This window comes from Microbacterium sp. C-MGS6 (genome assembly GCF_058140415.1).
The window spans coordinates 2071478-2964353 of record NZ_CM176934.1; the positions used below are offsets into that span (position 1 = coordinate 2071478).

Annotated in this window: 904 protein-coding genes, 15 tRNA genes, 3 rRNA genes, 1 other RNA gene, 1 pseudogene and 1 riboswitch (2 of these 925 cut by a window edge); of the genes and pseudogenes, 334 read left to right on the plus strand and 590 right to left on the minus strand. The window is 70.1% G+C overall.

The window, feature by feature from the left end; translation table 11 throughout:
• Positions 1-897: the 5' portion of an MFS transporter gene (locus tag AC3B5L_RS10115; protein ID WP_259952204.1), read on the minus strand. The gene continues 342 nt to the left of window position 1, outside the view; only the first 897 of its 1239 coding nucleotides appear in the window; the start codon lies at positions 895-897; the stop codon falls past the left edge of the window.
• Positions 894-2267: a glycoside hydrolase family 1 protein gene (locus AC3B5L_RS10120; RefSeq protein WP_490095727.1), complete on the minus strand. Its 1374-nt coding sequence runs from the start codon at positions 2265-2267 to the stop codon at positions 894-896. The genes AC3B5L_RS10115 and AC3B5L_RS10120 overlap by 4 nt, the downstream gene beginning before the upstream one ends.
• 220 nt (positions 2268-2487) lie before the next feature.
• Between AC3B5L_RS10120 and rpsT the strand changes: the two genes are divergently transcribed.
• Positions 2488-2748 (plus strand): 30S ribosomal protein S20, encoded by a 261-nt coding sequence (gene rpsT, locus AC3B5L_RS10125; RefSeq protein WP_187661676.1) that lies wholly within the window; start codon positions 2488-2490, stop codon positions 2746-2748.
• Between the two features lie 62 nt (positions 2749-2810).
• Here the strand turns inward: rpsT and holA are convergent, their stop codons facing one another.
• The gene (gene holA, locus AC3B5L_RS10130; protein ID WP_025103705.1) at positions 2811-3848 is read right to left on the minus strand and encodes a DNA polymerase III subunit delta; all 1038 of its coding nucleotides are present in this window, start codon (positions 3846-3848) and stop codon (positions 2811-2813) included.
• A gap of 346 nt (positions 3849-4194) precedes the next feature.
• Here holA and AC3B5L_RS10135 point away from each other — a divergent pair, with 346 nt between their 5' ends.
• The gene (locus AC3B5L_RS10135) at positions 4195-4734 is read left to right on the plus strand and encodes a DUF5067 domain-containing protein (protein WP_259952196.1); all 540 of its coding nucleotides are present in this window, start codon (positions 4195-4197) and stop codon (positions 4732-4734) included.
• Between the two features lie 87 nt (positions 4735-4821).
• On the opposite strand, the gene AC3B5L_RS10140 is transcribed toward AC3B5L_RS10135, so the two are convergent.
• Positions 4822-7185 carry a ComEC/Rec2 family competence protein gene (locus AC3B5L_RS10140; RefSeq protein ID WP_363332621.1) on the minus strand — a complete coding sequence of 788 codons (2364 nt, stop codon included), beginning with the start codon at positions 7183-7185 and terminating at the stop codon, positions 4822-4824.
• A gap of 256 nt (positions 7186-7441) precedes the next feature.
• Here AC3B5L_RS10140 and AC3B5L_RS10145 point away from each other — a divergent pair, with 256 nt between their 5' ends.
• Entirely contained in the window at positions 7442-7711 is a 270-nt protein-coding gene (locus tag AC3B5L_RS10145; protein ID WP_259955050.1) for a hypothetical protein, read from the plus strand.
• A complete protein-coding gene (locus tag AC3B5L_RS10150; protein WP_268777390.1) occupies positions 7712-7984 on the plus strand; it encodes a hypothetical protein in 273 nt (90 codons plus the stop codon).
• 68 nt (positions 7985-8052) lie between these two features.
• Here the strand turns inward: AC3B5L_RS10150 and AC3B5L_RS10155 are convergent, their stop codons facing one another.
• From AC3B5L_RS10155 to AC3B5L_RS10170, 4 genes are all read right to left on the minus strand, one after another.
• A complete protein-coding gene (locus AC3B5L_RS10155; RefSeq protein ID WP_187661680.1) occupies positions 8053-8652 on the minus strand; it encodes a ComEA family DNA-binding protein in 600 nt (199 codons plus the stop codon).
• Positions 8653-8747: 95 nt separating this feature from the next.
• Positions 8748-9167: a hypothetical protein gene (locus AC3B5L_RS10160; protein ID WP_259955052.1), complete on the minus strand. Its 420-nt coding sequence runs from the start codon at positions 9165-9167 to the stop codon at positions 8748-8750.
• A gap of 9 nt (positions 9168-9176) precedes the next feature.
• Complete coding sequence (leuS, locus tag AC3B5L_RS10165; protein WP_259955053.1) at positions 9177-11741, minus strand: leucine--tRNA ligase; 2565 nt, start codon at positions 11739-11741, stop codon at positions 9177-9179.
• A 46-nt stretch (positions 11742-11787) separates the two neighbouring features.
• Entirely contained in the window at positions 11788-13110 is a 1323-nt protein-coding gene (locus tag AC3B5L_RS10170) for an anthranilate synthase component I family protein (protein WP_259955054.1), read from the minus strand.
• Between the two features lie 41 nt (positions 13111-13151).
• Between AC3B5L_RS10170 and AC3B5L_RS10175 the strand changes: the two genes are divergently transcribed.
• Genes AC3B5L_RS10175 through AC3B5L_RS10185 form a run of 3 tightly spaced genes read left to right on the plus strand, consistent with a single transcriptional unit; the run spans position 13152 to position 15718 of the window.
• The gene (locus AC3B5L_RS10175) at positions 13152-13823 is read left to right on the plus strand and encodes a DedA family protein (RefSeq protein ID WP_259955055.1); all 672 of its coding nucleotides are present in this window, start codon (positions 13152-13154) and stop codon (positions 13821-13823) included.
• A 4-nt stretch (positions 13824-13827) separates the two neighbouring features.
• Positions 13828-14853, plus strand: a complete 1026-nt coding sequence (locus AC3B5L_RS10180) for an App1 family protein phosphatidate phosphatase (RefSeq protein ID WP_187661683.1) — start codon at positions 13828-13830, stop codon at positions 14851-14853.
• A 1-nt stretch (position 14854) separates the two neighbouring features.
• Positions 14855-15718 (plus strand): 3-methyladenine DNA glycosylase, encoded by an 864-nt coding sequence (locus tag AC3B5L_RS10185; protein WP_259955058.1) that lies wholly within the window; start codon positions 14855-14857, stop codon positions 15716-15718.
• A 3-nt stretch (positions 15719-15721) separates the two neighbouring features.
• Here the strand turns inward: AC3B5L_RS10185 and AC3B5L_RS10190 are convergent, their stop codons facing one another.
• From AC3B5L_RS10190 to AC3B5L_RS10210, 5 genes are read right to left on the minus strand one after another with little or no spacing between them, the layout of a single operon-like run.
• The gene (locus tag AC3B5L_RS10190; RefSeq protein WP_259955060.1) at positions 15722-16945 is read right to left on the minus strand and encodes a glycoside hydrolase family 3 N-terminal domain-containing protein; all 1224 of its coding nucleotides are present in this window, start codon (positions 16943-16945) and stop codon (positions 15722-15724) included.
• Positions 16946-16950: 5 nt separating this feature from the next.
• Complete coding sequence (locus tag AC3B5L_RS10195) at positions 16951-17607, minus strand: SDR family oxidoreductase (protein ID WP_187661685.1); 657 nt, start codon at positions 17605-17607, stop codon at positions 16951-16953.
• 28 nt (positions 17608-17635) lie between these two features.
• A complete protein-coding gene (locus AC3B5L_RS10200; protein WP_259955061.1) occupies positions 17636-18163 on the minus strand; it encodes a DUF3592 domain-containing protein in 528 nt (175 codons plus the stop codon).
• Positions 18160-18951 (minus strand): hypothetical protein, encoded by a 792-nt coding sequence (locus AC3B5L_RS10205; RefSeq protein ID WP_259955062.1) that lies wholly within the window; start codon positions 18949-18951, stop codon positions 18160-18162. Before AC3B5L_RS10205 ends, AC3B5L_RS10200 begins: the two co-directional genes overlap by 4 nt.
• A 42-nt stretch (positions 18952-18993) precedes the next feature.
• Positions 18994-20061: a flavin-containing monooxygenase gene (locus tag AC3B5L_RS10210; RefSeq protein WP_259955063.1), complete on the minus strand. Its 1068-nt coding sequence runs from the start codon at positions 20059-20061 to the stop codon at positions 18994-18996.
• Between the two features lie 135 nt (positions 20062-20196).
• On the opposite strand from AC3B5L_RS10210, the gene AC3B5L_RS10215 reads away from it, so the two are divergent.
• The 3 genes from AC3B5L_RS10215 (at position 20197) to AC3B5L_RS10225 (ending at position 23757) form a co-directional block, all read left to right on the plus strand.
• Positions 20197-20269: transfer RNA gene (locus AC3B5L_RS10215), tRNA-Ala, on the plus strand.
• A gap of 172 nt (positions 20270-20441) precedes the next feature.
• Positions 20442-22496 (plus strand): acyltransferase family protein, encoded by a 2055-nt coding sequence (locus AC3B5L_RS10220; protein WP_259955064.1) that lies wholly within the window; start codon positions 20442-20444, stop codon positions 22494-22496.
• Between the two features lie 124 nt (positions 22497-22620).
• A complete protein-coding gene (locus tag AC3B5L_RS10225) occupies positions 22621-23757 on the plus strand; it encodes a hypothetical protein (RefSeq protein WP_259955065.1) in 1137 nt (378 codons plus the stop codon).
• 85 nt (positions 23758-23842) lie between these two features.
• Here the strand turns inward: AC3B5L_RS10225 and AC3B5L_RS10230 are convergent, their stop codons facing one another.
• On the minus strand, positions 23843-24265 hold the full coding sequence (locus AC3B5L_RS10230; RefSeq protein ID WP_187661691.1) for a hypothetical protein: 423 nt from the start codon (positions 24263-24265) through the stop codon (positions 23843-23845).
• A 172-nt stretch (positions 24266-24437) separates the two neighbouring features.
• Between AC3B5L_RS10230 and AC3B5L_RS10235 the strand changes: the two genes are divergently transcribed.
• Both AC3B5L_RS10235 and AC3B5L_RS10240 read left to right on the plus strand, forming a co-directional pair.
• The gene (locus tag AC3B5L_RS10235; RefSeq protein ID WP_259955066.1) at positions 24438-25643 is read left to right on the plus strand and encodes a DUF3500 domain-containing protein; all 1206 of its coding nucleotides are present in this window, start codon (positions 24438-24440) and stop codon (positions 25641-25643) included.
• A gap of 99 nt (positions 25644-25742) precedes the next feature.
• Entirely contained in the window at positions 25743-25922 is a 180-nt protein-coding gene (locus AC3B5L_RS10240; protein ID WP_259955067.1) for a hypothetical protein, read from the plus strand.
• 57 nt (positions 25923-25979) lie between these two features.
• On the opposite strand, the gene AC3B5L_RS10245 is transcribed toward AC3B5L_RS10240, so the two are convergent.
• The 11 genes from AC3B5L_RS10245 to rplU all read right to left on the minus strand — a co-directional run bounded on the left by AC3B5L_RS10245 (position 25980) and on the right by rplU (position 33644).
• Positions 25980-26237 carry a hypothetical protein gene (locus tag AC3B5L_RS10245; protein WP_231919629.1) on the minus strand — a complete coding sequence of 86 codons (258 nt, stop codon included), beginning with the start codon at positions 26235-26237 and terminating at the stop codon, positions 25980-25982.
• A 136-nt stretch (positions 26238-26373) separates the two neighbouring features.
• The gene (locus tag AC3B5L_RS10250) at positions 26374-27063 is read right to left on the minus strand and encodes an SDR family oxidoreductase (protein ID WP_259955070.1); all 690 of its coding nucleotides are present in this window, start codon (positions 27061-27063) and stop codon (positions 26374-26376) included.
• A 1-nt stretch (position 27064) separates the two neighbouring features.
• Complete coding sequence (rsfS, locus tag AC3B5L_RS10255) at positions 27065-27445, minus strand: ribosome silencing factor (RefSeq protein WP_101845246.1); 381 nt, start codon at positions 27443-27445, stop codon at positions 27065-27067.
• A complete protein-coding gene (locus AC3B5L_RS10260) occupies positions 27445-28521 on the minus strand; it encodes a hypothetical protein (protein ID WP_259955071.1) in 1077 nt (358 codons plus the stop codon). Before AC3B5L_RS10260 ends, rsfS begins: the two co-directional genes overlap by 1 nt.
• Positions 28518-29120: a nicotinate-nucleotide adenylyltransferase gene (gene nadD / locus AC3B5L_RS10265; RefSeq protein ID WP_082749995.1), complete on the minus strand. Its 603-nt coding sequence runs from the start codon at positions 29118-29120 to the stop codon at positions 28518-28520. The genes AC3B5L_RS10260 and nadD overlap by 4 nt, the downstream gene beginning before the upstream one ends.
• Positions 29121-29126: 6 nt before the next feature.
• Positions 29127-29348, minus strand: a complete 222-nt coding sequence (locus AC3B5L_RS10270) for a hypothetical protein (protein WP_187661697.1) — start codon at positions 29346-29348, stop codon at positions 29127-29129.
• A gap of 67 nt (positions 29349-29415) precedes the next feature.
• Complete coding sequence (locus AC3B5L_RS10275) at positions 29416-30669, minus strand: glutamate-5-semialdehyde dehydrogenase (protein WP_490095728.1); 1254 nt, start codon at positions 30667-30669, stop codon at positions 29416-29418.
• Positions 30670-30678: 9 nt separating this feature from the next.
• Positions 30679-31464 carry a glutamate 5-kinase gene (gene proB / locus AC3B5L_RS10280; protein ID WP_187661699.1) on the minus strand — a complete coding sequence of 262 codons (786 nt, stop codon included), beginning with the start codon at positions 31462-31464 and terminating at the stop codon, positions 30679-30681.
• Complete coding sequence (gene obgE, locus AC3B5L_RS10285) at positions 31461-32960, minus strand: GTPase ObgE (protein ID WP_259955074.1); 1500 nt, start codon at positions 32958-32960, stop codon at positions 31461-31463. The genes proB and obgE overlap by 4 nt, the downstream gene beginning before the upstream one ends.
• 99 nt (positions 32961-33059) lie before the next feature.
• Positions 33060-33317 carry a 50S ribosomal protein L27 gene (gene rpmA / locus AC3B5L_RS10290; RefSeq protein ID WP_025104972.1) on the minus strand — a complete coding sequence of 86 codons (258 nt, stop codon included), beginning with the start codon at positions 33315-33317 and terminating at the stop codon, positions 33060-33062.
• A gap of 18 nt (positions 33318-33335) precedes the next feature.
• Entirely contained in the window at positions 33336-33644 is a 309-nt protein-coding gene (gene rplU / locus AC3B5L_RS10295) for a 50S ribosomal protein L21 (protein ID WP_187661701.1), read from the minus strand.
• Between the two features lie 213 nt (positions 33645-33857).
• On the opposite strand from rplU, the gene AC3B5L_RS10300 reads away from it, so the two are divergent.
• Positions 33858-34127, plus strand: coding sequence for a DUF4031 domain-containing protein (locus AC3B5L_RS10300; protein WP_187661702.1), 270 nt, complete (start codon positions 33858-33860; stop codon positions 34125-34127).
• On the opposite strand, the gene AC3B5L_RS10305 is transcribed toward AC3B5L_RS10300, so the two are convergent.
• Positions 34089-36656 (minus strand): Rne/Rng family ribonuclease, encoded by a 2568-nt coding sequence (locus AC3B5L_RS10305; protein ID WP_490095729.1) that lies wholly within the window; start codon positions 36654-36656, stop codon positions 34089-34091. The genes AC3B5L_RS10300 and AC3B5L_RS10305 overlap by 39 nt on opposite strands.
• A gap of 281 nt (positions 36657-36937) precedes the next feature.
• Between AC3B5L_RS10305 and AC3B5L_RS10310 the strand changes: the two genes are divergently transcribed.
• Complete coding sequence (locus tag AC3B5L_RS10310; protein ID WP_187661704.1) at positions 36938-37549, plus strand: vitamin K epoxide reductase family protein; 612 nt, start codon at positions 36938-36940, stop codon at positions 37547-37549.
• A gap of 67 nt (positions 37550-37616) precedes the next feature.
• Here the strand turns inward: AC3B5L_RS10310 and ndk are convergent, their stop codons facing one another.
• The 5 genes from ndk to AC3B5L_RS10335 all read right to left on the minus strand — a co-directional run bounded on the left by ndk (position 37617) and on the right by AC3B5L_RS10335 (position 44455).
• Entirely contained in the window at positions 37617-38033 is a 417-nt protein-coding gene (gene ndk / locus AC3B5L_RS10315; RefSeq protein ID WP_071329548.1) for a nucleoside-diphosphate kinase, read from the minus strand.
• A 1-nt stretch (position 38034) separates the two neighbouring features.
• Positions 38035-38451 (minus strand): DUF4233 domain-containing protein, encoded by a 417-nt coding sequence (locus AC3B5L_RS10320; protein ID WP_232089036.1) that lies wholly within the window; start codon positions 38449-38451, stop codon positions 38035-38037.
• Complete coding sequence (locus AC3B5L_RS10325; RefSeq protein ID WP_259954587.1) at positions 38448-39800, minus strand: bifunctional folylpolyglutamate synthase/dihydrofolate synthase; 1353 nt, start codon at positions 39798-39800, stop codon at positions 38448-38450. Before AC3B5L_RS10325 ends, AC3B5L_RS10320 begins: the two co-directional genes overlap by 4 nt.
• Positions 39797-43291 carry an isoleucine--tRNA ligase gene (ileS, locus tag AC3B5L_RS10330; RefSeq protein WP_259954586.1) on the minus strand — a complete coding sequence of 1165 codons (3495 nt, stop codon included), beginning with the start codon at positions 43289-43291 and terminating at the stop codon, positions 39797-39799. The genes AC3B5L_RS10325 and ileS overlap by 4 nt, the downstream gene beginning before the upstream one ends.
• Before the next feature lie 312 nt (positions 43292-43603).
• Positions 43604-44455, minus strand: a complete 852-nt coding sequence (locus AC3B5L_RS10335) for an endonuclease domain-containing protein (RefSeq protein ID WP_259954585.1) — start codon at positions 44453-44455, stop codon at positions 43604-43606.
• Between the two features lie 409 nt (positions 44456-44864).
• On the opposite strand from AC3B5L_RS10335, the gene AC3B5L_RS10340 reads away from it, so the two are divergent.
• A complete protein-coding gene (locus tag AC3B5L_RS10340; protein WP_259954584.1) occupies positions 44865-45506 on the plus strand; it encodes a pentapeptide repeat-containing protein in 642 nt (213 codons plus the stop codon).
• On the opposite strand, the gene AC3B5L_RS10345 is transcribed toward AC3B5L_RS10340, so the two are convergent.
• The 11 genes from AC3B5L_RS10345 to AC3B5L_RS10395 all read right to left on the minus strand — a co-directional run bounded on the left by AC3B5L_RS10345 (position 45496) and on the right by AC3B5L_RS10395 (position 57372).
• Positions 45496-47004, minus strand: a complete 1509-nt coding sequence (locus tag AC3B5L_RS10345) for an ATP-binding cassette domain-containing protein (protein WP_490095730.1) — start codon at positions 47002-47004, stop codon at positions 45496-45498. The genes AC3B5L_RS10340 and AC3B5L_RS10345 overlap by 11 nt on opposite strands.
• Entirely contained in the window at positions 47001-47813 is an 813-nt protein-coding gene (locus AC3B5L_RS10350; RefSeq protein ID WP_187661710.1) for an ABC transporter permease, read from the minus strand. The genes AC3B5L_RS10345 and AC3B5L_RS10350 overlap by 4 nt, the downstream gene beginning before the upstream one ends.
• Entirely contained in the window at positions 47810-48754 is a 945-nt protein-coding gene (locus AC3B5L_RS10355) for an ABC transporter permease (RefSeq protein WP_187661711.1), read from the minus strand. Before AC3B5L_RS10355 ends, AC3B5L_RS10350 begins: the two co-directional genes overlap by 4 nt.
• Before the next feature lie 46 nt (positions 48755-48800).
• Positions 48801-50414: an ABC transporter substrate-binding protein gene (locus AC3B5L_RS10360; RefSeq protein WP_259954580.1), complete on the minus strand. Its 1614-nt coding sequence runs from the start codon at positions 50412-50414 to the stop codon at positions 48801-48803.
• An 84-nt stretch (positions 50415-50498) separates the two neighbouring features.
• Positions 50499-52025, minus strand: a complete 1527-nt coding sequence (locus tag AC3B5L_RS10365; RefSeq protein ID WP_490095731.1) for a serine hydrolase domain-containing protein — start codon at positions 52023-52025, stop codon at positions 50499-50501.
• Entirely contained in the window at positions 52022-52735 is a 714-nt protein-coding gene (locus AC3B5L_RS10370) for a type 1 glutamine amidotransferase (protein WP_259954578.1), read from the minus strand. Before AC3B5L_RS10370 ends, AC3B5L_RS10365 begins: the two co-directional genes overlap by 4 nt.
• Entirely contained in the window at positions 52732-53862 is a 1131-nt protein-coding gene (locus AC3B5L_RS10375; RefSeq protein ID WP_259954576.1) for a dipeptidase, read from the minus strand. Before AC3B5L_RS10375 ends, AC3B5L_RS10370 begins: the two co-directional genes overlap by 4 nt.
• Positions 53846-54733, minus strand: coding sequence for an aminotransferase class IV (locus AC3B5L_RS10380; RefSeq protein ID WP_259954573.1), 888 nt, complete (start codon positions 54731-54733; stop codon positions 53846-53848). Before AC3B5L_RS10380 ends, AC3B5L_RS10375 begins: the two co-directional genes overlap by 17 nt.
• A 31-nt stretch (positions 54734-54764) precedes the next feature.
• The gene (gene menC, locus AC3B5L_RS10385; protein WP_259954572.1) at positions 54765-55913 is read right to left on the minus strand and encodes an o-succinylbenzoate synthase; all 1149 of its coding nucleotides are present in this window, start codon (positions 55911-55913) and stop codon (positions 54765-54767) included.
• Complete coding sequence (locus AC3B5L_RS10390; RefSeq protein WP_259954571.1) at positions 55910-56599, minus strand: MurR/RpiR family transcriptional regulator; 690 nt, start codon at positions 56597-56599, stop codon at positions 55910-55912. Before AC3B5L_RS10390 ends, menC (AC3B5L_RS10385) begins: the two co-directional genes overlap by 4 nt.
• Positions 56596-57372: a hypothetical protein gene (locus AC3B5L_RS10395; protein ID WP_259954569.1), complete on the minus strand. Its 777-nt coding sequence runs from the start codon at positions 57370-57372 to the stop codon at positions 56596-56598. Before AC3B5L_RS10395 ends, AC3B5L_RS10390 begins: the two co-directional genes overlap by 4 nt.
• 93 nt (positions 57373-57465) lie before the next feature.
• Here AC3B5L_RS10395 and AC3B5L_RS10400 point away from each other — a divergent pair, with 93 nt between their 5' ends.
• The 8 genes from AC3B5L_RS10400 to AC3B5L_RS10435 all read left to right on the plus strand — a co-directional run bounded on the left by AC3B5L_RS10400 (position 57466) and on the right by AC3B5L_RS10435 (position 67010).
• The gene (locus AC3B5L_RS10400) at positions 57466-58614 is read left to right on the plus strand and encodes a M20 family metallopeptidase (RefSeq protein ID WP_259954568.1); all 1149 of its coding nucleotides are present in this window, start codon (positions 57466-57468) and stop codon (positions 58612-58614) included.
• Positions 58615-58928: 314 nt separating this feature from the next.
• Positions 58929-60734, plus strand: coding sequence for an ABC transporter substrate-binding protein (locus AC3B5L_RS10405; protein WP_259954566.1), 1806 nt, complete (start codon positions 58929-58931; stop codon positions 60732-60734).
• A 72-nt stretch (positions 60735-60806) separates the two neighbouring features.
• Complete coding sequence (locus AC3B5L_RS10410; protein WP_101845193.1) at positions 60807-61850, plus strand: ABC transporter permease; 1044 nt, start codon at positions 60807-60809, stop codon at positions 61848-61850.
• Positions 61847-62761, plus strand: a complete 915-nt coding sequence (locus tag AC3B5L_RS10415) for an ABC transporter permease (protein WP_082758500.1) — start codon at positions 61847-61849, stop codon at positions 62759-62761. Before AC3B5L_RS10410 ends, AC3B5L_RS10415 begins: the two co-directional genes overlap by 4 nt.
• Before the next feature lies 1 nt (position 62762).
• Positions 62763-64412 (plus strand): ATP-binding cassette domain-containing protein, encoded by a 1650-nt coding sequence (locus AC3B5L_RS10420; RefSeq protein WP_259954564.1) that lies wholly within the window; start codon positions 62763-62765, stop codon positions 64410-64412.
• Entirely contained in the window at positions 64409-65371 is a 963-nt protein-coding gene (locus AC3B5L_RS10425; protein ID WP_259954562.1) for a S66 peptidase family protein, read from the plus strand. Before AC3B5L_RS10420 ends, AC3B5L_RS10425 begins: the two co-directional genes overlap by 4 nt.
• Positions 65368-66201 (plus strand): serine hydrolase, encoded by an 834-nt coding sequence (locus AC3B5L_RS10430; RefSeq protein ID WP_259954560.1) that lies wholly within the window; start codon positions 65368-65370, stop codon positions 66199-66201. Before AC3B5L_RS10425 ends, AC3B5L_RS10430 begins: the two co-directional genes overlap by 4 nt.
• Positions 66198-67010, plus strand: a complete 813-nt coding sequence (locus AC3B5L_RS10435; protein ID WP_259954558.1) for a serine hydrolase — start codon at positions 66198-66200, stop codon at positions 67008-67010. The genes AC3B5L_RS10430 and AC3B5L_RS10435 overlap by 4 nt, the downstream gene beginning before the upstream one ends.
• Positions 67011-67106: 96 nt before the next feature.
• Here the strand turns inward: AC3B5L_RS10435 and AC3B5L_RS10440 are convergent, their stop codons facing one another.
• Positions 67107-68156 (minus strand): P1 family peptidase, encoded by a 1050-nt coding sequence (locus tag AC3B5L_RS10440; protein WP_259954556.1) that lies wholly within the window; start codon positions 68154-68156, stop codon positions 67107-67109.
• Between the two features lie 157 nt (positions 68157-68313).
• On the opposite strand from AC3B5L_RS10440, the gene valS reads away from it, so the two are divergent.
• Together valS and AC3B5L_RS10450 are read left to right on the plus strand one after the other, a co-directional pair.
• Entirely contained in the window at positions 68314-70908 is a 2595-nt protein-coding gene (valS, locus tag AC3B5L_RS10445; protein ID WP_259954555.1) for a valine--tRNA ligase, read from the plus strand.
• Entirely contained in the window at positions 70908-71117 is a 210-nt protein-coding gene (locus AC3B5L_RS10450; protein ID WP_025105004.1) for a hypothetical protein, read from the plus strand. The genes valS and AC3B5L_RS10450 overlap by 1 nt, the downstream gene beginning before the upstream one ends.
• 85 nt (positions 71118-71202) lie before the next feature.
• Here AC3B5L_RS10450 and AC3B5L_RS10455 read toward each other — a convergent pair whose 3' ends face one another.
• Genes AC3B5L_RS10455 through tdh form a run of 4 tightly spaced genes read right to left on the minus strand, consistent with a single transcriptional unit; the run spans position 71203 to position 74309 of the window.
• The gene (locus AC3B5L_RS10455) at positions 71203-71421 is read right to left on the minus strand and encodes a hypothetical protein (RefSeq protein WP_187661727.1); all 219 of its coding nucleotides are present in this window, start codon (positions 71419-71421) and stop codon (positions 71203-71205) included.
• The gene (locus AC3B5L_RS10460; RefSeq protein ID WP_187661728.1) at positions 71418-72032 is read right to left on the minus strand and encodes an ArsR/SmtB family transcription factor; all 615 of its coding nucleotides are present in this window, start codon (positions 72030-72032) and stop codon (positions 71418-71420) included. The genes AC3B5L_RS10455 and AC3B5L_RS10460 overlap by 4 nt, the downstream gene beginning before the upstream one ends.
• Before the next feature lie 55 nt (positions 72033-72087).
• The gene (locus tag AC3B5L_RS10465) at positions 72088-73266 is read right to left on the minus strand and encodes a glycine C-acetyltransferase (RefSeq protein ID WP_259954552.1); all 1179 of its coding nucleotides are present in this window, start codon (positions 73264-73266) and stop codon (positions 72088-72090) included.
• The gene (tdh, locus tag AC3B5L_RS10470; RefSeq protein ID WP_187661729.1) at positions 73266-74309 is read right to left on the minus strand and encodes an L-threonine 3-dehydrogenase; all 1044 of its coding nucleotides are present in this window, start codon (positions 74307-74309) and stop codon (positions 73266-73268) included. Before tdh ends, AC3B5L_RS10465 begins: the two co-directional genes overlap by 1 nt.
• Positions 74310-74390: 81 nt before the next feature.
• On the opposite strand from tdh, the gene AC3B5L_RS10475 reads away from it, so the two are divergent.
• From AC3B5L_RS10475 to AC3B5L_RS10485, 3 genes are read left to right on the plus strand one after another with little or no spacing between them, the layout of a single operon-like run.
• The gene (locus AC3B5L_RS10475) at positions 74391-75323 is read left to right on the plus strand and encodes a LysR family transcriptional regulator (protein ID WP_490095732.1); all 933 of its coding nucleotides are present in this window, start codon (positions 74391-74393) and stop codon (positions 75321-75323) included.
• 9 nt (positions 75324-75332) lie between these two features.
• On the plus strand, positions 75333-77384 hold the full coding sequence (locus AC3B5L_RS10480; RefSeq protein WP_490095733.1) for a M3 family metallopeptidase: 2052 nt from the start codon (positions 75333-75335) through the stop codon (positions 77382-77384).
• Between the two features lie 19 nt (positions 77385-77403).
• Positions 77404-77901 carry a GyrI-like domain-containing protein gene (locus AC3B5L_RS10485; protein WP_268777375.1) on the plus strand — a complete coding sequence of 166 codons (498 nt, stop codon included), beginning with the start codon at positions 77404-77406 and terminating at the stop codon, positions 77899-77901.
• 15 nt (positions 77902-77916) lie between these two features.
• On the opposite strand, the gene AC3B5L_RS10490 is transcribed toward AC3B5L_RS10485, so the two are convergent.
• The 12 genes from AC3B5L_RS10490 to AC3B5L_RS10545 all read right to left on the minus strand — a co-directional run bounded on the left by AC3B5L_RS10490 (position 77917) and on the right by AC3B5L_RS10545 (position 88410).
• Entirely contained in the window at positions 77917-78453 is a 537-nt protein-coding gene (locus AC3B5L_RS10490; RefSeq protein ID WP_268777374.1) for an NUDIX hydrolase, read from the minus strand.
• A 3-nt stretch (positions 78454-78456) separates the two neighbouring features.
• Complete coding sequence (gene clpX / locus AC3B5L_RS10495) at positions 78457-79725, minus strand: ATP-dependent Clp protease ATP-binding subunit ClpX (protein ID WP_187661733.1); 1269 nt, start codon at positions 79723-79725, stop codon at positions 78457-78459.
• Positions 79726-79842: 117 nt separating this feature from the next.
• Complete coding sequence (locus AC3B5L_RS10500) at positions 79843-80397, minus strand: hypothetical protein (protein WP_490095734.1); 555 nt, start codon at positions 80395-80397, stop codon at positions 79843-79845.
• Between the two features lie 73 nt (positions 80398-80470).
• A complete protein-coding gene (locus tag AC3B5L_RS10505) occupies positions 80471-81322 on the minus strand; it encodes an aldehyde dehydrogenase family protein (RefSeq protein ID WP_259954546.1) in 852 nt (283 codons plus the stop codon).
• On the minus strand, positions 81319-82761 hold the full coding sequence (locus AC3B5L_RS10510) for an aldehyde dehydrogenase family protein (RefSeq protein WP_259954544.1): 1443 nt from the start codon (positions 82759-82761) through the stop codon (positions 81319-81321). The genes AC3B5L_RS10505 and AC3B5L_RS10510 overlap by 4 nt, the downstream gene beginning before the upstream one ends.
• A gap of 54 nt (positions 82762-82815) precedes the next feature.
• Positions 82816-83817 (minus strand): deoxyribose-phosphate aldolase, encoded by a 1002-nt coding sequence (gene deoC / locus AC3B5L_RS10515; protein WP_259954543.1) that lies wholly within the window; start codon positions 83815-83817, stop codon positions 82816-82818.
• The gene (locus AC3B5L_RS10520) at positions 83814-84749 is read right to left on the minus strand and encodes a sugar-binding transcriptional regulator (RefSeq protein ID WP_187661738.1); all 936 of its coding nucleotides are present in this window, start codon (positions 84747-84749) and stop codon (positions 83814-83816) included. The genes deoC and AC3B5L_RS10520 overlap by 4 nt, the downstream gene beginning before the upstream one ends.
• A gap of 153 nt (positions 84750-84902) precedes the next feature.
• Positions 84903-85544, minus strand: a complete 642-nt coding sequence (locus AC3B5L_RS10525) for an ATP-dependent Clp protease proteolytic subunit (RefSeq protein WP_025105017.1) — start codon at positions 85542-85544, stop codon at positions 84903-84905.
• Between the two features lie 17 nt (positions 85545-85561).
• Positions 85562-86149 (minus strand): ATP-dependent Clp protease proteolytic subunit, encoded by a 588-nt coding sequence (locus AC3B5L_RS10530; protein ID WP_025105018.1) that lies wholly within the window; start codon positions 86147-86149, stop codon positions 85562-85564.
• An 81-nt stretch (positions 86150-86230) separates the two neighbouring features.
• Positions 86231-86725 (minus strand): tetratricopeptide repeat protein, encoded by a 495-nt coding sequence (locus AC3B5L_RS10535; RefSeq protein ID WP_259954540.1) that lies wholly within the window; start codon positions 86723-86725, stop codon positions 86231-86233.
• Between the two features lie 72 nt (positions 86726-86797).
• On the minus strand, positions 86798-88276 hold the full coding sequence (gene tig, locus AC3B5L_RS10540) for a trigger factor (RefSeq protein ID WP_259954539.1): 1479 nt from the start codon (positions 88274-88276) through the stop codon (positions 86798-86800).
• A 60-nt stretch (positions 88277-88336) separates the two neighbouring features.
• Positions 88337-88410 (minus strand) — tRNA-Pro (locus AC3B5L_RS10545).
• A 94-nt stretch (positions 88411-88504) separates the two neighbouring features.
• On the opposite strand from AC3B5L_RS10545, the gene AC3B5L_RS10550 reads away from it, so the two are divergent.
• A tRNA-Gly gene (locus AC3B5L_RS10550) sits at positions 88505-88578 on the plus strand.
• Positions 88579-88649: 71 nt separating this feature from the next.
• The gene (locus tag AC3B5L_RS10555; RefSeq protein WP_490095735.1) at positions 88650-89879 is read left to right on the plus strand and encodes a hypothetical protein; all 1230 of its coding nucleotides are present in this window, start codon (positions 88650-88652) and stop codon (positions 89877-89879) included.
• A 56-nt stretch (positions 89880-89935) separates the two neighbouring features.
• Here AC3B5L_RS10555 and AC3B5L_RS10560 read toward each other — a convergent pair whose 3' ends face one another.
• The 16 genes from AC3B5L_RS10560 to AC3B5L_RS10635 form a co-directional block, all read right to left on the minus strand.
• Positions 89936-90289 carry an RNA polymerase-binding protein RbpA gene (locus AC3B5L_RS10560; RefSeq protein WP_025105022.1) on the minus strand — a complete coding sequence of 118 codons (354 nt, stop codon included), beginning with the start codon at positions 90287-90289 and terminating at the stop codon, positions 89936-89938.
• Positions 90289-90537, minus strand: a complete 249-nt coding sequence (gene secG, locus AC3B5L_RS10565) for a preprotein translocase subunit SecG (protein ID WP_025105023.1) — start codon at positions 90535-90537, stop codon at positions 90289-90291. The genes AC3B5L_RS10560 and secG overlap by 1 nt, the downstream gene beginning before the upstream one ends.
• 80 nt (positions 90538-90617) lie before the next feature.
• Positions 90618-91409: a triose-phosphate isomerase gene (tpiA, locus tag AC3B5L_RS10570; protein WP_259954537.1), complete on the minus strand. Its 792-nt coding sequence runs from the start codon at positions 91407-91409 to the stop codon at positions 90618-90620.
• Positions 91400-92614 (minus strand): phosphoglycerate kinase, encoded by a 1215-nt coding sequence (locus AC3B5L_RS10575; protein WP_259962986.1) that lies wholly within the window; start codon positions 92612-92614, stop codon positions 91400-91402. The genes tpiA and AC3B5L_RS10575 overlap by 10 nt, the downstream gene beginning before the upstream one ends.
• 10 nt (positions 92615-92624) lie before the next feature.
• On the minus strand, positions 92625-93635 hold the full coding sequence (gene gap / locus AC3B5L_RS10580; protein WP_025105026.1) for a type I glyceraldehyde-3-phosphate dehydrogenase: 1011 nt from the start codon (positions 93633-93635) through the stop codon (positions 92625-92627).
• 115 nt (positions 93636-93750) lie between these two features.
• A complete protein-coding gene (locus AC3B5L_RS10585; RefSeq protein ID WP_025105027.1) occupies positions 93751-94377 on the minus strand; it encodes a superoxide dismutase in 627 nt (208 codons plus the stop codon).
• Between the two features lie 163 nt (positions 94378-94540).
• On the minus strand, positions 94541-95518 hold the full coding sequence (whiA, locus tag AC3B5L_RS10590) for a DNA-binding protein WhiA (protein WP_187661744.1): 978 nt from the start codon (positions 95516-95518) through the stop codon (positions 94541-94543).
• 63 nt (positions 95519-95581) lie between these two features.
• Entirely contained in the window at positions 95582-96454 is an 873-nt protein-coding gene (rapZ, locus tag AC3B5L_RS10595) for an RNase adapter RapZ (RefSeq protein ID WP_187661745.1), read from the minus strand.
• A 38-nt stretch (positions 96455-96492) separates the two neighbouring features.
• A complete protein-coding gene (gene uvrC, locus AC3B5L_RS10600) occupies positions 96493-98397 on the minus strand; it encodes an excinuclease ABC subunit UvrC (protein WP_490095736.1) in 1905 nt (634 codons plus the stop codon).
• Positions 98397-101285 (minus strand): excinuclease ABC subunit UvrA, encoded by a 2889-nt coding sequence (gene uvrA, locus AC3B5L_RS10605; protein WP_187661747.1) that lies wholly within the window; start codon positions 101283-101285, stop codon positions 98397-98399. Before uvrA ends, uvrC begins: the two co-directional genes overlap by 1 nt.
• Before the next feature lie 9 nt (positions 101286-101294).
• Entirely contained in the window at positions 101295-101870 is a 576-nt protein-coding gene (locus AC3B5L_RS10610) for a hypothetical protein (protein ID WP_187661748.1), read from the minus strand.
• Positions 101867-103174, minus strand: a complete 1308-nt coding sequence (locus AC3B5L_RS10615; RefSeq protein WP_280564091.1) for a DUF58 domain-containing protein — start codon at positions 103172-103174, stop codon at positions 101867-101869. The genes AC3B5L_RS10610 and AC3B5L_RS10615 overlap by 4 nt, the downstream gene beginning before the upstream one ends.
• Positions 103171-104142: an AAA family ATPase gene (locus AC3B5L_RS10620; RefSeq protein ID WP_490095737.1), complete on the minus strand. Its 972-nt coding sequence runs from the start codon at positions 104140-104142 to the stop codon at positions 103171-103173. Before AC3B5L_RS10620 ends, AC3B5L_RS10615 begins: the two co-directional genes overlap by 4 nt.
• Positions 104139-104612 carry a hypothetical protein gene (locus AC3B5L_RS10625; protein ID WP_259954694.1) on the minus strand — a complete coding sequence of 158 codons (474 nt, stop codon included), beginning with the start codon at positions 104610-104612 and terminating at the stop codon, positions 104139-104141. The genes AC3B5L_RS10620 and AC3B5L_RS10625 overlap by 4 nt, the downstream gene beginning before the upstream one ends.
• Positions 104609-105361, minus strand: coding sequence for a DUF4129 domain-containing protein (locus tag AC3B5L_RS10630; RefSeq protein ID WP_259954696.1), 753 nt, complete (start codon positions 105359-105361; stop codon positions 104609-104611). Before AC3B5L_RS10630 ends, AC3B5L_RS10625 begins: the two co-directional genes overlap by 4 nt.
• A 63-nt stretch (positions 105362-105424) precedes the next feature.
• A complete protein-coding gene (locus AC3B5L_RS10635; protein ID WP_187661752.1) occupies positions 105425-105868 on the minus strand; it encodes a MarR family winged helix-turn-helix transcriptional regulator in 444 nt (147 codons plus the stop codon).
• A 45-nt stretch (positions 105869-105913) separates the two neighbouring features.
• Between AC3B5L_RS10635 and AC3B5L_RS10640 the strand changes: the two genes are divergently transcribed.
• On the plus strand, positions 105914-106156 hold the full coding sequence (locus AC3B5L_RS10640) for a hypothetical protein (protein WP_187661753.1): 243 nt from the start codon (positions 105914-105916) through the stop codon (positions 106154-106156).
• Positions 106157-106165: 9 nt separating this feature from the next.
• On the opposite strand, the gene AC3B5L_RS10645 is transcribed toward AC3B5L_RS10640, so the two are convergent.
• The 3 genes from AC3B5L_RS10645 to coaE all read right to left on the minus strand — a co-directional run bounded on the left by AC3B5L_RS10645 (position 106166) and on the right by coaE (position 109265).
• A complete protein-coding gene (locus AC3B5L_RS10645) occupies positions 106166-106510 on the minus strand; it encodes a TfoX/Sxy family protein (RefSeq protein ID WP_187661754.1) in 345 nt (114 codons plus the stop codon).
• A gap of 11 nt (positions 106511-106521) precedes the next feature.
• Entirely contained in the window at positions 106522-108594 is a 2073-nt protein-coding gene (uvrB, locus tag AC3B5L_RS10650; RefSeq protein WP_187661755.1) for an excinuclease ABC subunit UvrB, read from the minus strand.
• 71 nt (positions 108595-108665) lie between these two features.
• Positions 108666-109265 carry a dephospho-CoA kinase gene (gene coaE / locus AC3B5L_RS10655; RefSeq protein WP_259954699.1) on the minus strand — a complete coding sequence of 200 codons (600 nt, stop codon included), beginning with the start codon at positions 109263-109265 and terminating at the stop codon, positions 108666-108668.
• 126 nt (positions 109266-109391) lie between these two features.
• Between coaE and AC3B5L_RS10660 the strand changes: the two genes are divergently transcribed.
• From AC3B5L_RS10660 to AC3B5L_RS10670, 3 genes are read left to right on the plus strand one after another with little or no spacing between them, the layout of a single operon-like run.
• Positions 109392-109949 (plus strand): hypothetical protein, encoded by a 558-nt coding sequence (locus AC3B5L_RS10660; RefSeq protein ID WP_187661757.1) that lies wholly within the window; start codon positions 109392-109394, stop codon positions 109947-109949.
• Positions 109950-109984: 35 nt separating this feature from the next.
• Complete coding sequence (locus AC3B5L_RS10665; RefSeq protein WP_187661758.1) at positions 109985-110500, plus strand: signal peptidase I; 516 nt, start codon at positions 109985-109987, stop codon at positions 110498-110500.
• Positions 110497-111030: a hypothetical protein gene (locus AC3B5L_RS10670; protein WP_187661759.1), complete on the plus strand. Its 534-nt coding sequence runs from the start codon at positions 110497-110499 to the stop codon at positions 111028-111030. Before AC3B5L_RS10665 ends, AC3B5L_RS10670 begins: the two co-directional genes overlap by 4 nt.
• A 25-nt stretch (positions 111031-111055) precedes the next feature.
• Here AC3B5L_RS10670 and AC3B5L_RS10675 read toward each other — a convergent pair whose 3' ends face one another.
• From AC3B5L_RS10675 to rpsA, 7 genes are all read right to left on the minus strand, one after another.
• On the minus strand, positions 111056-111628 hold the full coding sequence (locus AC3B5L_RS10675; RefSeq protein WP_490095738.1) for a CoA-binding protein: 573 nt from the start codon (positions 111626-111628) through the stop codon (positions 111056-111058).
• Positions 111625-112929: an O-acetylhomoserine aminocarboxypropyltransferase/cysteine synthase family protein gene (locus AC3B5L_RS10680; protein ID WP_259954704.1), complete on the minus strand. Its 1305-nt coding sequence runs from the start codon at positions 112927-112929 to the stop codon at positions 111625-111627. Before AC3B5L_RS10680 ends, AC3B5L_RS10675 begins: the two co-directional genes overlap by 4 nt.
• Complete coding sequence (acs, locus tag AC3B5L_RS10685; protein ID WP_490095739.1) at positions 112926-114932, minus strand: acetate--CoA ligase; 2007 nt, start codon at positions 114930-114932, stop codon at positions 112926-112928. Before acs (AC3B5L_RS10685) ends, AC3B5L_RS10680 begins: the two co-directional genes overlap by 4 nt.
• Positions 114923-115780 (minus strand): ABC transporter permease, encoded by an 858-nt coding sequence (locus AC3B5L_RS10690; RefSeq protein ID WP_259954705.1) that lies wholly within the window; start codon positions 115778-115780, stop codon positions 114923-114925. Before AC3B5L_RS10690 ends, acs (AC3B5L_RS10685) begins: the two co-directional genes overlap by 10 nt.
• Positions 115777-116817, minus strand: a complete 1041-nt coding sequence (locus AC3B5L_RS10695) for an aliphatic sulfonate ABC transporter substrate-binding protein (RefSeq protein ID WP_259954706.1) — start codon at positions 116815-116817, stop codon at positions 115777-115779. The genes AC3B5L_RS10690 and AC3B5L_RS10695 overlap by 4 nt, the downstream gene beginning before the upstream one ends.
• The gene (locus tag AC3B5L_RS10700; protein WP_490095740.1) at positions 116814-117662 is read right to left on the minus strand and encodes an ABC transporter ATP-binding protein; all 849 of its coding nucleotides are present in this window, start codon (positions 117660-117662) and stop codon (positions 116814-116816) included. The genes AC3B5L_RS10695 and AC3B5L_RS10700 overlap by 4 nt, the downstream gene beginning before the upstream one ends.
• A 144-nt stretch (positions 117663-117806) precedes the next feature.
• A complete protein-coding gene (gene rpsA / locus AC3B5L_RS10705; protein WP_259954710.1) occupies positions 117807-119261 on the minus strand; it encodes a 30S ribosomal protein S1 in 1455 nt (484 codons plus the stop codon).
• A gap of 235 nt (positions 119262-119496) precedes the next feature.
• Here rpsA and AC3B5L_RS10710 point away from each other — a divergent pair, with 235 nt between their 5' ends.
• From AC3B5L_RS10710 to AC3B5L_RS10720, 3 genes are all read left to right on the plus strand, one after another.
• Positions 119497-120036: a hypothetical protein gene (locus AC3B5L_RS10710; protein ID WP_259954712.1), complete on the plus strand. Its 540-nt coding sequence runs from the start codon at positions 119497-119499 to the stop codon at positions 120034-120036.
• A 227-nt stretch (positions 120037-120263) separates the two neighbouring features.
• Entirely contained in the window at positions 120264-120764 is a 501-nt protein-coding gene (locus AC3B5L_RS10715; RefSeq protein ID WP_259954714.1) for a hypothetical protein, read from the plus strand.
• 32 nt (positions 120765-120796) lie between these two features.
• A complete protein-coding gene (locus AC3B5L_RS10720; protein WP_259954715.1) occupies positions 120797-121747 on the plus strand; it encodes a 5'-3' exonuclease in 951 nt (316 codons plus the stop codon).
• Positions 121748-121759: 12 nt separating this feature from the next.
• Here AC3B5L_RS10720 and AC3B5L_RS10725 read toward each other — a convergent pair whose 3' ends face one another.
• Together AC3B5L_RS10725 and trpD are read right to left on the minus strand one after the other, a co-directional pair.
• Positions 121760-122746 carry a PHP domain-containing protein gene (locus tag AC3B5L_RS10725; RefSeq protein ID WP_187661769.1) on the minus strand — a complete coding sequence of 329 codons (987 nt, stop codon included), beginning with the start codon at positions 122744-122746 and terminating at the stop codon, positions 121760-121762.
• Between the two features lie 2 nt (positions 122747-122748).
• Positions 122749-123819, minus strand: a complete 1071-nt coding sequence (trpD, locus tag AC3B5L_RS10730) for an anthranilate phosphoribosyltransferase (protein ID WP_187661770.1) — start codon at positions 123817-123819, stop codon at positions 122749-122751.
• A gap of 192 nt (positions 123820-124011) precedes the next feature.
• Here trpD and ctaE point away from each other — a divergent pair, with 192 nt between their 5' ends.
• The 7 genes from ctaE (at position 124012) to AC3B5L_RS10765 (ending at position 129796) form a co-directional block, all read left to right on the plus strand.
• Complete coding sequence (gene ctaE / locus AC3B5L_RS10735) at positions 124012-124665, plus strand: aa3-type cytochrome oxidase subunit III (RefSeq protein WP_101845082.1); 654 nt, start codon at positions 124012-124014, stop codon at positions 124663-124665.
• Positions 124666-124685: 20 nt separating this feature from the next.
• Positions 124686-125486, plus strand: coding sequence for a cytochrome bc1 complex diheme cytochrome c subunit (qcrC, locus tag AC3B5L_RS10740; protein WP_187661771.1), 801 nt, complete (start codon positions 124686-124688; stop codon positions 125484-125486).
• A gap of 36 nt (positions 125487-125522) precedes the next feature.
• Positions 125523-126599 carry a cytochrome bc1 complex Rieske iron-sulfur subunit gene (qcrA, locus tag AC3B5L_RS10745; protein ID WP_187661772.1) on the plus strand — a complete coding sequence of 359 codons (1077 nt, stop codon included), beginning with the start codon at positions 125523-125525 and terminating at the stop codon, positions 126597-126599.
• Complete coding sequence (gene qcrB, locus AC3B5L_RS10750) at positions 126596-128410, plus strand: cytochrome bc1 complex cytochrome b subunit (RefSeq protein WP_259954717.1); 1815 nt, start codon at positions 126596-126598, stop codon at positions 128408-128410. Before qcrA ends, qcrB begins: the two co-directional genes overlap by 4 nt.
• A gap of 77 nt (positions 128411-128487) precedes the next feature.
• Complete coding sequence (locus AC3B5L_RS10755) at positions 128488-128775, plus strand: Rid family hydrolase (RefSeq protein ID WP_259954718.1); 288 nt, start codon at positions 128488-128490, stop codon at positions 128773-128775.
• Positions 128772-129299, plus strand: a complete 528-nt coding sequence (locus AC3B5L_RS10760; protein ID WP_259954720.1) for a GNAT family N-acetyltransferase — start codon at positions 128772-128774, stop codon at positions 129297-129299. Before AC3B5L_RS10755 ends, AC3B5L_RS10760 begins: the two co-directional genes overlap by 4 nt.
• 77 nt (positions 129300-129376) lie before the next feature.
• Complete coding sequence (locus tag AC3B5L_RS10765; RefSeq protein ID WP_187661776.1) at positions 129377-129796, plus strand: rhodanese-like domain-containing protein; 420 nt, start codon at positions 129377-129379, stop codon at positions 129794-129796.
• A 63-nt stretch (positions 129797-129859) separates the two neighbouring features.
• Here AC3B5L_RS10765 and AC3B5L_RS10770 read toward each other — a convergent pair whose 3' ends face one another.
• The 5 genes from AC3B5L_RS10770 to AC3B5L_RS10790 all read right to left on the minus strand — a co-directional run bounded on the left by AC3B5L_RS10770 (position 129860) and on the right by AC3B5L_RS10790 (position 134903).
• Entirely contained in the window at positions 129860-130294 is a 435-nt protein-coding gene (locus AC3B5L_RS10770; protein WP_025105064.1) for a cytochrome c oxidase subunit 4, read from the minus strand.
• 3 nt (positions 130295-130297) lie between these two features.
• Positions 130298-132031 (minus strand): aa3-type cytochrome oxidase subunit I, encoded by a 1734-nt coding sequence (gene ctaD, locus AC3B5L_RS10775; protein ID WP_187661777.1) that lies wholly within the window; start codon positions 132029-132031, stop codon positions 130298-130300.
• 3 nt (positions 132032-132034) lie between these two features.
• Positions 132035-132931, minus strand: a complete 897-nt coding sequence (gene ctaC / locus AC3B5L_RS10780; RefSeq protein WP_187661778.1) for an aa3-type cytochrome oxidase subunit II — start codon at positions 132929-132931, stop codon at positions 132035-132037.
• A 139-nt stretch (positions 132932-133070) separates the two neighbouring features.
• On the minus strand, positions 133071-133433 hold the full coding sequence (gene erpA / locus AC3B5L_RS10785) for an iron-sulfur cluster insertion protein ErpA (protein WP_187661779.1): 363 nt from the start codon (positions 133431-133433) through the stop codon (positions 133071-133073).
• 66 nt (positions 133434-133499) lie between these two features.
• Positions 133500-134903 (minus strand): dipeptidase, encoded by a 1404-nt coding sequence (locus AC3B5L_RS10790; protein ID WP_187661780.1) that lies wholly within the window; start codon positions 134901-134903, stop codon positions 133500-133502.
• Between the two features lie 45 nt (positions 134904-134948).
• Here AC3B5L_RS10790 and AC3B5L_RS10795 point away from each other — a divergent pair, with 45 nt between their 5' ends.
• Positions 134949-135521 (plus strand): DUF3043 domain-containing protein, encoded by a 573-nt coding sequence (locus AC3B5L_RS10795; protein ID WP_259954721.1) that lies wholly within the window; start codon positions 134949-134951, stop codon positions 135519-135521.
• Here the strand turns inward: AC3B5L_RS10795 and AC3B5L_RS10800 are convergent.
• The 25 genes from AC3B5L_RS10800 to AC3B5L_RS10920 all read right to left on the minus strand — a co-directional run bounded on the left by AC3B5L_RS10800 (position 135496) and on the right by AC3B5L_RS10920 (position 162162).
• Positions 135496-136533 (minus strand): quinone-dependent dihydroorotate dehydrogenase, encoded by a 1038-nt coding sequence (locus AC3B5L_RS10800; RefSeq protein WP_259954722.1) that lies wholly within the window; start codon positions 136531-136533, stop codon positions 135496-135498. The genes AC3B5L_RS10795 and AC3B5L_RS10800 overlap by 26 nt on opposite strands.
• Positions 136534-136543: 10 nt before the next feature.
• Positions 136544-137014 carry a transcriptional regulator NrdR gene (gene nrdR, locus AC3B5L_RS10805; protein ID WP_187661782.1) on the minus strand — a complete coding sequence of 157 codons (471 nt, stop codon included), beginning with the start codon at positions 137012-137014 and terminating at the stop codon, positions 136544-136546.
• Between the two features lie 10 nt (positions 137015-137024).
• On the minus strand, positions 137025-138329 hold the full coding sequence (gene hisD, locus AC3B5L_RS10810; protein ID WP_259954723.1) for a histidinol dehydrogenase: 1305 nt from the start codon (positions 138327-138329) through the stop codon (positions 137025-137027).
• Between the two features lies 1 nt (position 138330).
• Positions 138331-139578 (minus strand): hypothetical protein, encoded by a 1248-nt coding sequence (locus AC3B5L_RS10815; protein WP_280564144.1) that lies wholly within the window; start codon positions 139576-139578, stop codon positions 138331-138333.
• A gap of 67 nt (positions 139579-139645) precedes the next feature.
• Positions 139646-143164, minus strand: coding sequence for a DNA polymerase III subunit alpha (gene dnaE / locus AC3B5L_RS10820; protein ID WP_187661785.1), 3519 nt, complete (start codon positions 143162-143164; stop codon positions 139646-139648).
• Positions 143165-143238: 74 nt separating this feature from the next.
• Entirely contained in the window at positions 143239-143820 is a 582-nt protein-coding gene (locus AC3B5L_RS10825) for a GNAT family N-acetyltransferase (RefSeq protein WP_268777359.1), read from the minus strand.
• Between the two features lie 53 nt (positions 143821-143873).
• A complete protein-coding gene (locus AC3B5L_RS10830) occupies positions 143874-144794 on the minus strand; it encodes an RluA family pseudouridine synthase (RefSeq protein WP_187661787.1) in 921 nt (306 codons plus the stop codon).
• A gap of 2 nt (positions 144795-144796) precedes the next feature.
• Positions 144797-145369 (minus strand): signal peptidase II, encoded by a 573-nt coding sequence (gene lspA / locus AC3B5L_RS10835; protein WP_283398736.1) that lies wholly within the window; start codon positions 145367-145369, stop codon positions 144797-144799.
• A gap of 9 nt (positions 145370-145378) precedes the next feature.
• Positions 145379-145978 carry a DivIVA domain-containing protein gene (locus AC3B5L_RS10840; RefSeq protein WP_187661788.1) on the minus strand — a complete coding sequence of 200 codons (600 nt, stop codon included), beginning with the start codon at positions 145976-145978 and terminating at the stop codon, positions 145379-145381.
• 181 nt (positions 145979-146159) lie between these two features.
• Positions 146160-146459 carry a YggT family protein gene (locus AC3B5L_RS10845; protein WP_187661789.1) on the minus strand — a complete coding sequence of 100 codons (300 nt, stop codon included), beginning with the start codon at positions 146457-146459 and terminating at the stop codon, positions 146160-146162.
• 3 nt (positions 146460-146462) lie between these two features.
• A complete protein-coding gene (locus AC3B5L_RS10850) occupies positions 146463-146936 on the minus strand; it encodes a cell division protein SepF (protein ID WP_187661790.1) in 474 nt (157 codons plus the stop codon).
• Positions 146937-146979: 43 nt separating this feature from the next.
• Positions 146980-147681 carry a YggS family pyridoxal phosphate-dependent enzyme gene (locus tag AC3B5L_RS10855; RefSeq protein ID WP_268777398.1) on the minus strand — a complete coding sequence of 234 codons (702 nt, stop codon included), beginning with the start codon at positions 147679-147681 and terminating at the stop codon, positions 146980-146982.
• A 2-nt stretch (positions 147682-147683) separates the two neighbouring features.
• Positions 147684-148838, minus strand: coding sequence for a cell division protein FtsZ (ftsZ, locus tag AC3B5L_RS10860; RefSeq protein WP_187661791.1), 1155 nt, complete (start codon positions 148836-148838; stop codon positions 147684-147686).
• Positions 148839-149001: 163 nt separating this feature from the next.
• Positions 149002-149925, minus strand: a complete 924-nt coding sequence (locus tag AC3B5L_RS10865) for a cell division protein FtsQ/DivIB (protein ID WP_187661792.1) — start codon at positions 149923-149925, stop codon at positions 149002-149004.
• A 3-nt stretch (positions 149926-149928) separates the two neighbouring features.
• A complete protein-coding gene (gene murC, locus AC3B5L_RS10870; RefSeq protein ID WP_187661793.1) occupies positions 149929-151329 on the minus strand; it encodes a UDP-N-acetylmuramate--L-alanine ligase in 1401 nt (466 codons plus the stop codon).
• A 42-nt stretch (positions 151330-151371) separates the two neighbouring features.
• Positions 151372-152448 carry a UDP-N-acetylglucosamine--N-acetylmuramyl-(pentapeptide) pyrophosphoryl-undecaprenol N-acetylglucosamine transferase gene (locus AC3B5L_RS10875; RefSeq protein ID WP_187661794.1) on the minus strand — a complete coding sequence of 359 codons (1077 nt, stop codon included), beginning with the start codon at positions 152446-152448 and terminating at the stop codon, positions 151372-151374.
• Positions 152445-153650 carry a putative lipid II flippase FtsW gene (ftsW, locus tag AC3B5L_RS10880; protein WP_187661795.1) on the minus strand — a complete coding sequence of 402 codons (1206 nt, stop codon included), beginning with the start codon at positions 153648-153650 and terminating at the stop codon, positions 152445-152447. The genes AC3B5L_RS10875 and ftsW overlap by 4 nt, the downstream gene beginning before the upstream one ends.
• Entirely contained in the window at positions 153619-155154 is a 1536-nt protein-coding gene (murD, locus tag AC3B5L_RS10885) for a UDP-N-acetylmuramoyl-L-alanine--D-glutamate ligase (RefSeq protein ID WP_187661796.1), read from the minus strand. Before murD ends, ftsW begins: the two co-directional genes overlap by 32 nt.
• The gene (gene mraY / locus AC3B5L_RS10890; protein WP_025105090.1) at positions 155144-156250 is read right to left on the minus strand and encodes a phospho-N-acetylmuramoyl-pentapeptide-transferase; all 1107 of its coding nucleotides are present in this window, start codon (positions 156248-156250) and stop codon (positions 155144-155146) included. Before mraY ends, murD begins: the two co-directional genes overlap by 11 nt.
• Positions 156247-157659: a UDP-N-acetylmuramoyl-tripeptide--D-alanyl-D-alanine ligase gene (locus AC3B5L_RS10895; RefSeq protein ID WP_187661797.1), complete on the minus strand. Its 1413-nt coding sequence runs from the start codon at positions 157657-157659 to the stop codon at positions 156247-156249. The genes mraY and AC3B5L_RS10895 overlap by 4 nt, the downstream gene beginning before the upstream one ends.
• A 27-nt stretch (positions 157660-157686) precedes the next feature.
• Positions 157687-159456 carry a peptidoglycan D,D-transpeptidase FtsI family protein gene (locus AC3B5L_RS10900; protein ID WP_259955145.1) on the minus strand — a complete coding sequence of 590 codons (1770 nt, stop codon included), beginning with the start codon at positions 159454-159456 and terminating at the stop codon, positions 157687-157689.
• Positions 159457-159482: 26 nt separating this feature from the next.
• Positions 159483-160055, minus strand: a complete 573-nt coding sequence (gene ftsL / locus AC3B5L_RS10905) for a cell division protein FtsL (protein WP_187661799.1) — start codon at positions 160053-160055, stop codon at positions 159483-159485.
• On the minus strand, positions 160052-160990 hold the full coding sequence (gene rsmH, locus AC3B5L_RS10910) for a 16S rRNA (cytosine(1402)-N(4))-methyltransferase RsmH (protein WP_259955141.1): 939 nt from the start codon (positions 160988-160990) through the stop codon (positions 160052-160054). Before rsmH ends, ftsL begins: the two co-directional genes overlap by 4 nt.
• A 103-nt stretch (positions 160991-161093) precedes the next feature.
• Positions 161094-161525 carry a division/cell wall cluster transcriptional repressor MraZ gene (gene mraZ / locus AC3B5L_RS10915; RefSeq protein ID WP_025105095.1) on the minus strand — a complete coding sequence of 144 codons (432 nt, stop codon included), beginning with the start codon at positions 161523-161525 and terminating at the stop codon, positions 161094-161096.
• A 262-nt stretch (positions 161526-161787) separates the two neighbouring features.
• Entirely contained in the window at positions 161788-162162 is a 375-nt protein-coding gene (locus AC3B5L_RS10920; protein ID WP_187661800.1) for an SCO2097 family morphological protein, read from the minus strand.
• Between the two features lie 162 nt (positions 162163-162324).
• On the opposite strand from AC3B5L_RS10920, the gene AC3B5L_RS10925 reads away from it, so the two are divergent.
• Positions 162325-163350: a polyprenyl synthetase family protein gene (locus tag AC3B5L_RS10925; RefSeq protein ID WP_259955158.1), complete on the plus strand. Its 1026-nt coding sequence runs from the start codon at positions 162325-162327 to the stop codon at positions 163348-163350.
• A 9-nt stretch (positions 163351-163359) separates the two neighbouring features.
• Here the strand turns inward: AC3B5L_RS10925 and AC3B5L_RS10930 are convergent, their stop codons facing one another.
• Positions 163360-163716: an Rv2175c family DNA-binding protein gene (locus AC3B5L_RS10930; protein WP_327036728.1), complete on the minus strand. Its 357-nt coding sequence runs from the start codon at positions 163714-163716 to the stop codon at positions 163360-163362.
• Between the two features lie 129 nt (positions 163717-163845).
• Here AC3B5L_RS10930 and AC3B5L_RS10935 point away from each other — a divergent pair, with 129 nt between their 5' ends.
• Both AC3B5L_RS10935 and pknB read left to right on the plus strand, forming a co-directional pair.
• Positions 163846-164988, plus strand: a complete 1143-nt coding sequence (locus AC3B5L_RS10935) for a LysM peptidoglycan-binding domain-containing protein (RefSeq protein WP_259955140.1) — start codon at positions 163846-163848, stop codon at positions 164986-164988.
• Between the two features lie 76 nt (positions 164989-165064).
• Positions 165065-167020, plus strand: coding sequence for a Stk1 family PASTA domain-containing Ser/Thr kinase (gene pknB / locus AC3B5L_RS10940; protein WP_490095741.1), 1956 nt, complete (start codon positions 165065-165067; stop codon positions 167018-167020).
• A gap of 60 nt (positions 167021-167080) precedes the next feature.
• Here the strand turns inward: pknB and AC3B5L_RS10945 are convergent, their stop codons facing one another.
• Together AC3B5L_RS10945 and AC3B5L_RS10950 are read right to left on the minus strand one after the other, a co-directional pair.
• Positions 167081-168421: a class II 3-deoxy-7-phosphoheptulonate synthase gene (locus tag AC3B5L_RS10945; RefSeq protein ID WP_187661804.1), complete on the minus strand. Its 1341-nt coding sequence runs from the start codon at positions 168419-168421 to the stop codon at positions 167081-167083.
• A 46-nt stretch (positions 168422-168467) separates the two neighbouring features.
• On the minus strand, positions 168468-169157 hold the full coding sequence (locus AC3B5L_RS10950; protein WP_187664181.1) for a lysophospholipid acyltransferase family protein: 690 nt from the start codon (positions 169155-169157) through the stop codon (positions 168468-168470).
• A 151-nt stretch (positions 169158-169308) separates the two neighbouring features.
• On the opposite strand from AC3B5L_RS10950, the gene AC3B5L_RS10955 reads away from it, so the two are divergent.
• A complete protein-coding gene (locus AC3B5L_RS10955) occupies positions 169309-171141 on the plus strand; it encodes an AMP-dependent synthetase/ligase (RefSeq protein WP_187661805.1) in 1833 nt (610 codons plus the stop codon).
• Between the two features lie 91 nt (positions 171142-171232).
• On the opposite strand, the gene def is transcribed toward AC3B5L_RS10955, so the two are convergent.
• The 3 genes from def to AC3B5L_RS10970 all read right to left on the minus strand — a co-directional run bounded on the left by def (position 171233) and on the right by AC3B5L_RS10970 (position 176744).
• Positions 171233-171724 (minus strand): peptide deformylase, encoded by a 492-nt coding sequence (gene def, locus AC3B5L_RS10960; RefSeq protein WP_187661806.1) that lies wholly within the window; start codon positions 171722-171724, stop codon positions 171233-171235.
• Complete coding sequence (locus AC3B5L_RS10965) at positions 171724-173271, minus strand: MinD/ParA family ATP-binding protein (protein WP_259955286.1); 1548 nt, start codon at positions 173269-173271, stop codon at positions 171724-171726. The genes def and AC3B5L_RS10965 overlap by 1 nt, the downstream gene beginning before the upstream one ends.
• A gap of 65 nt (positions 173272-173336) precedes the next feature.
• Positions 173337-176744, minus strand: coding sequence for a pyruvate carboxylase (locus tag AC3B5L_RS10970; RefSeq protein WP_259955284.1), 3408 nt, complete (start codon positions 176742-176744; stop codon positions 173337-173339).
• 92 nt (positions 176745-176836) lie between these two features.
• Between AC3B5L_RS10970 and AC3B5L_RS10975 the strand changes: the two genes are divergently transcribed.
• Positions 176837-177649 carry a ParA family protein gene (locus tag AC3B5L_RS10975; RefSeq protein WP_025105105.1) on the plus strand — a complete coding sequence of 271 codons (813 nt, stop codon included), beginning with the start codon at positions 176837-176839 and terminating at the stop codon, positions 177647-177649.
• A 68-nt stretch (positions 177650-177717) separates the two neighbouring features.
• Here AC3B5L_RS10975 and AC3B5L_RS10980 read toward each other — a convergent pair whose 3' ends face one another.
• The 3 genes from AC3B5L_RS10980 to AC3B5L_RS10990 form a co-directional block, all read right to left on the minus strand.
• Positions 177718-178263, minus strand: coding sequence for a MerR family transcriptional regulator (locus AC3B5L_RS10980; protein ID WP_060921155.1), 546 nt, complete (start codon positions 178261-178263; stop codon positions 177718-177720).
• A 99-nt stretch (positions 178264-178362) separates the two neighbouring features.
• The gene (gene ftsR, locus AC3B5L_RS10985) at positions 178363-179049 is read right to left on the minus strand and encodes a transcriptional regulator FtsR (protein WP_259955282.1); all 687 of its coding nucleotides are present in this window, start codon (positions 179047-179049) and stop codon (positions 178363-178365) included.
• Positions 179049-179531, minus strand: coding sequence for an FHA domain-containing protein (locus AC3B5L_RS10990; protein ID WP_490095742.1), 483 nt, complete (start codon positions 179529-179531; stop codon positions 179049-179051). The genes ftsR and AC3B5L_RS10990 overlap by 1 nt, the downstream gene beginning before the upstream one ends.
• A 100-nt stretch (positions 179532-179631) precedes the next feature.
• Here AC3B5L_RS10990 and AC3B5L_RS10995 point away from each other — a divergent pair, with 100 nt between their 5' ends.
• Both AC3B5L_RS10995 and lpdA read left to right on the plus strand, forming a co-directional pair.
• Positions 179632-180282: a copper resistance CopC family protein gene (locus AC3B5L_RS10995; RefSeq protein ID WP_259955280.1), complete on the plus strand. Its 651-nt coding sequence runs from the start codon at positions 179632-179634 to the stop codon at positions 180280-180282.
• Between the two features lie 9 nt (positions 180283-180291).
• On the plus strand, positions 180292-181689 hold the full coding sequence (gene lpdA, locus AC3B5L_RS11000; protein WP_259962874.1) for a dihydrolipoyl dehydrogenase: 1398 nt from the start codon (positions 180292-180294) through the stop codon (positions 181687-181689).
• A 52-nt stretch (positions 181690-181741) separates the two neighbouring features.
• Here the strand turns inward: lpdA and AC3B5L_RS11005 are convergent, their stop codons facing one another.
• The 6 genes from AC3B5L_RS11005 to AC3B5L_RS11030 form a co-directional block, all read right to left on the minus strand.
• Complete coding sequence (locus AC3B5L_RS11005; protein WP_490095743.1) at positions 181742-182863, minus strand: FAD-dependent oxidoreductase; 1122 nt, start codon at positions 182861-182863, stop codon at positions 181742-181744.
• Positions 182850-183575, minus strand: a complete 726-nt coding sequence (locus AC3B5L_RS11010; RefSeq protein WP_490095744.1) for a methyltransferase domain-containing protein — start codon at positions 183573-183575, stop codon at positions 182850-182852. The genes AC3B5L_RS11005 and AC3B5L_RS11010 overlap by 14 nt, the downstream gene beginning before the upstream one ends.
• On the minus strand, positions 183572-184729 hold the full coding sequence (locus tag AC3B5L_RS11015; RefSeq protein WP_259954788.1) for a type III polyketide synthase: 1158 nt from the start codon (positions 184727-184729) through the stop codon (positions 183572-183574). The genes AC3B5L_RS11010 and AC3B5L_RS11015 overlap by 4 nt, the downstream gene beginning before the upstream one ends.
• Positions 184730-184791: 62 nt before the next feature.
• Entirely contained in the window at positions 184792-185403 is a 612-nt protein-coding gene (locus AC3B5L_RS11020; RefSeq protein ID WP_490095745.1) for a CYTH domain-containing protein, read from the minus strand.
• On the minus strand, positions 185396-185611 hold the full coding sequence (locus AC3B5L_RS11025) for a response regulator (protein WP_187661817.1): 216 nt from the start codon (positions 185609-185611) through the stop codon (positions 185396-185398). The genes AC3B5L_RS11020 and AC3B5L_RS11025 overlap by 8 nt, the downstream gene beginning before the upstream one ends.
• 47 nt (positions 185612-185658) lie before the next feature.
• Entirely contained in the window at positions 185659-186129 is a 471-nt protein-coding gene (locus AC3B5L_RS11030; RefSeq protein ID WP_259954783.1) for a prepilin peptidase, read from the minus strand.
• Between the two features lie 129 nt (positions 186130-186258).
• On the opposite strand from AC3B5L_RS11030, the gene AC3B5L_RS11035 reads away from it, so the two are divergent.
• From AC3B5L_RS11035 to AC3B5L_RS11045, 3 genes are read left to right on the plus strand one after another with little or no spacing between them, the layout of a single operon-like run.
• Positions 186259-187044, plus strand: a complete 786-nt coding sequence (locus AC3B5L_RS11035; RefSeq protein ID WP_259954781.1) for a hypothetical protein — start codon at positions 186259-186261, stop codon at positions 187042-187044.
• The gene (locus AC3B5L_RS11040; protein WP_187661820.1) at positions 187041-188576 is read left to right on the plus strand and encodes a Y-family DNA polymerase; all 1536 of its coding nucleotides are present in this window, start codon (positions 187041-187043) and stop codon (positions 188574-188576) included. The genes AC3B5L_RS11035 and AC3B5L_RS11040 overlap by 4 nt, the downstream gene beginning before the upstream one ends.
• Complete coding sequence (locus AC3B5L_RS11045; protein ID WP_490095746.1) at positions 188576-192031, plus strand: error-prone DNA polymerase; 3456 nt, start codon at positions 188576-188578, stop codon at positions 192029-192031. The genes AC3B5L_RS11040 and AC3B5L_RS11045 overlap by 1 nt, the downstream gene beginning before the upstream one ends.
• Before the next feature lie 33 nt (positions 192032-192064).
• Here the strand turns inward: AC3B5L_RS11045 and AC3B5L_RS11050 are convergent, their stop codons facing one another.
• Positions 192065-192445 (minus strand): hypothetical protein, encoded by a 381-nt coding sequence (locus AC3B5L_RS11050; protein ID WP_292796504.1) that lies wholly within the window; start codon positions 192443-192445, stop codon positions 192065-192067.
• A 387-nt stretch (positions 192446-192832) separates the two neighbouring features.
• Positions 192833-193048 carry an Rv3202a family protein gene (locus AC3B5L_RS11055; protein ID WP_187661823.1) on the minus strand — a complete coding sequence of 72 codons (216 nt, stop codon included), beginning with the start codon at positions 193046-193048 and terminating at the stop codon, positions 192833-192835.
• Positions 193049-193132: 84 nt separating this feature from the next.
• Between AC3B5L_RS11055 and AC3B5L_RS11060 the strand changes: the two genes are divergently transcribed.
• Positions 193133-193996 (plus strand): DUF72 domain-containing protein, encoded by an 864-nt coding sequence (locus AC3B5L_RS11060; RefSeq protein WP_259954795.1) that lies wholly within the window; start codon positions 193133-193135, stop codon positions 193994-193996.
• Positions 193997-194011: 15 nt separating this feature from the next.
• Here AC3B5L_RS11060 and AC3B5L_RS11065 read toward each other — a convergent pair whose 3' ends face one another.
• Positions 194012-194596 carry an NADPH-dependent FMN reductase gene (locus AC3B5L_RS11065; RefSeq protein WP_187664183.1) on the minus strand — a complete coding sequence of 195 codons (585 nt, stop codon included), beginning with the start codon at positions 194594-194596 and terminating at the stop codon, positions 194012-194014.
• Between the two features lie 125 nt (positions 194597-194721).
• Between AC3B5L_RS11065 and helR the strand changes: the two genes are divergently transcribed.
• Positions 194722-196851 (plus strand): RNA polymerase recycling motor ATPase HelR, encoded by a 2130-nt coding sequence (gene helR / locus AC3B5L_RS11070; RefSeq protein WP_490095747.1) that lies wholly within the window; start codon positions 194722-194724, stop codon positions 196849-196851.
• Between the two features lie 14 nt (positions 196852-196865).
• Here the strand turns inward: helR and AC3B5L_RS11075 are convergent, their stop codons facing one another.
• From AC3B5L_RS11075 to AC3B5L_RS11130, 12 genes are all read right to left on the minus strand, one after another.
• The gene (locus AC3B5L_RS11075; protein ID WP_268777342.1) at positions 196866-197075 is read right to left on the minus strand and encodes a DUF2188 domain-containing protein; all 210 of its coding nucleotides are present in this window, start codon (positions 197073-197075) and stop codon (positions 196866-196868) included.
• On the minus strand, positions 197075-197392 hold the full coding sequence (locus AC3B5L_RS11080) for a sugar ABC transporter ATPase (RefSeq protein WP_187661827.1): 318 nt from the start codon (positions 197390-197392) through the stop codon (positions 197075-197077). Before AC3B5L_RS11080 ends, AC3B5L_RS11075 begins: the two co-directional genes overlap by 1 nt.
• Positions 197393-197507: 115 nt before the next feature.
• A complete protein-coding gene (locus AC3B5L_RS11085) occupies positions 197508-198293 on the minus strand; it encodes an SDR family NAD(P)-dependent oxidoreductase (protein WP_259954774.1) in 786 nt (261 codons plus the stop codon).
• A 108-nt stretch (positions 198294-198401) separates the two neighbouring features.
• A complete protein-coding gene (locus AC3B5L_RS11090) occupies positions 198402-199307 on the minus strand; it encodes a LysR family transcriptional regulator (RefSeq protein WP_187661829.1) in 906 nt (301 codons plus the stop codon).
• A 59-nt stretch (positions 199308-199366) separates the two neighbouring features.
• Positions 199367-199819 (minus strand): DUF6389 family protein, encoded by a 453-nt coding sequence (locus tag AC3B5L_RS11095; protein ID WP_187661830.1) that lies wholly within the window; start codon positions 199817-199819, stop codon positions 199367-199369.
• Positions 199816-202878: a hypothetical protein gene (locus AC3B5L_RS11100; protein WP_259954773.1), complete on the minus strand. Its 3063-nt coding sequence runs from the start codon at positions 202876-202878 to the stop codon at positions 199816-199818. The genes AC3B5L_RS11095 and AC3B5L_RS11100 overlap by 4 nt, the downstream gene beginning before the upstream one ends.
• 37 nt (positions 202879-202915) lie before the next feature.
• Positions 202916-203269: a hypothetical protein gene (locus AC3B5L_RS11105; protein WP_259954772.1), complete on the minus strand. Its 354-nt coding sequence runs from the start codon at positions 203267-203269 to the stop codon at positions 202916-202918.
• A gap of 163 nt (positions 203270-203432) precedes the next feature.
• The gene (locus tag AC3B5L_RS11110; protein ID WP_490095748.1) at positions 203433-204896 is read right to left on the minus strand and encodes a purine-cytosine permease family protein; all 1464 of its coding nucleotides are present in this window, start codon (positions 204894-204896) and stop codon (positions 203433-203435) included.
• A 69-nt stretch (positions 204897-204965) separates the two neighbouring features.
• Positions 204966-206609 (minus strand): amidohydrolase, encoded by a 1644-nt coding sequence (locus tag AC3B5L_RS11115; protein WP_490095749.1) that lies wholly within the window; start codon positions 206607-206609, stop codon positions 204966-204968.
• Between the two features lie 19 nt (positions 206610-206628).
• A complete protein-coding gene (locus AC3B5L_RS11120) occupies positions 206629-207732 on the minus strand; it encodes a C45 family autoproteolytic acyltransferase/hydrolase (protein WP_259954769.1) in 1104 nt (367 codons plus the stop codon).
• Positions 207729-209450 (minus strand): amidase, encoded by a 1722-nt coding sequence (locus AC3B5L_RS11125; protein WP_490095750.1) that lies wholly within the window; start codon positions 209448-209450, stop codon positions 207729-207731. The genes AC3B5L_RS11120 and AC3B5L_RS11125 overlap by 4 nt, the downstream gene beginning before the upstream one ends.
• Complete coding sequence (locus AC3B5L_RS11130) at positions 209447-210490, minus strand: agmatine deiminase family protein (RefSeq protein WP_259954765.1); 1044 nt, start codon at positions 210488-210490, stop codon at positions 209447-209449. Before AC3B5L_RS11130 ends, AC3B5L_RS11125 begins: the two co-directional genes overlap by 4 nt.
• A 72-nt stretch (positions 210491-210562) precedes the next feature.
• On the opposite strand from AC3B5L_RS11130, the gene AC3B5L_RS11135 reads away from it, so the two are divergent.
• Entirely contained in the window at positions 210563-211201 is a 639-nt protein-coding gene (locus AC3B5L_RS11135; protein WP_259954763.1) for a TetR/AcrR family transcriptional regulator, read from the plus strand.
• A gap of 99 nt (positions 211202-211300) precedes the next feature.
• Here AC3B5L_RS11135 and AC3B5L_RS11140 read toward each other — a convergent pair.
• Positions 211301-211377 (minus strand) — tRNA-Pro (locus tag AC3B5L_RS11140).
• Between the two features lie 107 nt (positions 211378-211484).
• Between AC3B5L_RS11140 and AC3B5L_RS11145 the strand changes: the two genes are divergently transcribed.
• The 5 genes from AC3B5L_RS11145 to AC3B5L_RS11165 all read left to right on the plus strand — a co-directional run bounded on the left by AC3B5L_RS11145 (position 211485) and on the right by AC3B5L_RS11165 (position 215105).
• On the plus strand, positions 211485-212093 hold the full coding sequence (locus AC3B5L_RS11145; RefSeq protein ID WP_259954761.1) for a GNAT family N-acetyltransferase: 609 nt from the start codon (positions 211485-211487) through the stop codon (positions 212091-212093).
• Positions 212090-212545 (plus strand): hypothetical protein, encoded by a 456-nt coding sequence (locus AC3B5L_RS11150; protein ID WP_259954760.1) that lies wholly within the window; start codon positions 212090-212092, stop codon positions 212543-212545. The genes AC3B5L_RS11145 and AC3B5L_RS11150 overlap by 4 nt, the downstream gene beginning before the upstream one ends.
• A 62-nt stretch (positions 212546-212607) precedes the next feature.
• The gene (locus tag AC3B5L_RS11155; protein WP_259954758.1) at positions 212608-213276 is read left to right on the plus strand and encodes a lysoplasmalogenase family protein; all 669 of its coding nucleotides are present in this window, start codon (positions 212608-212610) and stop codon (positions 213274-213276) included.
• The gene (locus AC3B5L_RS11160) at positions 213276-213650 is read left to right on the plus strand and encodes an RNA-binding S4 domain-containing protein (protein WP_187661841.1); all 375 of its coding nucleotides are present in this window, start codon (positions 213276-213278) and stop codon (positions 213648-213650) included. Before AC3B5L_RS11155 ends, AC3B5L_RS11160 begins: the two co-directional genes overlap by 1 nt.
• A gap of 39 nt (positions 213651-213689) precedes the next feature.
• The gene (locus AC3B5L_RS11165) at positions 213690-215105 is read left to right on the plus strand and encodes an HNH endonuclease signature motif containing protein (protein ID WP_259954756.1); all 1416 of its coding nucleotides are present in this window, start codon (positions 213690-213692) and stop codon (positions 215103-215105) included.
• A gap of 258 nt (positions 215106-215363) precedes the next feature.
• Here the strand turns inward: AC3B5L_RS11165 and AC3B5L_RS11170 are convergent, their stop codons facing one another.
• The 21 genes from AC3B5L_RS11170 to AC3B5L_RS11270 all read right to left on the minus strand — a co-directional run bounded on the left by AC3B5L_RS11170 (position 215364) and on the right by AC3B5L_RS11270 (position 238195).
• On the minus strand, positions 215364-216311 hold the full coding sequence (locus AC3B5L_RS11170; RefSeq protein WP_259954755.1) for an NUDIX domain-containing protein: 948 nt from the start codon (positions 216309-216311) through the stop codon (positions 215364-215366).
• Between the two features lie 62 nt (positions 216312-216373).
• Positions 216374-217846 (minus strand): ribosome biogenesis GTPase Der, encoded by a 1473-nt coding sequence (gene der / locus AC3B5L_RS11175; RefSeq protein ID WP_232089245.1) that lies wholly within the window; start codon positions 217844-217846, stop codon positions 216374-216376.
• 40 nt (positions 217847-217886) lie between these two features.
• Entirely contained in the window at positions 217887-218585 is a 699-nt protein-coding gene (cmk, locus tag AC3B5L_RS11180) for a (d)CMP kinase (RefSeq protein ID WP_259954753.1), read from the minus strand.
• Complete coding sequence (locus AC3B5L_RS11185; protein ID WP_259954750.1) at positions 218578-219714, minus strand: prephenate dehydrogenase; 1137 nt, start codon at positions 219712-219714, stop codon at positions 218578-218580. The genes cmk and AC3B5L_RS11185 overlap by 8 nt, the downstream gene beginning before the upstream one ends.
• Positions 219711-220508: a pseudouridine synthase gene (locus AC3B5L_RS11190; RefSeq protein ID WP_259954748.1), complete on the minus strand. Its 798-nt coding sequence runs from the start codon at positions 220506-220508 to the stop codon at positions 219711-219713. Before AC3B5L_RS11190 ends, AC3B5L_RS11185 begins: the two co-directional genes overlap by 4 nt.
• Complete coding sequence (gene scpB, locus AC3B5L_RS11195; RefSeq protein WP_187661848.1) at positions 220505-221128, minus strand: SMC-Scp complex subunit ScpB; 624 nt, start codon at positions 221126-221128, stop codon at positions 220505-220507. Before scpB ends, AC3B5L_RS11190 begins: the two co-directional genes overlap by 4 nt.
• The gene (locus AC3B5L_RS11200) at positions 221118-221987 is read right to left on the minus strand and encodes a segregation and condensation protein A (RefSeq protein WP_490095751.1); all 870 of its coding nucleotides are present in this window, start codon (positions 221985-221987) and stop codon (positions 221118-221120) included. The genes scpB and AC3B5L_RS11200 overlap by 11 nt, the downstream gene beginning before the upstream one ends.
• Positions 221971-222804 (minus strand): ParA family protein, encoded by an 834-nt coding sequence (locus AC3B5L_RS11205; protein WP_164498181.1) that lies wholly within the window; start codon positions 222802-222804, stop codon positions 221971-221973. Before AC3B5L_RS11205 ends, AC3B5L_RS11200 begins: the two co-directional genes overlap by 17 nt.
• Positions 222805-222968: 164 nt before the next feature.
• Positions 222969-223871: a site-specific tyrosine recombinase XerD gene (gene xerD / locus AC3B5L_RS11210; RefSeq protein ID WP_268777288.1), complete on the minus strand. Its 903-nt coding sequence runs from the start codon at positions 223869-223871 to the stop codon at positions 222969-222971.
• A gap of 2 nt (positions 223872-223873) precedes the next feature.
• Positions 223874-224470 carry an NUDIX domain-containing protein gene (locus AC3B5L_RS11215; protein ID WP_490095752.1) on the minus strand — a complete coding sequence of 199 codons (597 nt, stop codon included), beginning with the start codon at positions 224468-224470 and terminating at the stop codon, positions 223874-223876.
• Entirely contained in the window at positions 224463-226157 is a 1695-nt protein-coding gene (pyrG, locus tag AC3B5L_RS11220; protein ID WP_029989884.1) for a CTP synthase, read from the minus strand. The genes AC3B5L_RS11215 and pyrG overlap by 8 nt, the downstream gene beginning before the upstream one ends.
• A gap of 26 nt (positions 226158-226183) precedes the next feature.
• Positions 226184-227866 (minus strand): DNA repair protein RecN, encoded by a 1683-nt coding sequence (recN, locus tag AC3B5L_RS11225; protein ID WP_490095753.1) that lies wholly within the window; start codon positions 227864-227866, stop codon positions 226184-226186.
• Entirely contained in the window at positions 227863-228783 is a 921-nt protein-coding gene (locus AC3B5L_RS11230) for an NAD kinase (protein WP_187661853.1), read from the minus strand. The genes recN and AC3B5L_RS11230 overlap by 4 nt, the downstream gene beginning before the upstream one ends.
• Positions 228780-229577, minus strand: coding sequence for a TlyA family RNA methyltransferase (locus tag AC3B5L_RS11235; RefSeq protein WP_366236902.1), 798 nt, complete (start codon positions 229575-229577; stop codon positions 228780-228782). The genes AC3B5L_RS11230 and AC3B5L_RS11235 overlap by 4 nt, the downstream gene beginning before the upstream one ends.
• Entirely contained in the window at positions 229574-229753 is a 180-nt protein-coding gene (locus tag AC3B5L_RS11240) for a hypothetical protein (protein ID WP_187661855.1), read from the minus strand. Before AC3B5L_RS11240 ends, AC3B5L_RS11235 begins: the two co-directional genes overlap by 4 nt.
• A 49-nt stretch (positions 229754-229802) precedes the next feature.
• Positions 229803-230792, minus strand: coding sequence for an HAD-IIA family hydrolase (locus AC3B5L_RS11245; protein ID WP_366236903.1), 990 nt, complete (start codon positions 230790-230792; stop codon positions 229803-229805).
• 59 nt (positions 230793-230851) lie between these two features.
• Complete coding sequence (locus AC3B5L_RS11250; RefSeq protein WP_490095754.1) at positions 230852-231676, minus strand: hypothetical protein; 825 nt, start codon at positions 231674-231676, stop codon at positions 230852-230854.
• A gap of 47 nt (positions 231677-231723) precedes the next feature.
• The gene (locus tag AC3B5L_RS11255) at positions 231724-232743 is read right to left on the minus strand and encodes a hypothetical protein (protein ID WP_490095755.1); all 1020 of its coding nucleotides are present in this window, start codon (positions 232741-232743) and stop codon (positions 231724-231726) included.
• A gap of 181 nt (positions 232744-232924) precedes the next feature.
• Positions 232925-233041 (minus strand): 5S ribosomal RNA (gene rrf, locus AC3B5L_RS11260).
• A 111-nt stretch (positions 233042-233152) separates the two neighbouring features.
• Positions 233153-236255: ribosomal RNA gene (locus AC3B5L_RS11265) — 23S ribosomal RNA — on the minus strand.
• 415 nt (positions 236256-236670) lie between these two features.
• Positions 236671-238195 (minus strand): 16S ribosomal RNA (locus tag AC3B5L_RS11270).
• Together the 16S, 23S and 5S rRNA genes form the textbook arrangement of a ribosomal RNA operon.
• 592 nt (positions 238196-238787) lie before the next feature.
• Between AC3B5L_RS11270 and AC3B5L_RS11275 the strand changes: the two genes are divergently transcribed.
• Entirely contained in the window at positions 238788-240125 is a 1338-nt protein-coding gene (locus AC3B5L_RS11275) for a CoA transferase (RefSeq protein WP_490095756.1), read from the plus strand.
• Positions 240126-240134: 9 nt separating this feature from the next.
• Here AC3B5L_RS11275 and AC3B5L_RS11280 read toward each other — a convergent pair whose 3' ends face one another.
• From AC3B5L_RS11280 to AC3B5L_RS11295, 4 genes are read right to left on the minus strand one after another with little or no spacing between them, the layout of a single operon-like run.
• Positions 240135-240947 carry a DUF4184 family protein gene (locus tag AC3B5L_RS11280; RefSeq protein ID WP_490095757.1) on the minus strand — a complete coding sequence of 271 codons (813 nt, stop codon included), beginning with the start codon at positions 240945-240947 and terminating at the stop codon, positions 240135-240137.
• A gap of 12 nt (positions 240948-240959) precedes the next feature.
• A complete protein-coding gene (gene tyrS / locus AC3B5L_RS11285; RefSeq protein ID WP_363447853.1) occupies positions 240960-242261 on the minus strand; it encodes a tyrosine--tRNA ligase in 1302 nt (433 codons plus the stop codon).
• 52 nt (positions 242262-242313) lie between these two features.
• Entirely contained in the window at positions 242314-243099 is a 786-nt protein-coding gene (locus tag AC3B5L_RS11290; protein WP_363447851.1) for a hypothetical protein, read from the minus strand.
• Positions 243096-243740 (minus strand): SatD family protein, encoded by a 645-nt coding sequence (locus tag AC3B5L_RS11295; RefSeq protein ID WP_187661862.1) that lies wholly within the window; start codon positions 243738-243740, stop codon positions 243096-243098. Before AC3B5L_RS11295 ends, AC3B5L_RS11290 begins: the two co-directional genes overlap by 4 nt.
• Positions 243741-243799: 59 nt before the next feature.
• Between AC3B5L_RS11295 and AC3B5L_RS11300 the strand changes: the two genes are divergently transcribed.
• The gene (locus AC3B5L_RS11300) at positions 243800-244384 is read left to right on the plus strand and encodes a DUF1349 domain-containing protein (protein WP_259955166.1); all 585 of its coding nucleotides are present in this window, start codon (positions 243800-243802) and stop codon (positions 244382-244384) included.
• 22 nt (positions 244385-244406) lie between these two features.
• Here the strand turns inward: AC3B5L_RS11300 and argH are convergent, their stop codons facing one another.
• From argH to infC, 23 genes are all read right to left on the minus strand, one after another.
• Positions 244407-245834 carry an argininosuccinate lyase gene (argH, locus tag AC3B5L_RS11305; protein ID WP_490095758.1) on the minus strand — a complete coding sequence of 476 codons (1428 nt, stop codon included), beginning with the start codon at positions 245832-245834 and terminating at the stop codon, positions 244407-244409.
• Positions 245834-246763, minus strand: coding sequence for an ornithine carbamoyltransferase (argF, locus tag AC3B5L_RS11310; RefSeq protein WP_187661865.1), 930 nt, complete (start codon positions 246761-246763; stop codon positions 245834-245836). The genes argH and argF overlap by 1 nt, the downstream gene beginning before the upstream one ends.
• The gene (locus tag AC3B5L_RS11315) at positions 246760-247965 is read right to left on the minus strand and encodes an acetylornithine transaminase (RefSeq protein ID WP_490095759.1); all 1206 of its coding nucleotides are present in this window, start codon (positions 247963-247965) and stop codon (positions 246760-246762) included. The genes argF and AC3B5L_RS11315 overlap by 4 nt, the downstream gene beginning before the upstream one ends.
• Positions 247962-248879: an acetylglutamate kinase gene (argB, locus tag AC3B5L_RS11320; RefSeq protein ID WP_268776873.1), complete on the minus strand. Its 918-nt coding sequence runs from the start codon at positions 248877-248879 to the stop codon at positions 247962-247964. The genes AC3B5L_RS11315 and argB overlap by 4 nt, the downstream gene beginning before the upstream one ends.
• On the minus strand, positions 248876-250033 hold the full coding sequence (argJ, locus tag AC3B5L_RS11325) for a bifunctional glutamate N-acetyltransferase/amino-acid acetyltransferase ArgJ (protein WP_280567797.1): 1158 nt from the start codon (positions 250031-250033) through the stop codon (positions 248876-248878). The genes argB and argJ overlap by 4 nt, the downstream gene beginning before the upstream one ends.
• Positions 250030-251127 carry an N-acetyl-gamma-glutamyl-phosphate reductase gene (gene argC / locus AC3B5L_RS11330; protein WP_292795888.1) on the minus strand — a complete coding sequence of 366 codons (1098 nt, stop codon included), beginning with the start codon at positions 251125-251127 and terminating at the stop codon, positions 250030-250032. Before argC ends, argJ begins: the two co-directional genes overlap by 4 nt.
• Before the next feature lie 239 nt (positions 251128-251366).
• Positions 251367-253514, minus strand: a complete 2148-nt coding sequence (locus AC3B5L_RS11335; protein ID WP_259955175.1) for a bifunctional hydroxymethylpyrimidine kinase/phosphomethylpyrimidine kinase — start codon at positions 253512-253514, stop codon at positions 251367-251369.
• Positions 253511-254359, minus strand: a complete 849-nt coding sequence (thiM, locus tag AC3B5L_RS11340) for a hydroxyethylthiazole kinase (protein WP_259955176.1) — start codon at positions 254357-254359, stop codon at positions 253511-253513. The genes AC3B5L_RS11335 and thiM overlap by 4 nt, the downstream gene beginning before the upstream one ends.
• Positions 254351-254444, minus strand: a riboswitch (TPP riboswitch). Its footprint overlaps the gene before it by 9 nt.
• Before the next feature lie 7 nt (positions 254445-254451).
• Positions 254452-255423: an NAD-dependent epimerase/dehydratase family protein gene (locus AC3B5L_RS11345; protein ID WP_259955177.1), complete on the minus strand. Its 972-nt coding sequence runs from the start codon at positions 255421-255423 to the stop codon at positions 254452-254454.
• Positions 255424-255648: 225 nt separating this feature from the next.
• The gene (locus AC3B5L_RS11350) at positions 255649-256368 is read right to left on the minus strand and encodes a ribonuclease FAU-1 family protein (RefSeq protein ID WP_187661873.1); all 720 of its coding nucleotides are present in this window, start codon (positions 256366-256368) and stop codon (positions 255649-255651) included.
• Positions 256369-256427: 59 nt separating this feature from the next.
• Positions 256428-258974, minus strand: coding sequence for a phenylalanine--tRNA ligase subunit beta (gene pheT, locus AC3B5L_RS11355; RefSeq protein ID WP_490095760.1), 2547 nt, complete (start codon positions 258972-258974; stop codon positions 256428-256430).
• Complete coding sequence (pheS, locus tag AC3B5L_RS11360) at positions 258974-260014, minus strand: phenylalanine--tRNA ligase subunit alpha (RefSeq protein ID WP_259955181.1); 1041 nt, start codon at positions 260012-260014, stop codon at positions 258974-258976. The genes pheT and pheS overlap by 1 nt, the downstream gene beginning before the upstream one ends.
• A 49-nt stretch (positions 260015-260063) precedes the next feature.
• Positions 260064-260990 carry an amino acid ABC transporter permease gene (locus AC3B5L_RS11365; RefSeq protein ID WP_336501805.1) on the minus strand — a complete coding sequence of 309 codons (927 nt, stop codon included), beginning with the start codon at positions 260988-260990 and terminating at the stop codon, positions 260064-260066.
• A complete protein-coding gene (locus AC3B5L_RS11370; RefSeq protein ID WP_062636670.1) occupies positions 260987-261634 on the minus strand; it encodes an amino acid ABC transporter permease in 648 nt (215 codons plus the stop codon). Before AC3B5L_RS11370 ends, AC3B5L_RS11365 begins: the two co-directional genes overlap by 4 nt.
• An 84-nt stretch (positions 261635-261718) precedes the next feature.
• On the minus strand, positions 261719-262633 hold the full coding sequence (locus AC3B5L_RS11375) for a glutamate ABC transporter substrate-binding protein (protein ID WP_490095761.1): 915 nt from the start codon (positions 262631-262633) through the stop codon (positions 261719-261721).
• Between the two features lie 46 nt (positions 262634-262679).
• Complete coding sequence (locus AC3B5L_RS11380; protein WP_060922536.1) at positions 262680-263426, minus strand: amino acid ABC transporter ATP-binding protein; 747 nt, start codon at positions 263424-263426, stop codon at positions 262680-262682.
• A 262-nt stretch (positions 263427-263688) separates the two neighbouring features.
• Positions 263689-264651: a TAXI family TRAP transporter solute-binding subunit gene (locus AC3B5L_RS11385; RefSeq protein ID WP_490095762.1), complete on the minus strand. Its 963-nt coding sequence runs from the start codon at positions 264649-264651 to the stop codon at positions 263689-263691.
• Positions 264648-266021: a sensor histidine kinase gene (locus AC3B5L_RS11390; protein WP_363447830.1), complete on the minus strand. Its 1374-nt coding sequence runs from the start codon at positions 266019-266021 to the stop codon at positions 264648-264650. Before AC3B5L_RS11390 ends, AC3B5L_RS11385 begins: the two co-directional genes overlap by 4 nt.
• Positions 266022-266024: 3 nt before the next feature.
• Entirely contained in the window at positions 266025-266696 is a 672-nt protein-coding gene (locus AC3B5L_RS11395) for a response regulator transcription factor (RefSeq protein WP_268776862.1), read from the minus strand.
• A gap of 22 nt (positions 266697-266718) precedes the next feature.
• The gene (locus AC3B5L_RS11400; RefSeq protein ID WP_259954182.1) at positions 266719-267531 is read right to left on the minus strand and encodes a TrmH family RNA methyltransferase; all 813 of its coding nucleotides are present in this window, start codon (positions 267529-267531) and stop codon (positions 266719-266721) included.
• Positions 267532-267619: 88 nt separating this feature from the next.
• A complete protein-coding gene (rplT, locus tag AC3B5L_RS11405) occupies positions 267620-268006 on the minus strand; it encodes a 50S ribosomal protein L20 (protein ID WP_187661881.1) in 387 nt (128 codons plus the stop codon).
• A 31-nt stretch (positions 268007-268037) separates the two neighbouring features.
• Positions 268038-268232: a 50S ribosomal protein L35 gene (rpmI, locus tag AC3B5L_RS11410; RefSeq protein ID WP_025105280.1), complete on the minus strand. Its 195-nt coding sequence runs from the start codon at positions 268230-268232 to the stop codon at positions 268038-268040.
• Between the two features lie 72 nt (positions 268233-268304).
• Positions 268305-268943: a translation initiation factor IF-3 gene (infC, locus tag AC3B5L_RS11415; protein ID WP_370428515.1), complete on the minus strand. Its 639-nt coding sequence runs from the start codon at positions 268941-268943 to the stop codon at positions 268305-268307.
• A gap of 233 nt (positions 268944-269176) precedes the next feature.
• Between infC and AC3B5L_RS11420 the strand changes: the two genes are divergently transcribed.
• Positions 269177-269575 carry a DUF1844 domain-containing protein gene (locus AC3B5L_RS11420; protein WP_060922526.1) on the plus strand — a complete coding sequence of 133 codons (399 nt, stop codon included), beginning with the start codon at positions 269177-269179 and terminating at the stop codon, positions 269573-269575.
• An 18-nt stretch (positions 269576-269593) separates the two neighbouring features.
• Here AC3B5L_RS11420 and AC3B5L_RS11425 read toward each other — a convergent pair whose 3' ends face one another.
• The 6 genes from AC3B5L_RS11425 to AC3B5L_RS11450 all read right to left on the minus strand — a co-directional run bounded on the left by AC3B5L_RS11425 (position 269594) and on the right by AC3B5L_RS11450 (position 274007).
• Positions 269594-270391, minus strand: a complete 798-nt coding sequence (locus tag AC3B5L_RS11425) for an SseB family protein (protein WP_187661882.1) — start codon at positions 270389-270391, stop codon at positions 269594-269596.
• A complete protein-coding gene (priA, locus tag AC3B5L_RS11430; RefSeq protein WP_025105284.1) occupies positions 270375-271121 on the minus strand; it encodes a bifunctional 1-(5-phosphoribosyl)-5-((5-phosphoribosylamino)methylideneamino)imidazole-4-carboxamide isomerase/phosphoribosylanthranilate isomerase PriA in 747 nt (248 codons plus the stop codon). Before priA ends, AC3B5L_RS11425 begins: the two co-directional genes overlap by 17 nt.
• Before the next feature lie 112 nt (positions 271122-271233).
• A complete protein-coding gene (gene hisH / locus AC3B5L_RS11435; protein ID WP_268776860.1) occupies positions 271234-271869 on the minus strand; it encodes an imidazole glycerol phosphate synthase subunit HisH in 636 nt (211 codons plus the stop codon).
• Positions 271866-272483 carry an imidazoleglycerol-phosphate dehydratase HisB gene (hisB, locus tag AC3B5L_RS11440; RefSeq protein ID WP_060922523.1) on the minus strand — a complete coding sequence of 206 codons (618 nt, stop codon included), beginning with the start codon at positions 272481-272483 and terminating at the stop codon, positions 271866-271868. Before hisB ends, hisH begins: the two co-directional genes overlap by 4 nt.
• A complete protein-coding gene (locus AC3B5L_RS11445; protein ID WP_490095763.1) occupies positions 272480-273565 on the minus strand; it encodes a histidinol-phosphate transaminase in 1086 nt (361 codons plus the stop codon). Before AC3B5L_RS11445 ends, hisB begins: the two co-directional genes overlap by 4 nt.
• A gap of 73 nt (positions 273566-273638) precedes the next feature.
• Positions 273639-274007 carry a LysM peptidoglycan-binding domain-containing protein gene (locus AC3B5L_RS11450; RefSeq protein ID WP_187661886.1) on the minus strand — a complete coding sequence of 123 codons (369 nt, stop codon included), beginning with the start codon at positions 274005-274007 and terminating at the stop codon, positions 273639-273641.
• A 306-nt stretch (positions 274008-274313) separates the two neighbouring features.
• On the opposite strand from AC3B5L_RS11450, the gene lexA reads away from it, so the two are divergent.
• Positions 274314-275000 (plus strand): transcriptional repressor LexA, encoded by a 687-nt coding sequence (gene lexA, locus AC3B5L_RS11455; RefSeq protein ID WP_025105289.1) that lies wholly within the window; start codon positions 274314-274316, stop codon positions 274998-275000.
• Between the two features lie 64 nt (positions 275001-275064).
• Here the strand turns inward: lexA and metE are convergent, their stop codons facing one another.
• Positions 275065-277374 (minus strand): 5-methyltetrahydropteroyltriglutamate--homocysteine S-methyltransferase, encoded by a 2310-nt coding sequence (metE, locus tag AC3B5L_RS11460; RefSeq protein ID WP_490095764.1) that lies wholly within the window; start codon positions 277372-277374, stop codon positions 275065-275067.
• Positions 277375-277395: 21 nt separating this feature from the next.
• On the minus strand, positions 277396-278343 hold the full coding sequence (locus AC3B5L_RS11465; protein WP_259954189.1) for a methylenetetrahydrofolate reductase: 948 nt from the start codon (positions 278341-278343) through the stop codon (positions 277396-277398).
• A gap of 184 nt (positions 278344-278527) precedes the next feature.
• On the opposite strand from AC3B5L_RS11465, the gene AC3B5L_RS11470 reads away from it, so the two are divergent.
• Positions 278528-280390, plus strand: coding sequence for a S9 family peptidase (locus tag AC3B5L_RS11470; RefSeq protein WP_490095765.1), 1863 nt, complete (start codon positions 278528-278530; stop codon positions 280388-280390).
• Between the two features lie 11 nt (positions 280391-280401).
• Here AC3B5L_RS11470 and smpB read toward each other — a convergent pair whose 3' ends face one another.
• From smpB to ftsE, 3 genes are all read right to left on the minus strand, one after another.
• Complete coding sequence (smpB, locus tag AC3B5L_RS11475; protein ID WP_050722832.1) at positions 280402-280878, minus strand: SsrA-binding protein SmpB; 477 nt, start codon at positions 280876-280878, stop codon at positions 280402-280404.
• Between the two features lie 68 nt (positions 280879-280946).
• Positions 280947-281861, minus strand: a complete 915-nt coding sequence (gene ftsX / locus AC3B5L_RS11480) for a permease-like cell division protein FtsX (protein ID WP_187661891.1) — start codon at positions 281859-281861, stop codon at positions 280947-280949.
• Positions 281858-282964 (minus strand): cell division ATP-binding protein FtsE, encoded by a 1107-nt coding sequence (ftsE, locus tag AC3B5L_RS11485; protein ID WP_280571718.1) that lies wholly within the window; start codon positions 282962-282964, stop codon positions 281858-281860. Before ftsE ends, ftsX begins: the two co-directional genes overlap by 4 nt.
• Positions 282965-283138: 174 nt before the next feature.
• Between ftsE and AC3B5L_RS11490 the strand changes: the two genes are divergently transcribed.
• Positions 283139-284482, plus strand: a complete 1344-nt coding sequence (locus AC3B5L_RS11490; protein ID WP_490095766.1) for a DUF2510 domain-containing protein — start codon at positions 283139-283141, stop codon at positions 284480-284482.
• A gap of 57 nt (positions 284483-284539) precedes the next feature.
• On the opposite strand, the gene prfB is transcribed toward AC3B5L_RS11490, so the two are convergent.
• Positions 284540-285649, minus strand: a complete 1110-nt coding sequence (gene prfB / locus AC3B5L_RS11495; protein WP_187661893.1) for a peptide chain release factor 2 — start codon at positions 285647-285649, stop codon at positions 284540-284542.
• A gap of 122 nt (positions 285650-285771) precedes the next feature.
• Here prfB and AC3B5L_RS11500 point away from each other — a divergent pair, with 122 nt between their 5' ends.
• Complete coding sequence (locus tag AC3B5L_RS11500; protein ID WP_490096405.1) at positions 285772-287013, plus strand: MFS transporter; 1242 nt, start codon at positions 285772-285774, stop codon at positions 287011-287013.
• An 11-nt stretch (positions 287014-287024) separates the two neighbouring features.
• Here the strand turns inward: AC3B5L_RS11500 and AC3B5L_RS11505 are convergent, their stop codons facing one another.
• From AC3B5L_RS11505 to AC3B5L_RS11515, 3 genes are read right to left on the minus strand one after another with little or no spacing between them, the layout of a single operon-like run.
• Positions 287025-287465, minus strand: a complete 441-nt coding sequence (locus tag AC3B5L_RS11505) for a pilus assembly protein TadG-related protein (protein WP_490095767.1) — start codon at positions 287463-287465, stop codon at positions 287025-287027.
• The gene (locus AC3B5L_RS11510; RefSeq protein ID WP_490095768.1) at positions 287462-287896 is read right to left on the minus strand and encodes a TadE family protein; all 435 of its coding nucleotides are present in this window, start codon (positions 287894-287896) and stop codon (positions 287462-287464) included. Before AC3B5L_RS11510 ends, AC3B5L_RS11505 begins: the two co-directional genes overlap by 4 nt.
• Positions 287886-288287 (minus strand): TadE/TadG family type IV pilus assembly protein, encoded by a 402-nt coding sequence (locus AC3B5L_RS11515; protein ID WP_187661896.1) that lies wholly within the window; start codon positions 288285-288287, stop codon positions 287886-287888. Before AC3B5L_RS11515 ends, AC3B5L_RS11510 begins: the two co-directional genes overlap by 11 nt.
• A gap of 119 nt (positions 288288-288406) precedes the next feature.
• On the opposite strand from AC3B5L_RS11515, the gene AC3B5L_RS11520 reads away from it, so the two are divergent.
• The 5 genes from AC3B5L_RS11520 to AC3B5L_RS11540 all read left to right on the plus strand — a co-directional run bounded on the left by AC3B5L_RS11520 (position 288407) and on the right by AC3B5L_RS11540 (position 292343).
• Positions 288407-289876 (plus strand): recombinase family protein, encoded by a 1470-nt coding sequence (locus tag AC3B5L_RS11520; RefSeq protein ID WP_490095769.1) that lies wholly within the window; start codon positions 288407-288409, stop codon positions 289874-289876.
• Positions 289877-290041: 165 nt separating this feature from the next.
• Positions 290042-290260, plus strand: a complete 219-nt coding sequence (locus AC3B5L_RS11525; protein ID WP_490095770.1) for a hypothetical protein — start codon at positions 290042-290044, stop codon at positions 290258-290260.
• Positions 290261-290369: 109 nt separating this feature from the next.
• The gene (locus tag AC3B5L_RS11530) at positions 290370-291089 is read left to right on the plus strand and encodes a hypothetical protein (RefSeq protein ID WP_490095771.1); all 720 of its coding nucleotides are present in this window, start codon (positions 290370-290372) and stop codon (positions 291087-291089) included.
• Positions 291076-291276 carry a hypothetical protein gene (locus AC3B5L_RS11535; RefSeq protein ID WP_490095772.1) on the plus strand — a complete coding sequence of 67 codons (201 nt, stop codon included), beginning with the start codon at positions 291076-291078 and terminating at the stop codon, positions 291274-291276. The genes AC3B5L_RS11530 and AC3B5L_RS11535 overlap by 14 nt, the downstream gene beginning before the upstream one ends.
• Positions 291273-292343 carry an arsenate reductase/protein-tyrosine-phosphatase family protein gene (locus tag AC3B5L_RS11540; protein ID WP_490095773.1) on the plus strand — a complete coding sequence of 357 codons (1071 nt, stop codon included), beginning with the start codon at positions 291273-291275 and terminating at the stop codon, positions 292341-292343. The genes AC3B5L_RS11535 and AC3B5L_RS11540 overlap by 4 nt, the downstream gene beginning before the upstream one ends.
• Here AC3B5L_RS11540 and AC3B5L_RS11545 read toward each other — a convergent pair.
• On the minus strand, positions 292340-292885 hold the full coding sequence (locus tag AC3B5L_RS11545; RefSeq protein ID WP_490095774.1) for a hypothetical protein: 546 nt from the start codon (positions 292883-292885) through the stop codon (positions 292340-292342). The two genes, AC3B5L_RS11540 and AC3B5L_RS11545, sit on opposite strands and share 4 nt — an antisense overlap.
• Before the next feature lie 242 nt (positions 292886-293127).
• Between AC3B5L_RS11545 and AC3B5L_RS11550 the strand changes: the two genes are divergently transcribed.
• The 8 genes from AC3B5L_RS11550 to AC3B5L_RS11585 all read left to right on the plus strand — a co-directional run bounded on the left by AC3B5L_RS11550 (position 293128) and on the right by AC3B5L_RS11585 (position 296140).
• Entirely contained in the window at positions 293128-293322 is a 195-nt protein-coding gene (locus tag AC3B5L_RS11550; RefSeq protein ID WP_490095775.1) for a helix-turn-helix domain-containing protein, read from the plus strand.
• On the plus strand, positions 293319-293705 hold the full coding sequence (locus tag AC3B5L_RS11555) for a hypothetical protein (RefSeq protein ID WP_490095776.1): 387 nt from the start codon (positions 293319-293321) through the stop codon (positions 293703-293705). The genes AC3B5L_RS11550 and AC3B5L_RS11555 overlap by 4 nt, the downstream gene beginning before the upstream one ends.
• 146 nt (positions 293706-293851) lie before the next feature.
• Positions 293852-294082, plus strand: coding sequence for a hypothetical protein (locus tag AC3B5L_RS11560; protein ID WP_490095777.1), 231 nt, complete (start codon positions 293852-293854; stop codon positions 294080-294082).
• The gene (locus AC3B5L_RS11565; protein ID WP_490095778.1) at positions 294079-294324 is read left to right on the plus strand and encodes a hypothetical protein; all 246 of its coding nucleotides are present in this window, start codon (positions 294079-294081) and stop codon (positions 294322-294324) included. Before AC3B5L_RS11560 ends, AC3B5L_RS11565 begins: the two co-directional genes overlap by 4 nt.
• Positions 294321-294650, plus strand: coding sequence for a hypothetical protein (locus tag AC3B5L_RS11570; RefSeq protein WP_490095779.1), 330 nt, complete (start codon positions 294321-294323; stop codon positions 294648-294650). Before AC3B5L_RS11565 ends, AC3B5L_RS11570 begins: the two co-directional genes overlap by 4 nt.
• The gene (locus tag AC3B5L_RS11575; RefSeq protein ID WP_490095780.1) at positions 294647-294961 is read left to right on the plus strand and encodes a hypothetical protein; all 315 of its coding nucleotides are present in this window, start codon (positions 294647-294649) and stop codon (positions 294959-294961) included. Before AC3B5L_RS11570 ends, AC3B5L_RS11575 begins: the two co-directional genes overlap by 4 nt.
• Positions 294962-294974: 13 nt before the next feature.
• Positions 294975-295208 carry a hypothetical protein gene (locus AC3B5L_RS11580; protein ID WP_490095781.1) on the plus strand — a complete coding sequence of 78 codons (234 nt, stop codon included), beginning with the start codon at positions 294975-294977 and terminating at the stop codon, positions 295206-295208.
• Positions 295209-295219: 11 nt separating this feature from the next.
• Positions 295220-296140 (plus strand): hypothetical protein, encoded by a 921-nt coding sequence (locus AC3B5L_RS11585; RefSeq protein WP_490095782.1) that lies wholly within the window; start codon positions 295220-295222, stop codon positions 296138-296140.
• 3 nt (positions 296141-296143) lie between these two features.
• Here the strand turns inward: AC3B5L_RS11585 and AC3B5L_RS11590 are convergent, their stop codons facing one another.
• The gene (locus tag AC3B5L_RS11590) at positions 296144-296317 is read right to left on the minus strand and encodes a hypothetical protein (RefSeq protein WP_490095783.1); all 174 of its coding nucleotides are present in this window, start codon (positions 296315-296317) and stop codon (positions 296144-296146) included.
• Positions 296318-296384: 67 nt separating this feature from the next.
• Here AC3B5L_RS11590 and AC3B5L_RS11595 point away from each other — a divergent pair, with 67 nt between their 5' ends.
• Complete coding sequence (locus tag AC3B5L_RS11595; protein WP_490095784.1) at positions 296385-296600, plus strand: helix-turn-helix domain-containing protein; 216 nt, start codon at positions 296385-296387, stop codon at positions 296598-296600.
• Positions 296601-296738: 138 nt separating this feature from the next.
• Here AC3B5L_RS11595 and AC3B5L_RS11600 read toward each other — a convergent pair whose 3' ends face one another.
• Both AC3B5L_RS11600 and AC3B5L_RS11605 read right to left on the minus strand, forming a co-directional pair.
• Positions 296739-297455, minus strand: a complete 717-nt coding sequence (locus tag AC3B5L_RS11600) for a DUF3800 domain-containing protein (protein ID WP_490095785.1) — start codon at positions 297453-297455, stop codon at positions 296739-296741.
• Between the two features lie 97 nt (positions 297456-297552).
• Positions 297553-298410: a hypothetical protein gene (locus AC3B5L_RS11605; protein WP_490095786.1), complete on the minus strand. Its 858-nt coding sequence runs from the start codon at positions 298408-298410 to the stop codon at positions 297553-297555.
• 703 nt (positions 298411-299113) lie between these two features.
• Here AC3B5L_RS11605 and AC3B5L_RS11610 point away from each other — a divergent pair.
• From AC3B5L_RS11610 to AC3B5L_RS11625, 4 genes are all read left to right on the plus strand, one after another.
• Positions 299114-299758 (plus strand): hypothetical protein, encoded by a 645-nt coding sequence (locus AC3B5L_RS11610; protein WP_187661898.1) that lies wholly within the window; start codon positions 299114-299116, stop codon positions 299756-299758.
• 27 nt (positions 299759-299785) lie between these two features.
• A complete protein-coding gene (locus AC3B5L_RS11615; RefSeq protein WP_280568796.1) occupies positions 299786-300118 on the plus strand; it encodes a hypothetical protein in 333 nt (110 codons plus the stop codon).
• Positions 300119-300200: 82 nt separating this feature from the next.
• Entirely contained in the window at positions 300201-300380 is a 180-nt protein-coding gene (locus AC3B5L_RS11620) for a hypothetical protein (protein WP_187661900.1), read from the plus strand.
• Between the two features lie 10 nt (positions 300381-300390).
• Positions 300391-300663 carry a hypothetical protein gene (locus AC3B5L_RS11625; RefSeq protein ID WP_187661901.1) on the plus strand — a complete coding sequence of 91 codons (273 nt, stop codon included), beginning with the start codon at positions 300391-300393 and terminating at the stop codon, positions 300661-300663.
• Between the two features lie 24 nt (positions 300664-300687).
• Here AC3B5L_RS11625 and AC3B5L_RS11630 read toward each other — a convergent pair whose 3' ends face one another.
• On the minus strand, positions 300688-300984 hold the full coding sequence (locus AC3B5L_RS11630; protein WP_187661902.1) for a DUF7882 family protein: 297 nt from the start codon (positions 300982-300984) through the stop codon (positions 300688-300690).
• Between the two features lie 152 nt (positions 300985-301136).
• Between AC3B5L_RS11630 and AC3B5L_RS11635 the strand changes: the two genes are divergently transcribed.
• The 11 genes from AC3B5L_RS11635 to AC3B5L_RS11685 all read left to right on the plus strand — a co-directional run bounded on the left by AC3B5L_RS11635 (position 301137) and on the right by AC3B5L_RS11685 (position 307950).
• Entirely contained in the window at positions 301137-302555 is a 1419-nt protein-coding gene (locus AC3B5L_RS11635; RefSeq protein WP_490095787.1) for a recombinase family protein, read from the plus strand.
• Positions 302556-302709: 154 nt separating this feature from the next.
• A complete protein-coding gene (locus tag AC3B5L_RS11640) occupies positions 302710-302997 on the plus strand; it encodes a hypothetical protein (RefSeq protein WP_490095788.1) in 288 nt (95 codons plus the stop codon).
• A gap of 336 nt (positions 302998-303333) precedes the next feature.
• Positions 303334-303708, plus strand: a complete 375-nt coding sequence (locus AC3B5L_RS11645; protein WP_490095789.1) for a hypothetical protein — start codon at positions 303334-303336, stop codon at positions 303706-303708.
• Between the two features lie 5 nt (positions 303709-303713).
• Positions 303714-304433 (plus strand): bifunctional DNA primase/polymerase, encoded by a 720-nt coding sequence (locus AC3B5L_RS11650; RefSeq protein ID WP_490095790.1) that lies wholly within the window; start codon positions 303714-303716, stop codon positions 304431-304433.
• On the plus strand, positions 304430-305611 hold the full coding sequence (locus AC3B5L_RS11655; RefSeq protein ID WP_490095791.1) for an AAA family ATPase: 1182 nt from the start codon (positions 304430-304432) through the stop codon (positions 305609-305611). The genes AC3B5L_RS11650 and AC3B5L_RS11655 overlap by 4 nt, the downstream gene beginning before the upstream one ends.
• On the plus strand, positions 305604-305876 hold the full coding sequence (locus tag AC3B5L_RS11660; RefSeq protein ID WP_490095792.1) for a hypothetical protein: 273 nt from the start codon (positions 305604-305606) through the stop codon (positions 305874-305876). Before AC3B5L_RS11655 ends, AC3B5L_RS11660 begins: the two co-directional genes overlap by 8 nt.
• Before the next feature lie 51 nt (positions 305877-305927).
• Positions 305928-306236, plus strand: coding sequence for a WhiB family transcriptional regulator (locus AC3B5L_RS11665; RefSeq protein WP_490095793.1), 309 nt, complete (start codon positions 305928-305930; stop codon positions 306234-306236).
• Positions 306233-306418: a hypothetical protein gene (locus tag AC3B5L_RS11670; RefSeq protein WP_490095794.1), complete on the plus strand. Its 186-nt coding sequence runs from the start codon at positions 306233-306235 to the stop codon at positions 306416-306418. Before AC3B5L_RS11665 ends, AC3B5L_RS11670 begins: the two co-directional genes overlap by 4 nt.
• 105 nt (positions 306419-306523) lie before the next feature.
• The gene (locus AC3B5L_RS11675; protein ID WP_490095795.1) at positions 306524-306805 is read left to right on the plus strand and encodes a hypothetical protein; all 282 of its coding nucleotides are present in this window, start codon (positions 306524-306526) and stop codon (positions 306803-306805) included.
• Positions 306806-307045: 240 nt separating this feature from the next.
• Complete coding sequence (locus AC3B5L_RS11680) at positions 307046-307303, plus strand: hypothetical protein (RefSeq protein ID WP_490095796.1); 258 nt, start codon at positions 307046-307048, stop codon at positions 307301-307303.
• A 2-nt stretch (positions 307304-307305) separates the two neighbouring features.
• Positions 307306-307950 (plus strand): recombinase family protein, encoded by a 645-nt coding sequence (locus tag AC3B5L_RS11685; protein WP_490095797.1) that lies wholly within the window; start codon positions 307306-307308, stop codon positions 307948-307950.
• A 7-nt stretch (positions 307951-307957) separates the two neighbouring features.
• Here the strand turns inward: AC3B5L_RS11685 and AC3B5L_RS11690 are convergent, their stop codons facing one another.
• Entirely contained in the window at positions 307958-308560 is a 603-nt protein-coding gene (locus tag AC3B5L_RS11690) for a hypothetical protein (RefSeq protein WP_490095798.1), read from the minus strand.
• 636 nt (positions 308561-309196) lie between these two features.
• Here AC3B5L_RS11690 and AC3B5L_RS11695 point away from each other — a divergent pair.
• Complete coding sequence (locus AC3B5L_RS11695; RefSeq protein WP_490096426.1) at positions 309197-309334, plus strand: hypothetical protein; 138 nt, start codon at positions 309197-309199, stop codon at positions 309332-309334.
• A 47-nt stretch (positions 309335-309381) separates the two neighbouring features.
• Here AC3B5L_RS11695 and AC3B5L_RS11700 read toward each other — a convergent pair whose 3' ends face one another.
• The 6 genes from AC3B5L_RS11700 to AC3B5L_RS11725 all read right to left on the minus strand — a co-directional run bounded on the left by AC3B5L_RS11700 (position 309382) and on the right by AC3B5L_RS11725 (position 315110).
• Complete coding sequence (locus AC3B5L_RS11700) at positions 309382-310419, minus strand: diacylglycerol/lipid kinase family protein (protein ID WP_490095799.1); 1038 nt, start codon at positions 310417-310419, stop codon at positions 309382-309384.
• Positions 310416-311516: a fatty acid desaturase family protein gene (locus AC3B5L_RS11705; RefSeq protein ID WP_490096406.1), complete on the minus strand. Its 1101-nt coding sequence runs from the start codon at positions 311514-311516 to the stop codon at positions 310416-310418. The genes AC3B5L_RS11700 and AC3B5L_RS11705 overlap by 4 nt, the downstream gene beginning before the upstream one ends.
• Positions 311517-311549: 33 nt before the next feature.
• Positions 311550-312095, minus strand: a complete 546-nt coding sequence (locus AC3B5L_RS11710) for a hypothetical protein (RefSeq protein ID WP_490095800.1) — start codon at positions 312093-312095, stop codon at positions 311550-311552.
• Between the two features lie 110 nt (positions 312096-312205).
• Positions 312206-313078, minus strand: a complete 873-nt coding sequence (locus AC3B5L_RS11715) for a type II secretion system F family protein (RefSeq protein ID WP_490095801.1) — start codon at positions 313076-313078, stop codon at positions 312206-312208.
• Complete coding sequence (locus AC3B5L_RS11720; RefSeq protein WP_366237668.1) at positions 313075-313932, minus strand: type II secretion system F family protein; 858 nt, start codon at positions 313930-313932, stop codon at positions 313075-313077. The genes AC3B5L_RS11715 and AC3B5L_RS11720 overlap by 4 nt, the downstream gene beginning before the upstream one ends.
• Positions 313929-315110 carry a TadA family conjugal transfer-associated ATPase gene (locus AC3B5L_RS11725; protein ID WP_490095802.1) on the minus strand — a complete coding sequence of 394 codons (1182 nt, stop codon included), beginning with the start codon at positions 315108-315110 and terminating at the stop codon, positions 313929-313931. Before AC3B5L_RS11725 ends, AC3B5L_RS11720 begins: the two co-directional genes overlap by 4 nt.
• 102 nt (positions 315111-315212) lie before the next feature.
• Here AC3B5L_RS11725 and AC3B5L_RS11730 point away from each other — a divergent pair, with 102 nt between their 5' ends.
• The 6 genes from AC3B5L_RS11730 to AC3B5L_RS11755 all read left to right on the plus strand — a co-directional run bounded on the left by AC3B5L_RS11730 (position 315213) and on the right by AC3B5L_RS11755 (position 318909).
• Positions 315213-315605, plus strand: coding sequence for a hypothetical protein (locus AC3B5L_RS11730; protein WP_259954209.1), 393 nt, complete (start codon positions 315213-315215; stop codon positions 315603-315605).
• Between the two features lie 94 nt (positions 315606-315699).
• Positions 315700-316497, plus strand: a complete 798-nt coding sequence (locus AC3B5L_RS11735; protein WP_187661908.1) for a glycosyltransferase family 2 protein — start codon at positions 315700-315702, stop codon at positions 316495-316497.
• Positions 316494-317339, plus strand: a complete 846-nt coding sequence (locus AC3B5L_RS11740) for an endonuclease/exonuclease/phosphatase family protein (protein WP_259954211.1) — start codon at positions 316494-316496, stop codon at positions 317337-317339. Before AC3B5L_RS11735 ends, AC3B5L_RS11740 begins: the two co-directional genes overlap by 4 nt.
• A complete protein-coding gene (locus tag AC3B5L_RS11745) occupies positions 317336-317917 on the plus strand; it encodes a DUF2238 domain-containing protein (RefSeq protein ID WP_259954213.1) in 582 nt (193 codons plus the stop codon). The genes AC3B5L_RS11740 and AC3B5L_RS11745 overlap by 4 nt, the downstream gene beginning before the upstream one ends.
• A gap of 67 nt (positions 317918-317984) precedes the next feature.
• A tRNA-Leu gene (locus AC3B5L_RS11750) sits at positions 317985-318066 on the plus strand.
• A 78-nt stretch (positions 318067-318144) separates the two neighbouring features.
• Positions 318145-318909, plus strand: a complete 765-nt coding sequence (locus tag AC3B5L_RS11755) for a DedA family protein (RefSeq protein ID WP_259954214.1) — start codon at positions 318145-318147, stop codon at positions 318907-318909.
• 12 nt (positions 318910-318921) lie between these two features.
• On the opposite strand, the gene ku is transcribed toward AC3B5L_RS11755, so the two are convergent.
• Entirely contained in the window at positions 318922-319734 is an 813-nt protein-coding gene (gene ku / locus AC3B5L_RS11760; RefSeq protein ID WP_187661912.1) for a non-homologous end joining protein Ku, read from the minus strand.
• A gap of 57 nt (positions 319735-319791) precedes the next feature.
• Between ku and ligD the strand changes: the two genes are divergently transcribed.
• Complete coding sequence (gene ligD / locus AC3B5L_RS11765; RefSeq protein ID WP_268776842.1) at positions 319792-321777, plus strand: non-homologous end-joining DNA ligase; 1986 nt, start codon at positions 319792-319794, stop codon at positions 321775-321777.
• 9 nt (positions 321778-321786) lie between these two features.
• On the opposite strand, the gene AC3B5L_RS11770 is transcribed toward ligD, so the two are convergent.
• From AC3B5L_RS11770 to murI, 4 genes are all read right to left on the minus strand, one after another.
• Entirely contained in the window at positions 321787-322707 is a 921-nt protein-coding gene (locus tag AC3B5L_RS11770; RefSeq protein ID WP_025105315.1) for a cation diffusion facilitator family transporter, read from the minus strand.
• A gap of 100 nt (positions 322708-322807) precedes the next feature.
• Positions 322808-323401, minus strand: a complete 594-nt coding sequence (gene rdgB / locus AC3B5L_RS11775; RefSeq protein WP_268776841.1) for an RdgB/HAM1 family non-canonical purine NTP pyrophosphatase — start codon at positions 323399-323401, stop codon at positions 322808-322810.
• 2 nt (positions 323402-323403) lie between these two features.
• A complete protein-coding gene (gene rph, locus AC3B5L_RS11780; RefSeq protein WP_259954222.1) occupies positions 323404-324141 on the minus strand; it encodes a ribonuclease PH in 738 nt (245 codons plus the stop codon).
• A gap of 33 nt (positions 324142-324174) precedes the next feature.
• Positions 324175-325011 (minus strand): glutamate racemase, encoded by an 837-nt coding sequence (murI, locus tag AC3B5L_RS11785; protein WP_187661916.1) that lies wholly within the window; start codon positions 325009-325011, stop codon positions 324175-324177.
• Positions 325012-325073: 62 nt separating this feature from the next.
• On the opposite strand from murI, the gene AC3B5L_RS11790 reads away from it, so the two are divergent.
• On the plus strand, positions 325074-326399 hold the full coding sequence (locus tag AC3B5L_RS11790; RefSeq protein WP_268776840.1) for a nicotinate phosphoribosyltransferase: 1326 nt from the start codon (positions 325074-325076) through the stop codon (positions 326397-326399).
• Positions 326400-326420: 21 nt separating this feature from the next.
• Here the strand turns inward: AC3B5L_RS11790 and AC3B5L_RS11795 are convergent, their stop codons facing one another.
• From AC3B5L_RS11795 to AC3B5L_RS11805, 3 genes are read right to left on the minus strand one after another with little or no spacing between them, the layout of a single operon-like run.
• Positions 326421-326687, minus strand: a complete 267-nt coding sequence (locus AC3B5L_RS11795; protein ID WP_060923586.1) for a DUF3039 domain-containing protein — start codon at positions 326685-326687, stop codon at positions 326421-326423.
• A 40-nt stretch (positions 326688-326727) separates the two neighbouring features.
• Positions 326728-328293: a hypothetical protein gene (locus AC3B5L_RS11800; protein ID WP_268776839.1), complete on the minus strand. Its 1566-nt coding sequence runs from the start codon at positions 328291-328293 to the stop codon at positions 326728-326730.
• Positions 328269-330233, minus strand: coding sequence for an ABC transporter ATP-binding protein (locus AC3B5L_RS11805; protein WP_327036722.1), 1965 nt, complete (start codon positions 330231-330233; stop codon positions 328269-328271). The genes AC3B5L_RS11800 and AC3B5L_RS11805 overlap by 25 nt, the downstream gene beginning before the upstream one ends.
• Before the next feature lie 248 nt (positions 330234-330481).
• Here AC3B5L_RS11805 and AC3B5L_RS11810 point away from each other — a divergent pair, with 248 nt between their 5' ends.
• The 4 genes from AC3B5L_RS11810 to AC3B5L_RS11825 all read left to right on the plus strand — a co-directional run bounded on the left by AC3B5L_RS11810 (position 330482) and on the right by AC3B5L_RS11825 (position 334159).
• Positions 330482-331174 (plus strand): phosphocholine cytidylyltransferase family protein, encoded by a 693-nt coding sequence (locus AC3B5L_RS11810; RefSeq protein WP_060923420.1) that lies wholly within the window; start codon positions 330482-330484, stop codon positions 331172-331174.
• Positions 331175-331253: 79 nt separating this feature from the next.
• Positions 331254-332243, plus strand: a complete 990-nt coding sequence (locus AC3B5L_RS11815) for a hypothetical protein (RefSeq protein WP_268776838.1) — start codon at positions 331254-331256, stop codon at positions 332241-332243.
• 78 nt (positions 332244-332321) lie between these two features.
• Entirely contained in the window at positions 332322-333920 is a 1599-nt protein-coding gene (locus AC3B5L_RS11820; RefSeq protein ID WP_490095803.1) for an acyl-CoA carboxylase subunit beta, read from the plus strand.
• Entirely contained in the window at positions 333917-334159 is a 243-nt protein-coding gene (locus AC3B5L_RS11825; RefSeq protein WP_187661921.1) for an acyl-CoA carboxylase subunit epsilon, read from the plus strand. Before AC3B5L_RS11820 ends, AC3B5L_RS11825 begins: the two co-directional genes overlap by 4 nt.
• A gap of 197 nt (positions 334160-334356) precedes the next feature.
• Here AC3B5L_RS11825 and AC3B5L_RS11830 read toward each other — a convergent pair whose 3' ends face one another.
• The 4 genes from AC3B5L_RS11830 to AC3B5L_RS11845 are packed head-to-tail and all read right to left on the minus strand — an operon-like array spanning position 334357 to position 338548.
• On the minus strand, positions 334357-335379 hold the full coding sequence (locus tag AC3B5L_RS11830; protein WP_268776837.1) for a hypothetical protein: 1023 nt from the start codon (positions 335377-335379) through the stop codon (positions 334357-334359).
• Complete coding sequence (locus tag AC3B5L_RS11835; protein WP_187661923.1) at positions 335376-336611, minus strand: sensor histidine kinase; 1236 nt, start codon at positions 336609-336611, stop codon at positions 335376-335378. Before AC3B5L_RS11835 ends, AC3B5L_RS11830 begins: the two co-directional genes overlap by 4 nt.
• On the minus strand, positions 336601-337260 hold the full coding sequence (locus AC3B5L_RS11840) for a response regulator transcription factor (protein WP_071329676.1): 660 nt from the start codon (positions 337258-337260) through the stop codon (positions 336601-336603). The genes AC3B5L_RS11835 and AC3B5L_RS11840 overlap by 11 nt, the downstream gene beginning before the upstream one ends.
• 43 nt (positions 337261-337303) lie before the next feature.
• Positions 337304-338548 carry a class I SAM-dependent RNA methyltransferase gene (locus AC3B5L_RS11845; protein WP_268776836.1) on the minus strand — a complete coding sequence of 415 codons (1245 nt, stop codon included), beginning with the start codon at positions 338546-338548 and terminating at the stop codon, positions 337304-337306.
• A gap of 23 nt (positions 338549-338571) precedes the next feature.
• Here AC3B5L_RS11845 and AC3B5L_RS11850 point away from each other — a divergent pair, with 23 nt between their 5' ends.
• Positions 338572-339207, plus strand: coding sequence for a Maf family protein (locus AC3B5L_RS11850; RefSeq protein ID WP_268776835.1), 636 nt, complete (start codon positions 338572-338574; stop codon positions 339205-339207).
• Between the two features lie 78 nt (positions 339208-339285).
• On the plus strand, positions 339286-341052 hold the full coding sequence (locus AC3B5L_RS11855) for an acetyl/propionyl/methylcrotonyl-CoA carboxylase subunit alpha (protein ID WP_259954231.1): 1767 nt from the start codon (positions 339286-339288) through the stop codon (positions 341050-341052).
• A gap of 97 nt (positions 341053-341149) precedes the next feature.
• Here AC3B5L_RS11855 and AC3B5L_RS11860 read toward each other — a convergent pair whose 3' ends face one another.
• Positions 341150-342598 (minus strand): NAD(P)H-quinone dehydrogenase, encoded by a 1449-nt coding sequence (locus AC3B5L_RS11860; protein ID WP_025105680.1) that lies wholly within the window; start codon positions 342596-342598, stop codon positions 341150-341152.
• A gap of 48 nt (positions 342599-342646) precedes the next feature.
• Between AC3B5L_RS11860 and AC3B5L_RS11865 the strand changes: the two genes are divergently transcribed.
• Genes AC3B5L_RS11865 through AC3B5L_RS11875 form a run of 3 tightly spaced genes read left to right on the plus strand, consistent with a single transcriptional unit; the run spans position 342647 to position 345413 of the window.
• Positions 342647-343480, plus strand: a complete 834-nt coding sequence (locus AC3B5L_RS11865) for a purine-nucleoside phosphorylase (RefSeq protein WP_259954625.1) — start codon at positions 342647-342649, stop codon at positions 343478-343480.
• The gene (locus AC3B5L_RS11870; protein WP_259954623.1) at positions 343477-345147 is read left to right on the plus strand and encodes a phospho-sugar mutase; all 1671 of its coding nucleotides are present in this window, start codon (positions 343477-343479) and stop codon (positions 345145-345147) included. The genes AC3B5L_RS11865 and AC3B5L_RS11870 overlap by 4 nt, the downstream gene beginning before the upstream one ends.
• A gap of 2 nt (positions 345148-345149) precedes the next feature.
• The gene (locus AC3B5L_RS11875; protein ID WP_259954622.1) at positions 345150-345413 is read left to right on the plus strand and encodes an HPr family phosphocarrier protein; all 264 of its coding nucleotides are present in this window, start codon (positions 345150-345152) and stop codon (positions 345411-345413) included.
• 3 nt (positions 345414-345416) lie between these two features.
• On the opposite strand, the gene AC3B5L_RS11880 is transcribed toward AC3B5L_RS11875, so the two are convergent.
• Positions 345417-347339 carry a BglG family transcription antiterminator gene (locus AC3B5L_RS11880; protein WP_268776833.1) on the minus strand — a complete coding sequence of 641 codons (1923 nt, stop codon included), beginning with the start codon at positions 347337-347339 and terminating at the stop codon, positions 345417-345419.
• Between the two features lie 164 nt (positions 347340-347503).
• Between AC3B5L_RS11880 and AC3B5L_RS11885 the strand changes: the two genes are divergently transcribed.
• Genes AC3B5L_RS11885 through AC3B5L_RS11915 form a run of 7 tightly spaced genes read left to right on the plus strand, consistent with a single transcriptional unit; the run spans position 347504 to position 353777 of the window.
• Entirely contained in the window at positions 347504-347821 is a 318-nt protein-coding gene (locus AC3B5L_RS11885; RefSeq protein WP_187661930.1) for a PTS sugar transporter subunit IIB, read from the plus strand.
• Complete coding sequence (locus tag AC3B5L_RS11890; protein WP_187661931.1) at positions 347818-348099, plus strand: HPr family phosphocarrier protein; 282 nt, start codon at positions 347818-347820, stop codon at positions 348097-348099. The genes AC3B5L_RS11885 and AC3B5L_RS11890 overlap by 4 nt, the downstream gene beginning before the upstream one ends.
• The gene (ptsP, locus tag AC3B5L_RS11895; RefSeq protein WP_187661932.1) at positions 348096-349781 is read left to right on the plus strand and encodes a phosphoenolpyruvate--protein phosphotransferase; all 1686 of its coding nucleotides are present in this window, start codon (positions 348096-348098) and stop codon (positions 349779-349781) included. The genes AC3B5L_RS11890 and ptsP overlap by 4 nt, the downstream gene beginning before the upstream one ends.
• Complete coding sequence (locus AC3B5L_RS11900; protein ID WP_187661933.1) at positions 349778-351412, plus strand: PTS mannitol transporter subunit IIBC; 1635 nt, start codon at positions 349778-349780, stop codon at positions 351410-351412. Before ptsP ends, AC3B5L_RS11900 begins: the two co-directional genes overlap by 4 nt.
• The gene (locus AC3B5L_RS11905; RefSeq protein ID WP_187661934.1) at positions 351409-351843 is read left to right on the plus strand and encodes a PTS mannitol transporter subunit IIA; all 435 of its coding nucleotides are present in this window, start codon (positions 351409-351411) and stop codon (positions 351841-351843) included. The genes AC3B5L_RS11900 and AC3B5L_RS11905 overlap by 4 nt, the downstream gene beginning before the upstream one ends.
• The gene (locus AC3B5L_RS11910) at positions 351840-352994 is read left to right on the plus strand and encodes a mannitol-1-phosphate 5-dehydrogenase (RefSeq protein ID WP_268776830.1); all 1155 of its coding nucleotides are present in this window, start codon (positions 351840-351842) and stop codon (positions 352992-352994) included. The genes AC3B5L_RS11905 and AC3B5L_RS11910 overlap by 4 nt, the downstream gene beginning before the upstream one ends.
• A gap of 36 nt (positions 352995-353030) precedes the next feature.
• Entirely contained in the window at positions 353031-353777 is a 747-nt protein-coding gene (locus tag AC3B5L_RS11915) for an alpha/beta hydrolase (protein WP_268776829.1), read from the plus strand.
• Here AC3B5L_RS11915 and AC3B5L_RS11920 read toward each other — a convergent pair.
• The 9 genes from AC3B5L_RS11920 to AC3B5L_RS11960 form a co-directional block, all read right to left on the minus strand.
• A complete protein-coding gene (locus AC3B5L_RS11920) occupies positions 353774-354643 on the minus strand; it encodes a carbohydrate kinase family protein (protein ID WP_259954618.1) in 870 nt (289 codons plus the stop codon). The two genes, AC3B5L_RS11915 and AC3B5L_RS11920, sit on opposite strands and share 4 nt — an antisense overlap.
• A gap of 82 nt (positions 354644-354725) precedes the next feature.
• Positions 354726-355841: an adenosine deaminase gene (locus tag AC3B5L_RS11925; protein WP_187661938.1), complete on the minus strand. Its 1116-nt coding sequence runs from the start codon at positions 355839-355841 to the stop codon at positions 354726-354728.
• 48 nt (positions 355842-355889) lie between these two features.
• Positions 355890-357203 (minus strand): thymidine phosphorylase, encoded by a 1314-nt coding sequence (locus AC3B5L_RS11930; RefSeq protein ID WP_268776828.1) that lies wholly within the window; start codon positions 357201-357203, stop codon positions 355890-355892.
• Positions 357200-357598, minus strand: coding sequence for a cytidine deaminase (locus AC3B5L_RS11935; protein WP_187661940.1), 399 nt, complete (start codon positions 357596-357598; stop codon positions 357200-357202). The genes AC3B5L_RS11930 and AC3B5L_RS11935 overlap by 4 nt, the downstream gene beginning before the upstream one ends.
• 28 nt (positions 357599-357626) lie before the next feature.
• Positions 357627-358910, minus strand: a complete 1284-nt coding sequence (locus AC3B5L_RS11940) for an ABC transporter permease (RefSeq protein ID WP_396667033.1) — start codon at positions 358908-358910, stop codon at positions 357627-357629.
• Positions 358910-360217, minus strand: a complete 1308-nt coding sequence (locus AC3B5L_RS11945; protein WP_187661942.1) for an ABC transporter permease — start codon at positions 360215-360217, stop codon at positions 358910-358912. The genes AC3B5L_RS11940 and AC3B5L_RS11945 overlap by 1 nt, the downstream gene beginning before the upstream one ends.
• A complete protein-coding gene (locus tag AC3B5L_RS11950) occupies positions 360214-361728 on the minus strand; it encodes an ABC transporter ATP-binding protein (RefSeq protein ID WP_268776827.1) in 1515 nt (504 codons plus the stop codon). The genes AC3B5L_RS11945 and AC3B5L_RS11950 overlap by 4 nt, the downstream gene beginning before the upstream one ends.
• A 105-nt stretch (positions 361729-361833) precedes the next feature.
• The gene (locus AC3B5L_RS11955) at positions 361834-362952 is read right to left on the minus strand and encodes a BMP family lipoprotein (protein WP_187661944.1); all 1119 of its coding nucleotides are present in this window, start codon (positions 362950-362952) and stop codon (positions 361834-361836) included.
• Between the two features lie 147 nt (positions 362953-363099).
• The gene (locus tag AC3B5L_RS11960; RefSeq protein WP_071329657.1) at positions 363100-364215 is read right to left on the minus strand and encodes a mannose-1-phosphate guanylyltransferase; all 1116 of its coding nucleotides are present in this window, start codon (positions 364213-364215) and stop codon (positions 363100-363102) included.
• Positions 364216-364380: 165 nt separating this feature from the next.
• Here AC3B5L_RS11960 and sdhC point away from each other — a divergent pair, with 165 nt between their 5' ends.
• The 6 genes from sdhC (at position 364381) to AC3B5L_RS11990 (ending at position 370040) form a co-directional block, all read left to right on the plus strand.
• Entirely contained in the window at positions 364381-364815 is a 435-nt protein-coding gene (sdhC, locus tag AC3B5L_RS11965; RefSeq protein ID WP_082758508.1) for a succinate dehydrogenase, cytochrome b556 subunit, read from the plus strand.
• Positions 364815-365255, plus strand: a complete 441-nt coding sequence (locus AC3B5L_RS11970) for a succinate dehydrogenase hydrophobic membrane anchor subunit (RefSeq protein ID WP_149085820.1) — start codon at positions 364815-364817, stop codon at positions 365253-365255. Before sdhC ends, AC3B5L_RS11970 begins: the two co-directional genes overlap by 1 nt.
• 19 nt (positions 365256-365274) lie before the next feature.
• On the plus strand, positions 365275-367101 hold the full coding sequence (sdhA, locus tag AC3B5L_RS11975) for a succinate dehydrogenase flavoprotein subunit (protein WP_259954611.1): 1827 nt from the start codon (positions 365275-365277) through the stop codon (positions 367099-367101).
• A gap of 2 nt (positions 367102-367103) precedes the next feature.
• Positions 367104-367871: a succinate dehydrogenase iron-sulfur subunit gene (locus AC3B5L_RS11980; RefSeq protein WP_187661947.1), complete on the plus strand. Its 768-nt coding sequence runs from the start codon at positions 367104-367106 to the stop codon at positions 367869-367871.
• A 114-nt stretch (positions 367872-367985) separates the two neighbouring features.
• A complete protein-coding gene (locus AC3B5L_RS11985) occupies positions 367986-369191 on the plus strand; it encodes a YhjD/YihY/BrkB family envelope integrity protein (protein ID WP_259954610.1) in 1206 nt (401 codons plus the stop codon).
• 9 nt (positions 369192-369200) lie between these two features.
• Positions 369201-370040, plus strand: coding sequence for an exodeoxyribonuclease III (locus tag AC3B5L_RS11990; RefSeq protein WP_259954609.1), 840 nt, complete (start codon positions 369201-369203; stop codon positions 370038-370040).
• On the opposite strand, the gene AC3B5L_RS11995 is transcribed toward AC3B5L_RS11990, so the two are convergent.
• Entirely contained in the window at positions 370034-370699 is a 666-nt protein-coding gene (locus AC3B5L_RS11995; protein WP_259954608.1) for a DUF4166 domain-containing protein, read from the minus strand. The genes AC3B5L_RS11990 and AC3B5L_RS11995 overlap by 7 nt on opposite strands.
• A 62-nt stretch (positions 370700-370761) precedes the next feature.
• On the opposite strand from AC3B5L_RS11995, the gene trpS reads away from it, so the two are divergent.
• Positions 370762-371766 carry a tryptophan--tRNA ligase gene (gene trpS, locus AC3B5L_RS12000; protein ID WP_259954607.1) on the plus strand — a complete coding sequence of 335 codons (1005 nt, stop codon included), beginning with the start codon at positions 370762-370764 and terminating at the stop codon, positions 371764-371766.
• A gap of 26 nt (positions 371767-371792) precedes the next feature.
• Entirely contained in the window at positions 371793-372434 is a 642-nt protein-coding gene (locus tag AC3B5L_RS12005; RefSeq protein ID WP_268776826.1) for a hypothetical protein, read from the plus strand.
• Between the two features lie 16 nt (positions 372435-372450).
• Here the strand turns inward: AC3B5L_RS12005 and pth are convergent, their stop codons facing one another.
• Complete coding sequence (gene pth, locus AC3B5L_RS12010) at positions 372451-373032, minus strand: aminoacyl-tRNA hydrolase (protein ID WP_187661952.1); 582 nt, start codon at positions 373030-373032, stop codon at positions 372451-372453.
• 96 nt (positions 373033-373128) lie between these two features.
• Entirely contained in the window at positions 373129-373746 is a 618-nt protein-coding gene (locus AC3B5L_RS12015) for a 50S ribosomal protein L25/general stress protein Ctc (protein ID WP_268776825.1), read from the minus strand.
• A 225-nt stretch (positions 373747-373971) separates the two neighbouring features.
• Here AC3B5L_RS12015 and AC3B5L_RS12020 point away from each other — a divergent pair, with 225 nt between their 5' ends.
• On the plus strand, positions 373972-374097 hold the full coding sequence (locus tag AC3B5L_RS12020; protein ID WP_259954603.1) for a hypothetical protein: 126 nt from the start codon (positions 373972-373974) through the stop codon (positions 374095-374097).
• Here the strand turns inward: AC3B5L_RS12020 and AC3B5L_RS12025 are convergent.
• A complete protein-coding gene (locus AC3B5L_RS12025; RefSeq protein ID WP_268776824.1) occupies positions 374082-374606 on the minus strand; it encodes a gluconokinase in 525 nt (174 codons plus the stop codon). The genes AC3B5L_RS12020 and AC3B5L_RS12025 overlap by 16 nt on opposite strands.
• Positions 374607-374623: 17 nt before the next feature.
• The gene (locus tag AC3B5L_RS12030) at positions 374624-375682 is read right to left on the minus strand and encodes a D-2-hydroxyacid dehydrogenase (protein ID WP_259954601.1); all 1059 of its coding nucleotides are present in this window, start codon (positions 375680-375682) and stop codon (positions 374624-374626) included.
• 164 nt (positions 375683-375846) lie between these two features.
• Between AC3B5L_RS12030 and gndA the strand changes: the two genes are divergently transcribed.
• On the plus strand, positions 375847-377301 hold the full coding sequence (gndA, locus tag AC3B5L_RS12035; RefSeq protein ID WP_187661956.1) for an NADP-dependent phosphogluconate dehydrogenase: 1455 nt from the start codon (positions 375847-375849) through the stop codon (positions 377299-377301).
• Positions 377302-377352: 51 nt separating this feature from the next.
• Here the strand turns inward: gndA and AC3B5L_RS12040 are convergent, their stop codons facing one another.
• The 3 genes from AC3B5L_RS12040 to AC3B5L_RS12050 form a co-directional block, all read right to left on the minus strand.
• Positions 377353-378603, minus strand: coding sequence for an FAD-binding oxidoreductase (locus tag AC3B5L_RS12040; RefSeq protein WP_259954600.1), 1251 nt, complete (start codon positions 378601-378603; stop codon positions 377353-377355).
• Positions 378604-378679: 76 nt separating this feature from the next.
• On the minus strand, positions 378680-379399 hold the full coding sequence (locus tag AC3B5L_RS12045; RefSeq protein ID WP_396654779.1) for an ABC transporter ATP-binding protein: 720 nt from the start codon (positions 379397-379399) through the stop codon (positions 378680-378682).
• Between the two features lie 47 nt (positions 379400-379446).
• The gene (locus tag AC3B5L_RS12050; RefSeq protein ID WP_268776822.1) at positions 379447-380904 is read right to left on the minus strand and encodes an ABC transporter permease; all 1458 of its coding nucleotides are present in this window, start codon (positions 380902-380904) and stop codon (positions 379447-379449) included.
• A gap of 164 nt (positions 380905-381068) precedes the next feature.
• Between AC3B5L_RS12050 and AC3B5L_RS12055 the strand changes: the two genes are divergently transcribed.
• Positions 381069-381797, plus strand: coding sequence for a response regulator transcription factor (locus AC3B5L_RS12055; protein ID WP_136051691.1), 729 nt, complete (start codon positions 381069-381071; stop codon positions 381795-381797).
• Between the two features lie 26 nt (positions 381798-381823).
• On the plus strand, positions 381824-383311 hold the full coding sequence (locus AC3B5L_RS12060) for a sensor histidine kinase (RefSeq protein WP_259954597.1): 1488 nt from the start codon (positions 381824-381826) through the stop codon (positions 383309-383311).
• A gap of 505 nt (positions 383312-383816) precedes the next feature.
• Here AC3B5L_RS12060 and AC3B5L_RS12065 read toward each other — a convergent pair.
• The 6 genes from AC3B5L_RS12065 to AC3B5L_RS12090 all read right to left on the minus strand — a co-directional run bounded on the left by AC3B5L_RS12065 (position 383817) and on the right by AC3B5L_RS12090 (position 389411).
• Complete coding sequence (locus AC3B5L_RS12065; RefSeq protein WP_259954596.1) at positions 383817-385391, minus strand: FAD-dependent oxidoreductase; 1575 nt, start codon at positions 385389-385391, stop codon at positions 383817-383819.
• Positions 385388-386281, minus strand: a complete 894-nt coding sequence (locus AC3B5L_RS12070) for an FAD:protein FMN transferase (protein ID WP_187661961.1) — start codon at positions 386279-386281, stop codon at positions 385388-385390. The genes AC3B5L_RS12065 and AC3B5L_RS12070 overlap by 4 nt, the downstream gene beginning before the upstream one ends.
• 15 nt (positions 386282-386296) lie before the next feature.
• The gene (locus tag AC3B5L_RS12075) at positions 386297-386773 is read right to left on the minus strand and encodes an FMN-binding protein (protein ID WP_259954594.1); all 477 of its coding nucleotides are present in this window, start codon (positions 386771-386773) and stop codon (positions 386297-386299) included.
• Positions 386774-386865: 92 nt separating this feature from the next.
• Positions 386866-387900 carry a ribose-phosphate diphosphokinase gene (locus AC3B5L_RS12080; RefSeq protein ID WP_187661963.1) on the minus strand — a complete coding sequence of 345 codons (1035 nt, stop codon included), beginning with the start codon at positions 387898-387900 and terminating at the stop codon, positions 386866-386868.
• 7 nt (positions 387901-387907) lie between these two features.
• Positions 387908-389338: a bifunctional UDP-N-acetylglucosamine diphosphorylase/glucosamine-1-phosphate N-acetyltransferase GlmU gene (gene glmU, locus AC3B5L_RS12085; protein WP_259954593.1), complete on the minus strand. Its 1431-nt coding sequence runs from the start codon at positions 389336-389338 to the stop codon at positions 387908-387910.
• A 1-nt stretch (position 389339) separates the two neighbouring features.
• Positions 389340-389411: transfer RNA gene (locus AC3B5L_RS12090), tRNA-Gln, on the minus strand.
• Positions 389412-389534: 123 nt separating this feature from the next.
• Between AC3B5L_RS12090 and AC3B5L_RS12095 the strand changes: the two genes are divergently transcribed.
• Both AC3B5L_RS12095 and AC3B5L_RS12100 read left to right on the plus strand, forming a co-directional pair.
• Positions 389535-390044, plus strand: a complete 510-nt coding sequence (locus AC3B5L_RS12095; RefSeq protein ID WP_259954592.1) for a GNAT family N-acetyltransferase — start codon at positions 389535-389537, stop codon at positions 390042-390044.
• A complete protein-coding gene (locus AC3B5L_RS12100; RefSeq protein ID WP_025105633.1) occupies positions 390041-390535 on the plus strand; it encodes a MarR family winged helix-turn-helix transcriptional regulator in 495 nt (164 codons plus the stop codon). Before AC3B5L_RS12095 ends, AC3B5L_RS12100 begins: the two co-directional genes overlap by 4 nt.
• Before the next feature lie 232 nt (positions 390536-390767).
• Here the strand turns inward: AC3B5L_RS12100 and AC3B5L_RS12105 are convergent, their stop codons facing one another.
• Positions 390768-391238 carry an RrF2 family transcriptional regulator gene (locus AC3B5L_RS12105; RefSeq protein ID WP_187661966.1) on the minus strand — a complete coding sequence of 157 codons (471 nt, stop codon included), beginning with the start codon at positions 391236-391238 and terminating at the stop codon, positions 390768-390770.
• 63 nt (positions 391239-391301) lie between these two features.
• On the opposite strand from AC3B5L_RS12105, the gene AC3B5L_RS12110 reads away from it, so the two are divergent.
• Positions 391302-392051, plus strand: a complete 750-nt coding sequence (locus tag AC3B5L_RS12110) for an SDR family oxidoreductase (protein WP_259954591.1) — start codon at positions 391302-391304, stop codon at positions 392049-392051.
• A gap of 344 nt (positions 392052-392395) precedes the next feature.
• A complete protein-coding gene (locus AC3B5L_RS12115; protein ID WP_490095804.1) occupies positions 392396-393319 on the plus strand; it encodes a pseudouridine synthase in 924 nt (307 codons plus the stop codon).
• Positions 393320-393325: 6 nt separating this feature from the next.
• On the opposite strand, the gene AC3B5L_RS12120 is transcribed toward AC3B5L_RS12115, so the two are convergent.
• From AC3B5L_RS12120 to AC3B5L_RS12130, 3 genes are all read right to left on the minus strand, one after another.
• Positions 393326-393985 (minus strand): methionine ABC transporter permease, encoded by a 660-nt coding sequence (locus AC3B5L_RS12120; protein ID WP_187661969.1) that lies wholly within the window; start codon positions 393983-393985, stop codon positions 393326-393328.
• Entirely contained in the window at positions 393985-395028 is a 1044-nt protein-coding gene (locus AC3B5L_RS12125) for a methionine ABC transporter ATP-binding protein (RefSeq protein WP_259954589.1), read from the minus strand. Before AC3B5L_RS12125 ends, AC3B5L_RS12120 begins: the two co-directional genes overlap by 1 nt.
• Before the next feature lie 98 nt (positions 395029-395126).
• Entirely contained in the window at positions 395127-396032 is a 906-nt protein-coding gene (locus tag AC3B5L_RS12130) for a MetQ/NlpA family ABC transporter substrate-binding protein (RefSeq protein ID WP_187661971.1), read from the minus strand.
• A 264-nt stretch (positions 396033-396296) separates the two neighbouring features.
• Between AC3B5L_RS12130 and AC3B5L_RS12135 the strand changes: the two genes are divergently transcribed.
• Positions 396297-396935: a hypothetical protein gene (locus AC3B5L_RS12135; RefSeq protein ID WP_259951517.1), complete on the plus strand. Its 639-nt coding sequence runs from the start codon at positions 396297-396299 to the stop codon at positions 396933-396935.
• A gap of 110 nt (positions 396936-397045) precedes the next feature.
• Here AC3B5L_RS12135 and AC3B5L_RS12140 read toward each other — a convergent pair whose 3' ends face one another.
• From AC3B5L_RS12140 to AC3B5L_RS12150, 3 genes are read right to left on the minus strand one after another with little or no spacing between them, the layout of a single operon-like run.
• Entirely contained in the window at positions 397046-398824 is a 1779-nt protein-coding gene (locus tag AC3B5L_RS12140) for a Na+/H+ antiporter (protein ID WP_259951516.1), read from the minus strand.
• 39 nt (positions 398825-398863) lie between these two features.
• The gene (locus AC3B5L_RS12145; RefSeq protein ID WP_490095805.1) at positions 398864-400780 is read right to left on the minus strand and encodes an ABC-F family ATP-binding cassette domain-containing protein; all 1917 of its coding nucleotides are present in this window, start codon (positions 400778-400780) and stop codon (positions 398864-398866) included.
• A gap of 42 nt (positions 400781-400822) precedes the next feature.
• Positions 400823-401599, minus strand: coding sequence for an alpha/beta fold hydrolase (locus tag AC3B5L_RS12150; RefSeq protein WP_259951514.1), 777 nt, complete (start codon positions 401597-401599; stop codon positions 400823-400825).
• Positions 401600-401689: 90 nt separating this feature from the next.
• Between AC3B5L_RS12150 and AC3B5L_RS12155 the strand changes: the two genes are divergently transcribed.
• The 3 genes from AC3B5L_RS12155 (at position 401690) to AC3B5L_RS12165 (ending at position 404477) form a co-directional block, all read left to right on the plus strand.
• The gene (locus AC3B5L_RS12155; protein WP_490095806.1) at positions 401690-402640 is read left to right on the plus strand and encodes a DUF222 domain-containing protein; all 951 of its coding nucleotides are present in this window, start codon (positions 401690-401692) and stop codon (positions 402638-402640) included.
• A gap of 6 nt (positions 402641-402646) precedes the next feature.
• Entirely contained in the window at positions 402647-403033 is a 387-nt protein-coding gene (locus AC3B5L_RS12160; RefSeq protein ID WP_490095807.1) for an HNH endonuclease signature motif containing protein, read from the plus strand.
• A 235-nt stretch (positions 403034-403268) separates the two neighbouring features.
• A complete protein-coding gene (locus AC3B5L_RS12165; RefSeq protein ID WP_490095808.1) occupies positions 403269-404477 on the plus strand; it encodes a Cmx/CmrA family chloramphenicol efflux MFS transporter in 1209 nt (402 codons plus the stop codon).
• A gap of 108 nt (positions 404478-404585) precedes the next feature.
• On the opposite strand, the gene AC3B5L_RS12170 is transcribed toward AC3B5L_RS12165, so the two are convergent.
• The 4 genes from AC3B5L_RS12170 to AC3B5L_RS12185 form a co-directional block, all read right to left on the minus strand.
• A complete protein-coding gene (locus AC3B5L_RS12170) occupies positions 404586-405707 on the minus strand; it encodes a substrate-binding domain-containing protein (RefSeq protein ID WP_187661978.1) in 1122 nt (373 codons plus the stop codon).
• A 62-nt stretch (positions 405708-405769) separates the two neighbouring features.
• The gene (gene mmsB / locus AC3B5L_RS12175) at positions 405770-407137 is read right to left on the minus strand and encodes a multiple monosaccharide ABC transporter permease (protein ID WP_187661979.1); all 1368 of its coding nucleotides are present in this window, start codon (positions 407135-407137) and stop codon (positions 405770-405772) included.
• Complete coding sequence (mmsA, locus tag AC3B5L_RS12180) at positions 407134-408747, minus strand: multiple monosaccharide ABC transporter ATP-binding protein (RefSeq protein ID WP_410505918.1); 1614 nt, start codon at positions 408745-408747, stop codon at positions 407134-407136. The genes mmsB and mmsA overlap by 4 nt, the downstream gene beginning before the upstream one ends.
• Before the next feature lie 60 nt (positions 408748-408807).
• Complete coding sequence (locus AC3B5L_RS12185) at positions 408808-409821, minus strand: LacI family DNA-binding transcriptional regulator (protein WP_187661980.1); 1014 nt, start codon at positions 409819-409821, stop codon at positions 408808-408810.
• A 167-nt stretch (positions 409822-409988) separates the two neighbouring features.
• On the opposite strand from AC3B5L_RS12185, the gene AC3B5L_RS12190 reads away from it, so the two are divergent.
• From AC3B5L_RS12190 to AC3B5L_RS12250, 13 genes are all read left to right on the plus strand, one after another.
• Complete coding sequence (locus AC3B5L_RS12190; RefSeq protein WP_259951511.1) at positions 409989-411473, plus strand: amidohydrolase family protein; 1485 nt, start codon at positions 409989-409991, stop codon at positions 411471-411473.
• 151 nt (positions 411474-411624) lie between these two features.
• The gene (locus tag AC3B5L_RS12195; RefSeq protein WP_259951509.1) at positions 411625-413013 is read left to right on the plus strand and encodes a serine hydrolase domain-containing protein; all 1389 of its coding nucleotides are present in this window, start codon (positions 411625-411627) and stop codon (positions 413011-413013) included.
• Positions 413010-413933 carry a serine hydrolase gene (locus AC3B5L_RS12200; protein ID WP_259951508.1) on the plus strand — a complete coding sequence of 308 codons (924 nt, stop codon included), beginning with the start codon at positions 413010-413012 and terminating at the stop codon, positions 413931-413933. The genes AC3B5L_RS12195 and AC3B5L_RS12200 overlap by 4 nt, the downstream gene beginning before the upstream one ends.
• A gap of 73 nt (positions 413934-414006) precedes the next feature.
• Entirely contained in the window at positions 414007-415599 is a 1593-nt protein-coding gene (locus AC3B5L_RS12205) for an ABC transporter substrate-binding protein (RefSeq protein ID WP_490095809.1), read from the plus strand.
• A 12-nt stretch (positions 415600-415611) separates the two neighbouring features.
• Positions 415612-416610: an ABC transporter permease gene (locus AC3B5L_RS12210; protein ID WP_187661985.1), complete on the plus strand. Its 999-nt coding sequence runs from the start codon at positions 415612-415614 to the stop codon at positions 416608-416610.
• The gene (locus AC3B5L_RS12215) at positions 416607-418529 is read left to right on the plus strand and encodes a dipeptide/oligopeptide/nickel ABC transporter permease/ATP-binding protein (protein ID WP_259951507.1); all 1923 of its coding nucleotides are present in this window, start codon (positions 416607-416609) and stop codon (positions 418527-418529) included. Before AC3B5L_RS12210 ends, AC3B5L_RS12215 begins: the two co-directional genes overlap by 4 nt.
• The gene (locus AC3B5L_RS12220; RefSeq protein WP_490095810.1) at positions 418526-419545 is read left to right on the plus strand and encodes an ABC transporter ATP-binding protein; all 1020 of its coding nucleotides are present in this window, start codon (positions 418526-418528) and stop codon (positions 419543-419545) included. The genes AC3B5L_RS12215 and AC3B5L_RS12220 overlap by 4 nt, the downstream gene beginning before the upstream one ends.
• A 19-nt stretch (positions 419546-419564) precedes the next feature.
• A complete protein-coding gene (locus AC3B5L_RS12225) occupies positions 419565-422900 on the plus strand; it encodes a serine hydrolase (protein ID WP_490095811.1) in 3336 nt (1111 codons plus the stop codon).
• Positions 422900-424036: a M20/M25/M40 family metallo-hydrolase gene (locus AC3B5L_RS12230; RefSeq protein WP_187661988.1), complete on the plus strand. Its 1137-nt coding sequence runs from the start codon at positions 422900-422902 to the stop codon at positions 424034-424036. The genes AC3B5L_RS12225 and AC3B5L_RS12230 overlap by 1 nt, the downstream gene beginning before the upstream one ends.
• A 2-nt stretch (positions 424037-424038) precedes the next feature.
• Positions 424039-424908, plus strand: a complete 870-nt coding sequence (locus tag AC3B5L_RS12235) for a GNAT family N-acetyltransferase (RefSeq protein WP_259962852.1) — start codon at positions 424039-424041, stop codon at positions 424906-424908.
• Entirely contained in the window at positions 424905-426011 is a 1107-nt protein-coding gene (menC, locus tag AC3B5L_RS12240; RefSeq protein ID WP_259951503.1) for an o-succinylbenzoate synthase, read from the plus strand. The genes AC3B5L_RS12235 and menC (AC3B5L_RS12240) overlap by 4 nt, the downstream gene beginning before the upstream one ends.
• 112 nt (positions 426012-426123) lie before the next feature.
• A complete protein-coding gene (locus AC3B5L_RS12245; protein WP_259951523.1) occupies positions 426124-427785 on the plus strand; it encodes a PucR family transcriptional regulator in 1662 nt (553 codons plus the stop codon).
• 240 nt (positions 427786-428025) lie between these two features.
• Positions 428026-428505, plus strand: coding sequence for an Lrp/AsnC family transcriptional regulator (locus AC3B5L_RS12250; RefSeq protein ID WP_232089055.1), 480 nt, complete (start codon positions 428026-428028; stop codon positions 428503-428505).
• Positions 428506-428551: 46 nt separating this feature from the next.
• Here the strand turns inward: AC3B5L_RS12250 and AC3B5L_RS12255 are convergent, their stop codons facing one another.
• The 3 genes from AC3B5L_RS12255 to rsmA are packed head-to-tail and all read right to left on the minus strand — an operon-like array spanning position 428552 to position 431438.
• Positions 428552-429484 carry a 4-(cytidine 5'-diphospho)-2-C-methyl-D-erythritol kinase gene (locus tag AC3B5L_RS12255; protein ID WP_490095812.1) on the minus strand — a complete coding sequence of 311 codons (933 nt, stop codon included), beginning with the start codon at positions 429482-429484 and terminating at the stop codon, positions 428552-428554.
• A gap of 7 nt (positions 429485-429491) precedes the next feature.
• Positions 429492-430559, minus strand: coding sequence for an L-glyceraldehyde 3-phosphate reductase (gene mgrA, locus AC3B5L_RS12260; protein WP_210678205.1), 1068 nt, complete (start codon positions 430557-430559; stop codon positions 429492-429494).
• Between the two features lie 9 nt (positions 430560-430568).
• A complete protein-coding gene (rsmA, locus tag AC3B5L_RS12265) occupies positions 430569-431438 on the minus strand; it encodes a 16S rRNA (adenine(1518)-N(6)/adenine(1519)-N(6))-dimethyltransferase RsmA (RefSeq protein WP_490095813.1) in 870 nt (289 codons plus the stop codon).
• Between the two features lie 73 nt (positions 431439-431511).
• Between rsmA and AC3B5L_RS12270 the strand changes: the two genes are divergently transcribed.
• On the plus strand, positions 431512-432798 hold the full coding sequence (locus AC3B5L_RS12270) for an MFS transporter (protein WP_490095814.1): 1287 nt from the start codon (positions 431512-431514) through the stop codon (positions 432796-432798).
• On the opposite strand, the gene AC3B5L_RS12275 is transcribed toward AC3B5L_RS12270, so the two are convergent.
• From AC3B5L_RS12275 to rsmI, 10 genes are all read right to left on the minus strand, one after another.
• Complete coding sequence (locus tag AC3B5L_RS12275) at positions 432777-433673, minus strand: TatD family hydrolase (protein WP_490095815.1); 897 nt, start codon at positions 433671-433673, stop codon at positions 432777-432779. The two genes, AC3B5L_RS12270 and AC3B5L_RS12275, sit on opposite strands and share 22 nt — an antisense overlap.
• Positions 433674-433690: 17 nt before the next feature.
• Complete coding sequence (gene metG, locus AC3B5L_RS12280; RefSeq protein ID WP_187661996.1) at positions 433691-435268, minus strand: methionine--tRNA ligase; 1578 nt, start codon at positions 435266-435268, stop codon at positions 433691-433693.
• A 49-nt stretch (positions 435269-435317) separates the two neighbouring features.
• Positions 435318-436487: a glycoside hydrolase family 1 protein gene (locus AC3B5L_RS12285; RefSeq protein ID WP_490095816.1), complete on the minus strand. Its 1170-nt coding sequence runs from the start codon at positions 436485-436487 to the stop codon at positions 435318-435320.
• A gap of 41 nt (positions 436488-436528) precedes the next feature.
• Complete coding sequence (locus tag AC3B5L_RS12290; protein ID WP_490096407.1) at positions 436529-438229, minus strand: ABC transporter ATP-binding protein; 1701 nt, start codon at positions 438227-438229, stop codon at positions 436529-436531.
• A gap of 5 nt (positions 438230-438234) precedes the next feature.
• Positions 438235-439167 (minus strand): ABC transporter permease, encoded by a 933-nt coding sequence (locus tag AC3B5L_RS12295; protein WP_280565617.1) that lies wholly within the window; start codon positions 439165-439167, stop codon positions 438235-438237.
• Positions 439164-440144, minus strand: coding sequence for an ABC transporter permease (locus tag AC3B5L_RS12300; RefSeq protein WP_490095817.1), 981 nt, complete (start codon positions 440142-440144; stop codon positions 439164-439166). Before AC3B5L_RS12300 ends, AC3B5L_RS12295 begins: the two co-directional genes overlap by 4 nt.
• Positions 440141-441805: an ABC transporter substrate-binding protein gene (locus AC3B5L_RS12305; protein ID WP_490095818.1), complete on the minus strand. Its 1665-nt coding sequence runs from the start codon at positions 441803-441805 to the stop codon at positions 440141-440143. The genes AC3B5L_RS12300 and AC3B5L_RS12305 overlap by 4 nt, the downstream gene beginning before the upstream one ends.
• Before the next feature lie 156 nt (positions 441806-441961).
• Positions 441962-443056, minus strand: coding sequence for a LacI family DNA-binding transcriptional regulator (locus AC3B5L_RS12310; RefSeq protein WP_490095819.1), 1095 nt, complete (start codon positions 443054-443056; stop codon positions 441962-441964).
• A 199-nt stretch (positions 443057-443255) separates the two neighbouring features.
• Entirely contained in the window at positions 443256-443969 is a 714-nt protein-coding gene (locus AC3B5L_RS12315) for a class I SAM-dependent methyltransferase (protein ID WP_490095820.1), read from the minus strand.
• A complete protein-coding gene (rsmI, locus tag AC3B5L_RS12320) occupies positions 443966-444787 on the minus strand; it encodes a 16S rRNA (cytidine(1402)-2'-O)-methyltransferase (protein WP_490095821.1) in 822 nt (273 codons plus the stop codon). The genes AC3B5L_RS12315 and rsmI overlap by 4 nt, the downstream gene beginning before the upstream one ends.
• A 96-nt stretch (positions 444788-444883) precedes the next feature.
• On the opposite strand from rsmI, the gene AC3B5L_RS12325 reads away from it, so the two are divergent.
• Complete coding sequence (locus AC3B5L_RS12325; RefSeq protein ID WP_490095822.1) at positions 444884-446437, plus strand: dolichyl-phosphate-mannose--protein mannosyltransferase; 1554 nt, start codon at positions 444884-444886, stop codon at positions 446435-446437.
• 22 nt (positions 446438-446459) lie between these two features.
• Here the strand turns inward: AC3B5L_RS12325 and AC3B5L_RS12330 are convergent, their stop codons facing one another.
• The 7 genes from AC3B5L_RS12330 to AC3B5L_RS12360 all read right to left on the minus strand — a co-directional run bounded on the left by AC3B5L_RS12330 (position 446460) and on the right by AC3B5L_RS12360 (position 454330).
• Positions 446460-446939 carry an Lrp/AsnC family transcriptional regulator gene (locus AC3B5L_RS12330; RefSeq protein ID WP_144882465.1) on the minus strand — a complete coding sequence of 160 codons (480 nt, stop codon included), beginning with the start codon at positions 446937-446939 and terminating at the stop codon, positions 446460-446462.
• Between the two features lies 1 nt (position 446940).
• A complete protein-coding gene (locus AC3B5L_RS12335) occupies positions 446941-448332 on the minus strand; it encodes an amino acid permease (protein WP_292797336.1) in 1392 nt (463 codons plus the stop codon).
• Positions 448329-449417, minus strand: a complete 1089-nt coding sequence (hisC, locus tag AC3B5L_RS12340; protein WP_280565606.1) for a histidinol-phosphate transaminase — start codon at positions 449415-449417, stop codon at positions 448329-448331. Before hisC ends, AC3B5L_RS12335 begins: the two co-directional genes overlap by 4 nt.
• 165 nt (positions 449418-449582) lie before the next feature.
• A complete protein-coding gene (locus tag AC3B5L_RS12345) occupies positions 449583-451385 on the minus strand; it encodes a thioredoxin domain-containing protein (protein WP_490095823.1) in 1803 nt (600 codons plus the stop codon).
• Positions 451386-451458: 73 nt separating this feature from the next.
• A complete protein-coding gene (gene msuE / locus AC3B5L_RS12350) occupies positions 451459-452028 on the minus strand; it encodes an FMN reductase (protein ID WP_490095824.1) in 570 nt (189 codons plus the stop codon).
• Between the two features lie 165 nt (positions 452029-452193).
• On the minus strand, positions 452194-453030 hold the full coding sequence (locus AC3B5L_RS12355; RefSeq protein ID WP_490095825.1) for an aldo/keto reductase: 837 nt from the start codon (positions 453028-453030) through the stop codon (positions 452194-452196).
• A 55-nt stretch (positions 453031-453085) separates the two neighbouring features.
• Positions 453086-454330: a heparan-alpha-glucosaminide N-acetyltransferase domain-containing protein gene (locus tag AC3B5L_RS12360; protein WP_490095826.1), complete on the minus strand. Its 1245-nt coding sequence runs from the start codon at positions 454328-454330 to the stop codon at positions 453086-453088.
• Positions 454331-454396: 66 nt separating this feature from the next.
• Here AC3B5L_RS12360 and hrpA point away from each other — a divergent pair, with 66 nt between their 5' ends.
• Both hrpA and AC3B5L_RS12370 read left to right on the plus strand, forming a co-directional pair.
• The gene (gene hrpA, locus AC3B5L_RS12365; protein ID WP_490095827.1) at positions 454397-458425 is read left to right on the plus strand and encodes an ATP-dependent RNA helicase HrpA; all 4029 of its coding nucleotides are present in this window, start codon (positions 454397-454399) and stop codon (positions 458423-458425) included.
• A gap of 23 nt (positions 458426-458448) precedes the next feature.
• Positions 458449-459393: a quinone oxidoreductase family protein gene (locus tag AC3B5L_RS12370; protein WP_490095828.1), complete on the plus strand. Its 945-nt coding sequence runs from the start codon at positions 458449-458451 to the stop codon at positions 459391-459393.
• Between the two features lie 79 nt (positions 459394-459472).
• On the opposite strand, the gene AC3B5L_RS12375 is transcribed toward AC3B5L_RS12370, so the two are convergent.
• Positions 459473-459976 carry a hypothetical protein gene (locus AC3B5L_RS12375; RefSeq protein WP_490095829.1) on the minus strand — a complete coding sequence of 168 codons (504 nt, stop codon included), beginning with the start codon at positions 459974-459976 and terminating at the stop codon, positions 459473-459475.
• A 12-nt stretch (positions 459977-459988) separates the two neighbouring features.
• On the opposite strand from AC3B5L_RS12375, the gene AC3B5L_RS12380 reads away from it, so the two are divergent.
• Positions 459989-460093, plus strand: a complete 105-nt coding sequence (locus AC3B5L_RS12380) for a zinc-binding dehydrogenase (RefSeq protein WP_366237622.1) — start codon at positions 459989-459991, stop codon at positions 460091-460093.
• A 57-nt stretch (positions 460094-460150) separates the two neighbouring features.
• Here the strand turns inward: AC3B5L_RS12380 and AC3B5L_RS12385 are convergent, their stop codons facing one another.
• The 9 genes from AC3B5L_RS12385 to AC3B5L_RS12425 form a co-directional block, all read right to left on the minus strand.
• Complete coding sequence (locus AC3B5L_RS12385) at positions 460151-460717, minus strand: hypothetical protein (RefSeq protein ID WP_490095830.1); 567 nt, start codon at positions 460715-460717, stop codon at positions 460151-460153.
• A 40-nt stretch (positions 460718-460757) separates the two neighbouring features.
• Positions 460758-461366 carry an alkylhydroperoxidase domain protein gene (locus AC3B5L_RS12390; RefSeq protein WP_490095831.1) on the minus strand — a complete coding sequence of 203 codons (609 nt, stop codon included), beginning with the start codon at positions 461364-461366 and terminating at the stop codon, positions 460758-460760.
• A complete protein-coding gene (locus tag AC3B5L_RS12395; RefSeq protein ID WP_490095832.1) occupies positions 461363-462010 on the minus strand; it encodes a CMD domain protein in 648 nt (215 codons plus the stop codon). Before AC3B5L_RS12395 ends, AC3B5L_RS12390 begins: the two co-directional genes overlap by 4 nt.
• Positions 462007-463077 carry a putative FMN-dependent luciferase-like monooxygenase gene (locus AC3B5L_RS12400; RefSeq protein ID WP_490095833.1) on the minus strand — a complete coding sequence of 357 codons (1071 nt, stop codon included), beginning with the start codon at positions 463075-463077 and terminating at the stop codon, positions 462007-462009. Before AC3B5L_RS12400 ends, AC3B5L_RS12395 begins: the two co-directional genes overlap by 4 nt.
• Complete coding sequence (locus AC3B5L_RS12405; protein ID WP_490095834.1) at positions 463074-464702, minus strand: dipeptide ABC transporter ATP-binding protein; 1629 nt, start codon at positions 464700-464702, stop codon at positions 463074-463076. The genes AC3B5L_RS12400 and AC3B5L_RS12405 overlap by 4 nt, the downstream gene beginning before the upstream one ends.
• Positions 464699-465592, minus strand: a complete 894-nt coding sequence (locus AC3B5L_RS12410; protein WP_490095835.1) for an ABC transporter permease — start codon at positions 465590-465592, stop codon at positions 464699-464701. Before AC3B5L_RS12410 ends, AC3B5L_RS12405 begins: the two co-directional genes overlap by 4 nt.
• Positions 465589-466569, minus strand: a complete 981-nt coding sequence (locus tag AC3B5L_RS12415) for an ABC transporter permease (RefSeq protein WP_490095836.1) — start codon at positions 466567-466569, stop codon at positions 465589-465591. The genes AC3B5L_RS12410 and AC3B5L_RS12415 overlap by 4 nt, the downstream gene beginning before the upstream one ends.
• A gap of 16 nt (positions 466570-466585) precedes the next feature.
• The gene (locus AC3B5L_RS12420) at positions 466586-468220 is read right to left on the minus strand and encodes a TIGR04028 family ABC transporter substrate-binding protein (RefSeq protein ID WP_490095837.1); all 1635 of its coding nucleotides are present in this window, start codon (positions 468218-468220) and stop codon (positions 466586-466588) included.
• 131 nt (positions 468221-468351) lie between these two features.
• The gene (locus AC3B5L_RS12425; RefSeq protein WP_268776782.1) at positions 468352-469746 is read right to left on the minus strand and encodes an NtaA/DmoA family FMN-dependent monooxygenase; all 1395 of its coding nucleotides are present in this window, start codon (positions 469744-469746) and stop codon (positions 468352-468354) included.
• Positions 469747-469849: 103 nt separating this feature from the next.
• On the opposite strand from AC3B5L_RS12425, the gene AC3B5L_RS12430 reads away from it, so the two are divergent.
• Together AC3B5L_RS12430 and AC3B5L_RS12435 are read left to right on the plus strand one after the other, a co-directional pair.
• Positions 469850-470845, plus strand: coding sequence for a Gfo/Idh/MocA family protein (locus AC3B5L_RS12430; protein ID WP_268776781.1), 996 nt, complete (start codon positions 469850-469852; stop codon positions 470843-470845).
• Complete coding sequence (locus AC3B5L_RS12435) at positions 470838-471818, plus strand: NYN domain-containing protein (RefSeq protein WP_268776780.1); 981 nt, start codon at positions 470838-470840, stop codon at positions 471816-471818. Before AC3B5L_RS12430 ends, AC3B5L_RS12435 begins: the two co-directional genes overlap by 8 nt.
• Before the next feature lie 25 nt (positions 471819-471843).
• Here the strand turns inward: AC3B5L_RS12435 and AC3B5L_RS12440 are convergent, their stop codons facing one another.
• The 7 genes from AC3B5L_RS12440 to AC3B5L_RS12470 all read right to left on the minus strand — a co-directional run bounded on the left by AC3B5L_RS12440 (position 471844) and on the right by AC3B5L_RS12470 (position 479838).
• The gene (locus AC3B5L_RS12440; protein ID WP_259951469.1) at positions 471844-472851 is read right to left on the minus strand and encodes a sugar phosphate isomerase/epimerase family protein; all 1008 of its coding nucleotides are present in this window, start codon (positions 472849-472851) and stop codon (positions 471844-471846) included.
• Between the two features lie 40 nt (positions 472852-472891).
• Positions 472892-473743 (minus strand): sugar phosphate isomerase/epimerase family protein, encoded by an 852-nt coding sequence (locus AC3B5L_RS12445; protein WP_259951467.1) that lies wholly within the window; start codon positions 473741-473743, stop codon positions 472892-472894.
• 78 nt (positions 473744-473821) lie between these two features.
• Positions 473822-475018: a substrate-binding domain-containing protein gene (locus AC3B5L_RS12450; protein ID WP_370428426.1), complete on the minus strand. Its 1197-nt coding sequence runs from the start codon at positions 475016-475018 to the stop codon at positions 473822-473824.
• A 14-nt stretch (positions 475019-475032) separates the two neighbouring features.
• On the minus strand, positions 475033-476082 hold the full coding sequence (locus tag AC3B5L_RS12455; protein WP_490095838.1) for an ABC transporter permease: 1050 nt from the start codon (positions 476080-476082) through the stop codon (positions 475033-475035).
• Positions 476079-477215, minus strand: coding sequence for an ABC transporter permease (locus tag AC3B5L_RS12460; RefSeq protein ID WP_490095839.1), 1137 nt, complete (start codon positions 477213-477215; stop codon positions 476079-476081). Before AC3B5L_RS12460 ends, AC3B5L_RS12455 begins: the two co-directional genes overlap by 4 nt.
• Entirely contained in the window at positions 477212-478732 is a 1521-nt protein-coding gene (locus tag AC3B5L_RS12465) for a sugar ABC transporter ATP-binding protein (RefSeq protein ID WP_490095840.1), read from the minus strand. The genes AC3B5L_RS12460 and AC3B5L_RS12465 overlap by 4 nt, the downstream gene beginning before the upstream one ends.
• Complete coding sequence (locus AC3B5L_RS12470) at positions 478729-479838, minus strand: Gfo/Idh/MocA family protein (protein WP_268776777.1); 1110 nt, start codon at positions 479836-479838, stop codon at positions 478729-478731. The genes AC3B5L_RS12465 and AC3B5L_RS12470 overlap by 4 nt, the downstream gene beginning before the upstream one ends.
• A 115-nt stretch (positions 479839-479953) precedes the next feature.
• On the opposite strand from AC3B5L_RS12470, the gene AC3B5L_RS12475 reads away from it, so the two are divergent.
• Positions 479954-481171 (plus strand): ROK family transcriptional regulator, encoded by a 1218-nt coding sequence (locus AC3B5L_RS12475; protein WP_366237610.1) that lies wholly within the window; start codon positions 479954-479956, stop codon positions 481169-481171.
• Here AC3B5L_RS12475 and AC3B5L_RS12480 read toward each other — a convergent pair.
• A complete protein-coding gene (locus AC3B5L_RS12480; RefSeq protein ID WP_490095841.1) occupies positions 481123-482259 on the minus strand; it encodes a Gfo/Idh/MocA family protein in 1137 nt (378 codons plus the stop codon). The genes AC3B5L_RS12475 and AC3B5L_RS12480 overlap by 49 nt on opposite strands.
• Entirely contained in the window at positions 482259-483065 is an 807-nt protein-coding gene (locus tag AC3B5L_RS12485; RefSeq protein WP_490095842.1) for a sugar phosphate isomerase/epimerase family protein, read from the minus strand. The genes AC3B5L_RS12480 and AC3B5L_RS12485 overlap by 1 nt, the downstream gene beginning before the upstream one ends.
• Before the next feature lie 104 nt (positions 483066-483169).
• Here AC3B5L_RS12485 and AC3B5L_RS12490 point away from each other — a divergent pair, with 104 nt between their 5' ends.
• Genes AC3B5L_RS12490 through AC3B5L_RS12500 form a run of 3 tightly spaced genes read left to right on the plus strand, consistent with a single transcriptional unit; the run spans position 483170 to position 485436 of the window.
• Entirely contained in the window at positions 483170-483811 is a 642-nt protein-coding gene (locus tag AC3B5L_RS12490; protein WP_259951456.1) for a TetR/AcrR family transcriptional regulator, read from the plus strand.
• Positions 483812-483820: 9 nt separating this feature from the next.
• Complete coding sequence (locus AC3B5L_RS12495) at positions 483821-484453, plus strand: DUF4166 domain-containing protein (protein ID WP_259951455.1); 633 nt, start codon at positions 483821-483823, stop codon at positions 484451-484453.
• Complete coding sequence (locus AC3B5L_RS12500; protein ID WP_268776772.1) at positions 484450-485436, plus strand: epimerase; 987 nt, start codon at positions 484450-484452, stop codon at positions 485434-485436. Before AC3B5L_RS12495 ends, AC3B5L_RS12500 begins: the two co-directional genes overlap by 4 nt.
• 20 nt (positions 485437-485456) lie before the next feature.
• On the opposite strand, the gene AC3B5L_RS12505 is transcribed toward AC3B5L_RS12500, so the two are convergent.
• The 6 genes from AC3B5L_RS12505 to AC3B5L_RS12530 are packed head-to-tail and all read right to left on the minus strand — an operon-like array spanning position 485457 to position 489431.
• Positions 485457-486260 (minus strand): MerR family transcriptional regulator, encoded by an 804-nt coding sequence (locus AC3B5L_RS12505; RefSeq protein ID WP_268776771.1) that lies wholly within the window; start codon positions 486258-486260, stop codon positions 485457-485459.
• Positions 486250-486792: a VOC family protein gene (locus AC3B5L_RS12510; protein WP_259951452.1), complete on the minus strand. Its 543-nt coding sequence runs from the start codon at positions 486790-486792 to the stop codon at positions 486250-486252. Before AC3B5L_RS12510 ends, AC3B5L_RS12505 begins: the two co-directional genes overlap by 11 nt.
• A gap of 33 nt (positions 486793-486825) precedes the next feature.
• Positions 486826-487770 carry a DUF1214 domain-containing protein gene (locus AC3B5L_RS12515; protein ID WP_259951451.1) on the minus strand — a complete coding sequence of 315 codons (945 nt, stop codon included), beginning with the start codon at positions 487768-487770 and terminating at the stop codon, positions 486826-486828.
• A 33-nt stretch (positions 487771-487803) separates the two neighbouring features.
• Positions 487804-488190 (minus strand): PLDc N-terminal domain-containing protein, encoded by a 387-nt coding sequence (locus tag AC3B5L_RS12520; RefSeq protein WP_259951450.1) that lies wholly within the window; start codon positions 488188-488190, stop codon positions 487804-487806.
• Positions 488191-488229: 39 nt separating this feature from the next.
• Positions 488230-489159 (minus strand): aldo/keto reductase, encoded by a 930-nt coding sequence (locus AC3B5L_RS12525; RefSeq protein WP_268776770.1) that lies wholly within the window; start codon positions 489157-489159, stop codon positions 488230-488232.
• 53 nt (positions 489160-489212) lie between these two features.
• Positions 489213-489431, minus strand: coding sequence for a helix-turn-helix domain-containing protein (locus AC3B5L_RS12530; protein ID WP_232089060.1), 219 nt, complete (start codon positions 489429-489431; stop codon positions 489213-489215).
• Positions 489432-489525: 94 nt separating this feature from the next.
• Between AC3B5L_RS12530 and AC3B5L_RS12535 the strand changes: the two genes are divergently transcribed.
• The 3 genes from AC3B5L_RS12535 to AC3B5L_RS12545 are packed head-to-tail and all read left to right on the plus strand — an operon-like array spanning position 489526 to position 490955.
• A complete protein-coding gene (locus AC3B5L_RS12535) occupies positions 489526-489897 on the plus strand; it encodes a helix-turn-helix domain-containing protein (RefSeq protein WP_232089061.1) in 372 nt (123 codons plus the stop codon).
• 24 nt (positions 489898-489921) lie between these two features.
• The gene (locus AC3B5L_RS12540) at positions 489922-490314 is read left to right on the plus strand and encodes an ImmA/IrrE family metallo-endopeptidase (RefSeq protein WP_187662038.1); all 393 of its coding nucleotides are present in this window, start codon (positions 489922-489924) and stop codon (positions 490312-490314) included.
• Positions 490315-490352: 38 nt separating this feature from the next.
• On the plus strand, positions 490353-490955 hold the full coding sequence (locus AC3B5L_RS12545; RefSeq protein WP_187662039.1) for a GNAT family N-acetyltransferase: 603 nt from the start codon (positions 490353-490355) through the stop codon (positions 490953-490955).
• Between the two features lie 24 nt (positions 490956-490979).
• Here the strand turns inward: AC3B5L_RS12545 and AC3B5L_RS12550 are convergent, their stop codons facing one another.
• Positions 490980-491186 carry a hypothetical protein gene (locus tag AC3B5L_RS12550; RefSeq protein ID WP_025105563.1) on the minus strand — a complete coding sequence of 69 codons (207 nt, stop codon included), beginning with the start codon at positions 491184-491186 and terminating at the stop codon, positions 490980-490982.
• Positions 491187-491274: 88 nt separating this feature from the next.
• Between AC3B5L_RS12550 and AC3B5L_RS12555 the strand changes: the two genes are divergently transcribed.
• Entirely contained in the window at positions 491275-491886 is a 612-nt protein-coding gene (locus AC3B5L_RS12555) for a flavodoxin family protein (RefSeq protein WP_259951445.1), read from the plus strand.
• 9 nt (positions 491887-491895) lie between these two features.
• Here the strand turns inward: AC3B5L_RS12555 and AC3B5L_RS12560 are convergent, their stop codons facing one another.
• The 4 genes from AC3B5L_RS12560 to galU all read right to left on the minus strand — a co-directional run bounded on the left by AC3B5L_RS12560 (position 491896) and on the right by galU (position 494782).
• Positions 491896-492207, minus strand: coding sequence for a DUF7882 family protein (locus AC3B5L_RS12560; RefSeq protein WP_187662041.1), 312 nt, complete (start codon positions 492205-492207; stop codon positions 491896-491898).
• 94 nt (positions 492208-492301) lie between these two features.
• Positions 492302-493156: a hypothetical protein gene (locus AC3B5L_RS12565; protein WP_490095843.1), complete on the minus strand. Its 855-nt coding sequence runs from the start codon at positions 493154-493156 to the stop codon at positions 492302-492304.
• 81 nt (positions 493157-493237) lie between these two features.
• Positions 493238-493849 (minus strand): GNAT family N-acetyltransferase, encoded by a 612-nt coding sequence (locus tag AC3B5L_RS12570; protein ID WP_187664199.1) that lies wholly within the window; start codon positions 493847-493849, stop codon positions 493238-493240.
• Between the two features lie 45 nt (positions 493850-493894).
• On the minus strand, positions 493895-494782 hold the full coding sequence (galU, locus tag AC3B5L_RS12575) for a UTP--glucose-1-phosphate uridylyltransferase GalU (RefSeq protein ID WP_187662043.1): 888 nt from the start codon (positions 494780-494782) through the stop codon (positions 493895-493897).
• A gap of 40 nt (positions 494783-494822) precedes the next feature.
• Between galU and AC3B5L_RS12580 the strand changes: the two genes are divergently transcribed.
• Genes AC3B5L_RS12580 through mscL form a run of 3 tightly spaced genes read left to right on the plus strand, consistent with a single transcriptional unit; the run spans position 494823 to position 496163 of the window.
• Positions 494823-495419 (plus strand): 5-formyltetrahydrofolate cyclo-ligase, encoded by a 597-nt coding sequence (locus AC3B5L_RS12580; RefSeq protein WP_187662044.1) that lies wholly within the window; start codon positions 494823-494825, stop codon positions 495417-495419.
• A gap of 15 nt (positions 495420-495434) precedes the next feature.
• Positions 495435-495707, plus strand: coding sequence for an FmdB family zinc ribbon protein (locus AC3B5L_RS12585; protein ID WP_025105556.1), 273 nt, complete (start codon positions 495435-495437; stop codon positions 495705-495707).
• A 24-nt stretch (positions 495708-495731) separates the two neighbouring features.
• The gene (gene mscL / locus AC3B5L_RS12590; protein WP_259951442.1) at positions 495732-496163 is read left to right on the plus strand and encodes a large conductance mechanosensitive channel protein MscL; all 432 of its coding nucleotides are present in this window, start codon (positions 495732-495734) and stop codon (positions 496161-496163) included.
• 70 nt (positions 496164-496233) lie between these two features.
• Here mscL and AC3B5L_RS12595 read toward each other — a convergent pair whose 3' ends face one another.
• Together AC3B5L_RS12595 and AC3B5L_RS12600 are read right to left on the minus strand one after the other, a co-directional pair.
• Entirely contained in the window at positions 496234-496431 is a 198-nt protein-coding gene (locus tag AC3B5L_RS12595) for a hypothetical protein (RefSeq protein WP_187662047.1), read from the minus strand.
• A complete protein-coding gene (locus tag AC3B5L_RS12600; RefSeq protein ID WP_370428418.1) occupies positions 496424-500104 on the minus strand; it encodes an AAA family ATPase in 3681 nt (1226 codons plus the stop codon). The genes AC3B5L_RS12595 and AC3B5L_RS12600 overlap by 8 nt, the downstream gene beginning before the upstream one ends.
• Positions 500105-500331: 227 nt before the next feature.
• Between AC3B5L_RS12600 and AC3B5L_RS12605 the strand changes: the two genes are divergently transcribed.
• Positions 500332-500844, plus strand: coding sequence for a methylated-DNA--[protein]-cysteine S-methyltransferase (locus tag AC3B5L_RS12605; protein ID WP_187662048.1), 513 nt, complete (start codon positions 500332-500334; stop codon positions 500842-500844).
• A 66-nt stretch (positions 500845-500910) separates the two neighbouring features.
• On the opposite strand, the gene AC3B5L_RS12610 is transcribed toward AC3B5L_RS12605, so the two are convergent.
• Both AC3B5L_RS12610 and AC3B5L_RS12615 read right to left on the minus strand, forming a co-directional pair.
• The gene (locus AC3B5L_RS12610; RefSeq protein ID WP_259951439.1) at positions 500911-502548 is read right to left on the minus strand and encodes a solute symporter family protein; all 1638 of its coding nucleotides are present in this window, start codon (positions 502546-502548) and stop codon (positions 500911-500913) included.
• Positions 502545-502892, minus strand: coding sequence for a DUF485 domain-containing protein (locus AC3B5L_RS12615; RefSeq protein ID WP_268776768.1), 348 nt, complete (start codon positions 502890-502892; stop codon positions 502545-502547). Before AC3B5L_RS12615 ends, AC3B5L_RS12610 begins: the two co-directional genes overlap by 4 nt.
• A 109-nt stretch (positions 502893-503001) precedes the next feature.
• Here AC3B5L_RS12615 and AC3B5L_RS12620 point away from each other — a divergent pair, with 109 nt between their 5' ends.
• Together AC3B5L_RS12620 and AC3B5L_RS12625 are read left to right on the plus strand one after the other, a co-directional pair.
• Positions 503002-503862 carry a LuxR C-terminal-related transcriptional regulator gene (locus AC3B5L_RS12620; protein ID WP_187662050.1) on the plus strand — a complete coding sequence of 287 codons (861 nt, stop codon included), beginning with the start codon at positions 503002-503004 and terminating at the stop codon, positions 503860-503862.
• 89 nt (positions 503863-503951) lie between these two features.
• Complete coding sequence (locus AC3B5L_RS12625) at positions 503952-504314, plus strand: histone-like nucleoid-structuring protein Lsr2 (protein ID WP_268776767.1); 363 nt, start codon at positions 503952-503954, stop codon at positions 504312-504314.
• 17 nt (positions 504315-504331) lie between these two features.
• Here the strand turns inward: AC3B5L_RS12625 and AC3B5L_RS12630 are convergent, their stop codons facing one another.
• Positions 504332-504964, minus strand: a complete 633-nt coding sequence (locus AC3B5L_RS12630; protein ID WP_187662052.1) for a MarR family winged helix-turn-helix transcriptional regulator — start codon at positions 504962-504964, stop codon at positions 504332-504334.
• A gap of 75 nt (positions 504965-505039) precedes the next feature.
• Between AC3B5L_RS12630 and idi the strand changes: the two genes are divergently transcribed.
• The 8 genes from idi to AC3B5L_RS12670 are packed head-to-tail and all read left to right on the plus strand — an operon-like array spanning position 505040 to position 512931.
• Entirely contained in the window at positions 505040-505561 is a 522-nt protein-coding gene (gene idi, locus AC3B5L_RS12635) for an isopentenyl-diphosphate Delta-isomerase (RefSeq protein WP_187662053.1), read from the plus strand.
• Between the two features lie 3 nt (positions 505562-505564).
• A complete protein-coding gene (locus AC3B5L_RS12640) occupies positions 505565-506647 on the plus strand; it encodes a polyprenyl synthetase family protein (protein ID WP_280615251.1) in 1083 nt (360 codons plus the stop codon).
• Positions 506644-507552 (plus strand): phytoene/squalene synthase family protein, encoded by a 909-nt coding sequence (locus AC3B5L_RS12645; RefSeq protein WP_268776765.1) that lies wholly within the window; start codon positions 506644-506646, stop codon positions 507550-507552. Before AC3B5L_RS12640 ends, AC3B5L_RS12645 begins: the two co-directional genes overlap by 4 nt.
• Complete coding sequence (gene crtI, locus AC3B5L_RS12650; RefSeq protein ID WP_366237603.1) at positions 507549-509141, plus strand: phytoene desaturase family protein; 1593 nt, start codon at positions 507549-507551, stop codon at positions 509139-509141. The genes AC3B5L_RS12645 and crtI overlap by 4 nt, the downstream gene beginning before the upstream one ends.
• Positions 509141-509485: a lycopene cyclase domain-containing protein gene (locus AC3B5L_RS12655; RefSeq protein ID WP_490096408.1), complete on the plus strand. Its 345-nt coding sequence runs from the start codon at positions 509141-509143 to the stop codon at positions 509483-509485. The genes crtI and AC3B5L_RS12655 overlap by 1 nt, the downstream gene beginning before the upstream one ends.
• Positions 509482-509820 (plus strand): lycopene cyclase domain-containing protein, encoded by a 339-nt coding sequence (locus tag AC3B5L_RS12660; RefSeq protein WP_187662057.1) that lies wholly within the window; start codon positions 509482-509484, stop codon positions 509818-509820. Before AC3B5L_RS12655 ends, AC3B5L_RS12660 begins: the two co-directional genes overlap by 4 nt.
• Positions 509817-510707, plus strand: coding sequence for a prenyltransferase (locus AC3B5L_RS12665; protein ID WP_187662058.1), 891 nt, complete (start codon positions 509817-509819; stop codon positions 510705-510707). Before AC3B5L_RS12660 ends, AC3B5L_RS12665 begins: the two co-directional genes overlap by 4 nt.
• Before the next feature lie 37 nt (positions 510708-510744).
• Entirely contained in the window at positions 510745-512931 is a 2187-nt protein-coding gene (locus AC3B5L_RS12670; protein WP_315637889.1) for an MMPL family transporter, read from the plus strand.
• Between the two features lie 18 nt (positions 512932-512949).
• Here the strand turns inward: AC3B5L_RS12670 and AC3B5L_RS12675 are convergent.
• The 4 genes from AC3B5L_RS12675 to AC3B5L_RS12690 all read right to left on the minus strand — a co-directional run bounded on the left by AC3B5L_RS12675 (position 512950) and on the right by AC3B5L_RS12690 (position 515647).
• A tRNA-Arg gene (locus AC3B5L_RS12675) sits at positions 512950-513023 on the minus strand.
• Between the two features lie 47 nt (positions 513024-513070).
• Positions 513071-513568: an HNH endonuclease gene (locus tag AC3B5L_RS12680; protein ID WP_060921795.1), complete on the minus strand. Its 498-nt coding sequence runs from the start codon at positions 513566-513568 to the stop codon at positions 513071-513073.
• A 307-nt stretch (positions 513569-513875) separates the two neighbouring features.
• On the minus strand, positions 513876-514601 hold the full coding sequence (locus AC3B5L_RS12685) for a M23 family metallopeptidase (protein ID WP_232089064.1): 726 nt from the start codon (positions 514599-514601) through the stop codon (positions 513876-513878).
• 344 nt (positions 514602-514945) lie between these two features.
• A complete protein-coding gene (locus AC3B5L_RS12690; RefSeq protein ID WP_025105536.1) occupies positions 514946-515647 on the minus strand; it encodes an iron-dependent transcriptional repressor DtxR in 702 nt (233 codons plus the stop codon).
• A gap of 100 nt (positions 515648-515747) precedes the next feature.
• Between AC3B5L_RS12690 and serC the strand changes: the two genes are divergently transcribed.
• On the plus strand, positions 515748-516860 hold the full coding sequence (gene serC, locus AC3B5L_RS12695) for a phosphoserine transaminase (protein WP_259951432.1): 1113 nt from the start codon (positions 515748-515750) through the stop codon (positions 516858-516860).
• A gap of 9 nt (positions 516861-516869) precedes the next feature.
• Here serC and AC3B5L_RS12700 read toward each other — a convergent pair whose 3' ends face one another.
• Positions 516870-517481, minus strand: a complete 612-nt coding sequence (locus tag AC3B5L_RS12700) for a DUF3027 domain-containing protein (RefSeq protein WP_259951431.1) — start codon at positions 517479-517481, stop codon at positions 516870-516872.
• Positions 517465-517845 carry a cold-shock protein gene (locus tag AC3B5L_RS12705; RefSeq protein ID WP_025105533.1) on the minus strand — a complete coding sequence of 127 codons (381 nt, stop codon included), beginning with the start codon at positions 517843-517845 and terminating at the stop codon, positions 517465-517467. Before AC3B5L_RS12705 ends, AC3B5L_RS12700 begins: the two co-directional genes overlap by 17 nt.
• A gap of 114 nt (positions 517846-517959) precedes the next feature.
• Between AC3B5L_RS12705 and AC3B5L_RS12710 the strand changes: the two genes are divergently transcribed.
• The 3 genes from AC3B5L_RS12710 to AC3B5L_RS12720 are packed head-to-tail and all read left to right on the plus strand — an operon-like array spanning position 517960 to position 521626.
• On the plus strand, positions 517960-518235 hold the full coding sequence (locus tag AC3B5L_RS12710; RefSeq protein ID WP_071328822.1) for a multidrug ABC transporter ATPase: 276 nt from the start codon (positions 517960-517962) through the stop codon (positions 518233-518235).
• Positions 518236-518245: 10 nt separating this feature from the next.
• Positions 518246-519949, plus strand: coding sequence for a helicase-associated domain-containing protein (locus tag AC3B5L_RS12715; protein ID WP_259951428.1), 1704 nt, complete (start codon positions 518246-518248; stop codon positions 519947-519949).
• A 36-nt stretch (positions 519950-519985) separates the two neighbouring features.
• Complete coding sequence (locus AC3B5L_RS12720) at positions 519986-521626, plus strand: DNA repair helicase XPB (protein ID WP_259951427.1); 1641 nt, start codon at positions 519986-519988, stop codon at positions 521624-521626.
• Between the two features lie 16 nt (positions 521627-521642).
• Here the strand turns inward: AC3B5L_RS12720 and AC3B5L_RS12725 are convergent, their stop codons facing one another.
• The gene (locus tag AC3B5L_RS12725; protein ID WP_259951426.1) at positions 521643-522650 is read right to left on the minus strand and encodes a CPBP family intramembrane glutamic endopeptidase; all 1008 of its coding nucleotides are present in this window, start codon (positions 522648-522650) and stop codon (positions 521643-521645) included.
• Between the two features lie 118 nt (positions 522651-522768).
• Here AC3B5L_RS12725 and AC3B5L_RS12730 point away from each other — a divergent pair, with 118 nt between their 5' ends.
• From AC3B5L_RS12730 to AC3B5L_RS12740, 3 genes are all read left to right on the plus strand, one after another.
• On the plus strand, positions 522769-523461 hold the full coding sequence (locus tag AC3B5L_RS12730) for a response regulator transcription factor (protein ID WP_025105529.1): 693 nt from the start codon (positions 522769-522771) through the stop codon (positions 523459-523461).
• A gap of 61 nt (positions 523462-523522) precedes the next feature.
• Positions 523523-525211 carry a sensor histidine kinase gene (locus AC3B5L_RS12735; protein ID WP_259951424.1) on the plus strand — a complete coding sequence of 563 codons (1689 nt, stop codon included), beginning with the start codon at positions 523523-523525 and terminating at the stop codon, positions 525209-525211.
• A 123-nt stretch (positions 525212-525334) separates the two neighbouring features.
• Positions 525335-525622: a WXG100 family type VII secretion target gene (locus tag AC3B5L_RS12740; RefSeq protein ID WP_187662068.1), complete on the plus strand. Its 288-nt coding sequence runs from the start codon at positions 525335-525337 to the stop codon at positions 525620-525622.
• 77 nt (positions 525623-525699) lie between these two features.
• Here AC3B5L_RS12740 and groL read toward each other — a convergent pair whose 3' ends face one another.
• The 4 genes from groL to AC3B5L_RS12760 form a co-directional block, all read right to left on the minus strand.
• Positions 525700-527319 carry a chaperonin GroEL gene (groL, locus tag AC3B5L_RS12745; RefSeq protein WP_025105526.1) on the minus strand — a complete coding sequence of 540 codons (1620 nt, stop codon included), beginning with the start codon at positions 527317-527319 and terminating at the stop codon, positions 525700-525702.
• A 124-nt stretch (positions 527320-527443) separates the two neighbouring features.
• Positions 527444-528010, minus strand: coding sequence for a LytR C-terminal domain-containing protein (locus tag AC3B5L_RS12750; protein ID WP_311198669.1), 567 nt, complete (start codon positions 528008-528010; stop codon positions 527444-527446).
• A gap of 70 nt (positions 528011-528080) precedes the next feature.
• Positions 528081-528341, minus strand: coding sequence for a DUF3263 domain-containing protein (locus AC3B5L_RS12755; protein WP_259951423.1), 261 nt, complete (start codon positions 528339-528341; stop codon positions 528081-528083).
• 9 nt (positions 528342-528350) lie between these two features.
• Entirely contained in the window at positions 528351-529343 is a 993-nt protein-coding gene (locus tag AC3B5L_RS12760; protein ID WP_259951422.1) for a DUF2332 domain-containing protein, read from the minus strand.
• Positions 529344-529414: 71 nt separating this feature from the next.
• Between AC3B5L_RS12760 and msrB the strand changes: the two genes are divergently transcribed.
• Positions 529415-529819, plus strand: coding sequence for a peptide-methionine (R)-S-oxide reductase MsrB (gene msrB, locus AC3B5L_RS12765; RefSeq protein WP_101848572.1), 405 nt, complete (start codon positions 529415-529417; stop codon positions 529817-529819).
• Positions 529816-530499, plus strand: a complete 684-nt coding sequence (locus AC3B5L_RS12770) for a nitroreductase family protein (protein ID WP_396818000.1) — start codon at positions 529816-529818, stop codon at positions 530497-530499. The genes msrB and AC3B5L_RS12770 overlap by 4 nt, the downstream gene beginning before the upstream one ends.
• Here AC3B5L_RS12770 and AC3B5L_RS12775 read toward each other — a convergent pair.
• The gene (locus AC3B5L_RS12775; RefSeq protein WP_490096409.1) at positions 530496-531410 is read right to left on the minus strand and encodes a DMT family transporter; all 915 of its coding nucleotides are present in this window, start codon (positions 531408-531410) and stop codon (positions 530496-530498) included. The genes AC3B5L_RS12770 and AC3B5L_RS12775 overlap by 4 nt on opposite strands.
• A 164-nt stretch (positions 531411-531574) precedes the next feature.
• On the opposite strand from AC3B5L_RS12775, the gene AC3B5L_RS12780 reads away from it, so the two are divergent.
• From AC3B5L_RS12780 to AC3B5L_RS12795, 4 genes are read left to right on the plus strand one after another with little or no spacing between them, the layout of a single operon-like run.
• Entirely contained in the window at positions 531575-532486 is a 912-nt protein-coding gene (locus AC3B5L_RS12780; RefSeq protein ID WP_259951421.1) for an ABC transporter ATP-binding protein, read from the plus strand.
• Positions 532483-533307 carry an ABC transporter permease gene (locus AC3B5L_RS12785; protein WP_259951420.1) on the plus strand — a complete coding sequence of 275 codons (825 nt, stop codon included), beginning with the start codon at positions 532483-532485 and terminating at the stop codon, positions 533305-533307. Before AC3B5L_RS12780 ends, AC3B5L_RS12785 begins: the two co-directional genes overlap by 4 nt.
• 8 nt (positions 533308-533315) lie before the next feature.
• Positions 533316-534584 (plus strand): sensor histidine kinase, encoded by a 1269-nt coding sequence (locus AC3B5L_RS12790; protein ID WP_259951418.1) that lies wholly within the window; start codon positions 533316-533318, stop codon positions 534582-534584.
• Positions 534581-535255, plus strand: coding sequence for a response regulator transcription factor (locus AC3B5L_RS12795; protein ID WP_259951417.1), 675 nt, complete (start codon positions 534581-534583; stop codon positions 535253-535255). Before AC3B5L_RS12790 ends, AC3B5L_RS12795 begins: the two co-directional genes overlap by 4 nt.
• A 7-nt stretch (positions 535256-535262) precedes the next feature.
• Here AC3B5L_RS12795 and AC3B5L_RS12800 read toward each other — a convergent pair whose 3' ends face one another.
• From AC3B5L_RS12800 to AC3B5L_RS12815, 4 genes are all read right to left on the minus strand, one after another.
• On the minus strand, positions 535263-536216 hold the full coding sequence (locus tag AC3B5L_RS12800) for an aldo/keto reductase (protein WP_490095844.1): 954 nt from the start codon (positions 536214-536216) through the stop codon (positions 535263-535265).
• A gap of 146 nt (positions 536217-536362) precedes the next feature.
• Positions 536363-536668, minus strand: a complete 306-nt coding sequence (locus AC3B5L_RS12805; protein WP_490095845.1) for a hypothetical protein — start codon at positions 536666-536668, stop codon at positions 536363-536365.
• 118 nt (positions 536669-536786) lie between these two features.
• Positions 536787-536859 (minus strand) — tRNA-Thr (locus tag AC3B5L_RS12810).
• A 42-nt stretch (positions 536860-536901) separates the two neighbouring features.
• Entirely contained in the window at positions 536902-537852 is a 951-nt protein-coding gene (locus tag AC3B5L_RS12815) for a thioredoxin domain-containing protein (RefSeq protein ID WP_187662077.1), read from the minus strand.
• 228 nt (positions 537853-538080) lie between these two features.
• Here AC3B5L_RS12815 and AC3B5L_RS12820 point away from each other — a divergent pair, with 228 nt between their 5' ends.
• Both AC3B5L_RS12820 and AC3B5L_RS12825 read left to right on the plus strand, forming a co-directional pair.
• Positions 538081-539184 carry an ABC transporter ATP-binding protein gene (locus tag AC3B5L_RS12820; protein ID WP_187662078.1) on the plus strand — a complete coding sequence of 368 codons (1104 nt, stop codon included), beginning with the start codon at positions 538081-538083 and terminating at the stop codon, positions 539182-539184.
• 79 nt (positions 539185-539263) lie between these two features.
• Complete coding sequence (locus tag AC3B5L_RS12825) at positions 539264-540565, plus strand: DUF4032 domain-containing protein (RefSeq protein WP_259951412.1); 1302 nt, start codon at positions 539264-539266, stop codon at positions 540563-540565.
• A 36-nt stretch (positions 540566-540601) separates the two neighbouring features.
• On the opposite strand, the gene AC3B5L_RS12830 is transcribed toward AC3B5L_RS12825, so the two are convergent.
• From AC3B5L_RS12830 to AC3B5L_RS12850, 5 genes are all read right to left on the minus strand, one after another.
• Complete coding sequence (locus AC3B5L_RS12830) at positions 540602-541243, minus strand: NAD(P)-dependent oxidoreductase (RefSeq protein ID WP_259951411.1); 642 nt, start codon at positions 541241-541243, stop codon at positions 540602-540604.
• 15 nt (positions 541244-541258) lie between these two features.
• Positions 541259-542263, minus strand: coding sequence for a 23S rRNA (guanosine(2251)-2'-O)-methyltransferase RlmB (gene rlmB / locus AC3B5L_RS12835; RefSeq protein WP_187662081.1), 1005 nt, complete (start codon positions 542261-542263; stop codon positions 541259-541261).
• Complete coding sequence (gene cysS / locus AC3B5L_RS12840) at positions 542256-543662, minus strand: cysteine--tRNA ligase (RefSeq protein WP_259951410.1); 1407 nt, start codon at positions 543660-543662, stop codon at positions 542256-542258. Before cysS ends, rlmB begins: the two co-directional genes overlap by 8 nt.
• Positions 543663-543671: 9 nt before the next feature.
• Positions 543672-544919: a 2-C-methyl-D-erythritol 4-phosphate cytidylyltransferase gene (gene ispD / locus AC3B5L_RS12845; protein WP_259951409.1), complete on the minus strand. Its 1248-nt coding sequence runs from the start codon at positions 544917-544919 to the stop codon at positions 543672-543674.
• Between the two features lie 68 nt (positions 544920-544987).
• Positions 544988-545470 carry a CarD family transcriptional regulator gene (locus AC3B5L_RS12850; protein ID WP_045255828.1) on the minus strand — a complete coding sequence of 161 codons (483 nt, stop codon included), beginning with the start codon at positions 545468-545470 and terminating at the stop codon, positions 544988-544990.
• Between the two features lie 134 nt (positions 545471-545604).
• On the opposite strand from AC3B5L_RS12850, the gene AC3B5L_RS12855 reads away from it, so the two are divergent.
• Positions 545605-546075: a DNA modification methylase gene (locus AC3B5L_RS12855; protein WP_187662084.1), complete on the plus strand. Its 471-nt coding sequence runs from the start codon at positions 545605-545607 to the stop codon at positions 546073-546075.
• 58 nt (positions 546076-546133) lie between these two features.
• Here the strand turns inward: AC3B5L_RS12855 and AC3B5L_RS12860 are convergent, their stop codons facing one another.
• Positions 546134-546817: a response regulator transcription factor gene (locus AC3B5L_RS12860; protein WP_071328841.1), complete on the minus strand. Its 684-nt coding sequence runs from the start codon at positions 546815-546817 to the stop codon at positions 546134-546136.
• Positions 546814-548037 carry a sensor histidine kinase gene (locus AC3B5L_RS12865; RefSeq protein ID WP_259951407.1) on the minus strand — a complete coding sequence of 408 codons (1224 nt, stop codon included), beginning with the start codon at positions 548035-548037 and terminating at the stop codon, positions 546814-546816. The genes AC3B5L_RS12860 and AC3B5L_RS12865 overlap by 4 nt, the downstream gene beginning before the upstream one ends.
• Positions 548038-548252: 215 nt before the next feature.
• Here AC3B5L_RS12865 and phoU point away from each other — a divergent pair, with 215 nt between their 5' ends.
• On the plus strand, positions 548253-548951 hold the full coding sequence (gene phoU, locus AC3B5L_RS12870; RefSeq protein WP_187662086.1) for a phosphate signaling complex protein PhoU: 699 nt from the start codon (positions 548253-548255) through the stop codon (positions 548949-548951).
• An 81-nt stretch (positions 548952-549032) separates the two neighbouring features.
• On the opposite strand, the gene AC3B5L_RS12875 is transcribed toward phoU, so the two are convergent.
• Entirely contained in the window at positions 549033-549782 is a 750-nt protein-coding gene (locus AC3B5L_RS12875) for a phosphoglyceromutase (RefSeq protein WP_101848551.1), read from the minus strand.
• A 60-nt stretch (positions 549783-549842) separates the two neighbouring features.
• On the opposite strand from AC3B5L_RS12875, the gene AC3B5L_RS12880 reads away from it, so the two are divergent.
• Positions 549843-550664 carry a class I SAM-dependent methyltransferase gene (locus AC3B5L_RS12880; protein ID WP_259951406.1) on the plus strand — a complete coding sequence of 274 codons (822 nt, stop codon included), beginning with the start codon at positions 549843-549845 and terminating at the stop codon, positions 550662-550664.
• Positions 550665-550679: 15 nt separating this feature from the next.
• On the opposite strand, the gene ygfZ is transcribed toward AC3B5L_RS12880, so the two are convergent.
• From ygfZ to AC3B5L_RS12895, 3 genes are all read right to left on the minus strand, one after another.
• Positions 550680-551795, minus strand: a complete 1116-nt coding sequence (gene ygfZ, locus AC3B5L_RS12885) for a CAF17-like 4Fe-4S cluster assembly/insertion protein YgfZ (protein WP_259951405.1) — start codon at positions 551793-551795, stop codon at positions 550680-550682.
• Between the two features lie 12 nt (positions 551796-551807).
• On the minus strand, positions 551808-552410 hold the full coding sequence (locus tag AC3B5L_RS12890; RefSeq protein ID WP_259951404.1) for a nitrobindin family protein: 603 nt from the start codon (positions 552408-552410) through the stop codon (positions 551808-551810).
• A gap of 150 nt (positions 552411-552560) precedes the next feature.
• Positions 552561-552851 carry a hypothetical protein gene (locus AC3B5L_RS12895; protein ID WP_187662090.1) on the minus strand — a complete coding sequence of 97 codons (291 nt, stop codon included), beginning with the start codon at positions 552849-552851 and terminating at the stop codon, positions 552561-552563.
• A gap of 74 nt (positions 552852-552925) precedes the next feature.
• Here AC3B5L_RS12895 and AC3B5L_RS12900 point away from each other — a divergent pair, with 74 nt between their 5' ends.
• From AC3B5L_RS12900 to AC3B5L_RS12935, 8 genes are all read left to right on the plus strand, one after another.
• On the plus strand, positions 552926-553609 hold the full coding sequence (locus AC3B5L_RS12900) for a winged helix-turn-helix transcriptional regulator (protein WP_060923071.1): 684 nt from the start codon (positions 552926-552928) through the stop codon (positions 553607-553609).
• A 45-nt stretch (positions 553610-553654) separates the two neighbouring features.
• Positions 553655-555823: an RNA degradosome polyphosphate kinase gene (locus AC3B5L_RS12905; protein ID WP_187662091.1), complete on the plus strand. Its 2169-nt coding sequence runs from the start codon at positions 553655-553657 to the stop codon at positions 555821-555823.
• On the plus strand, positions 555820-556806 hold the full coding sequence (locus tag AC3B5L_RS12910) for an NUDIX hydrolase (protein ID WP_259951403.1): 987 nt from the start codon (positions 555820-555822) through the stop codon (positions 556804-556806). Before AC3B5L_RS12905 ends, AC3B5L_RS12910 begins: the two co-directional genes overlap by 4 nt.
• A gap of 237 nt (positions 556807-557043) precedes the next feature.
• Positions 557044-558147 (plus strand): phosphate ABC transporter substrate-binding protein PstS, encoded by a 1104-nt coding sequence (locus tag AC3B5L_RS12915; protein WP_187662093.1) that lies wholly within the window; start codon positions 557044-557046, stop codon positions 558145-558147.
• Positions 558148-558253: 106 nt separating this feature from the next.
• Positions 558254-559237 (plus strand): phosphate ABC transporter permease subunit PstC, encoded by a 984-nt coding sequence (gene pstC, locus AC3B5L_RS12920; protein WP_187662094.1) that lies wholly within the window; start codon positions 558254-558256, stop codon positions 559235-559237.
• A 1-nt stretch (position 559238) separates the two neighbouring features.
• Positions 559239-560336 carry a phosphate ABC transporter permease PstA gene (gene pstA / locus AC3B5L_RS12925; protein WP_259951402.1) on the plus strand — a complete coding sequence of 366 codons (1098 nt, stop codon included), beginning with the start codon at positions 559239-559241 and terminating at the stop codon, positions 560334-560336.
• Between the two features lie 29 nt (positions 560337-560365).
• Complete coding sequence (gene pstB / locus AC3B5L_RS12930) at positions 560366-561145, plus strand: phosphate ABC transporter ATP-binding protein PstB (protein WP_025104291.1); 780 nt, start codon at positions 560366-560368, stop codon at positions 561143-561145.
• A 288-nt stretch (positions 561146-561433) separates the two neighbouring features.
• Positions 561434-562246 carry a hypothetical protein gene (locus tag AC3B5L_RS12935; protein WP_259951401.1) on the plus strand — a complete coding sequence of 271 codons (813 nt, stop codon included), beginning with the start codon at positions 561434-561436 and terminating at the stop codon, positions 562244-562246.
• A 132-nt stretch (positions 562247-562378) separates the two neighbouring features.
• Here AC3B5L_RS12935 and AC3B5L_RS12940 read toward each other — a convergent pair whose 3' ends face one another.
• The 5 genes from AC3B5L_RS12940 to AC3B5L_RS12960 all read right to left on the minus strand — a co-directional run bounded on the left by AC3B5L_RS12940 (position 562379) and on the right by AC3B5L_RS12960 (position 567210).
• A complete protein-coding gene (locus AC3B5L_RS12940) occupies positions 562379-563263 on the minus strand; it encodes an aminodeoxychorismate lyase (protein ID WP_268776739.1) in 885 nt (294 codons plus the stop codon).
• A 171-nt stretch (positions 563264-563434) separates the two neighbouring features.
• Positions 563435-564064: a hypothetical protein gene (locus tag AC3B5L_RS12945; protein WP_060923078.1), complete on the minus strand. Its 630-nt coding sequence runs from the start codon at positions 564062-564064 to the stop codon at positions 563435-563437.
• A 29-nt stretch (positions 564065-564093) separates the two neighbouring features.
• Positions 564094-564867: an anti-sigma factor gene (locus tag AC3B5L_RS12950; protein WP_490095846.1), complete on the minus strand. Its 774-nt coding sequence runs from the start codon at positions 564865-564867 to the stop codon at positions 564094-564096.
• Positions 564864-565466 carry an ECF RNA polymerase sigma factor SigK gene (gene sigK / locus AC3B5L_RS12955; RefSeq protein WP_187662098.1) on the minus strand — a complete coding sequence of 201 codons (603 nt, stop codon included), beginning with the start codon at positions 565464-565466 and terminating at the stop codon, positions 564864-564866. Before sigK ends, AC3B5L_RS12950 begins: the two co-directional genes overlap by 4 nt.
• Positions 565467-565497: 31 nt before the next feature.
• Positions 565498-567210, minus strand: coding sequence for a cytochrome c biogenesis protein DipZ (locus AC3B5L_RS12960; protein WP_259951400.1), 1713 nt, complete (start codon positions 567208-567210; stop codon positions 565498-565500).
• Between the two features lie 167 nt (positions 567211-567377).
• Between AC3B5L_RS12960 and AC3B5L_RS12965 the strand changes: the two genes are divergently transcribed.
• Together AC3B5L_RS12965 and AC3B5L_RS12970 are read left to right on the plus strand one after the other, a co-directional pair.
• Positions 567378-568037, plus strand: coding sequence for a fasciclin domain-containing protein (locus AC3B5L_RS12965; RefSeq protein WP_187662100.1), 660 nt, complete (start codon positions 567378-567380; stop codon positions 568035-568037).
• Between the two features lie 135 nt (positions 568038-568172).
• Positions 568173-568245: transfer RNA gene (locus AC3B5L_RS12970), tRNA-Lys, on the plus strand.
• Between the two features lie 8 nt (positions 568246-568253).
• Here AC3B5L_RS12970 and AC3B5L_RS12975 read toward each other — a convergent pair.
• A complete protein-coding gene (locus AC3B5L_RS12975; protein ID WP_259951399.1) occupies positions 568254-568718 on the minus strand; it encodes a hypothetical protein in 465 nt (154 codons plus the stop codon).
• A gap of 157 nt (positions 568719-568875) precedes the next feature.
• Between AC3B5L_RS12975 and AC3B5L_RS12980 the strand changes: the two genes are divergently transcribed.
• Entirely contained in the window at positions 568876-569421 is a 546-nt protein-coding gene (locus AC3B5L_RS12980) for a type 1 glutamine amidotransferase domain-containing protein (RefSeq protein WP_025104283.1), read from the plus strand.
• A 3-nt stretch (positions 569422-569424) separates the two neighbouring features.
• Here the strand turns inward: AC3B5L_RS12980 and AC3B5L_RS12985 are convergent, their stop codons facing one another.
• Entirely contained in the window at positions 569425-569943 is a 519-nt protein-coding gene (locus AC3B5L_RS12985) for a CGNR zinc finger domain-containing protein (RefSeq protein ID WP_259951398.1), read from the minus strand.
• Positions 569944-569968: 25 nt separating this feature from the next.
• Here AC3B5L_RS12985 and AC3B5L_RS12990 point away from each other — a divergent pair, with 25 nt between their 5' ends.
• A complete protein-coding gene (locus AC3B5L_RS12990; protein WP_259951397.1) occupies positions 569969-570187 on the plus strand; it encodes a hypothetical protein in 219 nt (72 codons plus the stop codon).
• Here the strand turns inward: AC3B5L_RS12990 and AC3B5L_RS12995 are convergent.
• The 12 genes from AC3B5L_RS12995 to AC3B5L_RS13050 form a co-directional block, all read right to left on the minus strand.
• Positions 570168-570701 carry a DUF1697 domain-containing protein gene (locus AC3B5L_RS12995; RefSeq protein ID WP_490095847.1) on the minus strand — a complete coding sequence of 178 codons (534 nt, stop codon included), beginning with the start codon at positions 570699-570701 and terminating at the stop codon, positions 570168-570170. The genes AC3B5L_RS12990 and AC3B5L_RS12995 overlap by 20 nt on opposite strands.
• Positions 570698-571279 carry an isochorismatase family protein gene (locus AC3B5L_RS13000; RefSeq protein ID WP_187662105.1) on the minus strand — a complete coding sequence of 194 codons (582 nt, stop codon included), beginning with the start codon at positions 571277-571279 and terminating at the stop codon, positions 570698-570700. The genes AC3B5L_RS12995 and AC3B5L_RS13000 overlap by 4 nt, the downstream gene beginning before the upstream one ends.
• 78 nt (positions 571280-571357) lie before the next feature.
• Positions 571358-571430, minus strand: a tRNA-Thr gene (locus AC3B5L_RS13005).
• A gap of 69 nt (positions 571431-571499) precedes the next feature.
• On the minus strand, positions 571500-573053 hold the full coding sequence (locus tag AC3B5L_RS13010; RefSeq protein ID WP_490095848.1) for an alpha/beta hydrolase: 1554 nt from the start codon (positions 573051-573053) through the stop codon (positions 571500-571502).
• Complete coding sequence (locus AC3B5L_RS13015) at positions 573050-574207, minus strand: DNA polymerase III subunit delta' (protein ID WP_187662107.1); 1158 nt, start codon at positions 574205-574207, stop codon at positions 573050-573052. The genes AC3B5L_RS13010 and AC3B5L_RS13015 overlap by 4 nt, the downstream gene beginning before the upstream one ends.
• 83 nt (positions 574208-574290) lie before the next feature.
• On the minus strand, positions 574291-574920 hold the full coding sequence (gene tmk, locus AC3B5L_RS13020; protein WP_259951394.1) for a dTMP kinase: 630 nt from the start codon (positions 574918-574920) through the stop codon (positions 574291-574293).
• Positions 574917-577796, minus strand: a complete 2880-nt coding sequence (gene topA / locus AC3B5L_RS13025; protein ID WP_259951393.1) for a type I DNA topoisomerase — start codon at positions 577794-577796, stop codon at positions 574917-574919. The genes tmk and topA overlap by 4 nt, the downstream gene beginning before the upstream one ends.
• A 78-nt stretch (positions 577797-577874) precedes the next feature.
• Positions 577875-578204 (minus strand): helicase, encoded by a 330-nt coding sequence (locus AC3B5L_RS13030; RefSeq protein WP_490095849.1) that lies wholly within the window; start codon positions 578202-578204, stop codon positions 577875-577877.
• Complete coding sequence (locus AC3B5L_RS13035) at positions 578204-578497, minus strand: TadE family type IV pilus minor pilin (RefSeq protein WP_490095850.1); 294 nt, start codon at positions 578495-578497, stop codon at positions 578204-578206. The genes AC3B5L_RS13030 and AC3B5L_RS13035 overlap by 1 nt, the downstream gene beginning before the upstream one ends.
• A 62-nt stretch (positions 578498-578559) precedes the next feature.
• Positions 578560-578760, minus strand: coding sequence for a DUF4244 domain-containing protein (locus tag AC3B5L_RS13040; RefSeq protein WP_259951391.1), 201 nt, complete (start codon positions 578758-578760; stop codon positions 578560-578562).
• A 38-nt stretch (positions 578761-578798) separates the two neighbouring features.
• On the minus strand, positions 578799-579698 hold the full coding sequence (locus AC3B5L_RS13045; RefSeq protein ID WP_259951390.1) for a type II secretion system F family protein: 900 nt from the start codon (positions 579696-579698) through the stop codon (positions 578799-578801).
• A complete protein-coding gene (locus tag AC3B5L_RS13050) occupies positions 579692-580696 on the minus strand; it encodes a TadA family conjugal transfer-associated ATPase (RefSeq protein ID WP_280568348.1) in 1005 nt (334 codons plus the stop codon). Before AC3B5L_RS13050 ends, AC3B5L_RS13045 begins: the two co-directional genes overlap by 7 nt.
• A gap of 399 nt (positions 580697-581095) precedes the next feature.
• Here AC3B5L_RS13050 and acs (AC3B5L_RS13055) point away from each other — a divergent pair, with 399 nt between their 5' ends.
• Entirely contained in the window at positions 581096-583063 is a 1968-nt protein-coding gene (gene acs / locus AC3B5L_RS13055) for an acetate--CoA ligase (RefSeq protein WP_490095851.1), read from the plus strand.
• 98 nt (positions 583064-583161) lie between these two features.
• On the opposite strand, the gene AC3B5L_RS13060 is transcribed toward acs (AC3B5L_RS13055), so the two are convergent.
• Positions 583162-583620: a RidA family protein gene (locus AC3B5L_RS13060; protein ID WP_490095852.1), complete on the minus strand. Its 459-nt coding sequence runs from the start codon at positions 583618-583620 to the stop codon at positions 583162-583164.
• Entirely contained in the window at positions 583617-583841 is a 225-nt protein-coding gene (gene sp36, locus AC3B5L_RS13065) for a Sp36 family protein (RefSeq protein ID WP_060921874.1), read from the minus strand. The genes AC3B5L_RS13060 and sp36 overlap by 4 nt, the downstream gene beginning before the upstream one ends.
• An 89-nt stretch (positions 583842-583930) precedes the next feature.
• Between sp36 and AC3B5L_RS13070 the strand changes: the two genes are divergently transcribed.
• From AC3B5L_RS13070 to AC3B5L_RS13090, 5 genes are all read left to right on the plus strand, one after another.
• Positions 583931-586492: a transglycosylase domain-containing protein gene (locus AC3B5L_RS13070; protein ID WP_259951387.1), complete on the plus strand. Its 2562-nt coding sequence runs from the start codon at positions 583931-583933 to the stop codon at positions 586490-586492.
• The gene (locus AC3B5L_RS13075; protein WP_259951386.1) at positions 586483-587424 is read left to right on the plus strand and encodes a metallophosphoesterase; all 942 of its coding nucleotides are present in this window, start codon (positions 586483-586485) and stop codon (positions 587422-587424) included. Before AC3B5L_RS13070 ends, AC3B5L_RS13075 begins: the two co-directional genes overlap by 10 nt.
• 84 nt (positions 587425-587508) lie before the next feature.
• Positions 587509-587585 (plus strand) — tRNA-Pro (locus AC3B5L_RS13080).
• 68 nt (positions 587586-587653) lie between these two features.
• Positions 587654-588130, plus strand: coding sequence for a VanZ family protein (locus tag AC3B5L_RS13085; protein ID WP_187662155.1), 477 nt, complete (start codon positions 587654-587656; stop codon positions 588128-588130).
• Positions 588127-588894, plus strand: a complete 768-nt coding sequence (locus AC3B5L_RS13090; RefSeq protein WP_187662156.1) for an HAD-IIB family hydrolase — start codon at positions 588127-588129, stop codon at positions 588892-588894. The genes AC3B5L_RS13085 and AC3B5L_RS13090 overlap by 4 nt, the downstream gene beginning before the upstream one ends.
• Positions 588895-588979: 85 nt before the next feature.
• Here AC3B5L_RS13090 and AC3B5L_RS13095 read toward each other — a convergent pair whose 3' ends face one another.
• The 16 genes from AC3B5L_RS13095 to ffs form a co-directional block, all read right to left on the minus strand.
• Positions 588980-590257, minus strand: coding sequence for an alpha-hydroxy acid oxidase (locus tag AC3B5L_RS13095; RefSeq protein ID WP_259951384.1), 1278 nt, complete (start codon positions 590255-590257; stop codon positions 588980-588982).
• 10 nt (positions 590258-590267) lie between these two features.
• On the minus strand, positions 590268-590990 hold the full coding sequence (locus AC3B5L_RS13100; protein WP_259951383.1) for a FadR/GntR family transcriptional regulator: 723 nt from the start codon (positions 590988-590990) through the stop codon (positions 590268-590270).
• Positions 590991-591148: 158 nt separating this feature from the next.
• Complete coding sequence (locus tag AC3B5L_RS13105) at positions 591149-591802, minus strand: thymidine kinase (RefSeq protein ID WP_187662159.1); 654 nt, start codon at positions 591800-591802, stop codon at positions 591149-591151.
• Positions 591803-591811: 9 nt separating this feature from the next.
• The gene (locus AC3B5L_RS13110) at positions 591812-593284 is read right to left on the minus strand and encodes a malate:quinone oxidoreductase (protein ID WP_490095853.1); all 1473 of its coding nucleotides are present in this window, start codon (positions 593282-593284) and stop codon (positions 591812-591814) included.
• Between the two features lie 46 nt (positions 593285-593330).
• On the minus strand, positions 593331-594401 hold the full coding sequence (locus tag AC3B5L_RS13115) for an aspartate-semialdehyde dehydrogenase (RefSeq protein ID WP_187662161.1): 1071 nt from the start codon (positions 594399-594401) through the stop codon (positions 593331-593333).
• A 346-nt stretch (positions 594402-594747) separates the two neighbouring features.
• Positions 594748-596028, minus strand: a complete 1281-nt coding sequence (locus AC3B5L_RS13120) for an aspartate kinase (protein ID WP_025104257.1) — start codon at positions 596026-596028, stop codon at positions 594748-594750.
• Between the two features lie 81 nt (positions 596029-596109).
• The gene (locus AC3B5L_RS13125) at positions 596110-597024 is read right to left on the minus strand and encodes a DMT family transporter (RefSeq protein WP_187662162.1); all 915 of its coding nucleotides are present in this window, start codon (positions 597022-597024) and stop codon (positions 596110-596112) included.
• The gene (gene recR, locus AC3B5L_RS13130; protein WP_025104255.1) at positions 597021-597614 is read right to left on the minus strand and encodes a recombination mediator RecR; all 594 of its coding nucleotides are present in this window, start codon (positions 597612-597614) and stop codon (positions 597021-597023) included. Before recR ends, AC3B5L_RS13125 begins: the two co-directional genes overlap by 4 nt.
• Positions 597614-599896, minus strand: a complete 2283-nt coding sequence (locus tag AC3B5L_RS13135) for a DNA polymerase III subunit gamma and tau (protein ID WP_490095854.1) — start codon at positions 599894-599896, stop codon at positions 597614-597616. Before AC3B5L_RS13135 ends, recR begins: the two co-directional genes overlap by 1 nt.
• 126 nt (positions 599897-600022) lie before the next feature.
• On the minus strand, positions 600023-602530 hold the full coding sequence (locus AC3B5L_RS13140; RefSeq protein WP_187662164.1) for a glycoside hydrolase family 65 protein: 2508 nt from the start codon (positions 602528-602530) through the stop codon (positions 600023-600025).
• Positions 602527-603285, minus strand: coding sequence for a beta-phosphoglucomutase family hydrolase (locus tag AC3B5L_RS13145; RefSeq protein ID WP_187662165.1), 759 nt, complete (start codon positions 603283-603285; stop codon positions 602527-602529). The genes AC3B5L_RS13140 and AC3B5L_RS13145 overlap by 4 nt, the downstream gene beginning before the upstream one ends.
• 99 nt (positions 603286-603384) lie before the next feature.
• Positions 603385-604605 (minus strand): acetate/propionate family kinase, encoded by a 1221-nt coding sequence (locus AC3B5L_RS13150; RefSeq protein ID WP_490095855.1) that lies wholly within the window; start codon positions 604603-604605, stop codon positions 603385-603387.
• Entirely contained in the window at positions 604602-606731 is a 2130-nt protein-coding gene (pta, locus tag AC3B5L_RS13155) for a phosphate acetyltransferase (protein ID WP_187662167.1), read from the minus strand. The genes AC3B5L_RS13150 and pta overlap by 4 nt, the downstream gene beginning before the upstream one ends.
• 62 nt (positions 606732-606793) lie before the next feature.
• Entirely contained in the window at positions 606794-607492 is a 699-nt protein-coding gene (locus AC3B5L_RS13160; protein WP_490095856.1) for a hypothetical protein, read from the minus strand.
• Complete coding sequence (locus AC3B5L_RS13165; protein WP_187662168.1) at positions 607489-608097, minus strand: rhomboid family intramembrane serine protease; 609 nt, start codon at positions 608095-608097, stop codon at positions 607489-607491. The genes AC3B5L_RS13160 and AC3B5L_RS13165 overlap by 4 nt, the downstream gene beginning before the upstream one ends.
• Positions 608098-608145: 48 nt before the next feature.
• An RNA gene (gene ffs / locus AC3B5L_RS13170) (signal recognition particle sRNA small type) lies at positions 608146-608242 on the minus strand.
• Positions 608243-608307: 65 nt separating this feature from the next.
• Here ffs and AC3B5L_RS13175 point away from each other — a divergent pair.
• The 4 genes from AC3B5L_RS13175 (at position 608308) to AC3B5L_RS13190 (ending at position 615795) form a co-directional block, all read left to right on the plus strand.
• Positions 608308-611241 (plus strand): DEAD/DEAH box helicase family protein, encoded by a 2934-nt coding sequence (locus tag AC3B5L_RS13175; protein WP_490095857.1) that lies wholly within the window; start codon positions 608308-608310, stop codon positions 611239-611241.
• Positions 611242-611350: 109 nt separating this feature from the next.
• On the plus strand, positions 611351-612340 hold the full coding sequence (locus AC3B5L_RS13180) for an AAA family ATPase (RefSeq protein WP_187662170.1): 990 nt from the start codon (positions 611351-611353) through the stop codon (positions 612338-612340).
• A 10-nt stretch (positions 612341-612350) separates the two neighbouring features.
• Positions 612351-613541: a DUF58 domain-containing protein gene (locus AC3B5L_RS13185; RefSeq protein ID WP_259951376.1), complete on the plus strand. Its 1191-nt coding sequence runs from the start codon at positions 612351-612353 to the stop codon at positions 613539-613541.
• A complete protein-coding gene (locus AC3B5L_RS13190) occupies positions 613528-615795 on the plus strand; it encodes a transglutaminase TgpA family protein (protein WP_259951375.1) in 2268 nt (755 codons plus the stop codon). The genes AC3B5L_RS13185 and AC3B5L_RS13190 overlap by 14 nt, the downstream gene beginning before the upstream one ends.
• Before the next feature lie 18 nt (positions 615796-615813).
• On the opposite strand, the gene trhO is transcribed toward AC3B5L_RS13190, so the two are convergent.
• The 12 genes from trhO to mpaB all read right to left on the minus strand — a co-directional run bounded on the left by trhO (position 615814) and on the right by mpaB (position 625419).
• Complete coding sequence (gene trhO / locus AC3B5L_RS13195; RefSeq protein WP_259951374.1) at positions 615814-616722, minus strand: oxygen-dependent tRNA uridine(34) hydroxylase TrhO; 909 nt, start codon at positions 616720-616722, stop codon at positions 615814-615816.
• Positions 616723-616751: 29 nt separating this feature from the next.
• Entirely contained in the window at positions 616752-617483 is a 732-nt protein-coding gene (locus AC3B5L_RS13200) for a hypothetical protein (protein ID WP_259951373.1), read from the minus strand.
• A complete protein-coding gene (locus AC3B5L_RS13205; RefSeq protein ID WP_259951372.1) occupies positions 617480-618208 on the minus strand; it encodes an ABC transporter permease in 729 nt (242 codons plus the stop codon). The genes AC3B5L_RS13200 and AC3B5L_RS13205 overlap by 4 nt, the downstream gene beginning before the upstream one ends.
• A complete protein-coding gene (locus AC3B5L_RS13210) occupies positions 618205-618927 on the minus strand; it encodes an ATP-binding cassette domain-containing protein (RefSeq protein WP_259951371.1) in 723 nt (240 codons plus the stop codon). Before AC3B5L_RS13210 ends, AC3B5L_RS13205 begins: the two co-directional genes overlap by 4 nt.
• Complete coding sequence (gene mpaP / locus AC3B5L_RS13215; protein ID WP_490095858.1) at positions 618924-620609, minus strand: daptide biosynthesis intramembrane metalloprotease; 1686 nt, start codon at positions 620607-620609, stop codon at positions 618924-618926. Before mpaP ends, AC3B5L_RS13210 begins: the two co-directional genes overlap by 4 nt.
• Positions 620606-621418, minus strand: coding sequence for a daptide-type RiPP biosynthesis methyltransferase (mpaM, locus tag AC3B5L_RS13220; protein WP_259951369.1), 813 nt, complete (start codon positions 621416-621418; stop codon positions 620606-620608). The genes mpaP and mpaM overlap by 4 nt, the downstream gene beginning before the upstream one ends.
• A 68-nt stretch (positions 621419-621486) precedes the next feature.
• Positions 621487-621606: an MpaA3 family daptide-type RiPP gene (gene mpaA3, locus AC3B5L_RS13225; protein WP_292788270.1), complete on the minus strand. Its 120-nt coding sequence runs from the start codon at positions 621604-621606 to the stop codon at positions 621487-621489.
• 10 nt (positions 621607-621616) lie between these two features.
• On the minus strand, positions 621617-621742 hold the full coding sequence (gene mpaA2 / locus AC3B5L_RS13230; RefSeq protein WP_257721411.1) for an MpaA2 family daptide-type RiPP: 126 nt from the start codon (positions 621740-621742) through the stop codon (positions 621617-621619).
• A 44-nt stretch (positions 621743-621786) separates the two neighbouring features.
• Complete coding sequence (mpaA1, locus tag AC3B5L_RS13235) at positions 621787-621921, minus strand: MpaA1 family daptide-type RiPP (RefSeq protein WP_259951368.1); 135 nt, start codon at positions 621919-621921, stop codon at positions 621787-621789.
• Positions 621922-621926: 5 nt separating this feature from the next.
• A complete protein-coding gene (gene mpaC / locus AC3B5L_RS13240) occupies positions 621927-623099 on the minus strand; it encodes a daptide-type RiPP biosynthesis dehydogenase (RefSeq protein ID WP_259951367.1) in 1173 nt (390 codons plus the stop codon).
• Positions 623096-624355 carry a daptide-type RiPP biosynthesis aminotransferase gene (gene mpaD / locus AC3B5L_RS13245; RefSeq protein ID WP_490095859.1) on the minus strand — a complete coding sequence of 420 codons (1260 nt, stop codon included), beginning with the start codon at positions 624353-624355 and terminating at the stop codon, positions 623096-623098. Before mpaD ends, mpaC begins: the two co-directional genes overlap by 4 nt.
• Entirely contained in the window at positions 624352-625419 is a 1068-nt protein-coding gene (mpaB, locus tag AC3B5L_RS13250; RefSeq protein ID WP_490095860.1) for a daptide biosynthesis RiPP recognition protein, read from the minus strand. The genes mpaD and mpaB overlap by 4 nt, the downstream gene beginning before the upstream one ends.
• 165 nt (positions 625420-625584) lie before the next feature.
• On the opposite strand from mpaB, the gene AC3B5L_RS13255 reads away from it, so the two are divergent.
• Positions 625585-625672: transfer RNA gene (locus tag AC3B5L_RS13255), tRNA-Ser, on the plus strand.
• 52 nt (positions 625673-625724) lie between these two features.
• Here the strand turns inward: AC3B5L_RS13255 and AC3B5L_RS13260 are convergent.
• The 7 genes from AC3B5L_RS13260 to AC3B5L_RS13290 form a co-directional block, all read right to left on the minus strand.
• Positions 625725-626327 (minus strand): GNAT family N-acetyltransferase, encoded by a 603-nt coding sequence (locus AC3B5L_RS13260; protein ID WP_259951364.1) that lies wholly within the window; start codon positions 626325-626327, stop codon positions 625725-625727.
• 18 nt (positions 626328-626345) lie between these two features.
• Positions 626346-626987: a phosphatase PAP2 family protein gene (locus tag AC3B5L_RS13265; RefSeq protein ID WP_232089083.1), complete on the minus strand. Its 642-nt coding sequence runs from the start codon at positions 626985-626987 to the stop codon at positions 626346-626348.
• Between the two features lie 47 nt (positions 626988-627034).
• The gene (locus tag AC3B5L_RS13270; protein ID WP_259951363.1) at positions 627035-628195 is read right to left on the minus strand and encodes a cystathionine gamma-synthase; all 1161 of its coding nucleotides are present in this window, start codon (positions 628193-628195) and stop codon (positions 627035-627037) included.
• 54 nt (positions 628196-628249) lie between these two features.
• The gene (locus AC3B5L_RS13275; RefSeq protein WP_259951362.1) at positions 628250-629620 is read right to left on the minus strand and encodes a cystathionine beta-synthase; all 1371 of its coding nucleotides are present in this window, start codon (positions 629618-629620) and stop codon (positions 628250-628252) included.
• 191 nt (positions 629621-629811) lie between these two features.
• Positions 629812-630780, minus strand: coding sequence for a carbohydrate ABC transporter permease (locus AC3B5L_RS13280; protein WP_187662183.1), 969 nt, complete (start codon positions 630778-630780; stop codon positions 629812-629814).
• Positions 630780-632117 (minus strand): carbohydrate ABC transporter permease, encoded by a 1338-nt coding sequence (locus AC3B5L_RS13285; RefSeq protein ID WP_187662184.1) that lies wholly within the window; start codon positions 632115-632117, stop codon positions 630780-630782. Before AC3B5L_RS13285 ends, AC3B5L_RS13280 begins: the two co-directional genes overlap by 1 nt.
• Positions 632118-632227: 110 nt before the next feature.
• Positions 632228-633550, minus strand: coding sequence for an ABC transporter substrate-binding protein (locus tag AC3B5L_RS13290; RefSeq protein ID WP_315637825.1), 1323 nt, complete (start codon positions 633548-633550; stop codon positions 632228-632230).
• Positions 633551-633833: 283 nt separating this feature from the next.
• Between AC3B5L_RS13290 and AC3B5L_RS13295 the strand changes: the two genes are divergently transcribed.
• Positions 633834-634838, plus strand: a complete 1005-nt coding sequence (locus AC3B5L_RS13295) for a LacI family DNA-binding transcriptional regulator (RefSeq protein ID WP_268776698.1) — start codon at positions 633834-633836, stop codon at positions 634836-634838.
• 67 nt (positions 634839-634905) lie between these two features.
• On the opposite strand, the gene rplL is transcribed toward AC3B5L_RS13295, so the two are convergent.
• The 3 genes from rplL to AC3B5L_RS13310 all read right to left on the minus strand — a co-directional run bounded on the left by rplL (position 634906) and on the right by AC3B5L_RS13310 (position 637136).
• Positions 634906-635289, minus strand: coding sequence for a 50S ribosomal protein L7/L12 (gene rplL, locus AC3B5L_RS13300; RefSeq protein ID WP_025104227.1), 384 nt, complete (start codon positions 635287-635289; stop codon positions 634906-634908).
• A gap of 48 nt (positions 635290-635337) precedes the next feature.
• On the minus strand, positions 635338-635826 hold the full coding sequence (gene rplJ, locus AC3B5L_RS13305; protein ID WP_025104226.1) for a 50S ribosomal protein L10: 489 nt from the start codon (positions 635824-635826) through the stop codon (positions 635338-635340).
• Between the two features lie 335 nt (positions 635827-636161).
• Positions 636162-637136, minus strand: a complete 975-nt coding sequence (locus AC3B5L_RS13310) for a hypothetical protein (protein WP_187662187.1) — start codon at positions 637134-637136, stop codon at positions 636162-636164.
• A gap of 245 nt (positions 637137-637381) precedes the next feature.
• Between AC3B5L_RS13310 and AC3B5L_RS13315 the strand changes: the two genes are divergently transcribed.
• On the plus strand, positions 637382-638062 hold the full coding sequence (locus AC3B5L_RS13315) for a YqaJ viral recombinase family protein (RefSeq protein ID WP_490095861.1): 681 nt from the start codon (positions 637382-637384) through the stop codon (positions 638060-638062).
• A 34-nt stretch (positions 638063-638096) separates the two neighbouring features.
• Here the strand turns inward: AC3B5L_RS13315 and AC3B5L_RS13320 are convergent, their stop codons facing one another.
• The gene (locus AC3B5L_RS13320; RefSeq protein ID WP_490095862.1) at positions 638097-638981 is read right to left on the minus strand and encodes a LysR family transcriptional regulator ArgP; all 885 of its coding nucleotides are present in this window, start codon (positions 638979-638981) and stop codon (positions 638097-638099) included.
• A 69-nt stretch (positions 638982-639050) separates the two neighbouring features.
• Here AC3B5L_RS13320 and lysE point away from each other — a divergent pair, with 69 nt between their 5' ends.
• Entirely contained in the window at positions 639051-639704 is a 654-nt protein-coding gene (gene lysE, locus AC3B5L_RS13325; protein ID WP_490095863.1) for an L-lysine exporter, read from the plus strand.
• Positions 639705-639708: 4 nt separating this feature from the next.
• On the opposite strand, the gene AC3B5L_RS13330 is transcribed toward lysE, so the two are convergent.
• The 9 genes from AC3B5L_RS13330 to AC3B5L_RS13370 form a co-directional block, all read right to left on the minus strand.
• The gene (locus AC3B5L_RS13330; RefSeq protein WP_490095864.1) at positions 639709-640065 is read right to left on the minus strand and encodes an iron chaperone; all 357 of its coding nucleotides are present in this window, start codon (positions 640063-640065) and stop codon (positions 639709-639711) included.
• A gap of 40 nt (positions 640066-640105) precedes the next feature.
• Positions 640106-640909 (minus strand): amino acid ABC transporter ATP-binding protein, encoded by an 804-nt coding sequence (locus tag AC3B5L_RS13335; RefSeq protein WP_269474804.1) that lies wholly within the window; start codon positions 640907-640909, stop codon positions 640106-640108.
• Positions 640896-641561 (minus strand): amino acid ABC transporter permease, encoded by a 666-nt coding sequence (locus tag AC3B5L_RS13340; protein WP_187662191.1) that lies wholly within the window; start codon positions 641559-641561, stop codon positions 640896-640898. The genes AC3B5L_RS13335 and AC3B5L_RS13340 overlap by 14 nt, the downstream gene beginning before the upstream one ends.
• A 3-nt stretch (positions 641562-641564) precedes the next feature.
• On the minus strand, positions 641565-642380 hold the full coding sequence (locus AC3B5L_RS13345) for an amino acid ABC transporter substrate-binding protein (RefSeq protein WP_366237541.1): 816 nt from the start codon (positions 642378-642380) through the stop codon (positions 641565-641567).
• Between the two features lie 190 nt (positions 642381-642570).
• Positions 642571-643260: a 50S ribosomal protein L1 gene (gene rplA / locus AC3B5L_RS13350; RefSeq protein ID WP_025102336.1), complete on the minus strand. Its 690-nt coding sequence runs from the start codon at positions 643258-643260 to the stop codon at positions 642571-642573.
• A gap of 11 nt (positions 643261-643271) precedes the next feature.
• Positions 643272-643703, minus strand: a complete 432-nt coding sequence (rplK, locus tag AC3B5L_RS13355) for a 50S ribosomal protein L11 (protein WP_025102337.1) — start codon at positions 643701-643703, stop codon at positions 643272-643274.
• Positions 643704-644008: 305 nt separating this feature from the next.
• Positions 644009-645043, minus strand: coding sequence for a transcription termination/antitermination protein NusG (gene nusG / locus AC3B5L_RS13360; protein WP_025102338.1), 1035 nt, complete (start codon positions 645041-645043; stop codon positions 644009-644011).
• A 42-nt stretch (positions 645044-645085) separates the two neighbouring features.
• Entirely contained in the window at positions 645086-645358 is a 273-nt protein-coding gene (gene secE, locus AC3B5L_RS13365; protein WP_025102339.1) for a preprotein translocase subunit SecE, read from the minus strand.
• A gap of 39 nt (positions 645359-645397) precedes the next feature.
• A tRNA-Trp gene (locus AC3B5L_RS13370) sits at positions 645398-645470 on the minus strand.
• Between the two features lie 192 nt (positions 645471-645662).
• On the opposite strand from AC3B5L_RS13370, the gene AC3B5L_RS13375 reads away from it, so the two are divergent.
• Together AC3B5L_RS13375 and AC3B5L_RS13380 are read left to right on the plus strand one after the other, a co-directional pair.
• A complete protein-coding gene (locus AC3B5L_RS13375) occupies positions 645663-647483 on the plus strand; it encodes an HSP90 family protein (protein WP_490095865.1) in 1821 nt (606 codons plus the stop codon).
• A gap of 28 nt (positions 647484-647511) precedes the next feature.
• Complete coding sequence (locus AC3B5L_RS13380; RefSeq protein WP_259951355.1) at positions 647512-650304, plus strand: hypothetical protein; 2793 nt, start codon at positions 647512-647514, stop codon at positions 650302-650304.
• Between the two features lie 61 nt (positions 650305-650365).
• Here AC3B5L_RS13380 and poxB read toward each other — a convergent pair whose 3' ends face one another.
• The 8 genes from poxB to gabT (AC3B5L_RS13420) all read right to left on the minus strand — a co-directional run bounded on the left by poxB (position 650366) and on the right by gabT (AC3B5L_RS13420) (position 660838).
• Positions 650366-652090, minus strand: a complete 1725-nt coding sequence (gene poxB, locus AC3B5L_RS13385) for a ubiquinone-dependent pyruvate dehydrogenase (protein ID WP_187662195.1) — start codon at positions 652088-652090, stop codon at positions 650366-650368.
• A 40-nt stretch (positions 652091-652130) separates the two neighbouring features.
• Positions 652131-652568: a pyridoxamine 5'-phosphate oxidase family protein gene (locus AC3B5L_RS13390; protein ID WP_259951354.1), complete on the minus strand. Its 438-nt coding sequence runs from the start codon at positions 652566-652568 to the stop codon at positions 652131-652133.
• 123 nt (positions 652569-652691) lie between these two features.
• A complete protein-coding gene (locus AC3B5L_RS13395; protein ID WP_259951353.1) occupies positions 652692-654056 on the minus strand; it encodes an NAD-dependent succinate-semialdehyde dehydrogenase in 1365 nt (454 codons plus the stop codon).
• A 25-nt stretch (positions 654057-654081) separates the two neighbouring features.
• Positions 654082-655548 carry an NAD-dependent succinate-semialdehyde dehydrogenase gene (locus AC3B5L_RS13400; protein WP_187662198.1) on the minus strand — a complete coding sequence of 489 codons (1467 nt, stop codon included), beginning with the start codon at positions 655546-655548 and terminating at the stop codon, positions 654082-654084.
• A 14-nt stretch (positions 655549-655562) separates the two neighbouring features.
• A complete protein-coding gene (locus AC3B5L_RS13405) occupies positions 655563-657119 on the minus strand; it encodes an APC family permease (protein ID WP_025102346.1) in 1557 nt (518 codons plus the stop codon).
• Positions 657119-658003, minus strand: coding sequence for a universal stress protein (locus AC3B5L_RS13410; RefSeq protein ID WP_490095866.1), 885 nt, complete (start codon positions 658001-658003; stop codon positions 657119-657121). Before AC3B5L_RS13410 ends, AC3B5L_RS13405 begins: the two co-directional genes overlap by 1 nt.
• Positions 658003-659385 carry a flavin monoamine oxidase family protein gene (locus tag AC3B5L_RS13415; protein ID WP_490095867.1) on the minus strand — a complete coding sequence of 461 codons (1383 nt, stop codon included), beginning with the start codon at positions 659383-659385 and terminating at the stop codon, positions 658003-658005. Before AC3B5L_RS13415 ends, AC3B5L_RS13410 begins: the two co-directional genes overlap by 1 nt.
• 91 nt (positions 659386-659476) lie before the next feature.
• Positions 659477-660838: a 4-aminobutyrate--2-oxoglutarate transaminase gene (gene gabT, locus AC3B5L_RS13420; RefSeq protein WP_187662201.1), complete on the minus strand. Its 1362-nt coding sequence runs from the start codon at positions 660836-660838 to the stop codon at positions 659477-659479.
• 93 nt (positions 660839-660931) lie between these two features.
• Between gabT (AC3B5L_RS13420) and AC3B5L_RS13425 the strand changes: the two genes are divergently transcribed.
• Complete coding sequence (locus AC3B5L_RS13425) at positions 660932-662440, plus strand: PucR family transcriptional regulator (protein WP_259951350.1); 1509 nt, start codon at positions 660932-660934, stop codon at positions 662438-662440.
• Between the two features lie 132 nt (positions 662441-662572).
• Here AC3B5L_RS13425 and AC3B5L_RS13430 read toward each other — a convergent pair whose 3' ends face one another.
• From AC3B5L_RS13430 to AC3B5L_RS13455, 6 genes are read right to left on the minus strand one after another with little or no spacing between them, the layout of a single operon-like run.
• A complete protein-coding gene (locus AC3B5L_RS13430; protein ID WP_259951349.1) occupies positions 662573-663427 on the minus strand; it encodes a MurR/RpiR family transcriptional regulator in 855 nt (284 codons plus the stop codon).
• Positions 663414-664229, minus strand: coding sequence for a phosphonate ABC transporter, permease protein PhnE (phnE, locus tag AC3B5L_RS13435; protein ID WP_187662204.1), 816 nt, complete (start codon positions 664227-664229; stop codon positions 663414-663416). The genes AC3B5L_RS13430 and phnE (AC3B5L_RS13435) overlap by 14 nt, the downstream gene beginning before the upstream one ends.
• Positions 664226-665050, minus strand: coding sequence for a phosphonate ABC transporter, permease protein PhnE (phnE, locus tag AC3B5L_RS13440; protein ID WP_490095868.1), 825 nt, complete (start codon positions 665048-665050; stop codon positions 664226-664228). The genes phnE (AC3B5L_RS13435) and phnE (AC3B5L_RS13440) overlap by 4 nt, the downstream gene beginning before the upstream one ends.
• A complete protein-coding gene (gene phnC, locus AC3B5L_RS13445) occupies positions 665047-665850 on the minus strand; it encodes a phosphonate ABC transporter ATP-binding protein (RefSeq protein ID WP_259962900.1) in 804 nt (267 codons plus the stop codon). Before phnC (AC3B5L_RS13445) ends, phnE (AC3B5L_RS13440) begins: the two co-directional genes overlap by 4 nt.
• A 22-nt stretch (positions 665851-665872) precedes the next feature.
• Entirely contained in the window at positions 665873-666862 is a 990-nt protein-coding gene (gene phnD / locus AC3B5L_RS13450) for a phosphate/phosphite/phosphonate ABC transporter substrate-binding protein (RefSeq protein ID WP_268776681.1), read from the minus strand.
• Positions 666863-666864: 2 nt separating this feature from the next.
• Positions 666865-667557, minus strand: a complete 693-nt coding sequence (locus AC3B5L_RS13455; RefSeq protein WP_259951344.1) for an HAD family hydrolase — start codon at positions 667555-667557, stop codon at positions 666865-666867.
• Positions 667558-667675: 118 nt separating this feature from the next.
• Between AC3B5L_RS13455 and AC3B5L_RS13460 the strand changes: the two genes are divergently transcribed.
• Entirely contained in the window at positions 667676-668326 is a 651-nt protein-coding gene (locus tag AC3B5L_RS13460; protein ID WP_259951343.1) for an amino acid deaminase, read from the plus strand.
• Here AC3B5L_RS13460 and AC3B5L_RS13465 read toward each other — a convergent pair whose 3' ends face one another.
• A complete protein-coding gene (locus AC3B5L_RS13465) occupies positions 668327-668740 on the minus strand; it encodes a riboflavin kinase (protein ID WP_259951342.1) in 414 nt (137 codons plus the stop codon).
• Complete coding sequence (locus AC3B5L_RS13470) at positions 668737-669246, minus strand: flavin reductase family protein (RefSeq protein WP_187662209.1); 510 nt, start codon at positions 669244-669246, stop codon at positions 668737-668739. The genes AC3B5L_RS13465 and AC3B5L_RS13470 overlap by 4 nt, the downstream gene beginning before the upstream one ends.
• Before the next feature lie 103 nt (positions 669247-669349).
• Between AC3B5L_RS13470 and AC3B5L_RS13475 the strand changes: the two genes are divergently transcribed.
• Positions 669350-669937 carry a PadR family transcriptional regulator gene (locus tag AC3B5L_RS13475; protein WP_187662210.1) on the plus strand — a complete coding sequence of 196 codons (588 nt, stop codon included), beginning with the start codon at positions 669350-669352 and terminating at the stop codon, positions 669935-669937.
• 22 nt (positions 669938-669959) lie between these two features.
• Here the strand turns inward: AC3B5L_RS13475 and AC3B5L_RS13480 are convergent, their stop codons facing one another.
• From AC3B5L_RS13480 to AC3B5L_RS13510, 7 genes are all read right to left on the minus strand, one after another.
• A complete protein-coding gene (locus AC3B5L_RS13480) occupies positions 669960-670844 on the minus strand; it encodes a ribokinase (RefSeq protein ID WP_187662211.1) in 885 nt (294 codons plus the stop codon).
• Positions 670837-672216: an NtaA/DmoA family FMN-dependent monooxygenase gene (locus AC3B5L_RS13485; RefSeq protein WP_259951340.1), complete on the minus strand. Its 1380-nt coding sequence runs from the start codon at positions 672214-672216 to the stop codon at positions 670837-670839. The genes AC3B5L_RS13480 and AC3B5L_RS13485 overlap by 8 nt, the downstream gene beginning before the upstream one ends.
• A gap of 107 nt (positions 672217-672323) precedes the next feature.
• Positions 672324-673172 (minus strand): ABC transporter permease, encoded by an 849-nt coding sequence (locus AC3B5L_RS13490; RefSeq protein WP_187662213.1) that lies wholly within the window; start codon positions 673170-673172, stop codon positions 672324-672326.
• The gene (locus AC3B5L_RS13495) at positions 673165-673962 is read right to left on the minus strand and encodes an ABC transporter ATP-binding protein (protein WP_187662214.1); all 798 of its coding nucleotides are present in this window, start codon (positions 673960-673962) and stop codon (positions 673165-673167) included. Before AC3B5L_RS13495 ends, AC3B5L_RS13490 begins: the two co-directional genes overlap by 8 nt.
• A complete protein-coding gene (locus AC3B5L_RS13500) occupies positions 673962-675065 on the minus strand; it encodes an ABC transporter substrate-binding protein (protein ID WP_259954413.1) in 1104 nt (367 codons plus the stop codon). The genes AC3B5L_RS13495 and AC3B5L_RS13500 overlap by 1 nt, the downstream gene beginning before the upstream one ends.
• A gap of 223 nt (positions 675066-675288) precedes the next feature.
• Positions 675289-676416, minus strand: coding sequence for a DUF6226 family protein (locus AC3B5L_RS13505; protein WP_259954415.1), 1128 nt, complete (start codon positions 676414-676416; stop codon positions 675289-675291).
• A 22-nt stretch (positions 676417-676438) separates the two neighbouring features.
• The gene (locus AC3B5L_RS13510) at positions 676439-677884 is read right to left on the minus strand and encodes a helix-turn-helix transcriptional regulator (RefSeq protein ID WP_259954416.1); all 1446 of its coding nucleotides are present in this window, start codon (positions 677882-677884) and stop codon (positions 676439-676441) included.
• 245 nt (positions 677885-678129) lie between these two features.
• Here AC3B5L_RS13510 and aceA point away from each other — a divergent pair, with 245 nt between their 5' ends.
• The 3 genes from aceA to AC3B5L_RS13525 all read left to right on the plus strand — a co-directional run bounded on the left by aceA (position 678130) and on the right by AC3B5L_RS13525 (position 681737).
• Complete coding sequence (gene aceA, locus AC3B5L_RS13515) at positions 678130-679455, plus strand: isocitrate lyase (RefSeq protein WP_259954417.1); 1326 nt, start codon at positions 678130-678132, stop codon at positions 679453-679455.
• Positions 679456-679581: 126 nt separating this feature from the next.
• Complete coding sequence (aceB, locus tag AC3B5L_RS13520; protein WP_259954418.1) at positions 679582-681216, plus strand: malate synthase A; 1635 nt, start codon at positions 679582-679584, stop codon at positions 681214-681216.
• Between the two features lie 89 nt (positions 681217-681305).
• On the plus strand, positions 681306-681737 hold the full coding sequence (locus AC3B5L_RS13525) for a hypothetical protein (protein WP_259954419.1): 432 nt from the start codon (positions 681306-681308) through the stop codon (positions 681735-681737).
• A 16-nt stretch (positions 681738-681753) separates the two neighbouring features.
• Here the strand turns inward: AC3B5L_RS13525 and AC3B5L_RS13530 are convergent, their stop codons facing one another.
• The gene (locus AC3B5L_RS13530; protein ID WP_187662221.1) at positions 681754-682272 is read right to left on the minus strand and encodes an Lrp/AsnC family transcriptional regulator; all 519 of its coding nucleotides are present in this window, start codon (positions 682270-682272) and stop codon (positions 681754-681756) included.
• A gap of 106 nt (positions 682273-682378) precedes the next feature.
• Here AC3B5L_RS13530 and ald point away from each other — a divergent pair, with 106 nt between their 5' ends.
• Both ald and AC3B5L_RS13540 read left to right on the plus strand, forming a co-directional pair.
• Positions 682379-683473 (plus strand): alanine dehydrogenase, encoded by a 1095-nt coding sequence (ald, locus tag AC3B5L_RS13535; protein ID WP_268776668.1) that lies wholly within the window; start codon positions 682379-682381, stop codon positions 683471-683473.
• 81 nt (positions 683474-683554) lie between these two features.
• Entirely contained in the window at positions 683555-684784 is a 1230-nt protein-coding gene (locus AC3B5L_RS13540; RefSeq protein WP_259954421.1) for a pyridoxal phosphate-dependent aminotransferase, read from the plus strand.
• 83 nt (positions 684785-684867) lie between these two features.
• Here AC3B5L_RS13540 and AC3B5L_RS13545 read toward each other — a convergent pair whose 3' ends face one another.
• The 12 genes and pseudogenes from AC3B5L_RS13545 to AC3B5L_RS13600 all read right to left on the minus strand — a co-directional run bounded on the left by AC3B5L_RS13545 (position 684868) and on the right by AC3B5L_RS13600 (position 696001).
• Positions 684868-685269 (minus strand): VOC family protein, encoded by a 402-nt coding sequence (locus AC3B5L_RS13545; RefSeq protein WP_187662224.1) that lies wholly within the window; start codon positions 685267-685269, stop codon positions 684868-684870.
• A gap of 94 nt (positions 685270-685363) precedes the next feature.
• On the minus strand, positions 685364-686785 hold the full coding sequence (locus tag AC3B5L_RS13550) for a GntP family transporter (RefSeq protein WP_490095869.1): 1422 nt from the start codon (positions 686783-686785) through the stop codon (positions 685364-685366).
• A gap of 39 nt (positions 686786-686824) precedes the next feature.
• Complete coding sequence (locus tag AC3B5L_RS13555) at positions 686825-687715, minus strand: NAD(P)-dependent oxidoreductase (RefSeq protein ID WP_259954422.1); 891 nt, start codon at positions 687713-687715, stop codon at positions 686825-686827.
• Entirely contained in the window at positions 687712-689139 is a 1428-nt protein-coding gene (locus AC3B5L_RS13560; RefSeq protein WP_259954424.1) for a four-carbon acid sugar kinase family protein, read from the minus strand. The genes AC3B5L_RS13555 and AC3B5L_RS13560 overlap by 4 nt, the downstream gene beginning before the upstream one ends.
• Before the next feature lie 136 nt (positions 689140-689275).
• On the minus strand, positions 689276-689986 hold the full coding sequence (locus AC3B5L_RS13565) for a FadR/GntR family transcriptional regulator (protein ID WP_187662228.1): 711 nt from the start codon (positions 689984-689986) through the stop codon (positions 689276-689278).
• Positions 689983-691113: a UDP-N-acetylmuramate dehydrogenase gene (locus tag AC3B5L_RS13570; protein WP_187662229.1), complete on the minus strand. Its 1131-nt coding sequence runs from the start codon at positions 691111-691113 to the stop codon at positions 689983-689985. The genes AC3B5L_RS13565 and AC3B5L_RS13570 overlap by 4 nt, the downstream gene beginning before the upstream one ends.
• A complete protein-coding gene (locus AC3B5L_RS13575; protein WP_062632840.1) occupies positions 691110-691514 on the minus strand; it encodes a MaoC/PaaZ C-terminal domain-containing protein in 405 nt (134 codons plus the stop codon). Before AC3B5L_RS13575 ends, AC3B5L_RS13570 begins: the two co-directional genes overlap by 4 nt.
• Positions 691511-691966 carry a MaoC family dehydratase N-terminal domain-containing protein gene (locus AC3B5L_RS13580; RefSeq protein ID WP_259954427.1) on the minus strand — a complete coding sequence of 152 codons (456 nt, stop codon included), beginning with the start codon at positions 691964-691966 and terminating at the stop codon, positions 691511-691513. The genes AC3B5L_RS13575 and AC3B5L_RS13580 overlap by 4 nt, the downstream gene beginning before the upstream one ends.
• A 60-nt stretch (positions 691967-692026) precedes the next feature.
• The gene (locus AC3B5L_RS13585) at positions 692027-692824 is read right to left on the minus strand and encodes a sulfite exporter TauE/SafE family protein (protein ID WP_259954433.1); all 798 of its coding nucleotides are present in this window, start codon (positions 692822-692824) and stop codon (positions 692027-692029) included.
• Positions 692825-692871: 47 nt separating this feature from the next.
• Positions 692872-694420, minus strand: a pseudogene (locus AC3B5L_RS13590) (tripartite tricarboxylate transporter permease).
• Positions 694420-694980, minus strand: a complete 561-nt coding sequence (locus AC3B5L_RS13595) for a tripartite tricarboxylate transporter TctB family protein (RefSeq protein WP_490095870.1) — start codon at positions 694978-694980, stop codon at positions 694420-694422. Before AC3B5L_RS13595 ends, AC3B5L_RS13590 begins: the two are co-directional and overlap by 1 nt.
• A gap of 1 nt (position 694981) precedes the next feature.
• Positions 694982-696001 (minus strand): Bug family tripartite tricarboxylate transporter substrate binding protein, encoded by a 1020-nt coding sequence (locus tag AC3B5L_RS13600; RefSeq protein WP_280564620.1) that lies wholly within the window; start codon positions 695999-696001, stop codon positions 694982-694984.
• Between the two features lie 160 nt (positions 696002-696161).
• Here AC3B5L_RS13600 and AC3B5L_RS13605 point away from each other — a divergent pair, with 160 nt between their 5' ends.
• Positions 696162-697382: a PAS domain-containing protein gene (locus AC3B5L_RS13605; RefSeq protein WP_490095871.1), complete on the plus strand. Its 1221-nt coding sequence runs from the start codon at positions 696162-696164 to the stop codon at positions 697380-697382.
• Positions 697383-697437: 55 nt separating this feature from the next.
• On the opposite strand, the gene rplQ is transcribed toward AC3B5L_RS13605, so the two are convergent.
• The 44 genes from rplQ to AC3B5L_RS13825 all read right to left on the minus strand — a co-directional run bounded on the left by rplQ (position 697438) and on the right by AC3B5L_RS13825 (position 727323).
• Complete coding sequence (gene rplQ, locus AC3B5L_RS13610; protein WP_187662241.1) at positions 697438-698010, minus strand: 50S ribosomal protein L17; 573 nt, start codon at positions 698008-698010, stop codon at positions 697438-697440.
• 34 nt (positions 698011-698044) lie between these two features.
• Positions 698045-699034 (minus strand): DNA-directed RNA polymerase subunit alpha, encoded by a 990-nt coding sequence (locus tag AC3B5L_RS13615; RefSeq protein WP_025102386.1) that lies wholly within the window; start codon positions 699032-699034, stop codon positions 698045-698047.
• Positions 699035-699164: 130 nt separating this feature from the next.
• Positions 699165-699563, minus strand: a complete 399-nt coding sequence (gene rpsK, locus AC3B5L_RS13620) for a 30S ribosomal protein S11 (protein WP_017829189.1) — start codon at positions 699561-699563, stop codon at positions 699165-699167.
• Positions 699564-699593: 30 nt separating this feature from the next.
• Positions 699594-699968 (minus strand): 30S ribosomal protein S13, encoded by a 375-nt coding sequence (rpsM, locus tag AC3B5L_RS13625; RefSeq protein ID WP_187662242.1) that lies wholly within the window; start codon positions 699966-699968, stop codon positions 699594-699596.
• A gap of 193 nt (positions 699969-700161) precedes the next feature.
• The gene (rpmJ, locus tag AC3B5L_RS13630) at positions 700162-700278 is read right to left on the minus strand and encodes a 50S ribosomal protein L36 (protein ID WP_005050492.1); all 117 of its coding nucleotides are present in this window, start codon (positions 700276-700278) and stop codon (positions 700162-700164) included.
• Between the two features lie 64 nt (positions 700279-700342).
• Positions 700343-700564, minus strand: a complete 222-nt coding sequence (gene infA, locus AC3B5L_RS13635) for a translation initiation factor IF-1 (RefSeq protein WP_017201569.1) — start codon at positions 700562-700564, stop codon at positions 700343-700345.
• Positions 700565-700737: 173 nt separating this feature from the next.
• On the minus strand, positions 700738-701409 hold the full coding sequence (locus AC3B5L_RS13640; RefSeq protein ID WP_187662243.1) for a DsbA family protein: 672 nt from the start codon (positions 701407-701409) through the stop codon (positions 700738-700740).
• Positions 701409-702260, minus strand: a complete 852-nt coding sequence (gene map, locus AC3B5L_RS13645) for a type I methionyl aminopeptidase (protein ID WP_187662244.1) — start codon at positions 702258-702260, stop codon at positions 701409-701411. Before map ends, AC3B5L_RS13640 begins: the two co-directional genes overlap by 1 nt.
• A gap of 1 nt (position 702261) precedes the next feature.
• Positions 702262-702906 carry an adenylate kinase gene (locus AC3B5L_RS13650; protein ID WP_187662245.1) on the minus strand — a complete coding sequence of 215 codons (645 nt, stop codon included), beginning with the start codon at positions 702904-702906 and terminating at the stop codon, positions 702262-702264.
• The gene (gene secY, locus AC3B5L_RS13655; protein ID WP_187662246.1) at positions 702903-704225 is read right to left on the minus strand and encodes a preprotein translocase subunit SecY; all 1323 of its coding nucleotides are present in this window, start codon (positions 704223-704225) and stop codon (positions 702903-702905) included. The genes AC3B5L_RS13650 and secY overlap by 4 nt, the downstream gene beginning before the upstream one ends.
• Before the next feature lie 153 nt (positions 704226-704378).
• Positions 704379-704996, minus strand: coding sequence for a 50S ribosomal protein L15 (gene rplO / locus AC3B5L_RS13660; RefSeq protein WP_259954467.1), 618 nt, complete (start codon positions 704994-704996; stop codon positions 704379-704381).
• Positions 704996-705181: a 50S ribosomal protein L30 gene (rpmD, locus tag AC3B5L_RS13665; RefSeq protein ID WP_017201575.1), complete on the minus strand. Its 186-nt coding sequence runs from the start codon at positions 705179-705181 to the stop codon at positions 704996-704998. The genes rplO and rpmD overlap by 1 nt, the downstream gene beginning before the upstream one ends.
• Complete coding sequence (gene rpsE, locus AC3B5L_RS13670; protein ID WP_269474805.1) at positions 705181-705855, minus strand: 30S ribosomal protein S5; 675 nt, start codon at positions 705853-705855, stop codon at positions 705181-705183. The genes rpmD and rpsE overlap by 1 nt, the downstream gene beginning before the upstream one ends.
• A 20-nt stretch (positions 705856-705875) precedes the next feature.
• On the minus strand, positions 705876-706235 hold the full coding sequence (rplR, locus tag AC3B5L_RS13675; RefSeq protein ID WP_187662248.1) for a 50S ribosomal protein L18: 360 nt from the start codon (positions 706233-706235) through the stop codon (positions 705876-705878).
• 2 nt (positions 706236-706237) lie between these two features.
• Complete coding sequence (rplF, locus tag AC3B5L_RS13680) at positions 706238-706774, minus strand: 50S ribosomal protein L6 (RefSeq protein ID WP_187662249.1); 537 nt, start codon at positions 706772-706774, stop codon at positions 706238-706240.
• A 6-nt stretch (positions 706775-706780) separates the two neighbouring features.
• Entirely contained in the window at positions 706781-707179 is a 399-nt protein-coding gene (gene rpsH / locus AC3B5L_RS13685; RefSeq protein WP_025102396.1) for a 30S ribosomal protein S8, read from the minus strand.
• Positions 707180-707312: 133 nt separating this feature from the next.
• Positions 707313-707903 carry a 50S ribosomal protein L5 gene (rplE, locus tag AC3B5L_RS13690; protein WP_187662250.1) on the minus strand — a complete coding sequence of 197 codons (591 nt, stop codon included), beginning with the start codon at positions 707901-707903 and terminating at the stop codon, positions 707313-707315.
• Positions 707903-708262, minus strand: coding sequence for a 50S ribosomal protein L24 (gene rplX / locus AC3B5L_RS13695; RefSeq protein WP_490095872.1), 360 nt, complete (start codon positions 708260-708262; stop codon positions 707903-707905). Before rplX ends, rplE begins: the two co-directional genes overlap by 1 nt.
• Before the next feature lie 2 nt (positions 708263-708264).
• Positions 708265-708633 (minus strand): 50S ribosomal protein L14, encoded by a 369-nt coding sequence (rplN, locus tag AC3B5L_RS13700; protein ID WP_025102399.1) that lies wholly within the window; start codon positions 708631-708633, stop codon positions 708265-708267.
• A complete protein-coding gene (rpsQ, locus tag AC3B5L_RS13705) occupies positions 708630-708962 on the minus strand; it encodes a 30S ribosomal protein S17 (RefSeq protein WP_021201120.1) in 333 nt (110 codons plus the stop codon). Before rpsQ ends, rplN begins: the two co-directional genes overlap by 4 nt.
• Positions 708962-709279 (minus strand): 50S ribosomal protein L29, encoded by a 318-nt coding sequence (gene rpmC / locus AC3B5L_RS13710; RefSeq protein WP_025102401.1) that lies wholly within the window; start codon positions 709277-709279, stop codon positions 708962-708964. The genes rpsQ and rpmC overlap by 1 nt, the downstream gene beginning before the upstream one ends.
• Positions 709279-709698 (minus strand): 50S ribosomal protein L16, encoded by a 420-nt coding sequence (rplP, locus tag AC3B5L_RS13715; protein WP_187662252.1) that lies wholly within the window; start codon positions 709696-709698, stop codon positions 709279-709281. The genes rpmC and rplP overlap by 1 nt, the downstream gene beginning before the upstream one ends.
• A complete protein-coding gene (gene rpsC / locus AC3B5L_RS13720) occupies positions 709698-710450 on the minus strand; it encodes a 30S ribosomal protein S3 (RefSeq protein ID WP_025102403.1) in 753 nt (250 codons plus the stop codon). Before rpsC ends, rplP begins: the two co-directional genes overlap by 1 nt.
• A complete protein-coding gene (gene rplV, locus AC3B5L_RS13725; protein ID WP_060927232.1) occupies positions 710450-710848 on the minus strand; it encodes a 50S ribosomal protein L22 in 399 nt (132 codons plus the stop codon). The genes rpsC and rplV overlap by 1 nt, the downstream gene beginning before the upstream one ends.
• A 25-nt stretch (positions 710849-710873) precedes the next feature.
• Positions 710874-711155 (minus strand): 30S ribosomal protein S19, encoded by a 282-nt coding sequence (gene rpsS / locus AC3B5L_RS13730; protein ID WP_017201589.1) that lies wholly within the window; start codon positions 711153-711155, stop codon positions 710874-710876.
• Positions 711156-711167: 12 nt separating this feature from the next.
• Positions 711168-712007 carry a 50S ribosomal protein L2 gene (gene rplB, locus AC3B5L_RS13735; protein ID WP_025102405.1) on the minus strand — a complete coding sequence of 280 codons (840 nt, stop codon included), beginning with the start codon at positions 712005-712007 and terminating at the stop codon, positions 711168-711170.
• Between the two features lie 21 nt (positions 712008-712028).
• Positions 712029-712352, minus strand: coding sequence for a 50S ribosomal protein L23 (rplW, locus tag AC3B5L_RS13740; protein WP_025102406.1), 324 nt, complete (start codon positions 712350-712352; stop codon positions 712029-712031).
• Positions 712349-713011 (minus strand): 50S ribosomal protein L4, encoded by a 663-nt coding sequence (gene rplD, locus AC3B5L_RS13745; RefSeq protein WP_187662253.1) that lies wholly within the window; start codon positions 713009-713011, stop codon positions 712349-712351. The genes rplW and rplD overlap by 4 nt, the downstream gene beginning before the upstream one ends.
• Before the next feature lie 2 nt (positions 713012-713013).
• Positions 713014-713673: a 50S ribosomal protein L3 gene (gene rplC / locus AC3B5L_RS13750; protein WP_025102408.1), complete on the minus strand. Its 660-nt coding sequence runs from the start codon at positions 713671-713673 to the stop codon at positions 713014-713016.
• A gap of 8 nt (positions 713674-713681) precedes the next feature.
• Entirely contained in the window at positions 713682-713990 is a 309-nt protein-coding gene (rpsJ, locus tag AC3B5L_RS13755; RefSeq protein WP_017201594.1) for a 30S ribosomal protein S10, read from the minus strand.
• An 861-nt stretch (positions 713991-714851) separates the two neighbouring features.
• The gene (locus tag AC3B5L_RS13760; RefSeq protein ID WP_062632875.1) at positions 714852-715064 is read right to left on the minus strand and encodes a hypothetical protein; all 213 of its coding nucleotides are present in this window, start codon (positions 715062-715064) and stop codon (positions 714852-714854) included.
• Between the two features lie 148 nt (positions 715065-715212).
• Complete coding sequence (gene tuf / locus AC3B5L_RS13765; RefSeq protein ID WP_025102410.1) at positions 715213-716406, minus strand: elongation factor Tu; 1194 nt, start codon at positions 716404-716406, stop codon at positions 715213-715215.
• A 164-nt stretch (positions 716407-716570) separates the two neighbouring features.
• A complete protein-coding gene (gene fusA, locus AC3B5L_RS13770) occupies positions 716571-718685 on the minus strand; it encodes an elongation factor G (RefSeq protein ID WP_025102411.1) in 2115 nt (704 codons plus the stop codon).
• A gap of 96 nt (positions 718686-718781) precedes the next feature.
• Positions 718782-719252, minus strand: coding sequence for a 30S ribosomal protein S7 (rpsG, locus tag AC3B5L_RS13775; protein ID WP_017201608.1), 471 nt, complete (start codon positions 719250-719252; stop codon positions 718782-718784).
• Between the two features lie 5 nt (positions 719253-719257).
• Complete coding sequence (gene rpsL, locus AC3B5L_RS13780; protein ID WP_018187369.1) at positions 719258-719626, minus strand: 30S ribosomal protein S12; 369 nt, start codon at positions 719624-719626, stop codon at positions 719258-719260.
• Between the two features lie 227 nt (positions 719627-719853).
• Positions 719854-720501, minus strand: a complete 648-nt coding sequence (locus AC3B5L_RS13785) for a hypothetical protein (protein ID WP_062765222.1) — start codon at positions 720499-720501, stop codon at positions 719854-719856.
• 49 nt (positions 720502-720550) lie between these two features.
• Entirely contained in the window at positions 720551-721162 is a 612-nt protein-coding gene (locus AC3B5L_RS13790) for a DUF6121 family protein (protein WP_490096410.1), read from the minus strand.
• Positions 721051-722166 (minus strand): ABC transporter, encoded by a 1116-nt coding sequence (locus tag AC3B5L_RS13795; RefSeq protein WP_268776660.1) that lies wholly within the window; start codon positions 722164-722166, stop codon positions 721051-721053. The genes AC3B5L_RS13790 and AC3B5L_RS13795 overlap by 112 nt, the downstream gene beginning before the upstream one ends.
• Before the next feature lie 113 nt (positions 722167-722279).
• Positions 722280-722432, minus strand: a complete 153-nt coding sequence (locus AC3B5L_RS13800) for a hypothetical protein (RefSeq protein ID WP_177173821.1) — start codon at positions 722430-722432, stop codon at positions 722280-722282.
• 64 nt (positions 722433-722496) lie between these two features.
• The gene (locus AC3B5L_RS13805) at positions 722497-723147 is read right to left on the minus strand and encodes an HAAS signaling domain-containing protein (RefSeq protein ID WP_187662256.1); all 651 of its coding nucleotides are present in this window, start codon (positions 723145-723147) and stop codon (positions 722497-722499) included.
• A gap of 2 nt (positions 723148-723149) precedes the next feature.
• A complete protein-coding gene (locus AC3B5L_RS13810; protein WP_168429038.1) occupies positions 723150-723476 on the minus strand; it encodes a PadR family transcriptional regulator in 327 nt (108 codons plus the stop codon).
• 48 nt (positions 723477-723524) lie between these two features.
• Positions 723525-724433: a sugar ABC transporter permease gene (locus AC3B5L_RS13815; protein ID WP_187662258.1), complete on the minus strand. Its 909-nt coding sequence runs from the start codon at positions 724431-724433 to the stop codon at positions 723525-723527.
• Between the two features lies 1 nt (position 724434).
• On the minus strand, positions 724435-726039 hold the full coding sequence (gene malF, locus AC3B5L_RS13820) for a maltose ABC transporter permease MalF (protein ID WP_187662259.1): 1605 nt from the start codon (positions 726037-726039) through the stop codon (positions 724435-724437).
• Positions 726040-726111: 72 nt separating this feature from the next.
• Positions 726112-727323, minus strand: a complete 1212-nt coding sequence (locus tag AC3B5L_RS13825) for a sugar ABC transporter substrate-binding protein (RefSeq protein ID WP_187662260.1) — start codon at positions 727321-727323, stop codon at positions 726112-726114.
• Between the two features lie 234 nt (positions 727324-727557).
• On the opposite strand from AC3B5L_RS13825, the gene AC3B5L_RS13830 reads away from it, so the two are divergent.
• A complete protein-coding gene (locus AC3B5L_RS13830) occupies positions 727558-727980 on the plus strand; it encodes a hypothetical protein (RefSeq protein WP_268776659.1) in 423 nt (140 codons plus the stop codon).
• Positions 727981-728010: 30 nt separating this feature from the next.
• Here AC3B5L_RS13830 and AC3B5L_RS13835 read toward each other — a convergent pair whose 3' ends face one another.
• Positions 728011-728151, minus strand: coding sequence for an NUDIX hydrolase (locus AC3B5L_RS13835; RefSeq protein WP_268776658.1), 141 nt, complete (start codon positions 728149-728151; stop codon positions 728011-728013).
• Between the two features lie 28 nt (positions 728152-728179).
• Here AC3B5L_RS13835 and AC3B5L_RS13840 point away from each other — a divergent pair, with 28 nt between their 5' ends.
• Positions 728180-729016, plus strand: a complete 837-nt coding sequence (locus tag AC3B5L_RS13840; RefSeq protein WP_187662262.1) for an alpha/beta hydrolase — start codon at positions 728180-728182, stop codon at positions 729014-729016.
• Positions 729017-729047: 31 nt separating this feature from the next.
• Positions 729048-729536 carry a YajQ family cyclic di-GMP-binding protein gene (locus AC3B5L_RS13845; protein ID WP_187662263.1) on the plus strand — a complete coding sequence of 163 codons (489 nt, stop codon included), beginning with the start codon at positions 729048-729050 and terminating at the stop codon, positions 729534-729536.
• 23 nt (positions 729537-729559) lie between these two features.
• On the opposite strand, the gene AC3B5L_RS13850 is transcribed toward AC3B5L_RS13845, so the two are convergent.
• A complete protein-coding gene (locus tag AC3B5L_RS13850) occupies positions 729560-730648 on the minus strand; it encodes a tyrosine-type recombinase/integrase (RefSeq protein WP_490095873.1) in 1089 nt (362 codons plus the stop codon).
• Positions 730623-731105, minus strand: a complete 483-nt coding sequence (locus AC3B5L_RS13855; RefSeq protein ID WP_315637778.1) for a helix-turn-helix domain-containing protein — start codon at positions 731103-731105, stop codon at positions 730623-730625. Before AC3B5L_RS13855 ends, AC3B5L_RS13850 begins: the two co-directional genes overlap by 26 nt.
• Before the next feature lie 96 nt (positions 731106-731201).
• Between AC3B5L_RS13855 and AC3B5L_RS13860 the strand changes: the two genes are divergently transcribed.
• The 14 genes from AC3B5L_RS13860 to AC3B5L_RS13925 all read left to right on the plus strand — a co-directional run bounded on the left by AC3B5L_RS13860 (position 731202) and on the right by AC3B5L_RS13925 (position 741250).
• On the plus strand, positions 731202-731399 hold the full coding sequence (locus AC3B5L_RS13860) for a helix-turn-helix domain-containing protein (protein ID WP_315637777.1): 198 nt from the start codon (positions 731202-731204) through the stop codon (positions 731397-731399).
• Entirely contained in the window at positions 731396-731740 is a 345-nt protein-coding gene (locus AC3B5L_RS13865; RefSeq protein WP_490095874.1) for a hypothetical protein, read from the plus strand. The genes AC3B5L_RS13860 and AC3B5L_RS13865 overlap by 4 nt, the downstream gene beginning before the upstream one ends.
• On the plus strand, positions 731737-732228 hold the full coding sequence (locus AC3B5L_RS13870; protein ID WP_490095875.1) for a hypothetical protein: 492 nt from the start codon (positions 731737-731739) through the stop codon (positions 732226-732228). The genes AC3B5L_RS13865 and AC3B5L_RS13870 overlap by 4 nt, the downstream gene beginning before the upstream one ends.
• Entirely contained in the window at positions 732228-732566 is a 339-nt protein-coding gene (locus tag AC3B5L_RS13875) for a hypothetical protein (RefSeq protein WP_490095876.1), read from the plus strand. The genes AC3B5L_RS13870 and AC3B5L_RS13875 overlap by 1 nt, the downstream gene beginning before the upstream one ends.
• Positions 732547-732948, plus strand: a complete 402-nt coding sequence (locus tag AC3B5L_RS13880; protein ID WP_490095877.1) for an Lsr2 family DNA-binding protein — start codon at positions 732547-732549, stop codon at positions 732946-732948. Before AC3B5L_RS13875 ends, AC3B5L_RS13880 begins: the two co-directional genes overlap by 20 nt.
• Positions 732949-733151: 203 nt before the next feature.
• Positions 733152-733946 (plus strand): helix-turn-helix domain-containing protein, encoded by a 795-nt coding sequence (locus tag AC3B5L_RS13885; RefSeq protein ID WP_370428651.1) that lies wholly within the window; start codon positions 733152-733154, stop codon positions 733944-733946.
• A gap of 529 nt (positions 733947-734475) precedes the next feature.
• The gene (locus tag AC3B5L_RS13890) at positions 734476-734694 is read left to right on the plus strand and encodes a hypothetical protein (protein ID WP_490095878.1); all 219 of its coding nucleotides are present in this window, start codon (positions 734476-734478) and stop codon (positions 734692-734694) included.
• Positions 734695-734703: 9 nt separating this feature from the next.
• Complete coding sequence (locus tag AC3B5L_RS13895; protein ID WP_490095879.1) at positions 734704-735255, plus strand: hypothetical protein; 552 nt, start codon at positions 734704-734706, stop codon at positions 735253-735255.
• On the plus strand, positions 735252-735515 hold the full coding sequence (locus tag AC3B5L_RS13900; protein WP_490095880.1) for a hypothetical protein: 264 nt from the start codon (positions 735252-735254) through the stop codon (positions 735513-735515). The genes AC3B5L_RS13895 and AC3B5L_RS13900 overlap by 4 nt, the downstream gene beginning before the upstream one ends.
• 304 nt (positions 735516-735819) lie before the next feature.
• Positions 735820-736152: a P27 family phage terminase small subunit gene (locus AC3B5L_RS13905; protein WP_423794727.1), complete on the plus strand. Its 333-nt coding sequence runs from the start codon at positions 735820-735822 to the stop codon at positions 736150-736152.
• Positions 736153-736612: 460 nt separating this feature from the next.
• Entirely contained in the window at positions 736613-736846 is a 234-nt protein-coding gene (locus AC3B5L_RS13910) for a hypothetical protein (protein ID WP_490095881.1), read from the plus strand.
• A 116-nt stretch (positions 736847-736962) separates the two neighbouring features.
• Positions 736963-739179 carry a tape measure protein gene (locus AC3B5L_RS13915; RefSeq protein ID WP_490095882.1) on the plus strand — a complete coding sequence of 739 codons (2217 nt, stop codon included), beginning with the start codon at positions 736963-736965 and terminating at the stop codon, positions 739177-739179.
• A 108-nt stretch (positions 739180-739287) separates the two neighbouring features.
• Positions 739288-740787: a right-handed parallel beta-helix repeat-containing protein gene (locus AC3B5L_RS13920; protein ID WP_490095883.1), complete on the plus strand. Its 1500-nt coding sequence runs from the start codon at positions 739288-739290 to the stop codon at positions 740785-740787.
• 124 nt (positions 740788-740911) lie between these two features.
• The gene (locus tag AC3B5L_RS13925; protein WP_490095884.1) at positions 740912-741250 is read left to right on the plus strand and encodes a hypothetical protein; all 339 of its coding nucleotides are present in this window, start codon (positions 740912-740914) and stop codon (positions 741248-741250) included.
• Here the strand turns inward: AC3B5L_RS13925 and AC3B5L_RS13930 are convergent, their stop codons facing one another.
• The 3 genes from AC3B5L_RS13930 to AC3B5L_RS13940 form a co-directional block, all read right to left on the minus strand.
• A complete protein-coding gene (locus AC3B5L_RS13930) occupies positions 741251-741469 on the minus strand; it encodes a hypothetical protein (protein WP_490095885.1) in 219 nt (72 codons plus the stop codon). It abuts the gene before it with no gap.
• A gap of 45 nt (positions 741470-741514) precedes the next feature.
• Positions 741515-741847 (minus strand): DUF7882 family protein, encoded by a 333-nt coding sequence (locus AC3B5L_RS13935; protein ID WP_490095886.1) that lies wholly within the window; start codon positions 741845-741847, stop codon positions 741515-741517.
• 429 nt (positions 741848-742276) lie between these two features.
• The gene (locus AC3B5L_RS13940) at positions 742277-742552 is read right to left on the minus strand and encodes a hypothetical protein (protein ID WP_490095887.1); all 276 of its coding nucleotides are present in this window, start codon (positions 742550-742552) and stop codon (positions 742277-742279) included.
• Between the two features lie 290 nt (positions 742553-742842).
• On the opposite strand from AC3B5L_RS13940, the gene AC3B5L_RS13945 reads away from it, so the two are divergent.
• Positions 742843-743733, plus strand: coding sequence for an Abi family protein (locus AC3B5L_RS13945; protein WP_490095888.1), 891 nt, complete (start codon positions 742843-742845; stop codon positions 743731-743733).
• A 113-nt stretch (positions 743734-743846) separates the two neighbouring features.
• On the opposite strand, the gene AC3B5L_RS13950 is transcribed toward AC3B5L_RS13945, so the two are convergent.
• Positions 743847-744710 carry a hypothetical protein gene (locus AC3B5L_RS13950; protein WP_490095889.1) on the minus strand — a complete coding sequence of 288 codons (864 nt, stop codon included), beginning with the start codon at positions 744708-744710 and terminating at the stop codon, positions 743847-743849.
• A gap of 65 nt (positions 744711-744775) precedes the next feature.
• On the opposite strand from AC3B5L_RS13950, the gene AC3B5L_RS13955 reads away from it, so the two are divergent.
• Together AC3B5L_RS13955 and AC3B5L_RS13960 are read left to right on the plus strand one after the other, a co-directional pair.
• Positions 744776-745108 (plus strand): helix-turn-helix domain-containing protein, encoded by a 333-nt coding sequence (locus AC3B5L_RS13955; RefSeq protein WP_490095890.1) that lies wholly within the window; start codon positions 744776-744778, stop codon positions 745106-745108.
• A gap of 570 nt (positions 745109-745678) precedes the next feature.
• Positions 745679-746311, plus strand: a complete 633-nt coding sequence (locus AC3B5L_RS13960; protein WP_268776657.1) for a GntR family transcriptional regulator — start codon at positions 745679-745681, stop codon at positions 746309-746311.
• On the opposite strand, the gene AC3B5L_RS13965 is transcribed toward AC3B5L_RS13960, so the two are convergent.
• From AC3B5L_RS13965 to AC3B5L_RS13990, 6 genes are read right to left on the minus strand one after another with little or no spacing between them, the layout of a single operon-like run.
• On the minus strand, positions 746302-747303 hold the full coding sequence (locus AC3B5L_RS13965; RefSeq protein ID WP_268776656.1) for an alpha/beta hydrolase: 1002 nt from the start codon (positions 747301-747303) through the stop codon (positions 746302-746304). The genes AC3B5L_RS13960 and AC3B5L_RS13965 overlap by 10 nt on opposite strands.
• A 37-nt stretch (positions 747304-747340) precedes the next feature.
• Positions 747341-748372, minus strand: coding sequence for a hypothetical protein (locus AC3B5L_RS13970; RefSeq protein ID WP_187662286.1), 1032 nt, complete (start codon positions 748370-748372; stop codon positions 747341-747343).
• Positions 748373-748432: 60 nt separating this feature from the next.
• Positions 748433-749806 (minus strand): FAD-dependent oxidoreductase, encoded by a 1374-nt coding sequence (locus AC3B5L_RS13975; protein ID WP_268776655.1) that lies wholly within the window; start codon positions 749804-749806, stop codon positions 748433-748435.
• Positions 749807-749862: 56 nt separating this feature from the next.
• Entirely contained in the window at positions 749863-750924 is a 1062-nt protein-coding gene (locus tag AC3B5L_RS13980; RefSeq protein WP_259955224.1) for a polyprenyl synthetase family protein, read from the minus strand.
• Between the two features lie 43 nt (positions 750925-750967).
• Positions 750968-751687 carry a class I SAM-dependent methyltransferase gene (locus AC3B5L_RS13985; RefSeq protein WP_259955222.1) on the minus strand — a complete coding sequence of 240 codons (720 nt, stop codon included), beginning with the start codon at positions 751685-751687 and terminating at the stop codon, positions 750968-750970.
• Positions 751684-752247 carry a DUF402 domain-containing protein gene (locus tag AC3B5L_RS13990; protein ID WP_187662290.1) on the minus strand — a complete coding sequence of 188 codons (564 nt, stop codon included), beginning with the start codon at positions 752245-752247 and terminating at the stop codon, positions 751684-751686. The genes AC3B5L_RS13985 and AC3B5L_RS13990 overlap by 4 nt, the downstream gene beginning before the upstream one ends.
• A gap of 55 nt (positions 752248-752302) precedes the next feature.
• Here AC3B5L_RS13990 and AC3B5L_RS13995 point away from each other — a divergent pair, with 55 nt between their 5' ends.
• Positions 752303-753553, plus strand: coding sequence for an isochorismate synthase (locus AC3B5L_RS13995; RefSeq protein WP_268776654.1), 1251 nt, complete (start codon positions 752303-752305; stop codon positions 753551-753553).
• 12 nt (positions 753554-753565) lie between these two features.
• On the opposite strand, the gene AC3B5L_RS14000 is transcribed toward AC3B5L_RS13995, so the two are convergent.
• Genes AC3B5L_RS14000 through AC3B5L_RS14015 form a run of 4 tightly spaced genes read right to left on the minus strand, consistent with a single transcriptional unit; the run spans position 753566 to position 758394 of the window.
• The gene (locus tag AC3B5L_RS14000) at positions 753566-755485 is read right to left on the minus strand and encodes an ATP-dependent nuclease (RefSeq protein WP_268776653.1); all 1920 of its coding nucleotides are present in this window, start codon (positions 755483-755485) and stop codon (positions 753566-753568) included.
• A gap of 35 nt (positions 755486-755520) precedes the next feature.
• A complete protein-coding gene (locus tag AC3B5L_RS14005) occupies positions 755521-756363 on the minus strand; it encodes a polyphosphate kinase 2 family protein (protein WP_268776652.1) in 843 nt (280 codons plus the stop codon).
• Between the two features lie 16 nt (positions 756364-756379).
• Positions 756380-758029 (minus strand): 2-succinyl-5-enolpyruvyl-6-hydroxy-3-cyclohexene-1-carboxylic-acid synthase, encoded by a 1650-nt coding sequence (menD, locus tag AC3B5L_RS14010; RefSeq protein WP_268776883.1) that lies wholly within the window; start codon positions 758027-758029, stop codon positions 756380-756382.
• Between the two features lie 14 nt (positions 758030-758043).
• Positions 758044-758394 carry a PLD nuclease N-terminal domain-containing protein gene (locus tag AC3B5L_RS14015; RefSeq protein WP_101848410.1) on the minus strand — a complete coding sequence of 117 codons (351 nt, stop codon included), beginning with the start codon at positions 758392-758394 and terminating at the stop codon, positions 758044-758046.
• 74 nt (positions 758395-758468) lie between these two features.
• Between AC3B5L_RS14015 and AC3B5L_RS14020 the strand changes: the two genes are divergently transcribed.
• The 3 genes from AC3B5L_RS14020 to AC3B5L_RS14030 all read left to right on the plus strand — a co-directional run bounded on the left by AC3B5L_RS14020 (position 758469) and on the right by AC3B5L_RS14030 (position 761734).
• Complete coding sequence (locus AC3B5L_RS14020; protein WP_268776651.1) at positions 758469-758894, plus strand: hypothetical protein; 426 nt, start codon at positions 758469-758471, stop codon at positions 758892-758894.
• Between the two features lie 64 nt (positions 758895-758958).
• Positions 758959-759612 carry a DsbA family protein gene (locus tag AC3B5L_RS14025; protein ID WP_268776650.1) on the plus strand — a complete coding sequence of 218 codons (654 nt, stop codon included), beginning with the start codon at positions 758959-758961 and terminating at the stop codon, positions 759610-759612.
• A gap of 49 nt (positions 759613-759661) precedes the next feature.
• Positions 759662-761734: a bifunctional lysylphosphatidylglycerol flippase/synthetase MprF gene (locus AC3B5L_RS14030; RefSeq protein ID WP_259955217.1), complete on the plus strand. Its 2073-nt coding sequence runs from the start codon at positions 759662-759664 to the stop codon at positions 761732-761734.
• Between the two features lie 31 nt (positions 761735-761765).
• Here AC3B5L_RS14030 and AC3B5L_RS14035 read toward each other — a convergent pair whose 3' ends face one another.
• Positions 761766-763049 (minus strand): MFS transporter, encoded by a 1284-nt coding sequence (locus tag AC3B5L_RS14035; RefSeq protein ID WP_259955216.1) that lies wholly within the window; start codon positions 763047-763049, stop codon positions 761766-761768.
• Positions 763050-763119: 70 nt separating this feature from the next.
• Here AC3B5L_RS14035 and AC3B5L_RS14040 point away from each other — a divergent pair, with 70 nt between their 5' ends.
• Positions 763120-763785, plus strand: coding sequence for a TetR/AcrR family transcriptional regulator (locus AC3B5L_RS14040; RefSeq protein WP_187662296.1), 666 nt, complete (start codon positions 763120-763122; stop codon positions 763783-763785).
• Here AC3B5L_RS14040 and arfB read toward each other — a convergent pair.
• Both arfB and AC3B5L_RS14050 read right to left on the minus strand, forming a co-directional pair.
• Positions 763751-764191 carry an alternative ribosome rescue aminoacyl-tRNA hydrolase ArfB gene (gene arfB, locus AC3B5L_RS14045; protein ID WP_187662297.1) on the minus strand — a complete coding sequence of 147 codons (441 nt, stop codon included), beginning with the start codon at positions 764189-764191 and terminating at the stop codon, positions 763751-763753. The two genes, AC3B5L_RS14040 and arfB, sit on opposite strands and share 35 nt — an antisense overlap.
• Positions 764192-764229: 38 nt before the next feature.
• A tRNA-Met gene (locus tag AC3B5L_RS14050) sits at positions 764230-764305 on the minus strand.
• Between the two features lie 220 nt (positions 764306-764525).
• Here AC3B5L_RS14050 and AC3B5L_RS14055 point away from each other — a divergent pair.
• Positions 764526-765353: an SDR family oxidoreductase gene (locus tag AC3B5L_RS14055; RefSeq protein ID WP_187664219.1), complete on the plus strand. Its 828-nt coding sequence runs from the start codon at positions 764526-764528 to the stop codon at positions 765351-765353.
• Positions 765354-765360: 7 nt separating this feature from the next.
• Here the strand turns inward: AC3B5L_RS14055 and AC3B5L_RS14060 are convergent, their stop codons facing one another.
• The 5 genes from AC3B5L_RS14060 to AC3B5L_RS14080 all read right to left on the minus strand — a co-directional run bounded on the left by AC3B5L_RS14060 (position 765361) and on the right by AC3B5L_RS14080 (position 771243).
• Entirely contained in the window at positions 765361-766767 is a 1407-nt protein-coding gene (locus AC3B5L_RS14060) for a DUF6716 putative glycosyltransferase (protein ID WP_490095891.1), read from the minus strand.
• Positions 766764-767636: an N-acetylneuraminate synthase family protein gene (locus AC3B5L_RS14065; protein ID WP_197971849.1), complete on the minus strand. Its 873-nt coding sequence runs from the start codon at positions 767634-767636 to the stop codon at positions 766764-766766. Before AC3B5L_RS14065 ends, AC3B5L_RS14060 begins: the two co-directional genes overlap by 4 nt.
• A gap of 93 nt (positions 767637-767729) precedes the next feature.
• Positions 767730-768890 (minus strand): acylneuraminate cytidylyltransferase, encoded by a 1161-nt coding sequence (locus AC3B5L_RS14070; protein ID WP_232089090.1) that lies wholly within the window; start codon positions 768888-768890, stop codon positions 767730-767732.
• An 11-nt stretch (positions 768891-768901) separates the two neighbouring features.
• A complete protein-coding gene (locus AC3B5L_RS14075) occupies positions 768902-770266 on the minus strand; it encodes an alpha-2,8-polysialyltransferase family protein (protein ID WP_259954338.1) in 1365 nt (454 codons plus the stop codon).
• On the minus strand, positions 770263-771243 hold the full coding sequence (locus tag AC3B5L_RS14080) for a glycosyltransferase family 2 protein (protein ID WP_490095892.1): 981 nt from the start codon (positions 771241-771243) through the stop codon (positions 770263-770265). Before AC3B5L_RS14080 ends, AC3B5L_RS14075 begins: the two co-directional genes overlap by 4 nt.
• Before the next feature lie 368 nt (positions 771244-771611).
• Here AC3B5L_RS14080 and AC3B5L_RS14085 point away from each other — a divergent pair, with 368 nt between their 5' ends.
• Together AC3B5L_RS14085 and AC3B5L_RS14090 are read left to right on the plus strand one after the other, a co-directional pair.
• Positions 771612-772538: a hypothetical protein gene (locus AC3B5L_RS14085; RefSeq protein ID WP_259954335.1), complete on the plus strand. Its 927-nt coding sequence runs from the start codon at positions 771612-771614 to the stop codon at positions 772536-772538.
• A gap of 9 nt (positions 772539-772547) precedes the next feature.
• Positions 772548-772838, plus strand: coding sequence for a DUF4229 domain-containing protein (locus AC3B5L_RS14090; RefSeq protein ID WP_259954334.1), 291 nt, complete (start codon positions 772548-772550; stop codon positions 772836-772838).
• A 311-nt stretch (positions 772839-773149) separates the two neighbouring features.
• Here the strand turns inward: AC3B5L_RS14090 and AC3B5L_RS14095 are convergent, their stop codons facing one another.
• The 3 genes from AC3B5L_RS14095 to AC3B5L_RS14105 form a co-directional block, all read right to left on the minus strand.
• Complete coding sequence (locus AC3B5L_RS14095) at positions 773150-774118, minus strand: 1,4-dihydroxy-2-naphthoate polyprenyltransferase (protein ID WP_259954332.1); 969 nt, start codon at positions 774116-774118, stop codon at positions 773150-773152.
• Positions 774119-774154: 36 nt separating this feature from the next.
• A complete protein-coding gene (locus tag AC3B5L_RS14100) occupies positions 774155-774445 on the minus strand; it encodes a DUF4287 domain-containing protein (RefSeq protein WP_259954330.1) in 291 nt (96 codons plus the stop codon).
• Between the two features lie 62 nt (positions 774446-774507).
• Complete coding sequence (locus AC3B5L_RS14105) at positions 774508-774966, minus strand: Lrp/AsnC family transcriptional regulator (RefSeq protein WP_187662305.1); 459 nt, start codon at positions 774964-774966, stop codon at positions 774508-774510.
• 72 nt (positions 774967-775038) lie between these two features.
• Here AC3B5L_RS14105 and AC3B5L_RS14110 point away from each other — a divergent pair, with 72 nt between their 5' ends.
• Together AC3B5L_RS14110 and AC3B5L_RS14115 are read left to right on the plus strand one after the other, a co-directional pair.
• Complete coding sequence (locus AC3B5L_RS14110; protein WP_268776647.1) at positions 775039-776490, plus strand: DUF6421 family protein; 1452 nt, start codon at positions 775039-775041, stop codon at positions 776488-776490.
• 102 nt (positions 776491-776592) lie between these two features.
• Positions 776593-777252, plus strand: coding sequence for an SDR family NAD(P)-dependent oxidoreductase (locus AC3B5L_RS14115; protein WP_187662307.1), 660 nt, complete (start codon positions 776593-776595; stop codon positions 777250-777252).
• A 16-nt stretch (positions 777253-777268) separates the two neighbouring features.
• Here AC3B5L_RS14115 and AC3B5L_RS14120 read toward each other — a convergent pair whose 3' ends face one another.
• Complete coding sequence (locus tag AC3B5L_RS14120) at positions 777269-778708, minus strand: MFS transporter (protein WP_259954328.1); 1440 nt, start codon at positions 778706-778708, stop codon at positions 777269-777271.
• 60 nt (positions 778709-778768) lie between these two features.
• Between AC3B5L_RS14120 and AC3B5L_RS14125 the strand changes: the two genes are divergently transcribed.
• Entirely contained in the window at positions 778769-779836 is a 1068-nt protein-coding gene (locus AC3B5L_RS14125) for a threonine aldolase family protein (protein WP_268776646.1), read from the plus strand.
• 90 nt (positions 779837-779926) lie between these two features.
• On the opposite strand, the gene AC3B5L_RS14130 is transcribed toward AC3B5L_RS14125, so the two are convergent.
• Positions 779927-781705 carry a sunset domain-containing protein gene (locus AC3B5L_RS14130; RefSeq protein ID WP_268776645.1) on the minus strand — a complete coding sequence of 593 codons (1779 nt, stop codon included), beginning with the start codon at positions 781703-781705 and terminating at the stop codon, positions 779927-779929.
• A gap of 222 nt (positions 781706-781927) precedes the next feature.
• Positions 781928-782533: a DUF4916 domain-containing protein gene (locus tag AC3B5L_RS14135; protein ID WP_268776644.1), complete on the minus strand. Its 606-nt coding sequence runs from the start codon at positions 782531-782533 to the stop codon at positions 781928-781930.
• Positions 782534-782599: 66 nt separating this feature from the next.
• Between AC3B5L_RS14135 and AC3B5L_RS14140 the strand changes: the two genes are divergently transcribed.
• Positions 782600-783280: an alpha/beta hydrolase gene (locus AC3B5L_RS14140; protein ID WP_268776643.1), complete on the plus strand. Its 681-nt coding sequence runs from the start codon at positions 782600-782602 to the stop codon at positions 783278-783280.
• On the opposite strand, the gene AC3B5L_RS14145 is transcribed toward AC3B5L_RS14140, so the two are convergent.
• Positions 783253-783528 (minus strand): hypothetical protein, encoded by a 276-nt coding sequence (locus AC3B5L_RS14145; protein ID WP_268776642.1) that lies wholly within the window; start codon positions 783526-783528, stop codon positions 783253-783255. The two genes, AC3B5L_RS14140 and AC3B5L_RS14145, sit on opposite strands and share 28 nt — an antisense overlap.
• A 283-nt stretch (positions 783529-783811) precedes the next feature.
• Here AC3B5L_RS14145 and AC3B5L_RS14150 point away from each other — a divergent pair, with 283 nt between their 5' ends.
• The 5 genes from AC3B5L_RS14150 to AC3B5L_RS14170 all read left to right on the plus strand — a co-directional run bounded on the left by AC3B5L_RS14150 (position 783812) and on the right by AC3B5L_RS14170 (position 792334).
• On the plus strand, positions 783812-785494 hold the full coding sequence (locus tag AC3B5L_RS14150; protein ID WP_268776641.1) for an ABC-F family ATP-binding cassette domain-containing protein: 1683 nt from the start codon (positions 783812-783814) through the stop codon (positions 785492-785494).
• 150 nt (positions 785495-785644) lie between these two features.
• On the plus strand, positions 785645-790228 hold the full coding sequence (locus tag AC3B5L_RS14155; protein ID WP_268776640.1) for an ATP-dependent helicase: 4584 nt from the start codon (positions 785645-785647) through the stop codon (positions 790226-790228).
• A 46-nt stretch (positions 790229-790274) separates the two neighbouring features.
• The gene (locus AC3B5L_RS14160) at positions 790275-791072 is read left to right on the plus strand and encodes an EI24 domain-containing protein (protein ID WP_187662316.1); all 798 of its coding nucleotides are present in this window, start codon (positions 790275-790277) and stop codon (positions 791070-791072) included.
• On the plus strand, positions 791072-791845 hold the full coding sequence (locus tag AC3B5L_RS14165; RefSeq protein WP_187662317.1) for an Fpg/Nei family DNA glycosylase: 774 nt from the start codon (positions 791072-791074) through the stop codon (positions 791843-791845). Before AC3B5L_RS14160 ends, AC3B5L_RS14165 begins: the two co-directional genes overlap by 1 nt.
• A gap of 81 nt (positions 791846-791926) precedes the next feature.
• Positions 791927-792334, plus strand: coding sequence for a DapH/DapD/GlmU-related protein (locus AC3B5L_RS14170; protein ID WP_025102471.1), 408 nt, complete (start codon positions 791927-791929; stop codon positions 792332-792334).
• A 6-nt stretch (positions 792335-792340) separates the two neighbouring features.
• Here AC3B5L_RS14170 and AC3B5L_RS14175 read toward each other — a convergent pair whose 3' ends face one another.
• Positions 792341-793000, minus strand: coding sequence for a LuxR C-terminal-related transcriptional regulator (locus AC3B5L_RS14175; protein WP_187662318.1), 660 nt, complete (start codon positions 792998-793000; stop codon positions 792341-792343).
• Positions 792993-794219, minus strand: coding sequence for an ATP-binding protein (locus AC3B5L_RS14180; protein WP_259954322.1), 1227 nt, complete (start codon positions 794217-794219; stop codon positions 792993-792995). The genes AC3B5L_RS14175 and AC3B5L_RS14180 overlap by 8 nt, the downstream gene beginning before the upstream one ends.
• A 114-nt stretch (positions 794220-794333) precedes the next feature.
• Between AC3B5L_RS14180 and AC3B5L_RS14185 the strand changes: the two genes are divergently transcribed.
• The 4 genes from AC3B5L_RS14185 to AC3B5L_RS14200 are packed head-to-tail and all read left to right on the plus strand — an operon-like array spanning position 794334 to position 797685.
• Positions 794334-795896, plus strand: a complete 1563-nt coding sequence (locus AC3B5L_RS14185; protein WP_259954321.1) for a PspC domain-containing protein — start codon at positions 794334-794336, stop codon at positions 795894-795896.
• The gene (locus AC3B5L_RS14190) at positions 795893-796168 is read left to right on the plus strand and encodes a hypothetical protein (RefSeq protein ID WP_259954320.1); all 276 of its coding nucleotides are present in this window, start codon (positions 795893-795895) and stop codon (positions 796166-796168) included. Before AC3B5L_RS14185 ends, AC3B5L_RS14190 begins: the two co-directional genes overlap by 4 nt.
• Positions 796169-796178: 10 nt before the next feature.
• A complete protein-coding gene (locus AC3B5L_RS14195; RefSeq protein ID WP_259954319.1) occupies positions 796179-796928 on the plus strand; it encodes a substrate-binding domain-containing protein in 750 nt (249 codons plus the stop codon).
• A 40-nt stretch (positions 796929-796968) separates the two neighbouring features.
• Positions 796969-797685, plus strand: coding sequence for a glutamine amidotransferase-related protein (locus AC3B5L_RS14200; protein ID WP_259954318.1), 717 nt, complete (start codon positions 796969-796971; stop codon positions 797683-797685).
• 2 nt (positions 797686-797687) lie between these two features.
• On the opposite strand, the gene AC3B5L_RS14205 is transcribed toward AC3B5L_RS14200, so the two are convergent.
• Positions 797688-798158, minus strand: a complete 471-nt coding sequence (locus AC3B5L_RS14205) for a glutaminase (protein ID WP_259954317.1) — start codon at positions 798156-798158, stop codon at positions 797688-797690.
• Positions 798155-799369 (minus strand): cation:proton antiporter, encoded by a 1215-nt coding sequence (locus AC3B5L_RS14210; RefSeq protein WP_259954315.1) that lies wholly within the window; start codon positions 799367-799369, stop codon positions 798155-798157. Before AC3B5L_RS14210 ends, AC3B5L_RS14205 begins: the two co-directional genes overlap by 4 nt.
• An 83-nt stretch (positions 799370-799452) precedes the next feature.
• Between AC3B5L_RS14210 and purU the strand changes: the two genes are divergently transcribed.
• Entirely contained in the window at positions 799453-800304 is an 852-nt protein-coding gene (gene purU, locus AC3B5L_RS14215) for a formyltetrahydrofolate deformylase (RefSeq protein ID WP_187662325.1), read from the plus strand.
• A 29-nt stretch (positions 800305-800333) separates the two neighbouring features.
• Here purU and AC3B5L_RS14220 read toward each other — a convergent pair whose 3' ends face one another.
• Positions 800334-801374, minus strand: coding sequence for an NAD(P)H-dependent flavin oxidoreductase (locus AC3B5L_RS14220; protein WP_187662326.1), 1041 nt, complete (start codon positions 801372-801374; stop codon positions 800334-800336).
• 92 nt (positions 801375-801466) lie between these two features.
• Here AC3B5L_RS14220 and AC3B5L_RS14225 point away from each other — a divergent pair, with 92 nt between their 5' ends.
• Both AC3B5L_RS14225 and AC3B5L_RS14230 read left to right on the plus strand, forming a co-directional pair.
• Entirely contained in the window at positions 801467-801739 is a 273-nt protein-coding gene (locus tag AC3B5L_RS14225) for a DUF6412 domain-containing protein (protein WP_085606466.1), read from the plus strand.
• A 64-nt stretch (positions 801740-801803) separates the two neighbouring features.
• Positions 801804-802568, plus strand: a complete 765-nt coding sequence (locus tag AC3B5L_RS14230; protein WP_259954310.1) for a YidC/Oxa1 family membrane protein insertase — start codon at positions 801804-801806, stop codon at positions 802566-802568.
• Positions 802569-802588: 20 nt separating this feature from the next.
• On the opposite strand, the gene AC3B5L_RS14235 is transcribed toward AC3B5L_RS14230, so the two are convergent.
• The 3 genes from AC3B5L_RS14235 to AC3B5L_RS14245 all read right to left on the minus strand — a co-directional run bounded on the left by AC3B5L_RS14235 (position 802589) and on the right by AC3B5L_RS14245 (position 804915).
• A complete protein-coding gene (locus AC3B5L_RS14235) occupies positions 802589-803506 on the minus strand; it encodes an EamA family transporter (protein WP_259954308.1) in 918 nt (305 codons plus the stop codon).
• A gap of 59 nt (positions 803507-803565) precedes the next feature.
• Complete coding sequence (locus tag AC3B5L_RS14240; RefSeq protein WP_259954306.1) at positions 803566-804465, minus strand: SDR family oxidoreductase; 900 nt, start codon at positions 804463-804465, stop codon at positions 803566-803568.
• Positions 804466-804576: 111 nt separating this feature from the next.
• On the minus strand, positions 804577-804915 hold the full coding sequence (locus AC3B5L_RS14245; protein ID WP_187662330.1) for a DUF7882 family protein: 339 nt from the start codon (positions 804913-804915) through the stop codon (positions 804577-804579).
• Positions 804916-805113: 198 nt separating this feature from the next.
• Between AC3B5L_RS14245 and AC3B5L_RS14250 the strand changes: the two genes are divergently transcribed.
• On the plus strand, positions 805114-805647 hold the full coding sequence (locus AC3B5L_RS14250; RefSeq protein WP_259954304.1) for an FHA domain-containing protein: 534 nt from the start codon (positions 805114-805116) through the stop codon (positions 805645-805647).
• On the opposite strand, the gene AC3B5L_RS14255 is transcribed toward AC3B5L_RS14250, so the two are convergent.
• The gene (locus AC3B5L_RS14255) at positions 805623-806300 is read right to left on the minus strand and encodes a DUF6766 family protein (RefSeq protein ID WP_259954344.1); all 678 of its coding nucleotides are present in this window, start codon (positions 806298-806300) and stop codon (positions 805623-805625) included. The genes AC3B5L_RS14250 and AC3B5L_RS14255 overlap by 25 nt on opposite strands.
• Before the next feature lie 266 nt (positions 806301-806566).
• Here AC3B5L_RS14255 and AC3B5L_RS14260 point away from each other — a divergent pair, with 266 nt between their 5' ends.
• On the plus strand, positions 806567-807076 hold the full coding sequence (locus AC3B5L_RS14260; RefSeq protein ID WP_259954303.1) for a CinA family protein: 510 nt from the start codon (positions 806567-806569) through the stop codon (positions 807074-807076).
• Between the two features lie 4 nt (positions 807077-807080).
• On the opposite strand, the gene AC3B5L_RS14265 is transcribed toward AC3B5L_RS14260, so the two are convergent.
• Genes AC3B5L_RS14265 through AC3B5L_RS14290 form a run of 6 tightly spaced genes read right to left on the minus strand, consistent with a single transcriptional unit; the run spans position 807081 to position 813589 of the window.
• On the minus strand, positions 807081-808169 hold the full coding sequence (locus tag AC3B5L_RS14265; protein ID WP_490095893.1) for an alcohol dehydrogenase catalytic domain-containing protein: 1089 nt from the start codon (positions 808167-808169) through the stop codon (positions 807081-807083).
• A 10-nt stretch (positions 808170-808179) separates the two neighbouring features.
• Complete coding sequence (locus AC3B5L_RS14270) at positions 808180-808890, minus strand: HAD family hydrolase (protein ID WP_187662334.1); 711 nt, start codon at positions 808888-808890, stop codon at positions 808180-808182.
• Complete coding sequence (locus AC3B5L_RS14275; RefSeq protein WP_259954301.1) at positions 808887-810026, minus strand: TIGR03364 family FAD-dependent oxidoreductase; 1140 nt, start codon at positions 810024-810026, stop codon at positions 808887-808889. The genes AC3B5L_RS14270 and AC3B5L_RS14275 overlap by 4 nt, the downstream gene beginning before the upstream one ends.
• Positions 810023-811813, minus strand: a complete 1791-nt coding sequence (gene phnE / locus AC3B5L_RS14280; protein ID WP_259954299.1) for a phosphonate ABC transporter, permease protein PhnE — start codon at positions 811811-811813, stop codon at positions 810023-810025. The genes AC3B5L_RS14275 and phnE (AC3B5L_RS14280) overlap by 4 nt, the downstream gene beginning before the upstream one ends.
• Positions 811810-812637, minus strand: coding sequence for a phosphonate ABC transporter ATP-binding protein (gene phnC, locus AC3B5L_RS14285; protein WP_259954297.1), 828 nt, complete (start codon positions 812635-812637; stop codon positions 811810-811812). Before phnC (AC3B5L_RS14285) ends, phnE (AC3B5L_RS14280) begins: the two co-directional genes overlap by 4 nt.
• Positions 812638-812665: 28 nt before the next feature.
• Positions 812666-813589 carry a phosphate/phosphite/phosphonate ABC transporter substrate-binding protein gene (locus AC3B5L_RS14290; RefSeq protein ID WP_187662337.1) on the minus strand — a complete coding sequence of 308 codons (924 nt, stop codon included), beginning with the start codon at positions 813587-813589 and terminating at the stop codon, positions 812666-812668.
• Between the two features lie 170 nt (positions 813590-813759).
• Here AC3B5L_RS14290 and AC3B5L_RS14295 point away from each other — a divergent pair, with 170 nt between their 5' ends.
• Complete coding sequence (locus AC3B5L_RS14295) at positions 813760-814503, plus strand: GntR family transcriptional regulator (RefSeq protein WP_490095894.1); 744 nt, start codon at positions 813760-813762, stop codon at positions 814501-814503.
• Between the two features lie 214 nt (positions 814504-814717).
• Here AC3B5L_RS14295 and AC3B5L_RS14300 read toward each other — a convergent pair whose 3' ends face one another.
• Entirely contained in the window at positions 814718-815860 is a 1143-nt protein-coding gene (locus AC3B5L_RS14300) for a sensor histidine kinase (RefSeq protein WP_490095895.1), read from the minus strand.
• 226 nt (positions 815861-816086) lie between these two features.
• Between AC3B5L_RS14300 and AC3B5L_RS14305 the strand changes: the two genes are divergently transcribed.
• Entirely contained in the window at positions 816087-816740 is a 654-nt protein-coding gene (locus tag AC3B5L_RS14305) for a response regulator (RefSeq protein ID WP_232089094.1), read from the plus strand.
• A 9-nt stretch (positions 816741-816749) separates the two neighbouring features.
• Here AC3B5L_RS14305 and AC3B5L_RS14310 read toward each other — a convergent pair whose 3' ends face one another.
• Positions 816750-817613: an EamA family transporter gene (locus AC3B5L_RS14310; RefSeq protein ID WP_259954295.1), complete on the minus strand. Its 864-nt coding sequence runs from the start codon at positions 817611-817613 to the stop codon at positions 816750-816752.
• A gap of 238 nt (positions 817614-817851) precedes the next feature.
• Between AC3B5L_RS14310 and AC3B5L_RS14315 the strand changes: the two genes are divergently transcribed.
• The 3 genes from AC3B5L_RS14315 to AC3B5L_RS14325 all read left to right on the plus strand — a co-directional run bounded on the left by AC3B5L_RS14315 (position 817852) and on the right by AC3B5L_RS14325 (position 821253).
• Entirely contained in the window at positions 817852-819135 is a 1284-nt protein-coding gene (locus AC3B5L_RS14315) for a M18 family aminopeptidase (protein ID WP_187662340.1), read from the plus strand.
• Between the two features lie 67 nt (positions 819136-819202).
• On the plus strand, positions 819203-820642 hold the full coding sequence (locus tag AC3B5L_RS14320) for a purine-cytosine permease family protein (protein WP_268776629.1): 1440 nt from the start codon (positions 819203-819205) through the stop codon (positions 820640-820642).
• Positions 820643-820725: 83 nt separating this feature from the next.
• A complete protein-coding gene (locus AC3B5L_RS14325) occupies positions 820726-821253 on the plus strand; it encodes a cysteine hydrolase family protein (RefSeq protein ID WP_268776881.1) in 528 nt (175 codons plus the stop codon).
• Positions 821254-821575: 322 nt separating this feature from the next.
• Here AC3B5L_RS14325 and AC3B5L_RS14330 read toward each other — a convergent pair whose 3' ends face one another.
• Positions 821576-822286 carry an MBL fold metallo-hydrolase gene (locus AC3B5L_RS14330; RefSeq protein WP_187662342.1) on the minus strand — a complete coding sequence of 237 codons (711 nt, stop codon included), beginning with the start codon at positions 822284-822286 and terminating at the stop codon, positions 821576-821578.
• 78 nt (positions 822287-822364) lie between these two features.
• Here AC3B5L_RS14330 and AC3B5L_RS14335 point away from each other — a divergent pair, with 78 nt between their 5' ends.
• From AC3B5L_RS14335 to AC3B5L_RS14360, 6 genes are all read left to right on the plus strand, one after another.
• Positions 822365-822889, plus strand: a complete 525-nt coding sequence (locus tag AC3B5L_RS14335; protein WP_259954292.1) for a TetR/AcrR family transcriptional regulator — start codon at positions 822365-822367, stop codon at positions 822887-822889.
• Positions 822890-822940: 51 nt separating this feature from the next.
• Positions 822941-823993, plus strand: coding sequence for an alpha/beta hydrolase (locus AC3B5L_RS14340; protein ID WP_259954290.1), 1053 nt, complete (start codon positions 822941-822943; stop codon positions 823991-823993).
• 294 nt (positions 823994-824287) lie between these two features.
• Positions 824288-825139, plus strand: coding sequence for a tryptophan 2,3-dioxygenase (locus tag AC3B5L_RS14345; RefSeq protein WP_187662345.1), 852 nt, complete (start codon positions 824288-824290; stop codon positions 825137-825139).
• Positions 825139-826158 carry an amidohydrolase family protein gene (locus AC3B5L_RS14350; protein ID WP_490095896.1) on the plus strand — a complete coding sequence of 340 codons (1020 nt, stop codon included), beginning with the start codon at positions 825139-825141 and terminating at the stop codon, positions 826156-826158. The genes AC3B5L_RS14345 and AC3B5L_RS14350 overlap by 1 nt, the downstream gene beginning before the upstream one ends.
• A 1-nt stretch (position 826159) precedes the next feature.
• Positions 826160-827494, plus strand: coding sequence for a kynureninase (locus AC3B5L_RS14355; protein ID WP_490095897.1), 1335 nt, complete (start codon positions 826160-826162; stop codon positions 827492-827494).
• A complete protein-coding gene (locus AC3B5L_RS14360) occupies positions 827484-828305 on the plus strand; it encodes a PaaX family transcriptional regulator (protein WP_366237491.1) in 822 nt (273 codons plus the stop codon). Before AC3B5L_RS14355 ends, AC3B5L_RS14360 begins: the two co-directional genes overlap by 11 nt.
• Here the strand turns inward: AC3B5L_RS14360 and AC3B5L_RS14365 are convergent.
• Entirely contained in the window at positions 828302-828796 is a 495-nt protein-coding gene (locus AC3B5L_RS14365; protein WP_366237490.1) for an FBP domain-containing protein, read from the minus strand. The two genes, AC3B5L_RS14360 and AC3B5L_RS14365, sit on opposite strands and share 4 nt — an antisense overlap.
• Positions 828797-829087: 291 nt before the next feature.
• On the opposite strand from AC3B5L_RS14365, the gene AC3B5L_RS14370 reads away from it, so the two are divergent.
• Positions 829088-829435 (plus strand): hypothetical protein, encoded by a 348-nt coding sequence (locus tag AC3B5L_RS14370; RefSeq protein WP_268776623.1) that lies wholly within the window; start codon positions 829088-829090, stop codon positions 829433-829435.
• Between the two features lie 21 nt (positions 829436-829456).
• On the opposite strand, the gene AC3B5L_RS14375 is transcribed toward AC3B5L_RS14370, so the two are convergent.
• A complete protein-coding gene (locus AC3B5L_RS14375; RefSeq protein ID WP_025102514.1) occupies positions 829457-829858 on the minus strand; it encodes a four-helix bundle copper-binding protein in 402 nt (133 codons plus the stop codon).
• 191 nt (positions 829859-830049) lie between these two features.
• Between AC3B5L_RS14375 and AC3B5L_RS14380 the strand changes: the two genes are divergently transcribed.
• On the plus strand, positions 830050-830256 hold the full coding sequence (locus tag AC3B5L_RS14380) for a CsbD family protein (protein WP_101848342.1): 207 nt from the start codon (positions 830050-830052) through the stop codon (positions 830254-830256).
• Positions 830257-830325: 69 nt separating this feature from the next.
• On the opposite strand, the gene AC3B5L_RS14385 is transcribed toward AC3B5L_RS14380, so the two are convergent.
• Positions 830326-830490, minus strand: a complete 165-nt coding sequence (locus AC3B5L_RS14385) for a hypothetical protein (RefSeq protein WP_164498167.1) — start codon at positions 830488-830490, stop codon at positions 830326-830328.
• 121 nt (positions 830491-830611) lie between these two features.
• Here AC3B5L_RS14385 and AC3B5L_RS14390 point away from each other — a divergent pair, with 121 nt between their 5' ends.
• From AC3B5L_RS14390 to AC3B5L_RS14415, 6 genes are all read left to right on the plus strand, one after another.
• Positions 830612-830878 (plus strand): DUF7218 family protein, encoded by a 267-nt coding sequence (locus tag AC3B5L_RS14390; RefSeq protein ID WP_187662351.1) that lies wholly within the window; start codon positions 830612-830614, stop codon positions 830876-830878.
• Positions 830879-830883: 5 nt separating this feature from the next.
• Positions 830884-831960, plus strand: coding sequence for a carboxylate-amine ligase (locus AC3B5L_RS14395; protein ID WP_187662352.1), 1077 nt, complete (start codon positions 830884-830886; stop codon positions 831958-831960).
• A gap of 39 nt (positions 831961-831999) precedes the next feature.
• Positions 832000-833406 (plus strand): MFS transporter, encoded by a 1407-nt coding sequence (locus AC3B5L_RS14400; RefSeq protein ID WP_490095898.1) that lies wholly within the window; start codon positions 832000-832002, stop codon positions 833404-833406.
• Positions 833407-833444: 38 nt separating this feature from the next.
• On the plus strand, positions 833445-834272 hold the full coding sequence (locus AC3B5L_RS14405) for an endo alpha-1,4 polygalactosaminidase (protein ID WP_490095899.1): 828 nt from the start codon (positions 833445-833447) through the stop codon (positions 834270-834272).
• 108 nt (positions 834273-834380) lie between these two features.
• Positions 834381-835427, plus strand: coding sequence for an iron-containing redox enzyme family protein (locus AC3B5L_RS14410; protein WP_490095900.1), 1047 nt, complete (start codon positions 834381-834383; stop codon positions 835425-835427).
• Complete coding sequence (locus AC3B5L_RS14415; protein ID WP_187662356.1) at positions 835424-835630, plus strand: CDGSH iron-sulfur domain-containing protein; 207 nt, start codon at positions 835424-835426, stop codon at positions 835628-835630. Before AC3B5L_RS14410 ends, AC3B5L_RS14415 begins: the two co-directional genes overlap by 4 nt.
• Positions 835631-835637: 7 nt before the next feature.
• On the opposite strand, the gene AC3B5L_RS14420 is transcribed toward AC3B5L_RS14415, so the two are convergent.
• Positions 835638-836417, minus strand: a complete 780-nt coding sequence (locus tag AC3B5L_RS14420; protein ID WP_490095901.1) for a YggS family pyridoxal phosphate-dependent enzyme — start codon at positions 836415-836417, stop codon at positions 835638-835640.
• Positions 836418-836490: 73 nt separating this feature from the next.
• Here AC3B5L_RS14420 and gabT (AC3B5L_RS14425) point away from each other — a divergent pair, with 73 nt between their 5' ends.
• A complete protein-coding gene (gene gabT, locus AC3B5L_RS14425) occupies positions 836491-837834 on the plus strand; it encodes a 4-aminobutyrate--2-oxoglutarate transaminase (protein WP_490095902.1) in 1344 nt (447 codons plus the stop codon).
• Here the strand turns inward: gabT (AC3B5L_RS14425) and AC3B5L_RS14430 are convergent.
• Positions 837818-838498, minus strand: a complete 681-nt coding sequence (locus tag AC3B5L_RS14430; protein WP_363446628.1) for an HAD-IA family hydrolase — start codon at positions 838496-838498, stop codon at positions 837818-837820. The genes gabT (AC3B5L_RS14425) and AC3B5L_RS14430 overlap by 17 nt on opposite strands.
• 26 nt (positions 838499-838524) lie before the next feature.
• On the opposite strand from AC3B5L_RS14430, the gene AC3B5L_RS14435 reads away from it, so the two are divergent.
• Positions 838525-839238 (plus strand): glutamine amidotransferase, encoded by a 714-nt coding sequence (locus AC3B5L_RS14435; protein ID WP_490095903.1) that lies wholly within the window; start codon positions 838525-838527, stop codon positions 839236-839238.
• A gap of 59 nt (positions 839239-839297) precedes the next feature.
• Here the strand turns inward: AC3B5L_RS14435 and AC3B5L_RS14440 are convergent, their stop codons facing one another.
• Positions 839298-839843: a carboxymuconolactone decarboxylase family protein gene (locus AC3B5L_RS14440; RefSeq protein WP_268776613.1), complete on the minus strand. Its 546-nt coding sequence runs from the start codon at positions 839841-839843 to the stop codon at positions 839298-839300.
• Between the two features lie 124 nt (positions 839844-839967).
• On the opposite strand from AC3B5L_RS14440, the gene AC3B5L_RS14445 reads away from it, so the two are divergent.
• Positions 839968-840819 (plus strand): AraC family transcriptional regulator, encoded by an 852-nt coding sequence (locus AC3B5L_RS14445; protein WP_490095904.1) that lies wholly within the window; start codon positions 839968-839970, stop codon positions 840817-840819.
• 2 nt (positions 840820-840821) lie between these two features.
• Here AC3B5L_RS14445 and AC3B5L_RS14450 read toward each other — a convergent pair whose 3' ends face one another.
• The 5 genes from AC3B5L_RS14450 to AC3B5L_RS14470 all read right to left on the minus strand — a co-directional run bounded on the left by AC3B5L_RS14450 (position 840822) and on the right by AC3B5L_RS14470 (position 844852).
• Entirely contained in the window at positions 840822-841934 is a 1113-nt protein-coding gene (locus AC3B5L_RS14450) for a DegT/DnrJ/EryC1/StrS family aminotransferase (RefSeq protein ID WP_490095905.1), read from the minus strand.
• 44 nt (positions 841935-841978) lie between these two features.
• A tRNA-Cys gene (locus AC3B5L_RS14455) sits at positions 841979-842049 on the minus strand.
• Between the two features lie 13 nt (positions 842050-842062).
• Positions 842063-843301: an aminotransferase class I/II-fold pyridoxal phosphate-dependent enzyme gene (locus tag AC3B5L_RS14460; protein WP_490095906.1), complete on the minus strand. Its 1239-nt coding sequence runs from the start codon at positions 843299-843301 to the stop codon at positions 842063-842065.
• Positions 843298-844653, minus strand: coding sequence for an aminotransferase class I/II-fold pyridoxal phosphate-dependent enzyme (locus tag AC3B5L_RS14465; RefSeq protein WP_490095907.1), 1356 nt, complete (start codon positions 844651-844653; stop codon positions 843298-843300). Before AC3B5L_RS14465 ends, AC3B5L_RS14460 begins: the two co-directional genes overlap by 4 nt.
• Before the next feature lie 49 nt (positions 844654-844702).
• A complete protein-coding gene (locus AC3B5L_RS14470) occupies positions 844703-844852 on the minus strand; it encodes a hypothetical protein (RefSeq protein ID WP_187662366.1) in 150 nt (49 codons plus the stop codon).
• 204 nt (positions 844853-845056) lie between these two features.
• Between AC3B5L_RS14470 and AC3B5L_RS14475 the strand changes: the two genes are divergently transcribed.
• Complete coding sequence (locus AC3B5L_RS14475) at positions 845057-845746, plus strand: DedA family protein (RefSeq protein ID WP_490095908.1); 690 nt, start codon at positions 845057-845059, stop codon at positions 845744-845746.
• A 35-nt stretch (positions 845747-845781) separates the two neighbouring features.
• Here the strand turns inward: AC3B5L_RS14475 and AC3B5L_RS14480 are convergent, their stop codons facing one another.
• Positions 845782-847179, minus strand: a complete 1398-nt coding sequence (locus AC3B5L_RS14480; protein WP_490095909.1) for a DUF1254 domain-containing protein — start codon at positions 847177-847179, stop codon at positions 845782-845784.
• A gap of 126 nt (positions 847180-847305) precedes the next feature.
• Here AC3B5L_RS14480 and AC3B5L_RS14485 point away from each other — a divergent pair, with 126 nt between their 5' ends.
• Positions 847306-848091, plus strand: a complete 786-nt coding sequence (locus tag AC3B5L_RS14485) for a DNA/RNA non-specific endonuclease (protein WP_370428598.1) — start codon at positions 847306-847308, stop codon at positions 848089-848091.
• 16 nt (positions 848092-848107) lie between these two features.
• Here the strand turns inward: AC3B5L_RS14485 and AC3B5L_RS14490 are convergent, their stop codons facing one another.
• The 4 genes from AC3B5L_RS14490 to AC3B5L_RS14505 form a co-directional block, all read right to left on the minus strand.
• Complete coding sequence (locus tag AC3B5L_RS14490; protein ID WP_187662370.1) at positions 848108-849196, minus strand: alkene reductase; 1089 nt, start codon at positions 849194-849196, stop codon at positions 848108-848110.
• A 62-nt stretch (positions 849197-849258) separates the two neighbouring features.
• Complete coding sequence (locus tag AC3B5L_RS14495; RefSeq protein WP_187662371.1) at positions 849259-849726, minus strand: MarR family winged helix-turn-helix transcriptional regulator; 468 nt, start codon at positions 849724-849726, stop codon at positions 849259-849261.
• A 52-nt stretch (positions 849727-849778) separates the two neighbouring features.
• Complete coding sequence (locus AC3B5L_RS14500; protein ID WP_187662372.1) at positions 849779-850234, minus strand: MarR family winged helix-turn-helix transcriptional regulator; 456 nt, start codon at positions 850232-850234, stop codon at positions 849779-849781.
• Position 850235: 1 nt separating this feature from the next.
• Positions 850236-851963 (minus strand): MDR family MFS transporter, encoded by a 1728-nt coding sequence (locus tag AC3B5L_RS14505; RefSeq protein ID WP_187662373.1) that lies wholly within the window; start codon positions 851961-851963, stop codon positions 850236-850238.
• A gap of 124 nt (positions 851964-852087) precedes the next feature.
• On the opposite strand from AC3B5L_RS14505, the gene AC3B5L_RS14510 reads away from it, so the two are divergent.
• Positions 852088-852549: a DUF2243 domain-containing protein gene (locus AC3B5L_RS14510; RefSeq protein WP_187662374.1), complete on the plus strand. Its 462-nt coding sequence runs from the start codon at positions 852088-852090 to the stop codon at positions 852547-852549.
• A complete protein-coding gene (locus tag AC3B5L_RS14515; RefSeq protein ID WP_232089097.1) occupies positions 852519-853436 on the plus strand; it encodes a cytochrome c oxidase assembly protein in 918 nt (305 codons plus the stop codon). Before AC3B5L_RS14510 ends, AC3B5L_RS14515 begins: the two co-directional genes overlap by 31 nt.
• Here AC3B5L_RS14515 and AC3B5L_RS14520 read toward each other — a convergent pair.
• From AC3B5L_RS14520 to AC3B5L_RS14535, 4 genes are all read right to left on the minus strand, one after another.
• Positions 853370-853738 carry a hypothetical protein gene (locus tag AC3B5L_RS14520; RefSeq protein ID WP_187662375.1) on the minus strand — a complete coding sequence of 123 codons (369 nt, stop codon included), beginning with the start codon at positions 853736-853738 and terminating at the stop codon, positions 853370-853372. The genes AC3B5L_RS14515 and AC3B5L_RS14520 overlap by 67 nt on opposite strands.
• Before the next feature lie 56 nt (positions 853739-853794).
• A complete protein-coding gene (locus tag AC3B5L_RS14525; protein ID WP_164498166.1) occupies positions 853795-853959 on the minus strand; it encodes a hypothetical protein in 165 nt (54 codons plus the stop codon).
• Between the two features lie 106 nt (positions 853960-854065).
• Positions 854066-855391 carry a flavin monoamine oxidase family protein gene (locus AC3B5L_RS14530; protein ID WP_187662376.1) on the minus strand — a complete coding sequence of 442 codons (1326 nt, stop codon included), beginning with the start codon at positions 855389-855391 and terminating at the stop codon, positions 854066-854068.
• 89 nt (positions 855392-855480) lie between these two features.
• Entirely contained in the window at positions 855481-855855 is a 375-nt protein-coding gene (locus AC3B5L_RS14535) for a VOC family protein (RefSeq protein WP_490095910.1), read from the minus strand.
• Between the two features lie 113 nt (positions 855856-855968).
• On the opposite strand from AC3B5L_RS14535, the gene AC3B5L_RS14540 reads away from it, so the two are divergent.
• The 3 genes from AC3B5L_RS14540 to AC3B5L_RS14550 all read left to right on the plus strand — a co-directional run bounded on the left by AC3B5L_RS14540 (position 855969) and on the right by AC3B5L_RS14550 (position 857150).
• Positions 855969-856175: a hypothetical protein gene (locus tag AC3B5L_RS14540; RefSeq protein WP_025102541.1), complete on the plus strand. Its 207-nt coding sequence runs from the start codon at positions 855969-855971 to the stop codon at positions 856173-856175.
• A gap of 51 nt (positions 856176-856226) precedes the next feature.
• Positions 856227-856661, plus strand: a complete 435-nt coding sequence (gene soxR / locus AC3B5L_RS14545; protein WP_060922707.1) for a redox-sensitive transcriptional activator SoxR — start codon at positions 856227-856229, stop codon at positions 856659-856661.
• A gap of 150 nt (positions 856662-856811) precedes the next feature.
• The gene (locus AC3B5L_RS14550) at positions 856812-857150 is read left to right on the plus strand and encodes a DUF7882 family protein (protein WP_187662378.1); all 339 of its coding nucleotides are present in this window, start codon (positions 856812-856814) and stop codon (positions 857148-857150) included.
• A gap of 39 nt (positions 857151-857189) precedes the next feature.
• On the opposite strand, the gene AC3B5L_RS14555 is transcribed toward AC3B5L_RS14550, so the two are convergent.
• Positions 857190-858638, minus strand: coding sequence for a serine/threonine-protein kinase (locus AC3B5L_RS14555; protein ID WP_490095911.1), 1449 nt, complete (start codon positions 858636-858638; stop codon positions 857190-857192).
• 132 nt (positions 858639-858770) lie between these two features.
• Here AC3B5L_RS14555 and AC3B5L_RS14560 point away from each other — a divergent pair, with 132 nt between their 5' ends.
• A complete protein-coding gene (locus AC3B5L_RS14560) occupies positions 858771-860171 on the plus strand; it encodes a threonine/serine exporter family protein (RefSeq protein WP_187662380.1) in 1401 nt (466 codons plus the stop codon).
• A gap of 10 nt (positions 860172-860181) precedes the next feature.
• On the opposite strand, the gene AC3B5L_RS14565 is transcribed toward AC3B5L_RS14560, so the two are convergent.
• Together AC3B5L_RS14565 and AC3B5L_RS14570 are read right to left on the minus strand one after the other, a co-directional pair.
• Entirely contained in the window at positions 860182-860697 is a 516-nt protein-coding gene (locus AC3B5L_RS14565) for a GNAT family N-acetyltransferase (protein WP_280568141.1), read from the minus strand.
• A gap of 86 nt (positions 860698-860783) precedes the next feature.
• Complete coding sequence (locus AC3B5L_RS14570; RefSeq protein ID WP_187662382.1) at positions 860784-861275, minus strand: DUF1269 domain-containing protein; 492 nt, start codon at positions 861273-861275, stop codon at positions 860784-860786.
• A 167-nt stretch (positions 861276-861442) separates the two neighbouring features.
• Between AC3B5L_RS14570 and AC3B5L_RS14575 the strand changes: the two genes are divergently transcribed.
• Positions 861443-862273: an endonuclease domain-containing protein gene (locus tag AC3B5L_RS14575; protein ID WP_232089099.1), complete on the plus strand. Its 831-nt coding sequence runs from the start codon at positions 861443-861445 to the stop codon at positions 862271-862273.
• A 72-nt stretch (positions 862274-862345) separates the two neighbouring features.
• Entirely contained in the window at positions 862346-862690 is a 345-nt protein-coding gene (locus tag AC3B5L_RS14580; RefSeq protein ID WP_187662384.1) for a hypothetical protein, read from the plus strand.
• Here the strand turns inward: AC3B5L_RS14580 and AC3B5L_RS14585 are convergent.
• Positions 862628-863371, minus strand: coding sequence for a metal ABC transporter ATP-binding protein (locus AC3B5L_RS14585; RefSeq protein WP_490095912.1), 744 nt, complete (start codon positions 863369-863371; stop codon positions 862628-862630). The genes AC3B5L_RS14580 and AC3B5L_RS14585 overlap by 63 nt on opposite strands.
• Before the next feature lie 55 nt (positions 863372-863426).
• On the opposite strand from AC3B5L_RS14585, the gene aztB reads away from it, so the two are divergent.
• From aztB to aztD, 4 genes are read left to right on the plus strand one after another with little or no spacing between them, the layout of a single operon-like run.
• Positions 863427-864305, plus strand: a complete 879-nt coding sequence (aztB, locus tag AC3B5L_RS14590; RefSeq protein WP_490095913.1) for a zinc ABC transporter permease AztB — start codon at positions 863427-863429, stop codon at positions 864303-864305.
• 20 nt (positions 864306-864325) lie between these two features.
• Complete coding sequence (locus tag AC3B5L_RS14595; RefSeq protein WP_490095914.1) at positions 864326-865552, plus strand: ABC transporter; 1227 nt, start codon at positions 864326-864328, stop codon at positions 865550-865552.
• A gap of 1 nt (position 865553) precedes the next feature.
• Positions 865554-866471: a zinc ABC transporter substrate-binding protein AztC gene (gene aztC / locus AC3B5L_RS14600; RefSeq protein WP_370428590.1), complete on the plus strand. Its 918-nt coding sequence runs from the start codon at positions 865554-865556 to the stop codon at positions 866469-866471.
• Between the two features lie 28 nt (positions 866472-866499).
• Positions 866500-867699, plus strand: coding sequence for a zinc metallochaperone AztD (aztD, locus tag AC3B5L_RS14605; RefSeq protein ID WP_490095915.1), 1200 nt, complete (start codon positions 866500-866502; stop codon positions 867697-867699).
• Positions 867700-867788: 89 nt separating this feature from the next.
• Here the strand turns inward: aztD and AC3B5L_RS14610 are convergent, their stop codons facing one another.
• The 3 genes from AC3B5L_RS14610 to AC3B5L_RS14620 are packed head-to-tail and all read right to left on the minus strand — an operon-like array spanning position 867789 to position 871043.
• Positions 867789-868409 (minus strand): NADPH-dependent F420 reductase, encoded by a 621-nt coding sequence (locus AC3B5L_RS14610; RefSeq protein WP_490095916.1) that lies wholly within the window; start codon positions 868407-868409, stop codon positions 867789-867791.
• On the minus strand, positions 868406-869626 hold the full coding sequence (locus tag AC3B5L_RS14615) for an FAD-dependent monooxygenase (RefSeq protein ID WP_187662391.1): 1221 nt from the start codon (positions 869624-869626) through the stop codon (positions 868406-868408). Before AC3B5L_RS14615 ends, AC3B5L_RS14610 begins: the two co-directional genes overlap by 4 nt.
• A gap of 40 nt (positions 869627-869666) precedes the next feature.
• Positions 869667-871043, minus strand: coding sequence for an MFS transporter (locus AC3B5L_RS14620; RefSeq protein ID WP_187662392.1), 1377 nt, complete (start codon positions 871041-871043; stop codon positions 869667-869669).
• A gap of 146 nt (positions 871044-871189) precedes the next feature.
• Here AC3B5L_RS14620 and AC3B5L_RS14625 point away from each other — a divergent pair, with 146 nt between their 5' ends.
• A complete protein-coding gene (locus tag AC3B5L_RS14625) occupies positions 871190-872122 on the plus strand; it encodes a LysR family transcriptional regulator (protein ID WP_259954035.1) in 933 nt (310 codons plus the stop codon).
• Here the strand turns inward: AC3B5L_RS14625 and AC3B5L_RS14630 are convergent.
• On the minus strand, positions 872086-874881 hold the full coding sequence (locus tag AC3B5L_RS14630) for a hypothetical protein (protein WP_490095917.1): 2796 nt from the start codon (positions 874879-874881) through the stop codon (positions 872086-872088). The two genes, AC3B5L_RS14625 and AC3B5L_RS14630, sit on opposite strands and share 37 nt — an antisense overlap.
• Before the next feature lie 116 nt (positions 874882-874997).
• Between AC3B5L_RS14630 and AC3B5L_RS14635 the strand changes: the two genes are divergently transcribed.
• From AC3B5L_RS14635 to AC3B5L_RS14650, 4 genes are all read left to right on the plus strand, one after another.
• Entirely contained in the window at positions 874998-875531 is a 534-nt protein-coding gene (locus AC3B5L_RS14635; RefSeq protein ID WP_187662395.1) for a DUF488 domain-containing protein, read from the plus strand.
• Between the two features lie 121 nt (positions 875532-875652).
• Positions 875653-876744 carry a YihY/virulence factor BrkB family protein gene (locus AC3B5L_RS14640; RefSeq protein WP_187662396.1) on the plus strand — a complete coding sequence of 364 codons (1092 nt, stop codon included), beginning with the start codon at positions 875653-875655 and terminating at the stop codon, positions 876742-876744.
• A 119-nt stretch (positions 876745-876863) separates the two neighbouring features.
• A complete protein-coding gene (locus AC3B5L_RS14645; protein WP_490095918.1) occupies positions 876864-877358 on the plus strand; it encodes a transporter substrate-binding domain-containing protein in 495 nt (164 codons plus the stop codon).
• Entirely contained in the window at positions 877355-878365 is a 1011-nt protein-coding gene (locus tag AC3B5L_RS14650) for a cation efflux transmembrane domain-containing protein (protein WP_259954052.1), read from the plus strand. The genes AC3B5L_RS14645 and AC3B5L_RS14650 overlap by 4 nt, the downstream gene beginning before the upstream one ends.
• On the opposite strand, the gene AC3B5L_RS14655 is transcribed toward AC3B5L_RS14650, so the two are convergent.
• The 4 genes from AC3B5L_RS14655 to AC3B5L_RS14670 form a co-directional block, all read right to left on the minus strand.
• Positions 878333-879823, minus strand: a complete 1491-nt coding sequence (locus tag AC3B5L_RS14655; RefSeq protein WP_280568108.1) for a thioester domain-containing protein — start codon at positions 879821-879823, stop codon at positions 878333-878335. The genes AC3B5L_RS14650 and AC3B5L_RS14655 overlap by 33 nt on opposite strands.
• Positions 879824-880129: 306 nt before the next feature.
• Positions 880130-880645, minus strand: a complete 516-nt coding sequence (locus AC3B5L_RS14660) for a hypothetical protein (protein ID WP_280568104.1) — start codon at positions 880643-880645, stop codon at positions 880130-880132.
• Between the two features lie 13 nt (positions 880646-880658).
• Entirely contained in the window at positions 880659-881510 is an 852-nt protein-coding gene (locus AC3B5L_RS14665) for an aminoglycoside phosphotransferase family protein (RefSeq protein ID WP_490095919.1), read from the minus strand.
• Between the two features lies 1 nt (position 881511).
• Positions 881512-882132 carry a cyclodeaminase/cyclohydrolase family protein gene (locus tag AC3B5L_RS14670; RefSeq protein ID WP_363446573.1) on the minus strand — a complete coding sequence of 207 codons (621 nt, stop codon included), beginning with the start codon at positions 882130-882132 and terminating at the stop codon, positions 881512-881514.
• A 96-nt stretch (positions 882133-882228) separates the two neighbouring features.
• Between AC3B5L_RS14670 and AC3B5L_RS14675 the strand changes: the two genes are divergently transcribed.
• The gene (locus tag AC3B5L_RS14675; protein WP_490095920.1) at positions 882229-882639 is read left to right on the plus strand and encodes a hypothetical protein; all 411 of its coding nucleotides are present in this window, start codon (positions 882229-882231) and stop codon (positions 882637-882639) included.
• 17 nt (positions 882640-882656) lie between these two features.
• Here the strand turns inward: AC3B5L_RS14675 and AC3B5L_RS14680 are convergent, their stop codons facing one another.
• Entirely contained in the window at positions 882657-883328 is a 672-nt protein-coding gene (locus tag AC3B5L_RS14680; RefSeq protein ID WP_490095921.1) for a hypothetical protein, read from the minus strand.
• A 210-nt stretch (positions 883329-883538) separates the two neighbouring features.
• Between AC3B5L_RS14680 and AC3B5L_RS14685 the strand changes: the two genes are divergently transcribed.
• The 4 genes from AC3B5L_RS14685 to AC3B5L_RS14700 all read left to right on the plus strand — a co-directional run bounded on the left by AC3B5L_RS14685 (position 883539) and on the right by AC3B5L_RS14700 (position 885491).
• Positions 883539-883853, plus strand: a complete 315-nt coding sequence (locus tag AC3B5L_RS14685) for a hypothetical protein (RefSeq protein WP_370428581.1) — start codon at positions 883539-883541, stop codon at positions 883851-883853.
• 109 nt (positions 883854-883962) lie between these two features.
• Positions 883963-884571, plus strand: a complete 609-nt coding sequence (locus tag AC3B5L_RS14690; RefSeq protein WP_370428580.1) for a hypothetical protein — start codon at positions 883963-883965, stop codon at positions 884569-884571.
• 73 nt (positions 884572-884644) lie between these two features.
• On the plus strand, positions 884645-885121 hold the full coding sequence (locus AC3B5L_RS14695) for an adenylyltransferase/cytidyltransferase family protein (RefSeq protein ID WP_259954064.1): 477 nt from the start codon (positions 884645-884647) through the stop codon (positions 885119-885121).
• 58 nt (positions 885122-885179) lie between these two features.
• A complete protein-coding gene (locus AC3B5L_RS14700) occupies positions 885180-885491 on the plus strand; it encodes a hypothetical protein (RefSeq protein WP_259962771.1) in 312 nt (103 codons plus the stop codon).
• A gap of 261 nt (positions 885492-885752) precedes the next feature.
• Here AC3B5L_RS14700 and AC3B5L_RS14705 read toward each other — a convergent pair whose 3' ends face one another.
• Genes AC3B5L_RS14705 through nrdH form a run of 5 tightly spaced genes read right to left on the minus strand, consistent with a single transcriptional unit; the run spans position 885753 to position 891865 of the window.
• On the minus strand, positions 885753-887960 hold the full coding sequence (locus AC3B5L_RS14705; RefSeq protein WP_366237462.1) for an nSTAND3 domain-containing NTPase: 2208 nt from the start codon (positions 887958-887960) through the stop codon (positions 885753-885755).
• A gap of 18 nt (positions 887961-887978) precedes the next feature.
• Positions 887979-888959: a class 1b ribonucleoside-diphosphate reductase subunit beta gene (gene nrdF / locus AC3B5L_RS14710; RefSeq protein WP_060922463.1), complete on the minus strand. Its 981-nt coding sequence runs from the start codon at positions 888957-888959 to the stop codon at positions 887979-887981.
• A gap of 39 nt (positions 888960-888998) precedes the next feature.
• The gene (gene nrdE / locus AC3B5L_RS14715; RefSeq protein ID WP_060922464.1) at positions 888999-891143 is read right to left on the minus strand and encodes a class 1b ribonucleoside-diphosphate reductase subunit alpha; all 2145 of its coding nucleotides are present in this window, start codon (positions 891141-891143) and stop codon (positions 888999-889001) included.
• Positions 891140-891574, minus strand: a complete 435-nt coding sequence (gene nrdI, locus AC3B5L_RS14720; RefSeq protein WP_060922465.1) for a class Ib ribonucleoside-diphosphate reductase assembly flavoprotein NrdI — start codon at positions 891572-891574, stop codon at positions 891140-891142. Before nrdI ends, nrdE begins: the two co-directional genes overlap by 4 nt.
• A gap of 57 nt (positions 891575-891631) precedes the next feature.
• Positions 891632-891865 carry a glutaredoxin-like protein NrdH gene (gene nrdH / locus AC3B5L_RS14725; protein ID WP_017202656.1) on the minus strand — a complete coding sequence of 78 codons (234 nt, stop codon included), beginning with the start codon at positions 891863-891865 and terminating at the stop codon, positions 891632-891634.
• A gap of 422 nt (positions 891866-892287) precedes the next feature.
• Here nrdH and AC3B5L_RS14730 point away from each other — a divergent pair, with 422 nt between their 5' ends.
• Positions 892288-892876 carry the 5' portion of an MFS transporter gene (locus AC3B5L_RS14730; protein ID WP_268776580.1) on the plus strand. It continues 575 nt past the right edge of the window, so the window shows 589 of its 1164 coding nt (coding positions 1-589); it begins with the start codon at positions 892288-892290; the stop codon falls past the right edge of the window.

Consider the following 892876-nt stretch of genomic DNA (forward strand, 5'->3'; position numbering starts at 1 on the left):
CCCCACGGCGAGCCGGCGCCGCTCCCCGGTGCGGTCGGAGACGATTCCGGTGATCACGGAGGCGAGCACCACGAAGACCGTGTATACGACGATCAGCAGGAGGAGGTTGTCCTGTGCGGTCGTGCTCTCCTGTCCGAGGCCGTGGAGGAGGAAGAAGAGGAACAGCGCCGTGCCGAGGGCGTTGCCGATGTTGGTGACGAGTCGTCCGGAGAGCATCCAGGCGAAGTCGCGGTCGCGGAGCGACGCCAGGCGGGGCCGCCCGATGCGCTGAGGACGCAGCGCCTCCGTGCTCGGCGGGTCCGGCAGCAGCAGCGCCGCCGCGACCCCGACCACCGCGATGATGCCGGCGAGGAGCAGATACCCGGCGACGATGTCGAGGCCCAGCAGCACGACGAGCCCGACCCCCAGCACGATCCCGACCGCCTGGCTCGACCCGACCGCGGCGGACGCGGCACCGCGCTGCGTCGTCGGGAGCTGGTCGGCGATGAGCGCGGTGAACGCGGCGGAGGAGACGGCGACGCCGATCGAGACGCCGACCCAGCCGGCGCCGACTGCCCATGGGCCCTCGGCGAACCCGGTGAGGACGAGACAGACGGCCGTGAGCGCGACCCCTCCCAGAGCCCATGGCCGCCGCCGGTGCGCGCCGGCGCGGGCTCGATCCGAGAGCGCCCCGGCGAGCGGCCCGGCGACGACGCCGGCGAGACCACCCACTCCGAGCACGATCCCGGAGGAGACGACGCCGCGGATCCAGTCGTCCTCCGGAGTGTCGAGCTGCAGCGGGAGAAGGAGCTGGACCGGGGTGAGCTGGACGGTCCAGATGGCGAGCCAGGCGAGCGTGAACAGCGACATCCAGCGAAGACCGGCGCGGCGGGCGACGAGGCCCGGGGTACCGGTCATGCCCGTGCCGCCGCGGCGTCCCTGGCCTCACGAGCGCCGGCGACGAGGTCGCGGTACCACCCGTAGGAAGCCTTCGGAGTGCGCTCCCCCGACGAGAAGTCCACGTGCACGAGACCGAACCGCTGAGTGTAGCCGTCCGTCCATTCCCAGTTGTCGAGCAGGGACCAGACCGTGTACTCCTCGACCGGGACGCCGGCATCGAGGGCCTCGCCCACCGCGTCGATGTGCGTGGAGAGGTAGGCGATCCGGTCGGCATCCTCGACGGCACCGGCGACGTCGGGTTCGGGGAAGGACGCTCCGTTCTCCCCGATGATGATCGGTGGCATGTCCGGGTGTCGTCGGTGCAGATCGATGAGGAGGTCGCGCAGGGCGGACGGCATGATCGGCCACTCCGGTCCGAACCCGGTGACGGGGACTCCGGGCGTGGGCACGATCTCGAACGGGATGTCGGCATCCGGAGCACCGGCGGTGACGGTCGTCGGGTTGTAGAAGTTCACCCCGTAGAAGTCGATCGATCCCGCGATGCGGGCGAGGTCGTCGCCGAGGATGGGCAGCGGCGGGAGTCCGCGTGCCTCCAGGTGCGGTGACGTCCCGGACAGCAGAGGCTCGCTGAACAACCGGTTGTGCAGGAGGTCGTACACCGCGGCAGCGGTGCGATCCTCCTCGGTGTCCCGCAGCGGCAGGACCCAGGTGTGGTTGTTGACGAGACCGACGCTCGCCGCACCTCGGGCATGCAGCGCCTCTGCGGCTCGGGAATGGGCGAGCAGCTGGTGGTGCACGGTCGGAAGCGCACCGAAGAGGAGCTGTCTCCCCGGCGCGAGTGCCCCGACCGCGTAGCCCTGCAGTGTCGTCATGGCGGGCTCGTTCAGCGTGTACCAGGAGGACACCCGGTCACCGAGACGGGCGGCGACGAGGGCGGCGTACTCGCCAAAGCGCTCGGCGGTGTCGCGGGCGAGCCAGCCACCGTCGGCCTCGACCGCGCTCGGCAGCTCCCAGTGATAGAGGGTCGGGAACGGGGTGACACCGGCCGCGAGCAGACCATCGACGACGCGGGCGTAGTGGTCCAGCGCTGCGATGTTCCCGGGTCCGTGACCGTCCGGCTGCACGCGCGCCCACGGGATCGAGAACCGGTAGCGATCGAGCCCGAGTCCGGCTGCCAGGGCGACGTCATCCTCCACACGGCGATAGCTGTCGCACGCTGGTTCCGCGGTCGAGCCGTCCCGGATTCGTCCCGGCTTCGCGATCTCGTCGTCCCAGATCGACCGTCCCGCACCGTCAGCACGACGGGAACCCTCGATCTGGACGGATGAGGTGGCGGCGGACCAGCGTAGCCGCGCACGCGCGGTCGGGTCGGTGCTGAGGGGGGTCATCGGGCTCCTGACGTCGTCGTCGTTGTGGATGATTCTGCACCCGGTCCCGCCTTCCGCGCGACGGCGTCTCGCCTGGGCGATGTCGTTTCGCACGATCCCACCCGGTACTGGTAGACTCGACTCTTGGCTTGCGTGTGGGTTCTTCCCTCACGACCGCCGTGCAGCAGCCCTCTTCTGCTGCCGGCACTCCGAATAACTCCTGTACAGAAAGCGTCCACACGTGGCAAACATCAAGTCGCAGATCAAGCGCAACAAGACCAACGAGAAGGCTCACGAGCGCAACAAGGCCGTGAAGAGCGAGCTGAAGACTCTCGTCCGCCAGACCCGCGCGGCCGTCGCCGCCGGCGACAAGGCCGCCGCCGAGAAGAACCTGAAGAAGGCCTCGGTCAAGCTCGACAAGGCCGTCAGCAAGGGTGTCCTGCACAAGAACCAGGCGTCGAACCGCAAGTCGGCGATCGCCAAGCAGGTCTCCGCTCTCTGAGCTTCTGACTTCCGGAAAGCCCGTCTCCTCGTGAGGCGGGCTTTCTGCTTTCGCGCAGGGGCTTATCCCCCGAACGGCTCGCGGGTGGCGATGACCGTCACCATCCGCTCGAGCGCGAAGATGGGGTCACGCGCCGCACCCTTGACCTCGGCGTCGGCACGCGCGGTGGCCTGGATCGCCATCCCGAGGGAGCGCTCGTTCCAGCCCGCCAGGTCGCGACGCGCGCGGTCGACCTGCCAGTCCTTCATCCCGAGGCGCTGGGCGAGCTGCCTGCTGGGTTCACGGTTGCCGGCGACGCGTGCCATCGTGCGCAGCTTCATCGCGAACGCGGCGACCATCGGCACGGGGTCGGCACCGGAGGACAGCGCATGGCGGAGCGCCACGAGAGCCTCGCCGTAGCGACCGGCGATGGCGGTGTCGGCGACGACGAACGCCGACACCTCGACCCGGCCGCCGTAGTACTTGGTGACGACCTCTTCCGTGATGTCGCCCTCGACGTCGCCGATCAGCTGCTGGCAGGCGGCCGCGAGCTCGGTGAGGTCGTCGGCGAAGGCCGAGACGAGCGCCCGGAGCGCAGGTGGAGCGATGCGCTTCTTCGCCGCCTTGAACTCCCCCGCCGCGAAGTCGACCCGGTCGCCGTCGCGCTTGATGGCGGGGCAGGCGATCTCAATCCCGCCACCGGTCCCCGCACGCAGGGCGTCGAGGAGCTTCTTCCCACGGACACTGGCGCCCGTGTGCCGGAGCACGACCGTCGCACCCTCCTGCGGGTTCTCCAGGTACCCGATGGCCTCCTGAAGGAAGGCGTCGGAGCACTTCTCCACGCCGGATACGCGGACCAGTCGCGGCTCACCGAACAGGGACGGTGAGGTGAGGGAGAGCAGTGTGCCGGGAGCATAGTCGTCGGCACGGACGTCACTGACCTCGAGTGCCGGGTCCTCGGCACGGAGGTAGTCGCGCACCCCGGCGATCGCGCGCTCGGCGCAGACCTCCTCCGGGCCCGAGACGAGCACCAGCGGCGCGGGATGCGGCTCCCGCCAGGACACCTGCGGGATCTTCGTGGCCTTCGCGCCGCCACGGGAGGGAGGACGGGAAGCTGCCATGGGACCAGCCTACCGGCGGTGTCGGACACCCGACTCAGGGCGGCGCGACGTCGGTCCAGACGCGAGAACTTGCGCCTTCCTATTATCAAGCCGTCCGCAACGCAGTTGCGGAGCCGATGGGCGAGCGATCGTCGAGCGTCGATACCCCGAATCGTGTTTCACCGAGGTTGGGCCGGAGACGATTCACCTCAAATGATGACGTGCTGATAACAATCGCGCCAGCCCGCTCATCTGGCGATCTCCAGCCCGTCCGTCCACCACTAGCGTGAGATTGCTGACGTCACGTCAGCAATCTCACTTACGCTTGGGGGACGCGCTGATGCGCCTGTCAAAAAACAATTCCGTCGTGCTCGCTCTGGTGACCACGGCACTCCTGCTCAGCAGCTGCTCAGCACCTGCGGCTGAGCCGAAGCCGCAGACGACCACTGCAGTGTCGAGCGATGGCACCTCGGACGAGTCGGAGACGACCACCGACGCATCGTTTGCCAACAACGTCCTCACTCTACCCGCGTACACGATCACGATCACCGACACGAAGAAGATCGCCGTCGGCCAACCAGGCAACGAGTATGGCGAGAAGCCTGTCATCGCGTTCTGGTACGAAGTCACGAACAACTCCGATGACACGATCGATCCGTCCATCGCGTGGATCGGCACCTTCACCGCGATCCAAGACAACGACCCGAACGCCGTCAACGAGCTCGGCATCGGCATGCTCCCGGACGAGCAGTTCCTCGACTCCCAGCTACAGGACATCAAGAAGGGCGGCACGGTCGCCAACGCTGTTGCCTACGAGCTGGACGACGAGACCACCCCGGTGGAGCTTGTCGCCTCTAACGACCTCGGCGTGACCGAGATTGGACGCGCAACGTTTACGCTGCAGTGACCCACTGAGCGCGGCACCGAACGGCTCCCGGCGCATGCTGGGGCCGTTCGAAGTCAAGAGCCAGGTGCGTTGCCTCGTGAATGGCACTCAGGGCGGCGCGACGTCGGTCCAGACGCGGAGGACATCGTCCTCGATGCCGAGCAGGGTGCGGCCGTCGCGGTCGGTGCGGTAGACCTGCGTCCCGAGAGCCGACAGGAGATCCAGGGTCTCCCGACGCGGGTGCCCGTAGTCGTTGTCGGCGCCGACCGTGATGAGCGCGACCCTCGGCTGCACAGCGTCGTAGAGGGCGGGTTCCTGGTCGGCGCTGCCGTGGTGGGCGACCTTCACCACGTCGTATCCCGTCAGCGGCGTGCTCCGGAGCAACGCGCGCTGCGGGGCAGCGGAGAGGTCACCCAGGAAGAGCGCTCGGGGCACTCCTCCCCCGACGAATTCGGTGACGACGCTCGCGTCGTTCCCTGGCGGGAAGGCGGCACTGTGCGGCAACGGCCAGAGCACCCGCCATGCCGCTCCGCCCAGCGCGCCCCGGTCCCCGGCGTCGACCGGCCGGAGGGCTCCGCCCGCTCGGGCCAGGCCGTCGAGCGCACGCGCATCGGCGGCATCGGCAGGTGGTCCATGCAGCACCGTGCCCACTTTGCCTTCGAGTGCCGTCGCGCCTCCGATGTGGTCCGCGTCGAAATGTGTGAGCACGAGGAGGTCGATGTGGTCGATGCTCAGCGAGCGCAGACAGGCGTCGAGCGCCGTCGGGTCCGGTCCCGTGTCGATGAGGGCCACGGCGTCCTGCGAACGCACCAGGACCGCATCGCCCTGGCCCACGTCGCACGCAGCGATCGCCCACCCGTGCGGCGTCACGAGCGAGGCGAGCGGACCGTCGATCAACGCACGGGAGGCGCCGACGGACGCGACGACGATGAGAACGCCGGCCGCCACGCGTCGAGCGGCGGGGAGCACAGCGCCGGGCGTCCAGGCCCGTCCCGCGCGAACCGACGCCGTCACGACGTCGGTTCGCGCGACTTCCCGGACGCGCGGCCCTCCGCGGCAGCACACGACGGCGATCGCGACGCTCACCAGCGTGACCACCGCAGCGCTGCCGAGGCCGGCAGGGAGGAGCACCTGAGCACCCGGGAGTCCGGCGGTGACCCGCGCGACCGTCGCGATCCACGCCGACGGCAACCAGGCAGACGCGGCGAGCAGATCCGCGACGACGGGGACAGGGGCAGCGAGACAGGCGAGGAGCCCGATCACCGTCGCGAGCGGCGCGGCCGGCTCGGCGAGGAGGTTCGCGACGACCGAGACGAGCGACTGCTGCTCCGCGAACAGCGCGATCACGGGCGCGCACGCGAGCTGCGCCGCCAGAGGCACCGCGATCGCGAGGGCGAGCGGGCGGGGCAGCCAGCGCGCGATCCCGTCCGCCAGCGCCGGGGCGAGGAGGATGAGTGCCCCGGAGGCCACGGCGGACAGCGCGAATCCCGGCGTCGATGCGAGCCAGGGATCAACGATGAGGAGGGCGGTCACGCACACGGCCAGGATTCCGGCACCTGCGCTCGGCCGCCCGACGAGGATCGACAGCATGCCCGCCGCGGCCATCGTGGCGGCCCGGATGACGCTCGGCTCCGGCGTCACGAGCACCACGAAGGCGGCCAGCGCCACGACGGCGAAAACGACCCGCAACGCCCGCGCCCCTCCGCACAACGCGACGATCCCGAAGACCGCAGCGACGACGATCGCGCAGTTCGCCCCGGATACGGCGGTGAGGTGGCTGAGGCCGCTGGTACGCATATCGGCGTCGACCGCGGCGGGCACGGCGGTGGTGTCGCCCACGGCCAGCCCGGGAAGGAGTCCCGCACCGGGTTCCGGGAGTCGGGTGGCGCGCTCGACGAACGACCGTCGCAGGTCGGCAGCGATTCCGAAGACACCCGGCGCCGCTCGCTCCACGGTTCCCACGGTGACGAAGACGACGAGCCCCGCCCGCTCCCCCGGATCCGTTCCCACACTCTCGCCGGTCACCCGCACGACCGCACCGAGGACGAACCCCTCAGCCTCCGCGATCCCGATACGCACCGGTCCGCTCGCCAGCCCCGCGGCACCCGGCGCACCGATGCCGCTCAGCTGCACGTCCATCCACAGGCGCCCGTCCCGCCCCACGGACGCCGATGACGACACCTGCCCCACCGCTTCGACGACCCTGCCGTCCCACTCCCTCACGGCGTCGCGGTCCGCAGACTGTACGAGCACGGTGAATGCCACGGCGGCCCCCGCCGCGAGGACCACGATCATCAGGCCGCTCCACGTCGCGGCTGCCGGACGCCGGAGCGCGAGCACGGCGCCGATGATCACCGCGGATGCCAGGCATCCACCCGCAAGCCACCCCGCCGTTCCCGGCACGAAAACGCAGATCAAGGCCACACCCCACGCACCGACCGCTACCGGCAGCAGGCGCAGATCACGGGTCACCCGGTTCCCCGCTCGGGCCCCGGGGACGATCGCTGCGGCTCATGCATCCGATCACCCTAGAGTCGCGCCGGTGCCCACTCCCCCCACCGCGACCGCCGCTGCACGAGCGGAGGACAACACCTCTCGAGGTCAGGACGTGGAGGAGCACTCTCCGAGGGCGGAGAGACAGTCGGCGTCGGGCGCGACCGTTCCATCAGCCTGACTGCGGCAGACAGGCGTAGCGTGGGGTTCACGACGACACCGCTATGCTTCGCGCATGACTGAATCTCTGGGGGATCCTCCGGACGAACTCCCTGTGGCCGAGCGCAAGCTCAGCCGTCGGGGATGGCTGATCACGCTCCTCGCAGTGGGGTGGCTCGCAATGACAATCGGCGCAGCATTTCTTGTCGCCGACCTCACCGGACGATGGATCCCTACCGTCTTCCTAGGACTCACGTTCGGCCTCGGTGTGTTCATCCCCGTGATGCGAGATCAAAAGCGGCGGAGACGGGAACTCTCCGATGCGGGCAGCGGTCCGGGGAAATAGATGGCTGCGCCTGACCCCGCACCGTCCCTGATCCAGCAGCGCCTCGCTCTCGGACGCTTGCGTCTGACCGCTCTCTTCATGATGATCGGCTGGGGCGCAGTCGCGGCACTCCGGGGCGTAGGCATCCATGACGTCGCCGATTTTGTCAACTGGATCGCCTTCCTCCTACCGTTGGCGCTGGCGTCGTACGGAGTGAAGCTCTGGTTCGACTACCGCCGCAAGGTGCGTGCCTTCGAGGCTGCCCACGGACCGGACGCTGGCAAGCAGCCGTAGCGCGACGCTCCTCTCTCGCCCCTGCGCACTCCGGGACAATGGCAGCGGCGCCCGAGGCGTGACGCTCGTCACACGCGTACCCCGTCGCGCAGCCCCTCCAAGACCTTCTCCCCGATCCCCGGTACCGCCAGGAGGTCGTCCACCGTGCGGAACCGACCATTCTCCTCGCGCCACGCGACGATGCGCTCGGCAAGCGCCGGCCCGATTCCCGGAAGCTCTTCCAGAGCTGCCTCATCCGCGGTGTTCAGGTCGACGGCGCCGTCACCGGGAGGCCCGGCCGAAGGGTCGGCGACGGCACCCACGACCGGCACGAGGATCTGCTCCCCGTCCTCGACCCGTCGGGCGAGGTTGACCCCCGCGAGGTCGGCGGCATCCGTCGACCCGCCGGCGGCCGCGAGAGCATCGACGACCCGGGAGTCGGTTCGCAACACGTACAGACCCGGGCGCTCGACCGCCCCGAGCACATGCACGTAGATCTCCGCGGGCGCGGACTCGACCGAAGCCGAGCTCTCCGCGAGCGGAACGGCCTCGACAGACGACGGTCGGCCCTGCAACAGCCCGAGGCCGACGGCCGTGGAAAGCGCGATGATCGCCAGCACGACCGCCGCGCCGAGCCCGAGGCGGAGCCTCCGACGGGGCGGAGGAGGTGGAGGCGGCGACGAGGTCATCCGGTCACCCTATGCGTCGCGCCCACCGCATCCCGACCCCGGATCCGGGGAACGTGGACAGGTGCTCAGACGGGACCCGCCGTGGAGGACAGCCGTCAGCCCTTCGCGCAGGACAGATTCGCGTGCACCTCGACGACCCTCTGGTCATCGGGATAGCCCGCCTCCTCCAGAGCCGTCCGCACGTCTTCCCGCACGGCCTCCAGGTAGGCGGAACCGCGGAGCCGGATCGCGGGAACCGTGTCGAGATCGGGGTCGTCATCGAGGAGGCGGTACCAGTCGTCCCACTGCCGGTCACTGACGGTCGCCTCCTGCAGAGCGTCGGCAGCGATGCGCTCGGCTTCGGCGGGCGGGTTCTCCACCGCCGGAGCCAGCCACCACCCGATCTCGCACGTCCCGCCCAGCGACGGCACCGACTCAGAGCGATCCGGCCCGCCGATCGGGGGCACGATCCCGCATCCGCTCAGAGCCAGCGCCCCGATGAGCAGGCACGCGCCCCAGGACACCCGTCCCCGCACGCCGAGGACTCAGCCCTTGACGACGATGCTGACGATCTTCGGGGCCCGCACGACGACCTTGACGATCTCGCGATCACCGATCGACCGGATGACGCGCTCATCGGCTCGTGCCAGCGCCTCGAGCTCGGCCTCGCCGATGCGTGCCGGCACCTCGAGCTGCGCGCGCACCTTGCCGCCGATCTGCACGACCGCGGTGACGGTGTCCTCGACGAGGAGCGCCGGATCGGCGGAGCGCCACGACACGAGTCCGACGGACGGCTCGTGCCCGAGGATCTCCCACATCTCCTCCGCGGTGTGCGGGGCGATGAGGTCGAGCATGACGGCGATGGTCTCCGCCGCCTCACGGACGGCGGGGTCGGCAGCACCGGCAGCGCCGTCGATCGTCTTCCGGGTCACGTTGACCAGCTCCATCAGGCGGGCGACGAGCACGTTGAACTTCGTCTGCTCGACCAGCGCGGGCGCTTCGGCGAGCAGCTTGTGCGTCGCGCGGCGCAGCGCCGCGTCGCCCCCGTCGAAGACGACGTCGACCGGGCTGGCGACCTCGTGGGCGACACGCAGGGCGCGCGACAGGAACTTCTGCGCACCGGTCATCGAGACGTCGGCCCAGTCCTTGTCGTCCTCCACCGGACCGGCGAAGGCCAGCCCGACGCGCAGGGCGTCGGCGCCGTGGGCGTCGAGCTCCTCCTGGAACAGCACCAGGTTGCCCTTGCTCTTCGACATCTTCTGCCCGTCGAGCAGGACCATGCCCTGGTTGATCAGGTTGGAGAAGGGCTCGGTGAAGTCGATCAGCCCCATGTCGAAGAGGACCTTCGTGATGAAGCGGGCGTACAGCAGATGCAGGATCGCGTGCTCGACGCCGCCGATGTACGAGTCCACCGGTGCCCAACGTGCCGCCTGGGCCGGGTCGAACGCCTGCGTGTCGCTGTTCGGGGACAGGAACCGCAGGAAGTACCAGGAGCTGTCGACGAAGGTGTCCATCGTGTCGGGGTCGCGCAGCACCGGGTCACCGGTCTCGGGATCGGTCGTGCGCACCCAGCTCTCCGCGCCGCCCAGCGGCGAGGTGCCCTTCGGCTTGAGGTCGAGGCCCTCCACGCTCGGCAGTTTCACGGGCAGTCGGTCCTCCGGCACGGGGATGATCCGGCCGTCTTCGGCGTGCAGCATGGGGATCGGGGTTCCCCAGAAACGCTGACGCGAGATCAGCCAGTCGCGCAGGCGGTAGTTCTTCGCCGCGCGACCGGTGCCGGATGCCTCCAGCTGCTCGATGGCGCGGGCGATCGCGTTGCGCTTGGACAGTCCGTTCAGCGGACCGGAGTTGATCATGCGCCCCTCGCCGGTGAGCGCGACACCGGTCTTCGCCGGGTTCTGCTCGTCGAGCGCGGCATCCGCATCGATCGGGACGCCGTCCTCGTCCACCTCGATGACCGGCATGGCACCGGTCACCGGAGCGGTGGTGTCGACGACGACCTTCACCGGCAGGTCGAACGCGCGTGCGAAGTCGAGGTCACGCTGGTCGTGCGCCGGGACCGCCATGACGGCGCCGTGCCCGTAGTCGGCCAGCACGTAGTCGGCGGCCCAGATCGGGAGCTTCTCGCCGTTGACCGGGTTGATGGCGTAGCGGCCCAGGAACACGCCCGTCTTGGGGCGGTCGGTGGACTGACGGTCGATATCGGTGGTCTTCTGCACCTCGGCCAGGTACGCCTGGAAGCGCTCGCGCACCTCCGGCTCGGCGTCGGCGGCGAGCTCCGCGGCCAGGTCGCCATCCGGGGCCACGACGAAGAACGTCGCACCGTGCAAGGTGTCGGGGCGCGTCGAGAACACCGTCACCGGCTCCTCGCGCCCCTCGATGCGGAAGTCGACGTCGGCGCCGACCGAGCGGCCGATCCAGTTGCGCTGCATCTGCAGCACCTTGTGCGGCCAGAATCCCTCGAGCTGGTTCAGGTCGTCCAGCAGACGGTCCGCGTAGTCGGTGATGCGGAAGTACCACTGCGTGAGCTTCTTCTTGACGACCTCGTAGCCGCAGCGCTCGCAGCGCCCATCGACGACCTGCTCGTTCGCCAGCACGGTCTGGTCGTTGGGGCACCAGTTCACCGGGCTCTTCTTGCGGTAGGCCAGGCCGCGCTCATACATCTTCAGGAACAGCCACTGGTTCCAGCGGTAGTACTCCGGGTCGGAGGTGTGCAGCACCCGGCTCCAGTCGAACGAGACACCGTACTGCTGGAAGCCGACCTTCTGCTGCGCGATGTTCTGGTACGTCCATTCGCGCGGATCGGCACCCTGACGGATCGCGGCGTTCTCCGCCGGCAGACCGAAGGAGTCCCATCCGATCGGGTTCAGGACGTTGTGACCGCGGTGACGCCAGAAGCGGGCGACGATGTCGGAGTAGAGGTAGTTCTCCGCGTGCCCCATGTGCAGGTCACCGGAGGGGTACGGGAACATGGCCAGCACGTAGCGCCGCGGCCGGGTGTCCTCGTCGCCGCCCGTGAGGAACGTCTCGTGCTCCGCCCAGTACTTCTGCCACTTGGCCTGGATGGCGTGCGGCGAGGAGAACTCCTCGTCGACGGGAGCGGTGGACATGTTCTCGGACAACGAACGCACGACCAATCTGAAGGAAAAAACGGGATCAGTTCAGGATATCGGAACGCCAGGTCGCGGGCATTTCCGCGCCCAGCGCCGCGAGGGGGGCCCTGGCCTTGGTGGCGACCTCACGCACCTCGGCCGCCGGCACCGAACCCCAGGTGATCCCCCCGCCCGCGCCGACGAACGCCGCATCCGCGTCAACCACGATGCTGCGGATGACCATCGCGAGATCGAGAGCCCCGTCCACGCCGATGTAGCCGAAGCAGCCGGCGTAGATGTCGCGAGGAGCGCCCTCGAGATCGTGCAGCTGCGTCATGGCCGACAGCTTCGGGGCCCCGGTCATGCTCCCGGCGGGGAACGCCGCCTCCAGCAGCACTCCGACGGTGATCCCCTCCGCGGCCGTGCCGCTGACCGTGCTCACGAGTTGATGCACGGCCGGATAGCTCTCGACTTCCCAGAGGCCTTCGACGCGGATCGACCCCGGAACGCAGACCCGGGAGAGGTCGTTGCGCATGAGATCGACGATCATGACGTTCTCGGCCCGCTCCTTCGGGTCCGCGGCGAGCTCTGCGGCGAGCGCGGCATCAGTCACGGCGTCGGTGCCCCGAGGACGAGTCCCCTTGATGGGACGGGTGCGGATGACCCCACCGCTGGCGTGAAGGAACTGTTCGGGGCTGGCGCTCAGGAGCGCACGTCCTCCGATGCGCAGGAAACCGCCATGGTGCGCCGGTGTGGCGGCCCGGAGCTGCTCGTACACGGCGACGGGGTCGTGGGTGCCTGGCACGGTGAACCGCGTCGTGAGGCAGAGCTGGTAGGCGATGCCCGCATGGATGAGGTCACGGCAGCGGCCGATGAGCTTCTCGTACGCGTCGGGGGTGTGTCGGGCCTCCGCGACCGGACGGGCCTCCGCCGCACGGACGCGACTCTCCGCACGGGGCGCGGTCAGAAGGGACTGCAGCCAGCGCTCCCCCTCGTCGTCGGTCTCGCCCTCGGGGGACAGCAGCCACAGTCGGCGCGCGCCGTGATCGAACGCGAGAGCCCTGGTCACGCGCAGCCAGGTCCGAGCGTCCGGTTCCATCTCCCCGGCGACCGGCGCCCCCGCGAGAGCCGCACCGCTCTCGTAGTCGCGCCAGCCCACCCATCCCCCGCGTAACGGCGGCATCCCCGCTTCCACGGGATCGGTGTCGAGACGTACGTCCCCGGGCAGCGGTTCCGCGACGCCAGTGCCGAGGAAGCTCCATCCCTCGACGGCGTCAGCGCCCGCATCGAGCCAGAACACGTCCGCCTCCCGCTGCGCGAGCGCCGGGAACAGACGCTCCGACGCCACCCAGGACGGCAGCGGTCGGGGGCTCAGGCGGTCGGGCACCTTTCCAGCCTAGGACCGGGCCGCTCCCGTATCCTCATGGGGTGGACGACCTCCTGCTCTGGCTCCTCGACACCGTGCAGTCGATCGATCCGGTCACGCGCACACTGGTCGCCGGTCTCGCCGTCATGCTGGAGACGAGCATCCTCATCGGCCTCATCGTCCCGGGCGACACCATCGTCATCATCGCCTCGATGGGCGTCGCCACTCCCCTGGAGGGCATCGCGATGGGGGTGGCCGTCGTCGTCGGCGCCCTGATCGGGGAGAGCATCGGGTTCTGGCTCGGCCGCTGGCTGGGCCCCTACATCCGCGCCTCCTGGCTGGGTCGACGGATCGGCGAGCACAACTGGGTCCGCGCGGAGAACTACCTCGCCCGGCGCGGCGGCATCGCCATCTTCCTCTCCCGCTTCCTCCCGGTCCTGCACTCCCTCGTCCCTCTCACAGTGGGGATGAGCGAGTACCCCTACCGGCGCTTCCTGGCCTGGACGACCCCGGCCTGCATCATCTGGGCCTCGGCGTACGTGAGCGTCACCTCCCTGGCGGCCGGGAGCTTCCGCGAGCTCGTCGACCGCGTGCACTTCGCGGGGTACCTGTTCGTCGGAGTCATCGCCCTGTTCCTCGTCCTCGCCTATCTGGGCAAGAGGCTGCTGCACCGTCTCGAAGCCCGTCATCTGGAGGCCCCGGCGACGGAGTCCGACGCCGACGTGAAAGACTGAGGCAATGGCCCCCGCACCCCCGGCGCCCAGGATCCACTGGTTCGCCCGACTCGAGCACCGTCTGCACGTGTGGCGCGAGGGACGAGCGCGCCGCCGCGGTCGCAACGCCACTGTCCTGCCCTTCCCCGGCTACGGAGGCCCCGGATGGGTGCGCGTGCTCGGCCGGGTGCTGATCGTCCCGCCGCAGCGAAACAACCGTGACGGCGAGCCGGCGAGCATCCGCGGCTGGCGCAGCTTCGTCGGCATCCCCGTGGGTTTCGCCTCGGTCAGCGTGCACCTCGGAGACGGCACTCATCAGGTCGTCGCCGACCGCGGCGGCGTGATCGACTCGGTCATCCGCGCCGAGCTGGAACCCGGCTGGCAGACCTTCACCATCACCGTCGAAGGGCAGGAGCCCATCGAGGCCCGCGCCTTCATCGTCGCGGAGAGCACGCGGTTCGGCGTCGTCTCCGACGTCGACGACACCGTCATGGTCACGGCGCTCCCTCGACCATTCATCGCCTTCTGGAACTCGTTCGTCGTCGACGAGCACGCGCGCATCCCGGTACCGGGCATGGCCGTGCTGCTCGACCAGCTCCTCCGGCAGCACCCCGGAGCGCCCATGATCTACCTCTCCACGGGTGCCTGGAACGTCGCACCCACACTCTCCCGGTTCCTCGGCCGGCATCTCTTCCCCGCCGGCTCGCTGCTGCTGACCGACTGGGGTCCCACGCACGATCGCTGGTTCCGGAGCGGGCGCGAGCACAAGCTCACCAACCTGCGCCGACTGGCCACCGAGTTCCCCGACGTGAAGTGGCTGCTCATCGGCGACGACGGACAGCATGACGAGGCCATCTACACGCAGTTCCAGGAGGAGCACCCGGATTCCGTCGCGGGTGTCGCGATCCGTCGACTGCTGCCCGCGGAGGCGGTGCTCGCCGGCGGTCGTGCCGAGATGGAGTCCCATGATGCGGACGAGGCGCCGTGGGTGAGCGCAGAGGACGGCGCGGGCCTTCGCGACCAGCTCGGCGACGCCGGCATCCTGCAGTGACATGATCCTCACGCGTGATGACTGGCTGCGGCGGGAGGACGCGCATCGGCAACGGGCCGACGCGCTGACGGCGGCGCACCGGGAGCGCGTCGCGCGCGGCGAGAAGCACCCCGTGTGGGACTTCCTCTTCACCTACTACGGCTACAAGCCCGCGCAGCTCCGCCGCTGGCACCCCGGAGCGGGCGTGGAGCTGCAGGATGCGTCCGAACGGGCGGCGTGGCGCTGGTACGTCCCCGGGAACACACCCGACGGCGTCGTGCCCGATGCGGAGCGCTTCGCGGCCGAGAAGCCCGAGCTCGCTCGACTGGTGGCCCTCATGCTGCGCCGCACCGGCTCCCGTCCCGGGCAGTTCGGCTGCTTCGGGCTGCACGAGTGGGCGATGGTCTACAACGCCGCGGAGCATCGGCACGCCGTCCCCCTTCGGCTTGGTCAGGCGGGCACGGATGCGGTGGTCGAGGCGCACGACCTCCGCTGCACGCACTTCGACGCCTTCCGGTTCTTCACCCCGGATGCGGCGCCCCGCAACCGCACGGCTTTGACGAGAGACGACCAGCCCCTGTTCGAACAGCCCGGCTGCTTGCACGCCGGCATGGATCTGTACAAGTGGGCGATGAAGCTCGGGCCGCTGATTCCCGGCGAACTGCTCCTGGACACGTTCGAGCTCGCGCGCGACATCCGGCTGCTCGACATGCAGGCGGCCCCCTACGATCTCTCGGCCTGGGACGTCGAACCGGTACGCATCGAGACCCCGGAGGGCAAGGCGGAGTACGTCCGACGCCAGCGCGGCTTCGCGGAACGCGGTGCCGCTCTCCGCTCTTCCCTCCTCGCCGCCTGGCTCGCACCCGAGGGTCGCGCCGCGGCCTGAGGGTCAACCCGCAGGGGCGCAGTCGCCGCAGACACTCCACGACGACGTCGTATCGGAAAGCTGCAGGCGCAACGCGAGCACGCGCGTCGCAGCATCCGCGAGGCGATCGGCGGGCAGAGTGCCGGCATCGACCGCCGCGGCGATTCCCGCAGCCATCTCTCCCGCCGTCCGGGCATCGGAGCCCGCGATCATCAGCACCAGATCATTGCCGGCCGCCACCGCCGCGACGCCGTTCGCGACCGGATCGGCATACGCCGGGTCCCCGGAGGAGAGCAGCATGCCGAGGTCATCCGTGACGGACACCCCGTCGAAGCCGAGCTCGCCCCGAGCGATGCGATGCCACTCGGCGGACAGCGAGGCCGGCCGCGCGTCCACCGCCGTGTAGGCGAGATGGCCGTACATCAGCAACGAAGCACCGGCTTCGATGCCGGCGGCGAACGGGAGCCCGTCCGCTTCTCGCCACGCGGCCTTCGTCATCCCCGTGCTCGGGATCGCGTGATGCGAGTCGCCCGGCGCCGCTCCGTGCCCGGGGAAGTGCTTGAGCGTCGAAGCCACGACATGCTCCTGCCCCTTCGTCGCGGCGGCGGTGCGGTCGGCGGCACTCTGCGGATCGGTGCCAAGAGCCCGCCCGAAGATGAAGGAGCCGGGGTCGGCGGGGACGTCGGCCACCGTGCCGAAGTCGACCGTGATCCCCGCCCGAGCCACGAGCGCGCCACGGGCTGCGAAGGCCGCCGCGGTCTCGGCGACCGGGCGACTCTTCAGAGTCGGCGACGCCGGGTAGGTGTCCCAGGGCAGCCGCGAGACGATGCCCCCTTCCTGGTCCACCGCGATCAGCGGGGGCAGAGCGGGATCGATCGTCAGCGCTGCCGTCAGCGCGCGGAGTTCCGACTCGGACTCCGGGATGTTGCCACCCATGAGGATGAAGCCGCCGAGCCCCGACTGCATGTAGGCGCGAAGCGCCGCGGGGTCGCTCCCGCCGATGTGACCCATCACGATGGACGAGGCCTGCTCCGCGGTGCTCATCTCCGCGACGAGGGCGGCGGCATGATCCCGCAGGCCGTCGCCGTCGGCCGCCTGCACGGTCACCACGTCTGCCGGCGGGCTGGACGGTGCCGCCGACGACGAGGCGGCGGCCCCGGCGCCCACGGCGGTGATCAGCGCGGTCAGGGCCGTCGCGGCACCGAGGCCCCGCCGCATGCGGCGCCCGAACGAACGAGCCGGGTTCATGGCTCTCAGCGCGCGAGCGCCTCGACGATCGGTACCGAGGTCTCCTCGTCGCCGTTGCCGAAGCGGATCGTGCGCCCGATCGTTCCGGGGTCCTCCAGGGCCGCGACGATGACAGCCGCGACGTCGGCACGGGAGACCTCGCCGCGCCCCTCGGGGTCGATGCGGATCCGCCCGGTCGGGTCGTCGAAGGTCAGCGCGCCGGGGCCGAGGATCGTCCCGTCGAGGCCCGAGGCGCGGAGGTGCTCGTCGGCAGCCCACTTCGCGTCCGCGTACGGGAAGAAGGAGTCGTCCTCCGGGACGCCGTGGTCGGCCGTGGAGCCGATCCACGACACCATGACGTACCGCCGCACGCCGGCGCGCTCCGCCGCGTCCATCGTCCGCACCGCCGCGTCCCGGTCGACCGCGTAGGTGCGCTCGGGACTGCCGCCGCCGGCGCCCGCGGACCACACCACGGCGTCGTGCCCGCGGATGATCTCGGCGAGGGCGTCGACGTCCATGGTCTCGATGTCGGCGACGAGCGCGATGGCGCCGCCGTCTTCCACCTCGGACACATGATCGGGATTCCGGATCACGCCCGTGACCTCATGTCCTCGGGCGACGAGGAGCGGGGCGAGCAGCAGAGCGATGCGGCCGTGGCCGCCGAAGACGAGGATGCGCGACATGTCTTCACCCTACGCGCCCCCGCCGACGTCAGCCCGGCGTCTGCGAGCTGTCGATGACGAAAGCCTGCGGATGCGACGGCAGATACCGCACGACGACAGGCGCGCCGGTCGGGATCCACGCGTCGCGATCGGGGTACACGGCAGGAGTGAAGAAATCGCTCTCCAGGGTGTACTCGGTGCCGTCCGCCGCCGTGAACGTCACCCAGTCCCCGTCGACGGTTCCCGTCGTCGGGCGGCCGTTCTCGAAGACGTATGCGCGGGTCACCGGGACACCGGTCAGGCTCAGGATCCCGACGATGAGAGAGCCGAGCATCACGAAGGCCAGTACGCGGAAGACCAGGCGGACCACGGTGCCGCCGACGTTCCCGCGGGATCGGCTCTCCGCGGGGAGCAGCCCCTCGCGTTCGCGGACGGCGCGCAGGGACCCGCCGCGCGTCGTTCCCCGCGCGGAGATCGCGAACAGCCCGAGGATCGAGAACGCCGCGATGAAGACCATCGCATAGCCGTGCGCGGCCGGGAAGTTCACCAGCCACATCAGCGTGTCCAGGGGGTTCATCGTGCCGCCTCCTTCTCGATGGTGACGGCGACCGTGTGCGGATCCTCCCGTCGGTAGAACGCCCAGACGGGAGCCCCCACCTGCAGCCGCGAGACGGCCTGCGGGTAGACGAACACGGTGGTGTCAGCCTCCCATGGCTCCGCGCCCTCCGGGGCCACCAGCACCTTCAGCGCGAGCTCGCTCTGCCCCTCGCGACGCCGCCCGGTCGGACGGACCTCGACGACGGAGGCGGGAACCTGGGTTCCCGTCGTGCGCGCGCGGACCTGGGACGGGTCGATGAGGCCGCGGTCGATGCGCCACTGCAGCATCGCCTCACGGACGGTCGGGTCGCTGAGATCGGCGAGCTCGACCGTGTCGGGGTCCTCGAGGCTGTAGCGGACCGGGACGGGCTGTCCGACCTGCAGCGCTCCTACGTCACCGGCATCGAGCAGCATGCGCAGCTGTCCGATGAAGTCATCGCCGACGCTCGGGCTGACCCGGATGAAGAGGTCGTACTGAGGCACATCGTTCACGGTCACCCCAGTGCGGGACATCTCGACGATGGTGCCGACGCCGATCTGCACCGGCCCGCGGACCTTCTTGCGCCGCGCCAGACCCGACATCGACCCGCCGAAGGTGAGCAGCAGGCCCCAGGCGACGCCGATCACGATCGGTCCGCCCAGGCCGTCCTCACCCGCGAAGGGGAGGATCGACTCGCGCTGGTTCACCCCGAACAGGCCTTCACCCACCCACACCACGAGCCACGCGGACAGCAGCAGCCAGACGACGGTCAGGACGATGCGCAGCATGCCTCCCAGCGTATCCATAGGAGCCGCCCCTGGACGAACCGGTCAGGACGAGACCGGGGTCCCCACTCCCTCGAGGGCGCGGACGACGCCGGCCGCAGCGGCTCGCCCCGCCCGGTTCGCGCCGATGGTGCTCGCGGAGGGACCGTAGCCGACGAGCTGCACCCGGGGATCCACCACCGCCGTCGTGCCTCGACCCCCGCGGTCGAGCTGGATCCCGCCGGCGGCACTGCGCAGGTGGAGCGGGGCGAGGTGGCCGATCGCGGGTCGGAACCCCGTCGCCCACAGGATCACGTCCACGCGTTCGAACGCCCCGTCGGCCCACCGCACGCCGTCGGGCTCGATCCGCTGGAAAAGCGGGCGACGGTCGGCATACGCCCCGAGACGCTCCGCTTCCCGTTCCTGGGGGCGCAGCATGAGACCCGTCACACTGACCACGCTCTCCGGGGGCAGGCCGGCCGCCACACGCCTCTCGACGAGCGCGACGGCAGCAGCGCCGGCCTCCGGCGTGAAGTCGTCGTCGCGCCAGACGGGAGGGCGACGGGTGACCCACAGCGTCTCCGTGAGGGGGGCGAGGGCGCCGAGGAACTGCACCGCGGACGCACCGCCGCCGACGACCAGGACTCGCTTGCCCGCGAAGTGCTCCGGCCCCGGGTAGTCCACGGTGTGGAACTGCTCCCCGAGGAACGTCTCCATCCCCGGGTAGTGAGGGACGAAGGGTTGCGTCCAGGTCCCGGTCGCGTTGACGAGGGTGCGGGTGTGCCACTCCCCTTCGTCGGCCTCCACGACGAGGACCCCGTCGTCATCGTGGACTCGACGGACGTGCACCGGCCGCAGCACCGGCAGATCCTGGGCCTTCTCGTAGGCGGCGAAGTACTCCGGCACCGCGATGTTCGCCTGGCGCTCGTCCCGCGGCGGCGCGGTGTCTCCCGGGAGCTCGGCGACCCCGTGCACATCGCGCATCGTGAGGGCGTCCCACCGGTGCTGCCAGGCTCCCCCGGCCCGAGCATCGGCGTCCAGCACGACGTGCTCGATTCCGCGGCGACGCAGATGGAAGGACGCGGACAGCCCGGCCTGGCCGGCGCCGATCACGAGGCTGTCGAGGATGCTCACGATGGATCGAACGCCGTTGCACCGCCGGATGTTCCGCGTGTCCCGACGCGCCCGGGCGGCCCGCGCCGATTGGTGCGGATGCGGATTCGTGTAGTAGTGTTTTCACGTTGCCCGGAGCACTCCGGAGCAGCGTCTGGGCCTGTGGCGCAGCTGGTAGCGCACCTGCATGGCATGCAGGGGGTCAGGGGTTCGAGTCCCCTCAGGTCCACGAAAAACCCTCGGTTCGCCGGGGGTTTTCGTGTGTCTGGAGCCCGTGACATCCCGCGAGGTCAGGCCCTCGCGCCGCATCAGGCAGTTGCGCCACCTCCGGCCTGATCTCGCGCGATCGCCTGCCCGGGAGCATACGAAAACGACACGCTCTCGTTTATAGCGTGTTACACATGAGCACTCGACCCGCCCCTCCTCAGGGACATCTCCCGCATATCCAGGGGCTTCGGGCTCTCGCGGTTCTCGCCGTCGTCCTCTACCACTTCTGGCCTGCGCGCTTCAGCGGCGGGTATGTCGGAGTGGATGTCTTCTTCGTCATCTCCGGCTTCCTCATCACGGGGCATCTGGTTCGCGAGCTCACGTCGACGGGGACGGTGCACATCGGTCGATTCTGGGCCCGTCGGGCCCGACGCCTCCTTCCCGCGTCCCTGCTCGTCCTTCTGTTCTGCGTGACGGTCGTCGCCCTCCGCCAGTTGACTCCGATCTCCGCTCTCTCGGAGGAGCTCCGCCAGATCGTCACGTCGGCCTTCTCCGTGCAGAACTGGTATCTAGCGAGTGCGGCCACGGACTATCTCGGCCAGACGGGAGATCCGACCACTGTTCAGCACTACTGGTCACTGTCGCTGGAGGAGCAGTTCTACGTCCTCTGGCCTGTGCTCCTCGTCCTCACCGGATGGCTCGCGGTGAAGCGCATCCACGGCGAACACCGAAAGGTCATCGCCGTCGTCGTCGGAGTCCTGTCGATAGCCTCGTTCGTCTCCTGTGTGGCGCTGACCGCAGCGTATCCCGCGCCCGCCTACTTCGTGACTCCCGTCCGATTGTGGGAGTTCGGGGTCGGCGCCCTGCTCTCCCTGCTCCCCGCGCTGCGCGCGCGGCGCCCCCTCACGAGCGCTCTGCTCGGAGGGGCCGGGCTGGTCGCCATCCTGTTCAGCATCTCCTTCTTCGACGGACAGACCGCGTTCCCCGGATACGCGGCCGCCGTGCCGACGATCGGCGCAGCAGCCGTGATCGCGGCGACGAATGCAGCACGCTGGTGGCTCCCCGCACGCCTGCTGGCCATCCGCCCCCTGCGATTCACCGGGGACATCTCTTTCAGCCTCTACCTCTGGCATTGGCCGCTCATCGTGATCGCTCCTTCCGTGCCCTTCTGGGGCCTCTCCCTCGCTCACCGCCTGGCCCTCCTCGCGCTCTCCTTCGTCGTGGCCTGGCTGACGAAACGATTCATCGAGGATCCCGCCCGAACCTGGCGCGCGCCCTCGCTCAGGCGCCCGCGGGTCGTGCTCGCCCTCGCTCTCGCGGGGATGACGGTGGTCGGCGCCGGCGCGGGAGCCGCGTGGGCGGTGAATGCTCCGACCTACGAACGCGACGCGACTGCTCTCGCGGCTGTCCGCGCACACCCCCCTGCGTGTTTCGGAGCCCAGGCGGTGCTCGACATCCGCTGCGCGGACAGCCGGAGCGCGTCCGTCATACCGACCCCTGGATTCGCCGGCGCGGATCGCCCCACCGAGCAGAAGTGCTTCGTCCAACTGAACGATTCTCGTGCCGTGGCCTGCCGTTTCGGGTCACGGACGACGGACGCCCCGTCGATCGCGCTCGTCGGAGACAGCCACGCTTTCCAATACGTGAGCACCCTCAGGGCGATGGCGGAGAAGGAAGGCTGGTCGCTGACGAAGTACGTCAAGGGGGCGTGCCCGTGGAACACGACCCCACTGGCGACGGGCGGCGCATTCGGAGCAGCCTGCTCGGAGTGGCGGGACGAGGTCACGGCCGCACTGGAAGGCGGCGACTTCGACGTCGTCTTCACGACGGCCCTGGCCGCGACCCCCTTCGCGCAGGCAGGACACGAGTCCACCCTGCATGCCGCCGCCTCCGGATACCGGGCGGCCTGGTCACGTGTCATCTCCGAGGGCACACGGGTGATCGCCCTGGTGGACAACCCGGCCTGGGCGACGGACCCGAACAAGTGCCTGCAGACGCGAAGCCCGGAGGCCTGCTCCGTATCGCGCGACGATGCCCTCGCCGCGTCGGACCCGATCAGGGCTGCCGGCGAGGACTTCCCGGGGGTCACAGTGCTGGACTTCACCCCGGTGTTCTGCTCGTCGAGCGAGTGCCTCCCCGTGATCGGCGGGGCCAACGCCTACCGCGATCAAGACCACTTGACCACCACGTTCACCGACACCTTGGCGCCACAGCTGAGGGCGGCACTGCGGGACGCGATCACGAGGTGACAGCCTCGCGGGTTCAGGCACTCACTGCGCATCAGGCGGTTGCAGCATGTCTGGCCTGACGTGGCGCGCTCGCCTGCGCAGGAGCATATGAAAACGACACAGCCTCCGACGTAGCGTGTTACACATGCACGCTTCCGTCACCCGGTCTCGCGGTCGCCGCGCCGTCACCGTGATCCTCAGCATCCTCGCCGTCATCGCTCTCGGTATCGGCGGGGTGATCGCATGGCGCCTGCTCGCCCCGGCGCCATCGAACTGGGAAAGCCTTGATGCCACCGACAAGGAGATGCTCACGCAGCTGTCGGAGCAATACGACATCACGGCGACACACGCTGCGGAGATCTGGACGGATGCGTACCGGTACGAGGACCAGCCGCTGGTGCTGCTGCGCACGGACGGGGAGAAGAGCTCCTTCTGGTCGCACGCGATCCTCGTCAACATGAGCGGCGTCACGGACACGTCGGGCATGGCGAAGATCGACGTCCCCGGGGCCTCCCACCTCGATGACGTCCGCATCAGCCGGACGTTCGCCGTCGGGGAATGGCTGCTGTATGCCCCGTCGAACTTCGCTGTCATCGATGTGAGCGACCGCGACGTCCTCGCGTTCAAGTACAACCAGGCGATGCTCGACACCGAGACGACGACCTCTCAGGGCTTCCAGCGCTTCTCCCTGCACGAGAACTTCCACGTCACGAAGCAGGGGCTCGACCCGGAGGCTCCCGGCGCCTGGCCATGGGGAGCCGGTGGGCTCATCCCCGACTACCCGCACACCGAGGCACAGTACGAGCTGCTGCGTGTCGAGGCGCGTATCTTCGACCGGGTGGAGACGGAGACGGACCCGCAGGCCCTGGCCGTCCTCGCGTCCGACCTCGCCACCGTTCGGATGGCGCGCTACACGACGTGGCCGACCCTGAAGGCGGAGATCGATCTGGAGGCGATCGAGGGGACCGCCACCTACGTCGAGCGGGCCTTCGACAGGGCGCGAGGACTCACCCCGGTGCAGCGGACCTTCACCGATGGCCTCGAAGGTCTGATCTCCGATCCCGAGCAGCAGATCGTCCTGGAACGCGACTACTCGTACTTCACCGGTGCCCAGCTCGGACTGCTTCTCGACCGAATCGCCCCGGATTGGAAGACGCAGATCGAGCCCGCTCCCACCGGTTCGGCGTCGACTCCTTTCGCGACGCTGCAGCGCGTGACCGGGGTGACCACCGCGCCCGACGACGCAGAGCTCCGCGCGATCGTTGACCGCTACCTCCCTTAGCTCATGCCATCGCGCGACAACAGGCCCCCCTGGGAGGGGACGCCTGTTGTCGCGCGAATGCCTGAGGCGATGCGGACCGACCGACTCAGTCGAGGACGGCGCGGCAGGTGACGGAGCCCGCCGTCGCGATCTCCTCGTCCGTGCGAAGGACCTCGAGGTTCGCGTCACCTGCGTCCTGCACGATCGCGCACGCCACGGTGGCTCCGGGGTTCTCGATGACGACAGCCGCCTCCTCCCCCTCGGTGACGATGGCCTCGATGGTCATAGCGCCGGCGCGGGCATCGACGACCGTCTCCTCCGTCTCCTTGGTCCCGAACACGAAGCCCTCGGCGAAGGCCGTGTCCTGGTAGCGGATCGTCTCGTCGCCACTCAGACCGTGGAGCTCGTACGTGATGCGGTAGTCGGTCGGCTGGTTGAACAGGTAGTAACCGGCGGCGCCCAGTCCTCCGATGACCGCCAGACCGGCGGCGATGGAGACTCCCAGGACGATTGCTCTCTTCGTGCTCATACCTCCACGCTGTCACCGGCGCTCTCGTCGCGAATCGGTCGGTCGATGTATGCGCCCCCTCCATGCGGATGAGGTCCTGGTCATCCGGAAAAACACGGTATCCCCGCACCTCATAGGATGCGCATCGACGGCGCAAAGGAACCCCATCGATCACCTTCCTAGCGTGGTGGGCATGAACACGACTCCCTCTCCCGTCACGAAACGCCTCGCCTGGCTCTCCGGCCTCGTCCTCGCGGGCGGCCTCGTCTTGAGCGGCTGCGCGGCGGCCACGACCGCCGAACCGACGATCTCCGCGTCATCCTCCGCCGCGACCTCAACGGCGGCGTCGACGGACGCCGGGTCGACCGCGGAGACGATCGCCGACACGTCCGCCGCCGCTGCGGCCTTCCTCGCCACGCTGAGCGACGAGCAGAAGAAGGCCGTGTCGTACGACTTCGACGACGAGACGAAGACGACGTCGTGGTCGAACTTCCCGGTGACCTTCGTGCAGAGAGCGGGTCTGAACCTCGCCGACCTGACGGAGGAGCAGCGGACCGCGGCCCTCGCCGTGATGGAGTCTCTCCTCAGCGACGAGGCCTACGCGACCGTCACCGGGATCATGGGCGGCGACGAGTACCTCGCCGAGAACAGCAGCAGTACCGAGGATTCCCTCGGCCAGTACTACATCGCCTTCTTCGGTGATCCCACGGCGACCGACAGCGCCTTCGAGGTGCAGTTCGGCGGACACCACCTCGGCATCAACGCCACGCTGGACGGCGACGCCGACGCGATCACCTTCGCTCCCACGCACCTCGGGGTCCAACCCGCTGTCTACACCGACGAGGACGGCGAGGAGGTGCAGCCGTTCGAGGGGATCTACACGGACGCGTTCGCGTTCTTCGACAGCCTCACCGCCGACCAGCAGGCCACGTTGACCTCCGGCGATGTGAGCATGTGCGCACCGGGCGACACCTGCGACTTCGCCACCGGAGCCGGGCTGTCGGGGGCCGACCTCTCCGACGAGCAGCGGGATCTCCTTCTCCAGCTCATCGCCAACTGGGCCGGGATGAGCGACGAGGAGACCACCGCCGCAGCGCTGGCGGAGATCGACAAGACCCTGGACGACACCGTCATCGCCTGGTCCGGGGCGACGGTGTACGACATGACCACCGGGAACGGCATCGACTTCTCCATCTCCGGGCCGAACGTCTACATCGCCTTCCAGGCACAGCAGGGCTCGGCCGGCGCCGACGTCGACGGTGTGACGACATCGGGCTGGGGACATGTGCACACCATCTACCGCGATCCGACGAACGACTATGCCAACAGCGTCACCCAGCAAGCCTCTGCCGGGATGAGCGGCGGTCCCGGGGGCGGAAGCACTCCCCCCGCATCCTGACGCCCGACGCCCGTACCCGTCCAAGCCGCCACCCGTCAACGGCCTCCACCACCATCGCGTACACGCGTAGACAGAGGGCATCCGACGAAAGGAGACGACATGTCCAACACGACTCCCCCGATCCCGCCCCTCCCGCCGATCGCGGACGGGGATGGGGACGCCGAAGAGCTCCCCACGCGTGAAGTCGACGGCGAAGAGGTGCTCGACGAGGATGCGGACGACGCCCAGATCGACAGCGCAGAGGCCGACCGCGCCGCTGTCATCAGCGACGACGACTGACCGGGACAGGAGAAAGGGCACCCCTCCTCGCGGAGGGGTGCCCTTTCTCGTGCGGGTTCAGGTGGCCAGCAGGGGCGGGCGAGACGGGATCGCGATGGGGCGCGTGGCTCGGCTCGCGCCTTGCATCCGCTCGACCTCCTCCAGTACCTCGAACGCGGTGCCATAACGGATGGCGAGCGGAAGATCACGCAGCCACGTCACCTCGACCTCGGTGTCCGCGAGCTCGTACACGCAGGCGACGACATGGCGCGGATCGTTCTGGGGATAGCGCAGGTCGTTGATCACCCACTCCGACGGCGTGATGCGGTGAAGCACGAAACGGGGATCAGGAACTTCTGACATCAGTCGGCCCTCCAGGACTCTCTGATGACGAGCCTCCGATACCCCGCCGGGGAAGGGAAGGGCCTTGACACCCTCGTGATGAGGTGCAGGAGAATGGTCAGATCGGCGTTCAGCCCTGAGGCCGCACCGTGAGATCCGTGAGGTGCGCATCCCGCGGGAGATCGAGAGCGGCGAGGATCGTCGTCGCCACGGCGTCCGGCGTGATGAACCGCGCGGCGTCGTACTCCTGCCCTTCCTGCCGGTGCACGCGCTCCTGCATCGGCGTCGCGGTGCGTCCCGGATAGACCGAGGTCACGCGCACACCGTGCTCGGCCTCCTCCTGCCGAAGCGCATCCGCGAGGGCCCGCAGACCGTGCTTCGAGGCCGCGTAGGCCGACCACCCCGGGCTCGCCCGCAGCCCGGCTCCGGAGTTCACGAACACGACGTGCCCGCGCGAGACGCGCAGGACGGGGAGCAGGAGCCGGGTGAGCTCCGCCGGGGCGACGAGGTTGACCGCGAGCTGCTGTTCCCAGAGCGCCGGGGTGAGGTCCCCCACCGATCCGAGGTCCACGACCCCTGCCGCGTGCACCAGGGAATCGATGCGATCGGGAAGGCTCTGCTTCGACAGGGCCCACGAGAGGCGGCCGGGCTGCGCGAGGTCACCGACCAGCGTCGAGACCCCGGGGAGGTCGTCGGCGATCTGCCTGGCCCGTCCCGCATCGCGCGCGAGCACCACGACGTCGTCGCCGCGCTCCACGAGTCGCCGCGCGAGGACGGCGCCGATGCCGGAGCCCGCACCGGTCAGCAGGTGCGTGGCCATGTCAGCGGTTGTCGGCCGAGGTCTCGGCGACCTCGAGGGGGATCACCGGGCAGTCCTTCCACAGGCGCTCCAGGCCGTAGTAGACCCGTTCCTCCTGGTGGAAGACGTGGACGATGAGGTCGCCGAAGTCCAGCAGCACCCACCGCGCCTCGGCGCGCCCCTCCCGGCGCACGCGCTTGTGTCCGGACTCGACGAGACGGTCCTCGATCTCATCGGCGATGGCGGCGACGTTCCGCTCACTGTTACCGGTCACGAGCAGGAAGATGTCCACGAGCGGCAGCGGCTCGGAGACGTTCAGCGCGACGAGGTCCTCACCACCCTTGGCCACGGCGGCTTCGGCGGCGATGCGCAGCATCTCTTCGGCGGTTTCGGGTGATTGCATCAGAAGACGTTTCCTGTGAAGGCGATGACCAGGGCAGTGCCCAGGCCCAGCGCGAGGGCGCCCGCGACGATGGCGGCGATCAGCATGAGCCGGTTGCCCTTCTCAGGGGCCGGCGGACGGATCACCTCGCCGGCGGGCTTGATGGTGCTGACCGCGGAGCTCGCGGCGATGGGGGTGGGCGAGGACGCCGGAGGGAGCTCACCGTCGATGAGCACCGCGTCGACCTCCTTGCCGTCCGTAGTGCCGTGGGCGTGGCCCTGCGAGCCGAGGCCCTTCGGCAGCTCGTACGACCCCGTGACGAGGATCTCTCCGGTGGAGGCGACCGGCCCGGAGAGGGAGCCCTCGCCGGGAGACGGCGTGAAGATCAGCGCATTGGGCGCCGAGTGCTGGGTGCCGCCGGAGTCGTTCGACGTGAGCAGCTCATCGAAGGAGGGGCGGAAAGGCGCCGGCTCGGCAGGAGTCTCCTCCTGCAGCACGCCCTGCCCGAACGTCGGGCTCACGGTCGGGCGCTCAGCCTCGTCGACGTCGCGCTCGTCGAGATCGCCGTCGGCGTCCTCGTCGAGGAGGTCCTCGCCACCGGGGCCGTCCTGCTCGGAGACGCCGAGCACGGCGGAGATGTCCTCGGGCTCGGACTCCGGCGCCTCGACGGGCTCTTCGACGAGCGGCACGTCTCCGACCGTGTCGGCGACGTCGGCCGCGCGGACGGGCTCCGCAGCGACCTCGTCGTCGACGACGTCGTCGTCGTCGGACCCATCGGGCTGTGCCAGCACAGCCTCATCGGTCGTGTCGTCCGCCTCCGCGCCGACGGCCGGGACCGCGGCGGTCTTGATCTTCTCCTGCTCGCGTGCCTGACGCCGCGTCAGCGGCGCGGCGTCAGGATCGACGGACGTGTCAGCGACAGGCGCCGAGGGAAGGACGACGGGCTCGGCGGCACGAGGCAGCGGCGGTGCGGGCGTCGCGGCCTCCGCCGCGGCGGCGCTCGCCTGCTCCTCGCTGATGATCGGGGTGGATCCCGTCAACCGGATCTCCCGCAGCTGCTTCCGCGTCAGCGGACCTCGCTGATCCGATGTGCTCATGCCTTGCTCCGATACAGATGATGCTTCGCGATGTACTGGACGACCCCGTCGGGGACGAGGTACCAGACCGGTTGATCGTCACGGACGCGGTCACGACAGTCCGTCGACGAGATCGACAGCGCCGGCACCTCGAGCTGGCTGACGTCGTCGCTCGGGAGGCCGTCGATGCTCAGAACGTGTCCTGGGCGGGAGACCGCGACGAAGTGGGCCAGTTCCCACAGTTCATCATGGTCTCTCCAACTGAGAATTTGCGCCACGGCGTCCGCGCCGCTGATGAAGAACAGCTCGGCGTCCGGCCGCTGTTCCTTGAGATCGCGGAGGGTGTCGATCGTGTACGTCGGTCCCGCGCGGTCGATGTCCACCCGACTCACCGTGAACTGCGGATTGGACGCCGTCGCGATCACGGTCATCAGATAGCGGTGCTCGCTGGGCGTGACGTCGGCCTTCTGCCACGGACGACCCGTCGGGACGAACACCACCTCGTCGAGATCGAACGAGTGCGCGACCTCGCTGGCGGCGACCAGGTGGCCGTGGTGGATCGGATCGAAGGTTCCGCCCATCACGCCGATGCGCGGTGCGCGCGTGGTCGCGGTGCTCATGAGGGCCTAGTGGCCGTGTCCCGCCTCGTGGTCCTTGCCGTGCTTCGCCGCCCAGGCTTCTGCCTTGGCGGAGTGGCGGTTCGCGACGTTCTTGTACGACAGCGTCACGAAGCCGAGAGCGGCGAACACGATCGCGGCGATGACTCCGAAGATCAGGGTCTCGAGAGCCACGTTGCCGTGGTGCTCGGTCTCTGCGGCGGCCATCGCGATCTGTGCGACGAGGTTCATCCTGACTCCGTTCGTGGCGTGCTGTCTCGGGGGTCCTGTAGGGATACAGCGTCCCCCAGTCTAGCCCTCAGCCGCGCGTCTGACCCGCCCCACGCGCGAGCCACTTCGTACTGGTCAGCTCGGAGAGCCCCATCGGACCGCGCGTGTGCAGCTTCTGCGTCGAGATCCCGACCTCGGCACCGAAGCCGAACTCGGCCCCGTCGGTGAACCGAGTGGACGCGTTCGCCATCACCACCGCCGAATCCACCTCGGCCAGGAACCGCTCCGCGCTGCGGGAATCGGTGGTGACGATGGATTCCGTGTGCCCCGTGCTGTAGCGACGGATGTGGTCGAGCGCGTCGTCGAGGCTGTCGACGACCTTCATCGCGACGTCCAGGCTCAGGTACTCCGTCGCCCAGTCCTCCTCCGTGGCCGGGATGATGTTCGCCACGAGCCCGGCGACCACGTCGTCGCCGTGGATCGCCACCCCCTCGCTCATGAGGGCGCTCGCGACGAGCGGGATCAGGCGCGGCGCCGCCTGCCGGTGGACGAGAATCGTCTCGACCGCATTGCACACGCTGGGGCGCTGCACCTTGGCGTTCACGACGATGTCGCAGGCCCAGTCGTCGGGGGCGCTCTCGTCGAGCAGGATGTGCACGTTCCCGGCGCCCGTCTCGATGACGGGCACGGTCGACTCGGTCACCACCGTCTCGATGAGCCCGGCGCTGCCGCGCGGGACGAGCACGTCGATGAAGCCGCGGCCGTGCATGAGCGCCTTCGCCCCGTCGCGCCCGAAGTCGTCCACGGTCTGGATCGCCTCGGGCGTCACCCCGGCGTCGCCGAGGGCAGAACGCATGACGTCGACGAGCACGGTGTTGGAATGGAGCGCCGCGCTGCCTCCCCGCAGGACGACCGCATTCCCCGAACGCAGCGCGAGGGCGGCGATGTCGACCGTGACGTTGGGACGCGCCTCGTAGATCGCCCCGACCACCCCGAAGGGGACGCGCACCTGCTCCAGAGCCACGCCGTTCGGCATGCGGTGTCCGCCGACCACGCGACCCACCGGATCGGGCAGGGCCGCCACGTCGCGGACGGCCGCGGCGAGGGCGGAGACCCGCTTCTCGTCGAGGCGGAGGCGGTCGACGAGGGACTCGCCGATGCCGTCGTCCCGACCGCGCGCGACGTCATGCTGATTGGCCTCGATGATGCGGGCGGCGTTCTCCTCGAGGGCGACGGCGATGGCGTCGAGCGCCCGTGCCTTGTCGTCGCTCGTGAGGGCGGCGGTCGTCCGCGAGGCCTCCTTGGCCCGCTCCAGGCGCGTCTGAGGGGTGAGGTCGGTCATCCGCCCAGTCTAGGAGGTGGCGGGCTCGAACCAGGTCCCGATGTCGGCGCCTGCAAGGGCCTGCGCCACGAGGTCGGCGCTGGTGACCAGCACCCCGATGCCCGAGGCCGCCGCGAGTCGGGCAGCGGAGACCTTCGTGGCCGCTCCCCCGGTGCCGACGCTGTTGACCACGGTCGCACCGAACTCCAGCCCGGAGAGGTCCGCATCGGGGGCGACGACGTCGATGGGTTCGGCGCCGGGATCGCTCGGAGGCCGCGTGTAGAGGGACTCGATGTCGCTGAGCAGGACGAGGGCGTCCGCCTCGATGAGCTGGGCCACGAGGGCGCCGAGCCGGTCGTTGTCGCCGAAGCGGATCTCCTGTGTCGCGACCGTGTCGTTCTCGTTCACGATCGGCAGCGTGCGCAACCCCAGGAGACGCTCCATGGCCCGCCGCGCGTTCGAGCGCGACGTCGGGTTCTCGAGGTCTCCGGTCGTGAGCAGCACCTGACCGGCGACGATGTCGAAGGGGCGCAGAGCCTCCTGGTACCGGTAGACGAGGATGTTCTGGCCGACCGCGGCCGCGGCCTGCTGCGTGGCGAGATCGGTGGGCCGCGCATCCAGACGGAGGAACGGGATGCCGGAGGCGATCGCTCCCGACGACACGAGCACGACCTCGGCCCCGCGGGCGTGCGCCGCCGCCAGCGCCTCGACGATCACCGGGATGCGCCAGGACGACTCGCCGCTGATGGACGACGAGCCCACCTTCACGACGATCCGCGTCGCCGTCGCGAGATCGGCGCGCGTGCGTGCGGTCACGCCTCGTCCTCGCGGTACGTGGCGAGGCGCTCCGCCTCCAACTCCGCGCGCGCCTGCGCCTTGGCGTCCATGCGCTCGTAGTACTTCTCGCGACGCTCGGACGTGGTCCGGCGGGCGTTCGGAGCCAGACGCGGGTCGGTGCCGCGGGGCGCCGACATGAGCTCGGCGGCGGAGCTCATCGTGGGCTCCCAGTCGAAGACGATGCTGTCGCCCTCGCCGATGACGACGGTCGAACCCTGGACGGCGCCAAGGCGGAAGAGCTCGTCCTCGACGCCCAGCTTCTCCAGACGGTCGGCGAGGTAGCCCACGGCCTCCTCGTTCTGGAAGTCGGTCTGCTGCACCCAGCGCACCGGCTTCTCACCGAGGATGCGGTAGACGTTGCCGTACGTGCCGCCCTCGACGCGGATCGTGAACGGCTTCACGGCGCCCTTCGGGCGGATGACGACGCGCTCGCGCGGGGCCTCGACCGCGGTCTCCATGCGGTGCTTCTCGACGAGCTCGCCGAGGGCGAGGGTGAGCGGGCGCAGCCCCTCGTGCGAAACCGTGGAGATCTCGAAGACCCGGAATCCGCGGGCCTCCAGATCAGGACGCACGAGATCGGCCAGGTCACGGGCCTCCGGCACGTCGACCTTGTTCAGCGCCACGAACTGCGGGCGCTCCAGCAGGGGCGTCTGCCCCTCCGGCACCTCGTACGCGGCGAGCTCGGCGAGGATGACCTCGAGGTCGGAGATCGGGTCGCGGTTCGGCTCCAGCGTCGCGCAGTCGAGCACGTGCAGCAGCGCGGAGCAGCGCTCCACGTGCCGCAGGAACTCGAGTCCGAGGCCGCGGCCCTCGCTCGCGCCCTCGATGAGGCCCGGCACGTCGGCGACGGTGTAGCGGAAGTCCTCCACCTGGACGACGCCGAGGTTCGGGTGCAGCGTCGTGAACGGGTAGTCGGCGATCTTCGGCCGCGCGGCCGAGATCGCGCCGATGAGGCTCGACTTCCCGGCGGACGGGTAGCCGACGAGCGCCACGTCCGCGACCGTCTTGAGCTCGAGGACGACATCGCCCTCGAAGCCGGGGGTGCCGAGCAGGGCGAAGCCGGGAGCCTTGCGCTTCGGAGTCGCCAGGGCCGCATTGCCCAGGCCGCCCTGGCCGCCCGCCGCCACGACGAAGCGCTCACCGGGCTCGATCATGTCGATCAGGACGTCGCCGCTCGGGCTCTTGACCACGGTGCCGACCGGGACGGGCAGCTCCAGTGTCTCGCCGTCGAAACCGGAGCGGTGGTCCCCCATGCCCGGTCCGCCGTTGCCAGAGGACCGGTGCGGCGAGTGGTGGTAGGACAGCAGCGTGCCGGTCTGCGTGTCGGCGACGAGCACGATGTCGCCGCCGTCGCCGCCGTTGCCGCCGTCGGGGCCACCGAGGGGCTTGAACTTCTCGCGGTGCACCGAGACGCAGCCGTTGCCGCCCTTGCCTGCACGCAGGTGCAGTGTGACGGTGTCGACGAACGTGACCATGTGCGAGTCCTTCGGTGTGCTCGGGGTGCCTGACGGCAGATACGCGGACGGGGCGAGCCGAAGCCCGCCCCGAACCGGATGTTTAGCGTGGTGCTGTGATCACTCAGCAGCGGCGACGATGTTGACGACCTTGCGGCCGCCCTTCGCGCCGAACTCGACCGCACCGGCGGCCAGAGCGAACAGCGTGTCGTCGCCCCCACGGCCGACGTTGGCGCCGGGGTGGAAGTGCGTGCCGCGCTGGCGGACGATGATCTCGCCGGCGAGGACCTGCTGACCGCCGAAGCGCTTCACGCCGAGGCGCTGTGCGTTGGAGTCACGACCGTTACGGGTGGAGCTTGCGCCCTTTTTGTGTGCCATGTCCTGGTCTCCTCGGTCTTACTTGATGCCGGTGATCTTGACGCGCGTGAGCTCCTGGCGGTGGCCCTGACGCTTCTTGTAGCCGGTCTTGTTCTTGTACTTCTGGATGACGATCTTCGGGCCGCGGAGGTTGCCGACGACCTCAGCCGTGACGGTGACCTTCGCCAGCGCGTCGGCGTCGGTGGTCACCGTGGAGCCATCGACGAGCAGCACGGCGGGCAGCTGGATCTCGTCGCCCTGGGCAGCCTGAACACGGTCGAGCTGAACGATGGTGCCGACCTCGACCTTCTCCTGCCGGCCACCGGCGCGCACTACTGCGTAAACCACTTCATACCTGTTTCGTTGGGGAGCACGCGGCTCCGAGAATCTCACGGGAAGACTGTTGCTTGCATGCGTCGCTGGTACGACGGGCGCGAATGCAAGACTCTCCGCTTCGGCCGTCGAGGACGACGCGGCATGCGCACCAAGGGACTACTTTACCGGATGCCGGCTGACCTCGCAAAGTGAGCCGGGTGACGGGGCCGGTCGTAGGCTGACGGAGTGACCGTACTCGTCGACGACCCCCGCTGGCCCGCCCATGGACGCCTGTGGGCGCACCTGGTCAGCGACGACAACCTCGACGAGCTGCACGCCTTCGCGCGCGCACACGGGATCCCCGCCCGGGCCTTCGACCTCGACCACTACGACGTCCCCGAGGACGCCGTCCCCCGGCTCATCGCCGGCGGTGCGCAGCACGTCCCCGGCAAGGAGCTGGTCCGGCGCCTGATCTCCTCAGGCCTCCGGGTCCGCGGACGCGACCGGCGGCACTGACGCCTCCGAGTTCACCGACACCGGCGTGCCGGAGAGGGCGGCGGTGGTGACCCGGCGCCGTCCACGACCCTGGCCGGGCGCCTTGGGCTCCGGAAGCGCATCCAGCACCGAGTCGAGCAGCTCCTCGGTGGGCGTCTTCGGCCCCTTCCGGTCACCGCGCTTCTTCCGGGCCTTCTTCGGGCGCTCGGAGGCGGGGACGGGCGCGGACTCGGCCGGCGGTGCCTCCGCGGCCGGTTCGCCGGACGGCACGATCGTGGAGGCGGCGATCTGCGCGAGGGCCGACTTCGCCCCCTCGGTGATGCTGTGGGTCACCGGCGGCGCGGCAGGTGCGGAGTTGTTGTTGCCACCGCCGTTGCCGTTGTTGTTGCCGCCGTTCCCGCGCTGACGGCGTCCGCCGTTGCCGTTACCGCCGTTGTTGCCGTTGTTGCTGCCGTTCGCACGGTGCTTCACGACCGGGTCGTGGTGCACGATCACGCCGCGACCGGCACACACCTCGCACGCCTCACTGAAGGTCTCCAGCAGCCCGAGACCGAGCTTCTTGCGTGTCATCTGCACGAGACCGAGCGAGGTGACCTCGGCCACCTGGTGCTTCGTGCGGTCGCGGCTCAGGCACTCGATGAGTCGGCGCAGCACGAGGTCGCGGTTGGACTCCAGCACCATGTCGATGAAGTCGACCACGATGATGCCGCCGATGTCGCGCAGACGCAGCTGGCGGACGATCTCCTCGGCGGCCTCGAGGTTGTTCTTCGTGACCGTCTCCTCGAGGTTGCCGCCGGAGCCGACGAACTTGCCGGTGTTGACGTCGACGACCGTCATGGCCTCGGTGCGGTCGATCACGAGCGAACCGCCGGAGGGCAGCCAGACCTTGCGGTCCAGTGCCTTCTCGATCTGCTCCGTGATGCGGAACGCGTCGAACGGATCGACGTCGTCCTCGTACGCCTCGACACGCTCGAGCAGGTCGGGGGCGACGCTCTCCAGGTACGCCCGGATGGTGCGCTGCGACTCCTCGCCCTGGATGAGCATCTTCGTGAAGTCCTCGTTGAAGACGTCACGGACGATCTTCACGAGCAGATCGGGCTCGGCGTGCAGGAGCGCCGGAGCCTGCTGGCTCTCGACCTGCTTCTGGATGTGCTCCCACTGGGAGGTGAGGCGCTGCACGTCGCGGGTCAGCTGATCCTCGGTCGCCCCCTCCGCGGCCGTTCGCACGATCACGCCGGACGACTCGGGCAGCACCTCCTTGAGGATGCGCTTGAGGCGGGCGCGCTCGTTGTCGGGCAGCTTGCGGCTGATGCCGTTCATGGAACCGCCGGGCACGTACACCAGGTAGCGGCCGGGCAGCGAGATCTGGCTCGTGAGGCGGGCACCCTTGTGACCCACCGGGTCCTTCGTGACCTGGACGAGCACGCGATCGCCCGGCTTCAGAGCGAGCTCGATGCGGCGGGGCTGGTTGCCGGTCTCGACGCCGTCCCAGTCCACCTCGCCCGAGTAGAGCACGGCGTTCCGGCCGCGGCCGATGTCGACGAACGCGGCCTCCATGCTGGGAAGCACGTTCTGCACGCGACCGAGGTAGACGTTGCCGATCAGCGAGGCGTCCTGGTTGCGGGCGACGTAGTGCTCCACGAGCACGCCGTCCTCCAGCACACCGATCTGCGTGCGGCCGTTCTTGGAGCGCACGACCATCTTGCGGTCGACCGACTCGCGGCGCGCGAGGAACTCGGCCTCGGTCACGACCGGACGACGACGGCCGGCGTCACGTCCGTCACGACGGCGCTGCTTCTTGGCCTCGAGGCGCGTCGAGCCCTTGATGGCCTTCGGCTCGGTGATGTACTCGACGACCCGCTGACGCTGCCGCGGCTCTTCCCGCTGCTCGTCGCCCTCGGATCCGCCGCGGCGCCGACGACCGCGGCGACCGGCACCGGGCTCGTCCTGGTCGCGCTCCGGCGCACGGTCGTCACGACCGGGGCGCGCGGGCAGCGGAACGACCTCCGGCGCGTAGAAGTGCAGCTGCGTCGACACCTGCGACACGAACACCTCGGGCAGCAGACCGAGCGACACGGCGGTGACGGCCGCGGGCTTCTCGGGCTCGGCGGGGGTCTTGTCCGCAGGCGCCGCCTCAGCGGAAGCCACGTCCGCGGGGCCTTCGTCCGCGGGAGTTTCCTCGGCGGGAGCCTCCTCCGCGGCAGCCTCCTCGGCAGGGGCCGGCTCAACGGGTCCCTGCTCCGCAGGGGCCTCCTCGACTTGAGCCGCCGCGTCGATCGCGTCTGCGGCGGCCTCGTCTGCGGCAGCGGCGTCCTCGACAGCGGCCGCAGCCGCATCGTCCGCCGCCGCAGCGGCGTCATCGGCCGCCGCGTTCTCGGCAGCGCGGTCGTCCGCCGCGGCCTCCGCCGCCGCGTCGTCCGCGTCCTCCTGATCCCGCGAGGTGTCCTCCGACTCCTCCGCGGCGAGAGCGGTGGGCGCCGTCAGCGGCTCCGCGGCGTCAGCCGGGGCGTCGAGGGCGGGGGCGTTGTTGTCATTGTTCTCATCGGCCATCTCTGGCGTGCTCCCTGGCACGGTCCACTGCGTGTCCCGTGAAATCTCATGCGGCACCCGCGGGTGCCGCGAACTCAATCGGCCTGCGACCGGCTCATGGCTCTGGTCGCGTGGGGCATGGGCCCCGAAGTCTGCTCGACGCGTGTCGCGGCAACGCCGTTCATCGCATCACAGGTCATTATCGCACCACATCGGTCCGATCGCGGCATCTCTCGGTCCCCGACCGTTTTCTCCGGGCGGTTCTCGCCCTTTCCATAGCCGTCGCTGGGATAATCCTGAGCATGAGCGAGCAGCGCACCCGCCCCGTCGTCTATGCCGTGTGGTTGATCATCGCGAGCGTCATCGGCTGGTACGCCGCCTTCCAGCTCACCGTGGAGAAGTTCGCACTGCTGGAGCACCCGAAGGAAGCGCTCGGCTGCGATCTCAGTCCCTTCATCCAGTGCAGCACCAACCTGCAGTCGTGGCAGGGATCGGTGTTCGGATTCCCGAACCCGATCATCGGCCTCACCGGCTGGATGGCGCCGCTCGTCGTCGGCGTCGCGATCCTCGCCGGGGCGCGATTCCCCCGGTGGTTCTGGGCGGCGTTCGGAGTGGGCATCACCTTCGCGTTCGGCCTCGTGTGCTGGCTGATCGCCCAGAGCCTCTACGACCTCTTCGTGCTGTGCCCCTGGTGCATGGTGACCTGGGCGGTGACGATCCCCACCTTCTTCGCGACCATGGTCCACCTCGCCCGCAACGGCACCTTCACGGGCAACGCGAAGGTCCGCGCCACGGCGGACAAGCTCATGCCGTGGGTGCCGCTGGCGACCGTGATCGCGTACGCGCTGATCATCTTCCTGGCGCAGCTGCAGGGCCTCGACTTCCTCGGCGAGATGGCGAAGATCCTCTTCTGAGCGCCTCTCCTCGAACGACGAAGCCCGTCCGCCATTCCGGCGGACGGGCTTCGTCGTGAAGATGGGGTCAGTCGAACCAGATGCCCAGCTCTCGGGCCGCCGACTCGGGGCTGTCCGAGCCGTGCACGAGGTTCTGCTGCACCTTGAGGCCCCAGTCGCGACCGAAGTCGCCGCGGATGGTGCCGGGGGCGGCGGTCGTGGGGTCGGTCGTGCCGGCGAGGGAGCGGAACCCTTCGATGACACGGTTGCCCGCGAGGCGGATCGCCACGGAGGGACCGGACATCATGAACTCGAGAAGGGGCTCGTAGAACGGCTTGCCCTCGTGCTCCGCATAGTGAGCGGCGAGGAGGTCGCGGTCGGGCTCGACGAGGCGGATGTCGACGAGCGCGTAGCCCTTCGCCTCGATGCGGGCGAGGATCGTGCCGGTGAGGCCGCGGGCGACACCGTCCGGCTTGACGAGGACGAGGGTTTCTTCGGTGGCCATGTCATTCACTCTCTGTGTCTGCGTTCTGCGCGGTCGGAGCCCCGCTCGGGCGTCGTGCGTCCAGGCGGGCCCCCATGATGGTCGCATACGCCCACATCCCGCCGAAAATCAGGACGACGAGGAGCACGGCGGGGACCGCGATGGCCGAGAGGGCCACGACGATCTGGACGATCCAGCCGGCGGCGATCGCCCACGGCTTCGTGATCATGCCGGCGATGACGACGCAGGCCACCGCGACGACGGCACCACCCACGATCCCCCACCACTGCTCGATGCCCGCCGGAAGAGCCTTCAAGCCGAAGATGGTGAGCCCGACGAGGAAGACGACGATCGCCTCGAAGCCGAGCACCACCGGGGCGAGCTTCTGCACGAGGGTGCGCGGCGCGCGCGGTCGACGCGGTGCGGCGGAGGCACTCACGCGCGCCACCCCGACTTCCAGTCCTCCTCCTCGGAGAGCGCGATCGCCTCGCCCGCGAGCACGACGGAGCCGGCGATGACCACGGCCCGACGATCCGACGAGGCCGCCCACTCCCGCGCCGCGTCCGCGGCATCCGCGAGCGACGGGTGCACGGTGGCGCGCTGTCCGGCCTGTTCGACGAGGTCGGCGATGAGGTCGGCATCGCTGGCGCGGTCGGACTCCGGCGCGGTCGCGAACACGTGGGCGGCGGCGGGCGCGAGACGCGCGACGATGCCTGCGGCGTCCTTGTCCGCGAGGACGCCGAGCACGAGTCCCCACTCGTCGAAGTCGAAGCTGTCCTCCAGCGCCTGGGCGAGCGCTGCGGCGCCGTGCGGATTGTGCGCGGCGTCGACGATGACGGTGGGGGCGATGCCGAGGAGCTGCAGACGGCCGGGAGACGTGCTGCCCTGCAGGCCGTCCGAGATCACTCCGCCCGCGATGGCCTGGCCGGCCCCGCCGATCAGCGACTCGACGGCGGCGACGGCGAGGGCCGCGTTGTGACCCTGGTGCGCGCCGTACAGCGGCAGGTACTCCTCCTCGTACTGCCCGGCGAGGCCGCGGATGGTGAGGAGCTGACCGCCGACGGCGAGCTTCTGCTCGGAGAGCCCGAAGTCCTCGCCCTCGAAGGCGATGGTGGCGTGACGCTCCGCGGCCACGCGACGCAGGACCTCGGCGGCTTCAGCCGGCTGCTGGGCGGAGACGACGGCAGCGCCTTCCTTGATGATGCCGGCCTTGACCTGGGCGATCTCCGCGATCGTGCTTCCCAGGCGGTCCGCGTGGTCGATGTCGATCGGAGCGAACACCGCCACGTCGCCGTCCGCGGTGTTCGTGGAGTCCCACTCCCCTCCCATGCCGACCTCGAGCACGAGCACGTCGACGGGGGCATCGGCGACGGCGACGAAGGCGAGGACCGTGAGCAGCTCGAAGAACGTCAGCGGGGCCTCCCCCGCCGCCTCGAGCTCGGCGTCGACGATCCCCACGAACGGCTCGATCTCGTCCCAGGCGTCGGCCACGGCCTCGTCGGCGATCGGCTCACCATCGATCATGATGCGCTCGGTGAAGCGCTCCAGGTGCGGGCTCGTGAACAGGCCAGTGCGCAGGTCATGGGCACGCAGCAGGCTCTCGATCATGCGCGCGGTCGACGTCTTGCCGTTGGTGCCGGTGATGTGGATAACGCGGTAGGTGCGCTGCGGGTCGTCGAGGTACTCGAGGATGCGGGCCGTGCGCTCCTTGCGCGGCTGCACCCAGCGTTCCCCGGCACGGCTCAGCAGCGTCTCATAGACGGCGTCGGCCCGGTCTCTCGCACTCATGCGCCCACCTTCTCCAGGTTCGTGTCGATCGTGACGAGGAGCGGTGCCTTCCCGGCCCCGAGGGCCTTCGCCCCGCTCCGATGCACGCCGTCTCCGGGGCTCGTGACCTCGTCGACGAGCCGGTCGAGGTCATCGGTCGGCTGCACGGCGAAGGCCACGGCAAGCGTCTCGGCGGCGATGAGGTCGGCGTGGGTCTCCAGCGCCGCCGCCTCCGCGGGGGCGGCGTTGAGCGCCAGCACGATCCGGTCGCTGACGTCGAGGCCCGCGTTCTTGCGCGCCTCCTGCACGACGCGGATGGCGTCGCGGGCGATGCCCTCGGCCTCCAGCTCCGGCGTCGTGTCGGTGTCGAGCAGGACGAACCCGCCGGACGGGACGATGGCCAGGGCCTCCCCCTCGGGGCGACCCGTGGTCTCCAGCACGAGATCGTACTCCGCGGGCTCCAGCGCGATGCCGCCGGCGGTGACGACGCCGTCGGTCTCGGACCAGTCACCCGAGCGCGCGGCCTGGATGGCCTTCTGCACGTCCTTGCCGAGGCGCGGACCCGCCGCGCGGGCGTTCACGCTCAGCCGGTGGCTGATGCCGTACTCCCCTGCCGCCTCGTCGGTCAGCGGGACGAGCTCGACGGTCTTGACGTTGAGCTCCTCGCGGAGGATGTCCTCGAACTGGCCGAGGTCGGCCGCGAGCGGAGAGACCACCGTGAGCCGTGCGAGCGGCAGGCGCACGCGCAGCTTCTCCTTCTTGCGCAGCGCGTTGCCGACGCTCGACAGCTCACGGACGGCATCCATGGCGTCGCGGATCTCGTCGGCCGCCGGGAACTGCTCCGGATCCGGCCAGTCCTGCAGATGCACGCTGCGCCCGCCGGTGAGGCCCTGCCACACGCGCTCGCTGATGAGCGGGACGAGCGGCGCGGCCACGCGGCACAGCGTCTCCAGCACGGTGTAGAGCGTGTCGAAGGCCTCGCGGCTCTTCGGGTCGTCCGTCACACCTACCCAGAACCGGTCGCGCGAACGACGGATGTACCAGTTCGTCAGCACCTCGGCGAAGTCCCGGAGTCGCGCGGACGCGGTGGTCGAGTCCAGACCCTCCAGGTCGGCGCGGACCTCGCGGACGAGATCGCCCAGTCGCGCGAGGATGTACCGGTCGAGGACGTCGGTCGAGTCGGTGCGCCACGACGCCTCGTACCCGCCTCCCTGGGTTGCCGAGCCTGCTCCTCCCTGGGGTGCTGAGCCTGCTCCTCCCTGGGGTGCTGAGCCTGCTCCTCCCTGGGGTGCTGAGCCTGTCGAAGCATTCGCATACGTCGCGAAGAAGTACCACGAGTTCCACAGCGGCAGCAGGAACTCCCGCACGCCGGAACGGATGCCCTCCTCGGTGACGATGAGGTTCCCGCCGCGGAGCACCGCGCTGGACATGAGGAACCAGCGCATGGCGTCGGACCCGTCGCGGTCCAGCACCTCGGACACATCCGGGTAGTTCCGCAGCGACTTCGACATCTTGTAGCCGTCGCTGCCGAGCACGATGCCGTGGCAGCTGACGCCCGTGAACGCCGGGCGGTTGAACAGCGCCGTCGAGAGCACGTGCATGACGTAGAACCAGCCGCGGGTCTGACCGATGTACTCGACGATGAAGTCCGCCGGCGAGTGCGAGTCGAACCACTCCTGGTTCTCGAACGGATAGTGCACCTGGGCGTACGGCATCGAGCCGGAGTCGAACCACACGTCGAAGACGTCGCCGATGCGCCGCATCGTGCTCTTGCCCGTGGGGTCGTCGGGGTTCGGCCTCGTCAGGTCGTCGATGTACGGGCGGTGCAGGTCCACCTCACCCTCGGGGTTGCGCGGCAGCGTGCCGAAGTCGCGCTCCAGCTCCTCCAGCGAGCCGTAGGCGTCGACGCGCGGGTACTCCGGATCATCGCTCTTCCAGATCGGGATGGGCGAGCCCCAGTAGCGGTTGCGGCTGATCGACCAGTCGCGGGCACCCTCGAGCCACTTGCCGAACTGCCCCTCCTTCACGTTCTCCGGCACCCAGGTGATCTGCTCGTTGTTCGCGAGGAGGTCGTCCTTGATGTCGGTGACCCGGATGAACCAGCTCGACACCGCCTTGTAGATCAGGGGGTTCCGGCAGCGCCAGCAGTGCGGGTAGGAGTGCTCGTAGCTCTGCAGCCGGACCAGGCGGCCGTTGTCGCGGATGATGCGCACGAGCGGCGTGTTCGCGTCCATCCACAGCTCGCCAGCGACATCGGTGACGTTCGGGAGGAAGCGCCCGCCGTCGTCGAGGGACAGGATCGTCGGGATGCCGGCCGCGCCGGCGACGCGCTGGTCGTCCTCACCATAGGCGGGTGCCTGGTGGACGATGCCGGTGCCGTCGGTCGTGGTGACGTAGTCGTCGACGAGGATGCGCCAGGCGTTCCCGGTGCCATAGGTCTCCTCGTCCGCGTAGTAGTCGAACAGGCGGTCGTAGGTGATGTCCGCCAGCTCCGCACCGCGCAACGTGGCGTCGACCGCGGCGAACGCGTCCTCCGGGCTCTCGTAGCCGAGATCCTTGGCATAGCCGCCGAGCAGGTCCTTCGCGAGCAGGTAGCGGTGCGCGGAGGCCTCGACCGCGAGCTGGTCTGCCGACGGAGCGGCACGGCCCTGGTGCACGTCGGAGGCGCCGGCGGGACCGGCGGGCAGCACGACGTACTCGATGTCCGGGCCCACGGCGAGCGCGAGGTTGGTCGGCAGGGTCCACGGGGTCGTCGTCCAGGCGAGGGCGCGCACGCCGGTGAGGCCCAGCGCCTCGGCCTTCGCGCCGGTGAGCGGGAAGGTGACGGTGACCGACGGGTCCTGTCGCATCTGGTAGACGTCGTCGTCCATGCGCAGCTCGTGGGCGGACAGCGGCGTCTCATCGCGCCAGCAGTACGGGAGGACGCGGTAGCCCTCGTAGGCGAGCCCCTTGTCGTACAGGGTCTTGAAGGCCCAGAGCACGCTCTCCATGTAGCCGAGGTCGAGCGTCTTGTATCCGCGCTCGAAGTCCACCCACCGGGCCTGGCGGGTGACGTAGTCCTCCCACTCCCGCGTGTACTTCAGGACCGAGGAGCGCGCCTTCTCGTTGAAGACGTCGATCCCCATCTCCTCGATCTCGCTCTTCTCGGTGATCCCGAGCTGCTTCATCGCCTCGAGCTCGGCCGGGAGCCCGTGGGTGTCCCACCCGAAGACGCGGTCGACCTTGTGCCCGATCATGGTCTGGAAGCGCGGGAACACGTCTTTCGCGTAGCCCGTGAGCAGGTGGCCGTAGTGCGGCAGGCCGTTCGCGAAGGGAGGGCCGTCGTAGAACACCCACTCGGGGGCACCCTCGCGCTGCTCGATGGAGGCGCGGAAGGTGTCGTCGGTCTTCCAGAAGTCGAGCACCTCCTCCTCGATCTGCGGGAAGCGGGGGCTCGGCGCCACAGACCCCTGGGTACCTGAGCTGGTCGAAGGGTCGGCAGCGGGGCCGAAGGAGGAGCGCGGGTAGGTCATTGTCTCTCGCAGTGGTCGTCGTGGCGGATGCTGCTGCGAGGACGATCCTCGCGGACCGCGGTACCACCTCGCGTGCCCCTGCATCCCTTCGACAAGCTCAGAGACCCACGGACCACTCTCACTGCGGCTGTGACGGGCCTGCCCCGCTCGGTTCTACTGAGTCCGTCGCCGGACCGTTCTTCCGAGAGCTCCCCGGTGATGGCCGGATCGATGCTCGTGTGCCCATTGTACGCGTGCTCCTCCCCCCGCGGATTCTCTTCGACGTCGCATGGACCGGAGCCAACCCTGCGACCAGGGGCGGAATCTGCGACATCACGCCGTGCGGGCACGATGCAGTCCCTGGGCGACGGCGCGCATGATGAGGTCCTGCACCGCGGGCCACTCGTCCATCACCTGGTGATAGCCGAGACGGATGACGTGGAAGCCGCGCAGCTTCAGCTCCGCATCGTGAGCGTTGTCCTGGTCGCGCTGGGCTCCGACATGGGTGCCACCGTCGATCTGCAGCACGAGCCGCTCCCCGATCAGGGCGTCCACCCGATGCCCGGCGATCCACGTCTGGAAGCGCAGCGGCAGACGGAGCCAGCGCAGTCGCACGCGCAGGTAGGTCTCGAGTCCCGCATCCGCGAACGGCAACGCCTCGGCCAGGAGCCGCCGCCCGCGCGGTCCCCAGCGGAGGCGGAGCAGCCTCTCTCGATCGACGAGTCCCTTGTTCAATGCCGACTCCCAGGTCGCGAGCGCCTGTTCGTACGGCTCGCACGTGGACACCAGGCTCAGCACGTTCTCGATCGGGTCCTCCAGGGCATCAGGATGTCGTGGGACCAGGGGCCGAGCCCAGTGCACGCGCGCCTCCGGTGGCTTCCCGCCCCTGCTGCCCGGGCTGGCGGCCAGGTGAAGGCGCGGTCTCTCGTCGTGCACCCAGATCCCGAGGCGCCGCGCCTGCGTCACGCACGTCATCAGAACACCGTGCTGCGCCGCGGTCACCCGAAGCGGATCCGCATCGGGCAGCGCCACCCACCCGACCCGCACCCGGTGGATGATCCGCTCCGCCACCGCCGTCTCGAGGTCGTACCGGCTGACCCCGCGTTCCCGGAGCCGCTCGACCCTCGCGACTCCGTCGACCTCGCGCATCGCCTGCAGCAGCCGCGCCCGCCTCATCCCGTTCATGCCCCTGATACTGCTTCCGTCCCCCTCCCTCGTTCCCTGCCTCGGCCAGCTCCTCCCATGCCCTGTGCACAACTCCCCCACTCCCCCTCCTGTGCAGCCCGAGTCCCTCTCCTCCCCGCCGCCGCCCGACGTCGCAGATTCGCGCCCATGTCGGACGTTCCCGCGGAGAACCTGCGACACAGCGCAGATCAGCGAGCTCCTACAGGGCGAGTCCCAGAGCCCCGGAGCTGGGGTGGGCCGGGGTGAGCCGGGGTGGGCCGGGGTGAGGTCGGGGTGAGGTCGCAGATCGGGACTCCCGTCACAGGGGCTGCGAGGGAGAGTGCGAGGCAGCGAGGATCTGCGACCTCGCACCGGAGCGGGAGCACGGAGCAGGAGCGGGGGTGTCGGAGGGAGGACATAGCCTCGGAGGATGCCGAAGTCCCCGAGTGCACCCCGAGTGTCCGCGCCCGACCTGCCACCGGTGCTGGAGCCGCGCGTGGCCGCCCGCCGCGCCGATCTCCTCGCCGCCGCGCTCGAGCTGACCGGCACCGTCGATCTCTCCTACGCCACGCTCGAGCAGTGCGCGGTGCAGGCGGACGCCGACAGCGTCGACCTCACCGGGGCGACGCTCCTCGACGTCGACCTCCCCGACCCGCGTATCGCGTCGCTCCGGATGCGGAACGCGAGCATCCGTCGGCTCCGGATCACGGGCGGCCGCATCGGGACCCTCGATCTCAGCGACGCCCGCGTGGCGGAGCTCGAACTGCGGGACGTGCGCATCGACTATCTCAACCTGGGTGCCGCCCGCGCCGAGGACGTCGATGTCGTGGGATGCGCCGTCCGCACGATCGACATCCCGCAGTCGGAACTCACGCGCGTCCGGTTCCAGGCCACGCGCAGCGACGAGGTCGACCCCCGGGGCCTGCGCGCGAAAGACCTCGATCTCCGCGGCCTCGATGCGCTCTCCTACCTCGACGTCCAGAGCCTCCGCGGCGCGACCCTCTCGTCCCTGCAGGTGCAGCAGCTCGCGCCGGTGATGGCAGCGGGACTCGGGATCGTCGTCACGGACTGACGGGGCCGCTCGCGGCGAGCAGCTCCTTGGTGAACGGATGCTGCGGGGCGGCGAACACCTCAGCCGTGCGCCCCTGCTCCACGATCCGGCCGTCCTGCATGACCAGGACGTCGTCCGCGACCGCGCCGACGACATCGAGGTCGTGCGAGACGAAGACCATCGTCAGCCGCCGTTCCTCCTGCACCCGTGCGAGGAGCCGGAGCACCCGCTCCCGCACCGACGGGTCGAGGGCGGAGACGGGCTCGTCCAGCACCAGCACGTCCGGGTCGGCGGCCAGCGCTCGGGCCAGAGCCGCCCGCTGCCGCTGCCCGCCCGACAGCGCCGCCGGTCGTCGTCCCGCCAGACTCTCCTCGAGCCCGACCTCGGCGAGCAGCGCACGCACCCGTGATCGACGCGCGCCGCGCGGCACGCCTCCCGCCTCCAGCGCCTCCTCCAGCGACCGCCCGACCGTCCACCGCGGGTCGAACGCCCCGAGCGGGTTCTGATGCACGAGCTGCACCCGCGGCGCCCCGGCCCAGCGCAGCTCTCCGGAGGTCGGCGTCTCGACGCCCACCATCATCCGTGCGAGGGTCGTCTTGCCCGACCCGGACTCGCCGACGATGCCCAGCGTGCGGCCGGTGGGCACCGTGAACGACGCGCCGACGACGGCCGGCACCCCGCCGAACGCCTTGGACACTCCCTCCGCGACGAGCATGACCCCAGGGGACGCCGTGCGCTCCTCCCGCGGCTCGTGCATCGTCGCCGCGATGAGCTGCTGCGTGTAGGGGTGCTGCGGGGCAGCGAGCACCTCCGTGACCGGCCCGGATTCCACGATCCGGCCGTCCTTCATCACGAGCACCCGGTCCGCCACCCGCCGCACGGCGGCGAAATCGTGACTGATGAAGACCACGGCGGTGCCGTCGTCGACGATCTCCCGCAGGAGCACGAGGATGCGGGCCTGCACCGTCGCATCCAGGGCCGTGGTGGGCTCATCCGCGACGAGCACGGCGGGGTTCCCGGCCAGCGCCGAGGCGATGAGTGCGCGCTGCCGCAACCCTCCGGAGAGCTCCTGCGGACGCTGCCGTGCACGGCGGTCGGGGTCGGGCATCCAGACCCGCGCGAGGAGGTCCCGGACGCGCGCGGCGACGACCGCCCGGCCGCGCGCGAGGCGGTGCAGCCGCAGCGGCTCCGCGATCTCGTCCGCGATCCGCCGCAGCGGGTCCAGCGACACCAGCGCGTCCTGGGAGACGAGGCCGAACCCGGTCCCTCGTATCCGCCGCCAGCCGCGCTCGGTCAGGGCGGCGGCATCCACCCCGTCGATGCGGAGTCGGTCGACGGCGACATCGGCTGCCGGCGGAGTGAGGCCGAGCAGAGCGCGAGCCGAGAGCGACTTCCCGGCCCCCGACTCCCCCACGATCGCGACGCACTCGCCGGCCTCCACAGCGAACGACACGCCCTCCACGACGGGAGTCCCCGCGAAGGCGATCCGCAGCTCCTCGACCTCCAGCGCCGCACTCATGCGTCCCTCCCGTCCGCCCGAGCCCGGAGGATCCGTCCGATCACGGTCGCACACACCACCGTCAGTGTGATCGCGAGACCGGGGAAGACCGACACCCACCACGCCTGTCCGAGCACATTGCGACCGCCGGCGAGCATGAGGCCCCACTCCGGGGTCGGCTCGGACGGCCCGAGACCCAGGAAGCTCAGTCCGGCGGCGGCGAGGATGCTCGATCCGATGCCGATGGTCGCCAGCACGCTCAGCGATCCCAGCACTCCGGGCACGACGTGGCGTCGGAACGCCCGCAGCGGCGGCACGCCCAGGATGCGAGCGGCCTCGACGTGCTCGGCCACGCGCAGCGTCCTGGTCTGCACGCGGGCGAGCCGCACGTACACGGGCGCGGCCGCCAGGGTCACCGCGATCGCGATGTTCACCGGCCCCGGTCCCAGCACGGCCACCACGACGAGCGCCACCAGGAACTCGGGGAACGCCATGAGGACGTCGTTGATGCGCATGAGCGTGACGTCGACACCGCGCGGAGACATGCCGGCGAGCGCCCCCACGAGCAGGCCGGCGGCGAGGGCGATCGCGGTGGCGAGCAACCCGATCCCGACCGAGCGCCCCGCGCCGAACACTACGCGGGAGTACACGTCACGGCCGCTCTGGTCGGTACCGAAGAGATGCTCGGCACTCGGCGGCAGGAGCGCGGCCCGCACCTCGGTCTGCAACGGATCGTGCGTGGCGAGCAGTCCCGGCCACAGGGCGGCGACGGCGATCACGGCCAGCACGGCTGCGGCGGACCCGAGCAGGAGCCGCTGGCCCCGACTCATACGGCACCTCCGGACCGGGGCGCGGCGACGCGCGGGTCGATCAGCGGGTGCACGAGCTCCACCACCACGTTGATGACGACGAAGACGAGAGCGCTCAGCAGGATGATGCCGGTGAGGACCGGGAGATCCCGGTCGTTGATGGCGGCGAGGGTCACCCGCCCCAGGCCGGGGCGGGCGAACACGGTCTCGACGAGAACCGCGCCGCCGAGCACCGAGCCGGTGAGATAGGCCGCGAGGGTGACCGCCGACGCGGCGCCGTGCCGCACCCCGTGCCGCAGCGTGAACCAAGTCGGCCCCGCGCCACGCGCGCGGACCGTCTCCGCGAACGGCATCCGCTCCGCCTGCATCAACCCGTCGCGCAGCACCTGGCTCAGCAGCGCCGCCACCGGGAGGGCGAGCGTGATCGCCGGCAGCACGATGGTCGCCGGGTTGCGGGTGCCCGAGACGGGGAACCACCCCAGTCCGAACGCGAAGACGCTGAGCAGCAGCAGCCCGATCCAGAACACCGGCGAGGAGAGCACCACGAGCTCGACGCCGGCGGCGATGGTGCGCCCGACACGACCCCGCACGAAGAGGGCGACCGCGAGAGCGAGCACGACGGCGATCACCAGGGCGAGGGCGGACAGCTGCACGGTCGCCCCGAGCTGCCGTCCGATGACCTCCGACACCGGAAGCCGCAGCTGGTACGACTCGCCGAGGTCGCCGCGGGCGAGCTGCCCGATGAAGCCGACATACTGCTCCAACGGCGGACGGTCGAGGCCGAGGTCGGCGCGGATGCCGTCCTTGACGGCCTCACTCACCTGCGCCTGCGGGCCCAGCATCACCGAGACCGGGTCGCCGGGGATCACCCGGAAGGCCAGGAATGCGACGGTCGCGGCCCCCCACAGCACGATGACCACCGAGGCCACGAGCCCGAGGGCGCGGCCGAGCACCGCCTTCACGGTTCGATCACTCCGCCCGCTCCCTCGAAACGACGGCCGCCGGATGTCAGCCGAGGCTCACATCGTAGAAGAGCGGCCGCCCGTAGAGGTCGTAGTCCAGGCCCTGCACGCGCTCGCCGACCGCCGTGATCGCCGAGGGGCTGTAGAGCGGGACGATGGCCGTGTACTCCGCGTTCCACTGCTGCAGCTGCGTGTAGAGCTCGTTGCGGGCGTCCTGATCACTCGACGCGACGGCCTCTTCCAGGAGCGCGTCGATCTCCGGATCGCTCACCTGCGAGGCGTTCTGGAAGCCGTCGGTGTGCAGGTGCGCACGGAGGAAGTCGGCGTCCACGCCGGAGAAGCCCCAGTCGGTGAGGTCGAACGTCTTCGGCTCGTACTGGGCGTTGTAGGCGCCGGGCTCCAACTCCTCGCGCTCCACCTCGAAGCCGATGGCCTTGAGGTCCGACTGGATCGCATTGGCCAGCGCCGCGCGGTCATCCGGGACCGGGGTCCAGGCGATCCACCGCACGGACAGGCGCTCGCCGTCCTTCATGCGGATGCCGTCCGCGTCGCGCTCCGTCCAGCCGGCCTCGTCGAGCAGGGCGTTCGCGGCGTCCTGATCGAACGGCCAGGAGTCCTCCAGAGACGCGTCGTAGCCCGGGGTCGTGCTGCCGAGGACGCTCCACGCCCGCGGGAACTGCCCGAAGTAGATCTCCTCGACCGCCGCGTCGACGTCGATGCCGCGGGCGAACGCCTGCCGCACCTTCTCGTCGGCGAAGACGCCGTACTTCTCGTTCAGGTAGAGCGAGTAGGGCAGTCCCGGGTACTCCACCGAGTCGACCGTGACGCCGGCGTCGTCGAGACCGGCGACCTGGTTCGGCGGGATGTTGCTGGCGAGGTCGGCTTCGCCGCTCTCGATCACTCCGGTACGCACCGACGCCTCCGGCTGGATCTGCACGCGCAGCGTCTCGAACGCCGGCGCCTTCGCCTCGTGCGGGCCCCAGGCGTAGTCATCGTTGCGCGTGTAGACGATCTCCTGGTCGGCGGTGTACTCGGTGAGCACGAACGGCCCGGTGCCGACCGTGACGTCGGGGCCGCCCGCCTTGAGCTTATCGGCCGACTCGGCGAGCACGGCCGGCGAGTAGAAGCCGAGCTGCGGGGTGCTGGCCGCCTGGAGGAACGGCGCATACGGCTGCGTGAACGAGACCTTCACCGTGTGGTCGTCGACGACCTCGGTGCCGGCGTAGAAGTCTGCACCGAGCATGCTCGCCGCCTGCGCCGACGCCGTCTCCGGGTCGACGATCCGGTCGAAGTTCGCCTTGACGGCCTCCGCATCGAACGGCTCGCCGTCCGTGAAGGTCACGTCGTCGCGCAGCGTGAAGGTGTACTCCGTGCTGTCCGGCGAGACGTCCCAGCTCGTCGCGAGCCACGGGCTGAACGTGCCGTCGTCCTCCTGGAACACCAGGGAGTCGAGCACCGCGCGCTGCACCATGCCGGAGACGTCGAGCTGGCTCACCTGCGGGTCCATGTGCCCCGCGGACAGGTTCGCGCCCTCGATCGACCAGACGAGCTCACCGCCGTCGCTCTCCGTGGACGGGCCGGCGCACGCGGTCAGCACCAGGGCGGTGGCGGCGGCGAGCGCGGCGAGGGGAAGGAGGCGACGCACAGGGGTGGCGGGCATGAGGATTCCTCAGAACGGACGGGTCGGGATGCCTCCATCCTAGGGCGGTTTTTTGGACCCGGTCGATATGTGCAGGTAGCGCTATCAGAACGACGGCAGGACGACCAGGTGCCGCTCGGTCGCTCCGGCTCGCTCCCCCTCGACACGTGTCTCCCCTGGCGCGACGACCGCCGCGCTGAGCCCCTGCACGCGAGGCTCCGGCAGCCCGACCAGCCGCACGTCGACGAGGAGGTCGCCGCGGTTCCCCGCGATCCGCCAGCGCAGTTCGGCCTCCGTCGCCGCGGCCACCACGCGATCGGGGAACGGGTCCTGCTCCGCGCGGAATCCGCCGATCTCCTGAACCTGTGCCGCCAGCCGGGCATCGCGGACGTCGGCCGGGATGTCGTCGAGCACATGGTCGGCGAGGAACGGGTACGTGGCGGCGGGCCCTCCCGAGCGGATCGCGACGTCGAGAGCCTGCGCGGCGGCGACCGTCTCCGCCCACGGGTGCAGGACGGCGGAGGGGGCGTCCGTCCGTTCGAGCAGCTGCTGGAGCGCGGCGCCTGCGATCCGCCGGGCGCCGAACTCGTCGGAGTTCCCGAAGGCGACGACGCCGATGCCGCTGGCCGCGTGCCAGCGCATGTGCGCCGAGAATCCGGGAAGACCGCCGGAGTGCTGCACGATCCGCCCGAACCGCCGGTCGTCCTCGACGAAGAGGCCGTAGCCGTAGCCGGCCCCCGCAAGGTCGCGCCCGTCGAACATCGCCGACGGCACCGGGATCGGGGTGCGGGCCTGCTGCAGCTCCCGTCGCGACGCCGGAGCCAGCACGTCGGGCGCCAGCGGGTCGTCGGTGAAGGCCGAGCCGAGGAACCACATCCATCTCGCGATGTCGTCGACGGTGCTGAACATGCTGCCGATGCAGCCGAGCGCGCCCGACCCCACGAACGGCTCGGGGCGGAACGTGGTGCCGTCGTCGAACGTCCGGAACCCGCCCGCCAGCGTCTCCGGCGCGAAGCCGTCCGACACGTGTGCCGTCCGGCGCAGCCCGAGGGGCTCGAGCAGGGTCTCCCGGATCACGTCCTCCACCGTCCGCCCGGTCACCGCTTCCACGACGCGGCCGAGCAGCGACTGTCCGAGGTTGGAGTACTGGTAGACGGTTCCCGGCACGGCCGCGAGAGGCACCCCGCCCGCGAACAGGGCGGCGATCTCGGCCCGGGAGGCGCCGAGGTGCCGATCCACCCAGGCGTTGTCCTCCCCTAGACCCGAGCGGTTGGAGAGCAGCAGGTCGCCGGTGACCTCGACGTCGGCACCGCGGTGCCGCAGTCGGACATCGGGCAGGTAGGTGCGGATCGGCGCGTGGAGGTCGAGCAGACCGCGGTCGCGCAACGAGAGCACGGTGGCGGCGAGGAAGCTCTTGGACATCGACGCGATGCGGAAGACGGTGTCCCGCGTCGTCGGGGCCTCATCGGCGCGGGGATGGCCGTGGGTGAGCACTGCGCGGACGCGCCCCCGTTCGGCCACCGCGGCGATGGCGGCCGGGGCGGCACGACGTGCGCGCTCGTCCAGGCCGTGCTGGAGAGCTTCCGCGGCGGTATCCGTCGTGACGAGGAGACCCGCATCCGCAGGCGTCACGCCGGGACCTCGGCGCGCACCTCGTCGGCGAAGGCCTCGATGAGCGCGCGGCTGGCCGCGGTGTTGTGGTCGTGCACGCGCTCGGCGGCGGCGATGAGCGCGGGAAGCGAGCGTCCCTCTCCCCGCAGCGCCGCGTCGTCCCACCGCGCGAGGTCGGCGGCGGAGGCCTCGGGGTGGAACTGCACGCCGCGCACCCGCGCTCCTAGACGGAAGGCCTGGTTCTCGACGGCCGCGCTCGACGCCAGCAGCACCGCCGCGGGAGGGAGCCGCGTGATCATGTCCTGATGGTTCTCGATCATCGGAGCCTCGTCACCCAGCGCCGCGAACACGGCGTCCGTGCGTCCGGCCGCGGTCGGACGGATGGGGGTCGCGCCGCGCTCGATCGGTCCGGTCTTCTCGGCGACCTCGCCGCCGGCCACGTGGGCGAGCAGCTGACCTCCCAGACAGATGCCGAGCGTGGGGAGGTCGCGGGCGATGGCCTCCGCGGCGAGCGCCCGCTCTGCCGCGAGCCACGGCGCGCGGTCATCGTCGTCCGGCATGAGCCCGCCGCCCAGCATCACGAGTCCTGCGTAGCCGTCCAGGGAGGTGGGCAGCGGCTGCTCGGCTCCCACGATCTCGTCGACGTCGATCGCCTTCTCCCGCAGCCAGGTGCCGAGGCGACGCGGGCCGGAGCTCGCCGAGTTCACGATCACGAGGACGCGCGGGGTCACAGCGCCCCCTCCCGCATCGTCGTGTCGACCGCCGGCGCGAGTGCGGCCGCGGCGGGCTCTCCTGCGCGGCCGTCCAGGAAGGCCTCGTGGTCGGGGTCGGAGGCCTCCAGCACGCGGAGGACGTTCTCGTGGGCCGCCGCCCGGAGGTCGTCCTCCGACCAGCCGCGACGCCGCAGCTCGGCGAACAGGGCCGGATACCCCGAGACGTCGCCGAGACCGTCCGGCATCGCATCGGAGCCGTCGTAGTCGGCACCGATCCCGACCGCATGCGCGCCGGCCACGCGACGCACATGATCGAGGTGATCGGCGACGTCGGCGACACCGACGCGCGGGGCCTCTCCCTCTCCCCCGGCCTCCCACCAGTCGCGGCGGGCCTGCGAGACGAACGTGGGCACGAACGGCACCATCACGACGCCGCCCTGCCCGCCGATCGCGGCGAGCACGTCGTCCGGCACGTTGCGGGGGTGGTCGCACAGGGCGAAGGCGCCGGAGTGGCTGACCATCACCGGGCGCGTCGTGACCTCGAGCGCGTGCCGCATCGTCGTCGGAGCGACGTGCGAGAGGTCGACGAGCACACCGATGCGGTTCATCTCGCGCACCACCTCGCGTCCGAAGTCCGTCAGACCGCCGTGGCGCGCCTCGTCGGTCGCGGAGTCCGCCCAAGCGATCGTCCGCGACCAGGTGAGGGTGAGATACCGCGCGCCGAGACGCGCGAACTGCCGCAGCACGGCCAGCGATCCGCCGAGCTGGTCGCCGCCCTCGATGCCGATGAGCGAGGCGATCCGCCCCTCGGCCATCGCCGCACGCACGTCGGCCGCCGTCCGAGCGATCGCGAAGCGCTGCGGGTGGGCGTCGACGAGCCGGCGCACGAAGTCGATCTGCTCGAGCGTGGCCACGACCTGCTCCGCCCCCTCCAGCACGGGATCGACCCAGACCGACCAGAACTGGCCGGCGACCCCGCCGGCGACCAGTCGCGGCAGGTCGGTCTGCGTGGCCGCCACCGACCCGGCGAGCTCCGCGACCCGGTAGCCGAGCAGCGTCCTGCTCGCCCAGGCGAGATCGTTGTGGCCGTCGATCACCCGATCGATCGGCAGGTCCTCGTCGACCATCTCAGTCCTCTCGTCCATCCAGCACCGCGTTCATCCGCGCGGTGAGAGCGGGGTCCACGCGGCGCGCGACGCCGTCCAGCTCCCGCACGGGCACGGCGCCGCGCGTGCTGGAGCAGAGCCACAGCGTCTCCGCCCGCTCCAGATCGTCCCGCACCAGCGGACCGATGCGGGAGGGCATGTCGGCGAGTCCTGCGAAGACGTCGGCCTGGGTCGTCCCGGGGAGCACCCCGTGCTCGGGCGGTGGCGTGACCAGCGTCCCGTCGAGCAGCGCGATCAGCGTCGACCGCGGCCCTTCGAGCACGAAACCGTCGGCGCTGACGAAGATGACATCGTCCGCGCCCCGGCTCCGCGCCTCCCGCAGGGCCGCCTGGTTCACCGCGTACGCGAGGGATTTCGCCCCCTGCAGCAGCCAGGGCGCCGTCGCCATGACGTCGTGCCTATATCCGCGGTCGAGGACCACCGCGGAGACGCCCCGCGCGCGGACGGCCTCCGGGTCCTCGCCCGCGAAGCCCAGCACCCACCCCGTCGGCCCGGCCGGGTCGATCTCGTCCCCGCGGGTCATCGCGAACTTGATCGAGGCGATCTCCCCCTCGCGGAGCACTCCGGGACGGGACACCTCGACGGCTGCGTGGCGCACCGCCCGTGCCCACCGCTCGCGGCGTGGCACGGGCAGCCCCAGGAGCTGCGCCGAACGCTCCAGTCGTGCGAGGTGCGACTCCAGGGCCTGCGGCCTGGCCCGACGCACGACAGCGGTCTCGAACACGCCGTCGCCGCGGGTCACGCCGAGGTCGGTCGCCCGGATGATCGGCTCCCGCGGGTCGACCGGGTGGATCCCGTCCTCCGCGGCTTCGTCGGCGAGATCGAGCCGGTACAGCAGCAGTGCACGCATGGGATTCCGCTCTCGCAGGTTCGGGGGCCGGTCAGCCCGCGGTCAGGACGGCCTCGGGGGCCTCGGCCGCGGAGGAGTCGAAGACCCGGGACGCGTCACGGGCGATGCGCTCGGCGAGCACCTCGTGTCCGATCCCCGGTCCGGTGGGGACGGTGACCCGGCCCGCGACGGCCGTCACCGGAGGGGTGATGATGTCGGACTCGTAGTACTTGTCCGAACCCGACACGTCCGACGGGAGCAGGAAGCCCGGGAGCGAGGACAGCGCGACGTTCGCGGCCCGCCCGACGCCGAACTCGTGCATCCCCCCGCACCACACCGGGATGCCCGCATCGCGTGCCATGTCGTGCGCGGCGCGGGCGACGGTCAGCCCGCCCATCCGCGACACCTTGATGTTGAGGACCCGCCCTGCACCCAGCCGGATCATGGTCCGCAGGTCGCCGAGGTCGACGACCGACTCGTCCAGGCACACGTCCGTGTCGAGCCGCGCCTGCAGATCGGCGTGGGCCACGAGATCCCGCGGCGCGAAGGGCTGCTCGATCATGGTGAGCGCCTCACGGTCCAGGCGCCTGAACACCTCGGCCGCCCGGTCGTCATCCGCGTAGGCTCCGTTCGCATCCACGTGGAGGTCGAGGTCGGGGAAGGCACCGCGCACCGCGCGCACGGGCTCCACGTCCCACCCCGGAGCGATCTTGAGCTTGACGCGCGGGTAGCCGGCCGCGCGCTGCAGCTCGACCTGGGCGAGCAGCTCGTCGAGCGACGGCTCGATCCCCAGCGACACCCCGGCGACGACCTCGTCGCGCGTCCCGCCCAGGGCCGCGGCGAGCGCGATCCCGCGCATCCGGGAGGACAGGTCCCACACCGCTCCGGAGAACCCGGCCTTCGCGAACTCATGCCCGCGGACGCGTGCCCACGACGCCTCCAGAGCCGCCGGCTCGTCCCCGTCCGCACGGAGCAGCGCGGGCACGAGGTAGCGCGTGGCGATCTCCCACGCGGTGACCGTGGTCTCCGCGCCGTAGAACGGATCGCTCGGCGACGCGATCTCCCCCCAGCCGGTCTGCCCGTCGGCATCGGTGACCTCGACGAGCACGTGCTCGATGCCGGACTTGCGGTGCGAACTCGTCTCGAAGCTGTGACGCAGCGGCTGTCGAAGGGCGAACAGCCGGACGCGGACGACCCTCACGCGTCCTCCTCGGTGCGGGGGCGCGGCGTCTCGGGGCCGTAGAGACCCAGCCGTGCCACCAGCCGGTCCCGTTCGGCCAGCCGCCTCCGCGCGCCCTTCGCGCTCGCCGTGGTGAGCGCACTGAGCAGGTGGCACACCGCCGCGACCGGGGTCGGGGAGTCGGCATACGAGGCGGATCCGGTGCGCACCCGGATGAGCGAGGTCGCGATCGATGCGAGCGGGGCGTCCTCACTGTCCGTGATGACGACGAGCTGACCCCCGGCTTCATGGAAGAGCCGCCCGAGCCGCACGGTCTCCTCGCGGTAGCGCCGCAGGGAGAACGCGATGAGCACGTCGCTGGCCCGCACGTCCGTGAGCACGGTGAGCGGCTGCAGCGCGTGCCCGTCGACGAGGAACACGTTCGACAGCGTCGCCGAGAGATCCGCATTGAGCAGTTGCGCGTACGCCGCCGCCTTGCCCTCGCCTGCCACATACCGTCGTCGGGCACCGAGCAGCAGCGCGGCGGCCTGCGGGACCTGGGCCGATCGGCTGAGCTCCTCGAAGGTCTGGGCGAGCGTGCGCTGCTCGGTCTCGATGATCCGCGCCTGGATGCTCTCGGCGGAGAGGTTGGTACGGATGCGCTCGCCGTAGCGGTCCCGCGGAGAGACGAGGTCGCGATCCTCCTGGTCGTGGTCGTGGTCGTTCATGCCGTACCCTCCCCGGGTGTCGCGCGGTAGACCGCCGTGTCGTCGTCGAGGCGCACGGCCCCGACGAGGACGTCCCCGCGGCGGAACGCCGCAGTCATCGTCCGCTCCAGATCCCGCCGCAGCACCGCACGATCCTCGGCGTCGAGCTCGCCGGGGCGGGTCGGGATCGCGATCCAGGTGCCGCCGTCCGCCGCCACGGCCCGCCCCCAGTCGTCCGGCCCGAGTTCAGGCGGGACCGGGAGGGTGCGGCGGGTCGGGTGATCGGCGGCGTCCAGATCCCAGGAGACCACCAGGCGGTCGGTGTCGGGACGGGCGTAGTAGTCCCGTTCGTACGCGATGCCGACGGCGCCGAGCGAGCTCAGGTTGAAATGGGCGTTGCGCGAGAGCAGCGGATCGAACGTCCACCGCATCGTCCGCTGCCCCCAGCGCAGAGCCACCGCGCGCTGCGCGAACTTGAGTGCCTGGCCGACGCCCCGCCCCTGGTGCGCGGCGTCGACGGCCGCCGCCTGCGAATAGTGGAACGACGCACCGGCGGTGTCGCAGCCGGCGAAGCCGTAGGCGAATCCGATCAGCGTTCCGTCGTCGGCGAAGGCGCCGACCGCGGAACCACCGTTGCGGGCGAGGGCGGTGAGCAGGTTGGCGTTGAGCGCGTACTCGTTCTCCGTGTAGGCGAAGACGCGGGCGTACAGCGCGGCGGCCTCACGGAACTCGGCGTACTGGGTGAGTTCGCGGCAGCCGTGGGCGACACCGGCGGCCACCGAAGAAAGAGGCACGATACGTTTCCTAAGATCGAGAAGTCCTGCTGCTCTGAGCGATGCTATCGGCGGGTTGCGGGGTGATCAAGGGGCAAGATACGGTTCGTAACCGTGACGACTCCTTCGGCAGTGCGCGACGCGGACCATCCTTCCGACGACATCATCGCACTCGTGCGCGAACTCGTGCTGCTCGAGACGCCGAGCCGCGACGTCGAGGCGAGCGGCCGTATCGCCGACCTGCTGTCCGCGTGGTTCGCCGGCGTCGGCGGCACCGTCCAGCGGGTCCCGCACGAGCTCGGGACGGATCTCGTCATCGACGTCCTCGGCACCGGAGACCCGGTGCTCCTCATCGGCCACACCGACACCGTGTGGCCGGTCGGCACGCTGGCGCACGACCTGCCATGGAGCGAGGAGGGCGATGTCGTGCGCGGCCCCGGCTCCTACGACATGAAAGCCGGCATCGTCGTGATGCTGGAGACGCTGCGCCGCCTGCAGCCCCTGCCGCTCGCACAGCGGCGAGCCGTGCGGATCGTGCTGGTCGCGGACGAGGAGATCGGCTCGCCGGTCTCGGGCCCTCTGCTCGCGGAGCGGGCTCGAGGTGCGGCCTGCGCCATCGGGTTCGAGTCCCCGCATCCCGACGGCGCCCTCAAGGTCGGCCGCCGCGGCAGTGCCCGGGTGCGCATCGCCGTCACCGGACGTGCGGCCCACGCCGCGCTCGACCCGGAGCACGGCGTCTCGGCGATCGACGAACTCGTCGACCAGCTCCTGCGGGTCCGCGCGATCGTCGCCGACCCGGATCTGCCGAGCCCGGTGCTCTGCAACGTCGGGGTCATCGACGGCGGGGCGCGCACCAACGTGGTGCCGGCGCAGGCCGCGGCCGAGATAGGACTCCGCTTCCTCGACCCGGACTCCGAGGAGCGCGTCCTCGCCGCTCTCCGCGGTCTGACCCCCGTGCGCCCTGGCGCCCACGTCGAGGTCGCCGTGCTCAGCGCCCGACCCGCCTGGCGTGCCTCCGCGGCGGACGCCACCTTCCTCGCGCGGATCGCCGAGGAAGGGGCCGCGCTCGGCCAGCACGTCGACGGCCGCCCCGCGGCCGGCGCGGGCGACACCAACCTCCTCGGCGGGGGCGGGATCCCGACGGTCGACGGCCTCGGCCCGCGGGGTGGCGGCGCGCACGCGGTGGACGAGCACTTCCTGCGTTCCTCCCTGCACGAACGCATCGCCCTCCTGCGCGCCGTGCTCACCATCCCGACGGAGTGACGATACGATTCCGGTTCCCGTGCCCGAGCAGAACCGGCCCGGGATACGTTCCGGATGTCTGGGGCGAGTGACCACCGTCCGCCTCGTCGATCTCACCGGGCGCATCCTGGCATCCGCGTGTTTCCGCCGTGTTACACCCCCTCGACGGCCGGCGATCTTTCGGGATGGCGACACTTTTCTTCCGCGATACGCATCGAATGTCTTGACCGCGCGGCCGTCTTCCGCTTGCATGGTCAGCACCGACCCGGCTTCACTGTGGATCCGGGCGGCGCCCGAAGGGACCTTCCATGCGTCTTGCCCCCCGCTCCAGAACCGTGCGAAGTCTGACCGCCGCCGCGATCGCCTCCGCGCTCCTCATCGCCGCTCCGGCCGGCGCCGCCCAGGCGCAGTCCGTCAGCGCCGCCACCGAGTCCCCGGCGTCCGAGACGACGCTCCGGATCGCCACCTCCGGGTTCGTGGACACGTTCAACCCGTTCATCTCGATCTACCTGACGCCGACGAACATCATCCGGTACGTCTACGAGTCGCTCGTGCAGAACGACGCCGAGGACGGCTCCCCCACGAAGGGCCTCGCGGACTCCTGGGAGGCGACGGACGGCGGCCAGACCTGGACCTTCACCCTCCAGGACGACCTCGTCTGGTCGGACGGTGAGCCCATCACCTCCGCCGACGTGAAGTACACGTACGACCAGATGATGACGGTCCCCGCCCTCGGCACCGCCAACGGCAACCTCGTCTCGAACTTCGACACCGTCGAGACCCCCGACGACAAGACCGTCGTGATCACCCTGAAGACGCCGCAGGCCCCGAACCCCGGCTCGGAGATCCCGATCGTCCCGAAGCACATCTGGGAGGCGGTCGACGACCCCACCACCTTCACCAACGACGCCGACGTCGTCGGCTCCGGTCCGTTCGTCCTCGACAGCTACTCGGCCAACCAGTCCATCGTGCTGAAGGCGAATGAGAACTTCTGGCGCGGCGCCCCCAAGATCGACGCGATCCAGTACGTGTACTACACGAACTCCGACGCCCAGGTGCAGGCGCTCAAGGCGGGCGACGTCGACCTCGTCACCGGCCTCACCCCGACCCAGTTCTCGGCACTCGACGGCGTCGACGGCGTCACCACGCACTCCGGCGAGGGCCGCCGCTACCACTCGATCAGCATCAACGTCGGTCAGCAGACGCGCGACAACGTGCCCTACGGCACCGGCAACGCCGCGCTGAAGGAGCTCGAGGTCCGCCAGGCCATCCGCCTCGGCACCGACACGGCCACCCTGCTCGACAAGGTGCTGGACGGCGAGGGCACGCTCGCGACGAGCTTCATCCCGGCGTCCTTCCCGAAGTGGCACCTCTCCGACGACGACGACGTGATCGTCGGCTTCGACCCCGAGGCCGCACAGGCGAAGCTCGACGAGGCCGGCTGGGTTCCCGGCGCGGACGGCATCCGCGAGAAGGACGGTCAGCGCCTGAGCCTGCGCCTGCTGACGGATGCGGACGATGCCAACGAGCAGTCCATCTCCGACTTCTTCGTCCCGTGGATGAAGGACATCGGGATCGAGATCACGGTCGAGTCCACCGACTCCGACACGATCAGCGCGAAGGCCACGTCCGGCGACTACGACCTGTACTTCAGCGGCTGGTCGGTCAATCCCGACCCCGACTACCAGCTGGGCATCAACACCTGCATGAATCTGCCGACCGCGACCGACGGCACCGGCGGCACCACGCAGGACGGGTACTGCAACCCGGAGTTCGACGAGATGTACGCCGCGCAGCGCTCCGAGATCGACCCGGAGAAGCGCCAGGAGATCGTGCACGACATGCTCGCGCTGAACTACACCGACACCGCGCAGGTCGCGACCTGGTACGCCAACTCGCTGGAGGCCTACCGCTCCGACCGCTTCACAGGCTTCACCCTGCAGCCGAAGGACGGCGGCATCATCGCCAACCAGGCCGGCTACTGGGGCTACCTGACCGTCGAGCCCGTCGAGGGGGCGACCGCCGGCGGCACCGGCACGAACACCGGACTCATCATCGGAGGCGTCGTGGTGGGGGTGGTCCTGATCGGAGGACTCATCTTCTTCCTGATCCGTCGCCGCAACATCGCCGACGTCGAATGAGTCCGGCGAGACGCCGCGGGTGGCGGGCTTCCGCCCCCGCGGCGTCTCCCGGTCCGCTGTAAGGAGACCCCCATGTCCAACGCGGTTCCCCCGTCCACCTCCGCCATCGCGACGAGCGCCGCGGCCGAGGAGCAGCCGAAGGGCGTCGGCGCCCTCCGCTACTTCCTGGTCAAGCTCGGCGGCGCGGCCATCAGCCTGGCGATGGTGATCCTCCTCGGATTCTTCGCCTTCAAGATCCTGCCGGGCGATCCGGTCGCCTCGATCGCCCGTGAGCGCGGCATGAGCGCCGAGCAGGCCGACCAGCTACGCGAGCAGCTCGGCCTGAACAAGCCCCTGTGGCAGCAGTTCGTCGACTACCTCGGCAACGTGTTCACCCTGAACTTCGGCACGAGCTACGTCTACCGCACCTCCGTGTCCGAGCTCATCGGCCAGTACTTCTGGAACACGATCCTCCTCACCGGCACGGCGGCGATCATCGCGATCGCGCTCGGTCTCTGGCTCGGTCAGAAGGCGGCCTGGAAGCACGGCTCCACCTTCGACCGCATCGTCTCCGGCACCTCGCTCGTGTTCTGGTCGGTACCGACCTTCTGGCTGGCGCTGCTGCTCCTGATGATCTTCGGCGGCACGCTGCACTGGTTCCCGACCGGAGGCATGGTCTCCCCCAACCCGCCCACCGATCCGGTCGGCGCGGTCCTGGACGTGATCTCGCACATGGTGCTCCCGGTCATCACGATGGTCGCGGTCGTCTACGCGCAGTACCTGATGGTGATGCGCAGCTCGCTCCTCGAGGAGATGGGCGCCGACTACCTCACGACCGCGCGGGCCAAGGGCCTCAGGGAAGACCTCGTCCGCCGTCGGCACGCCGTCCCCAACGCCCTGTTGCCGACCGTGACGCTCGTCTTCATGCACATCGGCGGCCTCATCGCCGGGGCGGTCACGGTGGAGACGGTGTTCTCCTGGCCCGGGCTCGGGAAGCTGACCTTCGAGGCCATCTCCGGACCCGACCTCCCGCTCCTGCAGGGTACCTTCGTGGTGTTCTCCACGATCATCATCGCGATGAACCTCATCGCGGACCTCATCTACCGTCAGCTCGACCCGAGGGTGAGGCGCGCATGACCACGGCATCCCCGACCATCCGTTCCCCCCGTGCTCTGGCGTGGCACCGCCGCGGCACCGCGTTCGTCGACTTCTGCCGGCAGTTCGCCCAGCACCGGGCGGGCATGGTGGGCCTCGTCTTCCTCGTGATCGTCGCGCTCATCGCGATCTTCGCCCCCGTGATCGCCCCCGCCAGCATGCTCGACGTCACGAAGCTCGTCGACGTGCAGCGCTTCGCCCCGCCGTCCTGGGAGCATCCCCTCGGCACTGACCATCAGGGTCGCGAGATCTGGGTCCGCATGGTGTGGGGCGCCAGGGTGTCCCTGCTCGTCGGCCTCGCCGCCACGGCGATGTCGATGATCATCGGCACTCTCGTCGGCCTCTCGGCGGGCCACTTCACCGGCTTCTTCGGCGGGCTGATGATGCGCATCATCGACTTCTTCCTCGTGCTGCCGTCGCTGATCCTCGCGATCGTGCTGTCGTCGGTGCTGAGCCGCGGCGTCTGGACCATCATCATCGCGATCGGCCTGACCTCGTGGGCCGGTACCGCCCGCGTCGTCCGCGCGCAGACCCTCTCCGTGGAGTCGCGCGACTACATCGAACGCTCGCGGGCCCTCGGCGCCGGGCACTGGCACATCATCATGAAGCACCTCCTCCCCGGGGTGCTGCCGCTCGTGCTCGCCAACACGACGCTCACGGTCGGCTCGGCGATCATCTCCGAATCCACCCTGGCGTTCCTCGGCCTCGGCGACACCACGCTGCAGTCCTGGGGCTCGATCCTGAAGAACGCGATGGACGTCTCCGCGGCGACCAGCGGCTACTGGTGGTACGTGCTCGTGCCCGGCATCGCCATCGTCCTCGTCGTGCTGTCGTTCACCCTGATGGGCCGTGCCGTCGAGAACATCACCAACCCGACGCTGAGGAGCCGCTGAGATGCCCGACCTGATCTTCGACGACGTCTCCATCACGTACCGCACCTCCGGGCGGTCCGGTCGGGACGAGGTGGCGGCCGTGCGCAACGTCTCGCTCACCCTCCCGGCAGGGCAGACCCTCGGCATCGCCGGCGAGTCAGGCTCCGGCAAGTCCACGCTCGCCATGAGCGTGCTCCGGCTCCTGCCGCGCAACGCACGTCTCAGCGGCCGTGTGCTGCTGGGCGACGAGGATGTCGCCTCGTTGTCCTTCGGGCAGCTGCGCGCCGTGCGCTGGGCGCAGACGTCCATCGTGTTCCAGGGCGCGATGCACTCGCTCAACCCGGTGCGCACCGTCGGCTGGCAGCTCCTGGAGGCGCTCGAGCTGCACGCCTCGGAGCGTTGGAAGGGCGAGAAGGCACGCAGAGAACGCGTGCGCGAACTGCTCGACATCGTCGACCTGCCGCAGCAGAAGAGCGAGTCGTACCCGCATGAGCTCTCCGGCGGCCAGAAGCAGCGCGTGATGATCGCTATGGCCCTCGCCTGCGATCCCGAGGTCATCATCGCGGACGAGCCGACCACCGCGCTCGACGTGATCGTGCAGAAGCAGATCCTCGACATGATCTCCCGGCTCGTGGCCGAGCGCGGCATCTCGATGCTCATGATCAGCCACGACCTGTCGGTGCTCGCCACGGCCTGCGACCGGATCGCCATCATGCGCGACGGGGAGCTGGTCGAGGTCGGCGAGAGCTACGCCGTCTGCACCACCCCGCAGGAGGCGTACACGCGTCAGCTCGCCGACGCCTTCCCCACGATCGGCGACCCGGCCTCGCGGATGGCCCCGGTGACCCGGCACGGTCGTGGCGCGGACGAGGTGCCGGAGATCACGCACGGCGACGAGGTGCTGCTGGAGGCCCGCGGCGTCAACGTCACCTACCGCTCCGGCGGACGCCCGGTGCACGCGGTCCGCGATGTCGACCTCTCCGTGCGTAAAGGCGAGATCGTCGCGCTCGTCGGGCAGTCGGGCTCGGGCAAGTCGACCCTCGCCCGCGCGCTGATGGGCTTGCAGCCTGCCGACCCGGGGTCGCAGATCCGCTTCGACGGCGCACCCCTTCCGTCGAAAGGACGCGACCTCGCGCGATTCCGCTCGCAGGTGCAGCTCGTGCTGCAGGACCCGTGGGCCGCGCTGAACCCGAAGCACAGCGTGTACGAGTCCGTCGCCGAGGGGCTGCGTGTGCAGCGCTTCGCCGGCGACGAGCGCGAGCGGGTGGCGCAGAGCCTCGCCGACGCGGAACTCACCCCGCCGGAGCGCTACTTCGGCGCCATCCCGCAGGAGCTCAGCGGCGGGCAGAGGCAGCGCGTCGTCATCGCGGGGGCCCTCGCCGTGCAGCCGCAGATGCTCATCGCGGACGAGCCCGTCGCCTCGCTCGACGCGTCCGTGCGCGGGGAGATCCTCGGACTCCTGCTGGAGCTGCGCCGCCGCCTCGGGCTCTCCGCCCTCGTCATCACACACGACCTCGGTCTCGCCTGGAACATCGCCCACACCGTCGCGGTGATGTACCACGGGCAGATCGTCGAGCACGGCCCCACCGAAGAGGTGCTGCTGAACCCGCAGCACGAGTACACCAGGCACCTGCTGTCCGCGGCGCCGCGCATCGAGGAGAAGACGGCATGAGCGTCACGACGGAGGCGGCGGTGTCGCCCTATCTCGACACAGCGCCCCTGCAGCCCGGCGACACCGTGGCGATCGTCTCGCCCTCCGGTCCTGGTAACGAGGAGAACACCCAGCGCGCCGTCGGCTACTACGAGTCCTGGGGCCTGAAGGTCCGGGTGGGAGAGCATGTCCTCACGCCGCACCCGCGCGCGTCGTACCTTGCGGGGCCGGACGAGCTCCGCCGCGCCGACCTCGTCGACGCCTGGCTCGATCCCGAGGTGGACGCCGTCGTCACGGCCCGAGGCGGCTACGGGGCCCTGCGCCTCCTCGACGGCATCGACTGGGCCGACATGCGCCGAGGCGCGCTGCGCAAGGACGGACGACCGAAGCTCCTCACGGGCTCGTCCGATGTGACCGCCCTGCACGAGACGTGGCGCGCGCATCTCGACGTCGCGACGCTCTTCTGCCCGATGGCGGGCAACAACGTCTTCCGCGATTCCGAGCAGGTGCGCGACGACGTGCAGCGCTGGCTCTTCGAACCCTGGCGGGGGCGGGAGCTCATCGGCCCGAAGACCGAGATCATGACGCCGGGTCGCGCCGAGGGGCGCTTCACGGGCGGCAACCTCAGTCTGCTCGCCGCCGGACTCGGCGCCCCGGAGGCGGACGTCCCCGCCCCCGGCATCCTTTTCCTGGAGGACATCACCGAGGAGCCGTACCGCCTCGACGGCTTCGTGACGCAGCTGCGTCGGGCAGGCCGTCTGGCGCAGGCGACGGGCATCGTGCTCGGCTCCTGGCATGAGTGCGGCGACCTCGACCTGGTCCACGCGCTCATGCGGGACGAGTTCCAGGACGCCGGCGTCCCCGTGCTGTGGGAGCAGGGCTTCGGCCACGACCCGCACGCCCTCACCATCCCGCTCGGTGTGGATGGGGTGCTGGACGCGACCGGCGACGAGCCGCGCCTCACGGTGGGACGGCCATGATCGCGCTTCCTCCCCTCGACCCCCGTGTCATCTGGTCGATCCGGCTCGTCGACGCCGGCACCGCGGAGACCCTGGCCGAGCACGAGCCGCACACGCAGTGCGAGACCGCGAGCATCGGCAAGATCTTCCTGCTCCTCGAGGTCGCGCGCCGGCTGGAGGCGGGCACGCTCGCCGAGGACGACCGGATCGAGATCCCGGACGAGCACCGCGTCGAGGACTCCGGACTGCTGTACCGCATGCACGATCAGCGCATCACGGTGCACGACGCGGCGCTCCTCGTCGGTGCGGTGAGCGACAACCTCGCCACGAACGCGCTGATCCATCTCTGCGGCCTGGAGGAGGTGCGGGCCGTCGCTCCGACCCTCGGGTACCGCGACACCGCGCTGCACGACTACATCCGCAACGAGCGCACGCCCGACCTGCCCTGGACGCCGTCGTTCGGCACCGCGGCCGAGCTGTCCGACGTGATGCGCCGTCTCGGTGCCGGCGAGGCGTTCTCGCCCGCGGTGAGCGCCCGGGTGCTGGACTGGCTCGCCGCCGACACCGACACGTCGATGACCGCCGACGCCTTCCTCCTCGACCCCCTCGCCCACGTCGAGGCCGAGTATCAGGGCATGGTGCTGCGCCACAAGACCGGCAGCGTGGGCTTCGCCCGCGTCGACGTCGGGCTGCTGCGGGGCCCGAGGGCCGCCGTCGCGTATGCAGTGGCGGCGAACTGGAAGGACTCCCCGGCGGACCTCCGCGCCCCGGTGCTCGACGGGATGCGGGCCGTCGGCGAGCTCATCCGTGCGCACGTGACCGGGCGTGCACGGGACGAGGAGGACGCATGAGCGCTATCGACGTGGAGCTCCCCGACGAGAACGGCACCGTGTGGTCGGTGCTCGTCCAGGACATCGACTCGGGCGAGGTGCTGCTGCGCCATGACCCGGAGACGGTGCAGGACACCGCGAGCGTGGGCAAGATCTTCCTCCTGCACCGGCTCCTCACCGAGGTCGACGCGGGCACGCGCACCCTCGAGGACCGGGTCACCCGGCGGCCGGTCGAGGCCATCGAGGACTCCGGTCTCTGGTACCTGCTCCAGGCATCCGAGCTGTCGCTGTACGACGTGGCCGCTCTCATCGGAGCGGTGAGCGACAACGCCGCGACCAACACGCTGGGTCGCGTCATCGGCATCCCGACCGTGCAGGAGCACACCCGCGCGCTCGGCTACACCGCCTCCGCCCTCGACGACATCGTGCGGTGGCCGATCCCGCCCGGCGCACCCCGCACGCTGTCGCACGCGAACGCCGCGGAACTCGTGCGCTTCATGTCGCGGCTCGCCGACGGCACCGACCTCTCCCCCGCCTCGGCCGACACGCTGCGCCGCTGGCTGGGCGCGGGCATGGACCTGTCGATGGTCGCCTCGGCGTTCGACCTCGACCCGCTCGCGCACTGGGGCTTCGACCGCGGCGTCTGGCTGCTGAACAAGACCGGCACGATCTCCCGCGTCCGCGCCGACACCGGGATCGCGATGTCCCCCACCCGCCGGATCGCCTACGCCGTGCTGGCCAACTGGGACAGAGGAGCCGACGGACGCGGTCCGGTGCTGGCCGCGATGCGTCGCATCGGCGAGGGCATCCAGGCCGCGCTCGCCGACTGACCTCGGTTCACAACTCAGGACCTCCGGCGGCGGTCGGTACGACGCGCCGCTCCCGCGGCGCCGCCGACCCGGTTTCTCCTGAGTTGTGAACGCGGGTCAGACGGCCCCGGCACGAGCCAGACGCTCCCGCACCCGGTCGATCGGCACCGCGTGCGCCGTCCGCCCCTCGGGGCCCACGGTGGTCTCCGCGGCGAGCACCGAGTTGATCAGCGCCTCCTCGACAGCGTCCATCGTCGCGGCGAAGAGCGGCGAGAGGTCGTCATCCGCCGCAGGACCGCCCGACGCCGGGTCGTGCACGGAAAAGGCGATCGCGTAGTCGCCGCTTCCCTGTGCGTAGTCGGCGCCCACGCCCCGCATCGCGAACACGGCGCGGTGGGCCACCCGGCCGAGCTGACGGCCGTCGACGGGCGCATCCGTCGCGACGACGATCATGCACGAGTTGCCGACGGGCTGTGCCGGCTCCTCGGCGAGCAGCTCCTCCGCGGGCAGCGGCACCCCCGCGATCCGCAACGTGCCGCTGAAATTCGTCTGCACGAGAGCCCCGACCGTGGACGCGCTCCCCGCGACATCGACCAGACGGGACGCCGTGCCGATGCCGCCCTTGTACCCGAGGGCGACGGTTCCGGCACCGGCACCGACGCACCCCTCCGCGACCGGACCCGCTGCCGCCGCGGCCAGTGCCGCCGTCACCTGCTCCTCGCCCACGGCGCGCTGGCGGATGTCGGAGAGGAACCCGTCGTTCGTCTCGCCCACCACCGGGTTCAGGGTGGTCGTCCGTGCGTGCGCCGGCGTCGCCAGCAGATGCCCGAGCAGCGCATCCGCGACACGGAACACGGACAGCGTCGAGGTCAGCAGGATCGGCGTCTCCAGAGCCCCGAGCTCGCGGAGCTGCGTGGCACCCACGAGCTTGCCGTAGCCGTTGCCGACCGAGAGGTTCGCGGGAAGGCTGCGGCGCTCGGCGGTGAGGGCGTCGGGGACGATGGCCGTCACTCCCGTGTGCAGACCGTCGCCGTGCAGCGTGGCGTGCCCCACCCGCACGCCGGGGACGTCCGTGATGGCGTTCTGCGGGCCGCGCGCGAAGGCGCCGGACGGGACACCGAGGTCGGCGAGACGGGGACGTGAGGACGAGGACGACGGCGGTGTCATGCTCCGATCCTCCCAGCGTCGGAGGGGCCGGCCGCAGTGCCGCGCCGGACGCTCCCCCGGGTCGAGCGCCCGTCCCGTGCGCTCGGTAGACTGGGCGGCACCACCCACACTCAGGCACGCTCACACAGTGCCGCATACATCGCTCGAGGAGACCTCCATGTCCGCCATTCCCGACAAGCCCGCACTCGAAGGTCTCGAAGCGAAGTGGGACGCCGCCTGGGCGGAGCAGGGCACATACCTGTTCGACCGTCTGCGCGCCGCCGAGCTCGGTCGTGAGGGCGTCTACTCGATCGACACTCCGCCGCCCACCGCCTCCGGGAGCCTCCACATCGGTCACGTGTTCTCCTACACGCACACCGACGTCAAGGCCCGGTACGAGCGCATGCGCGGCAAGACCGTGTTCTACCCGATGGGCTGGGACGACAACGGTCTGCCCACCGAGCGCCGCGTGCAGAACTACTACGGCGTGCGCTGCGACCCCTCGCTCCCCTACGACGCCGACTTCACCCCGCCGTTCGAGGGCGGCGACAACAAGTCGAGCCGGGCGGCCGACCAGCAGCCGATCAGCCGTCGCAACTTCATCGAGCTGTGCGAGCGCCTCACGATCGAGGACGAGAAGCAGTTCGAGGCGCTGTTCCGTCAGCTCGGACTGAGCGTGGACTGGACGCAGACGTACCGCACCATCTCCGACGACACGATCCGGCAGAGCCAGCTCGCCTTCCTCCGCAACATCGAGCGCGGCGAGGCGTACCAGGCTCTCGCGCCGACGCTGTGGGACATCGACTTCCGTTCCGCGATCGCGCAGGCCGAGCTCGAGGACCGCGACCAGCAGGCCGCGTACCACACGATCGAGTTCCCCTTCGCGGACGGCTCCGGCTCCATCGCGATCGACACCACCCGCCCGGAGCTCCTCCCCGCGTGCATCGCGATCGTGACCCACCCCGAGGGACCGCACAAGCACCTCATCGGCACGAAGGTCCGTACGCCCTACTTCGGCGCCGAGATCGAGGTCCACGGCCACCACCTCGCCCAGCCCGACAAGGGCACCGGCGCCGCCATGGTCTGCACCTTCGGCGACGTGACCGACATCATCTGGTGGCGCGAGCTGCGCACCACTGCCGGCGAGTCCCTGCCGAACATGACGACGATCGGTCTCGACGGCCGCTTCCTCCCCGAGGCCCCGTCGATCGTGGCCGACGCCGACGCCCGCGCCTGGTACGCGGAGAACGTGGCCGGCAAGACCGTCTTCAGCGCCCGCAAGGCGATCGTCGAGAAGCTGCAGGAGACCGGCGACATGACCGCCGTCGGCAAGCCCTTCCAGCACGCCGTGAAGTTCTTCGAGAAGGGTGACCGCCCGCTCGAGATCGTCTCGACCCGGCAGTGGTACATCCGCAACGGCGCCCGCGACGGCGAGCTGCGCGAGCAGCTCCTCGCGCACGGCACCGAGCTGGCGTGGCACCCCGACTTCATGCGGGTCCGCTACGAGAACTGGGTCGGCGGCCTCACCGGCGACTGGCTCGTGTCCCGGCAGCGGTTCTTCGGTGTGCCGATCCCGCTCTGGTACGCGCTGGACGAGAACGGCGAGCGCGACTACGACCGCGTGCTCACCCCGGACGCGGCCGCGCTGCCCATCGACCCGACCACGGACGTCCCCGCGGGCTACACCGAGGCCCAGCGCGGCGTGCCGGGCGGGTTCGACGCCGAGGCCGACATCCTCGACACCTGGGCGACATCCTCCCTGACCCCGCAGCTCGCGGGCGGCTGGCAGCGCGACGAGGAGCTGTGGCAGCTCACCGCGCCGTTCGACCTGCGCCCGCAGGGACAGGACATCATCCGCACCTGGCTCTTCTCGACCATGCTGCGCTCCACGCTCGAAGACGGCCGCGCCCCGTGGAAGAACGCCGCCATCTCCGGCTTCATCGTCGACCCCGACCGCAAGAAGATGTCGAAGTCGAAGGGCAACGTGGTCACCCCTGCCGACGTGCTCGACGCCCACGGCTCGGACGCGGTGCGGTACTGGGCGGCTTCCAGCCGCCTCGGCATGGACGCGGCCTTCGACCCGCAGAACCCGACTCAGGTGAAGATCGGTCGGCGTCTGGCGATCAAAGTGCTCAACGCCGCGAAGTTCGTGCTGTCGTTCCCGGTGCCCGCGGGCGCTCAGGTGACACACGCGCTCGACGCCTCGATGCTCACGGCGCTCGACGCGGTGGTGGCCGAGGCGACCGCGGCCTTCGACCGGTATGACGCGGCCAGGGCGCTCGAGCTGACCGAGGCGTTCTTCTGGACGTTCTGCGACGACTACCTGGAGCTCGTGAAGGAGCGCGCCTACAACCAGAACGACGTGGGCCAGGCCTCGGCCGCCCTTGCGCTGCGTCTGGCGCTGTCCACGCTGCTCCGCCTGCTCGCACCGGTGCTCTCCTTCGCCACGGAGGAGGCCTGGTCGTGGTTCGAGGAGGGCTCCGTGCACACCGCAGCGTGGCCCGAGAAGCTCGGCATCGAGGGCGACCCGGCCGTGCTGGCCGCCGCCAGCGAGGCGCTCATCGGCATCCGGCGCGCGAAGACCGAGGCGAAGGCGTCGCAGAAGACCCCGGTCTCCCGTGCCGCCATCGCCGCACCCGCCGCGAAGGTCGAGGCCTTGCGCGCCGCGGCGGACGACCTCCGCGCTGTCGGCCGCATCGCCGAGCTCGAGATCTCCGAGGCGGAGGAGTTCGCGGTCACCGCGATCGAGCTCGCCCCGGTCGAGGCTTCCTGATGCAGCTCGGCACGCGCTGGGCCACGGGGGCGCAGCCCCCCGCGTCCGTCCCCGAGGCGCTGCGCCCCGCGATCGCCGAGGTCGAGTCCCAGGGCCTCACCGGTCACTGGACCCTCACCTGGCTGGAAGGCCGCGCGATCGCGGAGCTCGACGCCGGCTGGGAGGTCCTCCAGACCCCCTCCGGCGAGGTCATCGCCCGCCCCTTCTGATCGCCGAGACCCCGCTTCATCGTCGAGACCCCCTCCTCTCCGCGCGGATAGGAGGGGGTCTCGACGCGTATCCGGGGTCTCGGCGTCAGCGGCGCGGGGCTCCGAGCTGCGCGAGGAGATGGTCGACGGCGTGCGGGTCATGCCGGCGGGCCTGCTGTTCGCGGAGGAGGTCGAGGGCGAGGACCCGCCGCTGTGCGCGACGCTCGATCCGGTGCTCGATCATTGCGGTGACCCGGTCGGCGAGGTGCAGCAGGCCGCGCTCCGTCCGCGTGGGACTGACGAGGTGCAGGGTGGCGGCGGTCACGATGCGTCCGTCGTCTCGGCCGTGGCGGCGCCTCCAGGCGTGGGGAGGTCGAAGATCTCGGCACGGAGGGAGACACGGCGCACGTCCGGGCCCTCCTGACCGCGGTACTGCGCGATCGCCTTCTCCACGACGGCCTCCAGTTCCGCCCGCAGCGACATCGCCTGCTCCGCGGTCATGTCGAGGTGCGTGGTGATGGTCAGACCCACGTCACGCCACCCCTCGGGGATGTCGGCATCCGAGCGGTTGAGGTACTGCATCAGCGTTTCGTGCCGGAGCCGGAAGAACTCCGATGTCACGATCTGGGCCGCGGCACGGTTGGCCGGCGACATCTGCTCGTCCGGTCCCGGCACGTCGATGCGGCCCTTCGGGCGCTCCCACCACCGCTCCCGCGCCGTGCCACGACCTTCCACTTCGCGGATGAGATCGTGGGCGGCGAGGGCGCGGAGGTGGTAGCTGGTGGATCCCGAGGTCTCCCCGACGAGGGCCGCGAGAGAGCTGGCCGTCTGAGGACCACGAGAGGCGAGCAGATCGAAGATCTTGACCCGCAGCGGATGCGCCAGCGCCTTGAGCGCTCCCGCATCCAGCGTCCGTACCTGCGTCTCGTTCGTCATGCATGCAAAGGTACGCTTGCAAACAACTCTTTGCAAGCTTTTCTTTGCAACGCGGTCAGCTCACCGCATCCCGCGCCGCGACGAAGGCCGTTACACAGCGCTCGACCTGCTCGGCGGAGTGCGCGGCGGAGAGCTGCACCCGGATGCGCGCCTTCCCCCGCGGCACCACCGGGAAGCTGAACGCCGTCACGTAGACGCCCTGGTCCTGCATCGCCGCGGCGATCCGGGCTGTGAGCGCGGCATCACCGAACATGACCGGCACGATCGGGTGCCCTCCGGGAAGCAGATCGAAGCCTTCCTCCGCCATCCGGGTGCGGAACAGGGCTGCGTTGTCCCGCAGCCGCGCCCGCAGGTCCGCCGATCCCTCGACGAGGTCGAGTGCGGTCAGGGCACCGGCCACGATGGCCGGAGCGAGGGTGTTCGAGAACAGGTACGGACGGGAACGCTGACGCAGCAGCGCGACGATCTCCGCGTGGGAGGCGACGTACCCCCCGGAGGCGCCGCCCAACGCCTTGCCGAAGGTGCCGGTGTAGATGTCGACACGATCTGCGACGCCGCACAGCTCCGGCGTCCCCCGCCCGTTCTCCCCGACGAAGCCGACCGCGTGCGAGTCGTCCACGAAGACGAGGGCGTCGTACCGCTCGGCGAGGTCGCAGATCTCAGCGAGCGGGGCGATGTAGCCGTCCATCGAGAAGACGCCGTCGGTCACGATCACGCGGAACCGGGCATCGGCGGCCGCCCGCAACTGCTCCTCCAGATCCGCCATGTCGCGGTTGCGGTACCGGAGTCGGCGCGCCTTCGAGAGGCGGATGCCGTCGATGATGGACGCGTGGTTCAACTCGTCCGAGATGATCGCGTCCTCCGCGGAGAACAGCGTCTCGAAGACACCGCCGTTGGCGTCGAAGCAGGACGAGTAGAGGATCGCGTCGTCGGTGCCGAGGAAGTCCGCCAGCCGACGCTCGAGTTCGAGGTGCTGCTCCTGCGTGCCACAGATGAAGCGCACGCTCGCGAGCCCGTACCCCCACTCGTCCAGGGCCGTCCGGGCCGCAGCGAGGATGCGGGGGTCGTCGGCGAGCCCGAGGTAGTTGTTCGCGCAGAAGTTGAGCACCTCGGCGCCGTCGGCCGTAATCTCCGCCCGCTGCGGACCGCGGATGCCGCGCTCATGCTTAGTGAGCCCGGCCTCCTCGATCCCCGCCAGCTCCCGCGCCACATGGTCCTTGAAGGTCGCGTACATCACAGCTCCGTCCAGTCGAGGATGATCTTGCCCGTGCCGGCGGACTCCGCCGCCGCGAATCCGCGCTCCCAGTCGCGCGCCGGCACGACCTCGGCGATCACGCGACCGATGGCCGCCCGCAGTGTCGCACTCGTCTGCAGCATCGCCCCCATGGCGTTCCAGGTCTCGAACATCTCGCGACCATAGATGCCGGTGATGGTGAGCATATGCGTGACGAGCTTGCCCCAGTCGATGTCGAACCCCGTCGACGGCAGCCCGAGCATCGCGATCCGTCCGCCGTGGTTCATGTTGTCGATCATCGCCGGGAGCGCCGATGCCGCACCGCTCATCTCGAAGCCGATGTCGAAACCCTCGCGCATGCCGAGCGCCCGCTGCGCGTCGCGGATCTCCTGGCGGGAGACGTCGACGACGTCGTCTGCTCCCATCCCTCGCGCCATCTCCAGGCGCGGGCCGCTCACGTCGGTCCCCACGATGAAGCGGGCACCGGCATGCCGGGCGACGGCGATCGCCATCAGGCCGATCGGGCCGCAGCCGGTGACGAGGACGTCTTCGCCGACCAGAGGGAAGCGGAGGGCGGTGTGCACGGCGTTGCCGAGCGGGTCGAAGATCGCGCCGAGCTCCGGAGCGACCTCGGCGTGGTGGACCCACACGTTGGTCGCCGGCAGCGAGAGGTACTCGGCGAAGGCACCGTCGCGCTGCAGACCGAGCCCGATGGTGCGGATGCACATCTGCCGCCGTCCGGCACGACAGTTCCGGCAGGTGCCGCAGACGATGTGTCCTTCGCCGGAGACCCGGTCGCCGACGGCGATGTCATGGACGAGCGATCCGACCTCGACGACCTCGCCGTAGAACTCATGTCCCGGGATGAGGGGCGCGGAGATCGCGGAGGCCGCCCAGTCGTCCCATCGCCGGATGTGCAGATCGGTCCCGCAGATGCCGGTGCGGAGGACGCGGATGACGACCTCGCCGGGGCCGGCCGTGGGATCGGGTCGCTCCACGAGCGCGAGGCCGGCGCCGGGTTCCTCCTTGAACAGAGCCTTCATGCTCCGATCTCATCGCATACGTCGCTGTAGAACAATCGGCAGATTCTGCATCGTCTCTATAGCCAGGTCTAAACTATCGACGTGGAACTCCATCAGCTCCAGATCCTCCGCGAACTCGGAGCCCTGGGCAGCGTGACGGCTGTCGCCGACACGCTCCGGGTCACCCCGTCCGCCGTCTCGCAGCAGCTCGCCGCGCTGCAGCGCTCCTTCCCCGCCCCGCTCACCCGTCGCCAGGGCCGCACGCTCGTGCTGACCTCTGCCGGCGAGGTCCTCGCGGCGGCCGGCGGGGAGGCCATCGATGCCATGGCCGCAGTGCGGCACGCGCTGGACGACTTCGAGGGCGCGGCGACCGGAGAGGTGAGCATCAGCGGGTTCCACAGCGTCGGTCAGGCGCTCTTCGGCCCGCTCGTGCGGGAGCTCTCCGGGAAGGAGCACGCGCCGACGGTACGCCTGACGGACGAAGATGTCGCGCAGAGCGAGTTCCCTGGGCTCACCGCGCGGTACGACCTCGTCCTCGCGCATCGGATGGAGCACTCCGCGCCGTGGCCGACCGCAGGCATCCGCGCTGTCGGTCTCGTCCGCGAGCCCCTGGACGTCGCGGTCGCCGCCGCACATCCTCTCGCCGGTCGCCGCACCCTCTCACCGGACGAGGTCGCCGACGAGCACTGGGTGACGAGCCGCGTGGGGTACTCCCCCGACGACGTGCTCCGTGCCGTCGCCGCCGTCGCCCGCCGCCCGGTCGAGGTCCGCCACCGCATCAACGACTACGGCGCGGTGTCGGCGGTTGTCGCGGCCGGCGGCGTCCTGGGAATGCTCCCCCGGTTCACCTCGCGCAGCGTCGACGATCGCGACATCGTACGCATCCCCCTGCGCGGCGTGAGCACGCACCGCATGATCGACGTCCTCGCGCGCCCGGAGAACCTGCGCCGCCGCTCGGTCCGTGTCGTCGTCGACGCCCTGCGAGAGGTGATGACCCGTCTGAGCACGGAACGTTCCGGGGATGGCGGTGGCTAGGCTCGGAGGATGAGCGACGCCACGAATCCGCTGCTGCAGCCGTCGATCCTTCCCTTCGGGCTCCCGGACTATCAGGCCATCCGCCCGGAGCACTACCTTCCCGCCTTCCGAGCCGGTTTCGCGGAGCAGCTCGCGGAGGTCGCGAACATCACCCGCGTGCGGTCGATGCCGACGTTCGAGAACACGCTCGAGGCGCTGGAGCGGTCGGGCGAGCTCCTCGACCGGGTGGCGCACGCGTTCTACACGGTGAGCTCCGCCGATGCCACACCGGGGATCCAGGCGATCGATGAGGAGCTCGCTCCGCTCATGGCCGCCCATGAGGATGCGATCACGCTGGATGCGGCCCTCTACGCCCGCGTGGCCCACGTGTACGAGCAGCGCGAGGCGCTCGACCTCGATCCTGAGCAGCGGTATCTCGTGGAGCGCTACCACCGCGAGATGACGCATGCCGGCGCTGGGCTCGACGACGACGCGAAGGCGCAGCTCACGGGTCTGAACCAGAAGCTGTCCGTGCTCACGAACACGTTCGAGCGGAACCTGCTGAGCGATACGAACGACCTCGCCGTGGTCTTCGACTCCGCCGCCGAGCTGGAGGGCCTGAGTGCGGGCGAGCTCTCGTCCGCGGCGCGCGCCGCGGCCGACCGTGGGCTCGACGGCCGCTACCTCCTCACCCTGCCGCTGTTCACCGGCCATCCGGCCCTCGCCCGGCTCGCGGTGCGGGAATCCCGTCGCCGGATCATGGCGGCGTCGCGCGCGCGGGGCTCGCGCGACAACGGCAACGACAACCGCCCGGTGCTGCGCGAGATCGTGCGCCTCCGCGCCGAGCGCGCGCGCCTCCTCGGATATCCGTCGCATGCCGCGTACATCACCGCCGACGAGACGGCGGGCTCCCCCGAGGCCGTCGAGCGGATGCTGCGCCGGCTGGCTGCGCCGTCCGCCCGGAACGCCCGCGCCGAACGGGACGCGCTCCAGGCGATCGTCGACGAGACCGAGCCGGAGCCCTTCCCCGTGGAGGCCCACGACTGGGCGTTCTACACCGAGCGCGTGCGCACTGCCCGCTACGACATCGACACCGCCGCCCTGCGCCCCTGGTTCGACGCGGAGCGCGTGCTGCAGGACGGCGTGTTCTTCGCGGCGACCCGCCTGTACGGGGTGACGTTCCACGAACGGCACGACCTCGCGGCCTATCACCCGCAGGCCCGCGTGTTCGAGGTGCGCAACGCCGACGACTCTCCCCTGGGCCTCTACGTGCTCGATCTCTACACCCGCGACTCCAAGCGCGGCGGGGCATGGATGAACGCGATCGTCAGCCGGTCCCGGCTGCGCGGCAGCGCCCCGGTCGTGGTGAACAACCTCAACGTCCCGCAGCCCGGGGACCGCGAGCCCACGCTGCTGACGCTCGACGAGGTGACGACGCTGTTCCACGAGTTCGGGCACGCCCTGCACGGCCTGTTCGCCACGGTCACCTACCCGCACTTCGCCGGGACCAACGTGTTCCGCGACTTCGTCGAGTTCCCCAGTCAGGTGAACGAGATGTGGATCCTCTGGCCGGAGGTTCTGGACCACTATGCCCGGCACCACGAGACCGGCGAGCCGCTGGATCCCGCCATCGTGCAGCGGCTGCGGGCGACTGCGACGTTCGATCAAGGGCACGCGACCAGCGAGTACCTCGCCGCAGCGTGGCTGGATCAGGCGTGGCACCGGCTCTCCACCGAGGACGCGGTGGAGGATGTCGCCGCGTTCGAGGCCGCAGCGCTGGCCGACATCGGGCTGGATGACCCCGCCGTGCCGACCCGGTATTCCTCCACGTACTTCGCGCACGTCTTCTCCGGCGGTTACAGCGCGGGGTATTACTCGTACATCTGGAGCGAGGTGCTCGACGCCGACACCGTCGAGTGGTTCCGAGAGAACGGCGGGCTCACCAGGGCCAATGGGGACCGTTTCCGCGACCGGCTGCTCGGGGTCGGCGGCTCGAAGGACCCGCTGGCCGCCTACCGCGACTTCCGCGGGCGGGACGCCGACATCGAGCCGCTCCTGAAACGCCGTGGACTGGATTCCTGAGTCGTGAGACCCTGAGCGCATGGACGCATTCCCCGACGCTCCCTTCGGCCCGGCGGACAGCCTGGAGCTGGACGCCGTTCCCCTCGCCGTCATCCAGCACAAGGGTATCCGCCTCGCCGACCTCCGTGACGCTTTCGACACCGGCTACGGGGCGATCGCCGCGGCCTTCGCCGCCGGCAGGCTGATCCCCACCGGCCCGGCGCTCGCGATCTATCACGGCGACCCGATGGGCGTGTTCGATCTGGAGCTCGGCTTCCCGGTGCAGGCCGCACCGTCCGACCCGATCGCCACCGGCGACGGAACCGCCATCGTGGCGTCGGCCCTGCCGACCGGGCAGGCCGTCGCGACCACCGTCTTCGGCTCCTACGACGGTCTCAGCACCGGATGGGCCGGGCTGGTCGCACGCGCGGCGGAGGCCGGGCTGCACCCACGCGGCCTCTGGATCGAGGTGTACGTCTCGGACCCCGGCATCGATCCGGACGAGCTCCGCACGGACCTGCTCATGCCGATGGCGTGAGCAGGCATTCAGGTCCTATCGCCGGAGTCGGTCCATCGCCTTGTACCAGGTGAGCTGGTGGTAGCTCTGGGTGAGTTGCTCCCCCACCAGGTCCAGCGGCAGGGACCGCACGACGACGGCCTCGTGCTCATCCAGGGACTGCTCAGTGACGCGTATGCAGCCGAGAGCGAGGAAGTGATGGACCTTGTTCGTGTGCGTTCCGAAGTTCGCCCAGGTCGCGCCGAGGGCCACCAACTCGTCGGCGACGCACCCAGTCTCCTCCCGGAGTTCGCGCGTAGCCGCGTCTTCCGGACGCTCGCCGGGCTCCGCTCCCCCTCCGACCGTGCCCAGCGCGAGGACTCCCGCTCCGTGGCGGTACTCCTCGACCACGATCGCTGCGCCATCGCGATCGACGGCGAGGACGGAGACCCAGTCACCGTACTCGAGGACGTAGTACGGCGCTATACGGCGGGCGTGCTCGTCGAGACACTCATCCGCGTGCACCCTGATCCACCGATCGGCGACGAGCGTCGTCCGCGCGACAGTCGTCCACGGAACGGGGTCGGCACCCATGGCTCAGGCGCTCTTGCGCTTGCGCTCCATCACGATGGTGGGCGGGGCCCCCTCGTCGACGGCGGCACGGGTGATGATCACCTTCGCGACGTCCTCCGCAGACGGGATCTCGAACATCACCGGACCGAGCACGTCCTCCAGGATGGCACGGAGACCACGGGCACCCGTCTTGCGCTCGACCGCCAGATCCGCGATCGACCGCAGCGCGTCCTCCTCGAACTCCAGCTGGACGCCGTCGAGCTCGAACATGCGCTGATACTGCTTCACGAGCGCGTTGCGCGGCCCCGTGAGGATGTCGATGAGCGCGGCCTGGTCGAGCGGCGACACGTTGGTGACGACGGGCAGGCGCCCGATGAACTCTGGGATGAGCCCGAACTTGTGGAGGTCTTCCGGGAGCACCTCGCTGAAGAGGTCGAGGTCCTTGCCCTTGTCGTGCAGCGGAGCGCCGAAGCCGACGCCGTGCTTGCCGACGCGCGCGGAGACGATGTCCTCCAGCCCGGCGAAGGCACCGGCCACGATGAAGAGCACGTTCGAGGTGTCGATCTGCAGGAACTCCTGGTGCGGGTGCTTGCGACCGCCCTGCGGCGGCACCGAGGCGACCGTGCCCTCGATGATCTTCAGCAGCGCCTGCTGCACACCCTCGCCCGACACATCGCGGGTGATCGACGGATTCTCGGCCTTGCGGGCGATCTTGTCGACCTCGTCGATGTAGATGATGCCCTGCTCGGCGCGCTTCACGTCATAGTCCGCGGCCTGGATGAGCTTGAGGAGGATGTTCTCGACGTCTTCGCCGACGTAGCCGGCCTCCGTCAGCGCGGTCGCGTCGGCGACGGCGAACGGCACGTTGAGGCGCTTGGCGAGCGTCTGCGCCAGATAGGTCTTACCGCAACCCGTCGGGCCGATGAGCAGGATGTTGCTCTTCGCGATCTCGATCTCTTCGGCCTTCTGCTCGGCCGGCTGCAGCGTGCCGTGGGCGCGGACGCGCTTGTAGTGGTTGTAGACGGCGACGGAGAGGGCGCGCTTCGCGGGCTCCTGTCCGACGACGTACTCCTCGAGGAACGTGAAGATCTCGCGAGGCTTCGGAAGCTCGAACTCGGCCACGCCCTCGGCGGACGACTCCGCCATGCGCTCTTCGATGATCTCGTTGCAGAGCTCGACGCACTCGTCGCAGATGTACACGCCGGGTCCGGCGATGAGCTGCTGCACCTGCTTCTGGCTCTTTCCGCAGAACGAGCACTTGAACAGGTCAGCGCTTTCACCGATGCGGGCCATGCGCGTCCTCCTCGGGGGGATCAGGATCGTTCTTCGAGCCTAACCGCTGCATACGACACCGGGCCGCATTGGCGACGAGTCGTTCGGCGGGTCCGGCGGATGACGGTGTCTCCGCCGTCATTCCGCGGGGAGGCAGCCGCCGTCCATGATGTATCCCCCGACTTCGATGTGCACCTCGTCCGGACGCACCTCCCCGAAGACGCAGCCGCCCTCGGGACCGTCGGCACCGAACGCCACCGCGCGCGCATCTCCCCGGGCGACGTGATGGACGAGGCCGACCTCGCGCAAGGCGTTCTCGACGGAGGTCACAGCGATCGTGCTCTCCGTGCGCAGTGCTTCGAGACGCACGCGGAGGTCCGCCACCGGCTGCTCGGCGGCCGCCCGCGCCTCGACCGACGTCTCCATTCGCTCACGATGCCGGTCGTTCTGTTCCATCGCGTGTTCCGGGTCGTACGGCGCACACTCCGGCGGAAGCTCGGCGCCGTCCACCTGCGGACAGGCGACGGTCGGGGTCACGGTCGGCGTCGGCTCTCCGGCGGTGACGTCGGCCGGCGCCGCTGCGCAGCCGTCGAGAAGCAGGATCGCCGCCAGCACGAGCGTCACTCGCCCGGGGCGGGCGCGGACGCTGGAGGTCGCCATCATGCCGCCATGAAACCACAGCACCGGCGTCACGCGCACGCTGCTCGAACGACGAGGGCCCCGCCGCGCGGTACGCGACAGGGCCCTCAGCCATCCTGACGTGTCGTCAGACCATGCTCTTCGTGTGCCAGACCGTCTTGACCTCGGTGAAGGCGGCGATCCGCTCCGGCGACGCGACCACGTCACCGGGGGCGAGCACGCGCTTCAGCGTGTCCGCTGCGGCGATCTGCATGTCGACCCACTCCAGCGCACCGGCGCCGGCGAGGTCGAGGGCGTTCACATCCTGGTGCGAGGCGAGCCAGGGGGCGATCTCGGCCGGCGAACCGGTGAGCACGTTCACCACGCCGCCGGGGACGTCGCTGGTCGCGAGCACCTCGGCGAGACTGATCGCGGAGAGCGGGTACTGCTCGCTCGCGACCACGACGACGGTGTTCCCGGCGACGAGGGCCGGGGCGACGACAGAGACCAGGCCGAGCAGCGCTGAGTCCTGCGGCGCCACGATCGCGACCACACCGGTGGGCTCTGGCACCGAGATGTTGAAGTACGGACCGGAGACGGGGTTCGCGTTGCCCGCCACCTGGGCGTACTTGTCGCACCACCCGGCGTACCAGACCCAGAGATCGATCGCCTCGTCGACCTGCGCCGTGGCCGCCGAGGACGAGATGCCCTCCTGCGCCACGATCTCGTCGACGAACTGTGCGCGACGTCCCTCGAGCACCTCGGCGACGCGGTAGAGCACCTGGCCGCGGTTGTAGGCCGTCGCCCCCGACCAGCCCTTGACGGCGGCGCGCGCGGCGACGACCGCATCGCGGGCGTCCTTGCGGGAGGCCTTGGCGGCGTTGGCGAGGAAGGCGCCCTTGCGGGAGACGACCTCGTACGTGCGTCCGGACTCGCTGCGGGGGAAGGCCCCGCCGATGGCGAGCTTGTAGGTCTTCGGAACGGTCAGTCGCTTGCTCATGCTGCGGCTCCCTTGAGGTAGGCGGTGAGCCCCTGACGACCGCCCTCGCGGCCGAATCCGGACTCCTTGTAGCCGCCGAACGGGCTCGACGGGTCGAAACGGTTGAACGTGTTCGCCCACACGACGCCCGCACGCAGCCGATCCGCGACTGCGAGGATGCGCGAGCCCTTGTCGGACCAGATGCCGGCGGAGAGACCGTACGGGGTGTTGTTGGCCTTCGCGATCGCCTCGGCGGGTGTCCGGAAGGTGAGGACCGACAGCACCGGGCCGAACACCTCGTCGCGGGCGATGCGGTGCGAGGCCTCGACCCCGGTGAAGATCGTCGGGGCGAACCAGAAGCCCTGCTCCGGGATCGCGCAGTCGGCGGTCCAGCGCTCGGCACCCTCGGCCTCGCCGATGTCGCTCAGCTCGCGGATGCGGGCGAGCTGCGCCGCGGAGTTGATCGCGCCGATGTCCGTGTTCTTGTCGAGCGGGTCGCCGAGACGCAGCGTCGACAGCCGGTTCTTCAGCCGGTCGACGACCTCGTCGTGGATCGACTCCTGCACGAGCAGACGACTCCCGGCGCAGCACACGTGGCCCTGGTTGAAGAAGATGCCGTTGACGATGCCCTCGACCGCCTGGTCGATCGGCGCGTCGTCGAAGACGATGTTCGCGGCCTTGCCGCCCAGCTCCAGGGTCAGCTTCTTGTTCGTCCCCGCGACGGCCCGGGCGATGTCGCGACCGACACCCGTCGAGCCGGTGAACGCGACCTTGTCGACGTCGGGGTGACGGACGAGGGCGGCCCCGGTCGAGCCGGCCCCCGTGACGATGTTCACGACACCGGCGGGGAGATCGGCCTGCTGCAGGATCTCGGCGAAGATCAGTGCCGTCAGCGGCGTGGTCTCGGCCGGCTTGAGCACGACCGTGTTCCCGGCCGCCAGCGCGGGCGCCAGCTTCCACGCGAGCATCAGCAGCGGGAAGTTCCAGGGGATGACCTGCCCGGCGACGCCCAGGGCGCGCGGGTTCGCGCCGAGACCGGCGTAGTCGAGCTTGTCGGCCCACCCCGCGTAGTAGAAGAACCAGGACGCCACGAGCGGCACGTCCACATCGCGGCTCTCCTTGATGGGCTTGCCGTTGTCGAGGCTCTCGGCGACGGCCAGCTCACGGGCACGCTCCTGCACGAGGCGGGCGATGCGGAACAGGTACTTGCCCCTGTCGCGGCCGCTCATCCGCGACCAGACCTTGTCATAGGCGCGACGGGCCGCGGCGACGGCGCGGTCGATGTCCGCGTCGTCGGCGGAGGCGATCTCGGCGATCTCCTTCTCCGTCGCCGGGGAGATGGTGCGGAAGGGGGTGCCGGAGCCGTCGACGAACTCGCCGTCGATGAACAGCCCGTAGCTGTCCTTGAGGCTCAGCACCGCCGTGGACTCCGGAGCCGGAGCGTATTCCAGGAAGTTCATTTTCAATCCCTTGGGTTGCTGCCCTTCGACCGGCTCAGGGACCGGCCGAAGATGTCAGTCGATCGTGACGTAGTCGGGGCCGGAGTAGTGGCCGGTGGCGAGCTTCTGACGCTGGAGGAGCACGTCGTTGAGCAGGCTCGAGGCGCCGAAGCGGAACAGGTGCGGCTGGAGCCACTCCTCCCCCACGGTCTCGGCGACGGTCACCAGGTACTTGACCGCGTCCTTGGACGAGCGGATGCCGCCGGCGGGCTTCACGCCGATGCGCTCCCCCGTCCCGCGGTACCAGTCGCGCACCGTCTCCAGCATGAGCAGCGTGGTCGGCAGCGTCGCCGCGGGCTGCACCTTGCCGGTCGACGTCTTGATGAAGTCGCCGCCGGCGAGGATGCCGAGCCAGGAGGCGCGCTTGATGTTGTCGTACGTGTTCAGCTCGCCGGTCTCGAGGATCACCTTGAGCGAGGCGTACGAGCCGTCCTCCCGGCGGCACGCCTCCTTGACCTGGGCGATCTGGTCGAACACCAGCCCGTAGCGGCCGGCCAGGAACGCGCCCCGGTCGATGACCATGTCGATCTCGTCCGCACCGGCCGCGACCGCCTCCGCGGTGTCGGCGAGCTTGATCGCGAGGGAGGACCGGCCGCTCGGGAAGGCGGTGGCCACGGCGGCGACCGAGATGAGCCCGTCGTCGGGGTCGCCGTGCAGGCTGCCGAGGGCCTCGACCGCGCCGGCGACCATGTCGCCGTAGACGCAGACCGCGGCGACGCGGGGCGTCGAGGGGTCGGCGGCGTCGGGGTTCTTCGCCTTGGCGACGAGGGACCGTACCTTGCCGGGGGTGTCCGCGCCCTCCAGGGTGGTCAGGTCGATCAGCTTGATGATCGTGTCCAGCGCCCACGCCTTCGACGTCGTCTTGATGGAGCGGGTGCCGAGGCCGGCAGCGCGCTGCTCCAGCCCGACGGCGTCCACGCCGGGGAGGCCGTGCAGGAAGCGACGGAGGGTCGCGTCGTCCGGCTCACCGCCGAGGACGTCCACCGCCGTCCTGCGGCTGAGTTCTGTCGTCGTCACTGTTCCTCCAACAATGCTCGTGCTGTGGTCTCATCGGTCACCAGGACCCCGCACAGGCCGCTGGTCACGACGGTGCGCGCGATGTCGTGCTTGGCGGGGCCCGCCGTCACGAAGATGGCCCGCGCGGCGCCGCGCAGGCGGTCGAGCGAGACGCCGACCGTACGGGCGTCCAGCTGCGGGTCGACGATGTTGCCCTCGGCGTCGACGTAGCGCCCGAGGACGTCGCCGACGGCGCCGCGGCGCGCGAGCTCCTCCACATCGTCGGCGGTGAGATAGCCGTTCTCGACGTGGGCGGAGGTCGCATCGCAGGGGCCGGCGGTGAACAGGAACGCCTGGGCGTCCGCGGCCTCCTCCAGCACGGCCGCGACGGTGCGGTCCCCTTCGATCGCCTGCTTCGTCTCGACGTGCTCCAGGATCGCGGGGCTCGGCAGCAGGGAGACCTGGCCGGAGGCGCGCTGGGCGATGGTCACCGCGAGTCCCGCGGCCCCGCCCGAGCGCCGGTTCAGGCTGACGCCGCCGTTGAGCTGCACGACCGTGACACCGTTCGCCCAGCCGTCGGGCAGGGCCTCGGCCACGGCGCGGAGCGTCTTGCCCCAGCTCACCCCGAGGGTGCGCGGAACAGGGCGGAGGGCGGTCAGGAAGTCGGCGGCCGCCTGAGCGACGCGCTCCAGAGTGCCCTCGTCGCCTTCGGGTGAGGGGACGACCACGGCATCGGTGAGGCCGAAGCGCTCCACGAGCTCGCGCTCGAGGCCGAGCCGACGGGCGCGCGGGTGGACGATCTCGATGCGGACGATGCCGCGCTGCCGCGCCTGCGTGAGGAGGCGCCCGACCTTCCACCGGGAGATCTTCAGGAGACCACCGATCTCGTCCTGCGTCTTGTCCTCGTCGTAGTACAGCTCGGCGACCCGGACCATGAGCAGATCTTCTTCCACGGTGTCCTCCTTCCTCCTCCAGGGTAGGCCGGATTCAGCGTTCGCGCACCCATCTGCTCATATGCGCATCTGCGCCATCCTCCCGCGCGCATCCGCCGGAGACGCGAAGAGGACGCCCGTCGATCGACGGGCGTCCTCTTCTGCGGGTGCGGACTACGCGCGCTTGCGCGAGGTGAGCACCTGGTCGACGATGCCGTACTCCAGCGCCTCGTTGGCCGAGAGGATCTTGTCGCGATCGATGTCGCGGTTGACCTGCTCGACCGGCTTGCCGGTGTGACGGGCCATGGTCTCCTCCAGCCAGGTGCGCATGCGGAGGATCTCCGCCGCCTGGATCTCGATGTCCGAGGCCTGACCGTGCCCGGCCTCTCCCATCGCCGGCTGGTGCATCAGCACGCGGGCGTTCGGCAGCGCGAGACGCTTGCCGGGGGCACCCGCCGCGAGCAGCACGGAGGCGGCCGAGGCCGCCTGGCCGAGCACGACGGTCTGGATCTGCGGCGCGACGTACTGCATCGTGTCGTAGATCGCCGTCATCGCGGTGAAGGAGCCACCGGGCGAGTTGATGTACATGGTGATGTCGCGCTCGGAGTCCTGGCTCTCCAGGACGAGGAGCTGCGCCATGACATCGTCGGCCGACGCGTCGTCGACCTGCACGCCGAGGAAGATCACGCGGTCTTCGAACAGCTTGTTGTACGGGTCCTGGCGCTTGAAGCCGTAGGCGGTGCGCTCTTCGAACTGCGGCAGCACATAACGGCTGGAGGGCAGGTTTCCGGCGGACTGGAACGTGGGTGTGTACATGGTGTCCTCTCGAATCCTTACTCGACGCCCGTGCCGCCGCCGCCGGTGACGTCGCTGGCGTGCTCGCGGATGTGGTCGACGAAGCCGTACTCGAGGGCCTCCTCCGCCGTGAACCAGCGGTCGCGGTCGCCGTCGGCGTTGATCTGCTCGACCGGCTTGCCGGTCTGCGACGCGGTGATCTCGGCGAGGCGCTTCTTCATCGACAGGATGAGCTGCGCCTGGGTCTGGATGTCGCTCGCGGTGCCGCCGAAGCCGCCGTGCGGCTGGTGCAACAGCACGCGGGCGTTCGGCGTGATGTAGCGCTTGCCCTTGGTGCCGCTCGTCAGCAGCAGCTGGCCCATGGACGCGGCCATGCCGATGCCGACCGTGACGATGTCGTTCGGCACGAACTGCATCGTGTCGTAGATCGCCATGCCCGCGGTGATCGAGCCGCCGGGCGAGTTGATGTAGAGGTAGATGTCCTTCTCGGAGTCTTCGGCGGCGAGAAGGAGGATCTTCGCGCAGATCTCGTTGGCGTTGTCGTCTCGCACCTCCGAGCCGAGCCAGATGATGCGGTCCTTCAGCAACCTGTCGAAGACGCTTGTCGCGACGAGGGGTTCAGCCATGTCAGCTCCTGCTTCCGTGTTTCAGTGATTCGAATCTACCGGCGCGCGCACAGCCCCTAGGTCGTGTTCGCCGTCGGCATATCAGGTGTCGCTGCCGGCGATCTCCTGCGCATACGCCGTCATGGATCGGTGGTAGCGCGGCAGGTGCGGGACGAGCGCGAGGATGGCCACCGACAGGCCCTGCGCGGGCCGGCCGGCACTGGCGAGGATGAGGGCGTGCACCACCGCGACCGCGTCGCGATACGGTCCGTCCGCCGCGATCTCCTCCTCGGCGCGGATGACGCGCAGCGCCTCGTCGTAGTCGCCGAGGTTGCGCAGCGAGCTCGCGAGCTGGATCACGCACTGCGGGCGATGCTCCTCATCGAGGCCGAGCGCCAGGGCGCGACGGTAGAGCTCCACCGCCTCCGCCGGGCGTCCGGCGGAATCGCGGGCACCGGCGCGCTCGAACTCGGCCCGGGCGTCGTCCGCACCCCGTTCCGCGGCGAGGGCGTCGATGCGCGCGATCGTCTCGTCGCCGACCTCTTCTCCCGAAGCGTCCGCCCACACCTGATCGATGCGGTCGTCCCAGCTCGCCATCCCGTCGTCCTTCCCTCGATGAGAAAGAGGGCGGATGCCGCAGCACCCGCCCTCTTCACTCGACCGCGCCGATCACTCGGCGGTGTCGGCGTCCTTCTTGGCCGCAGCCTTCTTCGCAGCCGGCTTCTTGGCGGCGGGCTTCTTCGCCGCGGCGGGCTTCTCGTCCGCGTCGGCGTCCTTCTTGGCGGCCGCCTTCTTGGCCGGAGCCTTCTTCTTCGCGGCGGGCTTCTCCTCGGCCTCGGCGGCCTTCTCGCCCTCGGCCTCGGCCTCGTCGTCGGTCACGACGAAGTCGGAGAGGTCGACGGCCTTGCCGTTGGTGTCCACGACCTTGACCTTGCCCAGTGCGATCGCGAGCGCCTTGTTACGGGCGACCTCGCCGACCAGGGCCGGGAGCTGGTTCGAGGACTGCAGCGCCTCGACGAACTCCTGCGGCGCCATGCCGTACTGCGCGGCGGACTGGATGAGGTACTGCGAGAGCTCCTCCTGCGAGACCTGCACGTCGGCCTGCTCGGCGATCGTGTCGAGCAGCACCTGCGTGCGGAACTGCTTCTCGCTGGCCTCGGTCACCTCGGCGCGGTGCACGTCGTCCTCGAGACGACCCTCGCCCTCGAGGTGGTTGTGCACCTCGTCCTCGATGAGCTGCGGCGGGACCGGGATCTCGATCTGCGCGAGCAGCGTCTCGACGAGCTTGTCGCGGGCGGCGGAGCCCTGCGTGAAGACGCCCTGCTGCTCGACGCGCTCGCGCAGGCTGTCGCGCAGCTCCGCGATGGTGTCGAACTCGCTCGCGATCTGCGCGAACTCGTCGTCGGCCTCGGGAAGCTCGCGCTCCTTGACGGCCTTGACGGTGACGGAGACCTCCGCCTCCTTGCCGGCGTGGTCGCCACCGACGAGGGCGGAGCGGAAGGTGGTGTCCTCACCGGCGGTGAGCGACTCGATCGCGTCGTCGATGCCCTCGAGGAGCTCGCCGGAGCCGATCTCGTAGGAGACGCCCTCGGCGCGGTCGATCTCGCTGCCGTCGATCGTCGCGACGAGGTCCAGCTCGACGAAGTCGCCCTTGGCTGCGGGGCGGTCGACGGGGATGAGCGTGCCGAAGCGGGCGCGCATGTTCTCCAGCTCGGCGTCGAGGGCGGCCTCGTCGGCCTCCACGGCGTCGACCTCGAGGGTGATGCCCGCGTAGTCGGGGAGCTCGATCTCCGGGCGCACGTCGACCTCGACGTCGACGAGCAGGTCGCCCGAGAAGTCCTTCTCGTTGGGCCACTGCGTGATCTCGGCCGACGGACGACCGACGATGCGGAGCTTGTGCTCGGCGGTCGCCTCGCGGAAGAACTTGTCCAGGCCCTCGTTGACGGCGTGCTCGATGACGGCACCACGGCCGATGCGCTGGTCGATGATCGGAGCCGGCACCTTGCCCTTGCGGAAGCCGGGGATCTGGACGTCCTGCGCGATGTGCTCGTAGGCGTGCGCGATGCTCGGCTTGAGGTCGTCCGGGGTGACCGTGATGGTGAGCTTGACCCGGGTCGGGGTCAGCTTCTCGACGGTGCTGTTCGCCATGCTGGTGTGTTCTCCTTGTGGTTTCCGCGCAGAACGCGGCTGGAAGGTCGTGGGGTCGAGTCGGGGCGACAGGAGTTGAACCTGCGACCTCCCGCTCCCAAAGCGGGCGCTCTACCAAGCTGAGCTACGCCCCGGGGAATCCGCACGCAGATTCAGCCCCATCGAGTCTAACGGACAGGAGCACGCCCGACCGTCCGCTATGATCGATGGAGTCCGGACTCCGGTTCCGGGGGTGTAGCTCAATGGTAGAGTCTCAGTCTTCCAAACTGATTGCGCGGGTTCGATTCCCGTCACCCCCTCCACGTCGTCACCTCGGTCGAATACGCTGACAGGATCAGCTCCCGACCGGAAGGCCTGCCGAGATGAGCGCCTCGTGACCGCCCCTCCGCCGTCGGTTGCCGCGACCGCCACGGGGCCGGCTCCGGGTGGGCATCGTCTCCCGCCCGTCCTCTCCTCCGCGTCCGGCGTCCCCCGGCCGCCGCGCGACCGGCGAAGGCTGAAGGGCATCCTCGCCGGCGCCATCGGCACGGTCGTGGTGTTGACCGGTCTCGGCATCACGCAACTCGTGGCGAACCAGGGATACGACGAGGCCGCCAGCGCGGTCGAGGACGCCACCCGATCGGTGACCGCCCAGCAGACGGAACTCCGACAGCGGACCGCCGATCTGATCGCGGCGACGGACGCCGGGCATGTCATCATCGACACCGGCGCGCCCGCCCTCGCCGTTCCCGAGGACCTCTGGGCGGCCCTGGACTCCGCCGTGGCGGAGGGCGAGACCACGGGCGGCGAGGCCGAGGACGTCCTCGCGACGCGGCTCCCGGCCGACGAGACGAAACCCGGCTGGTTCTGGGACCTCTTCGCCGCGACGAGCCGTCTCGCCGAGGACCAGAGCATCCTGCGCGGCGTCGCCGAGTCGATGGACAGCGCCTCCACGTCCGCCGCCGCGAGCGTGGACGCGGTCCGGACGAACGGCGTGGCCGTGCTCACCACCGCGGCCGAGGCCGCCGGCGCCTTCGAGAGCGCGCATCCGTCGACCCGCAACGCCGCCGTGATCGCTCTGCGCGGAGCCGCCGCGGATGCTCTCGCCGTCACCGAGGTCGACGACGCGGCTGCGGCCGCCTACGTCGCCCTGCAGAAGGCGGCCACCGATGTCGTCGCGGCCGAGGACGCGGAGCTCGCGGAGAAGGCGGGCCCACTGCGGAACGCCCGGCTCGAGATCGAGGCCTTCGCCCGCTCGCTCGCGCCCGGCGTCCTGTTGGAGTTCGACTGGGCACCCGTCGTCAACGGCGCCGGGTACAACGGCAGCATGGGCGGCTACACCACCTGGTGGTGGGACGAGCCGGGACGCGCGGTCATCGAGCTGTCGAACTCGGTCGCGGAGCAGTGGCCCGCAGAGCGCAGCAGAGCGCTCGTCGCCCACGAGGTGGGTCATGCCATCAGCGTGAAGTGTCAGGACATGTACGACCCGTCCACGCAGGACAGCATCGAGAAGTGGGCGACGGCCTGGGCCATAAGCATGGGGTTCACGGACGACGCCAACGGCGTATGGGCCTACGGGTATCCCCCGCAGAACTACATCGACGCCGCGGCCGGCTGCCGTTGAGACGGAAGAAGCCGCCGTGATCATCACGGCGGCTTCTCCTCTCGCTCAGTCGGCGGTCACTGACCCCGACGCTCGCGCAGCTGAGTGAGGGCGTCCTCCAGGAGCTGGACGGCCTCTTCGTCCGTCCGGCGCTCCTTCACGTAAGCGAGGTGCGTCTTGTACGGCTCGGCCTTCGCGACGGCGGGAGGGTTCTCCTTGTCGCGCCCGGCCGGGAGACCCGACTGCGGGTGGTCGATGATCTCCGGGATCTCCTCCTCGGGGAGGCCGGCGGCGAAGTAGCGCACCGTCTCGTTGCCGAGGCCGTCCCAGTACGACACCGCGATGCGGTCGGCGTGATAGCCGTGGTCCTGCTCGCCCATGGGACCGGAACCGACACGGGTACCGCGGATCGCGTTTCCACCGGTAGCCATCAGATCACCTCGAACTTCGTGATGAGGCCGAGCGCCACGATGGCGATGAACCACGTGAGCGCCAGGACGACGGTGAAGCGGTTCAGGTTCCGCTCCGCGAGACCGGAGGAGCCGACCGCAGTGGTCATGCCGCCGCCGAACATGTCGGACAGGCCGCCACCGCGACCCTTGTGCAAGAGGATGAGGAGAGTCAGCAGGACGCTGGTGATGCCCAGCACGACCTGCAGGACGAACTCGAGAATTGCCACGGAAAGAGCCTTTCGCTGGGGCCGGAGCGCCCCCGTAACGGTCAAGTATACGGTGCAGCGGGACCGGAGCCCCGCCGCACTCACACGCCGACGTGCTTCTCGAAACGGATGATCGCCGCGAACTCGTCGACGACGAGGCTCGCGCCGCCGACCAGAGCGCCGTCCACGTCGGGCTCGCGCATGAAGCTGGCGATGTTCGCCGCCTTGACGGAGCCGCCGTAGAGGATGCGGGTGCGCGCAGCCGCCTCGTCGCCGAGGACCTTCGCGATCACGCCGCGGAGTGCCGCGCACACGTCCTGCGCCTGCTGCGGCGTGGCCGCCCGACCCGACCCGATGGCCCAGACCGGCTCATACGCGACGACGATGTCGGCCGAGGGCGAGACGCCCTGCAGCGCGGCCTCGAGCTGTCCGGCCGGAACCGCGCTGGCGCCGAACTTCTCCAGGTCCTCCGCCGTCTCACCGACGCAGATCACCGGGGAGAGGCCGTGCTTGAGAGCAGCCTTCACCTTGCCGGCCACGATCTCGTCGGACTCGGCGTGGTACTCGCGACGCTCGGAGTGTCCGATGATGACGTACTTCGCGTCGAGCTTCGCCAGGAACGCGCCGGAGATCTCGCCGGTGTACGCCCCGGAGTCGTGCGCCGAGACGTCCTGCGCACCGAACGCGAACGGGATCTTGTCCGCGTCGATGAGCGTCTGCACGCTGCGGATGTCGGTGAAGGGCGGGAAGACCGCCACCTCCACGGATCCGTCCTCGTGCTTGGCGTCCTTCAGCGTCCAGTGCAGCTTCTGCACGAACGCCACCGCCTGCAGGTGATCCAGGTTCATCTTCCAGTTGCCCGCGATCAGCGGGGTACGGGAGCTCACGCCCATCCGAGGACCTCCAGCCCAGGTAGTTTCTTGCCCTCGAGGAATTCGAGGCTCGCGCCGCCGCCGGTCGAGATGTGCCCGAACTGGTCGTCGGTGAATCCGAGCTGACGGACGGCTGCGGCGGAGTCGCCGCCACCGACCACGCTGAGGCCGTCGACCTCGGTCAGCGCCTGCGCGACCGCCTTCGTCCCTGCGGCGAAGGCCGGGAACTCGAACACGCCCATCGGGCCGTTCCAGAACACGGTCTTCGATCCGCGGATGACCTCGGCGAAGCGCGCCGCGGTGTCCGGCCCGATGTCGAGGCCGATGCCCGACGAACCGAACGCCGTCTCCTCGATCGCGTCCGCGGGGGCCACCTCGTGGTCCGCGTCGGCGCCGAAGGACGCGGCGACGACCACGTCGGTGGGGAGCACGAGCTCCACGCCGCGCTCGGCCGCCTCGGCGATGTATCCGCGCACGGTCTCGAGCTGGTCCTCCTCGAGGAGGCTCGACGCGACGGCATGCCCCTGCGCCTTCAGGAAGGTGAAGAGCATGCCGCCGCCGACCAGGATGCGGTCGACCCGCGGGAGCAGGTGCGAGATGACTCCGAGCTTGTCGCTCACCTTGGACCCGCCGAGCACCACCGCGTACGGCCGCTCCGGATTCTCCGTCAAGCGGTCGAGCACGTCGAGCTCGGTCGCGATCAGGAGGCCGGCCGCCGAGGGCAGCAGCTTCGCGAGGTCGTAGACGCTCGCCTGCTTGCGGTGCACGACGCCGAAGCCGTCGGACACGAGCACGTCGCCCAGCTCCGCGAGCTGGGCCGCGAAAGCACCACGCTCGGCCTCGTCCTTCGAGGTCTCCCCCGGGTTGAACCGGAGGTTCTCGATCACGACGACCTGGCCGTTCTCGAGGGACGCCACGGCGTCCTTCGCGGCTTCGCCGACCGTGTCGCCCGCGAAGGCGACCGGTGCGCCGAGCAGCTCGGACAGTCGCTGCGCGACCGGCTCCAGGCTGAACTGCGGATCGGGCGCGCCCTCGGGGCGTCCGAGGTGCGAGCAGACGACGACGCGGGCGCCCGCGTCGATGAGGGTCTTCAGGGTCGGCAGCGAGGCGCGGACACGGCCATCGTCCGTGATGATCCCGTCCCGCAGGGGGACGTTCAGATCACAACGGACGATGACGCGCTTGCCCTCGAGCGAACCCAGTGAGTCCAGGGTGCGCAGAGTCATGTGTCGGAGCTCAGATGCGCTCGGCGACGTACTCGGTCAGGTCGACGAGACGGTTGGAGTAGCCCCACTCGTTGTCGTACCAGCTCGACACCTTGATCAGGTTGCCGCTGACGTTGGTGAGCGTGGAGTCGAAGATCGACGAGTGCGGGTTGTGCACGATGTCGCTCGACACGATCGGGTCCTCGTTGTACTGCAGGTACCCGGCCAGACGACCCTCGGCCGCAGCCTTCTTGTAGGCCTCGTTGACCTCGTCCACCGTCAGGTTCTCGCGGTCCGTGATGAGCGTCAGGTCGACGATCGAGCCCGTGGGAACCGGCACGCGGTAGGACGAGCCGCTGAGCTTGCCGTTCAGCTCGGGCAGCACGAGGCCGATGGCCTTCGCAGCCCCCGTCGAGGCCGGCGTGATGTTGATCGCGGCGGCGCGGGCGCGGCGGAGGTCCTTGTGCGGGCCGTCCTGCAGGTTCTGGTCCGCGGTGTATGCGTGCGCCGTCATCATGAAGCCGCGGTCGATGCCGAAGGCGTCGTTGAACACCTTGGCCAGCGGCGCGAGGCAGTTCGTGGTGCAGGAGGCGTTGGAGATGATGTGGTCCGTCTCCGGGTTGTAGGTCTCCTCGTTCACACCCATGACGATGGTGCGGTCGTCACCGGTGGCCGGAGCCGAGATGAGGACCTTCTTCGCACCGGCGTCGATGTGCTTGCGCGCGGCGTCGGCGTTGGTGAAGAAGCCGGTGGACTCGATGACGATGTCCACGCCCAGCTCGCCCCACGGGAGGTTGGCGGGGTCGCGCTCTGCGAAAGCCTTGATCTCCTTGCCGTCGACGGTGATGCTGTCGTCGTCGTACGTGATCTCGGCGTCGAGGACGCCGCTGACCGAGTCGTACTTCAGCAGGTGCGCCAGGGTCTTGTTGTCGGTGAGGTCGTTGACCGCGACGATCTCAAGGTCTGCTCCCTGCGCGAGAGCTGCGCGGAAGTAGTTGCGTCCGATGCGGCCGAAGCCGTTGATACCGATCTTGACAGACACTCAGGTCTCCCTGTTTCTCATGCGCCGAGCGCCGCCGTCGAGCGTGCGCCATGCGCGGGTTTTTTGGCTGAGATGGCGCCCCGACGAGCCGTGGGCCCGCCGGGACGCGACCCGATTACGACAGTACCAGCAGGCCGTTCGTCTGCTGACGGGCGACCTCGAGGCGCTGGGCGACGTTCTCCCAGTTGGCGATGTTCCACGCGGCCTTGACGTAGTCGGCCTTCACGTTGAGGTAGTCGAGGTAGAAGGCGTGCTCCCACATGTCCAGCTGGAACAGCGGGATGGTGCCCTGCGCGGTGTTCGACTGCTGGTCGAACAGCTGCTGGATGATCAGGCGCGAGCCGATCGAGTCCCAGCTCAGCACTGCCCAGCCGGAACCCTGGATGCCGGTGGCGGCGGCGGTGAAGTGCGCCTGGAACTTCTCGAAGGAGCCGAAGTACTCGTCGATGGCGGCCTTGAGCTCGCCCTCGGGCTGGCCGCCGCCGTTCGGCGAGAGGTTGGTCCAGAAGATCGAGTGGTTGACGTGCCCGCCGAGGTTGAAGGCGAGGTCCTTCTCGAGCTTGTTCACGTTCGCGAGGTTGCCGCTCTCACGGGCCTCGGCGAGCTGCTCCAGGGCCGTGTTGGCGCCCGCGACGTAGGTCGCGTGGTGCTTGTCGTGATGCAGCTCCATGATCTTGCCGCTGATGTGCGGCTCGAGAGCGGCGAAGTCGTAGGGAAGGTCGGGGAGCGTGTAGGTTGCCATATCGCATTCATCCAATCCGCGCCGCGCCGCGGCGCTTGCCGATGCTCCGCGTCGCCGATGTGCGACGGAGAGCGGACGACTTTCATCCTACTGACGACAACGCACCGGGTGTCCGGATCCTTCCGGGGGTTGACACGCCGTCCGGGAGACGGTGGCAGCCGGGTCAGACGTCGAGCCCCGCGGGGACGGCGGCCTCGGTCCCCGGGATGCCCTCCTGCTGCGCGCGCTTGTCGGCCATCGCCAGCAGGCGGCGGATGCGGCCGGCCACGGCGTCCTTCGTGAGCGGAGGGTCGGCGTGGTGGCCGAGCTCGTCGAGGCTGGCGTCGCGGTGCGCGAGGCGGAGCTCGCCGGCCACGCGGAGGTGATCGGGCACCTCATCCGCCAGGATCTCGAGGGCGCGCTCGACCCGGGCGCATGCCGCCACGGCGGCCTGCGCGGAACGGCGGAGGTTCGCGTCATCGAAGTTGACGAGACGGTTCACACCGGCGCGCACCTCACGGCGCTGCCGCAGCTCCTCCCACGCGAGAGCGGTGCGCTGGGCACCCATCTCGCTGAGGATGGTGCGGATGGCCTCCCCCTCGCGCACGACGACGCGAGGAAGCCCGCGGACCTCACGCGCCTTCGCGGCGACACCGAGGCGGTGGGCCGCGCCCACGAGTGCCATGGCCGCCTCGGACGACGGGCAGGCGACCTCGAGCATGGCGGAGCGGCCCGGCTCGCTGAGCGAGCCGGCGGCGAGGAAGGCACCGCGCCAGAGTCCGGCGACCTCGGCGCGGGAACCCGTGGTGAGGCGGTTCGGGAGCCCGCGGACCGGGCGGCGTCGCTGGTCGAGAAGCCCCGTCTGGCGGGCCAGCGTCTCCCCCTGCGCGATGACGCGGACGGCCCACCGGGCGCCGTCGTTGGCGGTGCTCGACTGCACCTGGGCGATCTCCGGACGGACGCCGTAGATCTCGGCGAGGTCTCGGGCCACACGACGGGCGAGGGTCTCGGCATCCACCTCCGCCTCCACCGCCACCCGGCCGGCGATGGAGTGCAGGCCACCGGCGAACCGGAGGATGGCCGTCACCTCAGCGACGCGCACCGTGGGGGGTGCATTGCGGATGCTGACGAGCTCAGCCTTGACGTCGGTGGTTAGTGCCACGAGACTCCTTCACGTTCACGCGCCGGGTCGCGACGCAAACCTCCAGCTTACTCGGTCGGGGGCCTATTCCCTGCCGAGGTCACGGTGGCGGACGTTGACCGCGACGCCCGGGATTCCCGCCAGTCGACGGGCGAGCTCCTCGGACATGGCGACCGAACGGTGCTTGCCGCCCGTGCACCCGATGGCGATCGTGGAGTGGCTCTTGTTCTCGCGCTGATACCCCTCGAGGACCGGCACGAGAGCCTTCGCGTAGGCGTCGAGGAACTCCTCCGCGCCGTCGCGGGAGAGCACGTACTCCCGCACCGTCTCATCCTGTCCGGTGAGACCGCGCAGGTCTTCATTCCAGTACGGATTCGGCAGGAAGCGCATGTCCGCCACGACGTCCACATCGGTGGGAAGCCCGTATTTGAACCCGAAGCTGAGAAGCGTGACGCGGTGCCGGGCCTCGCCCTCCTCGGAGAAGATGTCGGACACCTTCGTCGCCAGCTGATGGATGTTCAACGCCGTCGTGTCGATCACGAGGTCTGCGGCCTCGCGGATCGGCGCCAGCCGGGTGCGCTCGATGCGGATGCCGTCGAGAAGCGTCCCGTCGCCCTGCAGAGGGTGCGGACGACGCACCGCCTCGAAGCGTCGGACGAGCACGTCGTCGGAGGCGTCGAGGAAGAGCACGCGGATCGATCCACGGGTGCGCAGCACTCGCGCCACGCCGGGGAAGTCGTCGAAGAGGTTGCGACCGCGGACATCGACGACCGCGGCGACCTTCGGCAGCGAATCCCCGCCCATGCCGGTGAGGTCGAGCAGCGGTCGGAGGATCTGCGGCGGCAGGTTGTCCACGACGTACCAGCCGAGATCCTCCAGCGCGTTCGCCACCGTGGTGCGACCGGCGCCGGACATCCCGGTGACGATGAGGAACTCGCCCTTCTCCCCGTCAGACATCGCTACTCACTGCTCCTTCTCCCCCTCGGCCTCCCAGCCTAGCGAGTGGACAGGTGCGTATGGATGTTCTGAGCCAGCACCGGGCCGATCCCCTGGACCTCTTGGATCTGATGGGGTTCGGCGGCGCGCAGCGCGGTGACCGAGCCGAAGTGCTTGAGGAGGACCTTGATCCGTGAGGCCCCGAGACCGGGGACCTCGGCGAGCACCGTCGTGATGTCCTTCTTGCGCTTCTTCCGCTGATGGACGATGGCGAAGCGGTGGGCCTCGTCACGAAGCCGCTGAAGCAGGTAGAGCGATTCGCTGGTCCGCGGAAGGATGACGGGGAAGTCGTCGCCGGGGAGCCAGATCTCCTCGAGGCGCTTGGCGATGCCGCACACGGCGATCTCGGTGTGCCCGGCGTCGCGGAGGGCCCGAGCGGCGGCCTCGACCTGGGGCTGCCCGCCGTCCACGAGCAGCAGCTGCGGCGGATAGGCGAAGCGAGGCTTGCGGCGCACCCCCGCCTCGCCGACGTCTTCCGCGACCACCTCGTCGGTGGTGGGATCGACGGTCTCCTGCTCTTCCGGGCGGTCGAGGTAGGCGAGCCGACGACGCAGCACCTGGTACATGGAGTCGGTGTCGTCGGTCGTCTCCGCGATGTTGAAGGTGCGGTACTGGTCCTTCCGCGGAAGACCATCTTCGAACACGACCATGGACGCCACGACATTCGTGCCGCCGAGGTGCGAGATGTCGAAGCACTCGATCCGGAGCGGCGCCTCCTCCATACCCAGCGCCTCCTGCAGATCGGTGAGCGCCTGGGTACGGGCGACGTAGTCGCTGGTACGCCGGGTCTTGTGCCGGATCAGCGCCTGCTGGGCGTTCAGCGTGGCCGTGCGCATGAGATCAGCACGCTGACCACGATGCGCCACCGCGATCTCGACCTTCCGGCCTCGGCGTTCCCGCAGCCACACCTCGAGCTCGGACGCATCGTCGGGGAGCACGGGCACCAGGATGCGACGCGGCACGTCCTGAGCTTCCCCGTACGCCTGCTGGAGAACCTGCTCCACGAGCTCTCCGCCCGTGATGTCGATCTCCTTCTCGATCGTCAGAGCACGCACGCCGCGGACACGACCTCCGCGGATGACGAAATGCTGCACGGCGGCCGCGAGTTCGTCCTCGGCGATACCGAACAGGTCCGCGTCCTCGTCCGCGGGCAGCACGAGAGCGCTCTTGCCGAGCACGGCCTCGATCGCCGAGAGCTTGTCGCGGTACTTCGCCGCCGCCTCGTAGTCCATGGCGGCCGACGCGGCGAGCATGCGCTGGGTGAGTTCCCGGGCGAACCGCTCGTCGCCACCCGCCATGAAGGCGACGAAGTCGTCGACCATGGCCCGGTGCTCCTCGATCGACACCGTCATCGAACACGGCCCGCCGCACTTGCCGATCTGCCCCGGGAAGCACGGGCGTCCCGTCTGCATCGCCCGCTTGTAGCTCGCGTCGCTGCACGTGCGGATCGGGAACGCCTTGATCATCAGGTCGATGGTCTCGTGCACCGCCCAGACCTTCGGGTACGGGCCGAAGTAGCGGGCGCCGGGGATCTTCCGGTTCCGGGTCACGAGCACGCGCGGCGCCTCGTCCCCCATCGTCACGGCCATGAACGGGTACGACTTGTCGTCCCGGTACTTGACGTTGAACGGCGGATCGAACTCCTTGATCCACATGTACTCGAGCTGCAGCGAGTCGACGTCCGTGGGTACGACCGTCCACTCCACCGACGCCGCCGTCGTCACCATCCGGCGCGTGCGCTCGTGCAGCGTCCGCAGCGGAGCGAAGTAGTTCGACAGCCGCTGACGGAGGTTCTTCGCCTTGCCGACGTACAGCACGCGGCCGTTGGCGTCACGGAACCGGTACACCCCCGGGTCGGTCGGTATCTCGCCGGCCCGGGGTTTGTACGGCAGGACGTCGGCCATCAGCTGGCCTTCCGCGCAGAGCGCCCCTCACCCAGGATCTCGGCGAGGAACTGGCCGGTGTGGCTCTCCTCGACCCGCGCGATCTGCTCCGGCGTGCCGGTGGCGAGGATCGTGCCGCCGCCGGAGCCGCCCTCGGGACCGAGGTCGATCACCCAGTCGGCCGACTTGATCACGTCGAGGTTGTGCTCGATGACGATGACCGTGTTGCCCTTGTCGACCAGACCGTTCAGCACCTCGAGGAGCTTGCGCACGTCTTCGAAGTGCAGACCCGTCGTCGGCTCGTCGAGCACGTAGATGCTCCGACCGTTGCTGCGGCGCTGGAGCTCGGTCGCGAGCTTCACGCGCTGCGCCTCACCGCCGGAGAGCGTGGTCGCCGACTGCCCGAGGCGGACATATCCCAGCCCCACATCGACCAGGGTCTTCATGTAGCGGTGGATGGCCTGGATCGGCTCGAAGAACTCGGCCGCCTCCTCGATCGGCATCTCCAGCACCTCGGCGATGTTCTTGCCCTTGTAGTGCACAGCAAGGGTGTCGCGGTTGTACCTCTTGCCGTGACACACCTCGCAGTCCACGTACACGTCCGGGAGGAAGTTCATCTCGATCTTGATCGTGCCGTCACCGGAGCAGGCCTCACAGCGTCCGCCCTTGACGTTGAAGCTGAAGCGCCCGGGCTGGTAGCCGCGGACCTTCGCCTCGGGCGTCTCGCTGAAGAGCGTGCGGATGCGATCGAAGACGCCGGTGTAGGTCGCCGGGTTAGATCGCGGGGTGCGGCCGATCGGCGCCTGGTCGACGTGCACGACCTTGTCGAGGTTGTCGAGCCCGGTCACGCGCGTGTGCTTGCCCGGCACCGTCCGCGCCCCGTTGAGTCGCGAGGCGAGCACCTGGTACAGGATGTCGTTCACGAGGGACGACTTCCCGGATCCGCTGACGCCCGTGACCGCCGTGAGCACGCCGAGCGGGAAGTCGGCCGTGACGTTGCGGAGGTTGTTGGCGCGTGCGCCCACGACGCTCAGCATGCGCTTCTTGTCGATCTTCCGGCGCTTCGCCGGCATCGGGATCTCCCGACGGCCGGAGAGGTAGTCGCCGGTCATGGAGTCGGTGTCGGCGAGCAGCGCGGAGTAGGGCCCGGAGTGGACCACGGCGCCGCCGTTCACGCCGGCGCCCGGACCGATGTCGACCACCCAGTCCGCCGCCTCGATCGTCTCCTCGTCGTGCTCGACGACGATCAGGGTGTTCCCCAGGTCGCGCAGAGTGAGCAGTGTCTCGATGAGTCGACGGTTGTCGCGCTGATGAAGGCCGATGGAGGGCTCGTCCAGCACGTAGAGCACCCCGGTCAGGCCGGAGCCGATCTGCGTCGCGAGCCGGATGCGCTGCGCCTCACCACCCGACAGGGAGCCTGCGGAGCGGCTCAGGTTGAGGTACGACAGCCCCACCTGGAGGAGGAAGTCGAGACGCAGGCGGATCTCACGGAGCACCTGGGCGGCGATCTTGGCCTCGCGCTCGGTGAGCTGCAGCTTCTCCATGAACGCCCGGGCGTCGGCGAGACTGAGGTGCGAGACCTCGGCGATGGAGTGACCGTGCACCTGCACGGCCAGCACCTCGGGCTTCAGCCGGTCGCCGTTGCACACCGGACACGGAACCTCTCGGAGGTACTCGCCCCACCGGCTGCGCTGCGTGTCGGACTCGGCCTGCAGGTACTGCCGCTCGATGTAGGGCACCACGCCCTCGAAGCCGGACGCGTACCGCATCTCACGGCCGTAGCGGTTCTTCCACTTGACGGTGACCTTGTAGTTCTCTCCGCGCAGCACCGCTTCCTTGACGTCGGAGTGCAGGTCCCGCCACGGGGTGTCGAGGGAGAAGTCGAGGTCTCGCGAGAGTCCTTCGAGCAGCCGCTCGTAGTACTGGAAGAGCCCCTTGCCCTGGGTGGTCCAGGGGATGATGACGCCTTCGCGGATCGAGAGGTCCTCGTCACCGAGCATCAGGTCCACGTCGACGGACATGCGCGTGCCGAGGCCCGAGCATGCGGGGCAGGCGCCGAACGGCGCGTTGAAGGAGAACGTGCGCGGCTCGATCTCGGTGAGGGTGAGCGCGTGTCCGTTGGGGCACGCCAGCTTCTCCGAGAAGGTCTGCCACGCGTCGTCGCCCTCGCCGTCCACGTAATTGATCTGCACGACGCCGCCGGCGAGCCCGAGGGCGGTCTCCACGGAGTCGGTGACGCGCCCGAGGATGTCCGGCGAGGCGACGAGACGGTCGACGACCACGGCGATGTCGTGCTTGTAGCTCTTCTTGAGCGTCGGCGGCTCGGCCAGCTGGATGAGCTCGCCGTCGACGATCGCGCGCGAGTAGCCCTTCGCCCCCAGCTCGCGGAAGAGGTCGACGAACTCGCCCTTCTTCTGCGAGACGATCGGCGCCACGACCTGGTACCGGGTGCGCTCCGGAAGCTCCATGAGCTGGTCGGCGATCTGCTGCACCGTCTGGCGCTGGATCTTCTCGCCGCAGACCGGGCAGTGCGGCACGCCGATACGCGCCCAGAGCAGGCGCATGTAGTCGTAGATCTCGGTGATGGTGCCGACCGTCGACCGCGGGTTGCGGTTCGTCGACTTCTGATCGATCGACACCGCCGGGCTCAGCCCCTCGATGAAGTCGACGTCCGGCCGGTCGACCTGGCCGAGGAACTGCCGGGCGTAGGCGCTCAACGACTCGACGTACCGGCGCTGCCCCTCGGCGAAGATCGTGTCGAAGGCGAGGCTGGACTTCCCCGATCCGGAGAGGCCGGTGAAGACCACCAGCGAGTCGCGGGGGATGTCGATGTCGACGTTCTTGAGATTGTGTACGCGGGCGCCGCGGACACTGAGTTTTCCTGGGGAAGCAACGGGGACGATGGGCACCGAACAAGTCTACGAGGGGCCACGGACATCGGCTCCGAGAACGCCGTACGCGCCTGGTGCGGACGCCGCCGCGCCCGCCCGTCTCGCCGCACGGAGGGCGACCAGGATCCCGCCGAGCAGCGCCGCCGCGGCGAACGGAGCCAGGATCACGACCTCGGGGGTGTCCGGCCGCTCGGCGAGCAGCCAGACGCCGAACGCCAGCGGCTGCGCGATCAGCTGAACAGCGAGGAAGCGGCCGGCACTCGGAAGCAGGACGGACAGGGCCACGCGCGAGGAGAGCGGCACCACGAGGCTCAGCGACGCGCAGACATGCAGGGCGTGCACGAACAGCAGAGCCAGCGCGGTCCGGGAGGGATCCGGTTCCGAGAGGATCACGCCGAACGGGAGGCAGGCCAGCGCCACCCAGGCGGCGAGACTGCGGGGGATCGCGACGGCGACGGCAGCGGCGAGCACCGCGATGCCCTGCCACAGCGGGAAGGGGATCAGGAGCAGTGCTCCCCCGGCGGCCAGGGCGACCACTGCCAGCCGGAGGACGGCCCCCGGGACCGCGACACCGGCGCGGAAAGAGCGGACGGCGCGAGTCATCGGCGCCCCTTCCCGCGACGCGCAAGACGGCGGGCGGCACGGCGCATCGCGGCATCGAGACCACCGGACCACGGCACCACCTCGATGCCGGCATGTCTCAGCTCGGCCAGGACGTCGGTGCGCTCGGCGAGCAGAGTGCGCAGGGCGATCCGCTGCTCGCGACTGAGGCGGCTCTCCTCGGGAGTCGGAAGCACATCGACGGCGATGACGGCGTGGCCGGCGGCGCGCCAGCTGGTCGCCAGCCGTGCCGCCACCCCGTCGACGAACGTCGAGAGCACGAAGACGATCGACCCTGGCGGCACGGCCGGGGACCGCCGATAGGACGGATCGGTGCCGATGCCGGTCGCGGCGATCGCGCGGCGCACACGGGCGAGGTGCCGGGCGCCACCGCCGGAGGGCAGCGAGAGGCCGTCCGGAGAGAGCGCGTGATAGGCCACGCGGTCGCCCACGCCGATCGCCGCGGTGGCGATGGCGAGGGCCGTTTCCCGCGCGAGATCGAGTGAGGTCACTCCGGAGCGATCGGGGTCGCCGCTCCCCCACGCGGCCACGGCGGCACCGAGATCTTCGGCGGTGTCGATCGCGAGCACGACCGACGAGTCGCTCAGCGCGTCGTCCCTGCGCACCAGGAGATCTCCTGGTCGACGTGCGGCGCGGGCGGTCGCGCGCCAGTCGACCCGACGGAGCTCGTCTCCGGGGACGAAGGGCTGGATATCCCGGAAGTCGCCACCCTGCCCCGGGCGGGAACCCGGATGCGACCCGTGCAGTCCGGTGAGCCGCGGCGCCACCGGGAGGCTGCCGATCCGCACCGCGCGCGGCGGCGCGTTCCAGGGGAGCGCCGTCCGAGGGACGATATCGGAGACCCACGCGCCGTCGAGACTCGACCCCCGCAGGGTCACGGCGAGCGGCTCACTCGGACCCGAATGCTGCAGCACGCCGCGCGCCGTGAGACAGGCCGTTCCCGGTCGGACATCCACGAGACCGGTTCGCTGCCCATCCTGATCCACGGCGATCTGCACCGCATCCGCCGCCAGCACCACATCCGCGGCGGTCTGCACTTCCGGGCGATCGACGCTGCCGGCCGCGTGCGCGCGCAGAGCGATTCGCGCTTCTCCGGGGCTCGGGCGGCGGAGGAGCGCCCACGCGGCGGCCAGCGCCAGCGGCAGGCCCATGGCGACGATATCCGGACGGGAGAAGGCGAGCCCCACCGCGGCGATGATCGCCGCGCCGCCGATGCCGAGAGCGATGACCGGCGTCCGCCGCCAGGCGACCGCGGTCGCCGTCTGCACCGCCGCCTCGTCCGTCACGGGGCCGCCGCGACGGTCGGAGGCACGGCCGTCCGCGCCAAGGCCGCGTCGACGACCGTCCGCGGGTCCACTCCCTGTGCCCAGGCCCGCGGCGTCAGGGTCAATCGATGCGCGAGGACCGGCACCGCGACGCGCTTGAGGTCGTCCGGCCGTACATATGCCCGCCCGTCCAGCGCGGCGAGCGCGCGTCCGAGGAGGATGAGCGCCTGCGAACCACGCGGGGAGGCGCCGACGGCCACCGTCGCCGCCTCGCGTGTCGCCCGCGTGAGCTCGACACCGTATCGCACGACATCGCGGTCGACGTGGATGCCCTCGACCGCTGCTTGGATCCGCCGCAGGCCGTCGGCGTCCACTACGGGCTCGACCTCGACATCCGGGCTCTGCCGCTCCACACGGTCGAGGATGATCCGCGCTTCCTCCTCCGGCTGCGGGTACCCCACCGCGAGCCGCACCATGAAGCGATCGAGCTGCGCCTCCGGCAACGCGTACGTCCCCTCGTACTCGATCGGGTTCGATGTGGCGATCACGTGGAACGGACGCGGGAGCGGAAACCTGTTGCCCTCCACCGTCACCTGGTGCTCGGCCATCGCCTCGAGCATCGCCGACTGTGTCTTCGGCGTCGTCCGGTTGATCTCGTCCGCAAGCAGCAGTCCCGTGAAGATCGGACCGGGGCGGAAGGCGAAGTCCCCGGTGAAAGGCGCGTAGACGTAGGAACCGGTGACATCGCCCGGCAACATGTCGGGTGTGCACTGCAGCCGACGGAAGTCCAGCCCGAGCGCACCCGCGAGGCTGCGCGCGGCGAGCGTCTTGCCGAGGCCGGGAACGTCCTCGAAGAGCACGTGGCCGCCCGCCAGGATCGCGGCCAGCGCGATCGTCAGGGGCTCGTCCATCCCGACGACGGCCGTCTTGACGCCCGCGAGCACGCGGCGTCCGACATCGGCGATCTGCGTGGTTTCGTCGGTGGTCATGTTGTCTCCTCCGTGTCGATGGGGATGCGGTCGAGGGCGTCGAGGACGCGCTCGATGTCCACGCGTTGCACTTCTCGCGCATGCAGGGAGGCGCGGACACCGTCTCCCAGCACCGCGTCGATACGCGGGTGGTCCTGAGGGTCATCGAGGTCGAGGCCGAGATGCGCGAGGCGCCGACGGACCACGCCCTGCACGCGTCGGACGACGACATGGCCCGCGACGCCGGTGCGGGTGTTGATCGCCCACGCCAACCGCGACACGTCCGAGCCACGGCCCTCCGCTCGGGGCGCCTCCGGCGGCCACACGACCACCTCGTCGACGAAGGCCTGGCGGGTGGCCGCGACGATAGCGAGCAGGATGAGGGTCCATGCGACGGCGAAGGGGGCGGGCACTCCGAAGGTGAGCATCACGACGAGAAGACCAGCGGCGACGAGGGCGCTGAGGAGAGCCAGGACGATCCTCCCTCTCATCGCCACCCCGCCTTGATGCCGCGAAGCGCGTCGGCGGCGCTCCGCCGGTCGCCTTCGTCTGCGATCAGCCCGCCGAAGCGCACCCGCTCATAGAGGCGTTGCAGGACCGCGACGTCCGCGGCGATGCCGTGGCGCCCGCCGATCACCCGGGCGGTGAATTCTGCCGGCGTCTCCGTCGGAGCGCGCCCCTGACCGGCGTCGGCGGCGGATTCCTCCAAGCCGATCCACGCCGCGACGATCGCGTCACCGGGTACTGGTCGTTCGCTGACCGTGCGAAGCGCATCGGAGACCCCGCGGCGGATGGTCACCTCGTCAGGGAGGATATCCGGCGACGTGGGGCTGGCACCCGGCCCGGCAGCCGCGGCATCGCGGCGTGCGAGCGGACGGTCCCGCCACAGCCGCACGAGGAATCGGATGAGCTGGCGAACGACCACGACGACGAGCGCGAGGACGGCCAGCCCCAGCACGAGACCGAAGACCATGCCGAGCACCTGCGCGAGAACCGGATCCCCCCATGATTCCGGAGGCAGCGGTGTCTCCGTCGCCGTCGGGGCGGGGAGCACGACGTTCTCCTGGGGCGGCGATGTGCTCTCGGCCTCCGTCGACGCGAACTGCGGGGTGCCCTGCACGGCCGCGGCGAACATGAGGAGACCGAACAGTCCGGCCACGGCGGCGAGGCCGAGGAGCATCGGCGGCCCCGGTCGACGCACACGCTCCGGCGCGGGGACCGGAGGCTCGGGGCGCGACATGCCTCCCACCCTAGGGGTGCGCAGGCGAGCACCAGCGCTTCATATCGGGATGCCGCGGAACGGTCAGGGGTGGGCGGGGCGGGGCCCCGCGAAGGCGCCCAGTCCGTCCCGCAGTGCTGCCACCTCGTCGATGTCCATCCCCACGGCGGCCATCACCTGCCGCGGCACGTCCACCGCCCTGGCACGCAGGGCAGCACCGGCATCCGTGAGCGTGATCTCGAGTCGGCGTTCGTCCTCGCTGCTGCGCTGGCGGGCCACCAGGCCGTCGGCTTCGAGCCGCTTGACGAGGGGCGACGCCGTCGCGGGCTCCAGCGCGAGGTCGGCGGCGAGGTCGTTGAGGGTTCGCGGAGCCCGCTCCCAGAGGGCGAGCATCACCAGGTACTGCGGATGGGTCAGCCCGAGCGGCTCGAGGATCGGCCGGTAGATCGCCACCACGTTCCGCGCCGCCGTGACCACGGCGAAGCAGAGCTGGTTCTCGAGGCGGAGCAGATCATCGGTGTCGGTCACGATCCCGACTATACATCTGCACGAATCATTAGTACACTAATCAACATGTCACGCGACTCCAGCCGGCCCCCTCTTCGCACCCGCATCCGCGAAGCGGGGGGCCTCTATGCCTGGGTGAACACCAACCTCGTGCGTCTTGCGGGCCCGGCCTCCGTCGGGCCCTACGAGAAGACGCCGCCGCCGAGCGCCGCGGAACGCGCCGAACGCGCCTGCCCGCTCTGCGGAGCACCGATGACGGAACACGAGATCGACCGCTCCGGGCCGAAGACCCTGGTGCACTGCCCGTAACTGCTCGGGTCAGTCGCCGTCCGCGGTGGCGGCCCCCACGGACTCTCGGGCCATGTCGATCCACATCATCAGCGCCGCATCATCGGTGATCGCGGACGCGGCGACGTCGATCCAGCCCGACCCCATGGTGCGCGACCCCATCACGGCCCGAGAAGCTCCCGGCTGGGTCACGGCGACGGCCCCGTTCTCCTCATCCACGCGGACGAGGAGCGTGCCGTCCTTCCGTGCTCCGACGAGGATGCGGCCCTCGTCGAGGAATGCCCTGGTTCCGAACATCCGCCTCTCCTCGATCGAGGGGTCAGCGCCGAGCAGCGCCCGGACTCGGTCCGCGAGTTCCTCTCCTGCCGCGTCCATCTGGTCTCCGTCTACGCGTGCCCGGCCCGCTCCATCGAGCGGAGCTCCTTCTTCATATCCTGCACCTCGTCACGCAGGCGCCCGGCGAGCTCGAACTTCAGCTCCGCGGCAGCGGCGAGCATCTGATCGGTGAGGTCCTGGATCGTGGCTTCGAGCTGCTGCGCTCCCTCGGCAGCGATGCCGGTGCGCCGCAGGTTCGGCGTGGGCGACTTGCCCTTGCCCGACGCACGGCCTCGCCCGGACATCAGCTCCGCCGTGTCCTGCCCCTCGCGCGCCAGCACCTCGGTGATGTCGGCGATGCGCTTGCGCAGCGGCTGCGGATCGATCCCGTGCTCTTTGTTGTACGCGATCTGCTTCTCGCGCCGACGGTCGGTCTCCTCGATGGCTTTGGCCATGGAGTCGGTCATGTTGTCCGCATACATGTGCACTTCGCCCGAGACGTTACGCGCTGCCCGGCCGATGGTCTGGATGAGTGACGTCCCGGAGCGGAGGAACCCTTCCTTGTCGGCGTCGAGGATCGCGACGAGCGACACCTCCGGGAGGTCGAGTCCCTCTCGGAGCAGGTTGATACCCACCAGGACGTCGTACACACCGGCGCGCAGCTCGCTGAGCAGTTCGACGCGGCGCAGGGTGTCGACGTCGGAATGCAGGTAGCGCACCCGCACGCCGTGTTCCCCGAGGAAGTCGGTCAATTCCTCGGCCATCTTCTTCGTGAGGGTCGTGACGAGGACGCGCTCGTCCCGCTCCACGCGAAGCCTGATCTCCTCGAGCAGATCGTCGATCTGTCCCTTCGACGGCTTGACGATGATCTCCGGGTCGACCAGTCCCGTCGGGCGGATGATCTGCTCCACCACACCGTCGGCGATGCCCATCTCGTACTTGCCCGGGGTCGCCGACAGGTAGACGGTCTGCCCCACGCGGTTCTTGAACTCGTCCCAGCGCAGCGGTCGGTTGTCCATCGCGCTCGGCAGGCGGAAGCCGTGGTCGACGAGCGTGCGCTTGCGGGAGGCGTCACCCTCGTACATGGCACCGATCTGCGGCACCGTCACGTGCGACTCGTCGATGACGAGCAGGAAGTCGTCGGGGAAGAAGTCCAGGAGCGTGTGCGGGGGCTCCCCCGGCATGCGCCCGTCCATGTGGCGCGAGTAGTTCTCGATACCGGAGCAGAAGCCGAGCTGCTGCAGCATCTCCAGGTCGAAGGTCGTCCGCATCCGGAGGCGCTGCGCCTCGAGGAGCTTACCCTGCCGCTCGAACTCCTTGAGCCGCTCCTCCAGCTCGTGCTCGATCGTGCCGATCGAGCGCTGGATGACGTCGGTGCCCGCGACATAGTGCGAGGCGGGGAAGATCGGCACGGCGTCGAGCTTCTCGATGACCTCGCCCGTCAGCGGATGCAACGAGTACAGCGCCTCGATCTCGTCGCCGAAGAGCTCGATGCGGATGGCGTGCTCCTCATACACCGGGATGATCTCGATGGTGTCGCCGCGGACCCGGAAATTGCCGCGCGAGAAGTCGACGTCGTTGCGGTTGTACTGCATCGCGATGAACTGACGGATCAGGGCGTCGCGGTCGTACCGCTCCCCCACCTGGAGCGCGACCATGGCGCGCAGATACTCCTCCGGCGCGCCCAGGCCGTAGATGCAGGACACGGTCGACACCACGACCACATCGCGGCGGCTCAGCAGGGAGTTCGTCGTCGAGTGGCGAAGGCGCTCGACCTCCGCGTTGATCGAGGAGTCCTTCTCGATGAAGGTGTCCGTCTGCGGGACGTAGGCCTCGGGCTGGTAGTAGTCGTAGTAGGAGACGAAGTACTCGACGGCGTTGTTCGGCATGAGCTCACGGAACTCGTTGGCGAGCTGGGCGGCGAGGGTCTTGTTATGCGCCAGCACGAGTGTGGGGCGCTGCACCTGCTCGACGAGCCAGGCCGTGGTCGCGGACTTGCCTGTTCCGGTGGCGCCGAGCAGCACGATGTCGGTCTCGCCCGCATTGATGCGGGAAGCCAGATCGGCGATCGCCTGCGGCTGATCACCGGCGGGGGCGTACTCGCTGATGACCTCGAAAGGGCGGACACTGCGGGTGGGCTGCATACCTCAAGCGTATGCCGCCCCTCCGACATCGGGGCCGGCCGGGTCGGAAGCCTCCGGCGGGCGGCTGTCCTTCAGCGCGCGCGGAGCCGGTCCCAGAGCGCGTCGGTCTGATCCAGGGTGTGCTCGATCGACCCCGAGGTGTCGATCACGACGTCGGCGATCGCGAGCCGCCGTTCGTCGGAGACCTGGGCGGCGATCCGGTCGCGCGCGGCCTCGGGAGTCATTCCGCGCAGGCCGACGAGCCTCTCGAGACGGACGTCCTCCGGCGCATGCGCGACGACGATCTCATCCCAGGGGTCATCGACACGAGCCTCCACCAGGAGCGGAACGTCGTACACGACGACAGCCTCCGGGTCGGCGGCGAACGCCGCGTCGAAACGGCGCTGGGACTCTGCCCGCACCGCAGGGTGCACGATGGCGTTCAACTGAGCGAGCCGGTCCGGGTCGGCGAACACGGTCGACCCGAGGGCAGCCCGGTCGAGGGATCCGTCCTCGGCGATGACGGTGTCTCCGAACGTCCGCGCGATCGTGCGGAGCACCTCGGATCCCGGAGCTTGGACCTCGCGCACGATCTGATCCGCGTCGACGACGACCGCGCCGAGCTCGGTGAGCCGGTTCGCGATGGTGGACTTCCCCGACGCGATGCCTCCGGTGAGAGCGATGAGCGGCATCCGACCATCCTGCCACGCTCCGGGCCCGGGGCCGCACGACGCGGAAACGGAACAATCGGGAAAGCTTCGGCCCCTCTTGAGGAAGACTTGACAGTCCCCTGAGGTGTGCTGCGTAACGTCGAAACCATGACGAACACGGATGCCTCCACACGCCCTCACCGCACCGAGCGACGCTCCCGGCGACGCCCGATCATGGCGTTCGCGCTGGCCGTGCTCGCGACCGGCGGCATCGGCGCGGCGCTCACCAGCGCCGCGTGGACGGACAACACCTTCTTCAGCGCCCCCGCCGCGGGAGCCACCTTCAACCTCCAGGGTTCCGTCGACGGAACCACCTGGAAGGAGTCGGCGGCCAAGAACAGCATCGAGCTCGTCGTCCCCGCCGAGAAGCTGGCGAACCTGCTTCCCGGCGAGACCCGCACCATCAAGCTCTGGGTGAAGAACGTCAGTTCCGTCAACGCCGCGCTCACCTCCACCGTCGAGTACGCCCCCGGCACCACGGCGACCGACTTCACGGTCAAGCCGACCGCCACGATCACCGGACTCGCGGCGTCGCTGACCTCCTCGGGGTCCACCGCCGCCGATGAGTTCGAGCTCGTCGTCACCACTCCGGCGGACTGGGCGACCAGCAACCAGGGCAAGACCGGCACGATCCTCGTCACGGTCTCCGCGACCGCGACCAACTGACCACCCACCGCCGCAGCCGAGACGAAGGACGAATCGTGGTGCAGCTCCTCCGCCGGCTCGCCCTGCCCGTTCTCTGGACGCTGGCCGTCATGGGGGTGGGCTGCGGCGTCGTCTGGGGCGCCACGGCCATCGGAGTCCTCCAGCCGCTCGTCGTGATCTCGGGCTCGATGGAGCCCGAGATCATGACGGGCGATCTCCTCATCGCCACGAAGGTCCCCGCCGACTCTCTGGAGGTGGGTGACGTCGTCAGCCTGCCGAGCGCGCTGACCGACTCCCTGGTCACCCATCGCATCACCGCCATCGAAGCCGCCGATGGCGCGCGCACCATCACCATGAAGGGCGACGCCAACGAGTTCTCCGACGCTCTCGACTATCCGGTGAGCGGCGACGTGTGGAAGCCGGCGGTGCAGCTTCCCGGGTGGGGAACCGCGATCATGCGGATGACGACGCCCGCTGTCGCCCTCCCGTTGCTCCTCGGGCTCCTGGGGCTGCTCGGTCTCAGCATGATGAGCCCCGTGGAGCACCCGGCGCGGAAGCCCCTGACGACGTGACCCCGGCGCGACGACTGGTGGTCCCGCTGGCCGGCTTCGCCTTCGCGGTGGTGGTCGTCTTCGTGTCGCTCGCACAGGCGAGCGTTCCCACCACCAGCGCGGCGTGGACGGACCGCGCGGTCGTCAAGGGAACGGTGACGGCGGCATCCGCCTGGTTGTCCCCGTTCACGGGGAACACGTGCAAGGCGTACAGCAGCCCCACGGCCGCCCCCACCACCTGCGCGATCACGGCGATCCGCTACGAGGAGATCAGCGACACCTCCGGCCACTTCTACATCAGCACGAACGCCCCGGGCGGGTCGCACCACGTCGACGTCGACGTGGATCTGAAGAAGGCGACGGGCCTTCCCCGGACGTGGACCTCGTGGAACGCTGCGGGGGTGCTCCCGGGCAGTCACGTCACGCCGGACCCCGCGTGGACGTGCTCCTCGTTGCCCCGGCTCACCGGACGCAGCCTCGACTGGCACCTCACCGACCTTCAGGTTCCCGTGACGCTGCACCGCACCACGGCGGACACGATCTGCACCTGAGCCTCCTGGGCGCGGCGCAGCCCCCTCAGCGCGCGAGCAGCTGCCGTCGGGAGCTGATCACGCCGGTGTCGAAGCCGGCGAGATGCAGTCCGCCGTGGAAGCGGGCGTGCTCGATCTTGATGCAGCGGTCCATGACGACCGAGAGGCCCGCCGCCTCGGCGAGCGCAGCGGCCTCCTCGTTCCAGGAGCCGAGCTGGAGCCACAGGGTCTTCGCCCCGCTGTCGATGGCCTCCTGCGCGACCCCCGGGAGGTCGTCGTGACGACGGAACACGTCCACGATGTCAGGCTGCACGGGCAGGGCGCTCAACGACGGGTAGACCGGCTGTCCGAGGATCTCGGTCTCCCTCGGGTTCACGAGATAGACGTCGTAGTCCGTGCTGGACAGCAGGTAGGTCGCGACGAAGTACGAGGCCCGTGACGGATTCCCGGAGGCACCGACGATCACGATGGATCGTGCCCGGCGCAGCAGCCCGAACCGCTGCGGCTGCGAGGGTCCGGTCCACGTGCGGCCCGGTTCGACGGTGACGGGAAGCGCGCAGCTGGTCGCGTCCGTGGTCGCAGGAAGGGTGCAGGCGTCGCCGGCGGAGGTCGTGCTCATCGGTGGGCTCCCGTCGCGAGGGTGAGGGCCTGATCGAGGTCCCAGATGATGTCCTCCGCGTCCTCCAGGCCGACGGAGATGCGGATCAGGTCGGGGCGCACGCCGGCGGCGACGAGCTGTTCCTCGGTGAGCTGGCGATGCGTCGTGGAGGCCGGGTGGATGACCAGGGTGCGGGCATCGCCGATGTTGGCGAGATGGGACGCGAGCTGCAGGTTCTCGATGAACGCCTCCCCCGCAGCGCGGCCGTCCTCGGCGGCGACCCCGAACGCGAACACGGATCCCGGTCCCAGCGGCAGGTACCGGGCGGCACGCTCATGATGCGGATGGCCTTCGAGCCCTGCCCAGGTGACGTAGGACACGCGGGGGTCTGCCGCCAGCCACTCGGCGACGACCCGGGCGTTGGCGAGGTGAGCGTCGATGCGCTGGGGCAGCGTCTCCACGCCCTGCAGGAGCGTGAACGCCGACTGCGGGCTCAGCGCCGGGCCGATGTCGCGCAGCTGCTCGGAGCGCAGCTTGGTGAGGAACCCGTACTCCCCGAAGTTGCCCCACCAGGAGATGCCGCCGTAGGAGGCCACCGGTTCGGTCATCTGGGGGAACTTGCCGTTGCCCCAGTCGAAGGTGCCCTTCTCGATGACCACGCCGCCGAGGGTCGTCCCGTGACCGCCGAGGAACTTCGTGACCGAGTGGATGACGATGTCCGCCCCGTGCTCCAGCGGACGCGCGAGGTACGGGGTGGCCAGGGTGGCGTCCACGACGAGCGGCACGCCTGCCTCGTGGGCGACAGCGGCGAGACCCTCGATGTCGGCGATCTCGCCCGAGGGGTTTCCGATCATCTCGACGTAGACGACCTTGGTCTCGGGACGGACGGCCGCGGCGAAGTCAGCCGGGTCGGAGGAGCTGACGAAGGTCGTCTCCACGCCGAAGCGACGCAGTGTCACGTCGAGCTGCGTGACCGTGCCCCCGTAGAGCTGCGCCGCGGCGACGACGTGATCACCCGCGCCCACGAGGGCGGCGAACGTGATGAACTCCGCGCTCATGCCGGAGGCGGTCGCGACCGCACCGATTCCGCCCTCCAGCGAAGCCAGGCGCTCCTCCAGGGCGGCGACCGTGGGGTTGCCGATACGCGAGTAGATGTTGCCGTACTTCTGCAGCGCGAAGAGGTTTCCGGCGTCGGCCGCATCGTCGAAGACGAACGACGTCGTCTGATAGATCGGCACCGCCCTCGCCCCGGTGGCGGCGTCCGGGGTGCCCCCGGCGTGAAGGGCGCGGGTGCGGAACCCGAAACGATGGTCGTCGGTCATGATGTCCTCGATTCTGCGGCGAGAGCGCCGGCGATGTCGTCGACGGCCCAGGGGTTCTGCAGTGACGTCGTGTCGCCGAGCGCCTGCGGGGTCCGTCCCGCCCGCCGATCCTGTTCCGCGTCCCAGAGCTGCGCGAGGAGGCGGCGCATGATCTTCCCCGAGCGCGTCTTGGGCAGATCGGGCACGACGACGACGTGCTTCGGCTTCGCGACCGGACCGATCGAGCGGGCGACCTCAGCGCGCAGCGCGTGCGCGTCGATCTCCGCCCGGCCGGACGGGGTGACGAACGCCACGACCGCCTGCCCGGTGACCGGGTCCGCCACACCGGCGGACCCGGCTTCGCCGACCGTCTCGTGCGCCACGAGCGCCGACTCGATCTCGATCGTCGAGAGGCGATGACCGGAGACGTTCACGACGTCGTCGAGCCGCCCCAGGATCCAGATGAAGCCATCGGCGTCGCCGGTCGCCCCGTCTCCCGCAACGTAGTAGCCGCCGTGCGCCCCCACTCCGGCGTACGCGGACCAGTACGCGTCGCGGTAGCGCTCCGGGTTCCCCCAGACGGTCCGCGCCATCCCCGGCCACGGGCGCCGGACGACCAGGGTCCCGGATCGGCCCGGCGCCACCTCGTCACCGTTCTCGTCGACCACGGCGACGTCGATGCCCGGAAGCGGGACCGACGCGGAGCCGGGCTTCAGGGGCGTGATGCCGGGCAAGGGGGCGATCATCGCGGCACCGGTCTCCGACTGCCACCATGTGTCGATGACGGGGAGCTCATTCCGCCCGAAGTTCCGGCGGAACCACACCCAGGCCTCCGGATTGATCGCCTCACCCACCGTGCCGAGCAGCCGCAAGCTCGACAGGTCGTGTCCGCCCGGCAGTTCGTCGCCGAACCAGGTCATGAACGTCCGGATGAGTGTCGGCGCCGTGTAGTAGACCGTCACGCCGTAGCGCTCGATGATCTCCAGGTGCCGCTCGCGACGCGGAGTGTCCGGCGTGCCCTCGTAGATGACCTGGGTGAGCCCGTTCGACAGCGGTCCGTAGATCTCGTAGGTGTGCGCGGTGACCCAGGCGAGGTCGGCCGTGCACCAGTGAACGTCATCCGGTTTGGCGTCGAAGTGCGCCCAGTGCGCCCAACTCGCGTGCGTCAGGTAGCCGCCGGAGGTGTGCACGAGCCCCTTCGGCTTCCCTGTCGTGCCGGAGGTGTAGATGATGAACAGCGGGTGCTCGGCATCGAAGGCCTCAGCCTGGTGCTCGCTCGGTGCCGTGTCGACGACGTCGTGCCACCACACGTCACGGCCGTCGGTCCACGGGACGACCTGTCCGGTACGACGGAGCACGAGGACGTGTTCGAGGTCCGGCAGTCCCGCAGCGGCGGCGTCGGCGGCGGACTTGACCTCGGTCGCCGTCCCCCGCCGGAACTGGCCGTCGCTGGTCACGAGCAGCTTCGCCCCGGTGTCCTCGAGCCGGAACCGCACGGCCTCCGCGGAGAACCCTCCGAAGACGAGCGAGTGGACGGCTCCGATCCGCGCGCACGCGAGCGTGACGACCACGGTCTCCACGAGCACGGGGAGGTAGATCACCACGCGATCGCCCGGTCGGATCCCGAGGTCTTCCAGCGCGTGCGCCGCCTGGGCCACACGACGCTGCAGGTCGGCGTAGGTCACCGAGGTCCGGTCGCCCGGCTCCCCCTCGAAGTGGAGGGCGACCTTGTCTCCGCGTCCGGCATCGACATGCCGATCGACGCAGTTCACCGCGACGTTGAGCCGCCCGCCGAGAAACCATCGCGCCGCGGGGACCGCACCGTCGAGAGGCGGCTCCCAGTCGTGCACGAGGTGCCAGGGCTCGACCCAGTCCAGCCGGCGGGCCGCATCTTCCCAGAAGGCCAGAGGATCAGCGGCCGCGCGGGCATAGGCTTCTGCGGTCACGTTGGCATCGAGGAACGCGGGCGACGGAGGATAGACCCGTTCCTCCTGCAGCCGGGCCTCGGTCATCGTCACGTCCATCGCCGCAACAGGTACTTCTCCAGCAGTGCGAGCACGCCGTTGGTGATCGTGCCGAGCAGCGCCAGCAACACGATGGAGAGCAGGATACGGTCGACACGCCCGGTGCTCTGCGAGTCCGTCAACAGGAACCCGAGCCCCATGGACGAAGCGATGAGCTCGGCGGCCACGAGGAACAGCCATGCCTGCGCGAGCGCGAGACGCAGCCCCGCGACGACGGAGGGCACGACGGCCGGGAGCTGGACCGTGCGGAACAGCGACCAGCCGTGCAGGCTGAACGAGCGTCCCGCCTCGACGAGCTGCGGGTCCACGTGACGCAGTGCCGAGGCGACCGTCGTGTAGACCGGGAAGAACGCGCCGATCGCGATGAGGGTCACCTTGGACTCCTCGCCGATCTGCATCCACAGGATCAGCAGCGGCACCCAGGCGAGCGACGGGACGGCGCGAACGGCGGCGAGGGTGGGACTGAGCAGAACGTCACCCCACCGCGAGAGTCCGACGATGCCGGCCGCGGCGAGCCCGATGACCGAGCCGATCGCGAATCCGAGCAGCACCCGCTGGACCGAGATGGCGATGTGGGTCCAGAGCTGTCCGGTCTCGGCGAGTTCCACTCCGGCCTGGAAGACCGATCCGGGCGTCGGGAGTCGGTACGGCTCGATGAGCCCGGCCGTCGTGACCACCTGCCAGGCGATGAGGATCACGGCGGGGAGCAGGAAGCCCCCGAGGATCCGCACGACAGGCGGCAGGCCACGCCGTGCTCCCCCGGGCTTCCCGCGGGGAGCACCCTTCGCGAACTCGAGCGCGTCCCGCGATTCCGCCGGGACGACCACCCGCTCCTCGAAACCGGTCACTCGCTTGCGCCCGCCTTCGTCGCGAAGGTGTCGTTGATGATGCTGGAGAGCGCCTTGTCGACCGATGCCTGACCGCCCTGCACATCGCCGGACTCGACGAGCACCGGCGCGATCTTCTCGAGAACGGCGAGCTGGTCGTCACCGGGGACGCCGCTCACGTCGAGGTTCGACCGCTCCTGGATCACCGTGGTCGCGACCTCGAGGTCGATGCCCGCGACGTCGGCGAGCAGGGCGGCCGTCTCCTCCGGGTGCTCGAGCGCCCAGACGCGCGCCTCCTCGTAGGCGTCGACGACGGCCTGTGCGAGATCCGGGTGGTTGTCGATGAAGTCCTCGGTCGCGTTGAGGAAACCGTAGGTGTTGAAGTCGACGTTGCGGTAGATGAGCGTGTCGCCCGACTCCTGCTCCGCAGCGGCCATGATGGGGTCGAGACCCGCCCACGCGTCGACGGACCCGCCGTCGAGCGCGGCCCGCCCGTCCGCGTGCTGGAGGTTCTGCACCTCGACGTCCGCGAGCGACAGCCCACCCTCCTCCAGCGCCTGGAGGAGGAAGAAGTACGGGTCGGTGCCCTTGGTGGCCGCGACGGACGCGCCCTTGAGGTCCTCCACCGACGTGATGTCGCTGTCGGGACCGACGACGATGGCCGACCACTCGGGCTGGGAGTAGATGTCGATGACCTGGATGGGGGAACCGTTGGCGCGAGCGAGCAGCGCGGCCGAGCCCGCCGTCGAACCCACGTCGACCGAGCCGGAACGCAGCAGCTCGTTGGCCTTGTTGGACCCGGCGGACTGCACCCATTCGACGGTCACGTCGTCGCCGAGGATGTCCTCGAGGATGCCCTGGTCGCGGATCACGAGGCTGAGCGGGTTGTAGGTCGCGAAGTCGATGGACAGCGTGTCGGCGGACCACTCGCCGCTCCCGGCGGGCGTGGACTCGGCGTCGGCCGTCGCGTTCTCGCCGGCGACGCAGCCGGTGGCGACGAGCATCATCGTCCCGGCGACGGCGATCGCAGGGATGATGCGGCGGGTGATGGTGCTCATCGGTTCTCCTCGGGGGTGTGGTGGTGCGTGTCGACGCCGAGCCCTTCGAGGAGCTCGGCGCGCAGGTCGGCGAGGCCGCGGTCGGCGCGGTCTCGGGGGCGGACGCCGGGGACGTTGACCGTCCGCGCGACGGACGACTCGTCGTCTCCCGCGCCGACGGTGCGCAGCAGCAGCACGCGGTCGGCGAGGTAGAGGGCCTCCTCCACGTCGTGGGTCACGAGCAGCACCGTGGTGGGCTCGGCGGCGTGGATCTTGAGCAGCAGGTCGTGCATGCGCAGACGGGTGAGGGCGTCGAGCGCGCCGAACGGCTCGTCCAGCAGCAGCACCCCGGGGTTGCGGGCGAGAGCGCGGGCGAGCGAGGCGCGCTGGGCCATGCCGCCGGAGACTTCACGAGGGCGCTGGTCGGCGGCATGCTCCAGTCCGACGAGTTGCAGCAGCTCACGCACACGTGTCCGTCCGGCGACCCGGCCGGTCCCGCGCGGCAGTCCCAGTTCGACATTCTGGGCGAGCGTGCGCCATGGAAGCAGCCGCGGCTCCTGGAACGCGACAGCGGTGCGCTCGTCCACGTCGGCGACGCTCGAACCGTCGAGCCGGATCGTGCCCGTGGTGGGAGCGTCGAGGCCGCCGATGAGGCGCAGCAACGTGGACTTCCCACATCCCGACGGACCGACGACGGCGACGATCTCCCCGGCGGCGATGTCGAGGTTGATGCCGCGGAGCACCTCTCGCCGGCCCTGCGCGAGCGGGAACGAGCGCGCGATGCCGTCGAGGCGGACGGGCTGCGCGGAACCCGACCCCTTCGGGGCCTCGGCAGTGCTCGACGCAGCGGGCAGGAGGGCGGTCATGTCCCCATCGTGTCGGAGGCGCTGGATTGTTACGAATGCGGCCGTAACGTTGCGTCACGCAGCGGTTTCCGGGGGTCCGGGCATACGAAAAGGGCCGTCACACCCCGCCGTGAAGCGGGGTGACGACCCTTTTCGGAGTGTTACTTAGGAGTTGCCGCCCGAGAGCTTCTCGCGCAGAGCCGCGAGAGCCTCGTCGTCGGCGAGCGTGCCGGCGCCGGCCGTCTCGCTCGAGAAGGACTGGCCGCCGAAGTCGTCGCCGGCCGCAGCCTCGGCCTCGGCCGCCTTCGCGACCTGAGCCTTGTGCGCCTCCCAGCGAGCCTGGGCCGCAGCGTACTCCTGCTCCCATGCCTCTCGCTGGGCGTCGAAGCCTTCCTTCCACTGACCGGTCTCGGCGTCGAAGCCCTCCGGGTACTTGTACTCGCCGTTCTCGTCGTACTCGGCGAGCATGCCGTACAGAGCCGGGTCGAACTCGGTGCCGTTGGGGTCGACCGACTCGTTGGCCTGCTTCAGCGACAGCGAGATGCGGCGACGCTCGAGGTCGATGTCGATGACCTTGACGAAGACCTCTTCGCCGACCGACACGACCTGCTCCGCCAGCTCGACGTGCTTGCTGGAGAGCTCGGAGATGTGGACGAGGCCCTCGATGCCGTCTGCGACGCGGACGAACGCACCGAACGGAACGAGCTTGGTGACCTTACCCGGCGTGACCTGACCGATCGCGTGGGTGCGGGCGAAGACCTGCCACGGGTCCTCCTGCGTCGCCTTCAGCGACAGGGAGACGCGCTCGCGGTCGAGGTCGACCTCGAGGATCTCGACGGTGACCTCCTGGCCCACCTCGACGACCTCGGAGGCGTGCTCGATGTGCTTCCAGGACAGCTCGGAGACGTGCACGAGGCCGTCCACGCCGCCCAGGTCGACGAACGCACCGAAGTTGACGATCGACGACACGACACCCTTGCGGACCTGACCCTTGTGCAGGTTGTTCAGGAACGTGGTGCGCGACTCCGACTGCGTCTGCTCGAGGAGCGCACGGCGGCTGAGGACGACGTTGTTGCGGTTCTTGTCGAGCTCGAGGATCTTCGCCTCGATCTCCTGGCCGAGGTACGGCGTGAGGTCGCGGACGCGGCGCAGCTCGATGAGCGAGGCCGGGAGGAAGCCACGGAGGCCGATGTCGACGATGAGTCCACCCTTGACGACCTCGATGACCGTACCGGTGACGACGCCGTCGTTCTCCTTGATCTTCTCGACGTCTCCCCAGGCGCGCTCGTACTGCGCACGCTTCTTGGAGAGGATCAGGCGGCCTTCCTTGTCCTCCTTCTGGAGGACGAGGGCCTCGACCTCGTCGCCGACCTTGACGACCTCGTTGGGGTCGACGTCGTGCTTGATCGAGAGCTCGCGCGAGGGGATGACACCCTCGGTCTTGTAGCCGACATCGAGCAGGACCTCATCGCGGTCGATCTTGACGATCGTGCCTTCGATGATGTCGCCGTCGTTGAAGAACTTCAGGGTCTTCTCGACCGCGGCCAGGAAGTCCTCAGCAGATCCGATGTCGTTGATGGCGACCTGCTTGGTGGCCGGGGCGGTCGTTGCGGTAGTCATGTAGTGGGTTGTCCTTGTGAATGGATACTCGGGCTGCGGAGCATGACCGCGCACGGTCGGGATGTGCTTCGCAGCAGGTGGATTGTGGTGTGTTCGTCACCTGGGCATGCGTGTACACGCCACGAGTGACAGTTCAGGCTACCAGAAGTTGCCGCCCTATGAAGGAGCCGATTCCTCGCAGCCGCTCTGTGGATAACGTCGGCAGCGAGCTCGGCATTCCGCATACGGTGGCCCGGTGATCTCGCCCACCGCTTTCCGCCTGCTCGCCACGCTGGCAGTCGGCGTCTCGATGCTCTCCGGGTGTACCCCCACTGCGGAGCCCACGCCGACTCCCTCCCCCGCGTTCTCGTCCGAAGAAGAGGCCTTCGCCGCCGCCGAGGCCACCTTCTCCGACTACATCGACGCCCTCAATCGCGTCGACACCCGAGACCCATCGACGTTCGAGCCGTTGTTTGAGCTGTCCAGTGGCGGGGTGGAGGCATCGGATCGAAAGAACTTCTCGCGGATGCACGCGGAAGGGCAAGTACTGGCGGGGAATACAAGCATCATCTTCTTTGAGGGGCAAGAAAGCGAGCCCCCGTTCGAACGCATCCGCGCATCTGCATGCCTAGATGTGTCGAAGGTCCGAATCACAAACCAAGACGGCACCTCTGGCGTTTCTCCTGACCGTCCCAGTGCCTACGCTCTGGAGCTCTTGTTGCTGGCGCATCCGCACGGAGTTCTGACTGTCGACACTGCAAACCGCATTGAGGATGCTTCGTGCCCAGGTTCGTAGTCGTGATCATGCTCTTAGTGCAGTTCGCTTCTGGGGCCGATTCGCCGGGATTCTCAGATTTCCTAGCTGGGACGGACGGTTCGACCGTGAGCGTCTCCGCCGCGACTCACCCTTCCGATCTATGGACGCATTCGAACCGTAGGCCCCCTGCGGTCCCCGAGACGGAAAGCAAGGCGTGCCGGACCGACACGGTGCTGAGCCGGTCGTGCGGGATGTACGCGGTGCGGGTGACGGAGGAGTCCGGGACGCCGCTCACGATCGAGGATGTCGCGCAGTTCGCACCCGCCCCCGTGACCACGACGGCCGAGCCGGGCAACGTGGGCGTCGTGGGGATGCCGACCAACTTCGTGGCGACCGTCGCCGCACACACGGCGACCGGCACACTCCTCGACCGGCCCGTGACGGTGCGTTTCACGCCCGTTCGCGTCGTCTTCGACCACGGCGACGGCACGACGGCGGTGACGCCCGACGGCGGTCGCACTTGGTCGATGCTCGGGCAGGCGCCGTTCACGCCGACCGAGACGAGCTATACCTATGCGCGACGGGGCACCTATTCGACGAGGACGACGGTCGCGTACACGGCGCAGGTCGACGTCGGCGGCGGCTGGTTCGCGGTTCCCGGTGAGCTGTCGATAGAGGGAGCGTCCCAGGACATCCGCATCTACGAGGCGACCACCGCGCTCGTGGCGCGGACGTGTGAGGAACGACCCGCGGCGGCCGGCTGCTGAGCGCCCGATGGGACACGCTCTACCCTGAATCCATGACCCGCGCCGAACGCCTCATGCTGCTCGACACCGCCAGCCTCTACTTCCGCGCGTTCTATGGGGTGCCCGACAAGGTCACAGCCCCGGACGGGTCCCCGATCAACGCCGCACGCGGCCTGCTGGACATGATCGCCAAGCTGGTGACGACCTACCAGCCGACCCACGTCGTGGCGTGCTGGGATGACGACTGGCGTCCGCAGTGGAGGGTCGACCTCATCCCCAGCTACAAGACGCACCGCGTGGTCGAGGTCGTCACCGGTGCGCCGGACGTCGAGGAGGTCCCCGACCCGCTGGAGGCGCAGATCCCCTTGATCCGGGAGACGCTCGCCGCCATCGGCATCCCCATCGTCGGCGTCGCCGAGCATGAGGCGGACGATGTGATCGGCACCCTCGCGACGAACGCGACGATGCCGGTCGACATCGTGACCGGCGATCGCGACCTCTTCCAGCTCGTCGACGACGCCCGGGACGTCCGGGTGATCTACACGGCCCGCGGCATGAGCAATCTCGAACTCGTCACGGACGCGACGGTCGTCACGAAGTACGGTGTCCTGCCGACGCAGTACGCGGACTTCGCGACGATGCGCGGGGACGCGTCGGATGGGCTCCCCGGTGTCGCCGGCATCGGCGAGAAGACGGCCGCCACGCTCCTGCAGAAGCACGGCGATCTGCTCGGTATCCGCGAGGCCGCGGACGCGGGTGAGGGCATGAGCGCGGGCATCCGCGCGAAGATCCTCGACGCGCAGGCCTACCTGGACGTCGCTCCGACCGTCGTCGCCGTCGCCACGTCGCTCCCGATCACCGCCCCGGGTGTCGCCCTGCATGCCCTCACGCCGGACGAGGCCGAGGCGGCCACGGCCCTCGCCGAGCGCTGGAACCTCGGCAGCTCCATGGCCCGCGCCGTCACCGCGGTCACCGAGGCGGCGAAGGCGGTCGCGGACGCCTGACGAGGGCGCCCGTCACTCCGCCCAGGCGAGCAGACGCGACAGGCCCCACGTGGTGACGATGCGTGATGCCGGCACCCCGGCACGCTCCGCCCGCTCGGCTCCGTGGTCCAGGAGCGACAACTGGCCGGGGGCGTGTGCGTCGGAATCGATGGAGAACAGGCAACCGGCGTCGAGCGCGATCGCGATGAGCTCGTCCGGCGGATCCTGACGCTCGGGACGGGAGTTGATCTCCACGGCGACCCCGTTCTCCGCACAGGCCGCGAAGACGGCCGCGGCGTCGAAGGCCGAAGGCGGGCGCGTGCCACGGTCCCCCTGCACGAGACGACCCGTGCAATGCCCGAGGACGTTCACCCGCGGATGCGACACCGCGGCGATCATCCGCTTCGTCATCGCCCGGCCGTCCATGCGCAGCTTCGAGTGCACGGAGGCGACGACCACATCCAGCTCAGCGAGCACGGCGTCGTCCTGATCGAGGGCGCCGTCTTCGAGGATGTCCACCTCGATGCCGGCGAGCAACGTGAATCCGTCCCCCGACTGCGCCCGCACCTGCGGGATCTGCTCACGCAGCCGTTCCACCGAGAGACCTCGGGCCACGCGGAGGCGCGGCGAATGATCCGTGATGGCCTGGTACTCATGCCCCTGCGCGCGGGCTGCGGCGGCCATCACCTCGATGGAGGTCGTCCCGTCTGACCACTCGGTATGAGCGTGCAGGTCCCCGCGCAGCTTTCCACGGAGCGCAGACACCCGCTCAGGCTCGACGTCCCCGCGCAGTTCGATCAGATACTCCGGCACGTCACCGGCCTGAGCCTGCCGGATGACGGCGAAGGTCGACTCGCCGATGCCCTTGGCCGCCCGAAGACGGGTCGGGTCGTCCTGCACATCGGCAGGGAGGTCCTGGAATGTCGCGGCCGCCTGACGGAAGGCCTTGGCCCGGTAGCGTGACGCCCGCTCCCGCTCCAGCAGCGAGGCGATCTCGAGCAGCGCGTCGACCGGATCCATGGTCACTCCTGAGGGGCCGCCAGCTCGCGGCTCACGCCGATCCACTGGTCGAGCTTGGCCAGTGCACTCCCGTCGTCCACGGCAGCGGATGCACGGGCGAGCCCGTCGCGGAGGCGCTCGAGGATCGGCCGCTGCACCTGGGTCGCGTCCTGGGAGAGCTCGAAGGCGACGATCCCGGCGGCGGCGTTCAGGAGCACGATGTCCCGGACGGGCCCCTGCTCCCCCGCGAGCGTCCGCCGGAGCACGTCCGCGTTGTGGGCGGGAGACCCGCCGATGAGGTCGGACAGGTCGGCGAGGGGGATGCCCAGGTCGCGCGGGTCGAGATCGTGTTCATGGATGTCCCCGCGGGTGACCTCCCAGATCCTGCTGTGCCCTGTGGTCGTCAGCTCGTCCAGGCCGTCGTCGCCGCGGAACACCAGCGCCGTGGCCCCCCGCGTGCGGAAGACGCCGGTGATCAGCGGCACCCGCTCCATCTGTGCCACGCCGACCGCGTTCGCCTCCGCGCGCGCCGGGTTGCACAGCGGACCGAGCATGTTGAACACGGTCGGCACGCCGAGCTGCGACCGGACGGCACCCGCGTGCTTGAACCCGGGATGGAAGGCCCCGGCCCAGGCGAAGGTGATGCCTGTCCGGTCGAGGATCGAGGCGACGGCCGCCGGGTCGAGCGAGAGCTCGAGGCCGAGCGCACCGAGGACGTCGGAGGAGCCGGACGCGGAACTCGCCGCCCGATTCCCGTGCTTGACCACCGGGATGCCTGTCGCGCCGATGATCACGGCCGCCGTCGTCGAGACGTTCACCGTACCCACGCGGTCCCCACCCGTGCCGACGATGTCCAGCACATTCGGGGAGACCGGAAGCGGCACGGCCGCTTCGAGGATGGCGTCACGGAAGCCGACGATCTCATCGATCGTCTCGCCCTTCGCGCGCAGCGCCACGAGGAACCCCGCGAGCTGCGCCTCGGAGACCCCACCCTGCATGATCTGCCGCATGGCCCAGGTGGACTCCCAGACGCTGAGGTCGCGACGCTCCAGGAGAGAGGTGAGCACGTCGGACCAGGTCAGGGAATCAGCCATGTGTGCGATCCTATCGGCGCGGAGAAAACGTGCAGTGCGATCCGAGCGGGCGCGCAGACACCGAATGTGCGGCGTTTCCCGCGTATTCACCGGGTATTCGCAGTGTTTTCTTAGGGTCCCCTAAGTCACCGACGGGCGAATCGAGGGCCGGGGGTGCAAGAATCACGCTCGCGGATCGGCCATAATGGAGGGGTGACGACCTCAGCGACGTATGCCCCGGCGGCGAGAACCATCAAGCGGCCCAACCCGGTAGCTGTCGGCACCATTGTGTGGCTCGGCAGCGAGGTGATGTTCTTCGCGGGACTCTTCGCGATCTACTTCACCCTCCGCAGCACCTCACCCGAGCTGTGGGCCGACCGTACCGAGCTCCTGAACGTCCCCTTCGCGGCAGTGAACACGGCGATCCTCGTGCTCTCCTCGTTCACCTGCCAGATGGGTGTGTTCGCGGCGGAGGACCTGCAGCCGTACAAGATCGGCAAGGGACAGAAGAACGGCGCCGGCCGCCGTCGCCTGTTCGGCTGGGGCATGGTCGAGTGGTTCTTCCTCACCTTCGCCCTGGGCGCGATCTTCGTCTCCGGCCAGGTCTGGGAGTACGCACAGCTGGTCGCGGAGGGCATGCCCATCCAGGCTGACGCCTACGCCTCGGCCTTCTACCTGACCACCGGCTTCCACGCCCTCCACGTCACCGGCGGACTCGTCGCGTTCCTCCTGGTGATCGGCCGCGCGTACGCCGTCAAGAACTTCCGGCACAAGGAGGCGACCTCCTCGATCGTGGTGTCCTACTACTGGCACTTCGTCGACGTCGTCTGGATCGTGCTGTTCTTCGTTATCTACTTCCTGAAATAAGAGCGGAGCTGATCCCCGAGATGGCACGAGAGAAGAAGCGCCGTTCGAGCGGTCGTCGCAGCCCACTGGCGGCGGCCGCGCTCATCGGAGCAGGCCTCATGATCACCGGCGCTGTGTACGCGGGTGCGACCGCGGCATTCGCCGCCAACGACGCGCCCACGGCATCGACGCAGCTGACGGTCGAGGACGGCGAGAAGCTGTTCACGGCCAACTGCGCTACCTGCCACGGCCTCGACCTGGAGGGCACCCCCAACGGCCCGAGCCTCTACGGCGTCGGCGAGCTCGCGGTGGAGTTCCAGGTGTCGACCGGCCGCATGCCGCTGCAGATGCAGGGACCGCAGGCCCCGCAGAAGGAGCCGCAGTTCACCGAGGAGCAGATCCTCGCGATGGCGGCCTACGTGCAGTCCGAGGCCCCCGGACCGGAGTTCCCCTCCGAGAAGATCCTCGACGGCGAGGGCGACGTGGCGCACGGCGCCGAGCTCTTCCGCGTCAACTGCGCGATGTGCCACAACGTGGCCGCCGCCGGTGGCGCACTGACCGAGGGCAAGTACGCTCCGGCGATCACCGAGACCAGCGCGCTGCACATCTACGCCGCCATGGTCACCGGCCCGCAGAACATGCCGGTCTTCGGCGACATGAACCTGTCCGACGAGGACAAGCGCGACATCATCTCGGCTCTGCTCTTCCAGCAGCAGTCCGTCCAGATCGGCGGCTTCTCCCTCGGCTCGCTCGGACCGGTCTCCGAGGGCCTGTTCGTGTGGATCTTCGGTATCGGCGCTCTGGTCGCCATCACCGTGTGGATCACGGCGAAGTCCAACTGACGCTTATTCATCGAAGAGGAACGTACGAGGAGCACCATGGCACACGACGACGACTCGCAGGCTCTTGACAGGGCCTACCAGCCCTCTCCGGGGCTGGGTGTCGCAGTCAGCGATCCCGTGCAGAACCCCGGTCTTCCGCCGCACCGCGAGCGGATGACCGACAAGGACCCGCGCGCCGAGAAGACCGCGGTCCGCACCGTCTACACGCTGTTCTACCTGTCCCTCGCCGGGAGCATCTGGGCGGTCGCCGCCTACATGCTGTTCCCGATCGAGAGCGGCGCGCTCATCGACATCCGTCAGAACAACCTCTTCATCGGTCTCGGCATCGCGCTCGCGCTGCTGGCCCTCGGAATCGGTGCCATCCACTGGTCCAAGGCGCTGATGTCCGACAAGGAGTTCATCGAGCACCGCCACCCCACCCGGGGCAAGGACTCCACGCGTGAGGCCGCCATCAAGGCGTTCTCCGACGCGAACGAGGAGTCCGGGTTCGGACGCCGCACGATGATCCGCAACTCGCTGTTCGCCGCGATCGTGGCGTCGATCATCCCCGGCGTGACGCTGTTCCGCGGCCTCGCTCCGCACTCGACGCCGGACGACCCCACCGCGGGCGACCCGGTCGCGCTGCTGAAGCACACGATGTGGGACGAGGGCATGCGCCTGGTGCGCGACCCGGACGGCACCCCCATCCGCGCAGCGGACGTGACGCTCGGCTCCGCCTTCCACGTCATCCCCGAGGACCTCGCGGAGCTCGGGCACGACGAGGGCTACCTCGAGGAGAAGGCCAAGGCCATCGTGCTGATGATGCGCCTCCGCCCCGAGCAGCTCACTGAGGCCGAGGACCGCAAGGACTGGTCCTACGACGGCATCGTCGCCTACTCCAAGGTCTGCACGCACGTCGGCTGCCCCGTCGCGCTGTACGAGCAGCAGACCCACCACCTGCTGTGCCCGTGCCACCAGTCGCAGTTCGACGTCACGGACCACGCGAAGGTCATCTTCGGCCCGGCCGCCCGGCCGCTGCCCCAGCTGCCCATCACCGTGGATGACGAGGGCTACCTCATCGCACGCAGCGACTTCACCGAACCCGTCGGCCCGAGCTTCTGGGAGCGCCATTGAGCACCGCAACGCTGTCCAAGGACGAGAAGGACACCAAGGCGCCTCTCGGCGGCCGTTTCGTCGGCGCCGCGTCGAACTACATCGATGAGCGCACCAGCCTCTCGGGCTTCGTCAAGGAGCTCGGTCGCAAGATCTTCCCCGACCACTGGTCGTTCATGCTCGGTGAGATCGCGCTCTGGAGCTTCGTCGTCGTGTTCCTCTCCGGAACCTTCCTGACGTTCTTCTTCCAGGCCTCCATGGTGGAGACCCACTACACCGGCGCATACGCCCCCATGCGCGGCATCGCGATGTCGTCGGCCCTCGAGTCGACGCTGCACATCTCGTTCGACCTCCGCGGCGGTCTGCTGGTCCGCCAGATCCACCACTGGGCCGCGCTGGTGTTCATCGCCGGAATCGGTGTGCACATGCTCCGCGTGTTCTTCACGGGTGCGTTCCGCAAGCCGCGCGAGCTCAACTGGGTGATCGGCTTCGTGCTGTTCATCCTCGCGATGGCGGAGGGCTTCACCGGCTACTCGCTCCCCGACGACCTGCTCTCGGGTAACGGCCTCCGGATCATCGACGGCATGATCAAGGGTCTCCCGCTGATCGGCACCTGGACCTCGTTCCTCCTCTTCGGCGGCGAGTTCCCCGGTACCGACATCGTCGGACGCCTGTACACCCTGCACATCCTGCTGCTGCCGATGCTGGTCATCGCCTTCATCGCCGTGCACCTGATGCTCATGATCATCAACAAGCACACGCAGTTCGCCGGCCCCGGCCGGACGAACGACAACGTCGTGGGCTACCCGATGATGCCGGTCTACATGTCCAAGATGGGCGGCTACCTGTTCATCGTCTTCGGCACCATCGTGCTGATCGCGACGTTCTTCCAGATCAACCCGATCTGGAACTACGGACCGTACGACCCCTCCCCCGTCTCGGCGGGTACGCAGCCCGACTGGTACATCGGCTTCGCGGACGGCGCGCTCCGTCTGGCGCCGTCGAACTGGGACATCGTGTTCCTCGACCACACCTGGTCGTTCGGCATCCTGGCCCCGGTCGCCGTGCTCGGCCTGTTCATCGTCATCGTCGCGATCTACCCCTTCATCGAGGCGTGGGTCACCGGTGACAAGCGTGAGCACCACATCGCCCAGCGCCCGCGCAACGCGGCCACCCGCACCGCGATCGGCGTCGCCGGCGTCATCTTCTACGCGGTCCTGTGGGCGGCGGCCTCGTCCGACCTCATCGCGACGCACTTCATGCTCACCATGGAGGGTGTGATCCACACGCTGCAGGCGCTGCTGTTCCTCGGCCCGATCATCGGCTACTTCGTCACGAAGCGCATCTGCATCGCGCTCCAGAAGAAGGACCGCGAGATCGTCCTGCACGGCTTCGAGTCGGGCCGCATCGTGCGTCTCCCCGGCGGCGAGTTCATCGAGGTGCACCAGCCGGTCGACAAGTACGACCGCTGGAAGCTCATCGACATCGACGGTTACGAGCCGCTCGTCGTCCGTCCGAACGCGAAGGGCCGCATCCCGTGGACGGAGAACCTCCGCTCGGCGATGTCGCGTTGGTTCTTCGAGGATCGCCTCGCCCCGCTCACGCAGGCCGAGATCGATGCCGCGGACGCTCACCAGCACCACGTCACCGAGGGCAACGAGGCGGCGGAGGTCGCAGAGATCCAGGGCGCTCATGAGCGTGCCGGCTTCCCCGACGCCCCGCTCACTGTCGACGAGACGCACGTCGATGAGACTCCGAACACGCCCAGCTCGGTGATCTCCACCGAGCCGGTCAAGAAGCCTCGGAAGAAGAAGTCGGAGGACGACGAGTAATCGTCACCCCCCTCGTGAAGGCCCCGTCCGCTCGGACGGGGCCTTCGTCGTCTTCGCCCCGATGAGAGGATCGAATCATGTCATCCGTCGTCCGTCTCCTCCACGCACCCCAGCTCGCCGATGCCCCCGACGCCTATGCAGCCACCGCACCCGCGGACGCCCGTCTCGTCTTCCTCGCCGGAGCCTGCCCCCTCGAGGATGACGGCACGGCCACGGCTCCGGGCGACGACGCAGCGCGGGCCGCGGGGTGCGTGGAGACCGTGGAGCAGGCTCTCCAGGCCGCCGGCGCCACCCTGATGGATGTCATCAGTACGCGGGTCCTGGTGGCCTCTTCCGCGCAGCGCGAGCTCGTCACCGCCCGATGAGGCCACTCATCCGGTTCGCGACCGCCGCCGACCACGTCGTTCTCGAAGAGCTCGAGCGCGCCGCCGACCTCATCCTGATCGAGCGTTTCGGGGCGCGGTCGTGGCCACCCCCCACCTCGAACGAGGAACGCCAGGATGCCCCGGGGTTCGTCCTGGTGGCGGCTCTCCCCTCCCCCGCCGACGAGCATGCCGGCGATCCCGCGACGCCCGTCGGCTTCGCGCACGTCCTCGAGGTGGACGGGGAGGCGCACCTGGAGCAGCTCTCCGTGCGCCCGGAGCACGCCCGCCGCGGCGTCGGACGCGCGCTGGTGGTGGCCGCGCAGGAGGAGGCGCGACGTCGAGGCCATCGGCGCCTCACCTTGCGCACCTACGCGGACGTGCCGTGGAACGCCCCCTTCTACGCCCGGTGCGGCTTCGAGGAGTCCGCGCCGGACACCGACTTCCTGCGCGCGCTCGTCGGCGTCGAAGAACGGCTGAACCTCTCCGTCCACGGCCGACGGATCCAGATGACCGCACCGCTCTGAGGAGGATCGGCAGGATTCGTGCGATGCGCGACGGGAACACTCATCCGTGCGGCGCCCACGTTCCGTAATCTGAACTCATGATCGACCGTGCCGACTACTTCGCTGCCCGCCTCGCCTATGAGACCGACCCGAGCGACGTCCATGCTGATCGCGCCGCTGGCCGCCCCCTCGTCGTGGTCGACGTGCGCTCGACCGAAGCATGGGCTCAAGGGCGCGTCGCCGGAGCCGTCCACATGCACCACAGCGAGATCGCGGACAGGGCGCCGCGAGAGATCCCCCGCGACGCCGACGTGGTCGTGTACTGCTGGAGCCCGGGGTGCAACGGTGGTGTGCGCGGTGCGCTCGAGTTCGCGCGCCTCGGCTATCGCGTGCGCGAGATGATCGGCGGCTTCGAGTACTGGGTCCGCGAGGGGTACCCCGTCGAAGACGCCGACGGCGTGCACCATCGCCCGATCGACCCGCTCACCGGCATCCCCCGGATCCGTACCCGGGCTTGACCACGGCGCCCAAACGAGGAAGGCCCCCGGAGTGATCCGGGGGCCTTCCTCGTGTGCGGGGACTCAGCGGGCGAAGTTACCGCGGTAGTACTCGTAGACCCAGCCGACGATGGCGACCACGAAGATGGCCAGACCGATCGGGAGGAGGAAGTGCCCGACCGCGAGGCCCACGACGAACACGCCGGCCGATGCCGCGAGGACCAGCGGCCACCAGGACCACGGGCTGAACTCGCCGAGCTCGGGGTCGCCGTCGTCGATGTCCGACGTGAGGATGTCCTCAGGCAGCTCGCCGTTCTGCGCCTTGTGCGTCCGGTCCAGGTAGAACGCGACCATGGCGCCCATGAAGGCCGAGAAGAACAGGGCGACCGTGCCGACCCACTCGATCTGGTTCACGAGCGGAAGGCCGGGGTGAGCCAGGATGTTCCAGCCGGTGTAGACGACGCCGACGAGGGCGAAGAACGCGGTCAGGACCCACCAGATGATGACGTTGTCGCGCATGACTCAGTGGCCCTCTCGCTCGCCGGGTGCGGTGGTCGCGAACTCCGCGGCCTCCGGGTGGTTCAGGTCGAAGGCCGGACGCTCGCTACGGATGCGCGGGATCGACGTGAAGTTGTGCCGCGGCGGCGGGCACGAGGTGGCCCACTCGAGCGAGGCGCCGTAACCCCACGGGTCGTTCACCGTGACCTTGGGCGCCTTGCGTGCCGTGATCCAGACGTTCAGGAAGAACGGCAGCATCGAGGCACCGAGGATGATCGCGCCGATCGTGGAGACCTGGTTCTGCCAGGTCCAACCGTCCGCCGCGGAGTAATCCGCGTAGCGCCGGACCATGCCGTCGACACCGAGCCAGTGCTGGATGAGGAAGGTCATGTGGAAGCCCACGAACAGCATCCAGAAGTGCACGTAGCCGAGGCGCTCGTTGAGCATGCGGCCCGTCCACTTCGGCCACCAGAAGTAGAAGCCGGCGAACATGGCGAACACCACCGTGCCGAACACCACGTAGTGGAAGTGCGCCACGACGAAGTACGAGTCGCTGAGGTGGAAGTCCAGCGGCGGGGCCGCGAGGATCACACCGGTGAGACCACCGAAGACGAACGAGACGAGGAAGCCCAGTGCGAACACCATCGGCGTCTCGAAAGTCACCGAACCTCGCCAGAGCGTGCCGATCCAGTTGAAGATCTTCACACCCGTCGGCACCGCGATGAGCATCGTCATCAGGGCGAAGAACGGCAGGAGCACCGAGCCGGTGACGTACATGTGGTGCGCCCACACGGCCACGGACAGCGCGGCGATGGCGATCGTCGCGTAGACGAGGGTCTTGTATCCGAAGATCGGCTTCCGGCTGAACACCGGGAAGATCTCCGAGACGATGCCGAAGAACGGCAGCGCGATGATGTAGACCTCGGGGTGGCCGAAGAACCAGAACAGGTGCTGCCAGAGCAGGACTCCGCCGTTCTGCGGATCGTAGATGTGGGCACCGAGCACACGGTCGGCGGCGGCGGCGAAGATCGCCGCGGCCAGGACCGGGAAGGCCATCAGGATCAGCAGGCTGGTGATGAGCGTGTTCCAGCTGAAGATCGGCATGCGCCACATCGTCATGCCGGGCGCGCGCATCGTGATGATCGTCGTGATGAAGTTCACTGCACCGAGGATCGTGCCGAAGCCCGAGATGCCGAGACCGAGCATCCACAGGTTTCCGCCCGCTCCTGGCGAGAACGACGCGTTGGCCAACGGCTGATAGGCGAACCACCCGAACGAGGCCGCACCCTGCGGGGTGAGGAAGCCGGCGACCGCGATGGTCGAGCCGAACAGGAACAGCCAGAACGCGAAGGCGTTCAGACGCGGGAAGGCGACGTCCGGAGCACCGATCTGCAGCGGCAGGATCGCGTTGGCGAAGCCGGCGAACAGCGGCGTCGCGAACATCAGCAGCATGATCGTGCCGTGCATCGTGAACAGCTGGTTGTACTGCTCCTTCGTCGGGACGATCTGCATCCCCGGAGCGAACAGCTCAGCACGGATGACAAGCGCCATCACGCCACCGAGGAGGAAGAACATCACCGAGGCGATGAGGTACATGTACCCGATCGTCTTGTGGTCAGTGGAGGTGATCCACTTGACGACGATGTTGCCCTTCTGCTCCACGCGCGAGGAGCTCATCAGAGCGGCCTGACGCGCGGGCAAGGTGGTGGGACGGGAGCGGGGTGCCTCGTCGGTGCGAGGAGCTTCAGTGGTCGACATGGCTTACTCCTCTCCTTCCTCGGTTTCGGTCTTCCCGGAGGTGCCGGGGAGGTTCGAGAGACGGTCGTACGCGTCGGTGATGTCCCCGGTGTTGCCCTCTTCCTCGAGGGACTCGAGGTAGGCGTCGTACTCGTCCTGCGAGACGACCTTCACGTTGAAGAGCATCATCGAGTGGTACTCGCCGCAGAGCTCGGCGCACTTGCCGGCGTACTCGCCCTCGCGGGTGGGGATGAAGGACCAGGAGTTGTCCTTCCCGATGAACATGTCCTTCTTGTAGAGGAAGTCGATGATCCAGAAGGAGTGGATGACATCGCGCGACTGGAGGTTGATCGTGACCTTCTGGTCGACCGGGAGCACCAGCGTCGGCAGCTCGGACTGGTCGATGTTGCCTGCGGCGTCCGGCTGGGCCTGGATGCCCATCGTCCAGACGGTGTCCTCTTCGGTCTCACCGTTGTACTGGAAGTCCCACGCCCACTGCTTGGCGATCGCGGTGATCTCGACGTCGGGGTCATCCCACTTCGTCTCGATCTCGGTCTGATCGCGAGCCGTGAAGAAGAACATGCCGAGCACGAGGATGAGCGGCACGATCGTGTAGAAGATCTCGATCGGCATGTTGTAGCGCATCTGCACCGGGAGGCCGGTCTGGCCCTTGCGCCGGCGGTACGCGATCGCAGCCCAGGCCATGAGGCTCCAGGTGACGACGCCGACCGCGAGGAGAACGATCCAGGAGTTCACCCAGAGGGACGAGACGCGCTCCGTCTGGTTGGTTGCTGCCGGACCACCGTCCACGAAGCCCGGAAGAAAGCCGTTCAGCTCGGTGGGAGTACATCCCGCCAGAGCCACAGCTGCCACAACTCCCACAGGGAGTGCGGCCCAACGAAGGCGGCGTTTCGAGGGCACGATGCACCTTTCAGATCGCGGACAAGGCATGTTCAAGTCTAGAGCAACCTCACACCTGATTCATGCCAACCATGCAGGTTGAGAAGCGGAACGGCCGCCGTCACGCGAGGTGACGACGGCCGTTCGCGGGAAGAACCTGTCAGTGGAAGCTGTCGCCGCAGGCGCAGCTGCCCGCCGCGTTCGGGTTGTCGATCGTGAAGCCCTGCTCCGAGATGGTGTCCTTGAAGTCGATCGAGGCGCCGTCGAGGTAGGGAACGCTCATGTTGTCGACGATGACCTCGACGCCGTCGAAGTCGACCGTCTCGTCCCCCTCGAGGAAACGCTCGTCGAAGTAGAGCTGGTAGATCAGGCCCGAGCAGCCGCCGGGCTGCACGGCGACGCGCAGACGCAGGTCGTCGCGGCCCTCCTGCTCCAGGAGGTTCTTCACCTTCGTAGCGGCGGCGTCCGTCAGCTTGACGCCGTGTGCGCTGGTGGTCTCTGCGGACAGGATGGTGTCGCTCATGTCGCTCCTCATGACGGGCCGGGTACGGGCTCTTCGACGATTCTACCGCCGGTGGGGACGGAAGGCTCAGATCTCACGCGCGTTCATACGGGCGAGCAGCAGCGCCTCGGTCGCCACGGCGTGCCGGAAGGTGTCCAGATGCAGCGACTCGTTGGGGCTGTGCGCGCGGGAGTGCGGATCCTCCACGCCGGTGACGAGGATCTGCGCCTCGGGGAACTCCCGCACGAGATCCGCGATGAACGGGATCGACCCGCCGACACCGAGATCCACCGGGGGCACACCGTACCCGTCCCGCATGGCATCCCTGGTGAGCGCGACGGCCCACCCGCTCGTGTCCACGAGGAAAGGGTTGCCGAGGTCCACGTCGGAGAAGGTCAGCTCGGCACCGAAGGGCGCGTGTGCGCGGAGGTGACGCTCGAGAGCCTCGTACGCGTCCTGGCCGGACTGTCCGGGGGCCACACGCGCGCTGATGACCACGGTCACCTCAGGGAGCAGGGTGTTCGAAGCCGCGGCGACGCTCGTCGCATCGATGCCGATGACCGTGACGGAGGGCTTGTTCCAGATGCGGCTGAGGATCGTGCCGTCACCGATGGGCGTGGTCCCCGGCAGGAGCCCGGCCTCGTCGCGCAGCGTCTCCTCGGTGTACTCGGGGGTCTCGGCGTCCCGCGCCGTCATCCCCTCGACGGCGACGGAGCCGTCCTCGTGCCACAGTGTGGCGAGGAGCCGCACGGTCGCCATCATGGCATCGGGCACCGCTCCGCCGAACATCCCGGAGTGCGAGGCGTGGTCGAGCGTGCGCACCTTCATGGTGAAGCGCGCGTTGCCACGGAGCGAGACGGTCAGGCCGGGCGTGACCGAGTCCCAGTTGCCGGAGTCCGCGACCACGATCGCGTCGGCGCGGAGGGCGTCCTTGTTGTCGGAGAGGAACTGGGCGAAGGACCGCGAACCGTACTCCTCCTCCCCCTCGACGAACATCGCGATGCCGAGGTCGAGGTCGTCGCCGAGCACCTCCGCGACCGCGCGGATCGCCCCGATGTGCGCCATGATCCCCGCCTTGTCGTCTGCGGCGCCGCGGCCGTACAGGCGGCCGTCCCGCACGGTGGGCTCGAACGGCGGCGTCTCCCACAGGGCGTCGTCCCCCGGAGGCTGCACGTCGTGGTGGGCGTAGAGGAGGATCGTCGGCTTGCCATTCCGGGCCGCGCGCGTCGCGAGCACCGCGGGCTGACCCTGCTCGTCGGTGCCGGGGATGTCGGCACGGAGCACGGTCACCTCGTCGAAGACGCCGGTGCCACGCGCGAGGGTGGCGACGGCGTCGGCGCTGCGCTCCAGCTGCGTCTGATCGAAGGCAGGCCAGGCCATGCCGGGGATGCGCACGAGGTTCCCGAGGTCCGACAGCGCGGAGGGGATACCGGTGGCGACGGCTTCGAGGACGGCGGCGTCGGACTCGCTGGGAAGAGCAGGTGAGGTCATGCGAGTAATCTTAAGGCGACCCACCCCAGCGAACCGAGGAACCTCGTGGCCACTACCCCCGCCTCCCCTTCGACGAACGACGACGCCCCCCAGACGCCTGCCGTCGGCAAGGGACGCGCGACGCCGACCCGCGCCGAGCAGGAGGCCGCCCGTCGCCGCCCCCTCGTGGCGAACACCAAGGAGGCCAAGGCCGCGGCCCGCGCCGAGCTCAACGAGCGCCGCGCGAAGGCGCAGGCGGGCATGGCCGCAGGCGAGGAGAAGTACCTCCCCGCGCGCGACAAGGGCCCGCAGCGTCGGTGGGTGCGCGACTACGTGGACGCCGGCTGGCACCCCGCCGAGTTCGTCATGGGGGTCATGGTGCTCGTCATCCTGGCCTCGCTGCTGCCGACGAACATGATGATCTCGTTCTACGCGTACCTGTTCATGATGGCGTACCTCGTCATCGCGATCGGCGGCATGATCCTCCTCGGCATGCGGGTCAAGCGCAAGGCGGCCGCGAAGTTCGGCAACGACCGCGTCGAGAAGGGCCTCGGCTGGTACGCGGGTATGCGCGCCCTGCAGATGCGCTTCATGCGCCTGCCGAAGCCGCAGGTCAAGCGCGGGCAGTACCCGGACTGACCAGTCCCCGGTTGATCTCGCGGCCCCAGAACGGTCCGCGGTAGAGGAACGCCGTGTAGCCCTGGACCAGGGTGGCCCCGGCATCCAGACGCTCCTGCACATCCGCCGCCGTCTCGACACCGCCCACCGCGATCACGCAGAAGTCCTCGGGGACCGCGGTGCGGACGACCCGGAGGACCTCGAGCGACCGCTTCTTGAGCGGAGCACCGGAGAGACCGCCCGCGCCGGCCGCCTCGACAGCGGCCGCATCGGTGCGGAGCCCGTCCCGGCTGATCGTCGTGTTGTGCGCGATGATGCCCGCGAGCCCCTCCTCGACGGCGAGGCGCGCGATCGCGGCGATCTCGTCATCCGGCAGATCGGGGGCGATCTTCACGAGCAGCGGGGTCGCCCCGGCTGCCTCGCGGACGGCCCGCAGCAACGGCGCCAGCGTCTCGACGGCCTGCAGACCGCGAAGTCCAGGGGTGTTCGGCGACGAGACGTTGACGGCGAGGTAGTCGGCGAGCGGGGCCAGTCGGGTGGCCGACGCGACATAGTCCGCCACGGCGTCCTCGACGTCCACCACACGGCTCTTGCCGATGTTGACGCCGATCACCGTGTCGGGCGCGCCACGACGAAGCCGTGCGAGACGACGGGCTGCGGCATCCGCACCACGGTTGTTGAAGCCCATGCGGTTGATCACCGCGCGGTCCTCGACCAGTCGGAACAGCCGGGGCTTCGGATTGCCCTCCTGCGGGACGGCCGTGACCGTTCCGACCTCGACGTGCCCGAAGCCGAGGGCTGCCAGGCCACGGACGCCGACGGCGTTCTTGTCGAACCCGGCCGCAACGCCGAACGGCGAAGGGAACGTCAGCCCCAGCGCCTCGACCCGCAGGGAGGGGTCGGGCCGGGTCATCGCGCGCGTGGCCCACGAGAACGGCGGCACACCGAGCACGCGGATCACCGCCATACCGGCGTGGTGGGCGAACTCGGGATCGAAGCGCGAGAGGACGGCGCGGAAGAGCAGCGGATACATCCCTGCCAGATTACCGGTCCGCCGCCTCCGCCTTGGCGTGGTCGGCCCGGAGGTCGCCGATGGCGGACTCGAAGTCCTCGAGCGAGTCGAACGCCTGATAGACGCTCGCGAAGCGGAGGAACGCGACCTCGTCGAGCTCCCGGAGCGGTCCGAGGATCGCGAGGCCGATCTCGTTCGTGTCGAGCTGGGAGACACCGGTCTGCCGGACCGCCTCCTCCACGCGCTGCGCGAGGATCGCGAGGTCTGCCTCGGTCACGGGACGCCCCTGACAGGCCTTCCGCACTCCGGAGATGACCTTCTCCCTGCTGAACGGCTCCATGACGCCCGAGCGCTTGATGACGTTCAGGCTCGCGGTCTCCGTCGTCGAGAAACGTCCCCCGCATTCCGGACACTGGCGACGACGACGGATGGAGAGCCCGTCGTCGCTGGTGCGCGAGTCGATGACCCGGGAATCGGGGTGACGGCAGAAGGGGCAGTGCATCTGACAGATCCTACGCGGTGAAACGGGCCTCGATCGCCTCGCCGTGGGCGGGGAGCACCTCGGTGTCGGCCAGCGCGACGACGCCGTCCCGGACGGCGGCGAGGGCGTCGCGGTCGTACGACACGACCTGCTGCGGGCGGAGGAACGTGTACGCACCGAGGCCCGGGGCGTAGCGCGCCTGACCGCCCGTCGGCAGAACGTGGTTGCTGCCGGCCATGTAGTCGCCGAGACTGACCGGCGTCTGATCGCCGACGAACACGGCACCCGCGCTCGTGAAGACGGCGGCCGCCTCCTCCGCGTCGGCGAGGTGCAGTTCCAGGTGCTCCGGGGCGTAGGCATTGCTGAACGCGATCGCCGCCGCCCTGTCGTCCACGAGCACGATCGCCGACTGCGGCCCGGACAACGCCGCCGCGACGCGCTCGCTGTGCCGGGTGCGCGCAGCCTGCCGTTCGACCTCGGCCCTGACCTGCTCGGCGATCTCCACCGCGTCGGTCACGAGGACGGCCGAGGCCTGCTCGTCGTGCTCGGCCTGGCTGACGAGGTCGGCGGCGATGAGACGGGGGTCGGACGCGGCGTCCGCGACGACGAGGATCTCGGTCGCGCCGGCCTCGGAGTCCGTGCCGACGACCCCGGCCACGGCACGCTTCGCCGACGCGACGTAGTTGTTGCCCGGTCCGGATACCACGTCGACCGGATCGAGTCCCAGGCTCGCGACGCCGTGGGCGAGTGCTCCGATGGCTCCGGCCCCGCCCATCGCATAGACCTCGGAGACGCCGAGCAGCGCCGCCGCGGCGAGGATCGTCGGGTGGACACGGCCGTCCTGATCCGCCTGCGGCGGCGAGGCGAGGGCGATCTGCTGCACCCCGGCGACCTGCGCGGGGACGACGTTCATGACCACGCTGGACGGGTAGACGGCTTTGCCCCCGGGGATGTACACCCCGACGCGAGACACCGGCTGCCACCGCTGCGTGATGGTCGCTCCCTCGCCGATCCGCGTCACCTGCGGGGCGGGGACCTGCGCGGCCGAGGCGAGACGCACACGGCGGATGGCCTCCTCGAGCGCTGCGCGGACCGTGGGAGTGAGATCCGACAGGGCTTCCGCGAGGTGGGACTCCGGAACACGAACCGCGTGACCGACGACGCGGTCGAAGCGCTCCGCCTGCTCGCGCAGCGCGTCCTCGCCGCGTTCCCGCACGTCGTCCACGAGGCGCGCCGCGGTGTCGAGCGCCTCGGCCCGAGCCTGGGTCGCGCGCGGGACGGCGGCGAGCATGTCAGCGGGCGAGAGCTCGCGCCCCCGCAGATCGATCGTGCGCATGTCAGCCCTTCGTGATGCCGGCGATGTCGTGGAGGTAGCCGATACGGCCGTCGTCGTGACGCACGACGAAGGCGCCGCCCCGGTCCTCGATCACGAGTGCCCAGGCGGTCGGGCCGATGCGGAAGATCGGCTCTCCGCGTTCGTCGTGCACGTCGCGCTCCGTCGGGGCGAGGATCCAGAAGGGCTGCGCCTCAGCAGCACTCTGTCGCGGAGCGGCAGCCTGCGGATCGGCGTGGTCGCTGATCACCGGGTGCACAGCGGTCGCGTCGTCCGGTGTCGGCTCCTGGGCGGCGGCGAGCTCCTCCTCGGAGAGTGCCTTGGCGCCGAGCAGCGACTCGATGCTGCCGGTGTCGGACACGATCTCGGGCTGCTCCCCGCGGGAACGCCGCGAGTAGACCGGGGTGTACTCGGGTTCCGAGGTGACAGGGACGGTTCCGGTCCCCCCACCCGAGGCGTGTGCGGTGAGCGGAACGCGATCCGCGTCGTCCACGGAGGCGCCGCGGTCGGCGGTGGCCGTCTCACGGACGTCGACGGCGTCGTCCTGGTCCGCGGGGGTCGGCTCGAGGTGGGCATCGGCGATCACGGCCGTCTCATCCGCCGCAGGAGAGCTCGGGGGGACGGCGTCCGCAGACGCCTCGACAGCCGCCTCGGCCGCCGATCCACTCGGCGTCGCCTCGGGACGCGGGCGTGCGATCACCGGGCGCACGGGGTTCGCGTTGCGGTGGGCGAGCGTGACGAGCCGCCCCTGGAAATCCTCCTTGAGCCCCGGGATGAGAGGCGCGAAGACGGTGAGGACGACGAGGGCGGTGGAGGTGATGACCTGCACGACCGCGTTCCAGGGCAGCCCCCAGTTCCCCGTGGAGATGACCGCCGAGAGGGCGAGCCACAGGTTGCCGGCCCACACGCAGGCCGCGACCGAGAACGCCACGGAGGCGAACTGGTCGATGCCGAGCGAACCGACGCGACGGATGCCGTCCGGCGAGAAGCGCCGGAGGACGAGGAGGAAGACGGCCACCGTGGGCACGCCGATCGGCAGGATCCACTGGATGCCGATGCCCCACAGGGAGATGCCGCCGCTGAGCGGGAAGAAGGAGACGAGGAAGGAGACCAGCCAGACGCCCACGATCAGCAGCTCGCGCAGCGTGAAGCCGAGGATGCCGTACTCCGGCGTGACCTCGTCGTCGTAGAGGACGCCGTCCTCATCGCTGAACACCGCTTCGGCGTCCGGCTCGGGAAGATCCGTGCTCATAGTCGTCCTTTCCTCATCGGCGCACCACGACTTTCCGGTGCTCTCGACGGCTCCCGATCCTACCCGCTCACCCCAGACAGGTTGGTCCGAGCAGAGACTTGAGGTCACCGAAGAGGTCGGCAGAGACCTTCACCGGCATGGGCACCTCGAACACCTTCGCCGTGCCCGCGCGGTGCACGCGGAGCAGCACCTCGGTGTCCCCGCTGTGCCGCCGGAGGACCTCGGCCAGCTCCGTCATGACCCGCTCGGTGGCGCGCTGCTCGGCGAGGACGAGCGACAGCGGGCCTGCAGCGTCGAAGGAGCCGACGTCGGGTGCGAACGCGGACTGCGCATGCAGGTTCAGCCCGTCGTCACGGCGCGAGACCCGTCCACGCACCGCGAGGATGGCGTCCTGCTGCAGGGTGTGCTGGAACTCGAGGTAGGTCTTGCCCATGAACATCACGGTGACCTCACCGTTGAAGTCCTCCACGGTGATCATGCCGTACGGGTTCCCACTCGCCTTCGCCACACGATGCTGCACGCTGGTGACGAGGCCCGCCACGGTGACCTGATCGCCGTCCTGCAGATCCTCGGAGTTGTTGAGGTCGTGGATGGAGATCGAGGCGTGCTTCGCGAGCGGCACCTCGAGACCGGCGAGCGGATGATCCGAGACGTAGAGGCCGAGCATCTCGCGCTCGAACGCGAGCTTGTCCTTCTTGATCCATTCCGGACGTGGGGGCACCTTCGCGGGCGCCGCCTCCTCCATACCGTCGTAGAGACTGTCGAAATCGAAGCCGATGGCGCCCTGCGCCTCGTTCCGCTTCCTGTCGACCGCCGCCTCCACGGCGTCTTCATGGATCTCGAGGAGCGCCCGGCGGGTGTCCCCCATCGAGTCGAAGGCACCGGCCTTGATGAGCGATTCGACCGTGCGCTTGTTGGCGACGTGCAGGGGAACCTTGTCGAGGAAGTGATGGAAGGACGTGAACCGCTCGTCCTTGCGGGACTGCACGATGCCGTCGACGACGTTCGTGCCGACGTTGCGGACCGCGCCGAGACCGAAGCGGATGTCGTCGCCGACGGCCGCGAAGAAGTTGATCGACTCGGAGACGTCCGGCGGCAGCACCTTGATGCCCATCCGGCGGCACTCGTTCAGGTAGAGCGCCATCTTGTCCTTCGAGTCGCCGACGCTCGTCAGGAGCGCGGCCATGTACTCGGCCGGGTAGTGCGCCTTGAGGTACGCGGTCCAGTACGACACGAGACCGTACGCAGCGGAGTGCGCTTTGTTGAAGGCGTAGTCGGAGAACGGCAGGAGGATGTCCCAGAGCGCCTTGACCGCCCCCTCGCCGAAGCCGCGTTCGGTCATTCCGGCCGCGAACCCCGCGTACTGCTTGTCCAGCTCGGACTTCTTCTTCTTGCCCATCGCGCGGCGCAGGATGTCGGCTTGACCGAGGCTGAATCCGGCGACCTTCTGCGCGATCGCCATGACCTGCTCCTGGTAGATGATGAGTCCGTAGGACTCCTCCAGGATCTCCGCGAGCGGTTCCGCCAGTTCGGGATGGATCGGGGAGATCTCCTGCTGACCGTTCTTGCGCAGCGCGTAGTTGGTGTGGGAGTTCGCTCCCATCGGTCCAGGACGGTACAGCGCGATGAGGGCCGAGATGTCGCCGAAGTTGTCCGGCTTCATGAGTCGCATGAGCGAGCGCAGCGGCGGGCTGTCGAGCTGGAACACGCCGAGGGTGTCGCCACGGGCCAGCAGTTCGTAGACGGCGGGGTCATCGAGCCCGAGGTGCTCCAGATCGAGCTCCTCGCCGCGGTTCATCCGGATGTTGTCCAGCGCGTCCGAGATGATCGTCAGGTTCCGGAGGCCCAGGAAGTCCATCTTGATGAGGCCGAGGGACTCGCACGACGGGTAGTCGAACTGCGTGACGATCTGGCCGTCCTGCTCCCGGCGCATGATCGGGATGATGTCGAGCAGGGGCTCGGACGACATGATGACGCCGGCGGCATGCACGCCCCACTGCCGCTTCAACCCCTCGAGCCCGAGAGCCCGGTCGAAGACGGTCTTCGCCTCCGGATCGGTCTCGATGAGGGCGCGGAACTCGCTGGCCTCCTTGTAGCGGGGGTGCGCGGAATCGAACATGCCGTCCAGCGGCATGTCCTTGCCCATCACCGCCGGGGGCATCGCCTTGGTGAGCCGCTCCCCCATGCTGAACGGGAACCCGAGCACGCGACCGGCGTCCTTGAGGGCCTGCTTCGACTTGATCGTGCCGTAGGTGACGATCTGCGCGACGCGCTCGGAGCCGTACTTCCGGGTCACGTACTCGATGACCTCGCCGCGGCGACGATCGTCGAAGTCGACGTCGAAGTCGGGCATCGAGACGCGGTCGGGGTTGAGGAAGCGCTCGAAGATCAGACCGTGCTCGAGGGGATCGAGATCCGTGATCTTCATCGCGTAGGCGACCATCGAGCCGGCACCGGAGCCACGACCCGGGCCGACGCGGATGCCGTTGTCCTTCGCCCAGTTGATGAAGTCGGCGACGACGAGGAAGTAGCCGGGGAAGCCCATCTGCAGGATGATCCCGGTCTCGTACTCGGCCTGCTTGCGCACCTTGTCCGGGATGCCGCTGGGGTACCGGTAGTGGAGGCCCTTCTCGACCTCCTTGATCAGCCAGCTGTCCTCGGTCTCGCCGTCCGGGACCGGGAACCGCGGCATGTAGTTCGCCGAGGTGTTGAACTCGACCTCGCAGCGCTCGGCGATCAGGAGCGTGTTGTCGCAGGCCTCCGGGTGGTCCCGGAAGAGCTGCCGCATCTCGGCGGCGGTCTTGATGTAGTAGCCGTCGCCGTCGAACTTGAAGCGGTTCGGGTCGTCGAGCGTGGAGCCGGACTGCACGCACAGCAGGGCGGCGTGGGCGTCGGCCTCGTGCTGGTGGGTGTAGTGCGAGTCGTTGGTGGCCACGAGCGGGATGCCGAGGTCTTTCGCGAGCCGCAGCAGGTCGGTCATGACACGGCGCTCGATGGAGAGACCGTGGTCCATGATCTCGGCGAAGTAGTTCTCCTTGCCGAAGATGTCCTGGAACTCCGCCGCCGCGGCCCTGGCGGCGTCGTACTGGCCGAGCCGGAGCCGGGTCTGCACCTCCCCCGACGGGCACCCCGTCGTGGCGATGAGACCCTTGCCGTACGTCTGGAGCAGCTCGCGGTCCATGCGGGGCTTGAAGTAGTAGCCCTCCATGCTCGACAGCGAGCTCAGCCGGAAGAGGTTGTGCATGCCCTCGGTGCTCTGGCTCCACATGGTCATGTGGGTGTAGGCGCCCGAACCCGAGACGTCGTCGCTGCGCTGGTCCGCCGAGCCCCACTGCACCCGGGTCTTGTCGCTGCGGTGCGTGCCCGGGGTGACGTAGGCCTCGAGACCGACGATGGGTTTGATGCCGGCGTTGCGCGCGGCGTTGTAGAACTCGAACGCCGCGAAGGTGTTCCCGTGGTCCGTCACCGCGATCGCCGGCATGCCGTAATCGGCGGCCGCCTGGGTCATCGCGTTGATCTTCGCGGCCCCGTCGAGCATCGAGTACTCGCTGTGCACGTGCAGGTGGACGAAGGAGTCGGATGCCATGCTTCGAGTCTACGTTCGGCCCCGGACACCGGCATGCGTCGCGCTCCCCCAGCGAGCGCGCCGCGGAACCCGGTTCACGCGTCCTCGCGGAGGTCCAGCCGCACGAGCACGCGGGGGAACCCGTCGAGCACCGAGCCCGTGTCCGCGACCTTGCGGAATCCCGCGCTCTCGAAGAGACGCCGCGTGCCCACGTACGCCATCGTCAGGTTCACCTTCGCCCCGGCGTTGTCGACCGGGTACCCCTCGACGGCGGGGGCGCCGCGCTCTCTGGCGTAGGCGACGGCTCCCTCGATGAGCGCATGCGACACGCCCTGCTTGCGGTGCCCCGGCCGGACTCGGAAGCACCACAGCGACCACACGTCGAGGTCGTCGAGGTGCGGGATGAGGCGGTTGCGCGCGAAACTCGTGTCGCGTCGAGGGTGCAGCGCCGCCCAGCCGACCGGCTCGTCGTCGAGGTAGGCGAGCACACCGGGAGGGGGATCCTGGTGGCAGAGCTCGCGCACCCGGTCGGCACGCGCGGGACCGCGCAGGGAGACGTTCTCCTTGTTGCCGATCCGGTAGCTCAGACAGAAGCAGACGTTCGACGTCGGCTTCTTCGGTCCCACCACCGCCGCGACGTCGTCGAAGACCGTCGCCGGACGCACCACGATGCTCATGCGGTCAGTGTGGCGGAGACCACCGACACCGCGGAAGCGACGTTCCGCGGGACCTATTCTCCGCGGAGCACGTCCAGTGCGTGCTGGAAGTCGTCCGGATAGGGCGAGGTGAACTGCACCCAGTCCCCCGTCGTCGGATGCGCGAAGGCGAGCTGATGCGCGTGCAGCCACTGCCGGGTGAGACCGAGCCGGGCGGACAGCGTCGGGTCGGCACCGTACAGCGGATCGCCGACACACGGGTGGCGGTGCGCGGCCATGTGCACGCGGATCTGGTGGGTGCGGCCCGTCTCCAGGTGGATCTCGAGCAGGGAGGCACCGGGGAACGCCTCGAGGGTCTCGTAGTGCGTCACGGAGGGCTTGCCGTCCGGGACGACCGCGAACTTCCAGGAGTGGTTCGGGTGCCGACCGATCGGGGCGTCGATCGTACCCACGAGCGGGTCCGGATGCCCCTGCACCACCGCGTGATAGATCTTCTCGACCGTGCGCTCCTTGAACGCTCTCTTCAGCGCGGTGTAGGCGGCCTCGCTCTTGGCGACGACCATGAGCCCGCTCGTCCCCACGTCCAGCCGGTGCACGACGCCTTGACGCTCCGGCGCGCCGCTCGTGGCGACGCGGAACCCGGCGGCGGCGAGAGCACCGACGACCGTGGGGCCCTCCCACCCGAGCGAGGGATGGGCGGCGACGCCGGTCGGCTTGTCGACGACGACGATGTCGTCGTCGTCGTACACGATGCCGAGCTCGGGCACCGCGATCGGGACGATCTTCGGCCCCTCCTTCGGCTCCCACTCGACGTCGAGCCAGGCACCGCCACGCAGGCGGTCCGACTTGTCGAGGGTGACGCCGTCCAGGCGGACGCCGCCCGATCCGGCCACCTCGGCCGCGAAGGTCCGCGAGAACCCGAGGAGCTTGGCGAGGGCGGCGTCGACGCGCGTGCCATCGAGCCCGTCCGGGACGGGCAGCGACCGGGACTCCACGCTCAGCGCCCCTCGGACGCGGCGGCCGCCTCGGCGTCCTCGTCGGTCTCGACCGGGGCGTGGTCCTTCTCCCGCGTGCCGTCGAAGCGCAGTCCGAACACGACAAGCAAGGCGACCGAGATCATCCCGGTGACGATGAAGATGTCGGCGACGTTGAAGATGGCCGGCATCATCCACGGCATGGAGATCATGTCGACCACGTGGCCGACGGGAAAACCGGGCTCGCGGAACAGTCGGTCCGACAGATTGCCCAGCACGCCGCCGAGCAGGCAGCCGAGGACGACCGCCCAGAGGCGCGAACGCAGCCCGAACGCCTTCCAGACGATGACACCCGCCACCACGGCGAGAGCGATCGTGAAGATCCAGGTCACGCCGGAGCCGAGGGAGAACGCCGCGCCGGGATTGCGCACGTAGTAGAGCTGCAGGAACTCTCCGAGAACCGGGACCGCCTCGTGCAGCGGCAGGTTCTCGATCGTGAGGTACTTCACAAACTGATCGGCGGCCAGCACGACCGCTGCGAGAATCGCAACGATCGCACCGGCCGCCGACCGACGAAGGGGACGACGTCCTGACAAGAGGGCGCCTTACAGGCCGATCGCGGAGACCGGGGTGGAGTCCGTGGACGCCGACTTCTCGTCGAGCTCGCGGAGCTGGCCCTCGATGTAGCCGCGGAGCTGCGAGCGGTAGTCGCGCTCGAAGTTGCGCAGCTCGGTGATGCGGGCCTCCAGCGTGTTGCGCTCGCGCTCGAGACGTGCGGTCTCCTCGCGCTGCTTCGCCTCGGCCTCCGTGCGGATGCGGGCGACCTCGGCCTCGGCCTCGGAGATGAGCTGGTTGCGCTTCGCCTCACCCTCGGCGACGTGCTCGTCGTGCAGACGCTGCGCGAGCTCGATGATGCCGGCGGTGGCGGTCGCGGAGCCGGTCGGTGCGGCGTCGGCAGCGGGTGCCTCGACCGCGGGGGCCGGAGCGGGAGTGGCGGCAGCCGGCTCGGCAGCGGCGGGAGCAGGGGTGGAACCCGACTCGTACGCGGCGAGCTTCGCCTTCAGCTCGGCGTTCTCCTCGAGGGCCTTGCGCCACTCGATGACGATCTCGTCGAGGAAGTCGTCGACCTCGTCCGGGTCGAAGCCGTCCTTGAAGCGGACGTGCTGGAACTGCTTGGTGACGACGTCATCCGGGGTAAGTGCCATGGGTGGCTCCTCTTTCGATGAGTTCGATTGCCAGTACCGATGTATGGCGTGTTCGTGATGTGGCGCGAACCCGGGGCGCGCACCTGGGTGCCAGCATAGCCCCCGAGCCTTGGCGTCGCGATGCCACGACACCCAGGCTCGGACAACTCGCGGCGGTTCCCCGGTGCGACACGCGGGGTGGTCAGCGGATGAACAACCGGACGATGTTCATCAGGATCAGCACGACCAGCAGGGTCAGCGCGAAGCCGAAATCCAGCGACAGCTGGCCGATGCGCAGCGGAGGGATGATCCGCCGGAAGAACCGGATGGGCGGATCTGTGACGGTGTAGACCGCTTCAGCGGCCACGAGGCCGAAACCCTTCGGACGCCACTCCCGATTGAACATCGGGATGTAGTCGAGGATAAGCCGCGCGAAGAGCACGAGGATGTACACCAGCAGCATCAGATGGACGATGCTGGCGAGGACCGAGACCAGCTGCACGGTCTAGGAGTGGTCGAAGCCCGCAGACTCGGCGTCTGCGTGCGCGATGCCCCCGTGACCCGACACCGCGATGTTCTCCGGCGACAGCAGGAAGACCTTCGAGGTCACCCGCTCGATGCGACCGTAGAGGCCGAGGGAGAGACCGCTCGCGAAGTCGATGAGGCGGCGCGCATCGGCGTCGCTCATCTGGGAGAGGTTGATGATGACCGGGACGCCCTCGCGGAAGCTCTCCGCGATCAGCTGGGCGTCGCGGTACTGCTTCGGGTGGACGGTGAGGATCTCGTTCACGGCTCCTGCTGCGGGCTGGCGGACGGCGACGGGACGACGGAGCGGCGTGACGGGAGCCGGAGCCGGCTCTTCGCGGTCACGCTCACGCTCGCGCTGGGCACGGGCGGGCGCCGGCGTCTCCTCCTCGTAGACCTCTTCCTCATCGGCGAGGCCGAGATACACCATGGTCTTCTTCAGCGGGTTACCCATCGTGTCCTCCGGTTCGAACGTTTCGGGCTGGTCTTGTCACAGGTTAGCCCCGGGCGGGGCGCGGGCCCGTGATTGCGGAACCGATCCGCAGGTGTGTCGCGCCGGCGGCGATCGCCTCGGCGAAATCGCCGGTCATCCCGGCGGAGATCCAGGTCGCCTCGTGGGCGACCGATCGCACGTCGTCGGCGATCCGCCGCAGGCGGTCGAAGGCGGCCGTGGGCTCCTCATCGAGAGGAGCCACCGCCATGACGCCGCGGAGGCGCAGTGAAGGCAGGGTGAGCACGTGCTCGGCCAACGCCACCGCGGAGGCCGGGGCGACGCCTCCGCGCCCTTCGTCCTCCGTCAGATTCACCTGCACGAGCACGTCGAGCACGTCGTCGTCCACGGCGGCTCGGTGCAGGGCGTCGGCGAAGCGGTCACGGTCGACGGAGTGGACCACGTCGGCACTCCGCCTGATCGCGGAGGCCTTGTTCGTCTGGCCCTGCCCGATGAAGTGCCACTCGAGGTCGAGACCGGCGAGCTCGGTCTCCTTGGCGGTGAGCTCCTGCTGTCGGTTCTCCCCCACCGTCTGCACTCCGAGGGCGTGCAGATCGCGCACCAGGGAGGCGGGGTGGAACTTCGTGACGACGATCCGGGTGATCTCCGCCGGCGAACGGCCGGCGGCACGCGCGGCGTCGGCGATCCTCTCGTCGATCGCCGACAGCCGCGCGGCCAGGTCCGATGGCACCGAAGCGCCGACCGGCATCGTCACTTCAGGAATTCGGGGATGTCGATGTCGTCGTCGGCGAAGGCCGGCTCGATGCTCGTCGCGGGGGTGCGAGGCGCCGACGGCGCCGCGGTGGGCTCCGGCGCGCTCTTCTCCGTCGCGGGCTCGGTGGTCTCCGACAGCGCCACCTCGGGAAGCGACGCGGTCGAAGGACGCGATACGACCATCGGGTCCAGCCGCAGCGAGGGCTCGCCGCCATCGAAGCCGGCGGCGATGACCGTCACTCGGACCTCGTCGCCCAGCGTGTCGTCGATGACGGTACCGAAGATGATGTTGGCCTCCGGGTGCGCAGCCTCCTTGACGAGGTCAGCCGCATCGTGGATCTCGAAGATGCCGAGGTTCGAGCCACCCTGAATCGACAGCAGCACACCGTGCGCACCCTCGATCGAGGCCTCGAGCAGCGGCGACTCGACGGCGAGCTCGGCGGCCTTGATCGCGCGGTCGGCGCCGCGCGCCGACCCGATGCCCATCAGCGCGGACCCTGCTCCCTGCATGACCGACTTCACGTCGGCGAAGTCGAGGTTGATGAGACCAGGGGTCGTGATGAGGTCCGTGATGCCCTGCACACCGGCGAGGAGCACCTGGTCGGCGGTCGCGAACGCCTCGATCATCGAGATGCCGCGGTCGCTGATCTCGAGCAGACGGTCGTTCGGGACGACGATGAGGGTGTCGACCTCTTCCTTCAGCTTCGCGACGCCTGCCTCGGCCTGGCTCTGGCGGCGGCGACCTTCGAAGGAGAACGGCTTCGTGACGACACCGATGGTCAGGGCACCGATCGACTTCGCGATACGGGCGACCACCGGGGCACCGCCGGTTCCCGTGCCGCCGCCCTCACCCGCGGTGACGAAGACCATGTCGGCGCCGGTCAGCGCCTGCTCGATCTCCTCCGCGTGGTCCTCGGCCGCGCGGCGGCCCACCTCCGGGTCCGCTCCGGCGCCGAGCCCGCGGGTGAGCTCACGGCCCACGTCGAGCTTGACGTCGGCGTCGCTCATGAGCAGCGCCTGGGCGTCGGTGTTGACGGCGATGAACTCGACTCCGCGGAGACCGAGCTCGATCATGCGGTTGACGGCGTTGACGCCGCCACCGCCGACGCCGACGACCTTGATCACGGCGAGGTAGTTCTGGTTCTGGCTCATGGCCGGCCTCCGATTAGTAGAGCCTGGAAGGGGCGAACCTTAAACCTCAACTAGAGGTGTAAAGTATTTCCCGGTATTGCGTTCTCTCAGATCGAAGGTAAGCGCCGCCTGCCCCTGCGCGCGCAGCGACATGGGCGTGTCGCGCCATTCCCGTCGAAACAGATCAGCCGACCACCGCGACGTCGGGTGAGGTGACGTCGATCGACGAGGCGTCGGGGTTCTTCACGAGCGCGGCGGAGAGCGCGAGCGCCTTCAACCCGGAGTCCTCCTGGCTCCCCCACACGACCGTGAGGCCCGAGTCGAGGGTCAAGGTCACGTCGTCCGCCGTCGAGGCGCGGACGCCGGTCAGCGCACTGCGGATGTCGGCAGGGAGAGCGCGGACCACGAGTCCCGCGCTGCGGAACGCCGGCGAGTCCATTCCCCCCTCGACCTCCACCAGCGGCTGCCCTGCCGGGCGTTCCGCCGTCGTCGAGAGGGCGACACCTGCGGCATCCACGAGAGTGAAGCCGGCACCCGACTCGACGACCCCGATCGGCGTGCGCTCCACGATGCGCACGGTCAGATCGTGCGGCGGTCGAGCCTCCAGGGCATAGGTCTCGATGAGCGGGAACGTCAGCAGCGCCGCCTTGACCTCGCTCGTGTCGACCAGGGCGAGGGGCGTCCCGAGCTGATCCGCCAGGGCCCCCTCGATCACCGCGGGATCGATCGTCGTGGTGCCGGTGACCGTGATGCGCTGCACGGCGAAGAGCGGGCTGTAAGCGGCAGCGACACTCCCCCCGATCAGCAGCACGACGGCCCCCACAGCGCTCAGCCAGACGATGCGGCGCCGCCGCGATCGGTGGGTGAACCGACGGATCTCCGCCCTGAGCGCCTTGCGGCGGGCGCGTGCCGCGCGCCAGACGTCCATCGAGGAACGAGGGCCCGCTTCCTCCTCCGTCTCCGCGTCGTCGGGCTCGACGGGCGCGGCGACGGCACCCTCGTCCGGAGCCGCCTGAGGCGCGGGACGCCGGCGGAGGATCCGCTCGGAGGCGACGTCCGTCTCCCCCGGAGTGTCCGGAGCGCTCGGGAGCGGGGGCGGCCGGCGCATGGGCTACGCCCCGTGGGTCCGGCGCAGCGACTCCAGCACCTGCGGGATGATCTGGTAGACGTTGCCGCAGCCGAGAGTCACGACGAAGTCGCCGTCCTTCGCGACAGACGCCGTGTAGTCGGCCGCTTCCTGCCAGTCGGCGACGAAGTGCACTCGGGACGGGTCGTCGAACGCCCCGCTCACCAGCTCGCCGGTCACGCCGGGCACCGGGTCCTCCCTGGCACCGTAGACGTCCAGCATCACGGTGTGGTCGGCGAGCTCCTCCAGGACGTCTGCGAACTCCTGGTACATGTGCTGCGTCCGCGAATACGTGTGCGGCTGCTGGATGGCGATCAGCCGGCCGGACCCGGCGATGCTGCGCATGGCCTCGAGCGCCGCACGCACCTCGGTCGGGTGGTGCGAGTAGTCGTCGTAGACGGTGACCCCGCGCTCCTCGCCGTGGCGCTCGAGACGACGGATCGTCCCCGCGAAGCCCTCGACGGCACGTACGGCGTCGCGGAGCGGGTGGCCGAGCGCGAGGAGGACGGCGACGGCGCCGGTCGCGTTGATCGCGTTGTGCACGCCGGGGACCGCGAGCTGCATGCGCTCGGTCTCGCCGCCGTGCGAGACGGCGGCGGCGACGGGGCCCGAGGTGACGATCTCGCTGACGCGGACGTCGGCGTCCTCGGCCTGCCCGAACGTGAGGATGCGCGGGTGCGACAACCCGGCCAGCACGCGGAGCGCGCCGGGGTCGTCGCTGGAGATGACGACCGCCTCGGATGCCGCGTCCGCGAAGCGCACGAAGGCGTCGTGGAAGGCCTCATCGGAGCCGTAGTGATCGAGATGATCGGGGTCGACGTTCGTGATGAGCGCGACCGCGGTGTCGTAGAGGAGGAAGGTCCCGTCCGACTCGTCGGCCTCGATGACGAACAGGTCGCCGTTCCCGGTCGCGCTGGAGGTGCCGAGCTGCTCGATCACGCCGCCGTTGACGAAGTGCGGATCGGCGCCGAGCGCGCGCAGAGCCGTGACGATCATGCCCGTCGAGGTGGTCTTGCCGTGGGCGCCGGCCACCGAGACGAGGCGTCGGGTGCCGATCAGCCAGTGCAGGGCCTGAGAGCGGTGGATGACGTGGAGGCCGCGCTCCTTGGCGGTGACGAACTCGGGGTTCTCCGGCCAGATGGCACCGGTGTGCACGACCGTGTCGGCGTCGCCGAGGTGGGCGGCGTCATGACCGACGTGGACGGTCGCCCCCGCGGCGGCCAGCGCCCGTAGGTTGTCGCTGTCGGCGCGGTCGCTGCCGGAGACACGGATGCCCGCGTCGAGGAACATCTTCGCGAGTCCGCTCATCCCGGATCCACCGATGCCGATGAAGTGCGCGGAGGTGATCGTGTCGGGGATGGGGAGGGAGAGGTCGGGTCTGATCATGTCCGCTTCAGTCTACTTTTCGTTCTCGTCCGGACGGCGGCGTCACGCCGCACCGAGGGCACGGTCGATCATCGCGACGACGTTCTCGGTGCCGGTGCGGGTGCCCGCGGTCTCCGCCGCCTCCGCCATCCGCCGGATGCGGTCACGGTCGCCGAGCAGCGGCACCACGATACGTCGGACCGCATCGCCGTCGAAGGTCGCGTCATCGAGGAGCTGAGCGGCACCGGCGGCCACGGCGGATCCTGCGTTCAACCGCTGCTCTCCGTTGCCCACCGAGTACGGCACGTACAGCGCGGGAATCCCGAGCGCGCTGATCTCGCTCACGGTGGCCGACCCCGAACGCGACACGATGAGATCGGCCAGCGCGAACGCGAGGTCCATGCGGTCGATGTACCGGCGGAGGGCGTACCCGGGCACTCCAGGATCCGGCAGGTCGCTGCGCTCCCCGGTGACATGCAGCAGCTGCCAACCGGCGGCGAGGATGTCGCGCCAGGAGTCCGCCAGGGCGTCGTTCAACCGCTGCGCTCCGAGCGAGCCGCCGAAGACGAGAAGGACAGGACGATCGGCGTCGAGCCCGAAGTACTCGGCGGCCTCGGCGCGTCGAGCCGCCCGGTCGAGCGTGATGACCTCGCGCCGCAGCGGCATGCCGACCACCTCGCTCCCGCGGAGCGGCGTCCCGGCGAACGCGACTCCCACACCCGCGGCCGCACGGGCACCGAGCACGTTCGCCAGCCCGGGCTTCGCATTGGCCTCGTGGACGACGAAGGGCACGCGCTCGCGACGCGCGGCGACGTAGGCGGGTGCGGAGGCGTAGCCGCCGAAGCCCACCACGATGTCGATCCCGTGCTGCCGGATGTGCGCACGCACCTGGGCGATCGCCCGGCGGAACCGCGCGGGGAACGCGGCGGCCTGCGCGTTCGGGCGCCGCGGGAACGGCACCTTGTCGACGATGAGCAGCTCGTAACCACGCTCGGGGACGAGACGGGACTCCAGGCCCTCCGCCGTGCCGAGCACGAGGATCGTCGCCGACGGGTCACGCTCACGCAGCGCATCGGCGACCGCGAGCAACGGATTGACATGGCCGGCGGTGCCACCGCCGGCGAGGAGGTACGAAGTCACCTCGCGACCCTACCCCGCTCGGCTGACTGCTTCTCGGCGACCGGGATGGTCCGCGCGAAGGCCAGCAGGACGCCGCAGGCGACGAGCACGGCGAAGAGTGCCGTTCCCCCCTGGGACATGAACGGCAGGGGCACACCCATCACCGGGAACACGCCGATGACGACGCCGACGTTCAGGACGGCCTGACCGACGATCCAGACCGTGATCCCACCCGCGGCGACGCGGATGAAGGGATCCGACGTCTTACGGATCACATGGAACGCACCGACCGTGAAGAACGTGAACAGGGCGAGGACGACGATGCAGCCGATCAGCCCGAGCTCCTCGCCGACGATCGCGAAGATGAAGTCGTTGCCCGCGGCGGGGAGCCAGCCGTACTTCTCCTGGGAGTTGCCGAGGCCGAGTCCGAAGATCCCGCCGGAGGCCATGCCCCAGATGCCATGGATCGACTGGTAGCAGTCGGTGTAGTACAGCGCCATGTCATCGCACGTCGCGGTGATGCGACGCATGCGGTCCTCGCTGGAGAGCGCGTAGGCGAGCACCGCGACCACGCCCAGGATCATCGGGATGATGAAGAGGCGCAGCTTCACGCCCGAGAAGAAGAGACAGCCGAGCAGGATGAGGACCATCACCATCGCGGTCCCGAGGTCCTTGCCGGCGAGGACGGTGCCGATGGCCAGCGCCCCGACCGGGATCACGGGGATGAAGACGTGATGCCAGGTCCCGAGCATGGTCTGCTTGCGCAGCAGGACCGCGGCGATCCACAGGGCGAGGGCCAGCTTGAGGAACTCGGACGGCTGCATCTGGAAACCCGCCACCTGGATCCAGTTCCGGTTTCCGCCGTCGGCGATGCCGAGCGGTGTGAACACGAGGAGCTGGAGGGCGATGGCTCCGAACAGCGCCGGCCAGGCCATTCGCTTGAGGAACGCCACAGGGAAGCGGCTGATGAGGAACATCATCGGGATACCGAGCAGGGCGAACACACCTTGCCGGAGAGCGCCGTCCAACGGGTTCTGCGCCTTGGCCACCGCCGTCGCGCTCGTCGCGGACAGCACCATCACGAGACCGAAGATCGTCAGGAGCAGGGCGGTCGACGCGATCAGCAGGAACTCGGTCGACACCGGGGTGAACCGGCGTCCGAGCGAGACCCGCGCGGCGAGGCCACCCGACTCAGACCGCGGAGGGCGAGCCACCTGCGTCATCGGCGCTCCCCCGATCGATCCACTCCCGCACCGCTTCGGCGAAGCGGTGGCCGCGATCCGCATAGCTGGAGAACTGGTCGAAGGACGCGGCGGCGGGAGCGAGGAGCACAGTGCCCTCCCCGTCGACGATCCCCGCCGCGATCTCCACGACGCGGTTCATGACCTGTCCAGTGTCGCCAGCTTCGACCTCGAAGACCGGCACCGTCGGCGCGTGTCGCTCGAATGCCGCGACGACGGCTGTGCGGTCCGCTCCGATGACGACCGCCGCGCGCGCGGTGGAGCCCGCGTCCGCGACGAGATCGGCGATGTCGACGCCCTTGAGATCACCGCCGACGACCCACACCGCACCGGGGTACGCGCGCAGTGACGACGCGGCCGCGTGCGGGTTCGTCGCCTTGGAGTCGTCGACCCAGGTGATGCCGGCGTGGCGCGCGACCACCTCGATGCGGTGCGCGTCCAGGCGGAAGGTCTGCAGCGCCCCGTGGATGGCCTCGGGCTCGACCCCGAGAGAACGGGCGAGGGCACTGGCGGCCAGGATGTTCTGAACGATGTGCGGTGCCGACAGCCCTGCGGCCTCCAGGTCGGCGACCGTGGTCAGTTCCAGGGCGCTGCGGGCTCGATCGTCGAGGAACGCCCGGTCGACGAGCAGCCCCTCCACGACGCCGAGATCGCTCGGGCCGGGGATGCCGAGATCGAAGCCGATGGCGCGGGCGCCCTCGACGACGTCGGCCTCCTCGACCATCCGGCGCGTCGCCTCGTCGGCCTTGTTGTAGACGCAGGCGACCCGCGTGTTGCGGTACACCAGCGCCTTCGCGTCCCGGTAAGCCTGAGCGCTGCCATGCCAGACGAGATGATCGTCGGCGAGGTTCAGGCAGACTGCGGCGTGCGGGAACAGCTCCCCCTCCGAACGCGACAGTCCGAGGTACCAGAGCTGGTGGCTGGAGAGCTCGACGACGAGCACGTCGAAGCCGGCGGGGTCGCGGACCGCGTCGAGCACGGGGACGCCGATGTTGCCGCACGGCGCGGCGCGCAGGCCACCGGCGACGAGCAGCGTCGCCGTGAGCTGGGTCGTCGTCGTCTTGCCGTTGGTCCCGGTGATGAGCACCCAGTCCGCCGGCGTGCCGTCCGCGCGGAGGACCTTGTCGCGCACCCGCCAGGCGAGCTCGACGTCACCCCAGAGCGCAATGCCCTCGTCCTGAACCCAACGGATGACCGGGTGCGCCGGGGCGAAGCCAGGGGACGCGATGACGACCTCGGGCCCGAACGCCCTCAGCGCCTCGGGCACGGCGTCCAGCGGACCGAGCTCCAACCGGGCACCGATGACGGGGAGCAGGCGGGCGTACTCCTCCTCCGCGGACTCGCTGAGCACGAGGACGTCGGCACCGAGCTCGGCGAGGGTGTCGGCCACGGAGAAGCCGGTCATGGAGAGGCCGAGGACGGCGACGCGCAGGCCGCTCCAGTCTGCGTGCCAGCTCGTCAGCCCGGCCAGACGCTCAGCCGACACGGGTCAGCCATTCGACGTAGAAGAGCCCGACGGCCGACACCGCGAGAAGACCCGCGATGATCCACATGCGCACCACGATGGTGACCTCCGACCAGCCCCGCATCTCGAGGTGGTGGTGGAACGGGCTCATCAGGAACAGCCGCTTGCCGCGGGTGATCTTGAAGTAGGCGCGCTGCAGGATCACGGATCCGGAGGCGAGCACGAAGACGCCGGCGATGATGAGGAGCAGCAGTTCGGTGCGGGTCATGACCGCCATCGCGGTGATGACGCCACCGATGGCCATCGAGCCCACGTCTCCCATGAACACCTTCGCCTTGGGCGCGTTCCACCACAGGAACCCGATGAGGCTGGCGGCGAAAGAGGCCGAGATGATGGCGAGGTTGAACGGGTCGCGCACCTCGTAACAGCCGCCGAGCGAGCCCGGATCACCGCCGATGCAGGGCTGCTTGAACTGCCAGAACGCGATGAGGCTGTAGGCGCCGACGACGATCACGCCCGCGCCGGCGGCGAGGCCGTCGAGGCCGTCGGTGAGGTTGACGCTGTTGGAGGTCGCGACCCCGATGATCGAGATCCAGGCGAGGTAGAGGATCCAGCCCAGGATGACGCCGAACGCGAAGAGGTTCAGCCAGGTGATGTCCCGGAAGAGGGAGATCGACGCACTGGCCGGCGTCTGCCCCCACTTGTTCGGGAAGTTCAGTGCCACGATGCCGAAGGGGATCACGACGATGAGCTGACCGATCACCTTCCGCCACCCCGACAGCCCGAGGCTGCGCTGGCTGCGCACCTTCATGTAGTCGTCGATGAATCCGACCACACCGAAGCCGACCATGAGCCAGATCACCAGGATGGCGGACAGCGCCGGCGTCTCGCCGCTGACGAGGACCCCGGTGAAGTAGCCCACGATCGAGCCGAGGATGAAGATGACACCACCCATGGTCGGGGTGCCGCGCTTCGCCTCGTGGCTCGGGTTGCCCGCAGCCTCCGGGGTACGGATGACCTGCCCCCAGCCCCACTTGCGGAAGAGCCGGAGGAAGACGGGAGTCAGGAAGAGAGTGAAGGCGAGCGAGATGGCCGCCGCCATGATGAGGGACCTCACGAGAACAATTCTCCCAGACGATCGCCGAGATGCCGGAGGCCCACGGAGTTGGACGACTTCACCAGGACCCGGTCTCCGTCACGCAGCTCGGTACGGAGGTACTCGAACGCAGCGTCCTGGTCCGGCAGATGCACGGCTTCGCTGTCCCATGACCCCTCGCCGACGGCGGCGAGGTAGAGCCGCCGTGCCTCCGGGCCGACGACGACGATGCGTCGGATGTTGAGACGCACGGCGAGGAGGCCGATGCGATCGTGCTCCTCCCCTGCGCTCTCGCCGAGCTCGCTCATCGCGCCGAGGACGGCGACCGTGCGCTCGTCGGGGCCGGTGATCTGGGCGAGGGTCCGCAGGGCGGCCGCCATCGAGTCGGGACTGGCGTTGTACGCGTCGTTGATGATGCGGACGCGGTCGTTGCCCAGCGGCTGCATGCGCCACCGCTCGGCGATCTCGACGGTCTCCAACCGGGAGACGGCATCGGCCGGGGCCACGCCGAGCTCGACGGCGGCGGTGATCGCGGCGAGGGCGTTGCTGACGTGGTGGGCGCCGAGGACGCGCAGGCGCAGTGGCAGCCGCTCCCCTGCGACCTCGATCACGCACTGCGTGCCGGAGGCCGAGACCTCGATCTCCCGCGCGTGCACGACAGCCGCAGCCGACTGGCCGAAGCCGACGACCCGGAGGCCGCGGCTCTCCGCGAGCTCGCGCATCGCCCACACCCGGGCGTCGTCCGCGTTGAGCACGGCGATGCCGGGCACGCGGGCCGCGGCGACGAGCTCGGACTTGGCCTTCGCCGTGGCCTCGATGCCGCCGAAGCCGCCCGCGTGCGCCATGCCGACCATCAGCACGACCACCAGGTCCGGCTCGACGAGACCGGCGAGCCGCGCGATGCTGCCCGGCGCGGCGGCCCCGAACTCGCTCACCAGGAATCGGGTGTCGTGCGTGACGCGGAGCATCGTCACCGGGGCGCCGACCTCGTTGTTGAAGGACTTCACCGGGGCGACGGTCTCGCCCTCGTCCTCGAGGATGCGGGCGAGGAAGTTCTTGGTGGTCGTCTTGCCGTTCGAGCCGGTGATGCCGACGATGCGCAGGTTCCCCCCGGCGCGCACGCGCGCCACGACCTCGCGCGCCAGCTCGCCGAGGGCGACCACGGCATCGGACACGACGATCTGCGAGACATCGACGTCGACGGGGTGCTCGACGATCGCCAGGACCGCACCGGCTTCGGCGGCGGCACCGACGAAGCGGTGCCCGTCGGTCTCGGCGCCGGGCTTGGCGACGAAGATCGACCCGGCCTCCATGGTGCGCGAATCGGTGTCGACGATCCCGTCGACCACCGTCTCCGGCGTGTGCTCTCCGGCCACGCGCAGTTCACCACCGATGGCGGCGGCGATCTCAGCGAGCGTCAGGGCGATCATGTCATCTCCATGCGCGGCTCTCGCCGGCTATCCGAACTTGGGGAGGAGCGCGTCCATCGGGACAGAGGACGGCATCACGCGATAGGTCTTCATCACCTGCGTCATCGCCTTCTGGAAGGCGGAAGCGGTGGCCGCGGACGATACAACCTTAGTCGGCTCGTCGAGGGTGACCACGACGACGTACTGCGGGTCGTCGACGGGCGCGAAGCCCACCATGCTCGTGTAGTACACGCCTGCCTTGTAGCCGCCCTTGCCGTCCGAGACCTGCGCGGTACCGGTCTTGCTGGTCACGCGGTATCCGGGAACCTGGATGCGATCGGCGTTCCCGCCCTGCACGGCGACGTTCTCGAGCATGCGGGTCAGATCGGCGGCGGTCTGCTCCTTCACGATCTGCTCGTGCTTCGGCTTCGGCGTCTCCGTGACCGTCCCGTCGGGCGCCGTGCAGGACTCCACCATCGACAGGTCGATCTTCTCCCCGCCGTTGGCGATGGCCTGGTACGCGCCGGCGAGCTGCGGGGCCGTCACCGTGAAGTACTGGCCGAACGTCGTCGTGTAGAGGGACTGGCTGTCCCAGTCGCTCACCGGGTGCAGGATGCCTCCCACTTCGGAGGGGAAGTCCAGGGTCTTCTGCCCGACCCCGAAGCGCTGCAGGTAGTCGTAGCGGACCTCGGGGGCGACCATCGTGCCGAACTTCGACAGCGCGGTGTTGGAGGAGTCGATCAGTCCGCCCGCGAGCGTGTAGTTGTAGGCCGGGTGGCTGAACGCGTCGTTGACCACGGCGCCGTTCGGGAAGGTCTCGCGCGAGGAGGCCGTCACGGTGCTGAGCGGGGTGAGGCCCGCACCCTCCATCGCCGCCGCCGCGGTGATCGCCTTGAACGTCGAACCGGGCTCGAAGTCGCGGTGGAAGATCTGGCTGTAGCGGGTCTCCGGAGTCGAGGAGTCCAGGTCGTTCGGGTCCATGGCCGGCCATTCGGCCGCGGCGCGGATCTTGCCGGTGCCCACCTCGACGACCGTGACGGTTCCGCCCTTCGCGCCCTGCTTCTGGGCCTCCTCGCCGATCATCTGCTGGAGGTACCACTGCAGGTCGCTGTTGATCGTGAGCTGCACGGTGCCGCCGTCGACGGCATCGGTGACCGACTCGCTCCCCGGGATCACGACGCCGTCCTTGCCCTTGCGATACGTCTTCTCCCCATCGATCGGCGCGAGGCACGATTCCTCGAGCTGCTCGACGCCGGCCTTGGCTTCCCCGGTGTTGTCGAGGAAGCCCAGCACGTTCCCGGCGACCGCGCCGTTGGGATAGACCCGGGTCTCGCGCGGCGTCAGGGCGAGGTACGACCCCAGGCCGAGGTCGCGGAGCGCGATGAACTGCTCGGTGTTGAGCCCCGTCTTCAGGGGTGCGTACTGGCTGTTCGGGTTCTCGGCGAGGGCATCGGAGACGCGTTTGCGGATCTCGTCTCCCGGTACCCCCGTGATCGCGGCGATCTTCTCGGAGGCCTCGGCCCAGGGCAGCGCAGGATCCTTCTCCTCCGTGAGCCTGATGACCTGAGGACTGAGCTGCGCGTCGTAGACCATCACGCTCGACGCGAGGACCGTGCCCTCGGCGTCGACGATGGATCCCCGCTGTCCGGGGATCGTCGAGCCGTCGCCGATGTGCTCGAGGGATTGGTTGACGTGCTCGTCGGCGCTCACCACCTGGATGTCGATGAGGCGGACGACGAACGCCACCAGGATCGAAAGGATGACCGCCAGTGCGACGACGGTGCGTCGCCGCGGTCCGCGCGTGGCTCGTGTCGTCATGGGATCTCTCCGTCGATCGGGGATGGTCAGTGCGTCGTGGGGCTGGGCAGGCCGTCGGTGATGGCGGGCGGCAGGTCCTGCGCGGGCGGTGTACCGCCGGTCGCGTCGTCCCCGGCGTTCTCCGCCGGCGGGGTCTCCTCCGTGACGAGGACGTTGCCGACGGCCGCCTTCCCGTTGGGATCGATCGTGGAGACCCCTTCCGCCCCGGCGCCCGTCCCGAAGACGGCGCCGTCGCTGAGACGGAGGTAGGACGGGGCGCCCGCCACGACCATGCCGAGGTCGGCGGCGCTGCTCGCGAGCACCTGCGGGGAACTCAGCCCCGTCAGCTCCTCCTGCAGCGCGTCGGTCCGGAGGTCGAGTTCGCGCTGCTGGGACGTGAGCCCGGCGAGGGTGAACGAGTCCTGTGTGATGGCCAGCGAGAGCCCGACCTGCCCCGCACCGATGGCCAGGGCGCCGCCCAGCGCGACGAGCGCGTAGGCGAGCTTCGGCTTGCGGCGCCGTGCGGGCGCCGTCACCGGTCGCAGGCGCCGCTCGGGCGTCGTCTCCGGAGCGACCGGCTGCAGCGGCAGGGTCGGCTTGCGGACTGCGTTCATGCTCATGCGCTCTCCCGCACCTTCTCGGCGGCGCGCAGGCGCACCGGTATCGCACGCGGGTTGCGTGCGCGCTCTTCGTCATCGGCGAGTTCCGCACCCTTGGTGAGGATGCGGAATCGGGGGGCGTGCTCCGGCAGCTCGACCGGCAGCCCGGCGGGCGCCGTCGAGGAGGAGGCGGCCGCGAAGGCCTGCTTGACCAGCCGGTCCTCGAGGGACTGGTACGACATCACGACGATGCGGCCTCCGACCGCGAGTGCGTCCATCGCGGCGGGGATCGCGTCCGCGAGGACGTTCAGCTCGGCGTTGACCTCGATCCGGAGGGCCTGGAACACGCGCTTCGCCGGGTGCCCGGATCGCTGCGCGGCCGCGGGGGTGGCGGCCACGAGGATGTCGACGAGTTCGCCCGATCGCGTGATCGGCTGCTTCTGACGGGCGTCGATGATGAAGCGCGCATACCGTCCGGAGAGCTTCTCCTCTCCGTACCGCTCGAAGATGCGCCGCAGGTTGCCCTCGCTGTAGGTGGCGATGACCTCGGCGGCGGTGATGCCCTTCGTCTGGTCCATCCGCATGTCGAGCGGAGCGTCCTTCGAGTAGGCGAAGCCGCGTTCGGCCTCATCGAGCTGGAGCGACGAGACGCCCAGGTCGAACAGGATTCCGGCCGCCCCTTGCGCGTGCAGGCCGATCTCGTCGTAGACGGTGTGGACGAGGGTCACGCGATCGCGGAACCGAGCGAGCCGCTCCCCCGCGATCTTCAACGCGTCGGTGTCACGGTCGAGACCGATCAGACGGATGCCGGGGAACCGCTCGAGCAGCGCCTCCGAGTGCCCGCCCATCCCGAGCGTGGCATCGACGAGCACGGCGCCGTCGTCCTGGAGGGCAGGTGCGAGGAGCTCGACGCAGCGGTCGAGCAGGACGGGGGTGTGGATGTCGCGGAGGTTCATGATCTCTCTCGGGTCCGACCTTCGGCTCTGATCCCCCTCCGCATCTCGACCCGGCACCGGGGAAGTGTGTCGGGGCGGGAGCGGCGGGGCATCACAGCCGTGGTCAGAACAGTCCCGGAATCACCTCCTGCTCCAGCTCGGCGTAGGACTCCTCGCCGGCGGCGAGGTACGCGTTCCAGCTCTCCGCGTCCCAGATCTCGGCGTGGGCGCCGACTCCGGTCACGATGAGCTCCTTCTGAAGACCCGCGTACTGACGCAGGTGGGCGGGGATGGTGATGCGGTTCTGGCTGTCGGGCATCTCCGCACTGGCACCGGAGAGGAACATGCGCATGAAGTCACGCGCCTGCTTGTTGGCGAGCGGGGCCTGACGGATCCGCTCGTGCATCGCCTCGAACTCGGCCGTGCTGAAGACGTAGAGGCAGCGCTCCTGGCCCCGGGTGACGACGATGCCGCCGCCCAGGTCCTCGCGAAACTTCGCGGGAAGGATGACCCGTCCCTTGTCGTCCAGCTTCGGTGAGTGCGTGCCCAGCAGCATCGGCCATCACCCCCTCTCCGTCCGGCCAACTCGAGGTGCGCCCCACTTTACTCCACTTTCCTCCACATTCCTACGACGAATCCAGGGTATCGTCCCTGTGCTTCCGCGGACCTCGCCCTACTTCCGCGACATTCCGCGGGGGAGCGAGGTGGAGCTCCAGTGGAGGGCCGGTGGAGGGCCGGTGGGGACCGGATGCCCAACAGGCACGAAAAAGCCCGGATGCTCAGCATCCGGGCTTCGTGGTGGAGAGGAAGGGAGGAGGTCAGTGGCCGTCCTGGCGCCGATCCCATCGATCGTTCATGCGGTCCATGAAGGAGGAGGAGTCCTGCCGCTTCGGAGCGGTGCGGGTCCGGGGCTCTGCCGGTCCGGACCGTCGGACAGGGGTGACGGCCAGCATGACGCCGCCGAGCATGGCCGCGAAACCGATGACCCCGACGACGATGCCCCAGATATCTCCGAGGATGACACCGACGACCAGTCCGCCGACGCCGGCCAGCAGGAGCAGAGCACCGTAGACGAGATTGCGATAGCTGAGCGTGCGATCGCCCGACGGCGCGCTCACGACGTCGGCGTCATTGTGCAGGAGATGGCGTTCCATCTCGTCGAGCAGACGTTGCTCCTGTTCGGAGAGTGGCATCTCGTCCCCCTCGGGTATGGTGCCCTCCAGTCTACGCGCGAGCGGCGCCCGGGGCTAGCGGTTCGGGCGTCTCATCCTTTACGTATGCTGGGAGTCGTGCCGTCCCCCTCCCCCTCCGTCGCCGACGCCGTGGCCGCGCGACTGGACCTGTTCCTCGACCGCATGCGAGCGGAGTCGGCGGGGTACGGCGACGACGCCGCCGCCTTCCTCGATGCGGCGTCCGACACCCTCTCCGGAGGGAAGAGGCTGCGCGCCCGCTTCTGCCACGCAGGGTGGCGCGCCGTCTCCCGGTTCCGTGACCGTCTCGCCGTCGAGGACGACGCCCTGTGGGACCTCTGCGCGGCGCTGGAGATCTTCCAGTCCGCCGCTCTCGTGCACGACGACCTGATCGACAACTCCGACACCCGCCGGGGCCGTCCCGCGGCGCACCGGGCGCTCGAGGCCTCCCACCGCTCCGCCGGATGGTGGGGCGACGCCGCTGCCTTCGGGCGCGCCGGTTCCGTGCTGCTCGGCGATCTCCTCGTGGCGTGGAGCGACGACCTCCTGGAGTCGGCGCTCGACGGTCACGGCGCGGCGCGGACCGTGCGCGCCGAGTACGCGCGCATGCGTCGCGATGTCACGACCGGACAGTTCCTCGACATCGCCGAGGAGTCGGCGTGGAGCGTCAGCGATGACCGCGAGCATGCGGAGCGCGCGCTGCGCGTGGCCTCGCTGAAGTCGGCGCGCTACAGCATCGAGCAGCCGCTCATCCTGGGAGCGAGCCTCGCCGGCGCCGACGTCGGGCAGACCGAGGCGCTGCGCCGCTTCGGTCACCCTCTCGGCCTCGCCTTCCAGTTGCGTGACGACGTGCTCGGTGTGTTCGGCGATGCCGCCGTCACCGGCAAGCCCGCGGGCGACGACCTCCGAGAGGGCAAGCGGACCGTCCTCATCGCGCTCACCAGGGAGAAGCTGGACACACCCGCCCGGCGGGTGCTCGACGAGATGCTCGGCGACCCCGACCTGACGGCGTCGCAGGTCTCGTTCCTGCAGGAGACGATCGCCGGGACCGGAGCCCTCGAACGGGTCGAGACGATGATCGCCGACTACGCCGGAGAGGCCGATCGCGCGCTCTCCGGAGCCCGGCTCGAGGACGCCGCGGTCGGCGAGCTCCGCGATCTCGGCCGAGCGGCGACCGTGCGCTCCTCCTGAACGGGTCGCTCAGGCGAGGGTGCGCGCGAGCCGACGGACCTCGCTCTTGTGCCCGGCGAGCAGAGAGGCGATCGGGGAACGCCCGAGGGTCTCGTCCTCGGCGAGCAGCCAGTCGATCAGTTCGTCATCGGAGAAGCCGGCATCCTGCAGGACGATGATCGTCCCGCGCAGGGAGCTCAGCGGCTCGCCGTCCACGATGAACACCGCAGGAACGGCGAAGACGCCGCTGCGCCGCGAGCCGACGAGGTAGTGCTCGTCGATCAGACGACGCACGCGGCCGAGGGGCTCGCCGAGCACCTCGACGAGGTCGGGCATGGTCAGCCACTCGAGGGCGGCGTCAGGGGTTGCAGCGACGTTCTCAGACACGTTGCCACTATCTCACCTCGGCCCCCGACGCGCATATCCATCACTTCCGTCACATTCGTCACACCTGTCACTTCTGTTGACATCTCTATACATCCGTGTCAGCGTGAAGTGCTCGAAAAGGGGGCTGACGTGATCCTTCAGACAGCCGTGGCCGGCGCCCTCGCCGCCACTCTGACGGCGACACCCGCCGCCGCGCCCGCACCGCCGGTCGCGCCGCACGAACGGCATCGGATCGCTCCGGTGCGCGTCGCACCGACGCAGAACATCCCGCCCTCGCACGTCGTGCAGCCGGGGGACACGGTCGCCGGCATCGCCGGTCGTCACGGACTGCGCACCGCTGACGTCCTCGGCTGGAACGGCCTCTCCTGGCGCTCGGTCATCTATCCGGGGCAGAACCTGCATCTGCGCGCCCCGGCCTCGGCACCCGCGCCGGCGCCCACGTCGGTGCCTGCGGCGACGAAGACCCACACGGTCGTGGCGGGCGACACCGTCTTCGGCATCGCCCGGAAGTACGCCACCTCGGTCGGCGCGATCCTCGCCGCCAACGGCCTTCCCGACGGCGCCATCATCTACCCGGGACAGAAGATCGTCGTATCCGGAGGCGCGGCTTCCGCTTCCCCTCCGACACCCGCGGCCACACCCGCGGCGGCACCCGCGACGCCCCCGCAGAGCGGCGGCACCGCCCACACCGTCGCCGCGGGCGAGACGCTGTTCTCGATCGCTCAGCGGTACGGGACCACCACGCAGTCCCTCTTCGCCTGGAACGGCCTCGGCCCGTCGTCGATCATCTACCCGGGTCAGCGCCTCGCCGTGCAGGCGCCTGCCCCGAAGCCCGCCGCTGCGCCGACCGGACAGCGCAGTGCGACCCTGACGGCCGAGCAGGCTGCCAACGCCGCGCTCATCATCCGCGTGGGCCGCGAACTCGGAGTCTCCGACCGCGGGATCGCCATCGCCCTCGCCACCGGCATGGTGGAGTCGGATCTCCGCAACCTGGACTGGGGGGATCGCGACTCGCTCGGTATCTTCCAGCAGCGCCCGAGCACCGGCTGGGGCACCCCGGCGCAGATCATGGACGCGGAGCGGAGCACGCGGGTCTTCTACGGCGGCACGGGCGACCCGAACGGGCACACCACCCGCGGACTGCTCGACATCGCGGGCTGGGAGTCGCTGCCCTTCACCGACGCGGCGCAGGCCGTGCAGATCTCCGCCTACCCCGATCGCTACGGGCAGTGGGAGGCCCAGGCGTACGCATGGCTCGCCCAGCACGGGTGAGGCCGCCGGAAATCCGGATGACCCGAGGGGTGAGGCGTTCCCGGGGCTTTCAGCCATTCGTCCATAGACTTCTGTCGTGACGACCAATCATCAGGCCGACCCCCTCATCGGGCGGCTTGTCGACGGTCGGTACCGCGTGCGTGCGCGGATCGCCCGCGGCGGCATGGCCACGGTCTACGTAGCCACCGACCTCCGCCTGGAGCGCCGCATCGCCTTGAAGGTCATGCACGCGCACCTCAGTGACGACTCCGCGTTCCAGAGCCGGTTCATCCAGGAGGCCCGCGCCGCGGCCCGCCTCGCCGACCCGCACGTCGTCAACGTCTTCGATCAGGGCCAGGACGGCGAACTCGCCTACCTCGTCATGGAGTACCTGCCCGGGATCACTCTGCGTGAGCTCCTCCGAGAGCAGAAGCGCCTCACGGTCGCTCAGACGATCACGATCATGGATGCCGTTCTCGCCGGGCTGTCCGCCGCGCATCGGGCGGGCATCGTCCACCGCGACGTCAAGCCGGAGAACGTCCTGCTCGCGGAGGACGGCCGTATCAAGATCGGCGACTTCGGACTCGCGAGAGCCACCACCGCGAACACCGCCACCGGGCAGCAGCTCCTCGGGACGATCGCGTACCTCGCGCCGGAGCTCGTCACCCGCGGTACCGCCGACGCCCGCAGCGACATCTACGCGCTCGGCATCATGCTCTACGAGATGCTCGTCGGCGAGCAGCCCTACAAGGGCGAGCAGCCGATGCAGATCGCGTTCCAGCACGCCACCGAGTCGGTCCCCCGACCCAGCGTCCGCAATCCGTCGGTGCCCGAGCAGCTCGACGAGCTCGTGCTGTGGGCCACCGAGAAGTCCCCGGACGAGCGTCCGGACGACGCTCAGCAGATGCTGGAGCGCCTGCGGGAGATCGAGCGCGAGATCGGTGTCGCCCCCGCCGTGACCCGGACCACCGGCGCCTCCCGGGATCAGGCCGACTCCGGCGACCTCACCAAGGTCATGCCGGGCACCATGCTCCTGCCGGAACCGGCGACGGCCACCTCCCCCGGGATCGACAATGCCACCATCCTCCGGCGGCGGGCCGCCAAGCGCCGTGCCCGTGGCACGTTCCTCCTCTCCCTCGTCCTCCTGCTCGCCGTCCTCGCCGGCGGCGTGGGCTGGTGGTTCGGCTCCGGTCCCGGCTCGCTGATCGCGGTGCCCGCCGTGGCGGGCCAGACGTACGACGAGGCGGCGGCAGACCTCACGGAAGCCGGCTTCGAACCCGCCCAACGCGACGAGTTCTCCGTCGACGTCGAGAAGGGCATCGTCATCGAGACGGACCCCGGCGAGGGCACCAGGATCGACAAGGGCACCACCGTCGCCGTCGTCGTGTCCGCCGGCCCCGCCTCCCACGACCTCGCCCCTGTGGCCGGACAGCCTGCCGAGGACGTCCGGGCCGCGTTGCAGGCGGCGAACCTCGAGATCACCGACGACGAGGAGTACTTCACCGACGCCGCGGCCGGATCGGTCATCAACGTCCGCATCACTCCCCGTGACGGCGGCGATGCCTTCGGCTGCGATGAGGGCTGCACCGTCCACGAGAAGGACACCGCCACGATCCAGGTGTCGCGCGGGCCGGTGCCCGACGTCACGGACATGACCGTCAAGCAGGCGACCGAGACGCTCACCGGCAAAGGCCTCAAGGTGGCGGAGGAGAACATCTACCGCCCGAGCGATTCCATCGGCAAGGACCGGGTCATCGGGTACGCGGACCGCACCGACGAAGGATCCTGGCGTCCTGGCGAGACGATCCAGCTGATCGTCTCGCAGGGCCCACCGCTGTTCGATGTGCCGGATGTCTCCGGGATGACGCGCGACGAGGCCACCGGCGCCTTGCGAGACGCCGGATTCACCTGGAGCTACACGAGCAGCACGGGTCTGCCGGACTCCGTGTGGGACCTCCTCGCGAACGAGAACACGCGCGTGGAGTCGTACAGCCCATCCGAACCGCAGCGGAAGGGCGCGAGCATCACGCTCACCATGAGCTTCGCCGGCTGACGCCGACACGACGAAGGGGCCGGAACATCGTTCCGGCCCCTTCGTGCGTCCGCCCGTGGCTCAGCGCTTCTCGAGCTCCTCGGCCACCAGGAACGCCAGCTCCAGGGACTGCATGTGGTTCAGGCGCGGGTCGCACAGGCTCTCGTAGCGGGTCCCCAGGGCCGCCTCGTCGATCTGCTCCGATCCGCCCAGGCACTCGGTGACGTCGTCGCCGGTCAGTTCGACGTGGATGCCGCCGGGGAACGTGCCGACCGCCCGGTGCGCCTCGAAGAAGCCGCGGACCTCGTCGACGACGTCGTCGAAGCGACGCGTCTTGTACCCGGTCGGCGTCGTGATGCCGTTGCCGTGCATGGGGTCGGTGACCCAGAGCGGCTGGGCACCCGACTCGCGGACCGCCTCCAGCAGCGGGGGCAGCGCATCGCGGATGCGGCCGGCGCCCATACGCGTGATGAAGGTCAGTCGGCCGGGCTCGCGCTCCGGGTCGAGCTTGTCGATGAGTGCCAGTGCCGTCTCCGGCGTGGTGGTGGGGCCCAGCTTCACGCCGATCGGGTTCCGGATCTTCGAGAAGTAGTCGACGTGCGCGCCGTCGAGCTCGCGGGTGCGCTCCCCGATCCACAGGAAGTGGGCGGAGGTGTTGTACGGGGTGTCCGTCCGCGAGTCGATCCGCGTCATCGGGCGCTCGTAATCCATGAGCAGACCCTCGTGACCGGTGAAGAACTCGACGCGCTTGAGCTCGTCGAAGTCGGCGCCGGCGGCCTCCATGAACTTGATCGCACGATCGATCTCGGCGGCCATGCGCTCGTACCGCTGGTTCGCCGGGTTCTGCGCGAAGCCCTTGTTCCAGGAGTGCACCTCGCGGAGGTCCGCGAAGCCACCCTGCGTGAACGCCCGGATGAGGTTCAGCGTGGAAGCGGCGGTGTGGTAGCCCTGCAGCAGTCGACCGGGGTCGGCCTGACGGGAGCCCTCGGTGAAGTCGTAGCCGTTCACGATGTCGCCGCGGTACGCCGGCAGGGTGACCTCGCCGCGCGTCTCGGTGTCGCTGGAGCGCGGCTTGGCGAACTGCCCGGCCATGCGCCCCATCTTGACGACCGGCATGGACGCGCCGTAGGTGAGCACGACGGCCATCTGCAGCACCGTCTTGATGCGGTTGCGGATCTGCTCGGCCGTGGCCCCGGCGAAGGTCTCGGCGCAGTCGCCGCCCTGCAGCAGGAAGGCCTCCCCGGAGGCCGCCCTGGCGAGACGGTCGCGGAGGTTGTCGACCTCACCGGCGAAGACCAGCGGCGGAAGGCTCGAGATCTGCCGGGAGACGTCGGCGACGCGGTCGGCGTCTGGCCACTGCGGCTGCTGCTTGATGGGAAGCGAGCGCCAGGCATCAAGGGCGTCGATGTGGTGCGGAAGCATGCGTCCAGCCTAGTGGGCGGCACCACCGCCGAGACGCGCCGGGGGCCTATGTGACGCGCGTCGGAAGACGGTCCTTGACCGTGGACGCGTAGACGTCCTCGTACTCCTGCTGACCGAGGCGCTGGAGGGCCACCATGATCTCGTCCGTGACGGACCGGAGGATGTAGCGGTCGTTCTCCATGCCCGCATAGCGGGAGAAGTCCAGCGGCTCGCCGATGACGATCCCGACCCGCATGACCCGCGGGATACGGCGGCCGATGGGCATGGCGGTGTCGGTGTCGACCATGATGACCGGGATGACCGGGACCTTGGCTTCGAGCGCCATCCGGGCGATGCCGGTGCGGCCGCGGTAGAGCTTGCCGTCGGGGCTGCGCGTGCCCTCGGGGTAGATGCCCAGCAGGTCGCCGCCCCCGAGCACCTGGAGGCCGGTGTTGAGGGAGGCCTCGGACGCCTTGCCCCCGGAGCGGTCGATGGGGATCTGACCCGTCGCCTTCATGAAGAAGCGGGTGGACCAGCCCTTGAGGCCTCGTCCGGTGAAGTAGTCGCTCTTCGCGAGGAACGACATCGACCGATCGATCACGAGCGGAAGGAAGATCGAGTCCGCGAAGGAGAGGTGGTTGCTGGCGAGGATCGCCGCCCCGGTCGCGGGCACGTTCTTCCGCCCCACGATCCAGGGACGGAACACGGCCTTGACCACAGGGCCGATCACGACGTACTTCATCAGCCAGTAGAACATCGAGGTGAAGTCTAGCGCCGCGACGCGGATCGCCCTCATGTTCCTCGTCGGACGACCCGCAAAGCGACTGAGTTCCACCCTGACCGCGACCGGGTGCCATGCCCTAGACTCGGACCAACGCCCGTGCCCGACCGGTACCGAAGGAGCTGCCGTGGTCCAGTTTGAAGTCCCCGCGATCGTCCCCGCCGATCCCGACGCGAACGTCGCCGACCTGCTTGCGAAGCGTGTGGAGGCGACTCCCGACCGGGCGCTGTTCTCCGTCCCGCAGGGCGACGGATGGCGCGACATCACCGCCGCCGACTTCGAGACCGCGGTCATCGCGCTGGCGAAGGGGTTCGCCGCTGCCGGCATCCAGCCCGGCGAGAAGGTGGGCTTCCTCGCCCGCACCACGTACGAGTGGAGCCTCGTCGACTTCGCGCTCTTCTATGCCGGTGCCGTGATGGTGCCGATCTACGAGACGAGCTCGCCGTCGCAGATCCAGTGGATCCTCGAGGACTCGGGCGCGATCGCCCTCCTCGTCGAGTCACCGGAGCACTTCGCCCGCGTCGACGAGGTGCGCGGCGACCTTCCGCTCCTCCGAGAGGTCTGGCAGCTGCACCTGGGCGCGATCGACACGCTCACCGCGCAGGGGGCATCCGTCTCGGATGAGGAGATCCAGCGTCGCCGCGGCCTCGCCGTCGGCTCCGACATCGCGACCCTCATCTACACCTCGGGCTCCACCGGACGACCGAAGGGCTGCGTGCTCACCCACAGCAACTTCGTCGAGCTGTCCCGCAACTCCGCCAAGGCGCTCGACGAGGTCGTGCAGACGCCCGGCTCGTCCACGCTGCTGTTCATCACGACCGCGCACGTGTTCGCCCGCTTCATCTCCATCCTCAACGTGCACGCGGGGGTGCGCACCGGCCACCAGCCCGACACGCGTCAGCTGCTCCCTGCCCTCGGCTCGTTCAAGCCCACCTTCCTCCTCGCGGTCCCCCGCGTGTTCGAGAAGGTCTACAACTCCGCCGAGCAGAAGGCCGAGGCGGGCGGCAAGGGCAAGATCTTCCGCGCCGCCGCCGACGTGGCGATCGAGCACTCCCGGCTGCTCGAGGAGGGCAAGAAAATCCCGTTCGGGACGAAGCTCAAGTTCGCGCTCTTCAACAAGCTCGTCTACTCCAAGCTCCGCGAGGCCATGGGCGGCAACGTCGTCTACGCGGTGTCGGGCTCCGCTCCCCTCGGCGCGCGCCTCGGTCACTTCTTCCACAGCCTCGGCGTGGTGATCCTCGAGGGGTACGGCCTGACCGAGACCACGGCGCCCGCGACGGTGAACCTCGCCTCGAAGTCGAAGATCGGCACGGTCGGTCCCGCCCTTCCCGGCGTCGGGGTGCGTCTGGCCGACGACGGCGAGATCGAGGTGCGCGGCATCAACGTCTTCAAGGAGTACTGGAACAACCCGGAGGCCACCGCCGAGGCGTTCAGCGACGGCGGCTGGTTCCACACCGGCGACATCGGCAGCTTCGACGCCGACGGCTTCCTCACGATCACGGGGCGCAAGAAGGAGATCATCGTCACGGCGGGTGGCAAGAACGTCGCTCCGGCCGCACTCGAGGACCCGATCCGCGCGAACCCCATCGTCGGGCAGGTCGTCGTCGTCGGGGACCAGCGCCCGTTCATCTCGGCCCTCGTCACCCTCGACCCCGAGATGCTGCCGACCTGGCTCGCGAACAACGGCCTCGACGAGAAGATGACCCTCGCGGAGGCCTCGACGAACGCGCAGGTCCGTGCCGAGGTGCAGCGTGCGGTGGACGCGGCGAACGAGCGGGTGTCGCGCGCCGAGTCCATCCGCAAGTTCACGATCCTGGACTCGGAGTGGACGGAGGCCTCCGGCCACCTCACCCCGAAGCTGTCGATCAAGCGGAACATCATCATGAACGACTTCGCCGACGAGATCTCCGCGATCTACGACGAGCCCGTCGCCACGACCAACGTCGCCATCGGCGGCTGACCCGCGCGTCGACCCACCCCCTTCTGACCGAACCGGCCCCTTGCGCTCGTGCGCAAGGGGCCGGTTCGTACGTGAAGGGGTGGGTCGGCGGCTAGAACCAGGAGCTCTCGCGAACCTCGCGCATCGCGACCTTCCGGGTCTCGGGGTCGAGCCGGGAGAGGAAGAGCTTGCCGTCGAGGTGGTCGGTCTCGTGCTGGAGCGCCTGCGCGAGCAGCCCGTCCCCCTCGAGCACCACCGGCTGTCCATCGAGGTCGATCCCCTCGACGCGGGCCCAGGGATGGCGCTGGGCGTCGTGCCAGAGTCCCGGCACCGACAGGCAACCCTCCCCCGTCGGCTCGGGCTCGCCGCGGACCTCGGTCAGCACGGGGTTCAGCACGTAGCCGATCTCGCCGTCGACGTTGTAGCTGAAGGCGCGGAGCGCGACGCCGATCTGCGGCGCGGCCACGCCGGCGCGGCCCGGGAGCTCGACGGTCTCCAGGAGATCCGTGACGAGCGCACGCACGCCGTCGTCGATCTCCTCGATGGGTGCGCACACCGTCCGCAGGACCGGGTCGCCGAAGATGCGGATCTCGCGAACCGTCATCAGGCGGCCTTCGCCCGGAGGCCCTCGACGAGGAGCGCCGCGAGTTCCCGCGCCGCCTTCCGCGTCTCGGGGAGGAGGTTCGCGAAGACGATCGTCCCGCCCGCGGCGATCTGCGGGTCGTACGGCACGCGCACGACGCTGCGGGCCCGCGACGCGAAGTGCGCCTGGAGCTCACCCAGCCGCACGAGCGGCGTCCCGGGCGTGGACTGGTTGAGCACCACGATGGCGTCGCGCGCCTGCTGCGCGTACCCGTTGGACTCCAGCCACGTGAGGGTCTCGGACGCCAGCCGCGCCTCGTCGACGCTGAGTCCGGAGACGATGACGATCTGGTCGGCGAGGTCGAGGGTCGCCGACATCACCGAGTGGACGATCCCCGTGCCGGTGTCGGTGAGGACGAGGGAGTAGTAGTGCGCGGCCACATCGGCCACGTCGCGATAGTCGTCGTCGCTGAAGGCCTCGGCGACACGCGGGTCGGCGTCCGAGGCGAGCACGTCGAGGCGCGTCGCATCCCGTGCCACGATCGCGGAGATGTCGTGGAACCCGCGCACGTCGTCCCGGATGCGGACGAGGTCGCGCACGGACTTGCCATGCTGCGCGCGCTGCACCCGGTCGGCGAGCGTTCCGCGGTCGGGGTTCGCGTCCACGGCGATGACGCGGTCCTCCCTCGCGTCAGCGAGGGCCATGCCGAGGAGCGCGGTGACCGTGGTCTTGCCCACGCCGCCCTTCCGCGAGAGCACCGGCACGAACCGAGCACCGCCGGCGAGCGGAGCGGCGATCCGCGCCGTGAGCTCCTTGCGCTCGCGCGCGCGACGGCCGTCGCCGATGTTCAGCCGGCGCCCGGACAGTGTGTAGAGCAGGTGGCTCCACCCGCCCTCGGGTTCCGGCTTGGCCACGCGGTGCGGGTCGAGGAGCCGATCGGAGGTGAGGAGATCTGCGGACTCGCGGGCGGACTCGCCCAGCTCCCCCAGACGCTTCGCGGTGAGGGCCACGTCGGTCCGGGGCGCCGGACGTGCGGGCGCGGATGCGACGGGCTTGTCGTCGGCTTCGGGCATCGTGGTCTCCTTCTGCACGGGCGCCTGCGGGGCACGCGCCGGTTTCGCGGCCGGGACCGCCGCACGGTCGGCGCCGGCCTTCGCGAGGAAGCGGGCGGCCGCCTCCTCCTCCTCCGCGACCAGGTCAGCCGCGGGCTCGGCAGCCGGCACGGGCTCCTCCGGCACGGAATCCGCCACCACGGGCTCCTCCACCACGGGCTCCTCCGCCGCGGGCGCCTCCACCACGACGGCGTCGATCACGTCGTCGAGTCGCGGAGCATCGAGGACGGGCTTCGGCGCCGCGGGGAGGGTGAGGTCGTCGACGATGAGGTCGATGCCGACCTCCCCGTCCACGACACCGTCGTCGGCGAGGTCGTCATCCTCCTCCGCCGGCAGGGTCACCCGCACCTGCGCGGTTCCGCCGAGGATGCCGATGCCGGCGGTGTCGACGGATGCGGCGTCGTCGAGCACCCCCAGCGGACTGTCCTCGGGGTCGGCGTTGTTCTTCGCGGTCACGTGTCACTCCCAACCTGTGCGGGCCTCGGGATGCGCCCAGGGTGCGCGGCCTCGCCCGCACAAGATTAGTGCGCCGGTCGGATCACGACCAAAAGATCGCCCGCGTCCACCTGCTGCGTCTCGGAGATGGCGTGCCGCTCCACGACCCCGTCCACGGGGGCGGTGATGGCGGCCTCCATCTTCATCGCCTCGATCGACGCGACCGGCTCGCCCGCGCGCACCGTCGCTCCCACCTCGGCCTTGAGGGTGACCACGCCGGAGAACGGCGCCGCCACCTGGCCGGGGACGGACGTGTCGGCTTTCTCGACCTCGTGCGCATCGACCGAGATGGAGCGGTCCCGCACGAACACCGGGCGGAGCTGACCGTTCAGCGTGGTCATCACCGTCCGCATGCCCTTGTCGTCGGCCTCGCCGATCGCCTCGAGCCCGACGTAGAGCTGGACGCCGCGATCGATCTCGATGAGGTGCTCCTGGCCGGGGACCAGCCCGTACAGGTAGTCGCCGGTGTCCAGCACGGACAGGTCGCCGTACTGCTCCCGTCGTTCGGCGAACTCGGCCGCCGGAGCCGGGAAGAGCAGAGTGTTCAGGCGGGAGCGTCGTTGCGCGCTCGTCCCCGCCAGCTCGGCCTCGTCCTGGTCGGTGAGAGCCGTGAGCCCGGTCCGCACGGAACGACCGGCGAGCACCTTGGACCGGAACGGCTCGGGCCAGCCTCCGGGGAGGTCGCCGAGCTCACCCGCCATGAAGCCGACCACGGAGTCGGGCACGTCGTACTTCTCCGGGTTCGCCTCGAAGTCCGCAGGGTCGGCCTTCACCGCGGCGAGATGCAGGGCGAGATCGCCCACCACCTTCGACGACGGGGTGACCTTCGGCACGCGTCCGAGGATGCGGTCGGCCGCGGCGTACATGTCCTCGATGAGCTCGAAGTCGTCGGCGAGCCCGAGGGCCTTAGCCTGCTGTCGGAGGTTCGACAGCTGCCCGCCCGGGATCTCGTGGTGGTACACGCGGCCGGTGGGTCCCGGGAGCCCCGACTCGAACGGCGCGTACTGGCGACGCACCGCCTCCCAGTAGGGCTCCAGATCGGAGACGGCCGCGAGCGAGATCCCGCTGTCCCGCTCCGTGTGGGCGAGGGCGGCGACGAGTGACGACAGCGACGGCTGACTCGTCGTGCCCGACAGCGGCGCCGAGGCGGCGTCCACCGCATCCACGCCGGCGGCGCTGGCGGCGAGCAGGGTCGCGAGCTGCCCGCCGGGGGTGTCGTGGGTGTGCAGGTGCACAGGAAGGTCGAAGCGCTCACGGAGCGCCGAGACGAGCGTCGCGGCCGCAGCGGGGCGGAGCAGGCCCGCCATGTCCTTGATCGCCAGGATGTGCGCGCCGGCCGCGACGATCTGATCCGCCAGCTTCAGGTAGTAGTCGAGGGTGTAGAGCTCCTCTGCCGGGTCCAGCAGGTCCCCGGTGTAGCAGAGCGCCACCTCGGCGACGGCGGTCCCCGTGGCGCGGACCGCCTCGATCGCCGGCCGCATCTGCTCCACGTCGTTCAGCGCGTCGAAGATCCGGAAGATGTCGACGCCGCTTGCCGCCGCCTCCGCCACGAAGGCCTCGGTCACCGCGGTCGGGTACGGCGTGTAGCCGACCGTGTTCCGGCCGCGCAGGAGCATCTGGATGGCGACGTTCGGGAGGGCGGCACGCAACTTGTCGAGCCGCTCCCACGGGTCCTCGCCGAGGAAGCGCAGCGCGACATCGTACGTGGCGCCACCCCAGGCCTCGACCGACAGCAGCTCCGGGGTGAGACGGGCGAGGTACGGGGCGGCGGCGACGAGGTCCTTCGTGCGGACCCTGGTCGCGAGCAGCGACTGGTGCGCGTCGCGGAAGGTCGTGTCGGTGATCGCGAGGGCGGTCTGCGCGCGCAGGCCGCGGACGAACTCCTCGGGGCCCACCTCGAGCAGCCGCTGCCGGGAGCCGGGAGCCGGCTCCGTGCTGAGGTCGATCGGCGGGAGCTTGGTCGCGGGGTCGATGACGCCGGGGTGCGCACCGTGCGGCTTGTTCACCGTCACGTCCACGAGCCAGTTGAGGATCTTCGTGCCGCGGTCCTTCGAGGCGCGACCGCGGAGCAGCTCCGGGCGCTCGTCGATGAAGGACGTGCTGACGTCGCCGCGGATGAAGGCCTCGTCATCGAGCAGCGCCTGGAGGAAGGGGATGTTCGTGGAGACGCCGCGGATGCGGAACTCGGCGAGGGCACGGCGCGCGCGGGCCACGGCGGCCGGGAAGTCGCGGCCGCGGCAGGTCAGCTTCGCGAGCATCGAGTCGAAGTGCGGGCTGATCTGGGCACCCTGGTGCACGGTGCCGCCGTCGAGCCGGATCCCGGCACCGCCGGGCGAGCGGTAGGTGGTGATCTTCCCGGTGTCGGGACGGAAGCCCTGCGTCGGGTCCTCCGTGGTGATGCGGCACTGCAGCGCGGCACCCCGCAGGTGCAGGTTCTCCTGCTGCAACCCGAGATCGGCGAGGGTCTGCCCCGCGGCGATGCGCATCTGGCTCTGCACGAGATCGACGTCGGTGACCTCCTCGGTCACCGTGTGCTCGACCTGGATGCGGGGGTTCATCTCGATGAAGACGACCTCTCCCGCGCGCTCCCCCGCCGTCTCCAGCAAGAACTCGACGGTGCCGGCGTTCTCGTAGCCGATGGAGCGGGCGAAGGCGACGGCATAGCCGTGCAGGGCCCGGCGCACGTCGTCATCGAGGTTGGGGGCGGGAGCGATCTCGACGACCTTCTGATGCCGCCGCTGCACGGAGCAATCCCGCTCGAACAGGTGCACCGTCTCACCGGTCTTGTCCGCGAGGATCTGCACCTCGATGTGCCGCGGGCGCACGACGGCCTGCTCCAGGAACATCCGGGGGTCGCCGAAGGCGCTGCCGGCCTCCCGCATCGCCTCGGCGAGGGCCGGTCCGAGGTCGCCGAGCGTCTCGACGCGTCGCATGCCGCGGCCGCCACCACCGGCGACGGCCTTGGCGAAGAGGGGGAAGCCGATCTCCTCCGCCTGGGCGACGAGCGCGTCGACGTCGTCGGAGGCCTCGGTCGACCGGAGCACGGGGACGCCCGCCTCGACCGCGTGCCGCTTGGCCTCGACCTTGTTGCCGGCCATCTCCAGCACCTTCGCGGGAGGACCGATGAAGACGATGCCGTGGGCGGCGGCCTTCTCCGCGAGCTCCGGGTTCTCCGAGAGGAAGCCGTAGCCGGGGTAGATCGCGTCGGCACCCGACTCGGTGGCCACGCGGATGATCTCGTCGACGTCCAGGTAGGCGCGGACGGGATGGCCCCGCTCGCCGATCTCGTACGCCTCGTCGGCCTTGAGCCGGTGGACCGAGCCGCGGTCCTCGTGCGGGAAGACGGCGACGGTGCGCGCCCCCACCTCCACGGCCGCTCGGAATGCCCGGATCGCGATCTCGCCACGATTCGCCACAAGGATCTTCTGGAACATGCACACCTCTGAGAGCTCGATGCACGGCCGAGGCACGCACATGGGGCGGGGCTGAGTGTTCCCCCAGCCTAGGGGAAGGTAACGTGGAGTCCGTGCACGTACTCAGCGTCAGCTCTCTCAAGGGGGGCGTCGGCAAGACGACCGTGACACTCGGGCTGGCCTCCGCGGCTTTCGCCCGGGGTGTCCGGACGCTCGTCGTCGACCTCGACCCGCAGTCCGACGTCTCCACCGGGATGGACATCCAGGTCGCCGGACGACTCAACATCGCCGATGTGCTGGCGAACCCGAAGGAGAAGACCGTCCGCCAGGCGATCACCTCCAGCGGCTGGGCGAAGGTCCACCCCGGCACGATCGACGTGCTGATCGGAAGCCCGTCCGCCATCAACTTCGACGGCCCGCACCCGAGCGTCCGCGATGTGTGGAAGCTCGAGGAGGCGCTCGCAGCGGTCGAGGCGGACTACGACCTCGTGCTCATCGACTGCGCGCCGTCACTGAACGCCCTCACCCGCACCGCGTGGGCCGCGAGCGACCGCGTCATGGTCGTCACCGAGCCCGGCCTCTTCTCCGTGGCCGCCGCGGACCGTGCCCTGCGCGCGATCGAGGAGATCCGCCGCGGTCTCTCACCGCGCCTCCAGCCGCTGGGCATCGTGGTCAACCGCGTGCGCCCGCAGTCGATCGAGCACCAGTTCCGCATCAAGGAGCTGCGAGACATGTTCGGCCCCCTCGTGCTCTCGCCGCAGCTTCCGGAGCGCACCTCGCTGCAGCAGGCGCAGGGCGCCGCGAAACCGCTGCACATCTGGCCCGGCGACTCCGCTCAGGAGCTCGCCGCGGACTTCGACCAGCTCCTCGACCGCATCATCCGCACGGGTCGCGTCCCCGTTCCGGAGAACGGACCGCAGAGCTGACACCGCGGAACGACGAAACGGCCATCCTCTTCGAGGGTGGCCGTTCTTCGTGAAGCGGGGGTGGAGCGTCAGGCGGAGCGCTTGGCGCGACGGGCGGAGAGCTCGTCGACGGGGTCCGGCGCGGAGGCATCGAAGGCGACGAGCGTCGACTCCACCTCGCGCAGCACCTTGCCGACCGCGATCCCGAAGACGCCCTGACCGCGGCTGACCAGGTCGATCACCTCGTCGTTCGAGGTGCAGAGGTAGACGGACGCGCCATCGCTCATGAGGGTCGTCCCCGCGAGATCGCGGATGCCGGCGCGACGGAGCTCGTCCACCGCGGTGCGGATCTGCTGCAGGGAGATGCCCGTGTCGAGCAGGCTCTTGACGAGCTTCAGGACGAGGATGTCGCGGAAGCCGTAGAGACGCTGCGAGCCGGAGCCGTTCGCGCCGCGCACCGTGGGCTCGACGAGCTCGGTGCGGGCCCAGTAGTCCAGCTGGCGGTAGGTGATGCCGGCCGCACGGGCTGCCACGGCGCCGCGATAGCCGACCTCGTCGTCCATCGCGGGCAGACCGTCGGTGAAGAGGAGTTCGGTCACGAACCGCGGGTCGCCTGCGAGCTCATCCGCATTCATCTGAAATCCTCCCTGGAACGGTTATCTCCACGGTAGAGCAGGGTCCCGGCACCGGCAACGACATCCGTGCGACGCCGAAGGTGTGTCGCAATCAGTTCGTTACGAAAGGATCCGCGTGAGCGCATCCTTCACGAACAACGTCCGGACGTCGTCGATCCGAGTGGCCAGCTGCGGCGCCAGTTCGTTGGCGCGAGCCCGCGAGGTGGCATCGGTGCGACGCAGCAGCGTGGACAGCGCCGACTCGATGAGCGAGACCTCCCGCTCCGCGCCCTGCCGCAGGGAACGGAGATGACGCGGCTCGATACCGTGCCGGTCGAGGGCCACGAGCCCGCGGAGCAGCGCGACCGTGGACTCCGAATAGGTCTCCTGTGCGGTGATGACCCCGGTGCTGATCGCGTCGTTGAGGAGCTGCGGTCCGGCGCCGGCAGCGGCCAGGAGCTCGTCGCGACGATAGCGCCGCGGCGCCGGGGCGATCGAGGGCGGCGGGGCGAGCGCGGCCGTCTCGCCCGTGGCCTCCGCCTCGTCGAGCTGCTCGCGGATCACGCTGAGGGGAAGGTAGTGATCCCGCTGCAGGGTCAGTCCCAGACGGAGGCGCTCGATGTCCGAGGAGGAGAACTTCCGGTAGCCGGACTCGGTGCGGGAGGGACGGACGATGCCCTGCACCTCGAGGAACCGCAGTTTGCTGGAGGTCAGGTCGGGGAACTCCGGGGTGAGACGTGCGAGCACCTGACCGATACTCAGCAGGCCCGCGGACGCCGAGCGTTCGCGGGCGGGAGTTGCCGCCATCAGGCGTTCGCCGCGCGGTCGAGCGGGGACGCGAAGAAGTTCAGACGGAACTTGCCGACGCGCAGCTCGGAGCCGTCCGCCAGGGGGCTGCGGTCCACGCGCTCGCCGTTCACGTAGGTGCCGTTGAGGGAGCGCTGATCGATGATCTCGAACGTCGTCCCGTTGCGGGTGATCTCTGCGTGACGGCGGGACACCGTGACGTCGTCGAAGAAGATGTCGGCCTCCGGGTGACGACCGACCGTGGTCACGTCGGTGTCGAGGAGGTACCGCGCACCGGCGAGCGCACCGGAACGGACGAGCAGCAGAGCCGAGCCCGAGGGCAGCGCCGCGATGGCCGACTGCTCGACATCGGTCAACTCCACGCCGAACGGCACGAACGACAGATCGGAATCGTGTCCGAACGTCTGCGTCACTTCGTGTCTCGGCTCGCCGGAGCGATGGATGGCGGCTTCACCGGCCGGTCGGCTGTCGCTGTCTGTCACTGTGCCCTCCTGGCTGTCCAGACTATCCGATCCGGAGGGGTGCGCGGGAGGCCGCTTTCACACTCAGCGGTCCCATACCGGGGATTCATAGGCTGGACTCGTGAAGACCACAGCTCTGCGCCGCCCGGCGGCCCCGATCGCCCTCGCAGCCACCCTCCTCGCCGCGTTCCTCGTCCTCCTCTCCCCGCTCTCCGCGTCCGCCCATGACGCGCTCGTGTCGTCGTCGCCTGCGGCGGACAGCTCCGTGGAGACGCTGCCCTCCGAGCTCACCCTCACCTTCAGCGCGAAGCTCATCGACGGAGAAGGAGCGACGGAGCTGACCGTCACGGATCCGGCCGGTCAGTCCGTCATCGACGGCACTCCCACGGTCGAGGGCGCCATCGTGACGCAGCCCCTGCTCGGCTCCGGGCCCGCCGGTGAGTACCACGTCGTCTGGAAGGTCGTCTCGAGCGACGGCCACCCGACCTCCGGCGAGTTCTCCTTCACCGTCACGGTCGGCGACGAGGCCACGCCGTCGGACGAGCCCACCACCGCTCCCCCGACGGCGGCGCCGACGACGGAGCAGACCGCCGCCCCCGAGGCGACCGCGACGACGGCACCGGACGCGAGAGACGACGCGGGAGCCCCTTCGGTGTGGATCTGGGTGCTCGCGATCCTCGTACTCGCCGCGCTGGCCCTTGTCGTCTGGCTCGTCCTGCGCCGCCGCCGGGGACCGGCTCCGACCGATTCCGCTACCCCCTCGGAGCGATAGGCTTAAGGCATGCCACACTACGACGTCGTCATCCTTGGTGCAGGTCCTGGCGGATACGTCGCTGCGGTTCGCAGCGCGCAGCTCGGTCTGTCCACCGCCATCATCGAGGAGAAGTACTGGGGTGGTGTCTGCCTCAACGTCGGCTGCATCCCTTCCAAGGCGCTCCTGAAGAACGCGGAGATCGCGCACACGCTGAACCACAAGGCCGACTTCTTCGGGATCTCCGGAGAGTTCACGATCGACTACGGCAAGGCGTTCGACCGCAGCCGCGTCGTCGCCGATGGCCGGGTCAAGGGCATCCACTTCCTCATGAAGAAGAACAAGGTGACCGAGTACGACGGCCGCGGCACCTTCACGGGCCCGAAGGCCATCTCGGTGGCGAAGGCGGACGGCTCCACCGAGGAGATCACCTTCGACAACGCGATCATCGCCACGGGCTCGAAGGTCCGTCTGCTCCCCGGCGTGCAGCTCAGCGACAACGTCGTGACCTACGAGGAGCAGATCCTCTCCCGTGAGCTGCCGAAGTCCATCGTCATCGTCGGCGCCGGCGCTATCGGCATGGAGTTCGCCTACGTGATGACGAACTACGGCGTCAAGGTCACGATCATCGAGTTCCTCGACCGCGCCCTCCCCAACGAGGACGCCGACGTGTCGAAGGAGATCACGAAGCAGTACAAGAACTACGGCGTCGACATCCTCACCTCCACCAAGGTCGAGTCGGTCGTCGACAACGGCTCCTCCGTGACCGTCTCCTACACGGGCAAGGACGGCCAGCAGGCGTCGATCGAGGCCGACAAGGTGCTCATGTCGGTCGGGTTCGCGCCGAACGTCGAAGGCTTCGGGCTCGACAAGACGGGCGTGAAGCTCACCGAGCGCGGCGCGATCGACATCGACGACCACATGCGCACCAACGTCGAGGGCATCTACGCCATCGGCGACGTGACCGCCAAGCTGCAGCTCGCGCACGTCGCGGAGGCACAGGGTGTCGTCGCGGCCGAGACCATCGGCGGCGCCGAGACCATGACGCTGGGCGACTACCGCATGATGCCGCGGGCGACCTTCTGCTCGCCGCAGGTGGCGTCCTTCGGGCTCACCGAGCAGCAGGCGAAGGACGAAGGGCGCGAGATCAAGGTCGCGACCTTCCCCTTCATGGCCAACGGCAAGGCGCACGGCCTCGGCGAGCCGGTCGGCTTCGTCAAGCTCATCGCCGACGCCGAGCACCTGGAGCTCATCGGCGCGCACATGATCGGCCCCGACGTGTCGGAGCTGCTGCCCGAGCTCACCCTCGCGCAGAAGTGGGACCTCACGGCCCTCGAGCTGGCTCGCAACGTGCACACCCACCCGACCCTGTCTGAGGCGCTGCAGGAGGGCTTCCACGGCCTGGCCGGCCACATGATCAACTTCTGATCCCCGCCTCGAGAAGGCCCGGTCCGCGCAGGCGGACCGGGCCTTTCTCGCGTCAGAGGCCGCGCATCGTGATGAGACCGGTCGTCCACGGGCGCAGCGCGGAGGAACCGAGCGTACGCACCAGCCCCTCCCGCACGGCGACGACCGGGGCGACCGCCGGAGCCCCCATCGCCATGAAGAACGCGGAGCGATGATGCGCCTTCCGCGCCGCCCGCTGGACCTCCCGGGCGAAGCCGTCGAGGACGGGGGCGGCGCCGCGGTCGGTCCGGCGCAGCGCCGCGACCAGCCGGAGCGCATCCGCCCAGCCGAGGTTCATGCCCTGGCCGCCGATCGGGCTCACCTCGTGCGCGGCGTCGCCGAGCAGCACGATCCGTCTGCGGTGCAGCCGTCGAGCCGCGTGCTGGGCCGCGCGGAACGAGGAGACAGGCGCGGTGGGGTCGACCTCGAGCCTCTCCCCGGTCCGGTGACCGACGATGTCCGCCAGCTCGGCGGCTGTGGACACCGTCCGACCACGGTCTTCGCGCACCACCCAGCGGCGCCGGCCGCCCGGCAAGGGGAAGGACTCGACGAGGCCGTCCGGCTCGAAGTACAGCACGGCGCGATCGTCGGCCGGCGGATCGTCGACGTCGAGCATCGCGTAGCCTGCGGATCCGGTGCGCGCCAGCCACCCCGCACCGAACGCCTCCCGCAGGGGACTCCGGACGCCGTCCGCGACGACGACGATCGACGCCGTCTCCTCCCGACGTCCGTGCTCGCCGTCGATCCATACCCGCACGAACGGCCCCTCGTCGCGGACCGAGCGGACGACGGAGCCGGACTGCAGCGCATCCGGTTGCAGCGTCCGGAGACGGTCTCGCAGCAGCTCCTCGGTGCGGGGCTGCGCGAGCGTCAGGATCGGACGCTCGGTGGTGAAGGTCAGGGCGGCGAGTCGCCGGCCGCGGCTGCGGACCTCGCCGCCGGAGAGGCGGAGCGCCTCGGAGCGCACACCGGTACCCACTCCCGCGGCGTCGAGGGCATCGAGCCCCGGTCGATGGATCCCGATCGCCCGCGTCTGCGTGCCCGTCTCGGAGCGACGCTCGCACACTCGCACCCGGCGACCGTCCTGCCCCACGAGGCAGGCGAGGAGCAGCCCGACCGGACCACCGCCGACCACGAGGACATCATGGTCGACCATCGCCACCCTCCCAGCGCAGTTCGAGCCGAGCGGGCAGGTGCGACCGGACCTCCCAGCCCGGCGGCGCGACGGCCGCGAGCTCCTGCGGGGTATAGGAGCGGCGGATGCTCAGGAGGCCGTCGACTCGGATGAAGGAGCCCGCGAGAAGGTTTCCCGCGAACGGCCGGGTGCCCACGGCGAACGCCCCGTAGGCGAGGCGGCTGCGGGCGATGTCGTGGTGGGAGACGAGTCCGCGATCACCGACCAGGGCGCGGGAGTCGTCGAGCACCGCGTGCAGCGCTGCGGCGTCGAGGTGATGGAGGACGTGGTTGGAGAGCACGACGTCATAGGTGTCGCCCGCCGCCACGAGGTCCCCGGAGAACGCGTGGCGATAGCGGATCCCTGCACCGTCGTCGTGTGCCGAGGCCCAGCGGATCGCACGCTCGTCGGCGTCCAGGGCGGTGACATCGGCGCGGAGGCCGTCGCGACGCAGTCTCCGGACCAGATCGCGGCACAGGTCGCCGCCACCGGCGCCGATGTCGAGGATGCGCAGCACACGCCCGGCCGCCGCCCGGGGACGGATGTCCCGCCGATACAGCCGTCCGGGGCGCGAGACGACCGCGTTGACGGCGCTGAAGCGCCGGTACGTGCGACCGAGCGCCTCCTCATCCGCGTCGGGGTCGTCCATGAGCTCGACGAGGTCGACGGCACGCGCCGACAGGTCCAGGCTCACGGTGCGGGCGCGACCACGGTCAGCAGCGCGCTCTCGGCGGTGAGCCCCGGGCCGAAGGCCATCGCCGCCACGCGGTCACCGGGATCCGCGCCCTCCTGCTCGAGGATGCGCTTCAGCACGAACAGCACGGTCGCACTCGACATGTTCCCGTACTCCCGGAGCGTCTCGCGCGCGGGTCGCAACTGCACGTCGCTCAGGGCCATCCGCTCCTGCACCCGATCGAGGATGCTGCGCCCGCCGGGGTGGATCGCCCAGTGGCGCACCCGCTCGCCCACCCGGCCGGCGGCGAAGGCCGCCGCCAGGCCGTCCTCACGACCGTAGAGCGGCGTGAGCGCCCCGATGATCGACTCCCCGATGATCTGTGGGACGGCGGTCGAGAGGATCATCTCGAAGCCCGAGTCGCCGATCGTCCAGGCCATGTCGTCCACGCCCTCCGGCACGATCGCCGTGTGGAAGCCGTTCAGCCGGAGCGCGGGGACGGCGGTGGGCAGGTCCCGAGCCGTCACGATCCCGGCGGCAGCCCCGTCCGCGAACAGGGAGGAGGCCACGATGGTGTCCGGATCCTCGGAAGAGCGCAGATGCAGCGTGCACAGCTCGACGCTGACGACGAGGACGACCGCGTTCTCATCGGCCGCGCAGAACTGTGCGGCCGCGCGGAGGGCCGGCATCGAGGCGTAGCACCCCATGAAGCCGAGGTGATAGCGCTGGACGGCATCGGACAGGCCGAGCCCACGCACGATCTCATACTCGGGGCCCGGGGCATGGAAGCCGGTGCAGGAGACCGTGATGACGTGCGTCACGTCCGCCGGGTCCAGGTCGGGGTCCGCCTCGAGGGCGCGGCGCGCGACCTCGACGAAGAGACGGGAGGCCTCACGCGTGTAGACCTCGTTGCGCGCCTTCGTTCCCGGCGCCAGCAGCCGTCCGGAGGCGCGATCGTAGAACAACGGCTCATCCTGGTCGGCGTCATCGGCCAGCTCCGCGATGACGGTGTGCCGCGTGTCGATGCCGGAGACGTTGAACGACGTCGCCACGATGCGCTGCGCCAGCCGTCCCAGATCGGGCTGGGCGGCGAAGACGTCGCGCACCTGCTCCTGCACGAGGACGGTCTCGGGGACGATCGTCTGCAGCGATCGGAGCACGGGCGGTCGACTCATGTCGTCACTCAACCACCCCGGAGCCGGACGCGGAAAGGGGTTGCGTCCGGAGAGTCCGCGGCCTAGAAGCCGAGGGCGCGGGCGAGCTTCGAGTCGGAGCTCGCCTCTCGGCCGCCGACCGCGCGCACGGCGCTTTCGATCGCCGCGAAGAACGCCGAGCGGCCGGCGTCGTCGGAGGGGCCTGCGGGCCCGAGTTCGACCTCCCACTCCCGCCACGCACGTCGCGCCCCGGTGCGCAGGTCGGTCGCCTGGACGTGGTCGTCGACGAACTCCGCCACGACGCCGTCCTGTCCGGTGAGGAGGTACGCCGTCCGGTCGTTCTCGATGCGGGCGAGAGGCTCCAGCGGCGCGGTCGTCCAGACGGCGATCGCCTCGCGCACCGCCGTCGGGATCTCCTCGTCACCGAGGGGCCAGCCCTGCTCGACCCGGCCGTCACCCTGCCGCGGACCCTTGATGTGCCACCCCTCGTCCGGTCCGCCGGAGCGACGACGCAGGGCGACACCGGCACGGGCCAGCGCGCCGTCTGCGGTCTCCAGATAGCGGGCGTCGAGGGCACGGTGCTCGGCAGGCGAGACGGCATCGACGCCGGGGATCGCCGCCCAGTCCGGCAGCGGAGTCCCCTCGTCGACGTCGTACTTGCGCTCGACCTCGACGGTGCGAGAGGGCTCAGTCATCCTCGAGCGTGAGGTCCTCGAGGGCCTCCTCGAACCAGTAGTCGACCTCGGTGGGGCCGTCGCCCTCGCCTGTGTTCTGCGGCTCGCCGCGGCGGTTGTAGACCACCTGCGTCTCGCTGTAGGGGACGATCAGCTTGTCGTCCGCGTCGTCGTCGAGGGGGATGATCTGCCCGTCCAGCGGGCCGCCGTGAAGTCGTGCGAGTGCCATGTGCCCAGGGTAGCGCCGCCCTCCCCCATTCGGTGCGACCTGCACGGTCAGCCCCCGAGGACACCGAGGACGGCCCCCGCGACCATCCACGGCCCGAAGGCGATGCGCGTCCTCCGGTCGACCCCTCCCGCGGCGAGGAGCACGAGCGCGAAGACCGCCCCGAGCACGAAGGCGGACGACGCGCCCAGGAGGAACGCTCCCCAGCCGTGCCACGCCAGGAGGAGTCCGATCACGAGGGCGAGCTTCACGTCTCCTCCTCCCATGCCCGCGTGGCTGATCATCCGCAGCACGGCGTAGAAGCCACCGAGCACGAGGGAGCCGAGCAGGCCGCGGCCGAGCGGCTCCGCGTCTGCGGTGGCGACGGCGTCGACGGAGACCGCCACGACCAGCAGGGCCAGGGTGGGCAGCACGATGCGGTTCGGCAGTCGGTGCGTGCGGACGTCGATCACGGTGAGCAGGATGCCGATCCCGAGGAGGGCGCCGTGCACGAGACCGAGGAGGGCGAGACGGATGTCCATCCCGGCAGGGTAGGGAGATCCGGGACGGCGCGGAGCGCCCTGTGGACAACCAGGCGGCGATGTCGGATGTACGAACTAGCGTCAGTCTCATCACTTGCTTTATTCGTACATATCTTCGAGGATGGATACATGGGGATCGGGCTCGATGCGATGACCGCGCTCTCTCCGACCAGCGACACCCGCGCCGGAGAGGTGCTGCGACTGCGCCGCGAGATCAGCCGGATGCAGCGACGGCGCAGCGAGCACACGCTCCTCCCCCTCGATCCCGCCTTCGCGGCGCTGCTGCCGGAGGAAGGGCTGCAGACGGGCACCTCGTACACCGTCTCCCCCTCGCCCGCCCTCGTGCTCGCGCTGCTCAGCGCCTCCTCCGGTCGGGGCCACTGGTGCGCGGTGATCGGCATGCCCACCCTCGGGGTCGAGGCCGCCGCCGCCTACGGCATCGATCTGAGCCGGCTGATCCTCGTCCCCGACCCGGGAGACCGCTGGCTCGCGGCGGCGTCCGCATTGGCCGAGGTGGTGCCCCTGATCGTCGTGCAGCCGACGACGAGGGCACGGGACGCCGATGTCTCCCGGTTGAGTGCCCGCCTGCGCGACCGCGGGGCCACGCTGCTCGTGGCGGAGGAACCGGGCGCCGGCCGCTGGGCGCAGAGCGAGGGGACCATCCGACTGCACGATCCTGATTGGCACGGGCTCGGCGAGGGGTGGGGGCTGCTCTCGGACTGCACGGTGACGGTCACCGCGCGGACCAGGCACAGCCCCCGCGCCTCGAGCGTGCGCGTGCGACTGCCCGGCGGACACGGAGCCGTGGAGACCGCGGCCGCGGAGCTGACCGCCCTGCCGCCGCTCGCCCCCTCCCCGACGGACAGCGGTGCGTCCGCGTCCTCCGACCTCCTCTTCTGGGCGGAGGCGGGATGAACGCTCCTCTCCGCGTCCTCGTGCTCTGGTTCCCCGACTGGCCACTGCGGGCGGTGCTGGGCGGAGGGCCGCATCCGCCGACGGCCCTGGTGCAGGCGAACACGGTCGTCGCCTGCACCGCCTCGGCGCGGGCGCACGGCGTCCGCATCGGGCAGCGCCGCCGCGTCGCCCAGGGCCTGCTCTCCTCGCTGCAGGTCCTCCCCCACGACGCCGAGAAGGACGAGCGCGCCTTCGTCCCGGTGCTGCAGCTCATCGAGAAGCACGCCCCCGGCGTCACGCTCCTGCGCCCCGGCCTCGCGATCCTGCGCGCCCGCGGCATCGCCCGCTATCACGGCGGAGAGGCCGAAGCGGCGGCGGCGCTGTCCGCGGTCCTCGCTGCGGCCGGCTTCCCCGAGGTGCGTGTCGGCGTCGCCGACGGCCCCTTCACCGCCGAGATCGCGGCCCGCGGCGCCGCCGCCTGCACCGTCGTCCCGCCCGGCGGATCCCGCGAGTTCCTGGCCCCCTATCCCGTGCAGGTACTCCGCGACGAGCAGATCAGCGATCTCCTCCTCCGCCTCGGCGTGCGGACCCTCGGCGAGTTCACCGCGCTCGCCCCTCTCGACGTCCGCGACCGCTTCGGCGAGCACGGCGCCCGCCTGCAGGCCCTCGCCGCCGGCGCCGATTCCCGCCCGCTGGCCCCTCGGCCGCCGGATCCCGAACTGGCCAGGACCATCGAGTTCGAGTCCCCTCTCGGCGGCACCGACCAGGTGGCCTTCGCCGTGCGGCAGACCGCCGATGCCGTGATGCTCGCCCTGGCGGATGCGTCCCTCGTGTGCACCGAGGTGCGGATCGACCTGACCGACGACGACGGCGTCGTCCACTCCCGCACCTGGCTGCATCCGACGAGCTTCGATGCCGCCGACCTCGTGGACCGCGTGCGCTGGCAGCTGGAGGCGCTGGCCGCCCTGACCGCCCGCGAACCCGTCGACGAGGCGAGGGCGTTCGGGGGCATCGTGGCCGCCCGTCTCCTCCCCGTCGCCGTGGACGACGCCGCCCACCACCAACCGGGGCTCTTCGGCTCGGGTACCGATGAGCGGCTGCATCACGCGGTCTCGCGGGTGCAGACCATGCTGGGGCATCAGGGCGTGGTCACCGCCGCCCTCTCCGGAGGGCGCTGGCTCGCCGACCGCCAGGTGCTCACGCCATGGGGCGAGCGTCCGGTGCCTCCGCGTGATCCGCGGTCCCCCTGGCCGGGGAGCCTCCCGGATCCCCTCCCCTCCGAGGTGTTCCGGCCCCCGCGTCCCATCGGCGTCGTCGCGGCGGACGGGAGCACGATCGACGTCGATGACCGCGGCGCCCTCACGCACGATCCCGCCCGCATCGACGGGGCGACCGTGCAGGCCTGGGCCGGCCCGTGGCCCGTGCACGAACGGCGCTGGAGCACGGGCGGCGGCAAACGAGGACACCGGCTCCAGATCGTCGACGACCGCGACCGCGCCTGGCTGGTCTTCCTGGCCGGCGAGCGCTGGTGGGCCGAGGGGAGGTACCGCTGATGGGCTGGCACAATCCGCCGTTGACCTGGGATCAGCTCGAACGCACTCTCAGCGGGGAACCCATCCCCGAAGCGGCCTCCGCACCCCCGGGACTCCGACCGGATCCCGGGCCGGTGAGTCGCCCGCGGAAGCTCGTCCCCCCGGCCCTCCCGGAGCAGCCAGAGGAGGCGGTGCCCTATGCCGAGCTGCACGCGCACTCGTCCTACTCGTTCCTCGACGGGGCGTCCTCCCCCGACGACCTGCTCGCGGAGGCCGAACGTCTCGGCCTGAGCGCGCTCGCCCTCACCGACCACGACGGGTTCTACGGTGCCGCCCGCTTCGCCGAGCTGGCGGAGCTCATGGAGCTGCGCCTGCAGACCGTCTACGGCGCCGAACTCTCCCTCGACCTCCCCTCCGCTCCGCAGGGGGCCGCCGATCCGCCGGGCACGCATCTGCTCGTGCTCGCCCGGGGCCTCGAGGGATACCACCGTCTGTCGGGGGCGATCACCGCGGCCCAGCTGCGCGGCGGGGAGAAGGGGCGCCCGGTCTACGACCTCGACGAGCTGGCCGGGACCGCCGACGGGCACTGGACGATCCTCACCGGCTGCCGCAAGGGGGCGGTACGGCAGGGGCTGGAGGCCGGAGACGCCGCTGCGCCGCTGCGTCACCTCGTCGACCTCTTCGGGCGCGACAACATCGCCGTCGAGCTCTTCGACCACGGCGATCCGCTGGACACCCGGCGCAACGACACCCTCGCCGAGCTCGCCCGTCGGATGCGGCTGCCCGTCGTGGCGACCAACAACGTGCACTACGCCCGCCCGGACCAAGCCCCTCTCGCCGAAGCGGTGGCCGCGGTCCGCGCGGTCCGGAGCATGGACGAGCTCGACGGCTGGCTGCCGGCCCATGGCGGCGCGCACCTGCGCAGCGGGGCGGAGATGACCGCCCGCTTCCGACGGTACCCCGGCGCGATCTCGCACGGTCTGGAGCTGGCCGCGGCCTCGGCCTTCCCGCTCCGGATGGCGCGTCCCGCCCTCCCCCGCCAGGACGTGCCGTCGGGGCACACCCCGATGAGCTGGCTGCGGCACCTGGTCTGGGAGGCGGTCCCGTCGAAGTATCCGCGGCTGGACGAAGACGGCCGTCGGCGCATCGCCCGCGAACTCGACGTGATCGAGGAGAAGGACTTCCCCGGGTACTTCCTCATCGTGCACGGCATCGTGGCGGAAGCACGGCGACGCGGCATCCTCTGCCAGGGCCGGGGTTCCGCTGCGGCGAGCGCGGTCTGCTATCTGCTGGGCATCACCGCGGTCGACCCGATCCTCTACCGCCTCCCCTTCGAGCGCTTCCTCGCCACCACCCGCACGGAGGAGCCGGACATCGACGTGGACTTCGACTCGCGGCGGCGGGAGGAGATCATCCAGTGGGTCTATCGGGAGTACGGCAGGGAGCGGGCGGCTCAGGTGGCGAACGTCATCCAGTACCGGCCGAAGAACGCGGTCCGCGACATGGCCAGAGCCCTGGGGCACTCGCCGGGGCAGCAGGACTCCTGGTCGCGACAGGTGGACGGCTGGGGGTCGGGACTCGAACCCGTCGAGGGGCACGACATCCCCGACACCGTGCTCGACTACGCGGCCGAGCTGCTGAAGGCTCCGCGGCACCTGGGGATCCACTCGGGCGGCATGGTGCTCACCGCCCGGCCGGTCGGTGAGGTGGTGCCGGTCGAGCACGCCCGCATGGAGGACCGCACCGTCATCCAGTGGGACAAGGACGACGCCGCCTTCATGGGGCTGGTGAAGTTCGATCTCCTCGGCCTGGGCATGCTCGCGGCACTGCAGCACTGCTTCGACCTGGTCCGGGAGGCGACGGGCGAGGAGTGGACGCTGGAGACCCTGCCGAAGGAGGAGGCCGGCGTCTACGACATGCTCTGCCGTGCCGATTCGATCGGCGTCTTCCAGGTGGAGTCCCGCGCGCAGATCGGGCTGCTCCCCCGGCTGCAGCCGCGACGCTTCTACGACCTCGCCATCCAGATCGCCCTCATCCGTCCCGGGCCCATCCAGGGCGGCGCCGTGCACCCGTTCGTCCGGCGCAAGATGGCGAAGGACAGGGTGGACGAAGCGAACCGGGAGCGGGAGGCCAGGGGCGAGCCCCCGGAGGACTTCCCCATCCCGTACCCGCACAGCGACCTCGAGGACATCCTCGCGCGGACTCTGGGCATCCCCATCTTCCAGGAGCAGCTCATCCAGATGGCCACGGCCGTCGGCGACTGCACCGCCGATGAGGCCGACCTGCTGCGCCGCGCGATGGGGTCGAAGCGAGGTCTGGAGAAGATCGAGAAGGTCAGGGACAAGCTGTATGCGGGGATGGCCCGCCGCGGGCTCGTCGACGAGGCCGCCGACCGGATCTATGCGCAGATCCAGGCGTTCTCGAACTTCGGGTTCGCCGAGTCCCATTCGCTGTCCTTCGCGCTGCTCGTCTACGCGAGCTCGTGGTTGAAGCTGCACTACCCGGCGGCCTTCCTCGCGGGTCTGCTGCGCTCGCAGCCGATGGGCTTCTACTCCCCTGCGACCCTCACGGCGGATGCCCGTCGGCACGGCGTGGAGGTCCGCCGCCCGGATCTGCATCTCTCCGGCGCCACCGAGACCCTCGAACCCCTCACCCCGGACGCGGCGGGCACGACCGGGAGGGCCGACTGCCTGGCCGACCCGCAGCCGCCCGTGCACCGGTTCGACAGGAACGCGCCGGACGAGTCCGCGACGCACCGCAGGGACGGACGGTTCGCGGTGCGTCTGGGCCTCAGCGGCATCCGCGGGATCGGGGTGCCGATGGCGGAGCGCATCGTCGCCGAACGGGAGGCTCACGGTCCCTACCGCGATCTGCACGACCTCGTGCGTCGCACCGATGCCACGGCCGCGCAGGTGGAGGCCCTCGCCACCGCCGGAGCCTTCGCCTGCCTCGGGTTGGAGCGCCGGGAGGCCATCTGGCTCGCCGGGGCCGCCGCGGAAGACCGCGCCCGGTTCCTCCCGGGGACCACGGTGGCGGTGCAGCCGCCGCTGTTCGCCGACCAGACCAGCTACGAGCGCCTCTCGGCCGATCTCTGGGCCACGGGCATCTCGACCGACGACCACCCGATGACGCACTTCCGCGGCGACCTCCGGACTCGCGGCGTCCTGACCGCCGCGGACCTGCAGCGCCACGAGACCGGACGACGCGTCGAGGTGGCCGGTCTCGTCACCCATCGACAACGACCCGCCACCGCCGCCGGCGTCACGTTCGTCAACCTCGAGGACGAGAGCGGGTTGGTGAACGTGATCTGCTCGACGGGGGTCTGGGGACGGTTCGGTCGCATCGCCCGAGAGTCCCCCGCGCTCATCATCCGCGGCATCCTCGAGCGCTCACCGGAGGGGGTCGTCAATGTGCTCGCCGACGCCTTCGAAGACCTCCGCACGGGGGTCATGCACCGCTCGCGGGACTTCCGATGACCCCGGAGCGCGAGGGGCCCCGGCTTCCGGCCGTCACCAGAAGCGTTCGGGCTCCTCCGGCGGGGGCCGATCCGATCCACCCCAGCGATCAGCCTCGGCCTTGGCCGCGTTGACCGCCTCGTCCGCGCCCCGCAGAGCGATGCCCGCGCCGCTGGCCGAGGGCCCGATGGGGTCGAGGAGCAGCGACGTCCGCGGAGCGACGCCCACCGCCACCGTGCAGTCGAGGACGCGACCGATCCAGTGCGTCACCTCGGCCCGCGGCTCCTCGGCGCGACGGTAGCGGATACCGGTATCGAGGTCGAGCAGCGAGAGGACGACCGGCTCCTCCGTCTGCGGGTCGACGAGTTCGGAGACCTCGACCCGGTGCCCGACCGGGAGCGCGACCTGACCGGCGAAGACGAGCATCCTGTCCATGCCCCCACCCTACGGAACGGCTCGCATCGGCGACAGGGATCGGAGCCGCGCAGAATTTTCGAAGAAATCTTTGTCCCCCAAATGGCGGACAAGGAGATTAAGGGATATCCTGCTCTCGTAGCGGGGGCTACCGGCTGAATCTCTGGGGGATCAGCCGTAGAGACAGCGAGACTTCGCCGCCTCCCCAACCGTCCGGGTAGGACGGTGAGCCCTCTCGGCAGCACCGAGTTGGGGCGGTCCCGTCGAGAGGGCATACCCCGCGGCTAGCCGCCGTCCCGCCGAGCGTCAACCCCGGCGAACGCGCGCGCCCGCCGGACTACGGTCGTGCACCATGACGCCTCTCCGCAGTCTCCGACGCCACTCCGGCGCGCACACCGCCGGAGGCGGTCAGTCGTCGGCGGGCTCGTCGAGGCCGTCCTCGTCCAGGGGCACCTCGATCCGCTGCTCCGCGGCATCCGCGGGATCCGCCTCGATGGGGTGCGGCTCCGGTGCCGAGGGGGTCGGCGCTTCCGGGTCCTCGGGAGTCTCCGCGGCGAGGCGCTCCTGCTCCTGCAGGTCGGCTTCGGGCTTCACATCGTCGATCGGATGGTCATTCAGGGACATGGCTTCTCCTCCTTCGGCGTGGATGTCTCCAGCTTGCCGACGCCGGATGACAGCGGCAAGGGGCTTGACCCGACGGAGGCGGCGATGACGCGGAAGGGCGGTGGAGGCCGGGTCCGCATCGGCGTCTCCGGATGGCGGTACGCCCGGTGGCGCGGCGACTTCTACCCGCGCGGCCTGCCGCAGCGACGAGAGCTCGAACACATCGGATCGCTGTTCCCCACGGTCGAGCTCAACGGCTCGTTCTACTCCCTGCAGCGGCCGGACAGCTACCGGCGGTGGGCGGCGAGCGTTCCCGAGGACTTCGTGTTCGCGGTCAAGGGCTCGCGCTACGTCAGTCACATGCTCCGGCTGCGGAACGTCGAGCAGGCGCTGGCGAACTTCTTCGCGTCGGGGGTCCTCGCCCTCGGTCCCCGCCTCGGACCGATCCTCTGGCAGCTCCCCGAGCGTCAGCGCTTCGACGCCGAGCTCCTGGAGTCGTTCCTCGACACCCTTCCCCGGACGACGGCGGAGGCCCTCGCGCTCGCTCGACGTCATGACGAGCGGCTGCAGGACCGGGCGTGGCTGGAGATCGATGCCGACCGCCCACTCCGGTACGCCCTCGAACCGCGTTCCGACTCGTTCGCCGATCCGTCGAGCCTGCGTCTTCTGCAGGAGCACGGCACCTCCCTCGTCGTCGCCGACACCGCCGGGAAATGGCCTCGCTTCGACGCCCTCACCGCGGACCTCGTCTACGTCCGACTCCACGGTGCGCAGATGCTCTATCACAGCGGGTACACGGACGCGGAGCTGCGGGAGTGGGCGGCCCTCATCCGCGGATGGGCGGACGGCTCAGGAGCCGACGACGGGAAGCCGCGCGACGTCTACGTGTACTTCGACAACGACGCCCGCGGGCACGCGCCCCATGACGCCATGGCCTTGAGCACCCTCGTCGCGGACATGCCCTCCTGACACGGCGAGCACGGCCTACCGATCGCCGACGTGACCCGGCGCGGTGAGCGAGAGGACCCGCTCGACGAACGCCGCGTACTCCTCCATGTAGTGCGCGAGGAACTTCTCGGTGTCGGCGTCGTGCACCGTGCCGTCGGCACCGAACACCTCGGGCCGGAACGCGATGTACGCCTCCGGGGCGTTCAGCTGCGGCGCGTTGAGGAAGCTCAGCACGCTCCGCATCGACGACTGCATGACAGCGGTGCCGATCGCCCCGGTCGAGGCGCCGATGATGCCGGTGGGCTTCCGCGCGAAGGAGTTGTGCCCCCACGGCCGCGAACCCCAGTCGATGGCGTTCTTCAGCGCACCGGGGATGGAGCGGTTGTACTCCGGCGACACGAGCAGCAGACCGTCCGCCCCCTCGACGGCACTCTTGAACGCGGTGACCGCGGCGACGGGTTCGAGCTCGTCGTCGCGGTTGTAGAGCGGGAGGTCCCGGATGGGGATCTCCACGAGCTCCAGGTCGGGCGGGGCGAGCCGCACGAGCGCCGTGGCGAGGACGCGGTTGATCGAGTCCGATGCGAGGCTGCCGATGAGGTAGCCGATCCGATGGGTCATGATGAGGTCCCCTCGTCTCCCTGCACTTCCAGGATATCGCCGGGGTGGGGGCTTGCCACAAGGCCCCCCTCGCGAGGCAGAATCGACGGCTCGGGTGCCCCCGCCCGCTCTCGCGAAGGAGACCTCCGGTGCTCGACCCCTTCACCCTGCCCGACGACCACGCGGCGAAATCCGCGGATGCCCTCATCACCGTCGATCGTGCCCACCTCCGGCGTCTCGGCGCCGCGCTGTCCCGGGAGCGGGACGCCCTGACCGCTCGTCTCGCCCTCGTCCGTCGGCAGGCCGCGGACGCCGGTGTGACGGCGGTCGACCGCGACCTCGAGATCCGACGGCTCAGTGCGACCCTGCGCCTGCGGGAGCGCTTCGACATCGACATGTGCCTCGGGCGGATGACCCCTGCGGAGGGCCCGCCCGTGTACATCGGGCGCGCCGGGGTGTCCGACGCGGACGGCACCCGTCTGCTGGTCGACTGGCGGGCTCCGGCAGCCGAACCGTACTTCGCGGCGACCTGGGAGGACCCCCGGGGACTCATCTCCCGGCGACGGTACCGATGGAACGCAGGCCGGATCACGGACTACTGGGACGAGGCCCTGTCGCCGGAGGGTCTCGACGGTGCGGCATCCCTCGACGATCAGTCCGCGTTCCTCGCGAGCCTGGAGGCGCACCGCACCGGGCGGATGCGGGACGTGCTGGCGACGATCCAGACGGATCAGGACGCCATCGTTCGCGCCCCCTCCCCCGGCGCTCTCGTGGTGGACGGCGGGCCCGGCACCGGGAAGACGGTGGTCGCGCTGCACCGGGCGGCGCACCTCCTGTACGCCGAGCCGCGGCTGACGAACGGCGCCGGCGGCATGCTCCTCGTGGGTCCGAACCCGCAGTACCTCGGCTATGTGGAGGACGTGCTGCCGAGTCTCGGCGAGGACACGGTGCGGTTGTGCACCCTGCGCGACCTCACACCCGAGGGCGCGGGCGCGGTCGCAGAGCAGGACCCCCGCGTGGCCGAGCTGAAGCAGGGCCTCGACCCGGACCAGGTGATCGAGGCGGCGGTCGCCGTCCTGACCCGGCCGCCGAGGCACGCGCTCCGCATCGAGACGCCGTGGGCCGATCTGTGGATCAGCCGAGACGACTGGGGCGAGCTGTTCGCCGCGGCCGATCCCGCCTCCCCGCTCAACGAGGCCCGCGACGAGGTCTGGGAGGAGCTGCTGGAACTGCTCGTCGACCAGGTGCGCGACGAGGATGTCCCGGAGTCCTCGATCCGCCGGTGGCTGCGGCAGGACGACGAGCTCACCGGGACCTTCGTACGGGCGTGGCCGCTGCTGGCGCCGGAAGCGGTGGTCGCCGCGCTCTGGGCGTCCCCGACGCTGCTCGCGCAGTGCGCCCCCGACCTCGCGCCCGAGGAGCTCGCCCTGCTGCACCGTGCCGAGGGGGCGCCCTGGACGGATCCCGACCTTCCCCTCCTCGACGCCGCGCACCGCCGGATCGGCGATCCCGAGGTCGTCCGCGAGCAGCACCGCCGGCAGGGCGCGGCGGCCGCGGCGCAGGAGCAGATGTCGGCGGTGGTCGAGCACCTCGTCGCGAGCGACGACAGCGAGATGAAGGTGATGTCGATCCTGCGAGGTCAGGATGCGCGCAACGTTCTCGCCGGAGCGGACGTGCCTCCCCCGCTCCCGCCGGACGAACTCGCCGGCCCCTTCGGTCACATCGTCGTCGACGAGGCCCAGGAGCTGACCGATGCGCAGTGGCGCATGCTGATCGCACGGTGCCCCTCCCGCAGCTTCACCGTCGTGGGCGACAGGGCCCAGGCGCGGAGGGAGTTCACCGAGTCGTGGTCCGCCCGCCTCGAACGTCTCGGCCTGCGGAATGTGCGGGTCTCCTCGCTCCGGGTGAACTACCGCACTCCGGCCGAGGTCATGGCGCTGGCCGCACCGACGATCCGCGAGGCTCTGCCCGACGCGAACGTCCCGACCTCCGTGCGGGAAAGCGGCATCCCGGTCCGCTACGGCGCGGTGGCCGAGCGCGACGCGGTGCTGGATACGTGGGCAGCGGCGAACCCCGAGGGCGTCGCCGCCGTCATCGGCGACGAGAGCGCCGTGCCGCGGCCCCGGGTGCGCGCGCTGACGCCGGAGGAAGCGAAAGGGCTGGAGTTCGACCTCGTGGTCCTCGTGCGCCCGGAGGCCTTCGGCTCCGGGCGCACGGGGGCGGTCGACCGCTATGTGGCGATGACCCGCACGACGCGCGAACTCGTCATCATCCGCTGAGGGACCGTCCGGTCTCAGACGTCCGGGTCGCCGCCGTCGGTGATCGTGCCGGTCGGCTCGCTCTCCTCGACCTCATGGCGGGCGCCGTGCTCGGAGGCGAGCGCTTCACCCTCCTCGATCGCCTCATCGCGGCTGGTGTAGCTGCGGGAGAGCTCCGGCGCGCCCTCCACCTCGTTGACCCACTGGCCGTTCTTCGAGCGGGTGACGATCGACGTGATGGCCATCAGACGTCCCCCGGTCCCAGGTCGCCCTGGCCTTCTTCGCCGAGATCGGCGAGGACCGGATCCTCCCCTTGGCTCTCCGGCTGCGGCGCGGAACCCGGCAGGTCCGCCGCCGGCACCTGGTCGTCGGGGTCCGGGATCTCGTCCGGATCACGGCCCGTCGCGGTGGTCGCGTCCAACTCCTCCGGCGTCGCACCCTCGTCGAGGGCTTCCGTGCGCTCCCATTCCGCCTGAGCGGGATCGTTGCTCGGGTCGGCCTCGGTGGTCGCGTCGCCGTCGCGCAGCGGCTGACCGCCGACGTCGTCGGGTGTCGATTCCATGTCTCCTCCTTCGATCGGGCTGGCCCCAGTCTTCCCGCCGGAGCCGCTGTCATCGAGGGGCTTGAGGAGACCTCGCCGAGCAGCTAGGTTCCCGGAGCGTCGGGAGAGGGCGGGTTCAGTTGCGCCCGGCCATCACGCCGCCGTCCGCGTCCCAGACCGCTCCGGTCACCCAGCCGGCCCGGTCGGACAGCAGGAACGCGGCGACCTCGGCGATGTCCTCCGGGGTCCCCACGCGGCCCAGCGGGTGGAAGGCGTCGAAGCTCGACACCACCTCGTCGACCTCGTCCTTCGGGATAAAGCCTTCGTAGATGGGAGTGCGCACGACCGCCGGGGCGATCGCGTTCACGCGGATGCCGTGCGACGCCAGCTCCATCCCCAGGTGCTGCGTGAGCGAGTGCAGGCCGGCTTTAGCCATCGAGTACGCCGACGACGGCGTCGCGGCGATGGCCTGGTGCGCCCACATGGAACCGAGGGTGACGACGGCTCCGCCGCGGCCCTGCGCGACCATGCCGGAGACCACCGTCTGGGTGACGAAGAAGGTCGCCCGGTTGAGGTCCAGATATGCGTCGTAGTCGGCTTCGGTGTGCTCGAGGAACGGCTTCGGCGCGAAGACGCCCGCCGCGTTGACGAGGAGATCGGCGTCGGCGTGCTCCGCGGCGAGGCGGGCGCGGAGCGCCGCCACACTCGCGGGGTCCGTCAGGTCCGCCTGCACAGTGATGGCGTCGATGCCGTGGCTGACGAGAGACGCCCGCGCCGCCTCCAGCTTCTCCCCGCGCCGGCCGACGAGGACGACGGTCGCGCCCTCCCGTCCGATCCGCTCGGCGATGGCGAGACCCATCCCGCTCGTGCCCCCGATCACGATCGCGGTGCGTCCGGTGAATTCCCTGTCGAGCTCGGCCATTGTGCGGCTCCTCTCCGTCATGGACGGCGAGTGCCGTCTCGTCTCCACGCTACGAAGCGAGAGCCCGCCGCAGTAGACGAGCGCGCATGATGGAGTGATAACGACTGCTTATGACCGGACGGCGGCGGGATCCAGCGAGAGCGCGGCGGTGAGCTCGGCCAGGTCGTCCGCGAGCGGGGAGGAAGGATCCCAGACGGCCTCGTAGAAGATCTCCACGTCCATGCCGCGTTCACGCAGCGTGCGGTGCGGCGCGTCCGGGGACGCGAGCTTCGATCGCGGGATCACCGCCGTGCCGAGGCCGAGCTTGGCCCACTCCTCGAGCACACGGTAGGTCGCGGCCTCGCCGTCGTAGGCGCTCAGCGGAACGTCGTTCGCAGCGAAGAGATCGGTGGTGAAGGTCGTCAGCCCGCACGTGTCCGGCATCAGGATCAGGGGTGCGTCCGTCAGGTCGCTCAGCTCCACGGGGCCGTCCGGCGACGGCTCCTGGTCGACGACGACCACGGGCTCCGCGTCGACGATACGGTGCCGGAACCGCGGCATGGGGGCGACGGACGGGACGAGGATGAGGTCGAGCTCCCCGGCGGAGAGCTCGCGCCGCAGGTCGGCGACGTTCGCCTCGCGGAGGACGAGCTGACGCGGCGCCGGAGAAGCGGGAAGTGCACACACGGCCGTGTAGGCACGAGCGACGATGGCCGGGTTCATGAGCGGGGAGACGCCGACCCGCACCCGTGCATCGGCCGACCGGTTCCAGCGCGCGGCCTCGGCAGCCACCTGGTCCACGGCGAGGAGCGCGCGGTCGATGACCGGGAGCAGATGCGCACCGAACGCCGTCGGGACGACTCCGCGGGGCGAGCGCTCGAACAGGCGCTCTCCCAGACGGTCCTCCAGCTTGGAGATGCCCGTCGAGAGAGCGGGCTGCGTCACGCCGTAGGCACGCGCGGCCGCGCCGAAGGAGTGCGTCTCGGAGACAGCCTGGGCATAGCGGAGGGCTTCGACGCTCACGCGGTCACTCATAGCCCGACGTTATCACCGCGCGACGGGCGGTCGGGCCGTTCGCGGCAACCCGCGCGCGGTCAGGCGTAGCCGAGGTCCGGCGCGCCGACCCAGAAGAGGCCCTCCTTCGCGTCCGCGGGGAGGAGGCCTTCGATCCACTCGGCGACGATGACGAGGACGGCTTCCTCCAGGCGATCCCGCGTCCACCGGCGCGGGCGCGAGGGTACCGCGGGCTCCCAGCCGTCCGCGGTCCACTCGACCCCGAACAGATGGCGCTGCTCGTCGAGACGTCGGTCCAGCGCGAAGGCGTCAGCCCCCTCGAACCGCGCCCAGACGTCGAACGGGCCCTCGCCGTCCTGGTCGACGAAGACGTCGATGAGGATCGCCTCCACGCCGTTCTCCGCCTCGACGGCGGCGCGGTGCAGGTCCCCCAGGGCGGCGGCGACGCGCTCGCTCTCCGTGTCGAGCACGGTGCGCAGGGCACGGGCGTACGATTCCGCATCATCCCCGCGCGCTCCGGGCTCAGCGCTCATCGCTCCGGCTCCGTCTCGGTGTCGAGGTTCCTGCCCACGGCGATCTCGCGGATCGCCGACGCGAGCGCGTCCCTGGACCGTCCGTGCGGGAAGGGGCCGGCTGCGAAGTCCAGCAAGCTGCGGCCGTCGGGGAGAGCCGGCGTCGCGGGATCGACATCGCCGTGCACGAGGAGGGTCCGCACCAGCGGCGCCAGCGCGGTCTCCTCCATATCGCGATCCAGCAGCTGCACGAACGGATGACCCTCCGGGAGCGTCGCGACGGGTGTCGGGCCCGGGATCGCCCCCTTCTCGAGGAGGCGTCGCAGTACCGGCTCGTCCTCCGCGTCCAGCGTGGGGTTGGCGAAGAGGACGTTGACCGGGCTCAGGAACGACAGGGAGGAGGACGCGTCGAGGCGCTGGTCCAAGAGCCAGAGCGCGAGTTCGCGGCGGCGGTCGGCATGCGGGTTGCTGAGCGCGGCGTCGAGGAGGAACCGGTATCCCGGAGCATCGACGACGACGTCGAGGAGATCGTTGAGCGTGCCCGTGAGTGCGAGATCGGGGAACACCCCGAGGCCCGCGTAGACCTGCTCGATCTCCTCCCGCTCGGGCACCCGATCGAAGACGAAGCTCGCGTACGGCGCATCCAGCAGGGTCGGCGGCCCCATGCGGTCCCCCATCCGCAGCGCCCACTGGAGCTGCGGCACCCCCAGGGCTTCGGCGTAAATGGTCTCCAAGGGGTTCGTCGTGTTCACGTCGTCCGGGTCGAGGGCAGAGCGCACCCGTCGCAGCATCCCTTCCGAGGCGCGCCAGTCGACGTCATCCCTCCAGAACACGGCGTGCACGGCGGGCAGGGTCGTCGCGCCGGGGAGAAGGCCGCAGGTCTCAGCGGGGCCTGGGGCCGAAGCCTCGCGATGCACGACCGGGAAGAACCCTCCCGGGTCTCGGTCCACCACGAGCGACAGCAGGTCATCGGGCACCCCGCCGAACAGGGAGAGCTGTTCCTCGAAGGTGGGCTCGGGTCGCGCCGCGGCGTCGGGACCCGTTTGATGGGACAGGAGGAGGCCGCGCCCGTCGTGCGTGAAGTGCCACGTCCAGAAGTGGTCGCCGGTGCGGAAGCCGCCGCGCATCGCATCGGGGACGAGGGAGGCGCCCGCGAGCGGCGGGCCGTTCCACGGCACGGGTTCGGACGCGGGGGCGCCGCCCACGAGGGCGGAGACGTCGGAGATGATCCGGGAGCGGATGCGGAGCTCCCAGGGACTGCTCCCCCGCGCGAGGTCGAGCACGGCGTCCGGTCGCGCGATGACGATGATGACTTCGGGGTCGTCGCCGTAGGAGGGGTCGGGTGTCCCGGCGACGACGGCCACCGCGTGGCCGTTCACCCACCAGAGCGGCGCGGTGAGGAGGCCCGTGGCGCGCATGACGCGGGTGAGCGGGCTACGGCGATCGATTCCGGTCTTCTCGTTGCGGGCGTGGATCTCCCCCGCTGCTCCCCACCGTTCGCCCATGACGCGGATGAGGTCGTCCGCCCAGGCCTGGAGTGCATCGACCGTCCAGCGCTCCCCCGAGGCGAGCACGACGCGGAGCGCCCGACCGTGGTCGTCGCGGAGCCCGCGTCCGCCGATCTCGAACGTCCGATCCGCCCAGTCGGCGTCCTCCGGCGAGCGCTCCCACCACGCTCTGGTAACGCGCTCGATGTCCGCCACGAGGTCGTGATGGTCGCCGCTCGTCGGTACCGCGTAGCCGAGGCGGTCCGTGTCGGACGGGCGGTCCTGCTCCGGGTACGGGCACGCGGCGAAGACCTGCTCGAACCAGGCGCGCCGCTCGTCGCCCTCCCGGGACATCTCGTCGAGGGTGAGCGCGCCTCCGAGGCGATACGGCTGCCGCACCGCGGCGCCGAAACCGAAGTCGTCCATGCCGAAGTCGTTGCGGCGGCCGATCTCCATGAGCGAGGGCGAGACGCACCAGTGCGCTCCGTCGAACCACACCGCGCCGGTGATGACCGGCACAGGTTCGTCGCCGAGCATGCGGAACTCCAGGTCGTGCTCCGCGACCGCGCCGCGGGCGTCTTCGCCACGGGCGGCGATGAGGGCACGGAGGTCATCCGGCACCCTGTCGAGCATGCGCGCGGCCAGGATCAGCCACGCCTCCGCCAGATCCGCTTCCCGTTCGGAGGAGTCCACGACGTCCGCCGCCTCGCCACCGTGCTGCTGCGCCACCTCGGCGAGGAACTGCGCCGGTGCTTCGTCCGCGAACGTCGACGTCGGGTCCTGGATGAGGACGAGGATGCGGCCGTCGTCCGTGAACGTCCAGACCGTCGTCACCCCGCTGCGCGACTGCAGGCTGAAGCGGGATGCCGGGACGTCGACATCGCGCAGCCGCACCTCCCCGGCGCCGAACAGCGTGCTCAGCAGCCAGGCGCGGCGCCGCAGCTCGAGCGGATGCTCGCCGTTCATGAGGAGGTCGTTGTGCATGTCCTCCTCGGGCAGGAGCGCGCTGAGGCTGCCGACGGCGTACTCCCGCGGCAGCACGACCATCGCCTGGCGCAGCATGCTCTGCCGCGGTTCGGCGTCCCAGTTCGTGACCAGCACGCAGTACAGATCGCCGCGGTCCCACATCTCCGCCTCCGGGATGCCGACCGAGACGAGGACGACGTCGAGGATGCCCTCCGGATCCTGGTTCTCCCCCACGAGCGACGGCTTGCGCACCATCGGCGCGCCCCACGCTTCGTGCAGCGTCCGGCGCACGCCCTCCGTCCACTCCTCCGCGTAGGCGGCGAATCCGCCCTCGGGGACCACGAGGTCCGCGGGCGGGTTCGGCTGCAGCGACTCGTCGGCGTCGGGGTCGTAGCCGCCGAGCGGGAGCAGCCAGACCCCCTGCGACTCCTCGACCTCCACCCCCTCGAATGTGAAGGCCTCCCGCGTCTCTCCCGCGAGCAGGTGGGCGACAAGCCGGTCGAGGAACCCGGGGACCTCTTCCCTGCCGAACGGCGGTGTGTAGTACGGGAGGTCCTCCTCCGTCTCGTCGCTCGTGTCCGCGTCGTCCCTGCCGGTGTCGTCGACCATGCCCCACCCCGTCGTCATCGAAACAGCCTTGGGACGAGCATACGGACGCGTGGCGTCAGGCGTCCTCGGAGTCGATGAGCTCGAGGAGCTTCCGCAGCTCGTCCCTGATCTCCGTGTGGTCGTACTGCCCGGCGCGGCTCTCACCCGAGATCACGCCGGAGCGACGCACCTTCTGGAAGTCGCCGAAGGGAAAGCTGTACGCCTTCTTCGTCTCGGGGTTCTCGCTCTTGTCGATGCCGAGGTGCCAGTGGGCGAACTCCGTCCATCCGTGCTCGTCGATGAAGCGGTTCTCGTCCTCTGCGCTGGGCGCTGCCTCGGACCAGTCGTCGCGTTCATCCCGCACGACCTTGCCGTCGCGGACGAGGGAACGCGCGAGCTTCAGCGCCGGTCGGTTCAGTTCGATAGCCATGGGGGGAACGCTAGGACGCGGAGGGACGGTGCCGTACCCCCTTGACGGGGGATGCAGAAGGCCCGGAGACTCGTGCGGGTTTCCGGGCATTCTCGGTCGGGCTGATGGCACAACGTGATCTGGCGCGGGTGGCCGAAGAGAGCACCCGCGGAGGCCCCCGGTCTCAGCCGCCGATCTGCGTGCGCACCGTCCGTCCTGCGAGCACGGCGTACAGGCCGATCGAGACCAGGAGTCCGACCGGCACCGAGAGGTCGAGCCCGCCCAGCGCCGCGCCGAGCGGGCCGGTCCACACGGTCGTCGACAGGAACATCGCGGTGGCGAAGCCACCGGCGACCACGGAGACGAGACCCGGGATGCCGAAGCCGCCGGTGTACCAGAACCTGCCGCCGGGCCGCTCGTCGAACAGGTCGGTCCCGGAGTACCGGTTGCGGCGCAGGACGATGTCGGCGACGTAGACGCCCATCGTGGGCACGGAGATGATCAGCAGGAACTGCAGCATCAGGTTGACGGCGCTGATCAGGTCGGATGCCACGACGAGCACGATCGTGAACGCGCAGCCGAGCGCACCGATGAGGATCGCGGAGGGGATGCGGCGGATCGGCACGCCGATCGACTGCAGGGCCATGCTCGCCGTGTAGGTCGTCATGCCGTTGAGTGAGATGCAGTTCACCAGGACGCCGAGCACGAACAGCGGGGCGAGCCACACCGGCAGCTTCTCGAGCAGGGAGTACTCGATGCCGTTCGCGAGGCTGTCCGGCCCGATGGAGCCGCCCAGCACGACGCCGAAGGCGGTGATGAGCACCGCGGGGAAGAGCTGTCCCAGCGCGGTCGCGCCGATGATGCCGGACGCTGTGGTGTCGCGTGGCAGATAACGGGCCATGTCGGCGCTGTTGCTGAACGACAGCGGCGACGATGCCATCAGCGCGAACGCGATCGTGACGCTCACCCACAGCGGCAGCCCGCTGAGCGGCTCGGGCTGCGCGAACCCCCAATCCAGCGCGGGGGCGATGAAGCCGATGACGAGTGCGAAGATCACGAACAGCCCGATCGAGATCGCCAGATAGGCCTTCAGGATGAGGGCGTGACCGTACACGGCGACGATCACGGTGATCGTCGAGACCACGACCGCCACCAGGATCGATGCCGCGATCGGATCGGGGAAGCCCCACCGCACGAGCAGTTCGCCGCCGATGAACGACGCCGCCACCCAGTTCAGCGCGAGGAAGACCCCCGAGATGAACCAGCCGTAGAACGCGATGACGATCTTGTTGCCGTGGATGCCGTAGATCGCACGCTGGACCACGGAGCCGGACGTGCCGGCTGCCGGTCCGGAGATGGCGACGATGCCCGGCAGCAGAGCGAGCACGCTCGACGCCAGAATCACGAGCAGCGCCTGCCAGATCTCCAGGCCGAGCACGAGCGTCATCGACGCGCCGACCGTGATGTTCAGCACGCTGACGCCCGGTGCGCTCCAGACGAAGAACAGATCGCGCGCTCTCCCGTGCCGTTGGGCGTCGTCGATGAGTTCGATGCCTCGGGTCTCGGGGGTGTTCGCGGAGTCGATGAACTCGGACTCGGATCCGGGCGCGACGGCACCAGGAGCGGGGATGGCGGATGTGTCGGACATGACGGTCCTTCCAGGACGGGCACCCACCTGCGTCAGTGCAGGGGGCGTTCGGGATTCAGGAGCAGAAGCTCATGGGCGCCGGTAGGCGACCTCGCCGTGCACGAGGGTGAGCAGCACGGCGCCGGTGAGCAGGTCGTCGGTCGGCGCGGACAGCGGGTCGATGTCCAGCACGGCGACGTTCGCGAAGAAACCGGGCGCGATCCGGCCGTAGGCGTCGTCGATCGCGCCGACGTAGGCTGCGCCGGACGTCGCCGCCGCGAGTGCCTGCGCGGCGGTGAACGCGCGCTCAGGGTGGTACGGCGGCAGCGTGCGGTCGATCGAGGATCGCCCGGACATCGCGATGAACAGGTTGTGCAGCGCCTCGTGGGGTGCGGTGGGGGCGTCGGTGCCCAGCGCGACGGGAACGTCGACGTCGCGGAACCAGTTCCACGGGAAGCCGTCGTGAGCGCGCTGATCACCGAGCATCGCCATCCAGTTGTCCAGGATGGCGGGGTCGCAGTGCACCGGCTGCATGGAGGCGGCGATGCCGTGCGCGCGCATCCGTGCGACCGTCTCGGGCGCGACCGACTCCAGATGCTCGATGCGCGGCCGGCGGCCGGTGCCGGTGCCGTTCTCGCGCTCACAGGCCTCGACGAGGTCGACGGCGAGTGCGCTCGCCGCGTCTCCGATCGCGTGCATCGCGAGCTGCAAGCCGGCGCGGTCGGCGGCGATCGCGACCGGCGTCGCAGCCTCGCGGCTCCAGATCGGGTCGGCGTTCGAGCCGTCGGCATACGGACGCGCCATCGCGGCGGTGCACGCGTCGATCACGCCGTCGAGGATGAACTTCACCCCGACGACCTTCAGCCACGGCGTGCCCGTGGCTGCGAGTTCGTCGCGCAGCTGCACCGCACGCTCGACCTGAGCGAGATCGGAGGCCGGGTCGCCGGTGGAACTCAGCCACCAGTGCGCGGTGACCGGGAACGGCAGCCGACCGTCGCGGTCGAGCCGACGCCGCAGCGCCGCGATCGACTGCTCTGTCATCCCCATGTCGGCGGCGCCGGTCACGCCGGCCGCCAGGTACGCGCTGAAGGCGAGGTCGAGGTGGCGGTCGACCTCCTCCTCGGTCCGGATGCCGTCGAGATACTCCGCCAGCAGATCCATGGCCGCGGTCTCGAGCAGGAACCCGGTCGCCTCTCCGTCCTCGTCCCGCACGACCTGGCCGCCGATCGGGTCGCCGGTATCGCGGTCGATGCCTGCTGCGCGCAGCGCGGCTGTGTTCACCCAGGTGCTGTGCAGGTCGTTCGCATCGAGGAAGACCGGGATGTCGTCGATCACTTCGTCGATCATCGCCGCGGTCGGCTGGGTGACGCCGTCAGGCAGCGCGTCGAACAGCCAGCTGACACCCTCGATGATCGTCGCGTCCGGGTTCATCGCCCGTGCCTCGAGCAGCCGCTGCTGGATCTGTGCCACCGAGGTGCAGTCGCGGAGTTGCACCTTGCCCTGCGCGTGGCCGAACATCGCCAGGTGCGCGTGCGCCTCGATGACACCGGGCATCACGAACGCCCCGTCAAGGTCCACGACCGCGGCACCCTCTCCTGCCGCGGAGCGGACCTCCGTCTCCGTGCCGACAGCGAGGATGCGATCGCCGCGCACGGCGAACGCGGACTGCACCGGAGCATCCGCGAGCCCGTCGAAGACGATGGCGTTGCGATAGACGGTGGCGGTGTCGGTCATGGTGGTCCCTTCGATCGGGTCAGAGCGCGAGCGTCAGATGCGGGCGGGTGGCGGTTTCAGCCGGAGTGCCGTCGAGCACGTCGGCCCGACGACCGACGGGGTCGAGCACGACAGTGGCCAGGCTGGCCCACCGCTGTCCCATCGGAAGCGCGAGGTCGGGTAGGCAGGTCACCGGAGGCTCGCCGTCGCCGGTCACGAGCATCGCGCGCAGCTGCTCGGCATCCGTCGGTGCGCCGGCCGACAGCAGTCGGCCCCGCAGGAAGTCCCAGCGCTGACCGGAGTCGGGCTGGTACAGCCAGGTCTTCTCGTGCGCCGCTGGTTCTTCGGTGAGGAAGTGATTCGTGCGCAGCCAGGTGCCCTCGGTGATGGCGGGCGCGGAGAACACGCCTTCGGGGCTGATGTCGAGCAGCACGGCGTCGCCCGCGGCGTCGAAGAGCGCGAACGAGCCGGAGCTCGTGACCGGCGCCTCGCGCACCAGTTCGACGGCGTGCGCGACACTGGAGGCCTCCTCGAGCACGAGAGCGGCGAGCACGTGCATCGGGATGCCCTCGGGCCGGTCGGACCGATGCCCCAGGATGTTGAAGTGCAGCGCGACGCCGGCGCTGTTCACGCCGATCTTGCCGAGGATGCCGCATTCGGTGAGCCCGGCATAGTCGTGGACACCGCCGCGAGAGATGATCGTGTGCCAGTACGGCGCGATCTCCATGTGCCAGTCCCACGTCTGCACGCCGAGGGTGCGCGCGCGGCCGTCCGCATCGCGGATCGAGCGCACGATGGTCGAGCACTCTCCTGGCGGTACGGCGACGCTGCGGGACAGGATCTCCGTGCGGCCGTTCAATGCTGCGACGCGCCAGATCTCGACGTCCGCACCGGCGGCGATGCCCTCGATCTGCGCGCGCAGCGCCGGACGGTGGGCGTCGACCGCGTCGAGCAGCCGCTCGGCGTCGTCGCGCACGGTCTTCTCGTCGACGGCGCCGAGGCGGAAGAGCCGATCATACGCGGCGATCGTGCCGGGCAGAGCCGCGCGCAGCTGCATGCCTCGCTCGGCGCCGCGCCGGAGCGGATCCGCGGCATCGGCCGTGATCTGCAGGCGCCGCTCCGGGCGCGGGAAGGGCGACGTCACGAGAGTTCCTCTCCGGGAAGAGCGGGAGTGCGCGGCGGCGCGGTGCGGCGATCGCCGGTCGCCTCGAACGCGGCGGCGAGGCGCAGCAGGGCGGTGTCGTCCCAGCCGCGGCCCGCGATGGTCAGACCCACCGGCATCCCGATGTCTGCCATCGTGCCCATCGGCACCGTGACGGTCGGGATGCCGAGATGACGGATCGCGAGATTGCCGTTCGCGACCCACACGCCGTTGCGCCACCCCGCGTCGGCGGATGCCGGGTTCACGTCCATGTCGGCGGGGCCGACATCGGCGACGGCGGGGAAGATCACGGCGTCGAGGCCGAGCGCGTCCATCCACTCCTCGAGGTCGACGCGGCGGGTCTCCTCGAGCCCGCGCACACCCTCCTCGAGATGCGGGATGTCGGTGAATGAGGCGTACGGGCGCTCGCGGACGAGGGCCGGATACCCGGCGATCTCGTCATCGAAGCCGGTGTAGCGATCCGGGAGGGCACCTCCCGGATGCGGGAAGATGCGCGCGCCATCGACGAGTTCGAGCCGATCGAGCGCGGGGTCGCCGTTCGCGCGCAGGAAGTCGTCCCACGCCCAGGCGGAGAGATCCTCGATCTCGGAGCGCAGGAACCGCTCGGACACCAGTCCCCTGGTGCTCAGGGTCGGCGCCCCGGCGCGGTCGCCCTCGTAGTTGGTGACGACCGGGAAGTCGACGTCGACCACGTGGGCGCCGGCGTCTTCGAGGTCTCGGCGCGCCTGCTCCCAGAGGTCGATGACGGACGCCCGGGTCACGATGCCCTGCCCGGTCGCGCCTCCGATGGTGGTGCCGGTGCCGGCATCCGGATCGGCATTGACGTACATGCGCGGCACACCGAAGCGGCGGCCGGCGAGAACGGAACGAGGGTCGGCCGCGGCTAGGTCTCGGTACGACGACGGACGCACCTCGGATGCGGCAGGAGTACGCACCCACGGCTGGGCGCGCCAGAAGTCGCCGCGGACGTCGGCGTCATCGGCGACGATCACGTCGAGCACCTCGAAGAGATCGGCCATGGTACGGGTATGCGGCACCACGACGTCCATCGTGGGCACCAGTGGCCAGTTGCCGCGCACCGAGATGACGCCACGGCTGGGCGTGTATGCGCAGAGGGCGTTGTTCGACGCCGGCGCCCGACCGCTCGACCAGGTCTCCTCGCCGAGTCCGAAGGCAGCGAAGCTCGCGGCGGTCGCGGTGCCCGATCCGTTCGAGGAGCCGGATCCGAATGCGCTGGTCAGCCAGTCGGCGCTGTACGGACTCTCCGCCCGTCCGTACACACCGCGCTGCATCCCGCCGTTCGCCATCGGGGGCATGTTGGTCAGGCCGAGGCAGATCGCCCCGCCGGCCCTGAGCCGTTCGATCGTGAACGCGTCCCGCTGCGCGACCAGATCCGCGAACGCCGGGGAACCGCATGCCGCGGTGAGCCCTGCGACGAGGTAGCTGTCCTTGGCCGTGTACGGGATGCCGTCCAGCGGGCCGAGCAAGTGCCGGGCCGCCCTGCGGGCATCGGACGCCGCGGCTTCGGCGAGGGCGTCGGGGTTGCGGACGACGACCGCGTTGAGCGCGGTCTCGGTGCCGGGTGCGTCGTACGCGTCGATACGGGTGAGATAAGCCTGCACCAGCGCGACGCTCGTAGCCGCACCGGTCTCGAGCGCTCGCCGCAGGTCCGCGATGGATGCTTCGACCACGTCGATCATGCGGGCACCTCGCTCGTGGCCGGCTGCTGCTGGGTGATGCAGTGGATGCCGCCGCCGCGCGCGAAGATCGGGCGCGCGTCGACGGTCACGATCTGTCGCCCGGGGTACGCGGCTCCGAGGATGTCCCGCGCACGGGCATCGGCGGCGTCCTCGCCGAACCCGCAGGCGATCACGGCGTCGTTCACCACGAGGTGGTTGATGTAGCTCCAGTCCACGTAGCCCTCGTCGTCGCGGAGGGTCTCGGGGGCCGGGACGTCGATGATCTCGAGCGGGCGGCCCGCGGCATCCGTCTGGTCCTGCAGGAACGCCTTCAGCTCCCGCGTGACGACGTGGTCGGGGTGTCCCGCGTCGTCCTGGCGGTGCAGCAGCACCCGGCCCGGAGCGGCGAACGCGGCGACGATGTCGACGTGCCCGTTGGTGCCGAACTCGTCGTAGTCACGCGTGAGGCCTCGCGGCAGCCAGATGGCTGTGGTCGCGCCGATCGTGCGTGCGAGTTCGGCTTCGACGCGGCCTCTGTCGGCGTAGGGGTTGCGGTTCGGGTCGAGCTGCACGGTCTCGGTGAGCAGCACCGTGCCCTCGCCGTCGACGTGGATGCCGCCGCCCTCGTTCACGAGCACCGAACTGATGTGCTCGGCTCCGACGTGTGCGGCGACGATGCGTGCGATGTCGGCCGACACCTGCCACTCGGCCCATGCGGGCGCACCCCAGCCGTTGAAGATCCAGTCGACCGCGCCGAGGGAGCCCGGCCGGTCGTCGTCGAGGACGAAGGTCGGGCCGAAATCGCGCATCCAGAACTCGTCCAGCGGCGACTCGACGATCTCAACGGCCGAGCCGAGCATGTCCCGCGCCCGCGCCATCTCGGTCGGGTCCACGACCATCGTGACCGGTTCGAACTCGGCGATCGCCAGAGCGACGTCGGTCCACGCGCGGTACGCGGTGTCGCGCCAGGCAGCACCGTCGCCCAGGGTGACGCCCACGCGCGGAAACGCCATCCAGGTGCGTTCGTGCCGTGCGCCCTCGTGCGGCATCCGCCAGCCCATGTCATCTCCTTTGCCGACAACGGCTTGTTGGTCACATGACCAATACAGGAATGTTCCTACACTGGAGGCACCATGTCAACATCCGATACGCGTCCACGAACCAGGAAGACGCCGGAGCAGCGCGCCGGCGAGATCAACGACGCCGCGATCGCGATCGCCAGGGAGAAGGGACTGTCCGCGCTGACGCTGCGGGCGGTCGCCAGCAGGGCAGGGGTGGCGCCGGGGCTCGTCTCGCACTACGCATCCAGCATGGACGAGTTGGTCGCGCGCACCTTCCGCGAGCTGACGGCATCCGAACTGGACGACGTCCGCACCCAGGCCGAGACCGAGAGCGAGCCGGCGGCACGGATGGCGCGGATGATCTCCACGGTACTCAGCAGCGATCATGACGACATCACGCTCGTGTGGGTGGATGCCTGGTCCCTCGGCCGCGGCAGCACGGCGCTGTCGGTGGCCATCGACGAACAGATGGGCGCCTGGCAGTCGTTCATCGCGCAGCTCATCGAGGATGGCCGGCGCTCCGGCGTGTTCCGCACGGATGACACGGATGCCGTGGCCTGGCAGATCCTCGCGATGATCGACGGCATCGCAGCGCATGCGCTGACGCGCCGTACCGACGCCGCGCTGTTCGCCGCCCGGTTGGCACAGGCCTGCGAGACTCTGGTCGGCGCGCCCCAGGGGACGATCGCGGAGCTCCTTCCCACGCGCTGACGGCCGCGGAGGGCCGCATAAGGCGTGCCCTCTTCGTGCCCTCGGCGATCCCGGGAAGGCAGAAGGGCCGGAACCTCTTGCGAGATTCCGGCCCTCAAATGGTCGGGCTGACAGGATTTGAACCTGCGACCCCTTGACCCCCAGTCAAGTGCGCTACCAAGCTGCGCCACAGCCCGTTGTTCTGCACTCTCGCGCAGGCAACTCCCCTATCTTAGCCGCACCGGAGGCCTCTCGCGAACCGAGGCGTTGCGGGGTGTCGGAAGCTGCTTGTACCGTCGCCTGCATGTCGACGATCACGACCGCGCTGGCGACGACCGCCCGCTGGGATGACGTGCAGCACGCGCTCACCGGCGGCGGTGACGGGGCGAGCTGCCAGTGCATCTGGCCGGTGCTGCCGAACAAGGACTGGAATCAGACCACCACGCCTCAGCGCACCGAGATGTTCCGCGCCGAGATCGACGAGGGTCCCCCTCCGGGACTGGTCGCGTACGTCGACGGCGAGGCCGCGGGCTGGATCCGGATCGGACCGCGCACCCGTCAGGCCCGGATCCCCCGCACCCGCATGATCGCCGCGTCGAGCACCGAGCCGTTCGACGACGAGTCCGTGTGGGCGGTCACCTGCTTCGTCGTCCGCAGGGAGCATCGGGGCACCGGGCTCAACGCGGAGCTTCTCGATGCCGCGATCGCCTTCGCGCGGGAGTCCGGCGCCCGCCTCATCGAGGGCTATCCGGTCGATACCCGCGGCGAGAAGAAGCGCGCGAACGATCTGTACCACGGCACACTCGGGACGTTTCTCCGCGCCGGCTTCGAGGAGAAGGCGGTGATGAAGCCGGGGCGCGTGCTCGTCGCCCTGGAAATCACACCGAACGAGAGCGATAGCGTGAAGGCATGAGCGCCGCGAACCCCTCTCTCGATGATCCCGACCTCGGACCGCTCCACCGGGCGACCTCCGAACTCGACGACGGTTCCGTCCTCACCCACGACTGGTTCGTCGGCGGCGTCGAGGTCGAGGGCCGCACCTACGAGCTGATGGTCGAGGGCGCGTCGCCGGACGAGGTCGCGCCGCTGCTCCCCCGGCTGCGCACGGTCGTCGCCGCGCTCCCGGGACTGCGCCGGGTCGCCTCGGACGCCGTGGTCACGACGTTCAGCACCGGAGACCCCGGCCCCGCCGAGCTCGACGAGGCGGCCGACGACTTGGAGCTCGAGACCATCGAGGCCGGAGCCGACGGCACCGTCGTCCTCCACTTCACGGACACCTGCGGCGAGCACTTCCCGGAGGGCTACTGGCCCGCCGTGCACCTCGATGGCGAGGGCGCCGTGGCCACGGTCACCGTCGAGTCCTGAGTCGGCCCGGTCCGATCGACCGCCTTCGAGACGACATGCCCCTCCGGTCATACGATGGAGGGATGCAGCGCCGCACCCTCCCTCCCGCGATCGTGTGGGCGTTCGTGCCGTACGTCGTGGTCTCTCTCCTGCACGTTGTGCTTCTCGCGCTCGGCCACGACCTCGCGGGGCCGACGAAGCTGCTGCTCATGCCGCTGCTCGCGGTGCCGGTCCTCGTGGCGGCGCGACGGATCCACCCGCCCGTCACGGTGGCCCTCCTCCTCATCGCCCTGCTCTTCTCCTGGCTGGGTGACGGCGCGGGCGCGCTGTTCCCCGCGGCCCCCGAGCTTCCGCTCATGCTGGGCTTCTTCGGTCTCGCGCACATCGCCTACATCGTCCTCTTCGCCCGCCACTTGGCGCGCCGCCGCCTGCCGTGGTGGACAGCGATCTATGCCGCCTGGTGGCTCGCGATGATCCTCCTTCTCGGCCCGCACACGGGCCCGCTCCTCATCGGGGTCGCGCTGTACGGCCTGCTCCTCGCGGGCACCGCCGCGTTCGCCGCACGATGCCATCCGCTCGTCGTGACGGGCGGCGCGTTCTTCCTGGCGAGCGACACGATCCTCGCTTTCCGACTCTTCCTCCCCGACGCCCTCCCGGCCTGGAGCAGCCCCGCCGTGATGCTGACATACACGCTCGGCCAGGGGCTGATCGTCGCGGGCGCGCTCGTCTCCCTGCAGCGGAGGGCCGCCTGATGGTCGACAGCGCGCGGGTGGACAGTTGGCTCTGGGCGGTGCGCGTCTACAAGACCCGGTCAGCGGCGACCACCGCATGCCGCGCGGGGCATGTGCGCGTCAACGGCGACAAGGCGAAGGCCGCGCAGGCAGTTCGCGTGGGCGACGAGCTCCGCATCCGCATCGCGGGCTTCGATCGGATCCTGATCGTGCGCCAGATCCTCGTCAAGCGTGTGGGCGCGCCGCTGGCCGCCCTCGCGTACGAAGACCGAACGCCGGAACGCGAGCCGCAGGCAGCCCTCGGCGTCCGGGACCGCGGCGCCGGACGACCTACGAAGCGGGAGCGTCGAGACATCGATCGCCTCCGCGGACGGGGCGATATACAACAGGACTGAACCCTTCCTTCATTCGAACATAGGTTCTAAACTCGAGGTATGACGAACCCGCCGACCGCAGACCTCGACCTGGAGGAGCGGCGACGCGTGCGTGATGCCTGGGCGGAGACTCGCCGGCGCATCGCGGTGCTGGAGGCGGAGGCCGCGGAGCTGTTGGTCGCGCAGATCGCTTTCCACGATGAAGACGTGGCGGCGGCCCCGCATCACCGCGACGCCATCCACCGCTCTATGGTCGCCGAGTTCGCCGCGGCGGGGCGTGTTTCGACCGGCACCATGGAGTTCGCGTTCGCCGACGCTCTCGCCCTGAGCACGGCGCTCCCCCGCGTGCGGCAGGCCTTCCACGCCGGGGCTCTGAGCTCCGCGCATGTCCGGGAGATCGCACGGGCGAGCGCGATCGTGGCCGAGGCCATCCGCAACCGCGTCGTCGCTCCTGAGACGATGGCGCTGTTCGAGACGGCGGTGCTCGTCGTCGCCGAGGCCGAGACTGCAGCGCGCACGCGAGTGCATGCCCGCCGCGTAGCCTCCGCTCTGGTCGGCGAGACCATCACGGAGCGACACCGCCGCGCCGCAGACGAGCGCTGCGTCACGGTGCGATCGGTCGACGACGGCCTCGCGGTCCTGACGGCGATCCTCCCGGAATGGGCGGCCGTGGCGATCGCCGACCGGCTGAGTCAGCTCACCCGCACGGTGATCCAGGCCCGCGATGCGGGCGGAGCGACACCTCCCCTGACTCCGACGCACGACGATCTGCTGACTGCTCAGAACGTCGCGACGGATCACTCGTGCGGCGCTCCTCGGCCGGACACCACGATCTCCAGCACCGATGGCGGCACCTTCGCCCTCGACCCCGAGGCCGAATCGGCCCCCTCAGACACCCGCACCTGGAGCCAGGTGCAGGCCGACCTGCTGACCGATCTGCTCCTCACCGCCGATCCGAGCGCCGTCGAGGGCGAGGGCCTGGCCGGCGTACGCGGGCGCCTGCAGGTGACCGTGGCGGCGACGACCCTCGCGGGTCTCGACGACCGTCCGGCCGAACTGGACGGACACGGCGCCCTGCACCCGGACATCGCCCGCGCTCTGGCCGGACGTGACGGGGGGTGGACGCGCTTGTTCCTCGATCCGCACGGCCAGGTTGTCGAGACGGACGCGTACAGCGCGACCGAGAGCATGCGCCGACTGCTCCGAGCCCGCGATCAGCACTGCCGGTTCCCCGGATGCCGCCAGCCGGTACACCGCTGCGACATCGACCACACCTGGGATCACGCGAAGGGCGGTCCGACCCGCGTCGACAACCTCGCGCATCTCTGCCGCGGACACCATGTGCTGAAACACCCCGATATCCCGGAGCCTCAGCGCTGGACGGTGCGTCAGCATTCCGGCGGGGTTCTCGAATGGCGAAGTCCCCTCGGCGCGATCCACACCGATCACGCCCCGCGTCGGGTCGCGTTCGTCTGAGTTTCTCGGGTCGCTTCGACTGCCCGCGCAGCGCAAGCGTCGACAGTACAGCGCCCCATGCCTCGCGTCCGCGCGGACTCCCAGAGCCAACCGAGACAGACCCCGACGGCGAACGAACACACACCAGAGCCGATCGAGACGGACCCACGGCCGAACGAGCACACCCCAGAGTCGATCGAGACAGACCCGGACGGCCGAACGAGCAGACCCCCCCCCCCCGAGCCGACCGGGGTGAGTCCCCGAACAGCCCGCCGCGGGCTAAGCGTCGAGGAGGCGGAGGAGCCAGCCGCTCGAGCGCACCTGGGCCCCGGCGGCCTCGACGCGGGACTGCAGCTCGCGGTCACTGGTCACCGCGAGAACCGGCGACGCGCTCGCGACCCGGCGTTCGACCTCGGCCACGATCGCGTCGTCACCGGCGCCCTCCGCGCGCACGACGTCCAGGGCCAGGCTCGCGACGCCGGCTTCCGCGGCCGCGGCATCCGCAGGTGATCCCTCGGCGGAGGCCTCCGCGATGTCGCGCGCGCGACCTTCAACGACGAGCGACACCTCCGGAAACCAGGCGTCGCCGGCGAGTCCGAGGTCGTCCGCGGGCACGGAGAGGCCCGTCAGTCGGTCGCGCAGTCGTGCGGCCGCTCCGGCGCGATCCTTCCACCAACCGTCCGGGACCGACCCCACGACGTTGGCAGCGTCGACCACGACCACCGGATGAGCCGACAGTTGAGCTCGCAGCATCGGCCACGCCGCGCCGAAGCCGGGGTGCAGGGGCAGCCCCTCCACGTCCTCGACGGGTACCCACGACAGCGCGACGCTCTCCGGGTCGCTGATCACGGGGTCGAACGGCGTGCGCACATCGGCGACGACGGTGGTGTACGACCAGATGCCGAGATCGAGCACACTCGTGAAGCGGGGCCGCACCGCACCATCCGGCACTCCCGCCTCCTCCTGCGCCTCGCGCACGGCACCGACGATGGCCGCCTCACCCTCGTGCAGCGCTCCCCCGGGCAGACCCCAGGTGCCGCCGAAGTGGCTCCACGCGACGCGATGCTGCAGCAGGATGCCGCGCTCCGCGTCGACGGCGAGGAGACCTGCGGCGCCGAAGCGCCCCCAGTACCGCTCGCCCGTGTCGGCGACCACCCAGGCGTCGCCCGGATCGCGAGGCCCCTCGGGGCGACGCGGTTCACCGGCGGCGGGAGGTACGACAGTCACCCCCTCAGCTTTTCACAGCATCGGGGCTCCGGCGCCACCGCCGCGACATGCGCGGCAACGAGTCAGCGCTGACGCTTCTCCCGCACCCGCATGTTGATCACGATCGGAGTGCCCTCGAACGAATACAGCTCCCGCAGGCGGCGCTGGATGAATCGGCGGTAGCCCGGGTCGAGGAAACCTGTCGTGAACAGCACGAACGTCGGCGGACGGGTCGAGGCCTGGGTCCCGAAGAGGATGCGCGGCTGCTTTCCACCGCGCACCGGGTGCGGGTGCTCGGCGACGAGCTCGGCGAGGAACGCGTTGAACTTGCCGGTGGGAATCCGGCGATCCCAGTTCTCCAGCGCCGTCTCCAGCGCCGGGACGAGCTTGTCGAGGTGACGACCGGTCTTCGCCGAGATGTTCACGCGGGGGGCCCACGCGACATGCGCGAGGTCCTGCTCGATCTCGCGCTCCAGGTAGCGGCGACGGTCGGCGTTCTCCAGGTCGTCGTCGTTCAGGCGATCCCACTTGTTGAACGCCAGGACGAGCGCGCGGCCGGACTCGAGAACGAGGTCGATGATCCGCACGTCCTGCTCGCTGATCGTCTCGGAGACGTCGAGCACCACAACGGCCACTTCGGCCTTCTCCAGCGCGGCGGAGGTGCGCAGCGACGCGTAGAAGTCCGCACCCTGCGCCATGTGCACGCGGCGACGGATACCGGCCGTGTCGACCAGGCGCCACATCTTGCCGCCGAGCTCCACGACCTCGTCCACCGGATCACGGGTCGTGCCGGCGAGGTCGTTGACGACCACGCGCTCCTCCCCCGCGGCCTTGTTCAGCAGCGAGGACTTGCCGACGTTCGGGCGCCCCAGGATCGCGACACGGCGCGGGCCGCCGATCTCCTGCTTCGCGACGGCGGACACCTCGGGGAGCTTCTTCAGCACGGCATCGAGCAGGTCCGCGACACCGCGACCGTGGATCGCGGAGACCGGGTGCGGCTCCCCGAGACCCAGGTTCCACAGGGCGGCCGCTTCCGGCTCCTGACGCCCGTCGTCGATCTTGTTGGCGACGAGGAAGACCGGCTTGCCGCTCTTGCGCAACAGCTTCACAACGTGCTCGTCGGTCGACGTGGCGCCCACCATGGCGTCCACGACGAACAGCACGACATCGGACAGGTCGATCGCGACCTCGGCCTGTGCCGCGACCGAACGGTCGATGCCCCGGGCGTCGGGCTCCCAGCCGCCGGTGTCGACGACCGTGAAGCGGCGATCGTTCCACTCGGCCTTGTACGTGACGCGGTCGCGGGTGACACCGGGGGTGTCCTCCACGACGGCCTCGCGACGGCCGAGGATGCGGTTCACGAGCGCGGACTTGCCGACGTTCGGCCGCCCGACGATCGCCACCACGGGCAGCGCGGGGCTGTACTGGATGCCGTCCTCGCCGAGGGTGATGCCCGCGAGGAGCTCCGCGTCCTCGTCGTCCAGCTCGTAGTCGGCGAGGCCGGCGCGCAGGGTCTCCGCGCGCTGCTCGGCCAGCTGCTCGTCGAGCTGGTCCATCTTCTCGGCGAGCTGGTCGGGACCGCCTTCGTATTCGTCGTCAGCCACGGTGTGCTCCTCGGAGTCGTTCGATCACCGAGAGAACGGCGTCGATGGTCTGGGGGAAATCGAGTGCGGTCGAGTCGACGACCTCCACGCCTTCCGCGGCGTTGAGGAAGTCGACGACCGCGCTGTCGGAGGCGTCGCGCTTGTGCAGGGCGTGCGCGACGGCGGCGGCGTTCTCGCCTGCGAGCTCGCCCGCGCGGCGGGCGGCACGCACCTCCGGTGCGGCGGTCAGCAGGATGCGGACAGGCGCATCGGGTGCCACGACGGTCGTGATGTCGCGACCTTCGACCACCACGGCCGGGTACGGCGCCTCGGCGACCAGTGCCCGGAAGAGCTCGTTGACCTGGGTGCGCACCTCGGGCACCCGGGCCACGCCGCTCACGGCGCCGGACACGCGGGGCTCGCGGATCGCCTCCGTCACGTCCACGTCGCCGACACGTACCGTGCGATCATCCGGGTCGAGCCCGAGGCGGACCGGGAAGTCGGCGGCCGCGGCGCGTACGGCCTCCGCGTCGTCGGTGTCCGCGCCGCGATCGAGCACGTGCCAGGCGAGAGCCCGGTAGGCCGACCCGGTGTCGAGGTAGCCGAAGCCCTCGCGACGCGCGATCGCCTTGGACACGCTCGACTTGCCGGACCCGGCGGGACCGTCGATGGCGATGAACTTCGTGGCGGAGACGGTGGAAGTGTCAGTCATTGGTGTTCCCTGCGATGCGCCAGCCGCGTTCCTGGAGCCCGGTGATCGCGCCGTGCAGCGCCGCGGGGTCGACACTGATCTCGGCGAGGCCGAACTGCGCGCCGGGAGAATGCTCCAGCCGCAGGTCCTCGACGTTGACGCCCAGCTCGCCGAGCTCGCCGAACAGGCGCCCCAGCTGACCGGCGGTGTCGTCGACCATGACGACCAGTGTCTCGAAGCGTCGGTTCTGTCCGTGCTTGCCGGGGAGGCGCTCGACACCGTCGTTGCCCTGGCGGATGGTCTCCGCGAGCACGCGTCGGGCACCCGGTGCGCCCGGAGCGCGCAGCGCATCGGCGACCTCGCTCAGATCGGTCGCCAGCGCGTCGAGGATCTCGACCACGGGACCGGCGTTGGCGCCGAGGATCTGCACCCACAGCTCGGGAGCGGACGCGGCGATGCGCGTGGTGTCCCGCACGCCCTGCCCTGCCAGGCGGAGCGCGCCCTCCTCGGCCCCGGCGAGACGCCCGGCGAGGAGACTCGCGATGACCTGCGGCACATGCGAGGTGAGGGCGACGGAGCGGTCGTGCTCCTCGGGAGTCATCTCCAGCGGCATCGCGCCGACATCGAGGGCCAGCGCCTCGACCAGCGCGAGGTCCCGCGCGGTGGTGTCCTCGTCGCGGCACACGACCCACGGCCGTCCGATGAACAGGTCGGCTCGCGCCGAGATCGCCCCGCCGCGCTCCCGGCCGGCGAGCGGGTGGGAGCCGATGTAGCGGGCGAGGTTCACACCGCGGTCACGGAGCGTGCGGAACGGCTCCAGCTTCACGCTCGCGACATCCGTCACGACGGCGTCGGGGTAGCGCTCGAGCTCTGCCTGGATCACGTCGGCGGTCACATCCGGCGGCACGGCCACGACGACGAGCACCGGGGCGTCGTCATCCTGCGGAAGGCGTCCGGCGCCGTAGTCGACGGCGAGGCGCAGCTGCGCGGGGGACGCATCCGTGAGGACCACGTCGATGCCCTTCGCGCGGAGGGCGTGGCCGACGCTGGCACCGAGCAGCCCGGCGCCGACGATGCGCACGGTGCCGGACAGGCGCGGCGCGACGGCACCGGCCTTCCGCGCCGCGGGCGCACTCGTCGTCTGGGTCATTCGCTCTCCTGCTCGCCTGGCGCCTCGGCGACACCGGATTCCCGGCGCGCGAGGGTCAACAGCGCGCCGAGTTCGATTTTACTCAGTTCCCGCGTCCGGCCCGCCGGGAGGGTTCCCAGGTGAAGCGGACCGAACTGCCGCCGCACCAGTTCGGTGACCGGATGACCGACCGCGGCCATCATGCGACGCACGATCCGGTTGCGTCCCGAGTGCAGCGTGAGCTCGACGAGGCTCGAGCCCGCCGACGTGTCGAGCAGGCGGGCCTTGTCGGCGGCGATGGGGCCGTCCTCCAGCTCGATGCCCTTCGTGAGCTTCGAGATGGTCTGCGCCGTCACCGTCCCCTCCACCTTCGCGATGTAGACCTTGGTGACGCCGAAGGACGGGTGCGCGAGGACGTGCGCGAGCTCGCCGTCGTTGGTGAGCAGCAGCAGGCCGCTGGTCTCGGCGTCCAGGCGCCCGACGTTGTAGAGCCGCTCCTCGTAGTCCTTCGTGAAGCGCCGGAGATCCGGACGACCGCTCTCGTCGCGCATGCTGCTGACCACGCCCGTCGGCTTGTTCAGCATCACGTAGCGCTTGGACACGTCGAGCTGCACCGCAGTGCCGTCGACGTCGACGAGGTCGCGCTCCGGGTCGATGCGGCGGCCGAGCTCGGTGACCACCTGGCCGTTCACGCGGATACGCCCCTCGACGATGTACTGCTCGACGACCCGACGGGACGCGACGCCGGCGGCGGCCAGCACCTTCTGCAGTCGGACGCCCTCGGGGGCTGCGGAATCGTGGGCGTCGGTGGTCATCGGACCGTCCCTTCGTCGAAGCCGTCGGCGCCGTCATCGAGGAGCGGCGAGATCGGCGGAAGCTCATCCAGAGAGTTGATGCCGAGATGCTGGAGGAGCGCATCGGTCGTGCCGTAGTTGATCGCCCCGGTCTCGGAGTCGGCGAAGAGCTCGGTGATCAGGCCTCGTGCGAGGAGCGTGCGGACCACGGAGTCGACGTTGACCGCGCGGATCGAGGCGACCTGGCTGCGGGTGACGGGCTGCTTGTAGGCGATCACCGCGAGCGTCTCCAACGCGGCCTGCGAGAGCCGGGCCGGAGCCTGGCCGCCGACGAACTCCGCCACGACCGGATCCAGGTCTTCGCGGACGTAGAGCCGCCATCCGCCGCCGACCTCCCGCAGCTCGAAGCCGCGCCGCGGACCCGCGCCCCGGCCGTCGTAGTCCTCGACCAGCGACTCGACCGTCTGCCGGACGGCGGGCACCGGCGCGCCGACCGCCGCGGCGAGAGCCACCAGGCCGATCGGCTCGTCGACGATGAAGAGGATCGCCTCCACGCGCTCGCTGAGGGGCAACTCGGCACCCGTCACGGCGTCGGGCTCCTCGCGGAGCCCGGTTTCCGTCTCGGTCATGTCATCGGTCATAGTCGGCCCCCAGGGTCGCGAGTGTCTCGTCCGACCAGGAGTCGGCGGCCCAACGGAGCGTCAGCTCCCCGAGCGGTTCCAGTTGTTCGAAGGACAGCGCCGCGTGCCGGTACAGCTCCAGCACCGAGATGAAGCGGGCCACGACGATGCCCGGCTCGGTGACGCCGGCGACGAGCTCGCGGAAGCTCAGCGACTCGGTGCCGCGCAGCAGCGTGACGACGATCGCGGCCTGCTCGCGGATGCTGACCAGGGGCGCGTGCAGGTGGTCGAGCCCGACGTGCGGGATCTCCTTCGGTGCGAAGGCCAGCAGTGCCAGAGCCGCGAAGTCGTCGGTCGTGAGCGACCAGACGAGCTCGGGTGTCTTCTTCCGGTGCTTCTCCTCCAGCGGCACCGCGCGCACGTGGCGGCGGTCCTCCCGCTGCAGGCACCGTGCGAACCACGCGGAGACCTCCTTGAACGCGCGGTACTGCAGCAGACGGGCGAAGAGCAGGTCGCGCGCTTCGAGCAGGGCCACGGCCTCGGCATCGACGAGCTCGCCCTGCGGCAGCAGACCCGCCACCTTCATGTCGAGCAGGGTCGCGGCGACGACGAGGAACTCCGACGCCTGGTCCAGCTCCTCCTCGTCCTCGAGGTCGGCGAGGTACGCGATGAACTCGTTGGTGACGGCGCTCAACGACACCTCGGTGATGTCCATCTCGTGCTTGGAGATGAGGGTCAGCAGGAGGTCGAAGGGGCCGTCGAAGTTCGACAGCGAGACCCGGAAACCGGCGTCGTCGGCGGAAGAAGCCTCCGCACCGTCGACGGCGTCGGCGAGTGCCGGGACCTCAGCGGTTCCGAGCTCGTCAGGCGACGGCGCCACGGGCGACCAGCTCCCTGGCCAGCCGCAGGTATGCCTGTGCGGCCGCGTGCTCCGGAGCGAACTCGGTGATCGGGACCCCCGAGACCGACGCATCCGGGAACTTCACGGTGCGGCCGATCACGGTCTCCAGCACGTCGTCGCCGAACGCCTCCACGACGCGTTCGAGCACCTCGCGCGAGTGCAGCGTGCGCGGGTCGTACATGGTCGCCAGCAGCCCGTCCATCTCGATGGAGGGGTTCAGGCGATCGCGCACCTTGTCGATGGTCTCGATGAGGAGCGCGACACCGCGCAGCGCGAAGAACTCGCACTCGAGCGGGATGATGACGCCGTGCGCCGCCGTCAGCGCGTTCACGGTCAGCAGACCGAGCGACGGCTGGCAGTCGATGAGGATGACGTCGTACTCCCCCGCCACCTGCCGGAGCACGCGGGCGAGGATCGTCTCGCGGGCGACCTCGTTGACGAGGTGCACCTCCGCGGCCGAGAGGTCGATGTTCGCGGGGAGGACGTCGAGACCGGGCACGTTCGAGTGCACGATCGCGTCGTGGGCGTCGCGCTTCGTGTCGAGCAGGAGGTCGTAGACCGTCGGCACGTCGTGCGTCTGGATGCCGAGACCGGCGGACAGGGCGCCCTGCGGGTCGAAGTCCACCGCGAGCACCTTGCGACCGTACTCCGCGAGGGCGGCGGCGAGGTTGATGGACGTCGTCGTCTTGCCGACGCCGCCCTTCTGGTTGCAGAGGGCGATGATGCGAGCGGGGCCGTGCGACTTCAGCGGCGCCGGGATCGGGAAGCCCTGATACGGACGGCCGGTGGGTCCCATGGGAGTGTCGTCGGCCTTCTGTGCCTTCGCCCTGGACTTCGCCGCTTTCTCAGCCACCGGTTCTCCTGCTCCTTCGTGCTTGCTCGATTGTAGCGGCCATGCGTTCCCCGGCCGTCCCGGCGCGCGGCGGGCCGCCTCGGGAGGAGGCGCGGATCCGCGCGGGATCAGCGTGCCCGGGGGTGCGAGGTCGCGTAGATGTCGCGGAGGGCGTCCACCGAGACGTGTGTGTAGATCTGCGTCGTCGCGACCGAGGAGTGCCCCAGCAGCTCCTGCACCACGCGCACGTCGGCGCCGCCCTGCAGGAGGTGGGTCGCGAAGGAATGCCGCAGCGTGTGCGGGGAGACCTCGGCGGTGAGCTGCGCGCGCTCCGCGGCGGAACGGATCACCAGCCAGGCGCTCTGCCGCGAGAGCGGAGCGCCCCGCGCGCCGAGGAAGAGCCGGGCCGACGCACGTCCCTTCGCCGCGAGGCCCGGGCGGACCCGGGTGAGATACGCGTCGACCGCGGCGCGGGCATACGACCCCACGGGGACGATGCGCTCCTTCGAGCCCTTTCCCCGCAGGCGCAGCACCTCGCCGTGCGCCATGTCGTCGACGTCCAGACCGACAGCCTCCGACACCCGGGCACCCGTCGCGTAGAGGAGCTCCAGGAGCGCCCTGTCGCGGATGCCGAGCGGCTCCTCGGCCGACGGCGCGGCGAGCAGCCGCTCCACCTGGTCGATCGTGAGGGCCTTGGGGAGCCGGCGCGGGGTCTTCGGCGGGCGGAGGCGCCCAGTCGGATCGTCCGCCTCGATGCCCTCCCGGGCGAGGAACCGGTGCCAGCCGCGCACCGAGGACTGCAGGCGCGCCAGGCTCGTCGCCGCGGGCGGCGGCTCCGCCGAGGCACGGTCGGCGACGAAACGGTCGACCACCATGGACGTGATGTCCGCGGTGTCGTCGATCCCCTCCGCCGTGAGCCAGTCCCGGTAGCCCACGAGGTCCCGCCGGTAGGCGCCGACCGTGTGCGCGCTGAGGCCGCGTTCGATCGTCACGTGACGCAGATACGCGTCGAGGGCGCGATCGAGCAGCATCCTCAGCCTCGGTCGCGCAGCCTCTGCGCCGCGGCCAGCACGCCGATGGAGAGGATGCCGTTGCGCAGGCGTCCTGCCATCACTCCCGCGACGGCGTCTTCCAGCGGCACCCAGGCGAGCCGGATGTCCGCCTCCTCGTCCTCCCGGTCGTGCGCGGTCTCCGCGGCCGAGAGCCCGGTCGCGAGGAACACCCGGATGAGCTCGTCGTTGCCGCCGGGCGTCGTCCACGAGGACACCAGCGGCTCCCAGTGGGCGGCCACGAGGTCGGCCTCCTCCGCGAGCTCGCGACGGGCGGCCGCCATCGGCTCCTCGCCCTCGATGTCGAGGAGGCCCGCCGGCAGCTCCCAGTCGCGGTGGCGGATCGGGTGACGGTACTGCTGGATGAGCAGCACCCGCCCCTCGTCGTCCAGCGCGAGGATCGCGACGGCGCCGGGATGGGCGACGTACTGCCGCACGATCTCGCCCTCGCCGTAGCGGACACGATCGGAGCGGACGTCCCAGACGCGCCCTTCGTAGACGAGGTCGCTGCTCAGGACCTCCGGCTCGAAGGGCTCGTCGCGCAGCGACTCGTCCGCCGCGCCCATCCCCTGCTCACTCATCGACGGGCACGTCGAACAGCTCGCTCGCGCGGTGCCGGGCGATGGCCGCGCCGACGAGACCGCGGAACAGCGGGTGCGGGTCGGTCGGACGCGAGCGCAGCTCCGGGTGCGCCTGGGTGGCGATGTAGTACGGGTGCACGTCGCGCGGCAACTCGACGTACTCGACGAGGTCCAGCTCCGGGTTCAGGCCCGAGAACACCAGCCCCGCCTCCGACAGGCGATCGCGGTAGGCGTTGTTCACCTCGTAGCGGTGGCGGTGACGCTCGGACACCTCGGCGGCGCCGTAGACCTCGCGCGCCAGCGAGCCCTCCGCGAGAGCCGCCTGGTAGAGACCGAGGCGCATCGTGCCGCCCAGGTCGCCGCCGTCGAGGATCTCGATCTGCTCGGCCATGGTCGCGATGACGGGCTCCGCGGTGTCCGGATCGAACTCGCTGGACGAGGCTCCGGCGATACCGGCCACGTCGCGGGCGTACTCGATGACCATGCACTGCAGGCCGAGACACAGGCCGAGGGTCGGGATCCCCTGCTCCCGGGCGAACTTCAGCGCGCCCAGCTTGCCCTCGATGCCGCGGATGCCGAAGCCGCCGGGCACGCAGATGCCGTCGAGCTCGGCCAGCTGCTCCTGCGCGCCCTCGGGCGTCTCGCAGAGGTCGGATGGGATCCAGCGGATGTTGACCTTGGTCTCCTGCGCGAAGCCGCCGGCCTTGAGGGCTTCGGTCACGGACAGGTAGGCGTCCGGCAGGTCGATGTACTTGCCGACCAGACCGATCGTGACCTCGTGCTTGGGGTTGTGCACCGCGTGCAGCACCTTGTTCCAGCGCGTCCAGTCGACGTCGTCGGCCTTCTGGTCGAGACCGAGGCGGCGCACGATGTAGGAGTCCAGGCCCTGCTCGTTGAGGGTGGAGGGGATGTCGTAGATGCTCGGCAGGTCGACGGTGTTGATGACACCCTCGACATCGACGTCGCACATGAGGGCGATCTTGTTGCGGTTGCTCGCGCTCACCGGGCGGTCGCTGCGGAGCACGAGCGCATCCGGCTGGATGCCCACCTGACGGAGCGCGGCGACCGAGTGCTGGGTCGGCTTGGTCTTCTGCTCGCCGGACGCCCCCATGAACGGCACGAGCGAGACGTGCACGAAGAACACGCTGTCACGGCCGAGCTCGTGACGCAGCTGGCGGGCCGACTCGAGGAAGGGCTGCGACTCGATGTCGCCGACCGTGCCGCCGACCTCGGTGATGATCACGTCGGGACGCGGGTCCTCGGTCGCCTGCAGCCGCATGCGGCGCTTGATCTCGTCGGTGATGTGCGGGATGACCTGCACGGTGTCGCCCAGGTACTCGCCGCGGCGCTCCCGCGCGATCACCTGCGAGTAGATCTGACCGGTCGTGACGTTGGCCGCCTCGGACAGGTTGATGTCGAGGAAGCGCTCGTAGTGGCCGATGTCGAGGTCGGTCTCCGCACCGTCGTCGGTCACGAAGACCTCGCCGTGCTGGAACGGGTTCATGGTGCCCGGATCGACGTTCAGATACGGGTCGAGCTTCTGCATGACCACGCGGAGTCCGCGGGCGGTCAGGAGGTTGCCCAGGCTGGCCGCGGTGAGCCCCTTGCCCAAAGACGAAACGACACCACCAGTCACGAAGATGTGCTTGGTCGTGTCGTTCTTGGGCCCCGCAGAAGAAGAGTTCATCACGGGCTTCTATCCTAACAGTTCGTTCAGACGCCGAGGCTTAGAAGCTCACGGGCGTGGGTGAGTGCGGCATCGGAATCCGCGAGTCCGGAGAGCAGGCGAGCCATCTCGGCCTCGCGCTCCTCCCCGTCGAGCCGCCGCACGCTGGAGGCGGTGACGGCGCCGTCGTTCGATTTCACGACGGTCAGGTGGTTGTTCGCGAAGGCGGCGACCTGCGCGAGATGGGTGACGGCGATCACCTGCGACTTCTCGGCGAGTCGGGCGAGTCGTCGACCGACCTCGATGGCCGCGGCACCGCCGATGCCGGCGTCGACCTCGTCGAACACGAAGGTGGGAACCGGGTCGGTCGCCGCGATGACGACCTCGATCGCGAGCATCACGCGCGACAGCTCGCCGCCGGACGCACCCTTGGCGACGGAGCGGGGTTCGGCGCCGGGGTGCGGCGCGAGCAGGATGGCGACGTCATCGCGCCCGTGGGTGCTCTCGGCACCAGGCGCCACGGACACCTCCAGGCGTGCGTCCGGCATCGCCAGCGCGTGGAGCTCGGCGGTCACGGCCTCGCCGAGCCGGACGGCGGCCTCGCTCCGGGCGGCGGTGAGGGCGTCGGCGCGGGCGTCGAGCTCCGCCCTGGCCGCGTCGCGCTCGGCGGTGAGGCGTTCCAGACGCTCCCCGTCGTCGTCGAGCTCGGCCAGCCGTGCGGAACCGGTCTGCCACAGTGCCAGCGCCTCCGCCAGCGAACCGTGCTGACGGATGAGGACACCGAGCGCGGCCCGGCGTTCCTCGACGGCTGCCAGCTCGTGCGGGCCGGACTCGTCGAGGTCGGCGAGGAAGCCGGAGAGCACGCCGGCGGCGTCGGCGATCCGGTAGCCGATGTCGGCCAGGGTCGCGGCGACCTCCGCCAGCTTCGGGTCCGACACGCGCTCGATCGCTCGGCGTGCCTCCGCGACCAGCGCCGACGCATCGGGCTCGCCCTCCTCGTTCGAGAGGGAGCCGTGGGCCAGGGCGGCCGCGAGCCGCAGCTCCTCCGCGTTCGCGAGGCGTTCGGCGCGGGCCGTCAGCTCCTCATCCTCACCCTCTTCGGGAGCGGTGGCTTCGATCAAGGCCAGGTCCTCCCGCAGCCGGGCGGCCTCCTCGGCGCGCCGGTCGCGGTTCGCGGTGATGTCGACGATCTCGGCGTCGAGCGTGCGCCAGTGCTCGAACGCGGCCTGATACTCCTCCAGCGCCCGGGCGATGGCCTCGCCGCCGAAGCGATCGAGGGCGTCGCGCTGCGCGGCCGCCGATCGCAGCCGCAGCTGCTCGGACTGTCCGTGCACCACGATGAGCTCGTCGGCGAGCGAGGACAGCACACCCGCCGGTGCGGCGCGGCCGCCGACGCTCGCACGACTGCGGCCTTCGGCGCTGAGGGTGCGCGAGACATACAGCTCCGCAGTCCCGGCGCCTGCCGGCTCCAGCTCTCCCCCGGCCTCGGCGACGATGTCGGCGACCTCACCGGTCTCCGGCACGATCCACACACCGGCCACCGACGCCTGCGCCGCGCCCTTGCGCACGGCGCCGGAGTCGGCGCGCTGTCCGAGAAGCAGGCCGAGACCGGTGACCACCATGGTCTTGCCCGCTCCGGTCTCGCCGGTGATGGCCGTGAAGCCGGGCCCGAGCGGCAGGACGGCATCGGCGATCACGCCGAGCCCCTGCATGCGCATCTCCTCGATCATGCCTCGCTCCTCCGTTCCTGTCCGCGCCATCCCTCGACGGGCAGCTGGAACTTGCGGACGAGACGATTCGTGAACGCGGTGGGGTGCAGTCGCGCGAGGCGGACCGGGCGCGATGAACGACGGACGACGACGCGGGCACCCGGCGGAAGGTCGTGGGAACGACGGCCGTCGCACCAGAGGATGCCGGAGCCGTCCGTCCGCTCCAGCATCTCGATCGCCACGGCCGCGTCGGGGCTCACCACGAGCGGCTTGGCGAAGAGGGCATGGGCCGACAGCGGGACGACGGCGATGGCCTCGACCGTCGGCCAGATGACCGGGCCGCCGGCGGAGAAGTTGTAGGCGGTCGAGCCGGTCGGGGTGGAGACGACCATGCCGTCGCAGCCGAAGCTCGACAGCGGCCGCCCGTCGATCTCGAGCACCACCTCGATCATGCGCTCCCGGCTCGCCTTCTCGACGGTCGCCTCGTTCAGAGCCCAGGTCTCGAAGACGACGTCGCCCGAGGCGTCCTTCACCCGCACCGACAGCGCCAGGCGCTCCTCGACCTCGTAGTCGCGGGCGATGACGCGGCGCATCGCGTCGTCCATGTCGTCCCGGTCGATCTCCGCGAGGAAGCCGACGTGGCCCATGTTGATGCCGAGCACCGGGGCGCCGCTGTCGCGGACGAGTTCCGCCGCACGGAGGATCGTGCCGTCGCCGCCGAGCACGATCGCGAGCTCGAGGGACGCCGGACCGGCGGAGGCATCCAGCACCTCGACGTCCGCGAAGAACGCATCGACCGCGGAGAGCTCCGCGTGGTCGTCGGCCGCCAGGACGGGGCGCACTCCCGCGCCGCGGAGGGCGTCGATCACCCGGCGGGCGGCCGCGACGGTGTCGACGCGACCCGCGTGGGCGACGACCAGGATCCTGCGCTCGTTCATCGTCCCCCTGCCAGCCGGTTGATGGTGTCCATCCATTCTGTCGGATTGCTGCCGCCGCCCGGCACGAGGTGGACGAGATACTCCGCATTGCCGTGGGTTCCGAGGATCGGGGAAGAGACGATCCCCGCCATCCCCATCCCCGCGTCCCACGCGCTCCACGCCACCCGGGCGACGGCATCGGCACGGGTGGCGGGGTCGGTGACGAGACCGCCGCGCACCGCCGTCCGGCCGACCTCGAACTGCGGTTTGACGAGCAGCAGGACATCGGAACCCGGCGCCGCGACGGCGACCACCGCGGGGAGCACGAGCTCGAGCGAGATGAAGGAGAGGTCGCCCACCACCAGGTCGGGCGAGGCGGACTCCCCCGTCGCCGCGGCGAGACTGTCACGGGTCATGTGCCGCACGTTGAAGCCCTCGACCGCGGTGACACCGGGGTCTGCCGCGATCGACGGGGCGAGCTGGCCGTGACCGACGTCCACAGCCAGCACGCGCCGCGCGCCGCGCTCCCGCAGCACCTGCGTGAAGCCGCCGGTCGAGGCTCCCATGTCCAGCGCGAGGCGCCCCTGCACGGGAATGGTGAAGCTGTCGAGCCCGGCGATGAGCTTGTGCGCGCCGCGGCTGACATAGTGGTCGGCGCCGGCCACCGTGATCGTGTTCTCCTCGCCGACCGCGGTCGAGGCTTTGACGACCGGGCGACCGTCGACGCTCACGAGACCGTCGGCGATGAGGGTGGCGGCGTGCGTGCGCGAACGGGCGAGTCCTCGGGAGGCGAGGGCAGCGTCGAGTCGCGTCATCGTGGTCCCGGAGTCTCCCGCTGTTCCAGCCGGGATCCGCTCTCGAGCCGTCGAGAGAGTTCATCGTGCAGGGCCGAGTACAAGTCCGCGCGTGCGGAGAGCGGCTGACCTTCGATCAGGCGCAGACGACTCCACAGGCCGTCCGTCGGCGCGCTGGTCGTCGTCTCGTCACTCACGCTTCCACTGTACGCGGCGCCGCCGACGGCCGACGGCGCCACGCGTGGCTCAGGGGCGGTGGAACGGGTCGGCGTACAGCCGTTCGGGAACCCGCAGCACGAACACCGGCGTACCGGACGCCCAGATGGCCGCGGCGCCGGCGCGGAGGAGGTCGAGCTGCTCGCCGGACTCGGCGACGATCTCGACGTCCGCTCCGTGGACGCGGACGGCGGCACCGTTCACGTCGAACACGCCGTCGGTCACGGTGGGCTCGGGATACGGCTCGTGCAGACCGCGCAGATCACCGAGGATGTAGGTCGGGCGTGAACCTTCCGGCGCGGCGAGGACGTGCTTGGGACGGTCGATGCCGGTCAGCACGAGCGCGGACTCGATGCCGGCGCGGCTGGCGCCCATGATGTCGGTGTCCAGGCGGTCGCCGATGAACAGAGCCTTCGCGGCACCGAAGCGGGCGAGCGCCTCCTCGAAGATCGGGGTCTCCGGCTTGCCCGCCACCGTCGCCAGTCGACCGATCGCGGTGTGCACGGCGGAGACGAGGGTGCCGTTGCCGGGGGCGACGCCGCGCTCGCGCGGGATCGTCCAGTCCGTGTTCGTGGCGATCCAGGGGATGCCGCCCTCGTCCTCAGGGACTTTCAGCGCGAACGCCGCCTCGGCGAGGTCCGTCCAGGCCACCTCGGGCGCGAACCCCTGGACCACGGCCTGCGGAGCGTCCTCGGCGCTGCGCGTCACCGTGTACCCGGCCTTCTGCACCTCGTCGACGAGCCCGTCGCCGCCGACCACGAGGATGGTCGCCGGCGCGGGAACGATCCCGGACAGCAGACGCATCGCGGCCTGCGGGCTCGTGACGACGTCCTGCGGAGCGACGTCGAGCCCGAGACTGGTCAGATGCGCGGCCACGGAGGCGTCCGTGCGCGAAGCGTTGTTGGTGATGTAGCCGAGACGCACCGCGTGCGCCGCGGCGTTCAGGCTCTCGACCGCGTGCGGCAGAGCCCCCGGACCGGCGTAGACGACGCCGTCGAGATCGGCGAGGACGGTGTCCATGCCCTCGAGAGGCGTCCGTCCCGCTCGAGACCTCCGTGCCTTGGGTGTGAAGAGCCCCACTACGCCTCCGGCTTCTCGGATGCGGAGGGCGAGTCGTCCTCCGTCTCGTCGTCCTCGCCGAGCAGTTCGCGCACCTCGTCTTCGATGGACGGCTCGGCGGGCGCGGGGGTCTCGTTCGTGTCGGAGGAGGACGAGTCGTCTCCGGTCTCCGCGTCGGAAGCCTCTTCTTCCTCGGAGTCGGAGTCGGTGTCGTCCGCGGAGTACTCCTCCTTGTCGGACACAACATCCTCGACGGAGACAGCGTGCTCGTCGGAGAACTCGTCCTCGACGAGACCGTCCTCGACGTAGAGCTCCTCGTCGCCGGCCTCATCCACACCGAGAGCCTCCGCGGCGACCTCGGCGCGGTGCGCCCAGAACTCCGCCTCGTCCGTGCGGCCGAGATCTTCCAGGACGGCGGCGCGCGCGGCGAAGAGCGCGGGGCTCCACTCGAACGCGCGATCCGGGTCGAGCTCCGGGATCTCGAGCTCCCCGAGGGCCAGCTCCAGGTCACCCTGGTCCAGCCGGGCACCCGACATCGCGATCGCGAGAGCGACGCGCACGGGGGTGGTCAGAGCCGATCGGTCCACGGCGCGGCCGGTCTCGAGGGCGCGGTCGGGACGCCCGATGCCGCGTTCGCTGTCGACCATGAGGGCGATCTGGTCGTCCTTGCCGGAGATCCGACGATAGGTGCGCAGTTCCCGCAGGGCCAGAGCGAAGTCACCCGTCGCGTAGGCGGTGATGCCCAGGGTCTCCCGGACGATCGCGATGCGCCCTGCACGACGCGACGCTGCGAGTGCGTGCTCGTGCGCCAGGGTCGGGTCCTCGTCGATCAGCCGAGAAGCCATCGCCAGATGCCGAGCGACGAACTCCGCGTTCTCCTTGCTGAGCGTCTTCAGCTCGTTGCGCGCGGAGGGGTGCAGGTCGCGCGCGGTGACATCCTCCGGGACGCGGGGCTCGTCGAACCGCGGACGCTCGCTCGCCGCGTTGGCAGGACGCTCCCGCCCCGCACCGCCGCGCTGCGGGAAGGACCGGGACCGGTCACTCCCCCGCTCCCGGTCGAATCCACCCTCACGGCGCGGTGCGCTGTCACGGTTGTTGTACCCGCCTTCACGGCGCGGGGCACCACCGTCACGGTTGTACCCGCCCTCACGGCGCGGCGCACCACCGTCACGGTTGTAACCGCTTTCGCGACGAGGGGCACCACCATCGCGGTTGTAGCCACCCTCACGACGCGGGGCACCACCGTCACGGTTGTACCCACCCTCACGACGCGGAGCGCTGTCGCGGTTGTTGTAACCGCCTTCGCGACGAGAGGCACCACCATCGCGGTTATAACCGCCTTCGCGACGGGGCGCACCATCACGGTTGTTGTAACCGCCTTCGCGACGAGGGGCACCACCATCACGGTTGTTGTAACCGCCCTCGCGACGAGGGGCACCACCATCACGGTTGTAGCCGCCTTCACGACGGGGCGCACCACCGTCACGGTTGTACCCGCCCTCACGACGCGGGGCACCACCATCGCGGTTGTAACCACCTTCACGACGCGGGGCACCACCATCGCGGTTGTAACCACCTTCACGACGCGGGGCACCACCATCGCGGTTGTAACCACCTTCACGACGCGGAGCGCTGTCGCGGTTGTAACCACCTTCACGACGCGGAGCGCTGTCGCGGTTGTAACCACCTTCACGACGCGGCGCGCTGTCGCGGTTGTAACCACCCTCACGACGCGGAGCACCACCATCGCGGTTGTAACCGCCTTCACGACGCGGAGCGCTGTCGCGGTTGTAACCGCCCTCACGACGAGGGACACCGTCACGGTTGTTGTAACCACCCTCACGACGAGGGCCACCACCATCGCGGTTGTAACCGCCTTCACGCCGAGGGCTTCGGTCGCCGGAGCCGGCACGAGAACCGCCGTCGCGGTATACGGGGCGACCTCCGGAAGGACGTTCGTTGCGCTGGTTCCCGTCGTTGCGACGCGGACGGCGCTCTTCCTCTTCCGGCATGGTGCTCCCTGTTCTCTGTTCTCTTCGCTCGTAAACGCAAAATGGCCACCCAACGATGGGTGGCCATTTCGACTAAAAGGAGTCCGGCGGTGTCCTACTCTCCCACAGGGTCCCCCCTGCAGTACCATCGGCGCTGTGAGGCTTAGCTTCCGGGTTCGGAATGTGACCGGGCGTTTCCCTCACGCTATGGCCGCCGAAACACTATTGATGTTTCAATCAAACCTAAAGCAATGATGAATCATTGTTGAAGGTAGTTCTCGACCGTACATCGAGAACCACTCAGTGGACGCAAGCACCAACAAACGGTGTGTTATCAAGTCATCGGCTTATTAGTACCAGTCAGCTGCACACGTTACCGTGCTTCCACATCTGGCCTATCAACCCAGTAGTCTGGCTGGGAGCCTCTCACCCGAAGGTATGGAAGTCTCATCTTGAGGCCGGCTTCCCGCTTAGATGCTTTCAGCGGTTATCCATCCCGAACGTAGCTAATCAGCGGTGCTCCTGGCGGAACAACTGACACACCAGAGGTTCGTCCAACCCGGTCCTCTCGTACTAGGGTCAGATCCTCTCAAACTTCCTACGCGCGCAGCGGATAGGGACCGAACTGTCTCACGACGTTCTAAACCCAGCTCGCGTACCGCTTTAATGGGCGAACAGCCCAACCCTTGGGACCTACTCCAGCCCCAGGATGCGACGAGCCGACATCGAGGTGCCAAACCATGCCGTCGATATGGACTCTTGGGCAAGATCAGCCTGTTATCCCCGAGGTACCTTTTATCCGTTGAGCGACAGCGCTTCCACAAGCCACTGCCGGATCACTAGTCCCGACTTTCGTCCCTGCTCGACCTGTCAGTCTCACAGTCAAGCTCCCTTGTGCACTTACACTCGCCACCTGATTGCCAACCAGGTTGAGGGAACCTTTGGGCGCCTCCGTTACTTTTTGGGAGGCAACCGCCCCAGTTAAACTACCCACCAGGCACTGTCCCTGAACCGGATTACGGTTCGAAGTTAGATATCCAGAGTGACCAGAGTGGTATTTCAACAATGACTCCACGGTAACTGGCGTCACCGCTTCAAAGTCTCCCACCTATCCTACACAAGCCACACCGAACACCAATACCAAGCTGTAGTAAAGGTCACGGGGTCTTTCCGTCCTGCTGCGCGTAACGAGCATCTTTACTCGTAATGCAATTTCGCCGAGTTCGCGGTTGAGACAGTTGGGAAGTCGTTACGCCATTCGTGCAGGTCGGAACTTACCCGACAAGGAATTTCGCTACCTTAGGATGGTTATAGTTACCACCGCCGTTTACTGGGGCTTAAATTCTCAGCTTCGCCTTGCGGCTAACCGGTCCTCTTAACCTTCCAGCACCGGGCAGGCGTCAGTCCGTATACATCGTCTTGCGACTTGGCACGGACCTGTGTTTTTAGTAAACAGTCGCTACCCACTAGTCTCTGCGGCCTCCAAACGCTTTCGGAGCAAGTCCTAATACGTCGAAGGCCCCCCTTCTCCCGAAGTTACGGGGGCATTTTGCCGAGTTCCTTAACCACGATTCTCTCGATCTCCTTGGTATTCTCTACCTGACCACCTGAGTCGGTTTGGGGTACGGGCGGCTAGAACCTCGCGTCGATGCTTTTCTCGGCAGCATAGGATCATCCACTTTTTATCCGCATCGTGTCTCAGCCTGTATGAGTCGCGGATTTGCCTACGACTCGGCCTACGCACTTGCACCAGGACAACCATCGCCTGGCTTGGACTACCTTCCTGCGTCACACCTGTTAATACGCTAACCGCACCAGCATGGGGTCACGTGCTCCCCTCCACGGTGTCACCCGAAGGTGACGATGTGAAGGCTCGGACGTTTAGCACCACTGGATTAGCTTGGGCGGTTCTTCGCCGGTACGGGAATATCAACCCGTTGTCCATCGACTACGCCTGTCGGCCTCGCCTTAGGTCCCGACTTACCCAGGGAAGATTAGCTTGACCCTGGAACCCTTGGTCTTTCGGAGGACGTGTTTCTCACACGTCATTCGCTACTCATGCCTGCATTCTCACTCGTGTAGCCTCCACGGCTGGTTTCCACCGCCGCTTCGCTGGCCACACGACGCTCTCCTACCCATCAACACGGCTGGACCACGAAGGCCTACCAATAATGTCAATGCCACAACTTCGGTGGCGTGCTTGAGCCCCGTTACATTGTCGGCGCGGAATCACTTGACCAGTGAGCTATTACGCACTCTTTCAAGGGTGGCTGCTTCTAAGCCAACCTCCTGGTTGTCAGAGCAACTCCACATCCTTTCCCACTTAGCACGCGCTTTGGGACCTTAGTTGGTGGTCTGGGTTGTTTCCCTCTCGACTATGAAGCTTATCCCCCACAGTCTCACTGCTGCGCTCTCACTTACCGGCATTCGGAGTTTGGCTGACGTCAGTAACCTTGTAGGGCCCATCGGCCATCCAGTAGCTCTACCTCCGGCAAGAAACACGCAACGCTGCACCTAAATGCATTTCGGAGAGAACCAGCTATCACGAAGTTTGATTGGCCTTTCACCCCTATCCACAGCTCATCCCCTCAGTTTTCAACCTAAGTGGGTTCGGTCCTCCACGACGTCTTACCGTCGCTTCAACCTGGCCATGGATAGATCACTTCGCTTCGGGTCTAGGACATGCGACTGAATCGCCCTATTCAGACTCGCTTTCGCTACGGCTACCCCACACGGGTTAACCTCGCCACATATCGCTAACTCGCAGGCTCATTCTTCAAAAGGCACGCTGTCACACCTACCAGGGGTGCTCCAACGGTTTGTAAGCAAACGGTTTCAGGTACTATTTCACTCCCCTCCCGGGGTACTTTTCACCTTTCCCTCACGGTACTTGTCCGCTATCGGTCATCTGGGAGTATTTAGGCTTATCAGGTGGTCCTGACAGATTCACACGGGATTTCACGGGCCCCGTGCTACTTGGGATACTCTCCACGCCAGAACACGCATTTCGACTACGGGGTTGGCACCCTCTATGACCGGCCTTTCAAGACCGTTCGTCTATACGCTTCTGTAACGTCGCCAGCTCGGCAGAACTGACTGGTGAGTCCCACAACCCCGAATATGCAACTCCTGCCGGATATCACACACACTCGGTTTAGCCTGATCCGGTTTCGCTCGCCACTACTAACGGAATCGCGGTTGCTTTCTCTTCCTGTGGGTACTGAGATGTTTCACTTCCCCACGTTCCCTCTACCCGCCCTATATATTCAGGCGGGAGTCACTAGGTCGGCACGCCGCCCAGCGGGGTTTCCCCATTCGGACACCCTCGGATCAAAACTTGCTTATCAGTTCCCCGAGGCTTATCGCAGATTGCTACGTCCTTCTTCGGCTCCAGATGCCAAGGCATCCACCGTTTGCTCTTAAAGACTTGAAATCACATGAGTTTGAATCAAAAACTCGACCCCATCCGAAGATGGAATCAGAAATTGACTAATGATCTTTAAGATCATCTTGTGCAACCAGCTCGAAAGCCGGCTGCAAGATGCTCGCGTCCACTGTGTAGTTCTCAAAGTACGGGCGGAACCCCCATCCACCTGCCCCCACAGGGACAAACAGAAAGAGGTCCAGAGGTTCAGACCAGACCCCGAAGGATCCGCATCCGGTCCCTCAGGACCCAACAGCGTGCAGGCACCGGTCCCCTCACCCAGAACCTTCCAACCACCGAAGCGGCGTACTAGTCCCGAGATCAGATCTCGATGCCATGTCAAATGTTCCACCCATGAGCTCCCAGCGAAGAACGTATGCCTTCGATCTGGGTTCTGGACGCCGAAGCGTCAGATGCTCCTTAGAAAGGAGGTGATCCAGCCGCACCTTCCGGTACGGCTACCTTGTTACGACTTAGTCCTAATTACCGATCCCACCTTCGACGGCTCCCTCCACAAGGGTTAGGCCACCGGCTTCAGGTGTTACCGACTTTCATGACTTGACGGGCGGTGTGTACAAGACCCGGGAACGTATTCACCGCAGCGTTGCTGATCTGCGATTACTAGCGACTCCGACTTCATGAGGTCGAGTTGCAGACCTCAATCCGAACTGGGACCGGCTTTTTGGGATTCGCTCCACCTCACGGTATTGCAGCCCTTTGTACCGGCCATTGTAGCATGCGTGAAGCCCAAGACATAAGGGGCATGATGATTTGACGTCATCCCCACCTTCCTCCGAGTTGACCCCGGCAGTATCCCATGAGTTCCCACCATTACGTGCTGGCAACATAGAACGAGGGTTGCGCTCGTTGCGGGACTTAACCCAACATCTCACGACACGAGCTGACGACAACCATGCACCACCTGTTTACGAGTGTCCAAAGAGTTGACCATTTCTGGCCCGTTCTCGTATATGTCAAGCCTTGGTAAGGTTCTTCGCGTTGCATCGAATTAATCCGCATGCTCCGCCGCTTGTGCGGGTCCCCGTCAATTCCTTTGAGTTTTAGCCTTGCGGCCGTACTCCCCAGGCGGGGAACTTAATGCGTTAGCTGCGTCACGGAATCCGTGGAATGGACCCCACAACTAGTTCCCAACGTTTACGGGGTGGACTACCAGGGTATCTAAGCCTGTTTGCTCCCCACCCTTTCGCTCCTCAGCGTCAGTTACGGCCCAGAGATCTGCCTTCGCCATCGGTGTTCCTCCTGATATCTGCGCATTCCACCGCTACACCAGGAATTCCAATCTCCCCTACCGCACTCTAGTCTGCCCGTACCCACTGCAGGCCCGAGGTTGAGCCTCGGGATTTCACAGCAGACGCGACAAACCGCCTACGAGCTCTTTACGCCCAATAATTCCGGATAACGCTTGCGCCCTACGTATTACCGCGGCTGCTGGCACGTAGTTAGCCGGCGCTTTTTCTGCAGGTACCGTCACTTTCGCTTCTTCCCTGCTAAAAGAGGTTTACAACCCGAAGGCCGTCATCCCTCACGCGGCGTTGCTGCATCAGGCTTTCGCCCATTGTGCAATATTCCCCACTGCTGCCTCCCGTAGGAGTCTGGGCCGTGTCTCAGTCCCAGTGTGGCCGGTCACCCTCTCAGGCCGGCTACCCGTCGACGCCTTGGTGAGCCATTACCTCACCAACAAGCTGATAGGCCGCGAGCCCATCCCCAACCGAAAAATCTTTCCAAACGCAGACCATGCGGTCACGTCACATATCCAGTATTAGACGCCGTTTCCAGCGCTTATCCCAGAGTCAGGGGCAGGTTGCTCACGTGTTACTCACCCGTTCGCCACTGATCCCACAGAGCAAGCTCCGTGTTCACCGTTCGACTTGCATGTGTTAAGCACGCCGCCAGCGTTCATCCTGAGCCAGGATCAAACTCTCCGTAAAAAGAAATTGCATACGAACCGGGGAAAAACCGGAACGCAGCGAGTTTGATGCTGACCAAAGAGATAAATCATTGCTGACTATCCGTTGCCAACCCCACAAGGAGGTTGGTCTTTGATCCAAAGGAATTCTCACCCAGCCGAAGCTAGACGAGGATAATTTGGCATTTGACAAGTGCACGCTGTTGAGTTCTCAAGGATCGGATGCTCCCACGACCCAGCCATCACGACCAGGCCCGCAGGGCAACTTCTCTATCTTAGCCATCCCGACCCGCTTGTCAAATCGGCGCGCCGTGCGGATCTCGGATCCGCTGCGCAGCCGCTGACAGCCGCAGAAGGGGTGGATCTCCCATCCTAGACGCAAGCGTCTGATCTCTCAAGTGAGAGAGGATCGGGAGTGGTTCTCCGCTTGAGGGGGGTGAAGCTCTAGGCTTCTCCGCTTCCCTGTGGGGCGAACAAGTAATAAGTTACGTGGATTCCGGGGGTCTGGCAAATCGGGCGCACTCCCCCGGGCGTGTCGCAGCCCCTCATGCGCCTGATTCCCCCGGATCAGCCAGGGTTTCCGGCCACTTCGCCGCCGGGAGTAGCATCTCGCCATGGTCCCCGGTCGTCCCACCTCCGCCGCTGAGCTGCTCGCCCGCGTCGTGATCGAGGCGGGCGGGGACGCGTCGCAGGCCCCGGCGGACTCGGGCCTCCGTGCCCTCGGGGGCGTCCCGCTCTCTTCGCGCACGGCGACCGGCGATCTCGCTCTCGTCAGCGTCGCAGCAGTGGCCCTCGCCGCGGGTATCGATCTCACGCGCGTCGACCCCGTCCGCGTCGCCGTCGCCTACCGGAGCGACAGGTATCTGGAGGTGGGCGGCACTCCCCCTCCCGTGTGGGCGCCCCTCTCCGGGTTCTGGGCGAGCGCGGATGGATGGGTCCGGACACACGGCAACTACCCGCACCACGCCCGCGCGCTTCGCACCGCGCTGGACCTGGACGACAGGGCAGGAGCGGAGGCCGTGGCCCGCACGCTGGAGACGCTGCACACCGCGGAGGCCGTCCGCCGGATCTCCGAAGCCGGAGGTCTCGCCGTGGCCGTCCGCCCTGAGGACCGCGCGGCCGATGAGGCTCTGCGGCGGACGCCCGTCGTGGACGTCGCGATCACGGAGGCGATCGGCCGACGACGGGGGAAGGACCGACGTCTCCCGTCGCCCGGTGCGGCGGGGCAGGCTCCCCTCGCCGGCGTCCGCGTCCTCGACCTCACGCGGGTGATCGCCGGTCCGGTGTGCACCCGGACCCTCGCGCTCCTCGGCGCGGACGTGCTCCGCATCGACCCGCCGCACCTCCCCGAGCTTCCGTGGCAGCATCTCGACACCGGTCACGGCAAGCGCACCGCGCTGCTCGATGCCCGAGGCGCTGCGCTGCACGACCTCCTGGAGACCGCGGATGCCGTCGTGCTCGGCTATCGTCCTGCGGCCCTGGAGCGCCTGGGCCTCTCCCCCGACGCGCTCGCCGCACGGTATCCGGGCCTGCTCGTCGCCCAGCTCAGCGCCTGGGGCACGTCTCACCCCGAGCGCGCCGGCTTCGACAGCCTGGTCCAGGCGGAGAGCGGCATCGCACTGATCGAGGGCGACGGCGGTCGGCCGGGCGCTCTTCCGGCTCAGGCATTGGACCACAGCGCCGGCTACCTCCTCGCCGCCGTCCTCACGCAACTGCTCCGCCACCGCGACGGGCACTCGCGAGTCGTGCGGACCTCCTTGCGTCGGATCGCCGCCGAGTTGCTCGGGATGCCGCGGACGCCCCGCGCGTCGGCGCTCCCCGAGGTGGACGCATCCGGCCACCTGGCCCGCTTCGACGTCGACGGGGAAACGATCGTGACGGCCGCCCCGGCACTCCCCGGCCTGGCGTTCGATGCCCCGCACGGGTGGGGCACGGACGCGCCGCACTGGTGAGGCGCGGGATCAGACCGCAGCGCGCGGCCGCCGCACCGCCAGTACGACGCAGAGGACCAGGGTCAGCACGCCCCACACCGCGCAGGCGGGCGGCAGCACCCGATATGCCAGATGCTGCACCGTGAACTCGGCGGACAGCGGACCGAACGCGTGCAGACCGCCGACCCACGCGATCACGAGGATCACCGGCAGCGACAGCCACCACGCGACCCGCACGAACGTCGGAAGGACTCGGGGCGCGTCCGCTCGAGGCGTCGCGCGGCGCAGCCGCAGTGCAGCCCAGATCGCCAGGCCCAGCAGTCCGAGCGCGCTCGAGCCGTACTGGAGCCACTTGTAACCGTCGAAGGGACCCCAGGAGTCCGCGAGCGCGGGCAGCAGATCCACGCCCCACCGTGACTCATGCGTGAACGCATCCCAGAGGATGTGCGAGAGCACGCCCAGCATCGTCGAGAACACGAGCAGGAACGGATACAGCGGTCGCCAGCCCGCGTACCGCGGGCGGTCATCGCGAGTCAGCGCCTCGATCGCCGCCCGGTATCCGCTCGCCCCCCAGCCGGCGGGCAGTCGCACGGACACCCATCCCGGCAGCAGCTCCAGGGTCGCCGGGCGCAGCAGGACGCGCCAGAGGAGGAAAAGCCCGAGAACGAGCAGCGTCGTCCACACGAGGTTGACCGGATCGTGCAGGAAGCCGTAGTTGAGGCCGACGTTGCGCAGGAACAGCGAGATGTCCGGCGTCATCGCTCCGATCGCGATCGCCGCGGGGACGAGCGGCGTGCGCACGAACGGCAGCGCGACGATCGCGTGGCTCGGAGTGAACGGCATACGAGGGCGAAGTCAGCCCAGGAAGACGCCGGCGAGGGTCTTCTTCCCGCGACGCAGCACCGAGACACCGCCGGGCAGGGTGCCCTGCACGGTCGCGGAGTCGTCCTCCACCCGCTCCCCGTCGAGGGAGACGCCGCCCTGCGCGATGGCGCGGCGCGCCTCCGACAGGCTCGACACGAGACCGGTGGCGACGAGGGCGTCGACGACCGGAGTGCCGGCCGCGACCGTCGCATGCGGAAGCTCGTCGAGCGCCGTGCGCAAGGTCGCCGGGTCGAGAGTCGTCAGGTCGCCCTGCCCGAACAGCGCCTCGGACGCGGCGATCACGGCCGCCGTCGCCTCGACGCCGTGCACCGTCGCGACGACCTCGAGCGCGAGGCGCTTCTGGGCGGCACGGCGGAACGGCTCGGTCGCCACGAGCTCCGCGTACTCCTCGATCTCGGCCCTGGTCAGGAACGTGAACACCTTGAGGCGCTCGATCACGTCGGCATCCGCCGTGCTGAGCCAGAACTGGTAGAACGCGTACGGGCTCGTGAGCTCCGCGTCGATCCAGATCGCGTTGCCCTCGCTCTTGCCGAACTTGGTGCCGTCGCTGTTGGTGATCAGCGGGGTGCCGATCGCGTGGACGGACGCCCCTTCGACCCGGTGGATGAGGTCGGTGCCGCTGGTGAGGTTGCCCCACTGATCGGAGCCGCCCGTCTGCAGCACGCAGTCGTACTGCCGGTAGAGCTCGAGGAAGTCGAGCCCCTGGAGGATCTGGTAGCTGAACTCGGTGTAGCTGATCCCGGCGTCGGAGTTCAGGCGTGCGGCCACCGCGTCCTTCTTCAGCATGGTGCCGACGCGGTAGTGCTTGCCGATCTCGCGGAGGAAATCGATCGCGGAGAGCGGCGCCGTCCAGTCGAGGTTGTTCACCATGCGGGCGGCGTTGTCCCCTTCGAAGCTGAGGTAGCGCTCGACCTGTCCGCGCAGACGGTCGACCCATTCCGCCACCGTCTCGCGGGTGTTGAGCGTGCGCTCCGCGGTGGGCCGGGGGTCGCCGATCAGACCGGTGGACCCACCGACGAGACCGAGCGGCTTGTGCCCGGCGAGCTGGAGGCGGCGGAGCAGGAGCAGCTGGACGAGGTGCCCGAGGTGCAGGCTGGGCGCCGTCGGGTCGAAGCCGCAGTAATACGTGACGGGATCTCCCGCGAGCAGGGCGCGTAGCGCCTCCTGGTCGGTGGACACGTGGACGAGGCCACGCCACACGATCTCGTCCCACACGTTCTCGAACGTGGGGTCGATCGCCTGCGGCGCGGTCGTCAGAGCGGGAGTTGACACGCGCTCCAGGCTAGCAGCGGACGACCGCCCCGCTGCGTCGTGCGAGGGGGTGTCAGCTGTGCGCGGCCCACCACACGAGGAACGCGGCGCCGAGCCCGATCACCCAGCTCACCAGGCTGCCGACGAGGAAGTACTCCGCGCGGGCCCCGGTCTCCCCGTCGCGGGAGATCTCCGGGAAGCGGACGATGCCCTTGGCGGCGAGCATGGCCGCGAGCACGGGGTACGCCGCGGCCAGGGTGAGGATCATCACGAGGACGCGTTCGAGCGGGCCGATGAGCCGCCCGCCCTTGAAGCCGTGGCGGGGATCGGCGGGGATCACCCCCACCGCAGGGGCATCGGCCGCAGGCTGGTCGGTCGGTGCGGATGCGACGACCGGAGGCACCGGCTCCGCCACCTCCGCGGGGCGCCAGGTGTGCTCGCCGTCCAGAGCCGCGCGGACGACGAGGTTGGCGGATTCGAGCAGGAAGACACCGGCGCCGAGCGCGAGCACGGCCAGATCGAACGGCACCTCGCCGAACGGCGAGCGGAGCGTCCAGAGCTCGCCGATGAGACCGGCGGCATTCCTCGATCCGCCCCAGACCACGGCGCCGATGCTGAGGGCGGCCAGCGCGACGGCCGGCCAGAACCCGGCACGGGACGGTCCCTCGTCCGGCATGCTCCAGGCCCACAGCGCTCCGGCACCGAGTCCGAGGAGGGCCGGCAGCAGCGCGTCCCCGCCGATGCCGAGGAGGAGGACCACAGCCGCAGCCACGACGTAGCCGATCCACCGCCGAGGCACGAACTGGCGGACGAGGTCGGTCGCGCCGACGGCCAGGAGGACGAAGCCCGCGAGGATCATGCGGTCTCCCCCCGGAGCGCGGCCACACCCTCGATGACAGCGGCGGCTCCCGCGCTCCGCAGCGATTTGGACACGCTCGGCTGCGAGATGCCCTCCTGGGCGGCGAGCTCCTGCTGGGACCGGCCGACCAGGCGCCCGTACGTGAGGTGGCGCTCGCGCGTGCTCATCGCCCCGACGAGCTCGTCGCGCGCGAGGACATACGCGTTGGACGCGGCGATCACGGTCTCCATGACCTCATCCTGGCCCGGGGCTCCGACAATCCAGGTGCGCGTGCGCGGCACGGCGCGCTGTTCGCGGGCGTGCACGGTCTCGATCGCGGCGCGCGCCGCATACCACCCAGGGCCGTCGGCCAGCTCACCGTGCACCGACGCCACCGGTCGGACCTCGCCGATGCCGACGCCGAAGCGGAACGCGAGGCCCTCAGGGAGCCGGAGCTGGACCATGAGGAGGGAGAGGAGCGCGTCGGGAAGCTCGCGGTAGACGCCCTGCTGCTCGTCCCCTACCGTGGGCGTGAGCGGCTGGACCGCCAGCGGACGGTCGCGTTCGACCTGCGCGATGGTCTCGTCGAGGGCACGCTGTGCGGCGCTCCGGTCCCCGAGCTCTCGGGAACCCACGATGTCGGCGATCACGGCGATGACCATGGGATAACCGTAACACGAATATCCGAGGTTTATGCCTCATATGGCTATAGATAGGAAATATGCCTGATTCACGCATCATCGACTGGACCGATGGCACCTGGACCCACGCCCCCGCGCTGACGCGCATCGACGGGCATCTCGACGCCACCGCGATCGAGGGCAGCGATGCCTGGCGTCACACCGCGTACGGCTTCGTGCACGACTCCGAGCATGCACTGCTCGCCCCGCTGGAGGTCGGTGAAGCGATCGAGGTCGCCTTCCGCGCGCCGTGGGAGGGGCAGTTCGACCAGGCGGGCCTCTTCGTCCGCGCCGATGACGAGCACTGGATCAAGGCGGGAGTCGAGTTCGCCGACGGCCACCTCGGCCTGGGCGCCGTCGTGACCGCCGGCCGCTCGGACTGGTCGGTCGGCTACGTCGACGACTGGCGCGAGAGCGAGATCACCGTCCGGGTCAGCCGCTGGGCGGACGCGATGATCGTGCGGGCCCGCGCGGACGACGGACCGTGGCGACTCGTCAGGGTGGCTCCCTTCGCCGGTGACACGGCCGTCTCCGCAGGACCGTTCCTCGCAGCACCCACCCGGGAGGGCCTGACCGTCCGGTTCACCCGGTGGGAGCGCTCGGCCGCCGACGGCGACCTGCACTGAGGCGCGGTCGCCGCCGGAACGACTACAGGCCGAGCGCGTGCGCGGCGGCCTGCGCGCGGGCGACGAGCTCCGCGCGCTGCTCGGCCACCCGCTCGGGCGCGGTGCCGCCGACACCCGTGCGCGACGCGACGGATCCCTCGATCGTGAGCACCTCGCGCACCGCGGGGACGAGGTGGGGCGAAACCGACAGCAGCAGGTCGTCGGAGGCGTCCTCCAGCCCGATCCCCTGTTCCTCGCAGGCGCGCACGAGTGCTCCGGAGATCTCGTGGGCATCGCGGAACGGCACCCGCCGCTTCACCAGCCACTCGGCGACGTCGGTCGCCAGCGAGAACCCCTGGGGGGCGAGCTCGGCCATGCGCTCCGTGTGGAAGCGTAGCGTCGCGACCATCCCCGCGAACGCCGGCAGCACGACCTCGAGCGTCTGCACGGAGTCGAAGACCGGCTCCTTGTCCTCCTGCAGATCGCGGTTGTAGGCGAGCGGCAGCCCCTTGAGCGTCGCCAGCAGGCCGGACAGGTTGCCGATGAGACGCCCGGACTTGCCGCGCGCGAGCTCGGCGATGTCCGGGTTCTTCTTCTGCGGCATGATGCTGGATCCGGTGGAGTAGCCGTCGTCGAGGGTGACGAAGCCGAACTCGCGGGTGTTCCAGAGGATGATCTCCTCGGAGAGTCGGGAGAGGTCGACGCCCGTCATCGCCGCGATGAACGCGAACTCCGCGACGACGTCCCGCGCGGCCGTCCCGTCGAGGGAGTTCTCCGCCGGCCGGTCGAGACCGAGCTCCGTCGCCACGAGAGCGGGGTCGAGGCCCAGCGTCGATCCCGCCAGCGCTCCCCCGCCGTACGGGGAGACACCGGCACGCCGGCGCCAGTCGACGAGACGTTCGAGCTCGCGCACCAGCGGCCACGCGTGAGCCTGGAGGTGATGGGCGAGCAGCACCGGCTGCGCGTGCTGAAGGTGCGTGCGTCCGGGCAGGATCGCGTCGGGGTGCACCTCGGCCTGCGCCACGAGCGCATCGATCACGCGCAGCAGGTCACGGGCGATCACCCGGGCGTGATCGATCAGGTACATCCGCACGAGAGTGGCGATCTGGTCGTTCCGGCTGCGTCCGGCGCGGAGGCGTCCGCCCAGCTCCGGACCGAGCTCGGCGATCAGCGCCTGCTCGAGCGCACCGTGCACGTCCTCGTCGGTGGGCAGCGGCTGCAGGGTGCCGTCGGCGACCTTGCGCGCTACGGCGTCGAGGCCCTCGTGCATGCGGGCGGCCTCATCCGGTTCGAGGTACCCCGCCGCGGCCAGCGCCGTGGCATGCGCGTGGGAACCCGCGATGTCGTACGGCGCGAGGATCCAGTCGAAGTGCGTCGAACGGCTCAGCTCGACGAGCTCCGGCGACGGACCGGTGGCGAACCGCGCGCCCCAGAGCGCGCCCTCGTTGGTGCCTTCGTGCGAGCCGGCCATCACGCGTCCTTCTTCCCGAGGAGCCAGACCAGCAGGGCCTTCTGGGCGTGCAGACGGTTCTCCGCCTCGTCCCAGACCACGCTCTGCGGACCGTCGATGACGGCGGAGTCGACCTCGTAGCCGCGGTCGGCGGGGAGGCAGTGGATGAAGATCGCGTCGTCGTGCGCGAGCTCCATCGTCTCCGGCGTGACCTTGTAGCCGCCGAGGTCGCGGATCCGCGCGAGCTTCTCCTCCTCCTTGCCCATCGACACCCAGGTGTCGGTGACGACGACGTCAGCGCCCGCGGCCGCCTCGACCGGATCGGTGAAGAGCGTGATCGATCCGCCGGTCTCCCCGGCGCGGCGGTCGGCCGCTTCGATCACGTCGGCGCGCGGCGCGTAGTCCTCCGGAGAGGCGATGCGCACGTGCATGCCCGCCGTGACGCCGGCGAGCGCGTAGGAGTGCGCCATGTTGCTCTGGCCGTCGCCGAAGAACGTCAGCGTGAGGCCCTTCAGATCGCCCTTGTGCTCGCGGATCGTCAGCAGGTCGGCGAGGAGCTGGCACGGGTGGAAGTCGTCGGACAGTGCGTTGACCACGGGGACCCGGGTGCCGGCGGCCATCTCCTCCAGGCCCGATTGCGCGTACGTGCGCCACACGATCGCGGCGACCTGGCGCTCGAGGACGCGCGCCGTGTCGGACGGCGTCTCCTTCCCGCCGAGCTGGCTGCTCGCGGTGGAGATGATGAGCGGGGTGCCGCCGAGGTCGGCGATGCCCACGGCGAACGAGACGCGCGTCCGGGTGGACGACTTGTCGAAGATCACGGCGACGGTCTGCGGGCCGGCGAGGCTCTTGTCCGCCCAGCGGTCCTTCTTGAGCTCGAGGGCGAGATCGAGGATCTCCGCCTGCTCGGCGGGCGTCAGATCGTCGTCGCGCAGCAGGTGGCGGGTCATGCGGGGACCTTTCCGGTGGCGGAGGAGTGGACGTCGGAGAGAGCGGCGGTGAACAGCTCGCGGAACTCCGCCAGCTCCGCGTCGCCGATGGTGAGTGCCGGCGCGACGCGCACGGTCTCGGGGTTGGCGGCGTTGACGATGAGACCGCGGTCCTGGGCGGCGGCGACCACCGCACCCGCCACGGGCTGGGTGAGCGCGACGCCGACGAGGAGTCCGCGGCCGCGGACGCCCTCGATCAGCGGGGAGTCGACGCCCAGGATGATCTCCCGCAGCTGGGCTCCGCGGCGCGCGGCGTTGTCGACGAGGTCGGCGCGCTCGATCTCGGCCAGCACCGCGTCCGCCACGGCCGTCGCGAGCGGGTTCCCGCCGAAGGTGGAGCCGTGCGAGCCGGGCGTGAACAGGGCGCTCGCGGCGCCGTAGGTGACGAGGGCGCCGATCGGGAACCCGCCGCCGATGCCCTTCGCGAGCGTGATGGCGTCGGGCGTGATGCCCTCGTGGCTGAACCCGAACCAGGCGCCGGTCCGTCCTGCCCCTGTCTGGATCTCATCGACGATGAGCAGGGCTCCGTGTGCGAGGGTCAGCGAGCGCGCGGCGGCGAGGTAGCCCTCGGGGAGCTCGACGACGCCGGCCTCACCCTGGATCGGCTCCACGATGACGGCGGCGACCCGGTCATCCATCGCGGCCTCCAGCGCATCGATCGTGGCCGGGATGTGCTCGACCCCTCCGGGCATCGGAGCGAACGGCGCGCGCATGGACTCCTTGGCCGTGAGCGCGAGCGAGCCCATCGTGCGGCCGTGGAAGCCGTTCTCCAGCGCCAGGATGCGGGGACGCTCCGCGCCGCCGTGCAGACGGGCGAGCTTGAACGCGGCCTCGTTGGCCTCGGCACCCGAGTTCGAGAAGAAGACCCGACCGTCGATCCCCGCGCCGGCGAGGCGCTTGAGCCGGGCCGCGAGCGCGAGCTGCGGTGGGGTCGCGAAGTAGTTGGAGACGTGCGCGAGGGTGGCGGCCTGCCGCGACACCGCATCGACGAACACCGGGTGCGCGTGCCCGAGCGAGGTCACCGCGATGCCGGCGAGGAAGTCGAGGTAGCGTCGGTCTTCGGCGTCCCACAGGTACGAGCCCTCACCGCGGGTCAGCAGCGCGAGGCGCTCCCCCGCGTTGAGCACGAGATCACGTGCCGCGTCGTCCTGCCAGACGGTCATGCCGTCGCCCCTTTCTCTCCCAGGACCACTTCGGTCCCGATTCCCTTGCTGGTGAACAGTTCGACGAGCACCGAGTGCGGGACCCGTCCGTCGATGATCGCGGCCGCGTCGACGCCACCCTCGACCGCATCGAGGCATGCGCGCATTTTCGGGATCATGCCCGACTCCAGGCGCGGCAGCATCTCCACGAGAGCGCCCGACGTCAGATGCGACACGAGCGAGTCCCGGTTGGGCCAGTCGGCGTACAGCCCCGGCACGTCGGTGAGGATGACGAGCTTGCGCGCACCGAGGGCCACGGCGAGCGCAGCAGCCGCGGCATCCGCGTTGACGTTGAGCGACTGCCCCGGGTGGTCGAGGTCGGGCGCGATGCTCGACACGACCGGGATCCGCCCTGCGGCGAGATGATCGAGCACCGGCGTCGGGTCGACCTGGACCACGTCGCCCACGCGGCCGAGGTCCACCTCCTCGCCGTCGATCATGACACCGCGGCGGCGGCCGCCGAAGAGCCCGGCGTCCTCACCGCTGAGGCCGGTGGCGATGGGGCCGTGCGAGTTGATCTTCGACACGAGCTGCGGGTTCACCTGGCCCGTGAGCACCATCCGCACGACGCCGATGGCCTCGGTGTTGGTGACGCGATATCCGCCCTTGAACTCGCTGGGGATCTCCAGGCGCTGGAGCATGTCGGAGATCTGCGGCCCACCGCCGTGCACGACCACCGGCTGCACGCCGACGTAGCGGAGGTACGCGATGTCCTGAGCGAAGGCTTCTTGCAGCTCGTCCGAGACCATCGCGTTGCCGCCGTACTTGACGACGACGATCTGGTCGCGGAACTTCCTCAGCCACGGCAGCGACTCGATGAGGGTGGTCGCCTTCTGGGCCGCGATGTCCGGCGTGGTGTCCTGGATGTCGGTCATGAGGCGTAGGCGCTGTTCTCGTGCACGTAGTCGTGGGTGAGGTCGTTCGTGAGGACCGTGGCGGTGGCCTCCCCGACCTTGAGGTCGATCATCAGGTGCGTCGCTCGCGGCGTCAGGTCGACCTCCTCGCGCGGGCGGTCCGGGCCACCGGCGGTGCACACGCGGACGCCGTTCATCCACACGTCGACGTCGTACGGGTCGAACTGCGCGGCCGTGGTGCCGATCGCCGCGAGCACGCGTCCCCAGTTCGGGTCGTTGCCGAAGATGGCGGCCTTGAACAGGTTGTTGCGGGCCACCGAGCGGCCGACCTCGACGGCATCCTGCTCGGAGACGGCGTGCTGCACCTCGATCGTGATGTCGTGGCTCGCGCCCTCCGCGTCGCCCTGCAGCTTGACCGCGAGCTCCTGGCAGAGCGTGGTGAGCGCCTCGGCGAAGTCGTCGAGATCGGGGGCGACCTCGGAGGCGCCGTTGGCGAGCAGCGTCACCTGGTCGTTGGTCGACATGCAGCCGTCCGAGTCGAGGCGGTCGAACGTGCGTCCCGTCGCCCGACGCAGCGCCTCGTCGGCCTGGAGCGGTTCGAGCACGGCGTCGGTGGTGAGCACCACGAGCATCGTCGCCAGACCCGGGGCGAGCATGCCCGCGCCCTTCGCCATGCCGCCGATCGTCCAGCCGTCGCGGGTCACCACAGCGGTCTTCGCAACCGTGTCCGTGGTCATGATGGCGTGCGCGGCGCTCTCCCCGCCGTCCGAGCTCAGCTCGGTGATCGCCTGCGCGGTGCCTGCGAGGACCTTCTCGCGGAAGACCTCGTCGCCCGTCCCGATGAGCCCCGTGGAGCAGACGAGCACGTCGCCCGCGCTGATGCCGAGCATCTCGGCCGCCTTCTCCGCGGTCTGGTGGGTCGTCTGAAACCCGAAGCTGCCGGTGAAGCAGTTCGCCCCGCCGGAGTTGAGGACGACGGCCTCGACCACGCGGTCCGCGACGGCCTGCTGGGACCAGATGATGGGGTTGGCCTTGGCGCGGTTGCTCGTGAAGACGGCGGCCCCGACCTTCCGGGGGCCGCGGTTGACGACGACGGCGACATCGGGCTTGCCGGTGGACTTGAGTCCGGCGGCGACTCCGGCCGCCTCGAATCCTGCGGGGGCGGTGACGCTCACGGGGCGACTCCGTTCACTGAGAGGGCGCGGGTCTCGGGAAGCCCCAGCGCGATGTTCATGGACTGGACGGCAGCTCCGGCGGTGCCCTTGACGAGGTTGTCGACGGCGGTGACCACCGTCACGCGGTTCGCGGCGCGGTCGATCGCGAGACCGAGGAGGGCCGTGTTCGCCCCGAGCACGTCGGCGGTGCGCGGGAAGCTGCCCTCCGGGAGCAGCTGCACGAAGGTCTCGTCGCCGTAGGCGCTCTCCCACGCCTGGCGGATCTCGGCGTCGCTCACGCCGTCGACGATCGGCGCCGTGGAGGTGGCGAGGATGCCGCGCGACATCGGCACGAGGACCGGGGTGAAGGAGATCCGGATGTCCTGGGTCCCTGAGCCTGTCGAAGGGCCTGAGCCTGTCGAGGGGCCTGAGCCTGTCGAAGGGCGGGCGGCGGCGAGCGCCTGTCGGATCTCCGGGATGTGGCGGTGCGTGCCGCCCACCGCATACGGGTTCGCGGAGCCGAGGATCTCGGAGGCGAGGAGGTTCGTCTTCAGGCTCTTGCCCGCCCCGGACGGGCCGACGGCCAGGACGGAGACGATGTCGCCCGGGTCGATCACGCCGGCCGCGACACCGGGGGCGAGGCTGAGGCTCACCGTGGAGGCGTTGCAGCCGGGTGCGGCGATCCGGGTCGCGCCGCGGAGCGCCTCGCGCTGCTTGCCCCCTCCGACGACGAGCTCGGGCACGCCGTACGTCCAGGGCTCGTGGAACGCCCCGCCGTAGAAGGCGTCCCACTCCGTCGAGGAGGTGAGCCGGTGGTCGGCCCCCGCGTCGATCACGAGCGGGGTGTCGCCGAGGGCGTCCGTGTACTGTCCGGACTGGCCGTGCGGGAGGGCGAGGAACACGATGTCGTGTCCGGCGAGGATCTCCGGCGTGGTGTCCTGCAGCGTGAGGTGGGCGAGCGAGCGGAGGTGCGGCTGATGGGCGACGAGGGGCTGTCCGGCGTTCGAGTGCGCCGTGACGGTGCGGATCTCGACGTCGGGGTGTGCGGCCAGGAGGCGCAGGATCTCGCCGCCTGCGTAGCCGGAGGCGCCGGAGACGGCGACGGAATACGTCATGCTTCTACCTTAACGGTCGGGTCCTCGACGATCTCGGGACCGGGGGCGGGGCCGGAGGCGGCGACACCGGCACTCGACCGCCGCGCGGACGCAGGCAGAAGGGCGGGGTCGCCTAGAATCGGCGGCCGCGACGTCGGCGCACGGCGATGACGCTCGGGACGAGCGTCGAAGGAGCGGTGGCGACCGAAGGCATGCGGCGACGATAGCGCGGGCGCGTCCGGCACCGCAAATCCCGGGCGTCACACGACAGCGCGCGCGACCGGTGCGGCGAAGAAGGCGCGTTCGTGTGCGCTCGAGGTGAGGAAGGCGCGCCGCATCCGTTCCCGGCCGATGTCGTCGGTCCTCGCGGCCGCAGCGGCGACATGCGCGACGGCCTGCCGCGTGGCCTCCGCGAAGGCCGGATCCGCGTAGGTCGCGAGCCACGACGCGTAGGGATGCCCGGGGTCGCGGGGCGCCGCGCCGAACGCCCCGGCATGGAGTCGCTCCCCCAGGTCGGTGTAGAGCCAGAAGCACGGCAGCACTGCCGCGATCAGCGCGGCGTAGTCGCCGCCGAACGCGACCGCGCGCAGATGGTCGAGGTAGGCGATCGTCGCCGGGGCCGGCTCGGTGGCGAAGGTGGCGCCGCTCACCCCGGTCTCCGGTGTCAGCCACGACGCGTGCAGCTCCAGCTCTCCGCGGATCGCACCGTGCGCGGCCTCGGCCCAGAACGCCTGCTCGTCGGGGGTCGGGGCGAGGCGCGACGCCTCCGCGAGCACCCTGGCGTACTCGCGAAGGTACAGGGCGTCCTGCGCGAGGTAGAAGACGAAGGCATCGCGGTCGAGCGTCCCGTCGGCGAGCGCACGCACAAAGGGCAGCGCATCGATGTCGCGGCGGATCGCGGCAGTCTCATCCCACCAGGCCACGGCCACCTCCTCCGGCGTCGACCGGGTCTCGACCCCGCCGCGTGCCCAGAGTCCCGCGAAGGGATGGATCGGGCCGTGTCCTCGCCCGATCTCCAGGTCGTCCGCCGCGCGGAGGGACTCCCGCAACCAGGCGCGCGCGGCGCGGACCGCGGTCGCGGGATCGTCGCCCCGCGCCAGTCGTGTGGCCAGAGCCGCGGACAGCGAGCAGCCGGTGCCGTGGGTGTTCTCCGTCATGATGCGCGCCCCGGGGAACTCCACGTGCGTACCGGCTGCCGTGTCGATCAGGGCGTCCGGTGCCTCGTCCCCGGGCAGATGCCCGCCCTTCACCAGCACCGCGGTCCCCGTATCGGCCGACAGCTCCTGCGCCGCGGCGAGCGCGTCCGCCCAGCCCGCCACCTCGCGCCCCGCGAGGACGGCGAGTTCGGCGAGGTTCGGGGTGACCACGGTCGCCAGGGAGAGCAGGCCCCGCAGCTCGCGCTCTGCGTCGGGATCGAGCAGTCGGTCTCCCGAGGTGGCGATCATGACGGGGTCCAGCACGACGATCGGGGGCTGCGTCGTCCGGAGCCAGGCGGCGACCGTGCGGATCACCTCCCCGTCCGCGAGCATGCCGATCTTCACGGCGTCGATGCGGATGTCGTCGGCGACAGCGTCGAGCTGCGCCCGCAGGAACTCCGCGGGAGGGACATGCACGGCGCGGACGCCCTGCGTGTTCTGCGCGGTCAGGGCTGTGAGGGCTGCCATGCCGTAGCCCCCGTTCGCGGCGATCGCCTTGAGATCGGCCTGGATGCCCGCACCTCCGGACGGATCGCTGCCGGCGATGCTGAGCACGTGCGGCACCGCCCGTGCGAACCAGTGTCGCCGGAAGGCCGCGGCGGCGGCCCGGGGGTCCTCTGCCGCGCACAGCGCCGAGACCACCGCGATCCCGGACGCGCCGGCCTCACGCAACGCCGCCGCGTCCTCCAGGTCCACCCCACCGATCGCGACGCACGGCAGCGGACTGCGCGCGACGAATGCGGCGAAGCCGTCGACGCCGAGCGGCACCGGATGGTCGGGCTTCGTGCGCGTGGGGCGGATGACGCCGACCCCGAGGTAGTCCACCGTGCCCGGCGGCAGGGCGGCGACCTCGTCGAGGTGCGCGGAGGTGTTCGCCGTGAGCCCGATCAACGCCTCCGGGCCGAGAAGCTCGCGCGCGCGGAGCACCGAGGCATCCGCCTGGCCGAGGTGCACCCCGTCCACCCTGGCACCGCGACGACGGGCCTCGACGGCCGCATCGAGGCGATCGTTCACGACGAGCAGCGCGCGACCGTCGATGGCCGCGGACAGGGCGAGGAGCTGCTCGACGGTCTCCTCGTCCGTCGCCTTCTTGTCGCGCAGCTGCACGATGCGGACACCGCCGGCCACCGCTTCGCGGACGGTCGCGACCACCCCGCGAGCGCCGCACAGCGACCGATCGGTGACGAGGTACAGGGACAGGTCGACGGTCATCGGGCCTCCTCCTCGACGCGGGCGCGGGCGCGGAGATCCGCCGGGGTCACGGCGGACAGGGCGTCGAGCAGTGCGACGGCGAAGCTGCCCGGTCCGCGGGAGATCTCCGCCGCCTGCTCGGCTGCGACCGTGTAGACGAGGGTCGCCGCGGCCACCGCCGTCAGCGCATCTGTCGCGGAGCCACGGGCCACCCCGAGGAACGCCGCCATCACCGCGCCCAGGGCACACCCGCCGCCGGTCACCCGTGTGAGGAGGTCATGCCCGTTGGCGATGCGGATCACCCGCTCCCCGTCGGTGAGGAGGTCGACCGGGCCCGAGACGGCGACCACGGAACCGTACCGGTGGGCGAGCTCGCGGGCCGCCGCAGCCGCCGCCTCGGTCCCGTCCGTCGCGTCGACACCGCGGCCGCCACTGCTGTGTCCGGCCAGCGCGAGGATCTCCGACGCGTTGCCGCGGATGGCGGTGGGGCGCAGCGCGGCGAGCTCGTGCGCGAGCGCCGTCCGCACCGGGAGGGCGCCGATCGCAACGGGATCGAGCACCCACGGCGTGCCGGCGGCGAGCGCTCCCACCACGGCCTCCCTGCTCGCCTCCCGCTGCTCCGGGGTCGGCGTCCCGAGGTTGATGAGAAGCCCCGACGCGGCAGCGGCGAACGGCTCGGCCTCGCCGACGATGTCGACCATGGCCGGTGACGCCCCGAGCGCCAGCAGCACGTTGGCGGTGAACCCCGTCACGACGGCGTTCGTGATGCAGTGCGTCAACGGCGGCGTGGCCCGGACCTCCTCCCGCAGCCTTCCCGCCGTGACGGCGAGGTCGAGGACGGATTGCGGACGCACAGGATCGCTCATCGGCGACATCCCTTCGCTAGTACGAACTAGATCAGGTTCGACGGGTGTGATCTCAGCCGCGGATGCGGCACCCCGTGTCACTGCCTCGCAGTCTAGCGAGCGAGGGCGTCGAGCAGCGCCCGCTCCTCCGTCCGCGTGAGTCCGGCGCGGCGCTCCCGGTCCACGCCCCGTTCGCGCTCGTCCGCTACGACATGCTCCGCCGTCTCGTCGAGGGGGCGGAGCGGGCCCCCGCTGCGCCGGTACCGCGCATTCGAGCGGGTCATGAATCCGCGCATGTCGGGCGGCAGCCACAGCGGCAGCGAGCGCGGCCCCGCCCAGTACGCGACGCCTTCGGCGACGAGGCGCTCCTCCGTGCCGACGACGACCGACCCGGCGTGCCCCGTGGCCGCGCGCACCGTCCGGAGCACGTCCTCCAGGTCGCGCACGTCGCCGATCGCGTTCACGGCACCGGTGACGGTGGCGGACACGACGAACGCGGCGACGTCCTCGACGTCGATGACCTGCGTCGTGCGCCCTTCGAGCGGTGGAAGCAGCACCGGCTCATCCAGGGCCCGGAGGAACGCCGCCGCCCAGTAGCCGAAGCGATCGCTCGGGTCGCCGTCGCCGACGATGAGGCCGGGCCGGACGAGGAGTGCGCGATCGCCGACGCCCTCCTGCACGGCATCCTCCGCCGCGACCTTCTGTCGCGCGTAGTCGTCGTCCTCACCGGCCTGCGCCGCCGGGTGCCGCGATGCCGACTCGTCGGTCCCGACCGTCTCGTCGTCGCGGTACACCGACATCGACGAGATGTACGTCCACCGAGCGGCACGGTCGCCGAGCGCACGGACCGCCCCGGAGACATGATCGGCGCGGGAGGAGACGTCGACGACGTGGTCCCAGTCCGTGCGCGACACGACGTCGTAGGCGGCCTCCTCATCGCGGTCCGCGAGAACGAGGGTCGCTCCCGGCGGCGCCGGGCGTCCGCCGCGGGCCAGGCAGGTCACGGTCGCCCCCGCCCCGAGCGCATGCGCGGCGATGCGCCCCGACAGCCATCCGGTTCCCCCGAGGATCAGAACATCCGTCATGTGCCCATGTCATCAGGATCGACGACTCGGGGGAAGGGCCTCCGCTCAGAGCGGAGCGGCAGGACAGGCCGTCACGCGAGTACAGGCGTCACGCGAGCGCAGCCCACCACGCGAGCACAGGCCACTGCGCAAGCACAGGCCACCGGCACTGCTGTCGCCTGATGCCGCGCGAGCGCCTGATCCCGCGCGGCCTCGGCGCCGTCGCGGAGGGCGGCCCCGAAGCGGTTAGGGGACGACGATCTCGTCGAGGCCGTCCAACACCGGGATGCTCCAGGACGGGTCCGGTCGCCAGTCGATCCACTCCCGATCGAACGGCCAGTCGCCGGCATGGAAAGACGCGATGGCCGCGACCGCGTGCCGCTCGATCTGCGCCGCCTGCGCGGCGGTCAGCCGCCCCTGGTCGACGGCGGCGACCAGCTCGTCCTCGTCCTTCATCGCCACGCGCCCGTCCTGTGCGATCTCGACGTCGAGGACGTGATCGGAGGTGTAGGTGGCACTGTCGGTGCGCAGGTGCGCGTTCTCGAGGTTGACGTACCAGCCGGCGAAGTCCCACGTCGTCCCGGTGGCCGCGCTCCAGAACAGCCAGACCGACCACGGCACCCCCGCGGGCGCGATGCGCAGGATGCCGTTGCCCCACCACTCCTCGACGATCCGGCGCCGGGGCTCCCGCCACCGCCGATCGAGCGGGACGGTCCGGATGCGCTCCCCGTCCCGCGTGCCCTGGCCTTCCTGCTGCGTCCCGGCGGCAAGCCACGCGACGAGACCGCGCTCATCGTCACGGACGACGCGCATGGGGGTGACGGTCGCTGCCTCGCCCGTGGTCCACCCCGGCTTGCGGTAGTGCCAGTCGAGCTGCGCACCCGGCGAGAGGAACGGCCCCTCCCCGAGCGATCGCGCTCCGGCGGGGACCGAGGGTGGCGTGGGCTGCAGGAGGAGGCTCGTCATCCGGCCACGCTATCGCGAGAGCGCACGGCTCCCCGGAAAAGGGCCGTGCGCTCTCCCGATCAGTCGCGGAGGGCGGCGCCGAAGCGCTCCGCGGCCACGGCGACGCCCGCCATCTTCGCCGCGGAGGCCTCCGCGGCGGTCAGCGTGCGGTCGTCGGCGCGGAAGCGCAGGGCGAACGTCAGCGACTTCGATCCCTCGGGCACGCCCTCGCCGCGGTAGTCGTCCACGAGCCGGACGGACTCCAGCAGTGCACCCGCGCCCTCCGCGAGAGCCGCGCGGACCTCGCCCGCCGGCACCTCGGCCGGGAGCGTGAGCGAGACGTCCTGCGTCGCGGCCGGGAACGTGGAGAGCGATGCCGCCACGATGCGTCCGCCGGCGAGCGTGAGCAGCCGGTCGAGGTCCAGCTCCAGCACGGTGGCGCGACCCGGCAGGTCAGCCTCCTCGGCGACGGCGGGATGCAGCTCGCCGACGTAGCCGACCTCCTCGCCGGCGGCGACGAGCGCACCGGTGCGTCCGGGGTGGAGCGCGGCGCGCTGCGTCTGCACGACGTCGATCTCGATGCCCGCCGCGGCCCCGATCACGCGGACCGCGTCGAGCGCCTCGACGAGCCCGGCGGCCTCGGCGGCACGACCCGGCTGGCGCGGCGACACGTTGCCGGTCAGCAGCACCGCGACGTGGCGCTCCTGCGGCGGGATGGAGGCGTCGAGCGCGGCGAGTACCTCATCCGACGGCCGGACGCCGAGCGGCGGGACCTCGGCGGTGCCGTACTCCACGCCCGGCTCCGGGACGAACACGGCGCCCGTCTCGAACAGCGCGAGGTCGGTGAGCCCGCGCGAGATGTTGCGGTGCGCGGTCTGCAGCAGACCGGGGATGAGCGAGCGCCGCAGGAACGGCACCTGCCCGTCGAGCGGGTTCGCGAGGCGGATGCTGGGCAGGTGCTCACCGGACGCGGAGCCGTGCAGATCGTTCTGCGCCTCGGTCGTGAACGGGAACGCCGGGGTCTCGACGAATCCTGCGGCGGCGAGAGCGTTCACCACGCGGCGACGCCCCTGCTGATGTGCCGTGAGACCGCGGCCGGACGGCGGCGTCGGCAGCACGGAGGGGATGCGGTCGAGCCCGTGGATGCGGGCGACCTCCTCGGCGAGTGTCCACTTGTCGGTGAGGTCGGGGCGCCAGGTCGGCGGGATGACCGTCCACCCGGAGTCACCCTGGGTCCCTGCGCCTTCGGCCTGGGTCCCTGAGCCTGTCGAAGGGCTGACCTCGGCCCCGATCGTCGTCAGCGCGCCGGTGATCTCGTCGTCGGTGTAGTCGACGCCGATCAGCCCCTGCACGAAGCCGCGCGGGAGCTCGATCTCGGCGACGAACACCTCGGCGAAGAGCGCTCCACCCTCCTCCGTGAGCGTGCCGCCGGCGAGCTCGACCATGAGGTCGGCTGCGCGGCGGGCCGCGACGAAGGGGATCAGCGGGTCGACGCCGCGCTCGAAGCGCTTGGACGCCTCGCTCGGGAGCTTGTGCCGACGGGCCGTGCGGGCGATGGTCGTCGCGTCGAAGGTCGCCGCCTCGATGAGGACGTTCCGCGTGGTGTCGCTCATCTCGGTGGTGCCGCCGCCCATGACGCCGGCGAGGCCGATGGGACCGGAGTCGTCGGTGATGAGGAGGTCTTCGACGTGCAGCTTCCGCTCCACGCCGTCGAGCGTGGTCATCTTCTCCCCCGGCGTCGCGCGCCGGACGGTGATGCCGCCCGTGAGCTTGTCCAGGTCGTAGCCGTGCAGCGGCTGCCCGAGCTCGAGCATGACGTAGTTCGTGATGTCGATGAGCACACCCAGCGACCGCATGCCGGCGAGGCTCAGGCGCGCGATCATCCACGGCGGAGTCGGCCGCGACGGATCGACGTCGCGCACGACCCGGGTGACGAACTCGCTCGCGCCGACCTTGCCCCGCACCGGCGCCTGGTCGTCCACCACGGCGGTGTGTCCGGAGCCGGGCTGCAGCTCGGCGAAGTCACGCTCGGCCGGGTCGCGGAACGCCGCCCCCGTGGCGTGGGAGTACTCACGGGCGACACCGCGCACCGAGAACGCGTAGCCGCGGTCCGGCGTGACATTGATCTCCACCGCGACGTCGTCGAGGCCCAGCAGCGCGATCGCGTCCGTGCCCACGCGCGCATCGATGCCGAGGTCGCTCAGCACGACGATGCCGTTGTGCTCGTCGCCGAGCCCCAGCTCGCGCGCCGAGGCGATCATGCCGTCGGACACGTGGCCGTAGGTCTTGCGGGCGGCGATGGGGAACGGGCCGGGGAGGACAGCGCCGGGCAGGGTCACGACGACCTTGTCTCCGACGACGAAGTTGTGCGCGCCGCAGACGATCCCACGGACGCCGCCGTGCTCGGGGCCGACGTCCACCTGGCACCAGTTGATCGTCTTGCCGTTCGACTGGGGTTCCGGCTCGAGGGAGACGACCTGGCCGACCACCACGGGACCCGTGATGTCGAACCGGTGCACGTCCTCCTCTTCGAAGCCGACGGTCACCAGTGCCGCGAGGACGTCCTCGGGCGTGGCATCCGCTGCCAGATCGACGTACTCACGCAGCCACGAAAGCGGGACGCGCATCACACCACCATCCCGAACTGCTCGCTGAAACGGACATCGCCCTCGGCCATGTCGCGCATGTCCTGCACATCGCTGCGGAACATCAGGCCCCGCTCGATGCCCATGCCGAACGCGAAGCCGCTGTACACCTCCGGGTCGATCCCGGCCGCGCGCAGCACGTTCGGGTTGACCATGCCGCAGCCGCCCCACTCGATCCAGCGCGCGCCACCCTTGAAGGTCGGGTGCCACAGGTCGAGCTCGGCGGAGGGCTCGGTGAAGGGGAAGTAGTTCGTGCGGAAGCGGGTCTTGGCCTCCGGGCCGAAGAGCTGCTTCGCGAAGTGGTCGAGCGTGCCCTTGAGGTGCGCCATCGTGATGCCCTTGTCGACGACCAGGCCCTCGAACTGCGTGAAGACCGGGAGGTGCGTGGCGTCGAACTCGTCGGTGCGGTACACGCGGCCCGGGCACAGCACGTAGATGGGGACCTCGCGGTCGAGCATGGATCGAACCTGCACGGGGCTCGTGTGCGTACGCATGACGAGGTGGCGCGACGTCGGGTCGACGTAGAAGGTGTCCTGCTCCTGACGGGCGGGGTGATCGACGTCGAAGTTCAGGGCGTCGAAGTTGAACCACTCGTGCTCGAGCTCCGGCCCCTCCGCGATCTCCCATCCCATGCCGACGAAGATGTCCTCGACGTGGTCCTGCAGGAGGGCCAGCGGGTGGCGGGCGCCCACGCGCGTCCGCGACGGGACGGCGGTGATGTCGACGCGCTCGGCCTCCAGGCGCGCGGCGACCTCGGCGGCGGCCAGCTCGGCCTCCTTCGCCGCGAGCGCCTGGTTCACACGACCGCGGCCCTGACCGACGAGCTTGCCGAACGCGGCCTTGTTCTCGGGGGCGACCTGGCGCATCGAGGCGTTCAGGACCGCGAGCGGCGATCCCTCCGCGACGTGCGCCGCACGGGCGGCTTTCAGCGCGGCGGTGTCGGCGGCCGCCTCGATCGCCGCGAGGGCGTCGGCGACAGCGGCTTCGACCGCTTCGGGTGTGATTTCCGGAGACTCTGACACGGGAGTCGAGTCTACCGGCGCGGGACGGGCGTCCCGCGCCGGTCGTGGCTCACACCGCCAGTCCGCCGGAGTTGTTGCTGTCGTGCTTACCGAGACCCCGCTGCATCACGATGAGCGACGTGTTCGTCTCGCCGTCGTGCTGGCGGGGGTCCGGCTCCACGGGACCGGCCTTGGCCGAGCGCTTGGCCCGACGCTGCAAGCGGTAGGCGATGTAGGAGAGCACGAGACAGACCGCGACGTACATCGAGCCGCCGACCATCGCGGCGGGGATCAGCGGCGACCCATAGGGCGCCTGGTTGCCGATCTGGTTGATGACGTAGAGCAGCTCCTGGTACGTGATGATGAAGCCGAGCGCGGTGTCCTTCAGGGCCACCACGAGCTGCGCGATGATCACGGGCATCATCGCCCGGACGGCCTGCGGGATGAGGATGAAGTACATGACCCCCGTCTTGCGCAGCCCGATCGCGTAGCCGGCTTCCTTCTGCCCGCGCGGCAGCGACTCGATCCCGGCGCGGAGCACCTCCGCCAGCACGGAGCCGTTGTAGACGATGAGCGCGATGACGACCGCGTAGTACGGGGGCATCCGGATACCGATCACCGGGAGGCCGTAGTACAGCAGCATCATGAGGATCAGGACGGGGATCGCCCGCATGATCTCGATGATCCACCGCACCGGTTCCCGCACCCAGGCGTGCTCGGAGAGGCGGCCGATGCCGAGGACGAAGCCCAGCACGATCGAACCGACACCGGCGACCGCGAAGGCGGAGAGCGTGCTGAGCAGCCCCTCCCCGAAGCGCACCCAGACCGCCGAGTACGTGAAGATGTTCCACTTCTCCGCGGAGAACTGGCCGGTGGCGTACAGGCGCCAGACCACCCAGCCGAGCACGGCGAGGACGACGAGGATCGTGACGGCACCGATGATCCGGTTGCGGGCGACGGCGCGAGGCCCGGGGACGTCGAACAGGACGGAACTCATCGCGCGATCCTCCACTTGTTCTCGAGTACGCGCTGCACCCAGCTCAGGAGCAGCACGAGCACGACGAAGATGACCATGACCCAGAGCAGCACGACGAGGGCGTTCTCGCCCCGCTCGCTGAGTGCCGCTCGGATCGTGCCGAGGTTGACCACCGAGAAGCCGGCGGCCACCGTGGTGTTCTTCATGAGGGCGATGAGCACGCTCATGAGCGGCGGGACCACGGACCGCGTGGCCTGGGGCAGCACGACGAAGCGCATGACCTGGCCGAAGTTGAGGCCGATGGCCCGTGCTGCCTCCGCCTGTCCGACCGGCACCGTGTTGATGCCGGCGCGGATCGCCTCAGCGACGTAGGTGGCGGTGTAGATGCCGAGCGCGATCGTGGCGAGCAGCAGGGAGTTGACCCGCTCCCCGAGCAGGATCGGAAGGCAGAACGCGAAGAAGAACATCACCAGCGTGAGCGGGGTGTTCCGGATCCAGTTCACGTACACGGCGCCGACGCCGCGCGCGATCGGGACCGGGGACACGCGGGCCGCTCCGACGATGAGTCCGAGCACCACGGCGATGAGGCCACCGCCGAGGAACAGCGCGATGGTTCCCCACAGCGCTTCACCCCAGAGGTCGAGGTGGTCCGAGATCACTCCCACTGCTGTGCCTTTCGGTTCGTTTCCGCGTCAGGTCGACGCCGAGGAGGACGGGGGCGGCCGGTCGGACCGACCGCCCCCGCGAGATCAACCGACCGGGTCGACCTCGGGCTGCTCGGCCTTCACACCGGAGGCGCCGAGGTTGTTGTCGAAGATCTGCTGCCAGATGTCACCACCGTCGGTGAGCTGGGTGTTGAAGTACTCGACGAGCGCGTCGTCGCCCTTCGCCACACCGATGCCGTAGCGCTCCTCGCTGAACGGCTCGCCGACGACCTTGAGGTTGTCGGGGTCCTGGGCCGCGTAGCCGATGAGGATCGCCTCGTCGGTCGTGACGGCGTCGACCTGGCCGTTCTTGAGGTCCTCGACGCACTTGGAGTACGTGTCGTACTCCTTCGTCTTCACCTCGGGGTAGTTCTCCTTGATGTTCTGGATCGGCGTCGAACCCGTCGCCGAGCAGACCGTCGTGGAGGAGTCGAGGTCGTCGACGCTCGCGATGTCGCTGTCGGCCGCGACGAGGAGGCCCTGGCCGGTGACGAAGTAGGGACCGGCGAAGGCGATCTGCTCCTTGCGCTTGTCGGTGATCGAGTAGGTGCCGACGTAGTAGTCGATGTCGCCGTTGACGATGGCCTGCTCGCGGTTCGCGGAGGCGATCGCCTGGAACTCGATCTTCTCCGGGTCGACACCGAGGGATGCCGCCATCCAGCGGGCGATGTCGACGTCGAAGCCGGTGCGCTCGCCCGTCACGGGGTCGAGGTATCCGAGACCGGGCTGGTCCTCCTTGACGCCCACCTTGACGGTGCCCGACGAGGAGATGCGGTCGAACGTGGGGCTCCCCTCGATCGTGACGTCCTCCTCGATGGTCCAGGGCGTGCTGCTCGAGGCGTCGCCCTCGTCGCTGCCCGACGTGCCGGTGCTCGACGGCGTGCCGCTGTTGCAGGCCGTGAGCGCGAGCAGCGCCACCGCGGCGATCCCGAATCCGGCCAGTGTCCGTGTGCGTCGCATGTGCGTCTCCTTCGTGTGCTGTGCTGTGGGTGCTGGGTCTGGGAAGTCAGTGCGTGAGGAGCTTCGAGAGGAAGTCCTTGGCGCGGTCGCTCTTCGGGTTCGTGAAGAACTCCTCGGGCGTGGCCTCCTCGACGATCCGGCCGTCCGCCATGAAGACGACGCGGTCGGCCGCCTTGCGGGCGAAGCCCATCTCGTGGGTGACGACGATCATCGTCATGCCCTCCTGGGCGAGCTCGACCATGACGTCGAGGACCTCGTTGATCATCTCGGGGTCGAGCGCGCTCGTGGGCTCGTCGAAGAGCATGACCTTCGGCTGCATGGCCAGGGCCCGTGCGATCGCGACGCGCTGCTGCTGGCCGCCGGAGAGCTGCGCGGGGAGCTTGTTCGCCTGCTGCGCGACGCCGACCCGCTTGAGGAGCATCATCGCCTCGGCCTCGGCGTCGGACTTCTTGAGTCCGCGGACCTTGATCGGGCCGAGCGTCACGTTCTCGAGGATCGTGAGGTGCGCGAAGAGGTTGAAGGACTGGAAGACCATGCCGACGTCGGCCCGCAGGTGCGCGAGAGCCTTGCCCTCCGCGGGCAGCTCCTTGCCGTCGATGCGGATGGAGCCGCTGGTGATGGTCTCCAGGCGGTTGATCGTGCGGCAGAGCGTCGACTTGCCCGAGCCGGAGGGGCCGATCACGACGACGACCTCCCCCGCGTTGACGGTCAGGTCGATGTCGCTGAGCGCCTGGAACTCGCCGTAGTGCTTCTGGACGTTCTCGACGACGACGAGCGGGGTTTCAGAGGTCATCATTTCTCCAAACTAGCCACGCGATGCGCGCGGTTCCAGGCACCACGGTGAGGTTTACACGTTCGTAATCACCTGATCGCGGCGCCAATGCATCCTCGCAGGGGCGCCCCACGGCCCGCCCCCTCGGGCCGCGGGATCGCCCTGCTGCCACGCTCCCAGCGACAGCAGGCAGCAGGTGTCCGATCGTGTGCGATCGACCTCACCCTGGCAGAGCGCGCCGACGCCTGTCAGGGATCTTGAGGATTTCTTGAGGGGACGCCCGTCACCGGCGCAGGCCGCGGTAGTACTCCTCCGCACCGGGGTGCAGGGGCACCGGCCCGGTGAAGATCGCGGACCGCCGGTCCAGCAACGCTGCCGCCGGGACGTCGGCGGCCAACGTGGTGCGCGCCGCGAACAGGCCCGCGACGAGGTCGTGCACGACGCCGGGCGGGGTGCTGCCGGCGGTGACGAGGTAGTTCGGCACCGCCAACGTCATCACGGAGGCATCGAGGCCGTAGGTGCCCGCGGGCACGTCGGCGGGCCGATACGCATGGGAGTACCGCTCGTTGACCGCATTGACCCAGTCCTGCTCGACCGGGAGCAGACGGACGTCGACGGTCTCGGCCAGATCGGTGATGCCGGGCGTCGGCAGTCCGCCCACCCAGAAGAAGCCGTCGATCTCCCCGCGCTCCATGGCGGCGATGGACCCGCCGAGGTCGAGCTGCGGATCGTCGATCGTATCCGCGGCCACGCCGGCGGCGTGCAGCACCCGGGTCGCGATCACGTTCACCCCCGAGTTCTCGGCTCCGAGGGAGATCGTCCCGCCGGCGAGGTCCGCGAGGTCGTCGAGGGCCGAGTCGTCGCGCACGACGATCTGCAGGTACTCGTCGTAGAGACGGGCGACCGCCTGCACGTCCAGCGGCTCGGCGAAGGCTCCCGTTCCGGCCACGGCGTCGGCCGCGGCATCGCCCTGCGCGAAGCCGAGGAGCGCCTCCCCCGCACTCACCCGCAGCAGGTTGTCGACCGATCCGGCGGTCTCCTCCGCCGTGAGATCGACGTCCAGCTCGCGCGACAGCTCGACCGCCAGGCGACTGCCGTAGTCGTGGTAGACCCCGGTGGGGCTGCCCGCGGCGATCACGGCGACGGTGTCCGTCCATCCCTCGGAACGCGGACTGCACGCGCTCAACGCGACCGCCGTCACGAGCGCGAGCATCCCGGCCATGACACGCCGTCCCCGCCCGCTCATGCCGCCGCCTCCGCGGGGAGGACGAGGGCCACGAGGAGCCCGCCGCCATCGGCGCCGCGCACCCGCAGCTCGCCCCCGACCGTCGCGAGGAGGTCGGTCGCGATCGCGAGCCCGAGCCCGGTCCCCGGCATGTCGCCGCTGTCCGCGCTCCGCCAGAAGCGGTCCGCCGCCGACGAGGCGTCCTCCGGAGACAGACCAGGGCCGTGGTCGCGCACGGTGAGGTGGCATTCGCCGCCCACGCGCCGCGCGCCGACCTCGATGGACGAGCCCTCCGGCGAGTACTTCACCGCGTTGTCGATCGCGGCATCGAGCGCACTCTCCACGATGGTGCGGTCGGTGATCGTCATGACCGACGGCTCCCCCGTGGGGCGCAGCCCGATGGCCCGCTGCGCCGCCACCTCCTGCCAGGCCTCCACCCGGCGGGCTGCGACAGCGGCCAGATCGACCGCGGACATCGTGGAGTCGGTGCGACCGCCGCGGGCGAGTCCGAGGAGGGTCTCCAGGATGCGGGTCATCCGCCGGCCCTCCTCCCTCGTCTCCTCGACGTCGTGGTCCCACTCGCGTCCCAGGCCCGTCGCGAGGTGCTCGACGCGCAGCAGCAACGCGTTGAGCGGATTCCGCAGCTCGTGCGAGGCGTTCAGCGCGAACTCCTGCTGCCGGGTCATGACGCGCTCGATCTCATCGGCCATGCCGTTGAACACACGCGTCATGCGCCGCAGCTCGGGCGGCCCGGTGCCCTCGGCCACGCGGGCGTCCATCTCCCCGCGCTCGATCGCCGCCATCGTCTCGTCGAGGCGGCGCACCGGGGAGAGCACCCAGCGCGCCAGCCCGGCGACCAGGAGGATGCCGAGCGCGCACAGCAGCACGACGATCACGCCGAGCACGAGCGTCTGGCGCAGGATGACGGTCTGCGGCGTCTCCGTTCCTCCGCTCACGAGCACGGCGCCGATCACGTCGCCGTCGTCGAACACCGGCTCCACGAGCGCCGCGTCGGACACGACCCATGCGGAGGAGGTCGGCTGTTCGGCGCGGCGTCCGGAGAGCGCCAGCCGTACCCGCTGCGCGTCCTCCTCCGACAGGACCGTGTCGCCGTGATCCCCCGCCGCCCACGGGCTGCCGGTGAGATCGAACACGGTCACCTCGATCCCGTACACCTCCTGGAAGCGGCGGACCTCGGCGTCCATCACCGCCGGGCTCCCGGAGCGGAGCGCCTGCCTGGCGCTCGTCGCGAAGTAGCCGAGGTCGCCGAGCTGCTCCGCGTAGAACGACTGCTGGACGCTGCGCGCCGCGCTCCACCCGGTCACGCCGCCCAGCGCGACGAGCACGACGATCAGCGGCACGAGGAAGACCACGGTCAGGCGGCGGCGCACGCGTCAGGACCCCGCGAGCCGATAGCCGACGCCGCGCACCGTCTCGATGAACGCGCGGTCCCCGCTCTTCTTCCGGATGGCCGCCACGTGCACCTCGAGCGAGTGGCCGAAGCCGCGCCAATCGGTGTTCCAGACCTCGCGGATGAGGCGCTCCTTCGGCACCGCCACACCCGGATACCGGGCGAGCACGCCCACGATGTCGAACTCCTTGCGGGTGAGCGCCAGCGGCACCCCGCCGACCTGCACCTCCCGCGCCACGAGGTCGATCTGCACCGCCCCGTCGTGCAGCAGCACCCGGGTATCCGGTTCCGTGCGCAGCGGCCGTGATCGCCGGGTGACCGCCTCGATCCGCGCCAGGAGTTCGTGCACGTCGTACGGCTTCACCACGAAGTCATCGGCCCCGGCCCGCAGCCCCTTGATGCGCTCGGCGACCTGGTTCCGCGCGGTGACGATCACGATCGGGACGTCGGACCGCCCCCGGATGCGACGGCAGAGGTCGATCCCGTCGACGTCCGGCAGCCCGAGGTCCAGCAGCACCACCTCGGTGTCGGCGTCGAGGTGCTCCAGCGCGGTCGCCCCGTCGGCGGCGTGCACGGTGGCATAGCCCGAGCGCGCGAGGAAGGCCTGCAAGGCCCCCGCCACCCGCTCGTCGTCCTCGACGATGAGAATCCGCATCCTGCGTCCCGTCCGTCGCCGGTCAGCCGGTGGCGGCGGCGCGTTGGGCGAACGCGCTCTCGTACAGGCACACGCTCGCCGCGGTGGCCAGGTTGAGCGACTCCGCGCGTCCGAAGATCGGCAGCCGCAGGACCCGGTCGGCCCGTGTCAGCGCCTCGTCCTCGAGTCCGCGCGCCTCGTTGCCGAACAGCCAGGCGGTCGGCTCGCCGAGCACACCGTCGGCGCGGGCTGCGAGGAGGTCATCCCCCTTCACGTCGGCCGCGAGGATCTGCAGGCCCGCATCGTGCGCACGTCGCACGACCTCGTCGAGGTCCCCACCCACGGAGACCGGAAGGTGGAAGAGCGAGCCCGTCGTCGCCCGCACGACCTTGGGGTTGTAAGGATCGACCGTGCGGCCCGTGAGCACGACGGCGTCGGCGCCGGCGGCGTCGGCGGCCCGGATGATGGTGCCGAGGTTGCCGGGGTCGCGCACCTCCTCGCAGATGGCGACCAGACGCGGTGCGGCATCGAAGATGTCGCGCACGGAGGTCGGCGTCTGCCGGACGACGGCGACCAGCCCCTGCGGCGTCACCGTGTCGGCCATCGCGTTGAGCACGTCCTCGCTCACGTACTCGACCTCGACGTCCGCCTCCGCCGCCGCGGCACGGATGTCCGCGTGCCTCTCCCACCCGTGGGGGGTCGCGAACAGCTCGATGATCGCCTCCGGACGGTACGTCAGCGCCTCACGGACGGACTGCGGACCTTCCAACAGGAACAGCCCGGTCTCGGTACGCGCGCTGCGCTTGGTCAGCTTGGCGACGGCACGGACTCGGGGGGAACGGGGGTTCTCCAGCACGGACTCAGTCTACGGTCAGCCCGCCACCGCCCGGATACGCGGAACGGGCGCCTTCCCGGAGGAAGACGCCCGTTCGGAAGCGAGATGCTTACGCGACCGACTTCGGCGCGTTGACGTCGGAGGGCAGAGCCTTCTTCGCCGTCTCGACCAGCGTCGTGAACGTCGCGGCATCGTTCACCGCGAGGTCGGCGAGCATGCGACGGTCGACCGTGACACCCGCGAGGTTGAGACCCTGGATGAAGCGGTTGTACGTCATGCCGTTCTGGCGGGCAGCGGCGTTGATGCGCTGGATCCAGAGACGACGGAAGTCGCCCTTGCGCTTGCGACGGTCCCGGTACGAGTAGACCAGGGAGTGGATGACCTGCTCCTTGGCCTTCCGGTAGAGGCGCGAACGCTGACCGCGGTAGCCGGAGGCGCGCTCGAGGATGACCCGACGCTTCTTGTGGGCGTTGACCGCCCGCTTGACTCTTGCCATTTTCCTGTGTTCCTATCGTGCGTTCGGCGCGTCAGCGACCGAGAAGCTTCTTCGCGACCTTGAAGTCCGCCTTCGCGAGCACCTGGTCCTGGTTCAGACGGCGGGTGCGACGGCTCGACTTGTGCTCGAGGTTGTGGCGCATCCCGGCCTGCTGCTTCTTCAGCTTGCCGCTGCCGGTGATCTTGAAGCGCTTCTTAGCACCCGAGTGGGTCTTCTGCTTCGGCATCTTCTCTTCCTTCGTATGGCGCCTTCTCAGGCGACGGTGTCAACCCGCGGTGCGGGAGTTCTGGGGGCGGATCTACTCCGCCGGGGCGTCCGCGGAAGCGTCCGCGTCGTTCTTCGCATCGCGCGCGGCCTGCTTGTTCGCGGCGCGCACGGCGTTCTGCTCCTGCTTCGCCTCGGACTTGCTCTTGTGCGGCGCGACGACCATGACCATGTTGCGGCCGTCGATGGTCGGGTTCGACTCGACGGTGCCGAACTCGGCGACGTCCTCGGCGAACTTGCGCAGCAGACGCACACCCTGCTCGGGACGCGACTGCTCGCGACCGCGGAAGAGGATCATGGCCTTGACCTTGTCACCGGCCTTGAGGAAGCCCTCGGCGCGCTTGAGCTTCGTCGTGTAGTCGTGCGCCTCGATCTTCAGACGGAAGCGGACTTCCTTGAGGATCGTGTTCGCCTGGTTGCGACGCGCTTCCTTTTCCTTCTGCGCGGCCTCGTACTTGAACTTGCCGTAGTCCATGATCTTGACGACGGGCGGCTTCGAGTTCGGGGCGACCTCGACGAGGTCGAGATCGGCTTCCTGTGCGAGACGCAGCGCTGCCTCGATGCGGACAACGCCGATCTGCTCACCCGCGGGGCCGACGAGGCGGACCTCGGGGACGCGGATGCGCTCATTGGTACGGGGATCGCTGATGCGGAGCTCCTTAGACGATGTGATTCGGCCACCGTGATGCTGTCTGCATCTCGGGCGAAATCGGAGTCGTCCCCCACCCGCCGGCTCTCAGACGCCGGCTCCGCACCCTGTCTACCGGTCCCCTCGTGACGAGCGGAGCCGGCGGAGCGCAAGACCCGGTAGCCTGGAACGGCAAGCGCGGGTGGGAAGTGAATCCTCTTTCGTTCCGGAGCATGACGCTCCGGAGCCCGCCAAAGTCTAACAGAAAGCAAGGCGAAGTGACGAACCAGGCATCGGACGAGGCGGCCCGCGAGCGCGAGGAGCGATGGGCTCGGCAGGAAGAAGCGGCCTCCTCGGCCGTCCGCGACATCGCCGACGTCCCGGCCGTCGAGGTGATCACCACCGCCGCCGTGCACCTCATGAGTGCTGCCGCCGTCAAGCTCGGCCTGGCGGACGACCCGGAGGCCGCGGCTCAGCTCGACCTGGACGAGGCGCGCAAGCTCATCAACGCGCTGGCGGGACTCATCACCGCCGGCGCCCCCGAGATCAGCGACATGCACGCCCGCTCGTTGCGTGACGGCCTCCGTTCGCTGCAGCTCGCCTTCCGCGAGGCCTCGACCATCCCGGACCCGATCGGCAAGGGCCCCGGCGAGAAGTGGACCGGCCCCGTCACCTGATCCGGTCGGAGCTCCGCCTCAGACGCTGCGGCGGAGCTTGACCGTCAGCGAGTCGGCGAGGACGGCGATGCGGTCATCCGCCGCCCACCGCTGGGCGAGGCGCGCGAGCACCGCATCCAGGACCTCGCGCTCTAGGCCGTCGACGAGCTCCAGCACCACGATGAGCTCCGGCCCGCGCAGCCGCGCATCCGGGTCACCGGGCGCGACCGCGACGTCGATCACGGCGAGTTCGTGGGCGATGCTCTCCCGGAGCGCGGTGACCACCTCGGGCGAGAGGAAGCTCGGTTCCCACGCGTGCCCCTGCGCCACGGCCCAGACGGCGGGTCGCCGGATCACGAACTCCGTGTCCGAGGTCGGGTCGAGCACGATCAGGTCGGTATCCTCCGACGATGCGGCCAGCGCGGCGCGGACGGCCTCGACAGGGATGGGTCGCGCCGACGGGTCCCAGCGCTGCATCGTCTCGACCGATGAGAACACCGGCTGGACGCGGCGCCCGTCCGGTGCGGCGACGGTGACGATCGACAGCTCCTGCGTCTTGTCCACCGCGAGGCCGCTGGGGGCCACCCCCTCCTCACCCTTCTCGGCGATCAGCGGGATGAGCACCCGCGCGGAGCGGAACGCGTCGACGACCTCCGTCTGACTCCCCTCCCCCGCGCGGAAGCGGAGCAGGGCGGCGAGAAGAGCAGGGTCCGCCGAGCCGTCGTCCGCGGCGTGCGGATTCGACTCGAAGCTGCGCCCCTCCCAGGGGACCCCGGCCGAGTCGGCCCGGTTGTGCGGCTCCGGCCCGCAGGCGTGGGGGTCAGTCTCCGGCGACATCCAGGGCCTCCGCCAGCGTGAAGGCGCCCGCGTACAGCGCCTTGCCGACGATGGCGCCCTCGACGCCCAGCGGCACGAGGTCGCGCAGGGCGGCGATGTCGTCGAGGTTCGAGATGCCGCCCGACGCGACGACCGGCTTCGGCGTACGCGAGGTGACCTCACGCAGGAGCTCCAGGTTCGGACCGCGCAGCGTGCCGTCCTTGGTCACGTCGGTGACAACGTAGCGGCTGCAGCCGGCGTCCTCGAGGCGCTCGAGCACCTCCCAGAGGTCACCGCCCTCCTTCGTCCAGCCCCGCGCCGCGAGCGTGGTGCCGCGCACGTCGAGGCCGACTGCGATCGCCTCGCCGAAGCGGCTGATCACGTCGGCGGCCCACTCCGGGTTCTCCAGGGCGGCGGTGCCGAGGTTGATGCGGGCGGCGCCGCTCTCCAGAGCCGCCTCCAGGCTCGCATCGTCCCGGATGCCGCCGGAGAGCTCGACGTTGACGTTCTTGAACTGCTTGATGACCTTGCGCAGGATCGGGGCGTTGCTGCCGCGTCCGAACGCCGCGTCGAGGTCGACGAGGTGGATCCAGGAGGCTCCCTGCGAGACCCACTCCCCCGCGGCGTCGAGCGGGTCGCCGTAGCTCGTCTCCGTGCCCGCCTCCCCCTGGGTCAGACGGACCGCCTTGCCGCCGGCGACGTCGACCGCGGGGAGGAGCGTGAGCGAGGGGGACTGCGCGAAGTCGTTCATGGGGTCCTTGGTTCGGGTGGGTCTGCGGCCCGAGAGGGCACGAGAGACGAGGGTAGTCCGCCGCGGGGCGCGGGACAAACCGCATGACGCCCGGCGCCGACGCGGCCCCGGATCAGAGGCTCTGCACCCAGTTCCGGAGCAGCTGGATGCCGGCGTCTCCGGACTTCTCGGGGTGGAACTGCGTCGCCGAGAGCGGGCCGTTCTCCACGGCCGCGAGGAAGGGACCGCCGTAGGTCGCCCAGGTGAGCACGGGCTGGGGGAACGGCGGGATCACATCGAGCTCCCAGGACTGCGCCGCATAGGAGTGCACGAAGTAGAAGCGCTCCTGCTCGATCCCGCGGAACAGGACGGTGTCCTCCCCCGGTTCCACGGTGTTCCAGCCCATGTGTGGCAGGACAGGGGCGTTGAGCTCCGTCACGGCGCCCGGCCACTCGCCGAGGCCCGCGGTGTCGTGCCCACGTTCGACGCCGTGCTCGAAGAGCACCTGCATGCCGACGCAGATACCCAGCACCGGTCGACCGCCCGCGAGACGACGGCCGATGATCTCGTCACCGCCGTGAGCCTGCAGGGCGTCCCGCACGGCCTGGAAGGCTCCGACGCCGGGCACGACGAACCCGTCGGCCTCGAGAGCCTCGGTGCGGTCGCGCGTGAGGACGGCGTCGGCTCCCGCGGCGACGAGCGCCTTGACCGCGGAGTGGACGTTGCCGGATTCGTAGTCGAAGACGGCGACCCGGGGCGCGGCGCTCACAAGGCTCCCTTGGTGGACGGGATGCCGTCGACGAGGGGATCCAGCGCCTTCGCCTGACGGAACGCCCGCGCGAACGCCTTGAACTCGGCCTCGGCGATGTGGTGCGGGTCGCGCCCGCCCAGGACCCGGACGTGCACGGTGAGGGCGGCGTTGAAGGTGATGGCTTCGAAGACGTGCCGGACGAGCGATCCGGTGAAGTGCCCGCCGATCAGGTGGTGCTCGAAGCCCGCGGGTTCACCCTCGTGCACGAGGTACGGGCGACCGGAGATGTCGACGACCGCCTGCGCGAGCGCCTCGTCCAGGGGGACGAGGGCGTCGCCGTAGCGGGAGATGCCGGACTTGTCCCCGAGCGCGGCGAGGATCGCCTGACCGAGCACGATCGAGACGTCTTCCACGGTGTGGTGCGCGTCGATGTGGGTGTCGCCGGACGCCCGCACGGTGAGATCCGTCAGCGAGTGCTTCGCGAACGCCGTGAGCATGTGGTCGAAGAACGGCACCGAGGTGTCGATGCGGCTCGCGCCGGTACCGTCCAGGTTGAGCTCGACCTCGACGGTGGACTCCGACGTGCTGCGCACGCGGCTCGCGGTGCGTGCGGTGGGCGCGGGGATGGTCATGATGCCGATCCTATCGAGGCCAGGGCGTCCAGGAACGCCGTGGTCTCCGCCTCCGTACCGGCGCTCACCCGCAGGTGACCGGGGATGCCGACGTCACGGACGAGCACACCGCGATCGTAGAGCTGCTGCCAGGTGGCCTGCGGGTCCGCGACGCCGCCGAACAGCACGAAGTTGGACCACGAGAGGTGGGGCGTGTAGCCGAGGGCCTCCAGCGTGGCCGTGATCCGGTCGCGCTGCTCCACGATCTCCTGCACCATCCCGAGCATGACGTCGGCATTGCGGAGCGCGGCGACGGCCGCCGCCTGCGTCAGGGCGCTCAGGTGGTAGGGCAGGCGCACCAGACGCAGCGCGTCGATGAACGCGGGGTCGGCGGCGAGGTAGCCGACACGGGCACCGGCGAAGGCGAAGGCCTTGCTCATGGTGCGGGAGACCGCCAGCCGCGGCCGGCCCTCCAGCAGAGTCAGTGCAGACGGGGCATCGCGCGGCGCGAACTCCTGATAGGCCTCGTCGACGATCACCACGCCACGGGCGGCGTCGTAGACGGCCTCCACCACGTCGAGCCCCAGCGGCGTGCCCGTCGGATTGTTCGGCGAGCAAAGGATCACGATGTCCGGGTCGGCCGCACTGACCTGCTCCGCGGCCTCCTCCGCGGTGACGGTGTAGTCCGGCTGCCGGGTGCCGGCGATCCACGACGCCCCTGTGCCCTTCGCGATGAGCGGGTACATCGAGTACGTCGGGCCGAAGCCGAATGCCGTGCGGTCCGGACCGCCGAAAGCCTGGAAGATGTGCTGCAGCACCTCGTTGGAGCCGTTTCCCGCCCAGATCTGCTCCGGCGTGAGGCCGTGACCCAGGTAGTCGGCGAAGGCCTCCCGCAGCGTCGTGAACTCACGATCCGGGTACCGGTTCACGTCCCGGATCGCCACGGCGATGTCATCGAGGATGTCGCTGGCGACCTCGTCGGGAACGGGATGCGTGTTCTCGTTCACGTTCAGAGCCACCGGCAGCGGGGCCTGGGGCGCGCCGTACGGGGTGAGTCCGCGCAGATCGTCGCGGAGCGGGAGATCGTTGAGGGAGAAGGTCACCCTTCCCATCTTAAGAGGAGCACGGAGAGCCGAGGTCATCGTGACGACCGGATCGGAGGACTCGGGCTCCGCGTCAGTCGGTGTAGCGGGCCGGGAGCGCGAGCTCCTGACCGACCTGCAGCTCGCCGCCGCGCAGGAGGTTCATGCGGCTGATCTCACCGATGACCTCGCGGGGGTCGGCCTCGGGGGCGATGCTGCTCGCGATCGACCAGAGGGTGTCGCCGGGCATGACCGTGACGGTCTCGACGGAGACGGCCGGTGCGTCCGCGCCGGAGGCGATCGCACTGCCCCCGCTGATGGCGGCGAAGGCGATGCCCGCTGCGAGCGGGACCGAGGCGAGCGCGAGCAGAGCGCGGCGGCCGCGTGCCGTGATCCGCAGCCGGGTGGCCGGACGGGCCGATGCCGGGAAGGCGGTCGCGGTGCTGAGGCTGATGCTGCTCATGTCTGCTCCTTACTGTCCCGGCGCCGGAGCCCGGGGAGGTTGGCGTAGCTTTCGCATCCGCGCCTCGGCCGGGAGCCGTGGATGCGAAGCTACGTTCCGAAGATATCTTCGAGTTCGAACATCTGTCAAGCTGTCTTCGAAACCGCGGCCCGCGAATCGCCCGACACGCTCGAACAGATCTTCCAGATCCGCGCTTTTCTCGGATACGGTTTCGATAAGGACACCCCACCACGGGCCACCGACATTCGAAGCGGCACGTCGGATCACGCAGTGAAGGCACGTCGGATCACGCAGTGAAGGAGCACCATGAGCGACACCTCAGCCCTCGAGTCCGAGGCGCCGCGCACCCGCCGTCGCAAGAGCCTCAGCCCGAAGCAGATGGCGATCCTCGAGGTCATCCAGGCCTCCATCGCACAGAACGGCTACCCGCCGAGCATGCGCGAGATCGGCGACGCCGTCGGACTCAAGTCGCTGTCCAGCGTCACGCACCAGCTCGGTCAGCTCGAGCTCAGCGGCTACCTGCGGCGCGACCCGGGCAAGACGCGCGCCATGGAGGTCCTCATCGACCTTCCCGGCACCGGTGCGGAGAACCCCGCGGATGTGGCGACCCCGGTCGGCGACGCCGCCCTGGTCCCGCTGGTCGGCCGCATCGCCGCCGGCGTGCCCATCACCGCCGATCAGCAGGTGGAGGAGATCTTCCCGCTCCCCCGGCAGCTCGTCGGCAAGGGCGACCTCTTCATGCTCAAGGTCTCCGGCGAGTCGATGATCGACGCCGCGATCTGCGACGGGGACTGGGTCGTGGTCCGGTCGCAGAACACCGCGGAGAACGGCGAGATCGTCGCCGCCATGCTCGACGGCGAGGCCACCGTCAAGGTGCTTCGTCGTCGCGACGGCCACACCTGGCTGCTCCCCCGCAACTCCGCGTTCGAGCCGATCCTGGGCGACGAAGCCGTCGTGCTCGGCAAGGTCGTCGCGGTCATGCGCGCCGTCTGAGACACACGACGAAGGCCCTCCCGGCGCACCGGGAGGGCCTTCGTCGTCTCGCTGAGCAGGAGTGTCAGGCGGTGACCACCACGTCCTCGCGCACCCGGCGGGTGGCCTCGACGATGTTCCGCAGCGATGCCGTGGTCTCGGCGTAGCCGCGGGTCTTCAGGCCGCAGTCCGGGTTCACCCAGAGCTGACGGAGCGGGATCTCCTCGACCGCGCGACGCAGCAGGGACTCGACCTCCTCGACCGTCGGCACACGCGGCGAGTGGATGTCGTAGACACCGGGGCCGATGCCGTGGTCGAAGCCGACCTCGGCGATGTCCGCGACGACCTCCATGCGGCTGCGGGCCGCCTCGATCGACGTCACGTCGGCGTCGAGCGCACGGATCGCGTCGATCACGACGCCGAACTCCGAGTAACAGAGGTGGGTGTGCACCTGCGTGGCCGCCGCGGCGCCGCCCGTCGCCAGACGGAACGAGGCGACGGACCAGTCCAGGTACGCGGGCTGGTCGGTCTGCTTCAGCGGCAGCAGCTCGCGCAGCGCCGGCTCGTCGACCTGGATCACCTGGATGCCCGCGGCCTCCAGATCGGCGATCTCGTCGCGGAGGGCGAGCGCGACCTGGTTCGCGGTCTCCCCCAGAGGCTGGTCGTCGCGGACGAAGGACCACGCGAGGATGGTGACCGGCCCCGTGAGCATGCCCTTCATGTGCTTCGCGGTGAGCGACTGGGCGTATGCCGACCAGGCGACCGTGATGGGCTCCGGGCGGGAGACATCGCCCCAGAGGATCGACGGACGCGTGGCTCGTGAGCCGTACGACTGCACCCAGCCGTGCTGCGTGACCGCGAAGCCGTCGAGGTGCTCGGCGAAGTACTGCACCATGTCGTTCCGCTCGGGTTCGCCGTGCACGAGGACGTCGAGACCGAGGTCCTCTTGCAGGGAGACGACCGCGGCGACCTCACGGCGGAGGAACTCCTCGTAGTCGTCCTCGGGGATCTCGCCGCGGAGGAACTGCGCGCGTGCGCGGCGGATGTCGCCGGTCTGCGGGAAGGAGCCGATCGTCGTCAGGGGCAGCACCGGCAGGCCGAGGACATTCTGCGCCTCTTCCCGCTCCGCGTACGGAGCACGGGCGAAGTCGGCGTCGGTCAGCGCACGGGAACGCACCGCACCGTCGCGCACGCCGGGAGCGCTCAGGCGATCCTGCAGCGCAGCGGTCGCGGCGTCCAGCTCGGTCGCGATCGCCGTGCGCCCTTCGGACAGACCGCGGGCGAGGGTCACGACCTGCTGCACCTTCTGGTCCGCGAACGCGAGCCAGGACACCAGGCGCTCGTCGAGCGCGGTCTCGTCCTGCACGTCGTGCGGCACGTGCAGCAGCGAGGTCGAGGTGGCCGCGGACACCGGTGCACCGAGCGCGCGGAGCGCCGCCAGGGAGTCGAACGCCGCGGAGAGGTCGCCACGCCAGATGTTGTGACCGTCGATCACACCGCCGACGAGGGTCTTGCCCTCGAGGCCGGGCACCGCCTCCGGGACGGCACCGCGCACGAGGTCGACGGCGATCGCCTCGATGGGGGCCGCGGCCACGGTCCCGAACGTCTCGCCGAGGCTCGCATACGGGGCCGCGACGAGGATCGAGGGACGTTCCTCGGCGCTGCCCAGCACCGCGAGCGCGCGCTCCGCCGCCGAGGCGAGTTGGGCGGTCGTGGCCGGCAGCGACTCGCTGACGAGCGCGGGCTCGTCGAGCTGCACCCACTCGGCACCCGCGGCGCGCAGGCGGGCGAGCAGATCGACGTAGACCGGCAGCACGTCCTCCAGACGCGAGAGCGGCTCGAAGCCCTCCGGCGCGTCGTCCGACGCCTTCGCGAGCGCCAGCAGCGTGACCGGTCCGACGACCACGGGACGCGTGACGAATCCGGCGGCCGCGGCCTCGGCGACCTCGCGCACCAGCCGGTCGCTGGCGAGGGAGAACACCGTCTCCGGGCCGATCTCCGGCACGAGGTAGTGGTAGTTCGAATCGAACCACTTCGTCATCTCCAGCGGCGCGCGCTCCCCCTCGCCGCGGGCGACGGTGAACAGTGCGGTGAGTCCGATCGTCCCGTCCGCCTCCCGCAGGTCGTCGAAGCGCGCGGGGATGGCGCCGACCGTGGCGGCGGCATCGAGCACCTGGTCGTAGAACGAGAAGGACTCCGGGATCGACGAGTCCGTGCGACCGAGGCCGAGGGCGGCCAGGCGTTCACGGGTCGCCGCGCGCAGGTCCGCTGCCGTCCGCTCCAGCTCCTGCTCGTCGATGCGGCCCGCCCAGAACGCCTCGACGGCCTTCTTGAGCTCGCGGCGGCGGCCGATGCGGGGATAGCCGAGGATGGTGCCCTCGGGGAATGCGGTCATGGTGTTTCCTTTCGGCGGGGACTAGTGCCGGAGCGCCGGGACGATGCCGGCTTCGGCGAGGACGGTCAGGACGGTCTCGTGCTGGTTGAAGGCGTACAGGTGGACGCCGGGGGCGCCGCCGGCGACGACGTCGGCGGCGAGGCGCGCGGCCCACGAGATCCCGATCTCCCGACGCCCCTCGGCGGTGGGCTCGACGTCGAGGGCGACCGAGAGCTCGCTCGGCAGGTCCTCCCCCGTGAGCTCCAGCACCCGGGCCAGCCGGGCAGGTGAGGTTATCGGCATGATGCCGGGAAGGATCGGGATGGTGACGCCGCCCGCTCGAGCTCGCTCCACGAAGGCGAGGTAGTCGTCCGGGTGGAAGAAGAGCTGGGTGATGGCGAAGGTCGCCCCCGCCGCCTGCTTGGCGAGCAGAGCCTCCACGTCCTGGGTGCGGTGCGTGGCCCGCGGGTGCCCCTTCGGGAAGGCCGCGACCGCGATGTCGACCTTCTGCCGGGGGGCCACCAGCGCGGCTCCGGGAAGGCCGGGGACCGGGGACTCCTGGTACGGAGCACGTTCGGCCTGGACGCGATCGATGAGCTGCACGAGCTGAGCCGCGCTCTCCAGGTCGCCGAGGAAGGGCTCCGTCCGGCCCGCGGGCGGATCGCCGCGGAGGGCGAGGAAGCGGAGGATCCCGGCGTCGAGGAACTCCCGGATGAGCGCCGTGGCCCCGGCATAGGTGTTGCCGACGCACGTGAGATGGGCGAGGGGCTCGACGTCGGTGTGCTCGCGGATGAACCGCAGCACGTCGAGCGAGCGTCCCCCGGTCGAGCCGCCGGCGCCATAGGTCACCGAGAGGAACGCGGGTCCGGCCGCGGCGAGGTGACGGACGGTCTCGTGCAGCGCCTCCTGGCTCGACTCCGAGCGGGGCGGATACAGCTCGAAGGAGAACGGCACTCGGGAGGCGCGGGAGGCGTCGAACGGGGAAGACATCTTCTCTCCAGGGGACAGGGGCCGGGGTCCGCGCACGACGAAGAGCACGTCGCTCGCGGGCGGGTGCCGGGCTCGGCTGTCGCTCCACGTCCGGGATCAACCGGGCGTTTCCAGAAACCTAGAACACGCCCTCGGCCCGCCGCACGAGTGTGACGTCGTGTGTCACCGCCCGTAGGCTCGACGCATGTCCTCACCGTTCGGCTCCTGGTCCTCCCCCTTCACCGCCGCCGCCGTCGCCGGAGCGGCTCCCCGCATCGACGGAGCACGCTTCGTCGGCGATGAGGTGTGGTGGGCCGAGTCCGTGCCCGCCGAGGGCGGACGCGTCACGGTGCGCAGCTCGACGGGGGCGGAGATCCTCCCGGCACCCTGGAGCGCCCGCTCCCGCGTGCACGAGTACGGGGGCGGTGCCTGGACCGTCGACGGCGACACCCTGTACTTCGTCTCCGGCGCCGACCAGCGTGTGCACCGCATGGACCGCGGCGCGGAGCCGCGCCCCCTCTCCGCCGCCGGCCCGTCGTACGGCGGGCTGCGCGTGCAGAGCGGCCGCCTGCTTGCGGTCCGCGAAGACCTCTCGGCCGCCCCGCACCGCCGCGCGATCGTGGAGATCCCCGTGGACGGCTCGGCCGCCGACGAAGCGGCTGCGGTGCGCGTGATCGCGGAGGGCACCGGGTTCTTCGCCCACCCCGCTCTCTCGCCGGACGGCAGCCGGGTGGCCTGGGTCGAGTGGCAGGCGGACAGCATGCCGTGGGAGAGTGCCGCCCTCGCCATCGGGGCGGTGGACGGCGGGACCGTCACCCGCGTCCCCACCTCCGCGGCCCTGCAGCCGGAGTGGCGCGGCGACGACGCGCTCGTGTTCGCCGACGACGCTTCAGGGCGCTGGCAGCTCCAGCACCTCGCACTGGACGGCCTCCGGCTCGGCGCCTCGCGCGCGCTGACCTCGTCGGACGCGGATACCGGATACGGCCTCTGGGTGCTCGGCAACCGCTGGTTCCAGGTCCTGGCCGACGGGCGCCTCGTGGCGGTGCGCACGAATGGACGCGACGAGGTGCAGCTCGTGTCCGCGGACGGCGAGACCCGGGCGATCACGGTGCCGGGCGACGGGCACCTCAGCGTGGACGACGTCGCCGGCTCCCGCGTGCTGCTCAGCGGAGACGGCTCGCGCGTGACCTCAGGCATCTGGTGCGTCGATGTCGACAGGGGGACCGTCGAGACCATCACCGGTGGCGCTCCGGTCGACGAGGACTGGATGCCGGGGGCGCAGCAGATCGTCGTGGAAGGGGCACACGGCCCCGTGCACGCGTTCGCTTATCCGCCCGCCGCGCCCGGAGACCCCCGCGGCGCCGACGGGGAGCTGCCGCCCTACATCGTGCTCGTGCACGGCGGTCCGACCGCCCATGTCACCGGGGCGGCCTCCGCCTCCATCGCGTTCTTCACGAGCCGGGGCATCGGGGTCCTCGACGTCAACTACGGCGGATCGACGGGATATGGACGCGCCTACCGCGACCGTCTGCAGGGACAGTGGGGCATCGTCGACGTGGACGACGTGATCGCGGCGGCCCGCGGCCTCGCGGACGCCGGGTTGGCAGACTCCACCCGCATCGCCATCCGCGGGGGCTCGGCCGGCGGCTGGACGGTGCTCTCCGCACTCGTCCGGGGCGGCACGTTCGCGGCCGGCATCAGCCGCTACGGTGTCGCGGATCTCCGGCTGCTCGCCGCCGAGACCCACGACTTCGAGGCGTCGTACCTCGACGGCCTCGTGGGTCCGCTCCCCGCAGCCGAGGACGTCTACATCGAGCGCTCGCCCCTGACGCACGCCGACCGCATCGACGTTCCGGTGCTGCTGCTGCAGGGCGGGGAGGACCGCGTCGTGCCGCCGTCCCAGTCCGAGGCCATCCGCGACGCTCTGGCGGCGAACGGCATCGACCACGACTACGTGCTGTACCCGGGCGAGGGCCACGGGTTCCGCAGCGCGGAGACCATCGTCGACGCGCTGGAGCGGGAGCTCGCGTTCCTCGGCCGGGTGTTCGGCTTCACGCCGAGCCTCTGAGCCGGCTCGGGCTACTCGCCGACCCTGTTGCGCAGGCGCATCGCGCGCTCGGCCTCGCGGGTGTCCTGACGCTCACGGAGGGTCTGGCGCTTGTCGTACTCGCGCTTGCCCTTCGCGAGGGCGATCTCGACCTTGGCGCGACCGTCCGAGAAGTACAGCTTGAGCGGGATGAGCGTGTACCCGCCCGCGGAGACGGCGTGGGCGAGCTTCGCGATCTCCTCCCGGTGCAGGAGCAGCTTGCGGATGCGCTTGGCCGAGTGGTTCGTCCAGTGCCCCTGCGAGTACTCCGGGATGTGCACGGCATCGAGGAAGACCTCGTTGCCCTTCACGAACGCGTACCCGTCGCTGAGGTTCGCGCGCCCCTGACGGAGCGACTTCACCTCGGTGCCGGTGAGCACCATCCCCGCCTCGTACGACTTCTCGATGTTGTAGTCGTGACGCGCGCGACGATTGGTCGCGATGACCTTCTCCCCGCGTTCCCTGGGCATGATGATCTCCTGTGCTGTGGTGCTGTGGACGGCTCGACAGCGGATCGGTCGAGCAGCCTTTCAGGGTATCAGGTGCGCAGCCAACGCCGGATCGCGAAGCCGGCCGAGAGCGCCGCGAGCACGACGCCGATCCCGACGAGGACCGGGACCACGAGGATCGCGTCCTGCATGGTCACCCACGTCGTGATGAACGGCACCCGTCCGCGGAGATAGCCGTTCACGCCGAAGTGCATGCCGGCGACGACCGCCGCGCTCGCGAGAGCCGAGCCCAGCAACGCGGCGAAGACGCCCTCCAGCACGAACGGCGTCTGGATGAAGCGGTTCGAGGCGCCGACCAGGCGCATGATCCCGATCTCCTTCCGCCGCGCATAGGCGGACAAGCGGATGGTGGTGGCGATCAGAAGCGTCGCGGCGATCAGCATGAGGACCGCGATACCGACGGCGATGTACGTCGCCACGGTGAGCGCGGAGAACAGCGGTTCGAGGTATTGGAGCTGGTCCTGGACCTGTTCCACTCCGGCTTGGCCGTTGAAGGCCTCGGCGAGGACCTGCGACTGGCCCGGGTCCTTCATCGTGACGAAGAAGACCTCGAACGCCTGATCGGGCGAGAGCACGCTGGCCTGCTCCTCCCCGACCTGCTCGACGAGCTTGGCGTAGGTCTCCTCCTTCGTGTCGAAGGTCATGGAGCTGATGAGCGGCGACAACGCGTCGCCCTCGAGCTGGGCGCGCACGGCGGCGACCTGCTCCTCGCTCGCCGCGCCGTCGACGCAGGTGTCCGACTCCGACACCGCGGAGCACATGTAGACGGCCACCTGGGCGCGCTCGGCCCAGTAGCCGCGCATGACGCCGATCTGGGACTGCATGAGGATCGCGGCGCCGACGAACGTCAGCGACACGAAGGTGACGAGCACGACGGAGATGACCATCGAGATGTTGCGCCGCAGGCCGACGAGTGCCTCGGTCAGGATCAGGCCGATTCTCATGAGGTCGGGCCCACTTCCTCGTCGTCCTGGTCGGACAGCCCGAGGCGGTCGGCGACGCCGAGCTCGGCGACGTCCACCTCCGGGATCACGATCGGATGCGTGCGCGGACCGGCGGGCGCGGGACGCTCGGCAGCGGGCTGCGGCGCGGCCGGCGGCTGCACGACGTCCGGTGGTTCGACCACGCCGGGCTCCCGTGAGGGCTCCGGCGGCTCGACCACCTGCGGAGCGGGTTCGGCGGCGGGCTTGGTGACCGCGGGAGACGCGGCGGCGGCACGGCGCTGGGCGTCCAGCTCCTCCGCCAGGGCTGCGCGGACCACGGAGAGGTCGGCGGTCTGGCGCTGCACCTCCTGCACGGCCGTGAGGGCTGCGGCGGCCGCGGCACCGCGGACCTCCTCCGGCACCAGGCGCGGGATGTTCGAGGTGTCGCCGTATCCGCCGTGCACCTCGTCGCGGACCATCTCGCCGTCACGGAGCTCGATCACGCGGCGGCGCATCTGGTCGACGAACCCGGCCTCGTGGGTGGCCATGAGCACTGTCGTGCCACCCGCGTTGATCCGGGCGAGCAGCTGCATGATGTCGACGGAGGTCGCCGGGTCGAGGTTTCCGGTGGGCTCGTCGGCGAGCAGCACCTGAGGACGGTTGACGAGCGCCCTGGCGATCGCGACGCGCTGCTGCTCGCCGCCGGAGAGCTCGTGCGGCATGCGCTTCTCCTTGCCGTCGAGCCCGACGAGGGCGAGCGCCTCGGGAACCGCCTGCTGGATGAAGCCCCGGGACGAGCCGGTGACCTGCAGCGTGAAGGCGACGTTCTGATGGACGGTCTTGGACGGGAGCAGGCGGAAGTCCTGGAACACCGAGCCGATGTGCCGACGGAAGTAGGGCACCTTACGGTTCGCCAGAGCCCTCAGGTCGCGGCCGAGGACGGCGACACGGCCCGTCGTCGGCACGTCCTCGCGGAGGATGAGGCGCAGACAGGAGGACTTGCCGGACCCGGAGGCACCGACCAGGAAGACGAACTCCCCGCGCTGCACCTCGAAGTCGACACCGGACAGGGCGGGCTTCGACGTCCCGCGGTAGCGTTTCGTGACGTTCTCGAACCGAATCATGGCGATTCGAGCCTAAGCGCGGCACGGGCGTCGCCCCGGCACGACACCCCGCCGCGCGGCACGCCGTGCCGCTCTTCCTCCTCCCCCGTCGGCCCACCGAGGTCCGCGCCCGCTGCTATACATGGAGTGTCGATTCGCGTCCACCACGCGAGCGCACACACGGAGGGGACCCCCATGACGACACCTGCCGGCTGGTACGACGACGGTTCCGGGCGCCTGCGCTGGTGGGACGGCCAGCAGTGGACCGAACACTTCGCGCCGGAGACCACCGCGACGCCCGAGGACACGACCGCTGCGGCGGCTGAGGACGCGGGCGCGGACAGCACTTCCGCGGAGAGCGCCTCCGCGGCGACTTCCGACGGCGCTCCCCCGGCGGAGGGACCGACCGCCGCAGCGGAGCCCTCCACACCCGAACCCGTCGCCGCCGAACGGGAGATCGCTCCGGACGAGCCCGCGACCGACTTCATCGTCGCTCCCGAGCCCGCGCAGGACTGGACGGCGCCCGCCAGCGGCGCGCACGACCTCCCCGGCGCGGCACCGATCGTCCCTCCGGCCGGTACCGACGGCGGCACGGCGGCCTATCCCCCCGCGGCACCGTTCTCCCCCGACCAGAACCCGTATCAGGGCCAGGGCGGATACCCGGCGCAGGGTGCGTACCCGGGCTCGCAGAGTGGCGGCGGTTACCCGGGACAGGTACCGGGCGGACAGGGCGCGTACCCCGGACAGGGCGCGTACCCCGGACAGGCCGCCTATCCGGGCCAGGCACCGGCCACCGACGGCCCGAAGAAGATGTCGGTGCTCGGCCTTGTCGGTCTCGGGATCGCCGCGCTCGGCCTCATCCTCGCGTTCATCCCCCTGACGCTCCCGTTCGCCTGGTTCCTCCTGGCGGCCGGGTTCATCGTCTCGCTCATCTCCCTGTTCCTGAAGGGCACCAAGTGGCCGGGGATCACCGGCCTCGGGGTCTCGGTGCTCGGCGGCATCGTCGCGATCGTCGTGAGCATCTTCTTCGTGCTGGCCGTCGCGAACACCGTGCGCCCTGTCACGCTTCCCGACTACGACGACGGCACGAGCCAGAGCCCGGCTCCGGAGACCGACGACACCGGCGACGCGGGTACGGGTGAGGTCGCCGAGGGCACGCTGGGCGAGCCGGTCGCCGTGCCGCAGCTCGAGGGCACGGCCGAGGTCACCATCCGTTCCGCCACGTTCGGACCGACCAACGGCACGGACTTCGAGGCCGCCAACGGCGGCTATCTGTTGATCGACGTGGCCTGGGAGACGCTCGACGGGACGACCTACGTCAACCCGCTCTACTTCTCCGTCGAGATGGCCGACGGCGTCGAGGGCGACTACGACATCTTCGGCGACGCGACGCTCGAGTCGACGGAGCAGAATGCCGGGACGACCGCGGAGGGCACCGTCTCGTTCGACGTCGCCGAGAGCCCGTCCTACGTGATCGTCATCACCGACGAGATGCTGCAGGAGGTCGCCCGCGTGACCGTCGAGGCGTCGGCACGCTGATCCTTCCGCACCACACGACGAAGGCCCCGGGAGCTCCCGGGGCCTTCGTCGTGTGGGTCAGTCCTCGTCTTTGCGCTTGCGCCAGCGGATGCCCGCCGAGATGAAGTCGTCGAGGTCGCCGTCGAACACGGCGGCGGGGTTGCCGGACTCCTGGCCCGTGCGGAGGTCCTTGACGAGCTGCTGGCCGTAGAGGAAGTAGGAGCGCATCTGGTCGCCCCAGCTCGCGGTGATGTTGCCGGCGAGCTCCTTCTTCTTGGCGGCCTCCTGCTCCTTCTGCAGCAGCAGGAGACGGTTCTGCAGCACCCGCATGGCCGCGGCGCGGTTCTGGATCTGCGACTTCTCGTTCTGCATCGACACGACGATGCCGGTCGGGAGGTGGGTGATGCGCACGGCGGAGTCGGTCGTGTTGACGGACTGTCCACCGGGGCCGGAGGAGCGGAAGACGTCGACCCGGATGTCGTTCTCGGGGATGTCGACCTCGGTCGCCTCCTCCATGAGCGGGATGACCTCGACGGCGGCGAAAGACGTCTGGCGCTTGTCCGCGGATCCGAACGGGCTGATGCGCGCGAGGCGGTGCGTGCCGGCCTCGACGGAGATCGTGCCGAAGGCGTAGGGCGCGTCGATCTCGAAGGTCGCCGACTTGATACCGGCGCCCTCCGCGTACGAGGTGTCCATCACCTTGACGGGGTACTTGTGACGCTCCGCCCAGCGCAGGTACATGCGCATGAGCATCTCGGCGAAGTCGGTGGCGTCGTCGCCGCCGGCGCCGGAGCGGATGGTGACGATCGCGCTGCGCTCGTCGTACTCGCCGTCGAGCAGCGTCTGCACCTCGAGCTGGTTGATGAGGTCGGTGAGCGTCTGCAGCTCCTTGCGCGCCTCGATCGCCGACTCCTCGTCGCCCATCTCGTTCGCCAGATCGACGAGCACCTCGAGGTCGTCGAGGCGCTGGGCGATGCCGGTGATGCGGGCGAGCTCCGACTGGCGGTGGCTCAGGGCGCTGGTGACCTTCTGGGCGTTCTCGGTGTCGTCCCAGAGGTCGGGCGCGCCGGCCTCCTCGCTGAGACGCGCGATGTCCTCGCGGAGACGGTTGACATCGACGACCTCGCTGATGTCGCCGAAGGTGTGCCTGAGCGCCTGGATTTCGGCGGAGAGATCTAGTTCGAGCATGACACCTCAGCCTAACGTGCCGCCCGCGCGCGCGGGGACGGGCGTGTCCGGCCCTTCGCGCCGACCGGAGTAGCGTGAGGGACGTGAGCAGCGCATCCACGGTCCTCCGCCAGTTCGGGCCGATGGTGTACCTGCCGACCGTCCTCTTCTCCCTCGGTGAAGGTGCGGTCATCCCGCTCATCCCGGTCATCGCCGCGTCGATGGGTGCCGACGTCGCCTTCGCGGCTCTCGTCGCCTCGGCGCTCGTGGTCGGCCAGCTCTGCGGCAACCTCCCGGCCGGGTGGGCCGTGGGGCGCATCGGCGAGCGGTTCACGATGGTGATCGCGGGCGTCATCGCCATCCTCGCCGCCGTCGGCATGGTCTTCGCGCCGTCACTCGGGGTCCTCGCGGCGTCGGTGTTCCTCCTCGGCCTGTGCGCAGCCGCCTTCGGGCTGGCCCGGCACGCGTTCATGACCACGCGGGTGCCGCTGGCGTTCCGTGCCCGCTCGCTCTCCCTGCTCGGCGGCAGCTTCCGCCTGGGCATCTTCATCGGCCCGTTCGTCTCCGCAGGCCTCCTGCAGCTCTTCGGCACGGAGGCTGCCGCGATCTGGTTCTTCCTCGCCTGCCTCGTGGTGATGGTCGTGCTCGTGCTCTTCGGACCGGATCCGGAGAAGACCGTCGCCCCACTGCGGACCACCGTCCGGTTCGCGGAGGACAGCGGCGAGGCGGTGACCGGGTCGATCCCCATCGTCGAGCGGGCCGGGATCTTCCAGACCATGTGGCGGCAGCGCGGAGTGCTCGGTCGGCTCGGACTCGCCGCGGCCTCGCTGTCCGCGGTGCGGTCGGCGCGGCAGGTCGTCCTCCCGCTGTGGGGGCTCTCCCTGGGCCTCGACGCCTCGACCATCGCGCTCGTCGTCGGGGTCTCCGGCGCCATCGACTTCGCCCTCTTCTACGCCAGCGGCCAGGTGATGGACCGCTTCGGCCGGCTCTGGGCGGCGATGCCCGCGATGGTGCTGATGGGTGCCGGGTTCCTCGCCCTGTCGTTCACGCACGACGTCGACTCCGCGGTGCTCTGGTTCGGCATGTTCGCCGCGGTCCTCGGCGTCGGCAACGGGCTGTCCAGCGGCATCCTCCTCACCCTCGGAGCGGATGTCGCCCCGAAGCACGACCCCGCCGCGTTCCTCGGGTCGTGGCGCACGCTGACCGATGCCGGTGGCGCGGTCGCTCCGCTCCTCGTCTCGGGCATCACCGCGGTCGCCTCCCTGTCGTTCGCGGCCGGGGCCATGGGTCTGATCGGACTCGTCGGCGCCGCCGGGTTCCTCCGCTGGATCCCCCGGTTCGTCCCCCGGACGCCGCCGAGCACGCCGGACCCGTCCGAGGACTGAGCGCCCGGTCGCTAGCGCAGCGCCGTGCGGCTCGTCGCCGTCGCCTGCAGCGGCACCCCCTCGGGCACGAACGGCGAGAGCAGCGGCGGATGCCAGATCGCCGCGACGGTGACGCGCGCGCTCACGCCGTCCGGGCTGCCCGCGTCGACGACGGTCGCCTCGAGCTCCGCGTCACGGACGAGCGGCATCGCCTGCTCGGCCACCCCCGCGTCGGTGAGCGTCGCACGCGGCACCTCCCCCTCCACCTGCAGCGTGAAGCCGTCCGCCCCGGCGAGCGCGGCCGCATCCGCGAGCCCGTCCAGGCGCTTCTGGGTGAGGTAGAGGTCGGTGGCGCAGACACACACGAACAGCACGGCGAGCGCGAGGATCAGGTAGCCGAGGACGAGGAGCAGCACGCTCCCCTCGTCGTCGCCCCTTCCGTCCTTGTCCCCGTCGCGCCTGCGCCGGCTCATCCGCCGCTCCAGCGTCGCGAGACCTTCTGCACCGACACGGCTTCCACGGGGACGGACGTCGCCTGGTCGAGTCCGAGGACCCCGGGTACCAGAGGCAGCGGTACCCGGGTCGAGACCGTGACGACCACCGTCGCTCCCGCCGCCGGACAGGCCGATGCCCGGGGGCGACACGACACCGCGACGTCGACCGCTGCGCGATCGATGCCGTACTCCGCGACGATCCCGTCCAGCACCTGCTCCCCGCGGACTGCGGCCCCTGCGACGTCAGGTGCCGAGGCGATGGCACGTGCGGCCTGCCGCGCCGCGGCCTCGACGCCGAGCGACTGCTCCTGCACCGAACCCACGGCGATCACGAGGTACAGCAGCGGCACGAGCAGGATCACCCCGACCGTGATGAACTCCAGCGAGCTCGATCCCGCGTCATCGCGCATCGAACGACTCCGGCGGTGCGGAGGCTTCGACCTGCAGGGCTGCCGGGACACCGACGAGGCCGAACACCGGGAGGGTCGTCCGGATGCGGACCTCGACGGTCTCCTGTCCCTCCCGCCGCGCCGAGGCGACCGTGATGTCGTCGGCGTAGGAGGGTCCGACCGCGCGACGGATGACCTCGCGCGCCCGCTCCTCCCCCTCCTTGTCGGTCGTGTCGGCGAGCGCCGCGTAGTACGCGCCTTCGACGGCCGCATCGTGGACGACGTTGCGCACGTAGATCGCGAACGCGAGCTGCAGCACAGCGAGGGTCAGCGCGGTGAGCAGGGTGCCGACGAGCACGAACTCCACCGGGTTCGATCCGCGGTCGTCGATCACCCCCGCAAGCGCGCGCATGTCAGAGCCCCGACACCCGCTGGATGGCCTGCTCGAAGAGGGAGGTGAGCGCAGGCCCGGCGACCGCCCAGATGAGCACGACGAGCCCGGTGATAACCACACCAGGGTATTATTGGGGGATGGCGACACGACGTAAGCGGCTGAACCCCCTCGACTCTCTCGGCCCCGAGACTGCGGTGATCTACTGCCGCATCTCGCAGGACCGCACCGGCGAGATGCTGGGCGTCGAACGACAGGAGCCGAAGTGCCGCGAACTCGCCGCCCGGCTCGGCCTGCGCGTGACGCGCGTGTACGTGGACAATGACATCAGCGCGACGAACGGCAAGGCGCGCCCCGAGTTCGAGGCGATGATCGCCGCCCGCCCCGAGGTCATCATCGCGTGGCACCAGGACCGCCTGCTCCGCCTGACGAGCGATCTGGAGAAGGTGATCGACCTCGGCATCGACGTGCACTTCGTGGAGTCGTACAAGGGCGGGCTGGACCTTGCCACACCCGCCGGGCGCGCTGTCGCCCGTACTGTCGCCGCGTGGTCGCAGTACGAGGGCGAGCAGAAGGCGATCCGGCAGTGGGAAGCGAACGAGCAACGAGCACGGATGGGGCACTGGCAGTTCAGCCGCCGCCCCTACGGCTACGACCGCATCGGCGGCGAGATCGTGATCGTGGAGGACGAAGCAGAGATCGTGCGCGAGTGCTTCCGGCGGTACAACGCCGGGGAGTCGCTGTACGCCATCGCGAACGACCTCAACGAGCGGGGCGTGCCTCTCCACAGCGCCGAGGCCGACTGGTCGATGCGCCGGGTCCAGCAGATGCTCCGCAACGAGCACTACGCGGGCATCGTGACCTACCTCGGCGAGCGCATCGACGCTGAGCCGACGTGGGAGCCGCTGATCGACTCGCGGACGTGGAGCGACTACCTCGCCATGCGCGACGGGCGCACCCGCGAGGGTGCGTGGAGTACGGCGACGAAGCACCTCCTCAGCGGCATGATCTTCTGCGGCGTGTGCGGCGCGCGCCTGTTGGCCCGCCCCGACTACCGGAAGAACGCAGACGGCACCCGGCGGACGTTCCAGGCGTACGCCTGCCAGGAGCGGTGGTGCGTGCAGATCAAGGCCGAGGAGATCGAGCCCGTCGTCAACGGCATCGTGCTCGCTCGCCTTGCCGACAAGCGCGTTCTGAAAGGGCTCCGCGACGAGCCCAACACGGCGCCTGTCGTGGCGGAGATCGCGGCCCTGCGGGACCGGCAGAAGGCGCTCATCGACCTCGTGGCGGACGGGGCGCTTCCGAAGGCCGAGGCGCGCCAGCGCGGGCGGCAACTCGCCGAGAAGGTAGACGCGCTGGAGAAGCGGCTGAGCACGATGCGCCGCCAGTCACCGCTGACCGACCTTGCGCTGTCGCGGGCGATCCCGACGAAGTGGAATCGGAAGATGCCGCTCCTGGAGAAGCGGCGCGTGATCGAGGACTTGGGGCTGGTCGTATCGATCGACAAGGCACGCCGCGGACGGCGCCCGAACGGCCCCGACGGCAAGCCCCAACCGGACCTCGACCGCATCCGCTTCGAGTGGCGCGACGCCGACGCCACCGCCCACTAACCAGGGTTAGGAAAGCGCAGATCAGCGGTGCTTTCTATACCTACCGGAACTAGGTAGGATAGAACCGCCAAACACCGCACAACTGAACAGACCAATCACGGCCTAAGCACTCGAAAGGATCGGCAGGCGCCCCCGATGCCACGCGGGCGCAGACAAGGCCGATCCGTGTCTGGCACAGCACCAATCCCCACCCCGACGAAGGCGAGATCACTTCTCGCCACGGCGCACCGGCGGCACGACCCGCCCGAGGTCATCGAACAGCATCAGCGCGACCTCGCCGAGGCGAACATCAACGCCGCCATCGAGCGAGCGCTGGCGACCGCTCCCCCGCTGACCGACGCGCAGTGCGCCCGGCTCGCGGCCCGGCTGAGGTCAGCGTCGTGACGGCGCAGAACGGCCCCCGCCGAGAGGAGAGCGAGGGCCGAACCGATGACAGCCGCCAAGATGTCACGGCCAGAGTACCCCGCCGCACCGACACCGCCGGAGGTGCGTGATGGGATTCCGCGACCTCGCCGCCATGAAGCGAGCCCTGGCCGGTCGGTCCGTTACCAGCGCGGAGCGCGCCGTGCTGCTCGACATGGCGACTGCGCTCCAGGGCTCCCTCCGCTACTCGTGGGGGCACGACCGACTCGCCGAAGCGATCGGCAAAGAACCCGGCACGGCGGCGGCGAAGCAGGCGCTCAGCGGGCGCATCATCCCGTCTCTGATCGCCAAGGGGCTCATCGTGAAGATCGCCGACGCACACCGCACCCGGCGCGCGATCTACGACCTCGCAGTGCTTCACCCGGACCCTGTGGACAACGCTGAAATGGGTAACGGTTCTGAGGCCGGATTGGGTAACGGTTTCGGGCCTGAAAGGGTAACGGTTTCGCCCGTAATGGGTAACGCTCAGACCGTTACCCCTGCGAAGAACCAGCGACAGGAGGAGCGACGCGCGAGCGCGCCCGCCCTCCAATGCACGAAGCACCCCGACGGTAACGCCTCGACGCCCTGCCGAGGATGCCAGCAGGCGCGAGAGGCGCGCGCGGCGAAGCCGACCGTCTCAGCGGCGTACACCGTTCAGCCCGGCGCTTGGTGCGCCCCCGGCGGGCATCGCCTCGTCCCCGACGGCTCCTGCATCCTCTGCGACAAGCGCCCCGACGAGATCGCCGCCGAAGCCGAACGCTCCCCCTGGCCGACCCGAGAGGACGTGACGAGCGATGCCCACGCCTGACACCTGGCTCCTGGACAACCCCGAAGCGATGAGCGACACGCTGGAGATGGCGTCGATGCTGAGCCGCTACCTCGACCGCTGGGGCGCCCGCGGCTACGACGAAGCCCGCGCGGTAGCCGTCCGCGCAGGCATCGCGGGGGGCTACGTGACGGCACCGGACGACGACTGCGACTGCGACGAGCCGTGAGCCGCCCCATCCCCGCTGACCTCCTCGGCCTGTACGAGCGAGAGCGCCGCGACCCCACGCCGCCCGCCGTCGTCCGCGACCTGTTCGCCGAGCCGTGGGGCACGCACCCCGACTACCTCGCCGTGATCTTGATGGCGTCGTGGGCGCGAGGCGCAGGGCCGGACGGCTGGCCGCTGATCGACCTACCGCGCGCCGACTGGATCACGATGTTCGAGAGCGTCGGCTACCTGCGCAACGGCTTCCGCGCCGAACGGATGCGCCCCCGAGAACCGATGACGCTCTACCGGGGCGCCACACCGGCCTACCGCGACGGGCTCAGTTGGACGACCCGTGAGGCCGACGCGAGGTTCTACGCTGAGCGCCACCCCGGCGGGCGGCTGTACACCCTGGAGGCCGACCCGGCGTGGCTCCTGGCGCGCATCACCGGAAACGTGTTCGCACCCGGCGGCGAGTACGTCGTGAACGCCCCCGAACACGCCGTGAGACTGATTGACGCACCCACTGAGCGCCCCGCCCCGCCCCGCGTCCTGTTCGTGTGCCTGGGGAACATCTGCCGGTCGCCGCTGGCCGAGGTGATCCTGCGAGCGCGAGCCGCCGAGGAGGGCGTGCCGGTGACCGTCGAATCGGCCGGGCTGACCGCACGGGCGGGCGACCCGCTGGACCCCGGCACGCTGGCACTCGCCACCCGCCACGGGCTCGACGGCACCGAACACCGCGCACGGCGCCTCACGCACCGCGACCTGAGCCACTTCGACCGCATCGTGGCACTCGACGCCCGAGCGGGCGCTCACCTCCGATTCCTCGCACACCACACGCCAGGACGACCCGAGATCGACGTGCGACCAGTTGTGAACCCCTGGCGCCTGCCCGAACGCTTCCAAGAGCGCGCCTACGAGGAGATCGACGATATCTGCCGCTACGTACTGGCAACGCTTCCTCTTGCAACCGTCACGCCTCGGCATGCGCCCGCCCCTCATGGGACCATCACCGAGGCGGACCTCGCCCGGGCCAGGAGCGCCATCCTCAGGCGACGTGAGAGGGAGCGTGACGGCCCAGCGTCCGCCTAATCCTTGATCTTGAGCGCTTTGTTGATTTCTTGATTCAGTTGCGCGACCGCTTCGCGGTGCCGCTTCTCATCGCCATCTGTGAGCGCAGCAATGGCGACTTCGAGCGCGAAGTACACCCGTGGCGGACCAACGATAGACAGCACAGCGTGAGCCTCTACGCGCTCCTCACGAATCTCGCGCCCTCTTCGCCATTGTCCGGCGGCTGTCGAGTCCTCGCCAACCATCGTGCCGAAGGCGTCCCTAATCCTCGCCTGTTCCTCCTTCGGCATATCGGCCGGGAGATCAGTCATCTCTTTCCACTGCCGACGGTCGTCGTCGAGGTAACGCATGTGCTCGATCAGCCTCAGAACGCGCTGGTACGCCTCGAAGCGCTGCTCACGGAGCCACTTGGAGTGCTCGCGCCTCGCCGACACGGCGGCTCCGATCAACGCGAACAGCGCCGTCACTAGCGCACCGCCAGTTGCAGAGATGACGACGACAGCCAGAGGATCGATGCTTGTCGCAGCGGTGGCAGCGGTGGCAGCGGCCCGGAAGATGATCACGACGCCACACTAGCGGCGGCGATCAGACGGAGGGACATGCGGCGAGCGCTCTACGTCGGCACCAGCGCTCCAGAACGTCCTCGCCGGCCCAGTGACCTCCGAACGCCCCTTCGAGCCCGCAGATCGTCGTACAGCGTTGACCTCGAAGAAACGTAGGACAAACGATGGCGTGCAAGGGCACACGCGGGTACGATGAGAGGTGCCGCTGGCGGACTCGGGCCGGGCTCCATCGAAGGAGTCCCATGCCCACGCCACCCGCAAGCCCCATCCCGGAGCACGTTTCGCTCCGACGCGCCGCCGACATGCTCGGCAAGGATGAGCGCACGCTACGCCGATGGATCGAACGCGGCGAACTACCCGCCGCGAAAATCGGCGGTCGCGTAGTCATCACCCTCGACGCCCTCGCCGCCGCGGTGAAGCCCGTGGAGCCACGATGAGCACGCCCACGTACAGCGGCGTGCACAGGCGACTCCGCCAGACGCGCGGACCCGCCCGCGGGCTCCCCTGCGTGGAGTGCGGACGTGCCGCCGCCGCATGGCGATGCCGGTGCAACGACTCCTCCGTGGTCGCAGGCACGAACTCCTCCGGGCGCTCCGTGACCTACAGCACCGACCTGACCGAGTACGAGCCCGCCTGCTGGAAGCACGCGAACGCCTACGACGCACAGCGCGCGCGCGAACGCCGCGACCACCGACACCTCGCCGTCACCCCACTGCCATCCAAGCCGCCGGGGCGGCGAGTCACCGGTCAGATGCCGGTGACCCTCTTGCCTGCCGTCCCGGCCCTGTTCGAACTCGACGCGGAAGGACGGATGCGATGAGCACCCCGGCACCCATCGAACCCCGCACCCAAGGAACCCCACACCCGCGCCGATGCCGAGCGCACAAGCGCGACGGCGACCCGTGCGCCCGGTGGGCAATCGCAGGCGGGACCGTGTGCCCTGCGCACGGCGGCAGAGCCCCGCAGGTGAAGGCATCGGCGCAACTGCGGCTCGCGGAACTGGTGAACCCGGCCCTCGCCACCATTGCCCGCGAGATGACGACCAGCCCGTTCAGCGCGGTACGCCTCCGCGCGGCGCAGGACATCCTCGACCGGGCGGGCATCGGACGGCAGGGCGGCTTCATCGACGGGCGCGACGGCGCGTTCGAACTGGTCGCGGCGAAACTCGCCGTCATCCGAGGGGAGATCAAGCGATGAGCGACGACCACGAGCACGGCGACCTCGCGGCACTGTTCGCCACGATGACGCCCGAGGAGCAGACCGCGATCATCGCCGAACTGCCGCCCCAGATCGTAGAGGCGATCCTGGAGGCGCTACCGCCGGTGCCCGACCCTGAACCGATACCGACGGGCCCACGAGACGAGGCGTGGGCGTTCCTGCGCACCCTGCACCCTGACGACCTGGCATGGGCCGTCGGCGAGCCCGAGGAGGACCGATGAGCCGCCCGAAGCGCCGTTCGGAACGGCGACCGATCCCCACCCTGACCGAGCGGGAAATGCGAGCCCGAGAGGTGACCGCCGACCGGCGCCGCCGTGACGCCACAGAGCGCACCCGAGCACTCGCCGAACGAGCCCGCATCCTGCTCGCCGATGCGCACGCTCAGCGGCTGGAGCGCGCCGCCGCCCGCGTCCGCGCTGACCGTGAGCGCGAGGCCCGACACACGACCCTCCAGCCCGTCCACGAACAACTCGTGGCCCTCGCCCGCGCCGATCTTGTCGCGGCGATACACGAGACATCCGACACCTTCGAATGGAGCCCAGCATGAGCGGTCGCAATCTCGACCCCCACCGCATCCACCACGCCCGTCACGTCATCGGCGACGCGGGGGTGAAAGCCTCGATGGCGGCGTACGAAGCCATCGCTCAGGGCGTCTACAAGAGCGACCTCGCGGGCACGACACCGCCCGAGGCCACAGCGGCGATCCGCGCGGCGCTGGAGGGATCACGTCTCGTACCGGCGGCGCTGTCATTCGCTTGCACGCACGCCGCCGCCGATGAGCCGTGCTGGCCCGGTTCGATTGTCCGTGGCGCCTGCGGCGAGCGCATCCACCACGCGATCCGGGCGACCGCGATCTGAGAGGAGCCCCGCGATGCCGATCCCATCCGGGGCGCGCTACCCCGGCGAATCTGACACACACCGCGCCGCCCGACGCGCCGAGGAGGAGCGCCAGCGAGCCGAAGCCGAACGCTCCGCGGTGGCCGAGCGCCCACCGAAGCCGCGACCGCGCCGACCCGCACCGAAGCCCGCACCCAAACCCCCGGCGCCCGAGCCGACCCGCCGCACCTGGCGCGACCTCGACGCCCACGAGATCAACCGATTCTGACTGGAGACACCATGACCGCCACGACCACCCTTCCCCTCGGTGTAGCCGTCCGCCCCGAAGGTGCCACGGCGTGCGCGCACTGCGGCACGCCGACGACCGGCCCGACCATCCGATTCGACGTGTTCAGCCGAGAGGTGCCCGTCGGCTCCGGCCAGGGCACGCGCGTGGAGGAGGTCGTAAACGGCGGGACCGTGGACCTCGGCCTGTGCGACACCTGCCAGGCGACCGGCGAGCACGCGGCCCGACTGCTCGACGTGAACCCCCGCATCGCTCGCGGCATCGGCTCACCGGCACGGCATCAGGTGACCTGCGCCCTCAACGCGCTCCAGGTGATCGGCGCCACCCTGCCCGAGCAGACAACCGCCGAGGCGCTGGGGGAACTGCTCGAACTCGCACCCCTCGGCGGCGCCGCACGATGGTCCGCCCGCTTCTCCCCGTTGCTACGACGCGGAAGCCGGGAGGAGCAGGCCGCGAGCGAGCCGTGGCTGTTCGTCGGCACCGACCTTCGCACCGACATCCGCCGCGAGTACGCCCGCTGGCTTGCCCGCCGCCTGCCCCCGCGCCCCGTGACCAGCCCGAGCGGCGCGTGCCTGCTCTGCGGCGTCGGCGAGGTGCTGGCCCGGCACGGTGACACGCCGTGGCGGGAAACGACCGTGAACGCATCCGTCCTCAGCGGCGTCGGCGGCTCTGTCACCGGCCACCTGTGCCCGCAGTGCCAGACCGCGCAGGACGACGCCGGGAGCCACATGCTCGACGCGGCCATCCTGACCGTCGTGGACCCCGACCGAGCGATCCGCCGGAAGCGCCCCTACGCTCCGACCGTGAACGGCGCCCGCGGCTGGGGCGTGACCGGTCGGAAGCCGAACGGCAAGCCGTTCGGGCACCTGAACCTCGACCGCCTGCGCAAGTCGCTCCTGAGCGGCGACTGGTGACGACTATCCCTTGAACTTCGGATTCGGGCGGCGCACGATCACCTTCGTGCGCTTCCCGGTGACCCACGTTCCGCTCGACGTGCTGGAGACAACTTCCCAACCCTTGCGGATGTACTTCTCCGCCTCGCGCTCGCTGTTCAGCGTCTTGGTTTCGTATTGATCGCGCTTGCTCGCCATTGTGGCCTCCGTGAGATGTGACTCATAGTCCGTGGACTCATCGTCAGCATACCGAGAACGTGGATCAGTGACCTTGCCGAACCACCGAACCGACTTTGGGGCACGAGTGCGCGCGCTCCGTGAGGAGCGAGGCTGGTCCCAGGAAGCATTCGCCAACCGCGCCGGACTCGACCGCACGTACGTCAGCGGCATCGAGCGCGGCCGCCGGAACCCGACGCTCGACATAATCGTGCAGTTGGCCGCGACCTTGAACGTTGCCCCGGCCTCCCTGCTCGACGGTTAGTTCAAGCGAATCACCGGTCGGTTCAGCGGATCGTCGGAGCCCCTGTGTATGCTCGGCACCACAGGACGCTGCAAAGCCTCCCGTACCCAGCCAACGCCCCGCTCCGGCGGGGCGTTGTGTTTGTAGCGAGAGCGCGCGCTAGCGCCAATCAGGTTGCGGTGCCCACATGTATCGGTGCACCGTAACGTTTCGGATCCGGAGAACGATCCGCTTTACGGCCTCAGCGCTACGAGGGTCGCTCTCGGTCATGGTCCGTCCCCGATTAACGAAAAACGTCGCTACGTCGGTCGCCTGAAGAAGACGGCTCGCGTGGGAGGGGCCGAAGTAGAGGGTGTCGGCGAGGTTGGTAAATACCCTGCCGGTATATCCCGGAACGCTCGCGATCTTGAAGTCAACAAGATTCCGACGGCTCTCGGCCGCACTATGGTGATCGTCGGCCATGACAACGCCAATCTCACCCTGGCGAGCAAGACGCTTGTCCACCTGATCGAGAATCTGCGCAAGAGCAACAAGATGTGCCGGGTAGGGGTCGATGTATCGACGGCGATGCGCGTTGAGGTCGATACCCCGCCAAATGAACTCGGCGCCTGACTGCTCGATCACCTTGGCGACCAGGTCAGATGCTTTTGCGCGCCACGCGACCGGAACGCCCTTCCAGCCCTCGTTGCCTTGAAACATGCAGGTGCCATGGAACTCGGTGCGCGGGTCGAAACCGGGGACGTTATCAGCCAACAAGCGCCCAATGCCGTTCAGGCCGCGCTCGATCTTCACCACAGAGGCATCGTCCACGATTAGCGCCCCGAAGAAGTAGTAGTCGTTTCCCCGAGCCGACTCGTCAACGTAGACCGCGCGCATGGACAGAACCTATCGCCATGTGCCCGAAGCCGAGCGCAGACGCGCCAGCGCAGACCGGCCTAGCCCCGCTCCGGTACGCGCTCGCGACCGTCGAGCATCATGAGTCGTCTCGAACTACGACCCCTGCCGAAAACCACCCAACGAGAGTCGCCGCCAACTGAACGTGCCCGGTCGCTTCGGCCAAGGAGTAGCCATGCCCTGAGTGTCGATGTTGCTCAGCGAAGGCAAGGGTTTCGAGCATGCCGAGGAGGACAGCGAGGTGATCAGGATGATTGTCGTCGCGCCGTGCGAACGCCAGCCCCCATCCCTGTTGCTGTCGGAGCGCGCCGACGATCTTCGACAGTTGCGGCTTCTTGTCCTTGGGGATGACCACGCTTCCGGCGGCGGCCTCGACCGCCTGAATGCCTTCGCGGAGAATCTTGCTCGCGTCGGGGTCGATGCTCTGCATCTCCTGCCACGCCTTGACGAGATGCCGCCCGGCAGTGCCGTTGGCATCCTGCACCGCCATCTGAGCGGCCTCCTCCACGCCCTCGGGCAGGCGCCGAGCAAGCCTGTAATGCCGGTCCTCTCCCACGATCATGACCGCCGAGCCGCTCCGCGCCATGTGTACGTTCAGCACCGCGACCTTCTCCGGCATCGATCCGTACGGCATCTCGGGCTCGAAGGTGGACAGGAGCAGGTCGATAACTCGGAGGGTGAACTGGTCGCCGCGGGCCGTGACCGCGGACGCGAGTTCATCTTGAGACGGGTGCGGCTGGTTGAGCCGCGTCCTGAGGGATGTCTCGATGAAGTGGACCATCCCCGGATTCACTTCGCCATACTGTGTCGCCTGATAGAAAAGGCTCCGCAACCACTCGAAGATTGGCCCTTCCAGGCTCTCCGGAATCTGCTCACGGATGACGTAGAGATCAGCGATCTCTTCTTCGGATGCGTCCCACGGTTCCCAAGGCTCCACGCTGGGGAGCATATTGGGTACTAACCGACGTTAGACAGGGACACGCTAAGCGGACAGGCGAGGGGCCCAACCCCACGAGTACAACTTGAACCGCGCGCCCGCGCACGGGAACGGGAGAAGTCGAGGCCGCGAACCCTCCCGAGAGCAGGCCAGAAGGCCGAAAAGCCCGCTCGCCGTTAGGACCGGTAGCCCCGCGGTCATCAGAGTGACGAGCACCCAGCCCGGGACGTCTCCCCGTTCGTCGTCGTTGAAGGCACGGAGCATCGAGCGCGCACGAGAGATCATGCGGCCAGTGTGCATCGAAGACCTGCCGCGGCGCGGACATTATCCACAGGACCGTGCGGGTGACCCGCGCCCTCACGCGGCGATACCAGTTCGAGGCGGTCTTTGTCCGAGCCGGAGCCGGCTTGCCAGATCGTGCCAGAAGTCACCGAGCGCACCCGTGTTGTTCGCGTGCATCTCGCGCCATGCCGAAGCTCGCCTAGCCACGGAGGCGCCACACGTCCACGGCCGGACGCGATGACGTGCTCGCCGACAGATCCTCATGGACTGCCACATAGTGGCTCATCTTGTGTCTTTTGTCTTGTGTCCCCCAAAAAGGGGACAGACACCTCATCGCTCCGAGGTTACTGTGACGCTGGCCCGCAGGTGCGAGCCATATAGCGATGATGGGGGTTCGGAGATGTGGGGATGGCGTGCAGGGATGGCGTTGGTTGCTATCGTCGCGATGCTGGGAACAGGCGTCGCGCCGGCAGCGGCTAAAGCACCCGACGAGTCCGAGCGGACGACGATCACTACATTCGGCTTCGTGCCGACAGACAGCGCTGGCACGGCCGCGCAAACCGACGTAGAAGCCCAGATCGCCGAGGTGGAATCCCTCGAGGCCTCGGACACTCCATTGGCTGCCCCTTACGACTCGAGCAAGATGCCGAGTGGGTCAGCAAAAGACCGCGCAGCGATGGCCGCGGGTGACACGGCCTATCGGATCGTCTCGACGTGGACCGATAACATTGCAAAGCCGATCGTTGCTCGCGCGGGCAACGGAACCACGTGGGGTCTCACCAAGGTTCAGAACAAGCATCATGTCAACCTCAACATGATCAAGAAGACCACAAAGTTCCCGAGGCCGACCGGCGGCCGCGTCACTCAAGGCACCTCCATCATTTACTTGACGGACGCGATCGAATGGGAGTGCTGGATCGGTTCCTGCAAGCCGAAGCGCTCGATGACAGTGAAAGTGGTGATCGAGAACGCCCGCATGAGCGACGGCAAGCAAAAGGGACTTATCACGGCATACTGTATGGGCGTCACGGTGTGCCCCCAGTGGGTCATTAACGTTGCGGGATGAAGGGCAGCATTACGCATGGGTAGCGACGTGAATGCAGAGACCTTTCTCTCAGCGGTCCGCGAAGAATGGGATAAGGCGCACGGGACGATCGTGGTGCCGGCGGAACTCGAGTTGACGCATCTGGAAGCCGACGGCGAGTCGTTGACGCTGCACGTTACAGACTCCGCCGGGTCGCGCTTCGGTTGGCGTACGCCACTTCCGGCCCATATGCGCAGTAAGAACAAGACACCAGGAGAAACGGGTACACCGCAGCATTGGGCGCTCTGGGAAGTCCTCATTCCCCTGGTAGAAGAGCTCGAGACGAACGCTGCAACTCGGTTACCGCCCGACATCGACGGTGTGAGGTGGATCTCGAGGTAAGGCCGCTCATGCCGAGACGGTGCATCCGGGCGGAGTGCGTCACTGCCTATCGGAACCGCCGGAACGCAATAGGCTCCCGCCTATGGAGCCCAACCCCCTGCTGCCGTCGATTCCGGTGCTGATCGCGATCGTCGTCGGCGTGGTGATCCTCGTCGCCGTCATCGTCATCGTCATCGGCGCGCGGAGGGCGAAGCGGCGAGGCCCTGTACTCCCGTCACGCGAATCGCACAACCCCGGGTCCGGTCATCCCGACGAGGGATAGCCTGTCACGCATGCGCCCTGGACCTGACGATGAGATGCGGGCCAGAGTCGAGATCGACGGGCTCACCTATCCCCTGCCCCGCGGCACCGATGTCGCCGCCCTCCGAGAGAGGATCGAGGCCGCCGCGCGCGCTGAACCCACCTTCGTCTCGTTCGCCACGTCGGACGGCCTGGCGAGCGTGCTCGTCCACCCGACCTCGCGGGTTTTCCTCTTCCAGGTCAAGGCCTCCGACGAGGGGAGCCTCGCCTCAGACCTCGGCGGACTGCCGGATTGGGACGTCTGAGCGTCGCGGAGCGCCGCCGCGGGATCAGGAGGTGAACTCGTCGATGACGAGCTCACCGCGGGCGTTCAGCCGCTCCATCATGTGACTGACCCGGGCCGGATCGATCGCCGGCGGCGGCTCGGCGTCGAACTCGAGCACCAGCGGGATCGCCGGGTGCATCCACGCGGACAGTCGGCCAGGGCTCTTCTTCCCCGACGGCCACGTCATCATGAAGCTCTCCTGGCGACGGAGCTTCGTGGAGATCACGATCTTCAGATGCGCCAGCACGGTGTCGTCGACCTCGATCGGCGGACGAGAGCTGTTGTACTCGAGACTTCCCATAGACAAAAGGTAAGCCCCCACGGCCTCCCCCGACGACCACTCATCCGATGCCGAGCCGCAGGATGAACAGGCCAGGGTAGATCGCGAACACGACGGACAACGGCAGGATGAGGAAGACCAACGGGCATAGCATTAGGTAGTAACCTTTCCCTGTGACACTTATTCCCGCAGCAAGCTACGCGCGCATCAGCGAGAAGGTCAGCACCCGTGACAAGGTGGCCGACCAGCACGTACAGAACGAGCAACACGCCGCCACTCGTGGCTACCGCATCGTCGCGCGCTACACCGACGACGGCATCAGCGCGCTGGGGCACAAGGAGCGCCCTGACTTCGAGCGAATGCTTGCCGATGCTGAGACCGGTGCCCCTTGGCGTGTCATCGTGGCCACTGAGGAAGAGCGCCTAGCACGCAGCGTCGAAGAGAAGTTAGAGCTGCACGCCGCGTGCGAGGTTGCCGGGGTGGTGTGGGACACCGCGCGTGATGGCTATGTCGACCCGGCTACCGACTCGGGCGAGTTCATGTCCACGGTACGCGCAGCAATGGGCCGCATCGAGTCCAGGCGCAAGGCACGACGTCAGCTGGCGGCGTCAGATGCCCGCGCCGCTGACGGCCTCCCAACCGCGCGCCCTGGCTACGGCTACCGACGAGAGGACAGGCGTGATGTGATCGTGGAGGCTGAGGCCGTGGTCATCCGTGAGGCTGCGCGCCGGGTGCTGTCTGGGGACTCGCTGCGGGGCATCGCTGCCGACTTCAACGCGCGCGGTGTCCCCTCCCCCGCTGGTGCTCCTTGGCAGGGCATTACGCTGCGGCAGCTCATCCGCCGCCCGTCGCTCGCTGGCCTGCGCACACACCGGGGCAAGGTAGTCGGCACGTTCAACCCCGAGCTGCACCCGGCGATCATCGACGAGGACACGCACGCACGGCTTGAGGCGCTGCTCACGGATCCGAACCGAGCGCAGGGCACAGGCGGGCGCACCCCGGTTCACCTGCTATCAGGGCTAGCCGTGTGTGGCCGCTGCGGTGACTCCCTGGGTGGCCGGATGAAGCGGATACCGGGGTGGACGCCGAAGCCCGGGCAGAAGTCCAAGCCGGTCAAGGCCGCGTATGCCTGCGGCACCTGTCACAAGGTGCGCCGCATCCAGGAACCGGTGGATGAGTTCGTGACCGAGGTCATCCTGCGCCGCCTTGAGCGGCCAGATGCCGCGCAGCTATTCAGCCAGGGTGATGCGGGCGCAGCGCAGGAGGCGCGGGACGCCATGGAGGCCATTGACGCACGCCTAGCCACGGCTGCCGATCAGTTCGCCGAGGGCGTGCTCACCGGCGATCAGCTGCGCCGCATCACCGAGCGCCTGCGGGCAGACCGCACCACCCACGAGCGCACCGTGGCCGAGTCGATGCCCGCTCGGGTGCCGGTGGACGTGGTGGGGCCGCTGGCCCGGCAGACGTGGGCGGGGCTGCACATCGACAACCGGCGCGCGATCATCGACGCGCTGGCCGTGGTGGTGATCGAGCCGCAGGGCAGCGGCAGGGCGTTCGACCCCGACCTAATCCGCATCGTGTGGCGCAGCTAGGGCCGATGCGAGCGGCTCTGAGCGCCCTCTGAGTGGTCTAGCGTCCCCTCGCAGCCCTAACCCCCTAGCCCTGGGGCCACACACGCCTGAGAGCCAAACACGCCGCAGGGGGCGAATTGCAGCGCTCGCCGCTCGGCGGGGCATAATAGCAAACATGCAATCCACTATCAAGGTGGTCTGTCGAGGCACCAAGCGCCACGGGAGCCACCCTTCGCGCATCGTCGCTCAGTACCGCTGGTCTGAGTCGGACGACGTGTGGGAGCGGATTGACCAGTTCGGGTCAGACCGTGACTGGTTCATCCAGGCGGGCGCGGATGGTGCGCTCACCGGCTACCCCACGCCGCGCTTCAAGTGCTCGTGCGGCCGTGATGAGCAGCCCCGTCACGAGGATTTGCAGGCGAGCCTCGCCCGGGCGCAGGCTACGGGCGAACTAGCCCTGTAGGCTCAGCACATACAACTGAATAGCCGCTGGTGATCGGCGGGATACAAAAGCAAGGTCACATTCCAACTCCTCACCGGGAGTCAGTTAGTCAGCCAAGCGCTGACCTGACTCCGTGGGGAGTTTTCCGTTGTCTAGTTCCAATTCTCCAACCCGCGCCAAGGCGCAGTCCGACATCATGGTCGGGCGCAGGGTGGCTGACCCACAGCGGGAGGCCAAGGGCCGTCGCGACCTGGCTGAAGCCAAGATTGCTGATGCGATCGAGCGTGCGCTAGCAGTAGCGCCACCGCTCACCCCTGTACAGGTCAAGCGCCTGGCAGGTCTGCTGCGGGGTGCGCGATGAGCATCCTGGTCAGGTACCCGAGCAAGCGGAGGCTATCGCGCTCCGAAGAACTGACCGTGCTGCGCAGCGGCCCCGTCCCGAAGTGGTTCCGCCCCTTCGCAGAACCCGCTGGCATCGCGCCCCTCACGCCTCACCCCTGGGGGTTCATACACATCTACGGTGAGCCGGGTGAACGACCCGTATGGGAGCTCGTTGGGTTCTGGTCGCCGGATGAACTGCGCTGGGGGTTGGAGCTCCTCTACGCCGCGCACGACTGGCACCTGCAAGACGTTGACGGGCACCTGAACGATCACGAGTGCCACGGCGTCCTCTACTGGCTTGCCGGCGACCCGCACCTGCTGCCGATCCCGCTGGGGGTGACCCCATGGTGAGCCGCATGCTGCGCGCCGCGCTTGAACTCGCCGAAGCCGGATGGGCCGTGCTGCCGCTAGACGGCAAGAAGCCCGTTACGCCTCACGGCCACCTTGACGCCACCACCGACCGGCGCACGATCCGCAAGTGGTGGGCTGACCATGACTACAACATCGGCGCCCCGGTTCCCCGCAGCCTGATCGTGCTCGACGTTGATCCCCGCAACGGGGGCAGCCTGCGAGACCTCGAGTTGCGCGCCGGGGTGGAGCTTCCGCCCACGCTGGAAGTGGTCAGCGGCAGGCGCGACGGCGGGCGTCACCTGTACTACATGCGTCCGTTCGTGCAGCCGTACAGGGGCAGCGTGCCGCGCGGGATCGACGTCAAGATCAACGGCTACATGGTGATGCCGCCCAGCATCCACCCGGCCTCGGGCAGTCCCTACCGATGGGTGACGCGCGATGTGGCCACGCTGCCGCGCGAGGTCATCAAGTTGATGCTGCCCCGCAGGGGTTCCAAGCCCAAGACCCCCACGGCTGCGAGCCCCGTGGCGCTCGCGTCATTCGTGCGCGGCCTGCAATCGGGTGAGCGTCACGACGGGCTGTTCTGGGCTGCCAGCCGTGCGCACGAGGCCGGGGTTGGCGACCGCGGGCTGGAACTACTCATCGACGCCGCAGAGGACAACGGCTTCAGCCGCAGCGAGGCCGAGCGCGTAGTGCTGTCGGCCCGGAAGGAGCAGCACGCATGACCCCCCGCAAGAAAGCGACCACCCCACGGGTGCCGGAAGCTGACCTGCTGTCAGAGGAAGAGGCCGAGCGGCTTGCAGCTCCGCCCATGCCCCGTTCGGTAGCCGACCTACTCAGGCAGGACTTCCCCATCCTGGACTGGATCGTGCCCGACGTCATCCCTGATGGATGCCACCTGCTGGTCGCCGCACCCAAGATCGGCAAGAGCCTGCTATCGCTCATGCTGGCCATTGCCTGCGCGCGGGGCGGCAAGGCGTTCGGTTCGATCAGGGTCGCAGCGCGCCCCGTGCTGCTGCTCGACCTGGAGTCAGGTGATCGCCGGCTGGCCAAGCGGCTGACCGACTTCGGCCTCACGTCGGTGCCCTCCACGTTCGAGTTCCATACCGACCCTGACACGGCCCTTGCCGTGATGCGTGCGTTCATGGAGCGGCACAAGGGGCAGTCACCTCTGGTCATCCTCGACACCCTGTCTGAAGTGATGGGGCCGAAGCCGCGTGACTTGGCCCCGATGCTGCACGAGAAGCGCACCTTGCAGCCCATCCAGAGGCTGTGTGCCGACGACCCCGGCGCGTCCGTGTTGATCGTGCATCACAACCGCAAGGACAAGTCCGGCGACAGCGTCGATTCATCGTCCGGGACGCACGGCCTCACGGGTGCCGTTGATGGGATCTTCGTGATGGACAGGCCCGACCGGCAGAAGCCCGAAGCAACGCTCATCCGCAACAGCCGCGACGTCGAGGATGCCCGGTTCGGGATGACGCTGAAAGGCGTCGTGTGGACGTTCGACGGCCGCAGCGCAGGGAAGGCGCGGCTGGCTGCGCAGGAGCGTCAGGTGAGGGAGCGGGTCGAGCGGCAGGGCAAGGTCGGCCACAAGATGCTCGAACTCCTGAAGGAGCATGGCCCGCTGACGCCCGCCGAGGCCTACGAGCTCTACGACGGTCACGCCAAGCTGCAAACCGTCCGTAACGCGCTGGTTCGCCTGTCGGCGCGTGACCTCGCGTCCAAAGACGACACCGGGCGCTACACGGCCATATATACCCCTGAGTTGGGTGAGTTTAGTGAGTTGGATAGCAACTCAGGCAACTCAGCCAACCCAGGGGGTTATGTACGCCCCCGCAGGGCCACGGGCACGCGTCGCACGTCATCGACCACCCGGAAGGCAGGCAAGCGCCATGACTGAGCACACCATCACCATCCGCGTTGACGATGAAGTGCTGTTCCGCCTTCGCGAGGGATGCCGTCCGCTCGTCTACCCCGACATGATCACCCGCATCTCGTACGACACCGGCATGAACGTGCTTCACGCTGGCACCGTCTGGGCCGTGGGCGAACTCGACGGCGTGCAGGCGCTCGAACTGGATGACAGCACGATCGTCGCTGCCGATGACATCGACCCTGATTCGGTCGTCGTCAACCCGACTGCGCGGGAGGCGGTCGAGGAATGAAACACCGTCACGGCTGTACGGCGTTTCACAGCAGCACGCAGGAGGACGGCCATGAGCACTGATGACGCATGGGAAGACCTGAAGGCGGTGCTGGAACGCTACGCGCCACCTTGCAGCGGGCACGACGTGTTTACGGCCGAATCTCGGACCGAGCTAGAGCGCGCGGTGTGTGCATCAATCTGTGCGCGCTGTCCCATCCGTGACCTGTGCAACCACTACGCCGTCGCTTCACGAGTTGACTCCGGCTTCTGGGCTGGCATCGACCGCGCCGGACGGGGCAGGGGTCGCCCACACACATCAACCACCGACGCCGGGGCGGTATCCACGGCACCCATCACACAGAAGGAAGAAACATCATGAGCAAGTCAACCGCCAAGTCCGTCGAGCAGACCCTCCCCGCTGCCCTCAACGGCTTCAAGGCTCAGGCCGCGCAGGTGAAGGAAGCGCACCGCGTCGCCCTCCAGGAGATCAAGGCCGACCCGATGACCAGCGACCTCGCCAAGAAGGAGCACCTGGCCGCGCTGGACAAGGACACGCGCTAGAAGCTCGACGAGATCAGGGCCGAGCAGGACACGTTCGTCAAGAACCTGCACGACCAGGTCGAGAAGGAGTTCCGGGGTACGCAGCCCAGCGACGCCAACTCGGTCATGCTGCGCCGTGACGCCGCCGACCGTGCCCGCAAGATCATCGACCAACAGGAGGCGGTGGACATGCTCAACGACGCCATCGCCAACGGTGACGCTGAAATGGCGCACGCCATCGGCAACCGCGCTCGCAACACGGGCATGTCCGGAGTGGTCGAGACGTGGCAGACCGCGTTCCCGGAGACGGCGGGTGCTGCGGCTGCGCTCGCCTACGTCGAGGCGAACACCAGCGGCGGCGCATACAACCTGTCCAACCAGATGACGTACGCGGCGCCGAACGTCTGACCTCATGACCGGGCGCGGTTGTTGACTTCTTTCGCCGCGTCCCGCTGGGTGTGCATGCCCAGCAACCGAAGGCTCCCTGGTCACACACTGGGGAGCCTTCGGCGTACCTGCGGCTGTCTTACTCTGTCATCACATTGCATAGTAGCGGGCATCACCTTTGAGCAGATTGTGCATGAAGGGGACCCTTCAGTGTTAAGGTTCATGTATCGAACAAATGTTCGAACGGCTAAGGAGGCCACCATGTTCACACGCACCATCCGCGCCACTGGGGAAAAGCTCACTGTCGCAACCGCCGTCGAGTTCGGGGCTGACCCCGAGGGCGGCAAGTGGATCACGTTCTGTGAAGAGCACAAGACCATCGTCCACTCGCCCACACAGTCAGCGGCCTACTACACCCACGGCATCGACTTCTGTGACGGCTGCCGGGAGGGTGCCCCTGCGCCCATCGCCAAGGCCGCACCGGCCAAGAAGCCCGCCGCCACGAAGGCCACCCGCTGACCATGACCACCATGATCGGCTACCTGCGGGTGTCCACTGAGGAGCAGGCCAGCAGCGGCCTTGGGCTGGACGCCCAGCGTGACACCATCCAGCGGTACGCCGACGCGCACGGGTGGGACGTCGTCTGGTACGTGGATGAAGGCCTCAGCGCCAAGTCACTGGCGCGCCCGCAGCTACAGGCCGCGCTCACACGGCTGCACGTCCCGCCCAAGCGCCGCGACGTTGACGGCATCGTGGTTGCCAAGCTCGACCGCCTGAGCCGCAGCGTGCATGACTTCTCGGGCATCCTCAAGCGGGCTGCTGCGCGCAAATGGGCCGTCGTGGCTATTGACCTCGGTGTGGACACCAGCACCCCCACAGGCAAGCTCGTAGCCAACGTCATGATGTCGGTAGCCGAGTGGGAGCGCGAGGTCATCGGGGAGCGCACCAGCGCCGCCATGCAGGCGGCGAAGCGGGCCGGGAAGCACATGGGCCGAGTGTCCGTGCTGCCGGGGGCCACGGAGGCGCGCCTGCTGGCCCTGCGCGCTGCTCACACGCTGGCAGCCACCGCCGAGACCCTCAACGCCGAGGGCCTCACCACCGCCACCGGCAAGCCCTGGACGGGTAACGCCGTGGCAAAGGTGCAGCAGCGCCTCAGGGCCGCTTGACCATGTACTAGTCCAAAGGCCCCAGGCGCGGGTTCGAGGTAGGCGGCAACTCCCACCCGTGGCGCTCGTGAATCTGCCTGATGAGGTCTCGCGCGTGTGATTCCAGTTTGGCAAGCGTCGTCGCGTCGTACCCGGTGGCCCGGAACCGCCGCACGTTCTGGCTGAGCGCCTGCGTCCAGCTCATAAGCGGGTCGAGATTCTTGAGGCGCTGGTCCACACTGTCACCCGGCTGCGCCGCCTCCATGACCTGACGCGCAATGGTCGCTCCCAGGGCACGCTCCGCCTCCAGCCATGTGTCGAGGCCTTCCCAGTCGGTGTACTCGTCCGCCAGGTCGATCATGGCGATGCGCAGGTTCGCGAGGCGCTCCCCCACCGGCTCCATGGTTGGATCGAACGCGACGAGCCGCTGTATCGCTTCCTGCAGGGCAGACCAGAGCGCAGTCGTGACCGCCTTGCGTGACTCCCGCAGAGCTTCCTTCGATCGCTTGTTGGACAGGAGAGTCCCGGCCCCAGCGATGAGAACGGCAATGATGGAGACAACAAACGCAGCGACATCCATGGACTGATCATCGCAGGTGGCCAGCGTCTTTAGTCGAGGAGCCTGCATCATCGTCTCGGAGTAGGTAGTGAATCAGGACAGTCGAGCGTGCTGGCGCGCGTCCGGATGAACTCGCCGACTGCATCAGGGGCTGGCAGGTCGATCCGGAGTCGGATGCTTCCGGCCTTCGGTCCGGTACCGTTGACGATTGCCGCTCCGCCGAGCTCATCGAGAAGCGGGCTTATAGCGTCTGCTGCATCGGCGGGCAGATGTCCGACGCCGCGTCCGTTGGAGGTGACGGCGACCCCGGCGGGGGCTCGTCGTGTGCGGGGCTGGGTGCGAAGGACGTAGGTGCGAGGCGCTTGGCTGTCGCGTTCGCGATCGTTCACGAGGTAGTGGGTTCGTTCCAGCACGACAGGCCGCGTCGGAAGGTGCCGGAGATCGGGGAGTTCGTCGTGGCGGCTGATGTGACCGGTTGTGATGTGTAGAAGTTGTTCCCACCATGCGGGCATGAACGCCCCTTCTCCTCGGATCGGTATGCCATCACCGAGGCGGAGCACTCCTCTACTATGTCACTCCGTGCTATGAATCCTCCGGTCAGCCGCGGGCACGGACAGATCGCGCAGAGGCAATGTCCTTGATCACCGGTATTCTCGGGCGATTGAGCGTAGGGTGAGCGACATGTGGACAGTTCTTCTCATTTTGCTTGTGGCATGGGTGGTGCTGTCGATCGTGGGATTCGTGTTCGAGGGCCTGCTCTGGTTGGCCATCATCGGAATCGTGCTCTTCATCGGCACCCTGATCTTCGGGATACTCCGGCAGCGCGCCAACCGCACCAAGGCGTAGTCCCCGCGCCCGGGGCCCACAGAGCGCGGTTCATGCTTCTGGGCTTTCTACGGGCGTGACGGCCACTGTTGCGCCATGCTGCTCTTCTCCACCGACCTGGTTTGGCCCGACACTCGCACTTGCAGGGCGCCTGGGCGGACGCTGACTCGAACACGGGTGATGTGACCGAAGCTGTCGCCGTCGAGTTCGATGAGGTGAGGAGCGTCGAACCGGGCTTCGAACCGGTGTCCTTGTACGTAGGCGAGTGCGTGAAGGTCGGGCGCCTGCTGGAGGAATCTGCGGCTGAGCAGGGAACGGCGGGCGAGGCCTTGCAGGGTGAGGCGGGTGCCGATCCGCGCCCATCCGAAGCGCCCTGTCGGGCGCATCATCACGACGTCCAACAGCCCGTCGTCGATAATTGCAGCGGGGATCAGCAACATGTTCCCTGTCAGGGTTCCACAATTGCCGACGATGACCGTGTGCGCCCGGGTCGACCTCACCCGACCGCCGTCGATTCGGTAGTCGAGATGGAAGAGCTTGTTCGCGATGACCGAGCGGGCGATCGGTGTGACGTACGCGAACCAGCCGAGATGCTTCTTCGCGATCGTACTCGTGCTCTCCGCCATCTCCGCATCCAGCCCGATGCCCGCCATGACCATGAACGTATGCGAACGCCGGGCGCCGCTCTCGTCCTCGAGCTCAGCCACCCCGACATCCACGGACCGGTCTTCACCCGAGAACGCAGCGGAGATGCAGGCGGCGATGTCGTTGATCGGCGAACCGACATCGCGAGCAAGGAGATTGCCGGTGCCCAGGGGAACCAGCGCGACCGGGATGCCCGTCCCTTGCATCACCTCCGCGATGGCTCGGACCGTACCGTCGCCGCCCGCGACCATCACCACCGCCGGAGCAGCAGCGAGAGCGTGCTCCGCGGCGGCCCGGCCTGCGTCGTCGCTGCGGGTCTTGTACCAGCGCGTCTGCGCCCAGCCGTGCTGGGCCTCACACTCCGCGACCGCGGGGTGAAGCCGCCCCAGCGAGGTCTTGACAGGGTTGTAGACGACGGCGGCGTGCCCTCGCCCAGCTGCCGGGTGGTCGTGCGTGCTCACTGCGGGACTGCGGTGACGTAGCGGCGCTGCTCGACCAGGGGGCAGGTGAACACGTCGCGTTCCCCGAGTCCGACGCGGTTGATGTACCGCACGATGATCGCATACGACGCCAGTAGCCCGGTCTGCACATACGGCACATCATGACTTCGGCAGTAGGCGGCGATGATGGGCGCTGCCTTGCGCAGATGAGGGCGCGGCATCGACGGGAACAGATGATGCTCGATCTGATAGTTCAACCCGCCCATCGCCGTGTCAAGCAGACGACCGCCGCGGACGTTTCGGCTCATCATCGCCTGACGACGAAGGAAGTCGAAGCTCGCATCGCTCGGCACGATCGGCATCCCCTTATGATTCGGGGCGAACGAGACACCCATGTAGAACCCGAAGAGCCCGAGCTGCACCGCGAGGAACACGAACGCGATGCCCGGCGACAGCACGAGGAAGACGAGCACCGGGAAACCGACCAGACGGACCAGGAGGAACCCGATCTCGACCCATCGCCTGCTCAACGGCCCGCGCGTGACCACCCGACGCACCCCGGACGCATGCAGCGAGACACCTTCCAGGAGCAATATCGGGAAGAAGAAGATCCCTTGATGCGACCGCAGCCACGACATGACCCGCCCTCTCGACACCGCACGCTCTGGCGCGACGACGATCACCGGCAACTCGATGTCTGGATCGGCCCCCAGCTTGTTCGGATTCGCGTGGTGACGGGTGTGCTTGTGCTGCCACCATCCATAGCTCATCCCCACCAGCAGGTCGCCGAGGACGAGGCTCACCCAGTCATTCCACTTGCCCGAGACAAAGATCTGTCGGTGCGCCGAGTCGTGCCCGAGAAAGGCTATCTGCGTAAACACGACAGCCAACAACGCCGCCGTAAGCAACTGCCACCAGGTGTCACCGATCAACACGAACGCCAGCAGACCACCGGCGAGTACAAGGGGTAGACCGATCAGCTTCGACCAGTAATACCCATACCGGCGACGCAGAAGCCCCTGATCCCGGATCGTCTTCGCCAGGGCCGTGAACTCACTCCCACTCCGGGTGCGCTGCCGATCTTCTGAACGCGGTGTGGTCGAACGAAACCCATCCATGATGCGCCCCACATCCCAAGGTCACGGTCGTCATCAACGCCCGTGACCCCCCTCGTCAGTCCAGTCGTCGATACGGGCACGATCGTCGGTCGCCGCGGATCGCTGATCCGACCCGGACCCCGACACTCCATCCGCAGAGGTGTGGAAGGTCACCGACTCCGCCAGAGCCGCGACAGAGGCCGCTCTATCCTGCTCACCAATAGCCGCCTCGCGGAACCGGACCGCCGCCGCATCCTGCTTCGCACGGACATCCTCGCTGATCTCGGCCAGCCGGTTAGCGAGCACGCCACCGAGACCGTCACGCAACTCCTCAAGATTCGTGTTCGCGATCTCCAATCGACGATCCGAGATCGTCAACTCAACAGTCGAATACCCTGCCCTCGCAAGACGTTCCCGTGTTCCGCTCCCCAATATCTCCGTGATCTCGTCCCGTTCGGGGCGGCGCGTGAACACCGCCTCCACCGTGTAACGATCCGGGGCCTCATCAGTCATCAGCGCCGCAGGCAACGAACCTACCAGCACCGATCCCAGGCCCAGCGTCGCGGTATCTGCACCGCTCGTTCGTGTCTGTGTCTCCATAGCCCGACGCTACGCCTCCAACCTGTACGCCTCACAGGTTCAGCCATTGGTCTGCGTGTCGGCGCCCGCTACATATACACATACCGTCGACGCTTTGCGGAAAAGTATACTTAGACCATCTTGCATGGCAGGAGCATGAAGATCTCCTTCCGTCCGGCCTGCTCGATGAGCGTGCGCTTGGCCTCCTCCCTGGTGTCATCGGCCTGCGCGCGCAGCACCGCGGCGAGGGGTGCTCCGTGCTCGATCGCGGCGACGATCTGGTCCGCGGCTCGGGTCAGCCCCGGAAGCTCCAGCCGACCCGCCATGGCGGCCAGCGCGTCGGCGAGGGACGACCCCGTCCCGACCTCCACGATCACGCGACGCAGCTCGACCGTGAGCTCCCCCGACCCCACGCCGGCCACGCGCTTCACGGCGTCGAGGAAGCCCTCGCCCGCAGAGAGGCAGAGGGCCAGGAACTCCAGGGTCGTCGGCAACTCCTCGGTGAGGCGCACCTTCCGTGCCCGCACCCGCGCCGACAGCCGCATGTCGTACCCCACACCGGCCGCCGCTCCCGCGAGGAGCGGGATCGACCCGACCGGAAGCGACCACCGACCGATCACGACGAGAACGATGACGGCGAGCGCTCCGGCAGCGATTCCGCCCACGATCACCGCGAGCTGACGACCGCGGAAGGCGACGGGATCGAATGCCGACCCCGCCTGAGCGAGCCGCCGTCGGAGAGCTTCCGTCCCGCCGAGCAGACGGTCGAGCGTCTTCGCACCGCGCGCACCGAGGCGGAACCCTCCGGCAGGCAGGGTGCCGGGCCGGGTGAAGGCGTCGCGCGGCAACACCTCGTCGTCCACGACGTCCCGCACGTACGGCGCGATCCGCGACGCGAGCGACGCTGCCCGCCACCGCGGGAGGCCCGCCAGAAGCGAGAGGACACCCGCGGCGAATCCCCCGCCGAGCAGCACGGCCACGGCCAGCGCGGAGAGCCCACTCACCCGAACCACCGACGGGGCTCGGGCAGCCGACCGATGCGGATCATGAGGCGGAACGCGACGACCGAGACGACCGCGCCCACGACGATCACGACGATGCCCTCCGGTGTGCTGTACGCCTTCGCCCCCTCCGGACGGAGGATCAGGAGGGTGAGGATGATCCACGGCGCCACGGCTCCGAGGACGGCGGCTCCCCGGATCCACGACTGCCGCGCCTCGACCTCGCCGCGGAGCGCCGCGTCAGCACGGACGGATGAGGACAACGCCCGCAGCACGCCGATGAGCTCGGTGCCGCCGACCTGCCGCGCCATCCGCAGCGTCTCGATGATCCGATCCCCGAGCGGATCGGCGAGGACGACCTTCAACCGGTCGAGACTCGCGTCGAACCGTCCACTGCTCCGCAGGTCTCGGGCGAACACGCCGAATGCGGGGCGGAGCGCCGGGGGCGCCGACTCGGCGAGGGTGGCCACCGCATCCGGAAGCGACAGGCCGACGCGGATCGCGGCGATCAGCAGGTCACAGACATCGGGCCAGAGTTGCCGACGCAGACGCCGCAGCCGCAGTCGTCGGCCGCGCAGGTAGGCGATCGGCGCGGTCCCGCCGGCGATCCCGGCGAGGACCGCGAGCGCGGCACTCCCCGTGACGAGCCAGACGAGGGACGCCGCACCGAGGGCGGCGCCGGCGATGCCGATCACGAGGGAGCGGGTCTGCAGAGACGGGAACCCCGCCTCACCCGCCAGACGCACCAGGCGTCCGCGGTGCGCCGTGGAGGTGGAGCGCTCTCCCCTCGGCCACAGCCATGGCGACAGGGTCAGGAGCACGCCGGCCGCAAGCGTCGCGCCGAGAAGGATCGTCATCCGAGGACCCCCGAACCGACCGAGGTCGACCGCAGCGGCCGGTGTGCGGCGGCGCCGAAGACCAGAGTGCTGAGCACCCGTCCCTGGACCACTTCACCCGTCGGGGCGACGATCTCCTCGACGTATCGTCGGCCTGCCGCATCGCGCGCGCAGTGGACGACGAGATCGACCGACGACGCGATCGCCGGAGCGACGAAGCCGCGGTCGATGTTCCGCCCGGCGAGGAGCGGCAGCAGGCACAGCTTGTCGAGCGCCTCCACAGCGGAGTTGGCGTGGACAGTGCAGGCGCCGGGGACGCCGGTGTTGAGTGCCAGCACGAGGTCGAGGGCCTCCGCATCGCGCACCTCTCCGACCACGAGCCGGCCCGGTCGCATCCGCAGAGCTTCCTTCACCAACCGCCGCAGCGTGATCTCACCCGTGCCTTCGAGGCTGGGCTGACGCCCTTGCAGCGCGACCACATCGGGGCCGTCCACCGCGAGCTCGAATGTCTCCTCGACCGTGATGATGCGCTGGTCCGCCGCGCAGGCGGCCAGCAACGCGCCGAGCATGGTCGTCTTTCCCGCGTGGGTCGCCCCGGACACGATCACGGACGCACCTGCCCGCATCGCCTCACCCAGGGCATGCGCGGCATCAGGAGTCAGCGCGCCCTGCGCCGTCAGCGCGTCGAGCGAGCGGTGCCCGGGAAGGAACTTGCGGATGTTGACCACCCACGACCCGCGGACGACATCGGCGATCGCCACGTGCAGCCGCGAACCGTCCGGCAGCGAGGCATCGACGAACGGCTGCCCTATGTCCACGCGCCGCCCCGTCGCCTGCAGCATGCGCTCCACCAGATCCCGCACCGTCGCCTCGTCCAGCCGCAGCGCTGTCCGCTCCGCCACACCACCCCGCGCGGTATGCACGAACCCGTCTCCGTTGATCCACACCTCCTCGATGCCGGGGTCGTCGAGCAGGGGCTGCAGAGCGCCGAACCCACTCACCGCCGCGAGAACGTCCCGCACGCACGCCGCCTCGTCCTCCACGAGCACGCCGCCCCGCGCGAGAGCCCGATCGTCGTGGCGCCGCACCTCCGCCCTTGTAACCTCCCGCGCCCGCTCTGGGTCGATCGCCGGATCCACACCCTCGGTCCGCAGCCGACGCCGAACGAGGTCGGCGATGATCGACGCGGGCTGCTCCATCCCTGCATCCTCGCAACGATCAGCTCCCGGCCCGCGGAGTTATCCACACCCCCCTGCGCGGCCTCCGAACGGAGGCGGTCCGGCACCCGATACGGTGCAGGCATGAAGCGGTTCACTGTCTCGTGCGGGCTCCTCGGCGTTCTCCTCCTGTCCGGCTGCACCGGTGGTCCCGATCTCCTGCAGTGCCAGAGCGTGGCCGCCGTCGACACCGAAGTCGAGGCCTTCTTCGCACAGGACACGGTCGGCGGTACGGCGACTCCGGAGCAGACCGAGCGCCTGAAGGAGTTGGCGGACGAATACGCCGATCTCGACGTCGACGGCGAGGTACAGGAGGCGGCGACGGCCGTAAGCGACGACCTGCGCGCGCTCTACGACTACCGCGTCGGCGTCCAGAACGGCGACGCCGCGGACCCCGACCGCGAGCAGGCACTCCGCCGGACTGCGATCGACACGTTCGTCGAGGGGCAGGCCGTCTGCATCGATGGCTCGTCCTGACGCCGCCGTATCGAGCCGCCCGCCCCGGTGTCAACCGGTACGTCGCCCGTCGTCGCGCTCCCTAGGCTGAGGAGCAGACCTGCGAGGAGACGACGTGCACCGCGCCACACCAGCCGCCCCTGAACCGACCCTGAGCGTGGTCATCCCGGTCAAGGACGATGCGGCGGAACTGCGGCGATGCCTCCGCGCCCTCGCCCGGCAGACACTCCCGCCCGACGAGATCATCGTCGTGGACAACGCCTCGACCGACGATTCGGCCGCGGTGGCCGCCCGGCACGGCGCACGGGTCGTGCGGTGCGAGACTCCGGGCATCCCGGCCGCGAGCGCGACCGGGTACGACACGGCGACGGGCGACGTGATCCTGCGGCTCGACGCCGACGGGGTACCGGGGCCGCGGTGGGTCGAGACGATGACGGCCGCGTACGTGCGGGATCCGCGGGTCGGAGCGTGGACGGGCGGAGCGCATTTCGTCGACGGTCCCCGGTTCCTGCGGAGGCCCCTCGCGGCGGCCTACCTCCTTTCCTACGTCGTCGTGTGCGGCTCCGCCCTGGGCCACGGGCCGTTGTTCGGATCGAACCTCGCCCTCCGCCGCTCGGCCTGGCTCGCCGTCCGGGACCGGGTGCACCGCGACGATGCCGCGCTTCACGACGACCTCGACCTCGCCTTCCATGTCGGCGAGCGCCACCGCATCCGCTGGCTCCTGCACACCGATATGGGCATCTCCATGCGCCCGTTCGGCAGCGGACGCTCCTTCGCCCGCCGCTCCTGGATCGGCGCTCGCACCGTCCTCGTGCACTGGCCCGAGGACTTCCCTCCGGTGCGCTGGGTGCGGCTCGCGCTGCGCCGGGTGCTGCACCGCCTCGGAGTCCCCGCGCCGGGAGCCCGCCGATGACCGCGCCGCTCCTCGGATCGCCGTCCACCACCGAGCTGCACGTCATGACCCTCAACATCCGCCGCGACCTCGGCGCGCTCGCCTGGCCGCCCGCCGACCGCTGGTCGGTTCGACGTCCCCGGCTCACCGCGCTCCTCCGCGCGGAGCGGCCGGAGGTCCTCGGCGTACAGGAGGCCCTGCCCGCGCAGGCTGCCGAGGTCTCCGCCGCGCTCGGCCCGTCGTTCCACCGCGTCGGCCGCGGCCGCCTCGCCGGACCCCGCGGCGAGGGTTGTCCGCTCTTCTACGACGCCGACCGACTGGAACTGGGCGGCTGGCGACAGGTCGCGCTCTCCCGCACCCCCGACCGCCCCGGCTCCCGCTCCTGGCTGAGCGTCTCCCCGCGGGTGGTGGTGGAGGCGTCCTTCCGCGACCGCCGCACCGGCGCCGCCCTCACCGTGCTCAACACCCACCTCGACGCGTTCTCGCCGTGGGCCCGGCTCCGTCAAGCGCAGGCGGTGCACGACGTCGCCGCCGCAGCGGAGAGCCCCGTCGTCCTCGTCGGGGATTTCAACGCCCCCGCCGGCACGGCACCGTGGTGCGCCCTCGAAGCCGACGACGTCCTCCGCGACTCGTGGACGGCGGCCGTCTCCCGCCGCACACCGGCCTGGAGCACGTTCGCCGGCTACCGGTCACCCCGCCGAGGACGCCGCATCGACGGCATCCTCACCTCCCCCGCGCTGCCCGTGCGCCGGGCGGGCATCAACGCCCGGCAGTATGGAGGAGGCTGGCCGTCGGATCATCTCGCCGTGCAGGCCCTGATCGACCTCGCCCCCGGCGCCATCCCACCCGAGGAGACCGCATGAAGGAGGACTTCCTCCGCCCGCCGCACTCCATCGCCGAGTACGGTGCCGACGCCGTTCGCGTGATCGGCGTCCTCAGCGTCCTCGTCGCGGCGATCTGGTCGACCCCGACCGACGCGGGCATCCTCGCACTCGCCCTTCCCGCCCTCATGCTCCCCCGCGTCCTCGGCATGCGCGGCGGCATCGATCTCGCCATCGGCCTGATCGTGCTCGTCGCCGCCGCGAGCAACGTGTTCGACCTGTACCGCACGCTCACCGGGTGGGACCTCGTCGTGCACTTCGTCTGCACGGGAGCCCTCGCCGCCACCGGCTACCTCGTGCTCTCCCGCCTCGGCATCGTCACGGCGCAGGAGACCCCGGCGTTCCGTCCCCGCATCCCCCTCGTGCTCTGCACCGTGATCGGGCTCGCGGCGAGCGCCGTGTGGGAGATGATCGAGTGGGCGGGCCGCACCTTCGTCACCGACGAGATCTTCGTCACCTACGAGGACACCATCGGCGACATGGCGATGGGAGGACTCGGGGCTCTTGCGGCTGGAGTCCTCGTCGCCGTCGTCCGGCTGGAGCGTCGCCGCTCGGCGTGACGGCGTGGAACTGCGGGACGATCCCCAGGGTCGAACGGGGCGCGGGTCAGTAGACTGAAGCCACCGCGCGGGAGTGGTGGAATTGGCAGACACGCAGGATTTAGGTTCCTGTGCCCCAGGGCGTGTGGGTTCAAGTCCCACCTTCCGCACGACGGGTGCTTCGGCGCCCGCATCGCTCCACCGCCGACACCTCACGACCGACGGGAATCCCGCCAGTGCTCGAAAGCATGCTGCACGCCCCTACCGCGCTCATCCCGTGGCTCGATCCGCAGACGATCATCGGGGCGGCGGGCCCGTGGGCGCTCCTCGTGGTCTGCTTCATCATCTTCGCCGAGACGGGTCTGCTGGTCGGCTTCCTCCTGCCCGGTGACACTCTGCTCATCATCGCGGGCCTGCTGACCCACACGAGCAACGTATTCGGCGTGAACATCTGGGTCGTCTCGCTCCTCATCGCGCTCTCCGCGTTCATCGGCGGCGAGGTCGGCTACGTCATCGGGCACAAGGGCGGCCCCGCGGTCTTCGAACGCAAGGAGTCCGGCCTCTTCAGCCGCAAGAACGTCGAGCGCACCAACGCGTTCTTCGAGCGCTTCGGCGGCCTCACCGTGATCCTCGCGCGCTTCGTGCCGATCGTGCGCACGTTCGCCCCGGTCGCCGCGGGTGTGGGCCACATGCCGTGGCGGCGCTACTCGCTCTACAACTTCATCGGGGCGATGATCTGGGGCTTCGGACTCACGATGGTCGGCTACCTCATCGCCTACATCCCGTGGATCCGCCACCTCGTCGTCGAGTACATCGACATCATCCTGCTCATCGCCGTCGGCGGCACCGCGCTCGTCACCCTGTGGCATTACTTCTCCGAGCGCCACAAGGCCAAGAAGGCCGCGGCCGCAGGAGAGGACGTCGTGACCGATCACGAGGAGGCCGAGGAGCTCGTCCTCGACGCCGACGTGTTCGATCGCGCCCCCGACCTGGACGGCGACGGGAAGCACTGACCCGGCCGCGGATCAGCCCGCGTTCTTGGAGCGCTTCTCCTTGGAGCGGGCGACGCTGGCGCGCAGCGCCTCCATCAGGTCGATGACCTCGCCGCCGTCGGCCGCCTTCTCGGCATCGCCGCCGAAGGTCTCCGCCACGTCGAACGTCTCCCCGGCCTCGATCTTCGCGTCGATGAGGGTGCGGAGCTCCTTCTGGTACTCGTCGACGAACTCCTCGGGATCGAAGTCGGCCGAGTAGCTGTCCACGAGCGACGAGGACAACTCCAGCTCCTTCTTCGAGATCCGCACGTCCTCGTCGAGCGACGGGAACTCCGCCTCTCGGACCTCGTCCGACCAGAGCAGCGTCTGCAGCACGAGGACCTTGCCCCGCACGCGCAGCGCGGCGAGCCGGGTCTTCTGGCGCAGCGTGAACCGCACGATCGCGGTGCGGTCGGTCTGCTCGAGTGTCTTGCGCAGCAGCACGTACGCCTTGGGAGACTTCGAGTCGGGCTCCAGGTAGTACGGCTTGTCGAGGGTGAGCGGATCGACCTGGTCGGAGGGCACGAACTCCACGACATCGATCTCGCGGCTCTTCTCCGCCGGCAGCGCCGCGAGGTCGTCCTTGGTGAGCACGACGGTCTGCCCGTCGTCGACGTAGGCGCGATCGATGTCGGAGTAGGCCACCGTCTCGCCGCACACCTCGCACGTGCGCTGGTAGCGGATGCGACCGCCGTCCTTCTCATGCACCTGATGCAGCGGCACGTCGTGGTCCTCGGTCGCCGAGTACACCTTGACCGGCACGTTCACCAGCCCGAACGTCAGGGCGCCCTTCCAGATCGTCCTCATCACACCAGTAGACACCAGCCACACCCGTCACGACCACCCCTTGACTACGCTGGCTCCATGGTGGGAGAGGCGCAGGTCGTGCAGGTCGATGGCCGACGGCTGCGGGTGACCAACCTCGACAAGGTCGTCTACCCGGAGACGGGCACGACCAAGGGCGAGGTCATCGCCTACTACACCACCATCGCTCCGCTCCTCCTCCCGCTCCTCGACGGCCGCCCGGTCACCCGCAAGCGCTGGGTCGAGGGGGTCGGCACCGCCGCTGCTCCCGAGGACTCCTTCTTCACGAAGCAGCTCGAGCCCGGCGCCCCGGAGTGGATCCCGCGACAGGACATCCAGCACTCCGACGGCCCCAAGGCGTACCCGCTGGTGGAGGACGTGCCCACGCTCGTCTGGCTCGCGCAGGTCGCGGCGATCGAGTTGCACGTGCCGCAGTGGCGGTTCACCCCGGAGGGGCTCCCCGGCCGTCCCGACCGTCTCGTGCTCGATCTCGACCCCGGACCCGGCGCCGACCTCGCGCAGTGCGCCGAGGTCGCCCGGATCGCTCGGACGCTCCTCACCGGGATGGGGCTCGACCCTCTGCCCGTGACCAGCGGCAGCAAGGGCATCCACCTCTACGCGGCCCTGCCCGGCGAGCAGACCAGCGACGAGGTCTCCGCCGTGGTCAAAGAGCTGGCGCGCATCATCGAGAACGAGCACCCGGACCTCGCCACGAGCGTCATGTCCAAGGCCGTGCGCGGGGGCAAGGTGTTCCTCGACTGGAGCCAGAACAACGGCAAGAAGACGACGATCTCCCCGTACTCCCTGCGCGGGCGCGCCCGCCCCGGCGTCGCGGCGCCGCGCACCTGGGAGGAGCTCGACGACCCGGGCCTCGCTCACCTCGAGCTGGACGAGGTGCTCGCGCGCGCCGCCGCCGGAATCGATCCGCTCTCCCCCCTCCGCCCCGACACTCCTGCACTGCCGGCGAACGCGCGCGCCGCGACACCGGCTCGAGCCACCGCGATCCGGGCGGCGGCGCCCTCCTCCACCCGTCGCGGCCGGCCGCTCGCCGAGCAGACGGCGTCCCCCACCGGGACCACTCTCCCGTCCCTCGCGCCGATGCTCGCCGAGAACGGCACCCCCGCGATCGCCCGAAGCCTCAGCACGCCGTCGTGGGTGGAGGTGAAGTGGGACGGCATCCGTGCGATCGGCACCTGGCGCGACGGGCACATGTCGCTGCACGCCCGACGCGGCACCGACATCACCGCGCGCTATCCCGAGCTGACGGCCGACGGTGCCCCGTTCCTCCCCGTCGACGAGGCGATCGTCGACGGGGAGATCGTCGCCTTCGACAGCGCCGCCCGGCCGAGCTTCTCCCTGCTGCAGAACCGCATGCACCTCACCCGGCCCCGGGAGATCGAGCGCGAGGTCGTGCGCACACCGGTCGTGTACATGCTGTTCGACCTGCTCCGTCTCGACGGCCACGATCTCACCGGGATGCCGCTCCGCGAGCGCCGCACTCTGCTCGGCGACATCGTGGCGGGGGTCGACGCGCCCATCCAGGTCCCTCCCGTCTTCGACGACGTGGACGCAGCGCTCGCCGCCAGCGAGGAGTTCGGGCTGGAGGGCGTCGTCGTGAAGGATCCCGCCTCCCGGTACCGTGCCGGCCAGCGCTCACCCTCCTGGCTCAAGCTCAAGAACACCCGCATGCAGGAGGCGGTGATCGTCGGCATCCGCCCGGGGAAGGGCGAGCGCGAGGGCACTCTCGGCTCTCTCCTCCTGGCGATCCCGGAGGGTGGCGACCTCCGCTACATCGGCCGGGTGGGCACCGGCTTCACGGACCGCATCCTCCGCGACCTCCTGGCCCGCCTGGAGCCGCTGCGGGTGCCAGGCGCACCGCTCGACGGCGTCCCCCGCCCCGACGCCTCCGACGCCCTGTGGGTGCGCGCCGAACTCGTGGGCGAGGTGGAGTTCGCGAACTGGACGCCGGACGGTATCCTCCGGCACGCCCGCTGGCGAGGTCTGCGCCCGGACAAGACCGTCGACGAGATCACCGTCGAGGCGTGAGCGGCTCCCTCAGGCGTGGTGCGGTTCGCAGTCGCTCTGCTCGGCCGGTTCGATCTGGAACGTGGAGTGCGCCACGTCGAAGTGATCCGCGAGGCATGCCTGCATCTCCGACAGCAGCGCCGCCGAGCGGCCGTCCGCCAGCAGGTCCGGGCGCACGCTGACGTGCGCGGTGAAGACGGGGGCTCCGCGGGTGAGCTGCCACACGTGCACGTCATGGACTCCGACGACGCCGTCGTAGCCGAGCAGGTGAGTGCGGATCTCCCCGACGGCCATGCCCTTCGGCGCCGACTCGGCGAGGACGGAGAACACCTCCTTGAGCAGGACGAATGCCCGGGGGATGATCATCGCCGCGATGAACAGCGAGGCGAGGGCGTCGGCCGGCATCCAGCCCGTCACGAGGATCACACCGGCCGCGATGATGACCATCAGTGAGCCGAGCAGGTCGCCCATCACCTCGAGGTAGGCGCCGCGCACGTTGAGGTTCGTCCGCTGGGCCCGGCTGAGCAGCCACATCGACACCGCGTTCGCGACGAGGCCGACGACGGCGACGACGAGCATCAGCCCTCCCGCGACCTCGACCTCGGAGGGGTTCAGCAGCCGCTGCACGCCCTGCACGGCGACGACCGTGGCGAGGGCGATGAGGATGACCGCGTTGATGAGTGCGCCGAACACCTCGGCCCGCTGGTAGCCGAACGTCCGGCGGTCGTCCGCGGGGCGCGCCGCCACGGTCGCGGCGATCAGTGCGATCACGAGCGCCGAGGCGTCCGTGAACATGTGCGCAGCGTCCGCGAGCAGCGCCAGCGAGCCGGTGAGGAGGGCGCCGACGACCTGCACGATCATCACCGTGGCCGTGAGGGTCAGGGAGATCGCGAGGAGGCGGCGGCTGCTCGCCGAACGGAGACCGCCAGGGGCGGGCGCATGATCGTGCATGCCCCCAGGCTAGCCCGGCGGTGGGCCCGACAAGGCCGTTCCCGGCTAGTCGGGAACAGTAACGATTCTCACCGTCAGCAGGGGTTCTTCTCTTCGACGATCAGAGCGTGGCGAGCAGCGGCACGAGCGCCGTGAAGGCGCGCGCGCGATGCGACTGCGCCTGCTTCTCCTCCGCCGTGAACTCCCCGACCGTGCGCTGTGCGCCGTCCGGCTGACCGTCCGGGATGAAGATCGGGTCGTACCCGAAACCCCCGGCTCCCGACGCCTCGCGGGCGAGCCGTCCTGGCCAGATCCCCTCCACGACGTGCTCGCGACCGTCCGGGAGGACGAGGGCGATCGTCGAGGTGAAGTGCGCGGAGCGATGACGGTCGGCGATGTCGCGCAGCTGATCGAGCAGCAGCTCCAGGTTCGCCGCGGCGTCCTTCTTCTGACCGGCCCAGTACGCCGAGAACACTCCGGGCGACCCGCCGAGCACGTCCACGCAGATGCCGGAGTCGTCGGCGAGCGCCGCGAGGCCGGTGTGCGCGGCGGCCGCTCGCGCCTTGAGGAGCGCGTTCTCGGCGAACGTCACTCCGTCCTCGACCGGCTCGGGGCCGTCGTAGCCGACGACCTCCAGGTCGGGCCGTGTCTGCTGCACGATCTGCTGGAACTCCGCCACCTTGTGCGGGTTATGGGTCGCCAGGACGACGCGCATGCTCAGGCTCCTGCCAGAGCGGCGAGCTGCCGGTCCTTCAGGTCCGCGCAGCCGGCGACGCCGAGGTCGAGGAGCGCGTCGAGCTCACGCTTGTCGAACGGCGCCCCTTCGGCCGTGCCCTGCACCTCGACGAAAAGGCCACGGCCGGTCACGACGACGTTCATGTCGGTCTCGGCGCGGACATCCTCGACGTAGGCGAGGTCGAGCATCGGCTCCCCGTCCACGATGCCGACGGACACCGCGGAGACGGAGTCGAGCAGCGGCGTCGAGTTCTTGCCGATGAACTTCTTCTCCCGGCCCCACTCGATCGCGTCGGCCAGGGCGACATAGGCGCCGGTGATCGCCGCGGTGCGGGTGCCACCGTCGGCCTGGAGCACGTCGCAGTCGATGACGATGGTGTTCTCGCCGAGCGCCTTGGTGTCGACGACGGCGCGCAGCGCGCGGCCGATGAGTCGGGAGATCTCGTGCGTCCGACCGCCGATGCGGCCCTTCACGCTCTCCCGGTCGTTGCGGCTGTTCGTCGCTCGCGGGAGCATCGCATACTCGGCCGTGACCCAGCCCTTGCCCTTGCCGGTGAGCCACCGGGGCACGCCGTTCGTGAACGAGGCGGTGCACAGCACCTTCGTGCCGCCGAAGCTGATGAGGGCCGACCCCTCGGCCTGCGCGCTCCAGCCGCGCTCAATGGTGATCTCGCGCAGCTGCGAGGTGGAACGGCCGTCGGCGCGGACGATGTCGGTCATGAGCTTCTCTCGGTCGGGGATGGAGCGACGGGCTCAGCGCGCGTCGAGGGCGGAATCGGGAAGCGTGATGACGCCGGTCTGGACGAGCTGCACGTCGCGCACCTCGCGACCCATGAGGCGGTTGGCGAGCGCCGTGAAGTCGTCGGCGGAGTCGCCCGTGGCCTCGTAGACGTAGGTGGCGGTGGCATCGGCCGGCGCCAGCAGATCGCCGCGGACGAGCTGGCGGTAGACGTCGCCCGCGGTCTCGTCGTCGCTGGAGACCAGCGTCACGCCCTCCCCCATGACGTAGCTGATGGCGCCGCGGAGGAACGGATAGTGCGTGCACCCGAGGACGAGCGTGTCCACGTCGGCCTCGCGCAGCGGCGCGAGGTACTCCTCGGCGACGGCCAGCACCTCGGGGGTGCCGGTGACACCGGCCTCGACGAACTCGACGAACCGGGGGCACGCGGCGGTGAACACCTGCAGGCGCTCGTTCACCTCGAGCATGTCCTGGTAGGCCCGCGAACCGATCGTGCCGACCGTGCCGATCACACCGACACGGCCGTTCCTCGTGGTCGACACCGCGCGGCGCACGGCGGGGCCGATCACCTCGACCACCGGCACGTCGTAGCGTTCGCGTGCGTCGCGCAGCATCGCCGCCGACGCGGTGTTGCAGGCGATGACCAGCATCTTCACGCCCTGGTCGACCAGGGTGTCGAGCACTTCGAGCGCATAGCGCCGGACATCGGCGATGGGCTTGGGCCCGTACGGCGAGTGGGCGGTGTCGCCGATGTAGACGAACGATTCGCGGGGCAGCTGGGCGCGGATGGCCCTGGCCACCGTGAGCCCGCCGACACCGGAGTCGAAGATCCCGATGGGCGCGTCGTTCATGACTCCCCAGCCTACCCGCGTGCGCGCCGCCTCGTGCATCACGGCCTCACTAAGCTGAGCGCATGACCACGTCGACGGCGCTGCTCACCGACCGTTACGAGCTCACGATGCTCGCCGCCTCGCTCCGGGACGGCACCGCCTCCCGCCCGAGTGTCTTCGAGCTCTTCTCCCGACGCCTGTCCGGCGGACGCCGCTTCGGCGTCGTCGCCGGAACCGGACGCCTGCTCGGCCTGCTGCGCGACTTCCGTTTCGGCGACGACGAGCTGCGCTTCCTCCGCGACGAGCGGGTCGTCGACGCCGAGACCCTCGCCTCCCTCGAGCGCTATCGCTTCACCGGCACGATCCGGGGTTACCGCGAGGGCGAGCTCTACTTCCCCGGGTCGCCCATCCTCACGGTCGAGGGATCGTTCGCGGACGCCGTCGTCCTGGAGACGCTCGCCCTGAGCGTCCTCAACCACGACTCCGCGGTCGCCACGGCCGCGGCCCGCATGAGCATCGCCGCCGGCGAGCGTCCTCTCGCCGAGATGGGCTCCCGGCGGGCAGCCGAGCGCTCCGCTGTCGCCGCAGCACGGGCGGCGTACATCGCCGGGTTCGGCGCCACGAGCAACCTCGAGGCCGGCCGCGCCTGGGGAATCCCGACCATGGGCACCGCTGCGCACTCGTGGACGCTGCTGCACGACAGCGAGGAGGACGCCTTCCGTGCTCAAGTCGAGAGCATGGGCGTGGACACGACGCTCCTCGTCGACACCTACGACATCCGCACCGGCGTCGAGACGGCGATCCGGGTGGCCGGGACCGGGCTCGGCGGCGTCCGCATCGACTCCGGGGACCTGCCGACCGTCGCCGCCGAGGTCCGAGCGCAACTGGACGAGCTCGGCGCCACCGAGACCCGCATCACGGTCACGAGCGACCTCGACGAGTACGCGATCGCCGCGCTGGCGGCCTCCCCCGTGGACGCGTACGGCGTCGGCACCTCCGTCGTGACCGGTTCCGGATACCCCACGGCGAGCATGGTCTACAAGCTCGTCGCCCGGCAGGACGCCGACGGCTCGTGGGTCGGGGTCGCCAAGGCGTCCGCGGACAAGGCGTCGTTCGGTGGCCGCAAGGCGGCGTTCCGCACGCTCAGCGACGGGGTCGCCGCGGCGGAGACGGTCGTCGTCTCGGACGGGTTCGAGGCGCTGGACACGCCTGCCGAGCACCTGGACGGCCGACCGCTCCAGGTCACCCTCGTCGAGGGCGGAGAGATCGAGACCGCCTTCGAGGGCGCCGCAGGGACGGCTTCCGCCCGCGCGCATCACCTGCGTGTCCGTGAAGAGCTGCCGGTGCGTGCGTTGGCACTCAGCAAGTCGGACCCGGCGATCCCGACGGTCTACGTCGAGGCGGACTGAAGCGGAGCCGAGCGACGGCGGTCAGCCGACCATCGACTCGTAGATCTCCTTGCACGTCGGGCAGATCGGGAACTTCTCCGGATCGCGGCCCGGCGTCCACTTCTTGCCGCAGAGCGCGCGGACGGGCTTGCCCGTGATCGCCGACTCGAGGATCTTGTCCTTCTTGACGTAGTGCGAGAAGCGCTCGTGGTCGCCCGGTTCGATGTTCTCCTCGCGGAGGAGCTCTTCCAGTTCGCGATCAAGCGTTGCCACGCCGCCCTGATCGGGGCTGTCCAGCGGAGTACTCATCCCGCGATTCTAGCCGCGTCTCCGCCTCGGCGGGGCGGTCTCACGCGGTCTCGACGAACTCCATCAGACGTTCGCCGCTGTGCTCGAAGATGCGTCCGCCGATCACGGCTCCTCCGATGAAGGCGGCGATGCCGGTGGCGATGCCGACCCAGAAAGCCGCCGGCGCGAAGCCGGGATCGGCGACGATGCTCGCACCGAACAGCCAGATGGTGGGCACGCTCAGGAGGATCGCACCGAGGAACGCCGCCGCCGGGCCGTAGATCCCTCGGGAGGTCGGGCGCTGCGGCTGCTGGAACGGGCTGTCCCCGGGACGGGAGACCGCGTACGGCGCCACCACCGACACCACGCTGGAGATGCCGAGGGCGGAGAACAGCAGGCTCGCACCGAGGCCGACGAGCGGGAGGAGAAGACTCCAGCGCCCGGCCAGCAGGAGCGAGAGCGGTACGGCGATCGCCAGCACCGGCACGGCGACCAGGAGCACCGGCACCAGGCGTCCGAGACGGTCCGGAACCCCGCGGACACCGCTCGCGACGTGCGTCCAGAGGGCCGTCGAGTCGTAGGCGACGTCGTTGTGGGGCAACCATCCGAAGAAGAGGGCCATGACGGGCACGGGGACGAGGGCGGCGATCTCGACCGGCACGCCCGCGACGATCAGCGGGAACACCGTCAGCACGCCCGCCACGGGCACGACGATGATGTTCATGATGTACCGGCGGTCGCGCAGCCAGTACACGAGGCTTCGCGACGCGATGGCGCCGAAGGCGTTGGAGGGCAGCAGGCCGAACCAGCCGAGTCCGCTGCGCTCGCGCGCCGCCACCGGACGCTCGGTCGTCGTCAGCAGGCGCCGTACGAACCAGGTCCAGGCGAACCACAGCAGCGCGAGGGTGACGGCAGCCACCAGTCCGCTTCCCCACGCCGCGGCCGTCTCGCCTTCGGCCGCCGCGAACATCGCCGCCGGCGAGGCGGCGAGCGGCGTGAAGCCGATCACCGAGGTCAGGGTCGCCAGTGACGCCGGCACCTCACCGTCCCAGCGGAGCGAGCCGAGGAACACGGCGACCGGGAACGCGATGACGATCAGGGCCAGGGCGAACAGCGCGGTGAGCTCCCGGGAACGACGCTCCGGGAGCAGAAGCGCGTTGAGCGCCATCCCGACCCGGGACAGGAGGATGGTCGACAGCAGCCCGATCACCGCCAGGAGGACGGCCGGCACCCACGGTGCGCCGGCGCGGATCGCGACGACCGTCACGCTGATGTAGACCGCGAGGAGCGCGAGGCTCGGCACGCTGACCAGCGACGCGAGCGCCAGCACCCCTGGCATCTTCCGCTCGTCGACGCCGAACACCGCGAAGCGCCGCGGATCGAGCTGATCGACGGCTCCCACGAGCAGCGGCCCCACGAGGAAGCCGAGCAGAAGGGCAGCGCCACCGAGCACCGTCACGGCCTGGGAGACCGGCACCGGCGCGTCGCCGAGGCTGAAGACCGCCACGCAGACCACCACGGTGACCGCGACGACCGCGCCGAAGGAGAGCAGGGTGCGCGCCCGGTGTTCCCCGCGCAGGGCGCCCAGGAGAAGCGCGAACCTCAGTCGGAGAACGTGTGCAGCCACTCGAGCCCCTCCACCTCTCCGCTGGAACCTGCGAGCTCCACGAAGCGCGATTCGAGCGTCTGTCCCGCGCGCACCTCGTCGATCGTGCCCTCGGCCAGGACCTCACCGTTGACGATGATGGCCACCCGGGAGCACACGCGCTCGACGAGATCCATCCCATGGCTCGACAGGATCACCGTGCCGCCGTGCGAGACGTAGGCGCGGAGGATGTCGAGGATCACGGCGGAGGAGACCGGATCGACGGATTCGAACGGTTCGTCGAGAACGAGGACGCGCGGAGAGTGGATCATCGCGCCGGCGAGCATGATCTTCTTCGTCATGCCCGCGGAATAGTCCGACACGACCCGATTCAGGGCGTCGCCGAGGTCGAAGGCCCTGGCGAGGTCGCCGGTGCGCTTCTCGATGACGTCGGCGGAGAGCCCACGCAGCAGCCCGTAGTAATACAGCAGCTGTCGGCCGGTGAGCCGGTCGAAGGTGCGCAGCCGGTCGGGCAGGACGCCCATGACGCGCTTCGCCGCCAGGGGCTCGGCCGCCTGGTCGATGCCGCAGATGAGGACGCTGCCCTCGTCCGCGCGCAGGAGACCCGCGACGATCGAGAGGGTCGTGGTCTTGCCGGCGCCGTTGGGGCCGACGATGCCGTAGAAGGAGGCCGCGGGCACGGTGAGGTCGATGCCGTCGACCGCGCGGTTCTCGCCGAACTGCTTCACGAGACCGCGGATGCGGATCGCCTCGGTGGCGGGCTCGGCTGCCGCCGAGTCATCGGCCTCGGTCGGGGGCTCCTCGGCGATCACCGCTTCGACGACCTCGACGGTCTCCACCTCCGCGACGCGCCGGTCATCGGGCGCGGGCTCCTTGGTCACCGGCAGCGCGGTGTCCGACACCTCCACCACGGACTCCGCCGCAGCAGGCTCCTCGACCGGCGTCGCTTCCTCGGCGGTGTCTCGGGCCGGTGTCGCCGTCTCGACGGACGAGATGCCGGCCTCGTCCGTCTCGACGGTCTCTGCGGCCACGGTCTGCGCCTGCACCGCGCCGGACTCCTCCGGCTGCGTCTCGGCCGTTCTCACCTCTGCGGCTGCGGACTCGACGGTCCCGACCTCAGCCGCCTGGGCCTCCGCGGCCTCGGCCTTCACGGCCTCGTCTTCGGCGGCCTTCGCCGCGGCCGCCTTCGCCGCGGCTGCCTTCGCCGCAGCGGTCTTGGCGGCGGTGGTCTTGGCCGTCGTCTTGGCCGCCGAGGCCTTCGCGGCAGCGGTCTTCGCCGCGGCGGCCTTGGCCGCAGCCGTCTTGGCCGCCGATGTGCTCGCCGCCTTCATCGACGTCGCGGCCGGACGCTTCGAGCCGGTCGAGCGTGCGGCCGTGTTCTTCGCCGCAGCCGCGCGGGCGGCGGACGCCGTGCGAGCGCCTGCTGGAGCGGTCGCGGGATCGACACTCGCCGCGGGGGTGGGCTCGACCACGACCTCAGCCGTGGGCGCGGCCTTCTCGGCTGCCGCCTTGGTCGGTGCGGGCCTCGCCGTCCGCGCGGCGGTCGGCTTCTTCGCCGCGGCAGTCCTCGTCGAAGTGGAGGACTTCGCCGCGGTGGACTTCGCGGCCGTGGTCTTCGCGGCGGAGGGTGTGGCGGCCGTCGTCTTCGCAGCTGCCGACTTCGGAGCCGCGGTCTTCGCGGCCGTGGTCTTCGCCGCAGCAGACTTCGCCGCGGGGGTCTTCGCAGCCGTGGTCTTCGCCGCAGCGGACTTCGCCGCGGTGCTCTTCGCGGCCGCGGGCTTCTTCGCAGCCGGCTTGTCCGCTGCGGCCGTCTGCGCCTTGGCCGAGGCCGAGGTCGACTTCTTCGCGGCGGTGGACGCGGCAGGTCTCTTGGCGGCCGGTTTCCGAGCGGGCGCGGAGGCCTCGGTCGGAGTCTCGGCTCCCTCTGCCTGGGGGGTGGGGTCATCAGGGGAGGAAGTCACCGTCCTACGGTATCAACGGGTGGCTGAGAGCCAAGGCCCCACGCGACATTCCGCAACCGGATCCCCTCCTTGGCGCTTTCCGCAAGGGGGTTGTCGTCCCTGTGCGTTGCGTGTGTACTCGATCACGAAATGGCAACGGGGCCTGCCTGGCCCCGGGGTTCTCAGGGGGAATCGCTAGCATGATCCCCGGCACGACGAAGTGTCTGGTCGGTGAACCGACCGTGAACACAACTTCCTTAGGAGTATTCGTGACTCTTCAGACCGTCATCCTCGCAGCCGGCATGGGCTCTCGCCTCGGCCGCGCGCTGCCCAAGCCGCTCACCGAGCTCAACGACGGCCGCACGATCATGGGCCAGCAGCACGACAACATCCGCGCCGCTTTCGGCTCCGACGCACGCATCACCACGGTGGTGGGCTACCGCGCCGAGACCATCATCGAGGCCTTCCCCTCCGTGAACTACGTCCACAACGACCGCTACGACGAGACGAACACGTCGAAGAGCCTTCTGCGCGCCCTGAGCGCCACCGGCAAGAGCGGCGTGCTGTGGATGAACGGCGATGTCGTCTTCGACCCGATGATCCTCGGCCGCGCCGCCGCATACATCGAGCGCGACCAGTCGTTCGTCACCGTCAACACCGCCAAGGTCAGCGATGAAGAGGTGAAGTACACCGTCACCGCGGAGGGCTTCATCAAGGAGTTGTCCAAGTCGGTCAAGGGCGGCCTGGGCGAGGCCGTCGGCATCAACTACATCTCGTCGGGCTTCAAGAAGGCGTTCATGCGCCAGCTGCAGCGCGTCGAGGACCAGGACTACTTCGAGCGCGGCCTCGAGCTGGCGATCGCCGAGGACGGCCTGCTGCTCGAGCCGATGGACGTCTCCGACCTGTACGCGGTCGAGGTCGACTTCGCAGAGGACCTGGAGCGCGCGAACCTCTTCGTGTGACGCTCCCCTCCGAGAGCCCCGTTCCGCCACGGACCGGGGCTCTCGGTGTTTTCGCGGACGGGCTCCATAGGATCGGCGCATGGCCCCCAAGGTGCACAAGATCCACTCCCTGCCGGACGACGCCCCGTGGGACAAGGGCGTACCCCCGGTCGGCTCCCCCGAGCACCCCATGATGGTGCGCGGGCTCGATCGGGTCCTGTCGATCCAGCGGCCGCTGGTGCTCGCCCACATCCGCAGCATCCGGCTCCGCAACCCCCACGCGACGCCCGACGAGATCATCCGGATCCTGGAGCGGCGCTACCTCGCGGCCGTCACGACGGGTGGGGCCGCGGTGGGGGCGACCGCCGTCGTGCCCGGCATCGGCACCGGGATCACGCTCGCGCTCTCCGGCGTCGAGACCGTGGGATTCGTGGAGTCCACGGCCCTCTTCGCGCAGTCGGTGGCCGAGGTGCACGGCATCGCGGTCGGCAACCCCGACCGCGCACGCGCTCTCGTCATGACGCTCATGCTCGGCAAGGAGGGCGTCGACCTCGTCGGCCAGCTCGCCCGGCAGGTCGCGGGGCGCGGGGGCAGCCGCTCGGCGTACTGGGGCGAGATGGTGACGAAGTCGCTGCCCCGCGCCGCGGTGGGACCCCTGGTGGACCAGCTCAAGGGGATGTTCGTGAAGCAGTTCGCGGCCAGGGGCGGCGCCTCGTTCATCGGCAAGGCGATGCCCTTCGGGATCGGCGCGGCCATCGGCGGGGCGGGCAATCACATCCTCGGCCGCCGGGTGCTCACCACGTCCCACCGCGCGTTCGGCGCCGCGCCGCGCACCCTCCCCGCCGAGCTGGAGCCCGTGCCCGGCGCCGAGAAGGTGGAGCTGCGGATGCTCCGGGGGGCGCGCTACGCCGGCACCGCCGTCGCGGGAGCCGCCGGCACGGTGGCGCGCGGAGCGGGATGGGTCGGCCATCGGGTCGGTGAGATCGCCGGACGCCGGCGTGAGCATGCGGCGGACGAGATCGAGGCGGGCGATAGCGACGGCGACCACGATCTGCCGCCGCGCCCGGGTTCCGACGCGACCGGGAAGTGAGGGGTCGCGCACCTCGCCAAAGGATCCGTCGACCCGTTGTGCCGATCATCCAACGGACGGCGCGGACCCGACGCTAGGGTGGAATCCGTGACGGACAAGCCCGCCCCCTTTACCACCGCCGGCAAGATCGCGGACCTGCGCGCTCGCTACACCGAGGCCGTCGTCGACGCCGAGGCGAAGGCGAAGGAGAAGCAGCACGCGAAGGGCAAGATGACCGCCCGCGAGCGCATCGAACTCCTCGTCGACCCCGGCAGCTTCGTCGAGTTCGACGAGTACGTGCGCCACCGCACCACCGCGTTCGGGATGGACCGCTCGCGCCCCTACGGCGACTCCGTCGTCACCGGCGTCGGCACCATCCACGGCCGCACCGTGGCGGTGTACTCGCAGGACTTCTCGACCTTCGGCGGGTCGCTCGGCGAGGTCGCCGGCGAGAAGATCGTCAAGGTCATGGAGTTCGCCCTGGCCGGCGGCATGCCCTGCATCGGCATCCTCGACTCCGGCGGGGCGCGCATCCAGGAGGGTGTGGTCGCGCTCGGCAAGTACGGCGAGATCTTCCGTCTGAACACCCGCGCCTCCGGCGTGATCCCGCAGATCTCGATCATCATGGGCCCGGCCGCCGGCGGCGCCGTCTACTCGCCCGCCCTCACCGACTTCGTCATCATGGTCGACAAGACCAGCCAGATGTTCGTCACCGGGCCCGACGTGATCAAGACGGTCACCGGCGAGGACGTCGGCATGGAGGAGCTCGGCGGCGCCTACACGCACAACACGCGCTCCGGTGTCGCCCACTACCTCGCGGAGGACGAGGACGACGCGATCGACTATGCCCGCACGCTCCTCGGATTCCTGCCGGACAACAACATGGCGGAGCTGCCGTCCTACGAGAGCGCGTTCGAGTTCGAGACCACCGACGCCGACCGCACGCTCAACACGCTCATCCCGGATTCCCCGAACCAGCCGTACGACATCCACACGGTGATCGAGCATGTCGTGGACGACGGCGACTTCCTCGAGGTGCAGCCGCTGTTCGCTCCCAACATCGTCATCGGCTTCGGCCGTATCGAGGGCCGCTCGGTCGGCATCATCGCCAACCAGCCGTCCCAGATGGCGGGCACGCTCAACATCGAGGCCGGCGAGAAGGCGAGCCGGTTCGTGCGGTTCTGCGACGCGTTCTCGCTCCCGATCGTGACCCTCGTCGACGTGCCGGGATACCTGCCAGGCACCGACCAGGAGTGGACAGGGGTCATCCGCCGCGGCGCCAAGCTCCTCTACGCGTACGCGGAGGCCACCGTGCCGCTCGTGACGGTGATCCTGCGCAAGGCGTACGGCGGCGCGTACATCGTCATGGGGTCGAAGCAGCTCGGCGCCGACGTGAACCTCGCCTGGCCCACCGCGGAGATCGCCGTGATGGGCGGCCAGGGCGCCGTCAACATCCTCTATCGCGGCGAGATCCGCAAGGCGGAGGAAGCCGGCGAGGACGTGGCGGCGGTCCGCACGCGTCTGGCCAACGAATACACCTACAACGTCGCCTCGCCCTTCCTCGCGGCCGAGCGCGGCGAGCTCGACGGCATCATCGAACCGGCGAACACGCGCGTCGCGATCGCGAAGGCGCTGCGCGCGCTCCGCGGCAAGCGCGCAGAGCTGCCGCCGAAGAAGCACGGGAACATCCCGCTGTGAGCGCGCAGGAATCCGCCGTCGACGGGACGGCCCCCGCGCCGCTCCTTCTGGAGATCACGCGCGGCGCCGCCACGGAGGAGGAACTCGCGGCCCTCATCGCGGTGCTCGGCGACGCCTACGAGACCGAGCAGGCGGAGGCGACGGTCGAGGAGCCGCGGGTGTCGGCGTGGACGCGCACGCAGCGCCCGCTGCGCCGACCGCTGCGTCGCGACATCCCCTGGGGACGCTTCGCCGGCTGAATCGGGTCGTCGTGTTTTGTCCCCCAAAATACCTACAGACAACCGTTGCACGACCCCGCAGACTGAAGGGGACGCTTCGCGTTCGGCTGGTCTCTCTGTCCCAGGGTAGACAGACGCTGATCGGCCACCAGCGGACGGTTTTCGGGTAACTGTCCGCACGGCGAGGGGCAGGCGGATTCGCCGCCCCTCGCCCACTCTCACTTCCGTGCGTCGGAGGCGGTCTCACGCCGCTGTCTGGCGATCTCGTGCCACAGGTCCACGGAGTCGTCGTCCGAGGCCCGCAGGCCCGCGCGGCCGACGACCGTCACCGCCACGAGCGGATCCCGTGCGGAGCGGATGATGATCCGGCCGGTACCCGCGCTGCGCAGGACCGCCGCGAGTTCGTCCCGGATCTCCATCCGCCGCCCCTCGTCCACGCCGTCGAGCCCACCCTCGTCGAACACGGTCACCGAGGCACCGTGGCGGCGCGCGGCGTCGATCGCATTGCGGACGTCGTCGTTCAACAGGTCCGCGCCGCGCAGCTCGTCACGCAGACGTCCCTCAGCGAGCCGGGCTTCCAGGCGCTCGTCGTCGTCGAGCAGCCCGCGTGAGGCCACCACCCTGCTGAGGATCGGGCCGGCGACCGCGAGGGCGAACTGCGTCCGCAGCCGACGCTCGCGCTGCCGGACGCGCTGCGTCGCATGCCAGGCCGACACGGCCTGCTGGATCTCGGACAGGCGCTCCGTGTCGCTGACGGCGCGATCCCAGAACATCACCAGCAGCTGGGCGACCGCCACCCACATGATCGAGCCCACCACGCCGAGGTTCATCGCCACGCCCATGCCCAGCGCGAGCGACGCGGAGACGACGAGCACGGCGAGCGTCGTCCAGCCCACCCAGGGCCGGCGCCGGACCACGCACACCACGCCGAGCAGCCCGAGAGCGCCGATGTACCAGGTGGCGAACGGCGCCGTGCGATCGTCCGGTTCCAGCGAGAGGGTCACGAGCGCCGGGATCACCGCGCTCACGGCCAGCGCGAGGAGAGCCGACCACAGCGGCATCCGGACCGTGGCCGGGCTGCCGAGGATCGCGATGTTCACCACGACGAGGTACGCGGCGATCGCGAGGACCATGAGCAGCGGTGCCGTCGGCTGCTCGATCCACCAGATCCCGCGGGCGACGAAGTACAGCGCGAACCCGACGGCGAGCGAGGTCGCGACACTCCGCACGGTCCGGTTCATGAGCGCTCCCAGCCCAAGGTGACGACGGTGCCGCCCTCGTCGGAGGAGATCCGCGCGGTGCCGGCGACACCGGCCATACGGGCGAGGATGGAGGCGCGGATGCCGAGCCGATCCGGACCGATCGTGTCGACGTCGAACCCGTTCCCGGTGTCGGAGACCGTCACGGCGATGCCCTCGTCGCCGTGACCGACCACGAGGATGTGCAGGCCGCGACCGTGGGCGTGTGCGACCGCGTTGCCGATCGCCTGCCGCGCCGCGAGCACGAGAGCCCTCGCTGCGCGCCCCGGGATGAGGCCGCTCCCGCCACGCTCCTCCACGATCGCGTCCGCGCCGAGCTCGGAGAGGGCCCGTCGCAGCTCCACGACGATCTGCGCGGCGCCCACCGGCTCATCGCTACCCTCCTCCGCGACCGCCGCCTCCGTGTTCGCGAGCCGCGTGAGCGCCTCCCGCGCCATCGCCACGGCGAGCTCTCTCGCCCGCTCACCCTCCGCGCGTTCGGCGGCGATGAGTGCGGCCAGCACGCTGTCGTGCATGAGCGCCGACATCGCCACGCGCTCCTCCTCCGCCGCCGCCGCGGCCGCCGCCGTCGCATACGACGCCACCGCCGTGCCCCGCGCCTCGTCCACGCCCGCGGCGACCGAGCGGAACATCCAGCCGAGCGAGACGATCACGACGCCGAGGATGAGCGTGAAGGAGACGTCGAACGCGGTCGTCACCCAGAACTCGCGCGAGAAGTCGCCCTGCACCAGACGCACGTACCCGTAGACGAACGGCACCCCGACCGCCCACGCGAACTGCAGCCGCACGGGGAAGGCCAGCATCGCCGCCACGACTCCGACGTTCACGAGGAAGAAGATCCACGGCTGGTCCCCCGCCACCTTGTCGGTGGGATCGACGACGACCGGCCATGCCGCGAGCGCGAGGACGTACACGACGGCGAAGACCCCCGCGGCCAGGCGCACGCCGCGTCCGACCAGGCAGGCGACGAGCATCGCCGCCAACGGCACGAACACGGCGATGAGCATCGCGATGTGCGGCACGTCCGCGCGGGACATCGTGTGCACGGCCGCGATCAGCGCCTGCGCCCCGAGCACGGCGGAGCCCAGGGCGACGACGATCGCGAGGATGCGCTCCATCCGCTTCCCGGTGAACCGCTCGAAGCCGTTCTCCGCGCTGCCGGGAGACGGGATCTTGCTCCAGGCGTCGCGGACGCTCAGCGGCTCAGCGGGCACTCGGCGCCCCGTCGGCCGTCACGATGCCGTCCTCCATCGCGCGCCGCAGCAGATCGACCTTGGTGGGCGCCGGCCGACCGACCTCGACGTACTTCACCCGGATCCGGGTGATGTTCTCCTTCGCCGTGGAGTACGCGACGCCGAGGCGCTCGGCCACGGCCTTCAGGGGCAGGCCGGTCGCGTACAGGCGGAGCACCTCGCGCTCCCGGGTGGACAGCTGGGCGTCGGCGAACGCGCGGTCGCCGTCGACCGCGCTGGCCCATTCGACGTTGTTCAGAGCCTCACCCTGCGCCACGGTGCGGATCGCATCCAGCACGTCGTCGAGGGCGGAGGACTTGCTGACGACTCCGGCCGCGCCGGCCGCCAGCGCCTCGCGCACGGCTGCCGGACGGTCGGCGACGCTGTGGATCACCACGCTGGCGCCGTCGGCGACGAGGGACACGACGTTCTCCGTGACCGTCGTCCCGTCCCCCAGCGTGAGGTCGAGCACGACGACGTCTGCGGGTGGAGCGCCCGTGGACGAGCGCCACACGAGGTAGGAGCCGACCGTGCTCCCGGTGAACACGACGGTCTGCCCGTCCCTGGCGCACGCGGCCTCGAGGCCGAGGCGGACGGACTCGTGGTCGTCGATGAGGGCGACGGTGCTCATGCCCACAGCCTAGTGAGTCGCGGACCCGGGGCCGGGAATGCGCTCACCGGGTGAGCAGGGCGACGACCTCGAAGTGATGCGAGTGCGGGAACAGATCGAAGCCGCGGAGGGCACCGACCTCCCACCCCAGGCCGCGGAAGGTGCCGAGGTCGCGGGCGAGGGCCACCGGGTCGCAGGCGACGTAGGCGATCGCGGACGGACTCAGCGCATGCACGCCCTCCACGACCGCCCGCCCGGCCCCCGACCGCGGCGGATCGAGCACGACGGCTCCCGTGGCACCTCCGCGCCGCGACTGCTGCAGGAAGCGGTCGACGCGAGCCGTGACCGCCGTCACGTCGAGCGGGGCGAGGTTCGCGGCGGCGTGCTGCGTCGCCCGGCGGCTGGACTCCACCGTGACGACATCGGTGCCGCCGAGATCCGCGAGGGTCCGCGCGAAGAGGCCGACGCCGCCGTACAGGTCGTAATGCGTCGCGTCCGGCTCCACATGCCCGTCGAGCAGCCCGTACACGGCACCGTCGAGGACGGAGGCGGCACGGGGGTGCACCTGCCAGAACCCTCCGGCGTCGACGTCGAACGTGCGGTCACCGACGCGTTCCTGCACGACCTCGGGTGTCGGCCGAGGACGACGACCCCGCGGTGAGCGCCGCTCGGCCTCGGGGTGGCGGAGGATGCGCACCCGGCCGTCCGCGGGCTCCACGAGCTCGATGCGTCCGGCCTTCTCGCCCTGCAGGGCCAGGGCGGCCTCGGCGATCGCGGGGCGGGCGAGCGGGTGCGTCGACACCGGGACGACGCGGTGGCTGCGGGCCGCGAAGGGGCCGATCCGTCCCTCGTCGTCCACGTGCAGGGTCACCCGCGTCCGCCACCCCGTCCCATCCCCGGACTCCACGGCTTCGATCTCCGGCGCCTCGAGTCCGGGACCGGCGAAGCGGTCGAACGCCTCCGAGAGAACCTGTCGCTTGAGCACGCGCTGGTGCCCGAGGTCGATGTGCCCGAGGTCGGCACCCCCGGGCCGCTGGGCGGGGTCGTGCGCGACGTCCGCCTCCGGCCAGATGTGCGGCCGCCGATGCGGGGAGGCCTCGAGGACCTCGATCGTCTCGGCGCGCCAGAAGCTGCGGGTGTCGGGCTCCCCGGCGCCGGCGGACGGATCCAGCAGGCGGGCTCGGACGCGCTCCCCCGGGATCGCATCGGAGACGAAGACCACGCGACCGTCGTGACGGGCGATGAAGGTGCCTCCGTGGGCGATGCCGGTGATGTCGAGATCGAGCACGTCGGCTGCGGAGGAAGTCATCCTTCGAGGATACGGTGGTCTCCATGCGCGTCTGCCTCGCCTCGACATCCCCTGCCCGGCTCATGCTGCTGCGTCAGGCCGGCATCGAACCCCTCACGCTGTCGCCGGAGGTGGACGAGGACGCCCTGGCCGCCGCCGCGGAGGAGCGCATGGGCCCCGTCGCACCCGCCGACCTCGTACTGCTGCTCGCTCGCGCCAAGGCCGCCGCCGTCGCCGAGCGGCTGGCCGCCGAGGGCGTGTTCGACGGCATCGTGATCGGCGGGGACTCCATGTTCGCGCTCGGGGACCGGGTCTACGGCAAGCCCTACACGCCGGAGGAGGCCACGCGCCGGTGGCAGGAGATGCGCGGCGCCACCGGCGTGCTGCACTCCGGGCACTCCGTGTTCCGCGTCTCCCCCGGCGCCGAGCCCGTCGAGGCGACCGCTGTCGCGGAGGCCGCCGTGACGTTCGCCGAGGACATCAGCGATGAGGAGATCGCCGCGTACGTGGCATCGGGGGAACCGCTGCACGTCGCCGGAGCCTTCACCGTGGACAGCCTCGGCGGCGCCTTCATCACCCGGGTCGAGGGCGATCCCTCCACCGTCGTGGGGATGTCACTCTCCACCGTGCGCCGTCTCGCTGCCGATCTCGGAGTGCGGTGGACGGATCTGTGGTCGTAGACTCCCCTCCACGTTCTTCCCTCTTTCTTGTCGAGAGTCGTCAAAAGTATCGGGATGCTACTCGCTAGGCTGGCAACCATGCCTGAAATCGCGAAGGTGCTCGTCGCCAACCGCGGCGAGATCGCCGTCCGCATCGTCCGTGCCGCTCGTGACTCCGGGATCGCCTCGGTCGCCGTCTACGCCGACCAGGATCGGGACGCGCTGCACGTGCGCCTCGCTGACGAGGCGTATGCGCTCGGTGGCGCGACCAGCGCCGAGACCTATCTCCAGATCGAGAAGATCCTCTCCGTCGCCCGCCGCGCCGGCGCCGACGCCGTGCACCCGGGCTACGGGTTCCTCGCGGAGAACGCCGAGTTCGCGCGCGCCGTGATCGACGCCGGGATGATCTGGATCGGCCCCTCCCCGGAGGCCATCGAAGCGCTCGGCGACAAGGTCACCGCCCGCCACGTGGCCGAGAAGGTCGGCGCGCCCCTCGCGCCCGGCACCCCCGGCCCGGTCTCCGGTGCCGACGAGGTCGTCGCCTTCGCGCAGGAGTACGGTCTGCCGATCGCGATCAAGGCGGCCTACGGCGGCGGCGGTCGCGGCCTCAAGGTCGCCCGTGAGCTCGACGAGGTCGAGGAGCTGTTCGAGTCCGCCACGCGCGAGGCGGTCGCCGCGTTCGGCCGCGGCGAGTGCTTCGTGGAGAAGTACCTCGACAAGCCCCGGCACGTCGAGACCCAGTGCCTCGCCGATGCCGAGGGCAACGTCGTCATCATCTCGACCCGCGACTGCTCGCTGCAGCGTCGACACCAGAAGCTCGTCGAAGAGGCACCCGCCCCGTTCCTCACGCCCGAGCAGAACGAGAAGCTCTACTCGGCGTCCAAGGCCATCCTCAAGGAGGTCGGCTACGTCGGTGCGGGCACGTGTGAGTTCCTCATCGGCGCCGACGGCACGGTCTCCTTCCTCGAGGTGAACACCCGCCTCCAGGTCGAGCACCCCGTGTCCGAGGAGGTCACCGGCATCGACCTCGTCCGCGAGCAGTTCCGCATCGCCGCCGGCGGCACGATCGACTACGACGACCCCCAGCCGCAGGGCCACTCCATCGAGTTCCGCATCAACGGCGAGGACCCGGGTCGTGGATTCCTCCCCCAGCCCGGCCCCATCCACGTCTTCAAGACCTTCGGCGGCCCCGGCATCCGCCTCGACTCCGGTGTCACCGCCGGGGACGCGGTCTCCGGCGCGTTCGACTCGCTGCTCGCCAAGATCATCGTCACCGGCAAGGACCGCGCCGAGGCCCTGGAGCGCGCGCGTCGGGCCCTGGACGAGTTCGAGGTCGCAGGCCTTCCCACCGTCATCCCCTTCCACCGCAAGGTCGTCCGCGACCCCGCCTTCACGGCCGAGGACGGGACGTTCGGCGTCTACACGCGGTGGATCGAGACCGAGTTCGACAACGACATCCCCGCGTGGGACGGCGAGCTCGAGGCTCCGGCCCCCGCGAACGCCCGGCACACGGTGGTCGTCGAGGTCGGTGGCAAGCGGCTCGAGGTCAGCCTGCCCGATCGCGTCGCCGTCGCCCCCGGCACCACGGGACGCCCTGCGGCGGTGCCGCCGTCGCGTCGCAGCCACGCCACGGTCGCCAACGCCGGGGCCTCCGGCGACGCGGTGAAGTCGCCGATGCAGGCCACGGTCGTCAAGGTCGCCGTCGAGGAAGGGCAGCAGGTCGTCAAGGGCGACCTCGTCGTCGTCCTCGAGGCGATGAAGATGGAGCAGCCGCTGCAGGCGCACAAGGACGGCGTCGTCGGCAGCATCGACGCCGCCGCTGGCACCACGGTGTCCGCCGGCCACCAGCTCCTCACGATCTCCTGACACGATCTCCTGACACGCGAGACCCCGCTTTCACGCCGAGACCCCGGGCTGCAGATGTCTGCAGCCCGGGGTCTCGGCGATTGCGCGGGGTCTCGGGTCAGGAGATGTTCACGAGGTGCATCGCGCGGCTCGCGTCGGTGATGCTGCTCGAGAGCGAGGGGTACGCGGCGAAGACCCGGGAGACCTGGTCGACGGTGAGGCGACGCTCGACCGCGATCGCGATGGGGTAGATGAGCTCGGAGGCCTTCGGTGCCACGATCACGCCGCCGATCACGGTGCCGGAGCCCTTGCGCGCGATGAGCTTGACGAAGCCGTCCTTGATGCCCATCATCTTCGCGCGCGGGTTGGCGGCGAGCGGGAGCTTGTAGACCATGCCGTCCGCGAGGCCGTCCTCCACGTCCTTGACGCCGTAGCCGACGGTCGCGATCTCCGGCGCGGTGAAGATGTTGGAGGTGATCTTGATGAGCTCGAGCGGGATGACGATGTCGCCCAGCGCGTGGAACACCGCCGTGCGACCCTGCATCGAGGCCACCGAGGCCAGGGGGAAGAAGTTCGTGCAGTCCCCGACCGCGTACACGTTCGGCACCGAGGTGCGCGCGACGCGGTTCACGCGGACGTGTCCGGAGTCGTCGAGCTCGACACCGGCCTCCTCCAGACCGATGCCGGCCGTGTTCGGGATCGAGCCGACCGCCATGAGGCAGTGGCTGCCCTCGACAGTGCGACCGTCGGACAGGGTCACCGTGACACCGTCTCCGGTGACCTCGACCTTCTCGGCGCGCGACTTGGACAGCACCTGCATGCCGCCGCGCTTGAACACCTTCTCGAGCACGCGCGCCGCATCCTGGTCCTCGCCGGGGAGGACCTGCTCGCGGCTGGAGACGAGCGTGACCTTCGCCCCGAGGTTCATGTAGGCGGAGGCGAACTCGGCACCGGTCACGCCGGAGCCGACGACGATGAGGTGCTCGGGCAGCGCCTTCATGTCGTAGAGCTGGGTCCACGTGAGGATGCGCTTGCCGTCGGGCTTGGCGGAGTCGAGTTCGCGCGGCGAGGCGCCGACCGCGACGACGATGGTGTCGGCCTCGACGCGGTCGAAGTCCGTGCCCCGCTCGCCCGTGGAGACGACGATGGCGTTCGGACCCTCCAGACGGCCGTGACCGGAGAGGATGCGCACGCCTGCGTCGAGGAGGGTGGTGCGCATGTCCTCGGACTGCTGACCGGCCAGCGCCACGAGGCGCTTGTTCACCGCCGCGAGGTTGATGGCGATCTCCGGCTTGAGGGGCTTGCCGTTCTCGCCCTTGGCGTAGAAGTTCACGCCGAGGTCGCTGGCCTCGGAGATGGCGACCGCGGCGTCCGCCGTCGCGATGAGGCTCTTCGAGGGCACCACGTCGGTGAGCACGGCGGATCCGCCGACACCGACGCGCTCGACGAGGGTGACCTCCGCTCCGAGCTGGGCGGCCGCCAGGGCCGCCTCGTAACCGCCGGGTCCGCCGCCGAGGACGGCGACGCGCTGAGTGCGCTCGAAAGTGGTGGAAGACATGCTCTCCATTCTTCCGCAATCCTGGCACCGGAGCCTGCCACTTCCTAGAGTGGATCCATGCCTGAAACCCACAGCAACCCCCTCGACGACCCCGCTGCGAACCCGTTCGAGGTCGCAGCCGAAGCCGCCGCCGACATCGCGCGGCTGACCGGCGTCGAGAAGCACGACATCGCCCTCACGCTCGGCAGCGGCTGGGGCAAGGCCGCCGACCTCATCGGCGAGACCGTGGCGACGATCCCCGCCACCGAGGTCACCGGGTTCTCGAAGCCCGCTCTGGAGGGCCACGTCGGCACGCTGCGCAGCATCCGGACGCCCGGCGGGAAGAACATCCTCGTCATCGGTGCCCGCACGCACTACTACGAGGACCACGGCGTCCGCCGGGTCGTGCACAGCGTCCGCACCGCCGCAGCCACCGGCGCGAAGATCATGGTGCTCACCAACGGCGCCGGCGGCATCAAGGAGACCTGGAAGCCCGGCCAGCCCGTGCTGATCAGCGACCACATCAACCTCACCGCCGACTCCCCGCTGGAGGGCGCGACGTTCATCGACCTCACCGACCTCTACGCGAAGCGCCTGCGCGACATCGCCCGTACGGTCGACCCCACCCTCGACGAGGGCGTCTACACGCAGTTCCGCGGCCCGCACTACGAGACCCCGGCCGAGGTGCAGATGGCCAAGCACATCGGCGGCCACATCGTCGGCATGTCGACCGCGCTCGAGGCGATCGCGGCGCGCGAGGCCGGCATGGAGATCCTCGGGTTCTCGCTCATCACGAACCTCGCGGCCGGGATCCAGCAGACCCCGCTCAGCCACGCCGAGGTCATCGAGGCCGGACGCGAGGCGGAGCCGGTGATCTCCGACCTGCTGGCCCGGGTGGTCGAGGCCCTGTGAGCGAGGAGCGGCTCGCCCAGGCCCGCGCCTGGCTGCGCCAGGACCCCGACCCGCAGACCCGCGACGAGCTGGCCGGCATCATCACTCGCGCCGCCTCCGGGGATGAGGCCGCCACGGCGGAGCTCGACGACCGCTTCGGCAGCCGTCTCGCGTTCGGCACGGCCGGACTGCGCGGCGCCCTGGGGGCAGGAAGCAACCGGATGAACCGGGTGCTCGTCTCCCAGGCCGCGGCGGGCTTCGCGGCGTATCTGCGCGAGCGGGCCGCGGGCGCGACCCCGACCGTGGTGATCGGCTACGACGGCCGCCGCAACTCCCGGGTGTTCGCCCAGGACTCCGCGGAGCTGTTCGCCGGTGCCGGCCTGCGCGCGATCCTGCTCCCCCGCCTGCTCCCCACCCCCGTGCTGGCCTTCGCGGTGCGGCACCTCGGCGCCGACGCCGGCGTGATGGTGACCGCGAGCCACAACCCGCCGGACGACAACGGCTACAAGGTGTACCTCGGCGGCGCGGATCACGGCTCGCAGATCGTGGCTCCCGCCGACGCCGAGATCGCTGCGCACATCCAGCGCGTCGCAGACGGCGGAGACGTGCGGACCCTGCCGCGGTCCACCGCCTACGAGACCGCGGGCGAGGATCTCGTCCAGGCCTACGTCGCCGCCACCGCGGCCGTCGCCCCCGCACCCGCGGCAGGCCGCCGCCTGCGCTGGGTCTACACCGCGATGCACGGCGTCGGCTGGGAGACGTTCGCGCGCATCCTCGACGCTGCCGGCTACCCGCGGCCGATCGTGGTCGACGAGCAGCTCCACCCGGACGCGACGTTCCGCACGGTGTCCTTCCCCAACCCGGAGGAGCCGGGCGCCATGGACCTGGCGTTCGCCACGGCCCGGAGGGCGAAGGCGGACTTCATCCTCGCCAACGATCCGGACGCCGACCGGCTCGCCGTGGCCGTCCCCGACGACACCGCCGCGGACGGCTGGCGACGTCTGACCGGCAACGAGGTCGGACTGCTGCTCGGCGCCCGCGCCGCGCGTGCCGCGGCCGGAACTCCCGGAGCCTCGCTCGCGTGCTCGCTCGTCTCCTCCCCCGGGCTCGGCGCCATCGCCGCCCACCACGGGTTGGACTTCCACGAGACGCTCACCGGGTTCAAGTGGATCTCGCGGGCTCCCGGCATCGTCTTCGGCTTCGAGGAGGCCCTGGGCTACCTCGTCAACCCCGAGACCGTGCGCGACAAGGACGGCATCTCCGCCGCGGTCGCCGTGCTCGGGCTGGCCGCCGAGGCGCAGGAGCGCGGGCTGACCCTCGCCGACCTCGTCCGCGAGGTGGGCGACACGTACGGTCACTTCGCGAGCTCCCAGGTGTCGGTGCGGGTGGCTGACCTGTCGCTCATCGGCACGGTGATGCTGTCGCTGCGCTCGCTTCCGCCCACGCAGATCGGCGGACGCTCGATCGCGTCGACCGAGGACCTGCTGCAGAGCGCACCGGGGCAGCCCTCCGGGGACGTGCTGCGGTACCGGCTCTCCGACGGATCCCGGGTCATCGTGCGCCCGAGCGGAACAGAGCCGAAGCTCAAGGTCTACATCGACGCCGCAGCCGACTCCGCGGAGGGTGCGGCGGCCGCCGTCGCCGAGCTGGAGGCCGGTGTCCGGGTCCTCCTGGACGAGCGCTCCTGACCATGCCCGTCCGCCACGTCGTCGTCAGCGCCCACAACGGGGTGCACGCACGACCGGTCGCGGAGCTCGTGCGCCTCGCGCAGGCGCACGAGCTCCCGGTCACGCTGCGCACCGCCGGCGGCACGGCCGTGGATCTGCGCAGCGTCCTCGCGGTGATGGACCTCGCCCTCGCCCCCGGGGACGCCGTGACCCTGGAGACGGCGCCGGGTCCGTCGTCCGAGCGCGTCCTCGCGCAGCTCGCCCTGGTGCTCGCGCCCGACGCCTGAGTCTCAGCCGTCGATCACGGCGACGAGCTCGTCGAGGAAGCCCTCGAAGGTCACCCCGCGGCGGACGATCCGCTGCACGCTCTCCCGCTCGCTGAACACCTCGACGAGCTGCTCGAACACGGTCTGGAAAGCCGCCCTGTCGCTCTCGCTGAAGGCGGCGAGCGCGACGACCTGCACGCGTCCGTCCCCCCATGCCGCCGACCCGTCCGCGACGCCGAGCGCGATCGCCGTCCGGGTCGCGGTCATCTGCAGCGCGTGCGGCACGGCGAGCGCGTCGGTGAACGCGGTGGAGGACATGCGCTCGCGCACGATCGTGTTCTCCACGTAGTCGTCGCCGATCAGACCGGCCCGGATCAGCGGCGCGCCGAGCCGCCGGATGATGGCCTCCTCGCCCTCGTCAGGGAGCGGGTGCACGAAGGCATCGGGGTGGAAGTAGCGCGCGAGCTCCTCCCGGAGTCGGGCGAGCCGTCGACCGCGGCGCAGCCGCCCTGCGGCCTGCTGGATGCGGTCGACGTCGGCGTCCGTGAGGAACGGCTGGATGCGCACGAACCGGTCGCCGGAAGCCCCGGGTTCGATCGTGCTCAGCACGAGGTCGGTGTCGAACGACGCCCAGTCCGGGTCGACGTTGGTGACGACGCTGGTGACCTCGATCGCGGAACCCAGCGAGCGGTCCACGCTCGAACGCAGGAGTTCGTGGAGTTCGTAGTAGCCGGGGCAGACGATGGTCGCGGTGAGGATGGACTCCGCCTTGCGGCTCCGCTCCAGCCGTCCCCCGACGTGCATGGCGATGTAGGCGATCTCGTCGTCGTGGATGGGCGTGCCGAGCCGGTCGTGCAGACCGCTCGCGATCGACACCGCCACCTCGAAGATCATCGGATAGGTCGTCTTCAGCGAGCGGGTCAGCGGGTTCCGGGTGAGGGCGCTCTCCTCGGCGCGGCGCAGGAGGTTCTGCACGTGCAGCGCGAGGCGGAGCACGAACGTCTCGTCGACGAGGTCGACGCGGTAGTCCTCCGCGGCCCGCGCGATCTCCGCTCTGACCGCCGCCTCCACGTCCGGGGCGACGCCGCTGCGGGCGAGCTCCTGCGCCGCCTCGCCACCCGGCGCGACGATCCGCGTCAGGACCAGGGAGGCGAGGTGACCGCTGTCGCCCTCGCCCAGGACCACGGCGAAGTGCTCGGCGGCGAGGCCGGCGAGCACCGCTCCCACCCGCGGGATCTCCGGTCGAGCTCCCACGGGGGGTGCCTCGAGAGCACGGCCGGCGGCCACCCGCTCGGCGGCGATCGCGATGTGCAGGAGCACGTCGGCGATCGCGAGTTCGTTGACGTAGTAGCCGAGTTCGCCGAGCTCGCGCACGAGGGCCGACTTGAAGGGTCCGACCGCCTGCGCATCGACCGCGGTCCCGGAGAGGGCCCGCCGGAAGATCTCCGGGTGGAACGACGCGTCGTCCATCTCGTCGTGGGCGAGGCGGCTGAGCAGGCGGCGCTGGGCGGCCTCGTCTCCGTGGAGCCGCACCCGCTCACGGGCCCGGTCGAGCGTCAGGTCGGTCCCGTCGAGGAGACCGCGGACGCGGACCAGGTCCGCCTCCAGCGTCGCCTCGCTCACGTGCAGCGCATCCGCGGTGTCGAAGACGTCGATCCCCTCCGGCTCGTCCAGGAGCAGCCGGACGAGGGCGTGCAGCCGTTCGCGCGGGGCGGAGTCGCCGCCCTGCCGGACGCGCAGCGCGCCGCGGGCGCCGGGGCCCGCCCGATAGCCCGCGGGGCCGGACTCGACGACCGCGGCGCCCGGCGTGCGGGCGTTCAGTGCCGCGACGTAGGAGCGGATGCTCCGCGGGGTCACACCCAGGAGATCGGCCAGCGTGCCTGCGGTCGCCCAGCCCTCCTCGCGCAGCAGCGCGGCGAGGAGCTGGTCCTGACGCTGGCGCGACATGGTCCCTCCGAGTTCCCGTGCTGACGGCACTGTCCGACTGCTCTCCATGATGACAGCCTCCGGCGACACGGGCGCGGCGAGGAGCATTCCGCAGGGGCGGAAGAGAACGTGTTGGTGCCGCCGTGGTCACGTTTCCCAGACTGTTCTCAGGAAGGGTGACATCGATGAGGATTCTCGTGGTCTGCGGCGCCGGCGCGTCGAGCACGTTCGTCGCTCAGCGCCTGCGCACTGCCGCAGCGGCAGCAGGCCTGGACTGGGATGCGGGTGCCGGGGTCGAGAGCACCGTCCCCCTCGGCGGACACGACCTCGTCCTCGTGGGCCCGCATCTGCGTGAGCGCCTCGACGCCATCCGCGACCTGACCCGCGCGCCCGTCGCCGTCCTGCCGGACGACGTGTTCGCGGACCGCGACGGCGTCCGCACCCTTCTTCTCGCCCAGTCGACCCTCGCCGCCGCCGGCGGGGCCCCGAAAGGAACACCATGACCGCCACCCGCACCGTCCGCATCGGCTCCTCGCACGGACTGCACGCCCGGCCCGCAAAGATCTTCGCGCAGGCCGCGAAGGACTCCGGGCTCGCGGTCACGATCGCCAAGGACTCCGGCACGCCGGTCAACGCCGCGAGCATCCTCGGGGTGATCGCGCTGGCCATCGAGCACGGCGACTACGTGACGCTCACGGCCGACGGCGACGGCGCCGAGGGCGTACTGGACACGCTCACCGAGCTGCTGACGACCGACCACGACCAGGACGCGGCCGGATGAGCGCGTTGCGAGGCGTGGGCATCGGTCTCGGCGTCGCGCAGGGACCGGTCGTCCGCATGACCGAGGCGCTGCCCGCGCCCGAGAACGTCCCGAGCACCGCCGGGGCCGATGCCGAGCGCGCGCGGGTCCGCGAGGCCGTCGCCGTCGTCGCGCAGGAGCTGACGCAGCGTGGCGAGGCCGCCGGCGGCGCCGCGCAGGAGGTGCTGGAGGCGCAGGCGATGATCGCCGAGGACCCGACGCTGCAGGACGAGGTCGACGCGAGGATCGATGCCGGGGCCACCGCGGAATGGGCCGTTCACGACGCCTTCGCGGGCTTCCGGGCCACGCTCGAGGCCGTCGGCGGCTACCTCGGCGAGCGCGCCGCCGACCTCGACGACATCGCGCAGCGGGTGCTGGCCCGGCTGCGCGGGGTGGACGCCCCCGGCGTGCCCGATCCCGGGCACCCGTTCGTCCTCGTGGCACGCGACCTCGCGCCCGCTGACACGGCGCTGCTGAACCTCGACCAGGTGCTCGCCCTCGTCACCACCGACGGCGGCCCCACCTCCCACACGGCGATCCTCGCCAGGGAGAAGGGCATCGTGGCTGTGGTCGGCGTCGGCGACGGGCACGCGCTGACGACCGGGGAGACCGTGATCGTCGATGCCGCCGCAGGCGTCATCACCCGCGAACCGACCGCCGAGGAGCGCAGCCGCGCCGCCGAGCGCGCCGCGGCCAGACTGGTCGCGGACGACGCGCCGCTCACGCCCGGTGCGCTCGCCGACGGCACACCGGTCGCCCTCCTCGCGAACCTGGGGAAGCCCGCCGACGCCGCCGACGCGGTCGCACGCGGGGCCGAGGGCGTCGGGCTGTTCCGGACCGAGTTCCTGTTCCTCTCCGCGTCGCAGGCGCCGACCGTGGCCCAGCAGCGGGAGTCCTATCGCGAGCTCCTGGGGGCATTCCCCGGCAAGAAGGTCGTCGTGCGGATGCTCGACGCAGGGGCCGACAAGCCCCTGGCCTTCCTCAACGACGCGCACGAGGAGAATCCGGCCCTGGGGTTGCGCGGTCTGCGGGCTCTCCGCGCGAGCGAGGACATCCTCCGCGAGCAGTTGACCGCGCTGGCCGAGGCCGACGCCGCGACCGACGCCGATCTCTGGGTCATGGCGCCCATGGTGGCCACCGTCGAGGAGACCGTGTATTTCACAGGCCTCGCCCGCGAGTATGGCCTGAAGACGGCCGGCGTCATGGTCGAGGTGCCGTCCAGCGCCCTGCTCGCCGACCGCGTCCTCGCCCACGCCGACTTCGCGTCCATCGGCACCAACGACCTCACGCAGTACACGATGGCCGCGGACCGGCTGCTCGGCTCGGTCGCCTCGTTCCAGGACCCCTGGCACCCCGCGGTGCTGCGGCTGGTGCGCGAGGTCGGCACGGCCGGTGCCCGCCTCGGCAAGCCGGTCGGCATCTGCGGCGAGGCCGCGGCCGACCCGCTGCTCGCGGTCGTCCTCGTGGGGCTCGGTGCGACGAGCCTCTCCATGGCGCCGTCCGCCCTCGCGGACGTCCGCCAGGCGCTCGCCGCCCGCACTCGCGACGACGCCCTCCGCCTCGCGGAAGCCGCGCTCGCCGCGGACGACGCCCCCTCCGCCCGCACCGCTGCGGCGACCCTCGCCGCGGCACTCCCCCCTCATCAGAAAGAGACCACATCATGACGACGACGTCACCCGCCGCCACCGCCCCCGGTGGCCTCCGCGTGGGCGTGCAGCGTTTCGGCACGTTCCTCTCCGGCATGATCATGCCGAACATCGCGGCCTTCATCGCCTGGGGCTTCATCACGATGCTCTTCATCCCGAAGGGCTTCTTCGGCGCCGAGAGCCCGTTCGGCTGGCACTGGGCCGGCGTCGCCGAGATCATCGGCGGCGGCGGCGACTCCGCCGTCCTCGGCTGGCAAGGCGCGATGACCGCGGTCGCCGAAGGCGCAGACGGCAACATCCTGGCCTACGTGGGCCTGGTCGGCCCGATGGTCACCTACCTGCTGCCCCTCCTGATCGCGAACACGGCCGGCCGCATGGTCTACGGCGAGCGCGGCGGCGTGGTCGCCACGATCGCGACCGTCGGTGTGATCGTCGGCACGAACATCCCGATGTTCCTGGGCGCGATGATCATGGGCCCGATCGCCGCTTGGATCATGAAGCAGGTCGACAGGCTGTGGGACGGCAAGATCCGCCCTGGCTTCGAGATGCTCGTCAACAACTTCTCCGCCGGCATCCTGGGCATGCTCCTCGCCATCGTCGGGTTCTTCGCCTTCGGTCCGGTCATGCTGGGCATCAGCGCCGCGCTGGGCGCCGCCGTCGACTGGCTCGTGTCGCTCAACCTGCTGCCGCTCGTGTCGATCATCGTCGAGCCGGCCAAGGTGCTGTTCCTCAACAACGCCATCAACCACGGCGTGTTCACACCGCTGGGGATCGAGCAGGCTGCGGAGACGGGCAAGTCGATCCTCTTCCTCATCGAGGCGAACCCCGGCCCCGGCCTCGGCCTGCTGCTCGCCTTCACCTTCTTCGGGGTCGGCGCCGCGAAGGCCTCGGCTCCCGGTGCCGCCATCATCCAGTTCTTCGGCGGCATCCACGAGATCTACTTCCCGTACGCTCTCAGCAAGCCGACCACGATCCTCGCGCTCATCGCGGGTGGAGCGGCCGGCGTCACCACGAACATGGTCCTCGGTGGCGGACTGGCCTTCCCGGCCGCCCCTGGCAGCATCATCGCCGTGACCGCCGCGGCCATCGGCCCCGGCGTCGCCAACCTCCTCGTGGTGTACCTGTCGGTCATCATCGCCGCGACGGTGACCTTCCTCATCACCGGCGTCATCCTGCGGGCCTCGCGCAAGCGCGACCTCGCCGCCGAGGGCGACACGTTCGGTGCGGCCATCGCGCAGACCGAGGCGAACAAGGGCAAGTCGTCCGCGGCGATGGACGCCCTGCGCACCTCGACCGCGACGGCGGCACCGGAGTCCACGCCCGCTCCCGCCACCACTGCGGTCGCGGCGGCCCCGATCGAGACCATCGTGTTCGCGTGCGACGCCGGTATGGGCTCGTCCGCCATGGGCGCCAGCGTGCTGCGGAACAAGCTGAAGAAGGCCGGCATCGAGGGCATCACCGTCACGAACGCCGCCATCGCCAACCTCGACGGCGCCGCCGACGTGGTCATCACGCAGCAGCAGCTCACCGACCGGGCCACGGCGAAGTCGCCGGACTCCCTGCACGTCTCGGTGGACAACTTCATGAACTCGCCGAAGTACGACGAGGTTGTCGAGATGGTCAAGGAACAGCGAAAGGACGAAGAATGAGCGTTCTCACAGCCGAGCAGGTCCGCATCCACCCGGGAGGCGCGTCGCGGGACGACGCGCTCCAGGAGGCGACGGACATCCTCGTCGCCGCCGGTGCGGTGACCCCGGCGTACGTCGATGCGATGCGTCAGCGCGAGGAGACCGTGTCGACGTACATGGGCAACGGCCTGGCCATCCCGCACGGCACGAACGAGGCGAAGGACACGATCCTGGCGTCCGCGCTCTCCGTCGTCCGCTACGACGGCGGCGTCGACTGGGACGGCGAGCAGGCGAGGTTCGTGATCGGCATCGCCGGCGTCGGCGATGAGCACCTGGACATCCTGTCCCGCATCGCGATCCTCTTCTCGGAGGAGGACGACGTCGCCCGGCTGGAAGCGGCGGCGACGCCGGACGAGCTGTTCGCTCTCCTCTCGGAGGTGAACGAGGGATGAAGGCGGTCCACTTCGGGGCGGGCAACATCGGGCGCGGTTTCGTCGGCCTGCTCCTGCACGAGGGCGGGTACGAGGTCGTGTTCAGCGACGTCGCCGACGCACTCGTGGAGGCGATCGACCGGGCGGACTCGTACACCGTGCACGAAGCCGGCCCCGGAGGGACCGACCACGTCGTCTCCGGGTTCCGTGCGGTGAACAGCCGTACGGACCCCGCCGTGGTCGCGGAGGAGGTGGCGACGGCCGACGTCGTCACGACCGCCGTCGGCCCCACCGTGCTGCGGTTCGTCGCCCCGTCGATCTTCGCCGGGCTCGCGTTGCGCTCCCCCGAGGCCGCGCCTCTGCAGGTGATGGCCTGCGAGAACGCCATCGGCGCCACCGATCAGCTACGGCAGGAGATCGTCGCGGCGGCGGGGCCGGATGCCGACGTCCTCCTCGCGCGTGCGGTGTTCGCGAACACCGCCGTCGACCGCATCGTGCCGGCGCAGCCGGACGGTGGGGGCATCGACGTCACGGTCGAGCCATACTTCGAGTGGGCGATCGAGGCCCGGCCGTTCGGCGACACCCCGCCGCGCATCCCCGGCGCCCATTTCGTCGACGACCTCGCGCCGTACATCGAGCGCAAGCTCTTCACGGTGAACACCGGTCATGCCGCCACCGCGTACTTCGGTGCACGGGCGGGCATCGAGCGGATCTCGGACGCCCTCGCGGACGACGCGATCGCCGCGCAGGTGTCGGCCGCCCTCGAGGAGACCTCGGCGGTGCTGGTCGTCGAGCACGGGCTCGACCCCGCAGACCTCGCGCAGTACCGTGCGACCATCCTGGAGCGGTTCCGGAACCCGGAGCTCGTGGACACCGTGCAGCGCGTCGGCCGTCAGCCCCTGCGGAAGATCTCCCGGCACGAGCGGTTCATCGGCCCCGCGGCGATGGCAGCCGAGCACGGACTGCCGACGGATGCCCTGGTGGCCGCCGTCGCCGCCGCGCTGGAGTTCGACGACGCCGCCGACGAGCAGTCGGTCGAGCTGCAGACCCTTCTGCGCACGGAGAACGCGGCGGGCTTCACCGTCCGCACCACCGGCCTCGATCCGGAGCACCCGCTCTTCCCCGCCGTCCGCGACGCCGTGGCCCTCCGTCAAGCGGCGCTCGCCGGTTGAGGGACGCGGCGTCGGGGCCGGGGTAGCGTTGCTGCTGTGCAGAAGAAGCCCCGGCGCCGCGTCCTGAAGCGAGTCCTGTGGAGCGTGGCGATCGTCATCCTCCTCGCCATCGGCGGAGTCCTCGTCTGGAGCCAGGTCGGCGTCATGGACGCGGAGCCCGCACCGCTGACCGCCGTCCGCGAGAACCCGGCGATCACGGTGACCGATGCCGATGAGGGGATCGTCCTGGAGCCCGCGGACGGCTCCTCCGACCGGGGACTCGTCTTCATCCCCGGCGCGAAGGTCGACCCCTGGGCCTACGCGTCGATCCTCCAGGGGCTCGCGGCGGAGGGCACCACGGTCGTCATCACGCGGCCCTGGCTCCATCTCGCCTTCTTCGATCCCCGCGGACTCGACTCGTTCACGAGCGCCGCGCCCGACGTCGGCGTCTGGGCCGTGGGCGGCCACTCCCTCGGCGGGGTGCGCGCCTGTCAACTCGCGACGGACGCCGATGCCCTCGTCCTCTTCGCCTCTTACTGCGCGACCGACCTCGCAGGCACCGACCTCCCGGTGCTGAGCGTCTCCGGCAGCGAGGATGGTCTCTCCACACCCGAGAAGATCGCGGACGCCCGCTCCGAGCTCCCCGCGGACGCCGAGTTCGTCGAGATCGACGGCGCCTCCCACGCCTCCTTCGGCGACTACGGACCCCAGTCCGGCGACGGTACCCCGACGATCGACGACGACGAGATGGACGCCGAGGTCACCGAGGTCGTCGGCGGGTTCCTGGAGCAGGTCGCGCCCTAGGCCGCCCGCGGATCCCCGAGGATCGGGTCGAGCAGCGGGTGCAGATGCCGGGTGGTCAGCACTCCGGCGGCCGAGCGTGCGCCCGCCGAGAGCGCCGACGCCAGGTCCGCGCCTCCCAGCCGCGCGTCGAGGACGCCCGCGAAGAACGCGTCGCCGGCGCCGTTGGTGTCGACGACGGTGGTCGGCACGGCGGGCACCCGGAACTCGGCACCGTCCGCCCCCACCGCGACCGCTCCCTCGGCGCCGAGCGTGCACACCGCGAACGCCGCTCCCTCCGCGACGACGGCGCGGAGGAACTCCACCGGCGCGTCCAGCCGGTCCGCGTTGCAGAAGACCGCCGTGGCTGCCGCGAGGAACGGCCGGTGGTACTCCCCGACGCCGTCGTAGTCGTGCACGTCGACCCACAGCGGCGTGCCGCTGGCCACTGCGAGCGGGAGCAGCCGTCGCGGCTCGGCGGCCAGGTCGAGGACGACGGCGTCGGCTCCAGCCATCTCCGCCGCGTGCGCCCCGTCCGCCTCCCCCGTCGTCTCCGCCGGGGTCGAGAGGTACAGCGACACCCGCTCACCGCGCGGCGTCATCAGGTTGAGGTGCCGCTCGGTGATCCCGTCCGTCCAGTGCGCGACCACTCCGGCCGCCTGCAGCGCCTCGCGGACGCGCAGCCCGTCCTCGTCCTCTCCGGCGATGCCATGCAGCACGACCGGCCGCCCCAGCGTCGTCAGGCTCAGCGCCTTGCCGGCGCTCGTGCCGCCGACCGTCTCCCAGCTCGCCTGCGCGAACTGCATGTGGGGCACGGGCTCGGGGAGCCGGTCGAGCAGGACCATCCGGTTCCACGAGGCGGGACCGGCGAGGAAGACGGAGGCGGGCATGCCCCCATCCTCGCGTCCCGCCTCCCGTTCCGGCCGTGCCGACGGGTCGTGTCGGCCGCGACGGGTCGTGTCGGCCGCCGGGTCAGGCGCCGAAGCCCTCGGCGATCATCTCGACGAGCTCCTCGCGCTCCTCGACGGGGAGGAACGCCGCAGCGGCGGCGTTGAACTGGAAGGCCTCGAGGTCGTCGAGGTCGTACTCGAACGTCTGCACGAGCAGCGCCAGCTCCCGCGTGAGGGAGGTCGCGCTCATGGTGCGGTTGTCCACGTTCACCGTCACCGCGAACCCGAGCTGGTACAGCAGGTCGAACGGATGATCGGCGAGGGTCTGCCCCCACGCCGCGACGGCTCCGGTCTGCAGGTTCGACGACGGGGAGAGCTCCAGCGGGATCTCCCGATCGCGCACCCAGCGGGCGAGGTCGCCGAAGCGCACCTGCACCTCGTCGCCCTCCTGCGTGACGACCTCGAGGTCCTCCGCGATGCGCACGCCGTGTCCGAGTCGGAGCGCACGCCCGTCCAGGAGGGCGGAGCGGATGGAGGCGAGCCCGGCTGCCTCCCCCGCATGCACGGTCACCGGGAAGAAGTTCTCGGCGAGGTAGTCGAAGGCCGCGCGGTGGTCCGACGGAGGGAAGCCGTCCTCGGGGCCGGCGATGTCGAAGCCCACGGCGCCCCGTCCGCGGAAGTCCACCGCGAGCTCGGCGATCTCCCGCGCCCGGTCGGTGTGCCGCATCGCGGTGAGGAGCTGGCCGACGCGGATGCTGCGGCCGTCGCGGTCGACAGCGTCCTCACCCTCCTCGATGCCCTGCTGCACCGCCTCGACGGCGTCCTCCAGCGAGAGACCGCGCGCCTGGTGCTGCTCCGGCGCCCAGCGCATCTCACCGTAGATGACTCCGTCCGCCGCGAGGTCCTGGACGAACTCTCGCGCGACGCGCGTCAGCCCCTCACGGGTCTGCATGACCGCGGTGGTGAGCTCGAACGTCTTCAGGTACTCCACCAGCGATCCCGCGTCGCTCTTCTTCGCGAACCACGAACCGAGCGCGGCAGGGTCGGATGCCGGGACCTCGAGACCGATCGCGTCGGCGAGCTCGATGATCGTGGCCGGGCGCACCGCGCCGTCCAGGTGGTCGTGCAGCGACACCTTCGGCAGACTCCGCAGGGAGACGCCCTGGATGGCGACGTCGCCGCTCGCATCGATCGACATGGGGATCCTCTCGGTCGCGGGGTGTTCGTCCAGGCTAGCGCCCGGGCCTCACGCCGTGATGCGCTCGCGGACGATCGGTCCCACGGTCGGAGCCTCGTCGCCGAGCTCCCAGGCGCCCTCGAGCGCCTCGATCGCCCGGGGGAAGCGCGCCTCGTCGGCTGCCGAGAGCGTGAACAGCGGCTGCCCCGCCGACACCCGGTCCCCCGGCTTCGCATGCAGATCGATCCCCGCCTCGAAGACCACCGGGTCCTCCGCACGCGCACGCCCGGCGCCCAGACGCCAGGCGGCGATGCCGAAGGGAAGCGCGTCCATGCGGGTCACGACGCCGTCCGCGGGCGCCGTCACGACGTGCGTCTCCCGCGCCACCGGGAGCGCCGCGTCGGGGTCGCCGTCCTGCGCACGGATCATCGCTTTCCACGTGTCCATGGCGCGGCCGTCGTCGAGCGCTGCCTCCACGTCGGCGTCAGGCTGACCGGCGAGGGCGAGCATCTCCCTCGCGAGCGCGACGGTCAGCTCCCGGACGTCGGCGGGTCCCCCGCCGGCGAGGATCTCGACCGACTCGCGGACCTCGTTGGCGTTGCCGATCGCGCGGCCCAGGGGAACGTTCATATCGGTCAGAAGTGCCGTGGTCGCGACACCGGAGTCCGTGCCGAGCGCCACCATCGTGCGCGCGAGCTCCCGAGCCCTGTCGATGTCCTGCATGAAGGCGCCGGAACCGAACTTCACGTCCAGGACGAGAGCGTCGGTCCCCTCGGCGATCTTCTTCGACATGATGCTGGAGGCGATCAGCGGGATGGCCTCCACGGTGCCGGTGACGTCGCGGAGCGCGTAGAGCTTCTTGTCGGCGGGCGCGAGACCCGACCCCGCGGCGCAGATCACGGCCCCGACGTCGCCCTGCATCTGCGCGAACATCTCCTCGTTGCTGAGCGCAGCGCGCCAGCCGGGGATGGACTCCAGCTTGTCGAGCGTGCCGCCGGTGTGGCCGAGGCCGCGGCCGCTGAGCTGCGGCACCGCCACGCCGAACGAGGCGACGAGGGGCGCGAGCGGCAGGGTGATCTTGTCGCCCACGCCACCCGTGGAGTGCTTGTCCACGGTCTTCTTGCCGAGAGTCGCGAAGCTCATCCGCTCCCCGGAAGCGATCATCGCGTCGGTGAGCACGCGGATCTCGTCGCGCTCCATGCCGCGCTGGAAGATCGCCATCGCGAAGGAGGCCATCTGCGCGTCGGACACGTAGCCGCGCGTGTAGGCGTCCACCATCCAGCGCAGGGCCGGCTCCGGGACCACGCCTCCGTCGCGCTTGGCCCGGATCACGTCGATCGCGTCGAACTGCTCGATGGCTCCCTGAGCCTGTCCCGCGGTCATCGTGCGTCCTCCAGGTCGCGCGGCCCGAACGCGTCGGGCAGCACCTCGTCGATCGTGCGGATGCCGGAGACGGTCTCCAGCAGCATGCCGGGTACGGCATGCTCGAACAGCAGCTGGCGGCACCGGCCGCACGGCATGATCGTCTCGCCGTCGTTGTTGACGCACACGAAGGCGACGAGCTGCCCGCCGCCGGACATGAACAGATCGCCCACGAGCGCGCACTCGGCGCACAGCGTGACGCCGTAGGAGGCGTTCTCGACGTTGCATCCGGCGACGATCCGCCCGTCGCTGACGAGAGCCGCCGCTCCCACGCGGTAGCGCGAGTACGGCGCGTACGCCTTGGTCATGGCATCCGCGGCGACCTGCCGCAGCTCATCCCAGTCGATGTCCGTCATGGTGGTGGTTCCTTCTTCCCTGCGGGTTCTACGACTTGATGTACGGCTTGCCGCTGGCGGCAGGGCCCCGGATCTGACCGGCGAATCCGGCGACCGCGAGCAGCGTGACGACGTACGGCAGCATGAGCATGAACTCGCCGGGGATCGGCGTCTTCAGGATCGAGAGCAGGTTCTGCAGGTTCGTCGCGAATCCGAAGAGCAGGGCGGCGAGCGTCGCGCGGATCGGGTCCCAGCGGCCGAAGATCACGGCGGCGAGAGCGATGAAGCCGAGACCTGCCGTCATCTCCTTGCCGAACTGCGGGACCGACACGAGCGTGAAGTACGCACCGCCGATGCCGGCGATCGCGCCCGCGAGCAGCACGTTCCAGAAGCGGGTCGGGTTGACCCGGATGCCGACCGTGTCGGCCGCCTGCGGGTGCTCGCCCACCGCGCGGAGGCGCAGGCCCCACTTGGTGCGGTACAGGCCCCACGCGACGACGGCCACGGTGATGAACATGAGGTACACGATGAAGGTCTGGTTGAACAGCACCGGACCGATGATCGGGATGTCGCTCAGCACCGGGATCTCGATGCGGGAGAAGCGGACCGGGGTGTTCAGCTCGGCCTCGTTCGGGGCGAGGAGCGCTCCGTAGAGGAATCCGGTGAGCCCGGTGACGAGGACGTTGAGCACGACACCGACGATGACCTGCTCGACGAGGTACTTGATGGCGAACGCCGCCAGCACGCTCGCGACGAGCACGCCGCCGATCATGGCGCCGATCAGGCCGACGAAAGCGTTGCCGGTGATGCTGGACAGCAGCGCCGCCGAGAAGGCGCCGAGGAGCAGCTGCCCCTCGATGGCCACGTTGACGACACCGGCCCGTTCGCCGATGACGCCGCCGAGCGCGCCGAACACGAGCGGCACCGACAGCGACACGGCACCGAACAGCAGGCTCGTGACGGGGACGAGGCCCCCGGCTGCGGCCCAGACCAGGAACGCGAAGACCGCGAGCACGCCGTAGACCACCATGAGCCAGATCGACGGGGCGCGGTACGTCCACGCCCGGAGGAACGCTGCGACCGTGAGGACGACGAGCACGGCGAAGACGACCCAGAAGGTCGGCGCGGTGGGCAGCTCCACGTCGGGGAGCTCGAAGGCCGACGTGCGGTCGCCGAGGCGGAAGGTGCTGGTGCCGCTGCGCGGCACGGCGAGGAAGAGCACGGCCAGCAGCGCGGTGACGATCGCGAGGCTGATCGGTGCCTTGAGGTGACGCTCCCGGACGGTGGCGAGCTGCACCGTGCCGTCGGCGGCTTCGGTCTGCACGAGCGACATCATGCCGTCACCGCCTTCTTCGCGGCCTTGGCTCTCGCCTTCGCCGCCTTCTCTGCGTCGGACTTGGGGAGGAAGAACACCGTGCGCAGCAGCGGCGGCGCGGCGATGAACAGCACGACGAGCGACTGCACGACGAGCACGATGTCGACGGGGATGTCCTGCGCCTGCATGGAGAACGAGCCCGCCTTGAGGGCACCGAACAGGATCCCGGCCGCGAAGGTCCCCCACGCGCGGCTGCGTCCGAGGAGGGCGACCGTGATGGCGTCGAAGCCGATGCCGGCGTCGATGGTCTCGGTGACGCCGGTGGTGACGGCGCCCTGGAGCTGGTTCATGCCGGCGAGGCCGGCGAGGGCACCCGCGAAGAGCATCGCGTAGACGTAGACGCGCTTGACGCTGATGCCCGCGGCGCGAGCGGCGTGCGGGTTCTCCCCCACCGCGCGCATGCGCATGCCCAGCGAGGAGCGCTCGATGAGCCACCACACGAACACCGTCGCGATGACCACGATGACGAAGCCGAGGTCCAGAAGCGGGAACTGCGGGCCGAGCAGGGTCGGGAACTGCGCGCTCTCGGGCGTCGCAGAACCCAGCGCCTGATTGGTCCCCGGCTTCTGCAGGAGCCCCGGCGTGCGGATCATCCACAGCAGCAGGTAGTACGCGATGTAGTTGAGCATGATCGTGAGGATCACCTCGTGCGCGCCCGTGCGTGCCTTGATGAGACCGGCGATGCCGCCCCAGAGCGCACCGCCGGCGATACCGGCCAGCAGGGTGACGGGCAGGTGGAACCAGATCGGCAGGTCGAGGTTGAACGTCAGCAGGGCCGCGACCGCGACGCCGACGAGCATCTGACCGCGGGCACCGATGTTGAACAGGCCGACGCGGAAGGCGAGCGCGACGCCCAGACCGGCGGCGATCAGCGGAGCCGCGAAGCCCAGCGTGTTCGTCAGCGGTCGGATCTGCGCGGCGAAGTCGGCGCCGCGGGCGTTGAAGATCGCTCCGCGGAACAGCGCCTCGTAGCCGTTGTAGACCGCGTTCCATGCCGCGACGAACGTGTCGCTCGGCTTGGCGAAGAAGTATCCGGAGGCCTTCTGCACGTCTTCGTTCGTGAAGGCGATGAGGATGCCGCCGACGATGAGCGCGAGGACGATCGCCAGGATCGTCGTGACCGCACTCCCGCGGAGGATCTCCTTGAGGACGGCGTTGCCGCGCGGGGGCGGGGGCACCTCGTCCGCCAGGCCCGTGCTGGGCGGGAGCTGCTCGGGGGGCAGCCCCTTCGTGACGTCTCCTGCACCGGGTGTCGCGCCGCTCACGCGGTCACCTCCGCATCGGCCGCTCCGGCCATCATGAGTCCGAGTGTCTCCCGGGGCGTGTCACCGGGGACGATGCCGACGATGGTGCCGCGGTACATGACCGCGATCCGGTCGGCGAGGGCGGCGACCTCGTCGAGCTCGGTCGAGACGACGATCACGGGGATGCCCGCGTCCCGCGTCTCGATGATGCGCTTGTGGATGAACTCGATCGAGCCCACGTCGACCCCGCGCGTCGGCTGGGCCGCGACGAAGAGCCGCAGTTCCCGGCTCATCTCGCGCGCGATCACGACCTTCTGCTGGTTGCCTCCGGAGAGGGTTCCCGCGGGGGTGTCCGGGCCCTGCGTGCGGATGTCGTATTCCGCGATGCGCTTCTTGGCGAAGTCCTCCAGGGCGCCGCGACGCAGCGTCCCGGCCCGGCTGAAGGCGGGATCGTCGGAGCGGTCGAGGATGAGGTTCTCGGCGACCGAGAATCCGGCGACGAGGCCGTCCTCGGTACGGTCCTCCGGCACGAACCCGACACCGGCGTCGAGGATGCCACGGACGCTCTTGCCCACGAGCTCGGTACCGTCGAGGATGATGTTCCCCTCGACGCGTGCGGCGAGGCCGACGATGGCCTCGACGAGCTCGGTCTGGCCGTTGCCCTGCACACCGGCGATGGCGAGGACCTCACCGGGGCGGACCGTGAAGTCGACGTCGTCCACGACGATGGCTCCGGTCGAGGTGAGCACCCGGAGGTTGCGGACCTCCAGGCCGCCTTCGCCGAGGCGGGGCGCCTCCTTCTGCACGGTCAGCTCGACCGCGCGGCCGACCATGAGCGAGGCCAGCTCGGCGTTGGTGGCGGTCGGCGAGGCCTCCCCCACCACTCGTCCGAGCCGGACGATCGTGATGCGGTCGGCGACCTCGCGCACCTCGCGCAGCTTGTGCGTGATGAACACGATCGCGGTGCCCTCGTCCCGGAGCTGGCGCATGATGGCCATGAGCTCGTCGGTCTCCTGCGGCGTCAGCACCGCGGTGGGCTCGTCGAAGACGAGGACCTTGGCGTCGCGGGACAGCGCCTTGATGATCTCGACGCGCTGCTGCACACCGACGGGCAGGTCGCCGACGACGGCGTCCGGATCGATGTCGAACCCGAACCGCGCCGCGACCGCGCGCACGTGCTCGCGCGCCTTCGCGATGTCGAGCGTGCCGAGGCCCTTGGTCTGCTCGTGACCGAGCATGACGTTCTCGGCCACCGTGAACACCGGCACGAGCATGAAGTGCTGGTGCACCATGCCGATGCCCGCGGCCATCGCGTCTCCGGGGCCGCGGAAGTGCTGCACGACGTCGTCGAGGAGGATCTCGCCCTCGTCGGCCTGATACAGGCCGTAGAGCACGTTCATCAGCGTCGACTTGCCTGCACCGTTCTCGCCGAGGAGAGCGTGGATCTGACCGGGTTCGACCACGAGATCGATGTGGTCGTTCGCCACGAGGCTGCCGAATCGCTTGGTGATGCCGCGAAGTTCGAGCTTCATATCTGCACCTTATCCAGAAGAGTCACCGAGGAGAATCGTCGCCGCCCACAGTGCGGGGCGAGTGGCAGCCTGCGCCACTCGCCCCGTGCTGGGTACGGCTCCGACTCAGCGGGTGGGAGAGTTCTCGGACTCCACCGTGATGTCGCCGGAGATGATCTGCTCCTGGAGAGCGGACAGCTCGTCCGTGAGGCCCTCGGGCAGGTCCGCCTCGAAGTCGCCGAAGCCGGAGAGCTTCACGCCCTCGTTCTCGAGCGTGCCGATGTAGGGCTCCGGATCGAACTCGCCGGCGGCGGCCGCGAGCGTCGCGTCGCGGACGGCCACGTCGATGGCCTTCATGATGGAGACGAGCGTGATGTCGGCGACGCTGGGGTCGGCGACGGCGAGGTCGCTGTCGACACCGAGCATCAGCGTGTCCTTGCCGCTGTCGTTGATCGCCGCTGCGGCGCTCTGGTAGACCGGGCCGCCGACGGGGAGGATGACGTCGACACCCTGGTCGAGCACGCCCTGGGCGGTCTGCTTGGCCGTGTCGTTGGCGTCGAAGCCGCCCGTGAAGGAGCCCTTCTGGGTGGCGGCGTCCCAACCGAAGACCTGGACGTCGGCCGACTTGTCCTCGTTGTACTTCTCGACACCGAGCTGGTAGCCGTCCATGAAGACGGCGACCGACGGGATCTGCATGCCGCCGAAGGTGCCGACCTTGTTCACGCCGGCCTCTGCGGACCAGGCGGCCGCGGCGTAGCCGCCGAGGTAGGCAGCCTGAGCGGTGTCGAAGACGAGGGGCTTGATGTTCGGCGCGTCGGTGGTGCCGTCGAAGTCGTTGTCAGCCCAGTCGTCGATGATCGCGTAGTCGATCTCGGGGTTCGCGAGCGCGGACTCGACCGTGGCTGCGGACAGCTTGAAGCCGACCGAGACGATGAGCGAGCAGCCCTCGGAGACGGCGGTCTCGAGGTTCGGCGCGTAGTCGTTGTCGTTGGCGGACTCGAACTCCAGCGGCTTGATGCCGAGCTCGTCGGCGGCGCTGTCCATGCCCTCCTTGGCCGACTGGTTGAACGACTTGTCGTTCCAGCCGCCGGCGTCGGAGATGAGGCACGGCTTGAAGTCGGAGTCGACGGGGGCGGATCCGCCCTCGGACTCGTCGGTCGGCGCCTGACCGCAGCCGGCAAGGGCGAAGACGACACCGGCGGCGACCGTCGCGCCGAGCAGCTTCTTGGTGGTGGAGATGGTCACGGATGCCTCCCTCAACGAACCCGCGGCCATCGCGGATCGATCAAAGTTACCTAGTGTTTCGACGTTCGTGCACGTCGGCCCCGGGCGGCCGGGCCAATGGTTACAAAGCTGAAATCAACCCTGCCGATGAGCACGGAGCGCTGCTCATCAGAGCACGTCGCCCTGGCCGTTGAGTTTGAGCGACTCCACCACGCCCTTCACCCGCTGCGCGTTCTCGACCGTCGTGACCAGGAGCGCGTCGGGGGTGTCGACCACAACGATGTCCTGCACCCCCACCAGGCTGATCACGCGGGTGGTCTGGCTGACGAGGATGCCGCTGGCCGCGTCGGTCAGCACCCGGGCGCGGGGCCCGAGGACGGCGAGGTCGTTCTTGCGGCCGTTCGTGATGAGCTTCGTCAGCGACGCGAAGTCCCCCACGTCGTCCCAGTCGAAGTGCCCGGGGACCACGGCGAGACGCCCGCGCCGCGCCGCCGGCTCCGCGACGGCGTAGTCGATCGCGATCTTCTTCAGCCGTGGCCAGATGCGGTCGACGGCGGGCCCGCGGAGCTCCCGGTCGTCCCAGGCCTCGGCGAGTTCGAGAAGACCGGCGTGCAGGGCGGGCTCGTTGGCCGCGAGCTCGTCCAGCAGGACGCTCGCCTTCGCGATGAACATGCCCGCGTTCCACAGGTAGGTGCGCTCGGCGAGGTAGGCCCTGGCCGTCTCCAGATCCGGCTTCTCGACGAAGCTCTCGACGAGGGCCGCCTCCCTGGCGCGCTCCACGACCAGCTCCGGCCCCTTCTTGATGTAGCCGAAGCCGACCGCCGGCTCGGTCGGCGCGATGCCGATCGTGCAGATGTAGCCCTCCCTGGCGACCTCGACGGCGTCGCGGACGGCGAACTCGAAGACCCGCGTGCCCCGGATGACGTGGTCCGCGCTGAACGAGCCGATGATCACGTCCGGGTTGCGCCGATGCAGCACGGCCGCGGCCAGCCCGATCGCCGCCGCGGACTCGCGGGGCTCGGATTCCAGGAAGACGTTGAGGTCGGCGATGCCGGGCAGCTCCGCCTCCACCGCAGCTCGGTGGGCGCGGCCGGTGACCACCGCGATCCGGTCCGGTCCGGCGAGCGGCTCCAGCCGGTCCCACGTATCGCGCAGCAGCGAATGGCCGGAGCCGGTGAGGTCGTGCAGGAACTTCGGGGCGTCCGCGCGGGACAGCGGCCACAGCCGACTGCCGATGCCACCGGCGGGGATGACCGCATAGAAGTCTTCGATCGGCTCGCTCATGCAGGCCAGCGTAGCGGCGGGTTCGACTTAGGCTCCCCTTCGTCGCCCGCGGCGTCCGCACGGGAATAGGATGGACTCCGATCGGGCGTGCCTGACCCTCCTCCAGGCCAGATGTGGACGAAGCAGCGCACGCGACCGAAACACATCGATCCAGGGAGGACGACCGTGTCCACAAGCGCTCGCTTGACACCGTCGATTTCGGAAACCACGTCCAAGACCCCCCGCGGCACCCTCTACCGGGGTCGCGAAGGCATGTGGTCGTGGGTGCTTCACCGCATCACCGGAGTCGCCATCTTCTTCTTCCTGTTGGTGCACGTGCTCGACACGGCGCTGATCAGGGTCTCGCCGGAGGCGTACGACGCGGTCATCGGCACATACAAGAACCCGGTCATGGCGATCGGCGAGGTCGTGCTCGTGGCGGGCATCGTGTTCCACGCCATGAACGGCCTGCGCATCATCGCCGTCGACTTCTGGTCGAAGGGCGCCAAGTACCAGCGCCAGCTGTTCTGGGGCGTGCTGCTCGTGTGGGGCATCATCATGGCCGGCTTCGTGCCGCGTCACCTGATGCTCGCGTTCGCCGGCTTCGGAGGAGGACACTGATGAGCGCGCAGACCGTCGCCGCTCCCGCCCGCCGTCAGCGCGGCATCAACCTCGAGAAGTGGGGCTGGGTCTTCATGCGCGTCTCGGGCGTCGTGCTCGTCGTGCTGATCTTCGGCCACCTCTTCGTCAACCTCATGGTCGGCGAGGGCATCCACGCCCTCGACTTCGCCTTCATCGCCGGCAAGTTCGCCACGCCGTTCTGGCAGTGGTGGGACGTGCTGATGCTCTGGCTCGCCCTCATCCACGGCGCCAACGGCATGCGCACGATCGTGAACGACTACGTGACCAACCCCACCGCGCGCAAGGCGCTCGTCTGGGCCCTCGGCCTGGCCGCGGGCCTGCTCATCCTCCTCGGCACCCTGGTCGTCTTCACGTTCGACCCGTGCCTGGGTGTGACCGAGTCGAGCACGCTGTGGGAGACCTGCCAGGCGCAGGGCTAGAAGAAGAGGCAAACGAGAAGTGACTACCCAGACGCAGGATTCCGTCGTCCGTGACGGCGTGCACTACCACCAGTTCGACATCGTCATCGTGGGCGCCGGCGGCGCCGGCATGCGGGCGGCCATCGAGGCCGGCCCCGGCGCGAAGACGGCCGTGATCTCCAAGCTGTACCCCACGCGCTCGCACACCGGTGCCGCGCAGGGCGGCATGGCGGCGGCCCTCGCGAACGTCGAGGAGGACTCCTGGGAGTGGCACACCTTCGACACCGTGAAGGGCGGCGACTACCTCGTCGACCAGGACGCGGCGGAGATCCTCGCGAAGGAGGCCATCGACGCGGTCATCGACCTCGAGAACATGGGCCTCCCCTTCAACCGCACCCCTGAGGGCAAGATCGACCAGCGCCGCTTCGGCGGCCACACGGCCGAGCACGGCAAGACCCCGGTCCGACGCGCGTGCTACGCCGCCGACCGCACCGGCCACATGATCCTGCAGACGCTGTTCCAGAACTGCGTCAAGCTCGGCATCAACTTCTTCAACGAGTTCTACGTGCTCGACCTCATCACCGTGAAGGACGCGGCGGGGGCGACGCAGGTCGCCGGCGTCGTCGCGTACGACCTCGCCACGGGCGAGCTGCACGTCTTCCAGTCCAAGGCCGTGATCTTCGCGACCGGCGGCTTCGGCAAGATCTTCAAGACGACCTCCAACGCGCACACGCTCACCGGCGACGGCGTGGGCATCGTCTGGCGCAAGGGCCTCCCCCTCGAGGACCTCGAGTTCTTCCAGTTCCACCCGACCGGTCTCGCCGGCCTCGGCATCCTCCTCACCGAGGGCGCCCGCGGTGAGGGCGCGATCCTCCGCAACGCCTCCGGTGAGCGGTTCATGGAGCGCTACGCCCCCACCATCAAGGACCTGGCGCCCCGAGACATCGTCGCGCGCTGCATGGTCCAGGAGGTCGCCGAGGGCCGCGGCGCCGGTCCCCACAAGGACTACGTGCTGCTGGACTGCACGCACCTGGGCGCCGAGGTGCTCGAGACCAAGCTCCCGGACATCACCGAGTTCGCCCGCACGTACCTGGGCGTCGACCCGGTCGTCGAGCCGGTGCCCGTCATGCCGACCGCGCACTACGCCATGGGCGGCATCCCCACGAACAACAACGGCGAGGTGCTCGCGGACAACGACACCGTCGTCCCCGGCCTCTACGCCGCCGGTGAGTGCGCCTGCGTCTCGGTGCATGGCGCCAACCGTCTCGGCACGAACTCGCTGCTCGACATCAACGTGTTCGGCAAGCGGTCGGGTCGCAACGCGGTGGAGTACGTCAAGACGGCGGACTTCGTCCCGCTTCCGGAGAACCCCGCGGCGTTCGTCTCCGACATGCTCGAGGGCCTGCGCAACAACCAGGGCACCGAGCGGATCGCCGTACTGCGCAAGACGCTGCAGGACGAGATGGACAAGGGCGCGCAGGTGTTCCGCACGCACGAATCCCTCCAGCACGTCCTCGGCGTGATCGCCGAGCTCCGTGAGCGCTACAAGAACGTGCACGTCGACGACAAGGGCCACCGGTTCAACACCGACCTGCTCGAGGCGGTCGAGCTGGGCTTCCTGCTCGACATCGCCGAGGTCGTCGTCTACGCCGCACAGAACCGCGAGGAGAGCCGCGGCGGCCACATGCGCGACGACTTCCCGAAGCGCGACGACGAGAACTACATGAAGCACACCATGGCGTACCTCACGGGCGACCCGCACTCCTCCGACCCGAGCGACCACATCAAGCTCGACTGGAAGCCCGTCGTCTTCACCAAGAACGACAAGGGCGAGTTCAACTACCCGCCGATGGAGAGGAAGTACTGAGCATGTCCAACGCCCTCGCCGAGGCCCCGGCAGACACGACGGAAGAGACCGGGATCCAGTCCTTCATCGTCACCTTCAACATCCGTCGGTTCGACCCGGAGATCGACGCCGAGCCGCACTGGGTCGACTACGACGTGGAGCTCTACTCCACCGACCGCGTCCTCGACGCCCTGCACAAGATCAAGTGGGAGGTCGACGGCTCGCTCACCTTCCGGCGCTCCTGCGCCCACGGCATCTGCGGCTCCGACGCCATGCGCATCAACGGCCGCAACCGCCTGGCGTGCAAGACGCTGATCAAGGACCTCGACATCTCGAAGCCGATCTACGTCGAGGCCATCAAGGGCCTGCCGCTGGAGAAGGACCTCGTCGTCGACATGGAGCCGTTCTTCGCGTCGTACCGCGAGGTGCAGCCGTTCCTCGTCGCGAACTCCGTGCCGGAGAAGGGCAAGGAGCGCACGCAGTCCATCGCCGACCGCGAGATCTTCGACGACACCACCAAGTGCATCCTCTGCGCCGCGTGCACCTCGTCATGCCCGGTGTTCTGGACCGACGGACAGTACTTCGGCCCGGCGGCCATCGTCAACGCGCATCGCTTCATCTTCGACTCGCGTGACGACAACGCTGCGGTCCGCCTCGACATCCTCAACGACAAGGAAGGCGTCTGGCGCTGCCGCACGACCTTCAACTGCTCCGAGGCGTGCCCCCGCGGCATCGAGGTCACCAAGGCCATCGCCGAGGTCAAGCAGGCGGTCCTCCGCGGCCGTCCCTGACGCGCCGACACAGGCATTCACGCGAGAACAGGCGGTCCCGGACGGGGCCGCCTGTTCTCGCGTCTGTGCCTGTTCTCGCGGAAGGGCGTGATCGGTCTTGGGTAGGGTGGGGGCGTGTCCGAGCCCGGTTCGGCGACCGATGGTCGCCTCGATGCCGCGGTCGAGCGCGCGACCGCGCTGACGCGGCGGACCCTCGGTCTCTTCCCGGTGCGGGTGTGGCGTCACTTCCTGCAACACAACGGCTTCCTGCTCGCCGCCGGGGTGAGCTACCAGGCGCTGTTCGCCATCTTCGCCGCGGTCTACCTCGCGTTCGCCATCACAGGGCTCTGGCTCGGCGGCAGCGAGGAGGCCGTGAACGGGCTCATCGACATCATCAACAACTACATCCCGAACCTCATCCTCGACGAGGGCGGCGTCTTCACGCCCGCACAGGTGCAGGAGATCGCGTCGAACACCACCGGGTTCCTCGGAATCACCGGCCTCATCGCGCTCGGCACGGTCATCTGGACGGCGATCGGCTGGGTGACCTTCTCCCGGCGAGCCGTGCGGGACATCTTCGGCCTCGAGCCCGACCGCCGCAGCTACCTCCTCCTCAAAGCGCGCGACCTCCTCGCCGCCCTCATCTTCGGTGTCTCGCTGATCCTCGGCTCCGCCCTCAGCTCGGCCAGCGCCGCCGTGCTGAGCTGGGTGCTCTCGCTCCTCGGCTGGGACGCGGGATCGGACGGCCTCAACCTCGGCATCCGGATCGGCACGGTGCTGGTGTCGTTCGTCCTGCTGACGGGGGCGCTGGCGGCGATGGTGCGCTTCCTCACCGGCACCTCGCTGCACTGGAGCACCATCTGGCCGGGCGCCCTCCTCGGCGGCGCGGCCATGACGGTGCTGCAGTTCGGGGTCGGGTTCCTCCTGAGCTACACGCCGTCCAATCCCCTGCTGGCGACCTTCGCGATCTTCGTCGGGCTGCTGCTGTGGTTCCGGGTGAACGGGGTGGTCATGCTCGTCGCCGCCTCCTGGATCGCCGTCGCCGCCCAGGACCGCGACCTCCCGCTCCTGCTGCCGACGGAGGCCGAGCGGCGGGTGGCGGAGCACGCCACCCTGCTCGCGGCGGCACGGATCCGATTGCGCGACGCCCGAGCCGCGCAAGACGAGGCCCCGTGGTATCGGAGCTGGGCGGCCGGGCACGCCGTCCGCGAGGCGGAGGACGAGGTCGCGCGACTGGAGGCCTCTGCTCCCCCGCCCGCACCCCCGACCTCCCCTCTCGCGCAGCGCCTGCTCTCCGAGCTCGATCACCGTCAGAACCGCGATGTCGGCGGTGCTCGTTAGGCTGGAGGAATGCCTCACCTGCGTATCGCCTCGGTCAATGTCAACGGGATCCGGGCGGCCGCCCGCAACGGGATGAGCACGTGGCTGGACGCCGCCGACATCGACATCCTCACCCTTCAGGAGGTGCGCGGGCAGGACGAGCACATCGAGGCCGCCCTCCCCGGCTGGACCTTCGTCCACGACGAGGCCACGGCCAAGGGGCGAGCGGGCGTCGCGATCGCCAGCCGCCTCCCCGCGCTCGCCTCCCGGGCGGACTTCGGCCCGGAGGACTTCGACTCCAAGGGGCGCTGGATCGAGGCCGACTTCCTGATCGGCGACCGTCCGCTCACCGTCGTCAGCGCCTACGTGCACTCCGGCGAGGCCGACACCCCGAAGCAGGATGAGAAGTGGAAGTTCCTCGACGCGTTCGAAGCGCGACTCGCGAGCCTGAACACCGACGGCGCCCTCGCCCTCGTCACCGGCGACCTCAACGTGGGGCACCGCGAGCTCGACATCAAGAACTGGCGCGGCAACCGCACCAAGGCCGGCTTCCTGCCGCGTGAGCGCGCCTACTTCGATCGCTTCCTCGGTGAGGCCGGGACCCCGGTCACCGGCGTCGACGGCTCGGTCGGCACCGGCCTGGGCTGGGTGGACGTCGGCCGCCGCTTCCACGGCGAGGTGGACGGGCCGTACACGTGGTGGTCCATGCGCGGGAAGGCCTTCGACAACGACTCGGGATGGCGCATCGACTACCACCTGGCCACGCCCGCTCTCGCCGAGCGCGTCCAGGCGTACCACGTGGCGCGTGCGGCCGCGTACGACCAGCGCTGGAGCGACCACGCGCCGGTCGTCGTCGACTACACCTACTGACCCGGGTCGGGCTGCTCGGAGGGCGACGGCTCCGACTCCCGATACCATCCGCGGTACTCCAGGACGGTGCCGAGCAGCGGGTTCACGGCACGCATATCGATCGTGCGCCGGCGGTGCTCCGCGTCCCAGCCGTCGATCAGGTCCACGCGCACGCCGAGCGGACCGGGCAGCGCGAACCGCCGACCGCACAGCCGCAGCGCGACTCGGATGGTGCGCATCCGCAGGAAGCCCTCCGCCGTCACACTGCACTCCTCGATGAGCTCCACGCGGCCTCGGGCACCGAGGAGATTCCGGACCAGTCCCGGCCGCACGCTCACCGTGAGCCGGTCGACGATCCGCGCGGTCCGTCCGGGGAAACGGAACTCGCGGATGGAGTCGAGCGTCGCGCGGCCGGTCTCTGTGCGCCCCGAGGCCGTGCGGAGCACGAACGGGACATCTCGTCCCGATGTCGGCACCAGAAGACCCGGCCCGACGATCGGACGCACGAGACCGGCTGCGCGACCGAAGCGGCTCCCCGCGACGGCGAACACCCCCTCCGCGTGCCCCGCCGCGACGGGAGCGCGATACTGCGCGAGGATCTCCGGGTGCAGACGCTCGGCGTCCGCGCCCAACGCGTCGAGGAACACCTGTCCCCGCGTCGGAGGCGCACCGCTCGTCATGACGTCAGCGTAAGGGATCGGCGGGCGCAGGGGTCCGCCGCGCGGACGCATAGGATTGACGGGTGAACAAGCCTCGTCTCTACTCCGGAATGCAGCCCTCCGCCGACTCCCTCCAGATCGGCAACTACATCGGCGCACTCCTGCAGTGGCGGGAGCTCCAGACCTCGTACGACGCGTTCTTCTCCGTCGTCGACCTGCACGCCCTCACGGTCGCCCAGAACCCGGCCGAGCTCCGCGAGAAGACCCGCCGTACCGCCGCGCAGTACATCGCGGCGGGCATCGAGCCCTCGCAGTCGACGCTGTACGTGCAGTCGCACGTGCGTGCGCACGCCGAGCTCGCCTGGATCCTCAGCACGATCACCGGCTTCGGTGAGGCCGGACGGATGACCCAGTTCAAGGACAAGTCGGCCCGCTACGGCGCCGATGCGACCAGCGTCGGCCTCTTCACCTACCCGGTGCTCATGGCCGCCGACATCCTGCTCTACCAGACGGACGTCGTGCCGGTCGGCGACGACCAGAAGCAGCACGTCGAGCTCACCCGCGACCTCGCGGAGCGCTTCAACTCGCGGTTCGGCGAGACCTTCACGGTGCCGGTCCCGGTCATCCAGAAGGAGACGGCGCGCATCTACGACCTGCAGAATCCGACGGCCAAGATGTCGAAGTCGGCCGAGAGCGATGCCGGCGTGCTGTGGATGCTGGACGACCCGGCGAAGTCGGCGAAGAAGATCATGCGCGCGGTGACCGACAACGAGGGCACCGTGCGGTTCGATCGCGAGGCCAAGCCGGGCGTCTCGAACCTCCTGACCATCTACGCCGCGCTGAGCGGACGCCAGATCCCCGCGATCGAGGACGAGTACGCGGGTCGCGGGTACGGCGACTTCAAGAAGGGCCTCGCCGAGGTCGTCGTGGAGGAGTTCGCTCCGGTGCGCGACCGTGCGCTCGAACTCCTCGACGATCCGGCCGAGCTCGACCGGATCCTCGCCGAGAACGCCGCCCGCGCCGATGCCGTCGCCGATCGGACGCTGTCCGACGTGTACGACCGCGTCGGACTGCTGCGCCGGGTCTGAGCCGCGCGCCACCCTAGGATGACATCGTGACCGATCCGCAGCTGCCCCCTCCGTCCGGCGCCGTTCCGCCCGCCCCTCCGACGGCCTCGGTCCCGCAGGACTCGGTCTCCGGTGCGATCCCGCCGCCCGCGTACGCGTCCGTACCGCCGAGGGCTCCGGCACCCTACCCGCCGACCGGCGGATACGGCCAGCCGGCACCCCCGGCTGCGCCTCCGGGGGCGTATCAGGTGCCCGTGGGCGGCTATGCGGCACCGTCCGGCACGTACACGGCGCCCGACGCCGCGCCGAAGCCCTCGGGGTTCCTCGGCCTGCTCGCCCTCGGCCTCTCGATCCTCGCGGCCGTCGTCATGCCGATCATCGGCGGCGTCAGCGCGTTCGAGGTGGGCCGCCGCATCCCGCAGGGCATCAGCGGCTCCTCGGGAGATCTCGGGTTCCTGTCCCCCGCGCGTGATCAGGTGCTGTGGACGGAGCTGTCGTTCTGGGCCGGCACGGTGTTCGGCATCGCCGCGATCGTGCTCGGCATCATCGCGATCCGCCGAAAGCAGGGACGTGGAGCGGGCATCGCCGCGCTGATCGTCGCCGTCCTCGGCGCAGTCATCTTCTTCGTCGCCGTGTTCACGGCCTTCGCCGTCGGCGGCGCCGCGGGATACGCCACCTTCACCACCTGACCCCGCGGGGCGCCGGTCAGCGCGGTGCGTGATGCTTCTGCTGCGCGGCGAGCAGGCCTTCCCCGACGAGGAGCTCGACGGCGTCCGCGGCGTCACCCACGAGCAGGGGAAGGTTCGCACGCTCGTCCTTGCCGAACGGGGAGAGCACCCAGTCGGCAGGATCCTGGCGCCCCGCCGGTCGGCCGATGCCGACCCGCACCCGCGGGAAGTCCGGGCTCGTGAGGGCCCGCGCGATGTCACGCACGCCGTTGTGCCCGCCGTGCCCTCCTCCGGTCTTGAGCTTGACCGTGTCGAACGGGATGTCGAGCTCGTCGTGCACGACGACCACGTGGTCGAGAGGGACGGAGTAGAACCGGGCGAGCGCTGCGACAGGGGTTCCCGAGACGTTCATGAACGTGTTCGGCTTGGCGAGCACGAGCTTGTCGGCACCGGGCCGGAGCCAGGTCTCGACGACGCGCGCGCCCCCCTTGTGCTCCCGGAAGCTCTCTCCGCGGCGGGCCGCGAGCTCATCGACGACCATCTGGCCGATGTTGTGGCGGGTCGCCTCATAGCGGGGTCCCGGATTGCCGAGACCGACCACGAGCCATGTCGCTGCCATTCCTCGTCCTCTCTCGCCGGAGCCGTCACCCCGGTCAGGATACGACGGAGGGGACGCGATCCGATCGCGTCCCCTCCGTGATGAAGCAGGCGGAGATCACTCCGCGGCGGCCTCCTCGGACGCCTCAGCGGCACCCTCGGCGGACTCGCCCTCGGTCTCCTCGTCCTCGTCCGGAGCGGCCGGGACGGAGATGGCGACCACGAGGACCTCGCCGTCGGTGAGGAGCGTCGAGCCCTTCGGGAGGGTGACGTCGGCGGCGGTGATGTGCGCGCCCTCCTCGAGACCCTCGACCGAGACCTCGATGTTCTCGGGGATGTGGGTGGCCTCCGCCTCGACCTGGATGGTCGTGGCATCGAGGTTGACGATGGTGCCGGGGGCCGACTCACCGGTGACGACGACGGGGACGTCGATGGCGACCTTCTCGCCCTTCTTCACGACCAGGAGGTCGATGTGCTCGATGATCTGGTGCACCGGGTCCTTCTGCACGTCCTTGACGAGCGCGAGCTGCGAGGTGCCCTCGATGTCGAGGTCGAGCAGCGCGTTGGCGCGACGGATGATCAGGGAGACCTGGTGGCCGGGCAGCGCGACGTGCACGGGCTCGGTGCCGTGGCCGTAGATGACCGCGGGGATCTTGCCGGCGGCGCGCAGACGACGGGCGAAGCCCTTGCCGAAGCTGCTGCGCAGCTCGGCGTGGACCGTGGTGTCTTCAGACATGAGGTTCTCCTTCGGGGCACGCAGCGAAGGCGCCGCGCGGTGGTCTTGGAATTGTGGACTCGAACGCGGACGCGTGAGGAAAGCCACCGGGCTTGCTTCGCCGCGTCGATCACGGACGCCCGCGCACGCGCAGAAGCGTCCCTCGCCGAGGTACGCCTCCATGGTACCGGATGACCCGATAGGCTGAGGACACCGGTCCCCACTGCAGAAATTCGGAGTACCCCCATGCTCGACGGCGCCTTCCTCTCCCACGTCCTCCTCTGGCTGATCGGCGCCATGTCGGTGTGCGCGGCCGTCGCCACGGGTGCCGCTCTCTTCTCGCTCGGCCGCTCGGGCTACCGCAAGGACTGAGGCTCCCCCGGCGTTCCCGTCTCCGCGGCGAGCGCCTTCCGGATCGCCGCCACCTCCTGCACCAGCGGGAGCGCGGCATCGACCCGGACGCCGGGCTCGTCACCCGTCAGCGGTTCCCACGCGTCGAGCTGGGAATCGAGCAGCGAGGCCGGCATGAAGTGGTCGGGCCGTCCACCCAGTCGCCGGGCGAGCGTCTCCCGTGCCACGCCGAGCTCGACGAAGAAGGCGTCCGGCGCCTCCGCCCTGATGGCATCCCGGTAGCGCCGCCGCAGCGCGGAACAGGCGACGACGATGTGCGTCTCGGCGGCGAGCGTCCGTCCGACCACCCGCAGCCAGGGCATCCGGTCCTCGTCATCGAGGGCGATCCCCGCTGCCATCTTCTCGACGTTGGTCAGCGGATGCAGATCGTCACCGTCCACGAAGCGCGCCTCGAGGCTCTCCGCCAGCGCCGCACCGACCGTCGATTTCCCGGATCCGCTCGGCCCCATCACGACGATGCGCACGCTCATGCCTGCTGCATCCCGATTCAGTAGAACTCGACCGTGTCGACCACTGCGCGCAGCTCCCGACCGTCGAGCAGGCGGGTGGCGTTCTCGGCGAACCGCCGCGCGATGCGCTCCTCCTCCTTCGAGCTGAGTGCCGCGGTGTGCGGGCTGACGAGCACGCGCGGGTGCGCCCACAGCGGGGACTCGGCGGGCAGCGGCTCCTGCTCGAAGACATCCAGCCCGGCGAAGCCGACGCGGCCGTCGTCGAGGGCGGAGAGCAGCGCCGCCTCATCGACCACGCTCCCGCGCCCGACGTTGGTGAGGATGACCCCGGGCTTCACTGCCCGCAGAAGCTCCTCGCCGATGAGGTGTCTGGTCTGCTCCGTGCCCGGAAGCGTGACGACGATCGCGTCGACCTCCCCCACCGCGTCCACGAGGTCGTCCAGCGCGATGAGGCGATCGACGCCCTCGACCGGACGACCGGAGCGAGTGGTCCCCCACACGCGGGCGCCGAGAGCGTGGAAACGGCGGGCGCACTCCGCGCCGATGCCGCCGAGTCCCACCACGAGCACGGTCATCTCGTCGACCTGGCGCATCTCCCACCGCTCGGGCCAGATGCGCTGATCCTGATCGGTCCGCAGGCGCGGAAGGTCCTTCGCCCCGGCGAGCACCGCGAAGAGGGCGAACTCGGCGAGCGTGCCGCCGTGGACGCCGGCGCTGGTGGTGAAGACGATGCGGTCGAGGTCGGCGCGGTCGAGTTCCGCGGCCTTGACCGTGCTGCCGCCGCCCGCCGCCGTGGTCATGACCCACCGCAGCCGCGGGTTCGCAGAGACCGTCCGCGCCAGTGCGTCGGGGTCGACGTCGGGGATGCCGAAGAGCACGTCAGCGGAGTCGACGAGGGCCTCGAACGCGCGCTGCTGCTCCGGCGTGCGGGTGAAGTCGGGGTCGCCCGACCAGTCGGCCGGACCGCGCATGGGAGGCACCAGTGCCGCGTCGTGGATGACCTCGAGCCGCGGCTCGAGCTCCTCGATGAGCCCGCACAGCTCCTCCGTCAACGGCACCGCGACGACGGCGCGGACCTTCTTCTCGGACTCCGTCACGACCGACTCCCTCCAGCTCCTGTGCTCCCTTCAGCGTAGAGGTCCGGAGCCTCCGGGCCGCCCGACGTCGCGGACGATGACGGTGATGCGTCATCGGGTGCGCCTCCATCCGGCGCACAGCGATACGCTGAAGACAACCCTTCTTCACGATCGAGGAGCCTTCCGTGCCCGAAGCATCAGCGAACATCGGAGTCGTCGGACTCGCCGTCATGGGGTCGAACCTCGCCCGCAACCTCGCGAGCCGCGAGGGCAACACCGTGGCGATCTTCAACCGCAGCTACGAGAAGACCCAGACCCTCCTCGACGAGCATCCCGAGGCGGGCTTCATCCCCGCGAAGACGTACCAGGAGTTCGCCGACTCGCTGCAGAAGCCGCGCACCGCGATCATCATGGTCAAGGCCGGAGCGCCGACCGACGCCGTGATCGACTCCCTCGTGGAGGTCTTCGAGCCGGGCGACATCATCGTCGACGGCGGCAACGCCTACTTCCCCGACACCATCCGCCGCGAGAAGGCGGTCCGCGAGACCGGCATCAACTTCGTCGGCGCGGGTATCTCCGGCGGTGAGGAGGGCGCCCTCACCGGCCCCTCGATCATGCCGGGCGGCTCGGACGAGTCCTGGATCACGCTCGGGCCGATCCTGAAGTCCATCGCCGCAGTCGCCGAGGGCGAGCCCTGCGTGACGCACGTCGGCCACGACGGCGCCGGCCACTTCGTCAAGATGGTGCACAACGGCATCGAGTACGCGGACATGCAGCTCATCGCCGAGGCCTACGACCTCATCCGTCGCGGCACCGGCAAGACTCCCGCAGAGATCGCCGAGATCTTCGCCGAGTGGAACCGCGGAGAGCTGGAGTCGTACCTCATCGAGATCACGGCCGAGGTGCTGCGCCAGGTCGACGCGGCGACCGGTAAGCCGCTGGTCGACGTCATCCTGGACCAGGCCGGCGCGAAGGGCACCGGCGCCTGGACGGTGCAGACCGCACTCTCGCTCGGCGTCCCGGTCTCGGGCATCGCCGAGGCGACGTTCGCCCGCTCGCTCTCCTCGCACCCCGAGCAGCGCGCGGTCGCCGCGGCGCTTCCCGGTCCGGACGAGGAGTTCACGGTCCCTGCCGACGAGGTCGACGCTTTCGTCGAGGACGTCCGCCTGGCGCTCTATGCCTCCAAGATCGTCGCCTACTCGCAGGGCTTCGACGAGATCCGTGCCGGTGCCGCCGAGTACGGCTGGAACATCGACCTCGGTGCGATCTCGAAGATCTGGCGCGGCGGCTGCATCATCCGCGCGCAGTTCCTGAACCGGATCGCCGATGCCTACGCGGAGACCCCCGACCTGCCCGTGCTGATGACGGCTCCGTACTTCGCCGAGGCGCTCACCCGTGGCCAGGCGGCATGGCGTCGCGTGGTGGTCACGGCGGCGCAGTCCGGCATCCCGGCTCCGGCGTTCTCGTCGTCGCTGTCCTACTACGACGGCATCCGCGCCGACCGCCTGCCGGCTGCTCTCGTGCAGGGTCAGCGCGACTTCTTCGGCGCGCACACGTACAAGCGCATCGACAAGGAGGGCACCTTCCACACGCTGTGGTCGGGCGACCGCTCCGAGATCGAGGCCGAAGACACGCACTGACCTCGGGTCTGCGAAGGGCCGGGCACCGTACGGTGCCCGGCCCTTCGTGCGTCACACGAGGATGTTGTGGTTGCGGCGGAACACGTTCTGCGGGTCCCACTGCGCCTTCACCGCCCGCAGACGCGCGTAGCCGTCGCCGTCGTACATCCCGGACACCGCGTCCGGTCGCTCCCGGTCGACGAAGTTGCTGTACTCGGCGAGGCGGCCCGCGACGATCCGCTGCGCGTCGGCGGCGGCCTTCGCCCGCCCCTCCTCGTCGAGCATCCCCGGGACATCGAAGGCACCGGCCATGACGAACCAGGTCGCGGTGCGCGCCGGGAAGGCCGTCTCCTCCTGCGGAACGTCGCCGAACGCCCCGCCGAGGGACCGGAGGAAGACGACCGAGGCGGGGTACTCCCGCCGATAGGCCACCAGCCGATCGATCGTCTCGTCGTCGAGGTCGGCGACGAGACCGTTCCCGCCGAGGAACCCGGGAGGGGCGGGAGCCTCGCCGCCCTCGGGCTGCGGCATCTCCATCAGGATGTCCCGATAGGCGGGTTCGGTGATCTCCGTCGTGACACCGTCGAGGGCGGTGATCGGCGCGAGCTCCACGCGCAGCGCCTCCGGGTCGGGCCCGGCCCACACGGCGGTCAGCCGGGCACCGGCCGGAGCGCTCGGGTCCATGGGCGGCACGTCCATGTACGTGACGGTCAGCTCGCGCGGGGCGTCGCGGAGGAGTTCGCGCGCGGCCCGGAGCACGGCCGTCGCGTCGCCCTCGACGACGGACTCGGCCAGCGCGATCCCCGGCAGGCGATGCGCTTCGAAGTCGAAACGGGTGACGATGCCGAAGTTGCCGCCACCGCCGCGCAGCGCCCAGAACAGGCCGGGATGCTGCGTGGCCGAGACCTCCACCACGTCTCCGCTCGCGCTGACGACCTGGGCGCCGACGAGCTGATCGACGGCGAGACCCCAGGCGCGCACCATCCAGCCGATGCCGCCGCCGAGGGTGAGACCGCCGACGCCGACGCTGGCCGTGTCGCCGGAGCTCAGGGCGAGGCCGTGGCCGGCGAGAGTCTTCGCGACGTCGCCCCACACGGCACCGCCGCCGATGCGCACGGCGGTGCCGTCGACCTCGATCGAGGAGAGCGCCCCGAGTTCGAGGCGCAGACCGGGAGCGGGGGCGTGGGACCAGGGCCCGTGGCCGCCGGAGACGACGGTCAGGGGGACCGCCTCCTGCGCGGCGGCGCGGACGAGCGCGGCGACCTCGGAGACGGTGGAGGGACGGTGGACGGTGGGCTGTGCGGATTCGACGTGGTCGACCATGAGCACACGGTAGACCCGGGGTCGGACATCGCGGAAGAGGGGCGGCTCGCCGTCCGCCCCTCCCCCGCGCCGCCGACTACCGGGTGATGTCCCTCACCGTCCCCTGCGTCAGACGCAGCCGTTTCGTCGCCCGCCGCGCCACCGCGGAGTCGTGCGTGACCACGACCATGGTGATGCCCTCCGCGCACAGCCGTTCGAGGAGGTCGAGGATCTCGTCGCGCATGCTCTCGTCGAGGTTGCCCGTCGGCTCGTCCGCGAGCAGCACTCGGGGGCGTTTGACGATCGCCCGCGCGATCGCGACACGCTGCTGCTGCCCGCCGGACAACTCTGCGGGACGATGGTCACCGCGGTCCGCCAGGCCGACGTGGGCGAGAGCGGCGGCGACCCGCGTGCGTCGTTCCGCCCGGTCGATGCCGAGCGGCTCCAGGGCCATGTCGACGTTCTCCACCGCCGTCAGCGTCGGGATCAGGTTGAACCCCTGGAAGACGAATCCGATCTCCTGCGCGCGGATCCGTCCCAGCTCCGACGGCGACGCCGACGACAGTTCACGGCCGTCCAGCTGCAACGTCCCAGCAGTCGGGGTGTCGAGCGCCCCCAGCAGCTGCAGCAGCGTCGACTTGCCCCCTCCGGTCGGCCCCTGGATCGTGACGAAGGCGCCGGGCATGATCTCCAGGTCGACGCCGGTGAGCGCGGTCACCGTCCGTCCCCTCCGCGTATAGGTGCGCGTGACACCGGTCGCCCGGTACAGCGGGGTCGCCGCCGACGAGGCCGGAACGCGGGCCTCGGAATCCGTCATCGTGGTCATCTCGGTCTCCTTCTCTCCTGTGTGGTTCGCGACGCCGCTCATGCGACGGACCGCAGGGCCTCTGCCGGGCTCAGTCGCGCCGCCCGCCAGCCTCCGAAGGCGCCGGCGACGAGCCCGCCCAGCACCGCGAGGCCCACCGCGGCGACGAGCACCCAGGGGGTCAGCGGTGCCTGCAGCACGATGTCGGTGGCGGTCTCCACGCTCGGGGCCATGCCGCCGGGGCCACCGAAGCCGCCTCCTCCCTCCGGGCCTCCGCCGACGGCCGCGGAGCCGGCGGCTACGGTCGGCTGCGCGACGGTGATGATCAGGATCCCGGCGAGGCCGAGCACGAGACCTGCCGCTCCTCCGAGGAGTCCCTGCACCATCGACTCCCCGGCGACCTGACGCACGACGCGGCCGTTCGACCACCCCATCGCCTTCAGGGTGCCGAACTCGCGGGTGCGACGGCCGACGCCGGAGAGGGTGAGGAGCACCGAGAGCAGCACGGCGACGGCGAGGGCGATGATCGACAGCCAGGTGCCGAGATTCGTGACGAGCGCCGTCGCGTTCGAGAGCGAGCCGGACACGGTCGCAGCGAGCTCGGACTGCGAGGAGACGGTGGCGTCGGGAAGCTCCTCCGCCAGGGCCGTCTGCACCTCGTCGAGGGACGCCGCCGAATCCGCCTGCACGTACACCGTGGAGATCACGTCCTCCACGCCGGCCAGCTCCTGCGCGGTGTCGAGCGGGAGGTAGACGTCCGCCGCGGTGTCTGCGGCATCCGACGCCGAGGTGAGGAGGCCGACGACCTCGACGTCGGAGCCCGCGATGTCCAGGGTGTCGCCGACGGCGATGTCCTCGCTCGCGGCGTACGTGCTGTCCACCAGAGCGACGAGCGCTCCGCTGTCGTCGGCGTCCAGCCCACGCCCCTCGCCGATCTCGGCGGAGGCCAGCGGGCCGACCTCCGTCGCGGACGGGTCGATGCCGAGGACGGTGAACGAGTCGATGCCGAACGCACCGCCCCCGCCACCCTGCGGAGGCGCCTGGCCCTCCATGGGCGCCTCGCCGCCCTCAGCGCCGTCCTGCCCGCCGAAGCCGCCGCTCGGCAGCTCACCGGAGAAGGTCGAGTTCGTCAGGCTCAGCGCACCGGTCGCGGCGGCGACGCCGTCGGTACCGGCCACCGTGTCCAGCACCGCGGCATCGAGCGTCGTCCGGCCGAAGTCCGTGCGCAGGGTCGACTGCTCCAGGGTCGTGGTCTCGCCGTCGCTCTCCCCCGCGTCCTCGTCGAACTCGAACCGCGGTCCCGTCCCGTCGCCCGGTTCCGCGGCGGCGCCGGTGACGGTGAGATCCGTCCCCACTCCGTAGACCGCTGCCAGCGACTGGGTCTGGGCGTCGCGCACACCGGTCGTCAGGGCGTTCACCACGATCACCAGTCCGATCGCGATCGCGAGACCGATGGCCACGATCGCCGTCTGCTTCTTGCGGCCCGCGAGTTCGCGCCGCAGATATCGTCCGTACATGTCTCTCCTCCCGCCGCGACGATCGCGGCGCGGAACCGACGCTAGGGACGACCGTTATGCGGATCCGAGGGACGGATGATGAGGGTTCTATGAGGCGGACATCTCCCAGAGAACCCATAGCCCGTTCCATAGAAATCACATAGGAAGTTCCGCAGAATAGAGGCATGACCAGCGACCTGCCCGAACTGCGCCGCCCCGACGGCTCCCCTCTGCGCATCCTCGCCGTGGACGACGAGCAGATGCTCACCGATCTGCTCGCCATGGCCCTGCGCATGGAGGGCTGGGAGGTGCGCACCGCGTCCTCCGGCCTCGAGGCGCTCCAGGTCGCGAAGGAGTTCGAGCCGGACGCCCTCGTGCTCGACATCATGATGCCCGACCTCGACGGGATGGCCGTGCTCAAGCGGCTCCGCGAAGCGGGCAACCTCGTCCCCGTCCTCTTCCTGACGGCGAAGGACGCCGTGGGCGACCGCGTCGCCGGGCTCACCGCCGGGGGCGACGACTATGTGACCAAGCCGTTCAGCCTGGAGGAGGTGATCGCCCGGCTCCGCGCGATCATCCGGCGCACCGGACACGCCAGCGCCGACGACGGGCAGTCGATCCTCCGGGTCGCCGATCTCACGCTCAACGAGGACAGCCACGAGGTCGTCCGGGACGGCGTGGAGATCGAGCTGACCGCGACCGAGTTCGAGCTGCTGCGGTACCTCATGCGCAACGAGCGCCGGGTGCTGTCCAAGGCGCAGATCCTGGACCGCGTCTGGAGCTACGACTTCGGCGGCAAGTCCTCGGTCGTGGAGCTATACATCTCCTACCTCCGGAAGAAGATCGACGCCGGCCGCACGCCCCTCCTGCACACCGTGCGCGGCGTCGGCTACATGATCAAGGCCCCGCAGTGAGCGGAGCGACGGTGGCGCGACGGCCCATGAGCCTGCAGACGCGGCTGATGACCGCGGTGATCGGGTTCGTGTCGCTGATCCTCGTCATCGTCGCCGTCATCACCAGCGCCACCCTCGGCAGCACGCTGGAGGACCAGCTCGACAACAAGGTGAAGAGCTACGCCGCGACGATCAGGGATCGGATCGTGGAGGGGATCGCGCCGTCCGAGGCTACCGTCGACAACATCCTGTATCGCCTGGACCCCATGCCCGGGCTGCTGCTGTCGCTCGGCAGCCCCATCGCGGGACCGAGCGGCGTCGCCTTCGAGGACAGCCGCGGGGCGCTGAACAGCGCGCCGCAGCCGCTCACCCCCGATCAGCTGCAGCAGCTCTACGGCACGGTCGCGCTCGGCACCCCTGCCACGGTCTCCTTCGACGGCCTCGGCTCGTATCGGGTCGTCGCGACCACCGCGAGCAACGGCGTCGTCGTCGTCACGGGCCTCCCCCGCGACGATGTCCAGAATCAGCTCACGCAGCTCCTCACCGTGATCCTGCTCGCCACGGCGGGCGGCCTGATCCTCCTCGCCCTCACCACGGCGGTCACGATCCGCGTGGGGCTGCGGCCGCTGCGCGCGGTCGCGGCGACCGCGACGAGGGTCGCCAATCAGCAGCTCGACCGTGGCGAGGTCAGCATCACCGAGCGCGTGCCGGCGAGCGAGGCCGATCCGCGGACGGAGACCGGGCTCGTCGGCGCCGCGCTCAACAAGCTGCTCGACCACGTGGACACGTCCCTCTCGGCGCGACAGAAGAACGAGGAGCAGATGCGCCGGTTCGTCGCCGACGCGAGCCATGAGCTGCGTACGCCTCTGGCCTCGATCCGCGGCTACTCGGAGCTCTCGCTGCGGGCACTGCGTCAGGCGCCGGAGGCGACGAAGGAAGACGCGGTCATCGAGGGCACGACCTCCTCCTTGGAGCGCATCCAGGCGCAGTCGCTGCGGATGACGCGACTCGTGGAGGACCTCCTGCTCCTCGCCCGCCTCGACGAGGGCCGTGAGCTCGTGTACGGCACGGTCGACCTCGCCCAGCTCGCCCTCGAGGGCCTCTCGGATGCGCGGCCGACGGCGGCCGACCATCACTGGAACATCGAGGTGCCGGACGAGCCGGTGACCGTCGTCGGTGATGCAGGGCGCCTGCATCAGGTCGTCGCGAACCTGCTCGCCAACGCCCGGACGCACACCCCCGCGGGGACCACGGTGACGTTGAGCGTGGCTCGGGAGGGCGACGAGGCCGTGCTGCGCGTGCACGACGACGGCCCGGGGATCGATCCCGCCCTCCGCGACGAGCTCTTCGCCCGGTTCGCCCGCGGGGACAGCTCCCGCGCCCGGCAGACCGGCGGCACCGGACTCGGTCTCGCGATCGTCAAGGCCATCGTGGAGGGTCATCACGGCCGCATCTCGGTCGACAGCCAGCCCGGCGACACGACCTTCACCGTCCGTATCCCGATGACTCCCCCCGGCGAGACCCCGCCCGACTGACCCGGGGTTCCGACTTCTGTCGCCCCCACCTGCACGACCCGACCCCGTCCGCACGACCGATCCGTCCATCCCCTCGTGCAGGCGCCCCCCGGTCGTGCAGGTGTTGTCCGCGGTCGAGACGAGCCGTGCACACCTGCACGACCCGACCCCGTCCGCACGACCGATCCGTCCATCCCCTCGTGCAGGCGCCCCCCGGTCGTGCAGGCGTCGTCCGCGGTCGAGACGAGCCGTGCTCGCCCGCACGAACCGACCCCGTCGGCACGACCGATCCGTCCATCCCGTCGTGCGCCCGTCCCCCGGTCGTGCACCCGTCCCCGGTCGTGCAGGCGTCCCCCGGTCGCGCACCGGTCCGCCGACGGGTCGTGACGGAGTTCTGTCGTGGCCGGGCCGCCTGCACGATCCGGGGCGGGATGCACGACGAGACCGGGGATTCCGTCGTGCGGGTGTCACGGGGTCGTGCAGGCGTCGCAAATCCCCGGCAAAAGGGAAGGGAAGACGATCCGGGTCAGTAGCCGGCGAAGGCGTCCGTGGTGAGGGAACGGGCCTTCTGCAGCGCGGGCGCGAGGTCGGCGATGAGCCGCGGCGGGCCGGAGATGAACGCGTGCCGCGCCGAGAGGTCGTCCACCGCGCTCTCCAGGGTCTCCGCGTCCAGGCGTGCCCCCTGCCCCCACGTCCAGTGCGGAGGAATGTCGGCCGGCTCGTCGCGGGTGAACACGACCGTGCGCACACCTGTCGCGGCCAGCTCGTCCCGGAAGGCGAGCTCCTCCGCCGAGGACGCCACATAGACGAGAACGATGTCACGCCGCTGCCCTGTCGCCTGGAGCTGCCGAAGCTGCGAGACGAACGGTGTCACACCGATGCCGGCCGCCACCATGAGCACCGGTTGCTCACCGCGCGGGAGGATGAAATCGCCCCAGGTGCCCGTCACCGCGAAGGTCGCGCCGGGCTCGGCCGCCGCGAGAGCGCGCTTGTAGCTCGACGGATGCTGCTGGTCGCCGTTCTTGTAGGCGATGCGGAGTGTCGGGAGGTCGGCGGGGGCGGACACGATGCTGAACTCGCGGCGCGTCCCCCGCGCGTCAGGGCGCCGATGCGGGACATCGAGCTCGAGGTACTGCCCGGGCAGGAACCGCACGCGGCCCTTCGCCCGGAACGTGAGCTCCTGCGCGGTCGGCGTCACGAAGTCGCGGCGCTCGAGGATGAGGCGCACCGAACCGCGGAGGGCGAACGCGAAGGCCACGAGGTTGCCGATGAGCAGGGCGCGCTCCTGCCCGAGCGTGAAGAGGCCCCCCACCGAGATCGGCCACCCCGCGAGGAGCCCGACCACGACGGCGACGACGAGCTGCTGACGACGCCGCGGCGGCAGCGTCAACGGCTCCGACAGCATGAACGCGCCGAGGAAGAGGAACGGCGACTGGAGCACTGCGAACGACAGTGCCGTCGTGAGATCGAAGGAGACGTCGAACTGCCCGGCCTGCACCGCCTGCCGCACGATCGACGTGGCCACGGCGACGACGAGGAACAGGAGGACGACGCCGACCTTCTCCGTGCGCCACAGCACGGCCAGCCCGAGGAGGACGACAGGGATCACGAGAACCGGTGTGCCGACCCACCACGACGACGAGGTGCCGAGCCAGCTGAACGCGCCGAACGCTCCGAGGATCGACACCACCGCGGCGCCGAACGCGGCCGGATTGAAGATGTGTCGTCCCCGCCAGGCGATGAGGTACTTGGACGCGCTCGCCACCGCGCCGGCGATCGCGAGGCCGAGCAGGGCCGGCGGCTCGATACCAGGACGCAGCACGAACAAGAGGATGAGGGCGGTGACGAGGGACGACTCGACGCGCCACGGAAGGCGAAGCAGGCGCTGGGCGACCGCGTCCACGGCGGCGATCGCCACCGCCAGCACCGCGAAGGAGGCCAGCAGCTCGACCGGGGTCGGAGAGACGATCACCCCGAGCAGGGAGAGCACGAGGGCGATGAGCGCGAGTGCCGTCAGCGCGAACAGCACGAGGCGGTACATCGACAGCGCGCCGAGGACGGCGAGGACGCGCTGGCGGGCGGCGGCGAAGGCAGTGGTCATGGTGTCCTGTCTCCCACGGTTCCGGCGGCTCGCGCACGAGCTGCGGTGAAGAGCTCGGCCTGGCAGCCCGGCGAGCGCTGCACACGGCCGTCGGTGGTCATGCGCACCCATTCGACGCCCCAGCGGGTGGCCAGCTCCGGGCCGCCGTCGAAGAACAGCGCGGTGGCCACGGCATCTGCCCTCATCGCCTCCGGGGCCAGTGCCCACGTCGCCGCCCAGGTGCGGACGGGCTGTCCTGTCCGCGCATCGAGCACGTGGTGGAGGCCCTCGCCCCAGGCCCTTCGGTTGACGGCCGATGCGCACAACGCTCCGTCAGCGACCTCGACGACGCCGATCGCCTTCCGCGCATCGAACGGGTGCTCGAGCGCGATGCGCACGCCGGCACCCCGCACGCGGATGTCCCCACCGGCATCCACGACAACATCACCGGGGATGTCGGCCAGCACCGCCATCACGCGGTCGACGAGACGTCCCTTGCCGAGGGCGCCCACGTCGAGGAGGGCGGGATCGTGCGCCTCGACCGTGTCCGCCGACCAGGTCAGCAGGGATGTCCAGGACGCGGGAGCGGGGCGGGGCTCCCCGGCCCGCAGCGAATACGCGGCGTCATAGCCCAGGGCCTCCAGGCTGTCGGCGACCAGGGGGTTCACGGCACCGGCCGTAGCGGCATCGAGATCGCGATAGGCGTCGAGCATCGGCCCCGCGTCCGGCGAGGACAGCGAGCCGCCCGACCGTCCGAGCCGGGCCACATCGGAGTCGTCGCGGAACCGGGACCAGGCGCGATCGAACCGCTCGATCTCCACTGTCACGGCCGCGCGGACGTCATCCGTGAGCGGGGCGCCGGTCTCGATCTCCCACCCGGTGCCGATCGCCTCGAATCGCCACTCCCCCATGAGGACGCCTCGCGCCTAGGCGGCGGCCTGCTCCTTGATGGAGGCCACGGCGTCGTTGAAGCCGCCGCTCGTGAGCGACGACCCGGCGACGCGGCTGACGTTCAGCTCGTCGATCGGCTTCCCCACGACCTCGTCGGCGATCCCGTCGATGAACTCGCCCTGGTACCGCTCGGTCTCCGGGGCCTTCGGGTCGCCCGACACCTCGACCTCCGTCACGACGCCGTCGGCGAGCGTGAGCGTGACGGTGATCTCCTCCACCGTCTCCGGGGTCTGGTACGAGCCGTCGGCGGTGTACGTGCCGTCGGTGTAGGTGCCGGAGGCGTCACCCCCGCTCGACGAGGACGAGGAGCTCGACCCCGCGGTCTCGTCGGTGCCGGTCGAGGTGTCTGCGGCGTCGCCGGTCGACGAGCATCCGGCGAGGACGAACAGCCCCGCGATCCCGAGAAGGGCGGAGCCCGTGCGGACAGAGGTCGGAACGGTCGTGCGGATCATGGGGTCCTCCGTGGTCGTCGTCGGTCGACTCTTCCGTCGATGACTCGACCGTAAGCACCGGGGCTATGCACGGGCTGTGCCGTCCCGATGCGTTACGCGTCCCCGCCGAACATGCTTGTGACGGAGCCGTCCTCGAAGACCTCGTGGATCGCGCGGGCCAGCAGCGGCGCGATCGGCAGCACGGTCAGCGTCTCCCAGCGGCGCGATTCCGAGAGCGGGATGGTGTCCGTGACGACGACCTCGTCGATGGCCGCGTCCTGCAGCCGCTCGGACGCCGGGTCGCTGAAGATCGCGTGGGTCGCGGCGACGATCACGCGGTGCGCGCCGTTCGCCTTGAGCGCCTGCGCCGCCTTGACGATCGTGCCGCCGGTGTCGATCATGTCGTCGACGAGGAGGCAGGTGCGCCCCTCGACGGTGCCGACGATCTCGTGCACCGAGACCTGGTTGGCGACCTTCGGGTCGCGGCGCTTGTGGATGATCGCGAGCGGCGCCCCGAGGCTGTCCGACCAGGTGTCGGCCACGCGGACGCGTCCCATGTCCGGGGACACCACCGTGAGGATCTCGCGGTCCTCCGGGGTGAGTGTGCGCTCGAAGTGGTCGAGGAGCACCGGCTTGGCGAAGAGGTGGTCGACGGGGCCGTCGAAGAAGCCCTGGATCTGGGCGGCGTGCAGGTCGACGCTCATGACGCGGTCGGCGCCGGCCGTCTTGAGCAGATCGGCGACGAGGCGGGCGCTGATGGGCTCGCGGCCGCGGCCCTTCTTGTCCTGACGCGAATACGGATAGTAGGGGGCGACGACGGTGATCCGCTTGGCCGAGGCGCGCTTGGCGGCGTCGATCATGATGAGCGTCTCCATGAGCCACTCGTTGACCGGCTCGCCGAACGTCTGCACGAGGAAGAGGTCGCAGCCGCGGATCGAGACCTCGAAGCGGGCGTAGATCTCGCCGGAGGCGAAGGTGCGGTGCTCGACCGGAGCGATCTCGGTGCCGAGCGAGGCGGCGACGGCCGCGGTCAGCTCGGGATGCGATCGACCACCCGCGATGACCAGACGCTTCTTCGTCTTGGCGACGAGGCCGGGGGCCACGCCGTTGTCGCGATCCAGGTCGACCGTCTTCTTCTTCCGGGCCATGCTCCGCCTATTCCGCCGAATTCTCCCGGGCCGCGGCATCCGCCGCGCCCGTCCCTGCTCTGTTCTTCTCGACCCACCCCTCGATGTTGCGCTGGGGGGCCACGCTCATGGCCAGAGCACCGGCCGGGACGTCCTTGCGGACGACGGCGCCGGCGCCGGTCTTCGCACCAGGACCAAGCCTAACGGGCGCGACCAGCACCGTGTGCGAGCCCGTGTGCACCTCGTCGCCGATCTCCGTGCGGTGCTTGTTGACGTCGTCGTAGTTGGCGGTGATGGTGCTCGCCCCGAGGTTCACCCCGCGGCCGATGGTCGCATCACCGACGTACGACAGGTGCGGGACCTTGCTGCCCTCGCCGATCTCGGCGTTCTTCGTCTCGACGTAGGCGCCGATCTTGCCCTTCGGGCCGAGCACGGTACCGGCGCGGAGGTACGAGAACGGGCCGACGGTCGCCTCGGCACCGATCACGGCCAGGGTCGCGTCGGTGCGGCGGACGACCGCGTCCTCCCCCACCTCGCAGTCGACGAGCGTGGTGTCCGGGCCGATCGTCGCTCCCGCGGCGATCGTCGTCGCGCGCAGGATCTGCGTGTTCGGGAGCACGGTGACGTCCGGGGCGAGCGTGGCGTCGTCGTCGATCCAGGTCGTGGCCGGGTCGACGATCGTGACGCCCTCGAGCTGCCAGCGGCGCACGATGCGGGCGTTCAGGCGCCGGCCGACCTCGGCGAGCTGGGCGCGGTCGTTGACCCCGAACGTGACCTCGACGTCCGAGACGATCGAGGCGGCGACCCGGTCGCCGTCCCGGCGCACGAGGCCGGGCACATCCGTGAGGTACATCTCGCCCTGCGCGTTGTCGACACCGAGGCGGGGCAGGTAGCTGCGCAGCGTGGCGGCACGGAAGACGTACATTCCTGCGTTGATCTCGCTGACGGCGGCCTCCTCCTCCGTCGCGTCCTTCTGCTCGACGATGCGGTCGACCGTGCCGTCGGCGTCTCGGATGACCCGCCCGTAGCCGGTGGGGTCGTCGACGAGGGCGGTCATGAGGGTCGCGGGCGCTCCGGAGGCGCGGTGCTCGTCGAGGAACGTCGACAGCGTCTCGGCATCGGCCAGCGGGCAGTCGCCGGAGAGCACGAGCACGTCGCCGTCGAAGTCGGCGGGAAGGGCATCCACCGCCACCTGGACCGCGCGCCCCGTGCCGGGAACCTCGTCCTGATCGACGAAGACCGCATCCGGGTAGTCCTCATGCAGCGCGGAGACGACCTGATCGCGCTCGTGCCGCACGACCACCTCGATGTGCGCCGGGTGCAGGCGGGTCGCGGTCGTCAGCACGTGTCCGACGAGCGGACGCCCGCCGATCCGGTGCAGCACCTTCGGCAGGCGCGACTTCATGCGCGTGCCTTGGCCTGCGGCGAGGACGACGACGGCGAGGTTGTTCTCAGTCATGCTCCGCCGCCAGGACTCGAACCTAGACCTCACAGCTCCAAAGGCTGTCGTGCTGCCATTACACCACGGCGGACCGCGGCACCCCCGGGGCACCGCCCGATAAGTCTGCCACGTCCCGGTGTCCGTTCCTGTGTGTGCGACCCGCGTCGCACCGGCCCGTCATCCGCCCGAAACACCGCTCTGCGATGCTGGGGCGATGACCATCGTGATCGAGCGCGTCACCGTCGCCACCCCCGAGATCGCGGCCTTCATCGCCGCTCACCATGCGGAGATGGACGGCACCGCTCCGCCGGAGAGCCAGCATGCACTCCCGCTCGACCGGCTCCTCACTCCGCGCGTCCGGTTTTTCACGGGGATCGTCGACGGACGGATCGCCGCGACCGGTGCGCTGGCCGTGGTGGCCGACGGACACGAGGAGCTGAAGTCGATGCGCACCGACCCGGCGTTCCGCGGGCGCGGGTTCGGGCGCACGATGCTCGGCCACCTCCTCGACGACGCGGCCGCGCGAGGCATCGGTCGCCTCTCGCTGGAGACCGGCAAGGACCCCTTCTTCGCTCCGGCCCTGGCCATGTACACCGCCGCCGGATTCCGGGAGGGTCCGCCGTTCGGCTCGTACCTCCCCGACCCGCACAGCGCGTTCCTCACGATGCTGCTCCCCGCGTCATCCGCGGCCACGACTCCGCCGCACGCGATAATGAACGGATGAGCGAGGCGGATGAGGTCGATCGGATCGTCGGTGCGTGGAACACACAGCGCCCCGACCTCGACTTCTCCCCGCTCGAGGTGCTGTCCCGCATGGATCGCCTCTCGCGGCACCTCGACCGTGCACGCCGCGAGGTGTTCCGTCGGAGCGACCTGGAGCCGTGGGAGTGGGATGTGCTGTCCGCGCTGCGCCGGGCGGGTTCCCCGTTCCAGCTCTCGCCCAAGCAGCTGCTGCAGCAGACTCTCGTGTCGAGCGGCACCATGACCAACCGCATCGACCGTCTCGTCGGCCGTCGCTTCGTGCGCCGCGAGGCCGACCCGGCGGATGGCCGCAGCGTGCTCGTGACCCTGACTGACGACGGCCGGGTCCGCGTGGACGCCGCGATCACCCGGCTCGTGGACGCCGAGGCCGACCTGCTGCGCGCCCTCTCCCGCGCCGACCGTGACCGGCTGGCCGCCCTGCTGCGGAAACTGAGCCTCAGCTTCGACACCTGACCCGATCCTGGAGTGGTTCGGTTCGGTTCGGTCCGGTTCGGCCGACCCGTCCGGTCTGTTCCGCCTGCACGATCCGTGCACGGCTGCCCGGGAGAAGTGGTCACCTGGTCGTGCATCCGGACCCAGGTCGTGCAGGCGTCGCAGGACCGATCCGACACGGGTCGTGCATCCGGACCCGGATCGTGCAGACGTCGCAGGACACGACCCGGCACGGATCGTGCGAACGGGTAGGTCAGGGACCGAGGAGGAGGCGCCGGTTCTTGGCCGGGACGGTGTCCGGGAGCGTGGCGACGACCTCGGCGATCGACACTGCCTTCAGCGAAGCCCGCCAGGCGTCGTGGGCGCGGCGCATCACGACGGCGAGTCCGCACGGCGCGGTGCAGTCCTCCGGGCGGGCGGCGCCCCTCCCCTGCTGACGGAGTTCGCGGCAGATGTAGGGGTCGGCGGCGCCGTCCACCGCGGAGACGAGATCGAGGATGCTGATGCTCTCGGGCTCCCTGGCCAGACGGAAACCACCGCGGGGTCCCGTGCTGCCTGTGAGGATTCCGGCGCGGACGAGCTTGGCGAGCTGCTTCGACAGATACGGCCCCGGCACCCCGAAATGCTCGGCGAGCTGCGCTCCGGACACCGTCGACCCCGCGGGGAGCTGAGCGATCACCGCGACGGTGTGCAGCACCCACTCGGAGGTCTCGGGGAGTTTCACTTGCCCATCGTATCGGGACCGCCCTATTGTGGACACACAATATCCATGATTGAAGGAGCGGGCATGCGCATCGCGGTCGCAGGAGGAACGGGACGGATCGGGCGACTGGTCGTCGAAGAGGCCCGGCGTCGGAGGCACGATCCGCTGTCACTCAGCCGCAGCGAGGGCGTCGATCTGACCACGGGCGAAGGCCTCGCCGCTTTGCTACGCGGGGTGGATGCGGTCGTCGATGCGACGAATCCCCCGGTATCCGACGTCGCCGAGGCCGAGCGGGTGTTCACCACGCTCAGCCGCACGCTGCTCACCGCCGAGGACGAAGCCGGGGTCGGCCACCACGTGGCCCTCTCGATCGCGGCGCTCGATCGCGTGCGCGGCAATCCGCATTATGCGGGTAAGCGCGCCCAGGAGCGTGAGGTCACGCGCGGCGCGGTGCCGTTCACCATCGTGCGGGCGACGCAGTTCCACGACTTCCCCGCGATGATCGCCGAGTGGAGCATCGAGGACGGCGAAGGCATCGTGCCCCCTCTGCTGCTGCAGCCCATCGCGCCCGCAGACGTGGCCGTCGCGCTCGTGGATGCGGCGGAGTCGCCGGCCCTCGGCGGCTCGTTCGACATCGCCGGACCCCGCACGGAGGACGCCGTCGACATGGCGCGCCGCACCCTCGCCGCGTGGGGGCGTGAGCTTCCGCTGCGCGCCGCGTGGAAGGGTGCCGCGCTCGGCGTCGAGTTCGCGGGTGAGGTGCTGCTTCCCGGCGACGACGCGCGGACGGCGCCGACGACCTTCGACGACTGGCTGTCCACCGAAACCCGCTGACACCCCGACCGGTTCCGGGGCTCCGTCTCCGGTCCCCTCGCTCCGGATGCACGACCAGGGTCCGATCGTGGGACGAAAACCCCGGAACGGTCGTGCAGGCGCGACCGGATCGTGCAACCGAGGCGGACAGCGACCCTGTCTCCGGTCGGGTCCCCACCACTCCGGATGCACGACCGAGGTCCGGACGTGGGACGAAAACCCCGGAACGGTCGTGCAGGCGCAACGGGATCGTGCAACCGAGGCGGGATGAGTGGCGGCCGCGGCCCACGGACTCTGCCCGGCCGGTCGCCTAGGCTGGAAGCACCCGGTCGCGGCCCCGCGACCCCTGCTCCGAAGGCCGAGACATGGGCATGCCCTCCCCGCTTCCCGTGCGCGACGGGGTCGGCGCGACCCGGCTGCACGCGCCGATGACGGGTGCATGGCCCACCGTCGCCGCCTACATGGTCGAGCGGTTCTTCCACCTGGATCCGGAGCGGCTGCTCGTGCGCTTCGACCGCGGGGAGATCGTCGCGCGCGACGGCCGGCCGCTCTCCCGGGACACGCCTCTCGGCGCCGAGGAGTTCGTCTGGTACTACCGGGAGCCTCCGACCGAGAAGGAGATCCCGTTCGCCGAGGAGATCCTGCACCAGGACGAGCACCTGGTGGTCGTGGACAAGCCGCACTTCCTCCCCACCACGCCGGGCGGCAAGTACCTGCAGAACTCCGCCCTCGTCCGGCTGCGCAACCGTCTCGGCAACCCGGAGCTCACGCCCATCCACCGCCTGGACCGGGCCACGGCGGGCCTGCTGATGTTCTCCGCCCGCCCTGCCACCCGCGGCGCCTACCAACTGCTCTTCGAGGACCGCCGCGTGGAGAAGGTCTACGAGGCCGTCTCCGCGCGCCCGGCGGACTGGGATCCGTCGCGATTCCCGCTCGTCTACCGCAACCGCATCGAGAAGCTCCGCGGTCAGGTGTGCGTGCAGGTGGATGAGGACGGCGAGCCGAACTCCGAGACGCTCATCGAGGTCATCGCCACCGACGACCGCGTCGTGCACACGCTTCTCCGTCCGCACAGCGGGAAGATGCACCAGCTCCGCGTGCACCTCGCCGCGCTCGGCCTCGGCATCCTCCACGACGGCTTCTACCCCGTGCTGCAGCCGGAGCGTCCGGACGACTTCACCCGCCCGCTCCAGCTCCTCGCACGCGAGCTCCGGTTCACCGATCCGCTGAGCGGGCAGGAGCGCACGTTCACCACGCGCCGGAGCCTGCAGGAGGCCCCGGCACGCTGATCGGCCTCAGCGGCGCATGACCTTCCGCGCGAGCCGGGTGCCGAGCGTCTGAGCCACGTGCACGAACACGACGATGAGGAGCACAGCCGCCCACATCACGACAGGCTCGAACTGGCGTCGGCCGTACGTCAACGCAAAGTTTCCCAGCCCGCCTGCGCCGATGTAACCCGCCATCGCCGTCATATCGATAAGCGCCACGATCACGAATGTGTATCCCAGGATTAGCGGCCCAAGCGCCTCGGGGATCACCACCGTGAGGAGGGTTCGCCACGGTCCGGCTCCCATCGCGCGCGCGGCTTCGATGACTCCCGGCGAGACACCGACCAGATGCTGCTCGACGATCCGGCCGATGGCGAACATCGACGCCACCACCAGGGCGACGATGGCAGCGTTCGTGCCGATGCCGCTGCCCACGATGAATCGGGAGAACGGGATCAGGACCGTGATGAGGATCACGAAGGGGATCGGGCGGAAGAAGTTGATGAAGAGGTTCAGCACGGCGGAGATCGCTCTGTTCTGCAGCATGCCGCCCGGCCGTGTCAGGTACAGCCCCACTCCGATCAGGCCTCCCAACAGACCGCCCAGCACCAGCGTCAGCGACACCATGTAAAGCGTCTCGACGGCAGCCGTCCAGAACTCAGGACCCAACTCGATCAGACGATCCATCAGCGCACCTCCTCGCGGTCGATGTCCGTCACTTCGATGCGCTCCGAGATCCGTGCAAGCGTCGCGTCGATGCGAGCGTCGTCCCCGCGGATCGCGAGAGTCAAGTGGCCGAAGGCCCTACCGCGGATGTCGTTGATACCTCCGAAGACGAGCTCGAACTCCAGCCCGGCCTCCGCCAGCTCAAGGAGAACCTGCGCCTGGGACGGACCACCGTCACGGAAGGAGAACGTTACGAGTCGTCCCTGGTGCCGTTCACGCAGGACGGCGCGTTCGGACGGGGAGGGAACGCCCTTGACGACCGTACCGACGAATCGCTGCGACGCGGCATGCTGCGGGTTGGAGAAGACCTCGAACACGTCTCCCTGCTCGATCACTCGCCCGCGGTCCATGACGGCGACCCTGGTCGCGAGCGTCTGGATGACGTCCATCTCGTGGGTGATGACGACGATCGTGACGCCCTGCTCCTCATTGACGCGCTTGAGCAGGGAGAGGACCTCATGTGTCGTCTCCGGGTCCAGCGCACTGGTCGCTTCGTCGGCGAGGAGGATCGCCGGCCTGGTCGCGAGCGCCCGCGCGATCCCGACGCGCTGCTTCTGCCCTCCCGACAGGTGCTCGGGGTACGAGCGTGCCTTGTCGCTCAGCCCCACGAAAGACAGCATCTCGGTCACGCGCGCGTCGATGTCGGCCTTCGACCATCCCGCGAGCTTCAGCGGATACGCGATGTTGGCCCGCACGCTCTTCGATGAGAAGAGGTTGAACTGCTGGAAGATCATCCCGATTCCGCTTCGCACGCGCCGGAGCTCACGTTCGCTGAGTGCGGTGATCTCGACCTCGTCGACGGTGATGCGGCCCGCGGAGGCCGGCTCCAACGCGTTGATGAGCCGCACCAGGGTGGACTTCCCCGCACCCGAATAGCCGATGATTCCGAAGACATCTCCCTGCTCGATCTGCAGAGACACATCGTCGACGGCGGTGATCTGCGTGCCGGATGCGGACGGCGAGGGGTAGCTCTTCGACACGTGCTCGAGGGAGACGATCGGCATAGGTTCTCCGGTCTTGAGGGAGGAAAGGGCGGGGTCGGCCTGAAGACGACGAATCGGGCGACGCGTCCGCGTCGCCCGATTCTCTCAGGTGAACCTGATCAACCGTTCGCAGCGACGTCCTTCTGGACGTCCTTCAGCAGCGAGGCCAGCTCATCTGCCGGCGTCTGCAGAGTGACACCGGTTCCTCCGGACGACTTCGCCAGCCCCTCCTGCACAGCTTCGTCGGTCTGGAAGATCTCGACGAGCTTGAGGTATGTCTCATTGTCGACGTCCTCGGCGCGAGACGCGAAGATGTTCACATACTGGAGCGCGCTCGGGTCCTCGGGGTCGTCGGTGAAGAGCGCATCGTCGAACGAGAGGCCCGCATCCTCGACGAAGTCGTTGTTGATGACGGCCGCAGCCACGTCGGGCAGAGCCTCCGGGGTGAGAGCAGCCTCCAGCGCGGTGACCTTGACCGACGACTTGCTCTCGTCCACATCTGCGAGATCAGAGAAAGCCGTGCCGCCGTCCTTAAGCTCGACGAGGCCAGCGGCCTGAAGCACGAGAAGCGCGCGGGCCTGGTTGGAGGCGTCGTCGGGAACCGCGACGGTCTCCCCCTCAGGAATGTCCTTCACCGAGTCGTACTTCGTCGAGTAGAGACCGAGCGGGTAGATCTGCGTCGAACCGATCGCCGCGAGGTCATCCCCCGAGGCCTCGTTGTACTGCGCCAGGTACACGACGTGCTGGAACTGATTGAGGTCGATCTCCCCCTCGCTCAGCGCCGGGTTGGGCAGCTCGTACGAGCCGAAGTCGACGAGTTCGACCGTGATGCCGGCGTCAGCCGCCGCATCCACGAAAGCGGGCCACTGCGGGTCGCTCTCGCCGACCACGCCGATCTTGACGGTCTCGTTCTCGGAACCGCCGTCGCCGGACCCCGCGTCGGACGAGGTGGCGCACCCGGCAAGGGCGACGAACAGCGGGACCGCGGCGAGCGCGGCGAGGGCGGAGGTGGTGCGGCGGGACATGATGAGGGGTTCCTTCCTGGCGGGACTCGACAACGTTAGGCAGGAGGCCGCGTTGTCGCGGAATCGGGATGTCACACGGCGTCATAGCCGCGTGGCACCCTCGGTTGCTGGGGTACGTGGAGCCCGCGGTGGCGCATTCCCCACGGCACCGGATCGCGTAAGACAAGGAAACAGTCTTCGCCAGAATTCGGTGCACGTGCTGGGCTCGACGCGCTCATCCGAGCGAAGGCGCCGTCTGGCGCCACAGCAACGACCGGAGAAATCATGAACAGACATCAGAAGGCCGGACTCGCGGTCGCCGCAGCCGCGGCACTTTCCCTCTCCCTCACGTCAGCCGCGTATGCGGCTACCGAAGAGAAGCCTTCGTATGCGTCATCCACGATCGTCGTGTCAGACGTACGAACTGGAGAGATCGTCTACCAGCAGACAGAGCAGATACCGGTTGAGGAGGGCAGCACTACCGCCACCATAGAGACGCGAGTTCCTTCTCCTCCCGTCCCGAGCGCGCCCGTAATCCCCGGTGTCGTGGCTCCACGCTCCTCGGTGGGCGGCAACCACGACAACGGATCGGTCAAGTCGTCCATCACGATTACCTACAGCCTGAACAGCAAAGGCGATCAGATCCGGACAGAGAAGGTCACCGGTCGATGGACGCCAGATCCCGGGTTCGCCCTCCAGGGTCGAAAGGTAGAGATTTACAGCGGCGGAGGCTCACCGTCCATCATCAAGAAGGCCCCCACGACGAATACCTACAGTTACAACACGGGGTGGGGCTTCCAGACCAAGCCGCCGCAGAACTCGCTCACCTCTCCCCGGGTGCTCGCCGAGGTGAAGTTCAAGCTCTCGGGAACCGGGAGCGCATGGTTGAAGCTGACGCACTGGGTGGATCTTTCAGGCGTGTAGCCGTTGCTACCGGAGCGGGACCGGGCGCAAGCGTGCGCCCGGTCCCGCTTCGCAAGTCCTGTCTGATCGGGACGGGAACGACGAAACCGCATAGCCGCGTGCGAGGCGGGTCAGTCGAGCTCTTCGATGCCCTGCAGACGCACCTGCTCCAGGTCGAGACGGGCGGAGATCCGGCGGACCACCATGTCGTCCACGGTGCCGGCGCCGCGGAGCCCGAGCAGGACCTCGCGCTTGCGGTCGAGCAGCGCGAGCTTGAGCCGGGTGTGCTCCTCGTGTCGCACGAGCGGTGACCGCTGGGCGAGGTCGACGTCGGCGGAGGTCGCGATCATCTGCAGCGTCGTGCCGTCGGTCGCCTCGGGGTCGGGGGCGGTCCCGGCCGACACCGCGACGTCACCCGCGTCCTCGTCCTCGCGGCTGCGCGCATCTCCCCCGGTGCCGTAGGGATCGGGCTCGCCGAGCATCTCGTCCAGCGCCTCGGCCTCGGCGTCGATGAGCGCCTGCTCCCGCGCGAGCGTCCGGGCGTTCGCGAACTCCAGCGCCTGGTACCCCTCGGCACGCACCCGATCGCGCACCTCCTGGCCGATGCCGTGCTCGGCGGCGAGGTCGTCGAGCGCGGCCAGGGCCGCTCCGGAGATCGCGCGCTCGGCGAGCTCGTACTCCTCGTCCTCGGCATGGTCGACCGGGAATCGCGCCCAGCGCACGAGCGCGGGGAGGAGAGGCGCCTGCACGAGGAGGCTGAGCAGGATCACGCCGGCGGTGACGAAGACGATCTCGTCACGGCCGCCCACGACGCTCCCCTCGGAGACGCCGGTCGGCACCGACAGTGCGATCGCCAGCGACACCGCTCCGCGCATGCCGGCGACCGTGGACACGAGTCGGGCGCGGGAGCGGGCGCCGCGCGGCGGGCGTTCGGCCGGGCGACGCTGGAACAGCACGTTGAGGAGCTGGAACACGTACCGGACGGCGAAGAGCGTCGCCCACACGGCGAGCGTCACGAGCACCAGGCGGCCGATGGCGGCGGCGGAGATCTCGTGCGCGACGAACTGCACCTCGAGGCCGATGAGCACGAACAGCGCCCCGTTCAGGAGGAAGACGCCGAACGGCCAGGCCGCGTCGGCCTGTCGGCGCGAGGCCGCCGTCGTCACGCGCGGCGACACCCAGGCGACGATCAGTCCGGCGACGACCACGGCGAGCACGCCCGACGCGTGGACGAGCTCGGCGATGAGGAACGCGGAGAACGGCACGAGCAGCAGCGTGACGTTGATGACGATGGTGGAGGAGATGCGGCGCAGCAGCAGCGTGGCCAGGGCCGCGACCACGATCCCCGCGGCGATCCCGCCCACGTACGACACCAGAACGTCCCAGGTGACCGAGAGCGGCGTGACCTGGCCGCCCAGCGCGAGGGACACGGCGATGGCGTAGAGCACGAGCGCGGTGCCGTCGTTGGTCAGGCTCTCGGCCTTGAGCTTCATGAACATCCGACGCGGCAGCAGCCGACCGAGGGCCGCGACGGCCGTGGCATCGGGCGGTGCGACCGCAGCACCCAGGATGAGCGCGATCTCCCAGGGCATGCCGAACAGCACGCCGATGCCGGCCACCGCGAACGCGGAGGCGACGACGAGGAGCGTGCTCATCGGCACGATGTAGCGGAAGTCGCGGCGGATCGACCGCAGCGACGTGGTCAGGCTCTCCCAGAACAGCATCACCGGCAGGAACAGCAGCAGCACGGTCTCCGGCGGCAGCTGGACCTCACGCAGCGGCGGGATGAATCCCAGCGCCAGACCGAGGATGACGAGGACGAGCGGCAGCGCGAGACGCACGCGCGGGGCGATCAGGGTTCCGACGAGGATCGTGAGTCCGAGCAGGACGGTTACTTCGAGGCCTTCCATCGCTACTCCCAACAGTCGTGGGAGAAGGATATTCCTCCGTCAGCCGATCTGCTCCGTGAGTTCGAACCAGCGCAGCTCCAGCTCTTCGATCTCGGCCTCCTGCGCGGTGATCGCCTTCATCCGCTCGCCGAGGCCCGCGTAGTCGGACTGGTCATGGTCGGCGAGGGCGTGCTTGGCCGCGTCGACCTGCTGCGTGAGCTTCTGGATGCGACGCTCGAGGGCGGCCGCTTCCTTCTGCGCCGCCCGGAGAGCCGCGCCGTCGAGACCGCTCGCTGCGGGGGCCGACGCCGCCGTCGAGGTCGCCGGGGCGCTCTCGACGCGCTGCCGCAGGCGCAGGTACTCGTCGACGCCGCCGGGGAGATGCCGCAGGCGCCCCGCGCCGTCCGGCCCCGGGAGGATCGCGTACTGCTGGTCCGTCACCCGCTCCAGGAAGTACCGGTCGTGGCTGACGACGAGGAGCGTGCCCGACCAGGAGTCGAGGAGGTCCTCGATGGCGGCGAGCATGTCGGTGTCCATGTCGTTCGTGGGCTCGTCGAGGATGAGCACGTTCGGCTGGTCGAGCAGCACGAGCAGCAGCTGCAACCGACGCTGCTGTCCGCCCGAGAGGTCCTTCACCGGCGTCGAGAGCTGGGCGGAGGAGAACCCGAGTCGCTCCAGGAGCTGTCCGGGCGTGAGGTCCTGCGCCTTCGACCCGGCGCCGAGCGTGTACGAGGTGCGCAGACCCGAGATGACCACGCGCACGGGGTCGTTCCAGTGCGGCAGGAGTTCGTCGAGGCGCTGCGTGAGCGTACGGACCTGCACGGTCTTCCCGCGCTTGATCCGCCCCTCGGTGGGCTCGACCGTGCCGGAGATGAGCCCGAGGAGGGTGGATTTCCCGGCACCGTTCACACCGAGGATGCCCGTGCGCTCGCCCGGGGCGATCCGCCACTCCACGTCCTTCAGCACGGTCTTCCCGCCGGTCCCTGAGCCCGCCTGGGTCCCTGAGCCCGCCTGGGTCCCTGAGCCTCCCTGGGTCCCTGAGCCTCCCTGGGTCCCTGAGCCTCCCTGGGTCCCTGAGCTTGTCGAAGGGTACGTCACCCCCACATCGAGCAGGTCGACGACGTCCTTGCCCAGCCGCGAGACGGCGAGCGACTGCAGCGAGACCTTGTCGCGGATCTCGGGCACGTCGGCGATGAGCTCGTTGGCGGCGTCGATGCGGAACTTCGGCTTGCTGGTGCGGGCCGGGGCACCGCGGCGCAGCCAGGCGAGCTCCTTGCGGGCGAGGTTCTGCCGCTTCGCCTCTGTCGCCGCCGCCATGCGGTCGCGCTCGACCCGCTGCAGGATGTAGGCCGCGTAGCCGCCCTCGAAGGGCTCGACGATGCGGTCGTGCACCTCCCACGTCTCGGTGCAGATCTCGTCGAGGAACCACCGGTCGTGGGTCACGACGAGGAGGGCTCCGGCGTTCGCGGGCCAGCGCTTCTTGAGGTGCCCGGCGAGCCACGTGATCGCCTCGACGTCGAGGTGGTTCGTCGGCTCATCGAGCGCGATGACGTCCCAGTCGCCCGTGAGCAGTTTCGCGAGGGACACACGGCGGCGCTGCCCGCCGGAGAGGGAGCCGATCTGCGCGTCCCACGGCAGATCCGTCAGCAGCCCCTCGATCACATCGCGGACGCGGGCGTCTCCGGCCCATTCGTGCTCGGCCATGTCGCCGACCACGGCGGCGGCGATCGTGATGTCGTCGGGGAGCGTGTCGGCCTGGTCGAGGACGCCGATGCGGGTGCCGCCGCGCACGGTCACGCGCCCGGAGTCCGGTTCCTTCCGGCCGGCGAGCATGGCGAGAAGGCTGGACTTGCCGTCGCCGTTGCGGCCGACGATGCCGATGCGGTCGCCCTCCTCGATGCCGAGGGTCACGGCGTCGAAGACGACGCGGGTCGGGTATTCGAGGTGCAGGGCTTCGGCCCCGAGAAGATGTGCCATGTCCTCTCCAGGGTAGTCGCGCCGCGTCGGGCGGTCGCCCGGTCAGACGAGCGAGGGGGCGAAGAGCTCCGGCAGCGCGGCGGTGAAGACCTCGAAGTGGCTGTACCAGACGGTGTGGGCGGCGCCGGGGATGCTGCGCACCGTCACCCCGCCGTGCTCGAACCGTCGCGCGTCCTCATCGGTCACCCAGGCGCTGGGTTCCGCACGCACGACGATGGAGCCGGGGGCGGCGGTCCAATGGCCGTCCTCCCCGCAGGAGACGGAGGCCGCCGTCGGCGGGTCGAACCGCTCGGCCGCCCGCGCCTCGACCGTGGCGTCGTCGACGGAGTAGAAGGGACGGAGGCGGCGGAGGTCGGCGGGCGACATCCGCTCGCGGCGGTCATGCTCGTACTGCGACACGAGCACGGCACGATCCTGGCCGCCCTGCAGGGCGAGCGGCGCGTCGACGTAGACCGCGAGGCCCGGGTCGAGGCGGGGCGCGGCGGCGGCGAGCACCGTGGCTCCGAAGGAGTGCCCCACGGCGACGGCGAGGGTGGAGCAGGCGCGGCCCCCCGGGGTGCCCTCGGCATCGCAGCCGGCCGCGACCTGCGCCAGAGTCTCGACGACGGCATCGGCCGCCGACTCGATCGTGAGCTCCGGGTCACGCGGCGAGAGGCCGTGGCCGGGCAGATCGAGCGCCAGCACGCGGAAGCCGCGTTCCACGAGCAGCGGGACCACGCGGTGCCAGCTCTCGGCGGACCCCATCATGCCGTGCAGCAGCACGGCGACGCGGTCGCCCTCCCCGGCTTCGATGACGTTCAGGAGCACGGAGCCAGTCAACCACGGTCGTTATCCTTTCGTGATACGACTTTCGGCCAGATTCCTTCGAACCTTCGTTCGAATGTCAGTGGTCGGTGATGGACTGACGTCATGCCCGCACTGCTCGACGCGACCGACTCCCAGATGGCGATGCTCGCCGATCTGGTGGAGGGGCTGGAAGCGGCCGAGAAGACGCTGAGCAGCATGCAGGCCGCGCGGGATGGTCTCCTGGCGATGGCGGGGCGGCTTGCGGTCGACATCGCTCGGCAGGCGCGTCATCCGGACGGCGGCGACATGGCGATCCGCACGGTCGCCGCGGAGATCGGGGCCGCACAGCGCGTCAGCGACCGCACGATCGAACGGCGGATGTCCGAGGCGTCCTGGCTGGTCGAGCGGTTCCCCACCGTCTGGGAGGCCCAAGGCGCCGGACGGATCAGCGCCGCGCACGCGCGGCTGATCGTGGAGGCGGGCGCTCATCTCGATGACCTGGACGACCGCTCGCGTTTCGCGACGGAGGCGGTCGAGGTGGCCGCTGCGGAGTCTCCGAACCGGATACGCCGGCTCGTGCGCCGACTGGCCGACCGGTTCGAGGAGCGGACGCTCGTCGAGCGACACCGCGACGCCAGTGAGCTGCGCCGCGTGTGGGTGACCGACCTCGAGGATGGCATGGCCGAACTCGGTGCGCGCGGCCCTGCGGCCCTCGTGCACGGCATGTTCGACCGGCTCTCCCAGATGGCGCATGCCGTGCGGGAGGAGAACGCGCGAGCACACCGTCGGGAGGCGGAGGAGAGCATCCCCGACGACAGGACCGTGGATCAGCTGCGCGCGGACCTGCTCGCCGACCTCGTCCTGACGGGCGCTCCGGCGGGACATGACTCGGAAGAAGGACTGCTCTCGGAACTTCGAGCGCGCGTCGAGGTCACCGTGCCGGTGCTGACCCTGATGCACGGCGAGCAGGAAGGGGCCACGGGCGGCACTCCGATCCTCGCCGCCGAGCTCGACGGGGTGATCCCGATCGATCCGGCCACGGCCCGCCGACTGGCCGGCGCAGCGAGCGGATGAGACCGGGTGCTCACCCACCCGTTCAGCGGGGCGCTGCTGGCCGTCGACCGGTATCGCCCGAGCGAAGACCTCCGCCGGCACCTGCGGGCCCGCGATCAACGCTGCCGCTTCCCCGGCTGCGGCCTCGCGCCCCGGAAGTGCGACCTCGATCACAATCACGATGCGGCGCTCGGCGGAGAGACCGTGCACGACAACCTCGCGACCTTCTGTCGACGACATCACATGCTCAAACACCACTCTCCGTGGCACGTCGAGCAGGGGCCGGGCGGCGTTCTGGAGTGGACGAGCCCCACCGGCCGGAGCTACATCGACCGACCGCCGCCTCCGCACACCGTGACCTTCGCCGAGGATCCCCCGTGGTCTTCGCCCGACGCCAGGACCACCGCCGGCTGATCACGCAGGCACACCGATCGCGCCTGCACACCGATCACGCAGGCACGCCGATCAGCCGTAGGGTGGAGGGCATGTCGAGTCCCGAATCAGACAGGTCGGGGGCTGCCGGTCACACCGTCAGCCCCGTGAACCGCTGATCCCTTCGTCCGCCCTGTCGGCGGGCGCGCGCCGGTGACCCGGGCGCTGACCGTGGTGACGAGAAGCCCTCCACTTCCCTCTCACCTCGGAGCACTCGATGCCTTTCCCCCTCTATGCGCTTGCCCTGGCGGTCTTCGTCATGGGCACCTCGGAGTTCATGCTCGCTGGACTCCTGCCCGCGATCGCGGACGACCTCCACGTCCCGGTCGGCACGACCGGTCTCCTCACCTCGGCCTTCGCCGTCGGCATGGTCGTGGGCGCGCCCGCCATGGCCGCGTTCGCGCGCGAGTGGCCGCCGCGTCGCACGCTCATCGCCTGCCTGGCGCTCTTCGCCGCGTGCCATGTCGTCGGCGCGGTGACGTCTGCCTTCGAGCTCCTCCTCGTCATGCGCGTGCTCAGCGCCCTCGCGAACGCGGGGTTCCTCGCCGTCGCTCTCCGTACGGTGACTCTCCTCGTCCCCCGCGAACGCACGGGACGCGCCCTCGCGGTGGTGCTCTCGGGGACGACCATCGCCACCGTCGTCGGCGTCCCTGCGGGGGCGGTGCTCGGCAGCGCATCGAGCTGGCGGGCCACCTTCGCCGCCGTCGCGCTGCTCTGTCTCCCCGCACTCCTCGGGATCCTCCGTGGAGTGCCGACGACGATCCGGGGCGCGACGCCGGCGCAGCCCCGGTCGACATCCGGAGCAGCCCCGGCGCCGGCGCATCCCGCCAGGAAGGCACCGTCCCTGCGCGCGGAAATCGCCCTCCTGGTGACACCGCCTCTCGCCCTCGCGATGATCCTGGCGGCGCTGGTGAACGCGGGGACCTTCGCGGTCTTCACGTTCCTGGCGCCGATCGTCACCGAGATCGCCGGTCTGCCCGACGCTGCGGTCTCGGTCGCGCTCGTCTTGTTCGGTCTCGGCTCGTTCCTCGGCGTGACCATCGCCGGTCGATACGCTGATCGGCACTCGGGCGCGTTGCTCGCCGTCGGTGGAGCGCTGCTCCTGGGCGGCTGGATCGTCCTGGCGACGGTCGCGGATCAGCCGGTCGCGCTGCTGGTTCTCGTCTTCGTGCAGGGCATGGCCTCGTTCGGCGTGGGAAGCACCTTGATCACCCGCGTCCTGTACGCCGCCTCCGCCGCCCCGACGATGGGAGGGTCCTACGCGACCGCCGCCCTGAACCTCGGTGCCGTGATCGGTCCGGCCTGGGGCGGCTGGACGCTCGCCAGCGGAGCCGGTCCGCTCTCCCCCGTCGCGGTCGCCGTGACCCTGTCGGCCTGTGCCCTCCTTCTTGCCCTGATCACGCGAAGAAGGCACTCCGGCAGCTGACGCCACGAGGCTGAGCCCTGACAACGGCGACGAGCCGCCCGGACCCGAAGGTCCGGACGGCTCGTCGTGCCCGACGTTCGCGGGGAACGAGGACGGTCTCGCTTCTGCTTACTCGTACGACTTCACGATCTCGAGGAGGCTCGGAACGTTGGCGTACGCCTCGGCCGCGTTCTCCTTGGTCACGATGACCGGCGGGAGCAGGTAGGCCGGGACGACCTTCTTGCCGTTGTCGTACTGGTCGGTGTCGTTGACGTCGACCTCGTCGCCCTTCTGGAGCTGACCGACCATCTTGATGGCCTGCTCCACGAGCAGCGTGGTGTCCTTGTTGATCGTAGAGTACTGCACGCCCTCCATGATCGACTTCACCGACTCGACCTCGGAGTCCTGACCGGTTACCACCGGGACGGGCTTGCCTGCCTGCTGCGCCGAGGTGATGATGGCGCGGGCGAGGGTGTCGTTCGGGGACAGGACGCCGTCGAGCGTCTCCGAGCCGTAGCTCGACGTGAGGATCGAGTCCATGCGACGCTGTGCGTTCTCCGGCTTCCAGCCCTCGGTCGCCGTCTGGGAGATCTCGGTCTGCCCGGAGACGACGTTCAGCGTGCCGTCGTCGATCTTCGGCTGCAGCACCTCCATCGCCCCGTTGAAGAACACCGCCGAGTTGGCGTCGTCCGGCGAGCCCGAGAACAGCTCGATGTTGTACGGCGCCTCGTGTCCCGCGCGCTCGGCGAGGCCGTCGAGCAGCGCCTGGCCCTGGAGCTTGCCGACCTCGAAGTTGTCGAAGGCGACGTAGTAGTCCACGGCGTCGGTGTTCTCGATGAGACGGTCGTAGGCGATGACCGCGACACCCGCGTCGCGGGCGGCCTCCACCTGCGTGGTGAGCTGCTTGCCGTCCTTGGCACCGATGATGATGACCTTGGCGCCACCGGTGACCATCGCCTGGATCTGGTTCTGCTGCTCGGCGACCGTGTTGCTGGCGGGCGCGTACTGCACGTCCGCCTTGAAACCGGCCTTCTCCAGGCCGTCGGTGAACAGCTGACCGGCCAGGACCCAGTTCTCCGAGGTCTTGTCGGGCAGAGCGACACCGATCGTGGAGCCGGCGTCGAAGCCCGAGGCGGTCTCCTCGCCCGACCCCGAACCCGAGTCCCCACCGCCGCGCTCCGAGGAGCAGCCGGTGAGGGCGAATGCGCCCGCGACGACAAGCGCTGTCGCCGACAGAAGGATCTTCTTCATGTGATCTCTTTCTCTGGTGTGTGCAGGTCCCGCCGCGCCTGCGTTGCGCGACGTGGCCCTTACTATCCGCGCGTCTCCTCGACGGCGGGGGCTTCGTACTTCTGACTGGTGGGGTAGTTGGTCTTCGTGGGATCGAACGTGTCGGTGGCCGGGTCCTGCTTGCGGCCGAGACGGCGCGTGAGGAAGCCGGTGATCGACGGACGACCCTGCTGCTTGTTCCACACGTCGACGCCGACGGCGAACAGCAGCACGAGGCCCTTGATCATCGAGACCACGTCGGCACCGGCGCCGAGCAGCGCGAGGCCGTTGTTCAGGAACGCCATCACCAGACCACCGATGATCGACCCGATCACCGTGCCGATGCCGCCGGAGACGGCCGCGCCGCCGATGAAGACGGAGGCGATCGCGTCGAGCTCCCAGCCGTTGCCGTCCTGCGGGCCCGAGGCGGTCGCCCTCGCGACGTAGATCATGCCGGCGAGCGAGGCCAGGACCGACATGTTCATCATCACGAAGAAGTCCACCCAACGGTCCTTCACGCCCGAGAGGCGCGCGGCCTGGCGGTTGCCGCCGACCGCGTAGATGTGGCGGCCGAAGACGGTGTTGTTCGTGATGAACGAGTAGAGGATGACGAGGGCGAGGAGGATGACGCCCGAGATCGGGAAGCTCGTGCCCTCGCGCCCCGTGGCGAACAGCCAGCCGGCGATGAGGATGACGGCCGAGATGAGGACGACCTTCGTCACGCTCACCCAGATGGGCGCCATGTCGGAGCCCATCTTGCGCTGGATGCGCCGGGTGCGGATCTCCCAGAACACGATCCATGCGACGCCGGCGAGCGCCAGCAGCATGGTCGGGATGTTGAACGGCAGGGGCAGGGCGATCTCCGGCAGGTAGCCGGCACCGATGATCTTGAAGCCCTCCGGCACGGGCACGGACTGAGAGTCACCCACCGCCTGGTTCGCACCGCGGAAGAACAGCATGCCGGCCAGCGTCACGATGAACGCCGGCACCCCGACGTAGGCGACCCAGAATCCCTGCCAGGCGCCGACGAGCACGCCGACACCGAGACCGAGGAGGATGCCCAGCGGCCAGGGGAGGTTCCAGTCCTGCATGGCCTTCGCCACGACGATGCCCGTGAACGCGGCGACCGATCCGACCGAGAGGTCGATGTGTCCCATGATGATGACCATCACCATGCCGATCGCCAGGATCAGGATGTACGAGTACTGGTTGACGACGTTGATGAGGTTCCCGGAGGACAGCGTCAGTCCGGTGCCCTTGAAGATCCACGTCAGCACCTGGAAGACGACGAGGATGACGACGAGGCTGCCGAGGATGCCGAACTGACGGAGGGTCGACTGCCCTCCCCCGAACATCTTCGTGATGTCCTTGAAGTGGAAGCCGCGCTTCGCGGTGGTCGAGTCGGTGGTCATGCGGTTGCTTTCTGGGTCGCGGAGGTCATGCTGCGCATGAGGTCTTCGGGGGTCGCCTGGTCGGCCGGGATGCAGTCGGTGACCCGGCCTTCGAACACGGTGTAGATGCGGTCGGAGATGCCGAGCAGCTCGGGCAGCTCGCTGGAGATGACGATCACGCCCTTGCCCTGCGCGGCGAGCTCGTTGATGATCGCGTAGATCTCGTACTTGGCGCCGACGTCGATGCCGCGGGTGGGCTCGTCGAGGATCAGCAGGTCGGGGTCGGTGAACATCCACTTCGCCAGGACGACCTTCTGCTGGTTGCCGCCGGACAGCTTGCCGACGCCCTCCTCCACCGACGGGGTCTTGATGCGCAGCGCCTTGCGGTACCGCTCCGCCACCGAGAACTCCTCGCGGGAGTCGACGACGCCGTGGTGCGCGATCTTGGAGAGCTTCGCCGCGACGATGGACCGCTTGATGGTGTCGAGGAGGTTGAGGCCCAGCACCTTGCGGTCCTCGCTCACGTAGGCGAGCCCGTGCTTGATGGCGGCGGCGACGTCGGGGAGCTCGATCTCCTGTCCGTCCTTCACGATCGTGCCGGAGAGGAACGTGCCGTAGGAGCGGCCGAAGATGCTCATCGCCAGCTCGGTACGGCCGGCCCCCATGAGCCCGGCGATGCCGACGACCTCGCCACGACGGACGTTGATGCTCGACCCCTTCACGACCATGCGCTCCGGCACGGTCGGATGCTGGACCCACCAGTCCTTGACCTCGAAGAACACCTCGCCGATCTCCGGCGTGCGGTCCGGGTAGCGACTCTCCAGCGACCGGCCGACCATGCCGCGGATGATGCGGTCCTCGTTGATCTCGCCGCGGGAGATGTCGAGCGTCTCGACCGTACGGCCATCGCGGATGATCGTGATCTCGTCGGCGATCTGCTCGATCTCGTTGAGCTTGTGACTGATCATGATCGACGCGATGCCCTTGGCCTTGAGCCCGAGGATCAGGTCGAGGAGGTGCTGCGAGTCGTTCTCGTTGAGCGCCGCGGTCGGCTCGTCGAGGATGAGCAGCTTGACGTCCTTGTTGAGCGCCTTGGCGATCTCGATGAGCTGCTGCTTGCCGACGCCGAGCGTCTTGACCGGGACGTCAGGGTCCTCATCCAGCCCCACGCGGGCGAGGAGCTCGATCGTGCGCTCCTTCTGCGCCTGCCAGTCGATGCGCCCGAAGCGGCGGATCTCGTTGCCGAGGAAGATGTTCTCGGTGACCGAGAGCTCCGGGATGAGCGCGAGCTCCTGGTGGATGATGACGATGCCGGCCTGCTCGCTGGCAGCGATGTCCTTGAAGCGCTGCTCCTGGCCGTACAGGAGGATCTCGCCGTCGTAGGTCCCGTAGGGATATACCCCCGAGAGGACCTTCATCAGCGTCGACTTCCCGGCGCCGTTCTCGCCGCAGATCGCATGGATCTCACCGGCGCGGACGGTGATCGAGACGTCGGCGAGCGCCTTGACTCCCGGGAACTCCTTGGTGATGCGGCGCATCTCCAGGATCGGACCTGACACGGTCGGCAACGTTGCTGTGGTGCTCACGGATCTTCCTCGCGACGTGCGGTCACCTTCGATGTGACCGTTCACATCGGTATATCGTCGTCTTCCGCGGGAGCGGTGTCAAGTCCGCGGCGTGTTTTCGTGTCGCTACCGTGATGCAGCGGATTCGCGCGCCCGCAGAAGGGTCTGCAGAGGGCCGAACGCGGGGGGCTTCTCACCGCGGATCTCGGCGAGGAGGATGCGCACGGCGCGTCGGCCGAGCTCGGGGAAGTCCTGATGCACCGTGCTGAGCGTCGGCGCCACGTGCGCCGCGACCGGGATGTCGTCGAAGCCGATCACGCTCACGTCGTGCGGCACGCGCAGCCCGGCGTCGCGGAAGCCGTGGAGCAGCCCGATCGCCATGAGGTCGTTCGCCGCGAACACCGCCGTGAAGTCGCGCCGCAGCGAGAGCTCCTTGCCGGCGAAGTAGCCGAAGTCGGCCGTCCAGTCGCCGCGGATCGGTGGGAACGTGGAAAGGTCGGCGTCGCGGAGCGCATCGAGGTACCCGCGCATCCGGGACTCGGCCTCGATCCAGTCCTGCGGGCCGGCGAGATGGAGGATGTCGCTGTGGCCCAGAGCGATCAGGTGCTCCGTGGCCGCCTTCGCCCCCGCCACCTGGTCAGCCGAGAGGCTCACGCCGTCCGATCCCGAGGCCGTCTGCAGGGTCACGAACGGCATCGTGACGTTCATGCCGCGTAGGACATGGAAGACGCGCACCTGCGGCGCGAGCACCACGATGCCGTCGACCTGCTCGCGCTCGAGCTGGCGCACGGCGTTGCCGATCGCCTCCGGCGTGGTCGCGGGGAGATTGAGCGTGGAGACGGAGTACCCCTCCTCCCGCGCCGCGTCCTCGATGCCGGCGATGGACGACGTCGGTCCGAACTCGCCGATCGTCGCGGAGAGGATGCCGAGCATGTTCGACTTGCTCGTCACGAGCGCGCGGGCGGCGAGGTTGGGGCGGTAGTCGAGGACGGCGATCGCGTCGAGGACCTTCGCCTTGGTCTCCGGGCGGATGCTGGGGTGGTCGTTGAGCACCCGGGACACCGTCTGGTGGGAGACGCCGGCGAGGCGGGCGACGTCGCGGATGCTGGGCATGCGGGCACGCTCGGAGGAGGTGGACATCCAGCCTCCTCGCGTGTGCACGGTCACATGACTACTTCATTATGTCTGCCGACGATGCCCCGTGCACCTCGACGGGGCACCGGAGTTCGTGGGAGCGCACCGGAAGCACGCCCTGGTTTCGTCCGACGGCACGGGACGCGCCGCGCGGAGGGTGCGAGGGTGGCGGGGTGGACACCCTGGTACGCGGCGGGCGCGTGATCGACCCGATGACCGAGACGGACCGGACCGCCGACCTGCTGATCGCCGACGGGCGGGTGCGGGCCATCGGGCGGGATCTCGCCGCGCCCGTCGGCGCCGACGTGATCGAGGCGGACGGGGCGATCGTCGGCCCCGGCTTCGTCGACCTGCACAGCCACGTGCACTCGATCGCCGGTCAGCGGCTCCAGGCGATGGACGGCGTGACCACCGCACTCGACCTCGAGGCCGGGCTCATGCCGATCGCGGAGGCCTTCGCGCGCGCCGCCGCGGACGGACGCCCCCTGAACTACGGGTTCTCCGCCTCCTGGGCGCAGGCCCGCGCCCTCGCTCACCTCGGCCGCGTGCCCGTCGCCGACTTCACCGCGTCGATGGACCTACTCGGCCTCAGCGAGTGGCAGCGGTCCTCCTCCCCCGTCGAGCGTCGCCGCTGGCTGCGCCTCCTGGAGGCCGAGCTGTCCGCCGGAGCTCTCGGCATCGGCGTGCTGATGGGCTACGCCCCGCGATCCGACCCGGACGAGTACCTGGCCCTCGCCCGGATCGCCGCCGCCGCACACGCCCCGACCTTCACCCACGTCCGCGAACTGATCGAGGCCGATCCGCGGACCCCGATCGACGGGTCGGAGGAACTCGTCCGGGCTGCGGCCGAGACCGGCGCCGCCATGCACCACTGCCACGTGAACAGCACCTCGCTCCGCCACGTCGACCGGGTGCTCGCGCTCCTCGACCGCAGTCGGGCCGCCGGCTCCCGGGTGACCGTCGAGGCCTATCCGTACGGCGCGGGGAGCACAGCCATCGGGGCTTTCTTCCTCGCGCCGGAGAAGCTCCCCGGCCTCGGCATCACGCCGCAGTCGCTCCTCCTCGTGGAGACGGGCGAGCGGATCGCCGACGAGACCCGGCTGCGCGAGCTCCGCGCCTCCGATCCCGGCGCCACCTGCATCGTCACCTTCCTCGACGAGGCCGACCCCTTCGACCGCGCCCACCTCCACCGCGCGCTGGCCTACCCGGACGCGATCGTCGCGAGCGACGCCATGCCGGTGTCGTGGACGCAGCCCGACGGCTCCTCCGTGTACGAGCAGCGGGACTGGCCACTCCCGCCCGGTGGGCACACGCATCCGCGCACCGCCGGCACGTTCCTCAAGTCGCTGCGCCTGATGGTGCGGGAAAGCGGGGAGTGGAGCTGGCTGGAGGCCTTCCGCCGCTGCTCCACCCTCCCCGCCCGCGTGCTGGACGAGGTCGCCTCCGGGATGCGACGGAAGGGCCACCTGGGCGTGGGCGCCGACGCCGACCTGGTGATCCTCGACCCGGACGCCGTGACCGATCGCGCCAGCTACGCCGACCCGACCCGCCCATCCCGGGGCGTCCGGCACCTGCTCGTGCACGGCACGGCGGTGGTGCGGGACGGCGACATCGTGCCCGATGCCCTGCCGGGACGTGCCGTGCGCGGCGACGCCTGACGCCTCGAGCGCTGAGCTCTTCGTCCGGCGGCACCAAGGGCGGCGCACATCTCGTCGCCGGGCACCAACGACGAACCGGAACCCGCCAATAGTCTCGGCGCATCGCCGTCCCCCTCCGTGGCGACGGCCGACTCGACGAAGAGGAGCGCACGTGTCCGAACTGAACGAAATCGGCAGCTGGGTGCGGGAGAACCTGCCCGCGCTGCTCGCCGACGCGCACGTCCCCGCGGCATCCGTCGCGGTCCTGTCCGACGGCGAGGTCGTCACCGCCGCCGCCGGCATCCTGAACCGCAACACCGGAGTCGAAGCCGACGAGGACTCGGTCTTCCAGATCGGGTCCATCACCAAGACCTGGACGGCGACGCTCATCATGCAGCTCGTCGACGAGGGTCTGCTGGACCTCGATGCGCCGGTGCGCGACGTCGTCCCGGCGTTCGCGATCGCCGACGAGGCGGCGGCGAGCGCCATCACCCCGCGCCAGCTCCTCAGCCACGTGAGCGGATTCGAGGGCGACCTGTTCAACGACACCGGGGTGGGCGACGACGCCGTGGAGAAGTACCTCGCCACGATCACGGATGCCCCGCAGCTGTTCGCACCCGGCGAGCGCTTCTCGTACAACAACGCCGCCTTCGTGGTGCTCGGCCGGATCGTCGAGGTGCTGCGCGGGACGTCCTTCGACCAGGCGTTGCGCACGCATCTGGCGACACCGCTCGGGCTCACCCATCTCGCCACCTCCGCGGCGGAGGCGATCATGTTCCGCGCCGCACTCGGTCATCTCCCGTCCGAGGACGGCGACGAACCGGTCCCGGCACCCGTGTGGAGCCTCGTGCGCTCCAACGCCCCTGCCGGATCGATGCTCGCGATGACGGCGCGCGACCTCGTGACGTACGCCCGGATGCATCTGGACGGCGGCGTCGCCGCGGACGGCACCCGTGTGCTCTCGACGGTGAGCGTGCAGGCCATGCAGGAACGTCAGGTCGAGCTGCCGGACCTCGGGCTGATGGGCGACGCATGGGGCCTCGGCTGGGAGCTCTTCGACTGGGAAGGCGGGCCCGTCATCGGCCACGACGGCGGCACGATCGGCCAGAACGCATTCCTCCGCATGGTGCCGGGCGCGGGTGTCGCCGTCGCCGTGCTCACCAACGGCGGACACGCCGTCGACGTCTACCACGCGATCACCTCGCGGGTCCTCGCCGCCCTCGCCGGCGTGCGCATGCCGGCGCTGCCCTCCCTCCCGCACTCCCCCGTGGAGGTCGACCTCGACCGGATCCTCGGGACCTATTCGTCCTCGGTGTCCGACTCGACCGTACGCGTCGACGACGACGGTCGCGTGTGGCTCGAGCGCACCATGAAGGGCATCTTCGCGGAGCTGGGTCCGGCCCCCGAACCGGTGGAGCTCGTCGGCTGGGCGGGTGACACCCTCCTCCCCCGCGAGGCGCAGAACGGCATCCGCATGCCGCACGCCTTCGTGGGCGACGACGGCACGGGTCGCGCACTGTACCTGCACACGGGCCGGGCCGACCGCCGGGTGGACGCATGACGATCGCGGCGACGACAGCTCCCGGCATCTCGGAGATCTTCGCCGATGCCGGCGCCGTCGGCTTCCTGCACGCGCGGGAGATCGGCGTCGACGGCGGACCGGAGGTCGCGATCGGCGCCGACGAGCCGGTCGTGCTCGCATCGGTGTTCAAGATCCTCGTGCTAACGGCGTTCGTCCGTGCGGTCGAGGCGGGCGAGCTCGACGGGCGGGAGCGCACCACCGTCACGGCCCGCTACCGCATCGGCGGTGTCGGCACGGCCGGATTCGCCGACGACACCGAGGTGAGCTGGCGCGACCTCGCTCTGAACATGATGTCGATGAGCGACAACGCCGCCACCGACGTCCTCTACCACCGCCTCGGCGCCGCGGCTGTGGACAGGGTGATCACCGATCTCGGCCTGCACCGCACGCACCTCATCGGCTGCTGCGAGGACCTGTTCGCCTCCGTCGTCTCCGGTCTCGGCGGCACCCCGGACAGCGACCTGGACGCTCTGCTGAGCGGTGCGTCGGCGGACCAGGTGCTCGCCCTCGACGCGCTCGATCCGCAGCGGACCACGCGCTCGACCCCCCGCGAGGTCACGATGCTGCTCGACTCCCTGTGGAGCGACCGCGCCGCCCCCGCGGCGGCCTGCCGGCAGGCGCGCGACATCATGGCCAGACAGATCTGGCCGCACCGGCTCTCGTCCGCCTTCCCCTCCGGCGTGCAGATCGCAGCGAAGACGGGGACGCTGCCCACCTGGCGCAACGAGGCCGGGGTGGTGACCTACCCGGACGGTCGGCAGTACGCCGTCGCCGTCTTCACCCGCGCGGCCTCGCTCGCCGACCGGCAGCCGCGCGTCGACGCGTCCATCGGCGCCGCCGCGTACGCCGCCGTCGAGCACCTGCGCGCGGCGACACCGAGCCGGAGCCACGACTCCTGAACCGCACCACCCCCTCGCACCACCGATCCGCACGACCCGACCCGCACCGCCCGAACACCGCTGGAGGCTCCTGATGCGTTCCCGTACCCCGCTGCTCGCCCTGCTCGGCGCCACGGCGCTCGCCCTGACATCATGCGCCGGCGGCGCCGCTCCCGGCGGCGACGCCGGGGAGGGCGTCCTCGCCGACGGCAAGACGTTCACCTCGGTGATCTCGACCGATCCCGGAAGCCTGGATCCGTTCGTGACCGTGATGTCCGTCGCCCGCTCCGTCGACCGCTTCCTTTACGCCCGTCTCGTGGAGGTCCTCGAGGACGGCAGCATCGTGTCGGGTCTCGCCGAGGACTGGGAGTCCGACACCACCACGGCGACCTTCACCCTGCGCGACGGCGTCACCTGCGAGGACGGCACGCCGCTCACCGCGACCGACGTGGCCGCGAACATCACCCACATCGGCGACCCCGCGAACGGCTCTCCCCTCATCGGCCTCCAGGTGCAGCCCGGCACCTCGGCCGTCGGAGACGACGCCGCCGGCACGGTCACCGTCACCAGCGGCCGCCCCGACTCGTTCCTTCTGGAGAACGTGGGCAGCATCTCGATCGTGTGCGGCACCGTGATCGACGACCCGGATGCGCTGGCCAAGGGCGAAGGCGCGACCGGCATGTTCACGATGACGGAGATCGTCCCCAACAGCCAGTACACGCTCACGCGTCGCGACGACTTCACCTGGGGCCCCGGAGACTGGGATCCGGAGCAGAAGGGCCTGCCGGACACCGTGGTCTTCCGGGTGATCCCGAACGAGACGACCGCCGCCAACCTCCTCCTCTCCGGAGAGGTCAACGCGGCCCTGGTGATCGGCCCGGACAGCACGCGCATGGAGGAGGCCGGACTCTTCCACACCGATGTCCAGACGCCCGGCGGCTCCTTCACGTTCAACCAGGCCGACGGCCGACCGACCGCCGACCCGGCCGTCCGCGAGGCGCTCGTGCAGGCCGTCGATCTGGAGCAGCTGCGGCAGGTCATCGGCAGCGGCAAGGCCACCGTGCCGACCGGGCTCGTCACGGTCTCGCCCAACCCGTGCCGCGCCGACACCGTCTCCGGGCACCTGCCGGAGACGGACGTCGACGCCGCGGCCGCGGCTCTGGACGAGGCAGGGTGGACCGCCGGCTCCGATGGCGTCCGCGCCAAGGACGGTGAGCCGCTCACGCTGAAGATGATCTACTCCGCGCAGTTGGGCGACGCCGGCAACGCGGCGGCGGAGCTCGCCCAGTCCGCCTGGAAGGACCTCGGAGTCGACATCTCCGTCACCGCGGTCGACTCGCCCACGCTGAGCGAGGTGCTGTTCTCGACGGGCGACTGGGACATCTCCGCCGCCCCGCTGACGGTGTCCCTGCCGAGCATGCTCGTGCCATTCTACTCCGGGCCCACCCCGCCGAACGGCACGAACTTCGCCGGCATCGACAACCCCGACTACACCGCCGCGGTCACCGCCGCGTCGGAGAAGGCCGGCACCGACGGCTGCGACGACTGGAGCGCGGCCGAGGTCGCCCTCTTCGAGACGACCAGCGTGGTGCCCTATGCGAACATCCTGCGCTCGACCTTCGCCCACAAGGCGGAGTTCACCGAGGGCGACGGCATCGACCCGACGTCGATCCGGATGTTCGAGTAACGGAGGCAGCCGATGGCCAGCACCACCGCCACGCAGGCGATCCTGATCAGATCCGCCCGGTCGGACAACCCGTGGGTGTCCTTCCTGGTCCGGCGCGGAGGGCAGTTCGTCCTCGCGGTGTGGGTGCTGGTCACGGCGGCCTTCCTGATGATCCATCTCGTCCCCGGCGACCCGGTGCGGGCGGCGTTGGGGATGAACGCCCCGGCCGAGCTCGTCGAGTCCCGCCGGGCGGCCCTCGGTCTCGACCAGCCGCTGCTCGTGCAGTACGTCCGTTACATCGGCGGACTGTTCACGGGCGATATGGGCACCTCGATGATCACGAGCCAGCCGGTCTCCGAGCTCATCGCGACCCGGCTCCCCGCCACGCTCCAGCTCGCGCTCCTCGCGGTGGTCCTGGTGCTGCTGATCTCGGTGCCGCTCGGGGTCACGATGGCCGTGGCCACCCGCGGCGGCCGGCGCCGTGGCCTGGAGCTGGGTTTCGCCACGGTCACGGTGATCCTCGCCGCGATCCCCGAGTTCCTGCTCGCGGTCGGCCTCGTCTACGTCTTCGCCGTCTCCCTCGGGTGGTTCCCGGTCGCCGGCAACACCGCACCGTTCGCCCTCGTGCTCCCGGTGCTGGCCCTCGCGATCGGGCCGATCGCCGTGTTCTCCCGCATCATCCGGGTCGAGGTGCTCTCGGTGCTCGGGCAGGACTTCATCCGCACCGCCCGCGCCAAGCGGCTCGCCCCGCGCCGCATCTACTCCCGGCACGCGGTCCCCAACGCCATGACCGCCACCCTCACCCTCACCGGCCTGCTGCTTACGGGCATGGTCGCCGGCACCGTCCTCGTGGAGAACGTCTTCGCCTGGCCGGGGCTCGGCACCATGATCGTGCAGTCCATCCTCACCAAGGACTACTCGGTCGTGCAGGGGATCGTGCTCGTCTACGGCATCGGCGTGCTCCTGGTGAACCTCGTCATCGACGTGGTCCTCGCCCTCCTCGATCCGCGCTCCACCATCAGGGAGGCATGATGGCGCCCACCCGCAACGCCTGGTCGGCGATCGTCCGGTCCCCGCTCGGGGCCACCGCGCTCGTCCTCATGGTCCTCGTCGCGCTCACCGCGATCCTCGGGCCCGTCATCTGGGGCCCGCAGGCCGAGCAGGTCGACCCGACCGCCGTCACCCAGGGCCCCAGCGCCGCCCATCTGCTGGGCACCGACACTCTCGGTCGCGACGTGCTGGCGCGGGTGCTGGTGGCCACCCGCCTCTCCGTGGTCCTCGCCGTCATCGCCGTCCTCATCGGCGTGATCGCGGGATCGCTGCTCGGCATGGCCCCCTCGGTCCTCCCGCGGTGGGCCGGACGCCCGATCGCCGGTTTCGTGAACACCGCCGTCGCCTTCCCCGGGCTCCTGCTCGCGCTCTTCTTCGCCGTGATCTTCGGCGTCGGCACCACCGGATCCGTGCTCGCGATCGGACTGGCCATGGCACCGCAGTTCGCGCGTCTGACCCAGACCCTGTCCGCGGCGATCGCCGGACGTGACTTCATCGCGGCGGCCCAGGTCGCCGGCGTCTCCCGATTCCGCATCCTGTTCCGGCACATCCTGCCGAACATCGGCGAACCGCTCATCGTCAATGCGACCGTGGCCGCGGGGTCCGCGCTGCTCGCGTTCGCCGGTCTGTCCTTCCTCGGGCTCGGCGTGCAGGTACCGGAGTACGACTGGGGCCGCCTGCTCGGCGAGGGCCTGAACCGCATCTACCTCAACCCCGCGGCGGCGCTCGGTCCCGCCGTGGCCGTGATCATCGCCGGACTCGCCTTCAACCTCCTGGGCGAGACCGCCGCCGCGGCGCTGGGCGGACGCTCCGGACGCCGCCGCCACCGGCTTCCCGCCGTCGCGCAGCCCGCCCCGGGCGACGCCGGCACCGTGCCCGCGCAGGTCGACGGCGACGACGTGGTGCTCCTCGTCGACGACCTGCGCGTCTCCTTCCCCACGCCTGCCGGCTGGGTCACGCCCGTCCGCGGGGTGTCCTTCACCGTCGGCCGGGGTGAGGCGATCGGCGTGGTCGGAGAGTCCGGCTCGGGGAAGAGCCTCACGGCGCTCGCTGCGGCTCGGCTCATCGAACAGCCGGGACACGTGTCCGCCGCCCGCCTCGACTTCTGCGGCGTCCCGGTGCTCACCACGTCGGAACGGGCGCTGCGACCGTTGCTGGGGACCTCGCTGGCGATGGTGTTCCAGGATCCGATGACGTCGTTCAACCCGACCCGCCGGATCGGCGCGCAGCTCGCCGAAGCCGCGTCCGAGCACCAGGACATCACCCGCCGGGCCGCCAGGGAGCGCGCGGTCGAGCGCCTGCAGTCCGTACGGGTGCCTGCTGCGGCCCGCCGCGCCCACCAGTACCCGCATGAGTTCTCCGGCGGGATGCGGCAGCGCGCCATGATCGCGATGGGGCTGATGAACCACCCCAAGCTCATCATCGCCGACGAGCCGACGACAGCCCTCGACGTCACCGTGCAGCGGCAGGTGCTGCAGCTGCTCGACCGCGTGCGCCGGGACACCGACGCGGCCATCCTCCTCATCAGCCACGACATCGCCGTCGTCTCCCAGACCTGCGACCGCGTGCTCGTGATGTATGCCGGCCGCATCGTGGAGGACCTCCCCGCCGCCGACCTGCACAGCGCCGCACGGCACCCGTACACGCGTGCGCTGCTGGAGGTCGTCCCCGAACTCGACACCGACCGGTCCCTGCCGCTGCGGACGATCCCCGGACGCCCACCGGCGCCGGGCGCCTTCCCCGTCGGCTGCGCCTACGCCGACCGCTGCCCGCTCGCGACCGCCGTCTGCCGCGAGAAGGACCCAGCGCTCGTCGCCGACGACGCCGGGCGCCGCGTGGCCTGCTGGCACCCCGTGACGGCGACGCCCGCGCCGGTCCGTGAAGAGGAGGCCGTCCGATGAGCGCACTGCGCTTCGAGCACGTGAGCGCGCGGTACGGATCGCACCGGTCCGGGCTGACGGCCGTGGACGATGCGACGCTGACCGTGCCCTCCGGTTCCGTCGTGGGCCTGGTCGGCGAATCGGGCTCGGGCAAGTCGACCCTCGCGCGCGCCGCCATCGGCCTCGCCCCGATCAGCGAGGGCGCCATCACGCTCGACGGCGCGGACGTGCGCTCCTTCCGTCGCCGTCGCCCCATCCAGATGGTGTTCCAGGACCCGTTCTCCTCGCTCGACCCGCGGATGACCATCGGCGAGTCGATCGCCGAAGCGCTCCCCCGCGACCTGCGCGGGGGCCGAGCCCGCCGCGCCGAGGTCGCCCGCCTGCTCGACCTCGTGAGCCTTGACGCCGACCGGGCCGAGGCCCTCCCCGCCGCCCTCTCCGGCGGGCAGCGGCAGCGGATCGCGCTCGCCAGGGCTCTGGCGGCCCGCCCCGAGGTCGTCATCGCCGACGAGATCACCTCGGCTCTCGACGTCTCCGTGCAGGGCTCCGTGCTCAACCTCGTCCGGGAGCTGCGGGCCGAGCTCGATCTGACGATGCTCTTCATCTCGCACAACCTCTCCGTCGTCCGCTACCTCAGCGACCACATCGCGGTCATGTACCTCGGGCGGATCGTCGAGGTCGGCCCCACCGCGCAGGTGCTCGCAGATCCGCAGCATCCCTACACGCGGGAGCTCCTGCAGGCGGCACCCACCCGCCACGGCGACCTGCTGGCGGTCGACCCGGTCGCTCCGGTCGCCGTGGAACCCGCCGACCCGCACGCGCCGCCCTCCGGCTGCTGCTTCCACCCGCGGTGCCCCATCGGTCCCGTCGCCCGGCCCGACCGGCAGATCTGCGTGCTCTCCGAGCCGTTGCGCCCCACCGGACCGGTCGGAGCCGCCTGCCATTTCGCCGGATCTGTGCCGCCGCCCCAAAGCGCGGTCCTGCTTTCGGTCACCGCCACAACACCGCCGGCGACCGCAGCCGACACGCTGAACTGACCATCGGATTGGAGTCCTCATGACCCGCGTCACCGTCGACGACCTGCTGGCCCTCCCTACCCCGGAGCAGCCGGCGCTCTCCCCCGACGCCAGCCGCATCGTGTATGCGCTGCGCGGCATCGACCGCGAGGCCGACCGCGAGACCCGCGCGCTCTGGCAGGTCGCCGCCACCGGTGGCACCCCGGTCCCGCTCACCCGCGGCACGGCCGATTCGACCCCGGTCTGGAGCCCGGACGGCACGCAGCTCGCCTTCCTCCGCGCCGAGGACGGCCCGGCGCAGGTCTGGCTCCTGCCCGCCGCGGGCGGCGAGGCCCGGGCCCTCACGACCCTGCCGCTGGGTGCCGGAGCCCCGGCATGGAGTCCTGACGGCACCCGCGTCGCCTTCACCGCCCCCGTCGACACCGCAGCGCTGCCCGGCGACGACCGCGACGCCCTGCTCGCCCGCCGCTCCGCCCCCTCCGCGACCGACCGGCTCGGCTACAAGGCCGACGGGGCCGGCGTGCTGGGGACGCTCGTGCAGCAGCTCCACGTCGTCGACGTCGAATCGGGCGCCGTCACGGTCGTCACCCGGGGCCGCTCGCACGCCTCCGACCCCTTCTGGTCGCCGGACGGCACGCTCCTCGCCTTCTCGACTGCGGACGAGGAGGACGCCGACCTCACGATGCGCATCCCGGTCTTCGTCACGTCCGCCACCGATCCGAACCGGGCCCCCGTGCGCATCAGCGCCACCGGCGTGCAGGCCACCGCGGTCGGCTGGACGCCCGACGGACGACACGTGGTCGCGGCGGGCCGGCTGGACACCGAGATCGGCAACGCCGACCTCCTGCTCTTCCCTGCGGACGGCGACGGTGCGCCGCGGAACCTCACCGCGTCGGCGGACCGCAACGTCATGCCCGGCGGCCCCGGCTACCCCGGGGGCATGCCGCAGTTCGCGGCGGATGGGCGCCTCGTCTTCTGCCTCCGCGACAACGGCTCCTCGCACGTGTACGCGGTCTCCCCCGAGGGCGGAGAGCCGGAGCCGCTGCTCGCCGGGACCGCGAACGTCTCCGGGCTGTCCGTCGCCGGCACGGCGGCGGCGGTGGTGCTCGCCACCCCCGACTCCTTCGGCGACGTCGCCCTGCTCGACCTCTCCGACGGCACGACCACCGTGCGCGCGGAGTACGGCGTCCCCGACCTCGACCTCCTTCCGGCGGAGGAGCGCCGGTTCACGATCTCGGACGGTACCGTGGTCACCGGCTGGCTGCGCCGCGACCCTGCGACCGAGGGTCCGCTGCCGCTGCTCCTCGACGTCCACGGCGGCCCGCACAACGCCTGGAACGGGGCCGCCGACCTCATCCACCCGTACCATCAGATCCTCGCGCAGCGCGGCTGGGCGATCCTCACGATCAATCCCCGCGGCAGCGACGGTTACGGCGACGCGTTCTTCTCGGCGGTCTCCGGCGGCTGGGGCGTCGAGGACGCGAAGGACTTCCTGGAGCCGATCGACCAGCTCGTCGCGGAAGGCCTGGCCGACCCGGCGCGCCTTGCCGTGACCGGCTACAGCTACGGCGGGTTCATGACCTGCTTCCTCACCTCGCGCGACGACCGCTTCGCGGCGGCCGTCGCCGGCGGCGTCGTCACCGATCTGCTGTCGATGGGCGGCACGTCGGACTTCGGACACCATCTCTCCGCCAAGGAGAACGGCGGCCTGCCCTGGCGCGACCGCGAGAAGATCGCCGCGCAGTCGCCCTACACCCACGTGGACCGGGTGCAGACACCCACGCTGATCCTGCAGGGTGCCGCCGACGACCGCTGCCCTGTGGGTCAGGCCGAGCAGTGGTTCACGGCGCTCCGCGAACGCGGCGTCCCGACGCGGCTGGTGCTGTACCCCGGGGGATCCCACCTGTTCCTCCTGTCCGGGCCGCCCTCCCATCGGGCCGACTACTCGCAGCGGGTCGTCGACTGGGTCGAGCAGTACGCCCCTGCGGCGGGGAAGCCCATCCGTCCGCGGCTTGACGCCCGGCACTGGCAGCAGCGGCTGAGCACGCTGGCCGCCGCGCACAAGGTCCCCGGCGCCACCCTCGGCATCCTCCGGCTGGGCGAGGAGCCCGTCTACGCCCACCACGGCATCCTGAACGTGCGCACGGGCATCGAGACCACCGACGACTCGCTCTTCCAGATCGGCTCGATGGGGAAGGTGTGGACGGCGTCCGCCCTGATGCGGCTCGTCGACGAGGGCCGACTCGATCTCGACACCCCGGTCGTGGAGTACGTGCCGGAATTCGCCTCCTCCGACCCGGAGGTCACCCGGACGGTCACCATGCGGCACCTTCTCAGCCACACCAGCGGCATCGACGGCGACGTGTTCACCGACACCGGCCGCGGCGACGACACCCTGGAGAAGTACGTCGCGCATCTGGACGGCGTCGCGCAGAACCACCCCCTCGGCGCCACGATGTCGTACTGCAACGCGGGCTTCGTCCTCGCCGGACGCGTGATCGAGAAGATCACCGGCACGACGTGGGACCAGGCCATGCGCGACCTGCTCTACGAGCCCCTCGGCCTCACCCACTCCTGCACGCTGCCGGAGGAGGCGGTCATGTTCCGCACCGCCACCGGGCACACCGAGATCGGCGACGACGGCCCCGTGCTCGCTCCGGCGTGGATGCTGCCGCGGTCGATGGGTCCGGCCGGGTTGATCAACTCCACCACCGCCGACGTGCTCGCCTTCGCCCGCATGCACCTGGAGAACGGTCTCGCCGCCGACGGCACGCGGGTGCTGTCCGAGGAGAGCGTGCGCCGGATGCAGCAGCACGAGGTCGATGTCCCCGACCCCTACTCCCTCGGCGACAGCTGGGGCCTCGGCTGGATCCTCTTCGACTGGGACGGGCGCAAGCTCATCGGCCACGACGGCAACACCATCGGGCAGTCGTCGTTCCTGCGGATCCTCCTGGACGAGCAGATCGCGGTCACGCTGCTGACCAACGGCGGCAACACCCGCGACCTGTACGACGAGATCTTCGACGAGATCTTCGCCGAGCTCGCCGACCTCCACCTGCCCACCGGTCTCACCCCGCCCGCGGAACCGTACGTCGACGACTTCTCCGCCTTCGAGGGCGTCTACGACCGCTCCGGCGTCCGCACCGAGATCTTCCGCGACGAGGAGGGGCTGCGCATGCGCACCACGCTGAACGGCCCGCTGGCCGCGCTGCTGCCCGATCCGGTGGAGGAGCACGCCCTCGTGCCCGTGCGCCGGAACGAGTTCGTGATGCGCGCGGAGGGCGAGCAGGCGTGGCATCCCGTCGTCTTCTACTCGCTGCCCACCGGCGAACAGTACCTGCACCACGGCGTCCGTGCCGCACCGAAGGTCTCGTGATGCCGGTGCAGGCGGCCGCCGACCTCGCGGTGGTCCTGGCCGACATCGACACCCTGCTCGCATGCGAGTCGCCGTCGGACGACCGCGCCGCGGTGGCCCGGAGCGCCGACGTCGTGGCCGCGCTCGGCGAACGGCTCCTGGGGGTCGCACCCGAGCGGATCGTGATCGACGGGCGCACGCACCTGCGGTGGCGCTTCGGCCGGGGACCGGCCGCGGTCCTGGTGCTCGGACACCACGACACGGTCTGGCCGCTCGGCTCCCGCGATCGGTTGCCGTCCGGGATCGCCGACGGCGTGCTGCGCGGACCGGGGTGCTTCGACATGAAGACCGGCGTCGTGATGGCGCTGCACGCGGTGGCGGCGCTGGACGACCGCTCCGGGGTGACCATCCTGCTCACGGGCGACGAAGAGCTCGGATCGCCGAGTTCCCGGCAGCTCATCGAGGACGAGGCGCGCGGATGCCGCGCGGCCTTCGTGCTGGAGGCCGCCGCGGAGGGCGGCCATCTGAAGACCGCGCGCAAGGGCGTCTCCCTGTACCGGGTGCACGTCACGGGACGAGCGGCGCATGCGGGGCTGGAGCCGGAACGCGGCGTCAACGCCGGGATCGCGGCGGCGCATCTGCTCCTCGCGGCCGCAGCGCTCGGTGACCCCGCGCGGGGCACGAGCGTGACGCCGACGCTGTTGGCAGCGGGGACCACGACGAACACCGTGCCCGCCACGGCGGAGTTCGCGGTGGACGTCCGCGCCTGGACCGTCGCCGAGCAGGAGCGCGTGGACGCCGCGCTGCGTGCGCTGACGCCGCGGCTGGCCGGCGCGACCGTGCGGATCGAGGGCGGCCCGAACCGCCCGCCGCTGGAGGCGGCGCTCTCCGCCGAGCTGTTCGCGCGCGCATCCGCCATCGCGGCGAGCGCCGGGCTGACGCCGTTCGACGGTGTGGCGGTCGGCGGAGCCTCGGACGGCAACTTCACCGCCGGCATCGGCGTCCCGACGCTCGACGGGCTCGGCGCCGTGGGCGGCGGGGCGCACGCCGACGACGAGCACGTGATCGTCGCGCTGATCCCGGAGCGGCTCCTGCTCCTGGAACGGCTGCTGCAGGAGCAGCGGTCCGAGGCGTCGACACCGGGGGAAGGGCGATGACCATGGCGGAGACCGACACCGGCACGGGCGCGATCGCCGCTGCCGCCGCGAGTGCCTCTGCCGCCGCGAGCGCGGCGGGAGTCTCGATCCGGCTCCTCGACGACGTCGAGGACTTCACCCGCGTCTCTGAGCTCTTCCAGAGCATCTGGACGAAGCAGGGCGAAGCCTCCCCCGTCAACGTCGAGACGCTGCGCGCGCTGTCGAAGGCCGGAAGCTACGTCGGCGGCGCGTTCGACGGGCACGAACTCGTCGGCGCCTGCTTCGGGTTCTTCGCCTCGCCCGGTCGGCGCGCCCTGCACAGCCACATCGCCGGGGTGTCCGGACGGATGCGGGGACGCAGCGTGGGTTTCGCGCTCAAGGTGCACCAGCGCGCCTGGGCGCTGTCCGAGGGGCTCGAGGAGATCTCCTGGACTTTCGACCCTCTCATCAGCCGCAACGCGCACTTCAACCTCGTGAAGCTCGCGGCCGAGCCCACCTCGTACCATCGCAACTTCTACGGGCACATGGCGGACGCGCTCAACGGTGCGGACGACACGGATCGCATGCTCGTCACCTGGTACCTGCACGATCCGCGGGTGGTGGCCGCGGCCGGGGGTGCCCCCGGGGCGCCGGATCCGTCTGCGGCGGACGCGGTGCCGCTGCTGTCCGTCGGCGACGACCTCGCCCCGCTGCTCACCCCCACCGACGCCCGTCTGGTCCGCGTCGCCCTCCCCCGCGACATCGAGGCGCTCCGGCTCCGTGACCCTGATCGTGCGACGCGGTGGCGGCTCGCCCTGCGTGCCGCGCTCGGCGATCTGCTCGACGCCCGGGGACGCGTGCTCTCGTTCGACCGATCGGGGGCCTACACCATCGACAGAGGAGAACAGGGATGAAGCTCACCGGATTCGAGCTGCGCGTGATCGAGATGCCGCTGGTGTCGCCGTTCCGCACGTCGTTCGGCGTCCAGACCGTGCGGGAGGCGCTGCTCGTGCGCGCCGTGTCCGACGAGGCGGAGGGCTGGGGCGAGGGCGTGGCGATGAACGACCCGCTCTACTCCTCGGAGTACGTCGAGGCGAGCGTCGACGTCATCACCCGCTTCCTCCTCCCCGCCCTGGCCGGAGTGCGCGACCTCGATGCGGCCGGCGTCGCCCCGGCACTCGCACCGTTCAAGGGCCACCGCATGTCGAAGGCCGCGGTGGAGCTGGCCGTGCTCGATGCCGAGCTGCGCGCGACGGGAGTGCCGTTGTCGCGCGAGCTCGGCGCCGTCCGCGACCGTGTCGACTGCGGGGTCTCGGTCGGCATCATGGACTCGATCCCGGAACTGCTCGACGCGGTCGCCGGGTACCTCGACGAGGGGTACGTGCGCATCAAGCTGAAGATCGAACCGGGCTGGGACATCGAGCCCGTGCGTGCGGTACGCGAGCGCTTCGGCGACGACGTGCTGCTGCAGGTCGACGCGAACACCGCGTACCACCGCGGCGACGCCCGCCATCTCGCGCGGCTCGACCCCTTCGACCTGCTCCTCATCGAACAGCCCCTGGATGAGGAGGACCTGCTCGGCCACGCCCAGCTGGCGAAGAGCATGACCACGCCGATCTGTCTCGACGAGTCCATCGTGTCCGCGCGGGCCGCGGCCGACGCCATCGCGCTCGGAGCCTGCTCGATCGTCAACATCAAGCCGGGACGGGTCGGGGGCTACCTGGAGGCCCGCCGCATCCATGACGTCTGCGCGGCCAACGACATCCCGGTGTGGTGCGGCGGCATGCTCGAGACGGGCATCGGACGAGCGGCGAACGTGGCCCTCGCGGCGCTGCCGGGCTTCACCCTCCCCGGGGACACGTCGGGCTCCGGCCGCTACTACTCTCGCGACATCACCGACCCGTTCGTCGTCGAGGACGGCACGCTCACGGTGCCCACGGGGCCCGGGATCGGCGTGAACCCGCACCAGGACGCCCTCGATGACGTCACCGTACGCACGGAGTGGATCACGTTCTAGCGGACGAGGCGACGCCCCCGGGTCTGTTCGGGGCGACGAAGAATCGCTACTCTTTCGTCGTGCCCCACAGATCCGAGGCCGTTGCCCGGCCCCTAGCCTGGGCCTCGTGCTCATGTCCGTGACGACACGTCCGCGCGCCAGCCTCGGCCGCGTGATCGAAGACCTCGGCACCACCCTGCTCGAGGTCGTCGGCGGTGCCGTCGACGACGACGTCGTGATCGAGACCGTCGTCATCCACGACGTCCTCGACGACGCGATGCCGCTGCGCGGAGCCCTCGTGCTCGGGGTCGGCCTCAGCGAGCCCGAGGAGGTGGCGACGCTGCTGGGCACGCTGGGGCAGCAGGGGGCGGCCGCCCTCGTCCTCCGCGCCCCGGTCCGGACCGAGCCCGTGCTCCGCGAAGCCGCGACCGCGACCGGCGTCCCCGTGCTCGCCCTCACCCGCGGCGCTTCATGGGCGCAGCTCGCCGCGATGCTGAGGTCGCTCATCGCGGAAGGGGATGTCGGCGACCAGGCGGCCACGACGCTCGGCGGCATGCCGTCCGGCGATCTGTTCGCTCTCGCCAACGCCATCGCGACGCTGCTCAACGCCCCCGTCACGATCGAGGACCGGAGCTCTCGCGTCGTCGCGTTCTCGGGGCGACAGGACGAAGCGGACCCGGCCCGGATCGAGACGGTCCTCGGGCGTCAGGTCCCCGAGCGCTTCGCCCGCCAGCTCGAGGAGCGGGGCGTCTTCCAGGCGCTGTACCGCAGCGAGGATCCCATCCACGTCGGGCCCGTCCACAACACCGAGGGGCTCCCGTCCTACCCGCGGGTCGCGCTGGCCGTCCGCGCCGGTGACGAGATCCTCGGCTCCATCTGGGCGGCGGTGCAGGAGCCTCTGGCGCCCGACCGCGTTCGCGCGCTGAAGGACTCCGCCGGCCTCGTCGCCTTGCACATGCTGCGGCTCCGAGCGGGCGCCGACGTCGAGCGGCGGCTGCGTGCCGACCTCCTCGCCACGATCCTGGAGGGCGGCCCCGGGGCGGCCGACGCCGTGTCGCGGCTGCGACTCGACGACCACCGCTGCGTCGTGCTCGCGTTGTCCGCGGTCGAGCAGCCGGACGACGATCCGTCCGCCGGAGCCCGCCGCATCGCCGAGCGCCACCGGGTCGCCGACGCGTTCGCCGTGCATCTCGGCGCCGTGTACCTCCGCTCCGCCGTGGCGCTCATCGGCGATGTCGTGTACGCGGTCGTCGCCCTGCGGCCGGAGACGGGGACCGCGGAGGGCGCGGGCGATGCGGACGCCAGAGCCGCCCGCGTGGCCACCGACTTCCTCGGCCGCCTCGGCGCCGCCGAGGACATCCGCATCGGCGTGGGGACCGTGGCCCCCGACGCCTCCGGGATCCCCGCCTCCCGGGCCAACGCCGACCGGGCGCTGCGGGTGGGGCGGCACGCCTCCTCTGCGGAGCCGGTGGCCCTGTTCACGGCCGTGCAGATGGAGGCCCTCCTCGTCGAGCTCGGCGACCTCGTCCGCGCGCGCGGTGACCAGCCCACCGGTCCGGTCGCGAAGCTGCTCGCGCAGGACCGCGAACGAGGGACGCACCTGGTCGAGACCCTGCGGGCCTGGCTCGACGCCTTCGGCGACGTCGCCGTGGCCTCAGCCCGCGTCTACACGCATCCGAACACGTTCCGCTATCGGCTGCGCCGGCTCGCGGAGATCGGCGGGATCGATCTGTCCGACCCGGACGCGCGTTTCTCGGCGATGGTGCAGCTGCGCCTGCTCGCCCCGGAGTCCTGAGCCCGACGGCGGGGCCTCTCCGCCCGCCCCGGCACGGACCAGGGCGGGCGGCCGGGGAGCTCGTGGCTCCGCCGCTGTTCGTCCCTCCCGACGACTCGTGACCGATGGGGGAACGCCGCAGGCGTCCGCTCGTGACCGACACCCTGCGTATGTGACAATCAGTTGAACAGACGACGATCGATCAGACCAGAGCCGGAATCTTGGTTGATCGATCTGACCAATCCACCACGGGTGGGGACGATGACGGTGAACGATATGGCCACTCTGCTCGACGCGACCGATCGCCGTATCCTCGCCGTGCTCGACACCGACCCGCGACGTCCGGTCGCCCTCATCGCTCAGGACCTGGGTCTTGCCCGCGGGACCGTGCATGCGCGCCTCGAACGTCTGGAGTCGAGCGGCCGACTGCGCCCGCACAGCGCCCGTGTCCTCCCCGCGGCACTCGGCCGCGGCGTGGCGGCATCGATCCTCGTGGAGTTGGACCAGCATCAGATCACCGCCGCCATCGAGGCGCTCAGCCGCATCCCCGAGGTGCTGGAGTGCTTCGCCCCCGCCGGGGACACCGACCTGCTCCTGCGCGTCGTCGCGACCAGCCCCGACGACCTCTACCGCGTGGCCGAAGTCGTGCGCCTGTGCCCCGGCATCCTGCGCACGTCGACGAGCCTGTTCCTCCGTGAGGTCATCCCGTATCGCGTGAGTGCACTCCTGCAGGCGGAGTGAGCGGGGCCGCGCGCAGGACGGGACCCGCGCGTGAACGCGCGCGGGCTCAGCCGATGATGCGGGCTCCGGGCACGGCGCCGTGCACGTGCAGTGGATCGAGGCCGCCTTCGCGGAGAGCCGTCTGCACCGCCTGCGCGGACTCGGGATCCGCGCAGAGCAGCGCCACGGTCGGCCCTGATCCCGAAACGAGGCCGTGCAGCGCACCGGCCGCGACCCCGCGTTCGATGGTGTGGGCCAGATCCGGTCGCAGGTCCAGGGCGGCCGCCTGGAGGTCATTGTGGAGCGCGTCCGCGAGCTGCCAGGCATCTCCGGTCCGCAGCGCCTGCAGCACCGGGATCGGCACGTCGAGCGAGAGCGGCGGGTCGTCGGCGAGCGCGCCCTCCTCCTCGCGCAGCTCATCGAGCCGGGTGTACACGGCGGGGGTGGACAGTCCCTCGTCGCTGGTCACCAGCAGCCAATCGAAGCGGCCGCGGGCGAGGGCCGGATTCAGCTGATCGCCGCGGCCGGTGCCGACGGCGGTGCCGCCGTGCAGCGCGAACGGCACGTCGGCGCCGAGCCGCGCGGCCAGATCGTGCAGCCGTGCAGCCGAGAGTCCCGTGCCCCAGAGGGCATCGCACGCGACCAGCGCGGCTGCCGCGTCCGCGGAACCGCCGCCCATGCCGCCCGCGACGGGGACGCTCTTGCGGATCCGCAGCGCCACCCCGCCCGGATGATCGGTCGCCATGGCCAGCAGCTTGGCCGCGCGCATCGCGAGGTTCCGGTCGTCGAGCGGAACCGAGCCGTCGTCCTCCACCCCTGACACCGTGAGGGAGAAGTCGTCGGCCTCCCTGGCGATCACGTCCTCGTAGAGCGACACCGCCTGGAAGACCGTCGTGAGGGCGTGATAGCCGTCGTCATGGCGTCCGCCGACCCCGAGGTAGACGTTGATCTTCCCCGGCGCGCGCACGTGCACGGACCGGGAGGACGCGGCGAGGCTCATGAGCGGATCACAGGTCCGACGAGGTCGCCCACAGGTTGACGTCGATGGCGCCGGCGAGCTCGTCGATGCGGCGGAGCTCCTCGTCGGTGAAGGCGGGACCGTCCAGGGCCGCGAGGTTCTCGTCGAGCTGCTCCGTGCGGGACGCTCCGATGAGAGCCGAGGCGACGACCGGGGTGCGCAGCGTCCACTGCAGGGCGAGCTGTGCGAGCGACTGTCCCCGGCCCTGGGCGACCTCGTTCAGCGCGCGGAGCGTCTGGACGGCGTCATCGGTCAGTTTGCCCTTCGGCAGCGAACCGCGCTGCTGCGCGCGCTCGGCGGTGCCGTCACCGAGGTACTTGTCGGTGAGCAGCCCCTGGGCGAGCGGGGTGAAGGCGATGGCGCCGAGGCCCGACTCCTCGAGGGTCTGCGTGAGGCCGTCCTCGATCCAGCGGTTGAGGATCGAGTACGCGGGCTGGTGGATGACGAGCGGCGTCCCCAGCTCCTTCGCCACGGCGACGGCCTCGGCCGTGCGCTCGGCGCTGTAGGAGGAGATGCCGACATACAGCGCCTTGCCCTGGCGGACCAGGGTGTCGAGAGCGCCGACCGTCTCGGCGATCGGGGTGACCGGGTCGACGCGGTGCGAGTAGAAGATGTCGACGTAGTCCAGCCCCATGCGCGTGAGGGACTGCTCCGCGCTCGCGAGGATGTACTTCCGGCTCGCGTAGTCGCCGTACGGGCCGGGCCACATGTCCCAGCCGGCCTTCGACGAGATGATCAGCTCGTCGCGGTACGGACGCAGGTCCTCCGCGAAGATGCGACCGAAGTTCTTCTCGGCGGAGCCGTACGGCGGGCCGTAGTTGTTCGCCAGGTCGAAGTGCGTGATCCCGTTGTCGAACGCGTGGCGCAGGAGCGCCCGCTGGTTGTCGAGCGGGATGTTGTCGCCGAAGTTCCACCAGAGCCCGAGCGAGATCGGGGGGAGGTACAGGCCGGAGGAGCCGACCTGACGGTAGGCGAACCGTCCGTAGCGGCCCTCGTCGGCGGCGTACGGACGGTGCAGCTCGGGGACATCGGGGCGGAAGCGGGGGGAGTCGGTCACCGTGCCAGATTAGCCGCTGACGCCGGAACCCTCGATCGCCGTTGCGTGCTGGGCGATCCGCTGGTAGTCGTCGACCGTGAGGTCCTCCCCGCGGGCCGTCGGGGCGACGCCGGCGGCGGTCAGCACCTCGATCGCCGCGGCGGAGCTGCCGAAGATCCCGGAGAGGGCCTGCCGCAGCATCTTGCGGCGCTGGTTGAAGGCCGCATCGACGATCGCGAAGGTGCGTCGGCGCTCCTCCACCGGTCCGCGCTCCCCCTCGGAGCGGTCGAAGCCGACGAGGAGGCTGTCCACGTTCGGCACCGGCCAGAAGACCTGCCGGGAGACGTTCCCGGTGAGCTTCCACTCGCCGTACCAGGCGGCCTTGACGCTCGGCGAGCCGTAGATCTTCGATCCGGGCTTCGCGGCCAGGCGCTCGGCCACCTCGGCCTGCACCATCACGACGCCCCGCTGCAGGTACGGGAAGGTCTCCAGGAAGTGCAGCAGGACGGGCACCGACACGTTGTACGGCAGGTTCGCGACGAGGACGGTCGGCTCGCCCGGCAGCTCCGTCACGCGGAGGGCGTCCGCGTCGACCACCGTCAGCATCCCCTCCGGCACGCCGTGCTCGGCCGCGGTCTGCGGCAGGCGGGCGGCCAGGCGGTGGTCGATCTCCACGGCGGTGACCGCGGCCCCCGCCTCGAGGATCGCCAGGGTCAGGGACCCGAGCCCCGGTCCGACCTCCACCACCCGCTCCCCCTGCTGCACGCGGGCGGCCTGGACGATCTTGCGGACGGTGTTCGCGTCGACGACGAAGTTCTGCCCGAGCTTCTTGGTGGGGGTGACATCGAGCTCGGCGGCCAGACGGCGGATCTCGGTGGCCCCGAGCAACGTGACGGTCATGGGTCCATTCTCCCGGATGACGGGCCGTGCCCGGATCCTGGGCAGTGTCCGTGATCATCGCTATCCTTCGGAGGTGCCCTCCCTCGGTGAACTGATCGCTCCGCGGCGCCTGGGCAGGGACTTCCGCTGGCTGCTCGCGTCGTCGTGGACGAGCAACATCGGAGACGGCGTGGCGCTGGCCGCCGCTCCCCTGCTCATCGCTTCGATGACGTCGTCGCCGATCCTCGTGGCCTCCGGGGCCATCCTGCAGTTCCTGCCGTGGCTGCTCTTCGGCCTGCACGCCGGGGCGATCGCCGACCGCTTCGATCGGCGCCGCCTGGTGATGACCGCCAACGCCGTGCGCGCCGTCGTGCTCGCCGCCCTCTGCGTGTTCCTCGTGACGGGAACGGCGAACATCGGGATCGTGTTGACCGTCGCGTTCCTCTACGGCACCGCGGAGGTCTTCGTCGACACCGCGGGGAGCACGTTGCTGCCGATGCTCGTGAAGCCTGCCGACCTCGGCATCGGCAACGCACGGCTGCAGGCGGGATATCTCGTGGCGAACCAGTTCGCCGGACCGCCGCTGGGCGCCTTCCTCTTCGCCGCCGGGAGCGCGTGGCCGTTCCTCGTCGAAGTCCTGTGCGTGACGCTCGCGATCGTCCTGATCTCCCGGATGGCGCGCACCCCCGTCCCGCCACGGGAGACCGAGACCCACCCGCCGGTGCACACCGACATCGCGGAGGGGCTGCGCTGGCTGTGGCGCAACCCGCCGGTGCGGATGCTCGTGCTCATCATCCTCGTCTTCAACGTGACCTGGGCCGCACCGTGGGGCGTGCTCGTGCTCTACGCCACCGAGCACCTGCAGATGGGGCCCGTGGGCTACGGCGCCCTCACCACGGCCTCCGCGGCGGGCGGCATCGTCGCGACGCTGAGCTTCGGCTGGCTGGAGCGGCACGTGTCCTTCGCGACTCTGATGCGCATCGTGCTCTCGCTCGAAGTGCTCATGCACCTCGCCTTCGCGCTGACCACCACGGGCACGGTCGCCCTCGTCATCATGTTCTTCTTCGGCGCGTACGCCTTCGTGTGGGGCACGATCTCCACGACCGTCCGGCAGCGGCTCGTCCCCGCTTCCCTGCAGGGGCGCGTCGCCTCGGTCAACATGGTCGGCGTCTTCGGCGGCATGATCGTCGGCCAGGCCCTCGGCGGCGTCATCGCGCAGACCTGGGGCCTGACGGCACCGTGGTGGTTCGCGTTCGGCGGGGCGGCGATCACCCTGATGCTGGTGTGGAAGCCCATCTCGCACATCGTCAGCGCGAAGCCCGTCGCCGAGACGGGGCCGGACGACGTCGAGCCGGAGGGTCAGTCGGCGAACGAGCCGTAGACCCGGAGGGTGTTCTCGGCGAGCTGCGCGGAGAGATCGTCCACGTCCAGGCCGAGCTCCGCGGCCAGGAATCGCACCGTGAGCGGCACGAGGTACGGCGCGTTCGGGCGGCCCCGCAGCGGGACCGGCGTGAGGAACGGGGCGTCCGTCTCGACGAGGAGGCGGTCGAGCGGCGTGACCTTGAGGGCGTCCCGCAGGTTCTGCGCGTTCTTGAACGTCACGTTCCCGGCGAACGAGAGGTAGTACCCGGCATCGGCGCAGACCCGCGCCATCGCCTCGTCCCCCGAGAAACAGTGGAACACGGTGCGCTCGGGAGCGCCGACCCGCGTCAGCGTCTCGAGCACGGCCTCGTGCGCATCCCGGTCGTGGATCTGCATCGCGATGCCGTGCTTCTTGGCGAGCGCGATGTGCGCCTCGAAGGAGGCGAATTGCGGAGCGCGGCGCTCCGGCTCGGTGCGGAAGAAGTCGAGGCCGGTCTCGCCGATCGCCCGCGTGCGCGGATGCGCGGCGAGCTCGTCGATCACGCCGAGCGCCTCGTCGAGACGGCCCTCCTCCGCGTAGGTCGGGGCGTCGTTCGGGTGGATGGCGACCGCGGCGAGGACCCGCGGATCGGACACGGCGGCCTCGACCGCCCAGCGGGACGACTCGATGTCTCCGGACGCCTGCACGACCCCGATGACGCCGACCGCCTCCGCCCGGTCGAGCTGGGCTTTGAGGGAAAGCCCCTGGGTCCCTGAGCCTGTCGAAGGGCCATCGGCGATCTCGAGGTGCGCGTGGTTGTCGTAGACGGGCACGGCGAGGGGTTCCGGGGCCGCCGGGTAGGTCCGATCCTTGCGCCCGTCGCCCGAGCGCTCGCGCACGTAGGTCTCCGCCATGGTGTCCTGCCCGGATGTCAGGCCGTGGACTCCACGCGCGGGAACAGCGGCGCGAGGCCGTTGACGCTCGTGCCCGGCTTCAGCACGCCCCAGGCGCCGGCCTCGCGGATCGGCTGGTCCTGCAGGCGGCCGAGGGTCTCCGCGGCGCCGAGGGCGATCCACAGCTTCTCGGTGGACTGCGGCATCACCGGCGACAGCAGCACGGCGAGCGCGCGCAGCCCCTCGGCGCACGTGTAGAGCACGGTGCCCAGACGCTCGCGCTGGTCCTCGTCGCGGGCGAGCGCCCACGGCTCGTTCTCGGTGATGTACCCGTTGAGCGCGTCGACGATGGTCCAGATCGCGGAGATGGCCTCGTCGATGCGGAACTGGCCGATCGCGGCGTCCGCCTTCGTCGCGGCGTCCGCCACGATCTTCTGGATCGCGAGATCCGCCTCGGTGTACGCGGCCGCCGGCGGCACGATGCCCTCGAAGTACTTCTCGATCATCGCGGTCGTGCGCGAGGCGAGGTTGCCGAAGCCGTTCGCGAGCTCGGCCTGGTACCGGGCGGAGAGGTCCTCCCAGGAGAAGGAGCCGTCCTGACCGAACGCGATCGCGGACAGGAAGTAGAAGCGGTACGCGTCGGAGCCGAAGACGTCGGTGATCTCGGTCGGCGCGATACCCGTGAGCTTCGACTTCGACATCTTCTCGCCGCCCACGAGCAGCCAGCCGTGCGCGAACACGCCCTTCGGGACGTCGAGCCCCGCCGCCATCAGCAGCGCGGGCCAGATCACGGCGTGGAAGCGCAGGATGTCCTTGCCGACCACGTGGTAGGCGGGCCAGCGGCGCTCGAAGGTCTCCTCGTCGGAGCCGTAGCCGACGGCCGTGGCGTAGTTGAGCAGCGCGTCGACCCACACGTAGATGACGTGCGACTCGTCCCACGGCAGCGGGATGCCCCAGTCGAAGGTCGAGCGGGAGATCGAGAGGTCCTTGAGGCCCTGGCTCACGAACGAGACGACCTCGTTGCGCGCCGAGTCGGGCCGCACGAAGTCGGGCTCGGTCTTGTAGAGCTCGAGCAGGCGGTCCTGGAACTCGCTGAGCTTGAAGAAGTAGTTCTTCTCCTGCAGCAGCTCGAGCGGCTTCGAGTGGATCGCGCAGACCTTCAGCCCCTCGAACGGACCCGTGCCGTCGACGATCTCCGATTCCGGCTTGAACTCCTCGCAGCCCACACAGTAGAGCGCCTCGTACTCTCCCGCGTAGATGTACCCGCGGTCGTACAGGCGCTGGAAGAACGTCTGCACGTTCGCCTCATGCCGCTCCTGAGTGGTGCGGATGAAGTCGTCGTTCGCGACGTCGAGGGTCTTCAGCAGCGGGAACCAGCTCTCGCTGACGAGCTTGTCGACCCATTCCTGCGGGGTGACGCCGTTCGCCGCCGCGGCCCGCAGCATCTTCTGACCGTGCTCGTCCGTGCCCGTGAGCATCCATGTGTCGTCCCCCGCCTGACGGTGCCACCGCGCGAGGGTGTCGACGGCCACCGTCGTGTACCCGTGGCCGATGTGCGGCACATCGGAGGGGTAGTAGATGGGCGTGGTGATGTAGAAGGAGTCGCCAGCGGGCATGGGGACAATTCTAGGTGCCCCCATGCCCGTGGTTACGCCGTGCGGCTCGTCAGAGCCCATTGCGGCGGGCGACCTCGCCGAGCCAGGCCAGCGAGGGCTTCGGGAACCGCTCGAAGGTCTCGTGTTCGAAGCCGATGAGACCGAACGTCGGCCGGAATCCGCTCGCCCATTCGTAGTTGTCCAGCGCGCTCCAGTGCTGGTAGGCGCGGACCTCGATGCCGTCGCTGATGGCGCGGTGCAGCCCCTCCAGCGCCCCCTGCGTGTAGGCGATGCGCCGGGTGTCGTCGGCCGTGGCGATGCCGTTCTCCGTGACGAGCACGGGCACGCCGCCGCTGCGCTCCCACGCGCTGCGCACGCCCAGCTCGAGGGCCTCGGGGAAGAACTCCCAGCCCGTGAGTGTCGTCTCCACATCCGGCGACACCGGCAGCGGACCCTCCGGACCGATGAACGTGCGCGTGTAGGCCTGCACGCCCACGAAGTCGTCGCCGGCGGACTGCTCCAGGTACCAGTGGTCACGCGGGTCGCCGTACGTCGCGAGCATCTCGTCCGCGCCGGGCTCGCCTGTGGAGTGGAACGCCTGGGTGGCGATCGTCCACCCCGCCTGCACCCCGGGCACCGTGTGCAGGATCTCGGACGCGCGCCGGTGGGCCGTCAGCAGGGTGTCCGCGACGCCGAGGTCGGGGTTCGGGAGGCCGTAGGCGACGAGGTTCGCCGCGTCCTCTCCCCCGGCGAGCATCGCCGCGATGTTCGGTTCGTTGATCGTGCACACGTAGCGCACCCCGTCGAGGATCGGCAGCACCGTCTCGACGTAGCGGGAGAACAGGTCCACCGCGTCGTCCGCACGCCAGAAGCCGTCCTTCTGAAACCACTGCGGCACCGTGAAGTGCATGAGGGTGACCGTCGGGTCCAGACCGTTCTCCCGCGCGGTGTCGATCATGCGGCGGTAGTGGTCGAGCATCGCCCGGGAGACGAACCCGCGCTCCGGCTCGATCCGCGCCCACTCGACCGAGAAGCGATAGGAGTTCAGCCCCGCCTCGGCGAGCAGCCGCATGTCCTCCGGATACCGGTGGAAGTGGTCGGCGGCGTCACCGGAGGGCTCGACCATGGTCGAGTCCGGCGCGTGTTCCATCGCCCACCAGTTGCTCGTGGTGTTGTTGCCCTCCACCTGGTGGGCGGCCGTTGCAGCGCCCCAGAGGAAGCCGTCGGGGAATGCGAGCACGGATGCGCTCCTCTCTCTTTCTTGCAGTCGTTCGGCGCGCGTCAGCGGGCGCGGGCGGGGTTCGGCACGGCGTCGAGCAGTTCGACCGTGTACGGGTCCTCCGGATGCTGCAGCACCTGGGAGGTCTCGCCCCGCTCGACGACGCGGCCGCTGTTGAGCACGAGGATGTTCTCGGTGACCAGACGCGCGCTCAGCAGATCGTGCGTGATGTAGAGCATGCTGATGCCCCACCGTTCGCGGAGGTCCTCCAGCAGCGCGAGCACGCCGGCGCGGAGCGACACGTCGAGCATCGACACCGGCTCGTCCGCGATCAGCACCTGCGGGTCGCTCGCGAGCGCCCTGGCGATCACGACGCGCTGCCGCTGCCCGCCGGAGAGCTGGTGCGGCAGCTTGGCGGCGAACTGCTCGACGGGCGTCAGACCCACCGTCTCCAGCAGTTCGAGCACACGGGCCCTGGCCTCCGCCCCGCGCAGCCTCGTGTAGTTCACGACCGGACGGGTCAGCGCGTACTCGACGGTGTGCAGCGGGTTCAGGGCCGCATACGGATCCTGGAACACCATCTGCACGTCCTTGCGGAGGTCGCGGAGGCCCCGACGCTTCAAGGACGCGACGTCGGTATCGCCGAACCGGATGCTGCCGGAGGTCGGCTTCTCGACCCCGGTGAGCATCTTCGCGATCGTCGACTTGCCCGAACCCGACGCGCCCACGAGAGCGAGAGCCTCCCCCGGTTCCAGCCGGAACGACACGTCGTCGACCGCGACGACGGGATCCTGTCCGCGTCGCGGAGCCGGATAGCGCTTGGAGACGCCCTCCACCACGATCGCAGCGTCGGCGCGGCGGGCGTCCCGCGGCGACACCGTCGGCAACGTCTCGGTGACGTCCGTGCGGCTGCGCCCCTCCCGGCGACGGGTGCCGAGATCGACGAACCCGGGGATCTCGATCTTCTCGGCGCGCGGGTCGGCGTAGTGGCTCAGCAGCATCCGGGTGTACTCGTCCTGCGGACGGTGCAGGATGTCCTGGCTGGAGGCATCCTCCACGATGCGGCCCTCGTGCATGACCATCACCCGGTCGGTCGCCTCGAGGACGATGCCGAGGTCATGGCTGATGAGGATCGCCGTGAACCGCTCGGACCGCTGCAGCTCCCGGATCGTGTCCATGACCGCGTGCTGGACGAGCACGTCGAGCGCCGTGGTGGGCTCGTCGAACACCATCAGCTGGGGTTCGAGCGAGAGGGCGAGGGCGATCGAGGCGCGCTGCCGCATGCCGCCGGAGAGCTCCCCCGGGTACCGGTCGAGCACCTCCGGCTTCAGCCCCACCTTGCCGACCAGCTCCCGCGCCCTGGCCTCGCGTTGCTCCGCGGGCACATGGCCGTGCGCGGCGAAGATGTCGCGGAAGTGGTTGCCCACGGTCCGCACGGGGTTCAGCGCATTCATGCCGGACTGCAGCACCATCGCGAAGCCGCCCTGCCGCTGACGCCGCAGCTCCTCGGCGTCGAGCTCGCGGATGTCGCGGCCGTCGAAGAGGATGCGTCCGCCGCTGATGCGCGCCGGCGGCTTCTGCAGCCGCGTGAGCGCGAAGCCGAGCGTGGACTTTCCCGACCCGGACTCGCCGACGAGCCCGACGAACTCGCCGCGCCGGAGCGCGAACGACACGTCGTGCACGGCCGACACCGGCACCTGCCCCGGGGAGGCGTACTCCACGGACAGCGACTGGACGTCGAGGAGGATGTCGTCGTGCTCCATGGCGCTCATCGGCCCTTCCCTTCGCGGAGGCGCGGATTGGAGATGCCGTCCACGCCGAAGTTGATGAGTGTGAGGCTGAGGGCGAGCAGCGCGATGCACAGACCGGGCGCGAACAGCAGCAGCCACTGGCCGGTGAGCAGGGAGTTCGAGTTCTGCGCCCAGTAGAGCATCGTGCCCCAGCTGACGATGCTGGAGTCGCCCAGCCCGAGGAACTCCAGCCCCGCCTCGGCGAGGATCGCCGCCGTCGCCGCCCCGAAGAGCGTCCCGGCGATGATCGACGTCATGTTCGGCAGGATCTCCCGGAAGACGATGCGAGCCCTGCTGTCGCCGGAGAACTGCGCCGAGGTGACGAAGTCGTTGCCGCGGAGGGACTGGGTCTGGCTGCGCAGCACGCGCGCACCCCACGCCCATCCGGTCACGACGATCACGGCGATGATCATGAGGATGCCGCCGTTCTGCAGGTAGGCGGCGATCACGATCATCAGCGGAAGGCCGGGGATCACGAGGAAGAGGTTCACGATGAACCCGACGACCTCGCCCGCGAAGCCGCGCATGTAGCCCCAGCTCAGTCCGATGAGCACGGCCACGATCGTGGAGAGGAGCCCCGCCGCGAAGCCCACGAGGAGGCTGACCTGCGCTCCGTAGATGAGCTGGCTGAGCACGTCCTCCCCTGCGGCGGTCGTGCCGAGCCAGTGCTCCCACGAGGCGTCGGCGTTCCGCGGGAAGCCGTTCTCCTTCGGCCCGTAAGGGGCCAGGAGCGGGGCGAACACGGCGACGAGCACGAAGAACGCGAGGAGGCAGAGGCCGATGCGGGCCTTGCCGTTGGACCACAGGGTGCCGACCATGCGGCCGAAGGCGCGCCAGGGGCTGGGCGCCGCGATGCGGTCGGTCGGGACCTTGACGGTCACGGTGCTGGGGGTGGGGTTCGGGGTCGTCATCGTCGAGTCCTCGGGTCGAGAACCCCGTAGAGGATGTCCACGAGGAAGTTGGCGATGAGCACGCTCACGGTGATCATCAGGAAGAGCGCCTGCATGAGCGGGTAGTCCTGCCCGATCACGGCGTTGAACAGCAGGTAGCCGATGCCCGGGTATCCGAACACCTGCTCGACGAGGATCGAGCCGCCCACCACGCCGCCGAGCGTGAGCCCGAAGCCGGTGAGGTTCGGCAGGATCGCGTTGCGGGCCGCGTAGCGGAGGGCGATGGTGCGACCGCGGAGGCCGTTCGCCTCGCCGAAGGTGATGTAATCCTCGCCGAGCGTGTTGATCATCGCGTTGCGCATGCCGATGATCCAGCCGCCGAGGGAGGTGAGCAGGATCGTCAGCGCGGGCAGGAACGCGTGCCGGACGAGGTCGACGATGAAGTCCCAGGTGAACCCCGGGGTGGTCGTCGCCGAGTAGGCGCCGGTGGTCGGGAACCAATGCAGCACGTAGCCGAGGAAGAACAGCAGCAGCAGCGCCGTCCAGAAGTACGGGAACGTGCTGAGGAACGACCCGGTCAGCGTCGGCAGCGAGTCCAGCCACGTGCCACGCCGCCAGGCGGCCATCACGCCGATCAGCGTGCCGATCACGAACGCGAGGATCGTGACGATGCCGACGAGGCCGAGCGTGTAGGGCAGCGCGGTGGAGACCATGCTCGACACGGTCTGCGGGTAGAACGTGTACGAGACGCCGAAGTCGAGCCGGACGACCTGGCCGAGGTAGTCCACGTACTGGTCCCACATCGAACCGGTCGGCACCCCGAGCTGGGCCTCGATCGCGGCGCGCGTGGCGTCGGAGACCGGACCGTTCTGGGAGAGCTTAGCGATCGCGGCGTCGGCGGGAGAGCCGGGCATCAGGCGGGGCAGGAAGAAGTTCAGGGTGATCGCGGCCCACAGGGTGAGCACGAACAGGCCGATCTTCTGGAGGACGTACTTCACTGGTCTCCCCCGTCCGTGCGCTTCAGGTGGGTGAAGATCCCCAGGGGCGCCGAGTCGTAGTTCTGCGGGATCATGTACGGATCGTCCGCGGAGGGCCAGCCGGTGAACTTCGCGTCGTTGAACAGGCCCCAGATCCCGCCGTAGTACATGCCGATCACGGGGACCTCCTCGTACACGATGCTCTGCAGCTCGTGCACGAGCTCGGTCTGGCGGTCGGGATCGATCGTCGCGCGAAACTCCTCCAGGAGGGCGTCGGCCTCCGGCGAGCGGTAGCGCTCGAAGTTGTTGGTGGTCACCTCGCCGGTCGGCACGTAGAAGTCGCTGGAGAGCAGGCTGTTGTAGGCCTGGTACACGTCGCCGTTGCCCATGCCGCCGATCGCCATCTCGAAGTCGCCGGTGCCGATCGCGCTCTGGTAGCCCGCGGGCTGCGGGAGCTTGAGCGACACCTTGACGCCGATGTCTGCCAGCTGCCGCTGCACGGTCTGAGCGGCGCGCGTCCAGTCGGAGAAACCGTTGGCGGTGGTCAACGAGAACGCGAGCTGCTCGCCGTCCGGGCCGACGAGCTGGTCGCCCTGCAGGGTGTACCCGGACTCGGCGAACGCCGCGAGCGCGGCATCCCGGTCCTGCGCGAGCATGCCCTGATCGGGGATCTCCGGGTCGAGATACTGCTCCTGGTTGGGCAGGATGAGCCCGGTCTGCCCTGCGGGCTGCATGTACCCCTCGGAGGCGGTCTCCGCGATCTCCTCCCGGTCGAGCGCGAGCGCGATGCCGCGGCGGACGTTCACGTCGTCGAAGGGCGCGACCTCGAGGTTCGGCACGAGCGAGATGACGCCGCCCGGCGGGAACCACCAGGTGTTGTCGGGACTCGCCGCTCCCCAGGTGCCCTCGACGTCGGAGATGAAGGAGTAGGCCCAGTCGTAGCCGCGGGTCACGGTGTCGAGCTGCGTGTTCGTGGCGGGCAGGATGATGTGCTCGATCTCGATCCTGTCCGCCTGCCAGTAGTCCGGGTTGCGGTCCATCGAGTACTGCTGGTCGTTGTAGTTGCCGAGCACGAACGGCCCGGTACCGACCGGCTCCTCGTTGCGCCAGGTGGCCGGGTCCTTCACATCCGCCCACAGGTGCTCGGGGACGATCATGGTCTGCCCGAGGATCGAGAGCGAGGGCGCGTCGTCGCTCTGCAGGTGGAACACGATGTCGTCGCCGTCGATCTCGATGCGGTCGATGTGCTGCCACGCGCCCTTGATGTCGAGCGAGGGCTCGTCCTTGATGAGCTGGAACGTGAACGCCACGTCCTCCGGGGTGAGCGCCTCGCCGTCGCTCCACTCGACGCCGTCGCGGATCGTCATCACGATCGTGCGGGCGTCGGGCTGGGTCCACTCGGACGCGAGCCACGGGGTGAGTTCGCCGTCGAGCGGGTTCACCAGGATGAGCGGCTCGTAGATCCACCGCGAGGCGGTCCTGGTGTTGGTGAGGTAGGGGTTGAAGTTCTGCGTGAAGAACGGGTTTCCCTTGTCGGCGTTGATGAGCATCGTGTCGTCGCCGATCGACGGGTCGGGCTGCGAGCTGATCTGGATGCTGCAGCCGCTGAGCGCGACCGCTGCGGCCGCGAGCCCCACGACGGCGGCCCGGCGCCAGCGTCGGAAGGTGTGCGTCTCTGCCACTGGATGACCTCATGTCGTCTCTGTCATGAAGGGCGCCCCGGGGGATGGGGAGTCCTGCCGGCCGAAGCCGTACACCAGATTGTAAGCGCATACATTTTGAATCGGCAACCCCATGATGAGCCAGGGGGTCCTCCGGGGCGGCGCGGTCGCGGCGACTCAGGCCGGGCGCGTGGAGCTCTCGCGGAGGAGGATCTGGAGGGGCAGACGCGTGGTGAGCGGCGGGGCGTCCGGCTGCTCCAGCCGTCGCGCGAGCACCTGCACGGCCGCGCGTCCGAGCTCGATCATCGGCTGCCGGATCGTGGTCAGCGGCGGCGACACCAGGGTCGCCGCCTCGATGCCGTCGAACCCCGTCACGAGCACGTCGTCCGGCACCTGCACGCCCGCAGCACGGAACACGTCCATCGCCCCGAGGGCCATCTGGTCGTTGGCGGCGATGAGCGCGGCGGGCACGCAGTCGCGCGTGAGTTCCTGCCCGGCCCGGCGCCCGGAGGCCCGTGTGAAGTCGCCCCGCAGCACGCGCACCGCTGCCGGATCACGCCCCGCTGCGGCGAGCGCGGTCGACACGCCCTCCCACCGTTGCTCCGCGTCCGGCGAGTCGGCCGGCCCGGCGAGGAACGCGATCTCCCCCTCCCCGACCTGCGACAGCACATGGCGGGTCAGCTCCCCCATCGCCTCGGCGTTGCTCACCGTGACATGGTCGTAGGCATCGCCCCGCGGCGGCCCGGACAGCACGACCACCGGGATACGCCGCCCCAGCCGCGCCAGCACCTCGTCCGGCACGCTGCGGGCGAGCACCATGAGTCCGTCCACCCGGCCGGCCATGTCGCGGACGGTCGAGCGGTCGGGGTCGTCACGTCCGACGCCCACCATGAGCACGAACCCCTGCTTCCACGCCTCCAGCTCGGCCCCCCGGAGGACTTCATCGAGGAACAGCATCGAGGAGTGCGGCGGGTCGGCTTCGTCCGACACGACCGTGAACGGCGGGCGAGCAGCGGCGGACAGCACGTCGAGGGGCGGGGCGTCCTCGGCGGCGTCGAACTGGGGGAAGTACAGCCCCAGCACCCCCGTCCGACGCTCGGCCAGACCCCGCGCACTGCCGCTGGGGACGTAGCCCAGCGCGGCGACCGCGTCGAGCACCCGCTCTCGGGTCACCGGACGGACGGCCTCCGGCGAGCGCAGCACACGCGAGACGGTCGCGATCGACACTCCGGCGCGCTCGGCGACGTCGTACACCGTCGCGGCCTTGCTCACGCGTGCTCCTCTCCCCCGCGGTGGTGGTTCCGGTTCCGGTTCCGGTTCCGGTTCTGGTTCTGGTTCTGTCAGCGTAGGACAGTCTCCCCCGGTGCCCCCGTCCTCTCCCGCGCGCGGGCGCAGATTCGCGTCGGTGTCGCACGGATGGTGCCAGAACCTGCGACACGGTGCAGATCTGCGACGCCGGGCTGGGGCCGGATCAGGAGCGGAGGGCGAGGAGGGCGCCGTGGGGGCGGGAGCTGATCTCGCCGGGCTCTCGCTCGCGGGCCTCGGACCACTGCAGCTCGAGGCCGGCGGCGGCGAGCAGCGGGGACAGGGCCTCGGCGGTCCAGAAGAACGCGGGTGCGACCGCATGAGCGAAGGCCGCCCGGGGTTCGCCGACGAAGTATCCGAGGAGCAGGCTCCCGCCGGGGGCGAGAACCCGAGCGAACTCGGCGAACACCTCCGTGAGCTCGGCCGGAGGCGTGTGGATCACGGAGTACCACGCGAGGATGCCGCCGACCGTGCCCGATGCCTGCGGCAGCGTCCGGAACGACCCGCGATGGAACGTGAGGTGCGGATACCGAACCCTCGCCCCGTGGATGAAGGCGGCGGAGAGGTCGATCCCCTCCACCTCGCGTCCGGTATCGGGCCCCGCGCCGTCGTCTCCGCGGAGGAAGGCCGTCCAGTGACCCGGACCGCACCCCACGTCGAGCAGCATCCCCGGAGTCTCATCGCTCCAGCGGCGGATGAGCTCGCGGTCGCGCGGATCCATCAGCCCCAGGTCCCCCGCGACCTCGAGGTACTCCGCGGCCCTCTCGTCGTAGGCTCGCGCGACGGACTCCCCGTCGGCGGGAAGTCGCAGATCCGGACCCGCGTCGCACGCCTCCCCGGAATCCCTGCGACCGGGGTGCGGATCTGCGACCGGAGTCACCGTGACCGCGCCGCGAGGGCGGCCTGATACAGGTCTCGGGAGGACAGGCCCGTCAGGGCCGCGACCTCGGAGGCCGCGTCCTTCAACCGGGTGCCGTCCGCGACCAGGGCCTGCACCTGAGCGAGGGCGTCCTCCGGCGAGGCCTCCCGCCGCGGCGCACCCTCGACGACCACGACGATCTCGCCCTTCACCCCGTCGGCGGCCCAGGCTGCGAGCTCGGACGCGGTGCCGCGACGGACCTCCTCGTACAGCTTCGTCAGCTCCCGGCACACGGCGATCCGGCGGTCTGCACCGAAGGCGGCCCCCATGTCGGTCAGGGTCGTCGCGAGGCGCGAGGGCGACTCGAAGAACACCATCGTGCGGGGCTCGGCGGCGAGGGCGGAGAGGGTCGCCCGGCGCTCCCCCGGCTTCCGCGGCAGGAACCCCTCGAAGGCGAAGCGGTCCGTGGGAAGCCCCGAGATCGCCAGGGCCATGAGCACCGCGCTGGGTCCGGGAATGGCGGTCACCGTGACCCCCTGCGCCACGGCCTCGGCGACGAGACCGTATCCCGGATCGCTCACGGTCGGCATCCCCGCGTCGCTCAGCACCACGAGGTCGGTCTCCGCGGCGAGCGCGGCCAGCTCCGCGGCCTTCTGCTTCTCGTTGTGGTCGTGCAGCGCGATCAGCCGGGGCCGGTTGTCGATCTTCAGGGCCTGCAGGAGTCGCTGCGTCGTGCGGGTGTCCTCCGCGACGACGATCTCCGCGTTCTCCAGCACCTCCACGAGTCGCCGCGACGCATCGCCCAGGTTTCCGATCGGGGTCGCGGCGAGGATGATCACCCGCCCAGCTTAGGCGTGGGTCTGAGTCGGGGCCGTCGGAGCGGACCGGTGCCTGCATACCGGAGGCACAGGGCGGAGTGTGTCTAGGCTGGACCGGTGACCGCGCCCGAGCCCCTGCTGCCCGCCCCCGAGGAGCGGCTCACGCGCTACGAGCGGCTCCGCGACCGCGTGCTGCACGCCCCGGACTGGGGCCGGGCGATGGGCTGGCTGGCCCCGCTGCTGATCACCGCCCTCGCCGCGGTGCTGCGCCTGGCGAACGTCGGCCATCCCCATCAGCTCGCCTTCGACGAGACCTACTACGTCAAGGACGCCTGGTCGCTGTGGAGCCTCGGCTACGAGGGGGTGTGGGGAGAGAACGCGAACGATGCGTTCATCACCCTGCAGGAGCTCCCCCTGACGAACAAGGGTGCGTTCATCGTGCACCCGCCGCTCGGGAAGTGGCTGATCGCGCTGGGCATGGCCATCGGCGGACCGGACAACAGCGCCGGCTGGCGTCTCGCGACCGCCGTGCTCGGCGCAGCATCCGTGCTGCTGGTCTACCTCATCGCCCGACGTCTGACCGGTTCGGTCGTGGCGGCGACCGTGGCCGGCACGCTCCTCGCGATCGACGGCCTCAGCATCGTGATGAGCCGGATCGCGCTGCTCGACGGCATCCTCACCTTCTTCGTGCTGCTGGGCGTGCTGTTCGTGCTCATCGACCGCCAGCACACGATCCCGCTGCTCGAACGTCGGGATCCGGACGACGAGGATCCGCTGTGGGGACCGATCCTGTGGCGCCGTCCGTGGCTCGTCGCCGCGGGTCTCGCGCTCGGCGCCGCCTCGGCGGTGAAGTGGTCGGGACTGTACGTGCTCGCGGGCTTCGGCCTCTACGTCGTGATCACCGATGCCCTCGCCCGGCGCCGCGGCAGGGTCGTCGTATGGCCGGCATCCGCGGTCTTCCGGCAGGGGCCGGTGTCGTTCGTGCTCCTCGTCGTCCCCGCGCTCGCGGTGTACCTCGCGAGCTGGACCGGATGGCTGGTGACGGCGAACGGCTACGACCGCGGCAGCGATCCGAACCCGCTCGTCGCGCTGTGGAACTACCACGAGGCGATGCTCGGCTTCCACGTGGGCCTCACCCGAGGACACCCGTACGCGAGCCCGGCGTGGGAGTGGCCCTTCCTGCTCCGCCCGACGGCGGTGTGGGTGGACAGCGACCCCACCGGCTGCGGCGTCGACCACTGCATCGGCGTGATCTCGGCGATCCCCAACCCGCTCATCTGGTACGGCGGCGTCGCGGCCAGCGTGTACCTGCTCTACCGCCTCATCCGCGGCTGGATCACCCGACAGCCGGTCGGCCCGGCCCTGAGTCTTCCGCTCGTGGGGCTCGCCGTCACCTACCTCCCCTGGCTGATGTTCCCTGAGCGGACGATCTTCCAGTTCTACACGGTCGTGATGATGCCGTTCCTCGTGCTCGCGCTCACCGTCACGCTGCGGATCATCGCGGGGCGCCGCGAGGATCCGCTCGTGCGCCGCCAGTCCGGAGAGCGGACCGTCCTGATCTTCCTCGGCGTCGTCGTCCTCGTCTCGGCGTTCTTCCTGCCGCTGTGGACGGGGATGAGCGTGCCGTACGACTTCTGGCGCCTGCACAACTGGCTGCCCGGCTGGGTCTGACCCGCCGCGCCGTGACCCCCGGTCAGGGGATCTCGTCGGCCACGTGCTCCACGAGCGGGAGCACGCGACCGGAGAGGTGGGTGCGCATGGCGATCGAGGACGCCGTCCGCGCGACGCCCGGCACCAGGGCGACCCGGTCCAGCACCTCCTGGAGCCGGGTCGCGTCGCGCGCGACGAGCCGGAGCTGCATGTCGCTCGCGCCGGTCACGGTGTGCATGTCGACGATCTCCGGCACCGCGTCTGCGAGGGCCGTCGCCACATCGTCGTGCCCGACCTTCTGATCGATCTCGACGAGGCAGAACGCCACGACGCCGTAGCCGAAGCCGGCGGGGTCGATGCGCGGCACGATCGCCTCGATCACCCCGCCCTCGTGCAGCCGCGCGAGGCGGCTGGTGGCCGTCCCTCGCGCGATGCCCAGCCGGCGCGCGCACTCGAGGAGAGGCAGCTGCGGCGACTCCGTCAGCAGCCGGATCAGCGCGGCGTCGAGGCGATCGATCCGCACGTCACTCCCTGACGATGCCGGGGCGGGAGACACCCCGCGTCAGGCGGGCGACGACGAGCAGCACCGCGGTGAGCCCGAGCGTGAGCAGCAGCTGGATGCGCGCGGCCGGGTCGATCATCGCGAGCGCGATCACGGCGGCCAGCAGCACCAGGCACAGCCACGACACCCAGGGGAAGCCCCAGAGCCGCATGGGCATCGCCTCACCGGCACGGTCGGCCCGCCGTCGCAGCACGATCTGCGAGATCGCCGTCGCCGTCCAGATCACCAGCAGGGTCGACCCCACGACGTTCAGCAGCGCCGGGAGCACGACGTCCGGGAACGCCCAGTTCAGTCCGACGGTGACGAACCCGAAGGCCACCGAGGCGAGCACCGCGACGAACGGGACGCCCTTGAGGCTCGTCCGGGTGACGGACAGCGGCGCCAGTCCCCGCTCCCCCAGCGAGTACGCCATCCGGGAGGCGCCGTAGATGTTGGCGTTCATGGCCGAGAGCAGCGCGATCACCACGATGAGGTCCATCACGAGACCGACGCCCGGGATGTTCAGCGTGTCCAGCACGGCCGAGAACGGACCGGCCTGCACGGCGGGGTCGTCCCACGGGAGCACCGCGACGATGACGAAGATCGAGCCGACGTAGAAGATGAGGATGCGCACGAGCACCTCGCGCACGATCCGGCGGATGTTCCGCGCGGGGTCGTCGGACTCGGCCGCGGCGATCGCCACGACCTCGGTGCCGCCGAACGCGAAGACGACGATGAGGAGCGCCGCCGCGATGCCGGTGATCCCGTGCGGGGCGAAGCCGCCCTCGTCCACGAGGTTCGAGATCCCCGTCGCCGGCACACCGGGGATGAGTCCGACGATCGCGCACACGCCGACGACGAGGAAGGCGATGATCGCGGCGACCTTGATCGCCGCGAACCAGAACTCGAAACGGCCGTAGTTGCGCACGCCGAAGAGGTTCACCGCGGTGAGGGCGACGACGAAGACCAGCACCCAGACCCACGCGGGGATCCCGGGCACCCAGTTCGCCACGATCCCGGCCGCGCCGGTCGCCTCGGCGGCGATCACGACGACCAGCTGGATCCAGTACAGCCAGCCCACCGCGCTTCCGGCGCTGCGCCCCATGGCCTTCTGGGCGTAGGAGCTGAAGGCGCCGGAGCTCGGGCGGGCCGCGACCATCTCGGCGAGCATCGCCATCACGAGCACGACGATGCCGCCCGCGACGAGGTAGGAGATCAGCACGGCGGGTCCGGCGATGCTGATCGCCTGCCCTGAGCCGACGAACAGCCCCGCGCCGATCGCGCCGCCGAGCCCCATCATGGAGATCTGGCGGCGGGTGAGGCCCGGGTGCAGGCCCTTCGTGGTCGTCGTGGTGACGGGGACCTCCGTGGTCATGCGCCCACCTCCATCAGGTCGGAATCGTGGTCGGAGGTCGCGGCGGCGAGGGCGGCTTCGACCCGGTCGATGTCAGCGGCGGAGCCGGATGAGATGCGGATGCCCTCGCCGGGGAAGGCCCGGGCGACGACACCCCCTGCGTGCAGGAGGGCGTCGAGGTCGGCGGTGCGGTCCCCCGCGGGAACCCAGACGAAGTTGGCCTGCGAGCGGACGGCGGGCCAGCCGGCCGCCGTGAGCACGGTGTGCAGCCGATCGCGCTGCGCCACGACCTCGTCGATGCGGGCGCCGAGCTCGTCCTCCGCAGCGAGGGAGGCGAGAGCCGCGGCCTGGGCGAGGTCGGTGACCCCGAACGGCACGGCCACCTTGCGCTGCGCCTCAGCGATCGCGGTGGGGGCGATCGCGTAGCCGATGCGGAGGCCGGCCAGGCCGTACGCCTTGGAGAACGTGTGCAGCACCGCGACGTGCGGGTGCCGACGGAACAGCTCGATCCCGACACCGCGGCTGTCCGTGCGGTCGAAGTGCACATAGGCCTCGTCGATGACGACGAGGACGTCGTGCGGCACCGCGGCGACGAAGCGCTCCAGCGCCTCGGCGTCGACGACGGTGCCGGTCGGGTTGTTGGGGTTGCACACGAACACGAGACGCGTGCGCGGGGTGATCGCGGCGCGCATCGCGTCGAGGTCGTGTCCGTGGTCGGCGTCCAGCGGCACGGCGACAGGCGTGGCGCCCGCGATCCGGACGAGCGAGGGGTACGCCTCGAAGGACCGCCATGCGAAGACGACCTCGTCGCCCTCGCCGGCGACCGCGTGGATGAGCTGGGCGGCGATCTCCACCGACCCGGCGCCGACGGTCACCTGGGCCGGGTCCACGGCGTACCGGGCGGCGAGCGCCTCCCGGACCGCGGAGGCGCTCATGTCCGGGTAGCGGTGGATGCCGGCGACCCGGTCCTGCACGGCCTGCACGACGGAGGGCAGCGGCGGGTGCGGCGACTCGTTCGAGGAGAGTTTGGAGGCACCGGCCGGGGCGGAGCGCCCCTGTCGGTAGGCGGGCACGGCGTCGAGGCCGGCGCGGGCGGAGAGGGTCATCGTCAGAGCATCCTTGCTGTGATCCGAGAGGGGTCGCGTCACCCTAGAACGGATGGCAGGCGCTGGGCAAACCGTGCACTCGAAGCTGCGCATCGCGCGCAATCGAACGCCACCTGGGTGCCGCACGCTAGGCAGATTGCACACCCCTGCTCCGGGGAAGGGCGCTCACCGTGCGTGCGACACCGCGGCCGGATCGCTCACCGGCAGGCGGCACACGAAGGCGCGGCAGTCGTAGGCGCGCTCGGCTGTCGCCTCCTTGCCGTCGAACAGTTCGAAACCCGCGGTGGCGAACGCCGCGGCCTGCGCCGGGCTGACGACGACGATGACATCGGCATCGGCTCCGCGTGCCGCGGCGGCGAGCGCTCCCCCGGGGTCCTCCGTGACCACGACGAGCTGCCGCGGGGCTGCGGCGAGTCCGGCGGCGACCCGGAGCAGGCTGCCGTGCGCGAAGGGCTGGGCGAGCGCCCGGGAGGCGAGCGCCTCCACCCGCTCGGCCGCCGCCGCGCGGTACCGGTCGCCCGCTCCGAGCCGCCAGGCGGTGAGCGCGGCCTGCGCGACCGCCGCCGTGTCCGAGGGGAGGTCTCCGTCGGTGTGATCGGGCGAGGCGGCGATGCCCTGCGCGCGGAGCAGCGGGTCGTCTCCCCCGGCTCCGTCCAGCACCTCGTCGAGGAGGTCCCGTCCCGTGACCGCGGGAGCGACGTCGCCGGTCGCCGCCGCCAGGGCGAACAGGCCGTCGGCGAGGAGGGCGAGGTCGGCCGCAGTGGCCACCGCGGCGGAGGCCCGGCCGTCCAAGGACGCCCGCACGAGAGCGCCGTCGGCACCGCGATTGGTGCGGAGCACGGCGTCGGCGGCGTCCGCGGCGGCGGCGACCCACGCGTCCTCGCCGAGCGTCGCACCCGCCCTGGCGAGTGCCGCGACCGCGAGGCCGTTCCATCCCGTGATGACCTTGTCGTCCACCGCCGGCGGCTCCAGCGTGGCGCGCTCCGGGACCGGGCGGAGGTAGTAGCCGCCCTCGCTGCGGGCCCCGTCGATCCACGACTCGGAGTCCTGAGCGGCGCCGAAACCGCCGCCCTCCCGCCGCAGCGTGCCGAGCAGGAAGCGGGCGATTCCGCGGGCGGTCTCCTCGTCGCCGGTGTCGAGCGCGACCTCGAGAAGCTGGGCGTTGTCGGTCAGCATGCGCTCGTAGTGCGGCACCGTCCAGTCGCGCCGGGTCGCATAGCGGAAGAACCCGCCGTCGGCATCCCGCAGAGCAGAGCCCGCCATCGCCGTGAGCGCGCGCTCGGCTGCTGCCGCGGCCTCCGGCGCGGCCTCGCGGACGAGGGGCTGCTGCAGGAACCGCAGGGTCGTGGCCACCGGGAACTTGGGAGCTCCGCCGAAGCCGCCGAACTCGCTGTCCTCCCTGGCGGCGAGTCCGCGGGCGGCCTCGGCGAGCGCGGCGGTGTCCGGGAGGGTCGAGGGCGTGGCCTGCGCAGCCTCTGCGAGGGCTGCCGTCACCGCGTCCGCGGACTCCTCGGCCTGCGCGCGGCGCGTCGTCCAGGCCTCGCGCACGGCGGCCAGCACATCGCGGAACGCCGGCATCGGCGGTCGCGCCTCGGGCGGCCAGTACGTCCCCGCGTAGAACGCGCGACCGGCGGGGGTGGTGAACACCGTGAGCGGCCAGCCGAGGTTCTGCGTGAACGCGGACGCGGCGGCCATGTAGGCCCCGTCGACGTGCGGATGCTCCTCGCGATCGACCTTCACCGCGACGAATCCCTCGTTGATGCGGGCGGCGGTCTCGGGGTCAGCGAACGACTCGCGTGCCATCACATGACACCAGTGACAGGTGGAGTAGCCGATCGAGATCAGCATCGGCACGTCTCGGCGGCGGGCCTCGGCGAACGCCTCTTCCCCCCACGGGTACCAGTCGACGGGGTTGTCGGCGTGCGCCCGAAGGTACGGGCTGAGGGTGTCGGCGAGACGGTTCGTCATGTCCCCACGCTACGCCGGGGAGACAGGCTACGGGTCGGCCGTCGATCGGCTCGCCGGGACCGGCAGCTCCGGGTCAGCCGACGAGCAGCTCCGCGGGGCGGGTCGCGGTGTAGCCGACGAGCGGGAGGGCTCGCTCGGCGGCCAAGGCGATGCGCGCGCGCAGCACGTCGGTGGCCACCTCGTAGCCGTCGAAGTCCGTGGCGCTCGCGTACACGCCGAGGGGCAGCGTGAGCGCCTGGAAGAAGGCGAAGAGCGGCCGGAGCTGGTGCTCGATCATGAGGGCGTGCCGCTCGCCGCCGCCGGTCGCGGCGAGGAGCACGGGCGTGCCGACGAGCGCGTACTGGTCCACGAAGTCGAACAGGTGCTTGAACAGCCCGGTGAACGAAGCGCGGTACACCGGGCTCCCCACGATGAGGAGGTCGGCGGTCTCGATCGCCTGCAGGTGCACCTCCACCTCCGGCGGGAGCTGGTCACGGGTGAGAGCACCCGCGAGCGACGGCCCGATCTGCGTGAGCTCGATCAGCTGCGCCTCGACGGGGGCACGCTCGGCGACCGCGGCGGTGATCGATCGGAGGAGGGCGGTGGTCTTGCTCGGCTCGTGCAGGGAGCCCGAGACGGCGACGACGCGGAGCGGAGCTGTCATGCGCTCGACGGTACCCACGCGGACGCCCCGTGTCGCGCGAAGCGACACGGGGCGTCATGTGGAACGGAGACGAGCCGCGGGCCGCGGGCTCGGGAGCAGGGCTCCGGTCAGTGCGGGCTCGGTGACGGCGTCAGTGCCGAGCCCGCGGCCGGTATGAGGGCGGGATCAGTTGACCTCGTCCGGGTGCGAGCCGACGCGACCGGACCCGTCGAGCGGGTCGAGGGCGTCGATCGCGGCGATCTCGGCGTCGGTCAGCTCGAAGCCGAACACGTCGAGGTTCTCCCGCAGGCGCTCCGGGCGCACCGACTTCGGGAACACGATGATGCCCTTCTGCAGGTGCCAGCGGAGGACGGCCTGCGCGGGCGTCACGCCGTGGGCGGCGGCCGCATCCGCGACCGCCGGAGTGCCGAAGAGGTCGTACTTGCCCTGGCCGAGCGGACCCCACGCCTCGACGCGGACGCCGTTTGCCTCGGCCCAGGCGACCTCCTCGCGGCGCTGGTACGCCGGGTGCAGCTCGATCTGGTTCACGGCCGGGACGACGCCGGTCTCCTTCACCGTGCGCTCCAGGTGCGGGACGAGGAAGTTCGAGACGCCGATGCTACGGGTCAGGCCCGCGTCGCGCAGTTCGATGAGCTTCGCGAACGCGTGGACGTAGTCGTCCTTCGCCGGAGTGGGCCAGTGCACGAGGTACAGGTCGACCTGCTCCAGGCCGAGCTTCTCAAGGCTCTCGCCGATGGCGGCGCGGGGCTCGTCGTCGTGATGACGGTCGTTCCACAGCTTCGTGGTGACGAAGAGCTCCTCGCGCGGGATGCCGGAGGACGCGATGGCAGCGCCCACGCCCTCCTCGTTGCCGTAGATCGCGGCAGTGTCGATGTGGCGGTACCCGATCTCGAGGGCCTCGCTCACCGCCTTCTCGGTCTCTGCCGGCGGCACCTTGAAGACGCCGTAGCCCAGCTGGGGGATGGAGTTGCCGTCGTTCAGTTCGAGTGCAGGAATGGTCATCCCCCCAGCCTAGGACCTGTGATGACAGGCCTGCCCGTGCGGATGACGAAAAGCGTCAGCGCCGAGGGACCGCGGCCATCGCCGCGGCCCCCTTACCGACGAGGCGCTCCAGGGGACCGCGTCCGACGAACATCGCCCACAGCGTCGTCACCACCAGGAGTGCCATGGCTGTGAGCCCCCAGAACGAGTTGTCCGCGATGAAGCCGCCAGGGCCCGCGACGAGGACGACGGAGACGACGTGCAGGCTGTATGCCGTGAGTGGCATGGATCCCAGAGCGCCGAGCGGCAGCAGCGGCCAGCGCAGCGGGCGGCTCAGGAGCAGGCACAGCGCGATCACCGCCAGGGCGAACCCGCCGGAGCCCAGGATCTCGGCGGTGCCACCGCTGTGCGGGTCGACGGCGAAGACGGCGCGGACCACGGAACCGAGCGGATCGCTCGCGGCGAGAGCCTCGGGGTAGCTCTCCCAGCCGGACGGCGGCATCACGTCGTCCGGGATGAACGACGACAGACTCTCGGCGGGAAGGCTGTCCAGGCTCTCGCTGGGAAGGCTGTCCAGGCTCCCGCTGCCGGAGTCCTCGCTCGTCGAGGAGACGATCGATTCCGTCCCGCCCAGCCCCGCGCCCGCGCCGAGGGCGCCCAGGCCGTAGCCGATCGCGGCGAGGACCACCCCGACGACGAGGGCGACGACGGCCGTGCGCACCTCCTGCACGCGGAGCCGGCCCAGGGCCATACCGCCCAGCACGAGAGCCAGCCACACGGTGATCGGATAGGTGCCGTAGAGCACGAACCCGATGCCCGCGCCGAACGGCTGCAGCGCCACCGCGCTGATCAGGGCGAGCACCGCCGGACCGGCGAGCGCGAGGACGGCGGCGCCGAGGAGCAGCTGCCGGGGCCGCCACCGCAGCACGGGGATGACCGCGACGTAGAGCAGCCCGTAGAGCGTCAGGATCACGGCGATCGGGGTGTTGAGGAGCTCCAGCGCCAGGCCGATCACGAAGATCACGGCGCCGCGTCCGACGAGATTCAGGCGGATGCCGGGGAGACGCTCCCGCTCCGGCAGCACGTCGCGCCCCGTCATGAGCGCGATGGAGACGCCGGCGAGCAGCGCGAAGAGGATCGAGGAACGACCGTGCACGAGGTCCGTCCACGTGGTGGGGTCGCCCCAGTCGAAAGCGTCGGTCGTGCCGACGTGGGCGCCGGCCATTCCCAGGATCGCCAGCCCCCGTGCGACATCGAGGCCGAGGATGCGCGGCGGCCGACCGAACTCGCGGAACCAGCGCACGGGGCGCAGAGCAGTCATCACCCGATGATCGTATGCGGCGATCGCGGCGGCTCCGGTGTGCATCCCGGCATACGATGGAGGGCTATGTCCTCCCCTGTGATCTCCTATCCCCCGGAGCTGCCCGTCAGCGCCGCCAGGGACGAGATCGCCGATGCCATCCGGGACCACCAGGTCGTCATCGTCGCCGGCGCGACCGGATCGGGGAAGACCACGCAGCTGCCGAAGATCGCGCTGGAACTGGGCCGCGAGCGCATCGCCCACACCCAGCCCCGGCGGCTGGCCGCCCGCACGATCGCGGAGCGCGTGGCCGAGGAACTGCGGGTCGAGCTCGGCACGCTCGTCGGCTACAAGGTGCGCTTCACCGACAAGGTCTCCGACGAGACGCGCATCGCCCTGATGACCGACGGGATCCTCCTCAACGAGATCCACCGCGACCGCCTGCTGACGCGCTACGACACGATCATCATCGACGAGGCCCACGAGCGGTCCCTCAACGTCGACTTCCTGCTCGGCTACCTCGCCCGCATCCTCCCGCAGCGCCCGGACCTGAAGGTGATCATCACCTCCGCCACGATCGATCCAGAGAGCTTCGCGCGGCACTTCGCCGCGGCCGACGGCACCCCCGCTCCGGTCATCGAGGTGTCGGGGCGCACCTATCCCGTCGAGATCCGCTATCGCCCGCTCGTCGACGAGGACGCGGAGCAGGACGCCGCCGGCGAGCCGGAGGACGAGGTGAGCGCGATCGTCACGGCGCTCCGCGAGCTCGACCGGGAGGCCCCGGGCGACGTGCTCGTGTTCCTGCCGGGCGAAGCGGAGATCCGGGACGCGGCTGACGCGGTGCGCGCCGCATACGCCAAGGACCGTTCTCCCACCGAGGTCCTCCCCCTGTTCGGCCGGCTCTCCGCCGCGGAGCAGCACCGGGTGTTCGAGCGCAGCACCGTGGCCGGCGTCCGTCGCCGCGTGGTGCTCGCGACGAACGTGGCCGAGACGAGCCTCACGGTGCCCGGCATCAAGTACGTCATCGACACCGGGACGGCCCGCATCTCCCGGTACAGCAACCGCTCGAAGGTGCAGCGGCTCCCCATCGAGGCCATCTCGCAGGCCTCGGCGAACCAGCGCTCCGGTCGCGCCGGCCGCACGAGCGACGGCATCGCCATCCGCCTGTACTCGGAAGAGGACTACGCGCGGCGCCCCGAGTTCACCGAGCCCGAGATCCTGCGCACCTCGCTCGCCTCCGTCATCCTGCAGATGCTCGCGCTCGGCTTCGGCGACATCACCGCGTTCCCCTTCCTCACCCCGCCCGACTCCCGGGGCGTGAAGGCGGCGTTCGACCTGCTCACCGAGCTCGGCGCCCTTCGACAGGCTCAGGGACCGGACGACGGTCCCCGGCTCACCCGCATCGGGCGGGACATCGCCCGGATGCCGATGGACCCCCGGTTCGCGCGGATGCTCATCGAGGCCGGCCCTTCGACGGGCTCAGGCCCTTCGACAAGCTCAGGGACCCAGCGGGGTGCGGGCCCTTCGACAGGCTCAGGGACCCAGCGGGGTGCAGGCCCTTCGACAGGCTCAGGGACCCAGGGGGCGGTGCTGCGGGACGTGCTCGCGATCGTCGCGGGGCTGTCCATCCAGGACGTGCGGGAGCGACCGGAGGAGCGGCGCGAGGAGGCCGACCGGCTGCACGCGCGCTTCGTGGACCCGACGAGCGACTTCCTCACCCTCCTGAACCTCTGGAACCACCTGCGCGAACAGCAGCGGGAGCTCGGCTCCAGCGCGTTCCGGCGCCTGTGCCGCAGCGAGCACCTCAACTACGTGCGGGTCCGCGAGTGGTTCGACGTGCATCGGCAGCTCCGGACGCTCGTCAAGAGCCCCGATCGCGGGGCGGAGCCGAGTGGCGCGGCCGATCCGGATGCCATCCACCGCGCGCTGCTGTCCGGCCTGCTGTCGCAGATCGGCGTCCTCGACGAGCGCACCGCCCCCGCGGGGAAGGCCCACTCTCCCGCGAAGGACGCCCGCCGCCGGATCACGGAGTACCGAGGCGCGCGGGGTATCCGGTTCTCGATCTTCCCGGGCTCGGGGCTGCGCAAGAAGAGCCCCCGGGCGGTCATGGCGGCCGAGATCGTGGAGACCTCCCGCACCTTCGCCCGCACCGTCGCCGCCATCGACCCCGCCTGGGCCGAGCCCCTCGCCGGCGACCTCGCGAAGCGTCAGGTCACCGAGCCGCACTGGTCCAAGGACGCCGGAGCCGCGGTGGCGTTCGAGAAGGTCACGCTGTTCGGGGTCGAGATCATCCCGCGCCGGCGCGTGCAGTTCGCCCGCATCGACCGGGCCGCCTCGCGCGAGCTCTTCGTCCGTCATGCGCTCGTCGAGGGCGAGTGGGACCCGTCCCGGATCGACAAACGGGTCAGCGCGTTCTGGCGCAGCAACGCCGAGCTCCGCCGCCGCCTGGAGAAGCTCGAGGAGCGTGAGCGGCGCCGCGACATCCTGGCCGGCGACGAGGCCGTCTTCCGGTTCTACGACGAGCGCATCCCCGCCGAGGTGTTCGACGTGCGGTCGTTCGAGAGGTGGTGGCGCGAGGCGCTGACGACGACGCCGAAGCTGCTCGTGATGCGCGAGAGCGACCTCATCGACGACGAGGACCGCGCCGACCAGCGCGAGTTCCCGACCCGGTGGACGCAGGGCGACCAGGTGCTCGGCCTCGCGTACCGGTTCGAGCCGGGTGCCCCCGATGACGGCGTGAGCGTCGTGCTGCCGCTACCGCTGCTCGCCCAGATCGAGGATCGCGGCTTCGACTGGCAGGTGCCGGGGCTCCGCGCCGAGCTCGTCACCGGACTCCTGCGCGCGCTGCCCAAGGCCATCCGCCGCCACGTCGTCCCCGCCGCCGACTGGGCGGAGAAGTTCGGGGCGGCGCTGGCCGACGAGGGTCCGGAGGTGCACGGCGGCCTCCCCCCGCGCACCCTCAAGGAAGCGCTCGCGCGGCTCGTGCAGCCGCTCGCGAACCAGGTGGTGACGGCCGCGGACTTCGATGACGAGCGGGTGCCGGCGCACCTGCGCATGAACTTCCGCGCCGTGGACGAGCGGGGACGGGTGGTCGGGTCAGGGCGTGATCTCCGGGCGCTGCAGGCCGAGCTCTCCGACCGCGCGCGCAGCAGCGTCGCCCGCTCCATCGCCCGCCCCGGGCGTGCGGAGGCACCGGGGCCGCGCGGGGCGGAGCGCGTGGCCGCGGCTCCGGTCGAGCAGACCGGGCTGACGGCGTGGACGTTCGGCGACCTCCCGGCGGTCATCGACACCAAGGTCGCGGGCGGCGTCGTCCGCGGGTATCCGGCGATCGTCGATGCCGGCAAGAGCGTGTCGGTGCGGGTCGAGGCGACTCCGGACGCCGCGGCCGCCGCCACGCGCGACGGCGTGCTCCGTCTCGTCCTGCTCGCGGTGCCCTCGCCGTCCTCGTACGTGCAGCAGCACCTCACCAGCCAGGAGAAGCTCGCCCTCGCCGCCTCGCCCTATCCGTCGGCGGCCGCGCTCATCGAGGACTGCCGAGCCGCCGTCGCCCGTCGCGTGATCGACGCGTCGACCGGCGCCGACGGCCAGGACCGTGGCGTCGTGCGCACCGAGGCCGAGTTCGCCCGGGTCCGCGACGCCGTGTCCGCCGTGCTCGTCGACGAGCTCTTCGCCTGCGTCTCCCTCGTCGCCCGCATCCTCACGAAGGCGCGGGAGGTGGAGCGCGGCATCAAGTCCCAGAACTCGCTGGCGCTGCTCGGCCCGCTGAACGACATCCGCACCCAGCTCTCCGGACTGCTGCACCCCGGCTTCGTCGCGGCCGCGGGTGTCGACCGACTCGCCCACTTCCCCCGGTACCTCGACGGCATGATCGACCGGTTGAAGACCCTGGCGAACGAGCCGGGCAAGGACCGCGCACGGATGACGGAGTTCGAGCGGATGGCGGTGCTGTTCGCGGACGCCGGCGGCACGATCCCCCTCGCGCCCGACGCTCCCCCCGCGATCGTCGAGGTGCGCTGGCTGCTGGAGGAGTACCGGGTCAGCGTCTTCGCTCAGCGTCTCGGCACCGCGCAGCCGGTGTCGCCGCAGCGGATCACCAAGGCGCTCGCGGGGAAGTGACCCCCGCCGGGTAGCCTGAGGGCATGGCCCGCGCGATCGTCTACACCGAGTTCGGATCCCCCGCTGTCCTCCACCTGATGGAGGTGCCTGACCCCGTGCCCGTCCGCGGCGAGGCGCTGGTGCGCATCGAGGCGGCCGGTGCCAACCCCATCGACGCGAAGCTCCGTGGCGGCAAGCGCCCGTCTGCGCCGATCACCGAACCGCGTCCGGTCGGATTCGACGGTGCCGGGGTGATCGAGGTGCTGGGCGAGGGCGTCGACGGGTTCGAGGTCGGCGACCGCGTCGCGATCCGCGACACGCTCGGGACCTACGCCTCCGCCATCGCGGTCGAGGTCGACAAGCTCGTGAAGCTCCCGGACGCCGTCACCGCGGCCGAGGGTGCGGCGATCGGCATCCCGGCCGGCACCGCCTACCAGTCCCTCCGCTCGCTCGCCGTGACGGCCGACGACGTGCTCCTCGTGCACGCAGGATCCGGCTCGGTCGGCCAGGCCGCCGTGCAGTTCGCGGTCGCCTGGGGCGCGACGGTGATCGCCACCGCGAGCCCCGCCCGGCACGACCAGCTCCGCGAGCTCGGCGCGATCCCCGTGGCCTACGGCGACGGCCTGCTCGACCGCGTCCGCGCGGCGGCCCCCTCCCCCGTGACCGTCGTCCTGGACTGTGCGGGCACCGACGAGGCCATCGAGACCTCCCTCGCCCTGGTCGCGGACCGCGACCGCATCGCGACCATCGTCCGCGGTCCCGACGCCGCCGACTTCGGCATCCGGGCGTTCTCCGGCGGGTCCCCCGAGCCGCTCACGCCGCAGGAGCTGGAGTGGCGCGCCGAGGCGCTGCAGAAGACCGTGGACCTCCTGGCCGCGGGCGACTTCACCATCGAGCTCGGCCCGGAGCTGCCCCTCGCCGAGGCGGCACGGGCCCATGAACTCATGGAGACCGGCGCCGCCTCGGGGAAGATCATCCTCGTCCCCTGACCCCAACCCTGACAGCGTCGGGCGTCACCCCGCACGCGGCGTTCGGCGGGTTCTGCCGCGGCCAGGAGACACTGATCGGTCAGGCGGCTTTCGGCTTCCGGCGCGGTGGGAGGCGAAGATGCATGGTCGCGAACGCCAGCACAGCAAGGGATGGCACAAAGAGTCGCGCGTCCGGTGCATAGCCGTCACTCACAGGCCACCCACTCTGGGCATAGCGAACCGGTCCTGCATCGCCGACGACGTAGGACAGAAGCGTGCCGCCCGCAGCGATTCCGAACAAGGCGAAGAACCACCCCGCGTATCGCGACCACCACCGACGTGCCCGCGGCACGATACGCAGGGGCAGCCCGATCAGGAACGCCAGGATCGTAAGCGGAGTGGAGAGGACCGCGAATCCGACGATCTGCAAGCCCTCTGTGTACCCGGCCGCGGTGGTCGACCAGATCGCTATCGCGACATACGTGGTCAAGCCGGTGAGGAAGACTTGCGCCGCCAACAGGAGCCAATGCCGTTCGGTCTCGGCCGCGGCCACCTGGCGTGGTGAACCAGGCACCCCGGCGTCGAGCTGGTTCTGAGACGTCACATTCGGATCGTAGTGCTTCTGCTCGGAGCACCGGAGCTGCCCCTCGCCGAGGCGGCGCGGGCGCATGAACTCATGGAGACCGGCGGGGCCACGGGGAAGATCATCCTCGTCCCCTGAGAGATCAGGGTGGCACCGGAGCGGGGTTGCGGCTACGACGGGCTCCGACCCGATCGCCTAGGCTCCGGGGCAGTCGCACTCACTGCCGCTGTAGCACTGGCACACCGAGTCAGGGTAGTCGGCCTTGGTGGCGGTGATTCTGACGTCGAGTTCTTCGAGCGGGACGACGTCCTCGATGCCGTCCAGTTCCGGGATGTCCGGGCAGTCCGCGGGGCCGGTCTCCACGATCTCTTCGCCTCGCGGAAAGGTCAGGGTGAAGCACACCGCCCCCTGACGCTGCTCGTACCACCAGCCACCGCCCGTCTGCGCGCCACCGAGTGCGAGGAGTGTCAGGGTGGTGCCGTCGCCCCTCTTGTCGAGGTCGAGGAGCTTGAGGGGGTTGCCGTCGAGCTCGTCGGTTCCGTCCCGGAGGTCGGAGGCGAGGGAGAGTTCGGCGATGGTCGCTTCCGAGTCCGTGACGATCTTGCCGCGGTGCTCCCACATACTGTCCTGCGCGTCTTCGATGGAATCCGCGAGGCTCACCCGCACGAGGTTCTCGATGCTCGGCGCGCACCCGACGAGCATGGCGGCCGCAGCGACGAAGCCGACGACAGGGAGGCTTCGGCGCCGCAGACGGCTTGTCATGATGCGACGGTAGCGCATCCGGCGACGACCTCCCTGTCGGTCAGAATGGAGCGACGGGGCGGCCGAGCGAGAGCATCAGCCGGTTCGCCCAATTGAAGAAGGCCGCGCCGTGCACGACGTCCGCGATCTCGAGGTCGTCCAGTCCGGCCGCACGGAGGCGCGCGATGTGCGCGGGACCGAACGCGCGAGGCGTGTCGGTCAGCGCGACCGCGGCGGCGATGATCGCGTTCCAGCGCTCCCCCAGATCCGCGTCCACGCCCTCGGCGAGGAGCGTATCGACGTCCTCCAGCCGCTTGCCGTGGTGCGCCGCGAACCGGGAGTGCACGGAGGCGCAGAACACGCAGCCGTTGCGGCGCGAGGCGGCGGTGGCCGCCAGCTCCCGTTCCGCCCGTGGGAGGCCCTCCGCGGCGTTGTAGAAGATGTCCTTGTCGACGAGGGTGCGCGCGCGCAGCACCTCGGGGTCGCGGGCGAGCAGCCGGAAGTACTCGTTCTTCGCCCGGGCGGCGTCGACGAGGCCGTCGAGGTGCCGCGGGGTCAGATCCTCCTCCGCCAGGGGCGCGAGGTGGGGTGTCCAGCCGACCTCGGCGCGCGTGAAGGCGTGCGGATAGGGGGCGGCGTCGTGGCGGAGCACGGTGTCGGCGGCGGTCATGCGGCCTCCTCGTCGGTGTCGGTGTCGGTGGCGGTCGCGGTCGCTGTGTCGGCGGCGGTGAGTCCGGCCTCCTGAAGCACGCGGAGGCCGGTGACGACCCGCTGCTGGAAGGCGAGGAAGGACACGAGCTGCGACAGCGTCACGATGCCGTCCGTCGACCAGCCGGCGTCGTGCAGGCGGCCGAGGTCGGCACCGGATGCCTCGCGGGGACGGAACACCAGCAGGTGCGTGTGCGCGAGAGCGGTCGCGAGACGCTCCCCCACGGCAGCCGATGCCGCTTCCTCCCGGAGGTAGCGAGTGCCGTCGGTACTCTCGGCCTCCAGCCCGCGCTCGGTGTAGGCGCCGAATGGTCCCGTGGTCGCGGCGGCTCCGGCCTCCCGGGCGACGATCGCGGCGCGCTCCGGGTCGATCTCGCGGGCCCTCCGGGCGTAGAACGCCGCCGTCGGGTCGTCGGCACCGGCGAGCGCGGTCGCGAACGCCGCGATGAGCGCGCGCTCTGCGAGAGACACATGCTCCGCGGATACCGGGTGGAAGAGCGCGTCGAAGCTCGCCTGGAGCTGCTCCCTGGTCACGGGACGGCGACGACGCAGCGCATCCAGCTCCGGCGTCCCCCCCGTCAGCTGGTCGACGGTGTCGGCGGTCATGCGTTCTCCTTCACGGTGGGGGTGTTCTCGGGCGTGTGGGTGGTCTCGGGATCCGGCGGCGTGAGCGCGTAGCCGAGGGCCGGGGCGACCTCCGTCGCGAACAACTCGATCGAGCGCAGGACGTGGGCGTGCGGCGCGTCGACCGAGTGCACCTGGAACGCCACCTCGGTCGCGCGGCGCAGCGTGGTGTCGGCGGCGAGGGAGGCGGCGACCTCCTCCGGGGTGCCGAGATGCGTGTCGAGAGCGGCGATGAGGTCGTCGATGCCGTCCCCGGGGATCGTCTGGCCCTGCCGCCGGAAGCCCTCGGCTGCTCGCCGTAGACCGACCTCGGCGAACCGGAGCGCCTCGGCGCGGTCGTCCGCCACGAACACGGTGCGGGAGGCGGTGATCCGCGGAGTCTCGCCGGCGGGCAGCGCGTCGAGGTAGGCGTCGATGATCGGGTCCTGCAGGGCGGACAGCGGGGCGTGCACACGGTCGCCGGAGCGGGGCTGCGTGCGGGACAGCAGCAGTCCGTGACCGTGGATGCCTGCTCGATGACCGCCGGGTGCCGAGAACGTCGCCTGCCAGATCCGCGCGGCCAGCGACCCCGCGTCCGGATACAGCGTGTTCCCCGCACCGACGTCGCGGCCCTGGAGAGCGTCGAGCAGCACGCCCAGCTTGCGGTCGTAGGTGGGCCCCTTGTCGCGCACGTCCTCCCCGAAGGGCGTGAAGGACGACGGGGTGCCGCCGCTGCCGAGCCCGAGGTCGATCCGCCCGTCCGCGAGCAGGTCGGCCACCACGGCGTCCTCGGCCACCCGGACCGGGTCTTCGAGGGGAAGGGTGATGATCCCGGTGCCGAGCCGGATCCCCGAGGTGCGTGCCGCCGCGTGCGCGAGGAAGACGAGCGGCGAGGGCAGCCCGCCTTCCGCCGCCCGGAAATGATGCTGTGCCACCCAGGCCCTCCCCACGCCGTGCCGTTCGGCGTGCTGGATCTGCGCCAGGGCGAGGCGGTAGCGGTCGTCCGGAGACGCATCGTCCAGGAGCCGGGTGAAGAATGCGACGGTGGGGCGAGGGGTGGGGGCGCTCATGCGAGGATCTCCGTTCGGCCGGGGACCGCGGCCAGCAGCTCCCGGGTGTTCTCGTGCTGCGGGTCGTGGAACAGCTCCTCGGTCGGCCCCTCCTCCACGACGCGCCCGCGGTGCATCACGGAGACGGTGTGGCTGATGCGGCGCACCACGGCGAGGTCGTGCGAGATGAAGAGGTAGGTGAGTCCGAGCTCGGCCTGGAGCGCGGAGAGCAGTTCGAGGATGCGTGCCTGCACCGTCACGTCGAGCGCCGACACCGCCTCGTCGAGCACGAGGATCTCCGGGTCGACGGCGAGCGCCCGCGCGATCGCGACCCGCTGGCGCTGCCCGCCGGACAGCTCGCTCGGCGTGCGGCGGGCCGCATCCGCCGGCAGCGCCACGCGCTCGAGCAGGGCGACCGCGCGATCCCGACGCTCGGACCGGCCGCCGATGCGGAAGTTGTGCAGCGGCTCGGCCACGATGTCGGCGATCTGCTGCCGCGGATCCAGGGAGGCGAAGGGGTTCTGGTACACGAGCTGGATCCGTCGGCGCAGCGCACGCAGTCGCGCCCCCTCGACGGCCGTCGCGTCCTCCCCCGCGAGCTCCACGGTCCCGGCGTCCGGACGGAGGAAGCGCGTGACCAGGCGCGCTGTCGTGGACTTGCCCGATCCGGACTCGCCGACCAGCGCATGGGTCGTCCCGCGCCGCACCCGGAAGGAGACGTCGTCGACCGCCCGGAAGCGCTCACGACCCGCGACCCGGAACTCCTTGACGAGGCCGGCAGCCACGATCTCGTAGGGCTTCTCGGCGGCCACTGCCGCGGCGTCCCGGAGGAACGGCGGCGCGTCCGGACGCCGGAAGCCGGTCGTGAAGGCGGGCGCGTCCGCGAGCAGCTGCCTCGTGTACGGGTCTTCCGGCTCCGCGAGCACCTGCGCACTCGGCCCCTGCTCCACGATCCGGCCGTCCTTCAGCACCGCGATCCGCGCCGCCCGGTCCGCGGCGACGCCGAGGTCGTGCGTCACGAGCAGGATGCTCGTGCCGTCCTCGCGCTGCAGCTCGTCCAGCAGATCCAGCACGCGGCGCTGCACCGTGGCGTCGAGGGCGCTGGTGGGCTCGTCCGCGATGAGCAGCCGAGGGCGGAGGGCGATCGCGGCCGCGATGAGGACCCGCTGCCGCATCCCGCCGGAGAGCTCGTGCGGATACTGTCGAGCACGCAGATCGGGGTCGTCCAGCCCGACGCGGTCGAGCAGCTCGAGCACGCGGGCGTTCCGGGAACGACGGTCGCGATGCCCGTGCAGACGCAGCACCTCGGCGACCTGCACGCCGACGGGGCGCACCGGGTCGAGCGAGGTCGTCGGATCCTGCGGCACCAGCCCGATCTCCGACCCGCGGATGCCGCGGAACGCCCGATCCGACCATCCGGAGATGTCGAGGTCGCCGAGCCGGACGCGCCCGCCCTCGACCCGTCCGCCCTCCGGCAGCAGGCCGAGGAGGGCGTGCGCCGTGGTGGACTTGCCGGAGCCCGACTCGCCGACGAGGGCGAGGGTCTCCCCCTCCGCGATGGCGAAGGAGAGGCCGTGCACGACCTCGCGGGCGGCGTACGAGACCCGCAGGTCCGTCGCGGTGAGGACGGGGGTGGGCGCGGTCATCGGGCGCTCCTTCCGAGCCGGTGGCTGATGCGATTGGCGCTGAGCACGACGGCGACCACCACGAGGCCGGGGAGCGCCGTGAGCCACCAGGCGGTCGCGATGTAGTTGCGCCCCTCGGCGATCAGCAGGCCCCACTCGGGGGTGGGCGGCGGCGCGCCGTAGCCGAGGAAGCCGAGGGTGGAGATGGCGAGGATGGCCGTGCCGAACTGCAGCGCGGCGAGCGCGATGATCGGGGTGAGGGCGTTCGGGAGCACATGCCGGCGCAGCACGGCGACGAAGGTGCCGCCGCTGCCGTACGCCGCCTCGACGTACTCGGTGCGGCGCACCCGCGCCACCTCGGCGCGCATGAGCCGGGCGAAGGCGGCGACGCTGCCGAGTCCCACGGCGATCGCCGCGTTCACCGTTCCGAAGCCGAGCAGGATGATGACGGAGAGCGACAGCAGCAGCCCGGGGATGGCCAGCAGCATGTCGACGATCCGCATCAGCACGTCGTCCACGACACCGCCGGTCGCGCCGGCGACGGCTCCGAGGAGCGTGCCGAGCGCGAGGCCGACCGTCACGGCGATGAGCGCGCCCGACAGGGAGTGCACCGCGCCGTGCACGACCCGGCCGAAGAGGTCGCGGCCGAGGGCGTCGGTCCCGAACCAGTGCGCGGCGCTCGGCGGCAGGAGCTTGTCGGCGGGCACGCCGGTCAGCGGATCGCCCGGCGCGAAGACCCCCGGGATCACCGCCCACAGCACCGCCACGGCGACGACAGCGAACGCGAGGTACAGCCCCCAGGCGCGCGACCGCCGTCGCGGACGGGATGCGGAGACGGGCGCCGGGGCGGACGGCGCGGGCGGGGCACCCGACGTCTCGACCGACGTCTCGACAATGACGGGAGCGGTCATGCGGGCACCTCCTGGGCGGCGGGACGGACGGGGCGCGACCGGGCGGCGCGGGCCGCCCGCCGCTGCCGCGGGTCGATCAGGGGCGTGGCGAGGTCGACGGCGAAGCTGATCACCACGAACCCCAGGGCAGACAGCAGCACCACTCCCTGCAGCACCGGGATGTCCTGGTTCGCGACGGCCTGCTCCGTGAGGCGTCCGATGCCGGTGCGGCCGAAGACGGTCTCGGTGACCACCGCTCCTCCGACGAGCTCTCCGAACAGCACCCCCGCGATGGTGAGGGTCGGGACGGCGGCGTTGCGCGCGACCGACCGCGTGAGCACCCACGCCGGCGGCGCGCCCTTCGCCCGCACCACGGTCACGAACGGCTGCGCCTGCACGCGGTCGATGGAGCGGACCAGGACCTGGGCGAGGGGCGCCGAGATCGGCACGGCGAGCGTGAGGACGGGGAGGATCAGGCCGCTGATCGGATCGGCCCCCACGATCGGCACCCATCCGAGCCCGAACGAGAACACCTGGATGAGCAGGATCCCGAGCCAGAACACAGGGACCGCCACGAACAGTCCCGGCATCTGCCGCAGACCGTCCCGCAGCCAGGCGAAGGGCGCGAGCGAGGAGAGCACCGCGATCAGCACCGCGAGCAGGACGGCGACCAGGAGCCCGAGCGCCGCGAGCAGCAGTGTGGCGGGCAGTGCTTCAGCGAGCATCGTCCGGACCGGGGTGCCGTACTGGGTCGAGTAGCCGAAGTCGCCGGCGAGGAAGCCGAGCCCCGCGTGCAGATACTGCTCCCCCCACGGCACGTCGGCGCCGTAGGTCGCGCGGATGTCGTCGAGCTGCTCCGGCGAGAGCCCCAGGCTCGGGTCGGAGAACTTGATGAGGATGGCGTCTCCCGGCAGCAGCTGCAGCAGGAAGAACGTGGCCGTGAAGGCCGCGATCAGCACGATCGCGGCCTGCCCGGCCCGTCGGAGGACGAAGGTCATGGGGTCACCGTGGTCCTCAGTGCTCCGCGAGCCACACGCCGGAGAACGTGGGGCGGCCGACCGACTCGAACGCGACGCCGTGCACGTACGTCGCCGCGCCGTAGACCTGCGGCTCCTCGAAGAGCGGGATCACGTATGCCTGCTCCGCGATGTAGTCCTGCACGGCCTGGGAGGCGGCCACCCGCTTCTGGGCATCCGGCTCGGAGGCGACGGCGAGGAGCAGCTCGTCGAGCGTCGCATCCTGCGAGATCAGCACGTCGCGGTTCTTCGTGAAGTACTGGCTCTTGATCACGTCGAGATCCGCACGGCCGACCATCGAGTGGTAGAACCCCGTCTTCAGGGGATCACGCGTGTCCTCCGCGTAGCTGCCCGCGTCGCCGGGCTTGACGGTGAGCTCGACGCCGACCGCCGCGAGTTGCTGCGCCACGAGCTCCAGGGTCTGCTTCGACAGCGGCTGCGGCTTGGCCTCGTAGACCGTGATGGACAACCGCTCGCCGTCCTTCTCGCGAATGCCGTCGGCGCCGGGCTTCCAGCCCGCCTCGTCGAGCAGCGCCTCCGCCTTCTCCGGGTCGTGGGCGTAGTGCGCGGACTCGTCCTTGTATCCCGCTGCCTGGGAGGACAGCACCGACGTGGCCACCGGGTAGTTCTCGGTGAACAGGGTGTCGACGACCTCCTGCGCGTCGACCGCGGCGATGATCGCCTGACGCACGCGGATGTCGGACAGCAGCGGGTTCTCCGGGCGGAGGGCGATCGAGTTGTTCACGCCGCGGGTCTGCGGCGCGTACAGCGTGAAGCCGGCCCCCTCCACGCGGTCCTCGTCGAACGCCTGGACGTAGCGGACGTAGTCGGCTTGGCCCGCGAGCAGCGACCCGATGCGGACGGAGTCCTCGGGGGTCACCAGCACGTGCACGGCGTCGAGGTAGGGACGACCGTCGTTCTCGGCGCTGTCCGGGCCCCAGTCGTAGTCGTCGCGGGTGGTGAGGGTGTACTCGGTGCCGAGCTTCTCGTCGGTGACGGTGAAGGGACCGGAGCCGATGATCTCCTCCGCGTTGCCGGCGCCGAAATCCTCGATCGTGCCGTCCAGCGTCTCCGGGGACAGCAGCCCCGAGTTGATGGTCGACGTCGCCTGCAGGAAGCCGGGCGACGGAGCGCTGAAGCGGAACGTCACGGTGTCCTCGTCCACCTCCTCGCTGCCGGCGTAGTTGTTGATGGCCTCGGAGACGGTGAGACCGCGTTCGGCGTCACCCAGGCCGTAGGTGTCGAAGTTCTTCGCGACGGCGGCGGCGTCCACGGGCGTGCCGTCCGAGAACGTCACGTCCGGGTTGAGGTCGAAGGTGTACTCCGTGGCGTCGTCGTTCACGGTCCACTCCGCGGCGATCCACGGCTCGATCTCGAGCGTCTCCGGATTCTGCCAGGTGAGCCGGGCGGCGATGTTGTTGACGATGCCGCCGTTTGGGTAGAAGCCGGCCTGCGGCGGGTACAGGTTCGTGTAGGCCTGGTGCTCGAGGTAGGTCAGGGTGCCGCCGGAGACCGGGTCCCCCGCGGCGGCCGGAGTGTTCCCCGGGGCGGGCGAGGTGGCGCAGGCGGCGAGGCTGCCGGCCAGGACGAGCGGGACCGCGACGGCGGCGGTGCGGATGAGGCGGCGGTTCATGCGGGGGACTCCTCGGATTCGGAAGACGGGGTCTCGGGTGCGGAGGGGGTGCAGGTGGTGTTCACGGTAGGAAGCGGCAGAGCACGGGGGCGAGGCGGCGGACTCCGGGTGTCGCGAGACGACACCCGTGGTCACGCGCCGACACGCGACGTCACACGGAGGCGGTCGCGCAGCGTCTCACGCCGGCCGTCCTGGCCGGCCTCCTCCGCCGCGCGGAGCAGGCCACGGCGGCGGAGCTCGGGGGCCGCGAGGCGGGTGAAGGCCTCGAACTGCGCGGGTTGGAATGCCGAGAGGACGTTGAAGCCGTCGGCGGCCCCCGCGTCGCGCCAGCTCTCGAAGTGGTCGGCGATCGTGCCGGCATCGCCGACCACGAAGGCCGCGGGGACGGCGTGCGCGGCGACGAGATGCCGCCAGCTCACTGCCGCCTCCGCCCCGACCGCGAGCCCGGCGATCCGCGCGAGTCGCTCGACGAGCGCGGCACCCCGCTCCCCCAACCGGAGCGCCTCGGCGGCCGTCACCGGGGCGTCGAAGGCGGCGGCACGCAGCGGGTCGTCGGCGGCCACCTCCAGTGCGTCGGCGAGGGAATCCACCGTGCGGTTCGGCGGGAACGCGACGCGATCGGGCTGCACCCCCTCAGCGAGCGGCACGAGTTCCAGCAGCCGCCGGACGATCCGGTGCGCCCCGGCGTCCGAGTCCGCGACGACGGGCAGCACCGGGGCGATGACCTTCAGCTCCTCCGCCGGGCGCCCCGCGTCCGCGGCGATGTCCTTCAGCAGCCGCCGCGTGGTCACGGCATCGGCGAGGGTGGGCGCGGCGATGAGCGCGAGATCGGCGGCGGTCGCGGCGAGCGCCCGCGACCGCGGCGAGGTCCCCGCGTGCACGATCGGGATGCGCCCCTGCGGCGGACGCGCGACGTTGAGCGGACCGGCGACCCGCACATGTGCGCCCGTGACCTCGGCCGCGCGCAGCCCCTCGGGGTCGATGAGCACGCCGCGCTCGGCGTCCGCGATCCAGGCGTCCTCGTCCCACGAGTCCCAGAGCCGGCGCAGAGCGACGACGAACTCCTCGGCCCGGTCGTAGCGGGTCTCGGTGTCGGCGTGGGCGTCACGGCCGTGGTTGCCCGCGGCACGCGGCTCGGCGCCGGTGACGAGGTTGATCCCCGCCCGGCCGTGGGTGAGGACGTCGAGGGAGGCCAGCGCCCGCGCCGTGGCGTACGGATCGGCATAGGTGGTGTTGACCGTCGCGATGAGACCGATCCGCGAGGTCACCCCGGCGAGGAACAGCACCGCGCTCAGCGGGTCGATGCGGGCGAGCAGGTAGGGGTCGCGGAACTCCAGGTCGGGTCCGGTCGCCAGCCAGTCGCCGAAGAAGAGGTAGTCCAGACCTGCGTCCTCCCCCTCCCGCGCGATGCGGCGCAGGATGTCCGCGTCCTCCGCGGGGTCGCGGTGGGCTCCGGGATACCGCCAGCCGGAGGGGTAGGCGCCGAGGGTGCGCACCATGGCGCCGATCACGAGGGGTTCCGTCATGCCGACACGGTAGGAGCGCCGCCTCCACCCCGGCCACGGGGAGGAAGCCGGAGGTCACCGGATGTCACAGACGGTCACACGCGCCACCCTCTACGCTGAGAGGATGACTGGACTTCGTTGGGGAATCCTCGCGACCGGCGGCATCGCCGGCGCCTTCGCATCCGATCTGCGCACGGCCGGCCTCGACCTCGTCGCCGTGGGCTCACGCTCGCAGGAGTCGGCCGATGCCTTCGCCGCGCGCTTCGACATCGCGCACGCGCATCCGTCATACGAGGCGCTGGTCTCCGATCCCGACGTCGACATCATCTACGTCTCCACCCCGCACCCGATGCACCACGAGAACGCCCGGCTCGCCCTGGAGCACGGGAAGCACGTCCTCGTCGAGAAGGCGTTCACGCTCGACCACGCCCAGGCCGCGGACCTCCAGCGGCTCGCCGCCGAGCGCGGGCTGCTCGTCATGGAGGCGATGTGGACCCGGTACCTGCCGCACATGGTCCGCATCCGCGAGCTCCTCGCCGACGGCGCCCTGGGTGAGATCCGCACCGTGAGCGCCGACCACACGCAGCAGCTGCCCACCGACCCCGCCCACCGTCTCAACGCCCTCGAACTGGGCGGCGGGGCGCTGCTCGACCTGGGGATCTACCCGATCTCCTTCGTCTGGGATGTCCTCGGGGCACCGACCACCGTCCGCGCGGTAGGGCGTCTGGTCGAGACCGGAGCCGATTCCGAGGTCGCCACCCTCATGATCCACGAGAGCGGGGCGATCTCCACGACGCTCTCCTCCTCGCGCGGCGCCGGCCCCAACGCCGCGAGCATCGTCGGCACCGAAGCCCGCATCGACATCGACCGGGTCTGGTACGCCCCCACCTCGTTCCGTCTCGTGCTGCCGGACGGCACGGTGCAGGAGGAGTACGTCTCGTCCGTCGAGGGTCGCGGCATGCAGTACCAGGCGTTCGCGGCCGAGCGCCTCGTCCGCGACGGTCTCCTCGAGGGCGACATCCTCCCCATCGCGGAGAGCGTCGCCATCATGGGCGCCCTGGACGAGATCCGCGCGCAGATCGGCGTGCGCTACCCCGGCGAGGAGGACGACCGTGGCTGAGACGACCGACGCCCGCGTGGCGGTGTACCTGGACTTCGACAACATCGTCATCTCCTGGTACGACCGGGTCCACGGCCGGAACTCCTACGGCAAGGACCGCCAGCGCATCACGGAGCACCCGAACGACCCCGAGGTCGCCGAGCGGCTGAGCCGGGCGATGATCGAGGTCGGCGCCATCATCGACTACGCGGCGTCCTTCGGCACCCTCGTGCTGACCAGGGCGTACGCGGACTGGTCGTCGCCGGTCAACGCCGAGTACCGGTCGCAGCTCGTGGCGCGCGCGGTGGACCTCGTCCAGCTCTTCCCCGCCGCGGCGTACGCGAAGAACGGCGCGGACATCCGGTTGGCGGTCGATGCGGTCGAGGACATGTTCCGTCTTCCGGACCTGACCCATGTGGTCATCGTGGCCGGCGACAGCGACTACGTGCCGCTCGCCCAGCGCTGCAAGCGCCTCGGCCGGTACGTGATCGGGGTGGGCGTGGCCGGGTCGACGGCGAAGTCGCTCGCCGCGGCCTGCGACGAGTTCGAGTCGTACGACTCGCTTCCGGGCGTGGCGCGTCCGGCGAAGGCGGCACAGCCCGCGGTCGCTCCGGTGGTCGAGGCCCCGGCGGAGCCGTCCGCCCCGGCCGCCGCGGACGCGGGTACCCCGAAGCCCAAGACCGTGTCGAAGTCCCGGGCGAAAGCCAAGGCCAAGGCCACTGCCGAGGAGCCCAAGGTCGAGGAGAAGATCGACGACCAGGGCGAGGCCACGCGGCTCCTGGAGCGCGCCCTGCGCCTCGGCCACGACAAGGCGGATGCCGACGAGTGGTTGCACAGTTCCGCGGTCAAGACGCACATGCGCCGCATGGACCCGTCCTTCAGCGAGAAGGCCCTCGGCTACCGGTCCTTCTCCGACTTCCTCAAGTCGCGCGACGACATCGCCGAGCTCGAGGAGACCGGGCACGAGCGCCTGGTCCGCCTGCGGGAGCCCTGAGCACGGCCGGTCGCCTGCCGTCCCGTCACTGGTGGCGGAACGCGGCGTCGAAGGCGGCCGCGGGCTGCGGCCACAGCAGGGAGCGCACGAAACCGAGCGCCTCGGGGGCGCCATGCAGGCGGTCCATGCCGGCGTCCTCCCACTCGATCGAGATCGGGCCGTCGTACCCGATCGCATCGAGCGCGCGGAACGCGTCCTCCCAGGGCACGTCGCCGTGGCCGGTGGAGACGAAGTCCCAGCCGCGCCGAGGGTCGCCCCACGGCAGATGCGAGCCGAGCACCCCGGCACGGCCGTTCCTCGGTCGCAGGCGGGTGTCCTTGCAGTCGACGTGGTAGATCCGGTCGGCGAAGTCGACGATGAAGCCGACGGGATCGATGTTCTGCCACATCATGTGCGAGGGGTCCCAGTTGAAGCCGAACGCGTCGCGGTGGTCGATCGCGTCGAGGGCGCGCACGCTCGACCAGTAGTCGTACGCGATCTCCCCTGGATGCACCTCGTGCGCGAAGCGCACGCCCTCGCCGTCGAACACGTCGAGGATCGGATTCCATCGGTCGACGAAGTCCTGGAACCCCTGGGCGATCACCGTCTCCGGCACCGGCGGGAACATCGCGACATAAGGCCAGATCGACGACCCGGTGAAACCGACGACGGTGTCGACGCCGAGCTTCCTGGCCACCCTGGCCGCACGCGTCATGTCCTCCGCCGCCCGCTGCCGCACACCCTCGGCCTCGCCGTCGCCCCAGACGTACGGGCGCAGGATGCCCTGGTGCCGGAAGTCGATCGGGTCGTCGCACACCGCCTGCCCGGCGAGGTGGTTGGAGATCGCGAACACCCGCAGTCCGTGCCGGTCGAGGATCTCGCGGCGGGAGGCGACGTAGGCATCGTCCTCATCGGCCCGGCGGAGGTCGAGGTGGTCGCCGGACGCGGCGATCTCCAGCCCGTCGTAGCCCCACTGCGCGGCGAGGCGGGCCACCTCCTCGAACGGCAGGTCGGCCCACTGGCCGGTGAACAGGGTGACCGGGTGACTGCTCATGGATACTCCTTCGTATCGCGGGTGCTCGTATCGCGGGGGTTCAGGCGCCGAGGGCGCGCAGGTGGGCGATGCTGCGGGCGGCGAGATCGTCCTGGCTGGCCGCGAGCGGTCGCCACACCGAGGCCGCGACCGCGATCGTCGCGTTCTCGCCCGTGAAGCTCTCCAGCCCCAGCACGCCGCGGTAGCCGGCGTCGTCGAGCGCGCGGAGCATCTCCGGCCAGTCGGTGTGGTCGTCGCCCACGGCACCGCGGTCGCTGCCGCACACCTGCACGTGCGCGATGGCGGCGCCCGCCGCCCGGACCGCGTCGGCGGGACGCTTCTCCTCGATGTTGAGGTGGTAGGTGTCGAGGGCCAGCCCCACCCCGGCACCGAGCAGCGGCGCCAGCGCATCAAGGCTCTGCGCCACGGTGTTCAGCACGCTGGTCTCGTAGCGGTTGAGCGGCTCGACGGCCAGCGTCACGCCGATAGCGGCGGCCTCGCGAGCGAGGGGGGCGAGGTTGTCCCGGAGCTCGCCGACGACCTCCGCCCGCTCCGTCTCGTCCATGCGCCAGGTGACGCCGGTCGGGGCGTAGAACGGCCCGGCGACGACCGCGGCCCCGAGGACGGCCGCGGCGTCCAGGCAGGCGCGGAGGTAGTCCTGCGTGGCGGCGACGTCTCCGGCGCGCGCGAGCAGCGAGCGCCCGGGTCCCATCGCCCCGACCACGACCGCGCCCATGCCGAGGCCGTCCAGCACGGCCCGGGCCCGGAGCGGGTCCCAGTCACCGAAGCTCTCCAGCGGCAGCTCCAGGGCGTCGTAGCCCATCCGGGCGGCCGTGCGGGCGAGCGGCTCCAGGGTGTCGTCCGTCAGCGGAGACGTCCAGACCCAGGTGTTGACGGCGATCGTGCGGGGCATCGTTGTCCTTCTGATCGTGCGGGTGCTCCCACCCTCCCACTCGCCTCAGGCGGAGCGGAAGGGCGGGAGCACACGGGGTCACGGGATCTGGCGCTCCTGCCAGACCGTCGGGTAGCCGGGAAGGTCCTCTCCGCCGAACTTGGCGTAGTGGCCGTCGGGCATGCCGTCGTTCGCCGTGAGGTAGTCGTCCAGCTCGGCCTCGGTGATCGGCTTCTGCGGGAGCACCCACTCCTTCGGCACCTCTTCGCCCGCGAAGATCATCTGCGCCGCGAGCAGAGGGGTGCGCCACTGGAAGTTCGAGTACACCGGGGCGAGGCCGGTGAGGCCCGTGTCCTTCCACTTGCGCAGGAAGCTCATCTCGTCCTCGCCGGTCATCACCGGGTAGTCGGCCCCGGCATCCTCGAAGGCCTCGATGGCGGCGACGGCGCCGTCACCGGCGTCCATCCAGATGCCCTGCACGTCGCCCTTGGCGAGCTCGTCGCTGATGATGCTCTTGATCTCGGCGGGGTCCGCTCCGGTGAAGTGGTCCACGGCCTCGATCCCGGCCTCCTCGAACAGCTTCTCGGCTCCGGCCCAGCGGTGCTCCAGCACGTCGACACCGGGGAGGATCCGGAGAGCCACGACCTTGTCGCCCTCTTCGAGGTTGTCGATGAGGAACTCCGCGGTGTCGATGCCCCAGGCGAAGCCGCCGATCGGGTGGATGAACGTGACAGGGCAGTCGGTGTTCACGCCGCGGTCGAACACGACCACCGGCTTGCCCGTCTCGCACGCCCGCTCGACCGCGGGGGTCATCGCCGCCGTGCTGTTCGGGGAGATGAGGAAGACGTCGCACTCGCCTTCGGAGATGAAGTAGTCGATGTCGGCGATCTGGGTGTCGTCGGAGTCCTGCGCGTCGCGGGTCTCCATCTCGCTGATCGCGCCCGACTCCTGCAGCACCTTCAGCTGCTCGTTCATCGTGATCCAGCCCGTCTGCCGCCACGGGTTCGAGATCGAGGCGTTCGCGAAGCAGGCCTTCTTGGCGCCGGTGCTGGCGAACTCCGACGTGTCGACCATCTCGGCGTTGATGTGCTGCAGGTAGGGCTGGTCGGCGGGGCCCTGGGGGTCGACGCCGCGCTCCTCGTCCTGCTTGTCGAAGAGCTCCTGGTCGAACCACTCGGTGGTCTCGGCCGACTCCTCGGGGTTCTCCGACTCCGCCGGCGCCACGGACGGGTCGGTCGTGCACCCGGCGAGCGCGATGAGGCCGAAGAGGGCCACCCCTGCGGTGGCGATCTTCATCGATCGTCGCATTGCTAATCTCCTCTGGTTGTAGGGCTTGATGCGGTGCTGCGGTTCTCGGCGTTCTCGGTCCCCGCGGTATGGACGTCCGTCGGCTGGGGACCGCGCCGGCGGCGGGCTCGGAAGGCGACACCCGCATAGGCGACGGCCGCGATGATGATGACGCCCTGCACGGCGTCACGGAGGGTGGAGGGGACGCCCGCGATGTTCAGGAGCAGGAACAGCGCCTCCAGCGCGAACGCTCCGGCCACGGCGCCGACGATCCAGCCTCGACCTCCGCCGAGCACGACGCCGCCGAGCACCACCGCGGTGATCGCGGTGAACTCGTAGCCCCGGCCGACGGACGGGTGCACTCCCGCGTACCCGACCAGCAGGACGGCGGAGAGGGTGGCCGAGAGGGAGGACAGCACGAACGCGCGGGTGGTGACCCAGGCCCGGCGGGCACCGGCGTAGTCCACGGCGCGGGCGTTGTCGCCGATCGCGATGAGGGTCTTGCCCAGCGGGCGCTTGGTGATGACGATGCCGAGGGCGAGCCAGGCGGCGAGCAGCAGCACGGCCCAGGGCAGGAACTCCAGCACGGGGAGGTCGCGGATCCCTCCGCGGCCGATCTCGCGGAAGCTGTCGGCCGGGTTGCCCGTGGCCGCGCCGCCCGTCCACCACATCACGCCGCCGAGCAGGGCGAGCATCATGCCCAGCGTCACGATGAACGACGGCACCTTGAGCAGCGTCGTGAGGACGCCGTTGACGAGCCCGACGACGATACCGAACACCACCATGAGCAGCAGCACCGGGAGGGTGCGCGCGTCGTCCTGGCCGACGAGGTTGCCGGCGATGATGACCTGCGCCGTGATGAGCGATCCCTGGGAGAGATCGAACTCCCCGACGATGATCACGAAGTACTGCCCGATCGCGACGATCGCGATGGGCGCGACGCGCTGCAGGTATCGCATGAACTGGCCGGGCTCGGCGAAGCTCGGGTTGAGCACGGCGACCGCGACGAGCAGGATCACGAGCAGCAGGAAGACCGCCCCGCGGGGGCTGACGAGCGTGCGCAGCGCGTTCATGAGCGTCCTCCTTCCCGCACGGAGGCGGTATCCCCTGCGCTGTCGACGGCGGCGACCTCGACGGTCGGATCGGCGAGTTCGGCGGCCGCCACCGCCATGTCCCCTTCGGCCGCCTTCGCTGCGTCGTCTCCCCCGGTGCGCGTGCCGCCGGCCCCGAAGCGCGGCCGGCGGCGCACGATGGCCCGCCGACTGTAGACGGCGACGGCGGCGACGATGACGATGCCGCGCACCACATCCTTGAGGAAGGGGTTCACCTGCAGCACGCTCATGACGTTGTCGACGACGGCGAGGATGGCGACGCCGCCGATGGTGCCCCAGATCGAGCCGCGCCCGCCGAGGAGCAGCGTGCCGCCCAGCACGACCGCGGCGATGGAGAGCAGTGCGTAGCCGCCCTGCTGACCGACCGTCGGGCTGCCCACGCCGAGACGGCTGGCGAGCAGGAGTCCGGCGAGCCCCGCGAACACGGAGCACAGCACGTGCGCCCAGATCAGCGGCAGGCGGGTGCGCACACCGCTGAGCCGGGCGATCTCGGGGTCCCCGCCGACGGCGTAGAGATGGGCGCCGGTGCGGGTGCGGTTCAGCAGCACCCAGACCAGCACGGCGAGCGCGATCATGATGAGCGTGGACACCGGGATCGGTCCGACGCCGGTCGCGCCGATGAGCTGGAACGCCCACGGGACCTCGCCCGCCGAGCCTTCGAAGTTCGTGTTGAGGATGCCCTGGAGGATCAGCCCGACGCCGAGCGTCGCGATGAAGCCGTTGACCTTGAGCACCGTCACGATGAGCCCGTTCACGAGCCCGATCCCCGCGCACACGAGGAGCGTCACGATCACCGCGAGCGGGATGTTGCCGGCGTTCCCGGCCATCATCGTCGCCGCGAGCAGGCTCGACAGGCTGATGACGTAGGTGACCGACAGGTCGAGCGAGGCGCCGAGCACCACGAGCGTCTGCCCGATGGCCACGAGGCCGAGCACGCTCATCCCGGTCAGGATGTCGCGGATGTTCCCCGGGCTGAGGAAGTTGCGACCGACCGTGGCGACGAGGATCGCGCCGACGACGAGGGCCAGCAGCAGGATGCCCAGCACGATGACGGTCGAATCGATGCGGAGACGGGCTCCGGTGCGGCGGCTCATCGCGCGCCCCCGTTCGTCGAAGGACCGCGGTCGGCGCCGGTGGCCGCCGCGAGGATCTCGTGCTCGGCCGCACCGGCCGGCAGCTCGGCGACGAGCTCGCCGTCGTGCATGACAAGGATGCGGTCGCTCATGCCGATGACCTCCGGCAGCTCGCTCGAGACCATGAGCACGGCCTTCCCCTGCGCCGCCAGCTCGCGCATGAGTTGGTAGACGGCGTACTTGGCCCCCACATCGATGCCCCGTGTCGGCTCGTCGAAGAGCACGATCTGCGGCTGGGTGAGCAGCCACTTGGCCAGCACCACCTTCTGCTGGTTGCCGCCGGACAGGAAGCGCACCTCCTGGTCGAGACCGCGCGAGGACACCTCCAGCGTGCGGAGCACTCCCGGCACCTCCCGGCGCGACGCCGCGGTGCGTCCGGCGAACACGTTCCGCACCACGAGCAGGGCGTTGTCGAGGATCGACTGCCCCAGCGCGAGCCCCTGGGCCTTGCGGTCCTCCGAGACGAGGGCGAGTCCGGCGCGCACGGCCGCACGCGGCCCGGTGATCCGCACCGGCTTCCCGTCGATCCGCACGGCGCCGCGGGTGAAGGCCTGGATGCCGAACACCCCCTCCACGAGCTCCGTGCGTCCGGAGCCCTGGAGCCCGGCCACCCCGACGATCTCCCCGGCGCTCAGCGTCAGCGACACCGAGTCCACATAGGCGTTCCCGCAGCCGTCCAGTTCGAGCCGGGGCGCGCCGACCGCGGTGCCGGCGACCGGGTCGGGGAAGTAGGACTGGATCGACCGGCCCACCATCCGGCGCACGAGCTCGTCGGTGGTCAGGGCCGCGGTCTCGTCCGTGGAGACGAGGGCGCCGTCCTTGAGGATCGTGATCCTGTCGCAGAGGTCGAAGATCTCCTTCAACCGGTGGGAGACGTAGATGACGGCGACACCACGGGAGGTGAGCCGGCGGATGATCGCGTACAGCAGCTCCACCTCGCGGTCGCTGAGCGCCGCGGTCGGTTCGTCCATCGAGATCACCTGCGCATCGAACGACAGCGCCTTCACGATCTCGACGATCTGCTGCTCGGCCACCGTCAGCGAGCCCACCCGGGCCTGCGGGTCGATGAAGGAGACTCCGAGATCGCTGAGCAGCTCCGCGGTGCGCTCGTTCATCGCCCGCACGTCGATGAGTCCCGCGCGCCGTGGCTCCCGGCCGAGGTAGACGTTCTGCGCGACCGTGCGCTCCGGGAGCAGGGTGAACTCCTGGAACACCGTGACGATGCCGGCGTCCATCGCCTGCCGGGGGTGCGCGTGGCGCACCTCCGCGCCGCGGTAGGCGATCGTCCCCTCGTCGGCCGGCTGCACGCCCGCGATGATCTTCATGAGCGTGGACTTGCCTGCACCGTTCTCGCCGACGAGGCCGTGCACCTCCCCCGGGCGCACGTCGAAGTCGATGCCCTTCAGCACCTCCACGCCGAAGAACGCCTTGCGGATCCCGGCCACCTGCAGCACCGGCTGTGTCGTCGTCGCGGTCATGCCGGCACCTCCGTCCAGCGGCCCTCGTGGGCGGCGGAATCGAGCACGGCCTCGGTCAGCACCGCCGCACGGTGGCCGTCGGCGAACGTCGGCAGACCGTCGGGCACGTCGCCCGCGATCGCGGCGTAGACGTCCGCGACGAAGCCGTTGAAGGCATCCTGGTATCCCATGGCGTGCCCGGCCGGGACGCGCTGCAGGCGGGCGGACTCCGGGTCGGCCGTGGCGGGGTCGCGCAGCAGCAGCCGCGACTCCTCCCGCATGCCGACCCAGAGCTCCTCCGGCCGTTCCTGCTCGAACCGCAGACTCTGCCGCGTCCCGTGCAGCTCCAGGGTGAGGGCGTTCTTGCGGCCCGCCGCCATCTGCGAGATGAGCAGCGTGCCGAGTGCCCCCGCCGAGGTCTCGACGAGCACGGCGACGATGTCCTCCGTGTCGACGGCTTGCCCCGCCCGCTCGGCGAACACCCGGCGGGTGCGGGCGCTGAGGGTCCGGATCCGATCGCCCGTGACGAACTCGAGGAGGTCGCACAGATGCGAGCCGATGTCGGCGAAGGCGCGGGAGGCGCCGCCGGACGAGGAGCGCACCCGCCAGTCGTCGTCTGTGGGCCGCAGCATCCAGTCCTGCAGGTACGAGCAGTCCAGCGTGAGCAGCTCGCCGGCCTCGCCGCGGGCGATGCGCGCCCTGGCCTCGCGCACCATGGGGTGGTAGCGGTACACGAAGGGGACGGCGGCGACGAGTCCGGTCCCGGCGGCGACCTCGGCGAGGGTGGCGGCGTCGGCGGCGCTCGTGGCGAGCGGCTTCTCGCACACGACGTGCTTGCCCGCTCGCAGCGCACGCAGGGCGAGGTCGGCGTGCGTGGCGTTGGGGGTGCAGATGTGGACGACGTCGATGTCGTCGGCGTCGAGCAGGGCCTCCGCGTCCTGCTCGGCGCGGGCGGCGCCGAGCAGGTGCGCGGCATCCCTGGCGCCTTGGGCGGACCGGGTGGCGACGGCGCGCAGTGCCCCGCCTGCGTCTCGGGCGGCCGTGCGGTGCACGCGGGCCATGAAGCCTCCGCCGAGGATCCCGGTCCGGATCGTCCCGAGACCGGTGTCAGTGACATCCGTTGTCATGCCGGTGAGTCTGACACAGCGATGAGGACTTTTGCTAGTCCTTCGTCAAAAGTTGTGTGTAACGAATTCGAAGTCGCACCACGGAGCGGAGGAAGTGCTGTGCTTTACTGACGCCATGGTTGACGTGCTGAGACCGCTTGCGACGCCCTCCCCCGGGACCGGCGAGATCTTCCAGATCCTCCGCGACGGGCACGCCCGCACCAAGGCGGAGCTCGCCGCCCTCACCGGACTGGCCCGCTCCACCGTCGCCTCCCGGGTCGATGCTCTGCTGGCCGCCGACCTCCTGCGCCCCGCCGGTGAAGCGGTGTCGACCGGAGGTCGTCCTCCCGCCCGCGTGGCGTTCAACCCGCGCGCCGGGCTCGTCCTGGCCGTCGACCTCGGAGCCACCCACGCGACCGTCGCCGTGGCCGACCTCGCCGGCGTGATCCTGGACGCACGCACGCGCGCGATCGACATCGGCGATGGGCCGGAGGCCCTGCTGGACGCGATCCTCGCGGAGGGCAGCGCCCTGCTCGAGGCGACCGCCGGCGGCCTCCCCCTCGTGGGCGTGGGCATCGGCGTCCCCGGCCCCGTCGAGCACTCCACGGGGCGCCCGACGAACCCGCCGATCATGCCGGGCTGGGACCGGTTCGACGTCCCGGGCTACGTGCAGCGCACGTTCGACGTGCCGGTCCTCGTCGACAACGACGTGAACATCCTCGCCCTCGGCGAGCAGGCCACGAGCTGGCCCCGGGTGGACGACCTCGTGTTCGTGAAGGTGTCGACGGGAATCGGCGCAGGGATCATCGCCGGCGGGCAGCTCCAGCGCGGTGCCCAGGGGTCGGCGGGCGACATGGGCCACGTCCAGGTGCCGATGAGCGCGGGCTCGGCGCGGCAGCCGGGCGATGAACGGGATCTCGAAGCCCTCGCGAGCGGGTCGGCCCTCGCCGTCGCGCTGCGCGCCGAGGGGCATGACGTGCACACTGCCTCCGACGTCGTCGGCCTCGTCCGCGCCGGCAATGCGGCAGCCATCGAGGCCACCCGTCAGGCCGGCCGCGACGTCGGCGAGGTGCTCGCGACGGTCGTGAACCTGCTGAACCCGTCGATCATCGTGCTCGGCGGCAGCATCGCCCGCGCCGGCGAGCATCTGCTCGCCGGGGTCCGCGAGGTCGTCTACCGCCGCTCGATCCCGCTCGCCACCCAGCACCTTGCGATCGTGCAGTCGCAGGCAGGTGACCGCGCTGCGGTGCTGGGGGCGGCGATCATGGTCGCCCGCGAGGTGCTCTCCCCCGCGAACGTCGACCGCTACGTCGCCGCGAAGGGATCGAAGTCGGCGGGCAGCGCGCCCACCTGATCCAGCGTGCTCGCGACCTCCACGAAGGTGCGCCGCGCCGCAGCCTCCTCGATCGAGAGCAGGGTGTCGAGCACGTGGTACCCGAACTCGCCGGTGGCGACGTGCGGTCGGCCCTCGGCGATCGCGCGCGCCATGTCGAGCAGCCCGAGCCCGCGCCCCGCGAGCACGCCTTCCGGCACGACGTCGATGACCTCCTGCACCACCGGCTCCGGCGGCACGAAGTGTCGGGACAGCGGTCGGGTGATCGTGATCGGCCCGCCGAACGTGTTCGGGTCGGGGATGACCAGGGTGCCCTCGGTCCCCGTGATCTCCACGATCCCCTGCCGCACCAGCGGCGAGTCCGTGCTGTAGAGGCTCTGCGCCTGTCCGCCACCCTCGAAGTCCATCAGGACGCTGAGCGTGGACGGGATCTCGACCGGGAACTCCTCCCCGGCGCGATCGCCGACCTGTACCCGGCGGGTCGGCGATCCCTGCAGCCCGAGGGCGGCGACCGCGGCGACCGGCCCGAAGACGTGCACGAGGGTCGAGACGTAGTACGGCCCCATGTCGAGGAGCGGCCCCGCCCCCTTCGCGTAGAGGAACGCGGGGTTCGGGTGGAAGATCTCCGGCCCCTGCCACTGGAAGGTCGTCTGGCCGAACAGCGGGCGGCCGATGTCGCCGCGGGCGATGGCACGCTTCGCGGTCTGCACGCCGGGACCGAGGACGGTGTCTGGCGCGACGCCGACGCGGAGTCCGGCCGCCGCGGCCGCCTCCAGCAGGCCTCGCGCCTCCTCGCGGTCCACGCCGAGCGGCTTCTCCGTCCACACGTGCTTCCCCGAGGCGACGATCGCCTCCGAGACGGCGACGTGCGCGGCGGGGATCGTGAGGTTCACGACGATGTCGATGTCGGGATCATCGAGCACCACCTCGACGCCCCCGGCTCGCGGCACCCCGTACGCCGCGGCCTGCGCGCGTGCACGCTCCTCGACGAGGTCGCCGATCGCCCGCACCTCCACGTCCGGGAAGCGCGTGAGGTTCTGCAGATACTGGTCGCTGATGTTGCCCGCGCCGATGAGGCCGACGCCGACGACGTCGCCGCCGCGCACCATCAGCGCGCCGCCTCGGCGTCGAGGAAGACCCGGCTGCGCTCGATGGCGTCGAACAGATCGCCGTCGTAGTGGTCGAACTCGACGATGGCGAGTTCGAGCGCCGGCGCGGCGGCGATGGCCTCCCGGAGCGGCACCGCCCCGTCGCCCGCGGGCACCTGATCCGCGGGCGGGTAGGCGTCCAGCAGCGCGGGGTCGAGGGTACCGTCCTTCGCGTGCACGGCGATCACGCGCTCGCCGAGACGCTCCACGAGGGTCACCGGGTCGACACCGCCGCGGGCCACCCAGTACAGGTCGACCTCCAGCACGACGCGCTCATCGAGGTGCTCCGCGAGGACCTCCAGCCCGGTCACCCCGTCGAACTCCGCCTCCAGCTCATGCGCGTGGTTGTGGTAGCCGACCCGGATGCCGGCCTCGGCGCCGATCTCCGCCGCCTCGTTGAGCAGCCGGGCGGTCTCGACGATCTGATCGACCTGTTCCCAGCGCGCAGGCTCGGTGTACGGATCGATCACCGTGTCCATGCCGAGCGCCTTCGCGGCCGCGAAGACCTCCGCGGGTGAAGGCACGGGGGCCGTGGTACCGGAACCGTCCGGGCGCACGAAGGTCGGCGTGGCGAGGAAGGCATGCCCGGAGGGGGCCGTCAGTCCAGCGGCCGACACCGCGGCAGCCATCGCCTCCGCCCGGCGGACGAAGTCGTAGGGCTCGACCGCGCTGAATCCGCGCGCCGCGACGGCGGCGAGCGTGCCCTCGAGGTCGGCCTCCAGCTGCTCGCGGATCGTGAACAGCTGGAGAGAGGTCTGGATCGTCATCGGTCGTGCTCCTCGGTCGTCGGTGACAGGCGGGCATCGCGCCCCGGAGGCACGCTAGCACCGAATACCTCCACATGGAAGTTTTCTGTCGCTAGACTCGGGCCATGCCCCCCGCACCCTCCGAGGACTCCGAACGCCCGCGCCCGCGCGGCGCCTACGCCAAGGGCGTCGCGCGGCGCCAGGAGATCCTGGACCGCGCGATCGAGGTGTTCGCGGCCCGGGGCGCCGACCGCACGAGCCTGCGGGCGATCGCGAAGGCGGTGGGGGTGACGCATGCCGCCCTCACCCACTACTTCGGGTCGCTGGAGGAGCTGCTCGTCGCGGTCTACGTCGAGAGCAACGCGCCGGAACGGAAGACCGACCCGGAACCCGCGAACCCCGTCGAGGGCATGATCCGGTCGGCCAGGGCCAACCGCGAGGTGCCCGGTCTGGTGCAGCTCTACTCCACGCTCGTCGCCAGCGCTCTCGAGGAGGGCCACCCCGCCGCCCGCAGGTTCGCGACCGAGCGCTTCGCCCGCCTGCGGGCCGACATCGCCGAGACGGTCCGGGAGCAGCAGAAGGACGGAAGCATCCGTACGGACGTCGATCCGCTCGCGGTCGCCGCCCTCGTCGTCGCCGCCTCGGACGGCCTGCAGACGCAGTGGCTCCTGGACGACACCGCTCCGCAGCATGAGGCCCTCGCCCTCCTCGACCGCTTGCTCCGCCCGACCGACGACGCGGGCCGGGAGGGGTCCTCCGCGGGCTAGGCTCGAAGCGTGACGCCCGTGCCGCAGTCCCCGTACGCGAGGGCTCTCGGCGCGCGTCTCACCGAGCTGCACCCCCGGCTGCGGGCCTACTTCCAGGCGGTCCCCGACGGGATGGTCGGCGTCGGCGAAGGGACGTTCCAGCGCGTCGGCACGCCCCGCCGGGCCCTCTGGCCCCTGCTCCGCCGCCTCGAACGGCGCGGGGTGATCGCCGCCCGCTGGGAGCGCGACGTGCCGTTCCGCATCGAGAACCGCACCATCGCCTCCCGGGCGATCGCCGAGCGCACCTTCCGATTCGCGGGCGGGCCGTGGGTGATGCGCGATGCCGTGGCCCCGACCAGGCACGGCCGCATCGTCGACGAGCTCGGCGAGCCCGGCCTGGTCGTGGCCTGCTTCGACGTGGAGCCCCGTGCCGGCGCCCTGCACCTGACGAGTCGCGCGGTGGGCATCCGCGTCGGGCGCTTCCGGCTCCGCATCCCGCGGGTCGTGGCCCCTGTCGTCCGGCTCGTCGAGCGCTGGGACGAGGAGGCCGAGCGGCAGCGCGTGCGGCTGACCGTGGATGCGCCGCTCCTCGGGCGCCTCTACGAATACCGCGGCGACTTCAGCTACATCCTGGAACCGGATCGGAAGGACGACGACGCATGAGCACGGACCGGGTGGTCATCGGCGGAGCGACGGGCTTCATGGGACGGTATCTCGCTGCACGCCTGCGGGATGCCGGGCGCGAGGTCGTCACGATCTCCCGCTCCGGCAGCGACCTGTCCTGGGGCGACCAGGGCGGCATCGATGCCGCCGTCGATGGGTCGTCCCTCGTGATCGGCCTCGCGGGCAAGAGCGTGAACTGCCGGTACACGCCGCGCAACCGGGCCGAGATCTTCCGCTCCCGACTGGACACGACCGCAGCCCTGAGCCGCGCGATCTCCCGCGCCGCCACTCCGCCGCCGCTGTGGGTCAACTCCTCCACGGCCACCATCTACCGACATGCCGAGGACCGGCCGATGACGGAGTCATCCGGCGAGATCGGCACCGGCTTCTCGGTCGAGGTCGCCAAGGCGTGGGAGCGCGCGCTCTTCGCCGACGCCCTGCCCGGCACCCGTCGCGTGGCTCTCCGCAGCGCCATCGTCCTCGGCGACGGCGGCGTGCTGGAACCGCTCCGCACGCTCGCCCGACTGGGCCTCGGCGGCCCGCAGTACGACGGGTTCTGGCCGGTCGGCCCCGCGCGCCGGGCCGCCGGGACCGCACACCTCCCCGGCGCCCGTCGCGGTCGGCAGCGCTTCAGCTGGATCCACATCGAGGATGTGGCGCGCATCATCGAGTTCCTCGAGGAGACCCCGGCGCTGGAGGGCCCGGTCAACGCCGCTTCGCCGCACCCCGTCGACAACGCCGCCTTCATGGCCACCGTGCGCCGGGTGCTGGGGGCGAAGGTCGGCCCGCCGATGCCGCGCTGGATGCTCGAGCTCGGCGCGATCGGCATCCGCACCGAGACCGAGCTCGTGTTGAAGAGCCGCTGGGTCCTGCCCGAGAAGCTCACCGCCGCCGGCTTCACCTTCCGCTACCCCGACCTGGAAGAGGCCGTCCGCGCCTCGTTCGCCGTCGCCGACCTGAGCTCCGGACCGCGCGCGGCCTGATCCCGACGGGCGGAGCGGGGTCACCGCCAGGTCGCGGACTCCGGGTCGACGCCGTGACGCCGGGCCTCGGCCTCGATGCTGCGCCGGAACCACTCCGCCAGCCCCGGGCGGATGCCGTCGTAGTGCGCCGCGTAGCCGGGGTCCGTGGTGAACAGCCGGCCGAGGATGACCTGCATCTCCCTGGTCAGCGGGAAGTAGGCCGAGAAGACCGCGCGGTGCCGCTCGACGAGCGCGTCGGCGTCCGCCGTCCCCGGAGCCGCACCGGCATCCATCGCCGTCGCGAGGGCCGACTCCACCTCCCGCATCGCGTCCGCGACGGCCTGCCATTCCCCCGCATCGCGCGCGGCGGATCGCTCCGCGTACTGCTGCCACTGCACCGTGTCGCCCCAGCGACGGCGCGCATCGAGAGGCCAGGCCGGGTTCCAGTCCGGCCCGAAGACTGCGCGTTGTTCGCCCTCGCTCAGCATCAGACCGCGCTCGTGGGCGGACACCATCCGCTCCAGATCGGCCTGCAGAGCGGTCAGACGTGCGATCCGGGCCGCGAGTTCCCCCTGCTGCGTGCGCAGCGCGGTGAGGATGTCCGTGGCCGGATCGTCCAGCAGCCGACGGATCGCGTCGAGACCGAGACCGAGCTCTCGATAGACGACGATCCGCCGCAGGCGCTCCTGATCGACGTCCGTGTACACCCTGTATCCCGCCGACGAACGCGCGGACGGGCGAGCCAGGCAGATGTCGTCCCAGTGATGCAGCGTCCGCACCGTCACTCCGGCGAGCGCCGCGGCCCGACCGACGGTCAGGTCCGCGGTGCCGCTGTCATCCGGCATCCGCTCCTCCTCCGCTGTCCGCCGGGTCCGCGGGCGGACGGATACCCATCTGCGCGAGGGTGGCCGCCTCGACGCTCCCCGGCTCGTAGGGCTTCGCCGCCGTGAAGACGACGCGCACCTTCTCAGGGGTCACGATCTCCACATCCCGCGTGTTCCAGGGCGTGTCGATCGGCTCCCCGACGGCGCCGGGATCCCACGCCCGGCAGGCCTCGACGAGCGGGTCGATCTGGCCGAGCACGCACGCGAAACTGACCCGCAAGTCCGGCACGGCCTCCTGTTCTGTCTCCGCCGGCACGAGCAGCACGTCCTGGAAGGCCCACCGCCGGAGGTGGACGATCCGCCCCGGCACCCCGAAGAGCTCGAAGAACCCCAGGCCCCGCGTCCAGAACTCGACCGAGGCGGCGAGATCCGTCGTGGGGACGGTGATGAAAGCGGGCATCCCGTAGATGCCCCGGAACAGCTCCGGTGCGACCGTGTCGGGCCCGGGCGTCGGCACCGGGCTCATCTCGAAGGCGTTGTAGTGATCAGTCATGACTCCACGGTCGCGCCTCACGCCGCGTCAGGGTCAAGCCGATTCCTGGAGCGTCGGGAACGTCCAGCTGCCGTCGAGCACCTCGGGACGGGGGCGATAGAGCCGGACCAGGTAGTTCCAGCCCTCCGTGATCGGCAGGACGTTCGGCAGGCCTTCCGGGTGGTCGCCGAAGCGGACGGTGAGCGTGCCGTCGTCGTTGCGGACGCCGGTGATGTCGTTGATCGTGTAGGCGTCGCGATCGTTCGGCTCGAAGAAGCCGTCCGCGTTGTACACCGAGATCGACCAGAAGCCGTCGACGGGGACCTCGCCGACCGTGAGCTCGTACCGCCCCACCGGCAGACGCGGGTCGACGCCGATGTAGCTCGCCTCGGACGAGGGAAGCCCTCCCCAGCCCGCCGCCGTGCCGATGAGGTGCCGCACCGGGTCGACCTCGTCCGCGCTGCCGAACATGCGGTCGAAGCCCCGGAGGTTCCGGGCCAACGCGAGCAGCGCCCGGCGGGTCTCGTCGAGGCTGACGGTGTCGTAGTCCGGCATGGCGAACGGCGTGGCCGCCCCGCTGCGCAGGGCGATGCGGTCCTGGAGGGCGGTCACCGCCGCCACATCGGTCGGGTCGGTGGGGTCGACAAGGATGCGCACCGCGAGCACGACGTACGGCGTCCCGAACTGCGCCGTCGTGAGGGTGTGCTCGCCCGCCTCGTGGAAGATCGCATCCACGTAGTGATGCTCGTTGACGACCATCGCCGAGAGGTAGCGGTCGCCGTGCTCCGGGATCGTGAAGGCGGCTCCCTCGCTGATGTCCAGGACGGCGAAGCTGTAGAGCGTGTCCCGGTTCAGCCGGATCACGGTCTGCCGGTCGATCGCGGCCGGAGCCCTGTTGTGCAGGAACCGATCCACACCCCCGGCCTCCTTCTGGAGGTCGCGCATCATGCGGTGTGTCTCGGCGAGGGCGAAGTTGTCGACGTTCACGAGGATGCTCATGACGGCATCCTGACAGCCCGGAGCGGTCGATCGCTAGGACTGCGGGAGGGCGTCGTCTCCGCGTTCGCGACGGCGCTTCTCGATCTCCTCGCGCAGCCGCCACTCCTCGATCTCGCGGTCGAGGTCCGCGATCTGCTGCTCGGTCGAACGGGTGTCCACCGACGGCGCGGGCCGTGCGACGGTGGCCGTCGGGGCGGACGGACGCTCGGCTCGCCGCATCCGCGGGAGGGGGACGCCGGCCTCCCCGTACTCCCGGCCGATCGCGAACCACAGCGCGCTGCCGATCAACGGCAGGAGGATCACGATGATGATCCAGACCATCTTCGGCAGGTACTTCACCTGCGAGTCGTCGCGCGTGATGATGTCGATCAGTGCACCGATCATCAGCGCGATGACCAGGAGCGAGAACAGGAACGGCATGGGATCAGGGTAGACGACGCGCGGGCCGGAGCGGAGGGATCACGGCAGCAGGTGCCCCGCGGCGCGGAAGAGCTCGTACCACTCGGCCCGGGTGAGCACGACATCCGCCCCGGCCGCGGCCTCCTGGACGCGGTGCGGTGTCGTCGTCCCGAGGACCACCTGCATCCCGGCGGGGTGACGGGTGATCCAAGCGGTGGCGATCGCCGTCGGCGTCACTCCGTGGACCCCCGCCAGGCGCTCGATCACGGCGTTGAGCTCGGGGTAGTCCGGGTGCCCGAGGAAGACCCCGCCACCGAAGCCGCTCTGGTACGGCGACCACGCCTGCACGGTGATGCCGTGGATCCGGCAGTAGTCGACGATGCCGCCGCCGTCCCGTCCGATGCTCTGGTCGTGGCCCGCCATGTTCGCGGCCACGGGCTGCGCGATGATCGGCGCGTGTGTGAGGGACAGCTGCAGCTGGTTCGCGACCAGGGGCTGCCCCACCGCGGTCTTCAGCAGCTCGATCTGCGAGGGCGTGTGGTTGGACACCCCGAACGCCCGCACCTTGCCCGAGGACTCGAGATGATCGAAGGCGCGCGCCACCTCGTCCGGCTCGATCAGGGCGTCCGGCCGGTGCAGCAGGAGCACGTCGATGCGGTCCGTGCGGAGGGCCGCGAGCGAGCCTTCGACCTGCGCGATGATGTGGTCGTAGGAGAAGTCGAACATGCCCTGCGCCGGCACGATGCCGCACTTGGTCTGCAGCACGACCTCGTCCCGCTCCGTGGCGCTGAGCTGGAGGGCATCGGCGAATCGCGCTTCGCAGCGGTGCATCTGCCCGCCGTAGATGTCCGCGTGGTCGAAGAAGTCGATGCCCGCGTCGCGGGCGGTCGCGTACAGGTCGCGGATCTGCTCGTCGTCGAGGCTGTCGATGCGCATCATCCCGGCGATCAGGGCCGGAGCGGTCGTCGATCCGAAGGAAACGGTCTTCATGCGCCCACGCTACTTCATCGCATCGCCCGGTCCGAGGCGCGAGCGGACATCGTCTACGGCGCGCAGGGAAGCAGCCGCGTGACGGGGACGCCGAGGACCGTCGCGATCCCCGCCAGATCCTCCATCGTGAAGTCCGCGCGCTCTTCGAGAAGGTCGGTCAGCGCGGCCGGCGCGATTCCGGCCCGCTCCGAGAGCTCGATGAACGACACTCCGGCGTGCAGGCGCGCAGCCTCCACCGCCGATGCCACCAGATGACGCAGTTCTGTCCCCATGCGCCTACGGTACCGCCACGCACGGACACTCGTCCGGTCACGAGAGACCAATATGACGGCATCCTGCTCTCGGCCCGCTGCTAAGGTGAGCCGGATGAAGACACCAGCCGAGGAGTTCAACGAGGCGGTCGGCCGTCAGATGCGGGCGGAGATCGCGGCGGCACGAAGCAGCATCGCCGCCATGGCACGCGACGTGGGCATCGCCCGGAGCGCGCTGGACAACTACGTGACCGGCAAGCGCGCGATCCCGGTGCCCGTCGTCTACGCGGTGTGCGCCACGCTGGGAGTCGAGCCGCACATCCTCGTCGCCCGGGCCGAGGAGCGTCTGGCCGCCGACGGCACGTCGGCGATCGTCACTCCCCTCCGGCGCCGCACCGATGTCGCCACCCCACGCGATAATGCCCGCGAGGTCGCCTTCGAATCCGGATCCACCGGCGAGACGGACACCGACGACCTCTACGAGTAGACGACACCGATCGGACGGAGGCCCATGCAGCAGCTCCTCCGTCTGGCCGACGACCTCGGGCTTCGCGTGGTCGAGCGCCCCGGGCCCACACCCGGCGGCTTCCAACCCGCCACCCGGACGATCCGGCTCGCTCCGGGGATGAGCAGGCGCACCGCCCGCAGCGTGCTCGCCCACGAACTCGGTCACGCCCACCTCGGCCACCTGCCCACACGGCACCCCGCCTTTCGCGCTCGGCAGGAGCGGCAGGCCGATGAGTGGGCCGCGCGACGGCTGATCACGCCGTCGGCCTACGCGGCGGCGGAGCAGCTGCGCGGCACACATCTGGCCAGCCTCGCCTTCGAGCTGGACGTGACGATCGAGATCGTCCTCGCGTTCCAGCGCGTGCTGAGCCGGGAGCACCTGGCCGTCCCCGCCTGAGGGCCGGGCGCAGCGCCCGACGCTGGTTGAATGACCTCATGGCCTTCCACGTCGCCCCCGCCCCCGTCACTCTCACCGGTGAGCTCGTCGAGCTCCGCCCTCTCGACCGGTCGCACGTCGACGGGCTCGTCGAAGCGGTCACCGAGGGCGACCTGTGGAAGACGGCCTGGTACACCTCTGTTCCGGCACCCGATGGAGTCGCCGCCGAGGTCGACCGGCGCCTGGGCCTCGTCGCCACCGGCGAGATGGTGCCGTTCACGGCCTTCGACGCCGCCGGTCGCGTGCTGGGGCTCACCTCGTACTACGACATCGTCGCCGACGTCCCCCGGCTGCACATCGGATACACCTGGAACCGCCCGTCCGCCCACGGCACGGGTACCAACGCGGAATCGAAGCTGCTGCTCCTCCGCCACGCCTTCGAGACGCTCGGGGTCTTCCGGGTCGGGCTGACGACCCAGTGGGTGAACTTCCAGTCGCGCGCCGCGATCGAGCGACTGGGCGCGAAGCAGGACGGCGTGATGCGGGCCATGAGCCGCTACCGCAACGGCGCGCTCCGGGACAGCGTGGAGTACTCCATCATCGAGCCGGAGTGGCCGGCGGTGCGGGCGAACCTCGAAGCGAGGCTCGCCCGGCGACGGTGAGCGCGGGGCGCAGCCCCGCGGCGATCACTCGGTCGGGCTGCCGGTCCAGTTCTTGGAGCGACGCGTGGCGGAACCGCGCTGACGCATCGCGAACCCGAGGGCCAGCGAGACGAGCAGGATGCCGCCGACGAAGGTGAGCGCGGCGAGCGTGTCCGGCATCTCGTGCGCGATCCCCAGCAGCCAGAAGCCTCCGAGGAACATGATCATGAAGAAGAGGAAGCTGAGGATCACGGGATCTCCTGTCGTCGGTGCTCTACCAGGATAGCCCGGACCCGGAAAGGCCCTGTGCCGCCGCCGGGATCTCTGGTGGGGTCGGAGCATGAACACTCCACTCACCGCCGTCGCGATCTCCTGCACGCTCAAGCCCTCCCCCGCGTCGTCGAGCTCGGATCTGCTCGCGCGTCAGCTCCTCGATGCCCTCGCCGAGCACGGCGTGACGGGCGACCTCGTCCGAGCGGTCGACGTCGACATCCGACCCGGCGTCGAGAAGGACATGGGTGACGGCGACCAGTGGCCGACCCTGCGACAGCGCGTCCTCGACGCCGACATCCTCGTGTTTGTCACGCCCACGTGGATGGGACAGCACTCGAGCGTCGCCCAGCGCGTGCTGGAGCGCCTCGACGCCGAGCTCAGCGAGACGGACGAGCAGGGCCGCCCGATCCTGTTCGACAAGGTCGCCATCGCCGGCGTGCTCGGGAACGAGGACGGCGCTCACCACATCTCCGCGATCCTCTTCCAGGCGCTGAACGACATCGGGTACACGATCCCCGCGCAGACCTCGGTCTACTGGAACGGCGAGGCCATGCAGACCGTGGACTACAAGGACCTCGACGAGACTCCGGAGGCCGTGAGCTCCGCGATCACGACGGCAGCCCGGAACGCGGCGCACCTCGCGCAGCAGCTCGCCACACAGGCGTACCCCGCCGAGTAGCGGAGGCGCTCAGTCGGCCGGGCCGTCGATGACCTCGTCCACGAGGCTGATGCCCCCCGACGAGCTCGCCTCGACCATGAGGGCTTGGACCCACTTCACGTTCAGCTCCGGCGTCTCCGGCTCGCCGAAGGTGAAGCGCAGCGGGATCGACGGATGCAGCCAGATCGTCGAGCGCCCCGGCACATCCCCGTCGGGGTGCTTCCAGGACAGCGTGAAGCTCTCGTTCCGACGGAGTTTGGTCGCGATCGCGACCTTCAGATGGGCCAGGGCGCGGTCCTCGATCTGGATCTCGCTGCCGGAGCCGTACTGCATGGTTCCCATCCCACGACTTTACGGCCCCGAGCGGCGCTGACGCGAGGAGCGACACTCTCCCGCATCCGGTATCAGCGGTGGAGACCCGCGCTCACCGCAGCCGTCAACCGGCGGCCCGGCGCTGCAGAAGCCGGCGCACGTGCTCCTCGATCTCGGCGTCGTCGACGAATCCCATACGTGCGTACGGCGATTCCGTCGATGCCGCCGGGAGGGTGACCGGCGCCGGCGGCGCCATCTCCTCGGCACGGGCACGGAGCGCGGCCACTCGGGCGGCCTTGCGGCGCTCCTCCTGCGCATCGATCTCGGCGCGAGCCGCCTGTGCGCGGGATCCTGTGACCGACACCATCGGCTCCGGAAGCGGACGCGGAGTCCAGGTGGCGGGGCCCTGGTCGTGCAGGACCGGGGCCTCTCTCCTCTCGACGGTCTCGACCGCCGCGGCCTGCGGACGACGGGCGGCGCGCAGCGCGACCGACGCCATCCGCTGGAGGACCATGGTCGCCACGAGCGCCGTGGCTCCACCGCTCCAGAGGAGCACGGCGCCCCCGGTGGCGAGGAGCTGCCAGATGCCGAGACCGACGGCGACGAGTCCGAGCACGAGCGCGCCGGTCGCCGCCAGACGCACGCGGCGGCGGGCGCGGGCCTGACGGATCACGGGATCGGCGCGGGTCGCAGCGAGCTCCTGGCGGAGCGCTTCGAGCTCTGCGGCCTCCCGCTCGGCCTGCAACCGCTTCGCGAGCTTCTGCTGCGCGACGACGGTGCGGGCGTTGAGTTCCATGTGCACCTCGCCGGGAGTCTCACTCGTCTCGGCGAGGATCCGCAGCGCCTGATTCAGCCGCACGGCGTTGCGCTCAGCGGCGTTGTACTGGAAGCGGCCCCGCCAGGAGGGCAGGAGATACAGCATCCACAGGAGCACGGCGACGAGCACGATCACTCCCCCACTCAGCACCGGCCCGTCCATAGGTCAACGGTAACGGCGGCGGACCGGCCGCGCCGTGCAGTCGGGGCGCGTGTCGCGGCGAGTCCTCCCGCGATGGGGGCGTCAGAGGGTGAGACGGTCCGCCGGCGGGATCGTCGCCGCCTGCGGCGGCACCTGTCCGTGGATCCACCGGGCGAGGACACCCTGCGGAACCTCCTCCTGCGTGAGGGCGAAGGCGTAGTGATCACGCCAGTCCCCGTCGATGTGGATGTACCGGCGGCGCAGCCCCTCGTATCGGAAGCCGAGCTTCTGCACGACCCGCAGACTCGCGGCGTTCTCGGGGCGGATGCAGATCTCCATCCGATGCAGCCCGTACTCCGTGAAACAGGCGTCCGTGGCGAGCGCGACCGCGGTCGGGGTGATCCCCCGACCCGCGAACCGCTCACTCACCCAGTAGCCGATCGTCGCCGAGCACAGCGAGCCCCGGGCGACGCCCCAGACGTTCAGCTGCCCGGCGACCTCGCCGTCGTACTCCATCACGAACGGGTAGCCGCCGCCGTCCCGATACTGCTGGAGCAGGCGACGGATGCTGACCCGCATGTCGAAGGAGACCGCTCCGTGCGGGATGGTCGCCTCCCACGGCTGCAGCCACGCGCGATTGGCGAGCAGCTCCTGCTGCAGAGGCCGCGCGTCCTTCGTCCGGATGAGACGCAGCTCGACCGGTCCGTGCCGCATCCCCGTCGACAGCTCCACGCCGCACCTCCGACGACCGCGAGGCGCCTAGAGGCGCTCCGCGAAGTCCTTGAGCCAGGGGCGGAGCTCGGAGCCCAGGTCGTCACGGTCGGCCGCGAGCTGCACGATCGCCTTGATGTAGTCCACGCGGTCACCGGTGTCGTAGCGGCGGCCTCCGAAGACGACGCCGACCACGCCGGGTCCGCCGTCCGCCGTCGCCAGCTCCTGGAGCGCGTCGGTGAGCTGGATCTCGCCGCCCTTTCCGGGTTCGGTGCGCTCGAGGATCTCGAAGACCGACGCCGGGAGCACGTAGCGACCGATGATCGCGAGGTTGGAGGGGGCGTCCTCCTTGGCGGGCTTCTCGACGAGGCCCGTGACACGAACGGCGTCCGAGCCCTCGATCGCCTCGACGGCGGCCGCACCGTACATGTGGATGTTGTCCGGGTCGACCTCCATGAGGGCGATGACGGCGGCACCCGTGCGCTCGTGCTCCGCGATCATCTCCGTGAGCAGCGGGTCGCGCTCGTCGATGAGGTCGTCACCGAGCAGCACCGCGAACGAGCTGTCGCCGACGTGCGTCCGAGCGCGGAGCACGGCGTGGCCGAGACCCTTGGGCTCGCCCTGGCGGACGAAGTGGATGTCGGCGAGGTCGCTCGACTTCATCACGCGCTCCAGGCGACCGGTGTCGCCCTTCTCCATGAGCTTCACCTCGAGCTCCGGCACGGAGTCGAAGTGGTTGGAGATGGCGTTCTTGTTGCGCCCGATGATCACGAGGATGTCCTCGATCCCGGCGTTCGCCGCCTCCTCGACGACGTACTGGATCGCCGGCTTGTCGACGACGGGGAGCATCTCCTTCGGCATCGCCTTCGTCGCGGGCAGGAATCGTGTCCCCAGCCCGGCAGCGGGAATGACAGCCTTGATCTTCTCGTGAGCCATTCCCACAGCCTACCGGTGGGGGCCGCCCTAGACTCGGACCATGGCTAACGACGTCGAGCACGCCAAGCGAGCCCTCCGCGCGGAGCTGCGCGAGCGGCGTCAGCTGCTGTCCGATCCGCAGCGCGAGGCCGCTGCCGAGGCGATCGGCGAACGCCTCGACGCCCTCGTCGACGAGCTCGGGGCCCGCTCCGTCTCCTGCTTCCTCTCCACCACCACGGAGCCGGGCACCAGGGAGTTCGTGACTCGCGCGGTCCGCCGCGGGATCCGGGTCCTCCTCCCGGTCACCCGCTCCGACGGACTGCTGGACTGGGCCGTCGCCGACGACACCGAGGAGATCGCGGAGGGCCTGTACGGGCTGCCGGAGCCTACCGGCGAGGTGCTCGGTCCGATCGCGGTGAACGACGTCGACCTGATGATCGTCCCCGCCGCCGCCGTCGACCGCTCGGGGATGCGCATGGGGTGGGGCCGCGGCTACTTCGACAAGACCATCGGCTCCATGGAGAAATGCCCTCCGGTGTACGCGGTGATCTATGATTCCGAGGTACTCGACGAACTGCCGCGCGAGGTGCACGACCAGCCGGTCGACGGCATCGTGACCCCGTCGCAGACGCTGCATCTGTCGCCCCGGCGACGCTGACCCGCAAGGACCGCCATGCCCACCTACGCCTATGCCTGCACCGCGTGCGGGCACCAGTTCGACGCCGTCCAGAGCTTCTCCGACGACGCGCTCACGGTCTGCCCCGAGTGCGGCGGCGCCCTGCGCAAGCAGTACGGCTCGATCGGCGTGACCTTCAACGGCTCCGGCTTCTATCGCACGGACTCGCGCGCCAAATCCGGGGGTTCGAAGGATGCTTCGGCATCATCGAAGTCGGATTCGACGACGAGCGCCAAACCGGCTGCTGCGTCGACTCCCGCCTCGAACTGAGGCCCAGTCGACTTGGGGGTTTCCATGCTCAAAGGATTCAAGGACTTCCTGCTCCGCGGGAACGTCATCGATCTGGCCGTCGCGGTCGTCATCGGCACCGCCTTCACGGCCGTCGTGACGGCCGTGGTGAACAGCATCATCAACCCGCTCATCGCGCTCTTCCTCAAGGCCGATGCCGCCGGCAAGTTCGGCATCCCTGTCACCAACATCTACGGCGAAGAGGTCGTCTTCCCGATCGGCGACCTCATCTCGGCGCTCATCAGCTTCCTCGCCGTCGCCGCGGTGGTCTACTTCGTCTTCGTCCTGCCGATGAACACGTTCAAGGCCCACGTCGAGGCGCGCAAGGGCACGCCGGCCGAGGAGCCGGAGGAGGAGCCGGCCGCCGCGACCGAGGCGGAGCTGCTCGTCGAGATCCGCGATCTACTCAAGACCCAGCAGGGCCCGCGCGGCGTCTGACCGCACCGCCCTCACGACCCACGGCTCTCCTCGGAGGGCCGTGGGTCTTCCTTTTTCCGGGGCGGACGCGTCAGTAATGCGGGGGCACGTCGCGGAGGAGCTGGTCGTCGTTGGGACCCTTCCGGTCGCCGGGCGCCGACCGCTGCGGCGCGCCGCCCTCCGGGACCTCCGGTGCCGGATCGCTGCCATCGACCGGCGTCAGCCGCGCCCGCCGGGAGCCCGGCACCCGGACGACCCGCTGCCGCGGCTCGTCCCGGCCCTCAGTCATTCCGGTGATCGCCGAGATCGAGGGGCTGCGTGTCGTTCTCCGCGCGCGGGGCCGTCTCCGAGATGCCGAGCACCGTCGCGATCCGGGACGCCACGGTGCGCGGGTCGCTGTAGAGGTCGAACGCGTGCACCCGGACGTAGTGCCAGCCGAGGCGACGGAGCACATGAGGGCGCAGCCGCAGCGTCTCGCGCAGGGATTCTCCCCGGGACTCCGGATCGGACTCGATCACGACCGCCTTGCCGTTGTGCTGCGCCACGAGCGGCAGGAGTCCCCGATAGTCGACGTCGACGGAAGCCCCGAGACGCCGGAGCTCCCTGGCCAGTGCGAGGGTGAGCGGGTCGGCCAGGTCCTCCAGTCGCGCGTCGCGGGCACGGGCCGCGAGACCGCCGAGGATCGACATGAGCGTGGCCGCGCCGTGCTCGAGGCGCCCGTCGTCGAAGGCCGAGGGGCGGATGGACGAGACGATGACCATCGAGCGCCGTGCGCGGGTCATCCCGACGGTCAGCAGTCGCTCGCCGTCGGGCGTCGACAGGTCGCCGAAGTCGCTGAGGACACGGCCGTGCTTCGTGAGCCCGAAGCCGAGGGAGAAGATGACGCGGTCGCGGCTCTCCGCGACGGACTCCTCGAGCGTCAGCACCGCGAACGGCTCCGCGGTGTCGCGGGCGACGAAGTCGGCGACGTCGGAGCGTCCCGCGAAGGCGGCGGTCACGGCGGCGCGCACGCGCTCGGCATGGCGGGTGCTGGCGGTGACGACCATGAGCGATTCGGTCGGGCGATGCACCGCATGCTCGACGACGAGGGTGACGACGCGGGCGACCTCGGCGTCCGGGCTCTCGACGGCGCCCGAGACGGGGTCGGGCGCGCCGGTACCGCCTTCGACGTAGTCGACGGTGAGGCTGCCGCGCCCCAGGTACGAACCGGCCCACGGGAGGGAGACGATCTCGCCGCCGTAGAACGCGTCGTTGATGAGCTCCGCGAGATCCTCGCCGCCGGCCCGGTAGCTGCGGGTCAGGGTCATCACCGGGAACAGCTCGGACAGGCGCTCGAAGACCGAGACGTCATCGAACGGAACCTCCTCCTCCCACTCCTCGGCGGGGTCGACCGCGATGCGGAAGGGAGAGGGACGCTGCGTGACCGGATCGCCGAACGCCACGACCTGACGGGCGCGGCGGATGGCCGGCGCCGCCTCGGCGAGGTTGATGGCCGCGGCGTCGACGAGGAGCACGGTGTCGAACTCCACCGCATCCGGGATCTCCGGCACCAGGTAGGGCGACGAGATCCAGACCGGAGCCAGCACGTCGACGAGGGTCGGCGCGGCGCTGACGACCTCCGCGGCCGTCGTCGCGGACTGGGTCAGGGCGCGGCGGAGGTTCTGCGACTGCTCGGGCTCGTCGACGATGGCGATGCGCCACTGGTTCGCGAGCTGCCACGCGAGCAGCGGCCCGGCCATGGCCGCATGGGCCTCGTCCACCAGCCGGAAATCGCGCTCGAGGCGGTCGACCACGGCGGTGTTCGCGCCCAGCAGCGCCCGGTTGTCCTGCAGTGCGCGCTCCAGGAGGGACTGCCACCAGGCGTACTCGAGCTCCTCCCCCACCCGCGCCTCGGAGACGTGCCGCACCGAGAGCTCGGTCAGCAGCGGCTCCAGGCCGAGGAGGGCGAGCTCGTCGCGCAGCTGGGCCCGCTCGACGAGGTTCTCGAAGACGTCCGACTTCGCGGCGAGGCCGGCGAGCATGCGCACGAGCCGTGCGACCGGCAGGGACGAGAGGGGCTCGCGGCGGCCGAGGGCGGCATCGAGCTCCGCCAACTCCGCTTCGACCCGCTGCCATGCGGCGGACACATCGGCCAGACCGAGCGGGATCTCCGGAGCGACGCCCGCCTCCACGTACCGCTGCCACTGGGTGCGCTGGGTCTGGATGCGCAGCAGCGCCTCGTGCATCTCCGTCACGTGCACGCCCGGGCGGACGTATTCCTTGGCCAGGCGACGAAGCCGACGACGATTGGCCCCCGACATCCCTGGCGCGTCCCGTCGCGAACCGTGGGCCTGGATGAGCTCCCCGAGCGGCCGCTCGAACACGGTGGGACTGAAGCGGTCGAGCGTGTCGCGGATGCCCTCCAGCAGCCCGAGGTACTCGCCGAGTTCGTCGATCGTCGAGAAGGGCCGCATGTGCGTCTGCGCGATGAGCTCGTACCCGCGCTCGAGCAGGGCGGGCACGCTGTCGGCGTGCAGGCGTCCGGCGAGCTCGTGCGCGGCGCGGGCCGCCTCGGTGCTGCCGAAGGTGACGCCGTACCAGGGCGAGTCGTTCGGCCCGACGCGGAATTCTCCGAGGCGCGCGGCCTGCGCCAGCGCCGCGGCCGCGTCCGTGCGGTCCCTTGCCAGCCTGCGCAGCGCATCCACGCTCAACCGCGCTGTCGTCGACGGGGGGACGGGAAGCGAGGCGAGCCGGGTGAGGTGTCGGGTCGCATCCAGCACGGAGGCGTCGAGACCGGGGACGGGGACGGTCAGCGCGTCGCGGTAGTCGCGCAGCACCGTGCGCAGCCGCACCAGCGCGTCGTCGACCTCGCTGACCTTCGGAGCCGTCGCCTTCTCGTTGCGTCCGATCGCGCGGACGAGATCGCGGCGCAGGCTCCCCGGCGACACCGCGAGGCTGTCCAGCCCGATACCGGCGAGGCGATGACGAACACCGTCGAGCGTGGACCGCCGGGCCGAGACGACGAGGACCTTCTTCCCGGCGCGGACCAGCTCCCCGAGCGCGTTGATGACGGTCTGCGTCCCTCCGGTGCCCGGAAGGGTCGCCACGGTGAGGGAGTGCCCGGCGGCGATGCGGGCCAGCACGGCCTCCTGCTCCGCATCCGCATCGAGCAGCAGGTTGTCCGAGGCGGGCGCACGGTCGTCGGGCCCGACGTGGTGCGGGACGGCGCGGGGTGCCGTGACCTGCTCACGATCGCCGACGTGGCCGCCGAGCGCGTTGAGGACGGGATGATCGAGGCTGCCGCCGTCCTGGGCCATGGCGCCGGCGACGTCGGCGAAGGTGGAGACGACGAGTCGCGGTTCGACGGAGAACGTCTCGATGGATCGGGTCAGCGCGCGCAGGCTGTCGATCACGGGCTGGGGCTTGAAGATGCCGCCGTCGTACGCGAGTGCGGCGAGCGCTGACGCATCGAGGGTCAGCCCGAAGTGCTCGCGGGCGACCCGCACGAGCTCCGGGTTCACCTCGAACGCCCCCTGCAGCTTGAGCTCGAAATCGGTGTGATGGCGGCGGATCGCGAGCGGCCGCAGCAGGACGGGGGCGGCGAAGGTCGCCCCGCCGATGCGCCACCGTGCTACGCCGACGGCGAGGTGGACCGCTTCGATGCCGCGGACGGTGCGCAGCTCGGTGTTCTTGGCCGTGATGCGCTCGGCGGCGAGCCGCGCGGTGCGCAGACCCACCTCATCGCGGAAGAGGTTGGACAGGAGCGTCGACTTGCCGGTGATGAACTGCGGGAGGCTGCCGGGGTGCGCCTTGGAGATGTCGATGCCCGACTCCGGGCCGTCGCGGAAGCTGCTCAACGGCGAAGGCCCACCCAGATCAGCCGCCTCCGCCCGCAGCCGCGTGCGCTCCGCCTCCGCGGCGTGCGCGATGCCGACGCCGGTGGACGAGTCGCGCAGGTCGCCGAGGGACACAGCGTTGTCCACCGCCGTGTTGTTCGCAGACCTGCTTTCCCGTCGCCACACACTGACACCCTAGGCGCGACACCGCCGGAGATCGGTATCCCCGGCGGGTTTCCGGTGAAAAACCGCCGGTGCGGCACTCGCTCGGACTACTCCTGCCCGCATGGTCGTGCGCTCTCGTTGTCCACGGAACGCGCGACGGACCCGGCGACCGGTTCTCCGCTGTCGACCCGGACGGTCAGGATGAGGACATGACCTTCCGCTACGACTTCGCTCCGACGCCCTTCGGCGACGCCCTCGCGGTCTTCTCCGACGACGGCATCGTGCGCTTCGATCTGTCCGAGTCCGCGGATCCGCAGGTGCCCTGGCTGCTGGAGGGCGTGTCTCGGCAGCTCGGCGCCGTCCCGGAGCCCGTGCCCGGAGCTGCCGACGAGCTCGTCCCGCTCCTGGAGGCGTACTTCGACGGAGAGCCCGTGCGCTTCGACGAGCATGTCGCTCTCGACTGGCGCCTCGTGGACGGCTTCCACCGGGCGGCGCTGCGCACCGTCTGCGAGATCCCGTGGGGACAGACACTGAGCTACGGGGAGGTCGCGGTCCTCGCCGGCCACCCCGGAGCGGCCAGGGCCGTCGGCACCGCCTGTCGGCTCACACCGTTCTCCCTCATCGTGCCCGTGCACAGGGTGGTGCGGTCCGACGGCTCCGCAGGGCACTACGGCGGCCACCCGGAACGGAAGAGGTTCCTGCTGGACCTCGAGTCCCGGTGAGTCCCCCGCTCCTCGGGTGCGGGCCCGGCGAGTAGGCCGCCGGGCCCGCACCCGAGGGGTGACGCGTCAGTGATCGACGGCCTTCTCCGCCCCGAAGCCGGTGAGAGAGCGCACCTCCATCTCTGCCGCCAGCTGAGGCGACTCCCGCCGGGTGCTGGTGATCGTCCCGAGCCAGCCGAGCGCGAACCCGAGCGGGATCGAGACGATGCCCGGGTTGTTCAGCGGCCAGATCGCGATGTCGATGCCGGGGATCATCGAGGTGGGCGTGCCGGAGAACACGGGCGACAGGATGATGAGGATGATCGCCGAGCCGAGCCCGCCGTACATGCTCCACACCGCACCGCGCGTCGTGAATCGGCGCCAGAACAGCGAGTAGAGGATCGTCGGCAGGTTGGCGGACGCCGCCACGGCGAACGCGAGGGCCACGAGGAACGCGATGTTCTGCCCCTGCGCCCCGATGCCGCCGACGATCGCGAGGATGCCGATGACGATCACCGTCCGACGGGCGACCCGCACCTCGCCGTTGGGATCGGGCTCGACGGGCTTCCCCTCCGCGTCCTTGCGTCCCTTCTGGATGACGTTCGCGTAGATGTCGTGGGCGAACGACGCCGCCGCGGTGATCGTGAGTCCCGCGACGACGGCGAGGATCGTGGCGAACGCTACCGCGGAGATGAACCCGAGGAGCACCGGACCGCCGAGCTTGAGCGCCAGCAGCGGAGCCGCGGAGTTCACGCCCCCGGGTGCCGCCGCGATCACGTCGGCGCCGACGAGCGCGCCGGCGCCGTAGCCGAGCACGAGCGTCAGCAGGTAGAAGCCGCCGATCAGCCAGATCGCCCACACCACCGAACGCCGCGCCTCCTTGGCCGTCGGCACGGTGTAGAAGCGCATCAGCACGTGCGGCAGGCCCGCGGTGCCGAGCACCAGGGCCATCCCCAGCGAGAGGAAGTCCCACGGGTTCGCGCCGTACTGCAGGCCGGGCGCCAGCACCGCCTCCCCCTTGTCGGAGTTCGCCACGGCGGCCTCCAGCAGGGTGTTCAGGCTGAAGCCGTTGATCGCGAGGACCCAGATGGTCATCGCGAGGGCGCCGCCGATGAGCAGCACCGCCTTGACGATCTGCACCCAGGTGGTGCCCTTCATACCGCCGATCAGCACGTAGACGATCATGAGGATGCCGACGACGGCGATGACGACCGACTGCCCGACCCTCCCGTCGATCCCCAGGAGCAGCGACACGAGACCGCCTGCCCCGGCCATCTGCGCGAGGAGGTAGAAGAAGCACACCGCGAGCGTGGTGATCGCCGCCGCCATCCGCACCGGCCGCTGCTGCAACCGGAACGAGAGCACATCCGCCATGGTGAACTTGCCCGTGTTGCGCATGAGTTCGGCCACCAGCAGCAGGGCGACCAGCCAGGCGACGAGGAAGCCGATGGAGTACAGGAATCCGTCGTAGCCGTTGATCGCGATGGCACCGCAGATGCCCAGGAAGGATGCGGCGGACAGATAGTCGCCCGCGATCGCGAATCCGTTCTGAGGTCCGGTGAAGGACCTCCCCGCCGCGTAATAGTCGGCGGCGGTCTTGTTGTTCCTGCTGGCGCGGATGACGATGAACAATGTCACCGCGACGAAGGCCAGGAAGATCGAGATGTTGAACACCGGGTTGATGTCGAGCGCGACATCCTCGGTGGCCGTGCGGATGATGCTCATGCCTCGGCCTGCGCCTTCTCGAGTTCTTCACGGATCTCCGACGCCAACGGATCGAGCTTCCTGTTGGCGAACGCGACATATGCCATCGTGATGGCGAACGTCGTCACGAACTGCCCGAGCCCGAAAAGCAGCCCGACGGTGATATCCCCCCATACGCGCTGCGCCATGAAATCGCGGGCGAATGCGGCCAGCAGCACGTAGACGAAATACCACACCAGGAAGAACGCGGCGAGGGGGAAGATGAATGACCGCTGCGTCCGTTTCAACCGCAGGAATCGAGGGGATTGCTCGACGGCGACGTAATCGATCGCACCGTTCTGAGGGGTCGGAACCTGTTCGCTCATGGGGCCTCCTTGCCACATGTCCGCTGCACGCGCGGCCGTCGCCGCCCGAGTGGTAGGGTCGACGCTACGAAACGGGGAACACCGCCGTCACCCCCGAAAGTAGGTATTCGTGAGCTCTCCGATCACCGTCGAACCCGAGGCGGAGCTCGTCGCCAACGCGGTGCGCGAGCTGGCGCGGCGCACGCGCTTCCCGGTGGCGTTCGGTGGGCTGATCGAAGAGGGCGTCGTGAGCGTCACGAGCATCGTCGGAGCCCGCACACGCGCTCTCGACGGTCTCCGCGTACGCCCCGAGCGCGGTCTCGGCGGGCGGGCCATGATGGAGCTGCGTCCGCGGATGACGAGCGACTACGGCTCCTCCCGCCAGATCACCCACGACTACGACGTCTTCGTCCTCGGCGAAGGCCTGCGGACCCTGCTCGCCCTGCCGATCGTCGTCCAGGGCCGCCCTCGCGGCGTGCTCTATGCCGGCGCGTGGGCGGAGGAGAGGATCGGCGGCGTGACCACGGCCCCGGCCATGCAGGTCGCCCAGTCCGTCGCTGACGAGCTGCGCATCCGCGACGAGGTGCAGCGGCGCCTCCGCGCCGCATCGCCGACACCCGCAGCGGTCGCGCCGGCACAGCGCGAGGAGCTGCGGGAGAGCTTCGCCGAGCTCCGCAGCATCGCCGCGACCGTCGACGACGCCGGCATCCGCGCGCGGCTGGCGCAGGTCGAGCGCCGACTGCTGACCCTCGCCGGAGACGACCTGCCGACGACCACGACCGGCCCGCTCCCCGTCGTCCACCTCTCCCCGCGCGAGACGGATGTCCTGGCCTGCGCCGCCCTGGGATCGACGAATGCGGAGATCGCCGCGCACCTCGGTCTGCGGGAAGGGACGGTCAAGGCCTATCTCGGCACCGCGATGTCGAAATTGGATGCGTCGACGCGGCATGCCGCCGTGACCAAAGCGCGTCGCGCCGGCCTTCTCCCCTGAATCGACATTCTCGGCGGCTGCGTCATTGTTCGCCATGACGAAACGGCCTTTGTTGTGCGCATTCCCGCACCCGCGATAAAGTCGGCCCCATGGCGAGACGAATTGTGCACCAGCTGGTCGACGACATCGACGGCACCGTCCTGGAGGTCGGGGAAGGCGAGACCGTGCATTTCTCCCTGAACGGCACCTCCTACGAGATCGATCTGAATTCCGCGCACGCCGAGGAATTGCGACAGGCACTCGAGCCCTACATCACGGCCGGGCGTCGGGCCGGATCGGGAGCGGCGTCCGGCGGAGGACGGTCCTCGTCCTCGTCCTCGTCGCGGAAGCGGCCCTCACGCAACCCGGAGGTCGCCGCGATCCGCGCCTGGGCGAAGGAGAACGGCTACACGCTCTCGGAGCGGGGTCGCGTACCGGCGCCCATCCTCGAGGCCTACCGCGCCGCGCATTGACCCGGTCCCGCCCCACCTCACGGTCGGGCGGGATCTTCTTTCGCACCCTCGAGCGCCCACGCCTCATCGCGGAGGGTGATCTCCTCCGTCATGTCCAGGAGGAAGCGGATCACGACCTCCCGCTCCGCCGCCGACAGTCGCGCCGCCGCGTAGAAGCGCTTGGCCTGCTGCCGCCCGACCGTCTCCATCGCGGCGTGCCTGGTCTCGGGGGTGATGGTGATCGCGAGGGCTCGTCGGTCGGTGGGATGCGGCGAGCGCCGGATGTGCCCACCCTTCTCCAGCCGGTCGAGCAGCTTCGTCGTCGCGGCGGTGGAGACCCCGAGATGGTGGGCGATCCCGCTGGGCGTCGCCACGACCGTTCGGTTGTCGCACACGATCAGGTAGTGCAGCGCGCGCATGTCGGTCTCGTTCAGCTGCATGTAGCGCCGGGACGCCTGCGAGAGACGCTGCTCGGCCTCGCGCAGCCCGCCGAGCGCCTCCATGAGGCGTCCGATCTGACGCAGATCCTCCGGGGCGACGCCCGAGCGATCGACGAGCGTACTGCGCGGGTCGCTGGCGTCGACGTCGTAGATGGACCCCTGAGCGAGTTCGTCCCGCTCCGCCGCCGCCGTCGCGTGGGCGACCGGGGTGGTGCGGGGCTCGGAGGGCATGCGATCATGTTACACACGAACAGCTTCATGCTAAGTTGATATTTCGCCAGGTTAGCTAAACGACGAGAGGACGCCATGGACAACGTCACACTCCTCGCCGAAGACGGGACTGCCGTCGGCATCCTGCCCAAGAGCGAAGTCCACACGACCGACACTCCTCTCCACCTCGCCTTCTCCTGCTATGTGCAGGATCGAGAGGGACGCCTCCTCGTCACGCGTCGCGCGCTCGGCAAGCGCACCTGGCCCGGGGTCTGGACCAACAGCTTCTGCGGGCACCCGCAGCCCGGCGAGGACATGGCCGATGCGGTGCGACGGCGCGGCTCCGACGAACTGGGGATCCAGGTGACCGAGATCCGCCTCGCTCTCCCCGACTACCGCTACCGCGCCGTGGACGCGAGTGGCATCGTGGAGAACGAGATCTGTCCGGTGCACGTCGCGGTGGTCGACGAGCAGCCGTCGGCAAACCCGGACGAGGTGGCGGAGTGGGAGTGGGTCGATGTCGATGACCTGCTCGCCGCGGTCATCCGCACCCCGTTCGCCTTCAGCCCCTGGCTCGCCGAGCAGCTCCCTCTCCTCCGTCGACACGGGGAGGTCTGAGCCATGGCGGTCATGGTGACAGAAGAAGACCTCGGCACCAGGATCGAGGCGGTGCTGCGACGACGGTTCGCCGAGCGCACTGCCGCCGCCGAGCACTACGGGGCGGAGTTCGCCGCCCTGTGGCACACGGCCGCCGAGCACGCCCTCGGCGGGAAGCTCCTGCGCCCGCGCATGCTCATGGACCTGCTGTCCGCACTCGCCACGACCCCCCTCACGGAGAAGGACACGGCGCGGGCGATCGACGTGGCCGCTCATGTCGAGCTGCTGCATTTCGCGTTCCTCCTGCACGACGACGTCATCGACGGCGACCTCACCCGCCGCCGCCGTCCCAATCTCATCGGCTCCCTGGTCTCCCGTCGCCCCGACGAGGCCGGCGATACGGCGCTGCACTGGGGCCGCTCGAGCGCCATCCTCCTCGGAGACCTCCTGCTCTCCACCGCCGTGCTCGGCTTCGCCCGTGCCGACGTCCCCGCGCCGCGACGGGAGCGGCTCCTCGCTCTCCTCGAGACGACCGTGTTCGAGACCGTCGCCGGGGAGCACTCCGACGTCGCCCTCAGCGACGGCATCATCGCGGCCGACCTCCGCACCATCCTCGCCACCAGCGCGTCGAAGACCGCCGCCTACTCGTTCGTCCTCCCGCTCCGCGCGGCGGCTATCCTGTCCGGCGCTCCGACCGCCGCCGAGGAGCAGCTGACCGAGATCGGCGGCCACCTCGGTCTCGCCTACCAGCTGCAGGACGATCTGCTGTCGGTGTTCGGGGACCCGGACGCTCACGGCAAGGACCCGTATTCCGATCTCCGCGAGGGCAAGGAGACCGCGATCATCGCGTACGCCCGGATGACCAGCCACTGGCCCGGCATCGAATTGCGGTTCGGCGAGAACGACCTCAGCATCGACGACGCGGCGGAGATGCGCGACCGCCTCCGCGAGTGCGGCGCGGAGGGATTCGTCCGAGGACTCGTGGAGGAGCAGCTCGCGGCCGTGTCGACGGTCCTGGCGGAAGCCGAGGAGGCGGGCACGCTCTCGGCCGACGCCGGACGCATCATCCTCGCTCTGGCCGACCGGATCGAGGGCCGCAGCCGATGACCGCGACCCCTCCCGAGCCCCGCGACGACGCGGCGCTGCGACGCTTCAGCCGGACTGCCGAGATCGCGACATCCGACGTCATCCGCACCTACTCGACGTCGTTCGGACTGGCGACGCGTCTTCTCGGGCGACGCCATCGCCAGCACGTGCGCAACATCTACGCCATGGTGCGCATCGCGGACGAGATCGTTGACGGCGTCGCCGCCGAGGCCGGACTCGATGCGGGTGCACAGGCCGCGGCCCTGGACTCCTACATCACGGAGACCCATCGCTCCATGCGGACCGGCTACAGCAGCGATCTCATCCTGCATGCGTTCGCGCGAACGGCGCGCGAGTGCGGGATCGGCGAAGACCTCACCCAGCCGTTCTTCGACTCGATGAGGGCCGACATCACCGGCCCGTCCGGCTTCACGGCCTATGACGCCGACGCACACGCCGCGTACGTCTACGGCTCGGCGGAGGTCGTCGGCCTGATGTGCCTGCGGGTCTTCCTGCGCGACGCCACGCGGACGCCGGAGGAGCTCGACATCCTCGACCGCGGAGCGCGTCGGCTGGGCGCCGCGTTCCAGAACGTGAACTTCCTCCGTGACCTCGCCGACGACACCGACCGCCTGCAGCGCGGCTACCTCGGCGGCACGGAACCTCTCGCCGACGCCGACCGCGACGCCTGGGTCGACACCGTCCACCGTCAGCTCGCCGACGCGAGAGCCGCGATCCCGCTGCTCCCGAAGGACGCCCGTGCCGCTGTCCGGAGCGCCCTCGCCCTCTTCGCCGCTCTGACGCACCGCGTCGCACGCACGCCGGCTGCGGAGCTGTACCGCCGCCGGGTGCGCGTGCCGGACCCGATCAAGGCGCTGCTCGCTGCGCGCGCCGTCCTCGTCACGGCCCTGGAGCGGGACCGATGAGCCGCGTCGTCGTCATCGGCGCGGGCGTGGCCGGTCTGGCCACGGCCGGGCTGCTCGCGCGCGACGGACATGACGTCGTGGTGCTGGAGAAGAACGACCGCGTCGGCGGACGGGCGGGCACCATCGAGCGCGATGGTTTCCGATTCGACTCCGGCCCGTCGTGGTACCTCATGCCCGAGGTCTTCGACCACTACTTCGCGATGATGGGGACCACCACCGAGGAGCAGCTCGACCTGACGCTGCTGGATCCGGGGTACCGCGTCTTCCGCTCGCCCGAGTCCGGCGACGACCCCGTGACGGTGCCCGCCGGGCGGGAAGCCGTGTCCGCGCTGTTCGAGTCGATGGAACCGGGCTCCGCAGCGGCACTCGAGACCTATCTCGCCTCCGCCCACGATGCCGGCTCCATGGCGAGGCGGTACTTCCTCTACAACCCGTTCACCCGCACCAGGACGCTCGCCGCTCCCGAGGTGGTGCGCGCGCTGCCGCGACTGTTCTCGCTGCTCGGCACCCGCCTCCAGGCTTTCGCCGCCCGGCGCTTCCGGCACCCGGTGCTGCGGCAGATCCTCGGCTACCCCGCCGTCTTCCTGGGCACCGACCCGCGGACGGCGCCGGCGATGTACCACCTGATGAGCGCGCTCGACCTCGACCAGGGCGTGCTGTATCCGCAGGGCGGCTTCTGGCGTGTCGTCGAGCGGTTGGCGGCGCTGGCCCAGGATGCCGGCGCGCGGATCGTCACGGGTGCCGAGGTCACCGGGATCCGCACGCAGGACGCGGACGGTGCGACCCACGTGACCGGTGTCGGCTGGACGGATCGCGACGGCCATCAGCACGTCGAGGACGCGGACATCGTCGTCTCCGGCGCCGACCTCCACCACACCGAGACGGCGCTGCTGCCTCCCACGCTGCAGTCCTATCCGGAGTCCTGGTGGGCGCGGCGCACGAGCGGACCCGGCGGCGTGCTCGTGATGCTCGGCGTCCGCGGGACCCTGCCCGAGCTCCCCCATCACTCGCTGTTCTTCACCGACGACTGGGATGCGAACTTCGACGCGATCTTCGGTCGCACCCCCGGCGTCCCCACGCCGGCGTCCACCTACGTCTGTCGGCCCAGCGCGACGGACGCGGGGGTCGCGCCGGACGGGCACGAGAACCTCTTCGTCCTGATCCCGGTCCCGGCCGACGTCGAGCTCGGCCACGGCGGGAGCGACGGCGCCGGCTCGCCGAAGGTCGAGAAGGCCGCGGACGCCGCGATCGACATGATCGCAGCGTGGTCGGGGATCCCCGACCTGCGCGAGCGGATCGTGGTCAGGGAGACGGTGGGTCCGGCCGACTTCCGCGACGACTACCACTCGTGGCGGGGCGGGATGCTCGGCCCCGCGCACATCCTCTCGCAGAGCGCCATGTTCCGCGCGCAGAACGCCTCCCGGCGCGTGCGGGGGCTGTACTACGCCGGAGCGACCACCGCGCCCGGCGTCGGCGTGCCGATGTGCCTCATCAGCGCCGAGATCGTGCTCAAGCGCATCCGAGGCGACCACTCGCCCGGCCCGTTGCCGGAGCCGGCCACCCGAACCCCCACACCCGAGAAGGCATGATGGGCGCGATCTACCTGACCGCCCTGCTCGTCTCCCTCGGCTGCATGCTGCTGCTCGACTGGCGGTTCCGTCTCTTCTTCTGGCGGGATGCCGTGGCGGCGGCCATCGTCACGATCGTCGGACTCGCCTTCTTCCTCGTCTGGGACGTGGCCGGCATCGCGGCGGGGATCTTCTTCCGCGGCGAGGCGGCGATCGCCACGGGTATCGTCCTGGCTCCGGAGCTCCCCCTGGAGGAGCCGATCTTCCTGATCTTCCTCGTCGTCTGCACGATGGTGCTCCACGGCGGCGCCGTCCGGCTTCTGGATCGCCGTCGGGTCAGCGCAGGGGAGGGAGCGGCGCGATGACCTACCTGCAGCTGTCCGCCGTGTTCCTCGCCGTCGCCGCTCTGGCCGCGGTCGCCCTCTGCGTCGGAGCGCGGCGCACCCCGCACCTCGGCGCCCTCACGCTCACCGCGCTCGCTCTCCTCGTGCTGACCGCCGTGTTCGACACCGTCATGATCGCCACCGGGCTGTTCCACTACGCGCCGACGCAGCTCGCCGGCGTGCACATCGGTCTCGCGCCGCTCGAGGACTTCGCGTATCCGCTGGCCGGGGTGCTGCTGCTCCCCGCGCTGTGGACCGCCCTGCGCGCGCGCCGATCCCGGACGCGCACCGCCGCAGACCGGGAGGAGCACGCATGACGGAGAAGACCTCCCGCGGCGGCATCGGCCACGACATCGCCCAGATCCTCCTCTCGTCCCGGCCGATCAGCTGGATCAACACGGCCTTCCCCTTCGCCGCCGCCTACCTGCTGAGCACCAGGGAGATCGACGCGACCTTCGTGATCGGCACCCTGTACTTCCTGGTGCCGTACAACCTCGCGATGTACGGCATCAACGACGTCTTCGACTACGCCTCCGACCTGGCGAACCCCCGCAAGGGCGGGATCGAGGGCGCGCTGCTGTCCCCGCGCATCCACCGCGCGACGCTGTGGGCGGCGGCCGCCACGAACGTACCGTTCCTGGTCTACCTCTTCGCCGTCGGCACCCCGGCGTCGTGGCTGTGGCTCGCCGTGAGCGTCTTCGCCGTCCTCGCCTACTCGGCTCCGGTGCTGCGCTTCAAGGAGCGCCCGTTCCTGGACTCCGTGACCTCCAGCACGCACTTCGTCAGCCCCGCCCTCGTCGGCCTCTCCCTCGCCGGAGCGCCCGTCACCACGACCAGCGTCCTCGTGCTCGTCGCGTTCTTCCTCTGGGGCATGGCCGCTCACGCGTTCGGTGCCGTGCAGGACATCGGGCCCGATCGCGAGGGTGGCATCTCCTCCATCGCGACCGTGATCGGCGCGAGGGCGACCGTCCGGCTCTCCCTCGTGCTGTGGGCCGTCGCCGGCGGTGCGATGCTGCTGACCCCGTGGCCGGGACCGCTCGCCGCCGTGCTGGCGCTGCCCTACATCGTCAACGCCGCGCCGTGGTGGAACGTCACCGACGAGACGTCGGCCGGGACCAACCGCGCCTGGCGCCGGTTCATCGCACTCAACTACATCGCCGGCTTCCTCGCCACGATGATCCTCATCCTCGCCTGGGTCTCCTGACCCTTCGCGCCCCGCCCCCTCTCCCGAAAGGACCCCGATGTCCCGCCCCGCCCCCGCACCGACGCCGCCGACCCGCGAGCGCACCCGACGCCACTCCTGGCTGCGCGTGTTCCTCCCGGTCGCCCTCATCCTGGTGTGGCTGGCGGGTGCCTCCTTCGGCGGTCCGCTGTTCGGCAAGGTCGACGAGGTGTCGTCCAACGATCAGACGACGTACCTGCCGGAGTCCGCGGACGCCACGACGGTGCAGCAGCTCCTCGGTGAGTTCACCGACAGCGACGCGATCCCGGCGATCGCGGTCTTCACCTCCGAGGAGGAGCTGACGCCGTCCGAACTCGAGGCGATCTCCGCCGCCGTGGCGGACGCCCCGGACGTGGAGGGGGTCACTGACGACGTCTCCCCCGCGCTCCCCTCCGAGGACGGCCGGGCCGTGCAGGCCTTCATCCCGATCGACGGCGACGCCGAGCTCAGCGATGCCACCGCCGCTCTCGGCGACGAGCTGCGCGCGGCGGTACCGGACGACATCACGGTCTACATCACGGGGCCGGCAGGCTTCACAGCCGACCTCGCCGCCGGGTTCGCCGGCATCGACGGACTCCTGCTCGGTGTCGCCCTGCTCGCCGTACTCGTGATCCTCGTCCTCGTCTACCGTTCGTTCCTGCTGCCGCTCGTCGTGCTCTCCACGAGCCTGTTCGCGCTGTGCGTCGCGCTCCTCGTCGTGTGGTGGCTGGCGAAATGGGAGATCCTGCTGCTCAGCGGGCAGACCCAGGGGATCCTCTTCATCCTCGTGATCGGCGCCGCCACCGACTACGCGCTCCTGTTCGTCGCGCGGTTCCGGGAGGAGCTGCGGGTCGCGCAGGACAAGGGCGTCGCCCTCCTCGCCGCGTGGAAGGGATCGGTCGAACCGATCGTCGCCTCCGGGGGCACCGTGATCGCGGGACTCCTGTGCCTGCTGCTCAGCGACCTGAAGTCGAACAGCACGCTCGGCCCGGTCGCGGCGATCGGCATCGTGTTCGCGATGCTCTCGGCCCTCACGCTCCTGCCCGCGCTGCTGCTGCTGTTCGGACGCGCGGTCTTCTGGCCCCGGCGTCCCCGGTTCGAGCCCGAGGTCGTGGCCGAGGAGCACGGCATGCGCACCACCGGCCTCTGGGCGCGACTGTCGGGCCTCATCAAGAAGCGCCCCCGCGTCATCTGGATCGCGACCACCCTCGTCCTCCTCGCCGGCGCGGCCGGCGTCACACAGCTCGACGCACAGGGCGTCCCGCAGTCCGACCTGGTGCTCGGAGCGTCGGAGGCGCGCGACGGTCAGGTCGCACTCGGTGAGCATTTCCCCGGCGGCTCAGGGAGCCCCGTCTCCGTGATCGTGGACGAGGACCGCCTGCAGGATGCCGCCGACGTGCTCCTCGCGAACGACGGGATCGACGGGGTGACCGTCACCGCGGCCGATTCCCCGAGCGGGTCCGCCCCGGTGACGACGGACGGGATCACGGCCGTCGGCCCTCCCGGGACCCCCGCTCCGGAGCCCACGACGGTCGACGGCCAGGTGCTCCTGCAGGGGACGCTGACGGATGCGGCCGATTCCGCCGCGGCCGCCTCCACCGTGCGCGAGCTGCGCGGAGAGCTCGACGACATCGGAGCCGTGGTGGGCGGGGTGACGGCCACCTCGATCGACACGAACGACGCGTCCATCCACGACCGCAACCTCATCATCCCGGTGATCCTCGTCGTCATCATGATCATCCTGATGCTGCTCCTGCGCTCGATCCTGGCGCCGGTGCTGCTGATCCTCACGACGGTGCTGTCCTTCGGTACGGCGATGGGCGTCTCGGCGCTGGTGTTCAACGGCATCTTCGACTTCCCCGGTGCCGACCCCGCGGTCCCGCTCTACGGCTTCGTGTTCCTCGTCGCCCTGGGCATCGACTACAACATCTTCCTCATGACGAGGGTGCGGGAGGAGTCGAAGCAGCACGGGACGAGGGAGGGCATCCTCCGCGGGCTCTCCATCACCGGCGGCGTCATCACCTCCGCCGGGCTGGTGCTGGCGGCGACGTTCGCGGCACTGTCGGTGATCCCGATCCTCTTCCTCGTGCAGCTCGCGTTCATCGTCGCGTTCGGCGTGCTGCTGGACACGTTCGTGGTGCGTTCGCTCCTCGTGCCCGCACTCGCCTACGACATCGGGAAGACCATCTGGTGGCCGTCGAAGCTGTGGCGGCGCGGGCAGCCCTGACGCATGCGGAAGCGGGGGTGCCCTCGACAGGATTCGAACCTGCGACCTGCCCTTTAGGAGAGGGCTGCTCTATCCTGCTGAGCTACGAGGGCGCACAGCCAGTCTACGGGACCACGGTTGCGCGCCCTCGCGCTGGCTCTCACGCGGCGAGGGCGAGGTAGGGCTCCCAGCGGGGATCGCTGCGCTCCACCCCGCGCACCGTCCACGCCGTCCCGTGCGGCGGGCGCGGCGTGAACCGCAACTGCCACCGCATCTCCTGCGGGGTGCGGTTGCTCTTGAGGTTGTTGCAGCGCAGGCAGCAGGCGACGAGGTTCTCCCAGGAGTCCGCGCCGCCGCGCGAGCGGGGCAGGACGTGGTCGATCGTCGCCGCGGCCTTGCCGCAGTATCCGCAGCGATGCCCGTCGCGCCGCAGGACCCCGCGGCGGGTGACCGGCACGCGACGGCTCAGGGGGACGCGCACGTAGCGGGAGAGGATGATCACCGCCGGGCGATCGTAGACGCCGTGGGTTCCCCAGACGGGGTCGTCCTCGACTCTCTCGATGACCGTCGCCTTGTCGTTCATGACCAGGACGAGGGCTCTCTTGAAGGACACGATCGCCAAGGGCTCGTATCCGGCGTTCAGGACCAGTGTGCGCATTCGTCATCCTCTCGATCCGCCGGGACGGCTTCCCGGCACTCTCGACTCACACGACGTCGTGCAGGAGGAGGAGTGTTCGCAGGGACGAGAAAAGGCGCCGTCTACAGACGGCGCCTTTCGCGCGCGGCAGCACCGCGGCATCCCTGCGGGCAATGCCGAAGGACGTGACGACCGAGAGCGTCCATGGTTCGGATGCTCGGTGTTCGCTCCATCAGCCTCTCCCGCCTGTATGACGACGGGTTCAGGCTAACCCATCCCGCGAGGACCGGGGCGGAACGGGAGATGAATGCTCGAGAACGTGTCCCGGTCAGCCGGCGTTGACGGAGAGCCAGGACATCGGCTCGACGAGGCCGCCGTTGATCCAGACCTCGAAATGGAGGTGGTTCGCGGTCGACCGTCCCGTGCTGCCCACATAGCCGATCAGCTGTCCGGCGGCGACGGTCTGCCCGGCCTGCACCTGGCGCGACCCGTAGAGCATGTGTCCGTACGTGGTCTGGACCTGCTGACCGCCCACGACGCTGTCCAGCATGACGGCGACGCCGTAGCCGCCGATGCTCTCGGCGGAGGCGCGCACGACGCCGGCCGCGGCGGCGTAGATCGGCGTGCCGGCGGGCGCGAGCATGTCGGCGCCGTTGTGGCCGCCGCCGACGGTGCGGCTGACGTTCCAGGAGCCGAGCGGCAGCGGGTAGCGGACCTGGCCGGAGCCGGGAGCGACGAGTGCGTAGCCGGCCGTGTTGAAGGTGCCGGACGAGGGTGCGGACGCGGACGCGGAGGCAGCGGCAGCGGCGGCCCGCGCCGCGGCGGCGGCGGCCTCTTCGGCCTTCTTCTTCTCGATCTCCTCCGGCGTGGTCGCGCTGAAGGCACCACGCACGAGCGGAGCGGCCGTGGCCTCCGACGCGACGACGAGCGACTGCGCGTCGACCGCGGCGAGCTGCTGCACGGTCTGCGCCGTGGCGTCCGTCGGCTTGGACGCCGCGTAGGCGGGCAGCGCGACAGCGGCGACGAGAGCGCCGACAGCACCGAAGATCGCCACCGACCGGAGGGGGGCTGCGATCTTCCGAGCACTGACCCGTGCACCGGTGCGCCGGGCGGGTACTCGATCTTCAGATGTCTTCGCGGTCGGTTCGATGTCTGCGGCCAAAACGTGGTCCTCCTGAGCCCTCGCACCTCGGGTGGTGCTGGCCCGTCGACGTTCTGCCCCAGGGCAGAGATGCACTACTCGGGTTCGAGTGCGTCCCTGTCGGGAAGACGACGAGCCGGAAGGCGGATCTTCGCGGTTCGCCCCCAGCGGGCTTCTTCGCTGAGGACCTGACCGAGGTTACCGGAAGATAACGATCATGTCACCCTGGGAAACTGACAATCCTCGGTGAGGCCTTCTCAGGCCGGTTCGCCGACGAGGAAGATGTGCGAGGCCAGCTCCACGGGGAGCTCGAGACCCTCCTCCTTGCCGTCCATCTGGATGAGCACATAGCCCTCGTTGAAGCGGAAGTCGCCGCGGGCCCCGGGCACGACGCCCGCGTCACGCAGCTGCTCCAGGAGCTCCGGGTCGACCTGGGCCGGCTCGGCGAGACGGCGGACCGTCCCCTCGACCGGCTCGCCTGCGGCGTTCAGCCGCTGCACGAGACCGATCACACCCTCGTCGAAGGTGCGGGCGGGAAGGTCGCCGAGCTGGTCGAGACCGGGGATCGGGTTGCCGTACGGCGACTCGGTGGGGTGCCCGAGCAGCTCGACGAGACGACGCTCCACCTGCTCGCTCATGACGTGCTCCCAGCGACAGGCCTCCTCGTGCACGAAGGCCCAGTCCAGCCCGATCACGTCCGACAGCAGACGCTCGGCGAGGCGGTGCTTGCGCATCACGTCGACGGCCTTGCGGCGCCCGGCGTCGGTGAGCTCGAGCGTGCGGTCCTCGGACACCACGACGAGGCCGTCGCGCTCCATGCGACCGACGGTCTGCGAGACCGTCGGTCCGGAGTGCCCGAGGCGCTCCGAGATGCGCGCCCGCAGCGGCACGATGTTCTCCTCCTCGAGTTCGAGGATGGTGCGGAGATACATCTCCGTGGTGTCGATCAGATCCGTCATGTGGGCCCTCCGGAAGTTCTTAGGCAAGCCTACATTCCTCCGGCGACATCGGACGGGGTCGCGGACGGGAGGAACGGCGGGATCCCCCTAGAATCTAGCCATGGCGATCGAGATTCCCCGTGACCTCCTGCCCACAGACGGCCGCTTCGGCTGCGGCCCCTCGAAGGTGCGCGGCGCGCAGCTCGAGGCGCTCGTCACGACGGGGGCCTCCGTCCTCGGGACCTCGCACCGCCAGGCACCGGTGAAGAACCTCGTCGGCAGCGTCCGCGAGCAGCTCGCCGCTCTCTTCCGTCTCCCCGAGGGATACGAGATCATCCTGGGCAACGGCGGCTCGACGGCGTTCTGGGACGCCGCGGCCTTCGGCCTGATCGAGCGACGCAGCCAGAACCTCGTGTTCGGCGAGTTCGGCGGCAAGTTCGCCAAGGCGGCAGGAGCCCCCTGGCTCGAGGCGCCGGATGTCCGCTCCGCCGAGCCCGGATCGCGGAGCGCGGCCGAACCGGTCGACGGCGTCGACGTCTACGCGTGGCCGCACAATGAGACCTCGACCGGCGTGGCCGCGCCGATCGAGCGCGTCCGCGCCGACGGTGCCCTGACGGTGATCGACGCGACGAGCGCCGCGGGGGGCATCGACGTCGACATGACGCAGGCCGACGTCTACTACTTCGCCCCGCAGAAGAACCTCGGCTCGGACGGCGGACTCTGGTTCGCCGCCGTGTCTCCGGCCGCGATCGACCGCATCGAGCGGATCGCCGCCTCGGGACGCTACATCCCGGAGTTCCTGAGCCTGAAGCACGCGGTGGACAACTCGCGGCTCAACCAGACGCTGAACACCCCTGCGCTCACGACGCTGCTCCTCCTGGACGACCAGCTGCGGTGGATCCTCGGCAACGGCGGTCTCGCCTGGGCCGCTACGCGCACGGCGGAGTCATCGTCGGCGCTCTACGACTGGGCGGAGGCGTCCGCCGTCGCGACCCCCTTCGTCACCGACCCGGCGCACCGCTCACCCGTGGTCGCGACGATCGACTTCGACGACAGCGTCGACGCCGCGGCGATCGCCAAGGCGCTCCGCGCCAACGGCATCGTCGACACCGAGCCGTACCGCAAGCTCGGCCGCAACCAGCTGCGGGTGGCGACGTTCGTCTCGATCGAGCCGGAGGACGTGCGTCAGCTCATCCGGGCCATCGACTTCGTGCAGGAGAACCTGGGCGGCTGAGCGTCCGCCTCACTCCTCTTCGTCGCCGGCGTCCGCATCGCGGGCGTCGGCGTCGTCGTCTTCGGAGTCCTCTGCCTCGTCGTCCTCGTCGTCCTCGTCGGACGCGTCGAGCTCGTCGTCCTGATCGGACGGGTCGAGCTCGTCGATGTCCACGCCGTCGAGGTCTCCGGCATGGAGGATGTCGGAGCCGTCCTCGTCGAGTTCGTCATCGTCGATGCCGTCGTCGTCGAGGTCGCCGTCAGCGTCCTCTTCTTCCCCGTCGGCGTTCTCACCACCGGCAGCGGCGGCCTCGGCCAGCTCCGCCTGGTGTGCGCGGTACTCGGCGAGGCGTTCCGCCCACGGCACCCACTCCGGGGCCAGCAGAGCACCGTCGCCGGGGAGCAGCTCGACCTCGAGGACGGTGGGCTCCTCGTCCTCGACACGGGCGACCGTCACCGTCCAGTACCAGCCGGGGTAGCCGGGGAGCCGGTTCTCGAATCGCAGGGAGACGGATCCGTCCTCCTCCGGCGTGAAGCCGGCAGCCGGCCCGACCGTGGCGGCAGGGGTGATCTCGCGCAGGGCGGCGAGCGCGAGGTCGTGCGCCTCGACGAGCCGCGCGTCGGCGTCAGGCTTCGAGGTCATCGGCGACCTTGCGCAGGACGGCCGCGATCTTGCGGCCGTGGCTCGAGGAGGGGTAGCGGCCGCGGCGCAGGTCGCCGCCGATGCCGTCGAGGAGCTTCACGAGATCCTCGATGATGATCGCCATGTCGTCGGCGGGCTTGCGCTTCGCCTTCGCGAGACTGGGCGGCGCTTCGAGCACCCGGACCGACAGCGCCTGGAGACCGCGCTTGCCGTCGGCCACGCCGAACTCCACGCGCGCACCCGCCTTCACCGCGGTGCCGGCCGGCATCGCGGAGGCGTGCAGGAAGACGTCCTGGCCGTCATCGCTGGCGATGAAGCCGAAACCCTTGTCTTCGTCGTAGAACCTGACCTTGCCGGTGGGCATGGGAGAACCTCGCTGGATCGAATGCGGACGGAGCGCGCTCGTGCGCGTGTCCCCCAGCCTACCGGTCACGGGCGGAACGGAACCGCTCCCGCGCGTGCGAGTAGGCTGGGGCGGATGAGTACGCAGAGTCCCGGACCGGAGGTCCCCATCCGTCGGATCGACCGCATCCTGGCGTTCACCGCGCTCGGTATCGCGGCCGCGTCGGTGATCTGCTTCTTCGTCATCATCATCGGCACCGCGCTCGGCATGGACAGGGCCGCGTTCGGTGAGGGCCTGTGGCCGGTGATCGCCGCGATCCCCTACTGGGGGCTGCCGCTCGCCTTCGTCATGATCATCGTGCTGCTGGTGATGAGCTTCGTGCGGAAGGGTCGCGCCGAGTCGCGTCGCTGAGGCCGCATCGATGAGCACGCACGCACGCCCGTTGGCCGACGACCTGGCCGCGGCGAGCGATGACGAGCTGACGGCGCTGCTGACCGCGCGCGGTGTGCGTCCCGATGTCGCCTGGCAGGATCTCTTCGACGCGGCCGAGGCCCTGCTGGACGCCGCGTCGATCGGCCGTGCGCTGCCCGCTCTGACCGCCGCGGAGGCCGCCGCGCTCGTCGACGCCGTGGCGGGAGACGGAGCCGGCGCCGGCCGCGAGCGTCTGACCGCGCTCGCCCTGCTCCGCGCCGACGGCACACCGCACCCGCCCGTCGCCGAGGCGGTGGCCGGGAGGTCTCGGCCTGCTCCCCTCGACGAGACCCCCGCACCGGCAGCGGAGGAGTCCGTCTCCGCGCACGCCGCGGAGCGCGCCTTCACCACCGTCGGCGTGCTCGCCGACATCCTGCTCCTCGCCAGGGAGCAGCCGTTCACCCTCCTCATGGGCGGTGCGGTGAGCGCGGGCCAGAAGCGTCAGCTCACCGAGACGGGCCTCGATGTCGAGAGCGTCGATCCGCTGGTGGCGCTCGCCGTGCGCGCCGGTCTCGCCGCTCCCGTCGAGCGCCTGCTGCGCACCACCCCGGCCGCTGAGGACTGGCTCCGTTCCCCCGCGCCCGCACGCTGGAACCTCCTGGCCACCGCCTTCCGTGACACGCTCCCCCGCGGGATCCGCACGGCGACGGGAGGGTGGCTGCCGCCGAGTCAATGGCCCCTCGCCCATCCCTGGGATCCGGCCTGGCCGGAGGAGGCGGCTCGACAGTTCGAGGCCGCTCGTCTTCTCGGCCTCATCGCGGAGGACGGCTCCGAGCCCCCGTGGTCCGCGGCGCTGCGGCGCGGCGAGGCGGCCGATCCCTCCGCCCTTTCGGCGCTCCTACCCGCGGAGGTGGACCGGATCTTCCTCCAGAACGACCTCACCGCGATCGCGCCGGGCCCCCTGCAGCCTGCCCTGGACGTGCGGCTGCGGACCATGGCCCGTCGGGAGTCCGCCTCCCAGGCCTCGTCGTACCGCTTCACCACGGAGTCGGTCGCACATGCGTTCGCCGCAGGGGAGGACGAGGCCTCGATCCTGGGGTTCCTCGGCGAGATCTCGCTCACGGGCATTCCGCAGCCCCTCGGCTACCTCGTCGCGCAGACCGGCCAACGCCACGGACTCGTGCGGGTCTCCGTGGACGAGGAGACGGGGCGCACGCGGGTGGAGAGCACGGACGCGCACCTCCTCGAAGCCATGGCGGTCGACCAGTCGCTCCGGCCGCTCGGGCTCACCGCGCACGTCGGCTCGCTGACGACCAAGGTCGGGCAGGACACGGTCTACTGGGCGCTGACCGACGCCAGGTACCCCGCGACCCTCGTCGATCGCGACGGGACCGTCGCTGTACGCACGCGACACCCGGCTGCCGTACCCGACCCCGCCCCCGCCCCCGACTACGCACCGCTGATCGCGCGGCTGCGCGAACGCCAGGGACCCGACGCGGACGCCGCGTGGCTGGACAGGGAGCTGGAGGCGGCGGTGCGCGCGAAGGCCGTGCTGCGGGTGACGGTCGGCATGCCGGACGGATCCACCAGGGACCTCCTCCTCGAGGCCACCGGGATCGGCGGCGGACGGCTGCGGGGAAGGGACAGGGCGGCCGATGTCGAGCGCACCCTGCCCGTGTCGAGCATCCGCGCCGCGACCGTCGTCCCGACCTAGGCCCCGTGCAGCCACGGGCCGGTAGACTGGTCAGCTATGTCTGATGGCCCCCTGATCGTCCAGAGCGACCGCACCGTGCTCCTCGAGGTCGCCCACGCCGACGCCGAGAGCGCCCGCCACGAGCTCGCGATCTTCGCCGAGCTGGAGCGCGCACCCGAGCACATCCACACCTACCGGATCACGCGGCTCGGGCTGTGGAACGCCCGCGCCGCCGGACATACCGCCGAGGACATGCTGGAGACGCTCGACCGGTGGTCGCGCTTTCCCGTCCCGCCCTCGGTCGCCGTCGACCTGCGCGAGACGGTCAACCGGTACGGCCGCCTGGTCATCGAGCGCGACGATGAAGGCGTGCTCATCCTGCGCTCGACCGACCCCGCCGTGCTGGCCCAGGTCGCGAACAACAAGCGCATCCAGCCGCTGCTCATCGGGCACCCGACCCCGGAGACGTTCGTCGTGGACGCCTGGGCCCGCGGGCAGATCAAGCAGGAGCTGCTGAAGATCGGCTGGCCGGCGGAGGACCTCGCCGGCTACACGCCAGGAACCCCTCACGAGATCGAGCTCGCCGAGGACGGGTGGGCCATCCGTCCGTATCAGCAGGACGCCGTCGACGCCTTCTCGAAGGACGGCTCCGGCGTGGTCGTGCTCCCCTGCGGTGCGGGCAAGACGATCGTCGGCGCCGGGGCCATGGCGGCCACCAAGACGACGACCCTCATCCTCGTGACGAACACGGTGTCCGCGCGGCAGTGGCGGGACGAGCTGCTCAAGCGCACCAGCCTCACCCCCGAGGAGATCGGCGAGTACTCCGGGCAGGCCAAGGAGGTCAAACCCGTCACGATCGCGACGTACCAGATCCTCACCGCGAAGCGGAAGGGCGAGTACGCGCACCTCGCCCTCCTCGACGCGCTGGACTGGGGCCTCATCGTGTACGACGAGGTGCACCTGCTGCCGGCGCCCGTGTTCAAGCTCACCGCCGACCTCCAGGCCCGCCGCCGGATCGGCCTCACCGCGACCCTGGTCCGCGAGGACGGCCGCGAGGGCGACGTCTTCAGCCTGATCGGCCCGAAGCGCTTCGACGCCCCCTGGAAGCAGATCGAGGCGCAGGGCTTCATCTCCCCCGCCGCCTGCTTCGAGGTGCGAGTCGACCTTCCCCCGGCGGACCGCCTGGAGTACGCGGCGGCCACCGACGACGAGCGCTACCGGCTCGCGGCCTCCGCCCCGGCCAAGATCGACGCGGTGCGCGAGCTGATCGCGGCTCACCAGGGCGAGCAGATCCTCGTCATCGGCCAGTACCTCGACCAGCTCGACGCGCTCTCGCAGGCGCTCGATGCCCCGCAGATCACCGGGTCCACTCCGGTCGAGGAGCGGGAAGAGCTGTACCGGGCATTCCGGGAGGGCGACATCTCGCTGCTCGTGGTGTCCAAGGTCGCGAACTTCTCCATCGACCTCCCCGAGGCATCGGTCGCCATCCAGGTGTCCGGCTCGTTCGGCTCCCGGCAGGAGGAGGCCCAGCGTCTCGGGCGCCTTCTCCGTCCGAAGCAGTCCGGCCACACCGCGAGCTTCTACACGCTCGTGGCACGCGACACGATCGACCAGGACTACGCGCAGAACCGGCAGCGGTTCCTCGCGGAGCAGGGGTACAGCTACACGATCATGGACGCCGAGGCGATCGCCGCCTGACGGCGGTGACGGCCGCTCAGCCGCGCAGCATCCGCGGGAGCTGATGCGTGCCCGCGGCGCCGTCGGTGATCGCTGCGGTCCGCTCGATGCCCCGGCGGCGGGCCCAGCGGTCGGCGACGACGGCGAAGACGAGCATCGCCAGCGCGGAGCCGAGGAGATCGACGGGCGTGCCCGAGGTCGCGTTCGCATCGACCACGGCGACGGAGCCGAGCAGGAAGATCAGCAGATTGTTGACGATGTGGAGCGAGATCGCCGCCTCCAGACCGCCCGTGCGCCACGTCAGCCAGGCGGCGACGACGGCGAAGAGGCCGACGCTCGCCGCACCCCAGACGTCGTAGCCGTGCCCCAGCACGAACAGCGGCACCGGCAGCAGGATCGCGAAGGCGGGGTGCCTCAGCCAGCTCCCGACGAGCTGCATGAGGTACCCCCGGAAGACGTACTCCTCCGCTGCGGCCTGGAACGGGATCAGCACGAGCAGGAGCACCACCATGAGCAGCAGCCCCGGGTGGGAGAAGTCGGGCGTCACCGCGTCGCCGGCGGCGGCCGACCAGCCGAGCACCACGGCGAAGTAGACCACGAACACGGCGAGCGCCAGCACGAGGGTCCGGCCGAGCCACCCCATCCGCAGCCGCCCGGTGACCGAGGAGAGCAGGCCGACGCCCCGCCCCTGCACCACCCGCGAGGCGAGCAGCAGCGCCGGGATCATGAGGATGAGCGGGAGCACGAGCGCCACGAGGAGCCACGGACGGTCGAGCTGGAAGTAGGCGGTGGTCCGGAACATCATCTGCAGTTCCGCCGCCCAGCCCGGGACGAGGGCGGACACGACGACCAGCGGCACGATCACGAGCACGAGGATCGCGAGGTAGAACGCGATGCCGAGGAGCCCGGTGAGCAGCGGCTTCCACCACCGGGGGCGCGGGCGGAGGAGCGCCAGACGGTGGTACTCGAGCCCTCCGTCGGACCCCTCAGGAGACGCGGCGGACGGGGTGACGGGGGCGGCGGTGGCGTCCTCGATCGAACTCATGCCTCGATCCTCCCCCGACCGCCTGTGCAGCACATCCACCTGCCGACGGATCGACCGCATCCACGCCGTTCCGCAGGATAATCAGCCCGCGCATGGCCGAAGTCACCATAATGGGGTCATGACTGCTGCGCGCATCCTGGTCGTCGACGACGAGCCCAACATCCGCGACCTGCTCTCCACGGGTCTCAGCTTCGCCGGGTTCCAGGTGAAGACGGTGGCCAACGGCGCCGCCACGATCTCCGCCGTCCTCGAAGAGGAGCCGGACCTCATCATCCTCGACGTCATGCTCCCCGACATGAACGGGTTCAGCGTGACCAAGCGCCTCCGCGGCGCCGGCTTCACCGCACCCATCCTCTTCCTCACGGCCAAGGACGGCACGGAGGACAAGATCGAGGGACTCAACGCCGGCGGCGACGACTACGTCACCAAGCCGTTCAGCCTGGACGAGATCGTCGCCAGGGCCCAGGCCATCCTCCGCCGCACGATGCAGGCCGACGAGGAGTCGATCATCCGCGCCGGCGAGCTGTCGATGGACCAGGACACGCACGACGTGCACGTCGGCAAGGAGCCGATCGACCTGAGCCCGACCGAGTTCAAGCTCCTGCGCTACCTCATGCTGAACCCGAACCGGGTGCTGTCGAAGGCGCAGATCCTCGACCATGTCTGGGAGTACGACTTCAACGGCGATGCCGGCATCGTGGAGAGCTACATCTCGTACCTCCGCCGCAAGATCGACCCGCACACCGAGGAGTCGCTGATCCAGACGAAGCGCGGCTTCGGGTACATGCTCAAGGTGGGCAAGACGGTCTGAGACCGTCAAGTCCGCACCCGCCGTCCCCGGACGGCACCGCCGTCGCAGCAGGGAGGACCGCATGGCGCACAAGCCGGATGCGGTCACCGCGTGGTGGCGGCGCATCAGCCTCCGCGCCAAGGTCACCGGCGTCACCGTGGCCGTCCTCGCGCTCGGCCTCCTCGTCGCGGGCATCGGGACCGTACCGCTGCTGCGGAACGCCCTGGTGGAGAACATCAACGCGCAGCTCCCTGCGCTGGTGACCAGCGACCTCGTCAACCGGTACTTCGACACGACGACGATCGACGGCGTCACCACCTACACGCCGAGAGACGAGAAGCCGCGTGACTTCTCGTTCGCGGTCTACGACGCGGAGGGCACCCTCCGCGCGACCGCGCCGAGCGCGTCGGGCCGAGCTCCGGTCTTCCCCGCCGAGTACTCGCTCTCCGACGCCCAGGCGAATGAGGAGCAGGTCCTCGCGCTCGAGGACGCGGACGGCGGCGTCTACCACGCTGCTGCCGCGGTCGTGCAGCAGGAGGGCGACCCGCTCAGCATCCAGATGGTGGCGCTCCCCCTCGCCGAAGCCGACCGCATCATCAGTCAGTACTTCGGCATCTACATCACCATCGCCCTCATCACGATCTTCGTCGCAGCGCTGCTCACCCGCGGCCTCGTGACGCTGACCTTCCGACGGCTCGGGCAGGTGGAGCAGACCGCCATGTCGATCGCCGCCGGCGACTTCCGACAGCGGCTCACCGACCTGGAGCCGACCACCGAGGTCGGCCGCCTCAATGCGGCCATCAACACGATGCTGGACCGCGTCGACCGGTCCCTCGCCCAACGCGACCGCACGGTGCAGCACATGCGCCGGTTCATCGGAGACGCCAGTCACGAGCTGCGGACCCCGCTCGTCAGCGTGCGCGGGTACGCCGAGCTGTACCGCATGGGCGCGATCAAGGGCGAGGAGGACACCGCTCGGGCGATGGAGCGCATCGAGAAGGAGGCGATCCGCATGGGCGTGCTCGTGGAGGATCTCCTCGCGCTCGCACGGCTGGACGAGGAGCGCGAGCCGGAGATCGTCCCTCTCGACCTCCGCCCCATCGCCCGCGACGCCGCCCTCGACGTGCGCGCCGCGGCGCCCGGACGCGTGATCTCCGTGATCGACCGGACGGTCGAGAACGTCCCGACCGCCCCCATCCGCACGCCCGTGGTGCCCATCGCCCAGGACCCCGCACCCAAGACCCGGCCCCGGGCCACCCTGTCGCGGCTGCGCCGCCGTCCGCGCACGGCGGAGCAGCCCCCCGCCATCGACTTCACCGAGGTCGCGGACATCCCGGTCCGGACGCCGCCGATCGTGCTCGGCGAGGAGAACAAGGTCCGCCAGGTGGTCACGAATCTCCTGGGGAACGCGCGCCGCTTCTCCCCGGAGGACAGTCCGATCGAGATCGTGGTGGACTCGGACCGCGTCGCCGGGACCGCGAGCATCTCGATCGTCGATCACGGCGAGGGTGTCCCCCCGCAGATCCGGGAGCAGATCTTCGAGCGGTTCTGGCGCGCCGACACGTCCCGGGCACGGGAGACCGGTGGATCCGGTCTCGGGCTCGCCATCGTCGCCTCCATCCTCAAGGCTCTGAACGGCGACATCGCGGTCTCCGAGAGCCCTGGAGGCGGAGCCACCTTCACCGTGACGCTGCCACTGGCGCCGGCGCGCTCGACCCCGGAGCATCTCCTCGAGGACACGCAGCCGCTCGACCGCCTCGACCTGCCGTAACCGCCTCTTCTGCACAGTCGGCTCGCACCGCGGCGTTCTCCCGTCCGCGGTGCCGCGCTCCCTCTCCGGGCGCCCCGGGACTGCCGCCTGCGTATCGTCGGGGTTTCCTCGAAGGGAGTTCCCATGACCGTCTTCACCGTCGACACCGACGCCGTCCACGCGGCCGAAGCCGCGACGCGCGCCACCATCGAGCGTCTGCGCGCCGAATCCGCCACCCTCATGTCGCAGCTCAGGCACTTGCAGACCGCCTGGGTCGGCACCGCCGCCACGGCGTTCCAGGGGTGCGCGGAGGAGTGGCAGGGCGCCCAGCAGCACGTCGAGCTCGTCCTGGACGGTATCGGCACCTCGCTCGGCGCCGTGGCCACCCAGTACGCCGACGCAGATCAGTACTCGGCGAGCCTGTTCCGCTGAGGGACACGCAGAAAGCCCCCGGCCGGAGCCGGGGGCTTTCTGTCGGTGAGACCGGGGTCTCCGATCCTGTCAGAGGATCAGAAGTCCATGCCGCCCGTGGGGTCACCCGCGGGAGCAGCAGCCTTCTCCGGCTTGTCGGCGACGACGGCCTCCGTCGTCAGGAACAGACCGGCGATCGACGCGGCGTTCTGCAGCGCGGAACGCGTGACCTTCGCCGGGTCGATGATGCCCTGTGCGAACATGTCGCCGTACTCGCCGCTGGCGGCGTTCAGGCCCTGGCCCGCGGGGAGCTCGGACACCTTGTTGGCGACGACGCCCGGCTCGAGACCGGCGTTCAGCGCGATCTGCTTCAGCGGAGCCTCGATCGCGACGCGCACGATGTTCGCACCGGTCGCCTCGTCGCCCTCGAGCGAGAGAGCGTCGAGCGCCTTCGTGCCGGACTGGATGAGCGCGACGCCACCACCGGGGACGATGCCCTCCTCGACGGCCGCCTTCGCGTTGCGGACGGCGTCCTCGATGCGGTGCTTGCGCTCCTTGAGCTCGACCTCGGTCGCAGCGCCGGCCTTGATGACGGCCACGCCACCGGCGAGCTTCGCCAGGCGCTCCTGCAGCTTCTCGCGGTCGTAGTCGCTGTCGGTGTTCTCGATCTCGCGACGGATCTGCGTGACGCGACCCTCGATCTGGTCGGCCTCGCCGGCACCCTCGACGATCGTGGTCTCGTCCTTGGTGACGATGACCTTGCGCGCACGGCCGAGCAGGTCGAGCGTGGCGTTCTCGAGCTTGAGGCCCACCTCTTCGGTGATGACCTGGCCGCCCGTGAGGATCGCGATGTCCTGCAGCTGCGCCTTACGGCGGTCGCCGAAGCCGGGAGCCTTGACGGCGACCGACTTGAAGATGCCCTTGAGCTTGTTCAGCACGAGGGTCGCGAGGGCCTCACCCTCGACGTCCTCGGCGATGATGACGAGCTCCTTGCCGTCCTGGATCACCTTGTCGACGATGGGCAGGAGGTCCTTGATGTTGGAGACCTTCTGGTTCGCGATGAGGATGTACGGGTCCTCGAAGACGGCTTCCTGGCGCTCCGGGTCCGTGACGAAGTACGGGTTCAGGTAGCCCTTGTCGAAGCGCATGCCCTCGGTGAGCTCGAGCTCGGTGCCGAAGGTCTGCGACTCCTCGACGGTGACCACACCCTCCTTGCCGACCTTGTCGATGGCCTCGGCGATGAGCTCGCCGATCGCCGGGTCGGCGGCCGAGATGGAGGCGGTCGCGGCGATCTGCTCCTTGGAGTCGATCTCCTTCGCCGTGCTCAGCAGCTCCTCGGTGATCGCGGCGACGGCCTTCTCGATGCCGCGCTTGAGCGAGATGGGGTCGGCGCCGGCCGCGACGTTGCGCAGCCCCTCGCGGACCAGGGCCTGGGCGAGCACCGTGGCGGTCGTCGTGCCGTCACCGGCGACGTCGTCGGTCTTCTTGGCGACCTCCTTGACGAGCTCCGCGCCGATCTTCTCGTACGGGTCGTCCAGCTCGATCTCCTTGGCGATGGAGACACCGTCGTTCGTGATCGTGGGGGCGCCCCACTTCTTCTCGAGCACGACGTTGCGACCACGCGGGCCGAGGGTCACCTTGACCGCGTCGGCGAGGATGTTGAGGCCACGCTCGAGGCCGCGGCGGGCCTCCTCATCGAAGGCGATGATCTTTGCCATGAGTTTTGTCGTCCCTCCTGGACGTAGACGGTGGGTTTAGCACTCAGAGTGAGAGAGTGCTAACGCCATTCTGGCACTCGACACCATCGAGTGCAAGCCGCACGATCCGGGAGGGAGACGGGCGTCAGGGCGCGGGAGTCTCGGGCACCGACGCGGCCCGGTCGACGCCGATCACGATGGTGAGCTGCTTCTGCCCGTCCTCCGTCTGGCCGGCGTAGTAGTCGCTCTGCTGCACCTCGGCACCGCCGATGACGCCGGCGAGGCCCTTCGCCGCCTCCTCGTCCTCGGCGCTGACGTAGTAGACGGTCGTGGTCTCGAAGTCGTCGCTGGCGCTGTCGCTGGCGAGCACGGTCGCCGCCGCCCACCCGGCGTTGATGAGGGTGTCGCGCATCTGATCGTCCAGCCCGCTGTCCGGGGTCGCGTTGAGGATGAGCACCGAATAGCTCGGGTCGATCACCCCGGTCTGCTCAGGCGTGGGGGCCGCGGACGGCGCCGCCTCCGGGAAGAGGTCGATCCGTCCCATGACGGCCAGGGCGCCGAAGATGCCGGCGATGATGAGCACGAGAGCGGCGACGAACGACCACAGCAGCACGACCCAGCCGTTCATGCCCGGGGCTTCGGCGCGGTGTGCTCCCACGCGTCCGGTGGAACGGGGGACCTCGTCGAAACGGTCACGGGGGGGCTTGGACACCCCTCGATGCTAGCGGCACGTCCCTGGCAAACCGTTCCGCGACGAGCCCGATCGCGTGCCGCGGGTCGGGTCAGCCCGTGAAGCCGGGGACCCGCGCCGACCGCCGGGCGCTCCTGGCATCCCGCAGCCGACGCAGGCGGCCGACGAGGATCGGATCGAAGGCGAGGGCCGCCTCCGAGTCGATGAGCCGACCGAGGAGCTGGTAGTAGCGCGCCGCACTCATCCCCAGCCGCGTACGGATGACCTCCTCCTTCATGCCGCCGTGGCGCGGCCAGGCGGCCTCCAGGGCGAGGATCGCGCGATCGCGCTCCGTGAGGTGGTCTGCGGGCATGTCCTCAGGTTAGGTCGTGGTCGGCGTTTCGCCCGCGCGCCACTCCCACCGGGCGCCGAGCGGATCGGCAGCGGCGCGCACCCGACCGTCGAGCGCGACGACGAACCCGGGCCACGTCTCCGCGGCGACCGGCGGATCCCAGACGTCGAGCAGGGCGGGCGGGTCGATCGTGACCCAGTGCGCGGGGAGCGCCGCGATCCTCGCGACCAGCGCCTCCCGCTCCGCCCGCGGGATGTGCACGAGAACGCCCGGCGTCGTGATCACCAGCGTGGCGTCCGCCGGGGCGGCCCGCGCCAGGTCCTCCAGGTGGACAGCCGCGTCTCCGGCGACGAGAAGAGGCGGGTCGGCGGCCGCGATGTCGAGAGCGGCCGTGATGCGCTGCTCCCTCCCCTCCTCGCCCGGCCACACGAGAGCGCGCAGCCAGCGCCGATCCTCGTCGTCGGCGGCGTCCAGCGGCGCGAGGTCGATCCCCGCACGCCACACGACCTCGGGCATCCGCAGCGACGGCAGGTCGCCGGAGACGACGCTCTCGAGCACCACCGACGAGGGGCCGTCGAGGGGATCGAGCGCCTGACGGACGAGTCCGTCTCCGTCGATGACGCGATACGAATAGCGATCGGGGTACAGGCAGAGGCCGGCGGAGGCGCCGACCTCCAGCAGAGCGAGGGGTCCGTCGATCTCGGAGAGCACCGGGAGCAGCGCGGCGGTACGCAGCGGCTCGTTGGTCTGGAGCGCGCGCCGTGTGCATTCCTCGACGAGCCGGTCGGCGTGCGCGAGGACGAAGCGACGCCACTCCGAGTACGGCCCATGACCGGCTCCGAGCAGGCGGGACACGGCGAAGACGAGGGGAGGCTGACGTCGGGTCGCGGGGATCCGCTGGAGGAGGCGTGTGATCTCCTGGTCTTCGGCGACCCCCGTCGCCCACTCCGCATACAGGGCGCTGCGCCCCGGCGCCTCCATCGCGGCGAATCGGGCATAGCGCTCGTGCACGGCGTCGGTCATTCGTCCATTCTGACGCGGAGCGCCACGAAGGCTCCGCACAAGGGAGAATGGAAGGGACTCAGGAGGACACGATGCCCTACAGCGTGAACAAGACCGAAGACGAGTGGCGCGAAGAGCTCGGCGAGGAGCAGTACGCCGTGCTGCGCCAGGCGGCGACCGAGCGCGCCTGGACCGGTGAGCTGCTCGACGAGGAGCGCGCCGGCCTCTACACCTGCGGCGCCTGCGGTGCGGAGCTCTTCAAGAGCGGCACCAAGTTCGACTCGGGCTGCGGCTGGCCGAGCTTCTACGAGTCGGTCCGCCCGGACGCGGTGGAGCTGCTCGAGGACGACAGCCTCGGCATGGTCCGTACCGAGGTCCGGTGCGCGTCGTGCGGCTCGCACCTCGGCCACGTCTTCCCGGACGGCTTCGGCACGCCCACCGGTGACCGCTACTGCATGAACTCGATCGCGCTGAACTTCACTCCCGACGAGTCGTGAGCGCCCTCGACGCCGTCCGCGCACGGCAGTCCTGGTCGAAGGTCGGCGACACCGCTCCCGGACGTGAGGAGCTGGTGACGCTCGTCGGCGCCGCCGGCCGCGTCGCCGACCACTCGTCGCTGCGCCCCTGGCGTCTGATCGAACTCCGCGGCGCGGACCGTGAGGCGCTCGGCGCCGCGATCGCCGAGGCGCAGGGGGACGCGGAGCCGTCCACGAAGCCGCTGCGTGCTCCGCTCCTCATCGCGGTGGTCGCGAGCTACCGCCCGAGCGAGAAGGTACCGCGCTGGGAGCAGGAGGCGGTGGCGTCCGGCGTCGCCCATGTGCTGAGCCTGCTGCTCGATGAGGCGGGGTGGGGCGTCATCTGGCGCACTGGGCACTACACGCGCTCGGAGCCGGTCGCGCGGATGCATGGACTGGGTCCGGACGAGGAACTCCTCGGGTGGCTCTACATCGGCGCGAAGCCGGAGGGCAAGAGCCCGGGCCGACGCAAGACCGTCGACGCCCGCACCCTCCTGACCCGCCCGCCGAAGCTCTCCGCCGAAGCCCGGGCGGCTGCGGAGGAAGCCGCGCGGGAGGCCGCGGACAAGAAGGCCGCCACGGCGGAGAAGAAGGCCCGCAAGAAGGCCCGCAAGAAGGCGAAGAAGAAGGCGAAGAAGGCCGCCAGGAAGAGCGGTTCCTAGAGCCGGCGGCGACGCCAGGGCACCGCGACGAGGACCGAGCCGACCGCAACGATCACCATCGCGATCACCTGCCACAGTGCCGGTCCCGCCTGCGCCGGCCAGAGCAGGTCGATCACGACGGACGTGACGAGCTGCCCGAGCACCGAGCCCAGGCCCATCAGCAGCACGCCCGTGTGCGCGACGATGAACGCGCCGAGCAGGATGTACCCCGCTCCCAGGAACCCGCCGAGGTAGAGCCAGGGCTCGGTCGGCAGCGCGGCTGGCCACCCCCGCACCGCGACGCTGGTGCCGGCGGCGACCGCCAGCACCAGGGTGCCCGCGATGAAGCTCATCAGGGTGGCGGCGATCGGCGACTGCACGCGCTGGGCCAGCCGCCCGTTGGTCGCCGCCTGCCAGGCGATGCCCACGCCGGCGGCGAACGGAAGCAGCAGCATCCACAGCGGGGCGGTCGCGAGCACATTGCCGGAGAGGGAGATGCCGACCGCGGCGAGGGCCAGCACGCCGCCCATCACGCGACCGGGGGTCACGGCCACGACGCCGGCCGGGCCGAAGCCGATGCGGTCGAGGACGAGGCCGTGCAGGGTCTGTCCCGCGACGACGCCGACGGTGAAGAGCGAGACGCCGAGGATCCCCGCCGTCAACCCCTGAGTGGACACGGTGAGCGCACCGCAGGCACCGCCGAGGAGCATCCAGAACGGGATGCTGCGCTCCCGGATCCCCCGTCCGAGGCGCATCGCGCCGCGCCGGGCGAAGGGCAGGAACGAGATGACCACGGCGAGCGCCACGAGCCCGACGGCGAAGGACAGGAAACCGGCGACGATGCCGTTGTCGACGCGCACGCCCAGCACGCCGTTGATGCGCGCCTGGACCGCGGTCATGACCCCGATCGCGACGGCTCCCCCGAGGGCCAGAGGAGCGGGGAGTCGGCGGGCGGGGGTCACCTGTCGACACTATCGGAGCGACGCAGCCCACCCGTCCTCCCCCACACGGTCCTCCCGGAGGACGATCCCACCGCTTCCGGGAATCGTCCTCCGGGAGGACGCGCCGCGACCCGCCGATCCGTAGCGTGGAGCCCATGATCACCGCAGAAGGCCTCACCAAGAGATTCGGGGACAAGACCGCCGTGGACGGCGTGTCCTTCACCGTGCAGCCCGGCAGCGTCACCGGCTTCCTCGGACCGAACGGCGCAGGGAAGTCGACGACCATGCGCATGATCGTCGGGCTCGACCGTCCGACGGCCGGGACGGCGACCGTCGCCGGGCGGGAGTACCGCAAGCTCCGCGCACCGCTCACCGAGGTGGGCGTGCTGCTGGATGCGAAGGCGGTGCACACCGGACGGACGGCGCGCGATCACCTCCGCGCGATGGCCGCCACGCACGGCATCCCCACCTCCCGCGTCGACGAGGTCATCGAGCTCGCCGGCATCGGCTCGGTCGCCCGGAAGCGCGCCGGGAAGTTCTCCCTCGGCATGGGGCAGCGCCTGGGGATCGCCTCCGCACTGCTGGGCGATCCGCATACCCTCATCCTCGACGAGCCCGTCAACGGCCTCGACCCCGAGGGCGTCCGCTGGGTGCGGCAGTTCGTGCGACACGCCGCCTCCGAGGGCCGGACGGTGCTGCTGTCGAGTCACCTCATGAGCGAGATGGCGCAGACCGCCGACCATGTCATCGTGATGGGACGGGGCAAGGTCCTCGCCGATGCCCCGCTCGCCGAGCTGGTCCGTTCGTGGACGACCAACCGCGTGCGCGTGCGGACGCCGCGCCCGACCGACCTCGTGGCCGCCGTGGGCGGTCCCGACGTGGAGATCGTCAGCGCGGCTCCCGATCTGCTCGACATCGCTGGGATCCCGGCGGCGCGCATCGGCGACCTCGCCGCGGAGCGGGGGATCCCGCTGCACGAACTCACCCCGACCACCGGATCCCTCGAAGAGGCCTACCTCGCCCTCACCGGCGACGCCGTCGAGTACCGCACGAAGGAGCTCTCATGACCGCCGCCCCCGCCGTGACGACCCCGGCCGTCGCACCCCCCGCCGCCGACTCCGGCCGGCGCCTCACGTTCGCGCGCGCAGTGCGAGGCGAGGCCATCAAGCTCACCACCCTCCGGTCGACGTGGTGGTCCATCGCGATCGCCGCCGTGCTCACGATCGGCATCGCCGTCCTCATCGCCCAGGCGATCGACGCCCCCGGGTTCGACCCGATCCAGGCCGTCGTCATGCCTATCCAGTTCACGATGCTGCTCGCCGGCATCATCGGCGCGATCTCGGTGACCGGGGAGTACTCCACGGGCATGATCCGCTCGACGCTGACAGCCGACCCGATCCGCGGGTCCGTGCTGCTGGCGAAGTCGCTCGTGCTCGCGGGCTTCCTGTTCGTGTCGTCGCTGGTCATCTTCGGTGCCGCGGCGGCGGCCGTCTCCGCCGTGGTCGCGGGACGCGAGCGGGGCATCGACTGGTCGGACCCCTCGAGCTCCGTCCTGCCGATCGTGGTCGCCTCGCTCGCCATGGCCGTCTTCGCGCTGATCGGTGTGGCCTTCGGCTTCATCCTGCGCTCGGGCGCCGGGGCGATCGCGGCGACGGTCGGTCTGCTGTTCGTGCTCCCGATCGTCGCGAGCTTCTTCTCGATGGCCGGCGAGGCCTGGGCCTGGGTGATCGACGCCTCGGCCTACCTGCCGGTCGCCGCCGCGCAGAACGCGATCCTGCCCGGTGACACGGCGACGCTCGACGCTCCGGTCGCCTACCTCACGCTGGGCTGCTGGGTGGTCGGCGGCCTGCTGGCCGCCTGGGCCGTCCTCCGCACGCGCGACGCGTAGGAGACCGGGTGCCGGCGACGCGACGCGGAACGGACACCGTCCGGGAGGACGAGGGGCTACGGCTCCCTCGTCCTCCCGGGGTGTTCCGTCGTTTCTGGGCGCGCCATCCCGTCCTCGCCGACGTCCTGCTCACCCTGCTCTGCATCATCCTCACGATCACCCCCGCCGCGCGCATCGATGACGCCGACCGCGGGCCCGTCGGGCTCGTGCTCGCCGCCCTGCTGCCGCTGTGCGTGATCGCGGCGTGCGCCACCCTGCTCTGGCGTCGACGGAAGCCCTGGCTTCCCGCGGTCGCGGCGATCCTGCTCGAAGCCTTCCTCCTGTTCACCGCCCTGCCCGGGAGCAGCCCGCTCCTGCTGATCGCCGGTTACTCCCTCGCCGTCTACCGCTCCGCCCGCGCGGCGTGGACGGCCTTCGGCATCGGGGTCGCGACGACCGCCTCCGGGGCCGGGCTCCTCCTCTGGGCCGGCGTCTTCACCCTTCAAGAGGCGGTCAACGCGCTCCTCGGCACGGTCGTACTCGGGCTCATCGGCACCCTGATCGGCGCGAACGTGGGCAACCGCAAACGCTATCTGGACGCCGTCATCGATCGCTCGCGGCAGCTTCTCGTGGAGCGGGATCAGCAGGCGCAGCTCGCCGCAGCCGCCGAGCGCGCGCGGATCGCGCGGGAGATGCACGACATCGTGTCGCACTCCCTGACCGTGGTCGTGGCGCTGTCCGAGGGAGCGGCCGCCACCCCGGACCGAGAGCAGGCCCGCGCAGCCGCCACCTCCGCGGCGGACACCGCCCGCAGCGCGCTCACCCAGATGCGGGCGATGCTCGGCGTGCTGCGAGACGACGACGCGCCGCTGCTCCTCGCGCCGGTGTCTCCCGCGTCACCGCAGGAGACCGTCGCGGCGGCGCAGCGGACCGGGTATCCGGTCACCCTCGCCACAGCCGGTCAGGCGGAGGTGTCGTCCGACGTGGCCCATGCCCTCGGCCGGATCGTGCAGGAGGGGCTGACGAACGCGATGCGGCACGCGCCGACGGCGACCACGGCGTCCGTGCGCCTCGAGTACACGCCCGCTACCGTGAGGGTGGAGATCGTCAACGACGGCGTGGCCGGGGCTCCCACTGAGGGCGGCTTCGGACTACGAGGGCTCACGGAGCGCGCCGCGCACGTCCGCGGCACCCTGGAGTCCCGGCCGGACGGCGAGGGGCGATGGACCCTGCGGGCTGTCCTGCCGACGTCGGCCGAGGCCCCGGCCGTGTCGCCGGGCGGAGAGGAGAACACATGACAGCGCCGATCCGCGTGCTCCTGGTCGACGATCAGGAGCTGATCCGTCTGGGTTTCCGCATGGTCCTGGAGGCGGAGCCCGACATCGTCGTCATCGGAGAAGCCGCCGACGGGAACGCCGCGATCGCCCAGAGCGCTGCCCTCGCCCCTGACCTCGTACTCATGGACATCCGCATGCCGGAGCTCGACGGGATCGCCGCGACGAGAGCCATCGTCGGCGCGCATCCCGAGACGAGGGTGCTCGTCCTCACGACGTTCGATCTCGATGAGTACGCCTTCGGTGCGATCCGCGCCGGCGCCAGCGGCTTCCTCCTGAAGGACGCCCAGCGCCACGAGATGCTCTCCGCGGTCCGTGCCGTGCACCGCGGCGACGCCGCCCTGGCGCCGCGGGTGACCCGCATGCTGTTGGAGCATGTCGGTCCGCAGCTCGGAAGCACCGCGCCCGCGGCCGAGGCGGTCGACGACGCCGGATACCGTTCCCTGACCGACCGCGAGCAGGAGGTCTTCCTCGCGATGGGAACGGGACTCTCCAACGCCGAGATCGCGGCGACCCTCTACGTCGGCGAGTCCACGGTCAAGACGCACGTCGGCCGCATCCTGGCCAAGCTCGGGGCACGGGACCGGATCCACGCCGTGATCCTCGCGCACCGGCTCGGGCTCGTCGGGCGGTGAGGCCGGGTCAGCTCTGAGGCGGCGTCCAGGCCGACACGCGGTTCAGGCGCTCGACCTCCTCGGACGACAGCTCCAGCCGCGCTCCGGCGAGCAGATCCGGAACCTGATCCACCGTCCGAGCGCTGGCGATGGGCGCCACCACGGTCGGCTGCGCCCGCAGCCAGGCCAGAGCCGTCGCGGCGACGGATGCGTCGTGCGCGGCGCCGATCTCATCCAGCGCGTCGATGATCCGAAGTCCAGCCGCGGTGGCGTACTTCGCGGCTCTGGCGGCGCGCGGCGACCCTTCTCCCCCGGCATCCGTCGAGCGGTACTTGCCGGTCAGGAAGCCGCTCGCCAGCGCGTAATAAGGCACGAGGCCCAGCCCGAACTCCTCGGCGACGGGGATGATGGTGTCCTCGACGTCGTTGCGGTGCACGAGGTTGTAATGCGGCTGGATGGCGACGGGGCGCGCGACGCCGAGCCGGTCGGCGATGTCGATCCACTGCCGGATGCGGTCGGCCGTGTAGTTCGACACCGCCACGTGCCGCACGAGTCCGTCCGTGACGAGGGCGCCGAACGCCTCGACCGTCTCCTCCAGCGGCACCGACTCATCGTCGAAGTGCGCGTAGTAGAGGTCGATCTCGTCCACGCCGAGGCGAGCGAGGGACGCCTCCGCCGCGCGGCGGACGTTCCCGGCCGAGAGGCCGCGGAAGTCGGGATGCTGGCTGACCTTGGTCGCCACGACGACACCCTGGGGCCGCCGCGACGCGAGCCACGCCCCGATGATCGTCTCGCTCTCGCCGCCCTCGTTGCCCGGCACCCAGGCACTGTAGGAGTCCGCCGTGTCGATGAAGTCGCCGCCCCCGTCGAGGAAGGTGTCGAGGACGGCGAACGACGCGTCACGGTCGGCGGTCCAGCCGAACACGTTGCCGCCGAGGGCGAGGGGGAAGACGTCGAGGTCACTGGAGCCGATGCGGGTCATGTCCGAGACAACCGCAGCGAGCGGCGCGAACATTCCCACGGGGGATCGGAAAAGATGCGCAGGTGGCCGGGGCGGGGTGCCGACCACCTGCACCCCAGTAACATAACACCCTCCGACGTGCTACGCGATATGCGGGCGCCCTGACATCACGGCGAACCTGCAGGATATCGGCGGCCCGCGTCCGCTCCGTGTCGCGCGTCGAGGTCTCGGATGTCCCGCTGCGCGCGCCGCAACGTGAGCGCGTACGCGATCGCCAACATCACGCTCACCGCTCCGACGGCCACCCGCATCACATCCAGGGCGCGCGCGTCCGTCAAGAGACCAGAGCCGAGCCACCAGGCGGCGCGCACCGTCCAGAAGACGGCGAGCACGATCGCCCACGTCCTCCGTCGCTGCAGTGCGAGCCGCTGCGGAATCAGCGACGGGTCGGACTCGTCCGCGGGTGCGCTCATGCGCAGAGCCTAGCGCTGGGGCCGTGGGCGCCGGTGAAGTGGGCTGCCCTCCTCACCTGGATGAACAGAAGGCCCGCATCCCCGGTGTTTCCCAGGGCATGCGGGCCTTCGCGTGCGGAGCCGACTACGGGACTCGAACCCGTAACCCCCGTATTACAAGTACGGTGCGCTACCAATTGCGCCAAGTCGGCGGATGCCATCACAGCTTAGCGATGGCGGGGACGCGCGGCGGTCTACTCCGCCGGCGCCGAGGTGGCGGTCGGGGTCGGCGTCGGGGACGTCGACTCGTAGTACGCCTCGCTGGCGACGGACATGACGAACGTCGACAGCTCCTGCGGGTCGTCCAGCGCGCCGACATAGGCCTCGCCGTTGACGACGATCATCGGGGCGGCGGTGAGCACGAGGTCGTCGGAGCCGGGAAGCGGCCCCTTGAGCGCACGCGTCGTCGCCTCCTTCGCCCAGTTGACGTAGTCGCCGTCCTCGATGCACGAGCGCACGGTCTTCGCGTCGTCCACGCCCACGGCGCCCGCGAGGTTGGCGAGCTCCTCGTCGGACATCCCGTCGCTGCCCACGTCGGGCTGGTCGTCGAGGAGGTCGTGGTTGAACGCGTAGAACTGGTCCGGCGAGTGCGTGGCGACGCAGGCGGCGGCGGCAGCGGAGCGCAGCGAGTACTTGGTGCCGTTGGAGCTGGCGGTGAGCAGGGCGACCGGGTGGTAGCTCACGGTCGCGGCGCCGTCCTCGATCCACTGCGCGAGCAGACGGGCGTTGGCGCGCTCGAACTTGCCGGCGTCGGGCGAGAGGTAGTCGACGTACACGTGCACGTCCACCGCACCGGCCGCGGTGGGCTCCGGTGCCGGGGTCTCGGTCGCACCGGCCTCCGTGGGCTCGGGCTCCGGCGTGGCGGAGGCGGTGCCGGCGATGGCGGCGGAGGCGATGTCCGTCACCACGACGCCGTCGGCCTCCATGCCGCTCGGGCTGAGCTGCGGCTTGGACGTCTGCGAGGTCACGGCGAGCGTCACCGCGGTCCCGATCGCGCCGACCGCGATGATCGCGACCGCGCCGATGATGATCCGTCGCATCAGACGCGCCCGCGACTGCTGGGCGTGCACCTTCTGTGCCTTCTCCCGCACGGCCTCGCGCGAATTGCGAGGGGCGGGGACGTTCGGCGTTTCGTCGCTCGACATCGTTCCTCTTGAGTCTCAGGGGGTCCGGGTTGGCCCCGACCACCGTCGGGCGGTGATCGCCGCTGCGCACGGCCGGGTTCGATGCTAACCAGTGAGGCTGAGAAATACCCAGGTGCGGCCGTTCGTGCCATACTGATCCCGACCCGATGGAGGGTCACGGCGGGTCGCTCCGCCGCTTCATTCACTACGGATCGTCCGGCACGTACCTGCCGGTGAAGGAGAAACACGATGGCATCTGTGACTTTCGACGAGGCCACCCGCCTGTACCCCGGCGGCACCCGTCCGGCTGTCGACAAGCTCAACCTCGAGGTGGGAGACGGCGAGTTCCTCGTCCTGGTCGGTCCCTCCGGTTGCGGTAAGTCCACCTCCCTCCGCATGCTCGCCGGCCTCGAAGAGGTCAACTCCGGCCGCATCCTCATCGGCGACCGCGACGTCACCGATGTGCCGCCGAAGGACCGCGACATCGCGATGGTGTTCCAGAACTACGCGCTGTACCCGCACATGACCGTCGCCGAGAACATGGGCTTCGCGCTCAAGATCGCCGGCGTCGGCAAGGAGGAGCGTGCCGCACGCGTCCTCGAGGCCGCGAAGCTCCTCGACCTGGAGCAGTACCTCACCCGCAAGCCGAAGGCGCTCTCCGGTGGTCAGCGTCAGCGTGTCGCCATGGGTCGCGCGATCGTCCGTCAGCCCCAGGTCTTCCTCATGGACGAGCCGCTGTCGAACCTCGACGCCAAGCTCCGCGTCCAGACCCGTACGCAGATCGCGTCGCTGCAGCGCCGCCTCGGCGTCACCACGGTCTACGTCACGCACGACCAGACCGAGGCGCTCACCATGGGTGACCGCATCGCCGTGCTGAAGGACGGTCTGCTCCAGCAGGTCGGTTCGCCGCGCGACCTGTACGAGAAGCCGGAGAACGTCTTCGTCGCCGGCTTCATCGGCTCGCCCGCGATGAACCTGTTCTCGGCCGACCTGGCCGACGGCGGCGTGCGCTTCGGTACCGAGGTCGTCCCGCTCGACCGCGACACCGTCGGCCGTGCCAACGGCTCCCAGGTCACCGTGGGCGTCCGCCCCGAGGACATCACCGTCGGCCCGGCCGACGGTCAGGGCCTCTCGGTCGTCGTCGACCTCGTCGAGGAGCTCGGCGCCGACGGCTACCTCTACGGCCACACCGAGATCAACGGCAAGCGCACCGACCTCGTCGCCCGCGTCGACGGCCGCAACCACCCGAACGCCGGGGAGACCGTCACCCTCGCCGCGAACCCGGGTCACGTGCACGCGTTCGACCTCGAGTCCGGCGACCGCCTGAACGACAAGCCAGTCGTCTCGGCCTGATCGGACACCTCCACCGCGGCGCGGGCTGACTTCGGTCGCCCGCGCCGCGTCTTTTCCCCGGCACCCCTCAGGAGTCCCCATGCAGGAATCCCTCCGGATCACCGCCAAGACGGTCGACCCCGGGCTGCTCGCCCTGCCGTGGTCGACGCCCCTGGAGAAGTGGCCGTCCGAGCACATCGTCTCCCTCCCCAAAGGCCTCTCGCGCCACCTCGTCCGCTTCGCGGACCTCTCGGGTCGCGTGGTGGCCGTCAAGGAGACGACGACCGAGATGGCACGGCGGGAGTACGAGATGCTCGGCAACCTCGCGCGCCTCGACGTGCCGTGCGTGGAGCGGGTCGCGGTGATCGCCGGCCGCACGGACTCGTCGGGTGATCCGTTGCCCGCGGCGCTGGTCACCTCGCACCTGCGCTTCTCGATGCCGTACCGGGCGCTCTTCACCCGGGTGCTCCGCCCGGACACGGCCACCCGTCTCGTCGACGCGCTGGCCCTGCTGCTCGTGCGTCTGCACAACGTCGGCTTCTACTGGGGCGACGTCTCGCTCTCCAACACCCTGTTCCGCCGGGACGCCGGAGCGTTCGCGGCGTACCTCGTGGACGCGGAGACCGGGGAGCTGCACGAGGAGGGCCTGACGGACGGACAGCGCGCCTACGATCTCGATCTCGCCCGCACGAACATCGCCGGTGAGATCATGGACCTCGCCGCGGGCGGTCGGCTGGAGCACGGCGTCGACGCGGTCGCCATCGCGGACGGCATCGTGTCCTCCTACCGCTCGCTGTGGGCCGAGCTCACCGCGCAGGAGTCCTTCTCCGCCGCCGAGACCTGGCGCATCACCGAGCGGGTCGAGCGGCTCAACGCCCTCGGCTTCGACATCGACGAGATGTCGATGTCGACGACCGCGGACGGCACCGTGGTGGAGATCCAGCCCAAGGTCGTCGACGCGGGACACCACCAGCGCCGACTCATCCGCCTCACCGGTCTCGACGTCGAGGAGAACCAGGCGCGACGGCTCCTCAACGACCTCGACGAGTTCCGTGCCCGCTCCACCAAGCAGTGGGCGGACGAGGAGATGTACGCGCACGAGTGGCTCACGCGCGTCTTCGAGCCCGTCGTGCGCGCCATCCCGTACGACCTGCGCGCCAAGCTGGAGCCGGCCGAGGTGTTCCACCAGGTGCTGGAGCACCGCTGGTATCTGTCGCAGGCGCAGGGACGCTCGGTGTCCCTCGCGGAGGTGCTGACGAGCTACATCAACGATGTGCTCCGCCACCGGCGCGACGAAGCCACCATCATGGGACCCCCGACGGAGACGATGGGCCTGCCCGTCGTCACCGGCACGCTGGCGCTCGGCGACGACGACGAGGTGGACTGGCGCGACCTCGTCTGAGGCCGCCCCTCCGAACCGGCGCCGGGGCGGACGGCGTCAGTAGCCGACGGTGAACCGCTCGCGGTGGTGGTTGCCCTGCTCGATCTCGTCGACGATCGCGACGGCGAAGTCCGCCCCGGAGATGTAGGACTTGCCGTCCTCATCGCGGACGAGCACGTCGCCGCCGTCCCGATAGCGACCGGTGCGCTCCCCCTCGGCCCACGGTCCGAAGACCTCGGCCGGGTGCACGAAGAACCAGTCCAGGCTCTCGGCCGTGCGCTCCAGGAGCGCGAGCGAGTCGATGCCGACCTGCGCCTCGTGCTTGTACTCCTCCGGGAAGCCCTGATCGAACAGACGGGGACCGCCCGGCGCGACGAGGCTGCCGCCCGCGCCGCCCACGACGCCGAGCCGCGTCTCGGTGCCGTCGAGCAGCGCGACCACGTTCGTCAGCGCCTCGAGGACGCGGTCCTCCATGTCACCGCGCGGCGAGAGCGCGGAGACCACGGCGTCCGCTCCCGCGAACGCCTCGGTCAGCGTCGCGGGGTCGAGCGCCGACCCCTGCACGTAGGCCGCACCCGCGACCGGATCCGCGGGGGTCGAGCGCGAGATGGCGACGACCGCGTGATCACGGCTCACCGCCTCCGCGACGATGTGGCGTCCGGCGTAGCCGGTTCCTCCCAGGACGATGATGCGGGCCATGCGTGTTCCTCTCGGTCAGTCCGCGGCGCGGACGGTCGCGACCTGGTACAGCGCGACCGAGGCCGCGATGCCCGCGTTCAGCGACTCGGTCGCCGCGGAGATGGGGATGGAGACGATCTGGTCGCAGGTCTCGGTCACGAGGCGGGACAGGCCCTTGCCCTCCGAGCCCACGACGATGACGACGGGGCGGTCCGCCAGCTCCAGCGCCGGCAGCGACACGTCGCCGTCGCCGTCGAGCCCGAGCACGAAGACGCCCTGCTTCTTGAACTCCTTGAGCTGGGTGGTGAGGTTCGATGCCAGGGCGACCGGGATGCGCGCCGCCGCCCCCGCACTCGTCTTCCACGCCGCGGAGTTCACACCGGCGGAGCGACGCTGCGGCAGGATGATGCCGTGGCCGCCGAACGCCGCCGTCGAGCGGATGATCGCGCCGAGGTTGCGGGGGTCCGTGATGCCGTCGAGGGCGACGAACAGCGGCGTCTCGCCGCGGTCGATGACCTCCTCCAGCAGGTCCTGCGGGTGGGCGTACTCGTACGGCGGCACCTTGAGCGCCACGCCCTGGTGCACGCCGTCGAAGCCGGCCATGCGGTCGAGCTCCTGGCGGGTGACCTCGAGCACCGGGATGTCCCGGTGGGTCGCGATCGACAGCATCTCCTTGACCCGGTCGTCCATCTCGACACGCTGCGCGATGTACATCGCGGTCGCCGGGATCTTCGCCCGCAGCGCCTCGAGCACCGAGTTGCGGCCGGTGACCGTCTCGGTGTCGGTGGTGTTGTCCTTCGACCTGGCGGTGCGGTTCGGGTTGCCCCCGGAGGCCGGACGCCCGCCGGGCTTGCCCTTGCCCCCGGCCGCGGCGAAGCGCTCGGCCGCGGCCTTGCGCTTACCGGCGGGGTGCCACGCGCGGTCCTCCGCCTTCGGCGTGGGGCCACGCCCCTCGAGCGCCTTGCGCCCCAGACCTCCCGTGCCCTTGGTGGGGCCCTTCTTGTTTCCCTTGCTCGCGCCGGGGCGCCCTGGCTTAGCCATCGATACTCCAATGAGTTCCGGCCGGAGTGTCCTCCAGCGTGATTCCTGCGGCGGCGATCGCGTCTCGGATGCGATCCGCCGCCGCCCAGTCCTTCTCCGCGCGCGCGGTGGCGCGCTGCGCGATCATCTCCTGCACCAGCGCGTCGAGCGCCGCTGCCTGCGCATCCCCGGCCTTACGGGAGCCCGCGTCCTCGACGAGGCCGAGCACACCGGTCATGCCGAGCACCGCCCGCGCCGCGTCCAGGGCCGCTGCGGTGTCGCCCGCGTCCAGAGCCGAGTTCCCGGCCCGCACGCTCTCGTGCACGACGGCCAGCGCCTGCGGCACACCCAGGTCGTCGTCCATCGCATCGATGAACGCCGAGGGCAGGCTCTGCGCGTCATCGGCGCCGATCCCGTCGCCGGCCGCGCGGAGCGCCCGCTCCAGGAAGGAGCGGATGCGGCCGAGCGCCGCCTCCGCTTCCGCCCAGGAGGATTCCGAGAGGTCGAGGCTCGATCGGTAGTGCGCCGCCGCGAGGGCGTAGCGCACGACGAGCGGGTCCCGCTCAGCGAGCACGTCCCGCGCGAGCGTGAAGTTGCCGAGCGACTTCGACATCTTCTGTCCGTCGACGGTCACGAGGCCGTTGTGCACCCAGTACCGGGCGAAGCCGTCGCCCGCTGCACTCGACTGCGCGAGCTCGTTCTCGTGATGCGGGAACCGCAGGTCCAGTCCCCCGCCGTGGATGTCGAACTCCGCACCGAGGTACCGCTTCGCCATGGCCGAGCACTCGATGTGCCAGCCGGGGCGCCCGGCACCCCACGGCGACGCCCACGTCGCGTCGGCGGGCTCGTCGGCCTTGGCGCCCTTCCAGAGGGCGAAGTCCTGCGGGTTGCGCTTGCCGCGCGGGTCGGCGTCCTGCGCGGCTTCCATCGCGTCCACGGACTGGTGGGTGAGGTCGCCGTAGGACGGCCAGGAGCGCACGTCGAAGTACACGTCTCCCGAGCCATCGGGAGCGGGGTACGCGTGGCCTCGGTCGATGAGCAGCGCGATGAGCTCCTGCATCTGCGGCACGGAGGCCGTCGCACGCGGTTCGTAAGTGGGCGGGAGGATGCCGATGCCGGCGTAGGCGGCGGCGAACTCCTGCTCCATCCGGTAGGCGAGCGCCCACCACGGCTCGGACTCCGAGGCGTTCGCGAGGACCTTGTCGTCGATGTCGGTGACGTTGCGCACGAAGGTCACGCGCCCGTGGCGGTATGTCAGCCAGCGGCGAAGGAGATCGAAGCTCAGAGCAGCTCTGACGTGACCGATGTGCGGTCCGGACTGCACCGTGGGTCCGCAGACGTACATCGTGATGTTCTCGGGATCGAGAGGCACGAAGTCGCGCAGCAGCTGTGCGCGGGTGTCGTAGAGGCGGAGAGTCACCGCTCAAGCCTACTCGGCGGGCGCTGGGAGACCCCGCTCCGGTCGCGGGATGACGACGGCGACGGCCGTGACCGCGATCCCCTCGCCCCGCCCGGGGAACCCGAGACCGTCCGTCGTCGTGGCCGTGACCGTCACCGGGGCGCCCCCGAGCGCCGCCGACAGCGCCGCCTCGGCCTCCCCGCGGCGTCCGCTGAATCGCGGACGGTTGCCCTGGAACTGGACGGACACGTTGCCGATCGCGAACCCCGCCTCCGCCAGGAGCTCCCCGGTGCGGGAGAGGAAGACGTCCGCGTGAGCCCCCGCGTACTCCGGATGGGCCGTGCCGAAGTGCTGCCCGATGTCGCCGAGCCCTGCAGCCCCGAGCAGCGCGTCGACGATGGCGTGGGCGACGGCGTCGCCGTCGGAGTGCCCGGAGAGCGCGGGCTCCCCCGGCCATTCCAGCCCCGCCAGCCACAGCGCCCCGTCGCCGCCGAAGGCATGCACGTCCGTGCCGATCCCCACGCGGGGAGCGTCGACCACGACCGCCGACGGCCGCGCCGCCGCGGAGGGCGCCCCCGGAGTCGTCGCCACGAGGAGGCGCGCGCGCTCGAGGTCGGCGGGGGTGGTGATCTTGAACGAACGCTCCGAGCCGGGCACCAGCCGCACCGCATTCCCGGCTGCGGCGAAGAGCGCGGCGTCATCCGTGTACTCGGCGCCCTGGGCTGTCGCCTCCGCGTACGCCGCTTCCAGCAATCGGCGCGGGAATCCCTGCGGCGTCTGCGCGGCCGCGAGCTCCGCGCGATCCACGGCGCCGACGACGAGGCCGTCGGCCACCCGCTTGAGCGTGTCGACCACGGGCAGACTCGGCACCGCTCCGGCGTCGCCGACCACGGCCGCCGCCACGGCATCGATGACGGTAGGCGGCGTGAGGGCGCGGGCGGCATCGTGCACGAGCACCGTCGTGATGTCTCCCCACAGGGCCGCGAGTCCGGCGGCGACGGACTCCTGCCGCGTCGCTCCTCCCGTGACCACGCGGCCCAGGTCGGCGCGATCGCCGGCAGCCGCCAGCAGCTCCGTCTGCGCGTCACCTTCGTAGCCCGACGGGGCGACCACCACGACCTGCATCGGGGCCGCCGCGAAGACACCGTCGAGGGCATGCCGCAGGATCGTGCGCCCGTCGATGCCGACGAAGGCCTTGGGTGCCCCCGCCTCGAGACGGGTGCCGGAGCCGGCGGCGACGACGATGATCGCGGTGTGCGGGACGGGGAGGATGCTCACAGCTTCACGTTACCCGCGGGAACGACGAAAGGCGGGTGCCGCAGCACCCGCCTTTCGTGGAGGACGTCTCAGGACGCGAGGACCTCGTCGAGCAGTGCGCCCGCCTTGTCCTCATCGATCTTCTCGGCCAGCGCCAGCTCGGAGATGAGGATCTGCCGGGCCTTGGCCAGCATCCGCTTCTCACCCGCGGACAGGCCGCGGTCCTGGTCACGGCGCCAGAGGTCGCGCACGACCTCGCTCACCTTGATGACATCGCCGGACGCGAGCTTCTCCAGGTTCGCCTTGTATCGGCGCGACCAGTTGGTGGGCTCCTCCGTGAACGGCGCGCGCAGCACCTCGAACACGTGGTCGAGGCCCTCCTTGCCGATCACGTCGCGAACGCCGACGAGGTCGACGTTCTCAGCCGGGACCTCGATGATGAGATCACCCTGCGTGACGTTGAGCTTCAGGTACTTCTTCGCCTCGCCCTTGATGATGCGCTCCTTGACCTCGATGATGGTCGCAGCGCCATGGTGCGGATAGACGACGGTCTCGCCAACCTCAAAAAGCATAAAAACATGTCCTTTCGGCAACCTCAAGGATACCACAGGGGATATGCGCTAAGGTTCGCGCTCCCTGTTCCCTGCGCGCTCCGGACTTACCCATAGAATGGGGAGGGATATCCCGTCGGACCTCAGGAGGACCCGTGAAATCGCGCCTTGTCGCGTCTGCCGCCATCAGCGCCCTCGTTCTGCTCGGCGCGACCGGGTGCACATTCATCACCCCTCAGGCGACGAAGACCGAGTACGCCGCCTCCGACGGCGTGAACGTCTCCGATCAGGACGGCCCCATCGCCGTGCGCAACGCCCTGATCATCGCGAACGAGGACGGCTCGGTCGGCAACTTCGTCGGCGCCGTGGTCAACCCGTCGCAGGACCGCGCCACCCTCACGGTCTCGCTGGAGGGCGGCGACCCCTTCCAGATCACCGTGCCTGCCGGCGGAAGGATCAGCTTCGGCGCCGACGAGGAGCCCGTGGAGATCACCGGCCTCGACACGATGCCCGGCGCGACCGTCGCGATGCACTTCCAGTCCGGCGACTCCGCCGGTGTGACGACCGAGATCCCGGTCCTCGACGGCACGCTGCCGTACTACTCGGACCTCGCTCCGCAGGACTGAGTCCGCAGACAAACAGAAGAGGCCGGCACCCGCGGGTGCCGGCCTCTTCTGTCTGTCGTCAGCCCTCGAAGCGATATCCCAGGCCGCGGACGGTCACGAGCATCACCGGCTCGCTGGGGTTCTCCTCGATCCGCGAGCGGATGCGCTTGATGTGGACGTCGAGCGTCTTGGTGTCGCCGAAGTAGTCGCTCCCCCAGACGCGGTCGATGAGCTGGCCGCGCGTGAGCACCCGACCGGAGTTGCGCATCAGCACCTCCAGAAGCTCGAACTCCTTCAGCGGCATATTGATCTGCTCGCCGGCGACCGACACCGTGTGCCGATCGATGTCGAGCGAGACGCGCCCGCCCTCCAGCACCCGTTCGTCCAACTCGCCCTCGGCCTGCACGACGCGTCGCAGCACCGCCCGCATCCGGGCGAGGAGCTCCCGCGACGAGTAGGGCTTGGTGATGTAGTCGTCGGCGCCGAGCTCGAGCCCGACCACGATGTCGACCTCGGAGTCCTTGGCGGTCAGCATGATGATCGGCACCGCCGACGTCGAACGGATCTGACGGCACACCTCGGTCCCCGGCATCCCCGGCAGCATGAGGTCGAGGAGCACGATGTCGGCGCCGCGCTCCCGGAACGCCGTCAGCGCACCGGGACCGTCCTCGGCGATCTCGACCTCGTAGCCCTCGCGGCGCAGCAGGTACGCGAGGGGGTCGGCGAGGTCGGGCTCGTCTTCGACGAGAAGGATGCGGGTCATGCGGTCTCTCCGTTTCGGACGCGCGTCGCCCCGGTCGCGGGGGCGGCCTTGCGTGCGCGCTTCTTCTTGCTCTTCTTGCCCTGCCCGCTGTTCGCGGGGGCGTCGATGCGGGGCAGGCGGATGGTGAACGTCGATCCTCGGCCGGGGCGCGACCACAGCCGCACCTCTCCCCCGTGCCGCTGAGTGGCGTGCTTGACGATGGACAGCCCGAGGCCGGTGCCGCCGGTGCGCCGCGAGCGGGCTTCGTCGGCACGGTAGAACCGCTCGAAGATGCGCTCGCGATCGGCCTCGACGATCCCGATGCCCTGGTCGGACACGGCGATCTCCACGACGTCGTCGTCGGCCTTCACCCCGACGCCCACCCGGGAGCCGCGGGGCGAGTAGACGATCGCGTTGGCGATGAGGTTGCCGACGGCCTCGATGAGGATCTGCGCGTCGCCGCGGACCCACACGCCGCGGTCGCCGCCGCGGGCGAGTTCGACGCCGGCCGAGTCCGCCTGCACGACATGGGCCTCGATCGAGGAGGCGATGACCTCGTCGATCGAGACGGGCGCGACCTCGGTCAGCCCGTCCTCCGCCTGCAGCCGCGACAGGCTCATGATGCGCCCGGTGAGCTGGCCGAGCCGGCCGGCCTCCGCCGAGATCCGGGAGGCGAACGCGCGGACCTGAGCGGGATCGTCGGCGGCGGACTCGATGGCCTCGGCGAGCAGGCTCACCGCGCCGACGGGCGTCTTCAGCTCGTGGCTCGTGTTGGCCACGAAGTCGCGGCGCATCTGATCGAGGCGCTCCTGCTCGGTCACGTCCCGGATGATGAGGAGCACGAGGCGCGTGCCGATCGCGCTCGCCCTGGCCGACACGAGCCGGGGGTCGAGACTGAGACCGCCGCGGGTGATCCGCATCGAGGCCGTCGCGGTCTCCCCCGTCGAGCGCACACCGCGCACGAGCTGCCGGAGCTCCGGATTGTCGAGCGTCGACCCGACCTCGATCCCGAAACGCGCCGCGGCCTTGGAGGTGGCCAGCACGAGCCCCGAGACGTCCACGACGCACGCGGCATCGTCCATGCTGCGCAGCACGTCGGTGATCCCGGTCGGGATGACCATCGAGGTCTCCTCCTCCGCCCGCGCCCGGGCGCGGTACGCCCAGACCACGAGGAGCGAGAGGCCCACGCCGATCGCCAACCCGATGGCGAGGGAGGACAGCGCGAGCTGCGGCAGGGTCATGACTCCAGCGTAGAGCGCGTTCACCGTCGATCCGGCGGGTTCCCGCGCCATCACGGGGAGCGGAGACGTACTATTCACTCGCTGGGCACCGTTCGTTAACCTTCGGAGCAGACAATCGCTTCAGGCCTGCGCGCGCGCAGTCCTCCCCCATGCGGACGCCCCGCCGCCCCGCGCTGGACCGTCAGCCGGGATCCGAACGAAAGGTTGCGCCCACCATGCGCGAAGTCTTCCACCAGTCCCTCGAGGACCTGCAGTCCCGCCTCGTCGAGATCGCCGAGCTCGTGACGGTCTCCATCGACAAGGCCACCCGCGCCTTCGCCACGAGCGACGTCGCGCTGGCCGAGGAGGTCATCGCCGACGACGCCAAGATCGACGAGCTCGCGGTCGCGCTGGACGAGCAGGCCATCGAGATCCTCGCCCGGCAGCAGCCGGTCGCGCGCGACCTCCGCATCGTCGTCACGGCGCTCCGCGTCAGCGCGTCCCTGGAGCGGATGGGCGACATGTCCGAGCACATCGCCCAGCTCGCGCGGCTGCGGTTCCCGGAGCGCGCGATCCCGAAGGGCCTCAAGGGCACCTTCGTGAAGATGGGCGAGCTGGACGTGGAGATCTCCCGCACGCTCGCCGAGCTCCTGCGCACGCAGGACCTCAAGTTCGCGGACGCCATCCGCAACGCCGATGACGACGTCGACGAGCTGCACGCCAGCGTCTTCGAGAAGGTGCTCAGCGACAACTGGAAGGGCGAGGCCGTCGCCACGGTCGACGCGACGCTCGCCAGCCGGTACCACGAGCGGTTCGCGGACCACGCGGTCGCCGTCGCCAAGAAGGTCGTCTACCTCGCGACGGGTGACTGGCACGTCGAGGAGGAGGACATCGCCCTCGCGGTGGAGCAGCAGGAGCAGCTCGGTCACGCCTGACCCGAAACCCCGCCTTACCGCCGAGACCCCCTGCTGCAGTCGCCTGCAGCAGGGGGTCTCGACGTGAAACCGGGGTCTCGGTTACTTCTTGCCCTGGGCGGCCACGGCCGCAGCACCGGCGGCGGCGGCCTCCGGGTCGAGGTAGCGGCCGGGACCGGTCGGCGCGTTGTTCTCGTCGAGTTCGTACACGAGCGGGATGCCGGTCGGAATGTTCAGGCCGGCGATGTCGTCGTCGCTGATCCCCTCGAGGTGCTTGACGAGGCCGCGCAGCGAGTTGCCGTGTGCCGTCACGAGCACGGTCTTGCCGGCTTCGAGGTCGGGGACGATCTCCGCGTCCCAGTACGGCAGGAGGCGGTCGATGACGAGCTTGAGCGATTCCGTGCGCGGCACCTCGCCGTCGATGCCCTCGTACCGGGCGTCGCCCACCTGGCTGAACTCGCTCGCGTCGTCCAGCGGGGGCGGCGGGACGTCGAACGAGCGGCGCCACAGCTGGAACTGCTCCGGGCCGAACTCCTCGAGGGTCTGTGCCTTGTCCTTGCCCTGCAGAGCGCCGTAGTGACGCTCGTTGAGGCGCCACGACCGCTTCACCGGGATCCACAGCCGGTCGGCCGCATCCAGCGCGATGTCGGCGGTCTGGATGGCTCGGCTCAGCAGCGACGTGTGCAGCACGTCGGGCAGGATGCCGGACTCGGCGAGCAGCTCACCGCCGCGACGGGCCTCGCCCTTGCCCTGCTCGGTCAGGCGGACGTCCACCCAGCCGGTGAAGAGGTTCAGTTCGTTCCACTCGCTCTGGCCGTGGCGGAGCAGGATCAGGGTGCGCTTCGCAGTCATGTCGCCAGTTTATCCGCGGGCGCGGAGCGGGCGCAGCGGCGGAGGAGGGAGGATGGACGCATGGCGTCATCTCCCCTCGGTCGGCCGACCCGCGGCACGACCGGGACGAACCGGCTGCGTCGGAACGACCGGTGGATCGCCGCCTCCCCCGCCTTCCGTCGCGCCGCGGACCCGCTCGTCGTCGACCTCGGGTTCGGGGCGAGCGGGGTGACCGCGTTCGAGCTGGCCGCACGACTGCGACGAGTGCGGCCGGACGCGGAGGTGCGCGGTCTGGAACTCGATCCGGAGCGGGTGTCCACCGCAGAGCAGCAGCTCGGCGAGGTCCGAGCCGGCCGGACTCCATTCCCCGCCGACCTCCGCGTCTCCTTCGCCCGCGGCGGATTCGAGGTGCCGCTCCCTGACGGCCGGCGCCCCGCCGTCATCCGGGCGATGAACGTCCTGCGGCAGTACGACGAAGCCGAGGTCGCAGGCGCCTGGCGGACGATGGCGCACCGCCTCTCGCCGGAAGGACTGCTGGTGGAGGGGACCTGCGACGAGATCGGGCGCGTCGCGAGCTGGGTGGATGTCGATCCCGTCGGCGCTCCCCTCCGTTTCTCCATCTCCCTTCGCCTCCGCGGACTCGAGGTCCCGAGCATCGTCGCGGAGCGGCTGCCCAAGGCCCTCATCCATCGCAACGTCCCCGGCGAGCGCATCCACGCACTGCTCGTCGACCTGGACCGGGAGTGGGAGCGCGCCGCTCCCCTGTCGACCTTCGGAGCCACGCAGCGTTTCCTCGCCGCGGTGGCCGCCCTGCGCGCGCAGGGCTGGCCCGTGCAGGGCGGACGGAGCCGCTGGCGACTGGGAGAGCTCACCCTGCCGTGGGAGGCGGTGGCACCGGTCTGACCGGCGCCCGTCAGCTCAGACTCCGGCGTCGCGGGGATCCGGCGCTGTGGGACGGCGGGACAGCCGCGTCAGTCGCGGCACATCCGCGGTGGCGCCGGCGTCCGCGGGCACGATGATCTGCTGGGACGCGGCGATGTCGATCCCCTCGGCGCGGACGACGAGGTCGCCGACGGGGGCACGGCGGGACAGGAGGGCGAGGGCGATCGGCCCGTCCTCGTGATGCCGCGCGGAGGAGGTGATGTGCCCGACCTCGTCATCACCCGCGAACACCGGAGCACCGGGTTCCGGAAGCACGGCGTCGCTGCCGTCGAGCTGGAGCAGGGCGAGACGCCGCGGCGGATGCCCGAGGTTGTGCACCTTCGCGACCGTCTCCTGGCCGCGGTAGCAGCCCTTGTTCAAGTGCACGGCACTGCGGAGCCAGTCCGACTCGTGCGGCAACGACCGCTCGTCGACCTCGGCCGCCCAGCGCGGACGCCAGGCGGCGATCCGCAGGGCCTCGGCGGCGAGCAGCCCGGCGACGTCCTCGCGGTCGAGGTCAGCGCCGAGTGCGCGCGCCGCCGTCTCGGGCACGATGCCGATCCGCCAGGCGAGGTCCGCCCCGGGGTGGGAGGGCACCGCGGCGTACTGGTGGCCGCCCACGCTGATGCGCTGCCAGGGGTCGACCCACACCCGCACACCGTCGAGGCCGCGCACGCGGTCGGCAGCGGAGCCGCCGTCGACGAATCCGAGCAGCGCGAGGTCGGGGCGCAGCTCGACGGTGGCCTGGGTGCGGAACTTCATCCGTGTCAGCCACGTCGCGAGTCCCTCGGCGTCGCCGGCGTCCGCGAGGAGCCAGGTCGAGATGCCGTCGTCGAGGACGCCGGCCGCGTGCTCCACCCGCCCCTGCGGGTCGAGCACGAGGAGCTCGGTGCTCTCCCCTGCGCGCAAGCCGCTCACCGCCTGGGACGTGATGGAGTCGAGCCACGGGAGGCGTTCGGGGCCGGACACCTCGATGACCGTCCGGTCGTCGAGGGGCGCGATGGCCGTTCCGGTTGCGAGACGCCGCTGCTCGCGGAAGGGATCGCCGAAGTGGGCGATCCCGCGCTCACCCGTGATCGCTCCGGGGACGCCGTCGAAGACGCTGCTGCTCACGGTGTGCTCCGTTCAGACGCGGGCGAGACGCGCCGAGGCGTGCGCCCGCAGAGGTGTGCCGAGGGCCGCGATGTCCCACGCCCACAGCAGGTGCCCGTCGACGAGCCCGTACATCCGCGAGGCGGAGGCGTAGTCCTTGGCACCGGCGCCGCGCACGATGGCGTCGGACGAGAGGTCGACACGAGGACCGTTGATCTCACCGACGTAGTACTCGAGCATGCCGTCCGAGCGGGCCAGCGACACCTCGAGTGGGAAGGCGCCGTTGGGCGATCGCAGCGTCTCGACGTCGTCGACGGTGCGGGTCACGGGCGTCGCCGTCGGCGGGAGCAGGGCGGGACCCGCATCGGTCGCCGCAGCCGGTCGCGCCAGTCGCCAGAACCCGGACTCGGCGGTCAGCGGGACGGCGGGTGCGGCATCGTCGCCGACGAACGTCGCGGTCGCCGCGTAGTTGAGGAACGGTCCGCCGTCATGGCTGAAGCTCACGCGATGGGTGAACTCCCCCTGCAGCCGCTCCTCCCCGACGGGGTAGTCGATCACCCCGGAGCCCTCCCACACGCCGATCAACCACGCCAGCGGGGCGAGGTCGGCGGGGAGGTCTGTGGGGAGCTCGATCACGATGTCGTCAGCGCTGGCCGCGGAAGAGGTTGCGCAGCACCACGGCCGAGACGAACACGATCGCGAGGCTCGCCAGGCCCAGCAGGCCGATGAAGAAGATTTCGAGCGCCATGATGTCCATGACCTCCACCTTACCCCCGGCGATCCGGCTCAGGCAGGGATGAGGGCGGCCAGGCCGAAGCCGACGGAGATGATCCCCATCAGCAGCAGGGAGCCCGTCACGCTGCTCGCGACGCGGAAGATGAAGCCCTGCGTGCGGCCGTACCAGAGCTGCACCGCGAAGGAGAGGAGCACGACCGCACCGAAGCCCACGAGCATCCAGGGGATCCGCCACTCCTCCGGAGCGAAGATCCCGATGACGATGCTGCCGACGAACGCGGTCGCCCAGACCGCGATCACGCCGGTGAAGGCGTTGCGGGGCGCGAGAGCCGGTTCTGACATGTCACCATTCTTGCGCATCGGCGGCCGCTATCATGGCGGCACGGCGTCGATCCCCCCGCCGGTGAGGAGTGCGCGTGGCCCTGGTGCTGGTTCTGACCAATGCTCCGCTCTCGGAGCAGGTGCTGCCCGCCCTCGAGCTGCTGAGTCATCGCACGCGGCAGATCCCCGCCGAGCCGGCCCAGCTCATCAACGCCCCGGAGTACGACATCGTGATCGTCGACGGCCGTCACGACCTCGTCGGGGCGAAGTCGCTGTGCCGTCTGCTGCGGGCGACCGGGCAGGATGCGCCGCTCCTGCTCGTCGTGACCGAGGGCGGCATGAGCGCACTGTCGGGCGAATGGGGCATCGACGATGTGCTGCTGTCCACCGCCGGCCCCGCCGAGATCGACGCCCGCGTGCGCCTCGCGCTCGCCCGACGGGACGAGGTCGCGGAGCCGGCGCGCGTGCAGGCCTCCGGGGTCACGATCGACGAGCAGTCGTACTCGGCGAAGCTGCACGGGCGACCGCTCGACCTCACCTACAAGGAGTTCCAGCTCCTGCACTTCCTCGCGACCCATCCCTCGCGGGTGTTCACCCGTGAGCAGCTGCTGAGCGAGGTGTGGGGGTACGACTACTTCGGCGGTACCAGGACCGTCGACGTGCACGTGCGGCGGCTGCGCGCCAAGCTCGGCGATCAGGAGCAGATCATCGGAACGGTGCGCAACGTCGGTTACCGCTTCAACGTCTACGAGGACGACAGCCTGGTCGGCTCGCGCTGACCGCTGTTCACACGTCCGACACCTGCCGGTGCTTAGATGTACCCCATGATCGATCCCGCACTCGCCGACGCCGGCCTCGGTGACGCCGAAGACGACGACTTCGACGACGCCGTCGAGGCGCCGGACTCGCAGCTCCCCGACCACCGCTATCTGGACCGCGAGCTGAGCTGGCTCGCGTTCAACCAGCGCGTGCTGGAGCTCGCGGAGGATCCGTCGCTGCCGGAGCTGGAGCGGGCGAACTTCCTGGCGATCTTCGCCAGCAACCTCGACGAGTTCTTCATGGTGCGTGTCGCCGGGCTCAAGCGGCGCATCATGACCGGTCTCGCCGTGCCGACCAACATCGGGCGCTCCCCCGTCGACGCCCTCGCCGACATCTCGCGGGAGGCCCACGCGCTCCAGCTCCGCCACGCGGACGCGTGGACGACGCTCGTCCGTCCCGCTCTCGCCGACTCCGGCATCGAGATCACCGAGTGGTCCGATCTCACCGACGACGAGCGCCGGGCGCTGTCGGACTACTTCGGGGCGCAGGTCTTCCCGGTGCTGATGCCGCTCGCGGTCGACCCGGCGCACCCGTTCCCGTACATCTCCGGCCTCTCCCTGAACCTCGCCATCCGCATCCGCAACGCGCGGACCGGCCGGCAGGAGTTCGCGCGACTCAAGGTGCCGCCCATGCTGCCGCGCTTCGTCGAGGTGCCGGGCGGCGGCGAGATCAAGCGCTTCCTGCGGCTGGAGGAACTCATCGCCAACCACCTCGGCGACCTCTTCCCCGGCATGGAGGTGCTCGACCACCACGCGTTCCGCCTCACCCGCAACGAGGACGTGGAGATCGAGGAGGACGAGAGCGAGAACCTCATCCAGGCACTCGAAGCCGAGCTGCTGCGTCGTCGGTTCGGCCCTCCGATCCGGCTCGAGATCACCGATGACATGGACGATGTCACCATGGACCTGCTGGTCCGGGAACTCGACATCACGGACCTGGAGGTCTATCGCCTCCCTGGTCCCCTCGACCTGCGCGGCCTGTTCGACCTGTCGCGGATCGACCGTCCGGACCTGCGGTACCCGCCGCACCTGCCCACCACCGCCGTCGCCTTCCAGCCCGCGGGGTCGAGCAACCGAGCCGACATCTTCAAGGCGATCCGCAAGTCCGACGTCCTCGTGCACCACCCGTACGAGTCCTTCACCACGAGCGTGCAGGCGTTCCTCGAGCAGGCCGCCCGCGACCCGCACGTGCTCGCCATCAAGCAGACGCTGTACCGGACCTCCGGAGACAGCCCCGTCGTGCAGGCCCTCATCGACGCGGCCGAGGCAGGCAAGCAGGTGCTCGCGCTCGTCGAGGTGAAGGCGCGATTCGACGAGGCGAACAACATCGTGTGGGCGCGCAAGCTGGAGAAGGCCGGCGTGCACGTGGTGTACGGCCTGGTCGGCCTCAAGACGCACTGCAAGCTCGCCCTCGTGATCCGCGAGGAGGACGGCAAGCTCCAGCACTACTCGCACGTCGGCACCGGCAACTACAACCCGAAGACCAGCCGCATCTACGAGGACTTCGGGCTGTTCACCGCCGACGCCCAGGTCGGCAAGGATCTCACGCGGCTGTTCAACGAGCTCAGCGGATACGCGATCGAGAAGAAGTTCAAGCGTCTGCTCGTCGCCCCGCTCCACCTCCGCAAGGGCCTCGTCCGGCTGATCGACGCGGAACGCCGGATCGCCGAGTCGGGAAAGCCCGCGCACATCCGCATCAAGGTCAACTCGATGGTCGACGAGGAGATCATCGACGCGCTGTACCGCGCCAGTGCCGCCGGGGTGAAGGTCGACGTGTGGGTGCGCGGCATCTGCAGCCTGCGGACCGATCTCGACGGGATCAGCGACAACATCACGGTCCGCAGCATCCTCGGCCGCTACCTCGAGCACTCCCGCATCTTCACGTTCGAGAACGACGGCGACCCGCAGGTGTACATCGGCAGTGCCGACATGATGCACCGCAACCTCGACCGTCGCGTCGAGGCCCTGGTGCGGGTCACCGACCCCGCGCACCTCAAGGAGCTGACCGCCTTCTTCGACCTGGCGATGGACGACCAGACCTCGTCGTGGCATCTCGGCCGCGACGGAGTGTGGGAGCGCCACGCCGTGGATGCCGATGGCAAGCCGCTCGTCGACCTGCAGGATAAGACCATGGGGATGATCCAGCGACGTCGTCGGGCGCGGGCGGTTCGATGACGGCGCGGCAGGTCCAGCTCCCGGCGTCCGCGGCGGACGCGAAGTGGGCGGACAAGGCCGTGTATGCGGCCGGGGCCGTCGTGTGGCGTCTGGTCGACGGCAAGCTGCGCATCCTGCTCATCCACCGCACCAAGTACCGCGACGTCACCCTCCCGAAGGGCAAGGTCGACCCGGGCGAGATGCTCGCGGAGACCGCCGTGCGCGAGGTGCACGAGGAGACCGGCATCCGGGTGGCCCTCGGCGTCCCCGTCGGGATCAGCCGCTATCACCTCGCGTCCCGCAAGCAGAAGGTCGTCCACTACTGGGCGGCCGAGGCCACGGATGCCGCGATCCGCGCCTCGACGTTCGTGCCGAACCGCGAGATCGCCGCCCTCGAGTGGGTCAGCGTGAAGAAGGCGCGTGCCGCGCTGAGCTACCCGGTGGACCTCGAGATCCTCGATGCGTTCGCGGCGCTGGTGGACGACGGCGTGCTGCGGACCTTCCCGGTGATCGCCCTCCGGCACGCGAAGGCCCTGCCCCGGTCGGAGTGGGACAAGGCGGACGCGGCCCGGCCGCTCACCGACCGCGGGAAGCGGCAGGCCAAGGCCATCGTCGGACCGCTCCGCGCTTTCGGCGTGCGCAAGATCGTCACCAGCGACGCGGTGCGCTGCGTGCAGACCGTCACCCCGCTCGCCAAGGCCCTGGACCGCAAGCCGGTCCTCACCGAGAAGATCAGCCAGGACGCATGGGAGGACGGCGTCGCCGACCTCCGCTCCGTCGTCGGTCGCCGCATCCGTGCCGGCAAGCCCGCGGTGCTCTGCAGTCACGGCCCCGTGCTCCCCGCGCTCCTCTCGGAGATCGCCCTCGCGACCGGCACCGTGCACGGCTCCTACGTCAGCAGCGCCGCCGATCTGGAGACCGGCGCGTTCTCCGTGGCGCATGTCTCGGCGACGAACCCCGGCTCCGGCATCATCTCGATCGAGACCCACGCGCCGAAGGTCTGACCCCTCCCTCGTTCGAGTCGCTCACGTGGCTGCATCCGGGCCGGGGATGGCGCACAGTGGGCGATTCGAACGGAGGAGGCGCCCCTGGGACCCGCACAACGACGGGGATCGGCCCCAGAGAGTCGCTGGCCGTTCACCTGCCGTTCACCTGCGCGGGAGAGTCTCGTTAACCGTCGCCCCTAGCGTCACTGTGTGCCCTGCACCGGGCCCCACCCCTCCAAGATCGAAGGATCCACAGTGAAGATCTCCCGAATCGCACGAATCGGCGCCATCGGCGCCGTCGCCGCTCTCGCCCTCGCCGGCTGTGCCGCGAACGAAGGCGGAACCGGCGGCTCCAGCGAAGAGCCCTCGGAGTCCACGCTCTCCGGCACGATCGACGCGACCGGCGCGTCCTCGCAGACCGCAGCCCAGGAGGCCTGGGTCGCCGCATTCCAGACGGCCAACCCCGACGTGACGGTCAACTACGAGCCCACCGGCTCCGGCACCGGCCGCGAGAACTTCCTCGAGGGCGGCAGCAACTTCATCGGCTCCGACCGCGCGTTCAACGACGAGGAGATCGCCGCCGGCGGCTTCGGCGCCTGCACCACCGACGACATCGTCGAGGTCCCCCTCTACATCTCCCCCGTCGCGGTCGCCTTCAACCTCGAGGGCATCGACACGCTGAACCTCGACGCCGCCACGATCGCGGGCATCTTCGCCGGCACGATCACCAACTGGAACGACGAGGCCATCGCGGCCCTCAACGACGGCGTCGAGCTGCCCGACCTGGCCATCTCGCCGGTGCACCGCTCCGACCCTTCCGGCACGCAGGAGACCTTCGCCAAGTACCTCAGCGCGACGGCCCCCGACGTCTGGACCTACGAGGTCTCGGACGAGTGGCCGATCCAGGGCGGCGAGGCTGCTCAGGGCACCTCGGGTGTCAAGCAGGCTCTCACCGCCGGCAACGGCGCCATCGGCTTCCTCGACGCCTCGCAGGCGGACGGCCTCGGCCAGGTCGCCGTGGGCGTCGGCGAGGACTTCGTCGCCTACTCGGCCGAGGCCGCCGCGAAGCTCGTCGAGGGCTCGCCGCTCGCCGAGGGCCGTGGCGAGGGTGACCTCGTCTTCGACGTCGACCCGGCCGCTGCCGCGGACGGCGCCTACCCGATCGCCCTGGTCAGCTACCTCATCGGCTGCGAGCAGTACGAGGACAGCAACGTCGCGGAGCTCGTGAAGGAGTACTTCACGTACGTCGCGAGCGCCGAGGGCCAGGATGCCGCCGCGGAGAACGCCGGCAGCGCCCCGATCTCGGACGGCCTGCGCGAGCAGGTCCAGGCCGCGATCGACCTGATCCAGGTCGGCTGATCCTGCCGATCCACTGACGACGGTGCCCCCGCGTCCCCGAGCGGGCGCGGGGGCTCCGCCAGGTCAGCACCCGATCCATCTCCACCCGGCCCGAAACAGGGAGATCATGAGCACGACCGCGCAGGAGCCGACAACGGCACCGGCACCGACACCGGCGCCGCCCACACCGATCAAGGCCAAGCAGCGCCTCGGCGACCGGGTCTTCTCCGGCACCGCGCTGGCGGCCGGCATCATCATCCTGGTCGTGCTGGCGCTCGTCGCCGCCTTCCTCGTCATCCAGAGCCTGCCGGCCTTCCAGCTCGACACCACCGACAACCACATCCTCCGGGGCGAGTCGTTCTGGGTGTACGTGTGGCCCCTCGTCTTCGGCACGCTCTGGGCGTCGTTCATCGCCCTCCTGATCGCCGCGCCCATCGCGATCGGCATCGCCCTCTTCATCTCGCACTACGCGCACCGCCGACTCGCCGCCTTCCTCGGCTACATCATCGACCTGCTCGCCGCGGTGCCCTCCGTGGTCTTCGGCCTCTGGGGCGGCCTCGTGCTCGCGCCCATGCTGCAGCCGATCTACGTCTGGCTCAACGAGAACGCGTCGTGGGTGCCGTTCTTCGGCGGTCAGGTCTCCGCGACCGGGAAGACCATCCTCACCGCCGCCCTCGTGCTCGCCGTGATGTGCATCCCGATCATGACCGCCATCTGCCGCGAGGTCTTCCTGCAGACCCCGAAGCTCCATGAGGAGGCGGCCCTCGCCCTCGGCTCCACCCGCTGGGAGATGGTCCGCATGGCCGTCCTCCCCTTCGCCCGCGGCGGCATGGTGTCGGCCGCGATGCTGGCCCTCGGCCGCGCACTCGGCGAGACCATGGCCGTGACGATGGTGCTCTCCCCCTCTGCGGTGGTCAGCTTCCTCGTGCTGACCGCCACGAACCCGACGCCGATCCCCGCGAACATCGCCCTCGCCTTCCCTGAGGCGCACGGCACCGGCGTGAACACGCTGATCGCGACCGGCCTCATCCTCTTCGTCGTGACCTTCGCGGTCAATGCGGTGGCGCGCTGGATCGTCGCCCGCCGCGCCGAGTTCTCGGGAGCGAACTGACATGACCGCCCTCACCAGCGCTCCGCCCGCCGCGAGCACCACCGCCCTCACCTCCGGCCGTCTGCCGAAGTGGGCGCCGTGGGCCCTTCTCGGCGTCTCCTTCGTCGTGTCCGCCGCGGTCTTCGGCGTCGCCGCCGCCGGGTCCGACACCCCGCTCGCCGACTTCAACATCGCGGGCACCGTCATCGTCGGCATCCTGCTCTACATGGTGATCATCACCGTGATCTCCTCCATCGCGGAGAGCCGCCGGAAGGCCGTGGACCGCCTGATGACGGCCCTCGTCGCCACGGCCTTCCTCATCGCCCTGCTGCCGCTGATCTCGCTGCTGTGGACCGTGGTGGCGAACGGCATCGAGCGCTTCGACGCCGAGTTCTTCTCCTACTCGATGCGCAACGTCGTCGGCGACGGCGGCGGCGTCGTGCACGCGATCTGGGGCACCGTCCTCATCACGCTCACGGCCACGATCATCTCGGTGCCGGTCGGCCTGATGACCTCGATCTACCTCGTCGAGTACGGCCGCGGCAAGATCGCCAAGGCCATCACGTTCTTCGTCGACGTGATGACCGGCATCCCCTCGATCGTCGCCGGTCTGTTCATCTACGCGGTGTTCGCGCTCCTGATCCGCCCCGGCATCTCGATGGGCTTCATGGGCGCGCTCGCGCTCGCGGTGCTGATGACCCCGGTGGTGGTGCGAGGCAGCGAGGAGCTGCTGCGGATCGTTCCGAACGAGCTGCGCGAGGCCTCCTACGCCCTGGGCGTGCCGAAGTGGCTCACGATCCTCAAGGTCGTGCTGCCCACCTCGATCGCCGGCATCATGACCTCGGTGATGCTCGCCATCTCCCGCGTGATCGGCGAGACCGCCCCGCTGCTGCTCACCGCCGGCTTCACGCAGAGCCTGAACACGAACATCTTCGACGGCCAGATGATGACCCTCCCGGTGTTCGCCTACAACCAGTACATGAACCAGGGCACGAGCCCGGACGCCGCCGTCGCGCGCGCCTGGGCCGCCGCCCTCACCCTCATCCTCATCGTCATGGTGCTGAACCTGCTCGCGCGCCTGATCGCGAAGCTGTTCGCCCCGAAGGTCAACGGCCGCTGAGCGCCCGACCACTCAGAATAGGAATCCACGTGTCCAAGAGCATCGAAGTCAACGACCTCAACGTCTACTACGGCAACTTCCTCGCGGTCGAAGGCGTCTCCCTCGACATCCAGCCGCGCAGCGTCACGGCCTTCATCGGCCCGTCCGGCTGCGGCAAGTCCACCTTCCTCCGCACCCTCAACCGCATGCACGAGGTCATCCCCGGCGCCCGTGTGGAGGGCGAAGTGCTCCTGGACGGCAAGGACCTCTACGGTGCCGGTGTCGACCCCGTGCTCGTGCGTCGCCAGGTCGGCATGGTGTTCCAGCGCCCGAACCCGTTCCCGACGATGTCGATCAAGGAGAACGTGCTCGCGGGTGTGAAGCTCAACAACAAGCGCATGTCGAAGAGCGAGCAGGACGACCTCGTCGAGAAGTCCCTCACCGGCGCGAACCTGTGGAACGAGGTCAAGGACCGCCTCGACCGTCCCGGCTCCGGACTCTCGGGCGGCCAGCAGCAGCGCCTGTGCATCGCCCGCGCGATCGCCGTCTCCCCCGAGGTGCTGCTGATGGATGAGCCGTGCTCGGCGCTCGACCCCATCTCGACCTACGCGATCGAGGAGCTGATCGGCGAGCTGAAGAACGAGTTCACGATCGTGATCGTCACGCACAACATGCAGCAGGCGTCCCGAGTCTCCGACAAGACGGCGTTCTTCAACATCGCCGGCACCGGGAAGCCCGGCAAGCTCATCGAGTACGACGACACCACGAGCATCTTCACCACCCCGTCCGTCCAGGCCACCGAGGACTACGTCTCCGGCCGCTTCGGCTGACCCGCACTCTTTCGACCTTCGGGCCCGGACGCCTCGCGTCCGGGCCCGAACCTGTCCCCCGCCCGTCCCCGGGCCCGTCCCCGGGCCTGTCCCCGGGCACAACTTCGGAGATGCCGCGCGACACGCCGTCGCCCGGGCTCCGGCCACGGCGTGTCTCCTTCGATCTCCGAAGCTCTGCCCGGGTCGTGACTCCTGCACAGATCGCGAGTCGGGAGGACCGTCCACAGGCGGTGGGCTACCGAGGCGAGTCGCGGCCGGGGAGGCCGAGACGGCGCGAATGATGGCGGGATGTGCACGGGGCGAGGGACGCAGGTGTGGACGTATGCCGCGCTGCGCTCACGACACGGACGACGGCAGATCGAGCGTCGGGTGCGCGGCGGCACCCTCCTCCGGGTGCGGCGCGGGGTCTACGCAACGGACCGCGCCTGCGTGGAGGTCGTGACCGCCGCCGCCCACGGCGGGGTCCTCGGCTGCGAGTCCGCAGCGCGGCATCTCGGGCTCTGGGTGCTCGACGAGCCGGCCCTGCACGTTTGGATGCACCACGACCGCCACCAGTATCCGCACGAGGACTGCCGGTGCGTGACGCACTGGGATGCTGCGACGTCGAGCAGTGCCTTCGAGCAGCCGGGGGTGCCCCTCGTGCTCCGGCAGATCTACGGCTGCCGAGGGCCGGAGGCGTTCTTCGTCGCTGTGGAGTCCGCCCGCCGGCTCGGACTCATCGACGAGGTCGGGCTGCGCCGGCTCGGCGACCGGCTCGGAGCCGAGGGACGCGACCTCATCGCGTTCTCGCGTGCCGACGCCGACAGCGGGCTGGAGTCTCTGGTGCGGCTGCGGATCCGGCGGTATGGGTGGCGCGTGCGGACGCAGGTCGGCGTGGTCGGAACGGGCCGGGTGGACCTCCTCATCGACGGCTGGCTCATCATCGAGACCGACGGACGCGCCAACCACGAGGAGAGCTCGCTCCGGCACCGCGATCTGGTCCGCGATGCGACCGCTGCCGGCTGGGGTCACCCCACGCTCCGCTTCGACTACGCGATGGTCCTCCATGACTGGCCCCTCGTCGAGCGCGCCATCGTCGAGACCATGCGTCGCCGCCCCTGACCTCGGCCCAGCATCTTGCCGCCCTGTGCCGTGCACAGCTTCGGAGATCATCGAGGACACGCCGGAATCGGGCGGTGAGTGTCGGCGTGTCGTCCGACGTCTCCGAACTCGTGTCCGGGGAGCGGGAGGACCTCAGTCGCGCGGGGAGAGGAGGTAGGTGTTGAGGTCGTCCGTGAGGGCGGTGTCCACGGGAACCGGCGTGCCGTCGATCGCGGTGATGGCGGTCGCGAGACGCACACTCGACACGAGCCACGCGGCATCGGCCTGCGTCAGATCGGCGGCGGGGATGCGGTCGTACCCCACTTCGAAGCCGCGTGCGAGGAGGTGGTCGTAGACGCTGAGCTGCGTGGTCCCGTGCAGGATGCCGCCGTTCGGGGCCGGGGTCGTGAACCGGTCGCCGACGCGCAGGATGAGGGAGGCTGTCGGAGCCTCCAGCACGAAGCCGTCGCTCGACAGGAAGATCGCGTCGTCGGCTCCGCGGCGCTTGGCCTCGCGCAGGGCCGCCATGTTCACGGCGTAGGACAGCGTCTTGGCCCCGAGCAGCAGCCAGGGGGCGCGTTCCGCGGCGCCGAGGTCGTATCCGCGGTCCAGGGTGACGACCTTGACGCCGTTCCGCCGCACCGCCGCGAAGTCCGCCGCCGGAGCCGCCGTCACCCAGGCGGTCGGCGTCGGCCCGTGCTCGACGCCCCGGCTGAGGATCAGCTTGATGACCGACTCCCCCGCCCCGAGCTGTGCTGCGGCCTGCTGGATCGCCTGACGCCACTGCTCCTGGTTCGGCACCGGGAGGTCGCAGAGTCGCGCCGAGTGCGCAAGGCGTTCCAGATGCGGGACGACCTCCTGCGCATGTCCGTCGATCACGCCGATGGACTCGAACACGCCGTCGCCCCGTTGCGTGCTCAGCTCGCCGACGCTGAGGGCGGGGGCCGCGGCGTCCACCTGCGTGAACGTGTCGGCGTAGTCGTCACGCTGCTCGTCGGCGGCGACGGGGTCGATCATGAGGGCGAAGCGACGGGTCATGTGACGAGCCTAGGCCGCCGGGAATACCCACCGCGTCCTCGCGTTACACTGGAGTGGCCGGGCCGCATAACCCCGGGCTCCAATTTTCGCCGCTGCGAGCGGCCTTCCGCCGAGAGGCGTTCTTGCGGCCCGGTCTTTCTCTGTCCGGATGCCGTCCCGACAGAGCCGAACTCAGGCCAGCGCTCCGGTGCGCCACAGAGCCGCCGACGCCGCGAGGTCCTGGGCATAGCTGCTCAGCCGCAGCGCCCGCGTGGTGAGCTCGCTGGCACGGGCGGGCTCCGTCGGCTCGTAGTCGTCGGCGGTGTGCGTCGCGCCGGAGGCCTGGACGCGGCAGAACGCCGCCGCGCGCTCCAGCGCCACGGCGAAGTCGCCGCGGAAGGCGCCGCGCAGGATCGTGTCGATGAGCGCCACGAGCTCGTCCGGGCTCGCCGGCACCGGTGCACCGGCGACCACGGCATCGGCCGACGGCAGTTCGACCCGCCCGCGGTCGTAGAGGAGGGCCGCCGTGCGCGGATCGCCGTGGATGGCGAGCTGGAGGACGTACAGTCGCCACAGCGACCCCGGGAGGGTGCGTGACGGCGCCTTCGACCACAGTTCCGCGATCTCGTCGATGCCGTGCTCGCTCGTGAAGGCGATCAGCCGTTCGACGCTCGCCCCGCTCTCGTCCTCGCGGACGCGGGTCAGCAGCGCGGAGGCGGTGGCGTGCGCGACGCGCGTTTCCTCGGCGGGGTCATGGGCGCCGACGATGTTGTCGAAGGCGCTCGTCGGTCGACGCACGGGACGGTGGTGCTGCTCGGGCATCCCTCCAGGGTACGCCGGACCGGGGCCGCTCAGGCCGTCGGGATGACGATCACCGGGTCGGTCGTGGGCAGTCCGGACGGCGATCCGCCCTCCTGCTCGACCGTCACCGCGATGGCATCGCCGGCCTGCATCTCGCCCTCGAGGAGCGCGGTGGCCTCCCCACCGTCGACATCGAACACGCCGGCGGCGATCGGGTCCTCCCCGCGCACGAACCACAGCTCGTACGTCTTCCCGTCCGCGACCTCGGGCAGCCCATCCGTGACCAGCACGGCCTTGCCGACCGAGCCCGACCAGTGCGCGGTGGCCGTCGCACCGTCGTCGAGCTCCACCGTGGCCTTCTGCGCATCGCCCGCGGATTCGATCTCCTGCAGCGCGACGACGCTCTCCGGCCGGTTCAGCTGATCGTTGAGGGCGACGGCACCGATACCGACACCCACCAGGAGCGCGAGACATGCGGCGAGCGCGAACGCGAGCCGGGTCCAGCGTCGGGGCGTGCGGGGCGCCGTCTCATCGGCGGGAATCGAACTCGCCGCCGCCGGGACCTCCGGGTCGACCTCGGGGTCCGTGGCGTCATCCCGCGGAGTCTGGGCGATCTGGGCGAGCAGGGCCGCGCGGATGCCGGCGGGCGGAGCGACCGGAGCCATGCCGTCAGCGAGGAGAGCAGCAGCCTCGGCGTCGGCGTCGTGCTGCGCCGCCCACTCCGGATGCTCGGCGAGGGCGCGTCGGTACCGACGCTCGTCGTCCGCCGACAGCGCGTGGAGCGCGGCACCTGCCGCGAGTTCTGCGAAGTCCTTCTCGTTCATGCCGTCACCCCCATCGCCGTGCGGAGCCGAGTCAGCCCGTCTCTCATCCGTGTCTTGATCGTGCCGAGCGGTGCTCCCACGAGCGCCGCGATCTCGTTCTGACTGTAACCGCCGTAGTAGGCGAGGACGAGCGCCTCCCGCTGCGCCTCGGGAAGCCCCGTCAGCGCTGCGACGACCCGCTCTCCCTCGATCCCCAGTTCGACCCGTTCCGCCACGCTGTCGTGCGCGACGCCGAGGTCTCGATAGCCCGCACGCACGTCCCGGTCCGCACTCGACTGCGAAGCCCGCACCCGATCCACGGCCCGGCGATGCGCGATCGTCATCACCCAGGTTCGTCCCTGTCCCTTGTTCGGAGCGAACCGGGAAGCGGATTGCCAGATCTCGAGGAACACCTCCTGCAGCACCTCCTCGCTCTGCGCGCGGTTCACGAGCACGCGGAGGATGAGGCCGAACACACGGGAGGAGAGGGAGTCATACAGCGCGGCGAAGGCAGCCTGATCACCGGAGGCGACGCGGACGAGGAGGTCGGCGACAGCATCCTGCGGCGCCGCCCCGTCCTCGGGGACGTCCATCCCATCGATGACCATCTCCATAAGCATGCCGTATCTCCTCCCTCTTCCCGTGCAGACGTCACCCGAATGTGAACGAATACACCTCGACGCCGGTGGGGACCTCGAGCGTGAACGTGCCCTTCTCGATGTCGCCCTCCTCGAGCAGGCCGTACGAACGCGGCGTTCCGTCGATCCGGATCGTCTGTTCGTTCCCGTCGGCGTCCGTGACCACGACCTCACCCGACCCCGCGACGACCATGCGCACCTCGGCCGCGCGATACTGCAGCCGGATCCGCGCGTCGTCAGCCGTCGGCGTCACGTACTGGGTGTCCACGGTCCAGTCCCCGTCCAGCGCGAAGCTGTCGTCCGGCTGGTCGTCGGGGAAGGTGAAGCTGTCGTCGCCGCGACGGTACTCGTCGCCGCCGCCGTAGTTGACGTCCTTCGAGGAGCCGAGGAAGGTCTCCCGGGTCGTGGCTCCCACCTCGGGGGTCTCGTCCTTCACATCCGTGGCGGCGGGAAGCTCGACGTCGGGGTCGGCGTCCTGCAGCAGCTCCCTGATCATCTTCTCGGTCGCGGCGTAGTTGCCCTCACCGAAGGAGATGTGGCGCACGGTGCCCTCCGCGTCGATGAGGTAGTGCGCGGGCCAGTACCGATTGCGGTAGTTGGTCCAGGTGGAGAGCGTGTTGTCGAGCGCGACGGGGTACTCGATGCCGAAGTCGCGTGCGCCGGCGGCGACGTTCCCCGGGTCCTTCTCGAACGCGTACTCGGGCGAGTGGACGCCGATCACCTGCAGCCCCGCATCACGGTAGGTCTCATCCCAGGCCACGACGTGCGGGATGGAGCGCTGGCAGTTGATGCAGGAGTACGCCCAGAAGTCGATGAGCACCACCTGCCCGCGCAGGTCCTTCAGGTCGATCGCTGCCCCGTCCGGGGTGTTGAGCCACTGCTGGATGCCCTTGATGGACGGCGCCGTTCCGCAGGACTCGAGCTCGGTCGCGCCGTTCGTGCACTGGTCGAGGTCCTTGTTCTCCTCGTTGACCAGGCCGCCGAGGTCGAGGGCGTCCTGCACCTGCTCGGAGTCGGCGATCTGCTCCTGCAGCGGTGCGGTGTAGTCCGGGAGCAGACGCTGCAGCGCCTGCGGCACGTTGAAGACGAGACCCACGGCGAGCGCGATCATCGCCACCCCGGCGGCGATCCGGAGCGCCCGTTCCTTCGTGCGGAAGGCCCGGATGCGCTCGATGACGCTGCGACCGGCGAGCGCGAAGACCAACAGGGGCACGGCGACGCCGATCGCGAAGGAGACGGTGAGCAGCACGGTGCCGACGCCGATCTGCCCGGTGGAGCCCGCGACGATGATCGCCGCGAGGACAGGACCCGCGCACGGGACGAAGACCGCCCCGAGGGCGAGACCGACGCCGAACCCGTTACCGCGGTTCTTCACCTCGCGCTGCCCGAAGCGCTGGAACGGCCGCTCCAGGATGTGCTGGAACCGCGGCACGATGAGTCCCACCCCGATGATGACCAGCACCGCGATGCCGACCCAGCGGATGATGTCCTGCGGCAGGTTCAGCAGTCCGAGGAGAAGCGACCCGGCGAGCGTCACGAGCGTGAAGCTGAGCACGAGCCCCGCGATGACGAAGTAGGGGCGGCTGCGTTTCGCCGGCACCGCCTCCCCCTCGTACGACGCCGACTGGGCGCCGCCGGTGAGGAAGATCACCGGGAGCACGGGCAGGATGCACGGCGAGATGCCGGTGATGAGCCCGCCGAGCAGGCCGATGATGATCAGGTCCATGAGGTCCTCGTCTCTGTCGGGTGCTGTTCGCGCCGACCCCCCGCAACGGATTGGATCGGATCCCATTTCGGAGAATCTCGAAATTCCTCCCATCCGATCCGCGGAGGCTTCCGAACAGCCCTCGACGCCACGGAGAGGCCGTGGCCGGAGTTTCGAAGGAGCTCGACATGTTCAGCACCAAGAAGAAGGTCACCGCAGCAGTCACCCTGGGTCTGGCGAGCGCATTCCTGCTCTCGGCATGTTCCATGGGCAGCGGGACGAGCACGGAGGAGTCGTCGGAGCCGACGACGCCGGAGTCGTCGGAGTCGACGCCGATGGAGATGGACCCCGCCGCGAACCTCGTCGGTCCCGGCTGCGCGGCGTACGCCGAAGAGGTCCCGGACGGCGCCGGTTCGATCCAGGGCATGTCCCAGGACCCGGTGGCGGTCGCCGCCTCGAACAACCCGATGCTGACGACGCTCGTCTCGGCCGTCAGCGGTGAGCTGAACCCCGACGTGAACCTCGTCGACACGCTCAACGGCGACGAGTTCACCGTGTTCGCACCGGTCGACGACGCCTTCGCGAAGATCGACGCCGCGACGATCGAGACCCTGAAGACCGACAGCGACCTGCTGACCTCGATCCTCACGTACCACGTGGTCCCCGGCCAGATCGAGCCGTCCGACATCGAGGGCATGCACACCACCGTCCAGGGCGCCGACCTCGAGGTGACCGGCAGCGGTGACGAGTGGATGGTCAACGACGCCAACGTCATCTGCGGCGGCGTGCAGACCGCGAACGCGACCGTGTACCTCATCGACTCGGTCCTGATGCCCCCGGCTGAGTAAGCCAGGGACGGTGCCGGTGACCCGACCGGCACACGGCCTCCCCTGTTGTCAGGAGGGACACGGGGCAGGTGAAGGGGCCGTCGGCGGCTGTGGCGCCGACGGCCCCTCGTCGTGCGCCCCCTAGACTGGGAGCACGGGCCTCTAGCTCAGTTGGCAGAGCATCGGACTTTTAATCCGCGGGTCGTGGGTTCGAGCCCCACGGGGCCCACCGCATCCTCAGTCGTCGCCGCCGGCGTTCCCGGCGAGCAGGTCGTCGCGGATCCCGGCGACGCCGTCCGGCAGCGTCTCGCCGTGCATCACGAAGTCGGGAGCGTCAGGGCTCCCCCCGATGCCGCAGACGGCGACGTTGTCCTGACCGTCGATCGTCTCCGGGACGGCCACGAACCACACCGCCGACTGTTCCAGCCACTCGGTGGTCGCCATGTCGGCGAAGAACGTGGCGTTCGGCGAGATCGTGCGGATCTTGTCGGTGCAGAGGGAGACGAGCTGCCCCTTCGTGAAGGCACCGGCGGCCGGCGGCGACGACGTCTCCGCGGGCGTCGGGGTCGGCGTGGGGGCGGGCGAGGACGACGGCGTCGCCGTGTCGCTGGAGGTCGCGGTCGGCGTCGGTTCCGGGGCCGGCGTGCAGCCGGCGAGGACGACCAGCACCGGCAGGAGGAGGAGAGCGGGACGGAGGCGCATGTCTGGATCGTATCGAGTCGCCGATGCCCTTCCCTCCAGCGCGGCCGCTCTGTATCACCGTCGTCTCCGGCTGGCCACCCCCTGGCGACGCCCGGAGCCCTGCGAGAGGGTCGAGGAGTCCCCGGAACAGGGCGACTTCCCACCGAAAGGACGGACCATGACTCTCACCGGAAACCGCGTGGCATTCCTGGCGACGGACGGCTTCGAGGACAGCGAGCTCACGAGCCCCTGGGAGGCGGTGACGACGGAGGGCGCGAGCGCCACTCTCATCGCGCCGGACGGTGCCGCGATCACCGGCAAGAACGGACATGAGCAGGCTGTCGACCTGAAGGCCGCCGACGCCTCCGCCGACCAGTTCGACGCGCTCGTGCTGCCGGGCGGCGTGGTGAACGCCGACCACCTCCGCATGGATCAGGCCTCCATCGACCTGGCCCGTGCGTTCTTCGAGCAGCACAAGCCCGTCGGCGTGATCTGCCACGGCGCCTGGATCCTCATCGAGGCCGGTGTCGTCGACGGTCGGACGATCACGAGCTACCCCAGCCTGAAGACCGACCTCCGCAACGCCGGCGCGAGCTGGGTGGACGAGGAGGTCGTGGTCGACGAGGGTCTCGTGTCGAGCCGCACCCCCGACGACCTCCCGGCGTTCAACGCCAAGCTCGTCGAGGAGATCGGCGAGGGCAAGCACGCGGGGCAGACCGCCTGATGCTCAGCCGACGCGCGCCCGATGGCGCCGCACGGCCGCCCGGTTCGCGCACCTCACGGAGCAGAACCGCTGGCGGCCGTTGCGCGTCACATCCGCGACGACGTTCGTGCACGGCGGAGCGTCGCAGCGTCCGAGGCGGTTCATCCCCCTCGTCACGAGGTGCAGCGCGGTGCCGAGGTTGATGATCGCGCGCAGCACGAAGGGCAAGGAGCGCACGTCGTCGCGATAGTGCAGATGCCACCCCTCGTCATCGTGGTTGGTGAGCCGCGGATAGGCCCCAGCGGCGGCGAGCTGATCGTTGAGCAGAGCGGCCCGCGCATCGGCGTCCGGTTCGTCGACGATGGCCAGCCAGTCGTCGATCACGGCGCGCACCTCCGCGTGGTCATCGGGTGCCGGGGGAAACGTCTGCGTCATCCCCAGCGCGAGCGTGCGCTCCTCGATCCCCGCGCGGTCCTCCGGCCAGTCATTCGCGAGGGAGGCGGCAAGGAGCACCGCATACTCGCCGTAAGGGTTGAGATGCATAAGACCATTACATCACGCTGGTCCCATGACCTCCTCCGACACCCTTCCGATCCCCCGGCTCGCCTCCCCCGCCGACACCCATGAGCACGCCTGGCTCGTGGAGTCGCGCCATCCCACCAGCGAGGGCGTCGTCGTCTACGTCCGTTGCGTCGGCTGCGATTCCCGCCGGGTCGACCTGGCCGCGCACGCTCAGGTGCCACCGGCCGCGCTGAGCCGCGCGGTGGTCATGCCGTCAGGGCGATGAGCTTCCGCACGGTGCGCAGGTTACGGGCCGTCCCGGCAGTCCCGAGCGCACGGTCGAGCACCGCCTTCGTGAGTCTGGTCGTGTGCACTCCCCCGGCGGCGTAGTCGATCCACAGATCGTGCCCGACCAGGGCGAGACGCTCTCCCGGCACGAGACGTCCCTGCAGGGCGTCGAGGGCGCCGGCCGCCGGAGCACCCTCGAGGAACATCGCGTGCACCAGCTTCAGATCCCCCTCCGGGAAGGGTTGGGCCGCCTCGGAGTCGGCGAGCTCGGCGTGCGTGCGGTTGATGACCGGGGTGTCGACACCGAACTCGGCTGCGATCAGCGCGCGCACCGTCGCGCAGGACGCCGCCGGGTCTCGCGGGGTCGCGCAGACGATGTTGCCGCTGGCGATGTAGGTGGAGACGTCCTGCAGGTCGGTCTCGGCGTCGAGGACTTCCCGCAGCCGGGCCATGGGTACGCTGCTGCGTCCGCTGACGTTGACCGCGCGGAGGAGGAGGACGCTGCGACTCACGCCTCCGCGCTCTCGAGGAGTTCGGCACCGGCATGCGCGAGTTCGGCGAGGGCCGCGGCGCTCGATTCGGGGGCGACTCCGGCGATCAGGTCCGTGAGGATGCGGACGTGGACGCCGTGGGCAATCGCGTCGAGTCCCGAGGCGCGGACACAGTGGTCTGTGGCGATGCCGACGACGTCCGCCGTGACGACCCCCGCGGCGCTGAGGACCGCGGCGACCGTCGCGCCGTCGTCGGACACGCCCTCGAACATCGAGTACGCCGGGCGCCCCTGACCCTTTCGCACGTGGTGGGTGACGCCGTCCGTCACCAGCAGCGGATCGTAGTCCGCCCCCGCGGTGCCGGCGACGCAGTGCACGGGCCAGGAGTCGGTGTAGTCGGGGGTGGAGGAGAAGTGCCCGCCGTTGTCGCCGTCCGCGTCGTGCCAGTCCCGGGAGGCCACGATGACCTCATAGTCGGCGGCGTGCGACGCGAGGTGGGCGGATATCGCGGCGGCCACCGCGTCACCACCCTGGACGGCCAGGGCGCCGCCCTCGGTGAAGTCGTTCTGCACGTCGACGATGAGAAGCGCTCTGCTCATGCTCCGAGCGTACGCCCCACGGCCGGGCCCGGAGACGAGGAAACCCCCGGGACCACGAGGGTTCCGGGGGTTTTCCTGAGCCGCTTGTCAGAATCGAACTGACGACCTTTTCATTACGAGTGAAATGCTCTGCCGACTGAGCTAAAGCGGCGTGCGACGCGTGAGCGGCGCGATCACCGATATTACCCTGTCTCGCGCTCGCTCGCGAATCGAGGCGCGCTCACTCGCAGCGCAGGCCGTCCTCCGGCACCACGTCTTCGAGCAGGAAGGCCTCCACCGCGTCATCCACGCAGACGTTGCCCTTGTTGTAGCCGGTGTGCCCCTCGCCCACACGGGTGATGAGGACGCCCTCGGAGAGCTGGTCGGCGAGCGACTCCGACCACTCGTACGGGGTCGCGGGATCGTTGGTGGTGCCGACGACGACGATGGGACCCGCGCCTTCCGCGGTGATCTTCTCGCGGGTGCCGGTGGGCGGATACGGCCACATCTCGCACGGGTCGGGTCCCGACCAGTACGGAGCGATGGTCGGCGCCCCCTCCGCGATCTTCTTCTCGGTGGCCGCCTCGGCCGCAGGGTCGTCCTCGACCGGGTAGTCCATGCAGTTGTACGCACGGAAGGCCTCGGTCGAGTTGTCGATGTAGGTGCCGTTCTCCCGACCGTTGTAGAAGTCGGCGAGGCGGAAGGCCGTCGACGGGTCGCCCTGCAGCGCCTCGTCCAGGGCCTGGGTCAGGATCTCCCAGCTGTCCTCCGAGTACAGCGCCGCGATGATCGCCGTCATCAGGGCGTCGGCGCCCATGAGCCGGCCGTCGCCGTTCTTCAACGGCGTGCGGTCCGCGCTCGCGAGCAGGGCGCCGAGATCGGCCATCGCCTCGTCGACCGTCCCGCTGAAGGGGCAGGAGCCGGAGTCGAGGCAGTTCTGCATGTAGGCCCGCAGTGCCGACTCGAAGCCGAGTGCCTGCGTGGCGCCGACGTCGAGACCGGGGACGGAGGGGTCGATCGCCCCGTCGAGCACGAGCCGTCCGGCCTTCTCCGGGTAGAGCTTGGCGTAGGTCGCGCCGAGGAACGTGCCGTACGAGTACCCGAGGTAGTTGAGCTCCTTGTCGCCGAGGACGGCGCGGAGGACGTCCATGTCGCGGGCGGCGTTGACCGTGGTGATGTACGGCAGGATCCCCTGGCTGTTCGCGTCGCACGCCTCTCCGAAGGCGCGAGCGGAGTCGAGCAGCTCGGACTCCCACTCCGGGGTGCCCCGCGGCGCGGCGGGGATACCGTAGAGGTAGTCGTCCATCTCCTTCGCGTCGTAGCAGGTGACGGCGGTGGAGGCCCCGACACCGCGGGGGTCGAAGCCGATCACGTCGTAGTTCTCGATGAGCGCCGGGCCGACCGCATAGTCCAAGCTGCCCTGGATGAGGTCGACGCCGCTGGAACCGGGTCCTCCGGGGTTCGTGAGCAGCGAGCCGACAGCCTCGCCCTCGGCGCGGTGCCGCACCACGGCGAGCTCGATCTCTCCCACGCTCGGGTCCTCCCAGTCGAGCGGGGCGGTGACGGTGGTGCAGTCGAAGCCCTGGCCGCACTCGGTCCAGTCCAGCTCCTGGGAGTAGTAGGGCAGGAGTTCTTCGGCGACGCCCTCGGTGTCCGGGGTCTTCTCCACGGCCGGCTTCGAGGACTGCTCCGGGATCATGGCGTAGAGGCACCCGGAGAGCGCGACCGAGGCGGCGGCAAGACCGGCGATGAGCGCCGCGGAGCGACGGAGGCGGGGCAGGGATCGAGTCTTCACGGTTTCCTCCCGCTCGTGACGGTCACGAGCAAACTCTCGAGCGCGAGCAGCGGGGCGACGTTGCGCTCCAGCGCCTCACGGGTCTCGGCCAGGTGGTCGAGCACGACGAGCGTGCGCTCCACGCTCCATGCGGACGCGAGCCCGGCAAGTTCGGCATGCAGCTCGCGGTTGATGAGGTCGTCTCCGCGACCGTACTGCAGCATCACGACGTCGCGGAAGAGCGACTGGAGGTCGGTGAGGACGCGGTCGATGCCGTCCCGCAGACTCCGCGTGGCCCGCTTCTTCTGATCGTCCTCCAGTGCCGACACCTGAGCGCGCAGCGCCGGAGGCACCGCCTGACCCTCGGCGACCCCGACGGTGCGCAGCAGGGCGGCGCGTTCGGCCGCGTCCCGCTCGGCGGTGAGGGCCTTGGCGTCTTCCGTCGCCGCTTGGATGATGCGTCCGGCGACCTCGACGGCGTCGTTGACCCCGCGCACCCCCATCACAGCACGGAGCGTCTCGTCGCGGCGGCGCCGCGCGGCATCGTCGGTGGCCAGACGCTGAGCCATGCCGATGTGCCGCTGCGCGTGTCGGGCGGCCTGCTCGGCGACCGCCTCGTCCACACCCGTGCGGAGGCTGATGAGGCGGGACACGTCCGCCACGTCGGGCTCGCGGAGGCGGAGCGACCGCACGCGCGACCGGATCGTGGGGAGGAGATCGGCCTCACTCGGCGCGCACAGGATCCAGACGGTCTGCTCCGGCGGCTCCTCCAGTGCCTTGAGCAGCACGTTGGAGGTGCGCTCCACCATCCGATCGGCGTCTTCCACCACGATGACCCGGTAGCGACCGGCGGACGGGGCGAAGTAGGAGCGTTCGACGAGGGCGCGCGCCTCGGCGATGGTGATGATCACCTTGTCGGTGCGCAATGCGGTCACATCGGGGTGCGTCCCGGCGAGGACCTGGCGCATCGTGGCCTCGTCGTCGGGCCCCTCGGCGATGAGCGCGGCGGCGAAGGCATAGGCGAGGGTCGACCGTCCGGACCCCGGAGGGCCGGTGATCAGCCAGGCGTGCGAGAGTGCGGCCGGATCGGATGAGGCGGAGCGCAGCGTCTCGACGGCGGCTTCCTGCCCCCAGACGTCTGCCCACGGAAAAGGCGGGGCGAGGGTCGAGGGCATGCACTCAGCCTAATCGGCACCGCCGACGCTCCCACCACCCGGCGACTCCGCGTCCGTCCGGATGACGATGTCTCCGGGGAGGATCAGTCGATGAGGGCGGAGACCCGGGCGCGGATGCGGTCGGCGATGCGCTCGGGTGCGTCCGCGGCATCGATCACGAGGAACCGCCCAGGCTCCGCGCGGGCCAGGTCGAGGTAGGCCTCGCGCACGCGGGAGTGGAAGGCCTCCTTCTCGGCCTCCAGCCGGTCGAACGGCTTGTCGGCCGAATCGAGGCGCATGCGCGCGGTGGCCGGATCGAGGTCCAGCAGGACGGTGAGATCCGGAAGAGCCCCTTCGGCGGCCCAGAGCGACAGGTCGCGGATCTCCGTGGCGTCCAGAACACGTCCGGCGCCCTGGTAGGCCACCGAGGAGTCGAGGTAGCGGTCCTGCAGCACGATCTCACCGCGAGCGAGTGCGGGTCGGACGACCGTGGCGACGTGGTGTGCGCGATCGGCGGCGTAGAGCAGCGCCTCCGCACGCGGGGCGATGTCGCCGCGGTGGTGGAGCACGATGTCGCGGATGAGCTGCCCGACCTCGGAACCTCCCGGCTCCCGGGTGCGCACGACCGTCTGACCGCTCTGCTCCAGCCAGGTGGCCAGGAGGTTCGACTGGGTGGTCTTCCCGGAGCCGTCCCCGCCCTCCAGCGTGATCCAGAGGCCGGAGCCTGCGGTCACGAGTCCGCCTTCTGTGCTGCCTTCGCCGCCGCATTCGCCGCCCGGGTCGCCGCCGCCTTCTTGGCCGCCGCGGAACGGGCCGCGGAGGTGGTCGACGTCTTCGCCGTGGACTTCTTCGCGGTGGAGGCGGCCGTCTTCGCCGGAGCCTTCTTGGCAGGGGCCTTCTTGGCCGGAGCCTTCTTCGCGGGAGCCTTCTTGGCCGCTCCGCGCTTGGGCGCCGGACCCTTGGCGCGCTTGTCCGCGAGCATCTGCACGGCGATCTCGAACGTGATGTCGTCCGGGGTCTGTCCGCGCGGGATCGTGACGTTCGTCTCACCGTCGGTGACGTACGGCCCGAACCGGCCGTCGCGCACACGGATGGGCTTGCCGCTCACCGGGTCGGCGTCGAACTCGGCCAGCGCGCTCGACGCCCGGCGGGCGCCGTACTTGGGCTGCTGGTAGATCTCCAGTGCCTGCTCCAGAGTCACGTCGAAGATCTGCGACTCGCTCTCCAGCGACCGGGAATCGGCGCCCTTCTTCAGATACGGACCGAAGCGCCCGTTCTGCGCGGTGATCTCGTCACCCGTCTCCGGGTCGACGCCGACGACGCGGGGCAGGCTCAGCAGCTGCAGCGCGGTGTCGAGGTCGATCGTGTCCACCGACATCGAGCGGAACAGCGAGGCGGTGCGGGGCTTGGGCGCCGCTTCCTTCTTCGCGCCGCGCTTCCCCTTCGCGCTGGGTGCCTGAGCCTGTCGAAGGTCGACGACCTCACCGGTGGCCTCGTCGACGGCGGCATCGTCGGAGACCGGATCGTTCTCCTGCACGTAGGGACCGAAGCGGCCGTCCTTGACGACGACGACCTTGCCGTTCTCCGGGTTCACGCCGAGGACGCGGTCGCCGGCGACCGGCGCATCGATGAGCTCCTGGGCCTTCTCCGCCGTGAGCTCGTCGGGAGCGAGGTCTTCGGGGACGTTGACGATGCGCGGCTTGGCCTCCGGATCCTTCGGGTCCGCCACCTCGAGGTAGGGGCCGTACTTGCCGAAGCGCAGCGTCGCAGTGTCGGTGATCCGCGTCGAGTTCAGCGCGCGGGCATCGATCTCCCCGAGATTGTCGACGACCTGTCGGAGCCCCACGTGCGAGTCGGAGCCGAAGTAGAACGACTTGAGCCACTCCACGCGGTTCTGCTCGCCGCGTGCGATGGTGTCGAGATCGTCCTCCAGCGCGGCGGTGAAGTCGTAGTCGACGAGCTCGGCGAAGTGCTCCTCGAGCAGGCGCACCACGCTGAACGCGAGCCATGTCGGCACGAGGGCCTGTCCGCGCTTGACCGCGTACCCGCGGTCGAGGATGGTCTCCGGGATCGTGGCGAAGGTCGACGGACGGCCGATGCCCTTCTCCTCGAGCACCTTCACCAGCGAGGCCTCGGTGTAGCGCGGCTTCGGCGTGGTGCGGTGCCCCTTCGCCTCCGCGGCGGACACGGCCAGCTCATCCCCGACGGAGACCGCGGGCAGGGACTGGTTCTCGGCGGCGTCCGCGTCGCTGCGCTTCTCGTCACGCCCCTCTTCGTACGCCTCCAGGAAGCCCTTGAAGGTGTAGACGGTGCCCGAGGCAGTGAACTCGGCGGTCTGGCCGTCCGCCTCGACCGCGATGGTGACGGTCGTCGTCTCGTACTTCGCGTCCGACATCTGGCTGGCGACGGTGCGCTTCCAGATGAGGTCGTAGAGCCGCTGCTCCTCGCGGTCGAGCTCGCCGGACAGCGAGGACGGCGTGCGGAAGTTCTCCCCCGAGGGACGGATCGCCTCGTGCGCCTCCTGGGCGTTCTTGCTCTTCGACTTGTACACGCGCGGCTTCAGGGGCACCGCGCTGTCGCCGTAGAGAGCCACTGCCTGGCTCCGCGCCGCCTGCACCGCCTGGGTGCTCAGCGCCGTGGAGTCGGTACGCATATAGGTGATGTACCCCTTCTCGTAGAGGCGCTGGGCGACGCTCATCGCCTGCTTCGCACTCATCGAGAGCTTGCGCCCCGCCTCCTGCTGCATCGTGGAGGTCGTGAACGGTGCATACGGGCTGCGGGTGCCGGGCTTGGCCTCGACCTTGGTGACGGTTCCCGCCCCCGCGGCGTCGACGGCTCGCGCCAGGGCAGCCGCCTTGGCCTCGTCGAGGACGACGACCGCCTTCTTGAGCTTCCCGGTGTCGTCGAAGTCGGACCCCCGGGCGAGCTGTCCGCCGTCCACGCGCACGAGGCGGATGCGGAAGGAGGTGCCGGTCGCCGCGGCGTCGGCGTCCACGTCCCAGTACTCCGCGGACACGAAGGCCATGCGCTCGCGCTCACGGTCGACGATGAGGCGCGTCGCGGCGGACTGCACCCGACCGGCGGAGATCCCCGTCTTGACCTTGTACCAGAGCACGGGCGAGACGTCCCACCCGTAGAGGCGGTCGAGGATGCGCCGGGTCTCCTGCGCGTCGACGAGGGCATGGTCGAGCTCGCGGGTGTTGCCGACCGCGGCCTGGATCGCGTCCTTGGTGATCTCGTGGAACACCATGCGCTTGACCGGCACCTTCGGCTTCAGCGTCTCCAGTAGGTGCCAGGCGATCGCCTCGCCCTCGCGGTCCTCATCAGTGGCGAGCAGGACCTCGTCGGCGTGCTTGAGCGCGCGCTTGAGTTCGGCGACCGTCTTGGTCTTGCGGTCCGACACCACGTAGTAGGGGTCGAAGCCGTTGTCGATGTCGATGGAGTACTTGCCGTACGCCTTCTTGTCCTCGGCCGGGATGTCCTTCTTGTCGGCGAGATCGCGGATGTGGCCGACGGAGCTGAGCACCTCGTAACCGTCGCCGAGGTATCCCTGAATAGACCGCATCTTCGTCGGGGACTCGACGATGACGAGCTTCTTGCCTTCAGCCAAGGGGCGTCCTTTCTTCGAAGCACACCATACACACCGCTATTCGGGGTCGTTCACAGCGGGCGAGGGGTAAGGCCGCCGTCATGATTCCTCGGGTGGCCCGGCGCGGGCTCGGGAGACGGCGGCGAGTCCAGCGTACGCCGCCTCCACAGACACGGTCGCCACATACCCTTCCAGCGAACAGCTCGTCAACGCCGCCCCGCCTGCCGCGGCGACCCTCGCCGCGAGCGCGCACGGCTCATCCGCCGTCGCCACGGCACCGCTGGCGGCATCGGCCGCGGCGAGTGGGGCGGCGTCGGCCGCCCCCGCCGCGCGCTGTGCCGTGACCGCCGCACCGCCCACCGCCGCGAGCCCGACGGACAAGGTCGCGCTCACGACGAGGAGGGCGGCCGCGAGCGCCGAGCCCGCCATCAACGGCCCCCATCGAGTGCGCAGCTCGAGGCGCGCAAGGGGAAGCTGATGACGGCGCCGACCGAGACCCGGAGGGTCACCGTGGCGCACACCGGGTCCCCGGTGGAGGCGAACGAGGCCCCGGCGCCGGGGACCGCCGCGTGCACGATGCGCGCAGCCGTCGCCGTGTCCTCGCCCCGTCCGAGCAGGCGGGCTGCGTCCGCTGCCGCATCCTGGAGCGCCACCTGCCGGGACGCGGCCGCGAGAGCCCCGGCCCCGAGCAGCAGCACCAGCACGACGGCGGGCAGCGCCATGGCGAGCTCCGCCGCGACGGCGCCTCGTTCGCTCCCGCCGCGCGGTCGCTCGCGAGGGGCCGTCACGACACGGTCAGGGCGCGGCGGACAAGCCCCGTGAGGATGCCCCGCACCTCATCCGAGCGCATGATGGCCACCAGCAGTCCCGCGAACGCGACAGCGGCCATCGTGGTGATGGCGTACTCGGCGGTCGCCGCGCCGGTGTCGTCCCCGAAGAGAGCGAGGGCGCGGCGTCGGTTCAGGGTGGGAAGGGTGTCATTCATCTTTGGTACCTCTTTCTTCATCGGTGTGGAGGGGGTCGTCAGGTCGGCAGCGGTGTGGCGGCGAACACGCTGAGCAGCAGCGGTGCCACGCCGAGCAGGAGGAACGCCGGCAGTGTGCAGACGCCGAGCGGAAGCAGCAGGCGCGTGGAGAGCCGAGCAGCGCGAAGACGACCGTGGATCCGTGCCCGGTGCCGGTCCTGCGCCGCGGTCGCGCGGAGGAGCTCGACGGCGGGGACGCCGGCCGCACGGGAGAGATCGAGCACCTCTTGCACACGGTCGCGTCCGGCCGCATCGACCACCCTCGTCTCTGCCACCAGTTCGACAGCGCGGTCGATCGGTGCGCCTCCCGCCAACGCCACCCCCACGAGCTCCGCAGCCATCCCCGGGGTCCCCGGCTGCGGCCGCGCGCGGCGCAGCAGAGCCTGCGTCCAGAGCCGGGCGAGGACGACGAACACCAGACCGGTGACGACGCAGGCGGCCCCCAGAGGGTTCCCGACGATGACGCCCCAGGCGTCGAATCCCAGCGCGACGCCGAGCAGCAGACCGACCAACGGCATCCAGAGCAGCAGGCGCGCCGTGCCCGCAGGCTCGGCGAGCGCGACCCGCACGTCGTCAGCCGCGGATGCGGCGTCGCGCAGAGCCTCGGCGATCGAGCGCAGCACATCGGCCAGTGGGGCCCCGACGGTGGTGGCGATCTCCCACGCCGCCGCCAACTCCGTCCACATCCCGCCCTGCTCCTCGATCGCGGAGACCAACGACACACCCTTTTCCGTTCGTGCCAGCACCGCCACGGCCACCGGGTCTCCGGTGCTCGCCAGATGACGCCAGGCGACGAGCGGGACCGCGCCGGCCTGGAGCAGCACCGCGAGCGTCTGCACGGAATCGGCGACGTCGGATCCCTGCTCCGCCGACGGTGCGTGCGCGACGAGCCTCACCACGGCTGCACCTCCTCGATCGCGAGACGATCCGCCGCCATCACGAGCCGGCCGGCCTTCGCGAGTCGCCGCGTCCCGCCCGGCGCCCGCTCGAGATGGAGCACCATGGTGAACGCGCTCACCGCCTGACGCCCGAGGGCCACCGCGTCCATACCGGCGAGCGCTCCCAGCGCCTCCAGCCGCGCCGGCACGTCGGCCAGGCCGCTCGCGTGCAGTGTGCCGGCCCCGCCGTCGTGTCCGGTGTTGAGAGCAGTGAGGAGTTCTCGTACCTCCTCGCCCCGGCACTCTCCCACCACGAGCCGATCCGGTCGCATCCGCAGGGACTCCCGCACCAGCCGCGCGAGATCGATCCCACCCGCTCCTTCCAGGTTGGCCTGACGCGCCTCCAGCGCCACGTGGTGCGGATGCCGGGGTCTGAGCTCCGCCACGTCTTCGATGGTGACGATCCGCTCACCGGGTGGGGCGGCGGAAAGGAGCGCCGACAGCAGCGTCGTCTTTCCGGTTCCGGTCCCCCCGGTGAGGAGGAGGTTCGCCCGGTCGCGCACGAGTCCGCCGAGCCATCGCTGCTGCCGGGCGTCGAAGGCACCGCGTTCCGCCAGGGCGTCGAGGTCAGCCACGTGTACGCGAGGAACCCGGATAGAGATGGCGGTGCCCTGCGCAGCGATAGGGGCCAATGCGGTATGCACGCGCACCCCGGAACCGAGCCGCACATCGACGCACGGCGTCTGGTCATCGAGATGGCGGCCGCCGAGGGCCACGAGGGCGACGGCGAGGTCACGGACTTCGCGCTCCGTGGCGCGCCAGGACGGCACGCGCTCCGCGCCGCTTCCCCGGTCCACGAACAGCGTGTCCGCGCCGTTCACGAACAGGTCCGTGACGTCCTCGTCGAGGAAGGCGGCGAGCGGAGCGAACGCCGGCTCGTTCCGGAGCGCCTCCTGCGGGGCGCGCACCGGATCCGTGGGCCCTGAGGGCCGCGGGTGGATGACGAATCGATCGGGCATACGGCGACGCTAGGCGGCCTGCGGACCTCAGCCAGCGGACGTGCGTGGGCGCTCACAGAGCATGTGCACAACCCCACGGACCGACCCGCAGTGGAGGAGCGGGCGGAGGGCATCGAACCAGAGAGAGCGCTCCCATGAGAAAGGGCGGCACCTCACGGGGGGAATGAGATGCCGCCCACGGCGGCTCTCGATCGGGGGAATCGGGCGCGCCAGGGCCGGAATGAGATTTCGGCTGTCGTCGAGTGTACGCAAGGCGACCGTCCTGACAAAACCCATCCGAGTACCGACTTTCGGCAGTATTCGGCGGTCAGGGGCGGGGATAGATTCGCCCTGACCTGGTCGCACTCCCCCCTGCGGCCATGCCTGCATGACCCGAACGCCGCAAAGGAGCGCCTGCCGATGAGCAGTCAGATCGATCACCTTCTCGACGAGACCCGGCGCTTCGCGCCGTCGGAGGAGTTCGCCGCCCAATCCGTCGCCTCGCAGGAGCTCTACGAGCGCGCAGCCGCGGACCGCGAGGGCTTCTGGGCCGACCAGTCACGCGAGCTCGTGCACTGGCACAAGCCCTTCACGCAGGTCCTCGATTGGAGCAACCCGCCCTTCGCCAAGTGGTTCGACGACGGCGAGCTCAACGTCGCGTACAACTGCCTCGACCGTCACGTCGAGGCCGGCAACGGCGACCGCGTCGCGCTGTACTGGGAGGGCGAGCCCGGGGACAGCCGTCGCATCACCTACGCCGAGCTGACCGATGAGGTCAAGCGCGTCGCGAACGTGCTCGAGGGGCTCGGCATCGGTCAGGGCGACCGGGTCGCGATCTACCTGCCGATGATCCCGGAGGCGATCGCCGCGATGCTCGCCGTGGCCCGCGTCGGCGCGATCCACTCGGTCGTCTTCGGCGGCTTCAGCGCGGACAGCCTGCGCTCCCGGATCGACGACGCCGGCGCCAAGCTCGTCATCACCGCGGACGGCGGCTACCGCAAGGGCCGCGTCTCGGCGCTGAAGCCTGCGGTCGACCAGGCCCTGGCCGACCGCGGCGAGGGCGAGCAGCAGACCGTCGAGCACGTGCTCGTGGTCAAGCGCGGCGAGAACGACGTGGAGTGGACGGACGGTCGCGACCTGTGGTGGCACGACGTCGTTCCCGCGGCCTCGGCCGACCACACCGCCCAGGCCTTCCCGTCCGAGAACCCGCTCTTCATCCTCTACACCTCGGGCACGACGGGGAAGCCGAAGGGCATTCTGCACACCTCCGGCGGCTACCTCACCCAGGCGGCGTACTCGCACAAGAACGTCTTCGACCTGAAGCCGGAGACCGACGTCTACTGGTGCACCGCCGACATCGGCTGGATCACCGGACACAGCTACGTCACCTACGGACCCCTCGCCAACGGCGCGACCCAGGTGCTGTACGAAGGCACCCCGGACACCCCGCACCCGGGCCGCTGGTGGGAGCTCATCGAGAAGTACAGGGTCTCGATCTTCTACACGGCCCCGACCGCGATCCGCTCCTTCATGAAGATCGGCCGGAGCGTCCCGCAGAAGTTCGACCTGTCGTCGCTGCGTCTGCTCGGCTCGGTCGGAGAGCCCATCAACCCCGAGGCGTGGATGTGGTACCGCGAGGTCATCGGCGCCGGCACTGCCCCCATCGTCGACACCTGGTGGCAGACCGAGACCGGCGCGATCATGGTGTCCGCCCTCCCCGGCGTGACCGCCACGAAGCCGGGCTCCGCGCAGGTGCCGCTGCCGGGCATCTCGATCGACGTGGTGGACGAGCAGGGCGTCGAGGTCGGTAACGGCAACGGCGGTCTCCTCGTGGTCACGGAGCCCTGGCCGAGCATGCTGCGCGGCATCTGGGGCGACCCCGAGCGCTTCCGCGAGACGTACTGGGAGAAGTTCGAGGACAAGGGCTACTACTTCGCCGGCGACGGCGCCCGCCTCGACGAGGACGGCGACCTCTGGCTGCTCGGCCGGGTCGACGACGTGATGAACGTCTCCGGCCACCGGTTGTCGACCGCGGAGATCGAGTCCTCCCTCGTGGCACACGAGGCCACCGCCGAGGCCGCTGTCGTCGGCGCATCGGACGAGACCACCGGTCAGGCGGTCGTGGCGTTCGTCATCATCAAGGAGAGCTACCTCTCCGCCCACGACCCGGCCGGACTCGCGCAGCAGCTGCGGCTCTGGGTGGGCGAGCAGATCGGCGCGATCGCGCGTCCCCGCGACGTGTACATCGTGGGCGAGCTGCCGAAGACCCGCTCCGGGAAGATCATGCGACGCCTGCTGCGCGACGTCGCCGAGGGCCGCGAGGTCGGTGACACCACGACGCTCGCCGACACCGCCGTGATGAGCATCATCTCCGCCCAGGTCAAGTAACGCGAGACCCCGGGTTCACGTCGAGACCCCCTGCTGCAGATGTCTGCAGCAGGGGGTCTCGACGTTTGCGCGGGGTCTCGGCGGGCCGGGCGCGGGGACTACGCGAGGCGGAACGTGACCTCGACCTCGACGGGGCTGCCGAGCGGGAGCTCCGCGACGCCGACAGCAGCGCGAGCGTGCCGTCCCTCCTCGCCGAAGATCTCGCCGAGCACCTCGCTCGCGCCGTTGATGACGGCAGGCTGTCCGGTGAAGCCCTCCGCAGAGCCGACGAAGCCGCCGACGCGGACCACACCGGCGATCCGATCCACACCGCCCGCGACATCGGCGGCCGCGGCGAGCGCGTTCAGGACGCACGTCCTGGCGTACGCCTTCGCGTCCTCTGCGGAGACCTCCGCGCCGACCTTGCCGGTCGCGGGGAGGGCGCCGTCGACGAACGGGAGCTGGCCCGACGTGTAGACGAGTCCGCCGTGCACGACCGCCGGCACGTAGGCGGCGACCGGAGCGGCGACGGCGGGCAGCTCGATGCCGAGCTCGGAGAGACGGGCGGCGACGCTCATGCCTGGCCTCCCTCGAACTGGCGCGAGGCCTCGGCGGCAGCGGCGAGACCGGCGTTGGCCGAGCCGTCCGTCGTCACGGGGCGCTTGAAGTAGGCGACCAGACCGCCTTCGGGGCCCTGCACCACTTGGACGAGCTCCCAGCCCTGCTTGCCCCAGTTGTTGAGGATGGCCGCGGTGTTGTGGATCAGCAGCGGCGTGGTGAGGTACTCCCACGTGGTCATGGCACTCCTGTCGATCAGGGCGCGTCCAGGGCAGACCGGGCCGCGCTCGTCAAAGCCGGTATTCAGGGAACTCCCCTACGATCAAGCGTATGCCCCAAAAGAACCGCACGGTGAAGGGCGTGCTCGGCGGTCTCGTCGGGCTCGTCGGACTGAGCGCCATCGCCGGTCTGCTGGTCACCGCCAGCGTCACCCCCGTCCTCGCGATGACCGGCGTCGCCGGCTCCACGGCACTGACGATCTTCGATGAGCTGCCCGAGGTGCTCAAGGTCGACACCCCGATGGAGCAGTCGACGATCTACGCGACCAACCCCGAGGGCAAGCCGGTCGTGCTGGCGTCGTTCTACGAGCAGAACCGCGTGCCGGTCACCTACGAGCAGGTCGCACCGGTCCTCTACGACGCGATCCTCTCCAGTGAGGACAAGAACTTCTACACCCACGGCGGCGTCAACCTCGGCGCGACCGTGAAGGCCCTCGTCGACAACGTGCGGGGCACCTCCAGCCGCGGCGCCTCGACGATCAGCCAGCAGTTCGTGAAGAACGTCCGCATCCAGCAGTGCGAGCAGAACGTCAACACGGCTTCCGAGACGTATGCGGACGAGCTGCAGCAGTGCTGGCAGGACGCCACCAACGCCTCTGGTGTGGACGGCATCGAGCGCAAGCTCCAGGAGATGCGCTACGCCATCCAGATCGAGAAGGACTACTCGAAGAACGACATCCTCCTCGGGTACCTCAACATCGCGAACTTCGGCGGCACGGTCTACGGGATCGAGGCCGCCGCGCGCTACTACTTCTCGACGTCGGCGGCGAAGCTCACCGTCGGCCAGGCGGCGACGCTCGCCGGCATCGTGCAGAACCCGAACACGTACCGCATCGACAAGCCCGGCGGAACGTACACGACCGACGACGGCGTCGCGCACAACTCCGCTGAGGACGGCTACAAGGACGCCAAGGATCGCCGCGACTACGTGCTCGGCCGCATGCTCACGGACGGCAAGATCACCCAGGCCCAGCATGACGAGGCGAAGGCCGCGGCGATCGAGCCCGCCATCAAGGTCCCCACCCAGGGGTGCGCGGCCGCCGGCCGCAACGCGTACTTCTGCCAGTACGTGAAGTCGATCGTCGAGAACGACGAGGCGTTCGGTGCGGACATCCAGGAGCGCCGTGACCTCCTGCGCCGCGGTGGCCTGAAGATCTACACCACGCTGGACTTCCGCGTGCAGGACCCGGCGGCCGAGGAGATGGCCAACGTCGTCCCCGCGAACTTCGACAACAAGTACTTCGGCGCTGCCGGCGTATCGATCGAGGTCGGCACGGGCCGCATCCTCTCCATCACGCAGAACACGAAGTTCTCGGAGACCCCGACCACCGACCAGCAGTACTCGTCGCTCGTCTTCGCCGGTGACCAGAAGTACGGCAAATCCGGCGGCTTCCAGGTCGGGTCGACCTACAAGCTCTTCACGCTCATCGACTGGCTCGAGAAGGGCCACTCCGTGCGGGAGAACCTGAACGGAACCGTGCAGACCAATCTGCAGATCCCGGTCTGCGGCAGCCCGCAGTCGACGGACACCGCGAAGATCGGCAACTTCGGCCGCAGCCGCGGCTATCCGGGGACGCCGATGACGTTCACCGCGCAGTCGCTCAACAGCGGGTACTTCGCGATGGCCTCCAAGCTCGACGTCTGCGACATCAACAAGGTCGCCGACAAGATGGGCGTCACCCTGGCCAGCGGCGAGAAGGTCACGGAGGAGAACGTCCCCTACGACGTCCTCGGCCCGAAGAACATCTCCCCCATCGCGATGGCCAACGCCTACGCGACGGTCGCCAGCGGCGGCACGTACTGCACGCCCCGCGCCATCGACAAGGTGATCGACGCCGAGGGCAAGGAGCGTCCGCTTCCCAAGGCGTCCTGCACCGAGGGCGTGCTCTCGAAGGAGGTCGCGGCGACCGCGGCCTATGCACTGCAGGGCGTCATGGCCGGCGGCGGCACCGGCGCGCGAGCCAACCCGTTCGACGGCACCCCGCTGATCGGCAAGACCGGGACACACGACCTGTGGTCGACCATGATGATCGAGTCCAGCACCAAGGTCGCGACCGCGGTCTGGGCCGGCCGCTCGAACGGCAACCACGACAACGTGTTCAACGTCTGGACCGGCAGTCACCTGCTCAACGAGGTGCGGTACCCCCTCGCGAGGGCCGCGCAGCATGCCGCGAACCAGGCGTACGGCGGCGACCAGTTCCCGGAGCCGGACGGCAACCTCATCCGACAGATCCGGGTCGACGTGCCGGATGTCGTCGGGCAGACCGTCGAGGAGGCGACCGCGACCCTCGAGCGCGCCGGTTTCGATGTCTCCGTGGGCGCCCCCGTGGACAGCGACAAGGCGACGAACATCGTCGTCGAGCAGAACCCGTCCGGTCAGGCGGCTGCCGGAGCCACGATCACGATCTCGCCCAGCAACGGCAAGGGCGCGACCGTCCCCGACGTGACGGGGCAGAGTCCGACCGAGGCGAACGCCGCCCTCGTCGCCGCCGGCTTCACGACGGTCGAGCGAGAAGGATCCTGCAACGCGGAAGGGGCGACCGTGACCGCGACGACCCCCGCTGCGAACTCCGCGGCCACGAAGGCCACGCCGATCCGAGTGTCGTGCAAGTAGGCGCGTCCCGCGCGGCGCACCCGGCCCTCATCGCGCTCGGCGCGGTGGGGGCCGTCGGTGTGGCCGCGGCGATCTGGGGTATCGGCATCGAGCGGTATCTGTTCACGGTGCGGGAGGTCTCGGCAGAGGCGCTTCCGACGGGCGCGGCGCCGCTGCGCATCCTGCATCTCTCCGATGCGCACATGGCGCCCTGGCAGCACCGGAAGCAGGACTGGCTCGCGTCCCTGGCCGACCTGAAGCCCGACCTCATCGTCAACACGGGCGACAACCTCGGGCACGAAGAGGGCTTGCAGGGCATCCGCCGGGCGTTCGCTCCCTTCGCCGGTATTCCCGGGGTGTTCGTGCACGGCTCCAATGACGTCAACGGCCCCTCCCCCCGGAATCCGCTGCGGTACTTCTCCGGACCGTCGCAGAAGCACCGCGAGCCCACGCTGCTCGACACGGCAGCGATGGACCACTACTTCACGGACGAGCTCGGCTGGGCCGACCTGAACAACACGGCGACGCGCCTCACGGTGCGGGGCGCCGCCGTCGACCTGTTCGGCGTCGACGACGCCCACCGCGACTGGGAGCGGCTGGACGTGCTGCCTGCGGCCCTCGAGGCGCTGGGCCCCCGAACGGATGCGACGCCGGTGCTCGGAGTCACGCACGCGCCGTATCAGCGCGTGCTCAACGGTTTCGTCGACCTCGGCGCGGACGCCATCCTCGGCGGGCACACGCACGGCGGGCAGGTCTGCCTCCCCGGCTTCGGGGCCATCGTGGCCAACTGCGACATCCCACTGAAGCAGGCCAAGGGGCTCAGCACCTGGACGCACGGCGACCGTTCCGTACCCCTGAACGTCAGCGCCGGCTGCGGACACTCGATCTACGCGCCGGTCCGCTTCGCGTGCCGCCCCGAGGCGACACTGCTCACCCTGACCCCGCGCGCCTGACCCGCGAGACGGATCCGCCACGCGGGTGGGAGGGCTCGATTCGGTGCTGGAGGCATTTCGCTGTAGACTCGGAGGGTTGCAAAACGGGGTGTGGCGCAGCTTGGTAGCGCGCTTCGTTCGGGACGAAGAGGTCGCAGGTTCAAATCCTGTCACCCCGACCAGTGACACGAGAAGGCCGCCCGCAGGGGCGGCCTTCTCTGTATCGGGATGTCGTGCGAGAGGGGAACGCATGGGGAGGCTCCTGCCACCGCCGCGACGTTCGACGCGCCTGTGGGCCGTCGCCCTCGGACTCCCCTTCCTCATCGGGGTGGCCCTCCTCACCCTCACGCCTGCCCGCGTGGAGCAGACGATGCCCAATCTGCTCGATCTCCTGCTTCGCGCTGTCCAGCGGCTCGGCTGGACGAGCCTGGACTTCACGCGCCTCGAGGTGCTGGCGAACATCGCCGTCTTCATCCCCGTCGGCGTCCTCGCCTTCCTGCTCGTCCCCCGTCGTACGTGGCCGCTGTCGCTGCTCGTCGGCCCCGCGCTGTCCCTCGCCATCGAGACCGCGCAGTATGTCGCCCTCCCCCATCGCGCTGCGACCGTGAGCGACGTGGTGGCCAACTCCACCGGCGCGACCATCGGCGTCGTCCTCGCGATATTCTGCACGCTGCTCGCCGCCACACCGTCCTCCCGGCCGCGAACACCTACAGTGGAGGCATCATGACATCGCCCTCTCTCGTCGCCTTCGACCTCGATGACACGCTCGCGCCGTCCAAGGGCACGATCGACCCGCAGATCGCCGCGCTTCTGGGTGAGCTGCTGCGGTCGGTGGAGGTCGCGATCATCTCCGGCGGCAACGAGGCGCAGTTCCGCTCGCAGGTCGTCGCTCAGCTCGCGGATGCCGATCCGGAGGCGCTCGCCCGCCTGCACCTGCTGCCGACATGCGGCACGCGCTACCTGCGGCATGACGGCACCGACTTCGTCGCGGTGTACGCGCATGACCTGAGCGACGACGAGAAGACCGCCGCCCTCACCGCCCTGCGCGAGGAGGCGGAGCGCCTCGGACTGTGGGAGGCGGAGCCCTGGGGGGAGATCCTGGAAGACCGCGGCTCGCAGATCACGTTCTCCGCGCTCGGTCAGCAGGCGCCGCGCGACGCGAAGCACGCGTGGGATCCGACGGGCTCGAAGCGCGGAGCCCTCCGCGATGCCGTGGCCGCACGGCTCCCGGGCCTCGAGGTGCGTTCGGGCGGCTCGACCTCGATCGACATCACCCGCGCGGGGATCGACAAGGCGTTCGGCATGCGGCAGCTCGCCACCCACACCGGCATCGACCTGACCGCGATGCTCTTCTACGGCGACCGCCTCGACGAGGGCGGCAACGACTACCCCGTCCTCGCGCTCGGAGTGCCGTCGGTGGCCGTCGAGGGCTGGGAGGACACGGCCGCCCGCCTGCAGGAGCTGCTGCCGACCCTCTCCACCCGGGTCTGACACACTCGCCCGCACGACTTCGGCACGCCTGCACGACGGGAGGGCGGAGTCCGTCGTGCAGGCGTGACCTGGCCGTGCAGGTGGGTCAGTGCACCTCGATGCCGGCGGCGCGGGAGACGGGCACCAAGCGCGTGAGCTGGGTCACGTGGGCCGGCTCGAGCTCCGCGAGCGACGCGACGCCGAGCAGCCGCATCGTGCGCTCGATCTCGCTGCGCAGGATGGCGATCGTGCGGTCGACGCCCTGCCGTCCGCCCGCCATCAGGCCGTAGAGGTACGCGCGGCCGATCAGCGTGAAGTCGGCGCCCAGCGCGACGGACGCCACGATGTCGGCGCCGTTCATGATCCCGGTGTCGATCATGACCGTGAAGTCGTCGCCGACCGCACGACGGACCTCGGGCAGGAGGTGGAACGGGATGGGCGCGCGGTCGAGCTGACGGCCGCCGTGGTTCGACAGGACGATGCCGTCCACGCCCGCATCGCGCAGGCGCACGGAGTCCTCGACGTTCTGCACGCCCTTGATGACGATCTTGCCGGGCCAGATGTCGCGGATGACGGCGAGGTCGTCGTAGCTGATGGTCGGATCCATCGCCGCGTCGAGGAGCTCGCCCACGGTGCCGCCGGTCGTGCTCAGCGACGCGAACTCCAGCTTCGGGGTGGTCAGGAAGTCGAACCACCACCACGGCCGCGGGATCGCGTTGATGATCGTGCCGAGCGTGAGCTGCGGCGGGATGCTGAAGCCGTTGCGCTTGTCACGGAGACGGGCACCGGCGACCGGGGTGTCGACGGTGAACTGCAGGGTGTCGAAGCCGGCGGACGCGGCACGACGGGCGAGCTCGTAGGAGATCTCGCGGTCACGCATCACGTAGAGCTGGAACCAGTTCCGACCGGGCACGGGCCCCTGCGGCTCCCGGATCGTCGCCGCCTTGACGTCCTCGATCGACGTGGTCCCGAGGGTGGACAGGGTGAACGGGATGCCCGCGGCGGCCGCGGCTCCGGCGCCCGCGACCTCGCCCTCCGTCTGCATGAGGCGGGTGAAGCCGGTCGGCGCGATGCCGAACGGGAGCGCGGAGGGGCCACCGAGGATGTCGACGGCCGTGTCGACGTCCGGGGCCGGCTTGAGGATCCCGGGGTGGAACTCGACGTCCTGGAACGCCTGGCGTGCTCTGCTCAGCGACAGCTCGCCCTCGGCGGCACCGTCGGTGTAGTCGAAGGCGGCCTTCGGCGTGCGGCGCTTGGCGATCTTCCGCAGGTCGTCGATGGTGAGCGCGGCGTCGAGGCGCCGCTTGCGCCCGTCGAGCTCCGGCTTCTTGAACTTCATGAGCTCCAACAGCTCGGCGGGGTTGGGGAGCTGGCGCTGGACCATGTTCTGCCTCTCAGTTCTGCGGTGTGATGGCACGGGTGAGACCCGCGGCGGTGTAGTAGCCGGTGATATGGGTGCGGACGAGACGGCGGGCGGTGTCGGCGTCGCCGTCGTCGATCGCCGCGACCAGAGCGCGGTGCTCGGAGCGCAGGCGGGCGGCCATCCGATCCCAGTCGTCGACGGTCGCAGCCCCGGCGAGCACGTAGGACTCGATGGAGGAACGGAGCCCCGCCATCATCGCCGCGATGACCGTGTTGCCGCTGCCCTCGGCGAGGGAGAGATGCAGCTGCGCATCGAGGGCCAGGAACTCGGCCGGCGTGAGGGCACCGTCATCCATCGCGGTGAGCAGCTCGTGTGCCCGGGAGGTGTCGCGGTTTGAGGCGGCGGCCATGGCCTCGACGACCGCGTCCTCCAGCACGAGACGCGTGCGGACCACGTCGTCGAGCGGGAAACCCTGCGCGGCCACCTGGAGGCGCAGGAACGCGGACATGCCGCCGGTGGGGGTGGCGATGACGATGGCGCCCGACTGGGGGCCGGAGCCGGTCGCGGTGCGGATGAGCCCGAGCACCTCGAGCACCCGGAAGGCCTCCCGCACGCTCGATCGCCCGACGCCGAGGTCGCTGGCGAGGTCGCGCTCGGACGGCAGCCGGTCGCCCGGGCCGAGGCGACCGTCGAGCAGATCACGCTCGATGTGCTCGAGCACGAGTCGCCATGCACGCGCCGGCTGCTCGGTCATCCCGCCTCCTGTGGTCAGACCACAGGTTAGCGCGTGTGGTCAGACCACGCAATGCGGGACCGCTGCACCGCCGACCCACCCCTTTTCGTGCGTCCCGGCCGCTTGCGTACGCGCGCAGAGGGGTGGGTCGACCGGAAGGGGGTGGGTCGGAGGTGGGATCAGCCGAGACGGCCGCCGGACTCCTCCAGGTAGCAGGTGCCGCACAGCGACTCGTAGGTCGTGAGTTCGGGCGAGGAAGAACCGTCGGCGCCCTCGTCGATCGCGACCTGGTCGCCGTCGAACACGAACCGGCCGCCGACCACCCGGCCGTTGAACACCGCCTTGCGCCCGCAGCGACAGATCGTCTTCAGTTCCTCGAGCGAGTGCGCGATGGCGAGGAGCCGGGCTGATCCGGGGAAGGCGTGCGTGCGGAAGTCGTTGCGGATCCCGTAGGCCATCACCGGGATGCCGTCCTCCACCGCGATCCGGAAGAGGTCGTCGATCTGGGTCGGCGTCAGGAACTGCGCCTCGTCGACGAGCAGGCAGGCCACGTCGACGGGCCCCGTCGGGATGAGCTCCTCCTCCGTCGACCGACGCATGCGCTCCCGATGGATCGCGAAGAGCGCGCGGGCGTCGTCTTCCGGTCCGATGAGGACGTCGACCGGACGCGTGACCCCGAGGCGGCTCTCGATCTCCCCCGCACCCTTGGTGTCGATCGCGGGCTTGGCGAGCAGCACGTGCTGGCCGCGCTCCTCATAGTTGTAGGCAGCCTGCAGGAGGGCGGTAGACTTGCCCGAGTTCATCGCGCCGTAGCGGAAGTAGAGCTTCGCCACGGTCCCGGGTCAGGCGTTGATGCCGAGGACGGCGGCAGTGGCGGTGGTGGACTCCTCCGCGAGCTCCGCGTCACCGTTGAGCTTCCGGCCGAAGGTGGGGATGAGTTCGCGCAGCTGCGACTCCCAGCCCGGGTACTCGCCGGGGAAGCACTTCTTCAGCAGGTCGAGCATGATCGGCACGGCCGTGGAGGCGCCGGGCGACGCACCGAGGAGGCCCGCGATCGAGCCGTCACCGGCCGCGACGACCTCGGTTCCGAACTGGAGCACGCCGCCCTTCTTCGGGTCCTTCTTCATGACCTGGGCGCGCTGACCGGCGTCGATGAGCGTCCAGTCCTCGTCCTTCGCGGTGGGCATGAAGGTGCGGAGGCTGTCGACCTTCTTGCGGTGATTCTTCATCAGCTCGCTGATGAGGTACGTGATGAGGTCGGGGTTCGCGAAAGCCACCCGCAGCATCGGCCAGAGGTTGTGCGGACGGACCTGCGTGACGATGTCGAGCATCGACCCGTTCTTGAGGAACTTGGGGCTGAACGTCGCGAACGGGCCGAACATGAGCGAGGCCTCGCCGTCGACGACACGCGTGTCGAGGTGTGGGACCGACATCGGCGGGGCGCCGACCGAGGCCTGCGAGTAGACCTTGGCCTTGTGCTGCGCGACGATCTTCGGGTTGGTCGTCTTGAGGAACTGTCCACCGATCGGGAAGACGCCGTAGCCCTTGATCTCGGGGATGCCGGAATTCTGCAGGAGCTTGAGCGCCCACCCGCCCGCGCCGACGAACACGAACTTCGCCTTGATCTCGTTCGGAGTGCGGCCGATCGTGGTGCGGTACTTGATGAGCCAGGTGCCGTCCTTCTGACGCGTGAGCGACTTGACCTCGTGGTTCGTGCGGACCGAGACGCCCGAGTCGCGGAGGTGGCCGAAGAGCTGGTGCGTGAGCGCACCGAAGTCGACGTCCGTGCCGGCGGGCACCCGGGTGGCCGCGAACGGCTCACCCTTGCGGCGCTTCTGCATGAGCAGCGGCGCCCACTGGTTGATGACGCGGGAGTCCTCGCTGTACTCGATGCCCGCGAACAGCGGCTGCTCCTTGAGCACCTCGTAACGCTTCTTGAGGTACGCCACGTCCTTCTCGCCGCGCACGAACGTCATGTGCGGCGTCGCGTTGATGAAGGTCGACGGCTCGTCCAGCACGCCCTTCTCGACGAGGGAGGACCAGAACTGGCGGCTCTGCTGGAACTGCTCGTTGATCGAGATCGCCTTGGCGGGGTCGAGCGGCGCGTCACCCTGCTGCGGCATGTAGTTCAGCTCGCACAGCGCGGCGTGCCCGGTCCCGGCGTTGTTCCAGGGATTCGAGCTCTCCTGCGCCACGTCCGACAGCCGCTCGAAGGCGACGATCTTCCAGTCCGGCTGCAGCTCGTGCAGCAGGGTACCCAGGGTGGCGCTCATGATGCCACCGCCGATCAGGACGACATCGACGTATTCAGTCACCCGAACAGTCTAGTTCGCGGGCAGGACACCGCAGACCATGCGGCCGTCAGGAGACCGGGGCGAGACGCTCCGCGAGCACCTCGGCGATCTGCACCGCGTTCAGCGCCGCCCCCTTGCGGAGGTTGTCGTTGCTGATGAAGAGCACGAGGCCCTTGCCCTCCGGAGCCGACTGGTCGGCGCGGATGCGGCCCACGAAGCTCGGGTCCTTGCCCGCGGCCTGCAGCGGGGTCGGCACCTCGTCGAGCACGACACCGGGCGCCGCGCTCAGCACTTCCCTGGCGCGGTCGGGCGTCAGATCGCGGGAGAACTCGGCGTGGATCGACAGCGAGTGGCCCGTGAACACCGGCACCCGGACGCACGTGCCGGCGACGCGGAGGCCGGGCAGCTCGAGGATCTTCCGGCTCTCGTTGCGGAGCTTCTTCTCCTCGTCGGTCTCGTTGTCCCCGTCGTCCACGAGGTTGCCCGCGAGCGGGATCACGTCGAAGGCGATCGGGGCGACGTACTTCTCGGGCTCGGGGAAGTCGACCGCGGAGCCGTCGTGGACCAGGCGGAGGGTGTCGCCCTGCGCGAGCACGCCCTCGACCTGGCCGAGCAGCTCCTGCGCGCCGGCGAGTCCGGAGCCGGACACCGCCTGGTAGGTCGACACGATCAGGCGCTCGAGGCCTGCCTCGGCGTCGAGGACCTTCAGCACCGGCATCGCGGCCATCGTGGTGCAGTTCGGGTTGGCGATGATGCCCTTGGGGCGGTCGTCGATCGCGTGCGGGTTGACCTCGCTGACGACGAGCGGGACCTCGGGGTCCATGCGCCAGGCGCTGGAGTTGTCGACGACCACGGCGCCGGCCTCGGCGAAGCGCGGCGCGTATGCCCGGCTGGCGGTGGCACCGGCGGAGAACAGGGCGATGTCGATGCCCGACGGGTCGGCCGCCTCGACGTCTTCCACGATCACCGTCTGCCCGCCGAACTCGATCGCCGTGCCGGCGGAACGCGCCGACGAGAACAGCCGCAGCTCGCGGATCGGGAACGAACGCTCCGCGAGAATCTCGCGCATCACGGTGCCCACCTGGCCGGTGGCGCCGACGATGGCGACGGAGAGTCCTGATTCGGAGATGCGGGTCATGATGTTCCTTGGCTTCGTGCGGTACGGCGTACGAGGCTTCGGGCGCGGCGTCGGGATGCTGAGGCTGCGCCTGGCGCCGGTGTCAGGGTTTCCGCGAGTCTATCGCGCCACGCTCCCCTCGGCTCTCCTCCGTACGCCGCTCGCGAGAGCACGCTGACACGCGGGCGCAGGCGAGCGTGGGCGACAGAGCCTGCGTCGGCGCGAAAGCCTGCGGTGGCGCGAGCGCGCGAGAACAGGCAGACCCGCGGAAACAGGCGAGCGCGCGGGCGCAGGCGAGCGTGGGCAGCACGGCCTGAACAGGCGCGAAAGCCTGCGGTGGCGGGAGAAGAGGGAGCTCGTGAGGGGGTCAGCGACCGGTGCCGGCGTGAACCGTGGCCTCCGCGTCGCCGTCGAGGCCGTAGGCGGTGTGCACCGTGCGGGCGGCCTCGGTGAGGTCGGTGTCGCGGAGCACGACCGAGATGCGGATCTCCGAGGTGGAGATCATCTCGATGTTGATGCCGCCGGCGGACAGGGCCTCGAACAGGGTCGCCGAGACGCCGGAGTGCGTGCGCATCCCCGCGCCGACCACGGACAGCTTGCCGATCTGGTCGTCGTGGATGAGGTTCTGGAAGCCGACCTCGGTCTGCTCGCCGGCGAGGGCCTTGAGCGCGGCAGCGGCGTCGGCCTTGGGAACCGTGAAGGAGATGTCGGTGCGTCCCGTCGCCGACACGTTCTGGACGATCATGTCGACGTTGGCGCCGGACTTCGCGACGATCTTGAAGATCTCGGCGGCCTTGCCAGGGACGTCCGGCACCCCGGCGACGGTGATCTTGGCCTGGCTGAAGTCGGTGGCGACGCCGGCGACGATCGGTTCTTCCATGACTGCTCCCTCGGCTTCGCGAGGGTTCTTCATGCCCTCGCCCAGAACGTATGTGCCCTCGGCCGACGAGAACGTCGACCGGGCGTGGATGAGGACGCCGTGCCGGCGGGCGTACTCCACGGCACGGATGTAGAGGACCTTGGCGCCGTTGGCGGCGAGCTCCAGCATCTCCTCGCTGGAGACGTGGTCGAGCTTCTGCGCCTTCGGGATCACCCGCGGGTCGGCCGTGAAGATGCCGTCGACGTCGCTGTAGATCTCGCAGACATCGGCGGACAGTGCGGCCGCCAGCGCGACGGCCGTCGTGTCGGAGCCACCGCGGCCGAGCGTGGTGATGTCCCGGGTGTCGCGGTTGAAGCCCTGGAAGCCCGCGACGATCACGATCGCGCCCTCGTCGAGCGCCTCGCGGAGCCGGACGGGCGTGACGTCGACGATGCGCGCCGCGCCGTGCTGCGAGTCGGTGATCATGCCGGCCTGGCTGCCGGTGAACGACCGCGCCTCGAAGCCCATGGAGTGGATCGCCATCGCCAGCAGCGCCATCGAGATCCGCTCGCCGCTGGAGAGGAGCATGTCGAGCTCGCGCGGAGCAGGGATCGGCGCGACCTCGTTCGCGAGGTCCAGCAGCTCATCGGTCGTGTCGCCCATCGCGCTCACGGCGACGACGACGTCGTGACCGGCGCGACGGGTGTCGACGATGCGCTTGGCGACGCGCTTGATGCTCTCTGCGTCGGCGACGGACGAGCCGCCGTACTTCTGCACGATGAGGGCCACGTTCACTCCCTGGGATGTCGGGCGGATCCGCCCACGGTCATTCTACGATCGGCGCGCATGCCGCCCCGCGCATGTGACGGCTCAGGCCGGCGCAGGCGGAACGGGCGTCACCGGACGCAGGCGGCCTCCGGTGGCGGCGAACCAGCAGCCGATGATGATCAGCGGGAATCCGAGGAGGAGACCAGGGGTGAGGGGCTCGGCGAGCACGATCGCCCCGAGCACGATCGCCACGACCGGGTTCACGTAGGTGAACAGCGGCGCCCTGACCGGTCCGACCTCGCGGATCAGCGCGAAGAAGGCCAGGAAGGCCAGCGCCGTGCAGATCACGGCGAGGGCGAGCAGGGCGCCGATCGACGGGAGCGTCGGCACCTCATGCTGAGTGAGCAGCCCGATCGGGAGGTAGAAGAGGCCGATCATGAGCAGCGACAGCGTGATCGTGCCGAGTGAGGGGACGTCGTTCAGCTTGCGCGCCACGATGAACGGCGCGATCGCGTAGAGCACCGCGACGAGCAGCACCTCCCCGGCCGCGAGCAGGCTCACCTCTCCCCCGAAGAGCCCGGGACCCGCCACGACGATGGCCACACCGATGAAGCCGACCAGAAGACCGATGCCGCGGGCGGGACGCAGCACGCCGCGGTCGCCGCCGCCCAGCGCGATGAGGGCGGCGAACAGCGGCACCGTGGCCACGAGGAGTCCGGTCATGCCGGAGGGCAGTGTCATCTCGGCGTGTCCGAGGAGGAGGAACGGTCCGGCCATCTCCACGGCCCCGAACGCCAGCACCCACGGCCAGTGCCGGAGCGCCGCACGGAGGGCGCCGCTGCGCAGGGCGAACGGCAGCAGGAGGAGCGCGGCGATCAGCGTCCGTCCGGCGACGATCGCCGGCGGGGAGATCGAGTCCACCGCCACGCTGATGAAGAGGTAGGGCACGCCCCACAGCAGGGCCATGGCCCCGAAGAGCAGCCAGCCCCGGCGGGAGAAGCCGGACTGCGGGGTCACAGCACGCGCCGGCCCTCGAAGGCCCGGCCCAGCGTCACCTCGTCCGCGTACTCGAGGTCGCCGCCGACCGGGAGGCCCGAGGCGAGCCGTGAGACCGTGATCTGCATCGTCGTGAGGAGCCGGCTCAGATAGCTCGCCGTCGCCTCCCCCTCCAGGTTGGGGTTCGTGGCGATGATGACCTCCTGCACGGTGCCGTCGGCGAGTCGCGTCATGAGCTGGGCGATCCGGAGGTCGTCCGGCCCGATGCCCGCGATGGGGCTGATCGCGCCGCCGAGCACGTGGTACAGGCCGCGGAACTCCCGTGTGCGCTCGATCGCCGCGACGTCCTTCGCGTCCTCGACCACGCAGATCAGCGCCTGGTTGCGGCGGGGGTCGCGGCAGATCGCGCACCGCTCCTGCTCCGCGACGTTGCCGCAGATCTCGCAGAACCGGACGCGGATGCGGATCTCGGTCAGCAGCTCCGCGAGACGGGCGACGTCGAACGTCGGCGTCTGCAGGATATGGAATGCGATGCGCTGCGCCGACTTCGGGCCGATGCCGGGAAGGCGGCCGAACTCGTCGATCAGCTCTTGGACGATGCCGTCGTACATCAGGAGAACCTCGTAGGGGGCTCGTAGGGCTCTTCGCGAAGGAACGTCGCGCCGAGCACCTGGCGGATCACGGCCTCACCGTAGCGCTGCACCCCGCCCGCGGCGGGGGTGCGCTCGATGACGACCGGCGGAGCAGCCGCGGGGGCCGTGCGCGCGGCAGCCTGCGGGGCCGCCGTCGGTGTCGTCCGCGGGGAGGGAGGGCGGTCGTACGGAGCCGGGGGCTCGTAGGCCGGATCGTACGGCGGCTCCTCGTCGAACGCGGGAGCGTCGTCATCGCCGGGCAGCGGCGGCTCGTCGCGGTCGACCCTGCCGTCGGCCGGCGGGGTCGGGGCGGCGGAGGCGGCCTCGACCTCCTCCGGCTCGTCGTCGACGGCGAGGGGCGCCGCGGGGGCGGCGACCGGTGTCGCGGCGTCAGCGGTCGGGATGGAGGCGACCGCCCACTCCGTCACGGGAGCGGTGGCGGCGCGCGTCTGCGGGCGGGAGGGCCGTGCTGACGCAGGCTCCGATGCGGGAGCGGCGTCGGCCGGCGCGGTGGATCCGGACGAGGCCGGCTGCCGCGGCGCACCACCGGGTGGCATCGGTGCCGGGAGGTACTTGACACGTACCCCGACCTCCTGCTCGATGGCTGTGCGGAGGTGGTCGGAGGGGCCGGATCCCGGCGTGGTCCCCTTGAACTTCGCGACGTCGTGCTGGCTCGTGAACCCGAGGGTCAGCACCTCGGAATCGCCGTCGTAGGCGAGGGGCTGCACGGCGGTCGCGAGCAGCCAGGACGTGCGGCTGATGCCTTCCAGACGCTTCAGCACGGCCGGCCAGGCGTCGCGGACGCGCTCGAACGTGACGGGAGCGGACGGCGCGGAGGACGACTGCGGGGTCGGAGCGGGCTGGGGCTCCGGAGCGTGGCTGGGCTCGGGAGTACTCTCGGGCTCCGGGGTGCGCTCGGGCTCCGGAGCGGGCGCAGGCTCGGGCGCGTCTGCAGGGGCGGTCGGAGCAGATGGAGCCGACGCCGCGGGCGTCGAGGGCGCCGCCGGAGCGGGCGTCCTCCCCGTGTCGGATGCGACGGTCGGAGACGGCGTCGCGGTCGCCGGCGGGACCACCGGCGGGTGCGTGGTGGCCGGCGGGTGCAGCGCGCCCGACGCGGCGGTGCCGGACGCCGCCGAGCCTCCGGGTGCGGCGGCGAGGACACGAGCGACCATGAGCTCGAGGTGGAGCCGCGGCGATGTGGCTCCGGACATGTCGTCCAGTGCCGCGCTGACCACGTCGGCGGTACGCGAGAGGCGCGCGGCGCCGAACGACTCGGCCTGCCGGCGCATCCGGTCGAGCTCGTCCTCCGCGATGCCGCGGAGGACGGCGGAGGCACCGGAGCCGACGGCGGCGATCACGATGAGATCGCGCAGGCGCTCCAGCAGGTCGTCGACGAAGCGCCGCGGGTCCTGGCCGGTCTGCACGACGCGGTCGATGGCGGGGAAGGCGGTCGCGGCGTCGCCCGCCGCCAGCGCATCGACGATCTCGTCGAGGAGGGCCCCGTGGGTGTACCCGAGCAGCGCCACCGCGCGCGCGTAGCCGACGGTGACGGTCTCCGAGCCGGCCGGGGCGTCCGAGCCCGCGATGAGCTGGTCCAGCAGCGACAGCGTGTCGCGGGGCGAGCCTCCTCCGGCGCGGACGACGAGCGGCAGCACACCCTGCTCGACGATCACGCCCTCTTCCGCACACAGCTTCTCGACGTACTCGAGCATCGCAGCGGGCGGGACCAGTCGGAACGGATAGTGGTGGGTGCGCGAGCGGATCGTGCCCAGCACCTTCTCGGGCTCCGTCGTGGCGAAGATGAACTTGACGTGCGGCGGGGGCTCCTCCACCAGCTTCAGCAGCGCGTTGAAGCCCTGCGGGGTGACCATGTGCGCCTCGTCGAGGATGAAGATCTTGAAGCGGTCGCGGCTCGGAGCGAAGGTGGCCCGTTCCCGCAGGTCGCGGGCGTCATCGACGCCGTTGTGGCTCGCCGCGTCGATCTCGACGACGTCGAGCGATCCCCCGCCCGCCCTGGACAGCTCGACGCAGCTCGGGCACGTCCCGCAGGGGGTGTCGGTCGGCCCTTCCGCGCAGTTCAGGCAACGGGCGAGGATGCGCGCCGAGGTGGTCTTGCCGCAGCCACGCGGACCGGAGAACAGATAGGCGTGACCCACACGGTCGCCGCGCAGCGCGGTCATGAGCGGATCGGTCACCTGCGACTGCCCGATCATCTCGCCGAACGTCTCGGGTCGGTAGCGGCGGTAGAGGGCTGTGGTCACCCCTCCAGCCTACGGCGTGCCACCGACGTTGCTCCCCTCTCGCTCGACCCGGCCTCTTTAACGCGTCCCACCCCGTTGCGGACGTCCGCAACGGGGTGGGACGCACGCAACGGGGTGGGTCGGCGGTCAGTCGATCGGCTCGATGACGGGGATGGCGCTCGTGATCACCGGGACCGAGGCGGAGAGCCGGGTGCCGTCGTCGCGGCGGGCGTCGGCGAACTCCTGCAGCGTCGGGCGACCGGGGATCACGGGCCCCTGGTTCGCGAGGGGGACGATGACGTCGTCCTCCAGGGTCGCGATGTAGGCGTTGTCGCGCACGCTGAACGGCACCGGAGGACCGCTGCGCACCTGCACCCGCAGCTCGTGCCGCGTGACGGTCACCTGCATCGCCGTGCCCTGCCACTGCAGCGGGAACGACAGCGAGGGCCAGGACTCCGGGAGCCGCGGGTCGAAGCTGAGGTCGCCGCCGTAGTCGCGCATCCCACCGAAACCGCACACGAGGGCCGTCCACACCCCACCCGCCGAGGCGACGTGCACGCCGTCGGCCGCGTTGTGGTGCAGGTCGTGCAGATCGACGAACAGCGACTGCTCGAAGTACTTCTGCGCGAGGTCCTGGTAGCCCACCTCCGCCGCGAGGATCGACTGCACGACCGCCGACAGGGTCGAATCGCCCGTCGTCAGCGGGTCGTAGTAGTCGAAGTCGGCCTTCTTCTCCTCGGGCGAGAAGTGGTTGCCCTGCAGGAACAGCGCCAGCACCACATCGGCCTGCTTGAGCACCTGGAAGCGGTAGATCACGAGCGGGTGGAAGTGCAGCAGCAGCGGACGCTGGTCGGCCGGGGTGTTCGCGAGGTCCCAGACCTCCCGCTCCAGGAACAGCGAGTCCTGCGGGTGGATGCCGAGGCTCTCGCTGTACGGGATGTACATCGCCTCCGCCGCCCGCTCCCACGACTCCGCCTCACCGGAGCCGAGGCCCGTCCGCTCGACGAGGGCCGCGTAGTCCTCCGGGTAGCTGTCGCGGATCTCCCGCACGACCTTGGCCGCGTAACGGAGGTTGTACCGCGCCATGACGTTCGTGTACAGGTTGTCGTTCACGACGGTCGTGTACTCGTCCGGGCCGGTGACGCCGTGGATGTGGAACGTCTGGAGGCCATCGCCGGCACCGGACTGCTCCACGAGCCGCGACCCCCGCCAGAAGCCGAGGGTGGCCCAGAGCCGCGCGGTCTCGATCGCGACGTCGGCACCCTCGCGACGCAAAAACGCCTCGTCCCCGGTCGCCCGCACGTACTTGCCCAGCGCGAAGCTGATGTCGGCGTTGATGTGGTACTGCGCCGTGCCGGCGGCGTAGTACGCCGAGGCCTCCTCGCCGTTGATCGTGCGCCACGGGAACAGTGCGCCGGCCTCGTTGAGCTGGGCGGCCCGGCGACGCGCGGCGGGGAGCATCTTCACCCGGGCTCGCAGCGCGTTGTAGGCCCAGCGCGGCGTCGTGTAGGTGAGGAAGGGGAGCACGTAGATCTCGGTGTCCCAGAAGTAGTGGCCGCTGTAGCCCGAACCGGTCAGGCCCTTGGCGGGGACGCCGGCGCCGTCGGCCCTTGCCGAGGCCTGCGCGAGCTGGAACAGGCACCAGCGCGTGGCCTGCTGCAGGTCGTCGCGCCCGCCGATCTGCACGTCGCTGCGCTCCCAGAACGCGTCGAGCCACTCGCGCTGACGACGGAAGACCGTCTCCACGCCCTCGTCCGCGGCCCGGTCGAGCGAGCGACGGCAGCGATCGACGAGCTCCCGCGGGGGCACGCCGCGGGAGGAGTGGTAGCTGACGAGCTTGGTGATCGTGATGGGCACGCCGGCCTTCGCCTGCACGCGGAAGACGTTCTTGGCGATGTCCGGCTCGATGAGCGTCCGGACGTTGTAGTCGTTCTCCGTCTCGATGATGTGATCGGCCACGACGGCGACGGTCATCCCGGACGCGGCGACCCGATACGACAGGGCGGAGCGCAGGCCGTCCTGCCAGTGCTCGGCGGGCTGCAGCACACGGTCCGCGATGCGCTCGGCCTTGCGCGGGTCGAAGGCGGCACCCTTGGTCGTCATCGGAGAGCCGGCATACACGCCCGCCCCGTCCTGACGGTTGAGGAGCTGGCAGCTGATCGTGACCGGGGCGTTGGCGTTCTCGACGACGACCTCGAGCCGCAGCACCGCGAGGTGGCGCTCCTCGAAGCTCACGAGACGCTGATCCCGCATGCGCACCCGCTTGCCGGAGGGCGTCTCCCAGACCACGCGCCGTTCGAGCACCCCCGTGCGCATGTCGAGCGTGCGGGCGTACTCGCGCACGTCCGCGTCGTCGAGGGAGATCGGCTCGTCGTCGACGTAGAGCCGCATCACCTTGGCGTCGGGGGCGTTGACGATGGTCTGGCCGACTTCGGCGAAGCCGTAGGCCTGCTCGGCGTGCCGGATGGGCCAGGTCTCGTGCAGACCGTTGATGAAGGTGCCGTGCTCCTGCGCGCCACGCCCCTCGATGTGGTTGCCCCGGAGCCCGAGGTAGCCGTTGCCGACCGAGAACAGCGTCTCGCCGACGCCCTCCTCCGAGTAGCGCGTCTCGATGAGACGCCACGGGTCGACGGGGAAGCGGTCGCGGTCGATCATGCGGTCTCCGGGGTGTCGGTGCGGGTGGCGGGAAGCAGGACGCCGAGGTCGTCGACGACGTGGGTGGCTCCGGCGGCCCGGAGCGCGTCGGCGCCCGCTCCGCGGTCGACGCCGATGACCACGGCATACCCCGCCGCGGCGGCGGAGGCGGCACCGGAGGTGGCGTCCTCGACGGCGATGCTGCGGGCCGGGTCGACGCCGAGGGCCGTGGCGCCGGCGGCGAACATGTCGGCAGCGGGCTTGGAGGCGAGGTGCTCGCGCTCGGCGACGACGCCGTCGATCACGACGCGGAAGAAGGAGCGGATGCCGGCGGCCGCCAGCACCTCCTCGGCGTTCTTCGAGCTGGAGACGACGCCGAGCGGGATCCCGGCGGCGTGCAGCGCCTCGACCACGGCGAGGGAGCCGGGGAACGGAGCGATGCCCTGGCTGCGGAGGGACGTCGCGAACGCGGCGTTCTTGCGGTTGCCGATCCCGCAGATGGTCTCGGCCGACGGGTCGTCGTCCACGGAGCCCCACGGCACCTCGACGTTGCGGCTGCGCAGCAGACTCGCGACGCCGTCGTAGCGCTTCTTGCCGTCGACGTAGGCGAAGTAGTCCTCGTCGGTGTACGGCGGAGTGATGTCCCAGCGGGCGAAGACGTCGTCGAAGACCGCCTTCCAGGCGCGCATGTGCACCTCGGCGGTCGGCGTGAGGACGCCGTCGAGGTCGAACAGCACACCGTCGGCGTGGAACAGGTCGGGCAGCGCGTGTGGCACAGAGCCTCCAGGAGAAGGACGAGGGTCGGGTCGGCACCTCTCCGTGCCACTGTGCAAGCGTAATGGCGGTGGCGCGCGCGGGGTAACCCCGGACCGGGATCAGAGCAGCTCGGCGGTCTGCCTGGCGATCTGCAGCTCCTCGTCGGTGCGGACGACGAGGACCGTCACGGCGGACGCATCCGTGGAGATGACACGGATGCCGCGCTCCTTCGCCTCGTTGCGGGCGGCATCGATCTCGATCCCCGCGAAGCCGAGCGTCGCCATCGCCGCTGCCCGCACAGGGGCCGCGTTCTCGCCCACGCCGGCGGTGAAGGACACGACGTCGACCCCGCCGAGCTGGGCGATGTAGGCGCCGGCGTAGGCCCGGAGACGGTGGACGTACACGTCGAACGCGAGTGTCGCGGCCTCTTCGCCCGCAGCGACCCCGGCGAGGATGTCGCGCATGTCGCTGCGACCGGCGAGGCCGGCCAGCCCGCTGCGGGTGTTCAGGAGCGCGTCGAGGTCGTCGATCGTGTAGCCGGCGCGGCGCGACAGGTGCACGAGGGCGGCCGGATCGAGGTCGCCCGAGCGCGTCCCCATGACGAGCCCCTCGAGCGGGGTGAGTCCCATCGACGTCTCCACTGAGCGGCCGCCGTCGATCGCGGTGACCGAGGCGCCGTTGCCGAGGTGGAACACGAGCTGCCGCAGGGAGCCGAGATCGCGCCCGAGGAAACGCGCGGCGGCCTCGCTGACGTACTGGTGGCTCGTGCCGTGGAAGCCGTATCGACGGACCCGGTGCGCGGCGGCGAGCTGCGCGTCGATCGCGTAGGTGTAGGCCGCCGGCGGGAGCGTCTGATGGAACGCCGTGTCGAACACCGCGACGTGCGGGACGTCGGCGAACACGGCGCGGGCCGCCCGGATGCCGGCGAGGTTCGCGGGGTTGTGCAGCGGCGCCAGCACGGCGAGCTCGTCGATCTGCCGCTCGACGTCGGCGTCGATCAGCGTCGGCGCGTAGAAGCGCGCGCCTCCGTGCACGACCCGATGCCCCACCGCGACGGGCGCATGCGCCTCGAGCGAGGGACCCTGCGCCGCGAACTGCGCGCGCATGACCTCGAAGGCCGCAGCGTGGTCGGGGATGGGCTGCTCGTCGCGGTAGGTGGCGTCGAGCATCGTGGCCGACGGTCCGTCACCCGGCTCCGGGCGCACGGTGTGGGCGACAGGGCTGGACTCCTGTCCGATGCGCTCGATGAGCCCGCTGGCGAGCTCGTCCTCGTGCGCGGTGTCGATGAGGCTGTACTTCAGCGAGGACGACCCGCTGTTGATGACGAGGATCGCGCTCACGCCCCCTCCCCCGATCGCTCGTCGCCCTGGGCCTGGATCGCCGTGATGGCCACCGTGTTCACGATGTCGTCGACGAGCGCACCGCGGGACAGGTCGTTGATGGGCTTGTTGAGCCCCTGGAGCACTGGACCGATGGCCACGGCGCCGGCGGAGCGCTGCACCGCTTTGTAGGTGTTGTTGCCGGTGTTGAGGTCGGGGAAGACGAACACGGTCGCCCGCCCCGCCACCGCCGAGTCCGGCAGCTTGGCCTTGGCGACCGCCGCGTCAGCGGCGGCGTCGTACTGGATGGGGCCCTCCACCAGGAGTTCGGGAGCGCGCTCGCGCACGAGTGCCGTCGCCGCCCTGACCTTGTCGACGTCGGCTCCCGACCCGGACTCACCGGTGGAGTACGACAGCATCGCCACGCGGGGGTCGATGCCGAACTGCCGGGCGGTGGTGGCGGACGAGATCGCGATGTCGGCGAGCTGTTCGGCCGTGGGATCGGGGATGACCGCGCAGTCGCCGTACACGAGCACGCGGTCGGCGAGGGCCATGAGGAACACGCTGGAGACGACGTTCACACCCGGCTTCGTCTTGATGATCTCGAAGGACGGACGGATCGTGTGCGCCGTGGTGTGCGCGGCACCGGAGACCATGCCGTCGGCGAGTCCGAGGTGCACCATCATCGTCCCGAAGTAGGAGACGTCCGTGACGGTGTCGGCGGCCTGCGCGAGGGTGATCCCCTTGTGCGCGCGCAGCCGGGCGTACTCGGCGGCGAAGCGCTCCACGAGGGCCGGGTCGGTGGGGCTCACCACGTGCGCACCGGCGATGTCGAGGCCGAGCTCCGCCGCCCGCGCACGGATCGCGCCGTCGTCGCCGAGGATGGTGAGCTCCGCCACCTCCCGGGACAGCAGCGCCGCCGCCGCGCGGAGGATGCGGTCGTCGTCGCCCTCGGGGAGGACGATGTGGCGGCGGTCGGACCGCGCGCGTTCCATCAGTCCGTACTGGAACATGAGCGGCGTGACGACGTGCGACTCGGCGAGCCCGAGCTGCTCGGTGAGCTCGGCCACGTCGACATGCGCCTGGAAGAGTCCGAGTGCCCGGTCGTAGCGACCGCGCGAGTCGGCGGAGATGCGACCGCGGGCGCCCATCACCCGTACCGCCGTGTCGTAGGTGCCGAGGTCGGTCGTGATGATCGGCACCGAGGAGGCGAAGCCGTCGAGCAGCTGGAGGATCGGTCCGGGCAGGGGGAAGGGACCGTTGAGGATGATCCCGGCGATCCGCGGGAACGTGCCGGAGGAGTCGGCGAGGAGGGCGGCGAGCAGCACCTCGGTGCGGTCGGCGGGGATCACGACGACGGCCTCGTCGGTGAGACGCGGCAGGACGTTCACCATCGACATCCCGGCCACGACGATGGACAGCGCGACCGCGGTCAGGCGATCCTCGTCGCCCTTGAGCAGCGTCCCGTCGACGGCGGAGACGATGCCGCGGATGGACGGTGCGACGAGCGCGCGGTCCTCGGGCAGCGCCCAGACCGGGGTGCCGGCGGGGAGGACGGCGCGCACCGCGTCGACGATGGCATCGAGCCCGTCCGGGTCGGCCCTGTTCACGGCCACCGCGAACAGCTCCGCGCGCTCCTCGGCGAGTTCCGGCAGTGCGAGGGCGGCGATCTGGCCCACGGCGGCGGGCACCCGCGCGGTCGTGGTGCCGAGCTGCTCGGCCTGTCGCTGCTGGTCGCGCCCGCTCAGCACGAGCAGGACGGGGGCGCCGAGGTTCGCCGCGATCCGGGCGTTGAAGCCGAGCTCCGCGGGGCTCGCGACGTCGGTGTAGTCGCTGCCGACGATCACCACCGCGTCGCACTGCGCCTCGACGGCCTTGAAGCGGGCGACGATGGTCGACAGCGCGCCCTCCGGATCGGCGCGCACATCGTCGTAGGTGACGCCGATGCAGTCCTCGTAGTCGAGCTGGACGCCGTCATGGGCGAGCAGCAGCTCGAGGATCTCGTCGCGCTCCGCGACCGCCCGGGCGATCGGGCGGAAGACCCCGACGCGCGGTGACACGCGCATCAGCGCGTCGAGCGCCCCCAGGGCGATCGTCGACTTCCCGGTGTGGCCTTCGGCCGAGGTGATGTAGATGCTCCGCGACACGGCTCCAGCTTAGGCGGGCGCCCCGACACCGCACCCCACAGCTGCCGTGACAGTCGCGGCGGTCACTCGCACGGGCCGGAGAGCACGTCGACGATCGCCGTCGCGTCCTCCTGATACCGCGTGTAGTAGTCCCGATCGGTGTTCACCTGCACCCGGTGGATGGCATGCGAGGGCGCCATCGACGGCCAGTCGGGCACGCGTCCGAGGCGCTCGAAGAACAGCCGGGCGGCGGTGGCCGGATCCATCCGCTGCTCCACGCTCCCCCACCAGTCCTGCTGCTGGAAGAGGCCGATGCTCGTCGTGCGAGATCCATCCGGATTGGTCCAGCCGCGCGTCTCCCAGTCCCCGTAGTCGATGTTGCGCAGACTGCTCTCGCCCATCGCGGTCATGACGCCGAGGATCTGGCCGTCCCGCGCGAACCCGAGCTCGTCGGCGGTGCGGATGATGGTCGCAGCGTTCTCGAGCTGTTCACCGCTCCATCCGGCCACCCCTGCCTGGGGGAAGGTCGACGGACGGTCGAGGCAGACCGGCGCCGGATCCCTCGCCAGCCCCAGCGGGATGAGCACGAGCAGCGCCGCCCCCGCGGCTATCATGGCGGCGGACACGGCGACGCGCCGCAGGATCCGCTTCCGCTGTGCGCGCCGGGCGGCTCGACGGCGGGCCTCGCGGCGTCGGCGGTTGGCGGCCTCGCGCGACGCGGCGGGCCGCCGGGTCGACGTGGTCCGCGTCCCCGTCGTCCCTCTCGTGCGCGGAGCCGTCATCGTCCGACGGCGCGGCGCTGGTCGGGACGCCGTCCGGCGAGCGCGGCCGCACCGCCCCCGATGGCACCGAACAGATGGCCCTGCCAGGACACGCCGTCCGCCACTCCGAACACCCCGGCCAGCATGGTGCCGCCGTACAGGCCGACCACGACGACCGCGATCACCGCGTAGAGGATGCGATGCGCCACGCGGCCGGGGGCGAACACCCGCATCACCACGTAGCCGAAGTAGCCGAACACGAGTCCGGAGGCGCCGACCGTCAGCGTGCCGGGCGCGTTCACGAGCCAGGTCCCGAGCCCGCCGACGACCGCGACGATCACGGTGACCGCCCAGAATCGGCGCGTGCCCTCGACGGCCACCAGGCAGCCCAGCACGAGGAACGGGACGGAGTTCGCGATCAGATGCGCCCAGCTCGCGTGCAGCAGCGGGGCGAACACGATCCCGAGCAGCCCGGCGGGATCCCACGAGCGGATGCCGAGGCCGCTGAACGAGCCCGGCAGCACGGCGTCCGCGAACTGCACCGCCCACATCGCCGCGAGCAGCAGCACGGGCGACGCGAATCGCCGCAGCGGATGCTCGGGTCTGGCCGGCGGAGGAACGGTCACCGCTCGATTGTCGCAGGCGCACCCTGCGGCCGGCTGGACGCGGGCAAAAGAAAAGACCCTCCGCGCACCCAGCAGAGCCCGGTTACCCTTGCTGCGTTTCCGCCCTGGGGGAATTGGCCTGGATGCCGCCACGCGGAGAGCCGTCGTCCACTCTACCCGACACCGACCGGCGCGATGACACACCGCACTCTTTGAGAGACTGTGCAGGTCATGGATCCGCTCGCCCACCCGCTCTCGTCGTGGCGGTTCCGCGGACCGCTGCGCACGTACCAGGCCGAGGTGCTGGAGCGCATCGAGGTCGGCTCCGACGAGAAGATGCACGTCGTCGCACCGCCGGGTTCCGGCAAGACCCTGCTCGGACTGCTGCTCGCCGCGCGGGAGGGACACCGCACGCTCGTCCTGACTCCGACGCTCACCATCCGCCAGCAATGGCTCCGGGAGGCGCGGAAGCTCGCCCCCGAGGACGACGCCGTCTCAGACGATCCGCGGCGGCTCGGAGACCTCACCGTGCTGACCTACCAACTCCTCAGCGTCACCGGCGACGGTTCGCCGTTCGAGGAGCTGGCGCGTCATCGGTGGATCGCCGAGCTCGCCGAGACCGATCGGTCCGAGGCCGATGCGGCGACCTGGCTCGCCACACTCGAGGTCGACAATCCCGATCGCTACCGCTCAGGACTGCGGCGGCGGGTACGCCGGGTGCGCCGCTCGTTCTCGCAGCAGCGCCCGGAGGCGCTGGCCCGGGTGCTGCACCCCAACGCCGTGGCGCTCATCGACGCGATCGTCGCCGCCGGAGTGCGCACGATCGTCCTGGACGAGTGCCATCACCTGCTCGACCACTGGGCGCTGGTCGTCGCCTACCTGGCGGCGCGCATCCGGGCCGCGGGATCGCCCCCGGTCCTGATCGGCCTGACGGCGACGCTCCCCTCCCCCGACGACGGTGTCGAGTACGAGAACTACACGCGCCTGCTCGGAGACGTGGACTACGAGGTGCCCGCCCCCGCGGTGGTGAAGGAGGGCCACCTCGCGCCCTATCGTGACTCGATCTGGTTCACCCAGCCGGACCCGACCGAGGCCGCCTTCATCCGCCGGCACGAAGCCCTGCTGGCGGATCTCGTCGGGCAGGTGCTGTCCTCGCCGGACGGCGTGGCGTATCTGGAGGCGACGTTGCAGCCGGAGCCGGCGGCGGGCTCCGTGCCACCGACGGGGACGGATGACCCCGACATCGCGCGGCGGGCACGGCTGGAGCACGCGCTCTCCACGGACTTCACCCTCACCCGGGCCGCCGGAGTCGTCCTCAAGACGGTGGCGCCGTGGCACCCGCTCGGCGCGCTCCTGCCGCCGGTGCTGTTCGGCCGCTGCACGACCGACGACCTCCTCACCGTCCTCACCCGTTTCGCGCAGACGCGCCTGCTCACCGACCCCACCGCCCTGCGCCAATGGGAGCACGTGCGCGGAGCTCTCGCGGATTTCGGCCTGCACCTCACCGATCGGGGGCTGCGACGCGGCCGGGACCCGGTGGAGACCACACTGACGTCTTCGGTGGCGAAGGACCGCGCAGCCGTGGACATCCTGCGCCGCGAGCTGAGCGGAGAGGCCGGCGCCCAGATGCGGGCGGTGGTCGTGACCGACTTCGTCGAGCACGGGAGCCGCCGCGGGCTCACCGGGCAGCCCGCCGGCGCGCTCCGCGTCTTCGACCTCCTGGCCGCCGACGAGGTGACAGGGACGCTGCGTCCGGTGCTGCTGACCGCCCATCATCTGCGGGTGCGGGCCGTCGATGCCGCCGACCTCGCGGAGCAGCTGTCCGCGGTGCTCGGGGACGAGGTGACGGTCGTCGACGGAGCAGGAGGCGCGCGGGATCTCCGCGTCGCCGAGGCCGGACGGGGCCAGGTCGTCGCGGCCGTCTCGGAGCTGATCCGACGCGGCACCGTGCGGGTGCTCGTCGGCACCCGAGGACTCCTCGGCGAGGGGTGGGACTGCCCGTCGGTGAACACGCTGATCGATCTGACCGCGGTGGCGACGAGCACCGGCACCCAGCAGCTCCGGGGGCGCACCCTGCGTCTCGACCCCGCATGGCCGGAGAAGGTGGCGCACAACTGGTCGGTGGCGTGCGTCATCCCCGCGTCCGTCGACCTGGACAGCCCCGCCGAGACGCAGCGCCTGCGACGACGACACGGACACCTCTGGGGGCTCAGCGCCGACGACGGCACCCGGATCGTCTCGGGACTGGACCACGCGCTCCCCTCCGCCGCGATCGCCGCACTCGACGCCGTCCTCGAGAAGGTCCCCGGCGCCACGATCGAGAGGATCAACGAGGAGACGCTCTCGCGGCTCCCCACCCGCGCCCGGACCAGAGCGCACTGGCGGATCGGCGAGCCTCACGACTCCCGGGAGCGCGACGTGGTCTCCGTCCGCACGACGCCGGAGGCCCGCCTGCTGCGGACGGGACCGACCCTCGCCGCTGCCGTGCCCCTGACATTCGGATTCAGCGCGACCGGCATCGCCCTCGGAACGGCGGCGTTGGGGGCGATCGGCGCAGTCTCCCTCCCGCTGGAGGCGGGCGTCACCGTCGCGGCGCTCGGCGGCGTGCTGGCGACCACTGTGGTGTGCGGGTCCAGCGTGCTGCGCGCGTTGCACCGCCTCCGTGACCCCGCTGCTCTGTACGGCGGCGCCGCGCTGGCCATCGCCCGGTCCCTCCACGACGCCGGACGGGTGGGGCCCTTCGATGCCTCGACCGTCCGGGTGCGCAACCGCTCCGCCGCCGACTTCTGGATCGAGATCGCCGGACCGCGGAGCGACCGCGCACTGATCGCCGACGCCCTGCAGGAGCTGTTCGCCGTGGCCGAGAGCCCGCGCTTCCTCCTGCGGGTCGACCAGGGGGTCTTCGGCCGGCCCGGTCCCGTGCTCGACCGCATCCGCTCGATCGTCGACCGCGCCGTCCCCGGTCGTCGTCTGCTGCCGGTTCCCGCAGCGCTCTCGCGCCGCCGAGCTGACGCCGAGGCTTTCGCCGCGCGGTGGCGGGAGACGGTCGGGCAGTGCGAGCTCCACGAACTCCGGGGGACGACGGGTCTCGCGCTGCTCCAGGTCGCCCGCCTCACCCCTGCGCTGCTCGACCCCGCGGAGCCGCGGTACCGGATCTGGGGCTGACGGCCGACCCTGCCGTCCCCGCAGACCGGCCAGCCCGACATGGTCCCGCAGGCCGTGCGGAGCGTACGATCGATGCACGCGCATCGTTGCGCCGGACGAGAGGGAACGCATGCCAGAGAACGCCCCCCTGAGCCCGGTCGCGATCGACGCCGACGGATTCGCCGCGCAGACGGCGGCCATCCTCGGCTCGATCAGCCAGGTGATCGACGGGAAGCCCGAGGCCGTGCGCAGCGCCCTCGTCTGCCTGCTCGCCGAAGGCCATCTGCTCATCGAGGACGTGCCCGGGGTCGGGAAGACCATGCTGGCGCGCGCCCTCGCCGCCACCGTCGATGCCACCGTCCGGCGCATCCAGTTCACCCCGGATCTCCTTCCCGGCGACGTGACGGGCGTGTCCGTCTACAACCCCGTCGACCGCGAGTTCGAGTTCAAACGCGGCGCCATCTTCGCGCACATCGTCATCGCCGACGAGATCAACCGCTCGTCCCCCAAGACCCAGTCGGCGCTGCTGGAGGCCATGGAGGAGGGGCAGGTCACGGTCGACGGCTCCACCCACCGGCTGCCCGATCCGTTCCTCGTGGTCGCCACGCAGAACCCGCTGGAGATGGAGGGCACGTACGCGCTCCCCGAGGCGCAACGCGACCGCTTCATGATGCGCATCTCGATGGGCTACCCCGACCCCGCGGCCGAGGCCCTCATGCTCCGGCAGCGTGACGTCGTGAATCCGCTGGCGACCGTCACCCCCGTCGCGGACGCCGCCGCGATCTCCCAGCTCATCGCGTGGGCGCGCGCCGTGCACGTGGCGCCCGCCCTCGAGGAGTACGCCGTCTCCCTCGCCCAGGCGACGCGGAACGACCCCAGCCTGCACCTCGGCGCCAGCCCGCGGGCCACGCTGCAGCTCGTCCGCGCGGCGAAGGTCTGGGCCGCGCTGGACGGCCGCGACTACGTCATCCCGGACGACATCACCGACCTGCTGATCCCCGTGTTCGCGCACCGGCTGCTCCCCGCCCGCGGGGCCCACCGTGCCGGCGCGCAGCCGGTCGAGGCCGCACTCACCCAGATCGCCGAGCGCGTCCGCGTCCCCGTCGCGACCCGCTCCTGAGGACGCGATCATGCGCCGACGTCGACTGCTCACGCCGCGCGGCACCGGTGCGCTCGTCGCCGCGCTCGGGTGCGTGATCGCGGCCAACGTCCTCGGCGCCAGGATCCTCCTGTACCTCGGGATCCTGCTGGCTGCGCTCACGCTGTTCGCCGCCCTCGCCGTGCGTCTCCCGCGACGCTCCGGAACGGTCAGCCGACAGATCTCGACCGACCTGCTCACGGTCTCGGAGACCTCGCGGGTGACGGTCCGCTTCACGCTGCGCGCCCTCCGGGTCCCGCACGGGCTCTGGCACGACGTCCTCCCCACCGCGGTCGCCGGCGACTCGGGGGGCGAGTATCCCGGGGACACACCCCAGCTGAACTACCTCATCACCGGTGTCCGCCGGGGTGTCTGGCCGCTGGGCCCCCTCCTGCTGCGCACCGTCGACCCGTTCGGTCTCGCCCAGCGCGAGCAGGCCTTCGGCGACACGCGCACCATCACGGTCGTGCCGGAGGTCTTCGCGCTCACCCCGCTCGCCGTGCGGATCGGCGCCGCGGGCGGGACCGCGCACACCTCGTCCACCCGCCTGGGCCAGGGCAGCGACAACCTCTCCCCCCGCGGCTACGCACCGGGTGACTCGATGCGACGCATCCACTGGAGGGCGACGGCGCACCGCGGCGAACTCATGGTCCGGCAGGAGGAGGAGGAGTCGAGCCCCGACGCGGTCGTCGTGCTCGACCGCGCCGCCGGCGGCTGGACCACGGGGACCGATGCCGTCGACCCGGCGTTCGAGGCCGCGGTCTCCCTGTGCGCGTCCGCCGCCGTGCACCTCGCTGCGGAGGGGTACAGCGTCGACGTGCTGGACAGCGCCGGCACGCTCCTCGGCGTGCTCCGCGGACACGAGGACGACAGGGACGGCCTGCTGGTCTCCCTGGCGATGGTGACGCCGCGCGGCGAGAGGCGCGACCTCGCCGCGCTCCTGGGCGGGACACCGCCGGGGCCGCTCGTCTACGTGACCGGTCGGCTGGACGAGGAGGACGCCGCGCTCCTGCGTCCGGCGGGGGCCGCAGCGCCGCTGCTGTTCAGTACCGATCCGCTCCCGGGAACGGAGGACGCCGCCCGCCAGCACGGCTGGACCGTGACCCGGCTCGGCGTCGACGTCGCGGATGCCTGGGACGACGCGCTGTCGGCGCGGACGGGAGCCGCCGATGTTCCGCGCTGAGCGCACGCGACCCGCCCCCGTGCCCGCCGACACCCGCGCACGCTGGCACCGTGACCGGGAGGAGCCGCCGTCCGGTGTCCTCGCTCCGGCGGCCCTCGCCGGCCTCGCGGCCCTCACGGCGCTGTGGCCGTTCACCGCCGTCATCGCTCCGGGGACCTGGTCGTTCGTCGCGACCGTCGTCATCATCGCGGTCGTGGGGGTCGGCGCGCTCGTGCGTCATCTCCTACGCGGGCGTTCGGAGGGTATCGCCGGGCTGCTCGCCCTTGTGGCGCAGGTCATCGTGGCGGTCGGCGTCCTCACGCTGCTCCTCGCCGGAGACACCGCGATCGCGGGGGTCGTGCCGACGCCCCGCACCTTCGGCCTGTTCCAGGCCCTCGCCTCCGCCGCGGCGGAGGAGATCGTCTTCGGTTCGGCCCCGCTGGAGGCCTCCCCGGGGCTTGCGGCCGCCCTCGGAGCAGGCTTCGCGGTCGTCGCGATCCTGCTTGATCTCCTGATCGCGAGTCGCTCCGCCGTGCTCACGACCGTTCTGCTGGGCGTCACCGGTGCGGTGCCCATGATCATCACCCTGGGTGCCCCGAATGTGGCCTGGTTCGCCCTCGCGGCGGTCGTGGCGCTCCTCGTGTTCCGCTTCACTGCACGTCGGCATCCGGAGTCACCGCGCCGCGCGTCGGCCGGCGTCGCGGTCGCCGTCGGTGCCGCCGCGGTCGCGACCACCCTCGTCGTGACGCCGCTGCTCCCGGTCGGCTCGACCATCACCGGCACCGGGGTCGGCGTGACCGTCGATGCCTCGCTACGGCTGGGCGACGATCTGCGGCAGCCGAGTCCGGTCGAGGTGCTGACGGTGGCCGCGAAGACCGACACCGCCCCGTATCTCCGCCTCACGACGCTCTCCCGGTTCGACGGCCGCGTCTGGCAGCCGGATCGCGGGGACCTGCAGTCTCAGGTCGACGGCTTCGGGGATCCGGAGTGGGGGGACGACATCACCACCGCGGAGCAGACGACCTCGATCCGGGTGCTGCGCATGTCGAGCTCCTGGCTCCCGCTGCCGTATCCGGCGACGGAAGTGCAGGGTCTGAGCGCCGCGTGGCGCGTGTCGCCCGAGAACCGCACCCTCTTCTCCCGCCGCGCCGATGCGGTCGGCAACGACTACACGGTCACCTCGCTCCGCGTGACGCCGACCCTGGAGCAGATCCGCGCCGCGGAGGCCGCCCCGCCCCTCGCGGACGCGGAGGACGAGGACGTCGAGCTTCCGGGGATCATCTCCCGGCTGGCGACGGAGGTCACCGCGGACGAGGAGACCGACTACGACCGCCTCGTCGCCCTGCAGAACTGGTTCCGGTCGCAGTTCGAGTACTCGCTGGAGACGCCGGTCGACGAGGGGTTCGACGGGACCGGCGCGGACGCGGTGGCACGATTCCTCGAAGAGCGGTCCGGATACTGCGTGCACTTCGCCGGCTCCTTCGCCCTCATGGCCGAGAGCCTGGGCATGCAGGTGCGCATCGTGGTGGGCTACCTCCCCGGGGCCCTCACGGACGAGAAGCGCGGAGACGAGTCGATCTTCTCGGTGTCGAGCGATCAGCTGCATTCCTGGCCCGAGGTGCTGTTCCCCGGGATCGGCTGGGTGCCGTTCGAGCCGACCGCCTCGCTCGGCGTCCCCACGGCCTTCCGGGCGGGCACGACCGCAGGCGGGACCGGCGGAGGCCCCGCCACTCCTGCGCCGACGACCGCACCGCAGACGGAGGAGACCTCCGGCCCCGAGGTCGATCGGCGGGATGCCGATGCCGGCTCGACGGACTCCGGAGAGCTGCGCCGGCTGGACCCGATGCCGGTGGTCCTCACCGTGCTCGGCGTCGTGGCGCTCCTCCTCCTTCCCGCGCTCGTCCGGCTCGTCGAGCGGCGCCTCCGGCTGCGCCGTGCCGCACGCGGAGACGCCGCCGCGGCCTGGGCGGAACTGCGCGACACCCTGATCGATCTCCGGATCGCGGTCTCGGATGCGGACAGTCCGCGGATGCGGGCCGCCGGGCTCGTCAGGGATGCGGGAGCCGACGAGGCTGCGCTGGGGCGGCTCATCGCGGCGGTGGAGCGCGCCAACTACGCCCGCGCGTCCGCGGCGGAGGACGACCTCGGCGCGCCCTTGCAGTCCGTGCTCGCCAGTCTCCGCGCGCATGTCGACGGGTCGACGCGGGCACGCGCACTGCTGCTGCCGCGGTCGCTCTACGCCCCGCGCGGATCAGACGCCCGGCTCCTGGTGTGACCGTCGTCGTCGCGCCGCTCAGGCCCGCGTCGGCACGGTGGCCGCATGCGCCGGGCACGCGACGGCCTCGCAGTCCGCGCAGACGACGGACTGCACGCGGCACGACGGGTCAGGGCAGTTGGCGGTGCGCTTGGTCGCCGCGCCGCATCCCACGCACACACCGATGACCCGCGCGTGGTCCGAGAAGTCGACGGATCCACGCCCGTCGAAGACGTAGAGCGATCCGTCCCAGAGGCCGTCGTCGCCGAAGGTCTCCCCGTAGCGGACGATGCCGCCCTCCAGCTGATACACCTCGCCGAAGCCGCGGGCGACCATGAGACTCGACAGCACCTCGCAGCGGATGCCGCCGGTGCAGTACGTGACGACGAGCTTGCCCTTCAGGTCGTCGTAGGTGCCGGAGTCGAGCAGGCGCACGAAGTCCCTGGTGGTCTCCGTATCCGGCACGACGGCGCCACGGAAGCGTCCGATCTCGGCCTCCAGCGCGTTCCGTCCGTCGAAGAACACGACCTCGTCCCCGCGCTCGGCGACCAGGGCGTGCAGCTGTTCGGGGGTGAGCCGCGCGCCCCCGCCGACGACGCCGTCCGCGTCGACCCGCAGCTCATCCGGGGCGCCGAACGACACGATCTCGTCGCGCACCTTCACACTCAACTTCGGGAAGTCGAGGCTGCGACCCGACGCGTCGAGCCCGGTGCCCTCGCTCCACTTGATGTCGGCGTCGCGGAAGGGCGCATAGGAGCGGAATGACCGCACCCATTTCTTCAGCACCGGGAGGTCGCCGCCGAGAGTGCCGTTGATGCCCTGCGACGAGATCAGCAGCCGACCGCGCAGCCCCAACGCCTCGCCGAGATCGCGCTGCCAGACGCGGATGGCCTCCGGGTCGGCGAGCGGGGTGAACGCGTAGAAGAGGAGGATCTTGGGGGTGGCCACCCAGGAATCCTACGTCGCCTCCCGCGGGCCTAGGTCACGTCCCGCCGCAGGAACACGGCCGATCCCGCCCCCACGGCGAGGAGGATCCAGCCCGCCGCGATCGGCGCCGCCAGCAGCCCGAGTCCTCCGCCCGCCGGGATGCCGATGGCGGACCCGTCGAACCGGAAGGCGTCGAGCAGAGCAGGAAGAGGCAGGTAGACGGCGCCGGCGCTCCAGAACATCGCCACGAGCAGCCCGACCCCCATCGAGAACGCGGTGACGAACAGCGCCGCGAGATGCGCCTGCACGACGATGCCGACCCCCAGGCCCCAGAGGGCGGCGGCCGCGCCGAGGGCGAGGGCGGCCATGACGGCGGACGGATGCACGGGGATCCCGCCCATCGTGACGAACAGCGCCGCGCGGCCGCCGAGGACGGCCGCGACCGCGACGACCGCGCCGCCCAGCGCCGAGGCAGGCATACGGACGACGAGCATCGCCCACCGGGACTCCAGCATCAGTCGCTGCGCGACGACACCGTCCCGTCGGTCGATCGTGTAGCGGAAGGAACCGTAGACGGCGGCGAGGATGCCGGCGTAGGTCGCGAGCACGGCGTCGAACGGGGCCACCAGTCCTTCCCGCGCCTCCCGTGGCGCATCGCCGAGCTCCGCCGGGATGCTGGTCGCCAGGGACAGGGACAGCACGAAGGCCGCCAGTGCCATCCCGAGGAGGACGACATCCCCGGCCGCGCTGCGCGCCTGCGCCCGCAGCGCCCGACCGATCACGCGACGCTCCGGCGTCCTCGGACGGCGGCGAGCGCGACGAGACCGATCGCCCACGCCACCCCGATGCCGAGGGCAGGCGCGAAGGCGAGCAGCCGTCCCTGGTACTCCGGCACGCTCAGCGCGGCGATGGCCATCCCGGGTGAGAACCGCGCGACCTCCGGTGCCGTCCGCAGCAGCGCGAACTCCAGCGCCATCGGGAAGACGAGGACGATGATCGCCGTCGCGTAGTAGTTCCGGGTGATCCAGCCGATCGCCCCGCCGATGAGAGCACCGAGGACGACCCCGGCCACGGCCCCGGCGATGATCCGCCATGCCTCGGCGGTGAAGACGAGCGCGAGCCCGTGGCGCGCGAGCAGGAGGGAGATCGCGAGCGTCCACAGCAGGAAGACGACGCCGGCCAGCGCCAGGGCGATGAGGACACCGGCGACCAGTTTCCCTCGGAAGGCGCGACGGAAGCCGACCGCCGTGAGCGTGCGGTCCATGGAGCCGTAGTAGTACTCCCGCGTCACGGGGTAGGCACCGACGAACGCCGCCGAGACGACCGACCACGCGAGCGGCTCCAGCAGTCGCGCCGTCGCCGCGCCGGCGTCGAGGCCGTCCAGAGCGAAACGCGAGCCGTCGGAGAAGAGCACGAACGTCGGCATGAGGACGGCGACGAGGTACACGGCGAGGATCGACAGCCCGCTCACCGCGCGCAGCAGCTCGCTGCGGATCACGCCGCTCACGCCGGGGCTCCCTCGACGAGGTCGAAGTACCGGCTCTCGAGCGAGTCGGCCCCGCCGGTGACCAGATCGTCCAGCCGTCCGGCGAAGAGCGCCCGACGCTTGATCACGACGACCTCGTCCACGACCTGCTCGAGTTCGGGGAGCTGATGACTGGAGACGAGGACCGTGCCGCCGCGTTCGGCGAAACCGCGGAGGAACCGGCGCAGCCAGCGGATGCCGTCGGGATCCAGCCCGTTGGCCGGTTCGTCGAGGATGAGCGTCCGCGGCGCGCCGATCAATGCGGCGGCCAGCCCGAGCCGCTGGGCCATGCCCGTCGAGTACGTCTTCACGCGGCGACGCGCATCGGCGGCCAGCCCGACCTCGCCGAGGACCTCGTCGACGCGGTCGCGGGGCGCCCCGGCGGCGAGGCGGCAGATCTCCAGATGCCGTCGCCCCGAGATGCCCGGCTCGAAGCCGAACCCGTCCATGTGGACGCCGACGTGCACGGCGGGGTTGTCGAGCGCACCGAACGGGGCCCCGTCGATGAGGGTCTCTCCTCCGGTCGGGCGCACGAGGCCGACGATCGCGCGCAGCGTCGTCGACTTCCCTGCGCCGTTCGGTCCGAGCAGCCCGACGATCGCTCCGCGGGGCACGGCGAACGACAGGTCCTCGACGGCGGTGCGGTGTCCGAACCTCTTGGTCAGGCCGCGCACCTCGATGGCGTGCTGATTCATGGTCATCCTCTCTCCTCCTCGCTCGTGGGGGTCGCCAGCGGCGACACGGCCGCCGCCCAGAGCGCATGCCACAGCGGGGTCGTGCCCAGCTCGACCCGCGCCTGTCCGGCTGCCGGCAGGGCGCTCCTGTCCCCGGTCACCTCGACCTCCGCAACGGCCGTCGCCGCGACAGTCACCCCGGGCACCCTGACCGGGTACAGCGCCTCGATCGGGACCTCGGCCTCCGCCGCAGGCTGGACCGCGGTCCTCCCCTCACCCCGGTCCTCGTTCGCGAGGATCCCCCGCGTCGACAGGATGACGCGTGCACCGTCCGGGAGGTCTGCACCGGCGCCCGATCCTCCGCGGACCAGGACCACGCGGTCGTCGTCCACCCGGAACCCGAGTGTCGCGGCCGTCGGGACCGGGATGAGGATGCCGGCGGCCACCGTGCCGACGGCGAGCGCGGCGGTCACCGCGACGAGACGAGTCCGGGAGACACCGGATCGCCGCACACGGATCAGCGCGCGCACCAGGAGGGCGACGCCCACCACGACCACGACGCTCTCCAGGGCGAGCACGACGAGGCTCGCCCCCGGCCCGCCTCCGGCGAGCAGCTGTGCGGTCCGCACGACCGCGAACAGCACCATCACGACCGGCGCCATCAGACAGCACAGGCCGAACGGCACGCTCCACCACCGCTCCAGCGCCCGAGGCTGCCGCGGGCCGCCGAACAGGACGCGGGCGAGGAAGCCCGCGCCGTCGCGGACCGTCCTCCCCCGGAGATTCGGTTCGTCCAGCGCACTCATCAACGCGATGTACCCGTCGAACCGCACGAACGGGATCAGGTTCACGAGGACGACGACAGTACAGGAGATCGCGAGGAGCAGCAGCGTCTCGCGGGCCGTCGACACCGGCAGGCCGAGAGCCGCGAGCATCGCCACCGCCGCCGCGGTGGCGTGAACGGCCGGACCGGCGAGCGCGATCGCCACACGATGCCGACGGTCGGCGAGCCGCCATCCGTCCGTCACATCGACGAAGAACGCGGGCGTGAGGTAGAAGAGCATGAACCCGGCGCGTCGGGGCCGACCGCCCAGCCGGGTGAGGGTGAGCCCGTGCGCGGCCTCGTGGAACAGCGTCGCGAGTCCCAGCGCCGCGACGACGACGACGAAGCCGGTGAGCGGTAGGGGGCGCGTGAGCACGTTCCTGAGATCGCCGGCCTGCAGGATCGCGGCGACGGCCCCGGCGACGAGCACCGCGGCGACGGCCGCGAGGGCTGCTCGGCGCGGGACGGGGACGACCAGCCGGTCCAGGCGCGCGAAGAGGGCGGGCGCACGGAGCGTCGCGAACTGCAGGGTGAACGGCGGCCGGTAGGCGACGCTGCCGGGCGGGCGGGACGCGCCCCCGTCCAGGAGACCGTTGTCGCGGAAGCGCTCCACCAGTCGCAGCACGCTCTCGTCGGTCGCCTCCGGCGCGAAGCGTACCCGCAGCGCGGAGACCGGGGTCCGGCCGTCCATCGCCGTCAGCAGGTCGACCACCGCCCGGGACAGCCGCGCGGACGGGACACCCTGCACCGTGGCGAGCCACACGGAGCCCTCGCCGGTGGGCTCGAAATCCACGCCGGTCGCCAGAGCGGGACACGTCTCCGCGGTGAGGGGGTCCCGCCCTCGTCCGCGCTGTCGCCACAGGGACCGGGAATCCGCGGCGGTCATCGCGCACCCCCTCGATCCCCGGAGGGAGACGTCGTGAGGAGCAGGATCTCCCCGGGGACCGGCGTCCGCACCGGAGAGATCCGGGGCGCCATGAAGCCGGCCGCGACGAGTTCGTCGGCCAGGATCTCGGGGCTCAGCACGTGCAGCCGGCTCGTGAGCACCGGCACCTCCGCGCCCGGGGCGATATCGGCGAGACGGACCCAGTTGACCACCCGTACGGCGCCGTCGTCCTCGATCTGCTGCGCGAACAGGTAGGGCTCGTCTCCGGCGCTTCCGGGAACCACGATCTCGCGGTCGGCCGTCACCGCGAGGCGGTCCGCCGACGCTCTGCCCGCGACGGTGAGGGCGAAGACACCGGTGGAGTCGAGATGACGTCGGACACCCGCGTAGAGACGCGCCCGGCCCTCCCGGTCGAGCACCGTGATGGAGGTCGCCCCGAGGATGACCAGACCGTACCGCCCGTCGAGCGCGAGGTCGCGCATGTCCGCGACGACGCACTCGACCGTCCCGCCGTGCGGAACGGCTCCGCGGAGGCGCGCGAGCATGTCCGCCGAGAGATCGACCGCCGTGACGTGATGCCCGGAGCGCACGAGCGGCACCGTCAGCCGTCCGCTCCCGGCGGCGAGGTCGAGGACGGGACCGGGGACCGCGCGCGCGAGCACCAGGACCTCCCGGACCTCCGCCCGGTCCGGGCCGACGAGCCGGTCGTAGAAGTCTGTGCCGACCCCGGCGTACAGATCCTGCCCGCGGGCTGTCGCGCCGACCAGGTCGAGCCGTGCCGCCACGGTCTCGGTGATCAGGGATGTCATCCGTGCATCGCCTCTCCTCGCAGGGATGGTCGGGGGGTGCGGGCGGACGATCCCGCCCGCACCCTCTGTCAGGTCGCGATGGCGGCGGCTCCGCCGATGATCGCGATGATGTAGCTCGCGTGCTCCCACCACTCGAGCGGGGTGTCGATCTGTTCGAGTTCCAGGAACTCCAGCGACGTGGTCTGCAACGTGCACCTCCTAGGTCAGAGCGAGAATTCCGATGATCACGCCCACGGCGAAGCCGCGGATGTAGTCGTCGGCATCGCCCGGCGCATCCATGGCCTCGAGTTCGGTGAACTCGAGCGCCGGCAGTGCTGCGGTCATGCGTCCCTCCTTCCTCTGTCTGATCCGGATGCGGCCAGGCGGCATCAGGTGGCGGCTGCCGCGCCGATCCCGATGAGGACCAGCGCGCCGATCACGCCCTGGTAGAAGCTGTCCCAGCTGGGCGCCTCCATCGGGTCGAGCTCCTGGAACCGGATGCTCATCTCCGTGCTGTCGTTCATTCACATCACCTCCTCTCGGCCGTTCGGGGCCGGCGATCGCCGACCGGGGGCGTGCTCCACCGGGAGTCGTGGAGCACGGCGCGGATGTCCGTGGCACGGATTCCGCGCAGCATGGGTCGGTGGTCTCCCCAGGCGGTCTCGACCGCAGCGGCGACCCGATCGATCTCCCGTGCGCTCGGGCGCGGCGGTGACGGGAGGTCTGCCTGATCGACGAGCGCGGCGATGCCGGCGGCCGGCTCGCGGGGTAGCCCGGTCGCGCCCACGACGCCCGTCCAGAACGCGTCGAGGCTGACGCGATCGCCCCAGCGGAGATCGCCCGCGCCGATCCGACGCCAGACCGCGGCGATGACCGCCACGGTGGCCGTCATCTTGCGGACGCCGAGATGGAAGGCGACCTCGTTCGCGAGGTACCAGTGTCGGGCGCTGTACGGATCGGGTCCGCGGAGCGCTGCCGTGCGCTGGGTGGCGGCGCTCAGGCGCGCGAGACGCAGGCGCCCCGCCGCCGATATCGCTTCGCCGGCTGCGACCTCGAGGAGAGCGCGGCCGAGCAGCCTCGCGTCGCGCTCCGCTCGCTCCGTCCGCGGGCTCGTCGATGCTCCGGCCACCCGGAGGAAGGCCTCCAGCGCCCCTTCCCGCACGGCAGCGGGGCTGAGCGTGGCGAGCCGTTCGGGATCGAGGACGGCGTGACGCGGGCGCAGCGGTCGACCGATGAGGAGCCGGGACCCGTACCTGTTCCGGAGGATGGCGACGCTGTTCGTCTCCGAGGACGTGCCGAGTGTCGACGGCATCGCGATGATGTCGACGGGCGGAGGCGCGTCGGGCAGGACCGTGAGCGCTGCCGTCGCCGCGTGCCGGAGGGCGAAGTCGAAGAGGCGTCCGGGGCTGAGCGCCAGGGCCGCGATCTTGCTCGCATCGAGGACGCTTCCGCCTCCGACGGCCACGATGACCTCGGGCGGGCGCCGGATGATCTCGTCGGCGATCAGGAGGACCCCGACCTCGTCCACCGCGGAGGCGTCCACCGTCATCCTCCGCACCTGCTGTGCGGTCGGAAAGGTGTGCGCGACGGCCGCGTCGGCGATCACGAGCGTGTGCCGCCCCGCCGTCAGACGCCCCGTCGTCTCTCGGGCGCGGGGCCCGTGCCACAGTGTGGGGACGCGGCCGGCGAAGGGCGCGCTCATGCCGCCGCCTCCCGCACGCGCGCCAGACCGGCCCGCACGGCACGATCGGTCTCGGCCAGTTCCGCCGGCGAGAAGCCGTAGGCGGGGATGAGCTGGAAGGAGCTCGGACCGGGGTGGACCACGACGCCGCTGTCGGAGATGGCGGACACCACCTCCAGGACCTCGGTGCCGGAGAGCGGGGAGTCGTCGGGCCGGCGGAGCCCCAGGCCGACGAAGCAGCCGGAGCCGGTGACATCGGTGACGATGCCCTCGTCCTGCCAGCTCCGGGCGAGGCGGTGCAGCGCGGTCGCCAGTGCCTGGGCGGTCGCCTCGACGTCGATACGGCGGAGCTCGTCGATCACGGCGAGAACCGCCGCGGCGCAGGCCGGCGTGCCCGCCTGCGTCTCCCCGTGGACGAAGGTCCACCCGCCGCGCGCGTAGGCCATCGCGATGCGGTGTCCGACGAGGAGCACGGCGGCCCCCATCGCGCCGTTCGTCAGCGCCTTCGACAGGATGAGGACATCCGGAGCGGACGTCCAGCGGTCGGTGGCGAACAGGGAGCCGGTGCGGCCGAAGCCGGTCGCGACCTCGTCCGCGACCAGCAGGAACCCGTGCCGCTCCCGCAGCTCCAGGAGACGGCGGACGAAGGCGTCGGACAGGGCGTGGGCGCCGCTGCCCAGGACCGGCTCCACCACGACCGAGGCGACGCGGGACCCCTCGCGCTCCAGCAGCGCCGCGAGCTCCTCCCCGTCGTCGGAGTGCGACACGTGCCGCACCGTCCGCCGGTCGACGCCGTAGACGGACTGCAGCAGGTCGTCGCCGCTCAGCACGTGACTGCCGTACATCGTGCCGTGATAGCTGCCGCGGAGACCGACGACGAGGGATCGAGAGCCCGCGCCCTGCTGCGCCCAGTACTGCCGCGCGAGCTTCATCGCGGCATCGTTGGCCGCCCCGCCCGATGTGGAGAAGATCACGCGGCGGTAGCGCTCGGAACCCGCGAGGGCGATGAGGGCGTCGGCGGCATCCTCGGCGTACCGGTGCGGTGCGCGGAACAGCGACAGATACGAGGCGTCGTGCGCGGCCCTGTTCACCGCTTCGGCGACCCGGGGGTTGCCGAAGCCGAGGGGGACGTTCCACAGCCCGCTCGTCGCGCACAGACGGTGGGAGCCGTCGGCGTAGGAGATCCGATGCCCGGAGGCGCCCACCGCCACGCGATCCGGAGGGAAGGCGGTGTCGGCGGGGAGCATGGATGTCCACAGCGCGTGCGGCACGCTCATCGGGTGCCGCCGCTCTGGCCGCTCTCGACCGGACGGCCGAGATGGAGGCCGAGCACCTCCAGCGCCTCGAGGCAGAGTCGCCGCGCATGCGCGTCGGGCACTCCGCACGCCCGTGCCACGCGAGCCGCCGCCAGCCCGCGCGTCCGCGAGGTCTGGATCGCGTCGACCACGGTGGCGGTCAGCGGGGACAGCAGGTGCCGGCGCCGCGTCCCGACATCGGCGAGCAGGAACCCCTCGGCGGTGTCGAGCAGGAACGGATCGGTGGCCTCGGGCTCCGCATCCGCCAGGCCGTCGTCGAGGAGCGTCCACCCGAAGCCCGCGATCCGGCCGGTGCCGTTCGGCAGGCGGAGCATCTTCCGGAGATCGGCCGCATCGAGGTACCGGCCGATCCACAGCCGGGCGTCGAGTTCGGTGATGAGGTCGGCCGAGCCGGGCACGCCGCCCAGCGCCGATGCCTCGGGCAGGGCCTGCCCGAGGACGGCGGGGAGGTCGCGCACGTGACCGATCTCCTGCCCTTGCAGCCCGAGGTGCACGCCACCGTCCGCGTCGATGCGCAGGGCGCTCGGAGTCTCCACCTCGTGCGGCCGCGCGAGAACGTGGCGACCCGCGAGCAGCACCCGGGGGTCGAGCATCGCGGCGGCGAAGACCCCGGTGCTGCGGGCGAGATCGGCGTCGTCGAGGAAGGCGCGCCAGCTCGCCTCGTCGAAGAAGCGCACGGCCGTCGGTCCGATGATCTGGACGAACGAGGCCGCGATGTAGTCCTGGAGCTCGACGCCGCGCTCCGCCAGGAAGAACTCGTCGCCGAGGTCGGCGAGCGTTCCGCTGTAACCGACGATCCTCGCCGTCCCCGGCCGCGACGTCGATTCGAGGGGCTGGAAGATCACATCCTCGGGCCCTGCCGCCGCAGCGACAGCGTCCGCCCCCGCCTCGGTCTCCCGCAGGAACACGCGGGTGCGGGCCTCCCGCGCTCCCGTGACCCACGCCCGCAGGGCGTGCGGGCCGAGGAGCGGGTCTTCGCCCGTCGGTCCCTCGTCGCGTCGTGCCGTCGTCGCACTCGTCCCCATGATCCCCCCAGAGAACCGGATCCGTCTGACGCCTTTGCGTCTTCATATGAAGATATCCAGACCTCTGATGACGTGCAATATAACAGCTTTCACCGCCGCGCCCGGTGATCGCCGGTATGTCACGAGGTCGGCGGGACATCGGATAGGATGGACAGGTTGTTCCCTGGTGACGTGTCCGAGCGGCCGAAGGAGCACGCTTGGAAAGCGTGTGTTGTGCAAGCAACCGCGGGTTCGAATCCCGCCGTCACCGCCATAGACGAAGAAGACCTCCGCATCGCGGAGGTCTTCTCTCGTTTCGGGTGCCGTCAGCCGTCGAAGCGCACCCCGTACGTCAGACCACCCGGTCCGGACGGCAGCCGGGTCATGCCGAGCCGCTCGTAGAAGGCGGCCGCGCCGCTGTTCGCGGGGTCCATCCCCAGATGCAGGGCCGGGACACCGCGTCGGCGCAACTCGGCGAAGAGCGTCTCGATGAGACCGCGCCCCAGCCCCTGCCCCTGGGTCTCCGGCAGCAGGTCGATGTGCAGATGCGCCGGATACTCCGCCGCGGTCGGCTCGACGCCCGGCTCCCTCGTGTACCCGTACTCGATCAGCTTCTGCTCGCGTGTCTGCGGGTCGGCCGACCGCGGATAGCGCGCGTGAAGGGTGGGCCACCACTCATCACGGAACCAGGCGTAGAACGCGTCGGTGTCGTCGGTGGCGACGATGTAGCCGATGGTGCGCCCGTCCTCCGCCTCCACGACCCAGGCGAGGTCCGGGTGCCGCTCGGCGTACGGCACCGCGAAGAGGTTCCCCCAGAGCTCGTCATCGGACAGCACCCCGGTGGCGTCTCCCCCGGCGTCGGCCGTCCGCAGGCAGATCTCGAACATCGCCGCGCGATCGGTCGGACGGTAGGGACGGATACGCGACACGGAGGCTCCTCGGGCAGGTCAGGTTCCGCTCAGCCTATCGGCGCGTGCGGTCGCCTCGACGTCGCGTCGCACCCACGGCACCAGCCAGGCCGCCAGCACGAGGACGACCCCGGCCCCGACGAACGCACCCCCGAGCGTGTCCGTCGCCCAGTGCACCGACAGGAAGGTGCGCGACAGAGCCATGAGCACGATCCATGCGGCCCCCACGATCGCCACCCACACCCGCGGGAAGAGCACCCACAGCACGAGGGCGATGGTCGCCGCGTTCGCGGTGTGGCCGGACGGGAACGAGCCGTAATCGCTCACGACGAGCATGTCGTGCGGTCGGGCACGGCCGAAGATGTTCTTCAGGAGCTGCACGGCGCCCGCGCTGACGAGGAAGCAGAGCGCGGCGAACAGCGCACCCCGCCATCGCCGCAGGAGCAGCAGGACGAGGATCGTCCCCAGCGGCACGGCGAGGATGGCGACCCAGCCGCCGCCGATCCAGTTCAGCGCGAGGGCGAAGCTCAGCATCCAGTCCGCGCGGACCGCGGCGATCGTGTCGTTCCACCACTGGTCGAGGCCCGGCGTCTGCGGATACACGAAGACGACGAGAGCGCCGAGGGCAGTGGCCAGGAGGAGGCAGGCGACGCCCCACCACAGCAGCATCCGTCGATTCATCGTCCCATTGTGACGGACGCCCCCGCGATCGCGGGTCGGCGTGCCGGTCAGCGGGCGATGCGGGCGAGCCCCTCCTCGAGATCCGCGATGAGGTCGGCCACGTCCTCGATGCCGACGGAGAGACGCACGACGTTCTCCGGGACGGCGAGCTCGGTTCCGCGGACCGACGCGTGCGTCATCTCCGGCGGGTAGCCGATGAGCGACTCCACGCCGCCGAGGGACTCGGCGAGCTGGAACACGGTCGTGCTCTCGGCGAAGGCCCGGGCAGCGTCCGCCCCCGCGGCGAGGCCCAGCGACAGCATCCCGCCGAAGCCACTCATCTGCCGCGCGGCGATCTCGTGACCGGGGTGCGAGGCGAGGCCCGGGTAGAAGACCTGCGCGAACTCCGGCCGCGCCTGCGCCCACTCGGCGATCGCCTGGGCGTTCTCGGAGTGCTGCCGCATCCGCACGGCGAGGGTCTTGATGCCCCGGGTCGTCAGCCAGGCATCCAGCGGCGCCGAGACCGCGCCCACCGCGAACTGCTGGAACTTCACGGCCTCGACGAAGCGGTCGTCGCCGAAGACGACGGCGCCGCCGAGCACGTCGGAGTGCCCGCCGAGGTACTTCGTCGTCGAGTGCACGACGAGGTCCGCGCCGAGCGCGAGCGGCTGCTGCAGAGCCGGCGAGGCGAACGTGTTGTCGACCACGACGAGCACCCCGGCCGCGTGCGCCACCTCGGCGATGAGTGCGATGTCGATGACCTTCAGCAGAGGGTTGCTCGGCGTCTCCAGCCACACGATGCGGGTCTCGGGACGGATGGCCGCCCGGATCACCTCGACGTCGGAGAGCTCGACCGTGGTCGTGTCGATCCCCCACGGCGCGAGCACCTTCGTGAGCAGGCGGTAGGTGCCGCCGTAGACGTCGTTGCCGAGAAGCACGTGGTCGCCGGGCTTGAGGATGCCGCGGAGCAGACCGTCCTCCGCCGCGAGCCCCGAGGCGAACGACAGGGCCCCGACCCCGCCCTCGAGAGCGGCGAGCTGCGTTTCCAAGGAGGAGCGCGTCGGGTTGCCCGCGCGGTTGTACTCGTAGCCCTCGCGGAACCCTCCGATGCCGTCCTGCACGTGCGTCGACGCCTGATAGATCGGCGGGATGATCGCCCCGGTGATCGGGTCGGGCGCCTGTCCGGCGTGGATGGCTCGTGTGGCGAAGGCGTGGGCGTGGTCGGACATGCTCTCAGCCTACGTCCGGGTCCTCCGACGGGTCCCGGCCTGTTACGTCCCGCGTCACCGCGAGAGGTAGCCGAGCAGATCCTGCCGGGTCAGCACCGTGTGGGGCTTGCCGTCCTCGGTGACGAGGAGGGCGTCGGCGTCGGCGAGCGCGGCCCGTGCCTGCGCGACCGGCGCATGGATGCCGATCAGCGGCAGCCGCTCCCCCACGTGCGCGCCGACGGCGTCGCTCGGCTCGGCTTCGCCACGGAAGAGCAGGTCGAGCAGGCCCTTCTCGTCGACGGTGCCGACGACCTCGCCCATCATCACCGGCGGCTCGGCGCTGAGGACGACGAGCTGCGACACCTCGTACTCCGTCATCATGCCGATCGCCTCGAGCACCGTGTCGGTGGGGTGTGCGTGCACGAGGTCGGGAAGGCCGTGGCGGGAGGACCGGGCCGCGAGCACGTCGGTGACCGTCTCCCCCTCCTCCACCTCGCTGAAACCGTAGGAACGCATCCACCCGTCGTTGAAGATCTTGCCCAGGTAGCCGCGCCCGCCGTCCGGGAGGAGCACGACCATGACCGCGTCCGCCGGGAGGCCCTTCGCCACCCGCAGCGCGCCGACCACGGCCATGCCGCTGGAGCCGCCGACGAGGATGCCCTCCTCGCGGGCGAGGCGCCGCGTCATCGCGAAGGACTCCGCGTCGCCGACCGCGACGATCTCGTGCGGGACCGCGGGGTCGTACGCCCCCGGCCAGATGTCCTCGCCCACGCCCTCGACGAGGTAGGGCCGACCGGTGCCGCCGCTGTAGACGCTGCCCTCGGGGTCGACGCCGATGATGCGCACCGCGTCGTCGGACACCTCGCGCAGATAGCGGCCGGTGCCGGTGATCGTGCCGCCCGTCCCCACGCCGGCGACGAAATGGGTGACCCGGCCGTCGGTGTCCCGCCAGATCTCCGGTCCCGTCGTCTCGTAGTGGCTGCGCGGCCCGTTCGGGTTCTCGTACTGGTTCGGCTTGAAAGCCCCGGGGATCTCCCGTGCCAGCCGGTCACTCACGCTGTAGTACGACTCCGGGCTGTCAGCCGGGACCGAGGTCGGGGTCACGACGACCTCCGCGCCGTACGCGCGGAGCACGTCGATCTTGTCCTCGCCCACCTTGTCCGGGAGCACGAAGACGCAGCGGTAGCCGCGCTGCTGGGCGACGAGGGCGAGCCCGACGCCGGTGTTGCCGCTCGTGGGCTCGACGATCGTCCCGCCGGGCTGCAGGTCCCCCGCGGCCTCGGCGGCGTCGATGATCCGGGCCGCGATCCGATCCTTCGCCGACCCGCCCGGGTTCAGGTACTCGAGCTTCACGAGCACCGTGCACGCGATGCCCTCGGTGACGTGCTGGAGCTTCACCAGGGGCGTGTCGCCGACGAGGTCGACAATGGAGTCTGCGTACTTCATCTGTTCAGGGTACGGCGCGGGCTCCCGCCGCCGGGGATGTGTTTCACCGCCGCTTCGACAGGCTCAGCGACCCAGAACCTGGGTCCCTGAGCCCGTCGAAGGGCCTGGGCCCGTCGAAGGGCCTGGGCCCCTGAGCCTGTCGAAGGGCCTGGGCCCCTGAGCCTGTCGAAGGGCATGAGCCCGTCGAAGGGTCAGCCCTTCGTCGCGCCGGCCAGCAGGCCGCGGACGAAGAAGCGCTGCAGGGCGAAGAACACGATCAGCGGGACGATGATCGAGATGAACGTTCCCGCGGACTGCAGGAACCACTTGTTCCCCCAGGTCCCGGAGAGCGAGTTCAGCGCCTGGGTGATCGGCAGGGCGCCGGGCGAGGCGAAGATCGTCGCGACCAGCAGGTCGTTCCACACCCAGAGGAACTGGAAGATCGCGAAGGACGCGATCGCCGGAGCCGCCAGCGGCAGGATGATCCGGAAGAACACCTGTCCGTGTCCGGCACCGTCGACGCGGGCCGCCTCGATGATCTCGCCCGGGATCTCGGAGATGAAGTTGTGGAGCATGAACGTCGCCAGCGGGAGCGCGAAGATCGCGTGCGCGATCCAGACGCGGGCGAAGCTGTACTGCACCTCGTTCAGCCCGAACCCGGGGAAGATCGGCACGTCGTTGATCGTCAGCCCGTCCGAGAACAGGCTCAGCAGCGGCACGAGGGCCATCTGGAGCGGCACGATCTGCAGCGCGAACACGAAGATGAAGAGCATGTTCCGACCCTTGAAGTCGATCCATGCGAACGCGTACGCGGCCAGCGCCGCCATCACGATCGGGAACACGGTGGCCGGGATCGTGATGGCCAGCGAGTTGATGAACGCGGTCGCGAGGGTCGTCGAGGTCCCGCCCGAGTTCCACGCCTGCACGTAGTTGTCGAACGTGAACTCCGGGTTGGAGAAGACCGTCCACCAGCCGCTGTTCTGCGTGTCGGCGCCCGGACGGAACGACGTCACGAAGAGGCCGAAGGTCGGGATCGTCCAGAAGAGCGCGATGACCGCGGCCGCGATCGTCGCCCCCTTCGAGGTCAGCTTCTTGTGGGCGGTCGCCTCATTACGACGCGTGTCGCGCGCCACCTGGCGCTTGGTGCGGTTGTCCACGACGGTGGCCTGGGTTGCACTCATCAGCGGATCTCCCTCTGCTTGGCCATCGATCGGGCGTTGTATACGATCAGCGGCAACACGAACAGGAACAGCACGACGGCGAGCGCCGACGAGTGCCCGTAGCTCTGGAACCGCTGCTGCTGGTTGACCATCTCGAAACCGAGGACGCTGGTCTCGTCCCGGCCGCCGGTCATCACGGCGACGATGTCGTACACCTTCAGCGAGGCGATCGTGATGGTCGTGAGGACGACGATCAGCGACGACCGGATGCCGGGCACCGTCACGTTGCGGAAGCGCTGCCAGGCGTTCGTGCCGTCGAGCTCGGCCGCCTCCATCTGCTCGATCGGCACGGCCTTGATCGCGGCGGAGAGGATGACCATCGCGAAGCCGGTCTGGGTCCAGATGAACACGATGAGCAGCATGAGCGTGTTGAGGATGGGCTTGATGGCCAGCCACTGCACCGGGTCGCCGCCGAAAGCGGTGACGATGGCGTTGAGGAGACCGATCTGGTCGCCCTGGCGGGCGTCGTACATGAACTTCCAGATGATGCCCGCGCCGACGAAGGAGATCGCCACCGGCATGAACACGAGCACCTTCAGGAACTTCTCACCGCGCGCACGGTCGATGAAGACGGCGTACGCGAGACCGATGACCACCGAGATCACCGGAGCGAGCAGCGCCCAGATGATGGTGTTGATCACCGACGACGTGCCGACCGGGTTGGTGAAGACCCAGATGTAGTTCTCGAGTCCGACGAACTGGTTGCCCGACTTGTCGAAGAAGGACTTGAAGATCGTCGAGATCGCCGGGTAGATGAGGCCCAGCAGCAGCATGATCGCCGCGGGAGCCATGAACAGCACGAGCTGGAACAGGTAACCGGCTCCCTGTCGGGCGCGGAAGTCGGCGAAGAAGAGGAGCGCACCGACGAGCAGTGCGATCGCGACGACGTACACCACGGCGTTCGCGTAGGGACGAAGCAGCAGCAGGGCGAGCACCGGGATGACGAGGCACGCGACCAGCCGCATGATCGAGTAGCCGCGACCGGGGCGGGGCGCGAACTCGATCAGCACGAGGATGATCGCCACGACCACGCCGAACACGAGCAGCACGGCGGGGATCTGCACCAACGGATTCAGACCGCCCAGCCACAGGAAGAAGCTGTTGAGCGAGAACCCGATCGTGATCCGCGAGGACTCCTCGGTCGGGGCGGTGAAGACGAGGAGGAGAGCGAGGGCGGCGACGACGACGAAGCCGATCGCGAGGACCGTCCGCGTGGCCTTCCTCCCCTTCTCGTCGGTGCCATGCGTCGTCGGCGGCGCGTCAGCCTCGACGGGTTTCTCGATGGTCGCGTGCGACATGAACGTCCCCTTCTGGATCGTGCTGGGTTCCCGCGCAGTACGGATCGGTGGAGCGGGGCCGGGCTGTGCAGCCCGGCCCCGCTCTGCCTACGAAGATCGCGTCGAGGCGATCAGTTCTCGTAGCCGGCCTGGATGTCGGAGAGCACCGTGTCGGTGTCCTTGCCGTCGATCCAGTCGACCATCCCCTTCCAGAACGAGCCCGAGCCGACGGTCGACGGCATCAGGTCGGAAGCGTCGAACCGGAAGGTCGTCGCGTCGTCCTGCATGATGGTCATCGCCTCCTGGAGGAACTCGCTCGAAGCGAGGCTCGGGTCGGCGTTCTTGTTGGCGGAGATGACGCCGCCGAGCTCGACACGCGCGTCGGCGAACTCGGGCGATGCCATGAACTCGAGCACCTTCTGGGTGGCCTCGTCGTCCGAGAACGCCGCGACGAACTCGCCGCCGCCCTCGACCTGGAGCTCGCCCGCGGTCTCGCCCGGCATGATGAACGCGTAGACGTCGCCGTCCGGCGCGACCTCGGGGACGTTGCCGTCCGCGGTCTCCGTGTCGAGGAAGTTCGCCGACAGGAACGAGGCCTGGTGGGTCAGTGCGCAGTCGCCCTTGGCCACCGCGTTGGCGACGTCACCGAAGGCGGTCGAGTTGATGCTCTTGACGTCGCCGTAGCCGGCGTTGACATACTCCGGGTTGAGCAGGATCTCACCGACGGCGTCGAAGGCCTGCTTGATCTCGGGGTCGGTGAACTTCACGTCGCCGGCCACCCAGTCGTCATAGACCTCGGGGCCCGACTGGCGCAGGACGAGGTCCTCGATCCAGTCCGTTCCCGGCCAGCCGGATGCCGCCTCGGAGGAGAAGCCCGCGCACCAGGCCGGACCGCCGGTCTTCTCGACGATCGTGTCGGTGAGGGCGATCATGTCGTCCCAGGTCTCCGGGACCTCGACGCCCCACTCGGCGAACTGCTTCGGCGAGTACCAGACGTAGCCCTTGAGGTTCGCCAGCATCGGCGCCGCGTAGAAGGTGTCGTCGAACGTGCCGTACTTCTTCCAGTCCTCGGACCAGTTCTCGTCGACGGCGGACTCGACGGCCTCGGGGGCCGGCATGACCTTGCCCGTGTCGACGAGGGTCTTGAGCAGACCGGGCTGCGGGACGATCGCGATGTCCGGGGCGTCTCCACCCGTCACCTTGGTGACGATGTTGCCCTCGAAGCCCTTGTCGCCGGTGTACTCGACCTTGATACCGGTGTCCTTCGTGAACTGCTCGAAGGACGCGTTCAGGTCGTCGGCCTCGACGCCCGTGATGCCGCCGGAGATCCGGACGGTGTCCTTGGTCTCTCCGCCCTCGTCGCCCCCGCCCTCGGCGCAGCCGGCGAGCGCGAGAGACGCGACGCCGACGAGTGCGATGGGGGCGAGCAGGCGGTATCGCTGTGACAAAGCCATGTACTTCTCCTCTTCAGGTGGATCTTCAGTCCGCCCAAGGAGAGCAATCGCCGCAACCATTGGGGAACCGATTCCAGGCCAACCTACTCGGGTTCCTTCGCGCCGTACAACTGGGGAAGGTTACAAGATCACAACCCTTTGACATCCGAGTGGACGACAAGGTGGGAGCGCTCCCAGTCCGGCGCGCCTGGAACCGGTTCCTCCCCCGGTGTGGAACGGCTACGATGGCTCCCGGCGAGTGCCCGATCGCTCGCCGTCGTGGAACCGGGTCGAGGAGGACACGATGAGCACGATCGCCGACGTCGCGATGCGCGCCGGTGTGTCCAAAGCGACGGCGAGCCGTGCGCTCAGCGGCCGCGGCTATGTCTCGGAGGAGACCAGGCAGCGGGTGGAGGAGGCGGCGCAGGACCTCGCGTACGTCGCGCACTCCTCCGCCACGAGCCTGGCCACGGGGCGTACCGGCACCATCGGCCTGGTGATGCCGCCGGTCGATCGGTGGTTCTTCGCCGAGCTGCTGGCGGGCGTGCAGGAATCGCTGCTCGCGCTCGACTACGACCTCTCGCTCTACGGCGTCCCCGAGCGCTCGGAGACCAGGGAGCGGCTGTTCGAGAGCGTGCTGCCCGGCCGGAGGTTCGACGGCATCATCGCCGTCGGCATCCAGCCCAGCGCCCGCGAGCTGGAACGGCTGCACCATACGGGGCGACCGCTCGTGAGCGTGGGCCCCTACAGCGCGGGATCGAGCGCCGTGTCGATCGACGACGCGGCCGCCGCCCGGATCGCCACCGAACACCTCATCGACCTCGGGCACACCGACATCGCGTTCGTGGGCGGTGCCACGGATGACACCGACCTCAGCTACGGCGACGCCCGCCGCCTGGCCGGCTACCGGGAGGCGCTGCACGCGGCGGGACTCACGCCGCGGGCGCGGGTCGCCGGTTCGGCTCCCACGATGCCGGGCGGCTACGCGGCGGCGGCGGGACTCCTCGGCGACCGGCGGCACCGTCCGACCGCCATCGTCGGCGTGTGCGACGAGGCGGCCATCGGCGCCGTCATCGCGGCTCGCCGCCTGGGCATCGCGGTGCCGACCGAGCTCAGCGTCGTGGGGATCGACGACCACGAGCATGCGGAGATGTTCGCCCTCACCACCATCGGACAGTCGCCGCGGGATCAGGGACGGGAAGCCGTGCGCCTGCTGATGCGGCGGATGAGCGAGCCGGATGCTCCGGTCGAGCGCGTCGAAGCCGCCTCGGCGCTCGTCGTCCGCAGCTCGACCGCGGCGCCGCGCTGACCCCCGCGGACGCACGAAGGCCCCGGGCGGAACCCGGGGCCTTCGCAGAAGCGCTGGTGCGCTGGAATTACTTGAGGGTGACGGTCGCGCCGGCCTCTTCCAGAGCAGCCTTGGCCTTCTCGGCCGTCTCCTTGTTGGCGCCCTCGAGGACGGCCTTCGGAGCACCGTCGACGACGGCCTTGGCCTCGCCGAGGCCGAGCGAGGTGAGCTCGCGGACAGCCTTGATGACCTGGATCTTCTTGTCGCCGGCAGCCTCGAGGATGACGTCGAAGGAGTCCTTCTCCTCCTCGGCCGCGGCCTCGCCTGCGCCGCCAGCGGCACCGGCGACGGCGACGGGGGCAGCAGCGGTGACCTCGAACTTCTCCTCGAACGCCTTCACGAACTCGTTGAGCTCGATGAGGGTCAGGCCGGCGAACTGCTCGAGCAGCTCCTCGGTGGAAAGCTTCGCCATGATGTATCTCCTAGATAGATGGGGTTTGTAGACGAGATCGCCGGTCGCTTACGCGGCCTCGGCGGTCTCCAGCTTTTCGCGAAGCGCGTCGATGGTGGCCGCAGCCTTGCCCATCGTCGCCTTCATCATGCCCGCGGCCTTCGCCAGCAGAACCTCGCGGCTCTCGAGCGAGGCGTACGTGTTGACCTCGTCGGCGGTGAGGGCCTTGCCCTCGAAGATGCCCGACTTGATCACGAGAAGCGGGTTGGCCTTGGCGAAGTCACGCAGAGCCTTGGCGGTGGCGACGAAGTCACCGTGCACGAACGCGACAGCCGACGGCCCCTTGAGGTCGTCGTCCAGCGCGGAGATGCCGGCCTTGTTGGCGGCGATCTTGGTCAGCGTGTTCTTCACCACGGCGTACTCAGCGTCCTGACGGATGCTGTTGCGCAGCTGCTTGAGCTGGGCAACCGTCAGACCGCGGTACTCGGTCAGCAGGACGGCGTTCGAGTTCTCGAATGACTTCGTGAGCTCGTTGACCGATGCATCCTTCTGCGCCATGGTCACTCCTTGGTGTGTACGAGGCGCCGCACGGTGGTGGGGCGCCGGCCTCCGACCCCCTGCAAAAGAGAAGAGCTCCGGCGCAAGCGCACGGAGCTCGGAAGTTCGTGACACCTGCGCGGGCCCCTGCGATGCAGAGCTTCGATCCTGTGCACTCACGCGCACACGATGACCAGCGGTCTTCGGTTACGACCACTGTACCCCACGCTCCCTCTCCCCCCAAATCCCCCTCCTCCGTCCCTCCTCCTCCGTCGACCCACCCCTTTCGGTGCACCCCGGCCCCTTACGCCTGCACGCAACGGGCCGGAGGGCACGGAAGGGGGTGGGTCAGCGACTCAGCGGGCGAAGAGGCCGAGGGCACGGAAGTGTGCGTCGGCCGCGGCGAGGGAGGCGACGTGCTCGCTCGTCACCCGGACCACCCGCCAGCCGGTGGTCCCGCGCACCCAGTCCTCGCGGATCTTCTCGTCGAGCACGACCTGTGACACGGGCCGGCCGCCGCGGAGGCCCTCGTCCAGGTACTTGTCCCGGCCGTCGCACTCCACGAAGGTGCGGGACTGGTCGACGGCGATGTCCATCCAGAACCGACCGCCGCGCGGTCCGTCCACCGGCACCTGCAGACGCGGCCTGCCGAAGCCGAGCTGATGGAGCCGGTACCGCGTCACGCTCTCCAGCGGAAGCTGCGCGCGCCCGTCGGCCAGGACCACGATCCGACGGGCCTGCACGATGCCGCGGAGCCGGGGACGACGCACTCGATCCGCGAGGTCCGTCAGGAGAGCCTGCGCCGCGGTGTCGTCGAACTCCCACGGGTCGCCGCCGACCAGAGCGAGGGCGGCATCCGCGACGGCGAGAGCCGCCTCCGGAGCGGCCGTGCGGGCGAGGTCGACGACCGTCCGGGCGAGGGAGGTGCAGCGGATGCCGTCGCGCTCCACGATGTCGCCGGCGGCAACCGCGCCCTCGTGCCGCAGGATCCCCGAGGTGCTGTGGCGACGGTCGGGGGGCGCCGTCACATGGACCCTCGTCGGCCGCACCCGGTACAGCGGCAGACCCCACAGCACCGCAGCCGAGGCGTGCGAGAACACGGGCCGCGTCCCCGAGGCCGCGAGGTCGGCGGCCACCACCTCCGCACGGTGCCGGGACTCCGGGGCGAGATCGCTCCAGTCCCGTTGCGCGAGGTACCACCCGCGACGCACATGATGCAGCTGCCGCCCTTCCACCGCGGCGTGGAGCGTCCGAGACCCCCACCCCTCCTCCTCCAGCCGCCGACGACCGAGGAGCATCGCCCGGATCTCGTCCACACTCACCTGTCTCATGCCTCGAGTCTCCGTACCCGCTCCCCTTGGGCTCCCTCGTCCGTGAGTTCCTCACACCCCTCTCCTCCTTCCCCTTCTTGTGCAGGAATCATCCGTCCTCCTCGACCCACCCCTGTGCGTGCGCCCCGGCCTCTTTCGCGCGCACGCAGGGGGCCGGGACGCACGGAAGGGGGTGGCTCGGCGGGAGGGCGGGAGGGGCGGCGTGTACGGCGGGAACGGGGGTGGGGGAGAGTTAGAGTCTTCTGGTGACCCCGGAACTCCAAGCTCGCATCGTCGCGGACTCGCGCGACCGCGTGGCGTGGATGAGGGCACGGTCCCGGGGCATCACGGCCACCGACGTCGCCGGACTCACCAGCGAACGCTCGATCGCCCGTGCCGCCGACGCCAAGCTCGGCGGGGGGCCGCGGTTCGGCGGCAACGCCTACACGGACCACGGTCGACGCCGCGAGCCCGAGATCGCCGCCTGGGTCGCCGCGACGCACGGCATCTTCCCCTCCTCCGCGTTGTTCCGCGCCGAGGTCGAGCACCGCCACCTGGCCACCCCCGATGGCATCTCGGTGGACGCGGACGGTCGCGTCAGCCTCGCGGAGATCAAGACCACCAACAAGGCCTTCCGCGGCATCCCGCGCACGTACCTGCGCCAGGTCTGGTGGCAGCAGCACGTGCTGGGCGCCGAGCGCACCCTGTTCGTCTGGGAGGAGCACGTCGACTTCTCCCCCATCCACGACGAGCCCCGCTGCGTGTGGATCGACCGGGACGACCGCGAGATCGCCAAACTCGTCGGTCTCGCGACCGACCTCATCGACGAGCTGTACCGTCGCACAACGGGACGCGCGGTGCCGACGCGCTCCGTCGCCCCGGTCGACAGTCGCCGCGAGCAGCTCCGCGAGCGCGACGCCTTCCGCGCCCTCGCCCTCACCGACTGAGCGAACGCCGAGGGCCTCGGGACGACCCGCCCCGTCAGGGGTCGCGAGCGAGTACGCGACGTGCTTCTCCCGCGACCTCGGCCGCGATCGTGTCCAGCAGCGCGGAGCGCAGGTTCCACTGCTGCCAGTACAGGGCAACGCGCAGGGTCGGACCGCCGAGCGCGACGAGCCCGGGGACCTCCTGCAGTCGCGGCACCATCCCCCAGCCCAGGCCGAGGCCGACCGCGAGCGCGTAGTCGTGCGACGCCGGGACGTAGTGTCGCGGAACGCCCGCCGCCGGCACTCCCCGCGCCGCCAGCCACTCATGCTGCAGGGTGTCCCGGCGGTCGAAGTCGACGAACGGCGCGTGCGCCAGCGCGGCGGGCGTCACGCCGTCAGGGAACCATCGACGGGCATAGGCAGGCTCGGCCATGGCGCGGTACTCGAGCACGCCGAGGGGCGTGACCGTGCACCCCGCGACCGCCGTGGCCTCGCTCGTCACCGCGGCCATGACCGTTCCCGATTCGAGCAGTCGGGCGGTGAAGTTCTGATCGTCGCGGTGCAGGTCCAGGTCGATGTCGTGCGCGGCGGAGAGGCGCGCCATCGGCGGGAGGAACCAGGTCGCCAGGGAATCCGCGTTGACGGCCAGGGGCACCGTGATGCGGTGTCCCCCGCCGTCCTCCTCGATGCCGACCCCGGCGAGCGCATCCTGCTCCAGGAGCGCGATCTGCCGCGCGAGGCGCACGACGGACTCCCCGGCCTCGGTGAGGCGGACCGGCTTGCTGCGCACGAGGAGGATCCGCCCGAGTTGCTCCTCGAGCGCCTTGAGCCGCTGGCTGACCGCGGACGGGGTGACGCGCAGGCGGCGGGAGGCGGCATCGAGGGTCCCCTCGTCCGCGACGGCGGCGAGCGTGGCGGCGAGCTCCGGGTCGATCCTCACATCAGTGATGCTAATGGGGGGAAAGGAATCTTCGCTGCAACTCATGGCCAGCATCCCTAGGCTCGATGCATGCTCACCGTTCTCGGCGGCCTCGGCCTCGGCCTGTCGCTCATCGTCGCGATCGGCGCGCAGAACGTGTTCGTGCTGCGACAGGGCATCCGGCGCGAGCACGTCCTCACCGTCGTGATCGTCTGCGCCCTCTCCGACGCCGTGCTGATCATCGTCGGCGTCGCCGGGCTCGGCTTCGTGCTGTCCGCCGCTCCCTGGCTCGTCGTCGTCGCCCGCTGGGCAGGGGCGCTGTTCCTCCTCGGCTACGGGGTGCTCGCGGCGCGACGGGCCTGGCGTGGCGGCGAGGAGCTGGTGGTCGACGGGGGCGACGCTCCGGTCCTCGAGGCGTCCGGTGGCACCGGGACCCTCACCCGCACCCGCCTCGCCCCGGTGATCCTCACGACACTGGCGTTGACCTGGCTGAACCCGCACGTGTACCTCGACACGGTGCTGATGCTCGGCTCGATCGCCGCGACGCACGGCGACGAGCGATGGCTGTTCGCGGCAGGGGCGGTCATCGCGAGCCTCCTCTGGTTCACCGCCCTCGGCTTCGGTGCCCGCTACCTCGGACGGTGGCTGCGCACCCCGCGCTCCTGGCGTCTCCTCGACGCGGTGATCGCGGTCGTGATGATCACGTTGGCGGTGAGCCTGGTGCTCCCGGTGCTGGACGCCTAGCCACTCACGCCGCGTCGATCTGCGCCACCCGCGCCCGGACGAGGGCCCGGACCGCGTCCTCCGGCAGCGGGTGCTCCGGCTGGAACCGGATCGTCCCCTTGTCGACGCTGATATCGGGATGACCGCCGAGGAGGCCCGCCACGGCAGCGACCGCCTCGGGGCTGAACGGGTAGACACCGATGTGCTTCTTCGCACGCATCACCGAGAGCAGAGGCTTTCCGGCGAGCACGAGCGCCGGCATCCCATACCCCTTGCCCTGCTCCGCATCCGGCACCTCCTCCGCGGCGATCGCGTACACGCGATCGATCACTGCGCGGTCCGCCGCGTCGAGGTCGGTCAGGTAGTCGTCGATGGTGCCCACGCACCGCATCCTGCCACCGATCGCCCTCGGGGTCGAGGGCTCAGGCGCCGTCGAGCGGACGGAGGATGCGCGTGAGGAACCGTTGCGTGCGCTCATGCTGCGGGGCGCTGAACAGCTGAGCAGGCGGCCCCTGCTCCACGACGACGCCGCCGTCCAGGAAGAGCACGTGATCTGCGGCTTCGCGGGCGAAGCTCAGCTCGTGGGTGACGACGGCCATCGTCCATCCCTCATCGGCGAGCTCCTTGATGACGAGCAGCACCTCGCCGACCAGCTCCGGATCGAGGGCGCTCGTCGGCTCGTCGAACAGCAGCAGGTCCGGTTGCAGGGCCAGCGCCCGCACGATGCCGACCCGCTGCTGCTGCCCTCCGGAGAGCTGATGCGGCCGCGCGTCCGCCTTGTCGGCGAGGCCGACCCGGGCGAGCAGCGCCTGGGCCTCGGCGACGACCTCGGTCTTCGGACGGCCCTGCACCCGCCACGGCCCTTCGATGACGTTCTCCAGCACGGTCAGGTGCGGGAACAGGTTGTGGTGCTGGAACACCATCGCCGACCGGTCACGCAGCGCCAGCCGCTGCTGCTTCTCCACGCGCGGTTTCGGGCGCACCTCCGGTGCGAAGTCGATCTCCGGTCCCCCGGCCATCACGATGGTCCCCGCGTCCGGCGTCTCCAACCCGTTCAGGGCGCGCAGGACGGTCGTCTTGCCCGAGCCGCTGGGTCCGATGAGCACCACGACCTCGCCCCGATGCAATGTGAGGTCGAAGCCGCGGAGCACCTCGGTGGTGCCGAAACTCTTGTGCAGCCCGCGTGCAGTGAGCAGCGGTTCGGCCGTGGGGTCAGTGCGCGACACGACTGTCGAGCCTCCTCTCCAGGGCGCTCTGCCCGAAGGAGAGCACCAGGCAGATCACCCAGTAGACCAGCGCTGCGGCCAGGTACAGCACCATGAACTCGAGCGTGGTGGAGGCGATCTGCTGCGCCACCTTGAACAGCTCCGTCACGAGGATCAGCGAGGTGAGGGAGGTGTCCTTCACGAGCGAGATGAACGTGTTGGACAACGGCGGCACCGAGACCCGGGCGGCCTGCGGCAGGATGATGCGGGTCAGCGTGCGGGTGCGGTTCATGCCGACCGTGTACGCGGCCTCCCACTGCCCCTTCGGCACCGAGAGGATCGCCGCCCGCACGACCTCGGCGCCGTAGCCGCCGACGTTGAGCGAGAGCGCGATGATGGCGCTCGGCCACGGATCGAGGGTCACCCCGACGGACGGCAGGCCGTAGAAGATCACGAAGAGCTGCACGAGCATCGGCGTGCCGCGGATCACCGAGATGTAGAACCGCGCGATGCCGGACACCACCGGGTGCACCGAGATCCGCATCAGCGCCATGCCGATCGCGATCACGAGCCCCAGGACGAACGACACCAGGGCGAGCGGGATCGTCGCCGTCAGCCCTGCCCAGGCGATCGGCCCGAGCGAGGAGAAGAAGAGCTCCCAGGGATTCTGCATCGCCTACTGCGAGACGTCCTCGCCGAAGTACTTCTCGCTGATCTCGGCCAGTGTGCCGTCGGCACGGAGCGTGTCGAGCGCCTCGTCGACCGCATCGACGAGCGCCTCCTTGTCCTTCGTGAACACGAAGGCCTGCTCGCCGGCGTCGTCGGTCTCCGCGGCGATCTTCAGGCCGGTCGGGCTGTTGGTCGTCTCGTAGTCGAGGAAGGTCAGCTTGTCGTTGACGGTGGCGTCCACCCGGCCCTGGCGGAGGAGCTCCACGGCCTGCGCCCAGCCCTCGACGCCCTCGACCTTGGCGCCGGACTCGGTGGCCAGCTCGTACCAGTTGCTCGTGAGGGACTGCGCCGTGGTCTTGCCCTCGAGGTCGTCGAACGACGAGATGGAGTCGTCGTCCTCCTTGACCACGATCACGCCGGGCGACACCGTGTACGGGGTGCTGAAGAGGTACTTGGCCTCGCGTTCGTCGTTGATCGACACCTGGTTCGCGATCACGTCGAAGCGGCCCGCGTCGAGCCCCGCGAAGATCGCGTCCCACTGTGTCTCCTGGAACTCGACCTTCAGACCGAGCTCGTCGGCGACGGCCTGGATGATCTCGACGTCGTAGCCGGTGAGGTCGCCGGAGCCGCCGTCGCCGTGGAAGCTGAACGGCCGGTAGGTGCCCTCGGTCGCGACCGTCAGCGTGCCGTCCTTCACCAGGCCGAGGTCGGAGCCCGCGGCGCTCTCGCCGTCCGTGCTCGCGGGCGTGCTCGAACCGCTGCACGCGGTCAGGGCGGCAGCGGCGACGACGAGTGCGGTGACGGCGATGAGACGACGGGACATGGACCCTCCTGGGGTGAGAAGCGCGGGTGCGAGTTTACGCGACGACCGCGGGAACTCCCCCACAGTACGCGTCGCTCCGGGCGTTCCCCGCATCGGATGACGCCGGATGTCGCGGGCGGCCCGGGAACGCGGAACGCCCCCGGGCGGACCCGGGGGCGTTCGGTGCGACAGGTGCGAACCCGTCGACGCGTCAGATGGCGTTGACGTCCAGCGGGATGCCGGGGCCGAACGTGGTCGACACCGCACCCTTCTGGATGTAACGGCCCTTGGCGCTGGACGGCTTGAGGCGGACGATCTCCTCGAGAGCGGCGTCGATGTTCTCGTTCAGCTGCTCGGCCGAGAACGAGGCCTTGCCGATGACGAAGTGCACGTTGGCGTGCTTGTCGACGCGGAACTCGATCTTTCCGCCCTTGATCTCCTCGACGGCCTTGGCCGGGTTCGGGGTCACGGTGCCGGTCTTCGGGTTCGGCATCAGGCCACGGGGACCGAGCACCTTGCCGAGACGGCCGACCTGGCCCATGAGCTCCGGGGTCGAGACCGCGGAGTCGAAGTTGGTCCAGCCGTCGGCGACCTTCTGGATGAGCTCGGCGCCGCCGACCTCATCGGCGCCGGCAGCGATCGCCGCCTCGGCCGCGGGGCCGGTGGCGAACACGATGACGCGGGCGGTCTTACCGGTGCCGTGGGGCAGGATGACGGTGCCGCGCACCATCTGGTCCGCCTTGCGCGGGTCGACGGCGAGCTTCAGCGCGACCTCGACGGTCGAGTCGAACTTCGCCGAACCGGTCTCCTTCGCGAGCGCGACGGCCTCGGACGGCGTGTAGAAACGGTCTGCCTCGATCTTCTCGGCGGCAGCCTTGTAAGCCTTGGACTTGGTAGCCATGATTATTCTCCTCAGCCCTCGACCGTGATGCCCATGGAACGGGCGGTGCCGGCGATGATCTTCGAGGCGGCCTCGATGTCGTTCGCGTTCAGGTCGGCCTGCTTCTGCTCGGCGATCTGACGGACCTGGTCCTTGGTGATCTTGCCGACCTTGACGGTGTGCGGGGTGGCCGAAGCCTTCTGCACGCCGGCGGCCTTCTTGATGAGCTCCGCCGCGGGCGGGGTCTTCAGGACGAAGGTGAAGCTGCGGTCCTCGTAGACGGTGATCTCGACGGGGATGACGTTGCCACGCTGCGACTCGGTCGCGGCGTTGTACGCCTTGCAGAACTCCATGATGTTGACGCCATGCTGACCGAGCGCGGGGCCGATCGGCGGCGCCGGGTTGGCGGCACCGGCGTTGATCTGAAGCTTGATCAGGCCGGTCACCTTCTTCTTCGGTGCCATTCTCTTTCCTTTCCTCGAGGCGGATGCGAGCATCCGCTTCTCCCACGGCTCCGGCCTCTCCGGCCCGTGGTCGTCTGCGCGCCCTTCGACAAGCTCAGGGACCCCAGCGGGCTATCACACAAACCACGTAAGTCTACCCGATCACTCCCCCACTCGCGAGCCGGCCCCTTGGGCGCGAGCCGGCCCTCTGCGTGCGTCCGCAACGGGCCGGTAGGCACGGAACGGGGTGGGTCCGGGAAGAGAAGACGGCCGCCCCGGAAGGGACGGCCGTTCTCGTGCACTTCGGCGGGCTCAGTGACCCGCGGTCAGATCATCTTGGTGACCTGGTCGAACGACAGCTCGACCGGGGTCTCGCGCTCGAAGAGGGAGACGAGGACCGTGAGCTTGCCGCTCTCGGGCTTGATCTCGCTGATCGAACCGGGAAGACCCGCGAACGAGCCCTCCTTGATCGTGATGGTCTCGCCGACCTCGAAGTCGACCTCGGCGGGAAGCGGACGGGCGACGGCGACGCCGCCCTTGGCCGCGATGTTCTTGGCGGTCGGGACGTCCTTGACCTCGACGAGGGACTTCAGCATGTTGAAGGCCTCTTCGAAGCGCAGCGGCGTCGGGTTGTGGGCGTTGCCCACGAAGCCGGTGACGCCGGGGGTGTGCCGCACGACCGACCAGGTGTCCTCCGTGAGCTCCATGCGCACCAGGACGTAGCCGGGGATGCGCACGCGGGTGACCATCTTGCGCTGGCCGTTCTTGATCTCGACGACGTCCTCCATCGGGACCTCGACCTGGTAGATCTCGTCCTCGACCTCGAGCGTCGACTTGCGCTGCTCGATGTTCGCCTTGACCTTGCGCTCGAAGCCGGCGTACGAGTGGATGACGTACCACTTGCCGGGGAGCATGCGCAGGTCCATGCGGAAGGCCTCGTACGGGTCTTCCTCGGAAGCCGACTCGTCCTCGTCGGACTCGGCGGCCGGACGGTCGTCCTCGCCGTTGACGTCGGGCCCCTCGTAGGGAGTGACCTCGTCGGCGGCCTCGGCCTCCTGCTCCGCGACCTCTTCGGCCACGGAATCGTTGAGGACCTCGGCGGCGGCTTCGGACTCCGCGGCTTCGTCCAGGTTCAGAGCGTCGTTCACGATGGCGTCCGCCTCCGGGTCGTCGATGTCGATGTCGATGTCTTCCGTCTCCTGCTCGCCGTCCTCGTCCTCGACGTGGACCGCGACGTGCTCGGCAGAGGTGACCGAGAGCTCCTCGGCGGCGAGCACGTTGCCCTCCTGGGCCTCGTCCTCCTCGCTGGACTGCTCTGCGGCGGTCGCCCAGTCGGCGTCGTCGGAATATCGTTCAGACACGTTGCTTCTTCTCCATAGCTGCGGCCGATGCCGCGGGGGTCATCAGCCAGGGATTCCGAACACGTAGTGCGTCAGGAGCCCGAAGACGTAGTCGAGACCGTAGACGATGCCCATGACGATCAGGACGAAGACGAGCACCACACCCGTGAACTTGAAAAGCTCCTTGCGGGTCGGGGTGACGACCTTGCGCAGTTCGGCGATGACCTGGCGGATGAACAGGGCGATGCCCCCGAAGAACCGGGAGAAGGGGTTGCCCTTCTTCTGGCGCGTGGCGCCGGCCGCGACGACGTCGCCGCGCGGTTCGTCCTGATCCATCCTGAATGTACCTTTCGTGTGTCAGCGTGCGCTGACGCGCAGGGCGGACAGGAATCGAACCTGCAACCTGCGGTTTTGGAGACCGCTGCTCTGCCAATTGAGCTACCGCCCTAGAGACCCGGAGGTCTCGGGGATGCCCTCCCCACCCTGCCACCGGCCGATGTCGAAGACGCCAGGCACGGCGAAAGAATGCAGAGAACAACTGCTCACCAAGCATACGGCATCGATCCCGTGGTGCCGAACAGGAAGCGGAACCCGCGTTGTTGCTAGGCTCGGCGGGCGGACGAAGCAGGAAGGGACGCATGTGAGTGGGGATGTGCAGCAGTTCCAGGTGGATCTGCGCGGAGTCGTCGACCTGCTCAGCAGGCACATCTACTCCAGTCCCCGGGTCTATCTGCGGGAACTGCTCCAGAACGCGCGGGACGCGATCGCGGCGCGCCGCGAGGTCGACGGGGGCGGAGGCCGCATCCGCATCACGCCGCTCACCGCACAGACGGGCGAGTTCGTACTCCGCGATGACGGGGTGGGGCTGACCGCGGCCGAGGTCGCCGATCTCCTCGCGACCGTCGGGCGCAGCTCCAAGCGGGACATCTTCGACCTCCCCCGGAGCGACTTCCTCGGCCAGTTCGGCATCGGGCTGCTGAGCTGCTTCATGGTCGCCGACACCATCGTCATCCGCTCCCGCAGCGCCAGAGGCGGCTCCGCGGTGGAGTGGACGGGCAGCGCCGACGGCACCTTCCGGGTCGCGGAGATCGATGACGACCTGCCGATCGGCACCAGCGTGCACCTCGTGCCGCGCTTCGACGCCGACGAGCTGCTGCGACCGGCCGCCGTGCACGAGCTCGCGACCACGTTCGGCGAGTTCCTGCCCGTGCGGGTGACCATCGATGCGACCGGCGGGGACATCGACGTGACCCGCGAGGCGCCCTTCCTCGACCCCGCCGCCGACGTCGAAGCGGCCGTGCAGTACGGCCGCGACCTGCTCGGTGCGGCGCCGCTGGACGTGATCCCGCTGACCGAGCCGGCGACCGGGACGCAGGGCCTGGCATACGTCCTGCCCTTCGCTCCTCCGCCCGGCGCCCGGCAGGCGACCCGCATGTATCTGGGCCGCATGCTGCTGTCGGAACGCGTCGACGACGTGCTGCCCGACTGGGCGTTCTTCGTGCGCGCCGTCATCGACTCCACCGGCCTCGCACCGACCGCGAGCCGCGAATCCCTCGTCGAGGACACGGCGCTGGAGCACGTCCGCGAACAGCTCGGCGCCGGGATCCGCCGCTGGGTGCTCGAACTCGGACTGCGTGAACCGCATCGCCTCGCCCAGTTCGTCGCCGTGCACGAGGTCGGACTCAAGTCCCTGGTGCGCCACGACGAGGAGCTCGCGCGCTTCATCACCCGCTGGCTCACGGTGGAGACCACGCACGGCACGCTGCGGATCGGCGACCTCGTGGAGCGGTACCCGCACGTGCGCTACGCCCAGACGGTCGACGAGTTCCGCCAGGTGGCCGGTATCTCGCCGTCCGACGAGGTCCTCGTCAACGGCGGCTACCTCTACGACGCCGACCTGATCCGGCTGCTCCCCGACCTCTACCCGCAGGTCACGGTCGAGAAGGTCGACGTGACCGGGGAGCTCGATCGCCTCGACCCGCCGCCGCTGGACGACCGGGACATCGCGATGGCGCTGGAGTCCCGCGCCGGCGCCGTCCTGCAGTCCTCGGACTGCGCCGTGGTCGTCCGGGCGATCGACCGCCCGGAGCTGACCGGACTGTACGTGGCGGACCCCGAGGTGCTGCGGACGATCGACCGCGGGCGCACCAAGGGCATCGCGAGCACGCTCTGGGGCGGGGTGCTCGACCGCATCGACCAGACGCTCTCCTCGTCGCGGGACGACGACCTCACGGCGCGACTGTGTCTGAACTGGTCGAACCGCGTCGTCCGGGCCCTCGTCCGCGTCGAGGACGACGCCGTCTTCGCACGCACGGTCCAGCTGCTCTACATCCAGGCGCTTCTCGCGGGGCACCACCCCCTCGCGGACGCCGATCGGGCGCTCATGACCAGCGCCCTCTCCGACCTCGTCTCACTCTCCGCCGGTATCGAGGGGGACACTCTCCCCTTCGACGCGCGCTGACACCCCCCGACTACCCGAAGGGCCCTCCATGGCACGTCCGAAGAAGCGCTTCCAGCAGCTCATCGAGGAGATCGATCGCACCCCGTGGGGCCCGGCGGAGCAGGCCCTCGTGGCGGAGGCGGTCGCGCTGGCCATCGAGATCGGCGACGAACGGCTGGAATACGAAGCCCGGATGCGGCAGACCGCGTCGGCGAACATGGTCGGTGCCACCGACGTCATGCTGAACTCCTTCGCGTGGTGCCTCGCGCATCACGACGCCGACCCGCAGCGGTTCCCCGCCGACCTCGACAACGGCGGCGCCGACCTGATGTGGCAGTTCAAGTGGATGGCGTCCTCGCTGCGCTCCTCCCCCGCCTTCTCGCAGGAGCAGATCGCCGCGGTGCTCGACGACATGGAGTCGCACTACCGTGCCGCAGGACTCGGCCTCAGCGGCGTGCTGACCGCCCGCTTCGAGGACGCCTGGGACGCCGGCCGGTTCGACGCCGCCGAAGCCCTCCGCGTGCAGCTCGAGGCCACGCCGCGCGACGAGCACAGCCACTGCGACGCGTGCAGCCGCAGCCAGTTCGCGGGATTCTTCGCGGAGACCGATCGCGACGCCGACGCCATCCGGCTCGTCGAGGAGATGATCGAGGGCGGTTTCTCCTGCGGCGAGGAGCCGGAGCACGCGCTCTCCCGCGTCCTCCTCCCGTACCTCCGCGCCGGACGCACGGAAGATGCGAAGACCGCGCACCTGCGCAGCTACCGACTGGCCAAGGACAACCCCGACAACCTGCGCATCGTGGCGAACAACATCGTGTTCGCCGCGATCACCGGCAACGAGGCGCGGGCGCTGGCCCTGATCGAGAAGCACGTCGCGTGGCTCGCCCACGACGGCCTCAACGTCGACGCGCACTTCGCCGCCCTCACGGCGTTCGCGGTCGCTCTCGACCGCGTCACCGCCGCCGGCCACGGCGACACCCCGGTCCGCGGTGCCGACGCCCCTGCACTCGTGCCGCTGCTCGGGGCCCACGACGGCCCGTGGAGCGCCGCCGACCTCGCCGCGGCCGCCTGGTCCACGGCCGAGCGCATCGGGGCGCAGTTCGACGAGCGGGACGGCACCGACGGCCACGCCCGCAGCCTCGCCCGGATGCGCGCTCTCGCCGACGAGCGCTATGACGTCCCGATCCGCTCCGATGCGTTCGTCGCCCCGACCCCGGCCACCACTCCGGCGGATCCGGAGGCCTGGTACGAGCGGGCGATGCAGCTCGCGCAGTTCGGCGCCGAGCAGGAGACCCTCGCCGCGCTGCCGCACGCCCTGGAGGTCGACGACCCCGCCCAGCGCGCGCAGCTCCTGTCGATGCACCTCGGCATCCTCGTGGCGCTCGATCGCGTGGACGAGGCCGAGCGCCTCCTCCCCGAGCGGATCGCCGCCCTGCGGGCCGCAGGGAACGAAGCGCAGGCCGACCTCGAGGAGCGTCTGAAGCTCGCGACCTTCGGGCTGCACACCGACGAGACCATGGCGGCACTCGAAGAGGAGTTGGCCGCGGCCGACCGTCTGCCGGCCTGGTCGCGCGGCGACCTGGCCATCAGCCGCGCGTCGCTGCACCTCAGGGCCGAGGAGCCGGACGCGGCCCTCGACCTCGCCGAGCTCGCGGCCCGCTCGTTCGCGGAGGCGGAGGACACCAGGCTGTCCAACACGACCACCCTCGTGGCGATCGGCGCCGTGCTGAGCAAGGGCGACCTCGACGCCGGCCGCACGCTCCTCGACCGCTTCCTCGCCCAGGACGACCTGTCCGCCGGTCATCGGGCCCACGCGCTGCAGACTCGGGCCCGCGTGCGGGGCGGCACGGGCGCGTACCAGGATGGGGCGACGGACGCCGACGAGGTGTGCCGGCTGCTCGCCGAGCTCGGCGCCACGCGGGCTCTCGCCGACGCCCATGTGCTCGCGGGCGCGCTCTGGGAGGACGCAGAGGAGCCCGAGAAGGCCGTCGCCCGCTACCGTCTGGCTGCTCGGCTGCAGGATGACGGCGATCGCACCGGCGTGGACTTCCGGTTGGCCAGGGCGATGCTCCGCGCGGGAGACGCCGAGGAGGCCGCGGAGCTCTTCGGCGACGTGCTCCAGCGCGAGGAGGACGCCGAGACGCCCGCCGGCTCCCGTGCCATGACGGCCTCTCTCCTCGCCCGGTCTCTCGCCGAGTCCGGAGAGTTCGGCCAGGCGGTCGGCGCACACGGCTACGCCGCCGAGTTGTTCGGACAGGCGGAGGCGCACGCCGACCAGGCCATGGCCATGACCGAGCAGGCGAAGATCCTCGCCCGCTTCGAGGAGCACGACGACGCCGTGCGGCTGCTGGAGGGCGCTGCGGACATCGCTCGTCGCGCCCCCGAGGCCGTCGGCGCGCTGTCCGAGGTGCTGCACAGCCTCGGCCAGGCCTACGGCGGTCGCGGCGACGAGCGCGCCTTCCCCCTCTTCGACGAGGTCGCCGCGCTCGCCCAGGAGCATGAAGCCGGATGGCTGCTCGCCGACGTGACCGACTCCCGCGGCCGCGCCCTGGCCCAGCTCGGCCGGATCGACGAGTCCGTCGCCGCCGCCCTCACTGCCGCCGATGGTTTCGCCGCGCTCGGGGATCAGGGCGCCGCCGGGAGCTCGGAACTGTTCGCGGGGCGCGTCCTCGCGGGGAACGACCGTCCGGCCGACGCCGTACCCGTCTACCGGAGCGCCCTGGACCATGCCGAGAGCTTCCCGCCGCTGCGTCAGGTCGCGGCACTGGAGCTCGGCGATGTGCTGGAGGCACTGGGACGGCACGCCGAGGCCGCAGAGGTCAGGGCCCTCGTCGAGAACTGACACGCCGCCGGCTCGGGATCCACAGGGGTCCCGAGCCGGCGTCGTCGCGGTGGTGAGCGCGTCAGAACAGCTGACGCCAGTTCGCCCGTGCGAGGTCGAGCAGCTCGTCCCCGCGGCCCGACATGACCGTGCGGATCGCGTAGAGCGCGAAGCCCTTGACCTGCGCGGCCTCGATCGCCGGCGGCATGGACAGCTCCTGGCGCTCGGTCACGACGTCGAGCAGCGCGGGACCGTCGTGCGCGAGGACCTCACGGACCGCCTCCGGCAGATCCTCGCTGCGCTCCACCCGACGGGCGAAGATGCCCATGGCCTCGGCGATCGCCGCGAAGCTCGGGTTGTCGAGCCCCGTGCCGTAGGTGACGAAGCCGGCGGCCTTCATCTCCAGCTCCACGAAGTTCAGCGATGAATTGTTCACCACGATCGTCTTGACCGGGAGACCGTTCTGGGTGAGCGTGAGCAGCTCGCCGAGCATCATCGCGAGGCCGCCGTCGCCGGCGAGCGCCACGACCTGACGATCCGGATGTGCGACCTGCGCGCCGATGCCGTGCATCAGGGCGTTCGCCATCGAGCCGTGCGTGAACGACCCGATCAGCCGGCGTCCCTCGGTCATGGACAGGTAGCGCGCGGCCCAGACGGTCGGCGAGCCCACGTCGGCGGTGAAGATCGCGTCGTCGGCGGCGTACTCGTCCAGCAGGCGTGCCAGGTACTGCGGGTGGATGGGGCGTGCGCCCTTCGCCGGCACCGCGAGCTCGTCGAGCTTCTTCCGCGTCTTCCGGTAGTGGGCCACGGCGTCGTCGAGGTGGCCGCGGTCGTCCTTCCGGGCGAGTCGGGGCAGCAGGGCCTCGGCGGTCGCCTTCACGTCGCCGACGAGCCCGAGGTCGAGCGGGTGCCGCTTGCCGAGCTGCGAGCCGCGGATGTCGACCTGGATGGTGGTCGCGTGCTCCGGGTAGAACTGCTCGTACGGGAAGTCGCTGCCGAGGACGAGGAGCGTATCCGCCGCCTCCATCGCCCGATAACCCGACGCGAATCCGAGCAGCCCCGTCATGCCGACGTCGAACGGGTTGTCGTACTCGATGAACTCCTTGCCGCGCAGCGCGTGGACGATGGGGGCACCGAGTGCGTCGGCGAGCGCGATCACCTCGTCGTGCGCGCCCTCCACGCCGGCCCCGGCGAGGATGGTGACCTTCTTGGCCGCGTTCAGCATGGTCGCGGCCTTCTCCAGCTCCGGACCGCTGGGCTGGATCAGCGGGCGGGTGCGCTCGATCACCACGGCACGGTCGTCCGCGATCTCGGACAGCGCCACATCACCGGGGATCACGAGGACCGCGACGCCGCGCTGCTCGATGGCCGCGCGCATGGCGATCTCCATCAGCCGCGGCATCTGCGACGGGTCCGCGACGTATTCGACGTACACGCTGCACTCGCGGAACAACTCCTGCGGATGCGTCTCCTGGAAGTATCCGGTGCCGATCTCGACGGTGGGGATGTGGGCGGCGATGGCCAGCACCGGCACCCGGGAGCGCTGCGCGTCGTACAGGCCGTTGATGAGGTGCAGGTTGCCGGGGCCGCATGAGCCCGCCACGACGGCGAGGTCCCCGGTGGTGCCGGCATCGGCCGCGGCGGCGAAGGCGGCGGACTCCTCGTGGCGCACGTGCACCCAGCGGATCCGGCCGTCCTTGCGGAGGGCGTCCGTGAGTCCGTTCAGGGAGTCGCCCGGGATGCCGTAGACCCGGTCGACTCCGTTGGCGTTCAGAGTCTTGACGATGTTCTCAGCGACGTTGGCCATACCCCGACCCTACGCCCGCCGACGCCTCCCCGGGCCGGGCTCAGTACTCCTGCGGCCCGTCCCGGTCGGGCTCCGGATCGCGCCGGAACGCACGGCCGGACACCGATGCCGGGGCGATGCGCACGTACACGCGTTTGTCGGTCGGGATCCACGGGCGCAGGCCAGCCGCCTCCGCCCGCTCGATGTCGGCGTCGGTCTCCAGAGCCTCCGCACGTCCGCGCACGATGACGCTCCAGGCCGCGGTGTCCGTGTGGTCGTCGACCTCGAAGAGCACGTCGGCGGTGACCGTCAGCTCGAACAGCTTACTCCCGGGGGCGGTGCGGAACAGCAGGCCTTCGCCGTCCACGGCATAGTTCACGGGGAAGATGTCGATGGTGTCGCCGACCCGGGTCACGAGCCGCCCGAGCTCCTGGCTGCGCAGGTGCTCCCAGCTCTGCTCCGCGGTGAGGGTCTGGACCGGATCCGTGTGCGCGCTCATGCCGCCATTGTGCCTCGTCCGTCCTCGACGCGCACCCCCGTCGACCCGGCCCCTCTCGTGCGAGCGGCCCCCTTGCGTACGCACGCAAGGGGGCCGCTCGGCCGCAAGGGGGTGGGTCGACGATCAGCCGATGCGGATCAGCTTCTTGTTGACGAACTCGTCGGCGGCGAGGTGGCCCAGCTCGCGTGCCGTGCCGCTGCGCTTGATGCCGCCGAACGGGAGCTCCGGGCTGTCGGCGAGCACGAGGTTCACGTAGACCATGCCCGCCTCGATCCTGTCGGCCACCCGCTCCGCCTGCGCCTCGTCCGTCGTGAAGACGTAGGAGCCGAGGCCGAACGTGGTGTCGTTGGCCAGCGCGACCGCCGCGTCCTCGTCCGCGACGCGGTACACGACCGCCGCGGGACCGAACAGCTCCTCGCGGTAGACGTCCATCTCCGGGGTCACGTCGGCGAGCACGGTCGGCGCGAAGAACGCCCCGTCGCGCGTACCGCCCGTGAGCAGCGTCGCGCCCTGGGCCACGGCCGTGTCGATCTGCTTCTGCAGGTTCTCCGCCGCCGCCTCCGACGAGACCGGGCCGAGGACCGTGTCGTCGAGCGTGGGGTCGGTCGCCTCGACGGCCGCCATCGCCGCCGTGAACTTCTCCACGAACGCGTCGTAGAGGTCGTCGACGATGATGAAGCGCTTGGCGCCGTTGCAGGCCTGACCGTTGTTGTCGAGCCGCGCGTCGACACCCGCCTGCACGGTGGCGTCGAGGTCGTCGGTGGAGAGCACGATGAACGGGTCGGACCCGCCCAGCTCCAGCGCGACCTTCTTGAGGTTGCGCCCCGCCACCTCGGCGACCGCGGCGCCGGCGCGCTCGGAGCCGGTCAGCGACACCCCCTGCACCCGCCGGTCCGCGATCATGGCCGCGATCTGGTCGTTCGTCGCGAGCACGTTCTGGTACGCGCCCTTCGGGAAGCCGGCGTCGTGGTAGATCGCCTCGATCGCGCTCGACGACTCCGGGCACTGCGGCGCGGGCTTCAGCAGGATCGTGTTGCCGACGATCAGGTTCGGCGCCGCGAAGCGCACGATCTGGTAGGCCGGGAAGTTCCACGGCATGATGCCCACGAGCGGTCCCAGCGAGGAGCGGCGGATGATCGCCGACCCCTCCCCGAGGATCTTGATGGGCTGGTCGGCCATGATGTCCTCGGCCTGGTCCGCGTAGTACTCGGCGATGTCGGCGGCGAAGTCGACCTCGCCGAGTGCGGCATCCCGGGGCTTGCCCATCTCGCGCACGAAGATGTCGGCCAGCTCCTCGCGGCGTTCGCGGTGCAGCTCGGCCGCACGGCGCAGCAGCGCGGCACGGTCGGCGACCGTGGTGGAGCGCGACCACTCGCGGTGGGCCTCGTCCGCGGCGGCGACGGCCTCCTCGATCTGCGCGTCGGTGAACGTGTCGTACGACGCCAGGGTCTCGCCGGTGGCGGGGTTGACGACGGCGTAGTCGGTCATGTCTCTCCTCCTCTTGCCGTGCCGGTCAGGAGACCGGGATCAGCGTGTACTTGGTGGACAGGTATTCGTGGATGCCCTCGAAGCCGCCCTCGCGGCCGACGCCGGACTGCTTGACGCCGCCGAAGGGAGCCGCCGCATTCGAGACGACACCCACGTTGAGACCCATCATGCCCGTCTCCAGCGCGTCGATCATCCGCTGACCGCGCTGCAGGTTCTCGGTGAACACGTAGGAGACCAGGCCGTACTCGGTGTCGTTGGCGAGACGCACGGCCTCGTCCTCCGTCTCGAAGGTCGCGATCGCGAGCACCGGGCCGAAGATCTCCTCGCGGAGGATCGCGGAACCGGGGACGACGTCGGTGAGGACCGTGGGCTCGTAGAACGTGCCGGTGCCCTCGAGCGCCTTGCCGCCCGCGAGCAGGGTCGCGCCGCGCTCGACGGCGTCGTCGACGAGCTCGCCGGCCTTGGCCACGGCGTCCTCGTCGATGAGCGGGCCGATCGCCACGCCGTCCTCCGTGCCGCGACCGATCTTCATGCCGTTGACGCGCTCGGTGACGCGCTTGGCGAACTCGCCCGCGACGTCCTTGTGCACGATGAAGCGGTTCGCCGCCGTGCAGGCCTGACCGATGTTGCGGAACTTCGCGGCCAGCGCGCCCTCCACGGCCTTGTCCAGGTCCGCGTCGTCGAACACGACGAACGGGGCGTTGCCGCCGAGCTCCATCGACACCCGGAGCACGCCCTCGGCGGCCTGCGCGATGAGCTTGCGGCCGACCTCGGTCGATCCGGTGAAGGAGAGCTTGCGCAGACGCGGGTCGGCGATGATCGGCGCCGACAGGGCGCTCGACTTCGAGGTCTGCACGACGTTGACGACACCCTTGGGCAGACCGGCCTCTTCGAGCAGCGTCGTGAAGAAGATGGTCGTGAGCGGCGTGAGTGCCGGGGGCTTGATCACCACGGTGCAGCCGGCGGCGAGGGCCGGGGCGATCTTGCGCGTGGCCATCGCGAACGGGAAGTTCCACGGCGTGACGAAGAACGACGGACCGACGGGGCGCTGCGACACGATCATGTGACCGGTGCCCTCGGGGTTCAGGCCGTAGCGGCCGCTGATGCGCACGGCCTCCTCGCTGAACCAGCGGAGGAACTCGCCGCCGTAGGCGACCTCGCCGCGGGCCTCGGCCAGGGGTTTGCCCATCTCGAGCGTCATCAGCAGCGCGAGGTCCTCCTTGCGCTCCTGCACGAGGTCGAACGCCCGGCGGAGGATCTCCCCGCGCACGCGCGGCGCGGTCGCGGCCCACTCGTCCTGTGCGGCGACGGCGGCGTCGAGCGCCCGGATGCCGTCCGCGGGGGTGGCGTCAGCGATCGTGCGGATCACCTGGTTGGTCGAGGGGTCCTTGACGTCGAAGGTCGCGCCGGTCTCCCCCTCGATCCACTCCCCGCCGATGAAGAGGCCGGTGGGGATGCTGTCGAGCAGCGCCTGCTCGTTCTGAGTGCTCATGGATTCTCTCTCTTTCAGACGGACGTGGGACGACGACGGCGGCTGGGCGGAGCGTCCATACCCAGCGTCTCACCGCGGAAGAAGGCGGGGCGGCGGATGGCGTTCCAGATCATCACGGCGATCCCGACGACGATGATGAGGATGCCGAGGATGAAGACGATCCCGATGCCGCCGATCTCCGACCCGGAGCCGTAGGCCGGGTCCATGGAGTCGATCAGCGTCGTGAAGAACAGGATCGCCAGGATGATGCCGCCCACCAGCGGGAACAGGAAGGTGAAGAAGACGTTCCGCGCCGAGTCGAACCACTGCTTGCGGAAATACCAGACGCAGGCGAACGCCGTGATCCCGTAGTAGAAGCAGATCATCATGCCGAGCGTGAGGATCGTGTCCCACAGGGTGTCCTCGCTGACCACGCGCATCACGGCGTAGAACGCGGAGGCCACGATGGCCGACACGATGGTGGCGTAGCCCGGGGTGAAGAACCGGGGGCTCACCTTCGCGAACGACTTCGGCAGCGCGCCGTAGTGACCCATCGCGAGCAGGGTGCGTGCCGGGCCGACGAACGTCGACTGCAGCGACGACGCCGAGCTCGTGAGCACCGCGAGCGACACGAGGAACGCGAGCGGCCCGAGGATCGGCCCGGAGAGGTGGAAGAACACGTTCTCCTGGATGTCGCCGTTGCCGAGGCCGAGCTCCCCCGTACCGACGCCCGCGAACATGATCATCGCGACGGCGAGGAGCAGGTAGAGCGAGACGATCGTGAGCACCGTGACGGTGGCCGCGCGGCCCGGGGTCTTCTCCGGGTCCTTCGTCTCCTCGTTCATGGTGAGGGTGACGTCCCAGCCCCAGAAGATGAAGATCGACAGCGACAGACCGGCGGCGACCGCGCTGAACGACGAGATCGCGAACGGGTTGAACCAGTTGAGGTCGAACGGCTGGTAGTCGAAGCCGTTGCCGCCCACGGCCTGCACGATCGCGGCGACCGCGAAGAACACGAGCACGAGGATCTGGAATCCGACCAGCCAGTACTGCAGCTTCTGCGTGGTCTGCATGTCGCGGTACGACACCCACGTCGCGCCGAGCATGAACAGCAGGCACACGCCGATGTTGATCCAGGTGACGCCGGCGAGATCGGCGATCTCGGCGTTGCCCGTGATCTGCGACAGCAGCAGGAACAGGAAGTCGACCGCGACCCCGGCGAGGTTGGACAGCACGAGGATCGTGGCGACCACGAGGCCCCATCCGGCCATCCAGCCCACCCACGGCCCGAACGCCCTGGCGGCCCAGGTGAAGGAAGTGCCGGAGTCGGGCATGCGGTTGTTGAGCTCGCGATAGCCGAAGGCCACGAGGAGCATCGGGATGAAGCCGACGAGGATGATCGCCGGGATCTGCGCGCCCACCTCGGACGCGGTGGGGCCGACGGCGGCCGTGAACGTGTAGGCGGGGGCGATGCACGAGATGCCGATCACGACGGCGCCGATCAGGCCGACGGTGCCGGCGCTCAGGCCCTTCGTCGAGATTCCGGTCGTGACGCCGGATGCGGGCTCCGTCGCCCGGTTGGTGCTGCTCATCAGCGGTCTCCTGCTTCGATGCGGGTGCGCGGGACGACGATCATGGGGACGGGCAGCTCGTGCAGCATCTTCGCCGCCGTGGAGCCCAGGAAGAGACGGCGTGGCTGCGCCAGCCGGCTGGAGCCGACGAGGACGACCTCGCCGGGGAGCCAGGAGAGCCCGGCCACGGCGTCCTCCACCGTCTCGCCCGGCGCCTCCTCGACGACGGCGCCGAGGCCGTCCGGCAGGCGCTCGGCCGCCACGGCCAGCACCTGGTGCGCGTGCTCGCTGCCGGCGAGGCGGATCGCGCCGGTGTCGAGTCCCGGCGGCACGTCGAACGGCACGAGCGACACCAGCCGGAGGCTCACCTCGGCCGCGCCGGCGAGGGCGACGGCCTGGTCGAGCACGCCCTCCGCGCCGGGACGCGTGCCGACGGCGACCGTGACGCGCGGAAGCACGTGGTCGTCCTGCTGCGCGAGCCCGGAGGGTGCGAGGGCCACCGGGATCGGCGAGGAGTGCAGCAGCTCCGATGCGATGCTGCCCAGGCGATGCCGGCCGAAGAGGCCGCCGCCGGCCGTGCCGATCACGATGACGCTGGCGGCGAACTCCTCACCGGCGGCGATGAGCCCCTCGGCGAACGACTCGGAGAAGCGCACATGGCCGCTGCGCACCAGCTCCTGCGGGAGACGCACGACCGCGTCCTGCAGCCAGCTCCGCGCCTGCTTCCGGATGACGTCCTCGTAGGCGCGCTCCGGTGGCACGGCGGCGCTCCGGGTGCCCTCGGTCGGCAGCACGATCACGAGGTGGAGGGTCGCACCGATGCTGCGCGCCAGACGTGCGCCCAGCGCCGCCGCGTCCGCCCCCGCATCCGTCGCCGTGTAGCCGACGACGACCGAGCCGGTCATCAGCCGATGCTCTCGGGAGCGCCGGCCTCGCGGCGGGCGTCGACGATGTTCGCCGCGACGAAGTGGCCCATGCGGATCGCCCCGTCGACGTGCTGGTAACCCGCTCCTGCCATGTCGCTGCAGGCGAAGTGGATCGGTCCGACGGGCGTGCGCAGGTCGGCGCCGTAGCGGTGCAGGCCGCCCAGGTCGAAGCTCGCGGCGTAGGCGCCACGCGTCCACTCCTCGCTGCCCCAGTCGCTCTCGTAGTACACGACCGGGTTCTTCGCCTCGGGACCGTAGTAGTGCGACAGCGACTCGAGGATGCGCTCCTTGCGCTCCTCGGCGGACAGCTCGAACACGCCGTCGGCGTTCGCATCGGACACGAAGCCGACCAGAGTGCCGCGCTCGTCGCCGTGGTTGCTGTTGTCGTAGGCCTCGTGCGAGAGCTCGTACGGGCTGAACGCCGTGCCGCTCAGGCCCTGCTCGCGCCAGAACGGGCGGTCGTAGACGGCGTGCACCTTGATGACGAAGCCCATCGAGAGGTGCTGGTGCAGCTGGTGCTGGCGACGCGGCAGCGGCGGGACGAAGGAGATGCGGTTGTAGAGGATGGGGGCGTGCGCGAGGATCGCGTACCGCGCCCGCACCGTGAGGTCGTCGGTGGTCGCCACGACCCCGTCATCCGACCACTCCAGGCTGCGGACGGGCTGGTTCAGCAGCACGTCCTCGCCCAGGCGCTCGGCGAGGCGCAGCGGCACCTGCTGGAGCCCTCCCACGACGCGCTTGTCGAGGATGAAGTCGGCGTCGACGAGGTTCGAGTACGAGCCGGCCGAGGCCGCCATGAGCAGCGACTGCAGCAGCGAGATGGCGTGGGTCGGCTTGGTCAGCATCGCCGAGCCGGTGGCGAAGGCGAGGTTACGCACGGCTTCGTCGTCGTCGGTCTGCGAGCGCAGCCAGGCGTCCCAGGAGATCGAGTCCCACTCGGCCGCGTTCGGGTGCTCCCACGGCTTGTCCGGGTCGATCTCGGCGACGAGGGCGTCGAGGATGCCGGTGATGCGCGCGATCACGGCCTCGGTCTCCGCCGACACCGGGAACATCTCGCCCGTGAAGCGGTGGGCCTGTCCGTCCGGGCCGACGTAGACGCTGTCGCCCTCGCGGTACCGGCTGTAGGTCTCGAGCCCCAGCTCCTCGATCGTGTCCTTGAGCGCGTCCTGGTCGGGCGAGACCCACTGGCCGCCGATCTCCAGCATGGCGCCGTCGATCACGTCGGTCCACAGGCGGCCACCCACGCGGTCGCGGGCCTCCAGCACGGCGACCGACAGCCCGGCCTTCCGCAGGTCGTTGGCCGCCGTGAGCCCTGCGGCTCCGGCGCCCACGATCAGCACGTCGCGGGTGATCTCAGCCATCTGCAACTCCTTCGTCGTCGGGGGATGCGGGGGATGAAGTACCGGTCGCGTCCCGAAATCCCCCGATCCGGGGACGCGACCGGACAGGGTGTCAGGCGCCGGCCAGCGCCTCGGCCACGACGTCGAGGCCCTCGTTCAGCAGCTCGTCGCCGATGGACAGCGGCGGGAGGAAGCGGATGACGTTGCCGTACGTGCCGCAGGTGAGGACGATGACGCCCTGGGCGATGCACGCCTTGGCCACAGCAGCCGTGAGCGCGGCGTCCGGAGCGTTGGTCTCCGGGTCGACGAACTCGGCGGCGACCATCGCACCGTGACCGCGGACGTCGCCGATGCGGGCGTCCTCGGCCTGGAGGGCTGTGAGGCGGCCGAGGAGGATCTCGCCGATCTCGCGGGCACGCTCGATGACGCCGTCGTTCTCGAACACGTCGATGGCCGCGAGCGCCGCGGCGCACGCGATGGGGTTGCCGCCGTAGGTGCCGCCGAGGCCACCGGAGTGCGACGCATCCATGATCTCGGCGCGGCCGGTCACGGCGGCGAGCGGCAGCCCGCCCGCGATGCCCTTGGCGGTGGTGATGAGGTCGGGCTCGATGCCGAAGATCTCGCTGGCGAACATGTGTCCGGTGCGGGCGAACCCGGTCTGCACCTCGTCGGCGATGAAGACGACGCCGTTCGCGCGGCACCAGTCGACGATCGCGGGGAGGAAGCCGTCGGCGGGGACGATGAAGCCCCCCTCACCCTGGATCGGCTCGATGATGACGGCGGCGAGGTTGTCGGCGCCGATCTGCTTCTCGAGCTGGAGGATCACGCGGGCCGCGGCCTCGCCGCCCTCGAGCCCGTCGCGGAACGGGTACGACATCGGCGCGCGGTACACCTCGGGGGCGAACGGTCCGAAGCCGCTCTTGTACGGCATCGACTTCGCGGTCAGCGCCATGGTGAGGTTCGTGCGGCCGTGGTAGCCGTGGTCGAACGCGACGACGGCCTGACGACCGGTGTGCTTGCGGGCGATCTTGATCGCGTTCTCGACAGCCTCGGCGCCGGAGTTGAACAGGGCGCTCTTCTTGGCGAAGTCGCCGGGGGTGACGCGGTTGAGCGCCTCGGCGACGCCGACGTACGACTCGTACGGCGAGATCATGAAGCAGGTGTGCGTGAACTGCGCCGCCTGCGCGGCCACGGCGGCGGCCACCTTCGGGTGCGAATTGCCGACCGTGGTCACGGCGATGCCGGAGCCGAGGTCGATGAGCGAGTTGCCGTCGGCGTCGACGACCACTCCTCCCCCGGCCGCGACGGCGGCGACCGGCACCGTGTGACCGACACCGGCGGCGACCGCGTCCGCCTTGCGGGCGAGGACCTCGGCCGACCGCGGGCCGGGGAGTTCCGTGACGAGGCGACGCTCCTGCGGGAGGTCGGGGCCGCCGAGGGGGACTGCGGGTGCTGCGGTGTCGAGGAGAGCCATGTCGCGAGCGTACGGCGGCAGCGGAGACGCCCGCATTCGCCGGGTCGTACAATCAGAGAATTGATTTCGCCGTCTCGTACAACCGGAGATCGTATGGCCCCCGCCGATCCCTCCACGCTGTCCGCCCTGCTGCGCCGCCGGGATCTCGACCTGCGCCTCGTCTCCACCGCAGCGGATCTGCCGGACGGCGCGCTCGACCGGCCACTGCGCTGGGTGCACAGCTCCGACCTCGCGGACCCGACGCCCTTCCTCGCGGAAGACCTCGTCCTCCTCACCACCGGCACGCAGTTCGACGACGCGGAGGCCATCGCCCCCTACGTCGTCCGCCTCGCCGAGCGCGGCGTGCTGGGGCTCGGATTCGGGACCGACGTGCATCGCTCGGGAACACCGGAAGAGTTGATCGCGGCGTGCGCCGACCAGGGCATCCCCCTGTTCGAGGTGCCGTACCGCACGCCGTTCATCGCCGTGGCCCGCGCGCACTCCGAGGCGATCGCGGCGCAGGCCTACGCCCGGCGCACCTGGGCGCTGGACACCCAGCGCGCCCTCGCCCTCGCCGCCCTCCGGCCGCGCGGGCTCGAGGCGATCATCACCGAACTCGGCCGTCGACTCGGCGCCTGGGCGGGCATGTTCGACGCGGCGGGCGACCTGATCGTCGCCCACCCCCGCGACGCCCTCTCGGCGACTGTCCGGGAAGGGCTCGGGACCCGGGTCCAGGAGATCCTCGACCGCGGACTCGAGGCGGGGCAGTCCCTCACCCTCGATGCGCACACCTTCATGCTCTTCACGGTGGGGCGGGGCGGGCACCTGCGCGGCGTCCTCGCCGTGGCGGCCGACGCCCTCGACCAGGAGGCCAGGGCCGTCGTCACCTCGGTCATCGCGATGGCGGGACTGGCGCGGGAGCAGAGCGAGCAGCTCGCCCGCGGCCGACGCCGGCTGCACACGCAGCTGCTGCGCTCGCTCCTGAGCGACGACCCCGGCCTCGCGCGCCGTGTCCTCGGCAGCCTTCCGCCCGCCCCCGTGGTGGTGGCGGTGACCGGGGATGCCCCGGCCGAGCCTCTCCTCGACTGGTGGGAGCGCCGACGGGTCGAGCACGGGACGCCCGCCTTCCTCGCGGACTCCGAGGACGGCGTGGTCATCTGCGTGTCCGCGGCCGACGAGGCTCTTCTCGACGACGCGGCCTCGCGCTTCAGCGCCCGCGTCGGCGTCTCGGCCCCGGAGGGGTACGACGCCTTCTCCCGCGCGCACGCCCAGGCGCTCATCGCTCTCCGACAGCCGGGCACGAGCGGCGCCGTCCGGTACGCCGACACGGTCGGATCCAGCCTGCTCACGGCGCTGGCGACGGATGAGGCCCGGCTCGTCGCGGAGTCGCGGCTCGCTCCGCTCCGGGAACACGACGCCGCCCACGGCACCGCGCTCGAACACGCGCTGCGGACCTGGCTCGACCACGACACGCGGGCCGAGCAGGCCGCGGCCGCCCTCGGTATCCACCGGCACACCCTCCGCTCCCGGGTCTCCCATGCCGGCGCCCTCCTCGGGGCCGACCTCACGACCTTCCCCGCCCGGGCCGAGGTGTGGGCCCTCCTGCAGACCGCCCGCGACTGACCCGGCCCCTTCCGTCCCCGCCTCCCCCCTTTCCCCCCGCGACGCCTGCACGACTGCGCGACACCTGCACGACGGATCGGCCCGCCAGGTCATGCCCGCGGACCGAGGTCGTGCAGCCGGAACCGCGGTCCCTCAGCCGTCGAGGTTGTCGGAGACCACTTCGAGGGCGTGTGCCCGAGCCTGGACGGCGGCGTCGCCGCGGGCGGAGGTGACCGCGGCCGCGAAAACCTCGGCGAACACGAGGAAGGCGACGCGGGAGGCGTGCTGCAGCTCTTCGCGGAAGCTCACCCCGGCCGGGGTGATGACGAGCGACAGGGAGGCCGCGTCGGTCAGCGCGGAGGACGCGAACGAGGTGAGTGCGATCACCGTCGCACCGCCGCGGGCGGCGGCGGTCGCGACACGCAGGCTCGCCTCATTGGCTCCGGAACCACTGACGATGACGCACACGTCCTGCTCCGTGAGATGCCGGGCCGCGATCTGCTGGGCGATGGCGTCGGCGATGAACTCCGCCGGTCGCCCTGCCGCCGTGAGCCGCATCGCCAGATCGCTCGCGATCGGCGACGAGAGACCGTTCGCCAGGACCAGCACACGTCGCGCGGAAGCGGTCGCGGCGACTGCCGCGTCGACGGTCGCCGGGTCCAGGAGACTCGCCAGCATGGGGAGGGACGCCGCGACACGGTCGATCTCACCGCGCATCCGCCCCAGCACACCCGGCCCGTGATCGACCGCAGCGTCACCGCTCCCCCCGCCGAGCTCGGCGGCCAGCGCGACCCGGAGCTGCGGGTAGCCGCGGTAGCCGAAGCCCTGGCACGCACGGACGACGGTGGCGCGGCCGACACCCGCCCGGTCGGCGAGCTCCTGCGCTGTCCACTCCACGACGGCGTCGGCGGAGTCCAGGATGAGCTCGGCCACCCGCCGCTCCGCGGGCTGCAAGGTGTTGCGGACCGCGGCGATGCGCACGCTCGGCGGAGAGCTAGGGGCGAACACGGGCTCGGGCTCCCTCCATGATCCGGCGGCGGATCGCGCCGGATACCGCGTCGATCAGCATCGTCACCGTGACAACCACGATGAGCAGGACACCCACCGTCGACCACTCACGGTACTGGGTGTAGGAGGTGAGCATGTCACCGATGCCGCCGACGCCGATGAGGCCGAGGACGGCCGACGAGCGCACGTTGATCTCGAAGCGGTAGAGCCAGAACGACCAGAACGCCGGTTCCGCCTGTGGCCACACTCCCCATCGCAGCACCTGGAGAGTGCTGCCGCCGGCCGCGTGTGCCGCCTCGATGGGGCCACGGGGCACGGCTTCGACGGCCTCATAGCCCCATTTGCCGAGGGTGCCGATGCCGTTGAGTGCGAGCGCCAAGGCTCCCGTGAAGGGTGTGAGCCCTGTCACCGAGAGGATCACGATCGCGATGATGATCTCCGGGACCGCGCGGATGAGCGAGAACAGCCCGCGAAGCAGATTGCGCAGCCAGACCGGTCCGAAGCCGCGAGCGGCCAGCAGGCTCAGGGGGGTCGCGAGGAGGATGCCGAGGACCGTGCCGACCCAGGCCATCTCGATGCTTCGCCAGGTCTGCCCCAGGGCCTCGGGGAGCTTCTCCCAGTTCGGGTCGCCGAACATGAGCACGGTGTAGCGGACGATCTCCGCCGGGAGATCGGCGAGGCGCGCCCAGGAGATGTCGATCGACCAGAAGGCCAGCACGATCACGGCGGTCACGAGGCCCCATCCGACGAGGAGCCAGGGGCGCCGAGGCCGGGCGGGGACGGCGGTGAGGGGCGCGGTCATACGAGCCTCCGCCGGACGGCGTCGGAGACCACGTCGATCACGATCACCACGATGAGGATCTCGAGGATGATGAGCGAGAGCTGGTCGTAGCGGTAGAACGTGCGGACGGCGTCGATGAGCAGCCCCATCCCGCCCGCGCCGACGAGTCCGAGCACGGTCGATGCGCGCACGTTGAGCTCGAAGACGTAGAGGGTCTGGTTCGCGAAGGCGGGCCAGGCGTCCGGAAGGGCGAGCGTCCGGTTGATCTGCATCTGCGTCGCGCCCACGGCCCGGCCGGCCTCGAGGGGCCCGCGGTCGTTCGTGTCGATGGCCTCGGAGACGAGCTTGACGATGATGCCGATGTTGAACAGGACCAGCGCCAGGATCCCGGGAAGGGCGCCGACGCCCACCATCGCCACGAGGATGGCGGCGTACAGCAGGTCGGGAACACTGCGCACGATGTTGAGGACCCCGCGCACGACCAGTCCCGCGCCCGTGTTCGGGTTCGTCGCCCGCGCCGCCCAGAAGCTCAGGGGCAAGGACACGGCGGCGCCCAGGGCGGTGGCGATGACCGCCATCTGCAAGGTCTCGATCAGCGGCGGGACCGTGCGCGGGAAGAACGACCAGTCGGGCACCAGCAGCTTCAGCACCTTGTCGGCGCCGTTCTGCCAGTTGCGCGCGATCGCGTCGAGGTCGACTCCGATGCCGACACCGGGCAGACACATCACGACCGTCACGGCGACCACACCCGCCAGGACAGCGGCTCCCTTCCAGGCACCGGGTGGGCGCCCGGGCACGTCGAGCGGTGCCACCGCGGTGTCCTGGTCGATGACGGGGGTCACGCGTCCAGCCGATCGTCCGAGGTGAGCGACCGGCCGTAGATGCCCTCGAAGTCCGCGTCCGAGGCACCGGCGGCGGGGCCGTCGTAGACGATCTCGCCCGCGCGCATGCCGATCATCCGGGCGCCGTATTCACGGGCGAGGTCGAGCAGGTGGAGGTTGACGAGCACCGTGATGCCGAGATCGCGGTTGATGCGCCGCAGGTCGTTCATCACGCCGTGCGCCGTGGGCGGGTCGAGGCTCGCCACCGGCTCGTCCGCCAGGACGACGCGAGGCTCCTGCGCCAGAGCGCGGGCGATCGCGACGCGCTGCTGCTGGCCGCCGGAGAGATCGGAGGCCCGCGCGTGCAGCTTGGGCAGGATCCCGACCCGGTCGAGGGCGTGGTACGCGCGCTGCCGGTCAACCTCAGGATAGGCACCGAGGAGTGTGCGCCACAGCGGCGTGTGGGCGAGACGCCCGACGAGCACGTTGTGCAGCACGCTGGCGCGACCGGCGAGGTTGAAGCCCTGGAAGACCATGCCGATGTCCCCCCGGAGCCGGCGCAGCGTGCGCGGGGAGGCGCCGCTGACGCGATGCCCGCCGACGTCGAGGGTGCCGGAGGTGACCGGTACCAGGCCGTTGATCGTGCGGATGAGAGTCGACTTCCCCGAGCCGGAGAGCCCGACGACGGCGACCATCTCGCCCGCGGCGATGTCCAGTGAGACGCGGTTCAACCCGATCGTGCCGTTCGGATAGCGCACCGTCACATCGTCGAGACGGATGTTCCACGGCGTGGACGCCGCGGCCGGAGCCACGGCGTCCACCGGCTGATGCGGAGCGGACAACTTACTGGAGCCCCAGGGCCTCGGCGGCCCGGGCGACGACGTCGAGCGACGCGGGATCGGCCGGTGCGAGCTTGGTGATCGAGTAGATGCTCTCCAGGATCGTCGAGCCCTCCTCCGTGTTCGAGAACTCCTCGAGCGCGGTCGTGATGCGCTCCTGCAGCTCCGGGGACAGGTCGGCAGACAGAGCGACGCCGTCGTTCGGGATCTCCTCGGTCATGGCGAAGACGACGACCTTCTCCCCCACGTCCGGGGTGTCCTTCTGCACGATCGTGCGGGCGTCCCAGAAGCTGAAGCCCACCTCCGCGTCGCCGTTGTAGACGGCCAGCACGGACGCGTCGTTCGCAGTCACCGGGATCTGCTCGATGTCCGCGTCCGTGTCCAGGCCCGCCTCCTGGAGCGCGAGGATCGGGTAGATGTAACCGGCGGGGGACCCCGGGCCGAGGACGGCGACCTTCGCGCCCTCCACCTTGTCGATGCTGTCGAGACCGGCGGGTCCGGTCATGGCGTCGGCGCCGTTGCAGAAGAGCATCCCGTCACGCGCGACCGGCTCGTCCTCGCAGTACTTGTCGGGGTTGTTCGTCATGAACTGCGCCGGGTAGGTGATGTTGCCGTTGCGCTCGGTCTGCAACACGACGGACGCGTCGTACATGTCGTTCGCCTGCCAGAGCTGCAGCGACGGCAGGAAGCCGATCTGCGCCTGCCCCGCGCCCATCGCCTCGACCGCGGCCTGGTAGTCCTTCGAGACGACACCGGTCACCTCGATCCCGAGCTCTTCCGTGAGGTAGTCGGTCAGCGGGGCGGCTGTCTCCACGAGGCCGTCCTGGTCCTGCGACGGGACGAGGGCGAGGACGAGGGAGTCCGGATCCTCGGCGGGGGCGGCGGACGGGTCGGACCCGGCAGCGGTGCCGGAGCACCCGGCGAGCGCGACGGTCAGCAGGGCACCGGCGGCGGCGAGACCGAGAACCGGGCGGCGGAAGGGGGAGGTACGCATGATCATCCTTCGGTGGTGAGGGTGTGTGAAGTGGACGGAACGGAGGAGTCGGTGGCCCGCAGCCAAGCCTCGAGCTGCGGTGCGAGAGTGGCGAAGTCGGCCGCGCGGAAGGTCGGGGTCGCTGCCGGGTCGGCGAAGCCCCCGATCAGCGCGGTGGCGTGGCCGCGGGCGTGTGCGGGAGCGAGATCGTTTCGCCACATGTCGCCGATGCTCAGGATGCGGGCATCGGGCGGCAGCGCATCGAGGACCTCCTCCATCCCGGCGGGCTTGCGGGCATCGGTCACGATGCGGTCGAACAGTCCCGCGAGCCCGAGGTGCTCCAGAGCCTCCGGAAGACGCACGGCGGGGGCGTTGGTCACCAGCACGCGCTCCGCTACGGGGCCGGCGGTCCGAAGGAACTCGACCAGGCCGCTCGGGACCGTGACCGGAGCCGCAGCCGTGGCGAGCTGGGCGCGGCTCGCCAGGTAGGCCGCGCTGAGCACGGCACCGTCGGCGCCGAAGCTGTCCGCCGCGCGGCGGACGACGTCGTACCCGTCGACGGCGTCGGGGCCCGCGGCGGCGAGCGCGATGCGGACGTCGTCGACGAACCGCTCCGACGCGCCCAGCGCGGTGGCCACATGTCGGGCGTAGGCGAGGACAGGGCCGTCGCCGAGCGCGATCGTGCCGTCGAAGTCGAAGAGGAGGATGGTGGTCACGGGGTTCCTTCCGTGCGGACGCTCCGTCCAGCATGGGCAAACGACATGGACGGAACGCCCACAGCGCATGAACGCCGCGTGAACACTCCGTCCACGTCGTTCCCGTATGGTGAACGCCGTGTCCGAACTCGCTGCCCTCATGCACGCCGCCGACCGCGCCGCGACCAGCACCCCGGTCGCCGCGCAGAGCGCGATCGACGCGTTGCCCCGGCTCGATGCCTCACTCCGGGCTGATCGCGATGCGAGGCGCTTCGCCGCGTGGGGCCGGTCGACCGCCGTCGACGAGAACACCGGCACGGGCGTCATCGCGCCCGCCCTGTTCGACGAGCTCCACCGGCGCGCGGGCCTGCCGGCGACCTGGCCGGTCGGTAACGCCGGGCTCCTGCACTGCTACGGCTACCTGCTCTCGCGGGAGCCCACCCCCTACGGCCTCAAGAGCGACCGCTGGCTGACCCCGGCGCTGGCTGTCGCCTGCGGACTCCCCGAGGACGCCTTCCTCCCCTGGCTCCCCGGTCCGACACTCCTGGCCCGAGCGACCGCCGCGGCCGCCGCCCTGTCCGCAGGCCTGCACGGATCCACGGTCGCCGTCGCCGGCCGCGAGAGTCGGGTCTTTCTGAGCGCGTCGGAGGGGCCGGCGGCCCTGGCCTACGCGGTCGCACCATCGCCGGGGCTCCCCCCGCTCCCGGTCACGCTCTTCCCCGTGACCGACGCGGCGGCGATCCTCACCGAGTTCCCCACGCTGCCGCGACTCCGCTGGAACGCGGCGTAGTCAGCGCCTCGCGAACGTGCGCCGCTCCGCGGCGAGAAGCCGCCGCGAGGCCGCGACATCCGCGGCGGTCCGGGCGACGAGCTCCTCGACTCCATCGAAACGGAGCGTCGGCCGGAGCAGCGCGACGAGCTCGACCGACAGCAGCTGCCCGTAGAGGTCGCGGTCGATGTCGTGGAGGTGCACCTCGAGACGCCGCGCCCGGTCGCCACAGAACGTCGGATTGACGCCGATGCTCGCCGTCGCCTCCCACCGCCGGTCGTCGCCGGGCAACAGCGCCCACGCCGCATAGATCCCATCGTCGGGCAGCAGCCGCTCGGACAGGGCGAGATTCGCGGTCGGGAAGCCGAGCAGCCGACCGCGACCGTCGCCGGGGACGACCAGGCCGGAGAGCACCCGGGGCGCCGGTCCGCTCACACGTCTCCGGCGGGCGAGATGGCGCGGTAACGGCTCTGGTGGAACACGAGCGGCTCGACGCCGTCGAAGAGCGTCACATCCTGGATCTCGTAGAGCGCGATCTCGTGGTCGCCACCGTCGAACGTGCTGTGCAGCCGGCACGTGAGCCAGAGCGCGGCGTCGTCGATCAGCACGGCCCCACCCTCCGAGCGATGCCACGCGTGGCCGCCGAACCGGTCGCCTTCGCGCGCGGACAGGGAGCGGCTGAGCGGCTCATGGTGCGCCGCGAGGACACTCATCCCCAGTTCGGGGACGGCGCGCAGCACGGGCCACGTCTTCGAGGTGCGCGCGGCGCTGACGGCGACGAGGGCGGGCTCCAACGAGATCGAGGTGAAGGAGTTGACCGCCATACCGACGGCGCGGTCCTCGACGTGCGCGGCCAGCGCGACCACACCGGTCGGGTAGACGGAGAAGGCGCGACGGAGAGCGCGGTCCCGCGGCAGGGCGTCGGTCACGGCAGTGGTCATCACGAAGTCCTTTCGGTAGTCAACTTTGACTAGTTTGGATTATATGCATTTTTGACCATACAAACAACAGGTTCCACCGCACTGAACCGTTAGCATGAAGCGCATGTCGACCACCCGCCTCGTCGTCCTCGGTGCCGTCAAGCAGTTCCAACCGGTGCACGGCTACTTCCTGCGCCGCGAGCTCATGACCTGGCACGTCGACGAGTGGGCGCACATCCAGCCCGGTTCGATCTACAACGCCCTCCGCGCGCTCGAAGTCGACGGCTACGTGGCGGAGAGCGGCACCGAGACGGAGGGCAAGCGCCCCGCGCGCACCACCTACCGCATCACCCCGGCCGGCGAGGTGGAGCTGCAGCGCATGCTGCGCGAGAACCTCTGGAACGTCGCGGCCTTCGACACCCAGGCGATCATGACCGTGGCCTCGTTCATGTTCGTCCTCAGCCGGCAGGAGGTCATCGCCGGCCTCGAGCACCGGCTCATCAAGAGCGACGCGATCATCACGCAGAACGGCTTCGACGTGCAGGACACCCTGCGCTCGGAGACGACCCCGGAGTACGTGCGCGAGATCTTCGACCTCTCCACCGCCCGACTCACCGCCGAGAAGGAGTGGCTCCTGACGCTGCTGGAGCGGCTGCGTGCCGGAGCGTACACATTCGCCGGCGAGACGGCGGAGACCACCCCTACGCGCTGATACCGCCGCGCCCAGCGCGGACTCAGCGCCGCGCTACCAGAGCCTCCAGAGCGGTGACGGACAGCGCCGGAGTGGTCGCCCCACGGTGACGGGCGACGATCGCCCCCGCGGCACAGGCACGGACGAGAGCGTGCTCGATGTCGTGACCCTGGGCGAGCCCCGCAGCGAGGGCGCCGCAGAAGGCATCCCCGGCTCCCGTCGTGTCGACGGCGTCGATGCGGAAGGCCGGCACGTGCACGCCGGGGCGCCCTGGCCGATGCAGCGTCACACCGGCGGCCCCCTCCGTGAGCACGACCGCCCCGGCGCCGGCGCCGAGGAGCCGCTCGACGCCGCCGAGTTCCGCGCACTCCGTCTCGTTCACGACCAGCACGTCCACCTCCGGCAGCAGGTCGACGGCGGCGGGGTGCGCGGGGGCGGCGTTGAGGATCGTGAGGGTCCCGGAGGCATGTGCGGCGGCCAGGGCGGCGGCGACCGCGGCGAAGGGCACCTCGAGCTGAGTGAGCATCACGGCCGCCCCGACGGTCCCGGCCACGGCGTCTTCCGGAGTGAGCTCGCCGTTCGCCCCCGCCGCCACGAGGATGCTGTTGTCGCCGTCGTCGAAGGCCAGCACGTGCGCGACCCCGGTCGGCGCGGACGCGGAGCGGCGGAGCGCGGCGTCCACTCCCGCCTCCGTCAGCGCCGCCTCCAGAACGGCGCCGGCCTCGTCCGCTCCGACGACGCCGCAGAACGTGGTCACGGCTCCCGCGCGGGCCGCGGCGACAGCCTGGTTCAGACCCTTGCCACCGGGGAAGCGGCCTCCGGCCCGGCCGAGCAGCGTCTCACCGACGCGGGGAGGACGCGACACCTCGACCACGAGGTCGAGGTTCGCGCTCCCCACGACGGCGACGCCGGCGAGGCTGTCAGACACGGGCCATCGTCCGCCGGAACGACGACCCGATGTGGGAGTCGGCGAGCGCGGGCGTCGGGGTGCCCATCAGCCGTTCCCGCAGCGACTCCGGCTCGGCTGCGGGGTCGGCGATCGCCCCGCGCTCCTTGAGGATCGGCAAGACGTGCTCGATGAAGTCGGCGGTCGAGGCCGGCGGGATCACCGGAGCGAAGAGGAAGCCGTCGAGGTCGGCGCCGTCGGCGAGCTCCATCATCCGGTCCGCCACCTGCTCCGGCGTGCCCACGATCGGGCGGGCGCCCACGCCGTGCGCGTGCCAGTCGGCCAGGACATCGCCCACCGTCTTGTCGGCGAAGCGCGCGACCTGCGTCTGCGAGAGTTCGGTGCGGAGCTCGGACATCGGCGTGCTCGGGTCGTACGACGACAGGTCGAGACCGGTGAACCAGGCGTAGGAGGCGACGGTGACCTCGGGATTCTGCGCATCGGCGACCTCCGCGTAGGTGCGGCGGGCCTCCTCCTCGGTGCTGCCGACGACCGCGGCGAACGCCGACATAATCTTCACCTCGTGCGCCGCACGGCCGTTCTTCACCGCCTCCTCGCGGATCGCCGAGGAATGCGTGCGGAGCTGCTCGACCGAGCCGCTCCCGACGAAGATCGCCTCGCCGTGCTTGCCGCCGAACTCGCGACCGGCGGGCGACGCCCCGGCCTGGAACAGCACCGGCGTGCCCTGCGGCGAGCGCTGCGTGTTGCCGTAGCCGTGCGAGCGGAAGTAGGGCCCGTCGTGCGCGATGCGGTGGACCTTGGCCGGGTCGGCGAAGCGACCGGACTTGTCGCGCTCCAGCGCCCCTTCCTCCCAGGCCCCCTCCCACAGCTTGTAGACGACCTGCATGAAGTCGTCCGCCATCAGATAGCGCTCGTCGTGTCCCACCATCGGCACGCCGAAGCCCTGCACCGCGGTGTCGGCCGTGCCGGTGGTGACGACGTTCCAGCCGATCCGGCCCCCGGACAGGATGTCGAGAGTGGCCAGGCGTCGGGCGAAGGAGTACGGCGGCTCGAGCAGGGTCGATCCGGTGGCGACCAGGCCCAGGCGGGTGGTCTCCGGGATGAGGGCGGCGAGGATGATCGCCGGGTCGAGCCGCGGCAGATCCAGGCCCTCGACGGAGCAGATCTCCGGCCGCTCACCGGCGACGTCGGCCCAGCCCCACGCGTCGGCGAGGAAGAGGAAGTCGAAGCCCGCGTTCTCGACCAGGCGCGCGGTGTCGCGCCAGTAGTCGAGCTTGTCGAAGAGGTAGCGCCGATTGTCGGGGTGGCGCCAGGTCGCGGTGCCGGAGTCGTTCGCCTGGGCGTTCTCGAAGAGTCCGAGCCGCAGGGTCTTCACGGGGTGCTGAGCGGTCATGGCGGATGCCTTCCTGGGAGTGGGGGATGGAGTCGTTCGGAGTTTCCGGGCACGCCGGGGGAACCCGGGGGCGCGGGGTCGCGCCCCCGGGACCGGGGGTCGTGCGGTCAGCCCTTCGCGGTGACCTCGCCGTCGCTCCACCACAGGACGCGCCGGCGCACGACCGCGAGGAGCACGATGAGGAGCACCCCGAGCAGGCAGAGCAGAGCGATGCTCGCCCAGGTCACGGGCAGGTTCGCCTGTGCCGCCGAGGTGGTGACGAGGGAGCCGAGACCGGCCTGCTGACCGGCCGCCACGAACTCGGCCACGGCGGCGCCGACGACGGCGAGGGGCAGTGCGATCCGCAGACCGGCGAACACGTACGGCATGCTGCCGGGGAACCGCAGCTCGCGGAAGATCTCCCACCGCGAGGCGTGCAGCGTCGTGAACACGTCGAACGCCTTCTGGTCCACGTCGCGGAGGCCGGCGAGCGAGTTCACGAGCATCGGGAAGAACACCACGAGGCCGGTGACGATGAACTTCGGCACCATGCCGAACCCGAAGGCGACGACCAGCGCCGGGGCGATCGCGACGATCGGCGTCACCATCACGATGATGACCAGCGGCATGACGGCCCGCTCGATGATCTGGAACTCGGCCATCACGACGGCCAGCAGGAAGCCCGCCAGTATGCCGGCGGAGGCCCCGACGACGACCTCCAGCAGCGTCACGAGGAAGTTCGACCAGTACATGCCCGCGTCCTCGACGAGGCTGGCGCCGATGGCCTCCAGCGTCGGCAGGACGTACGGGTTGGTCCACGCCACGATCTGCCAGAGCAGAGCCGCGATCACGAACGTGATCAGGGTCGGTCCCCACGAGCCCCAGCGGAGCCAGCCGGGGATGCCGCGGCGGGGCTGCGCCTTCAGCCGCGCCGTGGCGAGGGTGGCGGTGGTGTCTCTCATCGTCAGCTCAGACATGGGCCTTCTCCGTCTGCGCGCGCAGCGCACCGCGCACGACTGCCTCCAGGTCGCGGAACTCGTCCGTCGCATACGCCTCCTCGGTCCGGGGCCGCGGAAGGTTCACATCGATCACCTCGGCGATGCGGCCAGGGTGGGCCGCCATCACCACGATCCGGTCGGAGAGCATGATCGCCTCCGGCACCGAGTGCGTGACGAACATCACGGCCTTGCGGTTCGACTGCCAGAAGTCCAGCAGGGCGATGCGCTGCAGGTCGCGGTTCATCTCGTCGAGGGCGGAGAACGGCTCGTCCATCAGCATGATCGCCGGGTCGAACACGAAGGCCCTGGCGATGGCGGCGCGCTGCTGCATACCGCCGGAGAGCTGCCCCGGGTACTTCTTCAGCGCATGGCCGAGCCCGAAGGTCGACAGCAGCTCGGCGGGGTCGCGGAGGGCGCGGTCGCCGTTGGCCCCGCGGTTGATCCGCACGGGGAGCTCGACGTTCTCGCGCACCGTCTTCCACGGCAGGAGCGCCGGGGACTGCGGGACGAGACCGATCTTCTTGTCGCGGGAGGCCGCCGTGACGCTCTCGCCGTCGATCGTGACGGTGCCGGAGTCGGCGTCGAGGAGTCCGGCGACCACCTTGAGCAGCGTGGACTTGCCGCATCCGCTGGGACCGATGACCGACACGAACTCGCCCATGCCGATCGTGAGGCTCACATCGTCGAGCACCGTCACCTGGGCTCCGTCGACACCGAAGGACTTCGAGACGTTCCTGACCTCGACGCCCGCGCCGTGTGCCGCGGTCATCACTTCTCCGCCCAGACGAGGGTGTCGCCGTCGTACAGGTCGGCCACGAGATCCGGGTCCATCATGTCGGCGATGGCGGGGAGGTCCTTGACGTCGCCGTACTCCTGCACGATCTCGTACTCGGGCTGCCACATGTCCTCGGTCTGCACGCCGGGGTTGCCGCCCGCGCTCTCGCGCACCCAGGCCGACTCGACCTCCCACGTACGGGCGAGCTGATCGCGCGGGAACGCCGCACCCTGGCCGTTCTCCTCCGCGAGGGCCGCCAGCATGTCGATGCATTCGTCCGCCTCGTCGAGGCAGAACTGCAGGGCCTTGAGGCTCGCGCGCATGAAGTCGGCGGCGACCTCACGGTGCTCGTCGAGGAAGCGCGAGTTCACCTCCATGACGTTGTACGTGCCCTCGACGCCCAGGTCGGAGGGCAGGAACTCGCTGAACGGGAGGTCCTGTGCCTTGAGGGTCTGCGGCTGGTTGGAGGCGTAGCCGACGATCGCGTCGACCTGCTCGCGCACCACGACGGTCGGGTCGTAGTTGGTCATCTTCACCATCTCGACCTTCGAGACGTCGACCCCGGCCTCATCGAGCATGGCCGAGGCGATGGGCGTGAGGTTGATGAAGTACCCCAGCGAGCCGCCTTCGAGGTCGGTGAGATCGGTGAGCTTCTCGTTGCCGAAGATCGAGAACGGCGGGGTCGTGCCGTAGGTCGCTACCGCGGTGAGGTTCTTGCTGTTCGCCGCGGCGAGCATCACATCGGAGGCGGAGCCGAGAGCGGTGAACTGCGCCTGCCCAGAGGCGACGAGCTGCTGCCCGTTCGCACCGGACGCGTTGATCTCCACGTCGAGGCAGAGGTCGTCGAAGTAGCCCAGCTCCTTCGCCAGGAACACGTCGAGCTGCCCGGCGCTGGCGGAGTAGCCGTAGCCGGAGATGTAGGTGATGGTGCCGGCATCCTGGTTGCGCTGGCAGGCGTCGCTGCCGCCCGCGCTCGTGGGGGCGGTATCGCCGCCGGGCGCCGGCGAGGAGCATGCTCCGAGCGTCAGCGTGGCGGCGAGAACGCACGTCAGGGTGGCAGTGGTGCGGAATCGGGTTTCCGCAGAGGAAGTAGCCATGAGGGTCCCTTCTCGGCCGTTCGTCATTGATGGCTCGATGAAAGTAACATAGTCAATCTTGACTAAGCAAGATCAAACTAACTCCATCCGCACGATCCGGTGACGGATGCACGACTCCCCCGGGCCTCGGCTCGTGCGCGCGCAACACGGTCGTGCATCCGTGGCCCGGGGAGAGAACGAGAAGGAACAGTGTCCAGGACGGAACGGGACGGGACGGGCGGATTCAGACCGGGGTCGAGCGGAGCGGCCAGGCGGGCCACCAGCCGTCGTCGAGCCCGCGAAGCAGGGCGGCCGTGCGCTCTCGCGCCTCCGCGGGCATCTCCGGAGCGGGGCCTGAGCTGCTCTCCCGCCGGTCGCCGTCCGGCGACCGGATCTCGGTGTACAGCCACGCGCGGCGGCCGACGGGATACTTCTCCCGGAAGCCACCGGCGGCGACCGACAGCAGGATCCGCTCCAGCTCGTCCGCCGCCGTCTCGGCGGTCTCGTCGCAGGCATCGCAGATGCACGACGGCACGATCGCGTGGAAGTGGGCGCCCGCCTCGACGCTGACGGAGGGAACGGTCGGCGTGATGACGACTCGCGCACCGCGCGCCGGTTCGAGCACGACGCGCTCCGTCCCGTCCTCCCCCGACTCTCGCCGCGCCTCGACCTCGTACTCGCGGGAGAGGTGCTCGACGAGCGCGTCGACCACGAGAAGCAGCGGTGCGAAGCGCTCCGGGTGGCTCTCCCGAGAGTACGACTCCTCCGGCGCGATGCCATCGGGCCAGCGGCGTCCGTAACGGATGACCTCGCCGCGGTCGTCGTGGAAGGTCAGGGGCGGGAGAGCGGGCCGGACATACGCGCGCGCCGGGACGACGACGACCGCGGGAGCGGAATCCTCCGCGGACAGCGCTCTCATCTCCTCGTCATCGATGTCGTCCTGCTCCCACGACGCGAGCATCTGCAGGAACGCATCCCGCTGGTCGGGCTGCTGCACCATCCCCTGCACGAGACCCGCGACCGGGATGGAGAGGGTGTTCGTCCCGATCTCCGGCTCGCTCGTCATCCGCCAGGTCGCGGCCGGGTGCACGACCGCGATGACGTTGCCGACGAAGCGCGCGGCGGCCGCCGCGAGGTCCGGGCGGTCGAGGATCTCCGGACGCGCTGCCACCACATCCCACGTCGCCGCGAGGTCGTCGGCCAGCAGCGCGGGGTCGATCCCGAGGCCCCGCAGGAAGTCGGCGAACGGCTCGAAACCGTCGACGAAGCGGACCGGCCGCGGGGCCTCCGCCGGCGATGGCATCCACAGGATCGCGGCGGCACCCGCCTCGGGCATCGGGCCGAAGGGGCCGGGGAAGACGGCACTGCTCATCGACCGAGCGTACCGAGCGGGATCACCGGGGCGCGTGGGACTCCAGGAACTCGTACACATCGGTGGTGTCCACGCCGGGGAAGGCACCGGTGGGCAGCGTCGCCAGCAGCGTGCGCGGGGTCTTCACGTTGGGCCAGGAGTTCTCGCGCCACCGCTCCTCCAGCTCGGCGGGAGCCCGACGGCAGCACACCTCGACCGAGTGCTTCGACACACCGCGGTGCGGGGTGTCCCGGCCGACGAACCACTTCGTGTCATCGAACCGCACCCCGACGCTCACCGAGTGCAGACCCTCGCTCGATGCCTCCACACGGGCGGTGCACCAGTAGGTGCCGTTCCCGGTGTCGGTGTACTGGTAGTAGGGGTTGAAGCGGTCGTCCTCGTCGAACACCACCCGGGAGGTCCACCGGCGGCAGCACATCTGCCCCTCGATGGCGCCGAGCCGGTCGGTCGGGAAGTTCACGTCGTCGTTCTCGTACGCCTTGGTGATGGTGCCCGACTCATGCACCTTGAGGAAGTGCACGGGGATGTCGAGGTGCCGCGTCGCGAGGTTCGTGAACCGGTGCGCCGCCGTCTCATACGACACCGAGTATGCGTCACGGAGGTCTTCGATGGAGATCGCCCTCCGCTGCTTGGCATCCTGCAAAGCGGGGACGACGTGCGCCTCCGGGATGAGCAGGGCACCGGTGAGGTAGTTCGTCTCCACCCGCTGCCGGAGGAACTCGGCGTAACTGCGCGGCTCGGAGTGCCCCAGGATGCGGCTCGACAGCGCCTGCAGCACCGCGGTGCGTGCGTCTCCCTTCGCCGGGACGCTGCTCGACAGGTACAGCCGGCCGTTGGCGAGGTCGGCGACGCTGCGGGTCGTCTGCGGCAGGTCGGGAGCGTAGTGGAGGGTGAAGCCGAGATGGGCCGCGATCTCCGAGGCGGTGCGCTGGGTCAGCGGTCCCCCGGGATGGCCGACGGCCGCGAGGATCTCGGCCGCCTTCGCCTCCAGCTCGGCGAAGTGGTTGTCCTGCCGGCGCATCAGATGCCGCAGTTCGACGTTGGCGCGCCGGGCCTCCTCCGGGGTCGCGGCGCGCTCGTCCTTGAGTCGGTCGATCTCCCCCTGCAGCGCCAGCAGCGCCTTCAGCGCCTCCGTCGGCACACTCTTGGCGATGCGGAACGGCGCGATGCCCAGCGCCTGGAACGTCTGCCCCTTCATCGCGCGCTCCAGGGCGATCTCGATCGCGCTGCGCTCGTCAAGCGGCTCCCCCGTGAGCAGCGCGTCGATGGTCACCCCGAGCGCGCGGGCGATCGCCTGGAGTTGCGTGAGCTTGGGCTCGCGCTTGCCCGTCTCGATCATCGACATCTGGCTCGGCGCCCGCTCGACCGCGGCCGCGAGCTCTTCGAGCGTCAGGCCCCGCGCGGTGCGCAGCTGGCGGATGCGCCGCCCGACAGTGAGGGCGTCGGTCTCTTCCGTGGTGTCGTCCATGTCGGCTCCTCTCAGCCCACCGCCGTCCGCGTCGGTGCGGGACGGGAGAAGCTCCGCGCGAGGCCGCGCCGGGGTCTTTCCTGATCCCGCGAGGCCGCGTGAGCGGTGCGTGCGGGCCGAGTCTGTCACGAAAACAGAAATTCAGGCAAACTTCTCCTCGATTCGGCACCGGAGAGGCACAGAACTTCACACACAGTGGAGGCACGCCATCGGCACCGACGCCGATTCCCATCCGAGGAGACACCATGACGAACACCGCAGCGACCCCCACCCCGCGCCCCGCCGGCCTGCGCGCCGGCGATCAGGTCCAGACGGCGGCGGAGCTCCAGGAGATCTGGGACACCGACCCGCGCTGGGACGGTGTCGAGCGCACGTACTCCGCCGAAGACGTCGTCCGCATCCGCGGCTCGGTCCGCGAGGACGCCACCCTCGCCCACCGCGGTGCGGAGAACCTCTGGAACCTCCTGCACACGGAGGACTACATCCGGGCGCTCGGCGCCTACACCGGCGGCCAAGCCGTGCAGCAGGTGCGCGCCGGCCTGAAGGCCATCTACCTCTCCGGATGGCAGGTCGCCGCCGACGGCAACCTCGCCGGACAGACCTACCCCGACCAGTCGCTCTATCCGGCGAACTCGGTCCCGGCGGTCGTGCGTCGCATCAACAACGCCCTGCTCCGGCAGGACCAGCTCGAGCACGCCGAGGGTGAGATCACGCAGGACTGGCTCGCGCCGATCGTCGCCGACGCCGAGGCCGGCTTCGGCGGACCGCTGAACGCGTACGAACTCGCGCAGTCGCTCATCCAGTCCGGTGCCGCCGGCATCCACTGGGAGGACCAGCTCGCGAGCGAGAAGAAGTGCGGCCACCTCGGCGGCAAGGTGCTCGTGCCCACGCAGCAGCACATCCGCACTCTCAACGCGGCCCGTCTCGCGGCGGACGTCGCCGGTGTTCCGACCGTCATCATCGCCCGCACCGACGCCCTCGCCGCCGATCTGCTCACGAGCGACGTCGACGAACGCGACCGGGAGTTCACCACCGGCGAGCGCACGTCCGAGGGCTTCTACCGGGTTCGCCCCGGCATCGAGTCGGTCATCAGCCGCGGCCTCGCCTTCGCCCCGTACGCCGACCTGCTCTGGGTCGAGACCGGAGAGCCGGACATCGAGCTGGCCCGGGAGTTCGCCACGGCAATCCACGCGCAGTTCCCCGGTAAGCTCCTGGCCTACAACTGCTCCCCGAGCTTCAACTGGAAGCGCCACCTGTCGGACGCCGAGATCGCGACGTTCCAGCAGGAGCTGGCAGACCTGGGCTACAAGTTCCAGTTCATCACCCTGGCCGGGTTCCACGCCCTGAACCACTCCATGTTCTACCTCGCCCGCGGTTATGCCGAGCGCGCCATGAGCGCCTACGTCGAGCTGCAGGAGGCCGAGTTCGCCGCCGAGGCCGACGGCTACACCGCCACCAAGCACCAGCGCGAGGCGGGCACCGGCTACTTCGACGTCATCTCCACCGCGCTCAACCCCGACAGCGCGACCCTCGCCCTCGCCGGCTCCACCGAGACCGCCCAGTTCCACTGACCCCCGTTTTCTCCCCCCACTTCCCCCGAGACCCCAGGTTCTCGTCGAGACCCCGCCCCGCACACGCCGGGAGCCCGGGGTCTCGACGACAACCCGGGGGCTCGGCATAAGGCAAAGGACACCATCATGACCACCGCACCGATGCAGACGACCCGACAGGGCCCCGCGATCGAGATCGCCGGGCCCATGCGCGACCGCTACGACGAGATCCTGACCCCGGAGGCGATCGCCTTCCTCACCGAACTCCACCACCGGTTCGCCTCCCGCCGCCACGACCGGCTGGCCGACCGGATGCGTCGCCGCTTCGAGATCGGCAACGGACACGACCCGCAGTTCCGAGAGGACACCGCGCACATCCGCCAGGACACCACCTGGCGGGTCGCCGGCGCCGGACCGGGACTCGAGGACCGCCGCGTCGAGATCACCGGGCCCACCGATCCGAAGATGACCGTCAACGCCCTGAACTCCGGTGCGCGGGTGTGGCTCGCCGATCAGGAGGACGCCACGAGCCCCACCTGGAAGAACGTCATCGAGGGGCAGCTGTCCCTCCGCGACGCAATCCGCGGCGAGCTCTCCTTCACCTCCCCCGAGGGCAAGGAGTACCGGGTCACCGCTGAGCGCACGCCCACGATCGTGATGCGCCCCCGTGGCTGGCATCTGCCGGAGAAGCACCTCACCTTCATCGACCGCGCCGGCCGGCCCACGTCGGCATCCGGCTCCCTGGTCGACTTCGGTCTCTACTTCCTGCACAACGCGCAGGCGCTGATCGAGGCCGGCCGCGGACCGTACTTCTACATCGCCAAGCTCGAGTCCAGCGAAGAGGCGAAGCTGTGGGACGACGTGTTCTCCTTCAGCGAGGAGTACATCGGCATCCCGCACGGCACCATCCGCGCGACCGTGCTGATCGAGACCCTGCCGGCCGCGTTCGAGATGGATGAGATCCTGTACGAGCTGCGCGACCACTGCGCGGGCCTCAACGCCGGACGCTGGGACTACATCTTCTCCATCATCAAGAACTACCGCGGCCGCGGCGCCCGCTTCGTGCTCCCCGACCGCAGCGAGGTCACGATGACGGTGCCCTTCATGCGGGCGTACACCGAGCTCCTCGTGCAGACCTGCCACAAGCGCGGAGCCTTCGCGATCGGCGGCATGAGCGCGTTCATCCCGAACCGCCGCGACCCCGAGGTGACGGCACGCGCGGTCGAGAAGGTGTCGGCTGACAAGAAGCGCGAGGCCGGCGACGGCTTCGACGGCACCTGGGTCGCCCACCCCGACCTGATCCCGACGGCTCAGGCCGAGTTCGACGCCGTGCTCGGCGACCGCCCGGACCAGGTCGACCGTCAGCGCGACGACGTGCACGTGGAGGCGCGCGACCTGCTCGACCTGCACATCGGTCGTCCGATCACCGCGCAGGGCGTGCGGGACAACGTGTCCGTCGCCATCCGCTACCTGGAGGCGTGGCTGCGCGGACTCGGCGCCGTGGCCATCGACAACCTCATGGAGGACGCCGCGACCGCGGAGATCAGCCGCTCGCAGGTGTGGCAGTGGATCCATCAGGACCGCACCACGCAGGACGGCACGGCCATCACGGTCGAGTACGTCGAGGGGCTGATCGCGGACGTGCTCAGCGAGGTCGACAGGCGCGAGCGTGACCGCTTCGACGACGCCGCCGAGATCTTCCGCGAGGTCGCGCTCCGCGAGGAGTTCCCCACCTTCCTCACCCTGGGCGCCTACAGCCGGTTCCTGGTCGACGAGGACTGACGACGCGAGGATGCCGCAGGCCGTGGGGTCTGCGGCATCGCCGCGTCGTGCCCGGCCCGCCCGCTCCCTGCCGGGCGTAGCCTGGAGCCATGAGCGACGTATGGAGCAGCATCGCCGAGGAGTTCCTGCACCTCTATCCGCGCGGACGACGACTGCTCGCGGTCGCCGGTGCGGATGCCGAGCGCTCCCGCGCAGCCGCGGACGACCTCGCGACAGCCCTGACCACGGCGGGCCAGACCGTCGAGCGTGCGCACACCGTTGACGGGGACGAAGCCGCCCTCCGCGCCGACGTGGTGGGCCCCTTCCGTGCCACGGACAGCGGAGCTGTGCTCCTCGTGTCCGGCCCGGGCCCGATCGTGGCTCCGAGTACGCGCGGGATGTGGAACTACGTCCTCTGGCAGCTCGCGGGGGACGAGCCCCCGCACACCGCGGCGAACGCCCTGGTCGACGTGACCGATCCGGCCCATCCCACCCGGCGTTTCGCCGACTACTGCGCAGTCCCCTCCTCGTTCGAGACCTGAGTCGCCGCCCGCCGACTCAGTGGAACGACGCGGCGACCGAGTTGCGGTGGTAATCGAACACGATGCTCGTGCGGGTCGACGCCACGCTGCTCTGCGCGGACAGGTGCTCGAGCACGAACTCGCGCATCTCCGAGGAGTCGGCGACGGCGATGTGCAGGAGGAAGTCGTCGTCACCGCCGAGGAAGAACACCTGGATCACCTGCGGCAGCGCGCGCACCCGATCGGCGAACTCGACGATGCTCTCCCGTCGGGCGGCCGGACGCAGGCTGACGCCGATGATCGCCTGGAGTCCGGCGCCGAGCTCGCGTTCGTCGACGCTCGCATGGAAGCCGGTGATGACCCCGCGCTCGATCAGCCCGCGCAGCCGTGCGTGCGCCGTCGACGGCGCGACTCCCAGTCGCCCGGCGAGCTCCGCGTTCGTCATCCTCCCGTCGGCGGTGAGGAGCTGCACGATCCGCGCGTCGATGGGGTCGAGGGCGGGCGCCCGAACGCTGTTCGGCTCGGACGACGCGGAGGCGGTGGTCATACGAAGCATTATTCAGGATTCGACCCGTCGCCGAAGACTCTTCACTGATTCTGTCCATCTCGCGACGTTTCTGCGATCCTTGTCTGCACCCTGCGCCCCGACACCTGGAGGATCGATGAAGATCGGCGTCCCGACCGAAGTCAAGAACAACGAGAACCGCGTCGCCCTCACCCCGGCCGGCGCCGATCGGCTCGTGCGGGAGGGACACCGCGTGCTCGTGCAGTCGGGTGCCGGCATCGGATCGAGCATCGACGACGACGCGTACCGCGCGGCTGGTGCGGAGATCGTGGACACCGCCGCCGACGCCTGGGGAGAGGCCGACCTGCTCATCAAGGTCAAGGAACCCGTCGCCGAGGAATACGGCTTCCTCCGACCCGACCTCACGCTCTTCACCTACCTCCACCTCGCGGCGGACCGTCCGCTGACCGAGGCCCTCGTCGCCGCAGGGACGACGGCCGTCGCCTACGAGACCGTGCAGCTGCCCGACCGCACGCTGCCCCTGCTCGTGCCGATGAGCGAGATCGCCGGTCGCCTGTCCGTCATCATGGGCTCCCACTCGCTGCTGCGCTCGCAGGGCGGCCGCGGCATGCTGCTGGGCGGCATCGCCGGCACTCCCCGGGCCAAGACCGTGGTCATCGGCGGTGGCGTCGCCGGAGAGCACGCGGCCGCGAACGCGCTCGGACTCGGATCGAAGGTCACCGTCGTCGACGTGGCGCTCCCCCGGCTGCGCGAGCTCGAGCACCGCTACGGCGGCGCTCTGGAGACCCGGGCATCGAGCCGCTACGACATCGCCGAGGAGCTGACGTCGGCGGATCTCGTCATCGGCTCGGTCCTCATCCCCGGTGCCGCGGCCCCCAAGCTGGTGACCGACGACATGGTCGCCGCCATGAAGCCGGGGTCCGTGCTCGTCGACATCGCGATCGACCAGGGCGGGTGCTTCGAGGGCTCCCGTCCGACCACGCACGACGACCCGACCTTCGCGGTGCACGACTCGATCTACTACTGCGTCGCGAACATGCCGGGAGCCGTGCCGACGACCGCGACCCGGGCGCTGACGAACGCCACTCTCCCCTACGTCTCGGCCATCGCCGCCAAGGGCTGGGAGCGGGCGGCCTCCGACGACGCTGCCCTCGCGAAGGGGCTCAACGTGCAGGGCGGGCGCATCACGCTGGACGCCGTCGCGCAGGCCCACGGCCTCTCCACCGACTGACCTGTCGAACCCGAAAGAACCTCGGATCTTGGCGGCATCCCACACCTCATCCGCCGCATCGACCCGAGTACGCTCGTAACCGTGACCGAACGCGCTCCTCTCTCCCGCAAGCTGTCCGCCATCGCCGAGTCCGCGACCCTCAAGGTCGACGCCAAGGCCAAGGCCCTCAAGGCCGAGGGCAAGCCCGTCATCTCGTATGCCGCGGGCGAGCCCGACTTCGCCACCCCCCAGTTCATCGTGGACGCGGCGGCTGAGGCGCTGGCCGACCCGGCGAGCTATCGCTACACCCCTGCTCCCGGCCTCCCGGCGCTGCGCGAGGCGATCGCCGCAAAGACGCTCCGCGACTCCGGACTCGAGGTCTCCCCCGCACAGGTCATCGTCACCAACGGCGGCAAGCAGTCGGTGTACCAGGCGTTCCAGGCGGTCGTGAACCCGGGCGACGAGGTGCTGCTCCCGGCCCCGTACTGGACGACCTACCCGGAGGCGATCCGTCTCGCCGACGGCACCCCGGTCGAGGTCTTCGCGGGCGCCGACCAGGAGTACAAGGTCACCGTCGAGCAGCTCGAGGCCGCCCGGACCGACCGCACCACCGTCCTCGTCTTCGTGTCGCCGTCGAACCCCACCGGTTCCGTGTACACGGCCGAGGAGACGAAGGCCATCGGCGAGTGGGCCGTGGAGCACGGCATCTGGATCATCAGCGACGAGATCTACCAGAACCTCACCTACCCTTCGACGGGCTCAGGGACCGCGGTGACGGCGACCTCGATCGTGGATGCCGTGCCGGAGGCCGCGAACCAGACGATCCTCGTCAACGGCGTGGCCAAGACCTATGCCATGACCGGCTGGCGCGTGGGCTGGATGGTGGGCCCTGCCGACGCCATCAAGATCGCCGGCAACCTGCAGTCGCACCTCACGAGCAACGTCAACAACGTCGCGCAGAAGGCGGCGATCGCGGCGCTCAACGGTCCGCAGGACGAGGCCGAGAAGATGCGCGAGGCCTTCGACCGCCGCCGTCAGCTCATCGTGTCGGAGCTGTCGAAGATCGACGGGCTCGTGGTGCCGAACCCGCTCGGCGCGTTCTACGTCTACCCCGATGTGCAGGGCCTGCTCGGCCGCACCTGGGGCGGCGTGACCCCGACGACGTCCCTCGAGCTCGCCGACCTCATCCTCGACCAGGCCGAGGTCGCCGTCGTCCCCGGAGAGGCGTTCGGTCCGTCCGGCTACATCCGCATGTCGTATGCGCTCGGCGACGACCAGCTCCTCGAGGGCGTCCAGCGCCTCCAGCGCCTGTTCTCCTCCTCTTCCTCCTGACCCCGAGACCCCGCTTTACCGCCGAGACCCCCTCGTACCTGCGCAGGTAGGAGGGGGTCTCGGCGTGAACCCGGGGTCTCGGGTCAGTCTTCGGGGTGGAAGCCGATCAGCCAGCGGATGCCGTAGCGGTCGACGAGGGTGCCGTCGACATCTCCCCACGGGCGCTGCTGCAGCGGGTCGATGACGCGGCCGCCGCCGGAAAGCTCGTCGTACCAGCGGGTCAGCGTTCCGGGGTCGGCTGTTCCGAGGAGCGAGAGGAACATCCCGCTCATCTGGACGGCGTCGTCATCGGCTCCCGCGTCCGCTCCGGCGAGTTCGACCGGACCGCCGAGCTGTCCGTGCGCGACCGCGTCGCCCGGGCCGTCGTGGCGGCCGGCGCTTGCGTAGTCCATCAGCTGGAGCTCACCGCCGAACACATCGCGGTAATGGCCGAGTGCTTCGGCGGCGTTGCCGGGGAACAGCAGGTACGGGATCAGTCCGCTCATCCCGCGAGCGTAGTCCGCGGCGGCTCCGGTCACCACCTGCCGAGAACGACGGACGGCCGCCACCCGGAGGTGACGGCCGTTCGTGCGAGCGCGGTCAGGAGACCGGGATCACCGCGTACAGCACCCAGGTCAGCACGAATCCGGAGACCCCGAGCACCGTCGTCAGAGGCGTCCACGTGCGCAGGCCGTCCTTGACCGAGAGACCGAGGTACCGCGTGACCACCCAGAAGCCGGAGTCGTTCACGTGGCTGAGGCCGAGGCCACCGTAGCCGATGGCGACCGCGAGCAGCGCGGTGTGCACAGTGTCGAGTCCCATCGCGGAGACCGAGGGCAGGAGGAGGCCCGCGGTCGTCGCGATCGCGACGGTGGCCGACCCCTGAGCCGCACGCATGATGAGCGAGATGAGGAAAACCGCGAGCAGCAGGGGCATCCCGCTGGAGGCGAGCACCTCGGCGACCGCGCTGCCGATCCCGGTCTCGGTGAGGACGCGGCCGAAGGCGCCACCGGCACCGGTGACGAGGATGATGACCGCAGCGGCCGGCAGCGCCGACTCCATGACCTCGCCGAGGTGCGCAGCCGACCAGCCGCGGCGCACGCCGAGCAGGTACATCGCGGCGGCGATCGCGACCATGAGCGCGAAGATCGGCTGGCCGACCATGCTGAGGAATCCGTTCCAGAACGTGCCCGCCTCGAACAGCGGCGCCACGGCGGTGCCGAGCATGATGAGCACGAGCGGCAGGAGGATGAGGCCGAGGACCGTGCCGGCGCCCGGCGCCTTCTCGCCCTCGCCGAGTCCGCCGGTGAGCGTCGACTTCTCCGTGCCGAAGTTGTCGTACATCTCCTTGGTGGCGGCGAGCATCGCGAACTCACGGGTGTTGATCCACTTCGCCACGAGGTAGGACAGGACCGCGAGCGGCACAGAGATCGCGAGCGCGAAGATCGTCACCCAGCCGATGTCGGCGCCGAGGATCGCGGACCCACCGACGATGCCCGGGTGCGGTGGCACCGCGACGTGCACGGCGAGCATGATGCCGGCGACCGGGAGACCGAACTTGATCGGGTTGAGACCGGCCACCTTCGAGAAGGCGAACACGATGGGGATGAGGATGATGAAGCCGGCGTCGAAGAACACCGGGATCGCCAGGATGCCGGCGGCGATGACGAGCGCGATGCCGACGCGCTTCGGGCCCAGCCAGCCGGTGAAGCGCCCCGCGAGCGACTCGGCACCGCCGGACAGCTCGATGATCTTGCCGAGCATCGACCCGAGGGCGACGAGTACCGCGACCGAACCGAGGGTGCCGCCGACACCGGCGATGATCGCCTGGATGACGCCGAGCTGCTCGGGGGTGTCGCCGTCGGCGGGGATCGTGGTCAGCGGCAGGCCTGCCGCGATGCCGACGATGATCGATACGAGGATGAGGGCGTAGAACGCCTGCATCTTGAACCGGATGATGAGCAGGAGCAGCAGGCCGAGGCCCGCCAGGCCGATCAGGATGAGGATCGGAAGAGGAAGCATCTCTGGATCTCTTCTTTCAGTGAGGGCGCGACGTCGCGCTCAGGACAGTCGTTCGGGTGCGACGACGCGGATGACGGCGGAGTCGTCCAGGGCGCCGAGGCCCTGCGCTTCGCCGAGGAGGAACAGCTGCTCGGCCGCGGCGGCGACCGGCGTGGACAGGTGCGCACGGCGCGCGGCGTCGCCGACGATGCCGAGGTCCTTGACGAAGATGTCGAGGCGGCTGAGCACCTCCGCGCCGTCCTCGTCGTACGCCTGCAGGGCGCGCGGGCCGCGGTTGCCGAGCATGAAGGAGTTGGCAGCCCCGGCGGTCAGCGCGTCGAGTGTGCGGGCGCGGTCCAGGCCGAGGGCGTCCGCGAGGGCGAGCGCTTCCGCGGCCGCGGCGATGTGCACGCCGCAGAGGAGCTGGTTGACGGTCTTCAGCGCCTGGCCGTCGCCGGGCTTGTCGCCGACGATGGACAGCGTGGAGGCGAGCTGGTCGAGCACTGGGCGCGCCGTCTCCAGAGCGCTCGGGGTGGCGCCGACGACGATGAGGAGGTCGCCCTCCCCCGCCCGGACCGGACCACCGGAGAGCGGGGCGTCCACGAGCTGCGCACCGTGCGCGGCGAGCTGGGTGGCGATCGCGTCGATGCCGTCCGTCCCCACCGTGCTGGTGAGGATCACGACCGCACCCTCGGCGAGGTGCGGGGCGAGCCCGTCCTCACCGAACAGCAGGGCGTCGAGCTGCGCGCCGGTGCGCACGGCGACGAGCACCGCGTCGGCACCGTCCACGGCGTCGGCTGCGGACGATGCCGGCGTCACGCCCGCCTCCGCCGCGAGAGCGATGCGTTCGGCGGCGATGTCGAAGCCGCGCACGGCGAAGCGCTCGGCGAGGCGGGTGGCCATCGGCAGCCCCATGGCGCCGAGTCCGATGACAGCGACGGTGGATGTCATGAGTGTCCTTCCGGGTTGTTTCCATCGTCGCCTGCGAGAGTGGCGACGACGGTGACGAGGGAGTCCGCGTCGCCGACGTTGCCGGCGAACACGACGTACGGGATGCCGACCGCGGGGCCGGTCTCCGGCTGCCACAGCGACACGAGGCCGGGCAGCATGGGGCCGAGCACGGTGGCCCGGCGGATCTCGAGCGCTTCACTGGCGACGTCGCTCGACGTGATGCCGCCCTTCGCGATGACGAAGCGGGGCGGCGCGATGGCGAGCACTCGACGCACGAGGTCGACCACTCCGCTGGAGATGCGGCGGGCGATCGCGAGGCTCTCGTCACCGTCGGCGCCGGTGACGAGTTCGCGGGTGGTGTGCACGATCACGGTACCCGTGGCGAGGGCGTCGGCGACCGCGTGCGCCTGCGTCTCGAGGTGGGTCTCGCGCTCGGGGCCGATGAGGGCGCGCACGTCGAGCTCGATCGTGCGGGTGTTCGGTCGAGCTGCCGTGAGGGCCTCGAGCTGGGCGGTGGTGAGCGGCACGTGGCTGCCGACGACCACGAGGCCGCCGCGGTCGTGCGCGAAGGGGATGTCCTCCGCGCGTACCGGATCGGCGATCTCCTGCCCGATGTGCGCGCGCACGTAGGGCGGGCCGACCCGGAGGAGCACGTCGCGGTCCCGCAGGCGGTGCAGCGCCAGAGCGACGACGCGCATATCGGATTCCTCGACCACGTCGACCGCGACGACCGTGCCGTCGGTCAGGGTTGCGAGGAAGCCGGCCACGGCGTCCACGCCCGCGCGGATGGTGCGGATGTCGAGGCCCGCGACCGCGGACGCCGGGATGCGGCCACCCGTCTTCTCGGCGACCCATTCGCGCAGGTCTGAGGACGCGTAGCCGAAGGTCGCGTCGGCCGCGAAGGGGGTCTCGCCCACCGGGGTCGCCTCGCCGTCGGTCACCCAGTAGTGCACGGAGTCGACCGTGATCCGGCCGGCGTCGGGGAAGGCGGGGACGAGCAGGGTCAGCGCGGGGGCGCGACCGGAGCGGGAGCCGATCTCCGCGGAGAGGACGTCGGTCTCGAGCGGGAAGTGCCCGCGCAGCGTCGAGTCGCCGCGCGAGACGAACGTGACGCGCCGCCCCTGGGCCTCGGCGGCGGCGAGAGCCACGTCGACGATCTCGCGGTTGCGGATGGCCGCGGCGTCTTCGTCGAGCGACCGGGTGTTCGTGAGCACGTATACCGCGGCGGCGCCGGTGGCGAGCGCCTCGTCCAGGTCGGCACGCTCCCACCGGGTGAGGACGGGGAGGTTCGCGACCGACTGCGTGCCGGTGGGGTCGTCGTCCAGGACGACCAGCACATCCGTGGGATCGACCTCTGCACGGACGTCGGCGGCGGTGACGGCGACAGGTGCAGGCAGGGGGGCCAGCAGGGCGTCGATGTGCACACGAACTCCTTCGTTCCGGGAGATGGTCCGTGGTGGGGGCCACGGACCAGGGGAATCTGCATCGTTATCCGATATCAGATAACGACGAGCGTACCTCACGATCATCGCGGCTCCAAACCGACGGGGAGCGCGCGGATCAGCGACCGTGGACGAAGTGCAGCAGGTCGTCGCGGGTCTGGCGCATGTGACTGCGCATGGCCTGACGAGCGGCCGCGCCGGAGCCGGTTCGCATCGCCTCCAGCACCGCCGCATGCTCGGCCAGCGCGTGCTCGCGGATCTCCGGGATGGCGCTCGTCTCACTGCGGGTCGCCTGGAGCATCGTCGTGAGGGGACGCATCGAGGCGACGAGGATGCGGTTCTCCGCCGCGCGGATGATCACGTCGTGGAAGGCGAGGTCCGCCGCGACGAACGCATCCACGTCGGCCCGCTCGTGGGCCGCCTGCATCTCCTCGAGGAGTGCGGCCATCTCGGCGAGGTGCTCCTCGGTGCGCCGACCCGCCGCGAACTCCGCTGCTCCGGTCTCGAACATCATGCGCATCTCGAGCATCTCCAGCGACGAGCGCTCACGAGCGCCCGCGCTCTGGGCGTGCCGGACGACCGCGTCGAGGCCCGTCCACTCGTCGGTCGGCGCGATGCGGTGCCGGGTGCCCGGAACGGCGACGATCACGCCCTGCGCCTGCAGGAGACGGACACCCTCGCGCATCGTGAGACGGGAGACCCCGAACTGCTCCGCCAGCTCCCCCTCGGGAGGCAGCGGCTGCCCGGCCTCGAGCCGGCCCGCGATGATGGCGTCGAGCAGTCCGTCCACGACCGCCTGCGTCCGCGACACCCGCTCGACCTTCGTCACAGGTCGACGCCCACCAGCACGGGCTCCGGCTGCAGCACGAGGCCGAACTCGGCGTGCACGCGGTTCTGGATGAAACGGGCGAGCTCGGCGACCTCGGCCGCCGTGGCACCACCCCGGTTGGTGAGCGCCAGGGCGTGCTTGGTCGAGACGGACGCCCGCGAGCGGGGCAGCTTGAACCCCTTGCGGATGCCCGCCTGCTCGATGAGCCACGCGGCGCTCACCTTCACGTCGGGGGCCTCGGTCTTCGTCGGCGGCACGTGCCCGTCGTACGAGGCGAGGGGGATGACGGTGACCGCGTCGAGGTCGGGGGCCACCGGCCACCGCGGGCACTCCGGCGGGAGGGACCGGGCCTGAGCGGCCGTGACGATCGCGTTCTGGAAGAAGGAGCCGACGCCATGCGTGTCCGGATCGTCCGCATCGAGCAGCATGCCCTTCGATGCGCGGGTGGCGAGGATGCGCTCGCGCACCCAGGTCAGCGGCACCGGGGTGTCGTCGGTCAGGCCGAGGGCGCGACGCAGCTGCTCCCCGCGCACCACGCGCTCGCGGGCGACCAGCAGATCGACCGTGACGGACAGGATCACGGCACGACGCTGCGGCTCGCTGCCGTGGTGATGCTTGAGCACCGAGGTGCGGAATCCGAGCCCGAGCTCCGTCGCCGGCACGGTGGAGATCTCGTCGGAGCCCTCATCGATCAGCTCGACCTCGACGAGGGTCTCCTGGATCTCCTGGCCGTAGGCGCCGATGTTCTGCACGGGTGACGCGCCGACCGTGCCGGGGATGCCGCTCATCGCCTCCAGCCCGGCGTACCCGCGCTCGACCGCGTACGACACCAGGTCGTCCCAGCTGTGTCCGGCCTGCACACGCAGACGGACGCGACCGGGATGCGGCGACGGAAGCTCCTCGACGCCCCGGGTCCGGATGCGGATGACGGTGCCCTCGAACGGCTCGTCGCCGACGAAGAGGTTCGAGCCCCCTCCGAGCACCAGCCAGGGGTCGCCCTCCGCCCAGGTCTCGCGGAGGACCGAGACGAGCTCCGCCGTCGTCGTCGCCTCGCGCATGTGCGCAGGCGCAGCGCCGGTGCGGAGCGTGGTGAGCTCGGCCAGGCGGATCGGCTCGACCTCGCTCATCGGACGGCGACGCGCAGCTGCGCCTTGACGAGCACGGTGGTGTCGCCGGTCGTGACCTTGAGGTCGATGCGCGCGGACTCCTCGTCCACGGCGCCGACCGTCGCGACGACGTGCACATCGGCGCCGGTCTCGGGGTCGACCACCACCGGCTTCGTGAAGCGCACGCCGTAATCGAGGATCCGGGTCTGCGGGTCGAGCGCGGCCACGACCACCGACGAGGCGATGCCCATGGTCAGCATGCCGTGCGCGAGCACGCCGGGAAGGCCCACCGCGGCGGCGACGTCGTCGCGGTAGTGGATCGGGTTGAAGTCGCCGGAGGCTCCGGCGTAGCGGACGAGCGACTCCCTCGTCAGGTGCACGGTGCGCTCGGCGAGCACGTCTCCCACGGTGAACGCGCTCATGCGGTCTCCTCCTCGGCGCCGACGAGCAGGACGCTGGTGGCGGTCACCACGTGCGCGCCCGCTTCGTCGGTGATCTCGGCCTCGCTCGTGATCATGGCGTTCCCGCCCATCATGCGGATGCCGGTGACACGCAGCTGCGCCGTCAGCTCGTCTCCCGCGACGATCGGCCTGGTGTAGCGGAATCGCTGCTCCGCGTGGATCGTGCGCGCCAGCACGATGCCGGAGTCCGGCTCGGCCAGCAGCTGCTGGAGCGTGAGGTCCTGCAGGACCATCGCGAAGGTCGGCGGCGCGACGACGTCGGCGAAGCCGGCTGTACGGGCGGCCTCGACGTCGGTGTGCTGGGGGGCGTCGGCGAAGACGGCGCGCGCGAACTCGCGCACCTTCTCCCGCCCGACGAGGTAGGGGGCGGTCGGCGGGAACTCCCGGCCGACGAGTTCTTGGTTCACTGCCACCCGTCGATCCTACCGAGGCACGCCGACAGTCCGGTCCGGGCGCGGCCGGCGGAAACCGGGTCAGCCGCGCCGGCGGCCGCGGACGGCCTTGAGGGCCATCTGCACGGCGATCACCATGAGATACGCGGCGAAGAGGAGGTTCCCGACGGTCGGGTCGACGATGGTCGCCAGCCACGCGCCGAGGGCCGTGGTGGTGCACGCCGAGACGCCGATGAGCAGTGCGGCCAGGAGGTCGACGTTGCGGTTGCGGAGGTTGCCGACTGTGCCGGAGAGAGCCGTCGGGATCATCATGAGCAGCGAGGTGCCCTTCGCGACGAGGTCGCTCGTCCCGAACGCGAGCATGAGCACCGGGACGACGATGACGCCGCCGCCGACGCCGATGAGGCCGGCCAGGACGCCGGTGCCGATTCCGACGACCACCAGGGCGATCCCGGTCAGCCAGGTGAGCTCGAAGACGGCGTCGCGCGACGGGATCACGAGGAAGAGGCTCACGATCACGACGACGAGGAAGCCGACGAAGCCCCAGCGGAGGGCGGTCTGCGAGATCCGCGGGAGCAGGCGGGTGCCGATCTGCGCGCCGACCACGGCCCCGGCGGCGAGGATCAGCGCCGGGATCCAGGCGACGGAGCCCGATGCGGCGTAGGAGATGACGCCGACGGTCGCCGTCGGGACGATCGCCGCCAGCGAGGTTCCGGCTGCCAGCCGCTGGTCGAACGCGAGCAGGAGCACCAGCAGCGGGACGATGACCGTGCCGCCGCCGACGCCGAAGAGACCGGAGAGGAGGCCCGCGAGGAGGCCGATGCCGATGAATGCCGCGTAGGCGCGGGGCCCGCGTTTCAGGACCGTCGCATCGTTCACCGGATCAGCCTACTCCCGGCCTCTCCCCCGCCCGAATCGTTGCCGGGTCAAACCTCAGAGTCCGCTTTGACGGGCACCGCGATGGACTCCGTGAGCGCCTGCTCGTACCGGCGCTGCCGGCGCCGCAGCCACAGCCCGCCGGCGATGAGCAGCGCGAGGATGACGTAGGCGACCGCGGAGAACGGCTGCGCGATGAGCGTCGTCAGGTCGCCCTGGCTGAGCTGCAGCGCACGACGGAGCTGCTCCTCCCCCATCGGCCCCAGGATCATGCCCACCACCAGCGGCGCCACCGGGAATCCGTACCGCCGCAGGAAGTAGCCCAGGACGCCGATGATGAGCAGGATGAGGATGTCCACGACCGCGAAGTTCAGCGCGTACGCCCCGAAGGCGGCGAACAGGAGGATGCCGGCGTACAGGTACGGCCGCGGGATCTGCAGGAGCTTCACCCACATGCCCACCAGGGGCAGATTCAGCACGAGCAGGATCACGTTGCCGATGTAGAGGCTCGCCACCAGCGCCCAGACGAGGTCCGCCTGTCCGGTGAACAGCTGCGGCCCGGGCTGCAGGCCGTAGGTCTGGAACGCGGTGAGGATGATCGCCGCCGTCGCCGTCGTCGGCAGGCCCAGCGTCAGCAGCGGCACGAGCACGCCCGCGGCAGCCGCGTTGTTCGCCGACTCCGGGCCCGCGACACCCTCGATGGCCCCGCGGCCGAACTCGTCCTTGCGGCGCGAGAGCTTGCGCTCGGCGGCGTAGGACAGGAAGGTCGCCACGTCGGCCCCGCCGGCCGGGATCGTGCCGATCGGGAAGCCGATGGCGGTGCCGCGGAGCCAGGGCTTCCACGACCGACGCCAGTCGTCCTTCGTCATCCAGCTGCGCCACCCTCGGGAGACGGGAATCACGTCGATCGCGCCGTGCCGCAGGCGGGCCGCGACGTAGAGCGTCTCGCCGACGGCGAAGAGCCCGACGGCCACGAGCACCACGTCGATGCCGTCCGCCAACGGGAGCAGGCCGAGCGTGTAGCGCTGCTGCCCCGAGAGCCAGTCGGTGCCGACCAGGCCGAGGAACAGACCGACGCCGAGCGACAGCAGGCCACGCGACACGGAGGACCCCATCAGCGCACCGACCGTGACGAAGGCCACGACGATGAGGGCGACGTAGTCGGCCGGCCCGAGGTTCACGGCGAACTGCGCGAGTACCGGGGCGAGCAGCGTCAGGCCGACGGTCGCCAGGGTGCCCGCGACGAACGACCCGAGCGCCGCGGTGGCCAGGGCCGCCGCTCCCCTCCCGAGCTTGGCCATCTTGTTGCCCTCGATCGCCGTCACGATCGACGACGACTCCCCCGGCGTGTTCAGGAGGATGCTCGTGGTCGACCCCCCCGTACATCCCGCCGTAGTAGATCCCCGCGAACGTGATCAGCGCTGCGGCGGGTTCCAGCGTGTAGGTGAGCGGGAGGAGCAGGGCGACCGTCATCGCCGGCCCGATCCCGGGAAGGACGCCCACGGCGGTGCCGATCAGCACGCCGAAGAAGGCGAAGACGAGGTAGTGGGGCTGCAGCGCGGTCGCGAACCCCTCGAGGAGCAGACTCCAGCTGTCCATCAGAACATCCTTCCCAACCAGCCGAGCGCCGGTCCCCACGGGAGCGACAGCCCGAGCAGACCGCCGAACACGACCTGCACGACCAGCGCGATGATCACGCCGATGAGGAGCGCCGTCCACCAGCGCCGCGCACCGAGCGCCCAGGCGACGCCGCCGAACAGCAGGGCCGCGGCGGGTGCCCAGCCGAGCGGTTCGATGAGGAGCAGGTGCGCGACCACCAGCGCCACGATCTTCACGAGCGTCAGCCAGTCGGTCGGGAGGCTCTGATCGACGTCCTCTCCGTCCTCCGGCACACCGCGGTGTCCGCGGAAGATGCTCACGACGACGGCGAGCGACGAACCGAGCAGCAGCACGGAGACGAACAGCGGGAAGACCGTGGGCCCCACCTGGCCGCCTGCGGGCACATGGATGGTGAAGACCCCGGCGAACGCGAACACGCCGAGGGCCACCATGAGCAGGGCGAAGACGAGCTCCCCCCGCGGGAGGGACGCGACGAGGCGTGCGGACCGACGGGCGTCGGTCCGCACCTCCTCGCCGGGTCCGGAAGACCCGGTCGTCATCTCAGCCGACCAGCCCGATGTTCTGCAGCGTCGTGGTGACCTCGGCGATGTTGCCGTCCAGGAACTCGTCGAACTCCGCGCCCGTGAGGAACGCGTCCGCCCACCCCCGCGTCTCCAGCTCGTCCTTCCACGCGTCGGACGCCTCCAGCTCGGTGACGAGGCGCTCGAGCTCCGCGCGCTCGGCGTCGCTGATCCCGCCCGGGGCGATCACACCGCGCCAGTTGGTGAGCACGACGTCGTATCCGGAGTCGGTGATCGTGTCGACGTCCGGCAGCTGTGTGACCGGCTCCTCCGACGAGACAGCGAGGGCCTTCATGGTCCCGGCCTCGATGTGCTGCAGGAACTCGCCGACACCGGAGATGCCCGCCGAGACCTTGCCGCCGAGGATCAGCGACGTCGCCTCGCCGCCGCCCGAGTTGGGCGTGTAGTTCAGCTTCTCGGCGATCTCCGCGCCGTCGAGCCCTGCCTCCTCGAGCAGCAGCCCGGCGAGGATGTGATCGGCTCCTCCCGCGGAACCGCCGGTGATCGTGACCTCCTGGCCCTTGTCCACGACATCCTCGACGAGGTCTTCCAGAGTGTCGTACTCCGAGTCGGCGGGCACGACCACGACGAGCGGTTCATCCGTGAGCCGGGCGATCGGTGTCATGTCCTCGATGCGCACGGCGGAGGCGTTGGTCTCCACCGCTCCCACCATCACGAGGCCCATGACCATGAGCGTGGCCGGGTCCTTCTCGTTGGCGAGCTGTGCGAGGCCGACCGTGCCGCCCGCGCCGCCGACGTTGGTGACGGGCGCCGAGCCGACGATGTCCTCCTGCGTGAGCAGCTGCGACAGGGCCCGGCCCGTCTGGTCCCACCCTCCGCCCGGGTCGGCGGGGACGACGATGTTCACGTCGGTGATGGCGACCGCCTCATCGCCGCCGTCCGAGCCGGCGGCTCCGCCGTCGGTCGTCGAGCACGAGGTGAGGACGAGGGCGGTCGCGGCGACGGCTGCGGCGAGAGTCCCGATGCGGGCATGATTCATGGCGCTCCTCCTTGAGCGTTCGGATGCAATCCGTCCACTGTCGAGGCGCAGATGCGCACGCTCAACCTTCGGAAACCATTGGTCGCGTTCCGTAACTATTGGTCGCGAACACCTCTGCCGGCGGCTCGCGGCCCGGGAACCCAGCCGGGAGAATGGGACCGTGGCCTCGAAGATGACGCTCCGCGTGCAGCTGCTCGCGCTGCAGGCGCTGATCGTGTTCCTGGTGACCCTCGGCACCGGCATCGCCGCCGGAGCGTTCCAGGAGAACGCGCTCCGCGAGGCCTACAAGGACCGCATGCAGGCGGTCGCCCAGTCCGTCGCCGCGCTCCCCGTCGTCCTCGACGCCTTCGACGACGAGGATCCGGCCGCCGCCATCCAGCCGGTCGCCGAGGTCATCCGCGAGGCCTCCGACCTCGCCTACGTGGTGGTCGCCAACGACGAGGGCATCCGATACTCGCATCCGAACACCGACCGCATCGGGGAGCGGGTGTCCACCGACCCGTCGATCCCGCTGGGCGGGGAGATCTTCGTGGGCACGCAGACCGGCACGCTCGGGACGTCGTGGCGGGTGAAGGTGCCCGTCCGCGACGAGGACGGCGCGGTGATCGGCACAGCCTCGGTCGGCATCCTGGAGTCGGAGCTGAACGAGGAGTTCACCAGCAACCTCGTGGGACTCATCTCCGCCATGCTCGCTGCGGCGGTGCTCGGGGTCTTCGGCGCCGCGTGGGTGACGTCGTTCATCCGTCGCCGCATCTACCGTCTCGAGCCGCACCAGATCGCGGCGCTCGTCAAGAACCAGGAGACGACCCTGCACGGGCTGAGCGAAGGCGTCGTGACGGTGGACGGGGCCGGGCGGATCACCCTGGTCAACGATGCGGCCGCACGATTCCTCGGTCGCGATGCCGCCGACCTCGACGGCGCTCCCGCGGACGAGGTCCTCGGCACCGAGCTCGCCACGGTGCTCCGCGAGGGCGAGGCCGCGGGACGCCCTGTGATCGTCGGCTCGCATGTGCTCGTCGCCCGGAGCACGGCGTCCGGGAACGGCTCCGCCGATGTGGGGGCGACGCTCCTGCTCCGCGACCACACCGAGCTGCACGACGTCGTTCGCCGGGTCGAGGCGGCCGACGCCATCATCGCCTTCCGGGAGCGCTACGGCCTCCCGAAGGGTCTGAGCGCGGAGACGCTGGAGCGGGTCTCTGCGGCCCTCGTGGCCCGGCCCGACGCCTCGGCGACCGAGATCGGCGACGACCTGGCCATCTCCCGCGTCAGTGCCCGCCGCTACCTGGAGCACCTCGCGGCGACCGGACAGGCGGTGCGCTCGCTGGACTACTCCACGAAGGGACGGCCGGGGGCACGCTACCGGATCACCGCCCCTCGATGAACGACGAAGCCCGCCACCCCGGAAGGGGCGGCGGGCTTCGTGGGGAGAGAGGTCCTTACTCGGACTTCTTCTCGACAGCGTCCTCGGCGGCGGCCTCAGCGGCCTCGCCCTCGGCCTGCGACTCGGCGCCGGCCTCGGCAGCCGTGTCGTCGGCAGGGGTCTCGTCCGCGGGAGCCTCGACGGTCTCCTCGGCGGGAGCCTCCTCGGCGGCGGGCTTCTCGTCCTTCGGAGCCGCGGCGGCCTTCTTGGTCGACTTCGCCTTCGGGGTGACGGGCTCGAGGACGAGCTCGATCACGGCCATGGGAGCGTTGTCGCCCTTGCGGTTGCCGACCTTGGTGATGCGCGTGTAGCCACCCTCGCGGTCCGCGACGAGCGGAGCGATCTCGTTGAACAGGACGTGCACGACTTCCTTGTCACCGATGACCGACAGCACGCGACGGCGGGCGTGCAGGTCGCCGCGCTTGGCGAAGGTGATGAGGCGCTCGGCGAGCGGACGCAGGCGCTTGGCCTTCGTCTCGGTCGTCTTGATCGACTTGTGGGTGTACAGCGCAGCGGCGAGGTTGGCAAGCAGCAGGCGCTCGTGGGCGGGGCCGCCTCCGAGGCGGGGACCCTTGGTGGGCTTGGGCATAATCGTCTAACTCCTGGTCAGAAAGGGTCGGGTATCAGAAGGACTCGTCTTCGCTGCCGCCGTAGAAGTGGGCGCCGTCGAAACCGGGCACCGAATCCTTGAGCGACAGACCGAGCGAGATGAGCTTGTCGCGCACCTCGTCGACCGACTTCTGGCCGAAATTGCGGATGTTCATGAGCTGCGTCTCCGACAGGGCGACGAGCTCAGAAACGGTGTTGATGCCCTCACGCTTCAGGCAGTTGTACGAGCGGACCGACAGGTCGAGGTCCTCGATCGGCATCGACAGCTCGCTGGAGTTCACAGCCTCCACCGGCGCCGGGCCGATCTCGATGCCCTCGGCCTCGACGTTCAGCTCGCGGGCGAGACCGAACAGCTCGGTGAGCGTCTTGGCAGCCGAGGCGACGGCGTCGCGCGGGCTGATCGCCGACTTGGTCTCGACGTCGAGGATGAGCTTGTCGAAGTCGGTGCGCTCACCGGCACGGGTGGCGTCGACGCGGTAGCTGACCTTGAGCACGGGCGAGTAGATCGAGTCGATCGGGATCTGACCGGCCTCGGCGTACTCGTTGCGGTTCTGCGTCGCGGAGACGTAGCCACGGCCGCGCTCGATGGTGAGCTCGAGCTCGAACTTGGCGGTGTCGTTCAGCGTCGCGATGACGAGCTCGGGGTTGTGCACCTCGACACCGGCCGGAGCCGAGATGTCGGCGGCGGTCACTTCACCGGCACCGGTCTTGCGGAGGTACGCGGTGATGGGCTCGTCGCGCTCGCTGGAGACGACCAGCTGCTTGATGTTGAGGATGATCTCGGTGACATCCTCCTTCACGCCGGGGATCGTGCTGAACTCGTGCAGCACACCGTCGATGCGGACGCTGGTGACAGCGGCACCGGGGATCGACGACAGCAGGCTGCGGCGCAGCGCGTTGCCGATCGTGTAGCCGAAGCCGGGCTCCAGAGGCTCGATGATGAACCGGCTCCGGTTCTCGACGATCTTTTCCTCGGTCAGTGTGGGACGCTGTGCAATAAGCACTCTGTGTTCCTTTCGATCACATGCCCGCTATATGACATGTGGTGGGGTGAGGTCTTGAGTTGTGGAAGTCGATGCCCCACGCGGGGCGCCGAGCCGCTCGACCCGAAGGACGAGCGGCTCGGCACACGCATCAGACGCGGCGGCGCTTCGGCGGACGGCAGCCGTTGTGCGCCTGCGGGGTAACGTCCTGGATCGAACCCACCTCGAGGCCGGCGGCCTGCAGCGAGCGGATCGCGGTCTCGCGGCCGGAGCCCGGACCCTTCACGAGGACGTCGACCTTCTTCACGCCGTGCTCCGCAGCCTGGCGGGCAGCGGACTCCGCTGCCATGCCGGCGGCGTACGGGGTCGACTTGCGGGAGCCCTTGAAGCCCACGCCACCCGACGAGGCCCAGGCGATGACGGCGCCGGACGGGTCGGTGATCGAAACGATGGTGTTGTTGAACGTCGACTTGATGTGGGCCTGGCCCAGCGCGATGTTCTTCTTTTCCTTGCGGCGCGGCTTGCGCGCGGCGGCCTTGGGTGCAGCCATGAAAGTGTTCTCCTAGTCCCTGGCCGCTGCTTAGCGGGCCTTCTTCTTGCCGGCGACGGTGCGCTTCGGGCCCTTGCGGGTACGGGCGTTGGTCTTGGTGCGCTGACCGCGGACCGGGAGACCACGACGGTGGCGGATGCCCTCGTAGGAGCCGATCTCGACCTTGCGGCGGATGTCTGCGGCGACCTCGCGGCGCAGGTCACCCTCCACCTTGTAGTTGCCTTCGATGTAGTCGCGGAGGGCGACGAGCTGGTCGTCGCTGAGGTCCTTCACGCGGATGCTCTCGTCGATGTCGGTCGCCTTGAGGATCTCGACGGAGCGGGTACGGCCGACGCCGTAGATGTAGGTAAGGGCGATCACCACGCGCTTGTCGCGCGGGATGTCAACGCCGGCAAGACGTGCCATGCGGTTCTCCTGGGTGTTGTGGAGGTGTGGAGCAGGATCGGTGCCCGGGCCTCCGCCCCGAGGTGTCAGCTCCGCGTCGTCCGACAGGCGGGAACCTGGGTTCCTGAGCCTGTCGAAGGATCGAAGCGTCTGATCCTGCCGTTTCGTATTGAGTTATGAGATTGCGAGAGCGGCGCTCACGCAGCGGGGGCGCTCAGCCCTGGCGCTGCTTGTGACGCGGGTTGCTCTTGCAGATCACCATGACGCGGCCGTGGCGGCGGATCACCTTGCAGTGGTCGCAGATCGGCTTGACGCTGGGGTTGACCTTCATGATGTTTCCTGTTCGCTGTCTTCACCGGGCAGGCGCGGAGCCTGGGGTGTTACTTCTCGACCGATCAGCGGTAGCGGTAGACGATGCGGCCGCGGGTCAGGTCGTAGGGGCTGAGCTCCACGACCACACGGTCCTCGGGGATGATGCGGATGTAGTTCTGCCGCATCTTTCCGGAGATCGTTGCCAGGACCTTGTGTCCGTTGCTGAGCTCAACGCGGAACATCGCGTTGGGGAGAGCCTCGGAGATCACGCCCTCGATCTCGATGACACCGTCTTTCTTAGCCATAGCCTCGCTGACGCTTCTGCAGATCGGTCGATCTGCGGTGGGTGGGTGGTGTGCGGTACCGGGCCGGATCGGACACGCCGAACGCATGGCACAAGGCACCAAAGATCTATGTTATCCGACGATGCCCCATCCGGCAACTTGGCCGGACGGGGCGTCGAGCGGATGGGCGGGTGTCAGCCGAGCAGGTCGGTGAACCGCTTCATGTCTTCCTGGTTCTGCAGGTCGAGGCGCTCTCCGTCGATCTCGACGGTCGGCGTGCCCTGGATGTCGTTGCTCTTCGCCTGTGCGGCGCCGAACTTGCGGTACGTCTCGTCCGTGATGCAGGACACGACGTCGTCGCCCGCGCCGACCTGGGTGGCGAACTCGGCGAGCTGTTCGTTCGTCAGGCCGGGGGTGTTCTCCGCCGGCTGGTTCTCGAACAGGACCTTGGCGTAGTCGAAGTACAGGTCGGAGTCCGACTCGGCGACGCAGAACGCCGCGCCGGCCGAACGGGAGGAGAACTCGGTGCCCTGCGAGAAGCGGTCGAGGATCGCGATGGGGTGCTGCTCGAGCGTGATCTCCCCGCTCTGGGCCTTCGCCTCGAGCGCCGCACCGAACTGGTCCTCGAAGGACTTGCAGACCGGGCACTGGAAGTCGAGGAAGACCGACACGGTCGTGTCGCCGTCGCCCATGGAGACGGAGCCGGCCTCGGCGTCGAAGTTGTCGCTGGCGGACGGGGTGGCGCCGGGAGACGTCGCCTGGTTGTTGAGGAACACCACGAGTCCGCCGAGGGCCACCAGGACCACGACGACGGCGATGGAGACGCCGATCGCGAACCAGTTGGTGTTGCTCTTCGCCGCTGCCATTACTTTCCGATCTCTCGAGGCTCGACCCCGAACGGGGCGAGTCCGGCTCTTCCACCATCGGGCGCGGTGAGCACCCAGATGCCCCCATCATGCAGGGCGACGCTATGTTCCCAATGTGAGCCGTCGGTGCCGTCGACCGTGGTGACCGTCCAGTCGTCGTCCTCCACGAACGTCGCCTCACCCCCGGCGGTGACCATCGGCTCGATGGCGAGCACGAGTCCTGGCTTCACGTCCGCGCCGCGGTCTGGTGTCCGGTAGTTGAAGACGCTGGGCGCCTCGTGCATCTTCCGACCGATGCCGTGACCGACGTACTCGCGGAGGATGCCGTAGGGCTCGCCGCTCACGGCGGACGGCCCCTGCGCCTCGATGTAGTCCTGGATCGCGGCGCCGATCTCGTCGATCGAGGACGCCGAGGCCATCGCGGCGATCCCCGCCCACATCGACCCCTCCGTCACACGCGAGAGCTCCTCACGGCGGGCCACGAGCTCAGGGTGTTCGGGATCCGGGACGACGACGGTGATCGCGCTGTCGCCGTTCCAGCCCTCGAACTGGGCTCCGCAGTCGACCGAGACGATGTCGCCGGGCTGGAGGACCCGCTCCCCCGGGATGCCGTGCACGACCTGCTCGTTGACCGAGACGCAGATCGTGTGGTGATAGCCCTTGACGAGCTGGAAGTTCGACTCCGCACCCCGCTGCAGGATGGCGCGGTTCGCGGCGGCGTCGAGCTCGATCGTCTTCACCCCCGGCTTGATGAGGGCGCGGACGGCGTCCAGGGCCTCGGCGGTGATGAGGCCGGGTTCGACCATGGCTCGTAGCTGAGCCGGGGTCTTGTAGATCGAGCGGCGGAACATCTCAGGCGGCGGAGGCGGGGGAACGCAGCCCGCGAGCGGCCAGAGCGGCGGCGATGCGCTCCGTGATCTCCTCGAGCGAGCCCACACCGTCGATGCGGTCGACGATGCCGCGGCTGCTGTAGACCTCGATGATCGGCGCCGTCTCCTTCTCGTAGATGTCGAGTCGGTGCGCGATGGCTTCGTCGGTGTCGTCGGAACGCCCCTGCTCCGCAGCGCGAAGGGCGAGGCGGGCGATGCTCTCCTCCCGCGGGACGTCGAGGAGGATCACCGCGTCCAGCGCCTCGCCGCGTCCTTCGAGGAACGCATCGAGGTGCGCCACCTGCGCGGTGTTGCGGGGGTAGCCGTCGAGGAGGAAGCCGTTCTCCGCGTCCTCCTGGCTCAGCCGGTCGCGCACGATCTCGCTGGTCAGCTCGTCCGGCACCAGGTCGCCCTTGTCGAGGATCGCGGTGACCTGCTGGCCGAGCGGCGTCCCCTCCTTGATGTTCGCGCGGAAGATGTCGCCGGTCGAGACGACCGGGATGCCGTAGGACTCGGCGATGCGCACACCCTGGGTGCCCTTGCCGGAACCCTGGGGGCCGACGATGAGCAAACGGGCAGTGGGTCGGTGCCCTTCGACGGGCTCAGGGACCAGGTGGGGCACTGTCATCGGAGAAGTCCTTCGTAGTGTCGCTGCTGCAGCTGGGCGTCGATCTGCTTGACCGTCTCGAGACCCACGCCGACGATGATGAGGATCGACGCGCCACCGAACGGGAAGTTCTGGTTGGCACCGACCGTCGCGAGCGCGATGAGCGGGATCAGGGCGATCAGGCCCAGGTAGAGGGAACCGGGGAGCGTGATGCGGGTGAGCACGTAGTCCAGGTACTCCGCGGTCGGACGGCCGGCCCGGATCCCGGGGATGAAGCCGCCGTACTTCTTCATGTTGTCGGCGACCTCGACCGGGTTGAACGTGATCGCGACGTAGAAGTAGGTGAACCCGATGATCAGCAGGAAGTATGCCGCCATGTAGATCGGGCTGTTGCCGGTGGTGAAGTTCGCGCTGACCCAGCTGACCCACGCGGGCGGGGTGGAGCCGTCCTGCGGGGTGTTGAACTGGGCGATGAGCGCGGGGATGTACAGCAGCGACGAGGCGAAGATGACGGGGATCACACCGGCCATGTTCACCTTGATCGGGATGTACGTGTTCGTGCCGCCGTAGGTGCGACGGCCCACCATGCGCTTCGCGTACTGCACGGGGATGCGCCGCTGCGACTGCTCGACGAACACCACGAGTCCCATCACGATGATGCCGACGAGCAGCACGAGGAGGAAGACCTCGAAGCCCCGGGTCTGCCAGATGATCGACATCGCGCCGGGGAACGTCGCGGCGATCGAGGTGAAGATCAGCAGCGACATGCCGTTGCCGATGCCGCGCTCGGTGACGAGTTCGGCGAACCACATGATCAGACCGGTACCGGCCGTCATCGCCATGATGATGAGCACCTGCGCCCACCAGACGTCGTTCGTGAGGAGCTGGGTACACGCGCCGATGTCGGTCGTACCGAAGAGCTGGCCGGTGCGGGCCACGGTGACGAGCGTCGTGGACTGCAGGAGCGCGAGGGCGATAGTGAGGTACCGCGTGTACTGGGTCAGCTTGGCCTGCCCGGCCTGGCCTTCCTTGTGCAGCGCCTCGAAGTGCGGGATGACGACGCGCAGGAGCTGGGTGATGATCGTCGCGGTGATGTACGGCATGACGCCGAGCGCGAAGATCGACAGCTGCAGCAGCGCGCCTCCGGAGAAGAGGTTGACGAGTCCGAGCAGACCCTCGGTGCCGGCGTTGGCCGCGAGACACTGCTCGACGTTCGGGAAGTTGACGAACGGCGCGGGGACGTTCGAGCCGAGGCGGTAGATCGCGATGATCGCGAGAGTGAAACCGATCTTCCGACGCAGGTCGGGCGTGCGGAAGATCCGCGCGATGGCGCTAAACAAGAACGTTCCTCCTGAAAAGGTGGCCGAACCCCCGAGGGGCGGCTGAAACACCAGGGTAACCCACTCCGAGGCCGGGGGAATGCGTGCGGTCGGCTTCTCCCCCGCCGAACCAGAAGAGGGGCCGGAGAATCTCCGACCCCTCTTCCTCAGTGGTTACTTGACGGATCCGCCCGCAGCCACGATCTTCTGCTCGGCAGAACCCGAGACCTTGTCGACCGCGACGGTGAGCTTCACGGCGATGTCGCCGTTGCCGAGAACCTTGACCTTCTCGTTCTTGCGAACCGCACCCTTGGCGACCAGGTCGCTGACGGTGACGTCGCCACCCTGGGGGTAGAGCTCCGCGAGCTTCTCCAGGTTCACGACCTGGTACTCGACGCGGAACGGGTTCTTGAAGCCACGCAGCTTCGGCGTGCGCATGTGCAGCGGCATCTGGCCACCCTCGAAGCCGACGCGCACGGTGTTGCGGGCCTTGGTGCCCTTCGTGCCGCGACCGGCCGTCTTGCCCTTCGAGCCCTCACCGCGACCGACACGGGTCTTCGCGGTGTTGGACCCGGGGACGGGACGCAGGTGGTGGACCTTCAGCACACCGGGGCGGGACGCCGGGGCGTCCTTCTTCGGCGCAGCCTTCGCGGAGCCGTCAGCCTTGGCGTCGGCGGCACTGGTCTTGGCCGGTGCCTTCTTCGCGGCGGGCTTCTTGGCAGCGTCGGCCTTGGGAGCCGCCGCCTTCTTGGTGGCCTTCTCGGCCTCGACGGCCTCGTTCTTCTCAGCCATTAGTCGATCTCCTCAACCTTGACGAGGTGGGCGACGGTCTTGACGTAGCCGCGCGTCTGCGCGTCGTCGGGGCGGACGGTGGTGTCACCGATCCGCTTGAGACCGAGGCTGCGCAGCGTGTCGCGCTGGTTCTGCTTCTCGCTCACCTTGGACTTGATCTGCGTGACCTTGAGTCGCGCGGCCATCAGGCACCTACCTTCTGTGCGGCGATGGCCTCGGCCTCGGCGCGGACGAGCCGGGCCGGGGCGACCTGGTCGAACTCGAGACCACGGCGTGCGGCGACGGCGCGGGGCTCCTCGAGCTCCTTCAGGGCGGTGACCGTCGCGTGCACGATGTTGATCGTGTTCGACGAGCCGAGCGACTTGGACAGCACGTCGTGGATGCCGGCGCACTCGAGCACGGCGCGGACCGGACCACCGGCGATGACACCGGTACCGGCGGCGGCGGGGCGCAGGAGCACCACACCGGCGGCCGACTCACCCTGCACGGGGTGCGGGATGGTGCTGCCGACGCGCGGGACGCGGAAGAAGTTGCGCTTGGCCTCTTCGACACCCTTCGAGATCGCCAGGGGGACCTCACGGGCCTTGCCGTAGCCGACGCCCACCAGACCGTTGCCGTCACCGACGACCACGAGAGCGGTGAAGCTGAAGCGACGACCACCCTTCACGACCTTCGAGACGCGGTTGATGGTGACGACGCGCTCCAGGAACTGGTTGTCGCCGCGGTCGCGCGAGTTGCGGTCGCGGCCGCCCTGGTTACGGTCACGTCCGCCGCGGCGGCCGTCCCGCTGGTCGCGAGAGGGCTCAGCCTGCGTGGTGCCGGCGGCCGTCTCGGAAGTGGCAGCAGCCGCTTCGGTCACTTCGTTCTCCTTGTTGTCACTCACAGTGCCAGACCCCCTTCACGGGCGCCGTCGGCGATGGCGGCGACACGACCCGCGTAGCGGTTGCCGCCACGGTCGAACACTGCCTCGGAAACGCCTGCGGCCTTCGCGCGCTCGGCGAGGAGCTCGCCGACCTTGCGAGCCTTGGCGGTCTTGTCGCCATCCAGCGAACGCAGGTCGGTCTCGAGCGTCGAGGCCGAGGCGACCGTGTGGCCCTTGCTGTCGTCGACGAGCTGCACGAAGACGTGACGCGCCGAACGGTTGACGACGAGGCGCGGACGCACCTCGGTGCCCACGATCTTCTTGCGAAGACGGGCGTGACGACGCGCGCGGGCGTCAGACTTTGACTTGAGAGCCATGGTTACTTACCACTCTTTCCGGCCTTGCGACGCACGTTCTCGCCGGCGTAGCGCACACCCTTGCCCTTGTACGGTTCGGGCTTGCGGATCTTGCGGATGTTCGCAGCCGCCTCACCGACGGCCTGCTTGTCGATCCCGCTGACGGTGAGCTTGTTCGTGCCCTCGACCGTGAGCGTGATGCCGGCGGGCGGGTCGATCAGGACCGGGTGCGAGAAGCCGAGGGCGAACTCGACCGAGTTCCCCTTCTGCTGCACGCGGTAACCGGTGCCGACGACCTCGAGACCCTTGGTGTAGCCCTGGGTCACGCCGATGATGTTGTTGTTGATGAGCGTGCGGGTCAGGCCGTGGAGAGACCGGGACTCGCGCTCGTCGTCGGGGCGGGTGACGAGAACCTGGTTCTCCTCGACCGACACCTCGATGGGGCTGGCCACCGTGAGGGTGAGCTCACCCTTGGGGCCCTTCACCGCGACCTCACGGCCGTCGACCGAAACGGTCACGCCCGCGGGAACGTCGATGGGAAGTCGTCCAATACGCGACATTTCGGATTACCACACGTAGGCGAGAACTTCTCCGCCCACGCCCTTCTGCTCAGCCTGGCGGTCCGTGAGGAGACCGGAGGAGGTGGACAGGATGGCCACGCCGAGGCCGCCGAGGACCGTGGGGATCTCGGTCGACTTCGCGTACACGCGCAGGCCGGGCTTCGACACGCGCTTGATGCCCGCGATCGAGCGCTCGCGGTTCGGACCGTACTTCAGCGTCAGCGTGAGGTTCTTGCCCACGCGAGCGTCGGAGGTCTCCCAACCGGCGATGTAGCCCTCCTGCTGGAGGATCTCTGCGATGTGCGTCTTGAGCTTGCTCGACGGCAGCGTCACGGTGTCGTGGTGCGCCGAGTTCGCGTTGCGCAGACGGGTCAGCATGTCTGCGACCGGGTCTGTCATTGTCATTGTTGTCTACTTTCGATCATGAGGTTCCGGCTGCCGTTACACGACAGACGGCCTGCGATGAGCACGCAATCTTCAATTGTACGTGCACATCGACGGGCTCAGTGACACGGAGACCACTGAGCCCGTCGAAGGGTCACGCCTGGGCGTCGTCCGCGCGGAACGGGAAGCCGAGGTGACGCAGCAGCGCGCGTCCCTCGTCGTCCGTCTTCGCCGAGGTCACGACAGTGATGTCGAAACCACGGACGCGGTCGATCTTGTCCTGATCGATCTCGTGGAACACGCTCTGCTCCTGGAGACCGAAGGTGTAGTTGCCGTTGCCGTCGAACTGCTTGCCCGACAGACCGCGGAAGTCGCGGATGCGGGGCAGCGCGAGCGACACCAGGCGGTCCACGAACTCCCACGCACGGTCGCCACGGAGGGTGACGTGCGCGCCGATGGCCTGGCCCTCACGCAGCTTGAACTGCGCGATGGACTTGCGGGCCTTGGTGACGATCGGCTTCTGGCCGGTGATCTTGGTGAGGTCGTCGACCGCCCCATCGATCACCTTGCTGTCGCGAGCAGCCTCGCCGACACCGGTGTTCACGACGACCTTGACCAGGCCGGGGATCTGCATGACGTTCTCGTAGCCGAACTCGTCCTGCAGAGCCTTCTTGATCTCGGCGTTGTACTTCGCCTTCAGGCGGGGCTGGATCTTGCCAGCCACCGCAGCGTCGGTCGTTGCCATCAGAGGTCCTTACCGCTCTTCTTCGCGAAGCGCACGCGGACGGTGCGCTTCACGCCGTCCTTGGTCTGCTCCTCGACCCGGTGGCCGACCTTGGTCGGCTTCTTGGTCGAGGGGTCGACGAGTGCGACGTTCGAGATGTGGATGGGCGCCTCGATGGTCTCGAGGCCACCCGTCTTGGTGCCACGCTGCGTCTGACCGACGCGCGTGTGCTTGGTGACGTAGTTGACGCCTTCGACGACGACACGGTTCTGCCCGACGAGGACGTCGAGGACCTTGCCCTGCTTGCCGCGGTCGCCACCACGCTCGGGCTTGGCGCCCGAGATGACCTGAACCAGGTCGCCCTTCTTGATCTTCGCCATGATCAGATGACCTCCGGTGCCAGCGAGACGATCTTCATGAACTTCTTGTCGCGAAGCTCACGGCCGACCGGCCCGAAGATACGGGTGCCGCGGGGCTCCCCGTCGTTCTTCAGGATGACGGCGGCGTTCTCGTCGAACTTGATGTAGGAGCCGTCGGGACGACGGGTCTCCTTCTTGGTGCGGACGATGACCGCCTTGACGACGTCGCCCTTCTTGACGTTGCCACCGGGGATCGCGTCCTTGACGGTCGCGACGATGGTGTCGCCCAGACCGGCGTAGCGGCGGCGCGAGCCACCGAGGACGCGGATCGTGAGCAGCTCCTTGGCGCCGGTGTTGTCGGCGACCTTGAGGCGGGACTCCTGCTGAATCACTTGGCCTTCTCCAGAATCTCCACCAGACGCCAGCGCTTGGTGGCGCTCAGCGGGCGGGTCTCGTTGATCAGGACCAGGTCGCCGATGCCGGCGGAGTTCGCCTCATCGTGCGCCTTGACCTTCGACGTCCGGCGGATGACCTTGCCGTAAAGCGGGTGCTTCACGCGGTCCTCGACCTCGACGACGATCGTCTTGTCCATCTTGTCGCTGACGACATAGCCACGGCGGGCCTTGCGGTAGCCGCGGGCAGCGGAGTCGCGGACGTCGTGCTCGGACGACTCGTGTCCTGCGGCCTGCGTCTCCACAGTCGCTTCCTTCTTGGTGGCCATCACTCAGCCTCTTCCTTCGGGGCGTCCTCGGCGGCGTCCGCCTTCTTCGCCTTCGACTTGGTCGCCTTCTTCGCGGGAGCCTCGACCGGAGCGGGCGTCGCACGGATGCCCAGCTCGCGCTCGCGGATCACCGTGTAGAGGCGCGCGATGTCGCGCTTGACGGCGCGGATGCGGCCGTGGCTCTCCAGCTGGCCGGTGGCCGACTGGAAACGGAGGTTGAACAGCTCCTCCTTGGCCTTGCGCAGCTCCTCAACGAGGCGCTGGTCTTCGAACGTGTCGAGCTCTGCCGGAGCGAGCTCCTTGGTGCCGATCGCCATTACGCGTCGCCCTCCTCGCGCTTGATGATGCGTGCCTTGAGCGGCAGCTTGTGGATTGCACGGGTCAGTGCCTCGCGAGCGAGCTGCTCGTCGACACCCGCGACCTCGAAGAGGACGCGGCCCGGCTTGACGTTGGCGACCCACCACTCGGGGGAACCCTTACCGGAACCCATGCGGGTCTCGGCCGGCTTCTTCGTGAGCGGACGGTCCGGGTAGATGTTGATCCACACCTTGCCGCCACGCTTGATGTGACGGGTCATCGCGATACGAGCGGACTCGATCTGACGGTTCGTCACGTACGCGGGGGTGAGGGCCTGGATACCGTACTCGCCGAAGGAGACCTTCGTGCCGCCGGTGGCCTGACCCGAGCGCCCCGGGTGGTGCTGCTTGCGGTACTTGACCTTACGGGGGATGAGCATTATGCCGACGCTCCTTCTGCAACAGGTGCCTCGTTGCGCGGGGCACGGCGGCGGTCACCACGGTCGTCACGGCGCGACTTCGGCGCGTTGGCCTGCTCGCGCGCGAGCTCCTTGGCGGTGAGGTCGCCCTTGTAGATCCACACCTTCACGCCGATGCGGCCGAAGGTGGTCTTGGCCTCGTAGAAGCCGTAGTCGATGTTCGCGCGCAGCGTGTGCAGCGGCACACGACCCTCGCGGTAGAACTCCGACCGGCTCATCTCCGCGCCGCCGAGACGGCCCGAGACCTGGATGCGGATGCCCTTGGCGCCGGCGCGCTGCGCGCCCTGCAGACCCTTGCGCATCGCGCGGCGGAACGCCACACGAGCCGAGAGCTGCTCGGCGATGCCCTGGGCGACCAGCTGAGCGTCGGCCTCGGGGTTCTTGACCTCGAGGATGTTCAGCTGGATCTGCTTGCCCGTGAGCTTCTCGAGGTCGCCGCGGATGCGCTCGGCCTCTGCACCACGACGACCGATCACGATGCCCGGACGGGCGGTGTGGATGTCGACGCGGACGCGGTCACGGGTGCGCTCGATCTCGATGTTCGAGACGCCGGCACGGTCGAGCTGCGTCTGCAGCAGGCGACGGATCTTGATGTCCTCGGCCACGTAGTCGGCGTAACGCTGACCCGGCTTCGTCGAGTCGGAGAACCAGCGCGACACGTGGTCCGTGGTGATGCCGAGGCGGAAGCCGTACGGGTTGACCTTCTGTCCCATTACTTGCTCGCCTTCTTGTTGCTGTCGCCGGCCGCGGCAGGAGCCGCCTCCGGCGTCGAGAGCACGACCGTGATGTGGCTCGTGCGCTTCTTGATCTGGAAAGCGCGACCCTGTGCACGGGGCTGGAAACGCTTGAGCGTCGTGCCCTCGTCGACGTAGGCGTTAGCCACGTACAGGTCCTGCTCGTCGAGGTACTCGCCGTCACGATCCGCCTTGACCTGCGCGTTGGCCATGGCCGACGCGACAAGCTTGTAGATCGGCTCACTGGCGGACTGCTGAGCGAACTTCAGGATCGCCAGAGCCTCCTGGGCCTGCTTGCCCTTGATGAGCGCGACGACACGACGAGCCTTCTGAGGGGTCACGCGGATGTGTCGCACGCGTGCGATGGACTCCACCATTTCTCTCTCCTCTATCGCCACCGCGTCAGCGGCGGCGGCCCTTCTTGTCGTCCTTCTCGTGGCCGCGGAAGGTGCGGGTGGGCGCGAACTCGCCCAGCTTGTGACCGACCATGGTCTCGGAGACAAACACGGGGATGTGCTTGCGACCGTCGTGGACCGCGATCGTGTGACCCAGCATGGCCGGGATGATCATGGACCGGCGGGACCAGGTCTTGATGACGTTCTTCGTGCCGGCTTCGTTCTGCACGACCACCTTGCGAAGCAGGTGCTCGTCGACGAAGGGGCCCTTCTTGAGACTGCGAGGCATCTTCTCTTACTCCTACTTGCGCTTCTTGCCGGCGTTGCGACGACGCACGATGTACTTGTCGCTTTCCTTGTTGGCGTGGCGGGTGCGGCCCTCGGCCTGACCCCACGGGGAGACGGGGTGACGTCCACCGGACGTCTTGCCCTCACCACCACCGTGCGGGTGGTCGACCGGGTTCATCGCGACACCGCGGACGGTCGGGCGGACGCCCTTCCAGCGCATGCGGCCGGCCTTGCCCCAGTTGATGTTCGACTGCTCGGCGTTGCCGACCTCGCCGATGGTCGCGCGGCAGCGCGCATCGACGTTGCGGATCTCACCGGAGGGCAGACGCAGCTGGGCGTAGGGGCCGTCCTTGGCGACGAGGCGGACCGATGCACCGGCCGAGCGCGCCATCTTCGCGCCGCCGCCGGGGCGGAGCTCGATGGCGTGGATGACGGTACCCGTCGGGATGTTCTTCAGCGGGAGGTTGTTTCCCGGCTTGATGTCCGCCGCGGGGCCCGACTCGACGATGTCGCCCTGCTTCAGCTTCGCCGGCGCGAGGATGTAGCGCTTCTCGCCGTCGAAGTAGTGCAGCAGCGCGATGCGCGCGGTGCGGTTGGGGTCGTACTCGATGTGAGCGACCTTGGCGTTCACGCCGTCCTTGTCATTGCGACGGAAGTCGATGACGCGGTACTGGCGCTTGTGGCCTCCACCGATGTGACGGGTCGTGATGCGGCCCTGGTTGTTGCGACCACCGGTCTTCGAGATCGGGCGCAGCAGCGACTTCTCCGGCGTCGATCGGGTGATCTCGGCGAAGTCAGCCACCGACGAGCCGCGACGGCCCGGGGTCGTGGGCTTGTACTTGCGAATAGCCATGATTGTCCTTTATCCCCCGGATCAGCCGATTGCCGTGAAGATGTCGATGGTGCCCGACTTCAGGCTCACGATGGCGCGCTTGGTGTCCTTGCGCTTACCGGTGCCGAAGCGGGTGCGACGGGCCTTGCCGACGCGGTTGATCGTGTTGACGGACGCGACCTTGACGCCGAAGATCTTCTCGATGGCGAGCTTGATCTCGGTCTTCGAAGCGCGCGGGTCGACGAGGAACGTGTACTTGCCCTCGTCGATCAGGCCGTAGCTCTTCTCGGACACGACCGGCTTCAGGATGATGTCGCGCGGGTCCTTGTTCAGGGCCGTCTGGAGAACAGATGCCTGCTCGCTCATGCGGAGACCTCCTGGTTGGCGCCGGACTTGGAGGCGATGAAGCCCTCGAGCGCGGCCTGGGTGAAGACGATGTCGTCGGAGACGAGCACGTCGTAGGCGTTGAGCTGGTCGTACGACAGCAGGTGCACGTTGCCGAGGTTGCGCAGGCTCTTGAGCGCGAGCTCGTCGCCGCGCTCGATGACCACGAGGACGTTCTTCGACGTGGCGACCTGGGCGAGGAAGCCCGCAGCAGCCTTGGTCGACGGCGCGCCGTCGGTGCCGAACGTGTCGATCGCGTGCAGGCGGTCGCCGCGGAAGCGGTCGCTGAGCGCGCCCAGCAGGGCGGCCGCGATCATCTTCTTGGGGGTGCGCTGCGAGTAGTCGCGCGGCTTCGGGCCGTGCACGATGCCACCGCCGGTCATGTGCGGCGCGCGGATCGAGCCCTGACGGGCGTTACCCGTGCCCTTCTGCTTGAAGGGCTTGCGGCCGGCACCGGAGACCTCACCACGACGCTTGGTCGAGTGCGTGCCCTGGCGAGCCGCCGCGAGCTGCGCGACGACGACCTGGTGGATGAGCGGGATGTTCGTCTTGACGTCGAACAGAGCGGCGGGAAGCTCGACGGAGCCTGCCTTCTTGCCGTCTGCCTTGAGGACGTCGAGCGCGAGAGTGGAGTCAGCCATGATCAGGCACCCTTCACTGCGTTGCGGACGTAGACGATGCGGCCGCGAGCACCGGGGACGGCGCCCTTGACGAGCATGAGTCCCTTCTCGATGTCGATGGCGTGCACCGTGAGGTTGAGGACGGTCACGCGCTCGCCACCCATACGGCCGGCCATGCGCATGCCCTTGAAGACGCGGCTCGGGGTCGACGATGCGCCGATGGAGCCGGGCTTGCGGTGGTTGCGGTGTGCACCGTGCGATGCCGAGACGCCCTTGAAGTTGTGGCGCTTCATGACACCGGCGGTGCCCTTGCCCTTGCTCGTGCCGACGACGTCGACGAGCTGGCCGGCCTCGAACGTGCCGTCCACCGTGAGCTCCTGGCCCAGGGTGTAGTCGGCGGCGTCGGCCGTGCGGACCTCGGTCACGTGGCGACGCGGCGTGACGCCGGCAGCCTCGAAGTGAGCCGAGAGGGGCTTGTTCACCTTGCGGGGGTCGATCTGGCCGTACGCGATCTGCACGGCGTTGTAGCCGTCCTTCTCGGGGGTACGGATCTGGGTGACCACGTTCGGGGCGAGCTCGATGACGGTGACGGGAACGAGCTTGCCGTTCTCGTTCCAGACCTGGGTCATGCCGAGCTTGGTGCCGAGCATGCCCTTGGAAACCTTGGAGTTGATGTCAACCATGGCGGACCTCAGAGCTTGATCTCGATGTTGACGTCAGCCGGCAGGTCGAGACGCATCAGCGAGTCGACGGCCTTGGGCGTCGGGTCGACGATGTCGATCAGACGCTTGTGGGTGCGCATCTCGAAGTGCTCGCGGCTGTCCTTGTACTTGTGGGGCGACCGGATGACGCACACGACGTTCTTCTCGGTCGGAAGGGGCACGGGGCCGACGACGGTCGCGCCCGCACGGGTCACGGTGTCGACGATCTTGCGTGCGGACGTGTCGATGACCTCGTGGTCATACGACTTCAGGCGAATGCGGATCTTCTGTCCCGCCATTGTCTGCTCTCTCTCTTTCAGCGTCTTACCGTCCTGGACCGGGTGGCCCTGGGGCATTGGACGCACGTCGGCGCTGTTCGCGCCTCGGCACTCGTCTTCTCGGACTCCTCGACCTCGCGGCCCGGGAGCCTGTCGAAGAGGCTGCACCACTGTTCTGCTGTCAGCCGCCCACCCGAAGGTGAACGGATGCCCGACCCCCGCCGCGCACGGCAGTGCCCTCGATGATGAAGGTGTCGGGATTGTGTTCTGCTACCCGCGGCCTAGAACCCTGCAGCCTCCCGGAGGAGGCGCCGTCTATGCACTGCCCTGGCAGTGATCCGGCGCACGCACAGCGGCGACGGAATATCGAACCTGTCTATTCTGCCACGGCGGATTTCACTTCTGCAAACCCGGGCGTGTCGCGCTCACCGGACTCCCAGCGAACCTCGTCGCCGCGGGAGCTCAGCGCGCAGAGGAGCGCGGGGCGAGGCATCCCCATGCCTCGCCCCGCTTGGGGAGGGCGTCCGGTGCGAGGGGGCACACCGAACGCGAGGAATCCGGCGTGAAGGGACGCCGGACGCCTCGACCGAGGGCACGGCGGAAGACCCGCCGCGCAGGCGGGGAGACGCTCAGGCGCACGGAGTGCGCGCGTCGCACGATGATCCCCAAGATCGCTTTCCCCAGTGTGAACGCGGAAGACCCGCGTGATTCGGGAGCCGAACCCCTTCGGCGCCCCGACCGCAAGATCCCCAGGCGGTCGAGACGATCCTACTCGATCCCTCGGAGAATCCGCCACATCCGAGGGCGCCGCGCTTCTCCCCGACGCGGAAGAGCGGCGGTCCCGGGTGCGGGGACCGCCGCTCTTCGCGGAGACGTCCGGCTCTACTCGTTGCCGATGCTCTTGTCAGCGCTCTCGCGGATCTCGTCGATCTTGTCGGCGGCGCCGGGTGCGATCTTCTTCGCGAAGTCGGCGACGCCGTCGAGGACCTTGTCGCTGATGTCCTCGGCCTGCTCGCTCTTGACCGCTTCGGCGAGCTTGTCCTTGTTCTGCTCGTACAGGTCCTTGCCCTTGTTGACGGCGTCCTCGATACCCATGTGAATCCCCTTCGGAGGTGTGTGCGTCCGGCGATCCCGCCGGACCACCTCATTGTGCAGGGCAGAGCCGAGCGACGGAACCCTCGATGCGGAAAACGACAGAGGGGCCGAGCCCGAAGGCTCGACCCCTCTGCGAGGAAGCGGATGCTTACTTGATGATCTTCGTCACCGTACCGGCGCCGACCGTACGACCACCCTCACGGATGGCGAAGCCGAGGCCCTCCTCCATGGCGATCGGCTGGATCAGCTCGACCGTCATGTCGGTGGTGTCGCCGGGCATGACCATCTCGGTGCCCTCGGGCAGCGAGATGACGCCGGTGACGTCCGTGGTGCGGAAGTAGAACTGCGGACGGTAGTTCGTGTAGAAGGGGTTGTGGCGGCCACCCTCGTCCTTGGACAGGATGTAGGCCGTGCCCTCGAAGTTGGTGTGCGGCGTGACCGAACCCGGCTTCACGATGACCTGACCGCGCTCCACGTCCTCGCGCTTGGTGCCGCGGAGGAGCAGACCACAGTTCTCGCCGGCCCATGCCTCGTCGAGCTGCTTGTGGAACATCTCGATACCGGTGACGGTCGTCTTCTGCGTCGGGCGCAGACCCACGATCTCGACCTCGGAGTTGATGGCCAGGGTGCCACGCTCGGCGCGACCCGTGACGACGGTGCCACGACCGGTGATCGTGAAGACGTCCTCGACGGGCATGAGGAACGGCTTGTCGCGGTCACGCTCCGGGTCCGGAACGCTGTCGTCGACAGCCTGCATGAGCTCGAGGATCGCGTCGACCCACTTCTCGTCGCCCTCGAGGGCCTTGAGAGCGGAGACACGGACGACGGGAGCGTTGTCGCCGTCGAAGCCCTGGCTCGAGAGCAGCTCGCGGACCTCGAGCTCGACGAGCTCCAGGATCTCCTCGTCGTCGACCGCGTCGGACTTGTTCAGCGCGACGAGCAGGTAGGGGACGCCGACCTGCTTGGCGAGCAGAACGTGCTCGCGCGTCTGCGCCATCGGGCCGTCGGTGGCCGCGACGACGAGGATCGCGCCGTCCATCTGCGCCGCACCCGTGATCATGTTCTTGACGTAGTCGGCGTGGCCGGGGGCGTCAACGTGTGCGTAGTGGCGCTTCGGGGTCTCATACTCGATGTGCGAGATGTTGATCGTGATACCGCGCTGGCGCTCTTCCGGCGCCGAGTCGATGGAAGCGAAGTCGCGCTGCACGTTCGTGTCGGACGGGTACTTGTCGGCAAGCACCTTCGAGATCGCTGCGGAGAGCGTGGTCTTGCCGTGGTCGACGTGACCGATCGTTCCGATGTTGACGTGCGGCTTGGTCCGCTCGAACTTGGCCTTAGCCACTGGGTCCTCCTCAGGACGTCGTTGTAGAGGTGCCGGGCACTGGTTTGCGACCGGTTCTCTACGGGTTAGGTTCTCAGTTTAGTAGAGAGGGAATGTGAAGTTGTAGGTGACCTGGGAACCCCGGGTGCGTCGACAGGCTCAGCGACCCAGGGCTCCCAGAAGAATTACTCGCCCTTGGCCTTCTGGACGATCTCGTCGGCCACCGCGCGCGGGACCTCGGCGTAGCTGTCGAACTCCATGGAGTAGACGGCACGGCCCGAGGTCTTCGAGCGCAGGTCGCCGATGTAGCCGAACATCTCGGACAGCGGCACCGCGGCGCGCACGACCTTGACGCCGGCGGCGTCCTCCATCGACTGGATCTGGCCACGACGCGAGTTCAGGTCGCCGATGACGTCGCCCATGTACTCCTCCGGAGTACGGACCTCGACGGCCATCAGCGGCTCGAGCAGCACGGGGTTGGCACGGCGAGCGGCCTCCTTGAAGCCCATGGAGCCCGCGATCTTGAACGCCATCTCCGAGGAGTCGACGTCGTGCGCCGCACCGTCGACGATGGTCGCCTTGACGCCCACCATCGGGTAGCCCGCGAGGACACCGACGTTCATGGCGTCCTGGAAACCGGCGTCGATCGAGCCGATGTACTCGCGCGGGATACGGCCACCGGTGACCGCGTTCACGAACTCGTACGTCTTCTCGCCGTCGAGCTCGAGCGGCTCGATGTTGAACTGGATCTTGGCGAACTGGCCCGATCCACCGGTCTGCTTCTTGTGCGTGTAGTCGTGCTTCTCGACGGCCTTGCGGATCGTCTCGCGGTACGCGACCTGCGGCTTGCCGACGTTCGCCTCGACGCGGAACTCGCGCTTCATGCGGTCCACGAGGATGTCGAGGTGCAGCTCGCCCATACCCTTGATGGTCGTCTGACCGGTCTCGGGGTTGAGCTCCGTGCGGAAGGTCGGGTCCTCCTCAGCGAGCTTCTGGATCGCGAGACCCAGCTTCTCCTGGTCGGCCTTGGTCTTCGGCTCGATGGCGACCTCGATCACCGGCTCCGGGAACGTCATCGACTCGAGGACGACCGGCTGCGCGATGTCGGCGAGGGTGTCACCGGTGGTGGTGTCCTTCAGGCCGATGACGGCGTAGATGTTGCCGGCGGTCAGCTTGTCGACCGGGTTCTCCTTGTTGGCGTGCATCTGGAAGATCTTCCCGATGCGCTCCTTCTTGCCCTTGGTCGAGTTGATGACCTGGGCACCCGACTCGAGCTCGCCCGAGTAGACGCGCACGTACGTCAGACGACCGAAGAACGGGTGCACGGCGACCTTGAAGGCCAGGGCCGCGAACGGGTCCTTCGCGTCGGGGTGACGCTCGATGATCTTCTCCTCGTCCTTCGGGTCGTGCGCCTCGATGGCGGGCACGTCCAGCGGGGACGGGAGGTAGTCGACGACGGCGTCCAGCATCGGCTGCACACCGCGGTTCTTGAAGGCGGAGCCGCAGAGGACCGGGTAGATCTCGCTGGCGACGACCATCTTGCGGATGGCGCCCTTGATCTCCGCGACGGTGAGCTCCTCGCCGCCGAAGAACTTCTCGAGAAGCTCCTCGTCGGTCTCGGCGACCGTCTCCAGCAGCTGCTGGCGGTAGTCCTCGGCCTTGTCCTTGAGGTCGGCCGGGATCTCCTGCACCTCGTAGGAGGCGCCCATGGTCACGTCACCCTTGGCGTCACCGGGCCAGACCAGAGCACGCATCTCGACGAGGTCGATGACGCCGACGAAGTCGTTCTCGGCACCGATCGGGAGCTGCAGCACCAGCGGCTTCGCGCCGAGGCGGTTGATGATCGTGTCGACCGTGAAGTAGAAGTCCGCGCCGAGCTTGTCCATCTTGTTGACGAAGCAGATGCGGGGGACGTTGTACTTGTCGGCCTGACGCCACACGGTCTCGGACTGGGGCTCGACGCCCTCCTTGCCGTCGAACACAGCGACCGCGCCGTCGAGGACGCGGAGCGAGCGCTCCACCTCGACCGTGAAGTCCACGTGACCGGGGGTGTCGATGATGTTGATCTGGTTCTTGTTCCAGAAGCAGGTCACGGCGGCAGACGTGATCGTGATGCCGCGCTCCTTCTCCTGCTCCATCCAGTCGGTGGTCGACGCGCCGTCGTGCGTCTCGCCGAGCTTGTGGTTGACGCCCGTGTAGAACAGGATGCGCTCGGTCGTCGTGGTCTTGCCGGCATCGATGTGCGCCATGATGCCGATGTTGCGGACCTTGCTCAGGTCCGTGAGCACGTCTTGTGCCACAGGAGTGTCCTTATCTATTGGAGCAGCAGGTGTACTGCGAAGAGGGGGTGCGACGGGCCCAGGAACGCGGAAGGGTCCCTGAGCCCGTCGAAGGGGTTACCAGCGGTAGTGAGCGAACGCGCGGTTCGACTCGGCCATCTTGTGGGTGTCCTCACGGCGCTTGACCGCGGCACCCAGGCCGTTCGACGCGTCCAGGATCTCGTTCTGGAGACGCTCGGTCATCGTCTTCTCACGACGACCCTTGGCGTAGCTCACGAGCCAGCGCAGCGCGAGGGTGTTCGCACGGTGCGGCTTGACCTCGACCGGAACCTGGTAGGTCGAGCCACCGACACGGCGGCTGCGGACCTCGAGCGTGGGGCGCACGTTGTCGAGCGCCTTCTTCAGGGTGGCGACGGCGTCCTGGCCGTTCTTCGCCTCGACGCCGCGGAGGGCGCCGTAGACGATCGACTCGGCCAGCGACTTCTTGCCGTCGACGAGGATCTTGTTCACCAGCGAGGTGACGATCGGTGCGCCGTAGACCGGGTCGTTGACGACGGGGCGCTTGGGGGCGGGACCCTTACGAGGCATCTAACTCAACCCTTCTTCGCGCCGTAGCGGGAACGAGCCTGCTTACGGTTCTTGACGGCCTGGGTGTCCAGGGCACCACGGACGATCTTGTAACGCACACCGGGGAGGTCCTTCACACGACCGCCGCGGACGAGCACCAGGGAGTGCTCCTGCAGGTTGTGGCCCTCACCGGGGATGTACGCGGTGACCTCGGTCCCGTTGCGGAGCTTCACACGAGCGACCTTGCGCATCGCCGAGTTCGGCTTCTTCGGGGTGGTGGTGTAGACGCGGGTGCAGACCCCGGCCTGCTGCGGGTTCGCCTTGAGCGCGGGTGCCTTGGTCTTCGTGACCTTGGGCGAGCGACCCTTGCGAACCAACTGCTGAATGGTTGGCACGTTCTCTCCTCATAGTGCTGCACGGTGACAGCGTGATGGGTTTCACATCATGACCCACCGGCACGCCGGAACCGACGAGCTTTTGGTGTGGTGGGTATGCCGTGGGGGCGGGCCGGCGAGGTGCCGACGCCCAGCGCGCACGTCAGGACGTGCACACACCTGATCAAGTGTAATGCCGCGTAACCTGACGGTCAAATGACGGTCGCGCTCCGCGGCGCCGCCCGAAGTCAGGGGATGTCGGGGTCGAACGGCGAGTCCAGCGACTCCGTGAGCTCGGCCAGGAGCGCTTCGATCTGCGGCTCGACGTGTCGCGACACCGCCGCCTGGATCGTGATCCGGTGTCGGAGCAGGATCCCGCAGATCTCGCGCCCGACGAGGTTCGCGTATTCGTCCGCCAAGGCGACTTCCTGTCGCAGAGCGGTCTTGGCCTCGTCCGACAGCGGGGGCAGGGGCGGCAACTCGGCGGCCGAATCGTCGGCGAGACCGGCGATCGTGAAGAGGAAGGGGGCGCCCGGCACCGGCTCCGGATCCAGCGGCATGCCCTCGAACTCGGGATCGAGGTCCTCCGTCGGCCGGTAGCTGCGAGCCCGGTTGCGCGCGGCCTGCTGATCGAGTTCACGCTGCAGGGTCGGCAGGTTGCGCGCGGTGTACTCCGCGACCGCGTGGTCCACGATCGTCTTGATGCGCGTCGACAGGCCGTGCTGGACGCCATGCGGCGTGGTGCCCGCGATGCCTGCGGCGGCGAGGATGGGCGAGCCGAGGCAGCGCCGGCACGGCGCGGTGCGGCCGCGGTGCGTCGCCGGCTCCCAGCGCGGCACCCAGCGCAACCAGGCCTCGACGGCCTGGTCGACCTGCGTCTCCAATGAGCGCTCCACCCCACCAGCGTACGGCGCGTCGCCGCTCACCGTGCGGATTTGCGGGGTGTCACTCCTCCTCGTCGCGCTCCCACGGCCATCGCGGCTGCGCCGACCTCGTCCGACGGAGGGCGATGCCACCCCACGCCGCCACCGCCGCCGCGGCGAGGAGCACGATGCTCGCGCCACCGCGGACGAGGTCGCCGGCGACGGCCGTGGCCACGACCACATCGCTCGTCGCGACGAGCACGGCGATCCAGACGGTGATCAGGTGCACCAGCGCCGTGAGCAGGGCGATCACCGGAGCAGAGCCGAAGGAGGCATGCCCTCGTCGCACCGTCGCCCAGAGGACGAGCGCGAAGACCACCACGGCCGCGACCATGCCCGACACTCCGGGCACCTGGCCAAGCCCCGGAACGCCGATGATGTCCCGGTCGGTGGCGACGCTCAGCGCACCGAGACCGAAGACGGCGAGGGCGAAGAAGGCGATGGTGGCCATCACCGCCGCGAGGACAGCCGAAACCCCCGCGGACTCGGGCCCGCGGGGGTTCGGTGTGGTGGTGTTCGTGATTACCTCGACAGGGTGGGACCGGCCTCGAGGGTGCGCTCGTACTCGCGCTGCGCCTCCTCGTTCAGCTCGGTCTTGCGGGCACCGCTGCGGGCTACCCAGGCGCCGAACCAGATGGTGAGCTCGCGGGCGAAGACGAAGGCCGCGATGGCGAGCGGGGCCAACAGCTGCTCCCCCGCGACTTCGAGACCCTGCGATGCGGTGAGCTTCCAGAAGGGCGCCTCGAAGAGCTGACCCAGGATGTGCCCGGCGTAGGCGATGAGCCCGACGACGATGCCGAACACCACCCACAGGCCCCAGCGGCCGCGGTTGATGATGGCTCCGAGGAGCCAGAAGCCGAGGAAGAACACGACCACCGGGGTCCAGAACCCCCAGGTGAGCAGCGGGGCGACGAGCGCCTCGCCGATGTTCTCCCCGTTCACGTCGCCGGCGAGGGCGCCGAGGCCGAGCGTGGTGGCGAGGTAGAGCAGCGCGAAGGCGACGGTGGCGAGCAGGCCGATCGCGCCGGCGGTGCCCCGGTTGCCGCGCTCGCGCGGCGGCTCCGGTGCCTGCACGAAGATCGGCTGCGGCTGCTGCGGTGCGGCGGCCGCGCCGTTCGTGAGCGGCTCGGACGGCACGATCCTGGTGTCGGTGTCGTCGGCGTGCGACGCGTAGGCTGCGCCGGCCATGGCCGACTCCTCGTGCGCGGGAGTGCTCGGCGTGGAGTACAGCGAGGTCTCCGGCGTCGCGTACAGCGAGGTCTCCGGGGTCGCATCGCGGCGGTCGGCGTCGCGGAGGCCCGCCTCACGGCCATCGGTGTCGAAGCGGTCACCGTCGGTGCGCGAGGGCGCCGGGGCGGCGGAGCTGAAAGTACCGGGGTGGTCGCGCTCGGCGGCCTCGAACGCGGCGAGATCGGGGTCGACGGCGGGCTCCTGACGCGTCGCGGCCTGGTCGGCCGCAGGCTCGGAGGAGGCCGCGGTGGTGTCTGCGGCGCGGGAGTCATCCGCACGTGCGTCGTCGACGTGGCCGGGGACATCTCCGCGGGCCGCCGCCGCGGCGTCGAGACCGGCGTTCGCGCTGCCGACGACGTCGTCGACGTCGTTCGACTTCTCGGGCTGACGAGCCTCGGGATCACTCATGGGATGCGCCTCTCATCGGGGATGTGCAGTGCGAGATTACCGCCGCGGCTCCCGACGCTTCCTTAGGCGTGCCGACGTGTCGCCATACGCGTGCTTCCGCGGGTCTGCGCGATTCACGGGAAGGTGTTGCGGAGGGCGTCCCCGGCGAACTGCGCGAGGATCGGCACCATCGGCAGTGAGAGCCAGACGAGTCCGGCGACGATCCCTGCGCACACGATGCCGGCGAACCAGCTCATCCCGAGGTTTCGTCCCCCCACTCGCGCCATGGTCCCACCGTAGGCCCCAGCCCCCGCGCGGGTGCGGAGCAACGCCGCGTCGAGGTGGTGTCGCTCAGCGGGTGCCGCGGCCGCGCATCCGCCACAGCAGCCAGAGTCCCGAGATCGGTACCAGCAGTCCGCCCAGCAGGAGGAGGAGGTGCCATTCGCCGAAAGCGGGGACGAGCGGGTTCACCACCTCCGACATCACGTCGCCGTCGCTCGAGCTGCCGGACGCCGATCCGGTGGAGAATCCGGTCATCGTCGAGGCGATCAGGAAGGACAGCCCGGTGGCGACGAAGGGCACCAGGATCGCGACGGCCTTCTCCCACGTGCGCCACAGCGGGCTGAGGCTCACGAGCACCGCGCCCACGAACCAGCCGACGACCGGCACCACGATTCCGCCGAAGCTCAGGGTGAGCGCCGCCGCGATCGCGAAACCCCGCGTCGCGGTCGTCGGCGTGCGCGGAGCCGAGGGCGCGGGGGCGGGCGCGGGGAGCACGAGGGGCGGCGCGGTCGGCACCTCGTCCTCCGCCTCGCGGGCGATCCCCCTCGGATCTCCCAGGCGGTCGATCCGCTCCGCGGTCGCTGCCGCGTCGAGCCCGTCGAGCTCCTCCGCGATCCCGCCACGGATGTCGGATGCGACACCGTGCGGAAGTCCGCGCATCGCCTCGTCGAGCCGTGCCAGGTAGTCGTCACGCAACTCGGCTGCGGTCTTCTCGGTCATGGTCATCCTTCCCCCACCATGCCCGTGACGGCACGGGCGAACGGCGCCCACTGCGCCCGGAAGCGCGCGAGCTGATCGATACCGGCATCCGTGAGCCGGTAGTACTTGCGCGCCGGACCGCTCTCGGACGGCCGGTCGAACGTCGTCACCCAGCCGTTGTCCCGCAAGCGCCCGAGCAGCGGGTAGAGCGTGCCGATGCTGGCGATCAGCCCGGCTCCGGTGAGTGCCTCCGACAGCTGCCAGCCGTACATGGGCTCACGCGAGAGCAAGCCGAGCACGCAGTACTCGACCACTCCTTTGCGCATCTGCGCCCCGACGTCAGCTGTCATGCCTCACAAGGTAGCATGTGACGCACGCTAGCACCGAACGGTGCGAGATCAGCCCTTGGTCGCCCCCGCGGTCAGACCGCCCACGATGTACTTCTGCAGGAAGAGGAAGAGCACCATCACCGGTATCGCCGCCATGACCGCACCGGCGGAGAAGGCCGACCAGTCGGCGTAGCGGGGGTTCGCCACCAGCTTGGTCAGACCGACGACGAGGGTCTGCTGATCCACGTCGACCAGCATGACGCTGGCGATCACGTACTCGTTCACCGTGCCGATGAAGGAGAGCAGACCGACGACCGCGAGGATCGGGGCGACCAGGCGCAGGATGATCGTGAAGAAGATCCGCGCGTGCCCCGCGCCGTCGATGCGGGCGGCCTCGTCGATCTCCTTCGGGATCGTGTTGAAGAACCCGTACATGAGGTACGTGTTCACGCCCAGCGCGCCGCCGAGGTACACCAGGATCAGCCCCGTATGCGTGTTCAGGCCGATCGCCGGGAACCAGTCCCCCAGCGTCGACATCAGCAGGAAGATCGCGACGACCGCGAGCAGCTGCGGGAACATCTGCACCACGACGATGGTGACCAGTCCCACGCGGCGCCCGGCGAAGCGCATGCGGGAGAACGCATATGCCGCACAGGCTCCGATGAAGACGGTGACCGCGCCCGTCACGACCGCGATGAGCAGGGTGTTCAGGAACCACGTTCCATACGGGTTCTGCGGGTCGCTGAGGATGCGCACGTAGCTGTCGATCCCGATGGCCGAGAAGAGCTGGTTCGACCCGGTGAGCGTGCCCTGCGGGTTGAGCGACGCCGACACGACGTACAGGAGCGGGAAGAGGGCGAAGGCGCTCACCACGATGGCGACGAGGTGGCGCCATCCGGTGTCGGCGAACCAGGCGCCGAACGAGCGACGCGGCGGGGCGGTGCGGCGGGCGGTGGCGGTGCTGCGGACGGTGCTCATGTCAGTTCAGCTCCTCGAGGGCCTTGGTCTTGCGGAAGCTGATGATCGAGATCGTCGCGACCACGACGAAGATCAGGATCGTGAAGGCGGAGGCGAGGCCGTAATCGCGGGTCTGTCCGGTGAACGCCACCTTGTAGACCATCGAGATCAGGATGTCGGTGTGGCCCACGGGGATCGACACATCGCTGAAGCGCGGGCCTCCCTTGGTGAGCATGTAGATCAGGTTGAAGTTGTTGAAGTTGAACGCGAACGACGAGATCAGCAGCGGCGCGACGGTCACCAGCAGCAGCGGCAGCTTGATCCGGCGGAAGACCTGCCACGGGTTCGCGCCGTCCATCACGGCGGCCTCGTTGACGTCCTCCGGGATGCCCTGCAGCGCCCCCATGCAGACGAGGAACATGTAGGGGAAGCCGAGCCAGAGGTTCACCAGCAGCACGGACACCTTCGCCAGCACCGGGTCGGTGAGCCACGGGATGGCCGCGCCGCCGAACAGCACCTGGTTGATGAACCCGAAGCTCTCGTTCATCATCCCGGCCCAGACGAGCGCGGAGAGGAACGCGGGGAAGGCGTACGGGAGGATGAGGATGATGCGGTAGCCGTTGCGGAAGCGCATCCGGGTGTTGTTGAAGACCAGCGCGAGCAGCAGGCCGAGGAAGAAGGTCGTCGCGACGGACACCAGCGCGAAGACGAAGGTCCAGACGGTGACGGAGATGAGCGGGCCGCGGATGGACTCGTCGGTCACCGCGCGGACGAAGTTGTCGACGCCGACCGTCGTCTGCCAGCCGGGCAGCAGCTGCTCGCCGTCCTCGGCGGTGAACGCGCCGTCGCCGGTGTCGCTGTAGACGGTGCCGGTCGCGGTGTCCGTGATCGTGTCGGCATCGGCGTCGTACGCCAGCGTCGAGACGTAGAGGTAGCCGTTCTGCCCGTCGGGGGCGCGGAGGCTGCCCTCATTGGGATCGTCGCTGAACGGGACGGAGAGCTGCTCCAGCTCCTCCGACAGCGTGAAGACGGTGGCGAGCGGAAGCGTGGTCCACCCGTCGACGGCGACGGCCTTGCCGCCTTCGAACTGCGCGTCGACCTCGGCGAGGGGCTGCTCCGCGGTGCCGAGGAGGGCGTCGCCGTCCTCGGGATCCGTGACGAGGAGGCCGTAGGTTCCGAACTGCTCCACCACGGTGACGGGATACGTCGGAGAGTCCTCGACGCGCTCCTGCGCGGAGGCGAGCAGCGACGAGATCGCCTGCTCCTTGCTCCCGTTGTGGCCGGTGCCGTAGTTCGTGAAGCCGATGTAGCCCGTGTAGAGGAGCGTGAAGACCTGGAACAGGACCAGGAAGATGATGCCGGGGGTGAGGTACTTCGCCGCGATGCGCTTGCGGGAGAAGTAGATGTAGTTGACGACGACCGTCACCGCGACGACGAGGCCGAGCACGAGCCACTCCCGCTGCACGAGCAGCACGAACACGGCGTAGACGGCGATCGCGTCCACGATGGCCAGCAACAGGATCTTGAGCAGCATCCACCCGATCGGTCGGGAGGCCGCCTCGGCGATCTTCGCCGCCTGGCGCTGCCGAGGCGTGGGGGGCGCGGTGCGCTCTTCGGTGTCTGTCATGTCGTCCTCGTCATGGTCCTGCCGGGGCGGGCTGGGCGGCCCGCCCCGGCAGGGTCGTCATCTGGTCGGCCGTTACTCGATCGCGGCGGTCACGTCGTCGACGAGCTTCTGCCACGTCGCCTGCGGGTCCTCGCCGTTGATGATGGCGGCCTCGGCCACACCCCAGAACTGCCAGACCGCACCCATGGCGGGGATCGCCGGCATGGGGACCGCGTCGGCACCGACGGCCTGGAAGCCGGCGATGATCGGGTCGGACGCCGCGGTGTCCGCGGCCGCTGTCAGGGCCGGGAGGACGTTGCCGGCCGTGAACAGCTCCAGCTGCACGTCCTCCGTGCCGAGGTAGTTGACGAGGAAGTCGTTGGCCGCGACCTTGTTCTTCGACTCGGCGCTCACGAAGAAGCCCTTGACGCCGGCGAACGGCGAGGCCGTCTCCCCCGTCGGGCTCGGGATCGGGTCGATCTCGACGTTGATGCCCGCGTCGGTGGCCGCGCCCACGTTCCACGGACCGGTCAGCCAGAAGGCGGCGGTGCCGTCGAGGAACTGTTGCTTGGCGATCTCGCCGTCGATGTCGGTGTTCAGCGTGCCTGCGGCGCCCTGCGCACCCAGCCAGTCGGCGAAGGCGAAGCCGCCCTCGCTGCCGAGCTGCAGGTCGGTGGGGTCGTAGCTGCCGCTGTCGTCGGTGCCGAAGACCGGTGCATCGAACGCGGTCTGGAACGGGTACAGGTGGTACGGGTTGCCCTCGGCGCCCTGCTCCACGACGAACGTGCCCTTCGAGACCATGTCGTCGAAGCTCGTCGCGGGCTCGGGGACGAGGTCGGCGTTGCGCAGCACGGCGATGTTCTCGACGGCGTACGGAAGCATGTAGACGGTGCCCTCGTAGGTCGCCGCCTGGAGGGCGACGGGGAGGTAGTCCTCCGAGCTGTCGCCGAGCTCGATCGGCGCGACGACACCGTTGGTCGAGAGCTCGCCGAGCCAGTCGTGAGCGCCCATGACCACGTCGGGGCCCTTGCCGGTCGGGACCTGCTGGATGAAGTCGTCCTTCATGTCGTCGACGGACTTCCCCACCAGCTTGACCGTGACACCGGTCTTCTCCTGGTACGCGTCCGCCGCGCCCTGCAGCGCGTCGACCCGCTCGGCGTCGACCCAGACGGTCAGCGTGCCGCCGCTGTCTCCACCGGAGGAAGAGTCGTCGCCGCCGGAGCCGGTCGAGCAGCCGGCGAGCGTCAGAGCCGAAACGATGGCGATGGCGCCCGCGGCGACCATGCCCCTCTTGTTCACCTTCATTGGTGTGTGCCTCTCTCAGTGCTGAGCGCCTGCAAGACTGCAAGCGCTTACAGTATGCATCGTTTCGAGAGGCGATCACAATCCGCGAAGGCGTTGATATCAACCCGTGATCGGCCCGACGCGAGACACGCGTTATGAAAACGCTTCCATATCGGACAGAGGTCAGACCTTTCGAGGCTCCGCGGCAGAGTCTGCGGGGTTCCGCATGGGGCTCATCTGCGAGAGCATCGCTGAATGGGGATCCACGTTCGACCGTCTGCTGCCGCCCTCGCCGTCGTCCTGTCCACGGTCGCACTCAGCGGGTGCACGGGTGCGGGAGGCGCATACTCCGTGCTCGATCGCGAAGCCGAGGCGCGGGACGAGGTTCCTGCCGATCTGCCCGGCTACGCGTGGGACGACGTGGACCAGGCGACAGCCCGGTTCGTCGGAGAAGGCGACGGGACGTCCCTGTGGCTCGCTCGCGCTCGTGACGATGCCGCAGCGTGTCTCCTCGCCTACGTCGACGCTGACACGTGGGTGATCGGGTGCGGTGGGAACGGGGCGCCTTTCTCGATCGGGGGCGTCACGGGCACGTTCACCGTGGTCCCCGACGGTGCGCCTGCTCCAGACGGGATGACTCGGGTGTCCGACAACGTCTACACGGCGACCGGAAGCTAGCGGGCCCCGGCCCGGGCGGGTACCGGAGGGTCAGCGCGCGCCGGCCCCGAGCAGACTCCACGCGCCGGAGTGCGCGTGCCGGGCCAGCAGGAGCTGCTCGCCGTCGCGGATGACGGCGGTGACGCCGGGCAGAAGGAGGAAGTCGTGCCTCGCCCACGGGACTTTCCGCACACCCGCGGATACGGTCTACCTTCGGGGCATGGGTTACGAACTCCCTTTCGCCGCCTTGCCCGCCTCCCAGACCGATGTGACCTACGAGTACGGGCCGGACTCCGAGCTGCGCGCCGGCGTGGCCGCTGGCCGTGTCGAAGAGATCACCCATGAAAGCGTCGTCTTCCCGGGGACCACCCGGAAGATCTGGATCCACCGCGCAGCCGGCCATGACCCATCGCGTGCGAGCGCCGTCATGTTCTTCAACGACGGCTGGTGGTATCTCGACCCGGAGCTGAGCGTTCGCGCCGCGATCGTCTTGGACAATCTCGCAGCGGCCAAAGCGATACCCCAACTGATCGGAGTGTTCGTAGACCCAGGTGTCGTCGCCTCCGAAGGAGGGCCGATCAAGAACCGCAACGTCGAGTACGACGCGTTCGACGATCGCTACGCGACGATGCTGATCGACGAGATACTCCCACTCGTAGCGACACGCGCAGTGATCTCGACTGACCCCATGGCACGCGGAATATGCGGCGGAAGCAGCGGAGGCAATGCCGCGATGACCGCGGCGTGGACTCGGTCGGACGCCATCGGCCGGGTGATCGCGTTCAACCCGAGCTTCGCACAGATGCCGGGCGGGAACCCGTACCCGCACTTGCTCACCCAATTCGAGGCTCGCGCGACACGAGTCTTTCTCCACGCTGCTCATCGCGACCTCAACTGGAACTCGACGACAGACAACTGGTTCGCGGAGGGCCTTGAGACCGGCGCGGCGTTGGCCCGCGCGGGGTACGACTTCCGCCTGGTCGTCGGCGATGGCGGCCACAGCCCAAATCATGGCGGCGTTCTGCTCCCCGATGCCTTGCGATGGCTATGGGCCTGACCAGCGGGCCGACCCGTCATAGACTGGCCCAATGGCTGACAGTTCCTTTGACATCGTCTCGAAAGTGGATCGCCAGGAGGCCGAGAACGCCCTGAACCAGGCGCGCAAAGAGGTGGAGCAGCGCTACGACTTCAAGGGGACCGGCGCTTCGATCGCCTGGAGCGGCGAGCAGATCCTCATCACCGCGAACACGGAGGAGCGCGCGAACGCCGTCCTCGACGTTTTCCAGTCCAAGCTCATCAAGCGCGGCATCTCGCTGAAGAGCCTCGACTCGGGCGAGCCCTTCGCCAGCGGCAAGGAGTTCCGCATCCTGTCGAGCCTGAAGGACGGCATCTCGTCCGAGAACGCGAAGAAGATCGGCAAGATCATCCGCGATGAGGGCCCCAAGGGCGTGAAGAGCCAGATCCAGGGCGACGAGCTGCGCGTGCAGTCCAAGAGCCGCGACGACCTTCAGTCCGTGATCGCGCTCCTCAAGGGCAGCGACCTCGACATCGATCTGCAGTTCATCAACTACCGGTAGGGGTTGGCTCTGACCTGGGGTTCTTAGTCGCGAGTCCGCAGGGAGTCCGCAATCCCCAGCACTTCACCCATGAACGTGGCCGTCGCGGAACGCGTCTTGTCTTCCGCCGACGGCCACAGGTGGCTGTAGACATCGAGCGTGATCGACGGCTGAGAGTGCCCTAGCGCGCGTTGCACAGTCACCACGTCACAGCCTGACGCGATCAGGTTCGACGCGAAGGTGTGACGGAGTGCGTGCAGCGTGATCCCTTCGTCGAGGCCAAGAGCTTCACGGACCTTGCGCCACTCATGTCCAGCGTTGTTCCGGTTGTACAGGTGCCCGCGCGGGGTTCGGAACAGGAAGGCATCAGATGAGACGCGTGCTTCACGTGCCAGCATCTCGACGAGCTCCCGCGGCACGAACACTTCGCGCTCCGAACCCGCCTTCGGCGGTGCCACCTTGGTGGATGGAACAGATGTGCCCTGCACCTGCCGACGAACCGCGATCGTTCCCCGGCCGACGTCAATATCACCCGCCTGTAGCCCCGCGGCCTCACCCAACCGCAAGCCCGCGAAAGCGCACACTGCAACGAACAGGCGGAACTCCCCCGCCGCCTCGAGCGCTGCCGCCACCTGATCTGAAGTCAGGATCTTGATTGCCGTCTCGGCCTTTTGTTTCCGTGGCGTTTTAACTCGCAATGCAGGGTTGCGGGCGATCACCTGATTGTCGACCGCTGCCCGGAACGCCATCTGCACGTAGTTCAGTCGGGTGCGGATCGTCGAAGCGGCCAACCCCCGATCCCGCTCGACAGTCACCCAGCCCTGCACATCGGCCTGCTTGATATCGCGGATCGAGCGGCGACGCCACGGTACTGACTCCACCGCCGTCAGCGCCGCGCTATGGGTTCCCGGCGCCCACACCTGCATCGCCATCCACGACGACACCCATTCATCCCAGGAGACCCGGCCGGCAGCCGGGTCCGCCCACTGCCCCGTCACCACTGCGGCCGTCTGCTCGTCTAGCCACCTCTGAGCCTCGCGCTTCGTCTTCCGATGCGCTGAGTGCTCCTTGCCATTCTGATCGCGGTAGCGCGCGCGCCAGACCCCGCTAGGCCTCTGCTTGATGCTCGACACGCCTAGTCCCATCTCCACCGTCTAGAAGGTCGTAGATATCGCCCTCCAACTCCGCGATCCACTCCGCATATGGGGAGTCCGGCGGAATTCGGCCGTCTTCCCGCATTCGGCGAACACTGCTGAGAACCTCGTCCGCCGACTCGGCGCCAATCTTGAAACTCCTGTTGGCGGCAAGCAGTTGACCTCTCACATCTCGGAGCGCAGCGAGGGCTTCGGGCCCGCCATCGCCACCGCTGATCATCAGAGGCAAGGTCACATTGAAGACCCGGGCGAGAGCGAGGGCTTCGTTCAGACGGATCGGACGTTCAAGCTTCTCGGTTCGGCTCACGGTCATCTGTGAGTAGCTGGGCCACCCGGCGGCGACCATTCGGCGCGCCAGCTCGCCCTGGCTCCAACCGCGGTCTTCCCGCAGTCTCTGGACGGCTTGGGCGAAAGCGGCTTCTTCAGTGTGTTCCACATATCGAGTCTCCCACACAAGTGTGGGGGTGTTGCAGAATCGTTGGGGGCTATGCAATACTGTTTGTACGCCACAATTTTGATGGAAGGAGAACGCATGACCCTCACCGCACTGCCGGAGCCTGAACTGCTCACGGTCGAGGAGGTCGCCGAACTGACCCGACGCACGCCCGCGTCGGTTCGATGGCTCATCCACACGAACCAGATCAAGTCCGGCAAGATCGCCGGTCGTCGACTTGTCCGCCGCTCGGACCTCAACGAGTTCATCGAAGCGGGGTTCACGGACGCAGGATGACCCAGACCGCCAAGCGGGCGAAGTTGGACCCGCGCGACGTTGACAGGCTCATCGTCTACGCGATGAACGAACTAGAACGTCACGGAATGTCATTCGTCAATGACAGCGGCTTGTTGGTGTGCATCGGCACCTCAACCGGCCAAATGACTCGGCTCGCCCGAGACGCCTTGCGGATCTTCGGTCCCGAGAAGGCCCGCCAAACCATCGACGAACACATAGCCAATCTGATCGAGGTAGAACGCGAGTCCTACCGATCCGGCACTAGCCGACCCAAAAAGAAAACCGCCGACCTGCTGCAACAGGGCGACGGTCGAAGTCACATCGAAGGGAACCGAAAATGACTGGTAACACCAGTATCGCAGATGCGCGCGCCAACCGCACCTTGTTGGCAGCGGGGGCGGAGAGTACCGCGGCAACTCCGCCCCCAACCCGCCGCGATCCCGGCTGGGACGAGTACTCGGCAACCTACCTGCGGGCTCACCCCGAGGTGTCAGCAGCGGCGCCCTCGTGGACCGAGGAGCTCGAGTTCCTGGACATCGAAGACGAGGTGGAGGGGACTGTCTTCTCCTTCTCTCGGACCATCCGGGATGTCGAGCTCTACGGCGGGGGACGTCTCCACCAGGACGGCCGCGTCGAGCTCTACGACAACGGAGTGCCGAACATCTATATCCGTGCGGAACTTCGCGCGGACCAAGACCCGGATGTCGCGCGTTGGGCGATGGATGTGGCAGAAGACCTAGTGGCCGCTGCGTTGTTGTTGCGCGCAGAGCCGAAGTTTTTGCGGCGGCCCGCTCAGGTCGACGCCGAGTTGCAGAGGCTGGACATCTGATGGCCTGCCGGTTCGGTTGGTGCGATACGCCCGCCGCAATCCATGCCGACGACATCAGCTATCACACGCGGGAGTTGGGGCACGGGATGCTGTTGGCTGTCCAGACCGATGGAACGCCGATCAGCAACTGGATGCCCGACTGGGACGAGTGGTGGATCGATGAGCCGGGGGAGATCGACACCGAATACGCGAGCGTCGTGGAGACGCTACGCGCCCTCCCCGACAACTATCGGCGCTTCCGCGCCGAACTCTTGAACGACCCGATCTTCGCTGACGAGGTCGCCACCATGCAGGCCAGGGATAAGGAGTTGAGGAACCGTGGTCGAAACCAAGCCTGACCGGGGAGCTGTGCGGGCCTGGGCTCGCTCGAACGGTATCCCCGTCTCGAAAACCGGCAACATCGCACGTCACGTCCGAGAGAGCTTCCTGGAAGCCCACCCGGAGATGAACACAGAGCTGGAAGCACGCAGTTCCCGTCCGGACCTGTTCGCCCTCGCTGACGACATGGTCGAAGCAGAGATGGTGCGCACCGGCCGTTTGAGCTTCGGACCGCCGGCGGACGAACAGCGTCGTGAAGAGCCGCGGTCCCTGGCTGAGTGGCTCAGGCTACGCGACGAGCTCGCGGACGCGATCGCGCAGCATGTCGGCGGTTCTGGGTCGTTCCGAGAGGCAGCCGAAGCACTCCTCGTCCAGGGCTGGATGCGGAACGCTGCCGCCTGACAGACCGCCTCGTGCCCTCATTTCGGTGCCCCTCGTCCCCAGCGATGAGGGGCACCGTCCGTTTCAACTGAACACAGACCCTGGGGAAGGGGACCACATGACCACTCAGAAGAAGGAGAGCGCGTTCGAGAGACGCATGAAGGAGTTTCACGAAGCACGCGAACGGAACGCAGCCAGCCGGCAGCGGGCAAAGGGGGGTGACGATGACCGATCTGTTCACGAAGCTCCCGCACTGGCTGATCAGGGAGAGTGAATACCTCGACGGCAACGAATTGCTGCTGTACATCGCGATGCTGAGCCGCGCGAACTCGAAGGGGATCTGCTTCCCGAGCGTCAGCCTGCTGGCCAAGGAAGCGCGGATGTCGGAGAGCACGGTCCGCCGTACCCGCAAGCGCTTGGTCGATAAAGGTCTCGTGACGGTGACGCGGCGGATGATCGGCGATTCACGGAACGACTCGAACCTCTATCAGGTCGCGTTGCCGAAGCGCCCACCGGTCAAGTTCATCGAGGACGACCCTGTGGATAACTTGCCGCCCGAACCGCATGATGACGTTTCGAATGGCAGTCACAGTGACTGGGGTGGTTCCACGGTGACAGTACCCCCCTTTCAGGGTGACTGGTGGGGTGGTGTCACGGTGACTGGGGAAGAAGAACCATTACAAGAAGATCCATTGAAGAAGACTCTTAGCGTCGAAAACGACGCATTCGAGTTCAGCGACCTGGGGATAACAGAAGCGCAATGGTGGCTTCTGTCCGACCTCTACATTCACCTCACAGGCAAAACGCCTAGTGACCGCACTCAAGCCGAATGGCGCGTACTGAGCTCAGATGACGCTCGCGAGCTCATCGGCCGCTTCTACTCAAACGTTGGCAGGAACGACGACTACACCGGACCGGAGTACGGGACGCCCGCCTACGCGGAACTAACCGAGCGCGGCAAAAAGTGGGCCGACGGCGGGATGATCCCCGACAACGTCCTGACCGGAGAAGCCGCATGAACCGACCCGAGGCGTCCGGACCGCAACTCAAAGAAGGGAGAACCCGATGCGCGCAGCAGCCCCGAAGCCACTCAACTTCCGAGCACTAAGCAACGCCTGGGACGACCCACTCGCATTCGCCCGCGAGCTGAGCAGGTATTACAAGCAACTGGAGGCGTCGGGGCATCGAGCACGCTGCCGTGACACAACGACATCAGGAGACTCCGATGAATGAACTTGAACGGAAGCTGCGCGCACTGCTCGAAGGAAAGCGAGGCACCTCCCGCGCGGATAGTGCAGCGTTTAGCCCTTCCCAGCGCGGGATGGCCCTCAACGACAACCGGGCGCTTGCTAGGGCTCTCGGCGCCGACACCCTTGACGACCAGTCGTACTAACCGAAAGCCGTGGACTCAATGAACAACACCGACGAAGACACCCCCGCAACGGGATTCCGTAACCCTGCCGGTCTCGAACGACTCGAACCCGCCCTGTACTCACCCGAGGGCATGCACCGAGCATCCGAGGGACTCTACGTCCCCGAGGACGAGACATGACCCGCTTCTACTCGGCACCACACAGATACCAACAGAACATCAACGACGGCCAAGAAGCAGCAGTCACCCGGGCCGTCCTCCAAAACCCGACCGGTGCAACCGAACCAGGGATCGCGATCATCGTCGGCCGGCTACCGAAACTCGTGATCCCAACATCAGACGCAATCCGCATCGCAACAGACATCGCGGATGCTGCAACCAATCAGAACAACTAAGGAGACACCATGGCACTCGACCAGTTCAGCAACGAGGTCAACGCGCTTCGCGACGCCGCAAGCGCCCAGATCCGCACCTTCCAGAACGACCGCGAAGCCGTCAAGACGAACCCCAACCTCAGCGCAGCCGGCAAGCAGCAGGTACTCGACGAGTCCCGGGCAAGCGTCAAGGCCGAGCTCGCGAAGCTCAGCCAGCAGGAAGAGGCCGCCATCGCGAAGAAGCTCGACTCTCTCGAGCAGTCCCTGCACACTCGCCTCGGAGACAGCGGCGCAGACCTCATCGCAATCCGCGACGCCGAGGAACGGGCCGACAACCTCGACGAGCAGCCCGATGCCGTACGTGCAATCAAGCGCGCCATCCGCTCCAACGACCGCCCGCTGGCCTACGCCGTCATCCGACGAGCCAACGAGATGGGATGGACGGAAGCGATCGACGCAGCCGCAGAGGCATACCCCGACGCAGGGGAAGCCCTTCGCGATATCCGGGACCTCACCCGATTCCGGGACGACATCAGCCAGGTCCTCTCCCGGCAGATGTCCTACTACATCAGCGACCTGTGACCGGCATCGTACGCATCGGGGAACACAGCTTCACACTCCCCGACGAGGAAGCCCGGGAGCTGGGCGAGGCGGCGATACGGACTGCGACGGGTCGTGGCGGGTGGCTGTCACCCGACGACAACACCCTCATCGCAGTCACACCGGGCACACCGATCAGCATCACCATCACAGGTGAGTTCACTGTCGAGAACGTGCCCAACGCGAAACCAAAGCACATCCTCAATCGAGGCCACCAGCCGCGCCAAGCACGCGTCTGGTGAGAGACAGAGGTGGCCAGGAGATAGGACCCTGGCCACCTCCCCCTCCCCTCCCCTCAGCGGCCCCCCCGAAGGTATAGGGCCGATCTCTCCCCGAGCGCCGCAAACAAACGGCCCTTGAGGCCCGTGGCGTGGCACCTGAGCGGCGTTCGGCCGGTCTCCCCTCTCCAGTGAGGGAAGACGTGACCAGGCGCCCAGAACGACAGGCCGCGACGAGGAAACCGCGAGATTCCGCGGTTTATCCGTTACAGGAAGGTATCCACATGGACAAAGAACACTCGCTCCAAACGAAGAGGGAGACATCAACATGACCGGACGGCAGGCTCCGCGAGGGCTACAGAACCCAGGGCGAAAGCTATGGGATTCCATCACTGACGAGTTTCAGATGAACGATGCAGACCTCGTTCTCCTCGAAGAGGCCTGCCGAGTGAGAGATCTCGTCGTCACACTCTCGAAGCAGATCGAGACTGACGGGGTGATGGCACAGTCCTCTCAGGGGGTCCGCGTACATCCCGCAGTCTCCGAGGTCAGGCAGCAGCGTCTCGTACTCGCGCGCCTCTTGGCGACCCTGGAGATCCCCGCGCCAGAAGATGACAACCTGCCGCCTTCGACAGGTGTGCGACCGCTCGGGGCGGCCTGATGCCGCGGCGTTCATCCGTGCGACGCAAGCCACCCGCACCCTCTGAGCTCGACGGACTCGGGATCGGGCCGAACTCACTGCGACCGTGCCCGAACCCCGGCCCTGCTGTTCCTGCGACTGAGCGGGTGAGGATCCTCGAGGCCTGGATCGGAGAGCGCGTGGACTGGTCCAGCAGGAGGGCAGCCCATCACTACACCTACGGCTGGCCCGGCGGGTTCGAAGCCATGTTGAACGAAGAAGAGGCCATGCACCCGGTTCCGGACGTGCCCTTCGACCCATCAATGATCTAGAGGAAAGAGAACTGTTGTGAACCCTTGGGAAATCGTTAGTTGGATCGGCGCGATTGCGGTGTCGATTGTGATCATCGGCCTGTTGGTCGTGTTCGTGAAGGGTCTGGTGAAGCCGTCGTCGCCGGAGCATCCCGTTGATCGGATGGCGCGGCGGCTGGGGGGTGACTCGCGTGGATGATCTGGATCTGGCGCGGCGGGTGTCGGCGATGGTGATCCTGGCGGAGCCGTCTGAGCGGGAATCGGTTCTTCAGAGGGAGATCCCCTTGGACCGGTTTGCTCGTGTGCTTGCCCTGCTGCCGGGGGTGATGGCGGCGACGGTCGATTCGATCGTTGCGCGGGATAAGCGGCACCGGCTGGCTGTCCAGGGGGTCCTGCGTACGTTTTTGCAGGAAACGAAGCAGTAGCGGCGATTGAGCCGGACAGGGCGTCTCGACCTCATTGGTCGGGGCGCCCTTCGTAATTCAACAGGGGATGTCGCCTAACCCTCTGCGTGGCCTTCGGGCTGTTTGGAGGTGCCGTAGTGGCACAGGAAATCGGTGTGGCCTATGTGAGCTTGCTCCCTTCTGGGACGGGCTTTTCGAAGGCGGTGGACAAGGAGGCACAGCAGTCGTTTTCGGCCGCTGAGAAGCGTTCTACGGGCTTCTTCGCGTCTTTGCGGAGCGGTGTGGGGAGGATCGTCGGCGGTGTGGGGTTGCTTGCCGGCACGGTCGGGGCGATCGCGCTGGGTGGGGGCATCTCGCGTGCTCTCAACATCGAGGACGCGACCGCGAAGCTTAAGGGTCTGGGGCATGACACGAAGGCCGTTGAGGCGATCATGCAGGACGCTCTTGCTTCGGTGAAGGGCACGGCGTTTGGTTTGGATGCTGCGGCGACGACTGCGGCTTCTGCGGTTGCTGCGGGTATTAAGCCGGGTCAGGAGTTGGAGCGGTATCTGCGGTTGACGGCGGATGCGGCGACGATTGCTGGCACGTCGATGGGTGAGATGGGCGACATCATCAATCAGGTGACCTCTAAGGGTTACGCGGGGATGGAGAACCTGAATCGGTTGACGGAGCGGGGTATCCCGATCATGCAGTGGCTCCAGAAGGAGTATGGGGTCACTGCGGATGAGCTTCAGAAGATGGTGTCTCGGGGTGAGGTTGACGCGGCCACGTTCCGTAAGGCGATCGAGGACAACATCGGTGGCGCGGCTCTCGAGTCCGGCAACACCACTCGCGGGTCGCTCGCCAACCTCGGCGCCGCACTCAGCCGACTCGGGGAAGCGTTCGCTGGCCCTGCTCTGGGGCTCGCTAGGGACTTCTTCGGTGAGCTGACGACGATCGCGGACGGGATCACCGCTCGGGTGCAGCCGGTCGTTGAGAAGTTGCAGTGGACGCTCGACGGGATCGACTTCCAGTTCTCCGACTCGGTGCTGAACACTCTCGACCGGATCGTGACTGGGTTCTCCGAGCTCAAGGGCACCTTCTCAGGGATGGAGGGGCTCACACCGGTCTTCACGGCGCTTGCCGGCGCGATGGCCCCGATGGTGGCCGCTCTTCCAATCATCGGCCGATTCCTTCCCGTCATCTCTGGACCGGTCGGTGCCGTGATCGGTTTGATCGCTGGCCTTGTGATCGAATCCGACGCCTTGCAGTCTTCGCTTCTCGGGCTCGGTGAGACGTTCAAGCCCCTGGGCGCTGTGCTGCAAGAGTTGGGGACAACGGTCGGGCCAGTGGTGGCGGATTTGCTCGCGCGCCTCGGTGACCAACTCGCTGAGGTGGTGCCGCTGCTCGCCGACGTCCTGGTGGACGCGATCTCTCAACTGGCCCCGCCGCTGGTAGAGCTGCTGGTGGCGTTGCTTCCGCTCCTGCCCCCGTTGATCGAACTGGCCGTGGACATTCTGCCGATCCTTACGCAGGCGCTTCAGATGCTCATCCCGGTTCTTGTGCCGTTGATTCAGGGGTTGGCGGAGTTGACGGCGTTTGTGGTGAATCTGCTGTTGTTCTTGAATGGCAACACAACCATGGACGAGTGGGGCCGTCAGATTGAGGGCACCCAGGGGCCGATCATCGATATGGCGCGTGGGATCAATGAGTGGTTGGCGCCGGCGTTGAACTTCTTGATGGGGTTGGTGTCGCAGGCGGCATCTACCTGGAATGCTGCATGGTCGCGGGTTACGTCGTTCTTCAGTTCGGCGGCGACGAACATCAGCGGGACTGCGACGCGCATCTGGTCGACGCTCACCTCCTCTTTCAGTAGTGGTGTGAGCCGAGTCGTGACGATCTTCACTGCCCTGCCGCGTCACATTCAGAATCTGTTCGCGGGTGCCGGTTCGTGGCTAGTTAGTTCGGGTCGCGCCTTGTTGCAGGGGTTCATCGACGGGATCAACTCAATGATCCGCGACGTCGGTGACGCGATCGGTGGCGTGTTGAGTTGGGCGCAAGGGTTCTTCCCGCATTCGCCCGCGCTCCGTGGCCCGTTCTCGGGTCAGGGCTGGGCTGCCGTTTTCGATGGTGGCCAGTCGTTGATGGAACAGTTCGCGTTTGGTGCGGAGTCGTTCCGTCCGCAGTTGTCGTTCTCGAACCTTGTCGGGTTGACGGGTGCCGCGACTGTTGCGGCACCGCGGATGCCGTCCGAGCTCGTGATCCGTGATGTGAACGATCAGCTTGTGGGACGGATGGGTGTTGAAGCGGATGCGCGGATCGGCCGCTACGACCAGTCCTCGAATGCATGGTCGCGTGGTGGAGCGCGCCTCTAGCCCCCACTGTTCAGGGCTCGTGTCAGATGTCGGTGACACGGGCCCTTCTCATCTCTTCCGACAGACTCATGATTGGAGTACCTGCATATGGTCAATCGACTTGTAGCCGTGGATGACTCGGACTACCGCCTCCCAGACCCCGTTCGCCAGGCCCTCGCGACAGACCTCGGGCGACCCGCGACCGAGCTCGGCGAAGCAGTAGCTGCCGCCCGCGGGTTCGTAGCCGACACGGACTTTGCGACGCTCGAGGAAGCGCTGGCCGCGACCGCAGCCGGTGGAGTCTTAGAGATTCGAACTGTGCACGCGCGTGAAGCCACATTCACTATCGACAAACCTGTGACACTCCGCTTCGTGAACGGAGCCACGATCAGCACGTCCGTCGCATCGATCCGGGCTATCACCGTTACCGCGAATGGTGTGACTGTGGACTCTCCCAGGCTTACCGGAACCGGGTCCGCAACGTCGGGGTCCGGGATGGGGTTGTATGCCGATGGCGTGACCGGACTGCGCATTCTGAACGCGCACATCGAGGGCTGGTCTCAGTATGGGATCTGTCTATCTCGAGTCTCCGATTTTGAGATCAAGGACACACTGGTGCGCGACGTGGCCTACGCGGGTGTCATGCTCTTGTCCTGTGTTCGCGGCTTCATCTTCCGCACCGAGGTTGACGGTGTGACCCAGCCAGGTAACTTGCCGCAGTCCTACGGTTTCGCGGCTACCAAAGATGCGACGCAACCCCTCACCACGCACCCCCACAGCATGGACATCACGTTCAAATCGTGTGTCGCCAGGAACGTCACGAAATGGGAGGGCTTCGATACTCACGCCGGCATCCGGATCAGGTGGGAAGACTGCCAGGCAATCAACTGCTACCACGGGATCGCCGTTGTCGGCATGGAAGACAAGACCACAACACCGGGCACCCCCGGTTGGGCGCCTGTGGATTTCGTGATCAGCGGTTGCAGTGCAGACTCCACCGTGACGGACGGATCTCGAGGCTCCGGCCTGAGCATCGCCGGTCAGAGCCTGGGAGCGGGAAACCCGCATGCATTCGCAACCGGCAAGGTCATCGGCATGAAGATCATTGGCCACGGTGATGTCACCAACGGTAACCAGGGTGGAACGTACATTCACACGACGAGGGGGCTTGTGCTGGACGGGCTCACCGCGGAGGCGTGCTCGCCTCACGGCGTTGTCTTGGCGCACACAAACTATGAGTTCCAGATCGACAACATCGAGGTCATCGACCCTTGGAAAGGTGGTGGCGGGGACGCCCCGGTCGGGCTGGCGTTTCGTTCTTCCCACAATCAGGGTTTCGTTGGAAAAGCTCGAATCTGGAGAGGCTCGAAGACCGCCGATCAGGTTCTTGGTTACGGCATCCGGAACTGGATCAACACGGCTGACACCAGCATCACCTACGGCATGGTCGGAGTAACGGGCGCCGTTACCGCACCGCTCCTCAACCCGGGAAACCGGATGGGACAGAGATTGGAGGGGTCGATCGGGTTCTTCGGAGCTACGCCTACCCTCAAGCCGACTGTAAGCGGCTCCCGTACAGATGGCACAGCTCTGACGAGTCTGCTTAGTGCTCTCGCCAGCTGGGACTGATCACGAACTCGACGACAACGTAGCTAGACCTCCACGGGCTTGCACCGGTCGCCGGCCCCCGCGTCTTCCCGATGCGGGGGTCGGCGCACCCACTAAGGAAAGGGAGAGCACTACGGTTGCGCGCATGGACGTCAGCTTCTTCATGACCTATATGGGCACCCTCGCTTCATTCCTCGCGATCGGCGCGATGGTGACCCACCTCCTGCTCAGCAAGGAGATCCTGCCCGCAGGGTCAATGCTCGAAGCTGCGCAATGGACCCTGGCGGTACTCTCACTCGTCGCCGCGATCGTATCGATCATCGACACCATGGTTGATGCGGTCGGTGAAGTCGGAGACGCAGTCGGTCCGTCCATCAGCGGGATCGTCCTTTTCGTCGTGCTGCCGGTGCTAGGCATGGCCGCGATAGTCCTCGCCGCCGTGGCATACGACGCGCACAAGAGGCACAAGATGCAAGCCCAGTAATCACCGACGGCGGCCCTCGAGGGCCTGGATACGCAGGTCCATCGTCGCAATAATTCGGGCTTGCGCCTCAGCAAGCGCCAGCAACGTGTCAACGATGTCGGACATGTTCGCGTTCTCCGGGTCCGCATGCCACTGGATAGCAAGGGCCTGCACCTGATCAGACGTCGCAAGCAACCAGCGGTTCGCGGAGTCGGGCAGATTCGGGTCGTCGAGTTCCACGCTCAAAACGGTAACCCCGAAAGTGCACCGGAGTGAAGGGACGTCTCAGACAACCCCAGGAAGGTGCTCTACCGGCCCAGTGACCGCGGGTTCAGGCACAAGGTACAGGCCCGTGGGCGCGTTGGCCGTGAAGGCGAGAGCGTCAACCCACGCGCGATTGATAGCAGGCTGGCGGCTCCCCGCGTACTTGAACACAAGAGACGAACCCGCATGCACCCACACCGTGGTTCGACCGCCGCCCACACTGGCATCTTCCTTCCAAGAGAAGGGGAAGGGCTCGCCGCGTCGGAGCTTCGCGGTCATAACGAGTTGGATGTGTGTCAGAGCCCGGTCTTCAATCTCGGTCTTGGGTCCACCGTCATAGATGAACTTGCCCATCGAGGACTCCTCTCGCGGTCATAGGAACCTGCGCCAGAACTACGAATACGTCAGACCAAAGAAAGTGGACCCCAGCATGAGCGCCACCACGGCGACAATCGCGCTGACGGCCCTCACTCCGGCGGGACCGCGCCGGACAGCAACAACACCAGATGAGAGAGCCGCGACCATTGTCGCGAAACTGACGTAGCGAATCGTCACGTCCGGCAATCCCAACGCTGTCGCCAGACCCGCGAAGACCAACAGCCCCACGGCGACACCAGCAACAACCAGCCGACTCACGGAGCCTCGCCCTCTTGACACGAGAACTGCCTGATCTCCCGAAGTGCTCATCGAATCGCCCCTGACTTCCCCCTAGAACATACGAGGCTAAGACTCTCACCTCGACGATGCTGTTGCAACGATTCCTCTAGTTCGCCGTCCAGGCGCTCACCGTCCGTTGCCGTCAAAAACGGCCTTATCCGTGGTGATGTAGAGCGGCACCGCAGCAGCCTGACCATGCCCAAGAACAGCCGGTGTGGACGGGTCTGGGAGTGACCGGCGATGCTTCCCCAACGCAATCCACGGTTCGAGGTCCGGGAGTGTTTTCAGCGCCGTGCACAACGTCGCCGTGTACTCCCCCTCGAAGTAGCCAACCCATGTACCCACGGCCTCAGCGAGCATGTCTGTGCGTTCGCCCGCAGTCGCCTTGAGTTCATCCAGCACCGGTGCCGTGTCAGTCGTGTACCTGTTGCGTGAACAGATCGCATCCAACGCGATACTGAGCTTCGTCGCAGGAGACAAGCCTCGAGACTGCATGCCGGACCATCCATTCCTCCGGCCGAGACAACCAAGTCTAAGTCGGCGCCTGGCAACTCCATCGCTACTACGATCGAGACCTTTTCCACGTCGGCGGTCCGTGGTAGTGTCGAAGTAACAGTTCCCCCCGGGGCCAGGCGCCGACATACGTACGCTTGACTTGCCGGGGGGCCTTCTTTTTGCCCTAAGGTCGCGATATGGCAAAACCGTCGCTACCCATCGCTAGCCAGGTAACTCTCCTCGCGAGGCGAGGCCTGCTCGACAGTCGGAGCGAGCTGAACAGAGCCCTCCTCGACCACGGTTACTACCGGCTTTCGGGCTACTGGAGGTACTTTCAAGTCGATCCCGCCGCAGGGGCCAACTCCTTCATCCACGGCAGCGACTTCGCCGACGTCTATGAGCTCTACCTGCAGGATGCGATGCTGCGGAACCTGCTGATCGAGGGATTGTCGGAGATCGAAATCGCGCTTCGGTCTATGCTCGTCGCGCACTTGTGCATCGCGGGCGGCGACGGTACTGAGTTCCGCGATCCCGCCACCTACCTGGACAGTGCGAATCAGGACGGCGACATCATGCGGGACCTCCTTCTCGCAGACATTGCTAACGACATCGAACGGTCGAAAGAAAGGCATATAGCCCACTACCGAAGCAAGGACCCTTCGAAGGTTCCGATGTGGGTTGCCACCGAAGCGTTATCGTTCGGGGTGCTCTCTCGCATGTACGGACTGCTCGCGGATTCCGAGCTGCGAGACAAGATCGCCGCTCGATTCGGGTACCGCGACGGGCTCACCGCAGCTCGATTCGCGACCAACCTGCGAGCGGTCGCGGTCCTGCGCAACGTGTGTGCTCACCAGGGTCGAATCTGGAACCGACATGTGAGGACCGACGTGCCATATATCCCCCGCTCCTTGGTTACGCCAGGGACGACCAGTCAGGACTATCGGAACACCGCGTGGGGAGTCATCACGGTCACCGCACACATGGTCTCGACAATCCGACGCGACTCAAGTTTTGACACAGACCTTCATGGCATGACCGCCGCGTTCACTCGATTCAAGAACGGGCTTACCTCGCCCGAGCACAAGTAGTTCGCCTCAAGCCGAGCTTTCATACTCAGCAGTCTGAGGTATCTCTTCGTCGAGGTTCTTCGTCGCAATGGGGCCAGTCCCGAGCGCAACGTAACTCGGTCCAGAACCGGGCGTCACGGTATTGACTGATTGATGATCGCTCGAATCTCTGCGGCGATGAGGTCAGACCTCTTTGAGCGAATCCGGGAGAGCTGGTCGAGCGCCGGGAGTAGAGCCAGCGTGAGCTCGATGTGACGGTTGCGCAGTTCCGCATAGCGACTAGCAATTCCGGGGATATCGACGTCCGCCCACTGCATCAGAATCCGCCGCATGGCTTGATCTTCCCTCGCCCAGCGTTTGGCTCGCCTGGCGAACCGATCATCTGCGAACGTCTCGTCGTCGTACCAAGCTCCGCCCTCCGCCTGACGACGAATACTGAGATCATGCTCCTCCCGCTCCCGCTGCCAGACGTAGCCCGTGATTACGTCCGGGTAACGCCGGCAAAGCTCCTGCGCGACACGAGCGACCGTAGGCCAGGGCACGTGAGTGATGCCGTCCTCGACGATGGTGTCGGGGTGGGCGACAAGATCCTCTACGGCGATGCCTGTTGCTGCACTGAGCCCGTTGAGGTTGGATATCTCGAGAGCTGCCGAGCGGAGAGCAGGGGTCGCGATCGACTCCTCAAGAAGCTCAAGGGCGACAAACTCAGCAGCGCGGCGAGACGGGGCCTCAGGATCATGCGAGGCTAACCGGGTCCACGCCGCCTGCGTCGCATCAAACGCATCACGCAACCTCCATGGCACCTTGCATCGTCTGGCGGGCACCCACTCTGCTTTCCCACGCATGTCCGCGTCGAGGTGTTGGATGCGAACTCGAGATGGCAATTCCGGTACCACGAGCAGGATGACTCGATGCCAGCGCTTCCGTGGAGGGTCCCAGTACAACCATTCAGATTCCTCGTCCGCTGGCGCCGGCAGCCGCTCGTAGGCAAGCTCCATGGGACACAGATCCTATCCCGGTCGCTCCGAACGCTGTTTGTTGCCGTCCGGCTATTCTCGACCAGATGGGTGACCAGACTTTTCAATCCGCGGTGGCGGGAGCCGTCAGGGCCGAGCTGGCTCGGGCGAACAAAAAGCCCAGCGAACTCGTCGACGTCCTAGGCCTGAGCAGACCGACGGTATACGGCCGCATGTCCGGCGCATACCCCTTCACGACAGCAGACCTGGAGAAGGTTGCCGCGTTCATCGGCATCACGGCGCAGGACATCATGCTCTCAGCCGCGCTCGCAGAGCGTTTCGGGGCGGACGGACCCTTGGGGATCACGCCGCTGTCTGCGCCGAGCCGCGATGCATGGAGCCAGCCACGAGGATCTTTCAGGCGTCGTCGACTTCCGTGAATCACGGCGATTCAGTCCGCACTGAGTCCGCAAACCGTGCCGAACTGACCCGCAGCCACCAGCAGCTACCAACACCCAGTTCCCCGGAATCTCAGCGGACACATTGGCCGCCAACTATCGCCAACAACGCCGGCACTGTTCATCAACTACCGCTGACAACACTCGCGTCGGCGGTCGGGGCTCGGGAGTCATCCCGAGCCCCTTCTTTTCTCCGGTTAACGCATATCGAGATATCGGTGTTCTTCGTCGAGACTGGAAGCGGTCGTGACTCGTCACGACTCCGACGCCATCCCCGTCCGACACCCGATCGCCGCGGTGGATGCGCTTCGAGGATGCCACGCCGACTCAGGGGAGGGAGCGGCGCGGGCCCCCGAAGCTCGCGTCGGCTTGGGGTCTGCCGGCGTCGCACGTCGACCGGTCCCGGGTTCATGACAAGCCTCCCCGCCCGCTGCGCGCCCCCACGCGGATCGGCCCCCCGTGGAGGCATGACGGCAATCCTGCGACCGTCGCTCCCCTCACCGCCCGGGAGTGGACGCCGGTGGCAGACCAAGAACGACCGGGGGCTGGGCCATGGGGCAGATCGAGTCGAAGAGCATCGGAGAGAACAAGCAGCTGCTGGCGGATGAGGTGTTCCACCACATCGGGCGGCTGATCACGGAGGGAGAGTTCGCCGAGGGTGACCGGATCCGGGACGTCGACGTGGCGGACGAACTCCACGTCTCGCGGACGCCCGTGCGCGAAGCACTCCAGCGCCTGGAGCGCCTGGGACTGGTGACGATGTACCCGAGCCGGTACACGGAGGTGACGATGGTCACGCCGCAGGTCGTGGCCGAATCGCTGGAGTTCGCCGGCTATCAGGGCGGGATCACCGCCCGGATGGCGGTGCCGCGACTCAGCGCCGTCCACCGCGAGCGGGTCCTGGAGCTCATCGCGCGGATGCAGGACTCGCTCGCCGACGGCGCATCGACGGCACGGGCGCGATGGGCGGTCTTCGCCTACCTCGCCGACCACAGCGGCAACCGCCAGCACCGGATGCTCATCGACGATGTCGCCGTGGCCGTGACCCGGAACCTGCGCGGATGGGTCGTGCGTCCCGGCGATCGCGAACGCATGCGCGAGGTGTATGCCGATTTCGCCGAGGCGGTGCGCAGCGGTGACGGCGACGAGGCGGAGCGTCTCGCCCGCGCGATGTACTACGTGTGAGCGGCGCGCCAGCCGACGACCCAGCGGTGCAGGCGACGGTAGGCGTCCTCCCGGGCGTCGTGCCGGGACAGGAAGACGTCGTGCAGGGCGCCGTCGATCCGTTCGACCGTCACCGTGGAACCCAGCCGCAGGGCCGCGCGGGCGATGTCGTCGACGACGAGAACGGAGTCGGCCGAGGTGAGCTCCTCCGACCAGCGGGTCGGCGGAACGAACCGCGCCGACAGCAGCACGCAGACCGGTGCCGCGATGTTCAGACCTGCCGCGACGGTCTTGTGCCCGGAGAGGATCGCGTTGAGCCAGCCGGCGTAGACGGCCATCGTCTGCACCGGGCGCCACGCGGTGTTGACCTCCATCGGGTCGTCCGGGTCGGCCACCTCCTGCTGCGCCCGCGTGTAGTAGCCGAGGTCGATCTGCGGCGCGACGTCGAGCGGCCGGATCCGCGCCTGGAACTCCACCATCGGAGCGATGGCGGCCCGCACGGGGGCGAACTGGAACTCGAGCCAGGGACTGTTGAGGACGAGGGCATCGGCCGCACCGGGATGCCGCGATGCCCACAGGCTCAGCGTCAGGCCACCGGTCGAGTGTCCGAACAGGATCAGACGACGACCGCTCTCCTCGCCGCGTCCCATGGCGTCCAGGGCCGCGGCGATGTCCTCGTCGTAGGTGGACAGATCGGTGATGTAACCCGGGGTCTGCCCTTCCCGAAGACTGCGCCCGTACTTGCGCAGATCGAGCGCGAAGAAGCGGGCGCCGCGAGCCGTCCAGAACCGCGCCAACCGCTTCTGGAAGAAGTAGTCCGACCATCCGTGGACGTACAGCACGTCCACGCCCTCCAGCAGCGGGCGACGGCGCCGGGCACGCTCCCACCACGGGACGGGAGTCGGCAGAGCCCGCACGAGAGTGGCGACCACAGGACCCTGCTCGTCGCTGCCGAGGTCGAGGGTGAGCTGGGCGAACTCATCGCCGAGAACATCCGGAACCCACTCGGCCATGCGTCCTCCCCCTCGCGCACAGGCTAGCCCACGGCGGTCATTGTCCGCCGGGACGGGCCACGGCGAAGTCGTCCGCGATGGTGGCCGCGATCGGCGCGAGGTCGTCGATTCCGGACCCGTCGAACGTCGTGAGACGCAGCCAGTCCGCGCCCACGCGGAGATCCAGCACCGGACGGCGGAGTTCGTCGACGCCGGTACGGGCGGCATCCGCTCCCTCGACCTCGATCTCCTCCTCGCCCTCGAGCTCGTCGAACGCCCACGCGCCACCGGGCAGCGTGGTGAGCATGATGTACCCCTGCGCGGCGTATTCGTCGTCCCCGGAGGCGTAGTAACAGATCCGCGCACCGTTGCGCTCCTGGTAGACCTCGGCCGGGATGGACCACCCGCCGAACGCGTCGACCACGTACACCTCGGCGTCGACCTGCTCCGCGAGCTCCGTCGCGGTGAGGAACCGCGTGCAGTCCACACCCTCCACCGGGCTCTCCGTCACATCCACCTCCCGCAGCGACGCCACGGCCGCGGCGCCGAGCGCGCGCAGGGCCTCCTCGAACGCCGCGGTGTCGTCCGGCCCCTTCTCCGGGTCCACGACGGTCGCCGACACGAGCACCTCGCCGTCGAGGAGCTGGAAGAAGCAGTACCCGCCGGTCTCGCAGCGGGATTCCTCACCGTAGTAGCCGCCGCGCGACTCCGCGCCCGCGACCGTTTCCTCGGCCCCGGGGAGGATCGTGACCTCCCAGTTGTGCTCCGCCGTTCCCGCCGAGCAGGCGATCCCGCCCGCCCGCTGGAACATGTGCTGCGCCGGACCGGGGTACCAGCTCGGCGACGACCACACGCCGAGCACCTCGGCCACCTCACCGCCGACATCGCCGCCGGCGGTCGACATCGCCGCCTCGACATCGGCGCAGTCCACGTCGAAAGCCGGGGTGGGCGCCTGCGCCGCCGCGTCCGTCGGGGCGGGCGTGATCGCGGCCGACGGCGTCCCGGTCGGCTTCACCTCGGGTTCGGGCGCACAGCCGGACAGCAGGAGCACGGCCACGGCGCCGAGGGCCAGGAGTGCACGAGGTCGCATGGCCTCAGCCTAGGGCTGCGGGGACCCGGCGCCGGGAGCACGCCCCGGCGCCGAGACGACTCACTCGCCGCGGGAGACGCGCACCATCTCGTCGCGCGGGACGACCTTCACACGCGCCCGCTCCTGGGGCGCGCCGAGGCCGATCTCGTGCTCGTCGAGGCGGTGCCAGCCGTCCAGATCGGTCCAGGCGACGCCGCGCTCGGCGAGCAGTGCCGGGATGGCCTCCTCGGACGGGTCCTCCGGGTGCCACCACGACCCCTGGTCGTTGATGAGGTGACGGACGGTCTCCATGGCGTCGGACTTCGTGTGGCCGATGAGGCCGACCGGGCCGCGCTTGATCCAGCCGGTCGCGTACACGCCGGGCACGCGATCGTTGGAGTCCTTCGCGAGCACCTGGCCCTCGTGGTTCGGGATGACGCCGTGCTTCTTGTCGAAGGGGACACCGGGCAGCGGCGAGCCGAAGTAGCCGATCGCGCGGTACAGCGCCTGCACGGGCACCTCGCGCAGCTCCCCGGTGCCGACCGCACCACCCTGGCCGTCCGGCTGGGTGCGCTCGTACACGAGGGCCGCGACACGGCCGTTCTCGTCGGTGCGGACCTCGACCGGGCGGGCCCAGAAATGCAGGTGCAGGCGGCGCGATGCCGTGCCGCCGGAATTGTTGACGGAGTCGCGCGTGCGCCACGACTGCAGGATGCGGTCGATGACCATGACCTGCTTGTTGCTCGCGACCGCGTCCTTCGAGGCCTCGTCGTAGTCGAAGTCCTCGTCGTAGACGACCATGTCGACGTCGCGCAGCTCCCCCAGTTCGCGGAGCTCCAGCGGCGTGAACTTCACCTGAGCCGGGCCTCGGCGGCCGAACACGTGCACGTCCGTGACGGCGCTCGCCTTGAGGCCCTCGTACACGTTCTCGGGGACCTCGGTGACGAGGAGGTCTTCGGCGTGCTTCGCGAGCATGCGGGAGACGTCGAGGGCGACGTTGCCGTTGCCGAGGACCGCCACCGACGCGGCGTCCAGCGGCCATTCGCGCGGCACGTCGGGGTGCCCGTCGAACCAGCTCACGTAGTCAGCGGCGCCGTAGGAGCCCACCGCGTCGATGCCGGGGATGTCCAGCGACGTGTCGCGGATCGCTCCGGTGGCGAAGATGACCGCGTTGTAGTGCTTCTTGAGGTCGTCGAGCGTGATGTCCTCGCCGAAGCGGACGTTGCCGAAGAGACGGATGTCGCCGCGGTCGAGCACGTCGCGCAGGGCGGTGATGATGCCCTTGATGCGCGGGTGGTCGGGGGCGACGCCGTACCGGACGAGTCCGTAGGGGGCGGGGAGCTGCTCGAACAGGTCGATGGACACGTCGAACTTGCGCTCGGCCTTCAGCAGGATGTCCGCGGCGTAGATGCCCGCGGGGCCTGCACCGACGATGGCCAGTCTCAGCTTGGTCATGGAGGTCCTTTCGTGTGCCGTCGCGGCAGACACCCGGGCCTTCGGCCCGCGCGATGTCAGCTGGAGCGCTCGGCGAGGGTCTCGGCGAATCGGGTGAGCGCTTCGCGCACGGTGCCGCGCGGAAGGGCGGTGAGGGCGTCGATCGCCTCCTGCGTCCAGGCGTGGGCGAGCTCGAGTGTCTTCTGGGTGACGGCGTGGTCGCGGAGCTCGTCCAGCGGTCCGTCGAGGATGGCGGGGTCGGCGCCGTCGGCGATGAGGGCCACGCCGTCGTCGATGCGGGCGGCGAGATCCGCCGCGGCGGCGTCGTCCTCCGCCTTGAGCAGGAGGTACGGCATGGTCGGGACGCCGGCGCGGAGGTCGGTCCCCGGGACCTTGCCGGTCTCCTCGGGCTTGGCCGACAGGTCGATCACGTCGTCGAGCAGCTGGAAGGCGACACCGATCTTCTCGCCGTAGGCGCGCAGCGGCTCCTCGTACTCCGCGGGGGCGTTCGAGAAGATCACGCCGCCCTGGGTGGCCGCCGCGATCAGCGAACCGGTCTTGTCGGCGAGGACCTGGATGTAGAACGCGATCGGGTCGTCGTCCGGCTGCGGGCCGAGGGTCTCGTGCATCTGCCCGAGGACCAGTCGCTCGAACGTATCGGCCTGAAGTCGGATTGCCCGCTCACCCAGGCGGGACATGAGCTGGCTGGCCCGCGAGAAGAGGATGTCGCCGGTGAGGATGGCGATGTTGTTGCCCCACACCGTCTGCGCGGCGGGAACCCCCCGTCGGCGGTCGGCGCCGTCCATGACGTCGTCGTGGTAGAGCGACCCGAGGTGCGTGATCTCCAGCGCCTTCGCGACGTCGATCACCTCTCGGGTGTTCCCGTCGCCGAGTTGGGCCGCGAGCAGCGTGAGCACGGGACGGATGCGCTTGCCACCGGCCTCGTAAAGGTAGCGGCTGGCGGCGTCGGCGAGCGGGTCGGCGACGCGGACGTCGTCCGCGAGCCCCGTCTCCACCAGCTCCAGTCCGTCCTCGATGGTGCGGGCGATGCGACGCGCGGCGGGACCGACGAAGACGCGATCGCTGAAGCCGAGACGGCTCGCGAGTCGCGAACCCGGGGCGCTGGGGCTCGAAGTCACGGTCCCAGCCTACCTGCGTCGGGTGCCGCCGTTCGCGCCGTGGTCACGCGGGCTTGCGAGCCCGGTGCAGGGCCACTATGCCGAAGGTGAGGTTGCGGTACGCGACGTCGCGCCAGCCCGCCTCCCTGATCCACTCGGACAGCCGCTTCTGGTCGGGCCAGTCGCGGATCGACTCGTTCAGATAGTCGTAGGCGTCGCCGTTCGTGCCGGCGACGCGGGCCACGCGCGGGAGCACCTGCGCGTTGTAGAACCGGTAGGCCCCGCGGAAGAGCTTCCCGGGCGGCGTGGAGAACTCGTTGATGACGAGGCGGCCGCCCGGCTTGGTCACCCGGTAGAGCTCGCGCAGCGCCTTCTTCGGGTCGTTGACGTTCCGCAGCGCGTAGGACATCGTCACCGCGTCGAACTCGTCGTCCGCGAACGGCAGGGCCGTGGCGTCCGCCTGCACGAAGGAGAGGTTCCGCATCGCTCCGTGGCGGCGCTGACCCTCGGCGAGCATGCCGGGCGAGAAGTCCGCCGCGACGACCTGCGCGCCGCTGCGGGCGAGGGAGGCGGAGGAAGACGCGGTCCCCGCGCCGAGGTCGAGGATGCGCTCCCCCGGCTTCGGGGCGACGGCGCGGGTGGTCGCGGCCCGCCACAGCGCGTCGTTGCCGAACGTCATCGCCGTGTTCGTGCGGTCGTACCCGGCGGCGACCTGGTCGAACATGCCGCTGACGCGGGCGGGGTCCTTGCCGAGATCGGCGCGGTTCTTGTCGTTCGCGGTCACGCGTCCAGTCTAGGCGCGAGCTCCAGCGCTTCCAGCCGGTCCAGCCACGGATCGGCCGTGGCGTCGTCGAACGGCGCCGTGCGCTCCCTGACCCGCGTCTCGAGGTCGAGCGCCAGCTCCTCCAGATGCCGCATGACGGTGGCCGGGTACCCGTAGCGGGCGCTGTGCTCCGCCCATTCGTCCCGGTCATCGACCCAGGTGCCGCGCTCGCCCTCCACGCGGACGACGTCGAGATCCATGTCGATGCCGATCGCGAGCAGGGGATCGTCCGACCACCGGACGTCCCACCCGAGATCGATGTAGACACGCATGCCCCGGGGGTGGCGGCGATTGACGGTGAGCGCGAAGTCGGCGCTCGGCGGGACGAGGGTGACGTTGGGCGTGGCCGCATGGAACTCCGCCCCCGGACGGGCGCTGTGCCAGCCGGCGGGCTGCCCCACCCAGTCGCCCCACCGGTCGGCGCCGAGGTACACGCACTCGTGACGCCAGTGCGGCGACCCGTCCCACTTGCGCCACTGGAAGATCATCTCGGCACCGGCTGCGGGACGCGCATCGCTCATCCGCCCACCCTACGTCCGCGGGCTCCGCCGACGCCCCGCGGAATAGGCTGGAGTCGTGCAGCACACCCCCCTGGTCGTGGAGACCCGAGAGATCGACCCGGTCGAAGACCTCCTCTCCTTCGCGGACCCCGCCCGCCCGCTCGCCTGGTTCCGCCGCGGCGACGGGATCGTGGCGGTGGGCGAGCCGCTCGCCGAGCTCCGCCCGCCGGCCGAGGAGGGACGCACCCGCGCCGAATCCCTCGCGGCGCTCTGGCAGGGGCTCTCGGCGGAGGCCGCGGTCTCCGATCCGCTGCGACTCCCCGGGACCGGGCTCGTCGCGTTCGGGGCCTTCACCTTCGACGAGGACTCGCACGCCGACAGCGTGCTCGTGATCCCGTCGCGGATCCTCGGCCGCCACGGGGACCGCTTCTGGGAGACCCGCATCCGTCGCAGCGACGACCGTGCGCCGGGCGCCGTCGAGCCCGCGGAGTACGGACCGCACTGGGCCGGCACCGTGGGCCCGGGAGCGCAGAGCCCCCAGGGCTACCAGGACGCCGTGCGGGGAGCGCTCGCCCGCATCGCGGACGGCGAGCTCAGCAAGGTGGTCCTCGCCCGCGACCTCCAGGGCACCATCCCCGCGGGCTCCGACCTGCGGCGACTCGTCCGGGCACTGGCCACCGGGTACCCGGACACCTGGGTCTTCGCGGTCGACGGGCTCATCGGCGCGAGCCCGGAGACCCTCGTCACCGTGCAGGACCGGACGGTGACCGCCCGCGTGCTCGCCGGCACGATCGGACGCGGAGCGGATGCCGACGCGGACACCGCCGCGTCCGCGCACCTCGCCTCCAGCACCAAGGACCTCGACGAGCACCAGTACGCCGTGCAGAGCGTGCTCGCGTCCCTGCGCCCGTACACCAGGGCGCTGGCGGCGAGCGAGCAGCCCTTCCTCCTCAAGCTGCCCAACCTCTTCCATCTCGCGACCGACGTGGAAGGCGAGCTGGAGAACGGCCGCTCGGCCCTCGACCTCGTGCGCGCCCTGCACCCGACCGCGGCCGTCGCGGGCACTCCGACACCGACGGCCATCGCCGCCATCCGGGAGCTCGAGCCGTTCGACCGCGGCCGCTATGCCGGGCCGGTCGGCTGGGTCGACGCGGACGGCAACGGCGAGTGGGCCATCGCCCTGCGGTGCGCGCAGTTCACGACGGCCGCGGACGCGATCACGGTCACCGCCTACGCCGGGGCCGGGATCGTCGCCGGATCGGATCCGGAGAGCGAACTCCTCGAGACGCGGGTGAAGTTCCGTCCTCTCGTCGACGCGCTGGCCTGACGTCCGCCGCGGTCAGCTCGCGGACGCGCCACCTTCGCCCGCAACATGACCGAGAACTTCACCGATGACGGTTCGCGCTTCCTCGAGAAACTCAGGCCGCACGGTGACCTTGTCCTCAGCAAGCAAGCCCAACACAGCCTCTCGAGCAGAAGTCGCCGGCTTGAATCGAATATCCGGCGCCGGAATTTGCCGCGCTAGGACAACGGGGCTCATCGCCTCGAGTTCCTCCAGCGCCTTCTGAGTGCCCGGCTGTCCATCCATGTCGAGGATGGCGCCGACGCGGGTAAAACCAAGCTCTACAAAAAGGCGCGCAATCTTCGGAATATTAGAGACACCGCCAGACCCCCACCCATACACGTTCGCGTCGGGTGGCAGACCAAGGCCGGCGAGCACGCGCGGAAAGTACGCTACGTCATCTTGGCCCTCCGTCAGAATGACACCGTCGTCAAGGAACAGTGCCTCGCGAGCGACCGAACCAACCGTATGCGGGTTAGCCATGTTCCGCGTGTCGGCGAGTGCAGAGATTCTTTTCAACGTCTCGGGCGATGCTTGGGCGATCTCGGAGCGACCTTGTGTCTTGTAGATGCGAGCGATGGTCGCACCGTTTGCAATGTCTGCCCAGTCAATCAGCAAAGGAGAGTGCGTCGAGATGATGATCTGTCGTTTCGCCGAATACTCGGATAAGACTTGCGCGAGCCGCCTGATCAATTGAGGGTGAAGTGACAACTCCGGTTCGTCGATCGCTATAAGCGCGCCTGGGTCCGAATCGTAGAGAGCATCCACGATGAACAGCAGACTCACTAGACCGTCGCCAAGTCCTTCGCTGGTATACCACGAGCCATCGGGCTCCATCATCTTTAGAAACTGCTGACCGGTTGCAATCTCGTCGATCGTCCACTGCACGGGATAGCCGACGACCCGCTCGAGAAGCGCGTCGAACTCCTTCCTTGAAGTCGGGTCGCGATCAACTTTACGTAGCCGCCCAACGAATTCCTCACGCAGCTGCGTACGCGAATACTCCTGGCCAGACATTGCCCAGTTTCGGTCTTCGTTCCCCATGTTGCCGAAGTAAGGGCTGAACTGGCGACGGGAGGGGGTCACGTGGATGTCAAATGTGCCCGGGGCGGCATCTTCGGGGAGCCATCGGTAGAAGGCCTGACTTCCTCCGGGGCGGGCGGTTTCAACCTTAAGTCGTCTACCGTCGACGTGAGCCAACTCAAGGCTGACCGAATCGCGGTCGCGGTGGCGGCGGGGCTGGGCAAAGCTCATCTGATACGAGTTCCTTGCCATAGCCAGAAAGTGAAGCGCTTCTAGGAACGTCGATTTTCCGCTATTGTTGCTCCCAACGAGCACGGTGAGCCCTGAGCCAGGTTCTCCCGTCGGAGCGGCAAGCCGCAAGACCCGTTCCTCGGCGAACCCCCGATACCCGGCGACGCACACCTCAGTGAAGTGTCCCGCTTCTGTTGGTCGACCGGTCGGTTCAATCTGCCTCGACGGGATCATCCCGGTGTCCTCCAGGAATTCCATCGCTCGGTGGTCGTGGACAACTTCCTGCACGTCAAACTCTCCATTCTCGTCATAGGCGATTGAGGCGCCAACGGCTTGGATCGTATCGATCATTGAGGATCGCCAGACAAGGATGATTGCGAGCGTTGCTCCTGGCTCCACCGCGTTCAGGTAGTCCCCCGACAATGTCGACGCCGCGATCCGCTGTCGATCGAAGAAGTGCGCAACAAGATCGTCGTTCAAGCTGGAGAACTGCGGACCATCTCCCGCATATGCCCTACCGTTCCGGATCATCCCGACGTGCATCGTCGCGTTGGGGACGACATCGCCGCGTCGCGCGAACCGCACACTTAGGTATCCAGGTCCACCCGTCCAGGAAATACTGAAAGCTGATGTTGTCGCAGGAGCGGTCAGTTCATCGGGCATTACATCACCTTCCCACCATCGGCCAAGTGAGTGGGTCAGCTCGCGGCGAGGCGCTTCTTCTCGGCCTCGACATCGAAGCCGGCGACCGGCCACTGGGGATCGATGTCCTCGAGGGCGGCGAGCAGCAGCTCCTGCACGGCCAGCCGGGCGTACCATTTCGCGTTCGCCGGCACGACGTACCAGGGAGCGGCCTCCGTCGACGTGCGGTCGAAGACGGTCTGGTACGCCTCCATGTACTGCGGCCAGAGCATCCGCTCGTCGACATCGCCGGGGTTGTACTTCCAGTGCTTGTCCGGCCGTTCCAGACGCTCCATGAGCCGCGCCTTCTGCTCCTCCGGCGAGATGTGCAGCATGACCTTGACGATGCGGACGCCGGAGGCCGCGACGCGCTCCTCGAACGCGTTGATCGCATCGTAGCGGCGTTCGATCTCCGCGGGATCGGCCAGCTGCCGCACCCGTCCGATGAGCACGTCCTCGTAGTGCGAGCGGTCGAACACCCCGATGAACCCGGGCTCGGGGAGCCGCTTCTCGATGCGCCACAGGAAGTCGTGCCGGCGCTCCTCCTCCGTCGGCGCCTTGAACGCCGCCAGCGCCACGCCCTGCGGATCGACACCGCCGACCACGTGCCGCACGATGCCGCCCTTGCCCGCGGAGTCCATCGCCTGCAGGACGAGCAGCACCGCATCCTGCGCCGTGCCCACCCGGCTCTCGGCGAACAGCCGCTCCTGCAGGTCGTTCAGCTGCTCGAGACCCGCTTCGAGGTCGGCCGTGCCGCGGGACTTGCCGTGGTCGTAGCCGGGCTTGCTCTCAGGGTCGACGTCGGCGAGGCGGAAGCCGGGCCGCACCCGCAGGTTCTGCGTCCAGGTGTGCGCGTTCATACGCACATGATGCCAGTCACCGCGGCAGCGGCACCTCGATGATCTGGCGACCGCCGCGCGGCGTCGTCAGCGCCTGGTCGAGAGCGGTGCGCGTGGTGACCCGTTGATACTCCCAGCCGTAGGCGAGCGCGAGGTGCTCCAGGCGGACACCGTGCGGGGTGTAGAACACACGATCCAGGTGCGCGGAGGGGGCGGTGCCCGCCACCTCCAGGCCGTCGAAGATCGTGCCGCCCCAGTCGTTGCCCACGATGACCTGGAGACGCGGCTCCGTCTCGTCGCTCGGGAACAGCAGCGCACCGACGTCGTGGAGGAACGCGAGGTCGCCGAGCAGCACCCGGGTCACACCCGGCGCCCCGGCGGCCTGGCTCGCGACCGCGACGCCCGTGGCGGTGGCGATCGTGCCGTCGATCCCGGCGAGTCCGCGGTTGGCGTGCACGGGGACCTTCTTGCCGCCGAGCACCTCGTCGGCGACGCGGACCAGGCGCGACGATCCGAACACGAGGCGGTCGTGCGGCCAGGTGGCCCGCCACACCGCATCCACGAGGCGCTCGCGGTCGAGCGGGCGGCGCATGGCGTCGAGTTCCGCGCGCACGGCGACGCGGCGGGCGGCGACGTCGGTGGAGGAGAGCCCTTCGGTGTCGGGCGCGTTCTCACTGAGATCCACGGCCTCGGCGGCGGCGGCCCGCATCCACGCTCCGAGCCACTCCCTGTCGGTCTCCCCCGGCGCGACCGCGACGGCCGCGACGGCGCGCGTGCGGTGGTTGAGGTTCAGCTCCTCGCCGCCCTTGCGGACCGCGACCACCTCCACGGCCGCGCGGGACAGCAGGCGCGCGGCCTCGCGGCTGAGCGTCGGGTGACCCAGCACGACCACCCGCTCGATGCGCCCGCCAAGGTCGTCGCGGGACAGCAGCCGGCGGTACCCGTGGACCACCTGGCGCCCGAATCGCGCGCCGCTGACGATCTCCGCGATGAGCGGCCAGCCGCCGACGTGGGCGACCTCCTCCGCCTCAGCGCCCGCATCGGCGCCCGCCAGGACGACCGTCCGGGGACCGCGCTCCAGCGGGAACGCCTCCGGCTCCGGAAGCCGCGGCGGCTCCCCCGGTGTCAGCGTGCGTGAGGGCATCGCGCCCGACAGCGGCTCGCGGGAGGGCAGGTTCAGGTGCACGGGGCCGGCCACGCCGGGAAGCCCGGACTCAGCATCCGCCGCTCCGAGCGCGAGGGCGACCACTCGCGCGGCGAGGCCGTCCCAGTCGCCGTCCCCGGGGACGGCGGCGTCGATCTGCGCCCGCACCCAGGGGTGGAAGAGCCCCTCCTGGACGGTGGCCTGATTCGCACCGACCCCCCGCAGCTCGGGAGGCCGATCCGCGGTGAGCAGCAGCAGCGGCACTCCGGAGTGGAAGGCCTCCATCGTGGCCGGGAGGAGGTTCGCGACGGCCGTGCCGCTGGTGCACACGACCGCGACGGGGACGCGGGTCTCCCTGGCGATGCCCAGGGCGGTGAATCCGGCGACCCGCTCGTCGATCCGCACGTGCACGCGGAGCGGGCCCTCGTCGGCGAAGGCCGCCGCGGCGAGCGCAAGAGCCTGCGAACGCGACCCCGGCGAGAGGACGACGTCACGCACGCCGTGGGACACGAGGTCGGCGAACAGGGAGGCCGCGGCCTCCATCGCCGGCGACGAGGTCACGGGCGCGGATCCGCGGCGGGCGGCTCGTCGGTCTCCTCGTCGAGCCGCGCGAGCTCCTCCTCGAGGCGACGGATCCGGGCGTCCTGCTCCGCTTTGCTGATGCTGCGGAGGAACGCGGGGTCGTCGTCCGGGGCGACGGTGCGCGGCACACCCTGGTCGTTCGCCCGGCGACGGCCGATGACGAACCAGAGGATCCCGCCGATGACGGGGATGAGGACGACGATGGCGACCCAGGCGGCCTTGGGCACGCCGCGGTGCCGCGTCGCCGGCTGCACGGCGCAGTCGACGATGCTGTACACCCAGAACACGGCGGCGAGGAAGCCGCCGATGATCAGTAGTCTCGCCACCCCTCCAGTCTAGGCACGTCGGGGCCGGTCGGGCCCGGAGACGGCAAAGGCCCCGTTGCTAGACTGCGCGGGACATGCCGCCCCTCGCCCCCGTCCCGACGCCGCGAGCGCGCGCCGAGCGGATCCTGCCGAGCCGGATCATGATCGCCGTCGGCCTCGCGCTCCTCCTCGTCGTCGGTGCCTGGTCGGCCTCCCACGGGTCGGTGGATCCGCATGCGACCCTGTGCCTCGCCCCCGGCGTCTCGCAGCCCGCCGACGCCACGGCAGCCGGAGTCCCGATCGTCGATGGCCCCTCGGCCGATCTGGCTTCCTATGCGGCGGCGTGCGCGGTGGCGGCCCTCTGCTGCGTCGCCCTCGTCCTGCTCCTCCGGCACCTGCGCACCCGCGGCGGCGTCCGTCTCCGCGGTCTCCTGCCCCGGGCGACCGCACGCCTCCGCGCCGACCCTCGCCCGCTCCTCCCCGCGGTCTCGCTCGTCCAGCTCTCCATCTCCCGCACCTGATCCGACACCGGCTCCCGCCGCTTCCGCGGCACCCCTCGTCGTATCCCCCGTGTTTGGAGACCCCATGAAGACCCCCGTCAAGGCGACCCTGATCGCCGTCGCCGTCGCCGTCGTGCTGCTCGTCGCCGGCATCGTCTACGCCCTCAGCCAGCAGCCCGCGAAGCCCGATCCCGAAGCCGGCGAGAAGCTGCCCACCGTCCGCACCGACTCCCACGTCCTCGATGAGGGCGGCCCCGACGCCGTCACGGTCGTCGAGTTCCTCGACTTCGAGTGCGAGGCCTGCGGCGCGTTCTACCCGATCGTGGAGGAGCTGCGCGAGACCTACGACGGCGACATCCGGTACGTCACCCGGTACTTCCCGCTGCCGGGGCACGTGAACTCGACGCAGGCCGCGCTGGCCGCCGAGGCCGCTGCACAGCAGGACCGCTACGAGGAGATGTTCCACCGTCTGTTCGAGACGCAGGCCCAGTGGGGCGAGCAGTCGACGGAGACGCCGGAGGTGTTCCGCGCGTTCGCCGAGGAGCTCGGGCTCGATATGGCCGCGTACGATGCCGCGGTCGCGGACCCCGCCACCCTCGCCCGCGTGCAGCAGGACAAGCGCGACGGTGAGCGGCTGGGGGTGAGCAGCACCCCGACCTTCTTCGTCGACGGCGAGAAGGTCGAACTCGTCGAGTGGAACGACCTGGAGGAGGCGATCGCGGCGGCCGTCGCCGAGTGACCCCGTCGGTGGGGTCGCCGTGCGGCGGCCCCACCTCTACGCTGAGCGCATGACCTCGGAGCGCCCCTCGTCGGCCCGTCTCCTGTTCGGGGCCCTGCGGACCACGCCGGCGACGCTGACGATGATCGGCTTGGTCCTGCTCACGGGCGTGATCTGGCAGGGGCTGTGGCGGCCGTTCGAGGACTCGGCGCTCTTCCCCGCCGTCGCCTACGGGCTGCCGAGCCTGGCCGAGGGCAAGTGGTGGACGCCGGTCACGGGGACGTTCTTCGTCAACGAACCCTGGGTGTACCTCTTCACCATCGCCGGGTTCTGGGGCATGGGCTACCTGGAGCACCGCCGCGGCACCCGGGTCGCCCTCGCCTACTTCACGGTCGGGCAGCTCTTCGCGATCTTCGCGACGGCTCTGTTCCTGCTGCTCGTATCGCAGCTTCCGTGGGCGTGGGCGCAGACTCAGGCGCAGGCCCTCGACGTCGGCGCATCCGGCGGGACCATGGCCTGCATCGCCGCCGCCGTCGGCCTGTTCCGTCCGCCCTGGCGGGTGCGCGCGTGGCTGGTGCTCCTCGGATTCGTGTTCGTCGCGATGATGTTCTGGGGAGAGCTGGCCGACCTCGAGCACCTGTTCGCGGTCCTGCTGATCCTGTTCGTGGACCGGAGCCTCCGCGTGCGGCGCACGACCGTCCGGGAGCAGCGACTGATCGCCGTGATGGCGGTGCTCACGCTCGTGGCCATCGAGATCATCACGGTCCTCGTGCCGACCGACGGCCCGTTCGGTCCCACCGATCCCGCTTCGGGCGGTTTCATCGATACGGCGATCGACGTCGCGGTGATCCTCTTCATCGCGAACGGCCTGCGGCGCGGTCGCCGCTGGGCGTGGGTCGTCGCCGTCATCCTCGGCCCGCTCAACGTGCTCGCCGCCACGCTCGTGCTGGTCCTCATCATCCTCACGAGCGAGGCGCAGCTCGAGACGGTGATCGACGCAGAGACCGAACTCACGCTCGCCACCGGGATCCTCTGGGCGCTGGTGCTCACCTATCTGATCGCGGTACGCCGGGCTTTCCGTGCGCGCCGCTCGACCGCGCTCGGCCGGCAGCCTGCCCCGACCGGAGACGAACTCCGGCGCGAACTGCGGGCGCACGGCGGCGGCACCCTGTCCTGGATGACGACATGGGAGGGCAACGGCTACGCCCGCGTGGACGGCGGGATCGTCGCGTACCAGCGCCGCAACGGCGTCGCCCTGGCCCTCGCCGATCCGATCGGCCCGGCGGAGTCCCGGTCCGCCGCGGTCCGTGACTTCATCCGCACGGCCGAGGACGCCGGACTCGTCCCCTGCTTCTTCAGCGCGGACGAGGCGACGAGGGCGGCAATCCCGGAGACGTGGCGCAGCCTCGTGGTGGCGGACGACACGATCGTCGACCTTCCCGGCCTCACCTTCACCGGCAAACGCTGGCAGCCGGTGCGCACATCGCTCAACCGGGCCGGGCGGGAGCAGATGACCTTCCGGCTCACCCACCTGGCGGCGGAGACCTGGGGCCTCCGTCAGCAGCTCCGTGGGATCTCCGAGGCGTGGGTCGGCGACAAGGACCTTCCGGAGATGCGGTTCACCCTGGGAACCCTGGAGGAGGCGGAGGACCCCGAGGTGCGGCTCGCCCTCGCGATCGCTCCGAACGGCGACGTCGACGGCTTCCTCTCGTGGTTGCCCGTGTACGGGGAGGGCGGGGTGGTCCGCGGCTGGACCCTCGACCTCATGCGGCGTCGCGAGGGCGGTTTCGGACCGGTGATGGAGTATCTGATCGGCGCCTCCGCGCAGCAGTTCTCGGAGGAGGGAGCCGAGTTCATGTCACTCTCCGGCGCTCCCCTCGCGCACGACTACCCGCCGGACGCCGGTGTGATCGCCGCGTTGAGCGACCGGCTCGCCGATGCGCTCGAGCCCGTGTACGGCTTCCGCTCGCTGCACCGCTTCAAGGAGAAGTTCCACCCCCGCTACGAGACCATGTACCTCCTCTTCCGCGACGAGAGCGACCTCACCCGCATCGGCGGAGCGCTCACCCGGGCCTTCCTCCCCGACGCCACGCTGCGGCAGTTCGCCGGGGCCGGGCTGGAGCTCGTCCGCGGCGAGCACTGATCCTCGCGCCCGGGCCCGCGCGTCGCCGGACTCAGGCCCGCGCCTCGGCCACCTCCCCGGCGACGCCATCCCGAGTCTCCGCAGCCGGACGCTTCGCCGTGTTCGCGATGTGCGCCCGCGCGACGACGAGCGCGGCGACGACCATGATCCCGACGCCGAGCCCGTACGGCGCGGCATGGCTGACAGCGGTGTAGAGGGCGGCCGCGATCAACGGGGCGACGGTGCTCATCGCGGCGTTGAGGGACTGGGTGGCACCTCCGAGCCAGCCCTGTTCGTCGTCGCCCACGGCGTTGGACATCGCGCCGTCCATCGCGGCCTGGGCAGCGCCCTGACCGGCGGCGAGCATCAGCGCACCGACGATGAAGAGCCACGGCTGGGCGAGCAGCGAGGCCACGACTGCGAGGCCGGCGAGACCGATCGCCTGCGCGACGATGGCGCTGACGATCACGCCGCGCTCCCCCATCCGCGGGAGAAGGAAGCCCAGCAGCACCCCCTGGATGAGGATGTCGATGATGCCGACCCCCGCCGTGAGCAGGCCGATCTGCGTCGGCCCCCACTGGATGGCGTCGAGGGCGAGGACGCTGAAGTTGTTCACGAAGAACCCGAACGGTAGCGCGAGCAGCGCGAACGCGATCATCAGCCCGCGGAGCTCGGGGCGGCCGAAGGCGGTGCGGAACACGCCGAACGGCTGGACGTCGCGGAGGGCGATCCTGGCGATCCGGTTCTCCGGTCGCAGGCTCTCCGGCAGCAGGAAGATGCTGAGGATCGCGATCGTGAGGCCGACCGCCGCAGTGAGGAAGACCGGCAGACGGAGATCGATCGCGGCGAGCAGACCGCCGATGGCGGGACCGATCATGGTGCCGATGCCGGTCAGTGCGCCGAGGAAACCGAAGCGCTGCGCGCGCTTCTCGGGCGGCGTGATGTCGGCCAGGTAGGCGAACAGGGCAGGGAGGTCTCCGGCCGTCAGCCCCTGGATGACACGGGCGAGCACGAGCACCCAGATCGCCCCGCCCACGCCGAACAGCGCCATCGAGAAGGCTGCGCCGAACGCCGCGACGATGATGACGGGTCGTCGTCCGAACCGGTCGGAGAGCCGCCCGAGGAGCGGGGCGGCGAGGAAGGCGCACAGCCCGTTGACCGCTTCCAGCACCCCTACCCAGAGGGCGAGGTCGTGTTCGTGCGCGACGTACTGCAGCACGACGAACGGCAGCACGGGCAGGACGACGGTCATGCCGATGACCGTGAGCATCGTGAGGACGACGAGCATGACCCACGCGCGGCCGGCGTCGCGAACGGGAAAACGAGGTGAAGTCATACCGAAAGTGTAGTGATACCAGTTTTGGTGTCAATACACTTTCTGGTCGAGTGCACGATAGGGTGGCCGCATGACGACGCCCCCGCCCCTGGGTCGCCGCGAGCGCAAGAAGGCCGCGACCCGCAAGAACATCTCCGACGTGGCCACCCGGATGTTCCTGGAGCGCGGGTTCGACAACGTCAGCATCCGCGAGGTCGCGGACGCCGCCGATGTCTCCCCCACCACCGTGTTCGCCCACTTCCCGCAGAAGGAGGCGCTCGTCTTCGACGAGGACGACGAGCAGCGCGACCGCCTCGTCTCGGCCGTGCGCGGCCGGTCGACCGGTGTGACGATCAACAAGGCCATCCACGACTTCTATGCGGCCGAGATCGCCGCCAACCTCGATGAGCACGGCGACGACGTGGCCCGTATCTTCCTGCGCTTCCTCAACGAGACGCCGGCGCTCCGGGACTACGCGTCGAAGATGTGGCTGCGCCACGAGGACGCGCTCGCCGAGGCCATCGCCGACGAACTCGACATCCCGGCCCCCACCCCCGAGGTCCGCGTGTACGCGCGGTTCGTCCTGCAGATGCAGATCCTCGTCACCGAGAGCGACGATCAGCAGAGCGTGCTCGACGCCGGCTCGGCCCTTCTCGAACACGGCTGGGCCCCGATCGAGGAGCAGCTCGCCGGCTCGCGGAGCGAAGAGAGATCCGCGGACCTCAGTCCTCGCGGGGGCGCCGCCGCAGGCTCTTGACGTCGGTGCGGCGATGCTTCGCCGTCAGCCGACGCTCCTTCGACCCTCGACTCGGTTTCGTCGCCCGCCGCGTCGGCGCCGGCGGACGCACGGCCTCCGCGACGAGCGCAGCGAGCCGTTCTCTGGCCGCTTCCCGATTGCGCAGCTGCGCGCGGTGCTCGGACGCGGCGATCGTCAGCACACCGTCGACCAGGCGCCCGCGGAGCCGCTCCCGGAGCCGGTCGCGCTGCGTCGGCGACAGGGCCGCGGAGTTCGCCGCATCCCAGACCAGCTCCACCCGGGAGTCCGTGGTGTTCACGCCCTGACCGCCCGGCCCCGACGATCGCGAAAAACGCCACGACAGTTCGGCCTCCGGGATCGTCAGACCCGCGGAGACGCGGAGTCCGGGGCGAGGGGCGGAAGGCATGCCTCCATCATCGAGGATGAACGGCCGCGAGCGCCGAGTGGACGCGACGGCGGGAGTCGAACCCGCAACGCCTCCGGATATGAGCCGGGGCCCGGGACCGCCCGGATCGCCGCGATGGGGATGACGTTACCCGGCCGTGATCCTTCCCACCAGGACCGTTCCCTGGGATAACGCCATGAGTCGCCGGATGACGCGGACGGCTAGCGTCGCCGCCGCTCGTCGTCAACCGGTTCGACCACTCCCGACCCTCCCCGTACCGTCGCTCGCACCGATGACGTCCGAGCAGGAGGCCGACATGTCCGAATCTCAGCACAACGACAAGACCCCGACGCCGATGGCGGAGGCCGGGGATCCGCAGGCGCGGCTGGAGGCCGAGGCCCGCCGCGCGATCGTGACCGGGGCCGACTCCGGCATCGGCCGCGCGACCGCCGTGGCCCTCGCCGCGGCGGGCATCGACGTCGGCATCACCTGGCACAGCGACGAGGCCGGGGCCCAGGAGACCGCGGACGAGGTGCGCAGTCACGGCGCCCGGGCGGTGGTGACCCAGCTCGACGTCTCCGACATCCCCGCCTGCGGCGACGTGATCGACGGGCTGATCGCGGAGCTCGGCGGCGTCGACGTGTTCGTCAACAACGCCGGCGCCGGGCTCCAGACCCCGTTCCTCGACGTGACGCTCGACGAGTGGAACCGGGTGCTCGACACCGACCTCACCGGAGCCTTCGTCTGCCTGCAGCGGGCCGCCCGGTCGATGGTCGCCGCAGGTCGGGGCGGACGACTCATCTCCGTCACCAGCGTGCACGAGCACCAGCCGATGGTGGGGGCGAGCGCGTATGACACGGCCAAGCACGGCCTCGGCGGGCTCATGAAGAACCTCGCGCTCGAGCTCGGCCGGTACGGGATCAGCGCCGTCAGCGTCGCCCCGGGTGAGATCGCGACCCCGATGACCGGGCAGACGGACACCGACCCGCACGCCGAGGACCGCCCCGGCATCCCGCTCGGACGCCCTGGCGATGCCCGCGAGGTCGCTGCGCTGATCGCCTTCCTCGCCTCGCCGGAGGCCGCCTACATCTCGGGGGCCTCGGTCGTGATCGACGGCGGCATGCTGCAGATGGGACCGCAGGCGGGCGCGGCGATCGAGAGCCACGACTGGCGCACGGTCTGAGCGCAGGTCAGCGGCGGATCGAGTCCCGGAACGGGTTCGGTTCGAGCGTGTAGTCCGTGGTCGGGTCCGCCCAGGTGTCCTGGGCGGACCGGTGGCGGCCCGAACGCAGGGCGGAGAGCGCATGCGTCGCAGGCACGCCTGCGGCGAGCGCGAGGCGGCCGGTGAGGGAGCGGTCCGCGCGGCCGAGCACGCTCGCGCGATGCCAGGCCTCGTGCAGCGCCCCGCCCCGGGCCGCGGGCACCCGTCGATGCGGCAGGGCCCCGGCCCGACGCAGCGCCACGAGCTCCTGCACCCGATCCCGCCAGTCCGACTCCACCTCCGGGTGGAAGTAGTTGTCGCGGAGCCAGGACGGGTGCGGGTGGCGGAACCGGCCGGCGACGACCTCGCCCGCGCCGCCCAGCAGACCGCTGCCGATGAAGACCGTGTTGAGGAGACTCTTGTGCACCCCGAAGCGGTCGAGCGCGATCACGGGGACCCCGTGGGCCAGCGCCTCGACCGCCGCCGTCGAGCTCACCGTGACCAGACCGGCGGCGGACTCGAGCGCGGTCGCCATCGGCGCGTGCGAGAACACGAGGTTCGCCGGGCGGCCCGCCGTGAAGAGACGGGTGTACGGATCACGGTCGAGGTGGGTCTCGGCCTCCCCCGGCCGGGACCGCACCTTGACGACCACCCGGCGCGACGGATCGGCCTCCGCGGCGCGCACGAGAATGGCGGCGATCGCTGCGCGCTCCTCCGGCCGTCGGGGCACGAGGGCCTGCGCGGCGAAGACGACGTCCGTCGCCCCGGGCGGACGGACCGCCGCGGGTGTTCCGTCGACAGGACGTTCCGCCAGAGCGATGCCGCCCGCACCCCCGGAGAGCACTCCGGCCGCCGCGGACTCCCGGAGACGGCTGCCACTCCACCGCTCGCGACCCCGCGCGAAGGGCAGGGTCGCCAGAGCGAGCGGCGTCCGCACCCCGATGCGCTCGCCGAGCTCGGCGAAGGCACGGCGCTCGCGGTGCGAGTGCACGATCAGCAGGTCGGTGTGTCGCCGGTAGTCGAGCGCCCCGCGCTGGGCGGGGATCGCCATGCCGGGGAGCCCCGAGACGGTCACCGGACGGTGCCGCAATGCATCGACGACTCGGCCCATGAGGCGGACGAACGGTCCCCGCCCGGCGAGCAGCACCACGTCCGGGCGCTGGACTTCGAGCCATCCGGCCACGCGCTCGAAGTCGAGCCGCGTGACGTCGGCGGCGCCGAAGCCGGTGCCCGCCAGCGCCGCATCCTGCTGCGCGGCGCTCACCGTCAACGGCGTGCGTACCAGCAGGAGCTGCGATCGCAGGTCGGGCACGGCCCCCAGCAACGATGCCGCCCACTTCACGAACGAGTCGGCGTCCGCGATGGCGACGACGCGCATCCCGGCGCCGGCGGTCATGCGGGCACGCGGCGGAGCTTCGCCATCGGCGCCCGCTCGCTGTCGAAGACGCGCTTGACGCCGTCGCCCACCGCGCTCTCGATGACACGGATGTCGCGGACCAGGTGTTCCAGGCCCCCGGGCTCCAGGGATGCGGCGTGATCAGAACCCCACATCGTCCGGTCCAGGGTGATGTGGCGCTCCACGGCGACGGCTCCCATCGCGACCGCGGCGAGGGAGATCTGCAGGCCGCGCTCGTGTCCCGAATAGCCGACCGGGATCCCCGGATAGCGGTCCCGCAGGGTCGCGATCACCCGCAGGTTCGCCTCCTCGGGCTCGAGCGGATAGGTCGAGGTCGCGTGCATGAGGACGACACGGTCGGTGCCGAGCGTGTCCAGCGCGCGGTCGATCTGCTCCATGGTGGACATGCCCGTCGAGAGGATGACCGGCTTCCCGGTCTCGCGCAGCGCGACGAGCAGCTCGGTGTCGGTCAGACTCGCCGACGCGACCTTGTGCGCCACGACGTTGAGGTCTTCGAGGAAGGCGACGCTCGGCACGTCCCACGGCGAGGCGAACCAGTCCAGGCCCTGCATCGTCGCGTGGTCGCCGATCTCGACGTATTCGTCGCGGCCGAACTCCACTCGGCGCCGGTAGTCGAGGTAGCTCATGGTGCCCCACGGCGTCTCTCGCGGCACGTCGCGCATGTGCTCCGGGGTGGAGATCTCGGGCGTGCGCTTCTGGAACTTCACCGCGTCCGCGCCGGCTCGGGCCGCGACGTCGATGAGGCGCTTGGCGATGTCGACGTCGCCGTTGTGGTTGAGGCCGATCTCCGCGATGACGTAGGCGGGACGGCCGCCGCCGATCACGTGCGATCCGATGCTGACAGTCATGATTCCTCCGGTCGTCGAACGGTCAACCGCCCCGTCCTTCCTGAGTACGGGCCGCGGGTGAACACCGATCGACCGGACGGTTACCGGGGGCGGTCAGCTCGACAACACCCGTTCGACGAGCTCCCGCACGGCCCCGTCGCCGCCTCGCCTCCCCAGCACGACGCGCGCCTCCGCACGGACGAGCGGGTGGGCGTTCGCGACGGCGACCGGCCAGCCCACGATCCGCATGGCGGGAAGGTCGTTGACGTCGTTACCGAGGTAGGCGACGTCGGCGAGCGCCACATCCTGCTCCTGCGCCCACTGCCGCAGCGCGGCCTCCTTGTCGGCGATCCCGTGCAGGACGGGGACGCGGAGCTTGTCGGCTCGGGCTCGCACCACGGGGTTCACCTCGGTAGAAAGGATCAGCATCGGCACCCCCGCCCGCCGCAGGAGCGAGACGCCCATCCCGTCCTCCCGGCTGACCCGCACCCGCTCTCCGCCATCCGCGTCGATGATCGCCGTGTCGTCGGTATGCACCCCGTCGAAGTCGGTGACCACGGCGCGGACGGGGATCCGCACCGGGCTCTCATGCAGAACGGCAAGGGCCCGTGCGGCCTGAAGCTGCGCGGCATCGTCGATCTCGATCGCGGTCTCCTCGGACACGGGGGCGATCCCGATCCGCCCGAAGAAGCGGTGGCGGTGGGCGCGGAATCCGTCGACCCGGAACACGTAGAAGGCTCCGGTCTCCAGATAGTGCGGCTCTCGGTCCTGGCGGCGAGGGCGGTGGCCGGCCTCGTGGTTGATCGCCTCGGCCGTGCCGTCGACCCCCCGGCGCCAGAGGAAACCGTAGGTCTCGACGGCGGAGAAGACGCTGTCGGACTCTCCCTGCTGCACCTCGGCGACGGCATCGGCCAACGCGGCGCTCGGGAGGAAGGGCGAGGTGGCCTGCAGGAACGCGACGACCTCGAACCGCTCACCCTCGCGCTCCAGCTCATCGAGCGCATGGAGGATCGCCGCCTCCGAGGTCGCGGTGTCTCCGGAGAGCTCGACCGGCCGCCGGATCACCCGCGCGCCCGCCTCCTCGGCCGCCACGGCGATCTCGTCGTCGTCGGTCGAGACGATCACGAGGTCGAAGCACGCCGCCGCCCGCGCAGCGTGCACGGCTCTGGCGACGAGGGGGACGCCCCCCACACGCTCGAGGTTCTTCCGCGGGATCTGCTTCGATCCGCCCCGCGCGGGGATGATCGCCACCGTCGTCTGCAGGCGCTCGTCCATGTCATGTCTCCTCATCGTCCGCGGATCTCCCGCCAGGCGCGGCCCACGCGGCGTCGGGCGCCGACAGCGGTCAGCCGCCATTCCTCTATCCGTCCCACCCCGCCGCGCGGAGCCAGCAGGCGGCGCACGCCCCGCGGCGCCGACCCCCCGGGGAGGGCGAGCGCGGTCAGCCGCTCCGATGCGAAGTACCGCCGACGCTCCTCGCGGTCGAGGCCGTCCAGCAGCTCCTCCGCCCTGGCTCGAAGGTGCCCCGCGATCTCCGGTTGCATCGTGTAGCCCACCGCGTCCACGAGGAGCTGCAACCGATCCGGATCGGCATAGGGGGAGAGCGTCCGTGTGAGCGCATCGACGATCGTCAGGGGGATGCGGTTGCTGTTCTCCACCGGGGTCAGGGTGCGGAGCAGCTCCGTCGCGCCCGCGGCGCCGATCCTCCGCCCGAACAGGGTGCGGACCGTGGGCAGAGCCGTCGAGAAGGTCGCCACGACGGCGCGCGCGTCGAGGCGCTCCGCCAGGAGTTCGGCAGCCAGACGACCGCGGTCCTCCACGAACGCCAGACCGCGACTCTCCGCATGAGCGCGCACGGCGTGGGCGAGCTGCGGCGGTGCTGCGGGATGGGGCTTGAAGACGATCCGCTCCGGGAGCTCTTCCGCCGCCCGGTCCACCAGACGCTGCTGGAGCGCGACCTCCTCCGTCGCGGTCATCAGACCGAGGGCCGCGAGGTACTGTCCCAGCACGAGCACGGTCGCCGGTCCTGCAGCGGTCGACCCTTCCGACGACTCTCCCGTCTCCTGCAGCGCCGCCGCGAAGGGCTCCGGAGGCACCGGGACCGCCGCCGCGTGCGGAGAGGCCACCAGCGGACGGACGCCGGGCACCACGTCGGCGTACACGACCCGTTCGATCCGCGCCGTGACCGCGTGCGGCAGCCGTACCCGCATCGGCGCGTAGGTCATGAGGCCGTCGCCGACGATGGTCACCCGCGCCTCGGGGAACACGGAGAGGAGAGTACGGGCCGGTGCGACCTGGGGGCTCTGCACGAGGAGCTCGATCTCCCGCGGGTCGAGCCGCCACGCTCGCGCGAGAAGCCGCCCCAGCACCGGGAGGTCGGCGTCCGCGGGTTCCCAGGCGCTCGGATGCAGGGGTCCCAGCACGTCGGCCAACGGCTCGACACGATGGAACCGGCCGCGGAGGGAGTGCAGCGCCGGATCCGTGTCGATGCCGACGACCGTCTCCGGGACCCGCGACGAGGTGAACGGCACGAGCACCCGCTCCGGGGCGTGAGCGCCCGCGCCGGAGCCCGCGTCGAGCAGGCCCGCATCGATCGCGGCGGCCGCGGTCGCGAGCCCGTAGGCGCTGTGCAGGGCGAAGAGGCGGGTCATGTCGCGTGGCCTCCGCCGCGCAGGCTGCGCGCGAGCACCCGACGTCGCGGACCGTCGAGCCGGGCGAGCACCGTGGCGACCTTCGCCGCCGGGAGGTCGTGCAGCAGTGTGCGGATCCGCCTCCGCATCTCGCGACGCACGGGTGGCGCCATGCGCCGCGAGCGCACCAGGTGATGCGCGCTGAGGGCGAGCGCGGTCCAGACGGCCTTCGGGAGGAAGCGGTCGGCATCGCGGTCTTTCCGGACGAGCTCGATCACCTCCGCCAGCGCGGGGGCGAAGTCGAGCTGGCGGCGGTCGTGCACCTGCGTGAGCGACGTCTCGACGCCTCGGCGGTAGAGCAGCGCCGGGGCGTCCACCACGGCGAACGAGGCCGCGTCCAGATGCAGGCGCCAGATCCATGGGCGGTCCTCGGCCGTGAAGAGGCCGGAGGGGAACGCGGCGAGCCCACGGTCGAGCACACGGCGGTGCAGGAGTCCCGCCCAGGCGAAGGGGTAGTCCACCATGCTCGGCTCATCGACCGGAAGGATCGCCTCCCGGGGTGGCACGACCCGCTCCCTCCACGGATATGGAGCACGGACGAGCGCACGCCGCATCCCGGTGACGGTGACATGATCCGTCCGAAGGAACTCGCACCGGAGCTCTCGCAGGCGCGCGGCGAGGACCGCGAGGCGCTGGGGCTGCATCCAGTCGTCCCCGTCGACGAAGCAGAACGCCTCGCCCTCGACGTGCGCGAGCCCCTGGTTGCGTGCCGACGCCAGCCCGCGCGGCTCGGCGTTCCGCAGCACCTGGGCGTGCGGGAACCGCTCCGCATAGTGCGCCATGAGCGCGCCGGTCTCGTCGCGGGAGCCGTCGTCGATGGCCACGAGCTTCAGAGCGGCGGGATCGTCGAACTGCCGGGTGAGCGTCTCGAGGGTGGTGCCGATGTACGGGCCGGCGTCCTTCGCAGGCAGGATGACGGTGACGAGGGGCGTGCGCACGGAGCTCCCGGAGTGGGCGATGGGCTCGTCATCGTGGCAGGCGACGGTGGCCGGAGAGCGACCGTGCGGTGAACGTCCGGTGACGCGCGAGGTGAACGCTGAGGTGTGGCCCGCACCCGAACGAGCCACACCCCCAGTGCGTTGCACTGCCGGATGCGAACACCCGGTGAACCGTCACCGTGAGGCGACGGCCACCTCGCGGCGGTACTGGCCCCCACCAGCGAACCGCGAGGCGTCGTCGAGAGCGACTCCATGAAGATCAGCACTCAACACGTAACACGATACAACCGTCTGTTCGATCGCGCGAATCGGCCTAGGTCAATCCGTGAAAATTCGCGCCGAGCCTCCGGATCGGCGACGATGGACGGATGCGGTGGCCCTGGAGCACGATATGGCGCCCGATGTGGCGGCGCCAGCGCGTCGGAGGCATCGAGCTGCGCTGGCTCACGGCACGGTCGTGGACCCAGCGCTGGTACCCCCAGGGCATCGACGTCGGCGAGCGCCGCGGACGACGCGCTCTCGCGGTGAGCTGGTTCCGCCAGGACCCGTCGGGGCGCCACCTCGCCTCGCGCGTGACCCTCGTGGATCGCGAACGCACCCGCCGCCTCGACATCGTGCTGGCCGTCGCCGACGACGACGGCGTCCTGCAGCCCGCACCGATCCATGCGGGAGGACTCGCCTGGTTCGGCGACCGCCTGTTCGCGGCCGCCACCGGGCAGGGCATCTGGGAGTTCGACCTCGGTGCGCTCCGGCGGGTGCACGGCACCGATGCCCAGCGGGTGCGCGGCGGTCGACGGCGCCGCGACCGGCGGACGGCCGTGGTCGCGGTCAGGACCCGCCGCCACCCCGTCGCCCTCCGATGCTCCTTCCTCGGTCGGGTGTTCGACGCGGACGGGACCCCGCTCCCCCGCGTGCTCATCGGCGAATACCGCGGCCAGGAGACGGGAGCGGTCGGCGAGTTCACCATTCCCCATGGCCCCCACGAGGGCTTCCTCGAACTCGAGCACTTCACTCCGGGCATCCGGCACATGCAGGGAGCCGTGCGGTGGGGTGACCGCTACCTCGTCTCACAGTCCGATCACCTCCGGCCCGGGGTGCTGTGGTCCGGCCGCCACGATGCACTCACCCGGCACCCGATGGCTCTGCCCGTCGGCTGCGAGGATCTGGCCCTCGACCCCGACGACGAGCTGCTGTGGACGCTGGGTGAGCATCCGTGGCGGCGCGTGGTGCGGGGCATCCCCTTCGTCAGCCTCGGGCTCCGGGTTCCCGGCGGGGCCACGGGACCGCGAACGTAGACTGAGGGGGTGAAGAAGCCCGCCCCCCTCCTCGTCTACACCGTGCTGCGCCTGCTGGCGTTCCTCGTCCCGCTGGCCATCCTGTGGTTCTTCTTCCCGATCTTCCGCGAGTTCTGGTGGCTCGCCGCGATCTTCGCCGCCCTCATCGGCGCGAGCATCTCGATGCTCTTCCTGCGCACCCCGCTCTCGGACGCCTCCGCCCGCTTGCACGAGCGCCGGCAGGGCAAGGTCTCCGGACAGCAGGCCGACGCCGACGCCGAAGACGAGCTCGTCGACCGCTCCCCCGACGAGCGCCCCTGACGCCCTCTTCCGTCGCGCACCCGCGCACAACTTCGGAGATCCGCCGCGGCACGCCGCCCGCGCGGTCATCAACGCGGCGTGTCGTCCACCGTCTCCGAAGTCGTGACCGGCCCTGTCCGCGTCTCCATTGTTGGACTCGGTCTCAAAACTCTCGGCTAAGCCATAGGTTCGACCGACATCTCGGCCCCCTGTGCAGGTCTCACCGCGCACGACTTCGGAGCGACCGCAAAACGCGCCGGGGAGAGGGCCAGGACGACGGCGTGTCGGTCGCGAGCTCCGAAGTTGTGCCCGACGGGAGACGGGGAGCGGAGTCAGCCGGCGAAGGCCCAGAACAGGGCGCCGGCGTAGAGCAGCGAGGTGAGCGACGTCAGCGCGAGGGCGATGACCAGTTCCCGCGGTTGACGGTAGGTCCAGACGATCACTATCGCGGGAAGCCCGGCCAGCAGCGCGAGCAGGGAGATCCAGGCGATCGGGAACAGCAGCGCGAGGAACACGGCGATGCCGAACGGCACGAGCACGAAGAGCGTGAAGAGGACCTGCGTGGCGCGGCGGCCGATGAGGACCGTCAGGGTGCGCTTGCCGACCTCGCGGTCCTGATCGATGTCGCGGAGGTTGTTGGCCAGCAGCACCGCGCAGGCGAACAGGCCGGCGGCGATCGCTCCGAGCCAGGCCTGCTGCGGGAGCATGAAGACCTGCACCCACGTGGTGCCCAGGGTGGCCACAAGCCCGAAGAACACGAAGACGAAGACCTCGCCGAGGCCGTAGTACCCGTAGGGCCTCTTGCCGCCGGTGTAGAACCAGGCCGCGACGATGCAGGCCGCACCGACCGCGAGCATCCACCACTGTCCGGTGCGGACGACGATCGCGATCCCGACCGCTGCGGCGAGCGCGAAGAAGACGAGGCCGATGACGAGCACCGTGCGCGGCTTCACGCGGCCGGAGGCCGTGAGCCGCGCCGGGCCGACCCGATGGGCGTCGGTGCCGCGGATGCCGTCGCTGTAGTCATTGGTGAAGTTCACGCCGATCTGCAGCAGGACCGCCACAGCGAGGCACGCGAGCGCGATCACCCAGTGGAACTCCGGACCCGTGCTGCGTGCGGCTCCCGTACCGATGACGACGGGGGCGATCGCGAGGGGCAGCGTGCGCAGACGCGCCGCACCGATCCAGTCGCCGATCGTCACCGGACCCGCTTCGACGACCGGCCGCTTGGCCGGGTTTCCGCTGGTGCGCGGCGGGGTGCGCCGACCGGACTTCTTCTTGCGCTGGGAGGATGCTGCCACCCACGGAATCCTAGTCGTCGCGGCGAGGCGGCGAGCTCAGCGGTGCGGGTTGCTGTCCTTGCCGTCGAGCCAGAGCTCGTCGGTCTTGTCGGCGTGCGCCCCGGTCGTGCCGACGTGTTTGTCGCTGATCTTCGACCCCTTGAGGATGACGTGGACCATGGCCTGCGCGTGGCCGTGACCGAGGCCGTACTCCTGCTTGAGCCAGTTGAGGACGACGGTGGACTTCGTGTTCTCGTCGAACCCCTGCTCGTGGGCGAGGGCGATGAACTGCCGCGGCGTGAGGCCGGTCTGGGTCTCGACCTTGTCGAGGTACGCCTGGAAGGACATGGTTCTCTCCGCTCTCCGTCCCCGTCGAGGAACGTCTGGATGATGATCCCACGTCGCCCGGCCTACTCGGCGGACGCGACGGGGATGATGGGCCGGTGCTCGTAGTACGTCTGAAGCACGACGGTCGTGCGCGTGCTCACGTTCGCCGCGAGCCGGACATCGCGGACGAGCTGTTCCAGGTCGCGCGGCGTCGGCACGCGGACGAACAGCATGTAGCTCGCGTCCCCGGCGATAGAGTGACACGCCTCGATCGCGTCGAGGTGCTCCAGGAGCTCGGGGGCGTTGTCGGGCTGGGCCGGATCGAGCGGCGTGATCTCGATGAAGGCGGACAGCGGAGTCCCCGCCTGCTCCGGGTCCAGGATCGCCCGGTAGCCGGTGATGACGCCGCGGGTCTCGAGTCGCCGCAACCGGGACTGCACCGCCGACACGGACAGCCCGACGGCCTCGGAGAGCTGGGACAGCGTCGCCCTCCCGTCACGGGAGATGGTCGCCAGGATCGCACGGTCGACAGAATCATCCATGGCTGTAAGATTATCGTCAGGATTCCGTTATAACCGGAATCTTTCCGTTTTTCACTGCGATCGGAGGTTCCGATGTCCCTCGTTTCCGCCAACAGTTCCGCTGTTCAGGCCATCATCGGCGAACCCGAGGTCGTCGAGGATGCGTCGATCGTCGAGAACTCCGCCGCCTGGGCGCAGCTCAAGCAGGCGGCGATCGCCATCCGCGAGCTGCAGATCAAGGACGGCTCGATCCCTGGCGCTTCGACGAGCTCGGCGACCCTGGACCAGGCGACCGCGCTCGTCGGGGAGATCACCGCCGCGATCCGGGCCCTCGCCCCCGCCTTCCCCCACGACGCGGAGTACCTCTCCGCCTCCATCGCCGACTTCGAGCGCTGGGCGGCCGAGGGCTTCGGCGTGCCGGACTTCCTCGACTCGCTCGTGGCCTTCCAGCCGCAGCAGCATCGCGTCGACGGCATCCGCCACCTCGTGGTCTTCCCGATGTACACCCAGAACGGCTCGAGCGACCGCCTGGTCGAGGCGCTCATCGTCGAGACCATCTGGCCGGAGTTCATCGCCGCGCTCGAGGCCGGCGACTACGGCAACAAGCTCTTCGTCTCGCTTCGGCTCGTGGACTTCACGCCCGGCTACGACACGAACTCCGCCGTGCTCTTCCCGGAGACCGTCGCCATGCGCGAGATCCCGACGTTCACCTGGGGCGCGATCTTCCAGGACCGCGAGGCCGCCCGCTACCGCCGCGTGGTCCGTGCGGCCTCGGAGATCACCAACCTCGACCTCCCCGAGCGCGCGGCGGCGATGCTGGAGGACCAGGAGGTCGCCGAGAAGACCTTCGTGATGTGGGACATCATCCACGACCGCACCCACATGCGCGGAGACCTGCCCTTCGACCCGTTCATGATCAAGCAGCGGATGCCGTTCTTCCTCTACTCGCTGGAAGAGATGCGCTGCGACATGACGGCGTTCCGTGAGTCGGTGAAGATCGAGCGGGCGCTGGATGCCCGGGTCGCCGCGGGCGAAGAGCTCACGGAGACCGAGCGGGAGATGCACGAGTACGCGCACCTCGTGCAGTACGCCGTGATCTTCGACCGCATCTTCCGCTTCGCCATCACCGGCACGCGCGTGCGCAACTACGACGCGGTGGGCGGCCAGCTCCTGTTCGCGTGGCTGCACCAGCGCGGCGTGCTGCACTGGACCGACACGGCGCTCGCCTTCGACTGGGAGAACGTGCCGGACGCCGTCGTGGCGCTCGGTGACGCGATCGACGACCTGTACTGGCACTCGATCGACCGCCCCAAGGTCGCGCACTGGCTCGCCGCCTACGAGCTGGTCCGCAGCACGCTGACGCCGCACCCCGCGTCGCAGTGGGCCCGCGGACTGTCGGACGAGATCCTCGCCGGGGCACCGAAGGGCTACACGGACGCGGTCCTGGACGACGAGTTCCCGCTGTCGATGTTCTTCGAGACGCTCGACAAGAAGATGAAGCCGGTCATCGAGTCGACGGTCGGCATCCGCGGCACGGACGACTGATCCGCACCGCTCCGTTGTGACGCTGGGGCGCACCACCTCTGCGGCCGGAGACCCGGATCCCGGGTCCGGCCGCAGAGGCATCTCCGACCGAGAGGACACCGCATGACGACGCCGACGAGCCGGGAAGCGCAGGGCCGCGTGGTCGTGCTGGCGGGGGCCACGAGCGCAGCGGGACTGGCCGCGACGAGGGCCTTGCGCGATGCCGGCGCCCGGGTGGTCGCCACCGGCCGTACGTCCGAGCGACTACGCGCCCTGGCCGAGGCGGGCGCCGAGACGGCGGTCGCCGACGCGACCTCCCTCGCCGACATGACGGCGCTCGCCGGGCGGCTCGAGACGGTCGATGCGGTCGTGCCCCTCGTGGGCGGCTGGCGAGGTGGAGGCGGACTCGCCGGGCAGACCGACGAGGACTTCGCGGCGCTGCTCCCGGCGCTGGAAGCGGTGCGGGCGACGAGCCGGGCCTTCGACGGCCGTCTCCGCGCCTCGGCCGCCGGACGGTTCGCGATCGTGTCGTCCACCGCCGTCGCACGGCCCCTCGCCGGCGGAGCGAACTACGCAGCGGTCAAGGCGGCGAGCGAAGCCTGGACCCGTGCCGTCGCCCAGGGGTACGCCAAGATCGCCCGCGAAGCCGACGAACCGCTGCGCGCCGCTGCCGTCGTGTTCCGCGCCAAGGCGCTCGATCCCGATGCCCTCGCCGCGCGTCTCGTCGGGCTCTGGGACACCAGCGCCGCCGACCTCAACGACCGCGTGCTCGACCTGGGCTGAGTCCCGGTCCGCGCCGTCACCGGGACTCGGGCGGTATCCCGGGGACGATCGGCGGGGCGTCGCGATGCGTGTCCGGCCTGTCCTTCGCCCCTTCCGCGTCGTCGACGGCGGAATCCTGAGCCTGCGCCTCCTCCGGTGCCGGATCCGGGGCGGTGGCGTACAGCTCGGTGAGGGTGCGGTACGACCGGGTGAAGAAGGCCAGGCTCGCGGCGACCACCATGATCAGCCCCGCGAAGAGGCAGATCAGTGCGATGCCCCGCGCCTCGCCTTCGCCGAGGAGCCACCCCCACTGCCGCTGCCCCTGCGCGCTGTCCATGTACGGGATCACGAGGAACTCGGCGATCGGGGCGATGAGGAAGGCGGTGATCGGAGCCGCCGCCGCTTCCATCGCGGCCGCAGTACCGAACACCCGTCCCTGGCGCGCGAACGGCACGACCTTCTGGATCACGGTCTGCTCCGCGGCCTCGACGGGAGGCACGAGCGCCATGTACACCCACATGCCGAGGACGTACAGCGGCCACCACTCGCGCAGCATGAAGATCGCGCCGAGGAGCCCCATCGCGATCACGACGAGGAGCATCGTGCGGACGGGCTTCCTCCCGAGGCCGAACTTGGCCACCAGTCCCCCGCCGATGAGGAAACCTGTCGAGGCGAAGGCCAGGGCGAACCCCCACATCTGCGCGTCGAACAGCGTGAGTCCGTACGGATCCATGAGCGCCATGTAGACGCCGCCGATGAGGTTGTTGAAGGTCGAGAAGACGATGAGCGCGAACAGTCCGGGCGCCTGGCGAATCGCCTGGACGCTGCCGCGGAAGTCCACGGCGCTCTTCGCCTCCGGATCGACCTCGGGCTCCGCCTCCGGGATCCGGATGAACAGCAGGTGCGCGAAGGTGAGGGCCATCGCCGCGATCGCGATTCCCAGCGTCCACCCCATGCCGAGGAAGCCGATCGACAGGCCGGAGAAGACGCTCGTGACGAGGAACGCGATCCCCTGCACGGTGCCGACGAGACCGTTGGCGTTGGCCCGTTTCTCCTCCGGCACCAGCAGCGTCACCGTCGTGGACAGCGCGATGTTGCGGAGCTGCTCGATCACCCCGCCGAACAGGATGACGCCGGAGAAGAGCCAGAACCACGGTCCGCCGAGGTCGAGCAGGGAGGCCTCGGGCTGCCAGAGGTAGAGCACGCCTGCGACGAGGAATGCCGCCGCGGAGATGACGCTCGACAGCAGCATGACGCGGTGCTTGCGGTGCCGGTCGACGATGGTGCCGAACATCATCGCGAAGAACGCGACGAACAGCATGTACGCACCACCGATGATGCCCGTGGCCAGCACGGACCGGGTCTCGATGTAGACCCAGAACGTGAGGGCGAACCACAGGAAGCTCGTCGTGACGTTGGCGATCAACGTGTTGACGAGGACGTTCGCGAAAGCGGTCTTCGCCGCGCTGCGCTCCATGGGTTCGAGGGTAGAGCGGGCTTCCGACATCCGGTAGGGGAAGGCGATTAGGCTTGTCCGGTGAGCATCCCGCACGACCCCGCCATCCGGGGCTTCGCCAGTGACAACTACTCCGGCATCCACCCCGAGGTCCTGGCGGCCCTCGCGGCCGCGAACGGGGGCCACCAGGTGGCCTACGGCGAGGACGCCTACACCGCCCGCCTGCAGGAGGTGTTCCAGGCGCACTTCGGCGACACCGCCGCGGCGTATCCGGTGTTCAACGGCACCGGGGCGAACGTCACCGGCCTGCAGTCGATGCTGCCGCGCTGGGGTGCCGTGATCGCGGCCTCGACCGCCCACATCAACGTCGACGAAGGCGGAGCGCCCGAGAAGATCGGCGGCTTCAAGCTCCTCACCGTCCCCACCGACGACGGCAAGCTCACCCCCGACCTCATCGACCGCGAGGCCTGGGGCTGGGGCGACGAGCACCGCGCGCAGCCGCTGGTGGTCTCGATCACGCAGTCCACCGAGCTCGGCACGCTGTACACGGCGGAGGAGATCCGCACGATCGCCGATCACGTCCACGCGCGCGGCATGAAGCTCCACGTCGACGGCGCGCGCCTGTCGAACGCGGCCGCCGCCCTCGACCTCCCGCTGCGGGCGTTCACGACCGACGTCGGGGTGGACGTGCTGACCTTCGGCGGCACGAAGAACGGCGCGATGCTCGGCGAGGCCATCGTCGTGCTGAACCCGGAGGCCGCCGTCGGCCTCAACTACGCGCGCAAGTTCAACATGCAGCTCTCGTCGAAGATGCGGTTCGTCTCGGCGCAGCTCATCGCCCTGCTCGACGGCGACCTGTGGCTGCGCAACGCCCGGCACGCCAACGCCATGGCGGCCCGGCTCCGCGGGCGGATCGAGGACGGTCTCGCCGACGGGTCGATCGTCGGAGTGGAGTTCACGCAGCCGACGCAGGCGAACGGCGTGTTCGCGACTCTGCCGGAGGGCGTCGCCGATCAGCTCCGCGACGTGTTCCGCTTCTACGACTGGGACGCCGCGCGCCGCGAGGTGCGCTGGATGTGCGGCTTCGACACCGAGGAGTCCGACGTGGACGCCTTCGTCGACGCCCTCGCCCGCCTCACGCGCCCCTGACACCCCGGGTTCGCGTCGAGACCCCGGGGCGCTCGCACGTCTACGCCGGGGTGTGGGCGCGAAACCGGGGTCTCGGCGGGAGAAGGTCGCCTAGCGCTTCGACTTGCGGTAGCCGGCCTTGACGGCGGCGCTCTCCGTGGAGAAGCACGCCTCCGGCTTCGTCTTCGCGTAGTACGCCCCGCTCCGCACGTGATAGATCATCGACTGCGCGTTGCCCTTGATGGGAGCCCACGCGGGGCAGTTCCAGGTCGAGATCGGCGTGGTGCGCCCCGGATAGACGACGGCGGCCGTCCGAGCCGATGTGCGCGCGGCGGAGATGTAGCCGCTCTTCGTGCCGGTGACCCGGACCGTGATCCTCGCCTTCACCATCGCCGGGGTGACGACGAGCGTCGAGCCGGTCGCACGGGAGATCGCCCGCCCGTTCATGTACCACTGGTAGCTCAGCCGGGTGCCGCTCGTCCAGGTGTACGGGACGGCCGTGAGGCGGGAGCCCACGATCGCGGATCCGGTGATCCGAGGCGTCGGTGCGGACAGGATCCCCTTCACCGCGGCCGTCGGCTTCGAGCGCCGTGATGCGGCGGCGTACCCGGCTTTGGTCCCGGAAACGACGACGGTCACCGTCTTCACGGCCGCCGACGACGGAAGCGTGAACGAGGCCGCGGTGGCTCGTGCGACAGCGGCACCGTTGATGTACCACTGATACGTCAGCCGTGTTCCCGCCGTCCAGGTTCCGGTCCTGACCTTGAGGGTCTGCCCGACGGTCGGAGTTCCGGTGATCGACGGTGTCGGGGCGACGAGCGGGCGGAGCACCGCGGCCGTCGCAGCCGAGCCGACCGTCGCCGACGCGAAGGCCGCCTTCTTCCCGGTCACCTGAACGGTGATGCGCGTCCCCGCGTGCGCCGTCGTCAGCGTGAGGGAGGAGGCCGTCGCCTTGGCGATCGCCTTTCCGTTCGCGTACCACTGGTAGCTGAGCGCGGCACCCGCGGTCCAGGCTCCGGGGAGCGCTCGAAGGGTCTGTCCGACGACGGGCGTACCGCTGATCGTGGGCACCGAGGTCTCCATGCGGTGCAGCGCCTCGAGCGCGGCATCGATCCCCGGCCGCGCCTCCCCTGCAGCCAGCACGAGCGGCCGCGCCTTCTCGAATCGAGGTGCGTCCTGCCACCACTCCGAGACCGCGCCCGCGACCGACGATACGAAGGCGACGCGATACTCGCCCGCCGGCAGCCCTCCGACCGCGAACGTACCGGCGTCCGTCACGACGTTGGCGGCGGCGACCGCGGCTCCGGCTCCGGCCGCCGGGTAGACGGCGACGATGACCCGCTGCCCGGTGATGTCCACGCCGATCGGCGCGGTGACGCGCCCGGAGACGAGGGCGGAGCGCTCGAGCACCACGTCGCGCACGAACCCGTCGGGCCCCACAGACACGACCTCGCCGGCCTGCGGGCCCCCCTGATCGAAGACTGCGCGTCCCTCCGACACCACACCGAGGACGACGTCGCCCTGCGGGACGCGCAGAGAGTACGACCCGTCTGTCACGCCGACGGCCGCGAGCGGGGAACCGGCATCCGCCCCGGGTGCATAGGCCGCGACGAAGGTCCGTCCCGTGCTCAGATCGGTGCCGTCCGGGAACGTGACCTGTCCGGAGACGACGGCGGTGCCGTCCGGATCCGTCTCACCGGGAGCGGCGGCGACCTCCGCGGCCGATTCCACTGCCGTGGGAAGCGCTTCGGCGACCCCGGGGAAGGCCGGGTCGGGCGCAACCGCCGCGCCGGCGGGGGCCGCGACGAAGACGAGCCCGGAGGCGAGGAGCGCGGCGGCGACCGTGACGGCCAGCGCGCGGAGGGTGCGGAGAGGAGCGGCGAACGCCATGAGCATCCTTCGGGACGGACGCGGTCGACGACCGCGCGGATCAGGGCGTTCTGAACAGATCACCTTCGTCATGAATACCGCTCCCGCGCTCCGAGGACAAGCTCGGATTCCTGCCCCTTTCGCCGAGACCCCGCGCCGCCGTCGAAACCCCGCGTTCCGCACGGGTCAAGCCCGGGGTCTCGACGCGAAGCCGGGGTCTCGGCGGGGAGGGCGCGAAGAGGGTCAGCGGAGGAGGCCGAGGCTGGCGAGCGCGTGCCGGATGAGGGTGCCGCGGCCGCCCTCCATCTCGGCGGCGACGGCATCGGAGGCCGCGGCCTCCGGGGAGAACCACGTCACCTCCAGCGCGTCCTGACGCGGCTCGCACGTGCCGGTCACAGGCACCACGAAGGCGAGGGAGACGGCGTGCTGACGGTCGTCGTGGTACGCGCTCACCCCCGGGATCGGGAAGTACTCGGCCACCGTGAACGGCAGGGGCTGCGGCGGCAGGAGCGGAAACGCCATGGGTCCGAGGTCGTTCTCGACATGACGGAACAGCGCGTCGCGGATCGTCTCTCCGAAGCGCACGCGGCCCGACACGATCGTGCGCGTGATCTCGCCGAGCGGGGTGGAGCGCAGCAGCACGCCGATCTCGGTGACCTGACCGGAGCCGTCCGTGCGCACGGGGATCGCCTCGACGTAGAGCATCGGAAGGTGGCGCCGCGCCTCCTCCAGCTCGACGTCGCTCAGCCAGCCGGGGTTCGCGTCCGGGCTCGGCGGGTTCGCGTCGCGGAACGAACCGAGGCCCTCGTCGTCGGGCTCCGGCTCAGGATCGGGTGTGCGCACCGCCATGCCTCCTTTCTACCAGCCGTCCTCATCGATGGGGAGCACCGGCGCGAGCCCTGGCAGGATGACGGAGTGACCGAGAACCTGACGATCGACGCTGCCGCGACGCGCTGGTCGCCCCCTGACCCCGCCGGGCTCCCGCTGCTCGTCCTGCTGCACGGCTACGGCGCCGACGAGCACGACCTCTTCGGCCTCGTCCCGTATCTGCCCTCCGGCATCGCCGTGGCCTCGGTCGCCGCTCCGCTCGCCCCGCCGTGGCCGACCCCCGGTCGCTCCTGGTACCCGATCGAGGGGCTCGACGGACGCAGCTCCGCCGCCGTCACCCTCGCGGCCGAGGCGTTCCTGCGCTGGCTCGACGAGGCCGCGGCGGACGCGCCGTCGGTGGCGCTGCTCGGGTTCTCCCAGGGTGCCGCGGTATCCCTCCAAGCCCTGCGGCTCGCGCCCGAGCGGTTCGGTGCGGTCGTCGCACTGAGCGGGTACGCCGCCCCGGACGCCCTTCCCCAGGACGAGCATCTGGCGGAGGTCAGCCCTCCGGTGTTCTGGGGCCGCGGCACGCACGACGACGTCCTCCCCGCACCGCTGATCGCCCACACGGCGCAATGGCTCCCCGCGCACACGACCCTCTCCGGCCGCGTCTACAGCGGCCTCACCCACAGCATCTCCGAGGAGGAGCTCGGCGACGTCCACCGCTTCCTCACGACCTGGGTCGCGGGGATCGACGCGGATCAGGCGGAGGGGCCTCGGCCGTCCTGAGTGTCGTCGCCGGAGTCCGGGCCGTCGACGGCGTCGGCGCCGTCCGACCCTTTCTCGACGCTGCCTCCCGATCCGCGGAAAGCCACGGACAGCGCGATGCCGATGGCGACGCCGAAGACGAGGCCGAGCGCCCAGTTCTGCAACGCGACGCCCATGGAGACACCGATGGCCATGCCGACCGCGAGACCGATGCCGAGGCCGGTCCTGGCGCGCATCTCCTCTGGGCTGGGGTTCCGATCGTCTGCCATGCCTCCACGGTAGAAGCTCGCGAGCGCCCCCGCATCCCCCGCGCGACGGACCCGCGACACGCCCGGGAGTTGCACGACGCGACACGCCCGGGTATCGTCGTGGCGTCCTGTCCGCCGTGTCTGGAAGTCCTTTGATCTGAATCGTCGCCTCCGCGCCCCTCTTCTCGCGCGCTGACCCGACGATCGCCGACTCCCCGGCAGACGCCCTCCTCCGCTTCCGTGACTCCACGGCCCGGCAGGGGCTCGGTGTCAGTGCACCCTCGCACTCGACAGGAGACACCCCATGTCACACCCCTCTTCCTCGCACGCCTCGGTCGTCCTCGACCGGCTCTCCTTCACCTGGCCGGACGGCACGGTCGCGCTCGACGGCGTCTCCGGAGCCTTCGGTGCCGGGCGCACGGGCCTCGTCGGCCGCAACGGCGCCGGCAAGTCCACCCTGCTCCGACTGATCGCCGGGGAACTCGACCCCACTTCCGGATCCCTCAACACCTCGGGCGAGGTCGCCTTCCTCCCCCAGCAGCTCACGCTCGACGTGGACCGCCGGGTGTCCGACCTGCTCGGAGTGACGGCGGCACTCGACGCCGTGCGCGCCATCACGGCGGGCGACGTCGACCCCGCGCACTTCGACGCGGTCGGCGACGACTGGGACATCGAGGCACGGGCGGAGGCCTCCCTCGCGGAGGCCGGGCTCGTCCCCGCGTTCCTCGACCGCACGGTCGGCGAGTTGTCCGGCGGGGAGGCCGTGCTCGTCGCGATCGCCGGGATCCGGCTGCGGCGGGCACCCATCACGCTCCTCGACGAGCCGACGAACAACCTCGATCGCGACGCCAGGGCCACCCTCGCCGCGATGGTGCAGTCGTGGAAGGGCACGCTCATCGTCGTGAGCCACGACCTCGCACTGCTCGAGCTCATGGACGACACCGCCGAGCTCTACGGACGGAACCTCTCGGTGTTCGGCGGGCCGTACTCCGAGTGGCGCGCGTGGCTGGATGCGGAACAGGACGCGGCGAAGCAGGCCGAGGTCGCCGCCGCCCAGGTGCTCCGCAAGGAGAAGCGGCAGCGGATCGAGGCCGAGGTCAAGCTCGCTCACCGGGCCCGCACCGCCAAGAAGGCCGAGGTCGAGAAGCGCGTTCCGAAGATCATCGCGCACGGTCGGAAGATGGCCGCCGAGGTGTCCGCAGGGAAGCTGCGCACCGAGGTCGGCGCGAAGGAGGACGCGGCACGTGCGGCACACGATGCGGCGGGACGGCGGGTGCGGTCCGACGCGTCGATGAAGATCGAGCTTCCGGACCCCGACGTGTCGCGGAGTCGGCGGATCGCCGAGCTGAGCGGGCCCGAGCGGTCGTGGGTGATCCAGGGTCCGGAACGCGTGGCCCTCGTCGGGCGCAACGGCGCCGGCAAGACGACCCTGCTGGAGCGGCTGGTCGACGGGGCCGTGCACAACTCAGGAGCAGAGGCGCCGGAACGTCCGAATCCGACGCCGGAGGCGGAGATCGGGCGCGATCTCCTGAGTTGTGAACGGCCGGAGCTCCGGGCGGAGGCGCTCACTGACCGGATCGGCTACCTCCCGCAGCGCGTCGACGGTCTCGACGAGCGCCTCTCCGTCTTCGCGAACGTCGCCGCCGCGGCACCGCAGGTCCCGGAGAAGGAGCTCCGCAACCGGCTCGCGCGGTTCCTCATCCGGGGCGGGACGGCCGACCGCCCGGTGTCCGCGCTGTCCGGCGGGGAGAGGTTCCGGGTCGCTCTGGCCCGGCTGCTCCTCACGGATCCGGCTCCGCACCTCGTCGTCCTCGACGAGCCGACGAACAACCTCGACCTCGACACGGTCGACCAGCTCGTCGAGGCGCTGCGGGCCTACCGCGGCGCGGTGCTCGTGGTGAGTCACGACGACGCCTTCCTCGACCGGCTCGACCTCGACCTCACGCTCGAGATCGACGCGGACGGCGTGCTGCAGGAGGTCGTCTGACCTCGTCATCCATTCCGTCTGCACGACCCTTGTCCGCCTGCACGACCGGAACCACGGTTCGGTCGTGCGGGCGGGACCGGGTCGTGCGGGCGGGAGAGCCGGGTGTCAAGGTCCGAGCCGGATGTCGGTGGGGTCGGGAATGATGGAGGCATGAGCGACGTGCTCGACCGCTTCACCCCGGCCACACAGGACTGGTTCCGGGGTGCCTTCACCGCACCCACACCGGCCCAGGCGGGCGCGTGGGAGGCGGTCTCCGCCGGCAAGCATGCCCTCGTCGTGGCGCCGACAGGATCCGGCAAGACGCTGTCGGCGTTCCTCTGGGCCATCGACAGCGTGTTCCGCGAGCGCGCCGACGCGCCGGAGGAGCCGAAGAAGGACGGGTCCCGGACGCGGATCCTCTACATCTCCCCGCTCAAGGCCCTCGGCGTGGACGTGGAGCGCAACCTGCGTTCGCCGCTCATCGGCATCGGGCAGTCCGCCCGGCGGCTCGGCCTCACCGCCCCCGGCATCACGGTGGGCGTCCGCTCGGGCGACACGACATCGAGCGATCGGCGCAAGCTCGTGTCCGATCCGCCCGACATCCTCATCACCACGCCCGAGTCGCTGTACCTGATGCTCACGAGCAGGGCGGGCGAGACGCTGCGCGACGTGCACACCGTCATCATCGACGAGGTGCACGCCGTCGCCGCCACCAAGCGCGGCGCGCACCTCGCGGTGAGCCTGGAGCGCCTCGACGCCCTCCGTCGCTCCCACGGTGCGGAGACCGCAGCGCAGCGGATCGGCCTGTCCGCCACCGTGCGCCCCATCGACGAGGTGGCGCGCTTCCTCGGCGGCGGTGATCCGGTCGAGATCGTCGCCCCGCCGGCATCGAAGACCTTCGAACTCGGTGTCGTCGTGCCGATGGACGACATGACCAACCCGCCGCCGCCACCCGGGGCCCCGCCGGAGGCGCCGGGCATCGACGCGGAGTACACCGAGGTCACCGGGTCGGTGTGGCCGCACGTCGAGGAGGCGATCGTCGACCGCATCCTCCAGAACAACTCGACCATCGTCTTCGCGAACTCCCGCCGCCTCGCCGAACGGCTGACCGGACGGTTGAACGAGATCTACGCGGAGCGGATCGGGGTCGCGCTTCCGGAGCCGACCGTGCCCGCTGCGATGATGGCGCAGGCCGGGACCACCGCGGGCGCCGATCCCGTGCTCGCCAAGGCCCACCACGGCTCGGTGTCGAAAGAGCAGCGTGCGCAGGTCGAGGAGGAGCTGAAGTCGGGCGTGCTCCGGTGCGTCGTCGCCACGAGCAGCTTGGAGCTCGGCATCGACATGGGTGCCGTCGACCTCGTGATCCAGGTGGAGGCGCCGCCGTCCGCGGCCTCCGGACTCCAGCGCGTGGGTCGCGCCGGGCATCAGGTCGGCGAGATCAGCCGCGCGGCCCTGTTCCCCAAGCACCGCGGCGACGTGCTGCACACCGCGATCGTGACGGAGCGGATGCTGGCGGGGAAGATCGAGGCGATCCAGGTGCCGCGGAATCCGCTCGACATCCTCGCCCAGCAGACCGTCGCGGCCAGCGCCCTCGGCGCCATCAGCGTCGAGGAGTGGTTCGAGACCGTCCGCCGTTCCGCCCCCTTCCAGTCACTCCCCCGTTCCGCCTACGAGGCCACGCTCGACCTGCTGGCCGGCCGTTTCCCCTCCGACGAGTTCGCCGAGCTGCGGCCGCGACTCGTCTGGGATCGCGATGCCGGCACGCTCACCGGCCGCCCGGGCGCACAGCGGATCGCGGTCACCAGCGGCGGCACCATCCCCGACCGCGGGCTCTTCGGCGTCTTCGTGGCGGGCGAGTCCACGGGCGCCCGAGTGGGCGAGCTCGACGAGGAGATGGTCTACGAGTCCCGCGTCGGCGACGTGTTCACCCTGGGGACCACGAGCTGGCGCATCGCCGAGATCACCCACGACCGGGTCAACGTCATCCCCGCCTACGGCCAGCCGGGAAAGGTCCCGTTCTGGCACGGCGACGGCATCGGGCGTCCGTTCGAGCTGGGCGAGGCACTGGGGGCGTTCTCCCGCGAGGTGTCCGCGGCGAAGCCGGAGAAGGCGGAGCAGCGCCTCATCGCCGCCGGACTCGATGAGCAGGCGCGCGCGAACCTCCTCGCCCACCTCTCCGAGCAGCGGGAGGCCACGGGCACCCTGCCGACGGACCGCACGCTGACCGTCGAGCGCGGACACGACGAGGTCGGCGACTGGCGCGTCATCCTCCATTCCCCGTACGGCATGAAGGTGCATGCGCCGTGGGCGCTGGCGATCAACGCACGGGTGCGAGAGCGCCTCGGCGTCGAGGGCTCCGCGGTGGCGAGCGACGACGGCATCATCGTCCGCATCCCCGACGCCGAGTCGGAACCGCCCGGCGCGGAGCTGTTCGTCTTCGATCCGGATGAGCTCGAACAGCTCGTCACGCAGGAGGTCGGCGGCTCGGCGCTCTTCGCCTCGCGGTTCCGCGAGTGCGCCGCGCGGGCCCTGCTCATGCCGCGCACGAACCCCAACCGCCGGACGCCGCTGTGGCAGCAGCGCCAGCGCTCGGCGCAACTCCTCGAGGTCGCACGCCGGCATCCCACCTTCCCCGTCATCCTGGAGACCCTGCGCGAGGTGCTGCAGGACGTCTACGATCTGCCGTCGCTGCGCAAGCTCGCGACGAGCATCGCCGACCGCCGCATCCGCCTCGTCGAGACGCAGCCGGGGCAGCCGTCGCCCTTCGCGCGCGACCTCCTCTTCGGCTATGTCGGGGCGTTCATGTACGAGGGCGACTCACCGCTCGCGGAACGCCGCGCCGCCGCTCTCTCCGTCGACCCGGCGCTGCTGGGCGAGCTGCTGGGCACGGTCGAGCTGCGCGAGCTCCTCGACCCCGACGTCATCGCCCAGTTCGAGCGCGAGGCCCAGCGGCTCGATCCGGAACGCCGGGCGCGCGGCCTGGAGGGCGTCGCCGACCTGCTCCGACTGCTCGGCCCGCTCGATGCCGACGAGGTCGCCGCGCGCCTCGATCCCGACTCCACCGCCGGGGCGACCGCGGCGGCACTGCTCGACGACCTCGTGACCGCGCGACGTGCCATCCCGGTCACGATCGCCGGGGTGTCCAGGGTCGCCGCGATCGAAGATGCAGGGCGCCTGCGGGATGCGCTCGGGGCGGCCCTGCCGACCGGCATCCCCGTCGCGTTCCTCGAGCCCCTGGCGGATCCCCTCGGCGACCTCGTGGCCCGTCACGCCCGCACCCACGGCCCCTTCACGACCACGGCCGTCGCCGAGCGGTTCGGCCTCGGCGCCGCCGTCGCCCGGCACACCCTGCAGCGCCTGGAGACGAACGGCCGCCTCACGAGCGGGTACTTCCTCCCCACCGCGGCCGGCAGCGGCGACGACCTCGAGTGGTGCGACACCGAAGTCCTGCGGCGGCTGCGGATGCGGTCGCTCGCGGCGATCCGCGGGTCCGTCGAACCCGTCTCGCCCGAGGCGTACGCGCGATTCCTTCCGGACTGGCAGCATCTCGGTCGCCCCCTGGAGGGCATCGACGGCGTGCTCACGGTGATCGAGCAGTTCGCCGGCGTCCCGATCCCGGCCAGCGCCTGGGAGTCGCTCGTCCTGCCATCGCGGGTGCACGACTACACCCCGGCGATGCTCGACGAGCTCACGGCCGCGGGCGAGGTGATCTGGTCCGGACACGGCACGCTCCCCGGGCGCGACGGGTGGGTCTCGCTGCACCCCGCCGATCTCGCCCCGTTCACGCTGCCCGATCCGGACGCGGAGATCGCCGCGGAGTCGCTGGAAGCGCGCCTCCTCGCGGCCCTCGCGGCGGGCGGCGCCTACTTCGCGGCGCAGCTCAAGGAGATGACCGGCGCCGAGAACGAGCAGTCCGTGCTGGAGGCGCTGTGGTCTCTGACCTGGTCGGGGCATGTGACGAACGACACGTTCGCGCCGATCCGCTCGCTGCTGACCGGCGGCTCCCAGGCCCATAAGGTCAAGCGCCGTGCTCCGCGTGCGCGCACCTATCGCGGCATGTCCCTCACGCGCACGGCTCCTCGACCGACCTCGATCGGCGGACGCTGGTCGTTGCTCCCCGAGGTCGAGACCGACCCGGCGCGCCGCGCGACCGTCACCGCCGGCCTGCTCCTCGACCGGTATGGCGTCGTCACCCGCGGGGCCGTGCAGTCGGAGGGCGTGCCAGGCGGGTTCGCGCAGGCGTACCGTGTGCTGGCCGGGTTCGAGGAGGCGGGGCACTGCCGCCGCGGCTACGTGATCGAGAAGCTCGGCGCCGCACAGTTCGCGGCATCGGCCACGGTCGACCGTCTGCGGACCTACGCCGGTCTCGCCGATCCGCCGCCGCGGACGGCCGTCACCCTGGCGGCCACCGACCCCGCGAACCCCTACGGCGCGGCGCTCGGGTGGCCGAAGCTTGAGGGCGTCTCGCATCGCCCGGGGCGCAAGGCCGGCGGGCTCGTGGTGCTCGTCGACGGCGCGCTCGTTCTGTCGCTCGAGCGCGGCGGACGGACCGTGCTGTGCTTCACGGACGACGAGGAGGTGCTGCAGGCCGCCGCCGCCGACCTCGCGACGACAGCCAGGGACCGCCGCCTCGACACCCTGACCGTCGAGAAGGTGAACGGCGAGGGGGTGTACGGCACGATCCTCGGGCGGGCTCTGCAGGAGGCGGGCTTCGTGCAGACGCCGCGCGGCTTCACCCTCCGCAAGGCCGTCTGACCCGGCCTCACCACGACCACCGCCGATCCACCCCTACCCTGGAGCCATGATCCGAGAGTTCGCCGCCGGCGTCCGCACCCTGTTCCGCGGGTTCGGCGTGTGGCGCACCCGTCCGGGGCTGATGGCGCTCGGACTCGTCCCCGCGATCATCGCGCTCGTCCTCCTCGCCGCCGTCCTCGTGCCGCTGATCCTGTCGATGCCCTCGCTGGCAGCCTGGCTCACCCCGTTCGCCGACGGCTGGGTAGAGCCCTGGCGCGGCGTCCTGCGGACCGCGGTCGGCCTCGTCGTCGTCGCCGCCGCACTCGCTCTGGCCAGCTCCGTGTTCAGCGCTCTCACCCTCACGATCGGCGACCCGTTCTACCAGCGCATCTGGCACGCCGTCGAGAAGGACCTCGGCGACCCGCCTCCTGCGGATGGCGGCAGCTTCTGGACGACCGTCGGCGAGGGCCTCCGGCTCGTCGTGCTCGGCATCCTGATCGCGCTCCTCGTGCTCCTCATCGGTCTGGTGCCCGGCGTCGGCGGTGTCCTCGGAGCGGTCTCCGGTGTCGTCCTCACGGGCCGCCTGCTGGCGCGGGAGCTGACCGGTCGCGCCTTCGACGCCCGTGACCTCAGCCCCGCCGCCCGGGCCGCGCTGTTCTCCGGCAGTCGCGCCCGCGTGCTGGGCTTCGGCGTCGCGACCCAGCTGTGCTTCCTGATCCCCGGGGGTGCCGTCGCCGTGATGCCGGCCGCGGTCGCGGGGAGCACGATGCTGGCGCGAGACATGCAGGCCCGCACCCCACTCGCCGCCGTCCAGCCGACGGCGAGTGCGGCCGTGCCGCACGACCGCACACCCGGGATCGCCTGATGCCCGAGGGCGATACCGTCTTCCGCACCGCACGCCGCCTGGACGAGGCCCTCGCCGGCGGGCAGGTCACGCGCTTCGACCTCCGCGTTCCGCGCTTCGCGACCCTCGATCTGACCGGCCAGCGGGTGCAGGGCGCCGTCCCCCGCGGGAAGCACCTGCTGCTGCGGATCGGCGAGAGCACGCTCCATTCGCATCTGCGCATGGACGGTGCGTGGTTCGTGTACCGGCCCGGTGAGAAGTGGCGGCATCCCGCGTTCAAGGTGCGGGCGATCGTCGGCACGGCCGAACGCGAGGCCGTGGGCGTGGACATCGCCGAAGTCGAGGTCGTCCCCACCCGCGACGAGGACGACCTCGTCGGCTACCTCGGCCCCGACCCGCTCGCGGCCGACTGGGACCCGATCGAGGCCGCACGGCGGCTCGGCACCGACACCCGGGCCATCCACGTCGCCCTGCTCGATCAGCGCAACGTCGCGGGGTTCGGCAACGAGTACGCGGCAGAACTCCTGTTCCTCCGGGGAATCCTGCCGACCACGCCGACTCCCGAGGTCGACGTGGCCGCCCTCCTCGACCTGGGCGTGCGGACCATCCGCGCGAACCGTGACCGCCGCAACCGCACCTTCACCGGCATCGACCGCCCGGGACAGTCCACGTGGGTCTACGGACGCGCCGGACGCCCCTGCCGACGCTGCGGAACGCTCATCCGTCGCGGGGAGCTGGGGGCGGATCCGACCCGTGAGCGGATCACGTTCTGGTGCCCTCGGTGCCAGCGCTGAGCGGTATCCATCCGCGGGAATGAATCTCCCCCTCCCGTGGTTGTTGATATATCCGGAGAACTCCGGAGCACGGGAGGAATCGTGGGCAAGAACTACGTCGACATCGAGAACGACCACGGAGCGACGCTGCGGTACCGCAAGCACGCCAACGGTCGCGGTCTCGTCGCGCATGGCGCCAAGGTGCATCCGAAGGCGCACATCGAGGCGGGGGCCTACATCGAACCGGGAGCACGCGTCGGAGCGGGGGCCATCGTCGCCCGCGGTGCGTGGGTGGACGAGGACGCCGTGATCGGCGAGGGCGCGTACATCGACGCCCACGCGCACGTCGGCCAGGGCGCGGCGGTCGGCGACCACGCGCACGTCGGGGTCCGCACCGACATCGGGGCCGGGGCCCGCATCGTGCGGGGCGCCCGCATCGGCGACGACGAAACGGTCGCGGCGGGGCTCACCGTCGCCACCGATCAGAAGGGTCTCTGGCTGGCGGCCTGACCGCTCTCAGAGCAGGCGCCGCTCCGACGCCCACGCGGTGAGCTCGTGGCGGGAGGAGAGCTGCAGCTTGCGCAGCACCGACGACACGTGCGTCTCGACGGTCTTGATCGAGATGAAGAGGGCGGTGGCGACCTCCTTGTACGCGTAGCCGCGGGCGATCAACCGCATCACCTCCTGCTCGCGCGAGGAGAGGCGGTCGAGTTCGTCCGTCGCGGTGGCGGTCTCGCCGGCGACGGCGCCGAACGCGTCGAGCACGAAACCGGCGAGCCGCGGCGAGAACACCGCGTCCCCCTCGGCGACGGCGTGCACGGCGGCGCTCACCTCGCCGCCTGACGAGCCCTTCGTGATGTAGCCACGCGCCCCGGCCCGGATGACCCGCACGACATCGGCCGCGGCATCGGAGACGCTGAGGGCCAGGAAGCGCGTGGTCGTCGGTCCCGTCCCTCGGATCACGGCTTCCCCGCCGGTCGCGTCGTCACCCTCGCCGCCCGGAAGGTGCACATCGAGGAGCACCACGTCGGGCGCCGTCTCCGCGATCACGGCGATCGCCGTGGGCACGTCTGCGGCCTCCCCCACGACCTCCACGCTCGCATCGAGGTCGGCCCGCAGGCCTGAGCGGAAGATGGAGTGGTCGTCGACGATCACGACGCGGAGACGGTCAGCCACGGGGCTCCTGTCGGCCGGCGCCCCGCTCCGGGGACGAGACGGTGGGCAGGCGCAGATGCACCTCGGTACCGGCGTCGTCGCTGCGCACCGAACCCGTGCCACCCGCGCGACGCAGGCGCCCGATGATCGACTCCCGCACACCGAGGCGATCGCCGGGCACGTCGGCGAGCCGGAACCCGGGACCGCGATCCCGGATGAACACGTCGACCCCGTCGATGCGCCCCTCGATGTACACCGAGATCTCGCCGCCGGCGTGCCGGGCGGCGTTCAGCATCGCCTCCCGGGCTGCGGCCGCCAGCTCGCCGCTCGCCCGCTCCGCAGACAGCCCGGCCGAGACCACGTCGATCCGGACCGGGTGGTCGATCTCCAGCGCCGCTGCGTAGTCGCGCAGGTCGGTCGGCAGGTCGCTGTCCGCCGGGGCGTCCCCGTCGTAGAGCCACGCGCGCAGCTCCCGCTCCTGCGCCCGGGCCAGCCGTGCCGCCTCGCTCGATGCCCCGGCCCGGTTCTGGATGAGGGCGAGCGTCTGCAGCACCGAGTCGTGCAGGTGGGCGGCCATCACGCTGCGCTGCTCCTCCCGGATGCGGCGCACCCGCTCTCCGGCCAGCTCCCGCCAGCGCGGAATGAGGGCCGAAGCCACCACCGCGACCAGCCCGGTCAGCGGGAGCAGCACGAGCACGACGCCCGAGCGGGCGATCGGCCACGAGAGGAGCAGGAGGACCACGAGGCCGAGGATGAGCACCGCGAGGATGCGGACGGTGGTGGTGTGCCGGGGGCCGCGCGCCGTGTCTGTGCGATCGATGAGCGTCGCCCACAGCCCGGAGGCGGTCGCGCACAGCGTGGTCCCGCCGACCACCACGGCCGCCGTCCCCGGAGGGATCGAGCCGTTCAGCCAGTCGCTGCCCCCGCGCCACACCACGATGACGAGGGCGCCGACGGCCGCGGGGACCAGCAGGAGCCAGGCGACCGGGAGGCGACGCGTCGGCGCCGTCGTCCCCTCCGTCCACGGCATGAAGGTCCAGCACCAGGCGTACAGGAGCACGCCCGCACCCCCGCAGAGCGTCAGGGCGACGAACAGCGCCCGCACCAGGCCCACGTGCACTCCGAGGTGCCGCGCGAGCCCGGCGCTCACTCCGGTCACGAGAGCGTCGCGGTCGCGGGTCAGCGCCGGACGCACGGTCGCCGGCGCGGGGCCGGGGAGCGTGGAGACGGCGGAGGACATACCGTCATCCAATCATCCTGTCCCCCGCTCGGGGTCCTCCCCGGCGCGGAATCAGGGTGCGCTCAGGGGATCCCCCCATGGCCTCACGGCGCCGGCGACCGCGAGGATCGACTCATGACGATTCCGACCGCTCCGCCGCCGCCCGCCGAGCCCGCCCCGTCGACGCCGGACACCCCTCGCGCACCGCGCGGCGCCGACCGCTTCCTGCTGTGGGTCGCCGGCCTCGGCGTCGTCCGCACCGACGGGTGGCTCGGCGGCGTGGCCGCGGGCATCGCGATCCGGCTGCGCATCGATCCGCTGATCGTGCGCGGGGTCCTCGTCGTCGCGGCCCTCTTCGGTCTTCCGGCCCTGTTCCTGTACGCCCTCGCCTGGGCCGTGCTGCCGGACGTCGACGGCCGCGTGCACCTGCGCGATCTGCTGCAGCGCCGGTACGACCCCGTGCAGCTCGGCATCCTCGCCCTCGCCGTGATCGGCCTCTTCCCGACGGCCCCGCTCACCGGGCGCCTGTTCGGACTCGGCTACGACGGCTGGTCGGCACTGTCGACCTTCACCTGGGTGGTCGGGCTCGTGCTCGCCGCCGCCTTGCTCTTCCTCATCGTGCGTGCCGCGCGCCGCACCCCGGGCGCTTCCGCGCCGGATCTGCCGGGGGCTTCCGCAGATCCGGCGGCCCCGGCCGCGTCCGCCCCCCTCGCGGGTTCGGGTCCCGCCACGGGGGCGGACGCCACTCCTCCCCCGGCGGCGGACGCGCCTCCCCCGCTTCCGCTCGCCGACGCCGTCGGGCACGACGTCCTCGCCATCCCCGCGCCTCCGGCCCCCCTGCCACCCGGCACGCAGGACCCCGCCGCGCTGGAAGCCTGGCGCGCCCAGCACGCCGCCTGGAAGGAGCAGGATCAGGCGTGGCGCCGTCAGCAGCAGGATGCGGAGCGCGCCGCACGCGACCAGCTCCGCCGGGAGCGTCAGGCCGAAGCCGCCGTGTTCGCCGCCGAGGCCGCGGAGCGCCGACGCCTTCGCCGCGCATCGAACCCGCGAGCCGGCTTCCCGTTCGTCATGACCGCCCTCGGCCTCGCCATCGTCGTCGGCGCCGGGGTGGGACTCGCCGTCGGAGAACCCGTCGGTGGGGCGCTGGGGCTGTTGTCCGGCGCACTGGTCCTGGCCCTGGCGATGATCACGGCCGGAGCCCTCCGTCGCCGCAGCGGCGCCCTGGCCTTCCTCACCGTGCTGACGCTGGCCGCGGGTCTCCTCACGGGCTTCCTGTCCACGATGCCCGGTCTCACCCTCGGGTACGCCTCGCTCACGAACAACCAGGAGGCGCACGTTCGACAGCCGTTCGGTGATCTGTACCTGCAGCTCCACCCGCACGACGGCGGCCCTCGCCCCATCGAGATCGAGAAGGGGTCGGGGCGGACCGAGATCTTCGTGGCTGCAGGCGTGCAGCTGCAGCTCCGCGGCACCGTCGGCGACGACGTGGAGGTGAGCTGGCTCCGCGTCGATCCGGACGATCCGATGGTCATGGACACCGGCGTCATCTCGACCCGGCCACGGGGCGAGGAGAACGTCCTCACCGCGAACATCTCCGCCGAGGAGGGCAGCCCCTCCACGATCCAGCCCGTGACCATCGACCAGTCGAGCGGCGTCATCGTCGTGACCCTGCAGGAGCCCGAGGAGGGCCAGGAATGAGCACCGAGACCATCACCGCACCACGGGTGCGCTGGGCATCCATCATCTGGGGCACGACCTTCGCCGCGATCGCCGCGGGGGCGCTGTGGTTCCTCGGCGACGCGGATCGCCGCGCCGCGCTGGCCGACGGCGTGGGGACGATGACTCCCGCCACCCTGCTCACGATCGTGCTCCTCACCGCGGGAGCTCTGTTCCTCGTGGGCGGTGTCACCGGGCTGGTCCGCCGGACTCAGCGGAACTCCCCCGCCGAGGACTCGGAGGACCCCGAGTAGCCTGGATCCCATGGCGCACCAGGGACGACGACCCGCGAAGGGCTCCGGCAAGGGCTCACCCGCCCACCGGGGCCGTGCCGCGGGCGGCGGCTCACGCCAGGGGAAGCCGGCTCCGCGCCGCTCGCCCCGCGCCGAGAAGGTCGTGTTCGACGCTCCGACCGCCGCACCCGAGGAGCCGCGGACGTTCCGCCTCGGCGCCGTGCCCGGAGCGACGCCGGGCAAGTGGATCGACACGTGGAAGCGGCGCCTGCCCCACGTGGCCCTCGAGCTCGTCGCGATCGAGGTCGCCGCGCAGCGAGAGGCGCTCGACGATCTCGACGCCGCCCTCGTGCGCCTCCCGCTGGACGACGACGCCCTGCACGTCATCCCGCTGTACGACGAGGTCCCCGTCGTCGTGGCCTCGACCGATTCGCACCTGCTCGCGGCGGACGAGCTGACGACCGCCGACCTCGACGGCGAGGTGCTGCACTCCCTGTCCGACGACGTGCTCGGGCCGGTGGAGGTGCCGGGCACCATCCCTGCACGCGTCGGACCCCTGTCGACCGCCGACGCGATCGCCACGGCGGCGACCGGTGTGGGCGTCGTCCTCGTCCCGATGTCACTGGCCCGACTGCACCACCGGAAGGACGCCGACTATCGGGTCCTCGCCGACGGCCCGGTCTCGACCGTGGCCCTCGCCTGGCCGCGCGACCGAACCACGCCTGACGTCGAGACCTTCGTCGGGATCGTCCGAGGACGCACCGCGAACTCGTCCCGCTGAGCCGTCGGGCCGGGACGCTCCCCCTCGTTAGACTCGCCTGATGGCCTCGCTTCTCTACGTCTGCGTGCGACCCGAGACCGGGGCGGCGGATGCCGAGCACGCTTCGTTCCGGCGGGCCCTCGGGGTCGACGTGGTCGATCGTCTCGACCTGCTCCACGAGCCGCTGACCGCGGCCCACCTGGATCGCTACCGCGGCGTCGTCATCGGCGGTTCGCCGTTCAACGTCACGGACGTCGAGAAGACCCCGGTGCAGCGGCGCGTGGAGGCCGATCTGGAGACGCTCGCCCGCGCCGCACGGGAACAGCGGATCGCCGCCTTCTTCACGTGCTTCAGCATCGGGGTGCTCACCCGCCTCCTCGGCGGCGAGGTCGTGACGACCATGCCGGAGGCGGCGAGCGCGACCGTCATCGACACGACGCCGGAGGGCGCCGTCGATCCCGTGTTCGGCCCGTCCGGTCCGGCACTCACCGTCTTCACCGCGCACAAGGAGAGCGCCGCCTCGACTCCGCCGGGAGCCGTGCTGCTCGCCACCAACGCGACCTGCCCCGTGCAGGCCTACCGGGTGGGGACGCACCTGTACGCCGCGCAGTTCCATCCCGAGCCGACGCCGCGCGACTTCGCCGACCGCATGACGTTCTACCGCACGACGGGGTACTTCGATCCGGCCCAGTTCGACGCGGTGCAGCAGGAGGTCCTCGCGGCCTCGGTCACCGAGGGTGCCGCCCTGCTCCGCCGCTTCGCCGAGCTGTTCGGCTGAATTCAGGTCGGCGCGTCGCCGCGGAGCAGCGGGACGCGCTCGCGCAGGTAGGCGTCCAGCGGCATGAAACCACCCGCCTGACTCCAGCGCACCGACGGCACGCCGTCGATGAGCGCGAGCGGACCGGAGGAGCCTCCGGCATCCACCGCGTCGACGTCGATCACGCTCCACCCGACGTGCACGACATCCCCCTCATGGAAGCCGCCCCGGAGCGCGAGGGCCCGGCGCTCGGCCCGTGCCCGCGCCGACTCGGCGGTGTATCCCCGACGCCCCGGGTCCGCCGCGCGGAGCACCTCCGCCGTCGCCAGGGCATGCGTGTCGGTGAGCAGGATGACGCCGAGGTGCCAGGCCTCGCCGACACGGACGATCCGCCGCCCGCGCCAGCGCGAGTCCTTCTCCTCGCCGAGGCCCTCGCGGGGTGCGCCGGCGAGCTCCTGCACGGCCTGGGTCAGCAGGGCGGAGGCGGTGGTCACAGCTCCCCCAGCGTGGTCTGGTCGGCGAGGCGCGGGCCCGCGACCTGCGCACGATCGCCCCGCAGCGTCATCCCGATCAGCGGGTACAGGAGCACCGACAGCATGCCCGCCCCGACGAGCGCGGCCGCGGTCCCCGAGTCGAGCATGTCCTGGTCCACGCCGATCGCGGTGACCGCGACGATGATCGGCAGCCCGGTGGCCGCGAGCAGGCCGAGGGCGGCACGGTCGCGTCCGCTCGCGCCCGCCGGGGCGGACAGCTGGGCGGCCGATCCGCGGATCACCAGGAGCGCCAGCAGGAACACCGGCACCAGGGACATCGCCGAGGGAGACGTCAGCAGCGCCTGCAGGTCGAAGGTCACGCCCGTGTAGAGGAAGAACACCGGGACGAGGAAGCCGAACGCGAGCCCCTCGATCTTGCTCTCGACCTCGGCCGCGTCCTTCTCGGGTGCCCGCGCCATGATGATGCGCCAGATGGCCCCCGCGACGAAGGCGCCGAGGAGCATGTCCAGGTCGAGCATCACGCTGAGGCCGACGAGGGCCGCGATGAGGAGGATCACGAAGCGCACCCCGAACTGGTCGGAGGTGTGGAGGGTCGCGCGCACGATGCCGTGCAGGCGCCCGTGCGGCACCCGGTGCGCGACGAGGACGGCGAGCCCCGCCAGCACGACGAAAGTCAGCAGCACCGCCGTGGCCAGGGGTGTCGTCCGGGTGCTCAGGAAGATCGAGATCGCGATCAGCGGCAGGAACTCCCCCACGGCGCCGATCGTGCTGATGGCACGGCCGAACGGGGTGTCCAGCTCCTTCGCATCGCGCAGGATCGGCATCAGCGTGCCGAGGGCGGTCGAGCTCAACGCGATCCCGATGACGACCATGCCCTCCCCCGGGGCGAAGAAGAAGCCGAGTCCGATGCCCAGCACCACGCTGAGCAGCCAGCCCAGCGACGCCCGCGCGAGCGGCTTGCCCGCCACCTGGCGGAAGTCGATCTCGGAGCCCGCGACGAAGAACAGCACGGCCAGGCCGAAGTCGCTGAGCTTCTCCAGGAGGGGCCCTGGCTCCACCCAGCCGAGCACGGCAGGACCGACGAGGATGCCGAGGACGAGCTCGAACACGACGATCGGCACCCGGACGAGCGGACGGACGCCGCGTGCGAGAAGCGGTGCGGCCACCGCCAGCAGCGGGATCAGCACCAGTCCGACGTCGCTCGCATCCACGGTCTCAGGGTAGCGACGCCGCGGGCGATTCGCTCCCCGCCCGCGCGACACGGCAGAATCGATGCACACCCCGAGGAGCAGCCATGACCCAGCCCGATACCGCCCGACTGCTGATCGCCTGCGACGACCAGCCCGGCATCGTCGCCGCGGTCGCCGGCGTGCTCGCCCGGCACGGGGCGAACATCATCTCGCTCGACCAGCACTCGACCGACTCCGAGGGTGGCCGATTCTTCCAGCGGACGGTCATCCACCTCGACGGCCTGTCCGCCGCGCGCCCCGCCCTGGAGGCCGACATCGCGGCGGTCGCGGAGCGCTTCGGCATGGAGTGGTCGCTGCACGACGTCGCCCGGCGCAAGCGCGTGGCGATCTTCGTCTCGAAGTACGACCACTGCCTCATGGAGCTGCTCTGGCGCACGCAGCGGGGGCAGCTCGACATCGACATCACCATGGTCGTCTCGAACCACCCCGACCTCGCCGAGGCGGTCCGCTCCTTCGGAGTGCCGTTCGTGCACATCCCCTCGACGGACAAGCAGGCGATGGAGGAGCGTCAGCTCGACCTCCTCCGCGGCAACGTCGATCTCGTCGTGCTCGCCCGGTACATGCAGATCCTCAGCGACGACTTCATCACGCGCCTCGAAGCCCCGGTCATCAACATCCACCACTCGTTCCTGCCCGCCTTCATCGGCGCGAACCCCTACGCCAGGGCGAAGGAGCGCGGCGTGAAGCTGATCGGTGCCACGGCGCACTACGCCACAGCCGACCTCGACGAGGGGCCGATCATCGAGCAGGACGTCACGCGGGTCACGCACTCCGAGTCCGCGGCCGAGCTGCAGAGCCGGGGCGCCGACGTCGAGCGTCTGGTGCTCGCCCGTGCCGTGCAGTGGCATGCCGAGGACCGCGTGATCGTGCACGGCCGCTCGACCGTCATCCTCTAGCGCACCGGCCGCTCAGCGGTCGGCGTTCCTCACCGGCCGGGGACTCCGGCGGCGAGCTCTGCGAAGACCTCGGCGGCGGTCGTCCCGCGCGCGAGCGGGGCGGCCTGCCCCATCCACAGCGACTGCAGCTCGCCGAGATTCTGCTCTCCTGCCGCCGCGCGGAAGCGTCCGGTGAGCCAGTTCTGCATCGGGAACGGGGCGATCGTGCCGCTCGCCTCGATCGCCCGCACCGCGCGATTGCGGGCTCCGCGGGCGAGGCGTCCGCTCATCGCCTTCGTCAGCACGGTCTCGTCGGCGGCAGTGGTCCGGATGGCGTCGCGGTGCGCTGCGGTCGCGGCGGACTCGGCGGTCGCGAGGAACGCCGTCCCCACCTGCACGCCGGAGGCACCGAGGGCGAAGGCCGCAGCGACCCCACGGCGGTCGGCGATCCCGCCGGCGGCGATGACCGGCACGTCGACGGCGTCCACGACCTGGGGCACGAGCGCGATGGTGCCGACGAGCGACTCGGTCGCGGGGCGCAGGAACGACACGCGGTGCCCGGCCGCCTCGGCTCCGGACGCGACGACGGCATCGACACCGGCTTCGGCGAGCGCGACCGCTTCGGCGACCGTGGTGGCGGTGCCGACGACCCGGATGCCGCGGTCGCGGGCCTCGGCGACGACGGCGGGCGACGGCACCCCGAACACCACGCTCAGCACGGCGGGGGCGACCTCCCAGACCGCGTCGAGCTGCTCGTCGAGGTCGGGCATGTAGCGCTCGGGGCGTGCCGGCACCGGAACCCCGACGGCCTCGTAGAACGGCTCCAGCGCCTGCGCGAAGACCGTGTGCTGCGGGTTCGGCACGGCCTCGTCACCCAGGGGCAGCCAGATGTTCAGCGCGAAGGGGCGGTCGGTGGCGCGGTGCAGCTCGGCCCCGACCTCCCGGATCCGGTCCCCGTCGTAGCCGTAGAGACCGTAGGATCCGAGCCCGCCGGCCGCGCTCACCGCCGCCGTCAGCTCCACCGACGAGGTCCCCCCGAACGCCCCCAGCACGATCGGATTCTCCACTCCCAGAAGTTCTTCTGTCGCCATACCCCGACGGTACGCCTTCGAATCGCCTGAATGGCTCCATCGGCGGCCCGGATACAGCGATTCAGGCGATTCGAACGGGGTAAGCTCGCGGCATGAGCGAGTGGTTCGGGCAGATGCTCGGCTTCGTCGCGGCCGCGATCGGCCTTGTGACGATGCCGGATGCCGCCGCGCTCGGGCTCGCGATCGCGCTGCTCGCCGTCACCGTCCTCACGCTCGCGCTCGTGCTGAGCGTGCGCCACCAGGCCTCCGCCGATGCCCCGCACCCGCTGCGGGCGATCGATGTCGGAACGCTCCTCCCGCAGAGCGATCCGGATGCCGCCGGGCACCCTCGTCCGCGAGCGCCGGGAGTCGCGACCGCCGCGTAGTCCGTCCGACCGGGACCGCGCGGCCTTCGCCGACCCTTCCCGACCTCATCGAACGGACCTTCCCGTGGACATCTTCGCCTTCCCTCCGCTCGCCGCGCTCCTGGACGCCGCCTACGGTGCCTTGAACGGCCTCTCCACCCTTCTCGAACCCCTCGCCGGCCCCTCCGCCGCCGCCCTCGCCGTGGTCCTGGTGACCCTCCTCGTGCGCGCCCTCCTCATCCCTGTCGGCATCTCCCAGGCCCGAGCCGAGCAGACCAGAGCCCGCCTCGCCCCGAAACTGCGCGCGCTGCAGCAGCGCCACCGGAAGAACCCGGAGCGCCTGCAGCAGGAGATGATGGCGCTTTACCGGGCCGAGAACACCTCGCCCTTCGCGGGGATGCTGCCCGTGCTGGCGCAGGCACCCGTCGTCGGGCTGCTGTACACCCTGTTCCTGCGACCGGAGATCGCCGGACACCCGAACGAGTTGCTCACCCACGACCTCTTCGGTGCCCCGCTCGGCACGAGCCTGGTGTCGGCCCTGTTCGGCGGCACCGCGACCCCGGCGACGTTCGCGGTCTTCGGCGTGCTGCTGGCCGTGATGATCGCCGTCGCCGAGGTCACCCGGCGGGTGTTCCGGCCGGTCCCCGTCGAAGGCGACGACTCCCCGCTCAGCTCCCCCGGCATGCTGCGGATGATGTCGGCGCTGCACTATCTCACCGCGGTGTTCGCGGCCTTCGTCCCCCTGGCCGCCGCGCTCTATCTCACGGTCACGGTGGTGTGGACCCTCGTGCAGCGGGTGATCCTGCGCCGCCGCTACCCGCTGCCGCAGCCGGCCGTCGTCCGGGCGTGAGAGCCGCTCGGCCGGAGGGGTCAGTCCGGAAGCGGGATCGGAGCGGTGAACGGTCCCGCGGCACCGTCGCCCCTCCGGTCGCGGCGCACGCCGAGAGTGGTCCCGACGCTCGCCGCGATCACGAGCGCCACCGCGAGCAGCCGCAGCGGCGTGGCGTCCTGTCCGAGGATGAGCCACCCGGCGAGGGTCGCGAACGCCGGCTCGAGGCTCAGCAGCACCCCGAACACCCGCTGCGGCAGCCGTCGGAGCGCCGCGAGCTCGAAGCTGTACGGGATGACGGACGAGAGCACCGCGGTGACCGCCGCGAGCAGGAGGAGCTGCGGGTCCAGCGCCACGGTGGCCGCCGCGGGCACACCCACGGGGATGAGGAGCACGGCCGCGACGACGAGCCCCATCGCGAGCCCACTGCTGCCGGGGATGAGGGCGCCGACGCGCGCGCTCATCCTGATGTACATGACCCAGAATCCGGCCGCGATGAGGATGAAGACCACGCCGAGCGGGTCGAGGGGCTCGGCGCCGACGAGGCCGTCCAGGCCGAGCAGCGCCATGCCGAGCAGGGCCACCCCCACCCACACCGCATCCCGGAGACGACGGGTCAGCACGGCGGCGAGCACGAGCGGCCCGAGGAATTCGATCGCCACCGCGGGTCCCAGAGGGATGCGGTCGATGGCGGCGTAGAAGAATCCGTTCATCGCGGCCAGCGACACCCCGAACAGCACGGCGGCGAGCCACTGCGACCGGGTCCAGGCGCGGGGCCGCGGTCGCACGATGACGACCAGCAGCAGCGCGGCGATCGCGACGCGGAGCGATGTCACGCCCCACGGCCCGAGGACGGGGAAGAGCTGCGCGGCGACGGCGGCGCCGAACGGCAGGGAGAGGCAGGATCCGATGACGAGGGCGACGCCCACGAGGGGTCCGGATGTCGCGGGTCTCTGCACCAGACAAGCTTAGGCGGCGGGGTCCTGCCTCCCCGCCGCCTGCGCCCTCCTCACGCGGATCAGAGCGGCTTGCCGCCCGTCACTGCGAGGACTGCTCCGGACACGTACGACGACTCCGCCGAGGCGAGGTACACGTAAGCTCCGGCGAGTTCCGCGGGCTGGCCGGCGCGCCCCAGCGGCGTGTCCTGCCCGAACGTCTCCAGGCGCTCCGGCCCCCATCCGGTCGCGGGGATCAGCGGCGTCCAGATCGGACCGGGCGCGACGGCGTTGACGCGCACGCCCCGCGGCCCCGCCTCCTCCGCGAGCGCCTTGACGAACGCGACCTGCGCCGCCTTCGTCATGGCGTAGTCGATGAGCCCCGGCGACGGCTGCGCGGACTGCACCGACGACGTGACGATGATGCTCGACCCGGGCTCGAGATCGGGGAAGGCGGCCCGTGCCGAGAAGACGAGACCGGCGAGGTTCGTGTCGAACACGCGACGCATCTTCTCGGTGTCCAGGTTCTCGAAGCCGTCGATGTCGTGCTGGTAGGCCGCGTTGAGGACGAGCACGTCGAGTCCGCCGAGTTCGCGGCGCGCGCGGTGCACGGCGTCGGTCGCGAAGGCCTCCTCGCGGACGTCGCCGGGGATGCTGACACCGGTGCGACCGGCCTCGCGGACGAGCGCGAGCGTCTCCTCCGCATCCTCCTGCTCCTCGGGCATGTGCACGATGGCCACGTCGGCGCCCTCGCGGGCGAAGGCGATCGCGACGGCACGCCCGATCCCCGAGTCGCCGCCGGTGATGAGGGCACGCCGCCCCTCGAGCCGCCCGTGGCCGACGTAGGACTGCTCGCCGTGGTCGGGCTCCGGGGTGGTCTTCTCGGTGAGGCCCGGCTGGTCCTGGCTCTGCGCCGGGAACCCGTCCTCGTGGTGCGCGTGTCGGGGGTCGGTGAGGCCGCCGTCGCGGGTGGTGTCGGTCATTTCCGCTCCTCCTGTCATGGGGCTGACGATCAGGTCGTGATCGAGCCTCGCGGCTTCGGAGGGCGGACGGCAGGGGGTTGACAGCCCCGGGCGGTCTCCGGGAAACCGGCCTCAGCCGGCGGAGGGGGCGTCGCCGTGCGGGGGCTCAGCGTTCTCGGCGGGCTCGGGAACCAGGTAGAGCCCGGTGGGAGCGTTGGCGGTGAAGGCGAGCGCCTCGATCCAGGCCCGGTTGACGGCGGGCTGCCGGCTGCCGAAGTACTTGAAGACGAGCGAGCTGCCCGGCTGGATCCAGACGGTGGTCCGGCCGCCGCCCACGCTGGCGTCCTCACGCCAGCTGAACGGGAACGGCTCGCCGCGGCGCAGCTTGGCCGTGATCACGAGCTGCAGGTGCGTGAGCGCCCGATCCTCGATCTCGGTCTTCACGCTGCCTTCGTAGATGAACTTGCCCATCGGGTGATGCTCCTCGGTCGGGTGGTCCTCAGCCCGGCGGACACTGCCGGGATCGGCCTATGGGTAGAGGGTAAGCCCTCGGACGGGGCGCGCGGCAAATCGGCCTCGAAGGGCGACGTGGGCGTCGAAGTCAAGGCCCTGCGCACGATCCGCGCGGGGGTTAGCCTCGAATCATCGACACCCGAGGAGGGCACCGCCATGACTGAACGCCACATCGACGACCGTCCCGAGGAGGGCTACACGCCCGGCACCACCCACGCCGAGCGCGGCGCGGGCAACCCGCGACTGCGCGTGCGGCGCGACGACGAGCGCACGGAGTTCGCGCTCGACATGGAGGAGGTGCGCATCGGTTCCGCCGCAGGGAACGAGCTGCGCCTCGCCGACACCGAGCCCGTGCACGCGACGGTCGTGCACGACGACCGTGACGAGTACGTGGTGACCCTGCACGCCGACGGCGAGATGAACTCCAACCCCGACGCGGACGCCACCCACCCCGGCGAGCGCACCGAGACGCTGCGCACCGGATCCCGCTTCACGGTGGGCCCGTGGGAGCTGGTGTTCGCCCGCGAGGAGTTCGCCGACCACGGCCGGCCCTTCGGCGGACGCCTCGGTGGCGAGTTCTCCGACCAGCCGCTGCAGGAGGCGCGTCCGGGCTACGACGCCGACGACGAGCGGCTCTCGCAGGCCGACGTCAACGACGAGCTCTCTCAATCGGACTCCAAGGCCGACTGATGGTGCGGGGTGCCGACGGGCTTGGACTCCGCTGACCCCCGCTGCCGGAGGTAGATCGCGAACGCGACCATCGTCCCGACCGCGAGGAACTCGGACTGCCAGTTCTGCAGCGTCCGGTCCCAGAAGTCCGAGCTGGTCACGTAGTCGGCCCAGGTGATCGCGGCGACGCCGTGCATCGCGTTCTCCTCGTTCATGACGACCGTGCCGGCGAGCGACTGCGCGAACCAGGACAGCACGAACACCGCCCCCATCACGATCAGCAGCGAGTTGCCGAACACGGCGGCTCGCCATCCGCCCGCCCGGGCCCACCGCGGCGAATCCGGGCGGGCGTGCGGGCCGACGAGCTGATCCGCATCGCTGCCCGGCCCCTCATCGCCGGGCTTCTTCGACTCCGGCGATCCCTTCTGCACGAACCAGATCGTCGCAGCGATGAAGAGGAAGAACTGCAGGAACTCCGACTGCCAGTTCTCGGCGACGTCGACGGCGAAGTCGGACGACCAGAGGAAGTCCCCGAAGCCGATCGCCCGCTGCCCGTGGTCGAGGAGCTCCTCGTTGTTGCGGAGGTAGCCCGCGAGCGCCTGGCCCCCGAGCGCGAGCGCGAACAGCGCGAGGAAGAAGAGGCTGAGGGCGTGGTCCTTGATCCGCGAGCGCATCGTCATCGCCCTCCCAGCGGTAGGCCGATCATCACGGCGAGACCGACGCCGATGATCCCCGCCCAGATCCAGAAGACTGCCCGCATTCCCGCGGTGTCGCGCGCATCCTCCGCCATGTCCGCCTCCTTCGTCGGTGTGACCACGGTCCGACGATGGCGCGCAGGATGAGTGCCCTCCAGGGGCTTGACGCGGCCACGGTTGTCAATCCCCTCCATCAGGGCTCCGCGGCACCCGTAGCCTGGCGGAACCGATGAGAGGAGCGCCCGATGACCGCACCGAACGAGACCCCCGACCTCGAACGCCTCGGCGAGCTCGCCCGCAGCCGAGGCCTGCGCGTGAGCGTGGCCGAGTCGCTCACGTCCGGACGCCTCGCGAACACGATCGGCGCCGGCGAGGGGGCCTCCGGCTGGTTCGCCGGCGGCATCGTCGCGTACTTCACGGAGGTGAAGGAGCGGGTGCTGGGGCTGACCCCGGGGACGGACCCCACCTCCGCGGCCTGCGCCGAGCAGCTCGCCGCGGGAGCGCGGGAGCTCTTCGACGCCGACATCTGCGTCTCCACCACCGGCGTGGGCGGGCCGGGTCCGGAGGGCGGTCACCCCGCGGGCACGGTCTACCTGGGCTGGGCGACCGCCGACGACGCGGGGCACCGGAGGCTGGCGCTGACCGGCGATCCGGACGAGATCCTGTCGGCGAGCGTCGACGCCGCGGTGCGACTGCTCGCCTTCCACGCCGAGGGGCTGCACCCTGCGGGGCCCCGGCGCACCGGGTCCGACTGAGAGCTCAGCGCCCCGGCACGAGGCCGACCCGCAGCGGGGCTCCCGGCGCTGTCGCCTCGGTGAGGGCGGCGTCGATGTCGAGGAGCGATCGCACCGCCCCCACGGCCTCGCCGAACGGATACGCGCGCCCGCGCCCCGCGAGAAACGACGCCGCTGCCGCGAGATCGTCGGCACCGTAGTTGTGTACCCCCGCGACCGTGATGAGTCGGCGGACGAGATTCTCCGCGTCCAGCGGGACCGGGGCTGCAGGGAACACGCTGCCGACGAGGACCGCCGTCCCGCCGACGGCGACGCCCGCGAGGGCCTCCCCGACGGCATGCCCTGAGGCTTCGATCACCACGTCCGGGTCACGATCGAGCGCGGTGGCCCCGAACCGGGAGGCGAAGGCGCGCCGGTCGTCGTCCGGATCGCGCACCTCGACGACGGCACCGTGCTCGGCGGCGATCGCGGCGGCACTGATCCCCACGAGACCCGCGCCGTGGATGCGCACCGCGGCGCCGTCGAGGTCGATGTCACGGGCGGCACGCGCCACCGCGGCCCACGCGGTCGCTGTCGCGCAGGCGGCAGGCGCCAGCACCGCAGCGGGCAGCGCCTCCGGCACGCGCACGATCGCGGTGCCCGCCCGCAGCTGCACGTGGCTGGCGAACGCCCCTGTCAGGTCGCCGTGGGCGCCGACACGGTCGTGGCCGTACTTGCCGAGAACACGGCACTTCTGCGTGAGGCCGCGCCGACAACGGTCGCAGGTGCCGCACGACACCGTCACCGACCACACCACACGGTCGCCGATCCGCAGCGGCGTGCCGTCCACCGCGTCCGCACCGTCATCGCCCATCGCGAGGACGCGACCGACGCTCTCGTGCCCGAGGACGAGCGGCGCCGGCGCGGACCGGCGCCCCTGCACGGTGTGCACGTCCGACCCGCAGATCGTGGACATCTCCACGGCGACGAGCACGTCCTGATCGCCGAGCGCGACCCCCGGGACCGCGATCGTCTCGTGCGGATGCCCTTCGCCGACCCAGACCATCGCGGTGGCCGCGGGGCGCAGCGCGACGTCCCTCCGGTGTCCGGGCGGGCGGATCAGCAGCGTTCCCATGACTCGACTCTCAGACGGAGGCGACGGCAGCGGGAAGGAGCTCTCGCTGGGCCAGAGCCCCCCGCAGCGCCGTGACGTCGGGGAGCACGGCGTGGGCGCCCGCTCCGCTCAGAGCCGCGCGATCGTGGGCGCCGGTGAGCACTCCTGCGACGAAACCGGCACCCGCGCGGCGGCCCGACTCGACGTCGCTCACGGTGTCGCCGGCGACGGCCACAGCCTGCACCGCGGACGCTCCCGTGCGCAGAAGGGCGGTGAGGACGAGGTCGGGCGCGGGGCGTCCGCGGCCGGCGTCGACCGGGGAGAGCGCGAGGTCGATGAGCCCTCCCCACCCGAGGCCGTCGAGGATCGCCTGTCGGGTGACCGGCGCGAACCCGGTGGTCAGTGCGACGGTGAGCCCGGCGTCCTTCAAGCCCTGGATCGCGTCCGCCGCCCCGGGGATCTCCGCGACGCCGTCTTCGGCGACGATCTCGGCGTACGCGGCCTCGAACGCCGCGGTGGCCTGCCGTGCCGCGACCGCATCGCCGTCGGCCAGGTGCAGGAAGACATCGAGCTTGGACTGTCCCATGGTCTTCCTGACATAGCCGAGGGCATCGTCCCAGGGCAGCCGTGCGGCGACGCCGGTGCGTTCGGCGGCGCGCTGGAACGCCTGCTCCACCACGCCGTCGTCCACGACGGTGGTGCCGGCCATGTCGAGGACGACGAGTTCGATGGGAGTGGTCATGGGGTTCCTTCCAGAGCAGGGGTGCCGCCGAGGGCGGCGGTGAGGTGCAGGTCGGCGAGCCCGAGGCCGCAGGTCATGCCGATGCCGGTGGTGGCGGCGAGCACGAGCGCACCGTCGTCTCCGCGGTCGACGAGGAACTCGCCGTGGGCTTTCGCGTACACGCCCTGCCACCGCTCGATGACCCGCGGTGCACCCCACTCGAACAGGGCCTCGGCCTCGCTGAGGAACGCGGTGAACGCGGCCTCGGGCTGGAACGGCGAGGGGGCGGCGGCGGTGGCATGCGAGTCGCCCAAGATGAGCGTGCCGTCGGGAAGCTGCGTGTACATCTGGTTGAGGTCGAGGGCCGCGAGGTCGGGGCGCTCGGCGTGCAGACGCTCGCGCAGGACTCGGGCCTCCGGTCCATCGGCGAACCGCCCGTACCGGATGAGGGACCAGCCGGTCAGCAGGGGCGCGGTCAGCGGTCGCGGGAACGAGACCGCCGCCCGCATCATGTCGAGCGCACAGCGCATCACGCCGTGGCGTTCGGCGACCTCGGGCAGGAGCTGATCGATGTCGTGGTTGACCGCCACCACGACGGCCCCGGCGTCGATCCCACCGCGCGTGGTCTCCACCCGCCCTGCGCCGAGCGCCGTCACCGCGGTGCGGAAGCGGAACTCGACGCCCCGGGCCGTCAGGTGCCGCACGATGGCCGTCGCCGCGGTCCGCGGGTCCGTCTGCAGGTCGGCCTCGATGAGGGCGCCGCCGACGAGGCCGTCCCGACGCAGCGGGGCACGGCGGAGGAGCTCATCGGCCTCCAGCATCCGGATGCCGCCGTCCTGCGCCGCCGCGGTCATCACGGCGAGCTCGTCCTCATGCCGGGCCGCGACGAGCGTGCCCGACTCTCGGATCCAGAAGCCCGCGTCCCTGGCGAGCTGCAGCCAGAGATCGCGCGAGGCATCCGCGTATCGCCGCGCCTCCCCGCCCTGCGCGCCGATGCAGAGGTGACCGAAGTTCCGGATCGTGGCGCCGGTCGGGGCCGCGCTGCGGTCGACCACGACGACGCGGAGCCCCCGGCGCACGGCCGCGTACGCGGCCCCGAGTCCGACGATGCCTGCACCGACGACGACGACGTCGGGGTTCTGCTTCGCCCCGTTCATCGGAACACCTTCCTCATCCACATCGCGAGCCCCTCGACGGCGAGCACGGTCACGAGGATCATCAGCACGATCGCGGTCACCGTCTCGTAGCGCGAGCCCTGGCTGGCGTTCAGCAGGTAGTAGCCGACCCCGCCGCCGCCGACGATGCCGAGGATCGTGGCTGCGCGGATGTTGGTGTCGAGCATGTAGAAGCTGTGCCCGATGAGCGCGCGGGTGCCCTGCGTCAGCGTGGCCGACGTGTACGTCTGCATCCGGGTGGCGCCCACCGCCCGCAGAGCGCGCTCGGGCCCGCGGTCGACCTCCTCGAAGGAGTCGGCGATGAGCTTGCCGAGCAGTCCGATCCCGCCGATCGCGAGAGCGATGACGCCGGCCTGCGCGCCGAGACCCGTGATGACGACGAGGACGATGGCGAGGATCAGCTCCGGGATGCCGCGGATGCCCACGAGGAGCAGACGGGCGGTGCCGCGCCCTGCGGCATGCGGGGCCACGTTGCGCGCGGCGAACGAGCCGAGCAGCAGCGACGGCAGGAGGGTGAGGACGGTGGCCGCGAGCGCGATCGCGACGGTCTCCCGCATGGCCTCCAGCATCGCGACCGTGTCGTAGCTGCCGAACGACGGCGGCCAGAACCGGGCGGCGACGTCGGGCAGCTTCGCCCAGAAGGTGAAGAGATCCGACCAGGTGATCTGGCTCACGACGACGCTGCCGACCACGACGAGGACCGCGACGATCCCGGCGGCCGTGTGACGCACCCGCTGGGCGGTCCACGGACGGCGCACCGCGGTCTGCGGGCTCTCCGCCCACGCGGGGCGATCGGCGGCGGAGGCGGACGGCCGCCGGCGCATGCGCGGATGCACGATCCGGTCCATCCAGGACCGCGTCTGCTTCTGCTCGCCGAGCATCGCGCCGCGCACCGTGCTCGAGACGATCTCCATCACGATGCAGAGCACGAAGATCACGAGCGCGATCCCGAGGCCCTTGCCGTAGTTCAGCGACTTGAAGGCGTAGGACATCTCGAGCCCGAGGCCGGCGACGCCCACGTAGCCGAGCACGACGCTCCCGCGCAGATTGATGTCGTTGCGGTGCAGCACTGTGGCCACCCAGCTCGGCAGCACCTGCGGGAGGATGCCCGCCGTGAACTCCTGCAGCTTCGAGCCCCCCGCGGCGCGGATCGCGAGACGTGGCCCTTCGTCGATCTGCTCGATGGCGTCCGCGAACATCTTGGAGATCATGCCGATCGAGTGGATGCCGATGGCGAGGATGCCGGGCAGCGTGCCGAGCGAGAACATGAGCACGAACGCCATGGCCAGCACCACGTCCGGGAGCGCGCGGGTGAGGACGCCGATGAATCGGGCGGCCGCGCGCCAGCCCGCGCCCGGGGTGGTGTTGGCGGCGGCGAGGTAGGCGATGGGCACGGAGAGCACGGCCGCGAGCAGCGTGCCGACGAGCACGAGGCCGACGGTCAGCGCGATGAGCCAGGCGAGGTCGGCCGGCGCGGGGAAGGAGAGCCCGCCGACGCGGCCGAGGAAGTTCTCGGCGTTGCCCCAGCTCTGGACCATCGCCGGGATCGAGATCCCCACGTCGCGCACCGCGAGGATGCCGAGCACGACGAGGACGAGGAGAGTGAGTCCCGCTGCGATGCGCTCCGCGGACAGCGGCCGCTTCGGCGCCCGCTCCGCGACGCTCCCGCCACCCCGGGCCACTGAGCCGCCGCCCTGGGTCGCTGAGCCGCCGCCCTGGGTCGCTGAGCCTGTCGAAGCGCCCCGTGTCGACGCCCCCACCGCCGTCATGACGCCCCCACCGCGGTCACGGCGTCGACGAGCTCCACCTGCACGGCACGGATCTCCGCCGTCGTCGTCGCGACGCGGCCGTAGATCTCCATCACCTCGGCTTTGGAGAGTCCGTCCGTCGGGGTGTCCAGGACGACCTCGCCGTGTCGGAGACCCACGATCCGGTCGGCCCAGCTGATCGCGAGGTCGACCTGGTGGAGGCTGCACACGACAGTGAGTCCTTCGTCGGCGGCGATCTCGCGGATGAGGGCCATCACCTGCTCGCTCGACTCCGGATCGAGCGAGGCGACGGGCTCGTCGGCGAGGAGGATCGCCGGCTTCTGCATGAGCGCCCGGGCGATCGCCACCCGCTGCTGCTGACCCCCGGACAGGGTGTCGCTGCGCTGATAGGCACGGTCGAGGAGGCCGACGCGGTCGAGATGCTCCAGCGCGGTCAGCTTCGCGGCGCGGGGGTAGCTCCACAGCCCGAGCCGCGGGCCGCGCATCCGCGACAGCGATCCGGTCAGCACGTTCTCCAGAACGGTCAGGGAGGGCACGAGCTCGAACTGCTGGAAGATGAAGCCCACGCTGCTGCGGAGTTCCCGCAGCGCCCGACCTTTCGTCGAGGGAACGGATGCGCCGAGCACCGCGACCGACCCGGAGCTGGGGAGCTCCAGGCCGTCGAGATGGCGCAGCAGCGTGGACTTGCCGGAACCGGAGAGCCCGAGCAGCACGACGATCTCTCCCCGCGCCACCTCGAGCGTGACGTCCTTCAGGGCGGTGGTGCTGCCGAAGGTCTTGGTGACGCCGGCGAGGCGGATGAGGGTGTCGGATGCCGCGGTCATGGCTTCTCCTGTCGTCAGGCGCGGGGCGTCAGCCCTGGCACTGCTCGGCTTCGGTCTCGGCGCAGATGTCGCGGATGAGGTCGTAGTAGGCGTCGTCCACCGGCTTGGTGGCGAAGAACACGCTGCGGAACGCGTCGGAGTCCGCGCTGTCGATGCCCGCCGCGATGATGTCGTCGATCGTGACCTCGCCGAGGGCGTCGACGAGCTGCTTCGCCACGTCATCCGGCAGGGACGAGGAGTAGACGAGCGGAGCACCCGGGACCATGGTCTCGGCGATGACCTTCACCTTGTCGGACTTCTCGACCTCGGAGTCCTCGGCGAAACCGGCCTCGCACTCGACGCCCTCGCCGACCTTCTGCACGCTCACGTCGTGCTTGCCCGCGAACACGGGGGTGATGTCGGACTTCGGGTCCACGCCCGCCTCGATGAGGTTGTACGACGGGAAGAGGTAGCCGGAGGTGGACGAGGGGTCCACGAAGCACACCTTCTTGCCCGCGAAGTCCTCGAGGCTGGAGATGTCGCTGTCCGCCGGGACGATCGCCTGCGAGTAATAGCCGGGCTCCTGGCCCTCCTCGGTGACGATGGACGAGATCGGGGTGAGCTTCGCGCCGTTGTTGGTCGCGGTGACGTAGGTGAATCCGGAGAACGAGGCGACGTCGACCTTCCCGGCGACGGCGGCCTCGATGAGCGCGGCGTAGTCGGTGGACTCGTGGTACTCGACGGTCTTGCCGGTGACCTCGGCGATGTAGTCCATGAGCGGCTGGTAGTTCGTCTCGGTGTCCACCGAGTCGGGGACGACGCCGAAGACGAGGGTGTTCTCGTCGACGGCGAATCCACCGGCCGACTGTGCGTCGCCGGGGGCGTCGGTGGCATCGGCCGATCCGGAGCAGGCGGCGAGGCCGAACGCGAGGATCGCAGCGCCGGCGAGGGCGGGGAGAGCGCGGAGCTTCATGAGGACCTTTCAGGGTGGGAGGAGTGATCCACGGACGACTCTCCCAGCAGCCTCGCTGAGATGTATACCTATCTCAGAAGAGTTCAGTCGGCGTTCACCCGCCATTCGCCTGGATGAACAGCGCCACAACACCCTCGCGACCCTGTGACCGGACGAAGTAATGTACCTATGTGGCCGAAGCTGTGTACACCCAGATCGCCGACGACCTCCGTTCGCGGATCGCGGACGGCACGCTCCGCCCCGGCGATGACGTGCCCACGGAAGCCGAGCTCGCGGAGCACTGGCGCACGTCGCGCGGTCCGATCCGCAACGCGCTGGCGGCCCTTCGCGCGGAAGGCCTCATCGAGACGACCCGCGGCCGGCCGGCGCGCGTGGTGGCGCGCAAAGCGAATCAGGCCGTGGACGTCTCCGTCCCGTTCACCCGATGGGCGCGCGACCTCGGCGTCACCCCTGGCGCGCAGACACAGGAGCTGAGTCTGCGGCGCGCGGGCGATCTCGGCCCGGCGCTGGGTGTCGGACGCGACGACACCATCGTGAGCGTGGTGCGCCTGCGGCTCCTCGACGGCCGTCCCACGATGCTGGAGCGCCTCGCGTACACCGAGGACGTCGGCCGTCGGCTGTTCGAAATCGACCTCGACGCGGTGTCGATCACGGAGTACCTCGCGTCGGTCGGGCATCCGATCGTCGCGCTGCAGCACGTCATCGACGCGGTCGCCGCCGACGATCAGGACGCCGCGCTTCTCCGCGTGCCGCGAGGAACGCCCATCCTGCGGCTCACGCGCACGTCGCGGGACGCCGAGGGGCGCATCTTCGAGGCATCGGATGACCGCTACCTCAGCGAGGTGGTGCGCTTCACCGTGGCGGCGTCCGGGATATCCACGGACGGACACTACATGAGAGCAGTGGGCGGCTGAGGCCGGAGACAGATTCGCGACCGCGGGCGCGGGAGTGTAAGAAGCCAGAAAGATCGCGCCCGCGATCGCAGCGCTGGGGACGCTTTATCTGGGGAGCCTTCAGGATATGTCGGCGCCGCGAAGCCTCTGAAGTGCCGAATGTCGAGACACTCGTAGACTTTCGTCTACGGCCTCGGGGGCGGAATCACGGGCGTCGTCTCAGGATACGCGGGGCTCAGACCACCGGCAACACGGCGGACACGAGCCAGTGTCCGTCCACCTCCCCGGCGCTGAACTCGCCGCTGGCGCCCATCACGCGTTCGGCCATCCGCCCCAGGCCGGTCCGACTGGAGGAGAGCTCCCGACGCGGCGTCGTGGGGAGCGGACTGCGCAGTGAGAGGTGCGCCTTGTCGTCGTCCACCGCGAGACGGATCTCGACGGTTCCGGGGCCGGCATACTTCAGGACGTTCGTGGCCGACTCGCGCACGATGCGCGCGAGCACGATCTCGACCGCGCGGGGAATGCGCTCGTCGCCGGGGTCGCCGTCGAGGATGACGTCGTGCCCGGCCGCTTCGAATTCGGTCCGCGCTTCCTCGACCGCGGCGACGAGGTCACCGGTCGGCATGCCCGCAGCGCGCGGGCCGTCGTCGGCGAGGTCGATCACGAAACGGAGGTCTGTCATGGCCTTGCGGGCGGCGACGCGGATCGCCTCCCGGGAGCCATCGCTGGCGTCGGGGTCTTCGAGCATCTGTACGTGCAGCGACACCACGGTGAGGTGGTGCGCGATGCTGTCGTGCAGCTCGCCGGCGATCCATCGTCGCTCGGCGAGGACGGCTTCCCGTTCCTGCTCAGCCGCTGCCTCCAGCTCGTGCTCGAGGCGACGTCCGCGGTCGAAGGCCAGCCGGAGTCCGAGGCCGATGGCCCCGGCGACGGTGGCCGCGATCAGGTAGATGCCGACGTTGACCGGGACGTCCGAGTCGCCGTACGCCATGACGGACGCAGCGACGAGAAAGACTCCCGTGTAGGAGAGGACAAGAGGGGTCCACCCCAGGCGCATGACCAGCGCAGACGCCAGGGCGGCGGTGATGAGGACCTGCGATTCGGTCCCCGTGAAGAACGAGGCCACCAGAACGATGCCGATCGCACAGGTGGCGATCAGAGGCGACCAGAGGAACAGAGCGGTAGCGAGAGTCGAGGCGATGCTCACCGCGGAGGCGAGGGGATTCACGGTGGGGTCCGTGAAAAGAGTGAAGACGTCGATCGCAATCATCACGCTGATGATCGCGAGGATGACGATGCTCTCTACGCGTGTGAGGCGTTCGCCGCGTGCGAGTCGGAAAATATCAGGCACCGCCCGTTTTGACTGGTCTAAGGCCATGGTGCACTGTCTCCTATTCGCCAGCTATCCTAGCGAGTGAAACCGAAAAGCTTGCCAACCTGCTGCCAGAAAGTCATTACATTCACCTCCGTTCTAGTGCCGTTTGTCGATGTCTGTATTCATCTTCTCGGCGGCGCGCGGAGCGCACATCTGGCCTTCGTCCAGACCTCGATAGCCAAAGGTCTACATCCTCAGAGCGCCCGCTTCACGCCGTTAGGCTTCCTCCATGCAGGAAATCCGCGTCGTGATCGTCGATGACGATCCTCTGGTCCGCTCCGCGCTGTCGCACTTCGTGTCGCGCGCGCCCGAGATCACGGTCGTGGCGCAGGCGGAGGACGGCCTGGAGGCCCTCACGACGGTCGAGCGCGAGAAGCCGGACGTCGTGATGATGGACGTCCAGATGCCGGAGATGAACGGCATCGAAGCGACCGCGGCGATCGCCGAACGATGGCCGGACGTCCGCATCCTCGCCGTCACCACGCTCGACGGCAGCGACACCGTGCTGCCCATGCTGAGCGCCGGCGCCTCCGGCTACCTGCTGAAGGATTCCAGCGCGGAGGAGATCGTCACGGGTGTTCGCGAGGTGTTCGCCGGAGCGAGCTCGCTGTCGCCCCGCATCGCGTCGATGTTGATCCGCCACGTGCGCGACTCCACTCCCACCGCAGCCGCGGAGACCCTCGAACCGCTCACCGAGCGCGAGGAGGAGGTGCTCCAGTGCCTCGCGAAGGGCATGTCCAATGCCGAGATCGCGAAGGCGCTCATCGTCTCCGAGGGGACGGTGAAGGCCCACCTCGGCCGCATGATGTCGAAGTGGCACCTGCGCGACCGCGTGCAGATCCTCGTCACGGCCGCCCACGCCGGACTCGTCACCTTCCGCTGAGCCGCGGCCTCAGAGCGCGAGCAGCACGATCCCGACGAGGACGATCAGCGAGGCGCCGATCCGCCATCCCGGCCGGGACTCGCGCAGGACGAAGGCGCCGAACAGGCTCACGAGCACGACGCTGACCTCCCGCAGCGGTGCGACGAGGGCCACGGGAGCGATCTGGATGGCGGTCAGCACGAGGATGTAGGACAGCGGCGACAGGATGCCGAAGGCCAGGATGCGGCGCCACTGCGTGCGCCCCAGCGCCACGACCGCACCCCATCGTCCGCGCACCGCCACGGAGTAGAACGGCACCTGCAGCAGCGTGGTGCCGACCATGAACGCCACGGGTGACAGCTCCCACTCGCGCACGGCGTGGGCGTCCCAGATCGTGTAGACCGCGATCGCCACGCCGGTGAGGGCGCCGAACAGCAGACCGGGGTCGATGCGGCGCCCGCTCCCTGTCGGCCGGCGGTCGACGAACCCGATCGCGACGACCCCGACGATCACCGCGGCGACGCCGACGAGCGCCAGGGCCGAGGGGCGTTCCCCCAGCAGGAGCACGGCGACGATGACCGAGAGGAAAGGCCCGGTGCCCCGCGCCGTCGCGTAGACCGTCGACAGACTGCCCTCCCGGTAGCCGCGCTGCAGCACGGCCATGTAGGCGACGTGCAGGACCGCGGAGACGGAGACTCCGAGCGCGAACGAGCCGAGGTCGGCCGCACCGAGTCCGCCCGTGAACGGTACGGCCCCGATCCAGACAACCGTGCTGGCGACGGCACCCCACCACAGGAACGGCGAGCCGGCGCGGCTGATGCCGTGCGCGATGACGTTCCAGGACGCGTGGGCGATCGCGGCGGCGAGGACGAGGACGAGAGCGACGGCGGACACGGCAGACCCTTCCCTCCGCCGCGGGCGCGACGAATCGGGTCCTCCGGGCTTTTGTCCTGTCAGATGACGACCCTCCTGCGGAGGAGGACCGTGGCGCCGCTCGGACCAGACGGGTGCAGACCCCGGAACCCTAGGCGCTATCGCCACCACCCTATCCCCGACCGGGAAGGCCGCGAGACGGGGTTCGTGACGGGGCGCGACTACGCTCGAAGGACACCCCGCGCAGGAAGGTCACGCCATGCCCGTCACCCCGGACGCCCTCGCCCACGCCGAGGACCTCGCCGACTTCGTCGCCGCCTCCCCGTCGAGCTATCACGCAGCCGCCGAGACGGCCCGCCGTCTGGAGGAGGCCGGATTCACACGGTTGCAGGAGGAGGACGCCTGGCCCGCGCAGCCCGGAGGCCGGTACCTCGTGGTCCGCGACGGCGCGACGATCGCGTGGGTGGTGCCGGAGGGGGCGACCGCCACGACGCCCGTGCAGGTGTTCGGGGCGCACACCGACTCCCCCGGCTTCAAGCTCAAGCCACAGCCGACCACCGGAGCCCGCGGCTGGCTGCAGGCCGCCGTCGAGGTGTACGGCGGTCCGCTGCTGAACTCCTGGCTCGACCGGGAGCTGCGCCTCGCCGGCCGGCTCGCCCTCGCCGACGGTCGGGTCGTCCTCGCCGACACCGGAGCCCTGCTGCGCCTCCCCCAGCTCGCCATCCACCTCGATCGGGGGGTCAACAACGGCCTCGCGCTCGACAAGCAGACCGAGACGCAGCCGGTGTGGGGTCTCGGCGACCCGACCGAGGCCGACGTGCTGGCCGAGCTCGCGGCATCCGCCGCCGTGGACCCCGCAGAGATCCGCGGCTACGACGTCGTCGTCGCCGATGCCGCGCGGGGCGCGGTGTTCGGCAAGGACGACGCGTTCTTCGCCTCCGGCCGGCTCGACGACCTCGCCTCCGTGCACGCGGGCGTGGTGGCCCTCGCGGCCCATGAGCCCGAGGCGGGAGCCCCCGTCGCGATCCTCGCCGCGTTCGACCACGAAGAGCTCGGCTCCGAGTCGCGCTCCGGCGCCGCGGGCCCCTTCCTCGAGGATGTGCTGGAGCGGCTCTACGCAGGGCTCGGGGCCGACGGCTCCGCCCGCCGCCAGGCGTACGCGTCGTCGTGGTGCCTGTCCAGCGACGTCGGGCACTCCGTGCACCCGAACTACGTCGGCCGACACGACCCCGTCGTTCAGCCCGTGCTCGGCTCCGGGCCCATCCTCAAGCTCAACGCCAACCAGCGCTACGCGACCGATGCGGTCGGCGCCGCGTCCTGGCGGAACTGGTGCGATCGGGCCGGGGTGGTGACGCAGGAGTTCGTCTCGAACAACAGCGTGCCGTGCGGCTCGACCATCGGACCGATCACCGCGACACGGCTCGGCATCCGCACGGTCGACGTGGGGATCCCCATCCTCTCGATGCACTCCGCGCGCGAGCTCGCCGGGGTCTCGGACCTGCACGACCTGACGCGCGTGGCCGGGGCTTTCTTCGCCGGCTGAGCCGCGCGCCCGGCGCGGTGCCCTGATCCACGTCACGAGTGCGCTCGCGGAGTGCCAGGATGTGAGGATGACCGACATCAGGCCGGCTCTCATCGAGCGCGCAGGCATCGAGATCATCCCCGAGTCCGAGCGGACCGCCATGCCCCGCGACCTGTTCTGGCCGTGGTTCGCGGCGAACGTCTCGGTGTTCGGGATGTCCTACGGCTCGTTCGTGCTCGACTTCGGCATCTCCTTCTGGCAGGCGACTTTGGTCTCAGTCGTCGGCATCGTCGTGTCATTCCTGCTGTGCGGACTCATCGCGATCGCGGGCAAGCGAGGGTCGGCGCCGACGATGGTGCTCTCCCGGGCCGCGTTCGGCGTCCAGGGGCAGAAGGTCCCCGGGATCGTGTCCTGGCTCACGTCGATCGGCTGGGAGACCTTCCTCGCGATCATGGCGGTACTGGCGACGGCGACGGTCATCACGCAGCTCGGCGGCGACGGGGACAGCCTCTGGCTGAAGATCCTCGCGACCGTGATCGTCGCGGCACTCATCGTCGCCGCCTCGGTGCTCGGCTACCACACGATCATGCGGCTCCAGTCGGTGCTGACCTGGATCACGGGCGTCGTGACGGTGGTGTACATCATCCTCGCGGCGCCGAGTATCGACCTCGCTGCGGTGATGGCCCGTCCCGACGGCGGCATCGGCCAGGTCGTCGGCGCGCTCGTGATGGTGATGACCGGGTTCGGACTGGGGTGGATCAACATCGCCGCGGACTGGTCGCGCTACCAGAAGCGCACCGCGTCCGACGGGGCGATCGTCGCCTGGAACACGATCGGCGGCTCGGTGGCACCGGTCATCCTCGTCGTCTTCGGTCTGCTCCTCGCGGGATCGGACGCCGAGCTCATGGACGCGATCGCCGCGGACCCGATCGGCGCGCTGGCGAGCATCCTGCCGGTGTGGGTCCTCGTGCCGTTCCTGTTCACGGCCGTGCTCGCGCTCGTCTCCGGCGCGGTGCTCGGCATCTACTCCTCCGGCCTGACCCTGCTCAGCCTCGGCATCCGCATCCCGCGGCCGTCGGCGGCGGCGATCGACGGCGCGATCCTCACGGCGGGCACCATCTTCGTGGTGTTCTTCGCGACCGACTTCCTCGGCCCGTTCCAGAGCTTCCTCATCACCCTCGGCGTGCCGCTGGCCTCCTGGGCCGGCATCCTCATCGCCGACATCCTGCGCCGTCGCAAGGACTATGACGACGAGGCCCTCTTCGACAGCCGCGGACGCTACGGCGCCTGGGACTGGACGTCCATCGGCACCATGGTCGTCGCGAGCGTGATCGGCTGGGGTCTCGTCCTCAACGGCTTCGCGGACGCCGCGCCGTGGAACAACTGGCAGGGGTACCTCCTGTTCCTCGTCGGCGGGACGGACGGGGACTGGGCGTACGCGAACCTCGGGGTGTTCGTGGCGCTGGTGCTGTCGTTCCTCGTGACCTGGTTCGCCCGGGCGGGGAAGATCCGGCGGCAGGAGTCGTGAGCCCTTCGGCAGACTCAGGGACCCAGGAGGCGGCAGGCTCAGGGGCCCCGGAGGCGGCAGGCCCAGGGAGCGAGAGCTGGCTCGTGGTGGTCGATCCGCAGGTGATCTTCGCGTCGCCCGACTCCGCCTGGGGCTCGCCGTTCTTCGCTGAGGCGATGGCGAACATCCGTCGGCTCGCGGAGGCCTTCGGCGAGCGCGTGCTCGTGACCCGGTGGCTTCCGACGGCCGACCGCTCCACCTCCTGGGGCGAGTACTTCGCGGCGTGGCCGTTCGCCGACCGGTCCGCCGACGACGCGCTCTATGCACTGGTCCCCGAGGCGGAAGGCCTGTCTCCTCATCCGACCGTCGACCTGCCCACGTTCGGCAAGTGGGGCCCGGAGCTCGAGGCGATCGTCGGGCACGGTGGCCGTATCGTGCTGGCGGGGGTGTCGACGGACTGCTGCGTCGTGTCCACCGCTCTCGCCGCCGCCGATGCCGGAGCACGGGTGACGCTCGCCGCCGACGCCTGCGCCGGCTCCACGGCCGGGAACCACGCCGCCGCCGTCCAGGTCATGAGCCTGTATCCCCCGCAGATCACCGTGACCGACACCGCCACCCTCCTCTCTCCCTGACCCGGCCCCATCCGTGCCCGTGCCCCCGGCCCCGCGCCCGTGCGGGACGGAAATCGCACCTTCGCGCGCCCCATCCGGCCCGTTTTCGATCCCGGCACGAGGTGCAGTCCGGCCGCGGGACGGATTCCACTCCTCGAGAGGGTCCATCGGGAACGGTTTCGATCCCGCGCGGAGTGTCCGTCGCGGGACGCGAAACGCACCTCCGCCGCGCGACTGCGGTGCGGTATCGATCCGGCACTGGGGTGTGGCGTTCGGGCGGGACGCGAAGCGCACCTCGGCAGCCGCGGGGAGGAGCGTTCTTGAGCTCGGCAGGGGCAGCGGGTCAGGCGTGGGCGCGGACCGCGGCGGCGATGTCGGCGGGAGTTCCGCGCCAGGGAGCACCATGACCGGGGAGGACCCACGCGGCGTCAAGTGCCGCAAGGCGGTCGAGCGAGGCCAGGGCTTCCGTGGGCTCGTCGGTGAACGGGGCGGGTTGCGCGCCCTCCTCCCCCGTGAGCACATGCCGCGTGGTCAGGGCATCGCCGACGAATACCGCGCCGACCGCCGGGACATGCACCGCGATGCTCCCCGGCGAGTGCCCCGGAAGCCCCACGACGACCGGAGCCCCGGGGAGGTCGAGCACATCACCGTCCGCGACCTCGGAGACCTCGGTGACGTGGCGCGTGCGGAGGGCGCTCTTGCGGAGACCGTAGGCGAGGAAGCCGAGCATCGGACCGGGCCGTGCAGGGCCCATCGGAGTCTTCGGCTTCTCCCCTGTACGCACGCGGTGAGCATCGGCGCCGTGGATGTAGACCGGAACGCCGGCCTCGCGGCGCAGCCGTTCCGCGAAACCGATGTGGTCGCTGTCGCCGTGGGTCAGCACGAGTCCGCGGATGTCGGACAGCGGTCGGCCGATCACGGCGAGCTCTCGCTGAAGGTCGTTCCAGTGCCCGGGCAACCCGGCGTCGACGAGGGTGATGCCCTCGGGCAGGTCGATGAGATACGAGGCGACGATGTCGTTGCCGAGGCGGTGGAGGTGGGGAGCGAGCTTCATGATGATCCTCTCGGGCGGTTGCGATGGCTACGTTACGTAGCTATCATGGCTACTGTCAATAGCCATCGAGGAGGATCCGTGCCCACCCCCGAACGCACATCGATCGATGCCATCGTCGCGGCCGGCCAGGAGATCCTCGAGGCCAACGGCCCTGCGGGACTCACGATGCAGGCGGTCGCGGAGCGTGTGGGCGTGCGTGCCCCCTCCCTCTACAAGCGCGTGCGGGATCGTGAAGCCTTGCGTGTCGCGGTCGCCACGGCCTCCGTCGATGCCCTCGCGACCCAGCTCGAGGCGGCGGGCGACGACCTCTCCACCCTCGCCCGGACCTATCGCACCTTCGCTCACGCGCACCCGGAGGGCTTCCGCCTCATGTTCAACACCGCGGTCTCCCATCAGACTCTGGAACGCTCCGCCGCTCCCATCATCCGTGCCTGCACCACCGCGGTCGGCGAGGCGGACGCCCTCGACGCCGCACGCCTCTTCACCGCCTGGGCCACCGGATTCCTGCAGATGGAGCTGTCCGGGGCGTTCCGACTCGGCGGTGACGTCGACCGCGCATTCGACTACGGCCTCCGGCGCCTCATCGCGAGCCTCGCCGATTGACGACGCTGGTCATTCCCTGTCCACGACGGCGGATACTGGCACACTGAGGCCGTGGAAGACTCCCGCAGCACCGCCGGTACCGTGGCCGCGAAGACCGGCCGGTCGCCCTGGCGTCGCACGAAGATCGCCGTGGGCGTCCTCGCCGCGGTCGCCGCCGTCGTCGCGATCATCGGGGCGCTCACGCCGTGGCCATCCGCGATGATCATCCGCTCGGTGTTCACGAAGGGCGGCGACGAGACCGCGGCGGAGATGACGAAGCACGTCCCGGACACGCCTCTCGACGAACGGAAGGACATCGCCTACGGGGATGCCGGCGCGGACACGACGATGGACGTCTTCCGCCCCGCCTCCGCCGACAGCGCGTTGCCGACTGTCGTGTGGATCCACGGAGGTGCCTGGGTCTCGGGCTCGAAGGAGGACGTCGATCCCTACCTCCGCATCCTCGCCGCGGAGGGCTACACGACCATCGGCGTGAACTACACCCGCGGACCCGAGGGCGTGTACCCGCTCGCCGTCCACCAGCTCGACGGGGCCCTCGCCTACATCGACGCGCACGCAGCGGAACTGGGCGTCGACCCGCGTCGCATCGTGCTGGCGGGGGACTCCGCGGGCGCTCAGCTCGCCAGCCAGATGGCCACACTCATCACGAATCCGGACTACGCCGAGATTCTCGGTATCCGCCCGTCGATCCGCGCCGACCAGCTCGTCGCGACCATGCTGAACTGCGGCGTCTACGACCTCGCCGCGCTGGCCGAGCTCGACGGAGTCCCGGGGTGGGGCTTCAAGTCGGCGATGTGGGCGTACTCCGGGACGAAGACCTGGGCGGAGGACTCGACCGGCGCCACGATGTCGACCGTGGACTGGGTCACCTCAGACTTCCCCGCGACGTACATCTCGGGCGGCAACGGTGACGGACTCACCTGGCTGCAGTCGATCCCGATGGCGAAACGGCTGGAGGAGCTCGGCGTCGATGTGACGCCGGTGTTCTGGCCCGCGCCGCACGAGCCCGCCCTCCCGCACGAGTACCAGTTCCACCTCGATCTGCCCGAGGCTCGGAAGGCCCTGGCCGACACCATCGCCTTCCTCGACGCGCACACCCGCTGACCCGGCCCCTTTCGTCCGGCGGGGCTGCCACGGTCGCACGATCCCGACACGACGGCACGACTCGTTCGGCCGGACGTCTGTTCATCCGTTCCCCGGTCGTGCAGGCGGACCTCGGCACGGGTGGAGACGGACCCGGCACGGGTACACGACCCGGGCACGGGCGCACGACCCGGGCACGGGTGCACGACCGAATCCGGGAGATACCCGTGCCCCTGGCGCCGGGTCGTGCAGGCGGGGCGGGATCTCGACATAACATGTCTGTGACGATCGGCACGGAAGTGATATGTTCGCGGGATGCACACCGAGAACGAACGCGCACTCGAGTCGGGGATCGTCACGGATCTCTCCGGGCGTATGACCTACGGCTCGTACCTCGCGCTCGACCAGCTCCTCACGGCACAGCATCCGGTGAGCGACCCGCAGCACCACGACGAGATGCTGTTCATCATCCAGCACCAGACGACGGAGCTCTGGCTGAAGCAGCTGCTGCATGAGCTCAGCTCGGCGCGGGAGCTGCTCGCGGCGGACGACCTGCGCGAAGCCCTCAAGCGCATCGCCAGGGTCAAGCGGATCCAGGACGTGATGACGCAGCAGTGGTCGGTGCTCGCGACGCTGACCCCGACGGAGTACGCCCAGTTCCGCGGCGCCCTCGGCAACTCGTCCGGCTTCCAGTCGGTGCAGTACCGGGCCGTCGAGTTCGCGCTGGGCAACAAGAACGAGAAGATGCTGAGCGTCTTCCGCGACCACCCGGCGAATCTCGCGCTCCTCACGGCCGAGTGGGAGAAGCCCACGCTGTACGACGAGTTCCTCCGCTACGCCTCTCGCCGCGGCCTCCCGATCCCCCGCGAGATCCTGGACCGCGACGTGCGGGAGCCCTACCGCGAGACCCCGGACCTCGTACCTGCCATCCGTGCGATCTACCAGGACCCGCGCACCCACTGGGACCTCTACGAGGCCTGCGAGGACCTCGTCGATCTCGAGGACAACTTCCAGTTCTGGCGCTTCCGTCACCTCAAGACCGTGTCCCGCACCATCGGGATGAAGGTCGGCACGGGCGGGTCGAGCGGCGTCGGCTTCCTGCAGCGCGCCCTCGACCTGACCTTCTTCCCCGAGCTCTACACCGTCCGCACCGAGATCGGTTCCTGATGCTCACGGCGACGTTCTTCGACGGCGAGCGCTGGCGGGACGGCGTCGTCGGACTCGGCGAGGACGGGCGCCCCCGGCTCCGTGAGGAGACATCCGCGCCGGGGGGCCCGGTCCTCTCCGGCCGCATCGTCGGGGGCTTCACGGACCACCACGTTCACCTGCAGCTCGTCGACCACGCGTTCCTGGCCTCGTCCCGCCTCGGACGAGTTGTCGACCTCGGCGGCGATCCGTCCACGGTGGCGCGGATCGCCGTTCACAACTCAGGAGTTTCGACCGGCGGAGGCGCTTCCGAGGCGGTTCCGGGTGTGCCTGGGCCGGATTCTCCTGACTTGCGAACCGTCGACTTCGCCGGCGCGTTCCTCACGCCTCCCGGTGGATACCCCTCGGACCGCGCCTGGGCGCCGGCGGGTTCGGTGCGGGAGATCGCCGACCCCGCGGCAGCGGCGACCGCGGTCAAGGAGATGGCAGCGGCCGGTGTCTCCTGCGTCAAGGTCGCGAGCAACAGCACCGCCGGCCCGGTCTTCTCCGACGCCCTCTTCCGCACGATCGCCGACCTCGCCGCAGCCCGAGGCCTCCCGGTGATGGCCCATGCGGAGGGCTCCGGCGAAGCGCAGCGCGTCGTCCGCCTCGGAGCGACGCAGCTGGCCCACGCCCCGTTCTCCGAGCGCCTGGACGACGAGGAGATCGCGGAGCAGGCCGCCCGCACCTCCTGGATCAGCACCCTCGCCATCCACGACTCCCACGCGCGGGCCATCGCGATCGACAACGTCGCCCGCTTCCACGCCGCCGGCGGCACCGTCCGCTACGGCACCGACATGGGCAACGGCCCGACCCCCGTCGACCTGAACCCGGCTGAGGTCGCCGCCCTCCGCGCCGCCGGCCTCGACGACGACGCCCTCCTCCGCGCCCTCGCGCCCGTCGACCCGCTCGATCCCCGCTCTCTCCTCCTCCTGCTGCCACCCGGATCCGCCGATCCTCTGGCCGCCCGCCCCCTCACCCCCGCCGACCTGAAGGTGTGACATGACCGACCGCTCCGCCGACACCGCCCTCCTCGATGCCGCCCGCGCCCTGGACGCGTCCGACCCCCTCGCGGCCCACCTCGACGCCTTCGTCGAGGCCCCCGGCGTCACGGCCTACCTCGACGGCAACTCGCTCGGCCGCCCGCTGCGCGACGTGCCGGAGAAGCTCGCCGCGTTCGTGCGCGAGGACTGGGGCACCCGTCTCATCCGCTCCTGGGACGAGCAGTGGATGGCGCTGCCGATGGAGCTCGGCGACCGCATCGGTGCCGTCGCCCTCGGCGCGGGCGCGGGGCAGACGGTCGTCTCCGACTCCACGAGCGTCCTCATCTACAAGCTCATGCGGGGCGCCCTTCGACAGGCTCAGGGCCCCACGGGCGCGGCTCAGGGACCCACGGGCGCGGCTCAGGGACCCACGGGCGCGGCTCAGGGACCCACGGGCGCGGCTCAGGGCCCCACGGGGCGGACGGAGCTCGTGATCGAGGAGGGGAACTTCCCCACCGACCGGTTCCTCGCCGAAGGCGTCGCGGCGGAGATGGGGGCCACGCTGCGCTGGATCACGCCCGATCCGGTGCACGGCGTCACGGTCGACGACGTCGCGGCCGTGGTCTCGGAGCGGACGGCGCTCGTCTCGCTCAGCCACGTCGACTACCGCTCTGGCGCCCTCGCCGACATGCCGGGCATCACCGCCGTCGTCCACGAGGCCGGGGCACTGATGATGTGGGACCTCTGCCACTCGGCGGGTGTCGTGCCGATGCAGCTCGACGACTGGGGCGTCGACATGGCGGTCGGCTGCACGTACAAGTACCTCAACGGCGGCCCGGGGTCGCCCGCGTTCGCCTACCTCCGCCACGACCTGCAGGGCGTGCTGCGGCAGCCGATCCAGGGCTGGTGGAGCGCCGCCGACATCTTCGCCATGGGCCCAGAGTACGTCCCGGCGGACGGCATCCGTCAGCTCCTCAGCGGCACGCCGCCGGTGACCTCGATGCTCGCGATGCAGGGCATGATCGACCTCATCGAACAGTCGGGGATCGACGGCGTGCGCGCGAAGTCGGAGTCGCTCACCGCGCTCGCGGTCCGGGCGTACGACGAGCTGCTCGCGCCCCTGGACGTCCGCCTGCTCAGCCCTCGCGACCCCGCGCTGCGCGGTGGACACATCACGATCGGCCACCCGGACTTCCGCGACGTCACGCGGCGGCTCTGGGCCGACGGCGTCATCCCCGACTTCCGCTTCCCGGACGGGATCCGGCTCGGGCTGTCGCCGCTGAGCACGTCGCACGCCGAGACCGTCGCCGGGGTGCTCGCGGTGAGGGACGCACTGGAGTCCGGTGTCTCCTGACCCCGCGGCGCCGGTGGTGCTCGATGACATCGACGCCCGCCCCGGCAGCACCGCCTCGCTCCTGCGCACGCTGATCGGCCTGTATCTGCGCCCGCTCGGCGGCTGGATCTCGGCTGCCGATCTCGTGGCGCTGGCCGGCGACCTCGGAATCCCGGCGGCTCCCGCCCGGACGGGCATCGCCCGTCTCAAGCAGAAGGGTCTGCTCCTCCCCGAGCGCCGCGACGCGATCGGCTACCGCCTCAGCCCTGCGGCGGTGCCGATGCTGGAGCGGGGCGACCGCCGGATCTTCCGGATGCGGGAGATGACCGACGACGATCCGTGGTGTCTCGTGTCGTTCTCGATCCCGGAGAGCGCACGCAGCGTGCGCCATCAGCTGCGGCGCCGACTGCACTGGATCGGCGCCGGCGTCGTCTCCCCCGCCCTGTGGATCTGCCCCGGACATCTCCGGGAGGAGGCGGAGCAGATCCTCGACGAGCTGGATGCCCGGCGCTGGGCGACCCTGTTCGACGCATCGGCCCCGGCCCCGGCAGGGACCCTGGCCGAGGCCGCCGCGGCGTGGTGGGACCTGGACGGGCTGCGCGCCGAGCACGAGGCCTTCCAGACATCGCTCGCGGCCCTGCCCGACGCGCCGTTCCCGGCCTACGTGCACCTCATCGACCGGTGGCGGGTGCTGCCCTACACGGATCCCGGGCTGCCCCCGGCGATGCTGCCGGCCGACTGGCCGGGCGGACGCAGCTTCGAGGCGTTCGCCCGGCTGTCGGCGGCGTGGGAGGCACCCGCCCTCGCCCACGTGCGCGCCGTGACGGCCTAGAGGGTCAGACCGGCGACCTCGCGGACGAACCCGGTCACGTGCTCCTGCAGCCGCACGATCCGCATCTCGCGCGCGAGCTCGCGGTCGTACCCCGGATAGGCCAGCGGCGGGAGCCTGCGCACCGCGACATTGCACCCGAACTCCGCACACGCCAGCACGCCGACGGTGTCGCCCTTGCGACCGGCGGCCCCGGCGCGGCGGGCGACGTACAGCTGCACGTCGTTGCGGAGCGTCACGTCCTCGCACCAGGAGCACTGCGCGCGGGCGAGCACGCGCTGCTCGGCGCGCTGCAGCACGACGCCGACCGGCTCGTCGTCGATCCACGTGACGACGTAGGAGCGACGAGGCAGCTTCGGGTCGACCCAGCCGAGGTAGTCGAGCCGGTCGAAGTCCGTCTCGGCGAAGCCGGGCGGCAGGGTGATGTCGGAGATCTCCTTGCGGGAGGCGTTGCGGAAGGAGGCGCGCAGAGCGCGCTCGTCGATGGGACGCATGGGGGAAGAGCTTTCGGTGTGATCGCCGGAACGGCGAGACGGATCGGAGGATCACCCGGACGGTGCCGGGGTACGACGCAGCACCGGGGACGGGATTCCGCCTCCGGCCGGTCCTCAGCCTCTGCCTGCGGCGCTGAACGCGCCTGCAGCTCCGCTCCGCGCCCCGAGGGCGCTCATCGACGACAGCACCCGGCGAGCCTACACCCGTTTGTTTCGTCGCGTGTCGGGGCCGCTGCGGGATCCCGACCCGGTCGACGTACTCTGGCGGGACGCCGATCCGAAGGAGTCCCCGTGTCCACGCCGCTGCACCGCCGTCCGCCCCTCGAGGTGCGTGAGCGTGCGACGTGCATGTGCGGGAACGGCGGCCGCTGCTCGTCGTCGGCACCCGGCCACGCCCTGCACCTGATCCAGGAGCGCCTCGCGGCGGCGACTCCGGCAGGGTGGGCGGACGCGTTCGTGATCGCGGCGGATCCGGTCGCCGGAGACCTCGTCGTCCGCACGCTCGACGGCACCACGCACACGCTGTGGAACGGCTCCGGCGCCGCGCTGGAGGCCGCGATCGGCAGCCCGGTCGCCCTCCACCTCGACTACGCCGTCCTCGCCGTCGGGCGCACCCGCTTCAACGTCGCCGTCGTGTGACGATGCCCTGATCCCCTCGGGTCAGGCGCTCGCCATCATCATGTCGCGGACCGCCATGCAGGCGTTCATGCAGGCCTGACACGCCTGAGCGCAGAGCCGGCAGACGTCGCTGTGATCGGCGTGCTGCATGCACTCGTCCATGCACATCTGGCACATCGCGATGCAGGCGTCCAGCATCGCCATCATCGTGGCCGGCGTCATCCCCTGCATGCGGAGCATCGACCGCATCATCGTGTGACACATGTCCGCGCAGTTCATGCAGGCCGGAGCGCAGTCCATCTCCTGGGTCGCGCACACGGTGCAGGCCTGCTCGCAGGCGGCGCAGGCATCCATGCAGGCCTGCAGCACCGACATGTCCATCATCGCCATGTCCGGCATCGACTCCATGTTCTTGGACATGGCACCCATCATCATCGCGTCCATCGCACACCGCTCCCTTCGTCGAGGACGACGGGCAGGACACCCGCCTGGCGCCAGGCTAACCCCTGCGCGGACGGGAGTCGATGGTCGCGGGACGCTGACACGCCGCTGCGCGAATGTCAATCCCGTGGACGGTGCGGAGGGCTGGTGGGAGGCTCGAAGAGCAATCGATCCGTCAAGGAGAGGAGCCTCTTATGAGTGGCGCAGATGACATGAAGAACTCCGCCGAGAAGCTGGGTGGCAAGGCCAAGGAAGGCTTCGGCAAGCTGACCGACAACGAGAAGCTCGAGGCCGAAGGCCAGGCGGATCAGGTGAAGGCCGACGCGAAGCAGGCCGGCGAGAACGTCAAGGACGCCGCGGGCAAGGCCGGCGACAGCGTCAAGGACGCGTTCAACCGCTGATCCCCCACCCGCTGAACCCATGAAGAGGGGGAGGCTCGCCGATGGCGAGCCTCCCCCTCCGCACTCGGGTCAGACCTTGCGGCTGCCGGTGATCGCTCGGATCAGCCAGGCGATCACCGCGATGGCCAGGAGCACCAGACCGACCCACAGCAGGAACTGGAGCGACTGCACCAGTCCTCCGGTGATCGCGAGGATCACGGCGATGACGATGACGATGATCAGGAGGATGTTCATCGGTCTTTCCCTTCTCTGGGGGCGCGGGCGCCCGACTGCGGTGACACCACGCTAGACCCGAACCACACCCTCCCTGGAGGGGGTTGACTTCGAGCCTCCCGATGCGCGAAGGAGCAGAGCAATGCCAGGACGACGCAACAATTCCCTGAAGGATCCGGAACTGTACGAGGAACTCCGCGACGACGGCGCCTCGAAGGAGAAGGCCGCCCGTATCTCGAACGCCGCCGCACGCGACGGCCGCAGCTCGGTCGGTCGGCGCGGCGGGGAGCACGGTGACTACGAGGACTGGACCGTCCCCGAGCTGCGGAAGCGCGCGAAGGAACTGGGCCTCACGGGCTACAGCGGCAAGCGCAAGGCCGAGCTCATCTCCGAACTGCGAAACCACTGACCCGGATGACGCGCTTCGGGATCGAGGAGGAGTTCCTCCTGCTCGATGAGGATTCGCTCGTCCCCGTCGCCCTCAGCGGTGACATCCTGGAGCGCATCGGCGGCGAGGTCGCCGCCGGACGCGTGACCACCGAGTACCTGGCCTCGCAGCTCGAGGCCCTCACCGATCCGGTGCGGACCGGAGCCGAGGCCCTGCAGCAACTGACGACGCTGCGGGCTGCCATCGGCGCGGAGGCCCGCGCGCGGCGCGCGATCGCGGCACCGACCGGCTCGCCGTTCACCACTCTCCGCTCTCCCCGGCTCTCGCCGTCGGCGCACTACGACGACGTCGCGCGCCGCCTGGCGCACCTCACCCGCGAGCACGAGGTGAACGGGCTGCACGTGCACGTCGAGGTCCCGGACGAGGAGGAGCGGGTCCGTGCGCTGAATCGACTCCGCGCGTGGCTGCCCCTGCTGCTCGCCCTCAGTACGAACAGTCCGTTCGGCAACGGCATCGACACCGGCTTCGCGAGCTGGCGGAGCATGCTCATCCGCCGGCTCCCCTCGTCGTGGTGCCCGCCCCGGTTCGCCGATGTCGACGACTACCGCACGCGCGTGGACCAGCTCCTCGATCTCGGGACCATCGGGGAGGCGACCTCCCTCTCCTGGGCGGTGCGCCTGTCCGAGCGCTACCCGACGGTCGAGGCGCGCGTCGCGGACACGCAGCTCACCGCGGAGGACGCCGTTCTCTCCGCGCTGCTGACCCGCGGCATCGCCCTGTCGTCCGCGCAGCGGATCGTCGCCGACGAGACGGAGACGATCGACGCGTCGATCTGGATGGCGTCGAGAGCGGGGATGACGGCCCGCATCCTGGATCCGCTCACGGGCGAGGTCGCCCCGGCCTGGACCGTGGCCGAGCACCTGCTCGACGACATCGGCCCGGTGCTGGACGAGCAGGGCGATGCGGACACCGTGCGAGCGGGACTCGCCCGGATGCGGGCGGACGGCACCGGCGCGGCGCGGCAGCGCGCGGCGCACGGACGGGACGGCCTCCCCGCACTCCGACGGCTGCTGGCGGAAGGTACCGGGACATCGGCTGACTGACCGGCCCCTCGCGTCCGACCCCGGGAGTAGGGTCGGCCTGTGTCATCCTTCGCCCCGCTCCAGCGGCTCGTCATCGCGATCGCCGTGCTGGCCTCGTTCGTCACGTTCCTCGACGGAACGGTGGTGAACGTCGCGCTTCCCGCCATCAGTGAAGAGCTGGGCGGCGGGATCACCACGCAGCAGTGGGTGGTCGACGCGTACCTCATCACCCTCAGCGCGCTGATCCTGCTCGCCGGGTCCCTGTCCGACGCCTACGGCCGGGTCCTGGTGATGCGGATCGGGCTCATCGCCTTCGGCATCGCGTCGGTCGCGGTCGCCGCAGCGATCGATCCGCTCATGCTGATCGTGGCCCGCGGAGCGCAGGGAGCGGCCGGCGCCCTCCTCGTCCCGAGCTCCCTCGCCCTCATCACCGCGACCATGCGCGGCGACCTGCAGGCGAGGGCCATCGGCGTCTGGACCGCCTTCACCACGGCGGCCCAACTGGTCGGCCCCCTCCTCGGCGGGCTCTTCGTCGACTTCCTCTCCTGGCGCTTCGTGTTCCTCATCAACGTCCTCCCCATCGGAGTGACGCTGGTGCTGCTCGCCCGCCTGCACCTGCCGGAGCACCCTCGGAGCGTCCGGGTGGACTGGTGGAGCGGAGCACTGTGCGCGCTGGGCCTGGGCGCCATCGTGTTCGCCCTCATCGAGCAGCCGAACCTCGGGTGGGCCTCCCCCGCGATCTGGATCCCCGCCGTGGTCGGGGCCGCGCTCTTCGCCGTCTTCCTGTGGCGGCAGGGCCGCTCGGCCACGCCGCTCATGCCGCTCTGGCTGTTCAGGGTGCGCGACTTCGGGTGGGGCAACCTCGCCACGCTCTTCGTCTACGCCGCGCTCTCGCTCAACGGCTTCGTCGTCGGCGTCTACCTCCAGCAGGGGGCGGGACTCAGCGCGACGGCGGCGGGACTCGCGAGCCTGCCGATGACGATCCTGATGATCCTGCTGAGCTCCCGCGCCGGCGGGTGGGCGGGGCGCTGGGGCCCGCGCATCTTCATGACCGTCGGGCCGCTGATCATGGCCGTCGGAGCGCTGATGCTGCTGACCGTGAACACCGCCTTCGACTACTGGGCGCAGGTGCTCCCGGCCATGATCGTGATGGGGCTGGGCCTGTCGCTCACCGTCGCCCCACTGACGGCCGCGATCCTCGGGGCCATCGACGAGAACCACTCCGGCATCGCCTCCGCCGTGAACAACGCCGTCTCCCGCGTCGCGGGGCTGCTGGTCGTCGCGATGCTGTCGACCATCGTCGGCGGCTCCCTCGACCTCGACGGGTTCCACAACGCCGCCTGGGTCACCGCGGTGCTCCTCGTGCTCGGCGGCGTCGTGTCGTGGATCGGGATCCGCCGGAACCCCTCGGAGGCGGCGGCGCCGCCGGTCGACGCCCCCGCGCAGCCGACGCCTCAGCCGCGATGACCGCGCCGCGCTCTCGACGCGGTCGAAGAACGGCACGCGTGTCCCTGACGCCGGCGGCGTGCGTCGCTATGGGGATCCTCGCTCTCGCCGGCTGCGCCGCCCCGACCGCCCTCCCTGCGGAGGGAACGGGGTCATCGGCCGGCGTCGTGCTTCCTCCGGCCGGAGCCCTTCCGGACTACCAGCTCGGCGGCGCGTACGATCCGGCCGAGGGCGTGGGCATCGTCGGGCGAGACCGCAGCGCGGAGCCGGTCGCGGGACTCTACTCCGTCTGCTACGTCAACGGATTCCAGACCCAGCCGGGCGAGCTCGCCGAGTGGCCCGACGACCTCCTCCTGCATGACGGTGACGATGTGGTCTTCGACCCGGACTGGCCCGATGAGGCCCTTCTGGATACCGGCAGCGCAGCGCAGCGGTCCCGCATCGCGGAGATCGTGATCCCCGGGATCGAGGGCTGCGCGGACTCCGGCTTCCAGGCGGTCGAGTTCGACAACCTCGACTCCTTCTCACGCTCGCTCGGCCTCCTGACTCTGGACCACAACCTCGCGCTCGCAGAGCTCCTCGTCGACGCGGCGCACGGCGTCGGGCTCGCCGCCGGACAGAAGAACGCTGCCGAGCATGCGGAGGCCCTGAAGGAGCGCGCGGGCTTCGACTTCGCCGTGACGGAGGAGTGCGCCGCGTACGCCGAGTGCGGCGCATACACCGCGGTCTACGGGCCGCACGTGATCGACATCGAGTACACCGACCAGCTCCCGCGGTCGTTCGCGGAGCTGTGCGCCGACCCGGACGCCCCGGCATCCCTCGTGCTCCGCGATCGCGACCTCGTCACGCCGGACGACGAGGAGTACGTCTTCGCCGGGTGCCCCTGACGATCGACGGAGGCGCTTGCCTGCCGAGCGCCTCGGCGTCAAGTCCCTGGTGGCCCCCGTTCGCGCGGACGAGGATATCGGTGATCGACTCGATGGGAGCCCCTCCTCATGACCGTTTCCACCCTCGACCCCGATACCGCCGTCGCCTTCTCGCCGCGCGGTCCTCTGTCGGGCGCCGTCCTCGACGTCCTCACCGGTCGCGGCGAGGACGCCGCCGCCCTGCCCGACCTCGCCACCACAGCCGTCGCTGAGAGCAGCGATGTGGTCCGGGACGACGACATCCAGCTCGCCCTCTTCGTCCTCTATGCGTCCTCGTACGGCTCGCTGCCGCAGCTCGATGCGGCGCTGGAGTGGGAGGCCGGGGTGGTCACCGCGCGCCGGATCCTCGAGGACGCCTTCGAGGCCGCACTGCGCGAGACCGTGCCCGTGCCCGAGCTTCCGGAGCCGACAGTCGACGCCGTGGGGCGCGCCCTGTTCGCCCTCGCCGCTGCGGACACGGGCCCCAGCCTGTCGCGGCACATCGCCAGGAAGGCCACCCGCGAGCAGGCCGAGGAGTCGCTGATCCTCCGTTCCGTGTACACGCTGCGGGAGGCCGATCCGCACTCCTGGGCGATCCCACGGCTGACCGGCCGCCCCAAGGCGGCGCTGGTGGAGATCCAGTCGGACGAGTACGGCGGCGGCCGACCGCAGCGGGTGCACGCGGAGCTCTACGCCCGCGCCCTTCGCGCCGCCGGACTCGACGACGCATACGGCGCCTACGTCGACGACGCCCCCGCGATCACGCTCGCCTCGCACAACATGATGAGCCTGTTCGGCCTCAACCGCCGCCTCGTGGGCGCAATCGTGGGTCACCTCGCCGCCTACGAGATGACCTCGTCGATCCCGTGCCGCTTCTACGCCGACGGCCTGCACCGGCTGGGGTTCGCCGACGATGTCGCCGCATACTTCGAGGAGCACGTGGAGGCCGACGCGGTGCACGAGCAGATCGCCGCCCGTGACCTCGCGGGCAGCCTCGCCGAGGACCGTCCGGAGCTGCTCGCAGACATCCTGTTCGGCGCGGCCGCGTGCCTCACGGTCGACGGCTGGGCGGGTGCGCACACCCTCGACGCGTGGACCGAGGGCCGCTCGGCGCTGCGGGAGAGGACGACGGCATGACCGCCCGGGACGAGCCGGTCACCGTCACGGCGTACCCGGACGGCCCCCTCCTGGTGCGCGGAGAGATCGAGTTGCACGCGAGCGACGGCACGGTGATCGACCCGCGTCGACGCACGGTGGCCCTGTGCCGCTGCGGGCTCTCCGCGCTCAAGCCCTTCTGCGACGGCACACACAAGGCGGCCGGTTTCCGCACCGAGGACTGAGCGGGCGTCAGCCCTCCGGCCAGTAGTGACTATCCGGGACGGCGCGCGCACCGAAGATCGCGTGCCCGACCCGCACGCACGTCGCGCCCTCCTCGACGGCGATCTCGTAATCCCCGGACATACCCATCGACAGGGCGCCGTCGCCGATGAGTTCGGGGTTCTCCTCACGTGCTCTGTCACGGAGGGTCCGCAGCATCGCGAAGCATTCCCGCACCCGGGCATCGTCCGGTGTGAGCAGCGCCAGCGTCATCAGGCCGCGCACGCGGAGAGCACCGTACGAGGGCAACGCCTTCAGGAAGTCGAGAAGCTCCTCCGGCGGCATCCCGAACTTCGAGTCCTCGGCCGAGGTGTTCACCTGCACGTACACGTCGAGGCTGCGCCCCGCGGCCTGCAGGCGCCGGTCGAGAGCCTCGGCGACCCGCAGCCGGTCGAGCGCCTGGAACTCGGCGGCGAAGGAGGCGACATCCCTGGCCTTGTTCGTCTGCAGGTGGCCGATGACCACCCAGTCCACATCGAGGTCGGCAGTCTCCCGGTGCTTGCGCACGGCTTCCTGCACCTTGTTCTCGCCGAGTCGGCACAGCCCGGCGTCGATGGCCACCCGCACCCGATCGGTCGGCACCGTCTTGCTCACCGGGAGCAGGTGCACCTCACCGGGGTCGCGTCCTGCGCGCTCCGCGGCGGCGTCGATGCGGGCGCGGACGTCGGCGACGTTGGCGCGGAAGTCCGCAGCGGTGAAGGCCGTCGGGTAGCGCTCGGCGCTCTCCCCCACACGCTCGATCTTTGACATAGGTCAAAATCTAACATAGCTTCGACACCACGTCGCGTACCCGCCGACACCCCCTTCACGAAGGAGCCCGCCCATGTCCGCACCCGGCCTGTTCTCGGACACCGCCCTGTCGACCCCGCGCCTGCGCACCGAGGTGCCAGGGCCGCAGAGCCGGGCGCTGCACGAGCGCCGGCAACGGGTCGTCCCGCGCGGCGTCGGCAGCGTGCTCCCCGTCTACATCGAGCACGCCGACGGCCCCTGGGTCACCGACGTCGACGGCAACCGCTTCCTCGACCTCGGCAGCGGGATCGGCGTGACGACCATCGGCCACACCAATCTCGCAGCCGTCACCGCCGCGGCGGAACAGCTCGACCGGGTCACGCACACGCTCTTCACCGTCACCCCCTACGAGGGCTACGTGCGCCTCGCCGAACTGCTCGCGGAAAAGGTCCCCGGCACCCACGAGACCCGCACGGCCTTCGCGAACTCCGGCGCCGAAGCCGTCGAGAACGCGGTCAAGATCGCCCGGAGGCACACGGGACGGCGCGCCGTCGCCGCCCTGGATCACGCGTTCCACGGGCGCACCAACCTCGCACTCGCGATGAACCACAAGGCGGCGCCGTACGGCACCGGGTTCGGTCCGTTCGCGCCCGATGTCCACCGCGTCCCCAACTCGTACCCCTACCGCGACGGCCTCGACGGCGAGGAAGCCGCCGCGCGCACGATCGCCCATCTCGAACAGCGGATCGGCGTCCACGACCTCGCGGCCGTCATCGCCGAGCCCATCCAGGGCGAGGGCGGCTTCGTCGTCCCGGCCGAGGGCTACCTCCCCGCCCTGCAGGAGTGGTGCACGGAGAACGGCGTGGTGTTCATCGCCGATGAGATCCAGACGGGCCTCGGGCGCACCGGGACGTGGTTCGCGAGCACGCACTTCGACCTCGTGCCGGACCTCGTGCTCACGGCGAAGGGCATCGCCGGCGGGCTGCCCCTGGCCGGGGTGACCGGCCGCGCCGAGATCATGGACGCGCCCGACCCTGGCGGCCTCGGCGGCACATTCGGCGGCAACCCGGTCTCGATCGCCGCCGCCCTCGCAGTGTTCGACGAGCTCGAGCACGGGACCTTCTTCGCCGACGCCCGTCGGATCGGCGCCCACCTGTCCGCCCGACTCGAGGGTCTGCGCACTCGCCATGCGGTCATCGGCGACGTGCGCGGGGTCGGCGCCATGCAGGCCTTCGAGCTGAGCACCCCCGGGACGACGCGACCGCTGGCCGGGGCCGCCTCCATGATCGCGGAGTTCGCCGCCCAGCGCGGCATCCTGCTCCTCACTGCCGGCAGCGACGGCAACGTGATCCGCTTCCTCCCCACTCTGACCACGACCGACGAGCAGCTCGACGTCGCCGTGGACGTGATCGACGAGGCCCTCAGCGCGCTCCGCTGAGCACGCGGAGGCACAGCGCCTCCCCGCTCCACCGCACGCGGGCGAGGTCGTGCACGACCAGGTCGGGGTCGGCCGCCCCGGAGCCTGCGCCCACCCCGACCACGAGGCCGGCACCGGCCGCTCGCGCCGCGCTGACCCCCGGCGCCGAGTCCTCGAAGACCACGCACTCCCCCGGGTCCCGCCCGAGGAGCCGTGCGGCGCGGAGGTACGGGTCGGGCGCCGGCTTGCCTCTGTCCACGTCTTCGGAGGCGACGAGCACCGCGGGCGCCGGGATGCCCGCTCCACCCATCCGGGCGGCCGCGACAGCTCGGTTGCTGCTCGTCGCGACCGCCCACACCTCGGGGGGCAGCGCCGCGAGCAGGGCAGCGGCGCCGGGGATCCCGGTCGTCGCCGGGGCGACGGCGAGCTCCCGAGCGAGGAGGTCGGCCGTCGCCTCGGCCGCCCGTTCCGGCCCCACGATCGCCGCGACCACCTCACTCGGCCGCATGCCATGAGGCGCGTCCCGCAGGAAGTCGAATCCCGGGGCGTGCCTGAGCGCCCAGGCGTCCCACGCGATCGCCGCCGAGGGGACGGAATCCACCAGCACGCCGTCGCAGTCGAACAGGACCCCCGCGGCGCGCACGATCACCTCGGCACCTCGAACCTCGTGTGCTAGTTTTGGCATAGGTCAAATCTATCCGAGGAGAGTGCATGTCCGCGTCCCGCACGCCCCGGACGGCGATCGCCGTCCGCCACGTCCCCTTCGAAGACCTCGGGATCCTCGCCCCGCTGCTGGCGGCGCGCGGCTACGAGACCACCCTGCTCGACGCCGGCATCGACGCGATCGACCCGGACGCCGTCGCTGGCACGGACCTGCTCCTCGTCATCGGCGGACCGATCGGCGTGTACGACGAGGATCGGTATCCCTTCCTGCACTCCTCGAAGGCAGCTCTCGCGACCCGGCTCGCCACGGGCGGCGCCACGCTCGGCGTCTGTCTCGGCGCCCAGCTCCTGGCCGAGGCTCTGGGCGCAGAGGTACGCCCGACCGGGGCCGTCGAGATCGGCTACGGCCCGCTCGCACTCACCCCCGAGGGCCGGGAGTCCGTCCTCGCCCCTCTCGACGGCGAGCCCGTGCTGCACTGGCACGGCGACGAGTTCGCGATCCCCGCCGGGGCGCACTCCCTGGCGCACACGCCCGGCTTCCCCCATCAGGCCTTCGCCGTCGCGCGCGCGCTCGGACTCCAGTTCCACCTGGAAGCCGACCACCGCGTCATCGAGCGCTGGCTCGTCGGTCACGCGCACGAGCTCCATCACCACGGCATCGACCCGCGGACGATCCGGGAGCAGGCGCAGCGGCACGGCCCGCGGCTCGAGGCCCTCGCCATCCGTGTGCTGAGCGACTGGCTCGACGAGGTCGAGGCGTAGCAGGCGGGCAGGGGAAGAGGCCGGACCCCCAGCGAATCCGGCCTCTGCTCTCCTCGACCTCAGGCGGCGCGACGCAGCGGCACCGTCGGGAAGTCGATCGGCACGTCGAGCGCGATGTTCACGTAGTTCGTGAAGAGGTTCAGCGCGACCTGGCCGATGGTCTCGACGATCTGCTCGTCGCTCCAGCCGTGCGCGCGGAGAGCGTCGACGTCCGCCGAGGTCACCTGACCCCGCTCCTCGACGAGCTTGAGCGCGAAGGCCAGCAGAGCGGCCGTACGAGGGTCGTCGGAGTTGCCGGCCTGGGCCTCGGCGAGCGCTTCGGTCGTGAGGCCCGCCTTCTTGCCGAGCGCGGTGTGCGCCGCGAGGCAGTAGCCGCAGGAGTTGCGGTTCGCGACCGCGACCGCGATCTGCTCACCGAGGGCCGCGCCGAGCGTGCCCCCACCGTAGGCGCCGAAAGCGCTCCACATGCTGGTGAGCGCGGCGGGCGAGTTCGCGACCGCGCGGAACATGGCGGGGACGGCGCCGAAGGCGGAGCCGATCTGCTCCAGCTGCTCCTTGACGGGGCCGGTGGCGGTCTCACGGTCGACGAGAGGGACGTTGGGCATGGGTTGCTCCTTTGTGTTTCGGGAAGGGCCGGATTCGGCTTCCCCCTCAGTCTTGCTCGCCGCGCAGTACGATACGCATCATCTGGTCTTGCGTTCGTGACATATCGTCCAGAAGAATGGAAGCATGCCACCGCTCGACCGCCTCACCCCGCTGCTCGACCGCTTCCGGGTGCGCAGCCGCCTGTTCCACACCGGACCCCTGTGCGGGACCACGGTCTTCGCCGCGAGTGCGGGCCACGGCTTCCTCCACGTGCTGCGTCGCGGCGAGATGGAGGTGACGCACCAGCGCCCGGACGGCGGCATCGAGCGCGAGACGATCACCCGTCCGAGCCTGCTGTTCTTCCCCCGCCCCGTCGACCACACCTTCCTCAACGCCCCGACCGATGAATCCGACTTCGCCTGCGCGACGATCGACTTCGACGGCGGAGTCACGCACCCGCTCGTCCGCACCCTCCCCTCGGTGATCGTCCTGCCGCTCGACGAGGTGTCCACCCTCGCCCCCGCGCTGGACCTCCTGTTCGCCGAGGTCGACAACGTGCGCTGCGGGCGTCCGCTGCTGGCAGACCGGATGTTCGAGGTCGTGCTCATCCAGCTCCTGCGCTGGATGCTCGACCACTCCGGCGATCTCACCCTCCCGCCGGGGCTGCTGCCCGGCCTTGCGGACGAACGCCTCGCACCCGCCCTCGTGGCGATGCATGAGGCCCCCGGCGAGCCGTGGACGCTCGACACTCTCGCGCGGACCGCCGCGATGTCGCGCAGCGCCTTCGCGGCGCGCTTCAAGGAGGTCGTGGGCCGAGCGCCGGGCGACTACCTCACCGAGTGGCGTCTCACGATCGCCCAGGAACAGCTCCGTGCGGGGATGTCCGTGAGCGCTGTGGCCGCCGACCTCGGCTATGCGAGCGCCTCCGCCTTCTCCCGCGCGTTCGCCCAGCGGCTCGGTCGCTCTCCGCGGGCCTGGCTCGGCCTCGCCGCCTGAGCTCAGCCGCCGGCTGACATCACGGCAGCGACCCCGGTCACGATCCGGTCGAGGTCGCCGGCCGTGAGCGAAGGGTGCACGGGGAGGGAGAGCACCTCCTGCGCTGCCCGTTCGGTCTCCGGAAGCTCGTCGGCCGGCGCGAAGCGCGCCAGCGAGGGCAGCCGGTGGTTCGGGATCGGGTAGTAGACGCCGGAGCCCACCCCGTGTTCGTCGCGGAGTGCGTCGCGCACCCGGTCGCGCTCCCCCGCGGCGACCCGCACCGTGTACTGGTGGTAGACGTGCTCGGCGCCCTCCGCGACCGCAGGCACGGTGAGCCCGTCGATGCCGGCGAGCGCGGCGTCGAGGAATGCGGCGTTCTCCTGGCGCTGGCGGGTCCAGGCGGCGACCCGCCCGAGCTGCACCCGACCGACCGCGGCGTGCACCTCGCTCATCCGGTTGTTGTAGCCGACGAGCTCGTTCGCGTACTGGGTCTCCATACCCTGGTTGCGCAGCAGTCGGACCCGGCGCGCGACCTGCTCATCGACGCACGAGACCATGCCGCCCTCGATCGCCGTCATGTTCTTCGTCGGGTAGAGGCTGAACATGCCGAACCTGCCGATGGTCCCGGCCGGCCGGCCTCGCCAGGCGGCACCGTGGGCCTGCGCGGCGTCCTCGTAGATGTCCAGGCCATGGTCCCTGGCGACCTCCTCGATGTCGTCCACGAGGAACGGATGCCCGTACAGGTGCACCGGCATGATGCCTTTCGTGCGGGCGGTGACGGCGGCACGGACCCGCGCCGGATCCAGCGTGAAGTGCCTCGGCTCGATGTCGACGAACACCGGCGTCGCGCCGGCCAGGACCACGGAGTTCGCCACCGCCGCAAAGGTGAAGGACGGCACGATCACCTCGTCGCCCTGGCCGACACCGGAGGCGAGCAGGCCCAGGAGCTGGCCGCTCGTCCCCGAGTTCACCGCGACGGTGGTGCGGCCCTCCACGAACTGCGTCGCGAACTCGCGCTCGAACGCCGCCACCTCGGGGCCCTGGGCGAGCATGCCGCTGCGGAGCACGCGTTCGACGGCTGCCACCTCGTCGTCGCCGATGAGCGGCGCGGCGGCCGGGATGAAGTCCTTCTGCATGGGTATGTCCTTCGTCGGGAACGGCTCGTCGCGAGCCGGATCGGAGGTGGAGGCAGGAATCGAACCTGCGTGCACGGTCTTGCGGACCGCGACCTGGCCACTCGGTCACTCCACCGGGTCAGGTGTCCTCACGCCCCCGGCGGCGAGTACCCCTGCAGGAAGCGACCGAAGCGCTGCACCGCATCGATCAGCGTGTCGGCCTCGGGCAGGAAGGCCAGGCGCACGTGATCGGCGTCGGCGCCGTTGAAGGCGCGGCCGTGCACCAGCAGGATGTGCTCCGCGTCGAGGAAGTCGAGCACCAGACGCTCGTCGTCACGGATGCCGAACACCTCAGGGTCGAGGCGCGGGAAGAGGTAGAGCCCGCCACCCGCCTCCTGCACGTCGACGCCGGGGATGGCTCGGAGCGCGGCCGTGGCGGCGTCGCGCTGCATTGTCAGCCGCCCCTCGGCCGAGACGAGCGCGTCGAGCGATGCGTCGTGCTCCAGGGCCGCCGTGATCGCGTGCTGTGCCGGCACGGACGCGCACATCCGCATCGAGGCGAGCAGCCGCAGACCGGAGAGGAAGGGGTCATCGGCAGCGAACCCGGTCGTCAACGCCCAGGCGGCCCGATACCCGGCGACGCGGTGCGTCTTCGACAGGCCGGCGAAGGTGACGCAGGGCACGTCGGGGGCGACCTGCGCCGTGGAGACGTGCGTGAATCCGGGGTACACGACACGGTCGTAGATCTCGTCCGACAGCAGCAGCAGACCATGGCGACGGGCGAGCTCCGTCACGCCCTCCAGGGTCTCCCGCGGGTAGACCGCGCCGGTGGGGTTGTTCGGGTTGATGATGACGATGGCCACGGTCCGTGGGCCGATCGCCGCCGCCATGGCCTCGAGATCCGGGAGCCACCCGGCCTCCTCCGCGCAGCGGTAGTGCACGGGCTCACCCCCGGCGAGGACAGTCGATGCGGTCCACAGCGGATAGTCGGGACTCGGGATGAGGACCTCGTCGCCCGGCTCCAGCAGCGCCTGCAACGTGAGACCCACCAGCTCGGACACGCCGTTGCCGACGGTCACCGCCTTGATCCCGAGGGACGGGAACCCGGCCCGGCGCGAGTAGTGCACGCGGATCGCCTCCCTCGTCTCCGGAAGGCCCGGTGATTCCGAGTACCCATGGGCGTGCGGAAGAGCCTCGCGCAGGGCCTCCACGATGACCGGCGGCGCCTCGAAACCGAACGGGGCCGGGTTGCCGATGTTCAGGCGGAGGATCTGCTCGCCGCGGGCTTCCAACTCGGCCGCACGCTCGGCCACCGGACCCCGCAGGTCGTAGAGCACGCCGTCCAGGCGCGATGATCGGCCGATCCGGAACGGGGCCCTGGCCGTCATTCGTCCCCCTCGGCCTCGGCCGGACCGGAAGCGGCGGCGATGTCGTCGGCCAGTCGTCGCAGGTCGGCGTCGTCGAGGTCGTGCACCGTCAGACGCAGATGGTGGCCGCCGGTCGAGCCGTCCTCCAGCGCGAACTCGGACCCCGGTCGAACGAGCCATCCGCGGTGCGCGAGCCGCTCGGCGACGACCGCGGCCTCCTCGCGGACATCGACCCACGCATTCAGACCGCTCTCCGCGGTGACGGCCGATCCACGGGCGGAGACGAGCGCGGCGAAGGACCTGTTGCGCGCGGCGTATCGGGCCCCCGCCTCCGCGATGAGCCGGTGCACGTCTTCGTCACGGAGCATGGTCGCGGCGAGCTGCTGCATGACGTGGCTCACCCACATCGTGCCGGGGCTGAGCCGGAGGGCGAGGCGCTCGGCGGTGACGGGGTCGGACGCGGTGAGGGCCAGCCGCATGTCGGGTCCGAGGAACTTGGACACCGACCGCACGAGAGCCCACCGTTCGTGGCCCGGTCCGATGACGGTGGCGTACGGAGTCGGGGCGAGCAGCGAGAAGTGGTCGTCCTCGATCACCAGGACGTGGGGGTGCGGAGCGAGCACCTCGCGCAGCGCCGCGGCACGCGCGGGACTGATGCTGACCCCGGTGGGGTTGTGCGCGCGGGGCGTGCAGACGATCGCGCGCACACCGCTCTCCAGAGCGTCACGCACGCCCTCCACGGTCATGCCCTCGTCGTCGACGGGTATCGCGACGGGCGTGTACCCCGCCAGACGCGCGGTCTGGATGCTCGAGAGGAAGCACGGATCCTCGAGACCCACCCGGTCGCCGTGCACGAGCGTCTGAGCGAGCAGGCGCTCCACCGCGTCGACCGCCCCGGCGGTGACCGAAAGGCGGAAGGGGCGAGGCTGGTCCTCCGCGATCCATCGGGTCGCCCACTCGGCGAGACCGGCATCGATCACCGACTCGCCGTAGAGGACGGGGCTCGGGTGCACGGCTGCGAGAGCGGCGGCGAGGTCGGGAAGGAGGGCCGCCTGAGGGTTGCCGTTGGCGATGTCGCGGAGCGCGGTTCCGGGCGTGAAGCCCTCGTCCGGCGTGGCGGCGGGTCCGAGCACGGTCGTCCCTGTGCGCCCGCCGGTGGTCGCGATACGGGCGGTGACGAGTGCGCGGTAGGCGGCGAGCACAGTGTTGCGATTGACGCCGAGCCGCTCGGCCAGCGTGCGGACCGGCGGCAAGCGGTCCCCGGCGACGAGCGTCCCCCGTTCGACGAGGTCGCGCACGCTCTCCGAGATCTCCGCGGCGGTGACGCCGCTGATCCCGTCGGTCTCGTCGTTTCTGCTCTCCGCCGCTGCCATGACTCGACGGTAGGGGAGATTTTGACCTATGTCAAAATCTCCCCGGGGATCAGGGGCGGTCGTCGACCTCCACGCCGTCCTCGATCTCCTCAGGCTCCAGGTCGGTCACGTCGACCTCGGGCGCGTCGCCCTCCCCGTTGTTCGCGGTCGGGGGCTCGCCGTGGAATCCGGTCGTCTCGTCCTGTCGCGGATCGGTCATGATGCCTCCTCGGTTGATGGGACTCCATGATCGGCCCGCCGCGCTGCCGGAGCGAGCACCTTGACAACGCCGCCTCCGGTGGCCCGGCTCCCGATGCACGCAGGCGGAGCCCAGGTACACCGGTTACCGTTCAGGAGCGGTCGGTCCCCACGGATCTCCTCCCGCATCCCGCACGATCACCGCGATCCCCCGACAGAGGACACGATGACCCCCGGCACTCTCCCCCTCGCCGCTTCCGCCCCCGGCTACGACGGATTCATCGGCTGGGTGCTCAGCCTGATCGAGACCCTGGGCGAGGTCGGCGTCGGCCTCGCCGTGCTCATCGAGACGTTCGTCCCGCCGATCCCCTCGGAGGCGATCCTCCCGGCGGCGGGATTCCTTGCCTACGACGGGCGGATGAACGCCTGGGGCGCCTGGGCCGCGGCCACCATCGGCGGACTCGTCGGTGCATGGATCTGGTATGCACTCGGCGCGGCCGTGGGCCGGGACCGCACACGGCGCATCGTCGGACGCATCCCCCTTCTCGACCACGACGACTTCGACAAGGCCGAGGCGTTCTTCGCGCGCTGGGGCGGCGGTGCCGTGCTGTTCGGTCGCTGCGTGCCCCTCGTGCGCTCGTTCATCTCGATCCCGGCCGGCATCGAGCGCATGGCGCTGTGGAAGTTCACGCTGTACACGCTGGTCGGCTCGGCGGTCTGGAACGGCATCTGGATCGGCCTGGGCTTCGCCTTCGGCCCCGCCATCCGGCCGATCCTCGAGCAGTGGAGCGGCGTGATCTCCGATGTGGTCGTCGGCGTGCTCATCCTGCTGCTTCTGGTGTTCATCGCGCTGCGCATCCGCCGCCGCGTGCGCGAAGCCGCGGCACGGCGGGCAGAGGACAACGGTCAGGCCTGAGGCCCCTCCCCCGCGCGGCTTCGTGTCACGAGGTGTCAGCCGGCGGCGTCGGCCGCGACGATGTCGCCGAGCTTCCAGGACCGATCGAAGTACGGCTGGAGCGGCCCGTAGAAACGGAAGTAGCTGAACCAGTGCCGCCCCGGAATCGTCTGCACCCAGTTCGAGCGTCCCTCCGTCGGCGGTTCCGGGCCGAACCACAGATCGACGGAGCCGTCCTCGTTGTATCGGAGGTCCTCATCGCGCGACCCGCGGTCGCCGCGCTGCTGCTCGTTGTCGATGAGGCAGCGGGTGTCGGCGTCGTACACCGTCGCAGACCAGAACAGCTTCGCCGGCACGTCCGCCGGCACGTGCAGGCGATAGGTGCGGGCACCGTCGAGCCACTCTCCGTCGGCATCGGTGTAGGCACCGAGGTAGGCCTGCCCGACACCGGGAGTGGTGCTCTTCATCGCCTCCGAGAAGCTGACAGCCTCGTAGAACCATGAGGCCCTCTCGAGGAGCTCGTCATAGCCGTCGCCCCGCTGCGCGGAGTTGTCCAGGACGATCGCCTGCTCCCACACACGGTCGGGCCAGTAGCTCCCCTGCGCGAAGCGCTTCGCGAACGTGTTCGCCTGCGCCATCAGCTCACCCGCTTCGGCGCCGCGCTCCAGGATGCGGGTGAGACGGTCGTCCGGCGCGAAGGGCTCCCCGACGCGGATGCCGAGCTGCCGCAGCATCGCGAGATAGAAGCGATCGCGTTCGTCGACGACCTCCGACTGGTAGATGCGGTGCAGAAGACGCCAGTAGTCCATGCCGCGCGGCTGATCGCCGCTCCACGGCCGACCGTCCGGAGAGATGATGCGCGTCGGTGCGGGGTCCTCCCGATCGCGGTACGGGTAGATCCGTACGGCGCGCACGAGGGCATCGGCGCGCTCCGGATCAGGGTCGAGCGTGCGGAAGCCGAACATGATGTTGACCCCGGAGGACTGCAGGATCCGGAACTCGGCCGTGATGTCTGCGGGGACGGTCGCCCCGGGCGCGACGATCACGTACTTGCCGCCGCGCCCCTGGTCCGGCCCCATCTCCCCCATCGCCCCGACCTCCCGCTGCCAGAAGTCGGAGACGCCGCCGGCCGTGTGCCCCGGGGGCAGGTCGATGACCAGCGGTCCGGTCTCGGCGAGGTCGAAGAAGTTCAGGATGTACGGCGTCGTGGCATTCGCCGTGATGAGGCCGAGGCGGTCGCGATACGTCAGGTATCGGACGAGATCACTGCTCGTCGCACCGAAGACCTCCTCGTGCTGCGACTTCCACTGCGCGTAGGAGACGAGCGGAAGAGCCCAGAGGTAGGCCTGGCAGGCGAACTGGAAGTCCAGCTCGTCGAAGATCGCGGGGATCGACTCCCGCGCCGGCAGCTCGCCGTCCTTCCGTACCCCGTCGAGTCCGCTCGCTCCGGTCATATCCGTCCCCCTCTGTCAGCGCGCTCCCGTACTGCGCGAATCGGCTCCGCCTGAACCCCGACAGTAGTGGGGCGGACGAGCACGCGGAAGAGGTGTGATGTCGGCGGGGCGGGGCACGATGGTGGCATGACGGACGGCTACGACCCCGCGTTCCTCGGCATCCCGCTGCCGCTGCCCGTGCCCCCGATGCCGGTGCGCGCGCTCCCTGCGCCCCGGTTCACGGTGCTGCTCGATCCGGAACGGCGCCTCGCCGCGGTGACGGCCGTGACCATCGACGGCGCCCGCCTGCGGGATCTCCCGCGCACGGGTGAGTGGCGCCTCGACCCCCGGGTGCCCGCGGAGGAACAGGCGGGGCCCGCCGTCTACGCCCGGAACGACCTCGACCGCGGACACCTCGTCCGTCGCCGCGACCCGGGCTGGGGGGAGCTCGACGAGGCCCGCGCCGCCGCGGAAGCCACCTTCACCTACCCCAACGCGGCCCCGCAGGCGGCCGCCTTCAACCAGTCGAAGGACCTCTGGCTCGGGCTGGAGGACCACGTGCTGGCGTATGCGGAGGCGACGGCGCAGCGCCTATCGGCGTTCACGGCCCCGGTGCTCGCGGACGCCGACCCGCCGTACCGCGGCATCCGCGTGCCCCTGCGGTACTGGAAGATCGTGGCGTGGCGCTCCGAGGACCGACTCGCGGCCGCCGCATTCATCCTCGACCAGACCGAGCTCGTGGACACGCGGGAGGGTGCCTTCGCCGTCGCGAGCCTCGGCGCCTTCCGCACGTTCCAGGTACCGGTCACCGAGGTGACAGCCCTCACCGGGGTCGACCTCGGCCCCCTTCCCGACGCCGATGTGCTCCCCCGGCGCGGACTCCGCGAGACGGCATGGCGCCCGCTGCACACCGCCGACGACATCGTCCTGTGACAGCGGGCACCCCGCATCACTCGCCGGCGCGCACGCCCTCGAGCGACGGGTAGTCGATGTACCCCTCGGCAGTCGAGCCGTAGAACAGCTCGGGGCGGGGCTCGTTCAGCTCGGCCCCGGTCCGCCACCGCTCCACGAGGTCGGGGTTGGCGATGACGGGACGCCCGGCCGCGACCGCGTCGGCCCAGTCCTCCGCGACCAGTTCCTCGGCCGCGGCTCGGGTGGTCTCGACGCCGAAGCCGGTGTTGACGATGAACGCAGCGCCCGCCGCTCGGCGGATGGCCTGCACGAGTTCTCCGGCCGGCTCGGGGTGCAGCACATCGACGAAGGCCAGCCCCAGAGGTGCGAGTCCTTCGGCGAGCGCGGTGTAGGTCGCGAGCACGTCGGCGGGGTCGTCCTCGATGACGCCCTGGATGCCGTGGGCCGGTGAGAGGCGGATTCCGGTGCGGTCGGCACCCACGGCTGCTGCGACCGCCGTGGTCACCTCGACCGCGAAGCGCGCACGGTTCTCCGGCGAGCCGCCGTACCGGTCGTCGCGGACGTTGGACACCGGGGACAGGAACTCGTGGACGAGGTAGCCGTTGGCACCGTGCACCTCGACGCCGTCGAAGCCGGCCGCGATCGCGTTACGCGCGGCCTGGACGAACTGCTCGACGACCACGGGGATCTCGTCCAGGGTGAGGGCATGCGCGACGGGCAGATCGGCCTTGCCCTTGAGGGTCCGCGTCTGCCCGGGGGCCGCCAGAGCACTCGGCGCGACGACGCGGGGCTCGCCGGAGATGTCCGGGTGGCCCACACGGCCGCCGTGCATGAGCTGCATGACGATGGTGCCGCCCTCGGCGTGCACGGCGTCGGCCACGCGGCGCCATCCCTCGATCTGCGCGGGGGTCACGATGCCCGGCTGCCCAGGGTACGACTTGCCTTCGAGGACCGGCCAGACCCCCTCCGAGATGATGAGTCCCTGCCCGGCCCGCTGGCGGTAGTACTCCTCGATGATCGCGGTCGGCACGCCCTCCGCGTCCGCACGGGTGCGGGTGAGCGGCGCCATGACGACGCGGTTGGACAGGTGCAGCGAGCCGAAGTCGGCGGAGTCGTAGAGAGTCACAGTGGGGCCAAGGCGTCCGACCGCCACTGTATTCCCGTGAATCGATGACGTATTCCGGTGTATCAACCGCCCAGATCGGCGACGAGGTTCGCGAAGTGGTCGAGGTCGGCGGCGGTCCAGCCGCGCAGGCGCTCGCCGATGCGCCCCTCATACCGGGAGCGGGCGAGAGCCACGCGCTCCTCGGCCAGCGGGGTCGCCACCAGCACCCGGGCGCGACCGTCCTCGGGATCGGGGATGCTCTCGACGAGCCCGAGCTGCTCGAGCTGACGCACCTGCCGGCTCACCGCGGACTTGTCCGTCTGCAGGCGCTCGATGAGTGCTCCCGCCGAGGTCGCCCGTCCGGCGAGGATCGAGGTCAGCACCTGGTAGCCCAGCGGCTGGAGATCCGGATGCACGGTGACCGCGGCCTCGCGCCACCCGACGCGGATGCGGGCGAACAGCCGGCCGAGCTCGTGCTCGACGCGGGCGACCGCCTGGTCGAGGTCGTCGATCGGAGCGCCGTCGGCGGGTTCGTCGGACGGGGCGCTCATATCGCCAGTGTACGGCGAAGCCCCGCGACCGGATGCGGTCGCGGGGCTGTGCTCAGACCTCGGCGAGGAGCCGGAACACCTTGGATGCGGCGTCGATCTCCGCGGGCGTGAGCTCATCGATGACAGCGCGGAGTCGGCTGCCGTACTCCCGGCGGACATCGGTGAGCGCGGTGCACGCGGCCGGTGTCGCGGTGAGCACCCGGAGCCGGCCGTCGCGCTCATCCGGCACCGAGGCGATCAGCCCGAGCTCCTCCAGCATCCGCACCTGGCGGCTGACGACGGACTTGTCCATCTCGAAGCGCTCGGCGAGCTCATGCGCGCTGGCCGAGCCCGCCCGGTCGATGAAGGTGAGCAGCTTGTACCCCGCCACCTGCAGCTCCGGGTGGACCCGGGACGCCGATTCCTTCCACAGCGACCGGGTCCGCGCGAAGATGAGGTTGAGATGCGCCTGGAGGTCGCTGAGGGCGGTATCGACGTCGGGGGTGCCGACCGCCTCGGACGCGCTCATGTCAGCGCTCCTGCTTCCGATCGTCGCGCTCGAGCACGCTCACGGACCCCGTGGTGGTCGCCGGTTCGGCCTGCCCGGTGCGAATGGTCCCGGTCGAGAGGTTCGCGCCGACCTCGGCCTCGGAGACCTCGATGACGGACTCCTCGGCCTGCTCGCGCAGCTGCTCCGCGGCGTTCTTGGTGGACAGCGGCTTGTTCTTGATGAACGCGATCGCGATGATCGCGATGACCGCCAGCGGGATGGCGAGGATGAACGCGTCCGCGATGCCGTGCCCGTAGGCGCTCTCGACGATCGTGCGGATCGTGTCGGGCAGCTCGCCCACCTTCGGCACGTCGCCGGAACCCAGGCGCTCCAGGGCGCTGATCTCGTCGGGCGTGGTCGGGACGAAGCCCTTCAGACCGTCCTTCATGAAGTCGGCGACGCTCGTGGAGAGCAGCGACCCCATGACGGTCACACCGATGGTGCCGGCGATCGTACGGAAGAAGTTGACGTTCGACGAGGCCGCGCCCAGCTGCTGCGGAGCCGTGTCGTTCTGCACGATCAGGGTCAGGTTCTGCATGACCATGCCGAGCCCGGCACCGAGGACGAACATGTAGACAGCGACCAGCGGGAACGGGGTGTCGTAGCGCAGCGTCGCCATCAGGCTCACGCCGATCGTGGCGAGGATCGAGCCGGTGACCATCCAGCTCTTCCACTTGCCGAAGCGGCTGACGAGCTGGCCGATGATGATCGACGCGCCCATCTGACCGATGATCATCGGGATGGTCATCAGGCCCGACTCGGTGGGCGTCGCGCCCCGGGCCAGCTGGAAGTACTGCGCGAGGAAGACCGAGGTCGCGAACATCGAGACGCCGATCGCGATCGAGGCGATGACCGACAGCGTGAAGGTGCGGTTGCGGAACAGCGTCATCGGGACGATCGGCTCCTTGACGAAGAACTCGACCACGATGAAGGCGGCGATCGCGACGACCGCGGTCACGATGAGCGCGATGCTCGTCCCGGAGTCCCAGTCGAACTGGTTGCCACCCATGGACACCCAGATGAGGAGCGTCGAGACGCCGACGGCGAGCAGGACGATGCCGAAGTAGTCGATCGAGACCTTCGTGCCGCGCTGCGGCTTGGGCAGGTGCAGCGTGAACTGCAGCAGCACGAGGGCGAGGATCGCGAACGGGACGCCGACGAAGAAGTTGGAGCGCCAGCCCCACACGTCGGTGAGGAGTCCGCCCAGCAGCGGTCCGCCGATCGTGCCGAGGGCCATGATGCCGCCGACGACGCCCATGTACTTGCCGCGCTCACGCGGCGAGATGATGAGGGCCACCGCGATCATGACGAGCGACATGAGACCGCCGACGCCGATGCCCTGCACGACGCGGACAGCGATGAGCATGTTCGTATCGGTCGAGAATCCGGCGATCACGGTGCCGACCGTGAAGAGGATGAGCGAGATCTGGACCAGCACCTTGCGGTCGACCAGGTCGGCGAGCTTGCCCCAGATCGGGGTGGAGACGGCGGTGGCGAGAAGGCTCGCGGTGATGACCCAGGTGTACTGCGACTGCGTGCCACCGAGGTCGGCGATGATGACCGGCATCGAAGTCGAGACGACCGTGCCGGAGAGCACGGCGACGAACATGCCGACGATGAGGCCGGAGATCGCGGTGAAGACCTCGCGGGCCGAGCGCGTGGTCTCGGAAGAGGATGAGGTGTGTGTCACGGGGGAATGCTCCTGCATAGAAAGTTGATCGAGATCAACCATACGCCGATAGTTGCGGTTTCGCAACTATCGACGGCTACCGCACTCGGAGGCCGGGGTCAAGGACGTCGCCGGGGTGGGCGGGACGGACGACCCTGACCGCATGACCTCCGGAGCCATGCCCCGCCCCGACCGGCGCCTGCTGCTGTCGGGCTTCCTGTTCGGCTGCGGGATCGCCGCCTCGATGATCGACCTCTTCGTCTTCCACCTGGTGCTGCACTGGCACCACTTCTACGATCTGTCGACCCCTGACGTGGCCCTCGTCTCGGACGGGTTCTTCCATGCGTTCGGCTGGTTCATCACGATCCTCGGCGCCTTCCTCCTCGCCGACGTCCGCCGTCGTGGCCCCGTGCGATGGACGCGCTGGACGGGCGCGGTGATCACCGGGGTCGGGTTCTTCCAGCTCTTCGACGGCGTGGTCGATCACAAGCTCCTCGGGATCCACCAGATCCGCTACGGCGTCGACCTCGTGCTCTACGACACCGTCTGGATCGTGTCGGCCGTCCTGTTGCTCGCTGCAGGGATCCTCATGGTGTGGCGGACCCGCCCGGACCCGGCGCGGTGACGGCCATGCGCGAGGGTCACGACGGACACCACGGACCGCCCGAGACGCCGGGCATCGACACCGACGCCGTCGGAGGCGGGATCGATCTGCTCGCGCCGGTCGCGCTCGTCGCCCTCCTCGCCGCAGCCGTTCTCTATCTCGTCGGGTTGCGGCAGACCCGGGACCGCAGCCCCTGGCCTCGGCCGCGGACGGCCGCCTGGATGGCGGGTCTGCTCTGCGCCGGAGTCGGCATGGTCGGACCGTTCGCCGCCCTGGCCCACAGCAGCTTCCCGGTGCACATGGCCGGGCACGTGCTCGTGGGGATGCTGGCGCCACTCCTCCTCGTGCTCGGGCGGCCGGTCACGCTGGCCCTGCGCGCCCTCCCCGTGCCGCGGGCGCGCACTCTGTCCCGAGTGCTGCGCAGCGGCCCGATCCGGGCGCTCACGCATCCGGTGGTCGCCGGCGCCCTCAATGTCGGCGGTCTCTGGCTCCTCTACGCCACACCGCTGTTCCCCCTGATGCACGCCTCACCATGGCTGCATGCCGCCGTGCATCTTCACGTGCTGCTGACCGGATACCTGTTCACGGCGAGCATCGTGGGGCTCGATCCGGATCCGCACCGCGCGTCGGTAACCGTGCGGGCCGGGGTCCTCATCGTCTTCGTCGCCGCGCACTCGATCCTCGCCAAGTGGCTGTGGGCCCACCCGCCCGCTGGCGTCGACGTCGGGGACGCTCGGATCGGCGCGGAGCTGATGTTCTACGCCGGTGACGCGGTGGACGTGCTGCTCATCGTGCTGCTGCTCCGACAGTGGTTCGTGGCGACCCGACCGCGGGATTCGGCTCAGCCGCAGAACGAGGAGAGCCCGTCGTGGAGGCGTTCGATCGCCTCGACGGTCTCCGGAGCCTGAAGGTCGGTCATGCCGCCGAGCTGATCGGCGCCGGAGCGGATGAGGTCGCCGAGCTGTCCGTCCATGCCGTCGGCGACGCGGTCGAGCGTGGCGACGAGGTCGTCGCGGGCGGCGTCGAGCTGCTCCGCGGACACGTCGCCCTGCGCGAGCAGCGCCTGGTACTGGGCGTATGCGTCATCGAGCGTGGCGCAGGTCTCCACGACCGGGACTCCGAACGCGTCTCCGGCAGCCTGAGTGACCTGGGCGCACCCGGCCAGAAGACCGGCGGCGAGCAGCAGGGGGACGATGGCGATTCGGCGCATGACCCGAGGGTAGCCGCGCCGCCTGGGGCGCGGCTGACCCTCGGGCGGTGCGGCGGTCAGCCGCCGGACGGGTTCTCGAGGGGCTTGCCCTCGTCGTCCGTCGTCTCACGCTCGAGCACGTCGTCGGTGCTCTCGCCGCTGTCGTCGGGAGCGCCGCCGGAGGCCGTGTCGGCTTCCTCGTCGGCGCCGGGAGTGCCCTGCGTGTTCTGGGGGTCGCTCATGCTCTCCTCCTCTGTTCGTTCCGACGACCGTATGCGCGCCGGCCCCGGCGACGCAGGGGGTTGACCGGGGACACCGCGACGGCCACACTGCCGGCGCGCCGGGGCGTCATCCCTGCGTCCAGAGCCGTTCGATCGGTACCGTCCGTCCGAGAATGCGCTCGGCCGCGCGATGCCCGGAGAACACGGCCGCCGGCACGGTCGCCGGGTCGTCGGTCCAGGTGGCTTCGCCCGCCAGGTGCAGCACGCCGCCGACCGGGGTGGCGAGGTCGTCGTGATCCGCGGTGGTCGACCCGACCGTCATGTACGCGTAAGACCCGTGCGCGAACGGATCGTCCTGCCAGGCCGTGCGATGCAGGCCGATCGGATCCGGGATCCCGTCCCCGTACAGCCGGCGGAGCTGGACCATGATCGAGGCCTGCACCTGGTCGTCGCTCCAGTCCCTCGTCGCGACGGCCGCGGGCCCTGCGGCGAAGGTGAGCAGGAGCGGCTCGTCGTGCAGCGCCGTGAGGTCGTACCAGGAGTGCCACCACCGTGCCTCGGGCCCCTGCTGCCGGAACGCGTAGACCCCGTCTTCCCAGAACCGGGTGGGGAACCGCAGGAAGACCTTCTCGAAGGCGTTCATGCGCAGCCGTCCCAATGCCTCGGCGTTGACGGGCGGCAGCGGAGGCACGATCTCCATGGTCCCGGACTGCAGCACGCCGACCGGGACCGTGACGACCGTCGTATCGCCGGAGAACTCCCCGCGCGAGGTCCGCGCCCAGACGCCGTCCTCGCTCCAGTCGACGCGGGTGACGATGTGCTCCAGCCGGACGTCCAGCCCTTCGGCGAGGCGCTCCGGGAGCACCCCGTACCCGTCCGGGAACACGACCTCGTCGCCCGCGATCGCGTCGTCGTCGAGGCCATGCGCGGCGAGGTCCTCGATCCACGCCCCGTACTGCTCCTCGGCGCGATGCTCCAGGTATTCACGCACTCGCTGTGCGCGGTCCGCGCTCCACTGCCGGCGTGAGAGCACCTGGTCCGTGACGTCGCGGTAGGAGGCCTCGGGGCCGGAGGCGGCGATGACAGCCGGCAGCGCCTCGTCCACCGCGTGGACATCCGCGGCGAAGGCGCGCGCCTCCTCCGCCGAGAGCGGGCGACCGTCGGGACCGTGATACGCGATCGGCCGGCTGTCCACCTGGAACCCGCCGACGGTGAACTCCACGGTCCGCATGCCGAAGGCCTCGGCGGCGGCAGCCACCGGGCTGCCGTCGACACCGTGGATCCACGAGGCGCCGAGATCGACGATGCCGTCGGTCCGGTCCGTATGCACCCGGCCGCCGACCCGGTCGCGCGCTTCGAGCACCACGACCGTCCGCCCCTCGCCCTGCAGCAGCCGCGCAGCGGTCAAGCCCGCCACGCCCGCGCCCACGATCACCGCGTCGACCTGCTCCATGCGCCCCTCCTCGCAGCCCCGTCGCACGGAGCCGTGCCCCGACGATAGCCCAGGCGGGCGGGCATCGACAGGGTGGCGGGGCCTCTGCGTCAGGCGGCGTGCTGGATGACCCCGAGCAGGGTGCCGTCAGGGTCGGAGAACTTCAGGAAGAGAGCGAAGCCGCCGTCGTCGAAGCTCACGACATCGACGCCCTCTGCCGCGAACCGCTCCGCGAGGGCGTGGATCTCGGTCGTGCGCAGGAAGAAGATCGGCCGCTCCTCCCCCGCCACCGTCAGCTTCATCGGCGCGTGCCCCGGCGCTTCCCAGAGCATGAGGTCCGGGCCACCCTCGGCCCGGAGCATGGCGCTCGTGCCGTAGTCGGTGAGGACGCGGAAGCCGAGCAGGCGCTGGTACCACGCGATGGACGCGGCCAGATCGGCGACGGGCAGCTGGATGTGGTCGAGTCCGGTGAGGACGGATGCCATGTGGGAAACCCTCCGTGGTCGTGTCCGTTCACCGTAGCGCTCCCCACCGACCACACCGCCGACCGGATGACAACCCCCTGGGCGCTGCAGGCGGAACAGCGCACCCTGGGTCCATGAGCCACCACCCCGATGACATCAAGCAGCCCCTGGACCACCTCCCCCCGGCGGATGAGCGGGACAAGGCCGTCGAGATCGACGAGCCGCACTATCCGACGTCCGGCGCACCCGCCGACAGCCCGGACGTGACGCCGGAGACGGCGGCAGAGCCGGACAAGCCGAACCGCCACGGCGTGGACAAGCTCCCGCCCACGTCGCGCTGACCCGTTCCGCCCGTTCCTCAACTATTGTTGAGGTCTACGGAAGGGCGGCGGATGGAACCCGACGATCTCCTCCCGATCGGAGAGGTCACCCGACGCACGGGCGTCGCCCCCTCCGCGCTGCACTTCTACGAGCAGCTCGGTCTCATCGCCTCGACGCGCACGCCCGGCAACCAGCGGCGATATCGCCGACACATGCTGCGCCGGATCTCCATCATCGTCGTGGCCAAGCGCATCGGCATCCCGCTCAGCGAAGTGCAGGAGCTCTTCCAGACCCTGCCCGTGGACGCGCCGCCCTCGCACGGCGACTGGCGCCGCGTGGCCAAACGCTGGCGCGCCGAGCTCGAGGAGCGACGGACGCAGCTCGAGCATCTGCAGCGCGAGCTCGCGGGCTGCATCGGTTGCGGCTGCCTGTCCCTCAAGGCCTGCCGCCTGCTGAACCCCGAGGACGCCTTGGGCGAGAACGGTCCCGGCCCTCGCCGCATCTGAGACCGGGGACCTCCGCCGCGACCGCTGGACGAAGGTGGGGTGTTGCGAATCCGGGATAGGTGAGACCGTAGAGATATCCCCACCAGCGATCAGCGTGGTTGCGCCTCTTGGCAACGGGTTCCTGTGGTGATGGAACGAAGGATCCATCCAATGGGCAAGTTCATCTACGAGGGCGGTCCGAAGGTCGAGATCGAGGACCGCGCTCTCACACATATCCAGCTCGTCATGATGACGAAGCTCCGGCGCGGAGAGCCGATGCCGTTCTCGTGGAAGGAAGACGCCTCCGTCGGCGGCGGCCGGACGACAGTCTGGGTGCACGCGAACGCGAACATCGTGTTCAAGTTCTTCGGCAGCAGGCCCCCGGCCATCAACCGGCGGTGGGTGGACGCTCTGGCGTACACCGCGAACACGACGAACGGCCTGTACCTGGTGCCGGAGCCGACCGAGACGAGCAGTGCCTCCCGGCAGCTCGCGGACCTCACCGTCTGACACCGGCTCCGCCGACGCGGAGGTCGCAGGCCCGAGGACTCAGTCCTCGAGGTCGGCGTCCTCCGCTTCCGCTTTCTCCGCCTCCTCCTGGGCCTTCTCCGCCTCCTTCTCGGCGCGCTCCTGAGCCTTCTCGGCCTTCTTCTGCGCGTCCTCCTCGGCTTTCCGCTGCTCCTCGGCGGCCTTCTGCGTGGCCTTCTCCGCGGCCTCCTGAGCCTTCTCCGCCTTCTTGTCGACCGGCACGCCGGGCGCGGGTTCCGGTGCCGCGGGCGGAGCCTCGGCCGGTGTCGACGGCTCTTCCCCGTCTTCCGGGACGGTCACTGGCACCACGACTGCCGGCGTGGGCGATGAACGAGGGCTCGGCTCGGTGTCGACAGGGGTCACCGCGGGATTCGGGTTGAGCGCCCCCGCTGCCCAGAGCGTTCCGGCGACGGTGAGCGCCACCGCGACCGCGACGGCGCCGGTCAGGAGCCCGCGGCGCCGCCGGACGCGCTGCGTGCGAGGGGCCCGGGCGCGGAGCATCGCCCCCTCGGCAGACGGACGAACGGGAAGCACGCGGGTCTGCGTCGGGGGCGCGGAGGGGCCGGTCGGTGTCCGATCCTCGAATGCTGCGGCGGCGATGGGGGCCGGCACCGGCGGGCGGGGCGGCAGCGAAGGATCCTGTGCGAGCGCGGACACCGCCGCGAAGACGCCGGCGGCACTCGGCCGGTCCTCGGGATCCGTGGCGGTCATCCGCTGCAGCAGCGCGGACCACGCCGGACCCACGGATTCCGGGATCGTGGGCGGCTCGATCAGGCGGGCCAGGGTGGCCCCGATCCCCTCCGCCTCGGCGAACGCGCGCTCTCCGGCGAGCGCTTCGCGCAGGACCAGCCCCAGTGCGTAGATGTCGGCGGCGGGCGCCGGCGCCGCGCCGTTCAACTGCTCCGGCGCCAGGTACGCCGCGGTCCCGATCACCGTCCCCGGAGACGTCAGCCGGGCCGCGTCCACGAGCACCGAGATCCCGAAGTCGGCGAGCTTCGCGCCCGATCGGCTCCCGGCGAGAGAGCGACCCGTGAGCAGGACGTTGGAGGGCTTGATGTCGCGGTGCACGATGCCCGCGCCGTGCACGACGTGCAGGGCCTCCGCCAGGTCGGCAGCCAGCGCCGCCACCTCGTCCGAAGGAAGCGGCCCCTGGGCGATCCGCGCCGCGAGGGTCGGCCCGTCGATGAACTCCATGACCAGGTACTCGGCCCGCCCGGGATGCAGCTGCGCGTCGTACAGCGTGACCAGCGCGGGATGGTTGAGTGAGGCGAGGACGGTCATCTCGCCACGAGCGCGCTCGGACGCGGCCCCCTCCTCCGTCTCCGCACGCAGCATCTTGATGGCCACTGTGCGCCCGAGCAGCGAGTCCTCGGCGCGGTACACCCGCGCCATCCCGCCCTGCCCGACGCACTCCCGGAGGTGGTAGCGACCATCGAGCAGCGCCTCCGTGGGAAGCGAGTCATCCGTCATCGTCGAGTCCTCCTGCCACGGCGTCGGGAGCGCCACGGCGAGGCCACTCTAGAAGCGTGGCCGGAGGTCGTCTCGGGCCTTGACAGCGGGGCGGTCGATCGGGAGGTCCTCGCCCGCGGGAGAATGGGACATATGCCCGCGCGTTCCCCTCAGCGACTGCTCCACTCCGTCCGCCGGCTGCTGCACACCGATCCGTCCACCGTCGCCCACACCGAGGCGATGCCCGTGATCGACGAGCACACCGTCCCGCGGGTCCTCGATCTCGCGACGCGCATCGGGGAGTCGATGTTCGCGGTCGGCGCCTCCGCCCACGAGGTCACGCTCGCGATCACCCGCGTGTGCGAGGCCTATGGACTCAAGGGCGTGCAGGTCGACGTGACCTACAACTCGATCACGGTCTCCTTCCACCTCAGCGGGGAGGTGTGGCCGGAGACCCTCGTCCGCGTGGTCCGCGTCGCCGCCCCGGACCACGCCAAGCTGCAGCGCGTGCAGGCGCTCGTGGCCGACATAGACGGCGGCCTGGACCTGGAATCCGCGCGCACCGCCTTCCGCGTCATCCGCCGCGTGCCCTTCCGCTATCAGCAGCCCGTGGTGATCGTCGCACGGGCGCTCCTCGCGGTCGGGGTGAGCATCATGCTCGGGGCCTCTCCGCTCATCGTGGGTCTCACGTTCGTCGCGGCCCTGGGGGCGGCGCTCACCCAGGCGGGCCTCGCCCGGCTGCGGGTGCCGCTGTTCTTCAGCCAGATCGCCGGGGGCCTCGTCACCACGGTCGTCGCGGTGGCGGTCTCGGCGCTCGGCAGCGCGGGGATCGAACCGTTCGTCGGCATCCGTCCGTCGATCATCGTCGCCTCGGGCATCGTGCTCATGCTCGCCGGGCTCACCGTGGTGGGCGCGGCGCAGGACGCCATCGACGGCTTCGCACTCACCGCCGGCGGGCGCATCCTCGACCTGACGATGCAGACGCTCGGCGTGGTGATCGGCATCCTCGTCGGGCTGGAGCTCGGTGGCGTGCTGGGCTTCACGATGGAGCTCCCGGACGACCCGGCGCCGTTCGGACCCCTGCTCAACCAGTTCGCGGGGGCCATCATCATCGCGGTCGCGGTGGCCGTGTTCAACGGCGCCGGGATCCGCATCATCCTCGTCAGCGCCCTGCTCAGCGCCGTCACCCTCGCCGGGTACGCGGGCACCGTCGCGCTCCAGCTGCACCCGGCCGCGGCGAGCGCGGTCGGAGCATTGCTGGCGAGCTTCATCGGCATGCTCATCGCACACAACCTGCACGTGCCCTCGGTCGCGGTGACGACGGCGGCGATCGTCCCGCTCGTCCCCGGCGTCGCGGTCTTCCAGGGCCTGCTCGAGGTCGTGCACGCGGCGGGCACCTCCACCGGGATGCTGACCGTGGGCGGATCGCTCATCGACGCCGCCGTGATCGGCATCGCCCTCGCCTCCGGCGCCTCCCTCGGGCTCTACCTCGGAACGCCGGTGCGGGCGACTCTCGCCGGGGTGGCGAAGACCAGGGCGCGCGTGCGCCGCTGACCCGACGGCGTCATCCCGTCGAGGAGTCGGCGGCGAGGTCGAGCACCCACTCGTTGACCGTGAGCTCGGCCCCGCGGAAGTCCTCCGTGATCGTTCCCCGGCGAGTGAACCCGCCGCGACGACACACGGCGTTCGACGCGGGGTTGTCGACCGCAGGGAACGCGAGCAGGAGCCGCCCGTCCCCCACTCGACCACGGAGCACGTCGACGAGCAGAGCGAGAGCGCGGGCGGCCACCCGCCGGCCCTGCGCGGCAGGCAGCACGAACCAGCCGGTCTCCCACGCGGGCTCGTCCTGCCACGTGATCCGCCACGCGCCGATCGAGCCGAGAGGCTGCCCCTCGTCGTCGATGATCGCGAACATCAGGGCCTCGCCGTCTGCGACGAGACGCAGGTACCTCTCGTGACGCGCCTGCACCTCCGCCGTGCTCTCCGGCCCGTTGAGGTGCACCGTCATCTCCGGGGTGTTCGCCGCCCGCAGGAGAGGGAGATCGTCGGCCGACCAGGGCCGGAGGCTCAGTGTGTCCACGCGCGCAGCCTTGCACGCCCCACCGACACCGGAGACGACGATGCGCCCGCCGCGGGCGGATCCACGGCGGGCGCATCAGTGGGCGGTCAGTGGCCGCCGAGGTCCCTGACCAGCTCGGCCTCGTCCTCCTTGGACAGCGAGGTCTGCACGACGGTGCCGTTGTACGGGGCGAGCGCCTCGGCGAACTTGTCCTCCGTGAGCTTGAGGGCGTAGATGACGACGGCCGACTTGCCGGCCGTCACGGTGGCCTTGACCCGGTCGCGGAACTCGGCGTCGATGCCGGTCTTGTCGAGACCGGAGAACAGGGCCCCGAGCAGGCCGCCGAACACCAGGCCGGCGACCGGGATGAAGAACAGGATGCCGATCAGCGCGCCGAACAGGGCACCAGACGCGACGCCCAGGCCGATCCTGCTCCCGGCGCCCGGGTACTCCACCTTCGTCTTGCCTTCCCCGTCGACCTTCACGAGCGCAAGGCCCGCGAGCTCGACGACGAGGTCGTCCTGCAGGGCCTGGACGCGGTTGTAGGCGCCCTCCGCGTCGCTCTCGGTGTCATAGGAGATGACGATCAGTTCAGCCATGGTTTCCTGCTTTCGGTTGCGGTCGGAGATGCTCTCCACGCGCGCAGAGGCACCGGTCTTCGCCACCGACCCTAGGCGCGCCCCTGGGGACACGACAGAGCGGCGAGCGATGTTCACCCTGGTGACTCCGCGCGGCGATGTCCGTGGCCTGGCCTACGGTCGCTGTCGTGCCCGAGTCCGTGCAGCAGTGGTGGGCGAGACGGCAGTTCTCGCGCGGACTCGACGTGCCTTACGCGGTCGGGACGTACCGGGCGGCGTGGGCGGCTTACCCCGAGCTCATCCGGCAGTACCACCCGGAGCTCAACCACGGCATCGTGCTCTCGCAGATCCCGCTGGCCGCCGATGTCCTGCTCTGCTGGGAGTGCGCCGTCGGGCACCTGTTCGCGGCGACGCCGACCGAGCAGCGCGAGCGTCCGGGGCGGGTCCGACGGCGCTCGTCCTGGTGTCCGGAGTGCGCGGCGCTGGCGCGGCCGCAGCCGGTGATCCTCGGAGAGGCGCGTGCGCTCCCCGCCCGTCCGAAGAAGCCGGCACCGGCGCTCTGCACCAAGACTCCTGCGCTGCCGACGGGAACCGCGTTCCTGAGCGCATGCGCTCCGAAGCCGGCCTCGGCGGCGGAGGGGAAGCTCCGGCAGGCACTGGCCGAACGGCTGGTGTTCCCCGACGAGCTCAACGCGATCAAGGTCGGGCGGCCCTTCTTCCGGCATACGGAGGTGTGGCCCGACATCCTGCTCCCCGAGCTGCGCATCGCGGTCGAGTACGACACGGTCGGCCGGCACGGGCTGGAGCACGTCGGCAAGCGGGAGGAGACGGACCGCCGGAAGGACCGCGCGGTCCGCAGCGCCGGATGGGAGGTCGTCCGGCTGCGCATGGGGAAGCTGGAGCCCCTGGGCCCGTTCGACCTTCCTCTCGCCTCCGTGGGCACCGCCGGGATCACCCGGCTCATCGACCGGCTCCGCGACATCCGCGGCGCCCTGATGGTCGACGCCTATCTGCGCTGAACCGCTTATCCCCTGCTCGAGGATCGACGCAACCCCCGTGCCGGAGGGTGCCGACGACGACAAGATGTCCTCATGAAACTCGTCTCCTACGCCGGCCAGCAGCTCCTCACCTCTGACGACGTCGCCGAGACGCTCCTCACCCTCGCGGCCGCGATCGCCAGCGAGGGCGAGTCCGAAGCGGTGGAGATCCCGATCCTCCTGGACGGGGAGAAGGACTGGGCCGATCTGCTCGTGGGTGTCGGCAACGATGTGCTCGTGAGCCCCCACCACACCGCGGACCCCGAACCCGACTTCGCGACGGAGGTCGACGAGCTGCGCGCGCATCGCCACTTCCCGAAGACCACGGGCGATTCGTCATCGCGCGGAGACATCGACATCCCCGCACTCTCCGACTTCGACATGGGGCACGGTCTCTGACCGCACCGCCGTGCGCGCGTCCCGGCGACGCGGATCTGCCTGCCGCACCCCGTCGAGGAGGGCGATCCCGTGGTCGGCCGCCGCGATCAGCCCGGCGTCGTGCGTGACGCAGATCACGGTCGCTCCGCACTCGGCCTCCTCGCGCAGCACGGCCCGGATCCGCTGGACCGATTCCGCATCCAGAGCGGTCGTCGGCTCGTCCAGCAGGAGGATCGCCGCGCCTGCCGCCAGCCCCTGAGCCAGCAGCACCCGCTGCTGCTGGCCACCGGAGAGCTCCACGAACGGACGACGCCCCAGAGCCTGCACGGCCGTGCGTTCCATCGCCGCCTCGACCGCGTGGCGCGCACGCTGATCCCGCCGCCGGAAGGCGCCGAGCCGCCCCCACGTGCCGACCTCCACGACATCTCGCGCCGTGAGCGGCAGGCCGGGAGGCACCACGGCGCGCTGCGGCACGAAGGCGATCCGGCCCGTCACGCTCCGCCGCCCTCGCGTCGGTGAACGCACGCCGGCGACGACCTCGAGAAGGGTCGACTTCCCGGCGCCGTTCGGGCCGGAGACGGCGACGACCTCTCCGACTCCGATCGACAGGGTGAGGTCGCGCAGCGCATCGCGCTCCCCGAACCGCACGGAGACACCGTCCAGGCACACCGAGGGGTCGGTGGTCGATGAGAGCGTCGTCATATCTCCAGTTTATGAATTTGATAATCATTCTCAACTACGCATAGGCTCGCGTTCCGTGACCTCCTCGTTCTCCGTCCTCCTCACCCCGTTCACGCTCGAGTTCTTCCAGCGCGGGCTCCTCGGCGGCGCGCTCGTCGCGGTCCTCTGCGGGGTCGTCGGCACCTGGGTCGTCGTCCGAGGGATGGCGTTCCTCGGTGAGGCACTGGCCCACGGAATGCTGCCCGGTGTCGCGCTGGCGACAGTGCTCGGGGCTCCCGTCCTCGTGGGCGGAGCGCTCAGCGCCGTCGCGATGAGCATCGGCATCGGCGCCCTGCAACGACGCGCCCGGCTCTCCTACGACACGAGCATCGGTCTGCTGTTCGTCGCGATGCTGGCCCTGGGCGTCATCATCATCTCCCACTCGGGGAGCTTCGCCACGGACGCGACGGCCATCCTGTTCGGCGACATCCTCGCCATCACCCGCGCCGATCTCCTCCTGCTCGCCGCAGCCGCGGCACTGGGAGTGATCGCCGCCACCCTCTGCCACCGACCGTTCGTCGCGCTCGCCCTCGACACCCGGATCGCGACCGTGCTCGGGCTCCGTCCGCGGTGGGCCCAGGCGGCCCTGGTCGGGCTGGTGACCCTCGCGGTCGTGGCGTCGTACCAGGCGGTCGGCTCGCTGCTCGTCGTCGGTCTGCTCCTCGCTCCGGCGGTCGCCGCCGCACAGTGGACGTCGCGGCTGCCCACGCGCATGGTCCTGGCCTCCGCGTTCGGGGTCGCCGCGGTCCTCGTCGGGCTCCTCGCATCCTGGTACGCGGCCACCGCGGCCGGAGCGTCCGTCGCCGCCGCCGCGATCGGGCTCGCCGGCCTCTCCTGGGCGGTGCGGGCCGCCGTGCGCACACGGCATCCGTTCGCCGACCGGGCCGCCCATCCCGACCCTGCTCCCGCCTCCTGACCCGTCTCCGAAAGGTTCTCGTGCGCTCCCGCCTCCTGCCCCTCGTCACTCTCGCCGCCCTCTCCCTCGCCCTCACCTCCTGCGCCGGTCCCGCGGTGCAGAGCCCGGCCGCGCCCTCGACTCCCGCGGACGGGCACGGCGCGATCGCCGGAGCGGAAGAGGTCGCCGAACCGCAGCTCGGCCTCACGACCGTCGACGACGCGGGTCGGGTGACCCACCTCGACCTCCTGGATGAGAGCGTCACCGACATCGGTGCGGTCGCCGCCCCCGAGGGCATGGCCACCGATGGCCGGTACCTCTTCGCGGACACCGGCGACGGCGTCGAGGTCGTCGACAGCGGCGTCTGGACGTGGGACCACGTCGACCATTTCCACTACTACCGGGCGGAGCCCGCGCTGCTCGGCACGGTCGAGGGCCACGGCACGGCAACGGTCGCGACGACGAACAGCTCGACCACCGGCGGCACGGGGATCTCCTTCTCCGGATCCGGTGACGCGGTCCTCCTCGATACGGAGGCCCTGTCGAAGGGGGAGATCCGTGAGCTGTTCCGCATCGAGCGCACTCCCCACGCGGGTCTGGTGGTACCGGTCGGGTCGTTCGCCCTCGTGACCGAGGCCGATGGTGAGGCGGGCGGATCCGTCGTCGGCCACACGGCACACGGCGAGCGCACCGGGCTCCGGGAGAGCTGCGTCGCGCCGAGCGGCACGATCACGACCAGGGTCGGAGCGGTGATCGGCTGCGCCGACGGCGCCCTGCTGGCTCAGGTCGAGGACGGCGCCGTCGTCGTCGACCGCATCCCGTACCCGGAGGACGCGCCGGCCGGAGCCGTGACGTCCTTCCACAATCGTGAGGGGCGCCCCACGGTCGCCGGCCTCGCCGGGCCCACCGACATCCGCATCCTCGACACCCGGGCCCGGGCCTGGACCCTCCTCACCGCTCCGGCCCCACTCGTGCAGGTGACAGCCGTCGGCGATGAGGACGACACCCTGCTCGCCCTCGCGGAGGACGGCCGTGTGCTCGTGCTCAGCGCGCTCGACGGGGCGGTGCGAGCGGAGACGGCGCCGCTGGTGGCGGAGTCGGCGGCGGGGGGAGCCACCCCGGTCCTCATCGCCGACCAGCACCGTGCCTACCTCAGCGGCCCGGCGGAGCACCGGCTGTTCGAGATCGACTACGCCGACGGCGCCCGCGTCGCGAGGACCTTCGACACGACCGACGCCCCGGCCTTCGTCGCCGAGACGGGGCGCTGACATGCGCCTCCTCCGCGTTCTCACCGCCACGGCGCTCGCCGCGTGCGCCGCTGCCACCCTGACCTCCTGCGCCACCCCTGTGGACACGCGACCGGTGGTCGTCGTCTCGACGAACATCCTGGGCGACGTGGTCGGCGAGATCGTCGGCGGTCAGGCTCGCATCGTCACCCTCATGAAGCCGAACGCGGACCCGCACTCGTTCGAGATCTCGGCGCATGAGGCCGCCACGCTCCGGGACGCCGACCTCCTCGTCTCCAACGGGCTCGGGCTCGAGGAGGGCCTGCAGCAGCATCTCGACGCGGCCGTCGCCGCGGAGGTGCCGTCCTTCGTCGCCGGCGACGCGATCGAGGTGCTGGACTACCGCGACGGCGACGCCGCGGGAATGCCCGATGCGCACTTCTGGACCGACCCCGCGCGCATGATCGACGTCGTCGATGCCCTGGAGCCCGCCCTGGCCGCGCTCGACGGGATCGACGCCGACACCCTCGCCGCGGACGTCACCGACTACCGCGAGGAGCTCACGACGCTCGACGCCGAGATGACCGCCGCATTCGCCCGGATCCCGGACGAACGCCGCGCGCTCGTGACCAACCATCACGTCTTCGGCTACCTCGCCGACCGCTTCGATTTCGAGGTCGTCGGCGCCGTGATCCCGGGCGGAACCACACTCGCGGCCCCCTCGGCCTCCGACCTCGCCGACCTCGTGGGCGCCGTGGAGGACACGGGCGTGCCCGCCGTCTTCGCGGAGTCCTCCTCCCCCGACCGCCTCGTCCAGGCGCTCGCCGAGGAGGCCGACGTCCACGTCGAGGTGATCGAGCTGTTCACCGAGTCGCTCACCGCGGAAGACGGCGGCGCCCCGGGCTACCTGACCATGATGCGCGTCAACACCGAGCGCATCGCCTCCGGTCTCACCCGTTGAGACCACCCTCACAAGAAAGAAGCACCGCATGAAGACACTCCCCCTGCGCCGGGCGCTGGCCGGGGCCGTCGCCCTCGGCGCCGCCGTGACGCTCGCCGCCTGCTCGACCAGCCCCGGGTCCGGCTCCGCCGGAAGCGATGCCCCGGAGTCGGACCCCGGCCCCCGGGTGGCCATCTCGTACGAGGGCGGCATCCTCGTCCTCGACGGGGAGACCCTCGACACCGTCGCCGACTTCGATTCGGAGCCGTTCACCCGCCTGAACCCGGCGGGCGACGGTCGCCACGTCATGGTGACGATGAGCGAGGGCTTCCAGGTACTCGACACCGGAGCCGGGTCGACCGATGACGCGGCGCTGACCGACACGGTGTTCGCGGCCGACACCCCCGGCCACGTGGTCCGTCACGGTGGCAAGACCATCCTCTACGCCGACGGCACGAGCGACACCACGATCTTCGACACCGCCGCCCTCGGCGACGACGGCCTCCCGGAAGTGGAGACCATCGACGGCGTCGAGGCGCACCACGGCGTCTCGGTGCTGCTGGAGGACGGCACGTTCCTCACCACGGTGGGCGATGCGGACGGTCGCAGCGGCATCGTGGTGCGCGATGCGGAGGGCACGGAGATCGCGGCGTCCGATCAGTGCCCCGGCGTCCACGGCGAAGGCACGGCGTCCGACGAGGTCGTCGTCTTCGGCTGCGAGGACGGCGCGCTCGTCTACAAGGACGGCGAGATCACCAAGCTCGCCGCCCCGGACCAGCCGTACGGCCGCATGGGCAACGCCTACGTGAGCGAGACGAGCCCGATCGTAGTGGGCGACTACAAGAACGATCCCGACGCCGAGGGGTACCTGCTCGACGCCGTCACGCTCATCGACACCGCGGCGATGACGTCCGAGGTCGTGTCCCTGCCGGAGGGAGCGGAGTACACCTTCCGCGACGTCGTGCGGGGGCCGGACGACCTGGCCTACATCCTCGGCGCCGACGGTGCCATCCATGTGCTCGACCCCGAGACCGGGGAGATCACCGACTCCTACCCCGTCATCGAGGCGTGGGAAGGGCCGGCCGAGTGGCAGGACCCGCACCCCGCCATCGTCGTCGCCGGTGACATCGCCTACGTGACCGAGCCCGCCGCGGACAGCGTGCACGCGGTCGACCTCAGCACGGGCGAGGTGCTCGCGAGCACCGAGCTGGAGGTCACCCCGAACGAGATCGCGCCGGCGGCCGGCTGAGCCTCGGCGCTGCGGGTCCGTCCCGTTCCGGGGCGGACCCGCAGCATCGTGTCCCGTGCACGTTCCCGGCACGACCAGACGCGGAACCCTCAGGGCAGCAGGGTGAATCCCGACTCGTAGCTCGTGGCGCCGAGCGCGGCGAGGACGATCTGGAGGAACCCCATCGCCTCGAGCTCCCGAGCGCGGGACAACGGACCGACGTCGACGGCGCGGAGTCCCGCATCCTCGATCAGCGACGCGACGGCGATCTTCGCCTCCGCGTAGTCACCGGCGAAGAGGACCGTCGTCCGCGTGGTGCCGTTGGTGCCGGTGACCAGGGTGTCGCCGAGGTTGACGTTGAACGCCTTGACGACCGCTGCCCCCTCGGGGAGCATCCGCGCGAGTTCCGCGGCGCTCGACGAATCGGACGGGACGGTCAGTTCGTCGTAGGTCGTGAAGTCGATGGGGTTGCTGATATCGATCACGACCTTGTCGCGCAGGCGCTCGCGATAGTGGTCGAGGATGCTCGGGTACGCCGCAGAGGGGACTGCGAGCACCACCAGGTCGCCCGTGAGGTCGTCGCCGAGCGCGGCATACGTGACGTCGGGGCGGTCGCCGGAGAAACTGGCGGTGCTCCGACGGACGATCTGGATATCCGCGCCGGCGCGCGCGGCGACGTCCGCGATCGCCGCGCTCATCCTCCCGCTGCCGATGATGCTGATCGAGGTCATGCGTACTGCTCCTTCCGGAAGCGGGCCAGCGCCCTCTCGGCGACCTTCCTCGCGTCGTAGTCGAAGACCGCGCTCCGGCGGAAGTCGCGCCCGACGCGCAGGTCGGTGTCGCGCTTCCGCCGGTCCGCGAACTCGTGCTGCGCGTCGAACATCCACCCCGCCCGCCGTGAGCCGTGCTGCAGGATCGCGGTCCGCTGCATGCGGACCGAGGTGTAGCGCCGGAACGCCTCCGGGATGTCGGCGACCGTGTCGGCGGCCTTCAGGAACACGGCGAGCGCCATGCTGTCCTCGATCGCCTGGTTCACGCCCTGGCCCTGGTGCGGCAGCATCGTGTGTGCGGCGTCGCCGAGCAGGGTCACCGCTCCGTGGGACCAGTTGCGGAGCGGCTCGTGGTCGAAGAGCCCCCACCAGAACGTCTTCTCGATCGCTCCCAGGAAGCGCTGGAGCCGGGTGTCCCACATCTCGCCGGCGAACTCGGCGCGGAGCTCGCTCACGTCGGCGGGGCCCGACCAGGGGCCGTGGAGCGGGCGGTCGCTGGGCACCCCGGCGACGAAGTTGAACAGGGTGCGCTGCTGCAGCGGGTAGCACATGAAGTGCCGCTGATCCCCCATCCACACCTGGCTGATCCGCGGCCAGTCCGCGGGCAGGTGGGAGGCGTCGACGACGCCCCGGTAGACGATGTAGCCGGAGTACACGGGCTCCGGATCGGGCACGATGCTGCGGCGCACCACGGAGTGGATGCCGTCCGCCCCGATGACCGCGTCGAAGAGGTCGGTCACCCCGTTCTCGAAGGTGACGCGGACGCCGGACTCCTCCGTGCGCAGGGAGGCCAGGCGGTGCCCGAGGCGGATGCTCTCCCCGTCGACCTCGCGCGCCAGGACCTCGATGAGATCCGGGCGGTACATCCCGATGTTCCGGTACTGCTTCGCGGAGTCCTCCCACGCCGCGTCGGTGACGAGCGCCCCACTCGCATCCAGGTAGACGCCGTGCCCGTCGGGGGTCGCCCCGGCCCGTCGCACCTGGTCGAGCACACCGAGGGCGTCCAGCACGCGCTGCGCGTTCGGGGCGACGGTCACGCCTGCTCCCACCTCGCCGAGCGCCGTCGCCTGCTCGAACACGGTGACCTGGACACCGGCGATCCGGGTGAGGGCGATCGCGGCCGTGAGCCCGCCCATCCCCCCGCCGATCACGGCGATCCTCGTCCTGCTGTCTACCATTGCCTCTCCTTCATCGAACGACGCACGAACAGGCGTCCTCTCACTTCGCGGCCAGCGCGGGCGCAGCCGGGCGCGACCGGAACATCGTGGCTCCCGTGGCCTGCTCGGCCTCGTGGTCCGGTCCCAGCGGAATCCCCGATCGGTCCCGCAGACACAGCGTCGCGATGCCGCCGAGGAGCGAGGCCACCAGGAGGTAGGCCGACACGGCCACGGTCGTACCGGTCCTGTCGAGCAGCAGCTGGGCGATCATCGGTGCGAACGCACCACCCAGCACCGCGCCGATCGCGTAGGTGATCGAGACGCCCGAGAAGCGGATCGAGGCGGGGAAGATCTCGGAGTACCAGGCGGCCAGCGGCCCGTACGTGAGGCCCAGTCCGGTCGAGATGAGGACGAGCGCGGTGTACAGCCCCGGCAGACCTCCGTGGTCGACGAGCCAGAACACGGGGAAGACGACGAGAGCCTGCAGGGCGAAACCGATCAGGAAGGTGCTCCGCCGCCCGATCACGTCGGAGAGGTACCCGGCGAGGAGCGTCGAGAAGAACCAGACGACGGCGGCCACCGACGCGGCGACGAGCACGGCCGTGGTGTCGAGGCTCTGCACGTTGATCGCATAGCTGTTGAGGAAGCCACCCGTCGTCATGTACCCGAGCGTGCCGTTGCCCGCGAACACGAGGGCGGCCAGGAGCACCAGATACCAGTGGCGCCGGAACAGGGTCACGATCGGCGCCTGGGACTGCCGTCCGCGGCGTGCGATCTCCGCGAACACGGGGCTCTCCGACACGGAGCGCCGGATGACGAACCCGACGGCGATGAGCACGACGCTCACAAGGAACGGCACGCGCCAGCCCCACTCCAGGTACGCGGCACCCGGGGTGATGACGCCGGTCATGAGGGCCGTCACTCCGGAGGCGAGGAGGAAGCCGAGGGGCACCCCGAGCTGGGGCCACGACCCCGCGCGCCCTCGACGGTCGGCCGGGGCATGCTCCACGGCCATCAGCACCGCGCCTCCCCACTCACCGCCGGCCGAGAGACCCTGGAGGATCCGGAGCAGCAGGAGGAGGATCGGCGCGGCGATCCCGATCTGGGCGTACGTCGGCAGCAGACCGATGAGGGTGGTGGCCGCTCCCATCAGCACGAGGGTCAGGACGAGCATCGTGCGCCGCCCCAGGACGTCGCCGAAGTGCCCGGCCAGGAAGGCGCCGAGCGGACGGAAGAGGAAGGAGATGCCGACCGTGGCGAAGGAGAGCAGCAGGCCGATCTCCTTGCCGGCGGGTTGGAAGAAGAGCTGTGCGAAGACGAGCCCGGCGCTCGTCGCGTAGATGAAGAAGTCGTACCACTCGATGGTCGTGCCGATGATCGTCGCGAAGGCGATGCGGCGCTGCGAGCTGGCGTTGCCTGATGCGGAAGAGGAGGTCATGGTCGTCCCTAACGTCGTTGTCCCCCTCGCGAGCGAGGGGATCGGGATGTGTCCCTCTCATCGTGAGGGCGGGGACTCTGTACGTAAATCGCACTTCTTCGTGGTTATAGTTCAGGTGAGCGGAAGAAGAATCGAGGGGGGCCGTCATGTCCGACGTGAGCATGAGGCAGCTCGAGCTGTTCGCCGCCCTGCCCAACTTCCCGACCCTCAGCGCCGCGGCAGCACATCTGCACATCTCGGAATCGGCGCTGTCCCAGGCGGTGACGAGCCTGGAGCGGGCGGTCGGCGCCCAGCTCTGCGTGCGACGGAAGGCACGCGGCCTCACTCTGACGCCGACCGGTCAGCAGTTCGCCAAGCAGGCCCGTCGGATCGTCGCGGATGCTCAGGAGCTCGTCCTCGACGCGCGCCGCGGCACCGAGCTGCGCGGCCCGGTCACGCTCGGGTGCTACGCCAGCTTCGCGACCAGCGTGGTTCCGGAGCTGCTCGAAGGCTTCCCGAAGCGCCATCCGGGCGTGCAGCTCGAGATCATGATCGGCACGAACGAGGAACTCCTCGCGGCACTCGACGCGGGAGACCTCGATGTGGCGCTCGTGTACAACGTGTCCCTGCCCGCCGGATACCGTCGTCGGCGGATCTATGCCACCGAGCTCGAGGTCCACCTGCCGCCCGCGCACCCGCTGGCCGATGCGGCGACCCTGGACCTGCCGGACCTCGCCGACGAGCCCTACATCCAGTACGACGCCAGCCCGGGGACGCGCAACGTCATCGATGCCTTCACCGCGCGCGGACTCGAGCCCCGGATCGAGGCCCGCGTCAGCCAGCTCGCCCTCGTCGAAGCCCTCGTGGGCCGAGGCCTGGGCTACGGCCTCCTCATGTCCCGCCCCAACACCCTGCCCGTGAGCAGCGAGGGACGCCCGGTCGTGATCCGCCCCCTGGACCCCCCGGTGACGGTCTCCCACGTCGTGGGGATCTGGCCGGCGGACATGACCCTGACGTCGCGTGCCGATGCCCTCCTCGACTTCGCGGTGGAGAAGCTCGGCGACTACGGACGCGCGGACGTGCGGACACCTGTTCCCTGATCCGTTCCTCGCCGTCGGCGACGGCGGGTCGCGATCAGCACGGCCCCGAGGAGCACGAGCAGACCACCGGCGCCTGCCGTCACGGCCGTCGCCGGCGCGAGCCCTGTCGTGGCCAGGTCGGAGGCCGCCCCGCCTTCCGACCCGGTCGCCGGGCCGGGGCCTCCGTCCGTTCCGGGATCCGGGTTCTCCGGTTCCGGTTCGGGTTCGGGCTCGGGCTCGGGCCCCGGGTCGTAGACGTTCGTGACCGTGCACACGGTGTCCACCCCGGCCGTGACCTCGACGACGTCGCCCTCCAGCGCTCCCCCGGTGCACGCCCAGCCGTCGCTGCGGTAGTCCGCTGTGGGCGCCCCCGCGACCGCCCGCTCCGAGAGCCGGAACGCACCGGCGCCGAGCGGAGCGAGGGTCACTGCGGTCTCTCCGGACGCCCCCTCGATGCGCGGACGCGGGAACTGCCCGCCGCCGATGGCGCGCAGGGTCCAGTCCGTGGCGTCGGCGGGCCCGGTCGGCGCCCCGGGGCCGACCCCGACGATGGCCTTCCGAAGCGTCAGGGTTCCGCCGACGAACGTGTTGGTCGCGGTGCAGATCGCGTCCTTCCCGAACCCCAGCGTCGCCGTGGTCCCGTCCCAGGCGGTGCCCGTGCAGGACCACTCGCCCTCGTAGCCGCTCGGGCCGTCCTCGGAGAAGATGTAGTCGCCCGGCGGAAGCTGCATGTCGGTGACGAACTCCGAGCCGCTGGGACCGGAGAGAGCCGCATTTCCCGGACCGCGGGCCTTCAGCTCGAAGTCCGCAGGCACGGCTCGGCCGCGCTCGCCGTTCACCACCTGCTTGACCAGCGTGAGGCTGGGCGTGATCGATGCGTTGGTGAGGATGCACACCACGTCCTTGGACGGAGGAACCTGGACGACGTCCCCGGACACGGACCCGCCCGAGCAGTTCCACCCGAGAGGGTCGTAGCCGGATGGGCCTCCCGTCTCGCCGAGGGTCCACGCGCCGGGGGCGACCGCCGCCTGCGTGACAGCCGGGGAGTTGGCGGGCCCCGACACCGTGGCGGCGCCGTCGGTCGCGGTCAGCGTCCAGGCCGAGGGCAGGGCCGGCGTGCCGAAGGCGGAGGCGACCTGCTTGCGCAGCGTCAGGGTCGACTCGGTCCATCGATTCGTGACGGTGCAGATCACACTCTCCAACGGCACGACCTCCACGGTGTCGCCCGTGCCGACCGGAGTGCCCTCGTCATCGACGCACGACCAGCCCTCGCTCGTATAGGAGCCCGCCTCCGGAGCGGTACTGGCCTCCGACAGGGTGAAGGTCCCCGGTGCTACCGCCGCGAAGCTGACCTTGCCCGAGCCGGAGGCGCCGCTGATGACGGTGTCGGCCGATCTCGCGGTGAGCTCCCAGTCCTGCGCGGTGAGCGGGCCGCCGCCCGCGTTCACGACGTTCTTCACCAGGGTGAGCTGGCCGACCTCGAGGGTGTTCGTGACCGTGCATGTCACGTCCGCTCCGGCGCCGACCGTCACAGTGTCGGTCGCCAGGGCGCCGCCCGTGCACGACCACGGGCCGGCCGCATACCCGGCGGGGCCATCCGCCTCGGCGAGCGCGTAGTCGCCGACCGGCACCGGGACGCGGGAGACGGCAGCGGATCCGGAGGCACCGGTGACCGTTTCCGGTCCTGCAGCCGTCAGGGTCCAGTCGGACGGCGGTTGGTCGCTGCCCACCACGTTCTTGACGAGGGTGAGCCAGCCGCCCGCGAAGGTGTTGGTGATGCGGCAGGTGATGTCGGAGCTTTCGCGCACGAAGAGGAGGCCGCCGTCGATGCCGCCGTCGCTCGTCGCGTCCACGCAGGTCCACGCGCCTCCGCTGTATCCGGCAGGGCCGCTCTCGGCGAGCGTGTAGGCGCCGGGGTCGATGGAGGCGTGGTCGACGGCGTCCGAGCCGGAGGGACCGGAGATCCGCTCGGGTCCGCTCGCGCTCAGCACGAAGTCCGACGGGGCGGCCAACGGGTATCCGGTGGCCGCCGGGTCGACGACCTCCTTGACGAGCGTCAGGTGGGGCAGATCCCCGGTGTTCGTGATCTGACAGGTCACCGCACCGCCGAGCGTCATCTCGAACTGGTCTCCGGTCACGGGGACCTCGGTGACCTCTCCGGTCGTCAGATCCCGCCGCTCGCACGTCCACGGCCCCGGCACGTAGCTCCCCGGTCCGCCGAACTCGCTCAACGTGTAGACGCCGATCCGGGCGGGCTGGTTCTGCACTTCGGCCGAGCCTCCCACCCCCTCGATGGTCGACGGTCCCTGGGCCCGCAGCGTCCACTCCGACGGGGCCGCGCCGCCGCCCTGCACGTTCTTGACGAGCGTGAGTCTGCCCTGGATGGCGTTGTTCTGCACCGTGCACGTCATCGACTGGTTCGCGGTGATCGTGATCGTGCGTTCCGGCTCCGTCGTCATGTCGCCGTCGCAGTTCCAGGCGAAGAAGGCGTAACCGGCCACGCCGCCGGTCTCGAAGATGCGGTAGGTGCCCGGCGGGACGAGGCGCGACTGCATGCCGTTGAGGCCGTCGCCGGTGAAGGTCTCCCCCGTGGCCACGTTGACGGCGTGCATCGTCCACAGGGTCCGATCCCCCAGACTGGCCCCCGTGTCGAGGTTCTCGATCGCCTTGAAGAGCGAGAGCCGGGCAGTGGGCTCGGCCGCGACGGCGGGGAGTGCGCCGCCGAAACCGACCACGGCGGCCAGCAGCACGCCCAGAACGCCGAATCGGACTCTTCTCATGATCGAACGGCCCCCGCCTCGGGTGCGGATCCCACCCGTCACCTCACCGTAGGGGCGAGGACCTCGTCAGGGCAAGGGTCGCCGGCGGATGGGGAGGGGTGGGCTACGGTCGCCTCATGGCCGAGCCGTTCTTCACCATCGGGCACTCCACCCGCACGATCGATGAGTTCCTCGCGTTGGTGCAGGAGAGCCGTGTGGAGAGCGTCGTGGACGTGCGCCGCCTCCCCGGTTCGAAGCGGCATCCGCAGTTCGACCAGGACGCACTCGCGTCCTCCCTCCGCACCGCCGGGATCGCCTACCACCGTGCAGAGGGGCTGACGGGTCGCCGCCCCGTGAGCAGGGACGTTCCCTTCGAGACCAACGCGTGGTGGCAGAACCGCAGCTTCCACAACTACGCCGATCACGCCCTCTCCGCGGATTTCGGGCAGGCCCTGGACGAGCTCCGCGCCGAGGGCCGCGAGCGGCGCGTCACGGTGATGTGCTCGGAGAGCGTGTGGTGGCGGTGCCATCGACGGATCATCGCCGACCACCTCCTCGCGCGGGACGAAGTCGTCCGCCACATCCTCGGTCCCGGGCACGTCGATCCGGCCGAGCTCAGCGCCGGCGCGGTCGTCCGCGCGGACGGGACGGTCACCTACCCGGCCGCATGACCGCACGCCGGCACAGCATCCCCCTCGTCTCGTCTTCGCGCAACCCCCGTGCCGGAACACCTCTTCTCCTCATAGGACTGGATCGCGGGAGCAGTGCTCGCGCCGACGCCGAGGAGGAGCCATGTCGAAGGCAGCCACAGGACGAAGCGGATCCGCGTCCGCTCCATCGCCAGAGCACGACGAGAAGCCGGACAGCCCGACCGATCTGCAGAAGCGGTCGTGGAAGTACGTCCTGGTCAAGAGCGTCCGGGAGTTCTCCGCCGATCAGTGCATGGACGGCGCCGCGGCCCTCACGTACTACGCGGTGCTCTCGATCTTCCCCGCCATGATCGCCGTCTTCTCGCTGCTCGGCGTGTTCGGCCAGGGCGGGGCCGCCGCCGACGCCGTGCTCGGCATCATCGGCGACGTGGCACCGCCGGAGACCGCGGAAGCTCTCCGCGGTCCCATCGAGCAGATCTCCCAGGCTCCCGGCGCCGGCATCGCGCTCGTGACCGGAATCCTCCTCGCGCTGTGGTCGGCCTCGGGCTATGTCGGGGCGTTCAGCCGGGTGATGAACCGCATCTACGAGATCGAGGAGGGGCGGCCGTTCTGGAAGCTGCGCCCCATGCAGCTGCTCGTCACGCTCATCACCGTCGTCTCGCTGACCATCGTCGCCATCGTGCTCGTGCTCTCCGGAGATGTGGTGTCGGCGCTGGGCGACGCGATCGGCGCCGGCGAGGGCGTGCAACTCGCGTGGAGCATCGCCAAGTGGCCGCTGCTGCTGTTCGTCGTCGTCTTCCTCGTCGCGATGCTCTACTACGCGACCCCGAACGCCAAGCAGCCCAAGTTCCGGTGGATCAGCATGGGTGCCCTCGTGGCGATCGTCGTGCTGGCCGTCGCCACCCTCGGCTTCGTGCTCTACGTCACCACCTTCTCCAACTACGAGCGCACCTACGGATCGATGGCGGGCGTCATCGTGTTCCTGCTGTGGCTGTGGATCGCGAACCTCGCCCTGCTGTTCGGCGCGGAATTCGACGCGGAGCTGGAACGCGGCCGCCAGCTTCAGGCCGGGATCGCCGCCGAGCGCGACATCCAGCTCCCCGCACGCGACACCCGCCAGAGCGACAAGCGGGCGGAGAAGGAGCGGAAGGACATCGAGGAGGGACGGCGCATCCGCGTCGAGAACGACGACGACGGGTCGGAGCCGGAAGGCCGGACGACCAGAGGACGATGACCCGGTCGGGCTATGGTGAGAGCCATGCCCTTCGCGTCGCCTGTGCGGCGCGTTTTTCCTACCCCAGAGGAGCGAACGAAGCGATGTGCAGGCCTGGTCGTCGCGCGCCGATGCGCAGGATGAGCACCGGAAGACCACTTCTCCGCGAGATCGGGATCATCGGAGGGTGGCTCGCGATCGCGGCAGCGCTCGCCGGCTGCACGGCGATCCCCGCCGATGTCGACGGCACCCTCGACAAGGCCCGCGACGGCCAGATCCGGGTCGGGATCACGCACAACCCGCCGTGGACGGACACGACCGATACGTCGGACCCCGCCGGGGTCGAAGTGCGCCTCGTGGAGGAGTTCGCCGAGACGCTGGACGCGACCGTCGTCTGGACCGTCGACAGCGAGGCGAACCTGGCCGAGCGGTTGCACGACCATGCCCTCGACCTGGCCGTCGGCGGGTTCACCGACGACACCCCCTGGGTCGAGAAGGCGGCGATGACCGTCCCGTTCGACGACGCGACGACCGCAGGCGAGACGAAGAAGCACGTGATGCTCACCGTTCTGGGGGAGAACCGGTTCCTCACCACCCTGGAGACCTTCCTGCTCGAACGAGGAGCCGCGCGATGAGGGCTCATCCCGACCTTCCGCCCGCGCAGCAGGACACCCTGCGTCGAGCGATCCGCTACGAGTGGTTCACGCTCGCGTTCCTCGCGGTGGCGATCACCGGCGTCTACCTCGTCATGGGCAGCTCGCAGGCGATGAAGGCCGCGTGGATCGAGGACCTGCTCTCCCTCGCCCCGCCGATCGCCTTCCTCGTCGCCGTCCGCATCATCGCGAAGCCGCCGACCGTCAAATACCCGTACGGGTTCTTCCGCTCCGTCGGTGTGGCCCACCTCGTCGCCGGCGTCGCCCTGTTCGCGATGGGCGCGTTCCTCCTGGTCGATTCCGTCATCGGGCTGGTGAGCGGCGACCGGCCTCCGATCGGGTCGGTCCAGGTGTTCGGACACGTGATCTGGTCGGGCTGGCTGATGATGGGCATGATGGCGCTGACCATTCCGCTGCCGATCTACTTCGGGCGTGTGAAGATGCGCCTGGCCAAGGATCTGCACAACAAGGTCCTCTATGCCGATGCGGACATGAACAAGGCCGACTGGATGACCGCGGCCGGCTCGATCGTCGGGGTCGGCGGGATCGGGCTCGGGCTGTGGTGGGCGGACGCCGCCGCGGCGACCTTCATCGCGGGGAGCATCCTCTGGGACGGGTGGCGCAACACCCGCGCGGCGATCACCGACCTCATGGACACCAGGGCGACGACCTTCGACGACGAGAAGCCGCACCCCGACTCCCACGCCGTGCTGGACCACCTCCGCACCCTGCCCTGGGTCCGCGACGTCGCGGTGCGGACGAGGGATCAAGGCCAGTTCTTCCACGTCGAAGCGTTCATCGTGCCCGTCGACGATGCCCTGCCCTCCCTGGCCGACCTCGACCGCGCGCGCCAGGAGTGCCACGAGCTGGACTGGAAGCTCGTCGACGTCGTCCTCGTGCTCGTGCCCGAACTCGCCGACCATCTGACGCGGCGGGAGGACGAGGACGAGGCATCGTCAGCGCAGGTTCGCCCGTCGCCGCACCCGTAGCAGGGCACCCGCGAGCAGGAGACCGAGCCCGGCCACCGTCAGCGCGCCCGTCATCGGCGTCGGCCCGGAGGCGGCGAGCCCTTCGCCCTCACCGCCGCCCTCGCCGCCTTCCTCGCCGCCGCCGTTGCTCGGCGACTCGACGGGGTCGTAGGTGTTCGTCACGGTCACCGCCACCGGGGTGGTCGCAGCGGCGTCCACCGTCACGGTCGCCGGTTCGATGGTCTGCGCGGCGAGCGTGACCGCGTCGTTGGCGCCGTCCGCGGACTCGCTGACCGTGCAGGTCGCGCCATCCGGCAGCCCGGAGAAGACGACGGGGTCGGCGGCCGTCGCTCCGGCGGGGATCGTGGCGGAGACGACGACGCCGGGTGCCGGGGCGGGCGTGCAGGCCAGGTCGATCGTGATGGCGCCCTGAAGTCCCGCGCCGTCACCGGTGATGATCTTCTGCACGGTGATCTCGCCGGAGGCGTAGGGCGTCGCCCGGACCCCGGCGCGGACCGGGAGCGTCGTCGTCTGCGCGAGGACCAGCTTCTGCGCTGCGGGTCTGTCCGAGGACTCCGGGTCGTAGAGATAGACCGTGCCCTGCGTCAGGGGCACCTGCGCCGTGATCCGGAAGCCGTTCACGGGTGCCGCGGGTCCGGTCCAGCGCGCCCAGAGCTGCGCACCGGACGCGACGGCGGTGCCGACGGGAACGGGCTGGGTTCCGGCCTGATCGAGGAAGACCTCGACGCCCGCGGCGGCGTCGAGCGTGCCGCTGGCGGTGCCCGAGACGGTGAACGGTCCCACGATCGAGCCGTCTTCCGGGATCGTCGTCGTGCCGGGCTCGATGCCGAGCGTCGGCACCGACGGCTCCGGGAGACCTCCGCTGTCCAGCGCATCCTGGACGACAGCGGCCGTGGCGTTCCGGATGGTCGCGGCGGTGCCGGTGGCCAGGACGAATCCGTCACTGAAGTACCAGATCGCGCTCTGCACGGCCGCCACCTGCTGGGCGAGGGTGAGCCCGGAGATCGGGTTGCTCGTGTCGAACGGGAAGTAGTTGGTGAGGATGTAGTTGATGTAGTCGAGGTTGGGCACGTTGGACTCGTCCCACTCGCCGATGTTGTAGCCCGCCCCGACGCCGGTCTCGGTACTGAAATCGATGCAGTACGCCGAAGCCGTCGCCCCCGAGACCGGATCGGCGATGGTGATCAGCTGGGGGCTCACGGCCTCCACGGAGGCCCCGGTCGCCGGATAGGGGCCGGGCGTGGGCCCCAGCGTCGTCAGCTCGCCGGTCACGTTCGTCGGGTACTGCGAGCCGGTGATGGTGACCTGCGTGAAGAAGCCGGCCCGCGGAAGCACCGGATCGGGATCCCACAGAGCCGATGCCGGGGTGGCTCCGAAGAGCACCATCGCCGCAGCGATGGCCGTCGCCAGAAGAGCCCCTGCCGTGCGCGTACGCGATCGCGTCGTCTCGGTGTGCATGGTGTCCCTCGATCTCGCCGATGATCCGAGTGACGGGTTCCCCGACCTGCGACAGCCCGCCGTTGGTCACCGACGATAGGCACAAGCTCCTTCAGCGAAAAGGGGCTGAGCGATGTTCACCCGGGTGAGTCCCGGGATTCTCGCGCAAGCGAGCACCCTCTCGCGCAGCGGAGCGCCCGCCGGGGGAGGGAGTTGGGTGGCAGGCGCTCCGTCGGCCGCAGCGCGACCGGCAAGGCCCCCCCGAGTCGATCGGTGCAGCACGTTCAGGATGAACCATGCGTACGGCCCGCGCAACGGGTGTGTCCGTCAGTGTCCGTGCGCGAGCTGCTGGACGAGCACGACGATGCCGCCGAGCCCGACGAGGATCCCCAGGGCGATGAGCTGCTGCCATCCGCTCACTCCCGTCCGGCGGACGGCGACGTATCCGATGAGTCCTAGGATCGCGACGTAGACGATCGACGCGATGGTCAGCGCCGTCCGCAGCTCGATCCATCCGAGCACGGCGACGAGGAGGACGAGCAGTGGCATCGCCGCCGATCCCAGCGCTGTACCGGTGAGCCGCAGCACATCCCGCAGCTCGGACCCTCGGGGGAAGCTGCCGTGCGCCGCGAGATGGGCGACCAGATCGGCGGCGAAGCCCGCGAGGGCGATGGCGACGATGCCGACGAGCAGAGTCACCGTGGCCTGCAGGGCGCTGGTGTGCTCCACGTTGGAGTTCTGCACGAGCACGATGGCGAGGCCCGTGAAGGTGGCGTACACCCGCTCCTTAATTGCGGCGCGGTCGTGCTCGGGCCGAGCGGCATCGGAGTCCGGCGTGCTCATGGGCGGGATGCTATCAAGACAGCCCTGCAGACCGAAGCGCATCGTCGAGCACCTTCGCGGCGGTCGGGATCGTGGGCCGGCCGTCCTCGATCTCCCAGAGCGTGTTCTGGAGGAGCCGCGCGCTCGTCCAGCGGGCCGCGCATGCGCGGTCGAGGTGGAGCATGTTGGAGAGGATGTCGAACCGACGACGCACGATGCGTGCCGCATCGGCGGTACGCGGGTCCCGGCTCCATCCACTGTCCAGAGCCGGCCACAGATCGAAGCCCGCGTCGCCGATGAGCGGCTCGGGGTCGATCGCCAGCCACGGCTCGCGCTCCGCGCCGAGGACATTGCCGAAGTGCAGGTCCCAGTGCAGAAACCGGCTGCCGGGCATCGCAGCGACGTCCGCGACGAGGTGCAGCCACCGGTCGAATCGTCGTCGGTCCTCGCCCGACAGCAGCACCGCCGCTCCCGTCGCATCGTTCAGCATCTGCGACACCACCGCCTCCAGGCGCGGAAGACCTGGCGGCGGGTCGACGCGGTGCAGGCGTTCGAGAAGGGAACCGACGACGCGCGTGGCATCGTCGTCCTCCATCGCCTCGAGGCTGCGCTCGGCATCGAGACGTTCGAGGAGCATCGCGCCTTGATCGGGGGCACTCGCGAGGAGCCGGACGATGGCTCGCCCGTCCCACCGCCCCAGCCCGACGACCGCCGCGTCGAACTCCGGCCCCGGCTGCTCCACCTTCACCACGGCGATGAGACCGTCCGTCCGCCGGACCGGGACGACGATCCCCGCTTCTCCGGACCGGAGGGGCCCGTCCGGAGAGAGACTCCACCTGTTCAGGACCTCCGCGGCGCGCGCATGCAGCGCTTCCTCGTGCGCCACGTCAGTCCAGGCGCGCGGACAGCTCCGCCGTGATCCGCGAGACCTGGGTCCGCGCCTCCGCCAATCGCCCGACCTCCTCGTCGAGCCCGGACCGCATGGACGGCGAGGCGCCGTGTGCGCGAGCGAGCTGCAGGTTGGCGCGGAGGTTCAGGGAGGCACCCGAGAGGCCGGCCTCCAGGGCCTCCGTCGCGACGGCGAGGTCCACGGCGAGGTGCGGGTTGCCGCGCGACGCGAGAGTGCGCGCCTCCGCGACCAGGGTGATACCGATGCGGCCGAGGCGCGCGACGGACGCAGCGGCGTCGAGGGCGGCGTTCCGCACCCTCTCCTCCCGTGCCGGGTCCTCCGGTGCCAGTGCGAGCGCGGCACCGAAGCCAGCCGACACCACGCCGTCCGCCTCGACGGCCTGCAGGAGCTCCGCGCGCACGGGGTCGAGGCGGCCGGTGCTCTCGGCGACAGCAGGATCCTCGCGGGTGTATCCGGCGACCATGCCCATCAGTGCCGCGGCCAGGCCGAGCATGACCCCCGACGCCGCACCTCCACCAGGCGAACCGGTGGGCTGACTGAGCGCGTCGAGCCAGGCGTCCATCGGGCGGGACGTCGGGATGTCGGCAGAATCCGTCATGCCGGTCAGACTATCCGTGGGAAGGATGCAGTATGACGGCGGATCAGCGAGCGGTCCTCCGTGATCGGGCGCCGCGTCTCGCACGACTCCGGATGCATGCGTCTCTACGATGGACTCGTGCAGCTCGTCGACACCCTCTCCGTCGTCGGCGAGGTGCTGTCCTGGATCGGCCTCGGTATCGGCGTGCCGCTCCTCATCGTGGCCCTGCTGATCCGGCTCGTCGAGGGGCAGTGGATCCCCGTCGAGATCGCCGTGATCGATCGGGACGGCCGCCGCACCGCTCGCTGGTTCGCGGCCGGCGACTTCCACGAGAGACCGCTGCGCCGCAGCGAGCCCACGGCCGCCACCGATGGATGGCTCGACGGGTTCCACAGCTCGAACGACCCGGCCCGCATCCGGATCGGTGAGCCGCCGCATCTGCGCCGGGTCCTGCGGACCGTCGGGGTCGTCTTCGCCGCGGTCGGTGCCGTCGGCCTGATCGTGTCCTTCCTCCCGCTGGTCCTCTGACGTCGCGCGCGGAAGCCTCACGCCGTCGACGGTCGCTGCGAGGATGACCGGCGGAACGATTCCAGCGCCGTGCGATACGTGGCGGCGTCGTTCCGTACCTCATCGGTGACCAGGAGGGCGCGAGGACCGATCTGCCGGACGTACACCCCGCGGCACGGCAGCGTCACCACCTTCCCGAGGCCCCGACGCCAGGCGTCGGCGAGAGTCGCCACGTCCCGGTGTTCAGGGCTGTCCGCGAGTGTCGTGCGGTTCGTCGCGAGGTGCGCGTCGGAGCCACGCCGCTCCCATTCGCGGTAGGCCGCGTCGCCGAAGACATCGTCTCCGAACTCATCCCGCGCCGTGGGGCCGACGAGCTGGCCGAGCAGCGTCTCCCGCTCATCCGGACCCATCGTCGGATCGAGGGCGCGGTCGAACAACGTCCGATCCGGCTCCGTCGCGGCGTGCGCGACAGCCTTGTCCCAGATCCGGGGCCAGACCTCCGCCCAGTGATCACGGGTCTGCGCGTCCACGGGCCGCTCCGCCTCCGCTGGCCGGTCGACCAGGAGCGGCGGGAGCGCGTCGTCGACGGGGACCAGCCCGTGCGCCTCCCGGACCCAGAGCAGTTCGAGCAGGGCGTGAGGGCGATCGTCGACGGTGATGATCATGTCGTGCGGCCACGGGTCCCCCGGCATCGGGGTCATCGATCGCATGCGCCCTCCGATCCCCTCGTCGACTGACCGCCGCCGCGGAGCACCGGGCCGACGACCCCTCACAACGCGCCGACGTCCTCGTCATGTTCGGTGTTCATCGGCCCCCTCCCCCGGCTCGCCCCTCATCTTCGCATCCTCCGATCGCGAGGAGCCGTGGTCACCGAGAACGACGCTTTCGTCGCGCGATCAGGCTGTGGCTAGGATCGCCCCGTGAGCCAGATCATCCCGTCACCTCGTCGCCGAGCCTTCGGATGTGGGGTCGCGGCCACCGTCGTGGCGCTCGTCGGGATCCTGCCGACCGCGATCGTCTTCGTCCTGGCGGGGACGGCGGACCCGAACTACGGATGGCTGTTGTTCCTCACGCTGCCGCTCGCGGTCCTCTTCGGTGGCACCGCCCTCATCCTCGGCGTCATCGGGCTCGTCTTCGCCCGTGCCGACCGCGTCGGCTACGCGTGGCCGGTCGCGGGAACCGTGCTGGGGGCCGTGTCGGTCCTTCCCGCCGCCGCGTTCCTCATGGGTGGCTGAGCCGCCGCGAGCCGGGTGTCAACCAGCCCCAACAACCCTCGCCCTCACTGCTTCCTGAAAGAGAGCCCTCGTGCGCCGGAACCCGCCCGCCAACAGACTGATGCTCGCGATGGCTGTGGCCCTGGCGGCGTTCTTCGTCTGGGGGACACTCGTGCGTCCCCTGGTCGAGGGCGAGCCGCCTGTGGCGACATCGCTGGTATTCGCGACGGGGGTACTGCTCGCGGGTCTGATCATCTGGATCGTGCTCGGACGCATCCAACGACTGCAGCGCACCCAGCGGCGAGCACTGCGGGAGCGCGAGCCGCAGGCGCGAGCCTTCGGCTCCTACGCGCTCAACGGTGTTGCAGCCTACCTGTCACGTGCGATCCCCCTCCTCGCACTCGGCCCCGCCCCCCGCGGCCTGTTGACGGCGAGCCCCACGGGCGTCATCGACCCTTCGGGGTTCCGGGTGGTCCGCGGCGGGGACCGTCTCCTCACCGCATACAGCGTGCCGCGGGATCGGATCCAGGGCGTGACGAGAGGTGCCATCCAGGAGGGCGCCTTCCTCTACCCGACCCTCGAGATCGTGGTCTCGCAGGGAGCGGGACAGGCCACGATCCCGGTCCCGGTGACCAGGGACGACGCGCCGCTTCGCCGGGAGTCACCGGACGGCATGGACCGTTTGATCTCTGACGCGGCACGCATCTGGGGCGTTCCGGTGCTCGGCGACGGCGCCTGACGCGAGCGACTCCGCGACCGGAATCGACGCGCGAGCGCGGGCCGGTAGAGTACGGGAAACAGGGGGGAACATTTTGTCTGACGAGTCCATGGCGCAACGGCGCGACTACAACCCCGGACCGCGAGTGGGGATCACCTTCTCCACCTTCGACTTGCTGCACGCAGGGCACATCATGATGCTCGCCGAGGCGAAGCGGCAGTGCGACTACCTCATCGTCGGCCTGCAGATGGATCCGACCCTGGACCGCCCGGAGAAGAACGCGCCGACGCAGACGGTCGTGGAGCGCTACATCCAGCTTCGCGGCTGTCAGCACGTGGATGAGATCGTGCCGTACTCGACGGAGCAGGACCTCGAGGACATCCTTCGGTCCTTCAAGCTCGATGTGCGCATCGTCGGGGATGAGTACCGCGATCGGGACTTCACCGGCCGCGCGTACTGCGAGGAGAGTGGCATCGAGCTCTACTTCAACAGCCGAGACCATCGGTTCTCCAGCTCGGGCCTCCGGAGGATCGTCGCGGAGAAGGAAGCGGAGCGCGCCGCGGGTCACTGACCCGCGTTCTGCCTGTGGCGACCTCCGGTCATCGAACTCCGCGAAGAACAGGTGACGGATGCGCACATCGACAGCGTGGGGGTTGATCGCAGCGATGACCGCGGTCTCGCTCGTCGCCCTCGGCGTCGTCATGACCTACCGCTTCGCGACTCCGCTCGTCGATCCTGCCCCGCCGACGCCGGACTACGGGGTCCAAGCGCTCGTCGCCGGCGTGACGATGGCGGCAGTGGTGGTGGGTGGCCTCGGCGCGGGCGTGTACGCGACGAAACGCCAGGTCGCCCGAGGTCGCGTCGTCGGTTGGACGGCCGCCGCGATGCTCGCGGGCACCGTCCTGGGAGCGGTTCTGGCCTTCGTCCTGAGCGCACGCTGAGGTTCGGGCTCCCGCGATCTCTGCCGGAACACGAAGGATGCCCCTGCGTCTTATCTCACGCCCGCCTCACGAGATCACGGTGCCTGAACCCGCACGTCGCGAGCGACCCCATCAAGCTGCGCCGCCGCGTCGAGGAACCGCCGAACAGTGCGTCGCCCCGAACCTGGTGCGGCGCCACACGGCGTGGCGCCGCACCACGGACTCAGAAGTCCCAGTCGTCGTCTTCCGTGGCCTCGGCCTTGCCGATGCCGTAGCCCAGGTTCATCCAAGGTGAGCGAAGAGGACATCGACCTCGTGAAGATCCTCGCGGTCGCTGTTCGACCACTCACGACGGTCGAAGTCGTCGTCCGGGTCGGGCTCCCATACTTCATTCAACCGCTCCCGGACTCTCTCTTGCACGTCCACAAATTCGACCGGGAAAGACTCGAGTACGCTCTGCAAAGCGTGGAGCAATTCAAAATCCGAATCGTACCCGTCCCTGTCGGGATCATCGAGGGCCCATTCGATGCTCTCGACAAGCATGGCTTCGAGATGTGACTCCACCCCAGACTCGCATTCGCGCTCAAACTCGTGAGCCGCTGAGATGTCGTGCATCCCAATCTCATCATCGACCCATACTCGGCGAACTTCCGTGGCGAGAATCTCCGCCTCACTCGCAGTCAGCAACGGCTCAAGCGCCCAGTACGCCCGAATACGCGCGTCAACATCTGACTCCTCACGCATGAAATCATGCGTGAGCTTCAGTATGTCGGTTGTCGCGCTAACCCGACCCCTGTGAGCATGATCATCCAGAACGCCCATGCCCATGGCAACGAGCCGTAGACCGTCTAGTCCTCGAGACCGCCTCAGAATCGGCACGAAGAACTCATCGACTGCTCCCAAAAGAGCCACCCGGCTTGGAACCTCAAGATCCTGCCACGGCCTGGAGGCGCGGATTCCCTTGCCACTCAGCATTGCGAAGAGGACTGCGATCGATGAAGGTTCTGCTGATTGCAGGTGCGCCCTGAAAGCTCGAAGATCTGAAAAGAGTCGCGATAGTAGAAAGTCTCTGATGCTTGGGTTTTTTGCCGAGAACTCATATTCTCCGAACGCGTCTCGGTCAACATCAATAAAAATACCCTCGAGGACGTCTACGTCAGAGTCAGTTACCACCGTAGATTCACCCCACGCCGATAAAACCGATTGCGCAGTCGCACTTGCACTTGCCTTGGAAGTATCCGTCAACCCGACACAGATCGCTAACGCCAGCGCTCTCTGGGCACTGGAGAGCTCCACCTCGTACACACTGTTCCACAAGGCAGAGGGCGAGTTCAGCGAACTCAACATGAACTCCGCAAACCCTGCGCCCTTCGACCCACCCCCAAGTGCTTGAGCAGCGGACACAATCGACTCGATCAGACGAGGATTGTAGTTGGGGTGCCTAATCACTCGGAGATAGGCGCGATTGCGGATAATACTTCGCCTAGCGGCCTGCCCTAGCCCGGAGTAGTAAATATGATTGAACAGGATATGTCCGCGTTGAAACGCGTTGTACGTACTGACATCTACAACAACGTTTGAATCGAGAACGCGGGCAGTTCGCAACTTACTATAGGTGCTTTGAGCTGCAGTCAGGATGTACTGACGCGTGGTCAGAATCATCTTGTGTGATTTCGAATCGCGTAGTCGCTGCGCTAGTAAGTCGAGGGAGTGATCCTCACCCTTCGACAGCTTCTCCATAAGGCTTGTTTGACCGAGAAAGTCGTCGTACAGAAACAGCTGCTTCGCACCGGGCTGCCACACGTTCTCTATCTCCGAGGCATTCCGAACGTCGAAGACCTCGTAGCCGTCCGCAGCATATGTCAGAGCTACCGATTCTGCGAGTGTAGTCTTCCCCACCCCGGGAGGACCGGTGATGATCGACATCCCGTACTTCCCTAGCGATTCGTGCACGAACTGAGTCGCGTCACTCGTAACGAATAGTCTCGCCCGCCTTGCGGCGCGCTCGAGAAAATATCGTTGCCGCTCGTATACTGCATGATGCAAAACAGTCTTTAGCACCGCCAGGCTCGAAACGTATAGCTTCACGTGCAGGCGCTCAACCTCACCGTGACGATCGAGAAGGTTCTCGAGATCCTCACATGCAAGAATGTGCTCTTGCCGCAGCTTCTGTTTCCCAAATATTGCGGCGATTGTAGCTTTCGCTCCCGGGCTCGCGCGCGCTGTTGTCGCTAGCCAGTACTCGCCAAGGTCGCTTGAAGCCACCTTTCTAGCTTCACGCTCCAGCTTCGACTTAAGCTGAAGGAGCGTTCGTCCCGGCGAGTGCTTACACTGGACGGTACGCAGTGCGCCAGCGCGCAGAAGCCGGACGTCGACCCCACCATCCGGCCCAGGAGAGAACGACTCGAGCCTCTCCTTCCATTCGGCTTGAAGAAGGTCCCTAACTAGACGCTCAAAGTCGTATGAAGAGAGCGATTCATATGCGCGCAATTCCGCACCCGCGGTTCCTCAGAAGTCCCAGTCGTCGTCTTCCGTGGCCTCGGCCTTGCCGATGACGTAGGACGAGCCCGACCCACTGAAGAAGTCGTGGTTCTCGTCCGCGTTCGGGGAGAGCGCCGACAGGATCGCCGGGTTCACGTTGGTGACGCTGGAGGGGAACATCGCCTCGTAGCCCAGGTTCATGAGGGCCTTGTTGGCGTTGTAGTGCAGGAACTTCTTGACGTCCTCGGTCAGGCCGACGCCGTCGTAGAGGTCCTGCGTGTACTGCACCTCGTTGTCGTAGAGCTCGTAGAGCAGGGAGAACGTGTAGTCCTTGAGCTCGTCCTTGCGCGCCTGGTCGGCCGTCTCGAGTCCGCGCTGGAACTTGTAGCCGATGTAGTACCCGTGCACGGCCTCGTCGCGGATGATGAGGCGGATGAGGTCGGCCGTGTTCGTCAGCTTCGCCTTCGAGGACCAGTAGATCGGCAGGTAGAAGCCCGAGTAGAACAGGAACGACTCCAGCAGCGTGGAGGCGACCTTGCGCTTGAGGGGGTCGTCTCCCTGGTAGTAGTCCATGATGATCTGCGCCTTCTTCTGAAGGTTCGCATTCTCCGTGGACCAGCGGAACGCCTCGTCGATCTCCTTCGTCGACGCGAGCGTCGAGAAGATCGAGGAGTAGCTCTTCGCGTGCACCGACTCCATGAACGCGATGTTCGTGTAGACGGCCTCCTCGTGAGGCGTGATCGCGTCGGGGATCAGCGACACCGCGCCGACGGTGCCCTGGATCGTGTCGAGGAGCGTGAGCCCGGTGAACACCCGCATGGTGAGCAGCTGCTCGTCGGGGGTGAGCGTGTTCCACGACTGCACGTCGTTCGACAGCGGCACCTTCTCCGGCAGCCAGAAATTGTTCACCAGACGGTTCCAGACCTCGAGGTCCTTGTCGTCCTGGATGCGGTTCCAGTTGATCGCCTGCACGCTGGAGACCAGCTTGAGCGGGGAGTGAGGAGTCATTCTTGTCCTAGTTCCTGGGTCACTGAGCCTGTCGAAGTGTCAGAGCATGCACGAGACGCACTCGGTCATGTCGGTGCCCTCGAGCGCCAGCTGACGCAGACGGATGTAGTAGATCGTCTTGATGCCCTTGCGCCATGCGTAGATCTGGGCCTTGTTGATGTCGCGCGTGGTGGCGGTGTCCTTGAAGAACAGCGTCAGCGACAGACCCTGGTCGACGTGCTGCGTGGCCGCGGCGTACGTGTCGATGACCTTCTCGTAGCCGATCTCGTACGCGTCCTGGTAGTACTCCAGGTTGTCGTTCGTCATGAACGCCGCCGGGTAGTAGACGCGACCGAGCTTGCCTTCCTTGCGGATCTCGATCTTCGAGGCGATCGGGTGGATCGAGGAGGTCGAGTTGTTGATGTAGGAGATCGAGCCCGTCGGTGGCACGGCCTGCAGGTTCTGGTTGTAGATGCCGTGCTCCTGGATCGACGCCTTGAGCTGGACCCAGTCCTCCTGCGTCGGGATGTGCTTGCCCGCGAAGAGCTCCTTGACCTTCTCGGTCTCCGGCACCCACGCCCGGTCGATGTACTTGTCGAAGAACTCGCCGGACGCGTAGGTGGAGTCGGCGAACCCGTCGAACGTCGTGCCGCGCTCGATCGCGAGCTGGTTCGAGGCGCGCAGCGCGTGGAACAGCACGGTGTAGAAGTAGATGTTCGTGAAGTCGACACCCTCCTCCGAGCCGTAGAACACGTGCTCGCGGGCGAGGTAGCCGTGCAGGTTCATCTGGCCGAGGCCGATCGCGTGCGACCGGTCGTTGCCGTCCTCGATCGAACGGACCGAGCCGATGTGGCTCTGGTCGCTGACCGCGGTGAGCGCGCGGATCGCGGTCTCGACCGTCTGGCCGAGGTCGTCGGCGTCCATCGACAGCGCGATGTTCATCGAGCCGAGGTTGCAGGAGATGTCCTTGCCGATCTCCTTGTACGACAGGTCGTCGTTGTAGGTGGTCGGCGTGTTCACCTGCAGGATCTCGCTGCAGAGGTTGGACATGTTGATGCGCCCCTTGATGGGGTTGGCCTTGTTGACCGTGTCCTCGAACATGACGTACGGGTAGCCGGACTCGAACTGGATCTCGGCGACGGTCTGGAAGAACTCGCGCGCGTTGATCTTGGTCTTCTTGATGCGCGGGTCGTCGACCATCTCGCGGTACTTCTCGGTGACCGAGATGTCGCCGAACGGAACGCCGTAGACCTTCTCCACGTCGTACGGCGAGAACAGGTACATGTCCTCGTCGTTCTTGGCGAGCTCGAACGTGATGTCCGGCACCACGACGCCGAGCGACAGCGTCTTGATGCGGATCTTCTCGTCGGCGTTCTCGCGCTTGGTGTCGAGGAAGCGCATGATGTCGGGGTGGTGGGCGTTGAGGTACACCGCACCCGCACCCTGACGCGCGCCGAGCTGGTTGGCGTAGCTGAAGCTGTCTTCGAGGAGCTTCATGACGGGGATGATGCCCGAGGACTGGTTCTCGATCTGCTTGATCGGGGCACCCGACTCGCGGATGTTCGACAGCAGCAGGGCCACGCCGCCGCCGCGCTTGGAGAGCTGCAGCGCGGAGTTGATGCCGCGGGCGATCGACTCCATGTTGTCCTCGATGCGCAGCAGGAAGCAGCTGACGAGCTCGCCGCGCTGCGCCTTGCCCGCGTTGAGGAAGGTCGGGGTGGCCGGCTGGAAGCGACCGGAGATGATCTCTTCGACGAGGTTCACGGCGAGCTTCTCGTCGCCGTCCGCGAGGGCGAGCGCGGTCATCACGACGCGGTCCTCGAAGCGCTCGAGGTAGCGCTTGCCGTCGAACGTCTTCAGCGTGTAGCTCGTGTAGTACTTGAACGCGCCGAGGAACGTCTCGAAGCGGAACTTCTTCGAGTAGGCGAGGTCGTTGAGCTTCTGCACGAAGTCGAACGAGTACTTCTCGATGACGGCGCCCTCGTAGTACTCCTTCTCCACGAGGTAGTCCAGGCGCTCCTTGAGCGAGTGGAAGAACACCGTGTTCTGGTTCACGTGCTGCAGGAAGTACTCCCGCGCGGCGCGCTTGTCGGCGTCGAACTGGATCTTCCCGTTCGCGTCGTACAGGTTCAGCATCGCGTTGAGGGCGTGGTAGTCCAGACCCTCGTATGCGGGGTTCACCTTGAATGCCACTGTCTCGGTCACTGAAGATTCCACCGTCGTTCCAATCCGTCGCTCACGCGATCCACGTCGTCCTGTGTGCCGAAGATCTCGAGCCGATACAAGTGAGGCACGTGGCACTTGCGGCTGATGATGTCGCCGGCGAGGCAGAACGCGTCGCCGAAGTTGGTGTTGCCCGCGGAGATGACCCCGCGGATGTGACGCCGGTTGCGCTCGTCGTTGAGGAACCGGATCACCTGCTTGGGCACGGCCCCCTTCTCGACCCCGCGCCCGGCACCTCCGCCGTAGGTGGGGGTGACCAGGACGAAGGGCTCGTCGACGACGAGGTCCTCTTCGTTCCGGTGGAGGGGGATGCGTCGGGCGGGAAGCCCGAGCTTCTCGATGAAGCGCGCGGTGTTACCCGACACGCTCGAGAAGTAGACCAGGAGCGGCGCAGCGGTCGCGACGGCGCTCATAGCTCTCTCCTTGGGTTCCTGAGCCTGTCGAAGGGCCGGGTCGGTGAGCCTGTCGGACTACGCCAGGCGGGACGCGAGCTCGTCGATCTTGTCGGGACGGAAGCCCGACCAGTGGTCCTCGTCGGTGACGACGACGGGAGCCTGCATGTAGCCGAGCGCCTTGACCTGCTCCAGCGCCGTCGGGTCCTCCGACAGGTCGTGGATCTCGTACTCGATGCCCTTGGCATCCAGGGCACGGTAGGTCGCGTTGCACTGGACGCAGGAAGGCTTGGTGTACACCGTGATCGACATCTGAACCCCTCAAATCTCTGGTTTCTCCGGCAGACCTCCGCCGGGATCTCAATACTACATATAGGGACGGACATTCGGTGCGACCACAAGGGGTAGTAGTTACATCCGTGTAGTTTTTCCACCGCTCTCTACAGATACAACACAGGTTGTCCACCGTTTCTTCCACAGGCGGACCCCCTCTCCCGGGGTCGGCGACCCGCGGGAAATCGCGGCTGGGAGGAGCCTGGGAGAGATCCATCCACAGGAGGCACCCTACGAGGGGCATCCGACATCCCCAGGCCTGTGGAATTCGTCGTCCGGCGTGTCCACGGCGTGTCGCGGCGTGTCCATCGACGGCCCATCGCACCGACGTCCCCGCCGCCCGGTACCGTTGTCGGGTGGCGGGCTATCGGGATCTTCTTCGCACGCCGGGAGTGGGCCGCATGATCGCCGCCCAGCTCACCGCGCGCTTCCCCAACGGGATGATGTCCTTGGCGATCCTGCTGCACGTCGAGCAGCAGACCGGATCGTACGGATCGGCGGGCCTCGTGCTCGCCGCGACCAGTGTCGGCCAAGCGGTCGCCGGCCCCATCACCAGCCGGTGGATGGGCGCCTGGGGCATGCGGCGGGTGCTGACCCTCACCCTGTCCGTCTGCGTCATCGCGGTACTCGGCCTGGGACTGCTGCCCCTCTCGGTCCCGGGATACATGGCCCTGGGCATGATCGCCGGCCTCTCGACGCCGCCGGTGCAGGCGGCCGTCCGCACCATCTACCCCAAGCTCGTGAACGCCGGTCAGCTCACCCCGCTGTTCTCCCTCGACGCGTCCCTGCAGGAGATCATCTGGGTGCTGGCGCCGGTCGTCATCACCCTCGTCTCCACCCAGGTCGGCACCATGGAGGGCCTGCTCCTGGTGGCGATCGTCCTCGTCGCCGGCGGTGCGTGGTTCATCCTCTCCCCCGAGGTCGGCCGCGTGCGCATCCCGCGCAGCCGCAACGCGCTGGGCACGGTCGTGCTCAAGCCGCCCGTGCTCC

Excerpts from the sequence above, each read along its gene's own strand:
- AC3B5L_RS14200 (WP_259954318.1), top strand. The coding sequence starts at position 796,969 with ATGGCCTCGCTTCTCTACGTCTGCGTGCGACCCGAGACCGGGGCGGCG.
- valS (WP_259954555.1), top strand. The coding sequence starts at position 68,314 with ATGTCCGCCATTCCCGACAAGCCCGCACTCGAAGGTCTCGAAGCGAAG.
- hisB (WP_060922523.1), bottom strand. The coding sequence starts at position 272,483 with ATGACCATCCCCGCGCCCACCGCACGCACCGCGAGCCGCGTGCGCAGC.
- AC3B5L_RS11450 (WP_187661886.1), bottom strand. The coding sequence starts at position 274,007 with ATGAGCAGCATCAGCCTCAGCACCGCGACCGCCTTCCCGGCATCGGCC.
- AC3B5L_RS13885 (WP_370428651.1), top strand. The coding sequence starts at position 733,152 with ATGACCGATCTGTTCACGAAGCTCCCGCACTGGCTGATCAGGGAGAGT.
- AC3B5L_RS12115 (WP_490095804.1), top strand. The coding sequence starts at position 392,396 with ATGGGCATGCCCTCCCCGCTTCCCGTGCGCGACGGGGTCGGCGCGACC.
- AC3B5L_RS10155 (WP_187661680.1), bottom strand. The coding sequence starts at position 8,652 with ATGACCTCGTCGCCGCCTCCACCTCCTCCGCCCCGTCGGAGGCTCCGC.
- AC3B5L_RS12545 (WP_187662039.1), top strand. The coding sequence starts at position 490,353 with ATGGCCTTCCACGTCGCCCCCGCCCCCGTCACTCTCACCGGTGAGCTC.
- AC3B5L_RS11315 (WP_490095759.1), bottom strand. The coding sequence starts at position 247,965 with ATGACCGTCTGGCAGGACGACGCGGCACGTGATCTCGTGCTCAACGCG.
- AC3B5L_RS11190 (WP_259954748.1), bottom strand. The coding sequence starts at position 220,508 with ATGACCACCGACGCCCACGATTCCGCAGCCCCCGAGGGCGTCCGACTG.
- rplB (WP_025102405.1), bottom strand. The coding sequence starts at position 712,007 with ATGGCTATTCGCAAGTACAAGCCCACGACCCCGGGCCGTCGCGGCTCG.
- AC3B5L_RS12230 (WP_187661988.1), top strand. The coding sequence starts at position 422,900 with ATGCCGGTGCAGGCGGCCGCCGACCTCGCGGTGGTCCTGGCCGACATC.
- AC3B5L_RS12060 (WP_259954597.1), top strand. The coding sequence starts at position 381,824 with ATGAGCCTGCAGACGCGGCTGATGACCGCGGTGATCGGGTTCGTGTCG.
- AC3B5L_RS11950 (WP_268776827.1), bottom strand. The coding sequence starts at position 361,728 with ATGAAGCTCGAACTTCGCGGCATCACCAAGCGATTCGGCAGCCTCGTG.
- AC3B5L_RS12730 (WP_025105529.1), top strand. The coding sequence starts at position 522,769 with ATGACTGCTGCGCGCATCCTGGTCGTCGACGACGAGCCCAACATCCGC.
- AC3B5L_RS11710 (WP_490095800.1), bottom strand. The coding sequence starts at position 312,095 with ATGGAGACACAGACACGAACGAGCGGTGCAGATACCGCGACGCTGGGC.
- AC3B5L_RS10585 (WP_025105027.1), bottom strand. The coding sequence starts at position 94,377 with ATGGCAACCTACACGCTCCCCGACCTTCCCTACGACTTCGCCGCTCTC.
- AC3B5L_RS12075 (WP_259954594.1), bottom strand. The coding sequence starts at position 386,773 with ATGATCCGCACGACCGTTCCGACCTCTGTCCGCACGGGCTCCGCCCTT.
- AC3B5L_RS12130 (WP_187661971.1), bottom strand. The coding sequence starts at position 396,032 with ATGTCCCGCCGCACCACCTCCGCCCTCGCCGCGCTCGCCGCGGTCCCG.
- AC3B5L_RS14130 (WP_268776645.1), bottom strand. The coding sequence starts at position 781,705 with ATGGCGTTCGCCGCTCCTCTCCGCACCCTCCGCGCGCTGGCCGTCACG.
- AC3B5L_RS11150 (WP_259954760.1), top strand. The coding sequence starts at position 212,090 with ATGAGCGCCGCGAACCCCTCTCTCGATGATCCCGACCTCGGACCGCTC.
- AC3B5L_RS14185 (WP_259954321.1), top strand. The coding sequence starts at position 794,334 with ATGACGATTCCGACCGCTCCGCCGCCGCCCGCCGAGCCCGCCCCGTCG.
- AC3B5L_RS14640 (WP_187662396.1), top strand. The coding sequence starts at position 875,653 with ATGTCGAAGGCAGCCACAGGACGAAGCGGATCCGCGTCCGCTCCATCG.
- AC3B5L_RS12625 (WP_268776767.1), top strand. The coding sequence starts at position 503,952 with ATGGCGAGACGAATTGTGCACCAGCTGGTCGACGACATCGACGGCACC.
- AC3B5L_RS13955 (WP_490095890.1), top strand. The coding sequence starts at position 744,776 with ATGGGTGACCAGACTTTTCAATCCGCGGTGGCGGGAGCCGTCAGGGCC.
- AC3B5L_RS11515 (WP_187661896.1), bottom strand. The coding sequence starts at position 288,287 with ATGCGCGCGCTTGCGGGGGTGATCGACGACCGCGGATCGAACCCGGTG.
- rplC (WP_025102408.1), bottom strand. The coding sequence starts at position 713,673 with ATGGTTGACATCAACTCCAAGGTTTCCAAGGGCATGCTCGGCACCAAG.
- AC3B5L_RS14680 (WP_490095921.1), bottom strand. The coding sequence starts at position 883,328 with ATGCGATCGATGACCCCGATGCCGGGGGACCCGTGGCCGCACGACATG.
- AC3B5L_RS13550 (WP_490095869.1), bottom strand. The coding sequence starts at position 686,785 with ATGCTTCCTCTTCCGATCCTCATCCTGATCGGCCTGGCGGGCCTCGGC.
- AC3B5L_RS11640 (WP_490095788.1), top strand. The coding sequence starts at position 302,710 with ATGCAATCCACTATCAAGGTGGTCTGTCGAGGCACCAAGCGCCACGGG.
- AC3B5L_RS14620 (WP_187662392.1), bottom strand. The coding sequence starts at position 871,043 with ATGACCTCCTCTTCCGCATCAGGCAACGCCAGCTCGCAGCGCCGCATC.
- AC3B5L_RS12360 (WP_490095826.1), bottom strand. The coding sequence starts at position 454,330 with ATGACTGCTCTGCGCCCCGTGCGCTGGTTCCGCGAGTTCGGTCGGCCG.
- AC3B5L_RS10815 (WP_280564144.1), bottom strand. The coding sequence starts at position 139,578 with ATGAGCACGGATCTTCCCGAGCCGGACGCCGAAGCGGTGTTCAGCGAT.
- AC3B5L_RS12975 (WP_259951399.1), bottom strand. The coding sequence starts at position 568,718 with ATGCGCCTCCGTCCCGCTCTCCTCCTCCTGCCGGTGCTGGTCGTCCTC.
- AC3B5L_RS11680 (WP_490095796.1), top strand. The coding sequence starts at position 307,046 with ATGTTCACACGCACCATCCGCGCCACTGGGGAAAAGCTCACTGTCGCA.
- AC3B5L_RS12220 (WP_490095810.1), top strand. The coding sequence starts at position 418,526 with ATGAGCGCACTGCGCTTCGAGCACGTGAGCGCGCGGTACGGATCGCAC.
- AC3B5L_RS13600 (WP_280564620.1), bottom strand. The coding sequence starts at position 696,001 with ATGAATCATGCCCGCATCGGGACTCTCGCCGCAGCCGTCGCCGCGACC.
- AC3B5L_RS14580 (WP_187662384.1), top strand. The coding sequence starts at position 862,346 with ATGAAACTCGTCTCCTACGCCGGCCAGCAGCTCCTCACCTCTGACGAC.
- AC3B5L_RS12065 (WP_259954596.1), bottom strand. The coding sequence starts at position 385,391 with ATGACCACTGCCTTCGCCGCCGCCCGCCAGCGCGTCCTCGCCGTCCTC.
- AC3B5L_RS11115 (WP_490095749.1), bottom strand. The coding sequence starts at position 206,609 with ATGACCGACACCGCCACCGTCTATCGCAACGCCATCGTCTTCGACGGG.
- groL (WP_025105526.1), bottom strand. The coding sequence starts at position 527,319 with ATGGCAAAGATCATCGCCTTCGATGAGGAGGCCCGCCGCGGCCTCGAG.
- AC3B5L_RS10625 (WP_259954694.1), bottom strand. The coding sequence starts at position 104,612 with ATGAGAGGGAGGATCGTCCTGGCTCTCCTCAGCGCCCTCGTCGCCGCT.
- AC3B5L_RS13830 (WP_268776659.1), top strand. The coding sequence starts at position 727,558 with ATGGGGATCCACGTTCGACCGTCTGCTGCCGCCCTCGCCGTCGTCCTG.
- AC3B5L_RS11075 (WP_268777342.1), bottom strand. The coding sequence starts at position 197,075 with ATGGCCATCACGTCGATCGTCACCCGCTCGAAGAACGGCCAGTGGGTC.
- AC3B5L_RS12535 (WP_232089061.1), top strand. The coding sequence starts at position 489,526 with ATGAAGACACCAGCCGAGGAGTTCAACGAGGCGGTCGGCCGTCAGATG.
- AC3B5L_RS11930 (WP_268776828.1), bottom strand. The coding sequence starts at position 357,203 with ATGACCGCGGGACAGGCTCAGGGAGCCATCGAGCAGTTCGACGCGATC.
- AC3B5L_RS14380 (WP_101848342.1), top strand. The coding sequence starts at position 830,050 with ATGAGTGGCGCAGATGACATGAAGAACTCCGCCGAGAAGCTGGGTGGC.
- glmU (WP_259954593.1), bottom strand. The coding sequence starts at position 389,338 with ATGACTGAGAACAACCTCGCCGTCGTCGTCCTCGCCGCAGGCCAAGGC.
- AC3B5L_RS11395 (WP_268776862.1), bottom strand. The coding sequence starts at position 266,696 with ATGCGGATTCTCATCGTCGAGGACGACGAGCGGGTGGCGGGGGCCTTG.
- AC3B5L_RS11580 (WP_490095781.1), top strand. The coding sequence starts at position 294,975 with ATGCCGATCCCATCCGGGGCGCGCTACCCCGGCGAATCTGACACACAC.
- AC3B5L_RS12935 (WP_259951401.1), top strand. The coding sequence starts at position 561,434 with ATGTGCACGGGGCGAGGGACGCAGGTGTGGACGTATGCCGCGCTGCGC.
- AC3B5L_RS13040 (WP_259951391.1), bottom strand. The coding sequence starts at position 578,760 with ATGAATGACACCCTTCCCACCCTGAACCGACGCCGCGCCCTCGCTCTC.
- AC3B5L_RS13425 (WP_259951350.1), top strand. The coding sequence starts at position 660,932 with ATGGCCCCCGCCGATCCCTCCACGCTGTCCGCCCTGCTGCGCCGCCGG.
- AC3B5L_RS12860 (WP_071328841.1), bottom strand. The coding sequence starts at position 546,817 with ATGACCCGCATCCTTCTCGTCGAAGACGAGCCCGACCTCGCCGACCCC.
- AC3B5L_RS11850 (WP_268776835.1), top strand. The coding sequence starts at position 338,572 with ATGCGCGTCTGCCTCGCCTCGACATCCCCTGCCCGGCTCATGCTGCTG.
- rpsC (WP_025102403.1), bottom strand. The coding sequence starts at position 710,450 with ATGGGACAGAAGGTCAACCCGTACGGCTTCCGCCTCGGCATCACCACG.
- AC3B5L_RS14440 (WP_268776613.1), bottom strand. The coding sequence starts at position 839,843 with ATGCCCAACGTCCCTCTCGTCGACCGTGAGACCGCCACCGGCCCCGTC.
- recR (WP_025104255.1), bottom strand. The coding sequence starts at position 597,614 with ATGTACGACGGCATCGTCCAAGAGCTGATCGACGAGTTCGGCCGCCTT.
- AC3B5L_RS13310 (WP_187662187.1), bottom strand. The coding sequence starts at position 637,136 with ATGAGACAGGTGAGTGTGGACGAGATCCGGGCGATGCTCCTCGGTCGT.
- AC3B5L_RS13555 (WP_259954422.1), bottom strand. The coding sequence starts at position 687,715 with ATGACATCCACCGTCGCTGTCATCGGACTCGGCGCCATGGGGCTGCCG.
- AC3B5L_RS14630 (WP_490095917.1), bottom strand. The coding sequence starts at position 874,881 with ATGAGAAGAGTCCGATTCGGCGTTCTGGGCGTGCTGCTGGCCGCCGTG.
- AC3B5L_RS13960 (WP_268776657.1), top strand. The coding sequence starts at position 745,679 with ATGGGGCAGATCGAGTCGAAGAGCATCGGAGAGAACAAGCAGCTGCTG.
- aceB (WP_259954418.1), top strand. The coding sequence starts at position 679,582 with ATGACCACCGCACCGATGCAGACGACCCGACAGGGCCCCGCGATCGAG.
- AC3B5L_RS13945 (WP_490095888.1), top strand. The coding sequence starts at position 742,843 with ATGGCAAAACCGTCGCTACCCATCGCTAGCCAGGTAACTCTCCTCGCG.
- AC3B5L_RS11005 (WP_490095743.1), bottom strand. The coding sequence starts at position 182,863 with ATGGTCGACCATGATGTCCTCGTGGTCGGCGGTGGTCCGGTCGGGCTG.
- AC3B5L_RS13390 (WP_259951354.1), bottom strand. The coding sequence starts at position 652,568 with ATGAGCGCGCACACGGATCCGGTCCAGACCCTCACCGCGGAGCAGAGC.
- AC3B5L_RS12510 (WP_259951452.1), bottom strand. The coding sequence starts at position 486,792 with ATGACTGATCACTACAACGCCTTCGAGATGAGCCCGGTGCCGACGCCC.
- AC3B5L_RS11790 (WP_268776840.1), top strand. The coding sequence starts at position 325,074 with ATGACCACGTCGACGGCGCTGCTCACCGACCGTTACGAGCTCACGATG.
- AC3B5L_RS11205 (WP_164498181.1), bottom strand. The coding sequence starts at position 222,804 with ATGGGACCCACCGGCCGTCCGTATCAGGGCTTCCCGATCCCGGCGCCG.
- AC3B5L_RS10120 (WP_490095727.1), bottom strand. The coding sequence starts at position 2,267 with ATGACCCCCCTCAGCACCGACCCGACCGCGCGTGCGCGGCTACGCTGG.
- AC3B5L_RS14625 (WP_259954035.1), top strand. The coding sequence starts at position 871,190 with ATGTCCGACGTGAGCATGAGGCAGCTCGAGCTGTTCGCCGCCCTGCCC.
- AC3B5L_RS14385 (WP_164498167.1), bottom strand. The coding sequence starts at position 830,490 with ATGAACATCCTCCTGATCATCGTCATCGTCATCGCCGTGATCCTCGCG.
- AC3B5L_RS13295 (WP_268776698.1), top strand. The coding sequence starts at position 633,834 with ATGAGCACGATCGCCGACGTCGCGATGCGCGCCGGTGTGTCCAAAGCG.
- AC3B5L_RS11740 (WP_259954211.1), top strand. The coding sequence starts at position 316,494 with ATGACCGCGCCGCTCCTCGGATCGCCGTCCACCACCGAGCTGCACGTC.
- AC3B5L_RS10535 (WP_259954540.1), bottom strand. The coding sequence starts at position 86,725 with ATGGCGAGCTGGGACGACCGCATCGATCAGGTGTGGGCGGACGCTTCG.
- rsmA (WP_490095813.1), bottom strand. The coding sequence starts at position 431,438 with ATGACCGTCACGTTGCTCGGGGCCACCGAGATCCGCCGTCTGGCCGCC.
- AC3B5L_RS12040 (WP_259954600.1), bottom strand. The coding sequence starts at position 378,603 with ATGGTCGACCACGTCGAATCCGCACAGCCCACCGTCCACCGTCCCTCC.
- AC3B5L_RS13185 (WP_259951376.1), top strand. The coding sequence starts at position 612,351 with ATGCGCCGACGTCGACTGCTCACGCCGCGCGGCACCGGTGCGCTCGTC.
- AC3B5L_RS11665 (WP_490095793.1), top strand. The coding sequence starts at position 305,928 with ATGAGCACTGATGACGCATGGGAAGACCTGAAGGCGGTGCTGGAACGC.
- AC3B5L_RS11295 (WP_187661862.1), bottom strand. The coding sequence starts at position 243,740 with ATGGTCATCGCCGTGATCGCCGACATCGTGGGTTCCCGAGAGCTCGGG.
- AC3B5L_RS14255 (WP_259954344.1), bottom strand. The coding sequence starts at position 806,300 with ATGCGCTCGCGGATCAAGGACCACGCCCTCAGCCTCTTCTTCCTCGCG.
- AC3B5L_RS12985 (WP_259951398.1), bottom strand. The coding sequence starts at position 569,943 with ATGCATCTCAACCCTTACGGCGAGTATGCGGTGCTCCTTGCCGCCTCC.
- aztD (WP_490095915.1), top strand. The coding sequence starts at position 866,500 with ATGAAGACACTCCCCCTGCGCCGGGCGCTGGCCGGGGCCGTCGCCCTC.
- AC3B5L_RS11020 (WP_490095745.1), bottom strand. The coding sequence starts at position 185,403 with ATGACTGAGCCCTCTCGCACCGTCGAGGTCGAGCGCAAGTACGACGTC.
- AC3B5L_RS10575 (WP_259962986.1), bottom strand. The coding sequence starts at position 92,614 with ATGACTCTGCGCACCCTGGACTCACTGGGTTCGCTCGAGGGCAAGCGC.
- AC3B5L_RS12460 (WP_490095839.1), bottom strand. The coding sequence starts at position 477,215 with ATGAGCCGCCGCACCGGAGCCCGTCTCCGCATCGATTCGACCGTCATC.
- AC3B5L_RS13485 (WP_259951340.1), bottom strand. The coding sequence starts at position 672,216 with ATGACCGCTCAGCACCCCGTGAAGACCCTGCGGCTCGGACTCTTCGAG.
- AC3B5L_RS11645 (WP_490095789.1), top strand. The coding sequence starts at position 303,334 with ATGAGCATCCTGGTCAGGTACCCGAGCAAGCGGAGGCTATCGCGCTCC.
- AC3B5L_RS11575 (WP_490095780.1), top strand. The coding sequence starts at position 294,647 with ATGAGCGGTCGCAATCTCGACCCCCACCGCATCCACCACGCCCGTCAC.
- AC3B5L_RS10560 (WP_025105022.1), bottom strand. The coding sequence starts at position 90,289 with ATGGCTACCGGTGGAAACGCGATCCGCGGTACCCGTGTCGGTTCCGGT.
- AC3B5L_RS12390 (WP_490095831.1), bottom strand. The coding sequence starts at position 461,366 with ATGACCGCCGCCGACACCGTGCTCCGCCACGACGCCGCCCCCTATCCG.
- AC3B5L_RS14100 (WP_259954330.1), bottom strand. The coding sequence starts at position 774,445 with ATGTCCTTCCAGGCGTACCTCGACAAGGTCGAGACCCAGACCGGCCTC.
- AC3B5L_RS14365 (WP_366237490.1), bottom strand. The coding sequence starts at position 828,796 with ATGCGTCCCATCGACGAGCGCGCTCTGCGCGCCTCCTTCCGCAACGCC.
- AC3B5L_RS12215 (WP_259951507.1), top strand. The coding sequence starts at position 416,607 with ATGATGGCGCCCACCCGCAACGCCTGGTCGGCGATCGTCCGGTCCCCG.
- AC3B5L_RS12475 (WP_366237610.1), top strand. The coding sequence starts at position 479,954 with ATGGTTGACGTGCTGAGACCGCTTGCGACGCCCTCCCCCGGGACCGGC.
- idi (WP_187662053.1), top strand. The coding sequence starts at position 505,040 with ATGGACAACGTCACACTCCTCGCCGAAGACGGGACTGCCGTCGGCATC.
- AC3B5L_RS13525 (WP_259954419.1), top strand. The coding sequence starts at position 681,306 with ATGAGCGACGTATGGAGCAGCATCGCCGAGGAGTTCCTGCACCTCTAT.
- AC3B5L_RS11030 (WP_259954783.1), bottom strand. The coding sequence starts at position 186,129 with ATGGACATCCGTCTCGCCCTCCTCGGTCTCGTGCACGGCGCCCTCCTC.
- AC3B5L_RS12070 (WP_187661961.1), bottom strand. The coding sequence starts at position 386,281 with ATGGGGGAGTGGCGATTCGAGGCGATCGGCACCGGGTGGGAGATCGAG.
- AC3B5L_RS12140 (WP_259951516.1), bottom strand. The coding sequence starts at position 398,824 with ATGGAAGGCCTCGAAGTAACCGTCCTGCTCGGACTCACGATCCTCGTC.
- menD (WP_268776883.1), bottom strand. The coding sequence starts at position 758,029 with ATGGAGGCCGCGGCCTCCCTGTTCGCCGACCTCGTGTCCCACGGCGTG.
- AC3B5L_RS13800 (WP_177173821.1), bottom strand. The coding sequence starts at position 722,432 with ATGGCGCGAGTGGGGGGACGAAACCTCGGGATGAGCTGGTTCGCCGGC.
- AC3B5L_RS11275 (WP_490095756.1), top strand. The coding sequence starts at position 238,788 with ATGGTCCCCGGTCGTCCCACCTCCGCCGCTGAGCTGCTCGCCCGCGTC.
- AC3B5L_RS12155 (WP_490095806.1), top strand. The coding sequence starts at position 401,690 with ATGCCCGCACTGCTCGACGCGACCGACTCCCAGATGGCGATGCTCGCC.
- AC3B5L_RS13410 (WP_490095866.1), bottom strand. The coding sequence starts at position 658,003 with ATGACCGGCTCGGTCGTCGTCGGCTACACGGCGACGGATGCGGGGGCG.
- AC3B5L_RS12245 (WP_259951523.1), top strand. The coding sequence starts at position 426,124 with ATGTCCGTGACGACACGTCCGCGCGCCAGCCTCGGCCGCGTGATCGAA.
- AC3B5L_RS14240 (WP_259954306.1), bottom strand. The coding sequence starts at position 804,465 with ATGACCGACACCACCCGCGACGGCGGCCTCACCGACCCCCGACACGCG.
- AC3B5L_RS12430 (WP_268776781.1), top strand. The coding sequence starts at position 469,850 with ATGACTGGACTTCGTTGGGGAATCCTCGCGACCGGCGGCATCGCCGGC.
- AC3B5L_RS12875 (WP_101848551.1), bottom strand. The coding sequence starts at position 549,782 with ATGACTGCGAAGCGCACCCTGATCCTGCTCCGCCACGGCCAGAGCGAG.
- AC3B5L_RS13380 (WP_259951355.1), top strand. The coding sequence starts at position 647,512 with ATGGCACGTCCGAAGAAGCGCTTCCAGCAGCTCATCGAGGAGATCGAT.
- AC3B5L_RS12295 (WP_280565617.1), bottom strand. The coding sequence starts at position 439,167 with ATGACGACCCCGAACCCCACCCCCAGCACCGTGACCGTCAAGGTCCCG.
- AC3B5L_RS14460 (WP_490095906.1), bottom strand. The coding sequence starts at position 843,301 with ATGACGGCCAGGGCCCCGTTCCGGATCGGCCGATCATCGCGCCTGGAC.
- pstA (WP_259951402.1), top strand. The coding sequence starts at position 559,239 with ATGACCGCCCTCACCAGCGCTCCGCCCGCCGCGAGCACCACCGCCCTC.
- AC3B5L_RS14660 (WP_280568104.1), bottom strand. The coding sequence starts at position 880,645 with ATGAGCACGCCGGACTCCGATGCCGCTCGGCCCGAGCACGACCGCGCC.
- AC3B5L_RS10465 (WP_259954552.1), bottom strand. The coding sequence starts at position 73,266 with ATGTACGCGACCTTCAAGGACCATGTGGCGCGGGAGCTGGCGGGGATC.
- AC3B5L_RS14505 (WP_187662373.1), bottom strand. The coding sequence starts at position 851,963 with ATGCAGGAGCATTCCCCCGTGACACACACCTCATCCTCTTCCGAGACC.
- AC3B5L_RS12455 (WP_490095838.1), bottom strand. The coding sequence starts at position 476,082 with ATGAACGCGCTGCGCACGCTCGTCAGCCCCCGCGGGGCGGTCTTCCTG.
- rplW (WP_025102406.1), bottom strand. The coding sequence starts at position 712,352 with ATGAGCGAGCAGGCATCTGTTCTCCAGACGGCCCTGAACAAGGACCCG.
- AC3B5L_RS14430 (WP_363446628.1), bottom strand. The coding sequence starts at position 838,498 with ATGCCAAAACTAGCACACGAGGTTCGAGGTGCCGAGGTGATCGTGCGC.
- phnE (WP_259954299.1), bottom strand. The coding sequence starts at position 811,813 with ATGACGGCGGTGGGGGCGTCGACACGGGGCGCTTCGACAGGCTCAGCG.
- AC3B5L_RS12420 (WP_490095837.1), bottom strand. The coding sequence starts at position 468,220 with ATGAACCGCCGCCTCATCCGCACCGCCGCCGTCGCGGTCCCGCTCGTC.
- AC3B5L_RS14320 (WP_268776629.1), top strand. The coding sequence starts at position 819,203 with ATGACCGACATCAGGCCGGCTCTCATCGAGCGCGCAGGCATCGAGATC.
- AC3B5L_RS14265 (WP_490095893.1), bottom strand. The coding sequence starts at position 808,169 with ATGGGAACGCTGCTGATCCGCCCGCCCGGACACCGGAGGGACGTCGCG.
- AC3B5L_RS12715 (WP_259951428.1), top strand. The coding sequence starts at position 518,246 with ATGAGCACGCACGCACGCCCGTTGGCCGACGACCTGGCCGCGGCGAGC.
- AC3B5L_RS12355 (WP_490095825.1), bottom strand. The coding sequence starts at position 453,030 with ATGACCATTCCTGCACTCGAACTGAACGACGGCAACTCCATCCCCCAG.
- AC3B5L_RS14330 (WP_187662342.1), bottom strand. The coding sequence starts at position 822,286 with ATGAAGCTCGCTCCCCACCTCCACCGCCTCGGCAACGACATCGTCGCC.
- AC3B5L_RS11500 (WP_490096405.1), top strand. The coding sequence starts at position 285,772 with ATGGTGTACCTGCCGACCGTCCTCTTCTCCCTCGGTGAAGGTGCGGTC.
- AC3B5L_RS12250 (WP_232089055.1), top strand. The coding sequence starts at position 428,026 with ATGACGGTGAACGATATGGCCACTCTGCTCGACGCGACCGATCGCCGT.
- AC3B5L_RS10325 (WP_259954587.1), bottom strand. The coding sequence starts at position 39,800 with ATGAGTGCGAGAGACCGGGCCGACGCCGTCTATGAGACGCTGCTGAGC.
- AC3B5L_RS10305 (WP_490095729.1), bottom strand. The coding sequence starts at position 36,656 with ATGGCCGATGAGAACAATGACAACAACGCCCCCGCCCTCGACGCCCCG.
- AC3B5L_RS11900 (WP_187661933.1), top strand. The coding sequence starts at position 349,778 with ATGACGACGACGTCACCCGCCGCCACCGCCCCCGGTGGCCTCCGCGTG.
- AC3B5L_RS11025 (WP_187661817.1), bottom strand. The coding sequence starts at position 185,611 with ATGGCACTCGCACGACTTCACGGCGGCCCGCTGGACGGGCAGATCATC.
- AC3B5L_RS10425 (WP_259954562.1), top strand. The coding sequence starts at position 64,409 with ATGAGCGTCACGACGGAGGCGGCGGTGTCGCCCTATCTCGACACAGCG.
- AC3B5L_RS10525 (WP_025105017.1), bottom strand. The coding sequence starts at position 85,544 with ATGTACACACCCACGTTCCAGTCCGCCGGAAACCTGCCCTCCAGCCGT.
- AC3B5L_RS14550 (WP_187662378.1), top strand. The coding sequence starts at position 856,812 with ATGGGCAAGTTCATCTACGAGGGCGGTCCGAAGGTCGAGATCGAGGAC.
- AC3B5L_RS14445 (WP_490095904.1), top strand. The coding sequence starts at position 839,968 with ATGCCACCGCTCGACCGCCTCACCCCGCTGCTCGACCGCTTCCGGGTG.
- AC3B5L_RS10755 (WP_259954718.1), top strand. The coding sequence starts at position 128,488 with ATGTCATCCGTCGTCCGTCTCCTCCACGCACCCCAGCTCGCCGATGCC.
- AC3B5L_RS13405 (WP_025102346.1), bottom strand. The coding sequence starts at position 657,119 with ATGAGCAGCACCAACCGGGCGACGGAGCCCGCATCCGGCGTCACGACC.
- AC3B5L_RS13895 (WP_490095879.1), top strand. The coding sequence starts at position 734,704 with ATGGCACTCGACCAGTTCAGCAACGAGGTCAACGCGCTTCGCGACGCC.
- AC3B5L_RS10150 (WP_268777390.1), top strand. The coding sequence starts at position 7,712 with ATGGCTGCGCCTGACCCCGCACCGTCCCTGATCCAGCAGCGCCTCGCT.
- AC3B5L_RS10855 (WP_268777398.1), bottom strand. The coding sequence starts at position 147,681 with ATGCCGGTCGGCGCTTCGGTGCCATCGGACCTGGCCGCGCGGCTGTCG.
- clpX (WP_187661733.1), bottom strand. The coding sequence starts at position 79,725 with ATGGCCCGCATCGGTGAAAGCGCTGACCTGTTCAAGTGCTCGTTCTGC.
- AC3B5L_RS11465 (WP_259954189.1), bottom strand. The coding sequence starts at position 278,343 with ATGTCTTCCCCGTTCGACGCCTCCCGCGCCTCCCGAGTGCCGTTCTCC.
- AC3B5L_RS14420 (WP_490095901.1), bottom strand. The coding sequence starts at position 836,417 with ATGTCAAAGATCGAGCGTGTGGGGGAGAGCGCCGAGCGCTACCCGACG.
- AC3B5L_RS12585 (WP_025105556.1), top strand. The coding sequence starts at position 495,435 with ATGCCCACCTACGCCTATGCCTGCACCGCGTGCGGGCACCAGTTCGAC.
- AC3B5L_RS13810 (WP_168429038.1), bottom strand. The coding sequence starts at position 723,476 with ATGACAGCTGACGTCGGGGCGCAGATGCGCAAAGGAGTGGTCGAGTAC.
- AC3B5L_RS12045 (WP_396654779.1), bottom strand. The coding sequence starts at position 379,399 with ATGACGGATTCCGAGGCCCGCGTTCCGGCCTCGTCGGCGGCGACCCCG.
- AC3B5L_RS12345 (WP_490095823.1), bottom strand. The coding sequence starts at position 451,385 with ATGACGAACCGTCTCGCCGACACCCTCAGCCCGTACCTTCGGGCGCAC.
- AC3B5L_RS14435 (WP_490095903.1), top strand. The coding sequence starts at position 838,525 with ATGTCCGCGTCCCGCACGCCCCGGACGGCGATCGCCGTCCGCCACGTC.
- AC3B5L_RS14635 (WP_187662395.1), top strand. The coding sequence starts at position 874,998 with ATGGCCGAGCCGTTCTTCACCATCGGGCACTCCACCCGCACGATCGAT.
- AC3B5L_RS12200 (WP_259951508.1), top strand. The coding sequence starts at position 413,010 with ATGACGATCGCGGCGACGACAGCTCCCGGCATCTCGGAGATCTTCGCC.
- AC3B5L_RS10770 (WP_025105064.1), bottom strand. The coding sequence starts at position 130,294 with ATGCGCGACAACGTCATCATCTGGTGGGTCCTGACCGCGTTCTTCGCC.
- rplR (WP_187662248.1), bottom strand. The coding sequence starts at position 706,235 with ATGGCTCTCAAGTCAAAGTCTGACGCCCGCGCGCGTCGTCACGCCCGT.
- pyrG (WP_029989884.1), bottom strand. The coding sequence starts at position 226,157 with ATGAACTCTTCTTCTGCGGGGCCCAAGAACGACACGACCAAGCACATC.
- AC3B5L_RS14345 (WP_187662345.1), top strand. The coding sequence starts at position 824,288 with ATGCACACCGAGAACGAACGCGCACTCGAGTCGGGGATCGTCACGGAT.
- AC3B5L_RS11990 (WP_259954609.1), top strand. The coding sequence starts at position 369,201 with ATGCCTCACCTGCGTATCGCCTCGGTCAATGTCAACGGGATCCGGGCG.
- AC3B5L_RS14475 (WP_490095908.1), top strand. The coding sequence starts at position 845,057 with ATGACCCCCGGCACTCTCCCCCTCGCCGCTTCCGCCCCCGGCTACGAC.
- AC3B5L_RS14305 (WP_232089094.1), top strand. The coding sequence starts at position 816,087 with ATGCAGGAAATCCGCGTCGTGATCGTCGATGACGATCCTCTGGTCCGC.
- AC3B5L_RS12335 (WP_292797336.1), bottom strand. The coding sequence starts at position 448,332 with ATGACCACGGAGGTCCCCGTCACCACGACGACCACGAAGGGCCTGCAC.
- AC3B5L_RS13905 (WP_423794727.1), top strand. The coding sequence starts at position 735,820 with ATGACCGGACGGCAGGCTCCGCGAGGGCTACAGAACCCAGGGCGAAAG.
- AC3B5L_RS11040 (WP_187661820.1), top strand. The coding sequence starts at position 187,041 with ATGAACGCTCCTCTCCGCGTCCTCGTGCTCTGGTTCCCCGACTGGCCA.
- AC3B5L_RS11550 (WP_490095775.1), top strand. The coding sequence starts at position 293,128 with ATGCCCACGCCACCCGCAAGCCCCATCCCGGAGCACGTTTCGCTCCGA.
- AC3B5L_RS11940 (WP_396667033.1), bottom strand. The coding sequence starts at position 358,910 with ATGTCGCTCGTGCAGACCGAAGCCGCCGACGGCACGGTGCAGCTCGCC.
- msrB (WP_101848572.1), top strand. The coding sequence starts at position 529,415 with ATGCCCTACAGCGTGAACAAGACCGAAGACGAGTGGCGCGAAGAGCTC.
- AC3B5L_RS13825 (WP_187662260.1), bottom strand. The coding sequence starts at position 727,323 with ATGAAGGTGAACAAGAGGGGCATGGTCGCCGCGGGCGCCATCGCCATC.
- AC3B5L_RS13950 (WP_490095889.1), bottom strand. The coding sequence starts at position 744,710 with ATGGAGCTTGCCTACGAGCGGCTGCCGGCGCCAGCGGACGAGGAATCT.
- AC3B5L_RS13015 (WP_187662107.1), bottom strand. The coding sequence starts at position 574,207 with ATGCCCTCGACCCTCGCCCCGCCTTTTCCGTGGGCAGACGTCTGGGGG.
- AC3B5L_RS10765 (WP_187661776.1), top strand. The coding sequence starts at position 129,377 with ATGATCGACCGTGCCGACTACTTCGCTGCCCGCCTCGCCTATGAGACC.
- AC3B5L_RS13190 (WP_259951375.1), top strand. The coding sequence starts at position 613,528 with ATGTTCCGCGCTGAGCGCACGCGACCCGCCCCCGTGCCCGCCGACACC.
- AC3B5L_RS12705 (WP_025105533.1), bottom strand. The coding sequence starts at position 517,845 with ATGCCCACCGGCAAGGTCAGGTTCTACGACGAAGACAAGGGTTTCGGC.
- AC3B5L_RS13530 (WP_187662221.1), bottom strand. The coding sequence starts at position 682,272 with ATGCTTCGTATGACCACCGCCTCCGCGTCGTCCGAGCCGAACAGCGTT.
- AC3B5L_RS13400 (WP_187662198.1), bottom strand. The coding sequence starts at position 655,548 with ATGAGCACTCAGAACGAGCAGGCGCTGCTCGACAGCATCCCCACCGGC.
- AC3B5L_RS13415 (WP_490095867.1), bottom strand. The coding sequence starts at position 659,385 with ATGGCTGAGATCACCCGCGACGTGCTGATCGTGGGCGCCGGAGCCGCA.
- der (WP_232089245.1), bottom strand. The coding sequence starts at position 217,846 with ATGGACCAGCTCGACGAGCAGCTGGCCGAGCAGCGCGCGGAGACCCTG.
- AC3B5L_RS13265 (WP_232089083.1), bottom strand. The coding sequence starts at position 626,987 with ATGAATCGACGGATGCTGCTGTGGTGGGGCGTCGCCTGCCTCCTCCTG.
- AC3B5L_RS11380 (WP_060922536.1), bottom strand. The coding sequence starts at position 263,426 with ATGACCTCTGAAACCCCGCTCGTCGTCGTCGAGAACGTCCAGAAGCAC.
- AC3B5L_RS12405 (WP_490095834.1), bottom strand. The coding sequence starts at position 464,702 with ATGACCGCGCCCACCCCCGTCCTCACCGCGACGGACCTGCGGGTCTCG.
- AC3B5L_RS11110 (WP_490095748.1), bottom strand. The coding sequence starts at position 204,896 with ATGTCCGACACATCCGCCATCCCCGCTCCTGGTGCCGTCGCGCCCGGA.
- map (WP_187662244.1), bottom strand. The coding sequence starts at position 702,260 with ATGTTCCGCCGCTCGATCTACAAGACCCCGGCTCAGCTACGAGCCATG.
- AC3B5L_RS13290 (WP_315637825.1), bottom strand. The coding sequence starts at position 633,550 with ATGGCTTTGTCACAGCGATACCGCCTGCTCGCCCCCATCGCACTCGTC.
- AC3B5L_RS11085 (WP_259954774.1), bottom strand. The coding sequence starts at position 198,293 with ATGGCCGAGCTCGACAGGGAATTCACCGGACGCACCGCGATCGTGATC.
- AC3B5L_RS14530 (WP_187662376.1), bottom strand. The coding sequence starts at position 855,391 with ATGGAGCAGGTCGACGCGGTGATCGTGGGCGCGGGCGTGGCGGGCTTG.
- sp36 (WP_060921874.1), bottom strand. The coding sequence starts at position 583,841 with ATGACCACGTGGGAGTACCTCACCACGCCGCTGCTGATCCACAACACC.
- AC3B5L_RS12980 (WP_025104283.1), top strand. The coding sequence starts at position 568,876 with ATGACTCTCACCGGAAACCGCGTGGCATTCCTGGCGACGGACGGCTTC.
- aztC (WP_370428590.1), top strand. The coding sequence starts at position 865,554 with ATGCGCCTCCTCCGCGTTCTCACCGCCACGGCGCTCGCCGCGTGCGCC.
- gabT (WP_187662201.1), bottom strand. The coding sequence starts at position 660,838 with ATGGCTCTCCTCGACACCGCAGCACCCGCAGTCCCCCTCGGCGGCCCC.
- AC3B5L_RS14485 (WP_370428598.1), top strand. The coding sequence starts at position 847,306 with ATGACGGACGGCTACGACCCCGCGTTCCTCGGCATCCCGCTGCCGCTG.
- AC3B5L_RS12580 (WP_187662044.1), top strand. The coding sequence starts at position 494,823 with ATGGCTAACGACGTCGAGCACGCCAAGCGAGCCCTCCGCGCGGAGCTG.
- pstC (WP_187662094.1), top strand. The coding sequence starts at position 558,254 with ATGAGCACGACCGCGCAGGAGCCGACAACGGCACCGGCACCGACACCG.
- AC3B5L_RS10980 (WP_060921155.1), bottom strand. The coding sequence starts at position 178,263 with ATGAATGCGGATGAGCTCGCAGGCGACCCGCGGTTCGTGACCGAACTC.
- AC3B5L_RS14030 (WP_259955217.1), top strand. The coding sequence starts at position 759,662 with ATGACCTCGGAGCGCCCCTCGTCGGCCCGTCTCCTGTTCGGGGCCCTG.
- AC3B5L_RS13795 (WP_268776660.1), bottom strand. The coding sequence starts at position 722,166 with ATGAGTGATCCCGAGGCTCGTCAGCCCGAGAAGTCGAACGACGTCGAC.
- AC3B5L_RS11145 (WP_259954761.1), top strand. The coding sequence starts at position 211,485 with ATGTCGACGATCACGACCGCGCTGGCGACGACCGCCCGCTGGGATGAC.
- AC3B5L_RS11045 (WP_490095746.1), top strand. The coding sequence starts at position 188,576 with ATGGGCTGGCACAATCCGCCGTTGACCTGGGATCAGCTCGAACGCACT.
- AC3B5L_RS10435 (WP_259954558.1), top strand. The coding sequence starts at position 66,198 with ATGAGCGCTATCGACGTGGAGCTCCCCGACGAGAACGGCACCGTGTGG.
- rplT (WP_187661881.1), bottom strand. The coding sequence starts at position 268,006 with ATGGCAAGAGTCAAGCGGGCGGTCAACGCCCACAAGAAGCGTCGGGTC.
- rpmD (WP_017201575.1), bottom strand. The coding sequence starts at position 705,181 with ATGGCCGCGCGACTCAAGGTCACGCAGATCAAGTCCAAGGTGAGCGAG.
- AC3B5L_RS14145 (WP_268776642.1), bottom strand. The coding sequence starts at position 783,528 with ATGGCAGACGATCGGAACCCCAGCCCAGAGGAGATGCGCGCCAGGACC.
- phnE (WP_187662204.1), bottom strand. The coding sequence starts at position 664,229 with ATGACCGCGCCCCTCACCGCCGTCCCCGCCCGGCCTCGGCGCCCCTGG.
- secE (WP_025102339.1), bottom strand. The coding sequence starts at position 645,358 with ATGGATCAGGACGAACCGCGCGGCGACGTCGTCGCGGCCGGCGCCACG.
- AC3B5L_RS12055 (WP_136051691.1), top strand. The coding sequence starts at position 381,069 with ATGACCAGCGACCTGCCCGAACTGCGCCGCCCCGACGGCTCCCCTCTG.
- AC3B5L_RS14115 (WP_187662307.1), top strand. The coding sequence starts at position 776,593 with ATGACGACGCCGACGAGCCGGGAAGCGCAGGGCCGCGTGGTCGTGCTG.
- gabT (WP_490095902.1), top strand. The coding sequence starts at position 836,491 with ATGTCCGCACCCGGCCTGTTCTCGGACACCGCCCTGTCGACCCCGCGC.
- AC3B5L_RS13210 (WP_259951371.1), bottom strand. The coding sequence starts at position 618,927 with ATGACCATGAATCAGCACGCCATCGAGGTGCGCGGCCTGACCAAGAGG.
- AC3B5L_RS10270 (WP_187661697.1), bottom strand. The coding sequence starts at position 29,348 with ATGAACCTCGTCGCACAGATCGCGATGGCCGCCGCAGAGACCGAGCAC.
- AC3B5L_RS11095 (WP_187661830.1), bottom strand. The coding sequence starts at position 199,819 with ATGAGCGCTGAGCCCGGAGCGCGCGGGGATGATGCGGAATCGTACGCC.
- AC3B5L_RS14020 (WP_268776651.1), top strand. The coding sequence starts at position 758,469 with ATGCCGCCCCTCGCCCCCGTCCCGACGCCGCGAGCGCGCGCCGAGCGG.
- AC3B5L_RS14245 (WP_187662330.1), bottom strand. The coding sequence starts at position 804,915 with ATGGGCAAGTTCATCTACGAAGGCAGCGTGAAGACCGAGATCGAGGAT.
- AC3B5L_RS12960 (WP_259951400.1), bottom strand. The coding sequence starts at position 567,210 with ATGGACCTGATCATCATCGGCCTGCTCGGCGGGCTCATCACCGGCATC.
- priA (WP_025105284.1), bottom strand. The coding sequence starts at position 271,121 with ATGAACGACTTCGCGCAGTCCCCCTCGCTCACGCTCCTCCCCGCGGTC.
- AC3B5L_RS10180 (WP_187661683.1), top strand. The coding sequence starts at position 13,828 with ATGGCCCCCGCACCCCCGGCGCCCAGGATCCACTGGTTCGCCCGACTC.
- AC3B5L_RS13085 (WP_187662155.1), top strand. The coding sequence starts at position 587,654 with ATGGGGAGGCTCCTGCCACCGCCGCGACGTTCGACGCGCCTGTGGGCC.
- AC3B5L_RS13815 (WP_187662258.1), bottom strand. The coding sequence starts at position 724,433 with ATGAGCACCGTCCGCAGCACCGCCACCGCCCGCCGCACCGCCCCGCCG.
- AC3B5L_RS11050 (WP_292796504.1), bottom strand. The coding sequence starts at position 192,445 with ATGGACAGGATGCTCGTCTTCGCCGGTCAGGTCGCGCTCCCGGTCGGG.
- AC3B5L_RS13500 (WP_259954413.1), bottom strand. The coding sequence starts at position 675,065 with ATGGCTACTTCCTCTGCGGAAACCCGATTCCGCACCACTGCCACCCTG.
- AC3B5L_RS10900 (WP_259955145.1), bottom strand. The coding sequence starts at position 159,456 with ATGACGACACGAGCCACGCGCGGACCGCGGCGACGCACCGTCGTCGCA.
- AC3B5L_RS14085 (WP_259954335.1), top strand. The coding sequence starts at position 771,612 with ATGCGGTGGCCCTGGAGCACGATATGGCGCCCGATGTGGCGGCGCCAG.
- AC3B5L_RS14500 (WP_187662372.1), bottom strand. The coding sequence starts at position 850,234 with ATGAGCGCGTCCGAGGCGGTCGGCACCCCCGACGTCGATACCGCCCTC.
- AC3B5L_RS10865 (WP_187661792.1), bottom strand. The coding sequence starts at position 149,925 with ATGCGCCGGCCGCCCCCGCTCCCGAGCGCTCCGGACACTCCGGGGGAG.
- AC3B5L_RS11125 (WP_490095750.1), bottom strand. The coding sequence starts at position 209,450 with ATGATCGACGTGGTCGAAGCATCCATCGCGGACCTGCGGCGAGCGCTC.
- AC3B5L_RS10250 (WP_259955070.1), bottom strand. The coding sequence starts at position 27,063 with ATGGCCACGCACCTGCTGACCGGTGCGGGCTCCGGCATCGGCGCCGTC.
- AC3B5L_RS11865 (WP_259954625.1), top strand. The coding sequence starts at position 342,647 with ATGCCTGAAACCCACAGCAACCCCCTCGACGACCCCGCTGCGAACCCG.
- AC3B5L_RS12275 (WP_490095815.1), bottom strand. The coding sequence starts at position 433,673 with ATGGCGGAGACCTACGTGCGCGAGCGCTCGGGCGACGGGCGCAAGGAT.
- AC3B5L_RS12645 (WP_268776765.1), top strand. The coding sequence starts at position 506,644 with ATGACCGCGACCCCTCCCGAGCCCCGCGACGACGCGGCGCTGCGACGC.
- AC3B5L_RS10190 (WP_259955060.1), bottom strand. The coding sequence starts at position 16,945 with ATGAACCCGGCTCGTTCGTTCGGGCGCCGCATGCGGCGGGGCCTCGGT.
- uvrB (WP_187661755.1), bottom strand. The coding sequence starts at position 108,594 with ATGCAGCCCACCCGCAGTGTCCGCCCTTTCGAGGTCATCAGCGAGTAC.
- AC3B5L_RS11675 (WP_490095795.1), top strand. The coding sequence starts at position 306,524 with ATGCTGCGCCGTGACGCCGCCGACCGTGCCCGCAAGATCATCGACCAA.
- AC3B5L_RS11620 (WP_187661900.1), top strand. The coding sequence starts at position 300,201 with ATGGAGCCCAACCCCCTGCTGCCGTCGATTCCGGTGCTGATCGCGATC.
- AC3B5L_RS11490 (WP_490095766.1), top strand. The coding sequence starts at position 283,139 with ATGACGACACCTGCCGGCTGGTACGACGACGGTTCCGGGCGCCTGCGC.
- AC3B5L_RS14120 (WP_259954328.1), bottom strand. The coding sequence starts at position 778,708 with ATGGAGCGCAGCGCGGCGAAGACCGCTTTCGCGAACGTCCTCGTCAAC.
- AC3B5L_RS13925 (WP_490095884.1), top strand. The coding sequence starts at position 740,912 with ATGGACGTCAGCTTCTTCATGACCTATATGGGCACCCTCGCTTCATTC.
- AC3B5L_RS14075 (WP_259954338.1), bottom strand. The coding sequence starts at position 770,266 with ATGACCCGCCTCTTCGCCCTGCACAGCGCCTACGGGCTCGCGACCGCG.
- AC3B5L_RS14060 (WP_490095891.1), bottom strand. The coding sequence starts at position 766,767 with ATGACCGCCGGCGCCGGGATGCGCGTCGTCGCCATCGCGGACGCCGAC.
- AC3B5L_RS10700 (WP_490095740.1), bottom strand. The coding sequence starts at position 117,662 with ATGACCGCCCTCCTGCCCGCTGCGTCGAGCACTGCCGAGGCCCCGAAG.
- AC3B5L_RS11565 (WP_490095778.1), top strand. The coding sequence starts at position 294,079 with ATGAGCGACGACCACGAGCACGGCGACCTCGCGGCACTGTTCGCCACG.
- AC3B5L_RS11755 (WP_259954214.1), top strand. The coding sequence starts at position 318,145 with ATGCTGCACGCCCCTACCGCGCTCATCCCGTGGCTCGATCCGCAGACG.
- AC3B5L_RS12820 (WP_187662078.1), top strand. The coding sequence starts at position 538,081 with ATGGCATCTGTGACTTTCGACGAGGCCACCCGCCTGTACCCCGGCGGC.
- AC3B5L_RS11250 (WP_490095754.1), bottom strand. The coding sequence starts at position 231,676 with ATGGCTTCTCGGCTGATCGACGAGGACCCGACCCTGGCGCACGAGCAC.
- AC3B5L_RS13395 (WP_259951353.1), bottom strand. The coding sequence starts at position 654,056 with ATGACCGACTACGCCGTCGTCAACCCCGCCACCGGCGAGACCCTGGCG.
- AC3B5L_RS13650 (WP_187662245.1), bottom strand. The coding sequence starts at position 702,906 with ATGACAGTGCCCCACCTGGTCCCTGAGCCCGTCGAAGGGCACCGACCC.
- lexA (WP_025105289.1), top strand. The coding sequence starts at position 274,314 with ATGAGCGACACCTCAGCCCTCGAGTCCGAGGCGCCGCGCACCCGCCGT.
- soxR (WP_060922707.1), top strand. The coding sequence starts at position 856,227 with ATGGAACCCGACGATCTCCTCCCGATCGGAGAGGTCACCCGACGCACG.
- AC3B5L_RS12110 (WP_259954591.1), top strand. The coding sequence starts at position 391,302 with ATGCGCATCGCGGTCGCAGGAGGAACGGGACGGATCGGGCGACTGGTC.
- ligD (WP_268776842.1), top strand. The coding sequence starts at position 319,792 with ATGGTGGGAGAGGCGCAGGTCGTGCAGGTCGATGGCCGACGGCTGCGG.
- ctaD (WP_187661777.1), bottom strand. The coding sequence starts at position 132,031 with ATGTCGACCACTGAAGCTCCTCGCACCGACGAGGCACCCCGCTCCCGT.
- AC3B5L_RS11290 (WP_363447851.1), bottom strand. The coding sequence starts at position 243,099 with ATGATCCTCGCGGGCTTCGTCCTCCTGGCCGTCGGCGCGACCGACCTC.
- AC3B5L_RS10440 (WP_259954556.1), bottom strand. The coding sequence starts at position 68,156 with ATGACACCGCCGTCGTCCTCGTCCTCACGTCCCCGTCTCGCCGACCTC.
- AC3B5L_RS13050 (WP_280568348.1), bottom strand. The coding sequence starts at position 580,696 with ATGCCCGATCGATTCGTCATCCACCCGCGGCCCTCAGGGCCCACGGAT.
- nadD (WP_082749995.1), bottom strand. The coding sequence starts at position 29,120 with ATGAGCACCGCGACCACGCGCGCACCGCGCATCGGCGTGATGGGCGGA.
- AC3B5L_RS10620 (WP_490095737.1), bottom strand. The coding sequence starts at position 104,142 with ATGACCACCGACGAAACCACGCAGATCGCCGATGTCGGACGCCGCGTG.
- AC3B5L_RS11660 (WP_490095792.1), top strand. The coding sequence starts at position 305,604 with ATGACTGAGCACACCATCACCATCCGCGTTGACGATGAAGTGCTGTTC.
- rplO (WP_259954467.1), bottom strand. The coding sequence starts at position 704,996 with ATGGCTGAGAAGAACGAGGCCGTCGAGGCCGAGAAGGCCACCAAGAAG.
- AC3B5L_RS14315 (WP_187662340.1), top strand. The coding sequence starts at position 817,852 with ATGCCCGTCACCCCGGACGCCCTCGCCCACGCCGAGGACCTCGCCGAC.
- AC3B5L_RS12850 (WP_045255828.1), bottom strand. The coding sequence starts at position 545,470 with ATGCTTTTTGAGGTTGGCGAGACCGTCGTCTATCCGCACCATGGCGCT.
- argC (WP_292795888.1), bottom strand. The coding sequence starts at position 251,127 with ATGACGTATTCCGTCGCCGTCTCCGGCGCCTCCGGCTACGCAGGCGGC.
- AC3B5L_RS11925 (WP_187661938.1), bottom strand. The coding sequence starts at position 355,841 with ATGTCGATCGATGCGAGCGGCGACGTCGCCATCCAGGGCGTCTCCCTG.
- AC3B5L_RS10825 (WP_268777359.1), bottom strand. The coding sequence starts at position 143,820 with ATGAGCATCGTGGTGCGTCCGGCGACGGTCTTCGACGACGTCGCGGCG.
- AC3B5L_RS12205 (WP_490095809.1), top strand. The coding sequence starts at position 414,007 with ATGCGTTCCCGTACCCCGCTGCTCGCCCTGCTCGGCGCCACGGCGCTC.
- AC3B5L_RS11795 (WP_060923586.1), bottom strand. The coding sequence starts at position 326,687 with ATGAGTACTCCGCTGGACAGCCCCGATCAGGGCGGCGTGGCAACGCTT.
- AC3B5L_RS10260 (WP_259955071.1), bottom strand. The coding sequence starts at position 28,521 with ATGAGCACATCGGATCAGCGAGGTCCGCTGACGCGGAAGCAGCTGCGG.
- AC3B5L_RS14670 (WP_363446573.1), bottom strand. The coding sequence starts at position 882,132 with ATGACGGATTCTGCCGACATCCCGACGTCCCGCCCGATGGACGCCTGG.
- AC3B5L_RS11600 (WP_490095785.1), bottom strand. The coding sequence starts at position 297,455 with ATGCGCGCGGTCTACGTTGACGAGTCGGCTCGGGGAAACGACTACTAC.
- AC3B5L_RS12395 (WP_490095832.1), bottom strand. The coding sequence starts at position 462,010 with ATGACCGCCGACACCGTCGACCAGCTGACGGGGGGGACGCCGGAGCTG.
- AC3B5L_RS12755 (WP_259951423.1), bottom strand. The coding sequence starts at position 528,341 with ATGCCCGCAGACCACCTCACGGAGCGCGATCGCGCGATCCTCGCCCTG.
- AC3B5L_RS12865 (WP_259951407.1), bottom strand. The coding sequence starts at position 548,037 with ATGACCCTGCCGCAGCTCGCGCTGTCCTCCCTCGCCATCGGGTTGGCG.
- AC3B5L_RS11035 (WP_259954781.1), top strand. The coding sequence starts at position 186,259 with ATGGGGATCGGGCTCGATGCGATGACCGCGCTCTCTCCGACCAGCGAC.
- AC3B5L_RS13495 (WP_187662214.1), bottom strand. The coding sequence starts at position 673,962 with ATGACCGCGGCACACGGCGCGGGCGTCGAGGTCAGGAACGTCTCGAAG.
- AC3B5L_RS12680 (WP_060921795.1), bottom strand. The coding sequence starts at position 513,568 with ATGCGCACACTGGTCCTGAACGCCGGATACGAGCCCTTGGCGATCGTG.
- AC3B5L_RS13860 (WP_315637777.1), top strand. The coding sequence starts at position 731,202 with ATGACCCTCACCGCACTGCCGGAGCCTGAACTGCTCACGGTCGAGGAG.
- AC3B5L_RS11855 (WP_259954231.1), top strand. The coding sequence starts at position 339,286 with ATGCCTGAAATCGCGAAGGTGCTCGTCGCCAACCGCGGCGAGATCGCC.
- AC3B5L_RS12570 (WP_187664199.1), bottom strand. The coding sequence starts at position 493,849 with ATGCGGCACGGACCGGTCGAGCTGCGTCTCATCCGGACGAAGGACGCG.
- hisC (WP_280565606.1), bottom strand. The coding sequence starts at position 449,417 with ATGACCCTCTCCGCCCGCGCCGGCCTCGACGCCGTGCCCGCCTACCGA.
- AC3B5L_RS10760 (WP_259954720.1), top strand. The coding sequence starts at position 128,772 with ATGAGGCCACTCATCCGGTTCGCGACCGCCGCCGACCACGTCGTTCTC.
- AC3B5L_RS11845 (WP_268776836.1), bottom strand. The coding sequence starts at position 338,548 with ATGACTTCCTCCGCAGCCGACGTGCTCGATCTCGACATCACCGGCATC.
- AC3B5L_RS12945 (WP_060923078.1), bottom strand. The coding sequence starts at position 564,064 with ATGCCCGAGCAGCACCACCGTCCCGTGCGTCGACCGACGAGCGCCTTC.
- AC3B5L_RS13280 (WP_187662183.1), bottom strand. The coding sequence starts at position 630,780 with ATGAGTGCAACCCAGGCCACCGTCGTGGACAACCGCACCAAGCGCCAG.
- AC3B5L_RS12785 (WP_259951420.1), top strand. The coding sequence starts at position 532,483 with ATGACCGCCGCCCCCGCCGTGACGACCCCGGCCGTCGCACCCCCCGCC.
- AC3B5L_RS11555 (WP_490095776.1), top strand. The coding sequence starts at position 293,319 with ATGAGCACGCCCACGTACAGCGGCGTGCACAGGCGACTCCGCCAGACG.
- AC3B5L_RS12080 (WP_187661963.1), bottom strand. The coding sequence starts at position 387,900 with ATGGCCCGGAAGAAGAAGACGGTCGACCTGGATCGCGACAACGGCGTG.
- AC3B5L_RS10895 (WP_187661797.1), bottom strand. The coding sequence starts at position 157,659 with ATGATCGCCCTGACGCTCGCTGAGATCGCCGCCGCCATCGGTGGTGAA.
- AC3B5L_RS12555 (WP_259951445.1), top strand. The coding sequence starts at position 491,275 with ATGAACACTCCACTCACCGCCGTCGCGATCTCCTGCACGCTCAAGCCC.
- AC3B5L_RS14070 (WP_232089090.1), bottom strand. The coding sequence starts at position 768,890 with ATGGACGAGCGCCTGCAGACGACGGTGGCGATCATCCCCGCGCGGGGC.
- rpmI (WP_025105280.1), bottom strand. The coding sequence starts at position 268,232 with ATGCCGAAGCAGAAGACCCACTCGGGTGCTAAGAAGCGCTTCAAGATC.
- AC3B5L_RS12950 (WP_490095846.1), bottom strand. The coding sequence starts at position 564,867 with ATGAACGAGAAGGACTTCGCAGAACTCGCGGCAGGTGCCGCGCTCCAC.
- AC3B5L_RS11610 (WP_187661898.1), top strand. The coding sequence starts at position 299,114 with ATGGCGTTGGTTGCTATCGTCGCGATGCTGGGAACAGGCGTCGCGCCG.
- rpsA (WP_259954710.1), bottom strand. The coding sequence starts at position 119,261 with ATGACTACCGCAACGACCGCCCCGGCCACCAAGCAGGTCGCCATCAAC.
- AC3B5L_RS14225 (WP_085606466.1), top strand. The coding sequence starts at position 801,467 with ATGAGCGAGTGGTTCGGGCAGATGCTCGGCTTCGTCGCGGCCGCGATC.
- AC3B5L_RS13475 (WP_187662210.1), top strand. The coding sequence starts at position 669,350 with ATGTCGACCACCCGCCTCGTCGTCCTCGGTGCCGTCAAGCAGTTCCAA.
- rpmA (WP_025104972.1), bottom strand. The coding sequence starts at position 33,317 with ATGGCACACAAAAAGGGCGCAAGCTCCACCCGTAACGGTCGTGACTCC.
- AC3B5L_RS10240 (WP_259955067.1), top strand. The coding sequence starts at position 25,743 with ATGTCCAACACGACTCCCCCGATCCCGCCCCTCCCGCCGATCGCGGAC.
- AC3B5L_RS13965 (WP_268776656.1), bottom strand. The coding sequence starts at position 747,303 with ATGGCCGAGTGGGTTCCGGATGTTCTCGGCGATGAGTTCGCCCAGCTC.
- AC3B5L_RS14510 (WP_187662374.1), top strand. The coding sequence starts at position 852,088 with ATGACCTCCGGAGCCATGCCCCGCCCCGACCGGCGCCTGCTGCTGTCG.
- AC3B5L_RS11245 (WP_366236903.1), bottom strand. The coding sequence starts at position 230,792 with ATGGACACCGTCCTCGCCGATCTCGACGGCGTCGTCTACGCCGGTCCG.
- AC3B5L_RS11080 (WP_187661827.1), bottom strand. The coding sequence starts at position 197,392 with ATGGAATCGACACCCGACGACGTCGGCGGTCAGCCGCTGCGCGACGGC.
- AC3B5L_RS10390 (WP_259954571.1), bottom strand. The coding sequence starts at position 56,599 with ATGAACGACCACGACCACGACCAGGAGGATCGCGACCTCGTCTCTCCG.
- ftsR (WP_259955282.1), bottom strand. The coding sequence starts at position 179,049 with ATGGCGGCAACTCCCGCCCGCGAACGCTCGGCGTCCGCGGGCCTGCTG.
- ftsX (WP_187661891.1), bottom strand. The coding sequence starts at position 281,861 with ATGAGAATCGGCCTGATCCTGACCGAGGCACTCGTCGGCCTGCGGCGC.
- AC3B5L_RS12445 (WP_259951467.1), bottom strand. The coding sequence starts at position 473,743 with ATGCCCCGCACGATCGCCGTCAACACCTGGGTCTGGACGTCTCCGCTG.
- AC3B5L_RS10345 (WP_490095730.1), bottom strand. The coding sequence starts at position 47,004 with ATGAGTGCGGCGCTGGAGGTCGAGGAGCTGCGGATCGCCTTCGCGGGG.
- AC3B5L_RS12800 (WP_490095844.1), bottom strand. The coding sequence starts at position 536,216 with ATGACCCGCATCGGCTCCAGTGACCTCGACGTCTTCCCCCTCGCCCTC.
- AC3B5L_RS11350 (WP_187661873.1), bottom strand. The coding sequence starts at position 256,368 with ATGACGAGCCTCCTCCTGCAGCCCACGCCACCCTCGGTCCCCGCCGGA.
- obgE (WP_259955074.1), bottom strand. The coding sequence starts at position 32,960 with ATGGTCACGTTCGTCGACACCGTCACACTGCACCTGCGTGCAGGCAAG.
- AC3B5L_RS11185 (WP_259954750.1), bottom strand. The coding sequence starts at position 219,714 with ATGACCCAGACGACGAGTGCGCCCGCGGCGCGGAAGGCCGGTGCCGTC.
- ndk (WP_071329548.1), bottom strand. The coding sequence starts at position 38,033 with ATGGCCACCGAAGAAACCCTCGTCCTCGTCAAGCCGGACGGTGTCGCC.
- erpA (WP_187661779.1), bottom strand. The coding sequence starts at position 133,433 with ATGAGCGACACCATCCTGTCCGCAGAGACCACCAGCGCACACGGCGTC.
- AC3B5L_RS13000 (WP_187662105.1), bottom strand. The coding sequence starts at position 571,279 with ATGAGCAGAGCGCTTCTCATCGTCGACGTGCAGAACGACTTCACCGAG.
- AC3B5L_RS11655 (WP_490095791.1), top strand. The coding sequence starts at position 304,430 with ATGACCCCCCGCAAGAAAGCGACCACCCCACGGGTGCCGGAAGCTGAC.
- rpmJ (WP_005050492.1), bottom strand. The coding sequence starts at position 700,278 with ATGAAGGTCAACCCCAGCGTCAAGCCGATCTGCGACCACTGCAAGGTG.
- AC3B5L_RS10430 (WP_259954560.1), top strand. The coding sequence starts at position 65,368 with ATGATCGCGCTTCCTCCCCTCGACCCCCGTGTCATCTGGTCGATCCGG.
- rdgB (WP_268776841.1), bottom strand. The coding sequence starts at position 323,401 with ATGCGCGTCGTCCTGGCGACCCATAACCCGCACAAGGTGGCGGAGTTC.
- AC3B5L_RS12480 (WP_490095841.1), bottom strand. The coding sequence starts at position 482,259 with ATGGTGCGCGGCGGCGACGTCGTCGGCGTCGGCCTCATCGGCGCGGGC.
- AC3B5L_RS14395 (WP_187662352.1), top strand. The coding sequence starts at position 830,884 with ATGACGCGCTTCGGGATCGAGGAGGAGTTCCTCCTGCTCGATGAGGAT.
- AC3B5L_RS10925 (WP_259955158.1), top strand. The coding sequence starts at position 162,325 with ATGCGAGCGGAGTCGGCGGGGTACGGCGACGACGCCGCCGCCTTCCTC.
- AC3B5L_RS12410 (WP_490095835.1), bottom strand. The coding sequence starts at position 465,592 with ATGACCGCTCCCGTCATTGTCGAGACGTCGGTCGAGACGTCGGGTGCC.
- AC3B5L_RS14190 (WP_259954320.1), top strand. The coding sequence starts at position 795,893 with ATGAGCACCGAGACCATCACCGCACCACGGGTGCGCTGGGCATCCATC.
- metG (WP_187661996.1), bottom strand. The coding sequence starts at position 435,268 with ATGCCCGCTGGCGACTCCTTCTACATCACCACGCCCATCTACTACCCC.
- nrdH (WP_017202656.1), bottom strand. The coding sequence starts at position 891,865 with ATGTCGATCACGGTGTACACCAAGCCTTCCTGCGTCCAGTGCAACGCG.
- AC3B5L_RS11055 (WP_187661823.1), bottom strand. The coding sequence starts at position 193,048 with ATGTCCCTGAATGACCATCCGATCGACGATGTGAAGCCCGAAGCCGAC.
- ftsZ (WP_187661791.1), bottom strand. The coding sequence starts at position 148,838 with ATGAGCCAGAACCAGAACTACCTCGCCGTGATCAAGGTCGTCGGCGTC.
- AC3B5L_RS12630 (WP_187662052.1), bottom strand. The coding sequence starts at position 504,964 with ATGCCCTCCGAGCCCCGCACCACCCCGGTCGCCCACGCGACGGCGGCG.
- AC3B5L_RS10950 (WP_187664181.1), bottom strand. The coding sequence starts at position 169,157 with ATGTTCTACTGGCTGATGAAGTACGTCGTGATCGGCCCTGTGGTCAAG.
- smpB (WP_050722832.1), bottom strand. The coding sequence starts at position 280,878 with ATGCCCAGGGAACGCGGGGAGAAGGTCATCGCGACCAATCGTCGCGCG.
- AC3B5L_RS13890 (WP_490095878.1), top strand. The coding sequence starts at position 734,476 with ATGACCCGCTTCTACTCGGCACCACACAGATACCAACAGAACATCAAC.
- AC3B5L_RS11105 (WP_259954772.1), bottom strand. The coding sequence starts at position 203,269 with ATGGCTATCGAACTGAACCGACCGGCGCTGAAGCTCGCGCGTTCCCTC.
- AC3B5L_RS12490 (WP_259951456.1), top strand. The coding sequence starts at position 483,170 with ATGCCCCCCGCACCCTCCGAGGACTCCGAACGCCCGCGCCCGCGCGGC.
- ptsP (WP_187661932.1), top strand. The coding sequence starts at position 348,096 with ATGAGCGCGTTGCGAGGCGTGGGCATCGGTCTCGGCGTCGCGCAGGGA.
- mpaB (WP_490095860.1), bottom strand. The coding sequence starts at position 625,419 with ATGGGGACGAGTGCGACGACGGCACGACGCGACGAGGGACCGACGGGC.
- AC3B5L_RS13595 (WP_490095870.1), bottom strand. The coding sequence starts at position 694,980 with ATGACGACCGGGTCTTCCGGACCCGGCGAGGAGGTGCGGACCGACGCC.
- AC3B5L_RS13970 (WP_187662286.1), bottom strand. The coding sequence starts at position 748,372 with ATGCGACCTCGTGCACTCCTGGCCCTCGGCGCCGTGGCCGTGCTCCTG.
- AC3B5L_RS11530 (WP_490095771.1), top strand. The coding sequence starts at position 290,370 with ATGGGATTCCGCGACCTCGCCGCCATGAAGCGAGCCCTGGCCGGTCGG.
- mpaD (WP_490095859.1), bottom strand. The coding sequence starts at position 624,355 with ATGAGCGTGCCGCACGCGCTGTGGACATCCATGCTCCCCGCCGACACC.
- AC3B5L_RS14270 (WP_187662334.1), bottom strand. The coding sequence starts at position 808,890 with ATGACCACTCCCATCGAACTCGTCGTCCTCGACATGGCCGGCACCACC.
- AC3B5L_RS14040 (WP_187662296.1), top strand. The coding sequence starts at position 763,120 with ATGACGACGCCCCCGCCCCTGGGTCGCCGCGAGCGCAAGAAGGCCGCG.
- AC3B5L_RS14250 (WP_259954304.1), top strand. The coding sequence starts at position 805,114 with ATGACTGAACGCCACATCGACGACCGTCCCGAGGAGGGCTACACGCCC.
- AC3B5L_RS14535 (WP_490095910.1), bottom strand. The coding sequence starts at position 855,855 with ATGGCATCCGTCCTCACCGGACTCGACCACATCCAGCTGCCCGTCGCC.
- mraZ (WP_025105095.1), bottom strand. The coding sequence starts at position 161,525 with ATGCTGCTGGGCACGCACTCACCGAAGCTGGACGACAAGGGACGGGTC.
- AC3B5L_RS12225 (WP_490095811.1), top strand. The coding sequence starts at position 419,565 with ATGACCCGCGTCACCGTCGACGACCTGCTGGCCCTCCCTACCCCGGAG.
- AC3B5L_RS11920 (WP_259954618.1), bottom strand. The coding sequence starts at position 354,643 with ATGCCCGCCTCCGTCTTCCTCGCCGGTCCCGCCTCGTGGAACCGGATG.
- AC3B5L_RS10200 (WP_259955061.1), bottom strand. The coding sequence starts at position 18,163 with ATGAACCCCCTGGACACGCTGATGTGGCTGGTGAACTTCCCGGCCGCG.
- AC3B5L_RS11690 (WP_490095798.1), bottom strand. The coding sequence starts at position 308,560 with ATGATGCAGGCTCCTCGACTAAAGACGCTGGCCACCTGCGATGATCAG.
- rpsG (WP_017201608.1), bottom strand. The coding sequence starts at position 719,252 with ATGCCTCGTAAGGGTCCCGCCCCCAAGCGCCCCGTCGTCAACGACCCG.
- AC3B5L_RS11885 (WP_187661930.1), top strand. The coding sequence starts at position 347,504 with ATGAGGATTCTCGTGGTCTGCGGCGCCGGCGCGTCGAGCACGTTCGTC.
- AC3B5L_RS10680 (WP_259954704.1), bottom strand. The coding sequence starts at position 112,929 with ATGACCGACGACCATCGTTTCGGGTTCCGCACCCGCGCCCTTCACGCC.
- pheT (WP_490095760.1), bottom strand. The coding sequence starts at position 258,974 with ATGCGCGTCCCGCTTTCGTGGCTGCGTGAGTACGTCGATCTGGCAGCG.
- AC3B5L_RS12895 (WP_187662090.1), bottom strand. The coding sequence starts at position 552,851 with ATGTCAGAACCGGCTCTCGCGCCCCGCAACGCCTTCACCGGCGTGATC.
- AC3B5L_RS11100 (WP_259954773.1), bottom strand. The coding sequence starts at position 202,878 with ATGACGACGGGGTGGGGCATGGTCGACGACACCGGCAGGGACGACGCG.
- AC3B5L_RS14355 (WP_490095897.1), top strand. The coding sequence starts at position 826,160 with ATGACCGACCGCTCCGCCGACACCGCCCTCCTCGATGCCGCCCGCGCC.
- AC3B5L_RS12655 (WP_490096408.1), top strand. The coding sequence starts at position 509,141 with ATGGGCGCGATCTACCTGACCGCCCTGCTCGTCTCCCTCGGCTGCATG.
- AC3B5L_RS10530 (WP_025105018.1), bottom strand. The coding sequence starts at position 86,149 with ATGGCTGAACCCCTCGTCGCGACAAGCGTCTTCGACAGGTTGCTGAAG.
- AC3B5L_RS12515 (WP_259951451.1), bottom strand. The coding sequence starts at position 487,770 with ATGAGCATCCTCGTGAACGTCGACAACTTCGCCCTCGCCGAGACACAC.
- dnaE (WP_187661785.1), bottom strand. The coding sequence starts at position 143,164 with ATGGCATCCGACTCCTTCGTCCACCTGCACGTGCACAGCGAGTACTCG.
- AC3B5L_RS10410 (WP_101845193.1), top strand. The coding sequence starts at position 60,807 with ATGTCCAACGCGGTTCCCCCGTCCACCTCCGCCATCGCGACGAGCGCC.
- AC3B5L_RS11335 (WP_259955175.1), bottom strand. The coding sequence starts at position 253,514 with ATGACCGTCGACCTGTCCCTGTACCTCGTCACCGATCGGTCGCTGTGC.
- AC3B5L_RS11165 (WP_259954756.1), top strand. The coding sequence starts at position 213,690 with ATGACGAACCCGCCGACCGCAGACCTCGACCTGGAGGAGCGGCGACGC.
- AC3B5L_RS11570 (WP_490095779.1), top strand. The coding sequence starts at position 294,321 with ATGAGCCGCCCGAAGCGCCGTTCGGAACGGCGACCGATCCCCACCCTG.
- xerD (WP_268777288.1), bottom strand. The coding sequence starts at position 223,871 with ATGCTGCTCGATCGCGCCCTCGACGCGTATCTGCGTCACGTGACGATC.
- arfB (WP_187662297.1), bottom strand. The coding sequence starts at position 764,191 with ATGCCTTCCGCCCCTCGCCCCGGACTCCGCGTCTCCGCGGGTCTGACG.
- uvrC (WP_490095736.1), bottom strand. The coding sequence starts at position 98,397 with ATGGCCGACGTCCTGCCGTACAAACCCCGGGCCGGCGAGATACCGACC.
- ileS (WP_259954586.1), bottom strand. The coding sequence starts at position 43,291 with ATGACCTACCCGCGCTCCTCCTTCGGCCCCGCTGCCGACCCTTCGACC.
- AC3B5L_RS10360 (WP_259954580.1), bottom strand. The coding sequence starts at position 50,414 with ATGCCCGCCACCCCTGTGCGTCGCCTCCTTCCCCTCGCCGCGCTCGCC.
- acs (WP_490095851.1), top strand. The coding sequence starts at position 581,096 with ATGAGCAGTCAGATCGATCACCTTCTCGACGAGACCCGGCGCTTCGCG.
- AC3B5L_RS11935 (WP_187661940.1), bottom strand. The coding sequence starts at position 357,598 with ATGACGGACATCGACTGGGATGAGCTGCGGCAGGTCGCCGCGGATGCC.
- AC3B5L_RS14220 (WP_187662326.1), bottom strand. The coding sequence starts at position 801,374 with ATGGCGACAGAAGAACTTCTGGGAGTGGAGAATCCGATCGTGCTGGGG.
- AC3B5L_RS11425 (WP_187661882.1), bottom strand. The coding sequence starts at position 270,391 with ATGTCGCCGGAGACTGACCCCCACGCCTGCGGGCCGGAGCCGCACAAC.
- AC3B5L_RS14290 (WP_187662337.1), bottom strand. The coding sequence starts at position 813,589 with ATGAAGCTCCGCGCTCTCCCCGCCCTCGCCGGCGCTGCGATCCTCGCG.
- AC3B5L_RS10340 (WP_259954584.1), top strand. The coding sequence starts at position 44,865 with ATGCCGAAGTCCCCGAGTGCACCCCGAGTGTCCGCGCCCGACCTGCCA.
- mpaP (WP_490095858.1), bottom strand. The coding sequence starts at position 620,609 with ATGACCGCCGCGGATTCCCGGTCCCTGTGGCGACAGCGCGGACGAGGG.
- AC3B5L_RS10420 (WP_259954564.1), top strand. The coding sequence starts at position 62,763 with ATGCCCGACCTGATCTTCGACGACGTCTCCATCACGTACCGCACCTCC.
- AC3B5L_RS14275 (WP_259954301.1), bottom strand. The coding sequence starts at position 810,026 with ATGAACGGGGCGAAGCAGAACCCCGACGTCGTCGTCGTCGGTGCAGGC.
- AC3B5L_RS12050 (WP_268776822.1), bottom strand. The coding sequence starts at position 380,904 with ATGTACGGACGATATCTGCGGCGCGAACTCGCGGGCCGCAAGAAGCAG.
- AC3B5L_RS14165 (WP_187662317.1), top strand. The coding sequence starts at position 791,072 with ATGCCCGAGGGCGATACCGTCTTCCGCACCGCACGCCGCCTGGACGAG.
- thiM (WP_259955176.1), bottom strand. The coding sequence starts at position 254,359 with ATGAGCGATCCTGTGCGTCCGCAATCCGTCCTCGACCTCGCCGTCACG.
- AC3B5L_RS12615 (WP_268776768.1), bottom strand. The coding sequence starts at position 502,892 with ATGAGCGAACAGGTTCCGACCCCTCAGAACGGTGCGATCGATTACGTC.
- AC3B5L_RS10460 (WP_187661728.1), bottom strand. The coding sequence starts at position 72,032 with ATGACGAACGAGACGCAGGTACGGACGCTGGATGCGGGAGCGCTCAAG.
- ftsW (WP_187661795.1), bottom strand. The coding sequence starts at position 153,650 with ATGACGCAGGTGGCTCGCCCTCCGCGGTCTGAGTCGGGTGGCCTCGCC.
- AC3B5L_RS12565 (WP_490095843.1), bottom strand. The coding sequence starts at position 493,156 with ATGGACGGGCCGGTGCTGAGTGGGGGAGTGATCGTGCTCGTCGCCGTG.
- AC3B5L_RS12185 (WP_187661980.1), bottom strand. The coding sequence starts at position 409,821 with ATGTCCACCTCCTCCGAGCGTGCCCGCATGCCCAGCATCCGCGACGTC.
- AC3B5L_RS14065 (WP_197971849.1), bottom strand. The coding sequence starts at position 767,636 with ATGACTGTCAGCATCGGATCGCACGTGATCGGCGGCGGCCGTCCCGCC.
- AC3B5L_RS13095 (WP_259951384.1), bottom strand. The coding sequence starts at position 590,257 with ATGGTCCAGCGCCAGCTCCCCAACCCCGCCGAGCTGTTGGAGCTCATG.
- AC3B5L_RS10695 (WP_259954706.1), bottom strand. The coding sequence starts at position 116,817 with ATGAGCACCATCACCCGCCGCATCATCCCTGCGATCGCCGTCGCCGGG.
- AC3B5L_RS12990 (WP_259951397.1), top strand. The coding sequence starts at position 569,969 with ATGACCTCCTCCGACACCCTTCCGATCCCCCGGCTCGCCTCCCCCGCC.
- AC3B5L_RS11840 (WP_071329676.1), bottom strand. The coding sequence starts at position 337,260 with ATGAGCACCGTCGCCCTCATCGACGACCACGAGTCCGTCCGCCTCGGC.
- AC3B5L_RS10415 (WP_082758500.1), top strand. The coding sequence starts at position 61,847 with ATGACCACGGCATCCCCGACCATCCGTTCCCCCCGTGCTCTGGCGTGG.
- AC3B5L_RS11625 (WP_187661901.1), top strand. The coding sequence starts at position 300,391 with ATGCGCCCTGGACCTGACGATGAGATGCGGGCCAGAGTCGAGATCGAC.
- rplF (WP_187662249.1), bottom strand. The coding sequence starts at position 706,774 with ATGTCGCGTATTGGACGACTTCCCATCGACGTTCCCGCGGGCGTGACC.
- rsfS (WP_101845246.1), bottom strand. The coding sequence starts at position 27,445 with ATGCAATCACCCGAAACCGCCGAAGAGATGCTGCGCATCGCCGCCGAA.
- AC3B5L_RS13760 (WP_062632875.1), bottom strand. The coding sequence starts at position 715,064 with ATGGGTATCGAGGACGCCGTCAACAAGGGCAAGGACCTGTACGAGCAG.
- AC3B5L_RS12640 (WP_280615251.1), top strand. The coding sequence starts at position 505,565 with ATGGCGGTCATGGTGACAGAAGAAGACCTCGGCACCAGGATCGAGGCG.
- AC3B5L_RS10450 (WP_025105004.1), top strand. The coding sequence starts at position 70,908 with ATGCAGCTCGGCACGCGCTGGGCCACGGGGGCGCAGCCCCCCGCGTCC.
- AC3B5L_RS10380 (WP_259954573.1), bottom strand. The coding sequence starts at position 54,733 with ATGCGTGCACTGCTGCTGTACCGGCTCGATCTCGCCGACGAAGCCGCG.
- AC3B5L_RS11520 (WP_490095769.1), top strand. The coding sequence starts at position 288,407 with ATGGCGACACGACGTAAGCGGCTGAACCCCCTCGACTCTCTCGGCCCC.
- AC3B5L_RS13270 (WP_259951363.1), bottom strand. The coding sequence starts at position 628,195 with ATGTCCGACCACGCCCACGCCTTCGCCACACGAGCCATCCACGCCGGA.
- AC3B5L_RS12165 (WP_490095808.1), top strand. The coding sequence starts at position 403,269 with ATGCCTTTCCCCCTCTATGCGCTTGCCCTGGCGGTCTTCGTCATGGGC.
- AC3B5L_RS12560 (WP_187662041.1), bottom strand. The coding sequence starts at position 492,207 with ATGGGAACCATGCAGTACGGCTCCGGCAGCGAGATCCAGATCGAGGAC.
- AC3B5L_RS14495 (WP_187662371.1), bottom strand. The coding sequence starts at position 849,726 with ATGAGCGCCCCGTCCGACGAACCCGCCGACGGCGCTCCGATCGACGAC.
- AC3B5L_RS12235 (WP_259962852.1), top strand. The coding sequence starts at position 424,039 with ATGGCGGAGACCGACACCGGCACGGGCGCGATCGCCGCTGCCGCCGCG.
- AC3B5L_RS10480 (WP_490095733.1), top strand. The coding sequence starts at position 75,333 with ATGAGCGACGCCACGAATCCGCTGCTGCAGCCGTCGATCCTTCCCTTC.
- AC3B5L_RS14035 (WP_259955216.1), bottom strand. The coding sequence starts at position 763,049 with ATGACTTCACCTCGTTTTCCCGTTCGCGACGCCGGCCGCGCGTGGGTC.
- AC3B5L_RS11720 (WP_366237668.1), bottom strand. The coding sequence starts at position 313,932 with ATGACGATCCTTCTCGGCGCGACGCTTGCGGCCGGCGTGCTCCTGACC.
- AC3B5L_RS13345 (WP_366237541.1), bottom strand. The coding sequence starts at position 642,380 with ATGTCCCGTCGTCTCATCGCCGTCACCGCACTCGTCGTCGCCGCTGCC.
- galU (WP_187662043.1), bottom strand. The coding sequence starts at position 494,782 with ATGGCTCACGAGAAGATCAAGGCTGTCATTCCCGCTGCCGGGCTGGGG.
- AC3B5L_RS12670 (WP_315637889.1), top strand. The coding sequence starts at position 510,745 with ATGTCCCGCCCCGCCCCCGCACCGACGCCGCCGACCCGCGAGCGCACC.
- rplQ (WP_187662241.1), bottom strand. The coding sequence starts at position 698,010 with ATGCCCAAGCCCACCAAGGGTCCCCGCCTCGGAGGCGGCCCCGCCCAC.
- AC3B5L_RS14655 (WP_280568108.1), bottom strand. The coding sequence starts at position 879,823 with ATGCACACCGAGACGACGCGATCGCGTACGCGCACGGCAGGGGCTCTT.
- AC3B5L_RS11365 (WP_336501805.1), bottom strand. The coding sequence starts at position 260,990 with ATGAGTTCCGTCCTGTTCGACGTCCCCGGGCCTCGCGCCGTCGCCCGC.
- AC3B5L_RS10840 (WP_187661788.1), bottom strand. The coding sequence starts at position 145,978 with ATGGCACTTACCCCGGATGACGTCGTCACCAAGCAGTTCCAGCACGTC.
- AC3B5L_RS14000 (WP_268776653.1), bottom strand. The coding sequence starts at position 755,485 with ATGCCCGATGAACTGACCGCTCCTGCGACAACATCAGCTTTCAGTATT.
- AC3B5L_RS10375 (WP_259954576.1), bottom strand. The coding sequence starts at position 53,862 with ATGGACGAGAGGACTGAGATGGTCGACGAGGACCTGCCGATCGATCGG.
- rpsM (WP_187662242.1), bottom strand. The coding sequence starts at position 699,968 with ATGGCACGTCTTGCCGGCGTTGACATCCCGCGCGACAAGCGCGTGGTG.
- AC3B5L_RS12710 (WP_071328822.1), top strand. The coding sequence starts at position 517,960 with ATGAGTACGCAGAGTCCCGGACCGGAGGTCCCCATCCGTCGGATCGAC.
- AC3B5L_RS10335 (WP_259954585.1), bottom strand. The coding sequence starts at position 44,455 with ATGAACGGGATGAGGCGGGCGCGGCTGCTGCAGGCGATGCGCGAGGTC.
- AC3B5L_RS14675 (WP_490095920.1), top strand. The coding sequence starts at position 882,229 with ATGCGTCTCTACGATGGACTCGTGCAGCTCGTCGACACCCTCTCCGTC.
- AC3B5L_RS12505 (WP_268776771.1), bottom strand. The coding sequence starts at position 486,260 with ATGCCGGATGACAGCGGCACCGCGGACCTGACCGTCGGTCGGGCCGCG.
- AC3B5L_RS12145 (WP_490095805.1), bottom strand. The coding sequence starts at position 400,780 with ATGGCACATCTTCTCGGGGCCGAAGCCCTGCACCTCGAATACCCGACC.
- AC3B5L_RS10630 (WP_259954696.1), bottom strand. The coding sequence starts at position 105,361 with ATGTCGCGCCCCGAGCCTCCGGTCCCCGCGCCGGAGCGTGTGCGTCGA.
- purU (WP_187662325.1), top strand. The coding sequence starts at position 799,453 with ATGACCCAGCCCGATACCGCCCGACTGCTGATCGCCTGCGACGACCAG.
- AC3B5L_RS10185 (WP_259955058.1), top strand. The coding sequence starts at position 14,855 with ATGATCCTCACGCGTGATGACTGGCTGCGGCGGGAGGACGCGCATCGG.
- AC3B5L_RS11230 (WP_187661853.1), bottom strand. The coding sequence starts at position 228,783 with ATGAACGAGCGCAGGATCCTGGTCGTCGCCCACGCGGGTCGCGTCGAC.
- AC3B5L_RS12290 (WP_490096407.1), bottom strand. The coding sequence starts at position 438,229 with ATGGAGCACGACGACATCCTCCTCGACGTCCAGTCGCTGTCCGTGGAG.
- AC3B5L_RS14690 (WP_370428580.1), top strand. The coding sequence starts at position 883,963 with ATGGCTGTGGCCCTGGCGGCGTTCTTCGTCTGGGGGACACTCGTGCGT.
- AC3B5L_RS13490 (WP_187662213.1), bottom strand. The coding sequence starts at position 673,172 with ATGTCTGAGCTGACGATGAGAGACACCACCGCCACCCTCGCCACGGCG.
- AC3B5L_RS14410 (WP_490095900.1), top strand. The coding sequence starts at position 834,381 with ATGACCGTTTCCACCCTCGACCCCGATACCGCCGTCGCCTTCTCGCCG.
- AC3B5L_RS14520 (WP_187662375.1), bottom strand. The coding sequence starts at position 853,738 with ATGCGCCGAATCGCCATCGTCCCCCTGCTGCTCGCCGCCGGTCTTCTG.
- AC3B5L_RS12125 (WP_259954589.1), bottom strand. The coding sequence starts at position 395,028 with ATGCCGATCGTCTCCCTCGAGCACGTGTCGAAGAGCTACCCCTCGCCG.
- AC3B5L_RS11135 (WP_259954763.1), top strand. The coding sequence starts at position 210,563 with ATGTCAACATCCGATACGCGTCCACGAACCAGGAAGACGCCGGAGCAG.
- AC3B5L_RS13175 (WP_490095857.1), top strand. The coding sequence starts at position 608,308 with ATGGATCCGCTCGCCCACCCGCTCTCGTCGTGGCGGTTCCGCGGACCG.
- AC3B5L_RS13845 (WP_187662263.1), top strand. The coding sequence starts at position 729,048 with ATGGCTGACAGTTCCTTTGACATCGTCTCGAAAGTGGATCGCCAGGAG.
- AC3B5L_RS14525 (WP_164498166.1), bottom strand. The coding sequence starts at position 853,959 with ATGAGCGACCCCCAGAACACGCAGGGCACTCCCGGCGCCGACGAGGAA.
- recN (WP_490095753.1), bottom strand. The coding sequence starts at position 227,866 with ATGATCGAGGAGATGCGCATGCAGGGGCTCGGCGTGATCGCCGATGCC.
- AC3B5L_RS12135 (WP_259951517.1), top strand. The coding sequence starts at position 396,297 with ATGAACAGACATCAGAAGGCCGGACTCGCGGTCGCCGCAGCCGCGGCA.
- crtI (WP_366237603.1), top strand. The coding sequence starts at position 507,549 with ATGAGCCGCGTCGTCGTCATCGGCGCGGGCGTGGCCGGTCTGGCCACG.
- AC3B5L_RS11830 (WP_268776837.1), bottom strand. The coding sequence starts at position 335,379 with ATGAACCGGACCGTGCGGAGTGTCGCGACCTCGCTCGCCGTCGGGTTC.
- AC3B5L_RS11130 (WP_259954765.1), bottom strand. The coding sequence starts at position 210,490 with ATGGGCTGGCGGATGCCGCACGAGGGCGCACGGCACGAACGCACCTGG.
- AC3B5L_RS11685 (WP_490095797.1), top strand. The coding sequence starts at position 307,306 with ATGACCACCATGATCGGCTACCTGCGGGTGTCCACTGAGGAGCAGGCC.
- AC3B5L_RS11995 (WP_259954608.1), bottom strand. The coding sequence starts at position 370,699 with ATGACGAGCGGTGCGCCTCCGACGCGGGGACAGGTGTTCCTCGACGCG.
- rpsH (WP_025102396.1), bottom strand. The coding sequence starts at position 707,179 with ATGACAATGACAGACCCGGTCGCAGACATGCTGACCCGTCTGCGCAAC.
- AC3B5L_RS11060 (WP_259954795.1), top strand. The coding sequence starts at position 193,133 with ATGACGCGGAAGGGCGGTGGAGGCCGGGTCCGCATCGGCGTCTCCGGA.
- mpaA2 (WP_257721411.1), bottom strand. The coding sequence starts at position 621,742 with ATGACCGCAGCACTGCCGGCGCTCGAGTTCACCGAACTCGAGGCCATG.
- rsmH (WP_259955141.1), bottom strand. The coding sequence starts at position 160,990 with ATGAACCTCCGCGACATCCACACCCCCGTCCTGCTCGACCGCTGCGTC.
- AC3B5L_RS14375 (WP_025102514.1), bottom strand. The coding sequence starts at position 829,858 with ATGGACGCGATGATGATGGGTGCCATGTCCAAGAACATGGAGTCGATG.
- AC3B5L_RS12095 (WP_259954592.1), top strand. The coding sequence starts at position 389,535 with ATGACCATCGTGATCGAGCGCGTCACCGTCGCCACCCCCGAGATCGCG.
- AC3B5L_RS13070 (WP_259951387.1), top strand. The coding sequence starts at position 583,931 with ATGCCCCAAAAGAACCGCACGGTGAAGGGCGTGCTCGGCGGTCTCGTC.
- AC3B5L_RS11155 (WP_259954758.1), top strand. The coding sequence starts at position 212,608 with ATGCAGCGCCGCACCCTCCCTCCCGCGATCGTGTGGGCGTTCGTGCCG.
- AC3B5L_RS12485 (WP_490095842.1), bottom strand. The coding sequence starts at position 483,065 with ATGACGATCCAGACCTCTCTCCAGCTGTTCACGATCCGCGAGCAGCTG.
- AC3B5L_RS10235 (WP_259955066.1), top strand. The coding sequence starts at position 24,438 with ATGAACACGACTCCCTCTCCCGTCACGAAACGCCTCGCCTGGCTCTCC.
- AC3B5L_RS13115 (WP_187662161.1), bottom strand. The coding sequence starts at position 594,401 with ATGACCCGCATCTCCGAATCAGGACTCTCCGTCGCCATCGTCGGCGCC.
- AC3B5L_RS11745 (WP_259954213.1), top strand. The coding sequence starts at position 317,336 with ATGAAGGAGGACTTCCTCCGCCCGCCGCACTCCATCGCCGAGTACGGT.
- AC3B5L_RS13505 (WP_259954415.1), bottom strand. The coding sequence starts at position 676,416 with ATGAGCAGTGCCGTCTTCCCCGGCCCCTTCGGCCCGATGCCCGAGGCG.
- rpsQ (WP_021201120.1), bottom strand. The coding sequence starts at position 708,962 with ATGGCCACCAAGAAGGAAGCGACTGTGGAGACGCAGGCCGCAGGACAC.
- AC3B5L_RS13870 (WP_490095875.1), top strand. The coding sequence starts at position 731,737 with ATGACTGGTAACACCAGTATCGCAGATGCGCGCGCCAACCGCACCTTG.
- rplA (WP_025102336.1), bottom strand. The coding sequence starts at position 643,260 with ATGGCTACCAAGTCCAAGGCTTACAAGGCTGCCGCCGAGAAGATCGAG.
- AC3B5L_RS10645 (WP_187661754.1), bottom strand. The coding sequence starts at position 106,510 with ATGGACGCGGCAGGAGAGGAACTCGCGGACCGAGTCCGGGCGCTGCTC.
- AC3B5L_RS14540 (WP_025102541.1), top strand. The coding sequence starts at position 855,969 with ATGAGCCACCACCCCGATGACATCAAGCAGCCCCTGGACCACCTCCCC.
- AC3B5L_RS12825 (WP_259951412.1), top strand. The coding sequence starts at position 539,264 with ATGCAGGAATCCCTCCGGATCACCGCCAAGACGGTCGACCCCGGGCTG.
- AC3B5L_RS14110 (WP_268776647.1), top strand. The coding sequence starts at position 775,039 with ATGTCCCTCGTTTCCGCCAACAGTTCCGCTGTTCAGGCCATCATCGGC.
- AC3B5L_RS12255 (WP_490095812.1), bottom strand. The coding sequence starts at position 429,484 with ATGAGCCTCGCCGCGTCCTCCCGGTCCGTGCACGTGCGCGCGCCGGGG.
- AC3B5L_RS13990 (WP_187662290.1), bottom strand. The coding sequence starts at position 752,247 with ATGAGCGATGCGCGTCCCGCAGCCGGTGCCGAGATGATCTTCCAGTGG.
- AC3B5L_RS11770 (WP_025105315.1), bottom strand. The coding sequence starts at position 322,707 with ATGCACGATCATGCGCCCGCCCCTGGCGGTCTCCGTTCGGCGAGCAGC.
- rplK (WP_025102337.1), bottom strand. The coding sequence starts at position 643,703 with ATGGCACCGAAGAAGAAGGTGACCGGCCTGATCAAGCTTCAGATCAAC.
- AC3B5L_RS10275 (WP_490095728.1), bottom strand. The coding sequence starts at position 30,669 with ATGACCGACCTCACCCCTCAGACGCGCCTGGAGCGGGCCAAGGAGGCC.
- aceA (WP_259954417.1), top strand. The coding sequence starts at position 678,130 with ATGACGAACACCGCAGCGACCCCCACCCCGCGCCCCGCCGGCCTGCGC.
- pth (WP_187661952.1), bottom strand. The coding sequence starts at position 373,032 with ATGGCAGCGACATGGCTCGTGGTCGGTCTCGGCAATCCGGGACCCCGC.
- rplV (WP_060927232.1), bottom strand. The coding sequence starts at position 710,848 with ATGGTGGAGTCCATCGCACGCGTGCGACACATCCGCGTGACCCCTCAG.
- argF (WP_187661865.1), bottom strand. The coding sequence starts at position 246,763 with ATGACCCGCCACCTGCTGCGCGACGACGATCTGACGCCCGCCGAGCAG.
- AC3B5L_RS10970 (WP_259955284.1), bottom strand. The coding sequence starts at position 176,744 with ATGTTCCAGAAGATCCTTGTGGCGAATCGTGGCGAGATCGCGATCCGG.
- AC3B5L_RS12830 (WP_259951411.1), bottom strand. The coding sequence starts at position 541,243 with ATGGCCCGCATCATCGTCCTGGGAGGAACCGGCTACGCCGGACGCCAC.
- lpdA (WP_259962874.1), top strand. The coding sequence starts at position 180,292 with ATGCCACACTACGACGTCGTCATCCTTGGTGCAGGTCCTGGCGGATAC.
- AC3B5L_RS10205 (WP_259955062.1), bottom strand. The coding sequence starts at position 18,951 with ATGCTGCGCATCGTCCTGACCGTCGTCTGGCTGCTGCTGTCCGCGTGG.
- AC3B5L_RS10505 (WP_259954546.1), bottom strand. The coding sequence starts at position 81,322 with ATGAGCAAGCGACTGACCGTTCCGAAGACCTACAAGCTCGCCATCGGC.
- AC3B5L_RS11505 (WP_490095767.1), bottom strand. The coding sequence starts at position 287,465 with ATGAGCCGGCGCAGGCGCGACGGGGACAAGGACGGAAGGGGCGACGAC.
- AC3B5L_RS12595 (WP_187662047.1), bottom strand. The coding sequence starts at position 496,431 with ATGACTGAGGGCCGGGACGAGCCGCGGCAGCGGGTCGTCCGGGTGCCG.
- rplX (WP_490095872.1), bottom strand. The coding sequence starts at position 708,262 with ATGGCGAAGATCAAGAAGGGCGACCTGGTTCAGGTCATCTCGGGCGCC.
- nrdI (WP_060922465.1), bottom strand. The coding sequence starts at position 891,574 with ATGAGCGCCGTCGCGACCGCTGCGCCGCTCCTGGTCTACTTCTCGAGC.
- phoU (WP_187662086.1), top strand. The coding sequence starts at position 548,253 with ATGCGCGAAGTCTTCCACCAGTCCCTCGAGGACCTGCAGTCCCGCCTC.
- tig (WP_259954539.1), bottom strand. The coding sequence starts at position 88,276 with ATGGCGAACAGCACCGTCGAGAAGCTGACCCCGACCCGGGTCAAGCTC.
- AC3B5L_RS10800 (WP_259954722.1), bottom strand. The coding sequence starts at position 136,533 with ATGTATCCGCTGCTCTTCCGCGCCGTCCTCTCGCGCTTCGATCCCGAG.
- AC3B5L_RS10195 (WP_187661685.1), bottom strand. The coding sequence starts at position 17,607 with ATGTCGCGCATCCTCGTCTTCGGCGGCCACGGCCGCATCGCTCTGCTG.
- AC3B5L_RS12170 (WP_187661978.1), bottom strand. The coding sequence starts at position 405,707 with ATGAAGAAGATCCTTCTGTCGGCGACAGCGCTTGTCGTCGCGGGCGCA.
- AC3B5L_RS12470 (WP_268776777.1), bottom strand. The coding sequence starts at position 479,838 with ATGACAACGGATGTCACTGACACCGGTCTCGGGACGATCCGGACCGGG.
- AC3B5L_RS14470 (WP_187662366.1), bottom strand. The coding sequence starts at position 844,852 with ATGACCGATCCGCGACAGGACGAGACGACCGGATTCCACGGCGAGCCC.
- AC3B5L_RS11535 (WP_490095772.1), top strand. The coding sequence starts at position 291,076 with ATGCCCACGCCTGACACCTGGCTCCTGGACAACCCCGAAGCGATGAGC.
- AC3B5L_RS10145 (WP_259955050.1), top strand. The coding sequence starts at position 7,442 with ATGACTGAATCTCTGGGGGATCCTCCGGACGAACTCCCTGTGGCCGAG.
- AC3B5L_RS10675 (WP_490095738.1), bottom strand. The coding sequence starts at position 111,628 with ATGAGCACGACCTCCGCCGGCGACGCCTGCACCCTTCCTGCGACCACG.
- AC3B5L_RS12015 (WP_268776825.1), bottom strand. The coding sequence starts at position 373,746 with ATGTCTGAAGACACCACGGTCCACGCCGAGCTGCGCAGCAGCTTCGGC.
- AC3B5L_RS10660 (WP_187661757.1), top strand. The coding sequence starts at position 109,392 with ATGACGAACACGGATGCCTCCACACGCCCTCACCGCACCGAGCGACGC.
- rpsK (WP_017829189.1), bottom strand. The coding sequence starts at position 699,563 with ATGGCTGCACCCAAGGCCGCCGCGCGCAAGCCGCGCCGCAAGGAAAAG.
- AC3B5L_RS12725 (WP_259951426.1), bottom strand. The coding sequence starts at position 522,650 with ATGAGTTCGATCGAGGACGCCACCGCCGCCCCCGTCACCCCGTCCGCC.
- serC (WP_259951432.1), top strand. The coding sequence starts at position 515,748 with ATGGCGATCGAGATTCCCCGTGACCTCCTGCCCACAGACGGCCGCTTC.
- coaE (WP_259954699.1), bottom strand. The coding sequence starts at position 109,265 with ATGCCGCTCATCGCTCTCACCGGAGGCATCGCGTCGGGGAAGTCCACC.
- AC3B5L_RS14150 (WP_268776641.1), top strand. The coding sequence starts at position 783,812 with ATGTCACACCCCTCTTCCTCGCACGCCTCGGTCGTCCTCGACCGGCTC.
- AC3B5L_RS12025 (WP_268776824.1), bottom strand. The coding sequence starts at position 374,606 with ATGAGCGTGCGCATCGTCGTGATGGGGCCGAGCGGATCCGGGAAATCG.
- qcrA (WP_187661772.1), top strand. The coding sequence starts at position 125,523 with ATGGCACACGACGACGACTCGCAGGCTCTTGACAGGGCCTACCAGCCC.
- AC3B5L_RS11090 (WP_187661829.1), bottom strand. The coding sequence starts at position 199,307 with ATGAGTGACCGCGTGAGCGTCGAAGCCCTCCGCTATGCCCAGGCTGTC.
- AC3B5L_RS13840 (WP_187662262.1), top strand. The coding sequence starts at position 728,180 with ATGGGTTACGAACTCCCTTTCGCCGCCTTGCCCGCCTCCCAGACCGAT.
- murI (WP_187661916.1), bottom strand. The coding sequence starts at position 325,011 with ATGAACGACGCGCCCATCGGGATCTTCGACTCCGGTGTCGGCGGGCTC.
- AC3B5L_RS12500 (WP_268776772.1), top strand. The coding sequence starts at position 484,450 with ATGAGCACGGACCGGGTGGTCATCGGCGGAGCGACGGGCTTCATGGGA.
- qcrC (WP_187661771.1), top strand. The coding sequence starts at position 124,686 with ATGGCACGAGAGAAGAAGCGCCGTTCGAGCGGTCGTCGCAGCCCACTG.
- AC3B5L_RS11650 (WP_490095790.1), top strand. The coding sequence starts at position 303,714 with ATGCTGCGCGCCGCGCTTGAACTCGCCGAAGCCGGATGGGCCGTGCTG.
- AC3B5L_RS14350 (WP_490095896.1), top strand. The coding sequence starts at position 825,139 with ATGCTCACGGCGACGTTCTTCGACGGCGAGCGCTGGCGGGACGGCGTC.
- AC3B5L_RS12815 (WP_187662077.1), bottom strand. The coding sequence starts at position 537,852 with ATGTCGAGCGACGAAACGCCGAACGTCCCCGCCCCTCGCAATTCGCGC.
- AC3B5L_RS13975 (WP_268776655.1), bottom strand. The coding sequence starts at position 749,806 with ATGACCAAGCTGAGACTGGCCATCGTCGGTGCAGGCCCCGCGGGCATC.
- poxB (WP_187662195.1), bottom strand. The coding sequence starts at position 652,090 with ATGGCCAACGTCGCTGAGAACATCGTCAAGACTCTGAACGCCAACGGA.
- AC3B5L_RS11960 (WP_071329657.1), bottom strand. The coding sequence starts at position 364,215 with ATGAGCGAGCCGATCGAAGACTTCTATGCGGTCATCCCCGCCGGTGGC.
- AC3B5L_RS12880 (WP_259951406.1), top strand. The coding sequence starts at position 549,843 with ATGGCGTCATCTCCCCTCGGTCGGCCGACCCGCGGCACGACCGGGACG.
- AC3B5L_RS11585 (WP_490095782.1), top strand. The coding sequence starts at position 295,220 with ATGACCGCCACGACCACCCTTCCCCTCGGTGTAGCCGTCCGCCCCGAA.
- AC3B5L_RS14450 (WP_490095905.1), bottom strand. The coding sequence starts at position 841,934 with ATGCAGAAGGACTTCATCCCGGCCGCCGCGCCGCTCATCGGCGACGAC.
- def (WP_187661806.1), bottom strand. The coding sequence starts at position 171,724 with ATGACGGTTCGCGAGATCCGCATCTTCGGCGACCCGGTCCTGCGGACG.
- AC3B5L_RS11510 (WP_490095768.1), bottom strand. The coding sequence starts at position 287,896 with ATGCGCGATGACGCGGGATCGAGCTCGCTGGAGTTCATCACGGTCGGG.
- AC3B5L_RS14390 (WP_187662351.1), top strand. The coding sequence starts at position 830,612 with ATGCCAGGACGACGCAACAATTCCCTGAAGGATCCGGAACTGTACGAG.
- scpB (WP_187661848.1), bottom strand. The coding sequence starts at position 221,128 with ATGACCGATGACATGACCGAGACGGAAACCGGGCTCCGCGAGGAGCCC.
- lysE (WP_490095863.1), top strand. The coding sequence starts at position 639,051 with ATGCTCACCGTTCTCGGCGGCCTCGGCCTCGGCCTGTCGCTCATCGTC.
- AC3B5L_RS13275 (WP_259951362.1), bottom strand. The coding sequence starts at position 629,620 with ATGAAGTACGCAGACTCCATTGTCGACCTCGTCGGCGACACGCCCCTG.
- AC3B5L_RS11280 (WP_490095757.1), bottom strand. The coding sequence starts at position 240,947 with ATGCCGTTCACTCCGAGCCACGCGATCGTCGCGCTGCCGTTCGTGCGC.
- AC3B5L_RS14570 (WP_187662382.1), bottom strand. The coding sequence starts at position 861,275 with ATGGCTGAACTGATCGTCATCTCCTATGACACCGAGAGCGACGCGGAG.
- AC3B5L_RS13935 (WP_490095886.1), bottom strand. The coding sequence starts at position 741,847 with ATGGGCAAGTTCATCTATGACGGTGGACCCAAGACCGAGATTGAAGAC.
- AC3B5L_RS11970 (WP_149085820.1), top strand. The coding sequence starts at position 364,815 with ATGAGCGCGCAGACCGTCGCCGCTCCCGCCCGCCGTCAGCGCGGCATC.
- ftsE (WP_280571718.1), bottom strand. The coding sequence starts at position 282,964 with ATGATTCGGTTCGAGAACGTCACGAAACGCTACCGCGGGACGTCGAAG.
- rplL (WP_025104227.1), bottom strand. The coding sequence starts at position 635,289 with ATGGCGAAGCTTTCCACCGAGGAGCTGCTCGAGCAGTTCGCCGGCCTG.
- AC3B5L_RS14415 (WP_187662356.1), top strand. The coding sequence starts at position 835,424 with ATGACCGCCCGGGACGAGCCGGTCACCGTCACGGCGTACCCGGACGGC.
- phnC (WP_259954297.1), bottom strand. The coding sequence starts at position 812,637 with ATGACCGCGGCATCCGACACCCTCATCCGCCTCGCCGGCGTCACCAAG.
- AC3B5L_RS14180 (WP_259954322.1), bottom strand. The coding sequence starts at position 794,219 with ATGTCCTCCGCCGTCTCCACGCTCCCCGGCCCCGCGCCGGCGACCGTG.
- AC3B5L_RS12940 (WP_268776739.1), bottom strand. The coding sequence starts at position 563,263 with ATGACCCGTCGCTTCGCCCTCATGATCGACCCCGTCGCCGCCGACGAG.
- AC3B5L_RS12665 (WP_187662058.1), top strand. The coding sequence starts at position 509,817 with ATGACGGAGAAGACCTCCCGCGGCGGCATCGGCCACGACATCGCCCAG.
- AC3B5L_RS14195 (WP_259954319.1), top strand. The coding sequence starts at position 796,179 with ATGGCGCACCAGGGACGACGACCCGCGAAGGGCTCCGGCAAGGGCTCA.
- AC3B5L_RS13100 (WP_259951383.1), bottom strand. The coding sequence starts at position 590,990 with ATGACCGAGCAGCCGGCGCGTGCATGGCGACTCGTGCTCGAGCACATC.
- AC3B5L_RS12610 (WP_259951439.1), bottom strand. The coding sequence starts at position 502,548 with ATGAGCATCATCCGCACGGCCACCGAGGATGTCGCGCTCGACATCAAC.
- AC3B5L_RS10485 (WP_268777375.1), top strand. The coding sequence starts at position 77,404 with ATGGACGCATTCCCCGACGCTCCCTTCGGCCCGGCGGACAGCCTGGAG.
- ftsL (WP_187661799.1), bottom strand. The coding sequence starts at position 160,055 with ATGAGCATGAACGCAGTCCGCAAGCCGACCCTGCCGCTGCAGCCGGTC.
- AC3B5L_RS12525 (WP_268776770.1), bottom strand. The coding sequence starts at position 489,159 with ATGAAGACCGTTTCCTTCGGATCGACGACCGCTCCGGCCCTGATCGCC.
- AC3B5L_RS11705 (WP_490096406.1), bottom strand. The coding sequence starts at position 311,516 with ATGGATGGGTTTCGTTCGACCACACCGCGTTCAGAAGATCGGCAGCGC.
- rph (WP_259954222.1), bottom strand. The coding sequence starts at position 324,141 with ATGACCGACATCGTCCGCGCCGACGGCCGTTCCACCTCGCAGCTGCGC.
- phnD (WP_268776681.1), bottom strand. The coding sequence starts at position 666,862 with ATGCGTACCTCCCCCTTCCGCCGCCCGGTTCTCGGTCTCGCCGCCGCC.
- AC3B5L_RS14585 (WP_490095912.1), bottom strand. The coding sequence starts at position 863,371 with ATGACGACGCTCTCATCGACCACCGACCCCTCGGTGTGCCTGGACGGT.
- leuS (WP_259955053.1), bottom strand. The coding sequence starts at position 11,741 with ATGTCCACCGCTCCCGTCGACGAGGAGTTCTCCTCGCCGCACGCCATC.
- AC3B5L_RS13805 (WP_187662256.1), bottom strand. The coding sequence starts at position 723,147 with ATGACCGAGAAGACCGCAGCCGAGTTGCGTGACGACTACCTGGCACGG.
- metE (WP_490095764.1), bottom strand. The coding sequence starts at position 277,374 with ATGACCGCATTCCCCGAGGGCACCATCCTCGGCTATCCCCGCATCGGC.
- AC3B5L_RS13570 (WP_187662229.1), bottom strand. The coding sequence starts at position 691,113 with ATGAGCGAGGTCGAGCCGATCCGCCTGGCCGAGCTCACCACGCTCCGC.
- AC3B5L_RS10920 (WP_187661800.1), bottom strand. The coding sequence starts at position 162,162 with ATGCCACTCTCCGAACAGGAGCAACGTCTGCTCGACGAGATGGAACGC.
- AC3B5L_RS11725 (WP_490095802.1), bottom strand. The coding sequence starts at position 315,110 with ATGGAGCAGCCCGCGTCGATCATCGCCGACCTCGTTCGGCGTCGGCTG.
- AC3B5L_RS14555 (WP_490095911.1), bottom strand. The coding sequence starts at position 858,638 with ATGACGGATGACTCGCTTCCCACGGAGGCGCTGCTCGATGGTCGCTAC.
- argB (WP_268776873.1), bottom strand. The coding sequence starts at position 248,879 with ATGACCGACATCCAGGACACCACGCCGGACATCGCGGCCCAGAAGGCG.
- AC3B5L_RS14105 (WP_187662305.1), bottom strand. The coding sequence starts at position 774,966 with ATGGATGATTCTGTCGACCGTGCGATCCTGGCGACCATCTCCCGTGAC.
- AC3B5L_RS10945 (WP_187661804.1), bottom strand. The coding sequence starts at position 168,421 with ATGCTTCCGCACCACATCGACGCCCTTGATGCCTGGCGCTCGCTTCCC.
- AC3B5L_RS12465 (WP_490095840.1), bottom strand. The coding sequence starts at position 478,732 with ATGACCGCGACGACGACACAGCCGGTGCTGCAGGTGGCCGGGATCCGC.
- AC3B5L_RS14155 (WP_268776640.1), top strand. The coding sequence starts at position 785,645 with ATGAGCGACGTGCTCGACCGCTTCACCCCGGCCACACAGGACTGGTTC.
- AC3B5L_RS13160 (WP_490095856.1), bottom strand. The coding sequence starts at position 607,492 with ATGACGGCTCCGCGCACGAGAGGGACGACGGGGACGCGGACCACGTCG.
- AC3B5L_RS14480 (WP_490095909.1), bottom strand. The coding sequence starts at position 847,179 with ATGACCGGAGCGAGCGGACTCGACGGGGTACGGAAGGACGGCGAGCTG.
- AC3B5L_RS13575 (WP_062632840.1), bottom strand. The coding sequence starts at position 691,514 with ATGAGCGCGTTCACCGTGGGAGACGTGCTCGCCGAGCGCACCGTGCAC.
- AC3B5L_RS14260 (WP_259954303.1), top strand. The coding sequence starts at position 806,567 with ATGACCGCACCGAACGAGACCCCCGACCTCGAACGCCTCGGCGAGCTC.
- AC3B5L_RS10720 (WP_259954715.1), top strand. The coding sequence starts at position 120,797 with ATGACCCGCGCCGAACGCCTCATGCTGCTCGACACCGCCAGCCTCTAC.
- rplJ (WP_025104226.1), bottom strand. The coding sequence starts at position 635,826 with ATGGCGCAGAAGGATGCATCGGTCAACGAGCTCACGAAGTCATTCGAG.
- AC3B5L_RS13030 (WP_490095849.1), bottom strand. The coding sequence starts at position 578,204 with ATGGCGGGCTCGGCGCTCGCGGCCGCCCTCCTCGTCGTGAGCGCGACC.
- AC3B5L_RS11375 (WP_490095761.1), bottom strand. The coding sequence starts at position 262,633 with ATGCGACGCACACGGACACTGGCCGGATTCGGGATCGCCGCGGTGGCG.
- mpaC (WP_259951367.1), bottom strand. The coding sequence starts at position 623,099 with ATGAGCGCGCCCTTCGCCGGCCGCGTCCCCACACTGTGGCACGGGCCC.
- AC3B5L_RS11235 (WP_366236902.1), bottom strand. The coding sequence starts at position 229,577 with ATGACGCGACTCGACGCTGCCCTCGCCTCCCGAGGACTCGCCCGTTCG.
- msuE (WP_490095824.1), bottom strand. The coding sequence starts at position 452,028 with ATGACAGCTCCGCTCCGCGTCGTCGCCGTCTCGGGCTCCCTGCACGAG.
- AC3B5L_RS14300 (WP_490095895.1), bottom strand. The coding sequence starts at position 815,860 with ATGGCCTTAGACCAGTCAAAACGGGCGGTGCCTGATATTTTCCGACTC.
- AC3B5L_RS12210 (WP_187661985.1), top strand. The coding sequence starts at position 415,612 with ATGGCCAGCACCACCGCCACGCAGGCGATCCTGATCAGATCCGCCCGG.
- AC3B5L_RS12415 (WP_490095836.1), bottom strand. The coding sequence starts at position 466,569 with ATGACCTTCGTCCTCCGACGGGCCGGGCAGGCCGCGATCGTGCTGATC.
- AC3B5L_RS12530 (WP_232089060.1), bottom strand. The coding sequence starts at position 489,431 with ATGGGGACAGAACTGCGTCATCTGGTGGCATCGGCGGTGGAGGCTGCG.
- rpsJ (WP_017201594.1), bottom strand. The coding sequence starts at position 713,990 with ATGGCGGGACAGAAGATCCGCATTCGCCTGAAGTCGTATGACCACGAG.
- AC3B5L_RS14005 (WP_268776652.1), bottom strand. The coding sequence starts at position 756,363 with ATGAACGCGCACACCTGGACGCAGAACCTGCGGGTGCGGCCCGGCTTC.
- AC3B5L_RS11630 (WP_187661902.1), bottom strand. The coding sequence starts at position 300,984 with ATGGGAAGTCTCGAGTACAACAGCTCTCGTCCGCCGATCGAGGTCGAC.
- AC3B5L_RS11215 (WP_490095752.1), bottom strand. The coding sequence starts at position 224,470 with ATGAGTGAGCAGGGGATGGGCGCGGCGGACGAGTCGCTGCGCGACGAG.
- AC3B5L_RS13545 (WP_187662224.1), bottom strand. The coding sequence starts at position 685,269 with ATGAGCGGACTGATCCCGTACCTGCTGTTCCCCGGCAACGCCGCCGAA.
- rplP (WP_187662252.1), bottom strand. The coding sequence starts at position 709,698 with ATGCTCATCCCCCGTAAGGTCAAGTACCGCAAGCAGCACCACCCGGGG.
- holA (WP_025103705.1), bottom strand. The coding sequence starts at position 3,848 with ATGGCAGCTTCCCGTCCTCCCTCCCGTGGCGGCGCGAAGGCCACGAAG.
- rpmC (WP_025102401.1), bottom strand. The coding sequence starts at position 709,279 with ATGGCGATCGGCACCAAGGAGCTCGCTCCGGCAGAGCTCGACACGTTC.
- AC3B5L_RS14650 (WP_259954052.1), top strand. The coding sequence starts at position 877,355 with ATGAGGGCTCATCCCGACCTTCCGCCCGCGCAGCAGGACACCCTGCGT.
- murC (WP_187661793.1), bottom strand. The coding sequence starts at position 151,329 with ATGATCAGACCCGACCTCTCCCTCCCCATCCCCGACACGATCACCTCC.
- AC3B5L_RS13640 (WP_187662243.1), bottom strand. The coding sequence starts at position 701,409 with ATGGCAGCGGCGAAGAGCAACACCAACTGGTTCGCGATCGGCGTCTCC.
- AC3B5L_RS11875 (WP_259954622.1), top strand. The coding sequence starts at position 345,150 with ATGCCCGTCCGCCACGTCGTCGTCAGCGCCCACAACGGGGTGCACGCA.
- AC3B5L_RS11015 (WP_259954788.1), bottom strand. The coding sequence starts at position 184,729 with ATGAGTCGACCGCCCGTGCTCCGATCGCTGCAGACGATCGTCCCCGAG.
- AC3B5L_RS12020 (WP_259954603.1), top strand. The coding sequence starts at position 373,972 with ATGCTCGACGGCGCCTTCCTCTCCCACGTCCTCCTCTGGCTGATCGGC.
- AC3B5L_RS12440 (WP_259951469.1), bottom strand. The coding sequence starts at position 472,851 with ATGAGCAGTCACCCGGTCACCCTGTTCACCGGCCAGTGGGCCGACCTG.
- ald (WP_268776668.1), top strand. The coding sequence starts at position 682,379 with ATGAAGATCGGCGTCCCGACCGAAGTCAAGAACAACGAGAACCGCGTC.
- AC3B5L_RS12740 (WP_187662068.1), top strand. The coding sequence starts at position 525,335 with ATGACCGTCTTCACCGTCGACACCGACGCCGTCCACGCGGCCGAAGCC.
- AC3B5L_RS12735 (WP_259951424.1), top strand. The coding sequence starts at position 523,523 with ATGGCGCACAAGCCGGATGCGGTCACCGCGTGGTGGCGGCGCATCAGC.
- AC3B5L_RS10220 (WP_259955064.1), top strand. The coding sequence starts at position 20,442 with ATGAGCACTCGACCCGCCCCTCCTCAGGGACATCTCCCGCATATCCAG.
- AC3B5L_RS10230 (WP_187661691.1), bottom strand. The coding sequence starts at position 24,265 with ATGAGCACGAAGAGAGCAATCGTCCTGGGAGTCTCCATCGCCGCCGGT.
- AC3B5L_RS12450 (WP_370428426.1), bottom strand. The coding sequence starts at position 475,018 with ATGAAGATCGCCACCGCAGGGGTGGCCCTCTTCGGCCTCATCGCGCTC.
- AC3B5L_RS13035 (WP_490095850.1), bottom strand. The coding sequence starts at position 578,497 with ATGGCGCTGCCCGCCGTCGTGCTGGTGCTGCTGCTCGGGGCCGGGGCT.
- AC3B5L_RS11815 (WP_268776838.1), top strand. The coding sequence starts at position 331,254 with ATGGCCCCCAAGGTGCACAAGATCCACTCCCTGCCGGACGACGCCCCG.
- AC3B5L_RS11910 (WP_268776830.1), top strand. The coding sequence starts at position 351,840 with ATGAAGGCGGTCCACTTCGGGGCGGGCAACATCGGGCGCGGTTTCGTC.
- AC3B5L_RS10640 (WP_187661753.1), top strand. The coding sequence starts at position 105,914 with ATGTCACGCGACTCCAGCCGGCCCCCTCTTCGCACCCGCATCCGCGAA.
- tpiA (WP_259954537.1), bottom strand. The coding sequence starts at position 91,409 with ATGGGCGTGAGCTCCCGTACCCCGCTGATCGCGGGCAACTGGAAGATG.
- AC3B5L_RS12965 (WP_187662100.1), top strand. The coding sequence starts at position 567,378 with ATGTTCAGCACCAAGAAGAAGGTCACCGCAGCAGTCACCCTGGGTCTG.
- AC3B5L_RS11905 (WP_187661934.1), top strand. The coding sequence starts at position 351,409 with ATGAGCGTTCTCACAGCCGAGCAGGTCCGCATCCACCCGGGAGGCGCG.
- AC3B5L_RS11590 (WP_490095783.1), bottom strand. The coding sequence starts at position 296,317 with ATGGCGAGCAAGCGCGATCAATACGAAACCAAGACGCTGAACAGCGAG.
- menC (WP_259951503.1), top strand. The coding sequence starts at position 424,905 with ATGAAGCTCACCGGATTCGAGCTGCGCGTGATCGAGATGCCGCTGGTG.
- AC3B5L_RS11670 (WP_490095794.1), top strand. The coding sequence starts at position 306,233 with ATGAGCAAGTCAACCGCCAAGTCCGTCGAGCAGACCCTCCCCGCTGCC.
- rplE (WP_187662250.1), bottom strand. The coding sequence starts at position 707,903 with ATGGCAACGACCGACGCTGCGGTGGCTGGCAAGATCCAGCCCCGCCTG.
- AC3B5L_RS12760 (WP_259951422.1), bottom strand. The coding sequence starts at position 529,343 with ATGACCGACGCCGTGCACGAGCGCTATGCCCGATTCGCCGCGATGGAG.
- AC3B5L_RS12700 (WP_259951431.1), bottom strand. The coding sequence starts at position 517,481 with ATGACCTCGAAGCCTGACGCCGACGCGCGGCTCGTCGAGGCGCACGAC.
- AC3B5L_RS13510 (WP_259954416.1), bottom strand. The coding sequence starts at position 677,884 with ATGGACGACACCACGGAAGAGACCGACGCCCTCACTGTCGGGCGGCGC.
- hisD (WP_259954723.1), bottom strand. The coding sequence starts at position 138,329 with ATGCGCACGATCGATCTGCGGGGGCGCGAGCTCTCGCCCGCTGACATG.
- AC3B5L_RS13340 (WP_187662191.1), bottom strand. The coding sequence starts at position 641,561 with ATGCAGAATCCCTGGGAGCTCTTCTTCTCCTCGCTCGGGCCGATCGCC.
- cmk (WP_259954753.1), bottom strand. The coding sequence starts at position 218,585 with ATGACTGACACTTCCACCGTCTCCGCCACGAAGTTCATCGCCATCGAC.
- AC3B5L_RS12370 (WP_490095828.1), top strand. The coding sequence starts at position 458,449 with ATGGCCCGCGCGATCGTCTACACCGAGTTCGGATCCCCCGCTGTCCTC.
- AC3B5L_RS11880 (WP_268776833.1), bottom strand. The coding sequence starts at position 347,339 with ATGTCGCGCCAGCGTCAGGACCAGCTCCTCGCCGCGCTGCTGCGCGAG.
- AC3B5L_RS13285 (WP_187662184.1), bottom strand. The coding sequence starts at position 632,117 with ATGTCGCACGCGACCATCGAGAAACCCGTCGAGGCTGACGCGCCGCCG.
- AC3B5L_RS11730 (WP_259954209.1), top strand. The coding sequence starts at position 315,213 with ATGAAGCGGTTCACTGTCTCGTGCGGGCTCCTCGGCGTTCTCCTCCTG.
- AC3B5L_RS13180 (WP_187662170.1), top strand. The coding sequence starts at position 611,351 with ATGCCAGAGAACGCCCCCCTGAGCCCGGTCGCGATCGACGCCGACGGA.
- nrdF (WP_060922463.1), bottom strand. The coding sequence starts at position 888,959 with ATGACTCCTCACTCCCCGCTCAAGCTGGTCTCCAGCGTGCAGGCGATC.
- infA (WP_017201569.1), bottom strand. The coding sequence starts at position 700,564 with ATGGCTAAGAAAGACGGTGTCATCGAGATCGAGGGCGTGATCTCCGAG.
- AC3B5L_RS14055 (WP_187664219.1), top strand. The coding sequence starts at position 764,526 with ATGGCGGAGGCCGGGGATCCGCAGGCGCGGCTGGAGGCCGAGGCCCGC.
- ku (WP_187661912.1), bottom strand. The coding sequence starts at position 319,734 with ATGAGGACGATCTGGAAGGGCGCCCTGACGTTCGGGCTGGTGAACGTG.
- AC3B5L_RS14160 (WP_187662316.1), top strand. The coding sequence starts at position 790,275 with ATGATCCGAGAGTTCGCCGCCGGCGTCCGCACCCTGTTCCGCGGGTTC.
- AC3B5L_RS10225 (WP_259955065.1), top strand. The coding sequence starts at position 22,621 with ATGCACGCTTCCGTCACCCGGTCTCGCGGTCGCCGCGCCGTCACCGTG.
- trpD (WP_187661770.1), bottom strand. The coding sequence starts at position 123,819 with ATGGCTGATTCCCTGACCTGGTCCGACGTGCTCACCTCTCTCCTGGAG.
- AC3B5L_RS12540 (WP_187662038.1), top strand. The coding sequence starts at position 489,922 with ATGCAGCAGCTCCTCCGTCTGGCCGACGACCTCGGGCTTCGCGTGGTC.
- AC3B5L_RS14025 (WP_268776650.1), top strand. The coding sequence starts at position 758,959 with ATGAAGACCCCCGTCAAGGCGACCCTGATCGCCGTCGCCGTCGCCGTC.
- AC3B5L_RS12120 (WP_187661969.1), bottom strand. The coding sequence starts at position 393,985 with ATGGATCGTCTGATCGAGTTGGGTCCTGAGTTCTGGACGGCTGCCGTC.
- AC3B5L_RS10725 (WP_187661769.1), bottom strand. The coding sequence starts at position 122,746 with ATGGATCCGGTCGACGCGCTGCTCGAGATCGCCTCGCTGCTGGAGCGG.
- AC3B5L_RS12400 (WP_490095833.1), bottom strand. The coding sequence starts at position 463,077 with ATGAGCGCCCCCACCCCTCGCCCCACCGTCGCATTCTTCACCCGGCTC.
- AC3B5L_RS12805 (WP_490095845.1), bottom strand. The coding sequence starts at position 536,668 with ATGAGCGCACCCGCGGACGAGTCCGACCCGTCGCTGATTCCGCAGCGG.
- AC3B5L_RS10610 (WP_187661748.1), bottom strand. The coding sequence starts at position 101,870 with ATGACTCGCGCCGTCCGCTCTTTCCGCGCCGGTGTCGCGGTCCCGGGG.
- rapZ (WP_187661745.1), bottom strand. The coding sequence starts at position 96,454 with ATGTCTGACGGGGAGAAGGGCGAGTTCCTCATCGTCACCGGGATGTCC.
- rplD (WP_187662253.1), bottom strand. The coding sequence starts at position 713,011 with ATGGCTGACTCCACTCTCGCGCTCGACGTCCTCAAGGCAGACGGCAAG.
- AC3B5L_RS10490 (WP_268777374.1), bottom strand. The coding sequence starts at position 78,453 with ATGGGTGCCGACCCCGTTCCGTGGACGACTGTCGCGCGGACGACGCTC.
- AC3B5L_RS12100 (WP_025105633.1), top strand. The coding sequence starts at position 390,041 with ATGAGCGAGGCGGATGAGGTCGATCGGATCGTCGGTGCGTGGAACACA.
- AC3B5L_RS10510 (WP_259954544.1), bottom strand. The coding sequence starts at position 82,761 with ATGAACTTCCTGGAATACGCTCCGGCTCCGGAGTCCACGGCGGTGCTG.
- AC3B5L_RS10310 (WP_187661704.1), top strand. The coding sequence starts at position 36,938 with ATGAGCGAGCAGCGCACCCGCCCCGTCGTCTATGCCGTGTGGTTGATC.
- AC3B5L_RS11160 (WP_187661841.1), top strand. The coding sequence starts at position 213,276 with ATGGTCGACAGCGCGCGGGTGGACAGTTGGCTCTGGGCGGTGCGCGTC.
- malF (WP_187662259.1), bottom strand. The coding sequence starts at position 726,039 with ATGACAGACACCGAAGAGCGCACCGCGCCCCCCACGCCTCGGCAGCGC.
- prfB (WP_187661893.1), bottom strand. The coding sequence starts at position 285,649 with ATGCTCGAACTAGATCTCTCCGCCGAAATCCAGGCGCTCAGGCACACC.
- AC3B5L_RS14560 (WP_187662380.1), top strand. The coding sequence starts at position 858,771 with ATGCCCGCGCGTTCCCCTCAGCGACTGCTCCACTCCGTCCGCCGGCTG.
- AC3B5L_RS12910 (WP_259951403.1), top strand. The coding sequence starts at position 555,820 with ATGACGGCGCGGCAGGTCCAGCTCCCGGCGTCCGCGGCGGACGCGAAG.
- AC3B5L_RS12905 (WP_187662091.1), top strand. The coding sequence starts at position 553,655 with ATGATCGATCCCGCACTCGCCGACGCCGGCCTCGGTGACGCCGAAGAC.
- mpaA1 (WP_259951368.1), bottom strand. The coding sequence starts at position 621,921 with ATGAACGACAGCACGGAGATGAGCATCCGGTTCCAGGAGCTCGACCCG.
- AC3B5L_RS13875 (WP_490095876.1), top strand. The coding sequence starts at position 732,228 with ATGGCCTGCCGGTTCGGTTGGTGCGATACGCCCGCCGCAATCCATGCC.
- acs (WP_490095739.1), bottom strand. The coding sequence starts at position 114,932 with ATGGACGTGACGATGACCGAGGCCCGGCTGCAGGAGGAACGGGTCTAT.
- sigK (WP_187662098.1), bottom strand. The coding sequence starts at position 565,466 with ATGCTTATGGAGATGGTCATCGATGGGATGGACGTCCCCGAGGACGGG.
- AC3B5L_RS12425 (WP_268776782.1), bottom strand. The coding sequence starts at position 469,746 with ATGACGGAACCCCTCGTGATCGGCGCCATGGTGCGCACCCTCGGCGCC.
- AC3B5L_RS13470 (WP_187662209.1), bottom strand. The coding sequence starts at position 669,246 with ATGACCACTGCCGTGACCGACGCCCTGCCGCGGGACCGCGCTCTCCGT.
- AC3B5L_RS11860 (WP_025105680.1), bottom strand. The coding sequence starts at position 342,598 with ATGGAGAGCATGTCTTCCACCACTTTCGAGCGCACTCAGCGCGTCGCC.
- AC3B5L_RS13060 (WP_490095852.1), bottom strand. The coding sequence starts at position 583,620 with ATGAGCGTCGCCGCCCGTCTCTCCGAGCTCGGCATCGAGCTGCCCGCC.
- mmsB (WP_187661979.1), bottom strand. The coding sequence starts at position 407,137 with ATGACCACCGACTCGACCACCGCGAAGCGCGGCTTCCACTTCAAGGAC.
- AC3B5L_RS10350 (WP_187661710.1), bottom strand. The coding sequence starts at position 47,813 with ATGAGTCGGGGCCAGCGGCTCCTGCTCGGGTCCGCCGCAGCCGTGCTG.
- AC3B5L_RS12720 (WP_259951427.1), top strand. The coding sequence starts at position 519,986 with ATGTCTGATGGCCCCCTGATCGTCCAGAGCGACCGCACCGTGCTCCTC.
- AC3B5L_RS11980 (WP_187661947.1), top strand. The coding sequence starts at position 367,104 with ATGTCCAACGCCCTCGCCGAGGCCCCGGCAGACACGACGGAAGAGACC.
- AC3B5L_RS13090 (WP_187662156.1), top strand. The coding sequence starts at position 588,127 with ATGACATCGCCCTCTCTCGTCGCCTTCGACCTCGATGACACGCTCGCG.
- AC3B5L_RS13140 (WP_187662164.1), bottom strand. The coding sequence starts at position 602,530 with ATGATCGACCGCGACCGCTTCCCCGTCGACCCGTGGCGTCTCATCGAG.
- AC3B5L_RS14645 (WP_490095918.1), top strand. The coding sequence starts at position 876,864 with ATGAGCACCGGAAGACCACTTCTCCGCGAGATCGGGATCATCGGAGGG.
- AC3B5L_RS12385 (WP_490095830.1), bottom strand. The coding sequence starts at position 460,717 with ATGACAAGCCGTCTGCGGCGCCGAAGCCTCCCTGTCGTCGGCTTCGTC.
- AC3B5L_RS12520 (WP_259951450.1), bottom strand. The coding sequence starts at position 488,190 with ATGCCGTTCCTGTTCTCGCTCCTGGTCATCGCGCTGATGATCGGTGCA.
- mscL (WP_259951442.1), top strand. The coding sequence starts at position 495,732 with ATGCTCAAAGGATTCAAGGACTTCCTGCTCCGCGGGAACGTCATCGAT.
- AC3B5L_RS10850 (WP_187661790.1), bottom strand. The coding sequence starts at position 146,936 with ATGGGTAACCCGCTGAAGAAGACCATGGTGTATCTCGGCCTCGCCGAT.
- mpaM (WP_259951369.1), bottom strand. The coding sequence starts at position 621,418 with ATGACATCCCTGATCACCGAGACCGTGGCGGCACGGCTCGACCTGGTC.
- rlmB (WP_187662081.1), bottom strand. The coding sequence starts at position 542,263 with ATGGCTAAGCCAGGGCGCCCCGGCGCGAGCAAGGGAAACAAGAAGGGC.
- AC3B5L_RS10790 (WP_187661780.1), bottom strand. The coding sequence starts at position 134,903 with ATGACCTCACCTGCTCTTCCCAGCGAGTCCGACGCCGCCGTCCTCGAA.
- AC3B5L_RS14465 (WP_490095907.1), bottom strand. The coding sequence starts at position 844,653 with ATGGCAGCGGCGGAGAGCAGAAACGACGAGACCGACGGGATCAGCGGC.
- nrdR (WP_187661782.1), bottom strand. The coding sequence starts at position 137,014 with ATGCACTGCCCCTTCTGCCGTCACCCCGATTCCCGGGTCATCGACTCG.
- AC3B5L_RS11470 (WP_490095765.1), top strand. The coding sequence starts at position 278,528 with ATGTCCTCACCGTTCGGCTCCTGGTCCTCCCCCTTCACCGCCGCCGCC.
- hrpA (WP_490095827.1), top strand. The coding sequence starts at position 454,397 with ATGTCCTCCCCTGTGATCTCCTATCCCCCGGAGCTGCCCGTCAGCGCC.
- AC3B5L_RS11300 (WP_259955166.1), top strand. The coding sequence starts at position 243,800 with ATGCCTGATTCACGCATCATCGACTGGACCGATGGCACCTGGACCCAC.
- AC3B5L_RS12605 (WP_187662048.1), top strand. The coding sequence starts at position 500,332 with ATGACCTTCCGCTACGACTTCGCTCCGACGCCCTTCGGCGACGCCCTC.
- AC3B5L_RS14700 (WP_259962771.1), top strand. The coding sequence starts at position 885,180 with ATGCGCACATCGACAGCGTGGGGGTTGATCGCAGCGATGACCGCGGTC.
- AC3B5L_RS12795 (WP_259951417.1), top strand. The coding sequence starts at position 534,581 with ATGACAGCGCCGATCCGCGTGCTCCTGGTCGACGATCAGGAGCTGATC.
- AC3B5L_RS12780 (WP_259951421.1), top strand. The coding sequence starts at position 531,575 with ATGATCACCGCAGAAGGCCTCACCAAGAGATTCGGGGACAAGACCGCC.
- AC3B5L_RS14135 (WP_268776644.1), bottom strand. The coding sequence starts at position 782,533 with ATGGCGGTGCGCACACCCGATCCTGAGCCGGAGCCCGACGACGAGGGC.
- AC3B5L_RS11385 (WP_490095762.1), bottom strand. The coding sequence starts at position 264,651 with ATGAGCGGGCGGGGACGGCGTGTCATGGCCGGGATGCTCGCGCTCGTG.
- AC3B5L_RS11890 (WP_187661931.1), top strand. The coding sequence starts at position 347,818 with ATGACCGCCACCCGCACCGTCCGCATCGGCTCCTCGCACGGACTGCAC.
- AC3B5L_RS11345 (WP_259955177.1), bottom strand. The coding sequence starts at position 255,423 with ATGACGGATGTTCTGATCCTCGGGGGAACCGGATGGCTGTCGGGGCGC.
- AC3B5L_RS14615 (WP_187662391.1), bottom strand. The coding sequence starts at position 869,626 with ATGGTAGACAGCAGGACGAGGATCGCCGTGATCGGCGGGGGGATGGGC.
- AC3B5L_RS13865 (WP_490095874.1), top strand. The coding sequence starts at position 731,396 with ATGACCCAGACCGCCAAGCGGGCGAAGTTGGACCCGCGCGACGTTGAC.
- AC3B5L_RS12690 (WP_025105536.1), bottom strand. The coding sequence starts at position 515,647 with ATGACGGATCTGATCGACACCACGGAGATGTATCTCCGCACCATCCTC.
- AC3B5L_RS12660 (WP_187662057.1), top strand. The coding sequence starts at position 509,482 with ATGACCTACCTGCAGCTGTCCGCCGTGTTCCTCGCCGTCGCCGCTCTG.
- AC3B5L_RS14610 (WP_490095916.1), bottom strand. The coding sequence starts at position 868,409 with ATGACCTCGATCAGCATCATCGGCAGCGGGAGGATGAGCGCGGCGATC.
- tdh (WP_187661729.1), bottom strand. The coding sequence starts at position 74,309 with ATGAAGGCTCTGTTCAAGGAGGAACCCGGCGCCGGCCTCGCGCTCGTG.
- argH (WP_490095758.1), bottom strand. The coding sequence starts at position 245,834 with ATGGCCGGCTCGCACGAAGGCACCAACGAGGGCGCGCTCTGGGGCGCG.
- rpsS (WP_017201589.1), bottom strand. The coding sequence starts at position 711,155 with ATGCCTCGCAGTCTCAAGAAGGGCCCCTTCGTCGACGAGCACCTGCTT.